Here is a 922,746-nt window from a genome sequence, read left to right as displayed (position 1 = left end):
CATACTTCTCATCAATGGCGAAGAAAGGAACACCCTGAACGCCAAACATGCTACCACGCTGGAAGTCCGCCTTTACCTCGTCGGCATAGGCATCACTCTCAAGCGCCCCCCGCAGTTCATCGGCATCGAGACCAATCTCGGTCCCCAGGCGCACAAGCTCATCAATATTGGCGACCGCCGCGCCCTCGGTAAAGTGCGCTTTGAGCAGGCGCTCTTTAGCCTCATCCTGGAGGTTCTTGTGAGCCGCGAAATGGATCAGGCGGTGCGCGTCAAAGGTGTTGTCGTAGATGGCCGTGTCTAGATGATACTCCAGACCGGCTTCGGCGGCGACCTGCGTCACTCGCTCGTTCATAGCCTTTACCTTCTCGGGTCCACCAAACTTCTTCGCGAGGGCCTCGCCTGTGGTCTGCTTCGAGTCGCGGGGGGCGTTGGGGTCAAGCTGATAGCTGCGCCAGATAACATCAACCTGCTCGCGCTGTGGAAACTCTGCCAGCGCGGCCTCAAAGTGTCGCTTCCCAATGTAGCACCAGGGGCAGGCAACATCGGACCAGATTTCAACCTTCATGGATAGTTCTCTCCCATATTCTTAATGCGCGCCCCCGAATATGAGCGGGGTGACGCGTTTCATAATAACATCGCTCTATAAATAGCGTACTCTGCCATATAAGAACAATCGCCAGCGGAAAAATCTTCCACGCACACCTGTTACTCCTGAACGTGGCAATTCGAGGCGAGGCAAGAGCCAGAAGAAACGTGGCAGACACCTCTTGAATACATACTGCAGTGTTTGCAAAAGAGCAAATCTGGGTCTATACTAGTAATGTCCCAATAAAGAGACGCGTCAATATTGGAAGACCGTCTTTGCTATGTGGTTTGCGCGAATGAAAGTTGCGCAAGAAACACCGCCAACAAAGATGCATTTCTCTGCAGTGCCTCTTAAACTTTCACGACTGAGAGAAATGAGTTAAAGCCGAGTGCTTACCAGATATCGGGCAGCACCTCGGCTTTAACATTTTTGGCAGGATTTCCCATGTAGACATCGCCATAACCACATGTTTCAAATCACCTTCAAGACCTCATTCCGCATATAGGCACATGTGATATCCTTAAATTGCAATTGTACCTAGCATTTCGCACATGTAGAGCCGCAAAAAAATAGCAGGAGGGAATTTTGGTTATGGCAACCCTTCCCAATGGCAAACCCATCGATATGGATATGCTGGAAGCAGCAATGGAAGATAGCGACCTGAGCCATATGTATTACCTCAACAAGGTCACGGGCGAAGTGCTCTTCTGGTCAGAAGATGACGATGAGGAGGTGCAAGAAAAAATGGCGGCAGAAGTCGATGGAAGCAACGACTATGAGCGCATTGACCGTATCCCCTCCTCTGAGGCCTATCAATGGATGGCCGATTTCGTGGATGAGATAGTTGCACCCAAAGACGAACGTGCCGCCGAAAATTTAGCCATTGCTTTGAGTGGGAAAGGCGCGTTCAGGCGCTTTAAAGATGTGTTAGCGATAAGGGGAGGCAAGTGGCAGCAAGCCTGGTATGACTGGAGAGAGCAGCGGCTCAATGAAGCAGTGGAGGCATGGCTCAAGGACATATTTGAGCAGTAAAAGATTGTGCTGGATATGCATAGACACATATGATAGAATAACCGAAATGGGGCAATAGAGCCAGAGGTAGATAGAAGAGTTTGGAGCCAATGAATACGACTGAAGATCTTTCCATTTCTCCCGCATTTAATATCACAGATCGCTTGCCAATCTTTAGTTACCTTGTCAGTTCCAATCGCATTCGCTGGTATCGCACGATTATGCGTACCTTCCTCCAACACCATCGTGAGTTTTATAGCTATCAGCTCACGACGCAGGAGATTCGTGACGCAGTCCGTGCCGCCTTTGATCCTGAATATACACTTGAACAATGTCAGAATGACCTGGTGGCACTGAAAGAGTGGGGCAATATAACGACCATCTACGACTCCAGTCGCGCTTCCTCTATCGCCAGCTTCCTCTCACCCGCCCTGCTCTACCAGGCCACGCCCGAGGCTATCGCCATCGAGACATTCCTCGATGAGCAACATCGCGCCAGTGCCGCCAGGGGTTCGCTACGCCAGGGCGATCTTCCGCGCCTGTGGGCCTCTCTCCAGTCTATCGATGACGCCCTGCAAAGCTCTGGCCTGGATCTGGACTCCACCCGTGGACGCGAACTCGCCGAGGAATGGCAACGCGCCTTTGAGGTCTGGAACACGATGGCACGCGAGGCCGCGCAATACCTTGCGACGATGATCAGTGCCGCTCAACAGGCTCGCCCTGACCTGGAGGCGTTCCAGCAGTATAAGTCAGCGGTCGTCGCCTACGTGCATGGCTTTGCTCAGGCCTTAACCCAATATAGCAGGCGCATCCGCGAGCAACTATCTACGTGGAGAGCAACGGGTAAACAAGCAGTACTGATCGATATTGTTGCCCGCTACCTTGAGCCTCCCGCCCCAACCGCCGAGAACAGGCGCACATCCGAGGAGTTGCGGCAGGAGGCCAGCAACCAGGTCGAGGCCTTGCAAAACTGGTTCGCCGAGGGGAAGAACGCCGATTCCTTCCGCCGCAACGCCCTCGCCGAAGTCGATAAGGTCGTGCGGCGCGCCTCGGCACTAGCCGCAAGCGCTCGTCCTAACGCCAACTACGCCACGCACCTGGATACACTGGCACGATATTTGCTCACGACCCGCGATGGCGAAACAGCCCAGCAGTTGTTCTCCGTTGCCTTCGCCAATCACCTGCCAGTCCACCTGCCTGAGAGCTTCGCTGGCGACCCGAGCGCGACCTATGATTCCCAGCAGCCGAATGTCTGGCAAGAGGCTCCTGCAGTGACTCTCTACTTGCGGCCGGTCAATCGCAGCTTTCGCGGCAATCCAGCCATGGAAGATCCCATCATCGATAACCAGACCATTATCCGCGATCTCGTAATACAGCATGAAACACGGCTACAAGAACAGCGAGCACGCATTGCCCATCTCTTCGCCACCGATACGCTGGATCTTGGCGCGCTTACCCATGTGAGCGTGGATGACCGCGCGGTGCTCACCGAGATCATTGATGCCTGCCAGGGACATACCTCTCATCAGTATCGCGCCCTCGATGGCTCCATCATTACACTATTGAATCCAGGCGAGCGGATCTACACGCTTCTTCACGCCGATGATGGTACCCTCTTCCTTCCACGTTATCGTCTGTCACGCCAACCAGCAAGCGTGCCTCAGAGGCAGAGAGAACTGGTATAAAACAAGCATCCACACAGGATAGAGAGCATGCAAGAGACTGAAGTTCAGCAAGACATCCCAATAGGCGAAGGCATAGAGCCAGCCCAGGGAGAACAACGCCCCACCAACGTGGTAAATCACCGCATTCGCTGGGCAACCATGACGGCGGATCTGCTCAAGGCCCACGTGACGTTGATGGAGAAAGAGGTTATTCACTCCCATCAAGGCGACCTGTTCCGCCTGGTACAACATCATTACTATACCTTGCAGGCATGGCATGATCAGCATACAGGCTGGCGCATTCAGCGCAATAGCAGTGTAATCCGCCTGGAGCGCCATCTCAATGCCCTCACTCCTGGCTATCTCTACGAACGGCTGAAGGAGCCCAAGGATTTTGCCTGCCTGACCTGGCTACTCTGGTACTCCGAGAATCGGCAACTGACGGGTCGCGGCAATGAGCTACAATTCCTGCTTTCGCAACTGGCCGAGCAGGTTCAGGAACAGTCGGCACTCGGTCTCGATGGTGAGGAACCATTCGATTTTCGCAGGGCAGCCGACCGTTATAGTATGCAGCGCGCGCTCCACTACCTGGAGGACCTGGGAGGACTCCAGCTCGTCGATGGACAGACACGGGAATGGGTGGAGCAGGCAGGAAATGCCGATGTCCTCTACGAGTTTACACCCGTGGCACGCTCACTGGTGGCCGCGCTCAATCCACAGACCGTCAAGAGCGCGGCAGCACACCTGTCCGATCCAGCTACGGCGCTCCAACCAGCCTTACTCACGGACATGACAAGGTCGCCCGCCCTCGTACGCGCCTGGCGGGTTCTTCTGCTCGGCCCCACGCTCTTCCGCTTCGATGATCCCTCCGCCTTCGCCGAGCTGCTTACGCACGCCGACAGCGTTGCCAATGAGCTTCTTGATACCTTTGGCTGGCTGCTGGATATCCAGCGTGATTATGCCTGTATCGTACGCGCGAGCGGCATGGCGCTGGGGCCTATCGCCCCCTTTTCCCTCTATGGCACCAATGACCAGATTACGCTCCTGCTCTGCCAGGCTATCCGCAAGCAGGTCGAGACCAGTGCGTGGTCCCCGCCCGATGCCTTTGGGTGCCTGCATGTCTCCGTCGAAGATATGAGCGCGCTCCTGTATAGTGTGCGCGAACAATATGGCGAGAACTGGGGCAACGAGGCTCGCAGCAAAAGTTCACGCGTGCTACTGCAAGATGTGTACAAGAAGATGCGCCAGGTCGGCCTGCTACGCGGCCCCGACGAGGAGGGGCAACTGCTTATCCTGCCAACCGCCGCCCGCTATGCCGCTACCTATGAGAAGCCAGGCCCGGAGGTCACGACAACCACTCGCGGGCGCGCAAAAGCCAACTCGAAGCGCGCCCAAAAAACACGTTCCACGACCCTACCCGGATTGGAGTGAGGAAAGAAATATTTATGCAAGAAACATTCGACCAGCTCACCGAATGGACAGCGACGCTCGATGAGAACTCGGAAGATGCGCTTACAAACCAGGTCACACGCTTTGTCGAGGTCCTCCAGGCACAGGCAGGCGGTCCCGAAGGCTATCGCTTGCGCCGCATCATCCTGACCAATTTCTGGCTCTATGGACGCCAGGAATTTGAAGTCCCGCATGGTCGCCTCTTTCTGGCAGGCGAAAATGCCAGCGGCAAATCCACGGTGCTGACCGCCGCGCTCCCGCTCGCGCTTGAAGGCGACCTGCGCCCCAACCGCCTCGATACCTTTGGTGGTCGCGAACGCCGCATCGAATACTATGTACTTGGCGACAGCAATTCGGCCACCCCCTACCAGCACGAGCGCCGCACAGCCTATATCGCACTGGAATTTGAGTGGTGCGATGAAAACAGGCCACCCATCGCCGACGAACTACGCCAACGCTGGGAGAACGGTGACCGGACGAGCACACGCTTTCTCACCATCGGCTTGAGCATCTCTGGCAACGCCAACACTACCGAGCGCATTCGCGCGCTGCGCTTCCTGATTACCGATGGCTCACGCCTCGGCTACGAGCTTGATACTATCTATGACACGAAAAATAAGGGCGAGAAGCGCGCCTATGACCACTTGCGCTTCAAACAACTGCTCGAAGGGCATGGCATTATCTGCGAGACGCAGGCTGAATACGAGCGCCAGGTCGCCCGCTACCTCTTCGGCTTTCACGATAGCAAGGACTTCGAGAAGCTGATCAATCTCCTGCTCATCCTGCGCCGCCCAAATCTAAGCACCGAGCTCAACTTCTCGCGCGTCCATGACTATCTAAAAATGTCGCTGCGCAAGATCTCCAGCGAAACCACCTCGCGCGTCATCGGTACCATCGAACGTATCGACTCCATCCAGAGCGAGATTGAGCGCGTCCAGCAATCCTACGACGCCGCCGAGCGCCTTCACCGCGCGCTTCAGCACCTCGCTAGCGTCCGCGCACAACTGGCGGCCTGCGAATATGAGGGCGCGCAGTTAATTGAGGACGCGGCCCAGAGCCGGGCGAGCACCCTTCGTCGCTCCCTGGAACGCGCCGATAAAGAGCGCACGGAGGCCGGGCAGCGTTCACAATTGCTACAAGAGGAGCAGCAACAAATCCACGGGCAGATCAGGGCGCTGGAAACAAGCGAAGGTCTCCAGGTGGCAACCCAGCTTGTCGCGGTACGCCAGCGCGTCCAGGCCGCGACCTCACAGATGAACCTGCAACAACAGAGCCTCGACGCCGCGCGCCAGGCCAGCAACGCCAGCGAGCAAAGTGTCCAACGCCTGCAGACACACTTCAGTCGGATGAAGGATGAGAGCGCGGCTCAGTTGCGTACACTGCATACCCTCGCCGCCGAGAAGGCGCTCTGGGAGACCGCCGCGATCCAGATCGAGAGCGCTATCGCGCAGGTGAAGGCCTTCGCAACAAATGCATCCTTCGCGCCCGAAATCCCCTCCGGCGTGACCACGCTTCTCGGCACACCAGCCGAGGAACGCATTGCCTGGCTCCAGCGCCTCGAAGCCCTGCACCAGCAACGCGCACAACTGGATAACAAAGTGCAGAACGCGCGTCAGCTTGAGACGACACGCTTTCAAGAGCTTGATGAGGTACGCAGCCATCTCCAGGCGCTCCACGACAGCTCCCGCCAGGCACAACAGCAGGTTGAGCAAGCCCTTGAGACCTTCAAGCTTAATGATGACGCAGTTTCAGTAGCAACCTTCACAGCAGATGAGATGGAGCTCCTCCTGGAGAGCGATGAGGCCCAGGAAGGCACGCTGGTCGAGCGCTTCGCGGCCCTGCTCAGTGGCTATCGCCAGACCATCGCGCGCCTTGAGCGCGAGCTGAGTGAGGCCGCCGCCGAGGTACAGGACGAGATGCATGAATTGCACCTCCTCATCGGCGGCAAGACACATGAACGCCAGGTGCTAAAAGAGCTGTATGAGCGTAAAAAGACTGAACCGGAATACCAGCCAGCACACGCAGAGAGGCATATACGCGCCCGCACCCGGCTAGCGGAACAGGGCATCACCGCCCTCCCGCTCTACACCCTGCTTGACTTCGCCCCCGGCAGCGACGACCAGGAAACGGGACGTATCGAGTCCGCGCTAGAGGACGCAGGCCTGCTCAATGCGCTCGTCGTCCAGCCTTCCCAGCAAGCCGCCGCTGCCACGCTCCTTGCCAGCGAAGACCTCAGCGATTGCTGGCTCGATCTCAGACGCTTGCAGCCGCGCACACACGCATCGCAGACAAGAGATATTCTGTGTTTTGACACCGCTCTCCAGGCACCTATTGGACAGTGGGAAACGCTCACCGCAGACATCATCGCCACACTGCATTCCAGTGATATATACGGCATGGAGAGCAACGGCCAGTGGATACATGGGTTGCTGAGTGGCCACGCTGGTCCGGGCCAGGCTCGCTACATTGGGCGCAAGACACGCCTGCGTACACGGCAGCGCGAACTGGAAGCGTTGGAGAGCCAGCAGGCCCAGCTCGAAGAGGAGTTTCAATGGTTCACCAACCGTCTCTTCGCCTATGAACAACAACTTGAGCAGGTACAGGAGAAGCAAACACAGTTACGCAAAGTCCTCCCCCAGAGCGGCCTGGAAGAGGTCTACCTTGAACTCGTGCAGACCCAGAAGACACTCCACACAGCCAGAGACCGGTATCAGAAGGCACGCCAGCACACGCAAGAGGCGCGGCAAAGTTATAACACCATCACTGCGCAGCTTGAGCGCGAGAGCCAGGGCGTTTCGGCACTCGCCAGCGAGGCTGGCCGCGTCCAGGCCACGCTCTTCAGCGTTATTGAACTCAAAAACCAGGCCAGCTCGCTGCAAACACACTTCCAAAGCCTCGCCCATAGCTGGGAAGAATACCAGCGGGCCAGTGCAACCCTGGAACGGGCCCAGGCGAACGAGGTCAATAGCACACGCCTGTATGAGCATGTACACCAACAGATGCTCCAGGCCCGTGCTGAGATGGAAGAGTTTCAGCGTGTGGCCTCGCTCGCGAATGCCGAGGAACTGAGCGAACGGCTACGCGTGTTGCGTGAGCGCGATGACAGCCTCACCGGTGAGCTTGATGAGGCCCGGCAAAAACACACCCGTGCCGACGAGCGCTACCAGAATATCGAGGGCAACCTCGTAGAGATCGAGGCCCACTTACAGGAGGCCCAGGAAGAACGCGCGCAGAGACAGGCTCGCTTCCTCGATCTCCTGACAGCCTACCCGGTAGAAACGCTGTTAGCCGCCAGCCAGGCTGACACGCTGACAGCCGCGCACCGTCTGCTCAATGGCGCGCTCTCCGAGAGCGAGGTTCCGCAACGTAAAGAACGACTCGAAAACGAGTACCGTAACGCCTATAACGACCTTGCGAGGAGCTTCAATCAGGAGCAATCGCAACTCCTCGAATATGGGCCAGACCTCGACGGGCAGGGGCGTGTACATTTCCTCCATGAGAACCAAAGCCGCCCTATCGAACTACTGAAGATCCTGAGCGAGCGCATTGAGATGCAGAGAACCCTGCTCGATGAGCAAGAGCGCCAACTCTTCGAGGACTTCTTGCTACAAGAGATCGCCGAGGCCATCCGCATGCATATTCTGGAGGCCGAGGAATGGGTGCAGCAAATCAACACTGTGCTCAGCAACCTGCCAATGATTGGCGAACACTACGCCCTGCAATGGAAGCCGCCAGCCGAATACGACCAGACGCGCCTGGGCAGCCAGCTCGCACAACAGCATCGCCTCCTGCGCAAGCCAGCCCAGGCCCTCACCGACGAGGAGAGCGACGCCTTGATGAACGCATTCCGCCGCGAGATCGAGGCGGTTCGCCTGCGTCAGCAAGAGTCTCCCGATCTAAACTTTATGGAGGCCCTGGAGCAGATCTTCGATTATCGCGAGTGGTTCCACTTCGACGTCTGGGTGACGCCCATCGGGGGCCAGCGCCAACGCCTGACGGACCGCCTGGCAGGCACACGTAGCGGCGCCGAACAGCTCTTCGCGCTCTATGTGCCGCTCTTCGCCGCGCTGGGCGCACTCTATGGCAGCGCCAGCCCTGGCGCCCCTCGCCTCCTCGCGCTCGACGAGGCCTTTGATAAAGTAAGCGCCAGCAATACCCAGCGCATCATAGAGTTCCTGGTATCACAAGGCTTCCAGTGGATCATGACTGGCCCACAGGTCAGTGGCGCGGGCTCCAAAATTCCCGCCAGCGCGCGCTACCTGATGATTCACGACAAAGGCTCAGCGATAGCCACCGCCTCCGCCTCATTCTGGAGCGATAAAACAGGTATGCAGGCTGAATAAATATGGAGCAGAACAAGCGCGATCAGGCCAATGTCCAGAGGGCAGTTGTCTTCTTTACGCAGGCTGGCCTGTCGCGCCTGCTCGCCAGACTACGCGACAAATATCTTGAGCTGGGGCAGGTCGGAGGGCAGATCATGCTGGAGGAGAGCACGCCCCAGGAGCGCCGCGAGATCGCCAGTTTTCTCGGCAAGCCCCCTTCTTCAGGCCCCACGCTCAAGGTCAGGGCGAGCGACGTTGATAATGCGCTCAGGCGTAGCGGCTTCGCCTGCACCCTCCCCGAGCTTCTTGCGGCCTTCTTCCCCGCCTCCGCGCTGGTGACGCGTCACCAGCGCCGTGCCACCCAGACCGCCTACCAACAGGCCTTTCGAGATGCACTCGACGCGCTTCGCGCATCCTTGCCAGAGGCAGCGCGAGGTCGCGCCTGGCTCACAGAGGGCACACATGGGCAAGAATGGCTCTTCTCACGCTACAAAAATGCCAGGCCAGAAGAGCAGGCACGACAACTGGAGATTATTGGCTATATCGCACGCATCCTCGACCAGTTATCGGGTGAGGCCATGCCGCAACGCCTGGCGCTTTTCGCCCAGCAAACCAGTGGCGACCCACATATGCTTGACCCCAACCGCGCAGCGGGACGACTGCTCTTGCTGGCACTCGGCGACCTCACGCATACACCACTCCAACCCGGTCTAAACCGCGAGGATGCCCTGCGCCTCTACATGGAGGTCGGCTTGCAGGTCGATACCATCTCCTCCTATGTTGTCGCCTTCAACCTTGCTAGCGCATCTTTTCAGGATGGCACGCCCGACCCAATGATCGCCGCCGCGGGAGAGCGCATTCTCCCCCTGACCCTGCGCCAACTGTGGGATTGGGGCAGGGTCCAGGCTGCCACCAGAGATATCTATATCATCGAGAATCCCCAGGTCTTCGAGGAAATCATTGACAACCAACCCAGCACTACACAGGCCCCCACCATCATATGCACCGCTGGCTGGCCCAGCGTGGCGGCCCTGACCCTGCTCGACAAGCTCATCTCAGCCACGCCCGATTCTCGGTTTCACTACAGTGGCGACTTCGATCTCAAAGGGCTCCAGATCGCTGCTCACTTTCTTGACCGTTATCCTGACCACTGCACCCTCTGGCACATCGATCCAGCGGCCTATATGCTCGCCCTCCAGGTCGGTGGCGTGCTCGCTCCAGCTCACGAGTTAGCCCAACTCAAGGCGCTCCCCACCATCTTCGCCCCTCTTGTGCAAGCGCTGCAAACACACCAGCAATGGGCCTATCAGGAAGGTATCGTCCACCTCCTCACAGCATTTGACTAACTGGTGCTGGCTTTGCGCCAGGATACATAATCGCGCACGCTCCCTTTTATGCGCCGCGCCGAATGAAGTGTTTCTCATTCTCCAAAGTATGCGTCCACCAGCGTTGATCATGTAAGATCACTTCTCATCCGCTTTGGCAACACGTTTTACTTCAATAGTACAACGGTCTTTTTTGCGCCGCTTTATCAAGCGCATAGATGCTCATACAATGTAAGGAGAACACTTCCATGGTTCAACAACCAGGTCGTTCCTGCCCCTCGTGTGGATCCCCCTGGGCGCGGGACAGCGCTTCTGCTCAAATTGTGGCTCAATCGTTGAGGAAGATATCAATAAGCCGACGGAACGTACGCCAGGGGAACTTCAGTATCGTGATCTCCAGCGGGAGGCAACCCAATGGAGTTCGCCCACACCCACGCCTCCTCCTCCTCCTCCTTCTCAAGGACCAGCCATCTCACAACAAGCCTATGAACGGCCTATGAATTACCAGCCTGTCCCGTCCTACGCTCAGGCCCAACCCTCTTCATCAGGGAAAGCACTCCGACAGATTGGATGCGGAACGGTACTTATCCTGCTAGTGCTACTCTCGCTCTGTGGCGGAGCGGGATACCTTGGTTTCCAATGGATCAAAGGCGCCGCCACCAGTGCTTCTCGCAGCACGCCATCTACCTATAACTCTAATGGCAATAGCTCAGATAACTCAGGCACCAGTGGTGGTTCAGTCATCACGACGGCACTCAATACCAAGGCCGTTACCTATGCCAGCGTCTCCATCAGCATCGCCAATGTTCAGCAGGCGAACAGCCTGCCAGGTGATGAGAATGGGAATCAGACGGGCCTGCTGCGCTTAAACCTGAAAGAGGATAATACCTCTTCAAAAGGATCGTATTATTACTACGGAGACGTCGCGCATCTGATTCTGCCCGGTGGCAATAGTATCGCGCCAGGCACCATGCAAAAATCTTCGGGTCCCGATGCCTCGACCAAGCGCGATAACTGGCTTGATTTCCCGGTAGCAACGAATATTAAGCCAGATCAGTTGACCCTGCGCCTGGGCAAGAGCACTGAAGCCCAGATTGATATTCCTTTGAAATCCGATGCAGACGTGGCGAAATACCAGCCAACGACGATCACACCCAATAAGCATGTCCAGTATGCCGATGTGACCTGGACGATTACCAGCGCCACACTGCAGATGAGCTTCCAGAGCAAACAGGCCGATAATGGAAAGCGCTTTGTCGTGCTCAAGCTGCGCATGGATAACACCAGTTCCAAGACGTTTATTGGCTACGATGGCGATTATATGCGTCTCCAATCTGGCGACACCACAAGCCCCCCAGACGGCGACAGTGATGTCCCTACCAGCGTCGACTCTAATCAATCAAACGTGACTGGTACTGCCGCTTTTATGATTCCCGATGGCAACCCCAATTGTACGTTTATCCTGTTAAATACGCCCTCTACTGGCTCTGTGCCACAACAAACCATTGACCTGCAATTCAAATAAGCCAGATAGTTTGTAGGTGGTATGGTAAAGCCCTGGCAGCTTGCGACTGCCAGGGCTTTACCATACCACCTACAAACTAGAGGGTTGTCAGGTACTGGACGCTAAAGAGCCGTTGCTCATCGCACCAGGCGCGTTCAACGCTAAAGCCTGCGGCCCGCGCCAAGCGCGCAAACTCCTCCAGGGAGTATTTATAGGAACTCTCGGTCCAGATGCTTTCGCCACGCTTAAAAGGGATCTCGATATCGTCGATATGCACAACCTGTTCCTCCAGGCTCACAAGATGCATCTCGATACGCCCCTCACCCGGATTATAGCAAGCGTAATGGCGAAATTGCGCGAGCTGGAAATCGGCCTCCAACTCCTGGTTGAGCCGCCGCAAGAGATTCAGGTTAAACTGAGCGGTGATCCCCTGCGGATCATTATAAGCATGGTGTAGGACCGTAAAGTCTTTTTTGAGGTCGACGCCGATGAGCAGCCCTCCACCTCTACAGGTGTGCGCGATCTGTTGCAGGAAGCGCCGGGCCGCCTTTGGCTCAAAGTTGCCAATTGTGGCCCCGGGAAAGTAGCCGATGCGCTGGCGTACCGCTCTCGCAGGCACGGGAAGCTCAAACTCACTGGTATAGTCGGCGCAGACAGGCAGTACTTCGAGCGCTGGATAGGCCAGCGCCAGGGCAATAGCCGCCTCCTTCAGATACGCTTTTGAAATGTCTATAGGAATATACCCCACCAGGTCCTTCAGCGTATCGAGTAACATGCGCGTCTTCAGGCTATTGCCACTCCCATACTCGACAAGCAAGCAGCCTGGCCCGAGCAATTCAGCAAGTTCTCCCACGCACTGCTGCATGATCCGCCTTTCGGTGCGCGTTGGATAATAGGCCTCCAGTTCGCAGATCTGAGCGAAGAGTCTGGACCCCAACTCGTCATAGAAGTATTTACTGGGCAGAGTCTTGGGCGACTGCTGCAACCCCTGTATGACCTCCTGCCGCAACGTTGTGCAGGTGGGAGCGCAATCAAGCAGTTGGAGTGTCAGATGCTTGCTACGCATGCGCCTCTACCCCCCTGGCCAGGCGAATGCCTGTAAATTGCCAGCGCGCATCTGGTGGGAAGAAGTTGCGGTAGGTTGGGCGAATATGTGAGAGGGAGGTAACACACGAACCACCCCGGAGGACAAACTGGTTACACATGAACTTACCGTTATACTCACCAACCGCTCCTGATGCAGGTCGAAAGCCTGGATAAGGAGCATAGGCACTCTGTGTCCACTCCCAGACATCGCCATACATCTGCATGGGACCCTCTTTCTGGAGCGCTGTCTGCATAGGTACAGGATGGTAGACGCCACTCTCCACAAAGTTCCCTCTCACGTCCAGGCCACTGGCCGCGACCTCCCACTCCGCCTCGGTCGCAAGTCTGGCATGCTTCCAGTGGGCGTAGGCATCGGCCTCGTAGTAGCTGACATGGCAGACAGGCTCGCCCTTGTTGACTGCACGCAGGCCGCTCAAGGTCATCATGCACCATTGACCATCCCGCTTCTCCCAGTAGAGGGGTGCCTGCCACTGCTGCTCTTGCACGGTGCGCCAGCCATCCGAGAGCCAGAGCGTGGGTGTGCTATAGCCGCCATCCTCGATAAACTCAAGGTATTCACCATTGGTGACCAGGCGTGAGCCCAGTTGGAAGGGCTGGACATAGGTTTTATGCCGGGGTCCTTCGTTGTCAAAGGCAAATCCCTCGCCTTTATAACCTATCCAGTAGACATCCTCCTGATAGGTTATCCAACTCAGGGGCGCCACCGAGAGCGAGGGAGAGGCAGGAGCCTCATGATAGGCGGGATTGAGAGGATTACAGGAAAGTACGTGCTTGATATCAGTAAGCATTAGCTCCTGGTGCTGCTGCTCATGATGCAGACCCAGCGTGATAATAGGTGTGAGAGCGCTCAGGCGGTTCTCGTCGAGATGCTCAAATAGGGCCTGCATGTGCTCATCGACATAGCGGCGATACTGGTAGGTTTCCGTAACAGTTGGACGAGAAATCAGACCGCGCTTGGGACGACAATGGCGCGCACCGACGCTATTGTAGTAGGAATTGAAAAGATATGTGTACTGGGGATGGAGCGAGGTATAGCCAGGTTGGGCGGCGGAGAGCACGAACGTCTCCCAGAACCAGCTCACATGGGCTAAATGCCATTTCGTCGGGCTGACATCTGGCATAGATTGCACAACATAGTCTTCTGTCACCAGCGGCTTACAGATCAGTTCAGAGAAGGCGCGCACCTGTTTGTACTGCTCAGTGAGAGCATGGCGGGAGTGGGTCAGGGCCGAGGATGTTTTGGGCTGCGCATAATCTACCATGAGTATTCTCCTTTAGTGGTGGCTTAACGCCCAAGGATATGCTGAATTAGTTTCTGCCAATGGTGCATTCGCTTTCAGCATACACGGCGCAAAAAACTACACGATGGCAGATTCTCTCACATCACTCTTTCCCCTTTGCTGCATGTTTATGATGAAAACAGACCCGTAAGCATCCCATGGATGCATAGATATTTGCTTGAGAAACAGAAAGGAAATACCAGAATGAACTTTGATATTACCCAGGTAGACCAGATGGTCAATAAGATTCCCTACCCTGTGTCCACATCCAATCTTAAACAGATGGCACAGCAGTTTAGCGGAGGCAATCCGCAGATTACGGCGGTTATTGATCGCCTGCCCGAAAAAACCTATAATTCGTCTGATGAACTCAAGAGTGACCTCCAAAAAAACCTGGGGAACCTGGGGAATATGGGGGGCTTCAAGCTCTAAACTAATTCCCTGGTTAGCTCGCTTCTATAGCGGGTGGGTACATGTTCCATGCTGTAAGGAACATGTACCCACCTGCTGCTACTATGCTTTACCAGGATCAGGACGTACCAGCAATACGGGCCTCGCCGCCGCCGCCAGGACGCGCTCAGCAGTGCTCCCCAGAACCCAGCGCTCAAAGCCCCCACGTCCATGTGTAGCAAGCGCTACCAGGTGACAAAGCTGAGCCGCTTCATCACTCTGACTGGTCTCAGCCAGGTGAAGCAGGGTATGAGCCGGGTCGCTCCCCTTCACAATCGCCCATGATAGCCGTACGCCGGTTTCCGCTCCAAGCGTGTCTTTCAACCTGGCAACCAGATTCTTGAGATACTCATATGCCAACGATGCCGCCTCTTCTTCAATGTTCTGGACGAGGCACGCGCGACGGTACAGGGCGAGTTCATCGCTAGAGAGTGACTGAATTACGCGTACCAGGTGCAATTCACCTTGCTGGGGTGCTGAGAGCAGAGACACCAGTTGCGCCACTGGATACAGCACTGACTCTGCCCACCTCGACCCATCCAGGCCAACCAGCGCGCAGAGCGCGCCTGGCTTCTCAAGCGTAAGGCATTCCTCAAGCAGGCATGCGCGACTCATAATGAGTACTGGCACATGACTATGGCGTGCCACCTTTTGCGCTACGCTTCCCAGCATCCAGTGCTTAAAACCGGTCCTCCCATGCGTGCTCATCACGAACATATCCACATGCTGCTCACGCGCAAAGGCTAGCAGAGACGATGCCGCCTCGCCATATAAGACCACTTGCTGAGTCTCTATACCAGCGACCGCTGACGTCTGAGCCAGGTGTGTGAGGTAGTTCTTCGCATCCTCCGCCGAGTCGACATCGTCATCGGCATACATATAGCAGGCATAGGGATTGGCAAGCGCCATATACGACGCCATGTTATCAATGACTCGCACCACGCGTGCCAGAAACAACGTTCCCCCCGCACGGCGCACAATGGCAGCGGCAAACGGGAGCACGCGTTCAGCAAACGCAGACCCATCCAGAGGAACCAGAACATTGTGAAACATCTTATGTCTCCTCTTCAGTCTCCTCTTCCCCTGTATGTTCCTCGACCCAGGCTGGACGCGTAATCAAAAGCGGCAACCGCGTACCATGCAACACACGCTCCGTCACACTACCCATGGCCCAACGCCGGATGCCACTCAGGCCATGCGTCGCCATCGCGATCCCATCACACCTGGGCATGCTCCCAAGACCATCCTGCGTATCGCCATGTTCGGCCACGCGCACAATGGCATTTGCGACGTCATTGTCCAGGATAACAGACCAGGTGACCATAAAGTTTTTTGGCGAGAGCGAGGGTTCCACCAGGCTCTCCTTGACCTTTTTAGTCATGGACTGCAAGTATTCTCCCGCCTTCTGCACCAGCTCGTGTCTACGCCCCCCATTTTCTAAAAGCTGTACATTAGCAGGAATGACATGCAGGAGATGCAATTGAGCAGGCGTTTGTGGGGCCAGGTCCGCCAGTAGAGAAGCCGCCGATATAAGCGCTGTCCTGGCTGGCGCCGAGCCATCCAATGGCACCAGCACGCGAAGAGGTTCAGTCGCGTCTGGATGTGGGCCCGCAGGCACCCCGCCCTCCTCTTTGAGCATCAAGACCGGGACTTTCGCGTGCCGTACGACTTTGGCTGCGACTCCGCCGATACGCCAGTGTGAAGCAGCATTTTGTCCATGGCTACACATTACAATACCATCCGCCTGCGTTTCAGAGGCCGCATTCAGAATGCTGGCGGCTGCGCTTCCACGCAGTAACAACATTTCGGTGGGGATGGGCGGCTCCGTTATCTCTGCCTCCTCCCCCGCTGGTGCAGGACTTAGCAAACTGTTGAGATACATCTCGGCCTCTCGCAGGCGCATCTCCACCAGGGGGCCTGTTCCACTGCCCAGAGATCACTTATTGGATCCACCACGTAAACCAGGACAATCGAGCCTCGTGTGGCACGCGCTATCCTTTTTGCTAGCGGAAGCGCGCGCTCTGCCCGAGGTGAGCCATCCAGGGGAACTAGAATGCGCTTAAACACTATTGTCTCCTCCTTTTGCTACCCATCTTGCCTGTCTCCTCTGCTCCCCACTGACATCCTCATCACACATTCAGTATAGTTTGCCTCCTGTATCTCAGCCACTAAGCCAACCAGCAGCCCATCTTTGAGAAATTCCACCAGGAATAGTGTGGAGGCTTTTCTTGTTTATATTGATAAAAATAGTTCACAGCTAAGCTGTAAAATAAGAAGGTCAGGTGGTGAGACGGGATCAAGCCATAGAGGAAAATGAAAGGAAGAGCTATATCCGTTTTTCTTAAGCCATTTATCGATGCTATGGTGTCCACGCCATAAAGTACTAGGGATTATGTTTCCAACAATAAGAGGCCGATAGTAGGGTATAGGGCACGGCAGACCATGTAATCGTGTGAGCGAAACTAGTCGCTGTGAAGCGGCGTTCACGGTTGTTCTTTCATGGTAAAGGGTTGCCTGCTCCATGTCGTTTAATTGCTCTCGCCCGAGAGGGGCGCAACTGGTTCAAGCAACCAGGAAGCGTTGGCATCATGGCTCATGACCTGGTACCGATGTAACCCGCTGGCGAAGTTATACTTAGTTACATATGAAGTGTAAAACCAAGGTCGCGGTTTTAAGCCCGATGCTGGTTCTTGAAATGAAGAAATAAAGAAGTACGCGATGTTGAAAAATGTTTACACTCCTGGTACGAGCAACGCAAGTACAAAACCAACTGCAAATCCAACTGCGAAATACGCTGGTATTCGACTAGAAGATAACACTTTACATATAGCAGCCACTCGTAAAAGCGAACAGGATGTGAAGTTCCATGCTTTTACTCAACCACTCCACCAGGATGGAGTAGAGCAGGTACTCACCTTTTTGCGCCAGGCAGCCCAGGAACACAATCTACAGTACATTGCCAGTACCTTTACGCACGATCCTCGCTTCCAGGATCTGCACTCTCGTCTCTGGCTCGAAGAGGATATTGTCCCCTTTCATCTGCCAGCAGATATGGGTACAACCCTGGCCTCAGGTATAAAGACGATGATGAAAACATTCGATGAGCAAAATATTGTGGACCCGGTACTCACCAGCGTCAATGAGGTTCTCCCATCGGAGCTGGTGACAAAGGAAGACTACCGTCGCGTCACGGCACCATCCAACTTTGCGCGCCTGGAAGCCCTGGCCCAGAGCCTACAGGGTCGAAAACTCATTTTCATCAACGCGACCCCGCGTGGTGGTGGCGTCGCCTTAATGCGCCATGCCCTCATCCGGCTTCTCCGCCTCTTTGATGTCGATGCCCACTGGTATATTCTTCAGCCCAGCAAGGAAGTTTTCGACATCACAAAGACTAAAGTACATAATGTCCTGCAAGCCGTCTCAAGTCCCGACACGGTGCTCACGCCTGAAGATATACAGGTCTACGAGTCCTGGACGGAAGAGAACGCGGCGATGCTGCACGAGGTTTTCACCCAGGCAAATGTGGTCGTGATTGATGATCCTCAGCCCGCTGGCCTTATTCCGCATATTAAGCGCGTCAATCCCGAGGCAAAGATCATTTACCGCTCACACATCCAGATCGTGAGTAGCCTGGCCAACCAGCCAGGTACACCACAGCATGTCACCTGGAGCTTCTTGTGGGAAAAGATTCAGCTCGCGGACTACTTTGTGAGCCACCCCATGAGCATGTTTATTCCAGATAATGTGCCCGCTAACAAGGTCTTCTACATGCCCGCGACCACTGACCCGCTCGATGGCCTGAACAAGCCACTGAGCGAGAAGCAGCTCGATACCTATATGCAGCTCTTCAATACCTACCTGGAAGCTGCCGGTCAGACTCCATTGGATGAAACACGTCCCTTCATTGTGCAGATCGCGCGCTTCGATCCCTCCAAAGGCATACCCGATGTACTGGACGCCTATCGCAAGCTGCGTGAGATGTTAGAGGAGCAGTGCCTACCCGTTCCACAACTGGTGATCGCAGGCAATGGTTCGATTGACGATCCAGACGGGGCGCCCATCTACAATCTCATCTGGAACATCCTGCAAACAGCTCCATATGCCCGTTTCGCGCATGATATCAAGGTGTTACGCCTGCCACATCGCGACCAGGTGCTCAACATGCTGCTGCGCAGAAGCAAAGTGGTGCTTCAGCTCTCAACCAAAGAGGGTTTTGAGGTCAAGGTGACGGAGGCCCTGATGAAGGGGAGGCCCGTTATTGCCTATAATGTGGGGGGTATTCCACTCCAAATCGAGGATGGTATTACCGGCCACCTGATCGAGCCAGGCAACACGACCCAGGTGGCGAAGCATCTGTATACTCTGCTTACCGAAACAGAGAAGTATCAGCGCATGAGCCAGGATGCCGCCGAGCGCGCTAATAGCGATTACCTGACGCTACCGAACGCCATCAACTGGCTCTTCCTGGCACAGCAACTCCTACAGGATACCCCTATTGAGGGGAACTACCAATGGGTCAAACGCCTGGCAGAGGAGCAGATTCCCGTAGACCTTGCTCCAGAAATACTCCAGCTCGATATGCAAGAGCTTTCAGCGTAACGCTAGACACCTCTCATTCCTTCACCACGGTTGTCTAATAGCGTTATGATATGAGGACTCGTTCTCAGAGATGGGAACGAGTCCTCTTTTTTGTTGTCCCAGGCATCTCTCCTTATATAACGCTCACTAATCCTGCCGCTTCTTCTCCTGGTCTTTCGCCGAACTATAGGCCTGTTGACGCTCCTGTTCAATATCCTCAGCTATATCCACTCTCCCCTCGACAGGGGGCTGTGAAAGCACCCCTGGCTCTCCTGACCCCACTGGCGAATACCTTTCTAAATCGTTCTCACGTCCAATATCGTCGCGTCCCTCTGCGGGAGGCAGCGAAGCCGGAATAGGAATATCATCGTGACGCTCTTCGGATTGGGGGAAGGTCTCCATGACGCTCGCTCCTTCATCGAGAATGGCGGCATACACATGGCCGCCTGCCAGGAAAAAAGATACTTTTTCTCTTCTCGTTATACAAGCAACAACAAGCACCTTAACGTTGGCTAAATTTTTTCGCTCCCGCAAATGTTGAGATCAGTCTCCGTTTTCTTTTTGCCAGATGAAGCGTTCTATATATGAGAGGCAAGCAATGAAGCTTAACTCAACACTAGAAAAGAGTTATACAGCATGGTACAGGATCACAAGCAGGTGCGCTCACGCAAAGTCCCGTTTGCGAAGATAGCATACGAAACCTTTGGCTACGATCAGTTACGCCCTGGACAACAAGAGGCACTCCAGGCGGTTTTCTCAGGACACGATACCCTGGCCGTCCTTCCAACAGGATCTGGGAAATCATTTATCTATCAATGTGCCGGGCACCTCCTCAAAGGGGCAACGGTCGTAGTCTCGCCCTTGATCGCGCTCCAGCGTGACCAGGTCGAAAATATTGAAGAACTCAACATCGGCAATGCCGCACTCATCAATTCAGTAGAGCGCGATGTAGAGGCAAGCACTATCCTGGAGGACCTGGAAGAGGGAGACCTGGAATTTCTCTTCCTGGCGCCCGAGCAATTCAACAACGCGGAGACGCTGGAGCGCCTTTGTCAGATCCAACCCTCGCTCTTTGTCATCGACGAGGCGCACTGCATCAGCGAATGGGGCCATGACTTCCGGCCCGAGTACCTGCGTCTCGGCTCGATTATTGAGGAGCTTGGACATCCTAGAATTCTGGCTTTGACCGCCACAGCCGCGCCCCCTGTGCGCGAAGAGATCCTTGAGCGCCTGCACATGCAAGATGCCAAAGTCATTGTCCAGGGCTTTGATCGCCCCAATATCTGGCTGGGTGTTGAGCGCTTTCAGGATGAACGCACCAAGAAAAAAGCGCTCGTCGAGCGGGTACAGGAGAACGCCAAACCAGGCATTATCTATGCCGCCACGCGCAAGCACACTGAGGAGGTGGCCGAGACACTTCAAGCAGTCGGTATCAAGGCCGCCTTCTATCACGCGGGCATGAAGGGTGAGGAACGCACCCAGGTTCAGTCGGACTTTATGGAAGACCGGGTCGAGGTCATCGTGGCCACGACCGCCTTTGGCATGGGTGTGGATAAGCCCAATGTACGCTTTGTCTACCACTATGATATCAGCGACTCGGTCGACTCCTACTATCAAGAGATTGGGCGTGCTGGTCGCGATGGCGAAGCGGCCAGGGCCATCCTCTTCTATAGCCCCAAGGATCTCAATATTCGCTATTTCCTCTCGGGACGCTCACCCGTTGACGCAGAAGAGGTAGAGCTGGTCGCGGAAACCATTCAGGAGCAGCCAGGTCCCATCACTACTAAAGAGCTAAGCGAGGCCCTCCATCTCTCCCAGACCAAAACCATGCAGATCCTCACTGCACTGGAAGAGCTCAACGTGATCGAAACCCTCTCCACTGGAGAAGTCGTCGCCAATCCCGAGTATACTGAGCATCACCAGGCCATCGAAGAGGCCATTCATATTGATGAAGCGCGCCGCCAGCATGATCGCTCACGCATTGAGATGATGCGCGGCTATGCCGAGCTCCATGACTGTCAGCGCGAATATATGCTCAACTACTTTGGCGAGGTCTTTGAAGGGCCATGCCAGAACTGCGCAAACTGCGATGCTGGTATCGTCACCACGAACATCCCTGTTGAGCAGCAACCCTTCCCCATTAACAGCCGCGTGCGGCATACCTCGTGGGGACCCGGACTGGTGATGCGCTACGAGGAAGATAAAATCATTGTGCTCTTTGATGAGGTTGGCTACAAAGCCCTCTCACTGACTGTTGTTCAGGAAAATAACCTCCTGGAATCACTGGTGAGCGCCTAGCAATACGCAGAGACCCCAAAAGAAGCCATGGCGAGTCGGATGATCCTCTCGCCATGGCTTCTGTACTTCCGCCTGCCAGGCTAGCGCGTCTGTAGGGAACCATGATCGTCGCAGTGGTCACCATGTGGATGATGCAGGTGCCCCTGATAGAGGTAATCATAGTGATCGCCATGGGGAACCTGCTCATGCTGGGAAACATCATGGCCGCCACAGGAGCACTCCATTGGCTGACACGAGGCGGGATTCTGCGCATTCACGCCAATCACATGCTCATCATAATGCCCCTCGTGGGGATGGTGCAGGTGACCTTCATGCAGATAGTCGATATGCCCCTCGTGGACGACCGCAGTATGACCACACTGCTCCGTATGTTCATGTTCGCCGTGCGTTTCATGCATAGAATGGGTCATGCGTTATCACCTCCTGATCGCTAAACGCTACCAAAGCAAGTATACTTTCTCAAGAGGACACGCACGCTTAAGCCATTTCGTCACTAGCCCGGCCATAAAGCTGCAAATGCGCTAGCCCCCACCAGGCACACACCCCTCCTGGCCCGCTACTGGCGTACGCGGCTACGCAGAAGTAGCCGCGTACGCCAGTAGCGGGCTACAACTATAAGCATTTATTTTCTACCCTTTTATACTAATCTCAACAAAAATAAAGCAAGCTCGCATGTTGACAGAAGAGATTCAGTGTGGCATAGTGTGAACAAGCAGTCTATTGGTATATACAACATATCAACTGCATAGCAATGGCAAGAAAGGTTGAGCGATATAAATAGTCACAATTCACGTGCAACCTTTTTTCATGCCTACGCACAGCGCGGATTCAAGCGGCGCGTTGCCTGAATCCTGATCAGCTCATAGACGAGTGTGTCCAGCGAGGAAGCTTTCGCTCCTGTGACCGATCCTCTTCTTGCAGGATCGCTCTTCCTTCTACCCTATTTCCCTTGTTCAGGTAGAAGTCCATACGAACTCTGGACCATTCCTCACGGCTTATTCGCGATACTGAGCATGTATCCTTTTTGTCTTCATCAAAGGAAACGAGGAGTATTTTAAAACTATGTATTCTACGACACGTCGACAATTTCTTGTGGATGGCGGCAAGGTCGTCGTCGGAACCAGTGCATTGGCTGCATTCCTCGCGGCCTGTGGCGATTCCGGTGCCAGTGCAGCATCAGGCACCCTCAACTACTGGGTCACAGGCTATCAGCCTCACGGTGCCAATAAGACCGGTAAACTCACTGATGCGGCAGCGGCAGCCTACAAAAAAGCCCATACTACTCTCAAGGACGTCAAAGCCACTGGCTACACGGGTGACCAGGCCGGCTTCACCAAGGTCACACAGGCGGTACGCGGCGGCACCTCTATCGACCTCTTCCGCTATCCTTCCGACAATCTGCCCTTGCTGATCAAGCAGGGATTGGTCGCTCCTATCGATGAGTATCTGAGCGCGGAAGACAAGGCAGATTTCTATCCCGATATCCTTAAATCCGTCACCTTTGACGGCAAGGTCTATGCCTGGCCGCTTTGGGTTCCCCCGGTGGCCATGTATCTCAACATCGATCTCTTTAAAGAGCGCGGCATCGAGTTGCCCAAAGATGATTGGACCTACGAGGAGTTTGTCGATATCGCGCAGCGCCTGACCTTCAAGCGCTCCAATGGGCAACAGGTCTATGGCTATACAGGTGCCATCGATCCCGACCTGGTCAATACCTGGTCCTTCCTCCTGGGTGATGGGGCGACGCCTCTCTCCGAGGATAACAAGAAATATACTCTCAATACCCCTGAGGGCGTGAGTGGCCTACAGAAGCTGGTTGACCTGGCACAAAAGTATAAGGTTACGCCTCCCGACTTTGGCACGCAGTCGCCCGACGATATTGGCACCGGCTTTAGCCAGAACAAGAATTACGCGATGTACAGCGCACCCAGCGGTGACTCCAGTGGCTACCGCCAGTTGGGCCTGAACTTTGAAGTGCGCGCCATGCCTGTCGGCAAACGCAACAAACCCTTCACGGTTGGCGGTGTAGGTCTGATTGTGGTTGGCAAGCACAGCAACAAGGGTCAGGAGAAGCTGGCTATGGACTTCGCCAACTACCTGACGGGCAAGCAGGTTGGCACGGATGTCAACGGCTACTATCTGGCTCCGGGCGCGCGTAAATCTATTACGGTGCTTGATCCCATCAACAAGTTCTCGCCTCTTGTGGCCAGCACGTACTTTATGCCCATCATTGCGCAGTGGTCTCAGATTCGTACCCTGATCCACTCACAGTTGCAAAACGCGGTGCTGGGCAAGTCTTCCGCGCAAGAGGCACTCAATGCCCCTGCCGACGAGATCAATTCGATCCTTTCCAGCAATGCGTAAGCACGCATAAGAGAGGACGCGAGTGTACAGGCACGTTCTTGTACACTCGTGCTTCCCCTGAGCCATGAAGGACACAGCCTGCTCCTGATGTACATAGATATAAGGGGGCACCTGACTCACCTCGGGGCATACTGGCGGCGTCACAATCGTCTGTCGCACGGTCCTCTCCTCTCGCAATGTACTACCCTGACCCTTTCAACATCATCACAGGAGAATGGTCATGTCAGACATATCACTGTCACGTGCGGAGAAGCGCACGCCGTCTCGCCCATCGGGTGCGTTCGGGCGCACTCTGAAAAAACACGGCTGGAGTTACTTCTTCATTCTACCCAGCATGCTTACCTTTGCCATCTTCACGCTCTTTCCTATCCTGTGGGCGCTGGTCATCTCCTTCCAGGATAGCGATATCGTGACGACCGGCAAGTGGATTGGCCTCAAAAACTATGTCTCGGCCTTCACCACAGAGGGGGGTATCTTCCTTAAGTCTATCGAGAATACCCTCTACTACACAGTCATTACCGTCATCGCCAATATTCTGATCGCGCTCGTCCTCGCCGGGCTGATTCAAAAGCGCGGCAAGATCGCGAAGACCTTCTTCCTGGCGGCGTTCTACCTGCCCGCAGTCTCCAGTTCCGTTATTGTGGCGATTACCTGGAAGTGGATCTTCAACTCTGAATATGGCATGCTCAACTATTTACTGAGCCTGGTGCATATCGCCCCCATCCGCTGGCTCTCCGATCCCAATGTGGTCCTCAATAGCATCACACTCTCTACGGTGCTCACCATTCCCGCGACCGGCGTGGTGCTCTTTAATGCCGCCATGGCCAGCATTCCACCCGAGTTCTACGAAGCGGCTCAGATCGATGGTGCTGGCCCCATTCAACGCTGGTGGTATATCACCCTTCCGCTGATCAAGTCAACCACGCTCTACCTGGTCGTGCTCTATACCATCGCCAGTTTCCAGGTCTTTGAGAAGTTCTTCGTCATGGTGAAGAGTGGTGTGGGTACCAGCACCCAGGTGATGGTAACGCAGATCTACGAAAATGGCTTCCAGCAGTCACGCTATGGCGTTGCCTCCGCGCAAGCCTTTATCCTCTTCTTGATGATCGCCTCCGTAGCTGTGGTACAGTTCCGTATGCTCCGCAGCGATGTGGAATACTAGGATCTTATTCCGAAACCCAACGTCACTCGCGTGCCTAGCGCTTCCCCATTCGGGGACAAGCGGTGGCACGGCAAGCGCGCTCAGGGTTTTCGGAGAAGTAGTAGGTTGGAGTGTCAGTAATGGCTCAAGCAGAACTCAAACAGCGGAGCGTGACTCCGCGCAGGATCAAATGGGGAAGCGTCGCACCCTGGCTCGTGCTCCTTATCGTTGCTGTCATCGCGCTCTGGCCGATGTACTGGCTCTATGTAACGGCCTTTACGCCGACCACATTTTCGCTCAAGACGCCCCCGGATTTCTTTCCCGTACACGCAGACATATCGAACTTCCAGCGCCTGCTCAGCCAGGCCACCGATTACTGGAGCTGGGGGGCAAACAGCCTGACGGTCTCCATCGTCATTACCCTGTTCCATATTCTCTTCGATACGATGGCGGGTTATGCCTTCGCGAAACGTAAGTTTCCTGGTCGCACCATTCTCTTCTGGGTCGTGATCGGCACGATGATGATTCCAACATACGTGACCCTGGTTCCCATGTACCTGGTCACGCAGCAGCTCAACCTGATCGACTCGCTCTGGGCCGTAATTCTACCAGGTTTCGCCAATGTCTTTGGCATCTTCTTGATGCGCCAGTATATCCAGACCCTCCCCACAGAGCTGCTGGATGCCGCTCGTATAGACGGCTGTGGCGAGATGGGCGTCTTCTGGCATGTGATCCTGCCTCTGTGTCGGCCTGCGGTTGGCGCACTGGCCATCTTTACCTTCGTCCAACACTGGAATGATTTCCTCTGGCCCTTGATCGTATTGCAGTCCAGCAATCACTATACGCTCTCCGTTGGGGTGGCCAGCTTGCAGGGCGAGTTCACCACAGATTATGGTATCATTTTTGCAGGCGCTGCCCTGGCCGCGCTTCCGATGATCATCTTCTTCCTGATCTTCCAGCGCAACTTCCTCTCTGGTGTGCGCATGGGCGCGATCAAGGGATAAGACCATAACCTGTTGAGCGAAAGGAGTATCTCATGAAGGGGTCCACCCACGCTGTCGTCCAGAATGGACTCGATGTCTTACTGGCGGGAGGAGTGCCAAGCCTACACGGGAAACGTTTGGGACTGATTACCAATCCAACGGGTATCAACAGGGCGCTCCAGGGCGGCGTTGATCTCCTGCACGCCGACCCGCGCTTCGGGCTTTGCGCACTCTTTGGACCCGAACATGGCATGCGCGGCGATGCCCAGGCCGGTGTACATGTACAGGCCAGCACAGACTCACGCACCGGCCTCCCGGTCTACAGCCTCTATGGCGAGACCCGGCGACCACGTCCCGAGATGCTCCAGGGGCTGGATGTCCTGCTCTTTGACCTCCAGGATATCGGCGTGCGCTACGCGACCTATCTCTCAACCCTGGTCTACGCCATGGAGGCCGCGGCGGAGGCCGGGCTACTCTTTGTGGTTCTGGATCGCCCCAATCCGCTTGGTGGCCAGCTCCTGGCAGGCAATATCCTCCATCCCGATTTTAGCTCCTTTGTCGGCATCGCCAATATCCCCGTCTGCCATGGACTGACGGTCGGCGAGTTCGCACGTCTGTATGCCGCTGAACATGCACTGCCTGAACCCATGGTGGTGGCGATGCGGGGCTGGCGGCGCGATCTCTGGTTTGATCAGCTCGAGCTGCCCTGGGTGCAGCCCTCACCCAACCTGCCGACGCTGGACGCGGTGGCGCTCTACCCCGCGACCTGTCTGCTTGAAGGTCTCAGTTGCTCTGAGGGACGCGGCACGACGCGCCCTTTTGAAATCCTGGGCGCGCCCGATATCGATCCCTTCGTCCTGGCGGAGACCCTCACGGTCCATGCCTTGCCTGGAGTGGCCTTCCGCCCGCTCTATTTCACGCCAACCTTCTCCAAACACGCTCAGACGCGCTGTGGAGGCATACAGGTCTACCTGCTGGACCGGGCACAGATCCCTCTCATGGAACTGGGGCTACACCTGCTGGCGGACCTGCGCCGCCTCTCACCGCTCTCACGGACCTGGATTCAGGGTGAGAATGGCACCTATTTTCTCGACCTGCTCTGCGGCAGCGACCAGGTGCGCCTGGCCCTGGAGGCCGGCGCAAGCGTAGCAGAGATCACGGCGAATTGGGAGGGTGGCCTGGCTGCTTTCGCGCAGCGACGCGCCCCTTTCTTGCTCTACCAGGATGGTATACAGGAGTAGGGTCCATGCTGGCATGGACTACGAGCGAAGCGGCGTTCCCCTGGCGGGAGTCCATGCCAGCATGGACCCTACATGCTGTCTCGCACTTAAGAAAGGAGCACACATCCGATGCGCGTACTTGGCCTGAACTCGGGTACCTCCGTTGACGGCATCGACCTGGCTCTCTGCGAGTTTCTGCCTGTCGCACCAGGCGAACTCTCGCTGCGCCTTTTGGCATATGAAGAGGCCAGCTTCCCCGCATCCTTGCGCCAACAGGTGCTCAACATCCTGCGCATGCCCCAGGCGCACCTGGCAGACCTGACAGAGCTAAACTTTCTCCTGGGAGCGGCATTCGCCGAAGCCGTCGAGATCTTCTGCCTTCATCAGCAGGTCTCACACGCCGATATCGACCTGGTCGCCTCTCATGGGCAGACGCTCTATCACCTCGTTGAACCTGGACGCGTCCGCTCAACCTGGCAAACCGGCGAGGCGGCGGTAATCGCGCAACGCCTGGGCATAAGCGTCGTGGCTGATATGCGCGTGGCCGATGTCGCCGCGGGCGGGCAGGGGGCGCCCCTGGCCTCATTCTTTGACGCCCTGCTCTTTAGCGACCCGCAGCAGACACGCGCCCTGCAAAACATAGGCGGCATCGGCAACGTAACCTTTCTCCCGGCGGGTCAGGGTCCATCCGGGGCCTACGCCTTTGATACTGGCCCGGGCAATGTGCTTATCGATGCCGCGGTCCGCCACTACACGCAAGGGGCGCGCCACTTTGACCGCGACGGAGCACTGGCACGCCAGGGCACAGTTGATGAGAGCCTGGTAAGCCAGGTCCTGGCCCATCCCTATTTTCACCAGTTGCCCCCCAAAACCACCGGGCGCGAACTGTTTGGCGATGCCTTCGCGGCCCAGCTCATCGCCCAGGCCACAGACGCGGGTCTCTCACCCGAAGATACCATCGCGACGCTTACCGCCATCACAATCGAGAACATCATTCACGCCTACCGCACCTATGGTCCGGCGCACCTGGACGAGGTCCTGGTCGGTGGTGGCGGCGGCTATAACCCTGTACTCATGCAGGGCCTACAGGCGGGCCTTCCCACCACACGAGTCCGCCTCTTCGAAGAGACGGGCCTTCCCGCCGGGGCTAAGGAGGGTATCCTCTTCGCCCTGTTGGGGCATGAGTGCCTCTATGGCCGCGCCAACAATCTACCAGGCAGCACAGGGGCAAGCACACCCGCCATTCTGGGCAAGATCGTGCCAGGGCGCAATTATCGCCAGCTTCTCCGCCAGGTACACGCAGACCTGGCACACGAGGAAGAGACGAGCACAGCAGGCACCTATCCCATGCTGCACCGCCTGCACCTCATACAAAACACCGTGCCCGCACCGGGCACACAGCAATAGTAAACACACCACCAGGAGTAACGCATATATGTCGAGTTCATCAGGACAGCCAGAACTCAATCTTCAGGCTATGGAGACTGAGGGGGCCAATCCCGCCAGCGCGCAAATCGACCAAATGAGCGCACTTGAGATTGTTCAGGTCATGAATGCGGAGGACGCCAGGGTCGCCCTGGCCGTACAGCAAGAACTACCTCAGATCGCGCTTGCCGTGGAGGAGAGTGCCAAACGTCTGCGCCAGGGAGGGCGCCTGATCTATCTTGGCGCGGGTACCTCTGGTCGCCTGGGCATTCTGGATGCCTCGGAATGTCCCCCCACCTTTAGCACACCGCCAGAGTTAGTGATAGGCTTGATCGCGGGCGGTCCTCCCGCCATCCTGAAGGCGGTCGAGGGAGCGGAAGATAACCCCGAGGGTGGCAAGGCCGACCTGCAACAGTTGCATATTGAGGCCAGAGACATTGTGGTTGGTATCGCCGCCAGCGGGCGCACTCCCTATGTCCTGGGAGCCGTCACTTACGCCCGCGAGGTTGGCGCATTGACCGTGGGGCTCGCCTGCAACTCACAGACGCCCCTGCATTCCACAGTCGATATCATGATCGCGCCCGTGGTTGGTCCCGAGGTTGTCAGTGGCTCCACGCGCCTCAAAGCGGGCACCGCGCAGAAGATGGCGCTCAATATGCTCAGTACCAGTGTCATGATTCTGCTGGGCAAGACCTATGGTAACCAGATGGTCGACGTGCATGCCTCAAACTATAAGCTCCAGCGCCGGGCCAGCAAGATCGTGCAGACCATCGCTGGCATTGAGCAGGAGCAGGCCGATGCTCTGCTTGCCCAGTGCGACGGGGAGACTAAGACTGCGATTGTGGTCGCGCGCGCTCATGTCAGCCCACAGGAGGCTCGTCAGCAGCTCGCGGCACACCAGCAGGTCTTGCGCGCCACCCTTGTGGCCTTGCAGGCAGAGTAACCTGGCACACACAAACGAAAGACCTATTACATGACCTCTATATCTAAGAATGTGATAATATTGTGATAGTTGCGGTCAATGACGAGCGCGATGCATGCCAGTTATAGTTGTTTTTGCGCGTTTTGAATCAAGTTCTATGGAAGATTGATCATCTACGCGGGAATGGCGGGGAAGCCTCTTCGCTTCACGTAGCCGAAGGCGAGTCGCAGCAGCGGCGTTGTGAAATAGAATCCAGACAGGGATGTTGCCCACACCTCTCTTCCTTCTACAGGATTTGGTATGACGCGCCTGTACGTCAAACATATTATTTTCGCTTCACGCGGCTTGCACAGCCTGGTGAAGAAAGGATGGGGACACATGTCTGATTACACCCGAGGCATGGAGCTTGAGCGGCAGATCGGGCAACTGCTCAGTGTTGGCTTCTATGGTACCACCCCAACGCCTGAAATCATTGATTTAATCCAGAATCACCATGTCGGAAACATTATTTTCTTCGCGCGCAATATCGAGAGCGCCCACCAGGTCCACCAGCTTACCAGCGAGCTACAACGTATCGCACGCGATGCTGGTCATCCTTACCCCCTGCTGATCTCGACAGATCAGGAGAACGGCATGGTGCGCCGTTTCGGCAAAAGCTCGACGAGTTTCCCCGGCAATATGGCCCTTGGCGCCATCGATAGCGAACAGGAGACTTACGAGATCACCCTGGCAACGGGCAAAGAGCTTAAGGCGCTGGGTGTCAATATGAATCTGGCTCCGGTCGCCGACGTCAACAACAATCCCGCCAACCCGGTGATTGGCGTGCGCTCCTTCGGTGAGCATGCTCCCCGCGTCTCGCGCCATCTCGTGGCCGCGATTAAGGGCTACCAGGAATCGGGCGTCATTACCAACCTGAAGCACTTCCCCGGCCATGGCGATACTGCTGTCGACTCCCACCAGGCCCTGCCGGTCATCCCGCATACCCTCGAACGCCTTGAGGAGATTGAACTGGTGCCCTTCCGCGCTGGCATCGCCGCCGGGGCCGATTCAATCATGATCGCGCACGTCTACCTTCCAGCCTTGATGAAAGAGGAGATGCTACCCGCGACAATCTCCCGCGAGATCATTACGGGAATCCTGCGCGAGCGGCTGGGCTTTAATGGCGTTATCACCACCGATTGCCTGGAGATGAACGCGCTGGCAGACACGGTTGGCATTCCACGCGGGACGGTGATGGCCCTGCAAGCCGGTGCCGATATCGCCCTGATCTCCCATCACTACGAGTATCAGAAGGCGGGCCTTGCCGCAGTCCTTGAAGCCGTGCAGAAGGGCGAACTGACAGCAGCTCAGATCACCAGCGCCGCCGAGCGTGTGCTTCAACTCAAAGCCAGTTACCTCTCCTGGGACGATCTGCCACAGGAAGAGAGTGTGCGCCAGATCGCGATTCCCGAGCATCTCGACCTGAGCAAGCGCGCCTTCGCACATTCGACCACGCTGGTACGCAACGCCCAGCAGCTTGTACCCATGACAGGCGAGCAGGCACAACACCCGCTCTTCCTCTTCCCAGAGACCGATCACGCCACCTTCGCCGCCGACCGCTACCCCTCGCTGGAGGAACTCCAGGTCGCTATTACGGAGCATTTCCCCACGGCAGAGGTTCTGGCCGTCCCCAGTCAGCGCGACGAGGCAACGGAGGCCCGGCTGCAAGGCGCCATTGCCAGCAGTTCTACACTCGTTGTCGTCACTGTTAACGCGAACCGCTACCAGCCCCAGGCGGACCTGGTACGCTCCCTGCTACAACAGGAGAAGCCAGTCATTGGCCTGGCCGTCTATGACCCCTATGACCTGCTGGCCTTCCCTGAACTGGAGACCTACCTGGTCACCTATGAATACACCCTGCCAGCCTTTGAGGCCGCGCTGGATGTCTTACAAGGCAAACAGGCCGCTCAGGGCAAGCTTCCAGTAAGCATTCCTGGCTTGCACGAGCGGGGCCACCGCGCAGAATAGCTCGCCCTGGTTATGGGTGTGCTATAAGTAGCCGCGTACGCCAGTAGCGGGCTTACTGTGGCACACCCATAACCAGCAATCCCTCAGGCAAGAGGTTAAGAAAGAAAGTTCTTTTTGCTATGGCACACCATTTTGCTATCTTTGAGCTAGAACGCGACCTGGACGACCTGGTCACGCTCTGGCAGAGCACTGTTGGCTCGCAATGGCCGCTTAGTGCCGAGCGCATCCAACTGGTTCTCAACGGACCAGAGGCACACCATTTTACTCTCCGCGAGGAGGGTAGGCTGATCGCCTTCGCGGCCACTTTCCAGAGTCCACGGGGACACGACAAGGTTGGGCATCTCGCCGCACTCCTGGTCGCCCCTGATAAACAACGCCAGGGAATCGGCAGTGAGCTACATGATGTGGCCTTCAACTACTTGCAACAGCAGCCGGGTCTGCGCGCCATCCAGCTTGGCAGCATCTATCCACGCTTCTGGTGCGGCGTACCAACCAACCTGCCCGTCGCGCCATTCTTCGCCCGCAAAGGCTGGCAACTGGATGAGATCGTCTATGACATGGTCCGCGACCTGCGCGACTTTAGCATCCCCACACGTATTGTTGAGCGTATGCAGCGCGAGGGCATTCGCTTTGAGGTTGCCACCCCCGAGACGATTGACGCGCTACGAGCCTTCGAGGAGCGCGAGTTTTATAACTGGCTGCGCGCGGTGAACTATATGGCGAGCGTGGGCGATTACCAGGACCTGCTCATCGCTTTCGATGGAGAGCGCGTAGTTGGCTCGCTCGTCACCTCCAGCCCTCAGTCCAACACTGAGCGTACCGATGTCATCTGGCAGGGTCTGCTGGGCGAGGACGCTGGCTCCCTGGGTTCAGTCGGAGTGGCCGTCTCCGAGCGCGGACGAGGCATCGGCATCGCCCTGGTGGCCTACGCCTCAGAGATCCTCAAACAACGCGGTGTCCGCAACTGCTATATTGACTGGCTCGTCCTGACCGACTTCTATGGTAAGCTCGGTTACGAGAACTGGCGCACCTACCAGCCCTCCTGGCGCGAGCTCTAGCCATAAGCAAGGCCAGCCTGCACAGTTCAGACAAGCTGGCCTTAAGCATTTGTACAAGTCCGCTTAGCGCTCGCGGAATGTTCTCCCGCGACCCTCTTCGCGAACCGGACGCCCACGCGTCTCTTCGCGAATTGGACGCCCACCTGTATCCACATGCATATCTGGCTCGCGCACTGCCTCGCCACGCGTTACGGCTGTGCCCGAACGCGTCATGCCACGTTCCGCCAGCACGCGCCCAATAGTATAGTCATAGCCAAAGGCCGCGATCAGCCCGCCCACAATGGGCGCCACAATGGGGACCCAGGTGTAGCTATTCAGCGCACCCAATCCACCACCAGCCAGGGTCATCCACAGACGCGGGCCAAAGTCACGCGCAGGGTTGACCGCAAAACCAGTAATTATGCCAAGCGAACAACCGATAGCTGCAAGCACCAGGCCAATGATCAAGGGATTGAGGTTCGCCTGCACAGGCTGATTGCGTGCATCCACAATTGCCAGGATCAAGCCAACGAGCATGGCTGTGCCCATCGCTTCAGCACAAAACGCTCCAAACAGACCCACAAAATCTCGTTTCCCCGTGTAGAAGGCTAATCCTACCTTATTAACATTGGCGGCATTCAAGGACGCCCCACCTAGTGTATGCGTGATTGCACCACGATAGACAAAGAAAAGGAAGGCCGCCGCCACAAACGCGCCAAGAAACTGCGCCACGATATAGGGCCCCACTTTATTCCAGGGGAAACGCCTGGTGGCCGCAAAACTTATGGTCACCGCCGGATTGAGATGTGCTCCGCTAATCGCGCCCGCGATATAGATGCCCAGCATCAGCGCAAAACCCCACCCGAAAAAGACTACCGGCCAGGTATTGGCAAAAAAGGCGTTCGTCCCTGCGATATTGTTGAATAGAAGGAAGGAAGCGACCGCGCCATTTCCTAACAGCACGAGCACAAAGGTCCCGATAAACTCTGCCAGCGCCTCGCCGCCAACCCCAGCCAGAGGCGCAACTGGATGTACTGCTCGATTTGCCATATGTTTCTCAAACTCTCATCTTGGACTAAGGATAACATCTCGTCATATCACACAAGCGCAGCAATACCTATCTCTCGACCTAGGTAGTTTTAGTATAAATAACATACATACTCCTCTCTTCTCAAGACCACGCCGGAGTATATCCATAGCAAGAGAGGCGGGCACGACCGCGGTTGTGCCCGCCTCTCTTGCTATGGATATACTCCATCTAATCGCGGGGGACCTCGCGCTCATTCTGCTCAAACAAATCATGCCAATCGTTTTCACGCAGGTCGACGTCAAATTTCTTGGCTGCTTTCTGGATACGATGCCAGGCCTCTTCACGCTCTTCGTTCGATACCCCCTGCACCTGGTTAAAACGCGCTACCGCCTCCTGCACATGACGTGCGTCAATCAGCGGCTCTTTGCGCTCCTTAGGAAATGCAAAGGCGCTCTCTGGCAGATTCTCTTTATCTTTATCTGAAAGTTTACTCATCACAAAACGCTCCTTTCTCTCTCTATCACGATGCGCAAGAAGGGAGTGTTTCTCTTGAGCTCGTGCCAGAGAAGAGACAAGCCAACCTTGCGTTCAGGTAGGAAAATACTCTATACTTTTAGGACCGGGTTATCTACAAGATGAGAGACGACGCTTCATACATGCCCATCTATCCGTCGCTTATCAAACAAGCGATCTAGCAAAGGTGCATACTAACATGTCAATTCCCACACTTCCCTTTGGTCGTACTGGCCATTTCAGCACACGTACCCTCTTTGGGGCGGCCGCCCTTGGCTCCCTTTCGCAGGCCGAGGCGGATCAGACCCTTGAGGTACTGCTCCAATATGGTGTCAATCATATCGATGTCGCCGCCAGCTATGGCGAGGCGGAACTACGCCTGGCTCCCTGGCTCAAGCAGCATCGCGACCACTTCTTTCTCGCGACCAAGACCGGCGAACGCACGGCAGACAAGGCCCGTGAGGAACTTCACCGCTCGCTTGAACGCATGGGGGTGGAGTATGTTGATCTCTGGCAACTACATAACCTGGCCGATCCCATTGAATGGGATATCGCACTTAGTCCAGGTGGCGTACTAGAGGCAGCCATTGAGGCAAAAAAAGCGGGGCTGGTACGCGCCATTGGCGTGACCGGGCATGGGTTGCAGATCGCCGCGACCCATCGCCGCAGCCTTGAACGCTTTGATTTCGATTCGGTGCTCCTGCCCTACAACTATCTCACCCTACAAAATTCCTACTACGCGGAGAACTTTAACGCGCTAGTAGCAACCTGCCAGCAGCGCAATGTGGCGGTGCAAACCATCAAGTCTATCGCCTATCGCCCCTATATGGGTCGCGATCACACACATAATACCTGGTACGCGCCACTAACGGAGCAGGAAGATATTGATCGCGCGGTCCACTGGGCACTGAGCCGCCCCGGCATCTTCCTCAACACAGCAGGCGATGTCACCCTGCTTCCCAAGGTACTCGACGCGGCCAGCCGCTTCGAAGCCAGCACCACACCTGCTGAACACGAGATGCAGGGCATGGTCGACCGCCTGGGCATGGAACCACTCTTCGTCTAACGAGAAGGCGAGCAAGCGCTACTGACGTACGCGCCTAAAAAATACGCGGGAGGACGCGCCACACACTTACGCGTTCTCCCGCTCTTTTTCATTGCCAGGTACAAACTGTCTCATCACTCCTGCATTCCCAGGCGGCCTCATTGCCGTTCAAGCTGCTAGAGCTATGACAATTTCCCTGGCTGCACAGGCCTACATGCCTGTTGCGTAACGGCTATTCTCCTTTGCGTTCACGGCCTGGTAGATGTCCTCCTTATGCCGCGAGAGCAGATTGAGCAGGCCCAGCATCTCCTCGGCATCCATGCTGCCATAGAAACCACTGGGGTCCCCTACCTGGTGGTAGTAGAACTTTAACGTGCCGTTCTCCAGGCAAGATTGATAGCGACCAATGCGAACACACTCTTGTGCCTTGTTGTCCATGACAAACTCCTCATTGATTTTCAAGATGGCACGGCTTCATTGCGTACCTCTCAAATTGAACAGACACATGCATTACTTGTGTTCATAAGCCTACACACACAAAGCCTATGAACTACACACACTACTACTATACCGTATTTTCTTGCTATGTGGAATACTTACGAAACCCGTGTACGCCCAAAATGTTACTTTTAACTGCCTCTGTCACCTGGTACTGTTTGTTCTAGCTATATGTTGTGCTCGTTTTGGCTCTTTCTTTTCCCCGCCGCGTTGTAACCATTTTCGCCATCCTTGTGTTCTAGAAGATAGAAAGCATGGGCTGGTTAGTAGAGTAGTGGGTGCGGGCAGCCAAAGGCCGCCCGCACCCACTACTCTACTAACCCTGCCTTATTACGTGTCGCAAAGATGCGGCACAACAGTAGGAGGCTGGCCGTTCATGAAGAAACGCCACACATTTTCACTTTTCTTTACCTTTCTCCTGATCTTCCTGCTCACAGCCTGCGGCGGTAGCGATACCGGCAGTTCTGGCGGCAATGGAGGTAGCGGAGATACGCACCAGGGACTTACAGGCGGAAATAGTTATATCGCCTGCCCCGGCAATACCAACGATAAGACCGCAGATAAAGAGAGCGGCACCGTGACACTCACCGTCGCAGGCTGGTCCTCCTCACCCGCTGAGGATGCGCTGGTCCAGCAAAACTTGAATAAATTCGAGGACGCTCATCCCAATATTAAATTGAAGTGGTCCCCCATCACTGGCGACTATGCGACCAAGATGCGCGCTAATATCGCCAGTGGCAATGTGCCGGATGTCTTCTATCTCTCAACCGACATGGCACCCGAGTATATCACTGCAGGCAAATTGCTCGATCTCTCGCCCTATATGAGCAAGTCGAATGTGAGCACCAAGGACTATTATGATTCTCTGATCACGCCCTTTAGCTGTAAGGGCGGCCAGGTCTACGGCCTGCCAAAGGACTGGGGTACGCTGGGCGTCTTCTACAATAAGAAAATGTTCCAGGACGCGGGCGTGAGTCTGCCAACGGCGAACTGGACCTGGAACGATATGCGCTCCATGGCCAAGAAGCTGACCAAGTCCGGCAATGCCGCGACTTCAACCTATGGCATTACCCTGGGAGCTGCTTCACAGCGCTGGCTCCCCTTCATGCTCGCCGATGGCGGCAAGGTGCTTAATTCCGATGATTCCGCCTCGGCCTTTAACAGTCAGGCAGGCATCGATTCGCTCAAATTCTACACCGGCTTCCAGAAGGATGGTTCCTCGGTACAGCCTGGGGATGTCGCGGCCGGCTGGGCTGGCGATGCCTTTGGTAAGAAGCGCGCGGCGATGGCCCTGGAAGGTCCATGGCTCATCCCCTATATGCAGCAGAACTTCCCTGATGTGGACTATGATATCGCGCCAGTTCCCCTGGCCCCCAATGGCAAACGTGCGGACCTGATCTTTACCAACTCCTGGTCCGCCTACACCAGCACGAAGCATCCCGAAGCCTCATGGGAGTTGATCCAGTACATGACAGGCAAAGATGTCCAGGGCAGTCAGTTGCATGCCGGTTTCGCCCTGCCTTCGCTCAAGAGCCTGGCTAACGATTCCTACTTTGAGCAGCACCCTGGCTTTAAGACGCTCTTCGAGGCCGCGACCTACGGCTATGCCGACAACTTTGGCCCACATACCGACAAGATTCACTCGCTGCTCGACGCTGCTGTTGAGAAGGCCCTGCTCGGGAAAGCCAGCCCCCAGGATGCCTTGAAGGAGGCCGAGAACAAGATCAATAACGAACTGAACTCCTGATCACCTGTTCTCTATCGTTTGTAATACGCCTGTCGCCCTGTCTCTCCTTCTTCCCCGGGAGTACAGGGCGGCAGGCCCTATCCCTAATGAGTGTAAGGAGTTTTGCTATGGCAGCATCACCACAATCTGCGGCGATGGTTACCGGTGAGAAAAAACCCGCCTCTCCCCGCTTTAAAGGGGCCTCTGAGGGTCGCCGTCGCGACGCCGTCGCCGCTTATCTCTTCCTACTCCCATATCTATTTGTCCTGATCGTTTTCTACCTGGTGACCATGCTCTACGGCCTGGGACTCAGCTTCTACAAGGTCGATATTGGCTTTACCATCCCCCGCTTCGTTGGCATTCGCAACTACCAGAATCTCTTCAACCAGCTCTCATACGCCGCCGATAGCGACTTCTGGGTCTCGATGATCAATGTCTTGAAGTATACGGTGGTCGTCGTGATCGGGCAGACGATTGTTGGCCTACTGCTGGCGCTTCTGCTCCAGGCTATCGCTCCCCGCCTGCGTGGCCTCTTCCGCAGTGTCTTCTATCTTCCCGCTGTGACCTCATCAGTGGCGGTCTCACTGATGTTCCTCTGGTTCTATAATCCCCAAGGACTGATCAATTACATGCTCTCGCTTCTAAGCTTGCCAGGCCCCCACTGGCTTGAAGACCCCAACTTCGCGCTCCCGGCCATTATGATGCTCAATATCTGGACGACCTCGGCCACCTTTATGCTCTACTTCCTGGCCGCGATCCAGGATCTCCCCCTGGAGCTCTATGAGGCGGCGCGCGTCGACGGCGCCAATCGCTGGCATCTCTTCCTCAATCTGACAATACCTTTGCTACGCCCAACCATCTTCCTGGTCGTGGCCCTTGGGACCATCAGTAGCTTCCAGCTCTTCGACCAGGTCAAGTTTATGACGGAGGGCGGACCACTCAACTCTACCCTGACGCCGGTGCTTGAGATTTATAACGCGGCCTTTAAAGATAATAACTTTGGTCTCGCGGCATCCATGTCCGTGCTGCTCTTCGTTGTCATCTTCATTGTGACCATAGTTCAGCGCCGCCTGATCGACGTCAATAACTAGGCAAAATCACCGGTTGGAAGAAGGAGAATTGCTATGGCCCAGGCCCAGACAATCAACAAACCACTCGATATCAGCCAGCAAGAGAGCGAGAAGCCGCGCAGGCCATTTCGCTGGTACAATGTCTTTCTCTATGCGATGCTTCTCGTGTTTACGATTACATCGCTCGGTCCCTTCATTTTTACCTTCCTGTCCTCCTTCAAGACCTTCTCGCATATTCTGGACTATCCCCCAACGCTGCTGCCGAATCCTGTAACCTACGATAACTTTGCCCGTCTGATCAGCGATCCCGACTTCTTACGCTGGATCCTCAATTCGGGCATTTACGCGGTGAGTGTGGCCGCGCTAGATGTGCTCTTCTCGGCTATGGCTGGTTATGCCCTCTCGCGCATCAAGTTCCGTGGGCGCGAGGTCATCTTTCTGGCAACGCTGGCCGTGATGATGATTCCCGCCCCAATCACGATTATCCCCAAGTTTTTGATCATGAACAGCGTGCATCTCGTAAATACCTACTTCGCACTGATCCTCCCTGTTATGGCCCAGCCCTTCGCGGTCTTTCTGATGGTTCAGTTTATGAAGAGCCTGCCACGCGAGCTAGAGGAATCGGCCATGCTAGATGGCGCATCGCGCTGGACTATCTTTACACAGGTCATCCTGCCTCTTGTGAAGCCCGCACTGATCGCGGTCGCTATCATCAGCTTCCAGGGCGCCTGGAACGATTTCCTCTGGCCTCTGCTTGTTCTCAATAGCCGCAATATGTATACCCTACCTCTGGGCATGTTCTTCTATAAGAGTGCCTACTATACCGAGTACAACCTGCTTATCGCAGGCTCGATGTTTAATACCATCCCCATGTTCATCCTCTTCTTTATCTTCCAGCGCTACTTCATCGAAGGCGCCACCAGTGCCGCCGTCAAAGGGTAAGAAAGTATGAAAGGCCTGTTGCGAAAAATGCGCAACAGGCCTTTCATACTTTCACCTGATTTATGGGCTTAAAATCTGGTTGACCTGCATTGCCGCCCGGTTCAGAGCCGCTTGAGAACTGGTCTGACTAAAGAGGACGCTTTGAATGGCCAGGTTGAGTCGGTCGTGAATATACTGGTCATACTTACCAAAGTTATCCAGGTAGCCGTAGTTGGCGCCTTCAAACAAGACGTTAATCTTAGGGTGTGCCTGAAGGTATGCATTTATATTCATATTCTTCAATGTTGGCAGCGCGAAGCCAGCCTGGAGTTGGCTACGCTGTACATCCTGCCCGGTCATGTAGTGAATCAATTCCCAGGAGGCTTCTGGATGCTTGCTCTGGGCGGATGCGGCCCAGGCATTGGTGTAAATCAAGTTGGCCTGCTTACCACCTGGACCTTTGGGAAGAGGCGCGATGCCGTAGTCGGTCTGAGGATAGTTCTGCTGCATATAGGTCACAAGCCAGCCGCCCTCAATGACCATCGCCGAGTGCCCCATGCCAAAGGCGTCAAACTCTTCCTGGGCGGTCGCCGGCACAAGCGCGGTTGGCAGCGTAGAAGAGGCATCCTGGCGCATAAAGCTGGTGTAGTAATCCATCGCCTCAACCCCGGCCTTACTATTAAAGGTGGCACGGGTTCCATCGGGACTAAGCACCAAGCCGCCGTTCGCGAGGAGAAAGGCCAGCCAGCGCGAGGAGTCAAGCTGGAGCGTCAGGCCATACGTCTGCGCTCTCCCCTGGGCGTCTACGCTTGTTAGCTTCTGAGCGGTTGTGCGCAGGTCCTGCCACGTCCAATTCGGGCCTGGCTCTGGAAGATGGGCGGCTGCGAAGAGGCGCTTATTATAGAAGACACCAAGCGCGTTCCAGTCCTTGGGCAGACCGTAGACCTGCCCACGCTTACAACTAAATGAGCTGATTAATCCTGGATAAAAATCAGTGGCGGCAACCTTGTCACGCGCCATGTAGGGGGAGAGATTGAGCAAGACGCCCTGACTGATATAAATATTGGCCATGCGCGGCTGCAAATAAAAGACGTCCGGCATCTGACCACGCTTGAGATCAGCTTGAATCGCGCTACTATAGTCTCCGCGAATGAGTTCTTTCTTGATAAGGATATTCGGGTGCAGGCGCTGAAATTGCTGTAGATTGGCTTCCACAAGCGCATCCTCGACTGGCGAAGACGACCAGTAGGCCACGGTCAAGGTGACCTTTCCTTGCTCTGGGAGCGCCACTCGAGTGTTTGTCTGTTGTGGGCACTCCATAAAGGGGTCGCCACTCCTCAAGGAGTACTGACCGCTCTCCCTACCGCCCCCCTGGGAACCTCCATTCCCGTTTCCTCCCGTGTTACTACCGGTACATGCCAGCATCATTACCATCATGCACAGGAGCAAAGGAGTGACCACGCGTCTCATACTGTACCTCCACCAGTGCCACACGGCCAATAAGACTACTCGCTTCGTCGCGATCTGGGCTATTGAGACACACTACATTCACCACTACCAACCTACACAGCATCATACGCAACCAACATCCCCCTGTCAATAGGCATCACCATATCACAAAAGACGTTCAAATCGAGGTAAAAAGCAAAGGAGACCCCACGGGGCGCGGCACCCAACGATCCGTCTCTCTGGCCCACCTGGAAGAGATTCAAACTCAATTTTTGACGCCCCATACAAACAATGTGCCATTCTCGTCAACGGAGGCGACCTGCGCACCATCGGGGGACCAGGCTACGTCTGTGACAATGTGTTTATGCTGCTCAAATGAGCCATCCGCGCACCCCGAGGGATCACATAGTTGAATACTGCCATCGCTGCTCGCCGTGGCAAAACGGAGGGCATTTGTGCTCTGTAACGGAGACCAGGTGCTAACAACCGAGGCTTTGCCATTCACCAGCACAATGCCATCGGCAGCAAATTGCTTCAACAACCACCGTTTAGCCCCATCCTGGCCGTTTGTCCCGATAAGATACATGCTATCAGGCGACCAGGCCAGCGAATCGAGGGCATAGGTAGGATAGGCCGGCTCTACTGGAAGCAATATACCATGCCCCACGATCTCCAGCGTGTTACCGTTGTTTACCATCTCAGGCGTACTACTGGCAATGGCCAGCATAGCGGCATCATCCGAAAAGGCAAGGGCGGTCACACGGAGATTGAGCGTGGGATAGGTTGTAAAGGGCGTGCGACTATTCCAGTGCCAGAGCTGTACCCTTCCCCTTCCTCGGGCGCCTGTCACACTATCATTGTTGTTCAGTGCAAGTGCGATAGTATTGCCATCGCGTGAAAGCGTGGCGACGGAATACCGGCTTGCCTCTCCTGGCAGCGTATAGTTACTTTGCGCATCGCTGCCCTGGTAATTCACAAAGATGCGCGTCACGACCACCTGTTGATTCAGGTTAAGGTCAACAATGGTGAGGCCATCCTGGCTCCACTGCATCGCGAGCACAGATCCAAAGACACCAAAGCTCTTATCGCATACCTGGCGCGAGACATCACAGACCTGGATATAGCCTGCCTCGTCTGCGAAGGCCAGCAGGTGCTGCCCATGGCGCGCACCTCGATACGCGGTCGGCGCCCAGGAGACCTTCTCAATACTGCGCGCATTGACATAGCTAAAGTAGGTCTCGGTGCGCCCCACTCCAGCAGCGGGGGGATGCGTCCACGAGCGTAGGGAGAGCCAACCCCCAATGATGAAGAGCAAGAGGGCAACCGCGAGCAGGCGCCCGCCCCACTGCTGCCAGGGCGTCGCGCTGCGTGGCGCACGCTCCCGGTATTTCGCGCGGGCTCGCCCACCACGTCTCTCCGCACCTGTTCCCCACGCTGGGCGTGACACTTGCTCCTGTGGCACATCATCAACCACCTGTTCAGCTTCCACGACACCAGTAGAGAGACCTTCACTATTGTCCGACTGCGCGCCAGGTGTCCCGGTCTGTTCAAGCGATAAGGCAGGATCAGTAAGCGGGAGCAATAGCGAATCGGTATTCGTGGATGAGGCGGAGGGAGTTTGTGCTATATGCCGCCTGAGCGCTCCATCTTCCGACCCGCGCTTATGATCTGCCTGATCCAGTTGCGCACGCACAAAAGGCTCCAGGGAAACCTGTTCGTTTAATTCGCCCAGGGCCTGAATAGCGGCTTCATGTACAAGATTGGACTCATCAGTAAGCCCTTCGACCAAAATATTTACTGGCGCGCGCTCCCCCATTTGCCCCAGGGACCACACCACAGCCGCGCGTACTGTGGGATCGGTATCGTGCCAGGATTTACAGAGGAGATCGAGAGGAGCACGCGGGCCTTGCTTGCCCAGGGCGCGGGCCGCCTCCGCTCGAACCTGCCACTGCTCATCGCGCAAAGCTTCGGCTAGGATAGACACCGATGCCCGCTCTCCTCTACTACCCAACGCTCGCACGGCCGCCGCGCGCACAGCCTCATGCTCATCATGTAAGGCAGCTAGCAGTACCTCTGGCGCTATATCTTCCTGCCTGCGCGCCAGTTCTCGCAAGGCCATTACCTTTTGCTGCCAGTTCTCCTGCTGAAGGGCGGCGCGTAGCTGGTCATGCGAGAGGGCGCGCGCCTGTTGACGCACCTTCCCCAGGCCCAGGTGCGCGAGCACTGGTGGCTCAGATGGGGCAGAAGCTCTATCCAGAGGTGTGGATGGGGCTGATGCAGGCTCCTGCTTGTCACGATTTAGTTGTGATCGGTAGGCATCAAACTCCATTGGCTTGCTTTCTTTGGTTTCCCCTCATTTTTGCTCTTCGTGACTTTTTTCACCGGTTCGGCTGAACCTGTAGGGATACCGGGGCGCGCCTCTTCAAAGGTCTTGCGCAAGAGCTTAACGCCCCTATGCACATACACCTTCACCGTCCCCAGGGGCTGCTCAAGCACATCCGCGATCTCCTGGTACGTCAAGTCCTCAAAAAAATACAGACTTACCACGTCGCGATAATGCGCCGGCAAGAGCGCGACCAGTAGCTCCAGTTCCTGCCGACTCTCAGCCAGTTCAAAGGCTCGCTCCGGCTGTGCATTAAGCTCATCCTCGCGCGCAAGGTGCGGGCTCTCATCTGAAGTATCGAGATAAATGGATGGAGGCGCTTTCACACGCCCGGTATAGTTGCAATAGACATTCCAGGTAATCTTATAGAGCCAGGCACGCGCTTTTAGCATCTGTATACGCTCTGGAGAATACGTCTCCAGAGCCATATAGGCACGCAAAAAGGCCTCCTGTACGATATCTTCCGCATCTTGCATGCTCCCTACCCGCCGGTACACGAAGGCACAGAGCTGGTGCCAGTAGAGCACAACCAGTTCTTCATAGTACCGTTCGACGTCATCGGCGAATAGAGCCAGCAAATTTTCTCCTGCCGGTTTCATAGCTCTTTTTAACCATGCTCTTTATATTTTTCTCTACCAACTACAACACAAGCATTCAGCCAATGGTTACAATTAGCACCATCAATCCGGCACGTCTCCTCAAAAAGGGCATGTCTTCTTTACGTATGATAGCACAGCAGGAGGGGATGAGAGCGAGTCCAGGTATATGCGCTAATGAAAGATAGCAAAACGAATTCACAAATGGATTCAATGCTTCAGTCGGGCTTTCACCTATGCGTCATGCTAGTAGGAGAGGCCCTCCTTTTTGGTTCAGGCCTGTCTCGCTTCAAGCACTAAATGCAGTATTATACGTAGTGAGGAGGAACACACATGCAACGAACAACAGCCGACATCTATCAGGGCGCGTATGGCACGACGGGGTCCACCTGGCTTATGGCTATACGTGGTGTCGTCGCTATCATCTTTGGCATTGCCGCACTCTTATGGCCGGGTCGAACACTGCTTATCCTGGTCTACCTGTTCGGAGCGTTCGCTATCGTTGATGGCATTCTTGCCGCCGTTGCCTCGGTGCAGCTGCGCCATCTGACAAACTACTGGTGGATCATTCTGCTGGAGGGTATCTTTGGCATCATCATTGGTATCGCCGCCTTTGCCTTGCCCGGCGTGACCGCGCTGGCACTCCTGTTCCTTGTCGCGACCTGGGCCATTCTCACAGGCATTCTGGAGCTTGTGAGCGCTTTTTCGGGACGCGCACCAGTCAGGCGTGAATGGGCAATGGGTATCGCGGGCGTGCTCTCTATCGTGCTGGGTATCTTGCTTATTGCCCAGCCACAAGCTGGACTCCTCACGCTCGTCTGGCTCATCGGTATCTACGCCATTGCGTGGGGCTTTACCCTGTTCGTGCGTGCGTTTCAACATCGCGAGCCTCATCCCCCTATGCCTGGCTAGACGGTGCCAGGCATAGGGGCACTGTATTTTATCTTTTATTGTACCAGGGATTTTTTACCTACTTCTGATCCGAAAACCCTGAGCGTGAAGCGCTAGTCACGCCAGTGACGTTGGGTTTCGGAATAAGATCTTAAAGGAGATTTTTAGCAGTGAGTATGCCACAGCAACCATTTGGCAATCCACAACAGCAACCCGACTATACCCCTGCTGAGGAACAGGTCGTCCCGCAGGATGTCTCAGACCAGCCAACCATGCGCACTGAAGCAGTCAATAGCCAACAAGTTCAGGCTCAGCAAGCTATGCCAGGCAATGAGGAAGGCGTCGATATGGATGTCGCAACCCTCGAACGCGAGCTCACTGAGGCTCAGCGCCAGGCCGGCGAGTATCTGAGCATGACTCAACGCCTGCAGGCTGACTTTATCAACTATAAGCGGCGCGTGACCCAGGAGCAGTCCGAGGGTCGCCTACAAGCCCAGGCCCAGGTCATTGAACATATCCTTCCCGTGCTCGATGACCTGGGGCGTGCCCTGATGGCGGTCCCACCTGAACTAGCCCAGCATCCCTGGGCGCAGGGCATCCAGCTCACTTCGCGCCAATTGGTCTCAGCCCTCCAGCAGCTGGGTGTACGCCAGGTTGGCATGCCAGGTGAACTCTTCAATCCTCACTGGCATGAGGCCTTGATGAAAGAGCCACGCCCCGATCTTCCAGAAGGGACGGTCGCCCAGGTCTTCCGCCCAGGCTATGTCTTTGGCGAACGCGTCATCCGGCCAGCCCAGGTCACAGTGGCAGGTCCCGCTCCATCAGGAGAACAGAATGTGAGCCAGTAGAGAATAAATTTTGCCAGAAATATGTTATCATTCTCTAGAAGAGACTGCTAGCAGTCCGGGAACAGGAGAGCCAGAAGTTTATGTGCTCTCCTGTCTTCAGGCTATGGACCCACGCTCTTCACCGCTCTAGCGCTTGAAGGTCCTTGTATTTTTCGCACAATAACTAGCAGCGTAGGAGAACCGATCAATGGCAGTTGATTATAAAGATTATTACAAAGTACTTGGTGTCAGCAAAGACGCCGATAAGGATGCGATTCGTAAGGCATTTCGTAAGCTAGCGCGCCAGTATCATCCCGATCTCAATCCTAATAACAAGGAAGCGGAAGAGAAGTTCAAAGAGATCAATGAGGCATATGAGGTGCTGGCCGATCCTGAGAAACGCAAGAAATACGACGAACTCAGCGATTACTATCAGCAGTATGGAACCTGGCCTGGGGCGGGGGGCGGAGCCAGCAATTTTAGCGGCGGCAACTATCGCTATCGCACAGTCAGCGAGGAGGACCTGTCCGATCTCTTTGGTGGTCAATCGCCCTTCTCGGACTTCTTTGAGACCTTCTTCCACTCCGGCTTTGGTGGCCAGGGGGGAGGTAGTCCCTTTGGCAATGTACGTAGCCAGCGTGGTGCTCAACGTGGGCGCGTCACCCAGACCCACGGCCAGGATGTCGAGACAGAGGTAGAGGTCACGCTCGCCGAAGCGTATCAGGGCACTACGCGCACCCTGCAACTCGCCGCACCTGACGGCAGCACCCGGCGTCTTGAGGTCAAGATACCCGCAGGGGTCAACGAGGGTGGGCGCATTCGCATCGCGAAACAGGGCCTGGACGGTGGCGATCTCTACCTCAACATTCGCCTGCGTCCCGACGCACAGTTTGTGCGCGAGGGCGCGACCCTGCGCACAGTGATCGATGTTCCGCTCAAGAATGCGATCCTGGGCGGCGAGGTCCAGGTTCCCACACCCGACGGAAAACGCCTCCTGCTGCGCATCCCTGAGGGAACGGCCAATGGGCAATCCTTCCGCCTGCGCGGGAAGGGTATGCCACGCGTGGGCAAAGGCGATGAGCGCGGCGACCTCTACGCGGAGGTACGCGTCCAGCTCCCGCCCAAGCTGAATGAGGAGCAGAAGCGCCTCTTCCAGGCCTTCGCGGACTCACTTCACTAAACTTACAGACATGATGAGCTGGAGCTGCTAAAGCAGCTCCAGCTCATCATGTCTGTAACCTCTTCTCACGCTCCTGGCCCCTGCGCCTCATGCCGCATTAATTCATCGGGATTATAGATTGTGGCATAATGCTCAACACCCGGTTGTAGAAACTCCTTCAGATCCAGGTCAGGGGGCATCAACAGACCATCCAGTGTATAAATGATCCCATTTGAAGCGAAGAGGTCTGCCTCCAGAACGGGGACGCCACCTACCCGCATGGGATTGCGCATATCAATCGTCAGGAGGCGGCCTGTGCGGGTCTGAAGCTGAATCGTAGTAGAGTGACTCTGCTCCGCCTCCCGGCGCAAATCCGCAAGCGAGATACGCTCAGGCACGATATGGTAATCAAGCAAATACTTGAGCTTGCTGAGGTGCTTCAACAAATCAAACTCGTTCACATCCTTCAGCTCATTCAAAGCCTGGTCATGCGGCGCGAATAGGGTGATCTGTGTATCCTCCTGCAAGAGATACTCCAGGCCAACCGCGCGCACTAACGCGTCCAGGTCATGAAAGGTATAGGGGTAACTTCGCTCTTCAAGAATGTCGATGATCCGCTCCATAAAATTTTCTCTCTTCGTGTGAAAAGGGGTGAAGATGCATGTATCGAGATCACGAAGAGCGAAGGAGAAACGTTTCTCGGCAGAAGACTAGCTGGGAGCGCGCCAGACGCGGGCCGTGGCGTCACCCTTGGTTGTGGAAAACCCTTCGTCCAGGCCGCTGCCACTGAGCAGCATGCGGCTATCCGGCGACCAGGAAGCGGAACAAATGGGTTGTGTATGCCCGCGATAGACTTTGACCACTTTGCCTCGCTGCGCTCCCCCTTGCATCTGCCAGACATAGAGATTGGTATCCTTGTTTTCATAGTCTCGCGCCCCTAACAGATAGCGCCCATCTGGCGACCAGGCTAACACCTGGGGTCCCTTCAAGGCTGGTGCGCAGGCAAACACAACTCGCTGGCGCGCCACATCCCATACCTGGACATCCGCATTTTGATACGAGACCGCCAGCAGCGTACCATCTGGTGACCAGGCCAGGGCCTGCGCATCCACATCTGCACGGGTGAAGAGGGCCTGCACCTTGCCATACGCTCCCGCTTGAGTGCTCCACAGGCTCACTAACTCGCGAAAAGTCTCGCCGCGCGCGTCACTACTCTGTGTTAATGAGGCGATTGCGCGCCCACCAGGTGCCCATTGCAGCATAGAGGCAAGCTGGCTCTGGGGAAACTTGACCGTGTTGTTTGTATAGACCTGTTTCTTCTGGCGCACATCCCATATCTCAAGCTCATTGCTGGTGACCAGGACCAGAAAGTCGCCCCCAGGCGACCAGTACATATTCAGAAGATAATTGCGCGTGGCTAATGTCTCATAGGTGTCGGCGTTGAGATGGCCCAGGAGCAGGCCCCTATCTGTTGCCAGGGCATACTGTCTCCCATCCGGAGCCAGGCAGATGTTTTTTAAGAGCGTGGTCCCATATAGCCTGGCACCTGGATACAGCCATTGCTCGTTCGCGCCAGTCTGGGCATCCCATAGATAGGCATCGGTATCATCGAGAAAGGTCAGCACACGCTTGCTATCAGGGAGCCAGGCGACATAGCCAACCTTCTGATGCGCCCGGCGATAGACAGCGATTTCATCCCCCATAACCACCGGGGGCGCTTTCCGCCAGAACCAGGAACTCCCCAGGGCGCCCAAACCCGCAACGCCTGCTACGCCAACACCTCCAGCCAGCAAGGCACGCCGCGACAGGCGAGGTGTGGTGGGAGGAGCAGACTTCTCCAGTGGCACAGATATCTGTACCTGCTGCTGGCGCCTTTCGGTCGCTTGCAGTGCCACCGCTAGATGCTCGGAGGCAGAAGCCTGTAGCGTCCTCGAAGCCCCAAACAGGGTTCCATAGTCTCTAGAAGCCCGCTCGTGCATCCTTCGATCCCCTCCGTGGACAATATTGGGCGCACTCACAGCGGCACTAGCCTGGGCAAAGGCCTGGGCAAAGGCCAGTACGGAAGGGAAACGCTTCTCCGGCTCTTTCGCCAGCGCACGCAGGACAACCTGCTCCAGTTCGTCAGGGAAATCGGGCTGATAATAACGCAACGGATAAGGAGGGGTGAGCAGGTGTTGCGCCAGCACCTCGGAGATAGAACCTATGAAGGGGGTCTGGCCACAGAGCCACTCGTACGCCACGATACCAAGCGCATACTGGTCGCTGGCGGCACCAGGCTTCCCTTGCAACTGCTCGGGCGCCATATAGAAAATTGTACCTGCAATCGTATCCTGCGCACGCTCTTCACGCACACTATTGGCAATCATGGCAATGCCAAAATCACTGAGTAGCACCTGTCCTTCTCGATCTATCAGCAGATTCTCCGGCTTGATATCGCGATGCACAATTTTATGCTCATGCGCGTACTGTAAGGAGGCGGCGACCTGCGCGATATAGGATGCTATCACCTTCAACGGTGGGCGCGTCCCCCGGGGATAGAGGGTGCGCGTGGTGCCCCTGGGAGCATACTGCATCGCCAGGTACGTCGACTCGCTCGCTTCATCTATACCAAATTCCAGGATACGCACAATACCAGGGTAGTTCAACTGCGCCAGTACTCGCGCCTCCTGCAGGAAGAGTTCCCTGTTCTCTTTTGTCAGGGCGGTAGGCATAACCTTGACCGCGGCCTGGCTCCCCAGGTAGCGATGCTCACCCAGATACACTGAGGCAAAGCCACCCTTCCCCAACAGCCTGGTCAGGTGATAGTTCCCAACTTGTCGCCCGCTATAGTCGCTCATAACTTCTTGCTGCTCCAAACCTTTTCACGGCCCTACCTGTGGCTGGCCTTATTCCGCCTGCCAGATATGCACAACGCTTCCATCCGTGGAGGCGATACGCGTGCTATCCGGCGACCAGGCCATAGCACGCACATAGTCTGTATGCTTTGCATAGGAACCCAAGAGCCGCTTCCGCGCGATATCCCAGACTGGCACTGCGGAGACATACCCCTGCGCCTGTAGCGAACCAATAGAGGCGGCCAACCGCGTGCCATCGGGCGACCAGGCCAGGGCCAGTACGCTCTCTCCATGCTGGCCCGCCTGAAAAACCTCCTGCTGCGCGCCGCTAAACGCATCCCAGACGCGCACATGCCCCTCGATATACCCTGTTGCCACCAATCGCCCGCCTGGCTGCCACGCGATATGCAACGCATCGTGCTCTCCCGAGGGATTGCTCACCAGATCGCTGCCGTTATCTCGCCTCCAGGTCATAATACCAAGTAGCGCGATATCAACATCGCCTGAACTGCTACCCATACTAAAAGCGGTGGCAATATATTTTCCATCGGCAGACCAGGCAGCATCAACGTTCGAGAGCAAGTGCAAACCAGGATGAGTTGTCTGCGTCTCCCCCGTGACCAGGTCCCACACAAGCAGATTTCCCAGGTTGGAGGCATTCTCCTGGTCTGATACGTTCTTCATCCCCAGGACGGACTTGCCATCGGGAGAAACGGCTATAGGAATGGCGTTTCCTCCACTATGATAGGTGGCTTGCACGACGCCGCTATGCGCCTTCCATACACGCACACCCGGCTTGCTTGAGCCTGGTGTTGCGCCCGCCTTTTGTCCATTGACGGAGACAAGAGTGTCGTTGTCGCGCCAGTTGAGGCGGGTAATGCTTCCCAACTGCTCCCACGGTTGCGCGCTCAACTTCCCCTGCCCGGCGTCCCATACCAGGACACGGTTGAGATCAGCGGAAGCTATTAGCCTTCCGTCAGGCGACCAGCCCAGGGCAGTGATGGTGTTATAGCTCCCGGCCTGCTGGGGATCGTTATGAATATCATGTCCATTGAAGGTGAGCAGGCGCGTCCCAAAGGGAGGCAGTGGCTTCTGCGCTGGACTATGTGTCGCTTCTGGTGACTGCTTCGGCGTACTCTGCGCCGCTTCTGGTCGCCTTAAGGCCCACCAGGAGACACCTCCGCCCACAGCAATAATGCCCGCCCCTAGCGCGATACTCCCCACTACCGCGCGCCGAGAGACACGACGAGTGCTTTCTGGTATGCGCTGCGTCTCAGCTTCGATCTGCCTCGTGGACAAGGCCTCGTCCCCGGTCGGTATTTCCACGACGTGCTCGCGCTCCACTATGCCGGGTTGAGCCTGGTAGCCAGCTTCATATGGCCCGGGTTCTCCCAGGCATGCCTGCTCAAAGGCGCGGGCGAAGCTGCTGATGTCGGGGAAACGCTGATGAGGATCCTTCGCCAACGCCCGTTCTATGACGTGAGCAACGCCTGGATGGACATCTGGCAGCAGCGTGGTCAGAGAGGTCGGGGCCAGCGTGAGGTGCTGGGAGAGAACCTCGCGGAAGGTTCCTGCGAAGAGCGGCTTCCCGCTCAGCCAGGTATACATAATCGCCGCCAGCGCATACTGATCGCTAGCGGGACGCGGATGGCCTTGAATGACCTCCGGCGCCATGTAGTTGACCGAGCCAGCGAAGGCCTCTCTATGCTGCGAGTGCGTATGATGCGCAGTAACAGCCAGGCCAAAATCACTCAAGAGTGCCTCATGAGCCGCGCCCAGCAGGACGTTCTCCGGCTTCATATCACGATGGACGATACGCCGCTGATGTGCATAGGATAAGGCGTCCGCGATCTGTATGACATGCGGCAAAATAACATGGGGTTCATAGCATTGCCCCAGACGATAGCGCTGCTGCAAGGTTCCATTTGGAGCATAGGCCATCACGAGATAGGGGACATCTCCATCGATGCCACCCTCCAGCACGCGAATAATGTTGGGGTGCTCCAGTTGCGCCAGGGTGCGTGCCTCAGCATAGAAAGCCTCCGCTTCGCGCTCCTGGATATGCGTATGCAGTACTTTGATCGCGGCCTGCATCTTCAGGTGACGATGCTCGGCCAGGTACACCTCGGCAAAACTTCCACGCCCCAGCAATTGTGTCAGGCGATAGTTACCAAGGTGCTTACCCACCAGCCCAGCGTTGCCTGTTCCATACATTTCCATAAATATACGACTCTCTCATTAACGGGCTTAACCTGTCTATAGCGTCTACCATAGCATATTTAGAAATAGTTTGTATATGACATCCATCACATCATGAAGGAATTTCTCTTCTTATGTCCGCTGCCAGAGGGTGAGGGTACTGCTGGTGCATAATATGGCCCCCCGCGCGCCGCATGTGCTCTACACTCCCTGGGGAAACACCACACACCTTGTTCCTGGTCTAAGCACAAAATAAACCCGCCTTCGGATCTCCTGGGCGGGCGATCAGGCGGGTAAAATGCGTTGATAGTGTTATTTCGCCATCATTATCTACGCATCACTTGGTTTTGTTATGCTGACGCGGATGGGTTGTTCCTCCAGTCTTATGTGGCTTTTGATGTGGCTTTTGATGCCCCTTCCCGTGGTGTTTGGGGCCTGGCGTGCCTTTTGGGGGGCCGGCATAGGTGTCCTTGTGCAATAATGTACTCACATGAGAAGAGCCATGCGTTCCCAGATTCATAGCATGGCTCGCTGCCAAAGCAGGAGTCCTGGTTCCCACAAGCAGACACAAGACCAACACACACGTGACCAGGAAGAGAACGATACTCCTCTTCATCGCCGAAGCGCTCATGTTGCCTCCTTCATACCAATAACTGTCTTCGGACCTTCTCTCGTTACAAACCAATCTACTAGCTTCTCTCAAGAGCAGCTAGTGAGGTCAAAGATATAGCCGTGTTTTCACGTAGTACAGCTTTTCTCTTTTCCCTACGAGTATCAGTATAGATCGTCTCCAATGGTAGCAGTTGATGAACCGATTTCCATACCTACATTTCACAAATGTGCAAGGGCCTGAAAAAGCCAATTCGCAAGTTTGCGCCCTACATCGGCTCTGGCCTGGTTTCAACACATCCACAAATCCAGGCGATACTTCAAGCGGGCGCTCAGGCCGTGGCGATTCATCATGCCCATCTCTGGCCCTGACGCTCCCGCAGACGATTAGGGAACTATCATGCTCTCATGCTAGAATACTGTGAGCACCGCCGCTCGCATTTTCACTACTACATTGCTGTTTGTTGCTCAAAGAACACGGAGGATTGTACGTATGGCCAAGTATGTATTAGCACTGGATCAGGGCACCACCAGCTCACGCGCGATTGTTTTTGACCATGATGGGGCAATCGTCAGCGTCGCCCAGCAGGAGTTTCCTCAGATCTATCCCGCTCCCGGCCTGGTCGAGCATAATCCCGAGGACATCTGGTCCAGCCAATTGAGCGTTGCGCAGGAAGCCTTGAAAAAAGCTGGAGCCTCCTCTATCGACGTAGCGGCAATCGGTATCACGAACCAGCGTGAGACCGCCATCGTCTGGGAGAAGGCTACTGGCAAGCCTGTTTTCAACGCCATCGTCTGGCAGAGCCGCCTGACCGCTCCTATTTGTGATGAGCTCAAGGCTAAGGGCTTTGACAAAGAGCTCCGCGCCCGTACTGGCCTGGTAACGGATGCCTATTTTTCGGGAACCAAGGTTAAGTGGATTCTCGACAACGTGGAGGGAGTACGCGAGAAGGCGGAGCGCGGCGAGGTCCTCTTCGGCAACGTCGATACCTTCCTGATCTGGCGCCTGACCGGGGGTCGCGTCCATGTTACCGACGCCACTAACGCCTCGCGCACCCTGCTCTACAATATCCACGAGGGAGAGTGGGACGAGGTCATTCTCAAAGAGCTGGGCGTGCCACGCGCCATGCTCCCCAATGTGCGCCCCTCCAGCGAGGTCTACGGAGAGACCAATCCCGAGTTCTTCGGTGGCCCCATTAAAATCGCGGGTATCGCAGGCGACCAGCAGGCCGCGACCTTTGGCCAGGCCTGCTTTGAGACCGGTATGGCCAAGAACACCTATGGCACCGGCAGCTTTATGCTGATGAATACCGGTTCCGAGGCTGTTGAATCCAAGAATGGTCTCCTGACCACCATCGCCTGGCGCTTGCAGAATCAGACTACCTACGCCCTTGAGGGCAGCATCTTTATCACTGGCGCGGCCGTGCAGTGGCTACGCGACGGCCTGAAGGCGATCGAGAGCAGCGGCGATGTCGAGGGCCTGGCCAATACCGTTGAGGATAATGGCGGCGTCTATCTCGTTCCCGCCTTCGTGGGCCTGGGCGCCCCCTACTGGGACTCCTACGCACGTGGCGCCATCCTCGGCCTGACTCGTGGCACCACGATGGGCCATATCGCCCGCGCCACTCTGGAATCGATGTGCTACCAGACACGCGATGTGCTGGAGGCCATGGTCGCTGATAGCGGAGTCGATCTTAAGGCCCTGCGCGTCGATGGCGGCGCCGCGGTCAATAACACGCTGATGCAGTTCCAGGCAGATATCCTCGGCGTGCCTGTACAGCGCCCCAAGGTCGCGGAGACCACCGCGCTGGGCGCCGCCTACCTGGCTGGTATCGCCACCAACTTCTGGGGCGGCCCCCAGGAGGTCGCGGCGCAATGGGCGATTGATCAGACCTTTGAGCCACGCATGAGTGAAGACCAGCGCGAAAAGCTCTATAAGGGCTGGAAAAAAGCCGTCGAGCGCTCCCTTCACTGGGAACAGTAGCTTGCTGGAGGTTGCGTGAGAGGGGGAGAACCGTCGCGACGGTTCTCCCCCTCTCTGTTCTACGGATACTTAGCTCTCTACAGCCTGCACAGGCTCAATCGCTGGAGCAGCGGACTCCTCCTTCAACTCCTGGCGGAAGGCCTGGCTCTTGGCGACCGCGGCCTGGTAGCGCTGCTCTTGCTCAGCACGCTCCTCTTCGGGCCAGCCGCAGAGCGTGCACATCTCCTTGAGGACACGTGGCAGGGCCGCCAGCCCCTGGTCCTGAGTATAACCTAGCATTGTCCGCCGTAACAGGAAGTCTTCGGCGTCCACGCAGAACTCGCGCGCAACGGCGTGATGGATCTGCGCCACAATGTCCAGGTAGGCGGGATGGATACGCTCCCCCAATTCTGGCTGCCTGCGCAACAGGGCGAAGATGCTTAATGCCTCCGTCCCATACAGGCTCAAGAGATGTTCGACCTGCTCATTTGATAGGTTCAGACCCTCGCTCTCTTTGTAGAGCAGGTCGCGCATATAGCGCAGGCTCTCGTCCCGCCCCTGGGTTCGAACACTCAGGCGCGCACCGGGCAGAGGAACCTTCGCGGTCTGCGCTCGCGCCGAGAGCCCCAGTTTCTGGCAGGCCATGTCTACGGCGTCTTCTGCGATACCGCGATACGCCGTAATCTTGCCGCCCACCACCGCCATGTAGCCGTGTAGATTATTGGTTTTGGCATAGTCGACCAGAGCATGCTTGCGTGAGACGGCCGACTCGCTTACGCCCTCCTTACGCACCAGGGCACGCAGCCCAGCCGTGGTATAGTAAATCTTGCGCCACTGCGCCTCCGGGAGAAACGTCTCGACCGAGTCGCGCAGGTAGTCGACATCCTCACCATTGGCGCGTACCAGGTCAGGCAAGTCATCGTAATCAGTATCGGTTGTACCGACCCAGGCATAGCCCTGCCAGGGAATGACGAAGAAGAGACGGTCATCCTTGCGCGCAAAGAGAACCAGGGCATGGTTGCTCGCGGGAGGGGAGGTAAAGTGAATGCCCTTGGTCATGCGTACGCGGTGACTAGGCTTATGCAGCAGCTTGCCCGTCAGGCTATCGAGCCAGGGTCCAGCCGCGTTAATAACCAGGCGTGCTCGGACCTCACGCACCTCCCCACCGCGCTCATGCCGCACCTTGACTCCGGTAATCTCCTCTCCTTCTCGCAACAGACCCACAACCCGCGTGTGATTCCAGATCTGCGCGCCGTGGTCGCGAGCATCGAGAATGTTCTCCATAACCAGGCGCTCGGTCGATGGCACCTGCGCATCATAGTAGCACAGCGCCCCTTGCAGGCCATCAGGATTGAGCAACGGCTCACGCTTCAACACCTCTTCCCGATTCCAGAAGTTATGGTTCGGCAGGCTCTTATCATAGGAGAGCAGGTCGTAGAGGATCATGCCCATTTTGAGCCTGGCGCGATAAAATAGACTGCGTGACCACATCGGTACAACAAAGCGGAGCGGATTGACCAGGTGAGGGGCAATACGTAACAAGATCTCGCGCTCACCCAGGTCCTGGCGCACCAGGCCAAAATCGAACATTTCCAGGTAGCGCAGGCCCCCATGGATCAGGCGCGTTGAGGTCGAAGAGGTTCCTGCGGCAAAGTCGTCCTTCTCAAAGAGCGCCACTCTTAAGCCGCGTAGAGCCGCATCACGTGCAATACCCGCCCCCACGATTCCTCCGCCAATAATAACGACATCGAAAAGCTCTCCTTCGAGCTGCGTGAAAGGAGATATTGTACTCATAGCCTGTTCCACTCCAGTCTTCTTTTAGAACGCTCTATCTCTACTATGCCAGCCCGCCCGAAGAGAAACAAAAAAAGCCCTAAGCCTCCTTTGTCTATCTTCGGCTCAGGACTTTTCACATCAGTGTCCCAGGTTATATTACGTTGCAATCAAGTCAAATCGCTCCACGCTTGCATATGAGCACGCTGACTGCCGTATTTTTAGCTGCAATATTTTTTACCATTCAATTATACCTGAAGCATGGGTATTTGTCAAGTTATTTTTGGTTCCTTCACGCCCCTTACCCCGAAGGCTCACTGAGTAGGCATGTAGCAATGGCGGGTCAGTACCGTTTGCTACCCACGCCCCTTACTCCGAAGGCTCGCTTAGCGGGCAGAGGCAGAGGAAGCGCCACCTGGAGGGCGTTCGCGTTTGACGCGGACGCTACCTGGATGTTACCTTTAGGGAGGACCACACCACCCCGGATTTTTTCGCCAGCGATCCAGCCTGGCTAACTATTTCAGAGGAGAGATCTCTTATGACCATCGTTGTTCGCCAACTCGCGACGCCAGAGGAGATGGACCAGCAGTTTATCTGGGCCGACCAGGCCTTCGCGCCCACGCCCGATCCCGCCAATGCGCGCGCCTGGGGCCAGACGGTCTTGACGCAGCCTGACTTCCGCCCCCAACAACTACGCGGCGCCTTCCGCGAAGAGGCACAACTGGGCGGCTATGGGCTCAATGAATGGATACTGCGCATTGGCGAGGCTCGTATCTCCACCGGCTGCATTGGCATGGTCGTCACCAACTCCAGTCAGCGTAAGCAGGGGGTAGCGACGGCTATGATGCGCGACGCGATCCAGTTTGCGCGCGAACAGGGTCATAGCCTGCTCCTGCTGGATGGCATTCCAAATTTCTATTATCGCTACGGCTATACCGATGTCTTTGATTCCTCTACTGAGGAGATCAATCGCGCGGCCATCCTGGCTCATCCCGTAAGCTCCCATACCGTGCACCAGGCCACACCAGAGGATGCACAGTCCATACGCGATCTCTACGAGCGCCGCCTGAGCGGTTTTACTGGCAGCTTTGAGCGCTCGCGCGAGAAACAAGAACACCTGTTGCGCCACCGCTTTGGCAAAAATACAATCTTACTTGCCACGTCTCCCGAAGGCAAGGTTGAGGGCTATGTGCTTGCTTCACGTGCTCCAAGCCCGGCCGTGGCTCTGGAGCTCTGTGCCGACAACTGGCCTGCCCAGATCGCGCTCATGCAGGCACACGCACATCTCTCTGATGGACCAGAGGCACCAGCGACACATACCTATTATCTCCCGCCTACCTCAGAAGAACGCTATCGCGCCATCGCCCATCTCGAAGTGCCCGATACCTCCCACTGGCACGGCCCTGCTGAAGAATGGGGCATCCGCACAGTGCAGGCGCACCATCGCTACGCGGGCTGGATGGGGCGCATTGTTCATCTACCAACCTTCCTCGATGCCCTGCTGCCCGAGCTGCAAGCGCGCTGGCGCCGCTCCCTGGCCTACTGGTCAGGCGAGCTACATTTCCTGGTGGGCGAGGAAAGCTATACGCTTGGCATCTCTGGCTCCGAGCTTCAGAGTACCACGAAGCCAACCGATAACGCGAGCACCTTCCAATGTTCGCCCCAGGACTTCGCGCAACTGGTCCTTGGCTATCGCCCCCTCTCGTGGGTCCTCACACAGCAGCCACAAGAGCTTTCATCAACTGAGCAGACCGTGTTGCAACACCTCTTTCCGCCCAGCCAACCCTGGATCAGTTTTAGCGACTGGTTCTAGACGACTGGTTCTAGAAATATAGATATAGATATAGATATAAATATAGAAGATTGCGTTTGTCTGCGTCATGCACCGCTAATGCGGTGCATGACGCAGACAAACGCAATCTTCTATACACTATCTTAATGCTTTATACGCCGCTCTCGTACCAGCAAGATGCCCTCATGGGGAGCCATCTGCCCCTGAATACGTTTCTCCAGCAAGACGAGAGCAATGTAGAGATCCAGGTAGTGCCCCAGCACGCGTTCAACAGACGCTTCCGCTTGCTGTGGCCCCCCACCTGCTGCCATCCCGACATGCTCTTCACTCCCCCGATCAGGTGAACCCGAGGGGCGCGCCCGCCAGTCATAGACATAGAGTGCCAGCGAGAGCAGAATACTCCTCACATACCTGCGCAGATAGTCCTCGCTCTCATTATTCGGTCTCGATGCCTCTTCATAGAGCGGCATGAGGCGCGAACGATCCAGCATAAAGGCCAACATCCGCTCCAACTCGTGCATTTGCAGGCGGACACGCTGAAACTCGCGCGCACTATTGCGCACAAACGCTGCCAGGTGTTCCTGCATAAAGGCAAAGGTAGGCGCCAGTTCGCGACCACGATCCAGGTTGCAGGCGTTCTCGCGCGTGCATGCCAGCGTCAAGAGACGATCATAGGAGAGCGGGCGCCCCTGATCTAAATCCATACTGCTGGCAAGCGCGACAACGTGCGCGCGTTGTATGGCTCGCTTAAGCGCCTGAGCCTGCTCGATTCTGAACTGGATCTTGCGCACACGCATAAGGGCGCGCTCGCTCTCCCTGGTCTCCGCAAGCGAGTACGCGCCAGAGAGAGCATGGAAGAAAGAGCTGAGCAACGGCTCCATCTGCGCGAGCAGCTCTCCCAGTGTGGTGGCAACGTCCCCAACCAGTTGTAAAGGTAGTTCGTGCTCCCAGATATGGAGCAGTACTTTATACATATTCTGCATAACAGGCTTATCATAGATCTTGAGTAGCGCCTGCACACACTCGATAACGCGTGTCAGAGTCTGCTCCAGCTCCTGGCTGAGCTTGCTATTATAGGTAAGATCCTGCTTATACACTTCCATGAGGATGCGTCGCAGGGCCTCAGGTGATGAGGCGTCCTCTTCGACCCAGGCAAATCCCTGGCCCTGCTCCACCCAGTAGCCTAGCGAGGCGGACAGCCTGGATCTGATACTCTTATCCGCGCCTACCAGCCGGGCCTCAGCACGCGTGGGTAAGCGGTAATACCAGGCGCCAGGCTCCCGCCCATTGAGCCAGTCACAGAACGCCACAGCGTCCGTTGGGCGCATTCCCAGTAGGGGCGTATGCCCTTGCCCATATTCAAATGCCGAAATAGACAAATGGTCCGGCAAGCAGTTATTGCCTTGAGCGCGCTGCTCATCCAGGAAGAGCTGGTACTCAGCACAGGTTACAAAAGAGGGGTTGAGATAGACCTCTCCATGCAGGTGTAGCATCTGCTGTAAGCGACGGGTGAGCAGGACATTGGTAATCAAACGCCGCCGCTCTACGTCGCTATCCTCTACCCCCTGCTTGAGCAAGGTCTCCAAACGCAGGCGAACCTCGGGCTGGACTTTCAAGGCTTCACGCTGGCATTCAAGGGCCAGGGTCAGCGTGGCGACCGAGGTCTGAGCATCCAGGCAGGCGGCGATAACAGGGGTGGCATCGGCCTGAGCGCAGTAGAGGCGGATCGTTTCATGCCACCAGCTAATAGCAATCTGCTCGACCAGGAAGTTGCCCAGCCCCTCCTCTTTGATATGCACAGCGGCCAGGTACTCTTGGAAAGTGAGGTGCGCGAAACTATACACCCCCTGCTCCCGCTCCAGCAAGAGACCGCTGGTGTTCTCCAACTGGCGTAAAAAGGCCGCTGGTTCCAGGCTCGTGCCGAGCTGGGATAATGGCGCCTGAATGATGCGATAGGCATCTTCAAAGGGGATATCGCGTATCCCCATACAGAGCATCGAGAAAGCCAGGAAGCGCAATACCTCGCGTTTTTGCGCCACGGTAAAGTCTAGCGCAATGCCTTTCGCCTCCTGGCGCTTGCCCAGGAAGACATCACAGATCTCGTCATAGAGCATCACGCGCTTCACTGGTAGGGTATCGCGATAGCGGTGCACCGTCGCGATCATCGTCAGCAAGAGGGGATTGACCGCCAAGGCTATCAGCGCCGGATTTTCATACAGACGCCCCAGCAAATCGTCCGCGCCGCTCCGCGCTTTCGCTCGTACCTCCAGGTCGTCGCGCTGGGCACTCATAATTTCGTTGGCCTGGTACCAGTTATAGATAAAGCGCTCGACCTGGGCACGTGTAAAGACGCTCATCTCCAGCACAGTAACGCCCGTCAGCGGGTTACTCCGGTAGCCAAAGGGGCGCGAGGTAATAATAAAGCGGTTCTGGCCATAGACCAGCATCTGCTGCTGCACCCAGTTCACCACCTGCTTGCGCGCCTGGAGGTCCGCGACCTCGTCAATACCATCCAGAAAGATCAGGCAATTGCCACTCTCCAGGCGCTGCTTCAGCCAACCTGCGGGCATACTCTGCCGCCAATATTTCTTGTGGTGATCAGCAGCAGCTTCCTCTAAGGTGTAGCGCTCGCCGCGACGTTTGATGGTCTGAGCATGATCGCGCAGAAAGAGCAGAACCGGCAGTTTTGTGGGAATAGCACTCCCCTGCTCCAATCTGCGCCGGCTCGCCAGCGTCAGCACCATATGCTTTAAGAGCGTTGTCTTACCACTGCCAGGAGAGCCAACAACCACAAAATGTTGCTGCTGTAAGGCTGGAGATGCGAGAAAATCCCAGATCTGGTGCTCGCCTGGCGCAAGATCCGGACGCACACGCAATGGGTCAGCCGATACCTGGTGGACGGGCGTTGGCACCATACTCAGCTCGACAAAGACTTGCTCCAGGGCCAGTGTATACATACTCTGCGTTCCTAGACCCTTCACATCCAGGTCGCGATGCTGGGAGAGCAGATAGTGACAGTAGCGCTTATGCACGCTTGAGAGGTTCCACTGCATATGGACATCTAGCCAGCTTGCAATCTGCTTAACGGCGACCAGGGGCGCCGCCACCAGGTGTACAGGCGCGCCCACTTGCTGAGCGGGAACGGGTATCATGCCTGTGGTGGTGGAGAGCCATGCTTCAGACGACGCTTCTATTGTGTTGGCCGCCTCCGCGAGCGCCAGCGCAAAGGCCTCAACCGTAGAGAAACGTTGCTGGGGTTCTTTGGCGAGAGCGGTTTGAATGACCTGTTCGACGGCCAGGGGGAGCGAGGGCCGCTTGGCGCGCAAAGAGGGAATATCCGCGAAGAGATGCTGGCTCCCAATCTCAGCCAGCGTTCCCTGAAAAGGGGGCGCGCCTGTCAGCAGTTCATATGCAATGACCGCCAGGGCGTACTGATCGCTGGCGGCACAGGGATTCCCCTGATGTTGCTCTGGGGCCATATAGGCAACGGTTCCACCGAAGTGAGGGTGGCTACGCAAATACGAACTACGCAAGATAACGGCGATGCCAAAATCACTGAGTTGGTACTGCCCTTGCGCACCAATCAGCACATTCTCTGGTTTGACATCCCGGTGGACGATCCCTCTCTCGTGCGCATACTGCAGCGCTGCCGCAAGTTGCTTAATACAGGCCAAAACCTCAGGCAGAGAGAGCGTATTCCCCGTCTCACAACGCTGGCGCAGCGTTCCATGGGGGGCATACTCGACGACAAGAAAGGGAATGCGCTCTCTCCCTTCAAGGCCGAAGTCGAGCACATGGACGATGTTCGGATGATTGAGCGCGGCAATCGTACGCGCCTCTTGCAAAAAAGCCTGCACATCTTGATAGAGAAATGCCGTTTGTTGAACTTTGATCGCGGCCTGGCGCTCCAGGTAGAGATGCTGGCCCAGGTACACTTCTGCATAGCTTCCCTCTCCAAGCAGGCGTACCAGTTGATAACTACCAAATTGCGCCCCAACACGGTCAACCATCAGAACATCTCCTACAAATACATACTTGCAAATACCTCGTTCCGAAAACCACTCTTGTATACTAAAGATGCAAGCCAAACCTGTCAAGGTATATACTATAAGTAATTTCTCCTTCCCCATCCAAATTTTGATGAGTCAATATACAACTATCTCAAATAACGGTGGGAACGGAGAAAATTGTAACAACGAAAGGAGCCGTAGAGCAACCACTCATGAGCAATGCAGTACTCTTTTTCCCGGCACAAAACTTTCTTGGCGAGGGTCCACTCTGGAACGTGGATGAGCAGGCGCTGTACTGGGTCGATATCATCGGTCAATATTTTCATTGCCTCGACCCGCGCACTATGTTGCATGAGAGCTTTGATGTTGGCACACCCGTCTGTGTGCTTGCCTTCCGCAAGAGCGGCGGATTGGTCATGGCGCTACGCGATGGCTTCGCCTACTGGAATGCCCAGGAGAAACGTCCCGAATATATCGTGCGTCCGCTGGAGCATCTGAACAATGTCCGCTTCAACGATGGCGCCGTTGACTGCGCGGGGCGCTTCTGGGCTGGCACCATGAGTACCACCGGCGATCTGAACTCAGGAGTGCTCTATCGCCTCGATCCCGATGGCTCACTCCATGTGATGGACACCGGCTTTGGCATTTCAAACGGCCTCGGCTGGAGCCCGGATAACACCATTATGTATCTGACCGATTCGCCTCGACGCGTTATTTATGCCTATGACTTCGCGGCCACAACTGGCGCCATTAGCAATAAACGTGTCTTTGTTCAGCTTCCCAATGATCCACCTCAGCCCGATGGCCTGGTCGTGGATAGCCAGGGCTATGTCTGGAGCGCGCACTGGGACGGGGGCTGCGTCACTCGCTACGCCCCTGATGGCTCCATAGAGCGTGTCATCCAGGTCGCGGCCCCACACTCCTCCGCCTGCGTCTTTGGTGGGGCAGCGCTCACCGATCTCTATATCACCAGCGCCCAACAGGGTCTCTCGCAGGAGCAGCTCAAGCAGTATCCACTCTCCGGCGACCTCTTCCGCTACCAGAGCGATGTACCCGGCCTGCCAAAATTTCAATTCGCCGGCTAAGATGCGCTACTTGCGTACGCGCCTACTCCTGACCTGGAGAAGAAGGCGCGTACGCAAGTAGCGCGCCTGCCTCTTGCACCACCGGCTCTGGCTGCTCCTCTACACGCAAGGAGAGAATGATATATCCGGAAATGAGCTGGGTCAGGCCAACAAAGGCCATCAACAGGCTGATGCCGTGCACTCCCTCTTTGCTCGTCATAATCCAGCCCATGAACAGGGGTCCCACAATCCCACCGATACTGCTAATCGAGCCAATCATCCCCACGCCCGCGCCCAGCGATTCGCTGCTCAACAGCAAGGCGGGCAGGGTCCAGAAGACGCCACCTGCCGCCAGCATGCAGCCCTCCGCGATAACCAGGCTCCCAATACTCATGTTCCGGTTGATCACTACCAGAATACCAGCCGCCAGCAAGGCAAAACCAGCGAGAAGATGAGGCACGCCCGCGTGCCGCTTACGCTCTTTGCTGCGATCAGAATGCCGGGAATTTATATAGAGTCCAACCATTCCCGCAAGCGAGGGCAGGACCGCGATCAGACCTACTGTGCTGGAGCGCTGGTGCGTCACACCCGTAATGACCACTGGCAGCCAGAAGTTCATGCCCCTGGCTCCCAGCGCTCCTAAGAGTGATGCTATCCCTAATGCCCAGACACTTCCTAGCTTTAACACCTCACGCCAGTTCTGTTTTCGTGTTCCTGCCATACGCGCCTTATCGCGGGCAAATTTATGCTCCAGTTCTTCTTGTTCTTCTACACCGATCCAGCGTGCTTTTCCTGGTTCATCCGCGACCAGGAAGAACCAGAGCGGCGCCCACAGCAAGGGTCCAATTCCTTCAATCACAAAGAGCATACGCCAGTTCATGTATAGCAACAACAACCCCACAAGTGGCTTTAATGCTAAAGACGTCAGGGGGATACAAAACATCCAGTACGTGTTTGCACGTGCTCGCTCCTCCAGGGGAAACCAACGCGAGAGGAGCACTAGCAGCGCGGGACCCATCGCGCCATCTATCATACCCAGCAGAAAGCGTACAATCAACAATTGCGTCGCGTTCTGCACACCACTATTGGCCAGGGCCAGTACGCCCCAGGACAACAAGGCCAGGGTGACGAGACGACGTGGACCCCACTTCGCCACCCAGTAGCCCGCTGGCACCTGCGCCAGCAGCGCACCACAACTTAAGACACCCGCGGCAATCCCCACCAGCGTGGCGCCAATCGCCAGCGAACGCTCCATCCCTGGCAAGGCAAAACTCAGGTTAATATGGTCCATGGATATCAGAACATGGGTCAGCATAATCAGCGGGACAATACGTCGCCAGCGCTGCCCCAGGCGCGCTGACCGTGTCGAAAAAATATACTGCATACGACATCTTCCCTTCCATCCACCCGTTGTAGGGTCCATGCTGGCATGGACTGCGAGCGAAGCGACCTGCCCGTATTAGGATATTGGCTTGCGGGCCGGCCGAGTCCATGCCAGCATGGACCCTACACGTTCTTCGTGAACTAACCACGTAAGAATATTCATCTTTTCTGGTATAGCTCAGAATCAGGCATTTTTCCAGCGCCCGGTTTACATACACCTATGTTCCCACCATAAAACCACAGAGAGGAGACATTTCCCTGCCTCCTCTCTAGTACTTTCCGCCCAGCACTCTTATAACAGCGCGCGCACCAGGCCACCATCTACCTGAATGGTTGTCCCCGTAATATAGGCGGCCTGCCGCGAGGCCAGAAATGTCACCATCGCTCCCATTTCCGCTGGATCGCCCAGGCGCTTCATAGGGATGTCGCGCGCGACACTGGCAAGGGCCTCTTCCTCGCTCATGCCAGCGCTTATCCGCTCCTCAATCCTATACACCTGGCGCACCCGGTCCGTCAGGATACGCCCTGGGCAGACGTTATTGACGGTAATATTATCCTCGGCCAGTTCGACGGAGAGCGTCTTTGCCAGGCCTACCACGCCCGAGCGTACGGCGTTGGAGAGCACCAGGCCATCTATCGGCTGCTTGACTGAGGTGCTGACAATATTAATAATGCGTCCCTCGCCCGCCTTCCGTAGATGCGGTACCACCTCGCGCACCAGGCGCACGGTGCTCAGCAGATTGAGCTCAAAGGCCGCGACCCACTGCTCCTCGTCAAGCATTTCAAAGGTGCCGGGTTTAGGACCGCCCGCGTTATTAACGACGATATCCAGCCGTCCCAGTTCTCGCACCGTAGTGGCGACAATATTCCGAATATCCTCAAGCCGGGTGACATCGGTTGGCACGGGCAGGACCCTGCTCTTGCTCACAGCTTCAATTTCCTGGGCCGTACGCGTCAGTGCCTCCTGGTCGCGCGAACCAATGACGACAGACGCACCCTCCCGCGCAAGCTCCAGAGCACTAGCGCGCCCAATCCCCTTGCTCGCCGCCAGGACGATGGCAACCTTTCCCTTCAGACCTAGATCCATATCGCTCTATTTCCCCTTCATATACGAGCGGAGAGCCGGGCTATGTTCCGACTCTCCGCGTCTCTGTCTACACTTCCTAATTATTCCTGCTCTTTGTCGAGGCCCGCGTCCTCTGCCACACCTTTCGCGAGGGCGGTCCAGTCCATTCCTCCTCGTCCCTTCGCCACGCCCGTCAGCAGGCGATCATGCATCAGGCCAGCCAACGGCATAGGCATACGCACCTGGTCGGCTGTATCCAGTACGAGGTTGAGATCCTTGAGGGCCAACTCTAACTGAAAGCCGACTGGCTCATAGCGCTGTTGCGCGATCATTTTCCCGTAATTTTGATAGATGCCACAGGCAAAGAGCGTCTGCGCGAACATATCCATCACCTGCTCGCGTTGCAAGCCGTTCTTCTCGGCCAGGGTCAGAGCCTCTGCCATCGCCTCCTGCGCGGATGCGATCATGAAGTTACCGCACAGTTTGACGACGTTAGCCGCGCCCGGATCCGCGCCATAGTCAAAGCTTCCCTGGCCAATGGCTTCTAGAAGCGGGCGTACGCGCGCCTTCGCCTCTTCGGGACCCGAGACACAGAGCCAGAGCTTGCGAGCAGCGGCGGCATCCGGTCGGCCAAACACGGGCGATGCCACATACTGGCTACCATATTCAGCATGTAGCCGGGCTAGCTCACGCGAGGTTTCAGGCGAGATGGTGCTCAGCGAGATATGTACTCCCTCATGACCCAGGCGATGCAAGAAACCATGCTCACCCGCGACAACCTCCTTAACAGCAGCATCATTAGAGAGCATGGTGAATACTAAGCCACCCGGCTCGACGGCTTCAAAAGGCACTTCAGCGCGCTGTGCGCCCTCGGCAACCAGGGCCTCGGCCTTCTCCGTACTCCGGTTATAGACACGCAACTCATAGCCAGCCTTGAGCAGGTTCCGCGCGATGGGTTCGCCCATTTTGCCCAGGCCAATAAAGCTTACCTGTTGAGGCATATGTTCTCTTCCCCCTTCTCACAATGAGTTAGCAACATTGCAATATGGCGACATGCATATTAAGAAACATATACTCACACCACTGCAACATCAGCAGCTAGTACGCCTGCTTCAGGGGAAACAAATCTTGTAGGGTCCATGCTGGCATGGACTCGCCCGGCCCGCAGACTGTCCCCTGCGTGAGAAGGTCGCTTCGCTCGGAGGCCGAGCAAGCGCTGCCCCTACAACTTACTGACTGCTCCTCTTAGGAGATCACCTCAACCGGGCAGGTCAACCTACGCTGGTCCTGTGTGACATCCACAGCGCCAGCGGCTTCCTTCCATGGGTCTTGCTGGGGAAAGAAGTTTGGCGAGAGCGTGCAGTCCTTGTAGGGGATATGAAACACGGGCGTCACTGAGCCAGACATGGGCGGCACGATCCAACTCCAGTCGGCGGGCAAGACCCGACCAGCCTCCTCTTCGTTGCGCTGGTGATGCATAAACTGGCGCGAGGCAGTATGATGATCGATGATGGTCACGCCATGCTGGGTAAACGAGGAGAGGACGGCGACGTTCAATTCGACCAGCGCCCGGTCCTTCCAGAGCTCGCGATCCAGGCGCGTTTTTAGCCCCATCTTCTCCGCGATGACTGGCAGGAGATTATAGCGTTCAACATCACCCAGGTTCCGCGCCCCAATCTCGGTTCCCATATACCAGCCATTGAAGGGGGCAGCGGTATAGGAGACGCCACCCACCCCCAGGCGCATGTTGGAGATGACTGGCAGGGCGTGCCACTTCAGTCCCAGATCCTCAAACCAGGCATACTCTGGATGCGTCAGGGGTACCTCCAGGATCACGTCGTGAGGTAACTCAAAGAGCATCGGTTGCTGGTGCGGCATCTGAATAATCAATGGCAAGACATCAAAGGGGGTTCCCGGTCCTCCCTGCCAGCCAAGCTGGCGCGCGACCTCGCTCAGTTCCTCCTGCATGGGATCGCCGATAAGCAGGCCATTGGGCTGGCGATATCCAGCGTAGCGTATGAGCTGAGGATTCCAGATACGGATGCCCGGCTCTCCCGGTACCTGGGGCGCGAAGATGGAAATAGTGGAACGAATCTTCCCTCCATTAGTAGCGACGCGTATATGCTCGACCAGCGCTTCATAAATCTCCTCGGCTGTCTGCACATGCCGCATATCTCGAACCGCCAGGGAGTTCCAGTGCAAGCGCCCAATACAGCGTGAGTTATTGCGCCAGGCCACACGCGCACCATGGGCCAGTTCCTTCTCTCCCTGCCAGTACGTTCCAGTCTGCATAATTTCGTCGTGGATACGCGCCATTCGCGGTATAAAGCCATCAAAACCTTCCTGTTCTCGATAGTAGAGCGATAAATAGGCCATAGCTTCCATAAATATTCGCTGGCGCTCATTATTAACCCCCTCACCATATTTCATCTTCATGACTTCTCTATGCTGCGTCTCCTCTCGGACAGTTTTTTCCTGGTGGACATACCGGAGTGCCATCTTCAATCCTCCCCTTTGACAATAGTTGTCTGCTTCTGTTTTTCTCAGGACCGTGACAATATGTTCATGAGCATTAACAAGCGCAAGTATAGCATATTTCTATTTATCATTGAACAAAAGCTCATGTTTTATTACAATTAATTCACAATGTGAGAATAACGCCGTCATCTCGCTTCATTCATTACACGCACAAGTCGTCGTTTTGCCTATAAGACCTTTCGCACTCTTAGTTCTCTTCATTCTAGACGTTGTTTCTGGCCTGGATGCCTGGTTCATACAGCTAACCCTGGCCTCTCTAACGAGGGCCAAAATGGCTATTTTATGACAATTAATTCATTTATTTTTCCGCAGCTTGTGCAATAAAAATAGTATTAAAAATATAAACAACCAGCGAGGCCTCATCTTTCACTAGAGAAACGCCCTCAGCCAATCACCTGGCATTCCACTTCATGAATAATCTCTCACAAATAGAGACAAAAATCACTCTCCCGAGTGATGAGGATCCGGTGCCCAGTACTCTATACTAGCTGGCATACCTTTCCTTTTATAACCATTATCCCAGCACAAGAGGTTTGCCATGAACAGCATGAATCAACTCAGTTCTTCGCGCCGCCCCATGGGCGTCAGTATCGTTTCGCTCATCGTAGCGCTTAATGCCATTCTGGTCCTGTTTGCCGCGGCCACCTGGATCTTTGGCATTGGACTCTTTGGCTTCAATGTCCCTGGCAATGTGCGCGGATTCGCGATCTGGTATGGGCTTTTCGCAGCTCTCTTCGGGATCATACTTGGGTACCTTTCCTGGGGGCTATGGTCGCTACAGCGCTGGTCCCTATACACCATCGTTTTTATCGAAGTCCTCAATATTGTTGAGATCCTTGCCGCCTGGGCACAAGGCTTTCTCTCTCTGATCCCATTCATCCTAAGCTTGATTCTGCCCATCGTCATCCTGACCTACTTCCTGGCTGACCGCCAGGTTCGCCAGGCCTTCAATGTCTAATTAACCCGACTCCTCGCGCCTGCGGCGCTCGCCGGGGTAGTGGGTGTGGTGCTGTTTGGCGACCGCAGGTCGCCAAACAGCACCACACCCACTACCCCAAATAACACGCCTCCTCACTAACCCGACTCCTCACTCCACCTACCAGGAATACACGAGCATCGGGTTATCAAACCGCGCCAGAAGACCCCTGTTTTTGAAACATGGGGATGAATGGCGCGTTCCTTTTATGAGATGGATAGGGTGGTGCACATTGTTGCATCTTTACATCTTATATGCTATAATGTAATGCATGAAACAGAAACGCGCGTTCAAGTACCGGGTGTACCCCACAGCACAACAACAGCAGATCCTTGCTCAGACCTTTGGGTGCTGTCGCTTCATCTATAACTGGGCATTGCGCAAGAAAACCGATGCCTATTACAACGAGCAGCGACGCCTCTATTACAAAGATCTGAGCCTCTTGCTGACTGAGCTGAAACAGCAAGAAGAGACCCACTGGTTGAATGAGGTTTCCAGTGTACCCTTGCAGCAAGCTCTTCGTCACCTGGACAAAGCGTTTCTCAATTTCTTTGAAGGGCGTGCCAAATATCCTGCCTTCCACAAGAAACGGAACACCCAATCCGCGACCTATACCGCCAATGCCTTCACCTGGCGCAAGGGCTGTCTCACCCTTGCCAAGATGAGTGAGCCTCTCGATATTCGCTGGTCGCGTCCTCTGCCTGATAGGGCAACTCCTTCGAGTGTCACCATCTCCAAAGATGGCGCTGGTCGCTACTTCCTCTCCATCCTGGTGGAAGATGAGATTGCCCATTTGCCCTCCAATGAGCAGGCGATCGGCGCTGACCTTGGCTTGACGTCCTTTGTCGTCCTCTCGACAGGTGAAGTGGTGGGTAATCCCAGGTTCTTCCACAAGGACGAGAAGACGTTGGCGAAAGCCCAACGCCGCCATGCCAGGAAGAAAAAAGGGTCCAAGAATCGGGACAAGGCGCGTCTGAAGGTGGCGCGCCTTCACGCCCGTATCGCTGATCGTCGCCGTGACTTCTTGCACAAGCTCTCGACCCGTCTGATCCGTGAAAACCAAACGATTTGCGTGGAGAGCTTGCAGGTCAAGAACATGGTCAAGCACCCGACCCTCAGCAAAGCCATCAGCGATGTGGGATGGAGCACGTTCGTGTCCCAACTCGAATACAAAGCCGACTGGTACGGTCGAACCCTGGTCAAGATCGACAAGTGGTATCCCTCCAGTAAGCGCTGTTTCGCGTGTGGCCATCTCCTCGACGCCTTAGCGCTTGATGTCCGTCAGTGGGACTGCCCAGGGTGTGGTGCCCACCATGACCGCGATCTCAACGCGGCAAAGAACATTGTGGCCGTGGGGCTCACGGTCCTCAACGCCTGTGGAGAGTCCGTAAGACCTGGACGAGTGTTGGCTCGTTTGGGCAAGACTCCGCGAAGCAGGAACCCCTCGAGGTGACTCGAGGAATCCCCTGGCTTTAGCCATGGGGAGGATGTCAATAGCACAATTGCTATATGCTCTCGGGCTTCTCCCATCTGCGGCCCTGTTTCCAGAAGCGTTCTATCTCTTCCAGGTTACGCCCCTTCGTCTCGGGAATAATAAACCAGCAGAAGAGGAAGGCAAGCACACAAAAACCAGCATACAGCCAGAACGTTACAGGCAGACCAAGGTGAGCCACCAGTGAGAGAAAGGTTATGCTTATCAGGAGGTTTGTGCTCCAGTTAAAAAAGGTGGTTATGCTCGCGCCACGCGCGCGAAAGGAGGTGGGGAAGATCTCCGAACTCATCAGCCAGAAGACAGGACCCATACCAATCGCAAAGGCAATGATATAGAGGAGTAGCGCCCCTAAGACCAGGTAGCCCGTGTGCGACGTTCCAAGCGCAAAAATGCTCCCCATCAGCACCAGGGCCACAAACATGCCAACCAGGCCACCCAGCAAGAGTGGTCGCCTTCCCGCACGGTCGATAATCAGGACCGAAACCAATGTGGTCAGGAAATTCACGACGCCCACGACACTGGTAGCCAGAATCGCCACAGAGGCAGAGCGGAAGCCCGCGAAACCAAAGATAGTGGGCGCGTAATAGATGACGGTGTTAATCCCTACCAGTTGCTGAAAGACCGCCAGGCCAATGCCCGCTACCAGGGCCAGAATCATGCCCGCGCGCGCGAACTCGCCCAGGGTCACATGTTGAGTATCGCGGACAGCCTCACGAATAGCCACCATCTCCTCGCGACGCTCCTGGACACTTAAATGTGTCAACGCCTGCTCGGCCTCCTGCCAGCGCCCCTGCTTTGCCAGCCAGCGCGGCGTCTCTGTGAGAAAGAGCATTCCTATCAACAACCCCATCCCAGGGATAGCCGCCACCGCCAGCATGGGTCGCCAGCCCATTCCGGCATTGGCAAAGGCCAGGTCTACCCAGTAGGAGATGGCGATGCCAGCCGTGATCAATAACTGGTCAAAGGCGACCAGTCCGCCACGCAAGGCAGGCGGGGCCATCTCCGCGATATACATCGGCGCGAGAAATGAGGAGACGCCAATCGCGAAACCAAGCACAACACGCCAGAGCAGGAACAGGGAGAAATTGGGCGCACTAGCCGTGAGTAAGGCACCAAGCGCGAAGAGCAGGCCCATGCTGATCAACGCCTTGCGCCTGCCCAACCAATCGCTCAACCTACCACCAACCAGGGCACCGATAAGACTCCCTACCAGGACTGAGCTTACCGCCAGTTCCTGCTGAAAGTTGGTGAGGGCAAAATCCCGTTTGAGGAAGAGTAGTGCCCCCGAGATTACTCCTGTGTCGTAGCCGAAGAGAAAACCACCGATGGCCGCGACCAGGGCGATTATATATACGCGTGTTGCATAGCGCTTTCTGGTCCGCGTTGGCGGCATCAAGCTCTCGGGACCAGGCGTTCGCGAGGAATGCGGAAAAGACATAGTGCGTTCCTTTTCTCGGCTTCGGGCAAACAACTCTGTTCGTCCCCTCTTACCGCCGAGGCATCTCTGAGACCACGCGCTCCGACGATGCTTCGCGCTCGCGGTTCATCAGGCGCAGGAAGAGGTAACCACCACCTCCCGACACCAGGGCCGCCAGCAGAATACCCATTTTGGCCTCGGTGAGCAGGAGCGGATTCTGCCCCTCAAAGGCCAGGTCCGCGATAAAAAGCGACATCGTAAAACCAATCCCTCCCAGCCAGCTCACGCCATAGATATGCCGCCAGTTCGCCTGCTCGGGGAGAGCCGCCCAGCCCACTTTTACCACCAGCCATGAGAAGAGTATGATGCCCAACTGCTTGCCGACAACCAGGCCCAGCATCACACCCAGCGTAACTGTGCTCAATAACTCAGCAGGATGTAGCCCCACACGAAGGTCAAGGCCTGCATTCGCCAGCACAAACAGGGGAACAATCACAAACGAGACCGGGTAATAGAGCGAGTGCTCAAGTCGCTGGGATGGCGTTTGAATCTGCTCACAGGAGACCTCAAACGCCTGTACCGCCGCCACCTGCTGGTCATTCATGTGCAAGCCTAACCCGGGCCTACCTCCACGCTCAAACTCATCGAGGAAGGCATGGCCCTCGGCCAGAAATTTCCCCGCATTGATACGCGCTCGCGTGGGGATAAGCAGCGCCAGCAAGATTCCCGCCACCGTGGCATGCACACCTGAAATGAACATCAGCCACCAGAGCACGATCCCCAACAGTGCATAGGCTGGTATCCAGCGCACACCCGCCAGATTTAGGCCCAGCACACAGAGCAGCACACCCGCCGCCGCGATCAGCGCCAGCCAGTTCAAGGCCTCGGTATAAAAGGTCGCGATGATTAACACAGCAAGGATATCATCAAAAATGGCATAGGCGATGACAAAGACCTTCAGACTCCACGTGATACGTCCCCCGAGCAACGCCAGTACCCCCAGCGCAAAGGCGGTATCCGTCGCCATAGGAATAGCCCAGCCCTTGATGCCCGATGTACCCGCATTCCAGAGCAGATAGATCAACGCGGGGCAGATGGCCCCTCCTATGGCGGCCACAAGCGAGAACATTGCTTGCTTCAACTTCGATAGCTCACCTACCAGGATCTCACGCTTTAACTCCAGGCCGACCAGGAAGAAGAAAAGCACCATCAAGCCATCGTTGATCCATGTATGCAGGGGCTTATCCAGACCGTAGCCCCCCAGGAGAATGACCAGGTGTATCTCCCAGAGCTGCTCATAGCTCCCCGCCCAGGGAGAGTTGGCCCACACCAGGGCTAGACAGATACAGAGTATCAAGATCAAACCACTCGTCGTTTCCGCCTGCACAAACGCTTGAAATGGTTGTAACAAGCGACCAGCAATGCCCTCGCCGGTCGGTCTGCGAATAAATTCTCGCAATCCCTCCATCGCGCGTCCTTTTTGACTCAAACAAAGAGGAGCAGGGGCCGCAAGCGGCTTCCCTGCTCCTCCAAGCAATTGTATCGCACTGGTACCTTCAGCATAGCACGATGACGAAAAAGGGGAAAGTATGTGGTGGAGAGTCAGCAGTTGTAGGCTGCTCCCCCCCACCACATACTTTCCCGAACTTGCATTCTCGCGCCTCTATGAGGTACAACGCATAGAGAACACTCTTGCTCACATTGCAATGGCTAGACAGGATGGAACACTCGCTTATGACCACAACCCTACCCCAACAGGGAACGCCCTCTTCAGGCTCGCCAACGCGCTTCAAGACCTTTCGCGCGCTGCGCTATCGCAACTTTCGTCTCCTATGGATCAGCCTGATCGTGTCCTCGGTGGGTACCTGGATGCAGATTGTGGCCCAGAGCCTCCTGGTGCTCGCGATTACCAACCACTCCGCCTTCGCACTGGGAACTGTCTCGCTGGCCCAGGCCTCCTCCTTCTTTATCTTCGCCTTTATCGGCGGCAGCGTCGCGGACCGCATCGATAAACGTCGACTCCTGCTCTTTACGCAGACGCTCTCGATGCTGCTGGCGGCCCTCCTAGGCGTGCTTACCCTGACTGGTCAAATTCAGTTCTGGATGGTCGTGGTGATCGCCTTCTGCTCAGGGACAGTCCTCAGCTTTGACCAGCCAACGCGTTCGGCCCTCGTCCCCACCCTCGTACCACGCGAAGATCTGATGAACGCCATCTCGCTACAATCCATCGTTTTCAATGGCTCGGCCTTTATTGGTCCCGCCCTGGCTGGTATCATGATTGGCGTGCTGGCGCAGGCCGGTCATGCCCTTGGCCTGCATGGTCCCCTGATTGGCTACGCGGGCAACTTCCTGCTCAATGCCGTGAGCTTCCTGGGCGTGCTCGTGGTCCTCTTCCTCTTACAAGTGCCTCACGATGCCGAGACCAGCGAGCGGCGCGCACCGCTGCTCAGCTCAATCAAGGCCTCGCTGAGCACCGTACGCCGCGATAGCGTCCTCCCCTGGGTGCTCTCAGGCTATGGCATTATGCTCTTCTTCGGCCCCTCGACTTCGCTGATTCTCCCGATCTTCGCGACCCAAATACTCCATCTGACTGACGCTCAACTAGGTCTGCTCTTCTCTGCTAGCGGCCTGGGAACAATCCTGGGAGCCTTGATAGTCGCCTCTCTCGGCGAGGTCAAGAAGAAGGGCTGGCTCATGCTCGGCTCACTTCTCATCTGGGCCGGCGCCTTGCTGCTCTTCGCCTTCAGTACCGTGTTCTGGCTCTCACTTCTGACCTTGCTCATCTTTGGTATCGCTCAGAATGGCGTGGGCGCGACGACCATTACTCTGATGCAGACCCGCGTGCCGCCCCAGATGCGTGGGCGCGTTATGAGTCTCAATACTCTGATGATTATGGGCATTCGCCCCCTGGGCGACTTCCCAGCTGGCGCGGCCATCGGGCTAATCGGCGGTCCTTTGACGGTCTGTGTTAGCTCCCTCATCATAGGCGGCTATACGCTCTTCCTGCTGCTGACCCGTCCCACTGTACGCGACGTCGTCTGAGGAACACACTACTCGTTGCTGACACGCATCTGGCTACGAAAGGCACCCGGACTCAGGTTTAGGAGGTGGTGTGGGCGTGGCACGAAGGCGCCACGCCCACACCACCTCCTATAAGTCATCCCCTAGCTTTCATGCTCCGGCTGCTGTCGCTTAGTGACCTCACGCTGCACACGCGGATTCCGTGCTACTCGCGGAGGTACATCCTGCTCCCTAGTCTCAGCGACATAGTTTACCGACCGCTCCTTATCGCGATGTTCGGTTGGCCTGGTATCAACACGGGCCTCCGACTCATCCTCGGGGATATCCTCGTTGACCTTGCCCGCCATGGTGCTATAAAAGGTAGCCAGGTCATTGGGCGTGGGGCGCACCCTCTCGACGAAGTAAGCATTGACCTCCGCGCCCAGGAAGAGCAACACGGCAAAGTAGTAAAAGAATACCAACAAGATAGCCGCAAAGCCGACTGCGCCTACCGCTCCTTTGAGGAAGTGAGCCGCGTAAAGTGGGAAAAGCACCAGGTAGAGTTGCAGCGCGACCGCCGAGACAATCGCTCCCTTCCAACCATGGCGCAGGCGGATATGCAGATTGGGCACAATTACATAAATTGCCAGGAAGAGGAGAAACGCTGCCAGGACACCACCTAGAAGACTGGCAGCCGAGGTCAGGAACGCGAAATGCCCCAGCGGTGTCGTCTGGAGAAACGAGGCCAACAGCACCGGAATACTCGCCGCAAGACTCATCACCGGCACCAGCAAGATAAACAGAATAAACACCGCTATCGCGATGGCCATCCGGTGCACAATGGGCCGTGGGCGCACATGGTAGACAATCGAGAAGAAGGTTTCTAGCAACGCAAAGAGCCGCGCCCCCACCAGAATGGCACTCACGACCGCGATAATGCCCAGTATACTCGAAGACGCCTTCAGATTACTCTGCACTCCCTGCACTACTCCCTGAGGATTGGTTACCGAGGGCAGCGCGCTTACCATCATATCCGTCACGCTTTTGGTCGCATCCCTACCCATAAATCCAAACACCAAACCCAGCAGCGACAATAGCGCCACCAGGACAGGAAAAGTCGCCAGCAGGAGATGATAAGCCAGGGCCGCCGACAAGTTAAAGGCCCAGTCGTTCTTAAACTTTAACGCGAACTCTTTCCACGGCCTTACCTCTCGCTTTTCAGTGAACTGTTGTGCCTGCTCAGCCATCACTGCCCTCCTCGTGCTTATAGCTCTTGTAGAAGAGCCTACCCATACGTCCACGCTCTACAATAGAGAGATACCTATGCGCCAGTTCTTGCATTCTCCAGGGGGTAAAAAGTCGCTCTCCATATTCCACAACACGCTATAAAGCAAGCAAACGTAGCAGTGGGGCAAGGCACAGAAAAAAGGATGATAATGGCAGATGCCATATACGTGCTTTCCCCTCTTTTCCCGCTTTCCCGCACATCACTCCTGTGAAGATTAGCTCCTTGACTTCAAGTCAACTTGAACATGTATACTGACGGCTAACTTCTGGTAAATAGCAATCGAAAGGAACATAGTATGCATATCCTGGCCATTTCTGGCAGCCTGCGCGCCAGTTCGACGAACACGACCCTGGTGCGCGCAATTATGCGCCTGGCACCTTCGCATATGATGTTTACCCTCTACGAAGGCCTGGCCGACCTGCCTCATTTTTCGCCCGATCTGGATGGCGACGAGCCGCCAGCGGCAGTCCGTACTCTACGTCAGCAACTTCAAAGCGCCGCGGGCGTCCTCATCTGCACACCCGAGTACGCCTTCGGTGTTCCAGGAGTCCTCAAGAACGCGCTCGATTGGACGGTATCTTCGGGAGAGTTCTCAGATAAACCGGTCGCCGCCATCAGCGCCTCTCCATTATGGGGTGGAGGCGAGAATGCCCATGCCTCGCTCCTGCTCACGCTGAAGGCGCTGGGCACCAAAATTCCCGAGCAAGGGAAGCTTATGATTCCCCATATCAACAAGAAACTGGACGCCAATGGCGATATCTCAGATGCCGAGACCAGGCAGGCACTTTTAGCACTCCTCGAGGCCCTGGCCCAGACCATTACTGTGACATCAGATAAAGAGAAAAAAGACCGCTAAAAAAATGTAGCGGTGATAATCTCACCGCTACACTCTAGTCACACTACACCTGATCTCCAGTTTCTCTCATTCTGCCAATGGGAATGACACATAAATGATCTCTTGCTCGCTCGAGTCTTGCTCACTCCACAGGTGTCCTCCATGCTCTCGAATTATCCTATAACAGAGTGCCGTACAGATATTCTGGTCTCTTTCATCAAGCGTCTGAGACCATACTTCAAACAATTCAGTCGACTTTGACCTTCGAGCCATCAAAGTGTCATGTATATGAATGGCTACTCTGGCCTCGTGAAGAGCGTAAGCGGCATCCTGACACAGCATGACCTTGACATCTACTGGAATCGTCCTGGCATGGTTAGTAGTTAGATGCATGAGAATATGTTCTAACGCAAAGGTTAGCCACTGCGAGTCACACATAATATAGCAAGGTGTAGCCGACAGCTCTAGATGCCAAACGTCTCTCTCGTAGAGTGGCCTCAGCTGATTTGTGATCTCCTCTACTAACAAGCTCAAATTATTTTTCACAAAACGCGCAGAAAAATGCTCTTTATCCAGATTGGCAGATAAGTCACGAAGCTGGGATAGAAAGGCGTTAAGTCGCATCTCTGCAGAATGCATTGCTTGTAAATAGGCCACACAGCGTTGCTTTTGTTGCTCCCATCCTCTATCTGGTGAAATCTCCTGCGGTTCACTATTCGCAACTCGTTCGAGAAGTTGAGTGTACCCCGAAATTGCCGCAAGCCCATTGCCCATAACGTGATGGATGATCTCTAATAATGAGTAGTTGATAAGACTCTCGCTTATCATCTTGCATGCTCTGGGTGATGTCTCCTCTGGCATCGTATCTCTCCCTATTAGTATTTCTCTGTTTCACTGTATAATTTTCAGCAAGCAGAGCAGGAAAGGTGGCCGAGACCCACAAGGGCAAAGTCAGAGCCAATCCACACATCTCTCAACACAGCCATACGTCTTAGACGCGAAGAAATCAGACGCTTTATGTAGCATCAGGAACATGGATGCGGAAGAGGCTATTCCCATCCCCCCAGTAGTGGGCATAGAGATAGGCCCTGCTACTCGAACTGCTGGCGATGCTGGCGCTCCAACAGAGACCACACCCCTCGTTGGCGGTATAGCGTAATGGACTTGAAAGCACCTGCCAGCTTGCTAAATGTGGATTCCATATCCACAGTCTGAAGCTTGCCACTGGCTGTTGCAAGGCTGGCTTTGTTATTCCATTCTGGGGATCGGCGCCAAAGGCAAGCAGACGCCCGTCGCTGGTAACCGTCAGCACCTGGAGCAGTCCGGAGCGCTCACTACTTCTTCCCAGCACAGGCAGGGCGGGCAATTGCGCCCACTCACTCTCATTCTCGCTCTGATAGATCTGCGTCTGATACAGGTGAGATGGAAGTTGCTCATGGGCCAGGACATAGAGAGGAGTCGCCTGGGATGGCTCTTGCGCTGGCGCAGCTAGTAAAAAGGTGCCAACCTGCTCGGGCAAGGCTGCCTGAGGCTGCCAGGAATTGCCCGCATTATGGCTCACCCATAGGATGGAGCGCGAAGACCCGGAGAGAGAAGAGAGATGGGTCACGATAGTCGCCAGATTCTTCCTATCATCTATCACCTGGGGTGGCGAGAAGAAAGCTTCCTGCCCCAGGGCGCTATCCGCACGCGTCCAGGTGCGATGATCATCGGAACGTTCCAATATGCTTACCTGGGGACTGTGCTCAGGCAGACTATATGAATACCACCAGTAGAGATGCCCTTCAGTGGCTGCAATCTGGCAAAAGTCTGCCCCTTTTCCCATGGGCGCGATGGAGGTATGGGGAACACGCTCCCAGCTAGCTCCATCGTCACTACTTAGAAAGAGCATATTTTGATCGCAGGCGCGTTGTTTCTCAATAGTATTGGTAATCATGACCGCGATCTGTGCTGACTGAGTCGCCGTACTTGCGAAAGAGCAACCAGTGCCAGTAGCTCCTGAAAGGCTGATACGCCTCCACTGCCCCTCATCGCGACTCTTCTTCCACAGGACAATAGGGCCTGGAGCTGCGGCACTACCAGTGCAGATATAGAGCGTATTGGGGTCACTGGAAGCCACCATGTAAGCAAGCAATGGGCCAGGCAGTGGTATACGTTCCCAGTTGGCTGAGACAATCTGTGCTGGCTGAGTGCTTCCCGTATTCATCGAAGTGGGCGTATTCTCTGGTGCGCAGCCCACTAGAAGGAGTACGCAACATAAAAGAGCCAGCAGCGAGCTACTACTCAACAGTTGCCGTAGCACGTGCATAGGCGGAAATCCTTTTCGATGACATCGCATCGTAGCGATTTGCAAGCAATATATCTTTTTACAAGATTATACAACTTTTCGGACAGGATTTGCCAAGGCTCACACGCCATCAACTACAACAAGGGTAAGCCCATGACGAGAGGCGGATCAGTCAGGCGCGGGGGATGTAGGACCAGGTCGGCGCTACCAGACACAAGGCCGCCCTGCACAACAAGCGGGGACATATTACTGCCGAGCAAGATCTTCTCGCCTGGGAGCAGGCAGGCCCGGAGATCCGCAGCCTGCGGAAACGCGGCGGAACGCAGGTAATACACCCCGTCGATAACCCCATGCAGTGCATATGTACCTGCTGCGTGCAGCTTCGTGCAACGCACAGGCGCCCCCTGAGGAATGGGGCTGGTAAAGAGACCAACGTAGATCGTACCTTGAAAAGATGCAGGAGCACTGATCCATCCCCGGATCGTGTTTTTCATCCGCACATCAGAATTCCCTGAGAAACGCTTCGCCGCTGCTTCTACCGGTTCTTCTATAAAGGGCGGCTCAAATTCATGCGCGCGTTGACGCAAGAGGCGAGGAGACAGGCCCACTAGTTGAGTAAAACGCGTTGTGAAAGAACCCATACTGCTATAGCCAACTTCGAAACAAATATCGGTCACGCTGAGCGAGGTGGTCAACAGTAAGCGCCTGGCCGCTTGAAAGCGCAGAGCTGAGAGGAATTCCACTGGCGGGATTCCGATCAGGCGGCGAAAAACCCGGTTAAAGTGATAGGGACTCAGGCAGGCAACCGAAGCCAGGTCTTCCAGCGCCAGGTCCTCATGCATGTGGGAATGCATGACCTGTATTACACATTCAATGGCCTGCATGTGAATATCCAGCGTCTCATAGCGCGCAAGGCCTTGACCCGATGCTGGCGATGCGATTTGCATGATAGCCTCCCTTACTATAGAGTTTTTGTTATGAGGTTATTCTTTTCGACCGAGCCAAAGGCGGCAACGATGAAGAACAGCGCAAGAATGGACCACTAGAACGGATTTTCGCCTGCTATACTTGGGGTAGTGATCACGAGGAGGAGGAACGCCATGGACTACCGGATGTGCATCCAGAGGAGTATTGATTATATTGAGGAGCATCTGCGCGCCTGTATTACGGTCGACGAGCTGGCCCGGATCGCGGGGTTCTCTACCTACCACTACTATCGCGTGTTTAACGCCTATGTCGGTGTACCAGTGGTGGAATATATCAGGCGCAGACGCCTGGCATATGCCGCCGCCGAACTCATACGTGGCAAGCGTATCCTCGATATCGCCATGGAGTATGGCTTTGATACCTACAATGGCTTCGCCAAAGCGTTCCGTAAGACATATGGCTGTTCTCCCGAACAGTACCGCAGCCATGTCTCAGGGCAACTTCCCCAAAAAGTAAATTTGCTCCTTTTTCAGGAATACAATATCGCAGGAGGAATCGTTGTGGAACCAAAGATTATCAGCAAACCCGCAGCTAAAGTCGCGGGCTATGAACTCAAAACGACATGTCTTGAGGGCAAAAATTTGCAGGAGATTCCGGCCTTCTGGTCAGCCATGACCCCGGAGAAGTTCGCCACGCTCCATAAAACGTTCCCCGTCGTGCATCACAATGAGCTGGGCATCTGCTATCCGCCCGACAGCGTCACCGGCGAGTTCTCGTATGTCATCGCCGTCGAGGTGGAGAACTATGATGGCGTCCCAGCAGACATGTTTCGCGGCGAAGTGCCCGAGGCAAACTATGCCGTCTTCACCGTGCCTCCAGTTGAGAACATAGGGCCGGAATTCTCGGATGCCATTCAGGGGACATGGAAATACATCATGACCACCTGGTTCCCTGAGTCCGGCTACGAGTTCGCCGAGGGCAAAGCCGATTACGAACTCTACTACGATGCCACCAAAGTAGAGATCTATATCCCCATCAAGAAAAAAGCCTGAGTTTCCTAAGCGTCTGCTTGTGCGCCTGCGGCGCACAGGGAAAGAGGGAGGAGCATGTGGCGCGGGTAATTGCCCGCGCCACATGCTCCTCCCTCTTTCCGTCAAAGATTCACCCGTTCGAGAGACAAAGTGTCCCATTTGCCCCCATCCAAAAAATAAATTGAGGAAATTTACAAACTCTTTTTAATCTTTCTTTAATTTTATGGGCTACTCTTAAAGGAGATCGAAGATAGAGATAGGCAGTTTGCATTGAATAAATTCAATACAAAAAGGGTGTCGTAGGATGAATAGGAGTTTGTTTCATGGAAGTCTCCACGCCGGGTATCCAGCGTCAAAACATTGCTGCACGCATTGACCGCTTGCCACTGAGTCGGGAAATCTGGAGTATTCTATTTCTGGCAGGTCTCTCCTGGCTGTTAGAATCATATGATATCGGCATTATTGGCACTGTTCTCCCCACTATAACGAAGCAATTTCACCTTGATACATTTACCGTAGGCTGGCTGGCGACTGCGTCCACGCTGGGAATTGTCGTCGCCATTCTCCCGGCAGGCTGGCTTACTGACCGGATTGGGCGCAAGCATATGCTGGCCCTGGGAACCGCCTGGTATGCTTTCTTCTCTCTGCTATGCGCCTTTACCCCCAATATTCCTCTCTTGCTACTCCTGAGATTTGTGGCAGGCTTTGGCATGGGCGCGATCTTCCCCATTCCGTATGCGATGGCCGCTGAGTTTACGCCCGGTCACAAGCGTGGCCTGATGACTGGAATTCTGGATTCCTTTCTCTCAGTGGGCTACTTTGCCGCGCCGTTGCTCGGCTTCCTGGCAAACTCATGGTTTACCAGTGGCCAGAGCTGGCGCTTTCTCTTCCTCCTTGGTGGTCTTCCACTCCTGTATGTCCCCGCCTTGCTGAAATGGATGCCGGAATCTCCACGCTGGCTACAAATTCGGGGCAGAAACAGCGAGGCGGACGGCATTGTGCATCACCTGGAAACCTCCATCGAACAGCGTCTCCAGAAACCTCTGCCAATGCCCCGGAGCAGTGTCCTGGCATCTTCCGAGGAGAGCGCCTCTCCGCTTGCCTTCCTGCGTAGGCCCTACCTTAAGCGTACGCTGATGATGTGGGTCTCTTTCGCCTGCATCCTATTCATCTTCTATGCCATTCAAACCTACACACCAACCGTCCTGGTGAAGCAAGGATATGGTCTGGATAATGCTTTCCTCTATACCAGTTTCATTGTCATTGCCTCTATTCCTGGCAAGTACGCTGTGGCTTACGCCCTGGAACGCTGGGGACGCAAGAAGACCCTGATCGTCTTCACGCTTATCGCGGCGGTGAGCGCTATCGGTTTTGGTTTCTCCCATACCGTGCTTCTCTCGCTCGCCTTTGGCGCGCTCATGTCGTTCTTTGGCATCGGCGTCGATCCAGGCATTAAGATCTACGGCGCTGAGCAGTATCCAACCAGCATACGCGCGCTTGGCATCAGCGGCTTTGAATGCGTGGGACGCCTCTTTGGGGGAGCGCTGGCGCCCTTTATCATGGCCTTTATCATCGCTGGCGGCGGGATCGCGGGATCGTATATCTTCCTGGCCACGGTGGCCCTGGTAGGGGTCCTGGCCGTCGCCTTCCTTGGACATGAAACGCGTGGAAAAACTCTGGAACAGGCCGTGATCATTGAAGATGAACGGCGCATCGCCTGAACAAACCATTCAACGACAAGGAGCGTCATATCGCGAGGGATGAGGAACATTTATGAGCACCTTCTATACCCGTTTACACTACTGGACACAGCACAGGCCTGAACACATCTTTCTCACTGAGATTGAGACAGGGCAAAGTTTCACCTATCAGCAGTCCACACAGGCCGTGCAATGCCTATGCCAGCACCTGGGCAGTTCGCCCCAGACCATCTTCTTACAATTTCAGAATAGCATCCTCAACGCGCTTGTCTGGCTAAGCGCCTTCGCGGGCGGTCATGTCCTGCTGCCCCTGGCCCCCGATCTCTCCGAGCGCGATATTGCGCGTGCGACAGAGATGTTTCATCCTGATATCGTGTTCGTGGAGCAAGCAAGCCATAGAGCGCAATTTGAGGCCAGTGGCACCCGCGTCGTAACGCGAGAGGAGTGTGAAGCCTGGCTCACACAGCCTCTCGCCAGGCCCAACCGGCTCCCGACACCTCCGCAGGAGGGGCGCATATGCATCATGACATCGGGAACCACGGGAGAACCCAAAGGGGTTGTACTGACTGAGCAGCAGGTCGCCTGGACGGCGGACCAGGTACGTCTAGTGCACCGCCTAGGGCCACAGGATCGTGGCCTGACACCGCTCCCATTTTTCCACATCAATGCTCCTGTAGTTAGCCTGTGCGCCTCCCTGCTAGCGGGGGCCAGCCTGGTCATCGCCAGGCGCTTCAGTCGGCGCCAGTTCTGGACCTGGCTCGAACAGCAGGATATTACCTGGGCTAGCCTGGTCCCGGCCATGATCGCTATTCTCCTGGAGGGTGATTCTCCACCGCTGCTGCCCTCGACGCTACGCTTTGTACGTACCGGTTCGGCCCCTCTACCGGCGGCCCACCTCGCACGTTTCGAGGAGTACATCGGTGTGCCAGTCATCGAGACCTATGGCCTCTCCGAGGCGGCAAGCACGATCGTGGCCAATCCCCTGCCACCAGAATTCCACAAACCCGGCTCGGCAGGGCGCCCTGCAGGCGTCTCGCTACGCATCTGTAAACCCACAACGCAAGAGAGGCGTCTACACGATGTCGCGCCAGGGGAGGTTGGTGAAGTCTGCATCCAGGGACCCAACGTCATTCAGGCTTACTATGGGGATACCGGACAGGAGGCCTTTGTGGCGAACTGGTTCCGCACTGGCGATCTCGGCTACCTGGATAGAGATGGCTATCTCTTTCTGGTTGGCCGTTTGAGGGCGGTCATTAATCGCGGTGGCGAAAACATCGCGCCACGCGAGATTGAGGAGGTATTGCAGGCCCATCCAGCGGTTCGCGAGAGCGTAGCCGTAGGGCGTCCACACCCCATCTATGGTGAAGAGGTCGTGGCCTACCTGGCGCTGAATGAACCCCAAACCAGGCAGCTAGAAGAAGATCTCTGGACCCATGTCAGGCGCCACCTCAGACCACCCAAGACTCCGGTTGACCTGATCATTCTCGACGCCTTGCCCAAAAATCGAATGGGGAAGGTTGACCGTCAACAACTCAAGCTACGAGAGGAGACCATGACCTGTGGGGCAAACGTTAACGCCTGCTAGACAGGAACAAAGGGAAGCAACAAATCAGGCAGGCGTAGCGCAACAACACACGACGCGTAAACCTCACATCTATGAGCTAGATCCGTTGCGGGCCATTACCGCACTCATCGTCGTTGCTGTACACGTTGTCTCCTTCACCACGTTTCTCAATACAAGCGCGATGGGAGTACAGCTACAAAATGCCGTGCTCTCTTCCCTGCATTTCACACGGGCGCTGTTCATGTTCGTGACGGCATTCGCAATGACCTATGTCTACTACGACCGCTTCGCTCAGGGACAAGGCTTCTCGTTTATCCGCTTCTGGAAGAAACGCGGCATAGGTGTGCTGCTGCCATACTGCCTCTGGAGCATCGTTTATGTCTGGGTCAACAAGCACCCCCAATCCTTGCTCCAACTACTGCAAGAAAGCCCGAGCGCGATCCTGACCGGGAGCGCCTCATATCAGCTGTATTACATCCTGCTCACGATCCAGTTTTACCTGTTGCTCCCGCTTTTCCTCTGGTTTCTAAAGCAGGTCAGGGCCTATCCCTGGCAGGTTCTGGGCATCAGTTTCCTTGTGCAGGTCCTTGTCTTCTCCCTGGACTTCGGGTATATTCAGATGGGAACTCTTAACCAGGTTGAACCCTGGCATACGCTCTGGCTCTATCAAGAGCACATAGCCCTGATGTACCAGTTCTACTTTGTGCTCGGCGGCATCACCGCGTTGCACTTCCAGTCTATTCGCGCCTTCTTGTTACGCCACGGGCGGTGGATTGTCTGTGGTATGCTACTGGCGCTGGGTATGCTCTGGCTAGGGTTCTATGCACAGCTTCAGTTCTTGCATGAAGAAATGGGGCTGGCTATCTCGGTACTACAACCCATCATGGTACCCTATAGCGCGGCCATCATCATAGGTGCCTTCTGGTTGGCATCCCGCTGGGCTAATCCAGCTCGGCGCCGTCCAGGTGAGCGCCCACGCTGGTATACACTCTGGCATATGCTCTCAGATGCCTCCTTTGGCGTCTACCTGATTCACGCGCTGATTCTGGCGGCGGCCATGAGCTGGCTCGTACCCGCTATGCCAGCCACCTGGCCCGTCGTGCTTCGCGTCTTTTTGACCTGGGCCTTTACCGCCGGAAGCTCGGCCCTGATCAGTATTGCCTTTACCCAGACGCCAGTATTTAGCCGCCTGGTTGGAAGATCCCAACCATTGCCGTCCTGGTTGGCAAACGTCCCCAGGAGAGCCTGGGAGCGCCTATCAATCGCAAAAGATCGTTAACCCAGCGAAATCGAGAAAAAAACCGTGCGCTTCTTTCGTTTTACGGGCAGCTCGCTCAAATATGGATCATATGGACTCATCGCTATCTTACTTTGTATACTGACAGGCTGTGGTACGGCGGAAAAAGCGCAGGCGGTCAGCACCACAGCCCAGGTCGCTGTCCTCTCTGGGTATGGCTGCGGCGCGCCCTTCACACCTCCACCTGCAACCAGCGTCAATGAGACCCTGCTCTCGGGAGGACGCTCCCGCCAATATCGTTTACATATTCCCCATACCTATCGCAGCACGCTCAAATATCCATTGGTTTTGAGTTTTCATGGACATAGCGGCAATGCTCTCATGCAAGAGCGCATCAGCGGCCTCTCTACGCTAGCGGAGCAAAAAAACTTTGTCGTGGCCTATCCCCAGGGTAGCATTGGCCCCGACCATCTGCGCGGATGGGACACAGGGCCGCGTAACTATCCCCATGTCGATGACGTGCGCTTTGTAAACGACTTGATTGGACACCTGGAGCAAACACTCTGTATCGATCCCCATCGTATCTATGCCACGGGCTTTTCTAATGGAGGCTCGCTCACCAATATCCTCGCATGCAAGCTCGCTAACCGCATCGCGGCCGTGGCGATTGTTTCGGGAGGCATGCATCCCGTCGCGGGCGGCTGTACCCCACAACGCCCAATCTCTCTACTAGAGTTCCATGGCACGGGAGATCACATCGTCCCTTATAACGGCAACAGCGCCAATGATCAAGAGCCTCCCATCCACACCTGGCTCTCCCAATGGGTCGAGAGAGATGGCTGCCAGCCCACACCCACGCCAATTTTTCAGCAGGGCGACGTCCTGGGCGAGCAATGGATGTCATGCCGCGCCCGCACGGTAGTCATGCACTACCGCATCACTGACGGTCAGCATACCTGGCCCAAAGGCAGCTTTGTCGACGAACAGGGGCAGAGATATGCCAGCGCGACAGATCTGATCTGGCACTTTCTCCAGGCCCACCCGCTTACACTGCCGACATAAAGCAAGCCAAGCAGACAGGCATACTGATGGCCTGGGTTCCCTCCTGGCCTGTGGGTCCAGAGTGAAAGGCATTGTTGAGCGCGTTAAACAAGAATAACTTCTACCAGGCAGAAGTGGTTGTGCTACAATAAAAAGACCTTTAATGTCGTAAAGCGAGGATAAGAAAACAGTGGCAGACAACTGGTTTGTACGTCTCTGGCAGAAACAACGCTTCAAGGTGCTGACAATAGGAGCATCTCTCTATGTATTGCTCGTCTTGATCTTTCTGATAAGTCATGCCATTGCTCCTCAGCGCGTGGGTCTGCTCGCGCTGGCAGGAATCTTTGCGCCCTATCTCTTTGCGCCCCTCGCGCTCCTCGTTCCCTTCTTGTTTCTACGTTTTACCGCGCTGCTACGCATTGCCTTTGCCATTGGTGTCATCCTCTTCGGTCTCTGCTTCTCGCCACGCCTGGGTGCTGGCAACGCTCAAAGCATCGAAGGAGGACGAACTATTACCGCCATGACCTGGAACTTCCTAGGCGACAACACACGGGGCGGCTATGTGCGCCAACTGATCAACACGCACCATCCCGACCTTATCGCCCTGCAAGAGGCGGACTGGAACGGAATCGATGAGGCTCAGGATATCTTACGGCAGTATCCTTATCACCTCTATGGCTCGGGAGAGGCACCGCCTGGCGAGGTCCTGCTCAGTACCCTTCCCATTCTGGATCATGGGCAGGTCACGGCCCCGGATGGCTCACGCGCAGTCTGGGATATTCCTCGTATTCTCTGGGCGCGCCTGGATTTAGGGCATGGACAAACGCTGCTCGTGGTCAACGCACACCCCATCTCATCCATCAACACGGTATATGGCTGTCTCTTCTGTCCCCAGCGGCGCGATAGCCAGGTCAAGGCACTCCACCAGTTCTTGCAACCCTTCATTCAGCATGGCGAGCGGTTGCTCCTGCTGGGTGATATGAATACGACTGATCGCGAACCCGCCTATCAAGATCTCTCTGCCGGGCTGCAGGATACGCACCTGCTCGTTGGCAAAGGCAGTGGTCACTCATGGGGCATTCGCAGACTCAACCAGTACTGGGCCTTCTTGCGTATCGACTACATGTTTGTCACACCCAAGGTCAAACCTCTCAGCCTCGATACCGATTGCACCTCGCGCGGTAGCGACCACTGCGTCCTAATCGGCAAATTCTCCACTTGATTCACTCCCCCCCTGACAAAAGTCATCTTACTTCTTCGCGCCTGCGGCGCTCAGGGATAAGGTGCATGTGGAAAAATTGAGCAACGCCCAATTTTTCCACACACCTTACTCAGATGACTCGATTCTGCATATGTGAGATACTCTTCCTGTACAATGCCAGCCTTGCGAAGGATATTCAGGCAAGCATCTATTGATGGTTATAAAACTCAACGCTCCAACGCCATTCCTGGTGATCGGGGGCGTTCCACCAGGCGCGTAAAATTCCAATTTCGCCTCCTGGCAAGATCACTGGTAGGCCATAGGCTGTCTCGGTCGGCCAGATCTCCTCGCGCACGACCTGCCCTTCCTGAAGTTGAAGCCTGGTGATCGGTGTCCTTGCGGCGTGACGCTCCAGATTTCTTCCCCGCGCCAGCAGGTCCCCCTGGTCACTCCAGACATCAACTGAGAGGGAGAATGGCGCCGCATGTACCAGCATAAACTCGGTCTTATCACAGCGCCCACGCGCAAAGGGCAGCCCTTGCGCTCCAGCACCAGGCATCCAGAGATCCCATATCTGTCTTTCATCGTGTGGCATAGCACGTCCTCCAATGCTTGAGCAAGCGAAGAGAGCAAGTGTGCTTATCACCTGCTCTCTAAACACGCATCTCGCTTCCGTAGGGTAACCGCAAAAGGCCCGAGATTGCTTGGCCTCCGAGCGCAGCGACCTTCCCATCGTCTGAGTATCGGTCTGCAGACCTCGCAGTCCATGCATACATGGCAAAATCTTGAACAATTCTTGAGATAAAGAGTTCCTTTTCCACAGAAATCATTGAGCGTTCCTGGCCTATACTTTCTCTAACATGGATATTTGGGTATGCTCTGCCCTCGGCGACCAGTTCATGTTAAACAACTTACGCCTCGCTGACAGCACTTAGCACTCCCTGAAAGGTTAACCTGGCATGTATGGCATAGATCAAATAACACCCCTGGTTGAGGAGCAACAGCGTACCTGGACCGCGTATCTCCTCGATACTCTTTTTGCCGTTGCGGGCGTAATGCTAATTACTACTCTCATTGCCTTATTTCATCTTTATCCACGCATTCCCAATATCTCCAGTATCTACCTGCTTGCAGTCCTGTCCCTGGCAACCTGGCGTGGACGCTATACGGCAACGCTGGCCTCGCTTCTGGCTTTTCTCTCCTTTAATTTCTTTGTCATTCCACCAGTCTATACCTTTACGGTTTATCGTACGGAAGAATGGATAGCACTCTTTGTCTTGCTCATTAGCGGTTTACTTACTGGACATCTCACCACCACGTTGCGCCAGCAGAGCCTGCGGATCGCGCGCAAAGAGTATGAAACGCGTATCCTCTACAATCTTGTGCGTCTAATTAACCAGGAGGGGCACCCCGAGCTACAACTTAAGGTGATCGCACGCGCCATTGTTGATGTCTTCACCTCCTGGGGCGTTCAGGACTGCGAGATTATCCAACCAGATGCTCAGGGGACATTGCAGGTGCAGGTATGCGCAAGCCAGGACCAACCCTCACCCTTATTGCCAGGCGAGTTGACGCACGCAACCTGGGTCATCAAGCACGGGCAAAGCCTGGAAACCATCGAACACGCCAGCACACACCATCAGCGCGCCTATGAACACGCTATCTACCACACGTGCTACTGGCTGCCGCTCATCATTGGAGCTAAAGCAATCGGCGTCCTGCGCCTGCACATACACAAAAAGGGAGGACAGGCAGAACACTTTGATTTCTCTCAGGAGGCACGTATAGATACCCACAAATATCCTCATAATGCGTTCTTCTGGGCATTCCTGGACCAGGCGGCCTTACTTATAGAGCGCTCGCGCCTGCAAAAAGAGAATCTGCACCTTGAGGTGCTACAACAGACCGATACTCTGCGCGCGGCCCTCCTCTCCTCCGTCTCACATGACTTGCGCACGCCCCTCACTGTCATCAAAGCCTCTGCCAGCACCCTCTTAGAGCAGGATATTCACTGGGAAGAGGCGGCCCAGCACAGTATCGCCAGCTCCATCGAGCGCGAAGCCGACCGCTTGAACCGCCTGGTTGGGAATCTGCTTGATATGTCGCGCATCGAGGAGGGCGCGCTCAAGCCCGAGAAAGAGTGGTACCAGGTGCGCGCCCTGATTCAGGATGTCCTTGATCGGCTCTCCTCACTCTTCGAAGGGCGTAGCGTTCAGCTCCATGGGCCGCGCGAACTGCCCCCAGTGGAGCTGGATTACCTACACCTCGATCAGGTTCTCACCAATCTCCTTGAGAACGCTGTTCGCTACACTCCTCCTGGCACCCCTATCGACGTGACCGTCCTGCCACAGGAGCATGAGATGTTCATCAGCGTCGCGGATCGCGGCCCCGGCATTCCACAGGCTGAACAGAAACAGATCTTTGATAAATTTTATCGAGTGCTACACCACAAACAGCCCGGAACCAGTGATACCTCAACGCCCGGCTCAGGCCTGGGCCTGGCTGTCTGCAAAGGCCTGATTGAGGCGCACGAGGGGCGCATCTGGGTAGAATCACGCCCGCAGGGGGCGCTCAATTCTTTATCGCGCTTCCCCTGCGACCATTTGAACACTAAAGGAGTCAAGTATGCATAAGCAAGGGGCCTATATATTAATCATCGATGATGAAATAGAGATTATCCGCGCCCTCTCGCGCGGGCTGACCGCGCACGGCTATCGTGTTCTGACCGCACGCAATGGCGAAGAGGCTCTCAAAACAGTGTTTCAGCAGCGACCAGACCTGATTTTGCTCGATCTGATGCTACCAACCATCAGCGGGCTAGAGGTCTGCCGTCGCATACGCGAGGAGTCAAATGTCCCCATTATCGTGCTCTCCGTCAAAGACCAGGAGCGCGATAAGGTCCAGGCACTCGACCTGGGAGCCGATGACTATATCGCTAAACCGTTCGGGATGGGTGAAGTTATTGCACGCATCCAAGTCGCCTTGCGCCACCTGGCCCGCATCCAGGCCGGTACTGCACCCAGGCTCGAGATTGGCCTGCTCAAGGTTGATTTTGCCCAGCGCCGGGTCTGGGTGGGGGAAACAGAGATAAAGCTCACGCCAACCGAGTACGATCTGCTGAAGGTCTTCCTTACCCATCGCGGCAAGCTTCTCACACGCGACATGCTTCAGGAGCAGATCTGGGGGGCACAGGGCAAGGGTAAGCTCCATAGCCTTCATGTTCATGTCGCACAGCTACGACAAAAGATTGAGCCAGACCCAGATCACCCCCGCTTTATCCTCACTACGCCCGGCGTTGGCTATCGCTTCGACGACGAACAGGGAGCAAGCTAGCCTTAAACCAGATATGTGCCGTTTCGATGAGAATTTTTTTAGAATACACGACTGGACCCGGAACGCACATTGATATGTTCTTGCCTATACTTACAACGAAAGGGGAGGGAGAGGAGGAGAAGCAAAAGGAGTCCGTTCCATGCAAAACGCTCAAACACATATTCTGCTGGTTGAAGACGATGCCGTCTTAAGCGAGGTTATTGGTCGCAATCTTCAGGCGCGCCACTATCGCGTCGATATGGCCCATGATGGGCTTACAGCACTTGAGTTTCTCCGTGATAACACCTTCGACCTTATCTTTCTCGATATCGATCTACCCGGTCACACTGGATGGGAGGTTTTGCGGATTGCGTCACGAGAAGGCTTTCTGCCAGCCTGCATCACTGAGGGGCTGCGCCAGGTCATGCCTGTTGTCGTGCTCTCCGCCGTACGCGTTAGTCTAGAACGCCTCACGGAGTTCCAACTTCTCGCCTACTTGCCCAAACCCTTTCCCATGGAGACCTTGTTACGCTTCGCGTCACAAGCCGCGATCCGCAGCCCCTCTCCACCGCGTAAGATCATTTAGGCTCAACCCCAGGGGAGCGAGCGCTTCGCCAGAAGGGAGGATTTCTATGCTCGATCTCATCATTGTTGTCGTGACCATTGCAAGTTTCTTGCTGCTCATAGGCTTTACTATCGCCTGTGACAAGTTGTAAGGAGGCATGAACTATGAATACCCCTCTTGAATATATCCTCGTGGGGATTGTCTCATTGGCTATCGTTGTCTATCTCGTGGTGGCATTGCTCGCACCAGAGAAATTTTAGTCGCAAGATGTTGAGGGAACACAGATGCCTGTAACATCAAATAGTGTTTTGCAGGTCCTGGTCTATGTGGTAATACTCATCCTCATTACCAAGCCTATGGGCCTATATATGACCAAGATATTTGCCGGCGAACGAACCTGGCTCTCGCCGGTATTTGTCCCGGTAGAGCGTTTTTTCTATAAAATCTATGGCACCAGGGAGGATGAGGAGCAGACCTGGATCGGCTATACCGTCTCCATGATTGTGTTTACTATCGTCGTCATCCTGCTCCTGTATATCCAGCAACGCGTTCAGCAGTGGTTGCCGCTCAATCCGCAGGGCATGGGCCCCGTGGAACCTGCGCTGGCCTTCAATACAGCGGTCTCATTCTCCAGTAACACCAACTGGCAGGCCTACGCTGGCGAGACGACGATGAGCTACCTGACTCAGATGATGGGTCTGGCCTTCCACAACTTTACCTCGGCCGCGGTCGGTATCTCCCTGGCAGTCGCGTTTATTCGCGGTCTGTCTCGCAGAAGCGCGCGACACCTGGGGAACTTCTGGGTCGATGTCACCCGCTGCACCCTGTACCTGCTGCTGCCAATCTGCACCATTGGCGCGCTGGTCCTGGTTTCCCAGGGCGTGGTGCAGAACTTCAACGCCTATACAACCGTACATACACTCAACGGTGCCATTCAAACCATCGCGCAGGGTCCCGTGGCCTCGCAGGAGTTTATCAAAGAGTTCGGAACGAACGGTGGCGGCTTCTTTAACGCCAACTCGGCCCATCCCTTTGAAAACCCCAATGCTGCCACCGAACTGATGGAGACGCTTGCCATCTTCGCCATCGGCGCGGGCCTGACCTACCAGTTTGGCAAAATGGTCAAAAATACCCGCCAGGGCTGGGCGCTCTTCGCGGCCATGCTCGTGCTCTTCCTGGCTGGTGTTGCTGTGGCCCTGCCCGCCGAGCAGGCTGGCAATCCCGCCTGGAATAACCTGGGCGTCGATCAGAGTGTCTCCGCGACTCAGGCGGGCGGCAATATGGAGGGCAAAGAGGTACGCTTCGGCATCACGCAGTCCTCGCTCTTCGCGGTCATCACGACTGACGCCTCCTGTGGTGCCATCAATGCCTGGCATGATAGCTTTACCCCGCTGGGCGGTATGATCCCCCTGGCCAATATTGCTCTGGGTGAAATCATCTTTGGTGGTGTCGGCTCCGGCCTCTATGGTATGCTGATCTTCGCTATTCTCGCGGTCTTTATCGCGGGCCTGATGGTGGGTCGCACCCCCGAATTCCTGGGCAAGAAGATCGAGCAGAAGGAGATGAAGATGGCCTCGCTCGCCATCCTGATCCTACCCGCTGGTATCCTGCTCTTCTCGGCGGTCGCGAGTGTTCTTCCGGTTGGCACAAACTCGATTCTCAATCCTGGTCCACACGGACTCTCGGAGATTCTCTACGCCTATACATCGGCGCACGGCAACAATGGTTCAGCATTTGGTGGCCTTACCGTCAATACGCCCTTCTATAACTGGACTCTTGCTTTCTCCATGATTATTGGCCGTTTCGCTTTCGTCATCCCGGTCATGGCCCTGGCTGGCTCCCTGGTACAGAAGAGGGTCGTACCCGCAGGTGCAGGTACCTTCCCCACGACGGGACCGCTCTTTGTGTCCCTGCTCATTGGGGTTATCCTGATCGTTGGCGCCCTGACCTACTTCCCCGCCTACTCGCTGGGACCGATTGTGGAGCATCTGCTGATGCTGTCGGGAAAGGCATTCTAAGAACATGAGCATTCAGACAAATCAAGATCCATCAGATATGCAAGAGCAGAGCGCGCTAGAGACAAAACCTGTCAAATCGCGCCGCAAGGGGGACCGCTCGATCTTTGATCCCGCGATCATCCGCCGCGCCACGCTCGATTCATTCAAAAAACTCGATCCACGCTGGCAGCTCAAAAATCCGGTCATGTTCGTGGTTGAGGTCGGCAGCGTCATTACGACCCTTGAGTTTGTACGCCTGCTCCTCTTTACCACGCCAACCAGCTCGTTTACAAGCGATCAGCTCACGGCGGAGACCTGGTTTGTCTTCGCGGTGGCGATCTGGCTCTGGTTTACCGTCCTCTTCGCCAACTTCGCTGAAGCCATGGCCGAGGGTCGCGGCAAGGCCCAGGCGGATACGCTTCGCCGTACGCGCAAGACCACTATCGCCAAACGTCTCAAATCGAGTGAGCGCAACTCGACCTATGAAGAGGTCCAGGCCCCCGACCTGCGCAAGGGTGACTATGTACTGGTCGAGGCCGGCGATGTCATCCCTGGTGATGGCGATGTGATCGAGGGCGTGGCCTCTATCGATGAGTCTGCCATCACCGGTGAGTCCGCCCCCGTGGTTCGCGAGAGTGGTGGCGACCGCAGCGCCGTGACCGGCGGCACGCGCGTCCTCTCGGACTGGATCGTCATGCAGATCAGCGCCAACCCCGGTGAGACCTTCCTGGATCGCATGATCGCCCTGGTTGAGGGCGCCAAACGCCAGAAGACGCCGAACGAGATCGCGCTGAACATTCTGCTAGCTAGCCTGACGATTATCTTCGTCCTGGTCTGTGTCTCGCTCGAACCCTTCGCCATCTATTCTGGGGTGGCGGTCTCCGTAACGACCCTGATCGCCCTGCTGGTCTGTCTCATTCCTACCACCATCGGTGGCCTGCTCTCGGCCATCGGTATCGCGGGTATGGACCGCATGGTGCAGCGCAATGTGCTGGCAATGAGCGGTCGCGCCGTTGAAGCGGCTGGCGACGTCGATGTGCTCCTGCTGGATAAAACTGGCACCATCACGCTGGGCAACCGTATGGCGAGCCGCTTTGTTCCCGTCGCTGGTGTCGATGAGCGCGACCTGGCGCATGCGGCCCTCCTCTCCAGCCTTTCTGACGAGACACCGGAAGGTCGCTCGATTGTCAAGCTGGCGCAGGAGCGGTATGGCCTCTCCCCAGAGAATGTTCAAGGCGCAACCTTCATCCCCTTCACCGCGCAGACGCGCATGAGCGGCGTGGATCTGAATGGAAACATGTTCGCCATCCGTAAGGGCGCGGGCGACGCCGTCAAAGCCTATGTTGAAGAGAACGGTGGCGTGAGCAGCGCCGAGCTGGACGAGCTAGTCTCCTCCATCGCGAAGGCTGGTAGCACGCCCCTGGTGGTCGCCGAGACTCGCGGTGGCCGGGCACGCATCCTTGGCGTCATTGAGCTCAAGGACATCGTCAAGAGCGGCATGCGCGAGCGCTTCGACCAACTGCGTTCTATGGGTATCCGCACCATCATGATCACTGGTGACAACCCCCTCACCGCGGCGGCAATCGCCAAAGAAGCGGGCGTCGATGACTTCCTGGCCCAGGCCACGCCTGAGACCAAGATGAAGCTCATCCGCGAGCAGCAGGTCGGTGGTCGTATGGTTGCCATGACTGGTGACGGCACCAATGACGCGCCCGCCCTGGCCCAGGCCGATGTCGGCGTGGCGATGAATACAGGCACGCAGGCCGCGAAAGAGGCCGCGAACATGGTCGACCTGGATTCCAATCCCACCAAGCTGATCGAAGTCGTAGAGGTTGGCAAGCAATTGCTGATCACTCGTGGTGCGCTGACGACTTTCAGCATCGCCAACGACGTGGCCAAGTACTTCGCGATCATTCCCGCCGCCTTCGCCGTGACCTATCCACAATTGAATGCACTCAATATCATGGGGCTAGCCACTCCGCATAGCGCAGTACTCTCGGCAGTCATCTTTAACGCGATCATCATTATCGCGCTCGTTCCCCTGGCTCTGCGTGGTGTGAAGTTCCGCCCGATTGGTGCCGGTCCTCTTCTGCGCCGTAACCTGCTGATCTACGGTGTTGGTGGCATCATCATCCCGTTCATCGGCATCAAATTGATCGACCTGATCCTGGTCGCCTTGCACCTGACGCTTTAGGAGGAGAAAAGGTTACGCTATGAAAACCGTTATTAAAGTGCTCCGGCCCGCCATCGCTATCACGATTGTGCTCACAATCGTGACGGGTCTGATCTACCCTGGTATCGTGACAGGCCTGGCCCAGTTGCTCTTTCCCTACCAGGCCAATGGCAGCATGCACTATGTGAATGGACAGCTTGTAGGCTCCGACCTGATCGGCCAGGAGTGGACACTGCCAAAGTACTTCCACGGTCGCCCCTCGGCAACGCTGTCAGATGATGGCAGTAAGGCCCAACCCTATAACGCCGCGAACTCGGCTGGCTCTAACCTGGGACCAACCAATAAGAACTTGCAAGATGCTATCCAGCAGCGCACACAGGAGCTGCAGAAGGAGAATCCAGGCGTGCCAGTTCCCGTTGACCTGGTCACGACCTCGGCCTCGGGCCTGGACCCTGATATTACGCCCGCTGGAGCCTACTTCCAGGTCCCACGCATCGCGCGCGAGCGCGGCCTGAGCGAGGACGTCGTCAAGAAGCTTGTTGATGATAATATTCAGGGGCGCTTCCTCCTGATCTTCGGCGAGCCCCATGTCAATGTCCTGCAACTCAATCTCGACCTGGACAAGCTAAATTCCTAATTACGTAGGTGGGCGCCTGTATACCATACAGGCACCCACCTGCACTCTCCCGCATCCATGGGCGTGGTTCTCATAAGCGAGAGCTGCGCCTTTTTGTACATGCTTATGCCAAGACACCACAAAGTCTTCCTAATATGTAGCAGGAAAGCAACAGTTACTTGTTGGTGGCAGAGAATCCTTGATAGTCTTCAGCCGCGGGTAAACCCCTCTATGCTCAGTGCAATTCAGCTTGGAAACACGCCAAGAGTGAGATGTACGTTTCTCGATCTCAACACTATTGAGTGGACAGCGGAAACGATAGTGGATTTCTAGCCACCAAGAGTTCCGTTCCTTCTATGAGAGGAAAGAGGAAAGGCGGAAGCTCTGTCAGAAGAGTCCGCTGTTATTCCACAAAACATGTATTTCATGCAAATACTCTACACCGAAAGCTTCTGAGTGACCTCTTACCTCCGTAGGTCTTTTCTTGACAATCTTTTGATCATCTGTGCGCTATAGTAGGAACTATCACAGTCTGTTCTTCAGAAAGCAGGAGATCTCGGCAAGAAGGATATCACCATGACAGATGTTCAAGAAGAACAACCGGGCCAACAAAGTCAGCAAAGCCATGAAAGATGTGTTGTCCAAAACGAAAAGAAACGGTTCATGGTGATTTGTTTGTCTTTGCTCGCGATAGTCTGCGCTTTTGCTCTCTTCCTCCTCGCAAAAAGCGTCTTTCCCATGTTCTTCACGATCGTCCTAACGTTCCTCTGCTATCAACGTCTTGACTTCTCCCTGAGCAGAAGGGAGAAAAATAGCAAGATGTCGTCTACATCCACAAACGGAGAAGCACCCAGGTCATATACGTCACGAGCAGGAGGGCACCCGCGATCCGACTGATGCGGCCTCTCACTACCCAGAAGAATACACCTATGGTGAGCACCAGGGTAAGCGGAGCATCCAAAGAGAGCACGGAACGGTCCTCCAGGAAACCTGACAAAAATACGAGCGGCAGGACGATGCCCAGCGCGGTATTAATACTTCCACTGTTACAAACCTCTTCAATACATGCTGCAGCTTCACCAGTACGCACGAGGCTAATGGCAACGACCGTGTTGGGCAATGATGTGGCGACAGCGAGCACAAGCAAGCCTGCGAGAACTGAGGGCATATGGACATCGGCAGTCATCGTTTGTCCTGACTGGACCATTACCAGGACCCCACCCAATGCAACGACCAGAGTAAAGATGATTTCACTCCCTAGACGAAGTATCGACCATGACGCTTCCCGTTTGGGATGATCATGAGGATGCAGAGATATTCCTTTACCGCCACGTGGGCGCCTGATGAGGTGAAGCAGGAATGCGCCAAAGATGCCCAGTGTCCCCAGGGCAGCCAATAGAAGGACGATGTGCGTAGTATGGATGGTGCTCAGGCTTGGTTCGTCTGGAAGCCAGGCGATGACCACGAATGAAAGGAGCGTAATCACAAAGGTATAACGGACAATCGTGCGGATATCTCGTTTCTCCTGTGTATTCAATGTCATCCCAGCACGTTCAGGAGTAAAGAAGGTGCAGAGACCGAGAATAATGGCAAGATTGTAAATATTCGAGCCAACGATGATGCCAATACCAACATCGTCATGACCAGCAAAAATCGCGAGGGCGGAAGCGACATAATTTGGAATATTGGCTCCGAGAGCACTCAACAGGCTCAGCATACCAACTGAAAGATTGAATGCGACACATAACTCCTCTAGTTTGCGTGTAAACCGTGTGGATGCGGCGATCACGATGATAAGTGAAACGAAAAACAGCCCAAGAGCCACAGGCAAAGATGAAGGAATATTAAAAGGAAACATAGTGTTCGTCCTGTTCTAAGCCAAGGTTTCGGCTCGTGCAGAGCAAAGTATTATTTTGCAGAAGCATCATATCAACGGCGACAGGACGTTTCCACGTAGTGTGTTAAGTGATGGACCCTACTTTTCCACAAAGAAAAGCACCGAGAGCGATCAGGTTGCTGCGCCTTTGTGCATCCATCACATGGTGATGAAATGTACAAAGACACCGTAACCGACCAGACTTCCCGGTGCTTTCCAGAAATACATAAATATAGATTGTGGCAATCAGTATAGCATGATGAGACTGTGAAGACAAGGAAGTAGACAGTCTTAAACACAATGCCAGATTGCATTTTCGAGAAGCATGAACTATGCTATGAAGCAATAGGCAGAAGCATAGGCATACACGAGCTTTTTGCCTGGAGAAAGGTGTACCGGGAAGGCTGGTCGGTTTTCAGATGTCTTTGTGTCTTGAAAAGGCAGAAAAGAAGGGACTCCGAAAGATGACCGGTTCTGGTACATTTCCCCCATTCCGAGAGATGACCACATCGCGAACAATCACAGTGCCCCTTGTTCCCCTTCCGAAGCGTTTCTTCAGCGAGAGAGACTGCTGAAGGGTCTTTTTTGCCTCTTCTTCACTCTTCCAAAGGAGAAAGAGCATGCTTGACGTACTGGTTGTGGCCGTAGTTATTGGAGTGTTTTCTATCTTGATAAGCTTTGCCAAAGCGTTGGATCGTTTGTAGCAAACACCACAGCAGACAACAATGATGTTTCACAAGGAGAAAGGGCATGGCTATGCGTCGATTTTTCGCACCATCTCTCAGTTTGCTTTTCGGCCTCTATTGTATTGGTTGGAGCATTGTTGCTTCATCCTCGCCCACCTCGATGCGCGTTGGCGGAGCCTTCTTTGGCGTCCTTTTGCTCGCGCTGGCTTTCGTTTACTTGCGCATTATTCTTCCCCAAGAGCAAAGGGAAAACCACGCTCCCTAATCGGGTGAGATACGCTTCTTTTCTTCGTGGCTAGTTGTAGAGTCCCAACAAGCACCCAACCAAGTTCTCTGGCCGAGAACGTTGATCCTCAGGCCAGAGAACTTGGTTATTACGCACGCATTATCCATTGATACCAAGCTCTCTTCCACCCAGGAAGCCGCTCTCGTATGGAGCACGGGCAGTGCGGATGAGCCATTTGAGGGTCTTGCTACTTTCGGTGGAGAGGAGTACTCCGTTTTTATCCAATAGGACTGTGCACAGACATTAAGCGTCATAAGGCAGGGTCTCATCAGGGTGCGTAGTGGATCGTCGCCGCTTAACGCACCATCTTTCAGCAGGCACTCGATGTGTCGTACCACGCGGCGTAAAGATGTGGTATTATATGTCTTGAAAAAAATGCTTAAAAAAATAATTTCGATGGAGTGCCGGGAAGTCTGGTCGGCTATCGGCGCTCCTTGTTTGTTGTGGGTCGTGGGAGTGTCTATCCTTCTCTGGCTGGTAGCCAGCTTTAGCGAGGTCTCCATGTTTGATGAGGTCAAAAAGACGCTTGATGACTCCATGCGTGCGCTACTGAACTCATTCTGGTTCGTTCCCGCGCTTGTCTCGTTGTTTGGTCCGTTTCTGGCAATCTTTCTCCTGATGTTTGACCACACTTTTCAGGTCAAAAACGTGCCTCTGCTCTTCAGTGGTGGGTCAGCCGAAGCCAGCACGATTCTCTCGATTATTGCGGGTTCGCTCATCACGGTCGCGGGCCTCACCTTCTCCATCACCATCGTCGTCCTGCAACTGCTCTCCAGTCAGTATACACCACGCGCGCTGCGTAGCTTCCTTCAGGACCGCGTGACGCAGGTGGTCGCGGGGGCTTCTTCGCCATTTTCGCCTACTCGCTGATTGTGCTTATGACAGTGCGCGACCCCGCACCGTTTGATCCCGGCTTTCTTCCCGCGGTCAGCATCACCGTCGGGATCAATCTGGGTTTCCTCGGTCTAGCTCTGCTGCTGGTCTTTATTCACCATACCGGGCAGATCATCCAGGTATCGGATATCGCCGCGCGCATCGCCACACAGACGGTGGAGGCTATCGATGCATCGTCCCCTAACTGGTCGCATGAGCCGCACGAAGACGAAGTCTTCTCCCTCATCCAGACCTGGCATACAAGCGAGAAACCAGCCCAGTTGCGCGCGCCCCTTGCCGGTTACATTCAGCGCATCTCACTCACGCACCTGCTCCAGGATATCAAGTTCCTTCGGCTCCAGGTCCACCTGCTCGTCAGCCCCGGCGATTTCGTGACAGAGGAGACGGTCATCGCGCATATCTGGCCCGCACACGCCGTCGATGAGGCCTTCCGGAAAACGCTGCTGCACTGTATCTACATCGAGCGCGAGCGCGACATTGCCCAGGATATCCGCTTCGGCGTTCGCCAACTCGCAGATATCGCTCTGCGCGCGCTCTCACCCGCAGTCAACGACCCGACAACCGGTATTCTCTGCATTAAGTATCTACAAGCCGTGCTTGAACGCCTGGTACGCCGTCAATCGCAGCCGGACACCTATTACTTCAACAATCGGGCAGGCATACTAAAAATCCGACAGCCTTCCTTCGAGGAGTACCTGGCAGTCTTCACCGAGATCAAGCACTACACCGGCGGCAACCAGCGCGTCGAGATCGTCCTGGCGAACGCGCTCAATGCTATTCACGATGTCGCAACCCGCCTCCGCAATGAGGAGGATGGCGATCTCCTGGCGGCTTTCATCGCCGATTTTGCCTCCACTGGCAGCGCTCTCGAATCTCAACCGGCAACGAGCGATCTGCCTTGCACTCTCCTCTGAAAAGCAAGAAGGCTACATATAACTCGCCAGCAAAGTTTGCCGGATTGACTGATAGAATCGATTGAGGCAAACCTTGTTGGCAATCAGCACAGTGAGAATAACTGAGTTGGAGTCATAACATTTGTTCGTACCATTTTCTCCGCTAACGCTTGATAAAGTCGAGAGAAGAGCCATAATCGTAGGGTTGGTAGGCTCTGCTCAACAAGGGAAAGCGGCACGATTGCTGTTAACCTGGACCGCTAGAAGCCTCATTATTACAGGCTTCCGACCCGAATTTCCTTAGCGGGAATGTCAGAACGAAAAATGTTATGGCCCCGTGATGATCGTTGTGGAGGTGAGGTAGAAGGTGGGCCAGTATGGGATTGTTTTCCTCGTGGTGTATGCTGGCCCATCTGTGTGGTTGGCTAGAATTCGTTGAGTCGTGTGTAGATGCCCCAGGCAGCGCAGAGGCCGATGAGGGGGTAGAGTATAGCGCTGAGCGAGGTGTAGATGTTCAGGGTGTTCTGGGTGCTACTGAGCGTGATATTGTAGTGATCGTAGTTGGCTTTGCTCAGAGCAGTAACGGCGTCTGAGAAGGTGCCGAAGGCAGCGTTGGATGGTCCGGTGCTGATGACCTCAGCGTTATTGATATGCTGCGGATCGCTGCCGTTATTGGCGGCTGCGCGGATCTGTCTGTCGAGGGTAATGTATTTGTTCCAGCCAGAATGGATATCGGAGAGAGGTTGGATCTCTTCATTCCAGGTCTGGTTGTTCTGGGCGTTGGCGATTAGCTGTTGTACCTGCTGGATGTTGGTGCCCCAGTCGGCGGCCCAGTGGTCTGCACCACTCGCTGTGGTTGTATCGTTGAAGGTCAGCGCGATCAGCCAGCGAGACTCATCAGCGTTGGCATCGGTGCCGTAGCGTTTCAGTTTTGCTGCATAGTAGACACTGTCGTAATCGTCTTTGACTAGTTGCCGATAGGCCCCGTCCTGACTGGCAGTATGTGTGCCTGGGAGTCCGGTGAAATTGAGCAGGGTACCAATGATCATAAGACTGAAGATCAGTCCGACGAGTAGCGACAGGCTGAGCCCGACATTGATCACGCGGTGAGTGACCGCCGCCATACGCCAGGTAGAGATGAGCAGCCAGCCTACGAAGATAATACTGAGCAGTATGGCACCGATAAGTGCGGTGTTTAAAAATGATATTACATCATTGTAGCCACCACCAGTACTAGTTGTCCCTTGCAGGTGGGTATAGTTGATATCGCTCAAACAGTCGATATTGTCTGCAATGCCGCCGTTGACCCAGGTGTTGGGTTGCGCCAGGTGCTGGTCGATACCAATGTGGCAGGCTGGCAGAGTTGACCTATCTTCAACGATACTCGGTTGGCGTTGAATCCTGGTGTGCAGGACACTGCTGGCTGCCAGGTAGGCCTGGTAAGCATTGCGGAGATGACTATCCTGCGCATTAGCCGTGTTGCTAGCCTGGTCAAACTCGTGCTGCATGACGGTCAGGTGCCCGATATATTCCTCCATGCCAGCAGTAATGCGCTCCACAGCAGTACGCTCGCCAGGGTAGGTAACGTTGTGGGCAGCATTGAACAATTGTTGATTAGCCAGGATAATTTCAGCATCGATATTGAGCTGATCACAGTCATGGACGCGCCTGGGTCCTACATTTTTGCTACCACTGGCAGTAACGACACTGCACGCTTCTATCTGGGTCAGCGGAGCAGTCGCAATGTAGTCAGCCGCTTTTGCGTCGATATCGTCAATATATTGTGCCAGCGATTGCGCAGCATCGACACTGGGGATACTGCCATTCGCGATAGTATTCAGATCTGTGGCGGCACGGTTGAACGAGAGAGAGATAACGAGGGCTAGTAGTATGGCGAGTAGCAGGCAGCCGCTAGCCAGAGCGATGAACTGGCCTTTCAACGTACGACGAGCCTGTTGCCAGACACGACTGACAAACTTTGGACCTGCAGGTGTCGTTGTTGGTGGCACAGCCTGACCTGGCACAGGCGTGGACTGTGCCTGCTTCCCAGCGCCTGTATTCGATGTTGCAGGTGGCGTGTAGTAGGGGGTTGACGTACCTGTCGTACTCACCCGTGGTTTAGCCATTTTAGCGATCTTCTTTCAAATTCTTCTAGTCGTTTTATAGAGAGCGGTATTACTGCAATTTTGAGGTCTTGCTGACATTGATGGCCAGAGTTTTACGGGCCACGGCGTCGGCCTGTTTGTTGAGTTGTATCGTCCCTTTGGCGTCGCGCGAGATTAGCTCACTGAGCAGACGGGTCACGCGTGCATTGCCGGAACGTTCGCTAATCTCCAGCGCTCGACCTAGCAGACGTGTGGCCTTCTCATTGTCTCCCGCAGCGAGAGCTGCCTGGCCATCTTTGATATTGTTGGATAGTTCTTCTTGATTGGTATAGTGGGCGATATGGGCCTCGATCTGAGCGGCCAGGGATACATCCTCGGTCCATTGTACGAAGACCCAGCCGGAACGTTCGCTTTTCTCCTCCTGCTCCGTTCCCCCACCCGCGAAGTACTTGAGGGTGGGACGGACAAGCATAAACTGTTGACCCGGTGTGTTGACCGGCATAGTAATATCTAGCAGGTAGTCGCGCTGATCACCAGGAGCGAATGAGCCGAGCGCAATCACCTGCTGACGTGGACTGGTCGGATCGGGTTCTGTACCCAGCGGCACAATCGTAGGATAGACCTGCTGCAGGTTGGTAATCTGGACACCCGCAGGTGACCAGAGGTACATGCGCGCATTCGTGATAGCTGTCCTGCGCATCTCACTAAACGAACTGCTGAATGCCGCCTCGACCTGATTGGGGGTCGGGATAATATCCGCCGAACCACGCGTCACCTCCGCCATATGCAGAAGTTCAGCCGCATCCCAGTCTGTTCCAACACCCCACGCACTGATACTGATATTCGCAGCCGAACAACGTGCAACCGCGCGATCAAGGGCAGCACGCGGTTCCCCTTCATTTTTACCATCAGTCAGGAAAAGGATACGCGTAGCACGTGATTGATTGCTGCCAAACTTATCCACAATCGTATTCAGGGCAGTGCTCATACGCGTCCCGCTAGCCGCATAGACCGTCTGGATAGCAGCAATCGCGCGATTTTTATTCTCCTCAATTCCAGCCGCCGGACCAAAGATGATACGGGCGTTATCGTTGAATGTCACAACCATAAATTGCATACTGGCATCGATCGCCTGCACAACCTTCACCGCCCCGTCACGAGCAGCACGCATCTTCGCACCATCCATCGAGCCAGAACGGTCCAGCGCAATCGCCAAAGCCAGCGGAGCCGGAGCCGGAGCAGCGGCCTCATCTATACAGACCGAGAGGACCGCCTGCATCGTTGATTGTCCAACACGCAGGTATGGATTGTTATAAGCAGTAATTTTAAACATAGTTTTTGTAGTTTCCTTTATAGAAGACGCCAGGGAGCAACTTCGAACTTACGACGGATGATAGTCTCACGGTTTGCAGGTTTGCGGGCGCGGCGTAGATACTCATGATAGCTCTCTTCGGCAGCCTGGCCTAATGTTGCTGGTCTGAGATCGGTCACCCCGGCTATCTTGCTCGTGGACGGTAGTTGTTTCGCGCGAGCCAGGCCATACGCAACCCGGTAGACATCGCCACGCGCCAGGTAATAGCGCGGATCTTCAGTGCGGCCATCCAGTCCGTTCACCGCCTGCGACGCACTCTGCACATTCTGAGGTGTGAGCGGAACCATGCGGCTGAGATAGAGGTCACAGAGCATCAACTGAGCCTCAACATACTTTGCGGCCGCCTCATTGATACTACTGAGCACCCGCGCAGCCTCATCCCAACGTTGTAGATTGAGCAGAGAGCCCGTCACCCCCAGTACAGCCTCCGTATTGCCCGGATCAGCCTTGAGCACTTTAGTGAACAGCTCCACAGCAGTCAGATCGTCGCCCATACGCGCACAGACACGTGCCAGCGCCTGCTGAGGTGGTAGTTCACCTGGTAGGTCCGCAATCAACTCACGGTACTGATCAGCCGCCGCAGCATACTTCTCCTGCGCCTCCAGTAAGCGTCCGGTGTACCAGGCAACCTTCCAGTTACCAGGAGCCATACGCTGTACCTTCGTAACCTCAGCCAGAGCCATGCCAAATTCGCTGGTATCGATATACACTTCAGCGAGCCGGAGATGGGCGTCGACACTGTTGGGGTTAATCTTTGCGGCCTGTTTGTAAAAACTTTCCGCGCTAACGTAGTTGCCTCCACGTAGCGCCTGGTCACCAAAACGCAGGTGGTCGATCGCCTTATCGCCCTCATCTAAGACCGCCTCACCACGAAAGCCCAACTTGCCAGTCGTCGTCATAATCCCTGGCACAAAGAGATTCGAGCCCACAGGTACGCCTGGCGTGCCACCCACAATCTGACGCAGAACTCCAGCCAGCTGATCGCTCAATTGTTCCGCACTATGAAAACGTTGCGCAGGTTTGCTGTGCGTCCCCTTGGCCAGCAGACGATAGAGAGCAGGATAATCGCGAAAAGCCTTGTAGTATTCGGAGGATGGCATGCCAAAGATCGGACTTGCCAGGTCCATCTGCGTCACGAGATATGCAAGCGTGCGGCAGATAGTATATAGATCAGTCTCGGGCGACGGATTCTTAACCGCCTCCGGAGCATAGAAGCCGTGCGTGCCATAAACATCGCCTGGACGCGCCGTATGTTTGATCACAGTACCCAGATCGATCAGCTTCACAATCTGAGTCCCGTCTTTCAGCGTCTCGACCATCACATTCTGTGGTTTAAAATCACAGTAGACAAGGTCGAGTTTCGCCAGATACGAGAAGGCCGGCAGGATACCCAGTATATAGCGGATCGCTTCAGGCACATCAAAGGGGTGACCGCGTTCCTCTAGCAGGTCGTCGAGCGTCTTGCCCTCGACATACTCCATCACGATATAGCCACGCATCCCAATCGTCAGAAAGTCATAGATCGAGACAATATTGGCATGCTTGATCGCAGCCAGGAACTCGCGCTCTTTCACACTCTGAGCCGCCATATCAGGATCATCATCGCTCAGCAGTGCCTTAATCACCACCTGGCGTTTCAAGACCTGGTCATACGCCAGGTAGACCGCACCCATACCGCCTGCCCCAATGACACGAGTAATCTCATATTTATTATTAAGTATATTTCCCACCTGTAAGGTAGATGGTGGGCTTGCAACCGAGGTAGAGTTGCTCAAAGCGGTCGGTCCCGTAACACCTACATAGCTAAAGCCACAACGATTACAAAACTTAACGCCCGGTATGCGTGGACCGTGACATTGGGGACACTGCTGAGCTGTCGGCGTGCTGGTAGGATTAACAACAGCACTATTCGTAGTTGCAGTTACAACCATGCCACACTGCTCGCAGATATCATCGCCTGGTTGTAGAGCACTGTGACAGTTAGGGCAGACAGCAGGAGTTGTCGAAGTGATCACGGCAGATGGAATGGCTGCAGGTAGCTGCATTGAAGCGGAGGCAGCAGTAAAAGTCGGAGCAGCCAGTGCACTATCAAGGACAGCGCCACAATTTTCGCAGATATCGTCACTGGCACCGACCGGTTGATGGCAATTAGGACAGTTGCGCATAGAAATCTCCTCATGAGACATTCCGAAAGCAGATACTGCCGCCCAACTCTCCTCGCCGCTCCGCGGCTCACTTTTTCTGGTGTGTGATGGCCGCTCAATCTGCCACCACACAAATGATGTGAAGCGCCGAAGGCGCTGAAAAGTCGAGAGAAAAGGTTTGCCAGCAATATCGAAAGCAGAGAGTCTTCTCTGTACTCCACACCGCCCCACATGGGGGCAGGCAGAGCAGGAATGGGAAAGGATTCACCTCCAAAACATTACGCCACCAACTTGAGAAAATGCAAGAGCTACACATAAAGATTCGCTCAAGAACGGATATATTCGTTAAAGAAGGAGCTTTTCTTCTGAATGCTACCATAACAGACCCTTTCCTTGAGCACTTTTTGAAGGCTTCCCCCTCTCCTCTTACCTCCCTTTGATGTTTCCAAAGCTAGACTATATAGAGAACAATAAACGAGCGTGCTTACGCTCGTGTTCGTCTTTAACCAACTATCACCAGCGTTCACGCGTCCTTGCTCTGAACGTTAGCACCATCAAACGAGGGTTTTTATGAAGCAAAAACAAGCTACGCGTCCTGAGGCCGCGAAAGAAGAACCTGAACAATCTTCCAGGATCTTGTCCGAACCATCCCCTAAAGCCAGTGGCATCCTGAGCTATTCCTGGGGCGCCTTCAAGCTTTTCGCTATCCTCCTATTGCTCTGCGGGGTGATTTTTCCCGCCCTCGTCTACGGACTGGGTCAACTCCTCTTCCCTGACCAGGCCAACGGTAGCCTCCTCTACAATCAGCAACACCAGGTAATTGGTTCCCGTCTCATTGGGCAGCAATTTACCCGCCCTGAATATTTTCATGGTCGCCCAAGCGCCGCTGGCTATAACGCTAGCAGTTCTAGCGGCTCTAACCTGGGACCGACAAACCCCCAGCTACTTGAAGGGAACGGCACACTCATCACGCTCAAGCCTGGTGACAAGGTCCCGGACAACGCAACCCCCGTTGCGGGCAAACCTCATACCTACTACGTTCCCGGTACCTATGATGGTATTAAGGCCTACGCCACCCAGTTCCGCAAAGAAAATGACTTGCCCCCCGATACCTTGCTTCCAGCCGATATTATTACCGCCAGCGGCAGTGGCCTCGATCCGCATATCTCTGTCGAAGCCGCCCTGCTCCAGGTAGAACGCATTGTAAAGGCCCGCCATGCCTCAGGTAGCAAGAACGCAACCCTGACAGCTGACCAGGTGCGAGCACTTATCGCCAAACATACCGATGGGCGAGATCTTGGCATCTTTGGAGAGCCACGCGTCAATGTGCTGGAACTCAACTTTGATCTGGATAGCAACTATGGCTCTCCTGCTAGTTCACACTGAATACCTGATGCCCTTTTAGCAGGAAATCTGCAATAAAACGAGAAATAACAAAGGAAGAACGAAGATGAGTTCCTTAGCCCTCCTGCAATATGGGGTCTTTCTCCTGGTGGTGATTCTCCTGGTGAAACCCGTGGGGATATACCTTAAGCGTGTCTTCGCGCGTGAACGAACCTGGCTTGATCCGCTCCTTTGCCCGGTCGAACGCGCTATCTACCGCGTAAGTAAACTTGATGCCACACGTGAGATGAACTTCAGACAGTATAGTGTCGCCTTTATCGTCTTCACGTTGATTGGCACGCTGGCACTCTATGCTCTGCTACGCGTGCAACAGTTCCTCCCCTGGTTCGATGCGGCCCATATGACGACACCGATGACACCAGACCTGGCCTTCAATACCGCCATTAGCTTCACAACCACAACCACCTGGCAGGCCTACGCGGGTGAGACGACTATGAGCTATTTGACACAGATTGTTGGCCTCGCGACACAAAACTTCCTGGCTGGAGCGGCGGGCCTGGCGGTCGGTATGGCTTTTATACGCGGCCTGGCGCGGGAGCGCACGCCCTTCCTGGGCAATTTCTGGTTCGACTTAGTACGCTCTCTTCTCTGGGTACTCCTCCCCATTTCCCTGCTTGGCAGTCTCTTGCTCATCTGGCAGGGCGTGCCCATGAACTTTCATCCTTATACCGAGGTCAAGACGCTTGAAGGAGGCACCCAACTTATCGCCCAGGGACCTGTAGCCGCGCTTGAATGGATCAAGAACCTTGGCACCAATGGTGGGGGCTTCTTTAACGTCAATGGCGCCCATCCCTTTGAAAATCCCACTCCCCTGACAAACGTGCTTGAAATGCTGGCAATTGTGGTACTACCAGCCTCTCTCACCTACACCTTTGGCCTGATGGTTGGCAACACGCGCCAGGGCTGGGTCCTTTTCTGGGCCATGACGATCCTCTTTGTCGCAGGCCTGCTTCTCTGCGGCTGGGCCGAACAACGCGGCAATCCCGCGCTCACACCCTATATCACCGGCGGCGCCGGCAACATGGAGGGCAAAGAGGTCCGCTTTGGTATCGGCGGCTCTGTGCTGACGGCTATAACTACGTCAAACGGGGCGACCGGTTCCTATAACTCCATGCATGACAGCTATACCCCCATCGGAGGTACGGTGCCGCTGGTCAATATGCTGCTCGGCGAAATCATTTACGGCGGCCTGGGAACTGGCATCTACAGTATCATCATGGTGGCACTGATTGGCCTCTTCCTGACAGGCTTGATGATCGGACGTACCCCCGAGTACCTGGGCAAGAAAATCGAGCCACCCGAGATGAAGCTCCTAGCGCTTTATACGCTCCTGGGTTCAATCGCGGTCGTGACCTTTACGGCCTTGGCGGTCGTCACCGCGCCCGGCCTGGCAGGACTGACGACAAATACCGGGGCACATGGCCTCACCGAAATTCTGTATGCCTATGCGTCCTCAATGGCCAACAACGGTCAGAACTTCGCAGGGCTGAGCGCGAATAGCCCCTTCTACAACGTCACCACGGCTATTGTCATGCTTATTGGACGCTTTGGCCTGGCCATTCCAGCCCTGGCGCTGGCAGGCAAATTCAGCCTGCAAGATCGACGCCCGATGTCCATCGGAAAATTTCGTACCGACTCTGTCATGTTTGGCACGGTGATCATTTTTACCGCCATCATCGTTGTCGGCCTGACCTACTTCGCCTCCCTTTCCCTTGGACCCATCGTCGAGCAACTACACCTGGGATAGGAGCTATATCTTGACAATCTTTTGATACCTGACACTCGCCTCCATACACTTTTTTGATTGTCTATCGGATACAGTAGAAGAGCATATATATCTCCTCTCAGACCAGAGGAGTGAAGTGATCAATCCAGACTTCTAGGCGTTCACGAGGAGTTACGATCTATGATAAACCCATCATTACCAGCGACCGATCAGCCATGGAACAGGCATGAGTTCATCCCCATGGAACATACCAGCTCCAGCAAGTGCTCATTTTCCCAGCTCAAAGGAAAGACTTTTGTCATCAAGTTAGGGGGCAGCACCCTGGAGTATCAGCGGAGCGTACTCCAGGATTGCATCTGTTTACAAATTCTGGGTGCGAACATCGTCCTGGTACATGGGGGAGGACCCGTCATCAACGAGTGGCTCTCGAAGCTCCACATCCCCATTCACTTTGAACATGGCCTGCGAGTAACAGACGCCCAGACACTGAACGTGGTGCGCATGGTTCTATGTGGCCAAATCAATAAAGAGATCGCAACCAAGATAACACAACTTGGAGGACAAGCCGTTGGCCTCTGTGGCACCGATGGCAACCTGGTACAGGGACACATCGCTGACGAGAGCCTGGGCTATGTGGGAGCCATAGACACAATCAACCCTACCTTGATACGCCAGGTGCTCGACGATGGGTATATACCGGTCCTGGCTCCCCTGGGTCTAGGACCAGACGGCAGCAGCCTCAATATGAACGCAGACCTGGTTGCCTCTCACCTTGCCGGCGCGCTAAACGCAACCCGGTTGACATTTCTAAGTAATATTGACGGCATCTACAATGCTGATGGTACAATCATCTCAGAGTTGAATGAGCAACAGGCCCAGGCACTGATTGAAGAACATGTCATTCGAGACGGCATGCTTCCCAAGGTACACGCCTGCCTACACGCTCTTGAGGAGGTACCCTGCGTCCAGATCGCGAACGGCTGCACCTCACATGTGCTCTTGCATACTCTGGAAGACCTCCCGATAGGGACAAAATTCGTACGCTAAATCAGCGTTACCGACGTACGCGCCTACGCCTCCGGGCTAGATGTAAGCGCCCAGCGTAGACGCGTACGTCAGTAGCGCAATGCACCGCATATACATATACTTGAGGAGGCTGCGATGCGTACTATACAACAGATTCCCCAGGTCCCCGTACAACTCAAGAGAAACTGGCGAAGCTACCTTATAGACAGCGCGCTAGCCATCGTCGGAGCCTTGCTATGTACCGCGTTCATCTACGTGTTCCACCTCTATCCTACGATCCCGAACATTTCCGTGATCTATCTCCTGCTCATTCTGGCCCTGGCAAGTACGCGAGGCCGCTATGCAGCCCTGCTCGCGGCGCTGGTAGCCGTCTTCTCCTTTGACTTCTGGCTTGTTCCTCCTCTCTACACCTTGACTATCTCGCGTTGGGAGGAAGTGCTGGCGCTTGTTGTCTTTCTAGTGGCAGCCTTGCTGACCGGGCAACTGGCGGGTGTTATGCGCCGCAGCATCCAGGAGGCCTGGCGACGCGAACGCGAAGCACGTATCCTCTATGAAGTTGGGCGCGTGATTAATAGTACAGAACAACTTCCCGAACAATTGCAGAGCATTGCCTTGTCCATAGTCAGAGTCTTTGCGCCCTGGGGCGTGCAGGCATGCGCCCTGCTTCTCCCCGATAAACAGGGCAACCTCACGCGCCAGGCGGAGGCCCCAATAAGCATCGAAGACTTCGCCCTTTCACCTTCAGAGCTTGCATCCGCCAGCAAGCTCACGGGGCAGACGAGCCTGGAGAAGCCGCTCCCCTCCATCGCGCACCCCGAGGAGGAAGGTCAGATCCTGCGCCTCATCCCGCTGCGTACACCTAGCCAGGTCCTGGGCGTGCTCTGCCTGCGCCTCAAACATCCCATCCCCTGGCTGGCCGATGATCAACTCTTCCACGAAGAGGAGCGACGCCATACAGAGCGGGCCACCTTCTTCTGGACCTTTCTCGACCAGGCTATCCTGGTCATCGAACGCGCCCACTTCCGCATGCAAGCTCTCTCAGCTAATGAACAATAGCATTGAACCGTGATAGCTCGACGCTGCGAAAGCGTGTCTACATATGGCACTAATGTAGACACGCTTTCGCAGCGTCGAGCAACAGCCAATAAGCAAACTTTCTGCTCACTCATTTCTCACTCTATCCCCCACGCCACCCACCATGCCTTCTGCTGCGTATCCGTATATCCCGTGAGGAGCAGATGAAGCAAAACATCCACCAATTTCGATGAATCTCCACCAAACAGCAACCATCTAGACACACGACAAACACTGAAATTACATAGACAAACGTCTATACTCTTCCTGGTGCCATTTCTGCTCTTCACTCTTTTTTTTATACGACTCCTAGAGCTGGAGAACATTATGCCGAAAAATTCCTTTTTTCGTCGCATGCCCAGAGTGTTATTTGCCTCCACTGCTATGCTCGGCCTGCTAGCTAGCTTCACGTTAGGCACGGGCCAGGCGGCACACGCAGCTGGACACGCCAATCCGAATGCGGTCACCATCCACCCCCAGCATGTCTATGCGGGTAAGGTACAGGATGGTCCCACATTCAGGTGTCAGTCCGCGACCGCGGCGGTTCGCTGCTACGGACCACAGCAGATTCGCACGGCATATAACATTCAGTCCGTTCTTGATTCCGGTATCACCGGCAAGGGTCGCAGCATTGTGATCGTCGACGCCTTTAGCGCTCCGGCGATTGCCAGTGACCTGCAACTCTTCGACAAAACCTTTGGTCTTCAGGATGCGCCCCTCAATATTATCGCTCCTGATGGCCTAACGCCTTTTGATCCCAACGATGCCAACCAGGTCGGCTGGTCTGGTGAGATCTCCCTGGATGTCGAGTGGGCACATGCTATCGCTCCCGACGCCACGATCAACCTGGTCCTGGCCAAAACCAATAACGATGAGGACATCCTCAGCGCGACCCGTTACGCGGTTGACCACAACCTGGGTGATGTGATCTCGCAGAGCTTTGGTGAGGGCGAGACCTGCGTCGACCCCAAGCTGCTCAAGAAAGAGCATCAGCTCTTCTTTGAGGCGACACAGAAACACATCACGCTCTTTGCCTCCGCTGGCGACCAGGGTTCTTCGCAGCCCAGCTGCGATGGCTCTGGCAACTTCTTCCTGAGCGCCTCTTCTCCCGCTACTGATCCCCTGGTGACCTCCGTTGGCGGCACTCAGCTCATCGCTGATCCCGTTACCGGCGCCTACCAGAGTGAGGTGGTCTGGAATGAGCCTCAGTTTGGTAGCGCGGGCGGCGGTGGCTTCAGCACGATCTACCACAAGCCGTTCTACCAGTATGGCACCCCGGGAATTAAAAACTTCCGTGGCGAGCCTGACGTCTCCTACAATGCCGCCATCAATGGTGGTGTGCTGACCGTCTGGAGCGAGTCTGGAATTTCTGGCGGTATCTTCATCTTCGGTGGAACCAGCGCCGGATCTCCTCAGTGGGCTGGCATCGCTGCGCTTGGCGCGCAGAAGGCCAACCATCGCCTGGGCTTCCTCAATCCCGCTTTCTATCTGATCGGACATACGTCGCTTGCCAAGCAGGTCTTCCACGACACCACGGTTGGCGATAACGGTTATGCCTATGCGGATGCCAACGGGAACACAGTTACCATTCCTGGCTACAACGCCGCGAAAGGCTGGGATGCGGCAACCGGTTGGGGCACCCCCGACGTCTCCAAACTCCTGTCCGTGATCGTGCCATTCTCCTGCGGCGAGAACAATGCTGCAAACATCGCTTCACTGCGCTAATACAATAAGCCTATAAAAAAGAAGAGCAAGAGGCCCACACAAAGAAGCGGAGGACTCGCTAATGAGTCCTCCGCTTCTCTGTGTTCTCTGCCAGACCCTTGACTGGCAAGATGTGAGGGAACTACCGTTCTGCCTGATTATTATTGTGCGCCTACCCAATAAGGAACGCGACTATGCTAACAGCTTACAGAGTAGCTCGTAAAGTCTTTGTTCCCCAGGTAGGTATAGCGCCCCTTGTAGCCAATCGAGGGACTCTGACGCGAGAACCAGGAGAAGTTGACCTCGTCCTGGAGAGTATAGCCATCCTTGTGGAAGACGAAGCCCACCAGGGGATCGCCAACCTCAAGGACATTGCTGCACCCATACTGCGGCTCAGATGGCACCGACCAGCTTGGAACAACATTAGTTGTGTATGGGTCAGCGACCCACTCGGCCAGCTCGTGACTCAAGGCACCCGTGTTCGAGAAGCCACTGTAGAGGTACTGGTCATAGTACGACGCCCAGGCATAGGTCAGGTCGCCAGGCAGGCCCTGCCCGGTTGCGTTGTGGTAACCACCTACACCTAGCTCGATGAGCACATCATAGGTCAGGAAGATGGTCAGGCCGTTGGAGGTTGCCTTGTATTTCCCCAACAACTGCTGCATCTGTGTATCCCACCAGTTGATATCATCGATATTACCATAAACGTGGTTGGTATTCGTGGATACGAGCTCGCCCTGACCCGGAGCCACGTTAATCGTGTAGGTCTTCTTGACGTTGGGTTTGTCCAGCAGGACGTGATAGTTAGGGCTGAACTTCTGGATCGTTTTCCAGAACGAGGCACGCTGAATGGCATCGGTATACTGCGTATGCCCGGTCTGGAAATCCTCTTTTTTGAAGAGGGGCGAATTCACAACTGAGTCGACCTTCTTCGATCCATCAAACACAGTCTTACCAAAGACTGTCTTAATGGGTACGATAGTGACCGGAATCTTAGTCGTCTTCGATCCCTGCGTGGGGTCGGTACCAACCATGGTATAGGGATAGGTCACTCCATCAACCGTGAACGTCGAGGTCCATGTCGCCAGGGCGGCAGGCACATGGTTGCTCCTCATAGCGTTCTTAGGTGGGTCATGATGGAAATAGTAGAAACGCGGATCGATCTTTGACGCCACGCTGGTGGCTGCCAATGCCGAACCATTGCTCAGCAAAGAGATGCTTAAAGCCAGCAGTGTAGACAGCACCAACACACCCAGAGACGAGAGGTTTAGCATTTTTTTGTGTAAGGCCACAGATTTTCTCCCTTTTTGTGATTTTTTATATGTATCGAGGTATTAGGGGTTATAAGCAATCAGGCAGAACTTGGCATCCCTCGATATCCCAGGAGAAATTCTTCGTCCATCTAGAAGCTTCAACCTACAGAGGGCTTACATCAGTTTTCAGCTTCTGGCTAAACACTGAAACGCCGTAACATATGCTAAAGGTTAAACTTCGGATTGAAACCTCCTAAAGGATCGAATACCTCAAAAGTATAAATTGTCGCGTATAGAAAATCAAGTTATTCTAGCAGCATTTCGCACTAGTTTGTCGAAAATATCACAAGAGAGGTATGAGCATGGGGATGCGCCAATGCCGCATCCCCATGCTCATACCTCTCTTAGGGACTCAAGAAATATTAACTATCCCGGATGGCTGGTGCGAGATACTCGATGTCCACAAACCATTTTTCCAAAGAAGGTAATCGCTGAACTTGAGTTTCCACTGCTTTCATTGCCTCCTTGGTCAGTTTGACGCCGATCTGATAGACGCTCGTTACCAATTCGACCACCGAATGTTTCTTTTTCCAGGTCATGGTTCTGGCATACTGGATCACGGCGTCTACCGAGTCGAGCAAGGAACCATTCCAGTGCTGTTCGAGAATGCCCCAACAGCGTTCAACCGGGTTGTATTTGCTGTGGTGGGTGGATAATACGCGAGGCGTACAGTGATATGATAAGAGTCAGTACCCTACGGCTAAAGCCGAGGGCTTGGAGTTGTGTCTGAACTCCACCGCAACTCAGCATACCTTTTCAGGCGTGCTGCTTTGGCTTCATCGTCCGACACATCAGGGCGTACTGACAAGAGGCCCGTTCCTATCCAGTCTTGCCGGATAAGAAGCGTTCGCATCGCAATATTCCTCGCGCCAACCAGATCGGCATGGAGCGTGTACTGACAATTCTGACAGACAAAGAGCAAGCCCTTGTGAGGGCGATTCTCTTTGCAGGTGTGCCCACATTGGGGGCAAGACTGCGAGGTATAGTTGGCATCCACCTTGATTGCCATACTTTGATGCAAGAGCGCTTTATAGGCGATCATCGCGTGCAACTCACCAAAAGCCCATTTGGAGAAGGTACGATTGGCTTTTCGCTGTTTGGCACTGGCTTGTTTGCCTTTCCGTCGTTTGGTCCGCTCTCGAATGTCTGTCAGATGCTCCAGTCCAATCAAGCTTTGAGAATAGTGGGTAACAATCCGTTTACTCACGACATGATTGGCGTTTGCTTTCAACCGTCTCTCTCGTCCACTGATGGCGACGAGCCTTCTCGTCGCGGAACGAGTGCCTTTCTTTTGCAGACGCTTTCTCAATCGTGCGTAGTGGTGAGACCTGGTAATAGTAGAGATGTCAGCATGGAAGGTGCAATCGCCTTGCATCGTCGCCGTGACGGCAAGGTATCGCATCCCCACATCCACGCCAACGACTTGCTTGTGCGTTTCTGGGGTAGGATCAGTCGTCTCCACTTCTAGGGTGACGAGCAGGTAAAACTGCTTCTTGGGCTTGTCATACCAAAGTTTCGATGCACCTATCTCCGTACCACGCTGGATCAATGCCACGTGCTTGTCATAGCCAATATAGGGAACCTTGACCCGTCCCTCAAGAGTGAGAAGACTCACGTGCTGCTCTTTCTTGAACGTGTAGTCTTTCTTATACTGGTAGGTCAACGTGGGGGAGAGAAACGTAGGAGCCTTATCAAGCCCTTTGTACCGCTTTTTGGTGAGACCTGCCTTACGATGAGCAGCATTGTTCTTCACCTTTGTCCATAAACCTTTATAAGTGGCTCCAACTTGGCGAGGAACAGAACAGGCCATTTGTGAGGGAAGGTGAAAACGGAGGCGAATCTCATCATACGTGCCATCTTGCAGACGAACAGCATTACTCATCTTGCCATTCTCAAAGGCATATGTACTGACATAGTTGAGAGCATCACGATATGCCAGTTGTGTCTCACGTAATGCCTTGAATTGCTCGGGTGTTGTATTCAATTTGAGTTTCGCTGTTAACACCGTTTTCATGCTTTAGAGTATATCATGGTTTTCATCTACCTGCCAATAGAAAAGGAGCAGATGAAAAAGCTGTCTACGGTGTCTTTCACCCAAGCCACCGACAAAGGAACGCCGCATTCCTCCCCATGCCTGAAAGGGCAGGGGCATCCTGCGGCGGTTTCGGTGAACAAATTCCAGCAGACGCTGCATAAACTGGGTGCGCCGACTGTGGTTCTCCGGTCCATTATCCAAATTGATGAGGAGTGTCTTGATGTGAGGAAAGCGCTCACGAACACTCTCCCACCAATCGATGAGACGATCCACCAAACAATCACTGGTCACTTTGGAGGTCACAGCATACAGAAACAATTCATCGGAGGCTGGCAAAAAAATCCCCACTGGTGTGACCATCGCCTCTGGTTGAAAGTCGTGATCGGCAGCGTTGGTTCGGACGCGACTCTTGCCTCCCCGCGCAAAAGGACCAACCTTGACCGCAGCTTTCGCACCCATCGAGATCCGTAAGGTTTGCGCGTCGGCATCAGCTTCCTCATTCATCTGTTTTATCTGGGCGAAGATGGCATCGGTTTCGGGCAGTTTTTTTGGGGTTGGCTCTTGGCCACCTTTTTCGGGTAATATCCCAGCTCGTTGAGTTTGGTGGAGATCGTCTCCGCTGTGGGTAATTCGTCTTCACGATAGCCTTTTTGCGCAATCAACTGGCGGCGCACTTCTGTGGCCGTCAGGCGTGTGTACAAACGGTTGGTACGCGCACTGCGGGTCTGCTTGATTCTGCCCATCTACAATAGCGGTGATATCGGTGAGCAAGTTGGGCAGATGCTCTTCACTCCGCTTGCGGCCTCGCAAGGTGTAAGCATCAAGACAGGTAATCCCCTGCTCCAGTTCATGTTGACCTTTGCGGATCGTCCCACGATTCCAGCCTAACTCCCGTTCTTCTAGACGTTGTCCTCCCTCTCCTAATGCTCGTACGGTCCGTGCCATAAACAAGCGGCGGGCACTGCCTTTGAGCGCTTTTTCCGTCTCTCTCAACAACTCTTTCACTTCCTCGGCTAATTCCATCTGACTGCCTCCTCAAGCTTTGTACATTCTAGTCCATCATCTGCCATTCTAAACCTACTCAAATGTGTTTATACACTATCGAACAGGTTCAATTGCTGCACATGCCCCTCACGGGAAGCCCCCATGACTCCTACGCCGCTTTGGGTCGTCTGCAGCACACCGCACTCAGGACGAGCCTGAGTGTGTGGCCCTCGCCGGGCAAGGAACCTCATCAAGATGTTGACGGCGCTATTGTCGTCTCGATCCATGACGAGTCCGCATTCCGCGCACCGATACGTCCTCTTGCGCAGTGGCATGGCGTGCAGATTGCCACAGCCACTACACTGCTTGGAGGTGTTGCGCTCATCTAGAACGTGAAGCTCTTTCCCATACACCTGGCATTTGTAGGTGAGCATCTGGACAAAGGCGTACAGGCCCCAGTCGTTGTAGACCGCCCGATTGAGGGCCTTCTTGCGCTCCTGATGCTCTTTCATGACCATTTGCCGCTGGGAAAGGTCCCCCACGACGACAGTTCTCTCAACCAATCGTCGTGCAATGAGATGCGATGCCTTATGCAGGCTATCGCGCTGTTTGTTGCGCTTCTTCTGCGATACGCGCTTATAGACCTTGCTCAGATGAAGAAAGCGGCGGGATTTCTTTTTACACTTGCTGCGTTTGGAGCGCAGTGTATCAAGCTGTTTGTTGTACCAACGCGAGCCTTTGAACCCACCGATGTGATAGAAGCGGCCCTCTTCCGTGACGCCCGTTGCCAGCGTCTTGATGCCCAGATCGAAGGCCACAGTATCACCGTCGCGTTTGGCTTGCTCGGGCTGTCGATAGCCGAAGGAAGCGTAGTAGTTTCCCCTGCCATCGCGACTGATGGCCACCTCTCGAAAGCCTTCGGGAGGCTCTTCGGTGAGTGCGGCATGGATAGCGGGATACTGTTTGTGCTTGCCCTTGCCCCCTGTGGGCAGAATGAGGGTGTTTCCCTCACGCGTGAGATACATCGCCGGATAACAGAGGGTAAAGAAGCCCATGGCGAGGGCGCACGCGAGGAAAGCCCGGCGTTTCCCCATTGGCGAGGCGACGAAAGAAGGCTTGCATGGCTGCATCCAGGCGATAGTAGACTTCGGCAAGCAGTTTCCCATACACCTGATTGAGTTCAGGATCATAGGCACGGCTCTCAGCCAGCGTCTTCTTGCAGGCGTTGAAGCGCCACTTCTCTCCGTCTCGCAGTTTCATCACCCACCAATTGTAGAGGCCTCTGCATTTGCCTTGCATGAACTCAAGGGTGGCCATGTCTTGCTCGCTGAGGTCCAGTTTGATCTTTTTGCACAGGATCATGAAGACCTTCTTTCCTTTCACCCCCATCTCTCCTGATGAGGAGAGATCCCCTTTCGCGAGAGACGTGAACTGTTTTGTGTTAGAACATTTTTTCTTGATTGGTGCGTGTATCATACCATGATAGCGTTTGCATGTCAATGCGGAGAAATGTGTGCTTGTTGCGCACATTTGATCATGATTGCGCATCTATTTGATTACTGTTCTTTTGCTCCATTTGATGGAGCTCACATCTCTTCTTTTCCTCTCAGTGTTTTTGCGACGCAGCCCCCTTGATGTGTTGGGGCTGGCGCAGCTTGTTCAGGATCAGATAGCCGCAAGCGATGAGTGCGCTGACCACAAAACAACTGCTCCACAAAGCGGTTGGGCCTAACTGTTCAAGGATCAGGCCGCCCAGCGCGGGAGCGAGAAGCGAAGACAGCGCGCGAATGCTGCTGTAGATTCCCTGATACGAGCCGCGCAGGAGAGGCGGAGAGAGTTCCGCGATCAGCGCCAGTGCAATCGGGTAGGAGAGAATTTCTCCGACGGTCCAGAACAGCACTCCCAGGATATAGCCAGCATACGTATGTAGCCAGATATAGAGGCCCATGCCCGTGCCCAACATCAGCGCGGCTATGGCCAGCGAAAGGTGCCGATTGACGCGCCGAAAAAGTGTGGTCAGCGGCAGGCTAACGAAAACGATCTGAGCCGCGTTTACCGCCATTACCGTACCGAAAGCCAGCGTACTCATTCCATGTGCGTACATGTCAAGCGGCAGCGTAGTCGTCGATTGTACATAGACACAGTCGAACAGGAGCGCCAGCAACGCGTAGGACCAAAGCCAGGGATCGGTAAAAGCCTGACGCAGAGGGAGCTTTGTGGGCGCTTTCCTCTCCAGCTGTTTTTTGACATGCGAACGGTTACTCTGACCCGTTTCAGGTACCCCGAACCAGATCAGCAGGCTAAAGCTGCAGGTTGTGAGCGCGTCTCCCAGAAAGAGGAGGAAATAGGAGATGGGGGCAACCAGCCCGGCGATGAGCGGTCCAATCGCGTTGCCAATGTTGTTCGCCCAATAGCGCAGGGCATAAGCTCGCGTATGCTCTTCTGGTGGCACCAGGTCCGCTATGGCTGCCGAGGTCACAGGGCGAAAGAGCTCATTGAAGAACTGGTAGAGGATGGCGAGCGGAATAATCAGGGGCAGCGTCTGGGCGAAGCCGAGGGCCAGCATCAGGGTAGCTGTCGCGACCAGACTGAAGAGCAGCGTTACGCGTCGTCCAATTCTATCAGCCAGTATACCCCCACAGACCCCTGCACCCAGCGAGCCAAGGCCCATCAGTGAGATGATGAGCGTCGCTGCACTGATAGACAGATGGTGAAAAGAGACCAGATACACCGTAAAGAAAGGCATGATAAAATTGCCAGCTTTGTTGATGAAGGAGCCAGTGACCAGGAACCAGAAAGGGCGCGAGAAGCGCTGGTTCTGCAAAAAAGTGGCAAGCCGCTTTGTGGACATGTCCAAAATGGAATCCTTTCAGAGATGTGCAGCGCAGCAATCGCACTGGAGGCGAGCCCCGTTGTGATCCCACGTCTGCTCAAGTTGCTCATTGTTTGGCAAAAAACAATCGATGTGTTAAGATTTTGCCAGCAACAGAGCAAACCTACCAGCAGCAGAAGAGACAGAAAGCATGCAGAAATTGCCATGTATACAATTGCGATCATTGCGTACGACGCGGTGAATCTTTTTCAATTGGGAGTAGCTACGGAAATTTTTGGGGTTGAACGCGCTGAATTGAAGGTACCCTGGTATCGGCTGCTCATTTGTGCCACAGAACCAGGGCCAGTTCGGACTTCTACCGGCCTTCTCCTGAACACTCCCTATCATCTGGAGCATCTTGCGGAGGCAGACACGATCATTGTGCCCAGTTCTCCTCGTTTTCGTACCACAACCGCGCCAGACGATTTGCTGGAGGCTTTGCGCGCGGCTTATCAGCGTGGCACACGTGTGATCTCATTTTGCACAGGAGCCTTCCTCCTGGCTGCCGCAGGGTTGCTGGATGGGCGCCGGGCCACGACCCACTGGGCCTGGGCTGCGGAACTGGCTGCGCGCTATCCGAAAGTCCAGGTCAATCCCCGCGTGCTCTATGTCGATGATAGCCAGGTGTTGACGGCTGCAGGAACGGCAGCGGCTATCGACCTGTCTCTCTATATTGTGCGCCAGGATTACGGAGCTGAAATTGCCGCGGCTGTCGCACGGCGGATGGTTGTTCCTCTCCATCGCGAGGGTGGACAGGCACAATATATCGAGACGCCCTTTCCCGACCTGGATGAGAACGACCCCTTTGGCGCGACCCTGGCGTGGATCGCGGCCCACCTCGACAGAGAGTTTACCATCGAGCAACTGGCAGCCCAGGCCGCAATGAGCCAGCGAACCTTCGCGCGCCGTTTCAGCGCGACCCTGGGGATGACTCCCTATCAATGGATACTTCAGCAGCGCATTGTGCTGGCTCAGCGTCTTCTGGAAACGACCAACGAGCCCGTTGAGCAGATTGCTACGTGCTGTGGTTTTCATTCAGCGGCGACGCTGCGCTTGCACTTCCAGCGTTTTCTGCGTATTTCACCACAGGCCTATCGTCATACTTTTCAGCAAAAACAAGGGAAGAGGCGCATAGAGTGCGACCCTGGTGATAAAAGACATGAAAAGCGGATCTGACACACTCATAAGGTGTATGGGAGGTGAGGCGCAAATACCTGAAATCGCTTGCATGCACAATTCGCGCCGCAATCAACCACAACTTTCAGCATCATGCTTCCATAAGAAGCTCAAAATAGGTTCAGGTAGAGTTAATGAAACCTGTCAGCTATCTGGGATCATTAATTATTCTTGAGTCCCTTAATGCTTAGGGCGCGCTCTAAGCCAAGAAGCCAACCAGGACTTTCGGGGAATCATATAGAAAGATCTTCATGTTATTCGTCTTATACATTGAGGAAGCGAATAAGCAGGTAATAGATAGCGATACTGACGATCAGGAGAGAGGACCCATGCACCGAATGTCTCTTCTACGTGTGCAAGGTACGCGTATAATGGCGAGTCTTTCCATGCTCCTCGTCCTCTGTGTCGTCACCGCATGCAGCATGGATTCCTCATCGTCTTCTGTGCCTCTTCCTCCTAAGGCTCAGGTTGCTACGCCGATACCCACACCTCCTAAAGATGGCTGGAACTTCCCCTCACGCCCAACGCTAACTCCCGTGCCGCCAACGCTCACAAAGCCTGCTCCTACCACCGTTACTACTACAGTCAGGAACCCCATGCCTAAAGGCAGGGGCTTGCGTAAGCAAGCCTGGACCTGACCAGTCTCAGCCAGAGCGGACTTGATGGATAGAATCATCAAGGCTATCGGGCTACGTTAGGAACGAAATAGGTACGTTGGGGTGCTTTGCCAGCTCCAACCGCTACGGTACAGCATTAAACATCCCTAGAGGGTTAAGGACGTGTGTTGTACGTAAAACCGTTCGCTAACTTTGACGAGGCGCACATTACCTACGAAAGTAGAGGCTCAACTTGAGCAATGTTTTTGTGATTGATCGTGACTATAAACCGTTAAACCCAGTGCATCCAGCACGTGCAAGGCGCTTGCTCACACAGGGCAAAGCCGCCGTGTACAGGAGATACCCATTTACCATTGTGCTCAAACGGGTGGTAGATCAACCAGAGGTGCACCCCTTGCGCCTCAAGCTTGATCCTGGCAGCAAAACCACGGGGATTGCCCTGGTGAACGATACCAACGGGAACGTTGTTTTCGCGGCTGAACTTGAGCATCGTGGGCACGCTATAAAAGATAGCCTGGATAGTCGCCGTGGTGTTCGTCGCAGACGACGCAACCGCAAAACAAGGTATCGCAAACCGCGATTTCAGAATAGAAGGCGCAAGAAAGGGTGGTTGCCACCATCGCTGGAAAGTCGTCTTGCCAATATTCTGACATGGGTAGCTCGCTTGTGTCGCTCTGCTCCCATTACTGCTCTGAGCCAGGAATTGGTCAAGTTTGATCTGCAACTGATGGAGAATCCCGATATTACAGGCATAGAATACCAACAAGGCACCCTACAAGGGTATGAAGTGAGGGAATTCTTGCTCGAAAAATGGGAACGTACGTGCGCCTATTGTGGCAAGCAAGATGTGCCCTTGCAAATTGAGCACATTCATCCTCGCGCCAACGGTGGCACCCATAGGATAAGCAATCTTACCCTGGCCTGCGAGCCATGCAATAGTGCCAAAGGGACGCAGGATATTGCGGTGTTTCTTGCGAAGAAGCCTGATGTGCTCAAGCGCATTCTGGCTCAGGTCAAAAAGCCTCTCAAGGATGCCAGTGCCGTGAATGCTACACGCTTTGCCTTGCTTGAACGGCTCAACGCATGTGGCTTGCCTGTCGAGTGCGGCAGTGGTGGGTTGACCAAATACAACCGAACCACAAGAAGGCTAGCCAAGACGCATTGGCTCGATGCCACCTGCGTGGGCAAGAGCACCCCTTCTGCCATTTCCCACAAAGGGGTGGTTCCTTTGCTTATTACTGCCAATGGTCATGGAAGAAGACGAATGTGCGTTCCTGATAAGTACGGATTCCCAGAAAAACAGAAACAACGAAGAAAAACGTTTCTTGGATATCGCACAGGTGATATGGTGAAAGCCATTACCTCCAAAGGAACATTTGAAGGAAGAATAGCCATTCGCCATCGTCCGTCGTTTCGCCTTGGGAAGGTCGATATCCATCCCAAATATATGCGTTGTATCCATCAAGCAGATGGCTATGAGTACACACAGAAAGGAGTGCGCAATGCTCCTCCCCAGGTCTAAAGCCTGACACTTACACACAAGTTTTGGCGTGCTGAAAAGAAAAGCGTGAAAAAGCCAAGGAGGAAGGCTCATGGAACAAGAACCTTTGCAGCATGCCGACGAATGGGCCGCCCAGACCTTCGGAGCAGCAGAATTGGGGGATCCACGACGCACAGATCGTTTGCTCAAGGTCTCCAGCGCGTTGGCAACAACCCCATCGGGTTCCTTGCCTCATGCGTTGCAGACCTGGGGCGAAACGCAGGGGGCCTATCGCCTGCTGAATCTGGACGCCATCACCTATCAGGATATCCTGGCTCCCCACTGGAGCCAGGTCTACGGCGAGGCAACCCAACACTTTTGCACCCTGCTGCTGGCAGACACGACCGAGTTTGACTTTTCGACCCATCATGCACTCAAAGGACGAGGGCCGATGGGCAACAGCAAAAAAGATATTGGCTTCAGTTTACACACCGTGCTTGCAATGAATCCGCACAACCAGCAGATCTTAGGATGTATGACGCTCTCACCCTTCATTCGTCAGCTTGCTCCCGTTGGGGAAACCAAGGCGGAGCGCAAAAAGAGAGAGCGAGAATCCCACGTCTGGGAAGAGAGCGTGCGGCAGATCGGGCGAGTGCCTGAGCATCATCAATGGGTCTATGTAAGCGATAGCGGCAGCGATGTCTACACGTTTTGGCAGACGTGTGAGGATCTAGAGTATGATTTTGTGTTGCGAGTGGCCCAGGATCGTAACGTGGAGATTTCCCAAGGGGATGCGCAAGCAAGGCTCGACGAAGGGCATCTCAAGGCCCTGGCTCGTGCCCTCCCTGGCGTAGATGCCCATCTGGTGCACATTCCTGCCCAGCATGCTCAGCCCAAGCGAGAAGCACTCTTACAGATGAATTTTCAAAAGGTGCGAGTCCAGCCACCTGTGAACGGAGCCTGTTTGCGCAAAACGGAGATTGTCGCCTGGGTCGTCCGGGTTTGGGAACCGTCCCCACCCGAAGGGCAAGAACCGTTAGAATGGATCGTGTTGACCACGCTGCCGATCACTTGCCCAAGCGAGGCATGGGAGGTGGTGCAATGGTATGGCTGGCGTTGGCTACTGGAGGACTTCCACAAGGCACTCAAAACTGGCTGTCGGATGGAGCAGCACAATCTGCAAAGCATGCAGGCCCAATGGAACCTGTTAGCCATCCTCACTCCCATTGCCTTGCGCCTGTTGCTGATACGACAAGCGGCACAGCAAGCCACCGAGATCCCTGCGGGGAATGTGGTTTCTCAAGAGGCTATCCAGGCCGTGATCTTGTTGGATCACCGTCACCGCAACATTGTGACGGCCGAGCACTTGTGGCGCGCGATTGCCCGTCTGGGAGGTTACCTCGACCGGAAGAGTGATGGACCACCAGGATGGCAGACCTTATGGAAAGGATGGATGCGGGTCATGGACGTCTTGGAGGGCGTTCATCTCGCCGCTCGTCTCCATCCTTCATGATTTGTGTGTAAGTGTCAGGTCTAAAGCCAGGGGTCCCCGCATTGCGCAATTTTATGATGGGCATGCTGTCCCCTGGCTCAGCTCTGCCTGGCGAGGCGGAGTGCGCCGCTCGCGTTCAACGCTCATCCTGGGAGCCACGCCCCCAGAACGCCGACGCCAACCATCGCGTGCCCACAGCATCCCAGTTGGCCCAGCTTGACCCCAAACAAAATCAATATATACGCCAGATTACCGGCAACTTTACCAGTACTACTGACGAGATCCTGCAATGGGTGGCCTGCAAATAAAATACGCTCATTTCAAACTCCATTGACGCTTAACGATTTAAAAGATAAAATCAATGTTTAAGACTGTTCTTTACAGTAGAAAGAGAGTACGGCATGACCACAAACGACTCCCTCAATCCACAGGACGTTCCCATGCTTGGCCAGGAAAAAGCCCAGTTGACCGGCTTGTTTGGCGCCGAATATACCTGCCCGGTCTGTCACAAGGTGATCATCTCTCTCGCAGGCAACGAAATCCAGGTTAACACGAGCCATGTCAAAGTGGAACAGAATGCCAACGGAGAGATCTCCCTCTTGCTCTACCATCGACCTGACTCCGGCAATTTTGTCCCGGCCAAGGTTCTTGAGAAGCCCTTTCTTGTTATAAAATCCTCCACCATTACCTCATTCTAATTCACCGAACACGCCGCAGGATGCCCCTGCCCTTTCAGGCATGGGGAGGAATGCGACGTTCCTTTGTCGGTGGCTTGGGTGGAATACGCCGTAGGCATGCTTTCATCTGCTCATGTATTATTTACAGGTAGATGAAACTATGATGTAATTCAGAGTATGAAAACGGTATTGACAGCGAAACTTAAATTGAATACAACGCCCGAGCAATTCAAGGCATTACGTACAACGCAACTGGCGTATCGTGATGCTCTCAACTATGTGAGCCAGTACGCCTTTGCGAATGGCAAGTTGAGTAATGCTATTCGTTTGCAAGATGCCACCTACGATGAGATCCGCCTCCGTTTTCATCTCCCTTCGCAAATGGCCTGTTCTGTTCCTCGCCAAGTTGGTGCCACCTATAAAGGCTTATGGACAAAGGTGAAGAACAATGCTGCTCATCGTAAGGCAGGTCTCACCAAGAAACGGTATAAAGGGCTTGATCAGGCTCCTACGTTTCTCTCTCCCACGTTGACCTACCAGTATAAGAAAGACTACACGTTCAAGAAAGAGCAGCACGTGAGCCTTCTCACGCTCGATGGACGTATCGTTGTGCCCTATACTGGCTACAATAAGCATGTGGCATTGATCCAGCGTGGTACGGAGATTGGCGCATCGAAACTCTGGTATGACAAAGCCAAGAAGCAATTTTACCTCCTTGTCTCCCTGGACGTGGAGATGGCTGATCCTATCCCCGAAACACACAAGCAAGTCGTTGGCGTGGATGTGGGGATGCGATACCTTGCCGTCACGGCGACAATGCAAGGCGATTGCACCTTCCATGCTGACCCCTCCATTGTTGCTAGATCCCATCACTCTGCACGACTGAGAAAGCGTCTGCAAAAGAAAGGCACTCGTTCTGCAACGAGAAAACTCGTTGCCATCAGTGGACGAGAGAGACGGTTGAAAGCAAACTGCAATCATGTCGTGAGTAAACGGATTGTGAAGCAATATCCTCAAAGCTTGATTGGACTGGAGCATCTGACAGACATTCGCGAGCAGACCAAACGACGGAAAGGCAAGCGAGCCAGTACCAAACAGCGAAAAGCCAATCGTACCTTCTCCAAATGGGCTTTTTCTGAGTTGCACAGTATGATCGCCTATAAAGCGCTCTTGCATCGAAGTATGGCGATCAAGGTGGATGCCAACTTTACCTCGCAGGCCTGCCCCAAATGTGGGCACGCCTGCAAAGAGAATCGTCCACACAAGGGCCTGCTCTTCGTCTGTCAGAATTGTCAGTACACGCTCCATGCCGATCTGGTTGGCGCTAGGAATATTGCGATGCGAACGCTTCTTATCCGGCAAGACTGGATAGGAACGGGCCTCTTGTCAGTACGCCCTGATGTGTCGGACGATGAAGCCAAAGCAGCACGCCTGAAAAGGTATGCTGAATTGCGGTGGAGTTCAGACACAACTCCAAGCCCTCGGCTTTAGCCGTAGGGTACTGACTCAAGTACGACTTTTGTTGTGACTCCTCGCGTCTGAGGAGGGGAGTGTGGTGCAGGTTGGCAGCCGCCGATTGCCAACCTGCACCACACTTGATAGATAAGCGCCGCCAATTGCAAACCTGCACCATACTCAATAGATAAGCGCCGCTGGCGCAATGGGCCAGGCAAAACTTATGCATGGCGTTAGTTAATTATTCGTGTGCAATTAGGCCTCATTCCCCTCGTTCACTTCACGACAGGACATGCATGGCGTCCAAAAAGTGATACGAGGGAGGCTCCAATGATTGATCGCATCACGCCTGACGAAAGCACACAGAGAGGACAACACCACCCACCTCAAAGCCTACAACGCGAAAACCACCAACATTCAGAGCATCTCTGGAAGCTCCCCGTTACCTTTACGCCCCTCATCGGGCGTGAGCAAGACCTGGCGATGGTCACAGCGTTGCTACAACGTCCAGAAGTGCGCTTACTAACGCTTCTAGGCACCGGCGGGGTAGGCAAGACTCGCCTGTCCATAGAGGTAGCGTCCTCTCTCCAGAATGACTTCGCGGATGGGATCTGCTTTGTCTCGCTGGCCATGCTCAGCGATTCCTCTTTCGTCCTGCCCGCTATCGCCCAGGAACTGGGTATTCAGGAGCTGGCCGAACAGCAACTCTCCGAGCAAGTCAAGGGGGTCATCTCGACCAGGCAGCTCTTGCTCGTATTGGACAACTTCGAGCATGTCTCTGCCGCCGCGCCCCTGCTAGTAGAATTACTCACGGTCTGTCCCCAACTCAAACTCCTGGTCACTAGCCGCGCCGTGCTCCATCTACAGTGCGAGTATGAGTACCAGGTTCCTCCACTCGCGACACCAGAGAGCGAACAGCTCCCTCCTCTCGACACGCTGGCCCACAACGCTGCCGTAGCCCTCTTTCTCCAGCGCGCCCAGGCCATTCGGCCACATTTCAAATTGACGAATGAGAATGCGCCAGCTATCGCGGAGATCTGTAGGCGACTGGACGGCTTGCCCCTGGCCATCGAGCTGGCGGCGTCGCGTGTCAAACTCCTTCCACCACAGGCGCTCCTCAATCGCATGGAGCAGCGCTTCTCGCTTCTGATTCACAACGTCCTGGATGCACCAGGCAGGCAGCGCACGCTGGAGGCCACTATCGCCTGGAGTTATGATCTCTTAAACGATGAAGAGCAACAGCTCTTTCGCTACCTCTCGGCCTTTACGGGTGGCTGCTCGCTGGAAACAATCGAAGCCATTGCCAGGCCCTTACATAACAAAACATCTGTGATCTTACAACTCGTTGGCGAGCTGCTCGATAAGAGCCTGCTCCTACAAATCGAGCAACAGGGCGAGTCGCGTATCTCCATGCTCGAGACGCTACGTGAATACGGCCAGGAGCGCCTGCGTGAGCAGGGTGAACTGGAGCCAGCCCGGCGTGCTCATGCTCTACACTATCTCAAGCTGGCACAGGAGGCCGAGCCTCACCTCAAGGGCGCGCAACAGCTTGTATGGATGAGGCGCCTGACCCAGGAGCAGGAGAATATCCGCGCCGCCCTGGGCTGGTTAATTGAGCAGGAAGAGATCGAGCTTATGCTAAGCTTCTGTGCCGCGTTGGGCTGGTTCTGGCACCTGCGCGGTCATTGGAATGAGGGACGCCGCTGGCTGGAGGCCGCGCTGGTGCTTCCACGCGCCGAGCAGCCCTCCGCCACACGCGCGACTGTCCTCTACAGCGCCGGAGACCTGGCTTACTATCAGGATGACTATGCCGTAGCCCGCGCCCGCTTCGAGGAGTGCATCGCTCTCTGCCGCAGCTTAGACCACAAAAGCGAACTCGCCAGCGCCCTGGGAGCAGCGGGCATGCTGCTCCATATCCAGGGGGAGACTGAGGCGGCTCGTCCCCTCTTAGAGGAGAGTGAGCACCTCTGCCGTACCTTCGACCTGCGCTGGGAGCTTGCCCACCTGCTACGCAAACTGGGCCGTATTGCCTGGGGTCTGGGCGCGCTGACTGAGGCAGCGGCCTATACAGAAGAGGGCCTCAAGCTCGCCCAACAGCTCGGAGATTTCTCTCTCGCCGCCATGACCTATTCCACTTTATCGGCAATCGCCATGCGCCAGGGCGATCTCACTCAGGCCGCCAAACTCACGCGAGAGAGCCTCACACTCGCACGCACCCTGGATGATAAAGCCCTCATCGCGACGGCGGTCCAGAACCTGGGATATCTCGCCATCCAGGAGCGCAACCTCACCGAGGCCTCCGCCCTGGCACAGGAGGCACTAACCCTTTTCCGCGAGCTGGGCGACAAAACGTTTGTAACGATCGCCCTGCATAGCCTGGGCGACGTCTACATGTTACAAGGAGATAGGCAGCAGGCCACTGCCGCCTATCAGGAAGGCTTGACCATGGCCGAAGAGATAGGCAATGCGATCCAGGCGGGCTGGCACCTCATCGCCCTGGCGAAAATTGCCGCCGCCGAGGATCGCTTCCAGCAAGCCGCCCGTCTGCTAGGCACGGCCATAGTAAAGATAGATGTCAGCATCCATATGAATAGCGCTGAGCGCGCAGAGTATGAGCAGTTGGTGCAAAGCATACGCACGCACTTAGGGGAGAAGAAATACGCCGGTGAGCTGCTCGCGGCAAAGAGTTCGGGCGCGGAACAATCCACCAGACACACGGAGCAAGGCGCAGCCATCCAGCCCCCAGCGGACGAACCAGCACCTTATCCCGCCGGGCTTACCGCCCGCGAAGTAGATATCCTCCGCCTGGTCGCCCAGGGCCTGACCGATGCCCAGGTGGCGGAGAAGCTTATCATCAGCCGGCGCACCGTGAACTGGCACCTGACCTCTATCTACAGCAAGCTGTCCGTCTCATCACGTACCGCCGCCACCCGCTACGCCATCGAACACCAGCTCGCCTGATAGATGTCAAAGGTAAGGACGTGGCGGTGGACCAGTGGAGCTGGTCCACCGCCACGTCCTTACCTTGCATTCTTCCATGCTGCTTTTCTTCTTGAATCCTCTATCAGCCAAATTGCCTACTAATACGCTTTTATATTGACACCCACCTTTTTCACCATTATAGTGAGCACACTATTATAAATGGAAGGTGGAAGTGTCATGATTCATCCTCAACTGCATGCGCTCTATCATGGGCGCATGAACGAAGAGCAGCAAGCCATCATCTCCCACAAAGAGGGGCCGCTGCTGGTCATCGCTGGTCCAGGCTCTGGTAAAACTCATAGCCTTACCCTGCTGGCGATGAATTTACTCCTCTCGGGAGAGGCCACGCCCTCCCAACTGGTCCTCTGCACCTATACCGAGAAGGCCGCTCTCGAGATGCAGGATCGCCTGGCAGGTATCGCCAAAGCGGTTGACTATCGAGCGGACCTCTCACAGCTCAAAATTGATACCATCCATGGCCTCTGCAACCGCCTGGTCGAGGAGCATCTCCACCATACCCCGCTGGGCAATGACTATGAAATCCTCAATCAGTTCACCCAGCCACTCCTGATCTTTGAGCATCTAACAGACATCTGTCACGGACAGACACTCCCCTTTTTTGTGAACCTGTGGGGTAACCACTGGCAGGTCGCCAAATACCTGGGCAAATACTTCGATAAGATCACAGAGGAGCTGATCTTTGAGCAACTCAAAGACTATGTCAAGCAATTTCCGCGCCCCACCAGCGAGCGCGATAAATTCCTCTATGCCCTGACTTATGCCTATAAGAATTACCAGCAGCTTCTCACAAAGACCAACCGCGTGGACTTTGCCCACCTGCAGAAATGCGCCTATAACCTGCTGCAGAGGCGACCAGAGATCATCCAGGGCCTACGCTACATTCTTGTCGACGAATATCAGGATACCAACTACATTCAGGAGCAAATTCTGCTCACGCTCGCACGCGCCACAGAAAACTACAATCTGGTTGTGGTGGGAGATGAAGACCAGGCCCTCTACCGCTTCCGTGGCGCCACCGTACGCAACATCCTGGAATTCACCGCCAGGAGCGAGTTCGCTGGCGCCTGCGTCCAATACCATCTGACGACGAACTACCGCTCCCATCCGCAGATCATCGATTTCTATAATCGCTGGATGCGAACACTTGATTGGAGAAATGACGAGCACGATAGGCTCTCGCGCACGGAAAAGATCATTCAGGCCGATCCACAGGCAACCTTCTCCGACTATCCATCTGTCCTGACACTTCAGGATGCAGACGTCGAGCAAGAGGCAGAACAACTGGCCGAGCTCATTTACACACTTAAAGAGCAAGGGCGCATTTCGGACTATAACCAGGTGGCCTTCCTGCTGTATAGCGTGCGCTCTTACATGAGCGAAACCTATATCGAGGCCTTTCACAAACGAGGTATCGCGGTACATTGTCCTCGCGCCAGACAATACTTCGAGCAAGAAGAGATCAGCTTGATCATTGCCTGCTTCGCCTATCTGCTCGATTATGATGGCATACACCAGGATACTGTTATGGAGTATAGCGCCTTCCCAGGCTACGTCCGCGCTTGCTTGCAACAACTCCACACTCACCCCACGCTGGTACAGGTCCTCCAGTCCCTGAAAGAGGAGGTGGCACACATCATAGAGGTAAGGGAGCAACCAGGCAAACAACTACTCGACTACTTTTATCTTCTGCTCTTTCACCCCGCATTCTCCGGCTTCCTCGCTAACGAGATGCAGCGCGCCAACCTGGTGGCCTTTTCACAGCACCTGGCAACCTTCCACAGGTATTATCGCGATATATCTCCCGACATGTCAGCGCTTGAACAGGCCCGTGCGCGCTTCATGCACGCCTTTCTCTGCCTGCTCTACGAAAACGAGGCCAATCTACCGGAGGATCCCAACCTGCTCTTCCCCTCCGACCATGTACAGATGATGACGATTCACCAGGCCAAGGGCCTGGAGTTTCCCGTCGTGATCGTGGGGCGTCTCGACAAGGCCTCTTCCCTCTCCAGGGACGAGTATAAGAATGAAAATAAACACCTGCAAGGCTTCTATCACCGTAAGCCCTTTGAAGCTGAAGAGAAGATCGCCACCTTCGACTTCCGCCGCCTCTACTATGTCGCCTTCTCACGCGCCAAACACCTCCTCATCCTTACCGCCAAAAGGCAGCCACATGTAGAGTTCACCACTATCTGGCGTACCGCCCCTGAGAGCGTCTATGTCCGTGATAGACTACGTCTTATGCCACGTACAGAGGCAGAACCACACACGGCGCTCAAGCCTCGCTATAGCTTTACCGGGCACATCCAGCTCTACGCCACCTGCCCACGCCGCTTTCAGTTCTTTCGCCAGTTTAACTTTGCCCCTCGGCGCGCGACTGAGCCCTTCACTGGCCTTATCGTCCACCACACCCTTGAGCACATTCACCGCCTGGTCCTTGAGCAACCACACACGAACCTCGACGATACACAGCTTACACGTATTTTCGAGCGCACCCTGGGCTTTCTGACGGCAACCAGCCTGGACCCCAGCGATACCAGCCAGAATGAGAAAGCCCTGCACCAGGTCCTCAACTACGTCCATACAAACCAGGGCACGCTCAAAATGATCGCGGGCGCCGAAGACAGGTTTCGCGTGGAGAAAGAGCGCTATATCCTCACAGGCAAGATCGACCTGCTTCTACATGACACGCATGGCCTGGATATCATGGACTTTAAGACCAGCAAACGGCCAGAGAAGGATACGGACTACCTGGCACTCTACAAGCAACAGCTCTACCTGTACGCCTCCGCCCTCCAGGCGCGCACCGGGCAGGCCCCCAGACGCCTCTTCCTCTACTGGACCGCCGAGGAGCACAAAAAAGATGCCCTCATGGAGATTCCCTATACCCCTACCCACATCCAGGAGGCCAATGACTACGTTGAAGAGGTTGTGACGCACATCCAGCGACAAGACTTTGCCATCCAGCAGCTCCCTCGCCCCGGCGTCTGCAAGGCTTGCGACGTCCGCCACCTCTGCCGGAGAGAGGGGATCGTTTAGAGCATTTCCCCTCTTTCCAATCAAGGAGGGCATCCCCTTTCGCTACATACAAAGGGAATGCCCTCCTTTTCTTCTGTAACAGAGCTTTGACGTAGCACATGCCACAGGAAATCCTATGCCGTTGCTTGTTGGCTATGCATTTTGTAGGTTTTTATCGAAATCGTCCTGAGAGCCAGAGAAAGGAACTCCATCGTTGCTCGTTGGCCTGACAGCCCCATTCTGGACTTTAAAACGCCCGGTTGGTCCGCCAATGACATTTTGGGCTTGAGCCCACCGCAAGCCCCGTCTCTTGAGAGCGGGGTAAGGTGTGTCCGGGCTTTAGCCCTTGCTTATTGAACAAATGTTCCAGGCATGTTATACTCAGTATCAGGAGTAGCACACGGGGCAAGGAGGAAGCAGACATGGCTAAGGCGATCAGCACGATACGATCGGCATTGCACTACCAGCCGCAGCATGCTGAAGTCTTTGCGGCCAATCAGGCCCTCTTCAACCGTGTCGTCGCCTTCTACTTCGAGTGTATCCAGGCTCATGAAGGTCTCCTGGCTCTCACAAACAAAGAGGCCCTCACGGCGCTGGAAAGACTCACCCATGCGACAGAGGCAAACCCGGCGCCCATCATGCCGCTCACAGACATCGCCCCAGATATCCCGGCCATGTTTCGTCGTGCTGCCATCAATGCGGCGCTTGGTTCTGCTCGCTCCTTCTTTTCCTCGCTCAAAAAATGGCGAGCGCGCAAGGAGAAACACGAATTAAAGAAGCCCCGCAAGGGCAAAAAGTCGAAGCCGTTCCGAGAGCGACCACCGGTCCCACCACGTAGCTGGAACAAGTCGGTTCCCTTCTACGCGAGCCAGTGGAAAGAGCGCTGTGATCACTGCATCCTGCTCAAGGTCTGGACCGGGACGTGTTGGTCCTGGCTCAAGGTTGCTCTGCTCTCACGCGATCTCCCCGAAGGTTTCCAGATGGGGAGCCCTTCCCTGGTTCGCAGGGGAAAGCAGTGGTGGCTGCATACTCCCATCGAAAAGACCTTCGCTGCTCCCGCTAACGTTGAGCAGCAGATCACGACCAATCCCCAGACCCGCATCTGTGCGGTCGATCTCAATCTCGACCAGCACATAGCCGTATGCAGCATCCAGACAGTTGAAGGCACCATCCTGGCCACCTCCTTCATCGGAAATGGCACAGAGATAGCGGGCTTTAGGAAGTTGCTGCTTGGACGCATTGCACGCAACCGATCACAGACTGGCATCCTGGCGGAGAATGAACAGGACAATGCCGACCTCTGGCGCAAAATCCGCCATCTTGATGAACACATCGCGCACCTGATCAGCGCTCGCATTGTCCTGTTCGCCAAGGAACATCAGGCCAGCATCCTGGTCTTTGAGCACCTGGGCAATCTCCAGCCAGAAAAGGGGAAGTATTCGCGTCGTGGCAATACGAAGCGAGCCTACTGGATGAAAGGGCGCATTTTCCGCTACAGCAAATATAAGGCGTGGAATGCAAGTGGCATCATCACCAGCCGGGTCAATCCGCGCAATACCAGCAGACACTGTCATCGCTGCCACGCCGCTGTCATTCGCTACAAGCAGGGACAGCCAGAATCGGGCTATACTCCCGGCGCTGCTCTGGTCGTCTGCCCACAGTGCCAGATGCGCGGACACGCCGACCGCAATGCCAGTCTCAAGATCGGTCAGCGCTTGCTTGAGCGCTATGCAGAACCCTTCAAAGAAAAGCCTCATACTGCTGTGCGACGTGCAGGCAGAGTCTCGAAAGAGACAGGTGTTGCTCTCTCCCAAGACGCCAAATGTCAAAAGGGACCATCCATCTCTGAGGCTAGGCATGGAGAACGCAACGTGCATGGCACCGCGCAACAGGGAACGCTCTGGATGGACGAGCGACCCTGAGCTATTCCTCCCCCACTACGGCAGTCACACCGAGTAGAGGCTACGCCTCACCTACTCAGAATGCCGACTACGGAAGAGTGGCAGAAGCTGCTCGGTTTCAACCGATGCGGAGTGTCACAACGCCCCCCGTCTGGTGGATCGTAATCCTGGTCGCGCCCCCGACCACGGCATTTTTTGTGAGGCTTTTGGCTGGATCATGCGCGACATGCGACACCGTAAATTCAAAGTTGGTGTAGGGAATACCTGTGCTATCGACCTCCTGATTAATGATACGAGTTATGGTCCCATGGACCACGACGCCGGCATCCTGTTTGAGATCTTTGAGCGTGTGATAGTTTTTGCTCCAACTCATATCCAGGTGGACTATCTGGGGCGTAGTGTTAGAGGATGTCGTGGTTGCCGACGCTTGATCTGATGCCGATCCGCAGCCTCCCAGGGCGAGGAGCGAGAACAGCGCACAGACCGCGAGCAAACACAGGGAAGAGAGGCTTCTTTTCATTAACGTCTTTCCTTTCACATGCCTAATAGAGGGCGTTTATGCCATTGACATCATCTGTTTGAGGGGTCGTCAGGCCACAGCGTGAAGAGGTGTATGGGTTCATGATGACGCACCCGTTAGTATGAGCCAACCCTAGTGCATGCCCCAGTTCGTGCACAGCAACTCCTTGAATAGTGCCGGAGCTGTAATTCATGGTGTAGTAAAAATTGATCAAAATATGAGCGTATGTAAAGTACTCATGGCCACTCGATGTGCTCCAGGCATAATTGGTAATCCCATCCCAACCAACGGAAGAATTATATGTATCATTCAGCGTCAAACTACCAGATTTCTCATAGAGGAGAACATTGGCCGGGCTACCATTCCAGGCTTTCACAGCATTATGCAGGGGGGTCTGATCAACTATGTACAGAGTACCGTTAAAGTACACGTTCACGTGCGCACAACAGCCACTCGCTGGCTGTCCATGCCATTTAGGACCTTCGAGATGATAGGCAAAAGCTGGTGAGGTGGCAAATATCATGAGCATAAACGCGAAAATCACGATAAGCATCGCTTTACCAATTCGCCTGCTCACATAGGGGAAGAATGGAGGACGTGTAGGCATGTACGGCATGTACGCTCCTTTTCGTGCTACTGCGCAAAAACAAAAAACAATAGATTTACATGTACATATCTTGGCGCCAGAAATATTCTACAAGCTGAAGCATAAAAAGATAATATCGAGTACTTATCTTTTTGCCGTCATTTTCCAGAAAGATGGCCTCTTTTTTGTAAATAATTTACGCATATGGCAACACATACATCCGCCCAAAATGACTATATAAGCCCTTCGTTTTTGCCCCGGCAATAGAATGTTTTGTATACTACCCTAAAAGTAAACTGAGCATGACTTATCATTTCACACCTGTAGCACCTTGAAAGAGGGACGCAACTGCTGAGAATTGGAAAGCCCCGCAAAAACATTTTCTGTCGGAGAAAGGATTCAGAAGATAGATAAGAGGAGCAATTCGATGAGTGGAAGGAAAACCAACCAGGCACAATTCAACACCTTACTAAAAAATGCACGTTTAGAACATCACTTATCACAACAGGAGGTGGCCGCGCTCGTTGGCGCACCACACGCCTATATGATTAGTCGCTGGGAGAATGGCGCATCCTCCCCAAGCTCCTACTATGGGGAGAGGCTCTGCAAGCTCTTCAAAAAAAGTTTGCAAGAATTAGGCCTGCTCAGGCCAGTTCAGGCCCATCTCAGACATCCTCTCTCCACTACAATCTATGATCCTATGCTCCCCAGTCGCTTAACCAGTGATATCCCACTTGTGGGAAGAGACGCCCTCTTACAACGCCTGAAAGAGTTCTTACAGCCAACCTCCCCTCACCGCTCCACACGCCTCGTCCTGCATGGCCTTCCCGGTGTAGGAAAAACCACTCTCGCGATGGAGCTCGCCGCGCATGAAGAGATACGCTCCTGGTTTCCCGATGGTATTCTCTGGGCCGGACTCGGACCTCGCGGACAGGCACTGACGGTGCTTAATCGATGGGGCAATCTCCTATCCCTCAATGAGCAGGAATGTCGCTCACTGCATACCTTGCAAGACTGGACCCAGCGGCTGCACGCTCTTATTGGAGGGCGGCGCCTGCTTTTTATCATCGATGACGTCTGGGATATAACAGAGGCCACCTACTGCATCATCGGGAATACGCACAGCGCCTGCATCCTCACAACACGTTTACCCGAAATCGCGTACACGCTTGGAGGTGAGGTTATCCAGGTTCCTGAATTAAATGAGCAGGAGAGTCTGCAACTACTACAGCATATGATCCCCACCCTCCATAACACAGCACAAACAGAGATACAAGAACTCGCCCATGCTGTCGGCGGGCTCCCCCTGGCGCTCACCCTGATAGGTAGTTACCTGCTAATACAGACACGACACCAGCAATCTCGTCGCACCCAGCAAGCCCTCTCACGTCTCAAGCAGGTTGAGCACCGCTTGAGTTTGACCCAACCTGGCATTCGAATCTCCAGGCTCGGCTCGGACACGCTCCACGAGACAGACGTCAGTCTGCAAGCCGTCATCGAGATGAGCATCTCCATTTTGGAGAAAACAGAACGCGAGGCGCTCTATGCCCTGGCACTCTTCCCTCCCAAACCCAATACCTTCTCAGAGGAGGCGGCGCTCGCGGTCACAGCAACAGTGCCAGAAGTGCTTGATCGCCTGGTTGATGTAGGATTATTGGAAGTTCATGAGCACGAACGCTATCAACTCCATCAAAGCATCATCGACTATGCACGCATGCACTCTGCTGAAAGCCAGGCCAGAGATCGTTTGAGCAAATATTTCTTCCAGTTCCTTGAGAGCCCTACCCATGGGCACTATGCCCTTTACCTGGAAATAGAAAATATACGTACCGCCTTTGAGTACGCCTATGAGCCAGAGACATATGCCTTGTTCGCCCACGCTGTCCTTAACAGCGCCCCTCTCTTCATGAAGCACGGCCTGTTCTCCCAGGCACAAGAGCTCCTCCTCAAAGCGAGCAGCGTTTTTACAGAAGAACACGAGCAGATCAACCAGGCTCGCGTATTGTGCCACCTCGCCTCTCTCTCCCGCATTCTTGCCCATTATTCAGACGTTGACACCTATGCCCAGGCCTGTCTCACCCTAATGGAGAAGCATGATCCCCAGCATGAAATAGTCGCTACGGCGCTCTCCTGCCTGGGCCATAGCGCTATTATCAGGGGAGAGTATGCCGTAGCTGAAACCTACTTACAGCAAGGGCTAGCAGTCAGCCGCCATCTTCCACCAGTCACTTCGACCTGCCACATACTCAGACTCCTGGCAGTCATTTTAGATTACCAGGGTAAACTAGCGCAGGCAGAGCACTATTTTCAGGAAGGACTCGAAATCGCACGCACGCTTTCAGAACATGAAGCCCTCATCTCACTCTTAGGCTCGGCGGGCGTCTATATGACTACGCATGGCCGCTACGCTGAGGCAGAGCAGCTTTTAAGTGAAGGGTTCGCGCTGGCACAACAGATCGGCCTCCGCGCGGAAATTTGTCACTTTCTCCTCGACCTGGGAGACCTGGCCTTCAGTCAGGATGACCTGGCGCAAGCTGAGAGTCGCTGGCAGGAAAGCCTCACCTACGCACGTCAGATGCAGCTTCAGCAAGCGACCAGTGTGCTCCTGCAAAACCTGGGGTTACTTGAAATCAGGCGTGGGGGAGATGACGCCCAGGCCTTAGCCTATTTAACAGAAGGTTTAGAGATCGCCCAGGCCAAGCCTTATCCTGATACCGTCAGTGGCATCTATTGTGCCATGGGCGATATCTACCTTAAGCAAGGCAAGAGAGGCGAGGCCCTCCAGGCCTATCAGCAGGCACGAGCCAATGCCCCGGACGGTCACCAGATCAACATGGCCAGCGCTCTCTTCGGCCTGGCCCAGGTCTATGCGCTACACGGGGAGAGAGCACTCGCCCACGACTACGGCAACCAGAGCTACCATCTCTTTAGAGAAGCAAAGGCCCCTCAGAGCGCGCAGGTAAAATACTGGCTGCAACACAACAATCTACCATTGTTGGAAGCCTGGTAAGCGAGCGATCTAGAAGCCAGTCGTCCCATTCATGATGATCAATAGAATGGCGTCTGCCATCTCTTCCCTTGGCAGTACTAGTTCCTCCTGGCTCCATTGGATCGCTGGCCCCAGGATCGACCAGTTGACGATGCGGGCTGTCGTTTCTAGCCGTGTAGCCTCCTGGGCACTCGCTCCCCTCCGCTGCTTGAGCCAGGTGAAGAGCAGTTGCGTCAGTTCCTCGTGCGTGGCCCGTTCAAGGAGTGGGGCCAGGACACGTGAGGAATGCTGCTGATGGTGGTACTTCTGCTCAAAGCTCTCCAGCAAAGCCAGGATCAGCAGCCGCAAGGATTTCCTGTCCCAGGCAACTGTGACAGGAAGCGTCTCTGTCAGCATCAGGCAAAACTGCTCGCGCGCCACGGCGTCCGCCAGCATATACTTATCCGCGAAATGCAGATAAAAGGTGCCTCGATTGACATTGGCCCGCTCCGTCACGTCCTGAATATTCAGCGCGAGGAAGCCCTTTTCTGTTCCTCGGATACCCGTCGTCGTATGGCCCTTTTCACGTATAACGTCCTTAAACGCCTGCTGCAACACCTCACGTGTACGCTGGACACGCCGATCGACATGCCGTTTCTGCGTCGCCATTGCGCCTCCTCTCTCTGTCTTCCTACCAGCACTCCGCTGCGTTTCTCAACAGTTTTACCCTAGGACTGCATTTTTCTCTGGGATAGCTGTTCCTCCAGAACATATAAATAGCGTTCTGGGTCTTTGCGGAAACGATGCTGTTCCCGTCGAGCTTCATGCCGATAGTCAACCTGCTTTCTGAGCGTTCGCCACTGCTCCAAGTCGCGAGGGGCCAAAAGAGAACGCCTCTTGCACTTCTTTGAGCAGCGCTACCAGATCGGCCTCGCGTTCGCTCAATAAAGGCCGAGCAAGCAGGATTTCACCTGAGACACAATCACGAACGACCCAGAGGACTTCATGGCCAACATCTGGCTTTAAGCCATCCACTGCCAGAATGAGCGATCCCTGCTTCTACACAAGCGGTTGGAGGCGTTCTCGATCTGTCGTGTGAAGCGTCACCAACTCTTCATACCGTGCTAAGAGGTTGAGCACCGTTCGTTCGCCAATCGAGAGCCCTGGGCTTTTAGGCTCTGATGGATCTCTGCCAGACTTTGATGGTGTCGATAGCGCAGAAACCCGATGAGCGCAATCACACCTCATCCATATTCTCCATGTGGTAATGCCCATGCTCCTTCTGCTTCTGGCCGATAGGGCTGGTGATAGCGTGGACAGTCAGGAGAGGTACATCGGCGCACTGCTAGGTGCAGACGACACCGTCCCGTGAGGGTGGTAATCGTGTGTTGCGTATGATAGGCGATATGAGCAGCCTTGCCACACGTTAGGCAAGCGGTTGAGAGAGGTTCAAAGGTTTGGAGAGAAAGCTTATCCAAAGTATGATGGGGCCTTGCCATACTATCATCTTCTTTCCGTTTCAATAAAGCAGAGAGGTGAGAGAGAGTCCGAAACGTCATGCGCTGCTGGCGCAGCGCACCACTCCGCATGAAAATTACTAACGAGCTTTCTTGCGGTGTTTCAGAATATACTGTTGCCAAACCCTCCCTTGATCAGCTGGATAGCTTGCGGCTGGCCCGAGGAATCCAAAAGCGGTTTCGGCAACGGTATCGCAGAGAGCATAAAATGTCAGGTTGATAGAGCGAGCTGTACAGTAATCAACGCTTCTCCTGCTTGGTGAGACACGCCTTTCCTCTGATCAGAGGAAAGGCGTGCCGTAACTCTTGCGCAAGCGCTTTTCATATGTGGCTCGCGCCTACGCTTCTTCGTTCTGAACCTCCAGAAGATTTGTTGAGCTGATCGCGGAAGATACAAGCGTTGCCAATCCCATCTCTGAAGCCAGAGCGGACGCCTGTTGCAGGTGGAAATGCGCTCTAGCTGTATCTCCTTTCTTGAGGTAGATATCTCTGAGCGTCAGGTGATCGAATGGCTGGTAGGGTCTGAAGCCAGCTGCTTCCCGGAAGGAAAGCGCTCGCTGTGCATAGGTGAGCGCCTGATCCAAGTCTCCTTTGAATAAGGCGTCGAGAGTCAGGTGGCGATTGGGTTCGGCCTGTTCCAACACGTACCCGGACTCTTCGGCAACCTGGATGGCCTTGGTAAAGTGTTCCCGAGCCAGCTCATTCTGCTGCCAAAACTGATAGATCAGGCCGATGCCAAAGGACGATTCGCTGATCCCTCGGGTATCGTGCAACGTTTCCTGAAGTTCCAGGGCCTGCTGGTGATAGGCGAGGGCTTGCTCGTATTTCCCCTGACCTTGCGTGCCGAACGGTAGGGCACCACTCTTTACTATGGCTATGGTGGTTGCGTTGCAGTGAGCCTGACCGAACAAACTCAATGCGGACGCTCGTCCTTGCTCATCCTGAGCCGATTCGGCGATCTGTTGTGCCTGGAGGATGGTCGAAAACAGAAGATCGGTGTCGCCTCTAGAGAGAAGGTGATCGACGTTGAGAACCTTTCCATGGAGGAGCAAGAGTTTGAGGTGATCCTTTTGCGCTACCTCGCCTCCTTCTATCAGGTGGAGAGACGTACCGAGCACGTGAAGGGCGTCTCTTAACCTACCGAGAAAAAAGGACGAGCGAGCGATCTCACAGAGGGCATCAATAGCTGTGGTGTAGTGGCTGGTATATTCGTTGTTCGAGGATACAGATGGCTGCATGGTGTTCTCCTTTCGGGAAGTAAGTGCAAAACAGTCTGCCAGTTGCTTATCTCTACAACCGTCGCCTATAATACTAGGGTTTGATAGCACAACAAGCAATGAGCAATCACTGTGCCGTTGTTGAGAATTGAACACGAGTGAGAGATTGTTGAGAAAGAAGGGACAGCAGCAGAGGATATGACGACCCCGAAGAGACACGAAGATCGGCGTATCCAGCGAACGCGCCAGGTATTACAGCAAGCGTTTGTAGAAGTAGTGCGAGAAAAGGGCGAGGCCCTGAGGAATCTGCGGGAGATAGAAAAATGTTTTGTGGCGACGAGTATCCAGGAGATAACCGCGCGGGCCAATGTCAATCGCGGGACCTTTTATCTCCACTTTACAGATAAATATATGCTTGCAGATGCTGTCGTCCGTGAGCAATTTCACCAGCAACTGGCAAGCGTCCTTCCTCCCGAATGTCGCTGGGACAGAAAGACCTTGCGCGTGCTCATCCAGGCAATGTTGAACCTTTTTGAGGGGAAATATCACCACCAGCATCAAAAGTCGCTGATTTTTGCTCCAATGGTTGAACATGCAATTCATGAGGAATTGAATGAACTGCTCCTCACGTGGCTCAAGGAGGCAAAGGGTGGAGAGAAACGAATGTACGAGCCACTGGAAACGACCGCCAGCGTAGTTGGCTGGGCGATCTTTGGAACCGCGATCCAGTGGAGTCAGGAGGAGACGACGGTGTCGTCAGAAGAGATGGCGGATATTATCTCACAGGTGATTATGGAGGGGGTGGCGCGTCTTGCCCCTGATGCCTTACCAGAGGAGTAACTTGCCTGCACCTCTCAAGGCACTGTAGACTATCTCCCTGCGTGGCGTTGCCCGTATCGACTGCATTGCAACAATTGACAGATCAGTACCCACCTTTGTGTGTTTACAACTCTTACGAAGTATCTCCTCCCAGAGAAAAATGCGGTCCTAGGTTTTACTTATGTGTTCATGAACACGGCGGTGCGGGTACCCTTGCGTTTCAACCAAGGGAGGAAGCACCGCCTTCCCAAGGACTTTACGTGCAAGTATTCCTCTCATTTCCTCGATCACCATTATCGTTATTTGGCATATCTCTTACTATGCTCACAAGATGACATAAAAGCAGCTAGTTGTAAGGTAAAACTACAACTAGCTGCTTTTATGTCTTTATAGCAACCATCAGAGCGTTTGAATTTCGGCACTCTCTATGGTGACTTCATAACCTAGCTTTTCCGATAATACACGGCAGATAGCAGATGCAAGATCGGCGCGTACTGGTTTATTCTTTTCCATCTTCTCGATTGTTGGACACGATACGCCCGACAGCCTTGAGAGGTTAGAAACGTTCAAAGCGGCTTTAATACGAAGCTCTTTACTTTGGACATAACTCGTGGAGAGAAATCACGTTGCGGGTAACTCTTGATGATTCCTGAGTTGTTGAAGAGATGATAGCCTCTGCTGAGCATTTCTTGTAACCAATATTTCTCTCTCTCACAAGCAATCTCTTGGATATTTGGATCTACCGTCTCTAATATCTGGAGGGTAGGAGAAAGTTCAGTTGTTGCAGCTCCTTTATCCATTGCCTCTCACACTCACCAATGCCTATACAGTGTAAATGTTGATAAAATCTATATTGAGCATCATCACTCATGCCAACATATCGTATTGCGTTATCTCTCGGGTCGACAAGTGCATATATTTGATATTTTTTGTCGCGCTATTTTAGACGTTTTGACATAATTTACATTTTTAACTTCTGATTGTACATGCACCACCTCTAAAAAGTTGGTGCATGTAGCTCGTACTATTTAGCTGCAAATATGAGCGAAACCTACAAAAGGTTCAGCCCACTCACATTATCAGGTGTTAATTCACGTTTAAGGCGTTCAGATAACACGCGCAATACACGATAAACAAGTACTTCGCCTACAGCTTCGCCCCTCACCATCTTGCGATAGGAAGTTTCTGAAACATCAGCTAATTCTGTTAGTTCCTTGACTTGCAAGCCCGCACGCTTACGTAGTTGATCTAAGGTTTCCATATGGCCTCCTGACAAATATTAACCGTATTTTGCGACAAATGACGGTTTCTGTCAGGAGGATTTTTATAACGACATTTATAATATTTTAAGATCTTTAACCTTATTTGGAGTAACAGTATACCCTAGATGTTGCGATAACACGTGTAGGATACGATATGCTATATCGCTACTAATAGGCTCACCCCGTAAAATTCTACGGTACGTTGTCTCTGAGGTTCTTGCAAGTCACGTTAGTTGATTGATATGAAGTCCTGCTTTTATTCGTAGCTTATCTAACGAGAGGCAGGCCTCTGTTTTTGTTTCTTGCTTACTCACAAGACGAGGATGTTGATTTTTTCGCAACAACCCTCTATTGTTTCGCTCTGTCTTGTCTATATTAATAACTGCAACCAGATTGCTCTAGTGACCTTATCCAGAACTTTTCTCTATCTTCTGCTAGGTTTCTTTGCGGTCCTAATGTTTCCAGAATCTTAACAATTGGCTGTAAACTGTGTCTCTGCAAGTCTCCTAACCATATGCCTTTGGAAGTATTATTCCCTGCCTCTCTCATGTGGAATGAGAAGCGCATAGCTATATTTTTTGTTAATCCTACATAGCGAATCTCATCATTACGTGGATCAAGCAAAGCGTAGATAACAAACCCATCTTGTGGTACAAAATACGTGTCATCCATCTTCGTATCTCCTACAGTCACCCAGGCCGTTACTCCCTGGGTGATCGCTAGCTTTACTTGAACAACTCCATGTAAGATGCACCGTCACAAGCGTATACAGCCGGCGCTTCCGTTAAGATGCGCAATCTCATAAGACGACTAATACGTTCGCCTTTTTCTGCTCGCTGGTTAGTAGATGTACCTATTTCTTTAATTGCCGTATCTACATCAATGTTAGACCGATATCTTCAAGAGAGACTTCTGGTTTATCGTGTTCCTTTAAGATGCCATTAATAGCGTGTAAAATTTCCTGGGCTGTGCTGTATTTTACTGGCAGCCCATTTTCTGCTCTCCGATATGTCCCAGTAGTTAAACTTGTTCTGCGAGCTAGCGCTTCTTGAGATATGCCTAGCCCTTCACGGATGCTGCGTAATGGGGTTTCTTTCTCTTCCATATATTATAGTCCTATCAAATATTTGGTTAATGCAAGTCTAGCATACGTGCTTTGTTAGAGTCAATTGATTTATGCTAAGGGACCAGTAGATTACCCATTAGCACTTATCAATTATGTATCATGTAACATAGCTTGTCCATTGACAACTATACAAAAGTTATGCTACATTATCAATAATGGAACATCGCTAACGGATTCAAACTTACTTACGTGTTGTGGAATTTGTAGAGAGAAAGCTGATTAGTATGTCACCAACTACCGATTGCTTTTCTCAAGCTCATTTCACAGCATTATGTGCAGTGAGATCTGAAAGCAGGTGATAGAAGACAAACAAAAACTGACTCTCGTGGATCAGACGAGAGTCAGTGAGTGAGAACACACAAAAACATTTGGACCGTTCAGGAGTTCTCTGTGCTCAGCATAGCGCATTGAGGCTCCGCAGTCAAGAAAGAGATGATGCAATATGTCACCGCGAGCTTCAACGGACGTACGTTCAGGCCATCTCATGGATGCGCCGGTCACCATTTCTAACCTGACCTTCTTACGCAGTGTCCAGGCAGGATATCAAGCCTATCAGAATGAACTATACCCACAGAATGAACATGAGATTTACGAATGCCTTGTTCATCGCCTGCTCGCGTATCCTGATTCAGCCTCCGAGAATACCGGCTGGGTCATCGGCTGGGTGAAGGGCTTGCTAGAAGCTTCCACTCCTCAACAATCTTCCCCGGCTTCACCTGGTAGGCGTTGTGATGAGCCTGCGCCCTATGGGGATAATTTCCTTCTTGTGATTCCCACTGATACCTATCGTCATAGCGTGACCAACCCGTTTTGTTTTGTTCCGTCTTGCCCCTGCCACGAGGACAAGGACAATATTGCTGAGGTTGCTCAGTTTGTCAACGACGGCCTTTTGACCTCAAAAGAAGCAACCGAGTATATCGCAGGGAAGCATATGTAGCTCATCACGCTCTCCTCTTGTTGCTTATGGGCAACAAGAGGAGAGACAGAGGAGAAAATAGCATGAAGCACTACACAACGGGAATGGCCTTTTACCTTTCTAGCGAGCAACAACAAGGCGCATCACAGCAACGTGTCGGTACCTCGTACGGCATCTATCCAGAAGGTACCCCCAGGCTGACAGATGAGACGAAAGACGCAGGCATTGATAACATCCTGATCTGTGCTGACCCGGCTTTCCATAATGGTGTGCAGTCGGGACGAGCCGAGTTTCTCGCCTTGGCTTTTGCAAAGCGCGAGATTGTGGTCCAGGATGTCGAGAACGCCTTCCGGTGGGCGTTGTATTGTCCCTTCCGCCCGGCCATTTGGCGCTATGGCTATGTGTGTGGCTGGAACGAAGAGTTCTATCAGTACGCCATGCGCAAGCATGAGGAGCAAGCCCAGACCCTCACCCTCACTCGCTACATAAGGGAGGAACGGTAATGCCTACCCGCTATCGCTTCAACTTGGAAACGGCCGAGGCTCCCACCCATGGCAATCGCGCGACGAGAGCACACCGGGAGGAAATCGACACCCAAGAGCACATTGACGAAGACGCCTTGTATGACACACGCACCCGTACCAGCGTGGTGCGCCAGCCGATCTACGCACCAACTCAGACCCAGACAGACGAGCAGGCAACGCGCCGGGTCAGTATTCATGTTCATGACCAACCCAGGCAGCAGAGGCAACACGAGCATCTGCCACTCTTGCCCGTTAGGACACCCAAACCGTTTCACTTTCCCCGCTGGCCTGCTTATGCAGGACTCGTGGGCCTCGCAATGTTTGGGGGATGGTTTGGCATGAACATGGGACAGCAGGCGTGGCAGGGATGGCAAGATGATATCCACTATGGACGCCCCCGTACCTACCAGACTGACGCCGTTGTCGGCCACAACCACGATAGCAGCGCAAACCCATCCCACTTCATCGTGCTCAATCTGCATGGTCAGATTCTGGTCATTGAAATCGCGGCAGGCGACCCAAGCAAGACCCACCTGTATAAAACCGGGTTGAACTTGCTTGGCAGTGGACAAGACGTGACCCCGGCAGAGGTGGCATTCAAAGACCTGGATGGAGACGGCAAGCCGGACATGATTGTTTCTGTTGGAGGGCAAAGCATCGCCTTCAAGAACGAGAACAACACGTTTAGTGCGACCCCTATGAAGGAGGTGAACAAGTGATTGTCACCCTAGCGTACCCCATGCAGGCCGAGCAGCCACAGCGCCCACAGGAGAGCGACCCCAGAGGAGCACGCCGAACCCTACGTATGTTAACCCACCGAGTCAATCAGTTGATGGGTGTCACCTTTAGCAGAGAGGATGAATATGTGGTTATCGCCTGTAAGGAGACGATTACCGCCACCCTTGCCCTCAACTTGCAAACCTCGTTCCAGACGGAACGCCCCATCTCAGCGGTTCTCATCTCGTATGGCAAAGCCAACCCGTCAGGCGATGGCTATATTGTCATCCGTTGGCGGGGAATTGTTCCGGAGAGTTTCTTTGACCGGCTCGACGAGCACACCCAAGATATCGCCTACTACATGACCTTTAGCGCAGGCCCGCTCGATACCTGTAGAGCGCCGTGGGACGGAACCACACACGCCTAATGTTTCTGGGAAGAGTCGCATCACGGTGTACTCTTCCCGCTCTTCTTGGAAGGGAACCCATGCAAGACCGACAGATACACAATGACATTGACCAGCTCCTACACGAACTAGATCAGCAGCAGCAGCAGAACCAGCAGGCGCACACCACGGACGACATCCCACACATTGAAGCCAACCAGGAGTACGACCCCAACCGCCAGCAATGGGACGTTGAGATTCACATTTACCCACGAGCCGAGCCAGAGGAACCCGCCAACGTGGTTGAGAGTGTCCCACCCATCAACCAGGAGCCAGAATCAGGAAGGAGAGGACCGTTACCGTGGATGAGGCAGCACACGCACCCCCTTGTGCTTTTCTGCACCATCCTCTGCACATGTGCGCTTGTTGTAGGGGGGCTGCTGTATATGTCGCCTCTCTGGACAGCAACCACCACCGTGACGCTGGTTCCTGTCTCACACATGCTCGAAACCCGCTTGACCGTGACTATTGGAGGAAACACCGACCAGACCCAGAGCCAGGTGCCAGGAAGGCTACTTCCCACAATCACGATGAGCCAGGTGCGTACCATTCCCACCACAGGAAAAGCGCTCCAGGACGCCCAGGCCGCACACGGATACATCACCTTCTATAACACAGCAACCTACCCACAAACAGTCCCTGCCGAGACGCTTTTAACAGGTGCAGATGGTGTGCAGATCGTCACCGATCAGGATGCAAGCATACCCGCTGGAACCCTGGCAACCAATGGGCGGGTTACGATCACGGCTCATGCGGTCCAAAGTGGCCCCGTAGGCAACATACAAGCCTCAGACATCTATGGGCCATGTTGCCGAGCCAACGTGCTTGCAGCAAATACAGCCTTCAGCGGAGGACAGGACGCACGCGACTACCAAAGTGTAACGCAACACGACATAGACACCGCAGGCGCAAGCCTGAAAGCCAGCCTTGACCAGAGCACCACCGCAGCCCTCCAAACGCAGGTGAGGAGTACCGAGACACTTGCAATGCCGTTGCACTGCCAGCAGAAGACGAGCGCCAATCATCAGCCAGGAGAGGAAGCTGCGAGCGTACAGGTCACCCTTGACGAGATCTGTACAGGCATGGTTTACCAGACACAAGCACTACAAACCTTGCTCGCCCAGGCACTTACCACTCAGGCAAAGCAGCAGCTAGGAACGCAGTACACACCGAGCGGAGACGTTCACATCACGACCACCGCACAGGGAACATCAAACATGCAGGCGACAGGGACACAGACATGGGTGTATCAGTTCTCCCAGTCCGAGCAGGAGCGCATCAGAGACAGCATTGCAGGCAAGAGCCAGGCCCAGGCCAAGAGCCTGCTCTTAGCGCGAACAGGAATACAATCGGTGTCCTTCTCCAACGACGCGACCCTTCCAGATGTTAACCATATCCGCTTGTTGTTCCTTCCCTACTGACACGGGAGGAGAAGAGATGTCCATCAGCAAAAAAAATCGGTTCAGAGCAGAAGCGGAATAAACACCCGAACGCTCTGCACGAAGCACGTCATTGGAAAAAGCTGGAGACAGACCGAGCGGCGTTCGCGCCCCTCACGAAAGTGAACAACATGCACCAGATCATCACCGCTAAACTCAAGCTCATACCCAACCCAGAGCAGTTTGAGGCCCTGCGCCACACGCAACTAGCGTATCGGGATGCCCTCAATGCGGTGAGTTGCTATGCCTTCGAACAGGGCAAAACTAGCAGTGTGACCAGGCTGCACAAAGGGATGTATGTTGAACTTCGCGCTCGGTATCGTCTCCCTTCCCAACTGGCCTGTAGCGTGGAGCGGCAAGTCGCCGCTACCTACAAAGGACTCTGGACCAAGCTCAAGAAGAATATCGAGCATCGCCGTGCGAAACTCACGAAGAAACGCTTCAAGGGCTTAGATCAGCCACCACACTACACGTCTCCGACGGTGCAGTACACCTATGAGCGTGACTACACCTTTCAGCGAGACAGTCGGGTGAGCGTGGGGACCTTGAATGGACGAATCAGCGTTGCCTACCAGGGGTACAACAAGCATATCGCACTCATTCAAGAAGGTGTCACCATCGGGGATGCAAAACTCTGGTATAACCGGCCAAAGAAGCAGTTCTACCTACTCGTTTCCCTCTCTATTGACCTCTCTGAGTCAAGAGCCGAACACTTCCATGACGTCGTGGGGGTGGATGTGGGTATTCGTTACCTGGCCGTAACGTCCACCTTCACAGGCAAAGTGAGCTTTCATTCAGGCAAACGCGTTCGACACCAAGCCAACCATTACGCACGACTACGCAAACGCTTGCAGCAAAAAGGCACTCGTGGCGCGAAACGTCGACTAAGACGCATCGAGCAGCGAGAGAGACGGTTAAAATTGCAAGCCAATCACACCCTTGCCAAACAGATCGTTGAGCAGTACCCACACACCCTCATTGGATTGGAACACCTGACGGATATTCGAGAGCGCACCAAACGCCGCAAGCGCAAACGCAAGAAGAACGGCAAAGGCTATGAGCCAGTCTCGCCAAAGGCCCGCAAAGCCAATCGGGTCTACTCGCAGTGGTCCTTTGCCCAGCTTCACACGCTCATCAACTACAAGGCCGCGCTTGCCGGGTCGCTCGCCGTGAAGGTGGATGCGCATTACACCTCAAAAGCCTGTCCGATGTGTGGGTACACTGCCGATACAAACCGTCCAGACAAAGGGTTGCTCTTCGTGTGTCAGCAGTGTCATTACTGCCTGCACGCGGATCTAGTTGGTGCGAGAAATATCACAATGAGAGCGCTCCTGGTCCGGCAAGACTGGGCCAGGACGGGATGTTTGTCAATCATCCCTGATGCCTCGGACAACGAAGCCAAAGCAGCGCGCCTGCGAAGGTACGCTGAGTTGCGGTGGAGTCCAGAGGTAACCAACAAGCTTCCGGGATCTTCCCGGAGGTGATTGACTATTCAACAAAAAAACTTTTTTTGCGCATTGCTTGCGAAAGCGTCAAGCCTTAGTGACGTAAAAATCTCTACTGAGGACATAGAAGAGTGCAAGGCAGGAAACCACGTTCAGTTGTATATGGCAGAAATAGGCGCGCAGGCATCAAGCGCAGCCGCTGGCCTACTAGCACCGCTGGGACCAATTCCAGGCCCTGGACAATTTGCTGATCTGCTTATGTCTGGTTTCAGGCTCCTCATCGATCTCATTCCAGAATCAGAAGAGACCAGCAACATACATATCGGCTACGAACAAACCGGCGCACTACGAACGGTGCGCAACCTCAAACGTGTTAGCCACCTTCAACAACGCATGGAGGCATGGCAACCATTGGGGCTGAAAATGTACTTGCTCACCGGTGACGAAGCCAGAAAACAAGAGCCACTGCTTGACTCTCACATTCAAGCAGCTATTTATGCTCCAGAAAAATCACAGGTCAAAGCACCTCAAGTCGTCCAGGCTTACTATCAGGCCGCCCAAAGGCTCGGAGCTATCTTCCTATCCCCATGAAGAAGTTATAGGCTTTCAGCATCACGACAGCCAGATTACAGAGATAGTCACAGCCTGCCGGTCGATCTCGTGCAAATACCTCATCATCACAGCAGGATCATGGGCGGCTCAGTGTGGAGAATGGCTCAATCTCAACATCCCCGTGACTCCCCTCAAAGGAGAAATCATTTCCTACTGCCAACCCTCTCACCAGCTCCGGCATATCATCTTTGGGGAAGGAGCCTATCTTGCTCCAAAGGGGGAAAGCATTATTGTTGGAGCAACAAAAGCAGATACTGGCTTCGATACCCAGGTCACAGAGAAAGGCGCCACCTGGCTACAGAATGCCACAGCCAAACTCATTCCAAGCCCGGCACAAAGCACATTCACATCGGCATGGGCAGGACTACGCCCTAAAACACCAGACACACGCCCGATCCTTGGCCCAGCTCCCCAATGGGGAAATGTCATCCTCGCCACAGGTCATAATAACGTGGGCATCATTCTCAGTACCATCACAGGACAAACTATCACAGAAATGATCATCACAAATCAGATGCCACAAATTATTCAGCCATTCACATTGGAACGGTTTAAAACTTAGCGAACATTCAAAAAGTGTAGTTCGCTTCAGCTACCATGCGCTGACCAGTCCCGTTTTGCTGTTTGTTATACCCAGGTTTCAGATAATGTTTCTGCCTGTTGAAGAACTAAATCAATAGCGCGTTGCTCTAAATCAGGAGGATATTTATATTTTCGTAAAATACGTTTTACCAAAAGCCTCAGTTTTGCTCTAACCGTCTCTCGTACAGACCAGTCAACAGATATGTTTTTACGAAGCCGGTCAGTTAATTCCGCAGCAATTTTTCTGAGAATGTCGTCGCCCAATTCCCTTACCGCTGCCTGGTTAGTTTCTAGGGCATCGTAAAATGCTATTTCATCGGCGCTTAATCCTAAATCCTCGCCGCGCTCCGCCGCAGCTCTAAATTCCTGTGCCATAGCAATCAGTTCTTCGATCACCTGGGCTGTTTCAATAGCGCGGTTACGATAATTATTCAGGGATTGTTGCAATAGATCAGTAAATTTCTTGTTCTGTACCACATTGTTCTGGAACCGTGACTTAATATCGTTTTTTAGCAGTCGTTCCAAAAGCGCAACTGCCAGATTTTTATGGGGGAGCAGGCGGACATCATTGAGAAACTCATCCGATAAAAGCCCAATATTCGGATTTTTCAATCCTGCCGCCGCGAATATATCCACCACCCCGTCTGCGGCAATAGCTTTACTTACAATTTGCCTTAACGCATGTTCCCGTTGTTCGTCATCAAGCTTGCTGGACGCTGTACTATGCTTGGTAATCACGGCTTTTATGGCTTGCAGGAAAGCCACTTCCTCCCGATAGGGAATCGCATCTTCATAGGTACTGCACAAGGCAAAAGCTCGGGTCATGCCTGTAACACAATCAGCAAAGCGTTTCTGGCCGTCTTTCTGACTAAGGACATGGTCTGCCGCTCCCGGCAGTAATTCAAAGGCTTCAGTTTCATAGTCGTCATAGTCAAATCCGTGCATCATGCCGCGTGCTATGCTGAGTTTTTCAAGAAAGACGCCAAAGGCTTTCTCAATAACTTCTGTTGGCTCCCCTTTACCGCCGCTGGCGGTGTATTCATTCAGCGCTTCGCGCAATTCATTTGCGATGCCGATATAATCAACCACTAACCCGCCCGGTTTATCCCTAAATACGCGGTTCACACGGGCTATAGCCTGCATTAAGGTATGCCCGCGCATTGGCTTATCAACATACATCGAATGCAAGCACGGTGCATCAAATCCAGTGAGCCACATATCTCGCACAATGACGATTTTAAAGGGATCAGCAGGGTCTTTATATCTTTGCTCCAAATCCTTCTTGACTTGCTTGGAGTAAAGATGAGGGCGTAGTATGGCTTTATCGCTGGAAGAACCGGTCATGACTATTTTTATTACCCCTCTTTTGGGATCATCATCATGCCATTCCGGGCGTAAATCTACGATAGCATTAAACAAATGAGCGCAGATTTCCCGGCTCATAGCTACGACCATAGCCTTACCATCAATTACCCTAAGCCTGGCTTCAAAATGTTGCACCAGATCGGCGGCAATCTGTTTAATGCGAGGTTCCGTTCCCACTAATTTTTCTAATGCCGCCCAGCGAGATCTGGTTTTAGCAGCAGCACTTTCTTCCTGGTCTTCCGTCAGTTCATCAAATTCTTCATCAATCCTGAGATTCTCATTGTTATTAAGTTCCAGCTTGGCCAGCCGTCCTTCATAGTAAATTTTAACTGTGGCCTGATCTTTTTCCGCCTGTTCCATATCATACACATGGATGTCCGGGCCAAAAACCGCCCGTGTGTCACGGTCGGTCTGAGAAACAGGTGTCCCTGTAAAGGCAATAAAGGTTGCATTGGGCAGGCCGTCACGCATGTGTTTTGCGTACCCATATTCATACTCGCCTTTTTTATTCAGACGGGCTTCCAGCCCATATTGTGTGCGATGGGCTTCATCACAGATAACCACGATATTGTGCCGCTCGGATAGAACAGGAAAACTATCTTCATCCTCACCAGGAGTGAATTTCTGAATAGTAGTAAAAATAATTCCACCCGATGGCCGGTTTTCAAGTAATTCCCGTAATCCCTTGCGGTTGTCGGCCTGCACAGGTGTTTCACGTAATAAATCCTTGGCCATGCTGAACGTGCCAAAAAGCTGGCCGTCCAGGTCATTTCTGTCGGTTACTACTACAATAGTCGGATTTTTCATCTCCGGGCCTGTCATGACCTTACCAGCGTAACAAGCCATAGATATGCTCTTGCCGGAACCTTGCGTATGCCATACCACACCAGCCTTATGGTCGCCATCAATAGCGGCAGCAGCAAGAGTCCTGGTCATGGCTGATCGTACAGCATGAAACTGATGATATCCTGCTATTTTTTTGATAATGCCTTCTTTATCTTCCTCAAAAAGGATATAATTCCGCAGGTAATCCAGGAAGAATTCCTTATTGAAAACGCCTTTTATCAGCGTTTCCAGTTCTCGCATTGGACCTAGCGGATCATTCGAACGGCCATCAATCGTGCGCCAGGTCGAGAAGCGTTCCTTATCGGCAGTCAGTGAACCCATACGAGCGGTCACACCATCGGAAATAATCAATACTTCATTGGTATTGAATAAGTCGGGAATTTGCTCCTTGTATGTCTGGAGTTGATCGAAGGCTTTCCAGATATCAGCTTCTTCGTCTGCTGGATTTTTAAGCTCCAGTACGGCAACGGGTAGTCCATTTAAGAAAACAATGATGTCCGGACGGCGGGTGCGCTGCGGCCCTTGAATGGAAAATTGGTTTACCACTAACCAGTCATTCTTGGTCGGTTCGGAGAAATCCAGCAGGTAGACCTGATCACCAACGGTCTCATTGTCACGCTGATATTGCACCTTGACACCATCCCGCAGCCAGCGGTGAAGCTGCCTATTGACCTGGATGACAGTAGGCAGGTTTGGGACAAGAATCTGGCGAATAGCATCATCTATGGCAACCACGGGAATAGCCGGATTGATAGCTTGGAGCCGGGTCTTCAGGCGCTCCATAAGGATGGTCTGGCGGTAATTGTCGCGCTCAGGCCCTACTCCGTCTGGTGGCGGGGCTATATCCGGGCCGAAGACTACCTGATAACCTAGTGTCCGGAACCAGCCCAATGCTGCTCGTTCAAGTTGATCTTCTGTGACGTGTGTCATGATGCCACTGCTTCCGCGATTTCGCTGATCTCACCTACTCTCAGTTTGCCAGAGATGAGGCGAGGAAGGAGCAGGTCGCGCAACTCGGATAAATTGTTTACTTCTTTGGAGTTAGCAAGAATTTTCTTATGAAGCGAAAGGATAATCTTATCGAATTCTTCAAGTATCTTTTTAGAAGGCTTAGTAAACGTGATAGTTCTTAAGTAACTTACTGGCCTTGCAATTGAAGGAACTCCGGTTTGTGAGGTATTAGCTAGCAATCTATGTTGTCCTTCAGGTGACTTAAAAAAATAAACCATAAATAACGGTGACATTTTTTGTTCGTTACAGCGAAGATAAAACTGACGCTGTGAAAGAATGTAACGTTCAAACTTTGAGCCTTCGGGAATATAGGAAACTTGCCCTATGTTTCCTGCGTGAGTAAATACTACATCTCCTCGTTTGACATTAGCTTTCTTTAGTTTTTCAGCGTGTTCCTCTGTGACAAAATTAAATTCGTTATCCGTCAGCATCACATCATTCAGATGCTGACCACTGATAATAGGAATTCCCTTACTGACAAATGTAGAAACTTTGATTGAGGAGCCAAACGGCCCCATAGCCACTTGTTGTGCAATTTCCTCAACAGTAGAGATTTCCCACCCCTCTGGGATAAGACCAAGGGATGATTCAGTGAAGTTAGATGGGAATAAAGCGGCAGTAGCTTCATCTAAGCCTTCAGGTTCATGGCCTTCTGCTTTAGCTTTTACTGGGTCAAAATCCACAAACCATGATTTGAAAAGCGCTCTCGCTATGTCTTCAAGTGTATCATTCATATGCTGATTCAGTGCAATTTTATCATCAATGATAGCCAGCAAAGAAGCTATATTATTTTGTTCAGCCAAAGGTGGAAGGTAGACTTCAAATTGCCTCATTGATGCAAGTGGTTGGCCTATTCCCGGAGTTCCCACTTGCGATGAATACTTCATTATTTCTGATCTTCCTGCGGGAGAGCGAAAATAGTAAAAAAGATAGAGGGGATTCGCTTTCTCAGGATCAGAAGTGAATTTCATCAGACTTGTCGAAATCATATATCGCAAGCTATTGTCAGGGATAATCGCTACCTCGCCAATTGAACCTCGATGAGGAAAAACCAGATCACCCGATCTAACATTACAATTGGGCATAGAGTCTGCTACCTGTTCCGAAACGTAAACCCAATCCCCTTTCCATTTTCGATTATCTGAAATATTTGTGCCTCGGATTACTGGTACTCCAAAAGAAACATAGCAATCAGCTTTCATGCGTGAGCCAAACGGCCCAATTGCAATCGCGCCAGGATTTTTAGAACTGAGTTCACCCAATTTGACTTTTCGCCACTCCGCCATCGCATATCACCTTTCTTTTTCTTGAGGGGCCTAGCGTTGCTGGCTTTTGATTCTATTTGCTCCAGTTTCTTCAAACTTTTTAAATGCACCTCTACCCGCGTCAAAACCAAACCCGTCTTCCGTCATAGTGTGAACCCCACTTGTGCCAGTTGTTTCCTGATTTCAGCATCTATTGCCTGCGATTGCTGCATTTGATCCGCCAGTTGAACGGTCAGGCGTTGCATTTTCTCGGCAAAGGTTTCGTCATCATCCTCAATTTCTTCTGCTCCGACATAGCGCCCCGGTGTGAGGACATAATCGTGGGCTTTTACTTCCTCTTTCTTCGCAGCATACGCGAAGCCTGGAACGTTCTGATATTTTTCTTTGGTTTCGTCGTCCGTCCGCCAGGCATGATAAGCGGTAGCGATTTTGGCAACATCGGCTTCATCAAACACGCGAGTTACGCGAGTTTCCATGCGCCCCAGCTTGCGGGCGTCAATGAACAGGATTTCCCCACGCCGATCACGACCATTGGTGCGTTTGTCTTTGGTCAGAAACCATAAACAAGCTGGAATCTGCGTATTGAAGAAGAGCTGCGGTGGCAGGGCAACCATACAATCCACCACGTCACGCTCAATCATTTCCTTGCGGATCACATCCTCATTACTCTGGTTGGAGGACATAGAGCCGTTTGCCAGCACTACACCTGCTAAACCGGAAGGTTTCAAATGATACAGGATATGTGACAACCACGCATAGTTAGCATTGCCAACAGGTGGGGGGCCATATTCCCATCGCGCATCCCAGGCGAGTTTCTCGTTCCACCAGTCAGAAATATTAAAAGGCGGATTTGCCATGATGTAATCCGCTCGCAAGTCCGGGTGCTGATTGCGGGTGAATGTATCAGCAGGTTCTTTACCTAGATTAAAGTCCATTCCCCTAATAGCCAGGTTCATTGCCACCAGTCGCCAGGTCGTAGGATTGCCTTCCTGTCCATAAATGCTGATGTCGCCAAATCTGCCGCCATGCGATTCGATGAATTTTTCGGACTGGACAAACATACCACCAGAGCCGCAGCAAGGATCATATACCTTGCCCTTATGCGGGGCGATGATTTCCACAATCACTTTGACGATAGAAGCAGGAGTATAAAATTGTCCACCCTTCTTGCCTTCAGCGTTTGCAAACTGGCCAAGAAAATATTCGTACACCTCGCCCAATACATCACGGGATTTTCCCTTCTCAAAGCCAATTTTAGAAATTAGATCGACCAGTTCACCCAACCTGCCTGGTTCAAGCTCTGTACGAGCAAAGCGTTTATCCAGGATATTTTTCAAGCGTGGATTTTCGGCTTCGATGGCAAAAAGTGCATCGTCTATCAGCCTGCCAAGATTGGGTTGCTTGGCATTATCGCGTATGCTCTCCCAGCGCGCAGTCTCCGGTATCCAGAATACACTGGCTTCTGTATAATAGTCCCGGTCTTCCAGTTCTCTTTCCAAACTGACCTGATCAGAGAGATAATATTCATCATTAGGATCGGTAAACTTACGACGCAACTCCGACCGGCGTTCGGAAAACGTATCGGAAACATATTTTAGGAAAATGAGACCGAGAACGATATGTTTATATTCGGCTGCGTCCATGTTAGAACGCAGTTTGTCTGCTGTTGCCCAAAGTGTTTTTTTCAATTCTTGGCTGACCATCATTTGTCCTAGCAATTTATATTTGTTACGGACTTATTAAGCCGACAATATAGCAAATTAATGAATAACCACCAATCTGTGCAAATATGTCAGCTCTTTAGTTTTGCTGCAACATTCTCTACAATTCTATCACTAATATCACCATCTGACTAGCTTCATCCGGTGCAGCAACTCTTCAGACTTAACCCAAAGGAGATTTTCCAGTGAGGGCAACGAGGCACTAGTGAAAGGACTGTCATTGCTTCAACTAATCGCAGTTAGTTCAAAGCTTGGCACAAAACATATTCACATATGCCTGGGCAGGGCTACGCCCCAAAACACCAAACACACCTCATCCTCGACCCGGCACCTCAATGGAAAAATATTAATATCGCTACCAATCATAACAGTGTGGGTATCATCCTCAGTGCTATTCATTATCATCCAAATTATCACCAAGACTGTCATGATGGTTCAGGTACCACAAATGATCAAACCATTTGCTCTTGAACGTTGCCATCCTTCCAAAGTACTAAACCTCTAAAAGCAAGAAGAAATACAATCTATGGGCTATTAAGTGAGAGCCAGAAGCAATTAATGCTGATTGTAGAGTGAAAAGTTAATATACTTGCGAATAGAAACTAAAACTATGTATAATGATCTTCTAAATACTAGCCCTTTGTTCAGGTAGAAAAGACACTTGAGGAGCACACTGAAGGGAGCCAATCAATAATGAATCATGCCATTCAGCCATCTTTTGATTTTCACGTAGATGATCTTCCCATATATTTGAGATCATATGACGATTTAGCCCAATATTTTAGCGGTCAACTACATGGATTAAATACAACCGAAAAAGGCAGCCGATTTGCCCACGCTGTGGCAAAATTAGTCCCCCAAACAGATATGGGAAGTGAGTTTGATCTACCTACATTGAACAGCAAAAAAACTAGAGATGAAGGTATAGACCTTATAGCAAAAAGAAAAGATGGCCGAACTCTTTATATTCAATCTAAATTATGGATCAATAAATCAGAAGACATTGACAACATAATAAGCAAATTTCATGCTTTTTCCCAGTCTACTTTGCAAGCTAACAATGGACAATTACTCATGAATTTTGACTCTTTGGAGAGCAGTTTTATGGTAGTCACCCTCTCTCCAATACAAGGATTATTAACGCAGTACAAAAAAAGGGCTTTTTCTTCAAAGAGTTTTTATAATGATTTAATACAAGCAAAACGCCTGCAAATTATAGACGGCCATCAAATCTTAACTATATTACAAGCCTCTTACAGCAAAATTAACAAAGTTAATACCAAGATTCAATTAGACTTTGAGACTGATATAATCCACAAAGATAACGTTTATATTGGCGTTCTTTCTAGCACCTCCTTAAGAAAACTTTATGACAAAATGGGTGATGCTTTATTCTTTGAAAATATACGGGACTTTCTCGGCATAAACAATAAAGAAAAAGCTAATAGAAAAACACCAAATAAAGAAATTGTCAAAACCATAGTAAATGATGCTGATAAAATGCTGTCAAGAAATAACGGTATAGTTTTTAGCGCAGCTAAAGTAGAAATGGGAGCATCGCCTAAAGAACTTACGTTGCATAACAGCAGTGTTGTCAATGGCTGCCAAACCACAATGTGCATTGTTGAACATGCAAAACAAGACTGTTACGTACTGGCCAAAATCGTTGAAATAAGTGAATCATGGGACATAGCAACCTCAGCCAACTACCAAAATTCAGTAGCAGATATTGATCTTGAATTAGCACAATACTTAAGACCTCAGCTTGTTAAAAGAGCAGCGGCAATATCAGGGGTCCAAGTTGATAGCCCTTTAAAATCACCTTTTCAAATCATTGAAGACATCTACGACCGAAAAGTTGTATACGAAGAGACTCGCCTCATTTACATAGGTATATTTAGCAAATCTCCTAAAAACATTTTTGAAGTACACTATAATCATTTAATGCAAGATTTACTGCAAAAGTTTTACAAGGATGATAAGTATGGCTCAAAGATATTTGATATAGTATTTTCTTTACAAACAGCTTCTCAGAGAGGCTTAAAATTAGCGCAAGAAACATTCAAAGACGAATCATATGCTAATTTATTTGACAGACTTTACAAAGAGGATAGCCTTTCCTACAGATGCTTTATTACTATTCTTGCTTTATGCGGGCTAGTGAACATTAACATCGCGAAGCGTGAGTCAGACCCAACATTAGAATATGAGAGAATGAAAAAATTTTTTTTAGAAGCTCAAAAGATGCTTGATAACAATAGTGAGGCATTTCTAAGATGTTACATTTACGCAGTTAAAGTATGGATGCAAGAAGTTAGTATCGATGCAGATCCTACAGAGATACAACAGAATATGTTTAGCCGAAGCAAAAGCCTTGACTTCAACAAGTTATATAGAAACTTTTGTGTTGAAAGAGACATGCAAGAAAGAATGGATAAATTCAATGCGACTAATATAAAATAAAAATTTTATAAATCTATCCAACGAGTTAATCTTATGGTAAATATTCTTTTTACAAGAAATAAAGGGAACTACAAGAAGAATAGTTCCCTTTTAAAACATATAATTGGCAAACGAGCTGGCCAGGAGAAAATAGTTAGCAATAAAGGTTAAGGCATGGTTCAAATCCATGTGACAATTGTGAACGAGGCGAGATAAAACCTAAAGCCTCTCTGGAAGCCATTTTGGAATTAATTTTTCGATCACCAGATCGTTCAAATTGTCACATTGGTTTGAGCACAGTTTGAACCATGCCTAAAACATTTAAAACCAATCATCCAAAATCGCCTTTTTTATCCCCTGCAATAGCAGTAACACAGAACTTATAAAACTGCTCCACAGGCCAACTTGACTATAAGAGGGACTTAAAATCCCCTGGCTTAGAAATTAAGCACGAGCTATACAGTTTATATTCTGACATCCATGCGCTCCTACCAACCCAAAGGCAATCATAAAATCACAAGAATCAAAACAAAGAAACCTGGGAGCAGTACCCAGGTTATTTTTTGCAAAAAATAGGATAAGGCGTCACGTTTAGGTGTTCATAAACTTCAAAGCGAAACATGAGAGCAACACAGAGTAATAACGACAAAACACGTACTTAGATAGAACTATATCAATACAAATTTTGTAATTATTCAGAAGGGTTGAGGGCAAAAGAGTTCGAAGATTCAGGCAACTGAGGGATGCCAGCCAGAAGATCCTCATTACACAACATCGACAAGGAGCAGAACATGCAGTCATCCGTACTTACGCACGAAGCCATTACATCTTCTTACGCACATGTCAGTGAGACACTCGCTGAGATCGCTCAAGCCTACTTCCTGCTTGGCAGACTCAAGGACGCTCAGCACCTGCTTTCCACTGCACTGCGCCTGCTAGAGGCGAGGGAGGCGACGCCACAGCCACGCCTCAGGCTCTTACTTCTCTATAGCCAGGTCCTCATCGTCGACCACTTGCTTACACGTGGGGAGACAGAGCTCATGTTCTCGATCATTAGCCAGGCCCAACAGGTCGCCGAAGCCATTCAAGATCCCCAGGGCCGCGCAGACGCCCTGAGCCTGCTTGGGCAGGCCCACTGCAATGCCACAACTATCGCAAGCTTGAAGAGCGGCGTTTCGCCCTTCGTTCCACAAGGGCAAGGGAGATACGACGAGGAACTTACCACGGCCCTTGCCTATCAACGACAGGCTCTGCAACAACGTGAGGCGCTCAACGATACACGCGGGATCAGCGAGTCCTACTTCCTAATTGGCCTGGTGCATGAGCGCTGGTGCCTGGATGAGCAGGCTCAAGACTACTACGCCAGGGCCAGTCAGGTAGCCGAGGAATCTGGACACGCCTTTGAAAGGACCGAGCCCGCCCGCCACACCGCATTGCACGCCTTAAAGCAAGGCCACCTGGAGCAGGCCCTCCCTCTAGCCCTACAAGCACTCAAGCTACGCGAAGAGGCCCAATTCCGCTCCTACCAGCCCCTGGATCACCTGCTCATCAGGGACATCTATCTCGCCAGGGGAGACACCGCCAGGGCGCAACACCATACCGAGGCCGCCTCCGCCATAGCCGCAGAAATGAGAATGGAGACACTAGTGACCTCTATGCCCAATATACGCGATATACTCACAGCTAAACACAAGGAAGAGTAGATACAACGCGGAAGAAATCAGAGTGGCGCGTTTCCCGTGGTAAAATGAAAACATTGCGGCAGATGCATGTAGCCTTCAAGGGCTCTCAATATCAAACCTCGTTTAAGAAGCCCTCTAAAGGACTGACATGCATTTTCCTCGCGCCACTCGTGACTAGAGACTTTAAGAAGGAGCTGCTGGTATGTATCATCCTCAGGTAGGAGATCCCCTGGAGGCACTCGACACGCCATCGATGATTGTGGACCTTGCATTGATGGAGGAAAATATTGTCAGGCTGATGCAACGCTTTCGCGAAAAACGGGTTCACGTCAGACCTCATCTCAAAACAGTCAAGAGTCCTGAGCTGGCACGCCTGTTGCTGGCGGCAGGCGCCATTGGAGGGTGCGTTGCCAAGGTCAGCGAAGCGGAAGTCATGGCGCAAGGCGGTATTGAGGATCTCCTGATAACGACCGAGGTTGTTGGTAAACCAAAGCTACTGCGGCTCGTTGACCTCGTGCGCCAGCACCCCAGGATCAAGGTTGTCGTAGATAGTTTTGCAGGCGCCCAGGCACTTGACCAGGCAATGAGTGCGGCCCAGGTCGAAGTCAACGTGCTCATTGATCTCAATGTTGGGCAGAACCGCTGTGGAGTACTGCCTGGGGAGGAGGCGCTCATGCTGGCGCAGCGGCTCAGCAAAATGTCCAACATCCACCTGGTTGGCGTTCAGGGTTACGAGGGGCATCTCCAGCATATACACGATCCAGAGGAGCGAGGGCGTCGCTGCCAGCAGGCTATGCAGGCCCTCACAGAGACTGCCGCCCAACTCCGAGCAAAGGGCTTTCCCATCGAGATCGTGACCACCGGTGGAACGGGAACCGCGGAGACCTGCGCCAATTGCGCTGGAATCACAGAGGTTCAACCGGGTTCTTTCGTGTTTATGGATACCGATTATCGTAACGCCCTCGGCCCAGCCTATGCCAATGCCCTGACCATTCTCTCGACGGTCATCAGTAAACCAACCCCTACCAGGGCCGTCGTTGATGCCGGTCTCAAGTCGCTCTCTATTGAGAGCGGCATGCCTGAACCTAAAGGCATGGCTGGCATTGCATATCAGCCAGGGGGAGATGAGCATGGAATTCTTACGTGGAGCATGAGCGCTGCATCCGCACTAACGCCGTTGGAGATTGGCGATCGTATTGAGTTCATCCCAAGTCATATTGATACCACCATCAACCTTCATGACACCTATTACGCCCATCGAAATGGAAGACTGGAGGCTATCTGGCCCGTTACCGCCAGGGGCAAAGTTCAATAATTCGTGTGGTGGCTGTTGTCGAGTTCCGTCGTGGAACACAAACGCCTATCTACCAGGTAGAGCACTGGGCGTTTGGGGAGCTGCTCCCCAAACGCCGAAGGGTACAGGTCCTCTATGATCCCTCTAATCCTGGTGGTTGCGCACAGGTGGGATTCGCAGATGGCGACTTGCTTGTCTACACCATCCTCGGCGTGTTGCTTGTCGGCTTGCCTATTTTCATCATCATAGGGATACTCACCCCCCTCTTGCCTGGGTAAAATTCCCAGCTCCCACCTTCCTTTTGCCCCCTCTTGCTATCAGCAAGGAGTCTGGTCAGCGCTGAGGGGGAGCGTAAACCAGAAGTGGGATCCCTGGCCGGGCGTGCTCTGCAAGCCCACAGTGCCGCCGTGTTGCTCCACGATGGTCTTGCAAATGTGCAGTCCCAGGCCGAGGCCGAGGCCATTCCCGCTCATGACGTTGATACCTTTAGCGCGATAGAAGCGCTCCCAGATGCGTTTCTGCTCGTCAGGGGTCAGGCCTGGCCCCTGGTCGCTTACTGTCACACGGACCATAGCATCTTCGGTCGTGATGGTTACCTCGATAGGCCTCTCAAACGCTGAGTATTTGTGCGCGTTGGTCACATAGTTATTCACGACCTGACCTAAGCGTTCAGCATCGCCATGAATAAGCAGTTTCTCGTCCGACTGCTTCAAGGTAATCATCCGGCCACCAGTTATCTGGCGCTGGTCCTCGACCGCCTCTCGTACCACCCGCCCAATATCGCAGGGCCGCATATGAAGCTCAAGTGTGCCCGCCCGAATACGCGAGACATCCAGCAGATCGCTTGCCAGGCGGCTCTGCACGTGCACCTGCTGCTCAGAACGCTCGAGATAGCGCTGGATCTTCTCCAGCAAGGTGGCGGAGGCCTCTTGCTCCTGCATCCGCTGAGAGCGCAGGGCTCGCAGTGAGCGTTGCGCTAACTGAATGTTGCCTTTTAAGCCGGTTAATGGATTCTTCAGTTCGTGACTGGCAATGCTCAAGAACTCATTAAAGCGACGATTGGTCTCCTGCAATGCCAGCGCATGCGCACGGGCCTCGGCCTGTTGCAAGAGCAGGTGTTCACGCTCATATACCAGTCCGGTCAGCTTGGCAACGGTCTTGATCAGGGTGTAGTCAATGGGCATAAATGGATCGTCATTCTGAGGTGAGATCAGGACGAGTGCACCAAGCATGCGGTTTCCCAGGAACATTGGCGCCTCGACCATCAATGGAGTATCTAACCCCTTCTGTGGGGACAGCTCATGCATCACGATCTCATTGTTGCGCAGGCAATCTGTATCTCGCTCCTGGGAAGAGGCAAAAGTTTGCCTGACGTCATGCCACCATGGTGCTTCCTGTACCTGGTCAGAATCACCTTCGTTCAGCAAGTGCCAGGTTACAGTTTCAGGATCAAGGGAGAGAATGCCTACGTCCTGGCAGTGCATGATGACAGATATAAGTTGTCTCAGGCATTGACAGGTAAAGCGCAGTGACGATGCCTGATCTGAAGAGGACACGTCAGTAGAGAGCGTAGGCTGCGTTTCTGGCAAGCGCGCCAGGGATTCGGCCAGCATCAGAAGCGCGTCCAGTGTTTCATGCGTGCGCCGCCCGAGCAGATAGCGTTCAGTTATATCGCGAAAGATGAGCACACCACCGTTGTCATGACCATGCGGATCACAAATCGGCCGCCCGGAGACACCCAGGAAGCGCCTCTCACCTCGCGCGTTCTCCCGCTGGATGATGACCGTCTTTTCTCCAACCAGGCGCTCACCTCGCAGGACGCGCATGATAGGTATATCCTCAGGAGCTATGGGGCGACCGTCTTCATCCCAGATCATCGTCCTCGCACGCTGGCGATCAAGCACATCATGAATATTGTTACATGAGGGGACCACAGACAAGAGGTGTCGGGCGGCATCATTCATACGAAGCAGCCCATTGCTGTCGCACACGAGCACGCCATCGCCCATGGCATCAAAGATAGCTTCTAGTTCCTGAACGCGTCGGTCGGCATCCAGTCGCGCTTGCTGCTCCTTACACACCAGTTCAGCCTGAGTTTTCTCTGCCGCACGCAACTGCTCCATCAACTCTTCCCGTTCAATATGCGAAATCAGAAAACGAGCCACAATTTGCATCAATTCCAGCTTCTCCGGCTGCTGCGTAAGTGGGCGTGGATGCGGGTCCTGAGAGCAAAGGGTACCATAAACACGGCCATCGCTGTAGAGCAGGGGAACACCAATATAGGACCCGATGTTGTACTCTTCGGTCGTGGGAAGTTGCTGGTAATAGGGATTACGCGTGGAATCTTCGACAATAAGGGGTCGCTGTGTGCGCCAGATGGTCTGACAATAGGTTCGTTTCAGTGGCCCCTCCGCTCCCGGTGCGGGAATCGATGTGCCTTGATTACGCGCCTCCATAATCTTGAGGGTATGCGCATCTATATGCCCCTCGCAGATCGTTTCTTCCGTCTGGTACATGCCGACCCGGGCGACAAAGAGGGTCTGGCAATCCAGGAAACGGCCTAGCATTTCAAGGGCAACGCGCATAGCCTCCTGCGAAGATTGAAAACTCTGGGCAGTCATCTGCGCCATGTCATGCAATATATGTGCACGCCCCTCCTCTGCTGGCTCCTGGTGACCAATAGAAGCCTGTTGCCCGCCAAGGCCTTTGTGAGTGAAGGCCGAGACTTCTCCAGGTAACGTGCTTGGCGTTTGACTGGCAGCATCTTGCTCGGTTGGTCGCTGAAATAGCTCGGAGGGCTGGTGTTCCATAATAGAGTTCCCTTTCTCCCATCATCGTCCTTGAAGGAGGGTCATTATCGGTATAACTGTGAAGACGATACGAATAGAGTATGCAATCGACATACCTGCTCGATTTCCGAAGAGAAATGAGGTTTTCCTCTATACCAGGTCGCTACAAGACCGGGTTGGATCTCTTGCGAGGAAGCGTTACGCGAAATGTAGAGCCTCTCCCCACTTCGCTCTCCACTGTGATCGTTCCCCCATGATGTTGTACGATCTCCTGGGCAATAGACAATCCCATCCCTAGACCTGGAATCGCTCGCTGGCTCAAGTCAAATGCACGGTAGAAGCGCTCAAAGATTTTCTCACACTGCCCCTGTGGAATACCAATACCGTAGTCTCGCACACCGATAGTGACAGCCTCGGTGGTAACATCCAGGTCGATATCGACTGTGGTGGCATCAGGCGAATAGGTGATGGCGTTGCTGATCAGGTTGATCAGGACCTGTTCGAGCCGGCCCTTATCGCCAATGAGCGTGCAAGGAGCAGAGCCATGTACCACGATGGTGTGATTTGTACTCATCAATTGTATCGTTTCGGCGATCTCATACACCAACGCCTCTATATCCACTGGTTCCCGGAGGTAGTCAAGCCTACCAGCCTGAATTTTGGAGACGTCCAGCAACTCTCCGATCAGGCGATCAAGGAGTTGAACCGGCTCCTCCGCTCTCAATAGCGTGGCCGCCGCCTCGCCAAACCCTTGCTTCAACAGCCGTGTCCTCGCCAGTTGCAAGCGCATCTTAATAGCGGTCAGTGGCGTCTTGAGTTCATGGCTGGCCATGCTCAGAAAGTTCTCTTTACGCATCTCCAGTTCCTTACGGGCAGAGTTATCGAGCACAAAGCAGAGATTCTGAGAGGGGTCAAAGGGCAAGGCCACGCCACCCACAAGTACAGGGAGACGGCTCCCATCTTTACACACATACTCCTTCTCATAGGGAATAAGTGTCTGATGCTGTACGAGCTCTTGCCGTGCCTGCTGGGTGCGCGCAAGAAAATCCGGATGTGTCATACGAAACCAGCCCATTTTCCCCTGGCGCAAGTCTTCCTGGCTATAGCCGGTCATACGCAGAAAGGTACTATTAGCCTCGATAATTTCATCATCCCTGGAGATAAAGATGCCTATAATATTCGAGTCCATCAGGGTACGCGCTCGCTCCTGGCTCTGATAGAGAGCGATCTCCGCCTTTTTCAGATCATCAACGTCTGTACAGGTTCCGACCCATTGCCGGATCGTCCCCTGCTGATCCCTTCGTGGCGTGCCTCGTGTGAGATACCAGCGATACGCGCAGGTTTCCATCTCCAGGAGCCGGTGCTCCACTTCATAGGATGTACCAGCATGCACAGCTGCTTGCCATGTCTCCAGCACACGCTGTCGATCATCGGGATGAATCCAGCGGCTCCAGCCATCATTCCCCTGGTCTTGTTCGGCAGTCGTAGCAGTATAATCGCGCCAGCGCTGGTTCCTGTAGGGGGTAGAACCATCAGGATACATTGCCCAGACAAAGTGAGGGATGATATCAAGCAATGTACGCCATTCTTCTTCGGCCTGCTTCCACTCGGTAATATTGAGGCCCACACAGGTCAGATACTCGATACGCTGCTCCGCATCGCAATGAGGAGTCATGACAAACGCAAGGTCACGGTAGCTTTCCGCCTGCGGGTAGAGTCTGACCTCAAAGTGAACCGTCTCGCCTCTCCTGGCCTGTTCAATGGCGGCGCGCAACTGATCTTGAGCAAGGGGCGCAGACCTCCAAGAAGGAAATTCAACCATTGGCCTACCGATGACCTCCTCTCGCCTGGCCTGGGCAGCCAGGAGAGGGCGCTGATTGATGTCGAGGATTAACCCTTCAGGAGTAAGAATGACGATTCCATCCGTAAAACTCTCCAGCAGGCTGCGATAGCGCTGTTCGCTCTTATAAAGAGCATCATACAACCGTACAGGCTCCTTACCTTCACGGAAAAAGGCCAGAACGCCGCCATTCGTCGGAGAGAGCTGCACACGCAACCAGCCCTGGGTGATTGGAGAGCAGTAGGTTATTTCAAGCGACTCCTGCGTGTGAATAGCTGTAGTAACGGCCTGGTAGAGCGCGGTACTTACAAGGTGTGGTGCGCTCTGCCAGAGGCTTGTCCCTAGCAACTCATGTTTGCTTGCTCCAAGCATGGCCGCAGCTCGCCTATTGACATACTGAATCGTTGCCGTCGTATCAAGGAAGAGCAATGCGTCGGACAGCGTCTCCAGCAAAGATGGCAGTTCGGGATATGATGTGAGTGGAGCACCCATTGAGGTATCATCAAGACACATAGCGTTACTTATCTCCTTTTTCCCTTGCTCAATCCTTTGGGCGAAAGGAGCATACTTGCTCGCTCAATGAAACAGTATATTGACGCCTGGCCGGGTTTTCACCATGCCACCCTTCCCTACAAATGCATTCTACAAAGGATAGCCATTATCACTATCACTGTACAAAGCCATCTTTTTTACAAAAGGCAAAGTTCAACTGTAATCCTGTATAGAAAAGACTACTCTCTAAATATGGAGTTGTCAATAGGATTGCGCACAACTTAATTTTCAGGGCCCGCTTGACAGATGGCATTGCTCGCGCGTATGGTTAACCTCTTAAGTACATTTCTCCTAGACACTTCGAGTTAAAAAGGGCATATACGCATATGACGATGCACGATCGCTTACAGCAAGCAATTCACCTCCGCGAGACTGGGCATGCCGAAGAGGCCCGCGAGATCCTGCTGGACCTGGTTGCCGCCGCTCCCGATGATCCTCAGATTAATTATCAGACTGCCTGGGTGCATGATAATTTAGGACTGGAGCATGAGGCGGTTCCTTTTTACGTCCAGGCCATTGAGCAGGGGCTTGCAGGCGCTAACCTGGAAGGGGCACTACTGGGCCTGGGGAGCACCTACCGGGCGTTGGGAGCATACGACCAGTCAATCGAAACTTTCAAACGTGGGATAAAGGAGTTCCCGCATAATCGCGCCTTCCCTGTCTTCCTGGCAATGGCTCTCTACAATGCCCGGCAGTACAGCGAATCAGTGGAACTCCTTCTAACCCAGCTCGCGGAGACGACCGCCGACGAGAATCTCTTGCGCTACAAGCGAGCGCTCTTGTTCTACGCCCCCCAACTTGATAAGACATGGGAGTAAGGTAGGTGCGATGGTAGGACCATGCCCACAGGCATGGTCCTACCATCGCACCTACCTCACGCACACATCGTTTGTGGCTCCTTCTCGGTAATGAGGAGCGCTTCGACCGCTCCATCTGGGTCCAGGTAGGCGATGGCATCCCCCAGGTCAATCAAGCCAAGCGCCTCTATCAGGTCGAGCAATTGTTCTTTTGTCATGGTTCTCTCTGTTTCAAAGATAGTTATGCTTCCGTAGTCTGTTGTGGGCTCTTCAACAAGGCAAACGCCACTCCAGCCATGCCTAACGATAAGGCGACACCGATGGCGAAGGTCGTCTGCGGGGTGATCCAGTGTCCGACGAGCGCTTGCGTCAGCGGGCCAAGCATCACGGCCAGAGAAATGGCTGAGCCACGTATCCCCATTACCTGGCCGCGATTCTTATCGGTCGTAGCACCCAGATAGATGCTGCCCATCGCTGGCTGCACCAGGGCACTTCCCAGCCCTCCCAGTACCGAGCCCAGCAGGAGCAGCGGATAGAAGGGGGCCGCAAACATAAACAGGTTCAGGCCGCCAAAGAGCAAGCTCCCAATCACAATGAGTGGCTTCTTCGGCAGGGTCTCGCTCAGACGACCCAGGAAGAGCGGGAACACGGCCAGGGCCAGCCCATAGGTGCTGATAATGATGCCATATTGGGCCGCGCTATAGTGCAGGACCTTTTCAAAGAAGAAGGGGTATTGCGGAAAGACAAATGGATAGGTGAAGATCATGCCAAAATCGATCACCAGGAATGGCAGGAAGAGCAAGACCAGGCCAAGAAGACTCAAATCTTGCTTGTTGCTCGTGATTGACCCCGACTTTACCTTTGGTTGCCGGGCCTCTAGCCGCACCGCATCCGGCAAGGTTTCGGGCACCATAAAGATTGCCAGGAGCGAAGCCGCCAACGCAATTCCGGCTGAGAACAGGAATGGGCTGGTAAAACCCAACGATTGGTAGAGGAAGCCGCCAATTCCGGGTCCCAGGGCAATCCCAACCGCCTGGGCCGTCGTGACAAAACCAATCCAGCGCCCCTGTCGCTCCAACGGAATGGTATCGCCAATCATCGCCATCGCCACAGGCATCAGACCAGATATCAGCATGCCCTCGACAAAGCGAATGAGAATAAACAACAGCGGCACATTCACAAATGCCAGAGCGATATTCGTGCCAATAAAACCAGCTAACGAGATAAAGAGAATAGGTTTACGACCAATACGACCCGCCCATGTTCCCATTGGTGTGCTAAAGAGGAACATGCCCAGACCAAAGGCACCTTCCATTAACGCCAGCGTCTCAGGTCCCAGCCCCAACGCTTGCAAACGCTGGGGAAAGACGGGGATGATAATCGCAAACCCGGTCATGATTAAGGTGACGCACCCTATGAGAAAGGTCAGAGCAAGAGTAATAGATCTTGTCTGTTTGCCAGGAGGAACCACACCGGGTTCCACCAGCACCGCCTCTTCAAGAGTGGGAGTAGTCGCATTATCAAAGTGTGTTGTCTGCATATATTTTATTCTTCCCTTTTCAGTGAGGGACAATATCCTTCTTGCGGAAATAATCTAATGCTTTCCTGATTTATAACCCCTCTCTACTACATTCTTATTCCTGAGATAAAAAACAGTATATCTGGCCAACAGGGATGCTGTCTTCACCTCTTCGGGTGATTGCGAGAAGGAGTTGTTCAGCTTTGTTGGGGAAGAACCAGGTGACAAGGCGCCCCTAACGGTTGACCTCAACCGTCAATACCCATCCGTTGTCTGGGGTGTGGACATCTAGGACACCCACGGTCCAGTTCTTGCTTCAACCGGGAGAGTTTCACTGAGTGGTGCCACTCAGCCAGCGCTCCGCCCGTCCACAAGCATTTTACGTCCGGTGCAACTCACCGTTGACAATATTCTTTAAAGCGCTTGATTCTTCTTTTGCCAGTTTCTCAAGGTTCTGTGAGGCGTTGCTATCCCGATCTTGAGGAACCTGATGCAGCGAACAGGCGGGGTTCTGGCAAAGAAAGATGCGATCTGAAAGCTGCATGTCTTCCCATTTCCAGCCACAAGCATGACATTGCTTGGAGGATGGGAAAAAGCGATCTGCAAAGATGAGGTGCTCCCCATTCCATGCACTTTTGTACTTCATTTGCCTACGAAATTCACCCATGCCCACATCGCTGATAGCGCGGGCAAGCTTTCGATTGTGCTTCATGCCCTCTACGTTAAGATCCTCCAGGCAGATCACCTGAGGACGGCGTGGGGCATTCGCCTCGGTAGCTCGGTGCAGCACCTTTTTCACCTGCTTTTTGACTTTCTTTTGCTCTGGCTTGGTTTTCGCTTCGGGGAGAAGAGAAGTCAGCGAGGTCTGCAGGGTGCTCCGCTCTTCTTTGGTAAGTGGGGCATGTGCAATCGAACTGGTGGCTTTGTGCAGGGCATCTTCACGAATATTGGCAATACGAGCGTGCAGCTTTGCTACCCGGTGGCGAGCCTTCTCACGATTGTTTGATCCTTTTTTGCAACGCGACAGATGACGTTGCGCACGCTTGAGGCATTTGAGGGAGGCGTTAAGGGCTTTGGGGCTTTTGATGGGTGGGCGACCGTCCGAGCAGACCGCGAGCGACGTGATACCGAGATCGACACCCAGAGGTGCCCTGAGAGCCGAAACCGGCTCAGGCACATGCTCTTCTACCAGCACCGCAACATACCACCTGCCTGCTCGTTCACTGATGGTCGCGGAGAGGACTTTCACTTCAGAAGTCGGGATATAACTGTGTTCTTTGAGGCGAATGGTTCCGAGTTTGGGCAGTTGGATACTGTCTTCAAAGACGTAAATAGGCTTATCGAGACGGAAGGAGCCAATTCCCTCGCTCTTCTTCTTGAAGGTCGGGAAGCCCAGACTTTGGTGCTTCTTCCCGGCTTTGCGCTCCCCGAGACGCCGAAAGAAGCTGTCAAAGGCTTGATCCAGGTCACGCAGGGCATTTTGATAAATCCACTTGGAAACCTTTTTGAGCCAGGGGAGATCGGTGTGTTTGTGGGCGGTCAGTTCCTTCTGAAGATCAATCGCAGAGATGCGCTTCCCTGTCGTCGCGTAGACTTCTTTTTTCCGAGCAAGACCGTAGTTGTAGGCATAACGAGCTACCCCCGCGCATTGAGAGAGAAGGATCTGTTGCTTCACCGTCGGATCGAGTTCCGTCTTGTATCCCCTGGTGATCTTCATACAGGCTTTATTCCTCTTTCTCCCACTCCACATACTGCTCCCACTCTTCAGGTGTCATTTGGCGACAGATATAGGTTTTCTTCATGGCCTGGAAATCCAGTTCCACATCCAGATAATAGCCGTTACGTTCTGCTTCGTTTTGAAGCTCTCGAATGGAGTAATCAGCATCCACCGTGAAATTGTAATGGCCTCGATCCATCAAGCGCTGAAGATCAGGCCGCTGATCAATTTCTCGATCGCGTCTGTCGTGAAGTTCAATAAACTGTCTCTTGGCTTGCTCCGGGTCAAAAACTGTCATGAGGCTGGCTCCTGTTTCATGACCTGTTCCACGCACTGCTGAATTTTCTCCGCTCGTTCTTTGGAGTGTCTTCGCCCATAGATGCGACTGGCCATCGAAGCGATCACCGCGATAAAGTCGTCAACGAGATCGGGCTGGGTCTCTGTGGGAAACATCACCTCAACAGTACGCCCTTGCATCTGGAAAAGCTGGTCAATGTAGACAAAACCGAATCGGGTTAAACGATCTCGATGCTCAATGATAATCTTACCAATCTGCGGGTCAGTCAAGAGCTTGAGCAGCTTGGGGCGCGAATCGTTCATGCCTGAAGCAATTTCCTGCACGATTTTGGTCACCTGATAGCCACGGCTGGCAGCATAGGTCTTCAGCCGCTCCACCTGGCGCTCCAGGTCCGCTTTTTGTCCTGTGGTGGAGACGCGAGCATACAAAGCAATGCCTTGGGGAGTCTCTTGTTCGGGTTTCGGGTCACGAACAATGATCGTGCCTGTATCCAGTTGATAGGCATCCAATCGCCCAGCTTGCCACCACCGGAAAGCCGTCTTGTAGCTCACAGACATTTTTTTCGCATATTGGCTCAGTCTCATGGGATAATTTTATCATGAATAGGGATAAATGTCCATGTAATATGTTGCTATAGATAGCCCATTTTCGCTCACAAAAACTTATCAGCTGCTAGAAAATCATGCCAGCGCGAGAGCCACGCTGAGTAGCACGCCTATGCCGAGGCTCGCACGACGACCTTTGCCTGCAAGGTGCCGGTCTCCAGAACAGGACCACCCTGGCAGACGGAGACAACGCTCGCGATCAGGTGCTCGGTCAGGTTGGGATTTTCGAGGCCGATGGTGGTGAGCGGAGGAATACTCAGTTCGGCAATCATGGTATTGTCGTGACCGATGACGCTGACCGCTTCCGGCACGGCAATGTTGAGGTCGGAGAGCGCGGCCAGGGTGGCAAAGGCCACGTCGTCATTGTATGCGCAGACCGCGAACGGCGGAGACTGCACTGCCAGGAGATCCGAAAGCTGCTGGCGCGCCTTCTCGCGCGTCTGGGAGATGGTCACTATACGCGGTTCGGGCAGGCCATGTTCGCGGCACATCTGCTGCACGGCTTCCTGGCGCGTGCGCGAGAGATGCTGCAGTTGCGCCTTTTCTGTGGCAGCATAGACAATAGGACGCGGACCGAGCTTCAGCAGGTACGCCACCTGCGCGCGCGTGCCTGCGTTAATCCAGTCCCGATTCCCCAAAGTAATAATCGGGGCGTGAAAACGCTGGAGGCTGGCAACTGCAGCCACATCGTTTTCATCGACCATCCCGACCACGACCGCTGGCGCGAGGTTAGCTGACAGGTGCTCCTGTTCAGTGGAGAAGCCCACCTGCCAGACAAGGCTGAAGCCCACTTTTGCCACTGCCGCTGCCAGTTCTTCAATCATTTGAGAGATCGCTGCCTCAACGACCGACATTGGCCAGACAACCAGCACGATTTTGCTCTTTCCCGAGCGCAGCGAACGAGCTGGCGCGTATGGTTGATAGCCCAGTTTGCGCGCGGCCTCCATCACTCTGATCCGCGTCTCCTCTGGAATACGCTGGCGCGGATCATTATTGAGCACATAACTGACGGTGGCTTGCGATACCCCAGCTTCCCGCGCCACATCGACACTTTTGGTTCTACGCTGCTCGCCTCTCATGTCTTCGATCTTCCTTTAACTCAGCCTCTTGACTTCTGGATTTTCCCAGATTATACTCCAACTTATACGAATAAGTAAAGGCGGGAACGATGCTGGAGGCCCTCACCGATGAGTTGGCAAGCCGGGTTCAGCGTCTTCAAAAAGGAGTCTCAACGATGGATTCTTCATTCCAGAGCGCTTCATCCTCTGATGCAGGTCAGACAGCACAAGAGCTCGACAAGACGGGTGGTGGAGATATGGCGCTGCCCTGGTGCTCGTCGTCATCGGCGCGCTTTGTGTGCGTCCCATCCGTTCTGTGCGATAAGACGCAGAACTAGCAGAAAAGAGAAAAAGAAGCACATGTCTGTACAAACACTCTCTACTGATGATGGTTTCGCGTATCGCGATCTGAACAAAAACGGGCGCCTGGACCCCTATGAAGATCCCCGTGTGCCCATTGAGGAGCGCGTGGAGGATCTACTGGGACAGATGACGCTGGAAGAGAAAGCGGGAATGCTCTTCCAGACCATGATTGCGATGAATCCCGATGGGACGTTAAACGAGGGCGGAGGCGATTTCCCGACGGAGCCGACGACTGAGATGGTGTCTCGGAAGTTGATGAATCATTTCAACATACTCTACGCCTCTGCCCCCAGACAGATCGCGGAATGGTACAACCGACTCCAGGCCCTGGCCGGGGATATGCGCCTGGGCATTCCAGTGACCATTTCCACCGATCCACGCCACGCCTTTAGCAGCAATCCCGGGGCCAGTTTTCTGGCCGGCGCCTTTTCGCAGTGGCCTGAGCCGCTGGGTCTGGCTGCCATCAATGATCCCGCGTTGGTGGAGGAGTTTGGTGATATGGCACGCCAGGAATACACAGCGGTGGGTATCCGCGTGGCACTTCACCCCATGGCCGACCTGGCGACAGAACCGCGCTGGGCGCGCATTAACGGGACCTTTGGCGAGGATGCGGAGCGTTCCGGCAAGATGACCGCCGCGTATATTCGCGGTTTCCAGGGTGAGCGCATTGGCCCGGAGAGCGTCTCCTGCATGGTCAAGCACTTTCCTGGCGGAGGTCCCCAGAAAGATGGTGAGGACCCGCACTTCACGTATGGACGCGAGCAGGTCTATCCTGGCAACAACTTTGACTATCACCTCCAGCCCTTTGAAGATGCCTTTGCGGCAGGCGTTTCCCAGGTTATGCCTTACTACGGTATGCCAGTGGGTTTGCCCATTGAAGAGGTTGGTTTTGGCTTCAACAAAGATGTCATCACCGGTTTGTTGCGCCAGAAATATGCCTTTGATGGGATTGTGTGCACCGACTGGGGGCTGCTTACCGACGCGGATATGATGGGCGAGCCTTTCCCGGCGCGCAGTTGGGGCGTTGAGCACCTGAGCATCCCGGAGAAGGCCAAGAAGGTTCTTGACGCGGGTGTTGACCAGTTTGGCGGCGAAGCCTGTCCTGAAGTGATTATCGACCTGGTCAGAAGCGGGCAGATCCCTGAAAGTCGGCTTGACATCTCGGTGCGCCGTCTGCTGCGCGAGAAATTCCGCCTGGGTCTGTTTGATCAGCCCTTTGTCGATCCTGATGCTGCCGAACGGATTGTTGGCAACGAGCGCTTCCAGGCGGCTGGAGCGCTGGCCCAGCGCAAAGCCTTTGTGCTGCTGAAAAACGCTACTGGCGCAAACGGACCGACGCTGCCTCTGAGCGGCAAACCAAAGATTTACATTGAGAATATCGCCCCAGACGTTGCCAGTGCCTATGGAGAGGTGGTTGCCACGCCCGCCGAGGCCGATCTGGCCATTCTGCGCCTCCAGGCGCCGTTCCAGCCTCCCAAGGGTGGCGGTTTCCTGGCGAACTTCTTCCACTCGGGCGACCTGGATTTCAAGGAAGAGGAACTGACGCGCATCCTGAACGTGTTGCGCCAGGTTCCCACCATCGTTAACATCTACCTGGATCGACCAGCCGTGATGCCGGAGATCGCGGAACACAGCGCCGCTCTGCTGGCCAACTTTGGGGCCAGCGACGCAGCTCTGCTCGATGTTGTCTTCGGTCGCGTTGCCCCTCAGGGTACCCTGCCTTTTGAACTCCCCTCCTCCATGGAAGCGGTGCGCAAGCAGAAGTCAGATGTCCCCTATGACTCGGAGCAACCGCTCTTTCCCTTTGGGCATGGGTTATCCTATTAAAAAGCATCTCCCCGAAAGAGGATGTGCGGTAGAACCACACTATGATAGTGTGGTTCTACCGCACATTACTTGTTCCAATATTTGACTCTCTACAAAAATGGTTCAAACTTAAACTTCGACTGCAAAGCCGTATCCTCGGAGTCTTCTCTCCCGCCACTCGTAACACCCAATAGGTCTAGTATAGGCGAGATCAGACCGGAAAGCTGTCCCAAAAAGGATATCTCAACCTTCTTTATAGGTGGCGACCATGCAATGGTCATTTCAACCATGCCTCTCTTCGAGGAAGAGGCATGAAACAGATTGATATTCAACCATCGGAGAGTTACTTCTCCAGATAAAAGAAGGAGGAATTACATGTATAAAGGGATACGGGTGGTGTATATGATCGACGCCTGGCTGTTCCCAGCAGCCATTCTTGTTCAGGTCTTCTTCGCCGGCCTCAGTCTCTTCACTCGGCAGAGCTACTGGGGCGCGCATGACCCCTTCGGTCATATCATCGGTTTTCTCCCTCTGCTCCTGGTCTTACTGGCGTACCTGGGACGTCTCCAGCCTCCAGCGAAACGTCTCGCCTGGACCTTGTTAGGCGTCTACTTTATCCAGGCAGACCTCTTGACACTGCTTAGCTCGACTGTTCCGCTGCTGGGTGCCTTGCACCCTGTCCTGGCGCTCGTGCTCTTTGCCCTTGCCCTGACGATTGCGTTCCAGGCACGAGCGCTGGTGGCGGCGGGCATCCAAACGCCCTCTCCTTCGAAGTCTTTCGCTATGAGAACCCCTAACCCAACAATAGAAGAAAGGAACTAGCTATGATCCTGGTTACTGGAGCGACGGGAAACGTCGGACGTGAGGTCGTGAACCTGCTGCTCTCTGGCGGAAAGAACGTGGTAGCAGTCACTCGCAATCCCGCCACTGCCGCCTTGCCCGATGGGGCGCACGTGGTCGGCGGCGATCCCTCCCACCCACACACCCTGGCAGCGGCACTGCGCGGCATTGAAACAGTCTTCATCAGCCCACGTGCTCTGGGAGATGCCACAGCCGGGGCCGCGACCGTTGAACTGCTCAAGCTGGCAAGCGAGCATGGCGCGCGGCGAGTGGTCGCGCTGTCGGCTGTCACTGTGGAGTATGGCGGCGGGTATCAGCGCTTCTCTGATGCCTTCAGGGCTGTTGAGGATGCTGTCACAGCTTCTGGCTTGCAGTGGACCATCCTGCGCTGCGCTGACTTCGCCTCGAACGCCCTGGCCTGGGCACCACAGATCCGCCAGGCTGGTGTCGTACGGGGCGTCTACGGCGATGGAGCAACGGCGACCATCCACGAACGAGATATTGCTGCGGTCAGCGCTCGTGTGCTGGTGGATGCCGCGTACGCGGGGCGCTCCTATGTGCTCACCGGCCCGCAGTCGCTCACCCAACAGGCCAAACTCCGCCTGGTCAGCGAGGCCATTGGCAAAGAGGTGCCCTGGATAGAAGTCGCCCCCGAGCAGTTCCGCCAGGCCATGCTTGCCCAGGGCCTGCCTGAGGATGTCCCCGACAGGGTGATTGGCTACTGGGCCGACCGCGTTCAGCAACCAGGACCGTCTTCGGACGCCGTGGAGCAGATTCTGGGCCGTCCTGCGCTCACCTTCGCCCAATGGGCAGCCGAGCACGCTTCTGCCTTCCGAAACTGACAGAAACCCCATTACGATGGGCAACTCCGCATGAGGAAGTTCACCCGCGCTTTTGCGCAAAAGCGCGGGTACGCAATAGCATTGCAACATAGACACAAACAGACCATAACCAGTGTTCAGACAAAGGAGAACATCATGACAAAAACACTCACCGGGAAGCGGGCCGTGGTGACAGGCGAAACCAGCGGCGTTGGGGCCGGAATTGTCCAGTACCTTATGGAGGAAGGAGCCACCGTGCTCACATGCGCCCACTCCAATAAGGCACGGCCTCCCAAAACAGCAAAAGAAATGGCCCTGGTCCGCCTTCCTGCAATCACGCTAGGAGGCAAATCTGGGCCTTCAATCATTCAGTTATCCCCAATGCTACAGCCCTCACCCTTGCAAGGAGAAGGCTTTTCGTTGTGCTAATGAGAATAGAGTATGTGGCTAACTCCTCCATTGCGCAAACAGGCGCCCTGTTTTCCACCTGACTTACTATATTGTCCATCCTGGCACTCAACCACATAACCCTTTCCACTCGAGAACGAAGATATGCAGTCAAAGTACCTACAGAAGCCAGCCGGCGGATTGGTGATCACATTCCCTGGATTGAAATCATACCCCCAGGGGTTACCATTCACATCCGTGGCCGGTGTCGGCGTAGGATCTGGCAGTTGAGTAGGTGTTGGTGTGGGCAATAGTTTAGGTGTGGGCGTTAGGCTAAACGGTTTTGTTGGTGTTTCCTGCATCTTTACCGTGGGTGAAGGTTGTGATGCAAGTAAATTGCCCGAGAATATGTGGGTGATCGCGCTAGCGCACGAGAGACAGAGCATCAGTGCTACAAATATCATAAAGCCGCCAATGCAACCTTGAGCCTTTTTCGATTGTTTTCTGTACCAGGCCCAGGGCGCAAAGGGTTGGCGCGGCGGGCGTGGCGGTGTCAATGGCAAAAACGGTGGAGACGGAGGTAGTACAAAGTGCGGTTGCGTTGGGTCATCATTATACACCCCTAAAATATCCTCCTTTTTTATGTAAGATACATTTAAAAATATAAAAATGCAAAATGGTAGACGTATAGCTATGTAAAAATCAGACGAATCTCACAACTCATCCCTTACAAAATCTCAGAACGTCAGGCAGTTGACGGGAAATGTGAGGCAACAAGTGGGGAAACAATCTCGCTGCCACCCTGGAACACTGTCCCTATTATAACTGTCCCTATTATAACTGTCCTTATTATATAAGTGGGGAAAATATTGGTAAAAATGTCGGGACCCCGTTTCGCACACAAATCGACAATTTGGATCTCAGGGTCGTTTTAACTTCCGCCTCATCCAGAATCCGGCGATCACCATGACAATGCCCAGGGCGATGGTCGTGTAGATCATGACGTGCGCGGCTGTCCCGAAGCTGTTCGCGGCTGCGTTGAAGTTAGAAGCGTCTGGCATCTCCGGGAACCCCTCTACAGGCTGAGTCATGGTATTGACAATCGCTTCAAAGAACGGCAGCATACCGGCAGCAGGAATGCTCGTTATCAATCCCCCGATGATTAAGAGAAGACTGATAACATTTCTCGCAGTACGTCTGGGGCCGGGTCCCACCAGATCGCCTGCATTGACGTTCACTTGGTCACGCCCTATCTGGTACTGGTTGCCCCCTACCTGATAGATCGAGCCCTTGACCGATGCGTTCTTTAAGCTGATACTCTGATGTTGCTGAACCACGATCCGCAGACGTGTCACTGCAGCTCTCACCTCCGCATCCTGCCCCGCATTGACAGCCGTCAGTTCCTCATGGAGCACTCCCTGGCGATGAGTCGAATCGAGTTTGCTTTCTAGTTGGGCAAGAGCTTGTATGACACCGCTTCTGGCTCCGAATTTCCTGTTGAGTATGGACTTGAGATGCGTATACGCATCGAAGAGTGCCGTTTCTCCTACCTTAGTGAGGCCATTCAGCGCTCCTGCTGCCAGGGCTCCAACAATGGAGGCAGTGATCGGATCCATATTCCCTCCTCGGACGGGTCTCTCTCTACTTATGAAAGTGCCAGACGTCATTTCAGTCACAAGGTCATGTAGCGCCTCTAAGAAAACGCTCAAACACTCGCCTTTTTGTACCCCTGATGTAAATGTTGACATTTCATGGGAGAAATCTCAACATTTACATCGTGGAGGCAGAGAGGAGTCATATTCCTGCAAAATAAAAGTGTGCATGTTTCTTCAAGCCAAAGCCTGAACAGTATCCTTCAACGAAATCTCTTGACGTATATGCCTCTTTTGCCCTACAATTGGCTTTTGTGGAGAACGCATTTGGTCTCATCAAGAGACTTGAAGGATAAGCAGAGTCAGGAACCCCATGTCTAAAGACAGGGGCTTGTGAAAGCAAGCCTGGACCTGACCAGTCTCAGTCTTGAAATACAGACTACGTTAGGAGCGAAACTAGGTACGTTGGGATGCGTTGCCAGTCCCAACCTCTACGGTGCAACATTAAACATCCCTAGAGGGTTAAGGGCGTGTGTTGCACGATAAACCGTTCCATAACATTGACGAGGCAAACATCACCTACGAAAGTAGAGGCTCAACTTGAGCAACGTATTCGTGATTGATAGTGACTACAAACCATTGAATCCAGTCCATCCTGCACGAGCGCGGCTTTTGCTCACACAGGGGAAAGCGTCAGTGTATCGGAGATACCCTTTTACGATCATTCTGAAACGGGTGGTAGAACAGCCAGAGGTCCACCCCTTGCGCCTCAAGCTCGATCCGGGCAGTAAAACGACGGGAATTGCCCTGGTGAACGACACCAACGGCCACATTGTGTTCGCGGCTGAACTCTCACATCGAGGGCATGCCATTAAAGACCGTCTTGAGAGTCGTCGTGCAAGTCGCCGGGGGCGTAGGCAGCGTAAAACACGCTACCGCAAGCCGCGATGTAACAATCGACGCAGGAAGAAGGGATGGTTGCCACCCTCGTTAGAAAGTCGCCTTGCCAACATTCTGACGTGGGTAGCTCGCCTGTGTCGCTATGCTCCCATTGCCGCTCTGAGTCAGGAGCTTGTGAAGTTTGATCTGCAATTGATGGAGAATCCCGACATTGCAGGCGTGCAATACCAGCAAGGAACCTTGCAAGGCTATGAAGTCCGGGAATACTTGCTGGAAAAATGGGAACGCACGTGTGCCTATTGTGGCAAACAAGAGGTCCCGCTTCAGATAGAGCATATCCATCCACGTGCCCGTCGTGGGACGAACAGGATAAGCAATCTTACCTTGGCTTGCCAAGCATGCAATACTGCCAAAGGCACTCAGGAGATCGACGTCTTCTTGCAAAAGAAACCTGACGTGCTCAAGCGTCTTCTCGCTCAGGTCAAAAAGCCACTCAAGGATGCCAGCGCTGTCAATAGCACACGATGTGCTTTGCTAGAACGGCTTCAAGCTCTCGGCTTGCCTATCGAGTGTGGGAGCGGTGGATTGACGAAGTTTCATCGTAGCACGCGAGGACTGCCCAAAACCCACTGGCTCGATGCCGCTTGCGTAGGCAAGAGCACGCCTGATGTGCTTTTGCAGAAGGGAGTCATTCCACTGCGAATCAAAGCGACAGGGCATGGGAGGAGGCAAATGTGTGTGCCTGACAAGTATGGCTTCCCCAAGCAGCACAAAGAGCGCAAAAAGACATTTCTTGGGTATCAAACGGGTGATCTGGTCAAAGCCATAACGCCCAAAGGACCATTTGAAGGACGGATAGCCATTCGTCATCGGCCTTCATTCCGACTGGAGAAGGTCGATATTCACCCCAAATATATGCGTTGTGTGCAACGATCCGATGGCTATGAGTATACACAGAAAGGAGTGCGCCATGCTCCTCCCCATGGCTAAAGCTAGGGGTCCCTGCATGGCGCAATTTTTAGATGGGAGAGCGGGTCAGCCGCAGAGAACAGCGTCTTGGCAATTACCGCCTTATAAGTTTGTTGGGCGAAGGGGGCTTTGCCCAGGTATACCTGGGTGAGCACATCCATCTGGACACCCAGGCCGCTATTAAAGTGCTACATACTCGCCTGTCTCCTGATGATATTGATAAGTTCCGTGTGGAGGCGCGTACTATTGCGCGTCTAGTTCATCCTCATATCGTGCGCGTTCTTGAATTTGGCGTGGAGGACAACACCCCTTTCCTTGTCATGGACTATGCTGCGGAGGGAACCATGCGGAGGCAGCATCCTAAAGGGACAATCCTGCCGCTAGAAACGGTTACCTTCTATGTGCAACAAATCTCCGAGGCATTGCAATATGCGCATGATCAAAAAGTGATACATCGAGATATCAAACCTGAAAACATGTTGTTAGACAAGCATCATCGGGTGCTCTTGAGCGACTTTGGTATCGCGGTAGCTGAGCAGAGTTCGCATGATCAGAAAGCGAGAGGGATGGCAGGAACTGTCACCTATATGTCCCCTGAACAGATCAAGGGCAGATTCTCTCCGGCAAGTGATCAGTATGCGCTAGGTATTGTCGTCTACGAGTGGCTTTGTGGAGAGCGCCCTTTTCAGGGTTCGTTTACTGAACTCTGCACACAGCACTTGTTTGCCTCTCCTCCTTCACTGCGTGAGAAGGTCCCCGCGATCTCGCCTGAGATTGAGCAGGTGGTCATGAAGGCCCTTGCCAAAGATCCAGCGCAGCGATTTCACAACATACACGCCTTTGCTCTTGCCTTGCAAGAGGCTTACCGGGCAAGAGGGGGCAGCATCGTGCAGTCTTTGCGAACAGATCTTACATCGGCAAACTCGCATGAAGACTCTCCATCAACAGCATCGAGCGAGGAGACACCACCAACAGAGTTGAAAACAGCTATACCCTCAATCAGGCTTGAGAAAGATATTCCATCGGCAAACGTGAGTCAGCAAAGGCTTCCATCTGCCAAGGGCCTCTCGCGCCGTGCGATGATTCTAGCGACTCTAGGGGGAGGAGTTGGTGTGGGTGGAGGACTCATCTGGTTTGTGGCCTCACACAATGGACGACCAGCCACGCCGGCTTTGACGCCTCCTCTATCCTCGCCTCCAACCCTGCCATCAAGAGGAACTACTCTTTATAGCTATGAAGGGCATGATGATACGGTTGATGCGATTGCCTGGTCACCTGATGGGAAGAGGATTGCCTCTGGGGGTGGTGATAAAACAGTACAGGTTTGGGATACAGCGAAAGGCGACCATATCTTCACCTATCGTGAACATAAAGGTGCCGTGGAAGGGCTGGCGTGGTCACCCGATGGGAAACGAATTGCCTCTGGAAGCTATGACAAAACAGTGCGGGTATGGGATGTTGCCAGTGGTGGTCATGGATTTACCTATGTGTATATGGGACATGGTAATTTGGTAGAGGAGGTGGCCTGGTCGCCTGATGGAAAGAGGATTGCCGTTACCGGAGTAAGAACAATGGAAACCTGGAACGCGGAGGATGGCGGACAGCGCACTATTTATCAGCGGGGGCTGGAGGCCGCGAAAACAGTGTCCTGGTCCCCCCACGATGGTCGCCAGATCGCCTCTGGTGGTGGGGTCACAGTTTATGTCTGGAATGCAGTAGATGGCAAGCAAGCCTTTGCGTATAGTGGGCATACAGATCGTGTGGATACTCTCGCCTGGTCGCCTGATGGGAAGAGGATTGCCTCTGGTGGAAAAGATAAGACGGTGCGAGTATGGGATGCCGCCGATGGTGGTCATGTTGTGATCTATCGTGGGCATGCTGATTACGTGAACTCTGTTTCCTGGTCGCCTGATGGGAAGAAGATAGTTTCAGGTGGCAATGATGAGACTGTGCAGGTCTGGGATGCTACAAATGGCAGCCCCATCTTGACGTATCGAGGGCACACCAGTGATGTGAATGTAGTGGCCTGGTCGCCTGATGGGGAGAGGATTGCCTCTGGTGACGATGGGAGAAGTGTGCGTGTCTGGATGGCACCATAGCCTGTTTGCCGAATATTCACCCCATTTACCAACAACCTCGACTGAGCTTGGGGCGTATAATACAATGATCTTTTTATATCTATCGTGATCTGCGAGGAGAGAAGGTATTTATGCAGAGCCAGGAAAGCGGCTACGAGTCACAACAACAAGTCACACCGGAGCGTGCGGTCAACGGGGACCCGCGCGAGCAGGCTTCGCCCTATACGGAAGGGGCGCACGTGGACGAGAGGGAGCGCACGTACGAGGAAGGCTATACGGGACAGTACACGCAGGATAGCTGGTTTCAGGAGGGCGAGAAGCTGCACCCCCAGGCACCCCGGCAGCGTAACGCCTCCAGCGTCTTCGTCTTCATAGGCATCCTCTGCCTGGCCTTGATCGCGAGCAATGTCCTGGGTCTGCTCTCCGGCTGGCTGATCTGGGGTGGTGTCCTCCTGCTGATCGGTATTGGCGCTTACCTCGCTATCCTCAACTGGCGCGTTGTCACGCTTCCCATGCCCACGGAGAGCTTTATGATTCAGGAGCATGCGCGGCTGGACATCAATAACGTCTCGGGTCGCGTCACGATCCGGCAGAGCGAAGACAACGTGGTGACGGTCAATGCCACGAAGAAGGCCAGTGGGATCGGTATGACGCTCGACTCGATGCGCATAGATTACCAGCAGCAGGGCGACTCCATCACCATGAAGAGCGCCGCTAATGCATCCTTCTTCCAGTTTGGTTGGAGAAGCTTCGAGCTTGAGATTACAGTGCCGAAGGGGTGTGATGTACAGATGAAGACCGGCTCGGGTCGTGTCGAGGCGCGGGGCTTTAAGGGCGATATACGCCTGCGCACCGGTAGCGGTGGGATGGAGATCGCGGACCTGGAAGGGCGCATCGATGCCCGCACTGGTAGCGGCTCCGTAAACGCCGATCAGGTCAAAGGCAATCTCTTGCTCAAGACCGGGAGCGGACACATCACGGCTCAGGAGTTGAATGGTAGCGCCGAACTGAATACGGGCAGCGGCTCCGTTACTGTCATGCAGTCCAATCTTGCGGGAAGAGCCACAATCAAGACAGGTAGTGGCTCAATCACAGTTACGCAATCGACCCTTGCGGGAAGCACTCTCTTCAAGACGGGCAGTGGCTCGGTTACCTACTCCGGCGGGCTCGACCCGCTCGGCACGTACGAACTGCGCACCGGTAGCGGCTCCGTCTCCATGACGCTCCCGTCACAGTCCGCGCTAACGCTCAACGCCTCGACCAGCTCCGGCAAGGTCATCAACGCCTTTGAGCATATGCCCGTGGATGGTCCGCGCGCCCAGGTTCGAGTCAAGACCGGTAGCGGCTCCATCACCGTCACAAAGGTGTAGAGGCTGAACCTGATAAGCAGAGCCCTCTCAAAAAGTGAAGAAAGGGTCATCGCGAACGGCTGCCAGGCATTCATCCACCGTCATGGCCGAGTAGGGCTCGATCCACTGGCCAGTGTAACGCATAAATGCCAGATCAAAGAGCCTGGAGCCCGCATAACGCATGCGCGCAAATTTCACCTCAAAATGGGAGACTTCTGCTTCAGGATGCGGCACGTGATAGGTCGCACAGAAATAGAAAGCGCTGTGATACCACTTCCCATAGACATCTACCACGTAGTTGAATTGGGGCTTCTGAGGTGGTGGTTGAATGTAGCGCGCTTTGAGCACCGTCTCGATGAGCATATTGGCCTTCGTGCTCACCTCTTGCTTTAGCGTTTCGGGCAACGTTGACGATGTAGTTTTGCGCGGACTAAACATCCACGATTTTGGCGGCTTTCTCATACCGGCTTTCCCTTCCCCATTGGAACGACGAGAGCTCTCCAATGTAGGTCGACAACCAGCCAAACAGCGCTCGCAACCGTTGGGCAGGATGAAATTTGAACACCCATCTCTGCGGTTTATGATTCCTTTCTCAGTTCCAGTTTGACATGATCATGATCTACTCTTAATATAACATGGGGAAAGTTGGTGCGGCACACCCCGCTGTACTAACAGACCAAACAGCAACAAGCAGTGTGCGTGGAGAAGATGCATGAGAGGAGTTCAGTAGCTATGGCAGCAAAGTTATCATCGCAAGAGAAAGAGCGCTTTTATCGGATCTGGTTTGTCTTGTTGCATTGGGTCAACGAGCAACTCCATCTGGTTCCCTGGCTTCCAGCAGTACCTTCCGAGGGATCAGTGCAACCAGAGCAAGCCATGCAGGTGCGCAACGCCCTGTGGGCAAACGACCGTTTGCTCACACGTTTCATTACCGAAAATCCCACCCAGCTCTCAGATGAGGACCTGGCGCTCGTAGAGAGTTGGCAGTACCGGCTCGCAGGCAATTTCTTTGTTGTGCGCGCACTCAAGAACTACACCGTCTTGCTTACTGACTTTGCTCCTCATGCGCGTGCCTATGGAGTGGTAGGACTCACCGATTCGGTGGCCGAGACGATGATCCTCCCGCTGCCCGTGTACATCCAGACCGTTTTATTACCCTTTGAAGAGCGGATTATCTACGACAGTTTGCTAACCACCTACAACGTCTCTTTCGGCTCCGGCATTCGTCGCAGTCTCAAAGAAGCCTATCGCAATGCCACAGAGCGGGAAGGCATTCTGACTTCGCTCTTGCCCACAGCACCAGCGAACCTGAATGAGCTGCGTCTCCAGATAGAGGCGCGCAGTGAGAAGCTCTTGCAGGCCTTTCGCAAGCACCTCACCCAGACGGGTTTAAGCCTGAAGATGGTAGAGCAGCACGCCAGCACTATCCAGCATTTCGCCTCCAACGTGTTGTTAAGCCAGACGCCATCGCACGGGTTGCTGGATATGACCCCGAATGAGGTCGAGTCCTATTTGCAGAAAGTTGACGTTAAAACGGCGAAGACAAGCTTCAAGCGTTTTGTGCGCTTTCTTGTGGAGACGGGAAGGATGGAGTATGGGCAAGCTGAGGAACTGCGGCAGATGCTCAAATAAGGAGAAGTGAAGCCTCCCGCCTGATACACTTCAATTGAAAGGAGAGTGAAGGTGACCTATGACCTGACGCCAACACAGCAGCTTTTAGAAGTCCTCAAGCAGAGAACATTAATAAAACACGATATGCCCTTTTTTCTGCTCTCCTCATCTCGTTGCACAACCCGTGAGCTGCACACATCAGCACAAGGCTTAGCGTCCTTGATGCTCCTTGGAAAGATGACCGCCAAGCCTTTTGTGTGCTCTTGATCGCAATATGAAACGGAAGAAGAAAGCTATGTGCTACCCGACGCTCTGTATGAGAAACACTGGATGGTGTACTGCCTCGCGCTCAAAGTCCTGATGTGGAGCTTCTTTTTTCACATCGAAGTAATCGCGCGTGAAGAAAGTACCGTTCCCAAGCGTGTTTTTTAGAATAGGAGCCGCTTCATCTGAGGGAAGTTCCCTTGCCCTGATAGCCTCTTTGTAACGACCAAGAGTGAGGGTGGCCTCTCCCGCAACTCGCAGATTGCGTACCCAATTGACCTCTCCATATGCAGCGACAAGATATCGCTTCCCATCCTGTTTCACAACGGCCACCGGGGTCGTACGTAGCTCACCACTTTTGCGTCCACGTACGGTGAGGAGCTGGATTGGCCCGACCTTCAGGCCGATACGCGCTATACTTGTTGCGAGCAGGTTGCTCAGGCGGACAAGAAACGTGACACGAAATGTTTTCGCCATGCATTTTCCTCCTTTAGCCGTCTTCGCCTTCAAGGATAGCGCAGACCTCATAAGTGCGCATATCTGGAGTTGCGATTTTGCGGAGTTCAGCAAGCTGTGGGTTCTCAGTATCTCTCAAGATTTTTATCGTGACTTCCTCCACTGCTTCCTGGCTATGGTATTGCGCATAGTTCACTACACGCGTCCCATCGATGCTCTTATGAAAATTGGCTGACAAGAAACCTGGGACGGTAGCACGAAGCTGCCTGGCTATCTCAATCAGCAGTTCGAGAGCCCGCTGCTGCTGCTGTGGCTCGACGGTAAAGGTATTAATGGTGGTCACGACACGCCGGGTCGTCGAAATGTTTGTCATCCTAATACTCCTTTTCTTTCTCAATTTGTTTGGTCGTACAACCAGATTGAAGCAAAAAAAATGATGGGCCTTATGATTCTTTCACAATGAACAGTTGTTGGAGTTGCCGATACGCCTCGGTAAGATCCAGGTCAGGCTGCGCAATGTACTGGAGCGCCAGCCCATCAGTGCACGCATGAACAATCGCAGCAATAGCCTGCGCTTGCGCTTCATCCATCCCAGTATACTGCTGAATCGTGGTAGCGATGCCTTGTCTGCCTTTCTCCAGCATCTGAGCAACGGCGGGCAGAAAAGCGGCCTTGCGTAAACCAAGGGCGTACAATTCGTATCGCAAACGATACCATGTAGGATCACGGCGTGTGACGGCAGCGACCGCGAACATAGCCCTCTCCGAGAAGCCTTGGGCCGTTGCAACTCCACGCATTTCTTGCATCAATTGCTCTCCAAAGCGCGCACCTGCCTCGTAGACGATTGCGAGTAAGAGCTCGTCTTTGGTCGCGAAATAGTAATGAAACAAACCAGGAGAGACGCCAGCGCGGCGAGCAATCTCTTTGACGGTTGTCGCTTCAATACCCTTCTCGGACAGAATGGTCGAACCCGCTGCGATCAAACGTTCCCGATTATCGGCCTGGTGAGTCCAGCCTCGCTTCTGCTTTAGTATTGTTTGGTCGTTCATACAAATAGGGTACCTTATTATAAGTGCTTTGTCAAGAGGGAAATCCGTCTTCAGATTGACAGTTGCTCGAAATGCCCATATGATGATGGAAGCACATACTTGATGAACTTGCGAAAGGAGAAGCTCTTGACGGATGCACACGCTCGTACGAGCACTTACAACTCGAAATTTATCAAAGCGGCGCCTGAGATACTCTACCAGGCCTTTACTGATCCCGCAGCCCTGGCTGCCTGGCTTGCACCTGGAGACATGGCCGCTAAAGTCCATCATTTTGATCTCCGGGTTGGTGGAGGATACCAGATGTCGCTCTACTATCCTTCGTCCGAGTTACCCTCTCTCGGCAAGACAAGAGAAAGGGAAGACGGATATACTGCACGATTTACGGAACTGACGCCACCACGAAGAATCGTCGAAACGATCACCTTTGATTCAGCTGATCCAGCCTTCTCAGGAGAAATGATCATGGTGGTCACCTTTGAGGCGAAAGACAACGGAACAACCGTATCGATCTTCTTCAAGGACATTCCACCAGGGATTCCACCCGAGGATAATGAGACTGGCACACAGTCGTCACTCGAGAAGTTGGCACGCTATGTCGAGTAGAGGCTGGTATCCGACATGCGGAGGCAGGGAGTGGGAAAGCACCGTGACAGACCGAGAAGGAGACAAAACCTCACATCCCATGAAGCTGAGGGCTCCCTATAATGGGTCTTGCGACACCCCGATTTGCGGCAGGATGTCAACCACGACAGGGCAGGATGTGGTTGGAGGAAGTATGAACCAAAACGACATCGTCCCTTTGCTCGCCTCTCGACCGGTCACTTCCTGGTGAAGTGGCCTCTCATCGGCTTGCAAAGGGACGATTGATAGACAAAAAGCGGGAGACGAGACTCGAACTCGCGACAGCCTGCTTGGAAGGCAGGAACCCACAAGCAGCCCTCCTCGACCCTATCGATCGGCCTGACAAGCCATTTTACTCACCTATCACCTGTTTTGAGCAGCACTGGAAAAAGATGTTACGAACGTTTTTGCCCTCTCACGACAAAAGATGTCCCAGCATTTCCGCTGTTTTCGGCATTTTATCACTCACTGCTTTTCGCTTTAAGGCAAAAGAGGCTATAAGATATACTATCTTTTTCCTCTCTTATGCATGAGCTTTTTCAGCAGTAGTACAAAAAGCGCTACACCACCCTTCGACCAGGGAAGCGGAACAATGCCCTCTTCCCGCACCTCTACTGAAGAGAAACGCCTCGTGGGATGGCGAAAACAGCGACATCTTTTCTCCGCAGACATACTCTAAAGAAAACTATAAAGACTTTCTGCCCCCATTGCAAGCGGGACATCCTGCCTCCCAGTACGCCATACTTGTATCACCACAAACGATTTTTCGTAGCAATCGTCGCCGGCGATAAGGGAAAGAGGCCTTTCCTGTTCCAAAGGTTAACAAGACGAATTCGTTCATACGCAATGCTGCTTCTAGAGTACCAAATTTAATGAATTTGAAATAGGCATTTGCAGTAACTTCGGCACTTATGATCAGTTTTTCACATGACACACACTTTTTCTTGCACCATACTTTTAGCAGAATAAAAGACTCTGAAGATTTCATTTTGCCTTTTAAAACAAAGGAGCACACTTCTGGTCATGGCGTACCGAGGATCTGATCCGCGAAGCGAATAAGCGATTGACCCATTCGCTTACACATGATGAGTGGCAAACACACTTAGGCAATGAACAGTATCGAAAAACGAGCGTCTGGCTCGGTTGGCGTGAACGCACAAGAAAACAGCAAGAATTTGAGAGGTAATCTCGGATCTTCACTGCTACCTGCCAATGAGCGCCTCTTGGTACGCAACAGAAGGTTCTTGGCACTTGTAATTCCTCTCTCGGATCCTCATCGCTACCGGCGCAAGGCTTCCCCATGCGGGCAATTTGAGCAGGAGTCTGTCCGATGAAGCGCTTGAGCATGCGGGTCAGATGGGGTTGATCGAAGTAGCCAGCCTCCTCCACCATGTCGAGAACAGAGACGCCTTGCTGTAGCAAGTTTACCGCATGTTGGGCACGTTTAATGGCTTGCAGCGTGCGCAGTGGTAAGCCGGTAGCTCGCAAGAAGCGGCTGATCTGATGCAACCGAGATGCACCTAAGGGAGAGAATAGGCCCGTCTGTAACTTGCCCGACAGTGGTGGCCATTTTCTTCAAGACACTCTCTCCTTGTCGGTAGTATACTCCCCTTGATCACTGCTCACTCAAAAGAGCGTACAGCGTTCACCAATGGACGAAGAGAAGGAAAATGAGGAAAACCATCTCTATAGCTAGAAAGATGAGCAGCAAGCGAAAAGGAATAAAGAGAAAAGATATGAGAAAACTCGCTGCCTTTATGCATGTCTCGTTGGACGGGTATGCATCTCCAAAGGATGGGAGCCTTGAATGGACATTCCGGGGGATGAGCGAAGACGTTTTACAGGCTGCTCACGCACTCCTGAGCGATGTGGATACCGCTCTCTTTGGACGTCAAACCTATCAGGGAATGCAAGGATATTGGACAACAGTTCCCGGCAATGCCGAAAGCACACTGGGTGATATCGAGCACGCTCACTGGCTCGAGCAGGTCACCAAAGTCGTGTGCTCAACCACACTTGAAACGGCCGATTGGAACCATTCCATCCTCATCAAGGACCATATTGTTGAGCAAATCAACGCGCTCAAGCAACAGCCTGGCCAGACCATGAAGATCTTCGGCAGCCCCAGGTTGGTCCATTCGTTGCTCGATCTTGACCCCGGATTGATCGACGAATATCGGCTTTTCTTTCATCCTACCGTGTTAGGGAATGGCGTACCCTTATTCAAGAATCTCAAAGAGAGTATCAATCTCAACCTGATTGATTCCAGAATCTTTGGGAATGGGGTTGTCTACCTCCGTTACCAATCAGCACACCATGAGACTGAAGAATAACAGTACCAAGAGAGAGGAAAAAGATGAGTCAACTTGAACTGCACCAATCCGAGCAAAGAAAAAAACGTCTCTCGTGGAGGTTGTTGTCCATAGGAATTGTTGTCCTGGCTGTACTAACCGCATTGGTCCACCTCGTCCTCGGTCTGGGGACGTTCTGGGTGGCATCCCATGGGCCGGCACCTGTGGGCTCGACCCCACAAGGATTAGTGACGATTGCTACCCTGTTTCTTCTGAACTGTATTGGCTACTTGGCCCTTTTAGTTGCGTTCTATCTGCCGTGGTTCAAGCAAGTGACGACTCCCCACGGCTACAAGCCGGGGGCTTCTGGAATGACGCGGCTGTGTCGTCCCACAGCCTTTAAACCTTCATCTAAAATATTTTTGCTGCCATTGTGATCGCGATCGATCACGAGTCCACAGTTGGGACATTCGTAGATCCGTACAGAGAGCGGCATCTCTTGCACATGCCCGCAGCAGGAACATCGCTGACTGGTGTAGGCCGGGTTGACTTTGACCACTGTGCGGCCAGCTTCTTCCGCTTTGCTGCACAGAAACGCAAAGAACTGCGACCACGCTGCATCTGCGATGGATGCGGACAGTTTCGGATTCTTGACCATGTTGCGCACGATCAGCGCCTCTACGGCGATCAGGTTGCAGGTGTTGACAATCTTGCGCGAGTGCTGGTGCGCAAAGTTCTTGCGGCGATGCTTTGTCCGTTCGTGGACGCGTGCCACGCGTTTCTTGAGCTTCTTTCGTTCTTGCGATTGTTTCGGGGCTTTGTCTCGCTTGCGTTGCGCCTTCGCCAGGTTCTTTTCTTCTTGCCTGAAGAAGCGTGGATTCTCAAGAGACGTGCCATCGGAGAGATAGGCAAAGGTTTTGAGCCCGACATCGATGCCGACTTCTTTGTCTGATTGAGGGACGTTTCCCTTTGGCACATCTTCACACGAGATCGAGACAAACCATTTGCCTGTAGGCGTCCGCTTCACAATCGCTGTTTTTGGCGTTCCGGCGAGGGGCCGATGCATCACCATTTTCACCTGGCCCAATTTGGCGAGCACGAGCGTTCCCCGGTTCTTTTGAGCGCTCGCTGCAACGTCGAAACTATTGCCGTATTGCTTGAACGTCATGCTATCATAGCGAACACGAGACTTGTATCTGGGATAGCCTGGCTTCTCTCCACTCGCACATCTCTGGAAAAATCGATCAAAGGCAAGATCCACGCGTTTGACCGCATCTTGGAGAACTTGGGAAGGCACCTCAGCCAGATCGGGACGCATGTGTCTGCACTCGGGCAATTCGGCGCACTGATGGGAAAAGCCGATCGATTTCCCCGCCATTCTATAGGCATCCCGGCGTTCTTGCAAGGCGGCGTTGTACGTCTCACACAGCAGTTGTAGCCAGTGGGTGAGGGTCGTCTCTTGCTTTTTTGTCGGATAGATCCGGTAGTGAAATGTCTTGTGAGACATGGTTTTGTTGCTCAATAGACTGCTTGATGACGCTCAAGGACGCACCACCTGATGTGCTGACACAAGAGGAATTCGTCCACAACGTGGGCAATGCTCGCTTGAGTTGCGGGAACTCCTGTCGCAAGCATCGAGAGGAACGATCTGTGATGCGTTTCACCAGCCGATGGATCCCAAACTGGAGGTCCATATTGACCCGCGAGATGCACATGATCTGGCATCACCTCTCGCTCTGCTTGAAGCTCTTCGCAGACCTGGCGAATGATCTGCTTGAAGCGGGTTTCGATGGTCCCGACAAGCAGTGTGCGTCGATAGTTGGGACACCAGACCACATGAGAATGGCACGCAAAAACCACGTTCCGATTGCTTCGATGCCCTTGAACATGAGTTCCAGTGTACAGCACTTTTGTATCTCCTGTCAAGAGGAGAATACCCCAACGCGTTGCTCTTCTTCCCCTCTCCAAAAAGGAACGCGTCTTTCATCCCCATGGCTGAAGCCAGGGGATGAAAGACGCGGTTATGGGTAAAACCGTCTATCCGCTGGCTGCTCATTGGGTATACGACCCTCACCATTGTGGTGTGGTACTTCGTTGAGTTCCGTCATGCAGATATGTTTGATTATAGCGATAAGCTTATAGAGGTCCTGCTTATTGCGTTGCTCCTGCTTGATGGCAGGCGGGCTCGTAGGCTTCCTGCCTGATTTCCTCTGCTGACCTGGAAACGCTGGTAGGCGCGATCTTGTCCATCTCTGTTTTCTGTGGCTCTTCCTCATTTGAGAGGCATGCCTTGCAGGGCAGGGTCAGCGTGCATTTCGCCGATGGATCAGAGCGCGACAGTGAACTGGGGACAAGTATCCGGCCCTGGTTTGCTCGCTCCCTCAATGAGCAGCGATCTGGCCTCCAGCTCATATGGGAGCCGTATGGATGAATGCAAAAGATGTCCAACGCAGGGCTTCTTGCTTCTCACCGCGAGGGACGATTTTCTACAAAGGCTGAGGATACCAAAGAAGAAAGGATAGTCTCGTATGGTACAGATCAAGATCTACAGTTTAAAAGATCATCTTGCACCCCTGAAAGAGCAGTTTTCGGATGTCCTTCATGCTTGTGCCGTAGAAGCTCTTCATCTGCCGCCCGAGAAACGATTTCATCGCTTTTTCCTGCTCGATCCTTCTGATTTTGTCTTTCCCAAAGATCGCAGTTCACGGTACACTATTTTGGAGATCAGTTTGTTTGAAGGTCGCTCCATTGAAACGAAAAAGCAGTTCATTCGCTTGCTGTTTGCCAGGCTGCATGAGGAACTGCTCATCCCTCCGCAAGACCTCGAAATCACCATCTTTGAGACGCCGTCGCACAATTGGGGGATTCGTGGGCTATCAGGGGATGAATTACACCTGAATTATCGCGTCGAAATTTGAACTCTCGAGAAGAAGGGCAACTGTTCGAAGGGCGAATGGCGGTCCAGCATGGCTCTCGCTGATGCGCCCTGGAAAAAGCAGAGGAGACTTGAGATGATGCAAACAAGCAAAGTGTTTTTCGATGTCGTGATGTCCCTGGACGGCTTCATCGCCCCTGAAGGAATGGACATGGCCCATGCCAACGACCCGGAATACAAACAGTGGATGAACAAATGGATGCAACTCCAGCATTGGATGTTTCAGCAGCAATTCTTCCGCGAGAATCTCAAACTGGGCGAAGGTGGCGAGACAGGTCTCGCCAACAGCATGTTGGAAGAAACCTTTCAACGTACCAGCGTCAGTATCATGGGGAAGAATATGTTCAGTGGTGGCGAGCGCTTCTGGCCCGAAGAGGCTCCCTTCCATACTCCCGTCTTTGTCGTGACCAACCAGGTACGTACCCCATGGGAACGCCCTGGCGGCACGACGTTCTACTTCGTCACTGACGGCATCGAAAGCGCACTTCGTCAAGCCCGAGCTGTTGCCAGCAATGGAGATATCCGAATAGCAGGAGGAGCCAATACTATCCAGCAATATCTCAACGCAGGGTTGATCGATGAGTTCACGATCCACTACGTGCCGGTAGTTTTTGGTCACGGCACCCCGCTTTTTGCGAATATGAACCCCGATATCAAGATAAAAATGAGGGAGGCCGTTCCATCGCAAGAAGTTGCTCATATCACTTACGACGTAGAGAAGAGATGAGAAGAAGGATATAATTTCTCATTTCACCATTGCGATAGGCGTAAATGGGCTGCAATCTCCCCCATATGGCCTATTTCCACTGTTGACAGTTCTGAGAAGAGAATTTAGTTGCTCTTGAAGCATCATCTGGGACGCTTCTCATTCCAGATGATGCTTCTGAGCGAAGAAAAGGGAATGGTTTTATGGCCTATCTTCCAAGTCTTCTTACGCTTGTTGGAGTTACACTTGTTGGAGCTATGAGCCCGGGTCCGGACTTTGCCACCACGGTCTACTACTCGACCCGCTCGCGTCGCGAAGGGATCTTTGTCGCTCTAGGGATCACGAGCGCGCTCTCTGTCTGGATCATCGGGAGTATGGCGGGGTTAGCGGTGGTGTTAGCACAAGTCAGTTGGTTAATCCACATCATACGCCTGCTCGGGGCGCTGTATCTTATCTACTTAGGGGTTCGAGCAATTCTTCATGCCCACCATGCTGCTCCTTCTTCCTCTGTTGCAGCAATCACTGCCTCAAGACTTGCTGCCTGGAGAGTTGGTTTTCTCTCGAATATAGGGAATCCAAAGGTGCTTGCTTTCTTTAGCAGTATCTTTGTCGTGCTTTTCCCTGTCCATCCCCCATTCTGGGTTGAGGCTGCAAGTGTTGCTCTGATGTTGGGTGTCAATATTGTCTGGTATAGCCTGGTCGTCTGTGTTTTCTCTCTGAAACCAGTGACCCGTCTTTATCAGAAAGGAAAAAGATGGATCGGCTACCTCACCGGGGCGCTATTTGTTGCGTTGGGTGTGCGCCTGGCACTCGAAAGATAACCCCAAACCGCTTCACCACCTGGACGAGATAGGCTCATAGAGGAACTTGAGATACTTTTGCCAGTTGGCTCCTTTCATCTCATTTTTGTCCAGCATGGCTCGCTTTTTTCGGTAACATTTTACGTGAGTGCATACAGTATTGAAAACTCCTAGCAAGCCCATTTATGCCCCTATGGATAAGGGCACGGGATGTACTGCACATCCTCTACACCTTCGCTCAAAGGCGGCGGGTGCTACTTTCCTGATGATATTTGTACGAGCCGTTCACGTCCGCGTTTATGAGCGTCCCCAATTGGCTACGAAACATTCCCCGTTTGATGCGTCTGCCTAGTCCTACAGTTGTAGATGAAGGAAGAAGAAAAGCCATGCAAGGGAAACGATCCTTCATGTTCCGGAGAAAACACCTCTCCCTCTCTTGACAGGCGACGATGGGTCTGGTATTCTATTTTCATAATGAAAATATATGGAGGGGGTGAACAGCCAGATGACGCTGGCGGCACACCAGGCATGAAGGAGTTCCATGACAAGCACATCGTTTCCTGATCGGCCAGAGATGACGACGGCCTTGCTCCGGTTTATCTTCTTTCTGAGCGACCACATCGAGCAACAACAGTGGAACTTTGAGCAACAGATGAAGGGATGCCATCCCGAGGATGTGCGTGTGCTCTTCCTCTGGATGGAACCGCGTGGCCCGTTGATGGTCAAAGAGATCGCCCAGGCTCTGGGTGATGTGAATTTGAGCACACTGACCCGTATCTTAGATCGGCTGGAGCAGCATGGCTACATCAGGCGGATGCTCAATCAGGAGGATCGGCGCAGTTTCCGAGTCATCCCGACAGAGCAGGGCCAGCGGACCATTGAAGCCTTTCTGCAGGAATGGCAAAGTATCTCACAAGGCGTGCTCGATACCCTGACGACAACGGAGCAACTGGTTTTCATCGACCTGCTGGCGAAAGTCCAGCGAAACTGGCCCTCCCGCTAGCTGATGGTAGCCCTTCGCTGTCCCTGAGCGGGAGTTTCCTGCCCCGGCACAAGCGTTGCTTTTTTTTGCCCTGTATTTGATTTCACTTTGGTATTATATCAAAATGGTATTATCTGAGCAGGGCGGTTTTTCCCACGAAAGGAAGACGATCATGACAGAGAAGACAGCTAAATTGAGTATGTTTGCGTTAATTGTCTACAACCTGACAGGTGGGCGTGTTCAGATGAACAACGAGAAGGATCCGGTGGGGATGCTGGAACTCACTACAACAGGGCGCAAGTCCGGACTCCTGCGCAAGGTTTCATTGGTCTATGTCAAAAGTGGCGCCACCTACGTTGTGGCTGGCTCGAACGCTGGACGAGATCGACATCCCGCGTGGTTTTTCAATCTCCGCAGCCAGCCGCACGTACAGGTGCGCATTCAAAACTGGCAGCGCACCGCCATCGCGGAAGTCGCCGATGCCGAGCAGCGAAAAGTGCTCTGGGAACGGCTTGTGACGGCTTCGCCGATGTTTGCACGGTATGAGAGGCTCACGCAGCGAGAAATCCCTATGGTGCTCTTACGCCCGGAAAAAGAATCTGGTTTCTGATCGAGAGAATAAGGAGAGAACCATGCAAAACATCTCAGAGAGAGAAAAGACGTCTCTTGCAGAACCAGCCTTGGGCTGGCCCCGTTGGGGAGGGCGCGCGCTGGTGTTGGCAGGAGGGCTGTGGATCATCACCTACCTGGCGGGAGCTATGGACAGAAGACTCATTGACCCGGATTACTTTGATGGATCGGTGCTCATGTGGATTGGCATGATCGCTTCCGAGGCGGCGCAAATCTGCCTGGGAGTTGGTCTGATCGCACTGAGCACGCGGCTCTGGACGCGGGCGAAAGGCACGGCTACCGTGGGGATTGTGCTGGAGGCGATCGCGCTTGTCACCCTCCTCATCGATCTCGCCCTGTTTCCGAGTCTGCTGAATGGAGCCATTCTTCCTCGTGAGCTGTCGGCTGTCACGACGGTCGCGCTTTTTGCCGGGATGGCGTTGCTCGGGATCGCCACCTTGCGCGCACGAGCCTTACCCGTCTTCGCAGCACTGCTCCTGCTGCTGGTCGGAGTGCTCACCGTCCCCTTGATTTTTCTGGCCTTTCCGCTTGGAAATGTCCTGCCCAATTATCTCGTCAGCGACCTGCCCCTGGTCACAGCCAGCGTTCTCCTGATTCTCGTTGGCGCTCTGGTTCCTGGTAGATGGCGTGAATGAGGGTTTCGCGACTCCCCACCCGATTGGCTCCTCACTATCCGCGCCCATCCGCAGGTGACACTTCGGGTAAGGAACCATATCGTGAAAGCGGAAGCAGAAAGAGCAGGACCAGAGTAAAGGCGTGAACTGCGGGAGCGCTTCGTGCAAGGCGCTCCCCATATCTCTGTGTAGCGGTCTAACCTTAGGTGATCCCGAAATTCCACACAGAACCTAGTCAATAAGTAGGTCTTCCATTAGCCGGTATCCTCTTCATTAGAGGTTGCCTGGTGGATTACCTTTCACCGTTCTACACACCTTAACAGTGAACCACCAGCATGCCCAATAGTACCGTGAAGGCATGGGAGGAGGGCAACTCCACGCTGCTGGAATTCGGGCAGAACAGCCCTGACCATATATTGCCTAGCTGACCGACTCAACTTTAGGTACTTATTTGCCGCTCGGCCTTTTTACGCCATGCTACTGTCCCATTTCCCTTTCAGGATCAGGTAAGGCGCTGCTTTAGTCACATTGGTAACAGTGACACCTTGCTATCAAGGCTAGGTTCTGTGCGTCTCATCGGCGCACTGCATATCCCTACACTGTGCACAATCGCCAGTCAAGGTTCGGAAGTGATATGGGTATTGCCATGAGCAATTCCATTTCCTTCAGCCTTCATCAACGCCAACTTCTGTACCAACATCTGAGTGAGATAGGTTTGCACTTGGTCTAAATCTGCCTTTTTCCTCTCTATATCCTTTATCTTTTGGCAAATAAGCTCAACTTTCCTTTGGAGAGGGAGTTCATTCGCTTCATCTGCGTTGATGAGTTCTTTCAACTCTGCTAGCGTAAACCCTGCCGCTTGACCTGCTTTGAGCATTTTGAGATACGCAACCGTCTCCTCGGAATAATTCCGATAATTATTTTCCTCACGCCGGAAAGAGCCGCTCGCAAGGAAGCCTTGTTTCTCATAAAAACGAATGGTGTGACGCGTCAAACCGGTCTTTTTTTCCAATTCTTTGATGAGCACTGAAAACTCCTCCAAAAAGCCTTGACTATAGACGCTACTCTACAGTTTACACTCTGGACATGAAAGAGGCAAAAACCTTTGAAGAGGAAACAGAGCCAGCCCGAGAAGTTCCAAAGCATTTGGAGACGAGGAGATACGAATCATGGCGATGAATAACCATAGTATGCAGGGAAAAGTCTGCCTGGTGACGGGCAGCAGTTCAGGAATTGGCAAAGTCACAGCCAGAGAACTGGCTAAAATGGGCGCGACCGTAGTGATGGTCTGTCGCAATCGTACAAAGGGAGAAGCAGCACAAGCAGAGATCAAAGAGGAAAGTTCGAACGACCAAGTCGATTTACTCGTCGCAGACCTCTCAGAGCTTTCTCAGGTACGCCGCGTGGCCAATGAGTTCAAACAGAAATATCCACAACTTCATGTGCTGGTCAACAACGCCGGGGGAGCGAATAGCGAGCGCAAAGTCACCTCGGAGGGGCTCGAGTTCAACTTCGCGACGAATTACCTGGGCCCATTCCTGCTCACCGAACTGCTGGTAGATGTGCTGAGGGCCAGCGCGCCAGCACGCATTGTGAATGTCAGTTCTTCTGCTCATACCCAGGGAAAGATCGATTTCGCTGACCTGCAAGGGACAAAAAGATATAGCGTTGTGAAAGCGTATAGCCAATCCAAACTCGCACAGATCTACTTTACCTACGAACTGGCTGACCGACTCAGGGGCACAGGAGTCACAGCCAACGTACTCCATCCCGGCATGGTCGTTTCGAACTTTAATAGTGGCACCAGAGGCATTATACATCTCATGGGAGAGGTGGCCTACTTTTTTGGCGGCATAGATGTCGAGAAAGGAGCGCAGACCACCCTCTATGTGGCGACTTCTCCTGAACTTGTGGGAGTGAACGGGAAGTATTTCTCCCAAAGCAATCAGGGCAAAGAGACGCCCTCTTCTAAACGCTCCTATGATGCCGCCATTAGCCATCGTCTATGGGAAGTCTCTGAGGCGTTGATTGATCAGAGCGAGCGGTTGCCCTAGCCAAATAGGGAAGGAGAAAACAGATGATGTTACCACAAGATCACTCAAATGCTCTCTCACAGCGCTCTTTGCGTGACCGCATCGGGGTCTGCATCGAAGGCTCAGACCCCGTGAACAGTCTCAACAAGATCCGTGCAGCGGAACTGGCGGGCGTCCAACAGATCTGGATGACGGCGGGCGGCGCGGGTTCTGGATCTCCCGATACACTGACGCTCTTTGCTGCCGCTGCAGCACAAACTGAGCGCATCAGGCTCGGGACCGCCATTACGGTGACCTATCTGCGCCACCCGTTGCTGATGGCGCAACAGGCGCTCATGGTACATGCCCTTGCTCCGGGACGCCTACGGTTAGGGGTCGGGCCTGGCGCTCGTGAGAGCCTAGAGGGTTGGTATGGTCTGGAAATTTCTGAGCCCCTATCATATCAAAAAGAATACGTGCAAATCTTGCGCGGCTCGTTGTGGAAAAACAACGCAGACTTTCACGGCACCTTTTTCGAGACAAGAAACGCTGTTCAGATGGGCAATTTCGACACAGTCATTACTGCTTCGCACAGTACTCAGATTCCTTTGCTTGTCGCAGCGTTAGGCCCGAAGGCGTTCCAGCAGGCTGGAGAGATCGCCGATGGGGCAATTTCTTGGATGTGCCCAGTTCCCTATCTGCTCAACCAGGCCAAACTCGCGCTGCAAGCCGGAGCCGAAAGATATTTGCGTGCCGTGCCTCCGCTGATCGCGCATCTGATGGTGGCCATGAGTACAGATGAAGCAGCGACCCTCGCTGCGGTACGTCAGAGAGTGCAAGTGTACGCCAGGGTGAGTGGGTATGCGCGCGCGTTTGTACGGGCTGGCTTTGCCAGAGCAGTAGAGGGTGATGAGAAAGCGTTAGATGCGTTGGCGCGGGCACTGGTGATCAGCGGTGATGAGAGCGCCGTGAGCCAGCGCATCCAGGAACTTTTAGAGGGTGGTCTTGATGAACTGATGCTGCAACTCGTTCCCATAACTTCCGAGGCGAGCGAAAGAGATCAGTTGCTTCATCTGGTTGGCTCCCTCAAGGCATGACAACGATCAACAGATGCAGAGACGCAACGCCCTCCCAGAGTTCTCGCAGAGAGTGTGTTCCTTCTCTGCATCTGTTTTTCTCCTCGTGCCAAATGGCAATGAAGAGGGTTCTAAAACTGAGAAAGAGAAAAAGCGATGCCACGAACACGCCCCTGGGAAGTCGGCGACGACTGGTGGGAGAAAGTCAAGTTACTGATTCCACCAGCACCCTCACGTGCCAAAGGGGGACGACCACGAATGGATAATCGGCAAGTATTTGCGGCAATCATCTACGTATTGCGCACAAGAATCCAATGGAAGCGTTGCCCTGGGAATTGGGAGCGAGTTCAACAGTGCATGGCCGTTTCCAAGAGTGGGAATCGCAAGCAGTGGACGGAGCAATGACGAAAGCCCCCTTCGGCAAAGCCGCAACCGGAGCCAACCCCACCGATCGCGGCAAGAGTGGAACCAAATGCAGTTTCCTCACCGATGGGGCCGGGATGCCCCTGGCTCTCGTCGTTGATGGAGCGAATCGTCACGATACACGCTTACTCTGTGCTACTCTGGACGGTATCGCAATTCTGCGACCCGATCCAACAGAAGAGCACCCTCAGCATCTCTGTCTGGATGCAGCTTACGATGGAGCTCCCGCACATCAGGAAATCGAGAGCCGCCATTATCTGCCTCATATTCGCAGTCGTGAACAAGAGAAGCAGGAGAAAAGACGTCTTCCCAGTCATCGAGCACGACGATGGGTAGTGGAGCGCACTCACTCATGGATCAATCGCTCGCGTCGTCTCCTGGAATGAACTGGCCTTTGAAAGCCCTCGCCTGCATGAGTGGATGCATCGTCGTCGCTTGCTCATGCTTGCCAGCCTGGCCTATGCCTTTCTTTTGGAACTCATGAAGCCGCCATGGGAAGGCACGAAGGACTGGCTCTTGCACTTTTGGTGCCGTCGCACCAGAGGCGAGAGCTGTCCGTTTGAGGAATTACCACTTCAAGCCAAAGGCCTCGCTTAGCAGCAAGGCCAGGCCAGAAGCGGGAGCGGTCTGGATGAGGAATTATAACAATAATCTCGCACTAGTTTGCGATGCGAAATGCATGAATCCCCTCCCCAGACTGGTTTGTGACATATAAGCTCAAGATTATTAAACTGCCTGATAAGCGACTTGAATCACTTGGCTAGACTTCTAGAAAGATGATTAGCTTCTGGAACGGGACGAAGGGGCTCATTTTGCACCACTAACTAGTACTATAGTGACCCTTACTCATCTCAAGGAGAAGAAGAAATGGAAACTTGCGGTTCTTGCAAGATCTGAAGGATGAGAGCCCATTTCCCTTCTCTGCACCATCGATGATACTGCTCGGCGGTGCTAGACCACGAGCCCAAATATTCTAGATCACCCACCAAGAAGCGCCAGTGCTCATTACAACAATTTCTTTTGTTCATTGGGCGGGATAGACCCACGAGTTGCGCAACGAGGTTGTCAAAAGGCGAAAATTGCGCACGCACCCTCAAAATGGAAAGAACTCTCTCGAAAAAAGAAACCATTGGAGATGGAGAAGCTTGACATGATCCTCTGAATGTTCTATTATGGACTCAATGAGTCTGTAATAGAAAGGAAAGAGGTGTGAAGTATTCCCAAGCGACCAATTATGCGCTCCATACCATGCTGTATCTGGTGGCTCTCCCTCTCGGAACAACCGTCGGTGTCCAGCAATTGGCAGAGCTTCAGGGGCTTTCCCCGACGTATCTCTCCAAGATTTTGACCAAGCTGGTGAAGGCGGGCATGATCGAGTCTACTCCCGGAATCAACGGAGGATACAAGCTGACGAGAAACAAAGCAGATCTTTCTTTTCTGGAGGTTATTCATGCCATTGAAGGGACTGCCTCCCTGTTTCATTGTGATGACGGTGAAGATCATCAGGGGTGCTTAATTCAGGGGGTGATGACACATGCAGAACAGCAAATGGAAGCGTATCTCAAAGAGCGAAAGCTCGTTGAACTGGTTGGACAAGTAGGCGATGTAAACGCGCTTGTGTGAACGCGCCTGCGTGTTTTTTTGGCCCTATTGTAGATATTAAGAGTCTATAATATCCTTTAGAAGGGGTTGATCCGATAACCGTTGGCTGGGCTATGCTCGGCGGTGGACCGACAGGTTTTCATGCTGCGCTTGTGCCTACGCAGAGCCAACAGAAGCGTCATGGTGTTTGACACAAGGAGGAACGGTATGTTTCAAAAAACGTTTGGAGGCAAGCAAGACATCGTAGATGTGGTGGTGGTTGGCGCGGGTGCTGCGGGATTGAGCGCGGCGCTGTTTCTCTCCCGTGCGCGACGCCGCACTATCGTCTACGACGGTGGTCCAACGCGCGATTCGGTGATAGAGCAGGTCCATGAATTTCTTGGGTACGAGGGGATCACGCCAGCAGAGTTGCAGGCACGCGGACGCGCCGAGGTCGTGCGCTACGGTGGCGAAATCCGCAGCGAGGCTGTGCTCAAGATTGAGCCGAGGCCCGACGGGCTCTTCGATGTCTGGAGCAGGCAGGGGATGGTGACAGCCCGCGCCGTCGTGCTCGCGACCGGGCTGGTGGACGTGCTTCCATCGGTGCCGGGCTTGCGCGAGGGCTGGGGTCGGGATGTGCACGTGTGCCCGTGCTTCAGCGGCTATGAAGTACGAGACAAGCATCTCGTCGCCTTCGGACTGGGGGAGCGCCTTGCGCAGCTCGGTAGTTTGCTCACCGCGTGGTCGTCCTCCGTGACGGTGGTGACCCCGCACGAGTTCGACTCCGCGGCCCTCGACCGGCTGCATGAGCTTGGCGTCGAGATCGTTCGGGATGAGGTGACGGCGTTGGTGCGGCAGAACGATCAACTCGTCTCGGTCTCGACGGCGGGTGGGACGGAGTTGCCAACCGATGCTGTCTTCGTGGCCGCACCATTTCGGGCTGCATCTGATCTCCCAGCGTCCCTCTGCGAGGTAAATGAGGCTGGTTTCGCCGTCACCGATGTTGACGGACGGACGAGCCGCCCCGGCGTCTGGGTCATTGGGAATGCAACCGATCCTGTCGGCCATCTCGCTCATGCAACCGCCGCTGGCGCTCGCGTTGGACCCTGGGTCGTCACCTATCTGCTTGACTCGTCGCGCTCTCCGAGGACAACGTAAACGAACCGCTTCTCGCTGTTTTTTTATCGTTATCAGAGATATAAAGGATCTAGAAAGTCTCTTTTAAGAAAGGAAGGTCATCCAATGATCATTGACTGTGCCATTATCGGCGGTGGACCGGCAGGGTTAAATGCGGCTCTTGTCCTGGGGAGAGCCAGAAGAACGGTTCTGGTGTTTGACGAGAATCAACCAAGAAATGCCGTAACGCAGGAGTCGCATGGATTTTTGACACGAGACGGAGTCAAACCGAACGAGTTCAGAGCCATTGCACACCAGGAAATCAGCAAATATCTTTCGGTGGAAATTCAGCACGTGCGAGTCACTGGTATTCGCCATACTGATGACTCTTTTGAAATCACCACAGAGAAAGGGGATCTGCTCTCCGCAAAGACAGTCTTGCTTGCCACCGGTCTCAAAGAGATTCTTCCCACGATAGATGGTTTGCATGACTATTACGGGAAAAGTGTGTTTAGCTGCCCCTACTGCGATGGATGGGAACTCAAGGAGAAGCCCCTTGTCGTGATCGCAGAAGAAGGGCAACAGGCTTTCCATATGGCCAAAATTGTCTGGAATTGGAGTCACGATTTGCTCCTCTGTACGAATGGCCATCAGATTCTCACTGAAGCACAACAAGAAACGTTGCGCAAGAAAGGGCTTCAGGTGGTGGAAGATCGTATTACCGCTCTTGTTGGAAAACATGGGCAGCTAGAGCGGATTGCGTTTGCCACGCAGGAAGAGAAACGCCGTGAAGGCGGTTTTGTCGCCTCCCAGTTGCTCCAGGCTTCGCCTTTTGGCGAAGTACTCGGCTGTGAGATGAATGTCATGGGGGGAATCGTCACTGATCCCTTGGGGAGAACGACAGTTCCAGGCGTGTATGCCGCAGGTGATGCCTTAGTGGGTGTCCCTCATCAACTGATCATCGCGGCAGCCGCGGGAAGTCGGGCAGCCGCAGGCGTAAATACGGATTTAACCGAAAGCGAATTTCTGTAAGAGAGGAGAGAAGCCGCATCATGGGGAGGAGGAAAGGCACAGAGCCATACTTGCGCACGAGCTGAGCCGCGTGGTGACAGCAACCCTCACTCTCCTGCGGCTTTCGGGAAGAAAAACACATGACCCCTGAGAAGAAGACCGATGGCTCCTCTTGCTCTTCGGATGTTGCCATCCAAACCTCTGCGCAATCTGTGCCTTCAACACCGTTCTGGTTCAGTGAAGTGACCGTGATCGCGCGCTACCTTGGATACCAGGGCGTGCTTTCGGCCATTACGGAGCGTGTGCGCTTTGCCCGGCGTCGGTTCGGCCATTACGACCTGATTGACTTTGTCTCGGTGTTATTGGGTTATGCCATCAGCGGTGAACGAACGCTGGAAACGTTCTATGAGGGTTTACAACCCTTCGCTGCCCCGTTCATGGCTCTCTTTGGCCGAGAACACCTCCCCCACCGCTCGACACTCAGTCGCTTTCTCGCTGCGCTGAACCAACCAGTGGTTGAGGCATTGCGCGCGGTGTTTCTCGAAGATCTGGTGGCCCGCCTCTGGAGAAGGAGGAGAAAACTGGTGGGTTATGGGATCGACAGGGAAACCATTGGGTGGTGTTCGACGTTGATGGCACACGACAAGCGGCTCGCCAACGCGCCCTGCCCTCCACACCCGATCTCCCACCAGCCCAACGCCGACTGAACGAGGTCTGCGCTCCTGGCTATACAGGACGCAAGCGGAGTGAAACCGTCCGGACGCGGACCACCGTGCTCCAGGCACATACCCACCAATGGCTCGGCACCTTTTCGGGGCATCGGGGGCAGGCAACGGCGACTATCGCGGAGAACTGCGGCAGGCAATCACGGTGATCCGCGCGTACCTGGAAGAGCTATCTGTTCCATTGAGTCAGGCCGTGGTGCGCTTGGATGGGCAATATGGCAATGGCGCGATTGTCGCGGATCTGGCTGGACTTGCCTACATCATGCGGGGCAAGGACTATGGTCTCCTCGATCTTCCCCAGGTGCAAATCCGCCTGGCCCAACCGCCTGACCAGCACACGACCCATCCAGAAACAGGAACCTGCCGGGCACTTTTTGACTGCCCTGATCTGCTCTTAACCCCGATCGGGCAGCGCACACGGGTCATCGTCGCAACCCATCCAGGGACCGAGACGAAGGCTTCTGTCGGGACCACGCGCGGCGAAGTAGTCTACGAGTTGTTTTTCACTGCCTTGCCGGTGGATGCGTTTACTCCCGCTGATGTCGTTGCCCTGTACTTGCATCGCGGGGCATTTGAGGCGGTGCTGGCCGATGAAGACGAGGAACAGAATCTGGATCGTTGGTGTTCGCATACCGCCTGGGGTCAGGAGTTCTGGCTCATTCTCGCCCAATGGATTTGGAATCTCCACCTGGAATTGGGGCATACCCTCCACCCCACACCCATGCGCACAACGGAATTTGCTCCTGCCCAGATCGATGAGCCTGCGGCGGCTACGCCTGATCCTGTCTCTCAGCCAGCTGATCCAACTCCGGTCACGTATGGACCACCACAGTGGGCACGTCCATCATACACCAAAGGGTTTGCCGGGGCAGATTTCTCTCTCCAGCCCGATGGGACGCTGCGCTGTCCAGCAGGCTGCCCTCTCTATCCACAAGAGCGCCGAAAGGAGCGCGATGGCTCGCTGCGGGTGCTGTATGCAGCCCGGATCGGCCATTGTCGCGCGTGTCTGCTCCGTGAGCAGTGTCAAGAATCGGCAACGACCATGAAAGCGCGCCGAGTGAGCGCCGTCTATTGGCCTGTCTCTTCGCCTGCATCGATCGCAGGTGAGCCTCTTTCTGCACCAGAGGAACCTTCGCCTCCACCAGCCTTGCATCCGGTGCTCTGGGGAGATTGGCAACGGCGCGCTCATCGGCGGGAGGTCGTCAAACTCCTTCGCCATCAGCGTGTCGATATCCAACTCACGGAACGAGCTTCACAGGATCAGCCATCTCAGTCCTCGCCAGTTCGACTGCTTTCCCGTGCAGAACGAGCACACTACCGGCTCTCCTGGGCTGAACGCTTGGCGTGCAATGATCTCATGATAGTAGCAGAATTGGGGGAAGATGCTGTGGAGATCACTCCGGTCATGCGCCTCCTGTGATACCAGGAGAGCATACCCCTGTATTGCCCTGGCCCTGTCTGAATACTCATGGACTTGCCCATCAGCAGTAATCGCGGTGTAATAGGTCGTAGAGGGAAACTGCATACAAGGGCGAAGGAAGAGAATATTCCTGTACGTGCTACCATTGAGAAGCGTGGCAACGTCCGAAGAGAACCAGGCTCTCCAGGAAGCATTGGCAGCATGGCCTCGTTTGGGGTCGAGATAGTAGACGGCATATTCAACCCCAGAGACGACCTCCGGCATTACTTTGGCGTTTCCATAAATGAGAGTGTACACGTTTCTATTTGGCCTCCATGTCTCAGAGGTTGCTTTCAAATGCTCCCACCGATGCTCGCCATAGAGTAGAACAGGGCATCCTTCTTGGTAGCTGGTACCTGCTTCTTCTGGTGAGATTTCCATCCAGGTAGAGATTGGGATGGAAACGTTGGTACTCTTCTTGGCAGACAACTGCTCTGGTAGCTTTGATTTCCAGGACTGCGACAAAAGAGGAACATCGACATCAGTGAGCTGCTTCATGGCCCATGTGAAGTCAGGAACAGAAAGCTCCCGACCATCGCGCAATTGGGCGTGATATGTCCTTTCAAGAAGCCATTGTTCGCTCTGCTGTTCAGAAAATGGGGTAGTCATTATCATCATCTTCTCTCTTCGTTATATGTGTTCTAAAGGAGCGAACGGAAGCGTAAACCAGAACGTTGATCCCTCTCCAGGAGTGCTTTCGACGCCTATTCGCCCATCATGGCGCTCAATAAGTGTTTGGCTGATATAGAGACCTAAGCCCAGGCCCATCCCTGATCCACTTTTCGCTTCAATCTCTCCTATCCGATAAATTTTTTTCCAGACCTGCTGCTGTTGTGTTTCAGAGAGACCTGGCCCCTGATTATGCACTGATACGCGTACCATTGTTTCTTCTTGCTCCAAGCGAACATCTATCGGCGTGCCGGCTTCAGAGTACTTGAGCGCATTGGAGAGATAGTTGTTGACCACCTGTCCAACACGGTCTGCGTCGGCCCATACCTCTGCCTGGGAAACCAGAGTATGCCAGCGAATCGTACGCGTAGGGGCAAGGATGCGCTGATCTTCAACCACCTCGCAAACAATCCTGACCAGGTCGCACCAGGTACGCTGCAGGGTAAATTGGTTCGTCTGGATACGCGAGATATCAAGAAGATCATTGACCAATCGATTTTGCCTCTTGATCTGGCGCTCGACACGATCAAGCAAGCTCCGAACCGTGGTAAGGGTCAGGGCCATGGTCTCGTCGAACGTTGTTTCCGGTTGTTGAAGGTGTGTGAGCTGGAGTTGTGCGAGTTGAAGATTCCCTTTCATGGAGGTTAATGGTGTTTTGAGTTCATGGCTGGCGATACCAAAAAATGCATCCATCTGGCGTGCTGTTTCCTGCAAGGCTAACTCACGTGCCTTCGCTTCGGCTTGTTCTTGCAGGAACTGTTCCCGCTCGGTAACATCCTGATTCATCTCCACGATGACCGCTGCTTGACCAGCCTTCGCAGGCACGAAGATCTGACGACTCTCCACGATCAAAAGTTTCCCATCGCGCGATGTCTGGGTGAGTTGCCCTTGCCAGTGTCCACGTGTGGCCAGGACGAGAGCGACCGCCTCACGCGACGCGTAAAAGCAGGTCTGCAAAAGGGTGTGGATATCCTTCCCAATAGCTTCCTGCTCGGTCCATCCATAGAGCGCAGTCGCCCCCTGGTTCCAGACGAGAATACGGTCGTCTGGGCTATGGATGATGATAGCATCGTGAGCTTGCGCAAGGAGATCTCCCTGCACCTGGACGTTATGCGAGCGTGACGTCTGTTCCTGATATGTTCTCATAAGATACTCAGCAAAGGGACGCGAAGGGTCCATTGGTGTTACAACCCTCCAAAAACGCGCTCTTCCTCTAGCGGCTTGCTGCGTTATGACATGAGTACCAATTGTATTCATCACCACCATGTTCCGTTGTGCCAGAAGCGGATGGAGGACAGAAGAGGAACGAACATCGTCTTGTTCGGCGCGTTGTTGCTCAATTTGCTGAGGGGTATGCCCATAGTACACACTGGCAGCATGCACGTCCTGCAACAAATCATGCTCTGGCAGCGCGAAAATGGCGTCTAAGGCTTGCAGCAAGTTCATTCTCCGATTCAGCAAGACGAGACGACCATGGGCAAGGCGCTGTGCCAGATCCTCATGAGGAGGAAGAACAGTTGCAGCCTTCTCGATTTTGCGCGTGAGACCAGCAAAAGCGAGCCCATCCAATTTTCGCTCGAGGAATGCCACCACCGCAGCTGTCTTTCCCTCCTGCCAACCCTGTAAGAGACCTAAGCACGTGTTCCCCTCATATCGTCGGCTGTGCGTCGAGACATTCAGGAGGTGGTCTTTACATGCACAGATCCAGAGGGAATGAAGATAGTGGACAGTTTCAGCAACAGGAAATGCTGAGAAGCGCCGCTGCCCATGTACGTCCTGAATGAAGTCAAGACTTGCCTCAAATTCGGATTGTAGCCGCTCAAATGCTTCGAGTTTCTGCGTTACCAATACCGTTCTCACGATTGCTTCTTCCATAGCAAGCTCTTCTTTCTTCGCTTCTCACACCTGGTAACTGCCAGAAAGAGGCTCTTTCGAGGCACACTCGTGGCAGCACCTGAGAGGCGTTAGCGTTGTACATTGTGGCGAGGTGAAAGGCTTCCCATCTCAAACGCGGCATCAGATGTGCCGCCATCGTCGAGCCAACGCCCTATGGCCTCAGTCTCGGATGTGTTGCCATCATCACGCCAGCGTTCCGTTACCTCAGCCTCAGAGATCACCTCTAAGAAGGGGTCATCAGAACGGTACGTTCTGGCTCTCGTTTTCCGCATCACCTGGGTTGCAGGAGCAACGCATGGTCTTCCTCGCTCCTGGTCATAGCAGTCATAGACCATCTGATCCGTGCGCTTTGGGTGCGGTTTCTGCCCTGGAGGAAGGGGGATGACCGGCGGGCCGGGCTTAGATGTCGGCCAAGCCGGGTAGACATACGGAGTTTGAGCATGTCTCTCCGGCATGGTTGTCTCTGCGAAGTTGCCCTGGCTTGCACTATCTTCTCTCGCAGAGGAGCCCTGCACAGATGGAGAGACGCCTTGAACGATCACGACTGTTTCTGGATGCTCATCTGGTTGTGCGTTTCTCATCGCCTTGACTGGCGGGTGTGTTTCTTGAATAGTGCTCATAGGAGTTGCCTTTCTTGCGAGAAACCAGAGGAGCACTTCTTCGGTTGAAGGCGTGTCAACCAGGAGCAGACTCTTGAAACAGTGTCATCGAAGAGATGGTGTCGTTTTTCCTCAGTGGGCTCGTTGGCGCCGGTCCTGTATTTCTCTGAACCAGAGAAGAGTGATCAGGAGGGCAAAGAGCGCTAAGGGGAGAAGGAAGAGTCGCATAATCATGTGATCCTGTATGGTTTGCCTCCAGATGCCTATGCCTGAAGGAGGAGAGGAAGCACAAACGCGAGAGCGCAAACGCGACCATTGTAGCAATCATGTCTGCCGAGTGGGGAGAAGAGCGCTCAGAACGTTAGTAGTTACGAGGGACATGGTGTGAGAGGCTTGACTCAAGAAAAGATCTATGAGCTACTTTTAGTATACACTATTTCTGAGAAAAATACAAATATATATCTAAGCTATGATATTTTGATTTCATAACTTTTTTATGAAAAATTCAACTACTAAATAGAATATCCCCAGATCCTGGGCAGACGAATAAGATAGAAGGAGCTATGAAGCGAGAAGTTAGAAGGATATCTATTTAACGACAACGGTAGAGTTCAGAAGAAAAGACCCGGGTTGTTCACGGGTGAGAAGGAAAAAGCAATGTCACAACCTGTCATATCACAGCAAGAAGTAAAGAGTTATAGGCCCGGCCTGTTTCGTTCATCGTATCAGAAGTATGAACATGACTTGAAACGTCACACAGAACGAGGCTGGCGACTGGTCTCTTGTACAATAGCGGGACGGGATATCTTTGGGCGTACATGGCTCACGGCGACCTATGAGCGGTGAACGAAAGAGAGTAGGGATTATTCTTCATTCCTATCCCTTTGCTCAAGAACAATACTGCGGTCCTTTTGGGGCAACCCCAAAAGACGTTGCCCCAATTTGGTGGAAACTCCTCATGCATACCGTCGCATCAAGCGGCGCTTGACCAACTCCACGAGGAGCAAGTAGCTCACAATCATCCCTGCCAGGAAGAGAAAGTAGAGGGCGGGCAATGGTGTGAAACCAAGTGGTCCGGCAAGTGGCGTGTAGGGGAGCACAAAGCCAACCAAGACAATCAGGAGCGTAGTCAGCGTGAGCGGAAGACTGGGGCGACTGTGTAGCGGATTGCCTGCCGTGCGAATACTAAAGAGGACCAGTGTCTGAGTCGCAAGCGACTCCACGAACCAGGCAGTATGGAAGAGTACTGCTCCAGCATTGAAGGTCCGTAACATGATGAAGAAGGTCAGGAAATCGAAGATCGAGCTGACTGGTCCAATGAAGATCATAAAATGACGGATGAGCCTGATATCCCAATGCTGCGTTTTTTGACATAGCTTGCATCTGAGCTTGCCCCAATTTGGTAGAGTGGGGGAAGGTAAGATATACTACTCAACTGATTCTGTTAAGAAACAGCATTGACTTCGGATTTTTCAGCCAGGAAAACTACTCACACTTCATCTGTGGAATAATTCCCTCCTGGTTGTATCCTGGCAGTTGCTTCTACCTTCGATCAGGTAGAACAGATAGCAAGCGTGAAGAGGCATGCATGCACAAAGTATGATCTGCTCTAAGATCTATAATGCCCAATGATCAATATAGTATTACTAAAATACAAACAGAAAAGCTATTGACATTCCCAGCCACAAAAATCTGCGTTAGGTTAATAATAGTGGACAAAATTTCAAAAACATGGTATTGTTTTTACAAACTAAAGATAAATTAATTGTAGAGTATGCTGGAGAGGCATCCTCTTCGAGCCTCTCAACATCAATCGGTAAATGGAGAGCAATCCCAACACGTTCCAGATAAAATGCGCATTTTATACAAAAAAGGAGGGTATCAGAGTTATATCCCTCTAAATGTCTAAAAGCTGGATGTGTAAAGAGATGCGCCCTGTAGCAGAGCACGCGTCTGGCACCAAAACGGACCAGGACCTGCTCCTTTGGGCAGCTCATTGTTGTGTTGGTAACGTAAGAGGGAGGGAATGATGGGTGAGCATCATGTGACGGTACTTGTACCTACATCAATAAAGAATGCCTATGCGTTCTTTACACATTTTCATGATTTCCCAAAGTATATGCATTCCGTTCGGGAGGTGACGTACTATGACACTCAACGTAGCCATTGGGTTGTACAGGTAGCAGGAAAACAAGAGTGGGATGCTGTGAATGAGAACTGGATTCCTGAGCGGCAGGTAGGCTGGAGATCAATAAAGGGGTTGCAGAATAGAGGTACGATCAAGTTTACGCCCTTAGGAACTGAGCAAACATTAGTAGATGTCTTCATCAACCATGACCCTCCGATGGGTATCGTCGGGAGAATGGCAGAATGGCTGGGAATAAATAGCTATTTTCAAACCGTGCTGGAAAAGGAGATACAGAACTTCGCCAGAATGGTAGAGGAGGCACCCCAGGGAACATCAGATCCAATGTCATCGCACTACCTGTTTCATCAAGAGAGCGCATTCACAAGAGGGGAAACGACGGAGAGACAACGGGCGGCAATGAAGGATGATCCGAAAATGTCTCCAGTGCATCTGCGAGAGAGAGAAAAAAGAGTGGCATCTGAACGGGAGGAGGAAAAGCGAGAGCACGAGGTCAGACAAGCCAGAGCACAACGGAAAAGGCAGCAGATGCAGGAGGCGGTTAGAGCACAAGATGAGGCGTTGCAGCGACAAAAAGTGTCTGATGTGCAAGAAAAACATGCAAAGGAAGAGAGAGAAGAGAGACAGAAAGGCATCACACACGAGTTAGATCCAGTGCATGATACCATAGGGGGAAGGAACGCTTCAATGGAGCGTACTGCCTTTGGCGATCAAGATGCCAGACATGAGCGTTTTCCACAACATGACGCAGGCCCAATGACGGCACGTTCGTTGAAACCGCGGAAAGAGGAAACGTCAGAGCCTGTAGCAGACGAGAAAGCTGAATCCCAGTGGAAAAATCTTATTCGAGGACGATCATTAGATGATGAGACGAGGTGAGTATGACGCCTAATGTTCAAAAGCTAAAGGATGTTAGCAGGAGTGCGCTAAGAGCCTATTGATCTCTTAGCGCACTCCTTTTAATGCCTCTTGGCGACCTGGTCAAGATGATAAAACGGCTATACGCATGGGATTTCCTTTGCTTTTCACTATGGTGGCTGTGAGGTGCCTTTTAGGGGGCGAACCTGTTCGAGCGAGCTTCAAAATGAGGCGTCCATCCCTGGCACGATACCAACTGCGCGCAAGACGCTTGCCTAAAAACACCGGCTTCTCAGCAGCGTTGGCCTCATAGGTGGGAATGGGGTCGCCGTCCAGAAAACTGGCCTTGCTGGTATAACTTTCTTCCTGAAGGATGACTCTGATCCCAATCAGGTGCGCTTTGTAGGTTAACTGCTCAATGAAACGAGCATGGGGAAGCTGCACAAACTGCTGATTGTTCCTGCGCCCCATGGTCACCTCTTGTTTCCACAAGAGGTTCTTGCCAATCACCAACGTCCCGATGCCTTCGCTCACCAACAGGTCAATGATCCGACGGCTGGCCGTGTGCAGATACGTATCCACACGGCGATTGCGCTTCGTCGTCACGCGATCCAACTGGCGCGAGGTGTATCGGTTCTCATGCGCGAGGCGTTGCTGCTGCTTGGCGCGCTGTTTATTGTAGTACTGATTGAGACTTTTCAAGGGTTTGCCACTCACCAGGCGAGGCACAAACCCAGGTTTGTCGCTGGTGATGGCTGCCAGCACATTGACGCCCACATCCACGGCGGCTCGAAGCTGCGGGTTGACCGCAGCCGGTTGGAGCTCCTGCTCATAGACGACCTCCACCATGTAGCCATCAGCGCGTGGAACGATGCGAACCTGCCGGATGGCCTCCCAGGTGATCTGAGTTGCTATCTCGATGGGCAATCCTGATGGGACCAGCTTGCTCGTGCGCTTGAATGCCCTCTTACCCAGGGCTTTTTTCTCGTAGATGAGCAGGAAACGGCCTTTGGCCTTGTCTTTGTACCCTGGAAGCTTGGGGCGCCCGGTGAAGGGAGAAGGGTCTTCGCGATAGGCCTTCAGAGCTTCAAAAAAGCCGACCCAATTGTGGTGAAGCTGGATGAGGATGGCGTTACTGACTTTGCGAGGCAGAGCACAATAGCTTTCATGCTGCTTCAAGCGATGAAAGAGAGCGGCATAGGGGAGGTAGGTTCCCTCATGGATGAAGGCTTGTCGAATCTGATAATTGGCCTGATTATACAGGTTTTTGGCGGCAAAGGCGGCCTGATCAATGATGGCAAAGGGTTCTCCGTCCTTCCGGGGGAAGGATGAGATAATTGTGCCTCATACAGCATCTCCGATCAGGATACGAAGACGCAGATTTCCAAGGTTACGGTAGCCATATGCCTGACGCATAATAGCCTTGGTCCGGTTGTTTTTGCCTTCGACAAACCCGTTCGAGATGCGTGTCGGCAAAAAACGGAAAAAACGCCAGGATTTCTTGTTTCCATTTGGTGAAGGCCGAGAGTGCTTGGCGCAGAGCATCAGGTCCCTTTTCTCGAACCTGATTGATCCACTCGTCAAGGTGCTTCTCGGCAGTCTCTGTGGTAGCTGTCGCATACCAGGTTCGCAGGGCTTCTTTCAACTGCCAGGCCTCCTCAAGATCAGGCAAATGAGAGGCAATGCGTGCACGCTCCTTCTGCTGATCTGGGGATAAGTTTTCCTGCGCGCTCAGGAAGAGATGCTGCTTGCGATACAAAAGGATTTGTCCTTCTTTCTTGTGAGCCCAAGCCGATACGACCTTTCGGAACGCTTTCATGACATGCTGGATGACATGAAAATGATCCACCACAATCTGAGCGTGTGGCAAACAAGTTCGAACCGCTGGCGCAAAGGAGGTGCTCATATCCATGCTGACAGCTTCTACCTGCTCAGGCGCGGCAAGCCGTTGAAGCAAAGGGATCACATCTTCCAGTCGACGTCCGTAACAGACCTCAAGCACCTGCCCTGCTTGCTCGTTTCTGTCCAAAAAGCTCATCCTTCCCCGGAAGGACGGGACCCCACCGTTTTTCCCCTACTTTCTCCTAAAGGATGTAGGCCCCTTACATGCCATTCCTTGACAACTCTTGTAGCTATAGAGTACAATTCCGCTGAAATATCCACTACTACTTTTATGCAAAGGGAGGCTTTCATATGTCTATCAAGTTTGATGCTGCCCTCCCTGAAGCCCTCATCTAGCAGCTTTCAGCGGGCCTCGGGGAACATTTCTTTGCCTGAGGGTCCCTTTGTGTCTTTTTTGCCTCACAGGTACTCTCCATATAACCTCTACATCTATCATCGAGTGAAATGGACCATCGTGCGGGTACATGATGCCACTTGCTCTGTTTTGCGAGCAAGGGCATAGGGCGTGTGCTCTCTGTTGGTGCACAAAGACGAGCTGATTCGCTGACGAAGAGCGGGCAGCACTTGCTACAGATGCCTCTCATGCCGTGTTGTCTGTAGTCATTGTGCCTTCCTGGGTGTCACATTTCACTCTGGCTCGAATGAAAAGAGAATATATGGCAGCACATCCCAAAGAAATGACGAGCGTCACGGGTCCATCCAGGTCCTCCGTCTCGCTGTTGGGAACCTACCTTCAACCGTACTGGCTCAAGGTGAGCCTGTTAACGCTTCTCCTGATAGGAAGCCTCGGACTGGAACTCCTGGATCCTCAACTTATAGGACAGCTTATTGATTCGGTTCACGGGAGTATGTCCGTTCTTGTCTCTCTTGCGCTGCTCTTTATGAGCCTGGCTATCGTTCATCAGTGTGTCACCGCATGTGCCAGTTACATGAGCGAAGATCTCAGTTGGAGAGTAACTAATGCGTTGCGCCTTGATCTCACCCTGCATTGTCTGTCGTTGGATCAGTCGTTCCATCAGACACATACGCCGGGTGAACTCATTGAACGTATCGATGGGGATATCGCTCTCCTCGCCACGTTTTTCTCACGCTTTGTGTTCACTGTGCTTGATCGTCTGCTCTTGCTGGTCGGTATTGTGGTGGTCACGTTTCTGGCTGATTGGCATATTGGTCTTTTGCTTCTAGCCTTTGTCGGGCTTATGATCACGTTGCAACGCCCACTACAACATGTTGCGGTGCCCCATATTCAGGCCGTGCGTCAGACGAGCGCCGAACTGGCGAGTTTCTTCGAGGAGCGCTGTTCCAGCATTGAGGATATTCAGGGACTCGGCGCTCAAGACTACGTGATGCTCAGGTTGAATCAGCTGGTACGCCGCCTCCTGCGTACCACCCGTGTAAGCCGTGTAACTGGGTGCTTCTTCTCCAGTACGATTCAAGTCGGCCTGGCATTGGCCAGTGCGACTGTATTGCTCATGGGAGCCTACTTGTTGCGCAGTGGTCACATGAGCCTGGGAACGATTTATATCACGTATTACTACACGGCCCTGCTCACGCAAAACCTGTTTGCTATCAGCTTCCAAACCCATTACGTTCAGCGTGCAATTGCCAGTCTCCAGCGGATTACCGAACTGTATGATACTCCCATCACCATCATTGATGGTCCTGGTCGTCCGCTTCCAGCGGGACCCCTTCCAGTGAAGTTTCACCAGGCCTCCTTTGGCTACACACCTGAACAACTGGTGCTACGGGACCTCTCGTTTGAGCTGCCTGCCGGGAGAACGCTCGGACTTCTTGGCAGAACGGGGAGCGGAAAAACCACGTTGACCAGTCTGCTTTGCCGAGTCTATGACGTTGAGCAAGGATCAATTCATCTTGGCGGCATTGATGTTCGGCAGGTGGCACTCAGCGAACTGCGGAGCCGTATCGGAGTGGTGACCCAGCAAGTCCAGCTGTTTCACGCGAGCGTTCGCGACAACCTGACCTTGTTCGATTCGTCTGTCTCTGATGACCGCCTGGCACAAGTTCTTACAGGACTCAATCTCACGCGCTGGTATGCCTCGTTACCGCGTGGGCTTGATACGATCATTGCAGGCTCTAGCATGACCCTTTCCTCTGGAGAGGCACAATTACTGGCGTTCGCTCGCGTCTTCCTGCACAACCCATCTCTTGTCATTCTGGACGAGGCGTCCTCACGTCTCGACCCGGTGACCGAACAGTTGATTGAGGAGGCCAGTGCTCGCTTGCTTGTGGGCAGGACGGGCATTCTGATTGCGCACCACCTGAAAACCCTTCAGCTGGTTGATGACATCCTGATCCTTGAGGATGGGATGACTCGCGAATATGGCGAGCGTCGCAAACTCGTGGCAGATCCTACATCCCATTTCTCGCACCTCTTGCGCTTGGGCGAGGCGGAGGTGCGCGCATGAACACATTCGGCACCCTCTGGCGGATTATCACTTTTTCTCCCTGGTGGTATCTCCTCAACGTCTTTTTGCAGCTTATTCGGTGTTTATTCTTGCTCTTGCCAGGTTTGATTGTCTCTGCGATCTTTACGCTGCTCAACGGCAATGCACCTGTTGGCTGGGACATGTGGACACTCTGTGCGCTCCTGGTGGGAATTGCTGTGGCTCGTGTGACGGTGGTGCTCGCCAATGAGGCCGTGGACGCAACGTGTATGGAGTATGGCAATACCTTGCTCCGGCGGAATATCTTTGCCCAGTTACTAAACAAGCAAGGTGCGCAAACACTTCCCTATCCGCCCGGTGAACTGGTGAATCGATTCAATACGGATACCACCATGATCACCGAAACGATTGGAAACATGAATATCGTTCTGGGAACTGGGATTCAAGCATTGGTGGCCTTGATAATCATGCTAACAATGAACTGGCAAATCACGCTTGTCGTCCTGGTGCCGCTAGTGGGATCTGGGTTCGTGATGCATCACATGAGTACGAAAATCCAGACCTACTATCGTGAAAGCAGACGGACTTCGGGAGAGGCCAGTGCGTTTCTGGGAGACATGTTCCACGCGACGCAGACGATCCAACTGGGGAATGCCCACTACCGGGTCATCGAGCGTTTACACAAGTTGAGCGAGGCGCGTCGGCACAGCACGCTCAGGAGTCTCTTGTTTGCCGATGTCATCCTCGATTCTCTCGCGCGCAACACCACAAGTATCGCTACAGGAGTCATTCTTCTGCTAGCAGTCCAAGCGATGAAAGCAAACGCGTTTTCTGTAAGCACTCTCGCGCTCTTTGTGGCTTATATTGACCAGATCGCCAGCTTTACGGTTGAGGTGAGCCAGAATATGGTGCAGTACAAGCAGGCAACGGTCTCTCTTCAGCGTCTCCAGGCTATCCTGCCTGTCAGCGTTGCAAAGACGGAAATAGTCGCTCACACCCCGGTGTTCTTGAGAGGGGAGCCTCCCCAGGTGCCTGTGTTGCAGAGGCAGGCATCGCCCCTTGAGCAGCTGGAAGTTCGGGGGCTCACCTATCGCTACCCACAATCGGGGCGAGGGATCGCACACATCACTTTTCAACTTCAGCGCGGTTCCTGCACAGTCATTACGGGGAGGATCGGCTCAGGAAAAACCACCCTCTTGCGTACCATCCTCGGGTTGCTTCCCCGACAAGCCGGTGAGATTGTGTGGAATGGTGAATGCATTGCTTCTCCCGAGCAATTCTTTCTTCCACCGCAGAGTGCTTATACCCCTCAGATCCCCCGCCTGTGGAGTGAAACGCTCAAAGACAACCTGCTCATGGGCTATCCCGATGAGCCAAAGCGCCTGGCCTCTGCGCTCTCTGCGGCAGTGATGGAGCGAGATATCCCGAGGCTTCAACATGGCCTGGATACGCAGATCGGGTCAAAAGGAACCAGACTTTCCGGTGGTCAGATGCAGCGCACTGCCGCCGCGCGTATGTTCCTTCGCGAACCTGACCTGCTGGTCTGTGATGACCTCTCAATCGCGCTTGATGTTGAGACCGAACAACTTTTATGGGAACGTCTCTTCATGAAGCAAGCTTCCACCTGTTTGCTGGTATCGCATCGCCGGTTTGCCCTCCAGTATGCTGACCACATTGTTGTGCTCAAAGATGGTCAGATTGTCGGCTAGGGAGCGTTAGCAGACTTGCTGGAGTCAAATGAAGAAATGCGCCAACTTTGGGAGGGCAATATGAATTATCACGAAAGAAAAGAGAGGATGAAATAAATTATGCGTGAACAACCAAGTGTTTCAACAGAGGTTCTGTGTGCCTGTTTGCAGGAGCACTATAACCTGATTCCCGCTACACTTGACTTTCTTCCCCTGGGCCTGGATTACCGGGCCGGTGTCTACCGGATCGTGAGCGGGCAGGGAATCTCCTACTTGCTCAAAGTGAAGTCTGGGTCACTCTACGAATCAGGGTGTTTGGTGCCTGACTATCTCAGAGATCAAGGAATAGCGTCAGTCGTAGCTCCTCTTCCCACCAGAAACCATGCATTGTGGGCAAGGGTAGAGGATTGGACCGTGATTGTGTACCCCTTTCACGAAGGAGAGACAAGCTGGAGAGGCATGACGGATGAGCAGTGGAAGGAGACAGGATTCATCTTTAAGCAGATTCACCAGGCCACCCTGCCATCCTCTGGCATTGAGTCACTGCGCAAGGAGACCTTTGACCCAACTAACTACGCTCAGTGGATACGGACGTTTGAGGCCCAACATCTGCATGAGTCCAGTGGAGAAAGTGCCGCCCAGCATGCCCTTCGCTCCTCCTGGATCGAGAACCAATCAACCATCCATGCCGTAGTGGCCTCTCTGGAAAAGCTCGCAGCGGTGCTCCACAGGCGCAATCTTCCCTGTGTCATCTGCCATGCGGATCTCCATCCAGCCAATCTGCTCCGTGATCGTATGGGTCGTGTATTTGTGATCGACTGGGATGAGGTGATGCTGGCACCCAAAGAGCGAGATTTCCTCTTTATCAAGGAATCTCCAACCGATAGTGAGACCTTGCCCGGAACCCCCGCCTTTTTTCAAGGATATGGGCAGGCGGACATTGACTGGATCGCGCTCACCTACTACCGCTATGAGCGGGTGATTCAAGATGTGATCGCCTGCGCTGAGAATGTGTGCTTCAGAGACGATTTGGGAGAGGAGTCCAGGGCGGATGAAGCTCAGTTATTCCAGGATGTTTTGGCGGAAGGCGGCGAGATTGATGCCGCGACTCATGCCTCAACTCATCTTTCCCCTGAACTCACTGTTCCTATCAGGAGAAACGCTTAATGGGGACACGGACAGAACAAAGACAACCTGAGGCGTGATCAAGGTGTGAAAGACGGCTTCATAGTGATTGCACAATTGCTCTCAGGCAAAGACTAAAGAGTGGGCTGGAGTAATCCAGCCTTTTCTGCTAAGCCTTTGCCTTTCTCTGCTTGCTCGTTTCTGCTAAAAAAAGCTCATCCTTCCCCCGGAAGGACGGAGACCCAAAAAGCGCCGCTACTACTACGAGCCCCTACCCGAAAGCGAGGATAATAGGAGGCATTTTCTAGTGGGACGGATCCAGTTTATCAGCAGAAGACTCGACGATTGGCAGTGTAAACCAGAATGTTGTGCCATGACCTGGATCACTTTGCATGCCAACGTGCCCATGCTGATCCTCAATAAAGGCCTTGCAAATGTAGAGTTCCAGGCCTAAGCTAAGATCTAATTCATGTTGTACCGCAACCCCCTGCGTGCGATAAAATCGATCCCATACGTGCTCTTGCTCCTGTAGCGAAATACCAGCCCCGTAACTATGTACTGAAACACGTGCCAATGCGCCCTCTCTCGCGACTTGAGTACGCACGGGGAAATCTCTTGGTGAATAGGTAAGGGCATTCTTCAGGTAAATGATAAGCACCCGACGAATACTTTTCTCGTCAGCGATAACGGGGATGACTTCGCTAGAAGGCATAATTTCTAGAAGAATCTTATGATCTAGTATCCGCTCCTGCTGCTCTCGTATAGTTTCTTGAACAATCTGAGTCAGATTACATAATTTCATGTGCAACATAAGCGTATTGGTCTGAATACGAGTATCATCTATCATGTTTTGGATCATCCTCTCTTGCAAATGCGCACTTTGTGCAGCTTGCTCTAAGGGCTGGCGAAGGTACTCCAATCTCTGTGCGAGTATCTTTGGATGATCCCTAGCTTGACGTTGTAAAACATCTAAACGATGCAGAGCTAACTGGAGATTGCCGATAATGGCGGTTAGAGGCGTTCTTAATTCATGGCTGGCAAGATACAGAAATTCATTAATGATTTTATCTGCTTCCTGGCGCATGAGTGCTTTGCCACGCGTTCCATTCAGTTGATTCAACGCACTGACACACTCAATCACAAATACTATCAAAGTTGCAACAGATTTCGCTAACGTGATCTCTTCAGGAGTATAGGCGTTGTCAGAATCGCTTCTGGCTATAAACAGAGTTCCCGCTAACTGTTTGTCAACAAAAAGGGGGACATGCAGTGTCAACAAACCACTCCTATCAGAGCGCTCATAAAATGGGAGATGGATACGCGAGTATGGCAAAATGACAACCTCACCTGAATATAGTTTGGCTCTAATCTGCTCGTCACAGAAGTCAGCAAGAGTGTAACGCCCACTGTTCTCACGCCGAATCTGTTCTTGCTCCGGCTCCAGTCCGCTCACAGCAACGTAATAGAGGTGATCCTCAGGCGGCCTGAGAGAGAGAAGCATAACCAACTTACAGTGTAGTATCTCAAGCACCAGGTTAGTCAATTGCTGCCCAATATAATGCATACTTGGAGGAAGCAGGAATGGCCCTTGCTCCTCGCGTGGGAGAAGATCAACAATAGTAGGAAGATAGGTGATTGCAGTGAGCCAAGAAAGCAACGCCTGCAGGGATTGATTGCTTTTTTGATATTGTAGTTCTTTTTGACGAAGCTCTGTCATATCGTGAAAGACGTGGATCATTCCTCTCTTTTGCTTCCTCTGATCGAAAATAGGCACAGAACGAACTTGCACATATGCCTTCCGCCCTGAAGGAGTTTTGATAGATATAGTGTGCATGTCACCAGCATCAGAGGTTTGATCTTGTACAAATGTAGTTGAACGTTGATCTTCATTATGAATGACATAATGGGAGAGGAAGTGGTTATAGTCTGTTCCGAGATAGGATGTTTCTCCAGAAATTTCAAACATTGCCAGCGCTGCAGGATTGATTAGCACAATCACATTATCAGGGTCACAAATAATAATGCCATCGGCGATTGATGTGACGGCGGCCTTGAGTAAACTCATTGGCGCAACAATCTTAGATCGTTTCTGCTTTGATATAGCGTTGCAATCGTTATGCTGGTAACCCTTGTCCACTTGAAGCCCCATTCTGCTTTCGCTCATTCAGCGTAGCCATCTTTTATGAAATGAATGAACCTCTTTCTATACGCTGTGTTAATAAATGATGCATTGTACAGTGTATGGAGAAAAAGCCAAGAGCTTTCTCCTTCCAGTGTGAACTTCCTACAAAAACGGGGCTATCGTTATTAGCAACTGTATTTTGCTGCTGTCAATCCCAGTGTTTTTTCTTTTGCATAGGCTGGTGATAGAAGGGAGCTGAGACAGATGAACTACGCATTGATCAACTTACAAAAAATACGGGCTATCGTTAATGCTCTAGCACAATACGCGGATACGGTTGATTCGCTAGAAACAAATATCAAATTGATGACTCAAGGGCCTCCTTCCGAAGACATGTTCGCATCCGCTGAACATGACCTGGAAGGCATGGAAGTGACATTTCGCGAGGCTGAAAAGCTCGCTAGAACCATTCGGGAAGAAATCGACGAACAACATTGGAGAGTAAAAAAGATCAAAGAGAAAAAGGAAAAAGATAGGAATAAGAACCAGGCTTAAGCCCGGTTCTTATTCCTATCCACATTTACCACTACACAACCCATAACACTCTCCCCTATTGCAATTAATGCACTTTCACGTCTATACGACGGCATTGATCGCCGCCAGGAGAGTTTGAAGATATAAACACCTTCGTAACGTAGACCAGGAGTTACGCACAAAGAATATATTCTAACCCAAGTCTATGGCAGTGTTTGATTAGCTGATCCTCATACCCAAATTATTCTCATCTACGACGAATTACTATTTTTGACTTGCCGCTTGTCACACCTTTCTCCATGGCCATTCGTGTTGATGTCAGGAGGTATGTCTTCTACACAACAAATCTTGTGAAGACGTTGTACAGTGCGGAAGCGGGGTGCTTCATGATTGCAGCAAGTGACGTCACCAAGGGAGTCACTATCCAGGTCGAAGGCGAACCCTATACGGTTGTCAATTTGGAGAAGGTTACCAGGGCGCAAGTTGATCCGGACATAAAGGTAAAGTTGCGCCACATACGTACACATGAATTGATCGAGCGAACCCTGGATGCGCATTATCCAGTAGATATCGTCCCGATTGATCGCCTTGCCGTCGTCTTTACCCATTGGGATGGTGAGTTCTACCACTTCGCAGACATCGGTTCCGACAATCCCGACGATCCAGATGAGTTTCAACTCCCACCAGACATGCTGGGGAATGCGGCCAAATTCATCGTTGATGATCTGGAACTCAAGATGCTGCTGCTGAACAGCGAGCCGGTTGGCGTTGAATTACCGTCATCGGTCATCATGCGTGTGAAAAGCGTTGACATGGTTGGGCGTTTCTGGCGCGCCATCATGGAGGGGCCCGCGAGACTTGAAACGGGCCTGGCTGTTATGGTTCCCCCTATCGTCTCTCCAGGTGACCGCATCCGCGTCAACACGGAAAACGGAGAATACATGGAGCGCGTCTAAGAGATACACACATCGACTCCATCTCCAGGGTTCAGGCAACTTAGTCCAGTTGCCTGAACCCTCCTCGCTGCCAAACATCCTGAAATGATGCCTGGAGAGCAGATTACATCATTGATTTATTGCAGCCTTAGTATGGTCGATAGCATACTTCCGTCCCCTCATACAGTTTCTAAGGAGAGCAAAGATATGATTGCTTGTACACATCTTGATCTAGTGCGAGATGTCGAGCCTCGCTCACGAGGGTGTGAAGAGTGTTTGCAAATGGGAGATACATGGGTGCACCTACGCGAATGCCTCATCTGCGGTCATGTTGGTTGCTGCGATTCTTCAAAGAACAAGCACGCAACGAAGCATTTTCACAAGACATTACATCCCATCATACGCTCCCTGGAACCCGGAGAAGACTGGCGCTGGTGTTACATAGACAAGGTGCTTTTCTAGGAGAGCCAGGTTACATCAAAGCCAGGCACCTCTAAAACCTACCATAGCTCCCACCCAGGACGAGAAGGAGGCATGTAGGCTTATCAAACACATTGTGCCTGCCAATCAGTGCATGGGGCACATCTTAACAGGGCATAACGAAGATAAACCTCTCGACTGAAGCCAGGACTTTTCTGCTGGAAAGCTGAATCCCGCCTGCAATGAGAACTGTTCCGTCTTGCAGGAGGGTCGCGGTGTGGCAGCTGCGTGCTTCGTTCATATCGCCACCATTTGTCCAGCTTCCGTCCAGGGGGGAGCTATCAGGTAGCATTTGATAAAGTTCCGCTGAACGAAGACTTCCAACATCAGTTGGTGACCCTTTAGAGGTCGTAAAGTAGTTTCCTCCAGCGACCAGTACAACTCCTTCCTGGAGCAGGGTGCTGGTATGCCTATGGCGCCGCTGCTGCATGCTGGCGGTCTGCTGCAGTTTGTGAGTAATAGGATAGTAGCGCTCCTCGACTGGAGTATCTGCGTGCTCAAAGAAACCAGCTAGCGCATTGGCGCTTAATCTAGTACCCCCGCCAGCCAGGAGGACAGTGCCATCGGGCAGGAGAGTAGCGGTATGCCAGGCGCGAGCATACTTGAGCGGCAATGTATCATCCAGGGCATCATGCACCGGATCATAGATGTTAGACGCAAAGACAGGATTCTCCGCCTTGCCGATGAAATTCGAGCCGCTGAACAGGAGCATATACGTGTCCGCGAGCAGTGTACCGGTCCCAGCATAGCGGCAGTTCCCCTTTGCCTTCTGGTGCCACGTTTCGGTAATAGGGTCAAACCACTCGACCAGGTCGAGACTAATCGCAGGTTCACCGACGACCCCGCCGTTGCCGTTGGCGACGAAAACCTCCCCACCAGGAAGAAGCGTGGCGGCGTGTTCTGCATGAGCGCTGATCATGTCTGGAACTCTCTTCCAGGTGTTGGTAGTAGGGGAGAATAACTCAGCAGATGCAAGGACCGGGATCCCCACACCAAATTGTGCCGCCTCGTATCCACCGGCAACGAGAACCTGCCCATCTTGCAAGAGCGTCGCCGTATGACCCCAACGTGGGTCGTTCATCGACCCAGTATGCGTCCATTCGAGCGTCTGAGGGTCAAAGATCTCGGCGGTTGACCTGGTTAGCCCCACATCCAGCCCGTTCCCGCCAGCAACTAAGACTCGGCCATCTTGCAAGAGTGTCGCCGTATGGCCCCAGCGTGTCTCATTCATTCTGCTGACTGTTTCCCAAAAGCCTGTCATAACAGCTCTCCTTCTCGTTTCTTCGCTTCTATCGAGGAAAATGGATTGAACTACCTATCGACCAGTGTTCAAAAATAGACCCGCTCATACTAGCCAGCAACAATATCCACAGGCCCTCATTCACGGCCGCTCCATTACACTTTGTTTGTCTTGAGTTCCTTTATACATTGCACAGTACGAAGCAGCAAACTTCTGTATGCCCTCCTCTTGGAGTTGCTGTGTGATCTTCTCATAAGAGATGCCTATCTGCGCCAGCGATGTAAGTACATTGCTCGCCTGGGCAAGATCCCGCTCGATACTTAAATGCACTTCCCCATGATCACGAAAGTGCTCTATAGTTTCCAGCGGCATGGTATCTACGGTGTTTGGCCCGATCAGTTCTTCCGCGTACAAAACATCGCGATATGCGGGGTTCTTCGTACTGGTACTGGCCCACAGTGGGCGCTGCAACTTTCCCCCTGCTCGCGCAAGCGAGGCAAAACGTGCTGAACTAAACACCTGTCTGAACTCCTGATAGACCAGACGCGCGTTCGCAATTGCAGCTTTCCCGCTCAATGTGGCGATTTTGTGCTGCTCTAAGGGATCTCGTGTGTTTTTGATCTTCTCTTCAAGCAATGAATCAATCAGCACATCCAGGCGGCTGACAAAGAAGCTAGCAACGGATGCGAGATGTTTTATATCCAGGCCTCGCTGCAGACGAATCTCTAAGGCGCTCACATAGGCTTCCGCCACCCGGCGATAATTCTCCAGAGAGAAGATAAGCGTCACATTGACATTGATGCCCCCTGTCAATGCCTGCTGAAGCGCGGCAATCCCCTCCGGCGTTCCTGGTATTTTGATCATGAGGTTTGGGCGTGCAATCATGTTCCAATACCGACGCGTATCCTCAAGCGTTCTCGCGGTATCGTGAGCAAGTTCAGGCGAGACTTCCAGGCTGACATATCCATCTTGTCCACCCGTTGACTCATAGATGGGATACAGCATCTCGGCCACTGTACAAACATCGGTTGCCACCAACGTGTCACAAATATCTTTGGCGCTTTTACCCTCACGCATCAGTTGCTGCATCTGCTCGTCATAGGCATGCCCTGCGCGTATGGCTTTCTCAAAGGTCGTGGGATTGGCTGTCACTCCTACAACGCCGTCTTCCTCAAGGAAACGGTGAAGTTGTCCGGACTTGATCTGGGCACGATCAATATTGTCATACCACAGGCTTTGTCCCAATGGCCTCAATTGAAGTAATGGATTGCTCATAGCCTCATCCTCTTTTCTGCTTGCTGGACTCTGTCCAAATAAACACGTAGCTCGCTTGTTAGGCGTTTCTCCAAAAAGAGCTTCAGAGTATCAGACTCTCACTTTCCCAAGAAGCGCTGGGTGAAGGTCGCAATAAAGCTGACCTCGATCAACAGACCCAATACTGCTTCTATGGCAGCCAGTCGTGCGAAGGCATCTCCTAATGACATGTTTTGCAGCAAGAAGCCACGCCCATGAAAACAGACCACGCTCAAAGAGAAGCGCCGGGAGGAGCAACACACTTCTGCTTTCAAGGAGGAATACGCGCTACGTGCTGGTGTCGAAGGAACGATCTTACAAGCGGTTCGTCAGACAAGAATGCGACGCGCGTCCCTATCGTGGAGAGCGGAAGACACATCTGCATCATGTACAGATTGCGGCTGGGATAAATGTGCTGCGGATCGTTACCTCTCTTCACGCACACGTTCAAGGAAAATCTTTGCGCCCTGAACGTCGAGCCTCGCCCTTTGCTTGTCTCAAAGAGGGGGCTCGACCAATTTGTCCAAATGTCTGAACAAAATTTCCCAACAGAGTCATGAATGACCGGGGCTTTCTCGCTCGGCTTTCTGTAATGAAAGGGGCATAGTGGAAACATGTGCCAGAGATGTTACATATCCTTTTCTCCAAACGTAGTTTCCATAGAACGAAACACAAGAGAAAGCTCGACATCAGTATTCCTTGAACAAGCAAGAGGCAGGAACTATTCGAGCCTATCTCATTCGTTCTTACGTACCAAAGTGAAGTGCAGGAGATTGAAAAGAAAAGGAAGGAAAAGGTTTATCCTATGCTCATTCGCTCAGATCCACTACGCGGGGTGGCAAGTTTACGCCAGGCCATGGATGATGTGCTTGAGCAAAGCCTTGTGCGTCACGGATGGCCGGAAACCTTGCCACAAATGCTTCCTCCTATGGATGTGGAAGAAACTGACCAGGGCTATCACATTCGCTTGTCCGTTCCAGGTTTTAACCCAGAAAACCTTGAGGTCATTGCACAGCCAAACACACTGACTATTCGAGGAGAGATTAAGCAGGAAGAAACAGAACGGCAGAAGCGAAAGAATTTGCTGAGACGAGAAATTCGTACAGAAGCGTTTGAGCGCAACGTCACCTTTGATCGCCCACTTGATCCTGATAATATCACCGTTTCCTACGAGAACGGCATCTTGGAATTAGACATTCCTGCGCACGAAGAGGCGAGAGCACGTCACATCAGTGTTACCAGTACCAAGCAAGCAAAAGCGATGGGGGCAGGTCAAACTGAGCAGGCAGCACAAGGTGGACAAACGAAGCAGCAGCAAGCGCAAGGTGGGCAAACGAAGCAGCAGCCACGTGGACAGGGGTGAGGCTTTAGTTAAAGCGGTGTGGAAATGCGCAAGCATTTCCACATTTGTCTTGCTCAAGGTGATAGAGCTGTTCTCAGTAGGCCGCTGTTAGTGGGATTCTCGTCTTATACCCCTGCATAGCAACAATATGGGGTTTCTGACAGGATCTTATCCAGTAATGGGCTCCAAGGCGGGATCAACCTTGATCTGGTTTTCAACTTCGGTGACACCGGGAGCTGACCACGCGCTCTCTTCCGCCACCAGTTTCTCCATATTCGAATGCGCCTTACCACGTAGGATAACCTTACTCCCCTTAACCTCAACCTTAATATGCTTTGCGTCCGTCTCCGCATTGCGGACCAGAGCTTCTTCAATCTTTAGCTTCAGGTCACCTGGCACCGGATTGGGTTTGACTGTGATAAGATTGGTGATACCTTTGACCCCTGGTATGCGTTGAACAACATGTTCGGCTTCTCTCTTCTGGAAGTTGTATTCAACCTCGCCCTTAAGTGTTACCCAGCCGTTGCTTACCCTCACATCCAGATCATCAATTGGAACGGGCACATGCCAGGCGAGGGTATCTTTCACAGATTTCGCAAGGCTATCATCGGTGCGCTGAGCGGAGCCAGCCAGGCGAACCTCAATTTCATTGATGACATCCCTGACTCCACGAACGCGGCGAGCAGCGGCCTCGGCAGCAACCTTTTGCACATATGAATCGACCCAGCCCAGCAACGTGACGACCCCATCCCTGGTAATGACGCCGATTTCATTTGCGCGGACACGTGGCTCCCACCTCAATTCATTCAGCACATCCTCTTGAATTTCTTCATCAGTACGTGGGCTAATCGCCATGGTGTGTGCCTCTTTCTCCTATTTTCACCGTAGAGTCTTCAACACCTACCGTTTCCGTTCTATCAAACAATAGTTTCAACCTGATCCTGGTGCAGCCTTCAATGCTTGCCATGCATGTCATGATCCGCATTAGAGCATCTCAAGCGGCCGCTTCGCGGTTGGCGGTGGAAACGCGCTGTCGAGGATGGCAAGCTCTTGTTTCGAGAGGAAGATTTTGAGCGCTCCGCAGTTCTCCTGGGTGTGCTCTGGTGTACTGGCTTTGGGAATAGCATTCACTCCATCAAGCCGGATTACCCAGGCAATTGCCAGCTGAGTCGGCGTCACTCCGTGACTGGCAGCTATTCTCTGAAGCACGGGATGATTAAGCAGTCGACCCTGCTCAATCGGCGAGTAGGCCATGATTGGAAGGCTACGTGCGCGGCACCAGGGCAACAGATCATACTCGATACCGCGACGCGTGAGGTTGTAGAGTACCTGGTCGGTCGCGACGTCCGCGCCATTACGCGTGATCACAAGTTCTTCCATATCGAACACGTCGAAGTTGCTGACGCCCCAATGGCGAATCTTGCCCACGCGAGCTAAATCCGCCAAGGCACCGAGCGTCTCTCTCAATGGCACAAGGCCGCGCCAGTGTAGCAGATAGAGGTCAATACGGTCTGTTCCGAGACGCATCAGGCTACCCTCGCAGGCCGCGATTGTCCCGCCCCGTGTTGCATGCTCTGGCAACACCTTGCTGACCAGAAAAACCTCGTCGCGCCGCCCGGCAATCGCCTCGCCAACAAGTTCTTCAGCAGCACCATCAGCGTACATTTCAGCTGTATCTATCAGTATCATACCGAGATCGAGGCCAAGGCGTAATGCCGCGATCTCGTCATCTCGATGTCGCGCGTCTTCCGCCATGCCCCAGGTCCCCTGTCCAAGCACTGGAATTGCCTCCCCGGAGGGAAGCTTTATCGTGCGCATGGCAACAGACATGGTAATTCTCCTTTGTCTGGTAGACAAACTTCGCTAAGGCACTGCTGAAGAGCCTTTCTACTCTCCTGGCTTTATAAGGTTCTGATAACCAACCTTGCAGGGAGATGAAATCTTCATTCCCATCTTTACCATAAACGCATGTATATTATTTTATTTACTCAAATGACAGATATCATAAATGTAAATCTTTGTCAAAGTCATAAATAGAGAATTTTCCTAAAGAGAGACCATGACTCGTGTAAGAATTGAACCTCCTAAGATCTTCAGATGCGAAAGGGAGAAACCTCTTTTGGCGACCAAGCGTGTAATAGGCTGAGAGAGAGCGATTTGTAGAGCATTAACACTATTAGTTGAACTGGGGTCAGATATGACGAAGCCTGCTCTCGTTGTAGTGGATGATTCGCCCACCACTTTGCATCAGCTTGAACATGATCTCCAACAGAAATACGGAAACCGCTTTCGCATCCTTGAAGCGACCTCGTGTCAACAAGCCATCGATCAACTTCGAGAGATGAATGTGCAAAACGAGCCAGTTGCCGCTCTCCTGGTTGATGCGGACATGCCAGAGATGCAGGGCTCAGAGTTTCTACAAATCGCACGCGCCCTCTATCCCAAGGCCAGGCGCATCTTGCTCACCACCTATGAGGATAGCCGAGCAGCCATTCAGGCCATCAGCTCGGCACTCATCGACTATTACATCATGGAACCATGGGAACCACCAGAAGCCAATCTCTATCCCGCACTCGACGATCTCCTGGCTGACTGGCTGGCTTTCTATGAAACATCCCAGAACCAGCTACGCCTTGTAGGCCATCGCTGGTCACCCCAGATGCATGAGATTGGCGACTTCCTGGCACGTAACCGCATCCCCTACCAATGGCTCTATGTCGAAAATAGCTCGGAGGCGAATCAGGTACTGACTCAGCTAGGTCTCAGTCTGAGGAATTTGCCTGTTGTGATTTGTCCAGATGGCTCTTACCTGGTCAAACCCAGTTTAGTTCAGCTTGCGGAGAAAATCCACCTCAAGACGCATGCAGAGCAACCTTTCTATGACCTCATCATCATTGGCTCGGGGCCTGCCGGACTTGCAGGGGGAGTCTATGGCGCCTCAGAGGGGCTGCACACCCTGCTCATAGATCAGGAAGCAGCAGGGGGACAGGCTGGAACCAGTTCGAGAATCGAGAACTACCTCGGTTTTCCAGTGGGATTATCGGGAAGCGATCTCGCCTGTCGCGCCGTTATCCAGGCCAAACGCTTTGGGGCGGAGATCATCATGCCGCAAAAGGCCACAAAAGTGCGCCTGGATGGACAGTACCGTTGTGTTGAGCTAGGTGACGGCACAGAATTACGTTGCCATGTCCTCGTGCTCGCCTGCGGGGTCTCTTACCGCAGATTGGATGTACCAGGAATTGGACACCTGACGGGGAAGGGAGTCTACTATGGCGGCTCCGTTACTGAGGCCATGACTTGTATAGATGAAGACGTGTATATCGTAGGAGGCGCGAACTCGGCTGGTCAAGCCTCCATTTACTTTGCAAAATACGCTCGTCATGTAACCATGTTGGTACGTGCCGACTCGCTTGCAAAAGACATGTCCAGGTACCTCATTGATCAGATTGCGAGCACACCCAACATCGAGGTCAAAACGAGTACGCACGTCATTGCCGCCCATGGCAAACAGCACCTCGAAAGCATCACAATCTTCAATGACATCACCCAGGCTGAGCAAACGCTGCCCGCAACCTCACTCTTCATCTACATAGGAGCTGAGCCTCACACGGAATGGCTAAAAGGCATAGTGCGGGTGGATGAGAAAGGCTTTATCCTGACCGGTTCGGACCTTATTCACGAAGGGCGGCTTCCAGAGGATTGGGCGCTTGATCGTGAGCCATTCCACCTGGAGACAAATGTACCCGGCGTTTTCGCCGTCGGCGACGTACGCCACGGTTCTGTCAAACGCGTCGCCTCCAGCGTCGGCGAGGGAGCCATGGCGGTCATGTTCGTACATCGTTACCTGGATAACATCGCCCTCAGAACGTAGTGGTTTTCATCCAATTGTTTACTGCTTATGCGAGAAAAGTCGCTCCAGGTGCGGCTAAGGAGAGGGATCATGGAACATTCCATCCTTTATAAGGAAAATGTCCCCTACCTGAGACCGGTTGAAACGCTTCAGATTGGCGATACCCCGCTATGGCCGCCGCTTCTGAATGACGACATGCTCTACATTGCTGCGCGCAACCACACGCTCTATGCCCTGGATAAGCATACACACAAGCCACTTTGGAGCTATAAAGCACAGGGAGATCTTCTATCTGCACCAACTCTGCTTGACGATGTCCTCTATATCGCATCCTCTGATCGCACAGTCTGCGCACTCGAGGCCAGGACTGGCGGTGTATTATGGTATTACCAGGCCCAAGGGGCATTACTATGCGCGCCCACCATAGCTGAAGGTGTTGCCTACTTTGTCGCAGGCCAAACACTCTACGCTTTAGACGCCGGATTAGGTGACGTACTCTGGTCTTATGACTTGCAAGAACGTGCACACGTACCTTTGACGGTAAGCAACGGCATTATCTACATAGCGGAGAAAAGCAGGCTCTACGCCCTTGATGCCATTCGCCGGGTCATCATCTGGAGTTATGCGACTCAGGATACAGTGCGCGCAGCGCCGGTCGTCGTAGATGAAATGGTGTACCTCGGTTCGCAAGATCACACGCTCTACGCGCTCAATAGTGAAACCGGGCAAAAGCTCTGGAGTTATACCACTCGGGACGCCATTCTCGCCTCGCCAGCCATTGCCTATGGGATGGTCTTTGTTGGCTCCAATGATTACACACTCTATGCTCTGGAGGCCAGATTTGGCACGCTGCGGTGGCAGTATGCGACCAATGGGCCTCTTCTCGCACCACCTGCCTTCTCAGATGAAACACTGTTTGTGGGCTCTTTCGACCACTCCTGCTATGCTCTGGACGCACTCACAGGAGAGAAACTCTGGAGTTACGGCACCAGGGGACCAATAGATACGTCGCCGAGCATCGCGGAAGGCATCTTGTATGTCTCCTCCACCGACACTTACCTCTACGAGTTCGCCAGCGACCGCCGATGGACCTTTACTACCGGCAATGCCATCGAATCCTCGCCAGCGACTGCAAATGGCATGGTCTACTTTGGCTCAACGGACCATAACGTCTACGCGCTTAAAGGGGAGGCTGGTGAAGTGCAGTGGAGCATAGAAACCGGCGAGGAGATCTTCTCCTCTCCCCTGGCAGATAGCACACGCGAGGTCATCTACATCGGGTCAAATGATTTTACGCTTTACGCCCTGGCCGCAAGCACAGGAGCTATCCTGTGGGATTTCCTTACTGCGGGACACATCATCTCTTCGCCTGGCGAATGGAATGGCATGGTCTATGTCGGTTCAGCTGATCATTGCGTCTACGCCCTCGATGTAGAGACAGGCGAAGAAATCTGGCATTATGAAACAACTGGAAACATCACTTCCTCGCCCTGCATTGTTGATGGTGTTCTCTACATAGGTTCACTTGACCAGCAAGTTTATGCGCTCAATGCCAGCGATGGAAAGCTCATATGGTCGTACATGACCGGAGGAGGGGTCCATTCTTCGCCCACTGTAGAGCAAGGACTCCTCTATGTAGGCTCACGCGACTATAAGCTCTATGCTCTGGATACCAGGACAGGAGCAAAACGCTGGGAGTTCGAGACAGGCAACATTGTGGATTCATCTCCTACCGTTGCCAATGACATTGTGTATGTTGGCTCACACGATCACCATCTCTACGCATTCGATGCGCGATCGGGGAAAAAGCGTTGGCAATATAGAACAGGCGGCGCAGTAGCCTCCTCACCGAGAATAACCGATGGAACAGTTTATGCAGGCTCGGAAGATGGTAATCTCTATGCACTCGACATTCATTCAGGAGAGAAGCGCTGGTGCTACCGTACAAAAGGGGCAATCCACGCCTCAGCGGCGACCGATGAAGACACTGTCTACATTGGCTCCTCTGACCACTCCTTCTATGCCTTGCAGCGCATCCAACTTCCAACGCATCTTCACCTGCCAAGCTGATGCCTCTGCGCCAAGTAGCAGGAATTCGGAAAGGTAGCCAAACAGAGGCGTCACGTTGACGGGCGCAAGGCGATGGTGCCTGTAATCAGTCAGATACCTCACGGCTAAAGCCGGAGGCTTGTCCCTACGCCGAAGCGTGAGACGATAGGTCGTCTGACAGCGGCCCACTAGCCAAAGATGTACCGAGGCTAGCAAGGTGTTTCTCTCGAATATTGCGAGAGGCGTTGAGGTCAGCATTCAAGCTGAATCCACACACACGACAGAGGAAGAGACTTTGAGAACGACGGTTATTGCGTGCCTGATGCCCACAGCGAGAGCATGTTTGGCTGGTGTGACGCGGGTCTACCTTCACCACGTCAATGCCCTTCTCTTGCGCTTTGTACGAGAGGAAGGCATGGAATTGGGCAAAGGACCACGAATGCAAGCGGCGCTGCCCTTCCCCCTTGCGCATACGAGTGCGAGAGCGAATGTGAGTCAGGTTCTCAAGCACAATGGTAGAACCGGGGGTCGTGTGTTGCACGATACGCTTGGAGAGCACATGGTCATGGTCTTTGCGTTGCCGAAACAGTTTGCCAGAGAGCTTGCGCAGGTGACGTTTCGCGCTCTTGATGCCTTTGGCTTGCAACTTTCTTCGGAGGCGGAAGATACGGCGCTCTTGCTCTTTCCAGCGTCGTTCTCCCAAGAAGTGGCGATTGGAGGTCACAGCAGGATGATTGAGGCCCAAATCGACGCCCACAACCTCTTGCGAGGGGGTAACAAGAGGGTCAGGAAGACTCACCACCACATGCAGCGTGTACTTGCCCTTGCGAGAACACAGATCAGCACTGCATACCTTCCCGCCAATGTACTTTTGAGCATGTTTGGGAACGGTAAAGGCAAGCTGAACTCGTCCTTCAACGGTGGCAAGGCTACAGGTCAGGCTCTCCCACTTCACCCAATACGAGCGAGCATCATAGCGGATAGGACAGACACGAGAGTGTGGTGTACTCGCCTTGAGCCCCTTCTTGCGTCGGTCAAGCGCACTCTTGACCGCTTCCGTGGCTTTCACACGAGCGGCACATACCAATTGCGAAGGCAAGTTGGGATACTCACGGCGCAAATCGTAGTAGGTGCGCTTATGCAATTCAACGCCATTACTGCACTGAGAGGTAAAGCCTTCTTCAGCCACAGTATGAAAGCAAGCGGTATGCTCCTGCAACGTTTGCTGCAAGAGAGTGGCTTGCTCGTGCGTCGGAGTAAGTTGCAAAACAATCGTTCTGTCCATAGAGAATGTATCTCATATATAACGTGTTTTGTCAAGTCGGGAGTACTCCCGGCCCTATCTACCCCAAGGAAAGGAACGCCTCTTTCCTCCCCATACCTTCAGGTAGGGGTATCCAGAGGCGGAGGTTCCGATGAATGTGGGGAAGGGGGCCGGGTTCTCTCACACAGCCCCCCACTGGTCACTCGCAGGGCGGTGTCCCTGAAAAGGGTGCTCTCGCCCTCCCCTCAGCACATGCTTTGCAAGGAATAGGGGCAAGAAGTCGTACTCTCATGATCTCTACTATAAATAGTTAGATAGCATGCTATTTATAGTGGATCATGGGTTTGCAGCCCAGCACAATTAAATACTTTATTAGTGTTACTACTGACAATAATTCATAGAGATATTTTTCATTTTATGCTATCTTTCATTTAATGAAAGGAAAAGAGCAACAGCAGGGCATAAATAAATACTGATCAATCAATTGGTGCAGGTCTCATTCCGAGGAACTATAAGGGCGATCATTGTTACACTCTTGTTTTCCAATGTACCGTCATTGAGGATCCTCTCTCTTAGGACCCTCAATGAAGAGAGATACACCTAAATTTCAGTATCTAGATGGATTGCCGCGTCATCGTTATCGCAACCTCAAAGGTATTTCGGCGTAACACGCAATCAAGTGAGCGAAGCTGCCGGGAAGGCGACTAAGTGCGCTTCTGAGAGACGAATATCTCAAGGGTGAGATATGGCGGCCCCGTCAGCCACTACTAAGTGGTGCTCACGGTTGCTTTTTCATAGCTTGTTTGTTGTTTGGCAAGATGCCGCTGATAAGAGTCAAAAACAGTGCTCAAAAGAGGAGGGTCATGCTATGCAGTCAAACAATCCGGAACAACAAAAGGCCACAACTGGAACCACGACAGCCACCCAGGCAGCCCAACAGGGTCAACCAGGGCAACAGCAGACTCCGCCTGAAGCGACTACAGCCATCCAGTCAGTTCCCCGAGCGAAGCGGAACAGGAAGAGCACCGCAAAGCGGAAGAGTACCTGGATCAGCTGCGCAGGACGCAGGCAGACTTTGCCAATTATCGACGTCGCATGGGCAAGGAACAGGTCGAGGGGCGCATCGCAGCCCAGAGTAGCTTGCTCTATCAGATGCTGCCGGTCCTGGACGATCTTGAAATAGCTCTGCGCTCGGCACCTACGGAGATGTGTCCGCATTCCTGGGTGCAGGGTCTGTTTCTGGTCGCGCGCAGACTCGAGTCAACGCTTGACCAACTGGGTGTGCAACGTGTTGGTGCCATCGGCGAACAATTCAACCCACGCTGGCATGAGGCCATCGCGACCGAGGCTCGAAGAGATGCGCCAGAGGGGACCATTCTCGATGTACATCAACAAGGGTATATCATCGAGGACCACGTCATCCGTCCAGCCAGGGTGAGTGTCGCGGGAGCCTCCCCACAACGCGAAACGCCCACGGAGCAAGAAAAGACTGATCCTGACAACAGGCAAACGCAAGCCGAATGAGTTGTGACAACGCCTCATTGGAGTCGAGGATGCCAGGAAAAGAAGCAGCTTCTGGCATTCGACAGTTCACGTGAGCAGGCCACATACGTGCTCGGGCTCCTTGTCGAGAGGAGCCGTGGACACAATACGAGAGAGAGGGGCAACAATGGCAAAGGTACTCGGCATTGACCTGGGAACAACAAACTCAGTCATGTCAATCATGGAGGCAGGCGAGCCAACCGTTATTGAGAACAGGGAGGGTGCGCGGATTACGCCCTCTGTCGTCGCGATTACCAAGAGTGGCGAGCGCCTGGTGGGCCAGGTCGCCAAACGCCAGGCCGTGACCAACCCAGAAAATACCGTCTTCTCCATTAAGCGTCTCATGGGGCGTAAGTTCGACGATCCCGAGGTACAGCGTACGATAAAAATGGTTCCCTACAAGATTACAGGTGCTGCGAACGGTGATGTCCGCGTCGTGATGGGAGGGCGTGAGTATAGTCCGCCAGAAATTTCGGCCATGATCCTCCAAAAGCTGAAAGTCGATGCGGAAGACAAATTGGGAGAGCGCATTACGCAGGCCGTCATCACTGTCCCAGCCTACTTCAACGACTCACAGCGCCAGGCCACGAAAGACGCGGGTACCATTGCAGGACTTGAGGTTTTGCGCATCATCAATGAGCCAACCGCGGCCTCACTTGCCTATGGGCTGGACAAGAAGCATGACGAGCTGATTGGTGTCTATGACCTTGGTGGTGGCACCTTTGATATCTCCGTCCTACAACTGGGGGAGGGTGTCATTGAAGTCAAGTCCACCAATGGTGATACTCATCTGGGTGGCGACGACTTTGATCAGCGGATTGTGGATTGGCTTGCTGACGAGTTTCGCAAGGATCAGGGTATTGATTTACGCAACGATCGCATGGCGCTACAGCGCCTAAAAGAAGCAGCTGAGCGCGCCAAGATCGAGCTCTCCTCATCGACTCAGACCGAGATCAACCTCCCCTTTATTACAGCTGACGCCAGTGGGCCAAGGCACCTTGTGATGACACTCACACGTGCCAAGCTAGAGCAACTGGTGGGCGACCTGATCGAGCGCACGCGTGGTCCGGTCATGCGTGCCTTAGAGGATGCGCAGGTCAAGCCAAGCGACGTCAACGAGGATGTGCTGGTGGGCGGGCAGACCCGTATGCCAGCCGTAGTTGAGTTTGTCAAAAACATTTTCGGCAAGGACCCGCACAAGGGGGTCAATCCCGATGAGGTCGTCGCCGTTGGCGCGGCTATCCAGGGAGGTGTGCTGGGAGGCGAGGTTAAGGATGTCTTACTCCTGGATGTCACCCCACTCTCACTTGGCGTCGAGACATTGGGTGGAGTGACAACCAAGCTCATTGAGCGCAACACGACCATTCCTACACGCAAGAGCGAGACTTTCAGCACAGCAGAGGACAATCAATCAGCAGTGGACGTTCATGTACTCCAGGGCGAACGCGAACTGGCAAGCGATAACAAGAGCCTGGGCCACTTCCGCCTGGAGGGTATCAGTCCCGCGCCGCGTGGCATGCCACAGATCGAGGTCACCTTCGACATCGACGCAAACGGCATCCTCAACGTGACCGCGCGCGACAAGGCCACGGGCCGCGAACAAAAGATCACCATTACCGCCTCCAGTGGTCTCTCGCAAAGTGATGTTGACCGCATGGTGCGTGAAGCGGAGCAGCACGCTCAGGAAGACCGCCAGCGCCGCCAGGAGATCGAGACACGCAACAATGCTTCCAGTGTGGCCTACCAGGTAGAGCGTACTCTCAAGGAGAACACGGAGAAACTCTCACCCAGCATGCGCAATGAAGCTGAGAGCAAGGTCAAGGCTGTGCGCGACGCCCTAACTGGGAGTGATATAGCACGTGTGCAAAGCAGCATGGCTGAACTAGAGAGCACCTATCAGCGCATGCAACAGGAGATTGCCAGCTATGCAGGCGCTCCAGCTGGCAGCGAAGCCACTGAAGCAAGAGCGCAAGCCAGTTCTGGCAGCGAGCCAGGGACCGTCGAAGGAGAATACCGAGAACTCTAGCGACTCACCTGACTCACTTATAGATATCCTGGGGGCTGCCTCTCTAGCTTTGGAGCACCTCCAGGATAGCAAGCGCACCGTTACAGTGACAACTGAATGCAGACATACAAGATTGCTCTCTATGGATGCACTTAGGAGAGCAGGAAAGGATGTGCAATATGCTCTTAGCTTCAGCGCATCTCATCGCGTTACAAGAGCTGGCTGCCGAAGAGGCTGCGGGACACGCAACACATTCATTGGCAGAAGATGATCCTCAGGAACACATTTATCGCGAACTTGAATTGCAGGGCCTTGCCCTTCTCCAGCCTCCTCGCGCCTACCAACTCTCCTATGCCGGGCGTGAGGCGCTTGACCTCATGAGAGCAATGCATGCGGAGAACTTGCTTCCTACTATAGATCGTCTCGAGCACAACTGGCGTTTTCTCGGCTCAGATATTCTGGCCGCTTTACACGCAGCAACGTTAAAAAAGGGGCAGGTTGGTCCGGTAACCGTAGATATGCTGCGTGCACGCGGCTTCACAAAGCAGGTGCAGGATACACTCAAAAAGCGTCAGCTTACCTGTCTAAATCGTTATGGCGAGGCCTGGAGGGATTTCGCTGAACACCATCGTCCACATCTGGAGATTTATGGCGATCTCGCAAATGCGATCCGCCACATGCATCCTGGCTATGCCCAGAAACCAGCCGCTCAAATGACCGCAGAACAACTAGCGCTCATGGAAGCCATGAACCTCCTGGCCTGGTCGATTCCTGAAGGGGATAATTATGTCCTAACGGCATTAGGCCAGGCCGTCTATGATGCTTTGCGTAAAGAAGGCTATAGCCCTCTAGATGTGGCTCTTGATGAGCCATTGCTCCAGGTACTAGCAGAGTTAGCTGATAAGGGAAGCTCCGTTTTAACGCCTGAACAAATAGCCAGCCTCCAATTGCTGGGCTATGTCGATGCGGATGAAAAACTGAGCGAAGCAGGTTATGTAGCGCTCAAAGCATATTCTCTTCTACAAAAAGAGGTACCAGAAAAGACGCGTACATTCGCGATCACCGAACCTGAAGTTGAATTACTCACGACCATCGATCACCTGGTTCAGGAACATAAACCCACCAATAAAGAGGCCCTACATCGCGTGCTAGTTAATCGTATGGTCAAACGCTATCGCGCCCTGGAAGGACGCCGTGGCCGAACCTTACGAGAGAGAACGCCGTTGAAGCGTCAGGCTGTGGCGCTGCTAGAGCAGGTAAAAGAGCACGATGAATGGTTTAACACCAATTGGGATCTCGAGGAGCTCCTCGTTGGCCTGGAGGCCTTTGACTTGCTAAGAGCTGAAATGGAAGGCCGTAATATGGGCTATCGCCTGACGTTCACAGGTCAAAAAATTGTGGAAGAGCAGGAGGGGAACACACGCGAAATCAGCGCTACAGCGGTTAAAGCTCTAACGATTGCCGAAACCCACCTGGGCGTTCCTGCGCAGTGGTGGATTGAGCAGGCACGTGAAGAAGAGCTTATTGGCACTGGAGGGATCACTGCATCGGGCCGCTTTTACGCCAATCTCGCCAACCACTGCATACGAAGGCTTGCACTTACACGAGAGGAGGCCAAACTTTTGGAGCAACTCCCCGACACCGAAGGGGAATCATGTGGTTTTGGCAGCAACAGCCGAGAAGGGCTCGACGAAGAAAAACGCAACTGGGCGCTGGAAAAGCTCGAAGCACGCGGCTTTATTGACAGACTTGTTGATTGTCAGATGATACGTACGGAGGCGGGGCAACTCCTCACCAGAGCTGTGAGCGGGGCTATGCACCTCGGGCATCCCATTACGCCAACCCTCGTGCGCGTGCTCGCCGCCATCCGGCAGGTGGGGACATTATATGTGAAAGAGCGCAAGGTCCGTATGCAGCCTCACCAGTGGGAGGAAGCAGAGCGCCTGAGCGGTTTAAGGGAATCTGAATTTCGCGAAATGCTGCACATTGCCCGTATGGGTCAGTATGTCGGGGAAGCAACGCTCACAGAGGCAGGTCTAGATCTCCTGGCTGTCCAGGAGCTCATTGACAAAGAATATAGCGTTGCTGCGAAGAGGGCTTAGGAGATCGATATCATTCGGATCCTCTAAAACTCCTCTTCCAGGGAGAAACAACCCATGGCTGTTGATTATAAGGACTACTACAAGACGTTGGGCGTGGACAGGAACGCAAGTCAGAAGGATATTCAAAAAGCCTTTCGCAAACTCGCGCGCCAATATCACCCTGATATCAATCCAGGTGATAAGGCAGCCGAGGAGAAGTTCAAGGAGATCAACGAAGCCAACGAAGTGCTCTCCGACCCAGAGAAACGGAAAAGCTACGACGAGATGGATAGGTACTACCAGCAATACGGGAGCTGGCCGGGTGCAGGCTATGCGGCTGGAACGGGGGCAACAGGCGCTGGTAGAGGACACACCCACTATCGTACCGTCAGCGAAGAAGACTTAAACGACCTCTTTGGCGGCGCGTCTCCGTTCTCGGATTTCTTCGAGACCTACTTTGGTGCAGGTCCAGGAACCAGGCGATCGCGTACGGCTGGCCATACGCGGGCCGAGGCTCGTGCCCCGGCCCGCCAGGACGTCGAGGCTGAAGTCACCGTGACACTTCCAGAAGCCTATAAAGGCGCTACGCGCGTTTTAGAACTGGCCACTACAGATGGCGGCACACGTCGGTTGGAGGTAAAAATCCCCCCTGGGGTTGACGAGGGTTCGCGCATACGGATAGCTGGTCAGGGCCAGGAGGGGCCTGCTGGGCGCGGTGATCTGTACCTGCGTGTACATATGGCGCCTGACCCTCGCTTCACACGGGAGGGGACGACGCTGCATACGCGCGTCGAGGTTCCTCTCGCCGAGGCTGTATTAGGTGGAGAGATACAGGTACCGACCCCAGATGGCCGCCGCCTGTTGCTGCGTATACCGCCCGGGACCGAGGAGGGTACCGCGTTGCGTCTACGGGGCCAGGGCATGCCTGTTATGGGAGAACCAGATAAAAGGGGCGATCTCTACGCTGACGTACACGTGGTAATGCCTAAACACCTCAGTCCAGAGCAACGTCACCTCTTCGAAGCCTTCGCCCGTTCTGTTGGCTACGTTCCCCAGGCAAGCCCGGTAGAAGAAAGGAGCAGACGTGGATAACTCATATATCACGCGTATTGTAGTACAACCATATGCCGCGCTACGCTCATATAGCGCGCATGAGGCTGTCACCGCGAGCCACCTCAACATGCGTGCGCTGCATTCCCTGGAAGCATTAGGCCTGGTCCAGGGCGAAGGCAGCAGTAGAAACCGGCGCTATAGCGAAGAGGATGTGCGACGCCTGCGGCGTATTCGCCGCTTACAGCATGAATTAGGAGTGAATTTGGAGGGCGTCGAAGTCGTTCTCCACTTACTCAAGCGCCTGGCAACGTTGCAGCAAGAACTGGAAGAAACGCGAAGCCAAGTGGCTCAGATACAATCTTCATCATGGCAATTTTCTGGCGACTGAGAAAACTGACTCGTGGTCATTGTAGTGCTCAACCTACAAGAATCGTTCATTTGTACACCAACAAGGGAAACGAGAGAGTATGAACATTGAGCGTTTCACCGAAAAAGCTCGTGAAGCCATCAATGAAGCTGGCCAGATCGCGAGAGCAAACAATCATAGTCAGGTTGATGTAGAGCATCTCCTTGCGGCTCTGCTCAGTCAGGAAGGCGGAGTGGTACAGCAAGTTATCGCGAAGGCAGGAGGCAATCTTGAGGCAGCGCAGCGCCTGGTTAGCCAGGAACTTGAGCGCATGCCAAAGGTGTATGGTGGAAGTGAGCCAGGCATTTCACCGCGCCTGCGCAAGCTCCTGGAAGATGCATTTAAGGAGATGGGAGCCTTTCACGACGAGTATCTCAGCGTTGAGCACTTGTTGCTGGCCATGTTTAATATAAGCGATGGTGTAACACCAAAGGCGCTAGAAGCGGCAGGGCTTACACGTGACAAGGTGTTACAGGTTCTCACGTCCATCCGAGGAGGGCAACGCGTGACCGACCAGAATCCCGAAGGTAAATACCAAGCACTCGAAAAATATGGCCGCAATCTCACTCTGCTGGCAGGGCAAGGAAAGCTCGACCCGGTCATCGGCAGAGACGCGGAGATCAGGCGTGTCATCCAGGTCCTAAGTCGCCGCACCAAGAATAACCCGGTCCTAATTGGAGAGCCGGGCGTTGGCAAGACCGCTATTGTAGAGGGATTAGCCCTGAGGATCATACGTAGCGATGTGCCAAAGACACTGGTCGGCAAACAAATTATCGCTCTCGATCTCGGCGCACTCATCGCTGGCGCCAAGTATCGCGGTGAGTTCGAGGAACGACTTAAAGCCGTGCTCAAAGAGGTAATCGACTCCAACGGCAACATTATCCTCTTCATCGACGAGCTTCACACCCTGGTCGGCGCCGGGGCGGCAGAGGGGGCCATGGATGCCTCCAACATGCTCAAACCCTTGCTGGCCCGTGGCGAGCTCCACTGCATCGGTTCGACCACACTGGAGGAGTATCGCAAATACATTGAAAAAGATGCCGCGCTAGAGCGCCGCTTCCAGCCCGTCATGGTTGATGAGCCAACCGTCGAGGATACCATCAGTATCCTGCGCGGCCTCAAGCAGCGCTATGAGACCCATCATGGCGTACGCATCACCGATAGCGCCCTGGTCTCCGCAGCCGTCCTCTCCAAGCGCTACATCACCGACCGCTTCTTACCCGACAAGGCCATTGACCTGGTGGATGAGGCAGCCAGCCGGAAGCGCGTCGAGTTGGATAGCACCCCTACCGAGATCGACGCGCTGGACCGCCGCATCAGGCAGTTGCAGATTGAACATGAAGCCCTGAAAAAGGAGTCTGATCCTGGCAGCCAGGAACGCCGTGCAAAAGTTGAACAGGAGATCGCCAATCTGCAAGAGCAACTCAATACTATGAAGCTGGCTCTAGAGCGCGAACGCGGCCCTGTCGAGACCATGCGCCGTGTACAGCAAGAACTCGAACAGGCCCAGATAGAGCTGGAGAAAGCCGAGCTCGAGTACAACTTTGCCCGCGCGGCTGAACTGCGCCATGGCGTCATTCCCAGGCTGGAGCAGCAACTCCACGAGATGGAGGAGAGGCTCGCCAATATCAAAGGTGCTCGTATGCTTAAAGAAGAGGTGGATGCCGAAGATATTGCCGAGGTTATCTCGCAATGGACCCATATTCCCGCGACCAGGCTCATGGAGGGTGAGATAGAGAAGCTTGTGCATATGGAGGATAACCTGCGCAAACGCGTTGTCGGGCAAGAACGGGCGTTACAAGCGGTCTCCGACGCTATACGTCGCGCGCGAGCGGGACTCCAGGACCCCAACCGGCCGCTGGCCAGTTTCCTCTTCTTAGGCCCGACTGGTGTAGGGAAAACCGAGCTGGCACGAGCACTCGCCGAATTCCTCTTCGATGATGAGCATGCCATCATTCGCATCGACATGTCCGAGTATATGGAGAGACATAGTGTAGCACGCTTGATAGGCGCGCCTCCTGGCTATGTCGGCTATGAAGAGGGAGGTCAGTTAACCGAGGCGGTACGCCGTCGTCCCTATAGCGTTGTGCTCTTCGACGAAATCGAGAAAGCCGCGCCAGAGGTATTCAACATCCTGCTCCAGGTACTCGATGATGGTCGCCTGACAGATGGACAGGGCCGCACTGTTGACTTCAAGAATACCGTCCTGATCATGACAAGTAACGTTGGAGTCCTCTGGCTGCCTGAGCTTGAGAAATTGGACGAGGACGAGGTCCAACGCATGGTTCGTCAACGCTTGCGCGGGGAAGGCTTCCGTCCAGAGTTCATCAACCGCATCGATGAAATCATCGTCTTCCATCCGATTTCGCGCGAACAGATGCGAGATATCGTTAATATCCAGCTGGATCGCCTGCGCCAGCGCCTGAGCGAGCGCCACATTACGCTCCAACTCACCGGCACTGCCCGTGATCGGCTGGCCGAAATGGGATACGACGAGGAATTTGGTGCCCGTCCGCTGAAGCGCGTCATTCAACGGGAGATTGAGAACCGCATCGCGCGCGAACTGCTTGACGGGACAGTGCGCGATGGAGATACCGTCGTCATTGATGTGAAGGATGGCAAGTTTACGCTTGAAGCGGTCAGGGTGGAGGTCCCTGAGGAAGTTCATGCGCGCAGGTAGCGGTTGTATGCCTTGAGCAAAACCACATGGAGGGCAGAGAGGTGCTTGCCAACGATGCATCTGCTTTGCCCTCCTGTCGGGTTCGAGGCAATAAGTAATTGTCTTGTTTTATCTCTCCTGGCTTTTCAGTGTACAACAAGCGGATTGCTATGCGTCATTCGTGCTGGAGGAATAAGATGCAAAGACGATTTTCGATGTGGTGGACATCTATACTGCGGCATAGAGCACTCAGTGAAGGGATAGCCATTGCACTAGTCGTCTCCATTGCCGCCATTGTGGCTGGCTATCACATGGACTGGACTGGTTTTCAGGGGAGAACGCTCTGGGACTGGCTCTACCTCCTTGGTGTCCTGGCAATTCCAATAGTAGTCGGCGTGGGGACGGCATGGATTAGCACTGAACAGGCGCGAGAAGCCGCCCTCCATGGCTACCTCGACAAAATGGCGGATCTCCTGTTGAGCGAGAATTTACGCCAATCAAAAACCAATGCGGAGGTGCGCGCTGTTGCCCGCACACGCACATGGACCATATTGCGGCTCTTAGACCCCGGTCGCAGAAGCATCCTCTTCGCGTTTCTAGCGGAATCTGACCTGATTAACATCATCGATTTGAGCAAGGCCAATTTCAGCGGGGCCGATCTCAGCGGAGCAGACCTGCGCGGTGCCGACCTGAGCGCGGCAAATCTGAGTAGCGCTAATTTACGAGGGGCAAACCTGGATGGGCTTAATCTTCTGGCGACGAACGTCACCATGGCACAGCTCCTTCAAGCCAAATCACTCGAAGGGACTATCATGCCCAATAAATCTCGATCGTCCTGACAGAGAAGAACCCGTTGCAAGCCCCGCGGCTTGCAGCCCCAGCGATGAGGCGGGCTTGTCTTAGCTTCAGCCTTTTCTTGCCTCAGCCTCTAACTAGGCTGAGTTCCTTCATTCTTTGGTAAAATCAACATGCACATGATCAAGTAACTTTAGTGTGACTCCCAGAGCAAGGATTATAGCGGCGCTCACCCCTAACTCCACGATAGCCTGGGTGAAGTTCACCGAAGGCGCCTGGGTAGCCCTGCTCGCTATTGGGCTGTTCATCCTGGTCGCGATGCGCATTCGACGCCACTACGACCTGGCCGCTCAGGCGCTCGCGCTGCAGGCAGGGGTGGTTGAAGTACCACAGCCACAGCGCCTACCTGCGCTCGTCTCAGGCGTGGAGGCAGGCCTGGCCGAAGCGGAGGAAACGCCCGAGGAGATCCACCACCTGGTGATCGTACCAGTTGCCTCGCTGGACCGCGCCAGTATGCGCGCCCTGGCGTATGCGGCCTCGCTCCAACAGCCCGTGCTCGCACTGCACCTCAGTTCCACGGAGGAGGATGCTAAACGCTTTCGCGATTACTGGCACCTCTGGGGGGACCATCTGCCGCTCGCGGTTATCGTCTCTCCCTACCGCGCGATCGTTGCGCCGATAGTCAAATACATCGAGGTGTTACATTGGCAACGCCCCGACCTCACGGTGACGGTGATCCTTCCAGAAATCGTCGTCCGGCACTGGTGGCACCGCATCCTGCACGGTCAGACTGCGTCACAACTGAGGCATGCACTCCGACCTCTGCCGAAGATTGTCGTCACAACCATCCCGTTCCATCTGCCCGACTAATGCCCATTGTGACACGAAATTGGTGAAATTTGGAGCATGTTCTGTGGATGAGTTGTTTTCTCTCTCTCTCCATTTGATCAGCCTTCTCACTACTACAAAAGTAGGTTTATCAACAGAAGAAATGGAAAAATTTTCACTATTTTCGGTCGTATTCTGAGGTAGGCTTTATCCAAATGTTTCAAACACTATGTTTGCACTAAGCAGCAAAAGCGAGTGTATCCACGAGGCGATCAAAGAGCACCCGTGGAATTTGAACGATGGCTCCTTCGAGCGCTTATGTACAACCACCTGCCTTGAGCAGCATATCACCTCTAGCACTGCTGATTGAGCAGTGTTGGATTGAGGTACAGGCTGGTCAGGGTCGCCCCCACCACTTGCGCCGACTCCAGGACGAGACGTCCTGCCTCCCGTTTGGCATCCTCGACCTGCTGATCAAGATGGGCCAGCGCATCCTCGATCAAGGCACGTTCCTGCCGGGCCTTGATCAAAGCCTGCTCCAATGCAGCAATACGTGGATTGCCAGCCTGAAGTTCGCGCTCCAGATCCGCCAGATCCTGAGTAAGCGCAGCCTGCTTCTGGATATAGTGAGCAGGTTGTGTATCACGCTTTTTAGTCCAGGAGTCAATCGTGGGCTGGAGATCAGCATGTTGCCTCTCTGCCTGCCCATAGGTCAGCTTGGCTTTGGCGATCCGCTCCTGTATAGGAGCCATCTGGTCTTGCAGTGTGCGCAGGAGTGCGGCAAGTTCCTCAACGCTGGCTTCCAAAGCCTTTTCCCACTTGCCGGTCAAGAGCTGGACAAAAACACGTGCAACAGGCCGATACTCATGCAGCCTGATCCTGTATGTAGGCATCAATGAGCGTTGTAATGATGCGCCGTTTGGCCTGGGCCTCTTGCCGTGCTGCTTTCTTGTGCCGCGTAGCCTGAACAACGGCTTCTTGCACTTCTTGAAGGTGCCGGGTCTCAACCTGCGTGTCGAGTTTGGCACGTTGGGCTTTGGCACGTTCTTGTGTGACGCGTGATCCTTTCTTGTGCGTTCGCCTGTCTGCTCCCCTTGACTGCACGGCGTGTGCGATAGAAGAATCGTTGTTTGTCGCCTTCAATACCATGGTTGCTAGTTTCCTTTCGTCCGCATCATCTTGAAGTCTTACGGGATCTCGGTGACGCATCTGTGTAACACATCAACATACGCGAGCAGTGTTTCAGGTTACCGAGTACCAAGTCTAGCTATGCGTTCTTGCGATAGAAAAGGAATCACGTCAGGCGGCCTCCAGATTCGCGCGAGGAAGAAGCTGAGAGGCAGGTGTTTGCTTAGGTGGAAAGGCAGGTGGTCATGGATTGAATGGCTTGTGAACACTTTTGTCAGAACGTGGAACGCGAGGCAGGTGTTTCCCGGAAAATGAAGGCAGGTGTCCGTTGAACGCCTTTTGGCCATAAAGAAAACCGTCCTTCTCATCTGTCATCACTGCTCGCTTCATCTGAAGCAGCTTGTGAAGCACATTGAGAAGGACGGTCTATGAAGAAAAGCGGGAGACGAGACTCGAACTCGCGACAGCCTGCTTGGAAGGCAGGAACTCTACCAACTGAGTTACTCCCGCATAATCGGGGTGCGCGGACTTGAACCGCGGACCTCCTGCTCCCAAAGCAGGCGCGCTACCAACTGCGCCACACCCCGTTTGTTACGGTTGAAATATTAACATGGTTTTGACGGCTTGTCAAGCACTTTTCGGCGCGATTTCTCAGCCATCCATCATATCCAATTCACCCTTAGCGCGGGCGGTCATTCTTGCGATAACGTAGCTTCAACAAGAACAGGTTCCAGCGCGTGCGCAGGTTGCTAAAAGGGCCGCGCCGCAAGGGGGTAATGGTGACATTGCCAAACTGGACCGATTGATGGCGCGTACGCTGCGCGGAACCCGAACGAGGCGAGACAAAATTGGTGAGCGCGACACACACAATACAGATCATACCCACAATGGCCAGCAGACCTGTGATGAGGTTGGCCTCATGCGTTGGCGTAGCATAGGCATAGCCACCACCCAGCAAGGCCGCCACAATGGCGCTCAGGAGAAACCACTCGTTGGGGGAAAAGTTCCAGGAAAAGCCCCGAAAACGAGGGCCACGTGGGGGTCGCTCCTTCTTCGGGGGGCCTGACCGGCGCTCGCTTCTCTTCCCCCCAGACCCCGGAGAGTCTGAGAGTTCCAGGTTGCGCAGTATCTCTTCAATTTCGCGTTCATATTTATTAGGCATAGCCGCTCTGCTTCCTTGTATGGTTACCAGGACGCTCTTGCTTGTAATCATACCAACTTTTGAGCGTCGATACAAGTAGTTTTCTTCCTATTTTCTTCTATCTAGCCAGGTGGGTATATTGTTTCTGCCGCCTACGGCGGGGGGAGAAAGAAGAATTTGGGGACACCCCAAACCCCGCCAGGGGCTCCGCCCCCGGACCCCGTTCTCGCTCCTTGCCGGGGAGAAGCCTGGGAACCTGCCCCTGGACCCCGTTCTCGCTCTTCGCTGGGGAGAAGTGGCCCTTGACCCGTTCTCGCTCCTTGCCGGGGATAAAGCCTGGGAACCTACCCCTGGACCCCGTTAAAGCATTTGGAGCTTCGCCAGGGGCCGCACAGATCGGGTAGTGCTTGTAAAGGGCGCACCTACCCTCATTTTCTTGGCAATGCCCCCGCCCGGCAGGAAGGCCAGGTAGGTGCGCCCTTTAGAAGCACTACTGGCCTTCCTGCATGGGCGGGGCCCCTTCCCGTTCTTGCGTTCATCAGGCTTGTTTGGGGGGGCCTACCAGAGTCTGCACGCGCTCTACGAGTTCGAAGGGGTGAAAGGGTTTGGTAATATGGAGCGCCGCCCCCAGATCTTCACTGATCCGCTCGTAGATGTGCTCAGCGCGTGCTGTGACGATGATGACAGGGATGTGCCTGGTTCGACCATCCTCGTGTAACCCCCTACAAATATGATACCCATCCTCCCCAGGCATCATGACGTCCAGGATAATCAGGTCGGGTAGCGGTCCATGCACAGGGGCAAGGAGCTGCTGCAACTGAGAACCATCCTTCGCGCACTCCACTTCAAATCCATAGCGCACCAGGACAAATGCGAGTATCTCCCGCACCTCCCGGTCATCATCCACAACGACAATTCTCTTTGGCATCATTCCCAATCCCTTTACGGACCGCATCTCTCGCATGTATATATTCTCCCATACATGCTGGCTTACGCCTCTCCTCTGCATCTACTCTATACACGTTCGCCGCCCCAATGGTTGACTCACTCTACCCCCTCTGTTATCATATACAAAAGCGCAAATGGAAGTCAGAAACGCATCTAATTATGTATAAAAGGTGGAACTGGCATGAGTAGCAACGCTCCTTCCTGGACATCCATCCTCCACTCCATCATTAAGTCAACCGCCGAGCGTCAACGGATCGCCAATGAACTCTCAATCGCTCCCATGACCCTGACCCGCTGGGCCAATGGCGAGACAAAACCGCATAAGCAACATCTTGTTCGCCTGCTTCAAGCTGTCCCCGTCAAGGATCGCCAGGAGCTCTTTCAAGCCCTGGAACAACAATATCCCGACCTGCATGCCTGGCTGATTGAAGATACCGTCGATACCATTCCTTCTGAGTTCTTCGCCCAGGTCCTGCATATGCGTACCATCACCAACGAACGCCTGCTCTTCTGGCGCCTGGCCGATCTCATCTTGAAACAGGCCCTGGAGCAGCTCGATCCTAATCGCCTGGGCCTCTCCATTCGCCTGGTCCAATGCATGCCACCACGCGAGGATGGGGCCATTCATAGCCTGCGTGAGATCGCGGGCAAGGGGCACTTCCCCTGGCCGAGCGACCTGGAACACGAGATCTGCTTCCTTGGGGGCGAGACCCTCTGCGGCTACGTAGTTGAGACTGGCTACCTGCAACTTGTGAGCGACCTGCGCCATGAACATCCTCCCTTTCCCGTCTATCATGATAAATTTGAGGTCAGCGCGGTCGCTCACCCCATTCGCTACGCGGGATTAACCGCCGGGTGCCTCCTCGCCGCCAGCAGCCAGCCACACTACTTTACCCCCCTGCGCGTGGAACTGGCCAAACATTTTAGCGACCTGCTGGCCCTGGCCTTCCCCAAAGGAGCCTTCTATGCCAACGAGGTCATCAAGCTGCATATCATGCCCGAGCCAGAGAAACAATATGCCCTGATCAACACCTATCGTGAACGCACAGCCCGCCTGGCTCAACAAGCCGCCCAGGAACACTTACCCTTCGATAATACTCAGACCAGCATCCACGTCTGGCAACAAATTGAAGGCGAACTCCTCCAACGCTGCTGAAGCACGCGTCTACATATACCTCCGACGCTGCTGAAGCACGCGTCTACATATAATGGGGCGGAGCGTATCGTACCATTATATGTAGACGCGTATTTTAGTAGCGTCGTTCCACCACAACACCATCTCTTCCCTTTTTAATCAATGCCGTGTTTGCGCATGAGGTAGCGGAGCTGGTCGACTTTGGCGAAGCCGAGCAGCTCCGCGGCTCGCGTGCGGTTGTGCCGGGTGGATTCCAAAGCCCAGCGGATAAAGTGGCGTTCGATGCGCCCGTTGATCTCTTCCAACGAGACCGGGCCGGTGGGGCGCGCGTTAAACCACTGCTCCCAGGGGTCTATCGGACTGGGCGCCTGCCCGTCTTTTGAGCCGACGATCTCATGGGGCAGGTGCATGGGCAGCAGCTCTTCGCCGCTACTTAAAATAATGGCGCGCTCAATGACGTTTTTTAGCTCGCGTATATTCCCCGGCCAACTATAGTTCTGTAAGAGGTGTTGCGTCTCGGGCGCAAGCTTGCGCACGTTACGACCAAGCGAGCGATTGAAGTCTTCGATAAAATGGGCGGCGAAGAGTAGGATATCTGCTGGCCGCTCGCGCAGGGGCGGCAAGGGAATCTTCAGGACCGCCAGGCGGTAGTAGAGGTCCGAGCGGAAGGAGCCATCCTTCATGGCCAGTTCCAGGTCGCGGTTGGTCGCGGCCAGGATACGCACGTTGATCTTGACCTCCTTGTTGCCGCCCAGGCGAAAGAAGGAACGCGTCTCCAGTACGCGCAGCAGCTTAGCCTGCATGTCAAGCGGCATCTCGCCGATCTCGTCCAGGAAGAGTGTGCCTCCTTCTGCCAATTCTAACAGGCCGCGCTTCTGCTTCTTGGCATCGGTAAAGGCATACTGCTCATACCCAAATAGCTCGCTTTCAAGCAGGTTGTGCGCGATGGCGGCGCAATTGAGCGGGTGAAAGGGGCCGCTGGCACGTGGACTCTGCTCATGAATGGCGTGCGCGATAACCTCTTTGCCGGTGCCGCTCTCGCCGGTGATGAGCACCGAGGCATCGCTGCGCGCGATCTTGGAGACCAGCTCAAAGACGGCATGCATACGCTCACTATGCCCCACGACGTGATTGAAATGATAATTATCGCTGCGCTCTCGCTTTAACTGTCGCAGTTCTCTCGACATCGCGCTGGTATCCAGCGCTCGTTTTACAACTAGCAACAATTCCTCCAGGTCAAATCCTTTGAGTATGTAATCTGAGGCTCCTAACTTCATGGCCTCTACGGCGGTCTGGACGTCGCCATAAGCGGTCAGGATTACCACGGGCAGCTCCGCCTCATGCTCGCGAATACGCCTGAGTACCTCCAATCCACTCAATTTGGGGAGGCGCAGGTCCAGCAAGACAAGATCAATCGTATTCTTCTGGAGTTCGCGCAGGCCCGCCTCGCCATCTGAGGCAGTATAAACATCATAGCCGCGCTTGCGCAGGTAGCGTGCAAGCTGATGCGGTAGATGTGGCTCATCATCGACGATCAGAATACCCAGGCTCATCAACGCCCTCCTCCACTAACATCTCCTCTTCCAATAACATGTCGCCCCAGGGCGCTTCATAAGCATATTTTCTGCGGGGGCTTGTACAGGCATCCTCATCGAAGACGGGCAGGCGAATCGAGATGGTTGCGCCATAGCCATAGTGCCCCTCGACGCGGATATAGCCCCCGTGGTCCTCGACCAGGCGGCGCGTGATCGCCAGCCCCAGGCCGATACCGTGGGCTTTGGTGGTAAAGAAGGGTTGGAAGATACGCCCGAGTTGTTCTGGCCTGATGCCCTCGCCAGTATCGCTCACAGCGATCTCAACCCACTGTGAGAGGGTGATGCCTGGACGCTGAAGCCCAACCAACACCTGGGGTGAGCGTGTAGTGGCCACGTCCTCCTGCTCGCCCTCCGCTCTCTCCTGCTCGGCTGGTAGCGTCATGCAGGAGACGGTGAGGATGCCCCCTTCGGGCATAGCCTGCAAGGCATTCATGTAGAGATTAAGCAAGACCTGCTCCATTTGCCCGGCATCGACGCCGACGGCAGGGATATCACGGTAGACACGATGCACGACGACATTGGCTGCCTCGCACTGTGGCTGAATAAAGTGCAATACCCGGTCACTCAATTCGGAGAGGGAGCAGGGCGTGCGGTGCAATTGGCGCGGCTTGGCGAAGAGCAACAGGTCATGCACGATGGCATTGAGCCGCTCGACCTCTTTCAGGACGACCGAGCTCTCCTCGCGTATCCAGGCCTGGTCGCTTCCCAGGCCACAATCAATCTCGTCCGAGGGCAGAGGCTCGGTCGTGGTGGAGAGTTCCTCCATGATCATCTGCATAGAGGTCTTAATCGAGGCCAGGGGGTTGCGCACCTCGTGGGCGACGTTGGCGGCCATCTCGCCCAGAGTCGCCAGGCGGTCCAGGCGCCGCTTCTCCTCCTCCAGGCGATGGACCGAGGTGACATCGGTGAAAGTCACGAGCATACCAATGGGCATGTTACTCTCATCGCTCAGGGGCAGGGCATCGACCTCCAGGACCACTTCGCGCCCCTGCCGGTCGGTGTTCTTGATGGTTCCGCTGCGCAGCTCTCCCAGCAGGGCGTGAAAGGGAGCTGGCAGGCGCTGGAGCGGGCCGGTGGATCCCGGCTCGCCATCCGCTCGCGCCGAGGGGCCGTTCAGTCTGGCTCCTTCACCTGGTGCCTCGCCTCGGAGAGCGCTGAGGACCGCCTCGAAGGTCTGCGTCTCGCGCACCGGCTCATCTCTGCCTGGCGGCGAAGATGGCTGCTCAATAGGTGAGAGATATTGCTCATACGGGGCGGTCGCGACATGCAGGGAGCGTATATCCAGAACACACGCCAGCGGCTGGCCTACAATCTCGCGAGCATGATAGCCAAGAATGGCGGCGGCTGCGCGGTTAAAGGTGGTGACGCGCCCGGAGCGGTCGGTCGTGATCAGGCCACTGGGAATGCTTTCGAGGATCATCTCTTTGAGGCGCTGGTCCTCAAGCACCTGGCGCAGGAGCTTGCGGGCCTCATTGCGGGCCTCAATGACCTCGTGCATGAGCGTCATATTCTCCAGAGCCGCCCCCGCCTGGCTGGCGAGCACCTGGAGCAGTACCAGTTCGGACTTGCGCAGCTTCCAGGGCGCGTGATAGGCTCCAATGACCACACCCAGGATACTCGTCTCCTGCGCATACTCCTGGTCTTTGCTGATACTCCCACGCAGCAGGGAGCCGCCACGCCGCGCGCCAATCTTGCCACCCAGCAGGGGGACCGCGAAGAAGGTCTTCACAGAGGAGGGGAGAGCCTGAGCCACTTGCTGGCTCCAGGGATCATTTCTGGCACCAGGCAGTTCTAGCAAGAGGATTTCGGGAAACTTCTGTTCGCCAAAGTAGCGCAGGAGGAGGGTACGTAACTCTTCTGTCACCCATGTTTCCTTCTCGGGAGACCTGGGGCGCGTCCGCGCGCTCCTTGAAGGCACCTCTAGCAAGGCCCCCAGGTCGGCCATCGAGATCTCGCGTGCGCGCTGGACGATGACGGCACGCATACGCTCATACTCATACATCGAGTAGTGCATCTGGCTGCTGATGCTGTTAAGCAGCGACAACTCATGGATACGCTCCCGGTCGCGCTCCAGCAGACGTGTATTCTCCAGTAGTAGCGCGACCACGCCCGCGACGGCCTCTACCATGCTCACCTCGTCCGACTGCCAGGTCATAGGCGGCTCAGAGAATTCCTCGCGCGGCAGGCGAATGGCGACCATCACACCGATACAGCGCTGGCGATAGATGAGGGGTGCCGCGACATGCGTGGGGGCACGAGAGGGTGTGGCCCTGGCATGCCGCTCGCGCCAGGCCTGCGCCTCCAGGAGATCACCTGTGAGCAGGATAGGATTGATCCGCGCCACCGAGAGTAGCCCGCTCGACCAGCCCGGCTGATCATCGAAGGAGCCAGCCACAAACTGGAGTGTCTCGCCAATGCGCTGATAAAAGAGGACACAGCGACAGCGCAGCAGGGTCGCCAGCCGTCGCGGCAGGCTATCCTGTAACGTTTTATAATCAATAATGGCGCTAAAATCTTGTAGCAGGGCCTGCACGACCGCCGCAATCTCAACCTGCTCCACCAGTGGCACCTCTTCTTCTACCCATCAACCCAATCCCCACACGCTCCACAACGACATGCACCAGCCAGGCGTGCCCTCCCACGAAAAACGCCTCTCCACCGCTCTGGCTGAAATCAATCATACCAGATGCCCCCCGCGCAACGCACGCAATAGGACCGCTTTATGAAAATATTGTCACTAAATATCTGAAAGCGCTCGATAGTTGATGTGATATCGGGCAGATCAGAGCCGTACATATATAAGCCGTACATATAGACATTGAAGAATAAAAAATATGCTCAAACGGCTTTAAGGAGATCACCACATGAGGAAACATCACTTCCACCTGCGACTCATCGCGCTCCTGCTACTCTGCCTGGTGCTCGCGGCCTGCACATCAGGAGGAGGCTCACCACAGACCTCAAACCCTCCTACTCCGACCGCGACGCCTCCCATCACTCCGACGCCTACCACGCCCACAGTCACCAGTCAAGAGGTCCACTTTACGACAGCCGATCATATTAAGCTTGCTGGCCTGCTCTATAGCAAGAGCGGCACGACGGCGATTATCTGTTCTCATGAACTCAATAGCACCAAGGCTATATGGCAAGGGGTCGTGCCCTGGTTCGCCGCACGCGGCTTTATGGTCCTGGCCTATGACTTCCGTGGCAACGGCGAGTCCGAAGGGCAGCGTGATAGCGCCCAATATAGCCAGGATTTACTTGCCGCCATCACCTTTGTCAAAAGCCAGGGCGCGAAAAAAGTCATTCTGCTTGGCGCAAGCATGGGGGGATCCGTGAGCCTGGACGCCGCCTCCCAGGCCAAAGTAGCAGGCGTCATCACCCTCTCAGCCCCTCTCAAAGGTTGGATTGAGGAAAAGAAGATTCCCGCAATCACCGCACCCAAGCTCTTCATCAATAGTCAGGATGACGCCTACGCCGAGAATACTCAGCATATGTTCGACATCGCTCAACAGCCTAAAGAGATACACATCTACCCCGGCGGCGCCCACGGTACCGCAATCTTTGAAACCGAGAATGGCCGCGATTTAATTGACCGCATCATCGCCTTCACAACCAAAAACGCACCCCAATAAGACATTCCTTTTCCCTAAACCTTTTTAGTCCATGCAAGCATGGACCCTACAACGCCCTTATCCCTACACCTTTGATAATATGGGCGTGCATTGCGGGCGGATGCCCGCAATGCACGCCCATATTATTACCCCTGAGCGCCGCAGGCGCGAAGGCGGGGGATACAGTCCTCCCAGAACAGGAAGCAGGCTGTATTAGGGTAGACGCTGAGACGGAAAAAGAGTACAATAACTCATGCGCGAATATGTATGTATTAACTATATCTCTGTATCAAAAGGCCGGGTGTTGCAATGGCGCGCACATCGCCCACAGGTGCGCACGCTGTGACGTATGTTCTATTTGGGGAACGCGAAATTTAGAGGAGGAACAATGTCCGCCAAGGCGAATTCACATCTACCCTCAGAGGCCGCCGAAACGCCTGAGAAAAGTCTTGAACGCCTGCGCTATGAAAACAACAAGCTGCAAAGGCTGCTGGAGGCGCGCACGCAGGAGAACGCCCTGCTCAACGAGGTCATCTCGACGGTCGGCTCAACGCTGCGCCTGGAAGAGGTGCTTAAACGCCTGCTCGAATCCATTAACCGGGCCACCTCCTGTGATATAGCAACTATCTACCTCTATGATCCCGAGAAGGATCTGCTGGTGCTCTCCAGCGCGACCGGGCCGTACGAGGGCTATGTAGGCAAAATACATATGACGCTAGGCGAGGGCATTACCGGCTGGGCAGCCCTCCACCGCAAGCCAATCTTCCTTAAAGAAGCGGCCCTGGCCGATCCCCGCTTCCACTATATCCCTGAGTTTCAGGAAGAGAAGTTCCAGTCGATCTTTAGCGTGCCCATTATCGCCAAGGACAAGAGCCTGACAGGCGTGATCACGCTCCAGGCCGTGGCTCCTCACGAATTTAGCAAGCAGCAGCGCAATTTTATCAGCAATATCGCGGCCCTGGTGACGGGCGCCATCGAGAATGCGCAGTTGTACGAGAGCGCTCAGCGCAAACTGAGCATCCTGACCTCGCTCTCGATGCTGAGCCAGACCATCAGTTCAGGCCTCTATCTCGATGATATGCTCCGCACCCTGGCGACGCTGACGGTCCAGATCATGGAGGTCGATCTCTGCGTAATCATGCTGATGGACCAGGCCCGCGAGCGCGATGCCGACACCTCGCGCCAGCTACGCCGCCTGATCGTTCACGCCACAGCGCCCAACTGGAACGACCAGAGCCAGTTTCAGGCCGTGGATGTCGATCCGCATACCCTCGACCACCTGCGCAGCTTGAGCGATAAAGCCGACCTACAGACCATGCGCGCCTATAGTTCAGAGGCACAGGACCTTCCCGAGGGGGAGACACTTGAGCGCTTGAATCCCCTGCGCACCTCGCAGTATAAATCCCTGATCTCCGCTCCCCTGATCGCGGGCACCGAGCAGCTTGGCCTGATCAACTGCTATACCTATAAAACGCGGCGCTTCAGCGCGGAGAATCAGACGCTCCTGACGACCATCGCTAACCAGGTAGCCATCGCCATCAAAAACAGCCGCCTCGTAAACCAGTTGGCACAGAAAAACCTGGTCAAGGGCTTCTTCGAGGATCTCATCCAGGGCTTGCCGGAGAACGAAGAATCCCTACGCCAGCGCGCGCACTTCCTGGGCTGCGACCTCACGCAGCCACATGCCGTGGTGCGCATCGAGATGACGCGTGGCGATGAGAGCACCCACCCCGCCAGTGGGCGCAAGGAGGGCGCACCAAGCTCCAGCGCGCTCCAGAACACCTACCGCAGCCTGGGCAATCTCGTCCGCCGCCGCATTCAGGAGAGCGCTCCCGGCTCCATCTTCTATGAGCATGAGAACCTGCTCAATTGCCTGCTTCCGCTTCCGAAGGACTCCGATAGCCTGCGCCTCAAGACCTGGATTCAGGAGCTGGCCCACCATATCTATGATGAATACGATGTCAGGCTGGCCGTGGGCCTGGGCAATGCCTGCCAGCAGATCAGCGATTACCGCCAGGGCTTCGCCGAGGCCAGCGAGGCGCTCCAGATGGGCCAGAGCATGCACTCGACCGAACGCGGCCCCGCCGTGACGCACTTTAACGACCTCGGCGTCTACCGCTACCTCTACAAGATCGCCCACATGGACGACCTGCGCGACGTCTACCAGGAGCAGGTGGCAAAGATCGATGAATATGATAAACGTAAAAATACCGAGCTGCTGACCACGCTGGAGATGTACCTGGAGAACGCGGGTAACCTCACCAAGACCGCTGAGCACCTCTACGTGCACCGCAACACACTCATCCAGCGCCTGGAACGCATCCAATCCCTCTGCAGCATCGACCTGCAAGAGCGCAGCAACTGGCTCACCTTCCAGGTCGCTATTAAGATCTACCGCTTAAGGATGGAGTAGCCGCGTACGCCAGTAGCGGGCGGCCGCCCATGCAGGAGGGGCCTGGGTGTGCTTGTAAACGGCGCACCTACCAGGCCCCTCCTGCTGGGCGGCTGCATTTCCCTGGAGTGAGGGTAGGTGCGCCATTTACAAGCACTACCCGATCTGTCCATCGGAGCGCAGTGAACCCCTATTCAGGAGTGCGGGGGCGTTTGGCTTTTGCCGCGGAGGGGGATCTCTTTGAGGAAGAGGACGACCACGAGACCAAGGCAGAGTAGCAAGGTGCAGAGCAGGAAGACATGGTGGATGCCCTGGGTCAGACCGAGCTTGACGGCCTGCATGAGCTGGGTGTAGAGGTCCTGGCCCTGGGGGCCGAGGGCGGAGAGGCTAGAGTGGACGTGGCTCTGCATCTCCTCGGAGAGCAGGATCTGCGGGTTGTCGAAGAAGTGGAGGGTCCCGGCGGGCAGGGCCTTCTTGCTGGCCTCGGGGAGGGCACCGTGGAAGGCCGGAAGATAGCTGGCGTTCATGACTGAACCCATGGCCGCGAGGGCGATGGTGCCGCCGATGGAGCGGAAGAAGACCAACGAGGAAGTGGCCTGGCCGATCTTCTGCGGCAGGGCGTTCTGCACGATCAGGGTGTAGAGGGACATGCTGGTCCCCATGCCCAGGCCGAGCATGATCATGGCCAGTAGCACATCGCTGTCGCTGGCGTTGATGTCCAGGCGCATGAGCAACCAGGAGCCAGCGATACCGATAAGCATGCCGCTGATGGCGGCCCACTTGTAACGTCCAGTGCGGGCAACGAGCTGGCCTGAGATGACGCTGCCCACAACCGAGGTGAGCATGAGTGGGGTCAGGACAAGGCCGCTGTTCGTGGCGGTGATACCAACGACCCCCTGGACGAAGAGCGGAATAAAGAAGGTGCTACCGAAGAGGGCCATGCTAAAGATGACCGTGGCGATAGTCGAGATGGTGAAGATGCTGTTGCGGAAGAGCGAGGGCTCGATGATGGGCTGTCCGCCCTCGCGCTGCACGATAGACTCATAGAGCACGAAGACGCAGCCAACGCTGATGGCCAGGGCGAAGAGTCCCAGGATGATGGGCGAGCCCCAGGCATACTCCGAACCAGCCCAGGAGAAGCCGAGCAGTAGCGGAACCGCCGTGGCGACCAGGAGAGCGGCACCCAGGTAGTCAATCTTTGGCTTCTTACTCGTCTGCTTGAGCGTGGGCATGAGGAAAATGAGCACGAGCATGGCCAGGAGGCCGATGGGCAGGTTAACGTAGAAGACCCAGCGCCAGGTCGTATGCTCGGTAATCCAGCCGCCCGCGGTGGGGCCGACTATAGAGGAGAGGCCCCAGACCGCGCCCGTGACGCCCTGCCATTTGGCGCGCTCGCGGGGAGCAAAGAGGTCGGCGACGATGGCGATGGCGATGGGCATAAGTGCACCGGCGCCGATCCCCTGGAAGGCGCGAAAGAGCACCAGTTGATCCATCGTCTGCGCGGCCCCGGAGAGCGCCGAGCCCGTCAGGAAGATGACGACGCCCACCAGGAAGATAGATTTGCGCCCAAAGATGTCTGAAAGTTTGCCATAGATCGGTACCATAACCGTCGAGGCCAGGAGATAAGAGGTTGAGACCCAGGTGTAGCGGTCAAAACCTTGCAGGTCGGCGATAATTCTGGGCATGGCGGTCGAGACAATGGTCTGATCCAATCCTCATCAGGGCCGTTCATGTCCACAACCGGCAACACCCACCAACAACTGAGCGGCGTCTCTTTGCCTGTGGTGTGCGCATAGTAACTCAGCATCTCCAGTATCTTCATGCCTTCCTCAGTTTCGGGGCCGACTTCCAGGGCTGCACAGGCCCCTGTCCAGTCGCTATAGCACAACGCCCGGTGCAGCGGACTGCGACGTTTCTGAAAATCCTCGCTTCGACGAACACCGAGTTGTAAGGCACGTACCTTCATGGCATGACTGGTTTTCGTCGGGAGTTCCCGAGATATCACGAACCCATTGGTGTTGGGCCATAACCTCCGCAAAATGTCGTCTTCTGCGGGCGTCCACTGCGAGACGTTGAGCAGTTTCGAGCGTATTGCCTGCCGCTTGAAGAGAATCGCGCAATCCCACCGGTTGGCGACAGGGTCTTTCCATTTCAACAGCAGCTTATAGAGATGAGGGGAAATACTTGTCACTTGTATTTCCTCAATAAGCAGACTCAACATGTGGCGCTGCCGGTCAATATCCAGGCTCCAGAACTCGCCAGGCGCTTGGCCTAAGATCCGGTAGAACTTCGGGATGAACTGTGCTGGTTGCATCCGGTCATATCGCTCCAGCGCGCTCTGAGCCTTTGCCAGATCGCGTTCAGCCTGCGCCTGTTCGCCCAGATAGCGGCCCTCCTGCGACTCAGTCAGAGGCCTCGCCGGTCTGGTGAGCAATTTGTCGTAGCGGGCAATTTTGGCTTGCAGGGCAGTAATTTCACGCAGAATTGCCTTTTTCTCACTCACCGTTTTGGCATGCAGGTTTTTGTAGTAATTCTCGACGCGTGCGGCCAGTTCTTTGTCGTGCGCGGCCAGGGCGCTCAGACGTTCGACAATGATACGGTCAAACGTCGTGCATGGCAGCGACCATAGCCGATTGCTTTCCATATAGCTGTACGTCTCGGTAGTCTGAGTTGTGCGTCGGAGGTAGGCAGCATAGTAGAGCGGCGGACCGTCTTCAGTGCGCACGCCCCATGTATTGTCCGGCGCGCGGAAATGCTGGGTAAGCAGGGCCGTCTGATCTTCAATCGGCTTGCTCCGCACGAAGCGCCGGTGGTTTGGGCGCACGGTGCTTGGCTGGCCGTCGAGCGTGAAGCCGGTAATTGTCTCGTATGCTGGCTCGAATAAATCGCGCGGGATGGCCGCCTCGAATGCTCCTTCGATATAGACGTGGCTGCCCTGTGTATCCTTGCCGACACCAATATAGCCCTGGTGCATCAGATTGGATAGCCACGTGGACAAGCGGCTGTTCACCGTGAAGGTGTAGCCAAGGCCGGATACCGAACTCATTCTGGTCTTAAAGATGTACTGTTGCATATCTTCAGCTGAGGGAAAAGGGAAAATGTATTGCCGCTCCTCGATATAGCGACCCATGCGCGAACGGGAATAATCAAATAGCTTGAATTTTTCAAACAGCTCAACCGCGATCTCCCGCCACGGTTCGTAAATGACTGGTCGGTAGGCTTTGGTGATGAGCAGTTCTTCCTCGTCACTTGCCCCGAACTCCTTCATTATTTTCCGGTGCTCTTTGGCTTCCTGGATCGCCAGCCGGTCCAGTGTATACGGTGCGATCAGATTGCCCCCGACCCACTCACCGCGCTGAAGCTTCTGAAGTTTCATCTCCATCATATATTTCACATGCGTGTCGATATAGCCGTACGCCTCCTCCATCTTACGCAGGAAAGCTTTGAAATCGTCCTGAATGCGAAAATCGTAGGCACGTCGTCCGGCAACGATCAGAATCACGCCACGCTGGGCACACTCCGCAGCGAATTGGGTTGGCTGTGTCAGCCAGCGGTCCCTGAATAAACGGTCCTCACGGGCCACGATGATACTGCCAATTGTACTGTCCAGCAGCGCCTTCCAGAGTTCCAGGAGCTTTGGCCGTTCGTATATTTTTTTCTGGCCTGAGACACCAGCGCCTTCGTCGTAGGGTATCACCATGAGCGGGTCGTGATCTCCGCGTATCTCCAGAGCAACAGTAGCAAGGCCCTTCTGGCGCAGGCGACTCTCCGGGTTGTCTTCATCAGCCCCACGGCGGCTTTGGCGGATGAGCGCAGCTGTCTTGCGTGTCAAATCGATTTCATAGCCGTGCATATACCTATGGGTGTTGTCATAGCCGGTACTCTGTGTCGAGAATACGGTCGCAGCCTTAATAATGCGAACGCCATCACTTCGCATGACTTTCTCCGTTCGATTGACAGGCCATATTCCGTAATGCGACAATGCGCCCGGAAGATCTGTACCTGTCTGGTATGGAATATCTATACAGATAGATCAGCAGGACATACCGAAGAAGCCTCGGAAACTTTCGCGGTGCGCCTGCTGTGTGGTACGACTCATCTTAAGAAGCGCCCGTCTCTGACCAGGAGACCACGGGCGTTTTTTTTATGTGCGAATGGCTTAGGATTAATCGGCAAACACAACACCTTCGAGATCGGTATAGAGAATAGATGATTTGCCGCGTCGTGCGAGTTCCTGGTTGATCGCCTCAGTGATCGCCCCCACTTTGGCGCGATACACTGGATTGCCAGCCATCGCGCTACGCAGCGTATTTTTATCTATACCTGCCTCCTTAGCCATATGCCGCCGCGACCAACCGAATTGCACACGGTAATCGTCTATGGTCATATGCGCCCCTTAAGAGTAATATCAGGTATAGAGTACAATGAAAGTGACTTAATGTCAATGAATATAGACTATATTAATCTATTATGAATAAAAGTGGATGAATGTGACTGAAAGTTAGTGATAGTTGTGCTTCAGGCGTGCCTGCATCCAAGTAAGATACTGTGTCGCTCTTTCAGTACCCAGAAGGGCCAGTCCCCATTTGAGCTGTATCTGAGGATCAATAGCTGGCGGTCGCGTCCTTTTCCTATTCACAGAGTGTATACGCTTTTGCATAGTGCTTGCCTTTCTACAACTGCTTTACCAGTAATAAAATCATGTGTCCACAACGCGCTATTAAACAGTATTTTTGAGCGCATCATGTATGCTACAATCATGAAGTGAAATCTTCTTGTCATCGGGGTGGCACATCTCCTTCATATCTATGAATCTCATACATATGGTGAAAACTCAGCAATTTGGCAAGATCTGCAAACGCAGCATGTATTGAAGGTGGCTACTATTTTCAAGCACATGAACGATTTGGCATCAGAACCAACCCGCAAAATACAACACATAGATGAAGCCAGCTTCAAACATGTCCAATTGCTCAAAGAGCTGCATCTTTAGATGCTTGATAAATCAGATGCCAGACTTGCTAACTGTTTTTATATTGTTCCTCAAATGTTATGCTTCCGCACCTATCTTTTCAGGTATACCAATCGAGACGTGAGCATACCATTGCAGCCAGGCAAGAATATGCTGTTGATTTCCCAGATACCAGACCCGTTGTGGATTGGCATGCTCGCTGATTTCAATGACACGTCGACGGCTACGAGGTGCCAGACGCACGCTGATACAATAGCGATCAGTATCAATTCGTCTTTGGAGCGCACTCACCCATTGCACTAAGGGACGCGGCAAATCCGTCAGGAGCGCCTGCTCTTCTTCCGCAGGAAGATGCTGCGTCTTCGCCCAGGCCAGATAGGTCTGGATTTCGTACATCACCTCGGCATCGCCGGGATCATAGGGAGTAGCAAGGACTTCATTGACCGCAACCTGGCGAGACCGCTCGTACTCTTGAGGGGTCAAGAATTCGCCATCACGATCCACAAAGAGATAGCCGTAGCGCTCCAGGCCTTGTGCGCCACCTTCCGCCCAAAACTCCTGCAACCATTCGGCATCTATAATCACTTCGTGAGGAAGTGGGCGTTTCCCCTCACCTGGCTTGATGAGCCCACTGCGCGCTGCAATTTCAAGCACCCACTCCAGGCGGTTATAGGTCAATCCACCGTTCAAAATCCACTCTGCCCAGGCCACCATTTCGGCGGGAGGCTCTTCCTTCCCCTCCACATACTCACGGTATTTCTTGATCACCCAGCCTCCCCCCAGGCGAGCGGCACGACGTCCAGGATCAGGGAACCAGGTACGCACCAGAGCGTCCACCGCTGCCACATGCAGCCACTCTGGGTGCTCGTGCATACGCTTGAGGTAGACTCCGACATCCTCATTGCTCTGGTTAAAACGCTGTGAGTAATCCAGCGCTAGCGCCTCAAGCATCTCACGGGTCGCCGGTTCATACACCCGCTTCATTGCGGCTACCTGATCTCGACGTGAGAGAAAAGAACCATCAGCCTCATCCTCTTCATTCGTGGTCACAAGAGAGACCTCTTCTTGTGCTGTCGAAGAAAGCGAGGAAGAAGGATCATCAATAATTTTTCCGCGAACGCATGCAGCAATTGATCGACCTGATTCCTCTGCGGTATGCACCAAACCATCGACCTGTTTTTTTGTAAGATCCTGTTCTCTCAATTCATCTTCACTTTTTTCATGTATTTCTTTTTTTGGTAATTGATGATTATTGAGAGAAGTGAATTCAACGCGCGCACGCGCGTGTGTACGCGTATGGGCCTCCTGGATCTGCGTTTGCGTGCCGCACCGGTCGACGGTTTCTTGCGGCATCGGTCGACGATCCTCCACAGAAGTCGAAGGTTTGGCGAGAGGTCGACGATCTTCTTCCACGATCGTCGACCTTCTTCGAAAACGTCGACTTTGGCGTCCCATCATCGTTCGATCATCATGCATCACTTCACCTGGTGGTTTCGGCTGCGTTTCGGATAATGAGGAAACTGGCTCTCGCTCCTCAGGTGATTGTGGTGAAACCGCCTGTGTTAGGTGGGTCAGTTCCTCCCAGACAATCGTGGCTATCGATACTTTCACGGGAGGGGTCACACGCATTCCATAGGATCGCATCATCGCCATCAGGCGCTCAACCGTACGTTCCACCTGGTCTTCTACGCCAGATAACTGACCATGCCGTTGCGTCGTCTGAGAAGCATGATCATGTGTTCCTTGCTCATGTTGTGGAGGCGGGACCAGGCTCAGATACCCTGGACGAGTTTCCATGTCTCCTGTTTCCTTTCCGTCGTGATCGCTCTCGACGCAGGTGGTCTGCTCCAGATACGCTGAAACCCGTTGCAGCGCACGCGAACGTTTGACGCTTTTGCGTCGACTCGTGAGTTGCTGCACCTGCTGGGCACAGACGGGCAGACAGGGCGTCGAGGTCAGTGGAAAATAATAGGTGGTTCCCATTCCTTTGGGCTGTTTCACTTTGAACAGGAGACCTGCGGCTTGTAATACCGAGACGTATTTTGCGGTGGTATCATAGCACCAGGGCCAGCCAAGCGAAGGCGAGGTACAGAAAGCACGAAGGCTCTGGATCGTGAGCACTGCAACTGGTTGAGGACCTTCATGAGGGATAAGAGGGATCTGTTCGACGCGCGCCACACGAAGCCAGTGAGCAAGAAACGTTTGCCCATTGAGACAGCGCCGGTCCTGTGGGAACCCAAACACCTGCTGTACCTGCTCAAGCAATGCCAGGGGAACCATGTGCAGAGCATGCTGTGTAATCACCTGCTCCTCATGCACTTCCACACCTGCTGAAAGGGAGGAAGGACCATATTCAGGAGCATCTGCTGGTTGCAGGATACTCGCTTTATTGAGCATGTTGTTCTGTCTACCTTTCATCATGATAAGGCCATGCGGTCCTCACGTGCTTGTTGGTCGTGGAGAATAGCGGGGGGGTAGGGAGGCATCACGTGGGAACCACACGACCTGCTTCTAGTGTACAGAAAAACCCTCCCAAAAGGGAAGAAGAAAACCACCCAATAGTGGGCGAAGTACTTCGCAATTTTGGGCGAAGTTGAAAACATGCAGAGAGAAACAGCGTATTTTCCCCTTTGCATCTGTCACATTTTTCTATGTTCAATCCGCTCCCAAAGCCAATCACGCACAATGAGAGGGCGCATTCTTCACGAGGAGACAAGCAACATGCTCTTCAACGTCGATTTTCACTGTATTCTTCCCGGAAATGCCCTATTGACCTGAGGTGCTGTTTTGGGTACAACAAGAGTGGAAGTGCTGTTCATCCAAAGGGGATGAATGGATCCTGGCAATGTCCAGGGGTGCCTTTCGACCTCGCGACCGGGGCGGAAGGAAGTGGTGCAGCCTGTACCAGGGCGAAGCGGCTCTCCCTTCTCTCGTCAATGAGAGAGAGTCGTTCGCCTCGGTGGCACCACGGGCGCGAAGCAACGTTGAGTCTCTCCGTTACTCCGCGCTCCCAGGCACTCCTCATCCAGGCATCGAGCATCTCTGCCTGTATGCGTTCGCGTCTCTCGTCCACTGGTTTCCCGGCGACTATTTTTGCGCAGAAAGGAGGTTTTCCCCACAAAAGAGTATCAGTGACTCTTGTCCTCTTTCCCCGCTCGGGTGAAGAGGTGTGGCCCCTTTCTGTGCTTTTTTCGTCTCAAGAAAGGAGTCACCACCATGAGTCAAGGATCACTCTGCCCCTGTGGGAAACACTGCCGCGCTACCCAGGCCCTTCGCGATCTCATCGACACTCAAAACCAACTCTGCCTCCTGGCACGCGAAGAGTCGGTCATTGTAAGCATTCTGGAGAACCTTCAGCATGTGGTGAGCGCTTCCCAACACCGCTTTACCTCGTGGTTGAGTGCGGTTACCGCCTGCGAGACCGCTCAGGCCAATCTCGCGCTTGCCCAAAGCGTCTCCAGGTCCAGGAGTACCACACCTCGCTGGGCTGTCGAAGCCGAGCAGCGTCTTTTTCACCAATGGGTGAAGCAGCAGCAACACCACTGGGAACAACGGCTCTTGCAGATTCAACGGGGCATGGCCACGTATCGCGCCTATCTGCAGAAGTGTGCGCAACAGTTCGTGCTCACGCCGGAGTGCCTGGCGTTGTGTCTTCCACTTCTTGATGAGCTCTTACGCCATCAGGAGGAACGGATTGAGCACCATCACCTGGCATCCATCTCCGCACACGAGCTGTTCCTGCAATTTGAGCAGCGCTGGACCTACGAGCGAGACCGTCTCGACTATGAGATTGCTCAGGTTCCCCAGGCCTATCAAGCAGGTCGGAATCAAGCATACAAACAATGGGGCTTACACGTCGTCACCGGGATTGGTCGTCCAGTCAGTCTTACCCAGACGAACATGAACTACGAGTCGATGGTCCATACCCGGCAGTTGGATCTCTACTCACAACAAAGCAAACTGTTTCTTACCACAAAAGTCGAACAGTTTCGCCTGTACGTCCAAAAGATGGAAGGGGAGTACAAGGCGACGGTGCTTGCCGCCCAACAAGAGCGCTGGCACATGTTGCACGCGCACCTGTCCATGGGTGTTGCTGATCCCGACCAACTCCCATCGCTTCAAACGCTAGTCCTCTCATACTTTCTCTAATCCTGTTTCCCTCCGCCAAACGCAGCCCCAATCCCTTCTCCCGCGCGGGAAGGATGGGCTGCGTTTTTTGTTGTTTGTCACCGTGTTGAAAAAGGAGTTTCACGTCATGACACATCATGTTCACGCTTCCTGGTCCTTTCCTGGTATCCCCTACACCGGATATTCTCCCAAGTGTACAGCGGATACCAGACATGTGAATCACGTGCTCCAGGAACGAGGCCCCCTCGTGCTGCCCCGGATCAGCCCGTTCCCTGTTCTCCGCGTCTGGTGGACGGTATTTGGTCCCCTGGCAAGTCTCCAGGTTCCCCCAGGACATCCTGCCGCGAGCCAAAAGCTGCTCTCGGCTCGCGAATGGACAAGCCTGCTGCTCGTCACTGGCGTGGTTCTCCACGCGTCGCACTGCGGATCCCATGCTGCCCTGTAGGACATTTTTGGACCAAGACCAGGCATCGGCCTGTGTCAATTAGCCCGCGTGAGAAAGAGAACGATGATCATACACCAAAAAACACCCAACGTATTGCAACTACGTTGGGTGTTCCTTCAGTCCTCTCTTCTCACGCGGAAAAGAAAGGATTCTGTGATTCATGTTTAGTGTAGCATCCCTTGATGATGTTTTCAATGCAATTCCACCCCACTATGACGATTTTCGCACCCAGCAACAGGTGTTGCTCTCCAGAGAGTTCTCCCAACTCTTTCCCGAGACCGTGTACGGCGGGCGGCAGGTCCTCTGGTGGTGTCCTCGCTGTGCCTTTCCCTGGTGGCAAGCCGATCACCGGCTCTTCGTGCTGCAACTTTCTCCGGAGCAGGCCGCTCGGATCGGACATCAGTTGCATGCTCCGATGCATCGAGATGGCACCTTTCATGAATTACCGATGCGCATATGTCCCAGTTGCATAGGTGCCGTCTGTACCATCGACATCTATCCTGGTCGCCTGGGCACCCAGATCCTCTGGCATACCCTGCCCGATGCTACTCCCTCCTCCACGAAGGCTCCATCGACTGGCCTGGGGAGGCTCCTGCCTGCAAGCAATTTCCAGACACAGGGTCTCTTCCCTCAGGCCTTTCTGTTCGCGATGGCAGAACAAACAGCGGACGAGCTCTCGTGGCCTCTGGCGCACGTGGGAACGGCTATGCTCACTATGCAGACTGATCTCCCCGGGGAACTTGACGCGGTCTCCTGGCAGTTACGCTGGGTCGAACGCGTTCTTCCGCCACCCAGGCATCAGGAATGCGAGCCACTGAGTACCTCTCACCTTGCACGCCTTGAGCACCTGGTCGAACCTCGTCCAGGGATGCGCTGGCAAGGCTTTCTCTGGCGAGTCCCCGACTTACTCAATAACGTACTGTACACCCGTCACCCTCTCACGCTTCTGTACGCTGCTCTCTTGCCAGAGGACGAACCCACCTCCAATGTAAACCTCTATTCCCTCTGGCAACGCCTACTGCCACACGTCTTTGACGTTGTTCAATGGGATGAGCCACACGCATGATGACGACCCCTCAATGGAATGGGCGCTCGCCCATGCCCACTGCCCGCTCTCCTCCTCCAGTCCATTTTCCACGCTCCTTCTTCTTCCTTCACTCCCGCCAGGAACACTCTCTCACGATGCTGCGCTTCATAACGCATAGAAGAGTGCTCCTGGTGTGTGTGTGTTTTTCAGAAAGGAATCTGTATCGCTATGACGGATTTGCTTCTTCCCTGCTGGTACAGGGCCGTTGAAGTCCCCGGCCCTCGCGAGCAAAAGGCCCTCTTTGCTACGTTCAAAACCCTGCTCGCAACCGTACAAGGAACGCTGACAGTCAACACCTACATGGTGGCTGGTCGCTACTATGCCGTCCTCTTTTGCCTTGATGAGACACCCCCTCCAGAGCATGAGCAAAAGCGCCTGGAGGCCACCTTCGCGCCCTATCTTCCTTTTCTGACACTTGATGAGACCTTCCTCGATGCCCTGGTGCGGGCTCGTTTAAGCAAAGAACCTGAGATTGCTGCTGACACGCGGTATGGACGCCTCCACGTCTCCCACAAGCAGCGTCCGATCACCCTTACTGATCCCGATCACCCCGAACTTTCTGAGGAAGAGCGAACACAACGTCAGCAGTCCTGGATTGCCACGATTGAGGCGCTGCTTGCAGAGGGGAAACCCTTCGTCGAGGTCTTCAAAATGATGTTCGCCGGGGAGCGGCTGACATCAGGCATTCCCTTGCCACAAACTGACCCCTTTCAAGCCAACATCTTTTGCCAGATGCTCGATCATGCCCAGCTCTGGCTCTGGACAGCCTCAGCCAGACAGATGTATCAGGATCTGGCACAAACCCTTGAAGCGTTCTGCATGCGTCAGGGCTGGACAACACGAGAAGATCAACTGGCCCACTACAATACCCTGGTCACAGACCTCTTCCAGACGGATCAACGCCTCTGGATCGAGTTTGATGAGCCGCAACCTGATCTCCTTGGCCGTGTGCGAGCTGTGTTTGTCTACCCACGCTACCCCGAGCAGGAGCTGAACAGGCTGCTTGATCCGCGCGAGGATTTGATCGCGTGGCTTCAGGCTCATCAGATCCTCGGTCAGGAAGCGGCACGCTGGAACATTGATGTCATTGGTGAGAATGCGAGTGTGCTCTTGCGCCTCTCCTACGACACCCAGTACTCGTGCTGGGTGCTACCGGAAGACCAATATATGAGCCAGGTATTCGCATGGACACGCTGGCTTGCTATCGCAACTGGGATGCTCCACAAACGCTATGCACGCACCCCGCAAGTTCCAGCATTTCCTGAGCATATCGCATCCTATCAGATCAAAGAGCAGGTGCCTCGCAAGCGAGGGAAAGGGAAACCGAAAGACAAATGGGTCACACACAGCAGGAGGTATACCACCGTCACCTATGATCTCTCAGAAAAACCTCCCATAGTTCGCGCGAACGACGCGGCAGAAGACGAGCATCTGCCCAAACGTCAGAACTGGCTGGCCCAGGCCCAACCCGATGACCTGATTTATGAGCAGAGGGTCATTGACACCTTTACCCGTAGCTACCCGACGCGCAAGGATGGCACCCGCCGAGAGGGAGAGGTCACCGTCAAGCACCTCGAACCCAAGTGGGTCCCGCTTCTGCGACCTGCACTGCGCAAGCAGCAGGTGATCAAAAAAGCCGTTGCCAAATCCTACGAAACGTCCCCTGTGCTTCCAGAACAGGAAGTACAAGATGCGCACCTATCGATGCCATCAGTGAGCGAGAGCACAGAGGAAAGGAGGGACCCATCATGCTAGTCATACGACGCAAGAAAGGGGAGCGAATCATCCTCTCAGGCAATATCGTTCTCGAAGTGCTTGAAGTAGAAGAGGGGAGAATAAAACTCGGTATCACCGCTCCTCCCGAGGTCACTATCGTGCGCGAGGAATTACTGCAGCGGCAATCACCCCTGCCGAAGCCTCCTGTCACCAAACCAGAGTGAGATGCTTGTTCCCTTTTCAATGAAAAAGCCGTTTTTTGAGAAAGTGAGGAGAAACATGTAACCACAGCATGTTCTCACCCGTATTACAGGAGAACATGTGTTCTCATTTGTGAGAACCGCATCGCATAAGAAGGGAGATTCTTGGGTGGATGTTGAGTCCCTCCATTTGTCCAAGGATCTCCTGGCGCTGCACCTGCACCAGGTCGTAGCCCTGCTCCCTGGCTGCACATCCGAGTGAAGACAGAAGCACCTTGTTGTCTGGGCCTCTTCTGAATGGAAGAATAAACAGACAAAGAGGATGTTCGAGAGAGAACGGAGCATCTCCCTGCCTTCATCCCGCCTGCTATGGTGCCTCAGGACACCTGCATACTGCTTCGGAAGTACTGAACGGAACCCTTTCTTGATAGGGGCAAACCATGCCTTTCAACCGAAGCAGGATGTGTACACGCCATGGGAAAACGACCCGGACTCCTCTATGAAGCGCTTCAGCGCCTCGACGGCTTGATGGCCATCGGCCAAAGCCGTGCCGATGCCAAAGCGCAGGCCCGCGCGCAGGGTGAACATTTCTGGTCGTTCTCTGATGGGAAGATGCACTCCTATCAGACGCGGGCTACCTACCAGGACATGGTGATGCGCTTTTTGCGCTGGTGCCGAACAACTCACGGGACGAAACGCCTGGCCGAGGTCGACCAACGTGCAGACGAACTAGCCTCAGCCTATGTGCTCTTGCGCGTACAGGAAGGCTATAGCCCCTGGACCCTGGCCACCGAACGCAGCGCATTACGGCTCTTCTTTGGCTCTCCACTCCTGGCAGAACAGGTTCCACTTCCACCACGTCACCGGGAAGCCATTCACCGTTCTCGCCAGACCCCTGGGTCTGAAGAACAATCCTCGCCCCATTTTCAACCTGAGCACTGGCAACCCCTGCTGGCCTTCCTTCGCGTCACCGGATTACGGCGGCGCGAAGTGAGAATGCTCCGGGTTGCACAGATCCAGGAGCAGCCAGATGGGGGTGTCGTCCTTCATGTGCAGGGCAAGGGCGGCAAGGTGCGCCAGGTCCCGGTCCTTGCAGGGCAAGAAGCAACAGTGCTGAGTCTTGTGCAAGGACGAGGTGAGGACGAGCTGGTCTTTGCCCATATTCCCAGCCACCTCGATATTCACGCCTATCGTCGGCACTATGCGCAGACCCTCTATCAAGAACTCTCGGGCCTGCCTCTACCACCTGCCGCTGGTCGGCTTCCACGCGGCATTCTCGATGAGCAGGCCATCCTGGCGGTCTCACGAGCGCTGGGGCATAATCGACGAGATGTGGTCCTGACCTACTACCTGCGCTAATTACCATCCCCAGGGACAATGATGTCCCTGTTCATATACATTCCCTTACATTCCCTCGTGTTTTCTTCGTGTTCACTGGCTCACCCGCCTGCATTGGCAGCTGGGTGAGCCAGTTTTTTCATGTCTTGTTTCCATACAACAGAAGGATAGAATACTAATGCGTCGAGAATATGCACGCTATCGCTTTTTGCTCAAAGAACTGGAGGCCTTCACCGGCGTCTACAGGCATACTGCCGAGCGTTGGTTTGCTGACTTTACCAGTGACCCGTCCAACGTGACCGACCAGGAACATGGCTACCGACACGTCTTTCCCGAACACGTCCTCTCCCGTATCGAGGGCTTTGACACCCCCAAGCAACTCTTCAAGCCCTTTGGTCCACTCCCACAACCCGTGCGCTTCTTTCTACCCTACCGTGACAAGGTCTTAACTCCGTTCAATGATAAGATAGAACAGCGCCTCGCCACGTGGTGGCAGCAGGAGTGGCGACATCAGCATCTCGATTTTGCCCATATTCCGCCGGCGCCACCGACACGCGCCAGGGCACTCATCCCCTGTGGCTTTCGCACCTGGCGCTATACCGATCAATTCCTGGTCAAGATCGAAGGTGGAGTAAGAACACGCCGATGTCAGGTGAGCACCTGTAGCACAAGCTACGTTATCTGGAGCCTTCCGCTCCCGCCCGCCCCATTGCACATCCTGCCTCACCTGCTCCTGCCACGACTCCATCGGCTGGCGGCCCTCACTGACTGGCGACAACTGGAACACCTCCCACCCCCAGTACATCGCGCCCTCGCCAAACGCGTAGCCCAACTGATCACCTTTTACACAGAGCGCCCTCTTCAGGTCACCCCACTGCCATTGCCCTCGCACACACCACTCTGCCAGGACATCCTACAACAACAGACCGTGCAGAGAACCTCCACTCATGAATAACCGTCCCCTTCCCCGTTGCCGTAGCCCTCCATCACGGCTCTCACACGATCAACGTCTCCCCAACAACTCACTTATAGAACCGAAGAAAGGATCCATACACCCCATGAACACACAGCAGCAACGTTCCCCCCATCTCTCACTCATGCCCTCCGTCACGGAGACAGCCTCAGAGCCGGGCGAGAACACCGACTGGCGAGAAGCAGGATTGGAAGAGGACGCAAGCCTCGTGCTCCTGCTTGAGGCTCTCGCGAGCCCCGTCCGGTTTCGTTTGCTCCGTTTGCTCGCTCAAGAAGGCGGCAACCTCTGTGTTAGTGAACTGGTCGAACGAATCCCACGCAGCCAGCCTGTCGTCTCGCATCATTTGCGGCTCTTACTGTTTGCCAAACTCATTGGAGTGAAACAACAGGGGACGCATAACTACTACTACATTTTGCCCGACAAGCTCAAAGAGATACGCGAGGCCCTGGCCTCCATTGAACACCTACTTCAGCAGAGACGTGAGGATCAGCACTAAACACAAAAAAACCTCTTCAGGGACTTGATCTGCAATATCACCCCTGAAGAGGCACAGTGAAGAGGAAGTCTTCCAGAACTCTCTCCTCTGAGGATACCTCACGCTCTCCCGACATGCAACATTCTCCCCATTGTTTTCTGATGACGACAGCCTCCCACCTGCGTAGTGGGAGGCTGTCGTTCTTTGTCTGAAAGGAACGCTCTATGACGCATACCAACCCACCACGCTTTGATTACCAACAGGCTATGGAACAAGCACGTGCCCTCCTGGAAGAAGAGCAACAGGCAAGTCTCATGCCCTCAGGCCTCTCTCACAAAGCGCGAACACAGAGACGCGAACAACTCGGACAACTGCTCATGCAGATTCAGATCCGCATGCAACAGGAAATTGGTCAACTACGTTACGCCCTGCACACGCTCCCATCACTGCCGCCCTTGCGGGAAATCCGCTGGGCACAGGAGATGCTGGCGCGTCCCGATCTGGCCGTGTTCCACCTGACCACCGCCGGGCTCTCACATGACGCCGAGATCATCGCAGTGACCCTGGTTGATCAAGCAGGTCTGCCCATCGAGCACCTCGTGGTTCGCCCAACGGAGCCCATTTCCTTTGCCCGTGGCGGGACCTCTGGCCTGAGCGCCGCCCAACTGGCGTCGGCGCCCTCTTTCCCTGAGGTGTGGGATCAACTTGCCCAGGCCTGTCAGGGCCGCGTCTTGCTCAGTTTCCAGCGCGACTACGACCTGGCACGTCTTGAAGAGGCAGCCACACAACTGCACCTTCCGCCTCTCTGCGTCCAAATGGAGGATCTGCGCGTACACACCCGGGCTTACTTCGGCGAACTGGGGTTACGGCTCTCAGATCTCTGCGAGCGATGCGGGATCACCTTGCCACCCACACCCAATCCCCTTCAATGTGCCCAGGCCTTCCATGCTGTGCTTTGCGTCATGGCCCGCGCAGGAGAGGACTAACCCTTGCCCACACGACACAAACACACCAACGGGAGAAAGCAACAATACTGCCCTCTCCTCTGGTACCTCACCATCAGACCATGTTCTCAGTTTTGAAAGGAGTTCTGTTCCATTATGTCCATTTCATCACCAGCACCAACACTCGCATCAGAGATCGGGTATGCCTTGCGCCAGATCCTCATCCTGCATCCAACGCATCCGCTCATAGAGGTGTGCTCCTGCGTCAGCGACGATGGCACCGTTGAACGCACACACCTTGCCAAGCTCGTGACCATCTGGTCAGCACACATGAGGCACTCTCAGTCCAACCCACGCGCGCGCTTCTTCCCGAAAAACAAGGACACGCAACGCCTGCTGCTGCAACGTGGGACCACCTATGCCCTGCTTGGTGCCCCTGAGCAGGCACGGCAGGATCTGCATGCACTCCTGCAACACACGAACGGCTGTAGAGGGGGAGCCACGAGGCAACTGGAAGGGCTCGTCTGTCTGGTGCTCGCCGTCCTCGCCACAGCACAGGAACGCTACCCAGATGCGCTCCCACTCTGGAAACAGGCCCGGGCCTGGCTCCACCCACAGGAGTATGACCTGTTAGCGTGGACCTGGTACGACGCGAAGGTCCTCATTCAGCTCCGACATCTGCACAAGGCCCACAGGGTGCTTTCAAACATCCTCACGCCAATCAGCCCTGATCCACGTCTGCCACGGCAAGAGGAGCGGGCGGAGGCGTATGCCGAGCTCTATGCCCAGCGTGGCGGCGTCTGTTCCCTCTTGCGCTCTCACCAGGAAGCCATGGAGAATCTCAACGCCGCGATTCGTCTCCATCCCACGTGTGGGCGGTTCTTTCATATTCGTGGGTTACTCCATGCCAAACAGCAGCACTGGCAGGCAGCCTATAATGACCTCTGGCGTGCGTTGCACGAGATGCCAGAAGACCCGGAACTGGCCGACTGTTTCTTCGTCGTGATGCAACATCTGGGCACAGAGCTTGCCGTGCCCACGACCTCCGCCCCGCGCACGAGAGGGAGAGCCACGCATGCATAACCGCCGAGTTTCCACATTCACCCGTCAACTCCAGGAGTTGCGTGCATCGCTTCCACCAGAGGCACCTGACCCTCTGATCGATCCGCCTCCCGAAGCATTTCTGCACCTGTGGGAGTGTGCCAGAGCCTCAGGGATCGAGGTGAGTACGCTTCTGGTGGTTCGCCAGCCACTGGATGTTCGCGCAGCAGGGGCCTATTCCATCGAGGAGCATGACATCTGGGTCTGGTATGCCCCCGATATACCAGAGGAACAGGCATTGCGAACCCTGCTCCACGAACTAGCCCATGCCCAGTGTCCTCCCACGCTGCCCTATGCCTCGTTTGAAGAGGAATGGGCGGAAGAACGAGCGACCTGGCAGCGTGCCATCACCCTGGCCCGAGACTGGGGTAGAGAGCATCTCTTCTCAAAGGTGTGCGTAGAAGACATCTTTGACGAGGTGGAGGCCTGCTTGCAGCAGCGCCTGGCCACCTCAGCCATTCTTGGGAGCAGGGATATGGAGCGCACCGAGTGCGCGCTCAAGCAACTCTGGTGTGAGGCCACGGCACGCGGGTGGAGCGGTGAACTCCTCCACGACGTGCTCACTGGCGACAAGACACACCCGGCCTTCCTAGGTGAGGTGCTCACCTTTGACCGGTGCGCCCTGCATCCCTGTTGGGAAATCATGCATGAGCCAGAAGACGATCCTGATCCAGACGCCCTTTTTGGCCCCCTCTCTCGCCTGGGAGAAAGTACACTTCTGGCGAGCGCGGTAGAGATGCTCCAGCGGACGCTCGCCTCCTGCGCCCACCAGGAAGAGGCGTTGCGCACTCGTCTCGCCATGCGCTCCTGGCAGGCAGTGACCTTGGGAACGATGTCCTATGAGCGAAGCCGCCAGGTGGTCCAGGATGAGGCCTCGCTGCAAGAGGCACTTGCTTTAGTCAACCAGCTTTGCTTCGAGGCTCACGGCTATGCTCTGCGGATGCACTGGCAGTGTTTTGACGAACTGTTCTCAAAGCAAGAGCAGCTCACACACCCGGCGCGGCTCTACTGTCTTCATCTCTTCTACACTCCCTGGAAGGAGGTGTTGAGCGATATCTCTCCCTGGATAGACCCGGAAATACTCCCAGACTGTCAGAAACGCCGCCCCAGAGCCGTCTGGTTCCTGTTCCCCAGAGGGGTAGACACCACGCTGCTTGAAGCCTCATGGCAACTCTTCCTGCTGTCCTGGACCAGGTGTGCTGAGATCAGCTATGAAGGCTCGCTCTCCACTCCCGTGAATCCGCTCCAAGATAGGAGAGAGGCTCAGCGGGCACCTTCTCCAGAGGACAGCAAAGGTGGTAATGAGAACACGATGGGAGGGACAGCGTGACATTATTGGATCAACGCCAATTCGATGCCCTCTCTACCCTGGTTACAAGAACCCCAGCAGTGCCATGCCAGGCCGACCAAGAGTGGCTGGTGCTACTGGTGTAACCACATCTTTGAGCATACAGCTGTCTGGGTCTGAATGTCGAAAGCCATCTGGCGCAGCTCAGAGCGCCAGGGATCACCTGTGATTGTGACATCCTCTCGACGCTCATTGACTGACCCACCTAGCCAGATTTCGCTGTTTCATTTCATCCCCCCTCTTCCTTCCTCTCCGCACTCCCACAGTGGTGTGCTGCTTTCGTTCCAGCAAGACCGCACTACGTACATGGTGATAGGATCACGTTCCTGCTGGGTCTCAAGCGCACACTCATAAACAGACGAAAGAGAAGACAGAGAAACAGTATCAAGACAACAAGTATGCAGAGAAGGCACGTCATCTCTGCATGCTTGTTATGAAAAAGGAATGCCTCCTGCTCGGCCATGATCACAGCTGAGTAGGAGGCATTGTTGCGTTCAAAAAAGGAGATACATCTATGTCAGAACGACAAGCGAAAAGACAACGCCGTGCCGAACGACAAGCGGCAGCAAGCCAGAAGACAACAAACTCACGCCCTCCCATGAGTACATCATCTCATGCCACTGAGCAGCCTTCAGTCGCATCAAGCCATCTCGCCATCGCGCTCAGTGCCGCCGTTCCACTACGTGTGCTGGCACTCTATGAACGACAGGGCCCCGATGAGAAGGATCTGGAAGCTGCCCGTCAGGCAGGAACACTCCTCGCATCAAAAGGAGATCGCCTTCTTTTTGGGAGTCAGGGGAGAGGAGAAACTGCTAAGCTCTTCAATCATGTTGCACAGGCTCTGGCGGTACTCTCGTTTGCCCCAGGTGGCGTGACTTGCTTTGGTCAGCATTTTGACGCCCAAACCATCCTCGCTGGCTTCTTTGGAGGAGAGGCTGCAAAGCGCTATTGTCAGCGTATAGCGGGAACACCCCTTGCTGAACAGCAGGAGAAGACTCCTGACAACAAAGGTGAGTACTGAGCCGCCACCTCAAGAAAGGCTTGAAAAGTGAAAGGCTACACCCTTCTAGAAGGGCGTAGCCTTCTTGCTCTAGAAAGAAGAGGTGATGAGAGCACTTCTACAGAAAAAGAAATGCAGTCATTCGTAAACAAGCAAGGAGAGATTCCTCCAGATACTGTCTCATGAGACAGTATCTGGAGGAATTCACAGATGCCCTTCAAGTTATCCAATTTTTTTTAGCAGGTATTTCTATGAATAATCGTATTACCAAATTTTGGTAATTTCGGTTCCCAAAGAACGGAGAGCATATTGTTTCCATTCACGAGCTTTGTTACCAATTTACACTCAATTGCATATAAGCTGACAGCCTATGCTCTATGCACCTTCAGTCGTTTCATAGCACCTGCAATCAAACCCCACAGAGGCTTTCTCTCGCGCTTTTGAAGAAGGATGAGAAAACTATCTGTGAGGTTCGCAGGCATTATCTCAGCTTCTCTGGGTCGCCATATTGCTGCAGTGCCACATCCATTCGCTGTCGTTCCTCTTCAACCTGCTGCCCCAATTCGTCAATCGAGGATTCCAACTGACGATATGCTATCAGCATTGCGTCCTTTTGTTGCCGTGTTTGCTCAGCACGCCCAGCTACCAGTAGTTCTGGTCCTTCCACCTGTCGCAGAAACGCTAGACTCGCATAGACTGTCCGCAAATTCGCTATGAGTTGCTCGATATCGTCCATATCCACCCCTCAATATTTCTTGTACTGAATACGGCTCACTTCTATAGAGTGTACCTCGCTTTAAACGTTCTCGGAAAGCAGAGTATACCCCGCTATGCTTGTAATTGGGAATTGATAGAGCCGTATGATCAATGGGAAATACATTTCCCGTATTTTACTTTACGGCGAATTGTTGTATAAGAAGTGCTTGCCAACTCTTACGTGGTTTCTGCCTCTTAGTGAGAATAGAGTGATTGGAGATCACCTCCATGATGCGAACAGCTTCCACGAATGCCGCCAGACTTGCTATACATCCCGTCCTGGCACTCCTCAACATAGCCATGCCCGTTCCAGAAACTGCTAATGCATGAAAAATAAGTGCAAAAGGCGCCCGGAGGCGAGTAAATCACGTTCCCAGGGGTAAAATTGTAGCCCCAGGGATTCCCATTCACACCACTCGCCTGGGCTGGCACAAGTGTCGGCGTTGGTGGTGGTGGTAATTGTGTCGGCACCGGCGTTGGTGTCGGCGGTTTTGGCGTCGGCGTGGGCGAAGGTTTTGGGGTTGGCGATGGGGTTGGCGTTGGGCTCGTCGGGTTCGTCTTGGTGTATTGAACCTTCACTGCGGGCGATGCCTGTTCTGCCGCAAGCGAGTTGCCTGAAGATGTATGCGCGCTTGCGCTAGCACACGTAAAACAGAGCAGACATGCAACGACAACGGTAAAGCAACCAATACCCCCCTGCGCTCTTTTCGACTGGCGTCGATACCAGCCCCACGGTGTAAAGGTTTGGCGCGGTGGGGGAGGAGGGGTTAATGGCGCGTAATGTGGGGGTAGTGGGAATGGAGACTGGTATGGTTGCGTTGGTTCATCATTATTCATCCTCTCAATATTCTTCCTTTCCATTTCAAATGCAAAGGGGTAAACGTGTCGTTCTGGAAAATTTAGGGGACGAATAGATGTGTTTGTACGTTCTTTATAGAAAGCAGGCCTGGAACGAAAAGAGAAGAAGGTGTACATCTGGCTTCTCGGTCATCTGCTCAAAGCACCCACCCTCCCACATCTGCTGAACTTGACCCAAGTTGGCAGGGGTGGCACAAATAATATTGTGCCTCTCCTGGAACTCTCTATAAAAGCGGGTGATGATCAAAGTGTGTTCGCTGAAAAATAAACTTTTCCGCTATATCCCAATCAAAAGGCAAAAAAAGTGTTCCATCGAGAAGCGTGGGCTAGAAGATTTGCTAGACATAACACACAAACGATTTTTAGGACCCGATGAAACACATACAGAACTTCTATAATCGGGCCTTCGGGCGATGTCAGGAGTTAAACCGCCAGGCACAAAAAATAAAATGATGCTGCTTAAAGCGGATTTTAACTTAGGAAGGTGAATCATGTTTCTCATTGGTTTGGCAATTATTATATTCCTAACGTTTGGTCTGACGATGTTACGCGGTGCGCCCTATCTCCCAGCACATTATAAAGATGTAGAGGCTGTATTGAAAGGGCTTGAACTAAAGCCAGGCGATCTGATTGTTGATCTTGGCTCGGGAGATGGAACAGTACTGCTGGCTGCTGCTAGACAGGGATTAGTAGCATATGGTTACGAAATTAATCCGCTCTTGTGCATTATAGGATGGCTGCGCTGCCGCCACTATGGTAAACAGATTAAAATACTGTGGCGCGACTTTTGGTTTATCGACTTGCCGCCTGAAACCAAGGTCATCTTTATTTTTGCAGCGGGACCGTACATGAAGGGTTTAGCGAGGAAGTTTAGTACGCTTGCCTTACAGCATGGTGAGCCATTCTATGTAGCAAGCTATGGCTTTAGCTTACCCCAGGTCGACTCACTTCGCATTGTGAGCGGCACATATATATATCGGTATAATTAGGAAAAATATCCTCTGTTGACATATGCATAATTTTTCTTATATTACCTTCTTCACAAAATTGTCTTGAATTCATATCTATAAAAATGCATTTTCAAGTAAAAAACTCATAAGCTCTGCGCGTTCTTTATAGGAAAAGATAGTAAAACAAAACCTGTTCAAGAGAACTGCAAATCTAAATTCTTAAAACGATTATTTTTCATTGCACAACACCCTACATAGGAGGAAAATATTTAACATGAAGGTTTTTATCGAGTTTGTAATTATTGTTTTTTCTGCTCTTGCTGATTTCTATCTCTTACTAGGAGCAGTGAGGTATGTCCTCTCTGGAGGTGATCAGAGCAGTATAGTAAACGCAAAGAACCAAATACTTTATGCCCTCCTACTCCTGATCCTCCTTATATGTTTATCATTTCTTGTTTTCTTTCTTCTTCCTCCTATTGCTGTAAACACTTTATCTATAACCTCTTTGTTACTACCTCTCCTGCTCCCGTTCCTCTTCATAGGGCTAACTATGTTAGCAAGCATATCAGAGGCAATAAGTAGGAAAGATCGCAGTACTCCTCTTGCCAGGCCGATGGATTCTTCACCTTCAGAGATCATCCCCAACGAATCGGAGTTCTCCGAAATGACTTCTCATACTTCAGAAGAACTACAAGAATCTCCGAAGCAATCAACCTCCCAGGGGAACAGCCATACATCACCATTCATACTTGTCTATAATATTCATTCTGGTTGGGTGCTGACAGTTTCTTGGTCCCCCGATGGTACCCGTATTGCCTCAGCAGGCGGGGATGGAGTGGTACGAGTGTGGGATGCTGATACAGGAAACTCCTTCCTCAAGTATCGAAACGCTTTCACACACGTCTCCAACTTTGCCTCGTCTCCTAGGGTCTATACCGTTAAGTGGTCGCCTGATGGTTCACGTATTGCCTCAGCAGGAGATGGAACGATAGTCAATGTATGGGATGCAATAACAGGACAGACCACCTGCACCTACCGAGGTCACTCTGGACTATCTGGTATGATCTACGCATTGTCTTGGTCTCCTGATGGCAAATACATCGCATCTGCATGCAGTGCCATAACTGCTTCAGATAAAACAGTGCATATATGGGAGGTAACAACAGGCGAGACCATTCTGCGATGTGACACCTCTCTTGGTTTACGACCTGTCATTTCGGTACTTGCAGTTGCCTGGTCTCCTGATAGTGCATATATTGCCGCCTGTGAAGATCACATCATACGTGTTTGGCACGCAACCAGTGGACAACTCATGCAGGTCTATCGAAGCAATTCAGGGGTGATAAGCCACATTGCCTGGTCTCCTGATAGTTCCATGCTCGCCGCAGCGAACAGCAATCATACCGTTCAGATATGGGACACGAGGACAGCCAAAAGTGACTTCATTTACCATGGGCATGCAAATAGTGTAAGAGACGTTGCCTGGTCTCCTGATGGTACCCAAATCGCCTCGGCAAGCAATGACAGAACCGTTCATGTCTGGAATCCAACTACGGGTCAATTAATTTTTCAGTATAAAGGGCATTCCGATATGGTGACGGCCATCGCCTGGTCTCCTGATGGCAAACGTATCGCTTCAGCCAGCAACGATGAAACTATACAAGTGTGGCAACTTGATCAGGATATCTCTGAAGTAAGTGATGGAATACAAGGCAGGATTGATCCGAGCGATAGTAGAGAAAGTTTCATTAAACCGGCAATACCAAGAGAGCACGCATCTGTGTTTCGTATTCGGATTGTAGAAGACCCTCTCACCCCAACTACTCTCATATCACTCCTTTCAGCAATGACCGACCTTGTGACAAAATGCTGGCTGATAGGCCAGGGAAGATTCGCTGACCTCATGGAATACACGCAAACTCGGGATAGACGTTTTGTTGAAGAAACTCAGCTTGCTTTCACCAGGATCACTTACAACTCACCTTTTGAGGCAATCTTTAAGGTAGATCTTTCTGCACCGAGTGTGGCAGAAGGCATAAAAGTCGCTATCGATGCCATTACGCAAATAAAACATAGGATTGAGAGAGCTGAGTTAGAGAATCAAGAAAAAGCGCAAGAATTAGAAAATGTGAAGCAAAGGGCTCAGCAGGAAAATGCGTCTGCGCTTCTTGAGAAAGAGCGGCAACAGCTTGCTCTTGAGCGCGAGCGTTTAGAAATCTTGGAGAAGCGTCTGGATGTGCAGAAAAAAGGGATAACATATGCTCTAGAGATAGCGGCTCAAACAGTTATGGTGCTTCATCCAGGTTCCGACGAGCAAACCAAAGCCATGCTCATGCAAGCATTGTTACCTACTATCCTGCAGTTGCAAAACGGTAAAAATCTAGAGCTATCCTTCCCCGCATTACAAATAGGTGATGAAGATGCAGAGCAGGACGAATGAATCAGAGGGTGTCAAATATTTGACGCCCTCCTTTCAGTATCAGCCCTTAAAAATCCTCAATAGGCGTACCTTGATCAGTATATCCCTGATTGGACTGATCAATGGTTGCATTTGAGAATTGTCTCATATAAAATGGAAGGGACAACAACAGGCGGGAGTAACTGGGGACTGGTACCAGCGCACTTCTTCCTTCTCCGCTGCATTCCCCTTAGAGGAGCTATCAAGCATGGTTGCTAACGCTGCGCCAATATTTCAGCAAGTTCATCAAAGCTAGCGCTTTATGACCTGATACTCACTCTCACGCTAGACCTCAACGATGGCATACTGCTCAACATTGCGCCGCACTGGGAACTCGTCCCCTGGAAAGAAGCCAAAAGCGCCTGGGAGCAGTTGTTGGCGGGCAAATACGGCTGATCCTCCATTGGAAGCAGTTGCGCGAGAACGGTCTTCTGAAGGAGAAGTAGAGCAGTGCTCTCGCTGCCAACGCAATTCCTGACAGCTATTTATCAAAGCAGCTATTAGAAAGAACAAAACCATGACAATGACTGTAGAAGCGTATCATCAGCGATGGCAAAAGGCAATGTAACCTAGCGCGAGCTCCGAAGACTGCCCCTGGTACGAGCAGGAAATCACCCCTACGGCATGTATCTTCTTTGAGGGCGCTGTGCACTCTGCTGTAGGTGGGGGAGAAGGCTATATCATCCTGCCTGATTTTGGCGATGGAATCTGTTGGTATAGATACTTGCGGTATTGGGATGAGTTTGAGGACAAAGAGCAACCACTTTCCCCAGAAGAGATGGCTCGTAAAGAAATGGCGCAACGGGACCTTAATGCCCTGCTTGAGCGCTATGTACGCGAAGGCTACCAGCATGACATGGGTGAAGCATTAATAGCCGCCGTGAAGCGCTCTTTTAGGGAATGGGAACTGCTCCTGGTATATGTGCTGCCAGAAGATTTGCCCCGTCTTTTGGAAAATCGTGGCAATCCGCTCCTCACTGAGGATGAAGAGCCTGCTGCTGGGCAGGCGCCAGTCTTTGATTTTGATAATCCAGATCATCGCAGAGCCTTACAAATCAGCCTGGTGATCTAATGGATGGCAAGGCAAAAGAGCGTGTAATATAAGTATCATCAGTGACTATTTGCAAAATCTCATGATCAGGTAGGTCAGCGAGAAAAGTATTGTGGTCCGGTTTGATCCGGAGTGTGTAAGTTTCAGCATAAGCGCGAACGAGAAATGGGCTTGAAGCGACCTTTTTTAAGCCACATAAGCGCGAAATAAGTACAGATTTTCAGCGTAAGCGCGAATAAAAGACCATTTCCTAGATGAGTAAATAAAAGACCTGGCGCATTGCGTATCCGAGGAGATCAGCATAGCGTATGTAGTCGCGAAATCTTGCTTGTCCTGTTTTGCTCAAGGAATCCATAGCTCGAACAAGCAACGTCTCCCGGTCTAAACGACGTGCGTATTCTCTCGATAACCTCTCTATTCGATAGGCGAAGATGCATCCTTTTTCTAAGGCGTCTTTTTCAGCCTTTCTTTGAAGGCTAATACCTTTGTTGGGGTAGTGTAAAGGTAGACAAATATGACCTCGATAAAGTTCAAAAGAACTGTCACATCTTCCTCTGTTACCTCATTTGCATCAACATGTGCACCGAGATTGCCAATATGGCGTCCAAGGTGTGCCATGTCGGCAAGGAGCTGGGGGATAGTTGCAGATTTTAACAGATAATCTACTTTTTGTTCGAGGGTTTTCCCCTGAGCCTTTTCGTGGTTAAAAAGAGCCTCCAATGTTCGTCGGAGAAGCACTGCGCAAGCGTTCAATGAAATATGCTGCACCTGGAGAGCTGCTTCGTACTCTTCTGCAATTTTCGGAGGGAGATCTGACAGCACCACTTTTTGGATAGATTTGGGGTAAAGCACAGCCGTTTCGGCATCTGTAACTTCTGGTTCATAGATGCCGTCGTGATTATACGTAACAACTTCTTGTACAAGCGTTGGTTGATGGCACACTGAGCATTCAAAAATACGCCATGTTGTAATTATTTGGAAGTCAACTCCGGCGTTTTGAGCGTCGCGGCTGTTTTTCCAGAGAGTCTCATTGTGCTGCGTTCCTTCGCCTCTAAGTTGGAAAATACTCTGTTTTCCGCAATGACCGCACACCATTGGGGTCGAACTTCCGTTGGTTAAAGCGAGCTTTGATTTCGTCATAGTTCTGCACTCTCACTTCTGTAGCGCAATTTCGGGCATAAAATTGTGATTTGAGATTGACTATAATTTAAACAGTCTGCCGAGCCACTTGCACTGTACATGGGCACCACTATCTCTTCGCGTGTCACCCATTCAGGGGCTGAATCTCTTGAGGAGGAGAGGTATTTTGTCCATGCAAGGCCTTCATCTCCGCCTGGATACGCCTATGGGCCTCTGGGGAGAGCGATGTTTCTTTCCGCATAATCTCATCCGGGTGGCGTATCCCCTTGCGCAAGTTACAGGACTGACAGGAGGGCACGCAGTTGAGCGCCGTCGTCCCACCATCGGGGGCAACCAATGGCCTTTGGTGTTCCAGCGCCTCATAGGGTCCTCCGCAGTACGCGCACTTCCAGTCGTAGAGGTCAAGCGTCGCAATCCACTGAACAATCGTGAGTGTAGCCTCGCGTCCCATTTGCCGCGCTCGCTCGTTGTGCGCCTCTACACGCCCATATTCCCTCTTATAGCAACTGGTGAGCCTGAACTCCCGTTCATACTGCTTGTAAAGCCCAGCCCAGCAGGTAGGACAGTAACACCCAGGACGAACTCTTTTCTTGTGCCGTATCCACGTATCGAAAGGGTCAGAACTGAGCGACCAGAGCATGCGCGGAAGCAGATCCTGATACAAGTATATCTCCTGACACCCGCGACAGGGAGTAGGCGTCTCCATCTTCTGCTGATGTGCTTCAGCCATACGCTCGCCCAAGACCACAAGATGGAGGCCTACCGTTTTAAGAAATGCACGAATCGTCATGTCTGTCTACATTGCCCTTTTCTATTTTCTCTTCTATTCTCACAGTGCTGCGCCAATGCGGAAAAAATATTGAGTTAGAGAGGCAAAAGAAAGCTCACCCGCCATTTTGATGATGAAGCAGAGGTCAGCAGCAGTGAGGTTCAGGCGGCATGAACCCCACTTAGGGTAACCCCTGCTTCGTTGAATACAGCTTTTCGGAATTCGTCTGTCCGTTTGCTCATGCTTTCCAGTTTCATCATCAAAATAGCCAAACGGCCTGTGGAGTTAATTGGTTTACTATTGGCATCTCGTTGCACATCCGTGGGAAGATCCCACTCTTCGCGCTTATTACCAATTTGTCAGCTCCCCTTCTTTTTGGGGCGGGAACCCGCCCTGTCGACGCGCGTGCTTCTGGCTTTCTTCCCTTTTTTTTCAGCCTTCTCGCTGGATTCCACAATTTTGGCCCCAACCTGTCTCTTTACCCTCGCGTCCAGCACCAGGGCTTTAACATTCAGCCCCTCGCGCGATGACATCGCGCTCGCCTGGGCATCGAGGCGTACACGCACCTCATCCAGAGAGAGCGAGGGTGTCCTTGCGTAGCGATAATCCCCTTTGCTGTCCCAATGCTCGCACATAAACCAGGCAACAAGATAGAGACCATCCCGACAACTGTTGCCACTGAGGTAACGGTTGACCAACTGCTCTTCCATGGCGGTATCCCACTCGTCGTTCCAGCACCCTTTGACCTCGATGATCACGGTTACCCGGTCGTACACGTCCCCGCGTTGATCACGGCAGGTCGCGCTGATATGGATGTCGGTGCGCTCACCGCGGCTTATTTGAACTTCTCGATTTGCAATGATCCCACGTGCTTTGAGGTAGGTATCCAGATACCTTTTGAGGTAATCGGAAACCTCCTCTTCCTCAAGAGGTCGATAGAGCCTCCGCTCCGGCACTATCTTCGTAGTACATGTCGAACAAACAACGGGTAGCACCGGGTCCCAGACATCCCTCCACGCAGGTGTCTCGTCACCAAATGACCGCTCCAGGTCGGCAAGCGACTCTATCACCACTTCGAGAAGATGCCCGCCGCTCTGGACGAGGCGAGCTTTTTGGTCGTAAAAAAGCGCAAGCAAGTCCTTGGGGGTAAAAGGCTGCCACAGCCCCCGTGCGGCCTGCCGCTGGGTATCTAGCAGAACCCAGTGCAAGTTCAGTTGGTCAGCCACATCTGGCCGTTCTCGGATAATGCGCGCAAGCGCGGCTGCTGCTGTCGGGGTCCCACGGCTCCTCAACTGTTGGATGAGGTTATCTCGCCACAACGCGATACTGTCGACCACCCCAACGAAGCCTCCTATTTCAGGGAGTGGATGCTGCGCGGGTGGGTAGTGCTGAATCAGCCAGAGGTAGAGGTCGACCAGTTCTTCCTCTTTCAAGAAAGGAGGAGCCCATCCAAAGCCGCCGTGAGCGATTTTCACCACGAGCCGCCTTCCGAACGATTCGTTCTCGCGCAGCGCATCCCAGATAGGCTCCCATCTGGGGTGCTCCGTGTAAAAGAGGAGTGAGTAGCCCGCAACCGTCGCCCGTTCGTGGCTCTCTTCACCGCCGCGACGTACCTGCTTAATGAGCTCATAAGCAAAATCCACTGCCTGCTTGACTCCGCGCGACAGCAGCACGCGGAAAAAACCATGTAGCCCATCGGATGAGATCGCCGGATCCTGCATCTTGGTGAGAAGCACTCGCTCCAGCGCCTCATCAAAAAACTGGCTCATTTTTTCAACGATATGTAACGCGTGGAAAAAGCGTTCTTCACTTTCGATTACTAATAGTGTCGCCTGCGCGACCTCCTTGGGAACAACACTCTGAGCAAGAGCAATCAACGCTCTATCGCTTTCTGTTGTCGTGGGTTCGCCCATCGTCAAAACGACGGGGAGCAAGCGGCACCAGCGTTCTCTCGAAAGAGAAGTAAGCCAGGCTGGATCTTCCTGCACCAGCAATTGCAACGTTTTATAAGCAACCCACACGGCATAAGGGAGACGATTGGAGGCCAGCCATTCTTGCGCCTGTGGATCGTAGTCCTCCAGATAGCGTTTTCCCGCGTGAAGTATCTGGTCGCGTAAAACTTGCCCCGCACTCTCCCAGCCAGGAAATACGGTGCGGTCGAAGTGCCGATCGTAGATCGACCCTCCAGCCGCGCTCACCGCTTCGTTCCAGAAACGCAGCCAACACTCAACGGCATCATTGCTCTTGCTGAGCACCTCGCTGAAATGCTCTTCACGGGCGCTTTTCGGCACACGATGTTCTTCTGATGCCTGAGAGGTTGTCGTCTGCCGTTCCGCTCGTTCTTGCTCTTGGGCAGCAAGGAGCTTCGCCATTTCTTCTTCAAAGAACGGGTGGGATTGGCAAGCGGCATCGATCTCCTCCGTCCGGTCGAGGGCATAGCGCTGGATCAAGAGGTGAATCAGGAGAGCCATTTCGCGCTGGAACGTCTCGGGAGCCGAGCGTGCCAGATGCGAAAGAAGCCAGGGAAGATCCTGCGCGTGGAAAAGCGAGGGCTTCAGGTACTGGAGGTGCCCTGCCCAGTTGATCTGATCTGAAAGCATGCCCAGGACGCGAACCAGGAGACGCTGGCGGGATTCGCCACTTGCATCGAGGAGAGCGCGGGCCTCGTCGGCATTTCCACATACCCTCGCGTCAAAGGCGATAATCCTCGACACAACCACGCGCGCGCAGGCGTCGCAGGTCTCTGGATGGTCGAGGCGTCTGAATGCATGAAGCATGACTTGGTCGGCGATGGCAAAGAGGACGTCCCCCCGTAGCGTGGGAAGGTCGCGGGCGGGAAGACCTTCGATCCACGCGAGGGCTACGGGGAGATCTTGCGACTGGAGATGCTCGACGAACGGCGAGCATAAAAAGCGGTGGTACGCCCCGCTGAAGCGTTCGTTCCTAATGGGTGTGAGAGCTGAGAACAGTTCCTGCGCACTCATCTCATCCGGCCAGAGTGCCGTCAGAATGTGGCCTTTAATTTCATCATTGGGATCCTGGTCACTCGCTAAAGCGGTGAGAGACAGGAGCCGTTTTCGAGTCTCTTTATCCCCTAGCGTCGTCAGAGCCTGCACCGCATCCTCCCGGACTGGCCCCAACTGGCTCTGATCGAAAGCAATCGCGAGCAGGTCGCCTTGCAGGTTCTCCAACCCGCAGGCCTCAGCTATCGCTATAGCCACTGTCCTCGTGGCTACGGGAAGGTCTGCAATGGAAAGCACAGAATGGAGCTGTGTAGAAAGCGTGGGATGGGCAAACCGGTGGTAGAGGTGGCGGGACGTGAAGTGAAGTTGTCCAAGCCGTGTCGGCCCGATGCGAAATAAGGCATCCACCAGGACCGCTCTCTCTTTCTCGCTTAGCCTGGCGACATCGCCATGCACAATGATCTCAGGCTCTGTCTCCACCAACGCGCGAAATACCTCTGGCTGCATCGTCGCCAGCCACGCTGCCGTTTCAAGCAACTGTGGAACCACTCGTCTCTCTCCATCGATATACTGGTAGAGCAACTCCAGGGACTGGACAGCGGGAATGTGGTTGATCCAGAGATAGTATGCAGCGAGAAAATCGGCATAGCTTACGTGAATCCAGCCCAGACGTTCACTGTCGCGGAGTGAGAACAGCCCAGTGTCCAGCGTCTCACCGATACTCGCTTCGGTGATATCGAAGGCCTGGCCGCGTACTTGCTCGGCATTCCCCCACATATCTCTCATGCGCAGATCGGGCCTAGCCTCGTCCACGTGGATGCTCCCGATCCAAATGGTCGGGCGCGCGGTGAAGGTCGAGAGAGTGGCAATGCGGGCAGCAATCTGAAGTCGTGCTTCGGCGTCGAGCTTTCTTTTTCGCCTTGACCGGTGGCGGTCATTGCATTCTTCACAGAGCGCCTGGCAACTCTCGAGGTACAGCTGGGTGAGCGTTGAAGGGAACGCCTGACGCTGGCGATAGCTCGCCAGGAGGATCGTGAGAGTGAGCGGACGAGCAGCCAGCGGGACCAGATCGTGGCGTGCTACTTCCTGGAGAAAGTGAGTCACATTGAAGCCTTGTGCGTGGGCAGCCTCGGCAACATCTTCACGCGAGAGTGGTGCGAGCTGGTAGATGCCCATCGTTTCCCAGACCCTTTGGAGGCCCTCCTCGAAACTTCGGAGCCAGGCGTTTGGACGACACGTGATATAGAGGGAAAGGCGCGCGATTTGCTCTTTGGGAAGGACATCAAGCACCAGATAGAATGGAATACTGCTATCTAGCCACTCATCCAATCCATCGAGTAACAGGTGCAGGTGATGGCTCCCCTGCAGCCAGGAGCGGTATTCGGGAGCCCGGCTTATTGCGTTGCGCAGCAGCTGCTCAGTGGGCTTCTTGCCAAGTTCAATACGCAGCACGGCTTCGTGTTTCTCAACGCTTAGTTCGCGCTCTAGGCACTCCAGTTCACGCGTTTTCCCGATCCCTGGTTCTCCGAGAAGAACCACGCAGCCAGCCTTCGCCAGATCCAGCAATGTCCTCCCAGGAGATTGCACAAGGTGTGCGTACTTCTGCACAGGAGGAGAGAGATACCCATTCTCCACAAGTGGGGGATGATATCCATCTGCGGCCGGGTACCAATAGCGTTTCCAGTGATAGTGTGGTTGCTGCACGCGACTTCCAGTTCCTTCCGAATCTCACTCGATAGCCTATCGGGGAAGCGAACGTATGCATGGTTCGCTATAGTAAAGCGAGCGGTGCCAATTTTTTCGCTTCAGTGCCCGCTCGCGTTTTGTCATTATACCATAAGTCGTCCTAAGGACATTCCAAGATTCTCTTGACGAATTCAGACCTAGTGCCACATAAGTCGAGATTACGTAGCACTACCCAAAATACGTGCACATCGTGCAGGACAACTCAACACCCATACGCCGGCGAAGTTCTTTCAGACATTCTCTCCAGAAGAGGCTCGACAGATTCTGAGGTGCGTGGAGTTTCGCTCGATCCCCAAGCATGCCAGTTGGTTGAATATAGCCGAGATCTAGATCAGCGTGTTCCAGTGAGCTTGCCTGTCTCGCGATGTGGGCGGCATGGGACAGTTGCGCACCCGCATCAACGAGGTGGAACTGAAGCGCAATTGCCAGCACTGTCCCCTTTCTTGGCAGTTTACGATCAACGATGCTGGTGATCAACTTCATCATCTATCTCCTGATGTCAAAGCCAAAGGAGACTGACCATTAGAGCTGAATAGGTTGATAACTGAGTGCTTTCTTCACGATCTTTTCAGCCGTTGGGATGCGTTACAAGCCATAGTGGGCGAAATGTGATGGAGTATCATTTCGCTCTCAGTACACCATCTCTTACCATTACCCTCAAATATCCAAAATCACAACTTTATTATGCATTACAATTATTCTTGCATAAAAAGTTTGTAACGCATCTTATAAGTACTGTGATTGTAACAGCAGAGGGAGGATAAAACAATCCCTTTTGCTGTATCGGCAAAAGGGAGAGAATACACTCGATCCAACCTCTATTGGCATCGGCTGGATCAGCTCGACGGTCATCTCACTATTATCTCCTTGTATGGCTATCTCCATTTCCTCCGCCAGCTTGATCGCTCCCGTCAATCACCTCCTGCTCAATAGGGGCGGCTTCCTTGGTTCCCTAAAAAGCCTTGTGGTAGGCAAGATTAGGCAAGGTCTGGAGAAGAAATTGTTTCTATCTTTAGCAGCGGTTGACTATTTACCTTTGGTTCTGGTGGCAAGGGTAAAAGTTTATCAGGCTGCATTTTCTGCTGAGTTGAGTTCAAGTGGTCTTGCATGACCCGTTGTATAACTCGTTGAATGCCCTGTGCGACATCTTCAAATGCCCGGTTACGATCGGGATAGTCTGTAATAGGCCGAGCATTGGTTGGTAGCGCTTGGTGACTGTCAAGAAGGCCGCTAATAGGATTTCCTCCCCAGTACCCATAAGCAGGACGGAGGTTGACTGGAATAACAGACGTTTTACCAACAGAATGTTTCTCCATTATCCTGTGTATCTCAAGGCTGTTGGGATAATTTGAACGCAAAAAGTCTGGACTTATTAGTAGCAGAACAATATGGGCTTCGTCGAGATACTTCTCTCTTAGATAGAACCAATCCGTTTTAAGCGGGATTTTGCAGTCATACCATATAGTAGGGCTTGACCAATTTAAATGTTGTAAAATTTCATCCCGGAACTTCTCGTCTTCAAATGCATAACTACAGAAAATTTTGATGGGTTCCATGGTTGCAAGGGATTGTCCGAGATGTTGGGGTTCAAGCTGCTTTTGCCAAATATGCCCTTTGGCATCGCCCACCACCTTGTGCCTAAGAGTAGCAGATTCCTCTCTACCCGGATCAAGGCTCCTTATCAATTCAGTAAGAGGCGCTGCATTCTCCCTATCCGGCTTCTCGTTTGCCCTTACTTCTTTGACTTTTAATCTCTCTAGTGAAAGGGTAGGTCTCACAAGTATTCCCTTAAATGCAGTCAAAAATTCTCCTGCTGTTACGTAGCGTTGGTCAGCCCGTTTTGCAAGAGCTTTTCCTAATACATTTTCCACTTCTTGCGATAATTCTGGCCTGAATGTTCGTGGGGAAGGAGGCCACTCTGTGACATTTTTGAACATGATAGCCTCCATTGGTGCTCCTTGAAAAGGTAATCGTCCCACAAGCATCTGGTAGAGTATAACCCCCAGAGAAAAGATATCACTTTGTCTCTCTGGGTTTCCCCGAATATGTTCTGGAGCCATATAATGAGGAGACCCAAAACGCAAACTAGAACCACCTTCCACCTTGCCTTGCTTCATAAGGTGTGCCAAACCGAAATCAGCAAGAAGCAATCTCCCATCGTCATGAATCAGGAGGTTATGAGGTTTGAGATCTAAATGAACTACTCCACGCGCATGAGCATAATCTAACGCAGTACAAATCTGCTCTAAATAGAAAGCAATCTGCTCCAGGCCAAGAAATCCGTGCTGTTTTCGCAGAACATCTTGAAGTGTTCCACCCTTGATGAAGGGCATTACCAGGTATGCTTGTGTTGACTCTATCCCAAAATCATCGATGTGAATAATATTCGGATGATCAAGAGTAGCGACCGTTTGAGCTTCACGTAGAAAGCGCTCGCGAAACGCTTTTTTTTGAAAAAGACGCTCAATCAAAATTTTAATGGCTTGCTGGCGCTGCAGGTGAAGATGATACGCTTTGTATACGATTCCAAACCCCCCTTCTCCGAGCAACTCAGTGAGTACATACTTGTCTCCTACTTTCTGACCAGAAAGGGGACCCTGTTCTGCCATAAAACCTCCCTTTTACATTACAAACTAATGGCAAGCACTCTCGAGCATGGGGCTATTGCAAAAGTAGACGTACTCTTGTGAAGAGTTGGACGCCGAAGGCGAAAGACTAAGCTTTTCACATCGAAATCAAAGGACACGTACAATGTTGAGATGAATCAAATCTACAATAGTTTGTGCTCTTGCTCGAAATCTCTTATTGCCTCATTTGTCAAATTTGATGCAATACTTTGATGGCAGCATAGCTTTTAAGACGCATACGCAGCCCCCAATAAACCTCAGCAAAACCTCCTCGACCGAATAAGCGAAGCAAACGATAGTTCCCTAACTGTTGGTCAATTAGATGACTCACTTTCAACCTCTTTTCAAAGAGAAAATCCTGTCAGCGATGGGGTCCAATGCCCAAAGAGTTAGTTAAATGTACTTGAGTAACAATATTGTGCTTTTCATTATTCTTTGGCAGAGATGCCACGTTCTTCTTCGTTAGTTCCTCGCTAACTTTTCTTAAGGCATCTGCACATATTAAGCTGGGCAGGCTTGCGAAAATGCTGTAAGTACTGGTTGAGTAGGAGCTTGCTGATTATTAGTATCTATTAGAAGACAAGTACCATTAAGAGTCATGCCTACATTTTGATTAGCTTCGAAATCTTGATATGCTTTCACTGTCGTGCTAAATGCCTCGATTGTGAACCATCCACTACTCGTTGTCGCAATCATGGCAGTACCCTTATCTGGAGAATAGGGAGATGTCACTATAGGATCGCCACTGGCATCACCGCTGTAAATCCATTTGTAGATGTCTTGCGGATCTAAATCTTTCATGCTTTGTGCGACATCTACAGCATTGGGAGCCTTTGGCGCTGTTGTTGGTGGTAATGTACTGGTCGGCGTTGGTGTAACTACCAAAGTGGGAATTACAGTCGCAGTTGGAACCATAGTCAACTGCGTAGCAGGCGTATGGACTGACGTCTGCAAATGAGCATCTTTTTTCTGGAGAGATGGCAGTACGCCAAATTGCAATACGCTAAATATGATAAAGCAGATAAGCATAGCTAACAATCCCACGACTAACCATCGCTGCTTTTTATGATGAAATGGAGATTGGGTAGCAATTACAGGTTCCGATTGAGCATATGCCAATGGCGTAGTTAATGTTGCTGGATAGACCTTTTGTGGAAAAACGGGTGACGGCAGTAGATCAGGGACAGTTAAAGCTGATGGTTGTGGTGCTCCTGTTTCAATATATTGTTGAAATGCCTGCGCAAAAGCCATGACTGAAACAAAACGTTTTTCCGGTCTTTTCTCAAGGGCTCGAAGAATAATCTGATCAATAGTTATCGGGATCTGAGAATTGGACTGACTTGGAGGAACTGGTTCTTCGTGGAGATGCTTATACATGACTTGCATCGTTCCTCCCTGAAATGGAGGACGCATGGTAAGCAGTTCATATGCCATAATAGCCAGGGCATATTGATCAGTTGCCGGGACAGGGTGTCCTTCCCAATGCTCAGGGGCCATATATGCCGGAGTACCACGCACACTCTGACTAGCGGTGGTCGTAGCATTAATAACTTTAGCAACACCAAAGTCCGTTAAAAGCAAATCAGGGTACTCAGGTTGATCTCGACGATTACGCACAAGAAAATTCGACGGCTTTACATCCTGATGTACTACACCTGCATCATGTGCCGCCTGCAATGCATCAGCAGCCTGCTTCACAAAATGAAGCACATGCTGTGGTGATATAGGCCCGACCATGCGGTGCTCTCGCACCCAGTCAAGAAGAGAGCCTTCCTGCCGATAGGGCATGACCATATAAATAAGAGAAGCATGATCAACCTCTGCTTCCCCAAAGTCGTACAATGGCAAAATATGCGGATGATCAAATTGAGAGATAATGCGCATTTCCCGCTGAAAAAGCCGCTCTATCGCCTGGACCTCCTCTGCGTTTGGATAGGCTGCTGGTTCATTGCGCACCACCTTAATTGCCACTTGCCGATCAATACGCATATCCTGGGCTAAAAAAACCTCCCCCATACCTCCGCTCCCAATGCGATTGATAAGTTTATAATTTCCCAATTGCTTATCTATTAGATCCATTTAGGTCCTCCACGTGAAATTACAAAGTGCAGGAATTTAAATAAACGCCATGCCAGACGTACTAACTGCAGATACCCTTTTTTTATCAGATGAACCGTAGCGCGTAAGCCCGTTAACCTTGAGCAACAATGGGAGAAAGAGGAAGGTCCTGAAGGACGAGCACCAATGGAACATGGCACAATATTTACGGCAACCTCATGGAGCAGCTTCAGGCAAATGATATGGACTGTCTAATAAATGTGATCCCTCATCATCACTATTGCGGCTTTAAGCGGTTATCGCGCTGGCGGGTCTTCTTTTTCTGCTTGCCACGCAGCTTCTCCCGAACCTGTGCCTGCTTCCGTGCGGCACTCTGACCCATTGCTTGCAGGAGTGCAGTATAGTTAACTCGCGCCTCTTGCGTACGAGAATGCTTAGGCCCCAACGAGCGCTCACAGATCATCAACGCTCGCTTATACAATGGCTCCGCTCTTTCGTAATTCTCCTGTTTTAGGTAGACTGATCCCAGGTTGACTAAACTACCTACGATATCAGGATGTAGTTCATTTAGCACCTTCTCTCTAATTGCTAATCCTTGACGTGCAAAAAATTTGGCTTCATCATATCTTTCTTGTTTTAAATAGAGTGCAGCGAGACTATTCAAGCTTTTTGCAGTTTCAGGGTGCAACAACCCAAACGCCTGTTCTCGAATCGCCAACGCTCGCTTAAGTAACGGTTCCGCATCATCGTACCTTCCCTGGTTCAACCAGATAGCAGCTAGATTAATCAAGCTTTGTGATACATCAGGATGCAGAGGTCCTAGCATTTGTTCTTGAACTACTAACAATTGCCTTAACAATGGTTCTGCTTCTTTATATCTTCCCTGCTCTTGATAGAGAGCAGCCAGATTGCTTTGGACTAACAATACTCGAGGATGCGTTGGTCCAAGTACTTGCAGATTTATTTCAAGTGAAAGTTTATATATCGGTTCTGCTTCCTCATATCTCCCCTGATGCATAAAAAGCAATGCCAAGTTATTCAAGCAAGTAGCCATAACTAAATCATTCGAATAAAACCCTTGCTGATAAATCTCAAATATCCGCCCGAATAATGCCTCGGCTTCTTTATATCTTCCTTGATCCTGGTAGAGACGAGCTAAATTATTAATACTTATTACTATCGCAACGTGCGTGGGATCAAGATTCTGTTCTCGAATTACCAATACTCGTTCTAGTAATGGTTCTGCCTCAGCATCCCTTCTTTGTCCTCGGTAACATAGCGCTAGGTTATTCAAACTTATTGCTGTAGTTAAATGTTGACTCCCAAGTTTTTGCTCACGAATGGCTAATGCTCGCTTATGTAAGCGCTCGGCTTCTATATAGGCATCTCGTTCCAGTAGATAATAACCTGTATCATCGAGCAAATTCGCGACCTCTAGTGTTTCGATCTTCTCCTGCTCAGCCCAAATGAAACATAACTGCGCATGAGACAGCCAGCGCTCGCAAGCCTCCCACTGCTCAAATTCATAAACGTTGGGGAAGCTTGACTTCACCGCTTGGATAGCACATTCAATCCATAGTTTCCTCTCCTCAGATGGCATAACGTCTTGTAGCACAGCCTGGACGAGTCGATGTATGGAGAGCGACTTCGTTTTTTGGTCACGCTTAATTAGCGAATAGGCCAGAAGCGCCTTAAGAGCATCGTCTAGTTTCAAGGCATCAGCGGCAACGGGGGCAAGGGTCTCGCTGAGGTACTCGGACTCGGCGGTGATGATTTCTTCAGGGATGTCGTCGGGTGCCAGGAAAGCAAGCAGACGCAGCAGGTCAGCGGCAGCAGGGCTGCACTGGGCGACGCGCTCGAAGGAGAGAGACCAGGTGGCGGCTACCGGCTCGGGATGGTCCGGCGCTATGTCGCCACGTTTAGCAAGCAGTTCGGCGCGGCGCTGCTGGTAGAGGTGCAGGTAATCTTCCAGGCTAGTTTGTGCTTCTTCAATATAGGCACCAGCCTGATCGAGAGCCAGGGGAAGTCCGCCAAGCTCCTTCGTAATTTGTAAGGCCAGTTCACGCTCCTGCTCAGATGCTTGTTCAAGAGGTGTATCTACAGCGATGATCTGAGTTCGGCGGAGAAGGAAGAGGGCACCCTTCTCAGGAGTAAAACTTTCGACTGGCAGACGGCGAGCCAGGCGGCCAAGGGTAGAGGCACGGGTGGTATAGAGGCAGTGTCCCCTGGGCGAGGTGGGAACATATTTGGAGAGAATACCAGGTTCATCAGCGTTATCGAATATAAGCAGCCAGCCGTCATTATTACGCAACCAGCGCTTAACAGCCTCAACAACCTTGTTCTGATCCTGCTCATCTTTCTGGGGCAAGTTCAGTTCATGGGCGAGGGAGACGTAGGAGGAGATGAGGCGCTCCTCGCTCTCTGCACGCACCCACAAAACGTAATGGTACTCCTTTTCGTAGAGATAAGCGTACTCCACCGCCAATTGGGTCTTGCCCACACCGCCCAGACCGCTAATGGCCTGCGAGAGCGCAATGTCCTGGCCCGCGGACAGTTGCTCATGCAGACGATCCAGCAGGTCCTTACGTCCAGTAAAGTAGGGGTTGCGCTGATAGGGCACGTTCCAGACCTGCTTCGACGGCGTGGGCCTACTCTCAGAAGCATGATAGTGCTGAATAATATGAGGATTGTACGCATTGACAATCTGACCTTGCACACAGCCATCATTCTTTACGTTGTATGTGCTACCGTCATCCATCGTGTATTCCTTCATCAATGCTATTGTTACTTCAAGCGATTCTCGCGTTGACGGGCCTTCTTTTTCTGCTTGCCGTGCAACTTCTCCTGGACGAGAACTTGCCCGCTTATGATATTTTGACTCATCGCCTGCAGAAGCGAGATATAATTTTCCCATGTTTTTTGTGTCTCAGGGTGCCTTGCTCCCAAAGAGCGTTCAGAGATCTCCAATGCTCGCTTCAACAATGTTTTTGCTGCCTCATACTTCCCCTGATTTTGATACAATAACGCCAGATTATTTAGGCTCGCTGCTGTATAGGGATGTTCAACTCCAAGCTCCTGCACACAAATTTTTAACGCCCGCTTTAACAAGGGCTCTGCTTCCTTGTACTTTCCCTGATACTGATAAAGTAACCCCAGATTACCCATAGTCGATCCTGTATCAGGATGATTGGTCCCTAACCCCCCCTCACAAATCGTCAATGCTCGCCTCAACAACGACTCTGCTTCCTCAAACTTTCCTTGATGCTGGTAAAGCGACCCCAGGTTGTTCAGACTCTTTGCCGTTCTAGGGTGATCAACTCCGAACTCCTTTTCACGAATCTCCAATTCTTGTTTATATAACTGCTCTGCTTCCTCGTACTTCCCCTGATATTGATAAAGCAACCCCAGATTGTTTAAATTTAACTCTGTTAGAGAATACCCTGCTCCTAAATTCTTTTCGTCAATCTCCAATATGCGTTTATATAGCTGTTCCGCTTCCTCGTATTTCCCCTGCTGATGATAAAGCGACGCCAGGTTATTCAAGCATGTCGCAACTTGCGGGTGTTCAGTCCCTAAGACTCGCTCATCAATCGCTAATGCGCGGTCATACAATGATTCTGCTTCTGAGTACTGTCCTTTTTCACTTAAGTAATATGCTAACTGATGAAATACATATGCGACTTCAGGCGTTTCGATCTTCTCCTGCACAGCCCAGCTAACACATAATTGCAGGTGGGGCAGCCAGCGCTCACAGAATTCCCACTGTTCAAAGCAAGATGGATCCCGGAACGTTTTCCCTACAGCAAATATTGCACACTCCATCCATTGCCTTCGTTCTTCAGTGGGCATTATGTCTTGCAGTACAGCTTGGACAAGGCGGTGGATGGAAAGAGCCTTCTGCTCACGGTCACGTTTAATTAGGGAGTAAGCCAGGAGAGCCCTGAGAGGTTTGTCCAGATTAAAGGGGTCGGAAGCAACGGGAGCAAGCGTTTCACCGAGATATTCAGCGCCACCAGTAATGATCTCCTCGGGGATGTCGTCGGGTGCCAGGAAGGCAAGCAGGCGCAGCAGGTCAGCAGCAGCAGGGTTACGCTGGGCGACACGCTCGAAGGAGAGGGACCAGGTGGTCGCAACCGGCTCGGGATGATCAGGAGCAATTTCTCCACGCTCGTTGAGCAGTTCGGCGCGGCGTCGTTGGTAGAGGTGGAAATACTCTGCCAGGTTTGTTTGAGCTTCATCAATGTACGCTCCCGCCTGGTCAAGTGCCAATGGCAATCCGCCGAGTTCTCTGGTAATTTGTAAGGCCAACTCTCGCTCATGCTCATACGCTTGCTCCAGGGCGACATCAGGCGAGAGAATCTGAGCGCGGCGCAACAGGAAGAGAGCCCCCTGCTCGTCAGAGAAGCTCTCAACTTCCAGGCAGTGGGCTAGGCGACCAAGGGTGAAGGCACGCGTGGTGTAGAGGCAGTGGCCCTGAGGCGCAGCGGGAATGTAGAGTGGGATGATCTTTGGCTCGTCGGCGTTGTCTAGGATAAGCAACCAGCCGCTGTTGTTTTGCAGCCAGTGCTTGATGGCCTGGATGGTGATGTGCTGATCCTGCACATCTTTCTGAGGCAGGTTGAGCAGGTGGGCGAGGGTGACGTAGGAGGAGATAAGGCTCTCCTCGCTCTCCGCGCGTACCCAGAGGATGTAGCGGTACTCCTCACGGTAGCGGTAGGCGTATTCCACCGCCAGTTGCGTCTTACCCACGCCTCCCAGTCCGCTGATGGCCTGCGAGAGCGCGATGTCCTGCCCCGCGTGCAGTTGCTGGTGCAGACGCACCATCAAGTCTTCGCGACCCGTGAAGTAGGGGTTGCGCTGATAGGGCACGTTCCAAGCCCGCTCAGGCGGGGTAGATTTGCTATCAGATGCATAGTAGTGCTGAGTAATGTAATGCCCGTGGCCGCCTATAATTGGGCCTTGCATCAAGCCATCATTCTTTATGCTGCCATCATCCATGAAGCGGTCGCACCTTCTCTACTTCTTTGGAGGTTCCCCAAAACTCATGTCGATTTTGTGGCCCGTGCCCCCTATGATCTGACCTTGGACGAGCCCGCTATTCTGGATATTGTAGTTGCCCGTGCCAACCTGTTGCTGCTGGATCAGCGTTAGAAGGTGTTGAGCCGCTCTGAGGATCTCGTCGTCGTTCTCGATCTGGGCGCTACGCAGAGCCTTTTGCAGAGGTTTGGCGTAGGTTTCGGGATCTTCCTCGTGGTCTTTGAGCGCTTCCTGCACTTTGGGTTTGTCGCCGTAGCGACGCACGATGAGAGCTTTCAAGCCCTGATATGCGTCTTTTAGTGCTTGGCTGACCAAGGGTTGCGCGCTTGTCGCAACGCCTGCTGTAAGCGCAGCCTCCACGGTAGAGATTGGGTCCATCGTATCTCCTTTATCATTGTTTTCACATCAATTCCCTCTTATATAAACGCATCAATATGCTGAAAATGCAATACATATTCTTATTCCTCTTTGCAGATTATGGTGCTGAGCCACCTCATCCCGATCGCACTGCTTTGTGTAAGTGTGTTGGCTGCGGACATGAAACCAGCCTTTGTACAACTCAAGACATTCTGGTGGACGAAAATCCTGGTCTTATTGAGGTTCTTGCCCCACTGATGATCAACAAAGGAGAAGCGCTACACTGCTATGTTCACCAGTTCGGCCATCAAGGAGTCATCTTTGTTGGTGATAATCGCCTTGATCATGACGCCCTACTCGAAATCAATACCTCTGCCAGGAAGGGATAGCTACGCATTCTATCGTGGTGCGGCGTCCCTATACCCTACCTGCCTTGCTTAAACATTCTGATATGATCATCTATAATGTGGAAGGCACGGTAGAACAGTTACACACCATCATGTCTTTATAAGAAGAACACATGGGCGTATAACAGCCCGCCAAGCAACGAAAGGGCACACACCTAAGTCAATCATAAAGCTTAAAATCGTCAAAGCCATCCAACTCAACATAAAATGCGCCCTGCACACTCTCTCCCTCTAAGAGTCTGCTACTTTCTTTACGTTGTTTAAAGAAGCACAGGTGCATCTCTTGATGGGTGGCATCATTGGCTAGGAGCTGATAAAGAGGATGCAAATCCAATATTCTGTCATCTCTATCCATCAGTACAATATGATCATGCTCTGCTTGGATAGGGATCAAGCTACCATTTTCTTTCTCATCCACTTTTGGCATCACCCCCTGGTAAATTTCCATTCTATACATTAATTTGCCTTTCTTAATATGGAAAGAAGGTACTCGGATGAGACGATAGGCAGACAAAAATTCTAGCTGGGTAAGCATCTCTTCAACTACAGGCTGATATCTCTTGAGAATCTTTCTTTGTTGACTTTCTGAAGGTGTAGCAGTATGCGAGAGTTGATTACGAAATTTATCTTGTAGTTCCTTTGCATGAGGAACTACAGAGGACTGAATCAATTCAGTCAAAAACAAATCTTTGCCATTATTGGATCTTGCAATACTAATAATAGCATCCACAAAATCCATACGAGCACTCATGGAATAGCCATTATAAGCTTTTCGTGCTCCTTTATCTGCAATCCGATATTGGTTGGGATCAAGACGTTGCAAAGCATCAGCTAGAACAACATTATAAATAAAAAATCCAGTTGCCTCAAATAGATCTTTAAGTCGCGATACCTGCTCATACACATTGAATTTTGCTTCCAAAAAACGTCTATATGCTAACGCTATAGGCATTGGATAGCTATTCATAACTTTATCAGCTAAAGACGGAGGTGATAACAGAAATGCAAGTTCTTTCAATCTTCCTGCAACCGACTCTATTTGTGGATCATTGACCTTTGCTTGACTATTTGGTTGCTCTGCCAGCTTGTCTAAAGCCGGCACAATGTCATTTTTCAGTTGGTGAACCACTTGGGACAAGAAGCTAAGTTCCTCAACGTTGACTTCCTTAGTGTGAGAGGAGTTAGGAAGGAAGATACTAATCTGGGCAAGGGTGTAAGTGTTAATTTGCGGAAGATTGCCTCCGAGGGAAGATGCATAACTCCGCATGATTTGTTGCCCCGTCTCGGATCGTAAAAATGTAAACACACTTTGGGGATCAGCTACCGCTGCATTCACTCTAACCCTTAGAAGTGATTGCGTGAAAACAGTATTTTCAGATAACTCATCATTGATAATTGCAACAGGTATATTTCGAACATTGCCTATAGTTGCGACTAAAATATCGTATGGTTGCAAAAAATACTTTTTGTCTATATTTCTCGGCACTGTTATATCAGCGCCATCAAAATCTACCTTCTCTAAAGACTTTATATCAATATTTCCGTTATCCTGGATATTTCTTGATTTAACAAGATATAAGTCAAAAACATTTACAATAGATATCTTTTCAGTTGGATCTTTGCTCCTTAGGGGAAGCCCTCTCTGTATCTCTGCTATTTCATGTAGTTTGGCTTGTTTAAACTTTTCAGGTGGAGTAAGTAACTCTGTATAACGACTTGGATTAAGGCTCCACTCCTGCGCTTCGATCTCTGCAAGCGTAATCACCTTACACAGTCCTGGTATATCAGCATACACTCCATCAGGAAATGTTTCTTGCAGCCTTTGACTGCCATATCTGTACTCTACGCGCTCCTCTCTATAGAGACGCACAATGTTAGCGATATACTCGACGTCTTCAGGCCAGAATTCACGATGCACACGATCAACCTGATGATAAATATTGCGTGCGTCAATAAAAAGAACTTTATTTTCACGATCTGTGCCGACTTTGCCTTTATCAAGGAACCAAAGCGTACAAGGCAATGTTACAGTATAAAAAAAGTTGGGGCTAACTGAGATAATCACATCAACAGCTTTCTTCTCTAGCAGTTGACGGCGAATATCCAGTTCCGAACCACGAGCATGGTTGGCTGAGTTTGCCATCACAAAGCCCGCACGCCCTTTGGCATTCAACGCACTGTAAAACATCTGTATCCAAAGATAATTGGCATTATCCACGCGTGGTGAACCAAAAGGATAGCGCTGATTATCACCCATGACCTTCGTTTTATCTACACCGCTGATATTGAAAGGGGGATTGGCCATCACAAAATCGAACTGTCCCCAAAGATCTTGTATTTCGCCATAGAGACTATTGGTAAAAGCAATATTGCCTGAAAGCCCATTCACGGCCAAGTTCATACGGCATAGGCGAACCATCTCTTCCTTAATCTCCTGACCCCAGATATAGACGCGGTTTTCTGGATTGAGCTGATGATTGTGTAGAAAGCGCGCACTTTGGACAAACATACCACCAGAACCACAAACAGGATCCAAGATATGCCCCTTGGCAGGTTCAAGGACTTCCACAATCAATCGTGCAATAGAGGGTGGCGTAAAAAATTCACCGCTGCGCTGGCCCTCAGCCATGGCGAATTTACCCAGGAAATACTCATAGAGCTTTCCAAAAACGTCAGGCTCAATATCGAAAGAAACATCTTTCAGGGCTTCGAGAAGAGCAAAAATACTATCAGTCGTGAGCCGAGTAAATTTTTTTGGCAACACCCCTTTGAGAGCTTCATTCTTTGCTTCGATAGCGCTCATGACGTTGTTAACAATTTCGCCCATATTTGTGTTTCTGGGCAGTTTCAATAACTCATCAAAGTAAGTTCTTGGAGAGAGGATGAAAGCACCACGTTCTAAATAATCATTATCCGTGATCTCATACCCTGCTGGACGCGTCGCTCGTATCTCAGCCTTTACTTGTTTAACGCGTTCGTTAGCAAACTGAAGAAAAATCAATCCCAGGATCAACTCAGAGTATTCTGACGGTTTTAGGGTAGAATTAGCACGTAGATTGTCTGTTAATGCCCATAAGTGTCTCTTTATCTCATCTAATTTTGCCACTATAATGATCCTTCTAGAAAATACTTTTATCCAGCAGATTCAGGAGCGCGACATCGACAGACAATTTGATGTTAAACCCAAATCACATCTATTTACCAAAATGCACATTATAGCTACCAGACATACTCAAAGCAAATCAGCTTGAGATCTTCCCGTCGTATCCTCTCAGTTTTCTCCTGATCTTGTTCTCGAGTTGGACTTTGTTCACCAATACTGAGCACAGTCGAAAGTAAATTTGTCATCTGTCCATCACGTTTGAACGTATCATAAGCCTTACGCAGCGTTCTCGTATAAACTCGTGGTTGTGGCACATTTACCCGTTGCAGTGCGGCAATAACCTCCTGGCGCTGCACTCCAGGATGATTCAGATACCGTTTCAGTACGGATGCTACCGTTTGTTGAATGGGATCTAGTACCCGCGGTGCTTCCTCGCGAGCCACTTGCTCAGCCGACGACTGCAAGATCGAAGCTATCACTTTCTCCTGCAACTCAAAGATGTTCACCTCTCCACGTACGGGAGCAATACGTGGGGTATCAGGCTGGCACTGAATAAGGTTGGTAATCAGATACCGGTTCTCTTCAATCTCGCCATAGTCAGCACTCCCATCAACCAGGTCAATGTAGCGCCAAAAGTGTTGCTTTTTCCCAGTCGTCGTTACTTGCCTTCGCTCAAAGTTCAGCGCAGCCCCAGACTGGCGACGCTTCTTCTCCTGTGCAGTAAAGTAGAAGAACACGCCTTTGGCCCCGCGGCGTCTCAACCCACTATGAATACCATCGGGTAAATCTGTCAGGCTTTGTAGAAGTCCCTGTCCCAGGAGATCTTTGAGGTGTTGTAACAAGAACTCGCTGCTAACCAGTTCCGCAAATTGCTCCTGCTCTTCGATGACGCTTCCATCCTCCTCCGCAATCCTTTTGAGCGTATTAAAGTTTTGAGGATGCACGACCTCCCCAAGGATGCTTGCATCAAGCAAACCGTTCCGATCAATCTCACTAATCTTGCGCGAGAGGCTCTCCACCAGGTTAAGCAATTGTTCCAGCCCATCATCAGGAAACATATTATGAACCCAGAGCGTCTCAAAGCTCGTTCCCAAGCGATCAATACGACCGGCCCGCTGAATCATACGCGTTGGGTTCCAGTGCAGATCATAGTTGATGAGCACGCCACAATCCTGCAAATTTTGCCCTTCGGAGAGCACATCGGTCGAGATCAAAATATCAATTTCATCGTCCGTCCCCATAATATCAGTCCGCTTATTCGCGATAGGCGCGAACTGCGCCACCAGGCGCGCCCGCTCTTTGGTATCCGCCCCGCTATCCATACGGCGAATATGCGGATTCCCCGCCTCACTGCGCCACTGCTCACTTGCTGCATCATCAGCACACAGCTCTCGGTAGAGATAGCGCGCGGTATCCTTATAGTACGTAAAAATCAGGACCTTCTGCCCTTTGAGTTCCCCGGCCAGCAACTCCTTGAGGCGCGCTAACTTCGCATCATTCCGCGGCGTAATGAGATTAATACGCTGCCAGATAACACGCAACGCATCGACATCTTTTCGAATATCCTTGTGCAATCGCTTGAGATCATACTGGGATGCCTCAAGTGTGGGCAGACCCTCCAGGAACTGGCGTGCCTCCACATTGGCATCCAGGTCATCTGCGCGTGAGTTGGGCATAGCCGTAGCATCATCTTCCTCATCCTCACGCGAAAGGAACCGCATTGCCTTCTGGAAACTCGCACTATCAAGCACTTTGCCATCAAGGATATAGCTCTCAAAGGTTTCGAGGAACTCCAGCGCACGCCGCACGCTAATGCGGAAGGCCTCGATACTACTCTCAAAGCGCTTCAAATAGCGGCTCTTGAAAATGCCTACCAGAGCCTCCTCACGCCCCTCCTCAAATTGATCGCGCTCGACCCCTTTCTTCTTATACGTCTCCAGGCGATAGGGAGCCAGACGTAACATCTCAATACCATCTACAATCTGGCCATAGATACCACTATAAGCGTGCTCCAGGTGATAACGAATGGTCCTGAGCCGACGTTCCGGCCAGTGAATAGGTTGCCCATTAATCATCGCGTCCGGATACGCTTTCTTGATAAAAGGGCGTGTACGACGAATCACTACTTCTTCAAGCAAGTTAAAAAGGGCAATGCTGCTCTCACGTTGGCGACTCATCTGCCGTGCGACGGCAAAATAGCGTTGTAGATCGCCAATGCCTGCTGCGGCAAAATAGCTGCGATCCCCACCGGTAAACAGGTTGATCTGATTATAGAGGTCAAACACACCATTATTAATGGGGGTAGCAGTAAGCAAAATAATTTTCTTGCGCTCATGACTAATCCCACCACGACGCTGGTTCGCGGCCAGTAACCGCTCCAGGTTCTCGTAGCGCTGAGTAGCATGATTCCGAAAGTTATGACTTTCATCAATCAGGATCACATCCGCATCGGCAACGCTGTGCAGGTCAAATTCCTCGCGCCCCAGTGCCTCCTGGGTCACGATCTGGGCGGCAATACTGGCATTGAGGAGCTCGTCATGCCACATCTTTTGCAATGCCGCCGGACAAATCACCACTGCCTTATAGCGCAAGTGGTAGGCATAATCTTCAAGCAGTTTCTTCCCAATCCAGGTTTTTCCAAGTCCCACGCTATCAGCCACCATCACCCCATCATAGCGTGCAAGGATCTTCCGAGCCTTTTTAACCGCGTCCTCCTGAAACTCACTCAATTCTACGGCAGAACGCGCGACAGGTTTGCCCTCTTGCTCCGTCTCCAGGTCATCACGAAAATACTCATAAATCGCCTTCATATACACCTGATAGGGACTGTATTCCTTCTGTCCAAACTTGGAGGCATTGAGCAGTTCTAAGAGCTCTGCCTTAAAATCCTGGGAGGACTCCCAGTGTTGCTCATACCATTGAGAGAGCTGGTTCATGGCAAGCAATCCTGGAACGTTACCAGCCAGAACACGCTGCGCCTCGTCCATTTGCGTCAACTGCTTCCGCTCAGGTCGCTCCATAATACCTTTGAGGCGTTCAGGATCAATCTCCTCAGGAAGCAAGGCAGCCCGATGCACCAGGTTCAACTCTTTACTGGTATAAAGACCCGCACGAGTAAAGTTGGACGAGCCAACAATGGCCGTATGGGGAGAGAAACGCGCAAAGTCGCTATCATTGTAGAAAAGGTAACATTTGGCATGGAGAAAGGAAGAGGTGTACCGACGTACCTGTACAGAATCCTGGCGTAAAAAAGCAACCAGTGTCTCAACAAGACGGAGCGTCTGCTCATTGAAGCTCACCTCAGATAGTTCCTGAATGAGCCTTTTTACTGGCTTGGCCCCAATCTCACGCAAACCAATATCAGCACCAGCCTCAGGCTCATCTCCAAGCAGTAGACGGAAAGAAGCAAGAGCAATGAGACGTTCATGGAGAAGACGCCAACCGCCAATGTTGAAATAGGCCGTTGCAATATCGAGTGCATGCTCCTGGTGATGTTCTAATAAGGTATTGAGAACATCACTCATCATGTATTGTTGGTTATCAATAACAAAGGGAAGTTCATCGAGCTTTTTGGTTTGCACACCGTCATCATCGAGAGGAAGGCTGAGTTGCTTATTGACAGATTCAAGAGATTCCACTACTGTACCTCGCCTTCAACCACTCGGATCTCTTCGTCATTCAGGTCATAGAGGCGATAGACAATTTGGTCAATAAGGTAGTCAGTGCGTTGTAGGCGTTTCTTGAGTTGCAGCACTTCAGGCAGGTTATTCTGGTAAGCCTTCTCAATATCCGCTAGTACACCTGCAGTCAAAGGCACTAAGTAACGTTTCTTATTGCTACTCTCTAGAAGGATTCCCTTTAACTGCTCGAAGGTGAGATGAGACTCATTCTTTTGATAATCACCAGAGTAGTCAAGCAATTCTGCTTTATATTTCATAGCATCAATACCCACCTTACCATTCTTATCGGGTTGTGGCTGAATCCGAAGAATAGAGGTGAGGTAGTCAAGGAATTCACGCTGAATAGTGTACTTTTCTTTATTGAAGCTTAGCATCACTTGAGCTACATATGCCAGTAAATCGTGCACAATATCTGAAGCCTCTGGTTTACACTGCAAGCATTGATCAACAAAAGTTAATATTAATGCTAAATCAGCATCCCGAAGGAAGCGCTCAAAAAGTTGCTTTACCTGTTTCAAGGCAGCATTTCGTTCCTCTTTAGGAGTTACAAATTGAATCCGACGAATAGGCAATTTACCTAAATCAACGATCTTCACTTCGGCAAATACTTTCCCTGCCTCTCCTACTTGGGCCCGATGGTAGTAAGTTGATAGTTTGGAGTTAAGTATAGAAAGCACATATAACTCACTCAAATTTTTTTTATGTACGATCAAATTAAAAATGTTATTCAACGTGATAAATTTTTTTGTATCGTATAACGCAATGATAGAATCTCCTGTTCGTCTGACAAGAATTTTTGGGACATCAAATATTGCTGGATCACGGGGAGCAGCAAGCCAAGGCCCATATTGAATCCAATAGTCATGGTTCCATAGGTTAACATACCGCTGAATGAGAGAGCCACGTAATAATGGTGACCATGTAGAATCAGGAGCGCTCCCCTCAAGAACATATGGTTTTTCTTTTTGTATTTTCTCGGTTTGAGGTGGCTTCCCTTTTCCTATCTCAAATGGCTTGGCACCTGTTGCAATGTCACAAATATCTGCTAAATTCCACGAGGCCGAGTGTAATTTCTTCGCAAATGTTTGGTTTTGGGATTCTTCCAAAAAGAAGAAGTCATTTTTGTCATAATTCAAAACATCATCAATGCTAAATACAATGGGAGCCTTGTCATGATTAAAAAAAGAGGTGAGCGAATCGTAGATAAAGGCTTGTCCCAAGATATTAGATTGATTAGTTTTTTCTCGGGCTTGAAGAATGGCTAATGATGACTCAACTGTTGCATCGCCAAAAACGGGAAATTTCAATTTACTCAAACTGACAGGCGTTGTATTTTCCAAAATAAAACGACGCAATTTAGAAAAATAGTGCATACCTATGTATGTTGTAGGAATTATAAACCCAAGTAACCCATTTTTACGTGCCAGTTTGATCCCTTGCTCCACAAAAATTACATAAGTATTGGTTTGATACTCTGCCGATTTAAAGTGTTCTATGGAGAACTTTTTCATGGGTTCTCCTATAACTACGCCATAAGGTGGATTCCCGACCACAGCATCAAAGCCTGGATTATCTTTCAAGCTGGCATGCTTTAGATCAATAAAGATCTCAGGGAACTCCAGTTCCCAATGAAAAAAGCGATATTCTTTATCGTCGCGTTCAGCATTCTCTAGTACTGCAAGCTGTTCTTCATTGAGTTGCTGTTGAGTACCAATTTCTACCCAAATCTGTGCTTCATCAGATCGTATGAAATCGAGAGCCTTATCTTTGTTAACCTTATCACGTTTACTTACCACAATTGAATTAGTAAACCAACGGCTTGAGTAGACATCTAATAGATGTTTGTAAGGCGCAATTGCAGCTTCAGAGCGCATATATTCGTCTTTGCTCTCACGTGCTTGTCCTGGTGTCACATCCGTAAGTTTACTTACACGAATCATACCTTCTGTTGAAAGGAGCGCACCAGCCCAGATATTATTGCCAAAGAGTGAGAGCTGCCCCTCTTCAATGGCTTTGCGTATCTCGTTTATCCTTGTACCAATAAGTGAGTTTCCTGTCTTAAGGTGATGATCAAGAAAGGAGAGTGGAGCACCAAGAGTAAAACTATCTAACCAAACACTAACTTTTGCCAATTCGACAGCCATAGGATTGACATCTACGCCATAGATACAACGCTTGAGAACTTGTCGTTTGAGCAGATTAACTTCTGTCAATTTCGAGCGATCAATGACAATATGCTGTCGCTCCATCTCCTCAGCAATAGAGAGTTCGATTTTTTTCAGCTCATAGCGTACAGGATTTGTTGGTACCTGATCAAGGAACTTAAGCATACGACGCGTGATATAATCAACAGCTTCGACGAGAAAGTGTCCACTTCCCATGGCTGGATCAAGCACCTTTATGTCAAAGAAATCATCTACAAGATGCTGATAGTCCTTGTAAATATTGCTGAGATCTGTTGAGACCATATTGCGTAGCTGCAACACCCGACTCTCACGTTGACGCTGCAAAATCTGCTGTTCAAATGAGCGAAATTTTGGCAGCAACTGTGATTCCTTCACATCCAGCACTGGACCAACTGTCTGCTCAATAATGTACCCAACAATATAATCGGGAGTATAGTAGCTTCCAGTTGCTTTTCGCTCCTGGCGATCATTTTCGATATAGAGCTCATTCGCCCGAATAACAGGCGTTCTCCCTACAACATAACTTCCCCCACGAACCGCCTCACTCAAGGGAAGATACTTTTCCTTGATAACAACCATTTCTTCAAGAGCGATACGCAGTTTGAACTCGAGTAGTCCTTCATAGATACTTCCAAGTTGGCGCACCCCAAGGCTCTTATAATCAATAGAGACTAATTCATGCCGCGCTGGGTCTACCCCACGAGCAAGTTTGTCAAGACCGATCGATAGAGAAAGATCAGGCACACGAAAGGTTGCCAGAATATAGGTTACAATCTCTTCCGAGGTTGATGAATCGATCAACTTCTTCCAATCTGCAGGTGTAGTTGGTTGACGCGTAATAGCACTTTGAGTCGCAAACAGGCCGCCATTATAGACCGGCACATTCCAATCCTCACGACCTCGATCAATAGCTTCAAAAAGCGCCTGCAAACGTGCATAGAGGTCAAAAGTCTTATCGCTATAGTGTCGTTGCAGTTTCGCACGAACCTGAACTTCATTGTTCTCAGCAAACCCTGCAATTTCAGCCTTAAGATTTGTCAAACTGTGGGGATAGAAGCCACGTCGCTCATGTAGTGGCAACAGATATCGGCTCTCAGCATAGAGCAAAAAGAGTAAGCGATAAAGCAGGGTTAGGGTAGCATTAAAGAAAGGCTTCAGTAAACTATCCCGATCCTCGGATGTTAACATCCCCATATCCGTAGGGAGTGCTCCTCGACGCTGTGCATCATGCATCAGTCCTCCCGCAAAATAGGTAAACACCTCCTCGAAGATATTCTTCTTCAGCGAATCACCAAGGGCCAGCGAATAGCGCTCACACTCACGCAACAGCCAGTCAAGAAATGACAGGGCTTCTTCATAGCCATCACGCTTCTTTGGAAGAAAAGCGTTGGCTCGAAAAAAGAACCAGAAATAGCGAAACGCTTCTTTCGCATCTGTATGATCGCGCGGCATTGCAAGTGTTTCATCGAGATCAATCTCATAGTAATTCGTAGCCCGACTATGAGTTTTGGCCGAATAGAGACGCCAGGTACGTCCATTTGTTAGGAAAGCCCAATCAACCTGTTCCTGATCAAGTAAACTCACCACTACAGCGCCTGGATTTTCGCGATCGGTCGGGTCAAGAGATGTCACCCCCAATACATCATCTACCTCTTCATAACCATCTAAATTACGTCCCCACTTATAGGCCAGGCAAATCGCCACTTTTGATGTCGGCTGTCCCATGTCATCTGGTACATAAAGGGTGTAGTCAGGGAGACGACGATTCTCCCCATCTTGCGTATACGGCTGAGATGAGGTCTCTTTTGCAAAGCCAAGGATCCTGAGCGCCGGTTCAATGAGCCGTTGCCTCATGGCTCCACTCGGCTGCTCAAAAAATGTATCAGCTGCATCATCGTAAAGTCTACGTAGCCCCTGGTAAGCTGCTGTTAATTGATTTGCCTCACGCATGTCATTTCGTGAGTCAAGCCATTCATCTTGTGCAGGAACATTTGCCGTCAGGTAGTGATCTGAGAAAAGCGCACGGTTGTTAAAATATTCCTCACTCCACTCGGCCACATCATATGCACTGCTCAGAATTTCACATTGCGTGACCACACTCCTGGTTGTAGGCCAGCGAAAACGGTTCAGAACACGACGAACCACATGGGAAGGATTTGAGCGCTTGATAGAGAGAAGGCGCATACGCGTGGAAACAGGATTTTGAAAAACAGGCTGCACTCCTGGAAGAGAGGGCTGCGTGGCAAAATGTGCATTGGTTCCAAACGTACGGTCAATATAAACGATATCGATTTCTTCAATTTTCTCGTCACAAACGACTACGAGATAATCGCCCTCATGTTTGCTCAGATCGCGAAATATTCTTTTTATCAGTGTTTGCGTAAGAGATGATAGAACATACACATAAACATAAAATTTGGAAAAAGAAACATCGCTGCGAAAACCGATTCGACGCATTTTGCGTATTTTGCTGCGTAGTTCTTCATCGCCTGAATGCAAATTATTTTTTAAGGCTTCAGTGGATTGAGGAAAACTTTCGGGATTGGGGTTATAGCCAAGGGCAGCAAAGAATTCAGCGATACGCTCAATCGAAGAGAGATCTAAGATAACTTGCGAAGGAATTTCATACTCATTGAGTAGCATAGTACCATCTCAAATTCTAGCAGAAGTGCAAGTCTAAACAACAAAAATACCAATACGTGTAAATAAGGCTATCATTTCTACTGAAGAGTTGTCAATAGACACTCGCGTGTTTACTGCCTAAAAATAAATAAGAGGATTCACAGAAAATTAGTGATACCTTTTCACAACGCGTAACTGAGTGTTATCAGGGCCACTGGCAATAACAGTGACACCAGCACGACGGCAGACTGACCAAAGTGCTTGATGAATCTGATTGGCAATATCAGAACCAGGTAACAAGTCAACTAACCGATGTACAGTCACTTCATCATCAGCAAGCATTCCAATAACATCAGCAATGGCCGCACGTACCTCCCGAATAATGACACGCCTGTGTAGTAGTTCCAACAAAGGGGAAATAACCGTCTTTTCATCTCTTTTCCTAAGCTGACGAACGAAATATATCCTCCACTCCAGAGATAATGTTGTGTCTTCAAGAAGGGGTAATAGTTCTGCTATATCAATACGCAGGGCAAGACATCGAAGAGCTAACTGCCTCTGGTGCCGTTCAGCCAATCGCTTTTGCATACAGAGCTGTAACAGTTCCTGAAGCGCAGGGTAATCTCCCAACATCGCAAGAGCTAAAACGGCTTCGTTATGCATCTCTTCTGGTTGCTTCTCTGAGGTCAATTTTTGCAGGAGAGGAAGATACACAAAATTACCCTTTAGTCCGTATCCTCGTATAATAGCGCAGCGAATGGAAATATTCGTTGTCTCGTCATTCAATAGATGCATTAAGTCTTCTTCAAAGGTTGTCCCCCACGACGAACAAGCAGAGAGGCAATACGAGCGCGCAAACCAGCTCCAAGAGAGCTATCATGAAGGAGTGATACCAGATGCGCGAGGACACTCTCCTCATACAACACATCCAGCAAACGTGAGATTTCTCTTCGAACCTCCTCAGAGAGAAAGGGATCAGAGAGGAGCTGAACCACATCAGCAACAATAGAGCGATCTCTTATCTGTGCCAATGCAGTAATGCTTGTAGAAAGTAATGTCCTCGAAGTACGAGGATCTGCAAGAACAGCAAGCAGAACTGGCACGATGGAAACATCCTTGAGCATCGCCAGAGACTTAATACACGCCGCTTGGAGCATTTCATCCTGTTGCGTATCGCGAAGTAGACGATGTAATGTGGGCACGACACTACGATCTCCCATCACCCCAAGCAGCGAGACCACATTCGTACGAAACCAGCTATCAGCCTGGGTATCATCAAGGAGAGGTAACAGACGAGAGGCCATGTCAGCCGTGCCGTATCGGCTAAAAATATCTAGAAAAAACGGAGAAGCAGTCAGTGCATGCTGTTCGAGTGAAAGATGAAGCAGGTGAGAGGCTAATTGCTCCGACCCAAAAGAGCTCAATGCCTCGAATAACATATCCTGTGATAGAAGAGTGTCATCTTCTAAAGTTGTCAGTGCATATGACAGCAATTTCCCGGCGATACTGCCATCAGGATCAGTGCGTGCGATCTCAGTCAATACTTCCGCAGCATGTTTTCGTACAAGCGCATAAGGACCCTCTTCAAGGAGTTGAAAAAGGCGCTGCGGAATCGTATCACGTAACGACCTGTCAGTCCTCAGGCGTGGACGTGCAGCAAGACAGCGCCCAGCCAGAATTAACTTCGTTGAGAATATATCTTCGGGCACTTCATCGACCCCGCGATATGTAACAAGATGGGTAAGCAAAGCGCTGGCATCGCGTACCTGCCCGGCAAAAAGTAATACAATTTCTTCCCACCATGGAGACCCCAAGTAAGGCAGTAAAAGATTCACATCTTCATTCGCAAATACAGCAACAAAGTATTCTTGAATGGTCAGATGAAGAAAGCCATAAACCTCATCGGCCTGCTCACGTAATAGGCCTTCTTCACCCGCAATTTCTTGCAAGACAGCTTCCATTAACGTTGGGGGTTTCCCCAAACTTTCCAGAAAATCCCCGACAAGGGGGCGAAGATCCCTCTTACTAAAGTAGCGCAGACCTTGTTGATGAAAATGCCAGGCCACTTGTTGAAGCAGTTGCTTGCGATCCTCGCGGTTCAAGATATGGTGCCGAGAAATAAAGCGATCAGCGTCCCAGCGAGAAAGCAGAGTATCAACACAACGTTTGTAAAGATCTGCGCGACTCTCAGGCAATGTTGGATCATCATGCTCATAGGTAATCGCTAAAAGGGAGAGCAATAGAGGATTGGCAACCAGGGTAGCAATCCGTGGACTATTTTTGAGTGCAGCAGTCAAACGTGGACCAAGGGCTTGACGCTCTTCGCTGCCATGACTAAACCATTTGCCTATAAACTCTTCAATATCCTTGGGTAAAAAATCCAGAATCTCTAATTCAGTAAAACCTGGAAGCTGTCCACGTTGAAAATAGCCAACTTTGCGTGCAGTCACCACAACAGGAACACGATGAAATCGCCGCTTTATATTGAGGATCGCCTCATGCACCTGTCGGTAAGACTCTTCGGCGGCCTGGCTTGTCTCGCCAACCACCGTCTCATCCAGTGCATCGAGTAGCAATAAAACATCACCAGCCTTCATACGCTCCTCAAGCAGCGGTGTAACCTGGGCACGAGAAAAACCATATGCAACTAATACGTCTACAGACGCAGCGTAGAGATCAAATTGCTTCTTCCTGGCAATTTTGTGGAGCTTGATATAGATTGGCAAAACAGGCATATCTTCCAATGCCCTATCGATTGCTGACAGTGCCAGGCGCTTGAGTAATGTCGTTTTTCCAGCACCAGGATCCCCCACAATGACACAACTACGATGCCGTTTTACAGCCTCAGTTGGATCCATTGAGGAGGAGGAACGGCGCTCAACCCATGCCTGTCGTTGCTGCAACGCCATCAGTGGATCACGCAATTGCTGCTGCTCATGATCTAGACGTGAATGGGGGCGTGGATCATCATGCAGACGTACTCTCACATAGAGATCAGACACGGAAAGTGGTTCTCGCATCCCCAGGATTTGAAGCTTCGCGATCTCTGGGTCATCATGCAATTTTTCACGATACACAGCAAGAAAATCATCTAGTTGTAGCGGTGGCTCAGAGGCGACTGGAGCGGCAGGGGTTGTATTGTAGAACGATATTGTAACAGTATTATGTTCGCCAATTACTGTTCCTTGAGGATGATCGAGCGTGACAGGAAATGATGAAGTCACCAACGGCTGATCAAAGAGGCCTGGTTGACGAATATTTTGCTGCTTGCGTGGACGAACATTCGCCTTTTGCTCAGAAGCAATCTTCTCCGCATGAGAAAATTGCTTCCCATTCTGTTCATCTGAAACAAACGCTGCCGTATGAATGGTCTGTGCTACCTGAGCCCACCACTCTTCGCGCCGCTGAGGGGCCGTAATCCATAACGGACGAGAACTATCATGCGCAGGATGATAACGAGCAATCTCTGGATAGAGTTCAAGTTGACAAGGTCCAACAAGCACAGGAAAAATACGAAGCGTTCCTTGCTCAACAGCCTTAAACAACAACGGCAGTGCTTGATCAAGGATAAAAGAGGATGCAAAAAAATCGGCGTCAAGCAATAACACAGCGGCCCTTGTCCTCTGAAGCTGCTGCTCAAAATAGGCAAGTGTATCTACCCCCGCAGGTGTCATGGAGATATCCCACATCACATCTTCAGGCTTTTGTGTTCGCACAAAAGGAGCGAGGTGTGTTCTTAGGCGTTGCACATACCCTGCATTCTTCTCATCAGTAGCGTAGAGGACAAGAATAGACTGATCATGCTCGGATCTAAAAGAAGCATCCATGCTCCTATGCAATCCTTTCACTTTATATTATTTAAAGTCTCTTTTATGGAATAACGCCCCTTCAACGATTTTTGGGCACATGGATTTTTACATATGCCCTGTCATCGTAGGAATTGTTCGCAAATACCACACCCTTTGTGGAGAGGTATTTGCGAAAGAGGAGAGGATCTTCAACCAGCAGTTCTTGCAATGCTTGCTCAGAAGATACCAATGTCTCTGTCAATACTGGATATCCATCTGAAGCCAGAATGATGGTTGTAATATCTTCAGGCAAAGGAAGAACCCGGATACCCTCATCGGGGACATGAAAACCATCAAGTACGGGGAACCAGTATTGACCGGCTGAAGGATTGTTCTGGAAGATCATTTGCCGCTCGAGCAAGGGAAAAATAAATGCGCGACCCGTATCCTCCTGACGTAACTGGTCAAGAGATTTCCCCTGAGCAATCTCAGCCTCTAAAAACATCGAACGAGCCAGGGATGTAATGCGGTCCACTTCCTTTGTATTCACAATATGTTCCTGATTGAGCAAGCACTGGCAATCACCAACAAGCCATACCTCTTTCCGAAAGAAGCTTACCGCGATGAATGATGCGACCGCACGCTGCACTGGATCAGATTGCATAATATCGACGACCTTATGCTGTTCATATAACTGCTGGAGTGCCATCGTCAATTGATCAACAGCCTGGCGCGCAGTGGCATCAGGTGGAAGCGTTCCAAATGCATCTCGTAACACCGTCGCACCAATACGGCCCCCTGTTTGACCATCCCACCTTCTTGATGTTTTCGAGGTCGCCCCATCAATCACCGCGATAAAATGGGGTCCAACATAAATGGTATCTTCACAATCCACCTCAACACCCGTCTTTGCTGCGAGAAATTGTTCTTCCACAGTGTACTGAAGCGAAGTAGCATCCGTTGACGTTTGACTTGAAGCGTTGTTCTCTACCATGCGTAACTTCTCTCAACTTTCATGCGAGTGGGATATCCTTCAACAACTTGCGTACTCACGAGTATCACAAAATTTTTTCGCCCATCTTTTGTGAGTTTACGCAGCAGTCCTTGCATATTCTCCGTAAAAAATTTTGCTGCTGCTACCGTACCATACGTATGCGAGCCTGAAAAGAGGATCGCGGTTCGTTTTCGTAAGGTAAAAGGGTTATATGCTCGTATAATGAGGCCGTAGTCATTCACAACCTGGCGCTTCATAGCACTTCCCTCATATTCAACAGCTCCTTGATCAACCCACTGCCCTCCTGCCTTATGAATACGCCAGATGATGAGGCTATCAATGACTTTGGCCGGTTGTTCATCCTCCAACAATTCCAGGAAGCGTGCCGTCACAGCGTTGGTTTTGGAGCTCCCAAGAATAAGGAGATCGTTCTCAATACGTTCTTGTAGGTGATCCGTCGAAAGCAAAATATTTCGAATGTCGAGATGCTTGTGATAGGCGTGATGGAGTGATCGAAGAGCAAGGGCCAATGCCCGCACCTGCCCAATCCCTGTTGCAGGGCGATTGTACACACCAGTATTCGTCGTAGTGGAACTAGAGGCACAAACAACCAGATTTGCGGGATCTTTGACCTGCCAAAGTGCTCTGTGGGGAAGACGAACACTGAAGAAAAAGCCGATGTAGGCGAGAAGGGCTCCGATTGGCAACCAAACAATATTAGAAAGGACATTAATGAGGATTGAATGGATGTCTTCCATGTTTCACATTTTCCTTCATACATTCACGTGTTTTACTTCTCACGCCTATGAAGGAAATATACATGGATTTTTGGCTTTCATCTACCAAAAAGATACTTTTCCTACTCCGATGGGGATCTCAATTTTTGACGAACTCATTCCAAATAAATAGGTAGAGGTTAAATCGATGACAGCTGTATATGGCATACAAACATTAAACAGTGTGTATATAGTTCTTTTTATTCGCCTTCAGGAGTATCATCTGGCACATCTTCTATCAAGTCCGATGTAGCAACCCCGAGAGCCTCCGCTAAACGAGCAAGCGTTGTTGTTGTGATTTCCACATATGGATCACGAAACAGACGGCGAATAGTGTTATATGCCACCTCAGACCGTGTGTGAAGCTTGGTCATAGAGACACCCCTAGCTTCAGCAACTTCTTTTACCTTCAGTCTTACTCTCATAATCTCAGCATACACTGATGGAGAGGTTGACAATAGAGTGATTGTAATGTTACCATTGCGATACCGCCATTGAAATGGCAAAATTAAAAATTGAGATGTAAAAATCCTAGTTCTAGGTGAGTTATGAAATGGTGAGGGAATAAAATAATGCAAGGCTGGAAGGGAAAAAAACAAAACAAATATGGTTCTCTGCCTCTCCAAAGTATCTGAGTTCACACAAGCAACAGGAGTAAAATCAGTCTGATTTATTAGGTGCTACTTGTGTGACCGGTCATCACTAGGAGCCAAAAAGATCCTCTCGTATTCCCATTTTGCTACAGTGAGCATCAGATCCAAAGGCAATCTTCTCTATTGATTGGAATTTAAATTATTCCTCAGACTCTTTTGAGCGATCATGAGGTTCGCCATGTATCTCTAATATGTCGGTTAAAGGGACATCAAGCGCCCAAGCAATCTTAACAGCCGTGCTTAAGGACACGTCTCTTGTGGGATCTTGAAATATCCGCTTCACTGTTTTGAAATCGACATTAGCAGATCGGGAAAGGGAGGATTGATTAAATCCCTTCTGCATGGCGATCTCTTTCACTTTTAACCTGATTTCCATGCCTTTTAATATAGCAGTGATTATGCCTTGACAGTATTGGTCTTTATAGGCTATCCTTCTTTCATAACCTATGAAGGTTATCCTTATAAGGGTAATCGACGTAAATTTTTCTCTCTTTAGAGAGCAGCTTCCTAGCTTGCTCTTACCTTTTCAAACAGTAGGATTTTGAACAATGCATGAAAGAAAGAAAAAGCCAACGCTAGAGCAGATACGGACCCTCTTTCCCTTCGACGTGCCCAATCTAGCGCGAGGTGCAAGAGTAGAAACCAGCATTGTCTACCAGGCATTACTTCAACACCCCATCCATCGCCAGGATGCGGAAAAGGTCCTCCAGGCGCTCTCCAACCACACCAGGCTCACATTGACTCTGGAGAATGTCGATATTGTGCTCTGGGAAGAATATCTGACCCTCTGGCTTCTCCGCGCCTCGGCCTCGGCACAACAGCAGGAAGGATGGGAAGGAGGAGGCACTGATGCCTACCATTTCGTCTATGCCCGTGACGAGTTGGAGGCTCAGTTTCGTGCTCAAACCTGGCTTGCCCAGCACCCCCATCTTCCCCATCACACCTTCACCCCATGCCCAAACGGCTTTCAGATTGGGCCTGTACGTATACCAGGTATTTGCTCCGATGAACTGGTGGGCACAGAAGTATTCCCATACCCCTACTAACCACAGTGACGATTATCAATGCAGAAAGGATTATTGTTTCTCACCATGAACACCATCCAGCCAAGCAACACGGCGCGCCCTTTACTGCTTGACAACCAGCAAGCCACACTCAACGAGACCCTACATCACCTCCTGGCTCACCACGCTGGTCGAGCCCTTGATCTCTGTACGACACGTCTCACCCTGCAAGGGTGGACACTTGTGCGTGACGGGCTCCAACAGCTCGGAAACCTTCGCCTCCTGCTTCCTCCCACAGCCCTCGCCACCACTGAGGATGAGCCGCTAGAGGATACACACGTTACACTCACTCCCCATCCATCAGGCGCCGAGCATCCCCAAGCCTCCCAGGAGGGATCACTCGTGCAGATCGAAGCCCTGATTGCCTTCTTGCAGCAGGATCACGTAGAGGTTCGCTTTGTTGAGCACCCCCCTCTTCATGCTCGCTGCTTTCTCTTCTACGCCGACCGCGATAGCGTACGCATCGCACCACAGACTGCCATCGTCGGCTCATCCGATCTGACCCGAGCAGGGCTCCTCACTAACGCCGAACTCAACATCATACATCGCGCCCCTCTCACCCACGAGGACATCGCACTTAAGCATCTCCGAGGGCTCTTAGAGCGAGAGGAACGTACTCTCTTGCTAGAATGCACTCAGGAGCAGCGTCTGCTTGCCGCCAGGCTCCCTACTCTCTTGCTCCTAGAGCACCTCACCACCTGGTTTGCCCACCACTGGGAGCACGCCACCGACGGCAAACACCGCCTTATCACCCACCTGCAAACCCATAAAGCACACTACTATGGTGCACCTCTCACACAGCACAGTCAGCCTGGTGGAGCACCAGAAGAAGGGCAACCACTGCACAGGAAGCATAGATCTGCGCCCCTCTCAGGCACCCACGAGGAAACGTGGGCAGAGCATGACTATACGCAGCACCAACGAGATTGATGCAAAGAGAGAGATGCACTTGTCATTTTGTCAGGTTGATAGGAGAGAAGAAGAGGAAAGAAGGGAAAGATGTTTCACGCCTCCAATTATATTTACGCAGGAGCCAGCACACATGGTCCCCTGCTGCTTGATCCACTGGCCTCCGCCGAACAAGCTCGTGTGATCGCGCAATATCACATGCTCGCCTCAGCCCTCAAGGAACCCTTACCCGAACTGGAAGAGATGGCCTTCACGACGTCCACCACCCCTCACCTCATCCTGGATCTGGGATGTGGGCCAGGAGGGACATGGGCCTGTGATGTGGCCTTTGACGATCCCTTCTGCCTGGTCTTTGGGATCTCGGCGCTTGCCTCTTACGTCCGGCAAGCCACGACCTTTTGCCAGATGCAGGCCCAGACACGTGTCCAATTTCTCCAGATGGACTTTGCCCGAGCGTTGTGCTGCCCGACCAACTTCTCCACGCTCATCAATGGTCGCTTCTTACGCACTTTCCTTACAGAAGCAGGCTGGCCACGTCTGCTCCGGGAATGCTTCCGTGTGCTACGACCGGGAGGGCTTCTTCGCCTCACGGAATGTATCGCGGCCTTCTCCAATAGCCCGGCCTGTGAAACGCTGACCCACTACTATGAGCAGGCCCTTGCTGTGCGGGCACAGACCCTCCTCGCTCAGCGCAAAGAAAGCCAGGAGGGCTCAGACCTTGCCAGCATACTGTTGCAACACACGTCCCTCTTCGAACTCCTGCACGACATCGGTTACTGTGCCATGGAAGAACAACGGATCATGCTCGACTTCTCGGCTGGCACCCTCTATCAAGCCAGTATGCGCACCAATGCCGAATCCTTCTTTTACCAGCTTGCCCCACTGTTCTATCAAACCACCGACCTCACCCCGGCGCGGTTTGAAGACCTCTTTGAGCAGATGCGTGCCGAAATGAGTGCCCCCACCTTCAAGGGGTTCTGGACCCTCTCTCGTGTGCATGCCTCTAAACCAGCAGGAGGAGCACAATGACAGCACCACTCTTACATAAGCAATCGGGACAAGGCCTGCACTGCCTGGACAGGAACGAGTCCCTGACTCCCTCCAGGGTATCCCGCCTCCTCGTCCCACTGTTCCACGAGGACATGGGCTATCCATCCCCTCTTGCACCAGAGGGAACACTCTACCCCTTCTACACTCCCTCTGACCCCCTGGTGGTTGACGAGGAGGCGTTGGTATCGCCAATGCATCCCCTTGAATGGCGACGGCGCACACAGCAGGCGCGTATGCTCTTGCAGCATTTTCACGCGCCACTTCCCGAACACCACGAAAGCGTACCCATGGCACGGGTCCTGGAACTCACCATTGACCCTCATGGTGAGTGGCTGCGGCAGGTTGCGTCCTTGATGCCAGATACACACGTCATTGGCATCACGTCACAGGAGTTCTATGCCAGGCAAGCCACCTTCTTTGCCGCCGTCCAGGGATGCCGCAACATCCATATCCAGATGTGCCCACTCTCCCAGTCACTTCCCTTCCCGGCGGAGAGTATAGACCTCATCCGTGGCAGTTTCCTTCATGCGAGCCTTCCTGAGCATCTCTGGCCGCTTCTTCTTGAAGAGTGCTTTCGGCTCCTTCGGCCAGGAGGGGTCCTCCACCTGCTTGAATGTGGACGAGGAGAAAGTACCAGCGCTGCCGGAGGCACCCTGTGTGCCGCCTACAGACACTCCCTGGAAATGCGACGGAACGCCTCACGTCCGTCTGTCCCAGGAGCACGGACCGTCCGCGCCTTTCAGCCTGAACACCTCCCTATGAGGCTTGCAAAGACAGGCTTTGTCGCTGTTGAACAGCAGGAGAGCCTGCTCGACTTTTCTGCCGGGATGCCCTTTCATGGCACGCTCCGCGACCAGGCCGATGACTTTTTTCAGCTCGTTGCACCTCTCTGTACCCACGACAATGGACCACTTTCACTTGAGGCCTACCAACGGGCCTATCACGAGATGCAATTGGAGTTGCTTGAGACGACCTTTCGTGGGTACTGGCACCTCTGCATCATCCGAGGTTACAAGCCATCGGGACGCCTCTCGCGACCGATCGCAAGTATGCATAGAGGGCAACCATCCTCGCACATACGCTTGCAGCCATGCTCCCTTCTTGCCATGCAGGAAGAAGCCCAACAACGCGAACAGGCACCAAACGAAGAAGCCGACAACAGAGAAGACTGATCAGCACAAAAAACAAGCCATATCACAAGGAGATCATACATATGCAGCACATCCATCAGACACAGACAGCACACGTCTTTCACCTGTCTCTCGTTGCCTTACGTGAGCAGATGTATGCGACGCACGCAACGCTCTCACTCTCTGCCATCGTTCCGCCTTTAGCGCCTGTTGCCACTCTCTCAGAAGGACAGAACATGGTCGCGGAGCTCTCCTTTGAACAGGGAAGGATCACACGCTGCCAGCTTTCTCTCCAGACAAGTGAGCGAGTGCTTCTGCAACAAGGTGAAGCCTTGCAGGTGCTCCACACACTCGGCCTGCTTCCCTGGCAGGTTGTTCGCCCTCAACAGCACGATACTGAAGCAGAAACAACGCCTGTATCGGCGATAATCTCCAGCAACACCACGGAAGCTCCTGTGCGCATTCCCCTCCATGCGGTGCCCGTCGAGCACGTGTCTCTCACCTCACTTCCGGTCCGTATCCGTCATGTCTTTTTGCTCAGTAATGGGCAACGAACTCTTGAGGACATTGCCCTGGTGCTGCGGTTACCGCTTGAGGAGGTCGAGCGCGTCATCCAGATCCTCCAGAAGCGCAAACTGACGATCTGGCAGTCGAGAGCATCCTGAACCGATGCATTGTTCTTCACATTTGTGAGCATAGACATTTTCTGCTAGCTCATCTCACTCACGAGGCCATGCCTCATCAAAGAAAGGAAAGCACAAGAGACCATGAATGCAGAATATTCCGTACGAACTGTGCAATCGCACCCTCCTCACATTCTCCTGCTGGGGACGCAGGAAGAAGCGCGCCTGTTGCGGCCACAGTTACGAGGAGGCCATTTCAAGGTCACGCACCTGATGCATCTGGCAAGCAGTACCTCTGCCATGACCGTTCGGGTCATGCAACACGACGTCTGGCTTGCCTGCTGTACATGCTCACGTGATGTTCAACAGATTCGTCAGGTGACGCCTCGCACACCGTTGGTGATCTGTTCCGAGACGACAGAGGAAGCGCACATTGTCAGAATGCTTGATGCTGGCGCCGACGATTATGTCTTCTTTTCCTGTGGGAAACAGGAACTGCATGCCCGCTTACACGGACATGCAAGGCGGTATCGAGCGTCTCTGGCATCTGACACCACGAAGCAGGCTGGCCCCTGCTTCGTGCTGGAAAGTGAGGATCAACAGATTCGCTTACTATGCCTGGAGCGGTGTGTCGTTGTTCGTGGACAAATGTTGCGTCTCACGCCCATCGAGTGCACCTTGCTGCTGACGCTCATGCGCAACGGAGGAAAAGTGCTCTCTCATCAGTCGTTGCTCCATACCGTTTGGGGCAGAGGGTATCACGAAGAAGTCGACTATATTCGCGTTTACCTGCATACCTTGCGCCTTAAACTGGAGGATGACCCCAGGCATCCAATGTATCTTGAAACGATCACTGGTGTGGGGTACCGGTTCCGACAGTCATGCATCTCCAGGTAATAAATATCATTATGGGCTCTCATCATATATTCCATATTTCAAACAGTATTTCTTATAAAGCACTAAATTAGGCAAGTACGCAACTCAACCTTAATAGTATTGTTAAGGCTATATTTACTATGATATACTATCTAAATGCCAGATACTTTTTAAACCCGTCTCTCAATATGAGTTGCGAGGCATTTTTGTTGCCGACAACGTCTCCTATAGAACGAGAAATCATAAACGATTTTACTATTTTTTCTACAATTTGAGGTGTTACCTTTGGAAGAGAAAAAATCCTTTCTTTGGTTCTCTCAATACTTTGGTATTCATCAACCCCAATACAAGTTGCCCTTTGTAGATTTTCTCCTTGATGGAGATGTTCCCCTTTACCTTGATTCCTATGCAATCGCAAAAGATGGGTCAGAACTGGCCATACTTTGTCATCAAGCAATTGTATCTTATTTTCAGGCACTGTTAGAGGCAGTAAAGAGTGGAAATACCATACAAATAAAAAATTTAATACGTGGTCGTTTAGTAGAGCCAAAAGAGATTCATTTGGGTGTCTCAAAAAGAGCACGAGAGGGAGTTGGCCTTGGTCGAGTGCAAGAAGGACAAATTATACAAGCAATAACAAAATCTAACGCTCTCACCGGAGGAGCTATTCTTGATATACAAGAACTAGAATTGCATATTGATGGTCTAGGGCCAGACAAAGTGAGCGACCTTATTGCAAATGTTATCAAAAATCATCTGGCTGATTTTACCCAAGAAGTATGTGATCATTATAATGTGGAAACAAGGCCCTGCGTCGTTAACCTCTTTTGGGATGCCGATACTTTACAATGGGCATCCAAATCTTATGATTTACCCGTAAAAGGGCGCGACTCATATATACTCATCCCTAAAGATTTTGTTCGTCGTGAGCAAGATACTGTCAACCATCGACACTTTTACGATCACTATGTTTTAGATTTTTATGTGCGTGAAAAGCAAACAGCTCTGGATTCTCTCGCAGCAGCGCTAAAAACACCTCCCACTCGGGTGACAAAATCAAGTATAAAAAAAGACCCACCAATTTCCTCAAAGAAAACTGACATCAGCAATTTTATTCAGAAGCATCCAGAGGTGATTGGTCAATATAGACAAAAGTTAGAACAAGGTCCACAACCCCTTGACTATGCTGTAGTCTCTGGCAAGGCAGAGATAGATGATAAGCTTATCCAAGATACACTCAAAAAACTTGACAAAACTCCTGCTGGCCAAAATTACGCTACTCAATATCAAGACATCGTTTTTGAGCTGCTTACGTTTATTTTTGATTGGTGCATACAAAATCTTGAAAAAGAATACACTGTAGATCAAAATCGTGGACGCATCGACATTATAGGTGATCGTTACGGCGAAGGGTTTCTCAAGGAATTATGCGACCGATTTAACGCTACTTCCATTCCTATGGAATGTAAAAACTACAATGGGAAGTTGGGAAATAACGAATTTAATCAGTTAGCTGATCGTCTGAGCCCAGAAACAGGTCTCTTAGGTTTTTTGTTTTGCCGCCGCATAAAAAAGCGAGAAGATATAATTCAACATGTTTCTGGTCGCTATATGATGCACAAAAAATGTATCTTTGTTTTTGATGATCAACGATTGAAAAGCTTAGTTGAAATGAGGCACAGCCAAAATTATAAGGGTATTGAAGCATTACTTCGTAAGATGCTTCGCGAGGTTAGATATGGTTCGTATGAATCATAAGGGCGCTCACTGCGAAATGCTGGACCGGCACCCCTACGAAAGACTTGGTTTGCACCGCAGCACTAAAACACCGCGCAAGCATGCCGGTAGTGCAAGAAAAATAGGGTCAATGCCTTTTTTAAGGGGTTACATAATGGCAAATGCTGATTTTATGAACTTCCTTTGTCTCCTTAGAAGTATATGATACTCCTCTTGCTTTTTAACGCTACGTCTTTTTCTCTTTTGGACAAGAACGAGACTCAACCTGTCCACTCACCCTCCTTTATCTCGCCCTCAGAACACAAGCAATAAAAAAACTGCATATCCCACGGGGTGCGCAACAAGATGTGTATTCGGCTGAAGCGGCTTCGCTAGCCTGTTCAATTCTCCCGCTTATTTTGAGCAAGGGGTTGGAAACATCCCTGTCTTATGGAACCAGGGGAGCAATAAAAGACATTCTCAAACCAGATTACTGCTGAGTTAAAACTCGTTGCGCAACCCGCGGGTACATGAACCGTTTTTGATTTATCAATCAACATGGTGCCACACGATACTGCCGCTTCCTCACTTCGCCTGAAACTGGGAATGACTTCGCCCACTATTGGGTGGTTTTCCTCTTCCCATTCAATATCCTCTTTGAGTACACTTACCCCTGACACAGATAGATCAACAACGAAGAAGGAGTTACTCAATGTCTCACCTGTTTACTCACGCATTGCTTTCACTGATGATAAGAAGACCGTACGTCATGCTCACACGCTGGGGAGGTATTGTTCTCCTCGTGATGGTGGGGATGCTGCTCGCTATTCATCCACCTGCTCCCTCTGGCGCATCTCCCGCCGTTCAGGGGATCTCGCTTTCTGCTCCTCCCGCCACCCAGGCTGGTGGAAGCGAATACACAAGCATGCTTCTCAGCCCTTCCTCTCAACAACAAACCTTCGCCTGTGGCATTGGAGATGTTACCTGCTACAGCAATGAGTTTCTGGCCAATCTGACCGAGCAGATCTGGAATGTCGTCCGTCCCATCATCGAGCTCTTCATGCAAAATCCCTTCAATTTTCTGTCCCAGACCCCGGCGCTCGCTACCTATAATAATACCCAGATTCAGCAGATGGTGAGCTGGGAGTTGGGCTTTCTAGATACCGCCGTGGTGGTCCTGATTGGTTTTCTGGCCTATAACGTGCTCATTGGAAGAAGTATCGGCGTGCCCATGCCCTCCTTGCATGAAGCGCTCCCACGGCTCTGCGTGGCCTTCCTCGCCGCCCACATCAGCCTGTACATCTGTCGACTCATCATCGATTTCAATAATGCGCTCTGCCTGGATGTCGACGAGTTATTTCTCCATTCCTTTCTCAAAGACACCCTGTCCTTGATGATCAATTTTGTAGGACAGATGCCTGACCAGGTTGCCCTCGTCTTCTTGCTCCGCGTCTGGTTTGTGATCTTTCTCTTCTGGCACCTGCTCTGGCTCGCCTGGCAAATGCTGGTCCGCCTGGCGGTGGTCGCTCTCCTAACAGCCCTCTCGCCCCTGGGGCTCCTCTGCCTGGCGCTGCCACAAACGCAGCGCTGGGGGCAGATCTGGCTCTCCGCCTTTGTCTCAACCGTCATCATCCAATTCATCCAGGTGGCGGCGCTGAGCATGGGAGGGCTCCTGGTGAGTTATAGCACCAGCATCCAGATCAGCACAGGCCCCGCCGCGGGGCTCGACACCATCATCCAGCAGATTGTGGCGCTTCTTCTGAGTGGGGCCGTGTTCTACCTGGTCCCGCGCTTGCCCTCCATGATCCAGAACTATGCCCTGCGCCCAATCTTGCAGGCGCAACAGCAAGCCGACACCGCCCAATCGCAAGTCACGACCCAGGTCGAGTCGATGGCCATTCGAGCCATCGCGGCCCTCTAAGCAAAGGGAAGAAAGGAGAGAAGGGATGCTCAAGTTTCTCCTTCTTGGCGGCATGGTCCTCGTCATGCTAGGAATGTTTGGCACAAGCATGACGGTCGCCATGGACGCACAGGCTCAAGGAGTCCCTCAGACAACGAATCCCGGTCTGCAAACCATCGATACCTCGGGCTCGGGAAAACGTGGCGAAGTGGTGCAGTGGGCCCTCAAGATGGCAGCCCATCTGCACTGCACGCCCGCTCGCCTTCCTACCGATTGTCAGGGCAGTGGCGCTGACCACTACTATGACGCGGGCTTCCCGCCTGAGATCATCGCGTGGGCCAACGCGCACTGCTCCGGATGTGCGGCCTGGCAACCAGATACCTTTCAGTGCGTGGTGTTCGTCATCGCTGCCTATGCCTATGTCCAGCCACTCCCCGTCCAGGGCCAGAATGCCAATCAGTACTGGGGGCACTTTGCCAATGAGCCGGGTTGGCAACGCCTCCCTGCGCGTGGGAACCTTCCACAACCTGGCGATATCATGGCCTGGAATGGAGGGGCCTACGGACATGTCAGTATTGTCCTTGGCGTTGCCCCTCACCATACCGCCATTACCTTTGCCCAGGCCAATGGGGAATTTCCCATTCAGACCCTCCCGCTCAACCCGGATGGATCCATCAATACCCACAATGGGTACTGGAATGCCTTTGAAGTGGTGGGCTACCTACACCCTCTGACCCTTTCCTAACAAAGAACGAAAAGGAGAACACGATGATGACCATGATTTACTGGCATCCAATACTCGCAGCCACCGTGATGCGGGTCCTGGGAAGCCTGCCCACGCTTCGCCTTGTGAGCTGGCTCACGGACCCTCCCATTCCCCATCCCCTCTTCCCACTCGCCATAGCAGATGCTGGAGGAGGTGGAGATGCCTCGACCATCACCCAGTTTTTCAAAAATCTCTATGACAACGGCATTAAACCCGTGGCGTATGCCGTCGCCCTCTTCTTCTTTGCGTGGGGTGCGATCGGTCTCATGTTTCCTCATGAGCGATCCCAGGATCACGCGAAGGCCGCGCTCTACCGCGCCCTGGGAGGACTGGCGCTCGTATTGCTCGCAACGGCCATCTCGTCCATCATCAATAACGCTGCCCCCTGATGGAATGCGTAAGAGACGTCCAGCCACATCCATCTTCCAGCAACGAAAGGAGTATTTTGCGATGACCCACACGACAGATGCGTCCATAAGACGGCAGACCTACACCGTCCCCACGCATATGAACGAACCTGATAAGCTGCTCTTTGGACTGACAGCTCGTCAACTCCTGGTACTGATCACCGGGGCTAGTGTGACCTATGCTTTCTTTCTCCAGGTCCTGACCTGGGCAATGGCCTGGGGAGGAGGGCTCCTCTGGAGTCGAGGCCTCGCCTTGCTGGTCGTGCTCCCACTCATTCTGGGAACGCTCGCCTTCACCTTTCTCCAGATTGCAGATCGCTCGCTTGAACTCTGGGTCGTAGTTTGGATGCGCGCGCGCCTGGCTCCGATGACCTACGTCTGGCGCAGCGCTAAATGGGATGAGGTCGAGCAACGCACACGACAGGCACGAAAAAGAGCCCATACACGGCAGGAGGAACACAGCCAGAGTGAACACGAACAGGAGGGATGGTCATGATCGTGAAAGATGAGCAGATTGCCAACGAACCAGTGCTCCTCACAGTGCGACAGGAGCGTTCACAAGTGGGAAAAGAGCGTGCACGCCGCCAGCGTCCACCTCGTGCTCGTCGCAAGCATCGACGGAGCCAAAAACATGGAAGCGTGCAGCGCCAGTTTGTCTTTCTCGATCACATTGTCCAGGATGTACTGGTCAATCGTGCGCCTCTGGCAGAGGGGCCGCAAGAACGTGACTATCTGGCAGTTCTTGAGATACGGGCGACCAACTACACCCTGAAATCTCAAGAGGAACGCTCGACGATGATGCTGGCCTTTCGCGCCCTTCTGCGTTCGCTGCGTTTTCCCATCCAGATCCTCATTCGTTCGAAGCCGATGGATCTCTCCTCTTATGTAGAACAACTCTATACTCACGAGGACCTCTGGCAAGGAGAAGCCTCAGAGATTGCCATCTCGCATGAACGCGCCATGCGTCTCCTTGGAGCACAACGCACGCTCATTGATCGTCGCTTTTATCTCCTGATCAGCAGTGAGCAGGAAGGGATACAGAGCACCTGGAACAGCTCCCTCTGGCGCCTGCTCAGCCGTCGAGCCAGAACACGTGCGCGAGAGAAGCGTCTGGATGAGGCCCAACAGATCCTTGCTACCCGCATTCAGGCACTACAGCATCAACTGGCCGCGATGGGGTTACTCAGCCACCGGCTGGCAGGCAAAGAGCTGGCCGATCTGACGCATGGCGCGCTCCAGGGAGAGCAAGCGCTGGGCTTTCCGCTGCCTGAGAGCATCTTCGCGCTCTCGGATAAACCATTCGCGCGTCCAGCCCTTGATGTGCTTTCACCCACATCACAGGAGGAAGAGGCATCGTTCGATCCGTATACTGCACAGATGGAAGAGGCCTTGCTCCTGCCCTCAGCCCGTGACCGTTTGCTGGCCCCTGCTGATCTCATGGCTCTCAAAGACCTGCTGGCTCCGGAAAGCGTTCGCGTTACCTCGCGCTACATGCAGGTTGGCGAGGAATATGTGCGTGGACTCGCCGTCGTTGGGTTCCCGCGCGAAATTGTGGAGGGGTGTCTCTCGCCGCTGCTCGCCTGTGATGAAATCTTTGATCTGTGTTTCCATTTCTCGCCGCAAAACACGGCGGAATTCGTCAAGCGACTCCTCTTCCGCAAAGAGCAGTACGCCTCTACCCAGCGGATGAACCTGCATCGAGGCCGACAACAGGACCCGACCCTCCAGGTTGCTGAAGCCGATGTGACGGCGCTCATTGGGCCGCTGGCATCCGGGGAAGAGAGCATGCTGGAGATGGGATTCTATCTGTTAGTTCGTGCGCCCGACCTCACCACGCTAAATGAACGAACCGAGCGCCTGCGCCAGATCCTGCATCAGCATCTCTTTGTGGCCCACCCAACCACCCTGGAACATGCTGAGGCTTTCCGCGCATGCCAACCCACCTGTACGGATACGCTGGGGCGCACCTTCACGACCACCAGTACAGTCGCCGCCTGCACCTTCCCCTTCATGAGTGAGTCCTTCGCCATGCAGGATGGCACCTTTGTGGGCGTGACCACGAGTGGTGAACCCGTCCTGCTCAATCCCTGGGCGCTGGAAAGCCCCCATGAGTTCTGGGGAGGAGTCACCGGAAGTGGCAAGTCCTATGCCGTCAAGTTGTGGCTGTTGCACCAACGCTTCCGCCATCCCGATACCCAGGTGCTCATTCTCGATCCATCCCGCGAATATGAGCGCCTGGTCAACGTGTTTGGGGGGACGGTCCTTCGCCTCTCGCCGGGTTCAGAGCACGCTATCAACCCCTTTGATGTGCTCCCGCGGGGCGTGGACATGGACTGGTACGTCACCACCCAGCGGCGTGGAGATCGGCTCGCGGAAAAGATGACGCAGTTGCACGCCTTCCTGGATTTGCTCCTCGCGGAATACATCCCTCATCCTACCACGCTCTCTGCGCGTGAGAAAGCCTTCCTGGATCGGGCCTTCTACGAGTGCTACCGGCGGGTAGGCATTACAACTGACCCACGCACCCATGATCGGCAGGCGCCCTTCTTGCGCGATCTCTACGATGTGCTCAAAAGCGGAGTGGTCGGCCAGGATGACTATGGGCTCGCTGATCGGCTGGAGCGCTACGTCCATGGCAGCCTCTCTGGCCTCTTCAATCGCCAGACCAGTGTGACGCTTGAGACCTCGCTCATCAGCTTTGATGTGAGCGAGCTCCGTGGCAGTCGAGAACTGCGTCCCATTGGCATGTTTTTGATTGCGGAACTCATCTGGTCGCAGGCCCTCTTTCATCCACGCCCCAGGCGTTGCTACATTGATGAGGCCTGGTCGCTCATCGCACACGAGGAAGGAGGGCGATTTCTGGAACGCCTGGCACGTGAAGCGCGCAAGCACTACCTGAGCCTGGTCACCATCACCCAGAACCCGGAGCAATTCATTCTCAACCCCTACGGCAACATCATCGCGCAGAACGCGCTCATCAAAGTCTTAAAACGCCTGGATAGCGTCGGTGCTCAGGCAGCCAGTGAGGCATTCGGGTTGACACAAGAAGAAGAGCAGTTGCTCCTCTCCATGCCACAGAACCGAGCCTTGCTCTCCGTCGGCTCCAAACGCATGCTGGTCGAAATGAACGCCTCACCTGAAGAGCATGCCCTGATCACCACTGACCCACAAGAACTGGCAGTTCAACGCCAGCAGACACAGAAGGAAGGAAAGAGAGCATGAAGAACCTCCGGCCATTGACACAGCAAAAGTCCCTCTCCTTTGCCGCCCGCATCATCCCTGCTCGTGGGATGACGCTGGTTGAACGTAGCGCCCTGGAAGGCACCATGCAATCCCTGGTGCTGCAAGGAAGCGCACTCGCCCTGGAAATCGCAAGCACACCTGCCAACACCCATCAGGCACGCAGCGTGCAATTTCTCCTGCGCGCCCGGTCTGAAGACGCCCTACGTGCCGCGACACGGCAGATCCAGGTGCGCTATCCCCAGGCCATCGTACGCCACGTTCCCCCTGAAGAAGACCCGTTACACCTACAAGAACATGAGATCGTGAGTGCGATGGAGCTGCGGGCCGGGGGCGAAGCCTACGAGACACTGCAATCCTGGTCCCCCGGAAAACCACATGAGCAAGGGATCGATCCCTTGCTCGGGGTGCTCACCACGCTTGAACATCTTCCTGTCGGGATACGCGCAATCACGCAACTGGCGCTCACTCCGCTGCCGCCGACCTGGGCGCGCAAGTATCAACGTCTCGCCGTCGAACACCCGCTTGAGGAAGAGCGAGAGCAGCGTCGAGAGGCGCAAGGGCGTCTGCGCCGGGGCACGCCCGGCTGGGAACAACTCGTGCTCCTGGGCATCGTGGTAGGGCTCCTGCTCGTCTGGAACTACGCCCAGGCACATCATCTCTTCCCCTCGTGGCTTCAGGAGGACGTGCTGAGTCTCCTGCATGGCTCACTTCCACATCTCTCCTCTTCCCAAGAGGCCATTCTTGGGATAGGGCTGGTGGTGGGAATCACGCTCATCGCGGGAACCATCAGAGGGATATGCTGGCTAGGAGAGCGTCTGTTTGGGGGGACGAGATACTATGACATGAAACGGGTGGCCGAGAAAATTGGCAAGAGTGCTTACCGGGCGCGTCTGCGTCTCTATCTCATCGAAGAGGCTCCCCAGATGGATACCCATCAGACGCAACCGCTCATGCAGACGCCACAGGCACTCGCCACCATCATCAGAGCACGGCTCACATCCTCCTGGCACACGTTGCAGCAGAAACGAGCACAGCAACGACGCCATCAACAGATGCATGCCATGCTCGTTGCCGCCTACAGGCATACGCACACTTCAACGGCCTACTTTACCACCCGCAGACTCTCTGCACATCACGCCCAGCGCCTGGCGCAGGAAGGCACCTGGTGGAGGGGCCTCCAATGGGGCCCACTCTTTCTCACCGGGGAAGAAGTGGCAACCCTCTGGCATTTACCACCTGGAGACCACTTGAGTGAAGGGACCAATGTCGAACAACGGCAAGAACGCTCGCTGCTCGCTCCCCATGTGCTCACGACCGGGAACGGGTGGCAGCTTGGCACCTCTACCCATGCTGGCAGAAGTGTGCCGGTGCGCTTTCCTCCCTCGGAACTCCTCAAGCATAAATTCGTGATCGGGCGGACCGGAAAAGGCAAGAGCACCCTCTTTCACCACCTGGCGCTGGCGCATCTCTCTACCTGTCTCCAGCCAGACCCCGGCCTCTGCGTCATCGAGCCGCACGGTGATTTAATCGAGGATCTTCTGGGGTTGCTGCCGCCAGAACGAGAAGAGGAAGTCGTCCTTCTTGATTTGCATCAACAGGGGTTTCCTCCTGGGATCAATCCCCTTGATGCCACACAGGTCGCGTCCCTGGAAGAAGCAGACCTCATCGTCAGTCATCTTCTCACCACCTTCAAAGGCATCTGGAGCACGGCCTGGGGACCGCGTGTGGAAAATGTGATGCGCTTTTCACTCAAGGCTCTTTTTGAGGCCAACCGGACACTCGTACATACGGATCCCCACCAGGGTCCGGCGCAACAATATACCCTGCTCGATCTCACAGTCTTGCTCAATAAGCAGAGCTTTCGTGCACGCGTCCTCGACCTGGTGGAGGATGTGCACGTGCTTGACTGGTGGCACCAGTATTATGAACGTCTTGATGCCAGAATGCAGGATGAGATTACCACGCCCGTCCTGACCAAAATCTCGGCCTTTGCCAGTGCGCCGATCTCACGGCGCCTGCTTGGGCAACCCACCTCAACCATCAACTTTTCGCAGATCGTGGAACAGGGCCAGGTCCTGCTCGTCAATACGGCAAGCGGGCATGTCGGCCAGGATGTCTCCTCCCTCATTGGTGCATCCGTCCTAGGACTCTTTTCAGCGGCGCTCTCACGGCAACTCTCTCTTCCACCGTCAGAGCGCAACGTCTTTTTGCTCCTGGTCGACGAGTTCAAAAACTACCCCGTCAATTACGGCTCCATCCTGAGTGAACTCCGCAAAGCCGGCACCTTCCTGGTCCTGGCAACCCAATCACTGGCCCAACTCGATGTCGTCGATCGGGCCTTGCGTCCAACGGTGTTTGCCAACAGCGATCATCTCTTTGTCTTTACGCTTGCCGGAGAAGATGCCTACCTGCTACGGCACGAACTGGGCCATCTTTTGAGTCCTGAAGACGTGACCAACCTCCCCGACTACACCTGCTACGCGCGCTGGTCACTCAAAGGGCAACGCCTTCCGTTCTTTTCCCTCAGACTTGATCTGCCACCTGCTGGGAATGTGTCCGTGGCAGAGCACCTGCGCGAGCAATGTACGTTGCGGTACGGTCGCCCAGTCGATGAGGCCGATGCCCTGCTTGATCTGCTCAATGCGCGCCATGGAGCGCGTCCACGCAAGAAAGAGAGTCTCCATGAACAGACAGCATCCCCATTCCCACACCTGGAGTCCGTCGCCTCTGTTCGGGAAACAGACGACCGACCTGTGGCACACTCCTCCTCACCTGCCATCCTCCCCGTATCCACGCTCTCACCGTTGGAGGCAACAGAGGAAGCCCCACACACGCAGGAAGCACAAACGCTCATCGCTCAAGACGAACAGACCCGCGCATCAAGCGAGAAACGGGTCCGTATTCGCCGCCCAAAGGCATCAGTAGCACAGGCCTCAACAGAGAGTACTGAAATGCCTCCCCAGGAAGCATCCGTTGCGCCTGGGGGACAACAGGCTACTTCTCAGCCTGTTCCTCCCCTGGGGACCCTAGAAAAACACTAGCAGAAAGGAACGACATCCATGCACCTGTTCCATGCACCTCGCACACCCATCGATCAGGAACACACAGAAGCCCTCATTCTTGAGCAACATGCCGAACGCCAGGCGCTCTCGGCAGTACGCGGTGCCAACTTTACGCAGTGCTTGAGCTTGCATCACCTCACAGCGGACCTGGAACTGGTCGATCCGCGAGGAAGGCCTCATCTCATGCACGGCAAAGATCTCTTTGATGAGCGCACCTGGAACAAGTTTCTCGCCTCCCTCCAGCACTCCATCAACGTCCTCTCGCTGACGCAGAGCGCTGAACCGCTCACCAAACTCTATCGCACCTGGCTACTCACCAAGTACACGCAACGCTACCGCTGGCTCAGTACCCCGGCGCAGATTCAGTGGTTTGAGCAGGTGACCGCCCTGGTGATCCTGCGCAAAGTGATGGAGGCCAAACACCACGCCTGGACGTACCAGCAAAACGAGCAGGCCTTTGCCGATAGCTGGTGCGCCATGGAGATGAAGAACCTCATGACGCTCAATACCATGACGACGGAAATAGCCAAGGCCATTCATCACATCGTGAGGCAACCTGAACAGGCAAAAGAAATGATCGAGCATCTCTTTGAGATCCAGGCAACGCGTCTCTTCGATCACCCGGTCTCTCTTCGCCACCCACTTCCCTCGCTCCCTCCATTGCCCGAGGGAGCGGCCTTACCGCAGGCAATTCTGCCTCTCATTGCGCCCCATGCAGAGCAGGCAGAGGAAGCATCCCAGCGTGTCACCAAGGGAAAGGAGGAATGACGAGCATGCAAACGCCTCAACACACGTCTCAGCCACCAGTTCAGCATCTCGCGTTCGACTACACCGTTCTTGACGAAGAGACCCGTCACTTCGTCTACCAGAAAACCGTTGAAACCCAGGGCTATCTCAAACGAACTGCCGAAGATGTGATCCAGATTGGACGTAATCTGCACGCTGTGAAAGAGCGCCTACCTCACGGGCAATTCATGACCTGGGTGAAAGGGGAATTGGGATTGACCCGGCAAAGCTGCCAGAACTTTATGCGCGTAGCGGAGCGCTTTGGAGAGGATATCCATCGGTTTGGTGCCATCCCCATCTCGGTCCTCTACGAACTGCTCAATGCCCCCGATAACGTGCTCAAGCAGATTGAAGAGCACGAGATTGCGCCCACGCTCCCAGCGGTGCGCGCGGCCAAAGAGCAGGCACGCCAGGAGACAATGGGAGACGCTGTGATGGCTTCATCACAGGAACAGGCACCAGACTATGACAAACTGCTCCAGTTTCGTCGGCAGATCGAACTGTTGGAACAAGAACGCCAGCAACTCCGTGAGGAGATTGCCTTTCACCAACACAAGGCACAGGAGGCCCCTGTTCTTCCAGCAGAGGTCCAACGACACATACAGACACTAGAGCAGCACGTCAAAGAGCTGATCAGCCAGCGCGACATGCTCTCACGCCACCTTGCCAGTGTGAGCGAGCAAGCACGGGAAAGCGTGCTTGAACGCAATACCTTGAGCCGCGAGCAGCAGGCACGGATGCGTTGGCGCGAAATCGCCATGGAATTTCTTCAGCGTGGGGGAATGCTGTTCGCCAGCATGCCCTCCTCTCTCATGCTCGAAGCCTTTGAGGCTGAAGATTGGGTCAGACTGGAACAGATCGAACAGATCCTGACACAGTTAACCCAGGCAGTCACCCAGCTCCACGCGCATTCTTCCTCTACTGTTGAAGCCGGGTGAGAGATGCTTGCTTCTTCCAAGAACAGTGATGCAGAGAGAAGCACCTCTTACCTCAATACGCTGTCCCCCCATCCCACGCACAAACACGAGTTGACCAACATGCTTCATTGGTCAACTCGTATTTTCTTTCCTGTCCAGGTTTTCCACAAGTTTTCCACATCGAAAAAAGAACACTGTGGAAAACCTGGACACACACACGTTTTTCGCCGCTCATCTATCTGATACTGACGACGGTCAGGGAGAGCGAGCAGGCTCTGAGATCTGGCATACAGACGCTTTTTCTCGTGAAGGGACCAGATGTGCGAGCAGCCAGGTCAGTGGACCTGCCAGAGGCATCCAGAAGCAGGTCAACAGGACATTAAATCCAAAGTGCGCCATGGCAACTTGGAGCGTAGGAGTCTGCCAGCACACAGCGAGCAAGGCGGCAAGAGGCTGTAACACCACAAAGAGAAGACATGCCCCCAGACACTTCATTCCTGTATGGATGAATGCCAGGCGCTGCCCCAACGCCGCATGGTGTGACACCGCCGTGAGCAGCGCAGGCAGCGTCGTTCCAATATTTGCCCCCAGCATCGCTGCCAGGGCGGGAACCAAGGGCAACGTGTGACGTGAAGCCAGAACAAGCACGAGCCCGATAGTCGCCGTACTCGAATTGAGCAGCATCGCCAATGCCGCTCCCAAAAGAAGGAGCAAGAGCGGTGAACTGACCCCTGCCTGGAGTATCACTCCCGCCCATGGACTACTCACCAGAAGCTCGCTTGCCTGCGAGAGGGTACAAAGGCCGAGCAACATGAGGCCACAGGGAAACACCATTTGCCCGACACGCCTCCAGCGGGTGCGGGCAGTCATGAGCGCAAGCAAGGCAAAAAGACCAGCGATGTTGAGTGCATAATCTGTGACATGGAAGGACAGCAACTGCACCGCCAGGGTCGAGCCAACATTGGCGCCAAGTAGCATCACAATCGCCGTTGAAAATGGCACAAGGTCCGTGCCGACCAGTTCAATCAGGAGAGAAGACATCGCGCTCGAACTTTGCAAGCAGGCCGTCATGAGAAGACTCACGAGATAGGCAATCACAGGAAAACGCGCCGCGTGGAGAAACAGGCGGCGAACATGACTACTCGGGATATGCTCAACCATTTCGGTGAACGACCGGATACCATACAGCAAGAGGCCCATGCCCGTGAGAAGTGCAAAGAATATTTGTATCAAGAGTACATAATCAAACATGTATTTTCCACCTCCCTCTCTTGCACAGGTGCGTGAGAAAGAACGCATGACTCGCCCGCTCCGTGTTTCAGCAGATGTCTTCAGAGTACTTGATGCGAAACCAGATAAGCAGGCGTACAGAAAGAAGGTATGCATCGTCTGGACCCATCAAGAACGCGTGCGAAAGCGAGCACGAAACTGCGTCAGATAGGCAGATGCGGAGGTCTGCATACCCAGATAAGGAGCCGTTCCCCGGAATCCTGCTCGTCTGAGCGCAAAGTAGTGACCTTGCGCCGTCCTGGTGTCGACCTGTCCAAGCGTTGGGGGAACCTCAAGTGTTGCGACTGCAAGTCCTGCAAGCAGGCTACTATGTATCTGGTACGGCGTGAGCACGCCGCACCCTTCCCTCGTTTGTAGAAGCAGGTCAAGCATGGACCCTTTCTCAAAGGCTCGGCGTTCTTGCATCGGCATCGGAGAGGTCAGTTCATCTGCCTGGGGAGCAAGGATGTCTTTCTGTATGCACATCCGCGCCAGGAATGGCTCTGACACCAGTGGAGAGAGACCTGCAAGCATGAACAGAAGTGTCCCGGCACGAAGGCGCGTTATATCGAGTCCTTCAAGCAAACTGGATGTCCCAAAGAACAGGGTTGCCTCATACATCACATCTGGAACCCCTTCTCCTCCTTGCATCTCACAGAGCACTGTCTCCCCCTCAAAACCTGAAGCCTGGAGTGCTGCCACCAGTTCCTCAACAGGAGTGTCCTGATCTGGAAACACACAGAGGGTGAGAGAGAAAGGATGTGGCAACGTCGCGAGCAGGAGGCGAAGACAGGTGCTGGCGAGAGGATCAGGTCCTACCATCACGGCCACACGTTCCCGGCAAAGATCACGGGCAACGCGAGCCAGGACCCATTCCAGAGTCAGCAGGAACGCGGCACTGGTGGTTGCATCTGTGCTCGTGACACGTGGACGATGACCAGCACGCACGTACTGATTCTCTTGAATCAAGTGTCCTCCATTGGTCTGTGACGCAAGACGCGCGGAGAGGGCCACACTTCGTGCACTGCAGGCCCGGGCAAGGGCTACCGCCTGGCAGGCCTGCTGAATGACCTTGTGCTGCTGCTGTTCTTCTCCAAGCGAGTTCTCCAGGGAAAGAAGGATAGTCCCCACACGTCCAAGTTGCGTTGTGACGATGTTGGTTAGCACTGGACGTCCTTGCTGCCATGCCTGTAAGAGAGAGGCTTCTTCCTCTTGAAGAGAAGGAAGGCACTGCAACACCACTGCATCGAGGGGAGCCTCGCTTTTTGTAAGCACCCTCTCAAGGAGCACATTGGAGGACGGTAGTTCCTGCTGCTCACCTTGCGTGTACGTAGAGTGGGAAAACGTTCGACTCATAACTACGTTCTTTCTAGTACTTGACGACAATATGACATGTTGTCATTGTTAGAAACTCTACAGTGAAAGTGCCTGCCTTCTCCATTGTGCGCGTAGAAATGAGAGAAGGAGCGCAGCACCGCTTCAACACTGTTCATCAGGAGCGCATGGGAGCGAGAAAGGCGCTGTACGTACGCTCAGATCGATCTTCTGAGAGCAGGTCTCTGTGGCAAGAGACACATCGCTCTGCATCACAAGACACGAGAGATCCTTGAGCGTCTGAAGAATCATGAGTGGCTTTCCCCACCGCATATACTCTGTCTCCATGTATTCCACCAGGTGGCAGAGTTCTGCACTCGCTTGAGGGTGCACCAATCGAATCTGGGACAGGAGTTCTCCGTGTACCCGCTCAAGAGCCATACCGTCCTGTGGAAAGAGCGGCAGCAAGAAGGATGCGAGTTCGTGAGCAGCACTATAGGATGTTTCGATATCGAGAGAAGCCAGGCGTGTCAGGAGAGCAAAAGAATAGGAGTGTGGGAAGGGAAGAATGGTGAATGCTCGTAGGTGCTCTGCCACGGTAGCGTGCCATTGCAATGCATCAAGCAAGCACATGCCAAAGCGCCCTATCGCGACCACGTGAATGCCATCCAGGTGAAGCGTGGTGTCGCATAATATCGCCAGGTCCTCAACCCAGGAGAGGATACTGTACGCAGATCGTTCCGCCGGTTTAGAGGAAAACCCATGCCCAAGGATATCCGGAGCCACAACATAGTAGTGGCGAGAAAGAGACTCCATATATGGAGTAAACACCGCGCTACTTTGCCACTCGCCGTGAAGCAAGAGTAGCGGTGGGTTCTCAGGGTTGCCCGCGAAACGGCACCATATCCGTCGTCCAGCTAGGTGCAGAGATACATGCTGATCAGAGTAAGGTGAAAGGGATGTTGCCATAGTGAAAGATCCTCCGATTTTACCAAAATTTTGTAATTTAGTTAGACATACTGTTGTTCTGTAGACATGCCTTTAGTGTTTGTACCGTTGCTATAAAGGTGATGGATGATGAAGCGGTCCCTGGTATGTTCCCGGCGCGCGGTCGTCATCACTGCCGCCAACGCAGATCCAGGGATGCTTCAGTGAATGTCGTGAGGTACGTGACTACGTGTACCCGAGGAAAAGGAGGCAAAGGAAGATGAAAACCACCCAATACTGGGCGAAGTTCTTCCCAATTCTGGGCGAAGTATCACCTATGTGGGCAATCTACCAGGCGCTTGCTCATCCAGACACCAGATTTTGCTCATCCTGGCGAGGGCGAAGCACATAACCATGCCCTTTGACCGCAACCAGTTCAAGAAATGGTGGCAGTTTCTGCTTGAGTTTGGACATGTGCTTTTGTAACGCCACAATATCTCGCGTATCACAGCGAGAGACATCGAGATGAAAAGCATAGGCAGCCAGGTCGCGAAATGAGAGTTCTTGCTCAGGATGATGCAGGAGTGCAACCAGAAGGCGGCATTGCATCGGGGTACAATACAGTTGAAAGCCCTCGGTCAGCTGTTTCCGATGAAAAATGTAAATAAAACGTTCGTTAAATATGAGCGCCTTGTAGGACAAAATTGAAATGAGTGCAGGAGCGTGATCTGAAGGCCCATCCTGCTCCTGCGGCAGAGATAGTAGGCCTATAGGCGGCATGTCATTCTCAAGAAAGATCATTACCTTCTCCCTCAGTCTCTTTCTGTTATTTTCCCCAATGAGAGTCGTATTGAGCCACATCATATTCTGCCAGATAAAGCGCGATACCAGAAAATACCATCCATAGCAACGCGCTCAAATCCTTTTCATTCAACTCCGTATCGCAACAGTAGCGATGATCCCTTGAAGCGAGCTATAAGCTATACAATGCATTTCTTCACTCCTTCCTTTCAGTGCATCGAGTGGGGCGAGCGACATCCCCTTGTAAGCTAAGCAAACGAGAGTGCCGCTCGATGACAGAGCAGGTGCCTATCTCCAAACTCTTAGTGCTAGTATGTCAGTTTTCGTGTGAGAAAAGAACCTACAGCAATCACACAAAACTCACACAAAACTCATACAGAATCCATACAGCAGACTTCGCACAGTTTCTCATGGCTTTAAAGCGCTTGGAACCTTGTTTAATAGGAAAAGCTGTGATATTATCAATTTGTGCATTTAAATATATATGGATTATCTGACTTGCAATCTTGTATTTCTAGACATTGTTACACATTGTCTTCTTAGTTGTTGCAGGGGAATACTGTATGAGTCCAAATATCTTGCTCAAGAAAGCAAGAAGAGAACGAGGTCTGACTCAGGTTCATCTTGCCGAGAAGCTTCATGTCGATGTTCAAACCATCAGTAGTTGGGAACGAGGGATACGTGCTCCGCAGCCTGACGTTCGCAAACGATTATGTGAGATCTTAGAAAAGTCTCCAGAGGAACTCGGCTTACCTCCGCTCGATATCCACTCTTCGCCCCAGAAAGATCATGTCACATTGACTGTGGTACTCTCTACTGCTGAAGAAGATATGGTATTACCAGAAGGGGTTTCAGAACGAGTGCGGGATGTTCCCTCAGTGAGAGAACAGGAACAACCACTACCTGTTCGTCGGAACACATTTGCGTATGCATACGAAGATGTAAACCGTCAGCGAATGCTCACCCGTGTTCACGAGCGCTGGATCAAGGGCGTTTTTGAAGAATCGCTCTATCGTTCGACCCTCCTCGTTTTACCTTTACAAGAACAACCAGATTTGATTGAAGACCCATGGCAAGAGGTGTTTCAGGAGTCTATCTTGCCATCACGTTCGTTGCCACCTGGAACCCGGATTACTCAAGTGTATGACCAGGCGGATGGAGAACTGCTCATTCTTGGAGAGCCTGGTTCAGGCAAGACAACCCTGCTCCTTGAACTGGCACACCACGAGATTGCACGTGCCAGGCACTATGAACGATATCCTCTTCCAATCTATTTCAATCTGGCATCGTGGGCTGAGAGGCAGCTTCCCCTAGAAAAATGGCTGGCCGAAGAAATCAATACCAAATACAGAATCCCACTCAAACTTGCCAAAAAATGGATTGAATCGGAACACATCGCGCTCCTGCTGGATGGATTAGATGACGTTAGGTCTGAATACCGGACAGCATGTATTCAGGAGATCAATATCTATCGGCAAAAATATGGATTAGCACCGGTTGTAGTCTGTTGCCGTTCTGCAGATTATATGGCGCAACCAGTTCGTCTTGCCTTGAATAAGTCGGTCGTGGTCAACGCGTTGACCACTGAGCAGATAGACGAATTTGTGGCTCGGGCGGGCCAAGATCTTGCCATCCTTCGCTTGGCGCTCCAACGTGACACTGCGCTTCGAGAAATGGCCTCCACTCCCTTAATGCTCAATACATTGGCCATTGCCTATCAAGGTGTACAGATGGAGGAGGTCCTTACTGATGGCGTATTTCATACACAACGAAATATGATCTTCGCGAAATATGTTGAGCGCTTGATTGAACGAGGAGGCGCCAATACAAAGACGTACACCAGCGTACAAATCAAACAGTATTTGACATGGCTGGCGCGGCATCTGCAAGCACATAACCAGACAGAATTCCATATTGAGCGCATTCAACCCGATTGGCTGGAAAGCAACCGGGAGCAACATCACTATCAACGAACCGTTATTCGTCTCGTCACCAGCATCCAATGCATCGTCGGAGGTGCCCTTGCAGCGTGGTTGAAAGGAGGGTTGAAGAATGGTGTAGTAGGCTCTGGAAACGGGATCCTGGGGCTATTTGGCGGTGGAACAGGCAATAGTATGCTTGGATGGATGGCACCAGGCATTGGAGGGGGAAGCCAAGGGGGAGCAAGTCTTATTCTCATTCTGAGTATCGTGATCTGGTTGGTCTCCATCCTGGTGGGAAGCCCCTCTCTCCCAACGCTGACCCTTCGCGCTATCTGGCATGGGTTGGTAACTGGGCTACGCACTGGACTGAAGTTCGGCCTCATTATCAGTCCGTTCTCCATTGCCTTGTTTACCGCTCTTGGTGGCCTTATGCATGGAATCTCCTATGGGCTGGGAATTGGCTTCTTCCTAGCCATGCTCATTGGACTCCTCAGTGGATTAGGAGATGGATTACGCTACCAGCAAGAAGAACCACCAGAAAAGGTGTCATTTAAAGATCGACTTGTTGATGGTCTGATCTTTGGCGTTGGAGGAGGACTCAGTTTCGCCATCGTCGAACTTCTCCTCCAGGTCAATCACCAGTCCACCGTTATTTACAGTTTCATCGCAGCGCTCTTCTATTTCCTGGCGTTTGGCTTTGGTGGGGGAACCCGTCTCTTCGCTTTGTTGGGAAAAACTATTCAGCCTGCTGAGATTGTCACCTGGTCCTGGAAACAGATGGCCCAGGATATGGGAAGCACTATCAAAAAGAGTCTCTTGGTTGCACTCGTTACGCTCACAAGCGTAGGCGTCATCATCGCCGCGATCACGAGCCTCTTTTTTGCTGATCCTGGATATGGACTCCACTACGGACTGGTTTTTGGGACGATCAGTGGCCTCATTGTTGGCATTGCAGGTATTTTAACCAGCATGCTTCAAAGTGGCTGGTCAAGTGATATTCTCGCAGATGACCAACATACGATCCCGAATGAAGGCATCGCTCGTTCGGGACGCAATGCACTGATTGGAGCTTGCGTCTTTGCTCCAATTGGAGGAATTGCCAGCGGCCTCGCGACTGGCATTGGTTTTGGCCTGCTTGGACAGCTTTCAACCTGGCCAGTGATGGCGAAAGCCTTTGTTGTGATGATTGCCATACAGTTCTTTGTGATTTTTACCATCGCTCATGGTGGTATTGCATGGATAGAGCATTATACGCTCCGCTGGTATCTCTGGAAGTGGAGGCGAATACCCAGGAACTACGTGGACTTCCTCAATCGTGTCACCAGCCATGCATTGATGCGCAAAGTTGGAGGGGGTTACATGTTCACGCACCGATTACTCTTGGAGCACTTTGCACAGCTTACTCCATCACAGAATGATCATTCAATATCTGCGCTCAGCGAGAAACAAGAACGCAGTGCACGCCAAGAGCTCAGCACATTATAACGGGAAAGATCCCAGTAGTATTAGATGCCATTTTTTTCCGCACCTATTACATTGCTAAAGGATTGATTATGTTGACGTTACTCGTATATGTTCTTCTCTTCATTACTCTTCTGCTAGTGGTTCTCGGTGTCGGTTTGTGTTGGTATGTTGCACAACGACTGCTCCATCGCACAACCAATGCATCGACCGCTTTCACTATTCCTCTCGTGGATGTCAATGCGGAGACCATTACGTTGCAAAGCACAAAGAATACCAGGCGGCCAGGGGTGTTTGGTATTCAGGGTCCAGAAGGACAGGCCATTGTGGGGCCTATTCTCTCCTCTGATACCAAGACGGTGACCCGCCAGCTTCTCCAATCATCAGGAACGCTCACCCCTCAGACAAAAGTCGCCTGGAACACGACTGTCTACGGTGGGAAACTAAGAGGGCAACTCCAACTCACCATCCATGAGATATCCATTCCTAACCCTCTCGGCAATATGCCGGCATGGTTTGTTCCTGGGCAGCAACCAATCTGGGTCATTCTCGTTCATGGCGCAACGGGCACACGAGAACAAGGGCTGCGCGCGTTTCAAACACTGGCCAAGCTGGGCTTGCCCATTTTAGCTATCACGTACCGCAATGATAAAAACGCTCCAGCAAGCACTGATGGACTATCGCATCTGGGAGAGACGGAGTGGGAAGATGTGGAGGCGAGCGTCAAGTATGCCCTGGGGCAGGGAGCACAAAGCATTCTCCTCTATGGCATATCCATGGGAGGGACTATTGTCGAAGTCTTCCTGGCTCGCTCATCCTATACACACCATATTCACGCGGTGATCCTCGACTCACCTGTGCTTGATTGGCGTGCCACAATCGAGAGCCAAACCAGAAAGAACAAACTCCCATCCTTCATTGCCAAAGGAGCAGAAGCCATTATCTCAAGGCGAACAAACATCAATTTTGAGGCACTGAATCTCCTCAAACAACCACCTCGTCACATTCCAACACTGCTCTTTCACGGCATGAATGATACGAGCGCGCCTATAGAGCTAAGCGACAAATTCGCGTCAACCCACCCTTCTATCACGTATATTCGTTTTCCTGAAGCAGAACACACCCAATGCTGGAATGCAAATTCCCAGGAATATGAATCCCAGTTGCGCGCCTTCCTTGAAGAAGCCGTCTTAAAGGAATAGCCCCATCGATAGCCTCGAAATCACAGAAAAAGCCATCGCCCTCTCGATCACCCCCGTAAACAGAGAGAGGGCGGTGACTTTCCTTTGTGTGCGTGAACATCCTCCCTCTTGGAAAGGTACAGCTCGCGCTTCCTCTCCTATGCCTTTCACCTCCTTGAAGGACAAGGGAATGATCCGGCACTTCTGCATCAGGAATTTCCGTATTGCTTGTAGCTCTCGATTTTGCCTGGCAGATACAGCACCAAGACACCCTTCGCCTGACCTCTTGTGTGCGACCATCCGGTGGAAATACGCGTGCTCTCTGCAACAAGCGGAACCGTATTTTCAACAAGGTTGGGAGATGGCGCAACGTGAACAGGGGCAGACACTTAAAAGTGGCAATCAGTGCCTCCTGGCGCTAGCGCACTACTTCTCGTTGCGCAACGAGGCGATGCGAACCATCCATTTGTGCCAGAAAGCCTCCATTTATGCCCAGATCCTGAAAGAAGAGCAGTACGTGCTGGCGATGGTTTTCATGTCTCTGGGAGTAGCGTATCTACGCAGAGCACGGGAATGCGGCCATGCCTCATTCTATGTAAATGCGCTGCTCTATTGCCAGGAAGCGCGTCCGTTGGCCTACGAGGAGCAAGCGCAGAAAGATCCTCAAAGGGATTCGTGACGATCCTCTTAACGTTTTTACAATAGTTCAGCTTTCACGGCTGGACACTCCACTAAACTGGGGTAGGGTCAGCGGCGGGAAGTCTTGTGGACACTCTACTAAACTGGGGTAGGGTCAGCGGCGGGAAGTCTTGGCTTATTCGTCGCTAATTGGAACAGCCACATGGCAAAGTCCAGCAGATTGTGATCGACTTAGAAGGTAAATTCTCAACCCTGCGCAAGCAATTTGATTATATCCTAGCCGGGAAAAAACGGCGACACCCTAGCCAAACCGCGCAGTGCTTGCTATGCTTATGACACTATGAGTCTTTCGAGCGATGGACTTTAAGCAGAATTGGAGCCTCCGGAGAGCTTCCGAGGGATGGATGAGACGCTTCATCAGTGACAAGGTCTAGATCATCCTGGATAGTGATTGGCGTTGACATTGCTTTTCGTTCGATAAGCTCGTCAGCTTGTTTTCTTGACAATCGTGGCAATCCTAGTACGCGTCGAGCAGCAGTATAGCTCGACGGAGAGAGCCAATAAAAATAGTCTGGCTCGCTCTTGAACCTATATGTTCCCAACCACTTTCCCTTTATGATCCTCCCTCGCAGGTAACCATTACCGGCAGCATGGCGCAGAGCATTCTCCGTTTCACCCAGTTCGGCGAGGATAGCCAGCGAGGCAAGCATATATGAGTCCATTTCTTTTTGTGTATCTTCATCATAAGTGTCAGGTAACTCGAGCCTGAGATGGCCGAGTTCATTGACCAGATTCTTGAGCGCCTCCGCATTAAACAGATGCTCTGGATAAGCGTCAGCCAGCACATCATATACTTGGCTTAGAAAAAATCCACAAAGGTCTTTCGTACCTGTTGTCTCACGAATCAATTCACAGAGCACTAATACAAAGTAATTGACCGCATCGACATCCTTCAAGCGTAGCACATGATTCCAGGTTCGGTTTACTCGACTATAAAACCACCATTGGAGATTCTTCAATTGTTCGGGAATCCTAGCTGTTCGAGGCATCCATGCACCTGGATCTCCGATTTTCCAGAGTGTGAAACCAATGTGAGTGAGTAGGTTCATATGCGCTTTTGTCCATGGCTGCGCCTTATCTAAGGCATCACAGAATGCATCGAGGATAAATTGAGCGTAAGCAATCTCCTCCTTGTCCAGAGCCTCAGACAGGATTATACCCAGCAAATCATAGTAGGCATGAGCCGCTTCGTCATCCAAGGGAGAAGAGAGGATAACTCCGATAAGTTCTTTAGCTACCCAATTTATAGAGAGCAACGTACGGTGATATTCTAACCAATCTATCATCGCCTGTCGGTTCTCTGTCCGTCCATGCAACGTCGCGTTCAGCACTTCATGGGTAAGTCGTACATCATTATGCTGGATCACGTTCAGCAGGATGTCCTCAAGGATCACAACCTGACCTTTTCTTTTTCGGAACCAAGCAATGATCGGCGTCCCTTTAGCCAGGCAGTGCATCATCCGGTAAACAGTAGCAATGGTTACGACAATCGAGACCACCAAGAGGCCAAAAGAGAGTACATCACCCACCCAAGAAGGGAAAGATGCAAAGATGGGGGGAGCCATCGGAAATAGGAGGCTACCTGCGATGCAAAGCAAAATCACTAATGTAATAAGAGGTAACAGAGCGATGCGACGGAAAAAGGTCACCAGAAGATTTGGGGTATACCGGTCACAAACATGCTGGATACCCCATACAAGGGCTGCAACGTAGACGGTGAGCATCAAAGCAATCGTATTGAAAGCCGGTTCTCGCATTGCTCGCTCTCCTATTTCAAAAGGTAATATAACATACTTATGTGATGATAAAGAAGATGCAAACCAGTTAATTCAAGCAATACACTTTATATTATTCATTTGCGCACGAAGCTCAATATGTAGCATTAACTTGTTAAGTTGCTCAGAAAACTCTTTCACTTCTTCAAGACTTTGATCCGCAGCTACTCAACAACTTTCAGCACTGCCTCTATTGCAGCTTGGGGCGCATCGTCGATGCCTAAGCTCCAACTAATATCCTGAATCAGTTTTACAAAGAATTGCTTGAATGCTGAATCATCATAGAGAGAGGCTGTATCTATTTCATACGACCAGTTATAGCTGCTCAGCCTTACTTTACCATTCCGGGGAAAGTACATAAAGTTGCCAGACCCTATAGGAGTAACATCTGCGCCACTACCTCCAGAAAGACTTATTGTACAAACAATGACACCTGCATAGCCAACCATTTTGTAGTAGTTTTGAGTAAGCCTGAGATGGCAATACAGATTAATGCCTACCAGTCCCAAATTTATTGTTCTTGTACCTACCTCTGAGTTGAAATCCAAAACATCTATTATCAGGTTGCTTACGCCATTAGCATATAACTGTTCACCCCTAACATGACCATTGCCTTTGTGCCACGTAAAGCCAGCGATCCCACCGGGCAGTGTGTCAGGACTGTTGTTAATGAATGTGGAGCGAAAGTATGCCCGGCCACAGTAATCCTGTCTACGTTGAAGCAGATCTTGGGGGGTAGTTAACTGTTTATTCGGATAATAGGGCTGGATTGTCAGACTAAATATCGCACTGGTCTCCCCACTGCCGAGGGTATACTTGTAGATACCCATTTTTCCAGCTTGTATGATCTGCCGTCTTTCTTCTTCGACTTCCTTAACACGTGCCGCAAAGTATTGCTCAGCAAATGTAATATTTGCCGCCCGTACGGCTTCTGCGTCACGCCTTTTATTGGCCAAACGCAGCAGTTCCTCACGGCTTGCAGGCGTGCTCACATTGCCAGTGCGTATCCATACAGTTGGGTCATTCAGCGTGGTGTATGGAGTAGCAGCGCCTTCATCAATACGTACTAAGATAAATACATTGCCGTCTTGCTCATTGGTCGTACAAACATCATAGGTTGGCAGTGGAGTAACATTTGCAGCAAATTGGTGTATCCGATCTACGAGTTTACCATCATTGGGTACCCCATCAAAGGTAGTTGGTAGTCCCTTGTCATCCTCGCCAACGCCAATAACAATCAGGCCACCTTGCGTGTTTGAAAATGTGGCAAAATGTTTGGCGAGGTCTTTAGGTATATTCCGTTTGTAATCAAGCTGCGTGCTTTCGAGTACTTTTTGTTTACAAAACTCAACTACATCATCATAGATAATATCGTGAATGTTTCTGGATAATAGATTAATTACTTTATTCACCGCTCTCACCTTATTCTTTCGATTCCAATCACCTCGACCGCTCAAAGCCCTTGCCATTTATCTCACATCGCCCTATTAAGTTACGATACTTAAGATAAGTATTTTTATGGCCCTGATAATAGAACGTTATCAAAGTCAGTCAATAACTGGGTAGTGACTCTATTGAGAAGTGGTAAAATAGAAGTCAGGAGGACTGACTATGACAACAATCTTCTCCCTGCCAGCATGTCCCAACCCTGCATGTGAATAGCTCCACGTCATTCGCAATGGCAGCAGCAAAGGGCGACGGCGCTACCAGTGCCGTGGGTGTGGCCGCTTCTTTGGTGAAACGGAAGGCACTCCGATGTACCGCCTGCATACACCAGCCTCAGAAGTGGCCCAGGCGCTCCTGATCGTGATGCGTCGGGGAAGCCTGCGGGCAGCGGAAGAGATCACGGGCCATAAGTATGAAACGATTGGCGAATGGTTGCGACTGGCAAGCGAGCATGCGGAAGCCTTGACGGCCATCCTCACGCAGGATCTGCACCTCTCGACGGTCGAAATCGACGAGTTTTGGTCCTTCGTGTACAAAAAAACGGAGCCCCCGACGAAGTTGATGCCGGTGAACGCTGGGGATGCCTCGTGCAAGATCGCCCCAGCCGCTTCATTGCCGCCTGTGCCAGCAGTCCGCATCGGCGATGATCTCATCGAGCGAGCGATCTCCCTCGCCGTAGCGCGCACCCAGGGGCGTCCCTTGAACTGGTGCAGCGATGGCTGGCGGGGCTATGCCGCGATCCTCACTCGAGCCTATCGTCAGCCTGTACGCTCCGGGCAGCGCGGTCGTCCCCCACTGGTCGTCCCTCCAGATGTGCGCTTAACGCAGGCCATCAAGCATCGCGATGAGCATGGGAAACTGCTCTCCGTTGAGATCCGTGCCGCCTTGGGCGAGGTGATCACCCAACCAGGAACCGTCCATGTTGAGCGAGCCAACGGTGCTCTCCGCGATCGGCTCAATGCCCTCACTCGCAAGACCCATGCCTTTGCCAAACGTGATGTTACCTTCGATGCCTTGATCCATCTGCAACTCTTTGAGCACAACTGGATACGCCCTCATCACGCATTACGTCTCCCAATGCCTGCGGAGTCGCGACGCTATCAGCCACGCACTCCTGCCATGGTCTTGGGACTCACCAACCATCTCTGGTCCTGGATCGCGTTCTTGACCACTTCTCTCTACACCACTCCTAAATAGAGTCACTACCCAATATCAGCCTCTCGTATAAAATGACGTGGCATTTTAACTCATCTAGTTATCCCTTGCCAGATGCGACAAAATGATCAATTTCTCGTATAATATGGCGCGTGCCTCTTGGAAACCGCTTCTGGAAAGGCACAGTCTTTTCCTCCCATAAAATGGCGCAAAGCTGGAGAGAGGTCACAACCTTTACCCCAAAATCCTTGCGAAAGGTATGAGAACCTGATCTTCGTTGCTTTTTCTCCGGCTTGGCTGACGGTGATAAAGGACCTCCTCCGCTCTCTGCAAGAGACAGATCACTCGCGGTAGGCATTTTGCCGCAATTGTTCTCCCTTCACGGAGAGCTGGTCAACGATAGGCTGGCTAGAGATCTTTGTGGTATCGAGAGATGTATATCCGAGCAGCGTTGCGAGCCCAACTACATTGCCGGGATATTGTGCCAGGTAGTTGCGCGCAAAGGTATGCCGCAAGGTATGGGCGCTTGTTTGTACCGGCACAAGGCCGCGTGCCGATGCATCTCATACCAGTACATCGATCATTTGCCGCATGGCCGAGGTTGTCAGTCTTCCCTTTTTCTGGCTCTGCCATAGGAAGAGCGATGGTCTGCCGGTCGTGTGGTGCGGCCGGGTGAACGCGACAGCTTTCACTGGCGGATCACAGTTCAAACGTGGAGCCAGATACGAGCGTGCTGAGGCATTGAGCGGAATAGTGCGCGCCTTGTTCCCTCTGCCTCCTCGGATCGTCACCCGTCCACTGCACTCTCCAAACTCGATACAACCTCTACAAAATGGACTGTATCATACTCTGTATCACCACTACAAGATGTATGGGTCCTGTAGGCAAAAAGAGGATAAGAGGATACAGCCTAAAACATGAGCCAATCCATTGCCTATTTGAGAACTTCGACCGTTATTTTCCAGACCATTTGGTATGTCTTCTTCGAGAAAGCGCATCCCTCTTCCTTGGAAGAGCGCATCCGCCAACGTTGTGTTGTAAAAAGCTTACGCTCCCTGGGAAAGGAGACCAAGATCTCGTGCTCGTGCAACCGCCTGTGTGCGATTGGTAGCTTCAAGTTTGCTGAGGAGATGCGTGATATGATGCTTGACGGTGCCAGGTACGACTACCAACGTATTTGCAATCTCCTGGTTCGAGGCACCGCGTGCGAGCAAGTGTAACACCTCCTGTTCACGTACAGTCAAGGGGTCCAGCAGCGGTTGTGGACTCAGGGATGGCTCTTTTTTCCGATCGGTCGGCTGGGGTATCGGCTGCTGGTTGAACGCACGCACAAGCGTCTCCAGATACGGGAGATCTTTCGCCTGATGCTCCTGTTGTCTAAGCTGGGAGATCAAGTCAGCTATGAGTGGCCCTTCGTCCACAAAGGAACGGATGTAACCTTCTGGTGCAGCCAGGTGCACGGCCTGTGAAAGCAGTGCCAACGCATCTTGCTCTTGCTGGAGCATCTGATACGCCTGCACAAGCAAGAGCCACATTTCCAGCACATGATACCACCGCTGCGTGGCCGTTGCTCGTTTCACCAGGGGAGTGAGCAGGTGCAACGCATGCTCTGGTTGGGATTCGGCAAGCAGCAGGCGGACGAACGCAACGCGCTGCCGTTCCCGTGCCAGCGGAGAAACCAGCGGCTTCTCCCGCTCCAGATCGCTCACCCAGCGTCGTGCCCGTTCCAGATCGCCACCTGCCAGCCAGAAACGCATCTGATCGACGTCGCTCCAAAGCGCTGCGCGATACGGCGATGACATGATTCTCCAGGCGTATTCCATCTGTTGAGAGGCTGTTTTGGCCTCCTCCAGCCTCCCTTGCGAGAGGGCAAGCCGCAATAACAGGGTATAGCCGAGGGGCAAAAACGCCAGGATTTCGGCCTGTTCGCCCAGATGGATCGCCTCTTCGGCGAGGGAATGGGCTTCCTCCAACCGGTTCCGCTCGTGCAAGATCCTGCCCTGCAACATATAGAGCCAGCATAGCTGAACTGGCTGGTGCCCCTCAAGGAGGGTGTGGAGCGCGTGGATCGCCTGCTGGCTCAAGTGCCATGCCTGATGCAATTTCCCCGCCATCAGGCTTTCCCAGACAGCCTCGTGCCAGTAGATACTCTCGAGCTCTCGATCGCCCTCCGCTTTGATTCGGCTCCATTCAGCCTGCATGGTCAGCACGCCCTGCTCGACATACCCCTCAGAGATGTTCGCCCGAGCCAGGGCAAATGCCACCTGGACCCGTGCGGCCCATTGCTGCTCCTCAAGATGGGTGAGTGCCTCCTGACAGAAAGCTCGCTTTGCTCCTGCATCTCCATAATAGAAACCCGCAATCGTGGCCTGCAAGGCGGCGATTTCCCCCAGGAGAGACGTTGGTGCCTCTGGTTCGTGTGCACCTCGCGCCATGATTGTCTGTTCTTCTTGCCGATGGGCTCGTGTCCAGGCGCTTCGGGCATCGCGCACCCAGCTTTCGGTAACCTCTGGCGGAGCGCTCCAGAACAGGCTCTGGGCTGTGGCCAGGCATAAACGAGGCCTCTCACGCACGACCTCGCGGGGAAGTTGCTCCATCCAGGAAGGGAGCGATGCGTACTCGAGTTGACTCCAGATATCCTCATGGGGGATCTGTTCCATCAGCAGCGCTGCCCAGGACCACTCGTGCGCCTGCAGCGCGTGCTGAATCGCTTCACTGCGCATCTGATGCGCCGCATACCACTGACTGGCCCGCAGATGCAGAAGCGGCACCTCTGTGGGAGCGGTCTGCTCCAACTGCGCACGCAGTGCCTCGGCAAAGAGGGGATGATAGGCATACCACTGACGTTGGTCATCCAGGGGATTAAGAAAGAGATTGGTCCGTTCCAAATTCTCCAGGAAGAGCTGGCTTCCCTGCTGCTCCAGGACCGCATTGCACAGGGAGTTGCACAGGCGGGATAAGATGGACGTACGCAGGAGGAAGATCTGCACTTGCGCTGGCTGGCGGTTCAGTATCTCTTGCACCAGGTACTCGAAAAGAGCGGGCTGGGTTCCCTGGGACACTTGAGGCAGACCTTGAGGGGGTGCCTTCCCCTTGAGGGCGAGCGCCGCCAGTTGCAGACCTGCCCACCAGCCCTGCATCCGTGCGTCCACGTCCTGGATGTCCTGCTCGGAAAGCCGAAGATCCATCACACCACGGAGAAAGGCGGTCATCTCCTCTCTAGTCGCACGCAATTGCTCGGTGTGTATTTCCAGGATCTGTGCCTGCGTGCGCAGCCGGACAAGAGAAAAGGGAGGATCAGCACGTGTTGCCAACACCACACACAGGGTGGGCGGCAGGTGGTTGAGCAGGAAGGCAAGCTGGGCATGGATCGTCGGCTCTGTAATCTCCTCATAATTATCCAAGACCAGCACCAGGGGTTCGCGCAGCCTCGCCAGGTTATTGACGAGAGCAGTGAGCATGGCTTGCCAGGAGGGTTGTAGCAGCTCGGACAAGGAAGCAATGGGAAGAGGCGAGAGCCCGGGCTGGCACTGTTCCAACGCAGTCAGCACATACCTCCAAAACTGCGCGGGCGCGTTATCGCCTGCCTCAAGCGACACCCAGGCGGCTTTCGGGTGGCCTGGAGCAAACGAGCAAACCCAGCTTGCCAGCAGCGTGCTTTTCCCAAAGCCCGCGGCGGCGGAGACGAGAATAAGGCATCGGTGGAGGCCAGCGTTGAGCAGGGCCAGGAGACGAGGGCGAGCAATAATCTCATGGGAAGATACCGGGGGAAGGAACTTGGTCGCAAGCAGAGGATGAGAAGACGAGCCTGGGATGGGCTCGGGCGCGTTACCGTGTGGTTTCTGGTTCATATGGTCCATGATTGTTTCTCCTGTATGGAGGAGCCCTCGTTAGCCCTTGTGCGGCAAGGAGGTCAACGCATTGGAACTCTTGCGGGCCCTTGTCCCTGGAAGAAGATCCCTTGTTCCTTGTTGCTGTGGCAACGTTCTTTCTATCTGGCTATCCCCTGCGCATGCACTTTCGCCGACACAGGCAATCGACCAAGGCATATGACCTTCGTGCTGGGTGCCAATTGTTACTGCTCACCTTCTTCTGTCACCTTCGATCCATGCCTTTCCCCCTCTCTTCTACTATACTCTGAGAGTCAGATATACTCCGAGAGTCAGAGGTCATCCGCTAGCAGAGGCGCTGGCGAGACGTGATGAATAACACTCTCTACCACATCGAAGCAAAACCGCTTTTTCCTCAAGGACGTGGTATATGGAAGGAAACAGAAGAGAATGGCACATCGACTTGCAAAACTGCATAAAAATGGAGCAAAAGAAGATTAACATGCACTCATGGATGCCCTGCCTCAATTTGTCTGGCTCATGCGGCCTGATGGCTCTCTCGTCTACGCGAATCAATGCTGGCGTGACTATCGTTATCTGCCGTCTCAGCACGCTGGAGAACAGGAGGAGTTTGCCCATCAGCCGCTTGATGACTCTCCACGCGTTTGGGAACAGTGACAACTGGCAGGCTCTTGGCGACGCTATACAATGCTAGAGGTGTATCTCCTCCCAAGAAATATATCCGAGCTCTCAAACTCCTGGCTAGGCGAGACAAAGATCAGGAAGACATGCAAACGCTGTGCCAGCATCTGCGCATTCACAACAGAAGCCTCTCCTGTGAATGGCGAGAGAAGGCGTACGAAGAGGGAAGGGTGGAGCGAGAACGCGTTCTTCACTCAGAAGCTCATGCGTCAGATGGTTTGCCAAACAGAAGAGGTTTCCCGATTGCGCCGCGCTATGACGGGATGTCCACTTCATTCCCAGACAGACGAGCAATTTCCCGGTATCCAATCGTACAGTTTGCTTGTTGCTCGAAAAGAGCATAGTTTTCCTTCTAATAGCCTCTAATAGCCTTCTTTGATAGACTTCTGCGGATCAGAATAGATATGCAGCTTCGCTACCAGGGATAGGGACACGTGAAAGGGACATTGACCACATTATGTTGAATACACCGCAGACCAAGCGTCACACTCTTGCCTCGAGTGTGACGCTCCTCACTATTCTCGAGACGCTTCCTGGGGCCTTGTTTGTGCTCGATGATGCCTCAACGATTCTCTATGCCAATACAAGCGCACTGGCCTTGACCGGAGTCGCGGCAGAGACACTGGTTGGAAACAGCTTCTGGCGCTGTGCTCCACAGTTGGTGAGCCCCTCGCTCTACCAGGCCATCCAGAAGACGAAACAGACCCGAGCACTGACTGAGGTGCAGTATGTGTCTCCCGCCACCCAGAGCTGGTTGCACGTGCAGCTCTCGCCGACGGTTGGGGGGCTCCTGTTGCAGTTCCATGAGAAAAGAGAACCGTTACCTCGACGAGAGACGTGTTTTCCAAACGAACACCTCGCCGCTGATGTTCTGGAGAACATATATAGTGGGGTCGGAGTGCTCACGCCCGAGGGGATCGTGTTGGATATCAATAAGGTCCCGTTAGAAGATGCACAGATCCGACGGGAGGGGGTGATTGGCAAACCGCTGGCTGAGGCTCCCTGGTGGTCCTTTTACCCTGCGAGTCAACACCAATTACGCGCGGCCATCAGACGCGCCAGCAAGGGAGAAACCGTGCGTTTCGAGACGGTGGTTCGCCCCAGAGAAGGAAGAGTCCTTCACCTTGAGGCAACGATCACTCCCCACAGGGGCGTGGACTCCCACGTCGAGTACCTCGTCTATGTCGAGACCGACATCACTGCACGCAAGCGCGCCGAAGCGGAACTCCGCGCCCTCATCGAGACCATCCCCCAAATGGTTTGGACCAGACGACCCAATGGCTCTATTGACCCGTGTAATCAACGTCGGCGCGACTATACTGGCCAGAGTTCCGAAGAGGCTCAGGGGGAGGGGTGGTTGCAGTGTCTGCATCCTGAGGACCGACAACGCGTCCGCTCTGAGTGGCAGCGCGCCGTCCAGACCGGCGAGGGATATGAAGTGGAGTATCGCCTTCGCAATGGCAGGACGGGAGCCTTCCGCTGGTTCTTAGCCCGCGCCTTGCCCGTGCGCGATGAAGCGGGTCAGATTCTCAAATGGGTTGGCACCTGCACTGACATCGACGAGCAGAAACGGGCGGAGCAGCAGCTCAAAGAAAGCCGGGAGAGCTTGCGTGTACTGGCCGAAGCGGTGCCACAACTGGTATGGGTAAAACAACCCGACGGCCAGTTCGAGTATGTGAACCAGCGCTGGTGTGACTATAGCGGGTTGACGCTTGAGCACGTCCAAAGCGACCGGTGGGCGTATCTCCAGTGCATCCATCCTGATGATCGTGAAAGCAACCGAGCTCTCGTGCAGCATGCCCTGGAGACGGGAGAAACGTATGAATACGAAGGGCGTGTCAGACAAGCTCAGACCGGGAAGTATCGCTGGCTTTTAGTCCGCGCCCTTCCGGTGCGCGATGAAACGGGCCAGATCGTCAAGTGGTTTGGTACCAGCACCGATATCGACGAGCAGAAACGGACGGAGGAAGCCTTACGCCAGAGCCAGGAGTGCATCCACGCCCTCATCGACTCCAATATTATAGGGATTGTGTCTGTCGACCTGGAGGGAAAAGTGATCGTGGAAGCCAATGATGCCTGGCTTCGCATGAGCGGCTACACCCGAGAGGAGGTGCGCAGCAGAATATTGACCGCGGCGAGGCTCAGGGTCCCAGAAGCTGCCCCGCTCTTCGAGCGCGCGAGACAGGAGATCGCCGCATGCGGGCAATACATGCCCTTTGAAACCGAACTGGTGTGTAAAGATGGTTGTCGCCTGCCCGTGTTACTGGGCGGCGTCCTCTTCCAGGAGCAGCCACACCAGATCGTCACCTTTGTGCTGGATAATTCGGCGCGCAAGGAACTGGAGCAACGCAAGGATGACTTTATCACCATGGCCGGCCATGAACTGCGGAACCCACTTTGCGCCGTAAAGATGCAGACCCAACTGTTGAGCAAACGATTCGAAAAGCAAGCCCAGTACGAGGCGGTCACCGCGCTTTCCAAGGTGGAGGGGCCCATCAAGCAACTGGAACGCCTGATCGGAGAATTACTGGATGTTTCCAAGATCCAGGCGGGGAGCCTCGAGTATCAGCAAGAGCGGGTAGATCTTGACGCGTTACTGCGGGAGATCGCCGACATGTTCCAGCCAATCTATCCCAGTCATCGCATTCTGGTGGACGGCGCCGTACATACCAGCCTGATCGGGGATCGAGACCGACTGGGGCAGGTCTTCACCAATCTGCTCTGCAATGCCATCAAGTATTCTCCGGGAGCCGAGACGGTCGAGATGGATCTCTCCGCCTCCGAAGAGGCTGTAACGATCCGTGTCCGCGATCATGGCCTGGGCATCCCACGCGAGCAGCGCGACAAGATTTTTGAGCGCTTCTATCGGGTCGCTGGTCCCAGGCAGAAGGCGATCCCCGGCCTGGGCATGGGGCTCTACATTGTTGCGGAGATCGTCAAGCACCATGGGGGAACCATCACGGTGAACAGCGAGGTTGGAAAAGGATCGATCTTTACGGTCACCCTCCCTACGCGGAGAGATGCCTGACTGGGGAGAGCACACCACACACGTCATCTGAGCCGGTGAGGGCGTAGAAAGGGGTTGGGCTCGGATGGTACGGCGATCACGCGCTCGCTTCCTGCAAATGCTCTCCCGCGTTTCGTGCCGCTTGAAGGGCATCCCACCATGGTGCGGTGGAACATACGCTTCTGGGGCAGGAGCAGCCCAACGAGAGCGGCAGCTTTCGCCCGTGCGCATGCGCGGGATGTCCAGGTGGGGACGCCTTGCAAGGCTGGGAACCCGGTTTCTTTCTAGCGTTGCAGGCGCCGCCCCTCCCGATGGGGAGCGGGTTGCCCAGGGACGTTCCTCTCAGTGCTCATATTTGGGGTAAAAGCTGTTTACATGTCACAGATCTTTTACCACTTCCTGCGTGAGGCCATCGAGAGAAGAGGCCAAGAAAATCAATCGATCTGGATACTGTAATGCCTTATGGAAAGGATAGAGAAAGAGGGAATAGATGACAACACGAGCAAACCGCCGTTCCTCACACGCTCACTCGGCTCGACGCAGCAGAGAGATCTCCTCCTGGTTGCTGTCCCCCTGGTTGGGCTACCTGGCCTGTGTGCTTCTTATCGGGGGCGTATGGCTGCTAGAAAAGCTTGACGAAGCTATCCCACACGCACCGATCTTTCTCGCCACACCTTTTGCCATGGTTTCCGTTTTTGTTGCCATGGTATGGGGAATTGGTCCCGCGCTGGTTTCCGTCGCGCTCGGGTTGTTTGTTATCGCCAGGTTCCTCTCACCCGGTATAGTGGCCCCTGGCCTTCTCACAGATCTCTCCCTGGTTGGACCATTTATCTTTGTCCAACTCATGGCCATTGGAGTGGTCATGCAACTGGAGCGATCTCGCCGGAAGCTTCTTGCTACCTCTCAAGCACTCGCCGAAAGCCACCAGCAACTTGAGCGAGCAAATCACGTGAAAGACTATATCATCATGCGCTCATCTCACGAACTGAGAACACCTTTGACTACTATCCTCGGTCGCACGCAGCTTCTTTCTGCCCGCCTCAAGAAGTCTGAAGCAATGCCTGAAAACTGGGCAGTTGTACAGCAATACTTGGAAGTCGTTGAAGCACGCGCGCTCCATCTCCGAGCCCTGATTGATAGCCTCTTTAAGCTGAGCCGTGTTCATGCCGGGGAAATTCCCTTAGGGGGAACGTGCATTGAATTTGGAGCACTCTGCCGTAAAATTGTGGAAAATCAGCAGAACCTTGCTGGTCGCTCAATCGAGATCAAGCTTCCGGCACAGCCTCTTCTGCTGCAAGCAAACGAAGAGCTTGTCTCCCAGGTAGTGGTGAATTTAGTCACGAATGCCATCAACTATTCATCGGAGACCTCTGCCATCCAGATAGGTGCCCAGTCAGATGATCACCAGGTAACGCTCCAGATCCAGAATGACCATCCACCTTTTTCTCCTGATCAACTCGAACATCTCTTTGAGCCGTTTTATCGTACAACTGATGTAGCGTATTCATCTATCCCAGGGTGGGGGCTCGGGCTCACTATCTGCAAAGAGATTGTTGAGCAGTACGGAGGGCAAATCTGGGCAGAATCTTCAGAAGAAACCGGGGTCTCATTCTTTGTCAAACTCCCGCTCGCGGCAGAGGTTGAGCATTTCTGAAAGGAACGCTGAGGTGGGTAAAAGTTTGCACCATGTCACACAACGCAAACAGGAACGGGGTGGGGGGATATCTGGAGGGAAGCCTATTCCTCACTCTCGCCCTTTGAAGGGAGCACATACGCAACTCAACCGAGCGGAAGCCATCTGGGAGTCTTTCCCGGAAGGTCTCATTGCGTGTGATCGCAACCAGAAGATTGTACAAGTCAATGCTGCTGCTTGCAAGCTCTTTGAAGTGGCTTCCGAAGGCCAATGCCAAGGAAGAGACTTCCGGCAGTTTCTCGAACACTACATACACTCTGATGAGCTGTCACCATTCGTTTCGAGAGAGCAATGGCTAATGAACCTCGTTCCTGCTGGGAAAGCAGGAGCCAGCTCGCCGGAACAGACGCTTCTGCTGGCTCTCCCTTCTGGGCGCAAGGTCTTCGCCACTGTCCGCTCCTTTCCCGTGGCCGATCAAGAGCGCGACATGGAAGAAATCGTCTTTGTCTTCCATGAGCTCACCTATTATTATCAGCAAGTCTCCCACCTCCAACGTGTCCACAAGGCAACGTTGGACCTACTCACCGCAATCGCGCAGATTCCTGAGCAGATGGACCACATCTTGCCAGAAGAAACCTTCCTCCTCTCGCCTCCGGTGCTCTTCGTGGCTCAGCAGGTGGTGAATGTCATCCGGCAAGTCCTGGATTGTCACCGGGTGATTATGTTCGCGTTCGGTCGTCGAACAGGTCATCTGCATTTTGTCGCAGGAAATGGCTTGACTGCTGAACAAGAACAGCACTGGCGAGACATTGGGGGACGCTTCCATCCCTTAGACGCGGTTGACGACGCGGTATTCGCTCGCCTCGGCACCAACCAGGAGGTGGTGCTTGAGACTGATCAGTTGCGCACCATTGACTATCTTGGCCAACAACGACCTTTTCCAGCGTACCCTTGCCCTGTGCCTTCTGGCTACGAGGCGTTCCTGCTCATTCCTCTGTTTCTGGAGCAGCAATGGGTCGGGGCGCTGGTTATCGGCAAAGCGAGTTCCGAGGATGCGTACCCTCCAGAGGAGATTGCGCTCGTGAAAGCAGTCACAGGGCAGACCATGCTGCTTATTGAGGGGATCCACTGTTTTTACGCGCAGGGAGAGAAACAGAAGAAAGCACTTGCCCAGCGCGAAGTGAGTTGCCTGACGGGCGAATTTCTGACCCTGGCCAGCCATGAATTGCGTACTCCACTGACGAGGATCATGGGCAATCTGCAATTAGCACAGCGCCGATTGCAGACCTTAAAAAACAGCTCGCGCCTCCGTCTGCTCAGATCCGTGAACCCATTGCCCATATTCAGCGCCCCTTAACGGCTGCCTCGCAGAGTACTCAGCTTCAGCAGCGTATCATCAATGACTTGATCGATGATGCGCGTATCCAGACCCATACGCTCACGTTGTCTTTGAACCCTGAGGATCTGCTCACTCTGCTCAGAGAGGTGGTAGCCAGGCAGCAACAAGCTGCCCCAGAGCACACCATCGTGCTGGACATTCCTTCTCCGGAACAAAGGGTGCCCATCATCGCTGATGCTGGGCGGATCAAGCACGTTCTCACTACCTACCTGACGAATGCGCTCACCTATTCCCCCCTAAATGGCCTGTGGTGGTGCAGGTAAGAGTTGCGGATGCGCTCGCCCGTGTCTCAGTCCATAATGAGGGGTCTGTCATTGCGAGAGAAGAGCTCGATCATATTTGGGAACGCTTCCATCGTGCCAAAGGCAGTGCCGTCCAGCATGAACTGGATCTGAGCTTCGGATTGGTCCTCTATTTGTGCCAAGTGTTCATTGAACGGCATCAGGGGAGCGTTGGGGTAGAGAGTGCTCCTGATCAGGGAGCCACGTTCTGGTTTACCATCCCATCTCAGGGAGAGTGACCCAAACGCTCCTGCCATGTGTCTCAATCTTTGTGAGCACTGCTGTAGCGCACCGGAGGGGAAGAACGAATGGACGCGACGAGCGCTTCGGTTTCGGGGCTCAACTATAGGCGCTGGCTCCAGGTATGGAATACTTCGGGCGTCATTCTCATGACCATCTTCCCTGAGGTCGTGCTAAAATCGCGTGCCTTTTTCTCTCTCAAGAGGAAGTCTACCTGAGATTGCCATAAATGCGACCTTTTTCAGGCATTTCTTGGCGCATTCTCCAAGTACCTTGGCGAACATGTTGCGGAATCTGACGCGTGAAGAGAAATGGAAAACGGCAACAACGTCCCTTGTGATGCTACGCCTTATGAGAGAAGCCGATTCGCTGAACGCGCCTGGCAGAGTGGCAGGTTATCTGGAAAACCGTGTTTTATCCCGATAAATGACAGATACAGAACACTAGCGCATATTTTCAACAGGCTTCTTTGAACACAGAAAGAAGCCTGTTCTTTGCTGAAAAAACACATGAAGAAAAGGGGAACTCGACGAGGTCTGGTAAAGGATTTTGATTAACATTTTGAAGCAGATTGTCTCAGGTGGTAAAGATTTTCGCTAACATTTGAAGGGGGGGTGGCAGTAAATATGAGTGAGGAAAACATGTAGCATATCGTGGAACTCCATCACTTTCGGTGATGGAGTTCTACTCTCGCCTCTTTCATCATATTGCTGAGCACGGAAGATGGTGGAGAACCAGCATTAGATCGGTTTCTTGTGATCCTCTTTCATAATAGAAGTGGTAATAGTATGACCTTGGAAGTAGCACTTGGGCGAGACTGGATTGGAGCCTCCGTGCCGTAGTACAGCTTGTTCTTACAAAGAAGAAGAAAGTGAGTATACGATTATGGATAGAAGTAGACGTAGAATGATTCAATCCATGGCAGCAATGGGTGTAGCAGCGGGAGTAACTTCTGCGGTTCCTGGTGTAACTAACGTAAGTCCATCTGGAATCATCACAGGGTTGCCCCTGGTTCACACGGTCACGAATAGCAGCGTACCGCAACCGGAGCGAAATGGACTTGGTGGGACCGATCCAGGACCTCGTGATATCGCGATTGATGAACAGAATCCTGATCTGCTGGCCCCTCCTCTGACCGACGCAGGGACTGTACCCAATCTGAAGTGGCCATTCTCACTCTCGCACAACCGGCTTGCGCCCGCTGGTTGGGCCCGGGAAACGACGATCCAAGAGCTTCCAGTTTCGACTGAAATGGCAGGCGTCGATATGCGTTTGAATCCTGGAGCCATTCGTGAGTTGCACTGGCATCCGGTAAGCGAATGGGGAATCGTCACCGTCGGTTCCGTTCAGATCACCTGTCTTGACGCAGATGGGCGCATGTTTGTTGATAATCTCGACCAGGGTGACCTCTGGTTCTTCCCCGAGGCTTTTCCACACTCGCTTCAAGCCTTTGGTGGCGTGGGCTCTGAGTTCATACTGATTTTCACGAAGGGAAATTATTCCGAGAACGACACCTTCCTGCTCAGTGACGCCTTTGCTCATATCCCCAAAGATGTATTGGCGAAAAACTTTAGAGTCCCTGTAAGCGAAGTGAGCAATCTTGCATCGCCAAGCCAACGCTATATCTATCCAGGCGAGATACCTCCAACGGACGTGACCGTCCCCGAACCTTATGGGAAGCCGCCCCGGGCCTTTGGTTATCACATGTCGAACAATGAGCCCGTTCTTCAGAATGAGGCTGGCACTGTGCGTATCGTTGATAGTTCTTCCTTTCCAGTGACTGGCGTTTCGGTAGGCCTGGTGACAATAAATCCTGGTCACATGAGAGAGCTCCACTGGCATCCAAATGCCGAGTGGGCGTATTTCCTCCAGGGTCAGGGACGTCTCACTGCTTTTGCCTCTTCTGGAACAGCGGCTACCTTCGACTATCAGGCCGGTGATGTGGGCTATGTACCAAGCAACTATCTCCATTACGTTGAAAATACAGGCGATACGCCGCTCCAATACATGGAGGTGTTTAGATCACCCAAGTTTGAGAGTATCTCATTGGCTCAGTGGATGGGTGTGACGCCGCCCTGGTTAGTGCAGGGAAACCTGAATGTATCACAGGCGTTCATGAGCCAACTACCGACGAAGAAAACGTTCCTTATTTAAATCGGCGTGAGAGAGGAGGCGAGGAGTTTGTCGTGGTGTTACCAGGAAAAGAGCAGGCCGAGGCGTACAGGGTGGCGGAACAGATTCGGCGGCGGGTCGCTGAGCAGACGTTTGCCGGAGAGGCGCGTCTTTCGGTGACCTGTTCGCTTGGGGTTGCGACCTCTCCCTCCGATGCAACTGAACGAGAGCGCCTGATTGCCTGTGACGACCAGGCGATGTATGTGGCGAAGCGTCTGGGACGTAACCACGTCTCACTCGCGCACGAATGGGAGGGAAGAGAGTTCTGACACCATGCAGGAAACAGTCACACAGGTGTTTTCTGGAGAAAGACGATGCTCTTGAGACTGCCACCGCTTATCCCAGCAGATCGGCAAGACGATCAATCTGCTCAATCGCGGTACTCCACGTAAAGAAGACCAGCTCATCGGTGCCCATCTGCTCCAGGCAGTGCATGGTGTCCAGGAGTTGCTGCGTGGTCGTGAGCAGCAGCGCCGATTTGGGGGCAGCGAAAGCGGGGAGCGTGGCATAGTAGTCGAGTAGGTTCTTACGTCCCTCTTGTGCCCCGTTCTGCTCCAGTGCGATATCGATCTGAGCGACAAGATAGGGCTTGCCGGCCCTGCTGGCCTCGTGCCAGCTCTGCTCTACCGCGCGGAACGTCCGCTCAATCTGTGTGATCTCGTTTGTCCCGGCAATGATACCATCAGCAATGCGCGCAACTCGCTGGATCGTCCCTGCTGTGTACCCACCAAGCAGCAGCTTTGGTCCATGGGTCTGGGCAGGGGGGGGCCCAACTGGCCCCACGTTGGGGCAAACCGGTTGCCCGGCCCAGATGCGCTTCAACTGCTCCAGCTGCTCGTCCAGCCGTTTTCCGCGATGCACATAGGGCATGCCGGTCGCGAGATAGTCATCCTCCCGTCCCCCAAGCCCAATCCCAAGGGTCAGACGCCCTCGGGAAAGCAGATCCAGGGTTGCGCACTCCTTGGCCAGGATGGTCGTATTGCGGACTAGCGAAATCAAGACCTCGGTCATCAGGCGTACACGGGTCGTGAGCGCCGCTACTGTCGCCAGGGTCACGAGGGGCTCCAGATTCGCGTAGACCACGCGATCAAGGACACTGAGGGTGGAAAACGGGCCAGCGTCGACCCGCCTGACCCATTCCTCAACGTGGTCCGGTGATGTGAGGGTGGGAGGAATATTCAATCCGATCTTCATGGGTCTTCTCCTTCTCTTTCATGGTGCAACGAGCGCCGTTGTCAGGCGAGCAACTCCGCGAGTGGAAAGGAGCGATGGCCCCGAGGTGGAACCAGATAGTTCTGCCGGTGGGTCGTGAACAAGACCGAGTTGATGCCGGCGTGGGGGGAGCGCGGTGCGACGGAGAGGGCCTGATCGGAATAATGGCCGTCCATCGCGAGCCGAACGCGATTAAAAATTGCAATCGTCGGCTGGAAGACGATGAAGTGCAGCCCGGCGGCGGGCGTGCTGCTGTAGTGGTCTGCCGCCGGATCGGAGGTGTAGTGGAACGGATTGTCCACCGTATTGAAATCACCGCGCGCGGGGATGGTCGTCCCCGTGGGGTAGTCCACACCGTAGTTGCTGGTCGTCGGCGCTGTCGTGCTGTCCACCGGCGCCATGCTCCCAGTGTGGCCGTAGGCGTGGTACTGGTGGACCCCTTGCACCACATTGGCCTCACTTTGACCTGGCGGATTGAGGATGAGCGTCCCCGGCGCAGGCGAGAGGCCGGGCTGCAACATCGCCTGGACGCGATCAGCATATGTAGGGAAGCCCTGTCCGTACCACGTAGCCAAATCTTCAAAGAGGTGCGAGAGGTGCATGGTGGTTCCCTGTTTGAAATACCCGTTGGGCCATTGATCGGTCTGACCCGGGATGGTCTCCAGGCTCGGAATATTGTCGGGGGCCATATTCGCCTGTAACGTGGTGGTGAAGCCAAGAAAGACCTGAGCGTGAGGAGGAATAGACTCCGCACCGGGTATCTTCGCCGCCAGAGCTACCTTGCGTGGGATGCTCTGTTGTCCATAGAACCCTCCCCCGCTGGAGCCCCGGCGAATACTGGTCACCTTGAAGAGACTACCCGTCTGGTTGCTTCCCGTCCCGAAGATGGCATTGGTGGTTGCCATGATATTGTCCAATGAGTCACTGCGGAGGATCACGGCCACATCATTCTGCTCCAGGCGCACCGGCCCAAAGCCAGCCGGGGGCTGGTCACTTGGGAACGTCATGGCCTCCTGGACCGCATACACCTTCTGTTTTTGTTTCTGAGACGTCGCCAGGTCAACCGGCATATAGTCTGGGTAGCGCGTCCCAGCCTTGAAAAAACTCGACGATTTCCCCAAACTCGGGATATAGTGCTGGAAATAAGGGAGTCCCCAGGCGACCTGGATGGCCACTCCGTTGGAAGTCGCAGGCGAAAATTGCTGTTCCAGACCCCCAAGGACGGACTCCAGATGGTGCTGTGCCTCCTGTAAGGCTTTCGCGTTCGCCGGGACGTTGACTTTCGCGGTGATGATATGGTTGTGGAGGGGATGGAGTATCACCGGAATCGTGCCAGGGCCACTCCCGCTTACCCCTGCACTCGTCACGTTGACAATGCGAGTACTCGGGACGATATACTGTTCTGGCGGCAAAGGCTGGGCGGCAGCGAAAGCAGCCTGCTCGGGCTTTTGCGCAAGATTATCGATGAGCTCATAGAAGACACCGGCAGATGCCAGGGCCATGCTGAGGGTACGTCCCGTCTCTGCAAGGAACTCCCGTCGACTCATTCCCTGGTGGTGTCGTCCTGCAAATGCATCATTGTCGTTATTTGGCATAAAATATTTCCTTCTACTTGACTGTTAAACTCCCCCACCACTTTTTGTCTATCTACAGGAAGTATACATTCATACACAAAGGTAACTGGCCAGGCTCAGGAGGGTATATAAACTGCCCCTGCATCCCTGGCAAAGCTCTCTGGCTGTGTTACAAAAACACTGGGAGAAAAAAATGAAAATGTCCTGCTCTACTTATTGGGTGATACAGCCACTCCAAACAGTTCAGCACTATCCACCATCCTTTCTGAGGAATAGGACCAGAAACTGGCTTTGTAAGCAAGTAATCTGTATTATTCATCAACTTCGCGGGAGAGCCAGCATCATATGGTGAGGTGTCGACTGGCTCCCTTCTCATATTTCTTGTCGCGTGAACACTCCACCATGACACCTCCTCTCACCAGAGATGCACATTAATCTCCTCTGACATCAAAAACAGGAAAAAGGAGGTCCCCTGGTAGGACAAGGAAACAACAATTTGTGCGATTTCTGGAGGCTAGCGCACGCACTTCGTGAGGAAGCAACAACGCCTCTTCTTCGATCCTACAAAGCACAGATTGCTGTAAAGGATTTTCAAGAGTGGGACTCTCTCCACGCTGATGGTATCGTTGGAAGACAGACCTGGTCCACCCCCTACTTCTGCTAGCGCACTCAAGGAGAGGAGCATACCATCTGGGCTTAGATTCATGTCCGGTCGTAACCTCACTCACGCCATCAAAGCGCGTGCCTCGACAGCAACAACCTGGAGGCCTGCGTGGGACACACCCAGGTCACTGCCTCCTCCCCTTCTACCGCCCCTCGCCCCAACAGCTCTAACTCGTCGCCTAGACACCCGCCTCACGCTCACGCCAGGGGCATTGAGGATGTTCGTCATAGAGTGACGGTATTCAATATTGGGCAACCTGTCTTCGATCGGACCAACAATGGAGCCTGCAGCAGTGGAAAATACGAGGCAAATCGATTCCCTTCGCTAGCGTTGGTAGGGCAACTTGCGTTTATGTTCGATGACAAGATGGGTTATTTCCTCTAATTTTGCCTGTGACCAGACCGCGAAATGGTCCCAGGGGCTTGTTTGCCAGTCATCAACCGGGTGGGAGCCTGGCAACCAAGAGGGAATATCGATGAGCAGGTAGTCTGCCAGACCTAATACAAATGGTTCATAGAGCTTGCGCATCTCCGAGAGTTGTTGTTCCGCATCCTCCCGGCGAAACGTGAGGTTGAATGATCCCAGAGCATCTCCTAGGCGCAGGAAGTCTTCTGAGGAGAGGCGATTGTATGCAGACCGTCTTGGCGATGTGTGGTAAATTTGTGCCAGATCGACTGCTGTATGGCGAGCAATAGAGAAAAGGAAGCGAGCTGTGGGAATAGTGATCTCATCAAGGCCAACGAGGAGGAGCGCACAAATATCGAGCATAGTGGTGAGAGCTGCCAGCCAGGACTGCCGTTCATGCTGGGAGCGATAGTGGAGCAGAGCCGGGTAAGAGAGGTGGCTCTCCAGGATATCGGCACACCAGAGTTCCCATGTGTGGAGCACATCGCCCATCTCTTCCTCGTTTGCCTGCATGTTGTGCTGGCGGTGGATCCACTCTATGGCGTGAGGGGGTGAGCCAGCATGGGCATCCAGCAGGGTGATCTGGGCTTCGCGCCGTGAAAATGCCTGGTAGACGACGGGAACATAGCCAATGATGAGTGCCAGGAAACCGAAGCCTATTCCAGCCTCGGTCACCGCGAGAAAGCGGGTGAATACTGTAGCCGGCTTGACATCACCCAGGCCGAGGGTAAAAAAGGTGGACCCACTCATGTAAAGGTAGGTTTCGAACGTGGCAATTTTCTCTGGTGCGATAATAGGTGATGAGAAACCCCATTGAATCAGCGCAAATGACACGATTAATCCTACCGCCCAGGAAGCAAGCATAAACAGCAGTAACAGCGGACCAAAATAGCTGAGGTAGACCTCGCGCATGCCGGGAGAGCGCAGCAAGCGTGCAACCGTGACCCATCCTCTCCAGAGACCATTGTGGATGAAGAGCGAGAGCTTGAGTCTGCGTTTGATTCTGCGTGGCAGAACCATCGTTTCAAAACTATCGAACAAAATACTCAACAGCAAGAACAGCCCAAGAAGAACTGCCAAGATACGCATTGCCTGTTCCTTTCTCGCCTGCTACTTTTGCTTCCGAGCGCCTGGAAACGTGCTTGTCTTCTCTCTCTAGTCTAACAAATGGGCAGTTTTTTTGGGGTATTCCACTATTTTCATTTGAACTTTGAGTCAATTTCCCTGACGTGCCCAACCGTTACTCAGTGATGAAGGACTTGACAACCGGCCTATAAATTAGGTATAGTTGTGGTAGCGCTTCCACATTTTGACCATCGTATGCGAGATAACGTTCAGGTGGTTGTGTGAAAATAAAAACATGCGTCGGGCTCTAGAATGTACCCAGCACATAGTAAGGGGTGAGAGAAAAAGAAGATATTTCGTGGATGACGCTCATACGCTTCCTCTTTCTCTGACAAAAGTGGGTGCAATTCATTTTTGTGGGAATAGGTGGCTAGAGAATGAGGGGGGATATGGGAATATTTGGAGCAATTGAACAGAGACTCTTTTTCACACGGAGTGTCCTCTTTTTTTGCACGGTGTGGTAGCGCTTCCATCGACTTTGGAGAATTGCAGGTGAAATATATGGCCACGATTAAAGATGTGGCACAACGGGCTGGTCTGGGTGTGGGAACGGTCTCGCGTGTCCTCAATGGCTCAGGGTATGTGAGTGATGAGGCGCGGCAAAGGGTACTGGATGCGGTTCGCGACCTGAATTATGTGCCGAATGCTCAGGCGCGCGCGATGATGACCAGGCGCACAATGACCCTGGGAGTAGTGTTACCAGATTTAGCCAATCCCTACTTTCCTCGCCTGGTTCGCGGGATCGAGGATGAGGCCCAGCGCCATGGCTATTCGGTGATTTTGCTGGAGACCGATTGGCAACCTGCCAATGAGCGGCGGGCGATAGATATTCTTCGGCGGCAATCGGTGGACGGCACCATTCTTGTAGATGTCACACTTAGCGATCTCCTGACCAATCTATTGATAGCAGCAAATATTCCTGTGGTGCTTATCGGTAGGGGGGCCGAGCGGCAGGATGTACCGCAAATTACCGTCAATAACTATAAAGGTGCAACGGAAGCGATGCAGTGGATGTTTAGCAAGGGACATCGCCGGATTGGCTTTCTGGCCGGACCAGAGCATGCGGTGTCCGCGAAGCAACGCTTGCGCGCATACCTGGATTTTATGGGATGGGATGCTATTTTAGGAGATGAGTTGGAGAAGCATCCCGAATTGCCAATTGCTCAAACTGATTACTCGTTTGAAAAGGGCCGCGAGGCGACAGAACAGCTTTTATGGAAGCATTCCGATATTACCTGTATCTTTGGCGTCAATGATATGACTGCCCTCGGTGCTTTGGCTTATCTCGCAGCTCAGCGCATCAGTGTTCCTGATACGTTAGCAGTTTTCGGCTTCGATGATGTTTTAATGGCTTCCCTGGTCCATCCACCGCTTACCACGATGCACCAGCCAGTCTACGACATGGGCGTAGCGGGGGCACGCCTACTCATCGAACGTATCAAAAATGCTGAGCGCGAAGTTCAACGACTCGTGTTTGACCCTGTTCTTGTCGTGCGCCAGTCCTGCTAGCCTATTTTCTCTTTGAGAAGGTTTTGCTTATGCAACCACATATAAAACCAGTGTTCAGTCAGAGATTGTCCTGAATAGGCCAGAGGGAAGCATTGCCATACAGATACATGTTGATAACAAACATGATCTGGTCACAGGCAAGAAGCTTTTATCTCTCGCAAAGAGCAACAACGATGGATCTGCCCATCCTCTGCTCAACTATCATGTTTACATTTAAAAGAAAAGAGGCGTACATCGATGGAATATAGACAACTTGGCGGTTCTGGTCTGAAGGTTTCTGCGCTGAGCTTTGGGACAGCTACCTTTGGTGGTGGAAACGCTTTCTTTAGTGCCTGGGGGAATACTGATGTGGCCGAGGCAAGTCGCATGGTTGACATCTGCCTGGAGGCGGGTGTTAACCTGTTTGATACGGCAGATGTTTACTCTGGCGGACTCTCAGAAGAGATTCTTGGCAAAGCGATTGCAGGACGACGAGATCAGCTCCTTCTCTCAACGAAGGCCACATTCCGCATGGGCAATGGGCCAAACGAGCTTGGTTCCTCACGCTATCATCTGATCCGGGCCTGTGAGGAGAGTCTGCGCAGACTGAATACAGATCATATCGATATCTACACGCTGCATGGCTTCGATGCACTCACCCCTGTTGAGGAGACACTGCGGACCCTCGATACCCTGGTCCAGAGCGGCAAGGTACGCTACATCGCCTGTTCCAATTTCTCCGGCTGGCACCTGATGAAGTCTCTTGCCACTGCGCAGACCTACGGCTGGACGCGTTATGTCGCTCACCAGGCTTTTTACTCCCTGGTCGGACGTGAGTACGAATGGGAACTTATGCCGCTCGCCCTTGACCAGAAGGTTGGGACCATTGTCTGGAGTCCTCTAGCTGCAGGGGTGCTCTCGGGAAAGATCCGCCGCAGCCAGCCAGCCCCTGAGGGCAGTCGAGTGCAGCAGATTGGCTCAGAGGGATCGCGTCTCTCTGATGAGAAGGTGTACGAGATTGTGGACGCACTCGACGCAATAGCCGAAGAGACGGGCAAATCAGTAGCTCAGATCGCCCTGAACTGGTTGTTGCAGCGTCCCACGGTAGCAAGTGTCATCGTGGGTGCTCGCAACGAGAAGCAGCTCACACACAACCTTGGCGCGGTCGGCTGGGATCTCACTGCTGAGCAGGTTGAGAAGCTCGACAAGGCCAGCGAGATCCCTACAATCTATCCTTACTGGCATCAACGGCCTTTCGCTGAGCGCAATCCTTTAGCTGTCCCCGCTTATAAAGAGCGATAAGAAAAGAGTGCCGAGAGATTGCGTTCTTTTTCCAGTTATGTTGCAAAATGTTGAAAACACATCAAAGCCAAGCACTGAATTGCAGTGTAAAGAAGCGTCTTGTAAGAAAATGCGCGGCTTTTGAGCGTTTTCCTTTCATAAGATTGAGGAACGGAAATATATGAGTCAGAGATTAAACGGATCTGTTTGTTTGATTACAGGAGCCAGCGCAGGTATTGGCAAAGCATGTGCCCTGGCCCTGGCCAAAGAAGGAGCCAGTCTTGTGCTGATTGCACGTCGCAAGCAGCGACTCGACGAGCTTGTGGAGATGATCCAATCCTCAGGGGGGCGAGCCGTAGCGGTGGTTGGGAATGTTCGAGAGGAGGAAACGGCTCGGCGTGCCATTCTGGTGGCAAAAGAGCACTTCGGGGCGGCGCATATCCTGATCAACAATGCCGGGGTGGGAAACTACAAACAACTGATCGACACCAGCGCTGAAGAATACGACGAGATGATGGATACCAATGTGCGTTCTACGTTTCTCTTTACCCGCCACATCGCCCCTCTGATGATCGAACAACAGTCAGGCACCATTCTGATGATCTCGTCGATGGCTGGCATTTATGGCTTTGCGGGTGAAGCGGTGTACTGTGCAACAAAATTTGCGCAGGTTGGGTTTGCGCAAGCTCTGGACAAAGAATTACGTCCTCATGGCATCAAGGTAGGGGTGATTTGCCCTGGTGGAGTCAAGACGGAATTTGCACTAGGGAAGGGACGTACACCAGAAAGGGTCGCACAATCAGGCATGCTTGACCCGGAGGATGTTGCTTCAGCAGTTCTCCTGGCCTGCACGCAGCCTGCTCACTCACGCATCATCGAAATTCAGATGCGCACCATGGCTGAACCCCTTACCTGAAATGAGGGTATTGTCAACTTAAAAAATTTTGTTGATGAGTTTTCACCACTTCAATGCCACATCAGCCAGACTTCTCTAGCAACCAAGGCCAGAAAAAGGGTGCAATCCCCACTTTGAGGTCTGTTTCTCTTATATAAGCTCTACAATTCCAATGAAGTTGACAATACCGTATAGGGTCGTATTCTCAGGATGAGTAAGAGATACCAGCGAAGGCTTCCATAAACTGGATGATGGCTGAAGCATCTTCTTCGCCATAGCCTGGCATCGCAGCCGCGGCTATTTGCTGTGCGGCTGCCGTCATTGGCAGCGGCGCGGATACCTCAAAGGCCTCATTGAGCATGAGCTGAAGGTCCTTGGACATCAAGGCCAGGGCAAAATCGGCTCCATACTCCCGCTGCCGTGCGTGCTCCAGGTCGGCTTGTTGACGAGGAGAGACCACCGCTGTCTGCTTGAGAACATCGATGAGTTGTTCTCTTTCAAGTCCGGCCTTTTCTCCGAGCACGAGCGCTTCCGCCAGCGCCTGCCTGCCCAGGCCCAGCAGCAGATTGACCACCAGCTTCATGGTTGTCCCTTTTCCGCTTGTGCCCAGATAGATGCTCTGCTTTCCCAGCACATCAAGGATGGGTTTGCAGCGCTCATACGTCTGCCGCTCGCCACCCACAAAGATGACCAGGCTTCCTTGCTCGACTTGAGGCACGCTACCAGAGACAGCCGCGTCGATCATCGGCACACCCACAACTTTCGCGGCCTGGAAAAGGTGGCGCGAAGTCTGCGGGGCAACGGTGCTCATATCGATGATCGCTGACAAGGCATGCGCTCCCGCCAGCGCTCCATCTGGCGCCAGCATGACGGCTTCCAGAGCGCGGTCATTCGTGACACAGGAGATGATGACGTCGCAACTGGCAGCCAGCTCTCTGGGTGTCTGGGCCACCAGCGCCCCGAGTTGGCCCATGGCTTGTGCCCGCTCCGCTGTACGATCATAGACCGTCAGGTGATAGCCCGCATGTAGCAGCCTGGGCACCATATGACTGCCCATATGCCCTATGCCGATAAAGCCGATGTTCTGCCTGGAATGCTTCGTTCCCGCCATTGTTCAGTTTCTCCATTTCTTCTGTTTGCACGAGAAAACCTATTCATATCCTCTGACCTACACTACTTTACCCTAAAAGTGTACCTGACCTATGGAACAGAGCCTTCTAACCACGGCCTGACAAGAGCGGGGTTCTACCCCTCTTCTGTCAGAATGGGAGACGGGCGTGAAAGCCGTCCATGAAGGAGATGAGCTTGGCGAAGCCGGAATGGATTTCAGGGATGTCGAAGACCATCAGCCAGGGGAAAAGGAGGGAGTAGAAGACGTAGGGTTGGAGAATGAGACGCAGGTTGTTCAACAGATTCTTCCATCCCTGTCCCCGATCCCACCAGACATGCTCGGAGAAGCGGTCAGATGCAGCCTCTGGAGCAGCCGCTTGGGAACTCGCTTGAGGAAGCGGCTCAAGCCATTCACCCGTTTGGGACTGGAAGACAGGACTGTAGAGGCTCACGAGCAGGTAGGCGCAGCACACCAGCTCCCACCAGCGCTCGATCGAGGCATAATCGGTCACGCGGTAATCCGCCCAGCCCAGTTCATTCTTCGTCTGCTTGAAGCCATACTCAATCCAGGTCCGCAATCCATAGGTGTCGCCAAGCATTTTTCGCAGGTTCCCTTGCAGATTGGTCATCACATACGACGTGCTTTGAGCCGGCATCGTCTTGGGATCGGTCGTGAGCAGATAGAAACGGACGCTCAAGCGTTGGCCATAGATCACCTCACGGATGAAGCGGGTTTGCGACTTCCCGTTGGAAAAGGTCCGCTCGAATGGCCGCCAGGTGGTGTAACGGATGCGCTGACCAGGCGGGAGCCACATGCCGTGATCGTTGCGAATGGCCAGGACGTAGGTGAGGTGTCGCTTTTCCAGTTCCCGCACAAACTGGGTACTCTCGCCATACAGGCTGTCTGCCAACACGACGTCAAACTGAAAGCCCCAGGCTTGCAGTTCCTCAATGATCTCGACCGCCAACTCCGGTTTGGTCTTGTACTGGTCCTCTCCCTTGAGGCGCTTGTCAGGTTTGAACACGCGAAAGAGCAGCGGAAAGGTCATCTGATCGAGGACCCCATAGGCATTGACCGAGACGATGCCATTCTCGATTTTGCCCAGGTTGCCGATGTATTGTGAGGCCACATAATCGGTTGTCTTCCCTTTCTTCTTGTCGCCTGTCTCATCAATACAGAGGACGAATGACCTGCCATCGAGAGCTTGGCGCAAGAGTTGGAGTCGTCTGGTTCGTATCGCTTCCACGTCCCAGGGAGTATTGGCCACAAAATGGTGGAGCCCTTGGGCATCAATGTCCCCACAGCTTCTCGCGATGGCTGGCAAGGTCTTGCGTTTCATCTCCGACAACAATCCCACATGAATGTATTTAAAGTACTCAAAGCTGCGCACGTCGGGAAAGAGGTCCTCATAGCACGTGCAATACTCGTCCACAAAGGCCACTGTGGGGGCTGCTTGTCTTGCTAACGTCATCTCCCATCTCCTCTTTCTGCTCCGATACCTTTTCTCCTTCTCTTTTCAATCTATCCCTCCCTGACAAAAGAGGGCTACTGATCTCGGCATAGATAACTAAATTTGAACTTCCTGAAAACGAGCAAGGAATGGCTAGCAAAGTTTAGCTTTTTACGTAGAGATCAGTAACATTTTTCTCAGCATTTTTCTTGAAGGTCCTTCTTTATTTTCAAGGTTCAACTATATCCTAGATGGAGAACAGTTTTGCAGGCAGTCAATGGTTGTGCTGCTCAGGCCATTTACCACAATAGCTCCTAATGGAGGGTCATTCCATGGTTTCGTGCAAGGATTCTTGCACGAAACCATGGAATGACCCTAAGACATGCCTCAGACGAGAGACACAATTGCACCTGATGCCAGGCGTTATTGGCGTAGCCCTTGAAGTTCCAGAGGGGGCGTGCGTCCTGTGACTGGTTCGGTCTGCGGCATCTCAGGCGCGGACAAGAAGCTGGTACTTTCCAGAAGGCAGAGAAAGGCGGGCTTCCCAGAAACACCAGATCCAGCGATCCGTCTTTTCCCGGATCGTCGCAGGTATCCAGGTGGCTTCTCGATCAATAGAAAGCTCGACGCGCTCGACTGGCGCCTCCTCGCCAGCGAGCGCATACCCTTGCACCAAGACGGAACCCGCCTGGAGCGTCTCTCCTGACTTGGGAGTACAGATGACTGCGTTCAAGGCAATCTCTTCCAGGGTCTTCCCCTGCTCCCAATCGACGGTTTCCGCTGCCACCGTTGGAGGAAAGGTTTTGTAATCGCGAGCCTGGAAATAATTGGTGGATGGCTGGCTCTGGAGCGTGATGTCCTGCAGCCACTTGACGCTTCTGGCCCCGACATAGTCTGGCACGAGAATGCGCAAGGGAAAGCCATGTTCACGAGGCAGGGGAGCGCCGTTCATTTCGTGGACCAGCAAGACTTCGGGCGTCAGCACCTTTTCCAGGCGGATTGAACTGCCAAAATGCACCAAGTCGCCTGCGACCTGAGCTTGGTCGAGCCCACGAAAGGCTACATAGCGGGCCTCTTCCTCGACTCCCGCCGCGTCATCTAGGATGCTGATCCAATCAGCATCCCAGAGGATTTCTCCCGGCAGAGGGGTAATCATAGCTTCTTGAACTATGAACATTTCTTGCTATTTGTAGACATTTAATGCTCTTGACTCATCTGCTATACTTATTGCTAGTACGGCGAGTTACGTCGGAATTTACGCCTGCGGAGATCCTGTAAGACCTGGGAAACCAGGCAGGTTGTTCGTTGAAGCAGGAACCGAACACCAAGTATGGCTTGTCCATATTTGGGTAAGTTTCGGATAACGGTGAATGGCCACCAGTTCATTGCGCCGGCTGCCGGCACAGATAAGTGTCGCGACAAGCTGGCGCTGGGGAAATTGGGTGAGTAGCTCCTCCATCGAGAGCTCCAGGGGATGCTGGACCATTCCCTTCACGACGAGACGATAGGTGTCTCGGCCCACCAGAGGGATCGTGCCGTGTCCACGGATAAAAAACCAGTCGGACGGTGTCAAAAATATCTGCGTCAGATATGCAAGTGACGTTCCGGCATTCAACGGGTCTTCTTGATAGACCGTTAACACTGAAGCGGTCTTCATTTTGCATCTTTTTCTCCTTTCACGACGCGGTACACCAGGGAGCAACCCCTGATCTCTCCCTGCAAGGGCAGGGCTGGCCTGAGAAGAGGGTTTCACCATGCTTCTCGCTTGGGAGGATCAGCTGGTTTTGTGAGACACGTTTGTCCCGTTTTTTCGCTAAAATGCTCCCCACCCGACTCCATGCAAGATCATCTCGATGGCGCTGACGAGCAACACCAACAAGAAGATCAGCCGAAGCAGTTTGTTGCTGATGCTCGCGAGCAGGCGTGCTCCGACCAGCGCGCCAACGAGAATGCCCAGCGCGACCGGAGCCGCGATCAGCGGGGGAATGTCCCCACGCGAGAAATAGATGCCCGCACTGGCCGCCGCCGTGACCCCAATCATAAAATTGGAGGTCGTCGTACTGACCTTGATCGGCAACCGCATCAAGGAGTCCAGCGCGATGACCTTAAAGGTTCCGCTGCCAATGCCCAGGAGCCCTGAGATCAGGCCAGCAACGTACATCATAGCCAGTCCCCAGGGAGTGCGCGTTACCTGATACGCCATATCCTTCCCCAGTTTGTGGTCAGGGTAGATACTGGAAAGATGCAACCAGGTTGCCAGGTGATCGTTTTTCACCCCCTGAGGAGTGTCTTCGCCGATTTCGACCACCAACGGCGCGGCAGAAAGCAAGAGAATGACTCCAAAGATGATGTTCAGCAAATTGGGAGCTAGCACACCGGCGAGAAACGCCCCACTGATCGCTCCGATCGTGGTGGCAATCTCCAGAAACATCCCAATGCGCAGATTGGTGAGGCGATCGCGTACATAGGCTGCTGCCGCGCCGCTGGAGGTCGCGATGACCGAGATGATGCTCGCGCCAATGGCAAACGTGACGGGCAGTTTAAAGATCAGGATGAGCAGCGGCACGATTAGCACGCCACCGCCGAGACCCACCAGCGAGCCGAGTAAACCCGCGGCGATCGACGCCAGGAAAATCAGCACGGGAGCCAGTGCGGAAAACTGTATCCCTCCAGTCAGCGCGGCGTGTTGCCCGGAACTCCAGGTGCCCACACCAAAGATACTGAACAGCAAAATAGCCAGCACTAGACAGGTAATGAACACATAGGTGTGATCACGTTCTACCGCAAACATCACGATCGAGACCGCTACGCGTAAAACAGGTGTGGCAATCAACAACAGTAAGCCCAGTGTGATGATCCCCTGGGGATGCCATTGAGCCAGGCTGGCTACCAGTGCAAACCCGGTGAACGGAAAGACCAGTAAACGCTCTGGAGAAAGCCCCCCTGGTCGAGTGGGAAGCAGAATAATCCCAACCAGCATCACCGCAGCACTGATCAACACGCCGCCTTGCAGAACCCCGCCAATTAGAGCAGTCGCCCAGGCATATGGGTAAGGTACTGGCTCTTGCTGGTGTTCAGATGGGTCTGAGCCCTGCTGATCCCCACCAGAAACCTGATGAGCCGAGAAAAAGGAACGCAGGTGTCGTATCACTCGAACCTCCCCAAAAACCTTCCGATTCTTCCATTTTTGATCAGGGGATCTTCTTGAGACACGTTTGTGTATGACTCGGATGATCCTGTTCTTCTTCAAGAGAGATTATTACCGCACATAATGACAATTTATGATTTGCATTGAATCATAGCCTGTTGGAATAATACAAGAGCAAGCTGTAAATTTTTGCACATATGGCTGCCTCCTTCTCTTTTCAGTGTGAGCGTGTAAACAACCTGTAGTACATTGCAGATAAAGCGCGAGATGTGTGACCTCCTGCCCACCAGAATTACCAATGAAGGCGTACAATCATTCGCTTCTAGAGCCATATTTCCACACTGCAATGGTTAAGCTGCTCAACATTTGGCTCTGCCCATGGGATGTGAAACGAGCTTACAGTAAGCAGGCGATATTGTTTGAGTCGGCTTTACAAGCTACTTCGGTCTTATCACTTGCTTGCTGGAGAGGTGCGTGAAAATTACGCTTTATCGCCAAAGCGCGATGGCGACAAAGGGCGGTCCAAGCCACTTTATTTTGTTTATACGTACATCTCGTTGTTAGGATGTTGCCATGGGGTGTGCCGCGTGCTACCCTACCAGTGTTCACTGGCGGGGACGCCGCCGTGGTGCGTGGTGTCGGGGCTGACCGTGGTATGCGCATGGGACATCGAGCCCGTCTCGTTGTTTGGTCGCCCGCCCGAATACCTGAACTGAGATGGCTCGCAATGCCAAGCTCGTATTGGTGAGTGATTTCCCACAAGCCCGAATGGCGCACCTCATCCACCCGGATTGTTTACGTAGTGCAAAGGTGGGAGGAGGATGAAATGCTCACAGAAACACCTCGTTCGTTGGCCACACGTTTTGTGGCGCTGGATGTGCATCGTCAATACCTCATGGTTGGTGCGGTGGATCTCCAGCAACAGGTGGTGCTTTCCCCTCGGCGTTTTGGCTTTACGGCGTTTGCCGAGTGGGCGAAAGTCCATTTAACCCATGCCGATGCGATCGTGCTTGAGGCGACGTCCAATGCGTGGCTGCTGTACGATCAACTCCAGCCTCTGGTCGCAGAGGTGGTCGTCGCTCATCCGCAAGCAGTCAAACTGATTGCCGCTGCGCGTGTGAAGACAGACTCGCGTGATACGATTAAATTGGCCAGTTTACTTGCAGCCAATCTCATTCCTGCGGTGTGGGTGCCGCCGCAGGAAGTGCGGGAACTGCGCGCCTTGGTGACCCATCGCAACCGATTGGTCCAGCAACGGACACAGGCCGCTAATCGTCTGCACAGTGTGTTGCAACGCCATAATCTCGATCCATCCCCAGGTATGCCCTTTGCTGCCCATCAACGGGAATGGTGGCTGGCTCTGGATCTGCCGCTTGCCGAAAAACTCCGAGTTCAACAGGATCTGAGCTTGTACCAAACACTCAACGGGTTGATCAATGAGATCGAAGCAGAACTTGGGCGGCTTTCGACCTGCGATCCCTGGAGAAAGCAGGTGCCTTTCCTGGTGCAGTTGCCAGGGTTGGGAGTCCTCTCCGCCATGCGTATCCTGGCTGCTATTGGTGAGATCAGCCGCTTCCCCTCGGCCAAACATCTGGTGGGCTATGCCGGTTTAGGAGCCAGTGTCCACCAGTCTGGGGAAACCAACCGAGGTGGTCGTATCACCAAGGAAGGACGCAGTGATCTGCGTGGAATCATGGTTGAGGCAGCCTGGGTGGCCGTTGAACATCACCCACACTGGCAAGCCCAGTTTGAGCGGTTGGCCGCGCGCATTGGCAAACAAAAGGCGATCGTGGCCATTGCCCGCAAGCTGTTGGTGACCATCTGGCATGTCCTTAGCCAGCAGGAATCCGATATCCATGCGCAAATCGAGGCCGTGACGCGCAAATTGCTGAACTGGATTAGTCATACCGGGACCATTCCCGGCAAAAAACGCGACCGGCTTCTGCTCTTGTATGACTATCTTGACCAGCTTGGTTTGAGTGAGGAGGTGGAGGAAATCCACTACGGCGGCTCAACCTATCGGCTGTCTGAGCGACAGAAGCAGCTTCGAGCAACACAACAAAAGGGATGATCAGGGGCGTTCATCAGACCACCCCTTGTTTCTCGCCGTTGTTCTTCTCCGTCAAGGGGAGATGGTGCGTGGATTCGCTCCATTCCCTTCGCCTTGACGCCGGATGAGTGTGTGCTGTTTTTGGTCCTGAGACGTACTTAGCCAACATCACCGGTTCCTTTCTGTCAGCCAGTCGCGTGGGCGATCCCGCCCTTGACTGGGGTGGGTGGGCGCTGGGTGCCGAGAGCGAGCGGGGTCCTGCAGTGCGCCGCATCAGCGGCAGAAAGTGAGTGTATCAAACGATATTGGAACTGATGGACGGTTCCATGCACTCCTCGCTTACCCCAAACCTTGAAAAAGGAGGGCGACCATAGCATGCGAGGACAGCCACGTAGGAGGAAGTCACCAATCCTCCGGGTGGGTTAGTGCAAGACGTGTATGGCGAATTTGCGCCGTATCGTCGGCAAAGATGAGTGCAGCAAAGGCTGTCGGGATTATCGGAATATCTCGTGTACATCCAACTGATCCTTGCCGCAAGGCTTGAATCCCGAAAGGGAGAGGGGAGTGTAGCATGTTGGAGAAAAAGGCAACGTAGTAGGTAGTCATCAATCCTGTGAGTTGTCAGTACAAGGCGTGTATTGGTCAAAGATCGATTTCTTGAACCTCAGTTCCTATGGTCTTCCATACAGACGCTAGCGAAAGATGGCCGAAGCGCTAGACCAGAAGGTAGAACAGTACGCTTTGACTACTGCTCTATCCGATTCTTCTGGCATACCCTTCATACGAGGGTTACAGGGACGAACGAGGGGCCTGGAGCACGCTCCATTCTCACTTTGCTGGAAATGCGGGATCATCTAAACAGGAGGTATCTCCTGCATGATGACGGAGTTGCCGTAGTAGTGCGCCTTTGTGTCACAAATGTCTCTCTTACCCGTCGGGGTAAGCTCACTAGAGCAAGGTGAGTAACACAGCGACTTACTCGCTCTCGTACGAGAGTGGGGACACCTTCACCCGAAAGACGTGAGGGGAAAATAGCATGTCGTGTAAAATGCTGGTGAAGCTCCAGTCCCAGGAGTCAGAGGTCAGCAAGTGAAGCTGTATATGGTGAAGTCTTGATTGGCTAAATCCAAGTCACGGCGGAAATGCCGCAGCCCACAGGAACGGGATAATCGCCTGTGTCCAACGTGCAGAGGAACGGTACTATTTTCGCTGCAAGCTCTCGTTGGAGCCAGCCCTCACGGAGAGGGAAATGACGAAATGGGCACCTACGTACAGACTGAGACATTTGATGGAACTGAGGGATTGCCTAAACTCCGTAAGGAGCAAGGTAACGGAGCGACCATAGGAGTTTCCCCATGTGGGAGACAAAGGGTCGCAGGAGGCCAGACTCAAAAGTGGCGGTTGACATGGATATGTCATAAGACCGCTATGGGAGTGGTGTTGAAAAGACACGGGCCTCTGGAGAGCTTAATGCATCGAAAGGGTGCACGTTAAGTTCGGAGGGGAGGGGTTGATGCTCCCGAGTAATCGGGACTTGGCCTCTTACCCTACCCCAAGGTAGACCTGTAATGGTGTCCGCAGCTTGGCCTCACAAAGAAGTGAATCCAGGACCGACAGAGGGATAAATGAGAAGTAATCCTCATGAAACCTGGCCTGTTTGGGGGGGAAGGGCAACAGTGTACTAGGCTTCAAATCAACCGAAAGCGAGGGTGTGCTGATGCTACCCGCTACAGTCATTAGGAGGTTAGAAGCACTTGGAGCAATCTCTCAGCAGGGAAAACGCCTCAATGGTCTTTTCCGTCTGATGGAGAACCCCATTCTGTGGTACGAAGCCTACGCCAACATCTACGCAAATGATGGGGCAACGACGCCAGGAGTAGGAAAGGTGACGCTGGATGGCTTCTCTGAAGAAAGAATTGCTTCAATCATCACACGGTTGAAGAACGGAACCTACCGTTTCAAACCAACTCGTCGTGTCTATGTGCCAAAGAAAAACGGCAAGCAACGACCTCTCGGTATATCTTCAGGGGACGACAAACTCGTCCAAGAAGTGGTGAGGATCATTCTGGAACGAATCTATGAACCCATCTTTGAAACGAGTTCACACGGCTTCCGCCCAGGACGATCTCCTCATACTGCTCTCCAACAAATTGGGCAGGAATGGACAGCGGTCAAATGGATCATTGATATGGATATCCGAAGTTACTTCGATACCATGAATCATGACCTCTTGTTGAGCTTTCTGAAAAAGAAAATTGAAGATCACCGCTTTCTACGCCTCATCAAAGCCATGCTTGATGCTGGCTACTTGGAGGAATGGACCTACCATGAAACCTACAGCGGCGTGCCTCAAGGCTCGATTGCCTCGCCAATTTTGGCGAACATCTACCTGCACGAATTCGATCTATTCATGAAAGGCATGAAAGAACGGTTCAACACAGGGGCAAAACGTAAGCTGAACAAGAACTATCTTGTCCACTCATATACCCTTCGTCGTCTGAGCAGGACATGGAATAACCTGAAGAGAAAGGGGGCGAGTAAGAAAGAACTGCGAGAGGTCCGGCAAGAAATCAAGCGCGTCCAGCAACAACGACGAAAATTACCAAGTGGGGACCCATTTGATCGTGACTACAAGCGGCTCCACTACTGCCGTTACGCAGACGACGTGCGCCATTTAACCGGCTGCTAGATCCCTCTCCCAGAGAGGAGAAGTTTGGAGGAAATGACTTCTGGGTCACCCAACCTACCTGGAGATGAAAGTCGAAAGGGAAAGGAGCATGTTGGGAAAGCGGAAAAGGCGTGAAGACGCTGAAGCCTTGTTCTGCAAGACCCGCCTGATATGGTGAAACCTACACTGGCTGAACCGCAGCTTCCAGCGATGAAAGCGTACATTCCCCGATTACAGCGTCTGTTGCGGGGTCATCCTCATCGGGTGTCAAAGTCGTCGGCACCTTAACCCTCCAGAGGATGAGCGGTGGAGAACGACTCCACTCAAGGGAGCGAACACGGCACCTACGTCAGGCTCGATACGTCTAGCAATCAGGGAACTTGGGATGGCCTACCCCGCGAGAGCGGCACGGTCACGGAACCATCGTAGTAGTCCGCGCAAGGGAATACGTAACCTTGTACATGGCGAAGGATGGTAGGTGTTTTCGATACTCACCACCAGAAAGGTACGCGAGATGCGAGATGCCGATCAGATATTGAGTATCATCCATGAACGCGGTAAACAAGGATTGCCGCTGGAACGAGTCTATCGACTGTTGTTCAATCCTGCTTTGTACCTTAAAGCCTACGGAAAGATCTACAGGAACGATGGTGCCCTCACAGCAGGAACCACGGAAGAAACCGCTGACGGAATGTCCATGTCCAAAATTGAAGCCATCATTGAAGCCCTGCGATATGAGCGCTACAAGTGGACACCTGTACGCCGCATTTACATCGAGAAGCGACGCTCGAAGAAATTACGGCCACTCGGACTCCCCGCCTGGTCAGACAAACTGCTACAAGAAGTGATGCGGTTAATCCTCTCCGCATACTACGAGCCTCAGTTTAGCCCAACTTCCTACGGATTTCGCCCAGGACGAGGTTGCCATACTGCTCTCAATGAGATCTACCACAAGTGGATAGGCACAAAGTGGCTGGTAGAAGGCGATATTGCTCAGTGCTTTGACGCACTTGACCATACGGTCATGATGGCAATCTTGGGGGAGAAAATCCACGATGGTCGTCTTCTTCGGCTCATCGAAATGCTCCTGCAAGCTGGCTACCTGGAGGAATGGTGCTATCACGCCACCTACAGTGGCAGTCCACAGGGTGGTATTCTGAGTCCGCTACTAGCCAACGTCTATTTAGACAAATTGGACAAATTTGCCGAACACACTCTCCTTCCAAAGTACACACGAGGAACGGTACGAAGAGAAAATCCTCCCTACACCTCTCTGAAGCTTCGAGCTTCATGTCGGAGAAGATCAGGCCAAACGGAAGAAGCAGAACGGCTCCGCCGACAAATGCAACAGATTCCCGCACTTGATCCAACCGATCCAAGCTACAGACGCATTCGGTATGCAAGGTATGCGGATGATTGGCTCATCGGTTTTAGCGGTCCACGAGAAGAAGCTGAAGAAATTAAGCAGCAGATCGGAGAATTTTTGCGCGAAACACTCAAGCTCCAACTCTCCGAGACCAAAACGCTTATTACCCATGCGCAAACGGAAGCTGCCCAATTCTTGGGCTATCAGATCGTGATGTGCAAAAACGACCAGAAGCATGACTGGCGTGGACACCGAAGTCTCAACGGTCAAATTGGCCTCAGAGCGCCCATGCACGTCATCCAAGAGAAATGTCAGGAGTATTTGCAGCACGGAAAACCCGTTTCCCGAAAAGAACGAACAGAGGATACCGTCTACAGTATCATCTCTCAGTATCAACAGGAATACAGGGGATTGGCAGAATACTACCAACTAGCGGGAAACCGCTATCAACTCAATCGACTCAAATGGGTGATGGAGCGATCACTGGTGGCAACACTCGCGCAAAAGCTGCGCATTACGGTCTCTCAAGTCTATGACCGCTACCAAACCACCGTCGAGACGCCACATGGTCCCAGAAAAGCGCTACAAGTGACTGTAGAACGAGAAGGGAAACAGCCACTGATAGCACGATGGGGGGGAATTTCTCTGGCTCGAAACATGAAAGCAATCCTTGAAGACTCCCTACCCTGGACGTGGGGACAACGATCAGAACTGGAAAAACGGCTTTTGGCCAATGTCTGTGAACTCTGTGGTTCTCAGATGCAGGTAGAAGTCCATCACATCCGGGCTTTGAAAGACCTCCAACCCAAGGGACAGCGAGAACGACCACGATGGATGTATATCATGGCAGCACGGCGGCGAAAAACCCTGATCGTTTGTCGCAAATGCCATGAAGACATCCATGCTGGACGAGCTAATGGACAGCGCATACGGACTTGAAAACACTGGAGAGCCACGTGCTACGGAAACGGGCATGCGTGGTTCGGCGGGGGGCCGGGGGAAAAGGGCTATGTATGTAGCACCTCGCCTGCGGCCTACCCGACTATGTGATCGGTATCATCGGCTCATGGGCCGATGCCGAAAAGATCAGGGAAGAGGTTAAACGGTATATCCAGGACACCTTGAAACTGACCATTGCGGAAGACAAATCACATATTCGTCACAGCAAAGAAGGGGTAACGTTCGTTGGATACTGGATAAAAACCTACTCCGGCGATCGTATTGTGAAAGTAAGGCGTGGCTCACGCCATACTACATTCAAATCGGTGTCGGAAAGGCTCCAACTCCATATTCCACCTGGCAAACTTCAACGATTCTGTGAAAGCAGGAGATATGGCAACTACCGCACAAATCAAGCGCTTCACAGACCAGAACTGTTGATGCTGAGCGACGCAGAGATCATTCTTGCCTACAATGGGGAATTGAGGGGATTAGCGAACTACTACTCCTTAGCCCAAAATAGGAAACGAGAAATGAACAGACTCCCCTATCTATGGAGAGGGAGTCTGTTCAAAACGCTAGCACATAAACACAAGACAAGCGTGATGAAAATCATGAAGCAACTGAAAACGGAAGATGGACATGTTCTCACCGTACATGGAGAAAAGAAGACTCGGACGATTCGAGTGTTCCGACTCAAAGACCTCAAGCCTCCACGGTCAAGTGGCCAGAGCCTTGATTTGGCTCCCAACACATTTGCACTCACGCTCTGTCGTTCGGAGTTGATCCGACGGCTAAACACGCAGATCTGCGAATACTGCGAGACAACGCAAGGTCCATTTGAGGTCCACCATGTTAGAAAACTCAAGGACGTTGCTAAAGGGAAAGAAATGTGGCAGAAAATGATGATCGCGCGACAAAGGAAAACATTAGTTCTCTGCTGCCGATGTCATCACCTCCTGCACGCAGGAACACTCCCTGACAGAGAGCACCCCAAAGCGCAAGTACATGGAGAGCCGTGTGCGGTGACAAGCCGCACGCACGGTTCGGGGTGGGGGGCACGGGCGACCCAGTAATGGGCGACCGGCCCCTACTCCACGCTAGACTGCGTCAATCCCAGTCCTACTGGTTTTCACCCGTGACCCCAACGGAAGGTGGCTGTGCGCCGTTTCGGCGATCATGAGATAGCCTCAGAGAGGCAGGAGGTTGAGAGCGAGAGACCTTTTAGGACAGCCGACCTACCTGGAGAGGAAACTCAAAGGGGAAAAGAGCATATCGGCAAAGCAGGGAAGCGCGAAGGTATGTAGCGTAGTCGTACCTGCAAGTCCTGTGCGTATGGTGAAGCCTGCATTGGTTCAACCCAAATTCCCAACGGCGATTTCCGCGCCCATCGCAGCATACCTGAGGCGGTGACACCACAATAGGCACCGAGTAGCTACGGGTGCGCTAACGCTCTCTGTGGTGAGTGACTCACAATGAGTGAGTAGAAGGGGATGAGTTGGGCACCTAGAGCGCACTAGCACGTCTCATGAGCGTAAATACGGGATCACCTAAGGGACGCGAGTCCTACGGTGACGGAGTGTCCATAGTAGCCAAATGCCTGGGGTAATGCCTGGGACAAGACGAAGGGACACAGGGAGTACAAAGGGAAAGAAGGAACGCTCGCGTAATGCAGTAGAGCACCTTCTCGAACGAATGGAAACTGGAGAGCCGTGTGCACTGAAAGGCGCAAGCACGGTTCGGGGGAGGGCGTGCGACACGAAGCCGTATGAATAGCTGTGAGATTTGAATGAACAGAATCTCACCTGGGGTTCTGCCCTCAGTACCCTACCAAGACATGCGGTTGGAGTAATCCGGCGGTGTGAAGCTCTTGGGACAATGGATGCCTCGCTTGCAAAAGTGGTAATGAACCCGCGAGGAGTTCACTACGACTGCTAGCATCAAAGCGGTCGGGAACTAGGGTTGGATCGTATGGTTAACAGATGTGAACTGCCTAAAACGTCGTCACCGAAAACAAGCCAAAGATGCTGACAGGCTTGAGCCAAAAGGCAGTGTGGATCGGTCCAGGGTGTGCCCCTTTACCCTGGCGCAGACGCTGTATCCACCGGCGCAGAGGCAGAACCTACTCGATCCGGGTATGCATACGGAACGTGGTAAACCCGTAGTCCTCCCGAAAGGGACAGCCAACCGCAAGGACGGCCTATGGGAATGCGGGCAAAGGAAAACGGAGAAAGCGAAAGCCGCCTGCAATGGGGTGGATAGGGATTACGTCGAGAGACAACATGATCCCGCGCGAAAGCGAGCAGACTTCCGTTTGGTCTTTCTTGACGAGAAAACTTGACGAACAGACACAGGAGGCAAAGCAGATGACAGCGAACATGTTTGCTGGTGCAGCTTCCCACAGCGAGATGAAATGGCACCAGATCAATTGGTCAGCCGTTCACCGCAATGTGCGTCGGCTCCAAGCGCGTATCGTCAAGGCAACACAGGAAGGCAAACGGGGCAAGGTGAAAGCCCTGCAACGCTTGTTAACCCACTCGTTCAGTGGCAAAGCGCTTGCCGTCAGACGAGTGACGGAAAACCAAGGCAAGAACACTCCTGGAGTAGACAAAGACATCTGGAATACTCCAGAAAAGAAGGCAAAAGCCATACAATCGCTCAAGCAACGAGGCTATCATCCTCAACCGCTGAAGCGGGTGTATATCCCAAAAAGCAACAACCAACTGAGACCCCTCTCCATTCCGTGTATGTCGGATAGGGCCATGCAAGTGCTCTACTTGTTGGCGCTTAGTCCTATTGCCGAAACAACAGGAGATCGGAACTCATATGGGTTTCGACCAGAGAGGTCCACAGCCGATGCCATCGAACAGTGCTTCACTGTGCTGAGCCACAAGTATTCAGCACAGTGGGTGCTCGAAGGAGACATCAAGGCGTGCTTTGACGGAGTCAGCCATTCATGGTTAGAGGCTCACATCCCGATGGAGAAGAGCATCCTCCACAAGTGGCTGAAGGCGGGCTACATCGATCAACAGGTCTTCCACCGGACAGAAGAAGGTACCCCTCAGGGGGGCCCAATTTCACCCGTGCTGGCTAATCTAGCCCTTGATGGACTAGAAAGCAAGCTACGGGCACTCTATCCAGGAGATCGCCAAAGCCGAAAGGCGAAGGTGAATCTGATACGATTTGCGGATGACTTTGTGGTGACAGGGAGTTCAAAGGAACTGTTAGAGCACGAAGTCAAACCTCTTGTGGAACAATTCATGAGGGAACGAGGGTTGAGACTCTCTGAGGAGAAAACCCTCGTGACGCATATTGAAGACGGCTTCGACTTTCTCGGACAACATGTACGTAAGTATCATGGGAAGCTGATCATCAAACCAGCCAAGAAGAACGTGAAAGCGTTCCTGGAAAAGGTCCGGAAGGTCGTGAAAGATCACCGGGGAACCACAGCTGGGCAGTTGATCCTGTTGCTCAACCCCCTTATTCGAGGATGGGCAAGGTATTACCAGCATGTGGTCAGCAAAGAAATCTTTCAAGATGTGGACAATGCCATCTTTGAGATGTTATGGCAATGGGCCAGAAAAAGACACAACAACAAACCGCGACGATGGATCAAGGAGAAGTATTTCCATGACCATGAAGGACGGCATTGGGTCTTTTCAGGCATGGTGATTGGGCGAAACGGCATGTGGGAAACGGTTCGACTGTTCCGCGCTGCCCAAACACCCATCAAGCGGCACATAAAAATCCAGGGAGAGGCGAATCCCTTCGATCCCGCGTGGGAGGTGTATTTCGAGAAGCGCCTTGGCGTGAAAATGGAAAGCACCCTCAGGGGAAAGAGGCAATTACTCATGCTCTGGAAAAACCAGAAGGGGCTTTGTCCTCGCTGTCACCAACGGATCACCAAACTGACAGGGTGGCACAACCACCATCAAGTCTGGCGATCAAAAGGAGGCGGGGATCAGCTCGAAAACCGGGTGCTGCTCCATCCAACGTGCCATCAACAACTCCACAGCCAAGGGAATACCGAGGTGGAGCCGTGTCCTGAACAGGGCATTTGAAAGGCTTGAGCTGCTTGAGGGGGAACTCTCACGAGCAGTTCTGAGGGGAGGGGACGATGGCAACATCGTCTCCTTACCCGACGGTCGGAAAAGGACTGGCAGAGATACCACCAGGAAGGCTCCTGGCAGGTCAAAGCAATAAGCAGTACCTCGCTGGCCGCCTATCCTACACAAACGTTGGGTCCAGCATCTAAGGACGTAGAATGCAGATGCGCCCTTATCCATCGATGTTGGCAGACCCTTTCTACGAGGGCAATACAGGACGAACAGGACGCCTGGAGCACGTCGGATCTCACTCTGCTGAAAATGCGGGATGCCCTAAACAGGGAGCAATCCCTGCATGGGTACGGAATTTCCGTAGTACCCAAGGTGGGCCTGTAATGGGTTCCGCAGATCGCAACACGGGTAGCCTCGTGGATGCGATACGGGCAAGAGGATAAGTGAATAGTAATAGTCACGAAACCTCCGCTGCCTGGGGGAAGGGAAAGAGTTTACGTTGCTGATAATAAACCGAAAGCGAGGATGTGCTGATGCTATCCGCTACAGTGATTAGGAGATTAGAAGCGCTTGGAAACATCTCGAAACAGGGAAAGTGCTTGAATGGATTGTTTCGTCTTCTGGAAGATCAAATATTGTGGCATGAAGCCTATGCAAACATTTACGCCAACAAGGGTGCTCTCACCCCCGGAGTAGATGAAGTCACATTGGATGGTTTCTCAGAAGAACGAGTTGCAACCATCATCAAACAACTCAAAAACGGATCATACCAGTTCAAGCCTGTCAGAAGAGTCCTCATTCCAAAAAAGAATGGCAAGAAACGCCCACTCGGTATCTCTTCTGGAAACGACAAATTGATCCAGGAAGTGGTCAGGATCATCCTGGAACGGATCTACGAGCCAACCTTTGAGGATAGCTCACATGGGTTCCGGCCAAAGAGATCCCCCCACACGGCCCTGGAACAAATCAGCGAGCACTGGGGATCGATCAAATGGATCGTAGACATGGATATCCGCGATTACTTCAACACGATCAATCAGGAGCTCCTGGTTGATCTGCTCAAGAAGAAAATCGATGATACCCGCTTTTTACGCCTCATTCAGGCCATGCTCGACGCTGGCTATTTAGAGGACTGGACGTACCATACGACCTACAGCGGTGTACCACAAGGTTCTATTGGTGCGCTACGAAGCATACAGCAGTAATCTTCACGAAAGGAGAAATCCAATTGACGAAGTAGCATCTCCCCCAAGATGCTAAGGCTAATCTGGCAGGCAGGGGACAATGAGCATCAACTTGTCTGAAGCCCAGAAAACACGGGACGAAATACTGGCACTCCGTTACAGTATGAGGTCTCTAGCCTGAGATTCGCTATGGCTACGCAAGGAACTCTTGTTTGAAGCGTCCTCACCTTGAACACACTGAAAATAACGGAGATGGTGTGAGACAGCAGGTAATTGAGGTATGAATTGGCCTGGATGAAACGGTCTATCGATTGGGACCAAACCGCTCTAGCTACAGGGGTTTAAGCTATCGGCTGTTGTCGCGGGTACTGGGTGTGTACCTGACGGGCGTAAAGAGAGAGCCTACGGCGAGACGCAACACGTACTGCTGTGTGAACGTAGGAAACGCGATGATCGATCTGAGACGACGAAAGGTCGAACGTTGACCCAGACTGGATTAGCTGCGATTGAAGTGATCATCGCGTGGCGGAGTGGCCGTAGTAGTCGGAGCCGGAAAACAGTCCGGCACAGGGCGAAGGGCCACAGTCATTGTACAAGGAAACGACACGGGTACGAGAGGACTAAAATGTATGTCCGATATCATCAAAACCCAACGTAGCCTTGCCCTAAAACGGGGATCACAAACGATTGCAATGAGGGAAAGCCGGATGATGCGAAAGTATCCAGTCCGGTTTGGCGAGAGGAGTAGAGAAACACGCTCATTGAGAGATGAGAAGGTGCGCTCCGCTCCTACTCGACTCTCTCCCATCCTTGCAAATGTCTATCTCCACGAACTGGACCTCTTCATGAAAGGATTGAAGAGACGGTTTGATCGGGGAAAGAAACGCGGGAAAAACTTGCTGTACTATCGCTATTCAGACAGAATTAAACGGCTCCGGGCAAAATGGGATAGGCTGAAGGGAAAGGAGGGAGGAGAGCAAGACCTTCAGACCATCCAAGAGGAAATTCGGCAACTCGACCAACTGAGAAAACAGATCCCCAGTGGGGACCCGTTCGACGCGGGATACAAACGACTGTTCTATTGTCGCTTCGCAGATGATTTCTGCATTGGTATCATCGGTTCACACGCCGATGCAGAAAACGTCAGGCAAGAGGTCAAAGCCTTCATTGAAGGAACCCTCAAACTGGCTATCGCAGAGGAAAAATCCCACATCTGCCACAGTAAACAAGGAACCATCTTTGTTGGGTATGAAGTGAAGACCTACTCAGGAGACCGCGTTATCAAGGTGAAACGTGGCTCGCGCCATACCACCTACAAATCGATGTCTGAGCAACTTCAACTCCATATCCCCGCCGGAAAACTTCAGAAGTTCTGTACCTCAAAAGGGTATGGAAACTATGAAGCGATAAAAGCTATCCATAAGAACAAATGGATAACACTCAGTGACGCCGAAATCATTCTTGCTTACAACGGAGAACTCCGGGGCTTGGCGAACTACTACGCTCTTGCTTGCAATGTCAAACAAGAGCTACATCGACTCGCTCTGATCTGGCGAGCAAGCCTCTTTAAGACCCTGGCTTGCAAACACAAATCAGGGATGAGCGCTATTGCCAAGCGACTCAAAACAGAGGACGGCTATGTCCTTACCGTTCCCGGAGAAAAGAAGACTCGCTCCATCAGAGTTTTTCGTCTTAAGGATCTCAAAGCGCCATTTCCCAACGACCCTCGACTTGATGTTTCACCCAATATTTTCGTGTGGACGCTCAGCCATTCGGAGATTATCAAACGGCTGAACAAAAAGCAGTGTGAATATTGTGAAACTACAGCAGGACCATTTGAGATCCATCACATACGAAAAATGAAAGATGTTGCGAAAGGAAAAGCTTTCTGGCAGCAGTTGATGGCGGCTCGCAACAGGAAAACGCTGGTCCTCTGCCGATCTTGCCATCAACGACTCCATCAGGGAACCCTTCCTGATAAAGGATTTTTCAAGAAACACGTAAAGGGCGAGCCGGATACTTGAAAACGAGCACGTCCGGTTCTGAGAGGGGGTGACGGGTGATCCAGTTCCTGGACAACCGCTCCCCACTCTACTTGAAGAGCGTCACCATCTCCCGCTCGCTCTCGTTCTGCAAGTCTTTCCACCCCAGTCAAGGGTCGCTGCTCTCGGGATCGCTTGCTCCACGCTCCTGGCTGAAACCGGCATTTCAGCGCATCCACCAGGCCTCAAGCTCGCAAGGATGCTTGATGAGCCTCCGGCTCGCCTCCTCCCAAGGGGTTGACAAGTAGACACATTGGTGCGCATCCCGTGGGCAGAACCACATGGTAGATCAGTTACCATTTCTGCCTGTCGTTTCGCCTGGCGCTCGCGTTCATAAACCTCCAGGCGCTCTTGCCGCTCACGTTCCTCCTGTAATTGTGCCTCGCGTTCGCAGCGTCGACGTTCCCATTCCTCATGTTCACGTCGTTGGCGTTCCTCTTTATTCTTCTTGAAACATTGGATGCACATTTTCATCCGCCCATCAGCCCCGTTTTTTTGTGCGATAAAATTCAATGAGGTTTTTCTCTTTGCTGCACTGCGCACATGCCTTCTTGCCTTGTGGCTCCTTAACTTGCTCCATGCCCTTCTCCCGTATTTTCACCGTCCAGGTCGAGATGAGAGGAGGGGCTGCTGACGGGGAGACGTTACCAGTTTGCTGGCTCCCATTCTCTCTCAATCCATAAGGTACACAAACAGATCGTAGGATTTGGCTGCAGGATTATGGTAAATCTCGTGACCAGAGAAGCGAAAAACCTGAAAACCATTTCACTGTAATATTCTATCCCTCGCTCTATCGTTCGAGAATAAAGCTCTACATGAGTAAGGCGGAAACCCTTGAATGACAAAGCCAGGAAGAGAAAAGGGACGTGGAAGCAAAATCGTTACCTCCCACCAGCAGAATGGTTTATGCGTTTCATGGCTCGATAGGTCTGGCAGATGATTCGCGTAAATCAGGTGGCACGTCTCTTGCTCTCATCAACTATTCTTCTTGTTGGAGCACTCGCAGATTACAGGGATGGCCATAGAGAGGAAGATCAAGGCCATGCGAAGAGCCTTCTAGCGTTTTGTCGTATTCCTGCGCCGATGGGGAGAGCTCAAGGATGAGGACGTTCCTGCTTACAGACGATGTAGAGGATCTGTACGTTCCCGAAGGAGACAAGAGGAGGATGTGATGGAAAGAAGGCGATCAATAGACGTCCTTGGAACTCGCGGGCAGCGACGAGCTGAAGCGCGTCTACGTGCAGCCGAGCAGTGTGATGAACCTTCACGAGCAACGACTATGGACAGGCTGAGAGGCAGCGTGCCTCTCTTTCACTGGATGGTGTTCGGTTTAGGGGTGTTACTTCTTGCCACCGCTCTCATCATTGGCATCACCCTTAGCAACACGACACCCTCTTCGAATGCTGAGGAAATGTCGTTCTTCGCCAAGAATAATGCGGCAATGGCCAAAATGATGGTAGGGATGAAGATCAAACCATCTGGTGACGTGGATAGAGACTTCGTCGCCATGATGGTGCCGCATCATCAGGGCGCCATCGACATGGCAAAAGCCGAACTGAGCTATGGGCATAACGAGAAACTCCGCGCCATTGCTCAGGAAATCATCGTCACTCAGCAAGAGGATATTGCTACGATGCGGCTCACACTCGTTGATATTCCTACATCTTCCTCCCAGTTCACCAGCCAGGATGAGGGGCCGTTCTTCGCCAAGAACAATGCGGCAATGGCCAAAATGATGGTAGGGATGAAGATCAAACCATCCGGTGACGTGGATAGAGATTTCGTCGCCATGATGGTGCCGCATCATCAGGGCGCCATCGATATGGCAAAAGCCGAGCTGATGTATGGGAATGATGAGCCTCTTCGCGGCCTTGCTCAGGAAATCATCGCTACCCAGCAGCAGGAGATCGTCGCGATGCAACTCGGCGAGCGTGGGTGACCTCCTTCGTCTGAGTCGTTGTCCCATGAGCTATCTTTGATCAGCATATAACGGCTATCTTCGTATTGTACATTTATGCGGTATCTGTAACAAATAGGAGTATCCGCATGAAACGCAGCTTTTTTAGTATTGTGCTGATTACCATGACCCTGGTTATGGCATCGCTTATTCCCACGGCCTCTGTCTCTCCCCCAATCGCCTGGGCGGGGCAGGTTCCGTTTGGGACACCAACCTCTCCAGATATAGCCCTCAGCCACCGAGACCGCGTCTATACTGCGGACCAATGGTCAAACACCGTCACCGTCACCGATCCGGTCGACAACAAGCTCCTGGGTGTCATTAATCTGGGAGCCCCAACCCCAGCCAATCTCAACCCACTGTATACAGGGCAGTTGCTCGTGCATGGCATGGGCTTCTCACCCGATCATCGCACCCTCCTGGTCGTTTCGATCGCCTCGAATTCCGTTGCCTTCATCGACACGGCAACCAATACCGTGAAACACGTCACCTATGTCGGACGCTCGCCTCATGAAGCGTTCTACACGCCAGATGGGAAGGAGGCCTGGGTGACCGTCCGTGGCGAGAACTACGTCTCCGTTCTTGATGGCGCCACGTATCAGGAGAAGACCCGCATCACCGTGGCGAATGGACCAGGCATGACGATTTTTTCCCCCGATGACAAATACGGCTATGTCTGCTCCTCCTTCACTCCTGAGACCGACGTGATCACGGTCACCGATCACAAGGTTATCAAGCGGATCCCCCAGGCAAGCCCGTTCTGCCCAAATATTGCGGCGACGCCGGACGGTAAACAGGTCTGGTACACATTGAAGGACACGGGTAGGGTGCAGGTGTTCGATGGCCAGCCACCTTTCTCGATGTTGAAAACACTTGACACGGGACCGATTACCAACCATGTCAATATCGTCCACAATGCCCACGGCACGTTTGCCTATATCACCATCGGTGGGCTCAACGAGGTCAAGGTATTCCGCACCGACAACTTCGCTCAAGTCGCGACCATTCCGGTCGGCGCGTTGCCACATGGGATCTGGCCGTCCGGCGATGGAACACGGATCTATGTCGGGCTTGAAAACGGAGATAACCTGGTTGCCATTAATACGCTGACCAACCAGGTGGTAGGGAAAAGCCCGATTGGGCAAGGGTGTCAGGCGATCACGTACGTGCCCAATGCCGTGCCGAGCGGCACTGGTACGCAGGGCCTCACTTCGCTTGGCATCGCTAAACAAGCCACGCATCTCTCGCTCGTGCCACTAAAGAATGGCAAGCCGGCAAAACTGGCAGCCGGGCAGCAAGCCCCTACCAGTGCCTCGCTGTTTGATCAAGGGCAGGTGCAGGTACTGCAAGCAGCCGTGACCGGGCTCGCCCCTAAGCAATCCTATGTGCTTGCGCTCTCCTCAGATCCGAATGGCAACGGCACGCTGGAGCCGCTGGAGGTCTTCACGACGAACGCGGCAGGCGCCGCTATTGTCAACACCGTCGGTCCGATCCGACAAGTCGTGCAGGGGCAGAACAACATGCCACGCCGCTACCTTGTGATCTATCCTGGGACCGCTACGCAGCACGCAACGCCCGTGCAGGTCCAGGCGCAATGAGGAAGAAATGGTGCCATGATAGGGTCACAAGATTACGGCGGGCAAAACATACGCTAAGCCCGCCGTAATCTTGTGACCCCTCAAAGGGGTGTAGATCTCGTTGTTATTTACGCTCTTCTCTGCTGATACCCCAGATGTGAAGCGGTTGGCTCAAGTAGTTTTGTACCAGTGCTCACATTGGGGTAGTGACTCCCTTATATATCACTTCTCAATAGAGTCACTACCCAATCGTTGCCAGCGATTCGTATCCTCTTCGAGATCGTTCACATAGGTATCAATGGTGGAGCGAAATCGAGAGCGTTCCTCTATCCTCTTTTTGTTTTCCTTCTCTATGGCATCCTGCTTTGCATTTTCTCCTGCTCAATACGTCGCTTTTCAGCGGCTCTGGCGAAGCGTTCTCTCATGGCGCGCTCGGTCTCTTCTAGCTCTTCTTCTTGAAACTTTTTTCAATAGACGCTTCGATATCAGCATCTACTGCCTCTAACTCTTTGGCAAGAAGAAGTGAGCCTGCCGCTTCCTGCAATTTTGCTTCCTGAGCAATTAAGGCATCATGTTGAATACTGAAGTCTTCTTCTGTAATCTCATTTTTCTTTCGTCTCGTATGTAGTTCACTCAGATCATAACGAAACTTGCGAGAAATTAAAATCTCAGGCATATTTGCCCCTCCTTATTCTGTGTTTTTTATAGATAAATATATAAAAATCATTTTTTTGCATGTTTTTATCTTATTTGCTTTATTACTCGTTTGAGGAAGCTTGTGAAGGGTGAGGAGAAAAATCTGAGGCATTGAGTATAGGCATGTATTTTCGTTGCGGTTTGCCCATCTCCTTGAAAGACTTGTCTTTTACCAGTATGCTAAAGCACTACTTATACAAGGAGAAGGATAGGCTCGTGCTCTTCCTTCTCAGTCCCATTACACTTCGCTCAATGTGTTCCTGCAATCGACAGCCAGCAGGTTGATCGCCGGTGCAATGAAGCGTCTCAGCATACTGAGCAACTCCATCTATTGGAGGAGGTGAGGCAGGCATTGAGCCAGTTTGAGGGATCTGATGGCCTAGTGGCCCCGGCAGAATTCCTGCTCGGTGCAGAAAGCAAAGAGATGCCCGAAGGCGGCTCGACAAACATGTGAATAACAGGAAGGAGATGCCTGCCCCCATGAGGAAGCTGGCATCTCCTTCCTGTTAGAGGTGCAGGGGTTCGGGTTTCTCTGTCGTTTTTTTGCCACGCAGGGGAATTTCTTTGAGGAAGACGACGACGAGCAGGCCAGCGCAGAGTAGCAGAGTGCAAAGCAGGAAGATCTGGTGAATGCCCTGGGTAAGGCCGATCTTGACAGCTTGCATGAGCTGAATGTAGAGATCCTGGCCCGCTGGACCAAGCGCGGAGAGTCCGGCATGGACGCGGCTCTGCATCTGCTCGGAGAGCAGGATCTGAGGGTTGTCGAAAAAGTGGAGGGTCCCGGCGGGCAAGACCTCTTTGTTGGCATCGGGGAGGGCGCTATGGAAGGCAGGGAGGTAGCTGGCATTCATGACAGAGCCCATGGCGGCAAGGGCGATAGTACCTCCAATGGAGCGGAAGAAGATCAGTGAGGAAGTGGCCTGACCGATCTTATGCGGCAGGGCATTCTGCACGATGAGCGTGTAGAGAGACATGCTGGTTCCCATACCCAGACCAAGCATGATCATAGCGAGGAGCACATCACTGTCGCTGGCATTGATATCCAGGCGCATGAGCAGCCAGGAGCCCGCGATACCAATCAGCATGCCACTAATGGCGGCCCACTTGTAGCGCCCGGTGCGGGCTACGAGCTGACCCGAGATGACGCTGCCTACAACTGAGGTCAGCATCAACGGCGTCAGGACGAGGCCGCTACTGGTAGCGGTGGTGCCCACTACGCCCTGGACAAAGAGCGGGATAAAGAAGGTGCTACCAAAGAGCGCCATGCTAAAGATAACCGTGGCGATGGTCGAGATGGTGAAGATGCCATTGCGAAAGAGCGAAGGCTCAATGATAGGCTGTCCGCCCTCGCGTTGCACAATGGTCTCATAGAGCACGAAGACACAGCCGACGCAGAGAGCCAGGGCGAAGAGTCCCAGGATAATGGGTGAGCTCCAGGCGTACTCCGAGCCAGCCCAGGAGAAACCGAGCAGCAGCGGGAGCGCCGTGGCGATGAGTAATGCCGCGCCCAGGTAGTCAATCTTTGGCTTCTTGCTTGTCTGCTTGAGCGGGGCATGAGGAAGATCAGCACAAGCATTGCCAATAGACCTATGGGCAGATTGACGTAGAAGACCCAGCGCCAGGTCGTATGCTCGGTAATCCAGCCACCTGCCGTGGGACCAACGATAGAGGAGAGGCCCCAGACCGCGCCCGTGACGCCCTGCCACTTGGCACGCTCACGGGGCGCGAAGAGGTCAGCAACGATGGCGATAGCGATAGGCATGAGTGCACCCGCGCCAATGCCCTGGAAGGCGCGAAAGAGCACAAGCTGATCCATCGTCTGCGCTGCCCCGGAGAGTGCGGAACCAGTCAGAAAGATGACGACACCCACCAGGAAGATGGGTTTACGCCCAAAGATATCTGAAAAATTGCCATAGATCGGCACCATCACCGTCGAGGCCAGGAGATAGGAGGTCGAGACCCAGGTATAGCGGTCGAAGCCTTGCAGATCGGCGATAATTCTAGGCGTAGCAGTAGAGACGATAGTTTGGTCCAGAGACGCCAGTAGCATCACCATGAGGACCGCCAACATGGTCAAGAGGGTCTCGCGGGTGGTGTATTGTGGCTCTTGGTAGGTCTCTTCCTGCCTGGTTTCACGTGGCCTGGAAACAGTAGTCATGGGCTTGTATCCCCTTTCTACGCTCTTAGGCCTTCCCTGGCATGACTTTTCGCGCCTGCGGCACTCGCTAGGGAGTGTGTGGAGCTGTCGTTGAAGTAGATGTGTTTCAGGTGCTGGACCAGGTCTTGAACGCCATGTACTCACCAAGGACCAGGCGTTCATAGCTGTGGGGCGAGAGCAGGCTGAAAAAGGTGGCGCTTGTGGGCATTACAGAATCGAAGTCGACACTGACCTTGCCTGCCTCTAGAATGGAGCCGGCGCGCACCGCGAGCTGCACCCACGGGCGCAGCCCCTCCTGCTCACGACTGACCTCAAAGAGGAGCTTCATGTCGACGCTATTGTAGAGTGGCTGGATCTGCTTGATAGAGAAGCCGCCATACATGCACGCCAGGATCGTTTCAAGCTGCTGGCGCGGCAGCATAGTCTCGCTAAGAACCTCATCAATAACGCGTACAAATGTGTCGAAGTTATGCAGAAAGATGGCGAAGACCAGGTCTTCCTTGCTCGGGAAATGCAGATAGACGGTAACTTTAGCAACGCCTACGCGCGCAGCGATCTCATCGATGGAGGAGATATCGTGATACCCTTTCTCGTAGAGTACCTCTTCCGCCGCGCTCAGAATTAGTTGCTCCCGCTCCTGGCGCTGTTTCTCTTTTAAGTCCTGTGTCTGATCGCTCGTTGAGGTTTGTTCCATTGCTCCGCCTCCTCTGACCCTCTCGTCACAATTTTGCATACCGGTCAATCTATAGATCAGTGTACAACGCCCACAAACTCTCCTTAAAGGGAAGTTTCTTCTTGCCGCGTACTAGACTATAGCGTGTCAATATCTTCTTGTCAGACGAAAGAGCATTGGTGGCAGATTGGAGTGAACCCTTTTTGCCGGGTCTGACGCATTTTTGATGACACTCAATGAGTCATTGGGAATGCTGTAATCTGTGGAGCACTACGAGGCTGTACAGCGCTTCGTGAAACAAGGTATGAGTCATCGCGAAATTGCATGGCGATTACAGATGTATCGAGAGTCGGTGATTCGTTATGCGAGAGCAGAGAGCTTTCCTGAAACACCTTCCCACACGTCCTTACGCCTCTTATCTGTTGTCTAGTATAAGAAGTTCACGTATCCTCCTCGCTCTAAATTCCATCCTGAGACCAGTTCCCCCAACAATCATCACGTAACAGAGAAAGGCCAGCAGGCTGATACAAACACTACTTGGGTATCCTGTGTAGAAGCCAATAACAATGCCAAGCCAGGTGAAGACGATACTGAGCAATGCGGCAAGGCCAAGGGCCACAAAAGGACGGTCGACGACCTGGTAGGCAATGGCGGCTGGTAGGAGGAGTAGCGCAAAAACCAGAAGAGCACCTACGGCCAGGGTCGCCTCACTCACCGTGATGGCCAGCAGGACCATAAATCCCAGCCCTAGCAGGCGCACTGGCAAGCCATGAGCCGCTGCCACATCAGGGTCAAGGGAGGCGAAGAGCAAAGGCCTCGCGAACAGTACAAGAACAAGAACAACGCCACTACTCACCAGGGCAATTGTGCTTAGCTGATCCAAAGAAATGCCCAGAATATTGCCAAAGAGCACGGTGACACCCGAGAATCCAGTTCCAGTTCCGCTCACATGTGCTGTGAAGAGGCTCAAAAAGAAGACGCCTACGCCAAAGACCCAGGAGAGGACAGTACCAATCGCGACATCCCTTCCCCGCAAGCGCTCTCCCAGTCCTCCCATCGCAAGCGCGACGATAACAGTGGTGGCAAGTAAGCTGATAAAAGGATTGATGCCGAATGCCGCACCACCCAGCGCACCTGTAAAGGTAACATCGGAAAGGGATTCTCCCGCAAAGGCCAGGTGGCGCAAGACAACAAAGTAGCCCACCAGTCCACAGACAATACTCAAGAGCGTTCCGGCGAGGAAGGCCTGGCGCATAAAGTCGTAGCTGAGCATCACCTGTAGGTCCCGCCAAAGATTGAGGGTAAACGGAGGAAGCATTGTTGTGATGGTCAAACTCATATAAATTCCTCTCTTTGCGAACGAGCATATTGACGGAGAAGCGTCGTTCGAATCAGGCACAAGCCACGGGCCAGGACATAAGTTCCGAAGGCAAGAGTGGTAATGAAAAAGCCGACTGGATAGGGCGTGGCATAGCCAATGGCCAGTCCAATCCAGGCAAAGAGCAGCGCCAGAAGGATGGCCATCAGCACCGCCACCCCTGGCCGAGTCGTTACCTGATGCGCAACCGCTGCGGGCGTCACCAACAGCGCAAAGATGAGCAAGACGCCGATGACCTGGACCGCAACCGCCACCTCCAGCGCCAGCAGCACAAGGAAGCCAAGCGAGAGCGCACTCACTGGGACACCATGCGTCTGCGCCACGTTCTCATCAAGAGAGGCAAAAAAAAGGGGGCGCCCGATACAAAACATGATAAGGAGTAAGAGCAGGGTTGAGCAGGTAATAATCGTCACATCGGTATCACTAATGCCAAGTACATTGCCAAAGAGCACGGTATAGACGCTGCCCGCATACTCGACTGGCGAGAGATGGATGAAGAGAAAGCCCAGCGCCAGTGAGGCTGTAAATACAGCACCGACCGCAATGTCGCTTTGACGATGCTGGCGTGTCGCGCTCGTAAGTGTCCCAATCCCCACAGCGGCAAGCAGACCTGCCAGAAAGAGACCGAGAACTGGCGCGATGCCAAAGAGTGTCGCCCCCGTTGCGCCTGCAAAACCAACGTTGGCCAAGCTATGGCCCGCGAAGCTCTGGTTGCGCAAGACCATAAAGTAGCCCATGACACCCGCCGCTACGGCTACAAGCGTCCCCGCAAGATAGGCGTTTTGCATGAAGTGATAGTGAAACAGGAGTTGGAGATCCGCCACCAGATCCCAGGAGAAGGGATTGGTGTCAGCGAGGACGATGGGCATGATAACTGACCTCCTCTTCAGGCTGTCCAACCACGACAATACGCCCATCACTGGCACGCAGCACCTCAATCGAGGTATTGTAGAGACGCGAAAGCGTCTCCGTGGTAATAACCTCTTCAGGCTTGCCAACTGCGACCTGCCCATGGGCGACATACACCACGCGATCAACCGCCGAGAGAATGGGATTGACATCATGAGCAACCAGGAGCACCGAGGCCTCCGTCTCGCGACTGATCTGCCGGATTACGCCTGCCACCCCTTGCTGGTTGCGTAGATCCAGGCTGTCAAGGGGTTCGTCCAGAGCCAAGAGACGTGGGCGCTTGACCAGGGCCTGGGCGATCAGCAGGCGCTGCTGTTCACCACCAGAGAGCTCGCCAATTGGTCTATCCGCGTATGCGCTCGCACCGACCCGCTCAATAGCCTCCTGCACACGGAACGCAGCTTCACGCTTCTGGCGTGGTTGAACCAATGGCAGTGGGAGTCCCCAATGTGCGCCGTCCAGCCCAAGACGAACGATACTGCGTCCGCGTACATGGACATCGGCCTCAAAATGTCGTCGCTGGGGAACATAGCCGATAGCGGTATGGCCCCGGCGCGCCGGTTGCCCAAGGACGGTAATAGTGCCCTCTGAAAGGGGGAGCAGCCCAAGAATGGCTTTGAGCAACGTTGACTTGCCCGCCCCATTGGGACCCAGAATCGCCAGAAACTCGCCTGGCTGAACTGAGAAATTGACCTGCTGCCAGATTATGCGCCCACCGAGGACGACTGTGGCGTCCCTGACCTGGATAAGAGGCGAGGAAGCGTGTGAAACGGAACCTGAAGCGGATGAAGAGGATATCTCAAACATAATATATCTACCTCTTATTGGAGCGGAAAGCGGAAGCTTTCCGCTCCAATGTGTTATTTACCCGTTGCCTGAGCAAGAGCGTTTTCGATACCTTGAAGTTGTGCTGATTGCCACGCTTCGAAGGAAGCAGTCGGCGGAGTCAGCGTCTCCGTGATGGTAGCAACAGGAATATTGTTAGCCTTCGCCAAGTTGATCAGGGCCAGGATATTATTCGGAGTATTCTGCGAATTGTAGATCAAGACTTTCATCTCTCTCTGCTTGATCTGCTGCTCAACGGTCACTTCATCACCTGCCGTAACATCTTCGCCCTCAGAGACGGCCTTGAGATACGAATAGGGCGTGATCAACTTGAGCCCTAGAGCAGGAGAGAGATAGGAGAAAATACTTTCGGTGGCACCGACCGGTGTATCGCTATACTTCGCTTTGATGTCGGCAATCAGCGTGTGATACTGCCTTAACCCACTTGTGAGAAAGGTTTGTGTTGACTGGTCAAATGTGGCAGCATCTCCTGCGTCAAGCGTTTTCAGATCGTCGCGAATCTTGTTGGCGACACTAGTCACATACTCTGGGTTGTACCACAGATGAGGGTTATCACCCTCTTTCTTGCCATTGAAATCGCCTATATTGAGTTCTTTGCGTCCACTGGCTGGATTGGCCTGCAAAAGCTTCTCTATCCAGGGATCATAGCCCGCCCCATTGAAAATCACATACTGCGCATCGGCCACAACGCGCGCATTGGCTGTCGTTGGCTCATAGCTATGAGGGTCGGCATTGGGATCGACAATCAGGCTGGTCACATGTACATGGCTTCCACCTACCTGTGAGGCAATACTGCCCCAGAAGTTCTCGGCGGCAACCACCTCAATTGTTTTTTTACTACTAGATGAACCTTGAGCGTTAGCCCCACCACAGGCCTCAAGGGCTAGCAGGAAGACGATGCAGAAGAATACAAACGGAAGTGCTGCACGACGTGAGGGAGACATTAGGAATCCTCCTTGAACAAAACGGAAATAGGGAACATAGACAAGCTGTAATCAGGAATAGCGGCCTAGCTTATGAGAATGCTTCAGCTCTTTGCCTGAGAAGCATGTCTTCAACCAAGCTTTTCACGAGCCAGACGATAGTTGCAATTATCGATACAATATATCAATATGCCTCTACAGTACCATTTATTGAGACTCAGTGTCAATAGCTAACGAGACACAATCTCAAAAGTCCTACAATGTTGCCTCTCAATGCAAGTGAATAACACAGCATTCAAAGGATTGCTCTATGTAGCGTTCGGGCAATGTATGACAATTTTTTCATAAATGAGACGCCATATCAATATTGACAGCAAAAAGCCTTGTTTTTCTCTTCTGCCCATGGCATACTCTAGTAACAAATGAGATGTGATCTCATTTACAATACACGTGAAAGTATGTTGGTATGAAAATTGCGTTTGTAGGTAAGGGGGGCAGTGGAAAGACAACATTGTCAGCCCTCTTCTGCCGTTCTCTTGCTTGCTTTCCAGTTCCCATTCTGGCCTTTGATGCCGATATCAATCAGCATCTTGGAGAAGCGCTGGGGCTCTCAGAGCATGAACTGGCACACATCCCTGCATTGGGGCTGGAGATGGAACGAATAAAAGAGTATCTGCGCGGCTCGAATGAGCGCATCCCTCGGGCGTCGGTGATGACAAAAACCACGCCTCCTGGGCGCGGCTCCCGCCTCTGGCGTGTGCGCGAAGACAATGCCCTGCTCTCCTACTTTGGTCGCGATAGCAACGGAGTCAAGCTCCTGGTTACGGGGCCATTCCAGGAGCAAGATCTGGGACTCAAATGCTATCACTCAAAAGTAGGTGCGGTTGAACTGCTCCTCAATCATTGTGTTGAGGGACCAGATGAGTATGTGGTCGTGGACATGACGGCTGGTGCAGATAGTTTTGCTTCTGGTCTCTTTACGCGCTTTGACATCACGTTCCTGGTCGTTGAACCCACCAGGAAATCACTCGGCGTCTACCGTCAGTACGCAGAATATGCACGCGGCTACGACGTGCATTTGCAGGTCATTGCGAACAAGGTTGAGACTGAGGATGATCTCACCTTTGTGCGTAAGTATGTAGAGGAGAATCTCCTCACCTGGTTTGGACGTTCATCGTATGTGCGGGCCATGGAGAAAGGCGAAATCCTCCCGCTAACCGCGCTAGAAGAAGACGCTCAGGTCGCACTTGCAGTCATGAAGCGAGCTGTCGATGGCTGTTCGCAGGATTGGGAGAAATTCTACCGCCAGGCGGTCGAGTTTCATCGTCGAAATGCGCTTGCCTGGATGAATACAAGCCTTGGGGAAGATGTTACCACACAAATCGCCCCCAGCTTTTCCTTGAGTGCTATGCTCACCTCTGTATCGTTGTAAATCGGACAAATGTTCTCTCCATTCTTGAACCAGAGAACATCAGTAGCCAAAAGGAGTATTGCGATGTCTCTTACGGTTTCCCCAACCTTATTGGAGCAAGCCCAGCAGGGTTCCGTCTCACAAAATGATTTTCTTGCCTGTATCAAGGACTCGCTCCCCTATGCCTGGAATCTTATCGAGGAACTGGCAGGCAAGCTCGCACGGAGTGAGGCCAGCTTTGTGGACAATCAGACGCCACCACCTAGCGAGCAGGCGCGTGGTCAACTGCTACGTGTCCTTGCTAGCGACTCTATGCGTACCGCTTTAGAGGACCATTTTGGCGTCAAACTGGCCTTCCAGAATTGTCACCGGGTTGCGCTCTTCCCCAAAGACCATTTTGATCAGGAGAGCTATGAAACATTCATTTCTCCTAGAAGTCAACTCCTTAATCAGAGTCCTGAACTCGTTGACTGTTAATGAAGTCAACGAGGATACCTCAACTGAGAAGTATTCACCTCTCCTGGCTGCCAAATAAATGGAAACTAGTTCATTGGCATAGTTTCGTATGGCATGAAGTTGTCCTAATCCAGGAGAAGCTAAGAACAGAAGGAACACTTCCTTCGCCTAACAATTGAAGTGTTCATCAAGAGAGAACACAAAAGAGGCTGAAGTAAAACAGCATCGCTTCAGCCTCTTCCTCCTGATGCCAGAATCTGGTAAGACAGCGATAACTATTCCCTTTCCCTCTAGATGTCGCTCAGTACGTTTTCTGACTCGCGAGGTTCTAGAACCACAAATTTGTTAAGACAAACGTTCTCTCATCATTGTTCTGATCTGATCACTTCTTCGTAAACATCATTTGCAACGTTAGCTAAAGAGAAGCTAGAGGGGACTGCATCACCCTTCTACATTCGTTTACACAGCAATACTGAGCAGTTCGGCCAGTTCCTTCCGTCTCTCGCAGAAAGTATTGTGTAACTTCGGGCTGCATCAGACGAGAGCAAGTAACTCTAACAATTTGTAGGATAATCAGCACATATCAATATTGCATTTCATTTTGTTGCCTGTAATATTGTTCATCATTTTCTTGCGCAGTATAGATGCGTATACTGGTGCCTATATAGATGCCACCATCAGGACCACTCCACGGTCCATTAGGCCAAAACAGTCTGATAATTAATGCTGTGTTTTTCTTAGGGGCTACAATTTCGTCCAGTATAGCATCATCATCTGTGCCAATCATTCCAAAGCCAATCTTTGCAATAATCGACTCAGAACTCAATAATCTAGGGAATTCGTCTCTTTTAAGGTATTCTGCTACTTGATCTAATGTTTCATCGTTTTTGCAAACATACCATTGGTAATTGTTTAATTCGCGCCTCTCTAGATCTTTATAGCTGTACAAGAGGAGGCATAAATAGCTCATTCTACTAGGTAATTGTTTTTTTTGCTGCCTGGTAAACTGTCCCCACTTTTTATCTTTGCTCTTCATTTTTGCTTGGCATAATATCCCTCGACGATAATCGCCATGTTTTATTAGATATTTCTGGTCTCTTATGATTTGAGGTCTGACGATCATCAAGCCTAAATCTCCACCAGTTTTTCTTTCTGTTGACCTTTTATGGAGGGTGACATCCGCAACTAAACCATTTGCGATCTGTTCTAACGCAGTTTCTAGTATGTCGGGGTAAGCAACCATTAAATCTTTGAGAAACGCAATAGCAATCAATTGGTCATTACTGGCTTTTTCTAAAGCGAAAGCAAATCTCCCATGAAAAAGCTCTGTAATAAACTCTTCCTGCTTATCTGGATAATATTTTTTTATCTCCTGTTGCATCTCAGCCTCAGCCAATCTCCAACAATCATTAATCACTCCTAAAGTTGTCGGTATTTGCAAGATATCATATGAGAGAAAGTTATTTATAGCATGATCCTTTCTTATTTCACTCATCATTCTATACATAACAAATATCACATTATTATGATTGTCTGCTCTTTCGTTTAGGGAATAGCGTTTGACCATCACTTCATGACAAATGGTACCAGTAGGTAGTATCCATGGTTGGAAATGCGAGGTTGGAGGAGCCAGCCTTTCCAGAAAAGCCCGAAGCAAGTCACCTCTCTGTCTCGAAGGTATACGGACCCCTACAATACCAACCCATGTCATTGGCTGCCAAGACCGAAGAACTGATACTAAAGAATTTGTTTCCTCACGATGATGAATACGTTCCTAATGGCAGCGGGGCAAAATGAGGTTGCGTGTCATCGTTATATACCCTAATACACATCCTTTCCATCGCGATCTCTCAATAAACGGTAGAATAAGGAAGAATTAGAGGATACATGAATCGAATTCTTGTAAGAGGTAGCGCTTGATCTCCTCTCAAAGAGTTACTGTATGCTTATCTCTGAAAATTGGTATTGTCATGAAAAGTCTACCATCTGGGAACAATGATAGACTCTCCGTGCTAATGGGAAGCTTTTTGAGCTTCACCCAAAATGCAGTTTTCGGATATGCTCATAGACAGGAGAGAAGAGTGCTTCTTCTCTCCCCCACATCAGTGCCACAATGACAGAAGCTTCTTCGCTCCTTCCTGGATCAATTTTCCCCATACTGACGCTACCTGCTTGCGCAGAATAGAGCTGCGTTGAAGGCGTCTGACCCATGGAAGCGAAAAGCTCCAGGTAGAAAGTCCCCTTCGAGAAGTGAAGGAGAATCGCCAGAAAAGAGCTGAAAGAACGAGCGACTCCAGTTTTGCCCCTCTCCCTCGTTTATTGAGAGAGTACGGAATGATGCTCAATATGAGCCAGATCCACCAGGGTAAGTGAAACAGAATCTCCATCAAAATCCTCCAGTAGGAATGATGGTGCGCACCACAACGAGAGTTCCTAACCGGTCAATCAAAGTATGGGGGAAAAAGCAGGATCAAGGATGTGCCAAAACAGTGCATTTGATGTGCAAAGGGGATATGGATGGCAAACAAAGCGCAATTTGCTGAGCTTCTTGTTACCTATTACGGGCGATGTGGATGGAAACAGAGCGAACTCGCGAAGAGGATGGGCGTGCATCGCAATACTATTGCCTCGTGGGAAAGTGGAACTATCCCCTCAAGAGGCGTTGTCCTCCGACTCGCTGATGAGCTCGTACTTTCTCAAGAGGAACGCAAAGGATTGTTAATTGCAGCAGGGATGAGCATCGAACACTGGCCTGCCGCTTACTGGGACGTTCCCTATCCACGCAATCCCTACTTCATTGGACGTGAAACGGTTTTGGGCTCGTTACGACAAACCCTTGTTCCAGGAGCAAGAACAACCGCGTTAACTCAATCGCTCAGTGGCTTAGGAGGCATTGGCAAGACCCAGGTCGCAGTGGAGTATGCCCATCAATATGGGGAGTATTATGAAGCTGTACTCTGGATACCAGCAGACTCGTTAGCGGTTGCGACAGCAGCGTATCTTCGACTGGCAACCGAGGTATTGGGACTCCCAGAACAGCAAGAGGCGGATCAGCAGATTGCAGCCGTCAAAGGCTGGTTGCAGAAACATTCTGGCTGGTTGCTTATTTTCGATAATGTCGAAGACCCTTATGCCATTCTTTCCACCTTCATTCCAAGTAAACATCAGGGAAGTGTGCTGATTACTACGAGAAGCCGGGAGTTAGGGACGCTGGCTCACAGTGAAATCCTTCCTTTGTTTTCGGAGGAGGATGCCATCCTTTTCCTTCTGCGGCGTTCCAAACGTATCAACAGAAAAGCTCCTGTCACAAAGGCCAGCGCTGATGACATCGTTCTTGCCAGAGAACTGTGTCAGCTTCTGGACCGGCTTCCACTGGCCCTCGATCAAGCGGGAGCATATATTGCCGAGAATAGAAAATCACTGAAGCAATACATTGATCTCTATCACCAGCGTCGGCAGGACCTGCTGGATCGTCGTCAGGCCAAAGACCTGAGCAACATTACTGACCATCCCGATTCGGTCTTCATGACCTTCTGGCTCTCCTGGGAAACGATTCAGGAGCAAAATGCGCTGGCAGGCAAAGCGCTCCAGTTCTGTGCCTTTCTCGCTCCTGATCAGATCCCAGAACCACTTGTGGTTGCAGGGATCACTGCATCTGAGCATCCAAACAATACCTTGGCGACCGATGAGGCGCTTGGACTCCTTTACCGCTATTCATTAGTAGAATGGGCAGAACAGATCCTCTCTCTACATCGTTTAGTGCAGGAAGTAATCCAAGACGTGCTCGCTGAAGAGGAACGACAGCAGTGGATGGGGCAAGCAGTCCACCTTGTCAATGCCGTTTTCCCAAGTGGGGAATATGGAACGTGGTCGGAATGTGAGTTCCTCCTTCCCCATGCGCTCATGTGTGCGAAGTGGATTCTTATCTTGAGACATAAGAAACTGGAAGGAGCACGATTGCTACATGCGATAGCTTACTACTTGGACAAACGCGCTCAGTATGAGGAGGCTGAACCACTCTACCAGCATGCCCTGGCGATTACTCAAGAGCAGTTGGAAACTGATCATCCTGAGATTGGCACCATCTTCAACAATCTGGCGTTACTCTATCTTCATCAGGGTCGCTACGCTGAGGCTGAGCCACTGTATCAGCGTGCTCTGACGATTGCTCAAGAGCAGCTAGGAGCTGACCATCCTCAGACCGGCACCAGCCTCAACAATCTGGCCGAACTTTATCGAGCCCAGGGGCGCTACGCTGAGGCTGAGCCACTGCATCAGCGTGCTCTGACGATTGCTCAAGAGCAGCTAGGAGCTGACCATCCTCAGACCGCAGCCAGCTTCAACAACTTGGCGCTCCTCTATCGAGCCCAGGGTCGCTACGCTGAGGCTGAACCACTTTTCCAGCGTGCCCTAGCGGTTAAGGAAGAGCAGTTGGGAGTTGACCATCCTCAGACCGCCGCTGGCTTCAACAATCTGGCCGAACTTTATCGAGCCCAGGGTCGCTATGCTGAGGCCGAACCACTGTATCAGCGTGCTCTGACGATTGCTCAAGAGCAGTTGGGGGTTGACCATCCTCAGACCGGCACCAGCCTCAGCAATCTGGCGGGACTCTATCGAGCCCAGGGTCGCTACGCTGAGGCTGAGCCACTGTATCAGCGTGCTCTGACGATTGCTCAAGAGCAGCTAGGAGCTGACCATCCTCAGACCGGCACCAGCCTCAACAATCTGGCCGAACTTTATCAAGCCCAGGGGCGCTACGCTGAGGCTGAGCCACTGCATCAGCGTGCTCTGACGATTGCTCAAGAGCAGCTAGGAGCTGACCATCCTGATACCGCTGGCAGCTTCAGCAACCTGGCGGGACTCTATTATGAGCAAGGGCGCTACGCTGAGGCCGAATCGCTTTCTAGGCGCGCCGTGACCATTACTTTCGCATCTTTAGGGAAGGAGCATCCTCAAACACAGCAGATTCTGATGAACCACCTGGCCCTCTTATCACATCTGTATACGAACGGAGATCTGGAGGCACTTCTTCAATTGTTTGCGCAACAAGAGCAGGGCGAAAACAGGGAAAGTGAAGAAACGCAAGAATAGATTGGTTCATCCTAAATTTTTGAGCAACGAATCACAACGCCTGAAGATAACGAATGTGTTTTTTTATTGGGATTATATGCCCAAAGATAGGCAATACTCCTGGTATCGTACGTTAACTATACAAACGTACGATATCAGGAGTATCCCAAGAGTTTACAGAAGCGTACGGACTATTCCATCTCTTCCAGAGAAATGCCCAGGAGGTCGGCCAGTTCGAGGGTCAGGCGCATAAGGTCATGTGCGGTTTCATAGCGAGTTAGTCTGGTCCAGCGAGGCCAGCAGCATGACCATGAGGACACCTAGCATGGTCAGGAGGGTATCGCGGGTGGAGTACTGTGGCTCCTCGTAGGTCTCCTCGTGCCTGGTTTCAAGTGGCCTGGAAACTGTAGTCATGGGCATGAATCCCCTTTCTACGCTCTTAGGCCTTCCCTGGCGGTATTTATAATAATGCTTCGCGCACTGGCTCGCGCCTACGGCGCTCGCTGGTTGATGTGGTTGTGGTGGGTCGTGGCAGCCTCTGGCTGCCACGACCCACCACAACCACATCAACCATTATTTACTCTTTGTGAGCTATGATGCCATTGAAGTAGATGTGCTTCAGGTGCTGGACCAGCTCCTGGACATCCATGTGCTCGCCCAGGACCAGGCGTTCGTAGCTGCGCGGCGAGAGCAGGCTGAAGAAGGTGGCAACCTGGACGCTGGTCGGCGTTACAGAATCAAAGTCGCCACGGGCTTTGCCCGCCTCCAGGATGGAGGCGATGCGCGCCGCGAGCTGCTCCCAGGGGCGCGGCTCCTGCTCACGCCTGACCTCGAAGAGGCGCTTCATATCGACGCTGTTATAGAGGAGCTGAATCTGCTTGATATAGAAGCCACCATACATGCAGGTTAGAATGGTCTCAAGCTGCTGGCGCGGCGGCATGTCCTCGTTCAGGGCCTCATCAATGGCACGTACAAATGCGTCGAAGTTGTGCAGAAAGACAGCGAAGACAAGCTCCTCTTTGCTGGGGAAATGCAGATACACCGTCCCTTTGGCAACCCCCACACGCGCGGCAATCTCGTCGATGGAGGTATCATGATACCCCTTCTCGTAGAGTACCTCTTCCGCCGCGGCAAGGATGAGCCGCTCACGCTCCTGCCGCTGCTTCTCCTTTAATGTCTGTGCTTGCTCGCTTGTAGATGCCTGCTCCATGCTCCACCTCCCACACATTTAGTCCATGCAAGCATGGACCCTACAGGGTTGTCGCCCTCTCTTTGTAGGGTCCATGCTTGCATGGACCAGGCGTTGACCCTATCGTCATCTTTTCGCATTCACGGTCATTCTACAAATCAGTGTACAACCCACACAAACTCTCTCTAGGAGTCAGTTATGTTCTGGTGGGTTGCGGGCTCAGCCCGCAACCCACCAGAACATAACCATAACACAGCTATTTTCCCGCCTCTTGCAGTTTGATTTCATAGCGTGCTAGACTATGTTGTGTCGATATCTTCTCGTCAGACCAAAGAGAATTGGTGGCACCAGCAGCGAATCAAGTTTCGCGTGGGCTACCTGCTTATAGGGCTTATCCTGCTAGCTATCGGTAGTCTCGGCCATCTCCGCCTGCTCAACGAGGTTGGAAAATCGTTTGGCGGCTTCTACTGGGCTGTAGATACCGATGGACGGGTTGTTATTGTCTCCACCACGCCTGAGCTCACAAATTTCAATGTCAGGCCCGATACCCTCACCAGTAGCACACGCCTGGTCTCGGTGAATGGGGTACCCGCCCCACAAGGGCTAACTCAGGCCTATGCTCATGCCAGGCCCGGCACGCTCATCACCTATACCTTCACTACAACGAGTAACAGTCAAACTCAGACCAGCACCATTAGCAGTCCCGCCATGACCTTTACGCTGATGATGTGGTGGCAAAACTATGGTCTGAGCCTGGTGGCTGGCTTTATCTGGCTGCTGATCGGGGGCATCCTGCTCTTTACGGCCAGCGATTGGAACGGCGCGGTGGAGGGCATTACGATGATCCCGCCCGCGATGCTGCTCCTGCTCTATAGCCATTGGGGGAATATCCAGGTGGCCTATGCGCCAAGCCTGGTCTTTCAGTTGCTGTGGGTCCCGGCCTTCGCCCTGATGGGGGCCTGCTTTATCCACCTGAGCCTGACCTACCGTCCTACCTCGCTGCACCATTCGCGCATGCCCAGCCTGAGTATAGACCTCCCGCCCTACTTGCCGCTGATCGCGCTTCTGGCCTACGAATGGAGTTCGTTACTGCTTACCGGGCGGGTACCTACGCGAGTGAACCTGACGGCGAGCCTGGGCTACGCGGTCTTCGGCGGCCTGGTGAGTCTCTTGATTGGCCTGAGCACCCTGATCTATGTCTTGCCGGGCCGCGATGGCCACAGGCAGGAAGGCCCCATCCCAACGCGGGTGCGCCACCGGATCTTCGATCTCTTTATGCTCTGGCTAGGGGCTGTGGGCCTGGGCGCTTGCCTTGGCGTTGTGCCCATCCTCTTTACCGGGCATACGCTGATCCCGCTAACGACCTTCTATATACTGGCGGCGATCTATCCCCTGGTGCTCTTCTACGCCATTCGTTCGCTGCGCCTGTTGGATCGCTTACACCTGACGCTTGAGCAACGCGAGATGGCCCTTCAGGAGCTACAGAAGACCTCGACTGAGCGTGAGCAGGCGCTCTATGAGCAGCAGAAGACGGCGCGCGAGCTACGCCAGAGTAACCGGGAGTTGGAGCAGGCGACCTCCCTGCTGCTGCATGCCGACGCCCATCTGCGCTCACTGCTCTCCCAGCGCATCCACGATCAGCCGAAGCAGCACGCGCTACGTATCCGCTCACTGCTGGGACACTGGCAACATAAACTCAGTGTAGAGACCGACCGCTCGCCTGATGGGCGCGTCGATGTCCGGCCGGTAGTGGAGGCCCTGACCAGGGTGCGCAAGATCAGCGAGGAGCTTGAGAGCGATCTGCGGGGGCTGCAATTGCTGGTTGAGGACGCCTATCAGCGGCGCAGCCTGGGCCTGCGCCTGCACCTGGAGAAGCTGGTCCGCGAGGATCTGCCCGCGCTCCATCCCGAGTCGCATGTGCGTGTACAGGCCGATCTCTGGGCACTGGATGTCCTGACACTGGACCTGGAGAAGACGCCCGAGGGGGAGAGCATTGCGGAGGCCATCTCTTACACTATCACCCAGGCCCTGCTTAATGTCTACAATCATGCAGGCGCCAAATATGCGCGTGTCTTCACAGAATATAATTCCAAGAACGCCAACGCGAAGCTTGAGGTGACCATTCAGGATAACGGGCGAGGCTTCGATCCAGTCGCGGTACCCCTGACCAGAACAAGTCTCTTCAAGGCCCGACTGAAGGCACGCGAGGCGGGCGGCTTCCTGACCGTCGATTCCGTTCCCAGGACACAAGATGATGCCACAGAGCACGGGACCGTGGTGCGCCTGACGCTCCCGCTTCCCGCCTCCCTCCTGCACCAGGAGGCCGCGCTCAACCCGACCCGCGTCCGCGAGGAGAGTGAGTAGCGTCGGGCCATTCACTTTAATCTCGGATGGGATCGGAGGGCTTGCCACGCAGGCCAGCGTAGGCCTCATAGGCGTGGGCCAGCAGGACGCGTCGGCCGGGATCACTGGGGGCGCCGTAGATGGCGAAGAAGTTGTAGAGCTCGCTCACGAGGTTCTCGACCGGTCCAATATTGGGCAGCCCCTTGCTATTTAGGAAGCCCATACGCGTGGCGATCTCATCATTGCTCAGGCCAAGCGCGATAAGGGAGGCGCATTCCTCCTGACGCGGCGTCAGGCGCTCGCCCCGCAGGCGCTCCAGTAGGAAGTTCAGCACCTCGTCATCGATGAAGGTCTCATTCTGGTCCACGACCTTCTCAACGATGCGCTCAAGGTAGTCGGGAAGCATATTGCCGAAGAGGACATAGCCATGCAGGCCCCTGGTCTTGCCCCGGCGACGACTGGCACTGCGCGATGTCCCACGGCGCGTGTATTCCTGGCGAAAGATCTCCGCCGCCAGCGCCCAACTCGGGTCCTGGGTATAAACAACTATCCGCAGGCCAGGCGCCATTTCAAGCAGGGTTCGCCCCAGTTCTACACCGTTGTCCGAGCCTAAGCGCAGATCAGAAAATACAAGCCAGCCTTGCAAGGAGGGATTTTCTGGCTGTCCCTGAATCAAACTCTCTACCAGGTGTAAAGCCTCCTCAGCCTCCTCAGCCTGCCCACATAATTGTAACGTCTGCGTCTCCTCGATAAACTCGCAAACGCCTCGCCGTTTGATTGGTGTGTCATCAACGACCAGAACTGGTATACGCTTCTCTTCCATCATAGTGCTTGTTCAAATTCCTTCTTGTTGACCAGCAAACGCAAGCTTTCGCACACTTTTCCACTAACAATTGTACCTCATTCACCTTGTAAGGCCAACAGATCCGCTACTGGCGTACGCGGCTACTTGCAGGTTAAAACAGGGGGACGACAGAGCCGAGGAGAGCGGCCTCGCGCCCGAGAAGGCCGGGGACGACCTTGACCAGGCTGCGTACACGGGCGTTGGTGTCGGTGTTGGCGGCGCTTTTGGCGCTGGAGAGAAGGAAGGCGCTGCTACAGAGGATGTCGCCACCCAGAATAAACATATGAGGCTCAAAAAGTTCAACATAACGGGTAATGGCGTTGCTGAGCCAGCGTCCCATCTCGCTGTAGATCTGGAGCGCGACGCTATCGCCGTTTTCGGCCTCCTCGGCCAGCAGACGCGGCGTGAGGGTTTCGCGGTTTACCAGGCGCGTGATGAGGTTGCTTTCGTCGCCGCGGCGCACGGCCCGCTGGACCATTTTCTGCATGGCGTCCAGCGAGATCATGGTGTTGATGCAGCCACGCTTCCCACAACTACAGCGCGGGCCGCTCGCGGAGACCGAGATATGGCAGATATGCCCCATATATTGGCGCAGGCGCTGCTCGTATTCATGTCCGGCTATCTTGCCATCCACGATAAAGGCCGCCCCGACAATTGCATTCACATGTAAATAAAGCAGGCGTTGCGCCCCCTGACCCGAGCCAAAGCACTGCTCGCCCAGGAGCGCGGCCTCCATATCTTCAAGCAGGCAGACGGGCAACTTATAGCGTTGTTGGAGTAGTTCGTAGAGGGGAAAACCGTTGAGGGCGGGGATTGAGGGAATGAGAAGCGGTCGCTGTCTTGTGTAGTCAAGCGTACCAGGAAGGCTGACCCCGATGCCCTCGACGCTCCAGCCTTCTGAGCGAGCCTGCGCCAGCAGGCCCTCGATAGCGCGGACATAGGGTTCAAGCGTGGCCATGGGAGGTCGCCCGCGCAGCGTTTTGGTCTCGCTCCGCAGTCGTACACGCCCCTGCCGGTCAATTATAGCTACAGTTGTTTTACTCCCCCCAACCTCCAGCCCCACCGCGACACTCCTGTCTGCACGCATTGGCCAGACCGCCGTTCCGCAAGTGTTCTTACCCTGGCTCTACTCATAGGCTAGAACATTGGTTCGCACTACAACAGGTCTACAGCAATAGATATGAGATTCAAAACTGAGTTTATTTAAAGAAAGTATAACTGGCGAGTAGAACATTTGTCAATACAACATAATACATATAGAACATGCGTTCAATCCTTTCTTGAGAGGCAAATACTTCTCGCGCCTACGGCGCTCAAGGGGTAAAGTGGTGAAGTGAGGATGATGGTCGGCTAGTATAGCCAGCCGACCATCATCCTCACTTCACCACTTATAACTTCTCTCTGGTCAAGCAATTCGATCCGTGGTACAGTAGGACTATGGCTTGATGTCATGATAGCGCAAAGAAGAGACAAGGAGATAAATTATGCCCGATATGCCCGATCAGTATTATGACGATGAGCAGCAGCCGCAGAAGGACCCCATTCTCGGGCAGGGACATGGCCTCTCCGACCAGGAGGGGGAGATGATTACACGCATGATCCGCGAGGAACAACATACACGCCGCCAGCTTCATATCCCTGAGCAGGACCTGGCCGAGGAGGCCACGACGACGATGCGGCCCGAGGTGGCGCGCGTAGTGGCGGTCAGCAAGGTACGCCAGGTGCTCGGCATGTTTAACCGCGATTTCCTCTATGGGCAGGGGCGCTTCGATGAGTATAAGGACGGCCTGATCCTCAAATGGGGCGATGGCTACTCGCGCAAGCATATCTGGATCACCGTGGAGGCCAACAACCTGGTGATGGAGACCAGTCACTTCAAGAAGTGTGACAAGTCCTACTGCACGGGGACGCATCACGTACTCACGCCCGACCTCTACACCAATATCGACGTCATCAACCAGGAGCTAGGAGATCGCTTCCGCCGCCCGGTCTACGAGCGCTCGGAAGATTAGACAAGGGGCGAGCCGTGACCATACGCGTTCTAGCACTTGAGAAGGATCTCTTCTTCTCGGTCAAAATTCAAGACACGCTACGCCACCACGAGATGGAGGCCAGCATTGCGCGTACCCTGGCGGCCTTTGAGGAACGCCTGGATGCCAGCGGCGAGGAGCGAGCCAACCTGGCCATCGTCAATATCTCCATCCGAGGCGTTGACTGGGAGGCAGCTATCCGCGCGGCCCGCGAGCGCGGCTATCCCGTGCTCGCCTTTGGCTCACATATGGACCTCGATGCACGCGCCAAGGCCCTGCAAGCCGGTGCCCAGCGCGTCGTCGCCAACTCCAAATTCGCCACCGACATGCCCGGCATCATCCACCGCATGCTGGAACAGCCTGGCGAACAACTCGACGAATAACCTGTCGAATAACCCGGCTAATTACCCGGTAGGGACCAGCTTTAGCGCGTCCAAAGGCGATGAATCGCCTGTCGGTGCAGCCCAAAACGTTCCATGGCGGCATGTCGCTCTGCGGGTCGCCTGTTCACTGGCAAAGGATTGGCTTGCGCCGCACTGCCATGAATGGCATTTGGACGCGCTAAAGCTGGTCCCTACCAAACAGGGCGGGGGTGAAAAGCCATTTCACGTGGTATTCTGTATAACAAAAGAGTGCGAGCCGTTTCTTGCGAAATGGCTCGCACTCTTTTGTTTTTCTGCTTGCTTTTAAAGGTCTAGTGACCGCAACCGCAGCTGCGGGCCTCGCCGCCGCCATCGGCGGTTTTGAAGGAATGGCCACAGCCACAGGAAGAGACAGCATTGGGGTTATTGACAGTGAAGCCAGCACCCATCAGGCTATCAACATAGTCTACTTCACTACCATTGATATAACTGATGCTCATCTCGTCGACGAAGACTTTGATGCCACTCATGTTGATCACGGTGTCACCTTCCTGCTCCTCGTCGAGGGTCATGCCATACTGGAGACCAGAACAACCGCCGCCAGCGACGAAGATGCGCAGACCGAGGCTAGGATCATTCTCCTGCTGCAACAGTTCGCTAACCTTCACAGCTGCGGTCGGGGTCATGGTGATGACCTGAGTCTCTGTCGCTGTTTGCTGGTTCTGCTCAATCATGTATTTCACCTCTCATAGGGGCCATACAGCCCCAGGCAATCCCTATTAATAGACTAAAATGTGTTTTTCTGGCTTCGTTTGTGCGTATTATATCCTACACAAAATGAAGCGTCAAGATAACTGTACAAGCCCTAAAGGACCTGTAGGTAGTGTAGCACAGTAGCCGCGTACGCAAGTAGCGGGTTACAGCACAACACTATTCTCTATAAACCAAAACGCTGCTGCACCCGGATCATATTCCCTAATAGGGACGGAATTTCTGGCTCGACCCCAAAGAGCGGCTCCCCTCGTCCATCGCCACGTGCGGCCAGGCGAATCATAGAATTGGCCGCCGACCAGCCCTGGGCCATCAGGTGCGCGCCAAGCCCGCTGGCGATGGCCGTGGAGAACGAGGTTCCACACCAGTCGGCCCAACCAATATCATTATGATCCCCATTGGGAAAGGTCGAGGCAATATACAGACCCCGTACGGCATCAGGGAAGGTATTGCCATCCGCCACCCCATAGCCATCGCCGCCAAAGGTCGCGACCCCTGTATCCGCGGGGGCGATATTAGCAGCATTGGCAAACATCGATGCTTGCCCCTGGCTGTTGACGGATGAGACGCTCAGGACCGAGTCGTAACGCGCGGGTGCGCGCGGCGGGCGCGGAGTTGCACTCTGTTGCCGGGATGCCACCGAGTCATTTCCGGCAGCGGCGATGATGAGCGCGCCATGGGCGTGCAGGCTCTCAAAGAGCAGGCGTAGCCCGGCCTCAACATGTTCCAGCAATCGCGTGACACCGTAGAGCTGCGTGGTGGGCCACTGGCGCTGGTCCAGCCAGACATAGGGCAGGCGGCGCACATCGGGCATAATCGTCAGGCTCAGGTTAATGACCAGGCGCCGGATCGAGCCCGCAACCATCTCGCGCCCCAGGTCGCAGAGGGCCGCGAAGAGCGGATAGAGATCGCCACCGCCAAAGTCGTTGAGGACGCGGATCAGGCGTATACGGGCGCGGGGCGCGACATCGCGGACCAGGCCCGCCACCGCCAGGCCATGGTCGGCCATGTTATAGTAGCGCGCATCATTGTAGTAATCGCGGCCCGTGCGGACCTCATTCGTCAGCGGATAGCGGTCATACTCCACTGAGAACGCGCCATCTTCGTTGCGCAGGTCGGACGCCAGCTTTTGCAGTAGCCAGTTGCGACGAAACTCGGGCCGGGTCGCGGCGCTCATGATGCGGTCGGGATGGGGCGCGCTATCTAGAATAGCCACCAGGACATCTTCGGCAGACCTGGTATCCAGCGGAATGTCAGGCTCCATGAGGCGCATGCGCCAACCTATCAGGGCGTTGCTGGGCGCGGGGGCCTCTAGCTGGGGCGCGGGACGCGGCGGCAGCGCCGGTCCCCCTTCGCTAAAGTAGAACGGGGCCGCCGTCACCAGCCAGTTGGGCATGGCCGAAACGATCTGCAAGCCTTGCTGTGCCAGGAGATCCAGGCGGGCTTGCAGGTAAGAGAGGACCATAGGCGTAGCATCCGCCACACCCGGGTCCATATGGCGGGCGTGAAAGAAGATCGCGAGTAGTGGCTGCTTGCGGTGCAGACCAAAAATAAATGAGCGACGACGCACTGGCGGCATCGTCGGACTCCCCTTCCACCTTCCCGCCGTACCATACGGCTCCAGCGCCAGTTGATATGGAGACAGAAATGTGTTGAGTCGAGTGCGGGCCTGCTCTAACAAGGACTCCAGGGCCTCATCAGCAGGCAGGCGCGATAAACGCACCACAACGACCAGTTCACCAGGAATCCAATGGTAAAGCTCGTTGGGCGCGCCCATAACCTCCGAATAACTACGAGACATGCGGGCATGCTCCCCCTCTAGTGGTGTGGGACGTGTGTGCCCTCCGGGGCAAATTGTGCGTATGAGTGGAAATGTTAAACCAAAGAGCTAGAAATGAAGCGCATTCGTTAGCCTCAATTATAGCTGAAGCGGCACCAGGAAACAACGCCTAGTGCGCTACTTGCGTACGCACCTACACTGGGTGCTTACGTGGGAGATGCTACTTGTGGCGCAGTGACATGTGTGATGGATATATATACGTGGTACGATGTGGTACATTGAGCAAGTTGTAGGGTCCATGCTGGCATGGGCTTATTTGCTGAGGGCGAGTATGTCTTCCCGGCAGAGAGAGTCCATGCCAGCATGGACCCTACAATTTCCCTTCATGATTTGGTGGATGCACCAATTATCAATGGCAACCTACCAGAAGGAGTGACATACATGTACGCGGAGCAATTGTATCAGACGCTGCGGGAGTTAATTCGCCTCCCGAGTACTTCGGGGCATGAGGAGCAGGTGCGCGAGTATCTTGCCAGTGTGCTTGCCAGTCGAGGACTGGAGAGCGCCGTTGATTCCCAGGGGAACTTGATCGCCTTCCTACCGGGTGAGGGGCGCCCCCTCCTGCTTAACGCGCATATGGACCGCGTGCCGCCGGGTCTGGGGCATGAGCCGGTCCTGCGCGAGGATGTGCTCTACAGCGATGGCGCGACCAACCTGGGCGCCGACGACTGCGCCGGGTTGACGATCATCCTGGAGGTGCTGCGGCGCACGCTGGAGCAAGGCCTGCCCCACCCACCGCTGGTGCTGCTCTTCACCGTCATGGAGGAGACCGGCCTGTGTGGGGCCTCGCGCTTCGATGCCAGTGCCTGGCATATTGAAGAGGGACTGGTCTTTGACAATGCCTTTGAGGCGGGCGTGGTCGTCTCGCAGGGCGCGGCCTACGAGGCCTTTGACGTCACCATCGAGGGGAAGACCGGCCATCCTGGTAAGGATCTAGCCCAGACCGTCAACGTCCTGAGCATCTTCCGCGAGATGCCGCTCACCCTGGGCGCGCTCAATGAGGATCAGACGCGCATCAATATCGGGCACATTACGGCTGGCAACGCGCGCAACGCCGTTCCCGCCACGCTGACGCTTGAGGGCGAACTACGCAGTTTTGAGCCAGAGGCGGCCATTCGGCGCTATAGGCAGGAGCTTAAGGAGGCATTCACGCACACGGCACAGCAAGCAGGCGGCTCGGCACATGTCAAGTTCAATACACACTCGCGTGGCTATCGCGTCGATCCCAACGAGCCGCTGCTCCAGGTCTATGGCGAAGCCCTGCGCGAGCGTGGAGTACAGCTTGAGCTACGTCCAACCTTCATTGGCAGCGATGCCAGCGGCTTCCGTGCCTCGGGCATTCGCGCCTTTACCGTCTCCACAGGCGTCGTCAACGAGCACTCCTTCGAGGAATATGTCGCGCTTGCCCCCCTGGAGCAACTCGTACAGGACACCCTGCGCCTACTCGCCCTCTGGGGTAATAGATAACAGACAGGAGCTGGATGCTCTGCATCCAGCTCCTGTCTGTTATCTATTACCCCTTCTTCTCTTCTTTTCGACCATACATTTGCTTGGCAATCTCGATGCTGGCCCAGTTAAAGTAGGCGTTGGTGAAGAGTAGCACGGCACAGGCCGCGACGAAGCCCCAGCCCAGGCCAATCGTCGCGCCCCCACTTACGCCGCTTGCCAGCGCAACGCCAAAGGCAATAAAGATAGGGATGACTGCGACCACGGAGATGATACCGAGCCACATGCGCATGATGTTCATTTTGGAGAGCTCTTCACGTGCCTTGTCGTCTGCGCCGGACTCCTGGCGCATGCGCTTGATGAGCATATCGGCGAACATCTCGTCGCCGTCAACGTTGAGCTTTTGCTCTCGGCTCTGTCCAGGGCGATACTCGTCATCACCCCGGTAGCCTTCATAGCTGTCCTGCCAGGCTTTGGCCTGTCCTTCTTGCTCCTGCATATGAGACATCACATTGCTCCTCTTTAGATGCATTTAAAATAAATTTTATTCCATGTTTTATACGCAAAAACGCGAAAATAGTTGGGATTGTGTCTGATGTGCATGTAGTGGCGGGAAGGCGAAGCCTTCCCGCCACTACATGCACATCAGACACAAATAGATGTAACATCTGCTTGTGTATGACGACTGTGTGGGTGAGGCCCCTGGATGATATGTACGTACATTCAAAAAAATGGAATTTAAAAGAATGTTATTGAGATCGAGTCAAAAGATACATCCCAGATCGTCGAGCACGACGGAGCTATTTGAGCGCTATGCTCCAGCTGTCTTCACCTTTCTGAAACAACGTATGAACACGCGGGAAGACGCCGAGGATATGCTGCTCGATATCTTTACGGCCGTGCTGGAGAACGAGCAGGTTCACGATTGGTCTGAAGTTGAACAACGCCGCTGGATCTGGCGCGTGACGCGCAACAAGATGGTCGATGCCTACCGCAGGTCTGCTCGCATGGTGCCAGTACCGCTGGAGGATGCCTTCGACGGTCTCTTCGCTGACGAAGCGCACGCGCCTGAGCAAACGGCCCTACGTGGCGAGGAATACACGCAACTACGCACGGCCATAGGCACGCTACCGCCCTTGCAGCAGCAGATCCTGACTCTGCGTTTTGTACACGAGATGCGTAGTGCCGATATCGCCAAACAGGTAGGCAAAAGCGACGGAGCGGTACGTGTCCTGCTTTCGCGGGCGCTCAATGCGCTGCGCCGTGTCTGTAGTGAGAAGATCTAGGGAGAGCAAACAATGATGGCAGAACACGAAGATTTCTTCCTACCGGGACAGGTAGATGAACAGATAGAACAGCTTTTACACGAGGGTGGTCCCACGCGGAGAGAGCAGCGGCTCGCCAGGTCCCTGCCGACCCTCATGCGCGACCATGAAGACCAGCAATCCTTGCAGCGCGTCCTGAGCAAACTGCACAGCAATCTCAACGCGACAACGCCCCAGGACATAAACGTCGTATCCCTCCCCCAGCAACGCCAGCGAAGAGGAATAAACGCCGGGAATGCGCCAGCCGGGCGGAAGCCGAAAACGCTGCCCAGGGCCTTCACGCTTCTGGCCGCCTGCCTCGTCCTGGTAGCCGTGGTTGGCAGCCTGCTCCTCGTGCTGAACGCGGCCCAGCAGAAGAGAAACGCGCCCGGCAATACAGCGACCCATACGCAAACACCCACACCAGCCCCACAAAAGACCGCTCCAAGCGAGCCATTGGGGAAGGTAGTGTATCGGTCTGAGCTCTACGACATGGACTATGGGCTACACTGGTCGCCCAATGGCCAGCGCCTGGCAGCCTCGCTCAATAGAACGACGCTTACCAGCTGGGACGCCAAAACCGGCGCGCATAAGCTCACTTACCCGACTCCTGGCGAAACGTTGCTCGGCGATGTCGCCTGGTCGCCTGATGGCAAATACCTACTGGTCGTGGCCCAGTCAAAGATCTATGTCTTTGACGCCCAAACGACGGAAAGAGTCAGAATTCTGACGCTTCCCAGCGAAACTACCAGCACAAACTCCCATCTTCTGAGCAGCTCAACGACTCATGGTACCTTCTTCAGCAACCTGGTCTCGCTCTCAGGAGGGTTCTACTTTAAGGATCTCGCGCTCTCACCCGATGGCAAGTATATTGCAGCAACTTACCACGGCAGCAATCCACGTACACCACTTTTCATCTGGAACGCGCACGATGGCACACTTATCAAAACATTAGATATCTTCCCGCATGGCATCACAGGCCTTTCCTGGTCGCCTGATAGCGCTTCGCTGGCTACGCTGGTCTACCCATCAGCACAAGATGCTCAGATGTCCACGGCAATGATCTGGAGCACCACAAACTGGAGCAAGCTCTGGGAACACCCGAATGTTCTCAATCTAAGCTGGTCGCCCAATAGCGAGCAAATAGCCGTTGTGGACGGTGATGGCGCCACCGGAATGGGGACCGCCATCCGACTTGTCGACGCCCACACGGGCCAACCTATCAAGCCATTGAGAGCTGAGAACAATATTATCTCTGCCAACTGGTCGCCCGATGGCAGCCGCATCGAGGTCGAAGTACAAAGTGTGCATACCAATATTCAGATTCTGGATGCCAGTAATGGCACGCTCCTCTACACCTTCGGAGAGACTGGCTACAACGGCGTCTGGTCCCCCAACGGGAAATACATCGCCTGTAGTCAGACAGTCATTGTCACAGGTGACGACAAAAAGCAGTACTACGAAGGCCGTATCCTCGTCTGGGTAGCGAAATAAGTTTTATACATAAACGCCACACCGAGCGTAAAACCCCTGGCTTTAGCCCTGTCTTTTATACACAAATTACAAACGGAGATGAGAAGCGGCATCAGAAGAGGGATGCCAAGCATGAGCTTTTCAGAGCGTACTTGCCAGCTCTTCCTTTCAAGACAGCTTCTTTAGCCACGTTGCAAATTCGCTTTGTTAAATGTGTATAAGAGACAGGGCTTTAGCCATGGGGATATAAGCGAGTCCTTTTGAGGCGGACAGGGAGGGGTGAAACCGCTTGACATGCAACCAATACGGTATTACAATGGTTGCATGGAACATGAAACACAATCACTTACGGTACGCTTTCCTCCTGAGCTACTGAAACAGATGAAGGAAAGCGCAAAGAACAATCACCGTTCCCTTAATGGGGAAATTTTGAAGGCTCTTGAGGACTACCTCAAGCAAGAGACCAAGAAGAAAGGCAAATAACGTGGTCAAGAAGGCGTATAAGTACCGATTTTACCCAACGGACGAACAGGCGCGCAATCTGGCGCAAACGTTCGGCTGTTGTCGCTTCGTGTACAACTATGCCCTCTCAACCAAGAAACGTGCCTACTTTGACCACAAACGCAAAATGAAGACCTCCGAGCTCAGTGCCTCCATCACCGCCCTCAAAAAAGAGGAAGGGACGGCGTGGCTGAAAGATGTGAGTAGTGTTCCCCTGCAACAGGCATTACGTCATCTAGACAGCGCCTACAAAAACTTTTTTGAGGGCCGCGCTAAATACCCCCACCTTCAAGAAGAAACACGAAGGGCAAAGCGCCACCTATACGGATAATGCCTTCGTGTGGCGTGATGGCATGCTCACCCTTGCCAAACAGCAAGCCCCCCTCGACATCGTGTGGTCGCGCCCCCTGCCAGCAGAGGCACGCATTTCTCGTGTCACCGTTTCCAAAGATCCAGCGGGGCGCTACTTCATTTCGTTGTTGGTTGATGAGTGGATTGAGCCGCTTTCCCTGACAGAGAAGGTCATCGGGGTAGACCTGGGGCTCAAATCGCTGCTCATCACCTCCGATGGGGAGGCGATTCCCAATCCCAAACACCTCCACCGTTACGAGAAGAAGCTCGCCAAAGCGCAACGCAAGCATGCGAAGAAGAAAAAGGGGAGCAAAAATCGCGACAAGGCACGCCGCAAGGTCGCTCGTCTGCATGCGAAAATTGCCGATACTCGTCGAGACTACCAGCACAAAGTCACCACCAGACTGATACGCGAGAACCAAGTGATCTGTCTGGAAGACTTGCACGTGGCTGGCATGCTCAAGAACCATTGTCTTGCCAAAGCGATGAGTGATGTGGGATGGGGCGAAATTCGGCGGCAACTGGAATACAAAGCGGCATGGTACGGACGCACGGTCGTCATCATTGATCGTTGGGAAGCCACCAGCAAGACCTGTAGCGCCTGTGGACACAAACTGGAGAGTCTCACCCTGGACGTACGTGAGTGGGTCTGTCCAGACTGTGGTGTCTGCCATGACCGAGACATCAATGCAGCATACAACATCCTGGCTGCGGGACTCGCAGTCGTATTAGCCTGCGGAGAGAACGTAAGACCTGCGACCTCGAAAGGGGCGTAGGCGGTCCTCGGTGAAACAGGAAGGCCCTCTCGTGAGGGAGAGAATCCCCTGCCCTTCAGGCATGGGGAGTAGGTCAAGTATAACTCATCCCTATGAGAGGGAATAAGTGCGTGTTATAATCAGTGGACATTATTTTTTGTGGTGAGGATCAGCAGGGCAAGCCTATAGGAAAAACTCGGGCATAAATTGGGCGCGCTCGCTGTTTTCATAGGCGAAAGCAATTCACTGGCAATACGCAAAGCAGACTTAGCTTCCAAATAAAAGTGAGGATTGAGAGACATGGCGAAGGTTTACGGCACAATCATTATCGGCTCAGGCCCCTCGGGCTATACGGCGGCGATCTACGCGGCTCGCTCCAATATGTCCGTCCTGGTGCTTCAGGGCTATCAGACCGGCGGTCAGTTGATGCAGACGAGCGAGGTTGAGAACTATCCCGGCTTCGAGGATGGCGTCATGGGACCGGAGATGATGGAGAAGTTCGAGAAGCAGGCGCAGCGCTTCGGGGCCGAATTGGTACCTGAGGACGCCATCAAGATCGATACCAGCGCGAAGCCCTTCACGGTCACGACCGATAGCGCCGAGTACCAGGGACATACGATCATCATCGCCACGGGTGCCAGCGCGCAGTGGCTGGGCCTGCCCAATGAGCAACGCTTACAGGGGCGCGGCGTCTCGGCCTGTGCAACCTGTGATGGCTTCTTCTTCCGTGGCAAGGATGTCGTGGTCGTGGGTGGCGGCGATACCGCGTTGGAGGAGGCAACCTTCCTGACGCGCTACGCTAATCATGTGACCCTGGTCCATCGCCGTGACTCTTTCCGCGCCAGCAAGATCATGCAGGATCGCGCGCGCAACAATCCGAAGATCAGCATCGTCCTGGAGAGCGAGGTCGCCGACGTCCTGGGCGAGGAAGAGGTGACCGGCGTACGCCTGCGCAACGTCAGGACTGGCGAGGAGAGCACGCTCGACGCGCATGGCCTCTTCATTGCCATCGGGCACAAGCCCAACACCGAGATCTTCAAGGGCCTGGTCCAGATGGACGCCCAGGGCTATATCGACCCGGTCGAGTACACCATGACCAATATCCCTGGTATCTTCGCTGCCGGTGACGTCACCGACCATCGCTATCGCCAGGCCGTGACCGCCGCCGCCGATGGCTGCCGCGCCGCCATCGACGTCGAGCGCTGGCTGGAGAACCAGGGCATCCACGTCGGCATAGAGAACTGGGAATAAATGTTGTAGAGAGAGGATGCAGAGAGAGGGCGTGCGAGCACGCCCTCTCTCTGCATCCTCTCTCTACGTTACCAATTTGCAGCGGAGGTTACAATGTAAAGAGAACTCTTGAAAAGAAAAATATTAATCCAGGAAACCTCCTAAAAACAATCTGGTAGTACACCAAGAAACACTTGTTAACCACGTCTTGACACGGGAAGGCTTGTTCGGGTCGTTTATGAGGACCCAACAAGCCTTTCTTTTTTGCAGAAACATAAGTCATCCCAAATTTTGAGGAAAAGGAAGAGATCCGGGGCCTTCTCCACGTGCGGAGAAGGCCCCGGATCTCTTCCTTTGTGCAGGAGACAGGTACCGGCCTGCCATTTCCCCCCGTGCCACGGCCAGGGGAGCACAGCTTGTGCACGCCTTGCCCCATGATCTCGTGTGGCGGCTTGTCCCTGTGTATACGAAGCCAACGCGTCCCCTGCTGCGTTTTCCCGCTTACGCTTGCACGCAGGTGCTTGTGGCTTTAGACGGATGCTTTTTCTTCCGTGACGATGACGCGCCCGGCCACAGGGGCTCCCGAGGGAGCAACGCCTGGGGTGGATAGGCCTGCCAAAGCGCTCGTACGGCCTTTCGCAGCCGCACGAAGGGATGCTTCACCAGGCGCAAGTGCCGACCCGTGCGCGGACAAAAGGTCTCGATGCACCAGGTTCGCAGCGGCTCAAGCCAGGGATGCAACAACGAGAGCAGAAAGTCGTAGGCCAGCGTCGCGATCAGCAAGAGCTTTTCGCGCGTCTCCCATGCCTGCACGCGTGGACTCTCAAAGCCGAGCTCACTTTTTTGATCCTTGATTTCCTCCTCCACCTGCCAGCGACGGGCGTAGGCCCAGTAGGTGGGCCAAGCCTGCGTGGGAGTGCTGGCAAGTTCTGCCGTCAAGAGATACCAGGGCTCACGATCTTGGGAGCGACAGACCACCAACCAGAAGGGATGCTCAGGGTGGTCAGGATGGCGAACGGGAAAGGCCACAATCCCTCCTGGCACGAGGCACTGCTTGCGCGCATCCCAGATGGCCATCTTCTCCCAACTCGGTTTGCCGCGGGCGATCTCCCAGGTTTTGCGCAGACACCCCTGCTCATCAAGGAGCTTGTAACTGCTCTTCCAGCGCATGATGAAGCGCAGCTCCAAGCCCAGGAGCACCCCAAGCCAGAAGCTGCCTGCAAAGCCAGAGTCAAAGATATGAATCACGCGGCGACCAAAGCGCTCCTTGAGCTCAACGAGCAGCTTGCCTTGTTCATCGCGTTGGAAGGAGGCATGCACTCCCCGGCTCGTCCACCAGCGCATGGCGGCCACCTGGGGAGGATCCTGACGGGTGGAGAGACCCACCAGCAGGACGCCTTCCCAGTGAAGCCCGGGGACAAAAACGGGACCACTGGGAGGCGTGTAGAAGCCCTTCTTGATCCGCTTCAAGCGCGCTGCTTTCGTCGAGCGCACTGCGCAGTACTCCTCATTGTGGATGCTTTCGGCTTTTTCCTGCTGACTGCTATCCCAGACCAGGAGCGCGATGAGCTGCTGGGCTTCCCACTGCTCAAGGCGCTCGTGCGCTCGTTGCAAGAGATACTCACGGATGAGGGAGCTCGACCACTTGGGAGAACGCAGCAGATGGCTGATGCGCTTGACAGCAGCGGGTGTCTGCTGAGCTGAGCCCAGGTGTTCACCCAGTTCGGTCAAGAGCAAGGCATTGACCCGGTCACGAAAAGTGATGATGGTTTGCACCAACCGCGCAAAGGTGCGCACCAGGCGCTTGTCTAGCTGGGCATCCAGCTGCAGGAGCAGGGGCATGAGGTGCTTAGCTAACAGGCGTAAGAGCGCCTCTGACATCAGTTCGGGGTCAAAGGCCCACACTTGCGGACCCTCTTGCCATATGAGAGAATGCGTTGACATGTCGAGCCCTCCAGTTGAGTTCTTGAGGTGGTAAAGGGTGTTTTCCTCAAGTTTCTCTCTGGAGGGCTTTTTGGCAAGCTCATCCTCAAAAAATTCGGGATGACTTATGTTTCTGCAAAATGACCCTTGTCAGTCCTCAACATGGCTGAGTATAATAGCCAACACAGTCTATTTATCGTAATCTCTCTAAAGCACATTCAAGGGGATATCTAAACATGGAGATATCTGAACAGCCTGGCAGTGATGCCACGTCGCCGGTGTTGGCGACCGAGCCGCGTCCCGTCTCGCTCCTGGAGCAGATCAACATCAACGTCTTCTGGCTCGCGAACCAGTTCCACTGGAACGCCATTATCTCCGTTATCATTCCCAGCATGGTTGCCAAGCTGCTCGATCCAGCGCAGAAGGATATCAATCTGACGCTGGTCGTGGCGTGGGGGACGCTGGCCGCCGTGGTCGTCAACCCACTGGTAGGGGCCATCTCGGACTACGCGACCTTCCGCATGGGACGCCGCCGCCCCTTTATGCTCATCGGCACTATTTTCAACATTCTGGCCCTGGTCGCCTTCGCTTTCGCGCCCTATCTGAGTCCCGGCCTGCTCCTCCCCGCCTTCGCCGTGCTCTTCCTGCTGCTCCAGGCTAGCAATAACTTCGCCAACTCGCCCTGGAGCGCCATCATTGCCGACAAGGTTCCGGTCAAACAGCGCGGCCTGACGGCGGGTATCAACGGCCTCTGCCTCCTGCTGGGAACCGCCATCGGCTCCGTCGTCGCGGGCCTGATCATCAATAAGCGTGACGCCCTGGATGTCTATAAGAATGAGATCGTCTGGATCTTCCTGCTGATTGCCGTGGTGCAGATCATCGTGGTGGCCTACACCATCCTGACCGTCAAGGAGACGCCCCTACCGCTGGAGGCGCGGCAGCAATTTCGCCTTGGTCCCTTCATGCGCAAGTTCTTCTTCAAGCCCTCGCAGTATCCCGATCTCTCCTGGGTCCTGCTGGCGCGCTTGCTGGTGCAGATGGGCATCTGGACCATCTTCTACTTCCTGCAATACTATGCTGACGACGTCCTGCACATCTCGGGCGAGCAGTTTATCGGCGGGCAGTTCCTCCCCGTCCTGCTTATCGCCTCGCTGCCGACCTCCCTGTTGGCGGGCTGGGCCTCCGACCGCTGGGGACGCAAGGGCCTGGTCTACCTCTCGGGCGCGATGATGACGCTGGTCTGCATCCTCTTCATCTTCTTCCAGTCCACCAGCATCTCCCTGATCGCCGCCCTCTTCTTCGGCATCGGCTATGGCGCCTACTCCAGCGTCGACTGGGCGCTCGTCGCCGACGCCCTGCCACCCACCGACGAGGCAGGCAAGTTCCTTGGTATCTGGTCCGCCATGGGCATCCTGCCGCAGGTCGTGGGTATCGCCATCGGCGGCATCCTGCTGCAGGTCCTGCACAACACACCCAACCACCTTGGCTATACGACACTCTTCGCCGTCACCGTCATCTACTTTGCCCTCGGTACGGCTGTAATTTACCAGGTCAAGGGAGTGAAGTGAACGAAACAAAGACCAACAGTAGCCGCGTACGCCAGTAGCGGGCCCGCTACTGGCGTACGCGGCTACTTCTGTGGCATGCATGATATGAGGGCTACCGCCTGCGGTTCTCGCGCTGGCGGGCCTTCTTTTTCTGCTTGCCACGCAGTTTCTCGTGAGGTGATGATTGTTCAGGTGTTGCGTTTTGCCGTATAGCAAGGAGTAGCGCGGCATAGCTTGCTCGCGCTGTTCGTGTATGAGGATGCTCAGTCCCTAACTCACGCTCCCAGATCGTCAATGCTCGTTTACATAATGGCTCTGCTTCCTCATATCTTTCTCGAAACTGATAGAGCATTCCCAGATTATGCAAGCTCGCCGCCGTTAAGGGATGCCAGGCTCCTAACTCCCTTTCTCGTATTTCTAGCGCTCGCTTATACAATGGCTCCGCCTCTTCATACCTTTCCTGATACTGGTAGAGCGCACCCAGATTGTTCAAACTTAATGCTGTTGAAGGATGCCAGGCGCCTAACCCTTTTTCATGAATCGCAAGCACGCGTACAAACAAAGGCTCCGCTTCCTCATATCTGCCTTGATATTGATAGAGCGTTCCCAAGTTGTTCAGACTCATCGCCATCTCTGGGTGCTCAGTCCCTAACTCACGCTCCCAGATCGTCAACGCTCGTTGCAATAACGGCTCTGCTTCCTCATGCCTACCTTGATGTTGATAGAGCGTCCCCAAATGGTCCAGACTGATCGCTGTTAAAGGATGCGCTCTTCCTAACTTTCGCTCACGAATTGCCAACACTTGTTTATATAACGGCTCTGCTTCCGCGTATTTTCCCTGATCCGTGTAAAGCTCCGCTAGAATTCCCAGGCTCCTTGCTGTATCCGGATGCCAGGCTCCTAACTTCTTTTGATAAATCGCTAGCGATTGCCTTAACAATGGTTCTGCTTCAGCGTACTTTCCCCGATCTAAATACAATCCCGCCAGATTATGCAGGCTTGCCGCCGTTAAAAGATGCCAGGCTCCTAACCTCGTTTTATGAATTACTAGCGCTCGCTTATATAATGGTTCTGCTTCGGCATACCGTCCTCGTGCTTTCAAGTAATAGCCGGCATTATTAAATAGAGATGCGGCAGCAAGTGTTTCGATCTTCTCCTGTATGGCCCAGGTGGTACACTGCTCCACGTGAGACAGCCAGCGCTCACAGGCCTCCCACTGCTCAAAGGAAGGTTCAGGGAAAGTTTTCCCCACAGCAGCTATGACATGTTCTATCCATTGCCCGCGCTCTTCAACAGTCATTACATCTTGCAACACAGCCTGTACAAGGCGGTGTATGGAGAGAGCCTTCTTCTCACGGTCACGCTTGATCAGGGAGTAGGCCAGGAGAGCACTGAGAGCTTTATCCAATTTAAAGGCGTCAGCTGCAACCTGAGCAAGCGTTTTGCCGAGATGCTTAGCGCCGCCAGTAATAATCTCTTCGGGGATGTCGTCGGGGGCCAGGAAGGCGAGGAGGCACAGCAGGTCGGCAGCGGCAGGGTTGCGCTGAGCGACGCGCTCGAAGGAGAGAGACCAGGTGGTGGCAACTGGCTCAGGATGGTCAGGAACGATGTCGCCACGCTCAGCAAGCAGTTCGGCGCGGCGCTGCTGGTAGAGGCACAGGTACTCGGCGAGGCTGGTTTGCGCTTCTTCGATATAGGCGCCAGCCTGGTCGAGGGCCAGTGGCAGGCCGCCAAGCTCTCGGGTAATTTGCAGGGCTAGCTCTCGCTCCTGCTCAGACGCTTGCTCCAGGAGAGCATCAGGTGCGAGGAGTTGGGCGCGGCGCAGGAGGAAGAGGGCGCCCTGCTCGTCAGGGAAGCTCTCGACTGGCAGGCAGTGGGCCAGGCGACCGAGGGTGGAGGCGCGCGTAGTGTAGAGGCAGTGGCCCTGGGGCGCTGCGGGGATGTAGGGGAGAGGATCTTGGGCTCGTCGGCATTGTCGAGGATAAGCAGCCAGCCGCCGTTGTTTTGTAGCCAGTGCTTGAGGGCCTGAACGGTAAGGTGCTGGTCCTGCGCGTCCTTCTGCGGCAGGTTGAGCAGGTGGGCGAGGGCGACGTAGGAGGAGATCAGGCTCTCCTCGCTCTCGGCACGCGCCCAGAGGATGTAGCGGTACTCCTGACGGTAGCGGTAGGCGTACTCGACCACCAGTTGCGTCTTGCCCACGCCGCCCAGCCCACTGATGGCCTGCGAGAGCGCGATGTCCTGGCCCGCATGCAGTTGCTTATGCAAACGGGTTAGCAGGTCCTCGCGGCCTGTAAAGTAGGGGTTGCGCTGGTAGGGAATGTTCCAGGCTCGCTCGGGCGGCATGGACGTGCCAGCGGGCGGATAGAAGTTCTGGGTAATGTTGTGATTGCGCCCACCAAAGATCGAGCCTTGCATCAGGCCGTCGTTCTCTATGTTATATGTGCTGCCATCATCCATGTGGCTAGTCCTATTTCCTGGGTGGCTCCCCGAACTTCATGGTAATAGTGTGATTCTTGCCATCAATAATCTGGCCCTGGACGGTGCCGCTATTCTGGATGTTGTAGTTATTGGTGCCAACCTGTTGCTGCTGGATTAGCGTCATGAGGTGCTGGGCGGCTTCGAGGATCTCTTCGTCGTTCTCGACCTGGGCGGTGCGCAGGGCCTTCTGGAGGGGTTTGGCAAAGGTTTCGGGATCTTCCTCATGCTCCTTGAGTGTCTCCTGCACTTTGGGCTTGTCGCCATAGCGGCGCACGATGAGGGCTTTGAGGCCCTGGTAGACGTCTTTGAGTGCCTGGCCTGCCAGAGGTTGCGCGCTTGCCACGGCGCCTGCTGTTAGCGCGGCCTCCACGGTAGAGATCGGGTCCATAACCATATGCTCCTTTTCTTCTGCTTTTACATCTACCATCGTTTATATAAACGCACCAATACACCAAAAGTTCGACCCATGTTTAGCGTTTGCGGCGCTGGTGAGGCTTCTTTTTCTTTGGGGCAGAACCATTGCGGGGGGCATAGGCCAACCTGGCACCAGACATCATGTGGCGCAGGGCACTATAGTTTATGCGGGCTAGCCTCAACTGTAGGTGCTCTGGAGAGAATGAGCGTTCACAGATCGGCAAGGCCTGGTCATAGATGGCTTTGGCTTCGGCGTATCTGCCCACGTCCTGGTAGAACTTCGCCAGGCCAAGCTGGCTGATGGCCGTTGAGGGGTGCTGGGAGCCTAGACTCCCCTCTTTGATGCTAATTGATTGCAGTAACACGTCCATAGCCTCTTTACGCCTGCCTTGAGCATAGTAGAGAGATGCCAGGTTATTCAAGCTCGCAGCCGTATCGGGATGTAATTCGCCATACGCCTGTTGGAGAATCTCCAGCGCGCGCTTGAGCAAAGGCTCAGCCTCTTCGTGCCTCCCCTGATTATGGTAGAACATTCCCAGGTTGTTCAAGCTCCCTGCCGTATCGGGATGCCAGGCACCTAGCTTGCGCTCACGTGCGTCCAGGACCTGCTCATACAAGGTCTCCACCAGATCAAACTGCCCCACGCTATGGTAAAGGATAGCCAAGTTATTCAAGCTCGCCAGTGTTGAGGGGTCCTCACTCCCGGCTTTGCGCTGCAGGATCACCAGGCCTTGCTTGAGCAGTGGTTCGGCTTCGGTGTACTTTCCCTGCTCCTGATAGATCGAGCCCAGCTCATTCAGGCTTATCCCCGTCAGGCGATGCCCTTCTCCTAGCTCTTGCTCTCGAATCGTTAATGCCCGCCGCGCAGCTGAAGCTGCCTCGGTGTAACGCCCTCTCTCTCGCAAATAGTAGCATAGCTTCTGGAGGAGAGAGGCGCTATCCTCCAATGCTACCCGCTCCGGCTCCGACCAGTCAACGCACGCCAGTATGTGAGGCAGCCATAGCTCATAGATAGCCCAATATTCGAAGTCTGATTGAGGCAGGACAGCACGGGCTGCTTGCAGCACACGCTTCTTCTGGCTGGCGCGAGAGCTACGACGACGTAGGAGGCGCGAGAAGAATGACTCCTCTCCCGTCCGCGCTTCTTCCTCTCCAAGTCCCTCACGCAAGACAATCTGTACCAGGCGATGCATCGACAACAGAGAATGTTCCTGGTCGCGCTTCACAAAGGAGTAGCGCATAAGCACACCAATGGCCTCGTTGAAGCGCTGTGGACGAGAGACAATGGAAGCAAGCGGGCGCCCAAGCTCTGTGCCTATCGCAAGCAGCAGGTCCTCGGGAATGGCGTCGGGCGCGAGGAGGGCGCAGAGCCTCAGCAGCTCGGCGGCGTCCTGGTTCTGCTGCTCGACGCGTTCAAATGACAGCGACCAGGTCGTCGCCACCGACTCAGGATAATCTGTCGAGAAGCCCCGGCGCTTCAGCAGCTCGGCGCGCCGCTGCTGGTACATCTGCCAGTAAACGCTTAACATCGTCTGCGTTTCCTCGATATAGGCCCCGGCCTGGTCCAACGCCAGGGGCAGGCCGCCAAACTCGCGGGTCATCTGGAGGGCTAATTCTCTTTCCTGGTCAGGCGCTTGCGCCAGGAGAACGTCAGCGGCGAGGAGCTGGGCTCGGCGCAGGAGGAAGAGGGCGCCCTGCTCAGGGGTGAAGCTCTCGACCTCCAGGCTGCGAGCCAGGCGACCGAGGGTGGAGGCGCGAGTGGTATAGAGGCAGTGTCCCCTAGGTAAGGTAGGGACATACTCAGGGAGGAAGCCAGGTTCATCGGCGTTATCGAAGATGAACAGCCAGCCGCCATTATTGCGCAGCCAGCGCTTGACGGCTTCAATGGCCTGGCTCTGGTCCCGCTCATCCTTCTGCGGCAAGTTCAACTCATGGGCGAGGGTAATATAGGAAGCAACGAGGCTCTCCTCGCTCTCGGCGCGCACCCAGAGGATATAGCTGTACTCCTCTCGGTAGCGATAGGCATACTCCACAGCCAGTTGCGTCTTGCCCACGCCACCCAGCCCGCTGATGGCCTGCGAGGGTGCCACACCTCGCTTGGCATGTAGTTGCTCATGGAGACTGCTCAGCAGGTCTTCGCGCCCCGTAAAGTAGGGGTTTCGCTGGTAGGGTACATTCCAGACCCGCTCAGGCGGCGAGGAGGAGCCTGCCGCCGCATAATAGTGCTGGGTAATGTGATGGTTCTGCCCGTTGAGAATCTGTCCTTGTATTTGGCCATTATTATGCACCTTGCCCATACTACTATCTTCCATATATATCTCTCGCTTACCCTACCATATTGATGCTTCTCAAACCTCATGCATTATAATCGATCCAAACCAGGAATTCAAGTTACGTTGTTGGGTGGAAGCACAACTTAAAAATTGATGTGATAAAAATCGTGTTTTGTACGTTCTACATTGTAGAGATAATAAATATGCAACATTTATAGCTCCATGGGTATAGCAGCCTTAATGGCTACAAGAAAACCATAGGACGTGCCTTCTAAAATTCTGATTGTCATACCTTGCTCTGCCAAATTGTGTCATGCGATAAATCGCCTTGCACGCCGTAAACGATTCCTTTGACACATTTTAGGAGGTTGTCCGAACAGGCATCTGTGAAAGGCACGAAAGGTCGGTAGGGACCAGATTTAGCGCGCCCCATTGGCGTCAAGTGAAGAGTTCCCGATTCTATCGGAAGACCTTTTGAGCGCCATTTGGCAGGCCCACCGCTCATGCAGGTGTGAAAGGTAGGTGCTTGTAAACCGCGCACCTACCTTTCACACCTGCATGAGCGGTTGCGTTCGGTGGTCAGCGCATCCCGCGTCCGGCTGGAGAAAAAGGGTAGGTGCGCGGTTTACAAGCACTACCTTTTTTTCTCCAGCATGGGAGTGGGAGTCGAGCAACTGCTCCTTAACTTGACGCCAATGGGACGCGCTAAAGCTGGTCTCTATCGGTCTGGGGAGCCGCCTCGCGCAATGGATGGCTTTCCAAGCTCGGAACTTGTCCGACAAAATGTGTCAAAGGAATCGTAAACGTGGCGCCTATGGGATTATAGCTACCGGTGTTTCTTTTTGCGGTGGGCCTTGCCGGAATGCTTGCCGCCTTGCTTGAAGGAGAGAGGGCGCGAGGCTCTGGTTTGGGCCTCCTGCTGAGAGAGGTGGGAGATGACGTCCATGTATTTCCCCATCAATTCGATTGTCTCGGGGTGGTCCACGCCCAGGCGCTTCTCATAGTTGGTCAGCGTCTGCTTCAGGAGCTTCTCAGCTTCCTCGTAGCGCCCGAGAAGGTTGTAGACCATGCCAAGGTTACCGCGCATCTTATCAAGCTGGGCACTGTTAGCACCGTAGCGACTGCTAGAGGCCTCATAACACTGCTTCATCAGTGGCTCGGCCTCCTCATAGCGCCCCTGGGCCGCGTACAGGTTTGCCAGGTTATAACGCCCAGCCAGCAGATTTGAGTCATCGGGTGGCACAAGCGATGTGATCATCTCAAGCGATTTGAGGTAGAGTGACTCGGCCTCGTCCAGGCGTCCCTGGTACTTGTAGGTGAGCGCCAGGTTCCCTAGCGCTCCCATGGCTGGAAGCTGATCAGACTTCCCCTGTTGCTCAAATAGCTCCAGGGCGTGCTTAAAGAGAAACTCTGCCTCCTCGTAGCGTGCCTCATGCAGAATCCCATGCCCAATCAGATTTAGCTTTTCGGCCAACACCTCATCGTCAAGGTCACCCTTCCGCAAGCCTGTTGGCGAGAACAAACGCCGGAAGAGATCATCCGCCTTCGCATTCTGCTTCTGCCGCAGGTAGAAGAGGGCCGCGCTCTGTAGAATAAGATCCATAGTCGGGAAGAGGCGCTTCGACTTGCGGGCAATCAGGGCCAGGGCGCGCTTATAGCACTTCTCAGCCTCGCTTGCCCGTCCCATAAGGGCGTAGGCATCACCTAGCTGGCTGATATCTAAAGCCACGTTGGGGTGACTCTTGTCATAGAGCCTTGTGGTGATATCAACGGTGGCTCCCAGTAGCGGCTCCGCCTCGGCCGGTCGCACGCGCTCCAGCAGATACATGCCCGCGTGGCGTGTCAACTGCTCCGCGTCATGGGTGATGAACTCCTCCTGCCTGATCCAGTCGAGACAGCGTACAATATGGGGCAGGAGAATGTCATGTTTATCCCAATGTTCGACGCTATAGCCTTTAGGCATGCAAATATTAAGGAGCACAATCACGGCATCTGCCCATTGTCGCCTCGTCACCAGCGGATACTTGATGCGCGAGGAGCGCAAACGCTCGCTGATAGGACGCTTGCCTGGCTTCTCCTCGTCCTGCTTTTCAGGGATCAATGTACGCACAGCCTGCTGGACCAGGGGGTGCAACGAGAACCAGGAGTTCCTGCTATCACAAGTGAGTAACCCGTAATTTACCAGCAGGTCTATGGTCTTCTTCCACTCACGCTCATTTTTGGCCACAGGTCCCAGCACAGGCCCCAGAGAGGCATGCTCATCCTGAAAGAGCCGCTCGGGAATATCATCGGGCGCGAGAAAGGCACAGAAACGCAACAGGGTCTGCGCGGCCGGGTGAAGCGCTTCGATAGTAAAAAAGGTCAAGGAGAAGACAGCAAACAGGGAAAGTGAGAATCCTGCTAATTCATGTGACACAGCCACCGACGCCTGAAGCGCTTTCTGATACATCTGTTGAAAGTCTGCTAGCGAGTGCTTACTCTCCTTGATATAAGCGCCAGCCAGGTTAAGGGCCAGCGGAAGACCCTCCAGGTCACGCGCGATCTGCAATGCCAGCTCACGATCCTCAGGCAAAGCCTTTCCCAGCGGATCCCCCAGGATGATACGGGAGGTGCGGCGCAGCAGCAGCAAGGCTCCATCCTCTGGGGTGAGAGCCTCTACCGCCAGTGTGCTTGCGACATCTTCAGGCAATGGCTCCCGTGTCGTGAGCAGGATATGGCCGTGACTTTTAGCGGGTAGCAGTTCCTGCAACAACTCCAGGTCTGTGATATTATCGGCAATCAGCAGCCAATCGTGCTGCTTCTCCAGCCAGGCGCGCAGGTCTTTTATGAGCGTAGACTGGTTCTTATCCTCATAGCTTGTGATATCAGCATCGAAGGCAATCATGTTGCATGAGGCAAAGAACGTTGAGCGATTGTAAGCGTTAAGCCAGAATATGCCCTTATACTCGTTTTCGTAGTGATTGGCATATTCCTGTGCGAGCTGCGTCTTGCCCACGCCTGCCGGGCCACGCAGGGCCAGCATATCCGTGTCTTTGGAGCGCAAACGGCTACGCATCTCTTTGAGAGCACTCGCACGCCCTGTAAAAAATGGGTTATGAGCAAAGGGCGTTGTCTCTTCAAACATCAGTTCTTTGAGCAGGGGATCGTCGGGGGTAAGAATCTTGATAAATTTTGCCAGCTCGCTTTCGCCGCTCAGTCCTGGCGTCAACTTCTCTTTGCGCGACCGCTTATTACCTTCTTCCATAGCACCTCCATCCCTTCATCTTCATCTAAACATGTCAGTCATGTTACATTTACATTGTATCTGCGCCTGTTGACAGCAGTATAATCCCTTCGCCACCACATGGCAAGCTCACCCGCTACTGGCGTACGCGGCTACTGTTATCTAGTAAGGGTGTGTGCGGGTGGGCTGGCTTCGCCAGCCCACCCGCACACACCCTTATCCCTCGTACTCCTCGGGGCGAATCTGGATGTAGCGCTCGAACCAGGCAAGCATGTGCTCACGCATGGCTATGGACTGGCTGGGTTTGGGGGTGCCACCGTGCCAGGCGCCGGGGACGCGCACCAGGTCGACGGGGACCTTGCCCATGAGTTTGAGCGCCATGTAGAACTGCTCCGATTGCTCGATGGGGCAACGCAGGTCGTTCTCGGGATGGATGAAGCGCGTGGGTGTGGTAACACGGGCAGCGGCGTTGAGCGGCGAGCGTTCATAGTAATAGGCGGCACGCTCCTCGTCCCAGGGAAAGCCTTTGGACTCATAGGTCATCCAGGGACCAATATCTGAAGTACCGACGAAGCTGGCCAGGTTGGAGATGCCCGCGCGCGGTACTGCCGCCTTGAAGCGCTCGGTATGCCCGATGGTATACATGGTCATGTAGCCGCCATAGCTGTAACCCGTAACCACGAGACGCTCGGGATCGGCCACACCCCGCTCGATGCAGGCATCCACACCGCGCATGATATCCTCGAAATCCTTGCCCCCCCAGTCACCCAGGACGCTGCGCAGGAAGGCCTCGCCATGCCCGGTGCTGCCATGAGGATTGCAATAGAAGACAGCATAGCCCCGCGCCGCGAGATAGGCGTCATAGGGACTACGCCCATCGCCATAGCCCCAGTGAGGACCGCCATGGATCTGCACTAGCAGCGGGTAGCGTACCCCCTCTTTCGCCCTGATGGGATAGACCAGCCAGCCATCGATCTCCTCGCCCGCCGCGCCCTCGTAGCTGAATTTCTCGACTCTCGGCCAGGCTAGGTCGCGCATGAGATCGTCGTAGAGCCTGGTCAGGCGCTCTGGCTTGCCCTCGCTCTCCAGGGGCAGGTGATAGAACTCACAGGGATGCTGCGCCTGCTCCTGCGCCACCAGCAGACCACGCTCCCCCGGCAAAAGGTGCAGATAATACGTAATGCTCTCGCTCGTCAGCTTCTTCAACGTGCGCCAGACGACCTCCAGGCGGTAGATATGTGCCTGCCCACGCTCGGAGGCGATAAAATAGATAGCCTGCCCATCGTGACTCCACTGGGGCTTGTAGGGGCCAGGCATGCCGAAGTGGCCGCCAACCCAGGCCGAGGTCGCCAGGTCCAGGTCGGGGGTCAGCAGCAGCGTGCGGTCACCAACATTTCCCCAGCGCGTCACGAGGTAGAGCCGGGCCAGGCTGCGCGCGATCCGCTCATCCTGGTCCGCCACGACCATCGCCATCTGGCCGTCTGGGGACCAGGAGAAAGACTCAATGGCCAGTTTCCCCTCGGTCAGGCAGCGCTCCTCGCCGCTCGCGGGATCAATCGCCCAGAGATCGCGGACCCAGATGCCCATAAAGCGATCCTCGCGCCGGTTGCTCAAGACGCCGATCTCCTGGCTATCAGGCGTCCAGGCAGGCTGAGCGTGCTCGTAACGTCCACGCGTCAGGCGGCGAATCTGCGCCGGATCTACCGCGCCATTCTCGCCAGGGGCGGGCATGACAAAGAGGTGCGCCTGCGTGTCGTAGTAGCCTCGCCCATCACTGCGATAGTCGGGATCATTAATGACGCGGAGGCGGTAGCGCCGCTCCTCATCACGCTTCTTACGCTCGGACTCGGAGAGACTCTTGAGGCCGACGAGCAGGTCGTCCTCGTCCTCCAGCTCAGCGGAGGCGGTAAAGGCGATCCAGCGCCCATCGGGCGACCAGGTGGCCTCGTTGACGCCATGCAGCATTGTGGTGAGCTTGCGTGCCTCCCCGCCATCGGTATCAATCAGCCAGAGCTGGTTCTGCTCCCCCTCGCGATCCGAGAGGAAGAGCAGGCGCCGGCTATCAGGCGCCCAGGCCGGGAAAGACTCGCTCTTCGCGCTCCGGGTCAACTGGCGTGGCTCGCCCTCAGACTGCCCCTGCTCATCAAGACACAAGAGATAGAGCGCGCTTCGCAGCGTATCCGCCTCGCGCTCCGCGTAGTGCATCTCAAAGGCCACGCGCCTGCCATCGGGCGAGACCGCGACCTGCCCCAGCGTGCGTAGCGACCAGAGATCCTCCACGCTAAACTTCCGTGTAACTGGCATACAACTATCCTCTCTTTGTACATGCAGGTTTATTCATTCTCAGGATACATTACAGGAGGAGAAAAAAGTAAGAGTAGGACATACAGGCTTGTAACGTTTTGCCCACTCTGACGTTGCACTGGTTGAGATATCTCAAGAGACAAATACAAACGAGGAAAAGAAGTTGCTACATAAAGGAAACATGGATGTTCCCATCCCGCTCCCCCTCTGGGGAGACGCCTCGCTGTGTGCTCAGCTTTACCGTGAATGTGCGCCAAAACTGCTGGCCTATCTGCGGCGGCATGTGCCCACGCAGGAGGACGCGGAAGACATGCTACTCGAAGTCTTTCTCGCAGCGCTAGAGCACGAAGCGCGCCTGGCAAAGATGGACGAGGACGAGCGACGCGCCTGGCTGGGAACCGTTACCCGCAACCGCGTCATCGATTTTCATCGGCGCACGCGCAGACACCCCGTCCTTCCGCTGGAGAAGGCCGAGGAAACGCCCGGCTCTCGCTGGGAACAACCAGAACATCTAGTCTTGCGCCACGAAACATACACGAACTTACACAATTCTATTCAGAACCTCTCAGCAATCCAGCAAGAGGTGCTCCAATTGCGCTTCACGCTTGGATTACGCTGCACCGAGATTGCCAAAATACTGCATAAGCGCGAAGGAGCAGTGCGAACCATGCTTTCGCGCACTCTGAACGCCTTGCGTGACCTCTACAAGCAGAAGGAAGGAGGGAGAGAGTGAACAAGCAGGACAAGCATACCAGATTTCACCCACAGACCGTTGATAAACAGATCGACGCCTGCCTCGCGGGCAGGTCAGCCAATGGGCAGGCATCCGACCGCTATGCCCAGGCAAGCGTACGCGACGTACAGGCCTATTTCGCGCCACCCGAGCAGGATGAGGCCCTGCAACGCGTCTGGCAGCGCTTCGCCGAGCAGCGCGCAAATCTCCAGAGGCTCCAGGCGGGACAGCAAACTCCCCAGGTTCTGCCAATAACAGGGAGGAGCAGATCGACGCAACAGAAAAACACTCGTCCGCTCGGGCGGGTATTGAGCGTTATGGCCGCCGTCATCGTCGTCGCCCTGCTCATCGGGAGTACAATGTTCCTCTTCCAGCAGGCCCGGCAGACGGACAAGCCAGCGGGGCAGGGACAGCACCAGACAGCCATGTTTGCCCGCGTCAACCAGACGCTCTATCGCCTGGATATGCAGACGCACCGCCCCCTCTGGCAATTTCAGGCCCCCCCAGGACAGCCCGCGCTTGCCGCCGTCAATGGGCATTATATCGCTGGCATGGCTATTGATAGCACCTATTATGCCTGGGGGTATGACGGTCAGCAGACGGTGCTGTACGCGCTCGATATCGCTAACGGCAAGCTACGCTGGCAACATGATACCTATGGAATGGGGGCTATCGCCGCCTCCGGGAATACGGTAGCTCTCTCGTTCATCAAAGGCACAAACCTGGAAGTCGCCGCGCTCGATATCATACATGGCACCCTCAGGTGGGAGCATATTCTGAGTCCGGTCGCCAGAACAAAAACGCTGCCATCCACGATCAGCCTCTTTGGAGCCTCGGATACAGCGGTCTATGGAGCCGTAAACACCCCTGAAAATCACAGCGGCCTGCGCTTCGCCTTGAGTGTCCAGGATGGGCAGTTCATCTGGCAGCAGAAAGAGGTATATGATGCCTCCATTTCCTATGCGGCTCTGGACCAGGGATTTCTCAGTGACGATATATTATGTGTCACGCAGCATCTGAACTGGCAAAATCCCGGGCACATTCCCGAGTCGAAGAGCGTCCTCCTGGGTTATGATGCCCACAGCGGCAAGCAGCTCTGGAAGTCCTCATCGATTGATTGGGCAACAACAGCCACGTTGGCCAATAGAGTTCTATACCTGGAGACACCTCCTGATTCTGCGGGGGCGCACTATGGAAGCATCTATGCCTTCTCGCCCAGGGATGGCAGCTTACGCTGGCAGTATCAGGAACCAATACAGAACCCACACCCCCTTATTACCGAAGAAGGGGTCTACCTTATACAGGATGGCGGGAAACAGGCCGGGTCAACCCTGGTGGTACTAGATCCCGCAACCGGCAAGCAGCGCTGGACCTATGCCTTTCACGACCAGATCACCGTTGAGTATCCTCCTGCGGCTGATGATAACCAGGTCTATCTTAGCCTGCCAGGGAACACCATCCAGATCCTGCGTGTATCAGATGGCAAGCCACTTGGTTCGTTCAAAGTAGACCCACAGCATGTCGATCCGAATAATCGTATCCTCTTGCAAATAGTCTAGCTCTAAAATACACAGGCATACAAAAGGCGTCTCCGCTGGAGTGGAGACGCCTTTTGTATGCCTTGAACGAGGCTGGTTCCAGCGATACACTGGCTTATTTTTGCTGTAGTCAGGCTAGTTTTCTCGCGTTTGTCACGAGCCATATAACTAAAAAAGTAGCCGGTGAAAGAGGCTATTGTAGTGCTTCGTACAGAAAGTTCATCAGTAGTTTTACGCATAAAACATGCCTGGGAAGTTTTATGCATTACATGCAACGGAGGAACTTAATGATATTTTGGCGTCTTTCCACAAAAGCGGTGTGCTTCGTTACTTTTAGCGGGCTATGTGCGCTCTTATTGCTCCTTGGCACAACCTTTTCCGCATCAGCGGCCGGCGTCAAGGCAAGCGTACCAACAAAGATTGTGACCCATCACCAGGCAATCGCCTGGGGACCAGGTGGCATGTACGGTGGCACCGGTGCCCCAGTCAATGTCCCTGGCAGTGGTACTGGTGGTGGCGGCAGTAGTGGCCCTGGTAGCGGCACCGGTGGTGGCGGTTGGGGCGGCTATGGTGGTGGTCAAAGTACTGGCGGTGGCTGGGGCAGCCAGGGCGGCGGTTGGGGCGGCAACACCGGTTGGAATGGTGGCAACACTGGTTGGAATGGCGGCAATACCGGTTGGAATGGTGGCAGCAGTTGGGGTGGCAATACCGGTTGGAATGGTGGCAGCAGTTGGGGCGGCAACACCGGTTGGAATGGCGGCAACACCGGTTGGAATGGTGGCAACACTGGTTGGAATGGCGGCAACACCGGTTGGAATGGTGGCAATACTGGTTGGAATGGTGGCAGCAGTTGGGGTGGCAACACTGGTTGGAATGGCGGCAGCAGTTGGGGTGGGACTGGTGGCGGTTGGGGCGGTCAAGGCGGTGGCTGGGGCGGACAAGGTCGCGGGACCGGCGCGTATGGTTGGGGCGGCCCGGGCACGAGGTGTCCTGCTGGTGCCTACTGCTAATATCGCTTCAGGTCAAGAGCACAGCGCGTAATGTATCACTAAGAGAGCCTGAAGCAAAGGCGTCCCCCATTAGAATGGGAGGCGCCTTTTATAGTGTCTTCTGGAAGGAGCAAAGCTACTAAAGTACGCGTCTACATATAATGGTCATATGTAGACGCGTACTTTAGCAGCTTTGAGCTATCCCTACTGGACGGAGCCTTCGTAGATGCCCATGATCGTGCCCAGGAACTTGAGGGCGTCTTCCTTCTTGCGCTGGAAGGAGTTGCGGCCCATGATTGAGCCAAAGCCGCCACCATCGCGAATGGCGCGCACTTCGTTGAAGACCTGGTCATCGCCAGCGGCCGCGCCACCGGAGAAGATCACGATGCGGCGACCATCGAAAGAACTCTGAATGACGTGCTTCACGCGCTCAGAGAGGGTCGAGATCGGAATCTCATATTTCTGGTAGACCTTCTGAGCCTCGGCCAGCTCCACCTTCGCGCTAGGCAGCTTCACCTTGATGATGTCCGCACCTAGTTGTGCCGCGATCTGCGCGGCATAGGTCACGACATCAACGGCGGTCTCGCCCTCTTTGCTGATGCTGCTACCACGGGGATAGGACCAGACCACCACGGCCAGACCAGCCGCCTTGGCCTCAGCGGCCAGATCGCGCAACTGCTCATACATGATCGTGCGCTCGGAGGATCCAGGATAGATAGTGAAGCCAACCGCGACACAACCCAGGCGCAACGCATCCTCGACGCCCGCGGTCACCGCCGAAATAGGATCGCGCTCGTCGTTCAATACGTCGTGGTTGTTACATTTGAGGATCAAGGGAATCTCGCCCGCATACTCTGAGGCACCAGCCTCCAGGAAGCCCAGGGGCGCGGCATAGGCATTACAACCAGCCTCAATCGCCAGTTGAAAGTGATAGCGGGGATCATAACCCGCGGGATTGGGCGCGAAACTACGCGCGGGACCATGCTCGAAACCCTGGTCAACTGGAAGAATGACCATCTTGCCCGTGCCACCCAGGCGGCCATGATTGAGCATGCGCGCGAGATTGGTGCGCACACCAGGATTCTCGCTGTTATACCAGCTTAAAATTTCTCGAATACGATCAGTCATTTTCTTCGTTACCTCTGTACTCGTCATTAAGTCAGAAAACTATCTTCTCATACAAAAAACAACCCCACTCGCGTGGCTAGCGCTCCGCGCTCAGTTTTTCGCTAGGAAGTATATCCACATACATTGTGGCTGCTCCATTGTACCATGAAATGGCGCAGCCTTACATGTAGCAGCATGTTTGCTTTGTGTCCAGACAATATCCAACTCATCTTCATTACGTTAGCATATATTAGCGTTTCAGTGAAGATGTGGTTCGCCAGACACATATACCATTGTACATCATCTCGTGCGAGATCGGCATAGCAAAATGTGCCATATTGTTGGCATTAAAAATAAGCATATTTTATACATGCCTATACTCCCATACATAAACATACCAATTTATAGCCCGATCATAAATAAGTGTTACTCCTCCCCTAATTGACACGTTTCAATACCAGACAGGGGGGACAAAGTAAACGTTTCATGTTTTGACCGATAGCGATACACAGAGACACGCTCTGGCACAAAGCTGTAAGACCGCAACAGCGAGACCAGAAATGTGCTCCTCATAGCTTTTCATAGCTCTTCTAAAAGGGTAAGCAGCCTTCGTTCTATGTATAGGACAGAGAAGTTGTGTGTCTGCTATTTGTAAGCATGTTTTGAAGGAGTTTTTTATGGGTGGTTTTGAGCATCTTTTGCAGGCAGTGAAGCAACAGCAGCAGTTGATGGGAGAGTTGGAGGCGGAGAATCAGGAATTACGTCGTCAACTCACTGAACTGCGAGAAGGCCAGAGCATTTATCTCGATATCAATGGGCAGCGCTTCGCCCTGACTGTCGATGGTATCATCGCCGAGGCCAGCAGCTCGACCTTCGCACCCGTGGTAACCATCGAGGCGACCGAGGCTGAGGCCAAGGTCGAAGAGGTATCACTTGCCGAGTACAACGTGGTCCCACAACAGGTAAAGGAAGAGGTCGCAGCGGAGGAGGAGCTACCCGCTCTGCCCGCAGCCCCAAAGACGCCCTTCCTGGAAGAGATCATGATCGATGAGTTTGTAGCCCAGACGACCAGCCCCATATCTGTCTGGAATGGCCCGGTTAAAGAAAAATCCCTGGAGTCAATCGACGAAGAGCAAAAAGCCGCTCTCCGCCAGGCTCTCTCGGGCAGCTACATCCTCGAATAGAGTATTTACATATCAAGAAAATGGCGACCCGGAACTGAAAGCTCCGGGTCGCCATTTTCTTGACGCATCGCCTTCTACTTGCTTTATTTCACGTCGAATGTGATGGTAGCATCGGTAAAGCCGCTATTGGCGGGAGCGTGGAGCGTGAGCGTGAGGTGTTTCTGATCCTGGGGCACGAGGAAGGTGATCGTACCACTGGTCCCCTGTGTCTCTTTATCAAAGGAGACGGGCAGCGTCGTCAGGGCAGGCCTGGCGGTCGTGCTACCAGCCGCCAGGGTGGCGTAGTCGAAGGCCGAGCCGGGAATGGCCGTCTGCTCCAGGGCACTATTCACCTTAAGCGTTACCGTTACATAGCGCATCCCCTTGCTGGCCTGCTTGCCATCGATGCTCCACTGCGTTGTCGCGCTATCCAGCGTCCAGTCGAGACCATAGAAGGATTCTTTGGAGTCTAGAGCCTTGCCGATTTGCGTGGTTTGTGGCTGATAGGTGCTGGCACCAGAGTTCGAGCCAAGAGAAACGTCCATCTGGGCCTCGTTCGCGCCCCCCAGGCGCAGCGCGATTTGCCCCGTATTGGTCCCGCTGGGAACGGCGAAATCCACCCAATCGCTATGGGACTTCCCCGCAGCCAGGCCCGCGTTACCATTGACATACGTCGGCTGGACGACCTTGCCGCCAGGCAAGACCAGCCGCGCGATATCGCTATAGACCATGTTGACGGGCACGTTCGTCTTGTTGTCGGCCAGGAGATGGACACGCAACATGCCATCGCCCGCCGAATGCGGATCATCGACAAAGCGTTGCGCCTGTTCTAGCCTGGTAAGCGTCACATCCACGCCCGCGTACTTCACGGTGGTACTCAGCGTTTGCGAGGTGATCTGAGGCTGCGTGGCATTCTGCACGAGAAGCGCATAGGCCAGGTAGCCGCCCGCACCCACAAAGGCCAGCAACAGGAGGATAATCAACAAGGTGCGCCCAATGCCACCCCGGCGCTTCGGCTGCGGAGGTGACATCGGAGTTGGCCCAGGCTGGTAGGCCCAGGCTGGCTCAGAGGTCGGAGGCGCACCTTGAGGCCCAAAGCCGGGCTGGCTCACTGGTCCCTGGGGCGCGAAGCCGGGCTGGCTTATCGGTCCTTGCTGAGGGAATGGCGTCTGTGGAGGCATAGGCGAGACTGGTAGTGGCGTGGCGCGGTCCATAGCCTGAACATTCGCGCCCGGCGCATCTTGCCGCGCAAACATATCAAAGTTACAGCGCGGACAATATCTACTGGCTGCCGATACCTCGGCGCCGCAATTGGGGCAATAGCGGGGTTGCACGTCTCTTCTCCTCACTCTCTGAAAAAGCAAGTTTCCTGGTCCCAGTCCCCCGCCCATCCTCAACGCAATCTACCAGGCATAGATAGCACTATATCGATTCCTTTGACACATTTTGTCGGACAAGTTCCGAGCTTGGAAAACCATCCATTGCGCGAGGCGGCTCCCCAGACCGGTAGGGACCAGCTTTAGCGCGTCCCATACGCGTCAAGTGAAGGGGCATCTGCTCGCTCCCCACGCCCATGCCGGAAGAAAAAGGGTGTGCTTCTAAAGGGCGCACCTACCTTTTTCTTCCAGCCGGGCGTGGGGCGTACTTGGCAAGTACAGCCACCCGGCGGGAAAGCAGCCGCCTAGCAGGAGGGGCCTGGTAGGTGCGCCCTTTAGAAGCACACCCAGGCCCCTCCTGCATGGGCGGCGGACCCTTCACTTGACGCCAATGGGACGCGCTAAAGCTGGTCCCTACCGACATTTCGTGCCTTTCGCAGATGTCTGTTCGGACAACCTACTAAAATTGGTCACAGGAATCTATATCATAGAACGTGTCTGAAGCCATCAAATACACATCCATATATCTTAATCGAATAATCTTGCCTTCTGCTACGTAGTGTAGCATATTTGGCCCCAGGCGCTGTGATCTTGCTTACAATTTGGTGTCGAAAGAGGAAAGAGGGGGGCTGGCAATGCGGTTTCTCTGCATTGTCAGCCCCCCTCTTTCGATACAGGCCCTTCTTAGGGAGCAGCGCTGTAGAAGGCGTCCAGGTTGGGCGTGCCAAGGCCGGTGGCGAAGTCCCAGCCCTGCGAGGCGCGATAGTACAGGTTATTGCCCTGGGTGATATCAAAGTAAGCCTGCCCTTTATCCGCCTGGTAGAAGGTCTGCGGGCCATAGGAGAAGCTATGGCGCTGCTGCATCTTGCCCTGGTTAACTAGCGCCATGCCGGTTGCCCAGATGGGTGCTGCCGCGCTTGTGCCGCCAACGGCGCCCCACTGGCCCTTAAAGTAGACTGCCAGGCCATAGGCCGCCGCCGAGACATCCGGCACCTGGCGCATCCCCCGGCTATATTGATTCTTGGTACCAGGAGCGTTCTGCCAGCTCGGCTGCTTGAAGAGGATGCTGTTGCCACCGCCGCTGCCCCATTGGTTCTTACAGCTATTCCCCGAGTTATCGGACCAGACAACCTCCTGGTTACGCTGGCGATTCTGGTTAACCTGGAGGATGGTGCCACCCACCGAGGTAATCCAGGGATCACTGCCAGGATAGCTAACCGCCAGCTTGCCATACTGACGACTACCGAAGGCGCCGCAGTCCCCACTGGCAACGAAGACGCTCATATGCTCCACACGCGTCAACTGCTGCAAGGTGCTATCGAGCGCGCGCACATCGTCCTGGGAGACCTCGTTCTCGGGCGCGCCCAGGCTGATGCTGACAACGCTGCCGCTATTGGCCCCATTGGTGTTGTCGTCGAGGATGCGCTGCAACATATCGTTGACGCGCCCCCAGACATTATCATCGGCGTTACCATCGGTCTGATAGAGCTTGATGTTGGCCGAGCGCGCCAGGCCCGCTGCCATCTGTACATCGAGCGTAGACTCGCCCAGGGCGTCCTGCGGGGCGCTATCAACGTTGACGACCGAGAGATGGCCCTTAAATTGAATACAATCAAAGTAGTTCTGAATATCATCCCGGTAGGAGCCATCGATCTCGACCAGGTTGACCGTCATATTCTGCCCATTCCAGCCCTTGTTCCACATGCGATCAAAGCCATAGGCGCCCGCGACATCCTTGGGGAAGAGCGTCTGGTCAGGTGGCGAGCAGTCCTGCTGTGGCGTGCTGGCCTGCTGCGTGGAGAGCGTCTGCCCGGAGGTCAGTAGCTGGCGTGAGCTTGTCGCTTGCTGCTTCGAGTCTGCCTGTTGTGTGATGCCTTGCAGGGTATGCACCGGCTTGGAACTATAGTTGTCAAGACCCGTGACCGACTCGATGGAGCTGGTCATAAAGGCGGGGACCTTGGGGGCCGTCTCCGGGCCATAGAACTCGCGCCCGTTATACTTGCGCACCACAAATTTAGTCTGCAAGAGCTTTGCCAGCGTGCTGGCCTTAGCGTCAAGGGTCAGGTAGGTATGCAGTTTGTTCAGCTTTAAAGCAATACCCTGAGGCGAGAAGAAGTCCTTGAACTTCTGATAGGTCTGATCATCGATGCCTACCTTCTTCGCAAAATCCTCCAGGTGCGAGGGCTTCCCTGGCTCAATCTTGGTCCCCTCCATCTTCTTAAGCCAGTCCTGATTCATCTTGAGCGTCACCCCAACATGCAGTTTCTGACTATCGGGAACCGGCCTGACCACGGGTGCCTTCAGCGCGTCAGGCGGAATATTAAGCTGCAAATCCGAGAACTGGACGGCAGTGCTCGGGTCACACGCCGCCAGGGGGAAAATCAGGAGCATTAATCCAACAAGCGCCATCATGGCTCTTCCTGAGCGGCGCCAATTGAAGATGGGCCGCCACGTGCCAGCCCTTTTATAGAATATATTCAATGTATTCATGAACTTACATGCCTCCACAATGAAGCCGCATTCGTCGCCATGTCAGGCGCTCCTCGCGTCTGCTTCTCTCTGGTTTTTACCTGTTATATGACTCTTAATTAAGAGCACATGTACTCTTTGCAATTCTCTGTTAGTATCACGGACAACCCGCGAAAATCAGTTCAAAAATGTAGATTTTCTGCGCCCGGTTTCATGTTCTCTTCAGTTTGTTGACTGCTTTATATATAGACAGAGACACAGACAAACGACTACGTTGTAGGGTCCAAGCTTGCTTGGACATTAGACTACGTTGTAGGGTCCAAGCTTGCTTGGACTTTAAACGCTCAGGCTAGCCGGGTGCTTCCACCAGTGGGAGAGTCCATGCCAGCATGGACCCTACAAAGCGCCGAATGGCCTCACGAAGCAGTAGAGAGTCCAACTTAAACAGCATTAGCCTTATCAGAAATTCAGAGAAAGGAACGCATCATGAAAAGTCAGTTCATCAGGATGAGCGCATATGCGTTTGTACTAGGGTGCCTGATCTCGTTTTACACGGTCCTTGGGCAGGCTCATTCTGCCCATGCCTCAAGCATCGCAGCTGCCAGGATCAATAAGATTCAGCACCACGTTCAGGGTGGTCCCAACGAGATCAATATCGGCTTCGGCAATGCTGGACTTGGCAATGCCGGCTTACCTAACGCTGGTCTTGGCAATGCTGGCTTACCTAACGCTGGACTTGGCAACGTCGCCAATAACCCTAACATCAATATTCGCTTCGGCTTCAACAATCCTGGCATGGGCAATGTTGGCATGGGCAACCCTGGCATGGGCAACATTGGCATGGGCAACGTTGGCCTCAACCCTAACCTTGGTAACGTTGGCATGGGCAACGTTGGCCTCAACCCTAACCTTGGCAACGTTGGCATGGGCAACGTTGGCTTCAACCCTAACCTTGGTAACGTTGGCATGGGCAACGTTGGCTTCAACCCTAACCTTGGTAACGTTGGCTTCAACCGCTTTGGTGGCAACGTCGGCTTCAATCCGGCTCTGAATAATGTTGGCTTTAATCGCTTTGGTGGCAACGTCGGCTTCAATCCGGCTCTGGGTAATGTTGGCTTTAATCGCTTTGGTGGCAACGTCGGCTTCAATCCGGCTCTGGGTAATGTTGGCTTCAACCGCTTCGGTAATGTCGGCCTCGGTAACGTTGGCTTCAACCGCTTCGGTAATGTCGGCCTCGGTAACGTTGGCTTCAACCGCTTGGGCATCGGCAATGCTGGCCTCGGTAACGTTGGCTTCAACCGCTTCGGTAATGTCGGCCTCAACCGCTTCGGCATTAACAATGCTGGCCTGGGCAATGTTGGTCTCGGCAACGCTGGCCTCCGCAATGCTGGCCTGGGTGGCGTGAATATCAACATACGTTAGCCAATAGCACCTGCCTTGGCTCACTCACTCAGTGAGCCATCAATAGATGCACTACATGGGACAGAGGCGTGCCTCTGTCCCATGTAGTGCATCTATCCCGGCTATACCCAGGCACTGCAATTCGTGGTATAATGAGCTGAGTTTCGAAAAAATATTCTACAACATAGATCCAGTGGGGATGCCGCGCTATGCCAGATTTTAAAGTTGAATCACCTTTTGAACCGACCGGTGATCAGCCCCAGGCGATTGCAGAACTTGCCGAGGGCATTCGCAATAATCAGAGATTTCAGACCTTGCTTGGCGTCACTGGCAGCGGTAAAACCTATACCGTGGCCAAGGTGATCGAACAGGTGCAGAAGCCAACCCTCGTGCTCGCACCCAATAAGACGCTCGCCGCTCAGCTCTATAGCGAGTATAAAGAGTTCTTTCCCAATAATGCCGTCGAGTATTTCGTCTCCTACTATGACTACTATCAGCCAGAGGCCTATATCGCCCGTACCGATACCTACGTTGAAAAAGAAAGCATGCTCAATGAGGAGATCGAGAAGCTACGCCTCTCCGCCACACGCAGCCTCTTTGAGCGTCGCGACGTCTTGATTGTGGCCTCGGTCTCTTGCATCTATGGCCTGGGCAGCCCCGAGGAATATGGTGAGGTGGTGCTGACCCTCAAGGTAGGTGAGGAGCGCCGCCGCGATAAAATTCTGCGCCACCTGAACTCTATCCAGTATGAGCGCAACGACGCCAACTTCGTACGTGGGCGCTTCCGTGTGCGCGGAGATGTGCTAGAGATCTTCCCGGCCTATGAAGACGTGGCTGTACGCGTGGAGTTCTTTGGCGACGAGATCGAGCGCATGACCGAGATCGATCCCCTGACCGGCGAGGTCCTGGGACAGCGCACACGCCTCGATATCTATCCCGCCAAGCACTGGGTCACGACCCAGGAGCGCCTCAATAAGTCCATCTCTCTGATTGAAGAGGAGTTGGAGCAGCGCCTGGAGGAACTGGAGTCCGAGGGCAAGCTGCTGGAGCATGCTCGCTTGAAACAGCGCACCAACTTTGATATCGAGATGCTGCGCGAGACCGGCATCTGCTCAGGCGTCGAGAACTACTCACGTCACCTGGCGGGCCGGGCCGCTGGCGAACAGCCCTGGACCCTGCTCGACTACCTGCCCGAGAACTTCCTGCTGGTGGTCGATGAGTCGCATATCTCTCTCCCCCAGGTGCGCGGCATGTTCGCGGGCGACCGCTCGCGTAAACAGGTCCTGGTCGACTACGGTTTCCGCCTCCCCTCGGCCCTGGATAACCGCCCCCTGACCTTCCCAGAGTTTGAACACAAGCTCAAGCAGGCCATCTTCGTCTCCGCCACACCCGGCCCTTACGAATATGAGCATAGCCAGGCCATTGTGGAGCAGATCATTCGCCCAACCGGCCTGATCGATCCAGAGATCACCGTTCACCCCACACGTGGGCAGATCGATGACCTGATCGCCGAGATTCGCATACGCGTCGAGAAGGGGCAGCGCGTCCTGGTCACGACCCTCACCAAGAAGATGGCCGAGGACCTCGCCGACTACATGCAGGAGCTCAGCATCAAGGTCCACTACCTGCACTCCGAGATCGACACCATTGAGCGTGTCGAAATCCTGCGCGACCTGCGCCTGGGCGTCTACGATGTCGTGGTTGGTATCAACCTCCTGCGCGAGGGCCTGGACCTGCCCGAGGTCTCCCTGGTCGCCATCCTGGACGCCGATAAAGAGGGATTCCTGCGCTCAGAGGGCTCGCTCATCCAGACCGTGGGTCGCGCCGCCCGCCACGTCGAGGGCAGCGTCATCATGTACGCAGACAACGTGACACGCTCGATGCAGCGCGCCATCGACGAGACCAACCGCCGCCGCAAGATCCAGGAGGGATATAACGAGCAGCACAACATCACTCCACGCGGCATCAAGAAAGAGGTCAAAACCCTCTCCGAGCGTCTTAAGGCCATGGCTGGTCCCGAGGCAGGGGCCGACGGCAAGACCGCAACCGCCGTCGCAGGCATCCCCAAAGACGAGGCCCTGCGCCTGATCAAAGACCTCGAATCCCAGATGCGCTCAGCCGCCAAGCAGCTCGAATTCGAGAAGGCCGGACAGCTCCGCGACCAGATCATCGAGATTCGGCGCCTCATGCTGGAATAAAAGTCACTCGGCAGGTCCGCCGCCCATGCAGGAGGGGCCTGTTGTGCTTGTAAACGGCGCACCTACCAGGCCCCTCCTGCTGGTCGGCTCCGTTCAGAGGAGGCAGTGCGCCCCACGCCCAGCCGGAGAAAAAGGCTGTGCTTCTAAAGGGCGCACCTACCTTTTTCTCCGGCATGGGCATGGGGATCAGACGCTGAGAGTACCCCTTGAAAAGAGTAAACAGTTACAGCCATGGGGGCGAGATCACGCGTGATCTCGCCCCCATGGCTTTTCTCTGCGGCAGAGGTATGTTACACTAAAAAAATCAAATACACCATATATTTCTATTTCTACAGATACACTGAGGACTCCAAATGATCAATCTTGTAGACCAGCAGTTGGGCAATTATCGTTTGCTGCATCTCCTTGGTCGTGGTGGCTTCGCCGAGGTCTATCTCGGGCAACATATCTGGATCCAGAACAAACAGGCCGCAATAAAGATACTACGTTCCCAGATAGCGGAAGAGTATATCGCCGATTTCCGCCAGGAGGCGGAGCTGATCTCCATGCTGCGCCATCCCCATATTGTCCCCATTCTCGATTACGCCGTCGAGCGCGATACTGCCTACCTGGTGATGGATTACTACCCGGAAGGCACGCTGCGCAGGCGCCATCCCCGTGGCTCATACCTTCCACTTACAGAGGTTGTCGCCTACGTCAAACAGGCCGCAGAGGCGCTCCAATTCGCCCATAATCACAAGCTTATTCATCGCGATGTCAAGCCAGAGAATATGCTTATTGAACGCCAGGGCGAGATCCTGCTCTCCGATTTCGGTATCGCCGCCATGGCCCATCAAACCTCCTCAATGAGCACACAGCAGCCTACGGGAACCGTCCCCTACATGGCTCCTGAACAGATCAAAGGAGCAGCCCGTCCCGCCAGCGATCAATATGCCCTGGCAACTATCGCCTATGAGTGGCTGGCGGGCGAGCGCCCCTTCAGCGGCACGTATCACGAAATATGCGCTCAACACCTGATGGCACCACCACCACCCCTGCGCGAGAGGGTCAACAATATTCCTATGGAGGTTGAACAGGTCATCATGCAGGGGCTGGCTAAAGATCCTGCTCAGCGCTTTCCCAGCGTCTTAGATTTCGCGCTGGCCCTTGAAGCCGCCAGCCTCTCTGGTACAGCGGGTTCGCTCTCGACCCTCCCGCGAGACCTCGCACCACCCATGCCGACCGTCTCAGGCTCAACCTCAACCCCGGTTACGCCTCCCGAAGTCAATATCGACCCATCCCACTCATCCTCTCTCCAGGCGCCTGCGAAGAGCACACAGCCAGCGCCACTATCCACACACGTGCCTAAGCCCCAGAGTCGCAACCGACGCAGCCTGCTTCTCGGCATCGCGCTTGTCGCCTGCGCTCTGCTGCTGATCCTTGGCGCGCTCGGCCTCTTTACCTATCAGAACCACGAGCAGCAGATACAAAAAGCGAACGCCACCGCGACCACGACAAATATGGCCGCCCGTACCGCGACCACCAGTACTCAGCAGACGGCTACAGCCCAGGCCAATGTCAACGCGACAGCAACCTTCACCCATCTCTCGCCTCCCGAACAGTATAATCAGCTCAAGCGCACGCCGCCGACGCTGAATGATCCCATGCGTGACAACTCACAGGGCGGGCGCTGGTATGAAGGGGAACATAGCTTTGGCACTTGCAAGTTCCTCGCGAACGCCTATCATGTGAGTGTCACCGAAGCAGACTATGGCAACTCCTGTGGAGGAGGCACCGACGCCCCTGTCCACGATTTCGCCTTCGAGGTCCAGACCACCATTATCCAGGGCTATAGCGGCGGCCAGACCTTTGGTTATAACGACCAACAGGCATATCACTTTGTGATACGCGTTGATGGCACCTATCGTATCTCGCGCTACTCAAGCGCCAAAAATTATAACTCCACCCTGATCTCTGGTTCCAGTTCCGCTATTAAGCAGGGACTCAATCAAACGAATATCCTGGCAATTCTCGTGCGTGGCAGCGATTTCTCATTTTTCGTCAATGGGCAGTATATTACCCACTGGACCGATACCACCTACACAGCTGGTTACCTGGGCCTCTATGCTGCCTCCGCTCAAAGCCGCACCGAGGTCGCCTATAGCAACGCCCGCATCTGGAAGCTATAATTGCGCGATACGGGCCGAACGTATTATCGCAATCATCAAATTAAAAACCGCTATCCTAGAAAGGGGAGCATGGCATGGAGACCGTACAGCAAGCTGAAGACGATGCTCAAGATAGAGCAGCATCTCACCTGCCACGCCTGCGCTGGACGCGCATTCTAGCCATCAGCGTCTTTGCGCTGGCCTTAAACTTCCAGTGGGCCGCGCTCGGCACGATTATTCTGCCCAGCCAGGTCTTTAAAATGGTTGGTGATCTTGATAAAGGCACCGCCCTGGCTTTTGTCCTTATCCCAGGGGCCTTCGTCTCCCTCTTCTCTAATCCCTTGTTTGGCTGGTTAAGTGACCGCACGCAGGGACGGCTCGCCATCTGGGGCCGCCGCCGCCCATATATCCTGCTGGGGACCCTGGCGAGTGTGTTCTGCCTGGGCTGGATGGCCACAGCCCCCAATGTCCTCACCCTCGCCATAGCCTACGCCCTCACACAGTTTGTCAGCAACGCTGCGCAGGCCCCGTTTCACGCCCTGCTGCCGGATATCGTGCCTCCTGAACAGCGAGGCCTCACCTCGGGCGTCATCAGCCTGATGCTCATTTTTGGCAATATTGGGGGTGTCCTGGTGGCAGGTAACCTCATCAACTCATCCCTGCCCTTGGCGAGCTACACCCAGGGCCTCTGGCTGACCTACGGCCTGATCATCGCCGTCTTGCTTGTTTTTATGCTGATCACGCTTATCTTCGTCCGCGAACTACCAATCTCGGCACGGAGCGCGGAGGCGGGACAAGCGGCAACAGGCACGGCACGTAGGCCCTGGTATACCCTGCCAGCCGTGAGAACGCTGGCTGCCTCGCTCGTGGTAGCGCTGCTGGTCTGGGGCCTTATGACCCTCTGGAATGCCTGGCGCATCGCAGGCCTTGAGATCAGTAGCAACTTTGAGCAGGTCATTATCGAGATCATCATCACGGTCGGCATCCTGCGCCTCTTTGACTTTCGACCGCGCCGCGATCCCGACTTTGCCTGGGTGCTTGCCACGCGCCTGATCATGATGCTAGGCATCTATACCATTCAGTCCTTCTTGCAGTACTACATGCGCGACGTAATCCATGCCCCACACCCCGAGCAGCAGACGACCACCTTCCTGATTATCGTCTCGCTCACCAGCCTGCTCAGCGCCTTCGCCGCCGGCTGGATCTCCGACTACCTGGGGCGCAAGCGCGTGATCTACATCTCGGGCGCACTCATGGCGGTCGTGGGCGTGGTCTTCGTCGTTACCCAATCGCTGCCTCTCGTTATCGCCGCCGGGGCCATCTTTGGCCTGGGCTATGGTGCCTACCAGAGTGTGGACTGGGCGCTCGTCGCGGACACCCTGCCATCGAAGAAGAATCATGCCCGCGACATGGGTGTCTGGAACGTCGCGCTCTCGCTCTCACAGGTCATCGCCCCCGTCCTGGGCGGCCCCCTGTTGGATAGCTTCGCCCGCGCCGGACACCAGGTCCTGGGCTACCAGGTCATCTTCGGCATGTCGATCATCTACTGCATCGCGGGCACCGTCACCGTCCGCTTCATTCGCGGCGTGAAGGGGTAAATATGCATTGATTGTGGTGGCGTGCAAAGCACGCCACCACAATCAATGCATATTTAGAATTTTACCGGCAGGCTAGTGAGGCCCCGCAAGATGGGGCTGGAATTCCACATGAGTTGTTCAGGCTCGCAGGCCAGGCGCAGATTGGACAGGCGTTGCAGCAGAGTGCTAATGGCGATCTGCCCCTCCAGGCGTGCCAGCGGCGCCCCCAGGCAATAGTGAATGCCCTTGCCAAAGGCCAGATGTTGATTCTCCCGGCGCGTAATATCCAGTACCTGTGGATCAGTGAACTGGTGCTGATCAATATCAGCGGCCACCAGGGAGACAAACACCATCTCGCCTTTGCGTATGACCTGGCCATGCATCACAATATCCTCGCTCGCCCAGCGAGGGGTAGAGAGTGTCACCGGAGCCGTGTAGCGCAAGAGTTCCTCAATAGCTGATGGCAGCAAGGATAAGTCCTGGCGCAACAGCTCCATCTGCCCTGGATGCAATAACAACGCCAGCATACCATTGCCAATCAGATTCACCGTCGTCTCATGTCCCGCAACGATGAGCAGGAAGATCGTTGAAATCAGCTCGTTCTCGTGGAGCCGATCTCCACCCTCTTCAGCCTCAACTAAGGCGCTCGTCAGGTCATCAGCAGGATGAGCGCGCTTAGCTACCAGGAAGTTCTTGATGTACTGGACAAATGCCTCCAGGGCGGCCAGCGCCTCCTGTGGTTGAGATCCCACAGAGTTCGCTATGATCGTCTGTGACCAGGCCCGAAACTGTAGACGATCCTCGACAGGAATCCCCAGCATCTCTGAAATGACCGTGATAGGCAGAGGAAAGGCAAAATCGGCAATGAGGTCCATTCTTCCTGATCCCTGTACGGCCTCCAATAGCTCGTCCGCGATCTGCTGAATGCGTGGGCGCAGTTGCTCAATCATGCGTGGTGTGAAGGCCCTGGAGACCAGGCCGCGCAGGCGCGTATGATCAGGCGGATCAACGGTGAGCATATCGCGGCGAAAGGCGAGGAAGCGCTTAAAAATGTCCTCTCTCTCATCGCTGGATGTCTGCTCATGTCCTGCTTGCTCGAATTTCAATGTGTCTTTGGCGAAACGTGGATCTTTGAGAACGGCTACGGCATCCTCGTATGTCGTTGTCATCCAGGCGCCTGTACCAAAACCAAAGGGTGCCGTGAGAGGAAGAAGCGGCCCCTGCTCGCGCAAGCGCGCAGCAAAAGCGAGCGGGTCACGCTTTGTCTCCTGGGACAGGAGATCAGCGAATGATATCTGTTTCATCCTGTTATATGTCCTTTCGTTCATTTTCCTGGCTGCGAGGATCGCGCCCCAATTCCGCTCAGGAGCGCATCTACAGCCATTTCTGGCTCAAAAACTGTCTGTGTATTGGGAAAGAGCAGTTCGGTAAAGAGGTTGCCATATGCCAGAGAAATGACAATCTGATAGAGGATAAACGTCGCATCTATATCCTGGCGCAGCTCACCACGCTCCTGAGCGCGTTCGACAACCTGGCGAAACTGCTGCATACGTGGAGTTGCCAGCTTGTCATAAAAGGCCTGGTAGATCTCGGGCCTTGACTTGATCTCGGCAATCATTTTGGTAAGCAACTTGCCCATCAAGGCATTGCGCTTAAAAAGTTCGTGTGCTTCCTTCGCAATATAGAGCAAGTCATCGCGAATATTCCCTGTGTCGGGCAGAGGATGCTCGCCGCGAAACAGGTCCAGCGCCTCCTTGATTACATCCTCTTTTGAGGACCAGCGACGGTAGATCGTGGTCTTGCCCACCCCGGCCCGCTCAGCAATCGCCTCGATACTCAAGCCCTGAAGACCCTCCTCGGCGAATATTTCGAGCGTTGCCTCCAAAATGGCCTGGTGGGACTGGACGCTACGCGGACGCCCAGCCTTACGCACCACCAGCCTAGGTTCAACTTCATTCATCTACAGTCGCTCTCCTCTCTCCCTCTTTTGACGCTTTACAAATTCAAATACGATACGGTAACGTATCTATTAAAGAGAGTATACCATTACAAATTACAAAACGCAACGGCATCGTATCATTATGGCGCGATTCTTTTTTACGATCTCACAGATCCTGCATTTATGCTATTGCGGAGAAATTTCATCAGGTTGTTCGAACGAGCCTCCCCGAAAGGCGTCATAAATTCGGTAGGGACCCGGTTTACCGCGTCCAAATGCCATTCATGGCATGTCGGCGCAGCCGAAACCGTTTGTGAGCCGATGTGATGTAATGCGACGTCATACAATGCAGTCATATGGGCTGCGCCTGCAGGCGATCAATCGCCTTCGGACGCGGTAAACCGGGTCCCTACCATATTGGGAAGCCACTTCGCGGCGTGGGCAGCCTTCCAAGCGCAGCAAATTGTCCGAACATAATTTACCAGCAAAATTATTGATGGCACGCCGATTCATCTACCTCAGGCCCATCTCGATCAGCAGATCGAGCATCAGGTCGGGGCGGTTGGTGAAGAGGCCGTCAGCGCCTAGCTCGATAAGCTGGCGCATCAAGGGCTTGTCATCAATCGTCCAGTAATAGAGGTCCATGCCCCGGCGGTGCGCGCCCCGGATCAGGACTGAGTCTTTCAGATTGACGTTACTATGGGCATCGGGAATAGCCAGCAACGTCGATTGGCGACGATAGAACCAGGGCAAGCGCGCCTTATGGGCGAGGACAAAGCTGGCCACCTCAGGCTGGCCCGCGCCAGTCGCCACCTGGCCCCCGCTCAGCTTTTGAAAGCGCGTCACAATCTCCTGCTTAAAGGAGGAGACGATCACGCGCCTCTCCATACCATATTCCTGGATCAGCGCCCAGAGCATCTCCTCAATCTGGGAGGGACCACCTTTGGGATAGGTATCTTTGACCTCAAAGTGCAGATAATACTTCGCGGCATACCTGCTGAAGATCTCCTCCAAGGCGGGGATGTAGACCCCCTGGCCGCGATAGCTATAGCGCCCCTCCAGGTCGCGGAAATGGTAGCCTGCGTCCAGCTTTTGCAACTCGGCCAGGGTATAGGCGTCCACGCGCCCACTTCCATTGGTGGTGCGATCTACGGTTGCATCGTGGATGCCAACAATATGCCCATCCTTCGTCATATGGATATCGATATCCAAAAAATCGACGCCGCCAATGGCATCGGCCACGTCGAAGGCCGCCAACGTATTGGTCGGCGCCAACAGCTCGCCCCCCTGGTGCGCAAAAATATACGGCTTCTTCAGCTCAGGAAAGAGGTTTGACATATTCTGTATTACCATAGTCTTTTCTTTCGCATACGTTAATTGATTAAATAATGTGGGCTGGTGGGCTGGCTGCGCCCACCAGTCCACATTATATAACCTCTTGCCAGGAGTATTGTTCTGTCATATCCTATAGGGCATTGGCATCACGCCTCCCAATGTTTTATATTCCCATTCCCGGAAAGGACTTTTTCGATGTCGCATCATGACTCTCACCATACAGAGGACGAGCAGCACCAGCAGCACCAGCCAACGCAACAGGAGTATTTAAGCGGGCAGCGCATTCTGCCTAACCGTGTCCGGCCCAATATGACGATCACCGAGTTGATGGACGAGCAGTTCCAGGCCTATAACTCCGCGCGCCTGCACGAGGCGTCGCGTCTCTTCGTGGAGAAGATGCTCAATCCCGAGCAGAATACGACCGTGGGCCTGACCATGGCGGGCGCGCTGACACCTGCTGGCCTGGGTGGCTGCCTGATTACACTGATGGAGTATGGCTTCATCGACTTTATCGTGAGCACGGGCGCCAACCTCTACCATGATATGCACCACGCCCTGGCCCTCTCGCTGCATCGCGGCGACTTCCGTCTCGACGATACCAAGCTCCAGGAAGAGCATGTCGTGCGTATTTACGATATTCTCTTTGAGGATCGTGTGCTGCTGGATACTGACGCCTTTGTGCGCGAGGCCCTCAATAGCCTGCCCAACCGCCCTATCGCGACCTCCGAGCTGCACCACCACCTGGGCACTCAGCTCCTTAAAGCAGGCGTCAACCCCGAGTACTCGGTGCTGGCCCAGGCCGCGGCCTGGAATGTGCCAATCTACACCTCTTCGCCTGGCGACTCCTCGATTGGTATGAACGTGGCGCGTAACGCCCTGGAGGGCAGCAAGCTCACCCTCGATCCTCTGGCCGATGTCAACGAGACGACCGCCATCGTGCACCATGCCGACCAGAACGGCGTCATCATCCTGGGCGGCGGTAGCCCCAAGAACTTCTACCTGCAAACCCAGCCTCAACTCTGGGAGGTCCTGGGCATCCAGAAGGGTGGTCACGACTACTTTATTCAGATTACCGCCGACGCGCCACACTGGGGCGGTCTCTCGGGCGCGACCCCCTCTGAGGCCGTCTCCTGGGGTAAGATTAAGCCCAATCAACTCAATGATACCGCTGTAGTGTATGGCGATTCTACCATCGCACTCCCCCTGCTCACCGCCTATGCCGTCAGCAAGGCCCAGCCGCGCCCGCGCAAGGAGCTGTACGCAAAACGCGAAGCACTGCTAACAGAACTCAAGGATGCGTTTGAGGCCCATAAGCAGTTTCGACCGTAGAATAGACTCGATCTAATCACAAGTCTGGTTTCTCATTAGATGGAGACCCACCTGGCAATTAAGTAGACAAGGAAGCAAACAGCCAGGTGGGTCTCTACTGGTGTTTAGGTGGAGTGCGACTGGTGTTTAGATGGACCTTTGCTGGTGTTTAGGTGGAAGAAAGCTTGTTATTAGATAAAATTTCGTCCTATTTTCTTTGCATTTTCTTGACAACCTAATATATAATATCACTCGTGCGTAAAATTTGAAGAAGCGATGCGCACCCGAAGTCTCGGCAATCGTGGCTCCTTATAATTCGGAGGGACACGCCACGCTTTTAACCCGGAGGAAGTAAACGATGCTTGTACATTTGATGTTGGAACTCTACAACTGCGCCCCCGAAACCCTCAATAGCGAGCCCCTGCTGCGTCGCGTTCTCGACCAGTATCCTGATCGCGTAGGCATGGAAAAAGTCAGCCCAGTTCACCTGTATGATATTGAAACATCTAACCCACTAGATGCTGGTATGTCTGGTTTCGTGGTCATCGCTCAGAGCCACATCAGCCTGCACGCCTGGCCCGAGTACGGCGAAGTAGACATCGACATCTGCTCCTGCAAAGAGTTCAGCCAGGAAGATGCCATCGCCTTCGCCAAAGAAGTTTTCAAGACCGACGACGTTGAGTCCCATTTCATCGTGCGCGCAACCCGCTCCCTACGCCCCGACGAGCCAGATCCAAAGCGCCTTGAGGCCGCCATGGAAGCTCGCCGCGCCAAGAAGGCCGCCGCGGAGGTGCGCTAAAGGCAACAAGCGCAAGGCGAAGAGTATCCCTTCGGGTTTCCTCTGCCGCCTAAAATTCTACTGATAATAGAGAGTAAGGTGCAGTTACATCGTAGTTACAGCGTTCTTACTCTCTATTTTATTTATCGAATTTCTCTCCAAAGCTCTTCTATAGTATTCATTACCTCCTCTACATGCCTCTCCCCCTTGACAACTAGCGCCCGTCTGCTACCATATGCACGTAATAGAGAACGCTGAGCTCATTTTTATTGCCTGTGGTGAGCCTCAAAGGTCAACGTTTTCTCTACGTCAAGCATAATTACATCAGAGCTACGGCTCTCCTCGCCACCTGGCGGTGGCTCGCAGGGGTTAGGGGATGTTGTGGGCGTGGCGTTCACCACGCCCACAACATCCCCTAACCCCTGCGAAGCGCCGTAGGCGCAGAGAAAGGTCCTTACCAGGCTCTACTGCTCTGTCAACATTGATTGGAAAGGTGGGGAGTGCAGAGGGGCGTCAGCCCCTCTGCGTCTCTCCCCTTGCCGCCGCAGGCGGCTTGAAGCCTTTCCAATGAAGATTGACAGAGTACTAGCTGGTGAATTACAGAAAAAATAAAAGGATAGAGATACATGGAATATTCTTCCATTAGCCAGTTTGGTGCCCCTGATGCCCCCCACTGCAATCCAGAGACGGCGCAGGTCACTATTATTCCCGCGCCGCTAGAATATAGCGTCTGTTATATGAAAGGGACCGAGCATGGTCCCCAGGCCATTCTCGATGCCTCCAGCCAGATGGAGCTGTACGACGAAGAGCTCGACTGCTGCCCCATCGAGATCGGCGTCTATACCCGCCCCGTCCTCGACTATAGCGGCATGGACCACGCCGAGGCCCTCAAGGCAACCGGCCAGGCTGTCCGTGAGACCCTGAAGAAGGGCCAGCTCCCCCTCATCCTGGGTGGCGAGCACTCGCTCTCCGCACCCTGCATCGCAGCCGTTCACGAGAAGTATCCCGACCTGACGGTGGTGCATATCGACGCCCACGGTGACCTGCGCGATGAGTACGAGGGCACCCCACTCTCACACGCCAGCATCGAGCGCCGCGTGGTGGATATGGGCATCCCCCTGCTGGAGATCGGCATTCGCAGCTTCAGCCCGGAGGAGGCCGAGTTCCTCAAGTCTGGCCCTAATGTCGCTGTGGTCTGGGCCTACCAGATCGCCAGGGGCATCGCACAGATTCCCTGGGAGCGCCTGGGCAAGCACGTCTATCTGACCATCGACCTCGACGCCATCGATCCCAGCGAGATGCCCGCTGTTGGCACGCCCGAGCCGGGTGGCCTCTCCTGGTACCAGGTCCTCGACCTCGTGCGCGAGATCTGCCAGCGCAGCACGGTCGTCGGCATGGACGTCGTCGAACTCTGCCCCATGGATGGCCAGACCCGCGCCGACTTCCTGGCCGCCAAGCTCGTCTACAAAATGATCGGCTACCGCTTCAACCAATAATCCTGCATAGAATGGGAATGCGAATGGACAGGGCCGCTGGCCCTGTCCATTCGCATTCCCATTCTACTAGTGACAAGCTTCCAGGCGTTCGGCTACAATACAAAGAGCATGTTGAATTTATTTTATGGAGATTGCACCCTATGCGTCAGCTTGCCCGGAAGGTCACATCCACGCTGCCCAAATCACGCCATCGTCGCTCTCTCATCGCGCTGAGTAGCCTCTGCCTCCTGCTCCTCGCACTCGGCCTGGTGGCCTGCGATTCAGGGACCGCGAAGCAGAAACAGATCAAGATGATTCAGCAGGCGAAGGCCAATAAACAGGTCACCTATAGCGCCGATCCCCAGGATGTGGTTATCCGCACGCTCTATGGCGGAGGACTCAAAGGCTCGCTCTCGCTCAGTCCGGTGCTCAGCATCTATGGCGATGGCACCTACATCCTGGGAACTGAGCGCACAGGCAAGCTCGCCCCCGACGCCCTGCAACAGCTCCTCGACGCACTCGTCAACACCTACGATCTCCCCGATTTCAGCCAGAAGCAGTTTATAGACATTCAGGACCTCAACGCCACCTACCTGCAACTCGCGCTCAACAACCAGCAGACAGAGTTTGCTTATGGGAGCTTTGGCCACTACCAACCCAAAGCCCAGGAGCTTGACGAGTATACCCGCCTGGGCAAAGCCCTGACCGCCATCAATAACGCCGTCAACGCGACAAGCAGCCAGCCCTACAAGGCCTCGACCTACGCCCTCCTGGCGCGCAGGACCTTTAGTGCCGATCCTCAGCGCGACTACCCCTTCTGGCTCCTGAGCGACTACACGCTGGAGCAGGCAGCCACCTATGAGTGTGGTAGCATTCCCGAGAACGAGAACACGCCCAACCTGGAGACCCCTTGCCTCAAGTTCACCATCCCCAGCCACGCCCTCCTGCTCAACCACGGGCAATACCAGAGTCTCAAAGCCAGCCTGAACGGCAATAGCGGCACCATGAGCGAGGCTGGACTCTACTACACCCTCACCCTACGCCCCCTGCTCCCCGACGAGGCACAGACCAAGGCGCTCGCCATGTTCGGCAGCCAGCAAACCCAATTCACGCCCGTCCCCCTGGCCTCCACCCCCTAGCTCAAACATCACGCGGACCTTCCCCCAAGCCGGTCCACAAACTGGTAGGGGCCCGCAGGGCAATCGCATCTAAATGGGAGGTGATAAAAGAAGCTCTAAAACTGCGGAGAAGTTGGAGTTTACAGAGCAACGAGAGGAATAAACTATGCAGATTATGGGGTTCTATTACATGAAAGGCAATCACGCCTTTCAGCCAAAGTAATGTCGAGAGGTTATTTGCATGGCCGATTTGAATAGTCCCAAAGTTCAGAAGATACTCAACTCGAAAGCGTTCGCGCATCTTGCAACAATTGGCGCTAAGGGAGAGCCAAATTCATCAGTGATGTGGTTTTTGTGGGATGAGGAATACATCAAGTTTACCCATACCACTGAACGTCAGAAATACCAGAATCTCAAGCGTGATCCGCGTGTGGCTATCACGATTACTGACCCCGATGACCCCTACACTTATGCCGAGTTTCGTGGGATGGTTGATAAGATCGAGGAAGATCCCACTGGAGCCTTTTACAATACCCTGGCAGAAAAGTATGGCTCCTCCTCGCGCTATCGTGGCGATCCGCGTGTGGTTTTGTGCATAAAGGTTGACCGCATCCTGGGGTACGTGTAGGCGGTACTGCTCCCTCGTGTCTGCAACTCCTGCAACTGGCTGGTTGCAGAAGTTGCAGACACGAGTTTTTTTAGATGCAATTGCCCTATTAGGGGCCCGCTTCAGCGCGTCCAAAGGCGATTAATCGCCTGTAGGCGCAGCCTAAAACGTTGCGGCTAGTACAACCATATGGTGGGCGCGTTTCCAGCAAAAACAGGCTTACGCCGCGCTGCCATGAGAGGTCTTCGGACGCGCTTCAGCGCGTCCCTACCAATATTAAATACATCCACGATAGAAGCATCTATAATTGCTCCAGCGCCGCCAGTTGCTTCTGGTCTTTGGCGGTGAGGCGATTGGCAAAAATGGTAAAGGTAAAAGAGCCTGTTGCAACCAAAGCAGTGTTAATAAGCATTAGCGTCTGAACATGCTCGCCAATAAAGGTGCTCACTGGATCGGCAGACCAGCTCCAAATATAAGCCAGCTTCAGTAAACAGACAATCAACATCACAACGAAAGGAATGAGCATAAAATATGAAGAGAAACGCCTGGTTGTGCCCTTAGTTTGTGCCTTTGGCATCCTTGTGATCTGGTACCCTAGCAAAGGAGGCAGAAGCAGCCAGAAACAGGCACTCAGCACGATCCAGAACACCTCAGCTGGGGAGCCAACAACTATCATGGAGAATATAACTAAAACGTCCAGCAGAATACCAGCTAGCACGTTAATAACAACCGCCAACTGCATCTTTCGCCTGATTGTTTTGCGCAACCTCTGCTCATCTGGCGAACCTGCGGGATCTGCATTAAACAACTGCGGCACGTAGTTGCGGATCGCCATGCCCAGCTCGCTCACCTGCCAGTTGCGGCGCGGCACAGTGTATATCAATGGGACAGCAGTGAGCAGAAAGTCTCTGTTGCCTGCCCACTTATATGTGATCGTAGCTATACCCCGCTGCCGCCCCTCCTCAATGCGCCCTTTGATGGCGGGCTCCTTCAAGATCAAAGAAGGAGGATGAAAAGCCCCAAAGCCACGGGGAGCAACGCCCACAACATTGCTCCAGGGTGTATAGATGCTATAATCAACAAACTGAAATTGTATGCCATCAGGGGTCACAATATGGCGTGTAGCTTTCCATAAAAACCATACAAATGTATATGTCGACAAACAGCCAACAAGCATGCCCCCTAAAAGAATAAATGCCGGGGAAACCGGCAGCAAAAAAATATTTCCCCCTCCCGTCAGAGTAGCAAACAGTATAATCAATGCAGGTAACAGACAAATTGTGCCAAATACACACGCTGGCAATACCAGGTAAAATAGCCGCCAGCCTGGCGTCATGCGAAAGGTTTGTTGCAAGGGATCGGCATACATATCTTCGGTCACTCCTAAAAATACAATCTCTTCTATATTAGAGAAACGAACGAAGATCGCGCCACTCAAAACCTCCAGAAGCATAATGCAGTCCCTGGGAATACATAGTGCTTCCGGGTGTGTTTATGTTACTGAATAGTCGGCCGAAAAGAAATATGGTATACTGTAGGCAGACGCGCCCCCCTACATAGAAGCATCGGACCCTACACGCTCTTTATGCGCGTCAAAGGATTTTTTCGAGGTTGGTGTGGCATGACCGACGGGAGGGACAAACGATCTTGCCGTTATCCACCATTCTTAATTACATTACATACCCCCATAACAAGAGAAGACACTTTTGAAAGGAACTATGACCAGAAACTTCAATCCACAGCGAAGAGATGACGCGCGCCCACCGTACCGCGATTCATCCTCTTTTGGTAAATCTGATGGTCAGCAACAGGGCAATACTCAACGCCCAGGCAAAGTACGCCTCAATCGCTCCATTGTTGATCGCGCCTGGCAAAATGGGGCCCAGCGCAATCACGCAGACTACCGCCCACGCACAACCAGCAACAACTCATTCAATACGCCTTCTAATGGTCAGCACTCCCGTCCCAACCATTACAACGGCAATACCGGCGCTCCCAACTATAATCGCCCCAATCAGCATACTGGCTCTCGCCCCGGATTCTCCTCTCCATCACATGACCAGACCCAGTATCCAGAGCGTCGACGTCCCTACAACAACAATAATAATACGAATACGCCGAATTTCGCGCGCCGTGGCAATGAACAGCCTGAATGGGAGTCGGGGCAGGAGCGTTACCCCTCCCATGGCGGACCTCGCCCACATGGCGGCCGCTTCCAGGGTTCAACTGGCCCTCGCCGTCCCTACGGTGCAGGCCCCAACCGTTTCGAGCAGGACCAGGCACCGCGTCGCTTCGAGCGTGATTCTACGCCTCGTCGCTTCGAGCAGGATCAACCTCCTCGCCGCTTCGAGCGTGATTCTACGCCTCGCCGCTTCGAGCGTGATTCTACGCCTCGCCGCTTCGAGCAGAATCAACCTCCTCGTCGCTTCGAGCGCAATTCTGCTCCCCGGCGTTTTGAGCAGGATCAGGCACCGCGCCGATCCCACCCAGGTCACTTCGAGGGCGACTACGAGTCGTTTAACGAAGAGGCTCGCACGCCTCGCACGCGTAACTTTCGCCAGGCCGAGAAGACTCAACAGCCTGAGTTCCATGTGACCCGCCTCCCCGATGGACGCGTGCTCAAGGGACCTCGCCCGGTACAGCGTCGCAACGCCGAGTTCTGGACCGAGATCGACGAGGACGCCGATAACTTACTCAAGCCCGTCACACCAGCAGAGCCTGCCGAGGGGACACCAGCCAAGAAAAAAGTGGCCAGGAAGCAGGATGCAGACAAGCCGTCAGACGCGAAGGCCAGAACCCCTCGCGCGAAGAAGGCTACCAAGGGCGAGAAGAAACCACGCACACCCAAGGGACCTAAGCCCTCGCATCCCGGCTATAAATGGCCCTCACAGGACTAAGCTACTGGCTCGACACATAGGGTATACTAGGTATATCCGTTGACCAGGACCTGGCCCTAGAGGGTCAGGCATACAAGAACAATTCACATAAGAGTGTCCGGTCATCGCAGAGAAGGCTGGGCACTCTTCTTAGCGCTAAAGGCGTCTTGACCATATCCGATCATTTCGCAATCTCGCACTTGGAGTTGCCAGATGCTTTATCCCAGTTACCTTCAACTCTATGAAACCGGTGAACTAGCCGAGCGCGCGGCCGCTGCCTGGGAAGTCCTACGCAGTTGTACTATCTGCCCACAGAACTGCCGCTGCAACCGTATCGCGGGCAAGACTGGCGTCTGTCACTCGGGGACCGAGGCCATCGTCGCCTCCTGGAACGTCCATCGCCGCGAAGAGCCACCCATCAGCGGGACGCGGGGAGCCGGAACCATCTTCTTTGGCTACTGCCAGGCTCGCTGTACCTACTGCCAGAACTTCTCGCTTAGCCAGGGCGGCCTGGGCCATCGTGTCACCCCCGAACGCCTCGCGGACATGATGATGTATTTGCAGAAGAAACGCTGCCACAACCTGGACCTGGTGACTCCAACCCACTTCGTACCACAATTCCTGGCAGCCCTGGTCATTGCCTGTGAAAAAGGGCTACGCCTGCCGATTGTATACAACTGTGCAGGCTATGAAAACCTGGAGACATTAAAACTCCTGGATGGCGTCATCGATATCTATTTACCCGATGCCAAATACTCAGACAACAAAAACGCGTTACGCACCTCGAAGATGCCTCGCTACGTGGATTATAACCAGGCGGCGCTCCGCGAGATGTACCGCCAGGTTGGTCCCCTACAGCTTGATGAGGAAGGCATAGGGAGACGTGGGCTGCTTATCCGCCACCTGGTCATGCCTGAGGATATCTCTGGTACACGTGAGGTCCTGCGCTGGATCGCCGAGGAACTGGGGCCAGATACTCCCATTAGCTTGATGGATCAATACTTTCCCGCCTGGAAAGCCGTCAACGATCCCGTGCTCAATCGGCGCTTAAGCTGGAGCGAGTACCGCACGGCCCTCGATGTGCTCGATGAGTTCGATTTCACCAATGGCTATGTCCAGGAAGACCTGGTCGAGATCGATACCACCGCTGAGGTGTAATAAATTGGTGTCGTGGTGTGGAGGTGCCAGGCGGCCTGCAGCCACCTGGCATCTCCACACCACGACACCAATCGGGATATCTTAACAAGCTTGGACAAAGCGCGTTATAATCTGATTAGCAACTACCTTGTTAAACTTTAACATGGCTCTTTTTTTATGATCGTTCGTACCTATAAAGTCGCTTGTTTCGCCTTGTCAGAGCGCTGACAGTCAGGGGATGCCTTAGTACTGTGCCTACAGACATCCAAAGGCAACTACCTCCTTATGCGAAAACCAACGCCGCTCACGTGGCTAGCGCTTACGCGCTCAGGTTTTCGGGAGGCACTACCATGAGGAAATGGAGAATCCTACCATGAACACAACGGCCACTTTGAGCCGACTCTTTGCCGGTATCCAGGCTGATCTCGACACGGTCGATAAGACGTTTCAAGAGCGAGCAACCTCAGGGCTGACGATCCTCAACTCGGCCTCGATGCATGCCCTGGGCGCGCCAGGCAAGCGACTGCGTACCGCGCTCACCCTGCTGGCTGGCAAACTTAATACCTATCGCTTTGAGAAGCTGCTACTCTTGAGTGTGGCCTTCGAAATGACGCATCTAGCTACGCTCATTCACGATGATATCGTTGATGAGTCGAGCACCCGGCGCGGCAACCCCACCGTCAATGCCCTTTTTGGCGATAAGATCGCGATCCTGCTTGGCGACTACTACTTCGCCAAAACGGCGGGTCTGATCGCCGACATCGAGGACCCCCGTATCGATCACCTCTTCTCCGACACTGTCGCCACTGTCTGTGAGGGCACCATCCTGGAGATGATGACGGCAGGCAATATCGATCTGAGTAAAGAGACCTACTATGAGAAAACCAGGAGTAAGACCGCCTGCCTGATGGCCGCCTGTAGCAAGGGTGGCGCGATCATCAGTGGCGCGACCCCGGAAGAGATCGAGCTACTGCACGCCTATGGCATGCACCTGGGTACCGCCTTCCAGATCATTGATGATATCCTTGACTATACCCAGGATCAATCAACGATTGGCAAGCCCGCGGGCAATGACCTGCGCCAGGGCATGGTCACGCTCCCCCTCATCTATGCCTTGCAGGATGCGCCCCAGAACGGGCATTACCAGCAAGTGAAGACCCTGCTTGAGGAGAAGACCCATAAAGACGAGGAGATCCGCGAGATTGTGGAGTGGGTCACCCAGGGCAACGGCGTGAAGCTGTCGCTGCTGGATGCTCATGCCCAGGCCAACAAGGCGCGCGAGGCGCTCTATCACTTCCCAACCTCGCTCAACCGCGATGTGCTTGATGAACTGATCGATTTTGTCCTGATGCGGAAGAAATAACTATTCATAAACTCTACAAGGATGCCTCTTAGCTATGTCTGCAAAATTGTCTCTCGAAGAAAAATTTAAGGAAACTGGCGGCAAGAAGCCCTATGTGCGGCGTCTCTTTGGGCGTATCGCGGGCATCTATGATCTCATGAACCGCCTGATGAGCCTGGGACTCGATCCCTACTGGCGCAAGCGGGCCGCACGCTACCTGGCCCTGGCAACTGGCGAGACCGGCCTCGACCTGGGCGCGGGCACCGCTGACCTCTCGATCTCGGTCATTCGCAACTCGGGACCCGGCACCCATATGATCGGGATGGATATCACGCCTGAGATGCTGGAGGTTGGCGAGAAGAAACTCAGGCGTATGGGCCTGCAAGACCGCATCGAGCTACGCGTCGGCGACGCCGAGAATATCGATCTCCCCGACAACAGCGTTGATGGCTGCTGCTCCGCCTTTACGGTGCGCAACCTGACCAATATCGGCAGGGGCTTCAGCGAGATGCTGCGTGTTGTACGCCCCGGCGGGCGCGTCGTCTGCCTGGAGATCAGTCACCCACCCGGCAAGATCTTCGGTACGCTCTTCTATCTCTACTTCTACAAGCTTGCCCCCCTCTTTGGCACCATCCTGGGCAAAGCCTTCGAGGAGTATAACTACCTGCCCAACTCACTGACGACCTTCCCCAAGGCTCCCCGCGTCAAGGAGATCATGGAGGAGGCCGGCTGGAGCGATGTGCGCTACTACTACCTCAACGGTGGTCTCGTCGCCATCCACGTGGGCACCAAACCGGAGTAAATAAGCAAGAGACGGATCAGCCCTCGTATAAATGCGCTTCAATAGCGGTAGGGACCAGCTTTAGCGCGTCCTATTGGCGTCAAGTTAAGAGTTCCCGATTCTGTCGGAAGGCTTTTTGAGCGTCATTTTGCAGGCCCGCCGCTCATGCAGGTGCGAAAGGTAGTGCTTGTAAACGGCGCACCTACCTTTCGCACCTGCTGAACGGCGGCGTTCGGTGGTCAGTGCGTCCCACGTCCGGCTGGAGAAAAAGGGTAGGTGCGCCGTTTACAAGCACTACCTTTTTCTCCAGCATGGGCGTGGGAATCAAGCAATTGCTCCCTAACTTGACGCCGATGGGACCAGCTTTAGCGCGTCCGAACGCCATTTATGGCAGTGCGGCGCTAGCCAAAACCTTTTTGTTGGCAACAAACAACCGATTACTAACATAGTGCAATGGAACGTTTTTGGCTAACGCCGAAGTGCGATTAATCGCCTTCGGACGTGCTAAAGCTGGTCCCTACCGGCCTGGGAGGCCACGTCGCGTAATGGATCGAGGTATGATGGTCCCATGATATGTAGACGCGTACTTTAGTAGCGTCGGGCCTCTTTCTCATAGAAATCCCTGGCTGACCCAGACCAGGACAATCACACAGAGCATGATCGCGCCCAGCCAGAGCAGGGATTGGAGCAGGTCGTTGCCCTCGCTCATGGGCGGGAGATCCTCTGGCTGTGGGAGCTGTGACTTATCTTCATCCTCCAGGTCACCAAGCATGCTGGGGAGCATCTGGGCCACGCTATCCGTCGGGCGACGCTCGCCCAGGAGGGCGCTATTAAAAGAGACCGGGGTCACGCTGGTAAATGAGGCGCCCGAGGCCGAGACAATCGCTCCCATGCTCGATGTCGTCCCCCCATGCGCCAGGACAGCAAGTCCTGCTTCAGTTCAGCGGGACTTTGATAACGCTGAACAGCCAGGGGGCGCAGGCCACGCGTAAGTATGGCATCTAACCGCGGCGAGACCTGAGGTGCGACCCGCCTGGCGGGCGTAATCGTATTGCTCGCCGGATCATGCTCAGGCGCCCTCCCCGTCACAGCATGGTAGGCTGTCGCCAGCAGCGAGTAGAGATCCGAGCGCACATCGAGTTTACCACTTCCCATTTCGGGCGCGGCATAGGGCGAGAGGCGCGCCTGCTCCCGGTCAACCTCATACTGCCCCCGGAACCAGACTGCACAACTGAGAAACCCGTCAGCGCGTATTGCGCACCATAGCGGCTGATCACAATATTTTCGGGGCAGATCAAGCCATGCATAAGCGGGGGCTTTTGCGTTGAGAGCGCCTCCAGGACCTCCGCGATATGCACACAGAGGCACACGACCTCCTGTTCAGAGAGAGGCCCTGCCACGCGTTGTAGGCGTGCTATGAGCGTCTCACCCTCCAGTGGCTCAAAAACAAAGAAGTTGCGCCCATGCTCCATAAAGGCATCCCAGAGCGCGGGGACACGCGGAAGGCGACCAGCCTCCATCAGGGCCACGATCGCGTTCCGTAGCAGGGCCTGGGTACGCTCGCGTCCCTCCGCCAGTTCAACCTCTTTGATGAGCACCAGGGCGCCCGCGCGCTGAGCATCCTGGGCACGCCAGGTCGTTTCATAGGTACCTGGCTTCCACTCATGACGCATTTGCGGCTCGCTCAAGCGATAGCGCCCATTGCGCAGAAGGGACCCTGAGACCAGGACGGGCGCGCCCGCTGGCTGACTGGTATCAGCCAGCGGGCGCGCCCCCATCCCTGAGCGAGCAGACTCGCCACCTGCCTGCTCGATACTTCGTAGCGAGGCGATATTATTGGCCAGGCGGTTCACACGTGCGGGCAGCGACGATGGCGAGAACTCGCTGCGACCAGGCTGGGCCGGTAAGGACTGAGAGCGCAAAGGTGGGGTCATCTGCGGGTAACCCGGCAGAGCCTGCGCAGAGCGAGGCGTCGCCTCCTGGGAGCGCTGCCCCCCGGACGCGATAACGATCCTGGAACCGCCTGGGATACTCCAGGTGGAGGCGTAGCAGCGTAGCGCGCCTGCCGCACACGCTGCTCATTGCGTTCTCGCAGGGGACTGCGCGCTTGAAACGTCGAGGCGGTCGCCGTTGCCTTGCGCGCTTCGCCACCCTCATCTTCAGGGGGTGAGCCTTGCGTCTGCGCAGCCGCCGCGTCCTGGGCAGCGGTCCCCGTACTCGTCACTGGAACAAACATTTCACACCGCTCACAGGGCTTCTGTGTCACATCCCCCTCATAACCACACCGCGGACACACCATCTCTTCTTACCACCTCTCAACTCGCTAACAGATCAAACACCCCTTCGATAAATTGATATACGCAACGAGCTATCCTCACATAGGCACCACGCCGCGCCCCCAGAATGGGGATTGATGACTCCTTCAGAAAATGCACCACCCTCGGTAGGGAACCAGCTTTAGCGCGTCCGAAGGCCATTCATGGCAGTTCGGCGCTAGCCAAAACTTTTAGTGGGCAACAAATGACCCACCACCCGAGATGGTGCTGGGAAACGTTTGGGGCTGCGCCCACAGGCGATCAATCGCCTTTGGACGCGGTAAACCGGGTCCCTACCAAGGTCTGCGCGTTTCAAATGTGCCGGCAAAGTCATAAATCGTGCGCCTACGATGGACGTACAGGCCAAATAATTCCAAGAAAATAAAATGGCATACTGACTCTTCAAGTATAAGCTTACGCTCAGAAGGTGTCAATATACGTATCTACTTGTACTATTTTATCTATTGGACTGAAAAATTTTCTACTTTCTTGTGCATCAAATACATGGTTATGTTGCGCCTAACTTTGCCTTTGCAGCCAATAAATGAGAAATAATTCTTTGTGCTCAAAAACGTGAGGGAGCTTTCAAAAAAGCTCCCTCACGCATTTGCAACTCTCGACTTCGGTACCGAATGCCAGTGGAGAGGTAGACGCCCTCACCAGTGCCTACAATGAGGAACCGACTATCTCTCCATCTTAAGAGCGTTTTTGGGAGAAACGCTCGAAACCTTCGCTGGTTAGCGGCACTTCCCGGCTGGCATGACCATCTGAGACACCAGGGTGTTTGGGCTTGTGACCAATACGCCTCCCGGCGCTGGATAGGTATGGTCACCTGGAAGACTTCCTTGCCATGTGAACGTGTAGTTTGAGAGGTACTGACCAGGCAGAATAGTTAACTTTTCCGCCGTTTGGGAACGCCCATTGTTGGTGGTATAGGAGAACACAATCGTTCCCCCATTTGGGCCTGAGACGACATGGAAGACGGCATTGTAGGTGACTTGAATGTAAGAGCCGCATCTCCATAGCGAGGTGGTGCTTGGGGTGACAGACATATCAATGCTTGTTACCCTGAAGGTTGAGGCGTTCGTCGTGATTACATCGGTTGAACCGCTCATCCTGACTACATTGGTTGAAGTGTTCGTTGTGACTACATTGGTTGAAGATGCTGAGTGTGAGTGAGATGGCGAAGTTGTTGCTGCATTAGCTATGCGGCTACCTATGACACTCCCAAAGGATACTATTCCTACTACGAGCAAACAGACTATGATGATGAATGTTTTTCTTGTCCTGTTGTCGCTCCACATTGAGGTACCTCCTTTACAGAACCTCCGTAGACGAGAGTTGGCTGTGTTTGGCCTTCTCGTTTGATATCGTTACCCAACATGAGCTGCGACATCAAAAACCTACTACTCTAGTAATGCTTGCAATTGTTGTTTCGTTCCGGTCCAACACATCATCTTCCAAAGTGTTGCTAAAATAGTGTCTGTAAAGATGCCCTTTACTTTCTCCTTCATGCTTCCCCCTCTCGCTCTTCGGTGAGACGCTGGGTGACCTTCTGTGCCATTTCGCTAAAGACGCGTGCCGCCGCCGATTCGGGCATACTTACGACCACTGGATAGCCCTGGTCGCTCATTGAAACCACGCCGGGGTCCAGGGGGATATCGCCGAGAACTGGTACGGAATCAAGGGCATTGCGCTGCTCAGTGCTACGAGGAAAGACCTCAAATAGTTCTCCACAGTGGGGACACAGGACGCTCCCCATGTTATGCACCACGCCCAGCACCGGCACATGCGCGCGCTGGAACATCGCCAGCGCCTTGGCGGTATCGATGCGCGCTATATCCTGGGGCGTCGTGACCAGGACCGCGCCATCCACAACTAGCTCACGGCAGAAGGTATCCTGCGGCTCGCTCGTGCCGGGTGGCAGGTCAATCACTAAATAATCCAGCTCGCCCCAGTCCACGGAGAAGAGCAACTGGCGCATCAACAACCCCAACGCATCGGGCATCGGAGCCACCGCCTGCTCCTCACCTATAAAGAAACCTACTGAGATAATTTTAACACCATAGCGCGTGAGTGGCTGAATCTTGCGCTGCTGAGTCTTGAGGTCCGCCAGGGGCAAAGCCGCGCTCCAGCCCTTGCTCTCCGAGCGCTTACGCACTCCTAACATCAAGGGAATGCTGGGACCATAGGCATCGCCATCCAACAAGCCCACAGACGCTCCCTGTTTCGCTAACGCGACCGCCAGGTTGACGCTGACCGTCGATTTACCTACGCCCCCCTTCCCACTTCCCACAACCAGTAACGCACCAATATTCTCCAAACGCTTGCGTGCTTCTTTAGGCATCGGAATTACACTCCTTGTCTCTTTTCTCAACCTTATCCCGTTAGTATAGAAGCAGTATAGTATGTATGCCTTAATACTTCCAGTCCTGGGCCTCTTTCATATACATGTTAAGCATCACTCCTTCCCATCAACTTTTTGATGGGAAGGGGTGATACATGCGTGGAGAGAGACAAGGTGACTTGAGCTAGCTTACTACTTATCCGAAAACCTGAGCGCGAAGGGCTAGGCACGCGAGTGACGTTGGGTTTCGGAATAAGATCTTAGTGCAGTGAAGTGAGTTACGCACCACATGCCCCTACAGCCGCTTTTGGACCGCAAAGCTGGTTGCCCATACCTATGCCAGCAGAAAAGCGTACCTGGTTTCCAGGCAGAAGTGTCAATGTCGCTTCTGAACCAACGGGACGCACATTTCCAGCCGTAATTGTCCCATAAGCGACATTGCCGTCTACCCTGGAAAACTGTATATTTTCTGTATAGCCGTCGAGAATACCTCCCTGTGACGAATCACACGGCTGCTTTACCCCAGGACCACACCAGGTATAGGTGCGCGCACCAAAATGTGCCTGACCATCCGCGTTAACGACCATGTCTGCCCCATGAGCATACCAGAAACCAACAAACCTGCTGAAATCAGGCACCTTCCTCAACATATATGTATCAGTTGCTATTGAAGTTAAATGTGTAGCAGCCCTGGCAGCATCAGTGGTATATCCCATGAGCAGCAGCGCAAACAGCCCACTTAATACGGTCAGAACAACAGCTTTTGCAAAAAGTCTCACTGAGCTCCCCTTTTCGCTTTAGCACATCAAAACACTTTAATGTGTTAAAAAACCATAAAAGTACTACCAATCTTAATATGAGCTGGCACTACAAAAACACTTTATCTCTGGACACCTGTATTTATATCACTCCGAACAAACACCAGCACACTCACGACATCGGACTCTTATAAACGGCTGGTTGTCTGAGATATGTTACAATGGCGGGCGAGACATATATACAGGCTATCTCAATTTAGGAGCTCTTTTCTATGTATCGTTTGCTGGCACTCGACCTCGATGGCACGCTACTCAATCCTAAGCGCGTAATCACGCCGCGCACACATGAGGCGCTCAGGCGGGCCGTTGAGGCGGGCGTAACCCTGGTGATCGCGACCGGGCAGACCTTTCCCGCGCTCCTCTCGCTCTGTCCCGGCGTTCCCCTCAACGGACCACAGATCGTCTATAATGGCGCGATCATCGCCGACGTAGCCGATGGCTCGCCCCTCTATGAACAACTCGTTCCAGATGAATATATTCTGCCCACGTTGGGCGCTCTGCAGGAACAGGACGTCTTTCGCGTCTACCATACCCACGAGCGCGTCTTCGCCGACACGGGAACGCCCGGCGCCAGAAACTGGTATCTTCCGCCCGCACCCACGGCCGTAGAGGTCCCGGACGTGGCGGAGCTCTATCCCCAGCCCTGCATCAAGCTGGTGGGAGTCTGTGATCCAACCGAGCTGGCACGCAAACGCGTGTATTTTGAGGAGCTCTTCGCCTCGCAGCTCTACGTCACCCAGGCCGCCTCGGACCTGATTGAGTTCCTGCATCCCGCAGTCTCCAAGGGGCGCGCCCTCCTGAAGATCGCTAGTATGCTTGGCATCTCCTCAAACGAGATCGCCGCCATTGGAGATAACCACAACGACATCGACATGCTGCGTTTCGCGGGCCTGGGCATCGCCATGGGCAATGCCTCCGAGGAAGTAAAGGCCGCCGCCCACCATGTCACGCGCAGCAACGCCGAAGATGGTGTCGCCCTCGCCATCGAGGAGCAGATCCTACCCTTCATCGCTATGTGAGAAGCCCGCCGCCCATGCAGGAGCGCAAGGTAGTGCTTGTAAACGGCGCACCTACCTTGCGCTCCTGCTGGACGGCTACGCTCTTCAGGGGTGTGAGTGAACTTCCCCTTGGAAAGTGAGGGTAAATGCGCCCGAGAGTGAGGGTAAATGCGCCCGAGAGTGAGGGTAAATGCGCCCGAGAGTGAGGGTAAATGCGCCCGAGAGTGAGGGTAAATGCACCCGAGAGTGAGGGTAAATGCACCCGAGAGTGAGGGTAAATGCGCCCGAGAGTGAGGGTAAATGCACCCGAGAGTGAGGGTAGGTGCGCCGTTTACAAGCACTACCCGATCTGTGCCGCAGGCGCGAAGAGAGCACTGGCACAATCAGAGCCATATGCGGTACTATATAAGCCAATAGGGAAGATATGTTGTAGTGACTCACAAAGGGGGAGCTTCAAAGATGAATGACGAACAGAATCAAGCACCTAATAATCTGGTGAAGGACCAGATTATTCCGGCCTTTACGCTGCCGGGACCCGATGGTATGCCGCATAGTCCCTGGGATTATAAGCAGCGTGAGCATCTACTGCTGCTCTTCATCCCCAGCCTCACCGATGCGCGGGCGCGAACATGGCTCAGCGGCTTCGTGGAGCAGTACCGTGCCTTTCGCGATGAGATGTGTGCTATTCTAGCCATCACGCCTGATCCTGTTCTGAAAAACCTCCAGGTCCAGGAAGAGCTGCACCTGCCTTTTCCCCTGCTAGCCGATCCGCAAGGGAGCGTTATCGCACGCTATACGCAGTGGGACTCCGCCACACGCACACTGCTTCCAGGCGTGGTGCTGGCGGATCGCTATAACGCGCTTTATCAACAGGGCTTCGCACAGGATGAAGAGGCTCGCCCCTCCATCGCAGAGCTGTTGGCCGATCTCCGCTATATCAACACGCTCTGTACGCCCTGAGAACACCGGCCCCCGGCGCTCCCGCCCGGCTATCGCTTCTACAGTAAAGAGGTTGCTTGCTCATGACAGACTACAATACTAACTGGCACCTGGATACGCAGCTCATCCATGAGGATCGGAGCGCACGCTCGCGCTACCAGACTGGCACACCAACCGTCCAGCCCATTCACGCCAGCACGACCTATATCCACGAGAGTTGCGAGGCCCTGGACCAGGCCTTTAGCGGCAAGACGCCCGATGGGGACGCCGCTTTCGTCTACGCCCGCCAGGGTAATCCCAACGCCCAGACGCTTGAAGACGCCCTGGCCCGTGCCGAGCGAGGCGTAGGAGCCATCACCTTCGGCTCAGGCATGGCAGCCATCAATGCCGCGCTCATCACAGCAGGCCTGACCAGTGGGACCAAGATCCTGGCCTCCAAAGACCTCTACGGCCCCTCGATTGGCCTCTTGCAGGCCCACTACATCCCCAATGGCGTTGAGGTCGTACTCAAAGATCTCTGCGTGCCGGAGGTTGGCGCCATCATTCGCGAAGAGCAACCAGACGTCGTTTATTTAGAGACCATCTCCAATCCCCTGGTCAAGATCGCCGATCTCGACGCCATTAGCGCCGCCGCGCAAGAGGTCGGGGCCATTACCGTGATCGATAGTACATTCGCGACCCCCTATTTAATTCGCCCACTCGAACACGGCTTTGACCTGGTCGTCCACAGCACTACCAAGTATATCAGCGGGCATGGAGATAGCACAGGTGGGGCCGTCATCAGCTCCAAGAACTCGCTGATGGGGAACCTGCGCACCAACGCTAACCTGCTGGGCGCCATGCTCAGCCCCTTCGAGGCACACCTGACCATGCGCGGTCTACGCACCCTGGCCCTACGCATGGAGCGCCATTGCGGCAATGCTAACCAGGTCGCGGCCTTCCTGAGCGAGCATCCCGCAGTCGAGTGCGTCCACTTCCCCAGCCTCGCCAGCCACCCACAGCATGAGTTAGCAGAGCGCCTCATTGGCCAGGGGCGCTATGGTGGCCTGCTCTCCTTCGAACTCAAGGAGCAGAGCCAGGAGGCCGTCTATCGCTTTATGAACCGGCTCCAGCTCTGTCTACCTGCCACGAGCCTGGGCGATGTCTTCTCGCTCGTCAGCTATCCCCCCATGTCCTCACATCGTACGCTCAGCGACAAAGAGCGCCGCAACCTGGGCATCAACCCCGGATGCATCCGCCTCTCCGTTGGCATCGAGCACATCGACGACATCCTGAGTGATCTGGACCAGGCGTTGAGAGGGTAAAAGTGTAGAAAAAGAAGAAAAGGAGCATGAGGCATGCCCCATGCTCCTTTTCTTCTTTTTCTACTGATAGTTATTTGGTGTGGCGGACATATTTGCCGGGGATCTGGTCCTTGGGTTCCATGCTTTCAGTGCTGGAAAGGACGTAGAGCATGGAGGTGGCGGAGTCGACCCGCAACTCATTCTCTACGGAGCGCACGCCGGGGAACTTGCTGGCGATCTCTTCGGCGGCCTGCTTCTGCGCCTCATCGCGGACGCTACCACTCAGACGCACATTGCCCAGGCGTGGATAGACACCAATTGGCAGGCCCTGCGTGCGGGGATCATGCGCCATGGCCATCGCGAGCTGACTGGCCAGCGTATCGTCGGCCACCAGGCGATTCTTGATCTCCAGCAGGCCAGGGACGCCCAATGCCTGATTGGTGACGATATCGGAACGCAGCGAGCTAGAGATGTTGCCGTTCAGGTAGAGCACGCTATCGAGTACACGCACCTCCATACCCTTGAAGTCTATATGGAGCGGCCCCAGATCGAAGAGGATCTCTTCAACCTCGTTCTGAAGCTCGCCATCGGGGCGATAGTTCGGCAGGCTCTGCAAGGTAGCCTCGGGCAGCGAGGCCTCGATGCGACCGCTCTCCAGACGCGAGAGATAGCGTCTCGCCAGCAGTACGTCCTGCCCCTTCAGGCTCTTGGCGACCACGTAGGCCAGTTCGCCACTGCCAGGATGCACGGCGATCAGGTAGAGTGCGCCCGTCGAACCCGATTCGCTATGATGCACCTGCGAACGGCTATCGAACATAGCGGCGCCGGGCGCCTCTTTGCGCGCCTGCTCCTGCTCATCACGCGAAATAGTCAGGTTGGCGCCATTGCTGGAGGCGCTCGCGACCGTATTGAAGGGCACATAGACGGTGCGGCCCATAAAGCGACCTAAGCGCACACCCAGCACAATGGCCCGCCAATCTCGGGCATCAAAGCCTATATGGGTCAGCGTCCCACTCTCACCATCGGAGCAATAGACCTTGCTGCCAAAAATAAATTTCTGCATCTCAGAGATTGATGTCGTCGTCGTTTCCATAACACCATTATTCCTGCTTTATTATATTAGATACTCTCAGCGTCTGCGGCGCTTCTCAGGGGGAATGGTATGTGGTGGGCAAAGACTAGTGGCCTTTGCCCACCACATACCATTCCCCGCGAGCCACATAGTGACGAGAAACCTTGAGGTAGATACACTTTTCTAAAGTATACAACAAACAGTGTCAGTGAACATTAGCAATATCCACTGACCCATTCATCAACCCTACACCTATTACACGTTTCTTAGCTATACTTGGGTAAATGATATGGAGAGCCCCTGGCGGTCATAGGCCGCCAGGGGCTCTCCATATCATTTACCCAAGCGAGCGCCGCTGGTGCGAGAAGTCACACCGACGACATGGTTTTGGCCTGCTGGCGACGCTGGCGGCGCGCTCGCAGCCGCTTCACGATCTTCGTGCCTACAAAGATGAAGAGCGCGAGACAGAGCACGACAATCACGACCATCACCGTAGGCGCCAGCAGCGAGAGTATGACCGAGATGATCATCCCTATGTCTTCCAGGATGCTGATCCCGATGTTGAGAAAACCCGCCGTTCCCACGGTTGAGGCGGCACGTGTGGTGGCCTTGGTCGCGTGCGTCACGCCCGCGATACTACCACCCACGATCAGTGGAATCGCCAGGGCAGCCCCGGAGGTATGACCAGAGGCGGCCGCGGCCACCAGCGCGCCCGCGATGGGACGCACTACAGTATGAATGATATCCCAGACATGATCCACACCAGGGATTTTATCCGCGAAGAGATCGGCCAGGGCCAGGATGGCCAGCGCGATCATAAACCAGTCGCTTGTGATATACGCAAAGTCAGGATTGACTTTGTACAGGTGAAAGAAACGCGCCGCGATCGCGTACGACAGGAGTGGCATATAGGCGTTAATGCCCGATGAGAAGGCCAGGCCAATGCCAGACGCTGTAATATCCATGCATTCCTCTTGATGAATCAGTTATGAAAGCTTGATGCAAAAAAACACAACACCCGAATAAAGATTCTACGTATAAGGACGCACAAATGTTCCATGGATCAAATCTGGCAGCTCAAGCAACTACACATGCAAATGCTGTAGCGCTTCACGAGGGCCAAAGATGCTCTCCAGGGCTTTGGGAGCGTAACGCGCCACAATATCCTCGGTAATCGCGTTGGCGCGACAGATTTCACCAAACATGCTGGCGCTGCGCCGGGGCGTACGCCGCTGCGTTCGGGGGTCCAGGTCGATCAGGCCAAAGCGCACATGCCAGCCATTATTCCACTCAAAATTGTCCACCAGAGACCAGTAGAAGTAGCCCTTCACCGGGATGCCATCCTGAATGGCGCGATGCGCCTGCGCCAGGTGCTCCAGAATCGCGGCTGGTCGCCGATCATCGCGGGCATCGCAGAAGCCATTTTCGCTGATGTACAGCGGTTTATTGCCACGCGTGCGCCGGTAGACCTCGTACAGGACGCGATACATCCCCTCGGGATAGATCTCACCGAAATGGCCATCCAGCCCCTCGTCATTGCAGACCGCGCCCGGGCGGATCGAGCGCCTGCCAAAGGCATCGCTCGTCGCACCTGGATCGAAGCTCACCAGTTCGCGGGTATAGTAGTTGACCCCGTGATAGTCGCGGGAGCCTGTCGCGCGCCGGATACCTGGCGTAAGCAAGTTCCAGGGGAAGGCATAGCGGCCCTCCTCTGCGAGCTTGAGCGCGTTCCAGTTGAAGAAGGAGTCCTGCACGCCTGCCACGGCGTGATCGAGTGGAGAGAGAAAGAACGCAGGATCGAGGAGGCGGTAATGCAGGCAGTAGCCAATGCGCGCCTGAGGCTGGTGCAGCCGTATGGCGTAGAAGGCCTCTACATGGGCGCGCATGAGGTTATGCAGGACACGCAAGGCGCGCAGCAGATCGCGCTCACCCGGCGGAAACTCGCCCATCTGGTAGCCCTGAACCGCGTAGACGTTTGGCTCATTCAGCGTCACCCAGAAATCACAGAGGTCCTTGAGTGCCCGTGTCACATAGTTGACATAGCGCAGGAAGTAGCGCACGTTCTCGCCGCGCGCGAAGCTGCCGCGCTCCGCGAACCAGAGCGGCTCGGTAAAGTGGTGCAGCGTCGCCACGGGCGTCATATTGCGACGCCGCAGGTCCTGAAGCATCTCGCGATAGCGCTCAAGCGCCGAGCTATCCCATACTCCCTCGCGAGGCTCGATGCGGCTCCACTCCAGACTCAAGCGTAGCGCGTTATTCTCCATCTGTTCCGCCAGCTCAAAATCCTGCTCGGCGTTCTCCCACCAGTTCGCGGCCTGCCCACACTCCTCGCCACTGAGAATGTGGCCCTGTTGCTCCCAGCGATACCACTGGTTATTGACATTGCCTCCCTCGCACTGGTGCGACGAGGAGGCGGTCCCCCACAAAAAGCCTTTGGGGAAGCGTAACTCACGTTGTTTCGCCATCGTAACCCTCTCCGACTTTGGCGGCCCGCTACTTGCGTACGCGGCTACTAGCATCTACCACTAACGGGCTGACAGGCAATTCTTCTCTATCCTACCATCATACACGGATGGGTGCCCGCTCCTGCCTCACCTCTCCATGACCACGTTCCTCATATGATACCAAATACACGAAATTTCCTCTAGCCGAAGTGCTTTTCCTGGGTTGTTTCTCAGCAAAAACGCAAGAGCGTCAGTCCCCCCAAGGGGGGACTGACGCTCTTGCGTTTTTGCTGAGAAACTCTCTTATTCGCGGATGCCGCGGGCGGGCAACGGGCGAACCAGCGGGCTCATGACGGGCAGGCTCTTCTTGCTGCGGGGCAGACGCTGGCGAACCAGGTAGTTGGGAGCCTGGGCCAAGTCTTGCTTCTCCAGGGTCACGTCCTCACCGAAGCGGTTGAAGAACGAGAGCTCGAAGTTGGGGGTCTCACCCAGCGCACCGTGAGGGCAGACCTCGACGCAGTCGCCGCAGAAGATACAGCGGTCCAGCGCGAAGGAGTAGCGTGTCAGGTGGCGCTCGGCCATCATCAGCGAACCAGTTGGGCAGACCTGGACACAGGCGCCACAGGAGACGCAATCGGTGTCATGCAGGCTGACATTGAACGGGGTCGAGACGATGGTATCAAAACCCTTACCAAACATACCGTAGCAGTCGGGGCCGATGACGTCGTGGCAGACGCGAACACACTGCGTACAGTTGATGCACTTGTTGGGATCGCGCAGGATGAAGCTGTGCGAGAGATCGGTCTCGTAGTCATGGTAGTCGGTCGGCTCACCGTCATGGAAACGGTTGTCGGCCAGGCCATGCTCGATACTGTAGCGCTGAAGGTCGCACTGGCCAGCCGCCGGACAGGCACACTGGAGACAGCGGGCAGCCTCGCGCTGGGCCTGCTCCTGCACATACCCAGACTCAATAATCTTGAAATTGCGCTTGCGCTCCTCATAGGGGAGCATCGGCATCTTGACCTTAGGCTCGACCGGCTTGTAGGGCACGATGTCGAAGAGGTCAGGCTTGCGCTCCTCCAGCTCCAGGCGGCGGGAGACCTCGTCCATGTCCTCACCCATCAGGAAGGCATGCATTGAGCGCGCACCCAGTTTGCCCTGAGCGATACACTCAATGACGGTCTTAGCGCCCATCTGACAGTCACCACCGGCGAAGACGCCGTGGCGGTCCGTCATGAAGTTATGGGGGTTGGTCTGGATCGTGCTCCACTTGGTCCACTTCACACCCGACTTGGAGTCAAGCACACGCTCATCGGGCTTCTGACCGATGGCCGGGACGACCGTGTTACAACCAACGATGAACTCGGAGCCGGGAACGGGAACCGGGCGGCGGCGGCCACTGGCGTCTGGTTCGCCCAGCTTGTTGCGCTGGAACTCCACGCCCTTGACCTTGCCATTCTCGGTGATGATGCGCGTCTGACTCACATAGAGCTGCAGATGCGTACCCTCGGCCTCACCATCCTCAACCTCTTCTTCAGTCGCGCCCATCTCACTACGACCGCGGCGGTACATGGTGTGGACCTTCGCGCCCAGGCGCAGCGAGGTACGGGTACAGTCGAAGGCGGTGAAACCACCACCGATAACGACGACCTCGTCGTTCTCGCGAACGGGAACGAACTTACCCTCGACCTTTTCACCCAGGAAGGCGATAGCGTTAACCACGCCCTCGGCATCCTCACCCTCGATCTTCAGCGGATTACTGGTCCAGGCACCGATCGCCAGGTAGATGGCGTCGTAGCCCAGGGCGAAGAGGTCATCTACCGTGAAGTCTTTGCCAAGCTCGACATTAAACTGGATCTCGGCACCCAGGTCGAGGACATGCTGCAGCTCACGATCCATCATATCCTTCTGCAAGCGATATTCAGGAATGCCATAACGCAACATACCACCTGCCTGTGGCTGCTTGTCGAAGATCTTGACCTGGTGGCCGCGCAGGGCCAGGTAGTAGGCACAGGCCATACCAGCCGGGCCAGCACCGATGACCGCGACCTTCTTGCCGGTGGCTGGATCCTTCTCGTAGGGCACAGGAGGATCAAGCAGGCAGGTCTCAGCGGCATGACCATGCATGCGACAGATAGCGATCTCTTCCTCGACCAGCGCGCGGCGGCAGCCCTTCTGACAGGGAGCCGGGCAGACCAGGCCCAGGATATAGGGGAAAGGCAGCACCTCTTTAACCAGGCGTGCGGCCTCTTTCATCGAACCCTGCGCGATCAGCTCCAGGTAGCCAGGGATGTCGATGTGAGTTGGGCACTCGACCTGGCAGGGAGGCTGACAGTAGGCATTGTGGTCGGAGAGCATCATCTCCAGGTTGGTGCGGCGAATGTGGAAGAGCTCATCCGAGTTCGTCGTCACCATCATGCCGGGCTGAGCAGGCGTGTTACATGAGGGCAGAGGCCGGTCGACGCCATCAATGTGCACCAGGCACATGCGGCAGGCCGAGGTTGGCTCTAGCTTCTCATCATTACACAGATTAGGGATATCTTCAATCCCATTATCAACCGCCACACTCAGGATGGTCTGGCCTTCGTAAGCCTGCATGACCTTGCCATCAATGGTCAGGGTAAAACTAGGATGGCCGACCTCGTTACGAACGAGAGGTGTCTGCTCCCGAGTGCTGACAGAAAAATTATCTCTAATTGTAATTGCCATGAATACTTATCCTCTTCGCATCGCTGACTACGGCAAAACGTGCTTCGTCACGAAACGATGAGAGCGCACTGGCGCGCATTTTCCGGTCGGACACTGCAACTCCTGCACATGCATGGTGAAGTGTTCCGGCCAGTAACGCTTCGCGGTCTTCAAGGGGTTGGTTGCCTGTACACCAAAGCCACAGAGTGAGCCATTGGGGACATACTGCGCAAACTCATCGAGCACATCCAGGTCGCCATTGACGCCCAGATCGCTTACGACACCCTCAAGAATTCCTGTAATGCGCTTCACACCCAGACGACAGGGAACGCACTTTCCACAAGACTCTTTGCTCAGATAGCGGCTCCGCTCCATTGCCCATGCCACCATGCAGGTGTCGACGGGCAGGACCTCAATTACGCCAGAGCCAACTATCGCACCAGCCTCTTCAATGGGATCGTAATCAAAGATCGTATCCAGTAGAGAAGGAGGCAGGGCTCCACCTTCGGCACCACCGACCACCACGCCACGGATATCATCGGCGCTCGCATTGATTCCGGCGCGCGTCAGGATATCGCGAATGGTGGTTCCAAAGGGAACCTCGATCACACGTGGCTCGCTCTCGGCACCCGCGCCATAGACCGTCAGGATCTTGCTGCCGCCGGTAATGCTCGTGCCGGTCTGGGCGAATGCGCCCGGGCCTTCACGCACAATTACGGGCACGTTAGCCAGCGTCTCCACGCTATTGATCGCCGTTGGTTTATCCCACAGACCGTACTGGGCTGGGAAGGGTGGGCGCTGCTCAGGCATACCACGGCGTCCCTTGATGGCGGCGATTTGCACCGTCTCCTCGCCACCGATAAAGCCAAGATCTACCGCGACCACTGAGATGGAGCAGCTAAAGTCGGTCCCCAGGATATCACGTCCAACCAGGTTGGCCTCGACCGCTTCCTGCAACGCGGTCTGCACCGTCTGAATGCCTTCTTTGTACAGGCTGCGCGTAAAGAGATACGCCTCAGACGCACCTACCGCGTAGGCTGCCAGGATGATGCCCTCGATGACCTGGTGTGGATTGTACTCCAGCAAGAGGCGGGCCGCCAGGGAACGGCTATCGGCATCATAGGCATTACAAATAACATACTTCTGGTCGTCGTCGGTTGAACGCACGACGCGCCATTTCTCGCCGGTCAGGCGACCAGCACCACCACGACCACGCAGCTTGGCATCCGTCACCTGCTGGATAATCTGGTTGGGCGTGTTCTGGCGTAGCGCACTCTCGAGCGCGCTATAGCCGCCGGCACTACGATAGGCAGCAAGCCCGCGTACATCGCGGTCATCCTGCTGCCTCAAGAGACGATTTATGTTTTTCTTCTCAGGCATTTGGCTGCCTCACATGATGGATATTTCCCCACACACCACGCTTATCGGGCGCCCATCCTCTTTCTGGCTGATCGTCGCGCGTAATGCCTTTGACCGCGGGTGCGGGCTTAAACTTCGGACTCATGGTGGCGATACCGAACACGTCACTCAGATCAACACCACGCGCCTGGACCACACGCTTGGCCGCCTGCAATGGAAGATAGCCATGCATATCCATGATTGCATCTAGCAGGCCAGGGAGCGAGGCCGCGTCATAGGGCCACTGTTCGATCAAGGCGTCCACCTGACTCAGGTCGATCTGCGGCTCCAGTTCGTCTTTGACTGGGGTGGTCACGCAGGGGGCAACGGGCTTATTGAAGTAGTCTACGGCGTACTCGGAGATACGCGTCTTGTAGAATCCGGCTTTGGGCGAGCCGGAGGCGGTCCCCAGCTTACGCGGGGTGAACTTCTCAGCGCCATCGCGGATGTACGATTTATACCAGGGGCGTTCCCTCCACTCGTACATCGGCTCGTACTCAATGGTGATCGCGCGCGGAGGACAGGCCTTCTCACACAACAGGCAGGCTTCACACTTCAGGTTAAACTCTGTCTTGAGGCCCTCTTGCGCAATCAATTGGATCAAGCCACGGCTGCGGGGTGGCAGCTTCGGCTTCTCATATGGATAGAGACGCGTGACCTTTGGGCGAAACATATGACTAAAGGTCAGGCTCATCCCTTCAAGGATACCACGCATACGCTATACCTCAATCTCCTTCTCACCACGCACTTTGAGGCCCTGTTTCGCAATCTTCTCGCGCAACTTCAGCAGGCCCTCGATCAGCGCTTCGGGGCGAGGAGGGCAACCAGGAATATACACATCAACTGGCACGATCGTGTCCACACCCTGAACGGTATAGTAGCTATCATAGAACTCGCCGCCAGAGTTGGCACACTGTCCCAGGCTGATCACCCATTTTGGTTCAGGCATCTGCTCGTACAGCAAGCGCAGGCGGGGGCCCATTTTAATCGATACCGTCCCCGCGACGACCATCAGGTCGGCCTGTCTTGGGCTGGAACGGAAGACCTCAGAACCGAAACGCGAGAGGTCATACTGGGGGGCAGAGGCAGAGGCGATCATCTCAATCGCACAACACGCCAGGCCATATCCCAACGGCCAGACAGACTTTGAGCGTGCCCAGTTTTGCGCCCATTGCAACATATCGGCCAGGCTCGTCAGCTGAACGGGTAACTCCTGGTCACCAGGGGTATATTCATGGGGACCAGAGGCCATTGACAGTGGAATGGGCTTGCGCCGCAGACCACCCTCAGGGCCGTTCCCATTGTCACTAAAATTGCTGCTCATAACGTATAGAACTCCTAATGCAAAGGCTTAGCAGCACCTATTGCTCGGTTTAGATTTGGCAGGGCAAGAGATAATTACGGGGGTTATCTTGTACAGTTTTACTTGTTTGTACATTCCACCTTGCGCCTATTATAGCACGTCCGGTCGAGCGGTGCCACAGCTTCGCGCTGCCTCTTTCCCCCTTTTGTACGCCCTTAATACCTCTTCGCGCCTGCGGCACCCAGGGGTTATATGTGAGGTGCGCTATCCCGGCGTTGCCTGGGACAGCGCACCTCACATATAACATATACTTGTTACACGTAGGGCGCATGGGTTAAGATTACTGGTATGCAGATGACACATTGGCGCACGCCTCCCTTCAGAGTAGACACGAAAGAAAGATGCGCCCGCTCCCCACTTAGGGTAGCATCTCTTTGCGCCATTAGACTCGTGTCCCCTGTGTAAAGTCGCACGCTGTACGTGCATAAAGGAGTTTTATTTTGGGAACTCAAGGAACTTACTCTATCGCGGTCCTGCCCGGTGACGGCATTGGTCCAGAAGTGACTGAGCAGGCTGTTCACGTTTTACAGGCTATCGCCCAGCAGTATGGTCATAGCTTTCATTTCCAGTATGGACTGGTAGGCCTGGCCGCCATTGAGGCCGAGGGCAAGGCCATCTCTGACGAAACTCTGGCCGTCTGCCAGGGTAGCGATGCCATTCTCTTTGGCGCGGTCGGTGGCGCTCAGCCCGGTGCCGCGGTCAAACCCGAGGAAGCACTCTTCCGCCTGCGCAAGGGACTTCAATTCTTCGCCAACCTGCGCCCGGTCCGCCCCTCACCCGCCATGCTCGATGCCTCATCCATTAAGCCCGAGATTCTCCAGGGCGTTGATCTGATCGTGGTTCGCGAGCTGACCGGGGGCCTCTACTATGGGCACCTGGAACCAAGCGTTCCCGGCAAGCCCAGCGAGATCCGCGAGACCCCCCAGGGCTACGAGGCCATTGATACCTTGCTTTACACCGAGGCCGAGATCGAGCGCATTGTGCGCGTGGCCTTTGACCTGGCGCGCGAGCGGCGTAAGAAGGTCACCTCGGTCGATAAGGCCAACGTTCTCAGCTCGTCTGTCCTCTGGCGGCGCGTGGCCGAGCGAGTGAGCAAGGACTACCCGGACGTCGCCTTTGAGCACCTGCTGGTCGACGCCTGTGCCATGCACCTGATTCGCCGGCCCGCCAGCTTCGACGTGATCGTGACCGAGAACCTCTTTGGCGATATCCTGACGGATGAGGCCTCCATGCTCGCCGGGTCAATGGGTATGCTCCCCTCTGCCAGCCTGGGCACGCGCCGGACTGAGCACGGCATCTTTGGCCTCTATGAGCCTATTCACGGCTCCGCGCCTGATATCGCGGGCCAGAACAAGGCCAACCCGATCGCGGCCATCCTCACGGCGGCCATGTTGCTTCGGCATTCACTGGGACTAAAAGAAGAAGCCGCGACCATTGAGGCCGCGGTGGAGCAGTGCATTCAGGCGGGGTATCGTACGGAGGATCTACGCGAAGAGGGTAAAGAGATCCTGGGTACGAAAGAGATGGGCCAGCGCATCGCTGAAAGGGTGGTCGCTCTGGCTGGCAGCCATACCGTTTAACCCATCATGGGTTTAGGACAGGGACCCAGGAGATGCAGTTTCTGCTGCGCCTGGGAAACCTGCTGCGCGACCTCGTCCGCCTGGGACGGCGTCGCGCTCTCTGTGTTCGCGCTCGCTTCCTTGCTGGTGCCGGGCGTCAGCTTTGCTTCTAGCGCTGAGATCTCGCTCAGCAGCATCTGGCGCTCAACATACCAACGAGTGACGGATCGTTCGACCCCCATCGTAACACTCCTCTCGAACATTGCCTCATAACTTGAAAGCGCTCCCTTTCGGTAGGGACCCGCTTTAGCGCGTCCAAAGGCGATTCATCGCCTGTAGGCGCAGCCCAAAACGTTCCATGGCACAATATTGCGCGATGGGCCGCCTGTTACCTACAAAAAGGCTTTGGCTTGCGCCGAACTGCCATAAATGGCGTTCGGACGCGCTAAAGCGGGTCCCTACCAAATTGAGAGCCCAGTTTTGCGAGCAGGCCATAGGTGAGCCAGGCCTGCTACCGTACGGGCGCGCCGTAGACAAGCGTATTGAGCGTATTCAACAAATCTTCGTCCTGGTATGGCTTGATCACGTAGGCGCTCGCACCAAGCTGCATCGCACGCTGCTGGTGCTTTGTGGCGGCGCGGGAGGTCAGCACCACCAGTGGTAGCGTGCGGTATTGCTCCTGCGCGCGTACCGTCGCGATCAACTCATACCCATCCATGCGGGGCATCTCGATATCCAGCAGGACCGCAGCCGGTGTCTCCTGGGAGATCATTTCCAGGGCTTCGACGCCATCGCGGGCCACCTGTATTTCCCAGTTATGCTGCTTCAACATGTTACCGACGACGCGGCGCACGCTGGGACTATCATCCACGACCAGGATATGCTTGCCACGTTCAGCCGACGCGCTACTCACCGGGCCAACTGGTTGCATCATCGATGTCGTGGCGCGTCCCGGCTTCGGTAGATCGACACTCTGACGTACCGTTGACGCCATAGCTTGGGGCTGTTGCGCGGCAGTCTGCCTGCTGGTAACAGGCGATGGGTTCGCCGTCCTGACGCGGGCGGTGAACAGGTTGTTCATTTCCAGGATCAACACAACCTGGCCGTTACCAAGGACTGTCGCGCCCGCGATGCCATGGACCTGGCGCAGGTGCGGCCCCAGGTTCTTCATCACGATATCGTAGCGTCCCTTGATCTCATCGACAATCAAGGCCATGCGATGACCGCCAGCATTGACGATCAGCAACTGTGCGCGATCATCAATCGAGCTGGCTGGCAGCGAGAGATACTGCGAGAGCAGATGCAAGGGATAAAGCTCGTTGCGGATCAAGACGGCTGGCTGATTGCCAAGCATGGAGCGCTTAAAGCTATCCAGGCGTCCAATCGACTCCACCACCAGGGTCGGAATCGCGAACTGCTGGCTCGCTACACGCACCATCATCGCGTTCTGAATGGCCAGGCTGGTCGGGAACTTCATGGTAAAGGCTGTGCCCTGTCCCGGCGCCGACTCAACCTCCAGCGTTCCCCGCAGGCGTGACACACTATCGCGTACCACGTCAAGGCCAACGCCACGACCGCTCTCCTCGCTCAGGACCTGGGCCGTTGAGAAGCCGGGACGGAAGATCAGGTCAATGACATCACCCTCACTCAGAGGCTGGCTAGGGCGGATCAGGCCGCGCTCAATCGCCGTCTGGCGAATGATGTCTGGATCAAGACCCTTACCATCATCGCGCACCGTAATCACAACCTGGTTACCCTCGTAGCCCGCGGAGAGCTTGATCATACCCGTGGGGGCTTTGCCTTTCTGTTGGCGTACCTCCGGGCGATCCAGGGCATGGTTGACGGCGTTACGCATCAGGTGCAGCAGGGGACCAGAGATCTCTTCGAACACGGTACGATCTACCTCGGTCTCCTCGCCTTCGAGCAGGAACTGGAAATCTTTCCCCTGTTTGAGGGCGACCGCGCGCGCCGCTCTATAGAGGCGCGGGGCCATCGTCGCCAAAGGGACCAGGCGCACCTTCATCAGCCTATCCTGGAAGGTTGTGCTCAGGCGATTCTCACGCGCGAAGACGCTTTCACACTCACGAATGACGCCCTCCATCTCCGTGCTCAGCGTTGCCATATCGGAGATGCCTTCGCTCAGACCGCGTGTGAGCTGGTGGAACTCGGTGTAGCGGTCCAGCTCCAGTTCGTCGAACTCTGCCAGGTGCGAAGGCGCACGCTGCATGCCGTTATTCACCAGCACCAGGCCCTGCTCACCCTCGCTGTTGGAAACCTCAAGTTTACGACCGCTGGGCAGAGTTGCAGCCTCAAAGCGCGACTCCAGTTTCTGGCCGACATCTTGCAGGCGATTGCTACTGACACCTACGTCCGCGACCAGGCGCATCAGACGCTGAATGCGCTCTTCCAGCACGCTACGGTTGACCAGCAGCTCGCCGAAGAGATTGACCAGTTCATCCAGTTTTTGCAGGCGTACACGCACGTTCAGGTCGCTACGCGCCGTACGCGTCGAGCCAAGCTCGCCAGTGATGGGCTCTTCCTCGCCCACCACGCTGGAGGAGAAGGCGACATCGCTCGCCGGCTGATCCTCGTACTCGCTCAGATCTTCCTCTATAGCCGTCGAAGGGGTGTGTCCACCCAGAAGCTCGGAGTAACGCGCCCGTAGTGACTGCGCTCGCGTCTCATCAGAGCTAAGCGATGCATCCAGGTGGGAGACCATGCTATCCAGCGTCTCGGCGGTATCCAGGATCACGCTAACCACGTTCGACGTGATCTGTGTGGTCCCCTCCATAATGCTATCCAATAGATCCTCAGAGGCATGTGAGAGATCGGCAATGGCGCGGAAGCCCATCATGCCGGCCGCGCCCTTGAGCGTATGCATGGCACGGCGAATACCCTGGATCAATTCGCTGTTATTGGGATCATTCTCCAGGGCTGCCACGTGGACACTGATACTCTGGAGATGCTCTTCAGCCTCCATGCGGAAGATCTCCGCTGCCTCATCGGCGAACTCAGCTCCAAAGGACTGAGCTGGCGCGGGCGCTGGAGGAGCAGGCTTGGGTGCGGGGGCCGAGCGCGAGGGCTGCGGCTGTGGTGGCACCGTAGGCTGGGACCTTGAGGGCATCGTGACCTCGCCTCCCAGCGATTGACGTGCCCGATCCTGAAAGTTTGCCGGAGACGAGGCCTGAGCTTCGCGGGCGGCAGCTTCAGGGGCGCCACCCAGGGCGGATGGTTCCATAGTTGAAATCTGGCTCAGGAACTCCTGGCGCACCTGGATCTCGATCTCGTTGCGTAGGCGATGCTCAAGGTCCGGAATGGACTCGTTTGTTCGCGGGAACGCGTTCGCCTGAGAGCCACTCACGGAAGCCTGGGGCGCCTTGCTCTCATACTCGCGACGCATCTCCTCGCGGATCTCGTGTTCAAGCTCCTCACGCACCTGGGCCGCGATCTCAGCTCGCAAGGCTTGCATATCGCCCTGGCGCTCGAAGACAACGCGCTCGCGTACCGTCTCCGGCTGAGCATTGTTCTGCATCTCCCAGGGGGTCCAGCCGGCATCTTGCTTGAAGACTGGCGCGTTCTGGGCCTGCTGGAAGCGCACCTGCAACTGCTGGAAGGCCAACCCACAGGACTCTATCGAGGCTTGCAGTTGTGAAATGGTACCCTGAACCTGCTCATCGGTGGTCTCAACGCCCCCCGAGATATGTTTCAGACGCTCCAGTACCTTCTTCAGCTTGCTATTAGAGACCCACATTACCGACAGTGGGAGATAGCGCCGCACCTGCTCAGGACTATTGCGCAGATTTAGACCCATGGCGCGCCCGGCCCAATCCTCCATGCGATCAAGCGCATCCTTAGAGCCATCCAGGAAGCCACGGAACTCCTTGCGCTGCTCCTCGATAATCTCAATGGAGTCGCGTAGCTGGGCGATGACCTCCTGTAGCGAAGCAACCTGGGAAAGGAGATTCTGTGCCTCGCGTTGCGCTTGCTCATAGCTCTGTGGCAGCGAACCAGCGTGAGCCAGAGACAGGGAAGCAGGCTGCGGTATCTGTGGTTCAGGGACGAAAGGCGGGTATTGTTGAGTATATTGTGGTTCAAGCTGCGCGGGCGCCGGCTCAGGCGTGGGTGATGCATAATGGATGGGCAACTCTTCAGCCTGGAACGTTGGCGTGGGCGAGTTGGCGGGCGTCGACTGCTCTGGTACCAGGGGCCACTGCTCAACCTCGATCTGCGCAAAGTTTGCCAGATCCGAGAGATTGGGCTGTACCACATCCTCATTGCTTGCCTCACCACTCATGCCTGACTGCCACGAAGTGTAAGCCTCTGGCACGCCTGGCGTCTCCTCCTCTACGGGCTGAGGTCGTTGTGACTCTTCATAGGAGGGGGGAGAAACCGCGAAGGGTGTCTGCGGCGGTACAGGCGGCATTGAACGCATCGAGGCCATCAGCTCTTCCAGCGCACTGGATGAAGACGACGACGACGAGGTAGGCTGCCCCTGCGCTGGCGGTGTAAAGAGCGGGGCAGGTGGTTGAGGAGCCGGAGCAGGCTCTACAGGTTGTGCGGGCGAGGAGAACGCCTCTGGCCACGCAAGATCATCATTGGACGAAGTACTGGGAGTGCGGAATGACTCCAACACTTCATCAAAAGATGGCATGGGGGCCGCACTTGGAGTTGTCGGCGGCACAGGAATACCAAACGCTTGGTATCCCGGATCGTAGCTCTGGGATGTCGTCGTAAACGGCGCCATCTCCTCTAGCGAGAACTTATGAGCGCCCGTCGCCTGTGGTGTGGGAACCTCGCTTGAGGCGTCCACCATGGCTCGATAGCGCGCATAGTCCGCATCATCCTCCGCAATAATCGCATCCTCATCAATCCCGTTACGGATACCCTCTAAGAGTTGATGCAACCGACCTAACGAACGATGCAGTAGACCTAGCGTAGGCTCATCGAGTGTCGTTAAACCATCTAAAGCATCACCTAAGATATCTTCCATTCCATGAGCGACATGAGCCAGACCCGGGAAGTCCATCATGGAAGCGGAGCCACCGATTGTGTGCGTTCGCCGGTATGTTTCTTCAAGGGCATCCATGTCGTTTGGTGAAAGGGCCAGTTTCTCCAGGTTCTTCTCGATTTCTGGCAGATAGCTATTCACCTCTTCGATAAACGAATCAAGGACGGATAGTTTATCAAATGTATTCGACATGTTGCGCTTACCCACTTAACTATCGCAGCGTTAGGTGAACTCCCCATGAGGAGAGGCCACCTAACACTGATCTGCTATATATTGCTTTTCACTACAAGCACGTAGCCGTTATCGCTGGAAGGGCGGTTGATCCTGACCGAAGCGATACTGGTCGGGATTCTGCTCGCTTGATGACCAGCGCGGCTGTTGTGGCTGCCGCTGTTGCCCATTAGGCTGGTCTTGCGGATAGCCGGGTAGTGAGGCAGGACCCTGGAAACCAGGCTGAGAGAAGGACCCGGGAGGGGTATTGGGTGGCATTGGGAAGGCACCCGAATTCGGGGCGCCAATGCCTGGCAATGAGGTCTGAGGACGCCCAAAGCCATTATTCAATCCTCCTGAATTCTCCATACCACCACCGAAGTCGCCAAAGCCTTGCTGTCCATTAAATCCCTGCTGTCCGTTAAATCCCTGCTGTCCGTTAAATCCTTGCTGTCCGTTAAATCCTTGCTGACTATTATAGCCTTGCTGGCTATTATAGCCTTGCTGACCATTATAGCCTTGCTGGCTATTATTATAGCCGCCGAACTGATCGGGCTGACCAAAGCCACCCATAGGATCGCCGAAGTCAGGCTGACTATTAAAACCGCTGGCACCAGAGCGCGAGCCCAGCGCAATCAGTGAGTCGTTGTCCGGCTCAGGCAGAGGCGGGAAGGCATTAGGGAAGCCCTGGTTGTCGCCCCAACCCATATCTCCACCAGGACCGGCGATGCCGGGCACACCGAAGCCATCGTTGCCCGAGGGCAATTCAGCGAGCGAAGACATGCTGGGGAAGGAGCCACCCGCAGCCTCATTGGCGTGCTCAGGCAAGCGGAAAGTTGACACCGATGCGCGCAGTTGTTCCGCCAGTTCCGCCAGGTAGCTCACGCTGACCGCGGCCTCCTGGGTACCGGCGTCCGTCTGACGCGTGATTTCAGAGATGCGACCCATGGCCACCGCCACCGCCTCAGAGACAGTTGTCTGCTCGTTCGCGGCGTGGGCGATGTTCTCAATCATCTGCGCCTGGCGCTCAACGTCAGCGTAGATAGAGTTCAATGAACGTTCGACATTATCCGCGAGCTGTGAGCCTTTGACAACCTCTTGTGTGCTGTCTTCCATAGCGACAACCGCTTCGTAGGTATCGCCCTGAATACTCTTGACCAGAGTCGCGATACGCTTGGTTGACTCGGTCGAACGCTCAGCCAGGAGGCGGATCTCATCGGCAACGACCGCGAAACCGCGACCATGCTCACCAGCCATCGCAGACTGAATAGCGGCGTTCAGCGCCAGCAAGTTTGTCTGATCAGCGATATCTTCGATGATACGCACAATTTCGCCGATCTCGTTGGAGCGCTCACCCAGGCGTTTAATTTTCTTCGCGGTATCCTGCACGTTCTCACGAATGAGCATCATACCTTCAATCGTCTGACGCACGGCCTGTTGGCCGGCTGTAGCGTTACGCAGCGCCTGCTGCGATACCTCCACGCTCTGCTGAGCGTTTTTGGCGACGTTTTGAATAAAGACGGCCAGGGCCTCAACGGCCTCGGTTGTCTGCGAGATCTGCGCCACCTGGGCCTCGGAGGCCTGGGTCAGTTCATTGGAGCGATCCAGAATACGGCGGGTCGCATTCGTGACCTGCACCGCCGTTGACTGCACACGTCCGACGACCTTCGCAAGCTCTTCGATCATATAGTTAAATGAGTCCGCCAACACACCCAGGGTATCTGGAGTTACCTCAGCTTGTACGCGAAGATCACCATCACCAACTGCGCTTACCTCTTGCAGCAGCTTCTCAATCTGTGCCTGTAGGGCCGCGGCATCGCTACCGGCGCTTCCCAGGCTGGCATTGCCGCCCACGCCGGGCTGCTCAAGCAAGGAATTAATGGACATCGCCAGGACAGCAAAGTCGTCATCTCCGCTGACCGCCACGCGTGCGCTGCGATCTCCATTCGCATATTCGCGACAGACTTCTACCAGGGATTGCACACGATCTTTAATACGTCTCTGCATTAAATAATTAATAACGCCGATAGTGAGCAACACAACAATGGCAACCCCAATGATCCAGCCAAACAGAGAGCCGCCGTTTGTTTGTTGTAGAGATACTATGATTAAGACCACGAAGGCCAGCAACGTGACAAGCAGTGAACTGACTATACTCCACTGCATGATACCGTCGACAGACCCCTTGTTGCGATCAGGATTCATCCGCCAGACCTCCTAGAAATTTACGATCGACCTCAAGCTGGACACCATGGACCCGTTAGCCTATGGCTTCATAGCGCTGCATTTTTTCGGAGAAGAGTAGGCGTGCCACATCCAGTAAAACCAGCACGCGATTCGACAACAACGCACACCCAGCAGCATAGGGGGCTGCCCAATGGGGAAGAGTAGCCTGGCGCATATTTCCATTGAGAATAGCCGTATCAGGCACGGGAAGCATCTCGCTCACACTATCAACAATGAAACTAATTACCATGTCATTTTCCTGCAACGACAACAGACGCGTGCGGGCAGTAGGCGATGATATCCCTAGCTCTAGAAACTGGCGTAAATCAACTACAGAAATAATTGAGCCACGCAAGTTCATCACGCCCTTTACCCACGCCGCGACATTGGGCACAGGAGTAAGTTCGCCGAGGCGCTCCACACCTTGTACCTGACCAGCCTTCACAGCGAACTCAAAGTTCTCGATAGAGAAGACCAGATATTGCTCACCAACAACCGTGGGGGCACTTTCCGTTCCGGGCATACCAGTTGCGGCCTGCATGGAGGTCGCTGAAACCATGCGCTCACGTAATTGTTGAATGGCAGCAAGCCTATCGCGTTGTAACAAATTTTGCTTATCGCTAGACACTAAACCACTCCCCGTGTGACAAAAAGCACAGAGTAGCGCTCATGTCATCTTTTCGTTTCAAGCTCTTCCGACTTTGCTCTTCTCAATACACCTGTCTCTAGACGAGACGGCGCACACTCGCAACCAGCTCTTCTTCCTTGAATGGTTTCGTGAGGTACATGTCTGCACCTTGCCGCAAGCCCCACGACCGATCTAACGGCGTATTCTTGCTCGTTAGCAGGATGATCGGAATGTGTCGGCTTACCTCCATACTTTTGAGTTTTCGGCAAACCTGGAACCCATTCTGCTTTGGGAGCACTACATCCAGAACGATACATTGCGGGCGCTCTTTGAATACCTTCTCGAAGGCCTCGTCACCATCTACCGCCGTCACTACTTCAAAGCCGCTATTGCGCAATGGTGCCACAATCATCGTCAACTCTGTCCAACTATCATCCACAACGAGTACTTTCTGCCCAGGCATCCTATTATAACCTTTCCTAAACATACCATACCAGTGTGATGGGAGTTTAAGGCTATAATACCGTGTTTCCCTTTACCTGATGAGTTCAAGATGAGCAAAGATCGGTAAAACTAAACACAGATATCTACTGGTATTATCAGCCTCGACGGTATCTCGTGCGTGGGCGCATCTGCTCCTGGCGGGCGGGCATACGTTCCTCCCAGTTCACCAGGTGCTTTTTAACTGTCTGCACTAGTTCGGCGGAGTCGAAAGGCTTGGTCAGGTATTCAGTCGAACCTGCCAGGCGGCCTCGCATTTTGTCGAACAAACCGTCTTTCCCACTGAGCATAATAATTGGAATTTGGCGAAACTGCAAGCTTTTACGTATAATCTGGCAAATATGGTACCCATCCATACGAGGAAGCTGGATATCGAGCAGAATTACGGCTGGCATCTCGTCTGCAACCGAGGTCAGAGCACTCAGGCCATCACTCGCGGTAATCACGCGAATGTTCTCCCTCTGCAATGTCATCTGCACAATCTTGCGCACGGTTGGACTGTCATCCACAACCAGTACTGTAGGTTGATCCGCTGCCATCAAATGGTCCTCCTTTGCGTTTCTGGTGACCAGAACTCTCCCTCGTTCTGCGCCACACGGTTATCCTGGATAATACCAAACGGAGCACCCGGCTGCATCTGCTGTACCTGCTGGCCCCTGGTCCGTTGAACATTCTTTTGCGCGCGATAGAACTGGTACTTTTGGATTTCGGCGTCGATCTCGGAGAGAAGGACACGCCAGGCCATGGCGATCTGCCGTCCCATATGGGAGTTGCCTACCTCATCTTTGACCAGCGCATCAAAGACCATGCGCAGGAAGGCTGAGAGGCCCAGGACCGCCTCGCCATAAAACTCTTCCAGTTGCTCGCCCTTGACGACTTTATTGAGGGTAAGTATATCACTACAATCAAGTTGTCCACTGACGAAGGTCGCGGTCTCAAGGATGGGGAACTGGCGCCTGGCCAGATCATGGAGCTGTGGCACAAAGCGGCGCTCGATAAAACGCATGATCTCGACCTGTTGCAACTGTCCTCGCCCACGCAGGCTACGCGCGAAGCTGCCATGATGCACAAATAATTCGTTCACGCAGTCACAGAGCGCTTTAATGAGGCTTAACAGGAGCTGTTCGACGTTCGTTACCTCGCGGTAACGCTGGAGCGTTGTCTGGCAGCGAATAATGATGTTCGAGAGGTCGCGTTGGAGGTCGTTTTCCAGGGCTGTGTCGACGACTTCGATCAGGTGCAGTTCCAGGAGCTGCATCATGCTCTGCACCACCCTGGCCTCCGGCATCATCTCGACAAAAGCGATGGCCTGTAAAGGAATTTCGCCATTGCAGAGACAGAGAATCTCAATCGACTCCTGGCCCAGGCCCAGGCTGCGCAGGTCACGCTTGACCTCGGGCGACCAGCGAGCAACCGTGGTACGGGTAAGTTGAGTCACACTCTCAGAGACAATCGTCTCCCACTCATCGGCCTGGCGCAGTGCCTCCAGTAAGATGGAATCGACATCCAGAGGCTGCATGGCTGTATCCATTGGCAGAAGTTGACGATGAAACGAGAAGCGCCCATTGACCCAGCGCATCGCGTGGCTAATCGACTGCGTCACGGCAAATTCCAGCCGACGCTGCATCTCGCTGGCGGGCATCCATCCACGCTCGACGAGCAGTTGCAACGACATTTGCACATTGCCACGAGCTATCTCATGCACTGCCTGGGCGCGAGGAGGATCAAGTTTATTGATCAGGCAAAGCATGCCTAGTAGATCTGGTTGTGGTACCCCTTCCTCGTGTAGCCCGACGATCTTTCCCTTTCGCAGGCTGATCGAGAGCGTATCCGAGCCAGATGATACGAATAACTTGCCCGTCTTTTCACTCAGCGCAAGCATTTTGAGTATGGATTGGAGTCCTAGCGTTTGCAGGTCTCCGTCCATGATGCGGTCTTGCTGCTCCATGTGTCCCTAGTTTCCTTTGCCGACTAGCTTGTAAGGCCCCATTCTTGATCCTTACAAGCAGTTGCGTCTGTAATTGTTGCGTTTTGCAATAGCATTCAATAATAAATTATTAGCGTCTTTTTGCCTTTTTGTCTTTTTGTATAATACATCAGGTCTGGAGCCTGATGCGTCAGGTCTGGAGCTTCATTACTCCCACCTTCCCCTGCATCCCCGGTACGCCTTCAAGCCGAAAGCCTGGCCTTACATATATCCCTGTTGATCGAGGTACGCTCCCTGTGCGTTGGTCAAGGCACTGTAGCACATTATCCGCTTTCGGCCAACTCTCCCCTTTATATCATTCCCAATACCCTACAGTGTATACTAAACGCGCTCAGCTTGCTACAGGTTTTTGGGCCGAAATCGTTAAGATTGCATTAAGGATTTTAACCGATTACTTCTTATCTGGAAACCAACGTCGCTCTCGCGACTAGCGCTTCCCCCATTCGGGGACAAGCGCGCTCAGGTTTCCGAATAGGCACTTAGGCGTTGCGGACCTCGACCTGCCCCCGAAAGACATAGCCAATCCCAGGCTCGGTAATAATGTAGCGCGGATGAGAGGGCTTCGCCTCTACTTTTAAGCGCAACTGCCGTACATAGACGCGCAGGTAATCGGCTTCTTCGCCATATTCAGGTCCCCAGACTGCGCGCAGGAGCGCGCGATGCGTCAAGACCTTACCCGCACAGAGCATCAATTGTTTCAAGAGTTCAAACTCGGTCGGAGTTAGACGAACTTCGTTGTTGCCAGCCTTCACCAGGCGCCGCGCCAGGTCCATGTAGAGATAGCCATCCTCGCTGATGAGCAACTCAGGCACCTGCTGTATCTCCTCGCCTTCATTCGATTGCGAGCGACGCAGGCAGGCTCGTACACGCGCCATTAACTCTTCGCTACCAAAGGGCTTGGTCAGGTAATCATCGGCTCCCAGGTCGAGCGCCCGCACCTTTTGCCGCTCTTCGCTCATCGCGGAGAGGACAATAATGGGTGGCTTCTGCCCGCGATGACGGATCTCGACACATACGTCCAGGCCATCTAACTCGCCAGGCATACACAAGTCGAGAAGAATAAGGTCTGGCTGGTGCAGTTTGACCATCTCAAGCGCCTCTCGCCCGTCTCCAGCCACGAATACGTCATACCCACCGGCCAGCAAGTTCTTCCGAAGTACCCTTTGTATAGGCTCTTCGTCATCTACAACGAGTATGCGCTTCCCTTTCGCTCTCATGTTGCCTCTCCCTGAGATACTTTTTAGTAGTTTGCTTCCTTAAATGGCTCGTAGGGTCCATGCTGGCATGGACTCTTTGGCCAGCAGGCCGCTTCCTTGCAGCCAGGACAAGTCGCTTCACTCGGAGTCCAAGCAAGCTTGGCCCCTACAAACGGCTGTCACGTGTCTCTGCCCCGGCTATGGATGTAGGGGCAAGGTGAAAACGAAACTCAGGCCCGTGCCTTCGTGTGCCCCACCTTCAGGGAGCCTCCCCCGCTCACCTGAAGACTCTTCCTGGATAGTTTCGACCCAGATCTTCCCCTGGTGTGCCTCCACAATCCCTTTACAAATCGCGAGGCTTAAACCATTGCCGTAAGTGCGCGAGCTATAAAAGGCAGTGAAGACACGTTCGCTCTCTTCTTCAGGAATACCACTCTTGCTGTAGCCGATGACCGCGCCGCGCAAAAAATCCCCGACATTGTCTGCCTGCACAGTAATGACGCTTTGCCTGGGACTATGACGCGCGGCGTTCTCTATAAGATTATAAAATACGCGTTCCAGTTGCACATGATCAACGTAGGCCATAAGCATACCTTCAGGTATCACCACATTGACCCGGTGCGCCTCCACAATCCGTGTCAGCTTGTTTAAGGCCCCATAAATGACTTCAACGACATCACACCAGGTCCGCTGTAAGACCAGGGCCCCCATTTCGATGCGTGAAAGTTCGACCAGGGCGTTGACCTGGACGGTCAGGTGGTCCGTTTCGTTCTCGATATCTTGCAGCAAGATACGCCGATCCGTTTCGTCCCACTCTAGATCCTCCTGGAGCAGGCCGGTCACCGCCGCTTTGATCGTTGTGAGCGGCGTGCGCAGGTCATGTGAGACCGAGGAGAGCAGAGCCGAGCGGTTATGCTCATCACGGGCCTGCTCCGTCACATCCCGCACCTGCAAGACATAGGCAATCAAGTGGCCATCGCGATTACGCAGCTCGTGGCGTGTCAGGTGATAGTGGTGATCGTTGGAGTTACCTTCCAGCTCACGCCTGGCCCGCCCCCAGTTTCCACCACCCTTCTCGCCCCCCTCCTGGGGCAGCGGCCGGGCAGCCAGGATACAGCGCAGTTCCTGGGTCTCACTCGTGCCCTGGGTAAAATCATGCAGGTAGTGACGCACCTCGTCCACGTTGCGCATGCGGGGCATGAGCTTGGCGAAGGCGCTCTCCAGCGTGGTGACCTCTGGTTGCTGGCGACGCGAGAGCCAGAGTCGCTGCTCGTAGGAGTTGTAGGCGTTATAGACGGCATTGAGCGCGGTCATGCTTCCTGATAATTGCATATCACACAAGGCCTGGGCGGCAGGATTCATAAAAATACAATGGCCATCCAGGTCCACCGCCAGCCAGGCATCGTCCTTGCCATTCTCACGCACTATAAGAGGGCTTAGCTCGCCGAGCATTCCCGTGCCGCGCAGGGCATCCTCGGCCGCCTGGGTGAGCCAATGCATGGCGTCCGACTCCTCCCCCTGTCCCTCATGCTCGACGGAGAATTTGAGCCGCTCCGCCGAATGCATCTCTTCATCGAGAGCGATTGATGTCTCAGATACTGTCACGGCTTCGGAAAGCGCTCTACTCTCCATACCCAAGCCCTGTTCGGCATGGATCATGGCCTGCAAATTCAGTTCGCTATTGGTCAATAGAAACTCGCCCACAAAGCGTAGCACGCTGTCCAGGCTTACCCCATAGGAGCGCTCAGTCTCCTCGCGCAGGCGCTCAAAGAGGGCCATCTCCTCAGCACCTTGGACCTCTCCATGCCCATTATTGATATATGCATCCTGCTGGCGCTGGCGATAAGCAAACTCAAACTGCTCAAGCGCCTGCCGGAAGCGGCTGCGTTGATGAGCTGATTCGAGCATCATTCCATTGTGGATTGCGAAGGTCGCCTGATTGGCGAAGAGCGAGAGGATTTCGACCTTGAGCGGGGTAAAACCGCCAGCTTCAGGCGAGCAGAGCAAGAGCGCACCAAGCACCGTTGTGCCTGTGATGAGGGGATAACATAAAATAGAATGCATGCCGAGTTCTTCGGCGAAGAAACGGCTGGCGGGGAAGCGCTCATCACGCGAAATATCATCCGAGACATGCGGAGTCCGCTGGCGAAGAGTCTGACTGAGAATACAGGCATCGCTTAGCTTTTTCTGCCGCACATTCTCCTCAAACTGGGTCGCATCAAGTCCCACCTGCGCCTCCAGGCGTAGCGCTGCGTCGCGCTGCTCCAGCATAATGATGGCAGACGAGACGTTTAAGGCTTTGGCAATGCCTTCGACAATCTGGTTCAGGATCGTTGGCAGATCGATACGCAGCGTCAGGGCACGGGTCACGTCTTTAAGCGCCTGGCGTTGACGATCAAAGATGGCCGCGCTCCCACCCAGTTGCGCCCGCTCAATCGCCGCCGCCAGCACGCGTGCCACGGCACCAATCAGGCGTTGCAGGGTTTCATCGACATAGGTATTAGGGATCGAGCTACCCAGTTCGAGCGTACCCAGGACACGCTGATCCTCCAGAACCAGTGGAGCGATCACGGTTGAGCGCAGTTGAGGGTGCCCGCTGAGCGCGTCTCCCGTTTCTCCCGGTGGCCCCTCCTGCCCTTCAGGATAGTCGTTTACCATGAGCATGGGCGAGGCCAGCACACGCTCTAACATGGAGTCCTTTACCGGGTGCTGATGGGGAAAAACGCGCCACTCGCCCTCTTCACGCCGACACACCGCTACACGCACCGCTTCGCGATCATGCCGCAACAACACTACGCCAAACACATCAAAGGGAATAGCCGGCTCTAGCTCTGCCGCCAGCAGAGCATAGTTGGGTTTCGCGTCCCGTACGCTCATCACGATACGCACAACACGCTCAATGATCGCCGATTCTTCGACCGCTGATGTATTTGTTCTCACATCCATAGCTATCCTGGTGACTCCACACAATCTATTCTCAGGAACGAGAGGACTTGTCTCCCCCTCCTCGCCTACCAACCTAGCCTATCAATCTATAAGGCCTGCTCGCTCGCCAATCCTCTTATGCAAATCTTATACTACAAGTGCGGGATATTACAAGCTTTCCGTACAAAAGGATGTAATATCTGTTTTACATTGTCAGTACATATGGAAAATGAAATACAAATAGCTCTAGAACATCGCCTCAAAGTATACCATACTATCGCGCTTTGTCGTCAATAAAGAACCGGCGTACCCAGGCATACTCTTCGTCCCTGCGTATATGGCGCTTATGGGCGATTCCCCTTGTAAAGCCATTCCAGCCTTCATCCAAGTATAGCAGGACCAACTTCTTTTCCCTTCCCTAACAGAGAGATTTTTATGAAAGAGTCTTCATTCTATCCAGCTTTAGCGCGATTTTCCGCGAAGTCGCTGAATACTTTGTCAGAAAGAACGGCCCAAAGGGGCAAAAACTACCAGTTATATACCAGATTGCACCACAGTATGCCATATACGTCCAAGATATTTCACCACTGTCTTATGTAAGAGCATGACCCTGCTTGCGCCAATAACGTAGTCAGGCGTAATATAAGCTGAAGCACATTCGAGCGCTATTTGAACATATGCTATCGATGAGAGGATGGATTACATTCTATGGCCCTTCCGCTGATTGGTCCAATCGTACGCGCCACAACGGCGAGCGAGGTCGTCATCTGGGCGGAGTTCGCGCGCCCCTGCGAGGTTACCGTTAGCGCCACCCCCTTACACAATCTGGAGGCCGAAACGGTCCAGGTCACCGCTAGCACACTCCTGGCAGGCGGACATGCCTATCTCTCCGCGCGCCTGAGCGGCCTGCTACCCTCAACCTGGTATACCTATGCCTTACATGTAGAGGATAAGGCTGATGACGGTAATGCTACGCAGCCCGCTCTCTGGCAAGGCTTTCGTACCTTTGCGGCGCCTGGAGAGGCAAACAAACAGCCGCTACGGGTGGCATATGGCTCCTGTCGCAAGCTTGACCAACCCGAGAAGGATACGCTCGCCGCCTTTGGCCGCTGGCTTAGAGAACATAGCGAGCAGCGCGAGCAGGACTGGCCCCACCTGCTGCTAATGATCGGCGACCAGATCTATGCGGATCAGCCATCGCCCAGCCTGGTGGCGCGTCAGCCCGAACTGGCCCAGGGAGCCTCGCGCTTCGAGGAGTTCGCCCTGCTCTATCAACATGCCTGGTCCTCGCATGAGGATGTACGCCAGGCTCTGGCGGCGCTGCCAACATTTATGCTTTTCGATGATCACGAGATTACCAACAACTGGAACGCCGAGCCTAACTGGCAAGAAGAGGCCCTACGCCAGGGGCAAGAGCAGACGATTGTGGATGGGCTGGTCGCCTACTGGCTCTACCAGGGCTGGGGCAATCTGCTGCCCGGCGCTACGCTGACACACCCGCTCCTGGATGTGACACAGGCTGCGCTTCAGAGTGGCAGAGATTGCCTGGATGATCTACGGGCCTGCGTACGTACCGCGCTCACCGGCGCCACAACTCTGCCCTGGCACTACACCGTTGCCACACAGCCCGCTATCTTTGTCACCAACACACGCACGGAGCGGACCGCGCAGCTCACCTCATCTGATGAAGCGCTCTACGCGCCCACCGCCATCATGGGCGAACAACAGATGGACGAGCTTCAACAGTGGCTGGCGAGCAACCCTTCTCCAGTGACGCTCCTGGTCTCCTCGGTTCCCCTGCTTCTTCCCCCGCTCATTGGTATGATTGAATATCTCTCCGGCCTGCGTCCCTGGCATGCCCAACCAGGCTTGCTCAAGCGCATAGGAAACTGGTTCGCACATCAGCAACTAGCGGTAGCGCGCAAGGCCAGCTTCGATCACTGGCCGCTCTACGCCCGCAGTTGGCAACGCCTGCTCCAACTCCTTGAGCAACATCCAGGCACCGCCCTGGTGCTTTCAGGAGATGTGCATTTCTCATACGGAGTCTCAGCGCAGGCCAACTCGGCGAGAACACCACACCTCTACCAGTTTGTGTGTACGCCCTTGCAGAACGCGCTTGCGCCCTCGGACCGGCGCAAGATCGAATGGCAGTCAATGATCAACGGCATGCGCTATGGTGGCCTGCGCACACGTATGCTGCCTCTGCGAGAAGAGGGCAGTTCAGGAGCAGTCAAGCACGACATCCTCTACCAGGACGCCCTGGCCATTCTGACCCTCCAGCCAGAGACCAGCGGCGGCTACAAGCTGACCCACGACTATCTTGGCCTCGGTGAGGATGGATTGACAAGAATCGCCTCCCTGGAACTGCCCATGATCAAAGCAGACCTGTCTCCTGCCACAAACCAGGAAGAGACGCCAGCAAGTCTCAAACTGTAGGGTCCATGCTGGCATGGACTGCGAGGCCCGCAAGCCAACACCCAGGCGCAGGGGGTCGCAGTCCAAGCTAGCTTGGACCCTACAGATTATTTTGTATAGCCAGTTAGTTCGACGTAGCCTTGACCAGAGAGGGATTGGCCGTTCTGTTGGCCCTGGATATCGACGGCGCCCTCCCAGTAAACGTTGCCGGTCGACTTGGTAACGACAAGTTCCTGATCCTTGAGCTGGGGCGTGAGCGTCAGGTCAACCTTGAGGCGAGGGTCGTTGATGGAGACGCGCCAGCCGGAGGGATAGTTGATCCCCGTGTGCGGGCTGAGCCAGTGGTCCAGTACCTCGTTCTGTACGGCATTCTGGGGAATGACAATGCTCTGCCCCTTGTCGTCGGTATAGCCCACGTAGGTTGAGATGACCTTCCCCGTGGCATCGCGAATAAAGTAGATCATGATGTCCGCGCCATTACTGAGCTGGATGCTATACCAATCCCAGCCACCGCTACCGAGGGTCAGGAAGTTGCCCCACTGGTGATCCATCCAGGCCTGACCATTGACCTGTACTGGCTGGCCGTGGTCGAGCAGCGTGCCGCTGACCTGCATACGCGTGCGCGAGTAGTAGTATGAGTAGCCCGCCAGGCCATAGGTGATCAGGCCCTTGCCATCGTGCAGAGTGGGCGCCTTAACGCCGTTGAGATCCAGCTTGATAGCATAGTCCTTCATCGAGGCCTCCAGGCGGTCGTGTCCATTGAGGCCCTGGATACGCCAGTCGCCAATCCCCACGTTAATGCCCGCTTGCTTTGAGTTGTCCAACGGTAGCATGACATTGCGCTGAGCATAGGCGAACTGACCCCGCGTGATATCGCTGATAGCAAAATGCGAGGCGAAGAGTGGAGGCAGATCGCTGCGCGAGACCTGGAAGATCACGAACTCAAAGCCGTAACGATGACCATCCTGCCCATTGAAGTGGCCGGTATAGTACCACCACTCGGTCAGGTTATTATGCGAACCCTCGTCCTGGGGAAACTGCACCGGCGGCAAGGGCTTCTGCTCACCAACTGGCACATAGGCTGGCAACTGGGCATTGGTCGAGACCATGCCGGGAAAGGTACAGGAGGAGAGCGCCAGCATCAGTCCCAGCAGCCCGGAGAGCAGAACAAGCTTCCAGGCACGGCGTCCTTGAATAATCCTCTGCATTAGAGCTTCCCTCCTACGTTGATATCCTGCACGTCCTTACTCTCGCTATGTCCATTGAGTGAGAGCGCCGCCGCGTCCTCGTCCAGCATATATTTATCGAGGGTAGGAGGCTTGCGCTGCACCCCCTTGAAGGGGAGCCACCAGTTCCAATCGCCCAGCAGGCGCATCGTCGAGGGGACGAGCAGGCCGCGCACAAAGGTCGCGTCCAGGAAGACCGCGAGAGCCATACCCACGCCCAGAGCCTTGACCAGGATCACATCAGCCGTGGCGAAGCAGGCACTCACCACGATCACGATTACCGCTGCGCTGGTAATGATGCCGCCACTTCGCTGGAGCCCCAGGGCCACCGAGCGCGTATTATCGCCCGTCTGCCAGAAGGTCTCCTGGATGCGCGAGAGCAGGAAGACCTCGTAGTCCATCGAGAGGCCAAAGAGCGTACAGAAGAGCAGAATGGGACTCGACGCCTCCACAAAGCCCAGGGGCGAGAAATTTAAGAACTGGTGCAAAAAGCCATCCTGGAAGATGATCACCAGCGCGCCATAACTGGCCAGAATCGAGAGCGTATTCATCAGAATAGCCTTGAGTGGCAGCACCAGCGAGCGGAAGAGCAGGAAGAGCACCAGGTAAGTAATAGCGAAGATAATCAATACGGCCTTGGGAAAGTCGGTGTAGAGCGTCGTGACATAGTCGTAGTCCGCCGCCGAGCCGCCATCCACCAGGACATGGATACCATTCCCTGGATTAGTATTGCGAATCGTGACCACCAGTTCCTGTGAGCGTATATCGTTCATCTCATACTTGCTCACCACCTGCACCAGCATCGTATTCCCCGAGACGGTCGACTTGAGCAACGTGCCCAGGTAGGGGTCGGTCACCAGTTTGGGATTATGATACAGCAGCTCATACTGATCCAGGGTAAAGCGCGGATCGGCGCTCACAATGCTATCCACGCGCTGTACACGTGGATCGGCCTCAATACGCTTGGTATACGCGTAGAGGTTGCGAATATTCTGGTCACTCAGCACATCGCCCTTCGTCTGCACCGCCAGGATAATCGGCGTCGTCTCACGCAGGTTGAAGCGCTGCTGCAACATATCATACGCCTCGCGCGAGGGGACATAGGGAGGCAGGATCGAGGCATCGGGCGCCGAGAAGCGTACTCCCAGGAAAGGGAGACCAAACGCCACCAGCAGGCACAGCACGCTCACAAAAATACGCACCGGGTAGCGCATCACAAACTGCGACAGGCGATACCAGAAGCCATGATGGTCGTCCTGTGCTGCCTGCCTGCGTCGCCACAGGCGTGGAACACGTACCGGGAAGGCATTGATGCGCGTGCCGAGGATTGAGAGCAGCGCGGGGAGCAGCGTCAGGGCCGCCGCGACTGCCAGCAGCACCACAAGCATACCACCCAGGCCCACCGAGCGCAGCATGTTGATGCGGAAGAAGGTCAGGCCAAAGAGGCCAATCGAGACCGTCAGGCCAGAGAAGGCCACGGCGCGGCCTGCGGTCGCAATAGTGAGAACCGTGGCTTCATTCACACCTCGTCCACGCGCCAGTTCCTCGCGGAAGCGGCTGACGATGAAGAGCGAGTAGTCGACGCCCAGGCCCAGGCCGAAGAGAGTGGTAATATTAAGTACAAAGATGGAGAGATCGGTCACCTGCCCCAGGCCAAAGAGCATAGCTAGAGTCACAACCACGGCGAAGCCACCGACCAGGCCGGGGAGAATCGCCGCCACCACGGAGCGAAAGACGAGCAGCAGGGCAATGATCGCGAAGGGAAAGGCCAGCAACTCGGCGCGCCGTAGATCGTTCTCGCTCACCTGCTGAATATCTTCATAGAAGACCGCGCCGCCACCGACGTGATACGTCATGCCATCCACATGACGCAGGCGCTGCTCTAATTGCGGCAGAATCTTGGGCGCGGTATCGGCATCGGTCTTCAGCACCACATTGACATAGGCCGCGTGGCGATCCTGCGAGATCTGGCGCGGATTATCCGTATAGCTGACCACGCCTCCCACCATCGACCAGTTCCGCACCTGGGCCAGCGATTGCTCAACCTTCTGCGTAAAAATGGGATCTTCGACGCGATACTGTTTACTATCATAAATAACCTGGACGGTCGTCAGGTTCAGATGCAGCTTACTTGTTAAAAGATCAATCGCCTTTTGCGACTCCGCATTGGGATCAAAGAAGCCGCCCGAACGCAGAACCGAGCTGGCGCGCGGAGCGAACGGCAAGGCCAGCAGCCCGGCCAGCAGCCACACCCCGACGATCCACCAGCGATAGCGGGTCGCCAGCTTACCAATAGCATAGAACATACCAAGTACCTCTTGTACCTCTACTCTTGTGAACGTGTGAACGCGAAAAAGAAACCCTCCCCCAACCAGCCCATCACCCACCCTCGGCTTCTTGACGCCTATCCCCCAACAAAAGGGTATTTGCGACAACTAATCTCAAATAGTATAGCGCTTATGAGTATCCCCGAGACAAGTGGTAGATGGAGCGTCGCTACACGTATTTGTTAAGGTAGAGTTGTATTAGCCGCAGGCACATACTATAATAACCCTATCCCATTTTCAGGTCTTTGCACGCGCCAGGGGCGGGAAGGCGGCAGGGAGAAGCTTTTGCCACTTCCCCGTTCGGCGTATCGCAGAGACCTCCTGTGGCCTACTCACACGTGTAAAAGAGTGGAGAGAGACCACAGTGTTCCTGCTTGCTTGTTAGCAGGCAGTGTGACGACCTGTGTTGAGGAGGAAGAAGACGCATGGCAAAAGCAAGCACAACCAAACAAAAAGAAGAGGCTCAGCAGGAGAACTCCAAGGTCGTATCGGTCAACCGGCAGGCGTACCATGACTATACCGTTGAGAGCACGATTGAGGCGGGCATCTCGCTGGTGGGAACCGAGATCAAATCGATTCGCGATGGCAAGGTCAACCTGCGCGGCTCCTACGCCATCATCCGCAATGGCGAGGTCTGGCTAGAGAACGCCCATATCGCGGTCTACGAGCATGGTAACCGCTATAACCATGAGCCGCTACGCAAGCGCAAGCTTCTGCTGCATAAACGCGAGATCGAGCAGTTGGGCCAGCGCGTGGCGACAAAGGGCCTGACCCTGGTCCCGCTCAAGCTCTATATGAAGCGTGGACGCGCAAAGCTTGAGCTGGGACTCTGTAAAGGTAAGAAATTGTTCGATAAGCGCCAGAGCATCGCTGAGCGCGACGTCAGGCGTGATATTGAGCGTATCGTCAGGGGCCGCTAACGCTTTTCCAGCATCCCTTAGAAAAGAAGGATAACCTGTATGCGTATTGAAGGATTACATCATGCTCAGATAACGATCCCCAAAGGAGCCGAGGAGGGGGCACGCAAGTTCTACTGCGATATCCTGGGCCTGCCCGAGATTGAGAAACCAGAGTCGCTTCAGGGACGCGGCGGCTTCTGGCTCCAGGTCGGCGACCGGCAGGTACACGTTGGCACGGAGGATGGCGTCGACCGCACAGCTAGCAAGGCACACCTGGCCTACCAGGTCGAAGATGTCGCGGCCTGGCAATCTCACCTGCAAGAGTATGGAATTAAAGTGCTGGAATCCGTGCCCATCCCTGGCTTCGCGCGCTTTGAGGCCCGCGATCCCTTCGGCAACCGCTTCGAGATGATTGAGCCTCAAGGGTAATAAAGAAGTGTCGATGGCGCGGCTCCCCCGCGCCATCGACACTTCTTTATTATCCTTGAGGCAATGGGTGCCAGGTCTAACGGGCTTTGCGGTAGGTGTAGAGGGTAAAGAGGGCGATTGCGCAGCCCAGTACGATAAAGAGCACACCTACGATAAGCATCACCGTAAGCCAGGCGCGCTCGCCACCAGTATTGCTTGCGGTCATCAGGGCCAGCGTCGCGGAAACCAGCATAGTATCAAAACCTCTCCAGGAAGAAACAGCCTTCACATTATCATATTACTACTCTTTATGACGCAAACGAGAGCCTTATTAGTACATGCAAAATAAGGGACGGCTACCTCGCTTAGTCAGACTGTAAGATCAAGCCGCGTATTGTCAAAATGGCGCACACACAAATCGCTAGCAGGCACAGAGTACAGGTCTTCATCCCTTAAACAAAAGTGACTGCTCTCCGACCTGGAGAGAAGTCACTTCACCGAGAAGCGCTGCACTCCATTGCATCCCCGTTATACCACAAACAAAAAAACAGCCTTACAAGAGAAAGCATTTCCCTCTTTAACAGTGGATCCGCATTTTATGCAATTTTATCTCTAAAAATTAAGAACCGGTTTAAGCCGCTTAGTGCACACTCAAGATACCAGTACCCTTATGGTCTATAAAGAATACGTATTTTTACATAGGTATTTTTTCTCTTAGATAGACATTTCTGTATCTTTTATGCATACTTTTATCAATTAAACGTTTTTTCGCTAGCAAGCCATAGCCACCACCTATTTTATGCGCAGGTTTATAGGGAGGGTAACAAAAGGAAAAGCCAGGAGCTTTCTGTGTACTGGTACCTGCAACTCTATGCACCTCCTTTTCCTATGAGATCTTTTGGCTTTATATGATTGGCCTACACGCTTTCTTCATACAGAGAGCGGATTTGGGAGGAAGTTATGCGTTGTCCACGCTGCACCTTTACTGGAAATGACCAGAATGGCACCTGTCCACGTTGTGGATATCATCAGGAATCAACCTCTTCAGGTAATAGGCAACTTCGATCTATCCATATGAAACCGGCACCCCCGATAGAATCAGGTGAATTTACTTTGATGCGTGGTGATGTACTGCACAAAGGACGTTATCGCTTGATAGAAGAGGTCGTCCTCCCCAAGAATCAACAAGGGATCGCGTGGTCTGCAACTGATACGCGTTCCGCGCGAAACCGTGTCCTCCTCTATCGAATGGCATTCCCCGATAAAACAGAGGCAGAGGCGTGGCAAGCCATCAAAGCCATTGTGCTCCGTTTGACACAATTATCTCAATATCCATGTTTCCCAACTGTTGTTGAGGTATTTAATGAATACAAATCCTATTATATCGTTCTACTCTATCCCACAGGAGAAAGCCTTGCGTCTCTGATGCAACGGCAGGGTGGAGCAATACCGGAACGCGATGTTGCTGAATATGGACGACAAGTGTGCCAAATGTTAGAGGTTTTCGCTAGCCAGCGGCCGCCAGTAATACATGGTGCCATCAGTCCAGAGACGGTTATTGTCAACCCATCAACACATCAGGTATCCCTTATTTATATCCCCTTGTTTCCACTAAAACCGCTTACTAAGGACAGTATCTCATCAGGTTACACGGCTCCAGAGCAGGTACGAGGCGATATCAAGCCATCATCAGACCTTTATTCACTTGCCGCGACATTACACCATGCGGTTACAGGTTTTGATCCCAGGGAACGCTTGATCCATTTTTATCCTCCCGCCCGCCGCCTGAACCCTGTAGTCACTTTGGGGATGGAAGCTGCGCTTTCCAAAGGATTGCGCCTCTCAGTCCCTCAACGTTACGCAACTCCCTCCGATATGTTACAGGATCTTAGAAACCTGATTGCATCCTACCCTCCCGTTTCAGAGCTTCCTCAGCTTAACAGGCCTTTTCCACCTGAGGGCAAACCTTCGCCGCGAGGAAGGCGACGCAACATCATATTCACCGTAGTAGGGATATGCGCTGCTCTTGCTCTTCTCTTTACGATCCTGCTCCCCATCCTTAATAATGCCAATCAAGCAGCACAAAGGAAAAGCACTCAGCAGACAGCCTGGCGCGATGAGATGGCATTAGAGCAGCAAACGTTCACAAAGCAAGGAATCGGCATCAGTGATGGTCGATTCGTCTTTGACACATATCCAGGTCGCAGTGATGTTGCGTTAAAACAGCAAGCAGCCCAGGCGCTACAGCACAATGACCTGGCGAACGCAATTAACTTCTTCTCTCAGGCGGTTTCAGCAGATCCAACGGATGGGGAGGTCCAGATCTATAACGAAAATCTGCACGTGCTCCAGAGTAATTCGCCCTATGTCACAATTGTGCTCGGCATCGCGTTTGATGAGAGCGCTGACGACTTACTACGGGCCAGGCCCGACACGCAAGGTGCCTTTATTGCCCAGTACGAGATCAACAAAAACGGATTGCTTGGTCATGGGCTGAAATTGCGCATTCTGCTTGATAGTTGTGGAGCACACCGGGCGGATGTAGCGACGGTGGCACAATTTGTTGCGAACCGCGTTAGTAAGGCTGGAAATCCAGACCACATCGTTAGCGTAGAAGGCTGGCCCTTTAGCTCCCAGACCATCAACGCGCTTGACATTATTACTTCCGCACATTTACCGATAGTATCGCCTGCCTCCAGTGTAAAACTGAGTGGTAGCAGTCCCTATTTCTTCCGCATAGATCCTCCTGATGACATAGAAGGGAACCTGCTGGCTAAAACGGCAGCACAACAATTGCATGCCAAAACAATCCTCGTTTCACGCGACTCTACCGACCCCTATAGTGTGTCATTAGCCGATGCATTTAGTGCCAGCGCGACAAAACTTGGCATACAGGTAATTAACAGCCCAGGCGACTATTTCAAGGAATCGACATCAACTGTCACTGATTTTCAGAAGGTAATCACCGATGCTCAGACTCATGAAGCCAATCTAATTTTCATTGCGGGATACAGCATTGATGGGATACGCTTGGCACATGCCCTCGGTAATGCGATAAGAATTGCCCCAAACAACACAGTCCTTGCCAATCTCAATATTCTAGGCGGTGATGGCGTCGATACAAACCTCGTTATAGGGCAAGGAAATGGGCCGGATGCCCAGATTGCTACAGAGTTTCCACAAGATATGCGGCACCTGATCTTTACGGCTTATTGCGCTCCAGACGAATGGGATCTTCAAGGTATCCCCAAGAAAGAGCAACCAGCCTTCTTCAGCGATTGGAACAATTTCTATAGCAGTTCAGGAGTAGCAAACAATAACGCTCCCCCACCCGGAAACGATTCGATGCTCGCGACTGATGCTATTCAGGTTATTGCCAGAGCCATCTCGCTGATCCATGGAGAGGTAACAGGCCAGGCCACCCGTGATGCTCTAGCCTCTCTGGGAAAGGGTACAACTCCGGCATTTCAGGGCGTAAGTGGACGCATTCTGTTCGATAATCGAGGGAACCCGATTGATAAAGCAATGGTTGTCTTACAAGTCGCTTCAAGCAACAATCGTAATGCCATCCAATTGCAGCATGTCATCGGTACATTCCGCTAATAACGCAACACGACATAATCGCATAGCGTAGCCCGACCAGCGTGACAGCGCTCTAGCCAGTACATATGAAATTGATACTAGCTAGAGCGCTATTTCATGAATTTCTGCGCGGGATTACCCTTTGTCAACAGCGCGAAGGACCCGCTGTCTCAACCTTGTGAGTATGCTCACATCCGTTCATTGTGCCATCTGGCCCAAGAAACTCTCAAGCCCTTGCCAACAAACTACAGATAAAGCGCCCCTGTTACTGAATGGGAATGTGTTCTCTCACCAGCCTGTACCAGCAACAAGGTACTATAGCTCCCTGACGCTTCTATAGACTATCTATAGCGTTAGCAGACGACCTCTTCCCGCAACATGGCATTAGTTATTGCTGGACGAAGTACCCGCTGGTAGACCTCGTACTGCTGCGCGACATGGGAATCTGCGCGCCCGGCAATGACGCGGCTCGCCAGGGCTTGTGAGGCATCGACGTAGAGATCCATCGTCAGCGGCTCCTCCTGCTCTGGCTCTTGCAAGGACTGGAGCAGGGTATCATCGCGCTCCAGCGAGACGCGCCAGAAGGGCTCAGACGCTGTATAGCCCTCACGCTCTAGGAGCTGTTTCGCCAGCCTGTTCTGGCTATGTACTGTGGCACACAACGCCACCTGCTCTCCGGTCGAGAAGCCATACGTCAATTCACGCGCACGCTGCTCAACCATGCGCAGCAGCAAGGTTCCAATACCGCGCCCCCTGTACGCGGGATGCACCACCAGGGCGAACTCAAGCCCCAGTTGCCCCTCCTCACGCTGCACATCGGCATACGCGACCACACACCCCTGGGTAGTAACTATCACCCAGGCATCCTGCGCCAGGTAAAAACCATCTCTCTGCCATCTACGTTGTACGTCTTCCTCAGTCATCACTACTAAGTTCATATCCTTACGTTTACTTATGCTCCACAACTCGGCTACCGCCTGTATATCTGTCATCCTGGGACATCTTGCCGCCAGTTTATGTAGACGTACAATCATTGTTTTCTCCATCCGTCAGCGAGGATGCGTTTGGCTTCCCCCAAACCTATGCGCTACCATATATCATTTTCGAGAGCTGCAATGGAGAAAGAGTCAGGCAGGGAGCGGTCTGATAGACGCGCCACAAATATGTAGGGTCCATGCTGGCATGGACTCTCGCGCCCGAAACGTCACCGCGCTCGCAAGCCCATGCCAGCATGGACCCTACGAAACACGTGAATGCATTATTTAGACCGCCAGTGTCTGTGTTCTTAGCTCCTTCCCTGCCCGTAGTTCCTTCTCGTACTGCGCGGATTGCCGTGTGACATGCATGCCCGCGCGTGCATATAATTTTGTGGCCCCCGTCAGACTCTGCCCATCAACGTAGAGGCTCGCATGTTGGATACCTCGGCGGTAAAACTCGCCAAAGGCCTGCTGCAAGAGCGCCAGGGCCAATCCCTTGCGCCGCCAGGAGCGCCGCACTCCCAGGGTATTCACCCAGCCCTCACCGTGCTCATGGCGACAGAGAGCCATAGCGACAATATCCTCGCCAGCCTTTACCAGGAAATAGAGTGATGGATCAAGTTCGTCAAAGGCGATATTGAAGTGCCGCCACTCCTCGTAGTCGCGCGGCATAAAGCCCCAGTGATCCTGGAAAAACTCCATTTCGGCATTAAAGATAGCGCGCTCCATCCCCGGCTCAAATGTCGTCAGTTGCACCTCCTCGGGCCAGCTCGCTTCAGCTGGTTGGGCATCCAGTGCGATACCCATGCGCAATGAGTGGCGAATGACCTGGAAGCCATGGCGCTCAAACACCTGGCAGATGGCTGTTCGCTTCACGCTGGTGCCTACACCCATCGTCACGCGCAGACCTGGTTCGGCATGCTTCATCAAGGCGCGACTGCGCTCTTCAGCCCAGGCCAGCAGATAGTCAGCGAGACCTGACGCATATAGTGCCGGATCGACAAAGAGATTTGGCTCAAACTGCATATGCAGCGTGTGGTACAGTATGACAGCGCCGATCATGCGCCCCTGGTCATCTAACAGCGCCAGGCTATTCTGCTCCAGGTCCAGTCCTGGCATGGTCATAAAGCGGATGGCGTCGCCCTCAGTGAGCTCCGCCTTCCCTTCGGTGGCAAGCTCCTCTAAATTACAGAGCCGTGTCACCTCGGCCGCATCCTCCACTCTCAGAGAGCGCGCACGGTATTCGTGCGGCAATTGCTGTATATTCATTTATCTATATAGTTCCTTTCTAATGTTATGTGCATCCGCACCACCTGACGTTGTTGGGTCCATGCTGGCATGGACTTGCTCGCCGAGGAGAGTCCATGCCAGCATGGACCCTACAACGTCAGGCGAGTTCTTCGGTGCCGGACTCCTTGCCGGGGCGTAGTTCCTTCCGATAGGCCAGGAACTCGCGTACGGCGTGCATACCGACGCGCTCATAGACGCGTAGCGCTCCAGTCAGGCTGCTGGCGTCCACGCCGAGGAGGACATTGTGAATGCCCCGCTGATAGAAGGCGTTGAAAGCCTCGTGTAAGAGCGCCTGGGCGATGCCCTTGCGCCGCCAGGGACGCCGCACCGCCAGATCATATACCCAGCCCTTATCATCGCCCTCTTTACCACAAATCGCGAAGCCTGCGATCTCCTCGCCATCCATCGCCAGGAACCAGAGCGTGGGATCAAAGGTGTGTGGATCAAGAGCATAATGTGACCAATTTTCGAAGCTGTTCTCGACAAAGCCCCAATGATCACGGAAGGCCTCATTATTAGCCTCAAAGATAGCACGCTCCATACCTGGCTGCGTATTCTGAACACGAATACCATCAGGCCATACAGGCTGCCGAAGTGGTTCGGCAAGCTCGATCTTCATGTCATAAAAGTGCCGTACGACCTGGAAGCCATGCCGTTCCAGCAGGTGCCGGCGTGATACATAGTGCACATCACAGCCGTTGCGTAATGTAACGCGCAGGCCCTCGGGAGCCTGGGCAATATACTCCCTGGCTCGCGTCTCGGCCCACTCCAGCATGGCGTCCGCGAGTCCGCTCTCACGATAGTCGGCACGCGTCTCCAAGTTCATAAAGATATGCACATGTTGCTGATCTTCCACCCAAGCATAGCTCACCAGTTCACCCATTGAGGTGAGTGCTACAAGTGAGTCTCTTTGTAGATCCACATGGGGTTTAGTAAAGTCGCGCTTAAGATTCTCTGCCGTCCGCTCAGGCTCGATGCCAAGTTCTCTATCACGCGCCTCAAACAGAGCCACGAGGGCCTGGATATCATCCAGGCTCGCGGGCCGCACGCTTATGCCTGCTGGCAATGTAGATACATCCATGATTTCCTCTTTTTCTCTCCATAGAACTATGCCTGGTTGAGCGAGAGGGTGCGCATATCGCGACCTGGGCGTAGCACCTTCTCGAAGTTTGCAAAGCGGCGCTCAACATGCATACCCGCGCGCTCATAGAGCCGAGTCGCGCCTGTGAGGCTCTGCGCATCCACGCCCAGGCGAATGGTTCGAGTGCCGCGCCGGTAGAACTCGCCAAAGGTGTGATGCAGGAGCGCCAGGGCCAGGCCCTTGCGCCTCCAGGCTCGCCGCACGCCCAGGGTATGCACCCAGCCACCCTGTTGGCCTTCGTCGGCGCAGCGAGCATAAGCAGCGACCTGATCGCCGTCCATAACTAGGAAGAAGAGCGAGAGATCGGCCTCTTTCCCCAGGTGATGCTCGTGCCACTCCTCATAGATGCCGGGGATATTGCCCCAGTGGTCGCTAAAAGCCTCTTCGTGGGCCGCGAAGAGCGCGCGGGCCAGGCGCTCGTCTCCCTGGGGTGCTTCCTCCTGTAGCTCTTTGAACGTGCGCAGGCAAATACCCGGAGCCCACTGTGGCTGCTCGGGAGCCTGTGTGAGTTCACGCTTCATATTCCAGAAATAGCGCGTCAGTTCAAAGCCCACGCTCGTCCAGAGTTGCTGGCGCTGTGTATCCTTTTGATGCGCCCAGGTACCGAGCAGGACCTGCGCATCGGCAGGTGCCAGCGCGATATGATCTTGCGCGCGCTCCTCCACCCAGCGCATCAGTGGAAGCTCCACTTGTCCGCGATAGGCTGAATGTACATCCAGCTCCATATCAATCTTCACATGCCGTTTGTGGCGCGTGTCCACGCTGGCGATAATCTCATCTTCCTTTGTAACAATCACCCGAACATTCTCCTCGGGCTTGTGCGTCGATAGGCTCCAGTTATGGCGCAAGAAATCCGCTGAGGTATCGGGCTCGCCCAGGTACTCAATCTCATTGCTGTTAGCCAGGCGCACTACCTGCTCCACATCGGCAAGGGTCGCGGGGCGCATACGCAGCCCCTCTGGTAGGCTCGCGTCAGACATCGTGTCTCTCCTTCGTCCATGCAGAGTCCATGTAAGCATGGACCCTACAGTTCACATCGTGCAGCGTCCATGCAAGCATGGACGCTGCATCTCGTGTTTAACCGTTACGTTTCAGGCGACCGGTGCGCTTGGCGTAGCGCTCGGCCATGCGGAAAATGGTCATCCCCAGAGGGATGCTGACCACGCTCATGATGATCAAGGGCCAGGTATAGCTCCAGATCTCAGGCGACCAGATAGGCTTGTTGCTCAGCAGGGCTGCGCGCAAGCCATTGAGCACGTAGGTCGCGGGCGAGAGCCAGGAGAAGGGCTGCATCCAGGCTGGCAGAACGCTGACCGGGTAGTAGACACCCGACACCAGCAGGATGATGGCGCGCACGATGAAGGACATCTGCATGCCTTTCTCGGTGTACAGGAGCGGCAGGACTGAGGTCGCGATACCAAAGCCGATGAACGAGACGCTACCCAGCAGGAGCATGAAGATCGCCGTCAGGTAGTTTGCCTGGCTGAGGTCCAGGTGGAAGAACAGGACCACCACAAACAATTGCAGGCCTGTGAAGAGCAGGCCGTGCACGATGGCGTACCAACAGCTCCCAATCATGTGCGTGAAACGCGAGATAGGTGCCATAAAGGTATGCTCGATAGTGCCTTCCCAGCGCTCGATGTTGATGACGTCTGTTACGCCATCAAAGGTCACGCTCAAATAGGTCCACACCGAGGTACCGATCAGCAGGTACAGGATCATATAGTTGACCTGGGCGGGTTTCAAGTCTGGCGTAGCGCGGGCAATGAACGTAATGCTCAGGGCATTGACCACGTTATAACAGAGCCAGACGATCTCCCAGGCCCAATAGCGCTTGGTCAGGTTCCAGTTGCGCTCAAAGAAGGCATAGGCGGCACGCCCCTGATGTATCAAAGAAGCCATGTATATTTTTTCCCTTTTGTCTTTTATTACTGCATCCTAAAGATAAGGGGGAGTTTTGTGGGGACACCCCACACCCCGGCAGGAGGGAGACCCTCCTGCACCTCCCCTCACGACAGCTACTCTTCTTCTTCGCGCTCGGCTTCGAGGGCCTCGAAGGCCTTCTCCCAGCTGCCATAGCGCTTGATATCTTCTGCTGTGATTGGGCGCGTCGCCGTATAGTGCATGAAGACTTCGTTCATCGTGGCGGGCTCCCCGCGTCCCATCAGGCGTCCAACCTCGCGCTTGAGGTCTTCGGTCTTGCCCAGGGCCATCATGCGCCCCTGGTCGATGATCGCCACGCGGTCACAGAGGGCCTCGGCCTCGTCCATGTCGTGCGTCGTGATCAAGATTGTTGCGTCATGCTTGTCGCGCAACTCGTTAACAAAGTTCTGCACGTCGATCTTTGAGCGCGGGTCCAGGCCCGTTGTAGGCTCGTCCAGTAGCAGGACGATGGGCGAGGTCAGGAAGGCGCGTGCGATGGCGACCTTCTGCTGCATGCCACGTGACATATTCTCCAGGGGCGCATCAATACGATCCGGCTTGATACCCAGGCGCGCCAGGATGCTCCTGATTTTGCTCCGGGCCTCGTCGCCAGGCATGTTGTAGAGGCGTGCCGCGTACAGGAGATTCTCCATTGGCGAGAGCTTCTTGAAGAACGACGCCTCCACGCTCACCCGGTTGATCAGACGCTGGATCATGCGCTCGTCCTTAATGACGTCGTAGCCAAAGACACGGATCTGTCCCTCGTCCGGCAGCAGGAGCGTCGAGATCATACGGATGAGTGTCGACTTGCCTGAGCCATTGGCTCCCAGAATGCCGACGATCTCACGCCGCTTTACAATCAGGCTGACGTTATCTACAGCTCGCACCTCGGTGCTTTTCTCTGGCTTCTCTTCGCTCTTCTTCAAAAACTTGCCCAAGAATGGGCGCGGCTTTGTGAATATCTTTGAAACTCCGTCGATCACGACTGCATCCTGGGTAAAATCCAGTTCAATGTCGTCGAACAGAGAATTTTTCATAGTAACGGTCAAGTAAGTACTCCTTCCAGATAGCATATTCAGGCAATAACATGTATAAAACCTACAAGAGAGACATCCACCACGAGACAACATCCACGCGTCACTTGCGCATAAGGCCTCCTCCATTGGCAAATAAGAAAGAAAAATACAACAAAAAACCGTGGGAACTGGATTTGCGTCTTAACCAGTTGCCCACGGTTGAGGATTTTTTTATGTACTCACCTGTCTCTCTCGACAGGCGGTCCTCCACCCGAAATGGGCATACTGCTCCCCTGGGCCACCAGGAAAATGTCTGCCTGGAATGCGCCGATTCCAACACCCGGAGCGCAGAAGGCGAAGCAAGCAGCAGGCAACGCATAGCCATCAGAGCGCACAAAGCCACGAGGGCGCACAAGCGCAGCATGGTCTGTGAAATGCAGAAGCATATGCTCTGTCATCATTGCCTACTCCTTTCCAAGAGTGTTTTTTACTGAAGCGATAGAGGTAGAAGGTAAGTGCGCGTCTATCGCGCGCCCCACCGTTGGCAAGTATAGAATATGGTGGGACCAAAAGTCAAGACATCGATGACAGTCCGACAGTTTGATAGTATATTCATCATGATTGACACGGTGTTCTTTGTCAGCTATACTCTCCATAAGAGCACGTTTTCAATCATGTTGCGCAGGGCTTGTAGGCAAACGCTCCCTACGGGAAAAACATGAGCGTGTTAGGGGTCCCTCAATGGACCGATTCGGCTCATTTCGCTGCAAACGTTTTGCAGGAGCCTGAGAGGTTCTCTTACACTTAGAGAAGGCGTGGATTGCGATGCTTTCTTTCACGGTTGGTCGTAGTCCAACCGCCCGCCTAGTTGGTTCGTCAACAGGCGTAGGTTAAAGCGAGTTTTGTGGGCAGTGCAATACCTGTCCATGAAATGAGCAACTATACGAGACGTTCCTGAGCTTTGTCAAGGGCAAGAAGGCGAAAAATATGGACGTGTGTGGCGCAAGCAGAATGCCCGCGCCACACACGTCCATAGCTTGTTTCCCTGTTTATTTAGCCAGGGAGGCAAGCAGTTCTTGCAATTTTCCCTGCTGGATCATCTGAATAAAGCGGGTGTGCTTCTGAATGGCCTCCTCAATCGTCTCGCTGCTGGACTCAGCAGTCACGAGGCGGAGAAGGGTCAGATAGCCCCCCTGCTGGGGATAGATGGCCGTGACATAATCTCGTTTCAGGCGCTGATCATTAAACGTGGCCACAACATAGCGTTTGCCATTGGGCGCTATCGCGACGTGACGCGCCACATCTAGTGTCTGGAAACGCACCGGGGCTGCGCCAGCAATCTCTAACGTCTGCTGCTCATTTCCCGCGATAGGAATAAGCATCTGCTCACTATTTTCCATTGTCTCCAAGGTCATTCGAACCCTCCTGCATCAAAACCCATGAGAAGATGCAGTCTGCGAGCCATATAAAACCTCTTCAATCAACAGACTGCACCTCATAGTGTATGCAAACAGCTCTACCAGGTCAAGCTAACTTGACCTATGTCTCATAGGTTGTCGTACAGCATCTTGTGTTGCTTGCGACGCTCCCGGGCCTCGCGCCAGAGTACGAGCAGGCGGCGTGGTCCCCAACGCAGGAAGTAGGGATGGCGGGCCAGGTAGAGGAAGAGCCTGGGCTGGAGCCTCTGCCAGAGCCTCCCGATCTCATTGAGGTCGCCATTGTGCTTTGGATGGTCGGGACTTTCGGGCGGCGCCCAGCGCTCGCGGGTATAGATATCACCCAGGCGATGCAACATCTCGGCCTCGTCGGGAGACGCCTGCGCCAGCTTATCCATGTACTCCGTTGGCGTGTTTGAGGGTTGCAGGCGGATACCAGCCCAGTCGGCAAGCATACAGACACGCCCATAAACCTGACTGGTCACGCTCAAATTGCGGAAGAGCTTACGCCACCAGACGCTAAAGAGGATACAGCCAAAGAGCAGTAGCAGGATCAAGCTTCCCGCGGCCACGCTCACCGAGCGCCCTACATCTGGACCGATGGCAGATGCATTCGTCCCAGAACCATCAAGGGAATCGTTTGCGCCAATTTTGTGGCGTGGATCCTGGTTCTGCGGATTGTTTGGCCCATTGGGGCCACCCGGCAAGTTACCAGTTGATCCTGATCCATTCCCGCTTGTATCCGGCAAGGGGCGGCTAAAGGTCGCGAACGACTGCGAGGGTTCAAAATTGATCCAGCCATAACCGGCGAAGTACACCTGCGTCCAGGCATGGGCATCGACGCCACGGATCACGCGCTGGTGTGTCTTCGTGTCATAGTTGCCATTGGTATATCCCACCACGACACGCGCCGGAATCCCCAGGGAACGCGCCATAACTGCCATAGCCGAGGAGAAGTAGTTACAGAAGCCCCGGTTATTGCTACGGAACAGGAACCAAGAGACACCCTCCTCGCGCGGTGGCTTGTTGATGTTAAGGTCATAGGCATAGTGAGCACGCAGGTATGTCTCAAGCGCCAACACCTTGTCATACATCGTCTTTTTATCCCTGGTGATATTCTGTGCCAGGATGCCAATCTGGGGATCGAGGTCCTGGGGCAACTGGGTGTACACCCTCACTATATCGGGATCATAGGCATCGGCTGACGCCTGCCCGGAAGGACTATAGGTACTCGTCGCGTCCTTTGGTAATGGGATTGTCCGTAGCGAGGCCTCGTCAGCCGAAGAGGCATCGGAAGTGACGGTATAGGTATTTCCCCCGGTTATAAAGCCATTCTGGTTGAGCCAGGCCGTGGTCTCGCCGGTTGTACGGCTCTGCATAATACTCGCGGGCAAGTTCGTCGAAACAATCTGGGGCGCGCCAAAGAGGTAGGGATACTGGAGCGCGGGCTGATTGACAACCGTGATACTCTGCGTCACAGGCTTGATCTTCAGCACTGGCAGAGGATTGGTCTCTTTGGCTTTTAGGCTATGATTGGAGGTGGGGCTGATCGTCCATCCACGATCAGTATAGGTATCAAAGACCGTTGATTGTAGATACTGCGATCCATCATCGCTTTGGACGGTAAACACAATCTCGTTATTGAGATTAGGATTGCCACCCAGGGTGAGGGTATCACGAAAACTTCCGCGATTGGCGGCGTTCACGCCTCCATTGACGGACATAATACGGTCCCAGGTGTTTTGCAACTGCACCCAGGGGTTGGAATCAACCGTCCAGATCTGTGAGACATTCGGATCGGTATAGCCATAGGGTAATATCCAGGAGAAGATCAGGATACCAATAGAGATCAGGGCGCCAGCCTGCATAATGTCCCAGCCAAGATCTTCGGAGTAGCGCAACCCCTGGCGATTCCAGCGTTTAATGGACTCGTACAGGTTAAAGCGCAACACCAGGAGCAAGGCCGCCAGCAGAAAGATGACCAGGAAGATAATATAGCCATTCGTTGTATTACTCAGGTTGATCAGGAGGACGACAGCGTTAGCGATAATCATCAGCCAGGGGCTACGGGTCCGGTAGACCAACCACGCGCTGGTGTACGCCAGGACAAAGCCCAGCGTCACAATAAAGAAGAGGAAGATGCTATCATCATTGCCAAAGCCACCATGCAGCACCGTATTAAACCAATCACCCAGGCTACCAGCAAAGGCGGCGAAGCTCCCATTGTGGAAGGCGCCTGCGGTCTGCCAGAAGGCCACAAAGAGACCGAAAAGCATTGCGACAACGTGTACTACGATACTGGGGAAACGATATTGCTTGGAGGCCAGCACGCCCGCGACCAGGCCAAGCAAGGTTGTCAGGGTAAGCACATTCAGGTTATCAACCCAGCCCACAGCCTGCACACACCAGATAGTGCTATAGACGACAGCCGCCAACAGGAAGAGCGAGAGCCACCCCTCCTCCATGCTCAAGTGGAAACTGCCGGACTCGCGCGGTTTCCCTTTCTTTCTTCTGCCACGTCCATCATTGGGTGAGCGGGAGAGCACTCTAAGCATTTGGTTAACCGCAGCATCTTGCATGGTCACTACCTCCGTTGTGCGTAGCGGGCTTCCGGGCCACTTTCCAGAATAGGCTCCAGGGAGTCTTGCCTATGTACACGTAAAACAGGAATGCCAGCGCCTTCTAACAAGGCTAAACTATCTTCGTCAGCAGGTCCCTCCTCGAAGGAGGCCGCGTCCAGGCCAATCACGGCGACCTGCACGCCACGCCGTTGTAACTGCTGAGCACCCGTATGCCAATCGCGCGCGTTCGAGGGCGTAATGATAATGGCGGCGGTGTTGCGCCCCAGGTGAAATGCATCGAGCGCCAGGGCCTCTTTTAAGTCCGGGCCAGAGCCTGAGCGCACGACCGCGAGGAGTTCCAGCACACGCTCTATCTGTCGGTCTCCACGATCCATAGACAGCGTCTCACGCTTTTCGCCATTGACGATCAGGCCAAGCGAGAGGTCCTGGCGTAGGAGATACACTGAGATGGTCGCGGCAATGGTAACCGCGTATTCTTCGGTTGAGATCTCGTCCTCGCCGGTCTGTACAGCTTCATTCAAATCCAGGAAGATCCAGACATCAACCGCGGGATCTAGATCGAACTCCTTAACCATCAACTTATTGTAGTGCGCGCTTGAGCGCCAGTGGATACGGCTCAGAGCATCGCCCGCGACATACTCACGAATCGTCGTCGCGTTGGTTGTCGTTTGCAGGGCGCGCCGGGAACTCTTCCCACGACCCGGAAGACCACCCGAGAAGAGCGCGAAGCTCGTAATAGGCAGGACACGCGGCAGCACCAGGAGTTCATGCGAGGGCGCCAGGGAGACATGCCTGCGAAAAAGGCCGAAGGGATCGCCACTAATCGCGTTCACCGGTCCCAACTGGAAACGCCCTCGTTGCCAACACGATGTACGCACACGCCACATCGCGCGCTTGCGTCCCCCCATGCTGGCGACATAGCCGGCGCGATGTCCGGGTAGATCGGAGCCATCAACGATTTGCACCCAGAGTTTAGGCAAGACGCTCAAATTATCAAGCATCAGGCGCTCCTCAAAGGCTTCACCTACCTGTACGCGTCCACTGGTACTTGAACGGCGGAAGATGAGCTTACGCACACTATAGCGCGCCCACAACCACGAGAGCACAAAAAGTACCAGTAAGACATAGGTTAACACATAGAGATCATGCCAACCGCTGCTAACAGCGAAGAAGGCTAACAATACAATGAGGAGGAGAGCTTGCCAGGGACGTAGCATACACTAGCGCCCCCTTCCACCACCGACCCAGGCATTGGGAACCGGTACACTCTGCAAGATCTCATCAAGTACAACAGAAGAGGTAACTGAACGCACACGAGCCGCCGGAGTCACAATAATGCGATGCGCCAGTGTGGGTTTGGCAAGCAACTTGATATCATCTGGAATAACGTAGCCACGACCGCGCATGGCTGCGAGGGCCTGCGAGGCACGGAAGAGGGCCAGCGAACCACGGGGACTGACGCCCAGGTAGATATTGGGATGGCTACGCGTCGCGCCCGCCAGGCTCACAATATATTCACGAATAGACTGATCAACATGTATAGTTCTTACCTGTTGCTGAATAGTCACCAACTCCTCGGCAGTCATGATCTGTGTCAGGTCATCCAGGGGATGATGGTGCTGGTGAGTGTCAAGGATATTGACTTCATCGGCAGGCTGTGGATAGCCCAGTTTGATATTCATCATAAAGCGATCCAGCTGGGCCTCTGGCAAAGGAAAGGTACCTTCATACTCAATAGGGTTCTGCGTCGCCATCACCATAAAGGGTCTGGGGAGCTGGTACGAGACGCCATCCATCGTAACCTGGGTCTCCTCCATCGCCTCCAGCAGAGCGGACTGGGTCTTGGGCGTCGCACGGTTAACCTCATCTGCGAGCACGATCTGAGCCATAATTGGTCCCGGGCGAAACTCAAAGTTCCCCGTTTTCTGATTGTAGATCGAGACACCCGTCACATCACTGGGAAGCAGATCAGGCGTAAACTGAATACGCTTAAATGAACACCCAATAGAACGCGCAATAGCCTTCGTCAGCACCGTTTTTCCCACGCCCGGCACATCTTCAATCAAAACATGCCCCTGGCAGATGACCGCGATCAGGCTAAACCCTACAGACTCAGCTTTACCAACAATGACACGCTCAACGTTAGCAACCACGCGCTGGACCGCCGTTGCCAGATCCTGTACAGACTGCATATTTTTTACCTCAGTGAGGGACTAAGAGAGGTCAGTATATAGAACAGATTTTACCATGATTCTTACCGCAATGTCCTCTTCTTATACCAATGCCTGAACACAAAAACATGTTTCTAAGCATTTTGAAAGATTTGAAATAAAATTAAACGCGCCAATGCTCCTTGCACTTCTTACCAACTGACCTCTTTTGATCCCAGAATAACGTACAATTGCCATGACTATCTTTTGTACAACTTTGTACTACAATATACGGCCTTTGCCTGCTTTTCCTCACACACACTTATATATGTGTGACTCCTTGCGCCTGCGGCGCTCGCCCCGGGTAGTGGTGTGATACGCCATGGCAGCCGTAGGCTGCCATGGCGTATCACACCACTACCCCAAAGGAGGCTACACATAGGAGTAGCGAACCGTGCTACCTATCAAAGCCGAAATTCCTGCTTTTATAAATACGCCCATAGAAAGCAATTGTTACAAAAACGCTTAGAATCGTGTTAAGGAGTAGGACCTTTTGTTGGGTTTATCACCCGCGCTGCTGAGAAATGAGGCCCGGGCAAAAGCGGGACTATGCGCATAGATAAGAGTATGCTAGAATGATGCCATGAGCCAGAGCGAAAACAAGCACAGTCCCACGCAGGTAGAAGAACTCTATGCCATCGTACAAGGGTGGGTACAGGGAGTTGGTTTTCGTCAATTTGTCGTGCAGCAAGCCCGCGCCCTGCATCTGCGTGGCTATACACGCAATAAAAGCAACGGCGATGTCGAAGTCGTCGCTCAGGGACCGCGCCTGGTGCTGGAACAATTACTTGAGCACCTGCGCCAGGGGCCTTCCGCAGCCGATGTGCGCCATGTCGAGGCTGAGTGGCGCACGCCAGGCGAAGCCATGAGCAACTTCACTATTCGCTGGTAAGTATACAATAGTACATCCAACAAGTTGTAGGGTCCATGCTTGCATGGACTCGCTCCGCCGGGAGACATGCTCGCCCTCAGCACATAAGTCCATGCAAGCATGGACCCTACAGATCTCTGTGTCACCTGGCGGGGCACCAAACAAAACCAACTAGAAAAGTAGCACGAAGAGGATTTGTTTTATGATTGATCGCGAGACAGTAACGAACGTGGCCAACCTCGCCCGGCTAGCACTCAGCGAGGAAGAGGTTACGCTGTTTGGAAGCCAGCTTTCCGCCATTCTTGAGCATATTCAGATTCTCCAGGAAGCCGACGTGAGTGGCGTCTCGCCAACGGCGCACGCCTCACGCCTCACCAATGTTATGCGCCTGGATGCTCCCCAGCCTTCATACTCACCCGAGGAGCTTCTGGCCAACGCCCCCGATCAGGAAGAAAACAGCCTGAAAGTCAACGCGGTGCTGGAGGGAGAATAGTTCGAGATGACAGATCTACATACACTCACCATACACGAGGCAGCCGAGTTGCTTCGGCAGCGCAAGCTCTCATCCGTGGAGCTGACTAAAGCGCACCTGGAGCGCATTCGTGCCGTGGACGACAGGGTCAAAGCCTTCACCCTGGTAACAGATGACCTGGCACTCAAGCAGGCCGAAGAGGCGGATAAGCGCCTCGCCAGCGGCGAGAACCTATCGCCACTCACCGGCATTCCCCTGGCCATTAAAGACGTTATCTGCACCAAGGGTATCACCACCACCTGTGGCTCCCGCATGCTGGAGAACTTCAAGCCGCCATTTGACGCCACGGTCATGGAGAAGCTGAACGCGGCTGGCGCGGTGATGCTGGGCAAGACCAATATGGACGAGTTCGCCATGGGTTCTTCAACCGAGCACTCGGCCTTCTTCCCCACGCATAATCCCTGGGACCTGGATCGCGCCCCAGGTGGCAGCAGCGGTGGCTCGGCAGCAGTCGTTGCCGCGGGTATGGCCATGGGTTCCTATGGCAGCGATACCGGCGGCTCCATTCGCCAGCCAGGCGCGCTCTGCAACATCCTGGGCCTCAAGCCCACCTATGGGCGCGTCTCACGTTATGGCCTCGTGGCCTTCGCCTCCTCGCTTGACCAGATCGGCCCCTTCGCGCGTGACGCGCAAGATACCGCGACACTCTTGCAGGCGGTCGCGGGCCATGATCAGCGCGACTCCACCAGTTCAACCCAGGAGGTTGCCAATTATAGCCAGGCCCTGACAGGAAATATCAAAGGTATGCGCATCGGTGTGCCAAAGGAATACTGGGTTGAGGGCATGGATCCGGGCGTCGAAAAGGTGGTCCACTCGGCCATTGAGGCCTTGCGCGACCTGGGCGCCGAGATCGTTGATGTCTCACTGCCTCACACGAAGTATGGCCTGGCCGCGTACTACATTGTCGCGCCCGCCGAGGCCAGCGCCAACCTGGCCCGCTATGATGGTGTCAAGTACGGCTACTCCTACCGCGACACCGATGACATGTGGGAAGCGATGGAGAAGACACGCCAGAATGGCTTTGGCGCCGAGGTCAAGCGCCGCATCATGCTGGGTACCTACGCACTCTCCGCGGGCTACTACGATGCCTACTATAAACAGGCCGAAAAGGTTCGCGCCCTGATCAAGCGCGACTTCGATGAAGCCTTCGCCCAGGTCGATGCCCTGGTCAGCCCGGCCAGCCCAACGGTGGCCTTTAAGCTGGGCGAGATCTCAGATCCCTATCAGATGTATCTACAGGACATGTTTACCATTCCCGCGAACCTGGCTGGCATCTGTGGCATCTCCATCCCTGGCGGCTTCAGCGAGAACCTCCCCGTCGGCGTCCAACTGCTGGGCAATACCTTCCAGGAAGCAGCCATTCTGCGCATCGCCGACGCCTTTGAGCGCGTCACCGATCACCATAAGCAGTGGCCCAAGAATCTCTAAGACATGGCTCGACGCTACTGGCGTACGCGTCTACTTCCGGAAGTAGACGCGTACGCCAGTAGCGTCATACACGCCCCCAATATTGATAAATACCAATATAAAAACTATTACTATTTCTTTGAAAGAGGGTGGCCATGAATCGCCGTTTCATCATGGGCGTCATCCTGGTTATTATTGCCTGTTGCCTGCTCCTGACATCACTGACGCTGTACGCCACAAGTATCGCGGGCGTCACGCTACCTGGAATGAGTAGTGTCGAACCTACGCCGACGCCTGTACCCGAGACACCAACGCCTATCCCTACGCCCAAACCTGAACTCACGGCCCAGGGTCCGCTGCCCGTTCTCCAGGCCAAAGTCGCCTATCTTGTTGATATGCAAAATGGGCATGTGCTCTACGACATCCATGGCGAGCAGGCCGCCCCCATGGCCAGTACCACCAAGATCATGACGGCCCTTATCGCGATTCAGACCGGCAACCTGGACCAGGAGATTACCGTCAAACGCGACGCCTATTTACACGTCATTGAGTTAGGCAGCAGTAATGCGGGACTGGTCCCCGGCGAGCAATTTACCCTGCGCGAGCTACTCTATGGCCTGATGCTTCCCTCGGGCGGCGATGCCGCAATAGCCATCTCTGACGCGCTGGCTGGCTCGCCTGAGAACTTCGTAGTACGCATGAATCTCTTCGCGAGCAGGTTGCATCTCTTTCAAACGCACTATACCAATGTGGACGGCCTGACCAGCGAGGATACCCACTACTCCTCGGCGGCTGACCTGACCAGGCTCGCACGCTACGCGCTCACTAATCCTGTCTTTCGTCAGATCGTTGATACGCCGACCTATACCCTGCCCACAACCAAACAGCATGGACCACATACCTGGACCAATACAAACACCCTTTTAAGTACATACAAGGGCATGCTGGGCGTCAAGACCGGGCATACCGACCTGGCCGGCTACTGCCTGGTATTCGAGGCCCAGCGCAATGGACACTCACTTATAGGCGTCGTACTCAATAGTCCCGACCAGGCCATTCGCGATCAGGACGTCTCAAAGTTGCTCAATTGGGGCTTTAGCCTACCCATGAAGTAGGCCGACGCTGCTAAAGCACGCGTCTACATATCAAGGCGCGACCAGCTCCGTCCTATCATATGTAGGCGCGTGCTTTAGCAGCGCACCACTCCGCAGCGTCGGACAGATCTCTGCAAGGACTGGCAAGGACCAGGCAAACATGATAGAATAGTTCCACCAACTTCTGCCATATAACGAGCATAGTAAAAAAAAGAGTGTTGTCGAATGCGTTACGCTATTTTTACCGATATCCACGCCAATCTAGAGGCTCTCGAGGCCGTACTCGCCAGAATTGACGAGCTCGCCAAAGAACAGCCCATTGATCAAATCTGGTTTTTGGGCGACCTGGTTGGCTATGGACCAAATCCGAATGAGTGTATCGAGACGCTGCGCAAGCGCACAGATGTGATCATTGCCGGTAACCATGATTGGGCCGCCGTGGGCAAGATCGATCTGGAAGAGTTTAGCGAGGCTGCACGCATCTCTGCGGAGTGGACGCGTGACCAACTGACTGATGAGCACTTCGAGTTCCTCGCGGAACTCCCTGAGCGTCTACAAATGGGCGCCTGCACGCTGGTCCATGGGAGTCCCTATGGTCCACTGTGGGAGTATCTGACCTCAGAAGTCCTGGCGGAACGCAGTTTCCAACACTTCGACACACGCTACTGCATTGTCGGGCATACGCATGTCCCGATAATCTTCCAGCAGCCTGATACCTATGCGACAACGCCAACCGTTCCCCTCACTGGTGAGCAGGAGGTACAGGCGCTTGTTGACAATATTGCCGCTGAGGCAGAGGTACAGGCGGCGGACTCGCTGATCGAAGAGGATGATGACGACACCGCCGAGATGGTGGCCGTGCGTCCCGCCCAGCAGCAAAGCGCGCAGGCAGCACCCTCCGAAGACATGGCCCATGTCGCGCCCCACCTGGAGCAAGAGCCAGACCTGCTAGAGTTGGATGCGGAGCAAGCACCGGAGCCAGGAGACGAGGACATCTCCCTGGAAGACGACGCAGAGGGCGACGAAGAGCAGGAGCGTGACCTGGCAGAGGACGCTCTTGTGGACGAAGAAACGCAGGAGTTGGAGAAAGAGGCGGACGCGCTGGAAGAGACGGACGAAGAGGAGAGCCATGGTGAGCACGTCACCTCTGAGGCCGATATCCTGAGCGCGGAAGATAGCCTGAATCAGGAGATTGAAGAGCTGCTGGCCCTGCTGGGTCTGAGCCAGAGCATGGTCGAGGTCACCAACGACATGATTGTCCCGCCCGAGGGCAACTGGCAGGCCCCGGCTGGCTATCGCGCCATCGTCAATCCCGGCGGCGTCGGTCAGCCTCGTGATGGCGATCCACGCGCAGCCTTTATGATCTACGACACTGAGCGCGGCTTCACATTCTACCGCGTTGACTATGATTTCAAGAAAACGCAGGAGAAGATCGAGAAGGCGGGCCTGCCTCCCTACCTGGCAACACGCCTGGCCTACGGTCGCTAAGATCTTATTCCGAAACCCAACGCCACTTGCGTGTCTAGCGCTTCGCGCTCAGGGTGTTCGGAGAAGAAGTAAGAAAAACATCTTATGAAACTACTTGTTGGCCTGGGCAACCCTGGCGCCCAGTACGAGCGGACCCGGCATAATGTGGGCTTCCGCGTCATAGACGCCTTGGCGGAGAAGCTAGGAGTGCGCTGGGAGCGTCGTGGGCGGGCGATGATTGCCAACGCCACCCTCGAGCATGAGAAAGTTGTCCTGGTAAAACCCATTACCTTTATGAACAATAGTGGCGAGGCTGTAGGCGAGCTACAGCGCTGGTTTAAGCTTGAACCCGAGGATATCCTGGTGGTCTATGATGAGCTCGACCTGCCCGTGGGACAGCTCAGAGTACGCGCCAGAGGCAGCGCCGGTGGGCATAATGGCATGAAGAGCCTGATCCAATACCTGCATACCGACCAGTTTCCTCGCCTGCGCGTCGGCATCGGGCGCCCCGCCAACCGCCGTCCAGACACCATCAACTATGTGCTGGGCATCCCTCCCAAAGACGAGTATATTACCCTGCTTCAGGCAGAGGATAAGGCCCTGGAAGCCTTCTCGCTCATCCTACGCGAAGGGCTTGATCAGGCCATGAATACCCTCAATGTTGATCCCGAGGCCCAGCGCAAGGCAGAAGAGAAGCGCCGCCTCAAGCAAGAGCGCGAAGCCGCCCGCCAGCAACAAGCCACAATCGGTGAGAAGCAGGCAGAAGACTCCTCCAGCCCCAGAGCTTAACATTCGCTCCTGGAACTTCGCCTTTTTTGGCTTGACCCACGTCGCAGGCGCCAACTTCCCTCAAGGGCCGGTAGGAGGTGTAGTAGGCTATGGTACCTCAAAGCGAGAAGTATAGGTAAGGTGGCTCCTCGCTTTGAGGCACCATGGGGGAGAGAGCAGAGAGAGGAGAGAATGGTAACATGCAGCGCATTTCCCGGCAAGCGCTTCAGGAAGATCTCTACCAACTTACGCGTCTCTTGAGCGAGTCCCATCCTGATCCCTATACTGCAGGCGGAGGTTCCCTCGCCTTTCACCGTCGTGTTGACACGCTCCTGAACAGCATCCCAGCAGATGGACTGACTCAGACCCAGTTTCTCTGCCACATACGCCCGCTCGTCGCTTCGCTGGGGGATGGACATACATGCCTGTTTACGCCAGAGGAGGAGTGCGAGGCCAGGACGCGCCGTCACCCCTGGCTGACCTGGTCGGTAATCGAGCAGGATCTCTACCTCGCCCGGGTCTACCAGCCTGAGCAGGAGGTATTACTGGGAGCGCGCCTGCTCGCCCTGAACAGCCTACCACTACCAACCCTCCTCACACGTATGGGCAAGATCCAGGGCTACGATAACATCTACCAGAACCTCGTTCACCTGTCCCTGGCTCTAAAAGACCCTTTGCTCCTCAGCACCCTCCTGCACCAGGACGAGCCACCCAACACCATCGAGGTGACGCTCACGCTGCGCAATGGCGATCAGCAAACCATCCAGATTCCGCTTCTTGAGGAGCGCCCCGGTATTCCCCTGGAGCCAGATAGCGCCTTTATCCTGCCCCCGCTCAATTCAGCGCGCATGTGCCGCGCCTTCCTCGATGTCGGACACCAGGTAGCCTATGTGCGAGCCGACTCACTCCTGCACTATCGCGAGAGCTTTGAGCAGTTCCACGCCCTGGGTGACATCGGGCACGTGGAACAACTGCTTGAGGATGCGCAACGTTACCCACCCCTTGACACAAATCTGCCTGGGAAGTTGGAAGAACGCATCGCCCTTGTCCCGGCGGCAACGGACCTGCTTCGCGACCTCTTCTCCGCAATGCGCCTGGCACATACCTCGGTACTCATCATTGATCTACGCTTCTGCCCTGGCGGCAACTCGTTCTTTGCCACCATCCTGAGCTACTTCCTTTACGGCATCGATGCTATGCTCGCGAGCGCCTGGAACGAAGGCTATCACATCAAGCGCTACTCAACGCTTTACTTCGAAAACTATATCAAAGACACACCAGAAGAACACAGTGAAGCGTTGCGCAATGGTGGCTATGACTACACCGACGAAGCAAGCTGGTTGCAGCGTCAGGAGAGCGGCTTTACGCCACGCGTACGCCTGCAAGCTCTGGCGGATCTGCGCCAGCGGGTTAAGGCATCCCCAACCTTCGCCAGCGAGTTTCAGAAGCGCGCCTACGAGGCCTCATGGGCACCAAAAGTCTACGTGCTCATCTCAGCGCAAACATATAGCGCAGGCTTTGATACGGCTGTGACCCTCCAACGCCATGGCGCGTGCGTCATAGGTACCCCTTCGGCTCAGTCTGGCAACTGCTTCACTGATGCGCTCAGCTTCACCCTACAATATTCGCGCCTCAAGGGGCATATCGCCTTCAAACGCCGGATCCTCTTCCCCAACAATGAAGAGCAAGGCAACATACTCAAAGCAGACCATGAACTCACCTATGACTATCTCGCCACGCACAGCTATGATCCCCACGCAGCCATCCAGCTAGCTCTGGACCTGGCTGGCCTGGCCTGAAGATTGGGAAATGCTTGTACACGGCGCACCTATCCTCACCAACGTCATAGAGGGTAAAAGGACCACTGGCATCGTCCAGGTTTTCGGTTGTGGCGCGATCTTCTCGCGCTCGTTATCAGAAGCGCTCATGGTGCTCTCCTCTATGCTTCATCGCGTATTACATGGATACTTAATCATGCTCAGCACGAGCCTCCGGCTCTGATTCGTCGGAGGGCTCTTCACCTGACAGCATTTCGTCTTTCTCCTCATCCATTCCCCCCAACCAATCCATGATCTCAGCCATCAGGTCTTGAAAGACAGTTGTGTTTAGCGAATAGACTTGAAACTGACCGCGTCGCTCGACGCGCACCAGGTCAGCCAGTTTCAGCACCATCAAGTGATGCGAGAGCGCGTTGGGCTTCGCCCCTGTATGCTCCGCTAGTTCGCCCGCGGTGCGCTCTCCTCCCCGCAAGTATTTAAGAATACGCCGCCTGGTCGGATCGGCGATTGCCTTATAGGCCTCTTGCATATGTTCCCCTGTCTCTACCTACACTTCCCGCCTCAGCACCTGCGGTGCCTCGCATGGGGTAAGGGTGTGTGGGCCGGCTGGCGGAGCCAGCCGGCCCACACACCCTTACGCTTTACTATTTCAATGATTCAGCATTTCAATGACTATTGAAATAGTAATCGAGAAAAACCCCACTGTCAAGAGGGAGAGACTGCATTTTCACCGAAAACGCCGCAGGATGCCTCTGCCCTTTCAGGCATGGGGAGGAATGCGGCGTTCCTTTGGAGGTGGCTTGGGTGGAATATGCCGTAGACATGCTTTCATCTGCTCATGTATTATTGACAGGCAGATGAAAACTATGGTATAATTCAGACTATGAAAACGGTATTAACAGCGAAACTTAAATTGAATACAACGCCCGAGCAATTCAAGGCATTACGCACAACGCAACTGGCGTATCGTGATTCACTCAACTATGTGAGCCAGTACGCCTTTGCGAATGGCAAATTGAGTAATGCTCTTCGTTTGCAAGATGCCACCTACGAAGAGATCCGTCTCCGTTTTCATCTGCCTTCGCAAATGGCCTGTTCTGTTCCTCGCCAAGTTGGTGCCACCTATAAAGGCTTATGGACAAAGGTGAAGAACAATGCTGCTCATCGTAAGGCAGGTCTCACCAAGAAACGGTATAAAGGGCTTGATCAGGCTCCTACGTTTCTCTCTCCCACGTTGACCTACCAGTATAAGAAAGACTACACGTTCAAGAAAGAGCAGCACGTGAGTCTTCTCACGCTCGATGGACGTATCGTTGTGCCCTATACTGGCTACAATAAGCATGTGGCATTGATCCAGCGTGGTACGGAGATTGGTGCATCGAAACTCTGGTATGACAAAGCCAAGAAGCAGTTTTACCTCCTTGTCTCCCTGGAAGTGGAGACGGCTGATCCTACCCCAGAAACACACAAGCAGGTCGTTGGCGTGGATGTGGGGATGCGATACCTTGCCGTCACGGCGACAATGCAAGGCAATTGCACCTTCCATGCTGACACCTCCATTGTTGCTAGATCCCATCACTCTGCACGACTGAGAAAGCGTCTGCAAAAGAAAGGCACTCGTTCCGCGACGAGAAGGCTCGTTGCCATCAGTGGACGAGAGAGACGGTTGAAAGCAAACGCCAATCATGTCGTGAGTAAACGGATTGTGAAGCAATATCCTCAAAGCTTGATTGGACTGGAGCATCTGACAGATATTCGCGAGCAGACCAAACGACGGAAAGGCAAGCGAGCCAGTGCAAAACAGCGCAAAGCCAATCGTGCCTTTTCCAAATGGTCCTTTGCAGAGTTGCACAGTATGATCGCTTATAAAGCGCTCTTGCATCAAAGTATGGCGATCAAGGTGGATGCCAACTACACCTCGCAGGCCTGCCCCAAATGTGGGCATACCTGCAAAGAGAATCGTCCACACAAGGGCTTGCTCTTTCTCTGTCAGAATTGTCAGTACACGCTCCATGCCGATCTGGTTGGTGCAAGAAACATTGCGATGCGAACGCTTCTTATCCGGCAAGACTGGATAGGAACGGGCCTCTTGTCAGTACGCCCTGATGTGTCGGACGTTGAAGCCAAAGCAGCACGCCTGAAAAGGTATGCTGAATTGCGGTGGAGTTCAGACACAACTCCAAGCCCTCGGCTTTAGCCGTAGGGTACTGACTTTCTGTCTCAAAGGGTGTGTGCGTGGAAAAGACACTGCCATGACCTCTATCAATATAGCTCAAAACACAACAAAAAGGTCCATTGCTATGCATTGGGGCATTGCGAAAATGTGTCTTGTACGCTATGATAGCGACTAGTAGAGAAGAAGCTGCCGACACGACCCCTACCCCCACGTGGTTGTAGGGGCATTTCCCATTATCTATAACTTGACATGCTAAATTTTCTTTTGATATACTCCTCGTGCGGATGTAGATTGGAAGCGATGCGTGGCTATCTGGCCTGCAAAATGTCTCTCGATCCGTTTGAGGGTCTTGCAAGGCATGGCATGATACGACACCGCATTAGCTGGAGGGTGATGTGACTTTACAGGGATTACTTTCAGTACTGGCTCAGCGACCCGAGTTTCGCCGTCTTCTGGAGCAGGTTCGCCAGCCCGAAGGCGTTCCCCTGCTCACGGGTATTACGGAGGCTGCGCGCCCATATGTTATCGCGACCCTCTCCGTCTCGCTCAAGCAACCTTTGCTGATCGTCGTACAGGACGAGAATCAGGCTACGCAGCTGGCGGAGACACTCAAACAATTTCTTATCAATCCTAGCGATGTCTTCTGCCTGCCAGACCGGGATGCCATGCCCTTCGAGCGCCTCATAGGCGACGCCGAAACCACGCAACACCGCCTGCAAACCTTTATAGCTCTGGTCGAGCGTGAGCGTACCCCGATTGTTGTCTGCTCGGCACGTGCCCTGACTCAGCCAGTCATTCCTCCACAGGAGCTTGCCACCGCCCTCTTTCAGTTGCGTGAGGGACAGGAGACCGACCTGACCTCGATGCTTGAACAGCTCTATGACCTGGGGTATGAGCCGGTCGCCGAGGTTGAGCAACCGGGGCAGTTCAGCCATCGCGGCGGTATTATCGACCTCTTTCCACCAACGCTGCCACGCCCGGTACGCATCGAATTTTTCGGCGATGAGATTGAGTCTATTCGTACCTTTGACCAGGCCACACAGCGCTCCCTGAACCCGATTCAGGACTGTGTAGTGGGGCCTGCCCGCGAGGCGCTACCGGTACGTGGTCCTCAGGCCGCGCAGGAGCTTGCCACGCTTGACAGCAAAATCCTGCATCGTGACGCCGAGGAGCGCTGGAACAATGACCTCGACGTGCTCAAGCAGCGGCGCTCCTTCGACGATATAGCCTTCTATCTCCCCTACCTGCATCAGCCTGCCACTGTGCTGGACTACCTGCCACGTACAGGCCTGCTCATTCTGGATAACCCTGGTCTCATTCAAAATCGTATTCTGGAGCTCGACGCCCAGGTCCAGGAGATCAAAGAGCGCCTGGAGCGTGAGCGCGAGAACCCGGCGCATCTGAAAGAGGCACATATAGCCTGGCCAGAGCTAGAGCTTGCACTCCAGCAGCGGCGCCAGGTACGCTTCGCAGATATCCTCTCCGCCGCCGAGGGCGAGTTTGAGATGCGCCAGCATGGTGGCTCAGAACACCTGATGCCCCCCTTCAGCAGCGCCAACTCTTATGGTGGACGCCTGCGCGCCTTCGTCCTGGACTGCCACAAGGCCCTGGAGAACCGGGACCGCATCGTCATCGTCACGGCACAGGCACGGCGTATGGCCGAGGTGCTCAGTGACGAGAGTATTCTTCAGGACAAGGCCATTCACGTTAGCCCTGGCACCAATATTAACCAGTTGCCTGAAGCGGGCACTCTCACCCTCATCCAGGGCCAGATGAGCGAGGGCTGGCAGTGTCGCTCGCTCGCGCTCTATATCTACACCGATACCGAGATCTTTGGCTGGTCCAAGCGACGTAGCCAGCAACGACGCAAGCCCGTCACCCCCGCCTCATTCCTGGCGGAGGTCAACCCTGGCGACTATGTCGTACACCAGGAACATGGCATCGGGCGCTTCGAGGGCCTGACAAAAATGAACCTGGCCGGCGTGGAGCGCGAATACCTGCTTATTCACTACGCCGGAACCGATAAGCTCTATATACCAACCGATCAGCTTGACCGCGTCACGCGCTTTATCGGCATGGGCGACTCCGTCCCCGCGCTAAGTAAGCTGGGTACGACCGAGTGGACGCGGGCCAAGTCGCGCGTGAAGGAGAGCGTTCAGGACGTTGCCAGAGAGTTGCTCAAGCTCTATAGCGCGCGCGAAGCGGCCCCTGGACACGCCTTTTCCCCTGACTCCGAGCAGCCCTGGTTGCAGGAACTGGAGGATGCATTTCCCTACGAGGAGACGCCCGACCAGGCCCGCGCCATCGAAGAGGTCAAGGCGGACATGGAACGTCCCAAGGCCATGGATCGCCTCGTCTGTGGCGACGTTGGCTACGGCAAGACCGAGGTCGCTCTGCGTGCCGCCTTCAAATCCGTCCTGGACCAGCGCCAGGTCGCCGTGCTCGTGCCCACCACCGTCCTGGCCCTGCAACACTATAACACCTTTAAAGAGCGCCTCAAGGCCTATCCCGTACGCGTTGAGCTACTCAGCCGCTTCCGCTCGGAGAAGGAGCAGAAGCAGGTACTGGAAGACCTGGCAATGGGCAAGGTCGATATCATCATCGGCACGCATCGCCTGCTCCAAAAGGACGTGGTCTTCTTCCACCTGGGCCTGCTCATCGTCGACGAAGAGCAGCGCTTCGGCGTCATGCATAAAGAGCGCCTGAAACAACTACGCAACGAGGTCGACGTACTCACCATGACCGCGACCCCCATTCCGCGTACCCTGCACATGTCCCTGGTCAACCTGCGCGACATGAGCGTCATCGAGACGCCACCGCAGGAGCGCCTCCCTATCCGCACCACCATCCGCGAATATGATGATGAGTTGGTACGCGAGGCCATTCTACGCGAGATAGACCGGGGAGGGCAGGTCTTCTTCGTGCATAACCGCGTACAGGGTATTCAGATGATCGCACAGAAGCTCCAGAAACTGGTCCCCGAGGCGCGTATCACCGTTGGTCATGGTCAGATGAACGAAGACATGCTGGAGAAGGTCATGCTCAGCTTTACTAATGGCGAGTATGACGTCCTCATCTCGACGACCATTATCGAAAACGGCCTGGATATTCCAAACGCCAACACTATCATCGTCAACAACGCCGCCTATTTCGGCCTCTCGCAGCTCTACCAGCTTCGCGGGCGCGTGGGGCGCGGCACACACCAGGCATACGCCTACTTCTTCTACGGCAAGAACGCGCGCCTGACGCCTATTCAGGAGAAACGCCTGCGCGCCATCTTTGAGGCCACTGAGCTGGGAGCAGGCTTCAGAATCGCCATGAAAGACCTGGAGATTCGTGGCGCGGGTAACCTGCTGGGCGGCGAGCAGTCCGGCTTTATGAACACCATTGGCTTCGACCTGTACTGCAAACTGCTGGCAGAAGCCATTCAGGAGATACAGGGCAAGCCAGTCGAGGTCGCGGGCATCGCCACCAGCGTCGATCTCCCCCTGGACTCCTACCTGCCCGACGACTTCATTGGTGACCGCACGCTCAAGGTCAACTTCTACCAGCGCCTGGCCAACCTGAGCCAGCCCGAGCAGGTCGAGGCCATGGAGGCTGAGCTAACTGATCGCTTCGGTCCCCTACCCGCCCCGGTCCAAAACCTTCTCTCCCTGGTACGGCTGAAGGTGCAGGCTGCTCAGCTTGGCTATGAGTCAATTGCCCTCAAGGATAACGCCTTTATCTTGAGCGTCAAGCGCAATATCATTCCCAACCGCATCAACCTGTATAAGCGCTTCCGCAATGATGCCCAGGTGCAACAGGGCGTGGTCCGTATCCCGCGTCGCCTCCTCGGCCCCGACTGGATGGAGAAGCTACAGGAACTACTGCCCTCAATTACCGCGGCGGTAACCCATAGCGCATAAAAGGGTACTAATGGAGCATGATGAAGCGCGCCCTGGTAGTCTGTGGCTACCAGGGCGCGCTTCATCATGCTCCATTAGCTTAAATCTTTAGCGCCGTGTATGCATAAGATGGAACATCAAGGCCTGCTTATAATCCATCAGGGAGACCTGGCCGGTCTTGATCACCTGGTTCGCGAGGTTGAGCAGGGTCGAGACGACTTGCAGGCGTGTCTCATCGATGCGCCCCTGCTGCCTGAGCAGCTCAATAAGCTGTACGGGTCCCTGACTATCGATCTCCTGGCCAGAGGTAATCACCTCAATGCGCAACCACACGACCAGCTGCTGACGCATCTGCTCAAAAATCGCGATATCGTCATCGCCCACGGCCAGCGCGTTGGATTCGCGGGACTCAGTCGGAAGATTGGACGCGATAGGGGCGGGAGCCGTGGAGCGGGTAGGAGAAGGCTGTGCGGGCTTAACGGTAACCGGAGCGACATAATCATTCTCGCGCTCCTCTGAAGTCGACGGATTGCGAAAAGCGGTAAAATCCTCTGGGCGTACAGGAGACATAGAGGATGTCTGCATCGACTCAATAGCCCCATAGGAAGGGGCAGTGCTCCCTCCACGATTATGGCGCGCTCCATTGGAGGCCTGTGGCTGATAAGGCTCGACGGGTTCAAAGACCTGCGCGGCCTCAGGCTGCACTGACTGTGATGCCTCGACGCGTGCGCGTGGGTCGGGCAAACTGGTGCTTGGGCGCCGAGCCTGTGTTCCAGAAGAGGCTGGTGGAACGTCGCCTCTTATATTATTACTATTACGCCATGTGTCGGATGGCGGGATTGTGGGTGGTGCAAGAGGCCCGGAGCGGCGTGAAGTTTCAGGCCTGGTAGCAGCCGGAGCGTCGGCGCGAGCAACGGGTTGAGACAAAGGCTCGGAGGGACGTCTTCCCTGCTGAGGAGCCTGCGTGGGCTGAGCTGGAGCTACAGTAGCCACAGGACGCCCCGGCGCATTCGCCGCCGGGCGCGGACGCACATGAGGCGTGGGAGGCAAGGCCTCCGCCAACGTCGAAGCCGCTTGCCCATACTCCTGTTCGGCTGGCCCTTTGTTCTTGAACTCAGCGTATATCCCCGCGGCAGTAGAGGCATTCTCGGCACGCAATGCACCGCTTCTGGTGCCACGCGCTGGTGTTTGGGCTGGCGGAGCATTCCTGGTGGGTTCGCCACGTAGCTCCTGCAACTGCTGCTGAAGCTGCATCGTAGAGGCTGCGATCTGCTCCCAGCCTGGCTCGACCTTCCCGCTTAAACTGGGTGCCGACCAGGAGACCACTGGGCGAGGGCTGCCAAAGGGAGGATTGAGCTGTTTCTGCCCCGAGATATGCAAGCGCAAATTCTGTACGACAGATGATGCACATGTATTGATAAGCATGCGAATGTCCGCCATGCGTCGCCGGCCCTGCTCCCCGAAGAAACTCCGGTTGCGCTGCACAAACTGAATAAAGAGGCGCTCTACCTGGTGCTGAAGATCCACCGACATCAGATCGAGCCGGCCCCAGGTCGTAAAGTCGAATGAGCTTAAGTATAACCAGACTTCCTGGCGCTTGGCACGGTCGACTGGCCGCGTACATAATGCCTGTTTCCGGTGGTCAAAAAACCGTGGGTAACAGAAATTCGCGATTAAAGTTTCGGCAAGCTCAGCCTTCAACCTCGCAATCTCAGCAGGCGGTAGTTGACCTATATAGACGCCCATCGCAACATCCTCTTTCATCTAATCGGTCTGCATGCCAACGCATTCAGCATCAGGTGGGTGAATTTTTTTAGATCAGGTTCAATGCGAACAAACGCAAGAGCCGCGCGTTTTGATTGACCTCAACACCATCCTGGCTCTTCTCCATGTCGACATGAAGGCGTGCTTGTACATCCATTATTGTACTAGAAGGCTGTGCTAGAGGTAAAAGGGCTATGGAAAGATGGGCTAGCCCTTTCGGATAAAGAGGGCTTCCCGGATGCAGCAAGAAGAAATTATTCGACTGCATCTTGATCACATCACCCGGCTTCCAGGTGTTACTTTGACACCAGTTTAGCAGCGGCACATCAGTACTGGACAGGTGTTCTTGCCCATCACTTGTCTCCATAATAAAAGCGATTTGTTGGGAGACGCGAATGGGTTGCACGACTTTCCAGTAGGTCGAAATCGTCGCATGCACATCGGTACGATCATACTGATGTGTCTTCGCATTCTCATATTTGCTATTCAAGGTTGCATCATAGCCCAGCAATTGTAGACTGCCATTCCCGGCACTGAAGGTAGCCTGGAGTGGATGCTGAATTTGCTGCATCTCTTGAGGGGAGACGAGTGTATCAGCGCAGAGTGAGGCTGGGAGATTTGGAAGCGCATGCGTGAGATCGGCGCCTGGACCAGCCTGTACAGGAGAGAGTGGGGAGAGGCCAGGGGCTGGCAACCCCTTCTTCAGCAAGAGCATCCCATCCTCAGCCTTCACAATCCCATATTTACCGCTCAGCAAAACGCTCTTCACCGACCGGCTATAGGCATCCGACCCATAGAAGGGATAGAAATCTCCCTGCAAATCCAGTATCACATAGTCCGCCTGGTCGTTAGCGTAAGGAAACATATAGATCCTCTGGCGTTGACTCAAGTGGGGCACCAGGCGTGTCTGAGCCGAGATTGATGCATCGGGTGGCACCATATCGACAAATTTCTGTAGTAGTTGTGTGCGCGTGGAGATCTGGGGCCAATGAAAATCGACCGAGAAAGGCAGAGCACCATGGAAATAGTAGTCTGTGCGCAGCGAGCTAAAGAGCGTCACACAGAGGAGGGCTGTCATCACGCTCAATTGTAACAGGCGACTAGCCAAGCGTGGTTTGCGCCTCTGAGCTGGACGCAAGGACTCAGAGTCAGCAGGCTCGGCCTGGGCCGTGCGCCTGTTCAACCAATCTGAGCCAAGCTGTATCAACCAGAGCAACAATACCAGGGCCTCAATCGTCGCAAAAATCAGCACAGGAACAATCTCGGCATTATATTGGAAGAGGCCACTGTACTGTCCCTCATGTGACGAGAGCAAATTCAAGGCCAGGGTTGGCGCAGCCAGTACCATCACCCATGGAGCCAGCACAGGCAAGAAAACAGCAGGTTCCAGGAGAATTTTGAGATAATCGCGGTGCTTGCTATCAAGCAGATACTTATGCAAGAAATCCCTGGTCGTCCCCTGGCTCGCGCCATCATAGCGTCCTGAGAGCAGAGGCTTTCCCGTTGGGCTAAAGTGTGGGAAGACATAGTAATAAGCGATTCCAAACCAGGCCAGGGCAATGACCAGCAGAATAGCGCTACTGCGCCAGCGGCGCTGGAACACCATCGACCAGAGACAGAACATGGCGATAACGAGTGGAATCTCCTCTTTACAGGCCATCGAGAGCAGCGCAAACACAAACATAGGTGCGGTACGCCGGGTATACATAAAATAAAACGTAAAGAGCAACAGGCTCGTGGTCAAGGTTACGGCGTGGAAGTCATAGATCGTCGCTTGCTGCTGAGCGGGATAAAGCAAATAGAGCAGGGCAATCGCCACAGCGGCCAATTCGTTGCGTAGACGGAGTCGGGCCAGCAAGAAGGCCGGATAGGCCCCCAGAGCCACAACAACGGTCTGAAAAATCAGCAGCATGCGTGGATCGGCCCAGAGGTAGTAGAGCCACGAAATGGGCCATAAAATCGGCTCAAAATGAATCGCGAAGCGGTTGATGCCTTCAGGTGAGTAACAATTTGTATCAGAAATAATATTGCAGATTGTTTGATGAAGCTCACCGTGATAGGCCAGATTCCAGATTGCCTGGTCCATGATCCCCAGGTCTTCGGCGTTAGTCCCAAACGCGCTATGGCCAGTGGTCAGCAACAAGATAAAATAGGCAGAAAACACCACCACAGCTGTCGTCACCAGGCCAAGCGCGACCCAGAAGAGACGCGTGCGTTCTAGCGGCTCAGGGCGTGGATAGAGATAGAGTCGATTTTGCCAGATAGAAACACGCTTCGACAAACGTTTTCTCCAGGACATACTTACCATACGATACCACCTTGTCACCCAGCATACGATTTCTAGTTACGGGTGTAGTGTGTGCTGGCAACCTGCGGCAGCCAGCACACACTACATCCACGTGGGCGAGCATCCCAGGCGCGAGCCATCACACTCACACATTGTGCATCGAGTTAATTCAGTTCCTGTTTGATGCTATACTCTTCATCAGGCCGGAACGCGTAGTAGCGAATCATTTCACTTTGTAGGCCGGTCAAGATAAACTGCACGCCAAAGATCATCAGGAGAATACCCACAAACAGCAGGGGCTGATCATGAATAGGCTGATTGAGCGTAAATTTGCGGATCACCACAAAGATATCGATAAGGAAGCCCAGGAAGAGCGTAAAGAAACCAAGTGGGCCAAACAGCCGCAGTGGGGTGCGCACAAATGAGGTCAGGAAGAGCACGTTTAAGAGGTCAATCAAGCCACGAGCAAAGCGTCGGAAGCCATACTTGGATGTACCAAATTTGCGTGGATGGTGGCGGACCTTGATCTCCGCAACCTTGAAGCCACGCCAATGGGCCATAACAGGCACAAAACGATGGAACTCGCCATACAGCTTGAGATGCGGATCCTCAACTAACTCACGACGGTAGGCTTTGAAACCATTGTTGATATCATGCAAATGGACGCCAGTCATCGTGCTCACCAACCAGTTAAAGATGCGTGAGGGGAAGGTCTTGGAGATTGGATCGAGGCGTGGAAACTTCCAACCCGTTACCAGGTCATAGCCCTCATCCAACTTCGCCAGGTAACGGGGAATTTCCTCGGGATCATCCTGCAAGTCGCCATCCATGGTAAAGATAACCTGGCCACGACTCCGGCTAAAACCAGCCACCAGGGCAGGCGTCTTGCTAAAATTGCGCCTGAACTGGACGATGCGCACGACACCGGGATGCTCCAGGCGTAACTTTTTCAGCTCCTCAAAGGTGTTATCAACGCTACCATCATCAATAAAAATGACTTCGAAGCTCTTGCCTAGCTGGCCAATCTGTTCCGCGAGCTTATCAAATAGGATTCCAACGCTCTTTTGTTCATCTTTTACTGGCACAACTATCGTTAAATCAATAGCGGGAGTCGCTTCTTCAGGTGCAGCTTCAGCTGGCACATTCATAGATACTTGTGTCTGTTGCATGCCTCGTGTACTCCAAACCATCATTACTCAAACAGAAAAATTGCATGTATTTACCTGCGGCTCATGCTCGTCAGTCTCTCCAATCGGGACCTATTATAGCATACGCCCCTGTAAGCATCATAAAGCTATGGTACCTTTGCCCTCATGGCTTCTTTCAGCAGTGACCATCCACCCATTCAGACGCGAGGTGCTCGTGACGAGCGCTTCGCACTCAGGTTAGACAATAAGTTAAAACGCGCTACCTGGAAAACGAGACACATCTATAGTACGATTCACAATAACTTTTAGCCTATGCATCCCTTTTTTGAGGGCACGCAACAATGGAGAAGCGCGATAACATACTATACATGCAGTGAAGACCGTAGCATCAGATCTGGGCGATCCGTGGCAAGCGCCTCCACACCCACCTCCTGACAATGCTGGATATCTTCAGACGTATTCGCGGTCCAGGCGGCCAGGTGGAGGCTCTCCTGCCGTATGATCTGAGCAACCCCTGGTGTCAACAGGTGATGATCAATATCAATCCACGCGCTCCCCAGTTCACGCGCTCGCATACAGGCAGCCGCTACCCAGCCATCTGCCTGCACATCCCATACCTCGCTTGAAAGGATCAGGCCTATCTCGACCTCTGGCTGTCGCTGTTTCGCCTCGGCCAACAACTCCCAGTCAAAGGCGATCAGCAAGACCTGGTCTAGCATCTCCATACTCTGGAGATCTTCGAGCACGGCAGGTACCATCCGTGGATAACGACCATACACGCCATCACGCTGGCTAGACTTCAACTCAAGCAATACATGTGCGCGCCCCTTCACCAATTCTAGGACCTCGCGCAGTGTTGGAATCTGCTCACGCTCCGACCAGCCACCCGGGAAGTGGGCTGCGGCATTGAGTGAACGCAGATAAGCAAAATCCTGGTCTAGCAAGTTTCCATGCCCCTCAGTCAAACGCTCAAGCGTATTATCATGAAAGACAATCAGCTGACCATCACGACTCATCTGCACATCTAATTCAACGGCATCGACCTCTAAAGCCAGGGCATTGCGAAATGCCCCTAAGGTATTTTCAGGTGCCAGTCGTGCTCCCCCACGGTGCGCGACACAGGCCATTCGCCCGGCAATCTGCATACAAGAACTCCTATTTCTATTTCACATTCACAGCCTTCCGGCCGGATATGCCCAGGGAAGACACGCGCCCTCTGCCACACTACCTTCAGGTTATCTCCTCCTCAAACATTATATAAGTTTTCCTCGCCCCCTAGTCCATTATTGCAACCCAAAGGGCTATTTGGCGCCTGGCCTGGCGTGTGAAGCCTTGTACTGGTTATAGCACCCATCTTGACAAGCCACACTCCAGGTTGTATCATATCTTTGTGAAAATGAGAATAATTCTCATTTTCAGGTGAGCCTAACAGATGAGATTAGGGCAAGCTAAGGAGCAATCATGCGAGAGAAACTGAACGCGAACGCGCAAGCCGTGCTTGATATTGTACGGGGAGCTGATCACCCGACCGCGCTTGACATTTATGATGCAGTGAAGAGCCTGCGTCCGCGCATCGGGTTAGCCAGTGTCTATCGCATCCTTCACCAGCTCGCGGAACGTGGATATATTAAGGAACTGGGGCGAACCGAAGAGGGATGCCGTTATGACGCGCATATTGAGCGCCATGATCACGCCATCTGCACCATGTGTGGAGCGCTCTTCGACGTACCCGTTGAGATCCAACTTCCACAGGAGATGCTCCTGGCGGCAGCGCGTGCGACCGGGCTTACGCTCCGCTCACATGAGCTACGCCTCTATGGGACCTGTCCGCAATGCACGGGAAAGACACACGACTAAAAAGCGCTCTAGCTTGTATCAGCCAGAGCGTTATCCATAGATAGACAACAAGGAAGAAGCGATGACAGAAGAGACCAAAGTGCCGGTGCTCGAACAGAAAGAGCCACAACTTCCCGCGAAGATGACCGTAAAAGAGGAGATTCTCGACATTGTCGAGGCCATACGCAGGAACGATGATTCCTCGCATAACTTTCTCCTGCGTGTCGTCCAACCTGGCCTGGCCGGACTGATGGATGGCTCGGTCTCCACCCTGGCCCCCATCTTTACCGCGGCCTTCACCACGCATAATCCCTTTATAGCCTTCCTGATTGGTATGGCGACCGCCACAGGCGCGGGCATCAGCATGGCCCTCTCCGAGGGGCTCTCAGACGATGGCGAGCTAACAGGGCGTGGCAGCCCCATTGTGCGCGGCAGTATCACCGGCATCATGACCTTCTTCGGCGGCGCGCTCCACACGCTCCCTTTCTTGATTGGCAACCTCAGTGTGGCCCTGGTCACGGCCTACATCGTCGTCGCCTTTGAGCTCGTGCTTATCGCCGCCATCCGCCATCGCTACTTTGGCACCAGCTGGCTGCTCTCGACCCTCCAGGTCGTTGGTGGTGGTGTCCTGGTCTTTATCGCGGCCCTCATCTTCGGCAATGTCTAGCCTCTTGCCCGGCTCACGCGCTTAAACGAGGCAGAGCTACGCAGGTAGGAGCAAATGCGGCATATGTTATAGTATATGCATCACCTCAGAAAGGATGGCTTGCATATGCCACTTGCACCTGGTATGACCGCTGAAATCAGCACCCTCGTCACGCCGGAGAATACCGCAGCCGCCGTGGGAGCGGGAGGAGTCGAAGTCTTCGCCACCCCAATGATGATCGCGCTAATGGAGAATGCCTCCTGGCAAGCCGTCGCGCCAGGACTGGACAAAGGGCATGTCACCGTAGGCACCCTGGTCAACGTGAAGCACCTGGCCGCGACCCCGGTGGGGCAGAGCGTGCGTGCAGTCGCCACCTTGCACGAGATAGACGGGCGCAGACTCGTCTTTCAGGTTGAAGCCTACGACGAGCGCCAGAAGATCGGCGAAGGCACGCACGAGCGCTTCATCGTCAAGCTCGACCAGTTCCTCAAAAACCTGGAGGACTAGGCGAACCAGCTGGTCGTCGAGGGTCCCGAGGGGATAAGCGGTGCCTCCCAGAGCGGAATAAGACGCCAAAATAGCTTGTTATTTAGTAGTGAGTATGATATACTATCCTCCTACGAAGAAGCTCCTCCGAGCTGAAGCGTAAGGAATGCTTCATCTGGGGATGTCGGGTTTCGACAGGCGGTCAGATTGAAGATTTGCAGGCCGAGGTGCCGGTATGCACATCTCGTTAAACAACCGGCAAAAAAATAGTTGCCAAACCAGCAACTTCTTCCTACGCTCTCGCTGCTTAATAACCAGTGATGCGTCGTCCTCCTAACTTTCGTCCACGGGGTTAGTAAAGGGCGCCAAATTACATGGGCTGCTGTGGTCGCCACCGTCTTCTAACGACCACTTAAGACCAGAGGGCCACCGTAGAGGAATCCGGTCGATGGGAGTCCGCTACGGAAAGCAAAAACATCGGCTAAGCCTGTAGCATATTCTCCAGTAGGACTGGTTGGACGGGGAGTTCAACTCTCCCCCATCTCCACCAACGAAAAGGCTAGAAGTAGGTTAGGTTAACCCGCTTCTAGCCTTTCTTTATGCCCTATAACAACTCCTGTTGTTAACCTCCACAAGTAGCAAAATGTAGCAACGAGTTATAGAGACGCAATGAAGGGGTAAAAATTTAATGCGCGGGGGTTACTTAACGCCAAAAGAAGAAGAGATTATTCACCAACTTCTAAGTACTACAGCACCACTTAGCGAGGTATGTATGTTACGAAGTGGCTTCGTAGGCTTCTTCTTTGTAGAAGAATTGTAACGTGGCAGTGAGCTTGTGGAGCCACCCCACGTTTTAAGTGGTGCTGTAGTACTTAGACCGTGTTTTGGAATGCGCGGCGGTAATGCTGCATGGACAAAAGAGCAAAATAGGAGAAGTTTTTGCTTTGTAAGATGGTAGAATATCTTGCATGCAATTGGGGAGCGGAAGACCTTTGTCTCAAGACATCCAGGAGAGCAGACGACTCAAGCTGGGAGAAACGCAGTCGTTACGTTCTGGGGTCGTTCTGCTTCAGTCTCAAAGAGCATGATCGGAAAAGACTTTCGCCTCTTCATGGATTGGAAAGGAAACCATCATGAAATTGCTTCTCACCTCGGCTGGCATCAAAAACGACAGCATTCGCAACGCTCTGGTTGATCTGTTGGGCAAACCGATTACCGAGTCCAGTGCCCTCTACATTCCCACCGCGATCTACCCCTTCCCTGGCGGTGCTGCCATGGCCTGGCGGCTGATCCGCGGCCCCTTGTGCGAATTGGGGTGGAAGTCGTTGGGCGTGCTGGAGCTCACCGCTCTGCCCAGTATCCAAGAGGACTGTTGGGTCCCAATGCTTAAGGAGACGGACACCCTGCTGGTTGGCGGCGGCGATCCCCTGTATCTGTGCCACTGGATGCGACAGTCGGGACTGGCAGACCTGTTGCCCTCTCTGCTGCGCGAGACGGTCTACGTGGGGGTGAGCGCCGGGAGCATGGCGGCCGCCGCCACCTTCGGCGAGACCTACCGTGATCCGCGCAGGGGCAGCGGTGAATCGCTCACGTCGGAAGACATCGTGTTCGCCACACCCCAGGGAGAAATCAGCAGGATCTTGGTCACGGCTCAGGGAGTGGGACTGGTTGACTTTGCGTTGATTCCGCACCTGGATCACGAGGATCACCCGGACGCTTCCCTGGCCAACGCAGAAAAGTGGGCTGCGAGGCTACCCATGCCAACGTACGCGATCGACGATCAGACCGCCATCAAAGTGATCGACGGAGCAGTCGAAGTGGTCTCCGAAGGCCATTGGAAACGGTTTACGCCCTAATGGGGTGTTTGGGAACGGGTTCGTTCTTGCGCCCCAAACGAGCGAGGAGCAACCGAATCATTGCCACGCGGGATCAGTGTTTCACTCTTCTGCACTTTTCGCTCGTAATCCTTACTCATTCTTCTGTTACGGAAAATCCAACTGAATGTTCGCTCCACGACCCATCTACGAGGCACCACGCTGAAACCGCGGGTGCCTGATGGGCGTTCCACGACTTCCAGTTCCCACTCTCCTGTGGCTTGACACCACTCAGCGAACTCCTGCCCACGATAGGCCGCATCTGCCCAAATCTTTTTCAGACGCGGCACGAAGAACTTGAGCCCTGCAAGTAGACAACGAGCCCACGCGGGTATCATGCGTATCGGCAGGGGTTACGTAGATGGAAATGGGGATACCTAGCGTATCCACGAGGAGATGCCGTTTTCTCCCTTTGATGTGTTTGTGGGCATCGTAGCCACAGATCCCAGACGACTCCTCAACCGTTTTCACGCGGATGGCGAATCCATGCTGGCTGCACTTGGGTCAGGGCGCCTTCCTTGTCGTTCTCGTTCAGCCTGGTGCAACGCCCGCAGCAAAAGCGTCCAGGTCCCTTTGAGGCGCAGGCGCCGGAAGTGATAAAAGACCGTTTGCCATGGCGGAAAGTTGGTTGGCAGGTAACGCCATGGGCAACCAGTGCGCAAAACGTAAAAGATGGCATTAAAAATGGCACGCAGGGAGTGGGCGGGTGGCCTGCCTCGTTTGGACTGGAGAGGGAGGTGGCGCTGCAGGCACTCCCACTCCGCATCAGACAGATTACTGGGATAACTTGTACTCATCCTTCCAGTTTATCATGTGAGGCCATCTCTGCGATTAACAAAACACGGTCTTACAGAACGGGGCATTCTAAAATACGAAATAGTAGATGTGTCGAATGAAGGCCGAGAGTTGCCAGGTAGCCAATACCCCTGGGAAATTGAATTATTATGCGCAACTATTGCAACACCAACCTCTGCTCATAGTTTCTGGCTCGATTGGATGGATGGCCAATACACACTAAAGCACTGGTATGATTTTACACCTGATTTAAGCGAAATATACCCCCAGCCCTTGATTTCAAAAATGATATCCTGGCTGCCCAACAAAGGTTAAAGCAAGAAGAGTAATTTTATGACCCTTCTTGCCTTAATCTTAATGTGGTTTGCCAGCCAGTTTGTCCCCACAGGACAGGATATGGGTCAATGACGAGTCAGACGGTTTATCGGTCAAAGCCGTATTGTAGTTCATCTGCCAGAAAAGCCTGTGTATGCGGCTGAGCAAAGAGGGACTTTTCCAGCAGAAGCACTTCGTTATGAAGAAAACAGATGATATGAGTCGTCATCAAGAGATGATACGTACAGCTCCTGAGATAATTTGCCAGCGCTCATCCTGAAACAGCCATACACGCAGATAGCGGCAGAAAACCTCAAGAGGTTTTCCCTGTAATCGCACCTTTACATGAGCTTTTACTGCAACAATTGCGCTTTCTCCATAGAATTGCATAACTGGTTCTTCGACAAACTCCACTGCTGTCTGAACAACAGCACCAGATGCATGACTTTCGATATCATCGCGTTTCCCCTGTACATTTCCCTCGGCATCAATAAACACCAGATCATCATGTAGTAATCGTTCAAGGGCTTGCACATCATTGTTCACCATTGCCTGTTGAAGCTGCTTCTCAGCATGCACAATTTCCTCAAGAGAGTGGTTCACTTCTCTCTCCTTTCATTCGGGCTAACAACAATTGTCTGTCTGTCCACTTCCTCAAGGATAGATACTCAAAGCAAAGAAGTAAAGAGGAAACCCATGCTCATAGCATACTTTTTAACTATAAGATGTCCCGTTTGACGCATATCTGAGAACGCGAGTCCGAAAAACAAGAGCATTTCGTCCTCTCGATCAGGAGCACCTACAATACGAGAACCAATATCTTGATCAAGACGCTCGTTCAGAAGCACAAAGACATCAGGTTGTACGATATTCCCATAGCTCAACTCCACATCCAGAGGAGAGCGTGCCCACATTCATGTGAGACAGCATAGCCAGAACACTATGACGCAGATCATGAATACGCATCTGAGGAATGCCAGCCTCATCTAACAGCCGATCAAACATCTTAAGGATATAACGAGGGTTAAGGTAACCGCCATCCAGGCCACAGACTATTAGATCAAGCCCCTGCCAGACATCGCCAACTTTCAAATGATGCTCCAATTGAGCAAGCTTATGATCTTCTAGCATCTTTAAAACAAAGCCAGGCAACAAGATTTTACGGTGACTGCGTTTCGTTTTAGGCTCAGTCTCGACATAGCCATAACGAGCAATATAGTCAGCAGTTCGCCTCACATGGAGGGTACCAATCTCAAAGTCAACATCAGACCAACGCAGGCCAGCAGTTCACCACGACACATACCCGTAGTCAAAGCCAGCGCAATAAGCATCTCCAAGCGATGACCACGAGCAACAGCGAGAAGAGTCCGAGCCTGGTTAATCGGCGTCAATCAAAAGAAGGTCGGTTTCGATGGAGCATGAGCACTTAAAAACCCATATGCAAATAAAATGCGTATCTGCGTTTAAACTATCAGAGAAGAGAGAGAAGGTTCTTGATCTCTTTGTTCTTGTTCTAACCCACTTGACCATGTTCAATAACTATTGATCGGCAGATGGCTTTCAAAATCTTCGTTCGCTTCAAAGGAGCTCTCCATGCAAATTATCAACGACGCCACGCTTGGACAAGTGAAGCTTTCCACGAATAGGCTGTATCTGATTCAGGAAAACGACCATAAACGACTCTATGTAGCTCAAAACACTAGCGCGCCTTTCTTCTGTGCGCAAACAAACGGGACCATTTCCTTTCAGGGAACTACCTACGAGGCCTTTGAGCCGAAACAGTTATTTCTGCATGACTGTTTGCACACTGCCGAAGAGATCATGTACCAGAAAATACTGCCATTTGGGGAGGATGTAAATAGCAAGATAGTAGGCAAACCAACAAATTTCGGCAGGAGCGGGGCGAATAACCGGCAAGCAGCGCTGCCTAACCGCAAAGGGGTAAATGCAGCTCCGAATCAAGGCCAGGCCTTTGTTATCGTCTCGATGGATAAGAACAGCGAATATCCCTACCATGCGGCTGCCGTAGTGGCTGAGGACAAGGATGATCGGGTGACTATAGAGGTCTTTGCCACAGACCAAGACGCGCAAAATACTAATCGTACGACAGCAGGTGATTTCCAAATGTATGAGATTGGAAGCGCAACTCATTCCTTTCATGGGGTGTGGAACGGAAACGCCGTGTTTGGGGACACGGAGCCGTGTACCATAGTTATTGAGCCAAACAAACTGTAAAATCTGCTAAAATCTCTCCATCAGCATCAATGGCAAAACTATTCTTCTGAGAGCTCCCCGCGCGAAAGCAGCGGGGGTTCCAGGAGTTCGGCCCACGCTTCCAGTTCTTCCCACCGAAGCAGGGAGGCTGGCTCTAGTGGTGGTTCCCCTGAACTTTTGGGCAGACGCGCTCCAGCTCGGGCCAGGCCCAAGCTTCGGGGCAGTGCCTGCCCCTCTCTCGCGCGTTGGATACTACGCTCGTGTGCTACCCGCAGGCGCGCTTCCGCACCTTCCCAATACCCCTGGTATCGGGCACACGAGGGAATGGGATCTGCTGGATTGAGATAGGCGGCAAGAAAGGCCGAGTACAGGTCGCGTTGGACGGGACCCACGCCACAGGAACACTGGTGCCAACGCTGAGAGAGCGGCTTTTTGACCCGTCTGCCACAGCCATGACACCATTGACTCAGTGCGGTCGTGCGTGTGGGAACTTCCACCAGGATGCCGCCCGTGCTTGCAACGGTGCGTCTCAACAACTCCACAAACATCCCTGGGGCTCGCAGTCCCACACTCTTGCCAAACGTTTTTTGCCAGGCCTTGTAGGAAATCTTTTCGATGATGATGGTGTTGCCCAGCGCGACCACCTCATGCACCTTGCGGCCATGCAGGCTCTTGCGGTGCGCCGCCAGCTTACGCTCTTTGCTCGCTTTGCGCCGTCGCGTGGCCTGGTAGCCCTTGCTCTGCTTCCACCGCAGCTTCCGCTTGCCCTGCTTTTTGATGCGCCCCTTCTCGTCGTAGTGTTCAGGATTGCCCGCTCGCCTCTGCCGCTCCATCTGCCGCTGCAAGCGACGAATGGCCTTGGCATCAGGAGCCAGTTCCGCGCAGAACACCTGCAGGCTCGCCTCCCCTTCCTGGGGAACGAGGGCCAGCGTCGAGGGTCCCAGATCCCCTCCAACGGTGCCCTTGCCAACGGTGTGTTTGGGCTTATGGTGAGGCTTGCCCTCCAGGGCCAGCTGGACCACGTAGCGATATCCCTGCGCATCAGCTCCGGCGGCTCTGGGACTACTGGCGGGGCGTTGGATGAGGCGAGCATACTTGATGCGGTGCTTGAGACCATGGGTCACCACCTCATCCTTCCAGTCGATGAGGGCGGGCACTTGGTCTCCGTTCCAGAGGAGAAAGCCTGCGTTTCCGGCTTCGGGTGCTTGCAGGACAAAGCGCAGGCTGGTATCATTGCGCTTGTTCTCGATGCTGGAGAAGCCGCGCCCTCGGCTCTTGAAACGCACGCGTGTGGCCTTGCCCAAGCAGACGCGATTGAGTGCGCGATAGGCACGGGTGGCCAACGTTTGTGCCAGCACCGCCTCGATGTGCTCAGCAATCCAGCCCACGCGCAGCCCCTTGACGGCTTCATGCAGGGCGGCTTCGGAGAAGCCATGCGCCTTGCGCAAGGTGGAGAAGGCTGCCGCGCGTTCCGCTTTGTGGGTGCGAGGAAGGGCGCGAGCCTCTTGCCAGGCAGGATCAGCCCGCATGCGGCGCAGGCGCTGTTGCCCGTGGGAGAGGATGGCATTGTAGAGCTGACGAGCGGCTTCCAGGTGGGCGCGCAGGCGGGCGGCTTGCCCTGCATCGACGGCCAGGGGCAGTTCCAGCAGAAAGGTGGGGGTGGCAGGTCGCTTCTCCTGCTGTTCCTTCTGTTTGCGTTGTCCCTGATACTTCTTCGACATTCTAGCCCCTTCTTTGAACACACACGTGATCTCGATCCGCTGACGCCTATTGTAGCAGAGTGCCCTAAAGAACGCAAGTTCTAGATATCTGCCCCTGCTCTCTTTCCTCTCATCCAGCAGAGGCGGCGATTCATCCCCGGCATCAATGACTGTCTCTTACCCACATCTTTTTGGAGGGGCTTCACAAGCCCATCGCTCTACATGTGTTTGTGAAACGCTCAACAGGGGGAGTTGGCCTCCTGTGCTGTTCCACAAAATCTAATTGTAAAATGTGGGTAAAAGACAGGCATCAATGACCGGGGCTTTCTCGCCGCGTTCTCTGTAAAACCACAGGGACAAGGCAAGTAGGCTTGAACTAGAAAACCTGACATCCATTTTGACATCCTGGTGCGCCGTCTAACGTAGTGCGGTATGGCCGAACATCGGCCTAGAATTGAAGAGATATTCTAGAGGTCACCGGATCTACCTTGAGTGGAAACACAAGGGGGAAATTAGCATATCTGGAAAGCGGTGGCGGGCGAAAGCGTGTAGCCTGACGCGCCGCAAGACCTGTGAGCATGGTGAAAGATGTATTCCCTGAACCCTAGTTGCCAGTGGCGCAATCGAACACCAGTCGCAGCACGTTTGAAGCGACTCCTCCGTCTATCTCGGTAGTTTAGGATGACCGAGATACTCTTCGATGGGAAAGGGCGTTGAGTAGTGAACTCAATGAAGGCAGCGAACGGGGCACCTACACTCACTGAACGTATCGCACGAACGGAATTCGGGATGATCCTCCTTGCGCGAGCAGAAGGATCACGGAACGGTGGTAGTACTCGTCGGAGTGACGCCTGACCAGGGAGTTGAGGAAAGCTCAACACAGGGGGAAGCACCGTAGGGAGTACAGCATGAAAACGTCTGTTGGCGCGTGATGCGCCAGAAAACATACGAGAGCATGCTAGAAACTGGAGAGCCGTGTGCGCTTAACGGCGCAAGCACGGTTCGGGGCAGGGGGTGCGACACGAAGCCGTATGAATAGCTGTGAGATTTGAATGAACAGAATCTCACCTGGGGTTCTGCCCTCAGTACCCTACCAAGACATGCGGTTGGAGTAATCCGGCGGTGTGAAGCTCTTGGGACAATGGATGCCTCGCTTGCAAAAGTGGTAATGAACCCGCGAGGAGTTCACTACGACTGCTAGCATCAAAGCGGTCGGGAACTAGGGTTGGATCGTATGGTTAACAGATGTGAACTGCCTAAAACGTCGTCACCGAAAACAAGCCAAAGATGCTGACAGGCTTGAGCCAAAAGGCAGTGTGGATCGGTCCAGGGTGTGCCCCTTTACCCTGGCGCAGACGCTGTATCCACCGGCGCAGAGGCAGAACCTACTCGATCCGGGTATGCATACGGAACGTGGTAAACCCGTAGTCCTCCCGAAAGGGACAGCCAACCGCAAGGACGGCCTATGGGAATGCGGGCAAAGGAAAACGGAGAAAGCGAAAGCCGCCTGCAATGGGGTGGATAGGGATTACGTCGAGAGACAACATGATCCCGCGCGAAAGCGAGCAGACTTCCGTTTGGTCTTTCTTGACGAGAAAACTTGACGAACAGACACAGGAGGCAAAGCAGATGACAGCGAACATGTTTGCTGGTGCAGCTTCCCACAGCGAGATGAAATGGCACCAGATCAATTGGTCAGCCGTTCACCGCAATGTGCGTCGGCTCCAAGCGCGTATCGTCAAGGCAACACAGGAAGGCAAACGGGGCAAGGTGAAAGCCCTGCAACGCTTGTTAACCCACTCGTTCAGTGGCAAAGCGCTTGCCGTCAGACGAGTGACGGAAAACCAAGGCAAGAACACTCCTGGAGTAGACAAAGACATCTGGAATACTCCAGAAAAGAAGGCAAAAGCCATACAATCGCTCAAGCAACGAGGCTATCATCCTCAACCGCTGAAGCGGGTGTATATCCCAAAAAGCAACAACCAACTGAGACCCCTCTCCATTCCGTGTATGTCGGATAGGGCCATGCAAGTGCTCTACTTGTTGGCGCTTAGTCCTATTGCCGAAACAACAGGAGATCGGAACTCATATGGGTTTCGACCAGAGAGGTCCACAGCCGATGCCATCGAACAGTGCTTCACTGTGCTGAGCCACAAGTATTCAGCACAGTGGGTGCTCGAAGGAGACATCAAGGCGTGCTTTGACGGAGTCAGCCATTCATGGTTAGAGGCTCACATCCCGATGGAGAAGAGCATCCTCCACAAGTGGCTGAAGGCGGGCTACATCGATCAACAGGTCTTCCACCGGACAGAAGAAGGTACCCCTCAGGGGGGCCCAATTTCACCCGTGCTGGCTAATCTAGCCCTTGATGGACTAGAAAGCAAGCTACGGGCACTCTATCCAGGAGATCGCCAAAGCCGAAAGGCGAAGGTGAATCTGATACGATTTGCGGATGACTTTGTGGTGACAGGGAGTTCAAAGGAACTGTTAGAGCACGAAGTCAAACCTCTTGTGGAACAATTCATGAGGGAACGAGGGTTGAGACTCTCTGAGGAGAAAACCCTCGTGACGCATATTGAAGACGGCTTCGACTTTCTCGGACAACATGTACGTAAGTATCATGGGAAGCTGATCATCAAACCAGCCAAGAAGAACGTGAAAGCGTTCCTGGAAAAGGTCCGGAAGGTCGTGAAAGATCACCGGGGAACCACAGCTGGGCAGTTGATCCTGTTGCTCAACCCCCTTATTCGAGGATGGGCAAGGTATTACCAGCATGTGGTCAGCAAAGAAATCTTTCAAGATGTGGACAATGCCATCTTTGAGATGTTATGGCAATGGGCCAGAAAAAGACACAACAACAAACCGCGACGATGGATCAAGGAGAAGTATTTCCATGACCATGAAGGACGGCATTGGGTCTTTTCAGGCATGGTGATTGGGCGAAACGGCATGTGGGAAACGGTTCGACTGTTCCGCGCTGCCCAAACACCCATCAAGCGGCACATAAAAATCCAGGGAGAGGCGAATCCCTTCGATCCCGCGTGGGAGGTGTATTTCGAGAAGCGCCTTGGCGTGAAAATGGAAAGCACCCTCAGGGGAAAGAGGCAATTACTCATGCTCTGGAAAAACCAGAAGGGGCTTTGTCCTCGCTGTCACCAACGGATCACCAAACTGACAGGGTGGCACAACCACCATCAAGTCTGGCGATCAAAAGGAGGCGGGGATCAGCTCGAAAACCGGGTGCTGCTCCATCCAACGTGCCATCAACAACTCCACAGCCAAGGGAATACCGAGGTGGAGCCGTGTCCTGAACAGGGCATTTGAAAGGCTTGAGCTGCTTGAGGGGGAACTCTCACGAGCAGTTCTGAGGGGAGGGGACGATGGCAACATCGTCTCCTTACCCGACCGTCGGGAAAGGGCTACAGTAATGGAGTACCTCGCTGGCGTCCTATGCTACCAGGTTAGGATCATACAAATTCGATTCGCCACCGATGGATACATCGTCAGCGATAAAGAGTCCCTGGGAACATAAAAGCGAAGGGAACCACAATATGACATGATATGCGGTTCTCTTCGCTTTTGCGTCGTTTATGAAGCAATATGTTTAGCTATTGGGGGTCGTCTGGCAATGTGAGGGCATCTCCTCGCTGGGGACCACGGCGGCGGCATCCTCGATGGCTTCGACGGGCTTGACGCGGAAGACGAAGCGATCAGAGACCAGGAACTTGTAGACAAAGTTGATGATGATGCCCAGGGTGTTGGCCACATAAGGATCGATATGGACGACGACAGAGAAGAAGAGACTGATCAGGGTTGCCACTAGGAAGGCAGACATATTGGCGATCTGGGCTTTGATGCTCTTCACGACCCAGGCATTAAACGTTGTGGGCATCTGGTCGCGGTAGGTAATCAATTGATTGAGCACAAAATTGATGATGGTGCCTACTTCGAAAGAACATACCTGGGCAACGACATTGAGCCAATTGTCACGCAAGCCGGTCAGGGCAAAGACCGTGAGAAAGAATTTCAGAGCTACCAGGTTGATAGGAATACCAATAAGGCCGATCAGAGCGAACTTTACAAAGCGCTTTTCCCAGATTTTTTTGATGAGCGTCAAGATATTTATAACCCTTCCTTAGCTGTTTTCTCTGAGTACTTATTCTAACGATTGGCAATCAGCTTGGCCACGCTGGGTACCTATAGTCCTAGTTATCAATATGCGCCCTTAGATTCAGCAGGCAACCGGCACCACACCACTAACCAAATGACGTGCATGCGAGGATTGCTAGACTATCCTTTTGCCCTATACGTTTGACCTGTGTCTCAAGAACGTGTTACGTTTGCTGTAATTAAACTTATATATGTGGAAGTGTTGTTTTTTTGTGAGGTGGTCTATGACAGAGGTAAAATCTACGTCTCCCTTTACCAGTAATATCTCCCCCTTGTATCCCGCAGCGATTCCGCGCACGGAGGATTGTCTGCTCCAGTTGCCTGAGGTTGAGCAGGCGCTTTCTGCACTGGCAGGCTCGCAGAGTGAAGCCAAAGGACAAATCACGCCAGAACATGTTTCCTCAAGGAGAGCGTTTCTGCTTCAGGTAGGGCTGGGCCTTTGCGCCGGGGCGATGCTGCTGGTGCTTATTACACGTGTCGTTGACCTTCCGGTGACGCTGGCGGTCCTGCGACAGAACCTGGAGACCTGGCAGGGGTTGCTCTGCGCGTCAGGGGCAGCGCTAGCCTTTATCGTAGCCTTTAGCGTACGGAGCTTACGCTGGCGACTTTTCTTGCGTCGTAGTGAGAATATTCCCTATCTAACTGTATTGCGGATTTACTGGATTGGCGTGATGCTCAATTTTCTGCTTCCAATCCAGGGGGGCGAGGTAGGCAAGAGCCTGTTACTGAAGCGGGTGACTGGCATGTCTGTAAGCAGGTCTTTACCGACGGTGGGGATGGATAAGGCGTGCGATCTGCTGCCCGCCCTGATCATTATTGTCATGGCACCTTTTCTACCAGGCTTGCATATGAGCCTGCCGTTATGGGGTATTCTGGGGCTGGTAAGCGGGCTTCTGCTAGGATTGATTGGCCTGGTGCTCTTCACTGCCTGGAAGCGCCAGCTTGCGCGGGCTGCCCTGCAAAAGGTCTGCGGTATATTTCCAGGCCCTTTGCGCTCGAAGCTGGAGGGGTTCGCGCTGGGGTGCATGGATACAGGGTTGGAGTGTATGCGCTATCCAGGAGACTTTCTGCGGGCGCTTCTACTGACTGGCATCGCCCTGACCTGTGATGGCATCTTCGCGATGCTGGCCTTCTGGACGATTGGCATACCTATCCCCCTGGGCATAGCGTTATTCGGATATACCATCTATAACATGTTTTGCATTCTGCCTACGCCACCGGGACAGCTGGGCATCAATGAGGTGATTGGTGTGCTGGTCTTCTCGGGCTTGCTTCACTATAATCGGACACATGTCCTGGCGATGTTTGTCTTCTCACATCCCCTGGCGGCTCTCATTATGCTTCTCTTTGGCCTGTTGAGCCTCAGCCAGCTTGGTTTATCGCTCACCCAGGTGCTACGCACACGCCGTTAGTCAGCTTCATGTACAAGTTTTAGCTTGACTGCTCGCGCCTGATAGGTAATGTGAGAGGTCCCTGGCAGCCTGCGGTTGCCAGGGACCTCTCACATTACCTATCAGAATATTTATTACCAGCTTTGAGGAGGCTGCTGAGGGCGCTGGAACTGCTGTGGCTGCTGAGCCTGCTGTGGATACTGAGCCTGGTTCCAGGGGCCAGCGGAAGGGGCCACGGGCTGAGCAGGCTGCTGTGCTGCCGTTGCCTCAGCGGTGGCGTGCTCGGCGCGGGCCTTGCGATCATTCTTCACATGGCGCCAGACATACAGGGCAACCAGGGCTACGAGTAGCACCAGGATGACCACGTCAAAGGCATGGAAGAGTGGGCTCAACTGGTCGATATGGGCGCCAAGGACCAGGCCCAGGTATGCCAGCAGGATACACCAGGGGAAAGAACCTAGAAATGAGTAGATGCAGAAGCGAGCGAAAGGCATCTTCGCGATACCAGCGGGCAGCGAGATGTAGGTGCGCACGACGGGAAGGAGGCGTGAGAAGAACGCCGTGGCGCTACCCCAACGCTGGAAGAAGGCATCGGCCTTGTCCGCATCATGCTGCGAGATCAGGACATAGCGGCCATACTTGAGCATGAGGGGGCGACCGCCTTTATAGCCGATATAATAGGCCACCATAGAACCAAGCAAGCAGCCAATGGCGCCGGATAACGCGACCAGCACAATTGCCAGGGGAGTATTTACTCCGCCAAGCAGCACGCCACGAGAAATCAAAATACCAGCCACGGGCATAACAATTTCGCTGGGGAGAGGGATACAGCAACTCTCGATGGCCATGGCCAGGACAATGCCCAGTACGCCCGTTGACACATAGAGGTTTGTAATTAGCGTCAGTAATAAGTCGGTAATATTGCCTAACAAGAGAAAGGCCTCCTTCGCATAGCTAGGTACATTTTCGACCAATACTAGCATATTTTATAAAAAGAGGCCAGGATATGTGGGACTTATAGCGTGTTCTACCACCACCAAAAGGACTAGAACTCATCCTCTTCTTCGTCAATATCCTCTGGCTCATAGAGTGAGGAGCGCCGTTTGGTGGGCTGCTCAAGCTGACGTGTCAGCTCCTCGCGTAAGGGATCGTCGTCATACATATAGGGCGCGCGCCGTACCAGGGGACGGTTAAAGTTTTCGCTACGGGGGAGTTCGCGTGTGGGTTTGCCTGCGGGTTTGCCACCCTCCAGGCGTGTCTGGCGCGTCTGTCGCTCGTTTGTCGTTTCCATCTCCTCTCCCTGCTCAAGAAAATCGGTCCGGCGACGACGTAACTGGGCAGAGGTGCGACGCGTTGAGGCCGAGGACTCCCCAGCCGCGGGGAGTGCCCTCTGGTTTGCGCCGCGTGAGGAATGGGGGTCACCGACCTGGTGATTGTTCCGCGTCTGCCGTTGGTTGGTTAGCTGTTGCGAGCTGCGACGCGTTGGTTCAACGTTACGCTCTTGCTGAGATGAGAGGGCCTGGCTCGCGCGCAATGAGGATGTGGTAGAGCGGCGCGGCTGCTGTGTAGGCGAGAAATCCAATTCCTCATCCTCTTCATCCTCATCTACCTGCTGAAATGCCTCTATGCGGGCTGCTCGCAGAGCTTGCGAACGATGACGACTCTGTGGAGAGCCTGGCTCATAGCCAGGAAAACCAGGATAGAGGGGGCGCCGCATGGAAGTGGCTCGCCCTTCGGCTGGTGGGTTGGAAGGTACGTTGCGCGTCGCCTCCTGAGGTGGGACGCGCTGCAAGGAGGTCGAGGTAGAGCGCGTATTTTTTGCTATGGGTAGACGCTGCGAAGTAGGGGCTGGAAGCTGGCGCGTGGAACGCTGACGCTGCATCACCTCAGCCTCATTCATGGCGGAAGGCGCCGGAAGCGTATAGCTCTCAACCTCGTATACCCTCTTCATCTGGCGAGAGGCAAGACGCGGACGCACATAACCATCATCCTCAAAGAACGTGTCTTCTTCATAGACTTCGGCATGCAGGTGTTCTTGCTCTTCATGACGACGCGAGAGGTACGAGAATATGATGAGGGAGATGGGAATACTTAACAGGAGCGCGGCTAATCCGCCAATCAGCCCACCTAGCACCCAGGAATTGAGCGTATTACCAAACCAGAGAATAACCGCGGCACCTGCGATTAGTACCAACGCTGCGGCAACCGCCTTCATAAATTAGCGAGTCCTTTCCGAGCTGTCGCTAGTGGTGTCGGCTCCAGAATATCTGAGAACAGCGACACTCCAGGGAAGTACATAGACCAGTATAGCAAATTTATGAGCAGAGAACAAGGGGAAATCCAAGCATAGACAAAGTGAACAGGGAATAGACGCAAGTCGTATCAGGGCCAGGCAAGCGTCCCAGTCACACTGAACACGGGTTTGAATGTTCCGCAAAGAGACAGGTTATTTTGCATACATCACGAAAAAAGCGCCGCAATCGATGCACTGAAGATACACATTCTGGCTTCAGTACCTATTGCGACGCGCCTGCCACAGGGTCAGGGGCAAGAGATCAAGAGAGATCTAAGCAGCGGGTTTGCACTGGCGGAAGATGGCGACAACCTTGCCTTGAATCTCCCACTCGCGATCCCAAATGCTCTTGGGAATCAGGATGGGATCGAGTTCTGAGTTGGCAGGTTGCAAACGAACCCGGTCATGATCCTTTTCCTGGAAGAAGCGTTTAAGGGTCGCGCTACCGCTCTCGCCTTCAAATTTGTGTACGGCAACCACAATATCGCCATTCTGGCAGATATGCTGCGGTTGAATCACCACGTAATCGCCATCACAAATATGATCTTCGATCATTGAGCGCCCTTTGACGATGAGTGCATAGCAGTTCTCGCTATCGATAAAGTCACGTCCCATATCGATGCGCTGCGAACCATCAGCATAGATGTCTAGAGGCTCGCCAGCGGCGATCGTACCTACGAGTGGAATGCCAGCTGGGACCGACTCATCTTGCTTGACCAGCTTGATACCGCGACTCTTCTTGGGCTGGCGGATAATCAGGCTCTTCTTCTCCAACATGGTCAGATGGTAGTCTACATGCCCGGTGCTGGCGATGCCCAACTCCCGCCCGATCTCGCGGTTGGTTGGTGGCATCCCTTCACGCTTCATATAATTGACGATAAACTCGTACATTTTCCGCTGTATCTCGCTGGTTTGTTCTATCGACATAGAACGATCTCCTGCCTTTCTGAAAAGACGATTGTCTACGATCTCATCCGCCCCCTGATACTAGAACGGCCATTCAAAACCATGATACCATAACCCTATAGGCAAAACAAGGCTTTTTGAACGGAATTTTCGAATATTTTTTCGTACTCAGCTGTATGCTTAGGGGGAGTGTGTGGATGGCAGATGGACCTGCGGCCCATCTGCCATCCACACACTCTTTACTCTAAAAGCCTTTGGCATGAGGTAAGGCTGGAAGCCAAAGTGAATGAGGAATCCTGTCCCTATAAAGATAAGTTTGGAGGTACATGCCGGGTTTGCTATACTGCTCTCAAGAGTGCCAGGAAGAGGCACGATAGCAAGGAAAGACACAAATAGACAGCGTTCTGATTTGCGTCAGTGATCTGGATAGGTGTACAATAGAGGCGTAAGGTATGCGACGGACTTCGCGACGAAAGAGAGAGTCAGAAATACTATGGTAGAGATGACAGTTGAGAGCGTGCGAATCAACCTGGCTACGCAACAGCGAGTGGTCATCTTGAAAGCAACACAGCAAGAGCGCTATCTCTTCATCTGGATAGCTCATGCCGAAGCATACGCTATTGCCGTCGAACTTCAAGGAGCCACCTCCCAGCGTCCACTTACGCATGACCTGCTCAAAAACGTCATTGGAGAACTTGGCGCTCACCTGGAAAGCATTGTGATCTCTGACCTGGTCGATGAGATCTTCTACGCGCGCCTGGTCCTCGATGTCGCGGGCAGACATGTTGAGATCGACTCTCGCCCGAGCGATGCTATCGCCCTGGCAGTACGCACCAAGACCCCCATTTATATCGATGAGAGCGTCCTTGAGCGCGCTGGGGTAACGCTTGAAACGAGCGAAGAGTCCCCCACTGAAAAAGAGAACGATGTCCAGAATATGAAGGAAGATGAAAACCTTGATGCCTATCGCGACTTCATTAATAGTCTGGATGTCTTAGACGAGTTTGGCAAGGATTAACGCCTCTCGGGATATAAGTTGATAAGACCACCTTCAGCCGTTCAATGAGGAACATATCCAGGTGGTCGCCCTCACGTCAGCTCAAAACGCACGCACAATAAACCGGAGAAGCTTCACCAGGATACGCGAGAGGACGCCATAGATTATAATGGCGGGTAACGCGTATAACTCAGGATCCACCGTGAATGGGAGATGCACCTGTGCCCCCAACAACTGGACAGGGATGAGAAAAACGGTGCTAAACGTATACAGCGCTGCCACCCACGACTGATCAGCAGGTATATGCAGGAGAAACCTCATCACGAAGCGGGCGAACAGCGATAGCTGTACTATGACCAGAAAGATGGCAAGAAATCCGGGCAGTAACCTCCATCCCTCCGGCCCTCTTCTTCTTGCAGGCGGAGTATATGCTGGCTGCGGGTGCGCATAGCGATCAGGCTGGGGCTGTGGTGCATAGCCTGGGTAGGCCGGTGGTTGCCACTGCATATGCGGGGGCGGTGGCACAATTTGACGTCTCCCACGAGCATGGGGAGCATGGCTGGCTGGTGGTGGCGGAGTCGCGATGGTGCGATCGTCATAGAGACCCGGATCAACGCCTGGCTCCTGATATCCCTGGCCGTAATAGCCTGGCTCAGGCACAGCTTCAGGGTAGGGCACCGGCTCTGTGGGCATATCATGGTCATCAACTTGTTGTTCGGGCTTCCGTGTTAACTTCTGCCAGTAGTTCATAATAATGCCTCCAGCGTTCTTCTTACGCGACTCCTGATGCCGCCAACCACCAACATCCATCATCGAAACTGGCTAGCTCTCCTGATAACGGGCAAGAATATCGTCGTATGTTTCACGCCGCTCCATGACCTGCACACGTCCTTCCTCTACTAAAAGTACGCCCGGTCGTGGCACCAGGTTGTAGTTACTTGCCATTGGGAGACAATACGCGCCCGCCAGCGGCAAGAGGAGCAGCTCACCCTCACGCATAGCGGGCAGACGTACATTATCAATGAGCATATCGCCTGATTCACAATACCGTCCCGAGACGCAATAGTCAACACTTCCTGGTACGGAGATATGCTCAACGGGGAGAGCGGTATAAAGTGCATGGTAGAGGGCCGGGCGAATATTGTCTGCCATACCACCATCCACAAACAGATAGGTCGTGCCAGCAGGCGTCGCCTTCAGGGCACCTATGCGATAGAGTGCCACGCCCGCGCGCGCTACAATTGAGCGCCCAGGCTCCAGAATGAGCGTGGGAGCAGGCAGCATGCCATTCGAAATGCTCGCCAACATGACTTGCATCTGGTGCTGCAAGGCCTGGGCAAGCTGGTCAAGTCCAGGCGTCCCAAGTTGATCAGGAGTATCAATGCCCCAGCCGCCGCCCGGGCTAACCTCCTCTGGCCACCATTGCGTCTCGTCATAGATGGCCTTCGCCAGCGAGAGCAAATGCACGAGGCACTCTTCATAGGGACGTGTTTCGCGCAGCATGGTTCCCGAGTGCGCGTGTAGCCCTACCAGGTGAAGCTTACCCTCACTAAGGATACGCAGGATCGCCGTTTTCGCCTCTCCGTTCTGCAAGGGGAAACCGAATTTAGAGGCGGCATGGCCCGTCTGCAAATAGCGATGGGTATCGGTCTCCACACCAGGAGCAACGCGCAACAGAACCGCCGGGCGCTGTCCCAATTCATCAGCCAGGTGAGTGAGGCGCTCCAGTTCACTCCAGTTGTCCAGAATGATGCGCCCAACGCCCAGTTGCAAAGCCAGTTTCAGTTCTGCGGTCGATTTATTATTGCCATGAAAGGAGATACGCTCCATCGGGAAGCCCGCGCGTTGTGCGACGGTCAATTCACCGCCTGAGACGATGTCCAGCCCCATACCCTGCTCGGCAATGATGCGCGCCACGAGGGGTGAGAGATAGGCTTTGGAGGCATAGAGGATGCGCACAGCAGATGCCTGGTAGTAGCGCTCAAAGGCTTGAAAGTAGCGCTGGCAGGCGTGCACAATCGTTGCGCGATCAAAAATATAGAGTGGTGTACCGTATTGCTCAGCCAGCGCGGGTAGCGCGTGCCCCGCGATATGCAAAACATCGTCGGTCGAGACCGCCGCGGTATCAGGGAGCAACGTCGTTAAAGATACCAGGGATGAGGACATCATGTGTATTCCCCTCTTCTATGATAGAAGTCGATAGCTATACCTATATAACGATTGATAAAAGAAGAATGCATGCCGAGTAAGTCGTCCGTCCTACTCCAAAGAAAATATGCTCAGTGATTAGACTGTACTATAGCAGGAGTATGATGAGACAAGCAAGCAAGGAAAAATCGCACGACACGAAATATGTGCAGATGCTACACAGCAACAGGCTAACTATGCTACAATAACGCGGTAAGTAGACAGTTGAATAGGAGTTTTTTTCCCATGACACAAATCGACAACCGGACGCAGGAGCAGGCAAAGCTACCAGCCAATCGCCCGCCGCGCTTGCGCTTTGCTCCCAGTCCCACTGGCTTTCAGCACATCGGCGGCTATCGGACAGCACTCTTTAGCTGGCTATTCGCGCGCCACGGCGGCGGGCAGTTTATTCTGCGTATCGAAGACACCGATCAAGCACGCACAGTGGAGGGTTCGGTTGAAGATATTATCAAAGGGCTGCAATGGTTTGGCATGGATTATGATGAGGGTCCGGTTGTAGGTGGCCCCTATGGTCCCTACTTCCAGGTGCAGCGCAAGGCCCTCTACCAGCACTATGCCAATCAGCTTATCGAGGCAGGGCATGCCTACAAGTGTTACTGCACACCCGAACGCATCGACCGGGTGCGCCAGGAGCGCGCGGCCAAAAAGCTGCCACCGCGCTATGATCGCCACTGCCGCAACTTGAGCGCGGAAGAGCGCACGGCCAACGACGCCGCGGGCCTCTCCTATACAGTGCGCCTGGCGATGCCAGAGGAGGGCGAGACAATCGTTCCCGACCAGTTGCACGGGAACATGAGCTTTAAGAATGCCGACCTGGATGATATCATCATTCTCAAAACCAATGGTCTGGCGCCCTACCACCTGGCCCACCTGGTCGACGACCACTTGATGGAGATTACACATGTCTTGCGTGGTGAAGACTGGATCTCGACATCGCCGTATCACGTCTATCTCTACAAGGTCCTGGGCTGGGAGATGCCCCTGCTCTATCATGTACCCAACGTTCTGGGCAATGACAAGAAGAAGCTGAGCAAGCGACGTAACGCGCCCTCCTGGTCGGATTACCAGCGCGATGGCTACCTGCCCGAGGCCGTCTTTAACTTCATGGCACTGCTGGGCTGGGCGTATGATGATAAGACGGAGATCTTCACCAAAGAGGAGCTGATCAAGGCCTTTACGCTTGACCGCGTCAGCGTCTCCTCCGGCATCTATGACCCGGATAAGATGCTCTGGATGAATGGTCTCTATATCCGCAAGCTCTCGCTCGATGAGCTGGTGGAGCGCACGCTGCCCTATATGGAGCGTCCCGAGGCAGAGGGGGGACTCCCTGACAGCGTTCAGCGTCCCCTGAACCGTGCCTACACAAAACAGGTGCTTGAGCTTGAGCAAGAGCGCCTCAAGACCCTGGGTGATGCCGCCCACGCCGTCGCCTTCTTCTATCTGAAGAACCTGGAATACGACGCCAGCATGCTGATTCAGAAGAAGATGGACACGGCAGGCACGCGCAATGCTCTCCAGCACGCCCATGATCTGCTCGCCAGCATCGAGCACTGGGATCATGAGACCCTGGAGCCACCAATGCGTGAGCTAGCGCAGAAGCTTGAACTCAAGCCGGGGCAGCTCTTTGGCGCGGTACGTGTCGCGGTCAGCGCGAGCAACGCTACTCCGCCCCTGTTCCATATGCTCGCGGTACTGGGTCGCGAGGTCAGTCTCAAGCGCCTGCAAGAGGCTATCGCGAAACTGGCATAAGAAGAAGAGGAGGGTGAGTGTGTAGGGGGAGCTGGCTTCAGCCAGCTCCCCCTACACACTCTTCCAGAAACCAATAAAGGAAGCCTGGGGAAGCCTGGAGGGAAACATGGTTAATAGAGACTACATCTTGCGGTTGGCCGAGAAATTGGGGCGCACCCTGGCGATTGTCCTGCGCTTACGTGAGTACAACCAGCAGGAAGAGGCATTGCTACACGTTGACGAAGAACTGTTCCGAGCCACCGGTCTTACCTCCAGCTTTCTCAACTCGCTCAGTGAGGAGACTCTGATCCAGGTACTTTCCCCCCTTGGACGACCCAACGTTGATGCAGCTCTCTGGGCGGCAGTGCTTCTCAAGGCTGAAGGAGAGATTTACCAGGATATAGGAAACACCACGGAGAGCTACTACCGCGCAGTCAAGGCCCTACATCTCCTACTCTACGTTCATCAGTATGAGCCTATTGAGGAAGTGGAGATTCTACGCGAAGACATCCAGATGCTTATCCACACCCTGGATGAATATACCTTGCCTGTGTCCACCAGGCAGTTGCTCTTTCGTTACCAGGAACACCTGGGCTTCTATGCTCAGGCTGAAGATACCCTGTTTGAATTGCTGGAAGACACTCCCGGAGACAAAGCGCTGCTTCAGCAGGGGCGGGATTTTTACCAGCGTCTCAGCATCAGGAGCGCTCCAGACCTGGCAGCAGGCAACTTTTCGCCTGAGGAAATCCAGGAAGGTTTGGAGCAACTTACACGCTTCTCAAATTAAGGTCAGGCACGACCAGCGAGTTACCTGACACAGAAACGCATCTTACAGTCTATTTCTTTAATCCCTAGACAGATAGCCCAAGTTTGATTACACTTGCTTAAATATAAATTAACACTCCGTTAACGCAAGTATAGAAAGTAAGTGTATTACATGGCCACTGTCACCCAGAAAAAAGAGATCTTCTTACCAAGGAGAGGTTCACGCGTGTCGAACGCCACGTCAACGCAACTCGTGCGCTCCACCGTCGCCACTAGCTGGCGTTGGATGTGGCCCGACCTGCTTATGCGAATTATCCCCATGAGCCTTGTTCCGCTCCTCTATATCGCCTTTTTTCACCTGCCGCTCTCATTTCTGGGACTCGCCCTGACGCAAGTGCCACTACACCTCTTCGTTGGCCTGCTGGTAGGAATTGGCATGGCGATCTTTGCCATTTTCTACCGGATGTACGTTGTCGGCCCCTGGTTTCGCTGGCCGACTGCAAGCGACCAGTGTTTCCAGAGCTTCTTCTACCTGTGTATTAACGCACCAGTGGAAGAGCTTTTCTTTCGTGGCTTCCTCCTGGCGATCGTCACCCAATGGACTGGATGGCTGGGCTGGGGCTGGCTCGTAAGTACGGCGGTCTATACCCTCTATCATCGCCTGGGCAAATGGAACTGGCGTAGCGTGGGGGGAGTCGGCCTGGCGGGCATCGTTTTCAGCCTGGTCTACTTACTGCTTCCAGGACCCCATTCGCTTTTGGCGGTCACGCTCGTTCACGGCTTTACGACCAGTGGCTTCTTGAGTTGGGGAGATGAGGCGCTCTATCGCACCTGGAAACGCCGCATTACCCGCGCAGAAGCGGTGCAAAAATAGGCATACTGCTTTTCTATATACTGACGCAGGGTGCTACAACATATATCATTGCAAAAAATACATCTCTTGGCGCGCTTTGATGACCTGAATGGCTAGTGCTAGAGCCAACTCTTGAGTCACACCCCAAAAAGCGTTAAGATAAGAGGGCCTGGTACGGCGCGCATAACTACACCGCGTTTATTTGTATTTCTTGTGCAGATAAAGGTAACATAACACGACAGAGGGTAAATACCACACCAGAAAAACTCGTGCATTGAAACATAGCTATAAGGTGTTCTTAAAAGCGTGTTACCGTTACCTAAACATACTCAATTCGTCTAGCCATTAAGGTACAATAAAGATATGTCACTGGCAAAAACGTTATCCCAACCGTGGAGGTTTACTTCTTTGAAAATCGTAGTTACTGGTGGAGCGGGCTTTGTTGGCTCCCATCTTTGTAAGCGTTTGCTCGACGAAGGGCACACCGTGTTATGCGCCGATAACTGTATTACAGGATCGACACGCAACATCGATGCTTTACGCACTCATCCGAATTTTCAATTCATCCAGCACGATGTGACCGAGCCTTTCGACTATGAGGCAGACGCCATCTTCCATATGGCCAGTCCAGCAAGCCCAATTGGATATATGGAGCATCCTATCGAGACCATCCTGGTCAATACCCAGGGCACGCATCGTATGCTCGAAGCAGCGCGCAAAAACAACGCCCGCTTCCTGGTCTCATCCACCTCCGAAATCTATGGTGATCCCCTGGTTCATCCGCAAACTGAGAGCTACTGGGGCAACGTTAACCCTATTGGACCACGTGCATGCTATGATGAGAGCAAACGCCTGGGCGAGACATTGACCATGGAGTTCGTGCGCCAGTATAACGTTAACGCGCGCATTGTGCGTATCTTCAACACCTATGGACCAAATAGCCAGATTCATGATGGCCGCATGATCCCAAACTTCATTACGCAGGCGCTCAAAAATGAACCACTCGTCATCTATGGAGATGGCAATAGGACGCGCAGCATCTGTTATGTCAGCGATCTCATCGATGGCTTGATGCGTGCCATGTTTAGCGAGAATACGCAGGGTGAGGTCTTCAACCTGGGCAATCCCAACGAGCATACCGTGCTTGACTATGCGCATGAGATCATTAAGCTTTGCAACTCGCGCTCAAACATCCTCTTTGAGCCAGTGCGTGTTGATGATCCAGAACGCCGCCGACCAGATATCACCAAGGCACGCCAGGTACTGGGCTGGGAACCCAGAATCGAGAAGGAAGAGGGGTTACGCCAGACTATTGCCTGGTTTAAAACGCAGATCCCTAACCTTTCAAGCGTCTTGTAAGCACATTCGGCGCTTTTCGTTGTAATTGAGAAACATAGAGTAGAAACGGATTCGGATGAACAGTATCTCTGCCCAGAGCATGGATCGCCTGGATAATGCGCCACGTCCTTCAGGATTCCAGCGTTTCCTGAGGATGTTCCACGAGCAAGGGGCAGTAGCCAATGTTGTGGGAGTTCTTGGTGCATTATGTGTTCTGGCATGCTTGATCGCGCTTCCACCTGCCATAAGCATACGCGTTCTACTCTATGCAACCGCTAGCATCTGGGTCCTGCTCCGTCCACGCATGGCCCTCTACCTGCTTCCTTTCGCCGTCCCCTGGGGTTCACTCGATGCACTCAACCTGGGCGGTATGAACCTGACCAGCGGAGATATCCTGGTCTTCCTGCTTGCAGCAAGCTGGTTACTGGGATACGTCATTCGTAACCGGCTAGGGGCACAATGTATTCATACAGGAACCTTTGATCGCGAAAGCTACAACTTACCGCGCATCTTGACAATAGGGACAATCGTCCTGCTTGCAGCGATGTGCCTCTCTATTCCAACTGCATTCAGCGTGAAAGCGAGCTTAAAAGAAATCGCGAAATGGCTAGAGGTCGCGCTCATTCTTTGCCTGGGGACGCAGTATATCCGCACACGTCGCCAGGTCTGGACGCTTGTGATTCTATGCAGCCTGGCTGCCCTCTCGCAGGCCTTTATGGGCTATGCACAATATGCCTTCAACCTGGGACCACAGTCGTTTATCCGCGATCAGGGACTACGCGTCTATGGGACCTTTGACCAGCCCAACCCCTACGCTGGCTATATCGATATGACGCTGCTTGTCACAGGAACGCTTATGCTCCTGGGACGCAACTGGTTGACACAGCTTGCCGCGGGCCTGGTAACACTGTTGCTGGGCATTGCCTTCGCGCTGGCTCAGTCGCGTGGAGGGCAGATTGCTCTGGTCCTGGCCCTCCTCTTCGTGTTTATCGCGGGTTTTCCTCGTTTTAACCTGCTCGTGCGCATAGGCGTTATCGCGCTCCTCCTCGGTATTGCGGGCTACTGTTCGGGCATTATTCCAGAGCACTATGTCAATCCTATTTTGAATAAACTCGGTCTGACAGGCATCTCCTTTGCCAGTCCCAGTAACGATGATTTTTCTACGGCTGAGCGCCTGGCACATTGGATCGCCGGCCTCAACATGTTTCTGGATCACCCCTTCTTTGGCGTCGGTATCGGCAATTACCCCGTGGCTTACCCCAAATATTTCATTACGATCTTCAACAATTCGCTTGGGCACGCGCATAACTATTACATCAATATCGCAGCTGAGGCCGGTATCTTCGGCTTGATCGGGCTGCTTACCTTTTTGAGTGGCATTTTCCTGGTTGGCAGGCGCGCGCTACAGTCTATGCATCTGCGTTTGCTGCAGTTGAAAACCCAGACCCTCCCAGCTCAAATCAAAGCGGGAGCTGAGGGCTGGCAGCAGCGGCTCACCCTTCGACAGATACATTTGTTACAAAACGATTACGCCCTGGCGATTGGGCTGATCGCCTCACTACTCGCTATCTGTATCCACAACTTCTTCGATAACCTCTATGTACACAGTATGACCAATCTTTTCGCGTTACTCATCGTTTTGCTGGTTCGCCTGCCTTACGTAACGCGACAGGAGGAACAACGGAGGTAGACTTGATCTCAGATAACGCAGATCACACTGGTGATGAAAACACGTCTTCAGAGAGCCTGGCTGAAGATGCACAACAGCAAGCAAGCGTATCCGCGATCCCTCAACCTGATAGTGTTCCTATCGGCGTGCCAGAAATCACGCGTGACCAGCTCTCACTCTCGAAGCGTCTGTTGAACTGGCGTACTCTTATCCCCTTGATTATCGTCATTGTGGCCCTGGTCTACTTCGCGCAGAAGGCCAATATCAATCCCGCCAGGACCTGGGAGGCCATGAAAAGCGCGAATCTCTTTTTCTTCTTGGCAGCCTTCGCCATCTATTATCTCTCCTTTGGCATTCGGGCCTGGCGCTGGCGCCTGCTACTCGAAAATGTGGGCTATCGCCGGGAGCAAGGGGTGCTCCTGCCGGGCTTCTGGAAGTTCGTTGAGATTATATACATCTCCTTCTTCGCCAATGTAGTCGTGCCCGCCAAGCTTGGCGACCTCTACCGGGCGTATCTCTTGCGCCAGCAGGTCAACGTCTCAGGGACACGCAGCTTTGGCACGGTGCTCTCAGAGCGTTTGCTCGACTTGATCATCCTGCTGCTGCTCTTTATTCCGGCGATTATCGTGAGTCTCCACGAGCATCTGCCTCCCCAACTCCAGCTTAGCCTGGAGCTGCTACTGGGCGCGGTTGTGCTGGGTATCCTGGGCCTATTCGTGCTCCGCCAGGCGCGTGAACCGATTGCACGCCTCATCCCAGCACGTTTTCGTGGCCAGTACTATCATTTCCAGGAGGGAACGCTTGGCTCATTTCGACGCCTCCCCATCCTTATCCTGCTCACGGTTGGTGTCTGGCTCTGTGAGTCGCTACGCTTCTTCTTTGTCGCCGTCTCGCTGCACCTGATCGGTGGCAGCATCTTGCACATTACGGCGGCGGCAGTGGTCATTGGCCTGGCTGAGGCCCTGCTCACGATTGTACCCGCAACAGGTGGGGGCCTGGGCGTGGTTGAGATTGGGATGATCCCGATCATCGGCCTGTTTTACACTGGTCCCAACGCGGTCAATCTCTCAACCGCGGCAATTCTACTGGATCGTACCATCAGCCTTTTCAGCGTCCTGGTCTTTGGAGGGATCGTTTTCCTCATTGCCTTTGGGCGCCAAACGACGACGAAACCAAAGAAAATATACCTTGACAACATGGATAGGGCTTGACTATAATTTTCAGCGCAGGTCGGTGAGGATAAAGACCGTAAGCAGGTAGACATATACGCTACGGTTTTGCCCTTGCAAACAGGCCATGAGAGGGGGGATTCCTGGTGTCTGAGATTAGAATCAGCGAGAATGAGTCGTTTGAGACCGCTCTGAAACGCTTTAACCGCAAAATTCAACAGGACGGCATCCTTGCGGAAGCACGCCGAAGGGAACACTTCGAAAAGCCCAGCATGAAACGCAAACGTAAAGAGGCCACACGTCGCCGCAAAATGCAGCGCAGGGGTTAAACTGGAACGCGTCTGATGCCTACCTCCATTTCTGTTGAACATTGCCACTAAGAAATGGAGGTCTCTTATTTTTTGCGAATATACCCCGATGTGTAAGTTGTTTTTGCCAGATTCGGTTTATGGTGTGGTGGGTCCTGGCAGCCGGAGGCTGCCAGGACCCACCACACCATAAACCGAATCTGGCGAGCGCCACAGGCGCGACAGGAAAAAGAAACATTATGCATGAGCATCCACTAATAGAGCTCTACATCACTATCGAAGATGCACAGCAGAGCGCCACAATTGAAAAGGCCCTGGAAAACGTTAACCTGGATGAGGTAGTCTCGCAGACGCTGTCCGCCGTGAATATTCATGAGCCAATTATGGTAACGCTGCTTATTACCGATGACGAGGGCATTCGCGATATGAATAAACAGTATCGCGAGATCGACAAGGCAACCGATGTCCTCTCTTTCCCGCTGCTCAATGAGCCGCTGGTACAGGCGCCCGCCGAGCAGCTCTGGCCCGTCAGGGAGAGCGAGGCAGGAGCGCAGGAGAGTGTGCCCGATTTTATTACCCCACCTGAGACGGTCCAGAATCTGGGTGATATCGTGATGTCCTGGCCCACGCTGGAGCGCCAGGCTCAGGAGGCTAGACATAGCACGATCTACGAGCTACTCTATCTCCTCTCACATGGGGTGCTGCACCTGGTTGGCTATGACGACCATACCGAGGCGGGCTACCAGGCCATGGTAGGCATTCAGCAACGCGTCATGAACACACTTCAGCAAGCCTGAGAGCCATATATGAGAGATCTCATGAATAACCAGCCATCAGCGCCGCCACCCTATCAGCCTGTGCCCCACAAGAGTAAGTGGGGCAAGTTTATTGCTGGATTCGGATTCGCCTTTAGCGGCATCCGCCATACCATCACGACTCAGCGCAATATGCGCGTGCACATCCTCATCGGGTTATGCGCGGTGCTCATGGGGCTGATCCTGCGTATTTCAGCGTTGGAGTTTGCGGTGCTCTTTGTCACCATGATCTGTGTCTTCACGGCAGAGATGTTTAACACCGTCTTTGAAATTTGCGTGGACCTGGTCTCTCCCCAATACCATCCCCTGGCCAAAATCGCTAAGGATGTTGCGGCGGGGGCAGTGCTCGTCAGCGCGATCCTGGCAGTGATGGTTGGCCTGTGTCTCTTTGGGCCTCCCCTCTGGCACCTGGTCTTCCATTCTTGAGCAACTGGCCTCGGCTCATTGCGCGAGCCTTCAATAAAAGAGGATAGGCATAAAAAAATGAGGGCAATGCCCCCATTTTTTTATGCCTATCCTCTTTTATGATTAAGCCTTGACACGCTCGACGTATTGACCGGAGCGTGTATCGATGCGAATTTTATCGCCAGGATTGATAAAGAGGGGAACGTTGATGGTCGCACCAGTCTCCAGAGTTGCAGGCTTGGTTACATTGGTCGCGGTATCACCACGTACGCCAGGCTCAGCGCTCTCTACGGTAAGCTCAAGGAAATTGGGAAGTTCAACTGCAATGATGTTCTCACTCTCGACCAGCAGTTCTACCTCGTCCTGCTCTTTAAGAAACTTTATCGCGTCGCCCAGCATGCTTTTAGGTACTGGCTGCTGATCGAAGGTCTCTGTGTTCATAAAGATGTAGTCGTCGCCATCCACGTAGAGGAACTGCCAGTTCTGGTGCTCGACACGGACCTCATCAACCTCTTCGCCCGCGCGGAAACGCTGCTCAATCACGCGGCCAGACTTGATATTCTTCAGGCGCGTGCGCACAAAGGCGCGCCAGTTGCCGGGGCTGACATGGTGGAACTCGGTGATGATATAGAGATCGTTGTTAAAACGTATGACCATGCCGTTACGAAAATCGGCAGTCGTTGCGTTAGCCAATGGAGTAACTCCTTCTCGATTACAGTGTTTGTGCTTGCAAAGCAGCCTATATAATATCATTGCTCATGAGCGAGCGGCAACAAAAATGCTCGCAGGCTGCCCCAGAACGACCAGGACAACTTTCTTTGTGATGCGCCAGTTCTGTTCGCGTAGCGCGGCCTCCCACAGGCGATTTTCGCTTGTCAGGGCTACCAGCAAGCCATCCGGACTCAACACGCGCCGGAACTCGTGCGCGAGGGCCTTATAGAGCTTGACATTCTTCTCGGGTGTTCCAATCTGCTTGCCAAAGGGCAGGTTGGTAATGATACGCGTTACGGAGCCTTCCTCCAGGGGAAGGGAGCGCGCATCCCAGGTCTTAAGTGTCATCTCGACACGGGCATGCCGCGCATTACGTTGCGCAACCGTCACGGCCTCCTCACGTAAGTCTCCACCCAGCAGGGCCTCATATGGCTCCTCGGCAAGCCCACGCTCAATGAGAATGGTGCCCGCGCCACAGAGAGGATCAAGCACAATATCTTGCGCCGTTGGACGCGAGAGAACGCACATCGCGGCCGCAATGGTGGGCCGCAGCGAAGCAGGCAGGTGCTCCTGTTTATAATGGCGATGACGCATGGTCGCGTCACTGAGCCGGACACCTATCAGGACCTCGCTCCCGCTGATCCAGACCCAGAATTCTATATCGGCATCATCTTTCACGAGGCGCATCCCCCGAGGCAAGTTTCGCTGGAGGGCCGCGCCCACCGATTCGCCGGCATCAATACGCCGGAACTCATGATAACCCGATTTCTGGCTCACGACGCGCCACGTTTTGGGTAGAGAGCCATGGTGCGCGCGACGCCAGAGCGTCAGCGCCTCGCTAACATTGGCATTGAGGGTCGCGCCATGCACCACGCGCAGGGCATCACGCCCGGGACCTAAGCTCTTGATATGTGCCAGGGTGACAAATACATCTTCGACTGTGCGCAACTCCAGCAACTCGGCTGGGGAGGCCGCTGTACGAAACAGCGCGATGCCGCGAGAGAACTTCACAAGCTCAGCATCAGCGAGCCTGGCATGAATCTCACTAAAGGCGATCGTCTCCAACCCCGGCATCGTCATGACATAATACAGATACGACATCCACGTACTTTTTCTAATGAATAACAGTCACACTACATTACACACTGAGAAAGGGCAGCAGAGAATGAGGAAGCCCAGCGTGCAATGTTATCACAAACCATTCTCTGAAGCAACGTAGAGAGATGTTGAGTGGCTGGTAAGCTTACATTGCAAGCTTACCAGCCACTCAACATACCTTATTCTTCTCTACGCAAGCAGCCTGGCAACCTGCTCTGTATCGCGCACAAACCTGGCCAGGCGTTTCTTTTTGAGGTTTTCCCGCAAGATCCAGGCAATATCAGTGTCGTTCCACGAGGCACACTCGCGCATCAGGGCAAACCCCTCGTTGGGGGAGGCGGCTGTTGCCACGCTCAAGGTATAGGCCAGGGTCCGTCGCAGGATACGAAAATCCTCATGCTTACGCTCAGCCAGGGGTACCGCCCTCGCCCGCTCCAGAACGATCCGCTGTAGATCCAGTGCCGCGTTCATCAGCTCCGGTGCATTGAGCAGAGGGGATTCCGCCAGCGTTGCGATAGCCGCGCGCTGTTGCAAGAAGCTCCCCTTCGTCGCCAAGGCGCGCAGGTGCGCCAGTATGGGAGAGGAGTTGGCCTGTAGCAGATGTTGAAACGCGATGGCCACTCCTTCGCGAATACGCCAATAGGGGCTACAGGAATAGCGATCCAATAACTCCAGCGTCTCCTCCTGCCAGCTCGGCTCAGCGGCTGCACACATCCCCGCGGAGATGACACCGCAGAGGATCACGAACTCAGAAGGGGTATTGCCCGACATCCATTTTCGATCGCCACTGACAAAGTACTGTACCAGGGAATACACTTTATCGAAGTACCTGGGTATAGCCGCCGCCAGCAGGCCTCCGACATCATTTGCCAGCTCTAAGTTAGCGCGAGGTCCAGGTAGGCGGCTATTCTCGCGCAAATAAAACTCCAATGGTCGAGGATTACCCGTTAACGCCCTCTCTACCAGGGAAGACAAAGTATCATGCATGGCAACCCGTCCTTGTCATCCGCAACTAGGTTCAACTATGCTTCGCTCTTTGCGTCTCCAGCCACGCCTCTTTCCACCCTCGCCCGAGGTATCAGAGAATAAGCGTGAAGCACCTCACGCTCTCCCTTTATTACCCCTTGCTTCCTTTTTTCGCCAAAGATACAGAAGCTCGTATAACCTATTTTATCACAAGTTTGTTGTGGCTTTGCATATGGAAGGGTTATGATATTTGTTCAGCGCTCTTCTCATCGGCTCGCGCAGCGAGCCGATGGGTAAAGGGGTGTGCGTGGAAAATGGCAAAGCCATTTTCCACGCACACCCCTTTACCCTGGAAGGCACAGGAACTCCTATGCTACTGTGCGGCAGCTACAGCACTGCTCTGCCCATATTTGCGGGCGTGATATTCAATGGCGCGATCCATAGCCGCCAGGGGATTCTTGACGACGGGGCCATGGCCCGCGGAGAGACGCGTAGGCTCAAGGGCGCGGAGCTTGCGCGCACTCTCCAGGGCCAACCCTTTGTGCCAGGTCGCCGGAGCGACCAGGGGGAAGAGCAGCACAAAGGTGCCAGTTACAGCAACTTTTGCCATGGTCTGAAAGGCATCGCCAGCTATTAGAGTACGATCACGCGTATCCAGGAATGAGAGATGCCCAGGAGTGTGTCCCGGCGTAGCAATGACCTCCAATGAACCCACGCGCTCGCCCTCGTGAATCAGGCGGGTGGGACGCGTTTTGCGCGCGGGCCAGCCCCCACGCAACTGGTCCTGTGGCTCATCCTTATCCAGGCTCATATCTCCGGCAAGAAAACGGGACTCGCGCGCTCCAACCAACACTTCAGCATCTGGCAAGAGGTCATGCAGGGAGTCCAGCGCCCCCACGTGATCGACATGTACATGGGTTAGCAGCAAGCGTACAATTGGGAGATTATACCCCTGCGCGATTTTGAGGATCTGCGGCGCAATACCTTCAGTTGTACCCGCATCCACGAGCGTAAATCCATCCTCTTCGCGCACCAGGTAAAAGTTGACAAAACCCATCTGGGTTATCTGGATAAAGTTCTCTCCATGTTGGCGGACTTTCATTGGTTTCCCTCTTTCATTTTTTGTACATTTCGACGATGCCATACGCTACTTCTGAGTTCAGATGCATGCTAGAGGCAAACTACACACAGAATGAGTGCAAGTAAATGTATTAATCCAGATGTATTGTGGATTCATTGACCTCTAGCATGTACAGGAGCAGGCCCAGATTGTTGAGCTTGAGCAACACCCCATAGAGTGCTGCTTGATCTGGCAGAACTCCCTTAAGCAAAGTTGTTCCCTGCTCCTCCTGAATGATCTCCAGGTCATCGAACCAGGATTGCCAGGATGAGTCCAGGTGACCAGCAATGCGAATGCGGCATTTCATCATTCCCAGGTGCTCCTCTGTATATCTTCGTTCTGTGACAAGGATACCATGAGCATCGGGTTCATAATGATAGCCAAAAGGCTACCTAATGGCCACCTTTTGGCTATCGTCGCAAAAAGAAACGGCAAGCGCAGAAGAGAACTAGAGCAGAGAGCGCTCGCGGGCACGAGCCACGGCTTGCAGACGATTCTCTGCTCCCAGTTTGCTCAGAATGCCCGCGACATGCTTTTTGGCGGTGCCCAGTGACACTACAAGCTGGCGCGCAATGTCCTGGTTGGTCGCGCCCTGGGCTAACAAACGCAGAACTTCCTCTTCACGCCGGGTAAGTGGCTCGTTTGGTAGTAACAGAGACTGCTTCTGACCCTCCGAACCTTGTTTTGGTGGCTGAGACGAAGGGCTGATATCTGGTGCAACTTCTGCCGTTGTGTGAGCGTGGTCGGCTGGGAAAGCCGCGAGCAGTTTGCTGATATAGGGGAGCGCAATCATGGAGTTTGTTGGATTGGTAAGCAGGCTTTGTAACACTTCCTGCATGGGTTGACCTACATCGACATAGACCCGGACATAACCTGCTGGTTCACTGATGGTAAGCGCGCGAATTGCAACCTCTCGCGCGCATTCAATCTCACCTGCTTGCTGATAGGCCGCGGCCCACAGGGTCAAAAATTCGATTCTAGAGCTACTATCCCCAGATTGATCCAGTTCTGTGCTGAAACGTTGTAGGGCCGCCAGTGCTTGTTCATGCTGATGCAGGACGAGATACACCCGTATCAGAGTCATAAACTCCTCTTTGCGTTTAGCATCCCAGGTTTCCAGAAGCGCAGCCTCGCGTTCAGCCCAACTGCGAGCTGCTACCAGGTCGCCAGTCTTGAGCCAGTACCAGACCTGTACAACGGTGACCCGGAAGCTGTGGAGAGCAAATTGTCGCTGCTGTACAATCTCCCCGGCCTTTGCAAGCATCGCTGGCACCACATCCAGTTCGCCGGAGATAACTGAGAGCCAGGCCGAATAGGTCTGTCCGACAATGATCTGATCCACCTGCTGCCAGATATGTGAGAACTCGCGTAGGGTCTGTGCGGCCTCCAGTGCTTCATCCATGCGGTTCCAGGCATAGTAGATACAGGCCCGGTAGTAGTGTAAATAGCCTGTCTGGGCCGTTTGCCCTCCAACCTGCTCAATGAGATCGAGCGCGGCCTGGCACTCGTTATAGGCCAGGTGGAGCTGACCGGCTCGCGCATAAATATGCGTGAGCCAACGCATAATCTTAATCAGCACGAGACGGTTGCCTGCCCGGCTCGCCTGGTGTTTAGCCTCCAGGAACTGTGGTACCAGATTTGCCCCCTGGCGTTGCAGCGACTCGCTCATCCAGAAAGTTAAAGCGAGTGGGATCATGCGCCAGGAGATATCATCTTCGTCCTTGATCAACTCCTGCATCTCTTGCCAGAGCTGTTGAAGCATGTGACTGGAACCCGCTGACACAGCATCAAAAGCCGCGCTCCCGGCGCGTAATAGCTCGATTCTTCGCTGGAGCAATCTCGCAGAGGGAGTCGGAGTCTCCCGGGTACGCAGCACGGCCTCGACGCGCGCAATCGTCGCTTCGACCTGGAACTGGGTACGCGTTCGCAGAGGCTCGATGCTCTGGTTGACCATATCCTGCAAGCGGAAAGCCGCGTCCAGTGCCAGGCGCGCATGCTTTTGAAAAATGGGATCGGGCAGCAACATGACCCAGTTGTAGACGGTTCGGGCCTCCCCACTCAGCCAGAGTTCCTCAGCAGCCTGTTCCATGAGCCTGGCAGCCAGGGGATAGTCGGCAGCGGCTACCGCATAGGGGATGGCTTCCTGCAAGATTCCCTGCTCACCGTACCAACGCGCCGCGCGGCACTGCAATTCCTGGGCCAGCGCTGGCTCTGTAGCCAGCAAACGCGCCAGCAGCACGCCGCGAAAGAGATCATGCAGACGATACCACCGTTGCTGCTCATCCAAGGGTACAAGAAAGAGGTTACTTACCTCCAGCGTCTCCAGCATCTGCTGACAATCCGCCTCTCCGGTCACGGCCTGACACAAGGATGCATTCATACGCGTCAATACCGAAACCTGAAATAGAAAGCGCTGAATCCTGGCAGGCTGGCGCGCCAGAATCTCCTCCTGCACATAGTCTAGCAGCAAGCGGTGGCTACCGCTGAGTTGCTGAACAAACGCCGCAGTATCTTCGTGTTGCCGTAGAGCCAGCGCGGCCAGTTGTAGACCCGCAATCCAGCCTTCAGTGCGCTCGGCAAGTCGCTTCACATCCTCTTCCGCCAATGGGAGATGCATAGACTCCAGGAGAAAACGCCCGGTCTCTTCCTGGGTAAAACGCAGATCCTTGTGGCGGATCTCCTCGACCTGGCCATGCAGGCGCCAGCGAGCCAGTGGAAAGGGGGGATTTATGCGCGAGGCGAGTATCAGGTGTAAATGAGTAGGCAGGTGTTCCAGGAGAAAGATTAACCCCTCCTGGATAGCTGGCTCATTAATACTATGATAGTCGTCGATAATGAGTACAAGGGGTTCAGCCAGGTGAAGCATATCTTCCAGAAACGCGCTCAAAATCGTTGTCAGTGGGGAGGCTCAGGAGAACTAAGCAGAGTCAATGAGTTCTGCCCAATTTCCGGCAGGCGCGTGCGCAGGGCGGCAATCAACACTGTCCAGAAGCGCGTTGAATTGTTGTCTAGCTCATCCAACGAAAGCCAGGCCACGCTTTGCGAGGTACGTGCAATCCAGGCTCTTAAGAGCGTTGTTTTGCCCGATCCAGCCGGGGCAGAGAGCAGCGTCAATGGCACCATCAATGCCCGGTCCAGGGCTGCTAGCAAGCGTTCACGAACTACCAGCGTCGCAGGCAGACGCGGAGGTGAAACCTTGGGGAGTAAGAGAGCCATAGGGAGGCTAGAACGGTTGCTCATGATGTCCTTTACTCGCGTATGTGCGGCTACAGCAAAATACATAGTCCTTTCTAAATTTTATAACACAGCAATGGACAAATGAGCAACTTGATTGGAGAACAAGCATAACATTGACGTTAACGTCAATGTTATGCTATACTATGCATATATCCAAACCTACTTTTTGTGTCATTTTGACGCTGGGAAGAAGCACCATGTCAGTTTCGCAGGAGCCGGAGACTACCGGAAGTGAGCAGGATTCCCCCTGCTATAGTATCGAACAGGTCGCGACGCGCATTGGTATGACCAAGCGTACGCTGCGCTATTACGAAGAAATGGGCTTGCTGCCGCCAACTGATCGCACCGAAGGAAATTATCGGCGCTACAGTGAAGCAGATGTGCAGCGCTTGATACGAGTCAAAGAGCTACGTAGTTTACTTGGTTTCTCGCTGAGCGAGATTCGCGAATTGTTGAGTGCGGATGAGGAGCGAGATCAGCTTAAGGCAGCATATCGCGCTGAGAGCGATCCCCCCACGCGTATAGCACAGCTTGACCGCGTTGATGAGCTTATCGGGAAACAGCTTGAACTGGTCGAGCAGAAAATCGCGGGCCTGGAACAGATGCGTGCCTCATTGCAGGCCAAACTGGCGCGCCACGCGCAAGTCAAACAACAACTTCACCAAAATTAATGACTAAAAAACTAATTATCTATAACGTCTCTGCTTAGGTTATAGCGCCACTTCGTGGCTCGTTTGGGTAAGGGTGTGGTGCAGGCAGGCTACAGGCTGCCTGCACCACACCCTTACCCAAACGATGGTCAGCACTAGAAATGGAATCTCTCTGCATTATGCACACATTAACGAATGAACAGAAGGAGTTAACAGCTCAAGAATTAGTAACGCCAAACACTGTCCGCGAGATTGAGGAGACCTCAAGCAAACGCTGGCGGACATTCGCAGCTCTCCGCCACCGTAATTTTCGCCTCTTCTGGCTGGGGCAACTCATCTCTCTTATTGGCACCTGGATGCAAACGATTGGCCAATCCTGGCTCGTCTTACGCTTAACAGGCAGCGCCTGGGCGCTGGGTATTGTTGGAGCACTGCAATTTGTTCCCATCCTCTTCTTTGCCCTCTTTGGTGGTATCCTGGCCGATCACCTCCCCAAGCGGCGCGTTTTAGTCTTCACCCAAACCTTCGCCATGATCCAGGCGGCTGTGCTTGGCGTCCTGGTCATGACACATACCGTACAGCTCTGGCACGTCTATGTGCTAGCACTCCTGCTCGGTTTGACGAACGCCTTTGATATGCCGACACGTCAGTCCTTCGTGGTTGAGATGGTGGGACGCGAAGATCTGACCAACGCCATCGCCTTGAACTCCTCACTCTTTAATATGGCACGTATTGTTGGCCCTGGCATCGGCGGCTTAATCATTGCCTGGCTGGGCGAGGCTCCCCTCTTTGTGATTAACGCGGTCAGCTTTGTTCCCGTTATCGCGGGACTGCTCATGATCGATACCACCAGACTGCATGCGCCAGTGAAGCGCGCGGGGCAGGTGGTGGCGAATAAAGGGGTGCGCGGGACCTTCTTGAGTCTGAGCGAAGGCCTGCGTTATATTCAGCGCACCCCCCTGCTCCTGCTGACGATCATCATTGTAGGTGCGGTCTCGCTCTTTGGCATTAACTTTAATGTCACCCTACCTCTGTTTGCGACGAACGTGCTCAGCATAGGACCAGATGGCTATGGCTTTCTCTCCTCGGCCTATGGCGTGGGTTCACTGGTCGCGGCGCTCTGGATAGCCACACAGGGCAAGAAACCCATTTTTAAAAAGATTGTCCTGTTCTGTATCGCCTTTAGTGCGCTTGAGGTCATTTTCTCGCTCTCGAAACTGCCTATGCTCTCCTTCTTGATCATCGCGCTCGTCGGCTTTACGCAAATTAGTTTCTCCGCGGCTGCCAATACGCTACTCCAGACTGTGACGCCAGACCATTTGCGTGGTAGAATAATGAGCGTTTACACCTTAGTCTTTGTTGGCACCACGCCAATTGGCAACCTCTTTATCGGCGGCCTGGCGAGTGCCTTAGGAGCATCAATTTCATTCCTTGTCGGTGGTGCATTAAGCTTGATTGCCGCGATTATCGGCTGGGTCATACGCGCCTCCGCGGAGCAGAACACCGTTGAACAACGCACAAACGTACGCTAACGAGTGGTGCAGCTATCCACTTTCTATTGCTGACCAGCAAGAGCATATTCAGCACTATGAGCGGCTCTTTGATGAGATCCAGCCCGGCGACCCGGCTCTGCTGTACTGGTCCCTGGCACAGCACCATGGCCTGGTCCTGGGTATCTCACAAAAGCCTGAGAGCCTCAACCAGGAGGCCTTGCGCGAACGAGATCTGCCGGTGTATCGCCGGCGGGCAGGGGCACGGCGGTCCTGGTTGGGCCAGGGCTACTCTGTCTCGATGTCATTCTGCCAGCGGGACATCCCTTTATTACCACGGATATTGTTGAGTCCTACCGCTGGTTTGGCGAGGCCTGGGTCGAGACCTTGCGTGTTCTGGGCATCAAGACGCGCGCCATCTCGGCTGAGGAGGCTCACAGTGAGCGCGCACGCCTGAAACAGGCTGAAACACACGCCTATGAAGCCTTGATGAATCGCTCCTGCTATGGCACGCTCTCCCCCTATGAAGTCGTCGTTGGCAAGCGCAAAGTCGTAGGACTCTGCATGGTACGTCGTCGCCAGGGGAGCCTGCTCCAGGCAGGGATCGTGCTTGATTGGGAGAGCGATCTCCTCGCGCACGTCCTGGGACAAACAGCCCAGGAACAGGAGTTGTTACGAAGCGGGCTACCTGAGCGCGCCATCGGCCTCAATCGGCTTAGCGCCACCCCTCCAGGAATAAATGCTATCATTCACGCGTTTGAAGAAGTGGTAGCCATGTTCACGCACGTCTCAATTGAGCGTGCTACTACCACATCAGAGACCATGGGCCAATCCAATTGACCCATAGGCTATTTATTATTGGACCACACAAACCATAAGTAACGATCCGATAAACAAAAACAACGGACCAAAAAATTTCACGCAAGAGGGAATAACTATTATGGGAGATCGAAACGCACCGGGAGCCGTCCAGGTTATTACTGAGCCAGATTACGAGGCTATGGTTATTGGCGCCCATCCTGATGATGATGACTTTGGGGCTGGCGGCACCAGCGCCTTGTGGGCCAAACAGGGCAAAAAGGTTGTCTGGGTCGTCATGACTGACGGCGTCGAGGGTGGCGAAGCTCCAGATATGGACGACGTCGATTTTATGCTGGCACGTGAACAAGAGCAGCGCGCCGCCGCCGAGATTTATGGGGTGAAGGCAGTCGAGTTCCTGCGCTTCCCTGATGGACATCTCACCAATAACGATGAGACACGCAAGGCCATTGTGCGCCTGATTCGCAAATATCGCCCACGTGTTGTGCTTACCCATGATCCATCGCAGCATATCTTCGCGCCAGATCCCAATACAGAGCCAGAGGCAACCGGGCATCTGAATCATCCTGATCACCGCGCGACCGGCAATATCGTGTTGGACGCCATCTTCCCCGCGATTGGCAACCCCCGCTCCTTCCGCGAGCTTCTGTCGCAGGGCCTGATGCCCTACCGCGTCCACGAGCTCTATCTCTTCTACACCTCACAGGCCAATACCTATGTTGACGTCACTGAGACGCTCGAAATCAAAGGCCAGGGCCTCAAATGCCACGTTACCCAATTTGGTCCCAACGTGGATATGACGGCCAACCTGCGCGAGCGCTCTGCGAAAACGGCCAAAGAGGCCAAAGAGAAGCTGGGGCTGGAGATGCAGCACGCCGAGGCCTTCCGCCGCATCAAACTGCATATTCCTCCAACACCCGCGGACGAGGCTCCGACCGAGGTCGAAGAGTAAGCAAACATTGTAGCATCAAAAAGAGCGAGGGCCGAAATAATTTCGACCCTCGCTCTTTTTGTATTGGAAGTTCCGCTTTGAGAACCTACTTCTGATTCTTTGGAGTTACAACTACGGCAAAGCCAGCCCAGTACTTGTTAAATGTTTTGTAGTCCATGACCTGCATATTCAAACGCGAGGAATCGGCCAGGTAAACGCTTGTATTATTGCCGCCACGAGCAACCAGCAGATGCCCACCTGACCAGCGATCAGGTGGAAAGCTAATGATAATCGGTCGGCCACTGTTACCAATGCGCACCAGGTCCTGAATCGAGGGTTTATTGAGCCAGGAGGTCTGGAAGCCGAAGCGAGACACGGTACGGTCTATTCCCAGCGGTTCTAGCAAGCCCAGATCCGGGGTGATGGCGTGTACAGAGGTTTCAGTGCTTAAGATATCGGTAATGCGATATTGCTTCCCCATATTATTGGCCTTTTGATAGGAGTTAATAACCTCGGTCATTGCCGCCGCTGAGCAGGCCGAGTAGGCCCAGGTGTTATACTCCTGCGTCGAGTTATACTGCTGGGGGTCGAGCTGACTCACACGCGCCAGGACCTTGGATGCCTGGAGCTGTTGATTGATCGAGGGAGTGCTTGTTGAGGCAGGAGGAGACGCAGAAGCCGCGGCATCTGGATATTGCTGCTGCAAAATGGTTGGCGACGACGAAAAGACCCTTGCCCAGAGCCAGAAGCCAGCGATCACAAAAGTCGCCAGGATAAGTAAGGAACCATAGAGTGAACGGCTCGCTACAGAGCTTTGCAATCCAGCCCAGGAGAGAAAGCTCGCGCGTGGCTCAAAACGATAGTGATGATAGGTTTGCCTCAAATGTCTGCTTGATGTCCCACGCCCACGGACCTCGCTCAAGCCGCGCGACGCATTACGCTGCGACCTGTCATAAGGGAAGGATCGTGAGTCAGAGTGGGGGGAACGATGCGAAAAAAACAAACCTAACAGAATCGTAATACCCGCGATCAAGAGGATCACCAGGGGAACAAACATCCGTGACTCCCGTGCTTTCAATGTGGCTTAGATTTACATTTTTCAATTCGCAGTATCAAGGCTCACCTGGCTCCGCAAGCGTTTTGAACTCAAGCATTTAAAAACCACATTAGCCGCTAGAGCCTTGTTTTACTTCAAAGTAAATATACCATTACTTTTCTTCTATCTGCAACAAGTGCCGGGTGTAGTGATAGGAAAACCTGGAGCATGGGCTGACAGGCATAGCTCCATGGTATATCATAGAGAGCAGCACGCTGTGCGTGAATCCACTATTGCAAATCCGTCGAAAGGGCGAGAACTATCATGTATATTTACTATGTGTTACGGGGAAAACAAGGGGCTGAGGAACTAGAATTTGACGGTGATATCGACCAGGATACCTTCCCTGGCATTGATCAGACCGAGGGGTTGGACGTCATCGAGTATCTCACCAAAACGCTTCACGCCGATAAGCCAGAGGTCGAATGGTATGAATGCGACCTGACAAACGAATACTTTGACCGCGAAGACAGCTACATCTTCTTTAACCAGCGCTGGATACGACGCTCAGAGACACCCTGGCGCAGAGATCGGATTAATTAGCCTTATTGCACCTTTGGTACTACTTCTCGCACCTGCGGCGCTCGCCCTGATTAGTGGTGTGGAGCGTGCTGGCAGCCTGCGGCTGCCAGCACGCTCCACACCACTAATCAGAAATAACTCGCGTACGAGATTAATTACAGGATGAGAGGGAACGATTATGGCAATTCTCGCGGGATGGATTACCGGCGAGCAGGTTCCTCAGGAAACTATCGAGCAGGTACTGCAGGTCATGAGTAGGGCGCTACAGCGCCTGGGCGGCACTGAGGCGCGCTCCGTCCTGCCCGGCGCTGGCATCCTCTCTTTCGCCGATTCGGCCTATGCCATGCGGCAGAACGATGAGCCTCCCCTGTTAGACTGGATACCTGAACGCCGTACGCTGGTCTATCGCAGGCCGCGCTCGGGGCTGCATCCGCTCTACTATATCGAGGATTGGCCCGCCCCAGGGAACCTGCTCTTCGCTAGCGAGATCAAGGCCTTGCTGGCTGTGGGAGTACCGCGCCAATTACATGTCGGGGCACTGGCGGCCTGGCAGCGCTATGGTTTTCTTCCCGCCCCCTGGACCTTCTTCAAGGGCATTTCGGTTGTGCCTGCGGGGGCGCACCTGCGCTGGCAACACACCAAACTCGTCGTCAGCCCAGCAAGTGAAAATGCGCTGGAGGCCGGAGAGCCAGGAAACATACCCGATCTTACTGCGCTCTCAGAGCGCCTGGAAGAGGTGTGCGCGGGGCAACTTCCCACCCATGGAGGCGTCATTGGACTCACAGGCATGGATAGTGCGTCTCTGCTCGCCCTCTCCTACGCGCATACGCAGCTAGAACAGTCAGCTTCCACCGGTTCAACCAACCCGGACACACGTATGACACTGGCCAGCTTTGATTATAGACAGAGGCATACCGGAGAAGGCTGGCGCGCACTACGCGACCTGGCGAGCCAGTGGCAGCATCCCTTGCTTGAGATTACCGGACTGGACCAGGCCGAGTTCTGGAGCGCTACGATCTATGGCTGCGAAGCTCCAGGTCTGACGACAAACCTGCTGGCCTGGCATCAGCTCTTGCATACCAGCGCGCTTGAGATCGGGGCGCGTGTGGCACTCACGGGACTTGGTGGAGCGCCCTTGCTCGCGCGTACGTTGACCTCACAAGCGTTGTCGCCAACGTCAGAACTACTTGCGGCATATACAGAGGCCATTCGCGCCACCCAGGGCTACGACCTGGCGCCCTTTTTTACCCCAGAGCTACGCCAGGCCATACAGGGGGCCAGTCCCTGGGAGGAGACCCTACACGCACGTCGTCTGTTCCGCCAGGCCGAGAAACTGGATAACCTGGAGCAACGCCTCGCCTATCTCGATATTCACCTGCGCCTCCCCGATCACCTGGTGACACCTGTCTACCGTCTCGCCCAGCAGGAGAGGTTGGCCCTGCGCTCTCCCTACCTGCACCAGCATATCCTGCCAGCCCTGGCCTCGCGGCGCCTGGCTCCACAAGGGCGCTCTATTGATAGAGAGACGCCTATACAATGGCTCGCCCAGCAGCAAAGCCTGCCAGACATTCAGGGTAGTGCGCTCCCGCTTCACCTGCCCTGCGCCTCGCTCTGGCAGATCAGCCAATCTGAGTTCTTGCAGCGTCTCCTCTCTGAAGAGGCCCTACGGGCTAGCGGACTCTTCGATGTACAGGCTGTACAGAATCTGTTGAGTCGACCTCCTGCCCGTCGAAACCTGACAAGCGGGCAGCACCCCCTCGTGGCAATTGTCACGTTACAGTTGTTCTGTCAGATCTTTGATCTACGCTTCTCATAAGCGACGTGAACGGCTGGCTGGAGGGGTCGGAGAACCCTTCCAGCCAGCCGTTCACATACTTCATTCCTTTTGTCAATCAAGAAGGGAGGCTGTACATGCCATACTGGCTGCGCAAGACCTTCTTGTCGAATTTGCCGACGCTGGTCTTGGGAACTGCATCGATAAAGATCACGTCATCGGGGAGCCACCACTTCGCCACGCGTGGGCGCAGGTAATCGAGGATGTCCTCTTTCGTCACCTGGTCCACATACTCCGGTTTGGGAACGACACAGGCCAGTGGGCGCTCCGACCATTTAGGATGCGGAATACCGATCACACAGGCCTCAAGGACCTTGGGATGGCCCATGAGTAGGTTCTCAAGCTCTACAGAACTCACCCATTCTCCACCAGATTTTATAACATCTTTTGTTCGGTCTATGAGCAGGATAATACCATCCTGGTCCACTACGGCGACGTCGCCGGTGCGTAGCCAGCCGTCGGCGAACTTGGCGGCGGACTCGCTATCCTTGTAGTATGCCCGCGCCACCCAGGGGCCACGCACCTGGAGTTCACCGTAGCTCTCGTCGTCCCAGGGAACCTCCTGGCCCGTCTCGATATTGACGACCCGGAACTCGACTCCCGGCACCACGGTCCCCTGGCGCGCACGAATGCGAAACTGCTCTTCCTGAGATTGATCAAGATGGTGGCTACGCAGTTGCGATATAGAGGCCAGGGGCGAGGTTTCGGTCATCCCCCAGGCCTGGATGATCGTGATGCCATGCTGCTGCAATCCCTCGATCAGAGCCTGTGGTACCGCTGAGCCGCCGCACACAATCGAGCGCAGGACCGAGAAGTCAAAGTGTTCTTTACCCAATAAGTTCAATAAGCCGATCCAGATCGTGGGCACACCTGCGGCAAAGGTCACACGCTCGCTTTCCATCAGCCTGCCGATACGCATGGGGTCCATAAAGCGTCCTGGGAAGACGACCTTTGACCCGAAAAGAGCTGCGGCATGTACAAATCCCCAGGCATTGGCATGAAACATCGGCACAATGGGTAGTATCACGTCTTGCTCACCCAGGGCGGGGCCGTTTGCCAGTCCGGATGCCATAGCGTGTAGAAAGGCCGAGCGATGGGAATAGACGACCCCTTTGGGATTGCCGGTCGTACCAGAGGTATAACACATCGCCGCCGCGGCGTTCTCGTCCAGGGTGGGCCAATCGTAGCTCTCGGGCTGTTCCGCGATAAAGGTCTCATAGTCGACAGAGGGTTGTAGCGCGCCCGTGGCGTAGGGTGCCTCGCCCATAATGACGTAGAGCTTCACCGTAGGAAACTGAGGGGCGAGTTGCTCCAGAATGGGCACTAGATCGGCATCAACAAATATAATCGTGTCTTCGGCTTCATTGACGATGTAGGCGAGTTGTTCCGAGAAGAGGCGAATATTGAGCGTGTGAAGCACGGCCCCCATACAGGGGATAGCATAGTAGAGCTCAAAGTGACGATAGGTGTTCCAGCCAAAAGTAGCCACGCGGTCCCCTTCCTGTACACCGGCCTGCTTGAGGGCATTGGCGAGCTGGTACACGCGTTTGCCCCATGTGCTATAGGTATAGCGGTGAGGCTCGCCATCGGTCTGGGTTACGATTTCTTTACGGGGATAGAGACGAATTGCGCGATTGAAGGCATGCTGTAGCGTCAGCGGGAAATCCATCATCAAACCTTGCATAGCACCTCTCCTTTGTAATGATCTTATTCCGAAACCCAACGCCACTTGCGTGCCTAGCGCTTCGCGCTCAGGGTGTTCGGATCAGAAGATGCGGAAAAAGCGAGAAACGGTCTGAAATATCGCCGACTGTGGAATATAGACGCAATTATAGCACACGCGCACCGTTCGGGGTGGCATCCTCTCTTCTCGCGCCTGCGGCGCTCAAGAAGAAATGAGTGAGCATGAGTGCATTGGGCAGATGCCCAATGCACTCATGCTCACTCATTTCCAGTTTTTTGCTCGCGATAATAATAAGAGGTTAATGATCAACGCCCTCTATTTCGGCGGCGGCGCGCTGGTCGCCTCGGGCGGCGGCCCAGCGGATGGCTTCGCCCGCAAGATAGATGGAGCCGGTGGCGCAGACCAGGTCGTCCTTCTCAGCCAGGCGCACAGCGAGGTCGAGGGCCTCTTCGCTTGTGGGTGCGCTATGGAGTTCGACGCCGGGGGCATGCTGGGCGAAGAGCGAGGAGAGTGTCTCCAGTGGTGTAACGCGTGGGTTATGCATACTAGTCAGGACGACAACGTCAGCGTCAGCGAGGGTCTGGATCATCCCCTCCTGGTCCTTGTCCTTCGAGGTGCTCAGGACGAAGAGCAGACGACGAGGCGCAAAGGTTGTGCGCAGGGCCTGTACGAGCTTCTGCATGGAGTCGGTATTGTGCGCGCCATCGACGACAACGGTAGGCTGGCGTCCCACGACCTCGATACGCGCAGGCCATTGTACAGAGGCCAGACCCCGGCGCAAGGCGTCCTCATCCCAGGTCAGGCCCTGCTCGCGCAACTGCTCCAGGGTTGCCAGCGCGACCGCCGCATTCTCTAACTGATGCTCGCCAGCCAGAGCCAGCTCGAGGCCCGTATATTCGCGTTGTGGCGTCCAGACGCTAAAGCGCTGGCGCTCCCCCAGGCGCTCCTCCAGGCGGTAGCGATAGCTTAAAGGCGGCAAGTTGCCTGCCTCAACGTCTTGTTGAGCTGGATCTGCATCCGCTGACCCGACACGGATCATGCGAGCCTCGCGCTGCCTGGCGACCGCCGCGATGGCTAACAGAGCCTCGGGATCATGCGCAGAGGTAACCACGATGCCGTGATCCTTGATGATTCCGGCCTTCTCGGTCGCGATCTCCCGCAGCGTATTGCCAAGCACATTCATATGATCATAACTGATCGAGGTGATAACCGATACGAGGGGATGGGTGAGATTGGTAGCGTCCAGGCGGCCACCCAGGCCCACCTCCACGACGGCATGCTGCACCTGCCGTTGCGCGAAATAGAGGAAGGCCAGCGCCGTGCCGATCTCGTAGGTAATAAAGGGACCATACTCCTGGCTGGCTTGAATCTGCTCCACCTCATGTTTGATTGTGGGAATCAGCTCAGCCACCTCGTCTTCTGCGATCAGGGCGCCGTTGACGCGTATACGTTCGCGGAAGGTGTGCAGATCAGGTTGGGTATAAAGCCCGGTGGTGCTGCCAGCCTCGCGAAGCACGCGCTCGATCATTGCCGCCGTCGAACCCTTGCCCTTGGTGCCCGCGATCAGCGTATTAGTGTACTTACGATGAGGGTTATCAAGGAGTTCTAGCAAGCGTGCGGTACGCGTGAGATTCTCGTTGCGGTCACGGGTATACTTGCCGCTACGCTCATAGTCAGTAAAGCCATAAATGTAGGCGAGTGCTTCCTGGTAATTCACGGTAAATGTTTTCCTTTACTTGCCGACTGCGCTATAAACAAAAGCGCAGGAATCAGGATGGAAGAGTGTAGCTACCACGCACAACGGCGTCGCTCATCTTCACGACACGCATCATTTCGCGTACATCGTGGACGCGCACGATATCGGCTCCCTGGGCAATACCCAGCGCCACGGTGGCCGCGGTTCCCTCGACGCGCTCTTCGGGAGGCACCCCCCCAAAATCTGGCCAATAGTTGACTTACGCGAGGTTCCCAACAGGATGGGACGGCCCAGGGTCCGCAGTTCGCCCAGGCGATGCAAGAGCGCCAGGTTCTCATGCGAGGTCGTGCCAAAGCCTATGCCGGGATCGATGACCAGGTACTCCCAGGGCACACCAGCTGCTAAAGCCATATCGATACTGCGCGCGAGGAAACGCGTGACATCACTGACAATCTCGCGCTTCACGGTCTCGCGCATGTTCGCCATAAGTACGATTGGCACGCCATGCGCGTGGGCGACCTGGGCCATGCGGGAATCTTTGTGCAGGCCCCAGATATCGTTGAGCATATCGGCTCCGGCCTCCAGGGCCTTCTCTGCCACCTCGGCCTTATAGGTATCGACAGAGATAATTACCTCCGCAGGCAAGGAGGCACGCAGGGCCCTGATCACGGGGAGAACGCGCTGCATCTCCTCCTGCGCGGAGACAGCCGGGAAGCCTGGGCGCGTGGACTCACCGCCCACATCAATCATGCGCGCCCCTTCGCCGACAAAGGCCTGAGCCTGGATCAGCGCGCGCTGTGCTACTTCATCAGGAGCCAGTTCTTCGCGTCGCAGGCCATCACCTGAAAAGGAATCGGGGGTCACATTCACGATCCCCATAACATGCGTTTGTTGGCCCCACTCCAGGCTATGCTGACGCCAGATTGTGGGAGCCAGGGGAAGAGAGAACGCCATCTATCTAACCTCTATAATAAGAGATATGCCAAATATGGTAGCACTGATGGTAAGTGGTACGTGCCAGTTAAAGCCCAACACGTGCCATCCAACACCAGCTAACAAGGGTCTTGCTGACATAATAGCCTGTTTCGTTGTCTGGGGCAATGTGCAAATGTTATACTTGCGACAGGCTTGATATAATAAGCATTAGAACCATGTATAATCCAATAACGCTCAATGTAATCCGCCAGACCCAGAAAAAAAGATTGTGAGAGCATACGTATTATGACCCTAAGGAATGTGCCAAAACGTCTTCATCGTGTAAGCCCTAGCCGCCGATGTAAAGAGTGTGATGCCGAGGCGCTTGGGCGTTGTCCAGATTGTCATCAGGGTTTCTGCCAGGATCACTTTCCCAAGCAGCAACATTCACCCTGCGCAGAGAAACAGATGCGCCTGGCCAGTACACAGGTCTGCTACGTCTGTGGAACCCAGGTCTATCCGGATCAATGGTCTATTTCGAAGACGTCGCATTTTGTCGATCACTTTCAGTGTAAGGGCTGTGGTCGCCACATTTGTGATGAACTACATACCAGGCGCAAAACTGAGGATGTGACGATTATTCGTGAAGGTATGCGCGGTCATCGCTACCAGTATACCAACCGCTACTGCGATCTCTGTTCCCCGTTCTATCGCATCGGGGGCATCAGGGGAATAGCTGGCAGCCTGGCACTTATCGGTGCCGTGCTCGCGATTGGCTTGTATTATATTAAACCATAATTGGGGCTTATCTATTCAGGACTTCTCGCCACTGCGTGGCTCGCCGGGTCAGGGTGTGTGGAGCAGTAGCCGCTATTTGCGTACGCGGCTACCGTCCGCACACCCTGACCCCTGCGAAGCGTCGCAGATGCTGAGAACACTCCGTAAGGAAAGATTCGTACGTTTATGACTTTAACATCAACGCTACAAGCAACATTACTTCGCCACCAGCAGGCGATTGATAGCGCGCTTCATAGCGCCTTCGAGCGTCTCGCTGAGCGTGATGACACTCATAACCTTCAAGAGTATTATGGGCAGATGCGCTATCACCTGGGCTGGGTTGATCGCCACTTCCAGGCCATGCGGAGCAACGCCGGCAAACTTATGCGCCCAACCTTGCTCTTGCTAGCCTATGAGGCTGTGGGCTCCTGGGAACAGACAAGCAATCCAGACTACCTGCGCCGGGCTCTGCCAGCCGCAGCAGCAGTCGAGCTAACCCATAACTTCACATTGATTCATGATGATATTGTCGATGGGGATACTGAGCGGCACCATCGCCCAACCCTGTGGACAGTGTGGGGCATGCCCAATGGCATCAACTCCGGTGATGGCATGTTTGCGCTCTCGCGCCTGGCGCTCTGGGGCGTCCTTGATGAGGGCGTCGAGGGCGACATCGCGGCTCGCCTGGGTGCGTGCCTGGATAAGGCATGTTTAGTCGTTGCCGAGGGCCAATACCTGGACGTGAGCTTTGAGGGACGCCAGGATATCTCGGTCTCCATGTATATCGACATGATTCGCCGCAAGACGGCTGAATTGATGGCTTGCTCGGCGGAGATGGGCGCGAGACTGAGCACACGCAACGAAGAGGCGATCACACGCCTGCGCAGCTTTGGCGAGGCCATTGGCATCGCCTTTCAGGTGCGCGACGATCTCCTGGGCGTCTGGGCCAGCAGAGAAGAGCTGGGCAAGACCGAAGCGGGCGACATCTACCGCCGCAAGCAGAGTCTCCCCATCCTCCATGCACGTGAACAGGCCACGCCCGAAGAACAAGCCGCGCTGACGCGTATCTACCAGCAGGCGGAGCCGCTGGAGAAGGAGCAGGTCGACGAAGTGCTGGCCATTCTGGAGCGCACAGGAACGCGTGACTATTGCCGCCAGTTTCTGGCTCAACAGAGTGAGCGAGCACGCGAGGCCCTGGCCAGCGTCCCCGCACAACAAGCCGAGGTCTCGACACGAGCGATGGAAGACATGCGTGTCTTGATCGACTTCGTGGCCGCAGCCGCGCAGTAGTGTGGCGGCCCGACGCTGCTGAAGCACGCGTCTACATATCATGAAATGTCATATGTAGACGCGTGCTTCAGCAGCGTCGTCTATAGCAACTCCCAGACGGTCGCGTTCTGACCGGTCGCCGTAACGACATGCTTCCCATCATGGCTCCAGGCAACACTCGTCACAGGAGTCCCCTGATGCATGACAAATAGAGGCTTCTGGCTTTTCTCGGGATAGAAGAATGCCAGGGTACCGTCCTGGCTCCCTACCACGATAAAGCGTCCATCCGGTGACCAGGCCAGGCTTAGCAACGCAGCTTTGGTAACAGGTAGGCGCATCGGCGCATCCATGCACTGTGGGCCAAAACGTCCCTGCCCCGGTTGCTGACAGACCTCCCCATTCCAAATACGCAACACTCCATCGCTGCCCGCAGAGGCCAGGCGCATCCCTCCCGGCTCAAAGGCAACGGCGCGCATGGTGGGGGCCACATCCATAAAGAGTCCGTGTGTCTCCTTGGCGGTCGCGGCCCGCCAGACGCGTATGACGCCCCCCAGCGAAGAGGAGGCAACTACATCTCCAGCCGCGTTCCAGGAGACGGATTCTATCGCAGTCGTATGACGCTGAAACACGTGGAGAGGGCGATAGGTTGTGCTGTCCCAGACAATGGCCCGATGATCCAGCCCTCCCGAGACAACCTGTTGCCCACCCTGTCCAGCCCAGGCCAGGCTCGTCACACGTCCGATATGGGCGCGTACGGGACGCCCCAGCATGGTCTTCTGTCCCGTATTAAAGAAATTTACCTGCGTATTCGCGCCCACCGCCAGCCGCTGCCCATCTGGCGCCCAGGCCAGAGCTGAGACAGGTGCTGGCAACTGAAAGTTCTGCTTGATGGTTCCATTAGGCTGCCAGAGATACACGCGTGCATCATTGCCCCCACTGGCGATCATCTGCCCATCAGGGGACCAGCGAACACTCTGTATCTGCCCCTGGTGGTGGGCAAAGACAGTGATTGTCTTGGCACTATTGGGGACTTGCGGCTTCGCTGATGTAGGAGGAGGGGTGGCATTCTTGCTTTTCCCGGGCATTTGGCCTTGCGGCTGCATAGCTGGATGCAAGGGGCCAGGTAGCCAACCATGAACACCGGCATAGGCCACACCTCCGCCAGCCAGGGCAAGACCACCCAGCACTAGAAATGCCCGCCGGCTCTGCTTTTTCCTTTTTTTTGGTAAAGAAGGCTCTCGCAAGGGCGAGAACCCTGTCTCATCATCCATTGTCTGCGAACTATGCAAGGAATTACCAGGAGATGCGGCACTTTGAGACGCGCCCATTAAAGGCACAAACAGCAGGTCTCCCTCACCAGCGACCGAGGCCTCAAGCATCAGGCGTGTCCCGGTGGTAATACCTGCCCTGGCCAGAGTGATATTCTCTGGCAACACGTCGCCACCTGGAGTAGGGCGAAGCCGATAGTTCAACCTCTGGCCGAAGAGATCCGTCTGGGGCAGGTGAAATTCATCCACGAGCGTGGGGACCAGGGCCGACACCGGCGTATCCGCTACCACCTCTAGCGGCTGAGGCACACTAAAGGCGTCCTTCTCAATAAGCACTTCAAGTGTACGCATAGGCCTCCCAATTAACCTGTCTACGAGACAAATACGCGCTATATTTGCATTTATGGATCACAGTGTAGCATGATGTCTTGTTTTGCCAGCAAAAAATAAGTAGAATAGGCTACTTTTCTAGCAACTCTTCTCACTTTCTTCACCAGGGCCCTACAATACGTAAGTCAGGCTCAGGATGCAATAACAAGAAGATAGCTAAGGCATTAAGATAACGCATATGTGATATTGAGCCGCGAATCTGCATAGTTTTATTAGAGATTTGCGCCAGGCGAGCATATTAATTTCAGGCCGCTCACCTCGATGTATAGAGATATGCATGCTTGCTTCTTCCCAGACAGACAGCGAGGTACACTAATGCCTGCCTGAAGAGCGACAACAAGGAGCATTTCATCATGTCCAGGCACTCACTATCACTTGCGTTACTGCTCTGTCTGTGTATACAGTTACTCGGGTCTTCAGTCGTACTGGCCGGGTCCAGCGTGCAGTCACATAGGCAGGCACACCAGGTCCAGATAACGAGCAACTTCCCTACAGTCGAGCCGGATTATATCTATACGCAGCTCGCCACTATGGCGACCCGCTTTCAGCACCGCGAGGCCGGATACGATAACCCTCAGGCGGCTGGACAGAATGGTCACACAGGCTTTGCTAACTACTGGATGCAGGAGATGACTCGCAATTTGCAGGGGTTTGCCTCATTAGAAACGCGAGATGCATTCTCTATCAAGGGCTGGTCCGGGCGAGGCGCGACCTCGCCCGCATACAACATCGAGAAGAGCGTTCCAGGGGCGCTGCATCCCGAACAGATCGTCGTCATTGGCTGTCATTATGATGGAGAAGCCATCTCAACCCAATCAGCCTATGATGACGCCAGCGGCTGTGCCATTGAGTTAGGTATCGCCAGGGCCCTGGGCCAGTTCTGGCGCGCCAACCAGGTCTATCCAGCACGCACATTGCGTTTCGTGCTCTTCGATGCTGAGGAGCAGGGCTTATATGGCTCATTTCAGTATGCAAACGAGCTCGCCAATGGCGACATGAAGAATATAGTCGCCATGTTTAATGAAGAACAAAACGGGATCGCCTACCCTCTGCGCTACCTGGGACAGCTCGCCAATCCGCAGCTTCCGCTTACAATCGATGTCTCGCCGCTTCAATCAAATGAGCTCTACCCTCATCAAGAAGCCCTTTCGAGCGAGCAACGCCAGCATATCCAGCGCTTTCGTAACTTGCTGGGGCAAGCGCTGTCCGCGGTCTTCCAACAGTTTCAAACCATGGGCTATAAAGGACTCACCTATCACGATGGCTTGCAGGAGGTAGCACAACCCATCTTTACACCTGAGCAGCTAAGCCTGGTCAAGATTGAGGATGACACCCTGGGATCAAGCGACCAGGTGCCATTTACCCTGGCGGGGCTTCCCTGCGCGACCATCGTCGGGAACGCAACATATTATGACAACCATCCACCCGCGTGGTCCTATCCTTACGACCAGCGTGACGATACCATTCAACTCATGAATACCTTTGCGCAGGGAGGATCAAAGAAATCTAATGCCCTGACGCTGGCCCTGGCGCTGCCAGGCATGATAACAACCTGGATGCTTCACCAGCCCGATATCGCCGGCGAGACGAGCAAGAGCACTCTTCTCCCAGGGCCTATTGCCGATATAGCTGATATAGGCAAAACCGTCACCCAGCAACCAATCAGCTTGAGTGCACAAGGCTATGATCCCACGGGAAAGAACGAGCCTATACAATACGCCTGGGACTTCGGTGATGGAGCCAGGGCCACAGGGAATACCGTTTCTCATGCATATACGCACGCTGGCACCTACACGCTAACCCTAACAGCCAGCAACACATCGGGAACGCGCAAGATCAGCAAAACGCTCACCATCACGGACAAGGCCCAGACGTTTGATAATTCCTATGCTGCATACCAACCCAGTGGGACACCACGCCGAAATCCAGCGGTCCAACTGCCAACGACCAATGATGCCTTAACGGATAGCGTCATACACACCCAGGTAGTCGCAACCAATACGCCCAGGCAAACGGAGACACAACCCGTTTTTATCTACTGGTTCATTGCCTTAGGTATCTTACTTATCGTTGGCGGATTGACCTGGTGGCTCGTTAGCCACCGCCTACTTAACCAGAAAAAAGTCTAAAAGACGGCACTGCGCCTACCACGTTCAGTGTCAAGTGTGTGAAGCGAAAAATGCCGAAGATGTTCATCGCTTCACACGCTATCTTTGTAGCAGACGTTGCATAAGAATAAAAGGGCATGGCAAAGGCCTTCAGAGGCTAAACCACTTGCGAAAGCAGCCAATCATGATACAATTGTTACATTGAATCTGAGCCAACACTACTTGACGATGCTTGCAAATCTAGCGATAATTCGATGGTCACCTATACACCAAGCAAGCACAGAAGCAGCCTGATTTGGAGAAATTTCATCTATGGCACAACAGTCTATCTATGTAATCGGACATAAAAATTCAGATATGGACTCCGTGGCCTCGGCTTATGCCTATGCACGCCTCTTACAGCTTCAGGGCCAGGAGAATGTTATACCCGCTCGTCACGGTCAACTCAAGCCGGAAATTCGCTATGCGCTCGAGCGCTTTCAGGTCACTCCCCCCAGGCCCTGGAACATATCTACCTGCAAGTACAGGATTTTATGCGCCAGGACGTCCTGACAGCGCATCTCAATCAGTCCCTGCTTGAGGCTGGGCAGATGATGCAGGAACACAACCGGCAGACTATGCCCGTGGTAGACGATGAGAATAAAGTCTATGGAATTATCACCAATAAAGATTTTGCCAAACTCTTCTTCCATGATCTCGATCCCCAGACCGTCAATCGCATCCCCCTCAAGCGCGATAATCTGATCAAAGTCCTGAAGGGGCGCATCCTTGTCGAAGGTCGGCGCGAGTTGGGCAACCGGGTCCTTGTCGGCGCCATGCAGGCTGAAAGCATGGCTGACTATGTCGAGCCAGGCTGCCTCGTGGTAATTGGCAACCGCGAGGATGCCCAGTTGACCGCGATCCAGCGCGGAGCCGCCGCCCTGGTCATCACAGGCGATCTCAATGTCTCCGAGCAGGTCCTATCAGCCGCTCGCGAACAAGGGGTTATGGTCTTAAACACCAGCTATCATACCTTTACCGCTGTGCGCCTGATCAACCTGAGCATCTGTGTTGAAGATCTCATGGAGCGCGAGTTCGCCTCCTGCCATCCCGACGATTTGATGAGCGATGTGCAGGCCAAACTACAGCGCGAACGCTCGCTCACAGTCGTGGACAACGAGGGAAAACTCGTCGGCTTTATTACGCGTAGCGATATCTTAAAGGCTCGCCCTAAGCGCATCTTCCTCGTCGACCACAACGAACCCTCGCAGTCAATTGACGGCGCGGAAGAAGCCGAACTCCTGGGTATTATCGACCATCACCGCATCGCCAATGTGCATACGAACAAGCCCATTTTCTTCCGCTCTGAGCCTGTAGGCTGCACCGGCACCCTGATTTATAGCCTCTACCGCGAAGCCGACATCGAAATTCCACGCGATGTCGCTGGCCTCATGCTCGCAGGCTTACTCTATGATACGCTGATCCTGCGTTCACCAACCTGCACACCACGCGATGTCGAGGTCGCACATAAGTTAGCCGCCATCGCACAGGTCGACTTACAGGAGTTTGGTCAGGCCGCCTTTGAAGCGGGTGCCAGTGAACTCAACGACCGTAGCGCCGAGGAACTGCTGACCTCAGACTTCAAGGAGTTTACGGTTCAGGATGTCACCTTCGCGGTTGGCACGGTAGAGACCGCCAGCCCCGCCGTGGTAGAGAAGCGGACCACCGAGCTGCTGCAAACAATGAAACTGCTCTCGCAGAAGCATAACTACACCTCCTTCCTATTCATGATTGTCGATATAATCAATATGAATTGCCACCTCCTCATTCATGGCTACGAGGACGCGACGGCTGATGCCTTTAATGTTCCGCTCGAAGCTAGCGGGCATTCCATTATGGTTGAGGGGATGGTCTCGCGTAAGAAGCAGATGGTACCTCAACTCTCTCGCATCCAGCACCTGATCGCGAACCACGCGGGCGTTCACTAAGCATCTCCGTTACGCTGCTGCCAAAGAAATACACAAGAGAATAGGGATAAGAGTGGCCTGGCGCTACTGGCATATGCCAGTAGCGCCAGGCCACTCACACATAGTCTATATAAACAGCAGTTACAATAATTTTCCACCTCTATCGCGCCTCTTTTTTGCCAGGTCCTAGCAAAACAGTCATTTCATGCTTTGCGCACCATCGCATTTCACCACTTTAGCGTATACACTGTTTACAACCAATTTCTCAGCCTACTAGCTATGCAATACTTACATTAAATATACATTTCCTAATTACATTATTTGCAAATCAACCCTTAGGCAGAAGACGTTCAAATACTCAACAGTAACGTTCAAAAGGCTCTACATGCCAGCCAAGAGAATTGCGCCTGCATAATTTTATGCTACAATCTCTTACAATTATTGCCTCTATTGCTGGCCAGGATCGTTTATCCTTTTTATCCACAACAAGCATATCTTTACTCGTAATATTGTGGAGTTTAGAGGTAGGAATACATATATCACCGTGGCAAGCAGACAGTGTTTAGGTATGAGTGTAACAATTGTACGCTTAGTAGACATTTTTTAATTCCACTTCATAACACGCTGTGCCTCAGATTAAATAGAATACTCTTGTCACAGAAGACGCGCGTATGTTACACTATCTTTCGACTCGGGTTTTCCACAGAAGTTGGGATCAGGAGCGCTGAGCCTAAGAGGCGGAGGGGGTTGTGAGAAAGCCAGCATTTGTGAACTATGCACCTGATAACTTTGTTGAGGCCCACACACTTCATGCTCATTCAGAGACGGCGCTCCGCGTCTAGCCTCCGGCTGATCTGAATGCAAGATAAGAGCATTCAGAAAAACGCAAGTGAGTTGATCAACGCGGATCACATCACCCTCATCCCTGTAAGGAGGTATTGTGAGTAACTATTATATTTGGGTACCCATCGTCGTTGGGGTGCTCGCTATCATCTTTGCCATTAGCCTGGCAAACTCGGTCCTACGCAAGGATACGGGCACGCCCGCAATGCAAAAAGTCGCGAACGCCATTTTCCAGGGCGCCATGGCCTTTCTCAATCGCCAATATCGCACCATCGCGACGCTCTCTATCGTTGCGGCCATTGTTGTAGCCACCGTCCTTTACCTATTTAGTAAGGGGACCGACGCTGACCGCCTCTCGCTCGCCTGGCACACAGCGATTGCCTTCATCATTGGCGCGCTCTGCTCAGGCCTCTCAGGCTACATTGGTATGTACGTAGCGGTCAAATCCAATAGCCGCACCGCCAGCGCAGCCACGCGCAGCCTGGGAGAGGCCCTGATTGTCTCGCTACGCGGCGGCGCGGTCTCCGGTTTCCTGGTGGTGGCGCTCTCGTTGCTAGGCGTCTCGATTCTCTTCACGGCCTATAACGGCCTGAGCAACCCTTCGGTGGCGCCTTCGCTCATCATCGGCTTTGGCTTTGGTGCGAGCTTTGTCGCGCTTTTTGCGCAACTAGGTGGTGGCATCTACACCAAGGCCGCTGACGTCGGCGCAGACCTGGTGGGCAAGGTTGAGGCCAACATTCCCGAGGATGATCCACGTAATCCCGCCGTCATTGCGGACCTGGTGGGAGATAACGTTGGCGACTGCGCGGGTCGTGGTGCAGACCTGTTCGAGTCCACCGCCGCCGAGAATATCGGCGCGATGATTCTGGGTGTTACGCTCTATACAGCCACGGGAAGCCCGAGTTGGATCCTCTTCCCCCTGGTTATGAGCGCATTTGGCTTGATTGCCTCCTCTATTGGCCTGCTCTCGGTACGCAAATCGGCCGTCATTGAGCCTGATAAGGCCGCGGGTCGCGATCCTGGCGATATCGCCATGCGCCAGCTGACTATTGGCTACTGGATTACCTGTATCCTGGCAGGTATCGGCGTCTTTGTAGGCAGCTATCTCCTGTTTGGCGACAGCAAAGCGGTCGGTGCCGCCGGGCTTGCCCCCTGGGCCTGGTATGGCCTGTCAGGTCTTGTTGGCATTGTGCTCAGCATCGCCTTTGTCTATATCACACAGTACTATACCTCCGGTACCTGGCGGCCTGTACGCGAGATCGCGGCGGCCTCGCTCACAGGCCCGGCGACAACCATCATTTCCGGCATCTCGGTCGGCTTCGAGTGCGTGGCGCTTCCCGTTATCGCGATTAGTTGCGCGCTTGGTCTCTCCTTCTTCCTTGGAAGCCACGTTACTTTCCCAACCAACAGTGGCCTCCCCACGGCGATCAATCCTGGTGGTATCTATGGAACCGCGGTCGCGACTATGGGTATGCTCATGAGCTGCGCCTATGTTCTGGCGATGGATACCTTTGGTCCCATCACCGATAACGCCGGTGGAATCACCGAGATGAGCAATCAGCCTGAAGCTGTACGCGATGTGACCGATGCCCTGGATAGCGTTGGCAACACCACCAAGGCCCTGACCAAGGGCTATGGCATTGGCTCAGCCGCCCTGGCCGCGTTCCTGCTCTTCAGCGCCTATCTGGATGTGCTTTTCTCCTACACGAAAAATCCCGACGTCTACCATGTGGACCTGTCGAACATCACAGTCTTTATCGCGGCGCTGCTCGGCCTGACGCTCATCTTCTTCTTTAGCTCGCTTGCCATCCGCGCGGTCAGTAGAGCCGCGCAGAACATGATCGAAGAGGTGCGTCGCCAGTTCCGCGAGAATCCCAAGATCATGGCCGAGAAGGTTGAAGACCGCGTCGATCCTGATTACGCGCGTTGCGTCGATATCAGCACGCGTGGCGCCCTGCGCGCCATGATCCTGCCTGGAGTCATCGCCGTGCTTACGCCTATCGCGGTCGGGACGATCCTGGGTCCCCAGGCCGGAGCGGGCCTGCTCATGGTTGGCACCATGGGTGGTATCGTGATGGCCCTCTTCCTCAATAACGGTGGTGGTGCCTGGGATAACGCCAAAAAGTTCATTGAGGCTGGCTACCTACGCGTAAACGAAAAAGGTGAGGTCGTTGATTCACTCGATCCGGACGGCATCATCCTGGGTAAGAAAAGCGAGGCCCACAAGGCCAGCGTAGTTGGCGACACCGTCGGCGATCCCTTCAAGGATACGGCGGGTCCCTCGCTACACGTCTTGATTAAGCTACTGAGCACGATCACCCTGGTGCTGGCCCCGCTCTTCGTGGCTCTGCACCCCTAAGCCCAAACACGTTTTTCAGTGCTTAAGCAGGCCCTTCAGTCTCCCGATAATGAGAGGCTGAAGGGCCTGCTCTTCTGTCATATCCCTCCCCTAAAGCAAGGATATCCCATGACGTGCATCACACTTTTCGCTGGATCATGCGTAATAAAAATGTGCTTTCCGCTGCGCCCCCTAAGCAGTGTATATAACATTGTAGAAGGCGTTTTCTAAAAATAAGTGGTCTGGAAGGATTTTGTACGAGGAGATATATCTGATGAAACCAATAACAAAGTTAACGCACTGGTCTATACTTATACCACTCCTGCTAACACTCGCCCTCTTACTCGCGGCCTGCGACGTGAATGGCGGCGATTTGACGGGAACCAGTAGCAATACGTCAAATGGGTCACCTACCAGTCTCGGGACTGGTTCCCAGGACGTTCAGGTCTTTGTCGAGCCAGATGCAGGTTACCAGGTGATCACCGATGCCATTAACCAGGCACAGAAATCAGTCTGGGTCGAGATGTACCTGCTCACGGAGCGGCACGTCATCAGCGCCCTGGAAGAGGCCGCTCACAGTGGGAAGGATGTGCGTGTCATGCTTGAGGGCCATCCCTACGGCAGTGGAAGCAGCTCACCCAGTCAGACCATCGACCGCTTGAACGCCGCTGGCGTCCAGGCAAAGACTACCAATCCCGCGTTTGCCCTTACGCATGAGAAGGGCATGATCCTCGATGGGAAGACTGCCTATATTCTCACCGCCAACCTGACCCTCTCGGCCCTGGGCGGCAGTTCCAGCACGACCAACCGCGAATATGGCATCATCGATACCAACGCACAGGATGTACAGGGAGCGATTGATATCTTCAATGCCGATTGGGACCGCAAGGATGTGCAGGTCAATGGCTCGAACCTCGTGGTCAGCCCGATCAACTCGCGTGGCGCCTTCCTCTCGCTCATCAACGGGGCACAGAAGTCGCTCATTGTCGAGGCGGAAGAAATGCAGGATCAGCAGGTTGAACAGGCCCTAATCAATGCCGTCAAGCGCGGCGTCGCAGTCCAGGTCGTCTTGCCACAACCCCAATCGAGTAGTGATAGCAATCAGCAAGGTATTGACACAATCACGAATGGTGGCGTCAAGGTTCGCGAGTCCAGCAAACTGTATATGCATGCCAAAATGATGGTCGTAGACAGGCAGAAAGCCTTTGTGGGGTCAGAGAACATCTCCACGGCCTCATTTGAGCGTAACCGCGAACTTGGAGTCATCATCGCCGATGGCAACGTGATCAATACGCTCCAGCAAACATTCCAACAGGACTGGAGCGACTCCCAGGGCAGCTAACGCGCACGCCAGGAGGAAATAGCATCATGCCTACTCCCTCCTGATGGATGCTGCTTTCTCGCCATTTTCGATAATGCATCAGCTAAGCATTTTCGCGACTACCACCCGCTTGCATTCCGTGATAGGATAGGGCAGGGCCTCACAGCCAGGGTGAGGTCAGTGTACACGATGGATATTTTGAGGAGGTTTTTCCATGATAACAGAGATCGCGGTTTTTACGGCGGTTGTCGGTAAAGAAGAAGAGCTGGCCCAGGGTATTATTCGCGGGCTGGAGGTTATTCGCCAGCATCCAGAGTGCATCTCCGCGCATGCCACACGTTGTATCGAGCAGCCAGGGCGCTTTATGGTCACAAACTCATGGAGCACGCTCGAAGCCCATACCGTCGATTTCCGCGAAGGCCCCTCTTCCCCCAATGGCGCAGTCATATCAATGGACTCTTTGAAGGCTCGCCCGAGGTCTTCCACTATCAAGCCTTTTAAAAAGAAGAGATAAGCAGACAATCCACAAACGTTTCCCACACGCTATTTTTTATCAGGAGCGAGAGGATGCAAGAAGAGCAAGCAATAATATCCGGGCAGGACCAGGCGAATGAGCAGTCACAGAGCCTCTTAGAACATGCTGGGCAGACGGAGGAGGAGAGGCTCGCCAAGCGCGTCGCCGAGCTACGGCACCAGATTGAAGAGGCCAACTACCAGTACCATGTGCTGGATAATCCCACCCTTTCCGACGCCGAATATGACCAACTCATGATTGAGCTACAGCGTATTGAGGGCGAACACCCCGAACTAGTGACCCCTGAGTCTCCGACGCAACGCGTGGGTGCGAGTCCCTTGCAGGATGTAGCGCAATATAGGCACCCGGTGCCAATGCTGAGCCTCGCCAACGCCCGCAGCGAGAAAGAGCTCTATGACTGGTACAAGCGCGCACAGAATATTTTGCCCAATGCTACTTTTACCTATGTCTGTGAACTCAAAATTGATGGCCTGGCGATGGCCCTCACCTACGACCAGGGACGCCTGACAATGGGCGCCTCACGTGGCAATGGCCTGGTAGGCGAAGACTGGACCCCCAATGTGCGCACCATTCGCAGCATTCCTCAAAAACTGCACGACGCGGCCCCCATTCCCGAGAAGGTCGAGGTGCGCGGCGAGATCTATATGTCGACGCAGAGCTTTGAGAAGCTCAATGAGCAGATGGTTGACAATAAGCTCTTCGCCAATCCACGCAATGCAGCGGCTGGCTCGCTACGCCAGAAAGATTCCCGCATTACAGGTACGCGCAACCTGGATTTCTTTGGCTACCAGATCGGTTATGTACAGGGCATGCGCATCCAGAGTCACTGGGAGACTCTCCAGCTCATCAAAGCATGGGGCTTCCCGCTCAATCCGCATGTGCAACTGGCACACACACTTGAAGAGGTTATGGCCTTCTGCAACAAGTGGGAACACGAGCGCTTTAACCTCCCCTACGAGATCGATGGCGTGGTCATCAAGATCAATGACCTGGCCCATCAAGAGGAGCTAGGCGTCGTAGCGCGCGATCCACGCTGGGCCATCGCCTTCAAATACCCGCCCATTCAGGTTGCGACGCGTCTACTCGACATCAAAGTCAATATTGGGCGCACTGGCTCGGTTAATCCCTGGGCGGAGCTTGAACCCATCAATATTCGTGGCGTGACCGTCTCACGCGCATCACTGCATAACGAAGAGGACATTCAGCGCAAAGACCTACGCGTGGGCGACTGGGTGCTGGTACAGCGTGCGGGCGAGGTTATTCCCCAGGTCGTTAAGCCCGTCATGGAGAAGCGCACCGAGAACGAAGAGGTCTATCACCTACCAGAGAATTGCCCCCGTTGCGGCACGGCCATCATCCGCATCCCCGATCAGGCCATGGCCTACTGCCCCAATCAGCAATGCCCGGCCCGCAACTTTGAGAGCTTTACGCACTTCGTCTCCAAGGGCGCGATGGATATGGATACAATTGGAGAGAAGACTTGCGAGCAGTTAATGGAAGCAGGCTATCTCCAGAGCGTCTCCGACTTCTATCACCTGACCCGCGATGACCTGCTCGAACTAGAGGGCATCAAGGAGAAGAGTGCGAACAACATGCTCAACGCCATCGAGGCCAGCAAACAACGCCCGCTCTCACGCCTGCTTTTCGGCTTAAATATTCGCTATGTTGGCGAGAAGACGGCCCAGTTGTTGGCAGACGCCTTTGGCGATATGGACACGCTTATGGTCGCCAGTGAAGCCCAGATCAACGAAGTACCTGGCATTGGCCCCAAGATTGGACAGAGTGTGGCACAGTGGTTCCAGCAAGAGGAGAACCAGGCCTTAATCGAGCGCCTGCGTGCGGCAGGGCTCAATATGCGTGAAGAGCGTAAGCATGTTGAAGGTCCGCTTACGGGTCAAAGCTTTCTGCTCACAGGTCGTCTAAATACGATGACGCGCACAGCGGCTGAAGAGGCCATTAAGGCCCTGGGTGGTACAATCGCCTCGGGCGTCAGCAAATCGCTTAGCCACCTGATCGCGGGCGAGGATGCTGGCTCAAAACTAGCAAAGGCCCAGAAAGCCAAAGTGCCTGTACATAATGAGCAGTGGCTCCTGGATCTGCTCCAGCAGTACCAGCAGTCCGAACAAGCTGTTTCCTAGCAAGCAAGGGAAGGATACAGGATGCTAGAACAAGATTGGGGACGCCGTCAGGCACTTGTGGAGTTAGATCTCGCGACAATCAACATGCTGGCGCGCCCCGCCTTCCCCGGGCACCAGGTCATCGGGGCGGAGCTATTGACGGAGGGACACTGTAACACCAACTACAAACTGACGCTCGCCGGGCTTGATAAGCCCTTTGTCTTACGTGTGTACCGACGTGACCAGGCTAGCAGCCAGAAGGACAGGGATCTCTATCAGCTTGTACAGGGACGGGTTCCCGTTCCACGCATGCTCTATCACGACGACTCATGCCAGCACCTGGCCTGGCCATATACCATTATGACCTGGGTCGAGGGTATCCTCCTCCGCGATGCCATCGAGAAAGGGGACGCCAGGGAGCAGAGCAGCTATGGCTACGCGGTCGGGAGCACCCTGGCTGCGATTGGCAGCTTTACCTTCCCCCAGGCAGGCTTCTTTGGTCCTGACCTGCATGTTGAGCCCTTTACTGGCAATGAGTCGTACCTGCAACTCATACGCCATTTCCTGACCACGGGACCAACTCAGGAGCGCCTGGGGCCAGAGCTTAGCCAGCGCCTCTGGAACTTTGTCGAAGCGCAACATGACTATCTCGACGCGCTTCCGCATACGGCGGCGCTGGTCCACTCAGACTTTAAGGGGATCAATATTCTTGTACACGAGGGAGAGGTGAGCGCGGTCCTGGACTGGGAATTCGCCTTCGCGGGCTCGCCACTGACCGATATTGCGAATATGCTGCGTTATGAACACCGGATGCCTGAGGCCTTTGTGAGCCAGTTTCTGCGCGGCTACCAGGTGCAAGGAGGCGTACTCCCACCGGACTGGCATCGCTGCATTAAGCTGCTGGATCTTATCAGCTTATGCGAGTTCGCGCACGCCCCGGAAGTGAATGAGGTCGTGGTACGCGACGTGATCGAGCTCATGGAGCGTACGCTAGCTCAGTACCAAGAAAAATAACGAGGATATTTTATGTCATCCGTTCATATTGTAGATCTGGAAGCAAATAATAAAGCAGCCGTTGAACAGGCCGCGCGCATCCTGGTGGATGGCTTCGCGGTCTCCTCACCCATGGCATGGCCCGACCTGGAGAGCGCGCAAGAAGAAATCTATGCAACCTTTAGCGGCGACTGTATCAGCCGCGTAGCTACCAATGAGTTGGGCGAGGTTGTGGGCTGGATCGCAGGCCAGAGCCAGTACGATGGTCGCGTCTGGGAGCTGCATCCCCTGGTGGTGGCTCCCCACTACCAGGGGCAGGGCATTGGACGCTTGCTCATCGCTGATTTTGAGGAGCGCGTCCGCGAGCGTGGTGGCCTTACCATCATGCTTGGTACAGACGACGAGGACGGTCGCACAAGTCTATCAGGGAAACATCTCCTGCCCGACCTCTGGCTAAATATCGCGCAGATAGAGAATTTGGGCCGCCATCCTTACGAATTCTATCAGCGTTTAGGCTATACCATTGTAGGGATCATTCCCGACGCCAATGGACCGGGCAAACCAGATATTTTAATGGCCAAGTCGCTGCTCGCGCACGAGTAAGCAAAACTCGTCTCAGTCCAGGGCGCGGATATTGCTATGAATATGTTTGAGCACCTGGCGCAGGTGTTTACGCGTCTCACTATCGATGCCATCGAGAACGCGATCCTCAAACTCCAGGCGCGCCTTCACCAGGTCCGTCAGCTCTCTGCGCCCCCGGGGCGTCAGGGAAACCAGCGACACGCGGTTGTCATTGGGGTTGGCACGCCGCGAGATGTAGCCCTCGCGCTCCAACTGCTTCACTTGCCGCGTGATTGCAGCTCCGTCCACCCCCAGGCGGAGCTGCAACTCGGCCTGACTCACCTCGCGCTCATGTAGTAGCTCGCTCATAATCAAGATACGCGCCTGGCTCATCCCAAGCTTGCGCTCAAAGACACGCATAGCATCGATATAAAGACGTTTAAATTGCACCAGCAATGTCTCGGAATCTTCGCGTTCTTGCGGCTCCATATCTCCTCCGTTGGCCCTCCCGCACACTCAGGGGTAAGCAGTCACATACTGCTTATGCGCTCTGGCAACTTTGACGAGCGCTGATCTTCATATGTTTATTTACAAACTGGCATATACCTATTCATTGTCTCTGTTCAGGACATCACGGTCTGTCGTTATCTGAACTATTCCTGTTGCTATACACTATAATGCAAGCGAGCGTTGAAGTCAAAACAATGGCCACTTTATTCGGGGCTTTCCTAATTCCCCTTCGACGCCTGACTCGGCTTGTATGCTCGCATTCAGGTAAGGGGTGTTTGATGGCGACCTGGCAAAGCCAGGTCGCCATCAAACACCCCTTACCACTGAGCACCGCAGGCGCGAAAGGCCAGCTTCGGCTGATGCCTCAAGCTTACGATCTTAGACGTATCGCATTTCGGTGTAGCGCGCGCGCAGCTTATTGACCTGCTCTTTGACCTGCTGGCCACGCACCGCGTCATGCATCAATTGCGCCAACTCACCCATGGCCTGTTCATCCATGCCATAGCGCGTCATCTCGGAGACGCCGATACGCAGACCGGAGGGATTGCGAGGATCCTCGTCACCGGGGAGCATGTTGTAGTTCACGATAATATCGTTGGCCTCCAGGCGCTTGGCAACCTCCACGCCCGCGCCAAACTGCGCCACATTCACCGCGATGATATGACTCTTTGTGTAACCAAAATCACGGGCCTCCACTGGCGTACCCAGTTCATCGAGGCTGCGACCAAGCGCCTGGGCGTTGCGCACGATCTGCGCGGCATAGTCGCGCCCATATAGCTTCATTTCGCGAGTTGCGACCAGCAAGGCAGGTAATGTATTCAGGTGATGGTTACTGGAGGAGCCTGGGAAGACGCCACGGTCGGCTGCAGGCCAGAACTTCTTCTCGCCCTCTTCATCCAGGTTACCCAGGATCACACCGCGCTGCGGACCGGGAAAGGTCTTGTGCGTGCTACCGGTGAGCCAGGTTGCCCCCTCGCGCAGGGGATCCTGGAACTGACCACCAGCGATCAGGCCAAGGACATGTGCCCCATCATACAGCAACGGAATATTCTTCGCGCGACAGGCCGCTGCGACCTCGCTAACGGGTTCGGGGAAGAGGAAGAGGCTCTTGCCCATGATCACCAGTTGGGGCGAGACACGCTCGATCAACTCAATCGTCTTCTGCGCATCGACGTGATAGTGGTCCTCGGTCAGGGGCAGATAGTGCAGGTTTACCGACTTCTCGCTGCCCAGCTTGAGCACCTGCCCGCGATTCTGGATACGTCGACCAAAGACGCCCACCGGGCCGTGACTGATATGTCCGCCGGCGTCGGTCGAGTTGGCGATAACGGTATCGCCACCGCGCAAGTATCCAAGTGCAATGGCGGTATTGGAGGCGTTGCCGCTGATGGGGCGGACATCTGCCTGGCGCGCTCTAAAGAGCTCCATGATCTCTGTACGCGCCTGGCGCTCAATCTCGTCGATATAGCGCGTCCCTTGATAGTAGCGATTCACCTTGCCCGGCTCATTAGGATGCCCCTCGGCATAGCGCCCCATAAAATCTGAATTTTGCACGCGGCGCACCGCCTCACTGGGGGTGTTCTCGCTGGCAATCAGGTTAATCGCCTGGCGCTGACGCCACTGCTCCTGCTGCTCCAGAAGCTGTTCAATATCATGTATATCTATGGTCATATGTTTTTTACTCCCGTACGCTAAAAGCAAAGACTGTGAAATATCTCCTTCAGTATAGCAGCAGAATGTAAGGTCTCACAATAGAAGATATTGTCTGAAACACGTTCATGTTTATTGATTAAAATACATGATCCTGCTATACTAAACCTATTCAACAGGAATAGCGTATAGCACAGTATTCATGTGCTAGCACCGGGCATACTGTCAGGAACCACATGCGCGGGGGAGGTCTTACAGGTCAGACCCTCCAGAAGGCCTGGCGAGAGACCCCCTCTTGCGAAAGAAGTCAGGAGGATGACGGCTTATGAAAGTATACGGGGCGGAATACATTCGCAATGTAGCGTTGATCTCCCACGGGGGAGCAGGGAAAACATCCTTGATTGATGCCGCACTATTTGACACTGGAGCCGTAACACGACAAGGGAAGGTGGATGATGGAACCTCGATTGCGGACTACGATCCTGACGAACTCAAGCGTCGGATGTCCCTTCACACCAAAGTGCTTCCCATCGAGTGGCATGAGCATAAGATCAATTTTATTGACACGCCTGGCTACGCTGATTTCATTGGTGAGGTAAAAGCTGGCCTACGCGTGGCGGATGCCGCCCTGGTCGTGGTGACAGCCGAAAAAGGGGTAGAAGTCGGCACTGAACTAACCTGGCACTATGCCAATGAACGCAACCTTCCTCGTATCGTCGTGGTCAACAAGCTCGACCGCGAAAATACCTCCTTTGATATGGCGCTTGAGTCGTTACGCGCCAAATTTGGCACCAAAGTTGTCCCTCTACAAATTCCCATCGGGGAACAGGCCAACTTCAAGGGAGTTGTTGACCTGCTGCATCAGAAGGGCTATACCTTCGAGGGCGGCAATAGCGTGCAAGAAATCTCCATCCCCGATGAGCTACAGGACACCATCAATAGTTACCGTGAACAGCTTATCGAGTCAGCGGTCGAGAGCGATGATGAGCTGATGGAGAAATTTCTGGAGGGGATAGACCTTAACGACGACGAGATCCTTAAACTGGTCAAAGTGGGTACGGCCTCGGGTCAGCTCATTCCAGTGCTCTGTGCCTCCGCGGCGAAGAACATCGGTATCCAGACAATGCTCAGTGCTATCCTTGACTACCTCCCCAGCGCGGCGGACGCCTTACCAGAAGATGCTCAGAACTTTGAAGGACACACTTCGGCCCTGGTGTTTAAAACGACCGGGCAACAGTCCGGCACTGTCTCAACCTTCCGCGTCTATACAGGAAGCATCAAGGCTGATAGCCATCTCTTCAATATCCAGACAAAGACGGATGAGCGTGTAGGCGCCCTCTCGTTCCCACGTGGCAAAATGTCAGAGAATGCCAGTTCCATTTCCGCAGGCGATTTCGGTACCGTGTCCAAGCTTACCAATACCCATACAGGTGATACACTCACCGATAGCAAAAACATCACCACGCCCCTTGAGCCGATCCGCTTCCCCGAACCCTGCTTCACCCTGACGATCATCCCCAAAAGCCAGAATGACCTGGACAAAATGGGCAACGTCCTGGCACGCATCGTGCAAGAAGACCGCACGCTACGCGTCTCACGCGATCCCGAGACGGCGGAGACGCTGCTCTCTGGCATGGGCGAGGCGCACCTGCAAATCATAGTGGAGAGTATCAAACGCAAATATGGCGTCGACCTGGAGACACGCGATCCACATATCCATTACCGCGAGACCATCCGCAAGAAGGCTAAGGCTAATGGACGCCATAAGCGCCAGAGCGGTGGACACGGCCAGTTTGGCGATGTCTGGCTGGAGATCGAGCCACTGCCCCACGGAGGAGAGCAGGACTTCATCTTTGAGGACCGCATTGTAGGCGGCGTCGTCCCCAACCAGTTCATTCCTGGTGTCGAGAAGGGGGTACGCGAATCGCTCAAGCGCGGCTTCATCTCAGGCAACCCCATGCTCTACGTGCGTGTTGCACTCTATGACGGCAAGTACCACCCGGTCGACTCATCGGCGCAATCCTTCGAGGTTGCGGCCTCCCTGGCGATGCAAGAGGCCGTCCCCCTGGCCAGCCCGGTCATTCTGGAGCCTGTCATGCATGTCAACATCCTGATTCCAGAGGCCAATATGGGTGACGTCATGAGTGACATCAATACCAGGCGTGGCCGTGTGCTCGGCATGGAACCAGATGAGCAGGAAGAAGGTATGCAGCGTATCACCGCCACCGTTCCCCAGGCCGAGATGCTGCGCTACGCGACCGATTTGCGCTCTATTACCCAGGGTCGTGGCTCCTTCACTATGGAGTTTGCCCAATATGAGGAAGTCCCTCCTCACATTCAGCAGGCGCTTATCGAACAACACAAAAAGGCCGTTGGCTAACAATTATTGCAAACACATATCAACAGGAAAGGGATGGTGACGTGTATCTCGGGCATTCGCTCGAGATACACGTCACCATCCCTTTCCTGTGAGCACCGCAGGCGTGAAATGGCAACAAAAGCTAGCGGCTAGCGGCCTGTGTGCGCCGACTATTGAGCATATACACGGCAAGCGCTAATAACAGGAACAGCAACCCCACAACACAGACACCAAACCAGCCCGCGAAGTCCCAGCCATAGGTGCCAAGAAACGAGCCAAGTGAGCCACCAATAAAGTACGACACCATATAGATCGTATTGAGGCGGCTGCGCGCGGCGGGATTGAGGCTATAGACACGCGCCTGATTTGAGATCTGGTTGGCCTGCGCCCCCAGGTCCAGCAAGATGACGCCAATAATCAGGCCCCAGAGATACTGGCCCGTCAGCCAGAAGATACCAAACGAGGCCAGGAGAATGAGCAGGCCGATGCCAATCGTCTTACGCGGATTGACTTTATCGGCAAGGCGGCCAATAAAGGAGGCTGCGAGTGCTCCCACAACACCTACCAGGCCAAAGAGGCCCGCCACCTCGCTGCCATAGTGAAAAGGCGGCGTTTGCAGGCGGAAGGAGAGCGTAGCCCAGAACGCGCTAAAGGCCGCAAAGCCTAGCGCACCAAAGACGCTCGTCTCGCGCAACACAGGCTCGCTTTTAACGAGGCTCCAGAGCGAGCGCAAGAGTTGTGTATAGCTCATATCTGACTGAGGGCAATCAGGAGGCAACAAGAAACGCAGGATCAGGGCCAGGAGAACCATCAATCCCGCGGCAACCCAGTACACCGTGCGCCAGCCCAGGTGTGCAGCCAACACGCCACTCACGGTACGGGCCAATAAAATACCAATTAGCAAACCACTCATCACAGTTCCCACCACTCGTCCACGCTCCTGAGGCCGCGCCAGGCTCGCTGCCAGCGGCACAACCAACTGTGGAATCACGGTAGTAACACCTACAGCGAAGCTCGCGATTGAGAGGAGCATCAGGGTAGGCGCCAGAGCCATCGCGATCAAAGCGACTGTTACGGCAACCAGCATTGTCACAATTAGCGTTCGACGATTATAGCGGTCTCCCAGCGGAATAATCAGCAGGAGACCCACGGCATAGCCAAGCTGGGAGAGAGTGGCCAGAACACCTACCTGGTTTACAGAGACGGCAAATTCATGTCCAATATCGGCCAGAACAGGCTGCACATAATAGAGGTTGGCAGCCGCGAGGCCACAGGCCACCGCCAGCAACAAGACCAGGCGCTGGCTAAGCTGGGGAACATTTACCTTATTTATCTCTTCTTCTGTTGATGCGAGAAGAGTATTACTCTTGCCCAATTCACATACACCCCTTCTGCACATATAAATATAGCGCTTTTATTCATCTGCTTCATTATTATCGCTACTCAGCACAACAGAATTACGGCTCTGATCTATTCCCCAAAAAATGATCAGGGCAGGAGTGTCCTGCTCTGATTCGATACTATGAATATCGGGATATCACTAATAGTATCGGCAGCCTGGAGCACTAACTACAGCCAACGCTCGCTTTGGGACTCATTAGGACTCTTTCGGCGTGCTCTTAGCTGGGCCTCGCTCACCTTTAGCGGCTGGTTTGCGTCCTTGCGCCTGCTTCCCGCGAGGCTGCTGTTTTGCCCGTCCCTTGGATGAGCCACCTTTGGCGCCAGCTTTCCCCAGCAGGGCCTCAGCCGCGCTCGCGTGCCCATGGCTGACCAGCCACTCACGCGCCTCTTCATGCAGGTCGCTCAGTTTCTCGCTGCCGCCGATCATAAGCCACATGGCATATTCAGGATCAGCGGGCGTGCCTTCATACCACTGGCCATTTTCAATCATAAATGTCTGCACCTGTTCCTTATCACGGGTGCGAAGCAGGTTATCAAGCTGCTGCCGAAAACCGGGCAACTCTCTCATCTCGTCCCATCCTCACTTCTAAAAATTAGTGTGTGCTTAGTTTAGCATACTCCGGTCCTCAGGCAAATTCTTTGAGAGGATTTGCCGCATAAAGGGTACTTCTCGTCGCAGAATATTGATCTCGTCGCGCAGGCGTTCCTGCGTCGAAGTACCTTCAAGGAGGCGCTGTTTCGTTTCGTTCTGCACCTCGAGGAAATAGGCGATGAAATACGAGAGATCTTCCGGGTCTTCGGGGAGATCGGCGTAGCTACTATCCTCGTTCGCCGCCTCTAATAACATCTCCAGGTAGTTACGAAACAAGCCACACACCTGAGCCATGGGGAGGGTTAAGATCTGGGCCGGCTCGGGATCATCCATAAATGGCTCGACAGTCGCTGACAAATAGGGCCTATCTCGATGCTGGCTGACGATGCGAAAACGACGTGTCCCTATTGCCATCAATGTAAAGCGACCGTCTTCCATGCGCTCGACGTTGCGCATCTGCACCATTGTGCCGACACTGTAGGGAACCTCGTGTAGGTAGACGCTCTCAGGCTTTGTCAGCACAATCCCAAATGGCTTCTGCGTCCGCTGGCAATCCTGGATCATCTGCCGGTAGCGCGGCTCGAAGATGTGGAGCGGCATGACTGTCCCCGGGAAAAGCACCACATCTAGTGGGAACAAAGGTAATTCTATCGCGGTAATCGACATGAGTCCATCGCACCTCCTAGCGTTTCATGACATATACCATCACTGAAACTAGATGCCTCTTCGCGCCAAAACGGAGCATACATTTGCACATCCACACAGAACTATTTATTCTGACCATAGTATAACATCATGCCTAATGCCAGGAATAAAATCGCTGGCGCAAACATGACGACTGGTTCATAAAACTACTTCTTTTTGCTTGACAAGCAGATAGTAAATCATTATGCTTTTAATAATATCTTTTCGCTTCTTGCTTCCAATTCCCAAAGGTGGGAACACAACTGCCAGGCGCCATCTGAGCCTTTGGGCTACAGATAGAAGGTATCCTTTCTACATACAGTTGTCGTAGTTAGTGTTCATCATGATGATGAGCATAAGGAGGCACCATGGCTAATGTAGCAACGGGAGAAGTCTCGGTTCGCCGTATGCTGCCCGTAATTACCGCGAGCACGCTGGGAACCGCCATTGAGTGGTATGATTTCTTCTTGTACAACTTCTTTGCTGCCACTATTTTCGCCCCGCTCTTCTTTCCCAATCTCGATCCTGTCACCGGCATCTTAGCATCTTTTACCACTTACTACATCGGTTTCCTGGCTCGCCCTATCGGGGGCGCGTTCTTCGGCTGGTTCGGCGACCGCGTTGGACGCAAATCGACGCTCATCACGACACTCATTCTCATGGGGGTTGCGACTGTATTGATTGGTGCTATTCCAACCTACAAGAGCATCGGTTTTGTCGCGCCCCTATTGATTACGATTCTGCGCTTCCTGCAAGGGGCTGGAGTCGGAGGCGAATGGGGTGGCTCGGTACTGCTCTCGCTGGAGTATGGCGATAACCGCCGCCGTGGCTTCTGGGCCAGCTGGCCTCAGACAGGCGTTCCGGTGGGCCTGGCCCTGGCCGCCATCGCACTCCTGATCTGTAAAGCGCTTTTCCCTGGCGAGGCTTTTCTTCAGATTGGCTGGCGTATTCCCTTCTTCCTGAGCGCGCTTCTGATCCTGGTTGGCTTCTTTATCCGTATGCGCATCCTCGAAACTCCTGAGTTTACGCGCCTTAAGCAGGAACAGCGGGTAGCCAAGGCTCCCCTGGGCGAGGTTATCCGCCACTACTGGAAGGAGATCATTCTCTCGGCGCTTCTGCGCTCAGGTGAGCAGGCTCCCTTCTATCTGTTTACGACTTTTGTTCTATCATATGGAGCCAGTACGCTCAAGATACCTGTGAATACGCTCTACACGGGGATTATTCTCGCCGCGCTGATCGCCTTTGGGACAATGCCATTTGCGAGCTATCTCTCCGATATCGTGGGGCGTAAACGCTGGTTTATGATCGCCTCTCTTGGCATGGCGATCTATGCCTATCCCTTCTTCCTCTTACTCCAAACAAAAAACAGTGTGCTTGTCGTGCTGGCGCTCATAGGAGCCATTAGCATCTTTCACGCCAGTCTCTATGGTCCTGAGGCAGCGTTTATCTCCGAGCACTTCAGCACCCGCCTGCGTTATAGTGGGGCCTCGCTCGGCTATCAGCTTGCCTCGCTCACGGCGGGCGGCCCGGCCCCGATTATCGCGGTGCTCCTGCTTGCGGCATATAAATCATATATTCCGCTCGTGCTCTACATCATTTTGATGGCGTTGATCTCCCTGCTGGCCGCGTGGGGTTTGCGCGAATATGCCAACCGGGATGCGGCAGCCGATAAGGATATCCAGGTTGCAGAGGCAGCCATAGCCTCAGAAGCTCCGTAGCAAGCAACCAGGATCAAGCACAAGGCCCCTGGCATCGAAACGCCAGGGGCCTTGTGCTTATTATTTTTTGAGAGAGGCTTTACTGCGTTAACTCTTTGACAATGCCCTGAATACGTGCGCCGTCGGCTCGCCCCTTGAGCTGTTTGGCGGCCTGAGGCATGACTTTGCGGAACTCCTTGCCGTTTTCCGCGACCAGGGCGCTTACGACCTCGCGGATCTCCTCGTCGCTCATCTGTGAGGACTTGAGGTAGGTCTGTAGAATATCCAGTTCCGCTTGTTCTTTCTCGGCGAGTTCCAGGCGACCGCCCTGCTTATAGAGGGGGATAGCCTGGTTGCGCTTCTTGACTTCCTGTTCGAGCACACGCAAGCAATCCGCCTCGGTGAGAGGCTGACCATATTCGGGATTTTTGCGGTCGGTACGCGCGACTTCAAGGTTATGAATTGAGTTCAAGGCCATACGCAGCGTATCCAGCTTCACCTGGTCGCGTGCGCGCTGCGCATCCTGGGCATCCTTACGTAACTGCTGCTCAATCGGAAATTCCTGCCGAGCCATAACAACGTTTCTCCTCTTAATACAAAAACAGTGTAGTAACGCACCATAGTATACTACGCCTGCGTGAAAAAAGCACCTTTCGCGCCTGCGGCGCTCAGTGAGTTTATGAGTGTGGATGGTGGTTTCGGGTGCCAACCCGAAACCACCATCCACACTTGACCCAAGTTATTGGGAGCGATTGCTATCTCTTCGTCTTGACAGGATTACACTGGACCGATGCTTGTGCGTACTAGTTCGCCTTTGTAGTACATGCTGACAACGTCGCGGCGGCACTGGCTGAGGTACCAGTTGCCTGTCTGCGCCAGGTCGAGGGTAGCACGTAGGAGACGGGTCTCCTCGCCCGTAACCTCGGCCAGGACCTCGCCATCGGGAGCAATGATCATGCTGGGGCAGTGTTGCACAAAGTGAGCGATGTTGGCAGCCAGCACAAAGCGCTGGTTCTCCGCCGCGCGACTGACCAGGTGGCTGCGCCAGACATCCGGCTTGACCTCGGGATTAGCGGCATTGGTAATGTAGACAAAGAGTTCGGCGCCACGCTGGGCCAGGCATTGCCACTGTTCGGGGAAGCGGATCTCGCGACAGAGCTGAATGCCTATATTGACGCTCCCCTCGGCAAAATGGAGGGGAAAGATAGGAAGGTCAGCACCCGCGACAAAGTGCCCACGCTCGCCCGTTGCCAGGTTCACCTTGCGATAGAGCGCTCGCTCACCACGAGGCGAAAAATAGAGCCCTGCGTTATACCACTCACCCTCTTCCTGCAGGCAGGAGCCAGCGATCAGGTGCACCTGCTTGCGCTTCACGACCTCCGCGATGCGCTCTACCGCATCCGCCAGAAGCCTGCGATCAATTAGCTCAAGAAAGCGGCTATCCTCGTTATACCCAGAGATGGCTCCCTCGGGGAGCACAAGCAAATCGTCGGGCTCGACCTGTTCGAGCATGGAGAGGATATACTGTACATTCTCTGTGATAGCAAAACTGATGGGGAATTGTCCAACGGCAACCGAGATCATCAAGCCAACCTCCTCTATGAGCAACCATACAGTGGGCGTATCTCTTCTCAGCAATAGGCAAAAGAATCCGTCGCACTTCGCCTGCATCTTCAACTTCTACGTTCACAGGCATCTATCTCTATCCTACCATATTCTGCATAAACGCCCAGGGAACGTTTCAGTGGCTGGCTTTGTTCTCACATATGCTACAATTTTGGCACCTGAAACTCACCCTCAAGATAAAGAAAGAGGTAGACTATGGCGCAACGCTTTCGCGGTGAGGTGCGCGCACCCGACTTTCCCACCAATCTGGCCTGGATCAATAGCGACCACCCTCTCAGCCTGAAGGAGCTGCGCGGGCGGATCGTGATCCTACATTTCTGGACCTTCTGTTGCATCAATTGTATGCACGCACTCGCCCAGCTGCGTGAGCTTGAAGAGAGCTTCCCTGAGACGTTAAGCGTTATCAGTATTCACTCGCCCAAATTCCCTGGCGAGCATTTTACCGGCAGCGTACACAACGCTGTCCTACGTTACGGCATCGAGCATCCAGTGGTAAATGATCACACGATGTACCTCTGGCAGCAATACGCGGTCCGCGCCTGGCCCACCCTCGTCTTTATTGACCCGGAGGGGCGCGTCATTGGCAAACATGAGGGCGAGATCTCGCCCACGCAAGGCAAGGACCTGCTACGCCAGATGCTAGAGGAGTTTGAAGCTCGGGGTCTGCTTGACCACCGCCAGCTGCGCTTTAGCGCTGCGACGGCGCCCTCGTCGTTCTTGGCCTTCCCTGGCAAACTTGCGGTAGATGCACAGGCCGACCGCCTCATTATCAGCGATTCAGCACATCACCGCCTGGTCGAGACCGATCTCCAGGGACGAGTACGCACCATTATCGGGTCAGGAGTCCAGGGTCAGGCCGATGGCTCGTTTGCGGAAGCACAATTTAACCATCCTCAGGGCGTAGCCCTCGTCGACGACCTGCTCTACGTGGCGGATACTGATAACCACCTCGTCCGGCGCGTTGATCTACGCACACAACAAGTGGAGACACTGGCGGGAACCGGTGAGCAGAATGGCATGGTGCGGACCCAGCTCCAGGGTCCGGCGCGAAGTATTGCGCTTAGCTCGCCCTGGGACCTCGTGGTCTTTGAGGAGAAGTTGTATATCGCCATGGCGGGGATGCACCGCATCTTTGTGCTCAACCTGGCTACTGATCAGATTGAACCTTTCGCTGGCGCTGGCCCGGAGGCGCTACGCGATGGACCACGTGCCGAGGCCCTCTTCGCCCAGCCGACTGGCATCACCCTGGACGTGGAGAAACAAATACTCTATAGCGCCGATAGCGAGGCCAGCGCCATCCGCACCATCGAGTTGACAGGCGAGCAACAGGTGCATACGCTGGTAGGTACCGGTCTCTTTGACTTTGGCGATGTGGATGGCATCGGCGAAGAGGCTCAATTACAGCACGTGCAGGGCGTCTGCGCGGCAAATGGCCTGCTCTACCTGGCAGATACCTATAATAATCGCATCAAGGTCCTTGATCCCCGAACACGCGAGGTTCGTACCCTTGCCGGAACAGGCAAGGCAGGCATACACAATGGACCAGCCGACCAGGCACAATTTAATGAACCTGGGGGCCTGGCAGTCACCGGCAACACCCTGTATATCGCTGACACCAATAATCATGCCATTCGTCTGCTAGACATGACTACACGAAACATCACCACCCTGGGCATTCAACCTTAGATGGAATATAACAAAATATAAGGAGAACGCACTATGGCTTCTTATCTCTTTGGAGACCGTATTGGCCGTGAGGGGCAACTGGCACTCACGACCTCGGTTGTCATTTTTGACGCTGTACACGAGAAAATACTGCTGACCCGGCGCAGCGATAACGGGCGCTGGTGCCTGCCCGGTGGGCATATGGAGGCAGGCGAGAGCGTCAGCGAAGCCTGTATCCGCGAGACCTGGGAAGAGACTGGCCTGCGTATCAGCCTCAACAGGCTCATCGGTATCTACTCCAATCCACATGTGCTCCTGACCTATCCTGATAGTAACCGCTATCACATGGTTAACATCTGTTTTGAGGGCGAGATAGTGGCTGGCGAGCCTGGTTTAAGCGATGAGACTACCGAAATTGGCTACTTCACACCAAAAGAAATAGCCCGGATGGACATCGTGGAGCCTCACCACGAGCGCATTCGCGACGCGCTTGCCCAGGATAACGCCCCCATTATTCACTAATACAGTGCATTGCCGGCTTGCTGCACGCTAGAGATAATACACAGAAGCGTTCCTCTACCATCACCCCGCCTCTATGAGATAGAATAAGGAGGCAATCAATCACATGACACGATGAAGTGTTGAAGGAGTTTATACATCATGGCCAAAGTTTTAGAAGATATCAAAGGGCGTCTCCAAACGCCTTTCACAAATGCACCTTTCACTGATTTCAGTAAAGAAGAGAATAAACGTGCCCAGGAAGAGGCAATCGCCCAGGTGAGAAGCGAGCTGGGTCAGACCTATCCGCTCATCATCGGTGGCAAAAAGATTACCGGTGAGAAGACCTTCGCCTCGGTCAATCCCTCGCAGCCCGACCAGGTAATAGGTCACTTTACCAGCGCGACAGTCGAGCAGGCAAACGAGGCGGTCAAAGTCGCGGCCGAGACCTTCGAAAGCTGGAAACATATTCCAGCCGAAGAGCGCGCCAGCTATCTCTTCGCCGCCGCCGATCTCATGCGCCAGCGCCGTTTCTACTTTAACGCCTGGATGATCTTTGAGGTTGGTAAGAGCTGGGTCGAGGCCGATGGCGACACCGCCGAGGCCATTGACTTCCTCGAGTACTACGCGCGCGAGATGCTACGCCTGGCTGGCGACCAACCAGTCACGCCCTTGCCCGGCGAAGAGAACAAACTCGTCTATATTCCGCTGGGTGTGGGCGCGGTCATTCCGCCCTGGAACTTCCCTAACGCCATCATGGTTGGCATGACAAGCGCCTCGTTTGTCGCTGGCAATACAGTTGTGCTCAAGCCTGCCAGCACCTCGCCCGCTATTGCTTACCAGTTTATGCGCCTCCTCGAAGAGGTGGGTCTCCCCGCTGGCGTGGTTAACTTCCTAACTGGCTCCGGTTCAGTCGTAGGTGATACCCTCGTTGATAACCCCAGCGTGCGCTACATCTCCTTCACTGGCTCGCGTGACGTCGGCTTGCGCATCTATGAGCGCGCGTCGAAAACGCCCAAGGGGCAGCGCTGGCTGAAGCGTACCATCCTGGAGATGGGTGGCAAAGATGGAATCGTCGTCGACGAGACCGCCGACCTGGATGCCGCCGCCGCCGCAATCGTTGCCTCTGCCTTTGGCTTCCAGGGGCAGAAGTGTTCGGCTGGTTCCCGCGCCATCGTCGTCGAGCAGGTCTACGACAAGGTATTGGAGAAAGTGGTCGAGAAGACCAAAACCCTTACCATGGGCGATGTGACTCAACCAACCACCTACATGGGTCCCGTGGTTGACGAGAACGCCATGAAGAAAATCCTCGAATACATCGAGCTTGGCAAGCAAGAGGGACGCCTCGTCACTGGCGGTAAGCACCAGGGGCCGGGCTACTTTATCGAGCCAACCATCTTCGCGGACGTCGCCCCCGAGGCGCGTATCTCGCTGGAGGAGATCTTTGGCCCGGTTCTAGCCTTTATCAAAGCGAAAGACTTTGACGATGCCCTCGACATCGCCAACAATACCGAGTACGGCCTGACCGGCTCGCTCTTCTCTAACGACGAGCAGCGTCTTGAGCGCGCTGGCGAAGAGTTCCATGTTGGCAACCTGTACTTCAACCGCAAGTGTACAGGCGCCATGGTTGGTGGTCATCCCTTCGGTGGCTTCAATATGTCGGGTACGGACTCCAAGGCAGGAGGCCCAGATTACCTGTTGCTCTTCACACAGGCGAAATCCATCTCGAAGAAAAAGTAAGGAAGCGAGGAGTTTACACTCTTGACAGAGGTAACACAACTCACCCCTGGAATCTGGCAGATTTCTCTGCCGTTCCAGGGGGAGACAGACATTATCGGCTCCTATCTCCTGGCGGGTAGCGATGAAATCGCGCTGATTGATCCAGGGCCGGGAAGCACCAGCGAGGCCCTACTGGAGGGAATACGCCAGGCGGGATTTGATCCCGCGCGCGTCACCCACATCCTGGCCACGCACATTCACCTGGATCATACTGGAGGGGTCGGAAAGCTTCTCGCCTCTATGCCCCAGGCACGCGTGTTCGTTCATAGCAAGGGCGCGCAACATCTCATTGATCCTGGGAAACTCATCGCCAGCTCGGAGCGCATCTATGGCGAGCGCATGCAGGAGTTATGGGGCGAAATTCTCCCTGTGCCCCAGGAGAAGGTCCAGGTCATTGAGGGCGGAGATATTCTCAATGTCGCAGGTCGGCGCCTGGAGGTTCACTATACTCCCGGCCATGCCATCCATCACGTCATCTTCTTTGATGTGCATAGTGGAGATCTCTTCGCGGGCGACGTCGCGGGCGTGCGCCTGCCTGGCATCTCTTATGGGCGACCTCCCACCCCCCCTCCAGACCTGGATATCGAGGCCTGGTCGAGCAGCATCGATACGCTCAAAAAGCTGCGCCCCGATGTCATTTACCTGGCGCACTTTGGTCCCGTCCGCAACCTGGCTCCGCATCTTGAAAGCATACGCGCGAAGCTCTTTAACTGGGGTGATCTCGTGCTACGAGCCATGCGCGAGAACAAGAGCGAGGCGGAGATTATTGAACTCTTCATCGCGGAGACACGCCCTGAATTACAGCGTCTCTCGAACGATCCGCGTACACTTGAGCGCTACGAGATCGCATCGAACTACCCTATGACAGTGCAAGGGTATATGCGCTACTGGCGTAAGCATCACCCCGAGCGACTCGAAGCATAAAGCAACCACTTCTCAGCGGATAGACATCTACCTGCCAGAAGAGAAAATGTCGGCGTGAGAGCAGACAGGCGCCTGTCTGCTCTCACGCCGACATTTTCTCTTCTAGTGGCACACACTATTATTGTTAGCCAATCGGCTGGCGTGAGCCTATATGCATGATACGCGTCAAGACTCGCGTGACATCCTGGGTCAAACGCCCGGCCTGCTGGAGCGCCTGGTTAACCTGGAAGCGCCAGCCGAGGCTAGTCTCAGGCATGGCTGGAAGACGAGGGGTCTCAGGTACAGCTGGGAAGCGAGGCGTTTCAGGCACAACACATATTGCCATTTTGGCAGAGACCCAGAGAGCCAACTGGGCATCTTTACTGGTGCTAACAGAGGCCCCCTCAGTGAGGGGTCTGGCTGGCAAGTGGGCCGTCATATATCCCGCCAACCCATCGAGGGAGGCATGTGAGACACCATATACGACGCCCTTGACCTCCACCAATTCTAGCCAGCTTTGGAAGAACTCTGCCTGATGCCAGGTCACGTCTCGGAAAGGGGCCCCTATCTGCGCATCGAAGCGTACCTTTGCCCTTTGCCACTGGAGTAAGTCCTGGAGTAACGCTTCAAGGTTACGCTTATCGCCCATAATATGCACCAGGCGTCCCTCTTGAAAGTAGAAATGAATCAGGCCCCGGCGCTCATCGCTACGTATGGAGAGTCGCCCGGAGCGCTCCTGATCGCGCACATCGAGCAAAGCATTGATAGCATCAAGAAAATAACGCTGTGTAGCATCACAACAGAGCGAAATCTGTGTCGAGGATAATTGAGTTATCAACCCTTTCCACCCCCACAAAAAAGATTTTTCGAAGAACCAAGTTAACTATACATATCATTATACATGCCATTATCCATATTTGCAACTTTTTGCACATTATTACTATTCAAAATGCAAATTTACCCATCCACAAACCTCACACATACCAATCAATACATTTGCATCTTTTGTAACTGAAGATAAACGGCGTGCGCAACGACAGATATAACCGCGAAAGCGTGCTGGATTGCCCAGCACCAGGGTATAGGGCACGACATCTTTTGTGACCACTGAGCCTGCTCCCACAAGCGCGAAGGTGCCGATAGTCACGCCACAGACCACGACCGCGTTTGCCCCTATCGATGCTCCATACTTGACAAGTGTCGGCGTAATCTCCCAATCCTCGCTCCCTTTAAGCTGGCCATCAGGTGTAATGGCCCTGGGATAGAGGTCATTGGTAAAACAGACGTGCGGGCCAATAAAGACGCCATCCTCTACTGTGACACCCTCAAAGAGCGAGACATGGTTCTGTATCTTGACCCGCGCCCCAATATGAACGTGGGATTCGACGTAGACCCCTTTGCCAATATTGCACATTGCGCCAATAGTGGCGGAGGCTCGCACATGAGCATGGCGCCAAATGCGCGTTCCGGCACCAATCTGCGCCCCTTCTTCGACCTCTGCTAGAGGATGGATATAGCTTGTTGCTGCGCTGCGCCCTTGCATATCTTTGGCTCCTTCTGATCTCATTCTCAGCACCTGTGGTGCTTCGCAAAGGAGTAAGGGTATGTCATCGAGGGCAGGCGATGCCTGTCCTCGATGACATACCCTTACCCTGTTTCAAAAGTTTGCTTGGTGTCTTGTTAGACAAACTCTTGTACGAGGAAGATACTATGCGGGTATAGTATCGGAAACCAGGGTGTGTAGCTGTTGATTTAAGGCATCCTGGGCCGCGGCCAGGACGCGTACGACGGAGAGTCCGACCTCGCCACTGGCGCGTGGAGGCGTACCAGTGCGGATGGCACGAATAAAATCTTCACACTCCAGGCGTAATGGCTCGATCCAATCGATATGCGGAATAGTAATCGCACCATGGCGATAGGACACTACAGGGTCGGCATTGACATCCGCGCCCTTGTTATAAATCTTGATCATCTCAGCGGGATTGGTATCGTCGTACACGACCATCCTGGCATCACCGATGACAGTTACCCGCCGCAGCTTGCAGGGGTGCAGCCAGCTCACATGGATATGCGCCGTCATCCCATCTGGGAAGCCAAGATCCAGGTGCGCGACGTCATGAATAGGTGGCAATAGGTGCGCGTTCGCCTGCACCTGGACCTGTTCAGGCAACTGGCCAAACAGGTAGAGCAGAATTGAGACATCATGAGGGGCCAGATCCCAGATGACGTTAATATCGCGACGAAATAGGCCTAAATTGACACGTTCGGCCTCAACACAATAGATCTTCCCCAATTCACCGCTTTGTACTAGCTTGCGCAGTTCGTTGACTGCGGGGCTATACTCAAAGGTATGCCCAACCATCAAGATCCGGTCTACCTGGCGTGCTAGCGCGACCAGTTCTTCCGCTTCCGCAACGCTGGCCGTCAAGGGCTTTTCAACCAGGACGTGCTTGCCATGGAGCAGGGCCTGTTTGGCGAGTGCGTAGTGTGTACGTACAGGTGTCGCGATGATGACAGCATCAACATCTGAACGGAGCAATTCCTCCACCTGGGATGTCACCTGGAGACCTGGTTGTTGGCCCGCAAGCAGCGCTACCCGATGCTTATCCATGTCGGCGACTGCGGTTACTGCGGCATGGGCGATACTATCCAGGTTACGAGCAATCTTTGGCCCCCAGTATCCCCAGCCAATGATGCCAAAACGTAAATCAGCCATATGTCGCTTCTTCCTTTTTTATCCGTGCCTTATAAAGGGTATAAATGACTAACGTTTATTTTTGCGTTGCACCGGTCAAGAGCGCCTGCTTCACCGTCTCGACGACCAGGTGCAGCTGCTCTTCAGTTAATTCAGGATACATAGGGAGTGAGACAATACGCTCGGCGGCCTGCTCAGTCACAGGCAGCATGCCATGTGTATATCCATAGTCTGCGCAAGCCGGCTGCAAATGAATGGGCACTGGGTAGTGCACATTGGTTCCAATTCCGGCCTCTTCTAATGCTTTGCGGAAGGTATCACGCTGCTCCACCTGGATCACATAGTAGCAATAGACATGTGTGCCCCATGAGCAAACCTCGGGTACCTGCGGCACCACCGCGCGCAACCGCTGGGTGTAGAACTGAGCATGGGCCTGGCGCGCCTGGTTCCACTGCTCAAGGTAGGGCATCTTTAAGAGCAGGACTGCCGCTTGCAATTCATCCAGGCGATAATTGCCCCCGATCACCTCGTGATGATAGCGTACACGTGAGCCATGGTCGCGCAGCATACATAATTTCTCCGCCAGGACGGGATCGCTAGTCGTACAGATGCCAGCCTCGCCAAAGGCTCCCAGGTTCTTACTGTAGTACAGGCTAAAGCAGCCAATATCACCAAAGCTACCGACGCGCTGGCCCTGGTAGGTCGCCCCGTGCGCCTGTGAGGCATCTTCAATGACGCGTAGCCCACGCGCTCGCGCAAAATCAAGGATAGGCCCCATCTCAGCCGCATGCCCATAGAGATGTACAGGCAGAATGGCGCGTGTGCGTTCTGTGCACACAGCCTCTAGTTGGCGCCAATCCATCAGGTAGGTTTGGGGATCCACATCGACAAACACCGGCCTGGCCCCCACGAGGGCAATGGCCTCCACTGTGGCAATAAAGGTGTTGGAGACCGTGATGACCTCGTCGCCTGCTCCAATATCGCAGGCACGCAGGGCCAGCACCAGCGCCTCCGTTCCCGAGGACACGCCTATGCCATAGCGACAGGCACAATACTCAGCGAACTGCTGCTCAAAGGCATAAGTCTTCGGCCCCAGGAACAAGTGCATACTCTCCAACACTTCAGCAAAGGCCGCCATAATTTCAGGCTTCAAGCTCTGATACTGGGCACGTAGATCAACAAGAGGAACTTGTAAAGGTACCACTCCCTCAGCACTCCTTCTCTAAAAAATGAAGCTCAGCCTCGCAGCGAGCAGCAAGACTACTTTGCTAGTCAGGATAGTACCATGCGAGAGTGATCGGCTGATACTCGTTGTGGTAGAGGTTAGGTGAAACTTTGTCAGCGGAGTGGAGAACGTGTGGCTAGCCAAAAGGTTCTAAAGAGATTCCAATCTGCCATATCACAGCGCGTCATTTTACCTCAATTTCCCCCTTTCTAGACGAGCCGCTACCAGTTTTCTATGCTCATCCGTACCGTTTCTGCACCCTCATACCGTACCATTGAGGCAGTATAAGATAGTTGAGGTTACGAGGAATTCCTCGTATGAGTCTTCGGGGAGGAATAGCCATGGCTGTTCAAGCACAAGCGACCCAGGTCCAGCAAGACCTGGCGTTCAGTAGAAGCTACCTGCGCTACAAACGCCTGCTTGACATCGCGTTTACGCTTCTCATCGGCCCCTTTGTCTTGCTCGTGTGTCTCCTGGTCGCGCTCTGCGTTCGACTTGATTCACAAGGCCCGGTGTTCTTTCACCAGAAGCGAGTGGGGCAAAATGGAAAAACCTTTGAGATGCTCAAGTTTCGTTCGATGTATACCAACAATGACCCCAGGCTCCATATCGAAAAGATTCAGCAGTATATGCGTGGCGAAAAGCTGAGTGAGGAGGCTGGTGAGGGCATGGCCTATAAGATCCACAAGGATCCCCGAATTACGAGGGTGGGCCGCATTATTCGCAAATTGAGTTTTGACGAGCTGCCACAATTCTGGAATGTCTTGCGAGGCGAGATGACACTGGTGGGGCCGCGCCCACCTCTATCCTATGAAGTCGAGATATACAAAGAGAGCGACTGGCTACGCCTCAGCGGCAAACCCGGCCTGACCGGAACCTGGCAGGTCTATGGCCGCTCGCGTGTTACCTTCCAGCAGATGGTTGAAATGGATATCGCGTACCTGCACCAGCAATCGCTCTGGCTCGACCTCAAGCTCATCGCCCTGACAGTACCTGTCATGCTCTTGGCCCGTGGTGGCGGTTGAGATTTTGCTTGTATAGAGATAAAAAGCACAGGACCGTGGTCCTGTGCTTTTTATCTCTATACAGACATTGAAGGATATGAGGTACGAGCCTCTAGATGGAGAGCACGCGTAAGGCCTTCCCGCTCTCTACAGGTGTCTTCTGTTCCTCGTTACGGCGGATCAGGGTATAGCCTACGCCAGGAACGGTCAATATATAGCGTGGATCGCTGGGGCTGGGTTCAATCTTCTGGCGCAGGTGACGAATATGCGCTTTGATGAGGCAGGCATCACCATCGCCATCGTAGCCCCAGACATGAGTGACGATCTGATTTGCGGTGCAGACATCGTTTGCATTGATCGCCAGCAGGTGTAATAGTTTGCTCTCAGTCGGAGTCAGGCGCACCAGTTTGCCATGAACACTCACCTCATTATGCAACGAATCGACACGAAGAGGGCCTACTGTGACCACAGAGGAGGGGCGACGCTCCAACGTAGAGCGAGCGCGACGACTCACCGCACGAATCCTGGCCAGCAATTGTGCCGGGAAAAACGGCTTGCGTAAATAATCGTCCGCCCCCGACTCAAGGCAACGCACCTCGTCCTGTACCTCTTTACTATCAGTTAACACCAGCACCAGTGCATCGTGCTTGGCGCGTAAATCGCGACACATTTCCAGCACATTCCCCCCTTCAACATAGGATCAATGATTACCAGATCGGGACGTTGTTCGAGCCATTCACTTCGGGCTCGCTCACTATTATAGGCTCTGTATACTTCATACCCCAGAGTTTTTAGCCAGCTTGTGAGCATTTCCACCAAATCACGGTCACTGTCGATGACCAGCAATTTCATATGTCTCCTCCCCTGATAGACATAACACATCTGCATATTGCGAGTAGTTGCCCAATGAGTACCTGTCTCCCTTCTATGACCGCTTCTCATGCCATACAAGATCGTATCGATTGACGGCAGGATATTTGAAATTCTCACCTGATACACAAAAGCAAAAAATTGTCTTCATCCCTCACATCCTTGTAGAAATTTTTGCGCAGAACGTTTCAAGTGCTTTGGCATAAACATAGCGAGGCTCGCTTCTCTTACAGTCTCCCCCAAGACATGCAAACAAAGAAATAATTGTCCTGCGTCAAGGAATATTCCTTTTTGTACGGGGAGTGGCGAGAAAACCACGAGGTCTTCAACCTCGTGGATGAATCGCCGGACTTGTTCTGGTTGATTGAACCCAACCAGAACAAGTCCATTGACTCAAAAAACTCTGCCCGAAGGCAGGTGATGCGTATCTCTTTGCTGTGACCACAAAGAGAATCCGACTTCATCTCGACAAGGTTCAAAAGGCTTTTTGCACCTGGATCACCGGACCTTTCCTCAGTCCTACTTAAACCCAGGCGACAGAGCAGCGGTCTGATGCGTCAACCGCAGGTGTCATGACCTTTCAAACGGTCTCATCATTTCTGATGAGGAGTCTGGTGAACTTGAGCTTCCGAAAAAGCTACCAAACCGCAGACCCGACGACTTCCGAAGAAGCCGCTGCGTCTTCAGCTCAGTGGTAGTTCACACGTGCAGGACTCGCCAGGGTAGAAACAAGCCACCCCCATAAGCGTTGCTTATGGCTTTGCAAGAGGAGGACATGTACCTAAAAGTATCAAGATAGCAAGCTTAAACTACGCAACGCGCGACAACGTCTGACATACATAAAAACAATAAGATACAATATACAAGATTTTAAATCTATTGTGCCAAAACCCACCATTATCCACCTTCACACAAACACAGCCATTATTTTAGCATATTTTTCGCTCTATGGCAGGCAAAGCAGGACACAATCACAAAAACATGTTTTTGCACTGCCCCCATCTTCTTTGCACTTCCTAAATCTTAGACGCTTCCTCCACATTTTTTTGGGGCACTAAATGACTGGTTATTCTAGAGAGACATCTTCTAGCAGCAAAGCATTCGGGGAGAATACAAACTGATCAATAAAAAGCTTCTTTCGTGCAGCACACATAAAGAGGGACATTGGGCGCGTTCTCTTTGAGGGAGTTGTTCTAAAAATTGAAGCAGAGGCAAGATGTCTTAACAAAAGTGTAAAGACATCTTGATTGGCGGGGGAAGAGATAGACAGGCTAGTAGGTCGCAAGCCGCGCAAGAAACCTGCGGGCCTGACAAATAACGTAAAAAGCGCTAGTACTTGTTAGCACTTGTTAATAACTGGTGGCGAGCAAACCAACACAAATGCCCAGTAATCCACCTACAAAAACCTGGATCGGGGTATGCCCAATCAGTTCACGCAAACGTTTTTCCGCGAAGGGATGCCCCTGAAAGGCTTCATCAATCATCTGATTTAAAATACGCGCCTGAATACTTACTGCACGACGCACGCCTGCCGCATCATACATCACGATACCTGCCAGGACGGCTGCGACGGCAAAAGCCGGCGAACTGATACCCATCACACGGCCCACAGCGGTAGCCAGCCCGGTCACCAGGGCGGAATGCGAACTTGGCATACCACCAGAAGAAACGAGACGGCTCAGCACCAGGCGGCGTTCTTTAATAATCTCGCCCACCGTCTTACTTACCTGGGCAAGCGCCCAGGCTAATACCGAAGCCAGGAGCACATGATTGTCTAAAAGCGTGTCACTAACCATAAATTAAAAGAGCTTCTCCCCTCTTACAGGTCCAATGATTGCAAGGACAACGTGCCCTCACTATCCACTTGCAGTTGTTGTACCGTTAACTCAGCCTTCTGTAAAAGTTCATTACAGTACTGAACAAGCGTCACGCCCTCCTGATAAGAGCTGAGTGCCTGCTCTAAGGAAACCTGTCCATCTTTCAGGGCTGCAACCGTGGCTTCTAGCTTGGCAAAAGCCTCTTCAAACGATAATGCTTCCATGACCTTCTTCCTTCCCCACAAAACAATGGTAGAAAATACCTGACTGCCACCAGGCAAAACAGCATATGGCAAGGGCTCTTATCCCAGTTCTTCGCGTACAGACACAGGAATGCTGCCGTCCTGCACCTGAATACGCAAGGCATCCCCGGCCTGTACCTGCTTCACGCTTGTTATCAGCCGCTGGCCTGGCTCCTGTCTGACTACCGCATAGCCGCGTGCAATCGTCAAGAGCGGACTTAACGCGTGCAATTGCAAGGTTTGTCCACTGAGACGCTCCGCGCGTATGCTCAGCAGGTGGCGCATATGCGTCTGCAAGCGCTCACTGGCCTCGTCCAACTGCTGGCGATAGTTATTGATCTGTCCAACGGGACTCTTATGCTCAAGTTGATACTGGAGATCGGCGACCTGGGTCGCAAGCTCTTCCAGGCGTTCTTCCATCAGCGAGCCAAGCTCTTGCTGACGATCAAGCAACTCAATGCGCCAATCCTCGATGTTGGGAACTGCGGCAGTCGCGGCAGCGGTTGGCGTCGATGCGCGCAAATCGGCGACAAAGTCGGCCAGGGTAAAGTCCGTTTCATGGCCGACGCCACTAATCACAGGGATACTTGAGCGTGCAATGGCGCGCACCACGACCTCTTCGTTAAAGGCCCACAGCTCTTCGATGGAACCGCCGCCACGCCCGGCAATGATAACCTCTGCCTCGCCGTGCTCATTCAACGCATCGAGGGCGGCGGCAATAGAGGCAGGGGCTTCACTTCCCTGAACCTGTGCGGGGGCAAGAATCACGCGCGCCAGAGGGTAGCGTTGGCGCAAGACGCGCAACATATCACGTAGGGCCGCAGCCTGCGGCGAAGTAACAATCCCAATAACTTCCGGGCGCTCGGGCAACACTCGCTTTCGCTCTTCCGCGAAGAGTCCTTCCGCCTCCAGGCGCGCTTTCAAGCGTTCCAGGCGCTCAAAGAGGGCGCCTACCCCCAGAGGTTCGGCGCTCTCCACATAGAGTTGCAACTTGCCGTCACGTTCATAGAATGAAATACGTCCATTCAGGGCGATTCCCATGCCATCGCGTAGCGTGGGAGCGGATGAACGCAGACGGGACTGCTTAAAGAAGACGCAGTTGAGCTGTGCGCCACTGTCCTTGAGGGTAAAATAACAATGACCGGAGGGGTAGGTCTTGCAATTGGAGACTTCGCCATACACCCGGACATCTTGTAGCATGTCATTGGTCTCAAGCCACTCTCGCAGGAAGACCGAGAGGGCCGAGACACTGATGGCTTCATTAAATCCTGGAAGATGCATGGCGGTCATACCCTGCTATGCCTCCTCAGCCGTTTCAAGCGTCATCAAAGCCTGTCCATACTCTACAGGCTGGCCATCTTCCACGAGAAGCTCTAGCACACGGCCGGCAGCGCTCACCTCAACCTCGTAGAGGACATTGAGGGACTGAATTGAGCCAACCAGTTGTCCGACTTTGACTTTATCGCCCGCGGCAACCAGGGCTTTCCCTTTCGGCTTGGCCCAGGTGTGGAAAATTCCTACCAGCGGCGCGGTAACAGTATGCTGTGGAGGTGCAGACACCGAGGAGTCAGCCACTTCAACTACTGGCTCGCTAACACTGATCGCGGCGTTCTCTCCGGCCCTGGCCTTGCGCAAGACCAGGCGTGTTCCCGTCCCGCTATGCTTGACTTCAATTTCGGAAACGTCGCTTTTATCAAGCACTTTAACCAGGTGGGTCAGGTGTTCAATGCTCATCTGCTCCGTCTCTTGCTGCACTTCCTCTGGAAGTCTCTCTAATTGAGAGGAAGCACGTCTGCTGCCATCCATAGTCATACTCCCATACTACATTTATAAATACTTAGTGAGCCAGATGCAGACGCCTCGATTGCTAATGGTTACGCGACGCCCCCTATGCTCACTCACTTCAGTTTCCAGGCATGCGCTGGTCTCTCCCTATTTACAGAGATCGTATCAGAGATAGACCAGCAGAACCGTTTTAGACACGCTCCACGTACTGACCCGTGCTGGTATTCACACGAATCGAGTCTTCGCTAGAAACAAACAAGGGTACCTGTACTACGAGACCCGTCTCGGTCGTCGCGGGCTTCGTACCACCTGTAGCGGTGTCGCCTTTGAAGCCAGGCTCGGTATAGGTTATTTTGAGTACGACCTTTTCAGGCAGCTCCACCGAGATAGGCTCTTCGTTGTAACGAATGATGTCAAGCTCAAGATTATCAATGAGATAATCCTTGGCATTGCCCAGTTGAGCCTCATTCAGGACAATATCATCATACGTGCTGGTATCCATAAAATGATACAGGTCATCGGCATTGTACTGATAGGTGACGGTCGAACGATCCAGATAGAGGCGTTTGAACTTATCGCCAGCGTCACATGTACGATCAAAAATCGCGCCGCTACGCAGGTTACGCAACTTCAGGCGCACGATAGCACCACCACGGCCAATTTTCACGTGCTGCCACTCGAGAATCGTGCAGGGATTCCCTTCAAACTCGATTGTGACGCCTTTTTTCAGGTCACCGGTGGAAATCATTCAGAAAACTCCTTTGACATTGAATGACCAATGGTCGTTCATCTGTATTTCTGTAGCAGGAAGCTACTTTTGTTCTTGTAAGAAGGCCACAAGCGCCTCCAGTGCCAGAAGATAGCCACGCCAACCCAGGCCCGCGATATGCCCATAGCTAATGGGAGCAATCACAGACTCATGGCGAAAAGGCTCCCGGGCATAGATATTGCTCAAATGGACCTCGATGATGGGTAGCCTGGTGCCCGCAAGCGCGTCGCGCAAAGCATACGAGTAGTGCGTAAAGGCGCCAGGATTGATAATTATGCCCTCTACGCGCTCGGCATACTGCTGAATGGTATCGATCAGCACACCTTCATGGTTGGACTGCACACACTCTACTGTCGCTCCCAGGCTGGCCGCTCGCTCCCGCAAACGCGCCTGGATCTGCTCGAGTGTCACACTGCCATATATCCCTGGGTCGCGCTTCCCCAACGTATTCAGGTTAGGTCCATTTAAAACCAGGATCTCCGCCATCGCCTATGACCTCGCTTCAGCGAAAAAATCTGTGACCACGCGCTCGACAAGATCATCGGGCATCTCGGTAATGACGACTTCGCCAATCCGTCGGGGCATGATCCAGCGAATACGTTTGCCCACCACTTTCTTATCCAGGCGCGTTTTCGCCAGTATATCCTGCGCCCGCACCAAACCCCGGTAGCGCGTGGGGAGTCCCAACGATGCGAGAAGTGCGTTCTGTCGCTGTTCTTCTTCCGCACTCCACATGCCAGCCTCACGCGCGATCTCAGCCGCAGCCACCATGCCCAGAGAAACCGCCTCGCCATGCAACCATTCGCCGTATCCCGCGACACTCTCCAGTGCATGGGCAACGGTATGGCCATAATTCAAGATGGCACGCAGGCTGCTCTCCGTCTCGTCTTCTTCAATAACCTGCACTTTGAGGTCGATGCAGCGAGCCACAATCTGGACCAGCAAGGAAGCAGGAAGTGACGAGAAATCGCGCAAAGCGTCTTTGTAGGTCTCCAAAAGCGCAAATAGCTTAGCGTCGAGTATGATACCATACTTTACAACTTCTGCCCATCCCTCTGTACGCTCCCGCACTGGCAGCGTCAGCAGGGTCCTGGGGTCCACCAGGACCAGGCGTGGATGGTAGAAGGCACCGATCAGGTTCTTGCCCTGTCGATGGTTGATACCGGTCTTGCCACCAATGGCCGCATCCACCTGAGCCAGCAGCGAGGTCGGCACCTGAATCAGGGGCACACCGCGCAGGTAAGTAGCCGCGGCAAATCCGACCAGGTCACCAATGACACCACCGCCAAGCGCGATTAGAACTTCACGCCGCTCGGCATGGTGCTCAAGCAGCCAGTCGTAGATTGCCTGTAGCTGTTCAGGTGATTTGCTCGCCTCGCCTGCCGGGACCGTGTAGAGATAGGGTTCAAATCCCTGTTGCTTCAGGCTATGCACAACCTGCTCGCCATAAAGCGCGCGCAGATTGCTATCCGTAAAGAGGAAGACCCGCGAGGGCAGTCCCAACTGTGTCAGATACTGCGAGAGTCGCTCCAGCCCGCCCCAATCCACCACGGTGTCATAGCCTCTACCAATGTGAACATGCCTGACAACAGGCGCCCCGTCCCTCGACGCGTCAGCAGCGTTTACCATAGCCATAATCTCCATAACCACCCGTTCCACGCTCCGGCCATGAGTCTGGCATACCAGGTCAGCCTCCTCATACCAGGCGCGACGGGTCGTGTACAAATTCCGCAATGTGGCCAGGGGATCGGGACCGGCCAGCAGAGGCCGGATCTCGGGCGAGGTGCTCTTGGCAAGAGAAAGTGTATGCTGCGCTCGCAAGCGCTCAAGAGCCACCTCAGGCTCCGTTTGCAAGTAGACTCGAACACCACGCTCGGCCATCAGCCTGCGATTCTCCTCGCGCACCACCAGCCCCCCACCTGTCGCCACAATCGCGCCCTCCTCATTTTGCGCGACACGCGCCAGGACACGACGCTCACACTCGCGAAAATACGCCTCACCATACCGGGTGAAAATCTCGGGGATACCCACGCCCTCTTCTTGCTCAACGAGAGCATCAATGTCAAGTAAGGGTCGCCGCAACTCTTGCGCAAGCAGGCGGCCCACCGTGCTCTTCCCGCTCCCTGAAAGCCCAATTAAAAAAACATGTCGCATGGCGCTATTGTAACATTAAACGGCTGGCGTGTGTATCATCTACGTTGAGAAGCTCTGGCTAGGGAGTACTTTTCACTTGACAATCAGGGGAGGTCGTGGGACGATAGCAAGGTCAAAATAGGGTACTGTCTCTTTTTGCGCTTTAAAAGGGGCAGAACTCTTTCTCGCATATCTAAACACGGCTCTTTATTTAAATATTCAAAAATTAATTTGGTGGAAAGTACTTGATTGCGCATGAACACAAACCTTCCTACAACCAGCGCTTCGTCTCAAGAGACGCTACCAGGCAGGCAGCAAGAGGAGAACTCGCCCAGCCTATCAAAACGGCGTTCACGCTGGCTCAGGCTCTTTGATGCATGCATCCTTATTTTCCTATGCGTCGCCCTCTTCGCTGGCACCAGACCAGCCCTTTTTAAAAATAATACCGACGCGGCAAAGTACCAGTGCTATGCGATGGCATTCTGGCACACACTCTCCATTACAGAGAGAGAGCCATGGAAGACACAGTGTGGCTTTATCACACGCCCCATTACGGCGGACTATTTAGATGTGATTCCGCCTGGTCAACATACGCCAACGTTGCTTGAGAAGGCCGAACGCTATGGTCTCCCGGCCTCGTTTGTGAATACCATCGAACAATGGCAATCCCCTAATCAGCGCTTTCACGCCCTTCCTAATGAGTATCCCATGCTGGTGCTGGTTCCCTTTTCGCTAAGCTTGATTGTGCCCAGTCACTGGTACCAGGTTGCCTTCGCGGGCTGGATGGGCCTCTTCGCGATCATTATCTACTACCTCCTGGTGCGCTATCGCTCTCGTGGCTCAGCCATGGCCTTCGTGGTCTACCTTCTTGCCGGCTGTTATGCGACCGCACTGGGGCGTTTCGATCTTGTTCCCGCCTTGTTGACATTGCTGGCTATCATCTACGCGGACCGCTCACGCTGGAACTGGGCCTATGTCTACCTGGCGCTAGCAACGCTCTGCAAATTTTACCCGGTGATCCTGCTGATCCCATTCCTGCTCCAGCAACAGCGCGAGCTCCAGGGCTCATGGCGCATGCGCCAGCGCTGGCTTTCCCTGGGAATATTCGTCGCGCTCTGTAGTGCTGTGATGCTGCTCTCGCTGGCCCTGAGCGCCGAGGGAACTCTCAAGCCCTTTACCTACTTCATTGGGCGCCCGACACAGGTAGAATCACTCCAGGCCGCTATCGTGTGGTTTACCAGCCGGCACATTACGCATACCCCGCTCTCTTACCGCTATAGTTATGGCTCATTTAATATCTTTGGCACGCCAGAGAAACTGGTCAGCACCCTGAGCACGGCCCTCCTTCTTTTAGGGCTTGCCTATATCTACTGGCTCCAGTGGCGCAATAAAATCGACCTGGCCGTCAGTAGTGTGCTGACGCTACTCGTCATCATCAGTACTGGCAAGGTATTTAGTCCTCAGTACCTGATCTGGGTCGCCCCACTCATTGCCTATATTGGACGAGCCAGTTGGAAATGGCTGATGCCCTGGACAGCATTGAGCCTGCTCACGACTTTCATCTATCCCTATCTGTATGGCAAGGCATTGCTTCACGACCTACCCAATGTTTCAATCTTCTTCCCTTCGATCATGGTCCGCGATGTTGTGCTGCTGGGCATCATCCTGGGTATCCTCCTGGCTGCCACCCTGGGCTATCTCAAGCCACACCACAACAGGGTCGAAGCCAGCCAGCAGACGCCTCTCCCTACACCCGCCATTTAATTTATTCAGGAGTAAAGGAGAGCGTGCCTGGATAGCGGCATCTGCCGCCATCCAGGCACGCTCTCCTTTACTCCTTCTAGAATGCCCTTAGTACAATTCCTGGTTGTGGATATCGGTACTAAGCGTTGAGGCCAGGTTGAACGTGGTGGTATCCAGGGAGCTGACATACTGCTCGGAGGAGGGGGCCACGCCCTGGCGCTCAAAGGCGCGCGTACGGTTATCATAGACCTTGAACTGGCGGCCAAAGGAGAAGATATATTGCTGTAGCTGGCCCGTCTCACGATTGAGGACCAGGATATCATCTCCGTTCGCGCACTGGCCCTGGCCCAAACACTGGGAGCGGTCGGTAAATGAACCCACCAGGACTTGCCAGTGCTGGTCCCAACTCTTTGTGACATATTGATGCGCCACTTGTAGCGTATCATCAAAGGCCAGGAACGTGCTCTGCCCCGCCTCGGGATCGTAGAGCATAACGCCTGTTGAAGAGGTGCCAAAGCTCCCCACATATGGCAGGAGATTCTGCCCCCAGTCGGAGTAATCCACGCTCTGATCAACCGTGAGATCCGCCTTCAGGGACCTGATCTGCGCGCTACCGCTACTAGGATCATACAGAAGAATTTGTGCCCGCCCAGAGGCGTTAAAGTCTCCGCTGTAGACCATCCAGTTACCACTCAGATCACTCATATCCTGCTGTTTAGTCACCTTGAGCGAGCCATCCAGACCCAGCATACGCCCCTGACCATCGATGCGATCATAGAGGAAGATGCCATCCTGATCGGGTCCTATGAAGCGACCCACGTACACCTCCCAGCTCGCGTGCCAGAGCGTATACACCTGGCGATGTTTGACCTGGAAGTTCTGATCGAAATCGAGCATGATTACATTGGCGGTCTTTCCCTGCATCTCCCAATCGGCAAGGCTGGTGCCACTGAGATCACCATTCGAGCCATCTACATTACTGGTATGGCTTGTGGCGGGAATAGTATATGCCGTAGGCTCCACGGTACTCTTCGCCTGTGTAGGTTGCGCCGCTGGTGTACTTGTCGACGATGGTGTTTGCGTCGGAGTAGGCGATGGCGCGACTGTAGGCGTAGGCGCGGCCTGCGTCGGGGTAGGCGTAGGCGTTGCCGTCGGACTTGGTGTCGGTGTTGCCGTTGGTGTTGGAGACGGCGTCGGACTTGGTGTCGGTGTTGCCGTTGGTGTTGGAGACGGCGTCGGACTTGGTGTCGGTGACGGCGTAGGGCTGGGCGTCTTTGTCGGCGTCGGTGTCGGACTCGGCGTCTTCGTTGGTGTTGGTGTCTTTGTATGAGTTGGCGCTGGCGTTGGCGTTGTAGTACCTGGATCAGTGGGAGTGGTGCCGCTTGTATCCCCACCATTATCCGTCGAATCGCTGGTCCCTGGATCATAGGCACTGGGATCGGCAAAACGGTTATACATCATAACAGAGCTACGCTTGCCATCGAAACGACCAACATAGAGCTCCCATCCCGGCCCCTCGCCATCAAGGACGACATGCTTTTTTATCGTCAAAGAGGTCGTTAAGCTGATAAGGTGAATCTTGCCTGTATCCCGATCATAGAGCAAGATATCCGATGCACCGGTGCCATCGAAGTCGCCCACGTGAATATCGAGCGACGAACCCCACTTGCCCGCTGACACAGTAGAGTCACCTAAATCCACCAGTTTAGGGGCGCCTGGATTCATTCGCACGCCATGTGATATGCCATCATCAGAATTAGGCACAAAGGTTCCCGCCAGCGTTCGGCGCTTCTCCAACTGCAAGACCTGCAATTGCCCTTGCTTACGGTCATAGAGCAGGAGATCGCTATAGCCACTCCCGGTAAAGTCGGCATTAAACTCCTGATCGGAGGAAGCGGGAGAGAGTCCTAGCGAGATGCGGCTGGAGGTATAGGTCGTAGTGGCACTGGATGAGTTCAGCAGTGCGTTTGTCTGCTGCACCTGGGAACTCACATTGGATGAAGTGCCAGCCAGCCTGGCAAAATGCTGGGTATCAAGCGTACGAGGGAAATAGATAAAGCGCAGCTGCCCATTCTGAAAATGGGTCGCGTTGATATAGTTTGTGTTGTAGTCGCGCCCGACATGCATGTAAGTAGTATCGCCATAATTTTGATAGGTCACATCAAAGGTCAGGCCATCGGGATACACAGAAGAGACAAAGGCCACATGCCCCGGCGCTCCATAGGCCCAGACCCCATCGGCAACTGGAAAGACGGCTATCGCGCCCAGGCGTGGAACCGTACCGACTGCTAATCCCGCCCGTGTGGCGTCTACGGCCCATTCAGCGGCATTACCCCAGTTACGCGGGAGATCATACCCCAATAAATGCCACTGCTGCCACGCCCACCAGGTGCAATTGCCACCAGTAGGAAACGGGCCAGGGCAGATGGGATAGGGGTTGCTATTGGGCGAGAATGTGACATGCTGGCACGATGTATCGACCGTCGCGACCGTATGCTGCTCCGCCTTGGCATAGGTCACTGAACTATTCCAGGGCGCAAACTCAATCGCGACAAGCGCACAAATAAATATAAGACTACACACATGTAAGACCAGGCGCCTACGTTGGACAACAGGTCTGCGAACACCAGGAAACATACTAAGAATCCCTTCTCAAAAGGAAAAATAACAGGAACAATCCTCGTCCTTCTTATAAAGGAAACCAATAGTAGTATCGCTTGCTTCATACCACTGGACGCATTCAGGCACGTCTTGCGCCTCAAAAAGTATAGCACCATATCTATATATGGGCAAGCAAAAACGAACAGGATCAGGACCTATCGCTTATCGGTGAGCATGCCCGAGGGCGCGCTATACGTTACTTCTCCTCGTCAGAAAAGAAGCCAGAAATTCCCTTGCCATAGATCGGATAGGAATTTTCCCGGCGCGAAAAAAAGAGCTAGAAAATCTATTGACAAAGTAGAGCCACAATGATATTATTCTCCATGTCGAGAGGGCGATTAGCTCAGTTGGTTAGAGCGCCACGTTGACATCGTGGAGGTCACAGATTCGAGTTCTGTATCGCCCATTTTTCCAGGCGGCTTCGTATGAAGCCGCTTTTTTGTGCTCGCTCACTTACCAGCAACCTCTCCCGCCATATCCCACAAATAGCATCTATTTTTGAGGTCATATATATAAAGCCCGGCAGGAACGCTAGAGCCACGTCTATGATGGCTCCTGGCATTCTTGCCGGGCTTTTTCTATTCGTTTAAGCTAGCGGGACGCGGGCAGGATAGGCAGGTTCATACCCTCGTCGCGGGTACGGTGTGTGCCCGCCACGTCTTTGATGCCACCCTCAGGATACACCAGCTTGGCCTCACCCTCAGGCAGCAGACTCGCAACCTCTTTGAGGACAGCGTCCAGGAACTGGTCTTCAGGAACGGTTTTAATGACCTGTCCCTTGCGGAAGATGACGCCCTTGCCTTTACCACCAGCCAGGCCGACATCGGCGTCGCGCGACTCACCAGGGCCGTTGACAACACAGCCCATGACGGCGACATGGATGGGGGTCTGCACCTTGGACAGACGCTTCTCTACCTCGTTGGCGACGCTAATGACGTCGATCTCAACGCGACCGCAGGAGGGGCAGGAGACAAAGGTCACGCCGCGATTGCGCAGCTCAAGCGACTTTAGAATCTCATACGCCACAGGAATCTCTTCCTCAGGCTCGGCACTCAAGCTGACGCGCATGGTATCACCAATACCGTCCGCCAGCAGAAGACCCAGGCCAACCGAGGACTTCACCGCGCCTGTGACCAGCGTACCCGCCTCGGTAATGCCCAGGTGGATAGGATAATCCGAGCGCTCCGAGAAGCGGCGGTAGGCCTCAACCGCTGTCAGAACAGTAGAGGATTTCAAAGAGACAATAATATTGTAATAATCGAGCTCTTCACACCAGCTAATATATTCCAGGGCCTTGGTGACCATGCGTTCAGCCAGGCGCTCGCGCTCAAGACGGCGAGCCTCGGCAGGATCGCTGCGCTCCAGAGTGCCATCCTCGCGCAGGCGCACCTGAATGCGCTGCATCTGGGCCTGCTTGTCCAGCGCATCAATCGAGCCGGAGTTCACGCCAATACGCATCGCAATGTCGCGCTCTTTAGCAGCCCGCGCAATCTGCTCCAGGGATTCGCGTCCATTGAGCAGGTTGCCTGGATTGATGCGGACCTTGTCGATCCCCTGGCGAATGGCTTCCAGTGCCAGATTAGGATTATAGTGAATGTCCGCGACCAGCGGAATCGAAATCTGCTTCTTGATCTCGCCCAGGACAACCGCATCTTCCATCTCGGGAACAGCTACGCGCACAATCTCACAGCCGACCTCTTCCAGGCGTTTGATCTGCGCGACCGTGCTTTTCACATCACGGGTATAGGTGGTGGTCATAGATTGCACAGCCACAGGCGCGCCGCCACCAACCAGAACATTGCCAACGCGAACCTGACGAGTTTTCTTAGACATAATTAGTAGTACGCTCCATTATCAGCCACCCCAATGTAAGACGTCGCTTACAGTCACGACAACCATCAGAGTAAGCAAGATTGCCATACCAACAAGATTGATAAGCCCCTCGCGCTCGGGCCTGAGACGCTTCCCTCCACGAATCATCTCGATGAAGATCAGCACCACACGCCCACCATCCAGGGCAGGGAAAGGTAGAATATTGACAATTGCCAGGTTTATACTCAACATCGCTGTTAAATTCAGGATGTACCACCAGCCAACAACGGGTACCGTCTGGGCCACTTCGCCCGTAATCTTAACGATGCCAACAGGACCCGCAATCTGCGGCTGGATCGCGCCTACAATCATCTGACCAATTGTAACAATAAAGAGGCGCGTGGTCGACAGGGTTTGCTGAATACCTCTGATGGGGGCCTGCCAGAGGGGAATGCTGACATTGACCGTCTTACCCAGGACTCCCAGGTGGCCTTTATCAGCGGGCGGGTTGACCAGGGCATGAACGGTCATATGGAGCGGCTGCGGCTCGCCCTTGCGCTCCACCACCAGTTTCACATCAACAGTCTGCTGCCCCTTACTCTGCGTCGAGGCCTTATCGACAATATCTTTCACTTCCTGGAACTGGGTGACGGACTGTCCATTGACGCTGAGGATCTTGTCATCCGCGTGCAGCCCTGCCGCCGCAGCAGGCGAGCCAGCGTTCACCTGGGCAATGATGGCCGGTGTCGTTGGCACCCCCTGTCCATAGGCAATCGTGAAGAGCACAATCGCCAGCAAGACGTTCATGATCACGCCCGCACAGAGGACAACGATGCGCTTCCCGGCAGGCTTGGCCGCAAAGCTCTCAGAGTCGTAATGACCATTCTCATCATGTGCATCGCCATCTTCGCCCGGCATACGCACAAATCCGCCAATCGGCAGCAGGTTGATAGAGTAAATGGTATTCTGCTTCGCGGAGGCATGACCCTGGCTTACTCCACCGCTTGTACCTGTCAGTGGACTCTCTAGCCCCTCCATCTGCTCGGAACGGCCGCCAAACCAGACCACTTCCCATCCACCCTGAGGGCGACGGCGAAAACCAACCAGGCGTGGTGGCAAACCAATACCGAATTCATCAACTCGAATACCCGCCCAGCGAGCAGTGATGAAGTGTCCAAATTCGTGTACAAGCACAAGCAATCCAAAAACCGGGATAGCTGCGAGTAGGTACCAGTTATTCATCTAGTATTTATCCTTTGCTCCTCAAAAATGCCTCCGGCAAGAACACACTACAATACGACGCTCCTGATTATCTAACCAGCCAGGTGTTTTTCACCCCATTCTCGCGCCGCACGGCGTGCCCATGCACAAGCCTCCAACGTCGCGTTCACATCGGGCTGGGCAATTGAGTTATGTTGCTCAAGCACTGCCTCAAGCATCTGGGCGATCCCCAGATAAGGTATCTTTCCCTCCAGGAACATCGCTACAGCCTCTTCATCCGCGCCCACCAGCGCGCAGGGGTAGGTCCCTCCTCGCTTCCCGGCCTCAAGCGCCAGGCGGAAACAGGGGAAGCGCTCCAGGTTCAATTCTTCAAAGTGCAGCGCCGCGATCGAGGGCCAGTGTAGTTCGCGAATCAAGTTTTTATCGGCAGTATCCAGGCGCTCCGGGTAAGTGAGCGCATGCATGATAGGTAGATGCATCGTCGGCAGACTGGCCTGCATCTTAATCGAACCATCACAGAATTCAACCATGGAGTGGATGATGCTCTCAGGCTGCACGACCACCTCGATGCGCTCGTAGGGCACATCAAAGAGCCAGTACGATTCAATGACCTCCAGGCCCTTGTTCATCAGCGTGGCGCTATCAATTGTAATCTTTGGTCCCATGCGCCAGGTGGGATGGGCCAGGGCCTGCTCCACAGAGACATCGCGCAACTCTTCAGGAGGTATGGTACGAAATGGTCCACCAGATGCTGTAAGAATTAATCGACGAATCTGGTTATTTTCTTCACCATGCAAACACTGCCAGATGGCACTGTGCTCACTATCAACGGGCACAATCGAGACACTATTGCGACGCGCGGCCTCCGTGACAATATGACCTGCCATGACCAGCGTCTCTTTATTCGCCAGGGCAATGGTTTTACCAGCCTCAATTGCCGCCATCGTTGGACGCAGGCCCATCAGGCCAGAGGTCGCAGCCACCAGCACATCCGCATCCGCGTGCGTCGCAACCGCCAGTAGACCGCGCTCCCCTAGGATGGCATTCGGAAAGAGCGCGCGTGCCTTCTGCTCTAGCTCTGCTGAATCGGCAAAGCAAGCAACCAGGCTAGGACGGAACTCGCGCACCTGTTCAGCCAGTAGATCCAGGTTACTGCGGGCCGCCAGGGCCACCACCTGGAACTGCTCTGGGAAGCAGCGCACGATATCGAGTGTCTGCTGACCAATCGAGCCTGTGCTGCCAAGTAAGGCAATACGTTTAGGATATGCGCTCATGCACTCTTACTCACGGGCCTGGAAGCCCCTCTCATCTACGCCTCTACGATAAGCGTTGCTGACGCCCCTCAATAATACAAACGCGAGATGAGCACACAATCTTCCAGGAGACCCGCCCTTCTCTCTCTATAATAGCGAAGAACCTATCTTCGCGCGAATTTTCATCTTTTTAGTGTGACAGCTCGCGCCTGTGCCGCTCGCCTTGGAGAGGTGGTGTGGTATGTGCTGACAGCCTGCGGCTGTCAGCACATACCACACCACCTCTCCAGAAATAATTTGCCCATGACGTTAACTAAGCTGCAAGAGCGAGGCGAAGAGATAGACGGCGATAGCCGCAAAAAGCAGGCTATCAATGCGATCCAGGACGCCACCATGCCCAGGCACGATCTGACTACTATCCTTGACATGCATCTGTCGCTTGAACAATGACTCCGAGAGGTCTCCCAGCGTACCAGTGACGCCCACAAGCACTCCTACCAGGACCGCCAGGTACCAGGGAAGGCCCAGGGGGATGACGGTACAGAGCAGGGCCGCGATAATGGAGAAGATCAGGCCACCCAGGAACCCTTCCCAGGATTTGGCCGGACTGATGCGAGGAGCGAGTTTATGCTTGCCAAAGAGGCGGCCAATGAAGAAAGCCGCGGAATCAAAGCCCCATACGCCAAGGAGAGCCGCCAACGTCCACCACGCACCCCGAGGAAGCACAAGGGAGAACGTAGGAGCAAAGCGCAACCAGCCGACCTCCGTCCCACGCAACAGGAGCAGGAAACTGGTCGAGCCACCTACGTAGAGCGCTGTAGCCAGGGTCAAGGCCCAGTCCACCACTGAACCCTCAAGGCTTTTACGCGCAAACAGGCAGGGGAATGAGACCAGTAAGGTAATCCCTAAGCCGCTCTCCAGGATCAGAGATCGCTGGAGAGGGAACATCGTAGCCAGTAGCAAGAGCAGGCCCCAGCCCATACTCAGCCATAAAATGGGGCGGTATCCAGCTTGCACTAGCATCGTGTGGAGCTCATAGATTCCCAGCACCACCAGCACCACGGAGGCCGCAAAAGCGACCCAGGAGCCAAACCAGACGACGACAAGCACAATCGGAATAAGAATAAACGCCGTCAGCAGGCGCAGGCCCACTGATGTTTTCTCTTTATTTGCTTCCTGTGGAGGAGGAGGAGTGGAGACCTCCGGCTCTCCCTTTTCATTCGCGCCTTGCAAAAAAATCCCTTCCTCTGTGGGACAAAACGCTGTCAAACGATAAGCATTTACTTCTTATGCGGAAACCAACGTCGCTCACGCGACTAGCGCTTCGCGCTCAGGTTTCCGAATAGGCACCTATAAAAACAATAGGACGGTAACAAGGACCGCCCTACATTATATACTATCAAAGCCTGCTCTGTTGCCACCTCGCCTCAGGAGAGTGAGGCAGCCCTCTCAGCAGCAGAGGCGCGTTACACCGATGTTGGCAGCACGCGTCCGAACTTGCGACTGCGTTGCTGGAAGCTTTGCACAGCCTCGAGCAGATCCTCGCGCCCAAAGTCGGGCCAGAGGGTAGGCGTAGCATAATACTCGCTATACGCCGATTGCCAGATCAAGAAGTTACTGACGCGCATCTCACCAGCGGTGCGAATGACCAGGTCTGGATCGGGGAGGTCCCGTGTATATAGATAAGAGCTGATCATTTCTTCAGAGATGGTCTCGGGCTGGCGACCATCCGCGATAATCTGGCGGACCGCGTCCACCAGTTCAGCCCGACCACCATAGTTAAAGCATACGTTGAGGCCGATGCGCGTATTGTCTTTTGTCAAATCCATTGACTCGCGCACGGCCTGCTGAATGTCTGGAGCGAGATCATATAAACGACCAAGATGGCGCAAGCGCACACCATCGCGATGTAGCTTCTCTAGATCCGAGCGAATAGTCTCCCAGAAGAGGCGCATCAAACCATCGACCTCGGTCCGAGGCCGGTGCCAATTCTCGGTTGAGAACGCATACACACTAAGCATCTCAATATTTTCGTCTGCGGCGCACTCAACGACACGCCGGAGTGCGCTTACACCCGCCTTATGTCCTGCCAAGCGTGGCAGGTGGCGTCGCGTAGCCCAGCGACCATTGCCATCCATAATGATAGCGATATGGCGCACGGGTGACTGAGACTGATCAGCTGCGACTGATTGTGGTTGCGACGAAACATTCTCTTTCCTACGTGAGGATAAGAGATTTTGTATCTTGGTCAACGTTAGACCTCCAGAATCTCCAGTTCCTTAGTTTTGCCGACCTTATCCATCTCCTCGATGAAGCGGTCGGTGAGCTTCTGTAGCTTTTCAGTGCTACGCTTCAGCTCATCCTCGGACACTTCTTTCTTCTTTTCACGTTCACGCAATTTATCCTGAACGTCGCGGCGCACGTTACGGACGGCAACCTTGTGCTCATCGAGCTTCTTATGCAGAGACTTGACGAGATCCTTACGACGCTCTTCGTTCATGGGCGGAATATTCAAGCGAATAACCTGACCGTCGTTATTTGGATTAATACCCAGGTCAGACTTCTGAATCGCCTTCTCAATATCCGCAGACATCTTCTTGTCCCAGGGCTGAATCACAATAAGGCGAGCCTCGGGAATCGAGATGGTTGCGACCTGATTGACAGGCGTTGGGGTTCCATAGTAATCGACGGTAATGCGGTCAAGCAGGGAAGCACTCGCCCGACCGGTGCGAATAGATCCCAGATCCTGCTTTAAGGCGTCAATGGCACGTTTCATGCGCCTTTCTGCATCGTCAAATAAGTCAGCAGTCATAACTTCAACCCCTTCTCAACTGAGCACTGTCTCACAGCAGTGCTTACGCGAATGTGAGTAGACAAGTGATGCAAGCGTTGTTCAAGAATGCACACTCTCTAGACAGGTTCTTTGACGTCTTTCGAGACCAGTGTACCACATTTCTCACCGCGCATTATCGCCTCTAAAGCCCCTTCTTGCTGGAGATCAAACACGATAATTGGCATATTATTGTCTTTACACAATGAGAGTGCAGTACTATCCATTACCTTTAATCCCATATTGAGCGCCTGCATGTAGCCGATTTCATCGAACTTGCGTGCATAGCGATTCTTTACAGGATCATCGTCGTAAATGCCATCGACTTTAGTGGCTTTGAGCAATACCTGCGCGTTCAACTCCACCGCGCGCAAAGCCGCGGCAGTGTCGGTCGTAAAGAACGGATTGCCACTACCCGCGGCCAGGATTACGACGCGCCCCTTCTCCAGGTGACGCACCGCCCGGCGGCGGATAAACGGCTCCGCAACAGGAGGCATCTCAATAGCCGTCTGCACACGCGTCGCCATGCCATGCTTTTCCATAGCATCTTGCATGACGAGCGAGTTCATGACGGTCGCTAGCATACCGACATAATCGGCGGTGGCACGATCAATACCTGTGGCGGCTGCATCCGCACCGCGCCACATATTGCCACCACCAATAACCATCGCGACCTCTACTCCCAGGGCGTGGACGCGCTTGATCTCGGCAGCAATCCGCTGCACCGTCTGAGCATCGATACCAAAGCCCTGTCCACCCAGGGCTTCGCCACTGAGCTTGAGTAGAATACGCTGATATTTCAGTTCGGCTGCCATGAGCAATTTCCTGCCTTATTCTTCACCCAGCTTGAAACGGCTGAAGCGGCGCAGGACGATGTTCTCGCCGGTATCCGCGATCACCTTGCGGATCAAATCGCCGATAGTGAGGGTCTCGTCTTTGACCCAGGTCTGCATAGTCAAGACCTGCTCTGAGAAGGCTTTCTTGAGCTTACCTGCAATCACTTCCTCTCTCTTCGCCTCGGGGACGCGTGCCATAGAGGGATCTTCCAGGATCTCTTTCTTCTTCGCCTCAACTACCTCGGCAGGCACATCCTCGTAATTGACATACTTGGGTGCCACGCCTGCAATCTGAAGTCCCAGTTCACTGGCGAGCTGACGGAATGACTCGCTGCGTGCGACAAAATCAGTGCTGCAATTGAGCTCCAGCAAGACACCAATGCTATGGTTATGGTGTACATACGAGAAGACGCCGCCCTCTTTGGTCTCGCGACCAGCGGCCACCATCTTCTCAGCCTTGCGGCTGCTTCTGGCCTCAAGATACTTGACGGCCTCATCCCAGCTCTTTGACTCGGTCAGGGCATTCTTGCAGTCGGCAAATGTCGCGCCAGTCTCCTCGCGCAACTTCTTTACATCCGGTGCCGTGTAGTTCATGGTTGATTTCTCCTCAATTCCGTAGATGTATGATACTCAGGTGCCGTGGGCGGCGCAATGACCACCGCCCTTTTTTTTGGCACTCGAGTGCTTGACAAATGTGAAACACGCTTTCATGAGGCGCCGCACGCCCGGCCTAGGAAAGAAGTACCTGACCTGGAGTACAGGAAAAAGCGGGCGCAGGAGGAATTGTTCGCCTCTTGCCCCCGCTTACTTGCTGCTGTGTGTTACTCTTTCGTAACCAGCTCGCCCTCAGAACCGGCGGCCGGGCTCTCGGCCTCTGAAGAAGCCTGAGGGGCTGCCTCTGGGGCTGCCTCTGGGACTGTGGCCTGTGGAGCTGCTACCTGTGGGGCTGCAGCAGCGGCCTGTGGCTCCTCGGCCTGAACCTCTTCCTCGCCCGTGGTCTCGTCCTTATGCAGGGCCTCAAGCTGACGGCGACCTTCGACCGCGGCATCAGCAATCTTGGCGCACAGGAGACGAACCGCGCGAATAGCGTCGTCGTTTGCAGGGATGGGATAATCCATCTCGTCGGGATCGCAGTTGGTATCGGCAAGCGCGATAATAGGAATCTCCAGGCGCAGGGCCTCAAGCACCGCGGTGCGCTCTTTACGTGTGTCGATGATGAAGAGTGCACTGGGGAGCGACCTCATGTCTTTGATACCGCCCAGGATGCGCTCCAGGCGCGCAATGTCGTCCTGCAAGCGCTGGACTTCTTTCTTGGGCAGACGCTCGAACTCGCCACTGTCGCGGCGGCGCTCCAGGTCGCGCAGGTATTTAATGCGCAACTGAATGGTCTGGAAGTTGGTGAGCATACCACCCAGCCAGCGCTGGTTGACATAGAACATACCACAGCGCTTGGCCTCCTCAGCCACGGCCTCCTGCGCCTGCTTCTTCGTGCCCACAAAGAGCAAGGTACCGCCGCTAGCGGCGAGCTGCTCGACAAACTTGTAGGCCTCATTCAAGCGCGTCACGGTCTGCTGGAGATCGATGATATGAATGCCGTTGCGGTCCATGAAGATGAACTGCTGCATCTTCGGGTTCCAGCGCCGCGTCTGATGTCCAAAGTGGACGCCTGCCTCAAGAAGTTGCTTCATTGAGATAATGTTAGCCACGATACAAATCCTCCCTTTGACCTCCGCTCGCGACTCTTACCTGACAACAGGGCCCCCCGGTACTACCACTACCAAGCTGTTTAATCAAGCTGATGGACCCCAGGGCGTGCCTGGTCGCAGAGCGTGCGTAGTCTGTTGTAATACGTTGTGATACTATACACAATCAATCGTGCGTAAACACAACTTGTGCAGGAACATACCGGATCCTGCCAGTTGAGAAGTATAGCATAGTGAGACTACGGACGCAAGAAATTTGCCAAGCAGAGCCGTTCTTCCCTTTTTTCGCAATCTCAGAAAACACAATAGCCTCATTGGCTACTATCTTCCCTAAAAACGCTAAAATAGCGTATACTTGAGTAGGACAAAATAGTGGTGGTGTAAAGAGTGGAGGAAGAGTATGCAAGGTAAAACGCGTTTAGCGCGCGTCCATCTTGTCGCCTGCCTTTCGACCCCCAGCCCGCTCTGGATATCACTGCAACGCCTCCCGACCCCCAGCCCAACACCTATACTGTTTCTTCCCCGGAGGAAAAAATATATGCCTCGACGCATTCATCTCGTGCGTGTAAGGCAACACCTCAAATAATACTGTCTGTTTCTTGAAACAGACAGTATAGTATAGTGTATACCCATACACATTTATAGCTAAAAAGCTAGAATAACGCAGCTAAGATTGTTTATAGGGGTAGTTGAAGTAGAAAGGGATTTTAAGCACATGGTAAAGATCCTCATTGTTGATGATCATTCGCTTATGAGACGCGCGGTCCGCGAGGTCCTCGAAAAGGAGGCCGACTTCAATGTGGTGGCCGAGGCCAGCACGGGGCAAGAGGCCGAGGCACAGGCCCAACAGACGCAGCCAGACGTTATCTTAATGGATATGGATATGCCTGACTGCAATGGCTTTGATGCAACCGAGCGCGTCCTGGCACACTCACCACATTCGCGTGTCATCATCTTTACTGCCGCGCATGAAGATGTACACGTCTTTCGCGCCCTCCAGCGCGGAGCAATGGGCTACATCACTAAAGATATAGAGCCCGATGCGCTCATCCACGCGGTACGCTGCGCCGCTCGCAACGATCTCTGCATTCCAGGGGCCCTCGCCAGCCAGGTCCTGGCCTATATTCGCAATATCTGGCGAACACAGGAACAATTTTATACCACGCGCTTCTCACCCGAAGCCATAGCCTATCGTACACCACGCCGCGTTCGACGAGCCGCAAAAGTGCAGGCACTCCACGAGAACGCAACTAGCGAGCTACTCAATCGCACCACTGGGGAGCTGGAGGAACAGGTTGAAGTAGATGAGAAAGCTGATGACGAGGGCGATGAGGAGGCCGCAAAGGGTGACAAGCCCAGGCGCCGGCCACGCCCCCTGACCGGGCGCGAGCGTGAGATCCTCGACCTGATGCGCCTGGGTCGCAAGAACCGCGAGATCGCCAAAGAACTCTGTATCGCTGAATCGACGGTCCATAAGCATGTGCAGAACATCTTTGAGAAGCTTCGCGCTCGCAATCGGACCGAGGCCATCTACTTCACGAGCATGGGTGGACAGTTTATAGGCGAACAGCTTTTACCTGAACAACGCCTGCCGGGCCAGTTTGTGCCCACCACACCCTTGCCGGAAATCGATCCGCGTCATCCTGACTTCACCAGGCTGGTTGAGGGGGATCAAGAGGAACTTATCGAACATCTCAGCTCCAACACCAAGCATGTAATGGTACAATAGCACTTGTTACACCATCATTTCAGATGAAGGAATACAAGTGCCATCGTGCAAGAGAAACAAGCGCTGAACCAGCAACGTCCAGTATCACACAAACAGACAGGCGCAAGGGATGCCTTCCTGGCACGCAGTGAACTCTTCCGCCACTTACCCGCGGACGATCTTAACGCACTGCACCAGCGTACAACCGAGACGTCATACCCATCCGGCTTTGTCTTCTATCGGCCCGGCGATGCTGGCAGCGCCTTGTTTCTCTTGAAGCAAGGCGCCGTTCACCTCTATCATCTCTCGCCCGATGGGCGGAAACTGATTATGGCAACTCTCCAACCTGGAGCATGCTTTGGTGAAACGCTCCTGCTGGGGCAGGGACAGCAGCGCCACTTCGCAGAGGCCGTCTCTCCCACTCGCGTGTATAGCATCTCCAGGCACGATATCGAACACCTGGCAAGCCAACGGCCCGGCGTGGCCCTCGCGCTCTTCTATAGCGTTGAGCAGCGCCTTCACCAGATCGAGACACAACTGATTAATACCACCTTCAAAAGCACCCTCGCACGCCTGGCTACCCTCCTGCTACAACTGGCGCACGCCCAGGCACGTGAGCAGGGTCAACTGGTGGTGACGGGTCTGACTCACGAAGAGCTGGCCGAACACCTGGGTGTTTACCGGGAAACGGTCAGCGCGACCCTACGCGAGCTTAAAGATCTTGGCACAATCGAGCCTGGACGACGGCATATTCTTATCACCTCGCCTCACCTGCTAGCCACGCTCGCCAACCCCGAACTCGGTACAGGAAGGAGTGCGCCATGAACACGATACCCATTATTGAAGCCCAGCATGTCAAAAAAACGTATCGCCTGGGACAGCAGCGCATCGAGGCTCTAGGAGATATTAACCTCTCAGTCGCACGTGGGGAGATGGTCGCCATTATGGGGCAGAGTGGGAGTGGCAAGACCACCCTCCTTAACTGCCTCTCGGGGCTTGATACCATCGATGAAGGCGAGATCGCGATCGCGGGACAAAACCTACGCGACCTGAGCGATAACGCGCGCACATCGTTTCGCGCACGCCACATGGGCTTCATTTTTCAGGACTTTAACCTCCTCCCCGTGCTGAGCGCCGTGGAAAACGTTGAGTTGCCCCTGCTGGTCGCCAGGGTGCCTGCCCGCCAGGCGCGTAAGCGCGCCCTGGAGATGCTTGAGCTGGTCGGCCTGGGACAGCGCGCCTTACATCGACCCGCTGAACTCTCTGGTGGCCAGCGCCAGCGTGTCACCATCGCCCGCGCCCTGACCAATAATCCCGCCATTGTCTGGGCCGATGAACCCACCGGCAACCTTGACAGCGAGACCGCTCAGGAGATCCTCCAGTTACTCGTCACTCTCAATCAGACGCAGCAGCAGACCTTCGTCCTGGTCACCCACGCTCAGGAGATTGGGGCCATGGCAGATCGCCTCATCAATATGCGCGACGGGCGCATTATAAGAGAAAAATAGTGTGTTGCGTCGTGGCAGCCTCGGGCTGCCACGACGCAACACACTATTTTTCTTATCGATATTGTTTTTAGGTTTCTATTAGGCCAGGGTATGCTGCTGGGTCCCCAGCATCTCGCGTACAACCTCTTTCAGGTGCGCGGAGGAGAGACCATAAAGCTCCTTTAAGATCGTCGGCGCACCATGCTCCACATATTTATCGGGGAGAGCGATCAATCGCGTCTCGATATCGCGCAACAGCCCATGCTGCTCGAACAGCTCCAGTACGGCACTGCCAAAGCCACCAGCCAGCACATGATCTTCAATGGTGACGATGCGGCGCGTCGTTTTCGCCAGGTGCAAGAACAACTCTTCGTCCAGCGGCTTGGCCCAGCGCGCATTGACGATGGTTGCCTTAATGCCTTCCTGCGCCAGTTCTTTGGCCGCGATCTCCGCCTGGGCCACCGTTGAGCCATAGGCTAGAATCGCGCAATCGGTGCGCTCCGCCTCCTCCAATGTCGCGGGACTGAGTAGCTCAGCTTTACCGACCTCCAACATGTGAAGTTCGTCGCTCATCTCGATACCCAGCGCCTTGCCACGAGGATAGCGCAAGGCAACCGGGCCATCCAGGTACACGGCGGTATAGAGCATATGGCGCAGTTCCTCTTCATCCTTGGGCGCCATAACCTTCATATGGGGAAGAATACGCATAAAGGCGGTATCAAAGACGCCATGCTGCGTCTGGCCATCCTCGCCCACGATTCCGGCGCGATCCATGGCGAAGACGACGTGCAGGTCCTGCACACAGACGTCATGCATGACCTGGTCGAAGGCGCGCTGCATAAAGGTGGAGTAGATCGCGATCACGGGTTTAATACCCAGCGTCGCCATACCAGCGGCAAAGGTCACGGCATGCTGTTCGGCAATGCCCACGTCAAAGTAGCGCTCGGGGAAACGCTGGTGCATCTTCTTCAGGCCCGTGCCCTCAGCCATGGCGGCGGTAATACCAACCACTGAGGGGTCTTTCTCCGCGATCTCAACCAGAGTGTTGGCAAAGACTTCAGTGTAGGTCGGAGGATCACCGGCGTTCTTTTTGATGATGCCAGTCTTGTAATCATAGGCGCCCGGACCATGCCACTTGGTAGAATCGCTCTCAGCGACCTCCCAGCCCTTGCCCTTCTTCGTCACTACCTGGACCATCACCGGCCCCTCGATATGCTTCACATTCTCGAATACATCGAGCATGCCGGGGATATCATGTCCATCAAAGGGGCCAAAGAACTTGATACCCAATTCTTCGAAGATCGCGCCACTCTTGCTATGCATCACAAATTGCTTAAAGCTGGTCTCAGCTCGCCCCGCAGCCTCGCGTGCCTTGTCGCCCAACACAGGGAAACGCTCGATTGAGCCCTTCGCCATGTCGCGCAAGCGCTGATAGCTGGGAGTCGTCTGGACCTTGCGCACCTGGCTAAGATATTGATGTAGCGCGCCTACATTGTCGGAGATAGATTTATCATTATCGTTTAGAACAATGATCAGGTTTTTCTTCATGCTGCCAGCGTTATTGATGGCTTCCAGGGCCATACCACCAGTCAGCGCACCATCACCGATAATCGCAACGACCTTGGTATCTTCACCTTTCAGATCGCGCGCAGCCGCCATACCCAAGGCCGCAGAGATCGAGGTGCTGGCATGGCTGGCACCAAAGGTATCATAGGGACTTTCATCACGGCGCAGATAACCAGAGAGACCACCAAACTGGCGAATGGTATGGAAGCGCTCACGGCGCCCGGTCAAGAGCTTATGAACATAGGCCTGGTGCCCGATATCCCAGACAAGAAGATCATTTGGCGTATTAAATACGCGATGCAAGGCCATTGTCAGCTCGACCACCCCCAGGTTTGGCGCGATATGTCCACCCCGTACGGAGACCTTCTCAATAATCTCCTTCCGGATCTCCCCCGCCAGTTGTTCCATTTGCGGAACCGTGAGGGCGCGCAGTTGTTCTGGGCTATCAATGGTATCAAGTATGCTGGTCAAAGGTTTCCTCCCACTATTGTTGCACCGATCTCTCTTGCCGGGGCAAAACACAAACAGCCGGACATCCTCGGTGATATCCCTATTATTTTACTTTTCGATCTACTATATATGATGATGCAGATAAACGACAGAATGGGTCTACTTTGTTAGATGCTCTCCGTTATGCTTTCAATATTATAGGATTGTCGGCTTCTTTCTCGCAAACCTTTGACCCAAAAAATTCATGCACTTAGGGTCTTGACAAGGCTTAAAACCGCTCTGCAAGCGGCTTCAATCCCTCTCAAACCTCCCTTGACAGCCTGGCACTTTCTTTTTATTATGACACATGAGGGACTACTTTGAGCACGGAACATCGTTCACTTGCTCTAAAGCTCGTATCGGCTCATCTTTCTTTTTCAGCGTAAGTTACCCATTGCTTCATTATAAACACAGCAGTAAACGCACACGCTACGGCGTGCAATGAAAGGAGGGGCGGCTCTCGCGCGTTGATTGGACCCCAGGGATGATGGACCTGTACACGCAACAAACGCGAGACCGCGCAACCCATGTCGAAAAAAGATAACGAGAAAGACTCAGAGAGGCCACATTACTATTCCCAGTTCTGGCTGGATGTCGCAGCCGGGCGCAGAATCATCGGCGCTCCCAAGGAAGAGGGCGAGAGCGAGGGCGAGAATGAGGCGCCTATTGCGCCTGCTCCTATTCGCAGAGCTTCTCGCGTACAGGAAAACATTCAAGAAGAGATCGTTCATCCCTCGGCAACCCTCGATCAGGAAGAGGTAGCTGAAGAGGAAGTAGGCGATTTCGCTAGCAACGAGCTAGAAGAAGTTGTAGACGCGGACCTTCCCGACGTTGACATCGCTGAAGACGAAGAGTACAGCGAGGAAGAAGAGGAAGAAGAAGAAGAAGATCTCTACGACTCAGCAGAGGAAGAGGAAGAAGAAGAAGGTGCGGAATGGGGCGCACGCGGACGCAAGAAGGCCAAGCCAACTCGTGCCGTCAAACCCGCCAAGAAGCCACGACGGGACACTCGCCGGGGTTTCTAGCACACATCAAGAAGCAGGTCGCCTCTCGCGAGAGGCGACCTGCTTCTTGATGTGTGCTAGAAAGCACATCGTACGCCTGAACGCTCCTGTGCTAAGGATAGATGCCTCGCACCTGAGTTGCCTCCGCAACACGCGCAATTGCCAGCATATTCGCCGCCAGGCGCATATCACAGTGATATTCATCAGCGGTCCGCGCAACCGCGTCAAAGGCTTTATTGATGATGACTTCAAGCCTGCGGGTAATTTCCTCGACCCCCCAGAAAAAGCTTTGAATGTCCTGTACCCACTCAAAGTAACTCACCGTGACGCCACCTGCATTGGCCAGGATATCAGGAACTAATAATATCCCCTTCTGGAAAAGGATTGCATCGGCTTCAGGGGTTGTCGGGCCATTGGCAGCCTCGGTAATAATCTGGGCTTGAATGCGCCCGGCATTCTGGGCATGAATCACACCTTCAATCGCGGCGGGGATAAGCACATCGCATGGCACCTCCAGCGTCTCCTCAGGTGTCACGACCTGCCCAAGGGAATAACTGGCAACCGAGCCATGCTCTTGCTTGTGGCGCAGCACCGCTGCAGGGTCCAGGCCATCCTCGTTGTAGATGCCACCACGACTATCACAGACCGCAACCACCTTACAGCCCTCGTTATGGAAGAGGCGTGCGGCAATCGCCCCCGCATTGCCAAAGCCCTGGATGCTCACTCGTGCCCCCTTCAAGGGCATACCCAGGCGCTGGGCAGCGCGCCTGCTCACGAACAAGACACCTGTGGCGGTCGCCTCGTTGCGCCCCTCGCTGCCACCAATCGAGAGCGGCTTGCCCGTTACCACCGCTGGAATGGAGAAGCCCGCGTGCATAGAGTAAGTATCCATCATCCAGGCCATAATCTGGGAATTGGTGTTGATATCGGGGGCTGGAATATCGCTATGAGGACCAATGATAATCGAGATCTCGGTGGTGTAGCGACGCGTCAGGCGCTCAAGTTCGGCGGGGGTCATACGCCGGGGATTACAGATCACCCCACCCTTCGCTCCGCCGTAGGGGATGCCGACCACAGCACACTTCCAGGTCATCCACATAGCCAGCGCTTTAACCTCGTCAAGCGTCACCTGGGGGCTATAGCGAATACCGCCCTTGGCCGGGCCACGATTAACATTATGCTGGACACGATAGCCAGTAAATGTCTTGATGGCCCCATCGTCCAGGCGTACCGGAAAATGGACGGTCAACTCACGCTTCGGCTGACGCAAGATCTCGCGCATATCTTCGGAGAGTTGCAGCCGTTCGGCGGCCAGCTCAAACTGCTGGACCGCCATCTCATAGGGATTGAAAGAGAAAGACCTGACCTCATCGTCCATGTCTTACGCTGCTCCTTCTTTAGCGCGCAAGCAGCCTTTCTGACTCGCGGGTCTGACGCGGGAGACCGCTCGCGTGCAAACTATCCTTGCAGGCTCTCTAATTTAGCCTTCAATACAGACTGTACCATATCGGCCTTGGCCTGACCACGTGTCTGTTTCATCACCTGGCCCACCAGGGCTTGCATGGCATTCATCTTGCCACCCAGATAGTCATTGACGATCTTCTGGTTTTTGGCAATGATATCGTTAATAATAGGCTCAAGGGCGCTGGCATCGGTAATAGGTGGCTTAAAGCCCTTCTTCTCGACCACTTTCGTTGGCATCTCGCCGGTCGCAAAAGACTCATCCAGAACCTCTTTGGCCTGCTTGCCTGTGATGCGCTCGGCATCGAGCAGATCGAGCAGGTTGGCAACAGCCTCGGGCGAGAGGGGCGACTCTTGAACCGGGATGGATTTCGCCTTCAGCAGACGCACCACTTCGCTTAAGATCCAGTTGCTGGCGGATTTGGCACGTCCCTTTGTATCCTTCACTTTTGACACGCTTAGCACACGCTCAAAGTAATCGCCGAGTGGTTTATCCTCGGTCATGACATTCGCCTCTTGCTCAGAGAGGCCATAGTCTGAGGCATAACGCGCACGACGGGCATCGGGTAGTTCGGGCAGGCTGGCCTGAATCTCCTCAACGTACTTACGGCTAATGACCAGGGGTGGCAGGTCTGGCTCAGGGAAGTAGCGATAATCGTTGGCATGCTCTTTGACGCGCTGGGTTACTGTGACGCCACGCGCCTCGTCCCAGCCACGGGTCTCCTGGCGAATATTGCCGCCCTCGCGCAGGACAGCGATCTGGCGCTTGGCCTCGTATTCCAGCGCGCGCTCGACCGAGCGGAAACTGTTCATATTCTTGATCTCGGTCTTAGTGCCCAACTTCTCCTGGCCACGTGGGCGTACCGACACGTTAGCGTCGCAACGCAGGCTGCCCTCTTCCATACGTCCGGACGAAACGCCCAGGTAGACCAGCGTCTCGCGCAACTTCTGCATATAGAGGCGCGCCTCCTCAGGAGTGCGCATATCCGGCTCACTGACGATCTCCATCAGTGCCGTCCCCGCGCGGTTGACGTCGATCAAGCTATAGCCCTCACGGTGCTGCAACTTGGCGGTATCCTCCTCCAGGTGCACACGCGTGATGCCGATACGCCGACTCTGCCCGCCGACCTCAACCGTCAAATAGCCATCGCGGCTCAAAGGAATATCGTACTGTGAGATTTGATAGCCCTTCATCAAATCGGGATAGGGATAGCTCTTGCGGTCAAACTTGGAGTACTCGGGAATCGAGCAATGCAGAGCGAGCGCCGTCATAATGGTATACTTTACGGCCTCTTCGTTGATGACGGGCAATACACCAGGCATGCCCATGCACACGGGGCAAACATGGGTATTGGGAGCCTCATTAGCATAGCCAGTGCTACATGAGCAGAACATCTTACTCTTTGTGAGCAGTTGAGAATGGACCTCCAGGCCAATCACGACCTCGAAATCCGTATCGATGGGAGTAGAAGCAGTTGTAGTCATACAGCCAACCCTTACCTTCTCTTTATCTTCTTCGCCTTCTATGACTCTTCAGATACCACTCGCGCCTGTGGCGCTCACCCGAGATGGTAGTGTGGTGTTCCCTGGCAGCCTGCTGCCGCCAGGGAACACCACACTACCATCTCGAAATACTGTGCCTATGGTGTTAGCTTACGCTATGTACAAGTTATTTGGTTTGTGGGTGTGGAGCGTACTGGCAGTCTGTGGCTGCCAGTACGCTCCACACCCACAAACTGGGCAGCGCCGCAGGCGCGAGAAGTCCTGAATATTTGCTACCTTCTGAAAGACATGAGGTTTCTTGCGTTTTGCTGTAAGTCTAGTCCTTTCTGCGCCATTCGTCAATGGGATAGCGCAACAAAAGGCAGAAGCCACAAGAAACAGCACAAATAGACCTTTGGATATACCACTAGCTACTTGCTCGCTATCCATTGCATTACAAAGCAAAATAGCGTACAATTTTGGCTGTATCAACGGTTGATTCATAGAGAGAAGATAGCCTGTCACAGGCACTACTGCTTCATCGCAACGTTTGTTTCCTTCTATAAGCACATCTGTACATAGCGCCTGGAGACCCTCATTTCTCTCTTAGGGCGAGCCGTTGGCATTTTTAGCAAAATACGATATACTGTCCTCGACAGTAGTAGCATACACTACTGCCTGATATACCCTATGGGGTTTGGGGTGTCCCCAACTTCATTATATAGCATATCTCAGGCGGTGGACGTAAGAGCGGGCAGGAGAACGAATTGACATGTCTCTGATCAATATGGCAAAGCGAGAGATCAATTGTAAAATTGTCTACTATGGCATTGGTCTATGTGGCAAGACAACAAACCTTCACTACATCCATCAGGCCGTCAGCCCTAAAGATGTTGGGAGCATGGTTTCCATCGATACTGAGACCGAGCGCACGCTTTACTTTGACCTGCTCCCCCTCGAGTTAGGCAAGGTCCACGGATTTACTATTCGCTTTCAGCTCTACACTGTTCCTGGCCAGATTCTTTATCAACAAACACGCATCTCCGTGCTCAAGGGTGCTGACTGCGTTGTTTTTGTCGCCGACTCGCAGGCCAGCAAGCTACAGGAAAATATCGAATGCTGGAACGAGCTGCAAGAACAGTTGCGCCGCATGAATAAGGACGTTACCGATTTCCCCCTGGTCATGCAGTGGAATAAACGCGACCTGCAAGATACCCTGCCAGTCTCGGTCCTGGAGAAGTACCTCAACCCCTACCGCGTCCCCAGCTTTGAAGCCGTCGCGGTCACTGGCAAGGGCGTTATCGAATCCCTGCGTGTGGGTATCAACACCACCCTGCAGCGCCTGGAGCGCATCTAGCTCTCATACTCACCTATGCCTATGATCGTAGAGACAGTCACACATTACGTCTCCAGAAGGGAGTTGCCTCGTCGGCAACGCATTCAGATACGATGCAACTCCCTCACATAGGTTGCCATTCCCTCCACCTTTCAAGCCTTTTTCAGTTCTCCTGCCCAATTCTCGCATTTGCAATGCAAACAAAATTTTTGTCCCTAACCAATTGTTCCCAGGACGTTTTGTGTGTATAATGGGCACACCAAAGGTAATAGTACTTTCCCCTGTCACCACAGGGACCATATTACTGGTTTAAAGAGGCTCTTTTAGCCAGTGCCGTGATTTAGGAGTTTTTGCAATATTAAGAGTGTAGGCAGTGTCGCGGTGGTGCCCCCCACGCTGTCTGCTGCTCTTCGATGAAGGATTTGCATGGAAACGATACGTGTCATCATTATTGATGAACAACCCCTGTTCCGCGAGGGTATTCGCGCCACCCTCCAAAGGATGGGCAACTGCGAAATTATTGGAGAGTCGACCGACGCCACAGAAGTGCTGGATATTATCCGCACGAATACCGCTGATGTCGCCCTTATCGATGCAGGTCTCACTTCCTCTGATCCACTCGAGATAGCCCGGCAGACGCGTCATCTTGCTCCACGGACGGCCATCATTATGCTTACGCCCTCCGAGGACGAGGAACGCCTATTTCAGTCCATCAAGGTTGGTGCAGCCGCATACTACACACGCAACATCACAAGCGAAGAACTTGTCGATGCCGTGCGTAAAGTCAGTCAGGGCGAATACCTGATTAACGATGATGTCCTCTCCAAACCGCAGCTTGCCAGCCGCGTCCTCAGGTCATTCCACGAATTAACCGTGGAGAAGGAAGAGGGTACCCCCAAGGATAGCTATTCGCCCCTTTCAAGCCGCGAGGTCGAAATTCTCGACTATATCGCACGGGGGAATAGCAACAAAGAGATCGCCAAGTCATTGAAGATCAGCGATCAAACGGTGAAAAACCATATCACCTCTATCTTGAAGAAGCTCTCGGTGAGTGACCGTACAGCGGCTGTTGTACACGCGCTCCGCCACGGCTGGATCAAGATTAACAACGAAAGCTAGCTTTCAACCAGAGCACAGGAACAAGAAGGGCGGCCCATTCCAAAGATCCACTTGGAAGTCAAACCACCCTCCTTTCCTGTGCCTCTTTTAAGGTAGAAACGGCGAGTACTCTACCAGTTGCCAGTGCAGCGGAACAGCTCCTTTCGTCTCGATGACCTCTTCAATGCTAAACTCTACCAGGCGCTCGGCGCCAGCAAAAGCGGCTACGCGTTCTTTCTCCCAGATTACTTGCGCTTTACCAGTGAGTTGGAGCGTATCTCCGCTCTTAAAGTCAAGGAAGAGCAAGCCAGTCTGTGGTTCTACGCTGATATTACCCAGAGTCTGGAACATCCTGTTGCCCGAGTAATCGGGAAACACCAGCCGGGTTGCATTCTCAACCTGTACAAAGCCTGGAGTCCCCCCGCGATGCGAGACATCAGAGCCACCCTCACGATGACTGCTTGCGATAAAGAAAGTATCTGCCCGCTCTATCCATGTGCGTTGCTCACTAGTCAACGCTGCGTTGCAGACTGCCTCTGGAGAAAGCTGCGGTGTAAGAGGAGCGGACGATGGGGGCTCATTCGTGTTCGCACCTGGCAACACGCGGGCTTGAATGTATTTAGGACAGTTGGAGTAAACCTGTTCCGTGTGTACCACAATCTCCCCCTGTACACTTTTTATCCGCCCATTAACCCTCATACGCCTGCGCGTCGCGAAGTCGATCATGATCATTCCAATTGCCCCTCCGATCTGGAGATTCTTTGAGAGTGGATCAAAAAGGCCAGGAGCCGCGCTGATCTTTACGGTCTGTTCATCGGGTGTCTTAAGGAAGCCAGGCTCTCCAGCGAGTATCGATGCCCAGACACGCCTTTCGCTATCAGTAGTGCTCAGAACAACCATATATTGCTCGTGCAGAAATGTCTGCGCAATAGGCGGCAACGTGGGGCGAAGGCTTTTGTTCACGCGAGATGCCCTGGGCGGTATTCCCGCCTGCCCCTGCACCTCAAGCTCTCCTGCATGATAATCCAGCATACACTAATCTCCTTCACAGAGGGATGACAACAAGGCAAAAACTAAAAGAAGCCGCAGGTAGGAGCTGAGGCCGTAGGGGCTGGGTTCTCACTGGCCCCGCTGGGACTATAGATTTCCAGACGAATCCCATCAGGATCAGTGAAGAAGATACCGCCCGAATCTTGCCCCTCGCCATGAGGCACAACACTTTCATACAAAAAATGGGCCTCAAGGCTCTTGAGCCGAGCCTCGAAGATACGCACTTCCGCAATATCATTGACTTTAAATGAAAGGTGATGAAGACCAGGGCGGTCTTTCGCAAAGGCTCCCTGGCTCTGCTCCCACAGGGTCAAGACCAACCGCTGGCCATCGCCGAGAAACGCACAACGACGGCCTGGCTCCTGTGACTCCCAGGTTACAGAGAAGCCAAAGACGGCTTGATAAAAATGTTTCGATTGCTCGATATCGCTGACATTAAGGCCAATATGACCAGTCTGAAGTGCCGGAGTAACAGTAGACATTGCGATTCCTCCTGAAGCAACATAGTATGCAAACTTTTAAAAATGTCCATATCTAAATAATATTTGGCTTGGATAATTCGAGTGTACCCTGAAAAATTGTCCTTGTCAATAGTCCAATAGTGTTGGATAATAGAGCAAGGAGGAATTTGTGTATGCTTGAGGAAAAAGGGAGAACTCAATATGAGACGCCATTTCTCGTTGATGGTGAGAATCTGGCGCTCAGCCTGGTAAATACAGAGGTCATGACACGCGGGAAACGAGGCGATCTGCTGATGACATCCCAAGATGTGGCTCGCTGGTGGCAAGAGACATGTCAACGCCATCCTGAATTCGACGAGGTGCGCAGAGAGAACGAAGAGCCAATTATGTATGATACGGCATTGCTCAATACCCTCAAAACGTTGCGCGCGGCCCTGCGAGCCATCTTTAACGCGCTTGTAACGGGAAGCATGCCAGAGAAGGAGGACGTGGCCATCCTCAATGCGATTCTGCGAACGGGCTATACGTCGTTGGACCTCACCGAGCAGGGAGAGTTGGTCCCCAGAACCCACACCACGGATCCGACGCAAGGCCTGATGCTCTTGCCCATTGCCCTTTCGGCCTCGCGCCTCATTAGCCAGGGCGAGAGAAAGCGCCTGCATCACTGTGAGAATGAGCGCTGCATTCTCTTTTTCTATGACACAACGAAAAGCGCGACACGTCGTTGGTGTAGCCTGGGATGTATGGATAGGGCGCGCTCAGCCCAACGCTACCGAGAGGCCAAGCGACAACAAGCAGCAGGCAAAAGAGGAAAAGGGGAGCTTTAGTAAAGGTATAAAAAATTGCTAGAGAACCTTTTTATTTTGTGCTGTTTTTTTGTATACTGGAAATACGTACACTCATTATTCATACTGAAATACGTTGATACGTGAGTACTCACCCCAAAGTGGGTCCTCATACACATACACCCCTCCGGTGTTGGTAGAGGGTTGAGAGACATACGCATCATTTATCTTTTTCGCAGGATTTGCCATGCCTGGTTGGGAGGAGACATCGTCGGGAGCACCGCTTATTCAAGCGCGACGCGCCCACATGTGATTATAATAAGGAGAAATAAACACTCCTGATGTGGCGGGCGCCCTGCTTCACACCTGTACATGGCAGAAATTGATTGCGCAAGCGTTGCATATGTCCTTCGTCCGCGAGAAGAAAGGAAGTCTAGACCTGTGAAAGTCTACGGTCGCATAACGGTCTTTCCCATTATGCCATCTCGTATCAGTCGCCTCTATGAGTTGGCGTACAATCTCTGGTGGAGCTGGCATCCCGAGGCTCGCGAGCTGTATAGTTCGCTTGATCCAGAACTCTGGGAACAGGTTGGGCATAATCCGGTACGCTTTTTGAGCGAGGCGGAGCCACAGAAACTAGAGCAAGCCGCCACAAACAGCCAGTACCTGGAACGCTACGACAGCGTCATCAACGAATTCGATCACTACATGCACCCACGCCAGGACGAGACCTGGTTCTCGCAAAACTATCCACACCTGCAAGATAAGACAATTGCCTATTTCTCCGCGGAGTTTGGGCTGCATGAGTCACTCCCCATTTACTCCGGTGGCCTGGGTATTCTCTCGGGCGATCACTGTAAAGAGGCAAGCGACCTGGGTCTGCCATTTGTGGGCGTGGGCTTCCTCTATCCACAAGGATACTTCATCCAACACGTTACCCGCGATGGTGTGCAAGAGGCGCTCTATGATAAGCTGCACTTCTCCGAGGCGCCCGCGACCCCCGCGGTTGGGCCTGACGGCAATGAGGTAGTCATTAGCGTTGACCTGCCTGGCAGACGCATCTATGCCAAGGTTTGGAAGCTCATGGTTGGCCGTGTGCCCCTGTACCTGATGGATACGGACGTCGATCCAAACGCGCCCCATGATCGCGAACTTTCGGCGCGTCTCTACGCAGGTGATCGTGAGATGCGCATCTCGCAGGAGATCGTGCTGGGTATTGGCGGCGTACGCGCCCTGCGCGCCCTGGGCATCTCGCCCGCGGCCTGGCACCTCAACGAAGGCCATGCCGCCTTCCTCAGCCTGGAGCGCTGTCGTGAACTGGTAGCGCAAGGGCTGACATTTCATGAGGCGCGCGAGGTTGTTACCGCAAACTCGCTCTTTACCACGCATACGCCGGTGCCGGCTGGCAATGATACCTTTAACTATGACCTGGTCGATAAGTACTTCAGCTCCTACTGGAGCCTGCTCAAACTCAATCGCGACCAGTTTATGGAGGTCGCCCGCGAGGATCACGGCTGGGGCTCGACCTATGGCATGACGGTGCTGGCCCTCAAGCTTACGGGACAGCATAATGGCGTCAGTAAGCTGCATGGCGCGGTCTCACGCAAGATGTGGCAGTTCCTCTGGCCTGGGCTGGACGTGGACGAGGTACCCATCGACTATATCACCAACGGCGTCCACACCTTCTCCTGGATCGCGCCCGAGATCAACGCGCTCTTCCGACGCTACCTCGATCCCGATTGGGGACGCTACGTCGATGATCCTGCGTTCTGGGACAAGCGCATCGATATGCTCCCCGATGATGAACTCTGGAAGGTTCACGCTACACGCAAGGAGCTGCTAATCAATTACGCGCGTGAGCGCCTGAAGCAACAGCATCTACGCCTGGGCGAAGGCTCACTCCAGATTGACGAGTTCGAGCAGTTCCTGGACCCCAAAGCCTTTATCATTGGCTTTGCGCGCCGCTTCGCCACCTATAAGCGCGCGGCGCTCCTCTTCCGCGATCTCGAACGCCTCAAGCGCTTGCTCAATAATCCTGAGCGCCCGGTGCAGATTGTCTTCGCAGGCAAAGCCCATCCCGCGGACGATCCAGGCAAGGCGCTGATTGAGCAGATCTATCGCGCCTCTCGCAGTCCAGAGTTCAAGGGCAAGATCGTCTTCCTGGAGAACTACGATATCGATATGGCGCGCTACCTGGTGTCAGGCACTGATCTCTGGCTGAACACGCCCATTCGCCCCTACGAGGCCAGCGGCACCAGTGGTCAGAAGGCCGCCCTCAATGGACAACCCAACTGTAGTATCCTCGATGGCTGGTGGGCCGAGGGCTTTAATGGTGAGAATGGCTGGGCTATTGGCGAGGAACGCGAATACCATGACCAGGAGATTCAGGCGGAGGCCGATAGTATTGCCCTCTATCGCCTGCTGGAAGAGGAAGTAGTTCCCTCCTTCTTCGAACGTGGCGAGTCTGGCGTGCCTCACCGCTGGGTAGGTACCATGAAAGAGGCTATTCGTACCTGCACACCCCAATATAGCATGCGCCGTATGGTGAAGGAATATACCCAGCGCTACTATGTTCCAGAAATAGAACAGAGCGTCCAGGTCGGCGAGAACTCGTATGAAGAGGTACGCGCCCTGGCAACCTGGAAGGAGCGCGTTCAGAAGTACTGGGATGGCGTCCAGCTCTATGTCCAGGGCCAGCGCGAGGGACAGCTCAGCCTGGGTGAAGGCATTACCGTCAAAGCCTGGGTACGCCTCAATAACCTGGCCCCCGAGGATATCAGCGTTGAACTGGTCTATGGCGAGACAAGAGACGAACTGGCCATCCCCCAGCACACCATTCCCATGGAGTATAGCAAGCGCGAACAAGACGGAGCCTATCGCTTCGAAGCGCACTTGCAACCGGAGGATAGCGGGAGTATCGCCTATAACGTCCGCGTCGTCCCCACCCATCCCCTGCTCAAAGGTAAGTACGAGATGGGCCTGATTCGCTGGGCCTGATAGAAAGCCCTGCCTCCCAGTAAAGTAGAACAAGCGAGAGGCTGTCCACAATGATGTGGGCAGCCTCTCGCTTGCTTATCTTTTTCTTCTGTCACATAGCTTCAATGGGCATATTCCTGCCAGCCACATATCCTCCGCCCCAGGAGAGAGTTTGTCTTTCGCGTAACTTGGTTCTTCTGTTTACAGACTAACGATTAGAGCGTTTTCTCAGTCTTCACATGCCGATAGGTAAACAGATGATGAACAGTAAAGTTGTAGAATAGCACAATGATCAGCGCGGAAGCCTGGGCGAACAGCGGCCAGACATGCACCAGGTAAACGAGGCTAAATTGAATCAAGGCGGTCAGCGCGCTGCCACTAATGCAAGTCAGCTGGAAACGCAGGCAGCGCTGGAGCCACGAACGTTGGCGAGCTCCCGCAACATGCCGGAAGGTAAAGTAGTCATTGGGGACAAAGTTGGCCATGATAGAAATTTCGGTCGCACAGAGGAAAGCAACCACCAGATGCACCGTATCCGTTCCTGGCACTGGAACAAAGTGATAAACAATATAATACACAATCAGATTGACAACTGCCGCGACACCACCAATCACAACGTAACTGCTCAAACGCTGGAGCATGCCAGCGCGACCGCCAGTTAAGGTATCGACGACATCCAACACGCGATTCGCAACGCTCCAGGAATAGGGATGGTAGGAACGTGTAGGAACGTCGGCAGGGGTGGCAGGCACTACAGATGCAGCTGGCTCCTCAAGGAGAACCGACTCTACAGAGACTTCTTCCAGGTTACTTAACGACATACGTATCTCCAAAAATCTTGCATAGAATCGTTGCACAGGATGTTCTGTTCACGAATGCAAGACGGCCAATCCTCGACCAAAGTAACACATGAAAGATAGGCCCCCATGAGTACTACTGGGTGCTGGTGTTCTCCAGAAGCATTTTAAACCTGTGGGATTTTCAGCGAGGATCAGGAGATATATTCTTCTAGTAAGTAGTGTGGAGCGTCCTGGCAGCCTGCAGCTGCCAGGACGCTCCACACTACTTACTAGAAAGCGAGCGCCGCAGGCGCGAGAAGTCAGGCGGCTGTCCCAATGCAGCGAGCCAGGCAGAGTGAGCGTGCCTCGGGAAAAGGCTCTAATAGTGCAAACATATTCTCATCAGGATCAGTGAAACGAGCCTCGATTCCATAAAGTTGCCTGGTAGGAGCCTGAAGAAAATGCACACCTCGGGCAGTCAATTTTTCATAGGTTTCACCACAATTGTTTGTGGCAAACATCCAGGGATTGCGCGGATCCATGCGCCTCAACACATCCTGCATCCAGGCTTCATCATGATAAATACCCGGCTTCGCCAGCGCCAGTTGCGGCTTTCGCTGCCCCCTGGGGGCCACAGTCACCAGGCGTAGACCTGGAGCATAGGTAATATCCAGGCACTTCTCTAGCCCCATAATATCGGTATAGAACTCAAGCGCGGCATCCTGGTCCTGCACCAGGATAGAAATGAGGGAAAGTGATGTTACTAGTTGCATATGTGACGATCCCTAACCAACCAATGAGCAACAGCTCATAAAACTGCTACAAACCATGTCTACCTTACTATTCTCACGTCGGCCTCTCTATTATATAAAACATTTGTTCTAAAAGCAAGAGTAAATAGACATAGTCTTATTCGGCATCCGCAGGGAAAGTGCGGTACAATATCTGCAACTCCCAAAAACCTCAAAACAGGCAACAATAAAACCGCTTAAAAAGCGGCTTTATGTTGCAGAAACTCTATACACCTAGCAATTTACATCACATTTTACATCAATTCTCCCCTTTCTGATCCTTTCCTTCCTCCTGATCCTCTTCAAATGTAAAAGCAAAACCCATCTTATCTGCGACCTCTTTCTGCATAGAAGGCAGCACATGTGAGTAAGTATCCATCGTGATCCCTACGGTACTATGCCCCAACAGGTCTTGAACCAGTTTGGGGTGTACACCCATGGCCAGGAGCAAGGTCGCTGCACTATGTCGCAGATCATGAAACCTTATCGGAGGGAGTTGGGCCTTGGCAAGCATCTTCTTAAAAACGTCCACCATGTGATCAGGGTCCCAGTATCCACCTCGAGTATTGGGAAACACCAGGCCAAGATCAGACCAATCTGTAGACTTTTCACGCCGTTCTTCTTGCAGGCGCTTGTGTCTTTTGAGAGCCTCTATGGCATAGTCCGTAAGCATAATTCTGCGTCTGCCAGCTTTGGTTTTGGGTTCCTTAACAACAAAACCTACATGACGCACACGTCTGAGAGAACGCCTTAACTGAAGCGTTTTATTCTCAAAATCAATGTCACTCCATCGCAGGCCAAGAAGTTCACCCCTTCTCATGGCGGTTGTAAGAGCCATTATAAGCAGAGCTTCTAGTCGAGAAGCACGGGCAAATGTTACCAACACTTTCGCCTCTTCTAAGTTTAGAGTGCGGTAGTCATGGCGTACTCTTTTAGGCATTTTTGCCTTGTCAGTCACATTGTGCGATATAAGCCCCCAACTTACTGCATTCTCTAAAGCCATATGCAAAACACCATGTATAAAAATGACAGTCCCAGGTGCTAGCCCTTCCTCCAGCTTTTGTGCATAGAAGGACTGTACCTGCTGAACAGTCAACTTATGCACCATGGTACTACCAAAGGCGGGAAGCAAATGTTTATTAAGCGTAGATTTATATTGGACGTAAGTCCCGCTAAAAATCTGTGGCTTGGCTACAACCTCTAGCCACTGAGGAAGATAGTCTTTCATGAGCATACGTTTGCCAGATGCAAGAAGACCTTTCTGGTCTTCTTGCATAGCCTTGCGCATCTTCTCAAGCGCTTCTGACGACTTCCAGGCGTAAAAGTACTTGCGCTTACCATTAGAGGTAATAAAACTGGCTTGCCAGCGTCCATCAGCACGTTTAAAAAGTGTTCCTTCGCCGTGTTTTCTACGTCCAGCCATATACTAACTCCTACCGTGTATTTTCACGCTCTACAAGCCACCGCTTGAGAGAAACAGGATCAATTCTCACTGATCGCCCTAGTGAAATCGTGGGTAAGCCTTCAAAGTCAATGAGCTTGTATACCATGCGTTCACTTACACTGAGCATCTTTGCCGTACCAGGGATTGTCAGCAAGGGCTGTAACTCACCTGGTGCCGTGGTTACTTGTTTTTGCATACTGGCAACCTCCATAAAAAAACCTCGTGTGCCAGTTGACACATGAGGTTAATATGATTGAAAATCAAACTGCATCTGATACGAATACTCATCCGTATACTTGAGTATAAAGTTTGTCGGACCAAGCCTGATGCCATTCTAGAACACGGAAAGGAGCTTTTACGTCATGTCTGCCCATCTTTTGATTATTGATGACGATCCGTCAATTCTCGAAATGATGCGCCTTGTCTTAGAAGAGGAAGGCGGATATCAAGTAACAATTGCAGAAATGATTTTTGAGGATGTCATAGATGTTGAGCGCCTTCAACCTGATCTCATTCTCCTTGATTTCAGATTTGGTGCTCACCGAGATGGATGGGATTTTTTGCAGAAACTCAAACTCCATCGCCCAACTATGCATATCCCTATTATCCTTTGTACTGCAGGCCTTGCTGATGTTTTGCAACAAGAGGCAATCCTTGAACAAAAAGGCATTCCCATTCTGTACAAGCCCTTTCATCTCGATGAATTGCTTGATATGGTTGAAAAATGCCTTGCACATGCGGCTTCCACTTCGCCGAAAATTGAGGCATGACGTCTAAGCCTCTTCCCTTATAGAGAGAACGCTTTTCAAGAATCAAATCATCAGGGACTAGGAAATGTGATACACACATTGCTTTTGACGTCGCAATGTTTGGAAATCAACGCCGCGCTCCTCCCAGATTTCAAGCATTCTGGTATAGAGCCGTTGCAGCACCATAGAAGCATCAGCATCCGGGCTAAGCGCATCTTGCAGCCACGCCCCATAGGTGGTGGTGTAACCTGCTATGGCCTTCTCGGCCCGGTCCAGGTTAATTTCGCGCTTGCGCTCACGTTGGATAGCTTCAATGTCGGTCACATCGCGCCAGCCGGACAGGAACGCTGTTTGCACTGTCTGCCATGCCTCCGCTGTCTCCCATCGCCGCCGATTGGAGTCTTTTGTGTTGGGTTCGACCATGCGAATCCAACCCTTTTTCTGCCCTGGATGCCCAACGCAGTAGGCCCAGATGGCGGGGGCTTTTTCTATGGCTTCATACACATCCTCTATATCCATCTCGTGGAGGGCTTCACGCTTCACCCGGCATTCAATGCGCCACACGGGCGTCTGCTCGTCCCATTGGCGCTGTTTCCAGAGATCATAGAACCATCGCTTTTCACGGGACTTTTGCTCGATCTCAGCCGGTTTATCGTAGATCGTCACACTAAGAGGGTTGCCATGCCCACTAAACTGCAACGTCTCCAGCCGGTGGTGACGGTAGACAGGTTTATCTAGCTGAGACTCTTTCACTGGCCGCCACTTGGTGGCGAGGGAGACAAACACCCGCTCATAGTTGCGAGGGATGTGAAAACCCGCTATATCGGCACACAGGTGCATTTCTGCCGGTTGGAGATTAACGACCTCTTGCAAGAGGCTACTGAGAAACATATGTGTGCTCATCACAGCATCATCGACGCCACGCCGCCACAGGTACTCACTAGAGAAGCGCACCCGCGCAGGCGCTCCGTGGTGTAGATGTGGCCCCATCATCAGATCGATGTACCCGTTCTTGAGCAAGAAGTAGTGCGTCTGTGTCCCGTTGGGAGACATCAAAAACGCTTTTCCCTCATGTTCCCACGTGGTGAGTTGTGGCTCTTTCGCGATTTGCGCCTTCTCTTGCCACTGGTAGAGTTGCTCCACAAGAGCGGAAAGACGCGCGTCGTATGTCTCCTGTTTGGCCTTCTTCTGTTCCTCGGCCAGCTGCTCATGCTGGGGAAAATGCGCATTGATCACGAGTGTATCAATGCCTACAAGAACCGCTTTTGTACAAGATGCCATACACACAATTCCTTTCGGCCTTTAAATGGCCCTAGAAGCGGCACCATCACGCCAAATCGGTACACAGAGGGGCGCGTGTTACTAGACCGCGCCCCTGGTTCATAAGAAATGAAACTGCAACCATATTGAGCACAGCCTCTCGCAAGGCTCCACGAGAAAAGTGATAAAAAAACAAAACGAGCAATGTTTCATAGAACCCTCCAAAATGAGTAAGAAAAAGAGTCTCTTGCAAAGGCTCTTTTTTGACGGCTTGTAATGTCTCTCTTAAGAGAAGCAGTGTAAATAAAAATTGGCATTTAAAGTATTTGGAGCAGTTTGGCCGGAATGTGTCCGGTTCTTGTCCTGGTAGAAATCACCCATTTGCTTGTATGGTTATCTGCAGGAGTGCATATGACTTATTTGATAAGGAACAAGGAATGAAAAGTAAAGGAATGCTTTGGGCCAGTTTTTTTCTTGCCCTTTTGCTTATCGTGGGAAGCATTATCTGGATAGCACAGGATCAGAACAATAGACATCAACACGATCTTTCTGTCCAGGCCACCGAGACCGCCGTAAGGAATGGAACGAAAACAGCGGTTGCATATGCATCAACCGGAACGGCTGTCTATCAGGCGACGGCAAATGCTGTACCGAATGCGTTTCCCGCACCTTTCGTTGCTACAAGCATCTTTCATGAGGATCTGAGTCAGGTAAATAGTAATTGGGAGCAGAGTGGGTGTGATTTTCAGGACGGTAGTTATCAGATAGCACTAGACCAATCATATTATAAGGGCTGCCCCCGTAGCGGAACGTCTGGGTTTAATAATGTTGCATACCAGGTTGTTTTCAGAGATATGCAGAGTCATGGGGATGGGGGAGTCGGCATTGCCTATAACATCCAGGAGGAAGGTGTTGTGTCGGCTGGTGATATGTTTTTGATCGATAAAGATGGAAATTATAGAATAGTCACGGTCAATATCCTCAGCTCATTTAAGCAATCGGGAAAGGTTTCGTTTCCCATCACCTTTCCGCTTTCTATTGGTATGAAAGTACAATCTGATCAGTGCAGGTTCTATGTCAATCGCCATGAGGTGAAACTGGATACACCTATTCGGGACTGCCAATCATCCTTCGGAGTGGCAGCCTTTGGGACGTCGACCACTGCACATTTTATCGAGGATGACCTCTGGAGACTTCCCAGTTAGTAGCAAGCGGACATCATCACTTACAGGCGTTGAAGTTGTCGTCAGTATACTCTAGAGTTTGCTATGGTAGACTCTAGAGCATCGTTTATAAATGTTGTTTCACCTCTGCCGTAACAGGAGGATAGCCACACAGAGTTCATCATGGCTTACATCTTTGTACAACGCTCTAAAATATGTACAACCAGCCCTTTAACAGGTGCTATAAGGGCTGGTTATACTCTTTTCGTTATCTTCGCCGCCGAAATTCGACGGTTGGGTGATCAGTGCCGTGATCGTCAAGAATGGTCACTTCGCCGCGCTCTTCGGCTTCAATCCATTCTTGCGCTGTCGCGTCCCTCGGTTCCTCTTGCTCGCTCTTAGGCCAGTAGGCACAAAGCACAATCACAATCACAGCAGCAATGAGAAGCAGTCCAATCATTCTAAGGGCCTTTCTAGGAACGCCCGCTCAGAGAGAGGCCAACGGCAAGTTATACGAGCCAGCGCTGTGTACACGCAGTCTGAATGATGGTCTAACACGGTTTCAATCTGCTGTTGTTCTTCTTCTGAGAGGTACGCTTCAGCCAGCGCGTGAATGAGAAAGTGGAGATCGCCATTGGCAGCTGAAAACACATCTTCAATCGGCTTTTTCTCTAGTTCCTTCTCTTCAAGGCCACGACGAATAACCGTAAGAACACAGGGTATATCTCTTTTCATGGTGTTAGACCTCCCCGGCCTGAATCCTGCGCCACATGGTGGCGGCATCGACGTTGTACCAGTGACAGAGAAAATCAAAGACGTTGCCGCCCCGGTTCCAGGTGTAGCAAAACCAGGAAGAGCCGCTAACGCGTTTGGGCTGATAGACCTTGAATGAGGGGTGACGATCGCGCCCGCCCTGGTGGTGATCACCAAAGGGACAACAGGCCATGCCCCGCTGGTCTAGCTGGACATAGCGCCCAATGACCGCGAAGGGGTCTTGCATCTCACACCAGGCGTGTATGGTGTTCTGCGAATAGGTCAGGTGTGTAAGTGCTGTAGGGGCTAACGATGGGTGGTGTGGCTGCGTGGGTGTCGCGCCTACGGACGCGAGAGGCTGTTTACGCGAAGCTGGAACGGGGTTGCGCTGCACACTCATCAGCCGGTGCAGCTGGTCCTCGACGCCTCGCCAGAGGGCATACACATCGTCATCGAAGAAGAAGGGGTAGCACTGGCCCGACTTCTTATGCACGCCAAGGGGGAGACGGATTAGCGAGCCGTACGCGCCGCCCTCGCTCTGTTTGGGGTAGAACTCGACACCTGACGGACAGAAGGGGAGAAACCAGTCGCGCACCTGCGAGGCTGGAAGCAGTTCTTCAAAAAACACCCATAGGTGACCGCCGCGCCGGGAACGCTCCAGGTAGGAGACGTGGCCGTGTTGGCGCAAGACCTCTTGCAGTTGCAGGAGCTGAAGCAGGCCACACTCTCTATCGTCATCGTAGACACAGCAGCGACACATGCCCTGCCCATCAATGAGATAGGTTCCCAGCGTGCGCCAGCCCTGGAAATGTTTCAACAGGTCTTCCAGTTCCAGGGAACGCCCGGCCCGAACATAGCCGCCGTTGGTGGTCTGGATGGCAAAGTCAGACCACCGCCCGACAAAGAGATCAGCATAGTGGCGCACCTGTTCCAGCGTGCCAACCATGCGAGGGATAGCAACCGTATGCATAGACGTTGTTTTCCTCCACAGAAAACGCCCGAGCACCTGGAGGTGTCGGGCGTCTCCACTCATGAACACACTAGAAGGGGTGGCCGTTCAAGTCGCCAAGATCGTCATCGACCCGTCCGACTGCAACGGGTGCGTGTTGCGGTCGCTGCGTCAGTTGGGCGCTGGTCGCTACCACATCAAAGGCTTGGCGTTTCGCGCCGCTCTTGTCCTCATAGGCGCGCATCGTTAGCCTCCCCTGCACGAAGACCTCCGCGCCCTTAGCGAAACGTTCATTGGCACGCTCGGCCAAGGTGTCCCAACACACAACGTTGAGCCACATCGCGTCTCTGTCCTTGCCCTGGTCAACAGCGATAGAGAACTTGGTCACGGCCTGGCCAGCGGGGGTGTAGCTCATCTCGGGATCACGGCCTAAACGGCCTGCAACGGTGATTTGATTAAAGAGCATGATGGGTTCCCTCCATTCGTTTTTGCTGTTCCCAGACGGTTTCACTTTCAGGATAGGTCGGGATCAGGCCCGGCCACATGATCAGGGTGACAATGCGTGCGTTCACGTCGACCCATAGCCAGTGGCCCTCATTGCTGTCATAGCCATAGGTGCGCTGCTCTTTCGTGCAGCCCAGGCGCGTACAGTGTCGAAAATGTTGAGAAGTGGAGCGCCAGGCGTGGCCCAGTTGCTGACAGACGGGGTTTTCCTTGGGTTCTTCCATCGCGGTTGCAACCGCTGTCGCTGTGCTCATAGCTGCCCTCCTCGCCAGCGAATCACGTCGGCCATAACGCCCTGGATGTAAGCCCCTTCGTCGTTGTGATCCATTTGGGGGGCATACTTGGGAATGATGGTTGCAACCGTGGTCCGGCCTTCTGCGATGTACACTGTTTTCATGAGGGCGTACCAGTCCGCGACACTGGCCCGCCAGAAGGAATAGGCCCGATACCCGCCGCTCGGGTCGCATCGCCAGCCGGTGGTGCAGCGGATATTGCCAATGCTCAGCGTCACCACTGCCACGCCTCGCAGGCCAAAAGTGCTTTCGTGGTGAAAGAACGCCAGAGCGAACACGGGATCAATGCCGTACGTCACGCCCTGGTCATACATCGTTTGTCCAATGCCCTGCGCAGGCGAACCCGCCGCTACTAGCACGCGATCAATGAACGCCGCCGAGATGGTGGGTGGCCTCGTGATCGTGTCCGAGGTGGGCGCGTTCAGAGTGTGCGAGGCTGCATACGTGGTGGGGATTGTGTATTGCTTCGCGCCCGCCCAGATGTAGACACACCCACCCGCAACCAAGAGAAAGAGAAGCGTGAGAAGTGTTTTTTGCATGTGGAGATCCTTTCCACAGAAAGCCCCACATGGTATAATAGCCCATGTGGGGCAAAGTTTTTCCACAGGCGGGATTCTCTGGTTACAGTCGCAAAACTATACATGCAGAGAACCGCCTACTTTTTTGTCTTTAAACAGGAAGACATACCAGGTATGGTATGCCTTCTGCATTACATGATTCGTAAGCGCTTGTGTTCATGGTAGCGCTTGAGGCTTGTACTGATCTTTTCGCCAATTTCGTGCCGCTTTGCATCCGTGAGAAACGCCAGCGGTCGACCTGGTAGCGCCTCGCCTGGATATCCTCTTTCTCATGCTCCAGGCGGTTTTGCGTTCTCAGTGGGAGCGTCTTTGTAAAGGTGAGTGCGTCCTGATTGCCTTCGATCAGTGCACCGAGTAAGATGTTGTGTCCAAACTGCGTACAGCGAAGCCGCTCAAACGTGGGCGAAGTGATAGCAACCGCTGTCTCACGCGCTTTGTAGCGCTTGTTGGTTCGCATCTCCCACACGGGAAGATGGATGTAGCTATCATGCAACCCACATATCACCAGGCGAAAATCGGGGTAGTCCGATAGGTGGTAGTAGTGGTAATCGCTACTCTTCGCCAGCACCACCGCTTGACGCGCCCGTACGAGAAACTCTGGGACACGCTTTGGTGCCTCACTTGCCCCATAGAATGCTGCACACACTTCAGCCTGTTCAAGCAGTGCTTCCATGGTTGCCTGTGTCTCTTCAGGAGATTTGCACCGAATCACTTTTGCCTGCCAGCAATATCCTGATATCCAGATAACAAAGCTTTATGCTTACGCATCCAGTCCCGAGGGGTGGGACTTAATGAAGCGCTTATTCTTCACTCCACGACGAGACATCGATAGAAACGCGTTTGAGTTAGACCTCTTTGAGCGGAACCCATCGCCTTACTTAAAACCGTTCCATGAATGCCTAAAAGCAAAAGGGGCGACGATCTTTGAGCCAACATGGTAAAAACCTTAAAGGGCTTGCCAATAATGCTCGCAATGATGTACATCATTTTTACATCAGAGACTATGCAAAATGGTGCAGATTAGTTACCAAACGTACAAATACTGATATTGTTGCTTGAGCGCGAGAGTATTTGCTATCGTCCCTCTCCAAAAGATAAGGTACAATATCTGCAAATACTCCCGCACATATGTAAAGCCAACATTTCAATGGAGAACTCTGTTGCAGCCTCGTGTGCTAGAAAGGCAAACAACAAGGATGAAGACAGTACGCTTCGCTCGCTATGGTGGGCCAGAAGTCCTTGAAGTCCAGGAAGTAGCGGATCCAACACCAGCAGCCGACCAGGCACTGATCGAGGTCAAAGCTACGACGGTCAACCGCCTGGATCTCTTTCAACGTGATGGCAATCGTCCTGTCCCACACCTGCCCTTTACTCCCGGGCTGGAAGCCGCAGGGATCGTGCTCGCGGATGCCCATGGCTTCCATGCAGGAGAGCATGTATTGACCACTCGCGCCGCCGAGGCCACGGGAGGCGGTGGATACGCCTCTAAAATCGCGGTTCCCGCCGACCACCTGGCTCGCCTGCCAGCAGGGGTGAGCTTCGAAGAGGCCGCCGCCGCTGGCCTTGCCGCCTCAACTGCCTGGGGCAGTCTCTTCGACCTGGGAAAGCTACAAGCCGATGAGCGAGTCCTTATCTGGGCAGGCTCCAGCGGCGTTGGCACCGCGGCGATTCAGCTCGCCAAACAGCGGGGGCCTGGGTCGCCACCACCGCCAGTTCGACGGAACGGGCAGAGGAACTGCGCAAGCTTGGCGCAGACCTGGTCATCAACCATCAGCAGCAGGATGTAGGCGCGGAGCTACAAAAGCTCGGCGGGGTCCAGCTCGTTATAGAACTGGTCGGCTCAACGTTACAGCAGAGCATTACAGCATGTGCACCTAATGGGCGTGTCGTCTTGATCGGCAACCTGGGAGGCAAGGAGAGCACCGTCGACACACAGACCTGGCGCCTCAAGCGCTTAACGGTCATCGGCGGCGGGCAGCTACGTGCCGCGCCACGCGACGAGCAGAATATTCTCCAGCTCATTGCGGACAAGGCATTTACCCCATTGATTGCGCGTGTCCTCCCTATTGAACAGGCAGCCCAGGCTCATGCATTGCTCGCCTCAGGCCAGGTGCAAGGGAAAATTGTGCTGCTACATACGTAGTTCTACCTGAAACATGCAAAGGAGTTTGTGAAAGCATGCAGAAGACCACTTCGTCCATCAGTAACAATATTTCATTTACACGCGGCGTGCCCGCGCTCGAGGCCTTGCCAACGACCCTCTTTAGCGAGTGCCTGCAAGCGGTTCTCGCGGGTCCAGACGGAAAAACTGTGCTCCAGTATGGGCATAACGGTGGCTATGTGCCCCTCAAACAATTGCTCGCGGAACAGTATCAGGTAGACATCGACCAAGTACTCATTGGCAATGGCTCGCTACACCTGCAAGATATGCTTACCGCTCAACTGGTCCAGCCCGGAGAAGTCGTCTTTACCGAGCAGCCCAGCTATGATAGGGCCATCAAGACCTTTCGCCGTCGTGGCGCCAAAGTGATCGGTATTCCGCTCGCGCTCGATGGCGTCGATATTACGGCCCTGGAAGAGGCCCTGGCTCGCTATACGCCTCGCTTTATGTATATCGTGCCCGATTTCCAGAATCCCGCTGGTGTGACGACCTCCCGCGAGAAACGCCAGGCTCTGGCGCAACTGGCGGAGAAGCATGGTTTCTACCTGGTTGAGGATGTGCCTTACCGCACGCTGCGCTACAGTGGCGAAACGCTGCCGCTACTGCGCGAACTCAACCCCGAACGAACCATTACCGTCAGCTCATACAGCAAGCTCATTAGTCCCGGAATCCGTGTCGGCTATCTCATCGGCCCACGCGATATCGTCAAGCCACTCATCGCGCTGGCTGAGGACACGACGCTCGCCCCGGTGCTTCCCACGCAAGCCGCTGTACTGGAGTTTCACGAGCGCGGTCACTTTAAGCGCAACCTGGAGAATCTGAAGCAACTCTATGCCCCACGTTTGCAGGCGATGATCTCCGCCATCAAGACCTACCTGCCGGGTATTGACTTTGCCGAGCCCGAGGGTGGTTTCTTTGTCAGCATCACCCTGCCCCAGGAGAGTAACTACCAGCACTTGCTCCAGCGTGCCAAAGAGCAAGGGCTCTTGCTCACTGATGGGAACGGCTTCTTCGCGGACCACCTGAACGCCCAGGTCAACCAGGCACATACAGGTGACCGCTTTGTGCGGCTCCCCTTCTGCGCCCTCACACCTCAAGAGATTGAGGCCGGGATGCAACGCCTCGCCGAATTGGTGCGCGCCTAAGCTAGTTTCTAGCAGAGAGCCTGTTCGCAGGCTCTCTGCTACCACCTCTCCTTATCCATTACAGTCTTCTCATACATTCCTGTTTGCTTCCTTTTCATCAACGCTCTTCTTACATGCAGGACAGGCATAGACTACACCTACCACGCTACTCAATCCCATAAAAACGGTTTGAAGCGCGATACTACAATATTAAATAATCGTTAATATTGCGAAATGCGACTTTATAATATTGACACAGTTGCTCTATTTTCGTATATAGTTATAAGCAATAACTTAGCGATCACACCTCAAAAGTATTTATACAAGAAATAGATGCATGTGCGGAGGGTTTTGTGAACAATCCAGAGGGTTTCGCCTACAGGCATGATGGGATACGCCTGCACCAGTATCAGCGAGCCATACTCACTCGCCTCCCGCTGGTCGCAGCCGAGGTCACGCACTTTGATGAACTCCTGCAATGGTTGGGGGAGGCGCTCATCCACTACTTCCATATTCAGGTCACTCAATTCTGGGTTGGTCATCACCGCACGACGACAGGACAACTCTACCTGGAACTGCGCATGATGGTCTTTCAGAACCCCTTCCTCTCGCAAGAGATCGTCGTCAATCCCCAAATGGCAGAGGCCATAGAACGGATCTTCCTCGAACGACGCGGCCTCATGCCTCAGAGCATTGATGCCTTTTTCCCGCCCCAACAGACCCAGGCACTTCACTACAATCATCTCAGCTACTGGTCCTGCTACTTTATGAGCCATGGCGCCCTTCTACCAGCAGCTAAAGGGCAGGGCGGATTGAGCAAAAGCAAAATTCCCTTCTCCATGGCGGTCACCCTTCTCTTCCAGGAGATGCCACACCCACGCCTACTTCCAGTTATCAGCTCTATCTTAGAGCAGGCCATCGTTGCCGCCAAACAATATCAACTCCTCAAACCCCTCACGCTCTAGGAGTGTGCAATAGGAAGCCATATGTGGCCCGACGCTGCTGAAGCACGCGTCTACATATGATGGGGCCATTATATGTAGACGCGTGCTTCAGCAGCGTCGGGCAGCTCACTTATTTAGCCAGGTCCTTGCGGACCAGGATCGCCATGTCATATGAGCCATCGGTGCTGCCGATGGCCTGGCGGTACCACCACCAGTTCCAGATGTGGGAGGCCGCGCTTGCCGGGTTAAACTGCGCATGTGCTGGCGGCATGTCGCCATAGCTGAGCCAGAGCAGGGGGCCAACGCCTCCCCAGGTTGGCTGACCGGCGCAGTTATTCGTATTTGTCGGCACACAAGGAGGCGGCTTATACCCCTCGTCCCACCAGGTACGCATATGATAGGTCGAGACCACGTACTGGTTCTTGTAGAGCGCTTTATAGGTCGCCAGGCAGTCACCACCGACAATCACCACCGGCGCGTTGGTTGAGAGCGGAGGGCAGACATTCTGCGAATCGATGTTCAAGAAGGTTGTCTGGTGATAATCGCGCAGGTACCAGGCGAAGGGCCAGGTCGCATCGCTCACCACGCTAACCGGCAGTTTCTTCTCTCCGTGATACAGCTTGTTATCCACAGCGTCAACCTTCGCCATCACTTTATTGACGTCAAAGGTCGTCTGCACATACACCATCATTTCGTGCGGACCATCGGCGGCATGCACATATGTGACCTGGAACATATTCTGGAGCGTTGGCACGAGCAGCAGTAGCGCGAGCACGAGGACTGCAATAGAGCCAAAGACCCGTCCCGAAGACGGAGGGCGAGAAGTCACCGGTACACCCACGGGAGTGCCTGCCCGCGCGTTCAAGCGCTGGCGCGCCCAGTCTACAACCGTCACCACCGCTGGCTGCAAGCCGAGCGCGGCCAGTAGCATCATCGGCATCGTCATATGGATCATCAGCCAGGGCATCTTCTCGCCCGCCCAGGAATAGATGAAGACGCTACCCACAAACCAGTACACCAGGAAGAGGCGGAAGCGCGATGGGCGCCGGAGGCAGCGTACCACGCCCACGAGACCAAAGACCAGGCCGATCTGCTCATACAGCGGGATCAGCATAAAGTAGTAGTACCAGGGCTGCTCGCCACGAGCGACCTGCTGCTGCTGCAACCAGTAATACAAGCCCTGCCAGATGCCATCCCCAATGCCGCCACGGATATTGGTAAAGAGGACCGTAAACAGGATCAAGAAGACCGCCCAGCCACACAAGATAGCAAAGACCCAGTGCATCCAGGGCATCGTCGTAACCACGTCAAGCAAGGGCTGGCGCACAGGATCAACAGACTTCGCCACGCCCCGACGACGCCCGTCGTAGACAGGCAGTTTCTCGAAGTATTCCAGCATCAGAATGACAAGCACATAAATGCCCAGCGCGATGCCCAACCAGGGCACAATCGCAACAGTGATGTTTTTTAGATTGGCCACAAAATTATTCGCCAGTGGCTGCGTCTTGGGATCATTGATATAGAGCGAGACGGCGTGCATGTAATGGAAGAAGGCCAGAGCCACCGGCGCAACCACAACGGCCAGAATCAGCAACGCCAGGGGCGCCCACGTTCGGGGCAGGAATTTTGCTGCCTTTGGCGCACCCTCGGGTATGTCCTGCGCAAATGGGAAACGCACGGCGATATCCCAGACGACCAGGCCCACAAAGAAGCTACCCAGGATCGCAACCGTGAGGAAGGTCGCCTCCTTGGTCGCGTAAGAGAGCGCAAAGGCAACCGAGCCAGTGATCAACCATTTCAGCGAGCGATCACGGCAGTAACGCGCCATCGAGACCACCAGGAGCAGGGTAAAACAGGCCATGTAGATATCTTCGCGCGCGAAACGCGAGAAATACACCAGACTGGGCGAGATCGCCAGCAAGAAAGAGGCCAGCAACGCCCCATATTTTCCCAGATAATCGCGAATAAAGAAAGGTAAACCAACGATCACCGTCCCCAGGGTCGCGGCGGCGATGCGTACCGTTGTGGTATTTACGCCATTGTCCGAAAATCCCAGTAACTGGCATATTTTGTACACCAGGGCAATGGCATGGAACTGGAAGGGACCATGCAGCAACGGATCATAGTGGTAACAACTGCTGGTAGGGCTAAAGCAACTCAGCCAATTCTCCATGTTGTGCATCAACATCAGCGAGTAGTAAGCGTGCAAGCTTTCGTCGTGATGCAGAGGCTTATCGCCCAGGTTCCAGAAACGCAGGATAGCGCCCAGCAAGACCAGGCCGAGAAAAGGCGCCCAGGCGATTACCTGTTCGCGCGAGGGGAGTTTGAAGGTAAAGCCCTGGCCAGACGGCTGTAATTTCTCTGCATAGGCCTCTGTCTCAAATGAGGGCTGCTCCTCCTCAAGCGTTTGGGACTCACGCTCCGACTGCTCCTCATCTTTGCGCACAACATGCGTCGCCACAGACGCATCCTCTTGCTCCGGCGCGCTTGCAGCACGCTCTTCATCCGCCCCTGGTACTTCTGCATGGGACGGCTCCAGGGGCAATGCAGTGCTCACAGCTTCAGGCTGCGTTTCGGTCCTCCCCTCACTCAGAGCCTCCTCTGACTGTTCCAGTTGTGTTTGCTCATCTGGAATCGTCTGCTGAGGGATAGGCTCATCTCGACGAGTGTCAGTATCTGGTCGCTTCAAAGACTCTTCCTCCTTGCACGGCTTAGCATAAATAATCGCTCAAGTGAATGCTTGATCTATTTCAACCCGTGATTACACGTTGACTTTGTAAATGGTCACACCATTCGCATTATAGACAATTTGCATAAAAGCGGCAAAACGATGGAGATCAGCCGCCTGGTACTTTCGATACTCTAAAGGCCCAACGTATAGATACTGGATGTTGTAACGCGCCATATTTTGCAGGACTATCTTCTTATCAGGATCCTGGTAGATTAAGTCAACCGCTGTCTGCCGCTGGTTGAAATCCTCCGAGTTCTGCGCTGTATGCAACATTGTCACACGCCATTGCAGTTCATGCCCAGGCCAGTTGATCGGGCTCGACAGGCCAGTAAAGATGGAGATCCGTCCATATTCAGAATATTCGGCGCCAACCGCCTCCACGATGCCAGGGTTCCCCTGTACATGCGTGTTGAGCCAGAGAATAGCATCATAGTCGCCCGGATACGTTGGATCGCTCCGTAAGTAATCAAGCCCATTTAAGCTTCCCGTTGAGGCCAACAGACGACTCGGCAAAGGAAATTTTCCTGGCCCATAACGCGCATAGGGGGCCTGCAAAGGATAGAGCATGCCAGACAACAGGAAGAGCAGCAATAATGCATACCAGCCCACGACTCCAGCCATTTGCCACCAGTATGCCACAAGTGCGCCAATTTTCACAGGGCGAAAACTCTGCCAGAGAAAGTATAAGCCAGCACCCGAGGCAATTGAGAGCAACGCCCAGGCCTGAAAATAGAATTTAAAGACTGTGTTCATGCGCGGGTCCTGGTCCGCAAAGACATCGCGCAGGAAGAAGACTTCACAGCCCGCGATGAGCAGAAAGGCTAAGGCCCCCAACAAAAGTGGGTAGGCATGGGCGCGGTCTCCCAGGTGATAGAGCGCGAGCAGAAACGCCGCCAGCGCAATACCCGCCGCCACCAGAAGCGTGGCGCTATTAGGTACCAGGACCAGAACCAGCAGGCCCGCCACCAGTAAGATAGCCACAAGTAACCAGGCAAAGCGTGAATTGCTCAGTGTCAACCAGGAGGGTGTCTCCTGCGGATACAGCTCCGCCAGGTCCAGCAGTGGGCGCTTCAACGCGCTGGCAAAGAGAAACGAGAGCACCACAAAGGCGAAAATACCGTAAATAAGCCACTCGCTACCGAGCGCCGAGCGATTTCCCGGCTTCACCAGTCCCACGCCCTGCGCTGGCGAGACAAACGTGATAAAAAAGGGCAGATACAACAGAAATGTCAACACAACAAGCGAGACACAGGCCACAACGATATCGACGACCAACACCCACGAAAAGTTCCGCTGGTAGGTAAGCCATTGTTGAAGCGCGATACAAGCCAGACAAAGTCCCACATAGGTTGGATAATCCCACCCATTCATCAAGAAGAGCCCACCCAGGATCAAGGCGGTGCAAACAAGGGTCAGTACCAGCCGCCAGCTCTCACCAAAGACGTTTAAGCCGCGCCCTGTAGGCTCTAAAAAGAGATTGAAAACGGCGCCAATCCCCAGCACGGTAAAGGCAAAGGCCAGCACATGCGCATGAAAGCAGGACAGGAGAAAGCTAAAGGCGGGAAACTCATTGATCGTCTTATTGATGACCCGCGAGGGGCCAACCCAGAAGGTGTAGGCCTGGTCAAACGTGGTCGTTACCATGCCATGGTTCTGCCACCATAACTGTGTCGCGGCCAAGTTGCCCATGAGCAGGGCCATCACAATCGTGAGCAGGCCAAAGACAATGCCGCCCGCCAGCGGCGGATACACCGTCGAGGGATGCTCCTGTGAGACAGTCCCTCCTGCATGCACCTTGCTGCGTAGGTAACGCGCCCAGGCCACGATATTGCAGGTCACGCCAAAGAAATTGAGGCCAGTTAAGCCAAAGAGCAGGCAGATACCCGTATTAAAAGCAATATAGGAGGGTTGATTGAGCAGTTTCGCCAGCGTCGCGATAAAAAAGTGCGCGTAATAGTAGTAGTTGATGGGCGAGCCGGCATACCACATATCAGCTGGCGGGAGATGCTCGCTGCGCAGAATAGATGCCAGGAAGCCTTCATCCATAAACATCTCCCAGCCCCGAATCTCAGGACCAAAGGAGCGTACCCATCCCAGCAGACACATCATTCCCAGAAAAATAATCTCGGTCGCTATCACATATCCCAGGTTCACACGCAGGACCTTGCCAACCTCGTGATATGTCTTCCTCCAGCCAAATAGCGCCAGCGCCGCGAGAATACACAGCACTCCCACCAGAAAGAGCCGGGTATAGGGCAAAAAACGCAGCCACATCAGCGGACACCAGGCACAAAATACAAAGACAATCGCTCCCAGCGACTTACTAAATGCCCAGCCCCGATCGGGCAAATTATGAAAGACCATCAAAGCGAGTGGGAAACCGATCAGACCGATAACCTCAATCAGCGCCCACATCTGTAATAATTCCAGCATAGCTTCTCAACCTGAATAGAGGACTCTACTAAATATATAAACGGCACATCCTGCCGTTCCTTCATATCATCAAGCTCTACAGTCATGACCATTGGGCCTGCCTCTGCGCACAAACGCCCCTCTGGGTCAAGAGTGTCCGATGGTAGGCTGGCTTTGCCAGCCCACCACCAGACATACTTTACCTTACTTCTCTGGCAGTGAAAGGCCGCTAATTAACTTTTGATACACCTGCTCGGATGTATAGGGGTATGGCTGCTGATGCACAAAGATGCGCACCATAGGATGATCAAAGACCGAATAGCTCTCATCCGCCATACTATCGTCAAGGGTAATACCTAACAGGTGTGGACGCACCTCAAACTGCGCCGCCAGCCGAAAGCCAAGCTGTCCCTGGAACAAGAGTTGGTAGTAGCGGATAGTTAAGGGATAGCGCTCAGGCATCCGAGGAATCGATTTATCCAAACGATCAGAGGCCATAGTAATCGCATTGAGGGTGGGCAAGAGCCGGGCCAGGACCCGCGCCTTTGCCAGCGTGTCATCATCATAGAGACCCAGACCCGTGGTCATATTCCCCTGCGCATCCGCGTAGCTTGCCTGGGCAAAATAGGAGGGATCGTGGCCATCGATAGCCACGGGCAAGGCATCATCCCATTGCTCGTATGTCAGGACACTGCCACGCGCCAGGTGCGCGTACAGCCAGCGCGAAGCCTGGATACGCGTATTGGGCTGGCTATAGACCTGCAAGAGTGCCAGGCCCTGAAAGAGCGTTCCTCCCACTACCAGCACCAGTAGGGCTCCTGTCACCAAACGAGGGCCATAGCCACCTCGTAGGTGCCTCCAGAAGCCAGCAGGAGCCTTGACAGGTGGCGCGGACCAGCCCGCTGCTACCAGCGCGACCAGGACGGTCGCAGCCAGGAGTGCACATAGGGGATAGATTGGCAAGAGATAGCGCATAAACTTGACATAGAAACTCCCGGTGATGGCGCTATACGTCACCATCCAGGCGAAAACAATCCACCAGGTTGAGGCCAGGGTACCCCGCCAGGTCGCCCAGATCCCCCAGCAGAAACCACAGATGGCAGCCAGGCCTAGCGTCAAGCCCAGACCCCAGAAGAGCAGGTTATAGCCCTGGTAGAGATAGGGCAGCGTCTCCGCGAATTGTCGGACATAGGGGTAATCGAGGCCGCCCCGCGCCATCGAGCCCTGCTCCGTCACCTGCGCAATATAGTTATGCATATCCAGCCAGGCATATGGCTGTGTCACAAAAAAGGCCACCACCGCCAGCAAGAGCGGGAACAGGAAACCAACCAGCGCCTCCGCAATATCACGCTTACGCAGGTAGCGCAACAGCACCGCAATGACTATAGGTAAACCCAGCGGAGCCGCGCTAAACTTGGTCGCCAGGGCCAGGCCAAAGCTAATACCAGTCCAGCTAAGCCAGAAGAGGTCATGGCGCGTCAAGACATATTTGACACATCCCACAAGCGTCAAGAGCTCAAAAAAGAGCAAGAGTGTATCTACAGTATAGAAATGCGAGAGTTGCAACTGTAGGGGCGTAAACGCGACCAGGCCCGCCGCCAGCAGAGCCACACTCCAGCTTGCACGATAACTAAAGCCACGCTCCTGCGTCAAAAGGCGCGCCAGCCAGGCTGTCAACAGGAGCGAGCCTGTATCAAAGAGTGCCGAGACCGCTCTTCCCACCAGGGAGAGTGCGGTATAAGACAGAGGCCAGGCAAAGAGGCGCGAAAGCAGAGACCAGGTACCAGCCAGCAGGTAGAGGGGCAGCGAACCATAGGCAAAAAAATGTGGATTAAGAGGTGAGTGATCTGGATCTAGGAATTGGGCCATGCTGGCTGGCCAACCCAAAGCAGCCACGCGAAATAAGATTTCCCGCTCATCTGGATGAAAATTCTCTCCCATATCCCAGTTGAGACCATACAGGCGTGCACCTAGACCTAGAAGAGCAATAACCAGGAGCAGTGAGAGCTGCCAGTGCCATACAAACTTTCGTCGCATATAATGCTATCCTCTGCTATACATTGGCAAGCATACTCTCATCTACCGAGCGCCACGAAATCGCTCACCACGTGAGTGAGGTGCCCGCGAAGCTACACCAATCCCATTATTTCCTCTGCCAAAAAGGAAACTGCTTGAATTATAAATATCAGGGAAGCCAGGGTCAAGAGAGCAGAGCTAGTGGGCACCCTGCATCTGAAGTTGCAACAACTTCTGCTCGATCTGTTGCCAGACCAGCTGCTCAGCCTCGTTCACGCGTAGCCGCTCACGCATCATCAGCTGTGATACCCAGCTACGAAAATGAGTGAGATAGCTTTGCTGCAAGGGATAGGGCGGCATCTGACACAACTCTACCTGTTGTAGTGGATAATAGGCACCCGGCTGAAAGGCAATATTCATCAGCTCAGTGTAGGCCGCAAAAAGCGCCTGACGTGACTCGGGAAGGAAGAATTTCGGGCGCGTACTTAAACCAAGGAGGCACCCTGCGATGGTATCGCCCAGGAGAATAGGGTAGGCCATAGCGCTTTGCTCGTGCTCTCCCCAGACAATGGGGAAAAACTGGAAGCCCTCAGAACGCTCTGTCACCACGCGCGCGCGCCCCATATTGATAACATAGCCCGCCAGGGACTCCGCACCGAGAAAGGCCGTATGATGCTCCAGCTCACGATCCCAGGGTGGCGTACCGCGCCCAATGATTTCACGCACGCTACGCACTTTGCCCCCCTCACCTGGTGGCATACATGTGATAACCGTCAATTCCAGGCCGACCCGGTGTGGATCGAGATGCTTGAGCGCCTGCTGTAACACCAGATCGCAAATCGCATTGAAGCGCAGAATAGCCGTCAGGTCACAATGGGCATTAACGATGCGCGAGTAAAAAAGCGCAGGAATCTCAAGATTCTCCGTGCTCTCCTCTAGCAAATCGGGATCTCTAAAGGGCTTGCCCACTTCCTCAGGTAACAACTCCACAAACCTGGCACGATGTTCTGGCAAAGTCTGGAGCAACTGGCGTAAATTCTGTGTTCGAGGAGTTGATTCGCCACTGGCCCAGCGTGTAAGCGTCACGGGACTGATGTTAAGTAGACTAGCGATGCGCTGCTTCTCTTGAGGATCATGAATAATCCTTCCGAGGAACTCACGCCAGGTTTGTACCTCGCTCACCGTATATCCCCCCATATCGCGGCTCAATGTTGAAATATGGTAGTATCATAACAGCAAAATATTCGCAAGTCAAACTTAATGCATATATCATATATAGTTAATTTAATGCGATAAACGCGCAATTTCTCTTCTTAAGTTATATAAAAGGTTAAATAAAAGAAAGGGAGCAACCGACACCGGCTTGCTCCCGATAGAGATGTACGCACTTCTTATGCGGCGTGTATTTTGGCCACGACGGAGCTTGCCTCGACCGTAGCGAGGGCCGCTACGGCTGACTCGTGCTCGATTACCAGTGTGCCGTTCTCGCTATCACTATCCACGGTCACCTGGTCGCCCTCCTCTATTGCGCCACGCAGAATGGCCTCAGCGAGCAAATCATTCAGCAGAGACTGGATCGTGCGACGCAACTGGCGCGCACCATAGGAGACATCATAGCCATGCTGCACCAGGAAATGACGTGCCTGAGGGGTTACCGTCAAGGTCACTGGCAGGGCGGTAAAGCGCTCATTCAGACGGCTCTGGGTCTGATGGATCATCATATCTACGATCTGGTTCAGGTGCTCACGCGTCAACGAATGGAAGACGATGATATCATCAAAGCGATTGAGCAGTTCAGGACGGAACATCCCTTTCAAGGCCGGCAAGACGCGCTGGCGAATACGCTCCGTATCCTCCTGCTGTCGTACCTGGGCATTCTTCTGCCGTGGAGTAAAGGCCATCGAACCGGTCGAGAGCTGCTCAGCTCCTGCGTTCGAGGTCAGAATAATAATCGTATCTCTGAAGGAGACGCTCTGTCCATGCGCATCCGTCAACACACCATCATCCAGAATCTGCAAGAGCAGATCAAATACCTTGGGGTGCGCCTTCTCGATCTCGTCGAAGAGTACCACGCTATACGGCTGGCGACGCACGGCCTCCACAAGCTGTCCAGGCTGGTCAGAGCCGGCATAGCCGACAGGAGTACCAATCAAGCGCGAGGCGTGGTGGCTCTCCATAAATTCGGACATATCAAAACGTATGAGTGCCTTGCTATCCGTGAAAATGGTCTCCGCCAGGGCACGCGCCAGCTCTGTCTTCCCTACGCCGGTTGGTCCCACAAACAGGAAGGAACCAATTGGGCGCCGTCCATCATGCATCGAGGAGCGGGCGCGGCGTACGGCACGTGCGACGGCCTGTACAGCTTCGTGCTGCCCTACCACACGCTTATGCAATTCATTCTCCAGCGAGAGCAGCATGCGGCGTTCAGAGGTCGTCAGGCGTGTGACGGGAATGCCCGTCCAGCTGGACACAATATGCGCAATAGCCTCTTCGTCAATCGTAGGGTAGGCCTCGCCATCAGCCATCCAGCTCTGCTCAGCTAGCCAGAGCTCGCCCCGCAACTCCTGTTCCCGCTTGAGCAAGACCAGCCCCTTGTGAAAGTCCTGCTGCGAGATGGCATAATTTTTCTCACGTGTTGTGCTTGCCAACTGGTCGCGCAGATGCTGGATCCCCTGGGGGGGCAGCGAACGCTTCACACGCGCACGCGCGCAGGCCTCGTCAACCAGGTCAATGGCCTTATCGGGCAAGAAGCGTCCCTGAATATAGCGCTTCGACAGTTGCGCGGCACTCTCGATGGCGGCGTTGGTGATATTGACCTCGTGGAATGTCTCGTAGCGTGGACGCAGTGTGCGCAGACAGGCGATGGTCTCATCAATAGTCGCCTCGGGCACTATCACGGGCTGGAAGCGGCGCTCCAGGGCGGGATCAGCCTCGATATGGCGGCGGTATTCCTCCATCGTCGTTGCGCCAATACAGCGGAACTCACCGCGAGCCAGCAACGGCTTGAAGAGATTGGCGGCATCAAGCGACCCCTCGCCACCCGCACTCTGCACCAGGGTATGCACCTCATCGATAAAGAGAATCAGGTTCTTTGCCGCCGCGACCTCGCGCATGACTCCGCGCAGGCGATGCTCAAAATCGCCGCGCAGCTTGGTACCCGCAACCAGGGACGCCACATCTAATCCGACCACGCGACACTGGCGAAACTCGTCAGGTACCTGCCCCTCGATAATCCGCGTCGCCAAGGCCTCGGCCAGGGCGGTCTTACCGACACCCGGTTGTCCGATGAGGATAGGATTGTTCTTCGAGCGACGTGCCAGAATCTGGAGCATACGCTCAATCTGTACCTCGCGCCCCACTACCGGCTCCAACTCCTCCATCAAGGCATCCATAGTCAGATCACGACTATACTCATTCAGGAGAGGGGTCTCATCATAGAAAGCCTGGAAACGCACCGCGAACTGGAGGTTATCATAGCCTTTATTCGTCAGTTGTTTGAGTTGTTTCTGTGCAGCGTCCGCCGAAATATCCATAGTATTCAACACCCCCATTGTCGTGCTGTCCTGGTCTACAAAAATAGCGCGCAGCAGATGCTCTAGCGAAACAAGTTCTTCATTCTCCAATAGGGCCTCCTCTTCAGCTCTTTTGAGCGTTGCACGGGCGGATGGGTTGAGCGCGGGCGTGCTGATCAACGCTTTATGACCAAATCCAAGCACAAACTCCAGGGTCTGGGCGACCCGGTACGGGCTGGTATGCATTGACGCAAAGAGGGCTTCTATCAGAGGATTATTTAGCTTGAGCAACCCCAGGAACAGATGAGCACTACCCACCGAACGATGGCAGAGGCGAATCGCCTCTTCACGCGCCAGGGCAAGTACCTGGCGAAGTTCGGGGGTATAATTACTGTATTTTTTGGGCTGCTTCATCCTTAGCTCCTTTTTGAGATAACCACGTCAAGATAATGAGAATAGAGCGAGACTGTAAACACACGTCTCTCATGTCACGAAAGCCACGTTAAGAGAGACAGGCTATCGACCAGTAAGTGTTTAGCAAGGCTGTGTTGCAATTGTACTCTAAAAGGTTTCCCAGACTCTATCCCGAAAAAGTTTTTTTGCCTTGTACCAGGCCCATAACTACCAGTCGGCAAGGCCCAACCCCCATTGAAAAAATATAGGACCACACCCCCCAATAGTACCAACCAGGCGCTCTCTAGCAGGGAATTTGTGGTCCAACACGAGTGATACAGCAGGCGGAGCCTCAATGCAAGATCGATTCCTCGGGTGTAGCGAGCAGGAGCGCGGCCCCAACCAGAGGCGCATCCTCCTTAAGGCGAGCAGGGATCAATACCAGGCGTGTCCAGTTTAAGCGGGCGTCTATCTTCTGCTGCAAGAGGGGGAGGAGAAATGGGTTATGCAAGGCAATCGCGCCACTCACGGCGATAACCTCAACCTTGGTGAGCTGGGCCAGGTTCACCAGGCCCAGAGCCAACTTGTCACTGAAGGTCTCCCAGAAGGCCGAGTCCTGTAATTGCTCGATGGGGCGCCCATAGCGTTGTTCAAGCTGCCTGCCACCAGTAAAAGGCTCCAGGCATCCGATCTGCCCACAGAGACAGCGCAACTCATTTCCATCTAGCAACTGATGCCCAATCTCAATGGAGACCGTCACTCCCACGCCCGCCTTCTCAAGATGTATGGCGGCCCCCGTACCCGTGGAGAGCGTTACATAGGCACAGCGCTCGCTCGACGCCAGGACACCAAAACGCTTCTCGCCCAGCAGCCCACACACGGGATCATGTGCCAGGCGAGCTGGGCAACCCAGGCGCGTCTCCAGATCGGCGGCCAGGGGCTGCTGAACATAGTCCAACAAGTTGGGGGCAATCGTGACCATCCGGCCATCCAACGCAAGCCGCCCACCAATCGAGACCCCAATTCCAGCAAGAGCTTTCAGTAAGCCATGTTCGCGCAGGGTCCCACATATCTGCTCCACCTGCTGTGCATACTCTTGCGGCGTCGGAAAACGCGCCAACAGGGTAAACGTGGGGGTATCAAGTGAGGCAAAGAGGCCAATACGTGTGTTGGTTCCTCCAATATCCACACCGACAGTGGGGAACATCATCGGCGTAGATGAAGTGTGTGCCATGTGTGGTAAGGCATCTGACTGAGTTGGCATCGCAAGACATCCTATCTCTTTGTAGCTGACACGACTATTTTCCCACTCTCATGGGAAGGGAAAGCTCCCTTTCCGTGTTTGTAACTGAGAGAGGGCTATAAAATAAATTTTATGTCAACTATAATACATAGTAATTCTTAGAACTAACGAGGTATTCGTGACAGACAAACAATCAATACAAGGGGGAAATGGTGTTCCCCCACCAGCGAAAATCGATCCTTATGGTGCGCTCCGTATTCGCGACTTTCGTCTCCTGTTCCTGGGTTCGCTCATCGCGAGCATAGGTCAGCGCATGCTGAGCGTGGCTATTGGCTGGGAACTCTATGTACGCACACATTCAGCACTTATTCTGGGCGGAGTAGGCCTGGTACAGGTCCTACCGGTCATATTTTTATCACTTCCCGGTGGCCAACTCGCCGATACGTATAACCGCAAACGTATCATTCTGGTGACAGAGGCCGCCCTGGTGCTCATCTCACTGGCCCTGGCGGCTCTCTCCTACACCCAGGCCCCCATCTGGATGGTTTATTTCTGCCTCCTGCTTGTGGGATGCGCATCCGCGTTTAACAGTCCCGCTTCCGAGGCCTTTCTCTCGGAAACGGTTCCCGAAAATAGCTTTGAGAACGCGGCGACCTGGTTCAGCAGCTCATGGCAACTGGCCTCGGTTCTCGGCCCGGCCCTGGGCGGCTTCGCCATCGCTCTCTTTCACGGCACCATTCAGGTCTATCTCTTCAACACCCTGACAGGCCTCCTCTTCGTCATCCTGCTCTGGCAGATACGAACCCTGGTTCCGACCAGTATCAAGAAGACAAGCAGTAAAAAGACCACGCTTCAGGACCTTGGCGAGGGCTTTGCCTTTCTACGCCATGCCCCGATCATCCTGGCCGCGATTACACTTGATCTCTTCGCCGTGCTCCTGGGCGGCGCGACAACCTTAATGCCCATTTTCGCGCAGGACATTCTCAAGGTTGGACCTACAGGCCTGGGGTGGCTGGAGGCCGCGCCCTCGCTTGGCGCTATCTGCGTAACGCTATTCATCGCCCATCGCCCACCCTTTCAGCGCGCCGGGCGGACCTTGCTCCTGGCGGTCGCGGGCTTTGGCCTGGCCACAATCGTCTTCGGCGTTTCGCAGTCCTTCTGGCTCTCGCTCGTGATGCTTTTCTGCCTGGGCGGGTTGGACAATATTAGCGTCATTATTCGCAGCACCCTTATGCTGACTCGGACACCCAATCATATGCGCGGGCGGGTCTCGGCGGTCAACTCCATTTTCGTCGCCTCATCCAACCAGTTAGGCGGCTTTGAGTCGGGAGTCACAGCCCAATTCTTAGGGCCTGTTCTCTCCGTGGTAATCGGTGGCATCGGCACCGTTCTGGTTGTCTTAGCCGTAGCTGGCATCTGGCCCGAGATGCGCCGCCTGGGCACGCTACGCGAGACAGGAGACGAGGCCGTAGCGCTCACAGCCCAAAACGAGATTGCTGAAGCGTCTGAACTCCCAGTTCAATAGCAATTGTAGGCGTCCTCCTGCTCGGGATCGCTAAATACAAAAGAAAGACCAGCTTATATAAGCTGGTCTTTCTTTTGTATTTAGCGATCCCGAGAGGGGTCGAACCTCCGACCTACAGATCCGCAATCTGTCGCTCTATCCACTGAGCTACGGGATCAATCATGTGCTATTCAATTGTTTGCAACACCAATCGTTGCCGACTGATATCTGGCGATCCCGAGAGGGGTCGAACCTCCGGCCTACAGATCCGCAATCTGTCGCTCTATCCACTGAGCTACGGGATCAATCACGGGTTGTATACTACAGCATTCGTGGAGAATTGTCAAGAGCTTTGAGGGCCTTTTTTCAAAATTAGTTTTTCTAAGCATTCAACTCTTCAGAAATGGCTGCCGCATCCTTACACAGAACCCAACGCCACTCTCGTGGCTAACACTAACGCGCTCAGGGTTCTGTATAGGCACTTCCCCTGTTGGCGCAGAGATAAAATAAGCAGACATATACTCTACACCGGGTAACCAGGTTACAGGATCGCGGCAGACACAAGAACTCACAATAAGACCAGCCAGAAACGCGTAAGAAGCGAGCAGGGCGCACTAAACACGCTCAGCGCGTATTGCCCGAATCGTATCAGTGCGCATGCAACCCAGTCCCTACATCATAAGTGACTATGCAAGCCCCTCAATGACATCACGCGCGCGTGCGAGAGCATCGCGACGCACATAGTAGTAGGCCCACAGGCCCTTCTTACGGCAATCGACCAGTCCCGCATCACGCAGAATGCGCAGGTGGTGCGAGATTGTTGGCTGCTCTAGTGTGAAGCTCTCTACTATTTCAAAGACACACACTTCTCCTTCGTGTCGACTTAGCAGGCTCAAAATGCGCAAACGTGTCGGATCAGCCAGCGCCTTGAGCAGGCGCGCCTGAACCACGGCGTCATCCTCACTTAGAGTGGGCACAAATTTAGGTGCAATACCTACGGTAGTGCTCCCGAGAGCGGCCGCCGCCTGGCGGTGTAGTGCATTGGCGGCAGATGGTGCCGAATTCACAGCTGCTGTCGCGATACGATTGGTATTTCCCTGATTCATCGATGTCATAAACTTCTCTCCTTCCATCCTCCCAACCGGATGTCAAACCTACGATTGAGTCTGGGGTTTTTCGTATGGTACCTTTACCTATAATAACTAGATACCTATAATAATTATAGAACTCTATCCAAATCGGCCTTGTAAATACACTTTGCCCATCAGTCAGAAACGGCTTTTTTTTCTCTTAAATCTTCACCTGTCACTAAATGGGCAAAGGTATTCTTTGGCGTTCTGGCGCTATTCTAGCGGGCAAAGAGAAAGAGGAATAACCCAACAACAATCAACGTCATTCGCCCATCTGAGCAAGCTCTGAGAAGCTTTTACGCAAAAACTATACAGGATAGATCCTAACAAGACAGGCCTCCTTATATAAGGAGGCCTGTCTTGTCAGCAAAGTACCAACGCTCTTAATGGTACCAATGTTGATAGTAGAGAAAAATCTGTCAAGATGGAGGCAAGCGCTGTCTGCCTCCATCTTGCATGTAAGAGGCATCGTTGAATACCAGGCGCATAACAAAAAGAGCGAGAGCGAGATAGATATGCTCTACCTCACTCTCGCTGTACGTTTTCCTCGCCCCCTATGGGAAACAAGCGTTACTTCGTTGGCTCTGGGCGCACCTGCAAATGTAATTCGTTAAGTTGCCTGTCATCGACCGGGGCGGGCGCTCCCATCAGCAGATCTTGCGCGCTCTGCGTCTTGGGGAAGGCAATTACTTCGCGAATATTGTCCTCGTCAGCGAAGAGCATGACCAGGCGGTCGACGCCCAGGGCGATGCCACCGTGGGGGGGCGCGCCATACTCAAAGGCCTCTAGCATATGCCCGAACTGCTCCCGGATCTGCTCGTCGCTCATTTTCATCAACGAGAAGACCTTATGCTGGAGTTCGGCCACATTGATACGGACGCTACCACCGCCGACCTCAAACCCGTTACAGATGATGTCATACTGCTTGGCGCGAATGTCCAGCGGATTGGAGTCCAGGCGCTCAATATGCGCCTCATCCATGCCCGAGAAGGGATTGTGCTCCGCATCATAGCGCTGGAGATCCTCATCGTAGTGGAACAGCGGGAAGTCCACAACCCAGCACAGCGCCATCTCCTCTGGATCGATCAGCTTCAGGCGCTCCGCCATCTTGACACGCAGGCGGAAGAGGACATCATTGGCAACCTTGGCACTGTCGGCCACAAAGAGCAGGAGATCGCCAGGCTGGCCCTCCAGGCGCTCCACAATGGCCTGCACCTCTTCAGGAGCCATGAACTTGGTCAGGGGAGACTTAATCGCGCCGCCCTCCTGAATCGCCAGTTGCACCAAACCTTTGGCCCCCAGTGTACGCGCAAACTCGGTGATCTCATCGACCTCTTTGCGCGTATAGCTTGCGCCACCAGGCACCTTCAAGCCCTTGACCATGCCGTTCGCGGAGAGTGCGCTCTTAAAGACGCCAAAGGTACCCGCCTCCGCCAGGTCTGAGATCTCCACCAGGGGAAGATCAAAGCGCAGGTCGGGGTGGTCCGTGCCATAGCGGTCCATGGCCTCTTTAAAGCTCAGATGTGGGAAGGGACGCTGCTTAATACGCTTCTTCGTCGTCTTCTCGATCAGCTTAATCAGCATATCCTCGATAAGACCCATGACATCTTCTTCAGAGACAAAGGCCATCTCGACGTCAAGCTGAGTGAACTCAGGCTGACGGTCGGCACGCTGGTCCTCGTCGCGGAAACAGCGCGCGATCTGGAAATAACGATCCAGTCCCGCGACCATGAGGAGCTGCTTGAGCTGCTGAGGCGACTGGGGCAGCGCGTAAAACTCGCCCTCATACAGGCGGCTTGGCACCAGATAGTCGCGCGCGCCCTCTGGCGTACTCTTCATCAGGATGGGCGTCTCAATCTCCAGGAAGCCACGCTCATCGAGATAGTCGCGCATCTCCTTGACGATGCGGTGGCGCAGGATGATGTTATCGCGCATATGGGGGCGGCGCAGGTCGAGATAGCGATACTTGAGGCGCAGAGGCTCATCGACCTGGATTGCGTCGCTATTGATCGGGAAAGGCGTCGTGCGCGAGTGATTGAGAATCTCAATCGACTGAGCGACAATCTCGATCTGGCCTGTGGGTAACTGTGTGTTCTCTGTTCCAGGGAGACGACGCTTCACCAGTCCTTTTACCTGCACTACATACTCTGAACGTACCTCAGACGCAATCTGATGCGCCTCGCGCGAACGTTCGGGGTCGCAAATAACCTGCGTTAAGCCATAGCGGTCGCGCAAATCGAGAAAGATCAGGCCACCATGGTCACGGCGACGATTGACCCAACCGGAGAGCGTCACCTCGCGGTCAATATCCTTCGCGGTCAACTCGCCACAGGTGGCGCTGCGAAAATGCACCTCAAAAGCCACGTTACAATGCTCCTTACTGCTTTTTATTGCCTTTTATTTCCATGTATCGGACGATACCGCATAGATCTAAAGATTACGGATAATGATACTGCGAACAACAAAAAAAAGCTACCTTTCCCAATGTCAGTTCCCAGCCAGCGGCTTGCTGTTTCTTGCGCTGTCGAGAACTGTCAAAGGAGAGGTAACTTCCTGGCCCGCTCAGGGCTGGCAATCGGTCGGGATCTTGCTGGTGTCAATAGTGAGTTGTGTGCGTGGAGCATCCACCGGCCCCGTCTGCGAGACCAGGTAGAGGATGTTCTCCCCTGGATCGGCGGCGATACCTTTTACATTACCCAGTAAGTTCGTCGACACATATTGACGCGATAGCTGGACCTTAATAGGGGATGTACCAGTTGTCTGCCCCTTTGGCGCCGTCTGCGAACTGCTCGAAACCAAGTTCAAATCAAGCAAACGATGGCTGGCACCATCCGCGACGAATAAGTGGGGCGTCCCCCCTACCTTCATGGCAGACAGAACAGACGAGGTCGCGCGTGAGATCAAGAGCGTCGCCTGGATCTGTGGAGCAGGAGCCGGCACGGCCATTTTACTTGTAAAGGCCTGTGCACTGGCGTTGAGCGGAGCATAAATGGGCTGTTGCACTCCAACGTTGACCGCTGCACCCTTGCCCCCATTGAACTGCACACTCTGCACGGTACCATTGTCAAGCAAGAGGAAGAGTTGTTTGCCTGGGAAGGCTGCCATACTCAGGATGTTAGCCGAAGAGAGTTGCATCTCTGGTGGCACCGCATTCGCATCAGTAGCGCCAACAACCTTATCCAGAGCATAGTCGAGAATGAGCGCGGTGTTGTCAGCGTTAGTCGACGTGAGCAAAACATACGCGTCTTTATCCCAGGCCGAGACGAGGAGCGGCTTATAGCCCTTTTTGATCTGATCGTCAGGAATAGTGATTTTTGCGTCTGACGTTGTGAGTGCTCCACTATCATCTGGCGTGAACACCTGTAAACTATAGCTCGTTCCACTATTCAGGGTAAGCACAAGAAGATGTCCGTCGGCGCCCGTGATGGAGGTAATCTGCCCATCCACGCCTTTGAGCTTATCGCCTAACTTATGCTGATTATCATCCATAAGATAGAGCGAGCGATAATCATACCCTTCGGTATAAGAAAACTTCTTGTTATTATGCTGTACTACCGCCAGCCCAAATGGTTGCACCTTCGCGTCACCGCTGGCAATAGAAACAGTGGTGGTGTTAGCACAGAGGAGGTTTGAAATCAAATAACGCCGATTATAATTGGTGATCGCACTCTTCGTGCTGGTCTCAAGGTCACTATTGAGGCTGTCTAGTTTTGCCCGCTGATCGCTCGTCAACGAAACCGTCTGGACTTTTCGCAGTTGCTGTTGCGCTGTCTGCAAGTCCTGGAGAGCATTTTCGGGATGATTGGCGGTCAGCTTTACCCTGGCGCTTGTTATATGCTGATCGGCAGAAGTGAGCGATTCATTGACATTGACGCCCAGTTGCCCAAGCCCCAGAAACCAGAAGGCCCCGCCACCAACCAGCGCCACAATTAAGAGCACGAAAAGCGCAAGTGTGGGAAAGAGAAGTCGCTTGCTACGTGGCGATGGCAACGGGACCGCCGTTTGCGGCGACGCCATCCCCTCCGTCGAGGTCAGGGGACCACTTGCCACACGCAAGGGTGTGTTGCCATAGGACGCGTCAGCATTGGGGGCCAGCAGCCCAACCGGGGCGCCCACCAGGCTCCCCATAATCTTCGTGGGCTCTTCACTGACTTCACGGCTGGTCATACGCATTGGACGACGCGCATTGGGCGGTTCCCAGCCCAACTCCTGGACACGGATCACAATCGCGGTAATATTATCGGTTCCGCCATTCTCGTTGGCGCGCTCAACAAGGTGATAGACGCTCTCACGTGGCACATATTGATCAACAATCGAGCGTAGTTCTTCATCATCGACCATGCCCGAGAGGCCATCAGAACAGAGGAGCAGTGAGTCATTTTCATCGAGGGGTTCCGCAAATATATCGATCTCAACCTCGGCATTCGTACCCAGCGAACGCGTAATCACATTGCGTTGCGCATGAGAACGAGCCTGGTCCTGCGTGAGCAAACCTGCACGCACCTGTTCTTCAACCCAGGAGTGATCCTGCGATACCTGGCGTACCTGCCCCTTATGCACCAGGTAAGCCCGGCTATCACCTACATTTGCAACATAGGCCGTGCTTCCTCGCAGAACAGCGGCGACGCAGGTAGTACCCATCCCGCTACGCATCACGCTTTCCGCGGCTCGCTGGTGAATTGAGGTATTCGCACGCTTAATGGCATATACGAGTGATTCGGCGACATCATCCCTATCATCTTGATAGTACACTTTGCTGATCGTGTCGACAGCAATTTCGCTTGCTACTTCGCCTGCGGCATGCCCACCCATCCCATCGGCCACAATGAAGAGAGCCCCCTTCTTTGCCATCATCTGGGCATCCTTAGGAATGACGTAGGCCATATTGTCTTCATTATGGGGACGTCTACGGCCAACATCAGTTAGCTGTGCGACATCGAGCCGAAGTTGTTTGGACAACGCGCATCTCTCCCGTCAATCAGTAGCTCTCATAGTGTGTAAAGACGTGGTACGAAATAGACACACAGAACACACTAGGCGGTTGCTGGAACCTTAGGCTATAATACACCGATGCAGAGAAAAACGCAATGTAGCGCATAGAGCACGTGGTGAGATTTTCTCTTTCGTGTATTGCCTGTCTCGTTTACTGTTCCAGAGTATACTCTTTCAATAGAGAGCATGCAAGATATTTAGCTTGCGGTACTAGCAAAACCAGAGCAAAAGTCCTGGAAATATGCCGCTTTTGCTCCTGCTGGCCAGGCATAGAGTCTATGGAGCCGCGCACATGATCGATACCACCTTTTACGCTCAGCTACAGGCCTTTGAGCGCATGCATCCATTTATCCCGGCAGAGATAGTCGGCGAGGCACTCTCCTCCAGGCCAGAAGCCTGGCTGGATCAGTTCCAGAGCCGCCTGAGCCAGCTTGGTTTTACCCAGCCGCCCCTCGCGACCTCCACCACGTCCCATCCCCCGGTAGGTAAAATACCCACGCTCTTCTATAGTGAACGTTGCACACACCCACATTCGACCCTGTTACTCTATAACAGCTACTCCCTATCAGGAAACCAACCATGGCACAGTCTTCCTATTTTTGCATACCTGCAGGCCCTGGAGGCAGTTAAGCATATCCTGGGCGATCTGCCGCTCTCTATCAAATGGCTGATCCACTTCCAGCAGGATACAGAGACAGATCTTCTCCCGGCGTTTCTGCGTGCTAACCAGTCCCGACTCCAGGCCAATGCCTGCCTCTGGGATGATACCATCGGGACCTATGAGGCCGGTCTCAACGCCGCTAGCGCCCCACTCCTTCTGCTTGGTAGCAAGGGCCGCCTGGGCGTCAGCCTGTATACTACCTCGCCCCAGGCGGCCAGCCATAGCATGCATGGTGGCATCGCACCTGGCGCCGCGTGGAGATTGCTCTGGGCCCTGCAAAGCATCAAGGATGAGCACGAACAGATCCACCTTAAGGGCTTTTATGATGCCATCGAACTGCCCACGGAGGAGCTGTTGCAGGCAACAGCTGAGCTGTTGGATCGCTCGGAACTCTTGCGCCAGCGTTGGGGCCTACCAGCCTTAGCCCTTGACCTTGAGGGTCTACAACTGCACTACACGCAGCTACTGGTCCCCACCTGTAGCCTCACTATGCTCACAGGTTTGCCTTTTTCTGCGAACGCCAGCGATAATGGCGAGCACGTGGTGACGCATGCGCAAGCAAACCTGGATTTTCACCTGGTCGCGGGGCAGGTCCCCGAGCGGATCTATACGCAATTACGCCATCATCTTGACGAGCGAGCCTTCCACGATGTTCAGACTCGCTGGCGCTATGGTTATCCTCCAACCCCTGCACAGGCCCCAGATGTACCCTTTGTACAACTGGCACGCGCAAGTAGTGAGCTAGCGTATGGGCAACGGCCAGCCTTGCTTCCAACAACCGCGAGTAGTCAGCCGCTTGCCCTCCTTGCTGCCCAGCATTCCTTACCTTTTGTCATCACTGCGCTGGCCGGAGAAGCTGAGACCTCAGACTTCACCAGACAGACAGCATTACTCATTGCTAGCTTTGCGCAGAGAAAAAGTGGAGAGCGATAAATAGCCATATATTTCGTTCTCTCTTATGAGCATAGTTGCAATTGAAGAGAATTTCCTCCCATATAGGAAACAGGCTAATAGGGCCATTTATTATACAACTCATCGCTTAGAGAGTATACTAAAAACTGTCAGGGCTCTGATCAGGGTCTACAGTTACAGCTAACAGCCGATATTTAGTATGAGAGCATAATACACAACATTTTCTACCCTGATCGTTCGTTATAACTCTGTTTTTTCGTCCAACATCGAACTCTTTAAAGCTCTCACAGCAAGAGCCTATCACTCTCATCTATCTGCATCAAGGCATTTACTGCCAATATTTCATTAAGCAACCAGAATGGCTGGCTGTTACTGTAAAAAAAGCGACGTTATGCAGCTATAGGAGACTGTCATCGATATGCATATAGGTATCAATGCTCAATTGCTATCCTTCGGTCAAAACTATCGCAATGGTGGTGTCAGCCGCTATATACGTTACCTGCTCCGCGAATTAGCCAGGCAGCCAGGAGAGCACCACTACACAGTCTTCATCAATGGAGAGGATATCATTGAGCAGCTACATGCCTATCACCCACAGATTACCTATGTTTCCGCTCCCTGGCCAGAGACTCAGCCAACCGCACGTGTAACCTGGGAACAATTCACGCTTCCAAATCAGTTACGCCAACGGCACATCGACGTTCTTCATTCCCCGGTGAATGTTTTACCAGCCCTGCTTCCCAAAAACTGTGCCAGTGTTGTAACCCTGCATGACCTCGCGTTTCTGCGCTTTCCTGAAGTACTGACAACAAGTAAACGCCTGTATCATCGCACGTTTACGCTTCGCAGCCTGCGCCAGGCTACAGCGATTATCAGTGTCTCGGAGAGTACGCGCGCCGACGCCCACACCCTGGCCCACATTCCGTTGGAGAAGATCCACACTGTGCATATGTGTATCGATTCACGCTTCGCAAACGTTCACTCAGAAGAGGAACGTGCAGGCTTCCGTCAGAAACACAGGCTTACGGATGGGTATATTCTCTACCTGGGAACGCTTGAGCCAAGGAAGAACATTCCAACCCTAATCAAGGCCTATCATAGCTTGCGGCAAAGCCAGGGGCGACGTGAGAAGCTTGTCCTGGCTGGCGGCAAAGGGTGGCTCTACGATGAGATTTTCGCCCGCATTCAACAACTGGGGCTAGAACAGGACGTCATCTTTCCAGGCTATGTGAATGATCAGGATCAGGAGCTCTGGTATCAAGCAGCCAGTGTTTTTGCCCTTCCCTCGCTCTACGAAGGGTTTGGTATCCCGGTCGCGGAAGCGTTAGCAGGAGGTACACCAGTGGTCACGACCAATGTATCAAGCCTCCCCGAGGCAGGTCTAGATCTGGCGCTTTGCGTCGCACCTCAGGATAGCGAGGCCCTGGCCTCAGCCCTTCACCAGGCCTTGACCGACACTCAGCTACAGGAGCGTTGTCGCAGGGAAGCGTATAAGGTGATGGAGAGCTTCTCCGTCCAGCGGATGGTCACAAAAACGATTGCGGTATATGAGCAGGCCGCCCGGGAACGGCCTCGACAACAAGTAACGAACTAGCTATTTATTTGTGAGATTAACACGCGTTTCTTTCTGCCCGCGAAAAGCGTCTTTATTATTTGAATGAACTTTAAGGCATCCAGGCGCTACTCCTGCATAGAAATATACAGAGAAGCCAAAGTGCCATAGTAATATATGAAGCAAAGTAAAGAGACCATGCAAAAAGAGACCATGAATATAGATACGAGCAGAACGGGGATCACCCGGACCCAGAACGCTCCTCAACCCGGCCTCTCTGGTACGACAGGAGCGACAGGTCCCATTACCCAGACCATTTCAAAACGTCGATCACATCGCAAACAATGGCGCATCTTTGAATGTGTCGCTATGCTTATTCTGGATGCGTGGCTTATTCATGTTTCATTTCAGCTGGCCTACTCACTACGCCAGGCCTTTGACGAACCTGATAGCGTTCTCAGCCATCTCCTAGTCAATGTACGCATGAATCTCCTGAACAACGATACGGCGACCTATGTCTTGCGGGGGCCAGATCAGTTTCTGGGACTAGAGATTGGTGTTGTTCTGGGACTGCTCATCATCTTCATCTTTCGTGGCCTCTATCGCCTGCGCCTGACTGGTACCTGGTTTCGCCAGGCACAGATTATTCTTGGCTCTACAACGCTGGGCCTGGCCTTCTTGATTACGTACTACTTTACCTTCCAGCCGCCAGCCACGTCACGCTTGCTCTTCGTCTTCACCTGGCTGATCACCATTCTTGTGCTCATTTTGGGACGCCTCCTCGTCTCTGCGGGTATGAGTATGCTCTACCGGATGGGCCTGGGAGAAACGCGCCTGCTGGTCGTGGGCTCGGGGCGCCTGGGCAAAATGGTCATGCAGCATATTACAGCCAGCCCCAATCTCGGCTACTCGATTGTGGGTTTTCTGCACGATATGAGCGAGGAGCCAAGCGATTTTGGGCGCTTTAAGATGCTGGGCACAATTGATGATATCGCTATGGTTATTCGCTCGATGCAGATTGACGAGGTCATCATCGCGCTCCCCTCCAACCTGCACCAGCAGGCTGTACGAAGCGTGAAGCTCTGCGAGCGCCTGGGAACCTCGTTTAAGTTAATCCCAGACTTATACGAACTAAGCCTCTCGCGCATCGATATGGAGGCCATTGAGGGCATCCCCTTGATTGGTATTCGCCAGGCCTCGCTCAATACCACGCAGCGTATTATTACACGCCTGATTGATATCCTGGGGTCGGCATCTGTGCTCCTGCTTGGATCGCCACTCTGGCTCGGCATCGCCCTCCTGATCAAATTGACCTCCAAGGGGCCAGTCATTTTCCAGCAGACGCGTATAGGGATGAACGAGAAACCATTCAAGATGTACAAGTTCCGCTCAATGTATCAAGATGCCGAGCAGCGCAAGGCCGCCCTCCAGGCCAGAAATGAGGCTCAGGGCCATTTCTTTAAGATGAAGGATGATCCACGTATCACCCCCATTGGGAAGTTCCTGCGCAAAACCAGCCTGGATGAAATTCCCCAGCTTCTTAACGTGCTCAAGGGCGATATGAGCCTGGTTGGTGCCCGCCCGCCTGTTCCCGCCGAGGTCGCGCAGTATGAGGAATGGCAGAAGGGTCGCTTCGCGATGAAGGGGGGCTGACCGGCCTGTGGCAGGTACGCGGGCGCAGCAATCTCAGCTTCGACGAGGGCGTGCTTATGGACCTCTATTATATTGAGAATTTCTCGCTACGTCTCTACTTCCAGATTCTCTTGAGCACTATCCCGGCAGTCCTACTACGACGAGGAGCGTATTAATAGCCAATGAAAGTCGCACTAGTACACGATTATCTCAATCAAATGGGGGGGGCGGAGCGTGTAGTCCTGGCACTGCATGAACTCTTTCCCGACGCCCCTATCTATACTTCTATCTATGATCCTGAGCGCGTTGATCCCGCCTTCAAAAACATAGATGTTCGTACCTCTTTTATGCAAAAACTGCCCATGGTGACCAGGCACCACCAGCCCTACCTACCCTTTTATCCCTTCGCGATGGAGAAACTGGATCTCCGTGGCTATGACCTAGTACTCAGCAGTTCAAGCGCCTTTGCCAAAGGCGTCATCACCAGGCCAGAGACAATGCATATTTGTTATTGCCATACTCCTATGCGCTGGTGCTGGAATTATGAGGAATATGTCGAGCGCGAACAACTGGGCAAGGCGGCGCGCACACTTCTTCCCTTGATGATCACAGGTCTGCGTCTCTGGGATCAGACGACCGCGATGCGCGTCGATCATTTTATCGCCAACTCACCGGCCATCGTCGACCGCATCCGCAAATACTACCGGCGTGAGGCCATCTTCATTCCACCTCCAGTTGAGGTAAAGCGCTTCCCCTTCGATCCAGCCACGCAACCAGGAGATTATTTCCTGGTCTTAAGTCGCCTGATACCATATAAGCGTATAGACCTGGCGATTGAAGCCTGCAATCGACTACAATTGCCGCTGGTCGTGATTGGAAAAGGCCGAGATAAAGAACGACTGCAAAAGCTCGCTGGCCCAACCATTCGCTTCATGGGTGGACTCTCCGATCAGGAGGTTACCCATTATATCAGTCATTGCCGTGCCTTTCTCTTCCCTGGCGAAGAGGACTTTGGCATTACGCCCTTAGAGGCACAGGCGGCGGGCCGCCCGGTTATCGCCTATGGCGCGGGAGGCGCCCTGGCATCCGTTGTAGAAGGCGTCACTGGCGTCTTCTTCCGCGAACAGACCGTCGAGAGCCTGGCCGACGCGCTCGCCTCCTTTGACGAGCGCCACTTTAACCCGATGGCTATACGCAATCATGCCCTGGAGTTCGACACGCCACGTTTCCAGCGTCGCATCTTGCAATTTATAGAAGCCAAAATGCAGACTGGACAGTCGCAGAGAAGCGTCCAGCCGAGCAATGATGTCATCTCGTGAAGAGAACACTACAGCGCATAAGAAGCTAGGAGAAAGGGTAGAGAAACGTGGAACTACGAGCCTATTGGGCAGTAATACGACGAAGGCTCTGGATCATTGTAGCCCTCGTCGTAATCGCAGCGGCTTTCGCCGGTTATCAGTATTATAAATTGAGCAAAACACCTGGTGCACTCAAGACCTACCAGTCAAATGTGACGGTTCGCATTGGCCTACAGGCAGATCCTAATGATAAAAATGCTAATGCTACCGATTACCTGACCACCGGGGAGACCCTGGCCGATGAGATCGTCACCGGACCAACCCTCACCTCCAAGGATTTTGTGGCCCGGATAAAACAGCAATTAGACCAGGATTATGCTCATAATGGCAATCCGCAAGGCGCCAACCAGATTGATGAGGGTGCCATTGCTGGGGCCTTGACTTCGACACACGCTCATAGCATACTCTCCATCACCGCAACCTATCAAACTCCTGAAGGCGCCAAAGCCATTGCTACGGCAGTGGGCGAGGTTTTTACGCAACAAGGCAGTTCTTTCCTCGATTATGAAATTCGCAATGGCAGTAGCGCGAGCGATGCCAGTATTCATCCCCAGGTCGAAGCGCAACTGGTCAGTGGTGCCTCCGATCCAGGCCTCGTTAGTGGTCCTGCTGGCAATAAACCGCTCCAGCTGGCGGCCCTGGTTCTGGTCAGCCTGCTACTTGGCATCGCCCTGGCATTCCTCATGGAATATCTCGATGATCGTGTGCGCACCAAAGAGGAGCTTGAAGATCTCCTGCAACTGCCTATCATCGGTGAAATTCCAGCCGCCTCCGCAACGGAGAAAGGCCAGAGCAAGCCTCGCCAGGCTTCGGTATCCTAAGGGAAGGAACATAGACGTGGCTTTACAAAAACAGGAGCAGGCATCTCTGCTTAGCGATTACAACACAAACTCAACTTATAGTCTCGCGTATACCGAGATCATTGCCAATATTCGCTTCTCTCTCGATGCGGCACAAAAACAACCCCAAGCGATCGTGCTAGCCTCACCCACGAGTGAGCACGAACCCGGCCTGACAGCGACAAATCTGGCCATCGCAGCAGCACAAAATGGCTTGCCAACCTTACTGGTAGACGCGAACCTGCACACCCCTCATATCCAGCAGCGCTTTGGCATAGGTCAGACCAGTGGACTCAGCGATCTGCTCGCCTCCTTCAATAAAGAGTCGCAACAGATTGAGCAGTACGTGCGCCCCACATTTTTGCCAGAACTCTCACTCCTGAGTGCGGGCACGCTTTCCCTATCCAGTCAGGAAACCTCCCGGCTGCTCATGCGCCACATAGACGAGGCCATACAAGCACTAAAAGCCTATATGGCGGCCCGTTACCCTGGATTAAGCCTGCTTATTTTACATGGCGCCCCCGTACTCACGGGCGTGAACGCCTCTCTACTCACCGCTCACGCCGACCAGACCTACCTGTTAATCACCAAAGGGCAAACAACACGTACCCAGGCCCGCAATGCACTGCGGCACCTGGAGCGCACCCATGCGACAGTCGCAGGGACTATTTTGCTAGACGTTTAATGATAAAACGTGTATAGTAGAAACCACGATTCACTAACAACTTCGCACACGAGGAGGACCGAGCATGCAAGGACGACAAGGACAGGGAGGGGAGTCATGGGAGAAGTTGGCCAGTAAGAAAATGGCGGCTCTCAATGGTACCGGCAAGGTACCAGCCATCCCCCAACGTCCTCCCGGCATGGTACGTGTAAACCAACCCCCACCAACGCCGCGAGTCGGGCGGCCCAAACGCGAAACGCCACAACCGAAAACCTTTCGCAAGGCAGTTTTTGTTGTCGCGGCGATTCTGTTAGTCTGTGCTGTATTTGGCTTCTTTGTCGCAATGAACCTCTTCCAGGGAATTGCCGAGGGTTCCGGTCCTGCTGGCACAAATACGAGCTTCCTTTCGGCGCTTTCGACCAGGGACTACGCTCAAGCCTATCGCACGCTTGGACCGTCCATCACGATCCAACTCTCGGAGGGCGATTTTACCCACCAGGCTCAGGCAAGCGACAAATGCTATGGCGCCATTACTGATTACAAAGAGGTCGCTGGTAGCGCTACCAACGATGGGAATACTCAGAGCTACTCCTACACCATTAAACGTGAACATCTCCAACAGACCTATGAGCTAAAGTTCACCCTGGTGAAGGATCAGGATGGCACCTGGAAAATCTCGGACTATGGCAATGACCTGGGTCCCAAGGGCCTGAAAGATCTTCCCGCCTGTAAGAGCTAAAATCCTCTTGTAGTCTCTACACCTCTGAGACGCGCCAGCAGGTTCATACACATAGCTAGACCAGGCAAGAAGGCCGTGCGGAGCTGCTACTCCGCACGGCCTTCTTCTCATCCTCCGCTACCTTTCCACGCACAACTATCTGCACTGGATAGGCGTAATAACTAGAGTGATGTGTAGCACAAAATTTTCCGTATCATTATATGTAGACGCGTGCGCTTGCCCCCGAATGGGGGTTAGCAGCGTCGCCCCACTACCACGCGCCAACTGTGACCTACTCTTTGCCGGAAGGATAGAAAAATACATGCACATCTTACGCGCTCTACTCATACGCCAACAGGTCCAGGCAGCCCTGATCTCACTTGAGACCCTGCAACAGTTGCTGGCCTCCTTCGGCTACCCGATGGTCTTCCTCTTTGTCATGATTGAGAGTATCGGGATTCCCATTCCTGGGGAGACAATGCTCCTGCTTGGCTCCTTTTACGCCGCTATCGACCACCGCCTGAATATTGTATTTGTGATCGTTTGTGCCGCTATGGGGGCGATTGTGGGCGATAATATCGGCTTTGAAATTGGGCGCAAAGGTGGCCGTCCCTTTGTCGAGCGCTATGGGAAATATGTTTTCATCCGGCAGAAACACCTGGCGAAAGCCGAGCAGTTTTTCGAGCGTCATGGTGGCAAGACCGTCTTTCTGGGACGCTTTACCGCGATCTTACGTGCCTGGGCTGCCTTCCTGGCTGGCGTTAATCATATGCCCTGGCGCGCATTTCTCATCTATAACGCAACTGGCGGCGTTCTCTGGGCAACTATCGTCGGCCTCGTCGGCTACTACGCGGGTCGCATCTTCCATGAAAACTTCACCCAGGTCGAGCACCTGGTGGGAACAGCAGGCTGGATTATCGCGGGCGTCGTGGTCCTGGGCGCGATTCTCGCCTATGTCATCACGCGGCTGCGCAAGAAGAACGCATCAACCTCCCCTTCATCAACGAAAGAAAACCATCACCAGGAGCCAGAGCACTAAAAGCAACAGACGCCTATGATAGATCCTTTGGGTGACTGCAATCTCATATATTGACGGAAAAACGGTATGAACATATACTAAAAGTGAGTTTGTACCGTAGTTTTATTTACGTCTATAGGAAGCAATGAGGAAGCTGCTACTGTATAGTCAGGAACCCCATGCCTAAAGGCATGGGCTTGCTTGCGCAAGCCTGGACCTGACCAGTCTCAGTCTTGAAACACAGGCTACGTTAGGAATGAAATTAGGTACGTTGGGGTACTTTGCCAGCCCCCAACCGCTACGGCGCAGCATTAAACAGGTGTAGAGGGTGAAGCCAGTGTGTTGTGCGTTAAACCGTTCGCTAACATTGACGAGGCAAACTTCACCTACGAAAGTAGAGGCTCAACTTGAGCAACGTTTTTGTGATTGATAGTAACTACAAACCATTACATCCGGTGCATCCAGCACGTGCAAGGCTCTTGCTCACGCAAGGCAAAGCCGCCGTGTTTCGACGTTACCCGTTTACCATTGTGCTGAAGCGGGTAGTTGAACAGCCAGAGGTGCAACCCTTGCGCCTCAAACTCGATCCTGGCAGTAAAACAACAGGGATTGCCCTGGTGAACGACGCCAACGGGAAGGTTGTTTTCGCGGCTGAACTTCACCATCGTGGGCATGCCATTAAAGACAGCCTGGAGAGTAGGCGTACAGTTCGTCGTGGCAGAAGAAATCGCAAAACACGCTATCGTAAGCCACGATTTCAGAATCGAAAAAGAAAGAAGGGATGGTTGCCGCCATCATTAGAAAGTCGGCTTGCCAATATCCTGACGTGGGTAGCTCGTTTGTGTCGCTATGCCCCCATTGAAGCTATGAGCCAGGAATTGGTGAAATTTGATTTGCAACTGATGGAGAATCCCGATATTGCAGGCGTGCAATATCAGCAAGGCACCTTGCAAGGCTACGAAGTCAGGGAATACTTGCTCGAAAAATGGGAGCGAACCTGTGCCTATTGTGGCAAACAAAATATTCCGTTGCAAATCGAGCATATTCATCCTCGCGCCAACGGTGGCACGCATAGGATCAGCAATCTTACGCTAGCTTGCGAGCCGTGCAATCTCGCCAAAGGCACTCAGGAAATCGAAATATTCTTAAAAAAGAAGCCAGATGTGCTCAAGCGTATTCTGGCTCAGGTGAAAAGGCCCCTCAAGGATGCCGCTGCTGTCAATTCCACACGTTTTGCATTGCTCGAACGATTGAAAACCTTTGGCTTGCCTGTCGAGTGTGGTAGTGGAGGATTGACCAAGTACAACCGCACCACAAGAGGCTTGCCAAAAACACACTGGCTGGATGCCGCTTGCGTAGGCAAGAGTACACCTGATGTGTTAGTGCATAAAGGGAACATTCCTTTGCTGATTACAGCCACAGGGCACGGAAGAAGGCAAATGTGCACACCTGATAAATATGGATTTCCTGCAAAACACAAACAACGCAAAAAGACATTTCTTGGATATCGCACAGGCGATATGGTGAAAGCAATTACGCCCAAAGGAACGTTTGAGGGGAAAATTGCTATTCGTCATCGGCCTTTGTTTCAGCTTGGGAAGGTCGATATCCACCCTAAATATATGCGCCGAGTACACCAAGCCGATGGCTATGAGTATAGACACAAAGGAGTGCGCAATGTTCCTCCCCATGTCTAAAGCCAGGGGCACCCACATGGCGCGATTTTATGGTGGACTCCTGCTGGTGGTGATCATGGGAGTCTTGATCTACAACTATAACCGCCAGGCTGATACCACGAAGATCGCCCCCTGGCAGCCGGCGAAGATCCGCATCCCTAGTCTGCATATCGATGCGTCCGTTTTGGGAGTTGGCGCGACGCCCGATGGGAAGATGGATGCCCCTACCTCGCAGGCGCTCAACTCCCCCTACTGGACCAGCGTCTTCTGGTATGAGCTAGGTGCGGCTCCTGGGCAGGCGGGGAACGCCATCATCGCCGGGCATGTGGACCGCGTGGGTGGCGATCCTGCCATCTTCTGGTCCCTCCACACGCTCACGCCTGGCGCACGCATCTACATCGATACGGGGGGAGAAACAACCCTGACCTATGTGGTGGACAGCGTCAAAAGCTACCCAGCAAATGAACCCGGCAGTGAGGCTCAAAATGAGGTCTTTGGCTCCACTACCGAGCATCACCTGAACTTGATTACCTGTAGCGGAGCCTGGACCGGCACTGGCTATGATCAACGTCTGGTCGTCTTTAGCCACCAGGTAGCACCATAGCGGAGACTACTCAAAGGCATTGATACCCGTTAAGGCCTGGCCTATGATCAGGGTATGAATATCGTCGGTGCCCTCATACGTAAAGACCGACTCCAGATTATTCATATGGCGGCTGATCGGATATTCAAGCGTGATGCCGTTCGCGCCAAGAATGGAACGCGCCTCGCGCGCCGTCTCCAGGGCTTCGCGACAGTTGTTGCGCTTAGCGAGCGAGATCTGCACCGGGTGCAACAACTCCTCGTCTTTCAAGCGTCCAAGCTGCAAGGTCAGGAGCTGCGCCTTGACCAGTTCCGTGGCCATCAGGGCCAGCTTGCGCTGTACCAGTTGGAAACTGGCAATGGGACGCTTAAACTGGACACGCGTCTTAGCATACTCCAGCGCCGTCTCAAAGCAGGCGCGAGCCGCACCAGTTACGCCCCAGGAGATACCAAAGCGGGCCTCATTGAGGCAGGAGAGGGGACCACGCATGCCCTTCACGTTTGGCAACATATTGCCGGCAGGCACACGGCATTCCTCGAAATGCAACTCAGACGTAACCGAGGCACGCAGCGACAATTTGTGATGGATATCGCTGGTCGTAAAGCCCGGTGTCCCCCGCTCAACCAGGAAGCCGCGAATACCATCTTCGGCGCGTGCCCAGACCACCGCCAGGTCCGCCACACCACCATTCGTAATCCACATCTTTGTGCCATTCAGGATATATTCATCTCCGTCCCGGCGCGCGCTGGTGCGCATGCCAGCGGCCTCGCTGCCAAAATCAGGCTCCGTCAGACCAAAGCAGCCAATCACCTCGCCTCGCGCCATACGCGGCAACCAGTGCTCTTTCTGCTCTTCTGACCCAAAGGCATAAATAGGATACATGGCCAGCGAGCCCTGCACAGAGACAAATGAACGCAGGCCGCTATCGCCAGCCTCAAGCTCCTGGCAGGCCAACCCATAGCACACCGCGCTCAAGCCAGCGCAACCATAGCCATCGAGGTGCATTCCTAGCAGCCCCAGTTCAGCGATCTCTGGAATAAGCTCGCGTGGGAAGGTACCGGCCTCAAAATGCTGGTCAATAATGGGCAGGACACGCTCGCGTACAAACTTACGCACGGTATCGCGCACCATACGCTCTTCATCAGAGAGCAGGTGATCAATATTATAGAGGTCAGTCGCGGACGGAATCTGGGCCAGTCGCTGGGCAGTTATCTGAGACATATGAATTCCTAATTCCCCTCTGTGGTCTTCTTCTCCGAAAACCCTGAGCGCTTGTCCCCGAATGGGGGCGAAGCCCTAGACACGTAAGTGGCGTTGGATTTCGGAATAAGATCAGTATCCTGATGTTCATGCACCCTCCCCTTTGAGGGCACATTGCCTGTAGCTATTATATCGCAAAAGCAGGCGAGAAGGAGGGAGGGGAAAGGGTGTGGGTGGGAAACGCGGCATTGCCACGTTTCCCACCCACACCCTTTCCTCTATATCGAACCTCATGGGTTGCTCTGCGTATATATGGAAGAGAACCAGAAATCACGCTCCTCAGAGCGACCAGTATACAGCCGAAGACGCAGCACGATAAGGACATTGCATGTACGACCTGCCGACAAAGCCCTTAAGAAATGATAGCCAGTGGCGACAAGCTGCACCGGGGCTGCCTATGACGCCCCAGCCTCCACGCCGTCCTAAGCGCTCCTCCTGTCTCTATGTCCTGCTCGGCACGGGTGGTTGTTTACTATTGCTGGTATGCATCCTGGGAGGCGTACTGGCGGGCATTGCCCTTCTGCCATCGTTCACCTTTCATCCCGCGCCCCAGCAGCCCTCGTATACCCCTCCTTATGATGAAGCGAGCACCTTCGGCAATACACCCAAAGACGCCGTCTACCGGGTCATGGGCAAGCCGACCCTGACCCCGGCTTTTATCAACCTCGTCCTCGCACGCAATGACTCGCCCGCCTCCGGCAAGGGGCAGGCACTCTATGATTATGGTGTGCAATACGGAGTTGACCCCGCCTACGCCCTGGCCTTCTTCTGGCAGGAGAGCCACTTTGGCAAGCTGGGAGTCGCCCAGGAGACCCACTCTCTGGGCAATATTCGCCAGCGCCCAGACGAGCCAGCCTATCAGGGCTACCGGCTCTACAAAACCTGGGAAGAGGGCTTCCAGGACTGGTATCGCCTGATCGCCCAGACCTATGTCCAGGGATGGGGCCTGGTGACCGTCGACCAAATTATCCCTACCTATGCCCCCAGGAAAGATAATAACGACGAGGCCTCCTACATCCTCACCGTCAAAGTCGCCGTCGACAAATGGCGCTCAGAAACCACCCCAAAGAAATAAAGGAGTAAAGGGATAGGGGCGCGGTTTGCGGGTCCTCGCCCGCAAACCGCGCCCCTATCCCTTTACTCTGAGCGTCGCAGGCGCGAAAGCTTACACTAGCATTGGCGAGTCCCACAATGCCAAAAGGCGAAAATTGACCAGAAACCCGAAAGGATGTATCATAAAAGATCTAAACGGTCGAAACACAAAAGTAAAGACGACTAACTGCCGATTTCACATACCTATAGATAGAAGATAAAAGAAAGTTCAGCGCGAAAGTTTGGCATAATGAAACCAACCTCTTTCTGGAATACACTTCCACAACCTATTATTGGCCTGGCGCCCATGGATGGCGTCACGGATGCCCCCTGTCGCACCATGCATGGCCTGCATGGCAGACCAGATATCGTCCTGACCGAATTTACCAATGTCGAGGGCCTCTGGAAGGGGAGCGACCGTATCTTCCGTGACTTCCTCTATACCCCTGCGGAGCGTCCAGCTATCGCCCAGATCTTTGGCTGCCGCCCCGAATACTTTTATCTTGCCGCGCACGTCGCGTGTGAACTCGGCTTCGATGGGGTGGACATCAATATGGGCTGTCCCGCAACCAAGATCGCTAATAAGGGCGGCGGGGCCGCGCTCATCCGCGTGCCTGATACAGCGAAGGCCATTATTCGGGCGACGCAGGCAGGTGTGCGCGACTGGGCCAATGGACAGACGCTCGAAGAACTGGGAATGGAACCTGAGCGCATCCAGCGCATTCGCCAGATGAACGAGGAGCGTGTGCGAATCTGGGGGATAAGGCAGTGATTGAGCGGCGCCTCCTGCCGGTCTCAGTGAAGACCCGCCTGGGATACGACTCCATTACCATTACCGACTGGGTGAAAGATCTGCTGGAAATGGAACCCGCCAATATCTCCCTGCATGGGCGCACCCTCGCGCAACACTACAAAGGCGAGGCCAACTGGGACGCCATCGCCCAGGCGGCCGAGATCGTCCGGCAGACCGATACGCTCATCCTGGGCAATGGTGATATCCATAATCTCTATGATGCCGCTAAGCGTATTCGCGAGACAGGCGTGCATGGTGTGCTTATCGGGCGCGCGACCTATGGCAATCCCTGGCTCTTCCAGAATAAAGCTCAGATGAAAGAGGTCGTCAATAGTAACGTTGAGCCAACGCCTGAGAATATTCCCAGCATTATGCCCTCGCGCGAAGAGCGACTACGGATGGCCCTGGAGCACGCGCGTGTGCACGCTCGTCTCAAGGGCGAGGATCATTTTGTTGAGCTGCGCAAGCATATGGGCTGGTACCTGGGCCATTTCGCAGGCGCCAAGCAGGTTCGCAATGAGCTAGTCAGAATCAACAGCCTGGCAGATGTTGAGGAGATTATCGAGCGTGCGCTTACGCAAGAAGAACCCGCCGACACACCAGGCAGCGATGAGGGCATCATACAGGAAGAGCTGCGCGATCCCGAACTCGACCTCAGTTGCTCCCTCTAAACCGATGAAAAAGCAGAGTGAGGCCCTCGTTTCCCGAAACGAGGGCCTCACTCTGCTTTTTCACATGCCACTTTTTTAGCAGAATTTGTTCATACTCTTTCATAGGGAGACAATCTCGGAGGATATTTATTGACTATCAATCATAGAAGAAACAAAAGGGTAAAAATAGTTAATCAAATGATAAAGCGACGGCGAGTGTCGGTGCGAAAAATATCCTCTCCTGGGGAGAGAAGGCACCCAGAGAGAGAGCCAACGAGGATAGTTGGATTAGAGACATGGGTGGTGTAGCCGCCTCTCTCAAGCGAGGTAGTCAACTACACCAGGACGACCTCGCTAAAATCACCTACCAGCTTCTGGATTTCGCGCAAGCGACGCTCAGCAATTTCCACATTTTCTAGGGCTTGCGCCAGGATACGAGCCTCTAGCGAAGGATATGACTCAGCAATTTCCGGGTCAATTGAACCGACAAGCTCCAAAGCCTTGTCCAGCTTGGTTTCCAGGGTTGCGGTTGACATAATCTGTTACCTCACATCATCGCAAAATATGTAACGTCTCGAATGTAAAGAATGTCTATCCAGTCGCTACGCTACTAGAAACTAGTAGGCTCTTGAGATCTGCTCCTTACTTCTAATTCCCCTTGCCATATTCCTTATGACGCCAGGTTTTAGTAAAGAGAGTAAAACCTCTTGTATCTACGTCTATATTACACTAGAAGCAAAAAATCCCAAAATAAAAGCCCCAAAATCCGCCCAACATTCCTATTGACAGCCGACATGAAGCGACTGAAAGCGGACCCTTGCATGTTTGTCAGAAAGTTACTTTTCTCAAACTCTATAACACACAAAGGGCTCAGGTTATTTCCGACTACGCAACCAGGATAAAATAGGTTTTTTCAGGAGCACTCGATCAGCCTGCCAGCTTGATCGACATATTCCACATTCTCGCTCTATACCTATTATAAGGCAGGGAGGCCAGTTTTCGCCTGAGAATTCGCTGAGAAAATATGTGCCCATAGGGAGAGCTTGTAACAAAACAGCTATCTGGCAAGTGTACATATACATAGGGAATATCTACCCAGAAATGGGAAGAGGGTAGTGGCGAATGTGAAAAGGGTAGGTTTGATTTACCAAGCAGAGTTGTTACTGTAATTGTAACTGACATATCAGGAGGTTCCAATTCTTATGGCGAAAACATATGCAGAGCATCATGCTTCAGTAACAGTAGATGCACCTGTACACCAGGTTTACTCCTTATTCTCCCACTTTAACGACTTTCCTAAGTTTATGAGCTTTGTGAAAGAGGTTACCTATCACGACAACCAGAATAGTCACTGGGTCGCCGATGTGGCGGGTAATCACGAGTGGGACGCGAAGAATGAAAATTGGATTGAGGACAGGCAGATCGGCTGGCACTCGACCCAGGGTCTCGACAACTTTGGCAAGGTGACCTTTGAGCCGACCAGCACGAACCAGACGAAAGTCGATGTTTTCATCAACTATAACCCACCCGCCGGTGTTGTAGGCGATGTTGGTGAGAAGCTTGGCGTTGGGGGTCGCTTTGAGCAGAAACTCCAGCACGATCTCAACCACTTTGCTCAGATGGTGGAACAGGCTCCTCCAGGCTCGCTTGATCCCAATTCGTCAAGCTACCTCTTCCATGAAGAGAGCGCGGCCTCGCAAGGAAAAACCACCGACAAACAGAACCAGACCATGACCGATGAGCCGAATCTGAGCAGCCGTGAACCCGTTCTGGACCGTGATATCACTGGCATGTCCTCAACCGCCGATACCCCACCGCTTCAGCGCAGAGACGATATTCCCCCGAACATATATAGCTGAAGAATAGCATCTCTACTAAAAGCGGCGATCCTTGCAAGGGTCGCCGCTTTTAGTAGAGATGCTATTCTATAAAAACTCAACCTTAAATCTTAAATAGATAGATGTGTCATGACGCCTTTTTTGCCAGATCCAGGCATGCGGGTACCCCACAAATGACCTCAACGCTTCTCCCTCCCGGACCAATTTCTCACGTTCCTGGCGCCTACCATGACTCTTTATACCAGGCAAGCGCAGCATTATGCTGCAACACAGGATACACAAATACAATATTGCTGAGTCGGAATTTTCTAGAATCTTGAAAAATTTTACGCTTTAGGTATTGACATTCCAAATTGTATATGTTAATATCAAAGTGTTCCAAATGATTCGATTAGGAACGCTTCCAGAGAGGAAAGATACTCTGGCACTTGGCTATAGGCCTTGCATAAGTAATCCGGAAGGAGGGCTTATGACTCTTCCATTGAAGAAACCAATTCGCGTGCTAGGGATGGTGTATCAAATTGACAGGTAGTGCCCGTAGAGGCGGGCTCGCCGCACCGTCCTGAGTCTCACACCACCTGAAGAAAACAACTCGTTCACACGAGAGAATCAAGTCTATCGGCTACTACAGCCGTACATCTGGTGGGGACCAACAGGAACACAAGCCTGGAAAGCCAATAATTCTTGGCCTACGTGGAATCAGGAAAAAGGTTGAAGAAGCACAGGAGTTGTGTAGAATAAGACAAAACACGCTGGTAGCCGATTGAAACATGTGAGAACTGTCTCGGCTACTAGCGCTTTTTTATGCCTTAGAGAGAGTGATAGCGTTGGAGCGTGGGGGGAATGCCCACACTCCAACGCTATCACTCTCTCTAAGCCTTATGGCTGGACTGCGTACACTTTTTGGTGATATACTCGACTGGTTAGCATGCAGCTTGATCACCTTTTAACCTGAATAATCCAGCCAGCGACACGGGCATAAGAGAGAGTATAGTATGCGAAGAACAAGTCCCTTCATAGAACGATTGATGCAAGGTCCTATTCTCTGCGATGGTGGAATGGGAACCCAGCTCTATGCCCGAGGTATCTCCTATGAGCGATGCTTCGAGCAACTCAACCTCACCTCTCCTGAGCTGATTAAAACCATTCACCTGGAATATGTGGCCGCGGGGGCCGAAATCATCGAGACCAATACCTTTGGCGCGAACCGCTTTCGCCTGCGCGAGCATGGACTCGAAGAGCAGGTTCATGCCATCAACCGGGCTGGCGCCAAGATCGCACGTGAGGCGCGTGAACTGAGTGAACAGCCCATCTTTCTCGCTGGCAATATTGGCCCCCTCGGCAGCCACCTGGCTCCCCTGGGAGACATTACGCCAGAAGAGGCCCGCAGTGCCTTTCAAGAGCAGGCGGCGGCCTTGCTAGAATCGGGCGTCGATCTCTTAATCATTGAGACCATCACCAACCTGGAGGAGATGCGCGAGGCGCTCTCAGCCATTCGCGGCATGACAGATCTGCCCATTGTGGCCCTGATGTCCTTCGATGAAGAGAATACGGTCTCAAGCGGTGAGGAGCCGCTCCTGGTGGCACAGACGATGCAGGAACTGGGGGCCGATGTTGTGGGTGTCAACTGCGCCCTGGGACCCGCCGGTACCTTTAGCGTCATCGAGGGCATGAGCACGGGGGGGCCAGAGCACTTTCTCCTGGCGGCCCAGCCCAACGCGGGCCTGCCCAAACGTGTGGGCAATCGCTTCATCTACGGAGCCTCGCCTGACTACTTCGCTGATTACGCGCGTCGCTTCCTTGAGATCGGGGTGAGCCTGATCGGAGGCTGTTGTGGCACGACGCCTCAGCATATTGCCGCCATGCGTAAAGTTCTGGCCGAATACGCTCCCGAGCTGGGGACACGCGAGGTTACAGTCCCCAAACGCCAGCCTCGCCTTGACACGCTCTTTGAGCGCGATCCAGAAAGCTCCAGCGGTACCCAGACGCACAGCACCTACCTCTCACAACGCCTCGCCACAGGACACTTCGTGGTGAGTGCCGAGATGCGTCCCCCACGCAGCGTCAAGTTTACGCGCTTCCTGCAAAATGCTGAGTACCTGCGCGACATTGGCGTGGATACCATCAATATTACCGATAATGCCATGGCCCGTGTACGTATGAGTAACGTCGCCGCAGCCCGCCTGATTCAGCAGCAGGTTGGCGTGGAAACCATTGTACATTTTACACCGCGCGACCGCAATTTGATGGCGGTCCAGAGCGATCTGATTGGCGCCCACGCCACCGATATTCGCAATGTTCTGGCTGTGACCGGTGATCCTCCCACCCACGGCGATTTTCCCAACGCCACGGGCATCTGGGATGTCGATAGCATTGGTCTGATTGCCATCTTGAATAATCTCAATCAAGGCCTTGATGGGCGCGGGCGCAAGCTGGGAACGCCCGGCTCCTTCTGTATAGGCTGCGCGGCCACCCCTCCCGCGACTGATATCGCGCTCGACCTGGAGCGCTTACACCGCAAGATCGAGGCAGGCGCACAGTTTATCATGACCCAGCCCGTCTATGATCCCGAGACGCTCATCAGCTACTTTGAGCGCTACAAGCAGGAGTATGGTCCGCTCACCATTCCCATCCTGGTTGGCCTGCAACCGCTTCACTCCTATCAGCAAGCCGAGAAGTTCCATAACGAGGTGCCCGGCATCGTCATTCCCGAGGCTGTCCGTGAGCGCCTGCGCCTGGCGGGCGACCAGGCCTGCGATACGGGATTGGAGATTATTAAAGAGCTCTTCGATGCCATCTTGCCTTATATCCAGGGTACCTATATCATGCCTCTGGACCGCTACGATCTTGTGGGCGAGCTTCTCCCCTATATTCGCCAGCAGACCGTGGATCGCGGCAGCGAAAATATTGTTGGATTATAGCTGTAGTGGGTGCTGGTGGCCTATGGCCACCAGCACCCACTACAGCTATAATCCAACAAGCTACTCTTCGCCCAGAGAGAGCACCGCCATGAAGGCCTCCTGCGGAATCTCTACGCTTCCCACCATCTTCATGCGACGCTTGCCCTCTTTCTGCTTCTCCAGCAGTTTGCGCTTACGCGAAATGTCACCACCATAACATTTCGCCAGCACGTCCTTACGCATGGCTTTGACCGTCTCGCGCGCGACGACGCGTGAGCCGATGGCTGCCTGAATGGGAACCTCGAACATCTGACGTGGAATCAGGCTGCGCAACTTCTCGACCAGCGCTCGCCCTTGATAGTACGCCTTCTCGCGATGCAAAATGAGCGAGAGCGCATCCACAGCGACAGCATTGACCAGGATATCCAGCTTGATCAGGTCCGATGGCTGGTAGTCGGCATAGGCATAATCCAGCGAGGCATAGCCCTGCGTGCGTGACTTAAGCTGGTCATAAAAGTCGATGATCAGCTCGGCCAGGGGCAAGCTATAGGTCAGGAGCACGCGCTCGGCCTCAATATACTTAAGCTCTTTATACACACCGCGCTTGTTATTGACCAGATCCATAATAGTGCCGATATAGCGCGAGGGTGTAAAAATAGAGACATCCATCCAGGGTTCTTCGATCTGCTCGATATCGCCAAACGAGGGCATATCAGATGGATTGTCGACCTCGATGACCTCACCGCCCGTCTTCGTGACGCGGTAGGCCACGCTCGGAGCGGTCGCCAGAATATCCAGGTTATACTCACGCTCCAGGCGCTCCTGAATGATCTCCATATGCAGCAGGCCCAGGAAGCCACAGCGGAAGCCAAAGCCCAGCGCGCTTGAGGTCTCAGGCTCATACTGGAGCGCCGCGTCATTGATTTTCAAGCGATCCAGGGCCTCACGCAGTAAGGGGTAGTCATTGCCTTCAACGGGATAGATGCCCGCGAAGACCATGGATTTGGCTGGCTGGTAACCCGCCAGCGCCTCGACCTTGCCCGCGTAGGCTGGAAAAATGACCGTGTCGCCCACGCGACAATCCGTCACCTTTTTAAAGCCGGTCGCGATATACCCAACCTCGCCTGTGGTCAGCTTGCCTGCGGAGGTCAGGCGTGGATGAAAGTAGCCAGCTTCAAGGATATCGGTGTTACTGCCAGTTGCCATCATCGTCACGCGCTCGTCGGTATGTAGCGCCCCGTCTACGACGCGTACATAGGCGATCACACCTTTGTAGGCATCATAATGCGAGTCAAAGACCAGGGCGCGCAGTGGGGCTTCGGGATCACCCTTGGGGCGCGGCACATGCTTAATGACCGCCTCCAGGATATCCTGCGTCCCGATGCCCTCTTTGGCCGAGGCCAGAATGCACTCTTCCTTGGGCAGGCCAATGACGTCCTCGACCTCTTGCATCACCTTCTCAGGCTCCGCGCTGGGGAGGTCGATCTTATTGATCACGGGGATAATGGCCAGGTCGGCCTCTAACGCAAGGTAGAGGTTCGCCAGCGTTTGGGCCTCGATACCCTGAGTTGCGTCAATCACGAGCAGGGCGCCTTCACAAGCTGCCAGGCTACGCGAAACCTCGTAAGCGAAGTCAACGTGTCCAGGCGTGTCGATCAGGTTCAGCTCGTACTCCTCACCATCCTGCTGAGAGGTATAGCGCATACGCACGGCCTGAGCCTTAATCGTAATGCCCTTCTCGCGCTCCAGATCCATCTGATCGAGCGTCTGCGCCATCAACTCGCGCTTGGTCACGGTGCCTGTGAACTCTAGTAGGCGATCAGCAAGCGTGGACTTGCCATGATCGATATGCGCAATAATACAAAAATTGCGAATATGTGCTTGATCGGTCATTCGATAATCCCTCCACCCAAGACCTCATCACCATCCTCGCCTCCGTAAAGCACGGCGGCCTGGCCTGGAGTGATTGCGCGCTGTGGGTGTACAAGTTGTACTCGCGCCCGTTGCCCTTCAAGAGGCGTGACTAACGCGGGTTGTTCGGGGGCCTTATAGCGTACGCGTACCAGGGCCTCAAAAGGGGCTGTAGGCACGTCGCCAGTGGTGTAATGCATCTTGCCGATGGTAAACTCCTGCTGATCCAGAGCGGTGGCAGGACCTACAATCAGCGCGTTCTGGTCAGCGTCCAACTTGAGCACATGCAATGGAGCAGGTGACGTCAAGCCCAGTCCCTTGCGCTGACCAATAGTATAGTAAGCCAGGCCGCGATGGCGTCCCAGGAGCTTCCCCTGCTGATCATAGATGGGGCCCGGACGCGGTATCGTGATCAGTGGCTGCGCAGCCGTGGCGGTAGCGGTTACACCAGCGGCCATCAAGGCATCATCTTCCTGCTTGCTTGCCGCATAGCGATCAATAAAACCGCGATAGTCATTCTGCGCCACAAAGCAGATCTCCTGGCTCTCAGCCTTGGTCGCCACGTTCATGCCACGCTCAGCCGCCATGGCCCGCACCTGGGGCTTGGTATAGCCTCCCAGGGGGAAGCAGGCGTGACCGAGCTGGTGCTGGTTGAGCACATGCAACACATAGGACTGATCTTTGTCGGGATCGAGGCCACGGCGCAGGCGGCGCCTCCCCGTCTGGGGATGATCGTCCACGCGCACATAGTGACCCGTCGCCAGGTAGTCAGCCTCCAGCGCCAGGGCCTTATTGAGCAATACTGTGAAACGAATATGCCGGTTACAAGTCAGGCACGGGTTGGGCGTCCGACCAGCAACATAATCTTCATAAAAGGAGTCAACAATGCGCTCTTTAAATTCCTGCTCGACATTCACCAGGTAAAAAGGAATATCCAGCATACGCGCGACGCGACGCGCGTCATCCACTGACTCCAGCGAACAACACTTGTTCTGTACTACGCGCTCAACGCCATCGTCCTCTGCCTCAATCACCCCTGGCTCTGACCAGAGGCGCAGCATCATACCGATGACTTCATGTCCTTGTTCTTTCAGCAATGCAGCGGCGACCGAGCTATCTACGCCGCCGCTCATAGCGACGACTATCCGAGCCATAATATAATACCCTGCCTAGTTGTAGTTGACTAACATGACGACCGCGGTCGCAGCAAGCGTAGAGAGTGGAACGAGATACGACCGATAATAGCAAAAAGACTAGCCAGATGGGGGGCTAGCCTATGATTCTGAGCAGGCATTGCCTGTTCTTGATTTCAATCCCTCAGTTCCAGTCCCTCAGACGAGTATACGCCTCTTCAGACCTTTACTGCCAACGTCTAGGGTAGCATAGTAGAGACAAGTTGTCAAACAGCAAGGCCAGCGCAAGGCCATCCAATTCTCTTTCAAACCTTGCCTCGGCTCGCGGCGCGATGAAGAAGAGACACATAAACTGGATGAATTCCCTTTGCCTGTCGATGATACATAGAGAAGATTGCTGACGGCGCTGCTAAAGCACGCGCCTCCATATAATAGTACGACATTCTCGTAGTATCATATGGAGACGCGTGCTTTAGCAGCGTCAGACCTTCTAATAATTTCGGCTGATGACCAGGGCGCTAATGTCGTCTTGTTTGGCGCGAAGCACTCCCTGGTGCTCCTGGAGGGAGAACTCAAGCGCGCGCTGCACCAGTTTCTTCGCGGCGGTTGTACGCGCAGACGAGCGCATGATAGCAGCAATCTCGATATCGGTCAGGTTATCATGAACGCCATCGGTACAGAGCAAGGCGCGATCACCTGGCTCAAACGCCAGTTCAGCCAGGTGGACGACAGGTTCAACCTGGTCGCCCAGCGCTTGCGTGATACCGTTACGGCGCTCAAAGTAGGCGCGCTCTAACTGGCTCAGTTGCGAAGCGTCACTCGCCTGGTCAATACGCCAGGCATCTTCAAGCGTCAGCATCTCACGTGCTACTAACAGCGAGAAGAAGCCATCATCATCGGTCAACCGATGAAAATCGCCGTTGGCCTTGAGCAGGTAGATGCGACTATCGCCCACGTGCGCGCAAAGCAAACGACACTCAGAGCTATTCGGTTGGTAGTCAAGGGCGGCCAGGGCAATCGTGGTGCAGGGGCGCAGGGGCGTGCCATCTTCTTTTGTGCGGCGCGTGCTCTCCGCGCAGAGCCGATGATGAGCTTGCAAGATAACATACTCTAAAAGCAACAGCAGATCGATGTTTGAAGCGTCGCTCTCTTCATCGTTGGTCGAGACCTGGCGTGCGGACAGTACTTTTTTCCAGTGAGAGCGAACTGTTTGTGAGGCCACAAGTGAACCAATATACCCATCTTCGCCACCCACCCCATCAAAGACGGCGCCTAAGCTCGTCCGGGGCAGGGACAGGATACGATCCTCATTTTGATCTGGGCGTGTCGCCTTCGCGAGCGAATACCGGGCAAAGGTCAGGGGTGGGGGAGTCTTGCGCGAACGCGGCGCGAGAGTTGGAGTTACAGAGACAGGAGAATGAACTCGACGAGAAAGGGATGCAGGTTTTTGCGCGTTTTTTAACATAACTTTTAGATTCCTTATTACCTAATAGGAAACTTGAGCGCGGAGCGCTGTTAGTTTCCGCATAAAAAGATAGAGTAATAGACCAGGCCACAAATAAACATTTACTAGCAATTATAACCAGAGCGACCAGCAAAGAGCAAGAAGGGAAGGGTGAGGTGTATCAGGTGGCGAACTGGCTCCGCCAGTTCGCCACCTGATACACCTCACCCTACATACCTACTCGACTGATATCCTGGATTCGTGTATAATGGCACCAATGCCAGCAACGTGCATCGAAGAACGCCATTATCATTGCTATTCTTCTATCAGATCTTCTACACAACGCTGTTGAGCAGAAGAGCATCTTTACACCATTTTGACCGAATGAAAGGCAGAGTACAATCATGGCTAAGAAGTCAGCAACAGCGCGCAGAAGTGCTCAGCGCTCCAAAGCGACCCGCACCAAAGGCATTGAACTGATCCAGCCCGCCGTTGAGGAGCGCGAAGAGGAGAGCCCTCTCCTCGAGGTAGAAGAAGAAGAGATCGTCACTTCCGAACCTGAAATCGAGAACGTCGCTTCCAGCGTTGTCGAGGAAAAGGCAAGTACCCCGGTAGCGGTCGCTCCCGAGCAGGGAAGTGCACGCGCACGTCTGGCAGCACGTCGCCAGGCCAAAAATAGAAGCCAGCGCGCGGCCCCCCAGTTGATTACGGTTGAGCATTTTGCGTATGTGAAACGCGACCTGATTACCATTGGCATCCTTGCCACCCTGCTCTTCGTAGTAATTATTGTGCTTTACTTTGCCTATGGCAGTGTGCTCTAGTCTGCTCTAAAAATAACCAGCCAAGCAATAAAAAAAAGAAAGACACTGACCGTCCTATCCTTAGAGACATGAAATACGGTCAGTGTCTTTCGCCAAAGAGAAAAAGGTTATGAAAGGGCTGCTAGTGCACCAGCGGGCTTGTGCCCAGGCCTGAGGGGACACCGTGACGATAGGCGGCGGGAATAGTCACGCCCAGCACGCGCTGCATCGCCATAGTGTGACAGCAATCACCCCAATCATGGAAGAAGCGGCACGTGCAATCCCACGTCCCATTATCAAAAGTGGTGGTATGAACGTCATTTTCGCCGTGGAAATTGGCTTCAAAACGGGTAAACTGAATGCGCTCCGGCTCCTCTGCGTAACGTTTGGCTTTGGCGATTTTATTGATCATGCTCGAGTTCATGGTCTGCACTCTCCTTGAATTCTAAAAACCACTACCGTACCACATACCGTTTATCACTTAGGCCTGCTTACGTCTCCTACACTCTTGTATTCAACGAAGTACAGTGCCGAACGCTCAAAAAAGAGATGCGGCCTCCTTTCTTTGCAGGACAAATACCGCTCAGGATCGAAGCAGAAGCGGTCCTCCGAGCCAGGGCTCAAAATGCCAAAGGAGCAATGTAGGGATGTACCCGTCCACGTAAGAGCGACTATCCAGTTTTCAAGGTATAAAAAAAACACCAGGGCGAAATGTCCCTAGTGCGTGTTGCTATGCATCGGTGTTCGTCTCGTCAGACGCCAGCAGCGTATATTTCAGCTGATAGTGTGGCGAAGTTGTTGAGACTGAACCCATAAGCATGTAGCCTCCCACTCGTACTCTCGAGTGTAAACGCCTGAGAAGCAGAACATTGCTTCTCGGCATGGATGCCTGATCAATAGTGTCTCGTGATGAAATGATTATACCATAGAGAAAGTTGAAAGTCTACCCTTCTACATTTTCCCATGCACTCATACATCTTCCCCGACCTCACATATCCTCACACCGAAAATAACCGCATCCATAGCGTTTACGTATCAGTAAGATCACTGTTAGCGAATCCGATGCGCAACTTTCGGTCGTGGCTCCTCACGCCTGCGGCGCTTGCCTGGGTAAGGAGTGGTGGTGCGTGCTGGCAGCCTGCACCACCACTCCTTACCCGGAATAAGTGTATATGGCGCTAGCTTAGCCAAAATTAGGTGCGCATAAGTTAGTTATTTCACATTCAATGTATGGCTCCTCTCATAGCGCCTCTCATCAAGGTTGCGTACACTTCTTGCTAGTACAACTTGCCTTTATCGCTACTACTTGGAGGTAGATGTGGCCACACGTAACCGAGCGTTCCTTTCCGCGCTCCTACTCCTGATAACTGTCTTACTAAGCGCCTTATTGAGCGCCTGTACCGCTGATAATAGTGGAGGCAACACCAGCGCTACCAATGCCAGTCCGGGCGGTGCGCCACGCAAGGCCCCCACGCGCAAGCCCGGTCCTCTAGCCAATCAACCGCTAGAGGCGCAAGCCGCGCTTCTTGGTTCGCCCTTGTCGCCAGGGAACCAGCTGACGCTGACCTTTAACCTGGCCTTTGACGATGATGCGCTGAATGCCTTCGTCACTCAACTCTATACGCCTGGCTCGGCAAGCTTCCACCAGTTTCTGACGCCCGAGCAATTAGTCCAGCGCTTCGCGATGCCGGATGCCCAGACCAAACAGATCCAGACCTGGCTAACGCAACAGGGCTACACCCAGATCCGCACCGATCCCTTGCATAGCTCTATCAAGGCTCAGGCCACGGTCCAGACTATTCAGACCTCTCTGGGAACCCAGCTCTACGCCTTCTCTCTTCTGGATCAACAATTCTATATGCAGAACAAAGATCCGCACCTTCCCAGTTCCATTGAACCCTATATCCAGACCATTGCAGGCCTGAATAATCTCGCGCTTCCCGACATCAAACCGCCACGTCAGAACACGCATATACAACAACTGGGCCAGGAGAGCAATTGCACCAAATATGGCGCGAAGCAAACTCTCACCCAGCAAAAACTCGCGTCAGCCTACCAGGTTGATCAACTATACAAGAAAGGTCTGCAAGGCCAGGGGGCCACGATTGGCATCGCCGAGTTTGGCGATCCATATGACATCAATGATGTGCAGAATTATATCGCCTGCACAGGGCAGAGCATGCCTTCAATCCAGAATATCGATGTGGGCACACCTCTTCCTCCTGGCACGGGCGAGGGCGAGGCCACAATGGATGTCGAGCTGATCGCCGGGCTAGCACCCAAAGCCAGTATTCTGGTCTATCAGACGCAGTTACAAGACGCCAATAACCCTATCTCGCAGGTCACCTCATTTGCACAGGGCATGCTCGATGTCTTTAATCGCGTGGCCAGTGATCATAAAGTCCAGGTGCTGAGCGTCAGCTATGGGCTGGGCGAGGAGATGTTTAGCACCAGTGATCAGATCGCGATCAATAACAGTCTGCGCAATCTCGCCGCCGAGGGCATCTCGGTCTTTATAAGTAGCGGCGATTGTGGCGCGTACAGCCTGCGTGCACGTTTTCCCCAGATCGCAGAGGTCTCCTTTCCCAGCAGCGCTCCCTACGCCATCTCTGTTGGTGGCACCTACTTACAGGTTGGTAATGATCTCCAGCGCTCCAGCGAAACCGTCTGGGGTGGCGATGATGGCACGTCCGTCTGCCAGAACTCCTGGGGGTCAGGCGGCGGCGTGAGTCAGAACTCCGCGTTTACACGCCCGAGCTGGCAGGCTGGGGATGGCGTGACCACGTCCTATGATGGCACAACTCAGGGCGTCTTTGTACGCACCCTGCCACCTCAGACGCTTCAGGCCCCCAACGGCTTACGCCAGGTTCCCGATATCGCCGCGGCGGCATATCCCAATATCTGCATCTATTATGATAGCATCTGGGTGCGCAGCGGTGGCACCAGCGCGGCAGCTCCCATCGCCGCCGCTGGCACAGCCCTGGTCGATCAAGGGCTCCGCCAGAGTGGAAAGCGCCCACTTGGTGGCATCCCCGAGTTCTATCGCCTGGCTAACAAGGCAGGCAGCAACCAGCCCTATACCGACATTACTCAGGGCGATAACCTGTTCTATCCCGCCACCAAAGGCTGGGACTACACCACCGGCTGGGGTTCCCCCAATTTCGCGGCCATCCTGAGCATGGAGAGCTAATCAACGCTACTTGCGTACGCGTCTACTTCCGGAAGTAGACGCGTACGCAAGTAGCGTCGTCCCATACCCACCTTCACCTATCTGCCTCTCACACAATTTATTGCGCGATCAAGCAACTGGCCTCATCCAGGAGGGCCTCGTAGAGATGCTGCACCTGTTCCGCCACGCTGTCCCAGCTAAAGCGTAACACTGAGTTGCGCGTGGCCTGTGCTATACACTCACGCAACGCAGGTTCACGCAGTAACGCATCCAGGCGCTCGGCGAAGAAACCAGGGGCGCGCGGCACCAGGAAGCCGGTCTCATCATGGCGCACCACGGTCATCAATCCACCCGCACGCGTCGCGACCACAGGCGTACCACAGGCCAGCGACTCCACGGCGGCGAAGCCAAAGCTTTCGTGATAGGAGGGAACAACGGTGACATCGGCGGCACTATAGAACAAGGGCATCCGCCCCTGGGGCTGCGCCTCCAGGAAGTGGGTGCGCTCGGCAATCCCCAGTTGGGCCGCCAGTTCGCGTAGCTTACGCACATCCTCATCCTGCTCTGAACGACCACCCACAATCACGATCTGCGCCTCTTCCTGCATCATGGCGGCGGCGCGTAACAGCACATCGGGTCCCTTAAACGGGTCCAGCCGCCCGGCGAAGAGCAGCAGGGGCTGCTGATTTGAAAAGCCCAGTTGAGCGCGTGCCTGGCGCTGATCATATGGCTGAAAGAGCTCGATATCTACGCCACAGGGAATCACACGCACACTGCGCGAGGCCGCGCCGCAGAAGCGCAGAATCTGGGAGCGTTCGTCACCAGTCGCGGCGATAATTCGATCCACCTGCTGGATTAATTGCTGCTCCATCTCCAGGCGTAGAGGAGGTTCTGGCTCATCAGGGTGCGCCATCTGTTTGAGGCGCGCCAACGTATGGAACATGGTCACATGGGGGACCTGCCAGAGTTCAGACAGCGCGAGTCCGGCAACGCCAGAGAGCCAGTAGTGGCTATGCACCAGATCGTACTCACCCTGCTCTTCGGCTCGAAACTCATCTATGTTGCGCACAAAGGTAGGGAGGTACTGGTACAGCTCATTCTTATGTGTGGGAGCTTGAGGACCTGCGGGAATATGAATCACACGCACCTGGCTATCAAGGTGCACAACCTGGGGGGTAGATGGATCAGTTTTACGGGTAAAGATGTCAACCTGGATACCGCGCAGCGAGAGCGCATGGGCGAGAGCACGAATATAAACATTCATACCACCAGCATCCTTGGTACGTCCTGGAGCATCGAGCGGAGACGTGTGGACACTGAGCATGGCAACAGAATATGACATGTTAGAGAGGCTCCTCTTTCTTCAATTGGTGCTAGTGTTGATTGCAGATGCGTGGCCAGCGTCCTTCACCAGCCAGGGCCACATAGGAGTGCGACATCAGGCACACCTTCCTTTCTTAATTTTTGACTACTTATTAATATGAACAATTGCAGGGCTGCTTCTATTTCACGTATGACAACGCTGCTGAAGCACGCGTCGTGCCTCCCTAGGGCTGCTGCTCGCGAAACTGGGCGACAGCCTCAAACATCTCCTCCTGATCGAGGCCCGATCCCTGAGAGATCTCTTCGAGGAACTCGGTCCGTCGCGTCACTTCAGTAGCAAACTGCTGGCTCGAAATTCCTATCCAGTTCGCCAGGCCATCCAGGATCGCCTGGTCTGCATACAGGAATGTATCATCCACCTGATTCCAGAGGGAGAGCGGTAGTGGCTCGGCCACCTCCGGCTTGTCAGGATTGACATTCGGCTGAATAAAATGCGTGCTAAACCAGCGGCGACGCGGGGGATAGAGCCGCCCCACCAGGCCAATATTCACCACCAGGCCCAGGCGACGCGTATCCTCCGGGCCAACCCGCAAGGTACGCTGATACATACGCATAACATCATCAATAGTGTCGGCATGCACGCTGGTCGCGATATGGTACCCCTTCGCAGGCAGGGTCAGGTAGCGACGCGCCACGCGCCCCCACATATAAATAGGCAGATGATCGCTCACCTCGTTGCAAAGCGCATATGTGGTCTTAGGATCAATATCTGGAAGATTAGTAAAGGCAAAATTTTCATACATGCCCGCCATATACGCCAGGGAAGTCCCCTCAGGCAAGAACTGGAGCAGGGCATTAAGCGTCGTTGTCTTCCCAACACCTGGCTGGGGATCGGTCGGGCCAGCAACCGTCAAGGAAGAACCATTTTCGAGCAAAAGCCAGATCAGGGCGGAGGTCTTCGCGTCAACGCTCCCCAGCGCAATAATCTGCGCCATCGAAAGCGGGCGACGAGACTCATAATGCCAGTAATAGCGTTCATAGGGATCACGCGGATCAAACATGCTATGCTTCCCTTCCAGGTGTACGTTTTCAATAGCACCAGGCGACAAACGACACACAATATTACGTTCTCTTCACAAGCGATCAGGTCTTTTGTTCGCCAACCTCTTGCGCATGATTAGACGGCGTAGGCTCCTGCGGAGCTGGCGCAGGCGGAGCGGGGGGCTTCAACCAGCCTGGCTGAGGGTTCCAACCCATCGCCACAACATGAGGAGGTTGATCTTTATCAAGCTCAATTAAGCTAACAGAGGCATTATCAATATGCAGTGAGCCAGCGCGCCGTGTCTCCAGTCCCATATAATAAGCAAGTAAGAGCTTGATCACATCGGCATGGGCCACAAAAACGGGATGAGTGCCAAGATTGTCCTGGGCCAGCCAGCGCTCGATGGCAGCCACCACGCGTTGCTGCACATGGGGAAAGGTTTCGACGCCCTCAGGCGCGGTGGTGGGATCCTTTACATACGCCTGCCAGGCCGAGTCCTCTTTTGAAAGCTCGCTAATAACGCGCCCCGCCCAGGGACCCACATCAGTATCCACCAGGTCCGACTCAATCTGAACAGGAATATCACGTCCCTGGGCAAGATAGGCCGCTGTATCTCTAGCCCTCTCCAGGGGACTACTAATAATCGCACTAATGGGCATCACGGAGAGCGCCTCCGCCAGGCGGGCCGCCTGCTTACGGCCAGTTTCATTGAGCGTCACACCTGGCAACAGGCCCGGCAGGCGGTGCTCTGTATTCCAGGTCGTTTGCCCATGACGAACTATGAGCAGTGTTCGTTTCATAGAATCCTGCGTACTTTCTTCCTTCATATCATGCATACGTCGCCACAGTCGCCAGCGCCAGCGGAGAAAGCGGATCTGCACCCTGAGCATAAGCCACAATACCTGAAGCACAGCACATCTCCCCTGCCTATCAATACAATCTTGCCTGTCGCCATAACGACGCACCTACCACTCAACAGCACATATTTGTACTGTATTGTATCAGTACAAAGAGAAACGACGCAAATTATATGGGTAAAGGGCCTGGTGGTAAGCTGGCTTCGCCAGCCTGCCACCAGGCCCTTTACCCATATACGTATATACTCTATGCGTAGCGGCGGCGCTCCGGCAGGGCCAGTTGCACACCATTCAACGCCAGCACCGGGCCTGAACCATTGGACGCCTTGGTGAAGAGCGATTTGTCCAACGTAGGAATCGGCTCCTGCGTACACACATCGGCAGGTTGATTATTGGTAGCGCGACAAATGGCGGTCGTGAGATAGTTCGCGGCCCCAATTATACCCTTGCTGACATCCGAATTGGGGTCCTTCAAGTCATTAGCGACATCCTGGTAGGAGAGGTTCAACAACTGCTGTGGAGGATAAAATGATCCCGAAGAGATCGCGACCTTGTCGACAAGCAGGAAGGGAATCGAGCCCTTCTCGTTAGCCCCCACATAGGGCGGGGCATCGTAGGTATCCACCAGTTTGCGCTGCTCCGTTGTCGGCGTGTCGAGCGCCTTGCCAGTGTTATCCTCGGTCTCGACCGGGACAAAATCAATATACTGGCTGGTATACTTCGCACCGTGGAATGAGAATGTGACGATGTTCTGCTCGGCAGAGGCTATCGTATCCAGCTTGCTGAAAGTACCAAAGCGGCTCAGCGAGGCAATGATAGCCCAGCGTTGCGCCGCGCAGTAGGGACACCAGTCGGCACCGATATAGAGCACCTGCGGCCTACCATTTGGCCCCTTAGGGATATCAGCATTGGAAGGAAGAGGCTTGAAGAGGGTCTTTGCGTTTCCCGCGCCCACCTTCTTAAAGGTCTGGGGACTGATAGTGGTAAGAGCCTTCTGAATATCCACGTTCCCCTTGGTCGCGCTGCCGGTCTGTTGATTCGCGGCCCAGACAAAAATACCCACGACGATGGCGACCATCAAAACGATGCCGCCAACCAGCAGCCAGGCTTCACTGATTTTTTTCCCTCTACCTCGCCCACGGTAACGTCCATTCTGATTTGTATTGAGACGCTGATCGCGCTGCCTGCGTGCCTGCTCGCGACGCTGAGACGCCGAATCGCGTTGTTTCGGATTTGCCATGCGTTTTCTCTGACCCCTCTAAATACATTCGTAAATCAATTCGCGTCGTATTGTAACACACCTGCTCCGACCTGCGTATAGCTGTCTGCTTATATTTCCAGCTTTTCCACCTACCCCCTAACCCTGAGCGCCGCAGGCGCAAGGGAAGACAAATATGGCTGATATCAAATCCTTTTAAATAATGATTATTTGGGGACACCCCAAGCCCCGCCAGGGGAGACCCCTGGACCCCCTTTGGTCACTATTCAAGCGGATTTGATATGACATGCACAAGGACCATGCTACACTATCCGTGACTAGTATACTTCGCCTCGAAAGACACAAGCGCCAAACTACTTTTGGCCAAATCAGCTAATGACTACCGCGAAACGCTTGACAAATCACGAGTACTAGGGTACAATCCTAGACGTCGGCATGAGAAATCATCGGCGACACAAAGCCCGCCTCGTTCGTCTAGCGGCCTAGGATGCCACCCTTTCAAGGTGGAGATCACGGGTTCGAATCCCGTACGAGGTACTATTTTGTAGAGAAGCCTGGCATCGCTTGTTTATTTCGGCGTGTCAGGCTTCTCCTTTTTTGTTTTGGCAGGAGAAAAAAAAGCCATGCTTAGCGTTGAAGAAGCCCTTTCCCGCATCCTGGCGGAGATTCGCCCGCTCGAAAGCGTCTCGCTTCCCCTTGACCAGGCCCTCGGTTCTGTCCTGGCTCAAGATATCGTCGCGCACGAAGATATGCCTCCTTTTGATAACTCCGCCATGGATGGCTTCGCGCTCCTCAGCCAGGATAGCAAGCCGCAGGGGGGACAGCCACCACGCCTGCGCGTCATCGGTGGTGTGGCCGCTGGCTATGTTGCGCAAACACGCGTCGAGGCTGGTACAGCGATGCGCATCATGACTGGCGCTCCCGTCCCGGCTGGTGCCGACACCGTTATTCAGGTAGAATTGACTAACTCTGATGGCCCCCAGAGCGAGTGGGTCGAGATTCTGCAAGAGGTTCCACCCGGCAATAATATTCGTCCCGCGGGCGAGGACATGCGCAGCGGGCAAACGATTTTAACGCGTGGGCAGGAGATTGGTGCCTGGGAGATTGGCATTCTGGCCACGCTGGGCTACGCTCAGGTGCAAGTGGTGCGTAGACCACGTGTGGCGATCCTGGGTACAGGCGACGAGGTCGTGGATATCGATGCCGAACTGCAACCGGGCCAGATTCGCAATAGCAATAGTTACCTGCTGGAGGCCGCCGTTCGCCAGGCGGGTGGTATTCCCCAACGTCTGGGCGTGGCCCGCGATACTGCCGAGAGCCTGCGCGAGAAGTTCAGCCAGGCCGTTCATGCCGACCTGATCCTCACCTCTGGCGGCGTCTCCGTTGGCGATTTCGACCTCGTCAAAGACATCATGCATGAGCAGGGAGCCATCAACTTCTGGCGCATTAATATGAAGCCCGGCAAACCCGTTGCCTTTGGCAAAATTTCTGGCGTCCCCCTGCTGGGCCTGCCTGGCAACCCGGTCTCCAGCGCCGTCACCTTTGAGCTCTTTGGGCGCCCGGTCGTACGTAAATTGCAGGGGCATACGCGTTTACAACGCCAGCAGATAGAGGTCATCGTCGAACAGGATATCCAGGAGCGTGCCATGCGCCGCCACTATGTGCGCGCACACATCACACAACACGCGGGCAAATTTATCGCCCGCCCAACGGGGAACCAGGGTTCCAATATCATGACCTCGCTTCTGCAAGCCAACGCCCTCCTGGTCATTCCCGAGGGCGGAGCCACGGTCAAGGCAGGCGAGCATATCCAGGCTATTATGCTCGACTGGCCCGAAGATTAGGGAGGTAAGCACACAATCACGCCATATTGCTCCCCAGACCGTAAATTACTCCTTGGGCAGGCGATAGCGCAACTGGTCGCGCGAGAGGCGCAACAAGGCCGCCGCGCGCACCTGGTTGCCCTGGTAGCGCTCCAGGGCCTCTCGTACAAATATCTGCTCGATGCCCGCCAGGTAAGCACGTAGATCGAGGCCTTCGATGGGGAGATGCATCTGGGCCTGGAGTTCTCGTAGGCGTTGCTCGTCGCTCTTCTCCACGTAACGTACACTCTCGGGTAAATCCTCGGGGCGAATCTCACCATCCTCGCAGAGGATCTGCCCGCGCTGGATAACGCTGCGCAGCTCGCGGACATTGCCCGGCCAGTGATAGCGCATCAAGAGGGCCATGGAGTCGGGATGGATGCGTAAAGGGATTTCGGAGCCATTATTGTAGCTCTGTATAAAGTAGTCAACCAGTGGCTCGATATCCTCCAGGCGCTCGCGGAGTGGGGGGAGATAAATGGTAATCACCTTCAAGCGATAGAAGAGATCATCGCGGAACGCCCTGCTCGCAACGGCGGCTTCCAAATCAACATTGGTGGCCGAGATCACACGCAGGTCGACATGCATCTCCTTGGTACTGCCCACACGCCTGAAGCTACGCGTCTCCAGAAAGCGCAGCAGTTTTGCCTGGAGCACCAGGGGCATAGACCCGACTTCATCGAGGAAGAGCGTGCCACCATCTGCGCGAAGCAGATAGCCCTCGCGCGAGGCTTTAGCATCGGTATAGGCGCCCGCCTCAACGCCAAAAAGCTCCGTCTCCAACAGGGTCTCGGGAATGGCAGCACAGTTAATATCGACAAAGGGGTAGGTCGAACGGCTGCTTAAGGCGTGAATGGCGTGTGCTACGACATCTTTACCCGTGCCACTCTCGCCCTGCAAAAGCACAGTCGTGGTTGGATATTGCGCCACCTGCCGGATCATGGTCATCACCTCGCTCATAGCTGGACTCTGCCCAACCATCAAGCGCGACAGGTGTTCCTCGGCGTCAGGAGACTCAGACGCCTTGCGGTTCATCGAAATAACACGTCCCTTCACAACACATACCCTTCTCAACCCAACAAACAACACACTATCCACAAAACCGATATTCAAACCCACCAGTAGCCGCGTACGCCAGTAGCGGCGGCCCGCTACTGGCGTACGCGGCTACTGCACTACCTATCTAATAAATCCCGCTTGCCAGCGTACCAGTTGTATTCAATGGCTGCGAGGGCTGTCCATTCGAGGCAACCCAACCCTGACCCGGGACAAAGGTCGCGCCATTGCCACCATTCCCCCACTGTGACTCGGTCTCAAAGGGCAATCCCGAAGAGAAGGGTGAGCCTCCTTGCATGGGATCAGGCATCGAAGGCATTGCAGGCGACCAGGGAGAGGCGGTCGTCGCGGCATAGCCTGGAGCCATATAGCCTCCCTGCATGGGGTCAGCCGGAGCGGGCGGCGCCTCGCGTGTGGGGGCAAACATTTCTTCCGCATTATTGAGCACCGAGATCGGAGCCACGTGAATCAGCCCCATCGCCATCAACTCGCCCGCCACCTGACACAGCATGTCGGGCGTCATGGCTAGATCCTGGCATGCCGTCTGTAAGGCCGTCTTCCCATCCACGCGGGTAAGCAAGCGCCACTGCTCGGGCGTCATTTGAAACTGGGGATTCTGCGCGCGAAACGATGAAAGATCGGCGGGAATGAGCACCATATCCGGGCGCATAAACGAGGTATCCATGCGTGGCGGAGGAACAGGATTCATCACTGGCTCCGGGCGCAGAGGAGCCACAGCCGAACTATTCTGCAACATACCACTGAGCGATGCGCCACCCATGAGGTTCATCTCAGCGCTCTGAGCAACCGGAGCAAGGGCCTCCGTCGAAGGCAGCGATGTGGGAACCGCGCTCACATCAAAGAGTGAGGCCGCGTTAATCTTGGCCGGCACTTCTTTGACTTCAGCCGGCTTCTTCACAGGCGCCGGGCTAAGCTGTACAGGTGGAGCAGCGGGGGGAACCCGAGGAGGGGTCGCCTGCTGAGGTGTAGGAATGCCAGGAGGGGTCGCCGTACGAGGTAGCGCAGTATTCCAGGGCTGTGCTCTATCCGCCTCCTCCGTTGAAAGCACGGGAGTCGTTTGCACCCGTGGAAGTCCGGGAGGTGTGGCCTGCGGCGCGGGCGTCTGCTGCACTGGCAGCACAGGCGTAGGTGGAACAGGCGCAGGCGGCATCGAGGCCAGGAGTTGCGATACGGAGACAGCGATAAGCAAGCGCTCAGCCCCTGGCAGTACACCCTCATTAAAATGGACCTCGCCCTCCGGCCAGAGCATCAGCACATTAAGCACATCCAGCGCGTTGCGATTTGCCCAGGAGCGCAGGGCCTCCTGGCCCAGGGCATGGCGGTCCATCAGTGTCAGAGCTATGCGCGTCTCACTTGGCTCAGCCGAACCAATGGCTTGCAGCGCCTCGCGCAGCATCTGGGATGTAATGACACCATCCTGCAGCAAACGCTCGCCCAGGGTCACATTTGTACGAACCGGACCGATACACATCAAGCGTCCGTCGCGAAAATAGAGTTCAATCAGGTGTGGCCCTTGTTTGACTGTAAGCAATCCAGTTTTCGCATACGCTTCTATGCGCTGGAGAACACTAGACAGATTGAATTGACTTAACGTACCTATAAGTGACACCGTAAATTCACCGTCCGTCCAGAAAATTTACTCAAGCGCCGCGCCAAGCCGTCTCTATGACCATCCTCCCTAATGTATACATCTTCCTACCTGGCTTCACATACCGGCGTCGCGCCAGAGACTAATACACCTTTTTAAGTACCTAATTGCCCATCTCTACAGAATACGCAACAGGATAAAAAAAAGAGACCTTCCAGCCATTCTTCCTCCGCAAAATAGTACAAGAGTAAAGAAGAAAATCGCATTGCAGGTCCCTAAAAAGAAAAAGCGGAAGGAGAGGGATTCGAACCCCCGGGGCTCATCACCCAGCTGTTTTCAAGACAGCCGCAATAGACCACTCTGCCATCCTTCCGAGACATACTATACCACAACATTCTCCAAATGAAAAGAGGGCAAGCCCGAGTAGTACCATTGGACGAGGCCTACTGGTGGCGCTAGATTGCGCCCGCGCTCGGGTCCATCTAGCGCTTCACCGGCCCCATCAAGGCGATTCCCATGTATGGACGCAGTACTTTAGGGATAACCACGGAGCCATCGGCCTGCTGGTTCAGCTCAAGGATCGCCGCCATGGTGCGCCCCACCGCCAGTCCCGAGCCGTTGAGCGTATGCACATACTCGGCCCGCGTGCCATTCTGGGGCCGATACTTGATGTTGGCGCGTATCGCCTGAAAACTCTCGCAATTGCTGATTGAAGAGACCTCGATATAATCTTGCAGGCTGGGGAGCCAGACCTCCAGGTCAAAGGAGCGCGACGCGGAGAAGGGCAGGTTAGGAGCACAAAGCTCGACCACGCGGTATGGGAGTTCTAATAAACGCAGCACCTGTTCCGCGTGCAGCAACATCTGCTCATGCGCGCTGTAGGATTGCTCAGGCGTAGTGAACTGAAATAGCTCGACCTTGTTAAACTGATGCAGGCGCAACAGTCCCCGCTGGTAACGGGAGGCCGAGCCCGCCTCGCGGCGAAAAGCCGTTGTCCAGGCAGCGTAGCGCAGAGGCAGTTCCTCACGCATCAGAATGCTATCGGTATGCATCCCCACCAGGGCCACTTCAGCCGTTGGATTGAGGTAGAGTTCATCCATCGTACAGGCATACGCCTGCTCCTCAAACTTAGGCAGTTGACCGGCGCCCAGCATCACCGAACGTTTGGCGAGGAAGGGGGGGATAATCTCTGTATACTCAGCTTCGCGCGTATGTAGATCCAGCATAAATGAGAGCAGAGCACGCTCCAGCCGCGCGCCATAGCCACGCAAGGTCATAAAACGGCTGCCCGCCACCTGCGCGGCACTGGTGGGATCGAGAATTCCCAGGCGCTCGCCCAGCTCCCAATGTGCAAGCGGCTGAAATTGAAAAGCGGCGCTCTCCCCCCAGCGCCGCAGCTCGACATCGGTATCATCGCGCACGTCCCGTTGAGGGAGGTTAGGCAGGGTCTGTATCAGCAGGCGCAACCGGGTATCGGCGTCGCTCATCTGCAATTCAAGCTGCCGTATCTCCTGCATAATCGCCTTGATCTGCTTATTGAGACCAGCACGCTTCTCTCCTGATGTATTGCGCACCTCCTCACGCACGCCCTTCAAGGCCGCATAGAGACCATCCGTGCGCGTGATCAGCCCCCGACGCTGCTCAGCCAGGCGTAGAATTTCATCAATATTGTAGGACTCGCGCCGCCTCTCCAAGGCCTCGCGAACCACCTGTGGATGTTGACAAATAAAATCCAAACTCATCATAACAACTACAGTATAGCATAAAAAGGGGCACAAAGAGCCATAACGTAATGCATCGTCTCGGGACTTCTCGTCACCACATCCTCTATCCTTCGCGCCCAAAGCAGACTTTTCTCTCATCAGTCAGGAAACCATTGCACAATAGAGGGAATTTGCGATACACTTACAAAGGTCAAGCAAAGAGACAACGCATGATATGTTGAGATGCATGTGGATGAGTTTATACAGCAGGGACCAGGGCGGCACGTGGAGAGAGGAAATCTTGTCAGCAGACCAGGCAACCAGGGAAGCAGAAAACGACATGATCACTATCATGAAACTAACTCCTCAAGGACAGGTAGCTATTCGCTATGAAGGCGAGGTCGTAGCACACTTCCCCAATGGAGCCAAAATTGAGGCATACTGGACGCTCCCAGCGCGTGACCTGGGTTATGCACACTTCGAGCCAGGTGATCGCTTTCTGGAGTACTACTACATCGATCACTGGTTCAACATCTTCGCCATCTTTCACGCAGATGGCAGACCCAAAGGCTGGTACTGCAATATAGCCGAACCGGCCATCATCAGTAACACCTCTATCCAGCAAGTCGATTTATTTTTAGACGTATGGATTAGCACAACAGGAGCAACGCTCATTCTGGATGAAGATGAATTCAACCAGGCTAGCGACCTGAGCGAGGACCAGCGCCAGGGTGCCAGGGAAGGTCTTAAAATGTTGCTGCATCTACTACACACGCGCCAGGAGCCTTTTACCATCCTGGGCAATCCAGGTGACTAACCAGCGTAGCAACAATATCGATCCTTGATGATCCAGATAATGGGGCTGCCACACGGCTATAGTGCGAAGTACGTCAATTGTACGGTTGTTCGTTTGTAGGGAACTTACTTGAGTCTCCCCTTTCTTACAAATGATAGGATCATTATGTTAAAACTTGACATTCCTGAGCGCGAGACCATTGAACTCCAGCACGCAGTCATTGATATCAATGGAACGCTGGCAGTTGATGGCATTGCCATCGCAGGCGTCGCGGAACGCCTTGAAGAGCTTTCGGAGCATCTGACCATCCACCTTGTTACCGCGGGAACCCACGATCACCTACAAGAGCTGGAGCGCGATCTGGGCTTTCCTATCCATGTCACGCATCGCAGCGAGGAGAAACTACGCTATGTCCGCGATCTTGGCCCCTCCAAGGTTATCGCCATCGGCAATGGTGCAAACGACACGACTATGCTTCGCCTGGCTGGACTCGGCATCGCGGTCATGACTACCGAGGGCGTTTCCATCCGCGCGCTGCAGGCCGCTGACGTCGTGGTGGGCAACCCCCTTGACGCCATCGATCTCCTACTCAAGCCTAAACGCCTGATCGCAACTCTACGCGGCTAAAACGTACAGCTTATTTCATACTTTAACCAACCTTAAGTGCAAAGTTCTTTCGGGGTAAAATGGTGTAGTGGGTACTGGCGGCCTCGGGCCGCCAGTACCCACTACACCATTTTACCCCGTCGAGCGCCGCAGGCGCGAGAGGTCAAGCCAAAAACGTGCGCATAACATTAACATAATATAACTAAAATCAGCTTTTTCAGTTTGACAGGATACTATGACCGATGAAAACTCGCTTCAGCGCCTCACCAGAAGCCAGCGGCACTTCAACAATGCCAGGGACCTCACCAGAGCTAGTCCGGCGTGGTCTCCTCTTTGTCTGTATCGCAGTCATCTTCTTTGGCTCCAACCCGGTCTTCGTCCGCTGGGCCGCGCCCTTTTCCTCGCTTGAGATCGCCTTCTGGCGCCTGGCTATCGCGACGCTGCTGGTCGCGCTCATGGGTCTCATCACGCACCAGCCCCTACGCATCACTCGAGGCGAGATTCGTAACTTCGCCTTTTACGGCCTGGTGACGGCGCTCCACTTTGTTTTCTATATTTCATCGCTCAGCTTCACCACCATCGCCCATTCCCTGGCCCTCACTTATACCTCGCCTATTTTTGTGACCCTCTTCTCAGTCATCTTTTTAAAGGAGCCGCTACCCAAGCGAAAATATGTGGGCATTGGCGTCGCCGTTCTGGGCGTGGGCATCCTGGCTGGCTTTGAGCCAAACTATACGACGTGTAACCTCAATGGAGGCAGATGCATGATCCTGGGTGATGGACTCGCCATTCTCTCGGCACTCTGCTTTGGCGTCTACTCCATCGCCGGGCGCAGCGTTCGTGACGCGCACCCCCTGTTCCGCTACACCACAAACGTGTACGGCTTCGCGGCCCTCTGGCTCCTACCTATCGGGGCTTACCTGGCCTTCCATCACAGTTACAGCCCGCTCGCCATCGCCTCAGTCGTCGCGCTAGGTGTCTTCCCTCTGGGTCTGGGCCATACCCTCTACAACGCCGCCATTCGCTACGTCCACGCCACCTACGCCAACCTCATTGCCACCCAGGAGGTCACTATCGGCATCATTCTCGGCATCATCTTCTTCCACGAAATCCCCTCCTGGTCCGCCGTCATCGGCATCATCATTACCCTCCTCGGCATCATCAGCGTCATATTTTAAGAAAAGAGAAGCGTATGGTGAGTTGTGTGGGCGTTTGTCCACACAACTCACCATACGCTTCTCTTTTCTTAAGTACACAAGAAGAGGAGTAAAAAAAGGGCAGTTTAAAGTTGGGTCATGACACTCTTACTGATAGCACGCAGGGACGCGAAGACGCCCTTGCCGGAGGAAGCCACAGCCTCAAAGGAGGGAACCCGCCGCCGATTCAAATAGCGGTCGAGCACCGGCACTGGCAGTGCATTGGGGAGGTCACGCTTATTCCACTGCATGATAAAGGGGAAGTTCCCTAAATCCTTGCCCAGGCGGCGCATATTCATCTCAAGCTCAGCTATGCTCTGCACATTCTCCTCAAACTTCTCCGCCTGAGAATCGACGACAAAGACGATGCCGTCCGCGCCATTTAAGACAGCCAGGCGGGTGCGCTCATAGAGGATCTGGCCTGGAACTGTGTAGAGATAGAAGCGAGTGCGAAAGTTTTGGATTTGACCTAGTTCCAGAGGAAGAAAGTCAAAGAAAAGTGTACGTTCGGTGTCGGTCTTAATCGAGAGTAGATCCCCACGCACCTGGGGATTAATACTCTTGTGAACGTACTGCAAATTGGTTGTCTTCCCGCAGTAGCCGATGCCATAGTAAACAATCTTACAATGGATCTCGCGGGTCGCAATATTTATAAACGCCATGTAAGCCAGGCCCCTTAATCGCGGAAGAGCAGATCAATGGTATCTTCAACAGACGAGCGGAACTGCAAATTGATGACTGACGACTTGGTGCGTGAAGTATCGCTACGCACGCGTTCGAGAATACGCCCTAATTCGTCAGCAGCTTTTTTGGAGAGCACTTTTACCAGGCCAATATGCGTTAGTTTATCAAAAATAATTACCAGGAGCCACTGCTCCTCAACCATAGACGTGAAGATATTTTCCTGGACCCCTTGCTGGAAAATGCTGCGAAAATCCTTCTCATTGAGCAGCCTTGCCACCTCACGCGAAGACGAGAAGACGCCCGCCAGCAAGGCACCAAGGGTCGTAGCCTTACTGCGCGACTCAGAACCCTGAACCGCTACCACCTGCCCACTCTTATCGATCAGCATCGTAGAAGTTGCATTGGTATCGTTCATCAATTTTGTCAGCAAAGCCGTAATCGCCACGAGTTCGCGATCAGAAATGACCAGGTTTGTCAGTTGTTCCATGAACGCGCCGCCCTCCATATACACGCCAAACAGATGTTATTGACCATATCTTCTACCTAAATTACGCAATATCAAGAGCCTCAAGCACTTCATTGCGACTCGTTCGGACTAGATGACGTACGCGCCCAAGATTTGAGGCATTATCAAAAAGGGTCACCATCAGGGCGAAATCGCCCAGGGGATCAATGCTGACCAGGCCTTGTTCATATTCCATCACAACCCCAACTACCCCACCACGCGAAATTTCCTGCCCCAGGGCTTCGGCGGTGCTCAAAGCCGTCGTCATGATGGCTCCGACAGCTTCCATATTATCCTTGCCATCACGTGTCATGCCTTCGATCAAGAGGCCGTCTCGTCCTACAAGGATCGCGAGACGCACTCCAGGAATAGCCAGAAAACGGCTTAGTGTCTGTTTTAAATCAACCATTTCTCTCCTCCGCGGCCGGCAGGTTTTTGAGCGTGTGTGGTGTCAGGGTATGACCCTAGTTATTCTATTCTATAGAGGAACGGGACGCAATTGGCTGGGACATCTTGGCTAATCTATAATTAGGCATTCTTTATTGTTAGGCTAGCTATAATGGCTACACCACCGGGCGGCTATGTGGTATATGTATACCCAAAGGCGTCCTATAGAAGCGTCGAGACTTCTCACAATAGGCAGGAGCATATTCATGGATGAACCAGGAGTCCTCTGGCTACCCTCCAATAATTATTTCCCCGGACGTAAAAAGCATAGTGTGCGCTGGCTGATTATCCACGGCACGGCTGGCTTTAACAGCGCGCAGGAGGTTGGGGAATTCTTTCAACGCACCGATGTCAGTACGCACTACACCATTGGGCGTGATGGTGTGATCGTGCAGTCCGTGCGCGAACATGACGCGGCCTGGGGCAATGGCTATGTGAGCGAGGGACATGATCCCTGGTGGAGCAAGGGCCTCAACCCCAACTATGTCACTATCTCGATCGAGCACGTGAAGCCCAGCCGTGACAACTCAGATGCACTGACCGCCATCCAGACCGAGGTCAGCTTCCGCCTGGTCAAAAGCATCTGCGAACGCCACGAAATTCCCAGGCGGCGCGCCGATGCCATCGGTGGCATTACCGGTCACTACTCCATGGACCCCGTTGGCCGCCATTTCTGTCCCGGCCCCTACCCCTGGGAAGAACTCTTCGCCTATCTTGCCCAATAAAAAGCAGAAAAAAGGCTCCTCTCGGGGAGCCTTTTTTCTGCTTTTTACTTATTTTTGATTAGGGCTGGCACTGCCACTCGTACCAGCTGTAGCCATCGCGCTGGAAGATATGGTAGGCGGCCTTGATGTTGGCGTAGGCATCATAAGGTGAGCTACCGGCCATAGGCGTCCCATTCCAGGTGCTTGGGTAGAGGATCTGGAAGACACCTGCCGCATGGCTATTACCAATCGCCTGCGTATTAGTCGCGCTCGGATTAAAGTGCGACTCACAACGGGCGATGTTGATCGCCTGGTTCGCGTGAGGACCAAAGACCTGGCGAATCATCGAAACGACGTCCGCATTGGCATTGGCAGTATGGACTTTAGCAGAGGCTGTCCGCGCACCCAAACCAAGCATGGCGGTCATCATCATAACACCAAACAGTGTTGCCATTCCAAGCTTCAGCAGAAGGCTCTTCATGTTCTTAGGCTGTTTGGATGTCTGGATAGTATGCTCTTTCACGAATACTCCTTTTACTTCTTCTCCGAAAACCTGAGCGCGCTTGTCCCCGAATGGGGGAAGCGCTAGTCACGCAAGTGATGTTGGGTTTCGGAATAAGATCTTACTGTCTCAGAAGCCTTAATCTTGCCTTCCAAGAAATTGTTATAACACATCTGTGATTGTAGTTTTTCTTGGGAAAGTTATTGGTGACTACTATGTATTTCATCACCGCGTCTTGATACTAAAGATACACGGCTAAAATTCTGCATACTTGAGAAAATATAGTACCCCCGGGCTACCTAACGTACCGTATTAAACAAGTATTTTCTAACTTATATCGCCTTAAATAACATAAACGGTGGGACCCTACGGGGTTATAAATATTTATAGCGTTAAAAGCAGCAATTTTTCTCAAGAATTTGCCCAGTACTTTGGTAGTACTATAGGTAATGAGAAGAGGGTGGCCTGGCGGCTTCTGGCCGCCAGGCCACCCTCTTCTCATTAAAAAACTTAGCGGCCTTTGCTGCCGTAGTTGGGTGCTTCCTTGGTAATCATGACGTCATGGGGATGGCTCTCACGCAGGCCCGCGCTGGTGATACGCACGAAGCGCGTCTTCTCCTGCATCTCCTGGATCGTCGCCGCTCCGGCATAGCCCATGGACTGGCGCAGACCACCAACCATCTGGTAGACGAAGGGGCTGAGCATACCCTTATAGGGGACACGCGCCTCAATGCCTTCCGCGATCACCTGGCCCTCGTCGCGACCCTCCTGGAAGTAGCGATCCTTGCTATAACTTCGCTGCTTCATAGCGGCTACGGAACCCATGCCGCGATAGTCCTTGAAGCGCTCGCCATGCGAGATGATCAGTTCACCTGGGCTCTCGTCCACGCCCGCCAGCAAGCTACCCATCATAACGGTATCGGCGCCAGCAGCGATGGCTTTAGCGATATCACCAGAGTACTGGATACCGCCATCAGCGATTACAGGCACATTGTACTTGCGCGCGACCTGGGCGCAATCAAAGACGGCTGAGACCTGGGGCATACCCACGCCAGCGATGACACGCGTAGTGCAGATGGAGCCGGGACCGACGCCAACCTTGACGGCGTCAACGCCAGCCTCGATCAGGGCCTGTGTGGCTTCGGCGGTAACCACGTTACCAGCAACCACATCTACCTTCTTGCCAAAAAGCTCTTTAATACGCGCCACGCCCTCGATGACCATGTGCGAATGCGCGTGCGCGGTATCGATCACGATCACGTCTACGCCCTCTTCCACCAGGGCCCCACAGCGCTGCTCCGAGTCGGCACCCACACCGATGCCCGCGGCCACGCGCAGACGACCAAAGCGGTCTTTGGTGGCATTGGGGAACATAGTCTTCTTCTGGATGTCCTTCATCGTGATCAGGCCCTTAAGCATATTGTGATCATCGACCACGGGCAGCTTCTCGACCTTGTAGCGATGCAGGATTTCGCGCGCCTGCTCCAGGGTGGTACCAACGGCAACGGTGATCAGGTTCTCGCGCGTCATCAGCTCAGAGATTGGGCGCCCAACATTGGTTTCAAAGCGCATGTCACGGTTGGTGAGAATACCAACCAGTTTCCCTTCCTCAGTAATGGGGATACCAGAGATATGGAAATGTGCCATCACATCCAGCGCCTCGCGCAGGGGAGCCTCAGGGGACAGGGTAATGGGGTCGGTGATCATACCCGACTCTGAACGCTTGACCTTATCGACTTCAGCCGCCTGGCTCTCAATCGAGAGGTTACGGTGAATCACACCAATACCACCCTCGCGGGCCAGGGCGATGGCCAGGCGCGCCTCAGTTACCGTATCCATGGCCGCGCTCACAATAGGAATGTTGATGGTGATATTACGCGAGAAACGCGTCTGTGTCGAGACTCCACTAGGGAGAACAGAGGAAGCAGCGGGGATAATAAGAACATCGTCAAAGGTAAGACCTTCTTTGGCGAACTTATCAGCAAACGCACCAGACAAGTGCTCCGAAGACATAACGGTAATATCCTCCTTAAAAAAAGGCCAGCACACGTCAACAACGCATGCTGGACATGCCTCACACGGAGGCAGTACGCAGATCATTTACCCTAAAACAACCTACACATCTCAAGATGCACAGGACAAAGTTCATCGAATATTCCGATTAGTGTAACACTTGAGATTGGGCGACGTCAAATTTTATCTACCCAATCTTCTCATCACGCTGTAAATATGACGCCTACCACTCCACATCCAGGGATATATCTCTCCTAATCGGCACAATCTTGCTATATCTTTGCCCTTAGATCTCGGCTCGCAAGCTCGCCTCTAGGTAGGAGGGATGGGCATGTGGCGCGGGCGCGAAAGTTTACTCTTGTCAGTAAATGAGAACTGCGGTAAGGTATGAGGCAGAACAAACGCAGTATTCTTCCATTTCTATTAACAAGGAGCAAGAGTATGTCTGCACGAGCGCAGACGACGAGTCAAAAGGTCTCAGGCAGCCCCTCCACCGGGAATGAGGCCATTGTCGTTGAGAATTTCAAGAAACGCTATGGCTCTAACGAGGTCATCAAGGGCCTGAGCTTTAGCGTCCGCCAGGGCGAGGTCTTTGCCCTGCTGGGACCAAATGGTGCCGGGAAAACCACCACGGTTGAGACTTTAGAAGGCTATCGCAAGGCCGATGCGGGCACGATTCGCGTCCTGGGCCTTGATCCGATACATGAGGCCCAGGCGCTGAAGCCACGCCTCGGCGTGATGCTCCAGCAGGATGGGCTATATCCAGCTCTGACGGCCCGCGAGGTCCTTGAACTATTTGCCGGCTACTTTGAGCAACCACGCAATGTCGCCGACCTGCTCGAACTGGTGGGACTGGCAAACGCGCAGAAGACACGCTGCCGCCGTCTCTCGGGAGGCCAGAAGCGCCGCCTGGCCCTGGCCCTGGCCCTGGTCGGCAATCCCGAGCTTATCTTTATGGACGAGCCTACGGCTGGCATGGATCCCCAGGCCCGCCTGGCGACCTGGGAGATCATTCGCGACCTCAAAGCCAGCGGCGTCACCATCCTGCTCACAACGCACTATATGGATGAGGCCGAGCGCCTGGCCGACCGCATCGCCATCATCGATCACGGCGAACTGATCAAGCTGGATACGCCTGCCAACATTACGGGCGTGCAGAACGCCAATGTCGTGCGCTTCGTCGCCCCGGCTGGCCTGGATTGCACGCTCCTGGCTTCCCTGCCCGCGGCAAGCAAAGCGCAGGAGATCCGCCCTGGCAGCTATCTCCTGGAGACAAAAGAGGGCCAGGAGGTACCACAACTAATCGTCGAACTGACCACCTGGCTCCGCGACCAGCATATCACCCTCTCCGAACTGCGCACGGGTCATGGCTCACTGGAAGACCTGTTCCTGCGCCTTACTGGATCGGAGGTTCGAGACTAACCATGGCAATACAGACACAAAAACACATAAATCCATCCGCCAGCGGCAGCAATCGTGCAGCCTCTTCCCTGCGCCAGGTGCTTCAACAGACCAAATATGAACTACTTCTGACCTCGCGTCGTGGCGAGAACGTCCTGGTCACGCTGATTATCCCGGTCATGCTCCTGATCTTCTTCGCCTCGCTCAATATTGTCCCTGGCGTAAAGGGAAGCGCAGTCAATTTCCTGTTGCCAGGCGTGCTGGCGGTGGCGATTATCGCGGCTGGCATGGTCAACCTGGGCATCGCGACGGCCTATGAGCGCTATTATGGCGTGCTCAAGCGCCTGGGCAGCTCACCCCTCTCGCGCGGTGGACTCATTGTGGCCAAGGTCATCTCCATTCTCGCGCTAGAGCTTGTACAGGTGATCCTGCTGGTGGGGGTTGCGGTCCTGCTCTACGGCTGGCATCCCCTGGGTTCGCTCCCCCTGGCCCTGCTATTCATTATCCTGGGTACCATCACCTTCTCGGCCCTGGGCCTGGCGATGGCGGGGGCGCTACGCGCGGAGCTGACCCTGGCTGGAGCGAATGGCCTCTTCCTGCTCTTCCTGCTCATCGGCGGCGGCATCCTGCCCCTGGACCACCTGCCCGCGCCTATCGCAGCGGTCTCACGCTTTCTGCCCTCGACGGCCCTCACCCAGGCCCTCCAGAGCACCTTGACCGATTCCAACGCCTTCCCAGGCTTCCAGCTCCTCATCCTGGCCATCTGGGCGGTCGTCATTCTCCTGGTCGCCATCCGTACCTTCAAGTGGGAATAAGAGATGTGTGTAGAAAAAATGGCGTCCCGGCCTTAGCCGGGACGCCATTTTTTCTACACACATCGATTGCCTGATCAAATGTTTGCTTCTTTCCAGATCCATTTCTGGGACAGGTATAGTCCACAATTGCCAGGCGGCCATGCAGAAATGAGGCGACAATAAACTGGGGAATCTGAGCACGCCGTAGATGGTTCGACTGGTCCGGCAACAGCACAAAGATACCGTCCTCTTCATGCACACGCGTCAGCGAGAGGTGATAGGTATTCACCTGGGGCAGCACCACATCAACGTTCATGTTAATAGTTTGCGTCTGAGAATTGTACGCCAGCATACGGGGAATAATGGTATCCTGCGTCTTGCGAAAGGGATCGGCGAAGGTATAGTCGGTCTTGAAGGGGATAGAAGCATCGGCATAAGGAAAGGCATAGGCCTGCGCGCACATATCATACTTATACAGGCTTTTGGCCGCCCTGGCGAGAGTGGGTGACGGCCCAGACGAGGTATGCAGCGTAGCGAATTGCCATCCCCAGAAAGCGAGAGGAAGCATCAGCGCCAGAGCAAGCGCCAGCAACAACCAGCGTTTCATGGTCATTTCCCCTTTGAAGCAAGAGCCAGGCAAGACAGCAAGCCCTTACACAGTCCATACACGTTACGAGTCCAGCACATAGCCATGACACGTGCCAGGAACGCCAACCGTCACACACACTATATCTAGCGGCGGGAGGCAGCTTTTGAGGGAAGCACTTCCTCGTCCTCTTCGTCATCATATGTATTGCCCTCGCCGTTGTAGAGGGAGGCGACGGTAATTAGCAGCATGACCAGGATAATGACATGCAGCGAGGTACACCAGGCGCAGATGGTATGCAGGCGCACCAGCTCAACATACACCAGGTACAGGACGGTCAGCAGACCCACACAGCACCAGGCGAACTCAGCGATGCGCACGAGGCGCAGGGCGGGGCTGGCCAGCCAGGCCACAGCGGCCAGAGCACCACTCACCAGGAACCAGAGCAGACCCGGAACCGAGATCGGAATGGAGGTCCCAGGCACAACGGAATACATGCTGGAGAGCACACGCTCACAATTCACCAGCCCACTCGTCGTACAGACCAGGGCACCGCTATTATAATGCACATAGGTCAGGTAAATAGAGACGCCAATACCAATGACCGAAAGCACAAGCAAAATAATCTGAGACACGGAACGTCGCGCGAATGTCATGCCAAACCCCTTATGTTAAGCTGAAGCACCAATCTTACACATCATCATTATGCACTATCGGCACAATCAACACAATTAAGAATTTTGGTAGATGGTGTGGAGCCCTGGTCGCCGACGGCGACCAGGGCTCCACACCATCTACCAGACCTATTCATGCACGACAATCTTGAATGAGGTGCGGACGTCGTCCATACCGGGGCGCCGGACCAGGATCGCGATCTGCCAGTCACCGCCCATGCTCAAGATGCTATCGGTCGAGCTATACAGGCCGGGCTTTCCCGCCACGGGTTGGAGTACTAATTCCTGCACGCCCATCTCCATATCCAGCATGGTGAAGCGCAGCAGGACCGCATTCGTCCTGGTCACAGGCTTACCATTTGCATCGGTCAGGGACAGCTCAAAGGCATTGCTGCCGATGGTCCCGGGAGTGACCGCCAGGCGATAGCTCAGGTCGCCCATCTGCCCCTGCTGGAGCAGCGCATTGCCTGTACGCGTGCTCGCCTGCGTAGGTGGACTCAGGCTCGTCAGGCCACCCACAACAAGCAGCAACAGCACCCCTATGCCTACCTCTATCAAGATCGAACGTCTGAAGGTTCTCTGCAAGCTCCCTGCCGCGAAGGAGGCCGCCCCTGTCTCCTTAGAGGGATCGGCGGCGTAGCGACGCATACGCGGGCCAACTCTGCGTAAGGCAAAGGCACCCAGTCCAATCAGGACCGCGAAAAGCCCGACCTTGATCTCCAGGGCGATCCCATATGGGCTGGTCAGCAACTGCCACCAGGCCGGCGCGCTGAGCCAGCCATCGCCAGAGACATGGCTCCCCGCCTCCAGAATACCCGTTACCGAGAGACAGATCACGCTGGCAAGCGCGACCCGCGAGAAATGGGGAATCAAGGCCGCGAAGAAACGTGTACGGTCGCCCGTTCCGGGGAGTAGGATATGCAGTGTCGCAGGCAGGATCAGCACAAAGGCGAAGAGTCCGCCGATCCAGAAGCCGGTCGCGGAGAGGTGCAGGACATCGAACATGATCCAGAGACCCGGATCATGATTCGCCGCCGCGTGCGAGTCAAGGGAGGTCGTGGTCATCACACCAATTCCCAGCAGGAAGAGGTAGACCGGGAGGAGATAGCTAATGCTCCCTTCATGCACGCCATAGCGCCAGAAGAGCCACAGGACCACACCCAACACAATCAGCCCCAGGCGCGGAAGCCAGGTACTGCCAAAGTGACTCTCAAAGAGTAGGCTGCGCACCGTGCCATTACCGAAGGCCTGCCAGATACTACTATCACTCGCCACGCTCGCCTGGTAGAGGGTGAAGGCAACCCAGCCAACGAGCAAGAGCGCCAGGCTCCCTACCACAATAGCCTGGATAGCGCGCTCACTCCGAACACGCAGCAATTCGCGATCCGATTTGATAAGGGGATCGGCGGCCAGGCGTACCTGCGCGGGACGAAGCACAAGCAAGAGAAAGGTCAGAGCGCCCACCAGGCCCGCCATGCCCAGGTAATTCAGCCAGCGAATGGCGACGCTCCAGACATTGAAATTATCGCCGGAGGTTTGAAGCTGCTGCAAGAGCGCGTTATCGGGTGGCGGCTGAGGCATATTGCCCACAACAAAGCTAAAGCTGCCCACCACGGCATGACCGTCGTCACGCGACACATTGCGAAAGACGACCGTGTAGCCACCGTCGGGCAACTGCGAGCGCAGCGAAACCATCAGGCCAGAGTCGTCGTTGGGGATCATATGGCTATCGCCAGCGTCGACCCGCTGGCGCGCTTTGTTGTACACCTCAAGCTTGCTAAAGGCAGGTTCAATGCGCTCGGTAAACCAGACCTTGACCTGCGCTGGCGGCTGACCAGAAGGCAGGGTCGCGTTCGCCGCGGGATCGCTATGATCATACTGGGCATGCGCCAGGGCCGGCAGCGGATGAAGGAGAAATATCAACAGGCAGAACAGCAGTGCGCACGCACCCTTGCGCCACAGCGTCCATCTATAGTGTTTACTCGCAGATGTTAAAACAGACATATTCGCCACTTCTTCACTCCCAGGTCAGATACAATGCCCTCATAAACAGAACGTATCCTCCAAAGAAACAGAGACATAGGGTAGATCACAGAACCTACCCTGTATCGGCATTAGGAGAGGATACCCCGGAGAAACCGGAGAAATTTGTCTGGCCCCAGGCCCTCATTCAAGCTAGCTTCTAGCCACGCAGGCTCTCGGCAGGCTCTTGTGTCGCCTGCATAACGCGAGATTTACGGGTAAAGGCGAACGCCGCCAACGCCATCCCAACGACGCCAACCACAATACCAGCAATGCCAAGTGTGGAAGCCACCTGCGCACTGTTCTGCGCATCCTTGACCTGCTGTGCCAGCGCGCTCGTATCAGCAGCGCTCGTACTCACATTCTTCGTGGTCGCGGGATAGGCTGTGATCTGCTCCACCTCGCCAAAACCATTGGGGCTACTGGTAAATTTCTCGTCGATCTGCTGCCCATTCAGTGTACCATAGATGTGGAACGTATAGGCACCCGCGGTCGTGGGCAGAAAATAGCCCGCATACTTGCCAGGATTGGCATAACGTGGCTCGACGGTCAGAGCCAGAGGCTGCGCGCCACCCTGGATGACCTCGGCCTTCAAGGTCTGCTCGGCATTCTCGACCGGGTTGGACACCACCTTCTGCCCATCCGTCACAGTATAGGTACAGGCATCGCCATTACAAATAGTCAGGTCCAGGCCATTTTTTATATTCGCGTAGGCCGGCTCATCCAGAAAACCAACCACGAAGGTATACTTCCCAACATGACGCTTCTCATGCGCCAGCGCCGACTGCGTCGTCAACAACAAGGCGCATAGTGCCACCAGGCAGCCAAGAACACCCACATACAACTTCTTCTTCATTAGAAACTCCCTACCAATGAGACTGGTACCATCAAAGGGTAAAAAAGCCACAGCATTACCACTGGCGGCACCAAAAATATACCAGGCATACAAGCCCTTAGAATGTGTACATATCTATCATAGGGCAATTTCTGCAAAGTGTCATTGGGAGTTCTACCTATCTTTTCATCCCGTGGGCAGTGAGAACAAAGGAGGCTGATGATGTATTATCAGCCTCCTTTGTTCTCACTGAGCTGAGCCACGTGTGTTGCGGCTGGTTGCAGGGAGGAGTCTTTAGCCGTTTGGATACATGATGGATAGGCTGTAGCCAGGATAGGCGATGCCTGCGGAAGGACCGCTATATAGATAGACGATGGAAGGGCTGTGGCCAGGATAGACGATGGATGAACTGTAGCCAGGATAGACGATAGATGGGCTGTAGCCAAAATAGACGATGATGGGAGCGAGTCCACCCAGGATAGGCGATATCGAGGAGGCTAGCGCTATGCGGGTAGGCGACCTGGGGGGTCGAGTTATGCGGAATGGCGGCGAGGAGGCTAGCGCTATGCGGGTAGGCAACCTGGGGGGTCGAGTTATGCGGAATGGCAACGTCGGGGCTAGCGCCATATGGGTAGGCGACCTGGGGGGTCGAGTTATGCGGAATGGCAACGTGAGGGCTAGCGCCATGTGGATAGCCGATAGATGGATGTAACGAGCGTGCATAGTGCGTTGTCGTTTGATGGGTGGTGGCGAGGGAGTGGGCAAGCAGGACCAGGCTGGCCAGGAGAGCAACAATGAGGAGGAATGTGGGCTTTCCATACAGTCGGCTATGATGTTGACGAGTGAACATGATGGTTCGTCGTATGTAATATAAAAGATAGGGCATATCTAATCCTTTCGTGTGGTCGTGTAAGGGAACATGAAACGGGACGCACGGTGCTATCCCGGAGAAGTTTAGATAACCTCTATATTTCAATTATAGTGGGACATACTTCCCCCTAATTGGGTATGCACTTGAACGTGCTGAACCCACGGGTTGCGCAACGAGATTGCAGCAAGCAGTTGGTAGAGTGCGAAACGGCCAAAATTGCCTTGGGCAGGATCAGGATAACGCGGTGAGCGATCTGCTCCTTTTCTGGGGAAGAGTCGCTCACCGAATTTATCGAAATTTCGCCCATGTTGGGCATAGTGATTATCGATTGACTATGAACGTTTATACTCATGTCGACCTGGCGATGCAAGAGGAACCTGCAAGGCTTTTAGATAAGTTCTTTGAAAAGACTCGGCTTGAGGAGGATCGGAAAGGCTAATTGGTGTTTGTCTTGGTTATAGGTCCGTGGAGAGTGTGGAAGGAGCGAGTGTATTCCCTATCCTAGATTTTGCGGGATCTAGATTTTGCGGGATAGGGAATACAAGCGCTACGAAGGCATTCTCACATTTAGCAGTCGCGCAGTTCGGGAGACTGGTTGAGGAGCTGACTACGAGGAGAAATAAATTCCTCATAAGTCTCGCCTAGCTGATCCTTGCGGAAGAGCGCCACGCGGTGGCAGTTCTGGAAGGCCAGTTTTACGCCAAAGTGGGCTTCAAGGGTGTTGCGCATCGCGTCGCTTGAGAGCACGCGCAGGAGCTGCCCACGCTCATACTCGCTGGGAGGCGGAACCTGGTTATCCACAAACGTGTCATCCCCCTGGCGCAGACGAAGCGCCAGGCCTTCAATGAGATTCCACGCGTAGGGCAGGGAGTCGCGGATACATAGCAAGAAATCACTCGTGCGTACCTCACCCTGTTGAGCCTGCTCAAGCAGCGCTGGAGAAACGTCTAATGACATCGAGGGTACTCCTTTCATTGAAGCGAATTCGTCGCCATCGGTACTCAGGAACATTTTAGTAATAACTTTTATACGGGGAGCGGCGAGAAAACCACGAGGTCTTCAGCCTCGTGGATGAAACGCCGCTTTTACCCTTGACTCTCAATGAGCTACCATCTTGTATCCTGACTGGCATTGCCAATCGTATAGCAGAAGTACCTATTACTCCAGAATGTCCTTTCCTTCCAAAAGGGTCTTCTCAATGACGTACAGACAAAGATGAAATGAGGGAACATGAGGGATGGAGCATGGGTCTTTGTGTCATCATCCATGAGGAACGTGCGCTCACTCGCTTCATCTTGTCAAACTTGGGGATTGGCTTCAATGCGACCTTATTCCCAGAGATATCCATCAAGATGGCATATCCGGTCGACATTCTGCCCTTGATAAAGTGCTCCTTACCCAGGTAACGCACCTTGTCAAACTTGCGGAATCCCTTGACCTTGCCTGTCGTAATCCTTTGCTCGCTTCGCACCCCTTTTGTTTGTTGATAGTCCCCATCAGAAACGCAGCGTTTTGAGAGCACACTGGTTGTGCCAAACGTTGGGTTCACCCCTCGTGTTGCGATCATCGTTGCATCAAAGATATGCTCTTTGGGCAGCCCTGCCAGGAGGCGGTGTTCTTTCGTGACAAATCCCCACGTTTCCTCGGCCTCAACACGCTTGAGCAACTGAACACGGATGCTGTTCATCTGCGTCGCGTGTCGTAACGTTCCTCTTTTCTTGCCAGCGCGTTTGAGCGTGATGGTTCCCGCATGCAGACTATCATGGCAGGTTTTGCAGAGCGTTACTAAATTGGCCTCCTCATCACTGCCGTTCTGGCTACGGAAGATGATGTGATGCACTTCAAGTCGTGTCTCCTTTGATTTCCCCTTGCAGTGCTGGCAGGTGTAGTCATCACGCGTGAGCACATAGGCTTTGGTATTGGCAAAACCGTAGTTAATGCCCTTCTGGTAGAGCCACTTCTTTTGGAGAACTTCAGGGTTCTTGAGAGCGTGAGGGTCAAAGGTTCCTGTTTCCAGCACCATAGATGTGATAGGCAAGAGCGACCGGACAAAGCGGATTTCTCGCAGATGAGCATCGAACTTGCTTCTCATGGTTGGGGAGAAACGTCCTTGCTGCATGGAATGCTTGCGATTGAGCCAGCGTGCAGGACGATAGCGTGTTTTGCGGTTGCGGCGATTGCGGCGTGCTCTGGCCCGTTCTTTCATCGTCTCGGCGATATCGTTGCGTACCTGGACCTCTGAGAGAGAGAGAACCGATCCACGCGCATTGGAGACGGCTGATCCGAGAACGGAACTGCCTGTATCGACCCCGTACGTCAATGCTTGCGCGTAGATTTGCTCTGGTGGCGCCAGGAGTTGGATGGTAAAGGGCGTTCTCGATTTCACCCTGGCTTTGCCTTGCTTGAGTAATAAACGGGCAATGACTGGCTGACAGGGCATCAATGGGACGCTGTCAGGGGTGAGCACATATACAACGTTCATTGAATGGAATCCTTTCGGAAAATGCTCCGGCAAGCGCCGGGTGGTGCGTATCCCCTCGCTATGACCACGAAGAGAATCCGACTTCATCTCGACAGTGTTCAAAAGGCTTTTTGCACCTGAATCACCGGACCTTTCCTCAGTCCTACTTAAACTCAGGCGACAGAGCAGCGGTCTGATGCGTCAACCGCAGGTGTCATGACCTTTCAAACGGTCTCATCATTTCTGATGAGGAGTCTGGTGAACTTGAGCTTCCGAAAAAGCTCCCAAACCGCAGACCCGACGACTTCTGAAGAAGCCGCTGCGTCTTCAGCTCAGTGGTAGTTCACGTATTCTGCTGGCACAGAACGATGCACCACGCAGGAATACAACACATTTGCAAGCTCCTACTAACTGGCAGTCACATAGCCTCGCGCCGCCTCGGAGAGAGAGAACGTGGGATCAATCTGGGAGGTAACGTCCTCGCCTAGCGAGGCATTGGCCCAGCCCAGCGCATTTTTGCGGTGAAACTCAACTGTCTGCGCGTACAATTTCTCCCAGTCCTTCTGACCACTATCTAGAGCCTGCTTCATTGTCACAAGCGCCTGGACATGCTCAGGCTCTAAACGCTCAAAGGGGAGATATTGCCCCTTCTCCTGCGCTCGCACATAGGCTGAGCGTCCTAGCCATGTCAGTAGATCAGCGCCCACCTGCTCGCGCAAGAACTGCACATCCTCCTCTGACTCAACTTTGTTCCCAATCACGCGGATACGCACATCATACTCACGCGCGTACTCTTGATATTGCTTGTAGACGCCAAGCGACTTGAGCGTTGGCTCAACCACCAGAAATGTCAGGTCGAACTTGGTAAACATGCCGGACGCAAATGAATCAGCACCAGCTGTCATATCGACCACCACATACTCGCCTGGACCATCCAGCAAGTGGTTGAGAATCAGCTCGACCGCGCCTACCTTTGAGTGGTAACAGCGATGCCCCAAATCCTCCTGGCTGAATGGACCAGTGACGAGCAGGTGCACACCGGCTACCTCGCGCGCAAAATGCTCCCAAAGCGGATTTGGCTCATCCAAGCGCAACAGACGCGAACCAGTTCCTGGAGGCGTGGTCTTGAGCATCGACGCCGTCGAAGGCAGGCGGGGATTAGACCCGCGTACATAAGCCTTGATCCGCTCGATCTCCAGGCCCATCGGCACAAGCGTGGCAGCCTCTGTCTCGGAGAGACCCAGCGCCATTCCCAGGTGTTGATTAATATCCGCGTCCATGGCCATCACAGGCCACTGACCACTCGCTAGATAACGACAGAGTAACGATGAGAGCGTGGTTTTCCCACTGCCACCCTTTCCAACAAAAGCCACTCGCATACTTCAAACTCTACTCCTACAAATTTGACGATACAAGTCTTATTGACCAGGACAAGTATGACATGCTTTTTCACAAAAATCAAGACTATTGAGATGACATCTCAAATATACAATTGAGACGATATCTCATTGACAAATATGGCGAAGGAGGGTATACTCTCCTCAAAGCTAAAGAGATATCGTCTCAATTAATGGCATTAGCATACTCAGGAGATAAAGATAGATCATGCACGCAAAAAGAGCAGGGATAGCACTACTTCTCTCTATTTCACTTCTTGGGCTGTTTACGGCCTGCAACAGCTCTAGCCTGGCGCAGAGTTCAGGCAAGACGAATGTGGTAGCGGCAGAGAATTTCTATGGCGATATTGCGAAACAGGTTGGAGGTGAACACGTCAATGTGAGCAGCGTCCTCTCCGATCCCAACGTTGATCCACATGAATATGAGTCAAACGTGGAGAATGGCAAGGCCGTGGCGACCGCCCAGCTTGTCATTCAGAACGGCGGTGGCTATGACGAGTGGATGAAGAAACTGCTCGATGCCTCGCCCAATGATAACCGCAGCGTCGTGACGGCCTTCGATATCGCTCCACAGAAGCTGCCTGACAACGAACATGTCTGGTATAGCCCCCAGAATGTGAAGGTCATTGCCAGCTCCATCGCCACGGCTCTCAAGAAACAGGATGCAACCCATGCCGCCGACTATGATGCCAATCTAAAGAAATTCGACGACTCACTTCAGGCACTTGAGCAGAAGATCAGCGAGATCAAGAGCCAGTACGCTGGTACCCCTGTGGGCCTGACCGAGACGATCTTCCTCTATCAAACTGGCCCGATGGGATTGGATGTAAAGACGCCAGGCGAGCTTCAGAAAGCCATTGCCGAGGGCAATGATCCCCCGCGAACACGGTCGCCATCGCCAATAACCAGATCACGCATGGCGAGATCAAAGTTCTTATCTACAATGAGCAGACCAATACGCCCATCACTAGCAAGCTCCAGCGGGATGCGCAGAGCAAGAACATTCCCATTGTGCCTGTGACCGAGACCATGCCCCAGGGCAAGACCTACCAGTCCTGGCAGCTCGACCAGATGAATAGCCTGGAGCAAGCCCTCAAGAGCAGCACCAGTAAATAGACATAATGTTGCAGGGAAAGGATATTGGCGGGCAGCTGCCCGCCAATATCCTTTCCCTGCAACATAAAAACTTTCCCTAGAGCGCCTGCTCGTGATATACTATCTCAGTTAACATTTAATAGCTTCTTAGCCAGCCACTCAAGCCCTTTCACTCTCCACTTAGCCGCTCATGACAGTCAATTTGACAGCCATTAGGGGTTTTTCTCCTCTTTTTTAGAGACAGAAAACGATGTGGGTGTGCTCACAACAACATCGTTTTCTATCTCTAAAAAAGTGCGCGGTAGCGCGTGCCTCATGATTCTGTCCACACCTGATGCAATGCAAGTGTGTCGCAGAATGTTGGGATTCACAACATATCTTCTCTCTCTTCCGCTAGTGGCAAGGCAAGAGAAATAGTTCCTTCTTGCTCGCTCCAGATCCGTCCTCCATGTTCGTGCAAAATCTCATTACACAGCGCAGCACAAACATCCGGCTCGCCCTGGTCAAGTACCCGTAACTGTGCTTCAAAAAACCTCTCTTCTATTCCTGAGGCACGTCTTGGCAGATCGCGTCTGATGCGAAACGTTATTTTCGCTTCCCGACCCATGTTATTTGGAAAGGGCTCCAGATACACCTCAGTAGGCGTCGTATTAGTATATTGTGCGACTATGTAGTTTAATATATGTTCGAGAATCACTTCCAGCCAGAAAGGCTCGCACATGATAAAAAGCGACTGAGTAGGCATGATAGCTTGCAAGATAGGATCAGGATAGAGTGGAACGCGTTGCTCGATAACCCGTCCGAGTAAGACCACGAGGTCAGTCCGGACGAAGTTCTTGCAGAGCGGCTCATCTCTTGCCCCGGGCACGAGCTCACGCAGTTGAACCAGAAGATCTTTCATGCGTATTTCTCGGTCCTGCATCTTTTGCAAATAGCCTAACCATTGTTCATTCCGATCTTGCCAGACATCCCGTGTTGAGGGCAAAACTTCTTGCTCCTGCTCCAAGATCGCGCGCTGTAATCGGTGCCGATATCCGCAAAGCACGGCCAGCCCATTGCCCATTTCATGATGGATCAGTTTGAGCAGCGGATAACTGATCGAAGCCTCTCTGATGTACTTGACCGCGTCGCTTTCGTTTGTTGACATGTTTGTTTTTCCTTTCCACCCTAGCGCTTTTTCACGTTCGAAAACCTCTCTTATCTCACTATGACACGAATTGGAAATGAGTACATCGCCAAAGCCCCTTTCTCGCGTTGCTTTCGGCTGGTTTTCCTTCTACATCCCACTCAACGAAACTATAAGCTTACTACCTCAGGCTCTGGGAAGGCGACGGACCAGTAGACCGCACCGCTGCGCGTATCAGGCTCGCCTTTGACCAGGTGCAGGCCACTTTCATCAAATTGGGTGCCGACCCGGTAGGAGAGGGCCTTGCCCAACCGCCGCCTGAAGTCGCCTTTCTGGATATCCGCCAGATCATCAGGCAAGGCATTGTAGAGACCTGCCAGAGTTCCCTTCTCGTCTTCGATGGTGGAACGCAAGCAACGACGCCAGGATCTGGCTTTGCTGATAATGCGTGCACAGGCATTTAAATAGCTTTGGTCTGCATTTTCGGGAGCAGTCCAGGCGCGAACAATAGCGACCGTACAGGTACGGCTACGCACGAGGTACGAACGTCGGATGCGAGCATTGAGCGTTTGTGATATACTATCTCAATAGAACTGCACAGGTGATCTCTACCCCGTGCGTAGCCAGTCCAGAAAGAGAGTAAGCAACGTGACCGAGGCACATCCCATCGAAGAACAAATCCGTGCCGCGTTCGATGAAGTCAGTCAGCGCCGCACGCGCCCGCGTCGGCTTATCGAACAACGGCTCGTTGAGTTCGCGGAGAACGAAACCAATTTCACCGTTGATGACCTGTGGCAGGATATTCGCAAAGATGATCCCCACCTGGGTCGCGCGACCGTCTACCGCTCGATAGAAAAGCTCGTTAACAAGGGTCTGCTCAACCGCGTCGACTTCGCCGATGGCACGCACCACTATCGCGTCTGCGGGCACAGCCACCACCATCACCTGACCTGCAACCAGTGTCATCGCGTGGTCGAGGTAGACATCTGCCTCCCTAAAGAACAGCTCGCAAAGATCGGTAACCAGACTGATTTCACCATCGAGGGGCACTCCCTCTCCCTCTTCGGCCGCTGCTCCGAGTGCCGCACCGAGTAGCATCTCGGCCCGCAAGTAGCGAGCCGAGATGCTACTCGTCTTGCTTGTAACCTTTCTCGCCTGGCACGGCTGGCTCCAGGTCTGGCATATCATCATCATTAGCCTGATCTTTGGCACGGCACGTGGCTTCTTTGGTCCGGCTTATCGCTCGCTCTCTCCCCAATTGGTGGAGTCGAAAGAGCACCTTCCCTCGGCCAATGCTATGAATGGCCTCTCCAAGCAGAGTAGCCAGCTTATCGGTCCGCCACTGGGTTCGTTCCTCTTCATCGCGAGGAGCGCGGTCGGCGCCTTCTTCTTTGATGTCCTGACCTTCATCTTCTCAGTCTGCTGTATGCTTAGCGTCAAAGCTCCTGTGCAGTCCAGCAGTCCAGCGCCAGATGAGGCCTCAAATCAATCATCGCAGCCGCGTAAGCTCTTTCGCGGTATGGGAGATGACCTCCACCAGGGGATACACTATGTCTTGCGACTCCCCTGGCTCTGGCTCTCGATCCTCGTTATCAGCCTGGCCAACGCAGGAGTCACAGGGCTGGACCAGATCGCGCTTCCCAAGCTGCTCGTCACCAACTTCCTCAACCAGAATGGCATCTTCCTGTTAGGTGGCTTCTCCTCGACCCTGGCGCTGGGCGCCCTGATCTCGACCATGCTCATAGGGCTGTTCAACCCACAGCATCAGAGACTCTACCGCTATGGTGGCCTCATTCTCACCGGCCTGGCCTTCACCTTCTTTGGCTTGCCCCTGGCCCCCACCTGGCAGCCGCTGGCCTTTCTGCTAGCAGGCATGCTTGTCGGCTTTGGTAGCGGCATTACCGAGATCATGTGGGATATCCAGTTACAGAACCGCGTCGCCGAGGGCATGCTGGGGCGCGTCTACAGCATCTATATGCTGGGAGTGTACGCGCTCGTCCCGCTCGCCCTCTGGCTCACAGGCGTGGTCAGCGACCACATAAGCCCCACCTGGGCCTTCCTGGGCGGCGGCCTCTTCAGCGTCCTACTCGGGGTGGTCGCTATTTGCGTACGCAGCTACTCAGACACCCCATCTATGGCATCTTCAGAGCACTGACTCCTGAGTGCCTGGCGGTGCTACGCCTCTTTTAGGCAACAAAAACGCCATACAAGAGATACTATTCATTTTGTCACCTTTGCAGCTTTTCTTAAACTTTGAGTAAGAGCAGAATTTATTCTTGCTCATGCTTAATATGCGCTTTTTGAAAGGAAAAATCATGCTCTCTATAAAGAAAAAAACTATGCTCTCTGTGGCACGCCTGCTGGCTGGCATACTCTTCTGTGCGGGCCTGCTCCTCTCGACGCAGCTCTGGGTAACAAACGCACATGCTGATGCAGATTCCCACTATCTCCCAGGCAATGGTGATCAGGTGCAACTCACATTAAATGGAAGCGATTTTGGCTTTGAACAGCTCAATGACGGGAAGTTAGTATTAACATCGGGTGCGGCAAGTCCGGTCAAGTTCACTGTCGAGGTCCTGGCTGGTGGCAAGCTCGCGTTTCGCACACCCGATGGGAAACACCTTTGCCATGATACTACTGACTCCCCCATAATTATGGAGGCGGACCTGCCCAATACTGATCCTACATGCCAGGTTACTGCTGAACAGACCGATGACGGATTTGGTCTCAAGGCCGACAATGATGCATATTGGCAGCTTACCTCTTACGCCGACCGCAACGTGATAGAACCTATTGGTGAAGACCTCTCCACTCCTGATTCAACCTCGTTCACCTTCACCAAAGCGGCTTAAACACCAGGGTTGTGGCTTGATATTGGCATTTATGGACGCTAACTGGGGAAAGGTCTTTATATCCAAAGACGAACATAAGAACATGTCATAGAAAAGGGCCTGGATAGTATAGTATCCAGGCCCCGTTTGTGTCTGCTTATCGCTGCGTCTCGTTCGCAATCCAATCCAGGTAGCTCTCATTACCCGCCACTATAGGGGTTGCAAGAACTTCCGGCGTATCATACGTATGAATCTCTTTGATGGCTTTCTCTAGCTCGTCGTAGAGTTCCTTACGTGTCTTCATCGTACATACCCACTCTTCAGCCTGCTCTAGCTTTCCTTGCCACCAGTACGTACTCGTTATGGGACCGGAGACCCAACAACAGGCCACAAGCCGCCTGGTAACGACCGCATCTGCTATTCTCTGAGCCGCCTCTTTGGAATCGATAGCAGTATACACCTGTATAAAGTCCATTTATTCACTCTCCCTAATGGAACACCATGAACACAAATAAACCCGCCTTGAGAGCGGGTTTATTTGTGTTCATGGTGTTCCCGACTGGAATCGAACCAGCGCACACGGCTTCGGAGGCCGATGCTCTATCCACTGAGCTACGGGAACGAACTTCACGTATAAATATACCACAAAGGTCAACTAGCTTCAAGACTCTTGTCCGAGCATAGCAAAATCGGCTTCCAGCTCCATCTACATCTATCTTATGCACATACGTATTTCACACAATATTAACCATTATTACCATAAATATTGACTGTTTTAACTCAAGCATACTATACTCATAAAAAGTACTTTGATCTCTATTATTGGAAGTTGGAAGAAGGGAAGGATCATTGCTATGAAGTATACGACCCCATTTCCAGAGCCGTTCTCATCCGAGGAAAGCCAGCGTATCGACCTGGCTAAACAGATAACACAACCTTATCCAAGCATTCCCATCTCTATATTCAAGCCTCGATCTCTCGATGAAATAACCCATATTGAGCCAACTGTTCAAGCCGCGACCCTGCCTGGATTAAATGGTCCTATGCAGGAAAAAGCCATGATTGAGATACTAGATGACCCAGAGTCAGGGCTTCCACCTGCTGAAAGTCAGCGTACACTTCCTCGCTCCGCGCTTATCCTCATATTAGGCCTATTTCTCGCAATAGGCGTTGCCTTTTATCTCCTGTGGCAACCAGCGGCAAGCACTCCAGCCTCGGCCAATAACCAGGCCATTACGACAAATACGGCGCTCAAATCCACGAAGAATACGACGAACGCTCCCAATACGGGGGGTATGTTGCAGGTCTATGCCGTGGGAGCCATCAAAAATCCCGGCATCTATCGCCTGGCGGCGGGTTCGCGCGTTTATCAATTGCTCGCTGCAGCTGGCGGTCCCCTGCCGGAGGCGAACCTGGTCGCGCTTAATCTGGCCGCGCCGCTCAGTGATGGCGAAGAGGTCTATGTCGCCAAAATAGGTGAGACACCGCCCAGCAGCGCGAGTAGCTCATCCAGCGCCAAAAGTAGTACTAATACACCTACAGCGGCTACTGGTGTCCTGGTCAATATCAATACCGCCAACACTACTGAGCTACGCCAGCAGCTCCACGTCAGTAGCACAACGGCAAACAATATCGTCAATTATCGCACCCAGCACGGCGCCTATAGAGCCGTTGACCAGCCAGCTACTCCAGGTCGTCAGCCAATCCATTTACAATCAGATTAAAGACATCGGTTATAGCAACCGTGACGAGAAAGGCCCGGTCATTGATGCCAGAGATGAACCCGCCATCCGGGGCCACGGGCGTCACCTCCGCTGTAAAAGGGGGAAAGGAGACAGTGAATACACGAGAAGAACTTGTGTTCTTCCAGCCCTTCTGCTAGAATAGATGTATCAGCATGGATATCAGGTGAGAGGAAAAAGGAGACGTGGGAATGCCCAAGCAACCACAAGGGCAAAGGGGGAAGATGAGGCAACAGGAGAAGCGGGCTGCGACACCCACCTTTCTCCTCGAACTGCCCCTGACAATCGATTCTGGGCAATCGACCCGTCTGCGCGCTCATCTGGAAGCCGCCCGCCAGCTCTACAATGCTATCCTCTCCGAAGGGCAGAAGCGGCTGCGCCGCATGCGGGCTGATCCTGCCTGGCAAGAAGCCCGTGCCATCTCTCCCACCCTCAAGACGCAACGAGCCGCCGCCTTCTCCACCCTGCGCAAGGCGTTTGGCTTCACGGAAGCAGCCTTGCATGACGCGGTCAAAGCCCTGCGCATGGGTTGGATTGCTGAGCATCTCGATGCCGTCCTCGCTCAAACCCTGGCCAGCCGGGCCTATCGCGCTCTCAACCGCGTCTGCCTGGGCAAGGCCAAACGGGTCCGCTTCAAGAGCCGAGGTCGCGGCTTCTCCAGCATCGAGAACAAACGTAACGATACCGGTCTGCGCTTTGTCGTGCAAACTCCTCAAGTAGGAAACGCAGGGTATCTGCTCTGGAATGGAGACCGCTTGCCTGCCCTCATCGACTGGAACGATCCGGTGGTAAAGTACGGTTTGGAGCATCGCATCAAGTATGCTCGCCTCATCCAACGCCCAGCCAGCAGCTCTCGAGCTGCAGGAGCCGATGCTCAGGGTGACCGCTACGTGGTCCAACTGACCCTGGAAGGGGTGCCCTACCATAAAACCCAAGCACGCCGTCGGGCAAGGCACCGTCGGTGGCGATCTGGGACCCTCTACCCTGGCGCTTGTTCCCCAGGAAGGGGAGGCACATCTGGAGGTATTCTGTGCTGAGCTGGCTCCTGATGCCAGGGCCATTCGTCGTTTGCAGCGGCAGATGGATCGGCAGAGGCGAGCAGGCAATCCTGAGCACTACGACGAAAAGGGGCGCATCAAGAAGCAGGGCCGAAAGAAGCTGCGGTGGAAGCACAGCAAGCGCTACCTGACCACGCGACGACGCAAGGCCATCAAAGAGCGCAAGCTGGCAGCCCACCGCAAGAGCCTGCATGGCCGCAAGGTGCATGAGGTGGTGGCGCTGGGCAGCACCATCATCATTGAAAAGATTTCCTACAAGGCATGGCAAAAAACATTTGGCAAGAGTGTAGGACTGCGAGCTCCAGGGATGTTTGTAGAACTCCTGAGACGCACCGTTGCAAGCACGGGCGGCACCCTGGTCGAGGTCCCTACACGCACGACTGCGCTGAGCCAATGGTGTCATGGCTGTGGTAAGAAGGTCAAGAAGCCGCTCTCCCAGCGTTGGCACCAGTGCTCCTGTGGCGTGGGTCCCGTCCAACGCGATTTGTATTCGGCCTTTCTTGCTGCCTATCTCGATCCAGCAGATCCCACTCCCTCGTGTGCCCGATACCAGCGGTATTGGGAAGGTGCAGAGGCGCGCCTGCGGGCAGCACATGAGCGTACACGTCAACGCGCGAAAGAGGGGCAGGCTCTGCCCCAAAGCTTTGGCATCTCCAGAGCCGGAGCGCGTCTGCCCGAAAGTCCAGGGGAACCACCACTAGAGCGAGCGGTCCTCCTCATAGAGGATCAGCTCGAAGCGTGGGCCGAACGTCTGGAACCCCCGCTGCTTTAGCACGGGGAGCACTCAGAGCTCCACTTCAGGATCATATTACGGGTTTACAAGACGTTGCGGCAAGATACACTATTGGAAGAGCAGTAGACGCAGGAATGCTTCACCCCAACGCAACCTACGCCCGCTGGCGGCGTACTATAAGTGAACGCGCCATTCCCTATGTGGTGGCGCAGCAGGGAAGCATGATTCCGTCAGGTGCCAATATGCAAATCCAGGTACTCTGGCCTTTGGAGCTGCACAAGGGCAGTGATGAGGCGCGCGATAATAGCTTAGTCTTACGGTTGACCGCTCCGGGACTGAGCCTGCTCTTGCTGGGGGAGGCCGCGACAAGTAACTATGCCTTACAGGGACTACTCGACGATATTGATCCGACGTACCTGCAAGCTGACATCGTACAGGTAGTAGACAATGCGAACAAACCCTTTCCCCAAGCATTGGCAACCTTGCTGACGAAGGCACAGCCAGCACAGCTCATCGTCACGCCGGGCACACCCGGGCGGGGAGTAAATAAACAGGCATTGTCAACGAGCAGTGAGGAGTTATCTACACTTCTGTCACGTGAGACAGGCGGCCTGTTGAGTACTCTCGCTGTACGCTTTATCGCGCAGACTGGCACATTGACGCTTCGCGACACAGGGCAGGGATGGCAGAGCTTCGAGGAGAATGATTTATTCTCTAGCTCTTGATGAAACATAGCTAACAATGACTAACCCGGCAAATAGAAGGACACGGACGATATGCGCTGTGAATATTGTGGAACCGAGATCGTGAACCATACCCCTACCTGCCCCACCTGTGGCGCACACCTTGAGCCACGTCAAAGGCGTGTTTCAGCCAGTACACAATATAATCAGCGCGAGTTTGAAGCAACGCTCAATGCCGTCGCCTCCTATGAGGAGGGCTACCAGGAACAGCCGTACGAGGAGAAGATCGTCCCACCCAGGATACCAAGGACCGAGGCACGCTCCTATGGCTATGGTCCCTCAGATCCACGCCATCGCTCCTACCCTGGACACCAAACGGCCTATACCTATGTCACCTATCAAGCCCAGCCAATCCCTACACTGCCACGCAAGAACGATGGCGCACTCATCATCGAGATCTTCCTCTCGCTTTTCGGAGTCTTTGGTGTGGGTTGGCTTACGGCAGGCAAGACATCTGTAGGGCTAGCCTTGCTACTTGGCAGCATCTTCATCTACTGGCCAGTTGTGATTCTGGGGACCATCTTTACCTTCGGCATTGGCCTGCTCTGCCTGGGGCCCCTGGCGATCCTGGCAATTATTATCAACGCCATCCTGCTCAATGGCATGCTCAACCGCCAGCTCGCTCAGGCACAATACGTGGCCTATACCCAGCAGCCCCCTATGCAGACGCCCCCACCCTTCATGCATAAATAATACTGTCAAATGAATTGTGGAGTCCGTGCATGGCACGGACTCCACAATTCATTTGACAGTACTATTTACTTGGGGAAGGCGAGGCGGCGGTACTTTTCGCGGGACTCGAGCCAGGCTTCATCGGAGAGGCCCAATTTCTCGCGCAGGACTTCGGGGGCGACGCCGGAGCGTAGCTGTTCCACGGCGAAGGTATCGCGCAACAGTTGGAGGGTGACGCGCTTCTTGATCTCTGCTGCCTTGACGGCACGCGCCAAAATGTAGTTCAGGTTACGGTCGGTGCATTTGAAGACCTCGTCGCCCACGTGATACTGCTGCTGATAGCTCCGAAAGATATTGGCGAACTCTGGTGGCAGGGGAAGGCGCCGCTCGCGGTGCTGCTTGCCAGTCGAGGCAGGGAATTGCACTGTGACCAGCGGTTCACGCGGATCGGTGAGATCGATGTGATGCAGGCGCAGGCGCATGACCTCTTCTTTCTTCAAACCAGCAAATAGCACCAGGTATACCAGGCACTGACAACGGGGATCTTCAGACGCAGCCTCTAACAGGGCATGGACCTCTTCGGCAAATAAGAGTTCGGGCAGCGGCGGAAGAGGGCGCTCCAGAGTCAGGCTGGCCGCGGGGTCCTCGCGAATCGCGTTGGCGCTCGCCAGCCAGGAGAAAAAGTTCTTTAGAAAGGTAACCCGGCGTGCCATGGTCTTGGGGGCCGCCGTATGGCCCGAGCCGTATTTCAACTTTACCAGCCAGTCAGCCAGGTTCTCTTTGGAGAGACGCCCAACGGGCGTGTCTGGTCCAACGAAGTCACTAAACATCTTCAGATCTGAGAGAAAGCACGTGACCGTATAATTTGATTTGCCACGCAACATCAATTCTTGTCGGTAGGGGACAACGCATTCGGCCAGGCTCGACTGATCGGTTAGAGGGCTGGCCTGGCTTACCGGCGGGAAAGGTGTCTCCTCGGCGCCAGGCAGCTCCTGAAGGGCGGTAGAGTTCCCCACAGGGGTGGCTACCTGTCCATTATGGTGCGCTCTCTCCGCGTCCGCAAGAACTGCATCTCTCTGTATCTCCTGCTGCGGATCCTTCTGCATGATCAATCCTCACTTTTCGAGATCTTACGTCAACTGCACTCTACATTTCATTATAGCATACCTGATTGCTGCCCTTCTGAACATAGAGGCGCTATGTGAGGGCAGCATGAGTAGGGGGAGACGTTGACAGAGGACAAAGAAGAGCGCTCACACCTTTATGAGTGGGTACTCGTAGAGATGTGAACGCTCTTCTGTATGTTAGATACCATGACCTGCTACTCCCCATTGAATGGCGGGGCATGTTATCTTAATAGGCGTTATCGGTTTTGCGCGGCAAACCCTTAAAAAACAATTGTGAACGCCGCTTCGCAGCGGCTAGCTCCGCTCACACGATTGAAGGGCAAACCCTTGTGCCGATGGCAGAAAGGAGCTATGCCTTACTCTTCCTCGTCGCGATCCAGATCCTCAGCGTTAAGCAGATCCTCTTCTTCCTCTTCTTCCTCGTCATACTCATCGAGATATGACAGGTCGGAATCACGAGTCGAATAGGACTCCTTGCGGATCGTGATCGTTGGATGAACGGCGGGAAAAGGTTTGAGGCCCGTAGGGTCCTGGCCGCCTTCGTAGCTCGACTCATACATGGTCGGCATACTCTCACGCACCAACACCTTATCCTCTAGAGCCGCAGCCTCAAAGCCCAGGCGACGGAGATCCATCACCATGCCAGGCCACGTATCATCGGCATCAACTGCCCACCATTCACGTCCCATATAGCGGACGGGGCGCACACGCATAGGCCGGTTAAGATCGCCAAGGGTAGCCATGAGATTTGCACGTTTGCGCTCGGCATTTTTCACGATAAGAAACCGTCCCTTCTCTCAAATGTACAATGCTTTGTCTGCTCTCCGCCTGAATCATGGGAAGAAAAATTGATGCTTCTGATGATACATTCTTTTTCAGCCTCAGCTAGACGGAAACAGGGTGCGTGTACCCATACCATACCACATAACCCATACCATTTGCCAACAAATACCATATTTCTATTCACCATAACATATCATCATACCTGAAACATTCCCCCCGGCTCGCAAGCTCGCCTTATAGGGAATAGTATGCTGGCGCGCGGGCGGCTGCCCGCGCGCCAGCATACTACTGTGAATGTCTGTGGTGCTGAGCCGTTACATTCGGATTGGGGAGTCATGCGAGCATGGCCCCTACAGCACTTCCAGGTCGCTAGCACTCCTTCCGGAGTAAGGTATGTTGGGGTGTGGCGCGGGCGGATGCCCACACCCCAACATACCTTACCGCGAGCGCCGCAGGCGCGAGAGGTTGACAAGCAAGGGGGAGAGACGCGATACTAAGCAGAGCCAGAGGTAAGAGAGGGTATTTTGTAACTGCAAAGGCGGCATTCATGAAGTTATATACATCGATATTTGCGCGCATCTACAAGCGCTTTCTGGCGGATACAGCCGGACAGAGGCTACGCGCGACGCCGAGCTACTTCTTCCTGATATGGCGTTGGAGTATGTGGCTCTACGCCCTGGTGCTGATTGTTGGCTCACGAGAACCCTATACAAAATATCCTGCGTATGGGATCAGCGTCGTGCTCCTCTTTGTTACGCTATTACAGACGCTGATCGTGACGCTGTACTCCCCGGTCGCGCGCCACTTTTTCCCTCGTCTACGCCTACCCTTCGCCTCTCCTCCACACAGTGAGATCGACGAGGAAGAGCCGATTCCAACTGCCCTGGCTCGCCTGCGCAACCCCTATAGCAATCTTATTCTCTACGGCATTGATTTATTGGTCTGTGGACTGGTGACCTACCTGAGCGGCCCTTTCGCCTTGCATCCCTACTTTGGCACCTCCTCGCCCTTCTATCGCTATGGGATCTCGACGGCCTTCGCGGCAGCACTGGCCTATGGCTATCGCGGAGGACTGGGCGCGGCCCTGGGCTACGATCTCTTTATAGTGTTGGGTATACTTTTCCGACCCACCTATGCCGATCCCCTCTATACCCCCAATGTGATCGATGTCGTGGGTTCGCTGGTTGATACGCCTGTAGCGGCGCTGGTAGCGGCCTTAATTATCTCCTTGCTGGATCGCTATGTGCGAAGTTTGCAGAGCGAGCAGGCGAACGTGCGGCAACAGAAGGCGCAGCTCGACCTGGGCAATGTGCTCATCCAGGCGGCCTATGAACGCCAACACTTGCTCACGAAAAGCGCCGAGCAACTCCGCCAGGGCGGGCGTTTCGAGAGCCTGGCGCTCGCCCTGGTGCCTCACACACCCGAATTGGATACTGATATGACCGATACTGAGGTGCCCCGCCCGCAGCAGCTAGAGATCTATACCTCGCCTGCACATCTCCCGCACGAGGGCGAGGCATCGCTTCCTGGTGAGCTGTTTGAACAGGTGCGCCAGACGGGAGAGCGGCTGACAAGAATTGAGCCACCTGTGCCCCATCTCTATCCTCCACGCTTTCCCCACCAGCTCTACCTCCCCTTCGCCAAACAGGGCGAAGTCCAGCTAATCCTGGGTGTGGAGAGCCATCGCCCCATTGATGAGAAACAGGAAGACTTCCTGGTAATCGCTGGAACACAGTTGCTCACAGCCCTGGAGAATATCCGCCTGACCGAGCAAACCATCCTGCTGACCGCCCAGGAGGAGCGCAACCGCATCGCGCGTGAGATCCATGATGGCGTGGCCCAGTTGATTTATATTCTCAAGATCAGTGCCGAGACCTGCATTGCCTATACTCAACGCTTGATGGAGGCATCAGAGGAGGAGGCAAAGCAACTCAACCCTCTTGAGGAGCGTTTACAGAAGTTGGTAACTATCTCCAAACAGGCGCTGTGGGAGACGCGTAGCTATATGTTCTCGCTCAAACCGCTCAATCAGGAGCACCTGAGCCTGCAAGACATCATCCAGGGGCAGTTGCGCGAGTTTGAGACGATTAGCGAGGTACCAACCAGCCTGTATGTGGAGGGCGAGGAGGCATCCACCGATGGCGATAATGAGTATGCACGCCAGCGCGAGCGGGTGTACGCAGCCTTCTTCCGCATCGTCCAGGAGGCGCTGACCAACGCGTATAAGCATGCCGAGGCCACACGGATAGAGGTGGCGCTGCGCCAGGGTCCAGAAGACATCCTGGTCGAGATAGGCGATAACGGTAAGGGGTTGCCCAAGCCAGCCAGAAGCGACACGCGCTTCTACTCGGGACATGGACTCACAGGCATGCGCGAGCGCGCGACTGAACTGGGCGGGACCCTGGATATTCTTCCCGGGCAGGCAGGTGGCCTGCTGGTCCGCGCCTGGATTCCATTATCTCATGCGAAAACCAACACCGCTCTCGCGGCTAGCGCTAGCGCGCTCAAGTTTCCGGAGAGGCACTGAGCAGAGGAGGCTCCAGATGAGCAAGATACGTTTGATGCTAGTTGATGACCATGAAGTGGTACGCCTGGGCATGCGCGCCGCGTTCGAGCTTGAGCCGGATATTACCATTGTGGGCGAGGCCAGCAATGGCGCTGAGGCCGTCGCCAAGGTCGGAGTTCTCGCCCCCAGGTGATCCTGATGGATGTGCGCATGGAGAAGATGAGCGGGATCGAAGCCTGCCGCGAGATTAAGAGCGGCTATCCCCAGGTCAATATCTTGATGATTACCTCCTACACAGATGAGCGCGCTATCCTCGCCTCCACGCTCGCCGGGGCCAGCGGCTACCTACTCAAAAACGTGAGTCGTGCCGAACTGCTCAAGGCCATTCGCCGGGTCGCCACCGGGGCCTCGCTGCTCGACCCCAAACAGAGGCAGCAGGCTCTCGCGAACGCGACTGCCAGCGCGCCTAAGGAGACCATTACCGAGCGCGAACGCGAAGTCCTGGCCCTCGTCGCCCGTGGCTATACTAACAAGCAGATCGCCGAAGGGCTCTCCATGAGCGAGAAGACGGCGCGCAATCATGTCAGCCACATCCTCGAAAAGCTGGGCCTGACGCGGCGCAGCGAGGCCGCCGCCTACGCCGTCGAACACAACCTTGTGCCACCACGCCAATCCCAGCAGCACGAGGAGAAAAATGAATAAAAGAAAGAGAATAATTTATGAGCGATATCGCCAACCAACAATACCTGTTAGGCAATCAGTATCAGAACGCTGAGAAGTTGAATGTTCGCATCCAACTTCACCAGCGCTTTAGCCAGAATAAGTATGACTGGCACCGCTGGGTCTTCGATCACCTGGCATTTACCCCTGGCGCTAAAGTGCTTGAGCTGGGGTGTGGTCCCGCGCACCTCTGGCAGCGGAACCTGGACCGTTTACCCCCAGATTCTTCTATCACACTCTCCGACTTCTCTGCTGGCATGCTGGATGAGGCCCGGCAGACGTTAGCAGAGAGTTCTTATCCCTTCACCTTTCAGGCCATCGACGCGCAGGCCATTCCCTTACCAGACCAGAGCCTGGACATGGTGATTGCCAACCATATGCTCTATCATGTGCCTGACCGCCAGAAGGCCCTGGCTGAGATCAGGCGCGTCCTCAAGCCAACAGGGCGCTTCTATGCCGCGACCAATGGGCGCGACAACCTCAAGGAGATCAGGGAGCTCTTCCACCAGATTGCGGGCAATTATTTATGGGGCGAACAGGGACAGCTCACCTTTCACCTGGAGATGGGAGAGGAAGAGTTACGCCAGCATTTCGCCAGCGTAGAGGTCATTCGCAACGAAGACCAACTCGTGGTCACCGAGGCCGAACCGTTGATCGACTATATACTCTCAGGCAGCGCGGGCAAGGATCTGACGGATGAGCAGAAGGCCACGCTGGCGGAGATCATTGAGAGGCAGATCGACACGCTGGGAGCAGTGCGCATCCAAAAGGTCGCGGGCCTCTTTGTAGCATATTAATCCATAAAAATAATGAGCTCAGGATGACAGCCGCTGGCTGTCATCCTGAGCTCATTATTTTTATGGATTAATTAAACACTTTCAGGTTGCTATAGACGACGTCGGCATCTTCCTTCTGCGCGTTGGCGAGAAAGGCGATGACACCTTGATCTGGATGGTCAGCATTGCTGAGCGATGCGACAAAGATGTTGTTGACATAGAATGAGAGCGTTGTCCCGTGAGCGATGATTTGGAGCGTATTCTTGACGCCAGGACCCGTGTGGAAACCTGTGGTAATGGTATCCTCTTTCAAGGGAGTAGAGCCAGTGGAGAAGTTCCCGAAGAAGAGATTTTGTAGTGTCCATCGGGTCCAATCTGAAAGAGATAGCCCGCGTAAGTTCCAATAACGCTCTTGGCTACACGGAAGTAGACGCCGCCGCCATCGCCGCTCTTGATGAGCATATCTACACTAATGGTCTGGTCGCCAAACTGTTTCTGGCTCTCCGAGCAACCCTTATTTGAGCTTGAGCCTAGAAAACCCTTGGCCACCGTCACGTGATAGCCCTCATTAGGAATGAAGGAACAACTGGAGCTTGATTCCCATCCCGCCTCGCTGCCGGCGTCCGTCAGGGGGTCCTGATAGACGGGGTTGGTCGCGGTCGCGGTTCTGATGACCGAGGCTGTCGCCTGGGCCTGCTGAGTGGCCTGCGCCTGCGCCTGGGCTGTCTGGGTCGCGCCAGGGTCCTGGGTGCTGATCGCCGTGGCGCTCGAGCCGTTTGTGCCGTTGTTGCTGGTGCCTGGCGTGCCGTTCTTCAAGAGCATATAGGCGGGAACGGCGATGATCAGCAAGATGAGAAGGGCGGCACCGACCATAATGTAGCCACGATTGTGAGAGGGTGGCTCGGGTGGTGGGGTAGGCGTGGCGGGACGTGGACGCGGCGCCTGGTGCTGGGGCGAGGAGGCAGAACGCGGTTGGGGCTGGTCATAGCGATCCTGCTGCCCGTAGCGCTGCTGCTCTGGAGGATACTGGCGAGATTGGGGCTGCCCATAACCCTGTTGCCCGTAGTTCTGCTGAGAAGTTCGGGGCGCCTGCTCGCGTGTGGGAGTGCCAGCGTGCGGGGCATAGTTCTGGGGCGAATGCGCCGCCTGGTAAGGAGGCTGGCCCCGGTTGGGTTCGGCTGCGCGCTGCCCGGCAGGCGGTGCTGGCAATACCAGCGGACCATCAGCGCGCTCGGTACGCAGCGAATGGATGGATGGCTCGGCGGGAGCCGCCTCAGCACGCTCGGTGCGCGCCGAATGCATGGTTCCTGCGGGGAAGTCTCCCCGGACCGTGCGGTCGGAGTGGAGGGTGGCCCCCTTCGGCTCCGGTTTAGCCTGCGGCTGCTCCTGGAGCGCATTGGTGAAGGCATCGGCCATCTCGGTCGCGCTGGAGTAGCGTAGCTCCGGGCGCTTCTCCAGAGACTTGAGAATGACCTTCTCGGCGGCGACGGGCAGGTTTGAGGCATAGCGTCGTGGCGATGGCGGCTGCTTATTGATGTGCATCGAAACAACGGCAATCTGGTTCGCGGCCTCAAAGGGTACACGGCCAGTGACCATCTCAAAGAGTAGCACACCCAGACCATAGAGATCGCTGCGGGCGTCGGCCTTGTGGTCCTCCTCGAAAAGTTCGGGTGCCATGTAGTCAACCGTACCCATCAAGAAGCCGGTTGAGGTGAGTTGAGTCACGTCGCCGGTGTTACGCGCGATGCCAAAATCAGCAAGGTAACAACGCCCCTCGTTGTCCAGCAGGACATTTGAGGACTTGATATCGCGATGGATGATACCGCGAGCATGGATATAATCGAGGGCGGAGCCGATATCGCGCAAGATACGGGCGGCCTCCTCTGGTTTGAGCGGTGAGCGGCGCAGGCGGGTGCGCAGCGTCCCCCCCTCAAGATAGGGCATCACCAAATAGTAGCACTCGTAACCATCAACGCTGTTGCTACCCGCGTCAAAAATAGGAATAAGATAAGGATGGCGCAACTGTGCCATTACCCGGGCTTCGCGCTCGAAGCGGCGGCGCATCTCTTCATCGTCGCGTTTAAATACTTTGACCGCCACGATACGCTGGAAGCGGGTGTCGTATCCCTCGTATACGTCCGCCATACCACCTTTACCAATGATTTGCCGCAATTCGTAGCGGTCAAGGGTCCTTCCTTCCAGGTCTGCCATAACTTTTCTCCCGAAAGAATTTATTTGTGATGATGAGTTCTCTCTCAAACGAACGAGACTTACGCACTATTATACCGTACGCGTCGACTATTGCACGCTCGCTTGCCTGTTTTGCCTATGCATGAAAATAAAGGGCGCAGGGCAGGCATCCAGGGCAATTAGCAGCATACCACGCAGCGATTAACTGTGCTGTTAGCAAGCTCACAACCTACACAATTGTGTCAAAAAAAAGAGGCCCGAACTAACGCATGTACAACGATGCGCCGTTCGGGCCTCCCTCAGGTTGAAACGAAATCAGCTTGCGTCCTTACAAACCGTGGTGGAGTTTTTTGCATAGCTCCTTATGCGAAAACCAACCCCCATTCGGGGCGCAGCGCCACTCTCGTGGCTAGCGCTTTGCGCTCAGGTTTTTCGATAGGAAGAGTAAAAGAGAAAGAAAAGAAAGATAGTTTTAGCATTGGTTATAGCATTGGTAACAGGCGCTCCAGGTCCTCTTCACCGAGCCAGAGCAGGGGAAGGCATCTTCCTCCAATGCTAGCATCAGGTGGTCGGCTTCACGCCAGGCCGTTTCATACATAACCGAGGTCACCGCTTGCTTGCGTAGTGCCTCGTCCAGGTCGACGATCCCCAGCAGGTGAATCTCCCCCAGAGGCGAGACGTCAATAGTAAGATAGAGGCCCTCGCAAGTGAGCATGCCCTGTTCATTAAGGTAGTGACGCGCCACAATATCTACGCGCCAGCGCACCAGTTCGCGCTGCGCATTAAAGATAGAGGTGACGACATAACGCGCGCCAGCCGGGAAGTGTTGCAACCAAAGGAAGCCATCGTCGGCTATGCACACTTCCGTCCCTGGCAACGTTACCATGAGTGGCTCGCGCACTTGCTCCAGTAAGAGCAGGCTTACATAGCCTGAGAACTCGCGCGAGTCGATGCGCGTCATGGCAAAGCGTTTCTTTTGTAGATCTGGTCCTTCCGGGTGATCTACCTGCCACGTTTTCATTATAGGGACCCTCTACTCATAGTTTTTGCGAATGTATCGCATTTATTTTCTAGCATTTTCTTTCTAGCAATTTTAGCCAAGTATAGCATAACTCTTCGTGCCTGCGCCGCGCAGAGGGATTAATAAATGGATGAGAGTGGTCCTGGCGGTGCCAGGACCACTCTCATCCATTTATTAACTTCTTTCTTTTAATAATCGAGGGCGAGAGCGTAGTTGCAGGTGTTGGCCATTTTTTGGAGGGCGGTGTCTGAGGAGAGTTGGCCAGTGAGCGCGCTGGTATAGCTGGTGGTGATGGTTGAGCGGCATTGGTCCCAGGCGGGGAGGATGCTGGGGACAAAGCCGTAGACGATGGATTCGGGTCCGGCTTTGCGCTCGGGATAACGTGTGTAGAAGGCCTTGAGGGGTGCGCCCTCATAGGCGGACTTGCGCACGGGAATATAGCCTGTGACCTGGACGAAAGTCGCATTCGCTTCGGGGCTGACGAGAAACTTCATAAAGTCCCAGGCCGCGTTCCGGGCCGCGTTGTCGCTGTTGGAGAAGAGGGCAAGGTTTGTACCATAGAGCGAGGTATAGCGCCCACCGGGGCCGGAAGGCAGCGGAACCTGGCCTATATGCAGCTTATTATGTGTGCTCTTGAGCAGGTAGGGGTAATGCGAGACGGAGCCGATGGCGAAGGCCGCCTTGCCCGAGGTAAAGTCGTTCTGCCAGGCATCCTCACGAGTGATATGGATCGCGCCAGAGTCGACCAGGGGAGACAGATCATCCATAGCTTGTAGAGCGGATTTCGCGTTCGCACCCTCGCTAAAGGTAATCATCTTTTTGTCCGCGCTAATAAAGTCACCGCCTCCAAAGGCTTTATAGAAGGTTGCCCACTCATCGACCTGGGGCGTAAAGGAGAGACCCCAGCGCGAACCATCACCCTTGGAGACCTTCTTAATAGTAGCCTCCAGTTCACTCATGGTATCCGGCGGTTTGATGCCTGCCGCCTTCAAGAGATCAGTGTTATAGTAGAGCACCTCAACGCTCTTGTTGAAGGGCAGCATATACTGGGTGCCGACGAGCTGGCCATCACGCCAGAGCGTGGGGTAGAAATCAGCGATATCGGCCTGGCTTAAGCCGTTCTTGCCGGAGATATAGGGCTGGAGTGAAGCGAGCGCGTTGGCCTGCTGGTATTGCGCGGCCCAGCTCTCATAGGCCTGGGCCATAGTGGGAGTCTTATGCGCCGCGATGGCCGCCGTGAGCCTGGTCTTCAAGGTGTCATAGGAGTCAAAGGCCTGGAGATTGATGGTGACATTAGGATGCTGATCCATATATTGCTGAGCGAGCTGCTCAACGGCGTCTTTGTCAGCTCCGCTGGGGAAAGCTTCCCAAAAGTCGACCGTGTATGTCGCGCCCGGATCCAAGATACCAAGAAGACCCGTCTGCACACGCCTGGCACTCTCATTGAAGCCACATCCACTCAATGGCATAAATAAAAGTACAAGGCAGAAGCATGCCGCCATAGGGGCACGCGACCAGTGATAAGTCATGTTCTTCCCCCTTGCTAAAACTAGCGAGCCATGTCTTACCCTTTCGCGCCGTCGGCGGTGAACCTTTCGTGAAACTGCTTATACGACAGCAGGGTAGACGTATGACAAACCTATTCACATATGGGAAACATTTGATACCCTCTTTCCCTCACGCCAACCTGGGCCATACACCTACTTTGTTTTAGCATGGAGATTGACCTACTCCCCACGCCTGAAGGGCGGGGGATTCTCTCCCTCACGAGAGAGCCTTCCTGTTTCACCGAGGACTGCCTACGCCCCTTTCGAGGTCGCAGGTCTTACGTTCTCTCCGCAGGCTGATACGACTGCGAGTCCCGCAGCCAAGATGTTGTATGCAGCATTGATGTCTCGGTCATGGCAGACACCACAACCTGGACAGACCCACTCCCGTACATCCAGGGTGAGGATGTCCAGGTTGTACCCACAGGCGCTACACGTCTTGCTGGTCGCTTCCCACCGATTAATGATGACGACCGTGCGCCCGTACCATGCCGCTTTGTATTCCAGTTGCCGCCGAATCTCACCCCATCCTACATCGCTAATGGCTTTGGCAAGGCAGTGGTTTTTGAGCATGCCAGCCACATGTAAGCCTTCCAGGCAGATCACTTGGTTTTCGCGTATCAGTCTGGTGGTCACTTTGTGCTGGTAGTCTCGACGGGTATTGACAATCTTGGCATGCAGACGAGCCACTTTTTTGCGGGCCTTGTCGCGGTTCTTGCTGCCCTTTTTCTTTTTCGCGTGTCGTCTCTGAGCCTTGGCAAGCTTCTTTTCGTAGCGGTGGAGGTGCTTTGGGTTAGCGATGGTTTCCCCATCGGAGGTAATGAGCAGGGATTTGAGGCCCAGGTCCACCCCGACGACCTTCTCCGTCAGGGGAAGAGGTTCGATCCACTCTTCAACCAGCAAAGAAATGAAATAGCGCCCTGATGGGTCTTTGGAGATGGTCACACTGGAAATACGTGTATCCTTTGGCAGTGGGCGCGACCACACAATATTGAGGGGGTCTTTCTGTTTGGCAAGGGTGAGCTTTCCCTCACGCCATGTAAAGGCGTTGTCGGTATAGGTCGCGCTCTGTCCTTTGTGCTTCTTTTTGAAGGTGGGATACTTGGCTCGCCCCTCAAAAAAGTTTTTGTAGGCGGCGTCAAGATGACGAAGGGACTGTTGCAAGGGGACGCTGCTCACATCTTTGAGCCATGCCGTCCCCTCCTCTTTTTTGAGGGCGGTGATGGCGACACTGAGTTCGGAGGTTTTGATCTTGCGTTTGTGATCAAAGTAGGCACGTTTCTTGGTCGAGAGGGCATAGTTGTACACGAAGCGACAACAGCCGAACGTTTGCGCCAGATGACGCGCCTGTTCGTCCGTTGGGTAAAAGCGGTACTTATACGCCTTCTTGACCACGTTACTGACCTTTCTTCTTTGCCTCTCGCTTCACATGCTCCTCGATTGCCGTAAGAATCTCCCCGTTGAGGGAACAGTTGTTGATGATTGCGCATATCCTGAGTTGCTTCAAAAGAGCAGGAGGGAAACGCACTGTAAGCGGTTGTGTTTCTTGTTTCATGCAACCATTTTAACACTGTAATGGTTGCATGTCAAGCGTTTTTACCCCACCCTATCCGCCTCAAAAGGACTCGCTTGTATCCCCGTGGCTAAAGCCTGTCACTTATACACAAATATGCGATCTGGAGAAAGAACACGGAAGCGATGCGCTGCAGGTACCTCGTTTTTCCCCACACGAAAGGTGACACACGTTCGGTGAAAACGTCGCTTGTCTCGCCAAACTGAAAGCACATCATTGTGCATCAAGGGGCTTTTTTTCAACACCTTTTCCTTGCATCATGCTGAGGATCTTCTGCAAACTTTCATATTTGTGTATAAGTGACAGGGCTAAAGCCAGGGGTCTTACGCTCGGTTATGATAAAACAGCGCATTTATTCTAATCAATAAAGAAGTAAGGGATGTGAAAATGCCTGCGCATTTTCACATCCCTTACTTCTTTATTGATTCTTCAATTTTTTAGGAGCGAATGGGTTCCTGGGCGGGGGACTGGGCTTGCGCCTGGGCCTGGAGTTGCGCGTGCCATGCGCGTAAGATGCGCTCAGGGGTCAGGGGGAGCGATGGCAGGCGGATTCCGGTGGCGGAGGCCACGGCGTTGGCGATGGCCGGGGCGACCGCGCCCATGGCGACCTCGGAGACGGCTTTGGCCCCAAAAGGCCCGGCAGGCTCGGCCGTCTCGACCAGGTAGACCTGAGTGCGCGGCATATCAACCGCGTTATACAGGTGGTAGTCGCCCAGATGCTTTGTGAGCGGCTGCCCCTTCGCGTCATAGAGCAATTCTTCGCTTAAGGCGCTGCCCAGACCCTGAGCAAGCGAGCCCTGAATACGTGTCTCGGTGAGCAGGGGATTGATGACGCGTCCGGCATCCACGGCGGCGAGGATCTGCTCCACACGCACACCGCCGGTCTCGGTATCAACCTCTACCTCCGCACCAACCACGGCGAAGGTCAGAGGTACCTGCGCCAGGCGCCAGGAGGCGCTGGTCATCAACTGGCGATTCTCGACATAGAGGGCGTAGGCCGCGACCTGAGCAACGGTGAAATCCTGCTCACCCACGCCAGAGATCAGGCCATCACTCATCTTCAAGGCCTCGGGCAAGGCATTGAGCATGCGGCCTGCAATGGCCAGGATCTGGCGGCGCATTTGTTCAGCGGCCTTGCGCACCGCGCCTCCGCCAAGGTAGAGCGTCGAGGTGACCCCCTCACCTATGGCCGTGGGCGTCACAGCTGTATCTTCAGTATAGATGACTATGCTCTCCAGAGCCACGCCCAGGGTCTCAGCAGCAATCTGGGCCAGGAGGGTGCGCTCGTTATCCTCGCAACTACCGGCGCCAACGAAGATATCAAAGGACCCGTCCTCGTTGAGCTTCATGGTCGCGCCACTGGTGGAGGCTGGAGGCAGGGGGCTGCCCTGCACCGTCAGGGCTACGCCCACGCCACGGCGCAGGCGTCCATTGTTGACCACTCCGCGCTTGATATGCCAGCCCAGCTTCTCCTCGACCAGGCGCAGACATTCGGCCAGCCCGCTGCTCTCCACGAGTAAGGAGCCGACATCCTGGCCTGCGGTAGCGGCCTTGGCCAGGACAAGCTCATCACCTGTACGCAGCCAGTTACGGCGACGCAATTCAAGCGCATCCAGGCGCAGGCGACGCGCGATCTCGTCCAGGTGGCTCTCAAGGGCGAAGGCTTCCTGCGCGGAGCTATAGCCTCTCAAGGCGCTGGAAGGCGGTGTGTTGGTATAGAGTACCTCGGCGACATAGCGCATATTCGCGCAGGGATAGAGCGAGAGGGCCTGTGAAACCACGCCCTCGGGCGCGGCAAGAGGATGCGTGGCGTAGGCGCCAGTACTGGTCAGAAGCGCCATCTGGTTGGCTACCAGCTTACCATCTTGTTTGACGCCAGTTTTCAGACGAATGATATAGTTTGGCCAGACGGGACTGCTGGTAAACTCCTCGCTACGGGAGAAGGCCAGGGTCACGGGTCGCCCAGTCACCTGGGTCGCCAGTGCACAAAGGTCTTCCAGCACCACAGCCTGCTTGCTACCAAAGCCGCCACCGACCTCGGGACGAATGACACGCACCTTACGCAGGGGTAGATTAAGCAGGCGCGCCAGGGTGCGTCGCACATGATGCGGACTCTGTGTATTGGTCCTGACAACCAGCACTCCATCCGCGTCGAGATAGGTTACCACGCGATGGGTCTCAAGCGGGGCGGGCTGTGCCATTGGCACTATATACTCACCCTCGACGATCACGTCGGCCTCTTCGAAGCCCTTATCGACATCGCCTACCTCGTTGCGCACACGTGTCGCAATATTATGGGCGGCATCAAAAATGCCTCGCGCCTCCGACTCAGGATGCACACGCGGTGCATTCTGTTCCAGCGCCTGGCGAGGATCAAGCAGCGCGGGTCTGACTTCATACTCAACCTGAATTAGCCCCAGAGCCTCTTCAGCTATCTCGGGTGACTCCGCGACGACGAGCGCCACGCGGTCCCCCGCATAGCGCAGGACATAATCGAGTAAGAACTGGTCATATGGGCCACTCTCCAATAGCCCACGCTCGACGCTGGAATAAGGAGAGCGCGACACATCTTTATACGTCAATACGGCATGTACGCCAGAGACGGCCCTGGCCTCCGCGACATCGATATCACGAATGACGGCATGAGCGTGGGGACTGGTCAGCAGGCGCGCGTGCAGCATACCACGCCGCTCGATATCGGTCACAAAGGTAGGCGTACCGCTCACAAGCTGCGCGGCGTTGCTCATCGGCAGGGGCTTGCCGACAATGGCATACTCGGTATCGGCGTTGGCACTCATCCCACTGGTAATCACGGGCAAGCGATCGGTCGCGCCATTTGCGGTAAGCTGGCGATCCATGCCCAGGGCGGCCAGGGGATTCTGCTCGCTCTGGCACACGACGTTGGGGGTTACCTCCTCAACCTCTTCGCCACGTAGCAAGGCGGCGGCACGCAAGACGGCCTGCACAGGCTTCTCATATCCGCCACAGCGGCAGAGGTTGCCCGAGAGAGCCTCACGCACCTCTTCGTCACTGGGATGGTTGTTGCGCTGGAGTAAGGCATAGGCTGAGAGCAGCATACCCGAAGAACAGAAGCCACAGGGAGCGGCCCCGACCTCGACGAAGGAGCGTTGCAGGGTATTCAAGCCCTGTGCGCTGGGTAGGCCCTCGACCGTGGTCAGGGAACAGCCGCCGGCCTGGGCCGCCAGCATCACACAAGCTGGGCGCGCCACGCCATCGACAACTACCGTGCAGGCGCCACAATCGCCCGTCTCGCAGCCCTGCCGGGTTCCATAGTACCCTTCGCGCCGCAGGAGGGAGAGCAGCGTCTCATTCGCCTCCACCTGCAAACTGGTGATGACGCCATTAATCTGTAGCTCTAGTTCCATTAGACATCTCTCCCTGTGCCTGAGGCGACGCTACTACGCCAGTGCGCGCTATTGATCGCCTCTTCTAATGCATGAAACGCCAGGTTTGCGCCGCTGACGCGTCGATAGCTTCCACTTACGCGCACATCCGTTGGAGGTCGGAAGAGGGGGATGCCATTGCGCACAATGGCCTGGAGCGTGTTAGAGCTAACCGGCTGGGCCGCGGGTTGACCCTCCAATTGCTGCTCGATGGCTGTTACGCGTACAGGCTCCATGTTCACACCACCAAAGGCCAGACGCACACGCTTATAGAGACCGTTCTCGATCTCGACGAGAGCGACAACGTTCAGAAGGGCGGCGTCAGAGGGGGCACGGCTCACACGCTGAAAAGAGGTACCACAGGCGGTGAGTGGACGCGGAATGGCGATCTCGGTAATCAACTCGTTGGGGCGGCGCTCTAACTCAAACGTGCTACTGGCGATGCGACGCTCCTGTCGACCCTTGAAGACCACGCCGGAGAGGGCCAGGCCGGGGCGATCCGTCGAGCCTCCACTGAGATTCACCTGTGTGCGCGAGCCTGAGCGTACTACTATCTCGGCATCTAGTGCCACCAGGGCCGTCAAGAGATCGGCCTGGGAGACTGGACCCGTCGCAACGGTGCCCCCAATGGTCGCGCTATTGCGGATCAGGCGCGATGAGGCGGAGGCGTGCGCGGCCTGTGAAAGCACATCGATGCCTATGCCTTTAAGTTGAGGAGCCTCTGAGAGCGTTTGTAAGGTGATCATAGCTCCAATGCGTAGATAGTTAGAGTTATTATTGGAGCTATCCTCGATATACGCGAGTTGCAGATCACGTAGATCCACAACCGCCTGAATATGCTCATCCCTCACACCCAATAAATATGTCCCCCCAGCCAGGGGAACGGTTTTCACATCCAACCGCCCCAGCAGGAGGAGGGCATCCTCAATATGTTCCGCCCAATGATATTCAACCAGCTTTAGTAGCATGTACGATTACCTTCGTTGAAGAGGAAGCAATGTAAACGTTTCAACATCGACCAGTCCCTGGTCTGTAAGTTTTAGTGCTGGAATCACCGAAAGCGAGAGAAAGCTCAAGGTCATACAGGGGTGCGCCAGGGCACAGCCAAGCTCTGCCGCCGTAGCATCCAGGGCCTGCAACTGCCGCAAAAGTACAGAGACAGGCTCCAGCGAGACCAGCCCTCCAAGCGGCAGGGGTACCCGCGCACGCACCACGCCATCTACCACACAGGCAAAGCCCCCACCCATCTCTTCCAGCGCACGCGCGGCGTATAACATATCCTGATCATTGGTACCCGCGATCACCAGGTTATGCGCGTCGTGGGCCACACTTGAGGCCAGGGCACCGCGCTTGAGGCCCAGCCCCTTCACCAGCCCCAGCCCAACGCGACCGCTGGCATGATGCCGCTCGACGACCGCCAGTTTGAGCAAATCCCGCGCTGGATCGGCGACAAGCTCACCATCCAGGCACGGCGCCTCCTCTTGCAGGTGCAGTGTCGTGATCTGGTCAGGCTCAATGCCAATGACTTCGACCTTCCCGGGCTGGCCCGGAAGCTTGAAGTTGTCAAGCGTGAGATTACCAATATGGATGGTATTAGGAGCTTCTTGCATCTGTGCGCCACCAGCGGAAACCGTAAGCTTACCCGCGCATGCCACCATTTTACCATCTTTATAGACCGACTCGACGTTAAAGGTCTTCAGATCATCGAGCACCACCATATCGGCGACGAAGCCGGGGGCCAGCGCCCCGCGATCATACAGGCGGAAATATTGCGCCGTATTATAGGATGCCAGGCGAATGGCCTCCACAGGCTCCAGGCCCAATTCGATGGCGCGGCGCACCATGGAATCGATATGCCCACGCGCGATCAGGTCCTGCGGATCGCGATCATCGGTTACAAAGAAGACGCGTGGTGGGTGCAATTCATGTACCAGGGGCAACAGCGCTTCGAGATTGCGCGCCGCCGAGCCTTCACGAATCATCAACCACATCCCGAGGCGGATACGCTCGCGGGCCTCCTCCGGCGTCGTGCATTCGTGGTCGGAGTGTACGCCAGCGGCAGCATAGGCGTTCAGGTCCTTGCCACGTAGCCCCGGTGCGTGGCCATCTACCACCTGCCCATGCCGATGCGTAGCCTCAATTTTGGCGAGGACCTGCTCGTCCTGTGTCAGCACGCCTGGCATATTCATCATCTCCGCCAGGCCAAGAACGCGCTCATGTGAGAGCAAGGGCAGGAGGTCTTCAGCGTGCATGACCTTATAGGGGCTTTCATAGCTCGAGGCAGGGACGCATGAAGAGAGCAGCACATAGCTGGTGAGCGGGAGATCCTTTCCGGCATCAAGCACATACTCGATGCCCTCGCGCCCCAGGACATTGGCGAACTCGTGTGGATCGAGCATCACCGCCGTCACGCCACGTGGAACAACCAGGCGCGCGAACTCGGAGAGCTGGAGCATCGTACTCTCAATATGCATATGTCCATCGATCAGGCCGGGCGCGAGCCAGCGCCCCTCCAGATCACGCTCTTCTTTTGCTTGATAGCCAGATCCAGGGGCAGCAATACCCGCGATATATCCATCGGCCAGAACCACGTCAGCCAGATAGCACTCCCCGCTGCACACATTCACCAGGCGCGCATTGCGCAACAAAAGATCCCCGGACTGCTCTCCCCGCGCGATCTGGATACGGCGCCGCAAATTCTCCATACCACATCCCTCATCGACAATGACAAAACGACGATATTTTTAGAACTCAGTAGCAGATTTTAGCACATGGAGAGGCTATTCATATAATTTGTCAGTGTACATCACCATTATGGGTAAGCCAACGGATTGGTAGGCTCCATCGTATTAGTAGTAACGAGGTGGTAGCCCGCTACTTGTGTACGCGGTTACTGTACCACACCATCAAAGACCGGAAAAGCAACGTGCACACAGCGTTTAGTCATCTTGTAAAAGGTCCAGAAAGGATCGAAGAGATCATGAGTAATTCGACATCATCCTCACTGGCCAAGATCGCCGCCCTTATAGGCGGGGCCACGGTTGGTGTGCTGATCGCCAACTGGCTCGATGAACAACTCTTATCGCGTGCGCGCAAGCGCTCAGACTATGACCGCACCCGCTACGAGCAGGGCCTGGGGCCAATCGCCGTCACACCACGCTCAATGGAGCCTGGCCCCGCCGAAGAGATGTCAGACAACAACCTATGAATAGGAAGGGAGACGCCATGAGCACCATGACCCCTGGAGAACGTGTTCGCGCCGCGGTGGCAGGCGAAGAGGTGGATCGTGTGCCACTTTGCTTCTGGCACCACTTTCGGCCTGAGGGATCTGGCACACGCCTGGCCGAATTGACCAAGCACTTTTTTGTCGACACCTTTAAGCTAGATATCGCGAAGATCATGCCTGATCTCCCCTATTCAGCACCAGACACGGAACAGATAACGGTCGAGCAGATGCGCTTCTTGCCCCGCCTGGACCTGGATACACCGAGCTTTCGTGAACAGGTCACCTGTGTCCGTACTCTGCGCGGGATGCTGGGTGATGACTATCCCATCCTGCTCACCCTCTTTAGCCCACTGACCTATGCCATACGCTTCCTGGGCAAAGAGCAGGCACTGGCAGCAGCTAAAAACCAGCCTGACCTGCTTGGCGAGGGCCTGGGGACGATAGCGGCCAACCTGCATAAACTGATGGAGGCGGCGCTTGAGGCGGGTGCCAGTGGCATCTTCTTCTCATGTATGGGCGCGACCACGGCCGATCTGACCCTGGATGAGTATGCGGCGGTTGGCTATCCCTATGACATACAGGCCTTGCGCGGCGCCAATGGCGGCTGGCTCAATACCATCCATATCCACGCTGATCCAAACCAGGGTACGGACCAGATCTACTTTGAGTTCTTTGACCGCTATCCCGCGCAGATTCTGAGTTGGAGTGATCGCCTGACGGGTCCCAACCTGGAGGAGGCGCGAACCCTGACCGAGAAGTGTCTGATGGGTGGACTCTTTGAGCGCGGCCCCCTGACACATGGTAGCGAGACCGAGATTGAGAACGAAATGCTCTCCGCCATCATCCAGACCAAAGGACACAAATTGATCCTCGCCAACGGCTGCTCCATCCCTGACGACACTCCCGAGCAATGGCTACATATAGCGCGCAAACTCATCGACAATCCGCGCTAGGGGTTATGGTGAAATGTGTGCGTATGGGTAATGGGCTTGGCCCATTACCCATGCGCACACATTTCACCATTCCTATTTCTAGGCGAAAGCGGCCCAGGGATTGGAGGGGTAGAGAGACATAGCCGAGAAGGCCATAGGCTCGCTCTCAGCAACAGGGAGAGGCGTCACCACCCTGCCGCGCAGCGAGCGCAGCGTATCTTCCAGGCGATCAAGAATCGTGTCGATCTCGCGATAACTAATAATCAGTGGAGGTTCGACGCGAATCACGCGTGAGTTATTGAGCGTCCCCGAGATGAGCACGCCGCGCTTGAAAAGGCCCGACGCCACGGCATAGCCGGTCTCATCATTGACAAAATGCTGGCCGAGCAAGAGACCCTTACCGCTGATCCCGCGATAGATATCGCTGTAACGCTCGGCAAGGCCCTCCAACTGGCGCTTGAAGTAGGCCCCCTTCTCCGCGGCCTGCTCAACGATGCCCTCCTCAAGGGTCACATTGATCGCGGCAAGCGCGGCGGCACATGCCAGGGGGTTGCCACCCGTGGTTGAAGTATGGATGAAAGGATTTTCGTTGAAGACCTGCCAGATCTTTGGCGTCGCCATAAAGGTCCCAATGGGCATCACCCCACCACCGAGCGCCTTGGCGGAAGTAATAATATCTGGCGCCACGTTCCAGTGCTCAACACCCCAGAACTTGCCTGTCCGTCCCATGCCGGTCTGCACTTCATCCGCGATCAAAAGTACTTCATATTCGTCACAGATGCGGCGCAGGCTCGGCCAGAAGTCATCGGGGGGCACAATCGCACCCGCCTCGCCCTGAATGGGTTCCATCACAACGGCGGCGATATCGTTGCCCACTTCGCGCGCGATGCGGAGCTGCTGCTCGACGGCCTGGGCATCGCCATAGGGGACGTGATAGACATTGGGGTGGAGCGGGAGCGCGGGTCGTCTGAAGACCGCTTTCCCTGTCAGCGCAAGCGAGCCAGCCGTCTTACCATGGAAGCCACGGACCGCGGCAATAAAGCCACTCTTGCCCGTATACAGCTTGGCAAGCTTCATCGCGCCCTCAACGGCCTCGGTTCCACTCCCGACAAAGAAGCTATATTGGATATCGCCCGGCGTAACCTCTGCCAGCAGGTGCGCCAGCATGCCACGCAGCGGATCAAGCAATTCCTGTGTGGGCAGGGCACTCTTACCCAGTTGCGCCTGGACCGCGGCAATAACTTTTGGATGCGACCAGCCCAGGTTGAAAATGCCAAAGCCACCCAGGCAATCAATAAACTCGCGCCCCAACACATCTTTAAAGGTGGCGCCCCGCCCATTCCACTCCACCGCGGCCACATCTTCGGCCTCCGCGACCGATTTGCGGTATTCAATAAAACCGCTATTGTAGTACTTCGTAAAGTTCTCGACCGTGGTCTCGATCAACCACTGGGCCTCTTTGCGCTCAAGTTGAGGTTTTTGTACCACGTCGAGGTAGCGACGTGAAACATTTAAAGCCTTAAGTAAACTACCATCACTCATAAAAATCCTTTCGGGAAGCGCAAGCAAACACAACCAATTCCATCCTGGGCCGCGCACCAGAAACACAACAGCGAAACAGAGACTGTTTCCTTAAGGGTTGCTTATGGAAATGGACAATGGATATATAATCAATCAAGCAAGCCAGCCAGGGGCAAACACACAAATGTGCATAGCCACACTCGCCTAATTATCGAATATAGTAGGAGAATAGCTTCTGCTGCGGAAACCTACAGCACGGCTATAAATAGCGCTGTGTGCTCAGGATTCCGAGAGATTATGTATGGGGAAAAGGCATGAAGAGATCACGGGTAACAGGTAGAGAGGTGGAACCCTCTGAAGACATCAAATTTAGGAATGTAGCGACCTTTTCGCTTACCAGAGAAATCTGTTTTTCGCATCGCAACACCGCTTCATTGCTGAGCATTTTGCAGTATTAACATACTACTATAGTATCAGTATACCTCACGCTTCCTCACAAAGCAAGAAGGGCAAAGGTAGCTTTCGCGCCTGCGGCGCTCAAGGGTAAGGTGTATGGGCATGTGGCGTGCGCATTGCGCACGCCACATGCCCATACACCTTATCCAGAGTTGAGATTGCAAGGCGATACCGGAAGAGCATGGATGGCCGTTGTAATTCTGATAAATTCCCGCATTTTTATGCCCGCTGTAAAAATCTTCCTGGCTGGACGTGAAAAGGAGAGAGCGGTGCGGTGTGATCCGCTGCGCCGATCATGCTATCTGGCTTGTAGTCTTGTAAGGAGTTGTTCATGACAGCCCAAAAGGTGGCGCTTATTATTCCCGCGCTCAATGAAGAGGAGGCCCTCAGGCACCTGCTTCCGACCCTTCCCCACGATACCATTAGCTGGCAGATTGTTGTTGATAATGGCAGCACCGATAGAACGGCCGAGGTGGCGCGTGCGGCGGGAGCTATCGTCGTTCAGACGGCGGAGTGCGGCTACGGACGCGCCTGCTTCCGGGGGCTACAGGAGGCGTGCCGCCTGGGCGCGGAGATCGCCCTCTTTATGGATGGGGATGGCAGTGATGATCCCGCCGATATTCCCGAGATGCTAGCTCCGATCCTCTCGCAGCAGGCCGACCTGGTGATGGGGTCGCGCGTAAGCAAACGAGCTGAGAAGGGAGCGATCCCACCCCAGGCACGCCTGGGCAACTGGCTGGTCAGTCGCATGATCACCCTCCTCTATGGTGCCACCCTCCATGATATCGGCTCGTTTCGCGCCATTCGGTGCGAGCAACTGGCACGGCTGAATATGAGTGAGATGACCTTTGGCTGGCCTGTGGAGATGCTGGTCAAGGCGGCCAGAGCGCGTTATCGCATCCTGGAGGTACCTATTCACTATCGTCAGCGCAGCCATGGCCACTCCAAGGTCGCAGGTACGCTCGTTGGCAGCGTCAAGGCCGCCTATTATATGCTCAGCACTACGCTACGCTACGCGTCGGCAATTGCAGGATCCTCTGACGGATCGAAGGACAATACTAGTAGCTCAGCGATCGCGTCTCCCAGCAAATCTGGATTGGCAAGAAAAATATAACAAGTAAAAACAGGTGTGTCAAGTGTTTTTTTACAAAAGGAGGAATGCATGGATGACACAGCGCTCGTCATTATAGCGCGCGCCCCCGAGCCTGGAAAAACCAAGACGCGCCTGGCACGCTCCATTGGGGATGAGGCGACAGTGCTGCTCTATCGCGCATTCTTGAAGGACCTGGCCCTGCGCTTTAGTGAGGCTCCTTATGCCTTGCACTGGGCCTATTCGCCCGTGCATGTTGATTATAACGCGCTGTTAGAGGAGCTGGTTCCTGGCAGGGGGCGGCACATGCGCTGCTTTCCCCAGGAGGGCCAGGATTTCAATACGCGCTTACATCATATCTTTCGCTGGACAGAGCGCCAGGGGTTTCGCAAGACGATCCTGCTTGGCTCTGATTCGCCGCACATCAGGCGTCAAATTATTGATGAAGTAAACGAGCGCCTGAATACGACAGATATTGTGCTTGGGCCAGCCGAGGATGGCGGCTACTACCTCCTGGGCATGCGCCAGGCACACGACGTCTTTAGTGGCATTCCCATGAGTACCGAGGTGGTGACACAGATGACAATTGCCGCCGCGCACCGGAAGCGACTCTCTGTCCACCTCGTGGAACAACTTCAGGACATAGATGAACTACCCGACCTGCTTAAGCTAGCGGAGATACTCCAGGTCAAACCAGGCCTGGCACCAATCACCGCCGCACATTTAGCCACGCATCCCGCACTCACCAAAGCCTTTAGCCGCACAAAGGAGTCTGTATGACAATCACGACACCTGTTCTTACCTTGCCACGCTCGATCTATATTGAGCCCACCAGCCGTTGTAATGAGTTCTGCCAGCAGTGTCCACGCACGCTGCTCTCACGTGAAGAGGACCGGGATCTGCCCTTCGACGAGTTTCGCAAGATCGTCGATCAGTTTCCGGTGCTCGATCGCGTCGTGCTGCATGGGTTGGGCGAGCCACTGTTAAATAAAGACCTGCCTAAAATGGTGCGCTATTTAAAGGATCGCGGCACCTATGTGCTCTTCAACTCCAATGGCATTGCGCTGACTGAGAAGAAGGGCGGGGAGCTTATCGATGCCGGCCTCGATGAGTATCGCCTCTCGATGGACGGCTCCAGTCGCGAGATCTACGCACATGTGCGGGGCGTCGATGCCTTTGAGAAAATCTGGCGCAATGTTCGAGCCTTTGTGCAGTTGCAGAAGGCGCGTAACGCCAGCAAGCCAGCCATCTCGCTCTGGTTCACCGCCATGCGCGAAAACCTGCACGAGCTGCCGCATCTGGTTGAGCTGGCGGCCGAGGCAGGTATCCCCGAGGTCTATATGCAGCGCCTGGTTTACTTTGAAGAGGGACTGGCAGCTTCCAAACAGTCGCTCTTCCGTCGCTCAAGTCAGGAGGAGCTGGCCCTGGTACATCGTAGCGAGGAGCTGTGCAAAGAGCAGGGCATCCGTTTCAACGCCGCCGGGTCCGCGACGCCGATGCAGAGTATTCTACGCGACTTTGGGGAGCGCCCCTGGTCCGGCTGCACACGCCCCTACAATCTGACCTACATCACCTCTAGCGGCAATGTGCTCTCCTGCTGCTTCGCCCCTTTGGGCATCGCAGCGCGCGCGAATATCGCGAAGAGCGCGTCCTGGGCAATGTCTTTCAGGAGTCCATCGAGCAGATCTGGTTCGGAGAGCGCTATGAGGCCTTCCGTCGCGCCTTTGAGAGCGAGCATCCCGCTCGTCACTGCTCCCAATGCGGCCTGAACTGGAGCTACTAACAAAGAAAGAGAAGGGTACCCGCCTTGCGGATACCCTTCTCGCCAGTCCCCACGTTGCTCAATCCCCGTTGTAAGAAAGGAAGTTCATGTCTCCCTGTGTGCGGCTGTTGGCATTAGTCGATGTCTGGTGCACTCATGCACACAAAGCTCCAGTCAAGAGGCGAACCTAACAGGCCATATACCGTTGCCTGGTTATCCAATTGATATGTTCCCGCATCTACCTGTGACTTGATTTGTTCCACTCTAGCGAGGCGGGCCTTTTCATCACGTTGCACTTGAATACGTACCTGGAGGGCTGCGATACTCTCCCCTACAGGTGGACTGGAGTGCCGCCTGACCTGCGGCTGTGACGAAACCATTCCCGTTGTTTCAACGGCTGTATCTATACGTACGGCGCGTGCTTTCATGTAACTAACAGAGCAGCTACCCCTAATCTGTCCTATGCTCTCTATCATCGAAGAGCTATGCATAGGCAGGAGTTGAGCCGCACACTCCTTTCTCCCAATCTTCTTATATCGTATTTTTGCAGCCCTCCCCAAGGCGATCAGGGGCTTGTACACCTCATACCTTCCAGATGGCCACACCTATAACCCAAAAGTCCACTTTCCATCACTCCCCACACCTATCTATATCGGCCCCTGATCCTATAATAGCAGTGTAGAAAAGCACATGCCTTGTGTGTAGAGAGGAAGGTCCTTAGCTCTAGGGGCGAAGGCCCCTATCATTGGTCCTTTCCTTTCGCGCCTGCGACGCTCACAGGATAAGATGGTTCGGCGTGGTGTGCGGGCGAACGCCCGCACACCACGCCGAACCATCTTACTCAGAGGGATAAGCGGATACGCGAAGGGGTCAGCGCGCACTGGCTATCTCCCTTGCTCAGCGGGATGAAGACGGGCTGGCGAGAGCTTCCTGGCGCGTGCGGGCGAGGTAGCGGCGATAGCGTAGGAGGCGCTGCATCCCTGCATCCAGGCGGGCCTTCTTGCCCAGGCGCCAGAGCAGGAGTGAGGCCAGGGTGAACGCTTCTACCGAGGACCCTAGCGCGTAGCCCAGGGGTATCGCGAGAATGACGTAGGCTCGTGGTAGTACACCAATGAGCACGATAATGGTGCCCACGCGGCAGAGTAGGGAGAGGATACCAGTAAAGAGCGGAGTCGTGGCATCCTTCAAGGCCAGGAAGCCACGGCTAATCATGTCGCCTGCCGTGACCCCAGGAATGGCAAAGACATATCCCAATAGCGCCAGGTAGGTCAGCGCGGTCGAGTGGGCATCGAAGGCTCCATGCTGGAAGATCAGGCGGATAATCCATTGACCCGTAACGGCTAAGCCTATCGCCGCGGGCAGCGTCAATAAAATGGAGGCGCCCATGACCCTCAAGGCCATGTAGCGCATGCGCACATAGCGTCCTGCGGCGGCATGGATCGTCATATGCGGCAGGAGCGCCTGGCCGATGGCCTGCGAGAGTAGAGAGAAGGGGAGAGCCTGTAACATATCGGCGTTATGTAGCGCCGCTAGACTGGCGGGATCAGGCAGGAAGGAGACGAAATAGGTCTCGATAATAAGGGCCAGGTAGGCCACGGCAAGCGCGAGCGAGTTAGGTCCCAGGAGTCTCAGGACCTCCAGCAGGCCGGGATGGCGAAAATTCCAGGTAAACGAATAGCGCACTCCTTGCCTGAAGAGCGGGATAGCCTGCACCGCGACCTGCAAGAACGAGGCCACCAACACGCCATAGGTGGGACCATAGATGCCTATGCTAGGAATGAAGCGCGTACAGGCGAGCCCGGCAATCTGGCCTAGATTATAAATCGCGATGGAGAAGGCAGGCAGTAGGAACTGGCGCTTACTATTTAAGACGCCGGTGACAATCGTTCCCAGGCAGAGCAATAGAGGCTGAAAGAGCAGGATGCGTGTGAGCGAGATCGTTAGGACCTTCTCAGTCTCGCTATAGCCTGGGACCAGGAGCGAACGCGTAAAGGTTGGCACAAAAAACTCGCCCCCGATCACGACGAGCGTCAAAACCAGCAGCATGACATTAAAGACCAGGCTGGAGAGCTTCCAGGCGGCCTCCTGTCCCTTCCTCTTCTCATACGCCAGGAAAACCGGGATAAAGGCGTGGCTCAGCGCGCCGCCTGCGATCAGGTTGAAGAGAGCATCCGGTAGACGGATCGCGGCATAGAAGGCATTGGCCTCGGGACCAGTGCCAAAGAAGGCGTTAAAAAGGCTCTGGCGGATGACCCCCAAACCTCTTGAAGCCAGGATACCGATCATCAAGAGCAGAGCGGCCTCTACGATACTAAAGCGTCGTGAGGTCAGCCCTCCACTCAAACGAAAATTACGGATGTTAAAACGAAAGACACGGCCACCCCATACACGAAAGACACGGCCACCCCACACCTTTGTCAACGCATGCTGTTTTTTTTGTTCAGACATAAATAGTGTTATTACTTTCTCCCTGTCCTACTTTGCGGGTATAAAGAGCAGGGTATAGAGCCTCCCAACCTCAAATAGGATCTTTTCCCTTCCCTATTTCACCTCATCCCAAACAAGCTTTGCTCGCCGTTATTTTTGGTAGCTATGAATAAAACGTCATCATCTCGTGCTATTTTCATATATCTTCATTTTCTGACATATGGCCTTATAAGGAAACAAAATAGCCTTTTTCAGCTATCCATTGCCAGGGAAGCTAGTAAAGGCCGGGTTTATCAGCTACATTAAAAGGTAAAAGAAAAAACGCGACGGCAACGCCATCAGCGAGGATTTTAATTATGTTTTCATCCGCGAAGAAAAAAACGCCCGCCTCGCGCTCAAAGCAGAGCGAGAATCCTGTGCCTGTACCCCCACAAATCCCCATGCCAACCCCATGGGGCAATGCGCCCTCTCCCTCTTTTCAGCCGCCACAGCCCACCCCATATATACCCGGGACACCCTTCGTCCCTTTTGGCGCACCACAAGGAACACCTGGTATGGCAGAGTGGCCAAAACAGATGCCCGGGGAACCCTCACAAACACCACAGGATGCGCCAGCGGCAAGACAGAGGCAGAGAATCACACGCCAACTCTCTTCCATCTCTACCGAAGAGGGCAAACCGCTTCCCACACTCAATACTCCTCCTCGCTCCACCACCTCGCCGCTCGCCACACGCCCACTCGGCGCTATGTCATCTCAACCAGGACACGCGACGTTTAAAGCGGGGACACGTCCTCTCACATACATTCCCGGCACCCCTCGCGTCGTAAAGACCACGCCACTGCCGCCAGCGCCCACACCACGGAGCCGCTCACGGAAGTTTGTGATCTCTATGGTGAGTATGCTGATAATTTTACTCTTGACCGTGGTCGTCACCACACCACTTGGCAACTCGAACGCGCCACTCCTGCAAGGTATCGGCAACCTGTTGTTGAGCGACGCGCAAAATCCCTTCAGCCCTGCCCAGCATATCGCGACCCCCACCGCCACTCCTGCCTTGACCACCCTGGAGGGATCCTGCAATGCCCCTTATATGGGCCTGTGGGGGATCTGTGCCACGGCGGTCACTGACAGTGGAGTCATGGGCACAGGCGACATGCAGCCACCAATGAAAGGGGAGAGGATCACCCAGGGCTTTGGCTTACCCGAGTATCAGACCTGGTGCAGTTGCGTCAAACCGCATACCGGGATCGACCTGGCAACGGCGTATGGCAACCCGGTTATGGCATCTGATAGCGGGCAGGTCATCTGGGTGGGCTGGGATTGGTCGGGCCTGGGGAACGCCGTCAAGATTAATCATGGACACTATATCGCGACCGTCTATGGGCACCTGGCCAGCTATATCGTCCATGTGGGACAAAACGTCAATAAAGGGGATGTCATCGCGTATGAGGGGAGCACCGGGGCCTCTTCTGGCCCTCATGTGCATTTTATGGTGGTGGATAATAATCACTTTAAAGATCCGACGCTTTACATGACACTTCCTTAGCTGGTATTCTCGCGCCTGCGGCGCTCGCAGAGTAAGTAGTGTTGTGTGCCCTGGCAGCCTGCGGCTGCCAGGGCACACAACACTACTTACCAGAAATAGCTTGCAACGGGGTTAGCCCGCATGACCTGCCAATTTTTGCAACGGGGTTAGCCCGCATAGCCTGCCAATTTTTGCAACGGGGTCCAGGGGCGCTGCCCCTGGCGGGGTTTGGGGTGTCCCCAATTCCTCTTTCTGTCGCCGCCGTAGGCAGTAAGAAAAACCTGCATATGGGGTAAGCTGAGAGAAAAGAAAAGAGGCCGGAAAGCAGCATCGGCCTCTTTTGAATTGCTCTACTTTAGTACAGGCAGCAGTGTTGTATGCGAATACAGGCATGCGTATGCCCATACATGAGCACTAAAGGCTACGCCTGTACATTGTACTTCGAACGGCGGCGACTGATTGAGCCACCCTTACGCCCGGCAGCCTGGGCCTCTTCACTGGTCCACTTGTGGGCTGTGCCGAGAGCATGAGCTGCTTTTCCGCCTTTGCTCGCAATTTCTTTTTTCTTTTCGGGACTCATAGAAGCGAAACCACGACCGCGACCTTTTTGTGACTGCATCGATTTTCTCCTCTTCAGTTTCTAGTGACTTCTCGTCGTCAATGCTTGCGAACCACACTAGAGAGCCGAAACAGACAACCTCTCCAACTCTCGCAATGAAGATAAGCTCCTAGCTTGCTCTATTTTTACTTTAGAGCCAAGCTGTTGTATACCTCATACACTAAACACGACGCATGTAACGTTTTGGATACAGCAGAGGTGAAGCTTTCTTCGTAAACCCAGCAGCTATCTGCCCACCTGAATGAACTTACAATAGCTTGCTGTGTTCGTTAACAGTTAAAGCATAACAGCAACCCCAAAGAGGGGGCAACCCCTGCCAGAAAATTTTCAGCGTTCTCTAAGGTTTACTTAAGCATTTCTAAGGAAAGGATGAGCTTACAGGGGTGTATCTATGGTCAGGAGAGGAGAAAAAAAGCATAGGCGAGAAGAGGCGCCAGAGAAAGCTTAAAAAAGGCTAAGTTTTTTAAGGCTAGAAAGGAGGGTGCGTGACGATGCGCATAGGACATTTAGGGCTATGACGACGCCAGTGGTCCTGTAACACTTTTAATTAGAGAAATAATCTCGTCGACCGAGAAAGGCTTTTCGAGCAGGGAGACCTGGAGGTCGCGCAAGGCCTCGATATCGGTGAACGTCGCCGCGGTAGTTAAAATAATAGGCAAAGAGGCCAGGTGAGGAAAGCCGCGCATCTGCTTGATCACCTCGAAGCCCGACATCGTTCCATTCAAGCGCCAATCGACGATTAATAGATCAACGGGTTCGAAGCCTGACGCGATATTCGTGAGGGCGCCCAAGCATGCCTCGGCGTCGGCATAGGCCGCCACCAGATAGCCTTCATCTTGTAGCACGAGCATGACCATTTCTTGAATGGCTATATCGTCTTCAAGCAGACCTACTCGCATAACTCTTCCCTTCGAAAACATCAAATACGAGGAATATACACGCACACTATAACAAACTGTGCTTTATTTAGCAAGTGCCAAACAAGCGTGAACCTACTTCATTCTACCATCTAGCCTGAGAAGGGGTAAAGGTATGTCTGGGGATGGGCTGGGGCTGCCAGCCTATCCCCAGACATATCTTTGCGAGCGTTCCTTGGCCAGTACTGCTGATTTATGGCATATGCAGTACTATTTCGTCTGGAGCCGGGACTTTAGCGCGTTGAGGTTGCCGATACTCTGGTTGAGGCGTTTTCTCATCTGCCATAGGCATGGGCGCGATGGGCAGGGCTAGCGTAATACTCGTGCCGCGCCCTTCGTCACTCTGAAGCCATACCTGCCCATGCATCTGCTCAACCAGGGTCTGCACAAGGTAGAGTCCCAACCCATTTCCCGGCACGCGCTCATGCATATCGTGTTCCAGGCGCGTAAAGGGGCGGAAAAGTGCTTGTTGCAGGTGGCGGGGGATACCGACCCCGTGATCATGGACAGTCACGTAGAGATAATGGTCCTCCGCCGGGCGCTCACGCTCTGTATGCGTTGCCACAAGGAAGTAAGAGGATCCGCTATAGGGAGCATGATCGGTCACCAATATCTCGATCAATCCTCCCTGAGGAGAGTATTTGATGGCGTTATCAAGCAAATTAGCCAGCGCCTGGCGTACACGCTCCGGGTCCACCCAGGCAGGTGGCATCTCGCGCGCGACCTCCGCAACCTCCGCGACCTCTAAAGAAAGGCGATACTGACCCGGGCTTACCTGCTCCAGGCGCTCTTGCTCAGGCATAATCATTTGTCGACAGAGACTCACAATATCTACCGCATCCAGGCTCATCCGCAGTTGCCCCTGGCTGACTCGCGCCACATCCTGTACGTCGTTTAGCAATAACTCCAGTTGCTGTGTCTTCTCCTGAACCATGCGTAAGTAGGCGCGCCAATCTAAGCTCTCTAAACTGGCCTCCTGCGCGCCTGGATCATCGCCATAGGTCATATAAAGCTCGGTATAGCCCTTGAGGGCCGTCAATGGGCGGCGCAACTCATGGCAAAGAAGGGCAAGAAAATGATGTTGCTCTTGCAGAAACTGCGCGCTGGTGTCTTGATGCCGCCTGACACAGCTCTCACCGTACAATTCTATCAGTCCCTCAAGCAGTCGGCGCGATCCAGTCGCCAGGTAGTGTTGTAAGAGATGCATAATTCCGGGATGAAAGAACTCAGGCTGGGTATGGCAACACACCAGCATTCCCAACAACCCACCAGAACTCGAGACTGGGACAACCACCAGGCTGCCGACAGACGCCTGACCAGGCAGGTGCGCCGCATTGCTAATCCAGGGTACGCCCATCTGCGTGGTAATGTCATAGAGCGCGCGCAAGGCACCCTCCATTTCCTCATCCCAGCTTCCTGGTTTGCCATATGTACGTTGAAGATCTTCTCGGACGCAGAGACGCTGAAGTAGGGGATGAGCCAGTGCAGTCTCAAAACACACCAGGTCCAGATAGACAATATCACAATTAATGAGCGCGCGAATCTCCATAATCACACGCGCGAATAGAGCTTCAGCCGAAGACATACCATACCTCGTACCAGCCACACATGTACAAATTCTATCTAGTTTAGTATAAATGCAAATAAGGGCAAGCGAGCACTATTTCCGCCTCGTTTTTATTCTTGACCGAAACGAGCCAAAAAGGTACAATGAGCATATATTCCCTTAAAATTATAATTGTACATACAACATTCAAAAAGAGATGGGGAGGATGGGGATGCCAGATACGAGCTCTAAACAAGTGCCTCTAGAGGCTGAGATACCGTCACCAATGGTGAAACATGAAGTTGAAGACCATACACATATTGTGCATATGCTTAAACCAGAAGCCCCTGACATACAGCATACCCAGGAGCCTTTAACAGGAGTACCAGACGCCCTGGCAAGCTTTTCAACGGGTGCGCTGGAGTACAGGCTCCTCCACCAGGTACAGCCTCCGCTTGATATAGACACACCAGTGCACAAGGCCAGCTTGAATGCTTTGCGGAGAGAGGTCACCTGTCTTTTGACCCGCTTGAGCTGGCGGAAAGCGCTACCCGAGGAGGTCGCTGCGCGCCTCACTGAACTCCTGCCAGTCGGCCCCTTCTCTCTCTGGCACCCTCACCTCCTCGCCACCCTCTTTGAAATCGACCGACGGGGACACTTGCTTCCCGCCTGGCTTTATCTTATCCAGCAAGGCGATGTTTCCTCTCAGGCACCAGGTGACGATCCTACCATACAGTCTCACAACTACGCTCGCCGCATCGCCATCCTCTTGCTTGGCTACTATAAACAGGTAGGCACACCAGCAGCGGACTCGCCCGCTAGAGACGCCCAGGATACATTGCCGATGCTACAGGCCCTGCTCCATGATCCCTCTGCCTCATTCTATGCAGCGCGGGCTCTGGCACACCTGGGGCACAATCAGGCGCAACAGATCCTGTTGCAAACGCTCTGCGAGACCAGAGGCTGGAACAGGCTCGCCATTCTTGAACAATGCCTGGCCCTTGGGCATGCACCATTTGCGGAATTCTTGCTAACGCATGGGATCGCTAAGATGCCCGGCCTGGAACACTATGCGGCGAGCGCACTCTATCACGCACTCGACCTGGCACCCTACCTGGAGCAGAGCAGGCAGCAGCCCCGGCTCGCTGCGCAGGCGGCGCTTGTGTTCTATTATGTGATAGAGGAGAGTAAAGAGCCATCATCCGCATACCAGGAGGCAGTCCCACGCCTCTTTACGCGCCCTCTTGCAGACCAGGCCAGCTCGCTCTTCAAAAGTGCAAGGCAGCAGCCATCCTGGCAGGCAGCACTCGCCCTTCATGCCCTGGGAGCGCTCTGTGCTCGCTACTGGCAGGCCATCAACCAGGGCCTGGCCCTGGAGAGCAACCTTGTAGCTCAGATCTATCCCTGCCTCCCCATGATGCCTGAAATTGAAGCATGGATGCAACACAATGGGCGCGAACTGCTCTTTACCGCCCTCTGTTCCCAGCAGGATACCCTCCTGCCCCTCCTCGCCCAGGCCCTGGCTGAGCTTGGCGAGATCCGCGCCGTAGACCCTCTATTGCTCTACCTGGAGAGCGTCCGCACGCTGGAACACCAGGAGCAGGCTCAGGCGCTGAGCAGCGTCTGCCTGGCTCTTGGACAATTTGGTGACCTGCGCGCCGCCCCTGTGCTACAGAAGCTGGTGGCGAACGTCATCGATCCCTCCGGCAGGCGCCGACGCGCTCCACTCAAGGAGGCGCTCCTGGAGCCACAGGCAACCGACTATGCGGGGAGCCTGCTGTATGTGGCAGTACTTCAAGCCTGCCGCCAGCTTCCCACGCCCGAAGCACAAGCATTAAGCTATCAGGGGCTAAACGATCTCGATCCACGTGTACGCCTGGCCGCTCTAGAAACACTACGCATCCTTGATGCCACAGGCAGCGAAGCCCAAAGCCGGGCAAGCGTTCGCCAGGCCCTCAGCGATCAGAACGCGGCAGTAGCCGGCCTGGCCTGCCAGGTTAGCGCCCAGTATCATGACCAGGAAGCCGCACCTCTCCTGCAACAACTGCTTATCACACATCCCGCGGTGACACAAGCCACCCTCCTGGCACTCCACCAGCTCCAAAAAGAGGGGTAATTGGTGGTATGTGATATGGAAAGGCCAGCAGCCTTTCCATATCACATACCACCAATAGCCACGGTTTTGCGAGAAATATTGACCGTTTTCATCCCCAGATGATAGATCTCTATACTCTTATTTTCTATATGGACTGTATTTGTATATATTTTAAAATCAAATTCTTTAATTTCAGGCATCGACTATTACCAACATATACCGTGACTTTTGTAACAATTTCACACTTGTTAACATCTATTTTTCCATACGGAATGTATAATATTTATAGAAAAGCGTATTGTTACGAATATGTGAGCAGGCGCCTTTATAGAGGACCGTGCTCTCATCTTCTGCGCATACTGCCTATTCGGAAACCTGAACGCTGCGCTGTCCACCCCCATTCGGGGGCGCGGCGAGCGTGGTGTTGGTTTCCGCAGAAGAAGATAAGGGATTGTTGGATGAATATGTTGGTGGGGAAGACTCTCGGTGGTTATCGCCTGATCCGCCTGGCCGAGAGTGGAGGGATGGGTGACATCTACTTAGCACAGCACATGCGTATTGGGCGCAAAGTGGCTATCAAAGTCGTTTGTGGAGACCTGCGGGCCGTGCCCAACACACCCGAAGGCAAGCAGGCAGCAGCGCGTTTTGAACGTGAGGCACGCGCGGTTGCAGAACTTGATCATGAAAATATTTTGTCGCTCTATCACTTTGGGGATGAGGTCCTTGAGCAGGATGGGCAGGGCATTACCTATCTCGTCATGCCTTTTATGTCCGAAGGCTCACTCTGGAACTGGCTACAAAAGCGCACACAGCAGTATGGCTTTGGCTGGCCTATCTCGGCTGAAGAGGGTGGCTACTACCTGTTACAGGCAGCGGCGGCCTTGCAATATGCACATGATCATGGGATTATCCACCGCGACATTAAGCCAACGAACTTCCTGATTCGCGTTGAGCGTGGCTATCCTAAGGGTATGCAGCACCTCAATCTGCAACATATCTTTCCTCATGGGCGACCCAAGCTACTCCTGGCCGACTTTGGCCTGGCCGCATTCTACCGCAATGGGCGCTCCCTGCATCGCTCGGTTGGGACACCGCTGTACATGGCCCCGGAGCAGTTCGATGATCCCACCCTGGCAACCTCGGTGCATGTGGGCCCCGCCGCGGACCAGTACGCCCTGGCGGTTATGATGTATCAGCTCATCACCGGGCGCGCGGTCTTTGAAGGCACGGCGTCACAGCTCTTGCATCACCATCATAACACCTCCCCAACACCTCCCAGCGCGCACATCCCCTCACTGCCATCAGAGCTCGACGAAGTCTTTCTTCGCGCGCTGGCAAAGAAACCTGAGCAACGCTACCCCAACATAATGGCATTTGCACAGGCCTATGACACCGTTCTCCAGGAGCGAACGCAGGTCAAGATGTACGCCCAGGGGCGTTCCCTTGACAGTAGAGGCGACATACATGTGGAGGAGGCCGCGTTTGTTATCGATAAACAGCGCGAAGCGACGACGCTGCCCATGCCCCCCCTGGACAAGGTTATCGGCAAAGCCCATGGTCCCGAGCAGCTGCCTACCATCTCTTCCGCGACCGTGCACGCAGCAGCCGTACACGAGGAGGCACCATTGCCACAGCAATCCTCGCTAGAAGCTATTGTCGAGCAGCATCCCAGACTTTCCTCGATGTTGCCTGCTGGCATCTCCTCTCGGAGTCTCCAATTACGGACACTCCCGCTGCACTTACTCCAGCAATCGACGGCCTTTGGAGTAATTATTGTGGGCCTCGTCTTTTTACTTTTACTCACGACAGGCATGCTACTCACCATGCTCCTGCTGGGCCATGGCAGATAACACAGCGGGGGAGCAAGCTTCCGCTGTGCGACGATTTCAACCTCCTCTGCTGTAAGGCTGGCTCTGTATTCCTACACTTTACGCGTTAAGGAGGCCTCCTCGTAGGTCGCGATAGTTCGATAGCCGAGGCGCTCATAGCAGCGCAATGCCGCAATATTATCGGTCTTGACATTCAGGCCAATGTGCTCTACCCGCGTGAGCAACTCCTGACTCAGGCGCGCACAGACCTCTGTCCCCAGCCCTCTCCCTCGCCATTGGGGATGCGTGGCTACGCTTCCAAGAGCGGCAGCCTTATAAGGCTCAGAATAGACATGGATACCAGCAATACTCTGTAATGCACCCGCGCGCTCACCAACTGTAGCAGCACGAATACCGCAGAAACAGCCTGTCTCAAGCATCCTTGGATCAAAGAAATTATTAGGATAACTGACCCGGTAGAACTCCTCAATTTCAGGAAGATCGCGCGGACCTAAAGCTATCGTTTGGGAGGTGTTGATAGTTTGCAGCCGCCTGGAATCCTGGAGAAGCATTTTCATATGCGTTCCATAAGAACGCAGCGTGTAGGCCTCCTCTATTATATCCAGTATCCAGGGCGAGAGGTGGGCATCCAACTGCGAGGGCAAGAGTGGCAATAGCAGGCGCATAAAGAGGCGCATGCCCTCCTCATCATGATCCGTCAGAGCCAGCAAAACGGGCGTTTGGCCGCCGATATAGAGCAAGGCCAGCTGGTGGATCTCCTGCCCATCCATCAGGGCATACCAGCAGGTATAAGGCCAGAAGAAGTCATCCAGGTCACCCAGGTGATAGAGATACAAACCTACGTTCTTTAATAGATATTTTTCGATCTTCTCTTTATCGTGTAGAGCTTCAATATGCATAAACTATTAATATGGAACCTTTCAGTGGTTTACGTTGTAGGGTCCATGCCAGCATGGACCCCGAGCGAAGCGACCATCCTACGGCGGAAAATTGGCCTGCGGGCCGGATGAGTCCATGCCAGCATAGACCCTACAATTTGGTGAATGGTTAGGCCTTCATGCTCCAGGCCCTGGCACGCTTACGCGCTTTCTGCGCCTCTTGTGCATTCCCCAGAGATTCATAGACCTCGGCCTTTAAGAGCCAGGCCCGTGTATACCCTTTATCCATCTCGGTGGCCTCGTTGAGCGCATCCAGCGCGGCCCGGTTATGGCCCAGGCGTGAGAGTGCCTCGGCTTTATTGCACCAGGCCACCGCGCTGCGAGGATTGACTGTCAGCGCGCGCGTATAGGCATCCACGGCCCCGGTGTAGTCGAGCAGGCTGGAATGCACATTGCCCAACCCGTTCCAGGCCTGAAAGCTCCTGGGGTCCAGCGCCAGCGCCTGTTGATAGGAGGCCAGAGCCTCCTCGGGGAGATTCATATCCAGTTGTGCGTCGCCCTTCCCGTTCCAGGCCGCCACATACTGTGCATCGAGTGAGAGCGCACGCTCAAAGTGGACCAGGGCCTGCTGATAGCGTTGGAGGCGCATCAGGACCAGGCCAGCGCTTACCCAGACCACCGCGTTGCCTGAATCAATCTCCGTCGCGTACAGATATGCGTCCAGGGCCTTGCGGTAGTATCCCTGGTTATAGAGAGCCGTGCCCTTGCCATTCCAGGCATAGAAATTCAGCGGATCCATACCCAGGGCCTCTTCGTAGGCCTGCAAGGCCTGCGAGTAGTGCTGTTGCTCAAGAAAGCGATCGCCCTCCTGGCATTTTTCAGTAATGCTCATAGTACTGGCATTTGAGCGGCGTTGCGTGAGCGGGGCGCTCTGATGCTTGCCCGTGTTGCTCATGTTCAGAGGTGCCGACGAGGGACGCGCAGTCGGGCGCGAGGTTGGCTGTGTATGCGCCTCTGGCTGGACCTGCTGTGGCGGAGTCGGGTGGCGAACACGCTGGATCTTGGTGCTCGTGGTAAAGGCCTGCTCAAAAGCCTGCATAAACTGCTGCATATCGCTAAAGCGGCTATCGGGTTTAGAGGTCATGGCACGCATGACGACCTCATCCAGCGCCTGGGGCAAATCTGGATTGAGCGATGAAACCGGAGGAACCGTTCCCCCGGCGGGGTCCAGGGGATGATAGCCAGTTAGCAGCTCATAGAGGACAATGGCGCTCCCATACTGGTCGCTTCGTGGATCTACGACGCCACTGGTCTGCTCGGGGCCATATAACCCACCGTGCCGCGCACCGTCACCGTTCGACCGACACGCTCCCCCGGTTCGAGCGCGCGCGCAATGCCGAAATCTGTAATCACCAGGCGGTGATCATCCTGGTGTAACAAAATATTCTCTGGCTTGATGTCACGATGAATAACCGGGCGCGGGCGAGTATGTGCATAGCTCAATGCACCCGCGAGTTGCAGGAAACTGCTCTTGGCCTCGGAGAGAGGCAAAGGGCCATTGGCCTGCGCGAGACGCGTTCTAAGCGAGCCTGCTGTATAGAGAGGCATCACCAGAAACACACTGGGGCCATCGCGGCCATAGTCGAGGACTGGCGCAATATTTTGATGGTCGAGGGTCGCGGCAATACGGGCTTCCCGCAGGAAATGCTCGTGCTCACTGTTCGTCGTTCGACTTGGAAGCAGGACCTTGATCGCAATATAGCGCGAGAGGTTACGATCTACCCCACGAAAAACCGCCGCGTAGCCACCTTTACTAAGCAAAGCATCCACACGGTATCGACCCACTAGCATAGTATGTATGAGTGGTAAGGAACAGGCACGGCAAAATAAATCGCTGTCCCGGTTTTCATAGCCACAATCAACTTGATCGGCGCAGCGTCGCATTCCCTCCTCCGAGTCGTAGGTTTAAAATTTACCGCGGGCAGATGCTTTTTCTCATCCACCACCTAAGAGCAGCCTGATTCGATCCACTGTCCGGCAGCAACCACCAGTGGTATGTTGGCCCGGTCTACGCTTCACACACCACCCACGAGCCTGTTATGAGGCTTCGCTTCCATTCGCTCGCTGCTCCAGTGAGCGCGCCCACTCCTGGCATGAGATAGCCTCCTGCTTCCTCCCCAGGCGCTGTAAAACAACCGCCCGGTTATACCAGGCGTCTGGCTCATCTGGCGCAAACGAGGTTGCCTGGTCAAGCGCGGCCAGTGCCTCATCCAAACGGCCAAGTGCATACAGCGACAAACCTTTGTTATTCCAGGCCGCAATGTAGTGGATATCTCCCGCCAGTGCCCTGTCAAAAGCCATAAGGGCCTCTTCATACCGTTGCAATTCATGCAGCAAGCTGCCTTTATTGTACCAGGCAGAAGTCAGGCCGTCGTCATATTGCAGGGCACAATCATAAGAAGCCAGGGCGTCTTCGAATTTCTGCTGAGCAGCAAGAACATTTCCTCGATTATACCACGCCCCCGCCATAGTTTGATCAAGTGTCAGGGCATGGTCATATGCCACCAGGGCCTCCTCATAGCGCTTCAAGTCGCGCAGGTCGTTGCCTTTATCAAACCAGAGCGTCGCGTTCTCCTGCTCAAGCTCCAGGGCCTCTTCATGCAGAGGGAGAGCCTCTGCCGCATCGCCCAGGCGACGCAAAATATTGCCTTTGGTGTCCAGGGCGGAGACATTGTTGGCATCGATTTCAAAGACACGATTGACGGCGATCAGGGCCTCTTCATAGCGGTGGAGGCTATAGAGCGTATCGCTCATGGCCTGCCAAACAACGCTCTGACGGGGATCGAGGAGCAGAGCCTTGTCAAAGGCCATCAATGCCTCTTCAGACTTCCCCTGCTCCGCCAGGGCCATACCACGTCCACTCCAGGCATAAATATAGTTCGGGTCGTAGCGCAACGCCTGCTCATAGCAATCCATTTCTTCGTCGAAGCGACGTAGCTCATGCAACACATTGGCGCGCGAGGTCCACAATTCTGGATCGTTTGGGCAGAGCGATATAGTGTGATCATAGGCCAACAAGGCCTCATCCAGTTGTTCCAGGCTTAAAAGGGCCGCGCCCTTACCTGCCCAGGCTTCAATCGAAACCACATCCTGCTCGATAGCCTGTTCATAGTAGCGCAAGGCGGCCTCATACTCCCCCTGCTCATACGCCACATGGCCGCGCGTTAATGGATCGGGCTGGCTCTCCTGCGGCCGTTTCGCATTTTTTAGTTGCGAGAGCGCAGGCATACGTATCACGGTGGCATCATCGTCGCCATTGATATCCAGCGCGAACTCTTCGCTACCAGCCGAGGCATTCCAGGCCAGTTGAGAGTGCTCCTGCTGGCTATTTCCGCGCCCCCCCGCTGTTCAGCCTTGATCAAAAATACCAGGGGACCATCCTGACCATAATCCAGGACACGCACACTTCCCGGATCTTCAACACGCTCTGAGAGCGAGGCCGCAAGCTCGGCATCCTGAAGAAACTCCTCACGCTCGCCCTCGGTCGCGCTCTGGGGTATTAAAGCACGCACGAGCACAGACTGTCCCTGGTGGCGATCTAGCGCGCGCAAAGTGACTGTCTTACGCTCTTTAAGCGCAAGCTCCTGGACCTCATAACGTCCCTGTAAAAATATTCCTTCTAAGGGGATACCGCAATGGGCGCAAAAGCGCGCCTTTTCTCGATTGGCAAAGCCACACCCCTCTAAATCTAGACACATCCCCATAGACACGCTTCCTCCCTAGCCTGCGCACTATCTCTAACTATTGCCATACAAAAGACTTTATTGCCACTACTGTAGCGAAAACGTTATGACCTTGTCAATGTAATATGCTACATTTTGTAGTACATTATGAAAACAGGAAAGAAAATACTATATTTGCCTGCATTATACGCCACTACTCATCCTCGCTCGACACATGCCTTCTCTGGTAAACGTCTGACAGGTCAAACTTTTGCAGATGGACCTGCGCGCCCAGCCTTTTTACGGTCTACTTATAACTATTCTCCAAGGACTATAGCAAGGAACAGACACACTTGCAAGCAATCTCGATGATTACCCTCCTCTATTCAGTATATGCGAGGGGCAACATCCGCTTGAAATAGAATCTCGATATGTCCTGTTTTTCAAACCTGGGGAGGCTGATACTGGTTATACGAAACAGCCAGGCCATTCGCTGCACCTGCGCGTCATCTCCTCCTCACTTCTGGCCCTCTGCCTACAATGATCCCTCCTGATCACAGCTCAATCCCAGTTCCTTGACCTTTTGCACTTGCGCGCTCAGGGTAAGAGGGATGGGTCTGGCAAGCGTACGTCTTGGCGTGGAACTGTTATATAATAACAGGAGTTATAGATATATAAGGTCACAGGGCGACCGTTGCACCTGGTTGGTACACAAGCTCATTCTGCAACGACAAGTCTCCCTCCCCATTAGTTCACGCCATTAAAGGATTTTTTTATGACGGCATACAAAGATGTATTTAACGCCCGTACGCCACTCGAAGGCGCCCACGAGACCACCCACTACTTCCGTCTCGGCGCGCTTGAGCAACATGGCGTACAGAATTTAGATCACCTGCCTTTTACGGTGCGCATCATCCTCGAAAACCTGCTCCGCCATGCCGATGGCGACCTGATAAAGACGGAGGATGTCCTCTCGCTCGCTAACTGGACGCCTGGTAAGGCCACGGGAAATGAGGCCGAGTATCCCTTCCTCCCCGGGCGTGTGCTCTTGCAAGATTTCACCGGGGTACCCGCCGTCGCCGACCTGGCCGCGATGCGTTCGGCAGTGGCTCGGATGCAGGGCAATCCTGAGAAGATCAATCCGCTCGTACCCGCCGACCTGGTCATTGACCACTCGGTTCAGGTCGACGCCTTTGGCTCACGCATGGCCTTTGCGCAGAACGTCGAGCGCGAATATGAGCGTAATAGCGAGCGCTATGCCCTGCTTCGCTGGGCGCAGCAGGCATTCAGCAATTTTCGCGTCGTTCCACCTGGAACAGGTATTGTCCACCAGGTCAACCTGGAGTACCTGGCCTCAGTCGTGATGACGAAAGAGGATGATGGGACGCAGGTCGCCTATCCCGATACCCTGGTTGGCACCGACTCGCACACAACCATGATCAACGGCCTGGGCGTGCTGGGCTGGGGCGTCGGCGGTATCGAGGCCGAGGCCGTGCTGCTGGGACAACCCCTCTACCTGCTAACTCCCGAAGTCATCGGTATGCGCCTGACCGGCGCGCTGCCAGAGGGCGCGACTGCGACCGACCTGGTTCTGACGGTCACGCAGATGCTGCGCAAACGCGGCGTGGTGGGCAAGTTTGTCGAGTTCACTGGCCCTGGCCTGAGCTACCTGGCGCTGGCCGACCGCGCGACGATCTCCAATATGTCGCCCGAGTTTGGTGCGACCGCTACGCTCTTCCCAGTCGATGCCGAGACCATCCGCTACCTGCGAGACACGGGCCGCGATCCCAAGCTGGTTGACCTGGTGGAGCGCTACACCAAGGCCCAGAGCCTCTTCCGTACCGATGAGACCCCCGAGCCACAGTTCGACGACTTGCTGGAGCTGGATCTGAGCACGATTGAGCCTAGCCTGGCTGGTCCCCGTCGTCCACAGGATCGCGTCGCCATGCAGTCGCTGGGTACAGCGTTCCGTAATGCATACGCAGACCGCTTCAAGGCCGCCGCCACCAATGTGACAGTCGAGAGTCCTATCAATCGCCTGGGCAACGAGGGTGGCATCGCGACTCCTAGCTCAGTTGAGCAGAAAGAGGACGCGGAGAGCCAGCTAGCCAGCGGCAATGGCAATGGTCATAGCGTGCTTGAGGGAAAAGATATTCTGGTCAACCTGGATGGGCAGCAGGCTCACCTGCGCCATGGCTCGGTCGCCATCGCGGCCATCACCAGCTGCACCAACACCTCCAACCCCTCCGTCATGGTCGCGGCAGGTCTGCTCGCCAAGCGCGCCGTTGAAAAAGGTCTCAAGGTCAACCCGGCTGTCAAGACCAGCCTGGCCCCTGGCTCACGCGCGGTTATTGACTACCTGCGCAACGCAGATCTCCTCTCCTCCCTTGAGGAGCTACGCTTCAACCTCGTGGGCTATGGTTGTACCACCTGTATTGGCAATAGCGGTCCGCTACCCGAGCCAGTTGCCGAGGCCGTTCAGGAGAATGACCTGGTTGTCGCCGCCGTGCTGAGCGGAAACCGCAACTTCGAAGGACGCATTCATCCCCAGGTGCGTGCAAGCTTCCTGGCATCGCCCCCCCTGGTCGTGGCCTACGCCCTGGCAGGCACTGTCGATATCGATCTGGCGCATGAGCCGCTAGGCACCAACGACAAAGGCGAACAGATCTACCTGCGCGATATCTGGCCCAGCCAGGAAGAGATTCGCCAGCTCGTCACGAAATCGGTTACGCCCGAGGTCTACGCTGAGAACTATAGCCGCGTCTTCGAGGGTGACGAGCAGTGGCAGGCACTCTCCAATTCGACCGGGCAACTCTTCGAATGGGATCCTGAATCGACCTATGTGCGCGAACCGCCTTTCTTTCAGAACATGAGTGATCAGCCCACGCCCGTAAAGGACATTCATAACGCACGCGTGCTGGCCGTACTCGATGACTCCATCACGACCGATCATATCTCGCCCGCGGGCAGCTTTGCTCCCAATAGCCCGGCTGGTCAATATCTGCTTGAGCATGGTGTGCAGCGCCGCGACTTCAATACGTATGGCGCGCGCCGTGGCAACCACGAAGTGATGATGCGCGGTACCTTTGGCAACATTCGTCTGCGCAACCGCCTGACCAATGGCAAAGAGGGCTACTACACCGTTCACCTGCCCGATAGCGAAGAGACCACCATTTATGATGCCTCTATGCGCTATCAGCAGGAGGGAACACCACTATTGATCATTGCAGGCAAGGAGTATGGTTCCGGTAGTTCCCGTGACTGGGCGGCCAAAGGTCCCTTGTTGCTAGGTGTACAGGCCGTAATTGCCGAGAGCTTTGAGCGTATCCATCGCAGCAACCTCGTCGGCATGGGCATCCTGCCCCTCCAGTTCCGCTCTGGCGAGAGCAAAGAGTCTCTGGGCCTGACCGGTCACGAGACCTATGATATCCTGGGAATTGAGCAAGACCTCAAACCACGCCAGACCGTGACTGTGAAGGCCACGCGTGAAGATGGTTCTACCTTCACCTTCGAGACTATCGCCCGCCTGGATAGCGCGATTGACGTCACCTATTATAAGAACGGCGGCATCCTGCTCACCGTGTTGCGCCGTCTCGCGCAGGACTAGCAGTAGAGATGTGAAAAGAGTGTAGCGCACACGGTGACAGCCGCAGGCTGTCACCGTGTGCGCTACACTCTTTTCACATCTCTTGCAGAATAGTGATACAATAAGAGCATGAGCGAGCATCTCTATCTGACACCACAGAGCCGGAGCTATCTACGCGCCATCCAGCAAAGCCTTGATACGCTTGATCCACGAGGCGAACCACTCGTCTTGCCGCTGCCCGGCTCTCCCAGGCCCACTGGCGATCTCATTGTTTTCACTGGTTCTTTTAATCCACCGACCCTGGCCCACCTGGCGATGCTCAAGCAGGCTTACTCTTATACACGAAGCCATGCGCCTATGCGCCTCTATGCCGCGATGAGCAAGCAGACCGTCGATAAGGAAAATATCTCACGCCCCCTCTTTCTGGATCGCCTCGCGCTCCTGGATCGGTTGATGAGGCGCTTCTCCGGATCCGGCATTCTACTCTTCAACCGGGGCCTTTACGTGGAACAGGCGCGCGCTATACGGCAGAGTTTTCCTCGAGTGCACAACATCTACTTTCTGATGGGCTTTGATAAGATTGTGCAAATCCTCGATCCTCAATACTATACGGACCGCGATGCCGCGCTCCAGGAACTCTTTGCCCTGGCCAAACTCCTGGTCGCGCCACGTGGAGAGGATGGGCCAGAGGCATTGCAGGCGCTTTTGCAGCAGGAGGAGAACACACGCTTCGCGCGCTACATCGAGCCACTCCCGCTTAGCAATGCCTATCGCGAGATCTCTGCAACCCACATCCGCAACCAGGACACGGGCTATACTCAGGCTATTCCACACGAGGTCTGGCGCTTTATGTGGCGCACGCGGGCCTATGCCCCTCCACTTCATACCACAAATGGCGGGGCAATCGATGTCTATGCGAAGCGCGTAAGGGAGCTAACTCGTCTATTAGGAACGCCGCCAAGCTAAAGCAAGAATACAAAAGGGTATAGGAGTAGCGTGTCAGGTGTGAGGCGGGTTGGCAGCCGAAGGCTGCCAACCCGCCTCACACCTGACACTCGTATATTCACGAGGGGTTGATCTGGCGGAAGGTAAAGCGGATCGAGCCGATTTGCACAATATCGCCATCACGTAACACCTGTTGCATTATGCGTCGCCCATTGATGTAGGTTCCCGTCGCGGAGCGTTGATCAATTAACTCGTACATGCCTCCGGCAACCTCATGAATCGAGGCATGGTGGCGACTCACCGCGAGGTCTTCCAGAAAAATATCGCATTCCCGGCTCCGTCCAATGGTCATATTGGATACAACCTCTAATTGACGCATGGAACTCTGGCCGCCAGAAGGATAGAGGTAAGCAGCCGAGACGGGTTGCGAATCAGGCTCCTTGCCAATAAGGGATTCTCGTCCACGTGAGGAGGCCAGTTTGAAGGGGCGGGTCCCCTCGCTATCATAAAAGACCATCTGAGTATGGCCAAATTTAAGCTCATCGCCATTGGAGAGGAGTTGCTCTTGCGTAGGCTGATCGTTGACAAAGCTATCGCCACTGCCATGATCGTCACGTACCACAAACCCCTCGGGGAGACGCAAGATCCTGGCTTGTTTCCGATGGACAGTAATATCTTCCAGAAAGATATCGCACTCTCGACTGCGTCCGATAGTGGTACAATCCTTCCATAATTCTACCCGTTTCCCCACGAGCGGTCCCTTTTGGATGAGCAAATATGCACTCGTTGAAAAATCCTGATCCATAACACTCCACACAACGCTAGCTAAACGCCGATAAACATACCGGCACAAGGGCCTCATCGTCACATGCCAACTGAGTATAACGAATTGCATCGAAGGGTGTCAAGTTTTTCCAAATTGTACATTTTAGTTATTAAAAGAAAATACACTTATTGTTTCTTGACTATAATAATGCGCTCTTCGCCGCCCCTCAATCACATCGCTGCCATACGCTGCCCCTGTGTATACGCACCTCTTGCTCCTATCAGTATACGCTTTGGTTTGCCTTATGTTTGTCAATCTTCATTAATACTCCTTACCTAGTTCTCCATGAGTAATCCAGAATAAGGTGTGTGTGATGGTGGGTTGGCTCTGCCAACCCACCATCACACACACCTTACTCCTGAGCGCTGCAGGCGCGAAGGATGGTGCTAGCGACCTCATACCGGGAAGTTGTATGATACATGCATATACATGAATACATATAGTGGCGAGACATTCCTGTTCGTTTCCATAGAAGAAGTTACTCATTTTTTTGCAAAGGAGCACACTGCGTATGACCCAACAAGCAGGGCACCAGGTTGCCATTGATTTTGACGTTCCAGCGCAAATGCGCGATGGCACGATCTTGCGCGCCAATGTGTATCGACCCGCCGGAGAAGGGAAATGGCCAGTTCTCCTGACGCGCCTCCCTTATGGCAAGGATCTCCCCATTGGCTCTTCGCTGCTAGATCCACTCCAGGTCGCGCGTCGGGGCTATGTCGTCATTGTGCAGGATACGCGTGGGCGCTTTACCTCCGGGGGCGAATGGAACCCCATGCGCTTCGAGGCCGAGGACGGCTACGATACGGTGGAATGGGCCTCTAAGCTACACTACAGCAACGGCATTGTAGGTATGTTTGGTATCTCCTATTTCGGCTTCACCCAGTGGGCGGCTATGACCCAACAGCCACCTGCCTTGAAGGCCGCCGTACCGGTGCAAACCTGGAATGATCCTCTCAATGGTGTGACCTTCCGCGGAGGTGCCCTGGAGTTGGGGACCACCGCCCAGTGGCAAATGTCGATGGGTATCGATGTCTTGATGCGCCGCTACCGGGGCGAGGCCGATCCGCGCAAGCTGGGGGCCGCGCTCTACCAGCTTATTCACGATATCGACGCGCTGGGTACTCAGGGTTATACCTCGCTCCCTCTGAGTGAGTTCGCCCCGCTCAAGCGCAACGATGTCTCACCCGCTTTCTTTGATGCATTTGAGTATGAGATGCAGCGCGAGCGCGTTGAATATATGACCATTCTGGGTCAGCACGAGAAGGTAACGGTCCCGACCTTTAGTATCGCGGGTTGGTATGATATCTTCCTCAAGGATACCATTGAGAACTTCAGGATTATGCGCGAGCAGGGAACCACGCCAGAGGCACGCCAGAGTAAGCTACTCGTTGGCCCCTGGAGCCATGGCGGGATGATGAATCCCATTGGCGAGCTGAACTTTGGCATGGGAGCCAGCGCGGCCTTTATCGACCTCAAGATTGACCTGGTCAGCCTCCAGGTACGCTGGTTCGACCACTACCTGAAACAGGTGGAGAACGGCGTCGAGAGCGAGGCCCCCATTAAGCTCTTCGTGATGGGCGCCAACACCTGGCGCGATGAGCAGGAATGGCCGCTAGCACGCGCCGTCGAGACGCGCTACTACCTGCATAGCGCGGGACACGCCAATACCCTTGCTGGCGACGGCACGCTCAGTACCACGGCCCCCGAGAGCGAGGAGCCTGATAACTACATCTATGATCCAGCCAATCCAGTGCCCACCCGTGGCGGCGCACTGCTGATGACTCCCGAGTACCGCTCCGGCCCCTACGATCAGCGCTCCATTGAGCAGCGCGAGGATGTCCTGGTCTATAGCACACCTGAGCTTGAGCAGGATGTAGAGGTCACCGGGCCTATTACGGTTCACCTGTGGGCAACATCAAGCGCACCCGATACGGACTTTGTGGCACGCCTGGTTGATGTACATCCCGATGGCTACGCGCAGAATCTGACGGATGGTATTATTCGCGCACGCCACCGCAACTTTGCTCAGGGTGAGGCCTCTTCGCTGATCGAGCCTGGCAAGGCCTATGAGTACGTCATCGACCTCTGGGCCACCAGTAACCTCTTCAAGCAAGGGCATCGCATCCGCGTTGATATCACCAGCAGCAGCTTCCCGCGCTGGGACCGCAACCCCAACACGGGCCAGCCGCTGGGGAATGATGCCGAGTTCCAGGAGGCACACCAGACCATCCTGCACGATGCAGAGCACCCCTCTCACATCCTGCTCCCCATCATACCTGTAAGTGCATAAAAGATGACCATGAGGGTCCGGGCAATGTCCGGACCCTCATGGTCATCTTTTATGCACTTACAGGCGGGGGAAGAGTACGCCACCGGGAACAACCTGGGTAAGGTCGTGTGCGCCCCAGTGCCCCTCTGTGCGCCATGCTCCATTCGCTAGAGGTTCCAGACCTAGCTGCTCACGCAGGCGGCGCGAGGTGGCGGGGATAAAAGGCGCGAGCCAGAGCGAGAGCAGGCGCAGAGCCTCCGCCGCCGTGTAGAGCACGGTATCCAGGCGTTCCTCCTGCCCGGGCTGTTTGGCAAGCTTCCACGGCTCGCTCTGTTCGATATACAGGTTGACGCGCCGCACACAGCGCCACGCCTCCTCCAGAGCACGCCCTGGCTCCCATTCCTCAAGAGCGTGGCCCACCAGTGCTCCGCCCTGTACTACCAGGGCCTGTACCTCTTCCTCCAGAGGCGTCACACTGCCTGGACGAGGAATGGTTCCGCCACGAAAGCGCTTGATGAGTACCACCAGGCGTTGTAGCAGGTTCCCCAGGTCATTTCCCAGTTCGTCGTTATAGGCACGCAAGAGACCCTCACGCGTGAAGTTGCCATCAGCCGTCAGCGAGAGGTTGCGTAGGAGGTAATAACGTAGCGCATCGCTACCAACTACGTCCACAAGCGCACTCGGCGCGATGACATTTCCCGATGACTTGGAGAAACGCCTCCCCTCCAGCGTGATAAAGCCATGCACGGCAACCTGCCTGGGCAGTGGCAGCCCCGCCGAGAGGAGAATGGCGGGCCAGTAGAGACAGTGGAAACGCGTGATATCCTTGCCAATCACATGGGCGTCCGCGGGCCAGTAACGCGCAAAGCGCTCCTCATCCTGGAGAAAGCCAATCGTGGTCAGGTAGTTGGTCAGGGCATCAAACCAGACGTAGAGCACCTGCTGTGGATCCTCGGGAACGGGAATCCCCAGTTCTCCAGTCCTGGACGCACCTGGCGCGAGATGGAGAAATCCCTCAGCCCCTGCTTAATAACGCCCAGTACCTCGGCCCGGCGCGAAGTTGGAACAATAAAGTCAGGATGCTCCTCGATATATGTGCGCAACTGGTCCTCGTAGCGCGAGAGGGCGAAGAAGTAGTTCTCTTCGTTCAGCCACTCGGGCGAGATTGAAGGATGATCGGGACAATGCCCATCGCGCAAATCCTCGTCCTTATAGAAGTTGTTACAGTTGGGACAATACCAGCCTGAATAGGTGGTACGGTAGACATCTCCGCGCACCCAGGCACGGCGAAAAATCTCCTCCGCGACCTTCCGATGCACCTCCTCCGTCGTGCGAATCCAGCGATCATAGCTGATATCCAGTTTGCGCCACTCCTCGCGGAAGCGCGCCTCCAGGGCCGCGACCCATGCATGAGGCTCGGCATTGGCCTCGCGAGCCGCGCGCAAAACGTGCAGACTGTTCTCGTCCAGGCCCGTGCTAAAAAACGTATCATCGCCCAGTAAACGATGATAGCGCGCCTGGATGTCCGCGATGACCTTCTCCAGCGCGTGCCCCACATGAGGCGCCGCATTAGGGTAATCAATCGCGGTCGTAATGTAGAAATGCCCAAAGAAGCTCCCGGCCCCGGCAACCTCTCCTACACGTTCAGACAAACTCTCTAGTGGTTGTTTCACATTCATGATTTCACCTCTTGTCGTCCAGAAAAACTAGCGTCACATCACCTGGAGAAAAGCAAAAGAAGAGGTGTGAGCGGTATCGCTCACACCTCTTCTTTTGCTTTTCTATCCCCTGCGCTCACCTCAATAGGTCTGAGCGTGGTCTGGGGGTCGAGAGGAACAGCGATACCCGGCCCGATGCCATCATCATCGACATCTGGTCCATAGCAACACACATTGACATGTACATGTTTTTCTGTTGCAGGGTCATCGTGTTCTCTCTTAAATGCTATACTCTTGGTAGGACAGTTAACGAAAAACTCTACATCTACCTACCTTCTTCAGTGTACAGACAAAGCCATGCAGTGTCAAGCAGCAGGATGAAGAGCTATCGGCGCAAAACCTGAAGAAATTGAGGGAGCCGTGTACACGCCAGGGGCATTTGCATCGTCTCCATAGTATATAATCTACCTGTAAAAAGCATATCTAGCGATGGATAACACTACAGCCCAAGCGCTTATTCCTGGCCCTCCGTTATCCATAACGCTATTTCAGTCTAATTACGCCTATATGAAAAGGAGCTGACAATGGCTGTAATTCACACTTCGCATGTGAAGCTACCCGTCAATGGTGAGGGTGCCTATGCTTTCATCGCCCAGCCCGATGACGATGCTAAGCATCCTGGCGTTGTCCTGATTCAGGAATGGTGGGGGATCGAACCTCATATTCGCGACCTGGCGCAGAAACTGGCGCTTGAGGGCTTTGTCGTCGCCGTGCCCGACCTCTTTCATGGCAAAATCGCCTCTGAACCTAACGACGCCATGCGCTTAATGATGGCAACACGCGAAAATGTGGATCGCGCGGTCAACGAGATCATTGGCGCACTTAACACCGTGAAAAATATGGATAACGTCGAACCCAAGAAGCTGGGCCTGATGGGCTTCTGCTTTGGAGGCTTCCTGGCATATACCGCGGCGGCGCACTATCCTGACCTGGGCGCGCTGGTGCCATTCTATGGCGGCGGCTATGATCCCAAGCCTGAAGAGGTCGCACGCGTGAACGCGCCCGTCTTCGCCGTCTATGGTAGCCAGGACGAAGGCATTCCCCCGGAACAGAGACAGAAGATTGAGAAGCTCTACAAAGATGCCGGGAAAGATTTTACGATCAAGGTATATGACGCCGGACACGCCTTCCTCAATCCAGATCACGGCATGGGCAATGAAGCGGCGGCCGCCGATGCCTGGCCACGGGCCATCAATTTCCTGAAAGAGCATTTAAAGTAACCTGATGTGCAACTTTTGGGCTTAAACTCCTCGCGCCTCTGCGCTTGCCCCGATAGATGGTGTGGCACGTCCTGGTAGCCAGCGGCTGCCAGGACGTGCCACACCATCTATCGGAAATAAAAGGATCGCTATTTCATGCTTGATACTCACACTCTATTGCGCCACCATCTTGAGGCCGTCTGGTATATCCAGATTCCTCCACTCACGCAGACACATACCATCGTACTAGCGCCACACCAACCACCCTGGCACCTCTGCATCGCTACACTCCAGCCCACTAATGAACAGCTCTACATCTGGCGCTCTGATGTCACTCCCCAACAGGGCGAGCAACTCCTTCAACATGCCAGGCAGCTACAGGCAGCTACAGAAGTAAAGGCAGTTTCACAGGGAGTTAGCGCCAGCCGTGAGGTCGCGCTTGTTCAGACAGCTACGCCTGCTATGGATCTCGCTGAGGCGCGGCGGCTCGCCCGACGCATCTCGCCCGACGAACGCCATATCATCGCTACCTTCTTGCCAGAAGATGTAGACTATTTTAGTGCGCCCCAGCAGCAACCAGTCTTTGGCGTTGTGGAGCATGATCGCCTTGTGAGCGTAGCCCATAGCTCGCGGCGCACACCAGATGCCTGCGAACTGGGAGTGGAGACACTTCCCGAGGCTCGCCACAAAGGTTACGCCCTGGCGGCTACTCTCCTCTGGGCCGAAGCCATCACGCAAGAAGGCCTGCTTCCCATCTACAGCGCCCTGGCCAACAACCACGCCTCCCTCCGCCTGGCTCACAACGCCGGCTACCGCCCCTTCGCCCACGCCCTCCAACTCACTCTCACCTAACGACAAGCCAACGTTTCTGCTCCTGGAGAAGTCCAAGCCAGCTTGGACCCTACAACTTGCCACGCCACGCGTGACTCTCCGGGTAAGGATGTGTGATAGCCTCGGGGCCAAGCCACGACGCCACCACACATCCTTATCTATGCGAAGCGCCGCAGGCGCTGAGAAGTCCAGCATAAAGATAGTATTAAAACACCCCTAAAATATGCCAAGAACATGAAAATCACGAAAAAACATGGTATAGTCCCCGTTTAGAAAAGTACAACGAACAAACGCCGTTGTTGCGGCAACACACTGGTAGCGTCGCACTGCTCTTTTCCAGGAAAGAAGGCACCATCCTATGCACCAAAGCGAAATCGCCCTCCTGCGCCAGCGCATCGCCGAAGAATATGAAGCGATCAAACAGGGACTAAATGGACTGGCCTGGGGCACGGCCAAGCATGAAATTATGGATCTTCGTATGAGACGTGTGGACCAGTATCAAGGGCAATTAGCGCGACATATCGGTGAGTCAGAGGCAACACTTGCGATCTATGACCTCTACAACCAGGTCATGGGATAACTAGCAGACACCCATCTCTTGTGCTGTTCTGAACTACCCAGCGCCCTCACTTTCAGAAAGAGGGAGAGATTCCATTCTGGTGGAGGTCTCTCCCTCTTTCTTTTTACCTCTTTGGCGTGACTGCTCCCGCCTACGGCGCTCGCCTGGGTAGGTGGTATGGTGGATGCTGCCAACCGCAGGTTGGCAGCATCCACCATACCACCTACCCAGATATTGTTATACAATAAGGCTGAGAGAACGACTATCTTATCCTCATGGAGCCAAACCAAGGAGTTTTTCATAGATGACTTTTCCTCTGTACCCCAAAACGGAGCAGCAACAATACCTTCTTACCCTCGCTGGAGAATTAGCTGAAACCTTTGCCAAACGTGCCCACGAGAACGACTGGGCGGGCATCTTTCCACTGCAAAACTATGATGACCTGCGCGACGCAGGCTATCTCAAACTCAGCGTCCCCAAAGAATATGGCGGCCTGGGGGCCAGTCTGATCGATGTGGTGCTGGCACAGTACCGCCTGGCTCAGGGCGATGCCTCGACCGCGTTGGCCGCCAGTATGCATATCGCCAATATCGCCAAGATGGCCGAGAACGCAGGTGATGAGCACAACGAGTTCTTCGCCAATATCTGCCGCGCAGTGGTGGAAGACGGAGCCATGCTGAACGCCGCGCTGAGCGAGCCTGCCACCGGGAGTCCCAGTCGCGGAGGCCTGCCCACAACAGTCGCGCGCCGCCAGGAAGATGGCTCATGGATCATCGATGGGCGCAAAACCTTTACCACTGGAAGCCATGCCCTCTCCTTCTTCCTCACGAGCTGCGCCATTGAAGACGAGACCAACCTGGAACCCATTGAGGCCGAGCGCGGCCAGTTCCTGATTCCACGCACCGCCGAGGGCCTGCGCATTGAAGATACCTGGAACACCGTTGGGATGCGCGGCTCTGGCAGCAATGATGTCATTTTAGAGCATGTCCACATCCCGGCCGAAGCCTATATGGAGCGCGAGCTTCCGGCCAATCCAGAGGCTAAGCTGCGCCTGAGCGCCTGGTCCTTCCCCACCGTGGCGGTCTACCTGGGTATTGCCCAGGCGGCGCGCAACGAGGCCGTTAACTTCGCGCGCCGGAGGCGCCCCAATTCAATCAAGCAGCAGTCCATCGCCGCCATCCCGCATGTGCAGGAAAAGATCGCGAAGATGGAGCTGGCACTACTGCAATGCCATGCCGTCTTCTTTGGCATTGCCGAGCAGTTCAGCCAGGACCCTGAGAGCGTGCCCGCGAGCCAGTTCGCCGCCGCCAAGTACCTGGTGACAAACCACGCGGTTGAGATCGTTGACCTGGCCATGCGCCTGGTGGGTGGGGCCAGCCTCTCACTCAATTTCCCCCTCCAGCGCTACTACCGCGATGTGCGAGCCGGCCTGCATCATCCTCCTATGGACGATGTGACCCTCTCGTCCCTCGCCAAAGATGCCCTGGAACAAGAGTAAGTAAGGAAGACAGGCATGCGACTACGACGTTCAGAGCTGTCTACACCGGGCAGCAATGAGTATATGCTGCGGAAAGCGGCGGCAAGCCAGGCCGACCTGGTCATCCTCGATCTAGAAGACGCGGTCTCGCCCGATGCCAAGGGCGAGGCACGCGCAAAAATCGTTGAGGCCCTGACCACCCTTGACTGGGGGAAGAAGACGCGCGCCGTGCGTATCAATAACCTGGAGAGCGAGTATGCCTACCAGGATATCATCACCATCGTGGAGGAGGCCGGGGAACAGCTCGACATCTTGATCATCCCCAAGGTCAAGGCTGCGCGCGATATCTGGTGGGTCGATGTCCTGCTCACCCAGATTGAGAAGCGCCTGCACCGCACACATCCCATTCGGCTGGAGGCCTTTATCGAAGAGGTCGAGGCCATGCTGCATATAGAGGAGATCGCCCGCGTCAGCCCACGCCTGGAGGCCTTGATCTTTGGCCCTGGCGATTATAGCGCCTCGCAAGGCGTGGATAGCCGTGGTATCGATGGCTCCTTTGAGATTTACCCTGACACCTGGTATTACGCGCGCAACAAGATCGCCATCGCGGCGCGCGCGGCAGGCATCGATGCCATCGACGGCGCCTACGCGAATTTCAAGGACCCCGAGGGCTACCGCCGCGAATGCTTACGCGCTCGCGCGCTTGGTTTCGTCGGCAAATGGGCCATTCACCCATCCCAGTTAGAGATCGCTAACCAGGTCTTCTCGCCAACAGCCGAAGAGATCACTGAGGCTCGCGCCATTGATCAGGCCTACCGCGAGGCCCAGACCCGGGGCGTGGGGGCCATCGCCGTCAACGGCAAGATGGTTGACGCGGCGATCGTGCGCAGCATTCAGAATACCCTGCGCAAAGCCGACCTGCTGGGTCTCTAGGCGCCACCTATTGATATTGCACCTGCTTTTGGAGGAGGGGTGGAAGTTCATTCAGGGGAAGGTTGGTATGTTGCAGGAGAAAGAGCTTGAAGGCGCGGGCCGTGGCCGAAAGATTCTTCTCCTTGAGGTGAAACAGGCGCCACTGGCGCATTACGGGGAAGCCATCGACATCCAGCATGACCAGACGGTTGGTCTCCAGTTCCATATCGATGGCGACGCGCGAGATGAGGGCGATGCCCAGACCCGCCTGAACCCCCTGCTTGATGGCGCTATTATTTCCCACCTGCATACTCACTAGCAGAGGCAGGCCCGCGTCGCGGAAGACCGTTTCCAGGGCTGCGCGCGTCCCCGATCCCTCCTCACGCATGAGAAAATGTTCGCGTGCCAATTCAGTCAGGGGAACGCCTTCGCAATTTGCCAGGCGATGGGAAGGGGTGCCGACAATGACCAGTTCGTTAGCAGCGAAAGGCGCGACAAACATAGGGACATCGCTCGGAATACGTCCCATAATCCCCATATCGATCCGGTTATGCACCAGTGCGTCTACCAGGTAGTTATGGTTGAAGACCTCAAGTGTAATCTCAACCTGCGGATACATCTGGCGAAATTTCCCCAGTAGCTTGGGGATAACATATGTGCCCACGGTCGTATCCGCACCGACACTTAAACGCCCGTAGTGAGGGCTACGGAGCGCCTCCATCGTATCCAGCGTCTCATCGATCAGAGTAAAAATTTTCTGGCTGTAGAGATACAATTCCTCGCCCGCCTGCGTCAGATGAGTCCGGCGTCCAATTTTATCAAAGAGCTTAACGCCTAGCATCTCCTCTAATTGGCGAATCTGCGCCGAGACGGCTGGCTGGCTAAAATGCAGTTCCTCGGCAGCCCGTACATAGCTACAGTGTTTCGCGACGACCTGAAAGGTTGCCAGTTGATGCAGATTGATATTGCGCACACGTACCCCCTGCGTTTGGAACACTAGAACCAGATGCCTCTCCTATCGAAGTTTACCACACCGCCTAACTACATGCGTGTGGATTATAGCACTCACAGCATTTTTATGGGCCGATCTCAGGAAATATTCCCGCGATCTATCTGAGGGTCCCGCGATAGGTATTCATTCAGCTGGTGGCCCGCGCCACGCACCGTGATCAGGAAGCGGGGCGCGCGTGGATCGTCGCCCATGTGCCTGCGTGTACGTTCCACCAGGGCATCCAGGCGCGCATCGTCCGTCGCCGAACTATATGCCTCGTTGTATACGGCGCTCGTAGTGTCGCGACGCGAACAGACCTCGCCCGCATGGTCTGCCAGGTAACGTAACAGGCGAAGCTCGTGCGGGCGCAAGTAATCGGGTTGGAGCACACCATCAATCCAGCAACGGTAGCGCGTAAAATCAATCTGAAGCCCGGGCGAGGCGGCAGAGAATTGCTGCGATATATACGCCGCCAGTAGCGGCGAGAAGCAGCGATAGGTCTTACTACGCGAGGATTCCGCCAGCACGCCCTTGAGTTGCAGCCACGCGAAGAGGTCATTTACCTGGCGATTGGTCAGTTGTTGCGAGACCGTGGCTTTGACGAGCTGGCCTTTTTGCAACTGCTTTAAGCACTGCTGCTCCGGTTCGCTGAGACTCTCCCAGAGCTGTTCACATTTACTGTTAATCGTTCCATTGCGCAGTAACTTCTCGCTCAGGGTCGTGATACTCTCTCGTTCCTGAAGCGCCACCTGGCCCTGTTCAAGCAATAACAGCGTGGTACGCAACAGGCCATGATGCCCACCTGTTACCTCGAAGAGCAGGCGTTGCAGGCTCACAAGAGGAAGAGGAAAACCTTCATGCAAGGCGGCGGGTAGTCCCCTCTCGATAAGTAGATAAGCGTCCTCCCGCTCAAGGGGCCTGACGCCAAGCACGCGCCCATTCACCAGTTCAGAAAAAGCGTCACTCATCTGCTTCCGTGTCCGCGTCTCACCGAGCAGTTTCGGCGGATTATTACTCGCCAGAACATAGCAGACGCGCCCCTGCGCCCGGTAGCGCAAAGCCTGCAAGAAGCGCAGGAACTGTGGCTCAACCTGGGTATAGACGCTATCCAGCTCATCAAAGAAGTAGACCAGTGTCAGTTGCTCATCCTGCTGCATAAGCTGCTCTACGCGCTGGAGCAAGAGTGTACTGGCGATATCCTCATTGGTGAGGAGCAGGGGATTTTCCTCGGCAGGTGGAAGATCATACCGGCGCATGACCTCGTTCAAGAGCAAGGCCATGCGCCGGTAACAGGCCAGAGCCGATATGCTTGTCAGCTCGTGGGCACTGAGCAAGAGGCAATGCATATGTTTGGACTTCTCACCAAGATAATGCTCAAGCACTGAGGGCGTGGCTAGATGCTGCATGAACCGGCTTTTTCCCACGCCATCCATCCCCAATAGAGCGCAGGAATTTCCAGCACGTAAGGCATTCATGACATTTTCGGCATCCTGCCAGCGGAATTGCAAAGGTCTTTCAGGTTTGTTATCCACTAGTCTCATTCCTTTTTCGCAACCTTAGCATGGCACCCTAGAGAATATTTCCCTCTTCTATCAAGACATCATATTAAGGGAATTTTATGACAAAAAACATTCTCCCTCACTTACGTAGACGCTTTTCCTGAGAGGATAAAAAAAGCGGGGTAGTGAATGTGGTGTGTGCTGGCGGCTTGAAGCCGCCAGCACACACCACATTCACTACCCAATATATCTTTAAACGGTTATCTCTTAGGGCTAATTTCGCGAATCATTTTTCTCCTTATGAGGCATTGCAACTTCTCCTGGCGAGGGGATACAATGCAACTGAAATACAGGAGGTGCCGAGTCATGAGTATGCAATCAATTAATCCAGCTAATGAAGAGCTTATTGAGACATACACGCCGTATACTGAAGACCAGGTCAATGAGGCTCTGGACCAGGCGCACAAGGCATTTCGAGAGTGGCGCGCCCTCTCCTTTGCTGAGCGTGGACGCCATTTCCAGCATTTAGCCTCCTATTTACGTGAGCATAAGGCCCAACTAGCCCAACTGGCCACCAGCGAGATGGGGAAATCCATCGTCGAGTCGGAGGCTGAGGTCGAGAAGTGTGCCTGGAACTGTACCTACTACGCGGAGAACGCAGAACAGTTCCTGCACGATGAGCGCATCGAGACGGATGCGCAAGAGAGCTATGTCGCCTTTCGCCCCCTGGGTGTGGTGCTCGCGCTCATGCCCTGGAACTTCCCCTACTGGCAAGTCTTCCGCTTCGCCGCTCCATCGCTGATGGCGGGCAATACAGCGGTGTTAAAACATGCCTCCAACGTCTCGGGAGTCGCGTTAGAGATTGAGCGCATCTTCCAGCGCTGTGGCTTCCCCGAGGGCGTCTTCAGAACCGTCCTTGTTCCAGGTTCCAAAACCCATACCCTGATCGAGGACCCACGCATCGCCGCCGTGACACTGACCGGGAGCGAGAAGGCTGGTATTCAAGTAGCCTCTACCAGCGGCCAGGTCCTAAAGAAGACGGTGCTAGAGCTGGGTGGCTCCGATGCCTTTATCGTCCTGGAGGATGCCGACCTGGACGCCGCCGCGCAGACAGCCGTCAAGGCACGCTTCCAGAACGCAGGGCAGAGCTGCATCGCCGCCAAGCGCTTTATTGTGGTAGAGTCTGTCGCCAAAGCCTTTGAGGAGAAATTCGCGCAGGCTACCTCGCAGCTCAAGGTGGGAGATCCCCAACAAAGAGAGACTCAGATGGGTCCCCTGGCGCGCGCTGACCTGCTCGAGAACCTGGAGCAGCAGGTGCGCAAGTCGCTAGAGATGGGGGCACGGCTCTTACTTGGAGGAAAGCGCCTGGAGGGCAAGGGCTACTTCTATGCACCAACGATTGTCACGGGCGTAACCCCTGAGATGCCGCTCTTCCGTGAGGAAACTTTCGGCCCTGTGGCGGCAGTGGTCACCGCACGCGACACGGAACATGCGATTGAGCTGGCTAATGACTCCGACTTTGGCCTTGGCGGCAACCTCTGGACACGCGATATTAAACAGGCTCGTAAACTCGCTAGCCATTTAGAAAGTGGTGCTATATTCCTGAACGGTATGACAGCAAGCGACCCGCGTTTGCCATTTGGAGGAATCAAACATAGTGGATATGGGCGTGAACTCTCAGTGTTTGGCATCCGCGAGTTCGTCAATGTGCAAACAGTGTGGATTGGCCCGAAGAAAGAGGCCAGTGCTCCCCAGGTAATAAGCGAGTAGGCGCTAGGTCTAAGTAAGCGGGAGATGCCTGATAGCATCTCCCGCTTACTTAGACCAGGGGACCTGGGCCTTCGGGCCAGCCGTGGAGGAAGGTATCGACGTCGACATTATTGAGCACAGCCTCATCGAGTTTGGCGCGGCTAATATCGGCATCCTCGACGTCGGCATTCGAGAAATTGGCGTACTCCAGATTGGCTTCATGGAGGTCGGCGCCAACAAGGTCGGCGCCACTGAGATCGACGCCCCTCATATTTGCGCCAAAGAACGAGGTAAAGCGCAGGTGGGCCCCAGCCAGGTTTGCTCCTGTGAAGTTCGCGTTATGGCACTCGGCTCGCGAGAGAAAGGCGCCCCGTAAGTCCGCGTTATGGAGATTGGTACGCATGAGTTGTGCCGCCTTCAAGTTGGCGCAGCGCAAGTCGGCCCCACTGGCATCAGCGTCCCTGAGATCCGCTGCCTCCAGGTCGACATCGCGCAAATCGAAACCACGCATAGAAGCCCGGCGAAGATCCGCGCCATACAGGTCCGGGCGCACCTCCTGGTGTTCAGCACGCCAACGCCGCCACGTCACCTCACCCGCCAGTAATGCATCCAACTGTTCTTGCACTGCCATAATTTCCTCCTAGCAACCCACACTGGTCAGTGGACGCTCTCTAGCACTGTGTCTTGCCAGAGAGACCTGTGCTGAGTATACGTGGTAGGGCGTGAGAAAAACATCACTCAAGAGGGGCATCTTCGCCTGCTTCCTTGGAGTGAGTTAAAATACATATGTCCTGCCAATACCCTACTTTGGCTGGGTGAGAGCGTACAATATAGTGAGGCTTTTCAATTATGCAAACGGCGCAGGCAGTTTGCGAGCTATATGGAGGTACTATTCGCATGCGCTATCATGTAAAAGAGCGAGCGCTCACACTCAAGGATGACTTCGTGGTTCGTGACGAGCATAACAACGTCGCCTATGAGGTCAAGGGACATTTATTTCGCATCAAAGATCATTTTCACATTGTCGATGCTACCAATGGCGAAGAGGTCATTGAGATCAGGCAGCGTCTCCTGGACTACACGACCCACTACGATCTCTTTAGCCAGGGCGCGGAGCTTGGCAGTGTGCATCGCAAGGAGGAGGCGACCTACGGGGCGCGCTTCGAGGTCACGACCAGCGATGGCATGGTCCTGCAAATTCAGGGCCAGTTTCACGAGTGGGACTTTACCATCATTGATCACTATGGGCGGCTCCTGGGGCATATCACAAAGGAATTTGCCTTCTTGAGCGACCACTACACGGTGGATGTCGCCCCGGGCGTTGATGGGCCCTTCATCATTGCGCTCGCGGTTATCCTTGACGAGATTCGCGAGGATGGCGGCAAGGATTAAACCTGCTCTCAACACAAAAGCGCCCCTCGGGATCACTCGTGAGGGGCGCTCTTTGGCTTCTTAAGCATGGGGAGAGGATTCTGGCTGCTCACCCAATAGAGTGTCGATCTTCAGTAGTAGCTCGTTCAAATCAAATGGCTTGGGTAAACTCTCGATCCCCCTGGCATGAATCTCGTCCAATGGCAAGAAACCACTGATGATGATCACGGGAATGCCCTGTAACTCCTTACGGAGACGCAGGCGCTCATACAGCTCAATCCCATTCATCGTGGGGAGCCAGTAATCAATAATAAACAGGTCCGGCTTAAGGTGTTCCGTAAATTTGAGCGTTGTGGGTCCATCAGAAGCGTGAAAAACGCGATGCGGCCTCAGCTGCGAAATGATCTGCGCCAGCACGAGTGCATGCTGCTCATCGTCCTCAACGACTAGAATAATCTTGCTCGCTTCTTGCCCTCCTATCGAGCCACACATTGTTCAACCTTTGTTCACCTGAACATAAATGTATGCAACGTAGTACTAGATTATAAAACTAATGCATGTATGACGTATAAAGAGAGCATGCAGCAGGCTTTCGCGAGTATATAGCAAAAGCTTGTTTTCATTGTATCACATCTTGCATGCTTTTAAAAACTATTCTTTTTCGCGCCTGCAGTGCTCAAAGGGTAAGGTCGTGTTGTTGCGTGTGTTACGGGCTCAGCCCGTAACACACGCAACAACACGACCTCGTTACTAGATAGCTGATCTAGCGCCTAGGGCTCGATAGGGGGCGTCTCGTCGGCGAATTTTGAGAGGTGGAGACGGGCTGGTGTTGAGAGCATGGTCTCAAGCAGGGCCGCGCCCTCGGTCTGTACGAGGAGCAGTGAGGCATGATATTGCGAAATAAAGCCTTCCTGCTCCGCGTGCTCAACCAGTGCCAGCAGGGGATTGAAAAATTCGGCTGTGTTGAGCAGGCCCAGCGGTTTATTGTGGATGCCCAGTTGCGCCCAGGTGATCATTTCAAAGAGTTCATCGAAGGTGCCGTAGCCGCCAGGAAGCGCGATAAAGCCATCGGAGAGCTTCTCCATCAGGGCCTTGCGCTCATGCATACTCTCTACTTCATAGAGTTGGGTCAGCCCTTTATGGGCGACCTCAATATCGAAGAGCGCGCGCGGCAGGACGCCAATTACTTCGCCTCCACGAGAGAGCACGCCATCCGCTACGGCCCCCATCAAGCCTACGCGCGCGCCGCCATAGACCAGGCCAATGCCTCGCGCCGCCATTTCCGCGCCGAGCGTATAGGCCGCTTCTTGATACTCCGTCCGGTTACCTGCATGCGAGCCACAGTAGACACATATCCTTTGCAAAACTTACCTCCAGGGAAAAGGGTCTTATACGCACAACACGTCGCCGCAGGGCATGTGTTGGATAGCGCTTCTGTACTGAAACGAAGGAAGAGTGCGCCAGGGTTCAAAACCACAAGGCACTCTTCCTCCATTAGACATTACAGTTATCCAGAAAGCAAGCAGGATTCCATCCGCAAATAAAGGCATAGCGCACTACAAAGTACACACTCCATACATAGGTAGCCACTGCAAAACGTTTAAACAAGAGCTAAAAGTGAGGTAACAGGCCCAGGAGACTTAATAATGTCAGTACGACCACAGCCAGAATGACAAAGATAAACCAGAGACGATACATAACAACTCTGCTCATGGCGGCCTCCTTTGACGCTAGAATCAACCGGACAAGCCTACTGAATGTCAAACAAGTGAGTATAAAAGCGAGCTAACCACGCTTGCTGTGGAGCAACAAGGTGTGGTATAGGCTCCAGGGGTTGCCAGTAGAGATGGAACGTATACTGTCCCTCCGCAAATTGCTCCCACCGCTCTGGTGTTTCGTCATATAATTGGACCTGAAAAAAGCTGCGCCGCACCCACCTGGATAAGGTATCACCCGGCACCCAGCCTCCTACGCTTCTTATGATACGTGGCGGCTCTACCTCATGATTAAATTCTTCGAGGTAGACATAGGCCCAGCCCTCCTGCTGGCGCTCCAGGCGCACGGTTAAACCGCGGCGCAGGGCATTGCCTAATATCTCTTCTGGCGCGACCACCTCAGCATCAGCGGAGGGAGCCTGGCGCAGCAATACATGCTTGACCATCATGCGTTGCGCCTCTCCCAGGTCCAGCGTTTCCTGACCCAAGAGCTGCAAAATACGCCCGTTATATCCCGTCTCCTCCTGTACCTCCCTGAGCACCGCGGCCTCTAGCGCCTCGCCATACTCGACCGTTCCCGCTGGCACCTGGGTCCCCGACAAGCCATGGTCAAAGACAAGCAATTCTCTCCGCCCCCGGTGCTCACGTGTAATAAACGCCGTCACCTTCTCAACACATTCTTGAGACAATTGCTTCTCCTTCTTATACGCTTTAATTCTCATATACGTAGCACAACACGATAAGTTCTACTTTTTGCGCACAAAAAGAACATGAGAGTAGTAGGTAAAGTGAAAGCGCCTGGGCAGTCTATGGCTACCCAGGCGCTTTCACTTTACCTACTGCCAGATCTATACTAGATCAGTTCAAAGTAGCGGCGGCGCTCCCAGTCGGTGACGGCCTTCTCAAACTCGCTGACTTCCCAGCGGCGGGTCGTGACAAAGTGATCGACAAAGTACGAACCAAAGTACTCGCGAGCCATCTCGCTACCCTCCAGCAGATCGGCGGCCTCGCTCAGGTTGCGAGCCAGTGTCTTGATATCTCCACGCTTGAGCGCCTGATCCAGCTTACCAGACTGGTAGGCATTCCCATCCAGACGTGGTGGCAATTCCAGCTGGTGCTCAATGCCATAGAGGCCGCTGGCCAGCGTGGCAGCGAAGACCAGGTAGAAGTTAGCGTCGCAGCCGGGCACACGGTTCTCGATACGAATAGCGCGCTTATGGGTATTGATAACGCGAATGGAACAGGTGCGATTATCCATGCCCCAGGTCGTATTAGTAGGTGCCCAGGAACCCTCCACATAGCGTTTGTAAGAGTTAATGGTTGGGGCATAGATAGCCATCAACTCAGGCATCTTAGCCAGGACACCGGCGACAAAGTGGCGCATAGTCTGCGACATATGCCCCTCGGCCTCCTGCTCCCAGAAGACGTTGCGCTCTTTATTGAGATCCCACAAGCTGACGTGTGTGTGCCCGCTGCTACCATCCTCCTGGTCGTTCCACTTGGCCATAAAGGTGGCGAGGTAGCCAAGCTGATGGCTGATCTCTTTGACGCCATTTTTAAAGAGCATCGTGCGGTCGCCAGCGGTCAGGATATCGGTGTAGCGCATGTTCATTTCGTACATGCCGGGACCATGCTCGCGGGTATATCCTTCAATGTCGACACCATAGTCACGCATCATGCGCGCGATATGCCCGATCAGCGGCTCATCGGTCGTGGCATGGCTGATGACATAGCAGTTCGTACCAGGATTGAGGGGGACCAGGTGCGTACCAAAGTTCTTGTCGCGTAGCGAGGTCTGGTCTTCACGGAAATAACGGACCTCTAGCTCAGACGCCGCCATCGCGGCATAACCCATTTGCCGGGCGCGCTCGATGATGTTTTTGAGCACATGCCGGGGCGAGACGATGATCTGCTCCCCCTGCTCATTCCACATATCGCAAATACAGGAAGCCACATTCTGCTCCCAGGGAACCAGGGCAAAGGTTGAGAGATCCGGCTTCATCACAAAATCGGTAAAGCCACGCTCCCAGTTGCTGATATGCAAATTAGGGAGGACATTCTCCGCGATATCCCAGCCAAAGATAACGTCTGACTGCGCGAAACCATCCTCCACAGAGTCAAGGAAGAAGCGCGCGTCTACACGCTTTCCCCGGAAGACGCCGTCAATATCAGGCGTGCCCAGCTTGATATACTCGATCTGCCCATCCTCGATAAGGCGCTTAATCTCGGCAAGATCCATCAGCACTTGTATCCTTTCTTCACGCTTGGCTGCTCTTAAGCCCTCTTGCGACTGTGCTTCTCTGCTGGAAAAAAGAGTGAGATAAAAAGATTTAAATCATTGATTGCAGCGTAGCATGGAGCCTACGAACCGTCAAGCCCGACGCTGCTAAAGCACGCGTCTACATATGGTGCATCATATGTAGACGCGTGCTTTAGCAGCATCGTCCCTTCACGGCCATACACGCTTATGAGGTGAGAGCGGCTCGTAACAGAGGGCGGGCACGCTGAAAGTAGGTCTTGGCTGTGTTCTCCGGCATGCCCAGGATGCGCCCAATTTCGCCAAAGGTCAGTTCTTCCTGATAGCGCAAAAGTACAATTGAGCGAAAACGAGGGGGTAAGGCCAGAATAGCGCGCCGAAGGGCCGTGCGTATATCTTTACGCTCCAGTTCTTCATCGGGCTGGGGATGATTATCGGCAATCGTATAGGGCCAGGAGTTTTCATCGTCCTCCAGCGGCACATCGAGTTCACAAAAGAGCAACGGGCGCCGCTTGCGCAATTCATCAGTACAGCGATTGGCCGCGACCTGGAAGAGCCAGGACTTCAAGGGCGCGTGTGAGGTCTGACGCGACCAGTTGGCCCGCAATTTGGGCACATAAATGTAAAGCTGCATAAAGACGCTCTGGACAATATCGCGCGTCTGCTCATAATCGCTGATATGTGTATAGACAAACTTACATAAAATGGCCGAATAGCGTTGCATCAGGGTTTCAAAGGCTGCCTGGTCGCCATTCTCTATGTGTTCAAGCAATATATCATCTGCAAGTGACGCAGGTGCAGCATAGACATGTGCGTGTGTTGTTTTCATCATACATTTTCCTGAATATAGTCACCAGACAGAATTCTGGAATAGACACTCTGCTCTATCCCTACACTACCAGACAAACCTCAAGATTTTTTTAAGTTCTTCAAAAAGTTTTGTAAATGAAGCCGTTTTCTCTCCAAAAGGTCATAGTATTCACTCGCAAAAATGCAGACCGGGAGACAATACTATACACTTACCCGAGGAGAAGGAAGCGCTGGCACTCAAGGGGGAGGGACAGGTAAGAATTCCAGTGACACCTGGGCAACACTCAGGAATTCCAGTGACACCTGATGCAACACTATTGCATAAGATACATTACTGGGCATATAATGTTGGCAATAGCCAGAAGCCCGGGTAATATAGGCAAAATATTAAGACATCTAGAACACCCTCTTACTCATTTAAAAGCCCAGGTATAGCCAGAACTTACCTATTTACAACGACGAACACCCGACATAATTTATCTGAGGAGACTCGGCGCATGCCTGACATTCCATCACAAGATGATGAGCAATCGAGATATTATCCACCAGCCCCGACAGACGACGATGACGATTCTCTATATGAGGACCAGGATACCGCGACCACCCCACGCCGCCGCCCCAGGCGTCACTATGTCTATCACACAGGCGAATATACCGACCAGCCAAGTGTCAGACGCGCCTCGCGCCCGCAAACGCTAGAGCAGGAACGCGCCTCCTATGCGCAGCATAACGCCACATACGCAGAGGATTTCGACGATGTGGAATATGATGACGCACATGGAGAGTTCTTCGCGGACGAGGAAGAAGAGACTATAGATCTTCCCTTTGAAGAGGAAGAGCCTCTGGAGCCGGAAGAGGAGGTGGCCGCTCCGCAGCGCCAGGTAAACAAGAAGCCAGATCGTGCCTCTCAGGGGAAGCAGATACGCACGCGCTATCCACGCCGTTCCTTAGAGGATGATGAGGAAGAGCTTGTCGACCCCGATACAAAGACCCGTGCCACCAGTAAAACTCCTGGCGAGGCGCGCGACCTTGTCGTGGTCAGCGGCACAACCCGCTTTCTACCAGAGGAAGAGGAGGAGGAGGATCCCGAGGACAGGCCCTCGCGCTTGCCTCGCACCCCACGTACGGCTCACCAGCGCGCGGTAGCCACTCCTCGCACTCAAGTACGTAAATATACCAGTGTCTATGAGCCAACAGCGTCTGCACCTACGCGTGCGCCGCGCTATCGTCGCCCTTTGCGAGAAGCGCCTGAGCCTCGGCTCCCCTTGCCCGCGTTCTTCAAAGATCGCAACGTGCTTCTATTTATCGCCGTGGCACTCCTCATCCTGGTGCTCCTGCCACTGGGATTCAACTACATCCGTGGCAATAATTCCTCTGCCATCACTCTGCCCAATCCGCTTAATATCGGCAATGCAGTGACGCCAACAGTGGATCCTAACCAGGTCGTGGTTGAAGCGCCCACAACCGACCATCCCTCGCCGCCCGTCTATGCCAATGCGGCTTATGTATTGGATGCCGATACAGGGAAGACGCTCTACGCGCAAAATCCCTTAATGCATCTCCCCATGCTCAGCACAACCAAGCTCATGACCGCTTACCTGGCCGCGCATATGGGGAAACCTGATCAGCGCATCACCATTACCGATGCCATTGACCGAGATCTCCAGAATGATCTCTCGGCCGATAGCTCCCTGATGGGGGTGAAGAAGGGCGAGACCTATACCCTGAAAGAGTTGCTCTATGGCCTGATGCTTGTCTCGGGCAATGATGCCGCGATCGTTATCGCCGATGCGCTCAGTGGCAATGTGCCAGCCTTTGTGGCTAAAATGAATCAGCAGTTAGGAACCTGGAATCTGCATAATACGCACTATATGAATCCCCATGGCTTAATCGTGCCCAACCACTATTCAAGCGCGCACGACCTGGCATACATCGGCAAATACAGCTTGGGCGATCCCTTAATTCACGAGGTAAGCGCAACTCAACACTATCTGATTCCAGGCAATGGTGACCATGCCGCCCACGATATGTACAACGGCAACCAGTTCCTCTGGTGGTATCCTGGCGTCGACGGTGGCAAGCCAGGCTGGGATGGAGAGAAGAACTTTAACCAGGTCATCTCTTGCGTACGCAATCAACATCACCTCATCGGTGTTACCCTGCATACCAGCGACTGGTGGACTGATATGCGCGACTTAATGAACTGGGGCTTCAATACCTATGACTGGATCTCACCCGCCATCGAAGACCTCAAGCACCCTATTCCTTATGACACCGATTGGAACTACTTTACCAAGGACAAGAAGGAGAACACCATCCCTATGGCCAATGGTGGACGTTACTACGTCTTCACCGGCTACAGCACCAGCGGCCCCATCCAACAATTCTTCGATAAGAACGGTGGGCTGAACAAAATTGGCTTTCCTATAAGCAGCCCCAAAACAAACGAGAATGCCACCATCAGCCAGAAGTTTGAGCACGCAACCATCGCCTGCGATACCTCCGGTGCCAAACAATGCAGGAAGATCTAGATGTTGTGGGTGTGGAGCGCCCTGGCAGGTAGCCAGGGCGCTCCACACCCACAACATCGTAAGTAATTTCACACTGCCATTGTGACTATTTCCCTTGTCGATGTGTCCCCTGGTTTGCTATACTGCCACCAGGCTGCACTATTGGATTATTCTCCTAATATTCATGCATTGAACTCCTTGATGCCTATTAGGGACGGTGGTAAAAGTATTATGCAAATAGAACACGAACTCTCGACAAAGCAGGCACCAGAACAGGATAACGCGGCGCAAGCGCCCACTGGCCTGGGCCGGGCGCGTCTCGCCCTGGCTATTTCAGCAGGGAAACTGGCAAGCGCGTCTGGACGCCTGTTGCGTATCGGTGGTGGCACCAGCCTCCCTGGTATGGTCGCGCGCCGTATCGATCCTAATGTATTAAAAGAAGTAGTTGGCGCCAGCAGCGCTAAGAAGATTGTGATTACTGGTAGTAATGGTAAAACGACGACGGCACGCATGACTGCCGCCCTGGCTAGCTCCAATGGGCAGCGCGTCTCCCAGAACCGCACCGGCTCGAACCTGTTGCAAGGCGTTACATCGGTCGCCGTCAATTTCGCCGACATCTTCGGGCGCCTGGATAGCGATGTCCTCCTCTTTGAGATCGATGAGGGGACCATTCCCGCGGCAGTCCCCGAAATTCAGCCTGACGTGGTAATCATTACCAATCTCTTCCGCGATCAGCTTGACCGCTATGGCGAGATGTATTCCGTCGCCAACGCGCTCAATAAGATGCTTGAGAACCTGCCGGAGACCTCGACGATCCTGCTCAACGGCAATGATCCCCAGGTCGCCAACTTCGCGCTCAACTCCAAGGCTCGCCGCCTCTACTTTGGCCTGGAGACCAAAGAGGTTGGCACGCCTGTGCCTGAGCAGTCAGCCGACATCATTCGCTGTATCCACTGCGATAGCGACCTGGCGTACGAGGTCGCCTACCTCTCCCACCTGGGCCTCTACCGCTGTCCTACCTGCGGTTATACCCTGCCCCAGCTCGACTTCGCGGTCACATCCGCACACCTGGCGGAAGATGGCGAAGGCCCCTCACAGGTGACGATGCGCACCCCCCTGGGCGAACTGGAATTCACGGTGCCGCTGCCCGGTATCCATAACGTCTATAATGCTGCGGCCGCTATCGGCGCCGCCTTCGCCACGGAGTTCGCGATTGAGAAAGCCACACAGGCCTTCTCGACCCTGCGCCCGGCCTTTGGTCGCCTGGAAAAGATTCAGGCTGGCGATAAGAACATCTACCTCTCCTTCGTCAAGAATCCCACCTCCTTCAACCTGATCATGCGCTTGATTGCCAAGCATAGCGGCAAGAAGCATATGCTCTTCTCGATGAGCCATACCGTGGTTGATGGACAGGACTTTGCCTGGCTCTGGGACTGCGATATCGAAGAGATCGTGCCCGATGTTCTTGATGCCATCTGCTGTGGCAATAAGGCAGAGGAGCTGGCGCTGCGCTTGAAGTATGCCGAGTTCTCTCCCAGTAAGATCTCTGTCATCCATGAATACGAGGGTGCCTTAGAGGCTGCATTGAAAAATGTCGAGCCGGGTGGCTCCCTATATATCCTAAGCGGCTATACACCAACACAAGAACTGCGTAAAATAATGCAGAAACACGGTTGGGTCAAACACTACTGGGAGGAGTAAATTAGCATGAGCGAGCAGACATCAGATTCACGCATGGTTATTAAGATCGCCCACCTCTATCCAACCTTGATGTGCGTGGCCGCCGACCGTGGAAACCTCTTCTCGATTGAGAAGCGCAGCAAATGGCGCGGCATCTCGGTCGAGGTCGATCCCGTATACGTCAAACAGACGCCTGACTTTACCCAATATGATATGATCCTTTTCCATGGCGGCGCCGACCGCGAGATGGAGATCGCCTCCAAGGACATTCAGGAGAAGGCCCCCTCCCTGCGTGAGGCCGCCGAGGCTGGAACTACCTTCCTGGCAGTCTGCGCGGGCTATCAGTTGCTGGGCCATAGCTATAAGAGCGTCCATGGTCCCGAGCTGAAAGGGGCAGGGGTACTCGACCTGCACACCGAGGGCGACCCCGAACGCTTCATGACACATATGGCGCTTGAATGCGACCTGGGTTCCCTGGGCAAACAGATCCTGGTTGGCTATGAGAACCACAGCGGACGCACCTACCTGGGACCCAAGGCCAAGCCCCTGGGCAAAGTTGTTTCGGGTTGGGGCAATAATGGAAAAGACGGTTTTGAGGGCGCAAACTATAATAATGTGTATGGCACCTACCTGCATGGCCCTCTGCTGCCGAAGAATCCCTGGTTCACCGACTTCCTGATCATGAAGGCGCTGGAGCGCCGCTACGGTAAGGTGGACCTGGCCCCGCTCAGCGATGAGACCGAACTGGCTGCTCACGCCGCTGCGTATAAGCTGGCGATGGAATTTAAGGGAACCGTCTCGGCCATCGAGGCAACTGGCTGGCGCAGGTAAATAGTAGGATTGGAAGCAGGAAGTATATTACCGACGCTGCTAAATGGTGAATTCACAACATCTGTAGGGTCCATGCTGGCATGGACTGCGAGCGAAGCGATCTGCTTGCGCTCGGGTCTCGGCCTGCGGGCCTCGGCAGTCCATGCCAGCATGGACCCTACATCGACGCACTACGTGAATTTACCACTAAAGCACGCGTCTACATATCAAGGTACGGGGGCGTCATGCGCCTCCATATGTAGACGCGTGCTTTAGCAGCGTCGTCCTGCCGCTCCTGCACATCGTTCCAGGATAATTCAAGAAAGGGATTTTCTCATGCCAGCCGCCAGGCACACGCTGCTGCTTACATGCGTGCTCGCGCTTCTGGGTAGCCTCCTGATGGCCTGCTCAGCGCTGCCCAATATCAGCGTGAATGGGACACCTATCACCAATTCGCAGAACTCGGCGAATGGTTCGGACCAGCAGCTCAATGTCTGGCAGACAGTCTCGCCCGGCATCGAGCTGCGTTATGAACGTTGGAAGGGTCCCAGTACCAATGAAGATACCATGGTCATCGTACGCATGAATCCAGCCCAGATTCATCTCAGCGTGCATTACCAGCCAACGCAGCCACTCTCTGTGCGCGAGTGGACCAAAGAGACTGGTGCACACGTGCTGATCAATGGCGGCTACTTTGATAATAACAACCACCCCACGGGGCTGCTTGTCAGCAACAGCGAGGTACATGGCCAATCGTATAGCGCCTTCGGCGGCATGCTCTCCGTCGATAGTCAGGGAAATATTCGCCTGCGCTCTCTGAGTGCGCATCCCTATGATCCCGACAACGAACAGCTTCAGCAAGCCACGCAGTCCTCGCCAATGCTCATTGAGAATGGACAGCGCACCCAGTTTAACGCGAACGGAGCAACCGAGCGCCGCACCATTGTGGCCCAGGATAAACAGGGGCGCCTGCTCTTTATCATCAGCTCTGGGGTATCGTTCTCGCTGGACGAGACAGCAGACCTGCTGGCCTCGTCGGACCTCTCGCTCCAGACAGCGCTCAACCTGGATGGGGGGGCCTCCACCGGCATCTATGTCAAGGATAGCGCAAATAATGAGAAGGTCACCATCGATGCAATAACCGCCCTTCCCATCGTCATCGCAGTTAAATAGATGTGAAGTACCCCACGCGGGGGCTTCGACAGTGGCCAGCGTCCTCCTCAGAGGATACCAGTCGCTGTGGGACGCTTCCCGCCCCGACCCACCTTCCTGCTGGGTTTGCCTTTCTTGCGATCAGGAATGGCTCCTTGCGTCTCATAGCGGCGCAGAATGTTTCGTGCGGCATTTTCATCGCGATCCAGCTCGGTCCCACACGTGGGGCAGGAATGCCATCGCACCGAGAGATCTTTGGGGACCAGAACTCCGCAGCCACTACATTTCTGGCTCGTCTGTTGGGGCGCCACCTTCACTACCATGCCGCCAGCCTCTTCCGCTTTGCAGGCACACAGCGTGATGAAACGGCCCCAGGCCGCGTCAAGGATACTTTTGTTCAGGCCGCTCTTGGCAGCCGCTCCATTAGGTAGATAGTGCGTCACCGTCGCTGCTGTCGCGCCACCTTCGCTTTCCTCTGTCGTTGCAGGGGCCTCCTCCTTCTTGGGCTTGGGTCTTGCCGTCATATTGGGGATCTGCAATGCCTCAAACACCAGGGTCCCATACTGATTGACCAGGCGGCGAGACGCTTGGTGCAGGAAGTCCTGCCGACGGTGGCGCACCTTGCGATAGAGTCGTGTCAATTCCCGCTTGGCCCGGCTGCGTCGATGACTGCCTCGCTTGCGCCGAGAGAGCCTACGATGGGCCTCTTTGATCTGCTGCTCGGTGCAACGGTAGATGCGAGGGTTGGCGATCTGCTCCCCCGTGGAGAGCGTGGCATAGGAGGTGATGCCCACATCAACCCCCACCGCCTTGTTGGAGGGATGCATCAGCGTTGCGCTGCTGATGACCTGCTCCACGCTGAAGACGGCATACCAGCGATCTCCATCGCGTTTGATCGTGCAGACTTTGATGCTCCCTTTGATGGATCGATGCATCAGCATCTTGAGAGACCCAATCTTCGAAAGCTTCAATCGAGAGGTTTTCTTGCCCTTTTTGTCATGAGGGGTGAGGGCACCAATGAGTGTATAGCCACTCTGCGGATAGGTGAAGGAACGATAGCGGGCATTGGATTTGTACCGAGGATAGCCTGGGGTCTGATCCTCAGCGACACGACGAAAGAAAGCCTTCATGGCTTTGTCGAGGCGTCGGAGCACATCCTGCTGCACCTGGGAATGAATCTCCTGGTATTCGGGGCGTTCTTGCTTGACCTGAGGCAATTGGTCGGCCTGCATGCCATAGGAGACCGAGACGCCAGCCATTCTGTAGGCAGCAGTGCGTTCTTCGAGGCTGGCGTTGTAGAGTTCTTTGCAGCGACGAAGCGTCCACAGGAGAGTGCTTTCTTGTTTGCGAGTGGGATACAAGCGATAGACAAAGGCTTTGATCCGCACTGGCGCCTCGTCGGTGTGCGGTCTTGGTGGGTCATTCACGCCTTCCATGTGTCCCCTCCTCTTACGGCATTCCTGCTCATTTCAGTGCTGAGACATGTTTACAGACATAGAACAAGATTTCAAGAAGCAGTATACAGAAGCCTCGCTTTGTTGTCAAGCCTTCATTTCCCTCTGCTTCTCCTCCACCCAGGCTACTCCCAAAAGGAACGGCCCTTGTATCCCCATGGCTCAAGCCTGGCACGTATACACAAATATGTGATCTTGAGAAAGAACACGGAAGCGATGCGCTGCAGGTGCCTCGTTTTCCCCCATACGAGAGGTGACACACTTTTGGTGAAAAAGTCGCTTGTCTCGTCAAGCTGAAAGCACATCATTGTGCATCAAGGGGCGTTTTTTTCAACACCTTTCCCTCGCACCATGCTGAGGATCTTCTGCAAACGTTCATATTTGTGTATACGTGTCAGGGCTCAAGCCAGGGGTTTTACGGGCCGGTTCGATAAAAAGACACAGGAGCTTGTCTTGCGACAAGCTCCTGTGTCTTTTTATAGGGAGAAGGAATGTGGGGACACCCCAAACCCCGCCAGGGGCGCTGCCCCTGGACCCTGTTTTGCGACATCTTGCATACCAGGTTAATTATAAAAGTTGCATCAGAACTTGTTGAATCTCGTTCAATGCTTCACTTAATGAAACAATTTGGCTCGCCTGGCTTGTGCGGGCCTTCAGTTCTACGCCTCCCTGTTTGAGGGAACGCTTGCTGACAACAGCACGCAACGGTAGACCAAGCAGGTCGGCGTCGTTGAACTTGATACCCGCCGATTCGCGCCTGTCATCGAAAAGCACCTCGACGCCTGCCGCACAGAGATCGGCATAGAGCTGTTCGGCCGCGCGACCGATCTCCTCTTTCTCCAGATCGATTCCCACCAGCGAGACAGCATATGGCGCGACCGCCAGCGGCCAGGTCAGGCCTCGCGCATCATGCTGCTGCTCGACAATGCAGGCCAGCAGGCGCGAGATACCAATGCCATATGAAGCCATGATCAGCGGTTGCATGCGTCCCTCGGCATCGAGGAAGGTGGCATTAAAGAGGTCGGAATAGATGGTGCCAAGCTTGAAGATATGCCCCAGCTCGCAGCCACGCAGGGCGTGTAAGCTTCCACCACAGCGTACACAGGCGGCGCCCTCATAAGCCGAAGCGATATCCGCCCAGGTATCAACACGGAAATCACGCGGATAGTTGACGTTCTTGAGATGGTGCTCAGCATGATTAGCTCCGGCGACAAAATTGTTGCCTGAACGAAGGGAGTGATCGGCGACGATCAGCAGGGCCTTGTTCTCTCCCAAGGGTGAGGCATAGCCCGCGACGATGCCCGCACGTTCCAGTTCTTCCGCCGTTGCCAGGCGCAAATCGGTGGCGTTGAGACCCCGCTTTGTGATGACATTAGTCAGCTTGATCTCATTGATATCCAGGTCACCGCGTACCACGGCCATTACCAACTGCCCACCTGCACTATAGCAGACCACCTTCATGGTCTCGCCCTCGGATATGCTCAGGAAAGCCGCCAGGTCGCTGATAGACTTGCAATCCGGTGTGTAGACCTCCTCCAGCGCCCGCTCCTCTGCGGAGACGCGCTCCGGGCGCACGAACTCGGCCTTTTCGACGTTGGCGGCGTAGCCACAGCCAGTGCAACGCAGAATGGTGTCTTCTCCCGCCTCGGTCAGGGCGATAAACTCCAGCGATTCCTTGCCTCCAATGGCGCCGCTATCGGCCTCGACGACGATAAAATCCAGGCCACAGCGTGCAAATATACGGCAATAGGCCTCGCGCATGAGTTCGAAATTGGCGTTCAAGCCCTCTTCGTCGGCATCAAAGCTATAGAGGTCTTTCATGAGGAATTCGCGCAGGCGCAGGAGTCCACCACGCGCTCGCGGCTCATCGCGAAACTTGCGCTGAACCTGGAAGACCAGGCGCGGCAGATCTCGATAGCTGCGGATAAACTCTTGTGCCAGGAGGGTGCAAATCTCTTCGTGCGTCGGCCCCAAGACAAGCTCGCGCTCACGGCGATCATGCAGGCTAAAGAGGACCGGGCCATACCCCTCCGCTCGACTGGCCTTCCCCGACTGCGGCCTGACCTCCCAGATCTCGCGCGGTTGTAGCACAGGCATCGAGACCTCCTGACCTCCTATCATCTCCATCTCAGTACGTATTATCTCTGTGAGCTTGCGCATAACACGCTCACCCAGCGGCAGCATGCTATACACACCAGAGGTAAGCTGGCGTACAAAGCCACCCCGGGTTAACAGGTCCAGGTTCGTACTCTCAACATCATGTGCGCGCTCGCGCAGCGTTCCCCCCAAAAGCTGTGAATAACGCATGATCTCTCTCCTAGTCCAACTTCGTTCTGAAGATTGAAGGCCCTGGTTGCCCTAGGGCAACCAGGGCCTTCAATCTTCAGAACATATTAATACGCGCGGGCGAAGATGGCTTCGCAGGTGGCAGGCTTGCCGGTATAGATGCACTTGCCCTTGACGCCGCCCTCGGGCTGGTCAAAGGGGATGACACGAATGGTGGCCTTGGTCTCGTCCTTGATGGCCTGCTCAGCGGCGCTATCCTCGGCCCACTTGACGCGCACAAAGCCGCGCTTCTCGGCGATGATACGTTTAAACTCCTCGTAGTCCTCGGTATAGTGCGTATTCTTCTCGCGATGCTCCAGGGCACGCTGATAGAGCGCCTTCTGGATCTCATCCAGTTTCTCGGGCAGGCGGGTCTCCAGGGTATCGATGGAGACGAACTCCTTGGAGCGGTCGAGGCGGCTGACCAGTACGACGTTGTTGTTCTGCACGTCGCGGGGGCCAATCTCCAGGCGCACAGGAACGCCACGCATCTCCCACTCGTTGTACTTCCAGCCTGGGGTGTTATCGCTATCATCAACCTTGACACGCACCTTGCCCTTGAGCATCTTCTGCAAACGCTCAACGGCCTCAAAGACAACGGCGCGGTCCTGGTCCTTACGCCAGATAGGAACAATAACGACCTGGAACGGTGCCAGGCGCGGCGGCAGGATCAAGCCAGACGGATCGCCATGCACCATGATGATGCCACCAATCATACGTGTGCTCAGGCCCCAGCTTGTGGTGGCGCAGTATTTGCGCTCGCCGTCGGCGTCCAGAAACTGAATGTCGAAGCCTTTGGCGAAATTCTGCCCCAGGTTGTGGCTAGTCGCGGACTGCAAGGCCTTGCCATCGCCCATCAGGGCCTCAATGGAGTACGTGCGCAGGGCACCGGCAAACTTCTCATTCTCGGTCTTACGGCCCGGAATCACGGGGATAGCCGCGTCATTCTCGGCGAAGTCGCGGTAAACCTCCAGCATCATGCGCGTGCGCTCCTCGGCCTCTTCCAGCGTACGATGCGCGGTATGGCCCTCCTGCCAGAGGAACTCAGAGGTGCGTAGGAAGAGGGTCGTGCGTTTCTCCCAGCGCATCACATTGTTCCACTGGTTGATGAGCAGCGGCAGGTCGCGATAGCTCTGCACCCAGCGGGAGTAGCTATGTCCGATGATCGTCTCGCTGGTCGGGCGAATCGCCAGGGGTTCCTCCAGTTCTTCGCCGCCACCGCGCGTCACCCAGGCCAGCTCAGGGGCGAAGCCCTCGACATGCTCAGCCTCTTTCTCCAGGAAGCTGCGTGGAATGAGCAGGGGGAAGTAGGCGTTCATGACGCCGGTATCTTTAAAACGCTGGTCCAGCAGCGACTGAATATGCTCCCAGAGCGCATACCCATAGGGGCGAATAATCATACAACCGCGCACAGGCGCGTAGTCCGCTAGCTCCGCCTTGCGTACAATCTGGTTATACCAGGCAGAGAAATCATCCTCTTGATCGACAAGTTCTTCGACAAACTTTTCCTTCTGGCTCATAGCATCCCCTCTCGGCGTCCAAATCTTCCTATCCGAAAACCCTGAGCGCGAAGCGCTAGACACGAAGTGGCGTTGGGTTTCGGAATAAGATCATACCCATGAATAAAGACAATAAAAAAACTCGCCCTAGATAAGGACGAGGTTATTGGCCCGTGGTACCACCTTATTTGAAATATGTCTCACGACACGTTTCCACTCTGACGGTCGCTGTTGAACCGCCCCTTCCTGCATAACGGTGAAGGACTCCGGTCAGTTTATCACTGACGCTCCCAGGTGGGTTCGACGAGGCCACTCTACCGACTTTCACTCTCTCGGCTCGCTGCTAGAGTACACCAGCACGCCTACTGATCCTGATCAGCGCGTTCGCTCTTTGATTTTGTGCTCTTTAGTTTTGTATAGGGTCAAGCATACACAATTCATTCTCCCCTGTCAAGCGCAATAGTGTAAATAAAATATGAGTGGTGTAGTATGGATTGACGCCAATCCATACTACACCACTCATATTAGTGTGAGTTTTTGTCTGCTAACTTCGCATAATAAATAGCTATAGCAAGACACACAACTGCATCCCTTTCTTTTATACTAAGTACGTATCTGCTATAATAGGCGCGAATTAACATAGTTAAATTTTCTCTATATTACTGGAAATAACAGCATGCTAGGAACAATATTAGGTCACTATCGCCTGTTGAGCGAATTGGGTCGGGGTGGCACGGCGACCGTCTATCTGGCAGAAGACATACATCTACAGCGCCAGGTTGCGGTAAAAGTCTTTCAGCCCGAACTCCAGGCGGCCAATCGGGCGGAATTCCTTGCACATTTTACGCGTGAGGCACGCGTGCTGGCTCGCCTGGATCATCCACATATTCTCCCCGTCTATGAGTACGGCGAACAGGATATCTGCGCTTACCTGGTTATGCCCTATATGCCTGGAGGCTCCCTCAAAGAGTATCTACAAAAACACCAGGGGCAACTTCCTCTTGAACAGACACTCGCTTTTATCCATCAAGTTCTGAATGCACTGGAATATGCTCACCAACAAGGCCTGATTCATCGCGATATTAAACCCGGCAATATCCTTTTCAAAAACGAGAAGACGCTTATGCTCTCCGATTTCGGCCTCGTCAAGATTGTAGAGCACACGACGAATAAGCCCCTGGCACAGGATGTCACGCACACCAATAGCTTCACCATCAAGGGCACACCTGACTATATGGCGCCAGAGCAGATCCAGAGCAAGCCAGATAAGACGAGCGATATCTACGCGCTTGGTGTTGTACTCTATGAGCTATTGACCGGTCAGCGCCCCTTTTACGCCGACGACGCAGTCGCCCTCATGGTGAAACACCTGTATGAGCCTCCACGTCCCCTTCATGTTCTTAACTCTGCAATTTCGCCTGAACTTGAGGCGGTAGTACTCAAATCCCTGGAAAAAGATCCTACACAGCGCTTCCAATCGGTTGCCGCCTTTCGCGAGGCCCTGGAAGAGGCGATCCACACTGGGACGCCTATCAGGACATACACAAACACCCCTACGGCACTGGGCAATGGGAGGACCCCTCCAGTAAACCCGTTCCAGACACAATTGGCAGCCCCCATGCTACCTAATGCTGGCAGCGCAGCCTTCCAGCATGTTCCTGCTCCCGCTGCATCGATGAATAGTTCACGTCCTCCATCATCAGAGATACGCCAGATACAGGAGCAGGCTACCGCCATACAGGCCCAGTCGCAACCCTCAACCAGGCAGTCAGCATCCGCATCCACTCTGCCGACACCTCCGCCTGCGCAGAAAGCCAATCGCCTCCCGCTCTTCACCTACCTCTTTATTGGAATTGCACTTGCTACAAGTATCTTTGCCATCCTTTACAGCACAGGCTATATCGGCAATCGCCAATCCAACACACCGCAACCACAAATCGTAGCACAAGCCTCCCCCACTTCCGAGACAGGGGGAAAACCTGCGCCAGCAGCCATCACGACGGATTGCCCCGCTGGCAATGTCGCCCGGACTGCAAGTATTCAATCGATCACACCAGGCAACCATCGCCAGGTTGTGTATATCGTCAATGAAGGCCCTGACAATGCGCCGACCCGGGGGACACTGAAACGCCGTGATATCGATGATAACACCAGAGGCACGCCTATCATAGGCATACCTAACCTCCATATTGACGAGGGCGAACTCATGCAGGGTGGTCAATGGATCACCTATATCCTGCATAGCGATGGTATCAGTCAACTACGCCTGGTTCGCATAGATGGACAGGAGCAACAGACGCTCTATTGCGCTCCTGCCAATACCCATATTGCCAATATGCAACTCTCGTACAATGGACAAAACGTAGTCTTTAATCAGTATCCTAATGATGGTGGCAAGCCATCGCTCTACCTGCTTAGCCTGGCCTCGGGCTCGCTACAACTCCTCCTGCAACCACAAAATAATCTGGCTTATACACCAACTACCTGGCTGGACAATACACACATTCTCTTAACCTCTTTTATACCCAACTCTGGCGCGCCACGCAACGATTTATATGCGCTGGATATCATTCAGGGATCTAATCAGCATGATACTGATCTGCAAAAGCTCTTCAGCCAGAACTGGAGTTGTGGTAGCTTCGATGTGAGCTACGATACCACAAAGCTCTATGTTGCCAGTTGTGATGCCAGCAATGGACTTTCAGCTACCGGGCCAACCACCATTAGCGTCCAGCCTTCAATGGGTGGCACCCCTCAGCCCATCGCGCATCTCAATCAAGCGGTCACGATGCTGCGCGCCGTCTCGCCAACAATGCTGCTACTCATGGTCGAGAATGGCAGTGGAGATACCAGCCAGAACGGCCTCTGGCGGATGAATACCGATGGCACAGGCCTCACACGCCTCACCGATGACACAACAGGCGGTCAGTCGCTTTGTCCATATTCCCAGTATGCCTGGTCGAATGTCACGCAAGATAGCAAGCTTTTTGCCCTGCAAGAGACCGATCCCCATAGCGCCGACCGCAAACTGTACTACGGCTCACTCGATATGGGCACCCTGACCCCCTTTGCAGATATCGCCGATGGTACCGATATGCGCCTCGTGGGCTGGACCCTCTACTAGGCCCGCTCCTGGCGTACGCGGCTACTTACTGGCTATCGTGTATCTCGGGTACTTACCTGATAGTTTTTCAGGTGCGAATTGAACTATTCTCAGGTAGACACCGATACTGATCGATACTTATAATAGGACCAGAATAATAAAAGCACGCTATCTGCGCAGGGTGCCGCCTTGTGGGTAGGCCCTGCCATTCTATTAATTTCCAGGAGATTCTCAAACTGTGAAAAAGCTAATCGCGCTACTCCTCCTTTGCTGCACAGTCGCCACGCTCTTTGCGGCCTGCGCTACGGGAGGCAACACGAGCAACCTCCCCAATAGCGTCCATATGAAAGAACTGACCTTTGAACCCGCCTCCATCACCATCCATAAAGGCGAGAAGGTCAATATTGTCAATGATGTCTCCATGGTACACGTTGTCGCGAATGGGACCTGGCAGGATAACACGGCCAAGGCCCTTACCGAAAATGGCGCTCCTCAGGTCAATGTCCAATTTAATGGGAACGATAGTCAGGCCGTTGGCCCCTTTAATACCGCCGGCACCTTTCACTTCTACTGCACCGTCCATCCAGGAATGAATCTTACTGTCGTGGTGAAATAGCTAGCAAGCAAAAAGCAGCGGGAGGGCAAGCCCTCCCGCTGCTTTTTGCTTGCTAGCCGCCTGGCAACGACATATCTCAACCAAATTATAAGCCGTCTCGTATAATATAGAGAGGTTTTTTGGGCATAAAATGGCTCATCCATTGTGTTATAGACTCTGGTGAGCAATTTTCTGTGCCAGCTAGCCCGGGGCTATTGGTCTTTTCGGTATTTTAAAGATAGTAAGCTAAGACGAGGGAGTTGTTTTATTTATGGCAACCATTGCCTTTCAAGAAATTACCAAGCTCTATCCCAAAACGCAAAAACCGGCCGTCGATGCCGTTAGCTTTGAAGTACCTGAAGGAAGCACCTGCGTGCTTGTTGGCACCTCTGGCTCCGGCAAGACCACCCTTCTGCGTATGGTGAATCGTTTGATTGAGCCAACCTCGGGTGCGATCATCATTGATGGGAAGGATGTGCTCAAGGAGAACACGATCCAGTTGCGCCGCCGCATTGGCTATGTTATTCAGCAGGTGGGTCTCTTCCCGCATATGACGGTAGGGGAAAATGTCCGCGTCACCGCTGAAATCGCGGGAGGCTGGGAGAAACAGCGCCTCAACAAGCGCGTTGATGAGCTACTGGACCTGGTGGGACTGCCACCAGCGGATTATCGCAAGCGCTTCCCGCGCCAGCTCTCTGGCGGGCAGCAGCAGCGTGTTGGCCTGGCCCGCGCCCTGGCTACCGACCCGGCGATTCTGCTCATGGACGAGCCCTTTGGCGCCCTGGACGCAATTACACGTGCGCGCATGCAGGACGAACTTCAGCGCATTCAACGCGACGTACATAAGACCATTCTTTTCGTCTCGCATGATATCGATGAGGCATTTAAGCTGGGCGACCAGATCGCCGTCATGTCTGAGGGCAAGCTGGTACAGATTGGCTCGCCTGTGGAACTGCTCGCGCGTCCTGCTAATGGGTTTGTCAGCCAGCTCGTGGGCGCGGATAATACTCTACGCCAGCTACAATACCTGCCCGTTTCAACAGCGCTTGATAACCGGCCTGAGGCGGTTTCGTCGGCACACTGGGGCGATGCGGCTACCTGCTCACCAGATGCAACTCTGCTTGATGCAATGCTTCAACTCCTCTCCACCGGCTCTCCCGCACTCACCGTCACCAACTCTGACTCCACTCAACCTCAAGGCAACATCACCCTTGCCAGCATTAACCGCGAGATTTCACGTCATCGCGGCCAGCAGTCCCAACCTAACCAGCCAGAAGGGTCTCGCGCCTGATTCTGTCTCGCAAGGCTTATATATGCCGCGATGATGTATTCCATTGCGCTTTTGAAGGACGAGGAGTGTTATGCATTATTTACTGAGCGCTTACAATTATGATTTGACGGACCCGGAGAGCATCCCAAACCTGCTTTCACAACACGCCTTCCTGGTGGGAGTTAGTATGCTGATCTCGCTGGTTATCGCGATCCCACTTGGAATCCTGATATCGCGCTATCGCAAGCTGGCGCTGCCGGTGATTACGTTTATGGACCTGCTGTATACCATTCCCGGCCTGGCCTTGCTAGGGGTGCTCATCTCCATTACGGGTCTGAGCTTTACGACGGCTATTATTCCGCTCATTCTCTACACACAACTGGTGCTGATCCGCAACACCTCCGCCGCGCTCAATGGCATTGATCCGCTCTTAATTGAGACGGCGCGCGCGATGGGTATGAACGGAACGCAGCTCCTCTTTCGCGTGACCCTACCCCTGGCGCTACCGGTAATTATCGCGGGCATACGCATCGCGACGGTAACCATTATCGGTATCGCGGCCCTGGCATCCCTGGTAGGTGAGGGCGGCCTGGGCGACCTGATCTTTAAAAACATCACCAGCCGCGATATGGATGCTGTCCTGGCGGGAGCCATTCTGCTCAGCCTGTTCGCGATTGTGACCGACCTGCTACTGCTGGGCGTACAAACCCTGCTCAACCGTGGTCGTAGCGCGCTTTCGGTGGCATAAGGGAGAGGAAGAGAGGTCTTACGTATGAACAGCATCTGGAATTATATCGCCGATCCGTCGCATAACTTTCTCTATGAGACGACGACCTACCTGCAAATCTGCGCCTTTACCATTGTGATCGCTATTGTGATCGGTGTCGGCCTGGGGGTCGTGGTCTCACGCAGCGCCATTCTAGGCTTTATCGCCATCAACCTCAGTGGCTTGATGCGCGCCATCCCGATCATCGCCTTCTTAATCGCGGTTCTGCCCTATCTAGGCCTGGGCTTTACACCTGCGGCAGTGGCACTGATTATTCTAGGTATTCCACCCATTTTGCTCAATACTTATACCGGGCTGCGTAGCATCGATGCGGCCATGATCGACGCCGCCAGGGGTATGGGCATGACGACCTGGCAAATTATTCGCCGCGTCCAGGCCCCACTCGTGATGCCCATTATTGCCGCCGGCATTCGCACGTCCGCGATCCAGATTATTGCTACCGCGACGCTTGCCGCCTTTATTGGTGCCGATGGGTATGGCGTCTATATTGTCGATGGCCTCTACAAGCTCGACAACACCGAGATTCTCGCTGGTGCGATCCCGGTCGCGATTATCGCCTTGATTGTAGAGGGCTTCATGGAGATTCTGCAACGTGTGCTCACTCCCGCAGGGTTGCGCGAGGCAAGCGGCACGCCACAGTCTCAGGTTTCCTGATCGATCCCTCGTGTTTGCTCTTCTTCCCTGGAGAGGAGACGCGATCTATTCTTTGTGATTTTCCAAACAAGGAGAAGTTTTTTTATGTCCTTACGTTCACTGAAAATCAAATCTGCTGGGGCCTTGATCCTGGTCCTGCTGATGCTGCTCTCGGCCTGTGGCACGAGCGGCAATTCATCCTCCAGCAACACTGGCAGCGGCAGCACGCCCAAGGGCAACCTCGTCGTCGGCGGCAAACTGGACGTAGAGTCGCAGTTGCTCACCAAGATGTATACGCTCCTGCTGCAAAAAGCTGGCTACAAGGTCACGGAGAAACCCGCCCTGGGCAATAGCAATATCGTATTTCAGGCCATCAGTAGTGGCTCAATCGATATCTATCCTGAGTTCACTGCCACTGGCCTGAACAAGTTGCAGGTGCCCACCACCTATGATCCCCAGAAGGATTACCAGGCGGTGAAGGATGGCTTCAATACGAACTATAAATTGACCTGGCTGGATGCAGCCCCGCTCAATGATGGCTATGCGCTCTGCACCTCGAAAGAGACCGCGCAGAAGCTCAACCTCACCTCCATCTCGGATGTGAAGGCCAAGGCCTCACAGTTGGCGCTGACCTCACCCAGCGATGGTGTCTCGTTCGTTGACGGTCTACAGAAGGTCTATGGTCTCACCACCAAGAGCTTCAAGAGCACTCAGACCGTCGACTATGCTCTGGGCTTCGACGCTGTAAAGAGCGACAAGGCCCAGATCACCGTCTGCTACGGTACGGACGCGACCGTGCCCCAGGGTGGCTTCGTCTTCTTGAAGGACGATAAGAACGGCTTCCCGGCCTTCAATCCCGCCCCCGTGGTGCGCAACGATATCGCCCAGAAGTATCCTGATATCGCCTCGGTGCTCAATCCCCTGGCGCCCAAACTGACCACCGATGTCAGCATTCAGTTGCAGACCCAGGTGGCGCAGAAGAAAAGCGATGGAGCCTCGGTCTCACGTGCTGTGACCCTGGTCGCCACCGATTTCCTGAAGCAACAGGGCCTGCTCTAAGCAAACACATTACAAAGAGAGAGGGTGTGGAGGCAGCGTCGCCTCCACACCCTCTCTCTTTTTGTTTTACTTCACCTCAATAGTGACCTTGTGGTAGCCGGTCGAGCCTTTGGGGACCGTGCCTTGAATCTTCCCCGTTTGCACCTCGCCTACGCCGTTGGTCATCCGACAGGCCAGCGTGTAGCGGCCAGCCTGCTGCGGCCTCCACTGCCAGGTCCAGAAGACCCAGGCATCTTTGGAGAGCCGCGTGGTGAGCGTGGCATCATTCCATGTCTGTCCATCGTCGACGCTAACCTCGACACGCTGGACGTCCTTGTCGCCCCCATAGGCGATGCCACCAACCTCGACGCTTGCTCCCAAGGCCACGCGTTCTCGTGGATAGTCGATGCGGCTGGTCATGTGCAACGGACCATTATACCAACCCTGATCTGAATAGAGGCCACCGACAAAATGATTGGTCAGCTCGACGCGCGTGAGCCACTTGGGATTCTCCTCACCATAGCGACCAGGAACCAACACACGCATGGGGTAGCCATGCTTCTGCGGAACCTCTGCTCCATTCATACGCCAGGCGAGCAGGGCATCCGCCTCCAGGACCTCTTTGAGCGGTAGGCTGACGGTATAGCCATCGACGCTATAGAAGGCGACATGCGTGGCCTCGGGCTGCGCGCCTCCATGCTGCTCAAGCAAGGTTTTGAGTGTGACTCCCTGCCAGACGGCGGTTCCCATCAAATGCCCGCCTGGACCATTGGCGATACACTCCAGGGTGATCGCGCGCGAGGTCGAGGGCAAGCGCTGCACCTCGTCATAGGTATAGGTGCCTCCGCGCTTGACCAGCCCATTCACCTCCAGGCGCCACAGGTTAATATTGGGATTGGGGTCAACAGTGTTCTGCGTGACGATATAGTGTCCGTCATTAGGCGTAATGGGAACGGTCTTCTCGCCATTGGAGACCGTCTTGACGCCATCATAGGCCGCGTATTCGTTGAGGTAGCCTCGCAGCAGGCCCGCCGCACCGCCCGCGCTCACCAGGCCCAGCGCGGCCACGCCCACACGCGAGAGCGCCTGCCTGCGCCTGCGTACACCCTCTTCCTCGTTCTCAGCCGCTTGCTTTGGCAGGAGCAGGCGGTAGAGGAGACAGAGCGCGATACCGTACACAGCGAAATCGAGTAGGAATGCCAGGTCAGTCGCGATGGTTGCCCATAGGACAGGTAGACCGTAATGGTTCTGCCGCACCTCTTCATTGAAGAGCAATACACCGGTGAGGGTCATAAGCAGGGTCAGCAGCAGCGCGACGACCCACTCTCTACGCCCTGGTCGCGCACCTTGCGCGGGGAGCCGCACCCGGACCAGGAAGGCATATACCAGGCCTAACACAGTGCCAATGGCGATCATGGCCAGCAGGGCCAGTCCAAGCGGCGTCGTCTTCGAGTTGGGAGAGAACATGATTAAGAGCCGGATAAAGGTGCCAACATCAATATGTTTGAGGACATAATCCCCGAATAGCTCCGGGGGCGTTGGCGTGCCAGCAACGAAGAACAGCACGCCCATGGTAACCACGGCCAGAAGGCTTGCTATCAGACCTGCACATAGTCCCCATAGCGAAGAGAAGAGGATGGCTCCCGCCCTCGATAGAGATTTAGGAGACGCGGAACGTGGGCGCTCCTGCGTTTGTTTGTTTTGCATATAGGTTCCCTGACTTCTGTTTGAGCATAAGGAAAAGACACACATCTCTCTTCGCTGACACGCTTAATGATACCTCCTTTTGCAACCTAAAAAAAGTTCGTTTTGTGTACTTAAGACTTCTCGCCACTACGTGGCTCGCAGAGAGTTCAAGTACGTGGTGTAAAAATGCCTGCGGCATTTTTACACCACGTACTGTGAAAAGTCTGGGATAACAAAAGTTTGGGATGACAAAAGTCTGGGATGACTTACGTTTAACTGGTATGTTTACTTGTGGAGGGGCGTTGCTGCTAGTATTCCCTTCCCACTGATGCGTCTATGACGCCAACGTGCCAGGACTACGGCACAGGCCAGGAGGAACAAGGGTAGCAGATAGGCAAGGAGGTAGTAGAGATTCCAGTCGGGTGTGGTGTGCGCGAAGTAGCTGCCTAGTGTGGCACAGGTAAAGTAGCAAGCGGCCAGCGCTGCCAGTCCGATGCTAAGAGTCCGCCGCTCAGGGCGCCACGCTATAGGAAAGAGCAGGGTGATCCAGGGCAGGAGCGTCGGCACATACCAGGGAAAGATATGCGAGGAGGCCGCGAAGACCGCGCCATAGAGCACAAGTACGCTTGCTTCAACGCTGATGCGTTTACGCCAGCGCATCCATAGGACACCTAGCGCCACTCCTCCCATGACTACAAGTTCACTGGCGTAGAAGAGCAATTTAGCCGCGAGGAGATTGGGAATGAGGGTCTGCAACTTCGCCAGGATGAGGTAGACCGGGCCAGCGTTTGGCTGCTGCTCGCTCGCATAGGTGGAGAAGAAGCCCAGCACCTGGCCATGCCCCAGGATAAGATATGGCACATATGCCAGAAAGATCGTTAACACGCAGGTCAGGAGCATAGCCCAATCACGACGCCGCATTAACACCAGCAACAGGAGGATGGGGTAGATCTTGGTGAGCGTGGCCAGGGCGATAAAGAGACCAGTCGCCACGCGACTCCCACGCCAGTTTCCCTGGGCACAGACCACCGCCAGGACACAGAACATGACGGTGCTGGCATCAACATGACCCTGGAGCGCAAACTCGATGATCGGCAACGGACACCAGGCATACAGGATGCAGCGGCTCCAATCGCCACCGCGTCGCGCAAGCAAGTAGGCGATTCCACCACAGCTTACCAGATCCATGAGCACAAAGATGCCTTTGAGGAAAGGCAGATTGCTCGGCGCCAGGAGATAGCTCAGAAGGTAGATACCCTGCGCCACGGGGGGGTAGATAGAGGGGGCCGTACGAAAGCGGCTGTTCGCAAAGATAAAGTCGCGTATGTGCGCAAAGTGGGGATCAAAAGGAGCATAGACGTAGGGACTATAGCCCAGTAATGTGACCCTGGCATCCCAGAGGTAGCGCCAGGAATCACGCGAAAGGTTGGGTTCCAGCGGCAGAAAAAGCGCACGCATCAGCAGTCCACTCAGCAGGATGGCACACAACTCCAGCCAACGCTGGCGACCTCGCGGCGCTGGCGTGCAGAAGATCAACGCACAGGCCAGGCCATAAGGTAGGAAGCTTCCCACATACAAGGCCAGAAAGAGACTGAGCGGAGTATCGGCCGCGGGCGCGTTTACACGCATCACCACTTGCCAGGTCAGGGTCGCAAGCAAGCACACAAGCAATAAAGGGAAGCGCCAGCTAAAACGCCGGATCTCCTCACTCGCCTGCATCCGTGAGGATTCTGTAATCTGCGCTAAGGACATATCTACGAAAGCCTTTCTACCAGAAACAACCTCAACATCTACCCATCCATTGCTTTTCCATTCTTCGCTGGTCTCTGCCTCGACTCTCTACGCGAGCCTTCTGGTAAGGGGATGTGGGTGGGAAAGGTCATGCAAACCAGCAAAGAAATTTTCTTTTCCCCTTGCCACATGGGTAGGTGCTGAAACTATAATATCTAGAGTGCCTAGAGTATCTAGAACTACACAATAAAATTCCTTTACAAACAAAGTATAAGAAACATGCATCATCAAGCACCACTCACTGAAACAGAGATGACGTTTGTCCGTCACCAGCGTGTCGCTCGTCTGGCCACCTCAGATGCCCAGGGGACGCCACACGCTATACCCGTCTGCTATGCCTTTGACGGACAACGCTTCTACACACCGCTCGACGAAAAGCCGAAGAGCGTCTCGCCAACACGGCTCCAGCGCGTGCGCAATATTCAAGCCCGCCCTGAGGTAGCCCTGCTTATTGACCAGTACGAAGATGATTGGAGCCACCTGGGCTATGTCCAGGTTCACTGTCACGCCGAATTGATTGATCCCGGACACGAGGCGCACGCCCACGCGCTCAAGCTCCTGCGGGTACGCTATATCCAGTACCGTGCTATGCTCCTGGAACAGCAACCTGTGATCATGCTCACGCCCACACATATTTCAGCCTGGGGGCCTGCACTCAACAACCAGAACAAGGGCGAGTGAACTCCATATCATTCACCATTTCATAACACGCTTTGGAGCACCTTTTTTTTCGCCTCAGTCGAGAGGCTCGCCTCGTCCCTCTCGGCTGCGGCGGAGCAGTTCGGCCAGAATAGCGGCACTGTTCCAGGCATCATCATCGCCCCGGTGGTGCGTCCCCTCCAGTGGCAGGCGCATGGTATGCAAGGCAGCCTCCAGGCCAATTTCGCTGGGCAGGGCATAACTGAGAGCGAAGAGTGTCTTAATATTGAGGTGCCGCGTGCCAAAGGGGTAGGCAACCTTGCGCTCACGGCACTGGCGCTCAAAAATGCTCCGGTCATAATCGCCATAGCTAGCCCAGACCCTCTCCCGGGAGCGATACTCCTCACGCAGAAGCCCACAAGCCTCGGCAAAGGTGATGCCTCCATCGACCTGCTCTTGCGTCAGAGTAGTCAATTCAGTACAAAACTCGCTCACACGCGAGCGCTCAGGACGTACCAGGATACTGCGCTTCTCCAGGCGCTGCCCCGTCACGAGGTCTAGCGGCACAAGCCCAATTTCGATAATCTCATTCTCCTGACCATTTGGAGGAACTCCCTGCCAGCAGGTCGCCTCAATATCAATTACCAGAAGCTGATCCAACAATTTCTTTGGCATATTATGCAATCCTTTCTTCTCATCGTTAGCTATCAGACCTCCCACACATAGGAAGCAGGTACCAGAATGGGCCAGGCAGAAAGATAATGCTATAATCACCCTGACACACTCACACTCATTGAAAGGCATGCACTATGGCAAAAACCCGGAAGAAAAATGCACAGCCGCCCACCTCTGGTCCTGTGCGAGGAGAGACACAGGCACGCCCTCATCCCACCTCGCCCGGCTCCAATCGCGGTCCAAATAGAAATACAGGTCGAAATGTTCGGCGTCGCGCGACCCGCCAGCGCAGATCGCTCTGGCTTCTGATTGGTGGCATTCTCCTCGCCCTTCTCGCCGTTATTGGCATCTTTATTTATGTAGGCCAGCAAAATCAAGCCCCGGGTGCCTCCGGCCCGACCGATCCCGAGGTTCTCAAAGCGGTGACCAGCATTGATCCCGCAACGCTGAGCACGGTGGGCGATGGCGGAGTGCAGCCCTTCCTCAAGGCCACACAGAATAAGCCACCCATTCTGACAGGCGCCAATGGCAAGCCCAAGATCTTCTACTCTGGCGCCGAGTTCTGCCCCTACTGCGCAGGGGAGCGCTGGGCGCTGGTCGTGGCCCTGAGCCGCTTTGGAACCTTTAGCGCTCTGCCACAAACCACCTCGGCCGCTGAGGATAGCCCACCCAGTCTCTCAACTGTCAGCTTCTATGGCAGCAAATATCAAAGCAACTATATCGACCTGGACACAGTCGAGCAGTTTACCAACAAGCGCTCTGGCAACTTTTATGAGCCACTCCAGACGCCCACTAGCGAGCAACAACAGCTGATTAACACCTATAACGGACCACCCTACATTGACAAGCAATACGCTGGCGGCTTCCCTTTCGTGGATATCGCTAACCAGTATCTCGCGATTGGCCCTAGCTTTAATGTTGAGGTCATCTCCAACCTCTCACAGAAGCAGATTGCGGAGAAGCTTTCAGACTCAAGCTCCGACGTTTCCAAAAGCATTTTGGGCGTGGCTAATACCTTTACAGCAGCCATCTGCAAGGCCACCAATAACCAGCCCGCCTCAGTCTGTAAGGCAGATCCCATTCCCGCGCTCCAACAGGCTCTGCCCGAGGCCCAGGGCAGTGACCAACTGGCCATGTCCCAGGCCCCCGAGGCCCTTTTCCCTCGCCGCGAGGATTAGATTGTGTTGGGGATGAGATGATTGATGGGCAATTGCTCACCAACCATCTCATCTTCAACATACCAGGAATTCCCCTGTACATAAGGCTCATGTATATGGTACTATTCTTTTTAGCAGAGATATATTTTTAGTGCCGGGAAGAGAGACATATGCATCAGATACATCAAACAGCCAGGGGAGATCTGTCTCAGCGCGCCCTCATATGCACCCACCTGCTTCTCACCCGGCAGCAGACGACTCCGGCTCCGGCTCCGGCTCCGGTGCCATAATCCCTTTGCCCTGACCACCCTCAACCCTTCTGCCTGAGCAATTAAGCAGGCAGTGCTACCAGCAGAGCGCCTGGCGTGTCTCTGCCGGCTCTCTATACTATTCCCTCCAGGTTTTTCAGACAAGGATGCTATGCCGTCATGAGTACCAATATTAATATCTACAAATATCCACGCACACAGCATATCGAGGGTTCAGGTATACAACGCGGAGACGAAGATCTCGCGCTTATCCCCCTCCAGGAGTTCGCCGGTCACTATCTCGTCGTTGAAGAAAAGATGGATGGGGCCAATGCCGCGATTAGCTTTGATAGCCAGGGACGGCTTCTCCTCCAGAGCCGGGGACACTTCCTGAACGGGGGTCCGCGTGAGAAGCAGTTCCATCTCTTCAAGACCTGGGCCAGTCGCTATACCTTTGAACTATGGGATGTCCTGGGCGAACGCTATGTGCTCTATGGCGAGTGGCTCTATGCCAAGCACACCGTCTTTTATACCGATTTGCCCCACTACTTTATGGAGTTCGATGTCCTCGACAAGCCTACCGGACGGTTTCTGAGCACACAACGCAGACAGGAACTGCTACGCCCGCTCCCGTTCGTCGTCTCGGTGAAGGTGCTCTACACTGGAACCATTCAGACGCTCCAGGACTTAACGGCCCTGATTGGGCACTCTCACTTTATCAACGAGGAGCACCTGGATATCTTGCAGGCAAACTGTCGTAGTCGGGGGCTGGACGTTCAGCGCGTCCTGAAGGAGACGGACACCTCGCCCCTGATGGAGGGGCTGTATATCAAAGTGGAGGAACAAGGCGAGGTCAAAGAGCGCTACAAATATGTGCGCTCTAGCTTTCTCCAGACCATCTCTGACTCGGAGAGCCACTGGCTGGATCGCCCCATCCTTCCCAATCGCCTCCGCCCGGGCGTCGAGCTTTTCTAGTATCTTCTGATCCGAAACCCCTGAGCGCACTTGCTGTGCCACCGCTTGCCCCCGAATGGGGGAAGCGCTAGGCACGCCAGTGACGTTGGGTTTCGGAAGAAGATCTATAAACCGTCAGCAAGAGTCAACACGAGGATCATAGCATGTTAGCAAACACCCAACCAGCAGATACCTGGACCTTTCCTTTCACGCCTCAGCCACCAGACTGGAAGCTAGACTGGAAAGGCCTGGCAGAGAGCTTCTCCTGGGTCCGCGACCTTGCGGGTACGCCCCAGGAGCCAGAATATCACGGCGAAGGCGATGTCTTTATCCATACGCGCATGGTCGCGGAGGCTATGATCGCGCTCCCATCCTGGCGCAGCCTTCCCGCCTCTGAGCGCTCGCTACTCTTTGCCTCGGCTCTACTCCACGATGTGGGAAAGCCCGCGATGACACACCTGGCAGCCGATGGGCGCATCTCCTCGCGTGGGCACGCCCGGAAGGGCGAGCTGCTTACGCGTCGGATACTCTGCGATGGGCAGGAACTCCCGCCCGTCGCGCTCCAGGCTAGGGAATATATCGCGCGCCTTGTGCGCTTCCATGGACTTCCCTTGCGCTTTCTGGATAGCCCTAACCCCCAGCGGAGCGTGATTGAGGCCAGCCAGAGCGTGCGGCTCTCTCATCTCACCCTGCTGGCTGAGGCGGATGTGCGGGGTCGCATCTGTGCCGATCAAGACGAGCTACTCACGCGCATTGAGCTCTTCAATGCCTTCTGCCAGGAGCAGGAGTGCTATGACGCGCCGCGCCAGTTCGCAACCTCGCATAGCCGCTTCACCTACTTTCAAAAGGAGCAGAGTGATCCGTCCTATGTCGCCTATGACGAGACGCAATTTGAGGTGGTGCTGATGTCGGGCCTGCCTGGCAGCGGGAAGGATACCTGGCTCAAAACCAATGTGCCGGAACTGCCAGTCGTCTCGCTTGATGAGCTACGCAGGGAGCTACATATCGCCCCGACCGATGATCAGGGCCGCGTTATCCAGGCTGCGCGTGAGCGGGCCCGGGTCATGCTTCGTCAAAAAATGGCCTTCGCCTGGAACGCGACCAATATTACACACCAGTTGCGGCAGCAACTTATTGACCTCTTCGTCTCCTATGGCGCGCGCGTGCGGCTGGTCTACCTTGATGCATCTCTCCCACAACTCCTGGAACGCAATCGCGCTCGCCGCACCTATGTGCCAGAGGCCGTCTTGCAGCGCCTGCTAAACAAACTAGAGGTCCCCGACCTGACAGAAGCTCAGCAGGTCGAATGGATCGAAAACATGTAAAACAATATATAGTATACAGAAGGCGCCTTGCATGTGTCATGACACATGCAAGGCGCCTTCTGTATACTATATTATTACTGCCAGCGTTTGCTGTGCTCCAGTTCTTCGATGAAGCGCGCAAAGCCTTTGCGCTCAATTAGCGCCTGTATGCGGCGAAAGCCCTCGCCGTAGATAGGATCGGGGTTGCGCTCCATATTCTCAGCGCGAAAGCGGCTCTCCGCCGTATCCCGGGAGCGTAAATAGCGGTAGGAGAGTACTTCGCAAAAGCCCTCTTCGCGCCACGCTTCTGCCCGAGGGACGCCCTGGACCACTAGCCAGACATGGCCCAGTTCATGCACGACCACACTCTCAAATACAAGCGCGGGCAGGCCCTGCAAGACCGCGACCCCGCTCACCTCAGAGCGCAGGGCCTGCCCCTCCTGGGTGTAGGAGACACTCATGGTCGCGCCCAGCGAATGAGTCGGCCCATTCTCGTGCAAATAGTGGCGCAGCTTCGCTTTCGTACAGAGTTCCAGGCTGAGCGGGAGCTGATGATAGCGCAACCCTTGTGCGCCCACCCATTGAATGAGTTGTTTAAAGAGCGGGCGGGCCTCTTCGACCGTTTCGATGGCGCTGGCCCGGCAGACGCGACAGCGTACCACCTCGGCACCGCGCTCCTGGTCCTGGGGAAGGATAAGGCGGCCACAAAAGTCGCACGCCGGGTATGCGTTCTCATGTTCCTGGCAAAACGCATTGCCCCAGTAATCCATCCGGTACATGCCCAGGAGCGGCTTTCCGCAATAGACGCAATGCTGCGCGATCTCGCGTGCATAGCAATCCTGGTGATATGGCCGCCCCTGGTGCGGCGTAAAGCGTGCATCCGTAATCGGGCGCTTACAAGCGGCACAGAGGAAGTGTTCAGGATGCCAGGTCGCATCCAGGGCGGTCAGAAAGCGACCTGCAATAGGCTGCCCACAGGCCTTACAAATTGGCTGCCCCATGTTTATCTCACTTCTTTAGCAACTGGCATCGTGTTCATTACATTGTCGCTTCGCTCGGAGTCCAAGCCAGCCTGGACCTTATAATTTAGCGGCTGACTGGATAGCTATAGTAATCATAACTGGTGACGACCTGGAAGCCGCAGGACTGGTAGAGCGAGAGCGCCCCCTGGTTCTCCGTCATGACTTCCAGCACAATACGCCCAGGATTACGCTTTAGGGTCTCCTGGATAGCGTAGGCCAGCAACTGGCGCCCATAGCCCCGGTGCTGGAATTCTGGCAACACCCCAAAGCCAATAATATAGGCTTCCTGCTCACCCAGCGAGACATCCAGTTTCCCAATATAGACATCGCGCAGTTGCGCTAGATAGGATGGGCGCCTTAAATTTACATTCCCATTCCCCTGGCTATACCAGGTTACCTCGCTACGCGGCATATCAAAGGCCACCGCCGTAATATGCGCCAGGAGCATGCCATCCTCCGGCTGGGCCTGTCTAAAGGTCAGCCCCTCAATACTCTTGCCCGGCAGGCGTGGCTCTTGTAGCACCATTTTGTATTCGGCATGATGGAAGCGTGTGTCAAGCGTCTGAATATAGGCCTGGCCTGCTTGCGATTTGTGCTCAACAATACAGAGGATCTGTGGAACGCCGCGACGACGCACCTCCTGGGTTGCCGCCTGGAATAATGTGCGAAAAATACCTCTCTGGCGGTATGCAGGATGCACCATCCCACTTATTTCGGCCTCTTGCGAATTAAAGCAGAAGAGCGCCAGGTAGCCCACGAGCCGGCCCTGTTCATAATAGAGAAAGTCGTTTGTCTCACCCGCGGGGCGCTCGCGTAGCACATTCCAGTTTAGCTTCATCTCCAGTTGCTCATACTGCTCACACTGTGCCGCGAGCTGCTCGATCTCCTGTAACTCCTCTGTTCCCAATCCCTGCTTCCGCAACAACCCCTGTTTACCGTCTGCCATGCGCAATAAATACCTTTCGTTTCCTGATGATGAGGACGATGAGTGAAATCTTGTTTTCAAGCATACCATTAATCACACTCATCGCGCCAACACGTCCCCTATTCTTGCCAGTATGGATCCTACATTGAGATAAAAGGGGTGTGGATGGAAAAACGGCTTTGCTGTTTTCCATCCACACCCCTTTTCCTCTGAGCACCACTGGTGCGAAGGACTATCTCAGCCAATTGAAACCAAGAATGCACGTTACTCCGTAATATAGCTAAGCATTGATATTGAGGCATTTTCAATGATTTACATCACGTCGTTATACATACAAGGAGGTCACTTATGTTAGCATCCCTGTTTGTGCTGGCGGATGGCATTACGATCCGTCTTGGGGATAATGTCTGGAGCTTTGGCTGGAATATCATTCTCTACCTGGTTATCGCCGCCATTGTTGGTCTCGTTGCTGAATATATTGTTGGTTGGCGCCTTCCTTTAGGGATTGTGGGCGCCATTATCGCCGCTCTTGTTGGCATCTGGCTGATGACACAAGTAATTGTCATCTCTGGCATCGGCGATTTCGTGTTGTTTGGTGTACCCCTTTTCCGGGCGCTACTGGGCGCCATCATTCTGGTCGCCCTCTGGCACCTCCTGACCTATGGTCTGACCCGCCGGCGTCGCTATCGCCGCGCCGAGGTGTAGTAAACGGTAAGCGCCCTCGTCTAATAGCCTGGCCCACACAAGGGCCTTACGCTACGAGGAGGTAGCTCTATGCCTCAGAAGAGACCTTTGAAGGGTGTTGGCGCAAAAGAACAGCGCCAGTACGAACACATTAAAGAATCTGCCGAGAAGAGTGGCCGCTACGGCGACCGCGCCGAAGAGGTAGCCGCTCGTACCGTGATGAAACACCACAAGGAGTCTCATCACAAGAAGGGGCAGTAATGAGAAGGAGGGGCGCAGACTGCACCCCTCCTTCTCATTACTGCTTTAAGCAGCTTAATCGCCCCCTGCATACTCATCCACCAGGAGGGCAAGTTCTTCCTTCCTGGAAAAGAGAGACTTGCCAAACTTGCGTATATCCAGGCCCTTGATCTGTGAAACCAGGACGCCACCCATTGTTAAGGCTGTGCCCAACCACTGGGCTGGTGTAAGCATCTCGCCGAGGAGTGCAGCCGCCATAAGCACACCCAGAATTGAAGGGAGATAGCCATAGATAGAGAGGCGTACCACGCCCACGCGCGCAAGACCATAGTTCCAGCACATATTGGTCACCGCCGTCGCCCCAATCGCCGTGAAGAGCAGCGCGGGAATAACCACCGGGGGCAACACGCTTATATGTGCATTTTGTACGTTAGCCCCTCCTGGAATAATGAAGAACACACCACCCACGAAGAGCGTCCAGGTCGTGACCCGCAAGGATGAATAACGCGTCAGCGAGCGCCGCGTCAGCAGGGGCATCAATCCACTCAAGAGACCCGCCACAAAGTACAGACCCAGGCCAATCCAGCTCGCAGGAGTAATCGCGCCCAGACTTCCCTTCCCTAATACAACCAGCACCATTCCGCCGCAGGCCGCGAGCAGGCCCCCAATCATCAGGCCTGTCATACGCTCACGCGCAACCAGCGAGGCTACAAGCGTCATAATCGCGCTGGTAAAGGCACTCAGTAGCGCCCCCATCGAGGCCTCAGCGAAGTACGATCCATAGAGAAAACAAATCTGCTGCGCCCCAAAGCCCAGCACACCCGCGACCACCAGCGCGCCAAAATCTCTCCAGGCAACCTTGACATTCCCTTCCATCCATTTCAACATCGCCATCATGACAAGCGTAGAGAGGAAAAAGCGCAGAAAACCCACTAGAAGAGGAGGTAAATACATCACAAGAATTTTTACAGTACAGAAATTTAGTCCCCAGAGGACACTGGCCAGAAGAATAGCGAGATCAGCACGTTGTAGTTTCACCGCAATAAGACTTTCTTTGAGACGGCGCGAGACTCCGACATTTTTTATTTTCTATTTTTCCCGCGCATGAGACAGATAGTATAAGCTAGATAGAGCGTCCAATAGGCTGGACACTTCTCCCGACGAACAAGCAAGCGCGCCAGCAACGTCTCGCACACCCTTTCTCATGTGCCTCTAGATAAATCTCTACTTCAGTGCAAAAACGAGAGAGGTATATGTGCAAAATACACATATACCTCTTGCTCCATCATCTGGCGTCTATTTCTCGCGCCTGCGGTGCTCGCAGGTTTAAGGATGTGCTGACTTGAGGCTTTGGCCTCAAGTCAGCACATCCTTAAACCTGGCATGGTACCTGCTATTGCATCAATAATTATTTAACTCCCTATTAAATAATATGATATCTAGAGCACACCTTTTTCCAATTGTGGAGTTGATAGAAGAGTTTTTCATGATATACTGTTAAGCAGACAGCAGACCACATTTGCCAACCTGCATCGAGTTTGCAGGAATCTCTGTCTACTGCTTATCCGAAATCCTGAGCGCGAAGCGCTAGTCACGAGAGTGACGTTGGGTTTCGGAATAAGAGCCTAGAGCTAGTAGAGGAAGTACAGGTTCAGCCATGCTCAACACAGCCTCAATTAAAGCGGTCAGTCAGTCGAAGTTCTCTCAGCGCTTCGTCAAACCGTGCTATGGCTCCTATTGCTTCGCTTATCTGCCCGCGACCATTCGCGCGCTGCTAACCGGGACAACGCCCATGGCTCTGCCAGCGGATATCCTCCATAACCTGCCCACACGCTATGAGCAGGTCGTATTCCTCTTTGTCGATGGCTTTGGCTGGCATCTCTTTAAACGCCACGCGGAGCGCTATGCCTTTCTCAAAACGGCTCAGGCCTCTGGCGTCGTCTCCAAGCTTACCTCACAGTTCCCCTCAACGACCGCCGCGCATGTGACCTGTATTCATACCGGCCTGGAGGTTGGACAGAGCGGTGTCTATGAGTGGCACTACTATGAGCCGCTGGTCGATAACATCATCTCGCCCCTGCTCTTCTCCTATGCCGATGACAAGGTTGTGCGCGATACGCTCAAACGCGCCTCGGTACCGGCAACGGCCTTCTTCCCGCGTCAGACATTCTACCAGTCGTTACAGGACGAGGGCGTTAACTCGCATATCTTTCAATATCAAGCCTATACGCCATCGACCTACTCCGATATCGTCTTTCGTGGCGCACAAGTTCATCCTTATACAACCATCCAGGAAGCCTTAGGGGGACTGGCAGACTTGCTCGTTCAGCCACCTACCGCGCCAACTTACTATTTTCTCTACTTTGATCGCATCGATACAGCCAGTCACAACTATGGACCCTTCTCACCCCAGGTCGAGCGAGAAATAGACGTTTTTATGCAGCAGATGGAGCAATTCTACCAGCGCGTAGCCTCGCGTTCACCTCGCACGCTGCTCCTTCTGAGCGCCGACCATGGACAGACGCCGGTCAATCCACGTACAACCTATTACCTTAATGAGCGGCTCCCTCAGCTCATACGCTACTTAAAGACAAATCACCAGGGACGCCTGCTCATTCCTGCTGGCTCGCCGCGAGATATGTTCTTGCATGTGAAAGAACCCTATGTCGACGAGGTTGTTGCCTTGCTACGCCAGCATCTCGCGGACAAGGCCGAGGTCTATCCCGTTGCCAGCCTGATCGCGCAGCAATTCTTTGGCCTGCGCGCCCCATCGCAGACGCTCCTGTCGCGCCTGGGCAACGTAGTGATCCTTCCCTACAAACATGAGACCGTCTGGTGGTATGAGCAGGGCACCTTCGATATGCATTTCCAGGGCCATCATGGCGGCCTGACCCCCGACGAGATGGAGATTCCGCTGCTAGCACTTCCCCTGTAATACAATAGTGTGTATACAAAGTGGGCGCGGGGTTCCGACCGGAACCCCGCGCCCACTTTGTATACACACTATTTCTACTCGTAGCGTAGGACCTCGAGTGGGCGCACTCGTACTGCGCCCCAGGCCACGATGGCCGAGGTGAGCATAGCCAGTGCCGCCGAACCCAGGATCAGGGCCAGCGCCATTGGCACGCTTACGCCGAAGGTCGCGCCAAAGGCCAGGGCACCCAGCACACTGATCGCGCCCGTGACGAGTAGCATGGCCAGTAGCGCGCCCGTGCCACCTACCACGCCATTCTCAATCATGACCTCGCTGAGAATCGAACTGCTGGTATAGCCCACCGACTTGAGGATGCCCAGCTCGCGCCTGCGTTCCAGCATGGCCAGCGCCACCGCGTTAGCGATGATAATAACGCCCGCCACTAGCGAGAGAGAGGCGATAGTCGTCAACGTGAGCAGGATATCGTTCAGCAATTGATCGACAAAATCACTGATATTCGCCAGGTTGAGCACGAAGGCGTTAGGAACTGTCTTGCCCATGGCATCTACAGCGCTATTGAGCTTGTTGGCATCGATCTTCATGTAGAAAACCGACTGCTCGACGCCTCCCGGCGAGAGCGCCTTGACGCTGCTGCGCGTTCCCAGTAGTGGATAGAGACTCCCACCCAGGCTACTCTGCTGGTAGACGCCCACGACCGTAACGGTTTTGATGCTGACACGATCCTGGCCCGCCAGGGTAATCTTGTCACCAACCTTCAAGTGGAAGGGATCCAGGTTGGCCAACTCGCTGGCAATCAGGATATTGTCCGTTCCCTCATCGCTGGCGTTCAGGTTGCGCCCCTGGATAATCTGCAGGTCCTTGGTACTAGGAAACTGATTGTTTCCCACATCGTAGCCCTCGACTCCGCTCAGAAAGTAGAGTGCGCCACCTCTGCCCAGCGAACCCGGGCCCGACTTGGCCTTATCGCCTTCGCTAGGCAGGATCTCCTGAAGGGGCTTGTTATTGATCGCCACCGGCACGGTTGAAGCCAGAGTACGACGTTGGTAGCTGGAGAGCCCATTCAAGCTTGAGAGCTTATCCTGCAACTTCTGCGTATCATTGCCACTGGTGATCGAGACCACGTTATAGTTCAGCGTCTTGGAGATGACATCATTGACCTGGTCACGCAGGTCCTGGCCCAGGATCAAGATCAGGCCAATGGTAAAGATGCCTACAAAGAGCGCCAGCATGGTAGTCGTTGTGCGCGCACGCTGCCGTCCAATGTTGCGCAGCGCCATTTTGACATTTGCTTTCCATGTACGCGGCAACACCACAACCAGCAAGCCCAGCAGCGAGATGACCAGGAAGATCAGGCCAAACGTCTGCAAGTAAGGGAAGTTCAGGTAGTTGGGCAAGACCCAGTACAGGAAGAGCGCAAAGGCCACTCCCAGGACGATCAAAGAGAGGTAGCCAACGGAGAAGCGCTCTGGCACAGGCAGTCGGCTAATAAGCCAGACAATCAGCCCAAAGAAGACGCTCAGCAGGGCCAGAAAGATGAAGGTGCCATAGACCACGCCTATGCCCAGTCGGATATCATTGTTCAGGATGACAATCGAGAGGGCGCAGAAAAGCACCGAGAGCACTAGCAGCAGGAAGACGGTCAGGACCAGGCTCCCCGCGCCTTTCCCCTCGGGCAGGTCACGAATGACGTTGAGCGGGCGAATATTCGCTGCCTGGACGATAGGCAAGAGGCCAAAGATGAGCGAGGTCGCAACACCTATGATTACGCCGCCCACAATCGTTGTGTAGTCCAGTATAAAGGGAATATTCAAAAGGAAGGTGTTCTGTACAATGTTGCGCACCAGGTAGCTCACGCCAACCGAGGCCGCAGCGCCAAGTACACCACCAACCAGGCCCAGCAGCGCTGCCTCCAGCCCGAAGAGCAGGTAGAGATCAAAGCGCCGGTAGCCTGTCGTTTTGAGCATGGCGATCTCGGTCTTGCGCCGTGAAAGCAAGACCTGCATGGTATTGACGATACCCACGCCACCAATCAACAGGGCCAACAGACCCGCGATCTCCAGGAACTTGCGGATGTTGTCGATTGTCGCCTGCTGATTTTTGACGGCGTCGTCGACGGTGCGCACATTCGCGATGGGGAAATTGTCGCGCAGCTTTTTGGCCGCGTCGTTCATATGCGCCTTGTCGACAGTACTCACATCGACGGTGTCATAGGTCTGCGCGACCTTCGCGTTAGGATCTTTATAATCGGCCAGGGAGATCAGCGCCACGCTGCCCGCCTGGGAGAGCACGCCACTGTTATCCACAATGCCTGCGATCTTAGTCTTAATCACTCGCACCTGGCGGTCGGACGAAGTTACACGCACATCGAGTTCATCGCCCACTTTTTTGTGATACTGATCGACAAAGGCCTGGGTAACAATGATCTGCTTATTCTGCAACAGGTCGACAACGGTCGCGTTCTTCGGGTCTTTCACGCTCAGCGGCGTCCCCAGGGGATAGACCTTGGGATCAACGACGCGGACCGAGAAGGACTGCCGCAGGGAGATCGAGCCGCTGCCTGAGGAAGCCTGCGAATTCACAACCGGGGTATAGTTGCTAATGACCTTATCTTTTTTAAGCGTATCAAAGAACTTCAGGTCATCCCCATTAAAGGGCTGGTTATTGGAGGTGACGGCAATATCGCCGCCGTTGGCATCGCGCACGTTACTGGTAAAGGCATTATTGATCATAAGCCCCACCAGCTGCAGGGCTACAATCGCCATGACGCCGACCGCTACGCAGAAGAGGGCCAGGACCGTACGCTGCCCACCTCGCACCAGCGAGCGCGAGGTGTAGTTAAAGTACATCGAGGCCTTCATTGCACAATTCTCCCACCGGTGCTATCAATTTCAGCGATCAGCCCATCGACGATACGTATGGTTCGTCCGGCATGCGAGGCCACATTCTGATCATGCGTGGCGATAATAAAAGTCTTACCAGTCTGGTCACGCAGCGTCGCGATCAACTCCAACACCTTCTCACCGTTACGCGCGTCCAGGTTACCCGTTGGCTCGTCGGCGATCACAATGGGAGGATCAGCCGCCAACGAGCGCGCGATGGCGACACGCTGCTGCTCACCACCCGAGAGCTGACTGGGGCGATGGCCCAGGCGATGCGAGAGACCTACCAGGTCCAACAATTCCTTGGCGCGCGCCGAGGGCGAACCCTTGTGCTTGCCTACATAGAGCGGCACCTCGACGTTCTCCTGCGCCGTCAGGGTTGGGATCAGGTTATATGCCTGGAAGACCATGCCGATCTTCTGATTGCGTACCACCGCCAGCTTGCCCTCGGTCATACGCGCGATATCGACACCGTCAATCAATACATTGCCTGTCGTTGGATTATCCAGACCAGCGATAATTCCCAGGAGCGTGCTCTTACCGGAACCAGAGGGTCCCACGATGGAGACAAACTCCCCACGCTGAATTTGAAAACTAATCCCTTTTAGAATCTCAATTCGCTCACGCCCAAGCGGTAAACTTTTCGTGATATCGCGGACATCCATGACAATTTCATGGCTACTGGCTTGCGCACCAGAAACACCCTGCACAGTAGTCTCCATAAAAAGCAGCAGCTCCTTTAAAACTTGGTAGTCAATAATAGCCAAAAACGATATATCGTAAGTTACTACGAAGAGATCTCTACTATTGTTACACTTCTTACACAGTTTTTTTCAGATAGTTTATTAGCCACATTCTCCGGTGGCTCCTTTTAGAAGACGGCTTTTACCCCTGAATTCAGGTAGAGATTTCTCCCTACTTCTAAGCATAGTACTCTCAGGTAGCTCCTAGTCTGCATACTCCTATCTCTCCAGGCCCATGCCAGGTGCGCTTGCTCCACCTGGCCGCCTGGACTGGTATTGGTTTCCCTCAGACTTTCTTTGAGTTTTTTTTGCTATAATAGGTTGATATCGGGCACAAAGAGATGTTCATGTTCGTCGCTGGCGCCATATTTTCCCCTGGGAGGGGGAAGACCCTGCAATTTTTATGATATTTGCCGAGTATAGATTGAGATAATCCAGGGCCGAGTATAGATTTAGGCATCCGGGCACAAAGGCACAACAACAGGATAGGCAATAGCAATCAACTATGCTATACTTCACTGGTATCAGAGAGGCGCGTCTGCGTTCCTAATCATAAAGAACGCTTTTATTTGCGCTCGGTGGAAGATGGGCAGTTAATTGCACAGACTTCAACGTATCACCACACATTGAGTGAGAGGAAACAGTACATATGCGCCGAGGAACACTCACACTCCTCTTTTTAATCATCCTATTAGCCGCGGGCGCAGCCTACACGGTCTTCTGGCCAAACGCAGCGAGCCAGAAGGGTGGAAAGCCCTTATACGGTATTAACAATCCCTTCACCTTTCATCAGGGCCTCGACCTGCAAGGTGGCGTACGCGTGCTGCTGAACCCCAAGCCAGGTCAGAACCCCACTGATGATGAGATGGCGACCGCGCGCAACCTGATCGAGCAGCGTGTGAACAAGGGCCTGGGCGTAAATGAGCCCGTAGTGCGCACCCAGACCACGCTCGACGGTCAGAAAAGCATTGTAGTCGAGCTGCCTGGCTACAATAGCGGCAACCAGCAGGCAGATGTTGAATCGCTGCTGCGCACAGGCCAGCTTGAGATCTGGAACACCGGGACCACACCCTTGCAGAACGGTGCGACCTTAAACCCCAGCGATTTCGCAGCCGACAACAATGGCAGCATCAAACCGCTCTTCACTGGTAATGACCTCGACCCCAATTCTCTGGGCGTCCAACAAAATTCGCAGACCAGCCAGTATGTCATCGCCTTTGGTATGCGTGGCGATGCGGTCGGTCGCCTGAGCACCTATACCTCCCAGAACGTCGGCAAGTATATGACGATTACGCTGGATAAAAAGGTCATCTCGTCCGCCGTCATTAATAGCCAATTGCCTGGTAACGGTGTCATCGAGGGCAACTTCACAGTTGACGATGCCAATCAGCTCGTACAGTTGCTAAAGATTGGTGCTCTGCCCATTTCCTTCGACATTGCCAGTGAGTCAACTGTTGGCGCAACCCTCGGTCAGGACTCAATCACGAAGAGCTTGATCGCCGGTGCCATTGGCCTGGGTATCGTTATGCTCTTCATGCTCCTGTACTACCGCCTCCCCGGCTTTCTCGCTGATGTGGCCCTGATCCTCTACTCACTGTTGACCCTGGCCGTCTTTAAGATGATCGGTGTGACGATGTCACTGGCAGGTATCGCGGGCTTTGTCCTCTCAATTGGTATGGCCGTAGACGCGAACGTGCTCATCTTTGAACGCGTGAAGGAAGAGTTGCGCGAGGGGCGCCTCCTCGCCTCCGCCATCGACATTGGTTGGAAACGCGCCTGGCCTTCCATTCGCGACTCAAACATCTCGACCATGATCACCTGCGCCGTGCTCTACATCTTCGGTACAAACTTCGGCGCGACGATCATCGTTGGTTTCGCAACTACCCTGTTCCTGGGCGTCGTGATTAGTATGTTCACCGCCATCACCGTCACCCGCACCTTCCTGAACCTGCTGGTGCCGACTGGTGTCGTCAACCATCCCGCGCTGTTTGGGCTTCCGGGGAATGCCACCCCCAAAGCGGCCCTTGCACGCCGTAACGGCACAGTCTAGAGGAGGATGCCGTGTTTAACCTGATTAAATATCGCTTTATATTCCTGGCCGCCTCGCTGCTGGTCATCGTTCCCGGCGTCATTGCCCTGTTCATATGGGGCCTGAATGTCGGCATCGACTTCAGCGGCGGTAGTAGCGTCGACCTCTTGCCCAATAAGAGCTTTCAGACGACCGCCCAGGTCAAGGACATTCTTCAGCCGCTTAACCTGAAGGATGTGCAGGTCAACTTCACGCAGAACCCGAAAATTCGCGCCGACCGCGCGGCCTGGATTCGCCTGACTCCGCAGATCGATAACACGGTCCTGAATACCATTAAGAGCAATGTGCAGAAACAGTTTCCAGGTGAGCAGCTGAATTTCCGCCAGGACAACTATGGCACTGGTAGCTCTGCTTTCAGCATGGTCTCGATCTCTGGCTTCTCCAAAGTGCCCGATAGCGCCAAGCTGAGCCAGGCCACGACTGGCCTGCCGAAAATCAATGACAAAGCGGTGACAGCCAATAAGCCCGTGATTGGTGACAACAACCAGACACAGGCCATCTCACTGCTGACCAGCAACAAGTTCCAGACCAATAATGGTGACATCGAGAAAGTTCAGCAAGCTTTCTACAACAAAGGCATCTATGTCCAGTTGATCGATAGCTCGACGGTTGGTGGCTCGGTCGCTGATCAAACTAAGCTCTACTCAATCTTCGCGGTCGCGGCCTCGTCGCTGGCAATCCTGCTCTACCTGTGGTTCTCGTTCCGCAAGGTGAGCCGCCCATGGCGCTATGGCGCCTGTGCGATTATCGCCATGCTGCACGACGTCCTGGTGGTGGTTGGCATCTTCTCGATCCTGGGTCACTTCTTCAATATCCAGATCGATGCCCTCTTCATCACGGCACTGCTGACCGTCGTCGGTTTCTCGGTGCATGATACCATCGTGGTGTTTGACCGTATTCGCGAGAATATGATCCGCCGCACAACTGAGACCTTTGAGCAGGTAGTGAACGCCAGCCTGGTACAGACCCTGGCTCGTTCACTCAATACCTCGCTCACCGTGCTCTTTACCCTGCTGGCGCTCACGCTCTTCGGTAGCAACACCAGCATTCATACCTTTACTCTAACGCTGCTGATCGGTATCGCTAGCGGTACCTACTCCTCGATCTTCAACGCCAGCATGCTGCTGGTCATCTGGGAGCACGGCGAACTGGGTTTTGGCATCTTCGGCGGCAAGCGCAAAGAACAGGTCGCGCTTGCTGGTCGTCGCGAGTCACGCGAGCTTGCTCGCTCCCGCGGGTAAGAAAGATTATAACGACAAAAGAAGAGGGGCAGGGCAACCTGCCCCTCTTCTTTTGTCGTTATTCTAGGAGGATAACGACTATGCTTACAGGAATTGACCATATCATTATCGGCGTCAATGACCTTGAGAAGGCTACACAAACCTTTGAGCAGAACCTGGGGCTGCTTGCCAGTGGCGGTGGACGCCATCCCTTTGGGGGCACGGCCAACCGCATTATCGTTATTGGAGATACCTACCTGGAGCTGATTTCGGTTGAGGAGGCGGCAGAGGCACAACAGAGCATGCTCGACCGGCTGGCGAAGGGCGAGGGATACCTCAATTTTGTTCTTGGCTCAGACGATATCGAGGCCGATAGCCAGGCCATGAGGGCGCGGGGCGTCTCCGTAAATGGCCCCAATGCTGGCGCACTCAATAGTGCCGAGGGTCGCAGCCGAGGCTGGCAGCGTACAGACGTTGAGCGCCCAGATCTCACCCAGCACTATCCCTTCCTCATCCAGCATGACAGTACCGGTGAGGAACGCCGCTTTCGCCTGGCTGGCTGGCAGGAGCCTCCAACTCATCCGTTGGGAGTGCTAAAAGTCCTGAGCACGACGCTTGTTGTGGAGAATCTTGAAGAGGCCACCCACCGCTTTCAACACATTTATGGGCTAGAACCCTCCATCCAATTCGGTGGGGAGCATGAGGGATGGGACGCGCTGCTGGTCTCTTTCCCCCTGGTAGGAGGAAACAGCGCATCGGGGCAAAGCTTTGAGTTGGCGATGCCGTTACCAACAAATATCGATCCATCAAACCGGCAGGGTCACCTCCCTGAAGTAGGTTCGCTCGCTGCTTACCTACAACGATATGGCGAGAGCCTCTGCCGCATCACCCTGGCGGTGGCAGACCTTCCCGCCGCCATGCACTATCTCGATGCGCACGGCGTGATTTATACAATGCAAGAGCAGCCTCACCCACTCGTCTGGATTCATCCAACTCAGACTTGCGGCGCGGCTATTGTGCTCACAACACGGGCTGAGGCATGAGGCAAGCATGCAATAAAATGGTACTCAGCACGACTAACGCTCTTGCGCATACACTTTTAAGCGTAGCTTACGCTTAAATACCTTCTCGAAGAGGTCGGCCTTGGCATAGGCATGGGTAATTTCTTCATCAAGGTCGGCCAGGGGGCGTACACGGAGATCAATCGTCCAGATATCTTTTGTACACCCCTCTTCGTCAGCCACCAGGCCCAGTACACGCCCATCATGACTGTGATCTAACGCATCCGCTACGCGCAGGAGCGCCGCGAGCGTCGAGACGAGTTTGCGTGCTGATGGCTTAAGGGTAGCGAACTCTTCGTGTTCTTTGCTGGGCAACGCGCGGCGATGGTAACGTGCGATACAGGCGATTTCGTGCCGCTCGCTCTCGCTAAAGCCCGGCAACTGAGTCGCCTTGATCAATCGATAAGAGTGCTTGTGGTGCTGACGCTCCTCGACCATCATGCCCGCGTTATGCAGGAAGGCTGCCCGCTCCAGCAAGAGCCATGCATGCTCATCCAGCTTGTGTAGAGGACGCGTCGCTTCAAATAAGGCGCGCGAGAGCCTCACCACGTAGCGTGCATGAGGCCAATCCTCGACCAGCAAGCCTCCGCTCTGCAATAATTCTTCTTCGGTCGGATGTGCCTGCTGCCACCAGCGCAAATCTTCGATTGAACTAGAAGTCATGCCGTTACTCCTTTTGTCTCGCTGCACCATGTTATCCCCCACAACCATAACACAGCCTTGCCGTCACAGCTTGTTACGCTCCTACTCTATACAGATCAGGCCGGATACCAGTAACTCTTCTGAAACCTACCCATGTATAGCATACAGTAATTCGTGGCGAAAATCTCGCTCTTGTAGCTGTTGCCAATGCTCGCGAAAGGCCATATAAGATTGTTCACGTTGTTTTTCATAGGCCCGCAAGAGCACCTCAAGTCCCAGGCGCTCCTCCGCTGAAGGTGCGACCTTCGGTTCGGTCATATGTGCCACCAGGGCCGGTTCTACCACGATTTTTCCCTGTGACTTCTGTCTAGCAAGCGTCGGCGCCTGCGTTAACGCGGCCTGATAAGGATTCCCACCACCCACACTTCCCAGACATAAACGCAGCAATGCAACCATGACATCATTGTCGTGTAACGCCCCTAGCTCCTCCTGTATCTGCTCCACATCTTTGACCAGCACTGCACATGTAGGCGGCAAGGTGTCGGCAAACAGTTCCAGTGTATAGCGCAGACGTTTGGCCGCGATGCGCATATCGTGCAGTTCGCGCGAACGATAAGCCTCACCCACATACTTTTCCCATTGATACAGTTCGTCCAGGCGCGTCTCGATGATCTTACGCGCGTTCTCGCCTGTCGTGGTCTGCGGCTGCAAACCATGAATAGCTCTCGCTTTAGCCACGGCGCTTTCCCTCCTTCGGCAGACAGGCATCGATCAGGCGCAAAAGTTTCTGCTCATCTAATTTTTTTAGGTAGCGCGCCAGCACAAGCTGGTGCTCGTCGCGATAGACACGTAGACGCGCAATAAACCAGTTCAGGCCCTCTTTCTCTTCCGCCTCTGCCTCCTCCTCACGCTGCTGCAAGTTCTGGATCATGACATCGGTATCGCGGGCCTGGCCGAGTATATCCGCAAGTTCTCTGGTCCAGCTATAGACCTTTTTAAAGGCTTTCGGCTCGCAGATATCCTCGTAGGCGTCCAGCACTGCACGCAGGCGCCTTGATGCCACGCGCATCTTATGCACGGCCTCTACATCCTCATTCTTCAATACTTCCGTGCGCCACTCGCCCATCTTGCGAGTCCCCTCACTCAAGAGCCGCCTGCCCGTCTCAGCGAAGGTCTCCGTGACCATCTCCGCCCCTGTGCTGGTCGACTTCTTGCTGCCCGCGCTCTCCCCATGCGACTCCAACGTCGCCAGCCAATCATCGCCATGCCGCGCATAGGCCAGGAGAACTCCCTCGCGGATGCCATGCGTGCTTATGCGAGCTTCGCATAACTGCAAGCGTGTCATCACGGTCTGAATGATCGTCGCTCCCGCGGGTAAGACTGCCGCGCGCTTCTCATCTATGCCATAGCGCCGGGCGACTTCTCCTGCTGTTAACGAACTGAGCAATCCATCACAACGCACAACATCCATAAAGGAGAGGCGCTGCACCTCGTCCCCAAGCTCTAAGGCGGCGCGGGCCATCTTTAAGAGGGCCTTCGCGCTACCACCTGTGATGATGAGCGCCTCGGGCCTGCTTTTGAGGCGTGTTCCATCCATGTATGTCTTGAGGAACACCTGCGCAAGATCGCGCTCGTCCTCAGTTGGTGGATCCGAAGGCATATAGCGATCATGCAGCCAGCCAGAACCAACGGGAACAGAAGTCAGCCATTTTACTTTCCCGCGCTGCGCGTTAATCAGCTCGGTGCTTCCACCACCCAGGTCCATAACGACAAGGGGATCGGGCGCCCCTTGTTGGCGATAATACTCGTAGCTTGCGCCATAGAAGGTCAACATCGCCTCCACCTCACCGCCGATTACCTGCGTCTTGACGCCAACCGCTCGCTCTATAGCGTTCAGGAATTGCTGGCTATTGCGTGCTTTGCGCGTCGCCTCGGTCGCGACCACGAAGATAGACTCTACCTGGTGCTCAACCGCCAGAGCTTTATAGCGTTGGAGAATACCAATGACCTCCTCGCGCTTCTGCGGCGAGATCTCTCCGTGCGCATTGACATCCTTTCCCAGGCGCACCATCTCTTCCTCATCCACCAGGATGTCCAGAGAATCGCCCTGGCACCTCGCGATCAGTAGTTGGAGTGTATTACTCCCGATATCGATGGCCGCTCGCGCGGGGGCAGTCCTTGTCTCCTGCATCTCAACCTCCTTCTGTTTGCTGCACCTCTCTGCACTGACACGCCTTGAACATCTCTGCCGTTACAGCACCTATCTCTCGACGTAACCGCAAAGGGCGCACTCCTCCTCACCCTGGCCCCCACTTCTTCTCATGCAGGAAGGAGAACTCAGGCATACCAAGCAACCAGTTGGAACAATCTCTGTTATTATAGCACGAAAGCTGAGGCCACTGGATGGGATACTGAACCAGCCAACCAGGTGGGAAAGGCCCCCAAAGGGGGGTAGCGATCAACTGAACTGCTTTTTAAGGCGAAGCCCTGAAAAATGGCTGGGAAAACTCTTGACAGGCGAACCTCAATCCTGTATTATAAATCTCGTTCCGAGTAAACGGATCACTTCCGCCGAAGTGGTGAAATTGGTAGACACGCAACGTTCAGGGCGTTGTGCCTTAATTGGCATGGGGGTTCGAGTCCCCCCTTCGGCACCCATACCATGGAGACGAATGCGGCACATAGTTTCTTAAACTATGTGCCGCATCTGCGTTTTGGCTTTTCGCGCCTGCGGCGCTCAAGGGTAAGATGTGTGTGCCTGGTTGATGGGCTTTGCCCATCAACCAGGCACACACATCTTACCCTTGGATTTTTCTAGGCGAGGATAGACTGAAGATTTGTCGCCCTCCTTGTAGAAGCTGGAGAGCTTTTGCCAAACTTTTAAATTGCCTTATCAGGGCTTTCCAATTCTAATAAACCAAACATTGACCAGTGAGAACAAGGTCAAGGGCTTGATCAACATGGGCATTGAAATAGCGCATCTGGCGAGCAACATTGCCAACCCCAATGCGATCCATGAGACTCAACACGGCGCTATTGAGCTGAGCCAGTACACTGGGAGCCGATCCTGTTCGCGTCTGGCACCCATCTTCCCCCAAGGTCACATCACGGCGATGATGGAGTCGGTTTTCAATGGCCCAATGCTCTCTAACGAGCTGGAGTATGCGCTGGGGAGAGGCCTCGCTCATCGAAAGACTACTAAGTCCATAGACCACTTCGTGACGAAGCCGCCCTGTTTTGAGGATACGGGTTGTTCGTTCGAGCCGAAAGACCTGCTCAATGCCTTCCCAATCTTTCCCAAACCAGTCGTTGAGATCAGGGCTACAGACAATGTGGCGATGTTCCAATCGCCCATGTCCTTTGTCCCAGGTCTCTGCTTCTTTCCAGCGCCGTCGATCTGGGGAGCAATCCTCAAAGAGGTCGGCAATGTCTTCTCGCAAGGTGGGTTGATTGTCTTTAGCAATCAGCAGATACGCTCCTGCCAGGCGATGCACGTGCGCACAGAGCTCCCGTTGCGTATGCATGGCATCGAGGGTGACAATCCGTCCACTGACCCATGAGGGAGCAAATAAGGATTTGAGGGCGCTGATCTCATTTTCCTTGTCTTTGACATTGCAATGCCAAAGCACAGTGCCCGTTGCCACTTCATAACAACTGAGTTGATGAACCGGATGAGGTTCTTTGCTGGTAGCTCGTAATGCCTTGCCATCAACGGCGACATGGTCATGCTCCGCCTGCACCGCTGGAGTGAGGAGGCGACTGGGCTCCTCTCCACATCGCGATTGGGCCTCCCATCGGATGAAGAAGGCAGTAAGCAGCTCGTCAAGCTGCTTGCTGTCCACTCGTGCTAATACATTGCAATAGGTCATCTGGCAAGGCATCTGCTGACGGCGGAGTCCAAAGCGCAGGGCGAATGGTTCGCAGCGATGACGAACCCACTCGGTTGCTGCGCTCAAGCTCGTTTGCCCTGCCAGCTTGGCAAGCACGAGCAGGGAGAGCACCAAAGCCAGCTCATATCGTTTTCCTTGTTTACGCCTCCGATCAGGCAGGGCTTGCAAGGTTTGGTAAAGCGAGAGAACCGGAAGCTTCTCTTGGTCATCTTCGACTCGTGTTGAAAGCGTGAATGTGCTATAGTCCATGCAGAGTTTTCCTTGGTAGGTGGTTTGGTTTTGTATTCTACCGGAAAAACTCTTCTTTTTTTACCTCCTTTTTTGAGAATTGGAAAGCCCTGATTGCCTTATGCAAGGGCTTGACAGGGGAGGGCCTGATCCTGTATTATAGATCTCGTTCCAAGTGAACAGATCACTTCCGCCGAAGTGGTGAAATTGGTAGACACGCAACGTTCAGGGCGTTGTGCCTTAACTGGCATGGGGGTTCGAGTCCCCCCTTCGGCACTGACTACAAAGGCCTCATACGAGGCCTTCTTTTTTTGCCACTTTTCCCCCTGCTTCATCTCAGTGCCATGTTTTTGTCGTAACTAATCCCATTGTAGGCGCACGGAGAGTGTTACAATGTGTAAATCTGTTCTATGGCTACTATATTGATATTAATCAAGCTTGTATACGCCGCCCTTTCGCTTCTCTAGCTTTTTGCCCCTTTGTTAAGAAATGAACAGGATTTCATACTACTTTTTGCTCCTCCCTTGCACAAGCCCCAAGGTACGCTATCTTGCTTGCTTCATTACAAATACATGAAAAATGGCTTGTATGGCTATATAAGCCATAATTGACACGTTATATCCATAAATGTACAATGTCGCCTGAATAGATATAGTATTGCTCATGCAACCAATCAGGGACACATCTCTGTGCAATGTAGAAGAGGAGGATCACGCATGCCATCCATCTGCCCCCACTGCTTTGTAGCCAACTTTGAGCAGGCCACGACCTGTCTCCAATGTGGGGCACAAATGCCCACCCGGCGTAAAGGGACGGGGTCCTTTACCAAGCTCGCGCGTTTTACCGAGATACCACAGACACCACTCCCCTCCATGCTTTCAAAGTCCGAGGACGAGGAGGATGCTCTTGCGCTACCAGTCTCCGATCCCATGCTCACCGTTTCTAATATACCGGGAATCGTGGCCAGAAAGACCGTCACGCCCCTGCCACAGCCTGATCCCCAACCCAGGCCGATGCCTCATAAGCAGGTGCAGAAGCTTCAGCTTCGTCCCGTGCTCGCCGGGCATGGCAGCATTATTACCCATCACTCGTGGTTCCTGACCAGTCAGACTGGACATCACATGGAGGCAGGCAGGGTCTATACGCTGCTGGAGGAAGAGGCCAGGCATCGCGATCTCGATGACATCCAGGTGGCCTGCATGCATGGGCAGTCAGGACAGCCAGCGTATATTCAGCTTCAACGCCAGGACGCCTCGGTCTTCCTCTCTCTTACCTCGCTGGCGGAACATCTCTATATCTCGCGCACAACCACGTTGCGTTTACCGGTGAGCCTATTCCGTTGCCTGGCCTTTGCCGCGCTGACTCTTTTTGTTATTATCGCGCCTTTTTGCGCCCCCTCTTTCGTAACTCTCTTCGCTCAATCTTCCTGGCTAAGCGCCCTCGTAAGCCCTTCACCTTCCAATAGTTTTCTCTCCAACTGGTTACTCACTGGACTCTTTGACCTGCTAAGCTTACTCATCTATATTCCGGCCTTATGTCTCTTTCTTGTGTGCCTCTTGCGCTCCTTGCTGGCCTGGAGACGGCAGAGGGATCCGCTCGCGCTCCTACGCTCCAGACATATCCAGCTCTCACAGCGTGATAACGCCGCGCTCCTTGAACACCTGGCCAACGATATTGTACGCAGTACAGCCAGGCATCTCGGCATAGACGCCAACGATTCGCTCCTGGTAACCGCCTCACACCAGGCAAGCCAGCGCCTCCACCTGGTCTAAAATCTAAAATCTAAAATCTAAAATAGGCCAGCGACTCCTGCTGAAAGAGTCTCGCTTGCGGACCAGGTGTATCCCTGGTCCGCAAGCGAGACGTGTTTCTATGTAGCAGGTAGAGTCTCGGTGTGTGCGCTCAGGCCTGGAAAAAGTTGGCTTTGAGCTGTTTTTATTGCTTTTTCTATGGCATACTATTCTTAGAGCAGCGTAGTGCGTTCCTGCCTCGTTCCCCAGGAGGAGCAAAACCATGGATCCTGAAACTGCCGTCTATGTCCTCTATATTGCCGAATTATGGATCGATGACGGCAAGCAGAAAGCCGAGATTCTCTATGCCTATGGACTCAATCAGCGCCATGCCCTCGACAATTTTCAGCAGTGGCTCTCACCCGCAGGCTGGCTCTTCGCCCACCTCGACAATATTAAGCCTCACCCCGAAGGCTATCGCATCAATGATGATCTCCTCCTGGAAGGTGTGATCACTCACGATAGTTACCGGATTTTTCAAGACCAGCTTGCCCCTATTGTCTGATATATGAATGAGTGTTGAGGTAGGCTTCGGGCATCAGCCCGAAGTTTACCTCAACACTCATTCATATCCCATTTCGCGTAAGCCCATGCGTATGTTATAATACAGATACTACAAATAAATACCCCACTTCCATGTTCATGGCAGCCGCGTTCTTTCTCCTGCTTGCTTGCTAGAGTAACGTGCTCGCGATGGAGCATTCTTTTGTGCCCTCGTGCAGATGCTGTCGCCGGCCAGGCCGGCCCATTCTCTTCTACGACATGGGAGGTTTCTCTTGAACCTGGTCTCCTTCTCCATCAAGACCAAGGGGCCGCGCAACTTCGCGCGCCGCCTCTGGACCGTCTTCTCCCGCTTTGGCTTCAGTGAGACACGCAATCGCCGCTCGCTGGAAACGCTCATTCATGAGCTTAAACCCTATCAGGCTGCGCCAACCTTCTTTATTCCCGCCGTGGTCTTACAGCGCCATCCACGCCTGCTAGCAGACATCGAACAGGCAGGGGCCGAGATCGGCATCCACGGCTATGTCCACAACGATTATCGCCAATTGAGCAAGGATGCACAGTATACGCAGACCAGTCGCGCTATCGCAACCTTTCAGCAGATAAAAATGCCGTTTCAGGGCTTTCGCAATCCCTATCTGGGTTGGAGCGAGGAATCGGTTCAGGTCTTCACAGACCTGGGCTTCGCCTATGAGAGCAATGAAGCCGTGCTACATGATGTTGTTGACCAGGCCTCGCTCACCCCAACAATTCTCGATGGCTATCAGAAATCACTGGCGCTCTATCGCGCCCTGCCCTGCACCGCCTATGCCCTGCGCCCCCATTTTGAGGATACGCTTCTGCGCATCCCGACCAGCATTCCCGACGATGAGATGCTCTTTGATCGCTTACGCATTACCTCGGGCAAGGAGGTGGGCAAACTCTGGAGCCTGGTGATGCAGCGTGTGTATGAGCTTGAGGGCGCGTATGTGCTCAACCTGCATCCCGAGCGGGGAGTACTCTGTCGCCAGGCCCTCGCCATCCTATTGCGGACCGCAACTAGCCAGCCTCGCCCCGTCTGGATTACACGCCTGGACGAGATCGCCCGCTGGTGGAAGGAGCGCGCTCGCTTCACCTTCACACTCCAGCAGACTGCGCCTGATACCTGGCATGTCGTGGCCGATTGCACCGAACGCGCCACTATTCTCGCGCGCCATGTCCAGCTCGTCGAGCAGCCCACAACCACCTGGAACGAGCACGAGGTCAGCGTGGAGGCACGCACCTTTACGCTTGAAGCCTCGCAGTGTCCAGCTATTGGCGTTTCGCCTGAGACACCCGAGGCGGTCCTGGCCTTCCTACATGAGCAAGGCTACGCCGCTCTGCGCGCCTCTGAGGAGGAGCGCGCCTCCTACGCGCACTACCTACATCTACCCACTGGCCTGGGCACCTCGCGCTCAGCCCAATTCGAGACGCGCAGCGAGATTATACGGCAGATCGAGGACCTGACCATGCCACTGCTCCGCTTCGCCTGCTGGCCCTCGGGACACCAGGCGGCGCTCTCCATCAGCGGCGACATCGATTCTGTGACCATCCAGGATTTCTTCCTGCGCATCCTCGAAGTGGGTAATGTATAAAATAGATGTGGTTCGTTGGAGCTGGCGAATGCCAGCTCCAACGAACCACATCTATTTTATATGACTCTACTAAGGTTGGCTTATTGCTACTTCTACTTCTTTAGTAGCCCCCTTGGGAGAACTCTTCCCACTCAGGGTACGCAGGAGCTGGCGGTAGCGTTGGGCCATCGCGTCCCAGCGATAGGGGGTGTAGTCCTCCAGCGCGTTCGTGACCAGCCGCTCGCGTAGCTCTGGTTGTTGATACAGGTCGATCATGGCCTGGGCGAAGCTCTCAACGCGCTCGGGGTCGCATAGGATCAGGGACTCACTCCCAAACATCGAGCGGATGGCCTTTGTGTCTGAGGCAAGCATGGGGCGCTGCATCCAGGCATACTCATAAGCCTTGGTGGGGAGCACAAGTTCAGAGAAGCCATTGCAGCGATAGGGGATGATGCCAACATCTCCCTGAAGCAGGAAGTCGACCAGTTCCTCCATAGCGCAGGGATCCGTAAATACGACATGCTCCTGCACCCCCAACTCCTGCGCAAGCTGTTTGAGGTATACCAGGTGCTCGCCCCGCCCCTTGATGTCCAGGCGCAACTGTGGAACTGTCTGCCGGGCCTGGGCCAGCGCCCGGATAGAGATATCCATGCCATTGCGCTCGGCCAACGTCCCGTGATACATGATGATGAAGGGAGTTGTCTCCTCCTGCCCGGTCCGCTCAGCGACGGTATAGGGGGGAGTGCATCGCCGCTCCTCGGGAAAGAGCTTGGGATCGGCACTATTCAGGATGATGGTGATCTTCTCTTTAGGCACGCCTCGCTGGAGCAGAAGCTCTTCAAAGGGCCAGCCGACGGTGACAACGCTGTGCGCAAAGGCACAGGAGATACGCTCCTGCCAGCAGGCCAGGCGAAAGATCAACGCACCTTTGCGCCCACTGGCCTTGGCGACCATCAGTTCGGGAGCCGTATCCTGAACATGCAGGATCACTTTCGCGCCTAATAAGCGCGGGATAAGGGCCGAGAAGACGAGAAAATCAGGGATATTATGCACATGGATGACATCATAGCGACGCCTGAGATGCCTCAAGGTCAGGACCCAGCCCGCTATGAGCATAAACCAGGCCCAGCTTAAGAGCGTCAGCGGCAGCGATTGCCCAAAGCCCCGGTTCATGGGCAGGCGGAAGATACGCACCCCGTTGTAGACCTCAGATTTCTGCTCGCTCTCTTGCCGTAGGCAGATGACATCTACTTCATCGCCCCCATCCACGGCGGCCTCAGAGATGCGGCGTACCAGGGGATCAAATGGATACCAGTCAAAGGTGACCGCGCCGACACGGACCGCGCTCATACCTGTCCTCCCTCTTCACTATGACCGAGCGCCACGGAACTCCTGCTGGTCCGCACCCACTCAGCGCTATGCTGCTTGCTCCGCCGTACCACCAGGTACACCCACAATTTCCAGAGCATAAAACGGGGCGCGTGCCAGAGTGCCTGATAGGTTTCTCGCGTTGGCCGCATAAAGTACAGCCCGGTTCCCAGGTAACAGGCCAGCCCAAGCAGTAGGACGCAGGCCAGTCCCAGAGTGAGCCAGGAGTACAGGACGCAACTCAGCAGGAATAACAGGACACTTCCTCCCACCATCAGGGAGAGCGGGGGCGTCAGGAACTCAAAGGCCGTCTCCAGGCGTACCCAGTCGCGCTCACGCGCGGCGAGTTGGAGCAAGCGGAGCGCAGTCTTCCAGCCTGGTTGCTCGGGGGCGCCACTCTCCCAGCGAATATCCTGTGTGCGCATCTGCTCAAAGGAGGTCGGCATATGTGAGCGTACAACCGCCTCGGGAACATAGCGCACCCGCTCACCATGCTCTACTAACTGAAGGTAATACTGGTAATCCTCCGTCACAGAGAAGGATTGCCAGGGATGGCGTTGCAGTAACGTGCGGCGCAGGCACATACCATTCCCAGTCAGGGTCGCGCTGCTTCCCAGGGCATTGCGCCCCAGTTGCCGCACGTGATTGACCAGTGTCAGGGCCAGCCAGCGTAACACGGTGCTGGGCGAATCGGAGCCATTTAAGACGGTGTTATGCATCTGGAGCGCCACGGTCCCTGCTGCTAGTTCGCGGTCAAGCGCCGCCAGAAAGTCTGGCTCAACAATAGAGTCCGCATCCAGAATAACGTAGGCATCCGCCCACTCCGCGTCGTCCGCTTCAGTTTCGATACGCCCGAGCAGCCAGTGGAGCGCATAGCCTTTGCCACGCTTCTCTGTGTCAAAACGCTCGTAGACGCGCACGTTCTCGCTGGAACGCGCGATCTCCGCCGTGCGATCATGGCAGTTGTCCGCGACGATATAGATTCGGTAGTGCTCACGCGCATAGGTCAGGCCCTGTAAGCTTTTCAGCAAGCCGGGGAGCGTCACTTCTTCATCATGCGCAGGTACTAATAAAGAAAAGCGGCTTGCGCCAGCCTGCTCCGTCACATTCACCTCCTGGTCTGCCTGGCGACGCCTGGCCTCCAGCAACGCCGCCAGGCAGACCAGGCACAGGTAGGTGATCGGCAGCAAGAAGAGGATCTCTCCTCCTGCGAGCAGCCAGCGCAACCAAACAATAAGCAACATAGACATACCCACTCTCTCTGCAAAAACACATCTCGACAATAGCGCGGTATACAGAACCGATCGACGCTGCTAAAGCACGCGTCATGCCATCACATCTTCTTTTGCCAGTGCGCTCACCGCCCGGGTCAGCAGTTCGCCACAGTATCCCCAGCCATAGCGTTGCTCGACCAGTGCTCTGCCCGCACTCCCCAGGCGCGCCCGCTTCTCCGCATCATGTAAGAGCCAGACCACCGCCTCTACAAAGGCGTCAGGTTCCTCGGCGACCAGGAGGTGTGTATTTGCCTCAAGCTCCAGTCCTTCGCAACCAATACTCGTCGAGACCACCGCCTTCTGCATCGCCAGGGCTTCCAGGATCTTCAGGCGCGTGCCACTGCCTACACTCAGCGGAACAATCGCGACCTCGGACTCCGCGAGATAGGGCCGGACGTCTGGCACAGAGCCGGTCACGACCACGCCGGGCAGCGCCCCCAGGCGTTCTACCTCTGGTGGTGGATTGCGCCCTACAACCTGCCAGGTCGCGCCTGGTATCTGCCGGTGAATATGCGGCCAGTAGTCGCGCGCAAAGGCCAGCACAGCCGCGCTATTAGGATAGTAATCCATGGTTCCCGTGAAGATAATTCGGCCCGCCTGTTCCTGCCGAGCAGAGTCTACTTGAAAGCGCTCCAGGTCTACGCCGTTAGGAACGACAGCTATCTGCTGGCCGGGGAGCTTCGTTTGCAACCACTCCTGCTCACGCCCACTCGTTGTCAGCACCAGGTCGGCCTGCTGACAACGTTCAAGCTCGCCACGCTTGAGAACCCTGTACTCCAACCAGTTATAGATTTTGCGCACAGGTTCCTTCTCATTCTGGTAGGTACGCCACAGGAGCTCTTGCTCGATATTATGTTGATCGAGCACTACCTTGACCCCGGGCGGCAAGCGATAGCCCGCCACAAAGAGTCCCTCATACAGGACGGCCTCAAAGGGCTCTTGCGCATAGAGTGCATCGATAGCGTCCTGCACCTCGGGGAGAATACAGGCCTCCAGCCAGTAGGATTTTCCCCGTAGGAGGGCCTCTATCTGCTGCCGACGCTTCGCGCCCCCTGACTGAAATGGCAACACGGTCACACGCCCGTTCAGTTCTTGCGCCAGGGGAAGCTGAGTGCTGGCCTGGACCTCTTCCGGGCTTGCCAGGGCCAGGAGACGTACCTCGTGGTGTTTGGCCAACGCATGCAGCAAATAATAGCTACGCGCGCTGGCTCCCCACAGGGGTGCGGGCAGGTACGAGCTTATGATCAGGATCTTCACGCTTCTCTTGCTCCTCTTTTGCTTCGATTTCGGGCAACTTCAGCAACATTCCCATCATCAGGCCCAGGAAGATCACGTTCCTAAAGAAGTAGAGCTGATAATCGCTAAAGGCCACGGCCACTTCCATAAAGATGGCTCCCACCAGGATCATGCCTATCATCTGGAGATAGCGATCCTTCAGTTGCTTCACAATAATGCAGCCACGGATGATGAGCGAGCCAAACAGGAACCAGAGCGCGAAGTACCCAATATAGCCCATACGCATCCAGATCCAGTAGATGGTGTTATGGGGGATATACTCGTAGGGATTACCGCCCGCGGTGGGGTCATCGGTGGCGAGTTGTGCCAGAGGCAGGGGCTGGAGAAATTTCTTGCCAAAGCCCATCCCTAGTGGATTCTCTTTGACGGTATAGAGCAAATCGAAATCCTCGACATCACGATAGGCGTTTGAACTGGCGTCCGCGCCCTCGGGATGAAACACCGAATAGACGGCGCGCGCTGGCTCACCAATCACACCTCCGCTATGTGCGAAGCCAAAGACATAGCCTATACCCAACACGCCACAGGTACAGAGAATGATCAACAGGCGTTTGCGACGCTGTGGATTCATCACGATGGTGAGTACCCATACAATACCAACGCCGATAATTAAGGCTACGTAGTCGGTGCGCCGCTGGTTGGCCTCCAGAGAATAGAGCAGGGTGGGGAGCGTCAAGAAGATCACCCACATCTGGGCTTTATCTCGATACTGCAAGAAAAAGGCGATCAGCACCAGTAACACCATGACAAAGAAAAAGGAGACCTCATGTCCCAGAATATCGTGCTGCGCCTTCATATCACCATGCAGCGGCCCCAGCACGACATAGACGCCCTGCAGGGACTTGAGCGCGGAACAGAGAATAAGGAACCAGAGAAAATTGCGGATCTGTCTCTTCTCCGTGAGCAGATTATAGGCCAGCACATAGCACATGAAGAGATACCAGAAGGGGCGGATCTCGATGACGATGATTTTGATAATACCGCCGCTCGTCAAGCCATGGACCAGCGCCCAGCCCACACAGAGCAGAAAAAAGGCCAGTGGCCCCTTCATCGCGCCCCCTCTGAGCAAAGGCTGTTGGCGCGTCAGCCAGCGCTTGATGACGATCACCGCAAGTATGTAGAGCATGAAGAAGCCAATGGGGCGCTCTATCAATCCTGCCAGCGCAGGCGGCCAGGCGTAGATAGGCAATGAGTCCGTCAGAATTGGGGTCGAGAGCGAAAATTGTTCAAACACGACCGCGCAACAGGCGATCATATAGAAGCCAAGAATTGGCCTTCGCGCGACCACCACCAGAACGCCAATCACCAGCATGAGGCCCAGCATGAGGCTGAAGCTGCTCAAGACCCCTATCAGGATCAACACTGGGGCCAGAATCAGCACCCCAATACTCACGCGTATAAAGAGGCGGCGCTCGCTCCGTGCTCGTTCCTGCTGGGACGAGGCAACGGTCTCCACGCCCAGGCCGCCGCTGGTTACCGTTGATTTCGACTTGAGCCGTATATCCATGCGCGCCTCAACTCACTTGCTCATTTGGTCAGGGCCATATACAGTAACAGAACAGCAATACCCACGCCCAGGATCCATTTTGTGCGCGTGGTATGTTGTTGTGCCAGCAGGCCAATCAAAAAGAAGAAGCCCAGGAGTCCAAGTATCTCTTTCATAGAGTCCTCCTACATGAGCTGGCGGATCCAGTTCGGGACATGACTCTGCTCCTGGTTCATAATGATTCCCTGCAAGGAGACATCTTTCAATTGCTCGCAGGTCTCAGCAATCATACGGTCAGTAGTCACACCTGAGCGTACGACCATAAACAGGGTATCGGCCAGGGAGGCGGCTAGCGCACCATAGCCCGTACTTACCACAGGTGGCAGATCAAGAATAAAGTATTGCTCACCCAGGGCAGAGAAGAGCGATTTCAGATCGTCCTTGCGCATCTGCTGCAAGAGGCGAACGGCATCCTGGCTCCCGCGACCTGCTGGGATCACTGTCAGGTTTTGCGTGATATGGCGCCGCATCTCGTGCTCATCACATTCGCCACGCAACCACTCGGCCAGTCCTGGCGTCGGTGCGCACTCAAACACCTCGTGCAAGCTGGGATGCTCCCAGTTACACTCCACCAGCGTCACGGGAACATGAATATCTTGCGCCAGGGCCAGGGCCGTCATGCTGGCAAGGTATGACTTACCTTCACCTGGAATCGAACTGGTAAAACCAATACTGCTCACCGTAGTATCACGACGAAAGAAAAGCGAGAGGCACAACTGGCGACAACGCTCCTTCAACATATGCAGGTTCGCGATCTCGCGACGTTGCTCCGCCAACTCGCGCTTGCTCAAATTACGTTGCGCGGGCGCTTTGGCCGGTCGGGCGCTCAGTTGTTTCGGGGTCACATGCTTCTCTTCAGTACGCGCCTCTTCCTTCCTGGCGTCAACGACCATGAGCTTCTCTGTTTTTAAGTGGTCGACGTCTTCCAAAAATTTCTGCTCTCTCTCAGGCTTGTTGGCGCTTCCCTGTTCGACGTTCTGCATCTCCATTTTTTCCATATGCTCCCGCGTTTCTTTTTCTCTGCTCGCTTGTTCTTCTTAACTAACTCCAAATGTATTCATAGATGATGTTGCTGTACCTGGGCAGCCTGCGGCTGCCCAGGTACAGCAACATCATCTTCTTTACTCTATGCTCAGGATGTTGGTGCTTTCTTTGATGTATGGAGCCTGCATCAGGATGGGCAGTGAGGTCACGAGTTGAATCTGTGAGGCTGTATAGACCGCACGATCCCGGCGGACTGCAATCACGAGATACAATACAATCGCGGCTACTGCGCACCCAAGGCCTACGCCCGCGCAGAGCAAGATGGATTTCATGCGTGCAACGGGTTTAGCATCGGAAGTAGAATCGATGACTTTAAAGAGATCGTTTGCCCCCTGGCCCAGGCTCGCGAGCTGCTGGCGCAAATTGTCTATTGATGTTTGGATGTTCTGAAAAGAGGTCTGCGCCTGCTGTGTGTTAGCGTGTAAACGCGCGTAATTTGGATCGTAGGGGGCATCTGTACGCAAGGCATCTGGGTGACCCTTGAGATACCCTGCCTCTGCCACAACCGCATCATTGTACCCTTGCTTCGCCTTGGTCAACTCTTTTTGGTATGAGTCCAGCAAACGCTGCCCATCGTAGAGAGAGAGATTCGTGCTCTGACCAGAATATTCGGTAATCACGTTCTGGACGATCCGCTGCGCAATCTGGGGATTTCCGTTGGCATAGCTGATTGAGAGCAGGTTGTAGCCATCGGGTGTGACGACTATTTTGCTGGATACCTCACTCACCACAGCATCCTCAACATCACCAGGCCGCAACAAGTTATTGACCTTATAGGCCAGTGAGCTACTCAATTCTTGATCTAAACCCGTATTACGGGCCACGTTGAGCGCAAACTGGCGTGTATGGAGCAACTCCAGCAAGGCATTCGTTTGTGTCTGCGACGGAGTCGCATCCAGGTTACTCTCAGGACCAGTTGAACCGACTACTGTATAGCGATGCAAGGCCCAGATAGTCGCCGATGAGGAGTACGAACGCGGCAAGAGATACGCGATACCAACCCCTATCAGTGGCAAGAGAATAAGCAATATGCATAGAGACCAGATTCTGCGAAAGATGGCTTCCAAAGTACGCCGCATGAGAGTTCGCTCCTCCTGAATTTAAACACTACCACGTAGCTTACCTTTCGCATGCGCATATTCGGTGCTTTTTGGTGTGAAGAGCAGGTTATCAAATCCCTTTCTCGGTTCTATTCACGTGCTCAAATAACCAATTTTCCCGCCTGCTACCAGGTTGTATCTCCGCTCACTACGCAACCGCGCGCCCTGGCTTCGTATGCTCTCCAACCGCCTCTATTCAGCACGCATCACGACCGCATTTACCTCTACCACACAACCTCACCTTTCCTCCATAAAAAAACACTACTTATCTACCGGTGCCAACATCCTATTGCTACGTTTACGCTGTATCTTCTGCTATAGCAAGCAAAGCAGGATAGTCAAGAATATGTCTGGCAGGAAAGAGCCGGGAGTGATGCGAGGTCGAGTCGATAAAAAGTCTTTTTTGGCACAATACACATACACGAATAGAGTTTCACTGGTTACTTTTGAAAGGTAGGTTGACGTGGCGCAGGATGCACATGTCGTTATTGGCGCGGGTCCCTATGGACTCTCAGCCGCGGCCCATCTCAAGGCCAGCGGCCTTCCCACGCACATTTTTGGGAAGACCATGGAATTCTGGGAGCAGATGTCACCCCAGATGTACTTAAAATCTTCCTGGAGTGCGCTGAATATCTCCGATCCAGCGCGAGCCTATAGCCTGCCCCGCTATGGGCAAAGTATCGGCTTAGGCAAGCAGGAACCAGTTGCTCTCAAAACATTTCTGAATTATGGACACTGGTTCCAGCAGCAGTTGCTCCCCGAGGTAGACCCGACCTATATCAGCCGGGTCGCCCGCGATGGCAAGGCGTTCCGCCTGGAACTGGCCGACGGGCGCGAGATGCAGGCGAGCACGGTTACGCTGGCGACAGGTGTCGCGCCCTTCGCACACATTCCTGAAGTCATCGCTGGCCTGCCACATGAGCTGGCAAGCCATAGCCAGGAGCATCACGAACATAGCCAGTTCCGCGATAAGCATATGGTGGTTATTGGTAGTGGTCAGAGCGCGCTGGAGTCAGCCGCGCTGCTCCACGAGGCTGGTGCGGCCTCCGTGGAGGTCATCGCGCGCGGCCCCATCAATTGGATTGATCGTCGCCTCTACTACCTTACGGGACCACTGAAACGCATCTTCTACCCACCCAGTGATGTTGGTCCTCCAGGCGTCAACTGGCTTGTGGCGAATCCGCTGCTCTTCCGCCTTTTCTCTGAGGAGACTCGACGTTCCCTGGATCAGCGCGCGGTCCGCCCGTCTGGGTCACGCTGGTTACGCCCACGTGTAGAAGGGCATGTTACGCTTACGCCTCTCACCAGCGTGACCGAGGCCCATGAACAGGGGGGTATGCTCACCTGCGCCTGAGCGATGGCAGCACACGCGAAGTTGATCATATCATCCTTGGAACTGGCTACCAGACCAATATCCAAAAACTGACATACCTGGATCAGGAGCTACGCAACCAGGTGCAACAGCAGCAGGGTCATCCGCTTTTGAATCGCTGGTTTGAGTCGTCCGTTCCCAACCTGCACTTTGTTGGTGCCTCCGCCAACTATAACTTTGGGCCGCTCTGTCGCTTCGTGGTCGGGGCGCGTGTCGCGGCGCAACAGGTTGCCAAACATGCGGCAATGGTGGCCTAGCCTCTGGCTAGACCATCATTCCTCCTGGAATGGAACAAAGGTGTTACCTATGTCAGAACCACAAGCAAAACCCGGTGTTATCGTCCTTGGTAGTGATTTCAAAGCCCTGGGCATCGTGCGTAGCCTGGGGCGTAAGGGCATTCCATGCTATGTCGTGGACAATGTTCCTCGCTCCGCCTGGTTCTCGCGCTACACGACCCAACGCATCAAGTGGCATGGGGAGCGCATGGATGGTCCATTATTTCTGAGTTTTTTGCTCAGCCTCAGCAAACACCTACAACTTGATCAGTGGATACTTCTCCCCACGGACGATACCTGTGTGGGATTTGTTGCGCGCCATACGCATGAGCTCTCGCGCTTCTATCTCCTGGCCACCCAGGACTGGAACGTGATTCGCTGGGCACATGATAAACGCCTGACCTATCGCATGGCGGAAGATGTAGGCGTGCCCGCACCCAGGACCTGGTACCCAACCTCAGAGGAGGACCTGGATCAAATGGGCATTCTCTTCCCCGTGATCCTCAAGCCGGCGGTCTCGATAAACCTGCAACATGTCGTCCGCATAAAAGCCCTACCGGTGACGACGCGCGATGAGCTCTTCACACACTACCGTCGCATCGCCCAGATTATTCCACCTGAAGAGATCATGCTCCAGGAAATTATCCCGGGTAATGGGCTGCGCCAGTTCTCGGTCGCGACCTTCTGTGAGGACGGTGAGATTCGCCTGAGCATGACCGCGCGCCGTACACGCCAGTATCCCATTCACTATGGCCTGGGCAGCAGTTTTGTGGAGGCCATCGAGATTCCAGGACTCAGCGACCTGGCTGCAAAAATTGTACGCCATATGCGCGTGACCGGCATGGTAGAGGTCGAGTTCAAGCAGGATCCCCGCTCGGGCGACTATAAAGTGCTCGATATCAATGTGCGCCCCTGGGGCTGGCATACGCTCTGCATGGCCTGCGGCCTGGATTTTCCCTTTATTCACTATAGCGCTCTGCATGGTGAGTCACCCACACCCCAGCAACCACACTACGACTACTGCTGGATGCGGGCCATCACCGATATACCCGCCGGTATACAGGAGATACGCTTTGGCGATCTCTCTCTTGATTGCTACCTCCGCTCCCTGCTCAAGAAGATTACCTTCTCGGTCTGGGATTGGCGCGATCCGCTTCCCGCGTTTGGTGATATGGCAACGGTGCTTCAACGGGCGCTACGTGGCGCATTCAAACAAAAGGTGTAAACAATGGACAAATTGCGTAAAGTGGTGGGCAGTACCGCTATTTCTCTTTTAGGGCAGGCCATCACCTGGACCTCAACCTTTCTGCTGACCATTGCCTATGGACGCTTCCTGGGGGCATTCAAATTTGGTGAACTCTATTTTGCGCTCAGCTTTGTCATGCTCATCGGCTTCCCCCTGGAGTTTGGCTTCAATCAGCAGATTACCAGGGATGTGGCTCAGGATCATAGCAAGGCCTTGAGCTATCTCTCCAATAGCCTGCTCCTGAAAAGTCTCTTCTGGCTCATCCTTTACGCCTTCGCCCTGCTCTTCTGCCACCTGGTGGGCTATGATGACGAACAAAGCAAGCTCATCATGATCTGTGGCATCTCCCTGCTCAGTGGCTCTACCAGCAATACCTTTGCCGCCCTGCACTATGCCTTTGGCAACGTCCTCTTCCCAGTAATCGGCACAATTCTGGAGAAGGGACTCGCCGCGCTGATTGGCTACCTGGTGCTCAAAACAGGTGGCACCGTACAGACCATGGCCCTGGTATTACTGGTCAGTTCAGCAGTCAACGCGCTCTGGCAGGCGCTATGCTATTATCGCAAGGCAGGCCTGCGCTTCCGGTTTGACTGGGCCACGAGCCGCTCGCTATTGCGCACAAGTATCCCCTTTATCGTCAGTGGCGCGATAGGAGTCATCTACTATCGCATCGATACGCTCTTCCTCCAATTCTTTACCAATACAACGGTAGTTGGCTGGTATGGCGCGGGCTATCGCCTCTTTGATACCCTGGTCTTCCTGCCTTCACTCATTATTAATCCCATCATGGCCCCCATCTACGCCAATCTGACCCTGGTCTCACAGGAGCAGCTTAAGATCGCTATCGCCAAATCCTTCAATTTTCTCCTGTTCTTTGTGCTGCCGATTACCACCGCCCTCATCGTCGCCGCACCCACCATTATCGGCGTTCTCTACCATAACCCAGATTTCCAACATACCATCCCAGCGCTTCAGGCCCTGGCCCCTGGGCTAGTTTTCCTGTACATCAATACCGTGATTGTTAGCGTGATTATCAGCACACGGCAGGAAAAGAAGATCACTATCACGGCCACTATTGCCCTGGTCTTCAACCTGGCTCTTAATTTCGTGCTCATTCCGCGCTTTCTGCATGTTGGGGCAGCTCTCACAACAACCCTGACCGAGTTTCTGCTCCTCTGTATTAACATTCGCTATATCCCACGTCAGGCCTTCTCATTTGAGAGCCTGGTTGTTGCCAGCAAGGCCTTCCTGGCGAGCGTGATCATGGGCGTCGTTCTCTGGCTCTTGCGCTTCCAGACTATCTACCTGCTCTTACCCGCGGGAGCCTGCACCTACCTGGCCGTGGCGCTGCTCTTCCGCACCATCCCGCCCGAGGATCTGCGCATGCTCCAGATGGCCATTCGTCACAAATCTCGAAGCGCACCCGCCGCGGAGGAACTGTTAACGGAGTCTATAGCCGTTGAGACGCTTGTCACTGAATTCGATGAGGCTACGCTGCCACGCCTGCGTGCCATCCAGCTTCCCACAACCAGCAAGGAAGAGACTACGCCTTCGCGCCGCCTGCAACGCAAACGCCGCAACGAGAGTCGCCTGGCTGGCGGTGAAATTGTGTAGTTGGAGGATACCTCATGAAACGCTTTCTCAATGCCGCCCTGCGCTACGCGACCAATCATCTTATCAATCACATTCCCTCGCATACGCTGCGCCGGGCCTGGTATCGGCGTATGCTTGGCTGGCGCATCGGCCCTGGAACGCATCTCTTGCTGGGCCAGCATATCATGTTTGGCGGCCTGCGTAGCGGCGGCAGCAAGGTCTCCATTGGACACCATACCATTATCAATCACGGCTGCCTGCTCTACACCACGGGCGGGCTTATCATCGGCAATAACGTGAGCATCAGCTCTGGCACCTGGCTCATGACGGGGAGTCACGAACTCAACCATCCCGCCTTTCCCGACATCTATAAACCCATCGTGATTGAGGACCACGCCTGGCTCGGCCTTCGCTGCACTATCCTCCAGGGGGTTACCATCGGGCGAGGTGCGGTTGTCATGGCAGGCGCGGTCGTTGCCCGCGATGTCCCCCCTTTCGCCATCGTCGGTGGCGTGCCCGCCAAGGTCGTCAAGTATCGCGAGCTACAAGATCCCTCCTACACGCTGGAATTCTCTCCACTTTTTGAGTAAAAAAGAATGGAGAGAGGGCAGAAGAGCGTGAGGGCCGCGGCCCTCACGCTCTTCTGCCCTCTCTCCATTAATTAATTTTGGTACGCACGGCTTCGAACCAGGCATTGTTCATGGCGATGGCGCCTACGGCGGTGGGGTGGATGCCATCAGGCAAGAAGTACTCTTTGTGCTGTGAGAAGAGCTTGTACAGGTCTGGGCCACTGATCAGCCCTTCATCCTTTGTGACCCGGTCGAGGGCCGTGTTATAGCTCTGGATTAAGGTGTTGACGGCGGTGTTATCTCCTCCTGGGCGGTTCATAGAAGGGATGTGCGCCAGGATCGGTATATGGCCCGCTTGCTTGATTTTCTGGACGAGCTGGCGGATGTTGGCTTCGTATTTCTCGGGCGGGACCTGGCCCAGCGCGTCATTTGTCCCCCATTGCAATAGCCAGTAGTGGATATCGGGGTTGAGTTGGAGCCATTCGTCGATATGCTCAACCGCCCCTTGCGAATTCCAGCCGCCCAGGCCCGCGTCCAGCATTGCGGGGAAACGCTGTGGGAAAGCCTTGTGGACGTCCTCGGCAAACGAGGGCTGATCTTCTGGATAGCGGTTATAGGCCATGGCGGTAATCGAGTCGCCAGAGAAGAAGTAGCTGTCGTCTGCGTTCTGTGAGACGTCATAGGCCTCCAGTTCGTCAATGGCGAAGTCGCCACGCAGTGGTTTCGCCGAAAGTTGAGTTACGGTCATTTTGACCCAACTCTCACCACTGAAGTCCAGCAGGTGTTCACGCACACGTGTGGCGTTGCCGGTGACCGAGACCAGCGTCTTCCAGTGACCATCGCTGCCATCTGTGCTATCGTCCGAGACGGCGATGGTATACGCGCCGGGTCCCGCGCCATTCTCGTTGATGTAGTCAAACTGGTAATCACACACCCAGATAAAGAGCAGCTTGCTGGGTCCCTTATCCAGGTGGATCGCGCACCAGGTTGGCAGCGATTGTTGTGTAGCATCCCACTTGCCCCAGTTGCCATACTGCCCATCATTGATACTCTGCGGGCCACCAGCATTCTCGTTATTCTGGCAGAAGGCGGGCTTGCCACGCGACACCAGCAGCCCATTGCCGCCACTGACGGTCGGACCCTGTTTATATGTCTGAATCAACTCTTTGATGGTCTGAAACTGTGGCTTAGGCTGACCGGTAATGACATCAAACATGTCCAGGCCGCCATAGCCGGTATAGCTGCCCGCGGCATACTGGCAAGCCATAATCACACCGGCCTGTATCATGGCGTTGAGGGCATCCCTGGTGAATTTGGTAATGAAATCGGTTTTGTTGCCATAGGCCGGGGGTGGAGCGTTTGGATCAAAGTTCCACTCGGTCACGGCAATAGGCAAGTCCTGCCCCAGGCTCGCGCGCACATTCTGGCGTAACTGTGTCACTATGGAGCCAATCTCGCTCGCCTTCCCCAGGCAATCAGCCTCAGTATTCTGCCAGCAGGGATACCAGTGGATGCTTAAGACGTCTGGCAAGACCTTTGAGGATTTGATTGATGCAAGATAGGCTGAGAGAAAACGTGGCGAAGATTTTTCATTGTTAGTCTCAATATTGATATTACTCAGTGTGGGACCAAAAAACTTGGCCTTTGAATTGAGTTGGCGCAAGAGTGGTATCTGCTTATTCCACTGGGCGATATAGTCCTGCATAGTATGGTGGTTGTAGTTGGCTTCATTACCGAACTCATACATGAGACAGCGCGAACCCAGGTAACGCACTACATGCTCATTAAAGGCCTGATTATCATAGTCGGGTAGCACCACCAGGCACTGCGCGCCGATCTTCTCAATGGTCCCTATACGCTGATCTATATCCTTATCTGAGATCGTGGAGAAGAAGAACGAGCGGATCAAGGGAATACCAGCCGACTTCATCATACTCTGAATTGTTGGCATCGTCTCAATGTTGTTTGGCGTCCACTCTATTGAGTCATTTGTGCCAAAGAGATACGATGAGACGTTGTTCTTCCAGGTCTCCTGGCCAGGCAGGATCGGCTTAACGGTACTTTTGGTCTGCGTTTCTGTTCCCTGCGCTGGCGGCCCACTTGCCTTCGAATCTGCGCAGCCCGCCAGGAGCAGACACGCCAGTATCCATCCATACCAGAGCCAGAGTGGCCAGCGCGAACGTGATATTGTCTGTCGCACGTCTATCGTCCCTTCATTTCGTAAATACGCTCTTAAAGAGACGTTACCATTTAGCTGTGTATTTGCGATAACTAATGTGGTGCTGAAGCGGTTGGATCGCATTGCTTCCTGTGGTGATATGGTACAGGTGATAGCCATTGCCAGCATCATATATGCGTTCGTATATACGCATATAAACACAAACGAACCCACTATCGCAACGCCATCACAACTTCTTCCAGGTATACTCAAGCACGACAATATAAGCAACTTTATGCATACAGGAGAGAGCGATAGGACTATGCTTGAAACTACGACAATACAAACCTCTCGGCAGGCTTTTATTGAGCAGCATGAGCAGGCGTCTTTCTATAGCCAGCCAGGTTGGCTCGATCTACTCCAACACGTCTATGGCTTTAAACCCACGCACCTGGAGAGCTATACCGCTGGGGCAGGTGACCCCGCTCGCTCGCTCGCGGGCACCCTCTCTCTCTATACTGTGCGCAGTCCACTGGCGGGAACACATCTCGTCTCGCTCCCATTCTCCGATCATGCGCCCCTGCTGGCACAGAATGAGGCGAGCGCGCTCGAACTACTCGAGCAGGCTATCGAGCTGACACGCCAGCGTAAGGCACGCTATCTTGAGCTACGCACTGGCACCAATCCTCTGCTCGCCAATCATCCAGCCTTCGTCGAGAGTGATCTCTATGTCACCTGGCGCCTGAACCTGGAAAGCGATCCCGCCCTCGCCTGGTCACACCTGCGCAAGCCTGTACAGCACCAGGTCAAGAAGGCGCGCAAGAACGGCCTCTCCATTCGTGTCGCAGATAGCACCGCCGATGTGGCAACCTATCACCGGCTCCATGTGCTCACACGCACACGCAAGCATGGAATGCCTGCCCAACCCTCGGCCTTCTTTCACAAACTATGGGAGAGCTTCGCCCCAGGTGAGCATATGATCCTCTTGCTGGCAGAGTATGAGCAACAACCAATTGCTGGCATGGTCCTGCTGGGGTCCGGTACGACGTTGCGCTATGCCTATGGTGCCTCCGATGAACGCTACCTGCGCCTGGCCCCCAATAACCTCTTGATGTGGCACGCCATCGAGTGGGGCTGTGAGCATGGTTACCGCGTCCTCGATATGGGGCGCACCGCCCGCGACAACGAGGGCCTGATGGAGTTTAAACGCCGCTGGGGCGCTGAGCTGACCCCCCTTCCCTACTACTACTATCCCCGTCAGGCGGGCCTGGCCACGACCTCTGAGCAAAGCTGGAAGTATCGCCTGCTCACCTCTACCTGGAAACAGCTCCCACTCCCTGTCGCCAGTTCGCTCGGCGGCCTCCTCTATCGCTACCTGGGATAAAAAAAGGGGTATGGTGTGTAGTAGCAATGCCTGCGGCACTGCTACTACACACCATACCCCTGCGAGGCGTCATAGGCGCCGAGGAGACCTTACGAATATGTTAGTGGATGCTGCTTGAAGAAGTTCCAGATGGTTTCCGACGCGGAGGGCGAGCCACCAAGCGAAGCAGGCCATGCATGCCCGCCGCCCTCAATACGATAATGCACAATTGAGGAGCCATCGCGACAGCGTATCCACTCCTCTCCTGTGACGTTGCCACTCTGGAAAAAGGTATTGGGTCCCTGGGCGCAGTGATCGCGCTTAGCCCATTCATTGAGCCATTGCGGGACCGATGGCAGGGGGAGATCTGGCTTCTCGGGTGCAGGCCCGCCCATGTAGGGCACAACCGTGTCGCCCGTACCATGCACATCCAGAATGGGAACGCCTTTCTTGATATTGCAGCCCGTATCCAGGTCATAGAAATTGCCCGAGACTGGCGCGAAGGCCGCGATCCGCTCCGGCAAGTTGCAGGCCAGGTACCAACTCATGCCGCCGCCATTGGAGAAACCTGTGGCATAGATGCGCTGCTCATCAATACAGAAGCTCTGCTCCAGGTTATCCAGCAAATCATCGACATAGCGGATTTCATCGATACCTTGCTGAGTTGTACCAATGCTGGCCCAGAAGGTCTGTCCGTTGTTATCCTTCAACCCCTGGGGATAGGCCACAATAAAATTTTCCTGGTCCGCTAACTGCGAGAGTCCCGTGACCTGTTCCATGTCTGAGCCTCGCGCCCCCGTCCCATGAAATACCAGGACCAGGGGGATGCTCTGCGTCTTATTATAGCCAGTCGGCACATGAATATAATAATCGCGCATGCTATTGCCATTGGCAACCCTGGGATCGGCAGTCATCGTCTCGTCTTCGCTATCTCCCGCCTTCACCTCAGCGTCTTTCCCACATCCATTCGCGATCTTTGGAGTCATTTTCGCGTTCTTGTTCGCTATGGCGCTTTCTTGCGCCTGCGACACCCCACCACAGCCCGTGAGCAACAGGCTTAATACCACCCACCCGTAGAGTCCTATCCCCAACAGCGTATCTCGTTGTTTCATACGCATAGGCCTCCTCTCACGCTTCCATTCTCCTTTTTGTGCTTGCTTACGAGTTCAAACTATCTCTGCCATTGACGTAGGTGGCTTTTCTTCTACAACGTATTACTCAGTAATTTAGGTACAGTTTATCTTTTCTCCCATTACTCTGCCGCCGCCCCTAGCGTCTTCTCACCCCACACACCTTACTCGTTTAGGTAAGCTCCGTGAGGCAACTACACAGTAGCCGCATACGCCAATTGCGGGCAAACAGCATATTTGCAATCTTCTATGCTAGAATGTATAGAAAAGCAAGATCAACATTTATTTGCATTCTTTCAATGTGCTAAAGGAGTCCTCATGCCAGAAGAGCGCAAGCTTGTCAGTATCCTCTTTGCCGATGTCACTGGTTCGACCGCCCTGGGTGATGAGTTGGATCCCGAAGATGTCCGCGCCCTGATGGGTCGTTATTATGAACATGCACGCCAGGTCATTCCCCAGCACGGGGGAACGCTGGAAAAATTTATTGGTGACGCCGTCATGGCGATATTTGGCCTCCCCCAGGCCCATGGTGATGATCCCGAGCGCGCCCTGGCCGCCGCCCTGGCTCTGCGCAAGGCCGTCGCCGACGATGAGATGCTGGGTTCCCTCTTCCAGCTACGCATCGGCGTCAATACGGGCGAGGTCATGGCGACCAGCGATTCTACTAGCAATCAGTTCATGGCGACTGGTGATGCCGTGAACGTGGCGGCACGCCTGGAGCAGAACGCCAATCCCGGCGAGATCTTAGCCGGAGAACGGACCTATGCCGCAGCCAGTCATGCATTCCTCTTCGAGGCCTCGCGCCACGCCGAGGTCAAGGGCAAGAGCAAACCCCTCACGGTCTATCCACTGCAAGGACCTCGCGCCACGCGCAAGGTTGAGCGCCCGCCCCTGGTTGGCCGCAAGCAAGACCTGATGCAGCTCGCACTCCTACAGGCCCGCGCTCTGGAGGAGGAGCGTCCACAGCTTGTCTCTATTACCGCGCCCGCTGGGACCGGGAAGACGCGCCTGCTGGAAGAGTTTCTCGCTCGCCTGGACCCCGATGAAAGCTTTCAGGTTTCGACGGCACGCTGCCTCCCCTACGGCCAGACCCTGACGTACTGGCCCCTGCGCGGCCTCTTGAGCCAGCTTATTCAGAGTGATATGACGCGTGCGAACGTGGCCCGTGTCTTTCTCAACGCGACCTATGCTCAAGCGGACGCGGAGCGCCTGGCAGACCTGATCCTGGCAACCCTGGGTATTGAGGGCGAGACCACGACCGACCGTGAGAATATCTTCTCCGCCTGGCGACTGCTGATCGAGGTCCTGGCGACCCAGGCCCCACGCATCATTATCTTCGAGGACCTACACTGGGCCAGCGATAGTCTCTTCGATCTTGTGGAATACATCACCCACCTGCGTACCCAGGCCCCCCTCATGCTGATCGCGCTCAGCCGTCCCGAGCTGCTGGATCGCCGTCCTAACTGGGGCGGAGGGCGCCAGAACTTCACCTCCCTGGCCCTGCAACCCCTCTCGCCGCGCAACACGCAGGAGTTGATCTCACGCCTGATGCAGGACGTCCCTCAGGCTGTACGCACCCAGATCGTTGAGCGCTCGGGGGGCAATCCCTTCTTCGCCCTGGAGCTGCTGCGCGGCCTGCAAGAGCGCGGCCTCACTGGAAACGCCGCAAGTATTGAACAGCTCCCCGATACGGTCCATGCCGCCGTGCAGGCGCGCCTGGATCAGCTCTCACGGCCTGAGCGCTCGGTGCTCCAGGTGACCTCGGTCGCCGGGCGTGCCCTCTCGCTGACCATGCTGGCCGAGGTCCTGAGCGAGTATAGCCTGAGCGAGCTACAACAGGCGCTTGATGGCCTGCTAGAGCGTGACATTCTCGTATCATCGGAGGGCCAGACCTATGCCTTCCGCCACATCCTCTTCCGCGATGTCGCCTATGGCACCCTCGCACGTACACAGCGCATACGCCTACACGAGAAGATAGCGACCTCGCTGGAGACACTCAATGCTGACCATCTCGATGAGTACGCCGAGCTAATCGCCTACCATTATCGCGAGGCCGTAACCCTCTCGCGCCAGGCCGCCATTCGTACCCAGCTTCAGTTCGATGTTGTCAAGGCCCTCCACTTCCTGCGCCGTGCCGCCCACCTGGCCAGTCACGCCGGGGCTTACTTCGAGGCCCAGAACTACCTCCAGAGCGCCATCGCCATCGCACCGGAGACAGAGCTAATCTCCATTTACGAAGACCTGGGCGACTGCTATTACTGGTCGTTCACCACGGCAGAAGCTTATCGACAAGCCTTCACATACTGGGAGAAACAATACGCGGAACATACACCAGACGCGGCTCAAAGCCTGATTGGAGCACGTCTCTTGCGTAAACTGCTCATCAACTATACACGCTTTGGTGAGTATGAACGCCTTGAGAATGTAGCTGAACATATTTCCACTCTCCAGAAGCGCGCGCAGGCTCTTGCCACAGCCTCCGGTAACGAGTACGAACAGTGGCGCATCCAGCTCGTTCCCTGTTTCTCACACTACATGAAGGCCTGCAATGAAGAGTTACAGCAACTACTCAATATCGCGCAAGATGCCACCGCCTACTTTGAACAACAGGGCGATTCTCAAGCCCTTAGCGAGGCACTAGATGCTCAGGCATCTCTCTACCAACGCCTAAATGACTTTCAGGCTTCGCTCCAACCCATTCAACGCCGTCGTGCCATCGCTAACCTCTCCGCGTCGGAACAAGGCGATGCGCTACAGATGCTCATTCGCTCTAATGCCGCTCTGCGCAACTATGACACCTGCTTCGATCTTATTCAGCAAGAATTAAAAAGCATGCGCCCGGGTCAATCTCTGCTCCATCTGAGTTCTACTCTCTCCACGGTAATGGTGGTTGCCTTCATTGCAGGTCGCTGGGATTTGCTTGACACACTCTATTCCAAAGCGGAAGAGATACGTGAACAAAGCAGCAATGACTTGAGCACATTCAAAATGTTTGAAGGCTATTTTAATCTCCTCCGCTGGGCATTAGCCCGCGAAGATCGACCAACTATTGATGCCATTGCATCATTCCTACGCCGTTTCCTTGGCGAGGTCCCTACTTTGGGTGAACAATTTACTAATATTATTAGTACTTTTCAGGCTGATGATGTCTCGCTGACCTCTTTAAAGCTAACAGAGATTCAAGGAGGATTGGCACGGGTAATACTGCTATTCTGCCTTGAACGCAACTTAGCTTTTCCAGAAGAGCTTATTACCAACACCCAAAGTGATGGCTTAGGCTCAAGCGATTCCTTCAAACAGTATATTGAGGCTGCTTACGCGTTACTCAATAACGATAACGAGCGCTTTGCCCGCGCCCTGGAAAAGCTTGAACAATATCAAGAAGTCGTCCATGCCGCGCGCCTGGATATCGTGCTCGCCGAGCGCACGGGTGACCGCAGGTACCTTGACATGGCGCGCCCCACCCTGGAGCGTCTCCAGGATCGTCAGTTCCTGCGTCGCCTCAACGACGTCGCCGAGCGCCTCACATCTTAACCTGGTACAAAAATAGAGCCGGGAGGCTAATTCCTCCCGGCTCTATTTTTGTACCAGGTTAAACAAATGCACTGCTTTAGCTTGCACCTCCAGCGATACGTTTGCTACAATGAAAGTCCGCTTCTCCCTTTTCCCAATTCACTGCTATTTTTTCTGGAGGTCTTTGCATGCCTGAGCGACCGAAGATTCTTGTGACGCAGAAAATCCCTGCCGACGCCTACTCCCTCCTGCATGCCATTGGCGAGGTTGAGGCCAATATGGACGAGGGTGTTATCTGGTCTCCGGAAGAACTGTTGCGCCGCGTCCCCGGCCATGACTATCTGCTCTGCCTGCTTACCGATACCATCGACGCGCGCTTACTAGAGGCTTGCGCCAGCGCCTCGCCTCGCCTCAAGCTGGTGGCGAACATGGCGGTCGGCTATAACAATATCGATGTCGAGGCCGCGACTCGCCAGCAGATCGCGGTAAGCAATACGCCGGGCATTCTCTCGGATACCACCACCGACCTGGCCTTCGCCCTGCTGCTGGCAACCGCCAGGCGCGTACCCGAGGCCGAACGATTCCTGCGCGCGGGCAAGTTTACCGGCTGGGGCCCCCTCCTCTTCTGTGGGTCCGAGGTCCATGGCTCAACGCTGGGAATCATCGGCGCCGGGCGCATCGGCCAGCTCATGGCGAAACGCGCCGGGGGCTTCGATATGCATGTGCTCTACTACAATACAAAGCGCCTTCCGGCAGATATCGAGGATCGTTACCAGCTTACCTATGTTGAACTGGATGAACTATTGCGCCAGTCCGACTTTGTGAGCTTGCACGTCCCTTACGCATCCTCAACCCATCACCTCATTGGCGAGCGCGAGCTGGCACTGATGAAACCGTCGGCAATTCTCGTCAACACCGCGCGTGGACCGGTGGTGGACGAGAAGGCCCTGGTACGCGCCCTGCAATCCGGGCGGATCGCGGGGGCTGGCCTCGATGTCTTCGAGCACGAACCCGCCGTTGAACCTGAGCTTCTGACGATGGAGAACGTGGTTCTCGTACCCCATATCGCCAGCGCCTCGCTGAAAACACGCACACGCATGGCAACTATGGCCGCCGAAAATATCGCGGCCCACGCCCAGGGCCAGCGCCCACCCAACCAGGTCAATAGATAATGTGTTATGGTGTATGGTGAATGGAAGTCATCCAGCACCACACACCATAACATGACTAGAAGGGAAAACTACTCATGTCGCAAACATTTGCCCGCCCATATACAAGCTCCTCAGAGGGAGCTACGCCTCCCGAGCTGAATCCTTCCTATCGTCTGCTGCTGGGGCCTGGTCCCTGCAATGTTGATCCGCGTGTGCTACGGGTGGGTGCCGCGCCCCAACTGGGACATCTCGATCCAGAGCTCTTCGCAATTATGCAGGAGACCGCAGGGCTGCTGCGCTGGCTCTTCCAGACCGAGAACGAGCTGACCTGCTGCGTCTCTGGCTCGGGCTTCTCTGGGGCCGAGGCCGTGCTAACCAACCTGCTTGAGCCTGGCGATACTCTGATCGCGGGGAGCCTGGGCTACTTTAGCGGTAAGATCATTGATATCTCGCGCCGCGCCGGAGCTAATGTTGTTGTACTGGCGACCGAGCCAGGCCAGCCCCTGGATTCCGCAGCGCTTGAGCAAGCCTTCAAGGAGCATCCCGAGGCCAAGATCTTCGCTACCGCCATCGCGGAGACCTCGACCGGGCTGCATCAGCCGCTCACAGACCTTGAGCGCGTGACCCACGCCCATAACGCGCTCTTTGTCGTCGATACCGTCTGTGGTCTGGGTGGCCTCCCAGTGCAGGTCGACGCTCTGCACATTGATGCCTCTTACTCTGGCAGCCAGAAGTGTATCGGCGCGCTGCCCGGACTGGCCCCTGTGACGCTCAATGAGCGCGCCGTCGAGGTAATTAAGAAGCGCAGCACACCTGTTCAAAGCTATTATCTCGATCTCCTGGCGCTCAGTCGCTACTGGAACGGCGATCACGCCTACCACCATACGATCTGTAGTAATCTTGTCTATGGGATGTACGAAGCCCTGCGCATCGCATACACTGAGGGACTCGAAGCCCGCTTCGCGCGCCACCAGCTCCATGGCGATGCCCTCAAAGCCGGTATCAAGGCCATAGGCCTGGAACTGCTTGCCCAGCCAGGCTACCAACTTCCCGTGCTCACGGCCATCCTCATCCCTGAAGGTGTCGATGAGCTGGCTGTACGCAAGGCCCTCCTCAACGAGTACAGCATCGAGGTCGGAGGTGGGCTTGGCGAGCTGAAAGGCCGCCTCATCCGCATCGGACTGATGGGCTACAATGCCAGCCGCCAGAACATCTACACCGTCTTGAGCGCCCTGGAACATATCCTGCCTGAATGTGGCTACACACTCCCCCAACCCGGTGCCGCACTCAAAGCCGCCAAAGCCTATTATCAGGCGCATTAGTCCCCCACAGTAGCCGCTACTGGCGTATGCGGCTACTGTATTCCTATCTTCACGGTATTCCACATGCCGGTGGTGTATTGGGCGATCTCGTCGAGAACCAGCATCATGGGGACGAGGTCTTTCAAGGCCTGGCGACGAGCGCTCATGGCCTGGGTCTGCATATGCTTGGCTCGCTGCCAGCTCAGGCGCTCGGCAATCAGGCTTTGCAGGGTCGCCTGCAACTCTTGCAGGTTCTCCACCAGGCCGCTTACCTCCTGCGTCTGCTTGCCTTCAAGGAGCGTCTCCTCGATCTGGTATAAGACGTTGTCTATGGTTCTAGCGAAGCGCTCCAGGCGAGGGAGATTGCGCCGTTCGCGCACCATCAACGGGATGTGCGCGGAGAGCGCGGTAATACAATCGGCGAGCTGCTGATTATAGGTAATCAAGGCGTCCCAGCGCTCGACATCTCCCCTCTGCCCCTTTGGCTCGTCCATGAGGCTCTGAAAGGCACTCGCGACATCGGCGTTGGCCAGTGACATGGCTTTATATACTTTATGTATACCGTTAATGCTGCTCTCCTGGCCCTCGTAGCCCGCCAGCACGCGCCGCAGGTAATCGCGGTTGGCAGCGATGGCCTTTGCCAGCCGTTTGGGCAGGCGCTCACGCTCCCACTCCGGCCAGAGGAAGCGCACCGCTAGCAGCGACAGTAGACAGCCCAGCAGCGTACAGCCCACGCGCAGAAGAGCTATCTCCCATTGACCCGGCATGGCCATGGAGTTAAGCAACAGGGAGAAGGGGGCGATAAACATCACGAAGACGCGATAGTTGCGCTGGTAGTAGCAGAAGCCGATAAAGCCAAAGACCGCCAGTAGCAGCAGCATCTCGGATGGCACGCGTACGAGGGCGACCAGCGCGGCGGCAATGCAGGCGCCAATACATGTGCCTATAAAGCGCTGCGCCAGTTTCTGGTTCGAGGTACTATAATTCGGCTTGAGGCACACCATGATCGTCAGGGCAATCCAGAAACCATGCGGTATCTCAAACAGTCTATAGATCGCTGTGGCAACCCCCATCGCCAGGCCGATTCTCAGGGCATGGCGAAAGGTGGCCGACTGCATCGTGAACTGGGTCTTTAAGGTCTCCAGGAGATTCTTGCGCTTTACCTCCTGGCGATAGGCCAGGCGCAGCGCCGTTTGGAGCAAGCTCTCTTCCTGGTCCTGTTGCTTCAGCATCGCGACGATTACCAGCAGGGCATTGCTTACCTGGTGGAAGGTTCGCAACACCTGCAAGACCTGCATCATCCCCTTATAATCTTCCTCATCCACCAGCCGCGTCAGGTGAACCCTCGTTAGGGTACTCGCGCGCCCCACTGGCTCCGCCGCGTAGCGCGCCATCAGGGACTGCATGTGGCGTCGCAACTCATCCTCACGCGCCTTCACCTCTACCAGCCTGCGATTCAGTTCATTCGTCTCTACCAGCACCTTCTCATTCAGGGCCGAGGCAGCCACCTGACGCAAGACACGCCCAAACTCGCTGACCGCCACGTTCAATGCCTGGCGCACAGGTTCCACACGCGCCACCTGTGGCATTGATTCGCCAAACTTTGCCAGTGAGATTGCCGTCTGAAAGAAGTGGTCCGCGTGCAGGGTTAAGAGGAAGAGGCGCTGCAAAGGCAGGGGCGTCTCCTCCGACCCGGCATGCACAGCAACCACCATGCTATGCGCCTGGTTATAGGTCTGCCAGACCGCTCCACGCACGCGCTTGAGGGCTTTCCGCTGCCCCTCGTCATGCATTGGGCCCTCAAGCGCACTACAAAAGACGGCCAGCGCCCGGTAATAGCTCGCCACAGCCTGTCTCTCCGGCTGGTAGGGTCTCAGCGGCCACAGCAACAGTGTCGGCACTATGGCCCACAGGCCACAGATGAGCATAGACAGTGCCACATAGATACCGGTCTGCCAGCTCCCCTCCTCACTCAATACCATGGCAAAGACAATTGTAACCAGTAGACCCACACGCCCCGCTGAGGTCCCAAATATTCCCAACATAGTGAACGTACCTCCCCATAGAATGGAGAGGCTTCTACGCAGTTGCCCGCGTTGGCCGCGTCCCGACCGAAAGCTGTTTTCGTCCGATACCGAGGATGACCTTCGCTGAGGCCGTATCCCGATCCAGTTCACACCCACACGTACAAGAATGCCACCGCTCTTCTAACGTCTTCTTGCGTACATTCCCGCAATTCGGGCAAATCTGGCTGGTGTACTTAGGATCAACTTGTACGAGAGTACGCCCGGCCCATGCTGCCTTGTACGTACACATTCCCACAAATTGACTCCAACCAGCGTCGGCTATTGATTTGTTTAATCCCGCTTTGGCCGCCGCCCCATTAGGCAAATACTGTCCTGTCTCTTCGTCCTGCTTCGGCTTGGGCTGTTTCACCAGATTGGCCATGGTGAGATCCTCAAGCACGATCACTTGATAGCGATTGACGAGCTTTCTTGAGGCTTTGTGAGCGAAGTCGGCACGCTGATTGCGGACCTTACGATGGGCCTTTGCCACGCGCTTCACTGCCTTCGCTCTGCGATGACTGCCGCGCTTCTTGCGAGACAAGGACTCTTGTAGCTTCTTGAGCTTGTTCTCTGCTCTCCGATAATGGCGCGGGTTCTCAAGGAATTCACCATTGGACAGGGCGGCAAAGTGAGTCACACCCAGGTCTATCCCTACATCCTCATAGCTGCTAGGCAAGGCTTCCGGCTTGTCCACTTCGCAGCTAAAACAGGCATACCAATGCTCTCCCTCGCGCTTGATGGTCAAGGTTTTGACTTTGCCTATCATGTCTCGATGCAGGTGCAGTTTCACTGTTCCAATCTTCGTCAATTTCAGATTGACTCTGACCATGCCCTTCTTATCAGGCGGGCGTGTTTGTTGATCCAATTTCCAGCCAGCGCCGTCCGGGTAGGTAAACGAGTTATAGCGGTTACGACCCTGAAAACGCGGGTATCCTGGTTTCTGGCCTTTGGCACAGCGATCAAAAAACCGTTGAAATGCCTTGTCCAGTCGTTTTAACACATCTTGCAGGACATGAGCAGCGATATCCTGATACTCTTCTCTGATCTTTGCCTTGATCTCTGGAAGGACATTTTGTTGATCATAGTAGGTGATCGATTTGCCCGCCATACGGTAAGCATCCTTCCTCTCGGAAAGACCCGCATTGTAGAGTTCTCGACAACGTGCCAGAACCCAATGGAGTTTGTTCTCCACCGTCTTATTGGGAGCTAAACGGTACTTGTACGTTTTTCTCATGTCCCTTGTCCCAACTCGATATATTTTTTGACGGTTTCCTCGGTCATGTCTCCGACGGTGCCAACGTAGTAACTGCGAGACCAGAAATTCCCACCCCACAGTTGTTTTTTGACTTCGGGATGCTGCTTAAAGACTTGTCTCGCAGTAATCCCTTTGAGGGTATTAACAATGAGAGAGGGCGCAATAGCGGGTGGCGCACTCAAAAAGAGGTGAACGTGGTCTTCCTGTACATTGAGTGCGCCGATCTCCCAAGTATTCGCCTCACATAATCGCCTGATTTCTTCCTCAATAAACGTGGCGATATTCCCCACCAGAATAGTCTTGCGATACTTGGGACACCATACAAAATGGTATGCTATTTTATATATGGCATGCTTCGTATGTTGTTCTCTCATACGCTCTATTCTAGCATGGTATGCCATACCATGCTAGAATAGAGCGAGAGGGGCCGCCTAACCCCTGCCTGAAGGCGAGGGGAATGCGGCGGCCCGGCCTTCAAAATAAAAGGAATCAACAGAGCGGCCGCTATCGCCAGTACAACGCCGCTAACGCTCAGGCCACTCGCCAGGAAGGCAATTATGGCCATGCCGCTCGCGATACACAGCATATCCACCACCCGGTCGCGATAGCGTCCACTCGTGCCACCAATGGCTGTATACAATCCACCCAGCATCCCCATGGCCGCCAGTTTACTCTGACCAATAGCGGGACCAATAAGCAAAGGCGGCAGTACGACCAGGATCAGGCGCGCCCCATAGGCCAGATCCGCCCGCGTCAACTGGAACTGCCGCCAGAAAGCAGAGAAATGCACCAACTTTTTCATAAGACCTCATAATATCAAAAAAGCATAGAACCAGGCCCAACACCAAACTCACACCACGTAATACAGAGAAATATTCCACTGTGGTCATGCTTATACACAGGCCCGCAGGCTCACCGTACATCTTCTCAGAGGAGAAAAACGGGGGAAAACAGAAATGCTCACCCTTCACCCTATTAGTGTATACCCAACACCAATCCAAAAGCAACCAGCCATTACCTCGAACGGCGCCAAAAATAAAAAAGAACCCGCATCGGATGCGTGGGGGGACCGCAAAACCCCACGCATGCCGACCGGGGGTGAGGGAGCAAAGGGACGGTGTGGTGTATGGCACCCTTTGCTCAAACCCGGTGTTTGGCCCGCTACTTGCGTACGCGGCTACTTGGGCTGTGCCCTGGCGTACGCAGCTACTTGGGCTGTTGGTTACAGGACGATGGCTTCGCGCTCGATTTCGCGCGGCTTGATGATGGGCCTGGGCATTGAGGCTACCATCAGGATGTAGCCTGTGGCCAGGATCGATGAGATGTCAATGCCAAACTTGCGCAGCTTGATGCGGGTGCGCGAGAGGGCATCGCGAATCGGGCGCATCTCCTGGTCCCATAGACCTTCTTCCAGCGCCTGGTCGAGCTTCTCGCGGCTCTCTTCGACGTTCTCCTTGCTGACACTGCCGTTATAGAAGCTGGCGTACAGGACTTCGTATGGGCAGTAGTAGGGGAACATTTCCAGCAGCGGGAGCAGAACACTCATCTCGGTGCCGGTAAATTGCTCCTGCGCGATCATCAGCAGGCGGTCGCTCTCGTATGAGAGATAGGAGAGCGTACCAAATTTGGGATTAAGGGCCATGATATGCCCTTGCGGCAACGCATCTTGCAGGGAGAAGTGTAAGATTTCGTTGTCTCGTCGCAGATCGCTTGAAGTCATCTTGCTTTTACTGCGTGTTGCTGGCCTTTGCATGCTGTTTTCTCCTGCCTTGTGAGTGCGTGGCGCTATTGGTACAGCTCTACAGGGTTCCGTTGCCTATGGCGGCGAGCAGATAACCGCAGACTATGATGCCTACGATTCCTAACACCAACAGGCTCAATAGCCAGAGGAAGATGCGTCTCCCTTTCACAGGTTGCTCGTGCTTGCTCATGGTGGGTACATGTTGCTCTACCTGCGTCGCCGCGGATTGCGTGGACTTCGCCTCCAGGATGATCGGCGTCATACCAGTGGTCTGGCCACGCTGCCGGGGAAGCTTCTGCGTAGTAATCCGACTTATCTCGGCGGCCGGGCTGGCCTCGTAGATCCAGTCGATCGCTTCCTGGTGCAGTGGCTCGCTCTGAACATGTATGCCCGAAACGGCGAATTCATCTATATGTTCAGGTGCTTCCCACGCGCCCTCCCAGACATATTCATCGGAGTTCTGTGTGGCCTCGCCCTCAAATGGAACAAGGTCTATGCTGCGTACGCGCCGCACACCTGGATATGCCTGCGTCGCCACCGTTCCCTGTACGGGATTCCACACATTCGCTCTGCATTCTTGCTCTTGCATATGCATCGCAGCTCCTTTGTTGCCTGTGCCCGGAAATGCCTGTGTCCTGGTTTTGCTACCTTCTTACTAAGATCTTATTCCGAAACCCAACGTCACTCGCGTGACTAGCGCTTCGTGCTCAGGTTTTCGGATAAGTAGTAAAAAAGGTTCTGGGGAAGAGTTCCTCATCGCTCCCTGGCAGCCAGTCCCTTAGTTGCCAGCGCTTACGCGCTCCGGGTTTGATGCGCTTCAGTCCCTCCCCCCTTGCCCGGCTTCTACCATTCCGCGTATTCCCTCACGTAGCAGGTAGATTTACTGATCTAATTATGCCTGATCAACATGTACAGAGCAAAGATCATATGTTATCATTCAATTAAACATATTTATCATTTTCTGTTGCCCAGAAAGGAATGGCACGTGGATCACATTCCCTCAACTGAGCCACAACCGCGTCTGAAGCTCACCGAAGCTCGGATGGCGCGCTCGCTCTCACAACAGGATGTCGCGGAACAGATCGGGACCACGCATGTGAATGTGAGCCGCTGGGAGCGCGGCATTACGCGCCCCAATCCTTATTTTCGGCGCAAGCTCTGCCAGCTCTTCGGCCTGACCGCCCAGGAACTCGACCTTGTGCCCAACGCAAGCTCCGAACCCCCAGCCACTACCACTTCAAATATCGATGAAGTAGAATCTCCTGCCGAGGAGCCCCACACACCTACCGCGGCTATTGTTGATCCCTCCGTTCCGCTTCTGCCTGCCATTCGCCTGGTTGGCCGCGATGAAGAGCTCGCCGATATCAAGCGCCGCCTCTTCACGGGCGGCAACGTGGC

General features: G+C 54.1%; 731 protein-coding genes, 10 tRNA genes, 1 other RNA gene and 18 pseudogenes (2 of these 760 running past the window's edge). 380 read left to right on the top strand and 380 right to left on the bottom strand.

The window, feature by feature from the left end; all coding sequences use genetic code 11:
• Positions 1-565, bottom strand: partial view of a DsbA family oxidoreductase gene (locus KTE_RS21805; RefSeq protein ID WP_201384586.1) — the 5' portion only. Its footprint begins 149 nt before the window's first position; the window shows 565 of its 714 coding nt (coding positions 1-565); it begins with the start codon at positions 563-565; the stop codon falls past the left edge of the window.
• 612 nt (positions 566-1,177) lie between these two features.
• Between KTE_RS21805 and KTE_RS21800 the strand changes: the two genes are divergently transcribed.
• From KTE_RS21800 to KTE_RS21775, 6 genes are all read left to right on the top strand, one after another.
• The gene (locus KTE_RS21800; protein WP_201384584.1) at positions 1,178-1,618 is read left to right on the top strand and encodes a UPF0158 family protein; all 441 of its coding nucleotides are present in this window, start codon (positions 1,178-1,180) and stop codon (positions 1,616-1,618) included.
• Between the two features lie 89 nt (positions 1,619-1,707).
• Entirely contained in the window at positions 1,708-3,282 is a 1,575-nt protein-coding gene (locus KTE_RS21795; RefSeq protein WP_201384582.1) for a DUF2397 domain-containing protein, read from the top strand.
• Positions 3,283-3,309: 27 nt separating this feature from the next.
• Positions 3,310-4,692, top strand: a complete 1,383-nt coding sequence (locus KTE_RS21790) for a TIGR02678 family protein (RefSeq protein ID WP_201384580.1) — start codon at positions 3,310-3,312, stop codon at positions 4,690-4,692.
• Positions 4,693-4,706: 14 nt separating this feature from the next.
• Positions 4,707-9,053: a TIGR02680 family protein gene (locus KTE_RS21785; protein WP_201384578.1), complete on the top strand. Its 4,347-nt coding sequence runs from the start codon at positions 4,707-4,709 to the stop codon at positions 9,051-9,053.
• Positions 9,054-9,055: 2 nt separating this feature from the next.
• The gene (locus KTE_RS21780; protein ID WP_201384576.1) at positions 9,056-10,378 is read left to right on the top strand and encodes a TIGR02679 family protein; all 1,323 of its coding nucleotides are present in this window, start codon (positions 9,056-9,058) and stop codon (positions 10,376-10,378) included.
• 259 nt (positions 10,379-10,637) lie between these two features.
• A complete protein-coding gene (locus KTE_RS21775) occupies positions 10,638-11,882 on the top strand; it encodes a hypothetical protein (RefSeq protein WP_201384574.1) in 1,245 nt (414 codons plus the stop codon).
• 76 nt (positions 11,883-11,958) lie between these two features.
• On the opposite strand, the gene egtD is transcribed toward KTE_RS21775, so the two are convergent.
• Together egtD and egtB are read right to left on the bottom strand one after the other, a co-directional pair.
• Positions 11,959-12,927: an L-histidine N(alpha)-methyltransferase gene (egtD, locus tag KTE_RS21770; protein WP_201384572.1), complete on the bottom strand. Its 969-nt coding sequence runs from the start codon at positions 12,925-12,927 to the stop codon at positions 11,959-11,961.
• Positions 12,920-14,230: an ergothioneine biosynthesis protein EgtB gene (egtB, locus tag KTE_RS21765; RefSeq protein WP_201384570.1), complete on the bottom strand. Its 1,311-nt coding sequence runs from the start codon at positions 14,228-14,230 to the stop codon at positions 12,920-12,922. Before egtB ends, egtD begins: the two co-directional genes overlap by 8 nt.
• Before the next feature lie 222 nt (positions 14,231-14,452).
• Here egtB and KTE_RS21760 point away from each other — a divergent pair, with 222 nt between their 5' ends.
• The gene (locus tag KTE_RS21760) at positions 14,453-14,680 is read left to right on the top strand and encodes a DUF2795 domain-containing protein (RefSeq protein ID WP_201368837.1); all 228 of its coding nucleotides are present in this window, start codon (positions 14,453-14,455) and stop codon (positions 14,678-14,680) included.
• An 81-nt stretch (positions 14,681-14,761) separates the two neighbouring features.
• On the opposite strand, the gene KTE_RS21755 is transcribed toward KTE_RS21760, so the two are convergent.
• The 3 genes from KTE_RS21755 to KTE_RS49690 are packed head-to-tail and all read right to left on the bottom strand — an operon-like array spanning position 14,762 to position 16,765.
• Positions 14,762-15,751, bottom strand: coding sequence for a universal stress protein (locus KTE_RS21755; RefSeq protein ID WP_201384568.1), 990 nt, complete (start codon positions 15,749-15,751; stop codon positions 14,762-14,764).
• A 1-nt stretch (position 15,752) separates the two neighbouring features.
• Positions 15,753-16,601, bottom strand: a complete 849-nt coding sequence (locus KTE_RS21750) for a universal stress protein (protein WP_255552984.1) — start codon at positions 16,599-16,601, stop codon at positions 15,753-15,755.
• Positions 16,559-16,765 (bottom strand): universal stress protein, encoded by a 207-nt coding sequence (locus KTE_RS49690; RefSeq protein ID WP_201384564.1) that lies wholly within the window; start codon positions 16,763-16,765, stop codon positions 16,559-16,561. The genes KTE_RS21750 and KTE_RS49690 overlap by 43 nt, the downstream gene beginning before the upstream one ends.
• A gap of 789 nt (positions 16,766-17,554) precedes the next feature.
• Here KTE_RS49690 and KTE_RS21740 point away from each other — a divergent pair.
• Complete coding sequence (locus tag KTE_RS21740; protein WP_201384561.1) at positions 17,555-19,297, top strand: glycosyltransferase; 1,743 nt, start codon at positions 17,555-17,557, stop codon at positions 19,295-19,297.
• A 126-nt stretch (positions 19,298-19,423) separates the two neighbouring features.
• Here KTE_RS21740 and KTE_RS21735 read toward each other — a convergent pair whose 3' ends face one another.
• On the bottom strand, positions 19,424-19,678 hold the full coding sequence (locus KTE_RS21735; protein WP_201384559.1) for a hypothetical protein: 255 nt from the start codon (positions 19,676-19,678) through the stop codon (positions 19,424-19,426).
• Positions 19,679-19,912: 234 nt separating this feature from the next.
• Here KTE_RS21735 and KTE_RS21730 point away from each other — a divergent pair, with 234 nt between their 5' ends.
• Positions 19,913-21,574, top strand: a complete 1,662-nt coding sequence (locus KTE_RS21730; protein ID WP_201384557.1) for a RecQ family ATP-dependent DNA helicase — start codon at positions 19,913-19,915, stop codon at positions 21,572-21,574.
• Positions 21,575-21,654: 80 nt separating this feature from the next.
• On the opposite strand, the gene KTE_RS21725 is transcribed toward KTE_RS21730, so the two are convergent.
• A complete protein-coding gene (locus KTE_RS21725) occupies positions 21,655-21,984 on the bottom strand; it encodes a hypothetical protein (protein ID WP_201384555.1) in 330 nt (109 codons plus the stop codon).
• A gap of 652 nt (positions 21,985-22,636) precedes the next feature.
• On the opposite strand from KTE_RS21725, the gene KTE_RS21720 reads away from it, so the two are divergent.
• The 8 genes from KTE_RS21720 (at position 22,637) to KTE_RS21685 (ending at position 32,694) form a co-directional block, all read left to right on the top strand.
• The gene (locus KTE_RS21720) at positions 22,637-23,938 is read left to right on the top strand and encodes an extracellular solute-binding protein (RefSeq protein ID WP_201384553.1); all 1,302 of its coding nucleotides are present in this window, start codon (positions 22,637-22,639) and stop codon (positions 23,936-23,938) included.
• A 220-nt stretch (positions 23,939-24,158) separates the two neighbouring features.
• A complete protein-coding gene (locus tag KTE_RS21715) occupies positions 24,159-25,100 on the top strand; it encodes a carbohydrate ABC transporter permease (protein WP_201384551.1) in 942 nt (313 codons plus the stop codon).
• A gap of 119 nt (positions 25,101-25,219) precedes the next feature.
• Positions 25,220-26,083: a carbohydrate ABC transporter permease gene (locus tag KTE_RS21710; protein WP_201384549.1), complete on the top strand. Its 864-nt coding sequence runs from the start codon at positions 25,220-25,222 to the stop codon at positions 26,081-26,083.
• 32 nt (positions 26,084-26,115) lie between these two features.
• The gene (locus KTE_RS21705) at positions 26,116-27,303 is read left to right on the top strand and encodes an exo-beta-N-acetylmuramidase NamZ domain-containing protein (protein WP_201384547.1); all 1,188 of its coding nucleotides are present in this window, start codon (positions 26,116-26,118) and stop codon (positions 27,301-27,303) included.
• A 108-nt stretch (positions 27,304-27,411) separates the two neighbouring features.
• Entirely contained in the window at positions 27,412-28,689 is a 1,278-nt protein-coding gene (locus tag KTE_RS21700) for an anhydro-N-acetylmuramic acid kinase (protein ID WP_201384545.1), read from the top strand.
• A gap of 28 nt (positions 28,690-28,717) precedes the next feature.
• Positions 28,718-29,650, top strand: coding sequence for an N-acetylmuramic acid 6-phosphate etherase (gene murQ / locus KTE_RS21695; protein WP_201384543.1), 933 nt, complete (start codon positions 28,718-28,720; stop codon positions 29,648-29,650).
• A gap of 357 nt (positions 29,651-30,007) precedes the next feature.
• Entirely contained in the window at positions 30,008-31,636 is a 1,629-nt protein-coding gene (locus KTE_RS21690) for a glycoside hydrolase family 3 protein (protein ID WP_201384541.1), read from the top strand.
• 119 nt (positions 31,637-31,755) lie between these two features.
• Positions 31,756-32,694: a GNAT family N-acetyltransferase gene (locus tag KTE_RS21685; RefSeq protein ID WP_201384539.1), complete on the top strand. Its 939-nt coding sequence runs from the start codon at positions 31,756-31,758 to the stop codon at positions 32,692-32,694.
• A 63-nt stretch (positions 32,695-32,757) separates the two neighbouring features.
• Here the strand turns inward: KTE_RS21685 and KTE_RS21680 are convergent, their stop codons facing one another.
• Positions 32,758-33,723, bottom strand: a complete 966-nt coding sequence (locus KTE_RS21680; RefSeq protein WP_201384537.1) for an MIP/aquaporin family protein — start codon at positions 33,721-33,723, stop codon at positions 32,758-32,760.
• 208 nt (positions 33,724-33,931) lie between these two features.
• Entirely contained in the window at positions 33,932-34,198 is a 267-nt protein-coding gene (locus tag KTE_RS21675) for a DUF6582 domain-containing protein (RefSeq protein WP_007909897.1), read from the bottom strand.
• Between the two features lie 217 nt (positions 34,199-34,415).
• Here KTE_RS21675 and KTE_RS21670 point away from each other — a divergent pair, with 217 nt between their 5' ends.
• Complete coding sequence (locus KTE_RS21670; RefSeq protein WP_201384535.1) at positions 34,416-35,282, top strand: aldo/keto reductase; 867 nt, start codon at positions 34,416-34,418, stop codon at positions 35,280-35,282.
• Between the two features lie 189 nt (positions 35,283-35,471).
• On the opposite strand, the gene KTE_RS21665 is transcribed toward KTE_RS21670, so the two are convergent.
• Positions 35,472-35,699 (bottom strand): hypothetical protein, encoded by a 228-nt coding sequence (locus KTE_RS21665; RefSeq protein ID WP_201368859.1) that lies wholly within the window; start codon positions 35,697-35,699, stop codon positions 35,472-35,474.
• A 436-nt stretch (positions 35,700-36,135) separates the two neighbouring features.
• Between KTE_RS21665 and KTE_RS21660 the strand changes: the two genes are divergently transcribed.
• The 3 genes from KTE_RS21660 (at position 36,136) to KTE_RS21650 (ending at position 39,497) form a co-directional block, all read left to right on the top strand.
• Positions 36,136-37,506 (top strand): ABC transporter substrate-binding protein, encoded by a 1,371-nt coding sequence (locus tag KTE_RS21660; RefSeq protein WP_201384533.1) that lies wholly within the window; start codon positions 36,136-36,138, stop codon positions 37,504-37,506.
• A gap of 107 nt (positions 37,507-37,613) precedes the next feature.
• Entirely contained in the window at positions 37,614-38,576 is a 963-nt protein-coding gene (locus KTE_RS21655) for a carbohydrate ABC transporter permease (RefSeq protein WP_201384531.1), read from the top strand.
• Positions 38,577-38,609: 33 nt separating this feature from the next.
• Positions 38,610-39,497 (top strand): carbohydrate ABC transporter permease, encoded by an 888-nt coding sequence (locus tag KTE_RS21650; protein ID WP_007909929.1) that lies wholly within the window; start codon positions 38,610-38,612, stop codon positions 39,495-39,497.
• Between the two features lie 60 nt (positions 39,498-39,557).
• On the opposite strand, the gene KTE_RS21645 is transcribed toward KTE_RS21650, so the two are convergent.
• From KTE_RS21645 to KTE_RS21630, 4 genes are all read right to left on the bottom strand, one after another.
• Complete coding sequence (locus KTE_RS21645) at positions 39,558-40,796, bottom strand: ABC transporter substrate-binding protein (RefSeq protein WP_201384529.1); 1,239 nt, start codon at positions 40,794-40,796, stop codon at positions 39,558-39,560.
• An 85-nt stretch (positions 40,797-40,881) separates the two neighbouring features.
• Complete coding sequence (locus KTE_RS21640) at positions 40,882-41,052, bottom strand: hypothetical protein (RefSeq protein ID WP_201384527.1); 171 nt, start codon at positions 41,050-41,052, stop codon at positions 40,882-40,884.
• 138 nt (positions 41,053-41,190) lie between these two features.
• Positions 41,191-43,254 (bottom strand): HEAT repeat domain-containing protein, encoded by a 2,064-nt coding sequence (locus KTE_RS21635; RefSeq protein ID WP_201387165.1) that lies wholly within the window; start codon positions 43,252-43,254, stop codon positions 41,191-41,193.
• Positions 43,224-43,907, bottom strand: a complete 684-nt coding sequence (locus KTE_RS21630; protein WP_201384525.1) for an RNA polymerase sigma factor — start codon at positions 43,905-43,907, stop codon at positions 43,224-43,226. Before KTE_RS21630 ends, KTE_RS21635 begins: the two co-directional genes overlap by 31 nt.
• A gap of 330 nt (positions 43,908-44,237) precedes the next feature.
• Between KTE_RS21630 and KTE_RS21625 the strand changes: the two genes are divergently transcribed.
• The 3 genes from KTE_RS21625 (at position 44,238) to KTE_RS21615 (ending at position 46,802) form a co-directional block, all read left to right on the top strand.
• Positions 44,238-44,816: an HdeD family acid-resistance protein gene (locus KTE_RS21625; protein WP_201384523.1), complete on the top strand. Its 579-nt coding sequence runs from the start codon at positions 44,238-44,240 to the stop codon at positions 44,814-44,816.
• Positions 44,817-44,971: 155 nt separating this feature from the next.
• Positions 44,972-45,643, top strand: coding sequence for a nucleotide exchange factor GrpE (locus KTE_RS21620; protein ID WP_236600678.1), 672 nt, complete (start codon positions 44,972-44,974; stop codon positions 45,641-45,643).
• Between the two features lie 187 nt (positions 45,644-45,830).
• The gene (locus KTE_RS21615; protein ID WP_201384519.1) at positions 45,831-46,802 is read left to right on the top strand and encodes a DnaJ C-terminal domain-containing protein; all 972 of its coding nucleotides are present in this window, start codon (positions 45,831-45,833) and stop codon (positions 46,800-46,802) included.
• A gap of 65 nt (positions 46,803-46,867) precedes the next feature.
• Here the strand turns inward: KTE_RS21615 and KTE_RS21610 are convergent, their stop codons facing one another.
• The 3 genes from KTE_RS21610 to KTE_RS21600 all read right to left on the bottom strand — a co-directional run bounded on the left by KTE_RS21610 (position 46,868) and on the right by KTE_RS21600 (position 51,835).
• Complete coding sequence (locus tag KTE_RS21610) at positions 46,868-47,404, bottom strand: fasciclin domain-containing protein (protein WP_201384517.1); 537 nt, start codon at positions 47,402-47,404, stop codon at positions 46,868-46,870.
• Positions 47,405-47,491: 87 nt separating this feature from the next.
• Positions 47,492-49,618: a WD40 repeat domain-containing serine/threonine protein kinase gene (locus KTE_RS21605; RefSeq protein ID WP_201384515.1), complete on the bottom strand. Its 2,127-nt coding sequence runs from the start codon at positions 49,616-49,618 to the stop codon at positions 47,492-47,494.
• A 48-nt stretch (positions 49,619-49,666) separates the two neighbouring features.
• The gene (locus KTE_RS21600) at positions 49,667-51,835 is read right to left on the bottom strand and encodes a WD40 repeat domain-containing serine/threonine protein kinase (RefSeq protein WP_201384513.1); all 2,169 of its coding nucleotides are present in this window, start codon (positions 51,833-51,835) and stop codon (positions 49,667-49,669) included.
• Positions 51,836-52,916: 1,081 nt separating this feature from the next.
• Here KTE_RS21600 and glpK point away from each other — a divergent pair.
• Entirely contained in the window at positions 52,917-54,407 is a 1,491-nt protein-coding gene (glpK, locus tag KTE_RS21590; RefSeq protein WP_201384509.1) for a glycerol kinase GlpK, read from the top strand.
• A gap of 69 nt (positions 54,408-54,476) precedes the next feature.
• On the opposite strand, the gene glpD is transcribed toward glpK, so the two are convergent.
• A complete protein-coding gene (gene glpD, locus KTE_RS21585) occupies positions 54,477-56,180 on the bottom strand; it encodes a glycerol-3-phosphate dehydrogenase (protein ID WP_201384507.1) in 1,704 nt (567 codons plus the stop codon).
• Between the two features lie 517 nt (positions 56,181-56,697).
• Between glpD and eis the strand changes: the two genes are divergently transcribed.
• Positions 56,698-57,972, top strand: a complete 1,275-nt coding sequence (eis, locus tag KTE_RS21580) for an enhanced intracellular survival protein Eis (protein ID WP_201384505.1) — start codon at positions 56,698-56,700, stop codon at positions 57,970-57,972.
• Positions 57,973-58,094: 122 nt separating this feature from the next.
• Here eis and KTE_RS21575 read toward each other — a convergent pair whose 3' ends face one another.
• Positions 58,095-61,961, bottom strand: coding sequence for a protein kinase (locus KTE_RS21575; RefSeq protein ID WP_201384503.1), 3,867 nt, complete (start codon positions 61,959-61,961; stop codon positions 58,095-58,097).
• Positions 61,962-62,173: 212 nt separating this feature from the next.
• Here KTE_RS21575 and KTE_RS21570 point away from each other — a divergent pair, with 212 nt between their 5' ends.
• Positions 62,174-63,046 carry an SMP-30/gluconolactonase/LRE family protein gene (locus tag KTE_RS21570; protein ID WP_201384502.1) on the top strand — a complete coding sequence of 291 codons (873 nt, stop codon included), beginning with the start codon at positions 62,174-62,176 and terminating at the stop codon, positions 63,044-63,046.
• 22 nt (positions 63,047-63,068) lie between these two features.
• On the opposite strand, the gene KTE_RS21565 is transcribed toward KTE_RS21570, so the two are convergent.
• From KTE_RS21565 to KTE_RS21550, 4 genes are all read right to left on the bottom strand, one after another.
• Positions 63,069-64,409, bottom strand: coding sequence for an MFS transporter (locus KTE_RS21565; RefSeq protein WP_201384500.1), 1,341 nt, complete (start codon positions 64,407-64,409; stop codon positions 63,069-63,071).
• Positions 64,410-64,700: 291 nt separating this feature from the next.
• Positions 64,701-65,495 (bottom strand): SDR family oxidoreductase, encoded by a 795-nt coding sequence (locus KTE_RS21560; protein WP_201384498.1) that lies wholly within the window; start codon positions 65,493-65,495, stop codon positions 64,701-64,703.
• Positions 65,496-65,575: 80 nt separating this feature from the next.
• On the bottom strand, positions 65,576-66,475 hold the full coding sequence (locus tag KTE_RS21555; protein WP_201384496.1) for an NAD(P)-dependent oxidoreductase: 900 nt from the start codon (positions 66,473-66,475) through the stop codon (positions 65,576-65,578).
• A gap of 244 nt (positions 66,476-66,719) precedes the next feature.
• On the bottom strand, positions 66,720-67,973 hold the full coding sequence (locus tag KTE_RS21550) for a nitric oxide synthase oxygenase (RefSeq protein ID WP_201384494.1): 1,254 nt from the start codon (positions 67,971-67,973) through the stop codon (positions 66,720-66,722).
• Between the two features lie 577 nt (positions 67,974-68,550).
• Here KTE_RS21550 and KTE_RS21545 point away from each other — a divergent pair.
• Both KTE_RS21545 and KTE_RS21540 read left to right on the top strand, forming a co-directional pair.
• Positions 68,551-68,970 carry a hypothetical protein gene (locus KTE_RS21545; RefSeq protein WP_201384492.1) on the top strand — a complete coding sequence of 140 codons (420 nt, stop codon included), beginning with the start codon at positions 68,551-68,553 and terminating at the stop codon, positions 68,968-68,970.
• A 289-nt stretch (positions 68,971-69,259) separates the two neighbouring features.
• Entirely contained in the window at positions 69,260-70,441 is a 1,182-nt protein-coding gene (locus KTE_RS21540) for an RNA-guided endonuclease TnpB family protein (RefSeq protein ID WP_201384490.1), read from the top strand.
• 52 nt (positions 70,442-70,493) lie between these two features.
• Here KTE_RS21540 and KTE_RS21535 read toward each other — a convergent pair whose 3' ends face one another.
• Together KTE_RS21535 and nhaA are read right to left on the bottom strand one after the other, a co-directional pair.
• Positions 70,494-71,918 (bottom strand): sugar porter family MFS transporter, encoded by a 1,425-nt coding sequence (locus KTE_RS21535; protein ID WP_201384488.1) that lies wholly within the window; start codon positions 71,916-71,918, stop codon positions 70,494-70,496.
• 49 nt (positions 71,919-71,967) lie between these two features.
• Positions 71,968-73,365: a Na+/H+ antiporter NhaA gene (gene nhaA, locus KTE_RS21530; protein WP_201384486.1), complete on the bottom strand. Its 1,398-nt coding sequence runs from the start codon at positions 73,363-73,365 to the stop codon at positions 71,968-71,970.
• 266 nt (positions 73,366-73,631) lie between these two features.
• On the opposite strand from nhaA, the gene KTE_RS21525 reads away from it, so the two are divergent.
• Positions 73,632-74,939, top strand: a complete 1,308-nt coding sequence (locus KTE_RS21525) for an MFS transporter (protein ID WP_201384484.1) — start codon at positions 73,632-73,634, stop codon at positions 74,937-74,939.
• Positions 74,940-75,061: 122 nt separating this feature from the next.
• On the opposite strand, the gene KTE_RS21520 is transcribed toward KTE_RS21525, so the two are convergent.
• Positions 75,062-76,144, bottom strand: coding sequence for a YihY/virulence factor BrkB family protein (locus tag KTE_RS21520; RefSeq protein WP_201384482.1), 1,083 nt, complete (start codon positions 76,142-76,144; stop codon positions 75,062-75,064).
• A 336-nt stretch (positions 76,145-76,480) separates the two neighbouring features.
• Between KTE_RS21520 and KTE_RS21515 the strand changes: the two genes are divergently transcribed.
• Entirely contained in the window at positions 76,481-77,041 is a 561-nt protein-coding gene (locus tag KTE_RS21515; protein WP_201384480.1) for an NADPH-dependent FMN reductase, read from the top strand.
• A gap of 66 nt (positions 77,042-77,107) precedes the next feature.
• Here the strand turns inward: KTE_RS21515 and KTE_RS21510 are convergent, their stop codons facing one another.
• From KTE_RS21510 to KTE_RS21500, 3 genes are all read right to left on the bottom strand, one after another.
• Positions 77,108-77,881 (bottom strand): HAMP domain-containing sensor histidine kinase, encoded by a 774-nt coding sequence (locus KTE_RS21510; RefSeq protein ID WP_201384479.1) that lies wholly within the window; start codon positions 77,879-77,881, stop codon positions 77,108-77,110.
• Positions 77,882-78,035: 154 nt separating this feature from the next.
• Complete coding sequence (locus KTE_RS21505) at positions 78,036-79,328, bottom strand: hypothetical protein (RefSeq protein WP_201384478.1); 1,293 nt, start codon at positions 79,326-79,328, stop codon at positions 78,036-78,038.
• A gap of 113 nt (positions 79,329-79,441) precedes the next feature.
• Positions 79,442-80,254, bottom strand: a complete 813-nt coding sequence (locus tag KTE_RS21500) for a helix-turn-helix domain-containing protein (RefSeq protein ID WP_201384477.1) — start codon at positions 80,252-80,254, stop codon at positions 79,442-79,444.
• Positions 80,255-80,407: 153 nt separating this feature from the next.
• Here KTE_RS21500 and KTE_RS21495 point away from each other — a divergent pair, with 153 nt between their 5' ends.
• From KTE_RS21495 to KTE_RS21470, 6 genes are all read left to right on the top strand, one after another.
• On the top strand, positions 80,408-81,286 hold the full coding sequence (locus KTE_RS21495) for an AraC family transcriptional regulator (protein ID WP_201384476.1): 879 nt from the start codon (positions 80,408-80,410) through the stop codon (positions 81,284-81,286).
• 302 nt (positions 81,287-81,588) lie between these two features.
• Positions 81,589-82,986 carry an MFS transporter gene (locus KTE_RS21490; protein WP_201384475.1) on the top strand — a complete coding sequence of 466 codons (1,398 nt, stop codon included), beginning with the start codon at positions 81,589-81,591 and terminating at the stop codon, positions 82,984-82,986.
• Between the two features lie 52 nt (positions 82,987-83,038).
• The gene (locus KTE_RS21485; protein WP_201384474.1) at positions 83,039-84,550 is read left to right on the top strand and encodes an AMP-binding protein; all 1,512 of its coding nucleotides are present in this window, start codon (positions 83,039-83,041) and stop codon (positions 84,548-84,550) included.
• Positions 84,525-85,808 (top strand): acyltransferase, encoded by a 1,284-nt coding sequence (locus tag KTE_RS21480; protein ID WP_201384473.1) that lies wholly within the window; start codon positions 84,525-84,527, stop codon positions 85,806-85,808. The genes KTE_RS21485 and KTE_RS21480 overlap by 26 nt, the downstream gene beginning before the upstream one ends.
• Positions 85,809-85,832: 24 nt before the next feature.
• On the top strand, positions 85,833-86,828 hold the full coding sequence (locus KTE_RS21475; protein ID WP_201384472.1) for a PHB depolymerase family esterase: 996 nt from the start codon (positions 85,833-85,835) through the stop codon (positions 86,826-86,828).
• A gap of 169 nt (positions 86,829-86,997) precedes the next feature.
• Positions 86,998-88,029 (top strand): endonuclease/exonuclease/phosphatase family protein, encoded by a 1,032-nt coding sequence (locus KTE_RS21470; RefSeq protein ID WP_201384471.1) that lies wholly within the window; start codon positions 86,998-87,000, stop codon positions 88,027-88,029.
• Between the two features lie 187 nt (positions 88,030-88,216).
• Here the strand turns inward: KTE_RS21470 and KTE_RS21465 are convergent, their stop codons facing one another.
• Positions 88,217-88,603: a hypothetical protein gene (locus KTE_RS21465; protein WP_201384470.1), complete on the bottom strand. Its 387-nt coding sequence runs from the start codon at positions 88,601-88,603 to the stop codon at positions 88,217-88,219.
• A gap of 364 nt (positions 88,604-88,967) precedes the next feature.
• On the opposite strand from KTE_RS21465, the gene KTE_RS21460 reads away from it, so the two are divergent.
• The 7 genes from KTE_RS21460 (at position 88,968) to kdpC (ending at position 96,692) form a co-directional block, all read left to right on the top strand.
• Positions 88,968-90,641 carry an ATP-binding protein gene (locus KTE_RS21460; RefSeq protein WP_201384469.1) on the top strand — a complete coding sequence of 558 codons (1,674 nt, stop codon included), beginning with the start codon at positions 88,968-88,970 and terminating at the stop codon, positions 90,639-90,641.
• Positions 90,634-91,341, top strand: a complete 708-nt coding sequence (locus KTE_RS21455) for a response regulator transcription factor (RefSeq protein ID WP_201384468.1) — start codon at positions 90,634-90,636, stop codon at positions 91,339-91,341. The genes KTE_RS21460 and KTE_RS21455 overlap by 8 nt, the downstream gene beginning before the upstream one ends.
• Positions 91,342-91,480: 139 nt before the next feature.
• Complete coding sequence (locus KTE_RS21450; RefSeq protein WP_201384466.1) at positions 91,481-91,906, top strand: response regulator transcription factor; 426 nt, start codon at positions 91,481-91,483, stop codon at positions 91,904-91,906.
• A gap of 143 nt (positions 91,907-92,049) precedes the next feature.
• Positions 92,050-92,145 (top strand): potassium-transporting ATPase subunit F, encoded by a 96-nt coding sequence (locus tag KTE_RS21445; RefSeq protein WP_201368902.1) that lies wholly within the window; start codon positions 92,050-92,052, stop codon positions 92,143-92,145.
• Positions 92,146-92,169: 24 nt separating this feature from the next.
• Positions 92,170-93,903 carry a potassium-transporting ATPase subunit KdpA gene (gene kdpA / locus KTE_RS21440; RefSeq protein WP_201384464.1) on the top strand — a complete coding sequence of 578 codons (1,734 nt, stop codon included), beginning with the start codon at positions 92,170-92,172 and terminating at the stop codon, positions 93,901-93,903.
• A 37-nt stretch (positions 93,904-93,940) separates the two neighbouring features.
• A complete protein-coding gene (kdpB, locus tag KTE_RS21435) occupies positions 93,941-96,076 on the top strand; it encodes a potassium-transporting ATPase subunit KdpB (protein WP_374226820.1) in 2,136 nt (711 codons plus the stop codon).
• A 19-nt stretch (positions 96,077-96,095) separates the two neighbouring features.
• Positions 96,096-96,692, top strand: a complete 597-nt coding sequence (kdpC, locus tag KTE_RS21430) for a potassium-transporting ATPase subunit KdpC (RefSeq protein ID WP_201368903.1) — start codon at positions 96,096-96,098, stop codon at positions 96,690-96,692.
• Between the two features lie 805 nt (positions 96,693-97,497).
• Here kdpC and KTE_RS21425 read toward each other — a convergent pair.
• A complete protein-coding gene (locus tag KTE_RS21425) occupies positions 97,498-98,529 on the bottom strand; it encodes a sodium:calcium antiporter (RefSeq protein WP_201368904.1) in 1,032 nt (343 codons plus the stop codon).
• Between the two features lie 768 nt (positions 98,530-99,297).
• Between KTE_RS21425 and KTE_RS21420 the strand changes: the two genes are divergently transcribed.
• Complete coding sequence (locus KTE_RS21420; protein WP_201368905.1) at positions 99,298-99,498, top strand: hypothetical protein; 201 nt, start codon at positions 99,298-99,300, stop codon at positions 99,496-99,498.
• A gap of 345 nt (positions 99,499-99,843) precedes the next feature.
• Positions 99,844-101,327, top strand: a pseudogene (locus KTE_RS49685) (DUF2254 domain-containing protein).
• Positions 101,328-101,731: 404 nt separating this feature from the next.
• Here the strand turns inward: KTE_RS49685 and KTE_RS21405 are convergent.
• The 3 genes from KTE_RS21405 to KTE_RS21395 are packed head-to-tail and all read right to left on the bottom strand — an operon-like array spanning position 101,732 to position 106,948.
• The gene (locus KTE_RS21405) at positions 101,732-103,432 is read right to left on the bottom strand and encodes a tetratricopeptide repeat protein (RefSeq protein ID WP_201384458.1); all 1,701 of its coding nucleotides are present in this window, start codon (positions 103,430-103,432) and stop codon (positions 101,732-101,734) included.
• A gap of 49 nt (positions 103,433-103,481) precedes the next feature.
• Complete coding sequence (locus tag KTE_RS21400) at positions 103,482-104,744, bottom strand: VWA domain-containing protein (protein WP_201384456.1); 1,263 nt, start codon at positions 104,742-104,744, stop codon at positions 103,482-103,484.
• A 17-nt stretch (positions 104,745-104,761) separates the two neighbouring features.
• On the bottom strand, positions 104,762-106,948 hold the full coding sequence (locus KTE_RS21395) for a tetratricopeptide repeat protein (RefSeq protein WP_201384454.1): 2,187 nt from the start codon (positions 106,946-106,948) through the stop codon (positions 104,762-104,764).
• Positions 106,949-107,497: 549 nt separating this feature from the next.
• Between KTE_RS21395 and KTE_RS21390 the strand changes: the two genes are divergently transcribed.
• From KTE_RS21390 to KTE_RS21370, 5 genes are all read left to right on the top strand, one after another.
• Entirely contained in the window at positions 107,498-108,313 is an 816-nt protein-coding gene (locus KTE_RS21390; protein ID WP_201384452.1) for a potassium-transporting ATPase subunit C, read from the top strand.
• Positions 108,314-108,377: 64 nt separating this feature from the next.
• A complete protein-coding gene (gene kdpA / locus KTE_RS21385) occupies positions 108,378-110,078 on the top strand; it encodes a potassium-transporting ATPase subunit KdpA (protein WP_201384450.1) in 1,701 nt (566 codons plus the stop codon).
• A 159-nt stretch (positions 110,079-110,237) separates the two neighbouring features.
• Positions 110,238-111,104, top strand: a complete 867-nt coding sequence (argB, locus tag KTE_RS21380) for an acetylglutamate kinase (RefSeq protein WP_201384448.1) — start codon at positions 110,238-110,240, stop codon at positions 111,102-111,104.
• Positions 111,105-111,218: 114 nt separating this feature from the next.
• Positions 111,219-112,139 (top strand): DUF4118 domain-containing protein, encoded by a 921-nt coding sequence (locus tag KTE_RS21375; protein ID WP_201384446.1) that lies wholly within the window; start codon positions 111,219-111,221, stop codon positions 112,137-112,139.
• 345 nt (positions 112,140-112,484) lie between these two features.
• Positions 112,485-113,882: a S8 family serine peptidase gene (locus tag KTE_RS21370; RefSeq protein ID WP_201384444.1), complete on the top strand. Its 1,398-nt coding sequence runs from the start codon at positions 112,485-112,487 to the stop codon at positions 113,880-113,882.
• A 176-nt stretch (positions 113,883-114,058) separates the two neighbouring features.
• Here KTE_RS21370 and KTE_RS21365 read toward each other — a convergent pair whose 3' ends face one another.
• The 7 genes and pseudogenes from KTE_RS21365 to KTE_RS21340 all read right to left on the bottom strand — a co-directional run bounded on the left by KTE_RS21365 (position 114,059) and on the right by KTE_RS21340 (position 121,044).
• Positions 114,059-115,153, bottom strand: coding sequence for a hypothetical protein (locus tag KTE_RS21365; protein ID WP_201384442.1), 1,095 nt, complete (start codon positions 115,151-115,153; stop codon positions 114,059-114,061).
• 383 nt (positions 115,154-115,536) lie between these two features.
• Positions 115,537-115,856 (bottom strand): annotated as a pseudogene (locus KTE_RS21360) (ISAzo13 family transposase); the annotation flags it as partial.
• A gap of 18 nt (positions 115,857-115,874) precedes the next feature.
• The gene (locus tag KTE_RS21355; RefSeq protein ID WP_201384440.1) at positions 115,875-117,188 is read right to left on the bottom strand and encodes an RNA-guided endonuclease TnpB family protein; all 1,314 of its coding nucleotides are present in this window, start codon (positions 117,186-117,188) and stop codon (positions 115,875-115,877) included.
• 3 nt (positions 117,189-117,191) lie between these two features.
• On the bottom strand, positions 117,192-117,713 hold the full coding sequence (locus KTE_RS47640) for a hypothetical protein (RefSeq protein WP_236600513.1): 522 nt from the start codon (positions 117,711-117,713) through the stop codon (positions 117,192-117,194).
• A 132-nt stretch (positions 117,714-117,845) separates the two neighbouring features.
• Positions 117,846-118,232, bottom strand: a complete 387-nt coding sequence (locus KTE_RS47635; RefSeq protein WP_236600512.1) for a hypothetical protein — start codon at positions 118,230-118,232, stop codon at positions 117,846-117,848.
• A gap of 68 nt (positions 118,233-118,300) precedes the next feature.
• A pseudogene (locus tag KTE_RS21345) lies at positions 118,301-119,555 on the bottom strand (RNA-guided endonuclease InsQ/TnpB family protein).
• 244 nt (positions 119,556-119,799) lie between these two features.
• Entirely contained in the window at positions 119,800-121,044 is a 1,245-nt protein-coding gene (locus KTE_RS21340; RefSeq protein ID WP_201384438.1) for an MFS transporter, read from the bottom strand.
• A gap of 186 nt (positions 121,045-121,230) precedes the next feature.
• Between KTE_RS21340 and KTE_RS21335 the strand changes: the two genes are divergently transcribed.
• On the top strand, positions 121,231-122,241 hold the full coding sequence (locus KTE_RS21335) for a helix-turn-helix domain-containing protein (protein ID WP_201384437.1): 1,011 nt from the start codon (positions 121,231-121,233) through the stop codon (positions 122,239-122,241).
• 463 nt (positions 122,242-122,704) lie between these two features.
• Here the strand turns inward: KTE_RS21335 and KTE_RS21330 are convergent, their stop codons facing one another.
• Positions 122,705-122,920: a hypothetical protein gene (locus tag KTE_RS21330; protein ID WP_201384436.1), complete on the bottom strand. Its 216-nt coding sequence runs from the start codon at positions 122,918-122,920 to the stop codon at positions 122,705-122,707.
• Positions 122,921-123,090: 170 nt separating this feature from the next.
• Here KTE_RS21330 and iscB (KTE_RS21325) point away from each other — a divergent pair, with 170 nt between their 5' ends.
• The 8 genes from iscB (KTE_RS21325) to KTE_RS21290 all read left to right on the top strand — a co-directional run bounded on the left by iscB (KTE_RS21325) (position 123,091) and on the right by KTE_RS21290 (position 135,902).
• Positions 123,091-124,380 carry an RNA-guided endonuclease IscB gene (gene iscB, locus KTE_RS21325; protein WP_201384435.1) on the top strand — a complete coding sequence of 430 codons (1,290 nt, stop codon included), beginning with the start codon at positions 123,091-123,093 and terminating at the stop codon, positions 124,378-124,380.
• Between the two features lie 70 nt (positions 124,381-124,450).
• Positions 124,451-125,851, top strand: a complete 1,401-nt coding sequence (locus KTE_RS21320; RefSeq protein ID WP_201378659.1) for an IS4 family transposase — start codon at positions 124,451-124,453, stop codon at positions 125,849-125,851.
• Positions 125,852-125,892: 41 nt separating this feature from the next.
• Entirely contained in the window at positions 125,893-126,138 is a 246-nt protein-coding gene (locus KTE_RS21315) for a hypothetical protein (RefSeq protein WP_201384433.1), read from the top strand.
• 93 nt (positions 126,139-126,231) lie between these two features.
• Complete coding sequence (locus KTE_RS21310; protein WP_201384431.1) at positions 126,232-126,528, top strand: hypothetical protein; 297 nt, start codon at positions 126,232-126,234, stop codon at positions 126,526-126,528.
• Between the two features lie 156 nt (positions 126,529-126,684).
• The gene (locus KTE_RS21305) at positions 126,685-127,998 is read left to right on the top strand and encodes an RNA-guided endonuclease TnpB family protein (RefSeq protein ID WP_201384429.1); all 1,314 of its coding nucleotides are present in this window, start codon (positions 126,685-126,687) and stop codon (positions 127,996-127,998) included.
• A gap of 294 nt (positions 127,999-128,292) precedes the next feature.
• The gene (locus tag KTE_RS21300) at positions 128,293-130,923 is read left to right on the top strand and encodes a tetratricopeptide repeat protein (protein ID WP_201384427.1); all 2,631 of its coding nucleotides are present in this window, start codon (positions 128,293-128,295) and stop codon (positions 130,921-130,923) included.
• Between the two features lie 198 nt (positions 130,924-131,121).
• Positions 131,122-134,001, top strand: coding sequence for an ATP-dependent DNA helicase (locus KTE_RS21295; protein ID WP_201384425.1), 2,880 nt, complete (start codon positions 131,122-131,124; stop codon positions 133,999-134,001).
• Between the two features lie 401 nt (positions 134,002-134,402).
• Complete coding sequence (locus KTE_RS21290; RefSeq protein WP_201384423.1) at positions 134,403-135,902, top strand: zinc ribbon domain-containing protein; 1,500 nt, start codon at positions 134,403-134,405, stop codon at positions 135,900-135,902.
• A gap of 97 nt (positions 135,903-135,999) precedes the next feature.
• Here the strand turns inward: KTE_RS21290 and KTE_RS21285 are convergent, their stop codons facing one another.
• Together KTE_RS21285 and KTE_RS21280 are read right to left on the bottom strand one after the other, a co-directional pair.
• The gene (locus tag KTE_RS21285; RefSeq protein ID WP_201384421.1) at positions 136,000-136,401 is read right to left on the bottom strand and encodes a hypothetical protein; all 402 of its coding nucleotides are present in this window, start codon (positions 136,399-136,401) and stop codon (positions 136,000-136,002) included.
• A 22-nt stretch (positions 136,402-136,423) separates the two neighbouring features.
• Positions 136,424-137,008 (bottom strand): matrixin family metalloprotease, encoded by a 585-nt coding sequence (locus KTE_RS21280; protein ID WP_201384419.1) that lies wholly within the window; start codon positions 137,006-137,008, stop codon positions 136,424-136,426.
• Between the two features lie 406 nt (positions 137,009-137,414).
• Here KTE_RS21280 and KTE_RS21275 point away from each other — a divergent pair, with 406 nt between their 5' ends.
• Positions 137,415-139,997: a tetratricopeptide repeat protein gene (locus KTE_RS21275; RefSeq protein ID WP_201384417.1), complete on the top strand. Its 2,583-nt coding sequence runs from the start codon at positions 137,415-137,417 to the stop codon at positions 139,995-139,997.
• Positions 139,998-140,006: 9 nt separating this feature from the next.
• Here KTE_RS21275 and KTE_RS21270 read toward each other — a convergent pair whose 3' ends face one another.
• The 3 genes and pseudogenes from KTE_RS21270 to KTE_RS21260 form a co-directional block, all read right to left on the bottom strand.
• On the bottom strand, positions 140,007-140,624 hold the full coding sequence (locus tag KTE_RS21270; protein ID WP_201384415.1) for a TetR/AcrR family transcriptional regulator: 618 nt from the start codon (positions 140,622-140,624) through the stop codon (positions 140,007-140,009).
• Between the two features lie 225 nt (positions 140,625-140,849).
• Positions 140,850-141,454 (bottom strand): annotated as a pseudogene (locus KTE_RS47630) (ISNCY family transposase); the annotation flags it as partial.
• Positions 141,455-141,810: 356 nt separating this feature from the next.
• Positions 141,811-142,710 (bottom strand): lipopolysaccharide assembly protein LapB, encoded by a 900-nt coding sequence (locus KTE_RS21260; protein ID WP_201384411.1) that lies wholly within the window; start codon positions 142,708-142,710, stop codon positions 141,811-141,813.
• Positions 142,711-142,887: 177 nt separating this feature from the next.
• Here KTE_RS21260 and KTE_RS21255 point away from each other — a divergent pair, with 177 nt between their 5' ends.
• Positions 142,888-143,529: a TetR/AcrR family transcriptional regulator gene (locus KTE_RS21255; protein WP_201384409.1), complete on the top strand. Its 642-nt coding sequence runs from the start codon at positions 142,888-142,890 to the stop codon at positions 143,527-143,529.
• A 378-nt stretch (positions 143,530-143,907) separates the two neighbouring features.
• Here KTE_RS21255 and KTE_RS49680 read toward each other — a convergent pair whose 3' ends face one another.
• The 4 genes from KTE_RS49680 to KTE_RS21235 all read right to left on the bottom strand — a co-directional run bounded on the left by KTE_RS49680 (position 143,908) and on the right by KTE_RS21235 (position 145,875).
• Positions 143,908-144,090 (bottom strand): helix-turn-helix domain-containing protein, encoded by a 183-nt coding sequence (locus tag KTE_RS49680; RefSeq protein ID WP_374226819.1) that lies wholly within the window; start codon positions 144,088-144,090, stop codon positions 143,908-143,910.
• A gap of 469 nt (positions 144,091-144,559) precedes the next feature.
• Entirely contained in the window at positions 144,560-144,769 is a 210-nt protein-coding gene (locus KTE_RS21245; protein WP_201370108.1) for a hypothetical protein, read from the bottom strand.
• 376 nt (positions 144,770-145,145) lie between these two features.
• Entirely contained in the window at positions 145,146-145,442 is a 297-nt protein-coding gene (locus tag KTE_RS21240) for a GIY-YIG nuclease family protein (RefSeq protein ID WP_201384405.1), read from the bottom strand.
• Positions 145,443-145,644: 202 nt separating this feature from the next.
• A complete protein-coding gene (locus tag KTE_RS21235; protein ID WP_201384403.1) occupies positions 145,645-145,875 on the bottom strand; it encodes a helix-turn-helix transcriptional regulator in 231 nt (76 codons plus the stop codon).
• A 463-nt stretch (positions 145,876-146,338) separates the two neighbouring features.
• Here KTE_RS21235 and KTE_RS21230 point away from each other — a divergent pair, with 463 nt between their 5' ends.
• The 8 genes from KTE_RS21230 to KTE_RS21195 all read left to right on the top strand — a co-directional run bounded on the left by KTE_RS21230 (position 146,339) and on the right by KTE_RS21195 (position 152,556).
• On the top strand, positions 146,339-146,833 hold the full coding sequence (locus tag KTE_RS21230; protein WP_236600511.1) for a hypothetical protein: 495 nt from the start codon (positions 146,339-146,341) through the stop codon (positions 146,831-146,833).
• 62 nt (positions 146,834-146,895) lie between these two features.
• Positions 146,896-147,315, top strand: a complete 420-nt coding sequence (locus KTE_RS21225) for a hypothetical protein (protein ID WP_201384400.1) — start codon at positions 146,896-146,898, stop codon at positions 147,313-147,315.
• Positions 147,315-148,055, top strand: a complete 741-nt coding sequence (locus KTE_RS21220; protein ID WP_201384398.1) for a hypothetical protein — start codon at positions 147,315-147,317, stop codon at positions 148,053-148,055. Before KTE_RS21225 ends, KTE_RS21220 begins: the two co-directional genes overlap by 1 nt.
• The gene (locus KTE_RS21215; protein WP_201384396.1) at positions 148,052-148,480 is read left to right on the top strand and encodes a hypothetical protein; all 429 of its coding nucleotides are present in this window, start codon (positions 148,052-148,054) and stop codon (positions 148,478-148,480) included. Before KTE_RS21220 ends, KTE_RS21215 begins: the two co-directional genes overlap by 4 nt.
• Positions 148,481-148,539: 59 nt before the next feature.
• Entirely contained in the window at positions 148,540-149,919 is a 1,380-nt protein-coding gene (locus KTE_RS21210; RefSeq protein ID WP_201384394.1) for a hypothetical protein, read from the top strand.
• 149 nt (positions 149,920-150,068) lie between these two features.
• Positions 150,069-151,421: an RNA-guided endonuclease TnpB family protein gene (locus KTE_RS21205; RefSeq protein WP_201384391.1), complete on the top strand. Its 1,353-nt coding sequence runs from the start codon at positions 150,069-150,071 to the stop codon at positions 151,419-151,421.
• Entirely contained in the window at positions 151,422-151,973 is a 552-nt protein-coding gene (locus tag KTE_RS21200) for an FAD-binding oxidoreductase (RefSeq protein ID WP_201384389.1), read from the top strand.
• Positions 151,879-152,556, top strand: a complete 678-nt coding sequence (locus KTE_RS21195) for an FAD-binding oxidoreductase (RefSeq protein ID WP_201384387.1) — start codon at positions 151,879-151,881, stop codon at positions 152,554-152,556. Before KTE_RS21200 ends, KTE_RS21195 begins: the two co-directional genes overlap by 95 nt.
• Positions 152,557-152,621: 65 nt before the next feature.
• Here the strand turns inward: KTE_RS21195 and KTE_RS21190 are convergent, their stop codons facing one another.
• The 3 genes from KTE_RS21190 to KTE_RS21180 form a co-directional block, all read right to left on the bottom strand.
• Complete coding sequence (locus KTE_RS21190) at positions 152,622-155,717, bottom strand: type I restriction endonuclease subunit R (protein WP_201384385.1); 3,096 nt, start codon at positions 155,715-155,717, stop codon at positions 152,622-152,624.
• On the bottom strand, positions 155,714-157,084 hold the full coding sequence (locus KTE_RS21185) for a restriction endonuclease subunit S (RefSeq protein WP_201384383.1): 1,371 nt from the start codon (positions 157,082-157,084) through the stop codon (positions 155,714-155,716). The genes KTE_RS21190 and KTE_RS21185 overlap by 4 nt, the downstream gene beginning before the upstream one ends.
• A 122-nt stretch (positions 157,085-157,206) precedes the next feature.
• The gene (locus tag KTE_RS21180; protein ID WP_201384381.1) at positions 157,207-158,769 is read right to left on the bottom strand and encodes a class I SAM-dependent DNA methyltransferase; all 1,563 of its coding nucleotides are present in this window, start codon (positions 158,767-158,769) and stop codon (positions 157,207-157,209) included.
• A 708-nt stretch (positions 158,770-159,477) separates the two neighbouring features.
• On the opposite strand from KTE_RS21180, the gene KTE_RS21175 reads away from it, so the two are divergent.
• From KTE_RS21175 to KTE_RS21160, 4 genes are all read left to right on the top strand, one after another.
• Positions 159,478-161,247: an AIPR family protein gene (locus tag KTE_RS21175; RefSeq protein WP_201384379.1), complete on the top strand. Its 1,770-nt coding sequence runs from the start codon at positions 159,478-159,480 to the stop codon at positions 161,245-161,247.
• Positions 161,248-162,017: 770 nt separating this feature from the next.
• Positions 162,018-162,929, top strand: a complete 912-nt coding sequence (locus KTE_RS21170) for a hypothetical protein (RefSeq protein ID WP_201384377.1) — start codon at positions 162,018-162,020, stop codon at positions 162,927-162,929.
• 181 nt (positions 162,930-163,110) lie between these two features.
• A complete protein-coding gene (locus KTE_RS21165; RefSeq protein ID WP_201384375.1) occupies positions 163,111-164,223 on the top strand; it encodes a DSD1 family PLP-dependent enzyme in 1,113 nt (370 codons plus the stop codon).
• A gap of 5 nt (positions 164,224-164,228) precedes the next feature.
• A complete protein-coding gene (locus KTE_RS21160) occupies positions 164,229-164,480 on the top strand; it encodes a hypothetical protein (RefSeq protein ID WP_201384373.1) in 252 nt (83 codons plus the stop codon).
• A 39-nt stretch (positions 164,481-164,519) separates the two neighbouring features.
• Here the strand turns inward: KTE_RS21160 and KTE_RS21155 are convergent, their stop codons facing one another.
• Together KTE_RS21155 and KTE_RS21150 are read right to left on the bottom strand one after the other, a co-directional pair.
• Positions 164,520-167,012, bottom strand: coding sequence for an ATP-binding protein (locus KTE_RS21155; protein WP_201384371.1), 2,493 nt, complete (start codon positions 167,010-167,012; stop codon positions 164,520-164,522).
• Positions 167,013-167,154: 142 nt separating this feature from the next.
• Positions 167,155-169,344, bottom strand: coding sequence for a PAS domain S-box protein (locus tag KTE_RS21150; RefSeq protein WP_201384363.1), 2,190 nt, complete (start codon positions 169,342-169,344; stop codon positions 167,155-167,157).
• Positions 169,345-169,709: 365 nt separating this feature from the next.
• On the opposite strand from KTE_RS21150, the gene KTE_RS21145 reads away from it, so the two are divergent.
• A complete protein-coding gene (locus tag KTE_RS21145) occupies positions 169,710-170,201 on the top strand; it encodes a tetratricopeptide repeat protein (protein ID WP_201384361.1) in 492 nt (163 codons plus the stop codon).
• Positions 170,202-170,257: 56 nt separating this feature from the next.
• On the opposite strand, the gene KTE_RS21140 is transcribed toward KTE_RS21145, so the two are convergent.
• From KTE_RS21140 to KTE_RS21115, 6 genes are all read right to left on the bottom strand, one after another.
• On the bottom strand, positions 170,258-170,398 hold the full coding sequence (locus KTE_RS21140) for a hypothetical protein (RefSeq protein ID WP_201368937.1): 141 nt from the start codon (positions 170,396-170,398) through the stop codon (positions 170,258-170,260).
• Positions 170,399-170,421: 23 nt separating this feature from the next.
• Positions 170,422-171,720, bottom strand: coding sequence for an MFS transporter (locus KTE_RS21135; RefSeq protein WP_201384359.1), 1,299 nt, complete (start codon positions 171,718-171,720; stop codon positions 170,422-170,424).
• 358 nt (positions 171,721-172,078) lie between these two features.
• On the bottom strand, positions 172,079-173,416 hold the full coding sequence (locus tag KTE_RS21130) for an RNA-guided endonuclease TnpB family protein (RefSeq protein ID WP_201384357.1): 1,338 nt from the start codon (positions 173,414-173,416) through the stop codon (positions 172,079-172,081).
• A gap of 7 nt (positions 173,417-173,423) precedes the next feature.
• Positions 173,424-173,714, bottom strand: a complete 291-nt coding sequence (locus tag KTE_RS21125; protein ID WP_201384355.1) for a hypothetical protein — start codon at positions 173,712-173,714, stop codon at positions 173,424-173,426.
• Positions 173,711-174,298 carry an IS607 family transposase gene (locus tag KTE_RS21120; protein WP_201384353.1) on the bottom strand — a complete coding sequence of 196 codons (588 nt, stop codon included), beginning with the start codon at positions 174,296-174,298 and terminating at the stop codon, positions 173,711-173,713. The genes KTE_RS21125 and KTE_RS21120 overlap by 4 nt, the downstream gene beginning before the upstream one ends.
• A 131-nt stretch (positions 174,299-174,429) precedes the next feature.
• Positions 174,430-175,398 (bottom strand): LacI family DNA-binding transcriptional regulator, encoded by a 969-nt coding sequence (locus KTE_RS21115; RefSeq protein ID WP_201384351.1) that lies wholly within the window; start codon positions 175,396-175,398, stop codon positions 174,430-174,432.
• A gap of 155 nt (positions 175,399-175,553) precedes the next feature.
• Between KTE_RS21115 and KTE_RS21110 the strand changes: the two genes are divergently transcribed.
• The 5 genes from KTE_RS21110 to KTE_RS21090 all read left to right on the top strand — a co-directional run bounded on the left by KTE_RS21110 (position 175,554) and on the right by KTE_RS21090 (position 179,636).
• Entirely contained in the window at positions 175,554-175,715 is a 162-nt protein-coding gene (locus tag KTE_RS21110; RefSeq protein ID WP_201384349.1) for a hypothetical protein, read from the top strand.
• A gap of 22 nt (positions 175,716-175,737) precedes the next feature.
• A complete protein-coding gene (locus KTE_RS21105) occupies positions 175,738-177,567 on the top strand; it encodes a glycoside hydrolase family 3 protein (RefSeq protein WP_201384347.1) in 1,830 nt (609 codons plus the stop codon).
• A gap of 354 nt (positions 177,568-177,921) precedes the next feature.
• Entirely contained in the window at positions 177,922-178,368 is a 447-nt protein-coding gene (locus KTE_RS21100) for a DUF6220 domain-containing protein (RefSeq protein WP_201384344.1), read from the top strand.
• Between the two features lie 2 nt (positions 178,369-178,370).
• Entirely contained in the window at positions 178,371-179,228 is an 858-nt protein-coding gene (locus KTE_RS21095) for an NAD(P)H-binding protein (RefSeq protein WP_201384342.1), read from the top strand.
• 135 nt (positions 179,229-179,363) lie between these two features.
• A complete protein-coding gene (locus KTE_RS21090; RefSeq protein ID WP_201384340.1) occupies positions 179,364-179,636 on the top strand; it encodes an SDR family NAD(P)-dependent oxidoreductase in 273 nt (90 codons plus the stop codon).
• 878 nt (positions 179,637-180,514) lie between these two features.
• On the opposite strand, the gene KTE_RS21085 is transcribed toward KTE_RS21090, so the two are convergent.
• Positions 180,515-181,210: a hypothetical protein gene (locus KTE_RS21085; protein ID WP_201384338.1), complete on the bottom strand. Its 696-nt coding sequence runs from the start codon at positions 181,208-181,210 to the stop codon at positions 180,515-180,517.
• Positions 181,211-181,786: 576 nt separating this feature from the next.
• On the opposite strand from KTE_RS21085, the gene iscB (KTE_RS21080) reads away from it, so the two are divergent.
• The 3 genes from iscB (KTE_RS21080) to KTE_RS21070 all read left to right on the top strand — a co-directional run bounded on the left by iscB (KTE_RS21080) (position 181,787) and on the right by KTE_RS21070 (position 186,503).
• Positions 181,787-183,076, top strand: a complete 1,290-nt coding sequence (gene iscB, locus KTE_RS21080) for an RNA-guided endonuclease IscB (RefSeq protein ID WP_201384336.1) — start codon at positions 181,787-181,789, stop codon at positions 183,074-183,076.
• A gap of 32 nt (positions 183,077-183,108) precedes the next feature.
• Positions 183,109-185,154, top strand: a complete 2,046-nt coding sequence (locus KTE_RS21075) for a serine/threonine-protein kinase (RefSeq protein WP_201384334.1) — start codon at positions 183,109-183,111, stop codon at positions 185,152-185,154.
• 110 nt (positions 185,155-185,264) lie between these two features.
• Positions 185,265-186,503: a DUF4097 family beta strand repeat-containing protein gene (locus KTE_RS21070; protein ID WP_201384332.1), complete on the top strand. Its 1,239-nt coding sequence runs from the start codon at positions 185,265-185,267 to the stop codon at positions 186,501-186,503.
• A 27-nt stretch (positions 186,504-186,530) separates the two neighbouring features.
• Here KTE_RS21070 and KTE_RS21065 read toward each other — a convergent pair whose 3' ends face one another.
• Entirely contained in the window at positions 186,531-186,944 is a 414-nt protein-coding gene (locus KTE_RS21065; RefSeq protein ID WP_201384330.1) for a hypothetical protein, read from the bottom strand.
• A 270-nt stretch (positions 186,945-187,214) separates the two neighbouring features.
• Here KTE_RS21065 and KTE_RS21060 point away from each other — a divergent pair, with 270 nt between their 5' ends.
• Complete coding sequence (locus KTE_RS21060; RefSeq protein WP_201384328.1) at positions 187,215-188,114, top strand: hypothetical protein; 900 nt, start codon at positions 187,215-187,217, stop codon at positions 188,112-188,114.
• 279 nt (positions 188,115-188,393) lie between these two features.
• On the opposite strand, the gene KTE_RS21055 is transcribed toward KTE_RS21060, so the two are convergent.
• The 3 genes from KTE_RS21055 to KTE_RS21045 form a co-directional block, all read right to left on the bottom strand.
• Positions 188,394-188,834 (bottom strand): nitroreductase family deazaflavin-dependent oxidoreductase, encoded by a 441-nt coding sequence (locus KTE_RS21055; protein WP_201384326.1) that lies wholly within the window; start codon positions 188,832-188,834, stop codon positions 188,394-188,396.
• Between the two features lie 13 nt (positions 188,835-188,847).
• Entirely contained in the window at positions 188,848-189,186 is a 339-nt protein-coding gene (locus tag KTE_RS21050) for an antibiotic biosynthesis monooxygenase family protein (RefSeq protein ID WP_201384318.1), read from the bottom strand.
• Positions 189,187-189,256: 70 nt separating this feature from the next.
• Complete coding sequence (locus tag KTE_RS21045) at positions 189,257-189,862, bottom strand: TetR/AcrR family transcriptional regulator (RefSeq protein WP_201384316.1); 606 nt, start codon at positions 189,860-189,862, stop codon at positions 189,257-189,259.
• Positions 189,863-189,988: 126 nt separating this feature from the next.
• Between KTE_RS21045 and KTE_RS21040 the strand changes: the two genes are divergently transcribed.
• Positions 189,989-190,465: an SRPBCC domain-containing protein gene (locus KTE_RS21040; RefSeq protein ID WP_201384314.1), complete on the top strand. Its 477-nt coding sequence runs from the start codon at positions 189,989-189,991 to the stop codon at positions 190,463-190,465.
• 1,014 nt (positions 190,466-191,479) lie between these two features.
• Here KTE_RS21040 and KTE_RS21035 read toward each other — a convergent pair.
• Positions 191,480-191,992, bottom strand: a complete 513-nt coding sequence (locus KTE_RS21035; protein ID WP_255552919.1) for an AraC family transcriptional regulator — start codon at positions 191,990-191,992, stop codon at positions 191,480-191,482.
• A gap of 227 nt (positions 191,993-192,219) precedes the next feature.
• Here KTE_RS21035 and KTE_RS21030 point away from each other — a divergent pair, with 227 nt between their 5' ends.
• Positions 192,220-192,816, top strand: a complete 597-nt coding sequence (locus KTE_RS21030) for a dihydrofolate reductase family protein (RefSeq protein WP_201384312.1) — start codon at positions 192,220-192,222, stop codon at positions 192,814-192,816.
• A 307-nt stretch (positions 192,817-193,123) separates the two neighbouring features.
• Here KTE_RS21030 and KTE_RS21025 read toward each other — a convergent pair whose 3' ends face one another.
• Both KTE_RS21025 and tnpA (KTE_RS21020) read right to left on the bottom strand, forming a co-directional pair.
• On the bottom strand, positions 193,124-194,281 hold the full coding sequence (locus tag KTE_RS21025) for an RNA-guided endonuclease TnpB family protein (protein WP_201384310.1): 1,158 nt from the start codon (positions 194,279-194,281) through the stop codon (positions 193,124-193,126).
• Positions 194,196-194,679: pseudogene (tnpA, locus tag KTE_RS21020) on the bottom strand (IS200/IS605 family transposase). Before tnpA (KTE_RS21020) ends, KTE_RS21025 begins: the two are co-directional and overlap by 86 nt.
• Positions 194,680-195,302: 623 nt before the next feature.
• On the opposite strand from tnpA (KTE_RS21020), the gene KTE_RS21015 reads away from it, so the two are divergent.
• The 6 genes from KTE_RS21015 (at position 195,303) to KTE_RS20990 (ending at position 199,462) form a co-directional block, all read left to right on the top strand.
• Positions 195,303-195,692, top strand: coding sequence for a tautomerase family protein (locus tag KTE_RS21015; protein ID WP_201384308.1), 390 nt, complete (start codon positions 195,303-195,305; stop codon positions 195,690-195,692).
• Positions 195,693-195,788: 96 nt separating this feature from the next.
• A complete protein-coding gene (locus tag KTE_RS21010; RefSeq protein ID WP_374226818.1) occupies positions 195,789-196,436 on the top strand; it encodes a dihydrofolate reductase family protein in 648 nt (215 codons plus the stop codon).
• Between the two features lie 182 nt (positions 196,437-196,618).
• On the top strand, positions 196,619-197,236 hold the full coding sequence (locus KTE_RS21005) for a LysE family translocator (RefSeq protein WP_201384305.1): 618 nt from the start codon (positions 196,619-196,621) through the stop codon (positions 197,234-197,236).
• A gap of 520 nt (positions 197,237-197,756) precedes the next feature.
• Positions 197,757-198,218 carry a MarR family winged helix-turn-helix transcriptional regulator gene (locus tag KTE_RS21000; RefSeq protein WP_201384303.1) on the top strand — a complete coding sequence of 154 codons (462 nt, stop codon included), beginning with the start codon at positions 197,757-197,759 and terminating at the stop codon, positions 198,216-198,218.
• 151 nt (positions 198,219-198,369) lie between these two features.
• Entirely contained in the window at positions 198,370-198,807 is a 438-nt protein-coding gene (locus tag KTE_RS20995; protein WP_201384301.1) for a nitroreductase/quinone reductase family protein, read from the top strand.
• 22 nt (positions 198,808-198,829) lie between these two features.
• Positions 198,830-199,462, top strand: coding sequence for a hypothetical protein (locus KTE_RS20990; RefSeq protein WP_201384292.1), 633 nt, complete (start codon positions 198,830-198,832; stop codon positions 199,460-199,462).
• Between the two features lie 595 nt (positions 199,463-200,057).
• Here the strand turns inward: KTE_RS20990 and KTE_RS20985 are convergent.
• Entirely contained in the window at positions 200,058-200,468 is a 411-nt protein-coding gene (locus tag KTE_RS20985) for a MerR family transcriptional regulator (RefSeq protein ID WP_201384291.1), read from the bottom strand.
• A gap of 142 nt (positions 200,469-200,610) precedes the next feature.
• Here KTE_RS20985 and KTE_RS20980 point away from each other — a divergent pair, with 142 nt between their 5' ends.
• The 8 genes and pseudogenes from KTE_RS20980 (at position 200,611) to KTE_RS20945 (ending at position 208,805) form a co-directional block, all read left to right on the top strand.
• Positions 200,611-201,495 (top strand): SDR family oxidoreductase, encoded by an 885-nt coding sequence (locus tag KTE_RS20980; RefSeq protein WP_236600509.1) that lies wholly within the window; start codon positions 200,611-200,613, stop codon positions 201,493-201,495.
• A 23-nt stretch (positions 201,496-201,518) separates the two neighbouring features.
• Positions 201,519-202,550, top strand: a complete 1,032-nt coding sequence (locus KTE_RS20975) for an LLM class flavin-dependent oxidoreductase (protein ID WP_236600508.1) — start codon at positions 201,519-201,521, stop codon at positions 202,548-202,550.
• A gap of 135 nt (positions 202,551-202,685) precedes the next feature.
• A pseudogene (locus KTE_RS20970) lies at positions 202,686-203,332 on the top strand (transposase); the annotation flags it as partial.
• 829 nt (positions 203,333-204,161) lie between these two features.
• Positions 204,162-204,575: an RrF2 family transcriptional regulator gene (locus KTE_RS20965; RefSeq protein WP_201384288.1), complete on the top strand. Its 414-nt coding sequence runs from the start codon at positions 204,162-204,164 to the stop codon at positions 204,573-204,575.
• Between the two features lie 129 nt (positions 204,576-204,704).
• Positions 204,705-205,691 carry an NAD(P)/FAD-dependent oxidoreductase gene (locus KTE_RS20960; protein WP_236600507.1) on the top strand — a complete coding sequence of 329 codons (987 nt, stop codon included), beginning with the start codon at positions 204,705-204,707 and terminating at the stop codon, positions 205,689-205,691.
• 84 nt (positions 205,692-205,775) lie between these two features.
• Complete coding sequence (locus KTE_RS20955; RefSeq protein ID WP_201384284.1) at positions 205,776-206,681, top strand: NAD(P)/FAD-dependent oxidoreductase; 906 nt, start codon at positions 205,776-205,778, stop codon at positions 206,679-206,681.
• 119 nt (positions 206,682-206,800) lie between these two features.
• Entirely contained in the window at positions 206,801-207,367 is a 567-nt protein-coding gene (locus KTE_RS20950; RefSeq protein ID WP_201384282.1) for a hypothetical protein, read from the top strand.
• Positions 207,368-207,455: 88 nt separating this feature from the next.
• Positions 207,456-208,805, top strand: a complete 1,350-nt coding sequence (locus KTE_RS20945) for a hypothetical protein (protein ID WP_201384280.1) — start codon at positions 207,456-207,458, stop codon at positions 208,803-208,805.
• A 669-nt stretch (positions 208,806-209,474) separates the two neighbouring features.
• Here KTE_RS20945 and KTE_RS20940 read toward each other — a convergent pair.
• Together KTE_RS20940 and KTE_RS20935 are read right to left on the bottom strand one after the other, a co-directional pair.
• A complete protein-coding gene (locus tag KTE_RS20940; RefSeq protein WP_201384278.1) occupies positions 209,475-211,388 on the bottom strand; it encodes a PAS domain-containing sensor histidine kinase in 1,914 nt (637 codons plus the stop codon).
• Between the two features lie 89 nt (positions 211,389-211,477).
• Positions 211,478-212,029: a hypothetical protein gene (locus tag KTE_RS20935; protein WP_201384276.1), complete on the bottom strand. Its 552-nt coding sequence runs from the start codon at positions 212,027-212,029 to the stop codon at positions 211,478-211,480.
• A gap of 636 nt (positions 212,030-212,665) precedes the next feature.
• Here KTE_RS20935 and KTE_RS20930 point away from each other — a divergent pair.
• Positions 212,666-212,854 (top strand): hypothetical protein, encoded by a 189-nt coding sequence (locus tag KTE_RS20930; RefSeq protein WP_201384260.1) that lies wholly within the window; start codon positions 212,666-212,668, stop codon positions 212,852-212,854.
• 110 nt (positions 212,855-212,964) lie between these two features.
• Here the strand turns inward: KTE_RS20930 and KTE_RS20925 are convergent, their stop codons facing one another.
• Positions 212,965-213,357 (bottom strand): cation transporting ATPase C-terminal domain-containing protein, encoded by a 393-nt coding sequence (locus KTE_RS20925; protein WP_374226817.1) that lies wholly within the window; start codon positions 213,355-213,357, stop codon positions 212,965-212,967.
• A 677-nt stretch (positions 213,358-214,034) separates the two neighbouring features.
• Between KTE_RS20925 and KTE_RS20920 the strand changes: the two genes are divergently transcribed.
• The gene (locus KTE_RS20920) at positions 214,035-215,033 is read left to right on the top strand and encodes an SRPBCC family protein (protein WP_201384256.1); all 999 of its coding nucleotides are present in this window, start codon (positions 214,035-214,037) and stop codon (positions 215,031-215,033) included.
• Positions 215,034-215,135: 102 nt separating this feature from the next.
• On the opposite strand, the gene KTE_RS20915 is transcribed toward KTE_RS20920, so the two are convergent.
• The 3 genes and pseudogenes from KTE_RS20915 to KTE_RS20910 form a co-directional block, all read right to left on the bottom strand.
• A complete protein-coding gene (locus KTE_RS20915; protein WP_374226816.1) occupies positions 215,136-216,350 on the bottom strand; it encodes an RNA-guided endonuclease InsQ/TnpB family protein in 1,215 nt (404 codons plus the stop codon).
• A 6-nt stretch (positions 216,351-216,356) separates the two neighbouring features.
• On the bottom strand, positions 216,357-216,557 hold the full coding sequence (locus KTE_RS49675) for a transposase (protein ID WP_374226783.1): 201 nt from the start codon (positions 216,555-216,557) through the stop codon (positions 216,357-216,359).
• Positions 216,517-217,050: pseudogene (locus KTE_RS20910) on the bottom strand (transposase); the annotation flags it as partial. The gene KTE_RS49675 and the pseudogene KTE_RS20910, both read right to left, overlap by 41 nt.
• Before the next feature lie 520 nt (positions 217,051-217,570).
• Here KTE_RS20910 and KTE_RS20905 point away from each other — a divergent pair.
• The 3 genes from KTE_RS20905 to KTE_RS20895 all read left to right on the top strand — a co-directional run bounded on the left by KTE_RS20905 (position 217,571) and on the right by KTE_RS20895 (position 222,174).
• A complete protein-coding gene (locus KTE_RS20905) occupies positions 217,571-219,340 on the top strand; it encodes an ABC transporter ATP-binding protein (RefSeq protein ID WP_201384252.1) in 1,770 nt (589 codons plus the stop codon).
• Positions 219,337-221,028 (top strand): ABC transporter ATP-binding protein, encoded by a 1,692-nt coding sequence (locus tag KTE_RS20900; RefSeq protein WP_201384250.1) that lies wholly within the window; start codon positions 219,337-219,339, stop codon positions 221,026-221,028. The genes KTE_RS20905 and KTE_RS20900 overlap by 4 nt, the downstream gene beginning before the upstream one ends.
• 99 nt (positions 221,029-221,127) lie before the next feature.
• The gene (locus tag KTE_RS20895; RefSeq protein ID WP_201384248.1) at positions 221,128-222,174 is read left to right on the top strand and encodes a phosphotransferase enzyme family protein; all 1,047 of its coding nucleotides are present in this window, start codon (positions 221,128-221,130) and stop codon (positions 222,172-222,174) included.
• Between the two features lie 262 nt (positions 222,175-222,436).
• Here KTE_RS20895 and KTE_RS20890 read toward each other — a convergent pair whose 3' ends face one another.
• Positions 222,437-224,296 (bottom strand): ATP-binding protein, encoded by a 1,860-nt coding sequence (locus tag KTE_RS20890; protein ID WP_236600506.1) that lies wholly within the window; start codon positions 224,294-224,296, stop codon positions 222,437-222,439.
• A 222-nt stretch (positions 224,297-224,518) separates the two neighbouring features.
• On the opposite strand from KTE_RS20890, the gene KTE_RS20885 reads away from it, so the two are divergent.
• The 3 genes from KTE_RS20885 to KTE_RS20875 all read left to right on the top strand — a co-directional run bounded on the left by KTE_RS20885 (position 224,519) and on the right by KTE_RS20875 (position 226,185).
• Entirely contained in the window at positions 224,519-224,809 is a 291-nt protein-coding gene (locus tag KTE_RS20885) for a hypothetical protein (RefSeq protein WP_201368952.1), read from the top strand.
• 365 nt (positions 224,810-225,174) lie between these two features.
• Positions 225,175-225,744: an elongation factor P gene (locus tag KTE_RS20880; protein ID WP_236600505.1), complete on the top strand. Its 570-nt coding sequence runs from the start codon at positions 225,175-225,177 to the stop codon at positions 225,742-225,744.
• 186 nt (positions 225,745-225,930) lie between these two features.
• Positions 225,931-226,185: a UBP-type zinc finger domain-containing protein gene (locus KTE_RS20875; protein ID WP_201384246.1), complete on the top strand. Its 255-nt coding sequence runs from the start codon at positions 225,931-225,933 to the stop codon at positions 226,183-226,185.
• A gap of 124 nt (positions 226,186-226,309) precedes the next feature.
• Here the strand turns inward: KTE_RS20875 and KTE_RS20870 are convergent, their stop codons facing one another.
• Positions 226,310-227,464 carry a kelch repeat-containing protein gene (locus tag KTE_RS20870; protein WP_201384244.1) on the bottom strand — a complete coding sequence of 385 codons (1,155 nt, stop codon included), beginning with the start codon at positions 227,462-227,464 and terminating at the stop codon, positions 226,310-226,312.
• 120 nt (positions 227,465-227,584) lie between these two features.
• Positions 227,585-228,718 carry a transaldolase gene (gene tal, locus KTE_RS20865; protein WP_201384242.1) on the bottom strand — a complete coding sequence of 378 codons (1,134 nt, stop codon included), beginning with the start codon at positions 228,716-228,718 and terminating at the stop codon, positions 227,585-227,587.
• 823 nt (positions 228,719-229,541) lie between these two features.
• Between tal and KTE_RS20855 the strand changes: the two genes are divergently transcribed.
• Positions 229,542-230,099 carry an Hsp20/alpha crystallin family protein gene (locus tag KTE_RS20855; RefSeq protein WP_201384240.1) on the top strand — a complete coding sequence of 186 codons (558 nt, stop codon included), beginning with the start codon at positions 229,542-229,544 and terminating at the stop codon, positions 230,097-230,099.
• A gap of 147 nt (positions 230,100-230,246) precedes the next feature.
• On the opposite strand, the gene KTE_RS20850 is transcribed toward KTE_RS20855, so the two are convergent.
• Both KTE_RS20850 and KTE_RS20845 read right to left on the bottom strand, forming a co-directional pair.
• Entirely contained in the window at positions 230,247-230,933 is a 687-nt protein-coding gene (locus KTE_RS20850) for a BON domain-containing protein (RefSeq protein ID WP_201384238.1), read from the bottom strand.
• Between the two features lie 129 nt (positions 230,934-231,062).
• Entirely contained in the window at positions 231,063-231,908 is an 846-nt protein-coding gene (locus KTE_RS20845; protein WP_201384236.1) for an aldo/keto reductase, read from the bottom strand.
• Positions 231,909-232,275: 367 nt separating this feature from the next.
• On the opposite strand from KTE_RS20845, the gene KTE_RS20840 reads away from it, so the two are divergent.
• Together KTE_RS20840 and KTE_RS20835 are read left to right on the top strand one after the other, a co-directional pair.
• Positions 232,276-233,949 (top strand): FAD-dependent oxidoreductase, encoded by a 1,674-nt coding sequence (locus KTE_RS20840; RefSeq protein ID WP_201384234.1) that lies wholly within the window; start codon positions 232,276-232,278, stop codon positions 233,947-233,949.
• A gap of 69 nt (positions 233,950-234,018) precedes the next feature.
• Positions 234,019-235,998 (top strand): PQQ-binding-like beta-propeller repeat protein, encoded by a 1,980-nt coding sequence (locus tag KTE_RS20835; protein WP_201384232.1) that lies wholly within the window; start codon positions 234,019-234,021, stop codon positions 235,996-235,998.
• A 124-nt stretch (positions 235,999-236,122) separates the two neighbouring features.
• On the opposite strand, the gene KTE_RS20830 is transcribed toward KTE_RS20835, so the two are convergent.
• Positions 236,123-237,262 (bottom strand): RNA-guided endonuclease TnpB family protein, encoded by a 1,140-nt coding sequence (locus KTE_RS20830; RefSeq protein WP_201384230.1) that lies wholly within the window; start codon positions 237,260-237,262, stop codon positions 236,123-236,125.
• A 1,023-nt stretch (positions 237,263-238,285) separates the two neighbouring features.
• Between KTE_RS20830 and KTE_RS20825 the strand changes: the two genes are divergently transcribed.
• The 8 genes from KTE_RS20825 (at position 238,286) to KTE_RS20790 (ending at position 248,652) form a co-directional block, all read left to right on the top strand.
• A complete protein-coding gene (locus KTE_RS20825; protein WP_307811989.1) occupies positions 238,286-238,765 on the top strand; it encodes a nucleotide exchange factor GrpE in 480 nt (159 codons plus the stop codon).
• A 145-nt stretch (positions 238,766-238,910) separates the two neighbouring features.
• Complete coding sequence (gene dnaK, locus KTE_RS20820; RefSeq protein ID WP_201384228.1) at positions 238,911-240,809, top strand: molecular chaperone DnaK; 1,899 nt, start codon at positions 238,911-238,913, stop codon at positions 240,807-240,809.
• A gap of 158 nt (positions 240,810-240,967) precedes the next feature.
• Positions 240,968-242,890, top strand: a complete 1,923-nt coding sequence (locus KTE_RS20815; RefSeq protein ID WP_201384218.1) for a DUF505 domain-containing protein — start codon at positions 240,968-240,970, stop codon at positions 242,888-242,890.
• A 54-nt stretch (positions 242,891-242,944) separates the two neighbouring features.
• Complete coding sequence (locus tag KTE_RS20810; protein ID WP_201384216.1) at positions 242,945-243,961, top strand: DnaJ C-terminal domain-containing protein; 1,017 nt, start codon at positions 242,945-242,947, stop codon at positions 243,959-243,961.
• Positions 243,954-244,310, top strand: coding sequence for a chaperone modulator CbpM (locus KTE_RS20805; RefSeq protein WP_201384214.1), 357 nt, complete (start codon positions 243,954-243,956; stop codon positions 244,308-244,310). Before KTE_RS20810 ends, KTE_RS20805 begins: the two co-directional genes overlap by 8 nt.
• A gap of 79 nt (positions 244,311-244,389) precedes the next feature.
• Positions 244,390-247,008 (top strand): ATP-dependent chaperone ClpB, encoded by a 2,619-nt coding sequence (gene clpB, locus KTE_RS20800; RefSeq protein WP_201384212.1) that lies wholly within the window; start codon positions 244,390-244,392, stop codon positions 247,006-247,008.
• 176 nt (positions 247,009-247,184) lie between these two features.
• Positions 247,185-247,826, top strand: a complete 642-nt coding sequence (locus tag KTE_RS20795; protein ID WP_201368969.1) for a pentapeptide repeat-containing protein — start codon at positions 247,185-247,187, stop codon at positions 247,824-247,826.
• Between the two features lie 154 nt (positions 247,827-247,980).
• Entirely contained in the window at positions 247,981-248,652 is a 672-nt protein-coding gene (locus KTE_RS20790) for a hypothetical protein (protein WP_201384210.1), read from the top strand.
• A gap of 311 nt (positions 248,653-248,963) precedes the next feature.
• On the opposite strand, the gene KTE_RS20785 is transcribed toward KTE_RS20790, so the two are convergent.
• The 6 genes from KTE_RS20785 to KTE_RS20760 all read right to left on the bottom strand — a co-directional run bounded on the left by KTE_RS20785 (position 248,964) and on the right by KTE_RS20760 (position 251,810).
• Positions 248,964-249,503: a hypothetical protein gene (locus KTE_RS20785; RefSeq protein WP_201384208.1), complete on the bottom strand. Its 540-nt coding sequence runs from the start codon at positions 249,501-249,503 to the stop codon at positions 248,964-248,966.
• The gene (locus KTE_RS20780; protein ID WP_201384206.1) at positions 249,475-249,759 is read right to left on the bottom strand and encodes a hypothetical protein; all 285 of its coding nucleotides are present in this window, start codon (positions 249,757-249,759) and stop codon (positions 249,475-249,477) included. The genes KTE_RS20785 and KTE_RS20780 overlap by 29 nt, the downstream gene beginning before the upstream one ends.
• Before the next feature lie 416 nt (positions 249,760-250,175).
• A tRNA-Gly gene (locus KTE_RS20775) sits at positions 250,176-250,248 on the bottom strand.
• A gap of 4 nt (positions 250,249-250,252) precedes the next feature.
• Positions 250,253-250,325 (bottom strand) — tRNA-Pro (locus tag KTE_RS20770).
• A 92-nt stretch (positions 250,326-250,417) separates the two neighbouring features.
• Positions 250,418-250,900 (bottom strand): hypothetical protein, encoded by a 483-nt coding sequence (locus tag KTE_RS20765; protein ID WP_201384204.1) that lies wholly within the window; start codon positions 250,898-250,900, stop codon positions 250,418-250,420.
• A 517-nt stretch (positions 250,901-251,417) separates the two neighbouring features.
• Positions 251,418-251,810 (bottom strand): PleD family two-component system response regulator, encoded by a 393-nt coding sequence (locus tag KTE_RS20760; protein ID WP_201384201.1) that lies wholly within the window; start codon positions 251,808-251,810, stop codon positions 251,418-251,420.
• A gap of 198 nt (positions 251,811-252,008) precedes the next feature.
• Between KTE_RS20760 and KTE_RS20755 the strand changes: the two genes are divergently transcribed.
• Entirely contained in the window at positions 252,009-252,983 is a 975-nt protein-coding gene (locus tag KTE_RS20755) for a GAF domain-containing protein (protein WP_201384199.1), read from the top strand.
• 134 nt (positions 252,984-253,117) lie between these two features.
• Here KTE_RS20755 and KTE_RS20750 read toward each other — a convergent pair whose 3' ends face one another.
• Genes KTE_RS20750 through KTE_RS48915 form a run of 3 tightly spaced genes read right to left on the bottom strand, consistent with a single transcriptional unit; the run spans position 253,118 to position 257,238 of the window.
• Positions 253,118-254,515, bottom strand: coding sequence for a sigma-54 dependent transcriptional regulator (locus KTE_RS20750; protein WP_201368982.1), 1,398 nt, complete (start codon positions 254,513-254,515; stop codon positions 253,118-253,120).
• A complete protein-coding gene (locus KTE_RS20745) occupies positions 254,487-257,117 on the bottom strand; it encodes a sensor histidine kinase (protein ID WP_201384197.1) in 2,631 nt (876 codons plus the stop codon). Before KTE_RS20745 ends, KTE_RS20750 begins: the two co-directional genes overlap by 29 nt.
• The gene (locus tag KTE_RS48915) at positions 257,104-257,238 is read right to left on the bottom strand and encodes a hypothetical protein (protein ID WP_255552917.1); all 135 of its coding nucleotides are present in this window, start codon (positions 257,236-257,238) and stop codon (positions 257,104-257,106) included. Before KTE_RS48915 ends, KTE_RS20745 begins: the two co-directional genes overlap by 14 nt.
• Before the next feature lie 183 nt (positions 257,239-257,421).
• Between KTE_RS48915 and KTE_RS20740 the strand changes: the two genes are divergently transcribed.
• A complete protein-coding gene (locus KTE_RS20740) occupies positions 257,422-258,192 on the top strand; it encodes an alpha/beta hydrolase (RefSeq protein WP_201384195.1) in 771 nt (256 codons plus the stop codon).
• Positions 258,193-258,559: 367 nt separating this feature from the next.
• A complete protein-coding gene (locus KTE_RS20735) occupies positions 258,560-260,584 on the top strand; it encodes a GAF domain-containing protein (protein WP_201384193.1) in 2,025 nt (674 codons plus the stop codon).
• A gap of 173 nt (positions 260,585-260,757) precedes the next feature.
• Here KTE_RS20735 and KTE_RS20730 read toward each other — a convergent pair whose 3' ends face one another.
• The 4 genes from KTE_RS20730 to KTE_RS20715 all read right to left on the bottom strand — a co-directional run bounded on the left by KTE_RS20730 (position 260,758) and on the right by KTE_RS20715 (position 268,608).
• A complete protein-coding gene (locus tag KTE_RS20730) occupies positions 260,758-262,275 on the bottom strand; it encodes an MDR family MFS transporter (protein WP_236600504.1) in 1,518 nt (505 codons plus the stop codon).
• A 2,453-nt stretch (positions 262,276-264,728) separates the two neighbouring features.
• Positions 264,729-264,950, bottom strand: coding sequence for an XRE family transcriptional regulator (locus KTE_RS20725; RefSeq protein WP_201384191.1), 222 nt, complete (start codon positions 264,948-264,950; stop codon positions 264,729-264,731).
• Between the two features lie 663 nt (positions 264,951-265,613).
• Complete coding sequence (locus tag KTE_RS20720; protein ID WP_236600503.1) at positions 265,614-267,956, bottom strand: hypothetical protein; 2,343 nt, start codon at positions 267,954-267,956, stop codon at positions 265,614-265,616.
• 394 nt (positions 267,957-268,350) lie between these two features.
• Positions 268,351-268,608 (bottom strand): hypothetical protein, encoded by a 258-nt coding sequence (locus KTE_RS20715; RefSeq protein ID WP_201384189.1) that lies wholly within the window; start codon positions 268,606-268,608, stop codon positions 268,351-268,353.
• 143 nt (positions 268,609-268,751) lie between these two features.
• Between KTE_RS20715 and KTE_RS20710 the strand changes: the two genes are divergently transcribed.
• The 12 genes from KTE_RS20710 to KTE_RS20650 all read left to right on the top strand — a co-directional run bounded on the left by KTE_RS20710 (position 268,752) and on the right by KTE_RS20650 (position 280,311).
• The gene (locus tag KTE_RS20710) at positions 268,752-269,684 is read left to right on the top strand and encodes a hypothetical protein (protein WP_201384187.1); all 933 of its coding nucleotides are present in this window, start codon (positions 268,752-268,754) and stop codon (positions 269,682-269,684) included.
• A 106-nt stretch (positions 269,685-269,790) separates the two neighbouring features.
• Positions 269,791-270,108: a hypothetical protein gene (locus KTE_RS20705; RefSeq protein WP_201384185.1), complete on the top strand. Its 318-nt coding sequence runs from the start codon at positions 269,791-269,793 to the stop codon at positions 270,106-270,108.
• Between the two features lie 160 nt (positions 270,109-270,268).
• The gene (locus tag KTE_RS20700) at positions 270,269-271,174 is read left to right on the top strand and encodes a hypothetical protein (RefSeq protein ID WP_201384183.1); all 906 of its coding nucleotides are present in this window, start codon (positions 270,269-270,271) and stop codon (positions 271,172-271,174) included.
• Between the two features lie 189 nt (positions 271,175-271,363).
• Complete coding sequence (locus tag KTE_RS20695; RefSeq protein WP_201384181.1) at positions 271,364-272,950, top strand: hypothetical protein; 1,587 nt, start codon at positions 271,364-271,366, stop codon at positions 272,948-272,950.
• Positions 272,944-273,135: a carbon storage regulator gene (locus KTE_RS20690; protein WP_201384179.1), complete on the top strand. Its 192-nt coding sequence runs from the start codon at positions 272,944-272,946 to the stop codon at positions 273,133-273,135. The genes KTE_RS20695 and KTE_RS20690 overlap by 7 nt, the downstream gene beginning before the upstream one ends.
• Positions 273,136-273,585: 450 nt before the next feature.
• The gene (locus KTE_RS20685; RefSeq protein ID WP_201384177.1) at positions 273,586-274,470 is read left to right on the top strand and encodes a site-specific integrase; all 885 of its coding nucleotides are present in this window, start codon (positions 273,586-273,588) and stop codon (positions 274,468-274,470) included.
• Between the two features lie 157 nt (positions 274,471-274,627).
• The gene (locus KTE_RS20680; RefSeq protein ID WP_201384175.1) at positions 274,628-275,404 is read left to right on the top strand and encodes a hypothetical protein; all 777 of its coding nucleotides are present in this window, start codon (positions 274,628-274,630) and stop codon (positions 275,402-275,404) included.
• Positions 275,405-275,507: 103 nt separating this feature from the next.
• On the top strand, positions 275,508-275,918 hold the full coding sequence (locus tag KTE_RS20675; protein WP_201384173.1) for a helix-turn-helix transcriptional regulator: 411 nt from the start codon (positions 275,508-275,510) through the stop codon (positions 275,916-275,918).
• A 203-nt stretch (positions 275,919-276,121) separates the two neighbouring features.
• Positions 276,122-276,883: an exonuclease gene (locus KTE_RS20670; protein WP_201384171.1), complete on the top strand. Its 762-nt coding sequence runs from the start codon at positions 276,122-276,124 to the stop codon at positions 276,881-276,883.
• A gap of 114 nt (positions 276,884-276,997) precedes the next feature.
• Positions 276,998-277,924, top strand: coding sequence for a tetratricopeptide repeat protein (locus KTE_RS20665; RefSeq protein ID WP_201384169.1), 927 nt, complete (start codon positions 276,998-277,000; stop codon positions 277,922-277,924).
• Positions 277,917-279,272 (top strand): hypothetical protein, encoded by a 1,356-nt coding sequence (locus tag KTE_RS20660; protein ID WP_201384167.1) that lies wholly within the window; start codon positions 277,917-277,919, stop codon positions 279,270-279,272. Before KTE_RS20665 ends, KTE_RS20660 begins: the two co-directional genes overlap by 8 nt.
• Before the next feature lie 532 nt (positions 279,273-279,804).
• Positions 279,805-280,311 (top strand): hypothetical protein, encoded by a 507-nt coding sequence (locus KTE_RS20650; protein ID WP_201384165.1) that lies wholly within the window; start codon positions 279,805-279,807, stop codon positions 280,309-280,311.
• A gap of 460 nt (positions 280,312-280,771) precedes the next feature.
• On the opposite strand, the gene KTE_RS20645 is transcribed toward KTE_RS20650, so the two are convergent.
• Positions 280,772-281,026 carry a hypothetical protein gene (locus KTE_RS20645; RefSeq protein ID WP_201384163.1) on the bottom strand — a complete coding sequence of 85 codons (255 nt, stop codon included), beginning with the start codon at positions 281,024-281,026 and terminating at the stop codon, positions 280,772-280,774.
• Between the two features lie 215 nt (positions 281,027-281,241).
• The gene (locus KTE_RS20640) at positions 281,242-281,883 is read right to left on the bottom strand and encodes a hypothetical protein (RefSeq protein ID WP_201384161.1); all 642 of its coding nucleotides are present in this window, start codon (positions 281,881-281,883) and stop codon (positions 281,242-281,244) included.
• Between the two features lie 512 nt (positions 281,884-282,395).
• Between KTE_RS20640 and KTE_RS20635 the strand changes: the two genes are divergently transcribed.
• From KTE_RS20635 to KTE_RS20625, 3 genes are all read left to right on the top strand, one after another.
• On the top strand, positions 282,396-282,893 hold the full coding sequence (locus tag KTE_RS20635; protein ID WP_201384159.1) for a hypothetical protein: 498 nt from the start codon (positions 282,396-282,398) through the stop codon (positions 282,891-282,893).
• 235 nt (positions 282,894-283,128) lie between these two features.
• The gene (locus tag KTE_RS20630) at positions 283,129-285,294 is read left to right on the top strand and encodes a WD40 repeat domain-containing protein (protein WP_201384157.1); all 2,166 of its coding nucleotides are present in this window, start codon (positions 283,129-283,131) and stop codon (positions 285,292-285,294) included.
• Positions 285,295-285,958: 664 nt separating this feature from the next.
• Positions 285,959-286,384: a hypothetical protein gene (locus tag KTE_RS20625; RefSeq protein ID WP_201384155.1), complete on the top strand. Its 426-nt coding sequence runs from the start codon at positions 285,959-285,961 to the stop codon at positions 286,382-286,384.
• 423 nt (positions 286,385-286,807) lie between these two features.
• On the opposite strand, the gene KTE_RS20620 is transcribed toward KTE_RS20625, so the two are convergent.
• The 9 genes from KTE_RS20620 to KTE_RS20580 form a co-directional block, all read right to left on the bottom strand.
• On the bottom strand, positions 286,808-287,503 hold the full coding sequence (locus KTE_RS20620) for a DUF4145 domain-containing protein (RefSeq protein ID WP_201384153.1): 696 nt from the start codon (positions 287,501-287,503) through the stop codon (positions 286,808-286,810).
• A 124-nt stretch (positions 287,504-287,627) separates the two neighbouring features.
• Positions 287,628-288,293 carry an HNH endonuclease gene (locus tag KTE_RS20615; protein ID WP_201384151.1) on the bottom strand — a complete coding sequence of 222 codons (666 nt, stop codon included), beginning with the start codon at positions 288,291-288,293 and terminating at the stop codon, positions 287,628-287,630.
• Between the two features lie 338 nt (positions 288,294-288,631).
• Positions 288,632-292,939, bottom strand: a complete 4,308-nt coding sequence (locus tag KTE_RS20610) for an NACHT domain-containing NTPase (protein ID WP_201384149.1) — start codon at positions 292,937-292,939, stop codon at positions 288,632-288,634.
• A 210-nt stretch (positions 292,940-293,149) separates the two neighbouring features.
• The gene (locus KTE_RS20605) at positions 293,150-293,467 is read right to left on the bottom strand and encodes a hypothetical protein (RefSeq protein ID WP_201384147.1); all 318 of its coding nucleotides are present in this window, start codon (positions 293,465-293,467) and stop codon (positions 293,150-293,152) included.
• A gap of 491 nt (positions 293,468-293,958) precedes the next feature.
• Complete coding sequence (locus tag KTE_RS20600) at positions 293,959-295,590, bottom strand: serine/threonine-protein kinase (RefSeq protein WP_201384145.1); 1,632 nt, start codon at positions 295,588-295,590, stop codon at positions 293,959-293,961.
• A 519-nt stretch (positions 295,591-296,109) separates the two neighbouring features.
• A complete protein-coding gene (locus KTE_RS20595) occupies positions 296,110-297,687 on the bottom strand; it encodes a serine/threonine-protein kinase (RefSeq protein ID WP_201384143.1) in 1,578 nt (525 codons plus the stop codon).
• A gap of 256 nt (positions 297,688-297,943) precedes the next feature.
• Positions 297,944-300,424, bottom strand: coding sequence for an FxSxx-COOH system tetratricopeptide repeat protein (fxsT, locus tag KTE_RS20590; RefSeq protein WP_201384141.1), 2,481 nt, complete (start codon positions 300,422-300,424; stop codon positions 297,944-297,946).
• 26 nt (positions 300,425-300,450) lie between these two features.
• Positions 300,451-302,664 carry an FxSxx-COOH system tetratricopeptide repeat protein gene (fxsT, locus tag KTE_RS20585; protein WP_201384138.1) on the bottom strand — a complete coding sequence of 738 codons (2,214 nt, stop codon included), beginning with the start codon at positions 302,662-302,664 and terminating at the stop codon, positions 300,451-300,453.
• A gap of 18 nt (positions 302,665-302,682) precedes the next feature.
• Complete coding sequence (locus tag KTE_RS20580) at positions 302,683-303,081, bottom strand: hypothetical protein (protein ID WP_201384137.1); 399 nt, start codon at positions 303,079-303,081, stop codon at positions 302,683-302,685.
• A gap of 56 nt (positions 303,082-303,137) precedes the next feature.
• Here KTE_RS20580 and KTE_RS20575 point away from each other — a divergent pair, with 56 nt between their 5' ends.
• The gene (locus KTE_RS20575; RefSeq protein WP_201384135.1) at positions 303,138-303,449 is read left to right on the top strand and encodes a hypothetical protein; all 312 of its coding nucleotides are present in this window, start codon (positions 303,138-303,140) and stop codon (positions 303,447-303,449) included.
• A 178-nt stretch (positions 303,450-303,627) separates the two neighbouring features.
• Here KTE_RS20575 and KTE_RS20570 read toward each other — a convergent pair whose 3' ends face one another.
• The 9 genes from KTE_RS20570 to KTE_RS20530 form a co-directional block, all read right to left on the bottom strand.
• The gene (locus KTE_RS20570; RefSeq protein WP_201384133.1) at positions 303,628-306,573 is read right to left on the bottom strand and encodes an N-6 DNA methylase; all 2,946 of its coding nucleotides are present in this window, start codon (positions 306,571-306,573) and stop codon (positions 303,628-303,630) included.
• 113 nt (positions 306,574-306,686) lie between these two features.
• Positions 306,687-310,208 carry a helicase-related protein gene (locus KTE_RS20565; protein ID WP_201384130.1) on the bottom strand — a complete coding sequence of 1,174 codons (3,522 nt, stop codon included), beginning with the start codon at positions 310,206-310,208 and terminating at the stop codon, positions 306,687-306,689.
• Positions 310,208-315,079 carry an Eco57I restriction-modification methylase domain-containing protein gene (locus KTE_RS20560; RefSeq protein ID WP_201384128.1) on the bottom strand — a complete coding sequence of 1,624 codons (4,872 nt, stop codon included), beginning with the start codon at positions 315,077-315,079 and terminating at the stop codon, positions 310,208-310,210. The genes KTE_RS20565 and KTE_RS20560 overlap by 1 nt, the downstream gene beginning before the upstream one ends.
• Before the next feature lie 147 nt (positions 315,080-315,226).
• Positions 315,227-315,853, bottom strand: a complete 627-nt coding sequence (locus tag KTE_RS20555; protein ID WP_201384126.1) for a hypothetical protein — start codon at positions 315,851-315,853, stop codon at positions 315,227-315,229.
• Positions 315,853-318,666, bottom strand: coding sequence for an NACHT domain-containing NTPase (locus tag KTE_RS20550; RefSeq protein ID WP_201384124.1), 2,814 nt, complete (start codon positions 318,664-318,666; stop codon positions 315,853-315,855). Before KTE_RS20550 ends, KTE_RS20555 begins: the two co-directional genes overlap by 1 nt.
• A 280-nt stretch (positions 318,667-318,946) precedes the next feature.
• Complete coding sequence (locus tag KTE_RS20545; protein WP_201384122.1) at positions 318,947-319,840, bottom strand: hypothetical protein; 894 nt, start codon at positions 319,838-319,840, stop codon at positions 318,947-318,949.
• A complete protein-coding gene (locus KTE_RS20540; protein ID WP_201384120.1) occupies positions 319,834-320,598 on the bottom strand; it encodes a hypothetical protein in 765 nt (254 codons plus the stop codon). The genes KTE_RS20545 and KTE_RS20540 overlap by 7 nt, the downstream gene beginning before the upstream one ends.
• A gap of 218 nt (positions 320,599-320,816) precedes the next feature.
• Entirely contained in the window at positions 320,817-321,041 is a 225-nt protein-coding gene (locus tag KTE_RS20535; protein WP_255552982.1) for a helix-turn-helix transcriptional regulator, read from the bottom strand.
• Between the two features lie 367 nt (positions 321,042-321,408).
• Positions 321,409-321,627 (bottom strand): helix-turn-helix transcriptional regulator, encoded by a 219-nt coding sequence (locus KTE_RS20530; RefSeq protein WP_236600502.1) that lies wholly within the window; start codon positions 321,625-321,627, stop codon positions 321,409-321,411.
• 190 nt (positions 321,628-321,817) lie between these two features.
• Between KTE_RS20530 and KTE_RS20525 the strand changes: the two genes are divergently transcribed.
• The 15 genes from KTE_RS20525 to KTE_RS20455 all read left to right on the top strand — a co-directional run bounded on the left by KTE_RS20525 (position 321,818) and on the right by KTE_RS20455 (position 339,739).
• Positions 321,818-322,315: a hypothetical protein gene (locus tag KTE_RS20525; protein WP_201384114.1), complete on the top strand. Its 498-nt coding sequence runs from the start codon at positions 321,818-321,820 to the stop codon at positions 322,313-322,315.
• A gap of 45 nt (positions 322,316-322,360) precedes the next feature.
• The gene (locus tag KTE_RS20520) at positions 322,361-323,263 is read left to right on the top strand and encodes a helicase (protein WP_201384112.1); all 903 of its coding nucleotides are present in this window, start codon (positions 322,361-322,363) and stop codon (positions 323,261-323,263) included.
• 69 nt (positions 323,264-323,332) lie between these two features.
• Positions 323,333-324,271 (top strand): class I SAM-dependent methyltransferase, encoded by a 939-nt coding sequence (locus KTE_RS20515; RefSeq protein ID WP_201384110.1) that lies wholly within the window; start codon positions 323,333-323,335, stop codon positions 324,269-324,271.
• The gene (locus KTE_RS20510; RefSeq protein ID WP_201384108.1) at positions 324,268-325,464 is read left to right on the top strand and encodes a class I SAM-dependent methyltransferase; all 1,197 of its coding nucleotides are present in this window, start codon (positions 324,268-324,270) and stop codon (positions 325,462-325,464) included. The genes KTE_RS20515 and KTE_RS20510 overlap by 4 nt, the downstream gene beginning before the upstream one ends.
• A gap of 41 nt (positions 325,465-325,505) precedes the next feature.
• On the top strand, positions 325,506-326,087 hold the full coding sequence (locus tag KTE_RS20505; protein ID WP_201384106.1) for a hypothetical protein: 582 nt from the start codon (positions 325,506-325,508) through the stop codon (positions 326,085-326,087).
• Positions 326,088-326,189: 102 nt separating this feature from the next.
• On the top strand, positions 326,190-326,942 hold the full coding sequence (locus tag KTE_RS20500; RefSeq protein WP_201384104.1) for a winged helix-turn-helix domain-containing protein: 753 nt from the start codon (positions 326,190-326,192) through the stop codon (positions 326,940-326,942).
• Positions 326,943-327,206: 264 nt separating this feature from the next.
• Positions 327,207-328,679, top strand: a complete 1,473-nt coding sequence (locus KTE_RS20495; protein ID WP_201384102.1) for a hypothetical protein — start codon at positions 327,207-327,209, stop codon at positions 328,677-328,679.
• Between the two features lie 727 nt (positions 328,680-329,406).
• Positions 329,407-330,558 carry a type IV secretion system protein gene (locus KTE_RS20490; protein ID WP_236600501.1) on the top strand — a complete coding sequence of 384 codons (1,152 nt, stop codon included), beginning with the start codon at positions 329,407-329,409 and terminating at the stop codon, positions 330,556-330,558.
• Between the two features lie 25 nt (positions 330,559-330,583).
• Entirely contained in the window at positions 330,584-331,282 is a 699-nt protein-coding gene (locus KTE_RS20485) for a CHAP domain-containing protein (protein WP_201384100.1), read from the top strand.
• Positions 331,283-331,305: 23 nt separating this feature from the next.
• Positions 331,306-331,692, top strand: a complete 387-nt coding sequence (locus tag KTE_RS20480; RefSeq protein WP_201384098.1) for a hypothetical protein — start codon at positions 331,306-331,308, stop codon at positions 331,690-331,692.
• Between the two features lie 61 nt (positions 331,693-331,753).
• The gene (locus KTE_RS20475) at positions 331,754-332,206 is read left to right on the top strand and encodes a PrgI family protein (protein ID WP_201384096.1); all 453 of its coding nucleotides are present in this window, start codon (positions 331,754-331,756) and stop codon (positions 332,204-332,206) included.
• Positions 332,203-334,932: a VirB4 family type IV secretion system protein gene (locus KTE_RS20470; protein ID WP_201384094.1), complete on the top strand. Its 2,730-nt coding sequence runs from the start codon at positions 332,203-332,205 to the stop codon at positions 334,930-334,932. Before KTE_RS20475 ends, KTE_RS20470 begins: the two co-directional genes overlap by 4 nt.
• Positions 334,929-337,994, top strand: coding sequence for a type IV secretory system conjugative DNA transfer family protein (locus KTE_RS20465; RefSeq protein WP_236600500.1), 3,066 nt, complete (start codon positions 334,929-334,931; stop codon positions 337,992-337,994). Before KTE_RS20470 ends, KTE_RS20465 begins: the two co-directional genes overlap by 4 nt.
• A gap of 18 nt (positions 337,995-338,012) precedes the next feature.
• Positions 338,013-338,783 carry a hypothetical protein gene (locus KTE_RS20460; RefSeq protein ID WP_201384085.1) on the top strand — a complete coding sequence of 257 codons (771 nt, stop codon included), beginning with the start codon at positions 338,013-338,015 and terminating at the stop codon, positions 338,781-338,783.
• A 5-nt stretch (positions 338,784-338,788) separates the two neighbouring features.
• Positions 338,789-339,739, top strand: coding sequence for a DUF3102 domain-containing protein (locus KTE_RS20455; RefSeq protein ID WP_236600499.1), 951 nt, complete (start codon positions 338,789-338,791; stop codon positions 339,737-339,739).
• 234 nt (positions 339,740-339,973) lie between these two features.
• On the opposite strand, the gene KTE_RS20450 is transcribed toward KTE_RS20455, so the two are convergent.
• From KTE_RS20450 to KTE_RS20435, 4 genes are all read right to left on the bottom strand, one after another.
• Positions 339,974-340,969 (bottom strand): Na/Pi cotransporter family protein, encoded by a 996-nt coding sequence (locus KTE_RS20450; RefSeq protein ID WP_201384081.1) that lies wholly within the window; start codon positions 340,967-340,969, stop codon positions 339,974-339,976.
• Positions 340,970-341,116: 147 nt separating this feature from the next.
• Positions 341,117-342,343, bottom strand: coding sequence for a thioester reductase (locus KTE_RS20445; protein WP_201384079.1), 1,227 nt, complete (start codon positions 342,341-342,343; stop codon positions 341,117-341,119).
• Between the two features lie 123 nt (positions 342,344-342,466).
• Positions 342,467-343,270: an alpha/beta hydrolase gene (locus tag KTE_RS20440; protein ID WP_201384077.1), complete on the bottom strand. Its 804-nt coding sequence runs from the start codon at positions 343,268-343,270 to the stop codon at positions 342,467-342,469.
• Positions 343,271-343,591: 321 nt separating this feature from the next.
• On the bottom strand, positions 343,592-344,029 hold the full coding sequence (locus KTE_RS20435; protein ID WP_201384075.1) for a helix-turn-helix domain-containing protein: 438 nt from the start codon (positions 344,027-344,029) through the stop codon (positions 343,592-343,594).
• Between the two features lie 563 nt (positions 344,030-344,592).
• Between KTE_RS20435 and KTE_RS20430 the strand changes: the two genes are divergently transcribed.
• The 3 genes from KTE_RS20430 to KTE_RS20420 all read left to right on the top strand — a co-directional run bounded on the left by KTE_RS20430 (position 344,593) and on the right by KTE_RS20420 (position 349,272).
• On the top strand, positions 344,593-347,436 hold the full coding sequence (locus tag KTE_RS20430) for a helix-turn-helix domain-containing protein (protein ID WP_201384073.1): 2,844 nt from the start codon (positions 344,593-344,595) through the stop codon (positions 347,434-347,436).
• Between the two features lie 68 nt (positions 347,437-347,504).
• Positions 347,505-348,614 (top strand): S9 family peptidase, encoded by a 1,110-nt coding sequence (locus tag KTE_RS20425; RefSeq protein WP_201384071.1) that lies wholly within the window; start codon positions 347,505-347,507, stop codon positions 348,612-348,614.
• A 340-nt stretch (positions 348,615-348,954) separates the two neighbouring features.
• The gene (locus tag KTE_RS20420; protein WP_201384069.1) at positions 348,955-349,272 is read left to right on the top strand and encodes a hypothetical protein; all 318 of its coding nucleotides are present in this window, start codon (positions 348,955-348,957) and stop codon (positions 349,270-349,272) included.
• Between the two features lie 298 nt (positions 349,273-349,570).
• On the opposite strand, the gene KTE_RS20415 is transcribed toward KTE_RS20420, so the two are convergent.
• Both KTE_RS20415 and KTE_RS20410 read right to left on the bottom strand, forming a co-directional pair.
• Positions 349,571-351,049 (bottom strand): hypothetical protein, encoded by a 1,479-nt coding sequence (locus KTE_RS20415; protein ID WP_201384067.1) that lies wholly within the window; start codon positions 351,047-351,049, stop codon positions 349,571-349,573.
• A 182-nt stretch (positions 351,050-351,231) separates the two neighbouring features.
• Positions 351,232-352,479 carry a helix-turn-helix domain-containing protein gene (locus KTE_RS20410; protein ID WP_201384065.1) on the bottom strand — a complete coding sequence of 416 codons (1,248 nt, stop codon included), beginning with the start codon at positions 352,477-352,479 and terminating at the stop codon, positions 351,232-351,234.
• 343 nt (positions 352,480-352,822) lie between these two features.
• Here KTE_RS20410 and KTE_RS47625 point away from each other — a divergent pair, with 343 nt between their 5' ends.
• A complete protein-coding gene (locus KTE_RS47625; protein ID WP_236600498.1) occupies positions 352,823-353,710 on the top strand; it encodes a hypothetical protein in 888 nt (295 codons plus the stop codon).
• Positions 353,711-354,009: 299 nt separating this feature from the next.
• On the opposite strand, the gene KTE_RS20395 is transcribed toward KTE_RS47625, so the two are convergent.
• The 3 genes from KTE_RS20395 to KTE_RS20385 form a co-directional block, all read right to left on the bottom strand.
• Positions 354,010-354,210, bottom strand: coding sequence for a hypothetical protein (locus KTE_RS20395; protein WP_201384063.1), 201 nt, complete (start codon positions 354,208-354,210; stop codon positions 354,010-354,012).
• Positions 354,211-354,231: 21 nt separating this feature from the next.
• On the bottom strand, positions 354,232-354,459 hold the full coding sequence (locus tag KTE_RS20390; RefSeq protein WP_201384061.1) for a hypothetical protein: 228 nt from the start codon (positions 354,457-354,459) through the stop codon (positions 354,232-354,234).
• Positions 354,460-354,714: 255 nt separating this feature from the next.
• The gene (locus KTE_RS20385; protein WP_201384059.1) at positions 354,715-357,528 is read right to left on the bottom strand and encodes a LuxR C-terminal-related transcriptional regulator; all 2,814 of its coding nucleotides are present in this window, start codon (positions 357,526-357,528) and stop codon (positions 354,715-354,717) included.
• A 480-nt stretch (positions 357,529-358,008) separates the two neighbouring features.
• Between KTE_RS20385 and KTE_RS20380 the strand changes: the two genes are divergently transcribed.
• From KTE_RS20380 to KTE_RS20365, 4 genes are all read left to right on the top strand, one after another.
• Positions 358,009-358,176 carry a hypothetical protein gene (locus KTE_RS20380; protein ID WP_201384057.1) on the top strand — a complete coding sequence of 56 codons (168 nt, stop codon included), beginning with the start codon at positions 358,009-358,011 and terminating at the stop codon, positions 358,174-358,176.
• Positions 358,177-358,657: 481 nt separating this feature from the next.
• Complete coding sequence (locus KTE_RS20375; protein ID WP_201384055.1) at positions 358,658-361,228, top strand: PAS domain S-box protein; 2,571 nt, start codon at positions 358,658-358,660, stop codon at positions 361,226-361,228.
• Between the two features lie 469 nt (positions 361,229-361,697).
• Complete coding sequence (locus KTE_RS20370; protein ID WP_201384053.1) at positions 361,698-362,861, top strand: sensor histidine kinase KdpD; 1,164 nt, start codon at positions 361,698-361,700, stop codon at positions 362,859-362,861.
• A gap of 13 nt (positions 362,862-362,874) precedes the next feature.
• Positions 362,875-364,197 (top strand): histidine kinase dimerization/phospho-acceptor domain-containing protein, encoded by a 1,323-nt coding sequence (locus KTE_RS20365; protein ID WP_236600497.1) that lies wholly within the window; start codon positions 362,875-362,877, stop codon positions 364,195-364,197.
• On the opposite strand, the gene KTE_RS47620 is transcribed toward KTE_RS20365, so the two are convergent.
• The gene (locus KTE_RS47620) at positions 364,194-364,433 is read right to left on the bottom strand and encodes a hypothetical protein (RefSeq protein WP_236600496.1); all 240 of its coding nucleotides are present in this window, start codon (positions 364,431-364,433) and stop codon (positions 364,194-364,196) included. The genes KTE_RS20365 and KTE_RS47620 overlap by 4 nt on opposite strands.
• Before the next feature lie 56 nt (positions 364,434-364,489).
• Here KTE_RS47620 and KTE_RS47615 point away from each other — a divergent pair, with 56 nt between their 5' ends.
• The 3 genes from KTE_RS47615 to KTE_RS20355 all read left to right on the top strand — a co-directional run bounded on the left by KTE_RS47615 (position 364,490) and on the right by KTE_RS20355 (position 367,201).
• Positions 364,490-364,759, top strand: coding sequence for a sensor histidine kinase KdpD (locus KTE_RS47615; RefSeq protein ID WP_236600495.1), 270 nt, complete (start codon positions 364,490-364,492; stop codon positions 364,757-364,759).
• A 907-nt stretch (positions 364,760-365,666) separates the two neighbouring features.
• A complete protein-coding gene (locus KTE_RS20360; protein ID WP_236600494.1) occupies positions 365,667-366,914 on the top strand; it encodes a cupin domain-containing protein in 1,248 nt (415 codons plus the stop codon).
• On the top strand, positions 366,815-367,201 hold the full coding sequence (locus tag KTE_RS20355) for a GGDEF domain-containing protein (protein ID WP_255552916.1): 387 nt from the start codon (positions 366,815-366,817) through the stop codon (positions 367,199-367,201). Before KTE_RS20360 ends, KTE_RS20355 begins: the two co-directional genes overlap by 100 nt.
• Before the next feature lie 67 nt (positions 367,202-367,268).
• Here the strand turns inward: KTE_RS20355 and KTE_RS20350 are convergent, their stop codons facing one another.
• Both KTE_RS20350 and KTE_RS20345 read right to left on the bottom strand, forming a co-directional pair.
• Positions 367,269-368,126, bottom strand: coding sequence for an LLM class flavin-dependent oxidoreductase (locus KTE_RS20350; protein WP_201384047.1), 858 nt, complete (start codon positions 368,124-368,126; stop codon positions 367,269-367,271).
• 41 nt (positions 368,127-368,167) lie between these two features.
• Positions 368,168-369,739: a hypothetical protein gene (locus KTE_RS20345; RefSeq protein ID WP_201384045.1), complete on the bottom strand. Its 1,572-nt coding sequence runs from the start codon at positions 369,737-369,739 to the stop codon at positions 368,168-368,170.
• A gap of 475 nt (positions 369,740-370,214) precedes the next feature.
• Between KTE_RS20345 and KTE_RS49670 the strand changes: the two genes are divergently transcribed.
• Positions 370,215-370,382, top strand: coding sequence for a peptidoglycan-binding protein (locus KTE_RS49670; protein ID WP_374226782.1), 168 nt, complete (start codon positions 370,215-370,217; stop codon positions 370,380-370,382).
• Between the two features lie 324 nt (positions 370,383-370,706).
• Here the strand turns inward: KTE_RS49670 and KTE_RS20340 are convergent, their stop codons facing one another.
• On the bottom strand, positions 370,707-371,876 hold the full coding sequence (locus KTE_RS20340) for a potassium channel family protein (protein ID WP_201384043.1): 1,170 nt from the start codon (positions 371,874-371,876) through the stop codon (positions 370,707-370,709).
• A 537-nt stretch (positions 371,877-372,413) separates the two neighbouring features.
• Between KTE_RS20340 and KTE_RS20335 the strand changes: the two genes are divergently transcribed.
• From KTE_RS20335 to KTE_RS20325, 3 genes are all read left to right on the top strand, one after another.
• The gene (locus KTE_RS20335) at positions 372,414-373,421 is read left to right on the top strand and encodes a LacI family DNA-binding transcriptional regulator (RefSeq protein WP_201384041.1); all 1,008 of its coding nucleotides are present in this window, start codon (positions 372,414-372,416) and stop codon (positions 373,419-373,421) included.
• A 237-nt stretch (positions 373,422-373,658) separates the two neighbouring features.
• Entirely contained in the window at positions 373,659-374,702 is a 1,044-nt protein-coding gene (locus KTE_RS20330) for an aldo/keto reductase (RefSeq protein WP_201384039.1), read from the top strand.
• A 160-nt stretch (positions 374,703-374,862) separates the two neighbouring features.
• Entirely contained in the window at positions 374,863-375,597 is a 735-nt protein-coding gene (locus KTE_RS20325) for an SDR family oxidoreductase (protein ID WP_201384037.1), read from the top strand.
• 184 nt (positions 375,598-375,781) lie between these two features.
• Here KTE_RS20325 and KTE_RS20320 read toward each other — a convergent pair whose 3' ends face one another.
• The 6 genes and pseudogenes from KTE_RS20320 to KTE_RS49660 all read right to left on the bottom strand — a co-directional run.
• Positions 375,782-376,687: an NAD(P)-dependent oxidoreductase gene (locus KTE_RS20320; protein ID WP_201384035.1), complete on the bottom strand. Its 906-nt coding sequence runs from the start codon at positions 376,685-376,687 to the stop codon at positions 375,782-375,784.
• 148 nt (positions 376,688-376,835) lie between these two features.
• The gene (locus KTE_RS20315) at positions 376,836-378,158 is read right to left on the bottom strand and encodes an IS701 family transposase (protein ID WP_201384033.1); all 1,323 of its coding nucleotides are present in this window, start codon (positions 378,156-378,158) and stop codon (positions 376,836-376,838) included.
• 469 nt (positions 378,159-378,627) lie between these two features.
• Complete coding sequence (locus KTE_RS20310) at positions 378,628-379,314, bottom strand: molybdopterin-dependent oxidoreductase (RefSeq protein WP_201384031.1); 687 nt, start codon at positions 379,312-379,314, stop codon at positions 378,628-378,630.
• A 78-nt stretch (positions 379,315-379,392) separates the two neighbouring features.
• Positions 379,393-379,794 carry a molybdopterin-dependent oxidoreductase gene (locus KTE_RS20305; RefSeq protein WP_201384029.1) on the bottom strand — a complete coding sequence of 134 codons (402 nt, stop codon included), beginning with the start codon at positions 379,792-379,794 and terminating at the stop codon, positions 379,393-379,395.
• A gap of 156 nt (positions 379,795-379,950) precedes the next feature.
• Entirely contained in the window at positions 379,951-380,787 is an 837-nt protein-coding gene (locus tag KTE_RS49665; RefSeq protein WP_374226815.1) for a sulfite exporter TauE/SafE family protein, read from the bottom strand.
• Between the two features lie 75 nt (positions 380,788-380,862).
• Positions 380,863-381,288 (bottom strand): annotated as a pseudogene (locus tag KTE_RS49660) (DUF1634 domain-containing protein); the annotation flags it as partial.
• 823 nt (positions 381,289-382,111) lie between these two features.
• Between KTE_RS49660 and KTE_RS20295 the strand changes: the two are divergent.
• The 13 genes and pseudogenes from KTE_RS20295 to KTE_RS20240 all read left to right on the top strand — a co-directional run bounded on the left by KTE_RS20295 (position 382,112) and on the right by KTE_RS20240 (position 399,147).
• Positions 382,112-383,356, top strand: a complete 1,245-nt coding sequence (locus tag KTE_RS20295) for an IS110 family transposase (RefSeq protein ID WP_201384025.1) — start codon at positions 382,112-382,114, stop codon at positions 383,354-383,356.
• 1,696 nt (positions 383,357-385,052) lie between these two features.
• Positions 385,053-386,024, top strand: a complete 972-nt coding sequence (locus tag KTE_RS20290; RefSeq protein ID WP_236600672.1) for a reverse transcriptase domain-containing protein — start codon at positions 385,053-385,055, stop codon at positions 386,022-386,024.
• 493 nt (positions 386,025-386,517) lie between these two features.
• A complete protein-coding gene (locus KTE_RS20285) occupies positions 386,518-388,308 on the top strand; it encodes a reverse transcriptase/maturase family protein (RefSeq protein WP_201387146.1) in 1,791 nt (596 codons plus the stop codon).
• A gap of 107 nt (positions 388,309-388,415) precedes the next feature.
• Positions 388,416-389,384: a group II intron reverse transcriptase/maturase gene (locus KTE_RS49655; protein WP_201384021.1), complete on the top strand. Its 969-nt coding sequence runs from the start codon at positions 388,416-388,418 to the stop codon at positions 389,382-389,384.
• Positions 389,385-390,292: 908 nt separating this feature from the next.
• A complete protein-coding gene (locus KTE_RS20275) occupies positions 390,293-390,649 on the top strand; it encodes a hypothetical protein (protein WP_201383773.1) in 357 nt (118 codons plus the stop codon).
• A gap of 25 nt (positions 390,650-390,674) precedes the next feature.
• Positions 390,675-392,369, top strand: a complete 1,695-nt coding sequence (gene ltrA / locus KTE_RS20270; protein ID WP_201383771.1) for a group II intron reverse transcriptase/maturase — start codon at positions 390,675-390,677, stop codon at positions 392,367-392,369.
• A gap of 56 nt (positions 392,370-392,425) precedes the next feature.
• Positions 392,426-392,563 carry a hypothetical protein gene (locus KTE_RS20265; RefSeq protein WP_201384019.1) on the top strand — a complete coding sequence of 46 codons (138 nt, stop codon included), beginning with the start codon at positions 392,426-392,428 and terminating at the stop codon, positions 392,561-392,563.
• A gap of 402 nt (positions 392,564-392,965) precedes the next feature.
• On the top strand, positions 392,966-393,571 hold the full coding sequence (locus tag KTE_RS20260) for a reverse transcriptase domain-containing protein (RefSeq protein WP_201384017.1): 606 nt from the start codon (positions 392,966-392,968) through the stop codon (positions 393,569-393,571).
• 824 nt (positions 393,572-394,395) lie between these two features.
• The gene (locus KTE_RS20255) at positions 394,396-395,574 is read left to right on the top strand and encodes a group II intron reverse transcriptase/maturase (RefSeq protein WP_201384014.1); all 1,179 of its coding nucleotides are present in this window, start codon (positions 394,396-394,398) and stop codon (positions 395,572-395,574) included.
• A gap of 35 nt (positions 395,575-395,609) precedes the next feature.
• Positions 395,610-395,840 (top strand): hypothetical protein, encoded by a 231-nt coding sequence (locus KTE_RS20250; RefSeq protein WP_201384012.1) that lies wholly within the window; start codon positions 395,610-395,612, stop codon positions 395,838-395,840.
• A gap of 923 nt (positions 395,841-396,763) precedes the next feature.
• Positions 396,764-397,171: pseudogene (locus tag KTE_RS49650) on the top strand (DUF305 domain-containing protein); the annotation flags it as partial.
• 54 nt (positions 397,172-397,225) lie between these two features.
• Positions 397,226-397,516 (top strand): annotated as a pseudogene (locus KTE_RS49645) (DUF305 domain-containing protein); the annotation flags it as partial.
• Between the two features lie 122 nt (positions 397,517-397,638).
• Positions 397,639-399,147, top strand: a complete 1,509-nt coding sequence (locus KTE_RS20240; RefSeq protein WP_201384008.1) for a YncE family protein — start codon at positions 397,639-397,641, stop codon at positions 399,145-399,147.
• A gap of 421 nt (positions 399,148-399,568) precedes the next feature.
• On the opposite strand, the gene KTE_RS20235 is transcribed toward KTE_RS20240, so the two are convergent.
• The 8 genes and pseudogenes from KTE_RS20235 to KTE_RS20205 form a co-directional block, all read right to left on the bottom strand.
• A complete protein-coding gene (locus KTE_RS20235; protein ID WP_201384006.1) occupies positions 399,569-399,802 on the bottom strand; it encodes a hypothetical protein in 234 nt (77 codons plus the stop codon).
• Between the two features lie 526 nt (positions 399,803-400,328).
• Positions 400,329-401,294 carry an MFS transporter gene (locus KTE_RS47610; RefSeq protein ID WP_236600671.1) on the bottom strand — a complete coding sequence of 322 codons (966 nt, stop codon included), beginning with the start codon at positions 401,292-401,294 and terminating at the stop codon, positions 400,329-400,331.
• Between the two features lie 107 nt (positions 401,295-401,401).
• Positions 401,402-401,872: pseudogene (locus KTE_RS47605) on the bottom strand (MFS transporter); the annotation flags it as partial.
• Positions 401,873-402,086: 214 nt separating this feature from the next.
• The gene (locus KTE_RS20225; RefSeq protein ID WP_201384004.1) at positions 402,087-402,674 is read right to left on the bottom strand and encodes a TetR/AcrR family transcriptional regulator; all 588 of its coding nucleotides are present in this window, start codon (positions 402,672-402,674) and stop codon (positions 402,087-402,089) included.
• A 394-nt stretch (positions 402,675-403,068) separates the two neighbouring features.
• Entirely contained in the window at positions 403,069-403,992 is a 924-nt protein-coding gene (locus KTE_RS20220; RefSeq protein WP_201384002.1) for a metal ABC transporter permease, read from the bottom strand.
• Positions 403,989-404,900 carry a metal ABC transporter permease gene (locus tag KTE_RS20215; RefSeq protein ID WP_201384000.1) on the bottom strand — a complete coding sequence of 304 codons (912 nt, stop codon included), beginning with the start codon at positions 404,898-404,900 and terminating at the stop codon, positions 403,989-403,991. The genes KTE_RS20220 and KTE_RS20215 overlap by 4 nt, the downstream gene beginning before the upstream one ends.
• A complete protein-coding gene (locus KTE_RS20210) occupies positions 404,881-405,747 on the bottom strand; it encodes a metal ABC transporter ATP-binding protein (protein WP_201383998.1) in 867 nt (288 codons plus the stop codon). Before KTE_RS20210 ends, KTE_RS20215 begins: the two co-directional genes overlap by 20 nt.
• A gap of 53 nt (positions 405,748-405,800) precedes the next feature.
• Positions 405,801-406,730 carry a metal ABC transporter solute-binding protein, Zn/Mn family gene (locus KTE_RS20205; RefSeq protein WP_201383996.1) on the bottom strand — a complete coding sequence of 310 codons (930 nt, stop codon included), beginning with the start codon at positions 406,728-406,730 and terminating at the stop codon, positions 405,801-405,803.
• Between the two features lie 445 nt (positions 406,731-407,175).
• On the opposite strand from KTE_RS20205, the gene KTE_RS20200 reads away from it, so the two are divergent.
• Entirely contained in the window at positions 407,176-408,141 is a 966-nt protein-coding gene (locus KTE_RS20200) for an ATP-binding protein (protein ID WP_201383988.1), read from the top strand.
• Between the two features lie 63 nt (positions 408,142-408,204).
• Positions 408,205-408,597 (top strand): SCO5389 family protein, encoded by a 393-nt coding sequence (locus KTE_RS20195; RefSeq protein ID WP_201383986.1) that lies wholly within the window; start codon positions 408,205-408,207, stop codon positions 408,595-408,597.
• A 562-nt stretch (positions 408,598-409,159) separates the two neighbouring features.
• On the opposite strand, the gene KTE_RS20190 is transcribed toward KTE_RS20195, so the two are convergent.
• On the bottom strand, positions 409,160-410,233 hold the full coding sequence (locus KTE_RS20190) for a hypothetical protein (protein ID WP_201383984.1): 1,074 nt from the start codon (positions 410,231-410,233) through the stop codon (positions 409,160-409,162).
• Between the two features lie 860 nt (positions 410,234-411,093).
• Between KTE_RS20190 and fxsT (KTE_RS20185) the strand changes: the two genes are divergently transcribed.
• Positions 411,094-413,667 carry an FxSxx-COOH system tetratricopeptide repeat protein gene (fxsT, locus tag KTE_RS20185; RefSeq protein ID WP_201383982.1) on the top strand — a complete coding sequence of 858 codons (2,574 nt, stop codon included), beginning with the start codon at positions 411,094-411,096 and terminating at the stop codon, positions 413,665-413,667.
• Positions 413,668-413,913: 246 nt separating this feature from the next.
• On the opposite strand, the gene KTE_RS20180 is transcribed toward fxsT (KTE_RS20185), so the two are convergent.
• Complete coding sequence (locus tag KTE_RS20180; RefSeq protein WP_201383980.1) at positions 413,914-414,060, bottom strand: hypothetical protein; 147 nt, start codon at positions 414,058-414,060, stop codon at positions 413,914-413,916.
• Between the two features lie 163 nt (positions 414,061-414,223).
• Complete coding sequence (locus KTE_RS20175) at positions 414,224-414,856, bottom strand: TetR/AcrR family transcriptional regulator (protein WP_201383978.1); 633 nt, start codon at positions 414,854-414,856, stop codon at positions 414,224-414,226.
• A gap of 285 nt (positions 414,857-415,141) precedes the next feature.
• Here KTE_RS20175 and KTE_RS20170 point away from each other — a divergent pair, with 285 nt between their 5' ends.
• Positions 415,142-417,199, top strand: coding sequence for a hypothetical protein (locus tag KTE_RS20170; RefSeq protein ID WP_201383976.1), 2,058 nt, complete (start codon positions 415,142-415,144; stop codon positions 417,197-417,199).
• A 16-nt stretch (positions 417,200-417,215) separates the two neighbouring features.
• On the opposite strand, the gene KTE_RS20165 is transcribed toward KTE_RS20170, so the two are convergent.
• The gene (locus KTE_RS20165; RefSeq protein ID WP_201383973.1) at positions 417,216-418,004 is read right to left on the bottom strand and encodes a response regulator; all 789 of its coding nucleotides are present in this window, start codon (positions 418,002-418,004) and stop codon (positions 417,216-417,218) included.
• Between the two features lie 130 nt (positions 418,005-418,134).
• Positions 418,135-419,085, bottom strand: coding sequence for an ROK family protein (locus KTE_RS20160; RefSeq protein WP_201383971.1), 951 nt, complete (start codon positions 419,083-419,085; stop codon positions 418,135-418,137).
• 421 nt (positions 419,086-419,506) lie between these two features.
• On the opposite strand from KTE_RS20160, the gene KTE_RS20155 reads away from it, so the two are divergent.
• Both KTE_RS20155 and KTE_RS20150 read left to right on the top strand, forming a co-directional pair.
• The gene (locus tag KTE_RS20155; protein WP_201383969.1) at positions 419,507-420,034 is read left to right on the top strand and encodes a hypothetical protein; all 528 of its coding nucleotides are present in this window, start codon (positions 419,507-419,509) and stop codon (positions 420,032-420,034) included.
• A 14-nt stretch (positions 420,035-420,048) separates the two neighbouring features.
• A complete protein-coding gene (locus KTE_RS20150) occupies positions 420,049-420,435 on the top strand; it encodes a hypothetical protein (protein WP_201383967.1) in 387 nt (128 codons plus the stop codon).
• A gap of 311 nt (positions 420,436-420,746) precedes the next feature.
• Here the strand turns inward: KTE_RS20150 and erpA are convergent, their stop codons facing one another.
• Together erpA and KTE_RS20140 are read right to left on the bottom strand one after the other, a co-directional pair.
• Positions 420,747-421,148, bottom strand: a complete 402-nt coding sequence (gene erpA / locus KTE_RS20145) for an iron-sulfur cluster insertion protein ErpA (RefSeq protein ID WP_201383965.1) — start codon at positions 421,146-421,148, stop codon at positions 420,747-420,749.
• A gap of 203 nt (positions 421,149-421,351) precedes the next feature.
• The gene (locus KTE_RS20140) at positions 421,352-422,986 is read right to left on the bottom strand and encodes a S8/S53 family peptidase (RefSeq protein ID WP_201383963.1); all 1,635 of its coding nucleotides are present in this window, start codon (positions 422,984-422,986) and stop codon (positions 421,352-421,354) included.
• Between the two features lie 420 nt (positions 422,987-423,406).
• Here KTE_RS20140 and KTE_RS20135 point away from each other — a divergent pair, with 420 nt between their 5' ends.
• The gene (locus KTE_RS20135; RefSeq protein WP_201383961.1) at positions 423,407-424,492 is read left to right on the top strand and encodes a M20/M25/M40 family metallo-hydrolase; all 1,086 of its coding nucleotides are present in this window, start codon (positions 423,407-423,409) and stop codon (positions 424,490-424,492) included.
• 46 nt (positions 424,493-424,538) lie between these two features.
• Here the strand turns inward: KTE_RS20135 and KTE_RS20130 are convergent, their stop codons facing one another.
• Positions 424,539-424,979 carry a hypothetical protein gene (locus tag KTE_RS20130; RefSeq protein WP_201383959.1) on the bottom strand — a complete coding sequence of 147 codons (441 nt, stop codon included), beginning with the start codon at positions 424,977-424,979 and terminating at the stop codon, positions 424,539-424,541.
• Between the two features lie 238 nt (positions 424,980-425,217).
• Here KTE_RS20130 and KTE_RS20125 point away from each other — a divergent pair, with 238 nt between their 5' ends.
• From KTE_RS20125 to trxB, 5 genes and pseudogenes are all read left to right on the top strand, one after another.
• The gene (locus tag KTE_RS20125) at positions 425,218-425,757 is read left to right on the top strand and encodes an RNA polymerase sigma factor (protein WP_201383957.1); all 540 of its coding nucleotides are present in this window, start codon (positions 425,218-425,220) and stop codon (positions 425,755-425,757) included.
• Between the two features lie 12 nt (positions 425,758-425,769).
• Positions 425,770-427,269: a WD40 repeat domain-containing protein gene (locus KTE_RS20120; RefSeq protein WP_201383955.1), complete on the top strand. Its 1,500-nt coding sequence runs from the start codon at positions 425,770-425,772 to the stop codon at positions 427,267-427,269.
• A gap of 273 nt (positions 427,270-427,542) precedes the next feature.
• Positions 427,543-427,731, top strand: a complete 189-nt coding sequence (locus KTE_RS49640) for a YlcI/YnfO family protein (protein WP_201383953.1) — start codon at positions 427,543-427,545, stop codon at positions 427,729-427,731.
• Position 427,732: 1 nt separating this feature from the next.
• Positions 427,733-428,876 (top strand): annotated as a pseudogene (locus KTE_RS20110) (RNA-guided endonuclease InsQ/TnpB family protein).
• A gap of 279 nt (positions 428,877-429,155) precedes the next feature.
• Entirely contained in the window at positions 429,156-430,106 is a 951-nt protein-coding gene (gene trxB, locus KTE_RS20105; RefSeq protein WP_201383951.1) for a thioredoxin-disulfide reductase, read from the top strand.
• A gap of 480 nt (positions 430,107-430,586) precedes the next feature.
• Here the strand turns inward: trxB and KTE_RS20100 are convergent, their stop codons facing one another.
• Entirely contained in the window at positions 430,587-432,029 is a 1,443-nt protein-coding gene (locus KTE_RS20100; protein ID WP_201383949.1) for a hypothetical protein, read from the bottom strand.
• Positions 432,030-432,244: 215 nt separating this feature from the next.
• On the opposite strand from KTE_RS20100, the gene KTE_RS20095 reads away from it, so the two are divergent.
• On the top strand, positions 432,245-433,576 hold the full coding sequence (locus tag KTE_RS20095; RefSeq protein ID WP_201383947.1) for an MFS transporter: 1,332 nt from the start codon (positions 432,245-432,247) through the stop codon (positions 433,574-433,576).
• A gap of 91 nt (positions 433,577-433,667) precedes the next feature.
• On the opposite strand, the gene KTE_RS47595 is transcribed toward KTE_RS20095, so the two are convergent.
• Complete coding sequence (locus tag KTE_RS47595) at positions 433,668-434,855, bottom strand: tetratricopeptide repeat protein (protein ID WP_236600490.1); 1,188 nt, start codon at positions 434,853-434,855, stop codon at positions 433,668-433,670.
• Between KTE_RS47595 and KTE_RS20085 the strand changes: the two genes are divergently transcribed.
• Positions 434,820-435,314, top strand: a complete 495-nt coding sequence (locus KTE_RS20085; protein WP_201383945.1) for a hypothetical protein — start codon at positions 434,820-434,822, stop codon at positions 435,312-435,314. The genes KTE_RS47595 and KTE_RS20085 overlap by 36 nt on opposite strands.
• On the opposite strand, the gene KTE_RS20080 is transcribed toward KTE_RS20085, so the two are convergent.
• The 5 genes from KTE_RS20080 to KTE_RS20060 all read right to left on the bottom strand — a co-directional run bounded on the left by KTE_RS20080 (position 435,311) and on the right by KTE_RS20060 (position 444,247).
• On the bottom strand, positions 435,311-436,012 hold the full coding sequence (locus KTE_RS20080; RefSeq protein WP_201383943.1) for an ATP-binding protein: 702 nt from the start codon (positions 436,010-436,012) through the stop codon (positions 435,311-435,313). The two genes, KTE_RS20085 and KTE_RS20080, sit on opposite strands and share 4 nt — an antisense overlap.
• 10 nt (positions 436,013-436,022) lie before the next feature.
• Positions 436,023-436,421 carry a hypothetical protein gene (locus tag KTE_RS20075; RefSeq protein ID WP_201383941.1) on the bottom strand — a complete coding sequence of 133 codons (399 nt, stop codon included), beginning with the start codon at positions 436,419-436,421 and terminating at the stop codon, positions 436,023-436,025.
• Positions 436,422-436,503: 82 nt separating this feature from the next.
• Positions 436,504-438,759 carry an FxSxx-COOH system tetratricopeptide repeat protein gene (gene fxsT, locus KTE_RS20070; protein ID WP_201383939.1) on the bottom strand — a complete coding sequence of 752 codons (2,256 nt, stop codon included), beginning with the start codon at positions 438,757-438,759 and terminating at the stop codon, positions 436,504-436,506.
• Positions 438,760-439,546: 787 nt separating this feature from the next.
• Complete coding sequence (locus KTE_RS20065; RefSeq protein ID WP_201383937.1) at positions 439,547-441,964, bottom strand: tetratricopeptide repeat protein; 2,418 nt, start codon at positions 441,962-441,964, stop codon at positions 439,547-439,549.
• Positions 441,965-442,159: 195 nt separating this feature from the next.
• Positions 442,160-444,247: a S9 family peptidase gene (locus KTE_RS20060; RefSeq protein ID WP_201383935.1), complete on the bottom strand. Its 2,088-nt coding sequence runs from the start codon at positions 444,245-444,247 to the stop codon at positions 442,160-442,162.
• 181 nt (positions 444,248-444,428) lie between these two features.
• Between KTE_RS20060 and KTE_RS20055 the strand changes: the two genes are divergently transcribed.
• The 3 genes from KTE_RS20055 to KTE_RS20045 all read left to right on the top strand — a co-directional run bounded on the left by KTE_RS20055 (position 444,429) and on the right by KTE_RS20045 (position 447,528).
• Positions 444,429-444,980 (top strand): RNA polymerase sigma factor, encoded by a 552-nt coding sequence (locus tag KTE_RS20055; RefSeq protein ID WP_201383933.1) that lies wholly within the window; start codon positions 444,429-444,431, stop codon positions 444,978-444,980.
• Entirely contained in the window at positions 444,977-446,539 is a 1,563-nt protein-coding gene (locus KTE_RS20050; protein ID WP_201383931.1) for a PQQ-binding-like beta-propeller repeat protein, read from the top strand. The genes KTE_RS20055 and KTE_RS20050 overlap by 4 nt, the downstream gene beginning before the upstream one ends.
• A 266-nt stretch (positions 446,540-446,805) precedes the next feature.
• Entirely contained in the window at positions 446,806-447,528 is a 723-nt protein-coding gene (locus KTE_RS20045) for a hypothetical protein (protein WP_201383929.1), read from the top strand.
• Positions 447,529-447,711: 183 nt separating this feature from the next.
• Here KTE_RS20045 and KTE_RS20040 read toward each other — a convergent pair whose 3' ends face one another.
• Positions 447,712-448,635, bottom strand: coding sequence for a class I fructose-bisphosphate aldolase (locus KTE_RS20040; RefSeq protein ID WP_201383927.1), 924 nt, complete (start codon positions 448,633-448,635; stop codon positions 447,712-447,714).
• A 656-nt stretch (positions 448,636-449,291) separates the two neighbouring features.
• Between KTE_RS20040 and KTE_RS20035 the strand changes: the two genes are divergently transcribed.
• The gene (locus KTE_RS20035; protein ID WP_201383925.1) at positions 449,292-449,798 is read left to right on the top strand and encodes a hypothetical protein; all 507 of its coding nucleotides are present in this window, start codon (positions 449,292-449,294) and stop codon (positions 449,796-449,798) included.
• Positions 449,799-449,881: 83 nt separating this feature from the next.
• Here KTE_RS20035 and KTE_RS20030 read toward each other — a convergent pair whose 3' ends face one another.
• Positions 449,882-451,111: a zinc ribbon domain-containing protein gene (locus KTE_RS20030; RefSeq protein WP_201383923.1), complete on the bottom strand. Its 1,230-nt coding sequence runs from the start codon at positions 451,109-451,111 to the stop codon at positions 449,882-449,884.
• Positions 451,112-451,837: 726 nt separating this feature from the next.
• Positions 451,838-453,565: a protease pro-enzyme activation domain-containing protein gene (locus KTE_RS20025; RefSeq protein ID WP_201383921.1), complete on the bottom strand. Its 1,728-nt coding sequence runs from the start codon at positions 453,563-453,565 to the stop codon at positions 451,838-451,840.
• A gap of 543 nt (positions 453,566-454,108) precedes the next feature.
• On the opposite strand from KTE_RS20025, the gene KTE_RS20020 reads away from it, so the two are divergent.
• The 4 genes from KTE_RS20020 to KTE_RS20005 all read left to right on the top strand — a co-directional run bounded on the left by KTE_RS20020 (position 454,109) and on the right by KTE_RS20005 (position 460,966).
• Positions 454,109-455,044, top strand: a complete 936-nt coding sequence (locus KTE_RS20020) for a hypothetical protein (RefSeq protein ID WP_201383920.1) — start codon at positions 454,109-454,111, stop codon at positions 455,042-455,044.
• A 188-nt stretch (positions 455,045-455,232) separates the two neighbouring features.
• Positions 455,233-457,221: an excinuclease ABC subunit UvrB gene (uvrB, locus tag KTE_RS20015; protein WP_201383918.1), complete on the top strand. Its 1,989-nt coding sequence runs from the start codon at positions 455,233-455,235 to the stop codon at positions 457,219-457,221.
• Positions 457,222-457,574: 353 nt separating this feature from the next.
• Complete coding sequence (locus KTE_RS20010; RefSeq protein WP_201383916.1) at positions 457,575-459,389, top strand: serine/threonine-protein kinase; 1,815 nt, start codon at positions 457,575-457,577, stop codon at positions 459,387-459,389.
• 74 nt (positions 459,390-459,463) lie between these two features.
• Positions 459,464-460,966 carry an MFS transporter gene (locus tag KTE_RS20005; protein WP_201383914.1) on the top strand — a complete coding sequence of 501 codons (1,503 nt, stop codon included), beginning with the start codon at positions 459,464-459,466 and terminating at the stop codon, positions 460,964-460,966.
• Positions 460,967-461,019: 53 nt separating this feature from the next.
• Here the strand turns inward: KTE_RS20005 and KTE_RS20000 are convergent, their stop codons facing one another.
• From KTE_RS20000 to KTE_RS19990, 3 genes are all read right to left on the bottom strand, one after another.
• On the bottom strand, positions 461,020-462,249 hold the full coding sequence (locus KTE_RS20000) for a cytochrome P450 (protein ID WP_201383912.1): 1,230 nt from the start codon (positions 462,247-462,249) through the stop codon (positions 461,020-461,022).
• A gap of 20 nt (positions 462,250-462,269) precedes the next feature.
• Entirely contained in the window at positions 462,270-462,905 is a 636-nt protein-coding gene (locus tag KTE_RS19995; RefSeq protein WP_201383910.1) for a TetR/AcrR family transcriptional regulator, read from the bottom strand.
• A 492-nt stretch (positions 462,906-463,397) separates the two neighbouring features.
• Positions 463,398-464,237 carry a glycerophosphodiester phosphodiesterase gene (locus KTE_RS19990; RefSeq protein ID WP_201383908.1) on the bottom strand — a complete coding sequence of 280 codons (840 nt, stop codon included), beginning with the start codon at positions 464,235-464,237 and terminating at the stop codon, positions 463,398-463,400.
• Positions 464,238-464,414: 177 nt separating this feature from the next.
• Here KTE_RS19990 and speY point away from each other — a divergent pair, with 177 nt between their 5' ends.
• The 5 genes from speY (at position 464,415) to KTE_RS19965 (ending at position 469,526) form a co-directional block, all read left to right on the top strand.
• On the top strand, positions 464,415-465,548 hold the full coding sequence (speY, locus tag KTE_RS19985; protein WP_201383906.1) for a deoxyhypusine synthase: 1,134 nt from the start codon (positions 464,415-464,417) through the stop codon (positions 465,546-465,548).
• 337 nt (positions 465,549-465,885) lie between these two features.
• Entirely contained in the window at positions 465,886-466,326 is a 441-nt protein-coding gene (locus KTE_RS19980) for an S-adenosylmethionine decarboxylase family protein (RefSeq protein ID WP_007910412.1), read from the top strand.
• A gap of 605 nt (positions 466,327-466,931) precedes the next feature.
• Complete coding sequence (speB, locus tag KTE_RS19975) at positions 466,932-467,801, top strand: agmatinase (protein ID WP_201383904.1); 870 nt, start codon at positions 466,932-466,934, stop codon at positions 467,799-467,801.
• A gap of 140 nt (positions 467,802-467,941) precedes the next feature.
• Positions 467,942-468,919, top strand: a complete 978-nt coding sequence (locus tag KTE_RS19970) for a hypothetical protein (protein WP_201383902.1) — start codon at positions 467,942-467,944, stop codon at positions 468,917-468,919.
• Positions 468,920-469,139: 220 nt separating this feature from the next.
• Entirely contained in the window at positions 469,140-469,526 is a 387-nt protein-coding gene (locus KTE_RS19965) for a PPOX class F420-dependent oxidoreductase (protein ID WP_201383901.1), read from the top strand.
• Between the two features lie 280 nt (positions 469,527-469,806).
• On the opposite strand, the gene KTE_RS19960 is transcribed toward KTE_RS19965, so the two are convergent.
• Positions 469,807-470,958 (bottom strand): hypothetical protein, encoded by a 1,152-nt coding sequence (locus KTE_RS19960; RefSeq protein WP_201383899.1) that lies wholly within the window; start codon positions 470,956-470,958, stop codon positions 469,807-469,809.
• Positions 470,959-471,223: 265 nt separating this feature from the next.
• On the opposite strand from KTE_RS19960, the gene KTE_RS19955 reads away from it, so the two are divergent.
• The 4 genes from KTE_RS19955 to KTE_RS19940 all read left to right on the top strand — a co-directional run bounded on the left by KTE_RS19955 (position 471,224) and on the right by KTE_RS19940 (position 475,662).
• Entirely contained in the window at positions 471,224-472,402 is a 1,179-nt protein-coding gene (locus KTE_RS19955; protein WP_201383897.1) for a hypothetical protein, read from the top strand.
• Positions 472,403-472,594: 192 nt separating this feature from the next.
• A complete protein-coding gene (locus tag KTE_RS19950) occupies positions 472,595-473,539 on the top strand; it encodes a 4Fe-4S cluster-binding domain-containing protein (RefSeq protein WP_201369032.1) in 945 nt (314 codons plus the stop codon).
• Between the two features lie 352 nt (positions 473,540-473,891).
• Positions 473,892-474,881, top strand: a complete 990-nt coding sequence (locus tag KTE_RS19945) for a polyprenyl synthetase family protein (protein ID WP_201383895.1) — start codon at positions 473,892-473,894, stop codon at positions 474,879-474,881.
• A gap of 34 nt (positions 474,882-474,915) precedes the next feature.
• On the top strand, positions 474,916-475,662 hold the full coding sequence (locus tag KTE_RS19940) for a ubiquinone/menaquinone biosynthesis methyltransferase (RefSeq protein WP_201383892.1): 747 nt from the start codon (positions 474,916-474,918) through the stop codon (positions 475,660-475,662).
• 589 nt (positions 475,663-476,251) lie between these two features.
• Here KTE_RS19940 and KTE_RS19935 read toward each other — a convergent pair.
• The 6 genes from KTE_RS19935 to KTE_RS19910 all read right to left on the bottom strand — a co-directional run bounded on the left by KTE_RS19935 (position 476,252) and on the right by KTE_RS19910 (position 481,082).
• Positions 476,252-476,533 (bottom strand): hypothetical protein, encoded by a 282-nt coding sequence (locus KTE_RS19935; protein WP_201383890.1) that lies wholly within the window; start codon positions 476,531-476,533, stop codon positions 476,252-476,254.
• A 193-nt stretch (positions 476,534-476,726) separates the two neighbouring features.
• The gene (locus tag KTE_RS19930) at positions 476,727-477,575 is read right to left on the bottom strand and encodes a protein kinase (protein WP_201383888.1); all 849 of its coding nucleotides are present in this window, start codon (positions 477,573-477,575) and stop codon (positions 476,727-476,729) included.
• Entirely contained in the window at positions 477,572-477,907 is a 336-nt protein-coding gene (locus tag KTE_RS19925) for a hypothetical protein (protein ID WP_201383886.1), read from the bottom strand. Before KTE_RS19925 ends, KTE_RS19930 begins: the two co-directional genes overlap by 4 nt.
• A gap of 786 nt (positions 477,908-478,693) precedes the next feature.
• Positions 478,694-479,071, bottom strand: coding sequence for a hypothetical protein (locus KTE_RS19920; protein ID WP_236600489.1), 378 nt, complete (start codon positions 479,069-479,071; stop codon positions 478,694-478,696).
• A gap of 395 nt (positions 479,072-479,466) precedes the next feature.
• On the bottom strand, positions 479,467-480,303 hold the full coding sequence (locus tag KTE_RS19915; RefSeq protein ID WP_201383882.1) for a P-loop NTPase: 837 nt from the start codon (positions 480,301-480,303) through the stop codon (positions 479,467-479,469).
• A 278-nt stretch (positions 480,304-480,581) separates the two neighbouring features.
• On the bottom strand, positions 480,582-481,082 hold the full coding sequence (locus tag KTE_RS19910; RefSeq protein WP_201383880.1) for a hypothetical protein: 501 nt from the start codon (positions 481,080-481,082) through the stop codon (positions 480,582-480,584).
• A 251-nt stretch (positions 481,083-481,333) separates the two neighbouring features.
• Between KTE_RS19910 and KTE_RS19905 the strand changes: the two genes are divergently transcribed.
• The 3 genes from KTE_RS19905 to KTE_RS19895 all read left to right on the top strand — a co-directional run bounded on the left by KTE_RS19905 (position 481,334) and on the right by KTE_RS19895 (position 484,362).
• Entirely contained in the window at positions 481,334-482,140 is an 807-nt protein-coding gene (locus KTE_RS19905) for a Cof-type HAD-IIB family hydrolase (RefSeq protein WP_201383878.1), read from the top strand.
• 438 nt (positions 482,141-482,578) lie between these two features.
• Positions 482,579-483,079: a peroxiredoxin gene (locus tag KTE_RS19900; RefSeq protein ID WP_201383876.1), complete on the top strand. Its 501-nt coding sequence runs from the start codon at positions 482,579-482,581 to the stop codon at positions 483,077-483,079.
• A gap of 62 nt (positions 483,080-483,141) precedes the next feature.
• Positions 483,142-484,362 (top strand): PLP-dependent aspartate aminotransferase family protein, encoded by a 1,221-nt coding sequence (locus KTE_RS19895; protein ID WP_201383874.1) that lies wholly within the window; start codon positions 483,142-483,144, stop codon positions 484,360-484,362.
• 70 nt (positions 484,363-484,432) lie between these two features.
• Here the strand turns inward: KTE_RS19895 and KTE_RS19890 are convergent, their stop codons facing one another.
• The 7 genes from KTE_RS19890 to KTE_RS19860 form a co-directional block, all read right to left on the bottom strand.
• Entirely contained in the window at positions 484,433-485,434 is a 1,002-nt protein-coding gene (locus KTE_RS19890; protein WP_201383872.1) for a BON domain-containing protein, read from the bottom strand.
• Positions 485,435-485,781: 347 nt separating this feature from the next.
• Positions 485,782-486,378 (bottom strand): DUF4126 domain-containing protein, encoded by a 597-nt coding sequence (locus KTE_RS19885; RefSeq protein ID WP_201383870.1) that lies wholly within the window; start codon positions 486,376-486,378, stop codon positions 485,782-485,784.
• Positions 486,379-486,498: 120 nt separating this feature from the next.
• Positions 486,499-487,878 carry a glycoside hydrolase family 1 protein gene (locus tag KTE_RS19880; protein ID WP_201383868.1) on the bottom strand — a complete coding sequence of 460 codons (1,380 nt, stop codon included), beginning with the start codon at positions 487,876-487,878 and terminating at the stop codon, positions 486,499-486,501.
• A 282-nt stretch (positions 487,879-488,160) separates the two neighbouring features.
• Positions 488,161-490,566: an FAD-dependent oxidoreductase gene (locus KTE_RS19875; protein ID WP_201383866.1), complete on the bottom strand. Its 2,406-nt coding sequence runs from the start codon at positions 490,564-490,566 to the stop codon at positions 488,161-488,163.
• Positions 490,567-490,593: 27 nt separating this feature from the next.
• Positions 490,594-491,925 (bottom strand): NADH-quinone oxidoreductase subunit F, encoded by a 1,332-nt coding sequence (locus tag KTE_RS19870; RefSeq protein WP_201383864.1) that lies wholly within the window; start codon positions 491,923-491,925, stop codon positions 490,594-490,596.
• Positions 491,918-492,658: a hypothetical protein gene (locus KTE_RS19865; protein ID WP_201383862.1), complete on the bottom strand. Its 741-nt coding sequence runs from the start codon at positions 492,656-492,658 to the stop codon at positions 491,918-491,920. Before KTE_RS19865 ends, KTE_RS19870 begins: the two co-directional genes overlap by 8 nt.
• 3 nt (positions 492,659-492,661) lie before the next feature.
• Positions 492,662-493,123 (bottom strand): NADH-quinone oxidoreductase subunit B family protein, encoded by a 462-nt coding sequence (locus tag KTE_RS19860; protein ID WP_201372311.1) that lies wholly within the window; start codon positions 493,121-493,123, stop codon positions 492,662-492,664.
• Between the two features lie 623 nt (positions 493,124-493,746).
• On the opposite strand from KTE_RS19860, the gene leuB reads away from it, so the two are divergent.
• Entirely contained in the window at positions 493,747-494,886 is a 1,140-nt protein-coding gene (gene leuB, locus KTE_RS19855) for a 3-isopropylmalate dehydrogenase (RefSeq protein WP_201383860.1), read from the top strand.
• On the opposite strand, the gene KTE_RS19850 is transcribed toward leuB, so the two are convergent.
• From KTE_RS19850 to KTE_RS19810, 9 genes and pseudogenes are all read right to left on the bottom strand, one after another.
• Positions 494,883-495,107 (bottom strand): hypothetical protein, encoded by a 225-nt coding sequence (locus tag KTE_RS19850; RefSeq protein WP_201383858.1) that lies wholly within the window; start codon positions 495,105-495,107, stop codon positions 494,883-494,885. The genes leuB and KTE_RS19850 overlap by 4 nt on opposite strands.
• Positions 495,108-495,376: 269 nt before the next feature.
• Positions 495,377-500,065 carry a hybrid sensor histidine kinase/response regulator gene (locus KTE_RS19845; protein ID WP_201383856.1) on the bottom strand — a complete coding sequence of 1,563 codons (4,689 nt, stop codon included), beginning with the start codon at positions 500,063-500,065 and terminating at the stop codon, positions 495,377-495,379.
• 108 nt (positions 500,066-500,173) lie between these two features.
• Entirely contained in the window at positions 500,174-502,288 is a 2,115-nt protein-coding gene (locus KTE_RS19840) for a methyl-accepting chemotaxis protein (RefSeq protein WP_201383854.1), read from the bottom strand.
• 55 nt (positions 502,289-502,343) lie between these two features.
• Positions 502,344-502,937 carry a chemotaxis protein CheW gene (locus KTE_RS19835; protein WP_201383852.1) on the bottom strand — a complete coding sequence of 198 codons (594 nt, stop codon included), beginning with the start codon at positions 502,935-502,937 and terminating at the stop codon, positions 502,344-502,346.
• Positions 502,938-503,034: 97 nt separating this feature from the next.
• Complete coding sequence (locus tag KTE_RS19830; protein ID WP_201369053.1) at positions 503,035-503,400, bottom strand: response regulator transcription factor; 366 nt, start codon at positions 503,398-503,400, stop codon at positions 503,035-503,037.
• Positions 503,401-503,608: 208 nt separating this feature from the next.
• Positions 503,609-503,977: pseudogene (locus tag KTE_RS19825) on the bottom strand (PleD family two-component system response regulator); the annotation flags it as partial.
• Positions 503,977-505,386, bottom strand: a complete 1,410-nt coding sequence (locus KTE_RS19820) for a DUF4388 domain-containing protein (protein WP_201383850.1) — start codon at positions 505,384-505,386, stop codon at positions 503,977-503,979. The pseudogene KTE_RS19825 and the gene KTE_RS19820, both read right to left, overlap by 1 nt.
• A gap of 518 nt (positions 505,387-505,904) precedes the next feature.
• The gene (locus tag KTE_RS19815) at positions 505,905-506,642 is read right to left on the bottom strand and encodes a response regulator transcription factor (protein ID WP_201383848.1); all 738 of its coding nucleotides are present in this window, start codon (positions 506,640-506,642) and stop codon (positions 505,905-505,907) included.
• 177 nt (positions 506,643-506,819) lie between these two features.
• Positions 506,820-509,561: a GAF domain-containing protein gene (locus KTE_RS19810; protein ID WP_201383846.1), complete on the bottom strand. Its 2,742-nt coding sequence runs from the start codon at positions 509,559-509,561 to the stop codon at positions 506,820-506,822.
• 693 nt (positions 509,562-510,254) lie between these two features.
• On the opposite strand from KTE_RS19810, the gene KTE_RS19805 reads away from it, so the two are divergent.
• On the top strand, positions 510,255-511,982 hold the full coding sequence (locus tag KTE_RS19805; protein ID WP_201383844.1) for an alkaline phosphatase D family protein: 1,728 nt from the start codon (positions 510,255-510,257) through the stop codon (positions 511,980-511,982).
• Between the two features lie 86 nt (positions 511,983-512,068).
• Here the strand turns inward: KTE_RS19805 and KTE_RS19800 are convergent, their stop codons facing one another.
• Positions 512,069-513,169 carry a lipocalin-like domain-containing protein gene (locus KTE_RS19800; protein WP_201383842.1) on the bottom strand — a complete coding sequence of 367 codons (1,101 nt, stop codon included), beginning with the start codon at positions 513,167-513,169 and terminating at the stop codon, positions 512,069-512,071.
• Entirely contained in the window at positions 513,169-515,493 is a 2,325-nt protein-coding gene (locus tag KTE_RS19795; protein ID WP_201383840.1) for an MMPL family transporter, read from the bottom strand. The genes KTE_RS19800 and KTE_RS19795 overlap by 1 nt, the downstream gene beginning before the upstream one ends.
• A gap of 446 nt (positions 515,494-515,939) precedes the next feature.
• Here KTE_RS19795 and smpB point away from each other — a divergent pair, with 446 nt between their 5' ends.
• Positions 515,940-516,434 carry an SsrA-binding protein SmpB gene (gene smpB / locus KTE_RS19790; protein ID WP_201369060.1) on the top strand — a complete coding sequence of 165 codons (495 nt, stop codon included), beginning with the start codon at positions 515,940-515,942 and terminating at the stop codon, positions 516,432-516,434.
• A gap of 39 nt (positions 516,435-516,473) precedes the next feature.
• The gene (locus KTE_RS19785; RefSeq protein WP_201383839.1) at positions 516,474-516,842 is read left to right on the top strand and encodes a VOC family protein; all 369 of its coding nucleotides are present in this window, start codon (positions 516,474-516,476) and stop codon (positions 516,840-516,842) included.
• 76 nt (positions 516,843-516,918) lie between these two features.
• Here the strand turns inward: KTE_RS19785 and KTE_RS19780 are convergent, their stop codons facing one another.
• Positions 516,919-517,074, bottom strand: a complete 156-nt coding sequence (locus KTE_RS19780; RefSeq protein WP_201383837.1) for a hypothetical protein — start codon at positions 517,072-517,074, stop codon at positions 516,919-516,921.
• 821 nt (positions 517,075-517,895) lie between these two features.
• Between KTE_RS19780 and KTE_RS19775 the strand changes: the two genes are divergently transcribed.
• Complete coding sequence (locus KTE_RS19775; RefSeq protein WP_201383835.1) at positions 517,896-520,424, top strand: ABC transporter substrate-binding protein; 2,529 nt, start codon at positions 517,896-517,898, stop codon at positions 520,422-520,424.
• A gap of 332 nt (positions 520,425-520,756) precedes the next feature.
• Here KTE_RS19775 and KTE_RS19770 read toward each other — a convergent pair whose 3' ends face one another.
• The 11 genes from KTE_RS19770 to KTE_RS19720 form a co-directional block, all read right to left on the bottom strand.
• Positions 520,757-521,395, bottom strand: coding sequence for a GNAT family N-acetyltransferase (locus KTE_RS19770; RefSeq protein WP_201383833.1), 639 nt, complete (start codon positions 521,393-521,395; stop codon positions 520,757-520,759).
• A gap of 270 nt (positions 521,396-521,665) precedes the next feature.
• Complete coding sequence (locus tag KTE_RS19765; protein WP_201383831.1) at positions 521,666-522,649, bottom strand: GNAT family N-acetyltransferase; 984 nt, start codon at positions 522,647-522,649, stop codon at positions 521,666-521,668.
• A 118-nt stretch (positions 522,650-522,767) separates the two neighbouring features.
• A complete protein-coding gene (locus tag KTE_RS19760; RefSeq protein ID WP_201383828.1) occupies positions 522,768-523,751 on the bottom strand; it encodes a GNAT family N-acetyltransferase in 984 nt (327 codons plus the stop codon).
• Between the two features lie 26 nt (positions 523,752-523,777).
• The gene (locus KTE_RS19755) at positions 523,778-524,791 is read right to left on the bottom strand and encodes an N-acetyltransferase (RefSeq protein ID WP_201383826.1); all 1,014 of its coding nucleotides are present in this window, start codon (positions 524,789-524,791) and stop codon (positions 523,778-523,780) included.
• 97 nt (positions 524,792-524,888) lie between these two features.
• Positions 524,889-525,713 carry an ABC transporter permease gene (locus tag KTE_RS19750; RefSeq protein WP_007910501.1) on the bottom strand — a complete coding sequence of 275 codons (825 nt, stop codon included), beginning with the start codon at positions 525,711-525,713 and terminating at the stop codon, positions 524,889-524,891.
• Between the two features lie 116 nt (positions 525,714-525,829).
• Positions 525,830-526,783 (bottom strand): ABC transporter ATP-binding protein, encoded by a 954-nt coding sequence (locus KTE_RS19745; RefSeq protein ID WP_201383824.1) that lies wholly within the window; start codon positions 526,781-526,783, stop codon positions 525,830-525,832.
• Positions 526,784-526,989: 206 nt separating this feature from the next.
• Positions 526,990-527,211 carry a hypothetical protein gene (locus tag KTE_RS19740; protein WP_201383822.1) on the bottom strand — a complete coding sequence of 74 codons (222 nt, stop codon included), beginning with the start codon at positions 527,209-527,211 and terminating at the stop codon, positions 526,990-526,992.
• Between the two features lie 588 nt (positions 527,212-527,799).
• Complete coding sequence (locus KTE_RS19735) at positions 527,800-528,165, bottom strand: hypothetical protein (protein WP_201383820.1); 366 nt, start codon at positions 528,163-528,165, stop codon at positions 527,800-527,802.
• 131 nt (positions 528,166-528,296) lie between these two features.
• Positions 528,297-530,765 (bottom strand): transglutaminaseTgpA domain-containing protein, encoded by a 2,469-nt coding sequence (locus tag KTE_RS19730; protein ID WP_201383818.1) that lies wholly within the window; start codon positions 530,763-530,765, stop codon positions 528,297-528,299.
• Positions 530,766-530,770: 5 nt separating this feature from the next.
• Entirely contained in the window at positions 530,771-531,985 is a 1,215-nt protein-coding gene (locus KTE_RS19725; protein WP_201369073.1) for a DUF58 domain-containing protein, read from the bottom strand.
• A gap of 3 nt (positions 531,986-531,988) precedes the next feature.
• On the bottom strand, positions 531,989-532,960 hold the full coding sequence (locus KTE_RS19720; RefSeq protein WP_201369074.1) for a MoxR family ATPase: 972 nt from the start codon (positions 532,958-532,960) through the stop codon (positions 531,989-531,991).
• Positions 532,961-533,561: 601 nt separating this feature from the next.
• Here KTE_RS19720 and KTE_RS19715 point away from each other — a divergent pair.
• From KTE_RS19715 to KTE_RS19685, 7 genes are all read left to right on the top strand, one after another.
• Complete coding sequence (locus tag KTE_RS19715; RefSeq protein ID WP_201383816.1) at positions 533,562-533,870, top strand: acylphosphatase; 309 nt, start codon at positions 533,562-533,564, stop codon at positions 533,868-533,870.
• Positions 533,871-534,051: 181 nt separating this feature from the next.
• A complete protein-coding gene (gatC, locus tag KTE_RS19710) occupies positions 534,052-534,342 on the top strand; it encodes an Asp-tRNA(Asn)/Glu-tRNA(Gln) amidotransferase subunit GatC (RefSeq protein WP_201383814.1) in 291 nt (96 codons plus the stop codon).
• Between the two features lie 6 nt (positions 534,343-534,348).
• Complete coding sequence (gene gatA / locus KTE_RS19705; protein ID WP_201383812.1) at positions 534,349-535,809, top strand: Asp-tRNA(Asn)/Glu-tRNA(Gln) amidotransferase subunit GatA; 1,461 nt, start codon at positions 534,349-534,351, stop codon at positions 535,807-535,809.
• A gap of 134 nt (positions 535,810-535,943) precedes the next feature.
• Positions 535,944-536,903 carry a D-alanyl-D-alanine carboxypeptidase family protein gene (locus tag KTE_RS19700; RefSeq protein ID WP_201383810.1) on the top strand — a complete coding sequence of 320 codons (960 nt, stop codon included), beginning with the start codon at positions 535,944-535,946 and terminating at the stop codon, positions 536,901-536,903.
• Positions 536,904-537,107: 204 nt separating this feature from the next.
• On the top strand, positions 537,108-538,370 hold the full coding sequence (locus tag KTE_RS19695) for a metallophosphoesterase (protein ID WP_201383808.1): 1,263 nt from the start codon (positions 537,108-537,110) through the stop codon (positions 538,368-538,370).
• Between the two features lie 84 nt (positions 538,371-538,454).
• On the top strand, positions 538,455-539,138 hold the full coding sequence (gene pth / locus KTE_RS19690) for an aminoacyl-tRNA hydrolase (RefSeq protein ID WP_201383806.1): 684 nt from the start codon (positions 538,455-538,457) through the stop codon (positions 539,136-539,138).
• Between the two features lie 179 nt (positions 539,139-539,317).
• Positions 539,318-540,916 carry a S41 family peptidase gene (locus tag KTE_RS19685; protein WP_201383804.1) on the top strand — a complete coding sequence of 533 codons (1,599 nt, stop codon included), beginning with the start codon at positions 539,318-539,320 and terminating at the stop codon, positions 540,914-540,916.
• On the opposite strand, the gene KTE_RS19680 is transcribed toward KTE_RS19685, so the two are convergent.
• Positions 540,887-541,045: a hypothetical protein gene (locus KTE_RS19680; RefSeq protein ID WP_201383802.1), complete on the bottom strand. Its 159-nt coding sequence runs from the start codon at positions 541,043-541,045 to the stop codon at positions 540,887-540,889. The genes KTE_RS19685 and KTE_RS19680 overlap by 30 nt on opposite strands.
• Before the next feature lie 40 nt (positions 541,046-541,085).
• A complete protein-coding gene (locus KTE_RS19675; protein WP_201383800.1) occupies positions 541,086-541,424 on the bottom strand; it encodes a metalloregulator ArsR/SmtB family transcription factor in 339 nt (112 codons plus the stop codon).
• 354 nt (positions 541,425-541,778) lie between these two features.
• On the opposite strand from KTE_RS19675, the gene KTE_RS19670 reads away from it, so the two are divergent.
• Together KTE_RS19670 and mfd are read left to right on the top strand one after the other, a co-directional pair.
• Positions 541,779-543,092, top strand: a complete 1,314-nt coding sequence (locus KTE_RS19670) for an RNA-guided endonuclease TnpB family protein (protein ID WP_201383798.1) — start codon at positions 541,779-541,781, stop codon at positions 543,090-543,092.
• Between the two features lie 374 nt (positions 543,093-543,466).
• Positions 543,467-546,976, top strand: coding sequence for a transcription-repair coupling factor (gene mfd, locus KTE_RS19665; RefSeq protein ID WP_201383796.1), 3,510 nt, complete (start codon positions 543,467-543,469; stop codon positions 546,974-546,976).
• Positions 546,977-547,063: 87 nt separating this feature from the next.
• On the opposite strand, the gene KTE_RS19660 is transcribed toward mfd, so the two are convergent.
• The 4 genes from KTE_RS19660 to KTE_RS19645 form a co-directional block, all read right to left on the bottom strand.
• Positions 547,064-548,719 carry a hypothetical protein gene (locus tag KTE_RS19660; protein ID WP_201383794.1) on the bottom strand — a complete coding sequence of 552 codons (1,656 nt, stop codon included), beginning with the start codon at positions 548,717-548,719 and terminating at the stop codon, positions 547,064-547,066.
• Positions 548,720-548,768: 49 nt separating this feature from the next.
• The gene (locus KTE_RS19655; RefSeq protein WP_201383792.1) at positions 548,769-551,000 is read right to left on the bottom strand and encodes a DUF2079 domain-containing protein; all 2,232 of its coding nucleotides are present in this window, start codon (positions 550,998-551,000) and stop codon (positions 548,769-548,771) included.
• A 170-nt stretch (positions 551,001-551,170) separates the two neighbouring features.
• Positions 551,171-552,175, bottom strand: a complete 1,005-nt coding sequence (locus KTE_RS19650) for a glycosyltransferase family 2 protein (protein WP_201383790.1) — start codon at positions 552,173-552,175, stop codon at positions 551,171-551,173.
• Positions 552,176-552,516: 341 nt separating this feature from the next.
• Entirely contained in the window at positions 552,517-553,299 is a 783-nt protein-coding gene (locus KTE_RS19645) for a glycerophosphodiester phosphodiesterase (RefSeq protein ID WP_201383788.1), read from the bottom strand.
• Positions 553,300-553,615: 316 nt separating this feature from the next.
• Between KTE_RS19645 and KTE_RS19640 the strand changes: the two genes are divergently transcribed.
• The 5 genes from KTE_RS19640 to KTE_RS19620 all read left to right on the top strand — a co-directional run bounded on the left by KTE_RS19640 (position 553,616) and on the right by KTE_RS19620 (position 556,978).
• Positions 553,616-554,011 carry a Fur family transcriptional regulator gene (locus KTE_RS19640; RefSeq protein ID WP_201369089.1) on the top strand — a complete coding sequence of 132 codons (396 nt, stop codon included), beginning with the start codon at positions 553,616-553,618 and terminating at the stop codon, positions 554,009-554,011.
• A gap of 61 nt (positions 554,012-554,072) precedes the next feature.
• A complete protein-coding gene (locus KTE_RS19635) occupies positions 554,073-554,657 on the top strand; it encodes a VIT family protein (RefSeq protein WP_201383786.1) in 585 nt (194 codons plus the stop codon).
• Between the two features lie 105 nt (positions 554,658-554,762).
• Positions 554,763-555,143, top strand: a complete 381-nt coding sequence (locus tag KTE_RS19630) for a thioesterase family protein (RefSeq protein WP_201383784.1) — start codon at positions 554,763-554,765, stop codon at positions 555,141-555,143.
• Positions 555,144-555,299: 156 nt separating this feature from the next.
• Positions 555,300-555,672: a transfer-messenger RNA gene (gene ssrA, locus KTE_RS19625) on the top strand.
• A gap of 583 nt (positions 555,673-556,255) precedes the next feature.
• A complete protein-coding gene (locus KTE_RS19620; protein WP_201383781.1) occupies positions 556,256-556,978 on the top strand; it encodes a Type 1 glutamine amidotransferase-like domain-containing protein in 723 nt (240 codons plus the stop codon).
• Here the strand turns inward: KTE_RS19620 and KTE_RS19615 are convergent.
• From KTE_RS19615 to KTE_RS19605, 3 genes and pseudogenes are all read right to left on the bottom strand, one after another.
• A pseudogene (locus KTE_RS19615) lies at positions 556,968-557,793 on the bottom strand (IS5 family transposase). The gene KTE_RS19620 and the pseudogene KTE_RS19615 sit on opposite strands and share 11 nt — an antisense overlap.
• Before the next feature lie 541 nt (positions 557,794-558,334).
• Positions 558,335-558,709 carry a nuclear transport factor 2 family protein gene (locus tag KTE_RS19610; protein WP_201383779.1) on the bottom strand — a complete coding sequence of 125 codons (375 nt, stop codon included), beginning with the start codon at positions 558,707-558,709 and terminating at the stop codon, positions 558,335-558,337.
• A 252-nt stretch (positions 558,710-558,961) separates the two neighbouring features.
• Positions 558,962-559,384, bottom strand: coding sequence for a tyrosine-type recombinase/integrase (locus tag KTE_RS19605; RefSeq protein WP_201387142.1), 423 nt, complete (start codon positions 559,382-559,384; stop codon positions 558,962-558,964).
• A 315-nt stretch (positions 559,385-559,699) separates the two neighbouring features.
• Here KTE_RS19605 and KTE_RS19600 point away from each other — a divergent pair, with 315 nt between their 5' ends.
• Positions 559,700-560,341 carry a hypothetical protein gene (locus tag KTE_RS19600; protein ID WP_201383777.1) on the top strand — a complete coding sequence of 214 codons (642 nt, stop codon included), beginning with the start codon at positions 559,700-559,702 and terminating at the stop codon, positions 560,339-560,341.
• 38 nt (positions 560,342-560,379) lie between these two features.
• Here KTE_RS19600 and KTE_RS19595 read toward each other — a convergent pair whose 3' ends face one another.
• Positions 560,380-562,041, bottom strand: a complete 1,662-nt coding sequence (locus KTE_RS19595) for a zinc ribbon domain-containing protein (protein ID WP_201383775.1) — start codon at positions 562,039-562,041, stop codon at positions 560,380-560,382.
• A gap of 1,226 nt (positions 562,042-563,267) precedes the next feature.
• Between KTE_RS19595 and KTE_RS19590 the strand changes: the two genes are divergently transcribed.
• Together KTE_RS19590 and ltrA (KTE_RS19585) are read left to right on the top strand one after the other, a co-directional pair.
• Positions 563,268-563,624: a hypothetical protein gene (locus KTE_RS19590; RefSeq protein ID WP_201383773.1), complete on the top strand. Its 357-nt coding sequence runs from the start codon at positions 563,268-563,270 to the stop codon at positions 563,622-563,624.
• Between the two features lie 25 nt (positions 563,625-563,649).
• Entirely contained in the window at positions 563,650-565,344 is a 1,695-nt protein-coding gene (ltrA, locus tag KTE_RS19585; RefSeq protein ID WP_201383771.1) for a group II intron reverse transcriptase/maturase, read from the top strand.
• A gap of 280 nt (positions 565,345-565,624) precedes the next feature.
• On the opposite strand, the gene KTE_RS19580 is transcribed toward ltrA (KTE_RS19585), so the two are convergent.
• Positions 565,625-566,137 (bottom strand): GtrA family protein, encoded by a 513-nt coding sequence (locus tag KTE_RS19580; RefSeq protein WP_201383769.1) that lies wholly within the window; start codon positions 566,135-566,137, stop codon positions 565,625-565,627.
• Positions 566,138-566,414: 277 nt separating this feature from the next.
• Here KTE_RS19580 and KTE_RS19575 point away from each other — a divergent pair, with 277 nt between their 5' ends.
• Positions 566,415-567,602 carry a lysylphosphatidylglycerol synthase transmembrane domain-containing protein gene (locus tag KTE_RS19575; protein ID WP_201383767.1) on the top strand — a complete coding sequence of 396 codons (1,188 nt, stop codon included), beginning with the start codon at positions 566,415-566,417 and terminating at the stop codon, positions 567,600-567,602.
• 113 nt (positions 567,603-567,715) lie between these two features.
• On the opposite strand, the gene KTE_RS19570 is transcribed toward KTE_RS19575, so the two are convergent.
• The 3 genes from KTE_RS19570 to lexA form a co-directional block, all read right to left on the bottom strand.
• A complete protein-coding gene (locus tag KTE_RS19570; RefSeq protein WP_236600487.1) occupies positions 567,716-568,513 on the bottom strand; it encodes a DedA family protein in 798 nt (265 codons plus the stop codon).
• A 113-nt stretch (positions 568,514-568,626) separates the two neighbouring features.
• Positions 568,627-569,796: a hypothetical protein gene (locus KTE_RS19565; protein WP_201383763.1), complete on the bottom strand. Its 1,170-nt coding sequence runs from the start codon at positions 569,794-569,796 to the stop codon at positions 568,627-568,629.
• 351 nt (positions 569,797-570,147) lie between these two features.
• The gene (lexA, locus tag KTE_RS19560; protein WP_007910586.1) at positions 570,148-570,801 is read right to left on the bottom strand and encodes a transcriptional repressor LexA; all 654 of its coding nucleotides are present in this window, start codon (positions 570,799-570,801) and stop codon (positions 570,148-570,150) included.
• A 472-nt stretch (positions 570,802-571,273) separates the two neighbouring features.
• Here lexA and KTE_RS19555 point away from each other — a divergent pair, with 472 nt between their 5' ends.
• Positions 571,274-571,798, top strand: a complete 525-nt coding sequence (locus tag KTE_RS19555) for a bifunctional nuclease family protein (RefSeq protein ID WP_201369107.1) — start codon at positions 571,274-571,276, stop codon at positions 571,796-571,798.
• A gap of 81 nt (positions 571,799-571,879) precedes the next feature.
• On the opposite strand, the gene KTE_RS19550 is transcribed toward KTE_RS19555, so the two are convergent.
• Both KTE_RS19550 and lysA read right to left on the bottom strand, forming a co-directional pair.
• Positions 571,880-572,590, bottom strand: a complete 711-nt coding sequence (locus KTE_RS19550; protein WP_201383761.1) for a hypothetical protein — start codon at positions 572,588-572,590, stop codon at positions 571,880-571,882.
• A gap of 9 nt (positions 572,591-572,599) precedes the next feature.
• Positions 572,600-573,946, bottom strand: coding sequence for a diaminopimelate decarboxylase (gene lysA / locus KTE_RS19545; RefSeq protein WP_201383758.1), 1,347 nt, complete (start codon positions 573,944-573,946; stop codon positions 572,600-572,602).
• 264 nt (positions 573,947-574,210) lie between these two features.
• Between lysA and gltX the strand changes: the two genes are divergently transcribed.
• The 9 genes from gltX (at position 574,211) to KTE_RS19500 (ending at position 583,056) form a co-directional block, all read left to right on the top strand.
• Positions 574,211-575,734 (top strand): glutamate--tRNA ligase, encoded by a 1,524-nt coding sequence (gene gltX, locus KTE_RS19540; protein ID WP_201383756.1) that lies wholly within the window; start codon positions 574,211-574,213, stop codon positions 575,732-575,734.
• Between the two features lie 106 nt (positions 575,735-575,840).
• Positions 575,841-576,500: a DUF6483 family protein gene (locus tag KTE_RS19535; protein ID WP_201383754.1), complete on the top strand. Its 660-nt coding sequence runs from the start codon at positions 575,841-575,843 to the stop codon at positions 576,498-576,500.
• A gap of 204 nt (positions 576,501-576,704) precedes the next feature.
• Entirely contained in the window at positions 576,705-577,352 is a 648-nt protein-coding gene (locus tag KTE_RS19530; RefSeq protein WP_201383752.1) for a CPBP family intramembrane glutamic endopeptidase, read from the top strand.
• A 387-nt stretch (positions 577,353-577,739) separates the two neighbouring features.
• Entirely contained in the window at positions 577,740-578,690 is a 951-nt protein-coding gene (locus tag KTE_RS19525) for a UDP-glucuronic acid decarboxylase family protein (RefSeq protein ID WP_201383750.1), read from the top strand.
• Between the two features lie 55 nt (positions 578,691-578,745).
• Positions 578,746-580,359: an O-antigen ligase gene (locus KTE_RS19520; protein WP_201383748.1), complete on the top strand. Its 1,614-nt coding sequence runs from the start codon at positions 578,746-578,748 to the stop codon at positions 580,357-580,359.
• Positions 580,360-580,361: 2 nt separating this feature from the next.
• Entirely contained in the window at positions 580,362-581,549 is a 1,188-nt protein-coding gene (locus tag KTE_RS19515) for a lysylphosphatidylglycerol synthase transmembrane domain-containing protein (protein WP_201383746.1), read from the top strand.
• 104 nt (positions 581,550-581,653) lie between these two features.
• Positions 581,654-581,836: a 30S ribosomal protein S21 gene (rpsU, locus tag KTE_RS19510; protein ID WP_007910606.1), complete on the top strand. Its 183-nt coding sequence runs from the start codon at positions 581,654-581,656 to the stop codon at positions 581,834-581,836.
• Positions 581,837-582,054: 218 nt separating this feature from the next.
• The gene (gene ybeY, locus KTE_RS19505; protein WP_201383744.1) at positions 582,055-582,612 is read left to right on the top strand and encodes an rRNA maturation RNase YbeY; all 558 of its coding nucleotides are present in this window, start codon (positions 582,055-582,057) and stop codon (positions 582,610-582,612) included.
• Between the two features lie 9 nt (positions 582,613-582,621).
• Positions 582,622-583,056 (top strand): diacylglycerol kinase family protein, encoded by a 435-nt coding sequence (locus tag KTE_RS19500; protein ID WP_201383735.1) that lies wholly within the window; start codon positions 582,622-582,624, stop codon positions 583,054-583,056.
• Positions 583,057-583,158: 102 nt separating this feature from the next.
• Here KTE_RS19500 and efp (KTE_RS19495) read toward each other — a convergent pair whose 3' ends face one another.
• The 7 genes from efp (KTE_RS19495) to KTE_RS19465 all read right to left on the bottom strand — a co-directional run bounded on the left by efp (KTE_RS19495) (position 583,159) and on the right by KTE_RS19465 (position 590,170).
• Positions 583,159-583,728, bottom strand: a complete 570-nt coding sequence (efp, locus tag KTE_RS19495; protein ID WP_201369129.1) for an elongation factor P — start codon at positions 583,726-583,728, stop codon at positions 583,159-583,161.
• A 63-nt stretch (positions 583,729-583,791) separates the two neighbouring features.
• The gene (locus KTE_RS19490; RefSeq protein ID WP_201383733.1) at positions 583,792-584,847 is read right to left on the bottom strand and encodes a methyltransferase domain-containing protein; all 1,056 of its coding nucleotides are present in this window, start codon (positions 584,845-584,847) and stop codon (positions 583,792-583,794) included.
• A gap of 186 nt (positions 584,848-585,033) precedes the next feature.
• Positions 585,034-585,831, bottom strand: a complete 798-nt coding sequence (locus KTE_RS19485) for a hypothetical protein (protein WP_201383730.1) — start codon at positions 585,829-585,831, stop codon at positions 585,034-585,036.
• A gap of 352 nt (positions 585,832-586,183) precedes the next feature.
• A complete protein-coding gene (locus KTE_RS19480; protein ID WP_201383728.1) occupies positions 586,184-586,912 on the bottom strand; it encodes an MBL fold metallo-hydrolase in 729 nt (242 codons plus the stop codon).
• A gap of 109 nt (positions 586,913-587,021) precedes the next feature.
• Entirely contained in the window at positions 587,022-587,240 is a 219-nt protein-coding gene (locus tag KTE_RS19475) for a hypothetical protein (protein WP_374226781.1), read from the bottom strand.
• Positions 587,241-587,378: 138 nt separating this feature from the next.
• Positions 587,379-589,796 carry a LuxR C-terminal-related transcriptional regulator gene (locus KTE_RS19470; protein WP_201383726.1) on the bottom strand — a complete coding sequence of 806 codons (2,418 nt, stop codon included), beginning with the start codon at positions 589,794-589,796 and terminating at the stop codon, positions 587,379-587,381.
• A gap of 29 nt (positions 589,797-589,825) precedes the next feature.
• Positions 589,826-590,170 carry a hypothetical protein gene (locus tag KTE_RS19465; RefSeq protein ID WP_201383724.1) on the bottom strand — a complete coding sequence of 115 codons (345 nt, stop codon included), beginning with the start codon at positions 590,168-590,170 and terminating at the stop codon, positions 589,826-589,828.
• Between the two features lie 194 nt (positions 590,171-590,364).
• On the opposite strand from KTE_RS19465, the gene KTE_RS19460 reads away from it, so the two are divergent.
• The 4 genes from KTE_RS19460 (at position 590,365) to KTE_RS19445 (ending at position 594,078) form a co-directional block, all read left to right on the top strand.
• Positions 590,365-590,838 (top strand): MerR family transcriptional regulator, encoded by a 474-nt coding sequence (locus KTE_RS19460; RefSeq protein ID WP_201383722.1) that lies wholly within the window; start codon positions 590,365-590,367, stop codon positions 590,836-590,838.
• Between the two features lie 158 nt (positions 590,839-590,996).
• Positions 590,997-592,349, top strand: coding sequence for an MFS transporter (locus tag KTE_RS19455; protein WP_201383720.1), 1,353 nt, complete (start codon positions 590,997-590,999; stop codon positions 592,347-592,349).
• Positions 592,350-592,580: 231 nt separating this feature from the next.
• Positions 592,581-593,147 (top strand): hypothetical protein, encoded by a 567-nt coding sequence (locus tag KTE_RS19450; protein ID WP_201387138.1) that lies wholly within the window; start codon positions 592,581-592,583, stop codon positions 593,145-593,147.
• 100 nt (positions 593,148-593,247) lie between these two features.
• Entirely contained in the window at positions 593,248-594,078 is an 831-nt protein-coding gene (locus KTE_RS19445) for a PIG-L deacetylase family protein (protein ID WP_201369138.1), read from the top strand.
• 85 nt (positions 594,079-594,163) lie between these two features.
• On the opposite strand, the gene KTE_RS19440 is transcribed toward KTE_RS19445, so the two are convergent.
• Positions 594,164-595,114 carry a hypothetical protein gene (locus KTE_RS19440; RefSeq protein WP_201383718.1) on the bottom strand — a complete coding sequence of 317 codons (951 nt, stop codon included), beginning with the start codon at positions 595,112-595,114 and terminating at the stop codon, positions 594,164-594,166.
• A 303-nt stretch (positions 595,115-595,417) separates the two neighbouring features.
• On the opposite strand from KTE_RS19440, the gene KTE_RS19435 reads away from it, so the two are divergent.
• Entirely contained in the window at positions 595,418-595,696 is a 279-nt protein-coding gene (locus KTE_RS19435) for a hypothetical protein (RefSeq protein WP_201369140.1), read from the top strand.
• Positions 595,697-595,853: 157 nt separating this feature from the next.
• Positions 595,854-597,491: an asparagine synthase-related protein gene (locus KTE_RS19430; protein ID WP_201383716.1), complete on the top strand. Its 1,638-nt coding sequence runs from the start codon at positions 595,854-595,856 to the stop codon at positions 597,489-597,491.
• Positions 597,492-597,567: 76 nt separating this feature from the next.
• Here the strand turns inward: KTE_RS19430 and KTE_RS19425 are convergent, their stop codons facing one another.
• The 3 genes from KTE_RS19425 to folP all read right to left on the bottom strand — a co-directional run bounded on the left by KTE_RS19425 (position 597,568) and on the right by folP (position 601,843).
• Positions 597,568-599,193 carry a long-chain fatty acid--CoA ligase gene (locus tag KTE_RS19425; protein ID WP_201383714.1) on the bottom strand — a complete coding sequence of 542 codons (1,626 nt, stop codon included), beginning with the start codon at positions 599,191-599,193 and terminating at the stop codon, positions 597,568-597,570.
• Positions 599,194-599,491: 298 nt separating this feature from the next.
• Positions 599,492-600,910, bottom strand: a complete 1,419-nt coding sequence (locus tag KTE_RS19420) for a folylpolyglutamate synthase/dihydrofolate synthase family protein (RefSeq protein WP_201383712.1) — start codon at positions 600,908-600,910, stop codon at positions 599,492-599,494.
• 111 nt (positions 600,911-601,021) lie between these two features.
• Complete coding sequence (gene folP, locus KTE_RS19415) at positions 601,022-601,843, bottom strand: dihydropteroate synthase (protein ID WP_201383710.1); 822 nt, start codon at positions 601,841-601,843, stop codon at positions 601,022-601,024.
• Positions 601,844-602,125: 282 nt separating this feature from the next.
• Here folP and KTE_RS19410 point away from each other — a divergent pair, with 282 nt between their 5' ends.
• Positions 602,126-602,602: a hypothetical protein gene (locus KTE_RS19410; protein WP_040443975.1), complete on the top strand. Its 477-nt coding sequence runs from the start codon at positions 602,126-602,128 to the stop codon at positions 602,600-602,602.
• A 165-nt stretch (positions 602,603-602,767) separates the two neighbouring features.
• Complete coding sequence (locus KTE_RS19405; protein WP_201383708.1) at positions 602,768-603,871, top strand: polyprenyl synthetase family protein; 1,104 nt, start codon at positions 602,768-602,770, stop codon at positions 603,869-603,871.
• A gap of 80 nt (positions 603,872-603,951) precedes the next feature.
• On the opposite strand, the gene KTE_RS19400 is transcribed toward KTE_RS19405, so the two are convergent.
• Positions 603,952-605,469: an EsaB/YukD family protein gene (locus tag KTE_RS19400; RefSeq protein ID WP_201383706.1), complete on the bottom strand. Its 1,518-nt coding sequence runs from the start codon at positions 605,467-605,469 to the stop codon at positions 603,952-603,954.
• A 392-nt stretch (positions 605,470-605,861) separates the two neighbouring features.
• On the opposite strand from KTE_RS19400, the gene KTE_RS19395 reads away from it, so the two are divergent.
• The 9 genes from KTE_RS19395 to KTE_RS19355 all read left to right on the top strand — a co-directional run bounded on the left by KTE_RS19395 (position 605,862) and on the right by KTE_RS19355 (position 618,312).
• Positions 605,862-607,637 (top strand): M28 family peptidase, encoded by a 1,776-nt coding sequence (locus tag KTE_RS19395; protein WP_201383704.1) that lies wholly within the window; start codon positions 605,862-605,864, stop codon positions 607,635-607,637.
• Positions 607,638-607,928: 291 nt separating this feature from the next.
• Positions 607,929-608,168, top strand: a complete 240-nt coding sequence (locus KTE_RS19390) for a DHH family phosphoesterase (protein WP_201383702.1) — start codon at positions 607,929-607,931, stop codon at positions 608,166-608,168.
• The gene (locus tag KTE_RS19385) at positions 608,150-609,583 is read left to right on the top strand and encodes a putative manganese-dependent inorganic diphosphatase (protein ID WP_236600486.1); all 1,434 of its coding nucleotides are present in this window, start codon (positions 608,150-608,152) and stop codon (positions 609,581-609,583) included. Before KTE_RS19390 ends, KTE_RS19385 begins: the two co-directional genes overlap by 19 nt.
• A 919-nt stretch (positions 609,584-610,502) precedes the next feature.
• Positions 610,503-612,764: a sodium-translocating pyrophosphatase gene (locus KTE_RS19380; RefSeq protein ID WP_201383701.1), complete on the top strand. Its 2,262-nt coding sequence runs from the start codon at positions 610,503-610,505 to the stop codon at positions 612,762-612,764.
• Positions 612,765-613,017: 253 nt separating this feature from the next.
• Positions 613,018-614,085: a phosphatidylserine/phosphatidylglycerophosphate/cardiolipin synthase family protein gene (locus tag KTE_RS19375; RefSeq protein WP_201383699.1), complete on the top strand. Its 1,068-nt coding sequence runs from the start codon at positions 613,018-613,020 to the stop codon at positions 614,083-614,085.
• A gap of 193 nt (positions 614,086-614,278) precedes the next feature.
• On the top strand, positions 614,279-614,578 hold the full coding sequence (locus KTE_RS19370) for an antibiotic biosynthesis monooxygenase (RefSeq protein WP_201383697.1): 300 nt from the start codon (positions 614,279-614,281) through the stop codon (positions 614,576-614,578).
• Positions 614,579-614,631: 53 nt separating this feature from the next.
• Positions 614,632-616,737, top strand: coding sequence for an NAD-dependent DNA ligase LigA (gene ligA, locus KTE_RS19365; protein ID WP_201383695.1), 2,106 nt, complete (start codon positions 614,632-614,634; stop codon positions 616,735-616,737).
• A gap of 21 nt (positions 616,738-616,758) precedes the next feature.
• Positions 616,759-617,730: a phosphotransferase family protein gene (locus KTE_RS19360; RefSeq protein WP_201383693.1), complete on the top strand. Its 972-nt coding sequence runs from the start codon at positions 616,759-616,761 to the stop codon at positions 617,728-617,730.
• Between the two features lie 12 nt (positions 617,731-617,742).
• A complete protein-coding gene (locus KTE_RS19355; RefSeq protein WP_201383691.1) occupies positions 617,743-618,312 on the top strand; it encodes an N-acetyltransferase in 570 nt (189 codons plus the stop codon).
• 12 nt (positions 618,313-618,324) lie between these two features.
• Here KTE_RS19355 and KTE_RS19350 read toward each other — a convergent pair whose 3' ends face one another.
• The gene (locus KTE_RS19350; RefSeq protein WP_201383689.1) at positions 618,325-618,759 is read right to left on the bottom strand and encodes a MarR family winged helix-turn-helix transcriptional regulator; all 435 of its coding nucleotides are present in this window, start codon (positions 618,757-618,759) and stop codon (positions 618,325-618,327) included.
• A gap of 399 nt (positions 618,760-619,158) precedes the next feature.
• Positions 619,159-620,451 (bottom strand): serine hydroxymethyltransferase, encoded by a 1,293-nt coding sequence (gene glyA, locus KTE_RS19345; RefSeq protein WP_201383687.1) that lies wholly within the window; start codon positions 620,449-620,451, stop codon positions 619,159-619,161.
• Positions 620,452-620,755: 304 nt separating this feature from the next.
• Here glyA and fusA point away from each other — a divergent pair, with 304 nt between their 5' ends.
• A complete protein-coding gene (gene fusA, locus KTE_RS19340; protein WP_201383685.1) occupies positions 620,756-622,810 on the top strand; it encodes an elongation factor G in 2,055 nt (684 codons plus the stop codon).
• Positions 622,811-622,931: 121 nt separating this feature from the next.
• On the opposite strand, the gene KTE_RS19335 is transcribed toward fusA, so the two are convergent.
• The 3 genes from KTE_RS19335 to KTE_RS19325 form a co-directional block, all read right to left on the bottom strand.
• Positions 622,932-624,164 carry an MFS transporter gene (locus KTE_RS19335; RefSeq protein WP_236600485.1) on the bottom strand — a complete coding sequence of 411 codons (1,233 nt, stop codon included), beginning with the start codon at positions 624,162-624,164 and terminating at the stop codon, positions 622,932-622,934.
• Between the two features lie 222 nt (positions 624,165-624,386).
• Complete coding sequence (locus tag KTE_RS19330; RefSeq protein WP_201383681.1) at positions 624,387-624,758, bottom strand: hypothetical protein; 372 nt, start codon at positions 624,756-624,758, stop codon at positions 624,387-624,389.
• A 36-nt stretch (positions 624,759-624,794) separates the two neighbouring features.
• Positions 624,795-625,448, bottom strand: coding sequence for an LON peptidase substrate-binding domain-containing protein (locus KTE_RS19325; protein WP_201383679.1), 654 nt, complete (start codon positions 625,446-625,448; stop codon positions 624,795-624,797).
• A gap of 386 nt (positions 625,449-625,834) precedes the next feature.
• On the opposite strand from KTE_RS19325, the gene KTE_RS19320 reads away from it, so the two are divergent.
• Positions 625,835-627,184, top strand: coding sequence for an MFS transporter (locus KTE_RS19320; RefSeq protein WP_201383677.1), 1,350 nt, complete (start codon positions 625,835-625,837; stop codon positions 627,182-627,184).
• A 79-nt stretch (positions 627,185-627,263) separates the two neighbouring features.
• On the opposite strand, the gene KTE_RS19315 is transcribed toward KTE_RS19320, so the two are convergent.
• On the bottom strand, positions 627,264-627,737 hold the full coding sequence (locus KTE_RS19315; RefSeq protein WP_201369163.1) for a GatB/YqeY domain-containing protein: 474 nt from the start codon (positions 627,735-627,737) through the stop codon (positions 627,264-627,266).
• Between the two features lie 203 nt (positions 627,738-627,940).
• Positions 627,941-628,747, bottom strand: coding sequence for a carbon-nitrogen hydrolase family protein (locus KTE_RS19310; protein ID WP_236600669.1), 807 nt, complete (start codon positions 628,745-628,747; stop codon positions 627,941-627,943).
• Positions 628,748-628,984: 237 nt separating this feature from the next.
• Here KTE_RS19310 and KTE_RS19305 point away from each other — a divergent pair, with 237 nt between their 5' ends.
• The 4 genes from KTE_RS19305 (at position 628,985) to KTE_RS19290 (ending at position 633,655) form a co-directional block, all read left to right on the top strand.
• Positions 628,985-630,475, top strand: a complete 1,491-nt coding sequence (locus KTE_RS19305) for a thioredoxin-like domain-containing protein (RefSeq protein WP_201383673.1) — start codon at positions 628,985-628,987, stop codon at positions 630,473-630,475.
• 33 nt (positions 630,476-630,508) lie between these two features.
• The gene (locus tag KTE_RS19300; RefSeq protein ID WP_201383671.1) at positions 630,509-630,976 is read left to right on the top strand and encodes an NUDIX hydrolase; all 468 of its coding nucleotides are present in this window, start codon (positions 630,509-630,511) and stop codon (positions 630,974-630,976) included.
• A 138-nt stretch (positions 630,977-631,114) separates the two neighbouring features.
• Complete coding sequence (gene pruA / locus KTE_RS19295) at positions 631,115-632,692, top strand: L-glutamate gamma-semialdehyde dehydrogenase (protein ID WP_201383669.1); 1,578 nt, start codon at positions 631,115-631,117, stop codon at positions 632,690-632,692.
• 21 nt (positions 632,693-632,713) lie between these two features.
• Positions 632,714-633,655: an MBL fold metallo-hydrolase gene (locus KTE_RS19290; protein ID WP_201383667.1), complete on the top strand. Its 942-nt coding sequence runs from the start codon at positions 632,714-632,716 to the stop codon at positions 633,653-633,655.
• A 124-nt stretch (positions 633,656-633,779) separates the two neighbouring features.
• Here KTE_RS19290 and KTE_RS19285 read toward each other — a convergent pair whose 3' ends face one another.
• From KTE_RS19285 to KTE_RS19270, 4 genes are all read right to left on the bottom strand, one after another.
• A complete protein-coding gene (locus KTE_RS19285) occupies positions 633,780-634,472 on the bottom strand; it encodes a DUF4388 domain-containing protein (protein ID WP_201383665.1) in 693 nt (230 codons plus the stop codon).
• A 102-nt stretch (positions 634,473-634,574) separates the two neighbouring features.
• Positions 634,575-635,177 carry an acyltransferase gene (locus KTE_RS49245; RefSeq protein WP_201383663.1) on the bottom strand — a complete coding sequence of 201 codons (603 nt, stop codon included), beginning with the start codon at positions 635,175-635,177 and terminating at the stop codon, positions 634,575-634,577.
• 165 nt (positions 635,178-635,342) lie between these two features.
• Positions 635,343-636,350: a Gfo/Idh/MocA family protein gene (locus KTE_RS19275; protein WP_201383661.1), complete on the bottom strand. Its 1,008-nt coding sequence runs from the start codon at positions 636,348-636,350 to the stop codon at positions 635,343-635,345.
• A 55-nt stretch (positions 636,351-636,405) separates the two neighbouring features.
• The gene (locus tag KTE_RS19270; protein WP_201383659.1) at positions 636,406-637,533 is read right to left on the bottom strand and encodes a DegT/DnrJ/EryC1/StrS aminotransferase family protein; all 1,128 of its coding nucleotides are present in this window, start codon (positions 637,531-637,533) and stop codon (positions 636,406-636,408) included.
• Between the two features lie 362 nt (positions 637,534-637,895).
• Between KTE_RS19270 and KTE_RS19265 the strand changes: the two genes are divergently transcribed.
• Positions 637,896-638,579, top strand: a complete 684-nt coding sequence (locus KTE_RS19265; RefSeq protein WP_201383657.1) for a sugar transferase — start codon at positions 637,896-637,898, stop codon at positions 638,577-638,579.
• A gap of 91 nt (positions 638,580-638,670) precedes the next feature.
• Here KTE_RS19265 and KTE_RS19260 read toward each other — a convergent pair whose 3' ends face one another.
• From KTE_RS19260 to aroB, 8 genes are all read right to left on the bottom strand, one after another.
• On the bottom strand, positions 638,671-639,228 hold the full coding sequence (locus KTE_RS19260) for a response regulator transcription factor (protein WP_236600484.1): 558 nt from the start codon (positions 639,226-639,228) through the stop codon (positions 638,671-638,673).
• A 1,549-nt stretch (positions 639,229-640,777) separates the two neighbouring features.
• Positions 640,778-641,224 carry a divergent PAP2 family protein gene (locus KTE_RS19255; protein WP_201369176.1) on the bottom strand — a complete coding sequence of 149 codons (447 nt, stop codon included), beginning with the start codon at positions 641,222-641,224 and terminating at the stop codon, positions 640,778-640,780.
• A 23-nt stretch (positions 641,225-641,247) separates the two neighbouring features.
• The gene (gene xseB, locus KTE_RS19250; protein ID WP_007910800.1) at positions 641,248-641,469 is read right to left on the bottom strand and encodes an exodeoxyribonuclease VII small subunit; all 222 of its coding nucleotides are present in this window, start codon (positions 641,467-641,469) and stop codon (positions 641,248-641,250) included.
• Positions 641,470-641,547: 78 nt separating this feature from the next.
• On the bottom strand, positions 641,548-642,777 hold the full coding sequence (gene xseA / locus KTE_RS19245) for an exodeoxyribonuclease VII large subunit (RefSeq protein ID WP_201383655.1): 1,230 nt from the start codon (positions 642,775-642,777) through the stop codon (positions 641,548-641,550).
• A 6-nt stretch (positions 642,778-642,783) separates the two neighbouring features.
• Positions 642,784-643,293 (bottom strand): biotin/lipoyl-containing protein, encoded by a 510-nt coding sequence (locus tag KTE_RS19240; RefSeq protein ID WP_201383652.1) that lies wholly within the window; start codon positions 643,291-643,293, stop codon positions 642,784-642,786.
• A gap of 169 nt (positions 643,294-643,462) precedes the next feature.
• Positions 643,463-644,020, bottom strand: a complete 558-nt coding sequence (efp, locus tag KTE_RS19235; RefSeq protein WP_201369180.1) for an elongation factor P — start codon at positions 644,018-644,020, stop codon at positions 643,463-643,465.
• 63 nt (positions 644,021-644,083) lie between these two features.
• The gene (aroQ, locus tag KTE_RS19230; RefSeq protein WP_201369181.1) at positions 644,084-644,527 is read right to left on the bottom strand and encodes a type II 3-dehydroquinate dehydratase; all 444 of its coding nucleotides are present in this window, start codon (positions 644,525-644,527) and stop codon (positions 644,084-644,086) included.
• Between the two features lie 3 nt (positions 644,528-644,530).
• Entirely contained in the window at positions 644,531-646,195 is a 1,665-nt protein-coding gene (aroB, locus tag KTE_RS19225) for a 3-dehydroquinate synthase (RefSeq protein WP_255552910.1), read from the bottom strand.
• Positions 646,196-646,429: 234 nt separating this feature from the next.
• On the opposite strand from aroB, the gene KTE_RS19220 reads away from it, so the two are divergent.
• Positions 646,430-647,938 (top strand): glycosyltransferase family 87 protein, encoded by a 1,509-nt coding sequence (locus KTE_RS19220; RefSeq protein ID WP_201383648.1) that lies wholly within the window; start codon positions 646,430-646,432, stop codon positions 647,936-647,938.
• Positions 647,939-648,025: 87 nt separating this feature from the next.
• On the opposite strand, the gene KTE_RS19215 is transcribed toward KTE_RS19220, so the two are convergent.
• Entirely contained in the window at positions 648,026-650,554 is a 2,529-nt protein-coding gene (locus tag KTE_RS19215) for a CHAP domain-containing protein (protein WP_201383646.1), read from the bottom strand.
• Between the two features lie 356 nt (positions 650,555-650,910).
• On the opposite strand from KTE_RS19215, the gene KTE_RS19210 reads away from it, so the two are divergent.
• A tRNA-Val gene (locus tag KTE_RS19210) sits at positions 650,911-650,984 on the top strand.
• Between the two features lie 185 nt (positions 650,985-651,169).
• Here KTE_RS19210 and ispG read toward each other — a convergent pair.
• The 9 genes and pseudogenes from ispG to rpsB all read right to left on the bottom strand — a co-directional run.
• Complete coding sequence (gene ispG / locus KTE_RS19205) at positions 651,170-652,411, bottom strand: flavodoxin-dependent (E)-4-hydroxy-3-methylbut-2-enyl-diphosphate synthase (protein WP_201383644.1); 1,242 nt, start codon at positions 652,409-652,411, stop codon at positions 651,170-651,172.
• 21 nt (positions 652,412-652,432) lie between these two features.
• On the bottom strand, positions 652,433-653,632 hold the full coding sequence (locus KTE_RS19200; protein WP_201383641.1) for an RIP metalloprotease: 1,200 nt from the start codon (positions 653,630-653,632) through the stop codon (positions 652,433-652,435).
• Between the two features lie 71 nt (positions 653,633-653,703).
• Positions 653,704-654,885: a 1-deoxy-D-xylulose-5-phosphate reductoisomerase gene (locus tag KTE_RS19195; RefSeq protein WP_201383639.1), complete on the bottom strand. Its 1,182-nt coding sequence runs from the start codon at positions 654,883-654,885 to the stop codon at positions 653,704-653,706.
• Between the two features lie 288 nt (positions 654,886-655,173).
• Positions 655,174-656,097, bottom strand: a complete 924-nt coding sequence (locus tag KTE_RS19190) for a phosphatidate cytidylyltransferase (RefSeq protein ID WP_201383637.1) — start codon at positions 656,095-656,097, stop codon at positions 655,174-655,176.
• A 233-nt stretch (positions 656,098-656,330) separates the two neighbouring features.
• Positions 656,331-657,116, bottom strand: a complete 786-nt coding sequence (gene uppS, locus KTE_RS19185) for a polyprenyl diphosphate synthase (RefSeq protein ID WP_201383635.1) — start codon at positions 657,114-657,116, stop codon at positions 656,331-656,333.
• 2 nt (positions 657,117-657,118) lie between these two features.
• Positions 657,119-657,676: a ribosome recycling factor gene (gene frr / locus KTE_RS19180; RefSeq protein WP_201369189.1), complete on the bottom strand. Its 558-nt coding sequence runs from the start codon at positions 657,674-657,676 to the stop codon at positions 657,119-657,121.
• A gap of 98 nt (positions 657,677-657,774) precedes the next feature.
• On the bottom strand, positions 657,775-658,509 hold the full coding sequence (gene pyrH, locus KTE_RS19175) for a UMP kinase (RefSeq protein WP_201383633.1): 735 nt from the start codon (positions 658,507-658,509) through the stop codon (positions 657,775-657,777).
• Between the two features lie 15 nt (positions 658,510-658,524).
• The gene (tsf, locus tag KTE_RS19170; protein ID WP_201383631.1) at positions 658,525-659,124 is read right to left on the bottom strand and encodes an elongation factor Ts; all 600 of its coding nucleotides are present in this window, start codon (positions 659,122-659,124) and stop codon (positions 658,525-658,527) included.
• 383 nt (positions 659,125-659,507) lie between these two features.
• A pseudogene (rpsB, locus tag KTE_RS19165) lies at positions 659,508-660,218 on the bottom strand (30S ribosomal protein S2); the annotation flags it as partial.
• A 730-nt stretch (positions 660,219-660,948) separates the two neighbouring features.
• On the opposite strand from rpsB, the gene KTE_RS19160 reads away from it, so the two are divergent.
• The 3 genes from KTE_RS19160 to KTE_RS19150 are packed head-to-tail and all read left to right on the top strand — an operon-like array spanning position 660,949 to position 663,449.
• On the top strand, positions 660,949-661,962 hold the full coding sequence (locus KTE_RS19160; protein WP_201383627.1) for a response regulator transcription factor: 1,014 nt from the start codon (positions 660,949-660,951) through the stop codon (positions 661,960-661,962).
• A 45-nt stretch (positions 661,963-662,007) separates the two neighbouring features.
• Entirely contained in the window at positions 662,008-662,766 is a 759-nt protein-coding gene (locus KTE_RS19155; RefSeq protein ID WP_201383625.1) for a Crp/Fnr family transcriptional regulator, read from the top strand.
• Positions 662,763-663,449 carry an ABC transporter ATP-binding protein gene (locus KTE_RS19150; RefSeq protein ID WP_201383623.1) on the top strand — a complete coding sequence of 229 codons (687 nt, stop codon included), beginning with the start codon at positions 662,763-662,765 and terminating at the stop codon, positions 663,447-663,449. The genes KTE_RS19155 and KTE_RS19150 overlap by 4 nt, the downstream gene beginning before the upstream one ends.
• A 78-nt stretch (positions 663,450-663,527) precedes the next feature.
• Here KTE_RS19150 and dxs read toward each other — a convergent pair whose 3' ends face one another.
• On the bottom strand, positions 663,528-665,465 hold the full coding sequence (dxs, locus tag KTE_RS19145) for a 1-deoxy-D-xylulose-5-phosphate synthase (RefSeq protein WP_201383621.1): 1,938 nt from the start codon (positions 665,463-665,465) through the stop codon (positions 663,528-663,530).
• A 545-nt stretch (positions 665,466-666,010) separates the two neighbouring features.
• Between dxs and KTE_RS19140 the strand changes: the two genes are divergently transcribed.
• Positions 666,011-666,508, top strand: a complete 498-nt coding sequence (locus tag KTE_RS19140) for a hypothetical protein (protein ID WP_201383619.1) — start codon at positions 666,011-666,013, stop codon at positions 666,506-666,508.
• Between the two features lie 91 nt (positions 666,509-666,599).
• Here the strand turns inward: KTE_RS19140 and KTE_RS19135 are convergent, their stop codons facing one another.
• Together KTE_RS19135 and gatB are read right to left on the bottom strand one after the other, a co-directional pair.
• A complete protein-coding gene (locus KTE_RS19135) occupies positions 666,600-667,865 on the bottom strand; it encodes a Glu/Leu/Phe/Val dehydrogenase (protein ID WP_201383617.1) in 1,266 nt (421 codons plus the stop codon).
• Between the two features lie 80 nt (positions 667,866-667,945).
• Positions 667,946-669,433 (bottom strand): Asp-tRNA(Asn)/Glu-tRNA(Gln) amidotransferase subunit GatB, encoded by a 1,488-nt coding sequence (gene gatB, locus KTE_RS19130; RefSeq protein ID WP_201383615.1) that lies wholly within the window; start codon positions 669,431-669,433, stop codon positions 667,946-667,948.
• A gap of 769 nt (positions 669,434-670,202) precedes the next feature.
• Here gatB and KTE_RS19125 point away from each other — a divergent pair.
• Positions 670,203-670,787, top strand: coding sequence for an ATP/GTP-binding protein (locus KTE_RS19125; protein WP_007910863.1), 585 nt, complete (start codon positions 670,203-670,205; stop codon positions 670,785-670,787).
• A gap of 405 nt (positions 670,788-671,192) precedes the next feature.
• Positions 671,193-671,885, top strand: coding sequence for a response regulator transcription factor (locus KTE_RS19120; RefSeq protein ID WP_201369200.1), 693 nt, complete (start codon positions 671,193-671,195; stop codon positions 671,883-671,885).
• Between the two features lie 87 nt (positions 671,886-671,972).
• Here the strand turns inward: KTE_RS19120 and KTE_RS19115 are convergent, their stop codons facing one another.
• Both KTE_RS19115 and KTE_RS19110 read right to left on the bottom strand, forming a co-directional pair.
• Positions 671,973-672,896, bottom strand: coding sequence for a pyridoxamine 5'-phosphate oxidase family protein (locus KTE_RS19115; RefSeq protein ID WP_201383614.1), 924 nt, complete (start codon positions 672,894-672,896; stop codon positions 671,973-671,975).
• A 41-nt stretch (positions 672,897-672,937) separates the two neighbouring features.
• Positions 672,938-673,396, bottom strand: a complete 459-nt coding sequence (locus tag KTE_RS19110; RefSeq protein WP_201383612.1) for a VOC family protein — start codon at positions 673,394-673,396, stop codon at positions 672,938-672,940.
• 152 nt (positions 673,397-673,548) lie between these two features.
• Between KTE_RS19110 and KTE_RS19105 the strand changes: the two genes are divergently transcribed.
• The gene (locus tag KTE_RS19105; RefSeq protein WP_201383610.1) at positions 673,549-674,202 is read left to right on the top strand and encodes an ABATE domain-containing protein; all 654 of its coding nucleotides are present in this window, start codon (positions 673,549-673,551) and stop codon (positions 674,200-674,202) included.
• A 399-nt stretch (positions 674,203-674,601) separates the two neighbouring features.
• Positions 674,602-677,157: an alpha-glucan family phosphorylase gene (gene glgP / locus KTE_RS19100; RefSeq protein WP_201383599.1), complete on the top strand. Its 2,556-nt coding sequence runs from the start codon at positions 674,602-674,604 to the stop codon at positions 677,155-677,157.
• 194 nt (positions 677,158-677,351) lie between these two features.
• Here the strand turns inward: glgP and KTE_RS19095 are convergent, their stop codons facing one another.
• From KTE_RS19095 to KTE_RS19080, 4 genes are all read right to left on the bottom strand, one after another.
• A complete protein-coding gene (locus KTE_RS19095; RefSeq protein WP_201383597.1) occupies positions 677,352-677,957 on the bottom strand; it encodes a GtrA family protein in 606 nt (201 codons plus the stop codon).
• 278 nt (positions 677,958-678,235) lie between these two features.
• Positions 678,236-678,688: a VOC family protein gene (locus tag KTE_RS19090; RefSeq protein WP_201383595.1), complete on the bottom strand. Its 453-nt coding sequence runs from the start codon at positions 678,686-678,688 to the stop codon at positions 678,236-678,238.
• A 277-nt stretch (positions 678,689-678,965) separates the two neighbouring features.
• Complete coding sequence (locus KTE_RS19085; protein WP_201383593.1) at positions 678,966-680,129, bottom strand: site-specific integrase; 1,164 nt, start codon at positions 680,127-680,129, stop codon at positions 678,966-678,968.
• A gap of 10 nt (positions 680,130-680,139) precedes the next feature.
• On the bottom strand, positions 680,140-680,346 hold the full coding sequence (locus KTE_RS19080) for a helix-turn-helix domain-containing protein (RefSeq protein ID WP_201383591.1): 207 nt from the start codon (positions 680,344-680,346) through the stop codon (positions 680,140-680,142).
• 166 nt (positions 680,347-680,512) lie between these two features.
• Between KTE_RS19080 and KTE_RS19075 the strand changes: the two genes are divergently transcribed.
• The gene (locus KTE_RS19075) at positions 680,513-680,920 is read left to right on the top strand and encodes a response regulator (protein WP_201383589.1); all 408 of its coding nucleotides are present in this window, start codon (positions 680,513-680,515) and stop codon (positions 680,918-680,920) included.
• A 57-nt stretch (positions 680,921-680,977) separates the two neighbouring features.
• On the opposite strand, the gene KTE_RS19070 is transcribed toward KTE_RS19075, so the two are convergent.
• Positions 680,978-682,180, bottom strand: a complete 1,203-nt coding sequence (locus KTE_RS19070; protein ID WP_201383587.1) for a hypothetical protein — start codon at positions 682,178-682,180, stop codon at positions 680,978-680,980.
• Between the two features lie 416 nt (positions 682,181-682,596).
• Between KTE_RS19070 and KTE_RS19065 the strand changes: the two genes are divergently transcribed.
• On the top strand, positions 682,597-683,364 hold the full coding sequence (locus KTE_RS19065; RefSeq protein ID WP_201383585.1) for a hypothetical protein: 768 nt from the start codon (positions 682,597-682,599) through the stop codon (positions 683,362-683,364).
• 226 nt (positions 683,365-683,590) lie between these two features.
• Here KTE_RS19065 and KTE_RS19060 read toward each other — a convergent pair whose 3' ends face one another.
• The 7 genes from KTE_RS19060 to KTE_RS19030 all read right to left on the bottom strand — a co-directional run bounded on the left by KTE_RS19060 (position 683,591) and on the right by KTE_RS19030 (position 687,072).
• Positions 683,591-683,782 (bottom strand): hypothetical protein, encoded by a 192-nt coding sequence (locus KTE_RS19060; RefSeq protein WP_201383583.1) that lies wholly within the window; start codon positions 683,780-683,782, stop codon positions 683,591-683,593.
• Entirely contained in the window at positions 683,779-684,057 is a 279-nt protein-coding gene (locus tag KTE_RS19055; RefSeq protein WP_201383582.1) for a hypothetical protein, read from the bottom strand. The genes KTE_RS19060 and KTE_RS19055 overlap by 4 nt, the downstream gene beginning before the upstream one ends.
• A gap of 4 nt (positions 684,058-684,061) precedes the next feature.
• Positions 684,062-685,045 (bottom strand): CHC2 zinc finger domain-containing protein, encoded by a 984-nt coding sequence (locus KTE_RS19050; RefSeq protein WP_201383580.1) that lies wholly within the window; start codon positions 685,043-685,045, stop codon positions 684,062-684,064.
• A gap of 70 nt (positions 685,046-685,115) precedes the next feature.
• Positions 685,116-685,439, bottom strand: a complete 324-nt coding sequence (locus KTE_RS19045) for a single-stranded DNA-binding protein (RefSeq protein WP_236600483.1) — start codon at positions 685,437-685,439, stop codon at positions 685,116-685,118.
• A gap of 40 nt (positions 685,440-685,479) precedes the next feature.
• Positions 685,480-685,782 (bottom strand): hypothetical protein, encoded by a 303-nt coding sequence (locus KTE_RS19040; RefSeq protein ID WP_201383576.1) that lies wholly within the window; start codon positions 685,780-685,782, stop codon positions 685,480-685,482.
• Positions 685,779-686,360, bottom strand: a complete 582-nt coding sequence (locus KTE_RS19035; RefSeq protein ID WP_201383574.1) for a glucosaminidase domain-containing protein — start codon at positions 686,358-686,360, stop codon at positions 685,779-685,781. Before KTE_RS19035 ends, KTE_RS19040 begins: the two co-directional genes overlap by 4 nt.
• 130 nt (positions 686,361-686,490) lie before the next feature.
• On the bottom strand, positions 686,491-687,072 hold the full coding sequence (locus tag KTE_RS19030) for a hypothetical protein (RefSeq protein WP_201383572.1): 582 nt from the start codon (positions 687,070-687,072) through the stop codon (positions 686,491-686,493).
• A 523-nt stretch (positions 687,073-687,595) separates the two neighbouring features.
• Between KTE_RS19030 and KTE_RS19025 the strand changes: the two genes are divergently transcribed.
• The 4 genes from KTE_RS19025 to KTE_RS19010 all read left to right on the top strand — a co-directional run bounded on the left by KTE_RS19025 (position 687,596) and on the right by KTE_RS19010 (position 690,649).
• Entirely contained in the window at positions 687,596-688,186 is a 591-nt protein-coding gene (locus KTE_RS19025; protein ID WP_201383570.1) for an alcohol dehydrogenase catalytic domain-containing protein, read from the top strand.
• Positions 688,135-688,542, top strand: a complete 408-nt coding sequence (locus KTE_RS47580; protein WP_236600668.1) for a zinc-binding dehydrogenase — start codon at positions 688,135-688,137, stop codon at positions 688,540-688,542. Before KTE_RS19025 ends, KTE_RS47580 begins: the two co-directional genes overlap by 52 nt.
• A 35-nt stretch (positions 688,543-688,577) precedes the next feature.
• On the top strand, positions 688,578-689,705 hold the full coding sequence (locus KTE_RS19015; RefSeq protein WP_201383566.1) for a PLP-dependent aminotransferase family protein: 1,128 nt from the start codon (positions 688,578-688,580) through the stop codon (positions 689,703-689,705).
• Positions 689,706-690,037: 332 nt separating this feature from the next.
• On the top strand, positions 690,038-690,649 hold the full coding sequence (locus KTE_RS19010; RefSeq protein ID WP_201383564.1) for a hypothetical protein: 612 nt from the start codon (positions 690,038-690,040) through the stop codon (positions 690,647-690,649).
• A gap of 109 nt (positions 690,650-690,758) precedes the next feature.
• Here the strand turns inward: KTE_RS19010 and KTE_RS19005 are convergent, their stop codons facing one another.
• From KTE_RS19005 to KTE_RS18980, 6 genes are all read right to left on the bottom strand, one after another.
• Positions 690,759-693,317, bottom strand: a complete 2,559-nt coding sequence (locus KTE_RS19005; RefSeq protein WP_201383562.1) for a flippase activity-associated protein Agl23 — start codon at positions 693,315-693,317, stop codon at positions 690,759-690,761.
• A 72-nt stretch (positions 693,318-693,389) separates the two neighbouring features.
• Positions 693,390-695,792 carry a DUF2298 domain-containing protein gene (locus tag KTE_RS19000; RefSeq protein WP_201383560.1) on the bottom strand — a complete coding sequence of 801 codons (2,403 nt, stop codon included), beginning with the start codon at positions 695,790-695,792 and terminating at the stop codon, positions 693,390-693,392.
• 183 nt (positions 695,793-695,975) lie between these two features.
• Positions 695,976-697,808, bottom strand: coding sequence for a phospholipid carrier-dependent glycosyltransferase (locus tag KTE_RS18995; RefSeq protein WP_201383557.1), 1,833 nt, complete (start codon positions 697,806-697,808; stop codon positions 695,976-695,978).
• Between the two features lie 177 nt (positions 697,809-697,985).
• The gene (locus KTE_RS18990; protein ID WP_201383555.1) at positions 697,986-698,969 is read right to left on the bottom strand and encodes a hypothetical protein; all 984 of its coding nucleotides are present in this window, start codon (positions 698,967-698,969) and stop codon (positions 697,986-697,988) included.
• Positions 698,970-699,178: 209 nt separating this feature from the next.
• The gene (locus tag KTE_RS18985; protein ID WP_201383554.1) at positions 699,179-701,713 is read right to left on the bottom strand and encodes an ATP-dependent Clp protease ATP-binding subunit; all 2,535 of its coding nucleotides are present in this window, start codon (positions 701,711-701,713) and stop codon (positions 699,179-699,181) included.
• Between the two features lie 331 nt (positions 701,714-702,044).
• A complete protein-coding gene (locus KTE_RS18980) occupies positions 702,045-702,956 on the bottom strand; it encodes an ROK family protein (RefSeq protein ID WP_201383552.1) in 912 nt (303 codons plus the stop codon).
• Between the two features lie 157 nt (positions 702,957-703,113).
• On the opposite strand from KTE_RS18980, the gene KTE_RS18975 reads away from it, so the two are divergent.
• Positions 703,114-704,460 (top strand): MFS transporter, encoded by a 1,347-nt coding sequence (locus tag KTE_RS18975; RefSeq protein WP_201383550.1) that lies wholly within the window; start codon positions 703,114-703,116, stop codon positions 704,458-704,460.
• An 84-nt stretch (positions 704,461-704,544) separates the two neighbouring features.
• Here KTE_RS18975 and KTE_RS18970 read toward each other — a convergent pair.
• The 5 genes from KTE_RS18970 to KTE_RS18950 all read right to left on the bottom strand — a co-directional run bounded on the left by KTE_RS18970 (position 704,545) and on the right by KTE_RS18950 (position 710,528).
• Positions 704,545-704,617 (bottom strand) — tRNA-Arg (locus KTE_RS18970).
• 51 nt (positions 704,618-704,668) lie between these two features.
• Positions 704,669-704,744: transfer RNA gene (locus tag KTE_RS18965), tRNA-Arg, on the bottom strand.
• 381 nt (positions 704,745-705,125) lie between these two features.
• On the bottom strand, positions 705,126-705,554 hold the full coding sequence (locus KTE_RS18960) for a helix-turn-helix transcriptional regulator (RefSeq protein ID WP_007910917.1): 429 nt from the start codon (positions 705,552-705,554) through the stop codon (positions 705,126-705,128).
• A gap of 585 nt (positions 705,555-706,139) precedes the next feature.
• Entirely contained in the window at positions 706,140-707,933 is a 1,794-nt protein-coding gene (gene aspS, locus KTE_RS18955) for an aspartate--tRNA ligase (RefSeq protein ID WP_201383548.1), read from the bottom strand.
• A 198-nt stretch (positions 707,934-708,131) separates the two neighbouring features.
• Positions 708,132-710,528: a Stp1/IreP family PP2C-type Ser/Thr phosphatase gene (locus KTE_RS18950; protein ID WP_201383546.1), complete on the bottom strand. Its 2,397-nt coding sequence runs from the start codon at positions 710,526-710,528 to the stop codon at positions 708,132-708,134.
• 325 nt (positions 710,529-710,853) lie between these two features.
• Here KTE_RS18950 and KTE_RS18945 point away from each other — a divergent pair, with 325 nt between their 5' ends.
• The 10 genes and pseudogenes from KTE_RS18945 to KTE_RS18895 all read left to right on the top strand — a co-directional run bounded on the left by KTE_RS18945 (position 710,854) and on the right by KTE_RS18895 (position 722,195).
• Positions 710,854-712,155, top strand: coding sequence for a peptidase dimerization domain-containing protein (locus KTE_RS18945; protein WP_201383544.1), 1,302 nt, complete (start codon positions 710,854-710,856; stop codon positions 712,153-712,155).
• 397 nt (positions 712,156-712,552) lie between these two features.
• Positions 712,553-713,728, top strand: a complete 1,176-nt coding sequence (locus KTE_RS18940; protein WP_201383542.1) for a glycosyltransferase family 1 protein — start codon at positions 712,553-712,555, stop codon at positions 713,726-713,728.
• Between the two features lie 135 nt (positions 713,729-713,863).
• Positions 713,864-715,494 (top strand): annotated as a pseudogene (locus tag KTE_RS18935) (sugar transferase).
• 6 nt (positions 715,495-715,500) lie between these two features.
• A complete protein-coding gene (locus tag KTE_RS18925; RefSeq protein WP_201383536.1) occupies positions 715,501-716,637 on the top strand; it encodes a glycosyltransferase in 1,137 nt (378 codons plus the stop codon).
• Positions 716,638-716,684: 47 nt separating this feature from the next.
• Positions 716,685-717,497: a YveK family protein gene (locus tag KTE_RS18920; RefSeq protein ID WP_201383533.1), complete on the top strand. Its 813-nt coding sequence runs from the start codon at positions 716,685-716,687 to the stop codon at positions 717,495-717,497.
• 16 nt (positions 717,498-717,513) lie between these two features.
• Positions 717,514-718,200, top strand: a complete 687-nt coding sequence (locus tag KTE_RS18915; protein ID WP_201383531.1) for a CpsD/CapB family tyrosine-protein kinase — start codon at positions 717,514-717,516, stop codon at positions 718,198-718,200.
• Between the two features lie 64 nt (positions 718,201-718,264).
• The gene (locus tag KTE_RS18910; RefSeq protein ID WP_201383529.1) at positions 718,265-718,918 is read left to right on the top strand and encodes a hypothetical protein; all 654 of its coding nucleotides are present in this window, start codon (positions 718,265-718,267) and stop codon (positions 718,916-718,918) included.
• A 301-nt stretch (positions 718,919-719,219) separates the two neighbouring features.
• Positions 719,220-719,936: a DedA family protein gene (locus tag KTE_RS18905; protein ID WP_201383527.1), complete on the top strand. Its 717-nt coding sequence runs from the start codon at positions 719,220-719,222 to the stop codon at positions 719,934-719,936.
• A 386-nt stretch (positions 719,937-720,322) separates the two neighbouring features.
• Complete coding sequence (gene iscB / locus KTE_RS18900) at positions 720,323-721,612, top strand: RNA-guided endonuclease IscB (protein ID WP_201383525.1); 1,290 nt, start codon at positions 720,323-720,325, stop codon at positions 721,610-721,612.
• A gap of 16 nt (positions 721,613-721,628) precedes the next feature.
• Positions 721,629-722,195 carry a class F sortase gene (locus KTE_RS18895; protein WP_201383523.1) on the top strand — a complete coding sequence of 189 codons (567 nt, stop codon included), beginning with the start codon at positions 721,629-721,631 and terminating at the stop codon, positions 722,193-722,195.
• A gap of 6 nt (positions 722,196-722,201) precedes the next feature.
• On the opposite strand, the gene KTE_RS18890 is transcribed toward KTE_RS18895, so the two are convergent.
• The gene (locus KTE_RS18890; RefSeq protein WP_201383521.1) at positions 722,202-723,395 is read right to left on the bottom strand and encodes an acyl-CoA dehydrogenase family protein; all 1,194 of its coding nucleotides are present in this window, start codon (positions 723,393-723,395) and stop codon (positions 722,202-722,204) included.
• Positions 723,396-723,762: 367 nt separating this feature from the next.
• Here KTE_RS18890 and KTE_RS18885 point away from each other — a divergent pair, with 367 nt between their 5' ends.
• The 3 genes from KTE_RS18885 (at position 723,763) to KTE_RS48900 (ending at position 725,990) form a co-directional block, all read left to right on the top strand.
• A complete protein-coding gene (locus tag KTE_RS18885) occupies positions 723,763-724,509 on the top strand; it encodes a glucosaminidase domain-containing protein (RefSeq protein ID WP_201383519.1) in 747 nt (248 codons plus the stop codon).
• A gap of 267 nt (positions 724,510-724,776) precedes the next feature.
• Positions 724,777-725,298, top strand: a complete 522-nt coding sequence (locus KTE_RS48905; protein WP_201383517.1) for a tRNA-dihydrouridine synthase — start codon at positions 724,777-724,779, stop codon at positions 725,296-725,298.
• Positions 725,295-725,990: a tRNA-dihydrouridine synthase gene (locus KTE_RS48900; RefSeq protein ID WP_201383515.1), complete on the top strand. Its 696-nt coding sequence runs from the start codon at positions 725,295-725,297 to the stop codon at positions 725,988-725,990. Before KTE_RS48905 ends, KTE_RS48900 begins: the two co-directional genes overlap by 4 nt.
• Before the next feature lie 314 nt (positions 725,991-726,304).
• Here KTE_RS48900 and KTE_RS18870 read toward each other — a convergent pair whose 3' ends face one another.
• Positions 726,305-726,505: a hypothetical protein gene (locus KTE_RS18870; RefSeq protein WP_007910948.1), complete on the bottom strand. Its 201-nt coding sequence runs from the start codon at positions 726,503-726,505 to the stop codon at positions 726,305-726,307.
• A gap of 666 nt (positions 726,506-727,171) precedes the next feature.
• On the opposite strand from KTE_RS18870, the gene KTE_RS18865 reads away from it, so the two are divergent.
• The gene (locus tag KTE_RS18865; protein ID WP_201383513.1) at positions 727,172-727,828 is read left to right on the top strand and encodes an SRPBCC family protein; all 657 of its coding nucleotides are present in this window, start codon (positions 727,172-727,174) and stop codon (positions 727,826-727,828) included.
• Positions 727,829-728,802: 974 nt separating this feature from the next.
• Positions 728,803-730,728 (top strand): bifunctional homocysteine S-methyltransferase/methylenetetrahydrofolate reductase, encoded by a 1,926-nt coding sequence (locus tag KTE_RS18860; protein WP_201383511.1) that lies wholly within the window; start codon positions 728,803-728,805, stop codon positions 730,726-730,728.
• Between the two features lie 60 nt (positions 730,729-730,788).
• On the opposite strand, the gene lepA is transcribed toward KTE_RS18860, so the two are convergent.
• The 3 genes from lepA to KTE_RS18845 form a co-directional block, all read right to left on the bottom strand.
• Complete coding sequence (lepA, locus tag KTE_RS18855; RefSeq protein ID WP_201383509.1) at positions 730,789-732,600, bottom strand: translation elongation factor 4; 1,812 nt, start codon at positions 732,598-732,600, stop codon at positions 730,789-730,791.
• Positions 732,597-733,772, bottom strand: coding sequence for a tRNA 2-thiouridine(34) synthase MnmA (gene mnmA / locus KTE_RS18850; RefSeq protein ID WP_201383507.1), 1,176 nt, complete (start codon positions 733,770-733,772; stop codon positions 732,597-732,599). Before mnmA ends, lepA begins: the two co-directional genes overlap by 4 nt.
• A 469-nt stretch (positions 733,773-734,241) precedes the next feature.
• Complete coding sequence (locus KTE_RS18845; RefSeq protein ID WP_201383505.1) at positions 734,242-735,216, bottom strand: PP2C family serine/threonine-protein phosphatase; 975 nt, start codon at positions 735,214-735,216, stop codon at positions 734,242-734,244.
• Positions 735,217-735,599: 383 nt separating this feature from the next.
• Here KTE_RS18845 and KTE_RS18840 point away from each other — a divergent pair, with 383 nt between their 5' ends.
• Complete coding sequence (locus KTE_RS18840; protein WP_201383503.1) at positions 735,600-736,016, top strand: hypothetical protein; 417 nt, start codon at positions 735,600-735,602, stop codon at positions 736,014-736,016.
• Between the two features lie 121 nt (positions 736,017-736,137).
• Here the strand turns inward: KTE_RS18840 and KTE_RS18835 are convergent, their stop codons facing one another.
• On the bottom strand, positions 736,138-736,419 hold the full coding sequence (locus KTE_RS18835) for a hypothetical protein (RefSeq protein ID WP_007910963.1): 282 nt from the start codon (positions 736,417-736,419) through the stop codon (positions 736,138-736,140).
• An 894-nt stretch (positions 736,420-737,313) separates the two neighbouring features.
• Between KTE_RS18835 and KTE_RS18830 the strand changes: the two genes are divergently transcribed.
• Positions 737,314-739,185: a protease pro-enzyme activation domain-containing protein gene (locus KTE_RS18830; protein WP_201383501.1), complete on the top strand. Its 1,872-nt coding sequence runs from the start codon at positions 737,314-737,316 to the stop codon at positions 739,183-739,185.
• Positions 739,186-739,282: 97 nt separating this feature from the next.
• Here the strand turns inward: KTE_RS18830 and KTE_RS18825 are convergent, their stop codons facing one another.
• The 4 genes from KTE_RS18825 to KTE_RS18810 all read right to left on the bottom strand — a co-directional run bounded on the left by KTE_RS18825 (position 739,283) and on the right by KTE_RS18810 (position 743,626).
• On the bottom strand, positions 739,283-740,506 hold the full coding sequence (locus KTE_RS18825; RefSeq protein WP_201383499.1) for a glycosyltransferase: 1,224 nt from the start codon (positions 740,504-740,506) through the stop codon (positions 739,283-739,285).
• A 205-nt stretch (positions 740,507-740,711) separates the two neighbouring features.
• The gene (locus tag KTE_RS18820) at positions 740,712-741,548 is read right to left on the bottom strand and encodes a hypothetical protein (protein WP_201383497.1); all 837 of its coding nucleotides are present in this window, start codon (positions 741,546-741,548) and stop codon (positions 740,712-740,714) included.
• Between the two features lie 82 nt (positions 741,549-741,630).
• Positions 741,631-742,440 (bottom strand): histidine phosphatase family protein, encoded by an 810-nt coding sequence (locus KTE_RS18815; protein ID WP_201383495.1) that lies wholly within the window; start codon positions 742,438-742,440, stop codon positions 741,631-741,633.
• A 193-nt stretch (positions 742,441-742,633) separates the two neighbouring features.
• On the bottom strand, positions 742,634-743,626 hold the full coding sequence (locus KTE_RS18810) for a DUF929 family protein (protein ID WP_201383493.1): 993 nt from the start codon (positions 743,624-743,626) through the stop codon (positions 742,634-742,636).
• Positions 743,627-744,068: 442 nt separating this feature from the next.
• Between KTE_RS18810 and KTE_RS18805 the strand changes: the two genes are divergently transcribed.
• Both KTE_RS18805 and glp read left to right on the top strand, forming a co-directional pair.
• Positions 744,069-744,142 (top strand) — tRNA-Glu (locus KTE_RS18805).
• A gap of 86 nt (positions 744,143-744,228) precedes the next feature.
• Positions 744,229-745,449, top strand: coding sequence for a gephyrin-like molybdotransferase Glp (gene glp, locus KTE_RS18800; RefSeq protein ID WP_201383491.1), 1,221 nt, complete (start codon positions 744,229-744,231; stop codon positions 745,447-745,449).
• A 45-nt stretch (positions 745,450-745,494) separates the two neighbouring features.
• Here the strand turns inward: glp and KTE_RS18795 are convergent, their stop codons facing one another.
• The 4 genes from KTE_RS18795 to serS all read right to left on the bottom strand — a co-directional run bounded on the left by KTE_RS18795 (position 745,495) and on the right by serS (position 749,877).
• Positions 745,495-746,523, bottom strand: coding sequence for a sigma-54-dependent Fis family transcriptional regulator (locus tag KTE_RS18795; RefSeq protein ID WP_201383489.1), 1,029 nt, complete (start codon positions 746,521-746,523; stop codon positions 745,495-745,497).
• Positions 746,524-746,650: 127 nt separating this feature from the next.
• Entirely contained in the window at positions 746,651-748,153 is a 1,503-nt protein-coding gene (locus KTE_RS18790) for a DUF4388 domain-containing protein (protein WP_201383487.1), read from the bottom strand.
• A gap of 268 nt (positions 748,154-748,421) precedes the next feature.
• Positions 748,422-748,505: transfer RNA gene (locus tag KTE_RS18785), tRNA-Ser, on the bottom strand.
• Between the two features lie 109 nt (positions 748,506-748,614).
• The gene (serS, locus tag KTE_RS18780; protein WP_201383485.1) at positions 748,615-749,877 is read right to left on the bottom strand and encodes a serine--tRNA ligase; all 1,263 of its coding nucleotides are present in this window, start codon (positions 749,875-749,877) and stop codon (positions 748,615-748,617) included.
• A 259-nt stretch (positions 749,878-750,136) separates the two neighbouring features.
• Between serS and KTE_RS18775 the strand changes: the two genes are divergently transcribed.
• From KTE_RS18775 to KTE_RS18765, 3 genes are all read left to right on the top strand, one after another.
• The gene (locus KTE_RS18775) at positions 750,137-750,652 is read left to right on the top strand and encodes a DUF402 domain-containing protein (protein WP_201383483.1); all 516 of its coding nucleotides are present in this window, start codon (positions 750,137-750,139) and stop codon (positions 750,650-750,652) included.
• Positions 750,653-750,796: 144 nt separating this feature from the next.
• Complete coding sequence (locus KTE_RS18770) at positions 750,797-751,258, top strand: HAD family hydrolase (protein ID WP_201369249.1); 462 nt, start codon at positions 750,797-750,799, stop codon at positions 751,256-751,258.
• A 221-nt stretch (positions 751,259-751,479) separates the two neighbouring features.
• Entirely contained in the window at positions 751,480-752,415 is a 936-nt protein-coding gene (locus KTE_RS18765; RefSeq protein WP_201383481.1) for a DMT family transporter, read from the top strand.
• Positions 752,416-752,519: 104 nt separating this feature from the next.
• Here KTE_RS18765 and KTE_RS18760 read toward each other — a convergent pair whose 3' ends face one another.
• The 3 genes from KTE_RS18760 to KTE_RS18750 all read right to left on the bottom strand — a co-directional run bounded on the left by KTE_RS18760 (position 752,520) and on the right by KTE_RS18750 (position 754,031).
• Positions 752,520-753,095, bottom strand: a complete 576-nt coding sequence (locus KTE_RS18760) for an ATP/GTP-binding protein (RefSeq protein WP_201369251.1) — start codon at positions 753,093-753,095, stop codon at positions 752,520-752,522.
• Positions 753,096-753,109: 14 nt separating this feature from the next.
• Positions 753,110-753,604: a roadblock/LC7 domain-containing protein gene (locus KTE_RS18755; RefSeq protein ID WP_007910984.1), complete on the bottom strand. Its 495-nt coding sequence runs from the start codon at positions 753,602-753,604 to the stop codon at positions 753,110-753,112.
• Between the two features lie 61 nt (positions 753,605-753,665).
• On the bottom strand, positions 753,666-754,031 hold the full coding sequence (locus KTE_RS18750; RefSeq protein WP_201369253.1) for a roadblock/LC7 domain-containing protein: 366 nt from the start codon (positions 754,029-754,031) through the stop codon (positions 753,666-753,668).
• Between the two features lie 244 nt (positions 754,032-754,275).
• Here KTE_RS18750 and KTE_RS18745 point away from each other — a divergent pair, with 244 nt between their 5' ends.
• Positions 754,276-754,794, top strand: a complete 519-nt coding sequence (locus KTE_RS18745) for an N-acetylmuramoyl-L-alanine amidase (RefSeq protein ID WP_201383479.1) — start codon at positions 754,276-754,278, stop codon at positions 754,792-754,794.
• Positions 754,795-754,852: 58 nt separating this feature from the next.
• Here the strand turns inward: KTE_RS18745 and KTE_RS18740 are convergent, their stop codons facing one another.
• Both KTE_RS18740 and guaB read right to left on the bottom strand, forming a co-directional pair.
• Positions 754,853-755,296 carry a transglycosylase SLT domain-containing protein gene (locus KTE_RS18740; protein WP_201369255.1) on the bottom strand — a complete coding sequence of 148 codons (444 nt, stop codon included), beginning with the start codon at positions 755,294-755,296 and terminating at the stop codon, positions 754,853-754,855.
• Positions 755,297-755,785: 489 nt separating this feature from the next.
• Complete coding sequence (gene guaB / locus KTE_RS18735; protein ID WP_201383477.1) at positions 755,786-757,288, bottom strand: IMP dehydrogenase; 1,503 nt, start codon at positions 757,286-757,288, stop codon at positions 755,786-755,788.
• A gap of 441 nt (positions 757,289-757,729) precedes the next feature.
• On the opposite strand from guaB, the gene KTE_RS18730 reads away from it, so the two are divergent.
• Together KTE_RS18730 and KTE_RS18725 are read left to right on the top strand one after the other, a co-directional pair.
• Positions 757,730-758,710: an ABC transporter ATP-binding protein gene (locus KTE_RS18730; protein WP_201383475.1), complete on the top strand. Its 981-nt coding sequence runs from the start codon at positions 757,730-757,732 to the stop codon at positions 758,708-758,710.
• Positions 758,711-758,712: 2 nt separating this feature from the next.
• Positions 758,713-759,504, top strand: a complete 792-nt coding sequence (locus KTE_RS18725) for an ABC transporter permease (RefSeq protein ID WP_201383473.1) — start codon at positions 758,713-758,715, stop codon at positions 759,502-759,504.
• Here the strand turns inward: KTE_RS18725 and KTE_RS18720 are convergent.
• The 8 genes from KTE_RS18720 to KTE_RS18685 form a co-directional block, all read right to left on the bottom strand.
• Positions 759,491-760,090 (bottom strand): hypothetical protein, encoded by a 600-nt coding sequence (locus KTE_RS18720; RefSeq protein WP_201383471.1) that lies wholly within the window; start codon positions 760,088-760,090, stop codon positions 759,491-759,493. The two genes, KTE_RS18725 and KTE_RS18720, sit on opposite strands and share 14 nt — an antisense overlap.
• A 125-nt stretch (positions 760,091-760,215) precedes the next feature.
• The gene (locus tag KTE_RS18715; protein ID WP_201383469.1) at positions 760,216-760,725 is read right to left on the bottom strand and encodes a vitamin K epoxide reductase family protein; all 510 of its coding nucleotides are present in this window, start codon (positions 760,723-760,725) and stop codon (positions 760,216-760,218) included.
• A gap of 147 nt (positions 760,726-760,872) precedes the next feature.
• The gene (locus KTE_RS18710) at positions 760,873-762,747 is read right to left on the bottom strand and encodes a copper resistance protein CopC (RefSeq protein ID WP_201383467.1); all 1,875 of its coding nucleotides are present in this window, start codon (positions 762,745-762,747) and stop codon (positions 760,873-760,875) included.
• A 178-nt stretch (positions 762,748-762,925) separates the two neighbouring features.
• On the bottom strand, positions 762,926-763,621 hold the full coding sequence (locus tag KTE_RS18705) for a hypothetical protein (RefSeq protein WP_201383465.1): 696 nt from the start codon (positions 763,619-763,621) through the stop codon (positions 762,926-762,928).
• A gap of 337 nt (positions 763,622-763,958) precedes the next feature.
• Positions 763,959-764,486, bottom strand: a complete 528-nt coding sequence (locus KTE_RS18700) for a hypothetical protein (protein WP_201383463.1) — start codon at positions 764,484-764,486, stop codon at positions 763,959-763,961.
• 552 nt (positions 764,487-765,038) lie between these two features.
• On the bottom strand, positions 765,039-765,428 hold the full coding sequence (locus KTE_RS18695) for an SCO5389 family protein (protein WP_201383461.1): 390 nt from the start codon (positions 765,426-765,428) through the stop codon (positions 765,039-765,041).
• A gap of 238 nt (positions 765,429-765,666) precedes the next feature.
• The gene (gene iscB, locus KTE_RS18690) at positions 765,667-766,953 is read right to left on the bottom strand and encodes an RNA-guided endonuclease IscB (protein ID WP_201383459.1); all 1,287 of its coding nucleotides are present in this window, start codon (positions 766,951-766,953) and stop codon (positions 765,667-765,669) included.
• Between the two features lie 386 nt (positions 766,954-767,339).
• Positions 767,340-768,311, bottom strand: coding sequence for an ATP-binding protein (locus KTE_RS18685; protein WP_201383457.1), 972 nt, complete (start codon positions 768,309-768,311; stop codon positions 767,340-767,342).
• A 226-nt stretch (positions 768,312-768,537) separates the two neighbouring features.
• Between KTE_RS18685 and KTE_RS18680 the strand changes: the two genes are divergently transcribed.
• The gene (locus KTE_RS18680; RefSeq protein ID WP_201383455.1) at positions 768,538-769,350 is read left to right on the top strand and encodes a metal ABC transporter solute-binding protein, Zn/Mn family; all 813 of its coding nucleotides are present in this window, start codon (positions 768,538-768,540) and stop codon (positions 769,348-769,350) included.
• A gap of 441 nt (positions 769,351-769,791) precedes the next feature.
• On the opposite strand, the gene KTE_RS18675 is transcribed toward KTE_RS18680, so the two are convergent.
• Positions 769,792-770,571 (bottom strand): HAMP domain-containing histidine kinase, encoded by a 780-nt coding sequence (locus KTE_RS18675; protein WP_201383446.1) that lies wholly within the window; start codon positions 770,569-770,571, stop codon positions 769,792-769,794.
• A gap of 149 nt (positions 770,572-770,720) precedes the next feature.
• Entirely contained in the window at positions 770,721-771,086 is a 366-nt protein-coding gene (locus KTE_RS18670; RefSeq protein WP_201383444.1) for a hypothetical protein, read from the bottom strand.
• A 112-nt stretch (positions 771,087-771,198) separates the two neighbouring features.
• Between KTE_RS18670 and KTE_RS18665 the strand changes: the two genes are divergently transcribed.
• The 3 genes from KTE_RS18665 to KTE_RS18655 all read left to right on the top strand — a co-directional run bounded on the left by KTE_RS18665 (position 771,199) and on the right by KTE_RS18655 (position 773,402).
• On the top strand, positions 771,199-771,645 hold the full coding sequence (locus tag KTE_RS18665; RefSeq protein ID WP_236037907.1) for a Fur family transcriptional regulator: 447 nt from the start codon (positions 771,199-771,201) through the stop codon (positions 771,643-771,645).
• Positions 771,646-771,673: 28 nt separating this feature from the next.
• Positions 771,674-772,705, top strand: a complete 1,032-nt coding sequence (locus KTE_RS18660) for an MFS transporter (protein ID WP_201383442.1) — start codon at positions 771,674-771,676, stop codon at positions 772,703-772,705.
• Positions 772,706-772,865: 160 nt separating this feature from the next.
• The gene (locus KTE_RS18655) at positions 772,866-773,402 is read left to right on the top strand and encodes a hypothetical protein (protein WP_201383440.1); all 537 of its coding nucleotides are present in this window, start codon (positions 772,866-772,868) and stop codon (positions 773,400-773,402) included.
• 136 nt (positions 773,403-773,538) lie between these two features.
• Here the strand turns inward: KTE_RS18655 and cutA are convergent, their stop codons facing one another.
• Together cutA and KTE_RS18645 are read right to left on the bottom strand one after the other, a co-directional pair.
• Entirely contained in the window at positions 773,539-773,856 is a 318-nt protein-coding gene (gene cutA, locus KTE_RS18650) for a divalent-cation tolerance protein CutA (RefSeq protein WP_201383438.1), read from the bottom strand.
• A 72-nt stretch (positions 773,857-773,928) separates the two neighbouring features.
• Positions 773,929-774,003: transfer RNA gene (locus KTE_RS18645), tRNA-Arg, on the bottom strand.
• 232 nt (positions 774,004-774,235) lie between these two features.
• On the opposite strand from KTE_RS18645, the gene KTE_RS18640 reads away from it, so the two are divergent.
• The 4 genes and pseudogenes from KTE_RS18640 to KTE_RS18625 all read left to right on the top strand — a co-directional run bounded on the left by KTE_RS18640 (position 774,236) and on the right by KTE_RS18625 (position 778,350).
• Entirely contained in the window at positions 774,236-775,105 is an 870-nt protein-coding gene (locus KTE_RS18640) for a helix-hairpin-helix domain-containing protein (RefSeq protein ID WP_201383436.1), read from the top strand.
• 209 nt (positions 775,106-775,314) lie between these two features.
• Positions 775,315-776,953: pseudogene (locus tag KTE_RS18635) on the top strand (AAA family ATPase).
• Positions 776,954-777,048: 95 nt separating this feature from the next.
• A complete protein-coding gene (locus tag KTE_RS18630) occupies positions 777,049-777,639 on the top strand; it encodes a hypothetical protein (RefSeq protein ID WP_201383434.1) in 591 nt (196 codons plus the stop codon).
• Positions 777,640-777,690: 51 nt separating this feature from the next.
• A complete protein-coding gene (locus KTE_RS18625; RefSeq protein ID WP_201383432.1) occupies positions 777,691-778,350 on the top strand; it encodes a hypothetical protein in 660 nt (219 codons plus the stop codon).
• A 65-nt stretch (positions 778,351-778,415) separates the two neighbouring features.
• Here KTE_RS18625 and KTE_RS18620 read toward each other — a convergent pair whose 3' ends face one another.
• Together KTE_RS18620 and KTE_RS18615 are read right to left on the bottom strand one after the other, a co-directional pair.
• Positions 778,416-779,435 (bottom strand): tyrosine-type recombinase/integrase, encoded by a 1,020-nt coding sequence (locus KTE_RS18620; RefSeq protein ID WP_201383430.1) that lies wholly within the window; start codon positions 779,433-779,435, stop codon positions 778,416-778,418.
• A gap of 377 nt (positions 779,436-779,812) precedes the next feature.
• Positions 779,813-780,232, bottom strand: a complete 420-nt coding sequence (locus KTE_RS18615) for a hypothetical protein (protein WP_201369274.1) — start codon at positions 780,230-780,232, stop codon at positions 779,813-779,815.
• A 554-nt stretch (positions 780,233-780,786) separates the two neighbouring features.
• On the opposite strand from KTE_RS18615, the gene KTE_RS18610 reads away from it, so the two are divergent.
• Genes KTE_RS18610 through KTE_RS18595 form a run of 4 tightly spaced genes read left to right on the top strand, consistent with a single transcriptional unit; the run spans position 780,787 to position 784,262 of the window.
• Positions 780,787-782,766: a sensor histidine kinase gene (locus KTE_RS18610; protein WP_201383428.1), complete on the top strand. Its 1,980-nt coding sequence runs from the start codon at positions 780,787-780,789 to the stop codon at positions 782,764-782,766.
• A gap of 16 nt (positions 782,767-782,782) precedes the next feature.
• A complete protein-coding gene (locus KTE_RS18605; protein ID WP_201383426.1) occupies positions 782,783-782,938 on the top strand; it encodes a response regulator transcription factor in 156 nt (51 codons plus the stop codon).
• A 5-nt stretch (positions 782,939-782,943) separates the two neighbouring features.
• The gene (locus KTE_RS18600; protein WP_201383424.1) at positions 782,944-783,447 is read left to right on the top strand and encodes a response regulator transcription factor; all 504 of its coding nucleotides are present in this window, start codon (positions 782,944-782,946) and stop codon (positions 783,445-783,447) included.
• A gap of 17 nt (positions 783,448-783,464) precedes the next feature.
• Positions 783,465-784,262 (top strand): class I SAM-dependent methyltransferase, encoded by a 798-nt coding sequence (locus KTE_RS18595; RefSeq protein WP_201383422.1) that lies wholly within the window; start codon positions 783,465-783,467, stop codon positions 784,260-784,262.
• 67 nt (positions 784,263-784,329) lie between these two features.
• On the opposite strand, the gene KTE_RS18590 is transcribed toward KTE_RS18595, so the two are convergent.
• From KTE_RS18590 to ade, 8 genes are all read right to left on the bottom strand, one after another.
• Positions 784,330-784,554: a hypothetical protein gene (locus tag KTE_RS18590; protein WP_201383420.1), complete on the bottom strand. Its 225-nt coding sequence runs from the start codon at positions 784,552-784,554 to the stop codon at positions 784,330-784,332.
• A complete protein-coding gene (locus KTE_RS18585; RefSeq protein WP_201383418.1) occupies positions 784,551-786,452 on the bottom strand; it encodes a serine/threonine-protein kinase in 1,902 nt (633 codons plus the stop codon). Before KTE_RS18585 ends, KTE_RS18590 begins: the two co-directional genes overlap by 4 nt.
• Positions 786,453-786,903: 451 nt before the next feature.
• Positions 786,904-787,452 (bottom strand): hypothetical protein, encoded by a 549-nt coding sequence (locus KTE_RS18580; protein WP_201383416.1) that lies wholly within the window; start codon positions 787,450-787,452, stop codon positions 786,904-786,906.
• A 188-nt stretch (positions 787,453-787,640) separates the two neighbouring features.
• Positions 787,641-788,981: an ABC transporter substrate-binding protein gene (locus KTE_RS18575; protein ID WP_201383414.1), complete on the bottom strand. Its 1,341-nt coding sequence runs from the start codon at positions 788,979-788,981 to the stop codon at positions 787,641-787,643.
• A gap of 270 nt (positions 788,982-789,251) precedes the next feature.
• Positions 789,252-790,394 (bottom strand): IS200/IS605 family element RNA-guided endonuclease TnpB, encoded by a 1,143-nt coding sequence (gene tnpB / locus KTE_RS18570; RefSeq protein ID WP_201383413.1) that lies wholly within the window; start codon positions 790,392-790,394, stop codon positions 789,252-789,254.
• 615 nt (positions 790,395-791,009) lie between these two features.
• On the bottom strand, positions 791,010-793,958 hold the full coding sequence (locus KTE_RS18565) for a molybdopterin-dependent oxidoreductase (protein WP_201383404.1): 2,949 nt from the start codon (positions 793,956-793,958) through the stop codon (positions 791,010-791,012).
• Complete coding sequence (locus KTE_RS18560; RefSeq protein ID WP_201383402.1) at positions 793,958-794,944, bottom strand: xanthine dehydrogenase family protein subunit M; 987 nt, start codon at positions 794,942-794,944, stop codon at positions 793,958-793,960. The genes KTE_RS18565 and KTE_RS18560 overlap by 1 nt, the downstream gene beginning before the upstream one ends.
• 6 nt (positions 794,945-794,950) lie before the next feature.
• Positions 794,951-796,681 (bottom strand): adenine deaminase, encoded by a 1,731-nt coding sequence (ade, locus tag KTE_RS18555; RefSeq protein ID WP_201383400.1) that lies wholly within the window; start codon positions 796,679-796,681, stop codon positions 794,951-794,953.
• 275 nt (positions 796,682-796,956) lie between these two features.
• Here ade and KTE_RS18550 point away from each other — a divergent pair, with 275 nt between their 5' ends.
• Positions 796,957-797,184, top strand: a complete 228-nt coding sequence (locus KTE_RS18550; protein ID WP_201383398.1) for a hypothetical protein — start codon at positions 796,957-796,959, stop codon at positions 797,182-797,184.
• A 17-nt stretch (positions 797,185-797,201) separates the two neighbouring features.
• On the top strand, positions 797,202-798,155 hold the full coding sequence (locus tag KTE_RS18545; RefSeq protein ID WP_201383396.1) for a uroporphyrinogen decarboxylase family protein: 954 nt from the start codon (positions 797,202-797,204) through the stop codon (positions 798,153-798,155).
• Between the two features lie 78 nt (positions 798,156-798,233).
• Here the strand turns inward: KTE_RS18545 and KTE_RS18540 are convergent, their stop codons facing one another.
• A complete protein-coding gene (locus KTE_RS18540; protein ID WP_201383394.1) occupies positions 798,234-799,676 on the bottom strand; it encodes a putrescine aminotransferase in 1,443 nt (480 codons plus the stop codon).
• 766 nt (positions 799,677-800,442) lie between these two features.
• Here KTE_RS18540 and KTE_RS18535 point away from each other — a divergent pair.
• From KTE_RS18535 to KTE_RS49630, 4 genes and pseudogenes are all read left to right on the top strand, one after another.
• Complete coding sequence (locus KTE_RS18535) at positions 800,443-801,225, top strand: glycosyltransferase family 2 protein (protein WP_201383392.1); 783 nt, start codon at positions 800,443-800,445, stop codon at positions 801,223-801,225.
• A 48-nt stretch (positions 801,226-801,273) separates the two neighbouring features.
• Complete coding sequence (locus KTE_RS18530; protein ID WP_201383390.1) at positions 801,274-801,981, top strand: TIGR04282 family arsenosugar biosynthesis glycosyltransferase; 708 nt, start codon at positions 801,274-801,276, stop codon at positions 801,979-801,981.
• A pseudogene (locus KTE_RS49635) lies at positions 801,978-802,406 on the top strand (radical SAM protein); the annotation flags it as partial. The gene KTE_RS18530 and the pseudogene KTE_RS49635, both read left to right, overlap by 4 nt.
• Before the next feature lie 389 nt (positions 802,407-802,795).
• Complete coding sequence (locus tag KTE_RS49630) at positions 802,796-802,984, top strand: SPASM domain-containing protein (RefSeq protein ID WP_374226814.1); 189 nt, start codon at positions 802,796-802,798, stop codon at positions 802,982-802,984.
• A 113-nt stretch (positions 802,985-803,097) separates the two neighbouring features.
• Here the strand turns inward: KTE_RS49630 and KTE_RS18520 are convergent, their stop codons facing one another.
• Together KTE_RS18520 and murJ are read right to left on the bottom strand one after the other, a co-directional pair.
• Complete coding sequence (locus KTE_RS18520; RefSeq protein ID WP_236600482.1) at positions 803,098-803,343, bottom strand: flagellar biosynthesis anti-sigma factor FlgM; 246 nt, start codon at positions 803,341-803,343, stop codon at positions 803,098-803,100.
• Positions 803,344-803,860: 517 nt separating this feature from the next.
• Entirely contained in the window at positions 803,861-805,411 is a 1,551-nt protein-coding gene (gene murJ, locus KTE_RS18515) for a murein biosynthesis integral membrane protein MurJ (protein WP_201383384.1), read from the bottom strand.
• 533 nt (positions 805,412-805,944) lie between these two features.
• Between murJ and KTE_RS18510 the strand changes: the two genes are divergently transcribed.
• A complete protein-coding gene (locus tag KTE_RS18510; RefSeq protein WP_201383382.1) occupies positions 805,945-806,937 on the top strand; it encodes a M23 family metallopeptidase in 993 nt (330 codons plus the stop codon).
• 400 nt (positions 806,938-807,337) lie between these two features.
• On the opposite strand, the gene KTE_RS18505 is transcribed toward KTE_RS18510, so the two are convergent.
• The 3 genes from KTE_RS18505 to KTE_RS18495 all read right to left on the bottom strand — a co-directional run bounded on the left by KTE_RS18505 (position 807,338) and on the right by KTE_RS18495 (position 810,037).
• Complete coding sequence (locus tag KTE_RS18505; RefSeq protein WP_007911183.1) at positions 807,338-807,535, bottom strand: KGG domain-containing protein; 198 nt, start codon at positions 807,533-807,535, stop codon at positions 807,338-807,340.
• A 512-nt stretch (positions 807,536-808,047) separates the two neighbouring features.
• Positions 808,048-808,434 carry a response regulator gene (locus KTE_RS18500; RefSeq protein ID WP_201383380.1) on the bottom strand — a complete coding sequence of 129 codons (387 nt, stop codon included), beginning with the start codon at positions 808,432-808,434 and terminating at the stop codon, positions 808,048-808,050.
• 211 nt (positions 808,435-808,645) lie between these two features.
• On the bottom strand, positions 808,646-810,037 hold the full coding sequence (locus KTE_RS18495; protein WP_201383378.1) for a sensor histidine kinase KdpD: 1,392 nt from the start codon (positions 810,035-810,037) through the stop codon (positions 808,646-808,648).
• Between the two features lie 193 nt (positions 810,038-810,230).
• On the opposite strand from KTE_RS18495, the gene KTE_RS18490 reads away from it, so the two are divergent.
• Both KTE_RS18490 and KTE_RS18485 read left to right on the top strand, forming a co-directional pair.
• A complete protein-coding gene (locus KTE_RS18490) occupies positions 810,231-812,114 on the top strand; it encodes a HEAT repeat domain-containing protein (RefSeq protein ID WP_201383376.1) in 1,884 nt (627 codons plus the stop codon).
• A gap of 437 nt (positions 812,115-812,551) precedes the next feature.
• Positions 812,552-813,943, top strand: coding sequence for a serine/threonine-protein kinase (locus KTE_RS18485; RefSeq protein WP_201383374.1), 1,392 nt, complete (start codon positions 812,552-812,554; stop codon positions 813,941-813,943).
• A 71-nt stretch (positions 813,944-814,014) separates the two neighbouring features.
• On the opposite strand, the gene KTE_RS18480 is transcribed toward KTE_RS18485, so the two are convergent.
• The 5 genes from KTE_RS18480 to KTE_RS18460 form a co-directional block, all read right to left on the bottom strand.
• Complete coding sequence (locus KTE_RS18480; protein WP_201383372.1) at positions 814,015-814,758, bottom strand: GNAT family N-acetyltransferase; 744 nt, start codon at positions 814,756-814,758, stop codon at positions 814,015-814,017.
• Positions 814,759-814,969: 211 nt separating this feature from the next.
• Positions 814,970-815,953 carry a tetratricopeptide repeat protein gene (locus KTE_RS18475; RefSeq protein ID WP_201383370.1) on the bottom strand — a complete coding sequence of 328 codons (984 nt, stop codon included), beginning with the start codon at positions 815,951-815,953 and terminating at the stop codon, positions 814,970-814,972.
• A gap of 143 nt (positions 815,954-816,096) precedes the next feature.
• Positions 816,097-816,630, bottom strand: coding sequence for a serine/threonine-protein kinase (locus tag KTE_RS18470; protein WP_201383368.1), 534 nt, complete (start codon positions 816,628-816,630; stop codon positions 816,097-816,099).
• Between the two features lie 267 nt (positions 816,631-816,897).
• Positions 816,898-818,088: a tetratricopeptide repeat protein gene (locus KTE_RS18465; protein WP_236600667.1), complete on the bottom strand. Its 1,191-nt coding sequence runs from the start codon at positions 818,086-818,088 to the stop codon at positions 816,898-816,900.
• A gap of 5 nt (positions 818,089-818,093) precedes the next feature.
• Positions 818,094-818,564: a zinc ribbon domain-containing protein gene (locus KTE_RS18460; protein ID WP_201383364.1), complete on the bottom strand. Its 471-nt coding sequence runs from the start codon at positions 818,562-818,564 to the stop codon at positions 818,094-818,096.
• 733 nt (positions 818,565-819,297) lie between these two features.
• On the opposite strand from KTE_RS18460, the gene KTE_RS18455 reads away from it, so the two are divergent.
• Together KTE_RS18455 and KTE_RS18450 are read left to right on the top strand one after the other, a co-directional pair.
• Positions 819,298-822,129, top strand: a complete 2,832-nt coding sequence (locus tag KTE_RS18455; RefSeq protein WP_201383362.1) for an aconitate hydratase — start codon at positions 819,298-819,300, stop codon at positions 822,127-822,129.
• A 108-nt stretch (positions 822,130-822,237) separates the two neighbouring features.
• Complete coding sequence (locus tag KTE_RS18450; RefSeq protein WP_201383360.1) at positions 822,238-823,074, top strand: hypothetical protein; 837 nt, start codon at positions 822,238-822,240, stop codon at positions 823,072-823,074.
• Positions 823,075-823,171: 97 nt separating this feature from the next.
• Here KTE_RS18450 and KTE_RS18445 read toward each other — a convergent pair whose 3' ends face one another.
• Positions 823,172-823,858, bottom strand: a complete 687-nt coding sequence (locus KTE_RS18445) for an FHA domain-containing protein (RefSeq protein WP_201383358.1) — start codon at positions 823,856-823,858, stop codon at positions 823,172-823,174.
• Positions 823,859-824,390: 532 nt separating this feature from the next.
• Here KTE_RS18445 and KTE_RS18440 point away from each other — a divergent pair.
• Positions 824,391-826,169 carry a CocE/NonD family hydrolase gene (locus tag KTE_RS18440; RefSeq protein WP_201383356.1) on the top strand — a complete coding sequence of 593 codons (1,779 nt, stop codon included), beginning with the start codon at positions 824,391-824,393 and terminating at the stop codon, positions 826,167-826,169.
• Positions 826,170-826,226: 57 nt separating this feature from the next.
• Here the strand turns inward: KTE_RS18440 and KTE_RS49625 are convergent, their stop codons facing one another.
• Together KTE_RS49625 and KTE_RS49620 are read right to left on the bottom strand one after the other, a co-directional pair.
• Positions 826,227-827,087 (bottom strand): methionine--tRNA ligase, encoded by an 861-nt coding sequence (locus KTE_RS49625; RefSeq protein ID WP_374226780.1) that lies wholly within the window; start codon positions 827,085-827,087, stop codon positions 826,227-826,229.
• Entirely contained in the window at positions 827,060-827,827 is a 768-nt protein-coding gene (locus KTE_RS49620; RefSeq protein WP_201383354.1) for a class I tRNA ligase family protein, read from the bottom strand. Before KTE_RS49620 ends, KTE_RS49625 begins: the two co-directional genes overlap by 28 nt.
• A 563-nt stretch (positions 827,828-828,390) precedes the next feature.
• Here KTE_RS49620 and KTE_RS18425 point away from each other — a divergent pair.
• The 5 genes from KTE_RS18425 to KTE_RS18405 all read left to right on the top strand — a co-directional run bounded on the left by KTE_RS18425 (position 828,391) and on the right by KTE_RS18405 (position 832,865).
• On the top strand, positions 828,391-829,086 hold the full coding sequence (locus KTE_RS18425) for a dienelactone hydrolase family protein (RefSeq protein ID WP_201383351.1): 696 nt from the start codon (positions 828,391-828,393) through the stop codon (positions 829,084-829,086).
• A 135-nt stretch (positions 829,087-829,221) separates the two neighbouring features.
• Positions 829,222-829,917, top strand: coding sequence for a GNAT family N-acetyltransferase (locus KTE_RS18420; RefSeq protein ID WP_201383349.1), 696 nt, complete (start codon positions 829,222-829,224; stop codon positions 829,915-829,917).
• A gap of 337 nt (positions 829,918-830,254) precedes the next feature.
• Positions 830,255-830,476: a hypothetical protein gene (locus KTE_RS18415; protein WP_007911215.1), complete on the top strand. Its 222-nt coding sequence runs from the start codon at positions 830,255-830,257 to the stop codon at positions 830,474-830,476.
• Positions 830,477-830,759: 283 nt separating this feature from the next.
• Entirely contained in the window at positions 830,760-831,953 is a 1,194-nt protein-coding gene (locus KTE_RS18410) for an acyl-CoA dehydrogenase family protein (RefSeq protein ID WP_201383347.1), read from the top strand.
• 15 nt (positions 831,954-831,968) lie between these two features.
• Positions 831,969-832,865 (top strand): CoA ester lyase, encoded by an 897-nt coding sequence (locus tag KTE_RS18405; RefSeq protein ID WP_201383345.1) that lies wholly within the window; start codon positions 831,969-831,971, stop codon positions 832,863-832,865.
• A gap of 7 nt (positions 832,866-832,872) precedes the next feature.
• Here KTE_RS18405 and KTE_RS18400 read toward each other — a convergent pair whose 3' ends face one another.
• On the bottom strand, positions 832,873-833,817 hold the full coding sequence (locus KTE_RS18400) for a LysR family transcriptional regulator (RefSeq protein ID WP_075164388.1): 945 nt from the start codon (positions 833,815-833,817) through the stop codon (positions 832,873-832,875).
• 116 nt (positions 833,818-833,933) lie between these two features.
• Positions 833,934-835,367 carry a winged helix-turn-helix domain-containing protein gene (locus KTE_RS18395; protein WP_201383343.1) on the bottom strand — a complete coding sequence of 478 codons (1,434 nt, stop codon included), beginning with the start codon at positions 835,365-835,367 and terminating at the stop codon, positions 833,934-833,936.
• A gap of 333 nt (positions 835,368-835,700) precedes the next feature.
• Here KTE_RS18395 and KTE_RS18390 point away from each other — a divergent pair, with 333 nt between their 5' ends.
• The gene (locus tag KTE_RS18390) at positions 835,701-837,104 is read left to right on the top strand and encodes an NAD-dependent succinate-semialdehyde dehydrogenase (protein WP_201383341.1); all 1,404 of its coding nucleotides are present in this window, start codon (positions 835,701-835,703) and stop codon (positions 837,102-837,104) included.
• Between the two features lie 49 nt (positions 837,105-837,153).
• Here KTE_RS18390 and KTE_RS18385 read toward each other — a convergent pair whose 3' ends face one another.
• On the bottom strand, positions 837,154-837,714 hold the full coding sequence (locus tag KTE_RS18385) for a pentapeptide repeat-containing protein (RefSeq protein ID WP_201383339.1): 561 nt from the start codon (positions 837,712-837,714) through the stop codon (positions 837,154-837,156).
• A gap of 266 nt (positions 837,715-837,980) precedes the next feature.
• On the opposite strand from KTE_RS18385, the gene KTE_RS18380 reads away from it, so the two are divergent.
• Entirely contained in the window at positions 837,981-838,475 is a 495-nt protein-coding gene (locus tag KTE_RS18380) for an LURP-one-related/scramblase family protein (protein ID WP_201369321.1), read from the top strand.
• A gap of 60 nt (positions 838,476-838,535) precedes the next feature.
• Here KTE_RS18380 and KTE_RS18375 read toward each other — a convergent pair whose 3' ends face one another.
• The 5 genes from KTE_RS18375 to KTE_RS18355 all read right to left on the bottom strand — a co-directional run bounded on the left by KTE_RS18375 (position 838,536) and on the right by KTE_RS18355 (position 843,258).
• Positions 838,536-838,946, bottom strand: a complete 411-nt coding sequence (locus KTE_RS18375; protein ID WP_201383337.1) for a PleD family two-component system response regulator — start codon at positions 838,944-838,946, stop codon at positions 838,536-838,538.
• Positions 838,947-839,224: 278 nt separating this feature from the next.
• A complete protein-coding gene (locus KTE_RS18370; RefSeq protein WP_201383335.1) occupies positions 839,225-839,818 on the bottom strand; it encodes a TIGR00730 family Rossman fold protein in 594 nt (197 codons plus the stop codon).
• 386 nt (positions 839,819-840,204) lie between these two features.
• Entirely contained in the window at positions 840,205-840,891 is a 687-nt protein-coding gene (locus KTE_RS18365) for an NUDIX domain-containing protein (RefSeq protein ID WP_374226779.1), read from the bottom strand.
• A 131-nt stretch (positions 840,892-841,022) separates the two neighbouring features.
• On the bottom strand, positions 841,023-842,408 hold the full coding sequence (locus KTE_RS18360) for a glutamine synthetase family protein (RefSeq protein WP_201383330.1): 1,386 nt from the start codon (positions 842,406-842,408) through the stop codon (positions 841,023-841,025).
• Between the two features lie 226 nt (positions 842,409-842,634).
• Entirely contained in the window at positions 842,635-843,258 is a 624-nt protein-coding gene (locus KTE_RS18355; protein WP_201369326.1) for an RNA polymerase sigma factor, read from the bottom strand.
• A gap of 475 nt (positions 843,259-843,733) precedes the next feature.
• On the opposite strand from KTE_RS18355, the gene KTE_RS18350 reads away from it, so the two are divergent.
• The 4 genes from KTE_RS18350 (at position 843,734) to KTE_RS18335 (ending at position 849,409) form a co-directional block, all read left to right on the top strand.
• Positions 843,734-845,767: a D-alanyl-D-alanine carboxypeptidase family protein gene (locus tag KTE_RS18350; protein WP_201383328.1), complete on the top strand. Its 2,034-nt coding sequence runs from the start codon at positions 843,734-843,736 to the stop codon at positions 845,765-845,767.
• Positions 845,768-845,977: 210 nt separating this feature from the next.
• Positions 845,978-847,447 carry a MurT ligase domain-containing protein gene (locus KTE_RS18345; RefSeq protein ID WP_201369328.1) on the top strand — a complete coding sequence of 490 codons (1,470 nt, stop codon included), beginning with the start codon at positions 845,978-845,980 and terminating at the stop codon, positions 847,445-847,447.
• A gap of 6 nt (positions 847,448-847,453) precedes the next feature.
• Positions 847,454-848,257, top strand: a complete 804-nt coding sequence (locus tag KTE_RS18340) for a type 1 glutamine amidotransferase (protein ID WP_201369329.1) — start codon at positions 847,454-847,456, stop codon at positions 848,255-848,257.
• Between the two features lie 315 nt (positions 848,258-848,572).
• Positions 848,573-849,409: a phosphodiester glycosidase family protein gene (locus tag KTE_RS18335; RefSeq protein ID WP_201383326.1), complete on the top strand. Its 837-nt coding sequence runs from the start codon at positions 848,573-848,575 to the stop codon at positions 849,407-849,409.
• A gap of 47 nt (positions 849,410-849,456) precedes the next feature.
• Here KTE_RS18335 and KTE_RS18330 read toward each other — a convergent pair whose 3' ends face one another.
• From KTE_RS18330 to proS, 3 genes are all read right to left on the bottom strand, one after another.
• A complete protein-coding gene (locus KTE_RS18330) occupies positions 849,457-850,824 on the bottom strand; it encodes a transposase (RefSeq protein ID WP_236600481.1) in 1,368 nt (455 codons plus the stop codon).
• A 585-nt stretch (positions 850,825-851,409) separates the two neighbouring features.
• Positions 851,410-853,149, bottom strand: a complete 1,740-nt coding sequence (locus tag KTE_RS18325; protein WP_201383324.1) for a proline--tRNA ligase — start codon at positions 853,147-853,149, stop codon at positions 851,410-851,412.
• A gap of 86 nt (positions 853,150-853,235) precedes the next feature.
• The gene (gene proS / locus KTE_RS18320; protein ID WP_201369332.1) at positions 853,236-854,687 is read right to left on the bottom strand and encodes a proline--tRNA ligase; all 1,452 of its coding nucleotides are present in this window, start codon (positions 854,685-854,687) and stop codon (positions 853,236-853,238) included.
• 655 nt (positions 854,688-855,342) lie between these two features.
• On the opposite strand from proS, the gene KTE_RS18315 reads away from it, so the two are divergent.
• From KTE_RS18315 to KTE_RS18290, 6 genes are all read left to right on the top strand, one after another.
• A complete protein-coding gene (locus KTE_RS18315) occupies positions 855,343-857,790 on the top strand; it encodes a serine/threonine-protein kinase (RefSeq protein WP_201383322.1) in 2,448 nt (815 codons plus the stop codon).
• A 217-nt stretch (positions 857,791-858,007) separates the two neighbouring features.
• Positions 858,008-858,385, top strand: a complete 378-nt coding sequence (locus KTE_RS18310) for a plastocyanin/azurin family copper-binding protein (protein ID WP_201369335.1) — start codon at positions 858,008-858,010, stop codon at positions 858,383-858,385.
• A gap of 250 nt (positions 858,386-858,635) precedes the next feature.
• Positions 858,636-859,655: an ABC transporter ATP-binding protein gene (locus KTE_RS18305; protein ID WP_201383320.1), complete on the top strand. Its 1,020-nt coding sequence runs from the start codon at positions 858,636-858,638 to the stop codon at positions 859,653-859,655.
• Between the two features lie 70 nt (positions 859,656-859,725).
• Positions 859,726-860,382: an ABC transporter permease gene (locus KTE_RS18300; RefSeq protein ID WP_201369337.1), complete on the top strand. Its 657-nt coding sequence runs from the start codon at positions 859,726-859,728 to the stop codon at positions 860,380-860,382.
• Positions 860,383-860,406: 24 nt separating this feature from the next.
• On the top strand, positions 860,407-861,075 hold the full coding sequence (locus KTE_RS18295; RefSeq protein WP_201383318.1) for an ABC transporter permease: 669 nt from the start codon (positions 860,407-860,409) through the stop codon (positions 861,073-861,075).
• Between the two features lie 84 nt (positions 861,076-861,159).
• A complete protein-coding gene (locus KTE_RS18290; protein ID WP_201383316.1) occupies positions 861,160-862,113 on the top strand; it encodes a glycine betaine ABC transporter substrate-binding protein in 954 nt (317 codons plus the stop codon).
• Between the two features lie 66 nt (positions 862,114-862,179).
• Here KTE_RS18290 and KTE_RS18285 read toward each other — a convergent pair whose 3' ends face one another.
• Both KTE_RS18285 and KTE_RS18280 read right to left on the bottom strand, forming a co-directional pair.
• The gene (locus KTE_RS18285) at positions 862,180-863,799 is read right to left on the bottom strand and encodes a molybdopterin-dependent oxidoreductase (protein ID WP_201383314.1); all 1,620 of its coding nucleotides are present in this window, start codon (positions 863,797-863,799) and stop codon (positions 862,180-862,182) included.
• Between the two features lie 264 nt (positions 863,800-864,063).
• Entirely contained in the window at positions 864,064-865,530 is a 1,467-nt protein-coding gene (locus KTE_RS18280; RefSeq protein ID WP_201383312.1) for a glycosyltransferase 87 family protein, read from the bottom strand.
• Positions 865,531-865,788: 258 nt separating this feature from the next.
• Here KTE_RS18280 and KTE_RS18275 point away from each other — a divergent pair, with 258 nt between their 5' ends.
• Entirely contained in the window at positions 865,789-866,250 is a 462-nt protein-coding gene (locus KTE_RS18275) for a TIGR03668 family PPOX class F420-dependent oxidoreductase (RefSeq protein WP_201383310.1), read from the top strand.
• A 54-nt stretch (positions 866,251-866,304) separates the two neighbouring features.
• Here KTE_RS18275 and KTE_RS18270 read toward each other — a convergent pair whose 3' ends face one another.
• Positions 866,305-866,883 (bottom strand): 3'-5' exonuclease, encoded by a 579-nt coding sequence (locus KTE_RS18270; protein WP_201383308.1) that lies wholly within the window; start codon positions 866,881-866,883, stop codon positions 866,305-866,307.
• A 134-nt stretch (positions 866,884-867,017) separates the two neighbouring features.
• Between KTE_RS18270 and KTE_RS18265 the strand changes: the two genes are divergently transcribed.
• From KTE_RS18265 to KTE_RS18255, 3 genes are all read left to right on the top strand, one after another.
• Positions 867,018-868,061 (top strand): DUF929 family protein, encoded by a 1,044-nt coding sequence (locus tag KTE_RS18265; RefSeq protein ID WP_201383306.1) that lies wholly within the window; start codon positions 867,018-867,020, stop codon positions 868,059-868,061.
• A 407-nt stretch (positions 868,062-868,468) separates the two neighbouring features.
• Positions 868,469-869,263 (top strand): RNA ligase family protein, encoded by a 795-nt coding sequence (locus KTE_RS18260; protein WP_201383303.1) that lies wholly within the window; start codon positions 868,469-868,471, stop codon positions 869,261-869,263.
• Between the two features lie 143 nt (positions 869,264-869,406).
• Positions 869,407-870,567, top strand: a complete 1,161-nt coding sequence (locus tag KTE_RS18255) for an AAA family ATPase (RefSeq protein WP_201383301.1) — start codon at positions 869,407-869,409, stop codon at positions 870,565-870,567.
• 74 nt (positions 870,568-870,641) lie between these two features.
• On the opposite strand, the gene KTE_RS18250 is transcribed toward KTE_RS18255, so the two are convergent.
• Entirely contained in the window at positions 870,642-871,547 is a 906-nt protein-coding gene (locus KTE_RS18250; protein WP_201383299.1) for a protein DA1, read from the bottom strand.
• An 85-nt stretch (positions 871,548-871,632) separates the two neighbouring features.
• A complete protein-coding gene (locus tag KTE_RS18245) occupies positions 871,633-872,514 on the bottom strand; it encodes a GNAT family N-acetyltransferase (protein WP_201383297.1) in 882 nt (293 codons plus the stop codon).
• A gap of 327 nt (positions 872,515-872,841) precedes the next feature.
• Between KTE_RS18245 and KTE_RS18240 the strand changes: the two genes are divergently transcribed.
• Both KTE_RS18240 and KTE_RS18235 read left to right on the top strand, forming a co-directional pair.
• A complete protein-coding gene (locus KTE_RS18240) occupies positions 872,842-873,198 on the top strand; it encodes a hypothetical protein (RefSeq protein WP_201369349.1) in 357 nt (118 codons plus the stop codon).
• A gap of 69 nt (positions 873,199-873,267) precedes the next feature.
• Positions 873,268-873,438, top strand: a complete 171-nt coding sequence (locus KTE_RS18235) for a hypothetical protein (protein WP_007911291.1) — start codon at positions 873,268-873,270, stop codon at positions 873,436-873,438.
• Between the two features lie 54 nt (positions 873,439-873,492).
• On the opposite strand, the gene KTE_RS18230 is transcribed toward KTE_RS18235, so the two are convergent.
• Positions 873,493-874,455, bottom strand: a complete 963-nt coding sequence (locus tag KTE_RS18230) for a DMT family transporter (protein WP_201383295.1) — start codon at positions 874,453-874,455, stop codon at positions 873,493-873,495.
• 619 nt (positions 874,456-875,074) lie between these two features.
• Between KTE_RS18230 and KTE_RS18225 the strand changes: the two genes are divergently transcribed.
• Positions 875,075-876,352: an alkaline phosphatase family protein gene (locus tag KTE_RS18225; protein ID WP_201383293.1), complete on the top strand. Its 1,278-nt coding sequence runs from the start codon at positions 875,075-875,077 to the stop codon at positions 876,350-876,352.
• A gap of 74 nt (positions 876,353-876,426) precedes the next feature.
• Here KTE_RS18225 and KTE_RS18220 read toward each other — a convergent pair whose 3' ends face one another.
• Together KTE_RS18220 and KTE_RS18215 are read right to left on the bottom strand one after the other, a co-directional pair.
• Positions 876,427-879,210, bottom strand: a complete 2,784-nt coding sequence (locus tag KTE_RS18220; RefSeq protein ID WP_201383282.1) for an ABC transporter permease — start codon at positions 879,208-879,210, stop codon at positions 876,427-876,429.
• The gene (locus KTE_RS18215) at positions 879,207-879,953 is read right to left on the bottom strand and encodes an ABC transporter ATP-binding protein (RefSeq protein ID WP_201383280.1); all 747 of its coding nucleotides are present in this window, start codon (positions 879,951-879,953) and stop codon (positions 879,207-879,209) included. Before KTE_RS18215 ends, KTE_RS18220 begins: the two co-directional genes overlap by 4 nt.
• Positions 879,954-880,623: 670 nt before the next feature.
• Between KTE_RS18215 and secD the strand changes: the two genes are divergently transcribed.
• The 3 genes from secD (at position 880,624) to KTE_RS18200 (ending at position 884,326) form a co-directional block, all read left to right on the top strand.
• Positions 880,624-882,024 carry a protein translocase subunit SecD gene (gene secD, locus KTE_RS18210; protein WP_201383278.1) on the top strand — a complete coding sequence of 467 codons (1,401 nt, stop codon included), beginning with the start codon at positions 880,624-880,626 and terminating at the stop codon, positions 882,022-882,024.
• A gap of 11 nt (positions 882,025-882,035) precedes the next feature.
• Entirely contained in the window at positions 882,036-883,304 is a 1,269-nt protein-coding gene (secF, locus tag KTE_RS18205) for a protein translocase subunit SecF (RefSeq protein WP_201383276.1), read from the top strand.
• Positions 883,305-883,384: 80 nt separating this feature from the next.
• On the top strand, positions 883,385-884,326 hold the full coding sequence (locus KTE_RS18200) for a VOC family protein (protein WP_201383274.1): 942 nt from the start codon (positions 883,385-883,387) through the stop codon (positions 884,324-884,326).
• 33 nt (positions 884,327-884,359) lie between these two features.
• On the opposite strand, the gene KTE_RS18195 is transcribed toward KTE_RS18200, so the two are convergent.
• The 3 genes from KTE_RS18195 to KTE_RS18185 form a co-directional block, all read right to left on the bottom strand.
• Complete coding sequence (locus tag KTE_RS18195) at positions 884,360-885,007, bottom strand: hypothetical protein (RefSeq protein WP_201383272.1); 648 nt, start codon at positions 885,005-885,007, stop codon at positions 884,360-884,362.
• 126 nt (positions 885,008-885,133) lie between these two features.
• Positions 885,134-885,724 carry a CHAD domain-containing protein gene (locus KTE_RS48895; RefSeq protein WP_201383270.1) on the bottom strand — a complete coding sequence of 197 codons (591 nt, stop codon included), beginning with the start codon at positions 885,722-885,724 and terminating at the stop codon, positions 885,134-885,136.
• Positions 885,717-887,177, bottom strand: coding sequence for a CHAD domain-containing protein (locus KTE_RS18185; RefSeq protein WP_201383268.1), 1,461 nt, complete (start codon positions 887,175-887,177; stop codon positions 885,717-885,719). Before KTE_RS18185 ends, KTE_RS48895 begins: the two co-directional genes overlap by 8 nt.
• 379 nt (positions 887,178-887,556) lie before the next feature.
• Between KTE_RS18185 and KTE_RS18180 the strand changes: the two genes are divergently transcribed.
• Positions 887,557-887,640, top strand: a tRNA-Leu gene (locus KTE_RS18180).
• A gap of 255 nt (positions 887,641-887,895) precedes the next feature.
• On the opposite strand, the gene KTE_RS18175 is transcribed toward KTE_RS18180, so the two are convergent.
• Positions 887,896-889,125, bottom strand: coding sequence for an ISAs1 family transposase (locus KTE_RS18175; RefSeq protein WP_201383266.1), 1,230 nt, complete (start codon positions 889,123-889,125; stop codon positions 887,896-887,898).
• 171 nt (positions 889,126-889,296) lie between these two features.
• Between KTE_RS18175 and KTE_RS18170 the strand changes: the two genes are divergently transcribed.
• From KTE_RS18170 to KTE_RS18155, 4 genes are all read left to right on the top strand, one after another.
• Positions 889,297-889,380: transfer RNA gene (locus tag KTE_RS18170), tRNA-Leu, on the top strand.
• Positions 889,381-889,820: 440 nt separating this feature from the next.
• Positions 889,821-890,876 carry a zinc finger Ran-binding domain-containing protein gene (locus KTE_RS18165; RefSeq protein WP_201383264.1) on the top strand — a complete coding sequence of 352 codons (1,056 nt, stop codon included), beginning with the start codon at positions 889,821-889,823 and terminating at the stop codon, positions 890,874-890,876.
• A gap of 241 nt (positions 890,877-891,117) precedes the next feature.
• Positions 891,118-891,399 (top strand): hypothetical protein, encoded by a 282-nt coding sequence (locus KTE_RS18160; protein WP_201383263.1) that lies wholly within the window; start codon positions 891,118-891,120, stop codon positions 891,397-891,399.
• 271 nt (positions 891,400-891,670) lie between these two features.
• Positions 891,671-893,008, top strand: coding sequence for a polysaccharide deacetylase family protein (locus KTE_RS18155; RefSeq protein ID WP_201383261.1), 1,338 nt, complete (start codon positions 891,671-891,673; stop codon positions 893,006-893,008).
• Positions 893,009-893,077: 69 nt separating this feature from the next.
• On the opposite strand, the gene KTE_RS18150 is transcribed toward KTE_RS18155, so the two are convergent.
• The 7 genes from KTE_RS18150 to KTE_RS18125 all read right to left on the bottom strand — a co-directional run bounded on the left by KTE_RS18150 (position 893,078) and on the right by KTE_RS18125 (position 900,594).
• Positions 893,078-894,337, bottom strand: a complete 1,260-nt coding sequence (locus KTE_RS18150; RefSeq protein ID WP_201383259.1) for a glycosyltransferase family 4 protein — start codon at positions 894,335-894,337, stop codon at positions 893,078-893,080.
• Positions 894,334-895,599 carry a glycosyltransferase family 2 protein gene (locus tag KTE_RS18145; RefSeq protein ID WP_201383257.1) on the bottom strand — a complete coding sequence of 422 codons (1,266 nt, stop codon included), beginning with the start codon at positions 895,597-895,599 and terminating at the stop codon, positions 894,334-894,336. The genes KTE_RS18150 and KTE_RS18145 overlap by 4 nt, the downstream gene beginning before the upstream one ends.
• Positions 895,600-895,680: 81 nt before the next feature.
• Positions 895,681-896,886: a glycosyltransferase gene (locus KTE_RS18140; protein ID WP_201383255.1), complete on the bottom strand. Its 1,206-nt coding sequence runs from the start codon at positions 896,884-896,886 to the stop codon at positions 895,681-895,683.
• Positions 896,825-898,432 (bottom strand): O-antigen ligase family protein, encoded by a 1,608-nt coding sequence (locus KTE_RS18135; RefSeq protein ID WP_201383253.1) that lies wholly within the window; start codon positions 898,430-898,432, stop codon positions 896,825-896,827. Before KTE_RS18135 ends, KTE_RS18140 begins: the two co-directional genes overlap by 62 nt.
• Before the next feature lie 20 nt (positions 898,433-898,452).
• Positions 898,453-898,587: a hypothetical protein gene (locus KTE_RS48890; protein WP_255552905.1), complete on the bottom strand. Its 135-nt coding sequence runs from the start codon at positions 898,585-898,587 to the stop codon at positions 898,453-898,455.
• A gap of 9 nt (positions 898,588-898,596) precedes the next feature.
• Positions 898,597-899,454: a CpsD/CapB family tyrosine-protein kinase gene (locus KTE_RS18130; protein WP_201383251.1), complete on the bottom strand. Its 858-nt coding sequence runs from the start codon at positions 899,452-899,454 to the stop codon at positions 898,597-898,599.
• A gap of 138 nt (positions 899,455-899,592) precedes the next feature.
• Positions 899,593-900,594, bottom strand: a complete 1,002-nt coding sequence (locus KTE_RS18125) for a hypothetical protein (RefSeq protein WP_201383249.1) — start codon at positions 900,592-900,594, stop codon at positions 899,593-899,595.
• A 484-nt stretch (positions 900,595-901,078) separates the two neighbouring features.
• Between KTE_RS18125 and KTE_RS18120 the strand changes: the two genes are divergently transcribed.
• The 5 genes from KTE_RS18120 to KTE_RS18100 all read left to right on the top strand — a co-directional run bounded on the left by KTE_RS18120 (position 901,079) and on the right by KTE_RS18100 (position 905,691).
• Positions 901,079-901,969 (top strand): FAD-dependent oxidoreductase, encoded by an 891-nt coding sequence (locus tag KTE_RS18120; RefSeq protein WP_201383246.1) that lies wholly within the window; start codon positions 901,079-901,081, stop codon positions 901,967-901,969.
• Between the two features lie 101 nt (positions 901,970-902,070).
• On the top strand, positions 902,071-902,244 hold the full coding sequence (locus KTE_RS18115; protein ID WP_201383244.1) for a hypothetical protein: 174 nt from the start codon (positions 902,071-902,073) through the stop codon (positions 902,242-902,244).
• Between the two features lie 49 nt (positions 902,245-902,293).
• Entirely contained in the window at positions 902,294-903,487 is a 1,194-nt protein-coding gene (locus KTE_RS18110; protein ID WP_201383242.1) for an ATP-grasp domain-containing protein, read from the top strand.
• Between the two features lie 3 nt (positions 903,488-903,490).
• Positions 903,491-905,122: an oligosaccharide flippase family protein gene (locus KTE_RS18105; protein ID WP_201383240.1), complete on the top strand. Its 1,632-nt coding sequence runs from the start codon at positions 903,491-903,493 to the stop codon at positions 905,120-905,122.
• 14 nt (positions 905,123-905,136) lie between these two features.
• On the top strand, positions 905,137-905,691 hold the full coding sequence (locus KTE_RS18100; RefSeq protein WP_201383238.1) for a DapH/DapD/GlmU-related protein: 555 nt from the start codon (positions 905,137-905,139) through the stop codon (positions 905,689-905,691).
• Between the two features lie 67 nt (positions 905,692-905,758).
• Here the strand turns inward: KTE_RS18100 and KTE_RS18095 are convergent, their stop codons facing one another.
• The gene (locus KTE_RS18095) at positions 905,759-907,870 is read right to left on the bottom strand and encodes an SGNH/GDSL hydrolase family protein (protein ID WP_201383236.1); all 2,112 of its coding nucleotides are present in this window, start codon (positions 907,868-907,870) and stop codon (positions 905,759-905,761) included.
• A 280-nt stretch (positions 907,871-908,150) separates the two neighbouring features.
• Between KTE_RS18095 and KTE_RS18090 the strand changes: the two genes are divergently transcribed.
• Positions 908,151-909,212 (top strand): GNAT family N-acetyltransferase, encoded by a 1,062-nt coding sequence (locus KTE_RS18090; RefSeq protein ID WP_201383234.1) that lies wholly within the window; start codon positions 908,151-908,153, stop codon positions 909,210-909,212.
• An 89-nt stretch (positions 909,213-909,301) separates the two neighbouring features.
• Here KTE_RS18090 and KTE_RS18085 read toward each other — a convergent pair whose 3' ends face one another.
• Positions 909,302-910,303: a PHB depolymerase family esterase gene (locus KTE_RS18085; protein ID WP_201383232.1), complete on the bottom strand. Its 1,002-nt coding sequence runs from the start codon at positions 910,301-910,303 to the stop codon at positions 909,302-909,304.
• A 336-nt stretch (positions 910,304-910,639) separates the two neighbouring features.
• On the opposite strand from KTE_RS18085, the gene KTE_RS18080 reads away from it, so the two are divergent.
• The 3 genes from KTE_RS18080 (at position 910,640) to KTE_RS18070 (ending at position 916,307) form a co-directional block, all read left to right on the top strand.
• Positions 910,640-913,855, top strand: a complete 3,216-nt coding sequence (locus KTE_RS18080; protein ID WP_201383230.1) for an adenylate/guanylate cyclase domain-containing protein — start codon at positions 910,640-910,642, stop codon at positions 913,853-913,855.
• A gap of 167 nt (positions 913,856-914,022) precedes the next feature.
• The gene (locus KTE_RS18075; protein ID WP_201383228.1) at positions 914,023-915,006 is read left to right on the top strand and encodes a D-glycerate dehydrogenase; all 984 of its coding nucleotides are present in this window, start codon (positions 914,023-914,025) and stop codon (positions 915,004-915,006) included.
• A 74-nt stretch (positions 915,007-915,080) separates the two neighbouring features.
• Positions 915,081-916,307 carry an alanine--glyoxylate aminotransferase family protein gene (locus KTE_RS18070; RefSeq protein WP_201383226.1) on the top strand — a complete coding sequence of 409 codons (1,227 nt, stop codon included), beginning with the start codon at positions 915,081-915,083 and terminating at the stop codon, positions 916,305-916,307.
• Between the two features lie 32 nt (positions 916,308-916,339).
• Here KTE_RS18070 and KTE_RS18065 read toward each other — a convergent pair whose 3' ends face one another.
• The 6 genes from KTE_RS18065 to KTE_RS18040 form a co-directional block, all read right to left on the bottom strand.
• A complete protein-coding gene (locus tag KTE_RS18065) occupies positions 916,340-918,331 on the bottom strand; it encodes an FUSC family protein (RefSeq protein ID WP_201383224.1) in 1,992 nt (663 codons plus the stop codon).
• A 34-nt stretch (positions 918,332-918,365) separates the two neighbouring features.
• Positions 918,366-919,586, bottom strand: a complete 1,221-nt coding sequence (locus KTE_RS18060; RefSeq protein WP_236600480.1) for a transposase — start codon at positions 919,584-919,586, stop codon at positions 918,366-918,368.
• Positions 919,583-919,981, bottom strand: coding sequence for an IS200/IS605 family transposase (gene tnpA, locus KTE_RS18055; RefSeq protein WP_201379051.1), 399 nt, complete (start codon positions 919,979-919,981; stop codon positions 919,583-919,585). The genes KTE_RS18060 and tnpA (KTE_RS18055) overlap by 4 nt, the downstream gene beginning before the upstream one ends.
• 5 nt (positions 919,982-919,986) lie before the next feature.
• Positions 919,987-920,409 (bottom strand): hypothetical protein, encoded by a 423-nt coding sequence (locus tag KTE_RS18050; protein WP_201383222.1) that lies wholly within the window; start codon positions 920,407-920,409, stop codon positions 919,987-919,989.
• A gap of 420 nt (positions 920,410-920,829) precedes the next feature.
• The gene (locus KTE_RS18045; RefSeq protein WP_201383220.1) at positions 920,830-921,360 is read right to left on the bottom strand and encodes a hypothetical protein; all 531 of its coding nucleotides are present in this window, start codon (positions 921,358-921,360) and stop codon (positions 920,830-920,832) included.
• Positions 921,361-921,406: 46 nt separating this feature from the next.
• Entirely contained in the window at positions 921,407-921,937 is a 531-nt protein-coding gene (locus KTE_RS18040; protein ID WP_201383218.1) for a hypothetical protein, read from the bottom strand.
• 396 nt (positions 921,938-922,333) lie between these two features.
• Between KTE_RS18040 and KTE_RS18035 the strand changes: the two genes are divergently transcribed.
• On the top strand, positions 922,334-922,746 hold the 5' portion of the coding sequence (locus KTE_RS18035; RefSeq protein ID WP_201383216.1) for a tetratricopeptide repeat protein. It continues 2,191 nt past the right edge of the window; 413 of the gene's 2,604 nt are visible here — the first part of the coding sequence; its start codon is at positions 922,334-922,336; its stop codon lies off the right edge, out of view.

The organism is Ktedonobacter sp. SOSP1-85, assembly GCF_016587415.1.
In the GTDB taxonomy this organism is placed as follows: Bacteria; Chloroflexota; Ktedonobacteria; order Ktedonobacterales; family Ktedonobacteraceae; genus Ktedonobacter.
This window is presented reverse-complemented; position numbering and strand designations above follow the sequence as displayed.

Bases quoted from the DNA above. Each gene is read 5' to 3' on its own strand.
- KTE_RS21800 (WP_201384584.1), top strand. From the start codon at position 1,178: ATGGCAACCCTTCCCAATGGCAAACCCATCGATATGGATATGCTGGAA.
- KTE_RS21795 (WP_201384582.1), top strand. From the start codon at position 1,708: ATGAATACGACTGAAGATCTTTCCATTTCTCCCGCATTTAATATCACA.
- KTE_RS21790 (WP_201384580.1), top strand. From the start codon at position 3,310: ATGCAAGAGACTGAAGTTCAGCAAGACATCCCAATAGGCGAAGGCATA.
- KTE_RS21785 (WP_201384578.1), top strand. From the start codon at position 4,707: ATGCAAGAAACATTCGACCAGCTCACCGAATGGACAGCGACGCTCGAT.
- KTE_RS21780 (WP_201384576.1), top strand. From the start codon at position 9,056: ATGGAGCAGAACAAGCGCGATCAGGCCAATGTCCAGAGGGCAGTTGTC.
- egtD (WP_201384572.1), bottom strand. From the start codon at position 12,927: ATGCGTAGCAAGCATCTGACACTCCAACTGCTTGATTGCGCTCCCACC.
- egtB (WP_201384570.1), bottom strand. From the start codon at position 14,230: ATGGTAGATTATGCGCAGCCCAAAACATCCTCGGCCCTGACCCACTCC.
- KTE_RS21760 (WP_201368837.1), top strand. From the start codon at position 14,453: ATGAACTTTGATATTACCCAGGTAGACCAGATGGTCAATAAGATTCCC.
- KTE_RS21755 (WP_201384568.1), bottom strand. From the start codon at position 15,751: ATGTTTCACAATGTTCTGGTTCCTCTGGATGGGTCTGCGTTTGCTGAA.
- KTE_RS21750 (WP_255552984.1), bottom strand. From the start codon at position 16,601: ATGCGCCTGCGAGAGGCCGAGATGTATCTCAACAGTTTGCTAAGTCCT.
- KTE_RS21735 (WP_201384559.1), bottom strand. From the start codon at position 19,678: ATGGAGACCTTCCCCCAATCCGAAGAGCGTCACGATGATATTCCTATT.
- KTE_RS21730 (WP_201384557.1), top strand. From the start codon at position 19,913: ATGGTACAGGATCACAAGCAGGTGCGCTCACGCAAAGTCCCGTTTGCG.
- KTE_RS21725 (WP_201384555.1), bottom strand. From the start codon at position 21,984: ATGACCCATTCTATGCATGAAACGCACGGCGAACATGAACATACGGAG.
- KTE_RS21720 (WP_201384553.1), top strand. From the start codon at position 22,637: ATGTATTCTACGACACGTCGACAATTTCTTGTGGATGGCGGCAAGGTC.
- KTE_RS21715 (WP_201384551.1), top strand. From the start codon at position 24,159: ATGTCAGACATATCACTGTCACGTGCGGAGAAGCGCACGCCGTCTCGC.
- KTE_RS21710 (WP_201384549.1), top strand. From the start codon at position 25,220: ATGGCTCAAGCAGAACTCAAACAGCGGAGCGTGACTCCGCGCAGGATC.
- KTE_RS21705 (WP_201384547.1), top strand. From the start codon at position 26,116: ATGAAGGGGTCCACCCACGCTGTCGTCCAGAATGGACTCGATGTCTTA.
- KTE_RS21700 (WP_201384545.1), top strand. From the start codon at position 27,412: ATGCGCGTACTTGGCCTGAACTCGGGTACCTCCGTTGACGGCATCGAC.
- murQ (WP_201384543.1), top strand. From the start codon at position 28,718: ATGTCGAGTTCATCAGGACAGCCAGAACTCAATCTTCAGGCTATGGAG.
- KTE_RS21690 (WP_201384541.1), top strand. From the start codon at position 30,008: ATGTCTGATTACACCCGAGGCATGGAGCTTGAGCGGCAGATCGGGCAA.
- KTE_RS21685 (WP_201384539.1), top strand. From the start codon at position 31,756: ATGGCACACCATTTTGCTATCTTTGAGCTAGAACGCGACCTGGACGAC.
- KTE_RS21680 (WP_201384537.1), bottom strand. From the start codon at position 33,723: ATGGCAAATCGAGCAGTACATCCAGTTGCGCCTCTGGCTGGGGTTGGC.
- KTE_RS21675 (WP_007909897.1), bottom strand. From the start codon at position 34,198: ATGAGTAAACTTTCAGATAAAGATAAAGAGAATCTGCCAGAGAGCGCC.
- KTE_RS21670 (WP_201384535.1), top strand. From the start codon at position 34,416: ATGTCAATTCCCACACTTCCCTTTGGTCGTACTGGCCATTTCAGCACA.
- KTE_RS21665 (WP_201368859.1), bottom strand. From the start codon at position 35,699: ATGGACAACAAGGCACAAGAGTGTGTTCGCATTGGTCGCTATCAATCT.
- KTE_RS21660 (WP_201384533.1), top strand. From the start codon at position 36,136: ATGAAGAAACGCCACACATTTTCACTTTTCTTTACCTTTCTCCTGATC.
- KTE_RS21655 (WP_201384531.1), top strand. From the start codon at position 37,614: ATGGCAGCATCACCACAATCTGCGGCGATGGTTACCGGTGAGAAAAAA.
- KTE_RS21650 (WP_007909929.1), top strand. From the start codon at position 38,610: ATGGCCCAGGCCCAGACAATCAACAAACCACTCGATATCAGCCAGCAA.
- KTE_RS21645 (WP_201384529.1), bottom strand. From the start codon at position 40,796: ATGGAGTGCCCACAACAGACAAACACTCGAGTGGCGCTCCCAGAGCAA.
- KTE_RS21640 (WP_201384527.1), bottom strand. From the start codon at position 41,052: ATGATGCTGTGTAGGTTGGTAGTGGTGAATGTAGTGTGTCTCAATAGC.
- KTE_RS21635 (WP_201387165.1), bottom strand. From the start codon at position 43,254: ATGGAGTTTGATGCCTACCGATCACAACTAAATCGTGACAAGCAGGAG.
- KTE_RS21630 (WP_201384525.1), bottom strand. From the start codon at position 43,907: ATGAAACCGGCAGGAGAAAATTTGCTGGCTCTATTCGCCGATGACGTC.
- KTE_RS21625 (WP_201384523.1), top strand. From the start codon at position 44,238: ATGCAACGAACAACAGCCGACATCTATCAGGGCGCGTATGGCACGACG.
- KTE_RS21620 (WP_236600678.1), top strand. From the start codon at position 44,972: ATGCCACAGCAACCATTTGGCAATCCACAACAGCAACCCGACTATACC.
- KTE_RS21615 (WP_201384519.1), top strand. From the start codon at position 45,831: ATGGCAGTTGATTATAAAGATTATTACAAAGTACTTGGTGTCAGCAAA.
- KTE_RS21610 (WP_201384517.1), bottom strand. From the start codon at position 47,404: ATGGAGCGGATCATCGACATTCTTGAAGAGCGAAGTTACCCCTATACC.
- KTE_RS21605 (WP_201384515.1), bottom strand. From the start codon at position 49,618: ATGAGCGACTATAGCGGGCGACAAGTTGGGAACTATCACCTGACCAGG.
- KTE_RS21600 (WP_201384513.1), bottom strand. From the start codon at position 51,835: ATGGAAATGTATGGAACAGGCAACGCTGGGCTGGTGGGTAAGCACCTT.
- glpK (WP_201384509.1), top strand. From the start codon at position 52,917: ATGGCCAAGTATGTATTAGCACTGGATCAGGGCACCACCAGCTCACGC.
- glpD (WP_201384507.1), bottom strand. From the start codon at position 56,180: ATGAGTACAATATCTCCTTTCACGCAGCTCGAAGGAGAGCTTTTCGAT.
- eis (WP_201384505.1), top strand. From the start codon at position 56,698: ATGACCATCGTTGTTCGCCAACTCGCGACGCCAGAGGAGATGGACCAG.
- KTE_RS21575 (WP_201384503.1), bottom strand. From the start codon at position 61,961: ATGGTTGACCGTGTTGGGGCGCAATTTGGTAGTTATCAACTGGTACGC.
- KTE_RS21570 (WP_201384502.1), top strand. From the start codon at position 62,174: ATGAGCAATGCAGTACTCTTTTTCCCGGCACAAAACTTTCTTGGCGAG.
- KTE_RS21565 (WP_201384500.1), bottom strand. From the start codon at position 64,409: ATGCAGTATATTTTTTCGACACGGTCAGCGCGCCTGGGGCAGCGCTGG.
- KTE_RS21560 (WP_201384498.1), bottom strand. From the start codon at position 65,495: ATGGATCTAGGTCTGAAGGGAAAGGTTGCCATCGTCCTGGCGGCGAGC.
- KTE_RS21555 (WP_201384496.1), bottom strand. From the start codon at position 66,475: ATGCCTCAACAGGTAAGCTTTATTGGCCTGGGCAAAATGGGCGAACCC.
- KTE_RS21550 (WP_201384494.1), bottom strand. From the start codon at position 67,973: ATGGCACTCCGGTATGTCCACCAGGAAAAAACTGTCCGAGAGGAGACG.
- KTE_RS21545 (WP_201384492.1), top strand. From the start codon at position 68,551: ATGAACAGCATGAATCAACTCAGTTCTTCGCGCCGCCCCATGGGCGTC.
- KTE_RS21540 (WP_201384490.1), top strand. From the start codon at position 69,260: ATGAAACAGAAACGCGCGTTCAAGTACCGGGTGTACCCCACAGCACAA.
- KTE_RS21535 (WP_201384488.1), bottom strand. From the start codon at position 71,918: ATGTCTTTTCCGCATTCCTCGCGAACGCCTGGTCCCGAGAGCTTGATG.
- nhaA (WP_201384486.1), bottom strand. From the start codon at position 73,365: ATGGAGGGATTGCGAGAATTTATTCGCAGACCGACCGGCGAGGGCATT.
- KTE_RS21525 (WP_201384484.1), top strand. From the start codon at position 73,632: ATGACCACAACCCTACCCCAACAGGGAACGCCCTCTTCAGGCTCGCCA.
- KTE_RS21520 (WP_201384482.1), bottom strand. From the start codon at position 76,144: ATGGCTGAGCAGGCACAACAGTTCACTGAAAAGCGAGAGGTAAGGCCG.
- KTE_RS21515 (WP_201384480.1), top strand. From the start codon at position 76,481: ATGCATATCCTGGCCATTTCTGGCAGCCTGCGCGCCAGTTCGACGAAC.
- KTE_RS21510 (WP_201384479.1), bottom strand. From the start codon at position 77,881: ATGCCAGAGGAGACATCACCCAGAGCATGCAAGATGATAAGCGAGAGT.
- KTE_RS21505 (WP_201384478.1), bottom strand. From the start codon at position 79,328: ATGCACGTGCTACGGCAACTGTTGAGTAGTAGCTCGCTGCTGGCTCTT.
- KTE_RS21500 (WP_201384477.1), bottom strand. From the start codon at position 80,254: ATGCAAATCGCATCGCCAGCATCGGGTCAAGGCCTTGCGCGCTATGAG.
- KTE_RS21495 (WP_201384476.1), top strand. From the start codon at position 80,408: ATGGACTACCGGATGTGCATCCAGAGGAGTATTGATTATATTGAGGAG.
- KTE_RS21490 (WP_201384475.1), top strand. From the start codon at position 81,589: ATGGAAGTCTCCACGCCGGGTATCCAGCGTCAAAACATTGCTGCACGC.
- KTE_RS21485 (WP_201384474.1), top strand. From the start codon at position 83,039: ATGAGCACCTTCTATACCCGTTTACACTACTGGACACAGCACAGGCCT.
- KTE_RS21465 (WP_201384470.1), bottom strand. From the start codon at position 88,603: ATGCCACACGATGAAAGACAGATATGGGATCTCTGGATGCCTGGTGCT.
- KTE_RS21460 (WP_201384469.1), top strand. From the start codon at position 88,968: ATGTATGGCATAGATCAAATAACACCCCTGGTTGAGGAGCAACAGCGT.
- KTE_RS21455 (WP_201384468.1), top strand. From the start codon at position 90,634: ATGCATAAGCAAGGGGCCTATATATTAATCATCGATGATGAAATAGAG.
- KTE_RS21450 (WP_201384466.1), top strand. From the start codon at position 91,481: ATGCAAAACGCTCAAACACATATTCTGCTGGTTGAAGACGATGCCGTC.
- KTE_RS21445 (WP_201368902.1), top strand. From the start codon at position 92,050: ATGAATACCCCTCTTGAATATATCCTCGTGGGGATTGTCTCATTGGCT.
- kdpA (WP_201384464.1), top strand. From the start codon at position 92,170: ATGCCTGTAACATCAAATAGTGTTTTGCAGGTCCTGGTCTATGTGGTA.
- kdpB (WP_374226820.1), top strand. From the start codon at position 93,941: ATGCAAGAGCAGAGCGCGCTAGAGACAAAACCTGTCAAATCGCGCCGC.
- kdpC (WP_201368903.1), top strand. From the start codon at position 96,096: ATGAAAACCGTTATTAAAGTGCTCCGGCCCGCCATCGCTATCACGATT.
- KTE_RS21425 (WP_201368904.1), bottom strand. From the start codon at position 98,529: ATGTTTCCTTTTAATATTCCTTCATCTTTGCCTGTGGCTCTTGGGCTG.
- KTE_RS21420 (WP_201368905.1), top strand. From the start codon at position 99,298: ATGGCTATGCGTCGATTTTTCGCACCATCTCTCAGTTTGCTTTTCGGC.
- KTE_RS21405 (WP_201384458.1), bottom strand. From the start codon at position 103,432: ATGGCTAAACCACGGGTGAGTACGACAGGTACGTCAACCCCCTACTAC.
- KTE_RS21400 (WP_201384456.1), bottom strand. From the start codon at position 104,744: ATGTTTAAAATTACTGCTTATAACAATCCATACCTGCGTGTTGGACAA.
- KTE_RS21395 (WP_201384454.1), bottom strand. From the start codon at position 106,948: ATGCGCAACTGTCCTAATTGCCATCAACCGGTCGGTGCCAGTGACGAT.
- KTE_RS21390 (WP_201384452.1), top strand. From the start codon at position 107,498: ATGAAGCAAAAACAAGCTACGCGTCCTGAGGCCGCGAAAGAAGAACCT.
- kdpA (WP_201384450.1), top strand. From the start codon at position 108,378: ATGAGTTCCTTAGCCCTCCTGCAATATGGGGTCTTTCTCCTGGTGGTG.
- argB (WP_201384448.1), top strand. From the start codon at position 110,238: ATGATAAACCCATCATTACCAGCGACCGATCAGCCATGGAACAGGCAT.
- KTE_RS21375 (WP_201384446.1), top strand. From the start codon at position 111,219: ATGCGTACTATACAACAGATTCCCCAGGTCCCCGTACAACTCAAGAGA.
- KTE_RS21370 (WP_201384444.1), top strand. From the start codon at position 112,485: ATGCCGAAAAATTCCTTTTTTCGTCGCATGCCCAGAGTGTTATTTGCC.
- KTE_RS21355 (WP_201384440.1), bottom strand. From the start codon at position 117,188: ATGAAAACGGTGTTAACAGCGAAACTCAAATTGAATACAACACCCGAG.
- KTE_RS47640 (WP_236600513.1), bottom strand. From the start codon at position 117,713: ATGAATGAGGAAGCTGATGCCGACGCGCAAACCTTACGGATCTCGATG.
- KTE_RS47635 (WP_236600512.1), bottom strand. From the start codon at position 118,232: ATGGAATTAGCCGAGGAAGTGAAAGAGTTGTTGAGAGAGACGGAAAAA.
- KTE_RS21340 (WP_201384438.1), bottom strand. From the start codon at position 121,044: ATGTCCACAAAGCGGCTTGCCACTTTTTTGCAGAACCAGCGCTTCTCG.
- KTE_RS21335 (WP_201384437.1), top strand. From the start codon at position 121,231: ATGTATACAATTGCGATCATTGCGTACGACGCGGTGAATCTTTTTCAA.
- KTE_RS21320 (WP_201378659.1), top strand. From the start codon at position 124,451: ATGGAACAAGAACCTTTGCAGCATGCCGACGAATGGGCCGCCCAGACC.
- KTE_RS21310 (WP_201384431.1), top strand. From the start codon at position 126,232: ATGACCACAAACGACTCCCTCAATCCACAGGACGTTCCCATGCTTGGC.
- KTE_RS21305 (WP_201384429.1), top strand. From the start codon at position 126,685: ATGAAAACGGTATTGACAGCGAAACTTAAATTGAATACAACGCCCGAG.
- KTE_RS21300 (WP_201384427.1), top strand. From the start codon at position 128,293: ATGATTGATCGCATCACGCCTGACGAAAGCACACAGAGAGGACAACAC.
- KTE_RS21295 (WP_201384425.1), top strand. From the start codon at position 131,122: ATGATTCATCCTCAACTGCATGCGCTCTATCATGGGCGCATGAACGAA.
- KTE_RS21290 (WP_201384423.1), top strand. From the start codon at position 134,403: ATGGCTAAGGCGATCAGCACGATACGATCGGCATTGCACTACCAGCCG.
- KTE_RS21285 (WP_201384421.1), bottom strand. From the start codon at position 136,401: ATGAAAAGAAGCCTCTCTTCCCTGTGTTTGCTCGCGGTCTGTGCGCTG.
- KTE_RS21280 (WP_201384419.1), bottom strand. From the start codon at position 137,008: ATGCCTACACGTCCTCCATTCTTCCCCTATGTGAGCAGGCGAATTGGT.
- KTE_RS21275 (WP_201384417.1), top strand. From the start codon at position 137,415: ATGAGTGGAAGGAAAACCAACCAGGCACAATTCAACACCTTACTAAAA.
- KTE_RS21270 (WP_201384415.1), bottom strand. From the start codon at position 140,624: ATGGCGACGCAGAAACGGCATGTCGATCGGCGTGTCCAGCGTACACGT.
- KTE_RS21260 (WP_201384411.1), bottom strand. From the start codon at position 142,710: ATGCAGCCATCTGTATCCTCGAACAACGAATATACCAGCCACTACACC.
- KTE_RS21255 (WP_201384409.1), top strand. From the start codon at position 142,888: ATGACGACCCCGAAGAGACACGAAGATCGGCGTATCCAGCGAACGCGC.
- KTE_RS21245 (WP_201370108.1), bottom strand. From the start codon at position 144,769: ATGGAAACCTTAGATCAACTACGTAAGCGTGCGGGCTTGCAAGTCAAG.
- KTE_RS21240 (WP_201384405.1), bottom strand. From the start codon at position 145,442: ATGGATGACACGTATTTTGTACCACAAGATGGGTTTGTTATCTACGCT.
- KTE_RS21235 (WP_201384403.1), bottom strand. From the start codon at position 145,875: ATGGAAGAGAAAGAAACCCCATTACGCAGCATCCGTGAAGGGCTAGGC.
- KTE_RS21230 (WP_236600511.1), top strand. From the start codon at position 146,339: ATGTCACCGCGAGCTTCAACGGACGTACGTTCAGGCCATCTCATGGAT.
- KTE_RS21225 (WP_201384400.1), top strand. From the start codon at position 146,896: ATGAAGCACTACACAACGGGAATGGCCTTTTACCTTTCTAGCGAGCAA.
- KTE_RS21220 (WP_201384398.1), top strand. From the start codon at position 147,315: ATGCCTACCCGCTATCGCTTCAACTTGGAAACGGCCGAGGCTCCCACC.
- KTE_RS21210 (WP_201384394.1), top strand. From the start codon at position 148,540: ATGCAAGACCGACAGATACACAATGACATTGACCAGCTCCTACACGAA.
- KTE_RS21205 (WP_201384391.1), top strand. From the start codon at position 150,069: ATGCACCAGATCATCACCGCTAAACTCAAGCTCATACCCAACCCAGAG.
- KTE_RS21195 (WP_201384387.1), top strand. From the start codon at position 151,879: ATGCTCCAGAAAAATCACAGGTCAAAGCACCTCAAGTCGTCCAGGCTT.
- KTE_RS21190 (WP_201384385.1), bottom strand. From the start codon at position 155,717: ATGACACACGTCACAGAAGATCAACTTGAACGAGCAGCATTGGGCTGG.
- KTE_RS21185 (WP_201384383.1), bottom strand. From the start codon at position 157,084: ATGGCGGAGTGGCGAAAAGTCAAATTGGGTGAACTCAGTTCTAAAAAT.
- KTE_RS21180 (WP_201384381.1), bottom strand. From the start codon at position 158,769: ATGATGGTCAGCCAAGAATTGAAAAAAACACTTTGGGCAACAGCAGAC.
- KTE_RS21175 (WP_201384379.1), top strand. From the start codon at position 159,478: ATGAATCATGCCATTCAGCCATCTTTTGATTTTCACGTAGATGATCTT.
- KTE_RS21170 (WP_201384377.1), top strand. From the start codon at position 162,018: ATGCAGTCATCCGTACTTACGCACGAAGCCATTACATCTTCTTACGCA.
- KTE_RS21165 (WP_201384375.1), top strand. From the start codon at position 163,111: ATGTATCATCCTCAGGTAGGAGATCCCCTGGAGGCACTCGACACGCCA.
- KTE_RS21155 (WP_201384371.1), bottom strand. From the start codon at position 167,012: ATGGAACACCAGCCCTCCGAGCTATTTCAGCGACCAACCGAGCAAGAT.
- KTE_RS21150 (WP_201384363.1), bottom strand. From the start codon at position 169,344: ATGTGTCTTGATGATACCTCAATGGGTGCTCCACTCACATCATATCCC.
- KTE_RS21145 (WP_201384361.1), top strand. From the start codon at position 169,710: ATGACGATGCACGATCGCTTACAGCAAGCAATTCACCTCCGCGAGACT.
- KTE_RS21140 (WP_201368937.1), bottom strand. From the start codon at position 170,398: ATGACAAAAGAACAATTGCTCGACCTGATAGAGGCGCTTGGCTTGATT.
- KTE_RS21135 (WP_201384359.1), bottom strand. From the start codon at position 171,720: ATGCAGACAACACACTTTGATAATGCGACTACTCCCACTCTTGAAGAG.
- KTE_RS21130 (WP_201384357.1), bottom strand. From the start codon at position 173,416: ATGAAGATCACCAGGGGATACAAGACGGAACTCGATCCGACGGTGAAG.
- KTE_RS21125 (WP_201384355.1), bottom strand. From the start codon at position 173,714: ATGACAGTTTTTGACCCGGAGCAAGCCAAGAGACAGTTTATTGAACTT.
- KTE_RS21120 (WP_201384353.1), bottom strand. From the start codon at position 174,298: ATGAGACTGAGCCAATATGCGAAAAAAATGTCTGTGAGCTACAAGACG.
- KTE_RS21115 (WP_201384351.1), bottom strand. From the start codon at position 175,398: ATGAGAGGCGAGCAGCGTAGAACCAAAAGTGTCGATGTGGCGCGGGAA.
- KTE_RS21110 (WP_201384349.1), top strand. From the start codon at position 175,554: ATGGATTCTTCATTCCAGAGCGCTTCATCCTCTGATGCAGGTCAGACA.
- KTE_RS21105 (WP_201384347.1), top strand. From the start codon at position 175,738: ATGTCTGTACAAACACTCTCTACTGATGATGGTTTCGCGTATCGCGAT.
- KTE_RS21100 (WP_201384344.1), top strand. From the start codon at position 177,922: ATGTATAAAGGGATACGGGTGGTGTATATGATCGACGCCTGGCTGTTC.
- KTE_RS21095 (WP_201384342.1), top strand. From the start codon at position 178,371: ATGATCCTGGTTACTGGAGCGACGGGAAACGTCGGACGTGAGGTCGTG.
- KTE_RS21090 (WP_201384340.1), top strand. From the start codon at position 179,364: ATGACAAAAACACTCACCGGGAAGCGGGCCGTGGTGACAGGCGAAACC.
- KTE_RS21085 (WP_201384338.1), bottom strand. From the start codon at position 181,210: ATGGATCCGATCACTGCCTCCATTGTTGGAGCCCTGGCAGCAGGAGCG.
- KTE_RS21075 (WP_201384334.1), top strand. From the start codon at position 183,109: ATGGGAGAGCGGGTCAGCCGCAGAGAACAGCGTCTTGGCAATTACCGC.
- KTE_RS21070 (WP_201384332.1), top strand. From the start codon at position 185,265: ATGCAGAGCCAGGAAAGCGGCTACGAGTCACAACAACAAGTCACACCG.
- KTE_RS21065 (WP_201384330.1), bottom strand. From the start codon at position 186,944: ATGAGAAAGCCGCCAAAATCGTGGATGTTTAGTCCGCGCAAAACTACA.
- KTE_RS21060 (WP_201384328.1), top strand. From the start codon at position 187,215: ATGGCAGCAAAGTTATCATCGCAAGAGAAAGAGCGCTTTTATCGGATC.
- KTE_RS21055 (WP_201384326.1), bottom strand. From the start codon at position 188,834: ATGGCGAAAACATTTCGTGTCACGTTTCTTGTCCGCCTGAGCAACCTG.
- KTE_RS21050 (WP_201384318.1), bottom strand. From the start codon at position 189,186: ATGACAAACATTTCGACGACCCGGCGTGTCGTGACCACCATTAATACC.
- KTE_RS21045 (WP_201384316.1), bottom strand. From the start codon at position 189,862: ATGAACGACCAAACAATACTAAAGCAGAAGCGAGGCTGGACTCACCAG.
- KTE_RS21030 (WP_201384312.1), top strand. From the start codon at position 192,220: ATGAGAAAACTCGCTGCCTTTATGCATGTCTCGTTGGACGGGTATGCA.
- KTE_RS21025 (WP_201384310.1), bottom strand. From the start codon at position 194,281: ATGTCTCACAAGACATTTCACTACCGGATCTATCCGACAAAAAAGCAA.
- KTE_RS21015 (WP_201384308.1), top strand. From the start codon at position 195,303: ATGGTACAGATCAAGATCTACAGTTTAAAAGATCATCTTGCACCCCTG.
- KTE_RS21010 (WP_374226818.1), top strand. From the start codon at position 195,789: ATGCAAACAAGCAAAGTGTTTTTCGATGTCGTGATGTCCCTGGACGGC.
- KTE_RS21005 (WP_201384305.1), top strand. From the start codon at position 196,619: ATGGCCTATCTTCCAAGTCTTCTTACGCTTGTTGGAGTTACACTTGTT.
- KTE_RS21000 (WP_201384303.1), top strand. From the start codon at position 197,757: ATGACAAGCACATCGTTTCCTGATCGGCCAGAGATGACGACGGCCTTG.
- KTE_RS20995 (WP_201384301.1), top strand. From the start codon at position 198,370: ATGACAGAGAAGACAGCTAAATTGAGTATGTTTGCGTTAATTGTCTAC.
- KTE_RS20990 (WP_201384292.1), top strand. From the start codon at position 198,830: ATGCAAAACATCTCAGAGAGAGAAAAGACGTCTCTTGCAGAACCAGCC.
- KTE_RS20980 (WP_236600509.1), top strand. From the start codon at position 200,611: ATGGCGATGAATAACCATAGTATGCAGGGAAAAGTCTGCCTGGTGACG.
- KTE_RS20975 (WP_236600508.1), top strand. From the start codon at position 201,519: ATGATGTTACCACAAGATCACTCAAATGCTCTCTCACAGCGCTCTTTG.
- KTE_RS20955 (WP_201384284.1), top strand. From the start codon at position 205,776: ATGATCATTGACTGTGCCATTATCGGCGGTGGACCGGCAGGGTTAAAT.
- KTE_RS20950 (WP_201384282.1), top strand. From the start codon at position 206,801: ATGACCCCTGAGAAGAAGACCGATGGCTCCTCTTGCTCTTCGGATGTT.
- KTE_RS20945 (WP_201384280.1), top strand. From the start codon at position 207,456: ATGGCTCGGCACCTTTTCGGGGCATCGGGGGCAGGCAACGGCGACTAT.
- KTE_RS20940 (WP_201384278.1), bottom strand. From the start codon at position 211,388: ATGGAAGAAGCAATCGTGAGAACGGTATTGGTAACGCAGAAACTCGAA.
- KTE_RS20935 (WP_201384276.1), bottom strand. From the start codon at position 212,029: ATGAGCACTATTCAAGAAACACACCCGCCAGTCAAGGCGATGAGAAAC.
- KTE_RS20930 (WP_201384260.1), top strand. From the start codon at position 212,666: ATGTCACAACCTGTCATATCACAGCAAGAAGTAAAGAGTTATAGGCCC.
- KTE_RS20920 (WP_201384256.1), top strand. From the start codon at position 214,035: ATGATGGGTGAGCATCATGTGACGGTACTTGTACCTACATCAATAAAG.
- KTE_RS49675 (WP_374226783.1), bottom strand. From the start codon at position 216,557: ATGCTCTGCGCCAAGCACTCTCGGCCTTCACCAAATGGAAACAAGAAA.
- KTE_RS20905 (WP_201384252.1), top strand. From the start codon at position 217,571: ATGGCAGCACATCCCAAAGAAATGACGAGCGTCACGGGTCCATCCAGG.
- KTE_RS20900 (WP_201384250.1), top strand. From the start codon at position 219,337: ATGAACACATTCGGCACCCTCTGGCGGATTATCACTTTTTCTCCCTGG.
- KTE_RS20895 (WP_201384248.1), top strand. From the start codon at position 221,128: ATGCGTGAACAACCAAGTGTTTCAACAGAGGTTCTGTGTGCCTGTTTG.
- KTE_RS20890 (WP_236600506.1), bottom strand. From the start codon at position 224,296: ATGAGCGAAAGCAGAATGGGGCTTCAAGTGGACAAGGGTTACCAGCAT.
- KTE_RS20885 (WP_201368952.1), top strand. From the start codon at position 224,519: ATGAACTACGCATTGATCAACTTACAAAAAATACGGGCTATCGTTAAT.
- KTE_RS20880 (WP_236600505.1), top strand. From the start codon at position 225,175: ATGATTGCAGCAAGTGACGTCACCAAGGGAGTCACTATCCAGGTCGAA.
- KTE_RS20875 (WP_201384246.1), top strand. From the start codon at position 225,931: ATGATTGCTTGTACACATCTTGATCTAGTGCGAGATGTCGAGCCTCGC.
- KTE_RS20870 (WP_201384244.1), bottom strand. From the start codon at position 227,464: ATGACAGGCTTTTGGGAAACAGTCAGCAGAATGAATGAGACACGCTGG.
- tal (WP_201384242.1), bottom strand. From the start codon at position 228,718: ATGAGCAATCCATTACTTCAATTGAGGCCATTGGGACAAAGCCTGTGG.
- KTE_RS20855 (WP_201384240.1), top strand. From the start codon at position 229,542: ATGCTCATTCGCTCAGATCCACTACGCGGGGTGGCAAGTTTACGCCAG.
- KTE_RS20850 (WP_201384238.1), bottom strand. From the start codon at position 230,933: ATGGCGATTAGCCCACGTACTGATGAAGAAATTCAAGAGGATGTGCTG.
- KTE_RS20845 (WP_201384236.1), bottom strand. From the start codon at position 231,908: ATGTCTGTTGCCATGCGCACGATAAAGCTTCCCTCCGGGGAGGCAATT.
- KTE_RS20840 (WP_201384234.1), top strand. From the start codon at position 232,276: ATGACGAAGCCTGCTCTCGTTGTAGTGGATGATTCGCCCACCACTTTG.
- KTE_RS20835 (WP_201384232.1), top strand. From the start codon at position 234,019: ATGGAACATTCCATCCTTTATAAGGAAAATGTCCCCTACCTGAGACCG.
- KTE_RS20830 (WP_201384230.1), bottom strand. From the start codon at position 237,262: ATGGACAGAACGATTGTTTTGCAACTTACTCCGACGCACGAGCAAGCC.
- dnaK (WP_201384228.1), top strand. From the start codon at position 238,911: ATGGCAAAGGTACTCGGCATTGACCTGGGAACAACAAACTCAGTCATG.
- KTE_RS20815 (WP_201384218.1), top strand. From the start codon at position 240,968: ATGCTCTTAGCTTCAGCGCATCTCATCGCGTTACAAGAGCTGGCTGCC.
- KTE_RS20810 (WP_201384216.1), top strand. From the start codon at position 242,945: ATGGCTGTTGATTATAAGGACTACTACAAGACGTTGGGCGTGGACAGG.
- clpB (WP_201384212.1), top strand. From the start codon at position 244,390: ATGAACATTGAGCGTTTCACCGAAAAAGCTCGTGAAGCCATCAATGAA.
- KTE_RS20795 (WP_201368969.1), top strand. From the start codon at position 247,185: ATGCAAAGACGATTTTCGATGTGGTGGACATCTATACTGCGGCATAGA.
- KTE_RS20785 (WP_201384208.1), bottom strand. From the start codon at position 249,503: ATGCCTACATACAGGATCAGGCTGCATGAGTATCGGCCTGTTGCACGT.
- KTE_RS20780 (WP_201384206.1), bottom strand. From the start codon at position 249,759: ATGGTATTGAAGGCGACAAACAACGATTCTTCTATCGCACACGCCGTG.
- KTE_RS20765 (WP_201384204.1), bottom strand. From the start codon at position 250,900: ATGCCTAATAAATATGAACGCGAAATTGAAGAGATACTGCGCAACCTG.
- KTE_RS20760 (WP_201384201.1), bottom strand. From the start codon at position 251,810: ATGATGCCAAAGAGAATTGTCGTTGTGGATGATGACCGGGAGGTGCGG.
- KTE_RS20755 (WP_201384199.1), top strand. From the start codon at position 252,009: ATGAGTAGCAACGCTCCTTCCTGGACATCCATCCTCCACTCCATCATT.
- KTE_RS20750 (WP_201368982.1), bottom strand. From the start codon at position 254,515: ATGAGCCTGGGTATTCTGATCGTCGATGATGAGCCACATCTACCGCAT.
- KTE_RS48915 (WP_255552917.1), bottom strand. From the start codon at position 257,238: ATGATTGATTTCAGCCAGAGCGGTGGAGAGGCGTTTTTCGTGGGAGGG.
- KTE_RS20740 (WP_201384195.1), top strand. From the start codon at position 257,422: ATGAGGAAACATCACTTCCACCTGCGACTCATCGCGCTCCTGCTACTC.
- KTE_RS20735 (WP_201384193.1), top strand. From the start codon at position 258,560: ATGTCCGCCAAGGCGAATTCACATCTACCCTCAGAGGCCGCCGAAACG.
- KTE_RS20725 (WP_201384191.1), bottom strand. From the start codon at position 264,950: ATGACCATAGACGATTACCGTGTGCAATTCGGTTGGTCGCGGCGGCAT.
- KTE_RS20720 (WP_236600503.1), bottom strand. From the start codon at position 267,956: ATGATGAAAGGTAGACAGAACAACATGCTCAATAAAGCGAGTATCCTG.
- KTE_RS20710 (WP_201384187.1), top strand. From the start codon at position 268,752: ATGAGTCAAGGATCACTCTGCCCCTGTGGGAAACACTGCCGCGCTACC.
- KTE_RS20705 (WP_201384185.1), top strand. From the start codon at position 269,791: ATGACACATCATGTTCACGCTTCCTGGTCCTTTCCTGGTATCCCCTAC.
- KTE_RS20700 (WP_201384183.1), top strand. From the start codon at position 270,269: ATGTTTAGTGTAGCATCCCTTGATGATGTTTTCAATGCAATTCCACCC.
- KTE_RS20695 (WP_201384181.1), top strand. From the start codon at position 271,364: ATGACGGATTTGCTTCTTCCCTGCTGGTACAGGGCCGTTGAAGTCCCC.
- KTE_RS20690 (WP_201384179.1), top strand. From the start codon at position 272,944: ATGCTAGTCATACGACGCAAGAAAGGGGAGCGAATCATCCTCTCAGGC.
- KTE_RS20685 (WP_201384177.1), top strand. From the start codon at position 273,586: ATGGGAAAACGACCCGGACTCCTCTATGAAGCGCTTCAGCGCCTCGAC.
- KTE_RS20680 (WP_201384175.1), top strand. From the start codon at position 274,628: ATGCGTCGAGAATATGCACGCTATCGCTTTTTGCTCAAAGAACTGGAG.
- KTE_RS20675 (WP_201384173.1), top strand. From the start codon at position 275,508: ATGAACACACAGCAGCAACGTTCCCCCCATCTCTCACTCATGCCCTCC.
- KTE_RS20670 (WP_201384171.1), top strand. From the start codon at position 276,122: ATGACGCATACCAACCCACCACGCTTTGATTACCAACAGGCTATGGAA.
- KTE_RS20665 (WP_201384169.1), top strand. From the start codon at position 276,998: ATGTCCATTTCATCACCAGCACCAACACTCGCATCAGAGATCGGGTAT.
- KTE_RS20660 (WP_201384167.1), top strand. From the start codon at position 277,917: ATGCATAACCGCCGAGTTTCCACATTCACCCGTCAACTCCAGGAGTTG.
- KTE_RS20650 (WP_201384165.1), top strand. From the start codon at position 279,805: ATGTCAGAACGACAAGCGAAAAGACAACGCCGTGCCGAACGACAAGCG.
- KTE_RS20645 (WP_201384163.1), bottom strand. From the start codon at position 281,026: ATGGACGATATCGAGCAACTCATAGCGAATTTGCGGACAGTCTATGCG.
- KTE_RS20640 (WP_201384161.1), bottom strand. From the start codon at position 281,883: ATGAATAATGATGAACCAACGCAACCATACCAGTCTCCATTCCCACTA.
- KTE_RS20635 (WP_201384159.1), top strand. From the start codon at position 282,396: ATGTTTCTCATTGGTTTGGCAATTATTATATTCCTAACGTTTGGTCTG.
- KTE_RS20630 (WP_201384157.1), top strand. From the start codon at position 283,129: ATGAAGGTTTTTATCGAGTTTGTAATTATTGTTTTTTCTGCTCTTGCT.
- KTE_RS20620 (WP_201384153.1), bottom strand. From the start codon at position 287,503: ATGACGAAATCAAAGCTCGCTTTAACCAACGGAAGTTCGACCCCAATG.
- KTE_RS20615 (WP_201384151.1), bottom strand. From the start codon at position 288,293: ATGACGATTCGTGCATTTCTTAAAACGGTAGGCCTCCATCTTGTGGTC.
- KTE_RS20605 (WP_201384147.1), bottom strand. From the start codon at position 293,467: ATGATGAAGTTGATCACCAGCATCGTTGATCGTAAACTGCCAAGAAAG.
- KTE_RS20600 (WP_201384145.1), bottom strand. From the start codon at position 295,590: ATGGCAGAACAGGGTCCCCTTTCTGGTCAGAAAGTAGGAGACAAGTAT.
- KTE_RS20595 (WP_201384143.1), bottom strand. From the start codon at position 297,687: ATGGATCTAATAGATAAGCAATTGGGAAATTATAAACTTATCAATCGC.
- fxsT (WP_201384141.1), bottom strand. From the start codon at position 300,424: ATGGATGACGGTAGCACATACAACGTAAAGAATGATGGCTGTGTGCAA.
- fxsT (WP_201384138.1), bottom strand. From the start codon at position 302,664: ATGGATGATGGCAGCATAAAGAATGATGGCTTGATGCAAGGCCCAATT.
- KTE_RS20580 (WP_201384137.1), bottom strand. From the start codon at position 303,081: ATGGACCCAATCTCTACCGTGGAGGCTGCGCTTACAGCAGGCGTTGCG.
- KTE_RS20575 (WP_201384135.1), top strand. From the start codon at position 303,138: ATGCTGAAAATGCAATACATATTCTTATTCCTCTTTGCAGATTATGGT.
- KTE_RS20560 (WP_201384128.1), bottom strand. From the start codon at position 315,079: ATGCTACTCAATGAGTATGAAATTCCTTCGCAAGTTATCTTAGATCTC.
- KTE_RS20555 (WP_201384126.1), bottom strand. From the start codon at position 315,853: ATGCATCTATTGAATGACGAGACAACGAATATTTCCATTCGCTGCGCT.
- KTE_RS20545 (WP_201384122.1), bottom strand. From the start codon at position 319,840: ATGGTAGAGAACAACGCTTCAAGTCAAACGTCAACGGATGCTACTTCG.
- KTE_RS20540 (WP_201384120.1), bottom strand. From the start codon at position 320,598: ATGGAAGACATCCATTCAATCCTCATTAATGTCCTTTCTAATATTGTT.
- KTE_RS20535 (WP_255552982.1), bottom strand. From the start codon at position 321,041: ATGAGAGTAAGACTGAAGGTAAAAGAAGTTGCTGAAGCTAGGGGTGTC.
- KTE_RS20525 (WP_201384114.1), top strand. From the start codon at position 321,818: ATGCATGAAAGAAAGAAAAAGCCAACGCTAGAGCAGATACGGACCCTC.
- KTE_RS20520 (WP_201384112.1), top strand. From the start codon at position 322,361: ATGAACACCATCCAGCCAAGCAACACGGCGCGCCCTTTACTGCTTGAC.
- KTE_RS20515 (WP_201384110.1), top strand. From the start codon at position 323,333: ATGTTTCACGCCTCCAATTATATTTACGCAGGAGCCAGCACACATGGT.
- KTE_RS20510 (WP_201384108.1), top strand. From the start codon at position 324,268: ATGACAGCACCACTCTTACATAAGCAATCGGGACAAGGCCTGCACTGC.
- KTE_RS20505 (WP_201384106.1), top strand. From the start codon at position 325,506: ATGCAGCACATCCATCAGACACAGACAGCACACGTCTTTCACCTGTCT.
- KTE_RS20500 (WP_201384104.1), top strand. From the start codon at position 326,190: ATGAATGCAGAATATTCCGTACGAACTGTGCAATCGCACCCTCCTCAC.
- KTE_RS20490 (WP_236600501.1), top strand. From the start codon at position 329,407: ATGCTCACACGCTGGGGAGGTATTGTTCTCCTCGTGATGGTGGGGATG.
- KTE_RS20485 (WP_201384100.1), top strand. From the start codon at position 330,584: ATGCTCAAGTTTCTCCTTCTTGGCGGCATGGTCCTCGTCATGCTAGGA.
- KTE_RS20480 (WP_201384098.1), top strand. From the start codon at position 331,306: ATGATGACCATGATTTACTGGCATCCAATACTCGCAGCCACCGTGATG.
- KTE_RS20475 (WP_201384096.1), top strand. From the start codon at position 331,754: ATGACCCACACGACAGATGCGTCCATAAGACGGCAGACCTACACCGTC.
- KTE_RS20470 (WP_201384094.1), top strand. From the start codon at position 332,203: ATGATCGTGAAAGATGAGCAGATTGCCAACGAACCAGTGCTCCTCACA.
- KTE_RS20465 (WP_236600500.1), top strand. From the start codon at position 334,929: ATGAAGAACCTCCGGCCATTGACACAGCAAAAGTCCCTCTCCTTTGCC.
- KTE_RS20460 (WP_201384085.1), top strand. From the start codon at position 338,013: ATGCACCTGTTCCATGCACCTCGCACACCCATCGATCAGGAACACACA.
- KTE_RS20455 (WP_236600499.1), top strand. From the start codon at position 338,789: ATGCAAACGCCTCAACACACGTCTCAGCCACCAGTTCAGCATCTCGCG.
- KTE_RS20450 (WP_201384081.1), bottom strand. From the start codon at position 340,969: ATGTTTGATTATGTACTCTTGATACAAATATTCTTTGCACTTCTCACG.
- KTE_RS20445 (WP_201384079.1), bottom strand. From the start codon at position 342,343: ATGAGTCGAACGTTTTCCCACTCTACGTACACGCAAGGTGAGCAGCAG.
- KTE_RS20440 (WP_201384077.1), bottom strand. From the start codon at position 343,270: ATGGCAACATCCCTTTCACCTTACTCTGATCAGCATGTATCTCTGCAC.
- KTE_RS20435 (WP_201384075.1), bottom strand. From the start codon at position 344,029: ATGATCTTTCTTGAGAATGACATGCCGCCTATAGGCCTACTATCTCTG.
- KTE_RS20430 (WP_201384073.1), top strand. From the start codon at position 344,593: ATGAGTCCAAATATCTTGCTCAAGAAAGCAAGAAGAGAACGAGGTCTG.
- KTE_RS20425 (WP_201384071.1), top strand. From the start codon at position 347,505: ATGTTGACGTTACTCGTATATGTTCTTCTCTTCATTACTCTTCTGCTA.
- KTE_RS20420 (WP_201384069.1), top strand. From the start codon at position 348,955: ATGGCGCAACGTGAACAGGGGCAGACACTTAAAAGTGGCAATCAGTGC.
- KTE_RS20415 (WP_201384067.1), bottom strand. From the start codon at position 351,049: ATGCGAGAACCGGCTTTCAATACGATTGCTTTGATGCTCACCGTCTAC.
- KTE_RS47625 (WP_236600498.1), top strand. From the start codon at position 352,823: ATGTACCGCCTGCATACACCAGCCTCAGAAGTGGCCCAGGCGCTCCTG.
- KTE_RS20385 (WP_201384059.1), bottom strand. From the start codon at position 357,528: ATGGACCATATGAACCAGAAACCACACGGTAACGCGCCCGAGCCCATC.
- KTE_RS20380 (WP_201384057.1), top strand. From the start codon at position 358,009: ATGGATGCCCTGCCTCAATTTGTCTGGCTCATGCGGCCTGATGGCTCT.
- KTE_RS20375 (WP_201384055.1), top strand. From the start codon at position 358,658: ATGTTGAATACACCGCAGACCAAGCGTCACACTCTTGCCTCGAGTGTG.
- KTE_RS20370 (WP_201384053.1), top strand. From the start codon at position 361,698: ATGACAACACGAGCAAACCGCCGTTCCTCACACGCTCACTCGGCTCGA.
- KTE_RS20360 (WP_236600494.1), top strand. From the start codon at position 365,667: ATGATTCAATCCATGGCAGCAATGGGTGTAGCAGCGGGAGTAACTTCT.
- KTE_RS20350 (WP_201384047.1), bottom strand. From the start codon at position 368,126: ATGAAGATCGGATTGAATATTCCTCCCACCCTCACATCACCGGACCAC.
- KTE_RS20345 (WP_201384045.1), bottom strand. From the start codon at position 369,739: ATGCCAAATAACGACAATGATGCATTTGCAGGACGACACCACCAGGGA.
- KTE_RS20340 (WP_201384043.1), bottom strand. From the start codon at position 371,876: ATGCGTATCTTGGCAGTTCTTCTTGGGCTGTTCTTGCTGTTGAGTATT.
- KTE_RS20335 (WP_201384041.1), top strand. From the start codon at position 372,414: ATGGCCACGATTAAAGATGTGGCACAACGGGCTGGTCTGGGTGTGGGA.
- KTE_RS20330 (WP_201384039.1), top strand. From the start codon at position 373,659: ATGGAATATAGACAACTTGGCGGTTCTGGTCTGAAGGTTTCTGCGCTG.
- KTE_RS20325 (WP_201384037.1), top strand. From the start codon at position 374,863: ATGAGTCAGAGATTAAACGGATCTGTTTGTTTGATTACAGGAGCCAGC.
- KTE_RS20320 (WP_201384035.1), bottom strand. From the start codon at position 376,687: ATGGCGGGAACGAAGCATTCCAGGCAGAACATCGGCTTTATCGGCATA.
- KTE_RS20315 (WP_201384033.1), bottom strand. From the start codon at position 378,158: ATGACGTTAGCAAGACAAGCAGCCCCCACAGTGGCCTTTGTGGACGAG.
- KTE_RS20310 (WP_201384031.1), bottom strand. From the start codon at position 379,314: ATGTTCATAGTTCAAGAAGCTATGATTACCCCTCTGCCGGGAGAAATC.
- KTE_RS20305 (WP_201384029.1), bottom strand. From the start codon at position 379,794: ATGAAGACCGCTTCAGTGTTAACGGTCTATCAAGAAGACCCGTTGAAT.
- KTE_RS20295 (WP_201384025.1), top strand. From the start codon at position 382,112: ATGCTCACAGAAACACCTCGTTCGTTGGCCACACGTTTTGTGGCGCTG.
- KTE_RS20290 (WP_236600672.1), top strand. From the start codon at position 385,053: ATGCTACCCGCTACAGTCATTAGGAGGTTAGAAGCACTTGGAGCAATC.
- KTE_RS20285 (WP_201387146.1), top strand. From the start codon at position 386,518: ATGCGAGATGCCGATCAGATATTGAGTATCATCCATGAACGCGGTAAA.
- ltrA (WP_201383771.1), top strand. From the start codon at position 390,675: ATGACAGCGAACATGTTTGCTGGTGCAGCTTCCCACAGCGAGATGAAA.
- KTE_RS20265 (WP_201384019.1), top strand. From the start codon at position 392,426: ATGGCAACATCGTCTCCTTACCCGACGGTCGGAAAAGGACTGGCAGAG.
- KTE_RS20255 (WP_201384014.1), top strand. From the start codon at position 394,396: ATGAAAGGATTGAAGAGACGGTTTGATCGGGGAAAGAAACGCGGGAAA.
- KTE_RS20240 (WP_201384008.1), top strand. From the start codon at position 397,639: ATGAAACGCAGCTTTTTTAGTATTGTGCTGATTACCATGACCCTGGTT.
- KTE_RS20235 (WP_201384006.1), bottom strand. From the start codon at position 399,802: ATGCCTGAGATTTTAATTTCTCGCAAGTTTCGTTATGATCTGAGTGAA.
- KTE_RS20225 (WP_201384004.1), bottom strand. From the start codon at position 402,674: ATGGAACAAACCTCAACGAGCGATCAGACACAGGACTTAAAAGAGAAA.
- KTE_RS20220 (WP_201384002.1), bottom strand. From the start codon at position 403,992: ATGAGTTTGACCATCACAACAATGCTTCCTCCGTTTACCCTCAATCTT.
- KTE_RS20215 (WP_201384000.1), bottom strand. From the start codon at position 404,900: ATGCCCATCGTCCTCGCTGACACCAATCCCTTCTCCTGGGATCTGGTG.
- KTE_RS20210 (WP_201383998.1), bottom strand. From the start codon at position 405,747: ATGTTTGAGATATCCTCTTCATCCGCTTCAGGTTCCGTTTCACACGCT.
- KTE_RS20205 (WP_201383996.1), bottom strand. From the start codon at position 406,730: ATGTCTCCCTCACGTCGTGCAGCACTTCCGTTTGTATTCTTCTGCATC.
- KTE_RS20200 (WP_201383988.1), top strand. From the start codon at position 407,176: ATGAAAATTGCGTTTGTAGGTAAGGGGGGCAGTGGAAAGACAACATTG.
- KTE_RS20195 (WP_201383986.1), top strand. From the start codon at position 408,205: ATGTCTCTTACGGTTTCCCCAACCTTATTGGAGCAAGCCCAGCAGGGT.
- fxsT (WP_201383982.1), top strand. From the start codon at position 411,094: ATGGCAAACAAAGCGCAATTTGCTGAGCTTCTTGTTACCTATTACGGG.
- KTE_RS20180 (WP_201383980.1), bottom strand. From the start codon at position 414,060: ATGACTACAGTTTCCAGGCCACTTGAAACCAGGCACGAGGAGACCTAC.
- KTE_RS20175 (WP_201383978.1), bottom strand. From the start codon at position 414,856: ATGGAGCAGGCATCTACAAGCGAGCAAGCACAGACATTAAAGGAGAAG.
- KTE_RS20165 (WP_201383973.1), bottom strand. From the start codon at position 418,004: ATGATGGAAGAGAAGCGTATACCAGTTCTGGTCGTTGATGACACACCA.
- KTE_RS20155 (WP_201383969.1), top strand. From the start codon at position 419,507: ATGCCCGATATGCCCGATCAGTATTATGACGATGAGCAGCAGCCGCAG.
- erpA (WP_201383965.1), bottom strand. From the start codon at position 421,148: ATGATTGAGCAGAACCAGCAAACAGCGACAGAGACTCAGGTCATCACC.
- KTE_RS20140 (WP_201383963.1), bottom strand. From the start codon at position 422,986: ATGTCTCGTAGTTATTCGGAGGTTATGGGCGCGCCCAACGAGCTTTAC.
- KTE_RS20135 (WP_201383961.1), top strand. From the start codon at position 423,407: ATGTACGCGGAGCAATTGTATCAGACGCTGCGGGAGTTAATTCGCCTC.
- KTE_RS20130 (WP_201383959.1), bottom strand. From the start codon at position 424,979: ATGTCTCATATGCAGGAGCAAGAAGGACAGGCCAAAGCCTGGCAGGAC.
- KTE_RS20125 (WP_201383957.1), top strand. From the start codon at position 425,218: ATGTTATTGAGATCGAGTCAAAAGATACATCCCAGATCGTCGAGCACG.
- KTE_RS20120 (WP_201383955.1), top strand. From the start codon at position 425,770: ATGATGGCAGAACACGAAGATTTCTTCCTACCGGGACAGGTAGATGAA.
- KTE_RS49640 (WP_201383953.1), top strand. From the start codon at position 427,543: ATGCAACCAATACGGTATTACAATGGTTGCATGGAACATGAAACACAA.
- trxB (WP_201383951.1), top strand. From the start codon at position 429,156: ATGGCGAAGGTTTACGGCACAATCATTATCGGCTCAGGCCCCTCGGGC.
- KTE_RS20100 (WP_201383949.1), bottom strand. From the start codon at position 432,029: ATGTCAACGCATTCTCTCATATGGCAAGAGGGTCCGCAAGTGTGGGCC.
- KTE_RS20095 (WP_201383947.1), top strand. From the start codon at position 432,245: ATGGAGATATCTGAACAGCCTGGCAGTGATGCCACGTCGCCGGTGTTG.
- KTE_RS20085 (WP_201383945.1), top strand. From the start codon at position 434,820: ATGTTCTATCCATTGCCCGCGCTCTTCAACAGTCATTACATCTTGCAA.
- KTE_RS47595 (WP_236600490.1), bottom strand. From the start codon at position 434,855: ATGACTGTTGAAGAGCGCGGGCAATGGATAGAACATGTCATAGCTGCT.
- KTE_RS20080 (WP_201383943.1), bottom strand. From the start codon at position 436,012: ATGGATGATGGCAGCACATATAACATAGAGAACGACGGCCTGATGCAA.
- KTE_RS20075 (WP_201383941.1), bottom strand. From the start codon at position 436,421: ATGGACCCGATCTCTACCGTGGAGGCCGCGCTAACAGCAGGCGCCGTG.
- fxsT (WP_201383939.1), bottom strand. From the start codon at position 438,759: ATGGAAGATAGTAGTATGGGCAAGGTGCATAATAATGGCCAAATACAA.
- KTE_RS20065 (WP_201383937.1), bottom strand. From the start codon at position 441,964: ATGGAAGAAGGTAATAAGCGGTCGCGCAAAGAGAAGTTGACGCCAGGA.
- KTE_RS20060 (WP_201383935.1), bottom strand. From the start codon at position 444,247: ATGCCAGTTACACGGAAGTTTAGCGTGGAGGATCTCTGGTCGCTACGC.
- KTE_RS20055 (WP_201383933.1), top strand. From the start codon at position 444,429: ATGGATGTTCCCATCCCGCTCCCCCTCTGGGGAGACGCCTCGCTGTGT.
- KTE_RS20045 (WP_201383929.1), top strand. From the start codon at position 446,806: ATGATATTTTGGCGTCTTTCCACAAAAGCGGTGTGCTTCGTTACTTTT.
- KTE_RS20040 (WP_201383927.1), bottom strand. From the start codon at position 448,635: ATGACTGATCGTATTCGAGAAATTTTAAGCTGGTATAACAGCGAGAAT.
- KTE_RS20035 (WP_201383925.1), top strand. From the start codon at position 449,292: ATGGGTGGTTTTGAGCATCTTTTGCAGGCAGTGAAGCAACAGCAGCAG.
- KTE_RS20025 (WP_201383921.1), bottom strand. From the start codon at position 453,565: ATGATGGCGCTTGTTGGATTAATGCTCCTGATTTTCCCCCTGGCGGCG.
- KTE_RS20020 (WP_201383920.1), top strand. From the start codon at position 454,109: ATGAAAAGTCAGTTCATCAGGATGAGCGCATATGCGTTTGTACTAGGG.
- uvrB (WP_201383918.1), top strand. From the start codon at position 455,233: ATGCCAGATTTTAAAGTTGAATCACCTTTTGAACCGACCGGTGATCAG.
- KTE_RS20010 (WP_201383916.1), top strand. From the start codon at position 457,575: ATGATCAATCTTGTAGACCAGCAGTTGGGCAATTATCGTTTGCTGCAT.
- KTE_RS20005 (WP_201383914.1), top strand. From the start codon at position 459,464: ATGGAGACCGTACAGCAAGCTGAAGACGATGCTCAAGATAGAGCAGCA.
- KTE_RS20000 (WP_201383912.1), bottom strand. From the start codon at position 462,249: ATGAAACAGATATCATTCGCTGATCTCCTGTCCCAGGAGACAAAGCGT.
- KTE_RS19995 (WP_201383910.1), bottom strand. From the start codon at position 462,905: ATGAATGAAGTTGAACCTAGGCTGGTGGTGCGTAAGGCTGGGCGTCCG.
- KTE_RS19990 (WP_201383908.1), bottom strand. From the start codon at position 464,237: ATGGTAATACAGAATATGTCAAACCTCTTTCCTGAGCTGAAGAAGCCG.
- speY (WP_201383906.1), top strand. From the start codon at position 464,415: ATGTCGCATCATGACTCTCACCATACAGAGGACGAGCAGCACCAGCAG.
- KTE_RS19980 (WP_007910412.1), top strand. From the start codon at position 465,886: ATGCTTGTACATTTGATGTTGGAACTCTACAACTGCGCCCCCGAAACC.
- speB (WP_201383904.1), top strand. From the start codon at position 466,932: ATGGAATATTCTTCCATTAGCCAGTTTGGTGCCCCTGATGCCCCCCAC.
- KTE_RS19970 (WP_201383902.1), top strand. From the start codon at position 467,942: ATGCGTCAGCTTGCCCGGAAGGTCACATCCACGCTGCCCAAATCACGC.
- KTE_RS19965 (WP_201383901.1), top strand. From the start codon at position 469,140: ATGGCCGATTTGAATAGTCCCAAAGTTCAGAAGATACTCAACTCGAAA.
- KTE_RS19960 (WP_201383899.1), bottom strand. From the start codon at position 470,958: ATGCTTCTGGAGGTTTTGAGTGGCGCGATCTTCGTTCGTTTCTCTAAT.
- KTE_RS19955 (WP_201383897.1), top strand. From the start codon at position 471,224: ATGACCAGAAACTTCAATCCACAGCGAAGAGATGACGCGCGCCCACCG.
- KTE_RS19950 (WP_201369032.1), top strand. From the start codon at position 472,595: ATGCTTTATCCCAGTTACCTTCAACTCTATGAAACCGGTGAACTAGCC.
- KTE_RS19945 (WP_201383895.1), top strand. From the start codon at position 473,892: ATGAACACAACGGCCACTTTGAGCCGACTCTTTGCCGGTATCCAGGCT.
- KTE_RS19940 (WP_201383892.1), top strand. From the start codon at position 474,916: ATGTCTGCAAAATTGTCTCTCGAAGAAAAATTTAAGGAAACTGGCGGC.
- KTE_RS19935 (WP_201383890.1), bottom strand. From the start codon at position 476,533: ATGGGAGCGATTGTCTCGGCCTCGGGCGCCTCATTTACCAGCGTGACC.
- KTE_RS19930 (WP_201383888.1), bottom strand. From the start codon at position 477,575: ATGACCCCACCTTTGCGCTCTCAGTCCTTACCGGCCCAGCCTGGTCGC.
- KTE_RS19920 (WP_236600489.1), bottom strand. From the start codon at position 479,071: ATGAGCGGTTCAACCGATGTAATCACGACGAACGCCTCAACCTTCAGG.
- KTE_RS19915 (WP_201383882.1), bottom strand. From the start codon at position 480,303: ATGCCTAAAGAAGCACGCAAGCGTTTGGAGAATATTGGTGCGTTACTG.
- KTE_RS19905 (WP_201383878.1), top strand. From the start codon at position 481,334: ATGTATCGTTTGCTGGCACTCGACCTCGATGGCACGCTACTCAATCCT.
- KTE_RS19900 (WP_201383876.1), top strand. From the start codon at position 482,579: ATGAATGACGAACAGAATCAAGCACCTAATAATCTGGTGAAGGACCAG.
- KTE_RS19895 (WP_201383874.1), top strand. From the start codon at position 483,142: ATGACAGACTACAATACTAACTGGCACCTGGATACGCAGCTCATCCAT.
- KTE_RS19890 (WP_201383872.1), bottom strand. From the start codon at position 485,434: ATGGAAACGACGACGACATCAATCTCTGAGATGCAGAAATTTATTTTT.
- KTE_RS19885 (WP_201383870.1), bottom strand. From the start codon at position 486,378: ATGGATATTACAGCGTCTGGCATTGGCCTGGCCTTCTCATCGGGCATT.
- KTE_RS19880 (WP_201383868.1), bottom strand. From the start codon at position 487,878: ATGGCGAAACAACGTGAGTTACGCTTCCCCAAAGGCTTTTTGTGGGGG.
- KTE_RS19875 (WP_201383866.1), bottom strand. From the start codon at position 490,566: ATGGCAATTACAATTAGAGATAATTTTTCTGTCAGCACTCGGGAGCAG.
- KTE_RS19870 (WP_201383864.1), bottom strand. From the start codon at position 491,925: ATGCCTGAGAAGAAAAACATAAATCGTCTCTTGAGGCAGCAGGATGAC.
- KTE_RS19865 (WP_201383862.1), bottom strand. From the start codon at position 492,658: ATGCGTGGTATCCTTGAAGGGATGAGCCTGACCTTTAGTCATATGTTT.
- KTE_RS19860 (WP_201372311.1), bottom strand. From the start codon at position 493,123: ATGTTGCAATGGGCGCAAAACTGGGCACGCTCAAAGTCTGTCTGGCCG.
- KTE_RS19850 (WP_201383858.1), bottom strand. From the start codon at position 495,107: ATGGGGGTCGAACGATCCGTCACTCGTTGGTATGTTGAGCGCCAGATG.
- KTE_RS19845 (WP_201383856.1), bottom strand. From the start codon at position 500,065: ATGTCGAATACATTTGATAAACTATCCGTCCTTGATTCGTTTATCGAA.
- KTE_RS19840 (WP_201383854.1), bottom strand. From the start codon at position 502,288: ATGAATCCTGATCGCAACAAGGGGTCTGTCGACGGTATCATGCAGTGG.
- KTE_RS19830 (WP_201369053.1), bottom strand. From the start codon at position 503,400: ATGCCTGGGCAGAAAGTACTCGTTGTGGATGATAGTTGGACAGAGTTG.
- KTE_RS19820 (WP_201383850.1), bottom strand. From the start codon at position 505,386: ATGGAGCAGCAAGACCGCATCATGGACGGAGACCTGCAAACGCTAGGA.
- KTE_RS19815 (WP_201383848.1), bottom strand. From the start codon at position 506,642: ATGAGAGCGAAAGGGAAGCGCATACTCGTTGTAGATGACGAAGAGCCT.
- KTE_RS19805 (WP_201383844.1), top strand. From the start codon at position 510,255: ATGGCCCTTCCGCTGATTGGTCCAATCGTACGCGCCACAACGGCGAGC.
- KTE_RS19800 (WP_201383842.1), bottom strand. From the start codon at position 513,169: ATGCAGAGGATTATTCAAGGACGCCGTGCCTGGAAGCTTGTTCTGCTC.
- KTE_RS19795 (WP_201383840.1), bottom strand. From the start codon at position 515,493: ATGTTCTATGCTATTGGTAAGCTGGCGACCCGCTATCGCTGGTGGATC.
- smpB (WP_201369060.1), top strand. From the start codon at position 515,940: ATGGCAAAAGCAAGCACAACCAAACAAAAAGAAGAGGCTCAGCAGGAG.
- KTE_RS19785 (WP_201383839.1), top strand. From the start codon at position 516,474: ATGCGTATTGAAGGATTACATCATGCTCAGATAACGATCCCCAAAGGA.
- KTE_RS19780 (WP_201383837.1), bottom strand. From the start codon at position 517,074: ATGCTGGTTTCCGCGACGCTGGCCCTGATGACCGCAAGCAATACTGGT.
- KTE_RS19775 (WP_201383835.1), top strand. From the start codon at position 517,896: ATGAAACCGGCACCCCCGATAGAATCAGGTGAATTTACTTTGATGCGT.
- KTE_RS19770 (WP_201383833.1), bottom strand. From the start codon at position 521,395: ATGACAGATATACAGGCGGTAGCCGAGTTGTGGAGCATAAGTAAACGT.
- KTE_RS19765 (WP_201383831.1), bottom strand. From the start codon at position 522,649: ATGAATATACAGCAATTGCCGCACGAATACCGTGCGCGCTCTCTGAGA.
- KTE_RS19760 (WP_201383828.1), bottom strand. From the start codon at position 523,751: ATGGATGTATCTACATTGCCAGCAGGCATAAGCGTGCGGCCCGCGAGC.
- KTE_RS19755 (WP_201383826.1), bottom strand. From the start codon at position 524,791: ATGTCTGACGCGAGCCTACCAGAGGGGCTGCGTATGCGCCCCGCGACC.
- KTE_RS19750 (WP_007910501.1), bottom strand. From the start codon at position 525,713: ATGGCTTCTTTGATACATCAGGGGCGTGCCGCCTATGCCTTCTTTGAG.
- KTE_RS19740 (WP_201383822.1), bottom strand. From the start codon at position 527,211: ATGATGACAGAGCATATGCTTCTGCATTTCACAGACCATGCTGCGCTT.
- KTE_RS19735 (WP_201383820.1), bottom strand. From the start codon at position 528,165: ATGACCTTGGAGACAATGGAAAATAGTGAGCAGATGCTTATTCCTATC.
- KTE_RS19730 (WP_201383818.1), bottom strand. From the start codon at position 530,765: ATGCAAGATGCTGCGGTTAACCAAATGCTTAGAGTGCTCTCCCGCTCA.
- KTE_RS19725 (WP_201369073.1), bottom strand. From the start codon at position 531,985: ATGCTACGTCCCTGGCAAGCTCTCCTCCTCATTGTATTGTTAGCCTTC.
- KTE_RS19720 (WP_201369074.1), bottom strand. From the start codon at position 532,960: ATGCAGTCTGTACAGGATCTGGCAACGGCGGTCCAGCGCGTGGTTGCT.
- KTE_RS19715 (WP_201383816.1), top strand. From the start codon at position 533,562: ATGAGCCAGAGCGAAAACAAGCACAGTCCCACGCAGGTAGAAGAACTC.
- gatC (WP_201383814.1), top strand. From the start codon at position 534,052: ATGATTGATCGCGAGACAGTAACGAACGTGGCCAACCTCGCCCGGCTA.
- gatA (WP_201383812.1), top strand. From the start codon at position 534,349: ATGACAGATCTACATACACTCACCATACACGAGGCAGCCGAGTTGCTT.
- KTE_RS19700 (WP_201383810.1), top strand. From the start codon at position 535,944: ATGAATCGCCGTTTCATCATGGGCGTCATCCTGGTTATTATTGCCTGT.
- KTE_RS19695 (WP_201383808.1), top strand. From the start codon at position 537,108: ATGCGTTACGCTATTTTTACCGATATCCACGCCAATCTAGAGGCTCTC.
- pth (WP_201383806.1), top strand. From the start codon at position 538,455: ATGAAACTACTTGTTGGCCTGGGCAACCCTGGCGCCCAGTACGAGCGG.
- KTE_RS19685 (WP_201383804.1), top strand. From the start codon at position 539,318: ATGCAGCGCATTTCCCGGCAAGCGCTTCAGGAAGATCTCTACCAACTT.
- KTE_RS19680 (WP_201383802.1), bottom strand. From the start codon at position 541,045: ATGAGCGCTTCTGATAACGAGCGCGAGAAGATCGCGCCACAACCGAAA.
- KTE_RS19675 (WP_201383800.1), bottom strand. From the start codon at position 541,424: ATGCAAGAGGCCTATAAGGCAATCGCCGATCCGACCAGGCGGCGTATT.
- KTE_RS19670 (WP_201383798.1), top strand. From the start codon at position 541,779: ATGAAAACGGTATTAACAGCGAAACTTAAATTGAATACAACGCCCGAG.
- KTE_RS19660 (WP_201383794.1), bottom strand. From the start codon at position 548,719: ATGAAAGAGGATGTTGCGATGGGCGTCTATATAGGTCAACTACCGCCT.
- KTE_RS19650 (WP_201383790.1), bottom strand. From the start codon at position 552,175: ATGCAACAGACACAAGTATCTATGAATGTGCCAGCTGAAGCTGCACCT.
- KTE_RS19645 (WP_201383788.1), bottom strand. From the start codon at position 553,299: ATGCAGATTGCCGGGCGAATGGCCTGTGTCGCGCACCGTGGGGGAGCA.
- KTE_RS19640 (WP_201369089.1), top strand. From the start codon at position 553,616: ATGCGAGAGAAACTGAACGCGAACGCGCAAGCCGTGCTTGATATTGTA.
- KTE_RS19635 (WP_201383786.1), top strand. From the start codon at position 554,073: ATGACAGAAGAGACCAAAGTGCCGGTGCTCGAACAGAAAGAGCCACAA.
- KTE_RS19630 (WP_201383784.1), top strand. From the start codon at position 554,763: ATGCCACTTGCACCTGGTATGACCGCTGAAATCAGCACCCTCGTCACG.
- KTE_RS19620 (WP_201383781.1), top strand. From the start codon at position 556,256: ATGAAATTGCTTCTCACCTCGGCTGGCATCAAAAACGACAGCATTCGC.
- KTE_RS19600 (WP_201383777.1), top strand. From the start codon at position 559,700: ATGCAAATTATCAACGACGCCACGCTTGGACAAGTGAAGCTTTCCACG.
- KTE_RS19595 (WP_201383775.1), bottom strand. From the start codon at position 562,041: ATGTCGAAGAAGTATCAGGGACAACGCAAACAGAAGGAACAGCAGGAG.
- ltrA (WP_201383771.1), top strand. From the start codon at position 563,650: ATGACAGCGAACATGTTTGCTGGTGCAGCTTCCCACAGCGAGATGAAA.
- KTE_RS19575 (WP_201383767.1), top strand. From the start codon at position 566,415: ATGACAGAGGTAAAATCTACGTCTCCCTTTACCAGTAATATCTCCCCC.
- KTE_RS19565 (WP_201383763.1), bottom strand. From the start codon at position 569,796: ATGAAGGCGGTTGCCGCAGCGTTGGTACTAATCGCAGGTGCCGCGGTT.
- lexA (WP_007910586.1), bottom strand. From the start codon at position 570,801: ATGTCGATAGAACAAACCAGCGAGATACAGCGGAAAATGTACGAGTTT.
- KTE_RS19555 (WP_201369107.1), top strand. From the start codon at position 571,274: ATGGTAGAGATGACAGTTGAGAGCGTGCGAATCAACCTGGCTACGCAA.
- KTE_RS19550 (WP_201383761.1), bottom strand. From the start codon at position 572,590: ATGATGGATGTTGGTGGTTGGCGGCATCAGGAGTCGCGTAAGAAGAAC.
- lysA (WP_201383758.1), bottom strand. From the start codon at position 573,946: ATGATGTCCTCATCCCTGGTATCTTTAACGACGTTGCTCCCTGATACC.
- gltX (WP_201383756.1), top strand. From the start codon at position 574,211: ATGACACAAATCGACAACCGGACGCAGGAGCAGGCAAAGCTACCAGCC.
- KTE_RS19535 (WP_201383754.1), top strand. From the start codon at position 575,841: ATGGTTAATAGAGACTACATCTTGCGGTTGGCCGAGAAATTGGGGCGC.
- KTE_RS19520 (WP_201383748.1), top strand. From the start codon at position 578,746: ATGAACAGTATCTCTGCCCAGAGCATGGATCGCCTGGATAATGCGCCA.
- ybeY (WP_201383744.1), top strand. From the start codon at position 582,055: ATGCATGAGCATCCACTAATAGAGCTCTACATCACTATCGAAGATGCA.
- KTE_RS19500 (WP_201383735.1), top strand. From the start codon at position 582,622: ATGAGAGATCTCATGAATAACCAGCCATCAGCGCCGCCACCCTATCAG.
- KTE_RS19490 (WP_201383733.1), bottom strand. From the start codon at position 584,847: ATGTCGTATCTGTATTATGTCATGACGATGCCGGGGTTGGAGACGATC.
- KTE_RS19485 (WP_201383730.1), bottom strand. From the start codon at position 585,831: ATGCATGATACTTTGTCTTCCCTGGTAGAGAGGGCGTTAACGGGTAAT.
- KTE_RS19480 (WP_201383728.1), bottom strand. From the start codon at position 586,912: ATGAAAGTCCGCCAACATGGAGAGAACTTTATCCAGATAACCCAGATG.
- KTE_RS19475 (WP_374226781.1), bottom strand. From the start codon at position 587,240: ATGATGAAATGCCGCATTCGCATTGCTGGTCACCTGGACTCATCCTGG.
- KTE_RS19470 (WP_201383726.1), bottom strand. From the start codon at position 589,796: ATGCTTCACCTGGCTGAACCCCTTGTACTCATTATCGACGACTATCAT.
- KTE_RS19465 (WP_201383724.1), bottom strand. From the start codon at position 590,170: ATGAGCAACCGTTCTAGCCTCCCTATGGCTCTCTTACTCCCCAAGGTT.
- KTE_RS19460 (WP_201383722.1), top strand. From the start codon at position 590,365: ATGTCAGTTTCGCAGGAGCCGGAGACTACCGGAAGTGAGCAGGATTCC.
- KTE_RS19455 (WP_201383720.1), top strand. From the start codon at position 590,997: ATGCACACATTAACGAATGAACAGAAGGAGTTAACAGCTCAAGAATTA.
- KTE_RS19445 (WP_201369138.1), top strand. From the start codon at position 593,248: ATGGGAGATCGAAACGCACCGGGAGCCGTCCAGGTTATTACTGAGCCA.
- KTE_RS19440 (WP_201383718.1), bottom strand. From the start codon at position 595,114: ATGTTTGTTCCCCTGGTGATCCTCTTGATCGCGGGTATTACGATTCTG.
- KTE_RS19435 (WP_201369140.1), top strand. From the start codon at position 595,418: ATGTATATTTACTATGTGTTACGGGGAAAACAAGGGGCTGAGGAACTA.
- KTE_RS19430 (WP_201383716.1), top strand. From the start codon at position 595,854: ATGGCAATTCTCGCGGGATGGATTACCGGCGAGCAGGTTCCTCAGGAA.
- KTE_RS19425 (WP_201383714.1), bottom strand. From the start codon at position 599,193: ATGCAAGGTTTGATGATGGATTTCCCGCTGACGCTACAGCATGCCTTC.
- folP (WP_201383710.1), bottom strand. From the start codon at position 601,843: ATGGCGTTCTCTCTTCCCCTGGCTCCCACAATCTGGCGTCAGCATAGC.
- KTE_RS19405 (WP_201383708.1), top strand. From the start codon at position 602,768: ATGACTTTAACATCAACGCTACAAGCAACATTACTTCGCCACCAGCAG.
- KTE_RS19400 (WP_201383706.1), bottom strand. From the start codon at position 605,469: ATGCGTACACTTGAAGTGCTTATTGAGAAGGACGCCTTTAGTGTGCCT.
- KTE_RS19395 (WP_201383704.1), top strand. From the start codon at position 605,862: ATGTCCAGGCACTCACTATCACTTGCGTTACTGCTCTGTCTGTGTATA.
- KTE_RS19390 (WP_201383702.1), top strand. From the start codon at position 607,929: ATGGCACAACAGTCTATCTATGTAATCGGACATAAAAATTCAGATATG.
- KTE_RS19385 (WP_236600486.1), top strand. From the start codon at position 608,150: ATGCGCCAGGACGTCCTGACAGCGCATCTCAATCAGTCCCTGCTTGAG.
- KTE_RS19375 (WP_201383699.1), top strand. From the start codon at position 613,018: ATGAAACCAATAACAAAGTTAACGCACTGGTCTATACTTATACCACTC.
- KTE_RS19370 (WP_201383697.1), top strand. From the start codon at position 614,279: ATGATAACAGAGATCGCGGTTTTTACGGCGGTTGTCGGTAAAGAAGAA.
- ligA (WP_201383695.1), top strand. From the start codon at position 614,632: ATGCAAGAAGAGCAAGCAATAATATCCGGGCAGGACCAGGCGAATGAG.
- KTE_RS19360 (WP_201383693.1), top strand. From the start codon at position 616,759: ATGCTAGAACAAGATTGGGGACGCCGTCAGGCACTTGTGGAGTTAGAT.
- KTE_RS19355 (WP_201383691.1), top strand. From the start codon at position 617,743: ATGTCATCCGTTCATATTGTAGATCTGGAAGCAAATAATAAAGCAGCC.
- KTE_RS19350 (WP_201383689.1), bottom strand. From the start codon at position 618,759: ATGGAGCCGCAAGAACGCGAAGATTCCGAGACATTGCTGGTGCAATTT.
- glyA (WP_201383687.1), bottom strand. From the start codon at position 620,451: ATGACCATAGATATACATGATATTGAACAGCTTCTGGAGCAGCAGGAG.
- fusA (WP_201383685.1), top strand. From the start codon at position 620,756: ATGAAAGTATACGGGGCGGAATACATTCGCAATGTAGCGTTGATCTCC.
- KTE_RS19330 (WP_201383681.1), bottom strand. From the start codon at position 624,758: ATGAGAGAGTTGCCCGGTTTTCGGCAGCAGCTTGATAACCTGCTTCGC.
- KTE_RS19325 (WP_201383679.1), bottom strand. From the start codon at position 625,448: ATGTCGATTACCGCGATAGAATTACCTTTGTTCCCACTAGATGTGGTG.
- KTE_RS19320 (WP_201383677.1), top strand. From the start codon at position 625,835: ATGGCTAATGTAGCAACGGGAGAAGTCTCGGTTCGCCGTATGCTGCCC.
- KTE_RS19315 (WP_201369163.1), bottom strand. From the start codon at position 627,737: ATGGCTCGGCAGGAATTTCCGATTGAGCAGCAGTTACGTAAGGATGCC.
- KTE_RS19310 (WP_236600669.1), bottom strand. From the start codon at position 628,747: ATGATCTCGGTTGCCGTTGGACAATTCCCCATCAGTTTTGCTATCACA.
- KTE_RS19305 (WP_201383673.1), top strand. From the start codon at position 628,985: ATGGCGCAACGCTTTCGCGGTGAGGTGCGCGCACCCGACTTTCCCACC.
- KTE_RS19300 (WP_201383671.1), top strand. From the start codon at position 630,509: ATGGCTTCTTATCTCTTTGGAGACCGTATTGGCCGTGAGGGGCAACTG.
- pruA (WP_201383669.1), top strand. From the start codon at position 631,115: ATGGCCAAAGTTTTAGAAGATATCAAAGGGCGTCTCCAAACGCCTTTC.
- KTE_RS49245 (WP_201383663.1), bottom strand. From the start codon at position 635,177: ATGCAAGGGCGCAGCGCAGCAACAAGCTATATCCATCCTCTAGCAGAG.
- KTE_RS19275 (WP_201383661.1), bottom strand. From the start codon at position 636,350: ATGGCTGATTTACGTTTTGGCATCATTGGCTGGGGATACTGGGGGCCA.
- KTE_RS19265 (WP_201383657.1), top strand. From the start codon at position 637,896: ATGGCTGTTCAAGCACAAGCGACCCAGGTCCAGCAAGACCTGGCGTTC.
- KTE_RS19260 (WP_236600484.1), bottom strand. From the start codon at position 639,228: ATGTGTCGCGATTTACGCGCCAAGCACGATGCACTGGTGCTGGTGTTA.
- KTE_RS19255 (WP_201369176.1), bottom strand. From the start codon at position 641,224: ATGGTTAGTGACACGCTTTTAGACAATCATGTGCTCCTGGCTTCGGTA.
- xseB (WP_007910800.1), bottom strand. From the start codon at position 641,469: ATGGAAGCATTATCGTTTGAAGAGGCTTTTGCCAAGCTAGAAGCCACG.
- xseA (WP_201383655.1), bottom strand. From the start codon at position 642,777: ATGACCGCCATGCATCTTCCAGGATTTAATGAAGCCATCAGTGTCTCG.
- KTE_RS19240 (WP_201383652.1), bottom strand. From the start codon at position 643,293: ATGGATGGCAGCAGACGTGCTTCCTCTCAATTAGAGAGACTTCCAGAG.
- efp (WP_201369180.1), bottom strand. From the start codon at position 644,020: ATGATTTCCACCGGTGACCTGAAAAAAGGCGTCACAATCGAGTTTGAA.
- aroQ (WP_201369181.1), bottom strand. From the start codon at position 644,527: ATGGCGGAGATCCTGGTTTTAAATGGACCTAACCTGAATACGTTGGGG.
- aroB (WP_255552910.1), bottom strand. From the start codon at position 646,195: ATGCGACATGTTTTTTTAATTGGGCTTTCAGGGAGCGGGAAGAGCACG.
- KTE_RS19220 (WP_201383648.1), top strand. From the start codon at position 646,430: ATGAACACAAACCTTCCTACAACCAGCGCTTCGTCTCAAGAGACGCTA.
- KTE_RS19215 (WP_201383646.1), bottom strand. From the start codon at position 650,554: ATGTTTCCTGGTGTTCGCAGACCTGTTGTCCAACGTAGGCGCCTGGTC.
- ispG (WP_201383644.1), bottom strand. From the start codon at position 652,411: ATGTCTAAGAAAACTCGTCAGGTTCGCGTTGGCAATGTTCTGGTTGGT.
- KTE_RS19200 (WP_201383641.1), bottom strand. From the start codon at position 653,632: ATGAATAACTGGTACCTACTCGCAGCTATCCCGGTTTTTGGATTGCTT.
- KTE_RS19195 (WP_201383639.1), bottom strand. From the start codon at position 654,885: ATGAGCGCATATCCTAAACGTATTGCCTTACTTGGCAGCACAGGCTCG.
- frr (WP_201369189.1), bottom strand. From the start codon at position 657,676: ATGACTGCTGACTTATTTGACGATGCAGAAAGGCGCATGAAACGTGCC.
- pyrH (WP_201383633.1), bottom strand. From the start codon at position 658,509: ATGGCAGCCGAACTGAAATATCAGCGTATTCTACTCAAGCTCAGTGGC.
- tsf (WP_201383631.1), bottom strand. From the start codon at position 659,124: ATGAACTACACGGCACCGGATGTAAAGAAGTTGCGCGAGGAGACTGGC.
- KTE_RS19160 (WP_201383627.1), top strand. From the start codon at position 660,949: ATGGTAAAGATCCTCATTGTTGATGATCATTCGCTTATGAGACGCGCG.
- KTE_RS19150 (WP_201383623.1), top strand. From the start codon at position 662,763: ATGAACACGATACCCATTATTGAAGCCCAGCATGTCAAAAAAACGTAT.
- KTE_RS19140 (WP_201383619.1), top strand. From the start codon at position 666,011: ATGTCGAAAAAAGATAACGAGAAAGACTCAGAGAGGCCACATTACTAT.
- KTE_RS19135 (WP_201383617.1), bottom strand. From the start codon at position 667,865: ATGGACGATGAGGTCAGGTCTTTCTCTTTCAATCCCTATGAGATGGCG.
- gatB (WP_201383615.1), bottom strand. From the start codon at position 669,433: ATGACTACAACTGCTTCTACTCCCATCGATACGGATTTCGAGGTCGTG.
- KTE_RS19125 (WP_007910863.1), top strand. From the start codon at position 670,203: ATGTCTCTGATCAATATGGCAAAGCGAGAGATCAATTGTAAAATTGTC.
- KTE_RS19120 (WP_201369200.1), top strand. From the start codon at position 671,193: ATGGAAACGATACGTGTCATCATTATTGATGAACAACCCCTGTTCCGC.
- KTE_RS19115 (WP_201383614.1), bottom strand. From the start codon at position 672,896: ATGCTGGATTATCATGCAGGAGAGCTTGAGGTGCAGGGGCAGGCGGGA.
- KTE_RS19110 (WP_201383612.1), bottom strand. From the start codon at position 673,396: ATGTCTACTGTTACTCCGGCACTTCAGACTGGTCATATTGGCCTTAAT.
- KTE_RS19105 (WP_201383610.1), top strand. From the start codon at position 673,549: ATGCTTGAGGAAAAAGGGAGAACTCAATATGAGACGCCATTTCTCGTT.
- KTE_RS19095 (WP_201383597.1), bottom strand. From the start codon at position 677,957: ATGTCGTTAAGTAACCTGGAAGAAGTCTCTGTAGAGTCGGTTCTCCTT.
- KTE_RS19090 (WP_201383595.1), bottom strand. From the start codon at position 678,688: ATGCAACTAGTAACATCACTTTCCCTCATTTCTATCCTGGTGCAGGAC.
- KTE_RS19085 (WP_201383593.1), bottom strand. From the start codon at position 680,129: ATGGCTGGACGTAGAAAACACGGCGAAGGAACACTTTTTAAACGTGCT.
- KTE_RS19080 (WP_201383591.1), bottom strand. From the start codon at position 680,346: ATGCAAAAACAAGTAACCACGGCACCAGGTGAGTTACAGCCCTTGCTG.
- KTE_RS19075 (WP_201383589.1), top strand. From the start codon at position 680,513: ATGTCTGCCCATCTTTTGATTATTGATGACGATCCGTCAATTCTCGAA.
- KTE_RS19070 (WP_201383587.1), bottom strand. From the start codon at position 682,180: ATGGCATCTTGTACAAAAGCGGTTCTTGTAGGCATTGATACACTCGTG.
- KTE_RS19065 (WP_201383585.1), top strand. From the start codon at position 682,597: ATGAAAAGTAAAGGAATGCTTTGGGCCAGTTTTTTTCTTGCCCTTTTG.
- KTE_RS19060 (WP_201383583.1), bottom strand. From the start codon at position 683,782: ATGATTGGACTGCTTCTCATTGCTGCTGTGATTGTGATTGTGCTTTGT.
- KTE_RS19055 (WP_201383582.1), bottom strand. From the start codon at position 684,057: ATGAAAAGAGATATACCCTGTGTTCTTACGGTTATTCGTCGTGGCCTT.
- KTE_RS19050 (WP_201383580.1), bottom strand. From the start codon at position 685,045: ATGCATACGGTTGCTATCCCTCGCATGGTTGGCACGCTGGAACAGGTG.
- KTE_RS19045 (WP_236600483.1), bottom strand. From the start codon at position 685,439: ATGAGCTACACCCCCGCTGGCCAGGCCGTGACCAAGTTCTCTATCGCT.
- KTE_RS19040 (WP_201383576.1), bottom strand. From the start codon at position 685,782: ATGAGCACAGCGACAGCGGTTGCAACCGCGATGGAAGAACCCAAGGAA.
- KTE_RS19035 (WP_201383574.1), bottom strand. From the start codon at position 686,360: ATGCAAAAAACACTTCTCACGCTTCTCTTTCTCTTGGTTGCGGGTGGG.
- KTE_RS19030 (WP_201383572.1), bottom strand. From the start codon at position 687,072: ATGGAAGCACTGCTTGAACAGGCTGAAGTGTGTGCAGCATTCTATGGG.
- KTE_RS19025 (WP_201383570.1), top strand. From the start codon at position 687,596: ATGAAGACAGTACGCTTCGCTCGCTATGGTGGGCCAGAAGTCCTTGAA.
- KTE_RS19015 (WP_201383566.1), top strand. From the start codon at position 688,578: ATGCAGAAGACCACTTCGTCCATCAGTAACAATATTTCATTTACACGC.
- KTE_RS19000 (WP_201383560.1), bottom strand. From the start codon at position 695,792: ATGCTGGAATTATTACAGATGTGGGCGCTGATTGAGGTTATCGGTCTG.
- KTE_RS18995 (WP_201383557.1), bottom strand. From the start codon at position 697,808: ATGCGACGAAAGTTTGTATGGCACTGGCAGCTCTCACTGCTCCTGGTT.
- KTE_RS18985 (WP_201383554.1), bottom strand. From the start codon at position 701,713: ATGAAGCAGCCCAAAAAATACAGTAATTATACCCCCGAACTTCGCCAG.
- KTE_RS18980 (WP_201383552.1), bottom strand. From the start codon at position 702,956: ATGCCAACTCAGTCAGATGCCTTACCACACATGGCACACACTTCATCT.
- KTE_RS18960 (WP_007910917.1), bottom strand. From the start codon at position 705,554: ATGACATCGATGAATCAGGGAAATACCAATCGTATCGCGACAGCAGCT.
- KTE_RS18945 (WP_201383544.1), top strand. From the start codon at position 710,854: ATGATCGATACCACCTTTTACGCTCAGCTACAGGCCTTTGAGCGCATG.
- KTE_RS18940 (WP_201383542.1), top strand. From the start codon at position 712,553: ATGCATATAGGTATCAATGCTCAATTGCTATCCTTCGGTCAAAACTAT.
- KTE_RS18925 (WP_201383536.1), top strand. From the start codon at position 715,501: ATGAAAGTCGCACTAGTACACGATTATCTCAATCAAATGGGGGGGGCG.
- KTE_RS18910 (WP_201383529.1), top strand. From the start codon at position 718,265: ATGCAAGGACGACAAGGACAGGGAGGGGAGTCATGGGAGAAGTTGGCC.
- KTE_RS18905 (WP_201383527.1), top strand. From the start codon at position 719,220: ATGCACATCTTACGCGCTCTACTCATACGCCAACAGGTCCAGGCAGCC.
- KTE_RS18895 (WP_201383523.1), top strand. From the start codon at position 721,629: ATGGCGCGATTTTATGGTGGACTCCTGCTGGTGGTGATCATGGGAGTC.
- KTE_RS18890 (WP_201383521.1), bottom strand. From the start codon at position 723,395: ATGTCTCAGATAACTGCCCAGCGACTGGCCCAGATTCCGTCCGCGACT.
- KTE_RS18885 (WP_201383519.1), top strand. From the start codon at position 723,763: ATGTACGACCTGCCGACAAAGCCCTTAAGAAATGATAGCCAGTGGCGA.
- KTE_RS48905 (WP_201383517.1), top strand. From the start codon at position 724,777: ATGAAACCAACCTCTTTCTGGAATACACTTCCACAACCTATTATTGGC.
- KTE_RS18870 (WP_007910948.1), bottom strand. From the start codon at position 726,505: ATGTCAACCGCAACCCTGGAAACCAAGCTGGACAAGGCTTTGGAGCTT.
- KTE_RS18865 (WP_201383513.1), top strand. From the start codon at position 727,172: ATGGCGAAAACATATGCAGAGCATCATGCTTCAGTAACAGTAGATGCA.
- KTE_RS18860 (WP_201383511.1), top strand. From the start codon at position 728,803: ATGCGAAGAACAAGTCCCTTCATAGAACGATTGATGCAAGGTCCTATT.
- lepA (WP_201383509.1), bottom strand. From the start codon at position 732,600: ATGACCGATCAAGCACATATTCGCAATTTTTGTATTATTGCGCATATC.
- mnmA (WP_201383507.1), bottom strand. From the start codon at position 733,772: ATGGCTCGGATAGTCGTCGCTATGAGCGGCGGCGTAGATAGCTCGGTC.
- KTE_RS18845 (WP_201383505.1), bottom strand. From the start codon at position 735,216: ATGTTAAAAAACGCGCAAAAACCTGCATCCCTTTCTCGTCGAGTTCAT.
- KTE_RS18840 (WP_201383503.1), top strand. From the start codon at position 735,600: ATGGCTAAGAAGTCAGCAACAGCGCGCAGAAGTGCTCAGCGCTCCAAA.
- KTE_RS18835 (WP_007910963.1), bottom strand. From the start codon at position 736,419: ATGAACTCGAGCATGATCAATAAAATCGCCAAAGCCAAACGTTACGCA.
- KTE_RS18825 (WP_201383499.1), bottom strand. From the start codon at position 740,506: ATGTCATATTCTGTTGCCATGCTCAGTGTCCACACGTCTCCGCTCGAT.
- KTE_RS18820 (WP_201383497.1), bottom strand. From the start codon at position 741,548: ATGTTTGATCCGCGTGATCCCTATGAACGCTATTACTGGCATTATGAG.
- KTE_RS18810 (WP_201383493.1), bottom strand. From the start codon at position 743,626: ATGGCAAATCCGAAACAACGCGATTCGGCGTCTCAGCGTCGCGAGCAG.
- glp (WP_201383491.1), top strand. From the start codon at position 744,229: ATGCTTAGCGTTGAAGAAGCCCTTTCCCGCATCCTGGCGGAGATTCGC.
- serS (WP_201383485.1), bottom strand. From the start codon at position 749,877: ATGATGAGTTTGGATTTTATTTGTCAACATCCACAGGTGGTTCGCGAG.
- KTE_RS18770 (WP_201369249.1), top strand. From the start codon at position 750,797: ATGTTAAAACTTGACATTCCTGAGCGCGAGACCATTGAACTCCAGCAC.
- KTE_RS18765 (WP_201383481.1), top strand. From the start codon at position 751,480: ATGAAAACTCGCTTCAGCGCCTCACCAGAAGCCAGCGGCACTTCAACA.
- KTE_RS18760 (WP_201369251.1), bottom strand. From the start codon at position 753,095: ATGGCGTTTATAAATATTGCGACCCGCGAGATCCATTGTAAGATTGTT.
- KTE_RS18755 (WP_007910984.1), bottom strand. From the start codon at position 753,604: ATGGAACAACTGACAAACCTGGTCATTTCTGATCGCGAACTCGTGGCG.
- KTE_RS18750 (WP_201369253.1), bottom strand. From the start codon at position 754,031: ATGGTTGATTTAAAACAGACACTAAGCCGTTTTCTGGCTATTCCTGGA.
- KTE_RS18745 (WP_201383479.1), top strand. From the start codon at position 754,276: ATGGATGAACCAGGAGTCCTCTGGCTACCCTCCAATAATTATTTCCCC.
- guaB (WP_201383477.1), bottom strand. From the start codon at position 757,288: ATGTCTTCGGAGCACTTGTCTGGTGCGTTTGCTGATAAGTTCGCCAAA.
- KTE_RS18730 (WP_201383475.1), top strand. From the start codon at position 757,730: ATGTCTGCACGAGCGCAGACGACGAGTCAAAAGGTCTCAGGCAGCCCC.
- KTE_RS18725 (WP_201383473.1), top strand. From the start codon at position 758,713: ATGGCAATACAGACACAAAAACACATAAATCCATCCGCCAGCGGCAGC.
- KTE_RS18720 (WP_201383471.1), bottom strand. From the start codon at position 760,090: ATGAAACGCTGGTTGTTGCTGGCGCTTGCTCTGGCGCTGATGCTTCCT.
- KTE_RS18715 (WP_201383469.1), bottom strand. From the start codon at position 760,725: ATGACATTCGCGCGACGTTCCGTGTCTCAGATTATTTTGCTTGTGCTT.
- KTE_RS18710 (WP_201383467.1), bottom strand. From the start codon at position 762,747: ATGTCTGTTTTAACATCTGCGAGTAAACACTATAGATGGACGCTGTGG.
- KTE_RS18705 (WP_201383465.1), bottom strand. From the start codon at position 763,621: ATGAAGAAGAAGTTGTATGTGGGTGTTCTTGGCTGCCTGGTGGCACTA.
- KTE_RS18700 (WP_201383463.1), bottom strand. From the start codon at position 764,486: ATGCCCTATCTTTTATATTACATACGACGAACCATCATGTTCACTCGT.
- KTE_RS18695 (WP_201383461.1), bottom strand. From the start codon at position 765,428: ATGTCATTAGACGTTTCTCCAGCGCTGCTTGAGCAGGCTCAACAGGGT.
- iscB (WP_201383459.1), bottom strand. From the start codon at position 766,953: ATGAACGTTGTATATGTGCTCACCCCTGACAGCGTCCCATTGATGCCC.
- KTE_RS18685 (WP_201383457.1), bottom strand. From the start codon at position 768,311: ATGCGAGTGGCTTTTGTTGGAAAGGGTGGCAGTGGGAAAACCACGCTC.
- KTE_RS18680 (WP_201383455.1), top strand. From the start codon at position 768,538: ATGCACGCAAAAAGAGCAGGGATAGCACTACTTCTCTCTATTTCACTT.
- KTE_RS18675 (WP_201383446.1), bottom strand. From the start codon at position 770,571: ATGTCAACAAACGAAAGCGACGCGGTCAAGTACATCAGAGAGGCTTCG.
- KTE_RS18660 (WP_201383442.1), top strand. From the start codon at position 771,674: ATGCTACTCGTCTTGCTTGTAACCTTTCTCGCCTGGCACGGCTGGCTC.
- KTE_RS18655 (WP_201383440.1), top strand. From the start codon at position 772,866: ATGCTCTCTATAAAGAAAAAAACTATGCTCTCTGTGGCACGCCTGCTG.
- cutA (WP_201383438.1), bottom strand. From the start codon at position 773,856: ATGGACTTTATACAGGTGTATACTGCTATCGATTCCAAAGAGGCGGCT.
- KTE_RS18640 (WP_201383436.1), top strand. From the start codon at position 774,236: ATGAAGTATACGACCCCATTTCCAGAGCCGTTCTCATCCGAGGAAAGC.
- KTE_RS18630 (WP_201383434.1), top strand. From the start codon at position 777,049: ATGCTTCACCCCAACGCAACCTACGCCCGCTGGCGGCGTACTATAAGT.
- KTE_RS18625 (WP_201383432.1), top strand. From the start codon at position 777,691: ATGCGCTGTGAATATTGTGGAACCGAGATCGTGAACCATACCCCTACC.
- KTE_RS18620 (WP_201383430.1), bottom strand. From the start codon at position 779,435: ATGCAGAAGGATCCGCAGCAGGAGATACAGAGAGATGCAGTTCTTGCG.
- KTE_RS18610 (WP_201383428.1), top strand. From the start codon at position 780,787: ATGAAGTTATATACATCGATATTTGCGCGCATCTACAAGCGCTTTCTG.
- KTE_RS18605 (WP_201383426.1), top strand. From the start codon at position 782,783: ATGAGCAAGATACGTTTGATGCTAGTTGATGACCATGAAGTGGTACGC.
- KTE_RS18600 (WP_201383424.1), top strand. From the start codon at position 782,944: ATGGATGTGCGCATGGAGAAGATGAGCGGGATCGAAGCCTGCCGCGAG.
- KTE_RS18595 (WP_201383422.1), top strand. From the start codon at position 783,465: ATGAGCGATATCGCCAACCAACAATACCTGTTAGGCAATCAGTATCAG.
- KTE_RS18585 (WP_201383418.1), bottom strand. From the start codon at position 786,452: ATGGCAGACCTGGAAGGAAGGACCCTTGACCGCTACGAATTGCGGCAA.
- KTE_RS18580 (WP_201383416.1), bottom strand. From the start codon at position 787,452: ATGAAAACGTGGCAGGTAGATCACCCGGAAGGACCAGATCTACAAAAG.
- KTE_RS18575 (WP_201383414.1), bottom strand. From the start codon at position 788,981: ATGACTTATCACTGGTCGCGTGCCCCTATGGCGGCATGCTTCTGCCTT.
- KTE_RS18565 (WP_201383404.1), bottom strand. From the start codon at position 793,958: ATGGAACTAGAGCTACAGATTAATGGCGTCATCACCAGTTTGCAGGTG.
- KTE_RS18560 (WP_201383402.1), bottom strand. From the start codon at position 794,944: ATGCTACTAAAGCTGGTTGAATATCATTGGGCGGAACATATTGAGGAT.
- ade (WP_201383400.1), bottom strand. From the start codon at position 796,681: ATGGAGAATTTGCGGCGCCGTATCCAGATCGCGCGGGGAGAGCAGTCC.
- KTE_RS18550 (WP_201383398.1), top strand. From the start codon at position 796,957: ATGAGTAATTCGACATCATCCTCACTGGCCAAGATCGCCGCCCTTATA.
- KTE_RS18545 (WP_201383396.1), top strand. From the start codon at position 797,202: ATGAGCACCATGACCCCTGGAGAACGTGTTCGCGCCGCGGTGGCAGGC.
- KTE_RS18540 (WP_201383394.1), bottom strand. From the start codon at position 799,676: ATGAGTGATGGTAGTTTACTTAAGGCTTTAAATGTTTCACGTCGCTAC.
- KTE_RS18535 (WP_201383392.1), top strand. From the start codon at position 800,443: ATGACAGCCCAAAAGGTGGCGCTTATTATTCCCGCGCTCAATGAAGAG.
- KTE_RS18530 (WP_201383390.1), top strand. From the start codon at position 801,274: ATGGATGACACAGCGCTCGTCATTATAGCGCGCGCCCCCGAGCCTGGA.
- KTE_RS18520 (WP_236600482.1), bottom strand. From the start codon at position 803,343: ATGGTTTCGTCACAGCCGCAGGTCAGGCGGCACTCCAGTCCACCTGTA.
- murJ (WP_201383384.1), bottom strand. From the start codon at position 805,411: ATGTCTGAACAAAAAAAACAGCATGCGTTGACAAAGGTGTGGGGTGGC.
- KTE_RS18510 (WP_201383382.1), top strand. From the start codon at position 805,945: ATGGCAGAGTGGCCAAAACAGATGCCCGGGGAACCCTCACAAACACCA.
- KTE_RS18505 (WP_007911183.1), bottom strand. From the start codon at position 807,535: ATGCAGTCACAAAAAGGTCGCGGTCGTGGTTTCGCTTCTATGAGTCCC.
- KTE_RS18500 (WP_201383380.1), bottom strand. From the start codon at position 808,434: ATGCGAGTAGGTCTGCTTGAAGACGATATAGCCATTCAAGAAATGGTC.
- KTE_RS18495 (WP_201383378.1), bottom strand. From the start codon at position 810,037: ATGTCTTCGGCTGAAGCTCTATTCGCGCGTGTGATTATGGAGATTCGC.
- KTE_RS18490 (WP_201383376.1), top strand. From the start codon at position 810,231: ATGCCAGATACGAGCTCTAAACAAGTGCCTCTAGAGGCTGAGATACCG.
- KTE_RS18485 (WP_201383374.1), top strand. From the start codon at position 812,552: ATGAATATGTTGGTGGGGAAGACTCTCGGTGGTTATCGCCTGATCCGC.
- KTE_RS18475 (WP_201383370.1), bottom strand. From the start codon at position 815,953: ATGCGTGCCATGACCTCTAAACCCGATAGCCGCTTTAGCGATATGCAG.
- KTE_RS18465 (WP_236600667.1), bottom strand. From the start codon at position 818,088: ATGCCTGCGCTCTCGCAACTAAAAAATGCGAAACGGCCGCAGGAGAGC.
- KTE_RS18460 (WP_201383364.1), bottom strand. From the start codon at position 818,564: ATGGGGATGTGTCTAGATTTAGAGGGGTGTGGCTTTGCCAATCGAGAA.
- KTE_RS18455 (WP_201383362.1), top strand. From the start codon at position 819,298: ATGACGGCATACAAAGATGTATTTAACGCCCGTACGCCACTCGAAGGC.
- KTE_RS18450 (WP_201383360.1), top strand. From the start codon at position 822,238: ATGAGCGAGCATCTCTATCTGACACCACAGAGCCGGAGCTATCTACGC.
- KTE_RS18445 (WP_201383358.1), bottom strand. From the start codon at position 823,858: ATGGATCAGGATTTTTCAACGAGTGCATATTTGCTCATCCAAAAGGGA.
- KTE_RS18440 (WP_201383356.1), top strand. From the start codon at position 824,391: ATGACCCAACAAGCAGGGCACCAGGTTGCCATTGATTTTGACGTTCCA.
- KTE_RS49620 (WP_201383354.1), bottom strand. From the start codon at position 827,827: ATGAATGTGAAACAACCACTAGAGAGTTTGTCTGAACGTGTAGGAGAG.
- KTE_RS18425 (WP_201383351.1), top strand. From the start codon at position 828,391: ATGGCTGTAATTCACACTTCGCATGTGAAGCTACCCGTCAATGGTGAG.
- KTE_RS18420 (WP_201383349.1), top strand. From the start codon at position 829,222: ATGCTTGATACTCACACTCTATTGCGCCACCATCTTGAGGCCGTCTGG.
- KTE_RS18415 (WP_007911215.1), top strand. From the start codon at position 830,255: ATGCACCAAAGCGAAATCGCCCTCCTGCGCCAGCGCATCGCCGAAGAA.
- KTE_RS18410 (WP_201383347.1), top strand. From the start codon at position 830,760: ATGACTTTTCCTCTGTACCCCAAAACGGAGCAGCAACAATACCTTCTT.
- KTE_RS18405 (WP_201383345.1), top strand. From the start codon at position 831,969: ATGCGACTACGACGTTCAGAGCTGTCTACACCGGGCAGCAATGAGTAT.
- KTE_RS18390 (WP_201383341.1), top strand. From the start codon at position 835,701: ATGAGTATGCAATCAATTAATCCAGCTAATGAAGAGCTTATTGAGACA.
- KTE_RS18385 (WP_201383339.1), bottom strand. From the start codon at position 837,714: ATGGCAGTGCAAGAACAGTTGGATGCATTACTGGCGGGTGAGGTGACG.
- KTE_RS18380 (WP_201369321.1), top strand. From the start codon at position 837,981: ATGCGCTATCATGTAAAAGAGCGAGCGCTCACACTCAAGGATGACTTC.
- KTE_RS18375 (WP_201383337.1), bottom strand. From the start codon at position 838,946: ATGTGTGGCTCGATAGGAGGGCAAGAAGCGAGCAAGATTATTCTAGTC.
- KTE_RS18365 (WP_374226779.1), bottom strand. From the start codon at position 840,891: ATGAGAATTAAAGCGTATAAGAAGGAGAAGCAATTGTCTCAAGAATGT.
- KTE_RS18360 (WP_201383330.1), bottom strand. From the start codon at position 842,408: ATGGATCTTGCCGAGATTAAGCGCCTTATCGAGGATGGGCAGATCGAG.
- KTE_RS18355 (WP_201369326.1), bottom strand. From the start codon at position 843,258: ATGATGAAAACAACACACGCACATGTCTATGCTGCACCTGCGTCACTT.
- KTE_RS18350 (WP_201383328.1), top strand. From the start codon at position 843,734: ATGCCTGACATTCCATCACAAGATGATGAGCAATCGAGATATTATCCA.
- KTE_RS18345 (WP_201369328.1), top strand. From the start codon at position 845,978: ATGCAAATAGAACACGAACTCTCGACAAAGCAGGCACCAGAACAGGAT.
- KTE_RS18340 (WP_201369329.1), top strand. From the start codon at position 847,454: ATGAGCGAGCAGACATCAGATTCACGCATGGTTATTAAGATCGCCCAC.
- KTE_RS18335 (WP_201383326.1), top strand. From the start codon at position 848,573: ATGCCAGCCGCCAGGCACACGCTGCTGCTTACATGCGTGCTCGCGCTT.
- KTE_RS18330 (WP_236600481.1), bottom strand. From the start codon at position 850,824: ATGGAAGGCGTGAATGACCCACCAAGACCGCACACCGACGAGGCGCCA.
- KTE_RS18325 (WP_201383324.1), bottom strand. From the start codon at position 853,149: ATGCGTTATTCACAGCTTTTGGGGGGAACGCTGCGCGAGCGCGCACAT.
- proS (WP_201369332.1), bottom strand. From the start codon at position 854,687: ATGAGCCAGAAGGAAAAGTTTGTCGAAGAACTTGTCGATCAAGAGGAT.
- KTE_RS18315 (WP_201383322.1), top strand. From the start codon at position 855,343: ATGCTAGGAACAATATTAGGTCACTATCGCCTGTTGAGCGAATTGGGT.
- KTE_RS18305 (WP_201383320.1), top strand. From the start codon at position 858,636: ATGGCAACCATTGCCTTTCAAGAAATTACCAAGCTCTATCCCAAAACG.
- KTE_RS18300 (WP_201369337.1), top strand. From the start codon at position 859,726: ATGCATTATTTACTGAGCGCTTACAATTATGATTTGACGGACCCGGAG.
- KTE_RS18295 (WP_201383318.1), top strand. From the start codon at position 860,407: ATGAACAGCATCTGGAATTATATCGCCGATCCGTCGCATAACTTTCTC.
- KTE_RS18290 (WP_201383316.1), top strand. From the start codon at position 861,160: ATGTCCTTACGTTCACTGAAAATCAAATCTGCTGGGGCCTTGATCCTG.
- KTE_RS18285 (WP_201383314.1), bottom strand. From the start codon at position 863,799: ATGCAAAACAAACAAACGCAGGAGCGCCCACGTTCCGCGTCTCCTAAA.
- KTE_RS18280 (WP_201383312.1), bottom strand. From the start codon at position 865,530: ATGTCCTTAGCGCAGATTACAGAATCCTCACGGATGCAGGCGAGTGAG.
- KTE_RS18275 (WP_201383310.1), top strand. From the start codon at position 865,789: ATGCATCATCAAGCACCACTCACTGAAACAGAGATGACGTTTGTCCGT.
- KTE_RS18270 (WP_201383308.1), bottom strand. From the start codon at position 866,883: ATGCCAAAGAAATTGTTGGATCAGCTTCTGGTAATTGATATTGAGGCG.
- KTE_RS18265 (WP_201383306.1), top strand. From the start codon at position 867,018: ATGGCAAAAACCCGGAAGAAAAATGCACAGCCGCCCACCTCTGGTCCT.
- KTE_RS18260 (WP_201383303.1), top strand. From the start codon at position 868,469: ATGAGTACCAATATTAATATCTACAAATATCCACGCACACAGCATATC.
- KTE_RS18255 (WP_201383301.1), top strand. From the start codon at position 869,407: ATGTTAGCAAACACCCAACCAGCAGATACCTGGACCTTTCCTTTCACG.
- KTE_RS18250 (WP_201383299.1), bottom strand. From the start codon at position 871,547: ATGGGGCAGCCAATTTGTAAGGCCTGTGGGCAGCCTATTGCAGGTCGC.
- KTE_RS18245 (WP_201383297.1), bottom strand. From the start codon at position 872,514: ATGGCAGACGGTAAACAGGGGTTGTTGCGGAAGCAGGGATTGGGAACA.
- KTE_RS18240 (WP_201369349.1), top strand. From the start codon at position 872,842: ATGTTAGCATCCCTGTTTGTGCTGGCGGATGGCATTACGATCCGTCTT.
- KTE_RS18235 (WP_007911291.1), top strand. From the start codon at position 873,268: ATGCCTCAGAAGAGACCTTTGAAGGGTGTTGGCGCAAAAGAACAGCGC.
- KTE_RS18225 (WP_201383293.1), top strand. From the start codon at position 875,075: ATGCTCAACACAGCCTCAATTAAAGCGGTCAGTCAGTCGAAGTTCTCT.
- KTE_RS18220 (WP_201383282.1), bottom strand. From the start codon at position 879,210: ATGAAGGCCTCGATGTACTTTAACTACACCTCGCGCTCGCTGGTGCGA.
- KTE_RS18215 (WP_201383280.1), bottom strand. From the start codon at position 879,953: ATGGAGACTACTGTGCAGGGTGTTTCTGGTGCGCAAGCCAGTAGCCAT.
- secD (WP_201383278.1), top strand. From the start codon at position 880,624: ATGCGCCGAGGAACACTCACACTCCTCTTTTTAATCATCCTATTAGCC.
- KTE_RS18200 (WP_201383274.1), top strand. From the start codon at position 883,385: ATGCTTACAGGAATTGACCATATCATTATCGGCGTCAATGACCTTGAG.
- KTE_RS18195 (WP_201383272.1), bottom strand. From the start codon at position 885,007: ATGACTTCTAGTTCAATCGAAGATTTGCGCTGGTGGCAGCAGGCACAT.
- KTE_RS18185 (WP_201383268.1), bottom strand. From the start codon at position 887,177: ATGCAGGAGACAAGGACTGCCCCCGCGCGAGCGGCCATCGATATCGGG.
- KTE_RS18175 (WP_201383266.1), bottom strand. From the start codon at position 889,125: ATGGACTATAGCACATTCACGCTTTCAACACGAGTCGAAGATGACCAA.
- KTE_RS18165 (WP_201383264.1), top strand. From the start codon at position 889,821: ATGCCATCCATCTGCCCCCACTGCTTTGTAGCCAACTTTGAGCAGGCC.
- KTE_RS18160 (WP_201383263.1), top strand. From the start codon at position 891,118: ATGGATCCTGAAACTGCCGTCTATGTCCTCTATATTGCCGAATTATGG.
- KTE_RS18150 (WP_201383259.1), bottom strand. From the start codon at position 894,337: ATGAGCGCGGTCCGTGTCGGCGCGGTCACCTTTGACTGGTATCCATTT.
- KTE_RS18145 (WP_201383257.1), bottom strand. From the start codon at position 895,599: ATGTTGCTTATTGTTTGGTTGCGCTGGCTGCTCGCAGGAGGAGAGATC.
- KTE_RS18135 (WP_201383253.1), bottom strand. From the start codon at position 898,432: ATGGATATACGGCTCAAGTCGAAATCAACGGTAACCAGCGGCGGCCTG.
- KTE_RS48890 (WP_255552905.1), bottom strand. From the start codon at position 898,587: ATGAAAGAGATACTTGGACTCCTGGGCTTCTTCTTTTTGATTGGCCTG.
- KTE_RS18130 (WP_201383251.1), bottom strand. From the start codon at position 899,454: ATGCAGAACGTCGAACAGGGAAGCGCCAACAAGCCTGAGAGAGAGCAG.
- KTE_RS18125 (WP_201383249.1), bottom strand. From the start codon at position 900,594: ATGCGGCGTACTTTGGAAGCCATCTTTCGCAGAATCTGGTCTCTATGC.
- KTE_RS18110 (WP_201383242.1), top strand. From the start codon at position 902,294: ATGTCAGAACCACAAGCAAAACCCGGTGTTATCGTCCTTGGTAGTGAT.
- KTE_RS18105 (WP_201383240.1), top strand. From the start codon at position 903,491: ATGGACAAATTGCGTAAAGTGGTGGGCAGTACCGCTATTTCTCTTTTA.
- KTE_RS18100 (WP_201383238.1), top strand. From the start codon at position 905,137: ATGAAACGCTTTCTCAATGCCGCCCTGCGCTACGCGACCAATCATCTT.
- KTE_RS18090 (WP_201383234.1), top strand. From the start codon at position 908,151: ATGCTTGAAACTACGACAATACAAACCTCTCGGCAGGCTTTTATTGAG.
- KTE_RS18085 (WP_201383232.1), bottom strand. From the start codon at position 910,303: ATGAAACAACGAGATACGCTGTTGGGGATAGGACTCTACGGGTGGGTG.
- KTE_RS18080 (WP_201383230.1), top strand. From the start codon at position 910,640: ATGCCAGAAGAGCGCAAGCTTGTCAGTATCCTCTTTGCCGATGTCACT.
- KTE_RS18075 (WP_201383228.1), top strand. From the start codon at position 914,023: ATGCCTGAGCGACCGAAGATTCTTGTGACGCAGAAAATCCCTGCCGAC.
- KTE_RS18070 (WP_201383226.1), top strand. From the start codon at position 915,081: ATGTCGCAAACATTTGCCCGCCCATATACAAGCTCCTCAGAGGGAGCT.
- KTE_RS18065 (WP_201383224.1), bottom strand. From the start codon at position 918,331: ATGTTGGGAATATTTGGGACCTCAGCGGGGCGTGTGGGTCTACTGGTT.
- KTE_RS18060 (WP_236600480.1), bottom strand. From the start codon at position 919,586: ATGAGAAAAACGTACAAGTACCGTTTAGCTCCCAATAAGACGGTGGAG.
- tnpA (WP_201379051.1), bottom strand. From the start codon at position 919,981: ATGAGAGAACAACATACGAAGCATGCCATATATAAAATAGCATACCAT.
- KTE_RS18050 (WP_201383222.1), bottom strand. From the start codon at position 920,409: ATGAAAAAGTTGGTGCATTTCTCTGCTTTCTGGCGGCAGTTCCAGTTG.
- KTE_RS18045 (WP_201383220.1), bottom strand. From the start codon at position 921,360: ATGCAAAGGCCAGCAACACGCAGTAAAAGCAAGATGACTTCAAGCGAT.
- KTE_RS18040 (WP_201383218.1), bottom strand. From the start codon at position 921,937: ATGCAAGAGCAAGAATGCAGAGCGAATGTGTGGAATCCCGTACAGGGA.